833 protein-coding genes, 7 pseudogenes, 3 riboswitches and 3 other annotated features (2 of these 846 cut by a window edge) are annotated in these 922,746 nt (G+C 42.8%); of the genes and pseudogenes, 690 read left to right on the top strand and 150 right to left on the bottom strand.

All coding sequences use genetic code 11. From position 1 onward, the window contains the following. The 6 genes from ric to MHI27_RS22610 all read left to right on the top strand — a co-directional run. A protein-coding gene (ric, locus tag MHI27_RS22635) for an iron-sulfur cluster repair di-iron protein (RefSeq protein ID WP_405174755.1) crosses the window boundary here: on the top strand, positions 1-589 show its 3' portion. Its footprint begins 161 nt before the window's first position; 589 of the gene's 750 nt are visible here — the last part of the coding sequence; the start codon falls outside the window, past its left edge; its stop codon occupies positions 587-589. 327 nt (positions 590-916) lie between these two features. Further along, the gene (locus MHI27_RS22630; protein WP_405174754.1) at positions 917-1,189 is read left to right on the top strand and encodes a hypothetical protein; all 273 of its coding nucleotides are present in this window, start codon (positions 917-919) and stop codon (positions 1,187-1,189) included. Positions 1,190-1,394: 205 nt separating this feature from the next. Continuing rightward, positions 1,395-2,105: a hypothetical protein gene (locus tag MHI27_RS22625; protein ID WP_405174753.1), complete on the top strand. Its 711-nt coding sequence runs from the start codon at positions 1,395-1,397 to the stop codon at positions 2,103-2,105. A 218-nt stretch (positions 2,106-2,323) separates the two neighbouring features. Beyond that, entirely contained in the window at positions 2,324-4,747 is a 2,424-nt protein-coding gene (gene nirB / locus MHI27_RS22620) for a nitrite reductase large subunit NirB (RefSeq protein WP_405174752.1), read from the top strand. A 32-nt stretch (positions 4,748-4,779) separates the two neighbouring features. Beyond that, the gene (locus MHI27_RS22615; protein WP_405174751.1) at positions 4,780-5,100 is read left to right on the top strand and encodes a nitrite reductase (NAD(P)H) small subunit; all 321 of its coding nucleotides are present in this window, start codon (positions 4,780-4,782) and stop codon (positions 5,098-5,100) included. A 52-nt stretch (positions 5,101-5,152) separates the two neighbouring features. Further along, positions 5,153-5,944, top strand: coding sequence for a formate/nitrite transporter family protein (locus MHI27_RS22610; RefSeq protein WP_042190547.1), 792 nt, complete (start codon positions 5,153-5,155; stop codon positions 5,942-5,944). Between the two features lie 270 nt (positions 5,945-6,214). Here the strand turns inward: MHI27_RS22610 and MHI27_RS22605 are convergent, their stop codons facing one another. Then, on the bottom strand, positions 6,215-6,940 hold the full coding sequence (locus MHI27_RS22605) for a Crp/Fnr family transcriptional regulator (protein ID WP_042129903.1): 726 nt from the start codon (positions 6,938-6,940) through the stop codon (positions 6,215-6,217). A 418-nt stretch (positions 6,941-7,358) separates the two neighbouring features. On the opposite strand from MHI27_RS22605, the gene MHI27_RS22600 reads away from it, so the two are divergent. The 19 genes from MHI27_RS22600 to MHI27_RS22510 all read left to right on the top strand — a co-directional run bounded on the left by MHI27_RS22600 (position 7,359) and on the right by MHI27_RS22510 (position 36,854). Continuing rightward, positions 7,359-9,665, top strand: coding sequence for a glycoside hydrolase family 65 protein (locus MHI27_RS22600; RefSeq protein ID WP_405174750.1), 2,307 nt, complete (start codon positions 7,359-7,361; stop codon positions 9,663-9,665). Further along, entirely contained in the window at positions 9,662-11,944 is a 2,283-nt protein-coding gene (locus MHI27_RS22595; protein ID WP_405174749.1) for a glycosyl hydrolase family 65 protein, read from the top strand. Before MHI27_RS22600 ends, MHI27_RS22595 begins: the two co-directional genes overlap by 4 nt. Positions 11,945-11,976: 32 nt before the next feature. Next, a complete protein-coding gene (gene pgmB / locus MHI27_RS22590) occupies positions 11,977-12,612 on the top strand; it encodes a beta-phosphoglucomutase (protein WP_076300843.1) in 636 nt (211 codons plus the stop codon). 556 nt (positions 12,613-13,168) lie between these two features. After that, positions 13,169-14,962 carry a sensor histidine kinase gene (locus tag MHI27_RS22585; protein ID WP_405174748.1) on the top strand — a complete coding sequence of 598 codons (1,794 nt, stop codon included), beginning with the start codon at positions 13,169-13,171 and terminating at the stop codon, positions 14,960-14,962. A 19-nt stretch (positions 14,963-14,981) separates the two neighbouring features. Further along, complete coding sequence (locus MHI27_RS22580) at positions 14,982-16,310, top strand: response regulator (protein WP_405174747.1); 1,329 nt, start codon at positions 14,982-14,984, stop codon at positions 16,308-16,310. 117 nt (positions 16,311-16,427) lie between these two features. Beyond that, positions 16,428-17,348 (top strand): carbohydrate ABC transporter permease, encoded by a 921-nt coding sequence (locus tag MHI27_RS22575; protein ID WP_042129891.1) that lies wholly within the window; start codon positions 16,428-16,430, stop codon positions 17,346-17,348. 1 nt (position 17,349) lies between these two features. After that, on the top strand, positions 17,350-18,222 hold the full coding sequence (locus MHI27_RS22570; RefSeq protein ID WP_042190530.1) for a carbohydrate ABC transporter permease: 873 nt from the start codon (positions 17,350-17,352) through the stop codon (positions 18,220-18,222). A 132-nt stretch (positions 18,223-18,354) separates the two neighbouring features. Next, positions 18,355-19,818 (top strand): ABC transporter substrate-binding protein, encoded by a 1,464-nt coding sequence (locus tag MHI27_RS22565; RefSeq protein ID WP_405174746.1) that lies wholly within the window; start codon positions 18,355-18,357, stop codon positions 19,816-19,818. 400 nt (positions 19,819-20,218) lie between these two features. After that, the gene (gene adhE, locus MHI27_RS22560; RefSeq protein WP_042129885.1) at positions 20,219-22,840 is read left to right on the top strand and encodes a bifunctional acetaldehyde-CoA/alcohol dehydrogenase; all 2,622 of its coding nucleotides are present in this window, start codon (positions 20,219-20,221) and stop codon (positions 22,838-22,840) included. A 253-nt stretch (positions 22,841-23,093) separates the two neighbouring features. Then, positions 23,094-25,355 carry a formate C-acetyltransferase gene (gene pflB, locus MHI27_RS22555; protein ID WP_405174745.1) on the top strand — a complete coding sequence of 754 codons (2,262 nt, stop codon included), beginning with the start codon at positions 23,094-23,096 and terminating at the stop codon, positions 25,353-25,355. Positions 25,356-25,570: 215 nt separating this feature from the next. Further along, a complete protein-coding gene (pflA, locus tag MHI27_RS22550) occupies positions 25,571-26,308 on the top strand; it encodes a pyruvate formate-lyase-activating protein (RefSeq protein ID WP_042190523.1) in 738 nt (245 codons plus the stop codon). Positions 26,309-26,730: 422 nt separating this feature from the next. Further along, positions 26,731-28,140, top strand: a complete 1,410-nt coding sequence (locus MHI27_RS22545; RefSeq protein ID WP_234532396.1) for an extracellular solute-binding protein — start codon at positions 26,731-26,733, stop codon at positions 28,138-28,140. A 127-nt stretch (positions 28,141-28,267) separates the two neighbouring features. After that, positions 28,268-29,152: a carbohydrate ABC transporter permease gene (locus MHI27_RS22540; protein ID WP_042190519.1), complete on the top strand. Its 885-nt coding sequence runs from the start codon at positions 28,268-28,270 to the stop codon at positions 29,150-29,152. Then, complete coding sequence (locus tag MHI27_RS22535; RefSeq protein ID WP_042129876.1) at positions 29,152-29,982, top strand: carbohydrate ABC transporter permease; 831 nt, start codon at positions 29,152-29,154, stop codon at positions 29,980-29,982. Before MHI27_RS22540 ends, MHI27_RS22535 begins: the two co-directional genes overlap by 1 nt. Positions 29,983-30,011: 29 nt before the next feature. Further along, the gene (locus MHI27_RS22530) at positions 30,012-31,868 is read left to right on the top strand and encodes a sensor histidine kinase (protein WP_405174744.1); all 1,857 of its coding nucleotides are present in this window, start codon (positions 30,012-30,014) and stop codon (positions 31,866-31,868) included. Then, on the top strand, positions 31,843-32,628 hold the full coding sequence (locus MHI27_RS22525; protein ID WP_042190514.1) for a response regulator: 786 nt from the start codon (positions 31,843-31,845) through the stop codon (positions 32,626-32,628). The genes MHI27_RS22530 and MHI27_RS22525 overlap by 26 nt, the downstream gene beginning before the upstream one ends. Before the next feature lie 578 nt (positions 32,629-33,206). Further along, a complete protein-coding gene (locus MHI27_RS22520) occupies positions 33,207-34,184 on the top strand; it encodes a sugar ABC transporter permease (RefSeq protein WP_256716415.1) in 978 nt (325 codons plus the stop codon). 15 nt (positions 34,185-34,199) lie between these two features. Beyond that, entirely contained in the window at positions 34,200-35,162 is a 963-nt protein-coding gene (locus MHI27_RS22515; protein ID WP_256716416.1) for a carbohydrate ABC transporter permease, read from the top strand. A gap of 93 nt (positions 35,163-35,255) precedes the next feature. Further along, positions 35,256-36,854 carry an ABC transporter substrate-binding protein gene (locus tag MHI27_RS22510; protein ID WP_405174743.1) on the top strand — a complete coding sequence of 533 codons (1,599 nt, stop codon included), beginning with the start codon at positions 35,256-35,258 and terminating at the stop codon, positions 36,852-36,854. A gap of 82 nt (positions 36,855-36,936) precedes the next feature. Here the strand turns inward: MHI27_RS22510 and MHI27_RS22505 are convergent, their stop codons facing one another. The 3 genes from MHI27_RS22505 to MHI27_RS22495 are packed head-to-tail and all read right to left on the bottom strand — an operon-like array spanning position 36,937 to position 41,263. Further along, the gene (locus MHI27_RS22505) at positions 36,937-38,214 is read right to left on the bottom strand and encodes an extracellular solute-binding protein (RefSeq protein WP_341128844.1); all 1,278 of its coding nucleotides are present in this window, start codon (positions 38,212-38,214) and stop codon (positions 36,937-36,939) included. A 23-nt stretch (positions 38,215-38,237) separates the two neighbouring features. Then, positions 38,238-39,482, bottom strand: coding sequence for a response regulator (locus MHI27_RS22500; RefSeq protein WP_341128843.1), 1,245 nt, complete (start codon positions 39,480-39,482; stop codon positions 38,238-38,240). Positions 39,483-39,493: 11 nt separating this feature from the next. Next, positions 39,494-41,263 (bottom strand): sensor histidine kinase, encoded by a 1,770-nt coding sequence (locus tag MHI27_RS22495; RefSeq protein ID WP_341128842.1) that lies wholly within the window; start codon positions 41,261-41,263, stop codon positions 39,494-39,496. Between the two features lie 351 nt (positions 41,264-41,614). Here MHI27_RS22495 and MHI27_RS22490 point away from each other — a divergent pair, with 351 nt between their 5' ends. Beyond that, a complete protein-coding gene (locus MHI27_RS22490; protein ID WP_405174742.1) occupies positions 41,615-43,867 on the top strand; it encodes a stalk domain-containing protein in 2,253 nt (750 codons plus the stop codon). Positions 43,868-44,740: 873 nt separating this feature from the next. Here the strand turns inward: MHI27_RS22490 and MHI27_RS22485 are convergent. Further along, a complete protein-coding gene (locus tag MHI27_RS22485; protein WP_405174741.1) occupies positions 44,741-44,917 on the bottom strand; it encodes a hypothetical protein in 177 nt (58 codons plus the stop codon). A 316-nt stretch (positions 44,918-45,233) separates the two neighbouring features. Between MHI27_RS22485 and MHI27_RS22480 the strand changes: the two genes are divergently transcribed. The 10 genes from MHI27_RS22480 to MHI27_RS22435 all read left to right on the top strand — a co-directional run bounded on the left by MHI27_RS22480 (position 45,234) and on the right by MHI27_RS22435 (position 56,152). Beyond that, entirely contained in the window at positions 45,234-46,340 is a 1,107-nt protein-coding gene (locus MHI27_RS22480; protein WP_405174740.1) for a YrpD family protein, read from the top strand. Between the two features lie 96 nt (positions 46,341-46,436). Then, positions 46,437-47,807, top strand: coding sequence for a WG repeat-containing protein (locus MHI27_RS22475; protein WP_405174739.1), 1,371 nt, complete (start codon positions 46,437-46,439; stop codon positions 47,805-47,807). Positions 47,808-48,285: 478 nt separating this feature from the next. Continuing rightward, positions 48,286-48,702, top strand: a complete 417-nt coding sequence (locus MHI27_RS22470) for a hypothetical protein (protein WP_405174738.1) — start codon at positions 48,286-48,288, stop codon at positions 48,700-48,702. Between the two features lie 553 nt (positions 48,703-49,255). Next, entirely contained in the window at positions 49,256-49,717 is a 462-nt protein-coding gene (locus tag MHI27_RS22465; protein WP_405174737.1) for a Fur family transcriptional regulator, read from the top strand. Between the two features lie 2 nt (positions 49,718-49,719). Beyond that, positions 49,720-49,983 (top strand): membrane protein insertion efficiency factor YidD, encoded by a 264-nt coding sequence (gene yidD, locus MHI27_RS22460; protein WP_234532379.1) that lies wholly within the window; start codon positions 49,720-49,722, stop codon positions 49,981-49,983. 40 nt (positions 49,984-50,023) lie between these two features. Next, positions 50,024-50,284: a binding site (T-box leader), on the top strand. Between the two features lie 49 nt (positions 50,285-50,333). Then, positions 50,334-52,346 (top strand): methionine--tRNA ligase, encoded by a 2,013-nt coding sequence (metG, locus tag MHI27_RS22455; RefSeq protein ID WP_149646734.1) that lies wholly within the window; start codon positions 50,334-50,336, stop codon positions 52,344-52,346. Between the two features lie 211 nt (positions 52,347-52,557). Then, entirely contained in the window at positions 52,558-53,556 is a 999-nt protein-coding gene (locus MHI27_RS22450) for a metal ABC transporter solute-binding protein, Zn/Mn family (protein ID WP_405174736.1), read from the top strand. Between the two features lie 34 nt (positions 53,557-53,590). Then, positions 53,591-54,340 (top strand): metal ABC transporter ATP-binding protein, encoded by a 750-nt coding sequence (locus tag MHI27_RS22445; protein WP_042190495.1) that lies wholly within the window; start codon positions 53,591-53,593, stop codon positions 54,338-54,340. 231 nt (positions 54,341-54,571) lie between these two features. Then, complete coding sequence (locus tag MHI27_RS22440; protein WP_042194307.1) at positions 54,572-55,375, top strand: metal ABC transporter permease; 804 nt, start codon at positions 54,572-54,574, stop codon at positions 55,373-55,375. A gap of 63 nt (positions 55,376-55,438) precedes the next feature. After that, on the top strand, positions 55,439-56,152 hold the full coding sequence (locus MHI27_RS22435; RefSeq protein WP_042129852.1) for a cytochrome c biogenesis CcdA family protein: 714 nt from the start codon (positions 55,439-55,441) through the stop codon (positions 56,150-56,152). Here MHI27_RS22435 and splB read toward each other — a convergent pair. Next, entirely contained in the window at positions 56,149-57,225 is a 1,077-nt protein-coding gene (gene splB / locus MHI27_RS22430) for a spore photoproduct lyase (protein WP_339242876.1), read from the bottom strand. The two genes, MHI27_RS22435 and splB, sit on opposite strands and share 4 nt — an antisense overlap. Before the next feature lie 193 nt (positions 57,226-57,418). On the opposite strand from splB, the gene mntR reads away from it, so the two are divergent. The 3 genes from mntR (at position 57,419) to MHI27_RS22415 (ending at position 60,819) form a co-directional block, all read left to right on the top strand. Continuing rightward, entirely contained in the window at positions 57,419-57,844 is a 426-nt protein-coding gene (gene mntR, locus MHI27_RS22425) for a transcriptional regulator MntR (protein ID WP_042190488.1), read from the top strand. A gap of 304 nt (positions 57,845-58,148) precedes the next feature. Further along, positions 58,149-59,798, top strand: coding sequence for a family 10 glycosylhydrolase (locus MHI27_RS22420; RefSeq protein WP_405174735.1), 1,650 nt, complete (start codon positions 58,149-58,151; stop codon positions 59,796-59,798). Between the two features lie 91 nt (positions 59,799-59,889). After that, complete coding sequence (locus MHI27_RS22415; RefSeq protein WP_405174734.1) at positions 59,890-60,819, top strand: patatin-like phospholipase family protein; 930 nt, start codon at positions 59,890-59,892, stop codon at positions 60,817-60,819. A gap of 80 nt (positions 60,820-60,899) precedes the next feature. On the opposite strand, the gene MHI27_RS22410 is transcribed toward MHI27_RS22415, so the two are convergent. Together MHI27_RS22410 and MHI27_RS22405 are read right to left on the bottom strand one after the other, a co-directional pair. Continuing rightward, complete coding sequence (locus MHI27_RS22410) at positions 60,900-61,241, bottom strand: hypothetical protein (protein WP_042190481.1); 342 nt, start codon at positions 61,239-61,241, stop codon at positions 60,900-60,902. Positions 61,242-61,248: 7 nt separating this feature from the next. Then, the gene (locus MHI27_RS22405; protein WP_371916578.1) at positions 61,249-62,196 is read right to left on the bottom strand and encodes a DUF1385 domain-containing protein; all 948 of its coding nucleotides are present in this window, start codon (positions 62,194-62,196) and stop codon (positions 61,249-61,251) included. 207 nt (positions 62,197-62,403) lie between these two features. Between MHI27_RS22405 and MHI27_RS22400 the strand changes: the two genes are divergently transcribed. The 4 genes from MHI27_RS22400 (at position 62,404) to MHI27_RS22385 (ending at position 66,201) form a co-directional block, all read left to right on the top strand. Then, complete coding sequence (locus MHI27_RS22400; protein WP_076284474.1) at positions 62,404-62,895, top strand: YqhR family membrane protein; 492 nt, start codon at positions 62,404-62,406, stop codon at positions 62,893-62,895. 74 nt (positions 62,896-62,969) lie between these two features. Further along, positions 62,970-64,040: a Xaa-Pro peptidase family protein gene (locus tag MHI27_RS22395; RefSeq protein ID WP_076300855.1), complete on the top strand. Its 1,071-nt coding sequence runs from the start codon at positions 62,970-62,972 to the stop codon at positions 64,038-64,040. A 47-nt stretch (positions 64,041-64,087) separates the two neighbouring features. After that, complete coding sequence (gene efp / locus MHI27_RS22390; RefSeq protein WP_042190473.1) at positions 64,088-64,645, top strand: elongation factor P; 558 nt, start codon at positions 64,088-64,090, stop codon at positions 64,643-64,645. A 302-nt stretch (positions 64,646-64,947) separates the two neighbouring features. After that, a complete protein-coding gene (locus MHI27_RS22385; protein ID WP_042190470.1) occupies positions 64,948-66,201 on the top strand; it encodes an aspartate kinase in 1,254 nt (417 codons plus the stop codon). A 96-nt stretch (positions 66,202-66,297) separates the two neighbouring features. Here the strand turns inward: MHI27_RS22385 and MHI27_RS22380 are convergent, their stop codons facing one another. Then, positions 66,298-67,164, bottom strand: coding sequence for a YitT family protein (locus MHI27_RS22380; protein ID WP_081382878.1), 867 nt, complete (start codon positions 67,162-67,164; stop codon positions 66,298-66,300). A gap of 302 nt (positions 67,165-67,466) precedes the next feature. On the opposite strand from MHI27_RS22380, the gene MHI27_RS22375 reads away from it, so the two are divergent. The 28 genes from MHI27_RS22375 (at position 67,467) to MHI27_RS22240 (ending at position 92,127) form a co-directional block, all read left to right on the top strand. After that, a complete protein-coding gene (locus tag MHI27_RS22375) occupies positions 67,467-67,730 on the top strand; it encodes a YqhV family protein (protein WP_371915730.1) in 264 nt (87 codons plus the stop codon). A gap of 82 nt (positions 67,731-67,812) precedes the next feature. Then, positions 67,813-68,814 (top strand): stage III sporulation protein AA, encoded by a 1,002-nt coding sequence (gene spoIIIAA / locus MHI27_RS22370; RefSeq protein ID WP_405174733.1) that lies wholly within the window; start codon positions 67,813-67,815, stop codon positions 68,812-68,814. Further along, complete coding sequence (gene spoIIIAB / locus MHI27_RS22365) at positions 68,807-69,325, top strand: stage III sporulation protein SpoIIIAB (protein ID WP_341135393.1); 519 nt, start codon at positions 68,807-68,809, stop codon at positions 69,323-69,325. The genes spoIIIAA and spoIIIAB overlap by 8 nt, the downstream gene beginning before the upstream one ends. Positions 69,326-69,338: 13 nt before the next feature. Then, complete coding sequence (gene spoIIIAC / locus MHI27_RS22360; protein WP_036682849.1) at positions 69,339-69,542, top strand: stage III sporulation protein AC; 204 nt, start codon at positions 69,339-69,341, stop codon at positions 69,540-69,542. Positions 69,543-69,549: 7 nt separating this feature from the next. Then, on the top strand, positions 69,550-69,939 hold the full coding sequence (gene spoIIIAD, locus MHI27_RS22355; RefSeq protein ID WP_042129828.1) for a stage III sporulation protein AD: 390 nt from the start codon (positions 69,550-69,552) through the stop codon (positions 69,937-69,939). Positions 69,940-69,981: 42 nt separating this feature from the next. Further along, a complete protein-coding gene (gene spoIIIAE / locus MHI27_RS22350; RefSeq protein WP_405174732.1) occupies positions 69,982-71,226 on the top strand; it encodes a stage III sporulation protein AE in 1,245 nt (414 codons plus the stop codon). A gap of 104 nt (positions 71,227-71,330) precedes the next feature. Next, a complete protein-coding gene (gene spoIIIAF / locus MHI27_RS22345) occupies positions 71,331-72,092 on the top strand; it encodes a stage III sporulation protein AF (protein WP_341052576.1) in 762 nt (253 codons plus the stop codon). A 40-nt stretch (positions 72,093-72,132) separates the two neighbouring features. Further along, complete coding sequence (spoIIIAG, locus tag MHI27_RS22340; RefSeq protein ID WP_042190462.1) at positions 72,133-72,774, top strand: stage III sporulation protein AG; 642 nt, start codon at positions 72,133-72,135, stop codon at positions 72,772-72,774. Positions 72,775-72,841: 67 nt separating this feature from the next. After that, positions 72,842-73,768, top strand: a complete 927-nt coding sequence (locus MHI27_RS22335) for a SpoIIIAH-like family protein (protein ID WP_405174731.1) — start codon at positions 72,842-72,844, stop codon at positions 73,766-73,768. Positions 73,769-73,915: 147 nt separating this feature from the next. Continuing rightward, on the top strand, positions 73,916-74,425 hold the full coding sequence (gene accB / locus MHI27_RS22330) for an acetyl-CoA carboxylase biotin carboxyl carrier protein (protein WP_042190457.1): 510 nt from the start codon (positions 73,916-73,918) through the stop codon (positions 74,423-74,425). 54 nt (positions 74,426-74,479) lie between these two features. Next, positions 74,480-75,823: an acetyl-CoA carboxylase biotin carboxylase subunit gene (gene accC / locus MHI27_RS22325; protein WP_042190455.1), complete on the top strand. Its 1,344-nt coding sequence runs from the start codon at positions 74,480-74,482 to the stop codon at positions 75,821-75,823. A gap of 114 nt (positions 75,824-75,937) precedes the next feature. After that, positions 75,938-76,354: an Asp23/Gls24 family envelope stress response protein gene (locus MHI27_RS22320; protein ID WP_042132343.1), complete on the top strand. Its 417-nt coding sequence runs from the start codon at positions 75,938-75,940 to the stop codon at positions 76,352-76,354. Positions 76,355-76,428: 74 nt separating this feature from the next. Further along, positions 76,429-76,968: an alkaline shock response membrane anchor protein AmaP gene (gene amaP, locus MHI27_RS22315; protein WP_042129814.1), complete on the top strand. Its 540-nt coding sequence runs from the start codon at positions 76,429-76,431 to the stop codon at positions 76,966-76,968. A gap of 15 nt (positions 76,969-76,983) precedes the next feature. Beyond that, positions 76,984-77,217: a DUF2273 domain-containing protein gene (locus MHI27_RS22310; RefSeq protein ID WP_042190453.1), complete on the top strand. Its 234-nt coding sequence runs from the start codon at positions 76,984-76,986 to the stop codon at positions 77,215-77,217. 298 nt (positions 77,218-77,515) lie between these two features. Then, positions 77,516-77,968 (top strand): transcription antitermination factor NusB, encoded by a 453-nt coding sequence (gene nusB / locus MHI27_RS22305; RefSeq protein ID WP_042190451.1) that lies wholly within the window; start codon positions 77,516-77,518, stop codon positions 77,966-77,968. Positions 77,969-78,112: 144 nt separating this feature from the next. Further along, positions 78,113-78,970, top strand: coding sequence for a bifunctional methylenetetrahydrofolate dehydrogenase/methenyltetrahydrofolate cyclohydrolase FolD (folD, locus tag MHI27_RS22300; RefSeq protein WP_042129810.1), 858 nt, complete (start codon positions 78,113-78,115; stop codon positions 78,968-78,970). Positions 78,971-78,982: 12 nt separating this feature from the next. After that, positions 78,983-80,362, top strand: a complete 1,380-nt coding sequence (xseA, locus tag MHI27_RS22295) for an exodeoxyribonuclease VII large subunit (protein WP_405174730.1) — start codon at positions 78,983-78,985, stop codon at positions 80,360-80,362. Next, a complete protein-coding gene (xseB, locus tag MHI27_RS22290; protein ID WP_042129807.1) occupies positions 80,340-80,597 on the top strand; it encodes an exodeoxyribonuclease VII small subunit in 258 nt (85 codons plus the stop codon). The genes xseA and xseB overlap by 23 nt, the downstream gene beginning before the upstream one ends. Then, on the top strand, positions 80,584-81,531 hold the full coding sequence (locus tag MHI27_RS22285; RefSeq protein ID WP_076284484.1) for a polyprenyl synthetase family protein: 948 nt from the start codon (positions 80,584-80,586) through the stop codon (positions 81,529-81,531). The genes xseB and MHI27_RS22285 overlap by 14 nt, the downstream gene beginning before the upstream one ends. 99 nt (positions 81,532-81,630) lie before the next feature. After that, positions 81,631-83,535, top strand: coding sequence for a 1-deoxy-D-xylulose-5-phosphate synthase (dxs, locus tag MHI27_RS22280; protein ID WP_405174729.1), 1,905 nt, complete (start codon positions 81,631-81,633; stop codon positions 83,533-83,535). A 46-nt stretch (positions 83,536-83,581) separates the two neighbouring features. Continuing rightward, positions 83,582-84,484, top strand: a complete 903-nt coding sequence (locus tag MHI27_RS22275; protein ID WP_405174728.1) for a TlyA family RNA methyltransferase — start codon at positions 83,582-83,584, stop codon at positions 84,482-84,484. Positions 84,485-84,595: 111 nt separating this feature from the next. After that, positions 84,596-85,069, top strand: coding sequence for a hypothetical protein (locus tag MHI27_RS22270; RefSeq protein ID WP_256716299.1), 474 nt, complete (start codon positions 84,596-84,598; stop codon positions 85,067-85,069). A gap of 148 nt (positions 85,070-85,217) precedes the next feature. Beyond that, a complete protein-coding gene (gene ahrC / locus MHI27_RS22265; RefSeq protein WP_042190440.1) occupies positions 85,218-85,667 on the top strand; it encodes a transcriptional regulator AhrC/ArgR in 450 nt (149 codons plus the stop codon). Between the two features lie 64 nt (positions 85,668-85,731). Then, positions 85,732-87,459 (top strand): DNA repair protein RecN, encoded by a 1,728-nt coding sequence (recN, locus tag MHI27_RS22260; RefSeq protein WP_042190438.1) that lies wholly within the window; start codon positions 85,732-85,734, stop codon positions 87,457-87,459. A 138-nt stretch (positions 87,460-87,597) separates the two neighbouring features. Then, positions 87,598-88,710: a SpoIVB peptidase gene (gene spoIVB / locus MHI27_RS22255; protein WP_081382880.1), complete on the top strand. Its 1,113-nt coding sequence runs from the start codon at positions 87,598-87,600 to the stop codon at positions 88,708-88,710. 199 nt (positions 88,711-88,909) lie between these two features. Next, a complete protein-coding gene (spo0A, locus tag MHI27_RS22250) occupies positions 88,910-89,725 on the top strand; it encodes a sporulation transcription factor Spo0A (protein ID WP_042129795.1) in 816 nt (271 codons plus the stop codon). 737 nt (positions 89,726-90,462) lie between these two features. Beyond that, positions 90,463-91,623: a YrpD family protein gene (locus MHI27_RS22245; protein WP_076141570.1), complete on the top strand. Its 1,161-nt coding sequence runs from the start codon at positions 90,463-90,465 to the stop codon at positions 91,621-91,623. Positions 91,624-91,683: 60 nt separating this feature from the next. Further along, a complete protein-coding gene (locus MHI27_RS22240) occupies positions 91,684-92,127 on the top strand; it encodes a stalk domain-containing protein (protein ID WP_076141569.1) in 444 nt (147 codons plus the stop codon). A 365-nt stretch (positions 92,128-92,492) separates the two neighbouring features. Here the strand turns inward: MHI27_RS22240 and MHI27_RS22235 are convergent, their stop codons facing one another. The 3 genes from MHI27_RS22235 to MHI27_RS22225 form a co-directional block, all read right to left on the bottom strand. Next, a complete protein-coding gene (locus MHI27_RS22235; protein WP_405174727.1) occupies positions 92,493-93,347 on the bottom strand; it encodes an IS3 family transposase in 855 nt (284 codons plus the stop codon). 215 nt (positions 93,348-93,562) lie between these two features. Beyond that, positions 93,563-94,057 (bottom strand): helix-turn-helix domain-containing protein, encoded by a 495-nt coding sequence (locus tag MHI27_RS22230; protein WP_405174726.1) that lies wholly within the window; start codon positions 94,055-94,057, stop codon positions 93,563-93,565. Positions 94,058-94,183: 126 nt separating this feature from the next. Beyond that, the gene (locus MHI27_RS22225) at positions 94,184-95,926 is read right to left on the bottom strand and encodes an ABC-F family ATP-binding cassette domain-containing protein (protein WP_405174725.1); all 1,743 of its coding nucleotides are present in this window, start codon (positions 95,924-95,926) and stop codon (positions 94,184-94,186) included. Positions 95,927-96,238: 312 nt separating this feature from the next. On the opposite strand from MHI27_RS22225, the gene MHI27_RS22220 reads away from it, so the two are divergent. Together MHI27_RS22220 and MHI27_RS22215 are read left to right on the top strand one after the other, a co-directional pair. After that, positions 96,239-96,727: a hypothetical protein gene (locus tag MHI27_RS22220; protein ID WP_339266286.1), complete on the top strand. Its 489-nt coding sequence runs from the start codon at positions 96,239-96,241 to the stop codon at positions 96,725-96,727. Positions 96,728-97,037: 310 nt separating this feature from the next. After that, positions 97,038-97,328, top strand: a complete 291-nt coding sequence (locus MHI27_RS22215; protein WP_042190426.1) for a MazG nucleotide pyrophosphohydrolase domain-containing protein — start codon at positions 97,038-97,040, stop codon at positions 97,326-97,328. Between the two features lie 60 nt (positions 97,329-97,388). Here MHI27_RS22215 and MHI27_RS22210 read toward each other — a convergent pair whose 3' ends face one another. Further along, complete coding sequence (locus tag MHI27_RS22210) at positions 97,389-98,138, bottom strand: SDR family NAD(P)-dependent oxidoreductase (RefSeq protein WP_076299525.1); 750 nt, start codon at positions 98,136-98,138, stop codon at positions 97,389-97,391. Between the two features lie 163 nt (positions 98,139-98,301). Here MHI27_RS22210 and MHI27_RS22205 point away from each other — a divergent pair, with 163 nt between their 5' ends. From MHI27_RS22205 to MHI27_RS22190, 4 genes are all read left to right on the top strand, one after another. After that, positions 98,302-99,213, top strand: a complete 912-nt coding sequence (locus tag MHI27_RS22205) for a LysR family transcriptional regulator (RefSeq protein WP_339266282.1) — start codon at positions 98,302-98,304, stop codon at positions 99,211-99,213. A 116-nt stretch (positions 99,214-99,329) separates the two neighbouring features. Further along, complete coding sequence (locus tag MHI27_RS22200) at positions 99,330-105,749, top strand: phosphodiester glycosidase family protein (protein ID WP_405174724.1); 6,420 nt, start codon at positions 99,330-99,332, stop codon at positions 105,747-105,749. Between the two features lie 485 nt (positions 105,750-106,234). Further along, positions 106,235-106,894 carry a helix-turn-helix domain-containing protein gene (locus MHI27_RS22195; protein WP_042190416.1) on the top strand — a complete coding sequence of 220 codons (660 nt, stop codon included), beginning with the start codon at positions 106,235-106,237 and terminating at the stop codon, positions 106,892-106,894. 119 nt (positions 106,895-107,013) lie between these two features. Continuing rightward, positions 107,014-107,322: a hypothetical protein gene (locus tag MHI27_RS22190; RefSeq protein WP_042190413.1), complete on the top strand. Its 309-nt coding sequence runs from the start codon at positions 107,014-107,016 to the stop codon at positions 107,320-107,322. Between the two features lie 183 nt (positions 107,323-107,505). Here MHI27_RS22190 and sda read toward each other — a convergent pair whose 3' ends face one another. The 4 genes from sda to MHI27_RS22170 all read right to left on the bottom strand — a co-directional run bounded on the left by sda (position 107,506) and on the right by MHI27_RS22170 (position 109,538). Then, complete coding sequence (sda, locus tag MHI27_RS22185) at positions 107,506-107,679, bottom strand: sporulation histidine kinase inhibitor Sda (RefSeq protein ID WP_081382883.1); 174 nt, start codon at positions 107,677-107,679, stop codon at positions 107,506-107,508. Positions 107,680-107,894: 215 nt separating this feature from the next. Next, positions 107,895-108,227, bottom strand: a complete 333-nt coding sequence (locus MHI27_RS22180; protein WP_042190411.1) for a LytTR family DNA-binding domain-containing protein — start codon at positions 108,225-108,227, stop codon at positions 107,895-107,897. 137 nt (positions 108,228-108,364) lie between these two features. Beyond that, positions 108,365-108,892 (bottom strand): accessory gene regulator ArgB-like protein, encoded by a 528-nt coding sequence (locus tag MHI27_RS22175; RefSeq protein WP_042190409.1) that lies wholly within the window; start codon positions 108,890-108,892, stop codon positions 108,365-108,367. After that, entirely contained in the window at positions 108,873-109,538 is a 666-nt protein-coding gene (locus MHI27_RS22170) for a hypothetical protein (protein WP_143764067.1), read from the bottom strand. The genes MHI27_RS22175 and MHI27_RS22170 overlap by 20 nt, the downstream gene beginning before the upstream one ends. A gap of 137 nt (positions 109,539-109,675) precedes the next feature. Between MHI27_RS22170 and MHI27_RS22165 the strand changes: the two genes are divergently transcribed. Then, entirely contained in the window at positions 109,676-110,194 is a 519-nt protein-coding gene (locus MHI27_RS22165) for a DinB family protein (RefSeq protein WP_405174723.1), read from the top strand. A 139-nt stretch (positions 110,195-110,333) separates the two neighbouring features. Here MHI27_RS22165 and MHI27_RS22160 read toward each other — a convergent pair whose 3' ends face one another. Further along, positions 110,334-110,903: a thymidine kinase gene (locus tag MHI27_RS22160; protein ID WP_042129772.1), complete on the bottom strand. Its 570-nt coding sequence runs from the start codon at positions 110,901-110,903 to the stop codon at positions 110,334-110,336. Positions 110,904-111,061: 158 nt separating this feature from the next. Between MHI27_RS22160 and MHI27_RS22155 the strand changes: the two genes are divergently transcribed. The 3 genes from MHI27_RS22155 to MHI27_RS22145 are packed head-to-tail and all read left to right on the top strand — an operon-like array spanning position 111,062 to position 114,862. Then, on the top strand, positions 111,062-111,271 hold the full coding sequence (locus MHI27_RS22155) for a hypothetical protein (protein WP_042129770.1): 210 nt from the start codon (positions 111,062-111,064) through the stop codon (positions 111,269-111,271). A 17-nt stretch (positions 111,272-111,288) separates the two neighbouring features. Then, positions 111,289-113,022, top strand: a complete 1,734-nt coding sequence (locus MHI27_RS22150) for an ABC transporter ATP-binding protein (protein WP_405174722.1) — start codon at positions 111,289-111,291, stop codon at positions 113,020-113,022. After that, positions 113,003-114,862, top strand: coding sequence for an ABC transporter ATP-binding protein (locus MHI27_RS22145; RefSeq protein WP_405174721.1), 1,860 nt, complete (start codon positions 113,003-113,005; stop codon positions 114,860-114,862). The genes MHI27_RS22150 and MHI27_RS22145 overlap by 20 nt, the downstream gene beginning before the upstream one ends. A gap of 173 nt (positions 114,863-115,035) precedes the next feature. Here MHI27_RS22145 and MHI27_RS22140 read toward each other — a convergent pair whose 3' ends face one another. Beyond that, complete coding sequence (locus MHI27_RS22140) at positions 115,036-115,341, bottom strand: DUF2627 domain-containing protein (protein ID WP_405174720.1); 306 nt, start codon at positions 115,339-115,341, stop codon at positions 115,036-115,038. Between the two features lie 167 nt (positions 115,342-115,508). On the opposite strand from MHI27_RS22140, the gene lpdA reads away from it, so the two are divergent. The 5 genes from lpdA to lipB all read left to right on the top strand — a co-directional run bounded on the left by lpdA (position 115,509) and on the right by lipB (position 121,370). Beyond that, entirely contained in the window at positions 115,509-116,930 is a 1,422-nt protein-coding gene (gene lpdA, locus MHI27_RS22135) for a dihydrolipoyl dehydrogenase (protein WP_405174719.1), read from the top strand. Between the two features lie 130 nt (positions 116,931-117,060). Next, positions 117,061-118,092 (top strand): thiamine pyrophosphate-dependent dehydrogenase E1 component subunit alpha, encoded by a 1,032-nt coding sequence (locus tag MHI27_RS22130; protein WP_042190387.1) that lies wholly within the window; start codon positions 117,061-117,063, stop codon positions 118,090-118,092. Positions 118,093-118,095: 3 nt separating this feature from the next. Continuing rightward, positions 118,096-119,082: an alpha-ketoacid dehydrogenase subunit beta gene (locus MHI27_RS22125; protein ID WP_042190385.1), complete on the top strand. Its 987-nt coding sequence runs from the start codon at positions 118,096-118,098 to the stop codon at positions 119,080-119,082. Between the two features lie 158 nt (positions 119,083-119,240). Further along, entirely contained in the window at positions 119,241-120,602 is a 1,362-nt protein-coding gene (locus MHI27_RS22120) for a dihydrolipoamide acetyltransferase family protein (protein ID WP_405174718.1), read from the top strand. A 57-nt stretch (positions 120,603-120,659) separates the two neighbouring features. Further along, positions 120,660-121,370 (top strand): lipoyl(octanoyl) transferase LipB, encoded by a 711-nt coding sequence (lipB, locus tag MHI27_RS22115; RefSeq protein ID WP_341060021.1) that lies wholly within the window; start codon positions 120,660-120,662, stop codon positions 121,368-121,370. An 82-nt stretch (positions 121,371-121,452) separates the two neighbouring features. On the opposite strand, the gene prli42 is transcribed toward lipB, so the two are convergent. Beyond that, positions 121,453-121,554 carry a stressosome-associated protein Prli42 gene (gene prli42, locus MHI27_RS22110; RefSeq protein WP_094872112.1) on the bottom strand — a complete coding sequence of 34 codons (102 nt, stop codon included), beginning with the start codon at positions 121,552-121,554 and terminating at the stop codon, positions 121,453-121,455. Between the two features lie 94 nt (positions 121,555-121,648). On the opposite strand from prli42, the gene MHI27_RS22105 reads away from it, so the two are divergent. Then, entirely contained in the window at positions 121,649-122,776 is a 1,128-nt protein-coding gene (locus MHI27_RS22105) for a tripeptidase T (protein WP_405174717.1), read from the top strand. A 219-nt stretch (positions 122,777-122,995) separates the two neighbouring features. Here the strand turns inward: MHI27_RS22105 and MHI27_RS22100 are convergent, their stop codons facing one another. Next, on the bottom strand, positions 122,996-123,169 hold the full coding sequence (locus MHI27_RS22100; protein WP_405174716.1) for a hypothetical protein: 174 nt from the start codon (positions 123,167-123,169) through the stop codon (positions 122,996-122,998). A gap of 77 nt (positions 123,170-123,246) precedes the next feature. Here MHI27_RS22100 and MHI27_RS22095 point away from each other — a divergent pair, with 77 nt between their 5' ends. The 9 genes from MHI27_RS22095 to MHI27_RS22055 all read left to right on the top strand — a co-directional run bounded on the left by MHI27_RS22095 (position 123,247) and on the right by MHI27_RS22055 (position 131,503). Beyond that, the gene (locus MHI27_RS22095) at positions 123,247-123,819 is read left to right on the top strand and encodes an NUDIX hydrolase (protein WP_076299537.1); all 573 of its coding nucleotides are present in this window, start codon (positions 123,247-123,249) and stop codon (positions 123,817-123,819) included. Further along, positions 123,810-125,009 carry an endonuclease Q family protein gene (locus MHI27_RS22090; RefSeq protein ID WP_076284508.1) on the top strand — a complete coding sequence of 400 codons (1,200 nt, stop codon included), beginning with the start codon at positions 123,810-123,812 and terminating at the stop codon, positions 125,007-125,009. Before MHI27_RS22095 ends, MHI27_RS22090 begins: the two co-directional genes overlap by 10 nt. A gap of 81 nt (positions 125,010-125,090) precedes the next feature. Next, complete coding sequence (gene spoIIM, locus MHI27_RS22085; RefSeq protein ID WP_076284509.1) at positions 125,091-125,741, top strand: stage II sporulation protein M; 651 nt, start codon at positions 125,091-125,093, stop codon at positions 125,739-125,741. Between the two features lie 89 nt (positions 125,742-125,830). Beyond that, positions 125,831-126,295 carry a Fur family transcriptional regulator gene (locus MHI27_RS22080; RefSeq protein ID WP_042129744.1) on the top strand — a complete coding sequence of 155 codons (465 nt, stop codon included), beginning with the start codon at positions 125,831-125,833 and terminating at the stop codon, positions 126,293-126,295. A gap of 162 nt (positions 126,296-126,457) precedes the next feature. Then, complete coding sequence (locus MHI27_RS22075; protein ID WP_188114651.1) at positions 126,458-126,691, top strand: DUF4227 family protein; 234 nt, start codon at positions 126,458-126,460, stop codon at positions 126,689-126,691. Positions 126,692-126,849: 158 nt separating this feature from the next. Further along, entirely contained in the window at positions 126,850-127,743 is an 894-nt protein-coding gene (xerD, locus tag MHI27_RS22070) for a site-specific tyrosine recombinase XerD (RefSeq protein WP_042190365.1), read from the top strand. Between the two features lie 227 nt (positions 127,744-127,970). Next, complete coding sequence (gene deoB, locus MHI27_RS22065; RefSeq protein ID WP_405174715.1) at positions 127,971-129,149, top strand: phosphopentomutase; 1,179 nt, start codon at positions 127,971-127,973, stop codon at positions 129,147-129,149. 45 nt (positions 129,150-129,194) lie between these two features. Beyond that, complete coding sequence (locus MHI27_RS22060; protein WP_076284512.1) at positions 129,195-130,019, top strand: purine-nucleoside phosphorylase; 825 nt, start codon at positions 129,195-129,197, stop codon at positions 130,017-130,019. A 152-nt stretch (positions 130,020-130,171) separates the two neighbouring features. Next, a complete protein-coding gene (locus MHI27_RS22055; RefSeq protein WP_340971701.1) occupies positions 130,172-131,503 on the top strand; it encodes a pyrimidine-nucleoside phosphorylase in 1,332 nt (443 codons plus the stop codon). 103 nt (positions 131,504-131,606) lie between these two features. Here MHI27_RS22055 and MHI27_RS22050 read toward each other — a convergent pair whose 3' ends face one another. Beyond that, on the bottom strand, positions 131,607-132,620 hold the full coding sequence (locus MHI27_RS22050; RefSeq protein ID WP_340971698.1) for a serine hydrolase: 1,014 nt from the start codon (positions 132,618-132,620) through the stop codon (positions 131,607-131,609). Between the two features lie 376 nt (positions 132,621-132,996). Between MHI27_RS22050 and MHI27_RS22045 the strand changes: the two genes are divergently transcribed. The 13 genes from MHI27_RS22045 to MHI27_RS21985 all read left to right on the top strand — a co-directional run bounded on the left by MHI27_RS22045 (position 132,997) and on the right by MHI27_RS21985 (position 148,479). Then, entirely contained in the window at positions 132,997-134,133 is a 1,137-nt protein-coding gene (locus MHI27_RS22045) for a D-alanyl-D-alanine carboxypeptidase family protein (protein WP_405176779.1), read from the top strand. Between the two features lie 175 nt (positions 134,134-134,308). After that, entirely contained in the window at positions 134,309-134,662 is a 354-nt protein-coding gene (gene spoIIAA, locus MHI27_RS22040; protein WP_042129729.1) for an anti-sigma F factor antagonist, read from the top strand. Continuing rightward, positions 134,659-135,114, top strand: coding sequence for an anti-sigma F factor (gene spoIIAB / locus MHI27_RS22035; protein ID WP_042129726.1), 456 nt, complete (start codon positions 134,659-134,661; stop codon positions 135,112-135,114). The genes spoIIAA and spoIIAB overlap by 4 nt, the downstream gene beginning before the upstream one ends. An 11-nt stretch (positions 135,115-135,125) precedes the next feature. Beyond that, positions 135,126-135,881 (top strand): RNA polymerase sporulation sigma factor SigF, encoded by a 756-nt coding sequence (gene sigF, locus MHI27_RS22030; RefSeq protein WP_042129724.1) that lies wholly within the window; start codon positions 135,126-135,128, stop codon positions 135,879-135,881. Between the two features lie 98 nt (positions 135,882-135,979). After that, positions 135,980-138,913 carry a PAS domain S-box protein gene (locus tag MHI27_RS22025; protein WP_405174714.1) on the top strand — a complete coding sequence of 978 codons (2,934 nt, stop codon included), beginning with the start codon at positions 135,980-135,982 and terminating at the stop codon, positions 138,911-138,913. Between the two features lie 40 nt (positions 138,914-138,953). Beyond that, complete coding sequence (locus MHI27_RS22020; protein ID WP_405174713.1) at positions 138,954-139,616, top strand: response regulator; 663 nt, start codon at positions 138,954-138,956, stop codon at positions 139,614-139,616. Between the two features lie 204 nt (positions 139,617-139,820). Then, complete coding sequence (locus MHI27_RS22015) at positions 139,821-141,419, top strand: methyl-accepting chemotaxis protein (protein ID WP_405174712.1); 1,599 nt, start codon at positions 139,821-139,823, stop codon at positions 141,417-141,419. A 41-nt stretch (positions 141,420-141,460) separates the two neighbouring features. Continuing rightward, on the top strand, positions 141,461-142,546 hold the full coding sequence (gene cheB, locus MHI27_RS22010; protein WP_405174711.1) for a chemotaxis-specific protein-glutamate methyltransferase CheB: 1,086 nt from the start codon (positions 141,461-141,463) through the stop codon (positions 142,544-142,546). Between the two features lie 192 nt (positions 142,547-142,738). Next, the gene (locus tag MHI27_RS22005; RefSeq protein WP_341060035.1) at positions 142,739-143,743 is read left to right on the top strand and encodes an AraC family transcriptional regulator; all 1,005 of its coding nucleotides are present in this window, start codon (positions 142,739-142,741) and stop codon (positions 143,741-143,743) included. Between the two features lie 191 nt (positions 143,744-143,934). After that, positions 143,935-145,341 carry an MFS transporter gene (locus MHI27_RS22000; protein ID WP_341060037.1) on the top strand — a complete coding sequence of 469 codons (1,407 nt, stop codon included), beginning with the start codon at positions 143,935-143,937 and terminating at the stop codon, positions 145,339-145,341. Between the two features lie 136 nt (positions 145,342-145,477). Further along, on the top strand, positions 145,478-146,245 hold the full coding sequence (locus MHI27_RS21995; RefSeq protein ID WP_405174710.1) for an ABC transporter ATP-binding protein: 768 nt from the start codon (positions 145,478-145,480) through the stop codon (positions 146,243-146,245). Further along, positions 146,235-148,238 (top strand): FtsX-like permease family protein, encoded by a 2,004-nt coding sequence (locus MHI27_RS21990; protein ID WP_405174709.1) that lies wholly within the window; start codon positions 146,235-146,237, stop codon positions 148,236-148,238. The genes MHI27_RS21995 and MHI27_RS21990 overlap by 11 nt, the downstream gene beginning before the upstream one ends. Positions 148,239-148,257: 19 nt before the next feature. Then, positions 148,258-148,479, top strand: a complete 222-nt coding sequence (locus MHI27_RS21985; protein WP_042190339.1) for a hypothetical protein — start codon at positions 148,258-148,260, stop codon at positions 148,477-148,479. 91 nt (positions 148,480-148,570) lie between these two features. Here the strand turns inward: MHI27_RS21985 and MHI27_RS21980 are convergent, their stop codons facing one another. Next, positions 148,571-149,578: an ABC transporter substrate-binding protein gene (locus tag MHI27_RS21980; protein WP_405174708.1), complete on the bottom strand. Its 1,008-nt coding sequence runs from the start codon at positions 149,576-149,578 to the stop codon at positions 148,571-148,573. A gap of 213 nt (positions 149,579-149,791) precedes the next feature. On the opposite strand from MHI27_RS21980, the gene MHI27_RS21975 reads away from it, so the two are divergent. From MHI27_RS21975 to MHI27_RS21950, 6 genes are all read left to right on the top strand, one after another. Next, complete coding sequence (locus tag MHI27_RS21975) at positions 149,792-150,850, top strand: iron ABC transporter permease (protein WP_042190334.1); 1,059 nt, start codon at positions 149,792-149,794, stop codon at positions 150,848-150,850. Between the two features lie 2 nt (positions 150,851-150,852). After that, on the top strand, positions 150,853-151,887 hold the full coding sequence (locus MHI27_RS21970) for an iron ABC transporter permease (protein WP_042194295.1): 1,035 nt from the start codon (positions 150,853-150,855) through the stop codon (positions 151,885-151,887). Positions 151,888-151,930: 43 nt separating this feature from the next. Further along, positions 151,931-153,646, top strand: a complete 1,716-nt coding sequence (locus MHI27_RS21965; protein ID WP_042190332.1) for an ABC transporter ATP-binding protein — start codon at positions 151,931-151,933, stop codon at positions 153,644-153,646. A gap of 42 nt (positions 153,647-153,688) precedes the next feature. Continuing rightward, positions 153,689-154,729 carry an NAD(P)/FAD-dependent oxidoreductase gene (locus MHI27_RS21960; RefSeq protein ID WP_042190330.1) on the top strand — a complete coding sequence of 347 codons (1,041 nt, stop codon included), beginning with the start codon at positions 153,689-153,691 and terminating at the stop codon, positions 154,727-154,729. 142 nt (positions 154,730-154,871) lie between these two features. Beyond that, positions 154,872-156,497, top strand: coding sequence for a helix-turn-helix domain-containing protein (locus tag MHI27_RS21955; protein ID WP_405174707.1), 1,626 nt, complete (start codon positions 154,872-154,874; stop codon positions 156,495-156,497). A 132-nt stretch (positions 156,498-156,629) separates the two neighbouring features. Beyond that, the gene (locus MHI27_RS21950; protein WP_405174706.1) at positions 156,630-157,655 is read left to right on the top strand and encodes an iron-hydroxamate ABC transporter substrate-binding protein; all 1,026 of its coding nucleotides are present in this window, start codon (positions 156,630-156,632) and stop codon (positions 157,653-157,655) included. Positions 157,656-157,805: 150 nt separating this feature from the next. Here the strand turns inward: MHI27_RS21950 and MHI27_RS21945 are convergent, their stop codons facing one another. Both MHI27_RS21945 and MHI27_RS21940 read right to left on the bottom strand, forming a co-directional pair. Further along, on the bottom strand, positions 157,806-158,834 hold the full coding sequence (locus tag MHI27_RS21945; RefSeq protein WP_405174705.1) for an ABC transporter substrate-binding protein: 1,029 nt from the start codon (positions 158,832-158,834) through the stop codon (positions 157,806-157,808). A 103-nt stretch (positions 158,835-158,937) separates the two neighbouring features. Continuing rightward, positions 158,938-160,524 carry a helix-turn-helix domain-containing protein gene (locus MHI27_RS21940; RefSeq protein ID WP_405174704.1) on the bottom strand — a complete coding sequence of 529 codons (1,587 nt, stop codon included), beginning with the start codon at positions 160,522-160,524 and terminating at the stop codon, positions 158,938-158,940. A 147-nt stretch (positions 160,525-160,671) separates the two neighbouring features. On the opposite strand from MHI27_RS21940, the gene MHI27_RS21935 reads away from it, so the two are divergent. From MHI27_RS21935 to MHI27_RS21915, 5 genes are all read left to right on the top strand, one after another. Beyond that, positions 160,672-161,031, top strand: a complete 360-nt coding sequence (locus MHI27_RS21935; protein WP_405174703.1) for a (2Fe-2S) ferredoxin domain-containing protein — start codon at positions 160,672-160,674, stop codon at positions 161,029-161,031. A 168-nt stretch (positions 161,032-161,199) separates the two neighbouring features. Next, positions 161,200-161,349 (top strand): hypothetical protein, encoded by a 150-nt coding sequence (locus MHI27_RS21930; RefSeq protein ID WP_405174702.1) that lies wholly within the window; start codon positions 161,200-161,202, stop codon positions 161,347-161,349. A 169-nt stretch (positions 161,350-161,518) separates the two neighbouring features. Next, positions 161,519-162,673 (top strand): AI-2E family transporter, encoded by a 1,155-nt coding sequence (locus MHI27_RS21925; protein WP_405174701.1) that lies wholly within the window; start codon positions 161,519-161,521, stop codon positions 162,671-162,673. Positions 162,674-162,692: 19 nt separating this feature from the next. Next, positions 162,693-164,165 (top strand): carboxylesterase/lipase family protein, encoded by a 1,473-nt coding sequence (locus tag MHI27_RS21920; RefSeq protein WP_405174700.1) that lies wholly within the window; start codon positions 162,693-162,695, stop codon positions 164,163-164,165. Between the two features lie 23 nt (positions 164,166-164,188). Further along, positions 164,189-164,593 carry a VOC family protein gene (locus tag MHI27_RS21915; RefSeq protein WP_405174699.1) on the top strand — a complete coding sequence of 135 codons (405 nt, stop codon included), beginning with the start codon at positions 164,189-164,191 and terminating at the stop codon, positions 164,591-164,593. Positions 164,594-164,643: 50 nt separating this feature from the next. On the opposite strand, the gene MHI27_RS21910 is transcribed toward MHI27_RS21915, so the two are convergent. Beyond that, positions 164,644-166,140, bottom strand: a complete 1,497-nt coding sequence (locus MHI27_RS21910) for an N-acetylmuramoyl-L-alanine amidase (protein WP_405176778.1) — start codon at positions 166,138-166,140, stop codon at positions 164,644-164,646. A 207-nt stretch (positions 166,141-166,347) separates the two neighbouring features. After that, positions 166,348-167,538, bottom strand: coding sequence for a substrate-binding domain-containing protein (locus MHI27_RS21905; protein ID WP_405174698.1), 1,191 nt, complete (start codon positions 167,536-167,538; stop codon positions 166,348-166,350). A 208-nt stretch (positions 167,539-167,746) separates the two neighbouring features. After that, positions 167,747-167,895: riboswitch (FMN riboswitch) on the top strand. 126 nt (positions 167,896-168,021) lie between these two features. Between MHI27_RS21905 and MHI27_RS21900 the strand changes: the two genes are divergently transcribed. The 7 genes from MHI27_RS21900 to MHI27_RS21870 all read left to right on the top strand — a co-directional run bounded on the left by MHI27_RS21900 (position 168,022) and on the right by MHI27_RS21870 (position 177,592). Beyond that, on the top strand, positions 168,022-168,981 hold the full coding sequence (locus tag MHI27_RS21900; RefSeq protein ID WP_076299551.1) for a DMT family transporter: 960 nt from the start codon (positions 168,022-168,024) through the stop codon (positions 168,979-168,981). Positions 168,982-169,285: 304 nt separating this feature from the next. Beyond that, positions 169,286-171,037, top strand: a complete 1,752-nt coding sequence (locus MHI27_RS21895; protein ID WP_076284532.1) for a sensor histidine kinase — start codon at positions 169,286-169,288, stop codon at positions 171,035-171,037. 11 nt (positions 171,038-171,048) lie between these two features. Beyond that, positions 171,049-172,689, top strand: coding sequence for a response regulator (locus MHI27_RS21890; protein WP_149647061.1), 1,641 nt, complete (start codon positions 171,049-171,051; stop codon positions 172,687-172,689). A 109-nt stretch (positions 172,690-172,798) separates the two neighbouring features. Continuing rightward, positions 172,799-174,502 carry a sugar ABC transporter gene (locus tag MHI27_RS21885; RefSeq protein ID WP_405174697.1) on the top strand — a complete coding sequence of 568 codons (1,704 nt, stop codon included), beginning with the start codon at positions 172,799-172,801 and terminating at the stop codon, positions 174,500-174,502. Between the two features lie 247 nt (positions 174,503-174,749). Further along, the gene (locus MHI27_RS21880; protein ID WP_042129685.1) at positions 174,750-175,640 is read left to right on the top strand and encodes a sugar ABC transporter permease; all 891 of its coding nucleotides are present in this window, start codon (positions 174,750-174,752) and stop codon (positions 175,638-175,640) included. A gap of 24 nt (positions 175,641-175,664) precedes the next feature. Next, complete coding sequence (locus MHI27_RS21875) at positions 175,665-176,543, top strand: carbohydrate ABC transporter permease (RefSeq protein WP_042190304.1); 879 nt, start codon at positions 175,665-175,667, stop codon at positions 176,541-176,543. A gap of 2 nt (positions 176,544-176,545) precedes the next feature. Then, positions 176,546-177,592, top strand: a complete 1,047-nt coding sequence (locus MHI27_RS21870) for an arabinogalactan endo-beta-1,4-galactanase (RefSeq protein WP_405174696.1) — start codon at positions 176,546-176,548, stop codon at positions 177,590-177,592. A 54-nt stretch (positions 177,593-177,646) separates the two neighbouring features. On the opposite strand, the gene MHI27_RS21865 is transcribed toward MHI27_RS21870, so the two are convergent. Continuing rightward, the gene (locus tag MHI27_RS21865; RefSeq protein WP_042190300.1) at positions 177,647-178,681 is read right to left on the bottom strand and encodes a glycosyl hydrolase 53 family protein; all 1,035 of its coding nucleotides are present in this window, start codon (positions 178,679-178,681) and stop codon (positions 177,647-177,649) included. A gap of 263 nt (positions 178,682-178,944) precedes the next feature. Here MHI27_RS21865 and MHI27_RS21860 point away from each other — a divergent pair, with 263 nt between their 5' ends. The 5 genes from MHI27_RS21860 to MHI27_RS21840 all read left to right on the top strand — a co-directional run bounded on the left by MHI27_RS21860 (position 178,945) and on the right by MHI27_RS21840 (position 184,389). Beyond that, entirely contained in the window at positions 178,945-179,607 is a 663-nt protein-coding gene (locus tag MHI27_RS21860; RefSeq protein ID WP_339266226.1) for a stage V sporulation protein AA, read from the top strand. Then, complete coding sequence (locus MHI27_RS21855; RefSeq protein ID WP_076284537.1) at positions 179,604-180,029, top strand: stage V sporulation protein AB; 426 nt, start codon at positions 179,604-179,606, stop codon at positions 180,027-180,029. The genes MHI27_RS21860 and MHI27_RS21855 overlap by 4 nt, the downstream gene beginning before the upstream one ends. Positions 180,030-180,736: 707 nt before the next feature. Next, positions 180,737-182,350, top strand: a complete 1,614-nt coding sequence (locus MHI27_RS21850; protein ID WP_405176777.1) for a spore germination protein — start codon at positions 180,737-180,739, stop codon at positions 182,348-182,350. A 127-nt stretch (positions 182,351-182,477) separates the two neighbouring features. Further along, positions 182,478-183,812, top strand: a complete 1,335-nt coding sequence (gene lysA, locus MHI27_RS21845) for a diaminopimelate decarboxylase (protein WP_076284538.1) — start codon at positions 182,478-182,480, stop codon at positions 183,810-183,812. A 145-nt stretch (positions 183,813-183,957) separates the two neighbouring features. After that, positions 183,958-184,389: a peptidylprolyl isomerase gene (locus MHI27_RS21840; protein ID WP_405174695.1), complete on the top strand. Its 432-nt coding sequence runs from the start codon at positions 183,958-183,960 to the stop codon at positions 184,387-184,389. A gap of 57 nt (positions 184,390-184,446) precedes the next feature. Here the strand turns inward: MHI27_RS21840 and MHI27_RS21835 are convergent, their stop codons facing one another. Beyond that, on the bottom strand, positions 184,447-185,205 hold the full coding sequence (locus MHI27_RS21835) for a TIGR02206 family membrane protein (protein ID WP_076299557.1): 759 nt from the start codon (positions 185,203-185,205) through the stop codon (positions 184,447-184,449). 280 nt (positions 185,206-185,485) lie between these two features. Here MHI27_RS21835 and MHI27_RS21830 point away from each other — a divergent pair, with 280 nt between their 5' ends. Then, positions 185,486-188,929, top strand: a complete 3,444-nt coding sequence (locus MHI27_RS21830) for a collagen binding domain-containing protein (protein WP_405174694.1) — start codon at positions 185,486-185,488, stop codon at positions 188,927-188,929. Positions 188,930-189,010: 81 nt separating this feature from the next. Here the strand turns inward: MHI27_RS21830 and MHI27_RS21825 are convergent, their stop codons facing one another. Both MHI27_RS21825 and MHI27_RS21820 read right to left on the bottom strand, forming a co-directional pair. Further along, a complete protein-coding gene (locus tag MHI27_RS21825) occupies positions 189,011-190,114 on the bottom strand; it encodes a sensor histidine kinase (protein ID WP_405174693.1) in 1,104 nt (367 codons plus the stop codon). Between the two features lie 38 nt (positions 190,115-190,152). Continuing rightward, positions 190,153-190,236 (bottom strand): annotated as a pseudogene (locus tag MHI27_RS21820) (DNA-binding response regulator); the annotation flags it as partial. 358 nt (positions 190,237-190,594) lie between these two features. On the opposite strand from MHI27_RS21820, the gene mscL reads away from it, so the two are divergent. The 21 genes from mscL to MHI27_RS21715 all read left to right on the top strand — a co-directional run bounded on the left by mscL (position 190,595) and on the right by MHI27_RS21715 (position 209,777). Continuing rightward, positions 190,595-190,999, top strand: a complete 405-nt coding sequence (gene mscL, locus MHI27_RS21815; protein WP_076284542.1) for a large-conductance mechanosensitive channel protein MscL — start codon at positions 190,595-190,597, stop codon at positions 190,997-190,999. Between the two features lie 255 nt (positions 191,000-191,254). Next, positions 191,255-191,430, top strand: a riboswitch (FMN riboswitch). 216 nt (positions 191,431-191,646) lie between these two features. Continuing rightward, positions 191,647-192,747, top strand: coding sequence for a bifunctional diaminohydroxyphosphoribosylaminopyrimidine deaminase/5-amino-6-(5-phosphoribosylamino)uracil reductase RibD (gene ribD / locus MHI27_RS21810; RefSeq protein WP_405174692.1), 1,101 nt, complete (start codon positions 191,647-191,649; stop codon positions 192,745-192,747). Between the two features lie 101 nt (positions 192,748-192,848). Continuing rightward, positions 192,849-193,517 carry a riboflavin synthase gene (ribE, locus tag MHI27_RS21805; protein ID WP_042190280.1) on the top strand — a complete coding sequence of 223 codons (669 nt, stop codon included), beginning with the start codon at positions 192,849-192,851 and terminating at the stop codon, positions 193,515-193,517. A 62-nt stretch (positions 193,518-193,579) separates the two neighbouring features. Next, on the top strand, positions 193,580-194,833 hold the full coding sequence (locus MHI27_RS21800) for a bifunctional 3,4-dihydroxy-2-butanone-4-phosphate synthase/GTP cyclohydrolase II (protein ID WP_042190277.1): 1,254 nt from the start codon (positions 193,580-193,582) through the stop codon (positions 194,831-194,833). A gap of 36 nt (positions 194,834-194,869) precedes the next feature. After that, entirely contained in the window at positions 194,870-195,337 is a 468-nt protein-coding gene (gene ribE / locus MHI27_RS21795) for a 6,7-dimethyl-8-ribityllumazine synthase (protein WP_042194286.1), read from the top strand. Positions 195,338-195,472: 135 nt separating this feature from the next. Further along, on the top strand, positions 195,473-196,264 hold the full coding sequence (locus tag MHI27_RS21790; RefSeq protein ID WP_149646795.1) for a ScpA family protein: 792 nt from the start codon (positions 195,473-195,475) through the stop codon (positions 196,262-196,264). Continuing rightward, positions 196,233-196,835, top strand: coding sequence for an SMC-Scp complex subunit ScpB (gene scpB / locus MHI27_RS21785; protein ID WP_042190273.1), 603 nt, complete (start codon positions 196,233-196,235; stop codon positions 196,833-196,835). The genes MHI27_RS21790 and scpB overlap by 32 nt, the downstream gene beginning before the upstream one ends. A gap of 184 nt (positions 196,836-197,019) precedes the next feature. After that, positions 197,020-197,733, top strand: a complete 714-nt coding sequence (locus MHI27_RS21780; protein ID WP_405174691.1) for a DUF2953 domain-containing protein — start codon at positions 197,020-197,022, stop codon at positions 197,731-197,733. 83 nt (positions 197,734-197,816) lie between these two features. Beyond that, positions 197,817-198,320: a GerW family sporulation protein gene (ytfJ, locus tag MHI27_RS21775; protein ID WP_405174690.1), complete on the top strand. Its 504-nt coding sequence runs from the start codon at positions 197,817-197,819 to the stop codon at positions 198,318-198,320. A gap of 166 nt (positions 198,321-198,486) precedes the next feature. Next, entirely contained in the window at positions 198,487-199,686 is a 1,200-nt protein-coding gene (locus MHI27_RS21770; protein ID WP_042190269.1) for a D-alanyl-D-alanine carboxypeptidase family protein, read from the top strand. A gap of 35 nt (positions 199,687-199,721) precedes the next feature. After that, positions 199,722-200,387: a nucleoside recognition domain-containing protein gene (locus tag MHI27_RS21765; protein ID WP_042190267.1), complete on the top strand. Its 666-nt coding sequence runs from the start codon at positions 199,722-199,724 to the stop codon at positions 200,385-200,387. Positions 200,388-200,439: 52 nt separating this feature from the next. Continuing rightward, a complete protein-coding gene (locus MHI27_RS21760; RefSeq protein ID WP_042190265.1) occupies positions 200,440-200,928 on the top strand; it encodes a spore maturation protein in 489 nt (162 codons plus the stop codon). Positions 200,929-200,994: 66 nt separating this feature from the next. Continuing rightward, a complete protein-coding gene (locus tag MHI27_RS21755; RefSeq protein WP_379424373.1) occupies positions 200,995-201,339 on the top strand; it encodes an N-acetylmuramoyl-L-alanine amidase in 345 nt (114 codons plus the stop codon). Between the two features lie 20 nt (positions 201,340-201,359). Continuing rightward, positions 201,360-202,118 (top strand): pseudouridine synthase, encoded by a 759-nt coding sequence (locus MHI27_RS21750; protein WP_036676166.1) that lies wholly within the window; start codon positions 201,360-201,362, stop codon positions 202,116-202,118. Positions 202,119-202,238: 120 nt separating this feature from the next. Then, entirely contained in the window at positions 202,239-202,760 is a 522-nt protein-coding gene (locus MHI27_RS21745) for a redoxin domain-containing protein (protein ID WP_042190261.1), read from the top strand. After that, positions 202,760-204,445, top strand: a complete 1,686-nt coding sequence (locus MHI27_RS21740) for a cytochrome c biogenesis protein ResB (protein ID WP_076284548.1) — start codon at positions 202,760-202,762, stop codon at positions 204,443-204,445. Before MHI27_RS21745 ends, MHI27_RS21740 begins: the two co-directional genes overlap by 1 nt. After that, positions 204,442-205,704, top strand: coding sequence for a cytochrome c biogenesis protein CcsA (ccsA, locus tag MHI27_RS21735; RefSeq protein ID WP_042190256.1), 1,263 nt, complete (start codon positions 204,442-204,444; stop codon positions 205,702-205,704). Before MHI27_RS21740 ends, ccsA begins: the two co-directional genes overlap by 4 nt. Before the next feature lie 77 nt (positions 205,705-205,781). Continuing rightward, on the top strand, positions 205,782-206,498 hold the full coding sequence (locus tag MHI27_RS21730; RefSeq protein WP_036676174.1) for a response regulator transcription factor: 717 nt from the start codon (positions 205,782-205,784) through the stop codon (positions 206,496-206,498). Beyond that, positions 206,499-207,935, top strand: coding sequence for an ATP-binding protein (locus tag MHI27_RS21725; RefSeq protein ID WP_076284549.1), 1,437 nt, complete (start codon positions 206,499-206,501; stop codon positions 207,933-207,935). It abuts the gene before it with no gap. Between the two features lie 118 nt (positions 207,936-208,053). Then, positions 208,054-209,547: a glycerol kinase GlpK gene (gene glpK / locus MHI27_RS21720; protein ID WP_405174689.1), complete on the top strand. Its 1,494-nt coding sequence runs from the start codon at positions 208,054-208,056 to the stop codon at positions 209,545-209,547. Positions 209,548-209,561: 14 nt separating this feature from the next. Continuing rightward, positions 209,562-209,777: a DNA-binding protein gene (locus MHI27_RS21715; protein WP_339242753.1), complete on the top strand. Its 216-nt coding sequence runs from the start codon at positions 209,562-209,564 to the stop codon at positions 209,775-209,777. Between the two features lie 70 nt (positions 209,778-209,847). On the opposite strand, the gene MHI27_RS21710 is transcribed toward MHI27_RS21715, so the two are convergent. The 6 genes from MHI27_RS21710 to MHI27_RS21685 all read right to left on the bottom strand — a co-directional run bounded on the left by MHI27_RS21710 (position 209,848) and on the right by MHI27_RS21685 (position 216,038). Beyond that, positions 209,848-210,840, bottom strand: coding sequence for a 3-oxoacyl-[acyl-carrier-protein] synthase III C-terminal domain-containing protein (locus MHI27_RS21710; RefSeq protein WP_042190247.1), 993 nt, complete (start codon positions 210,838-210,840; stop codon positions 209,848-209,850). 51 nt (positions 210,841-210,891) lie between these two features. Continuing rightward, entirely contained in the window at positions 210,892-211,242 is a 351-nt protein-coding gene (locus MHI27_RS21705) for a hypothetical protein (protein WP_042190245.1), read from the bottom strand. Between the two features lie 39 nt (positions 211,243-211,281). Next, on the bottom strand, positions 211,282-211,650 hold the full coding sequence (locus tag MHI27_RS21700; protein WP_042129622.1) for a carboxymuconolactone decarboxylase family protein: 369 nt from the start codon (positions 211,648-211,650) through the stop codon (positions 211,282-211,284). Positions 211,651-211,660: 10 nt separating this feature from the next. Further along, positions 211,661-213,304, bottom strand: a complete 1,644-nt coding sequence (locus MHI27_RS21695) for a thiamine pyrophosphate-binding protein (RefSeq protein WP_405174688.1) — start codon at positions 213,302-213,304, stop codon at positions 211,661-211,663. A 118-nt stretch (positions 213,305-213,422) separates the two neighbouring features. Further along, positions 213,423-213,518: riboswitch (cyclic di-GMP riboswitch) on the bottom strand. A 190-nt stretch (positions 213,519-213,708) separates the two neighbouring features. Next, the gene (locus MHI27_RS21690; RefSeq protein WP_042190241.1) at positions 213,709-214,959 is read right to left on the bottom strand and encodes a methyl-accepting chemotaxis protein; all 1,251 of its coding nucleotides are present in this window, start codon (positions 214,957-214,959) and stop codon (positions 213,709-213,711) included. A 122-nt stretch (positions 214,960-215,081) separates the two neighbouring features. Next, positions 215,082-216,038, bottom strand: coding sequence for a YafY family protein (locus MHI27_RS21685; protein WP_076284553.1), 957 nt, complete (start codon positions 216,036-216,038; stop codon positions 215,082-215,084). A 173-nt stretch (positions 216,039-216,211) separates the two neighbouring features. Between MHI27_RS21685 and MHI27_RS21680 the strand changes: the two genes are divergently transcribed. After that, on the top strand, positions 216,212-217,045 hold the full coding sequence (locus MHI27_RS21680; RefSeq protein WP_076284554.1) for an SDR family NAD(P)-dependent oxidoreductase: 834 nt from the start codon (positions 216,212-216,214) through the stop codon (positions 217,043-217,045). A 72-nt stretch (positions 217,046-217,117) separates the two neighbouring features. On the opposite strand, the gene serA is transcribed toward MHI27_RS21680, so the two are convergent. Both serA and MHI27_RS21670 read right to left on the bottom strand, forming a co-directional pair. Further along, positions 217,118-218,710: a phosphoglycerate dehydrogenase gene (gene serA, locus MHI27_RS21675; RefSeq protein ID WP_076284555.1), complete on the bottom strand. Its 1,593-nt coding sequence runs from the start codon at positions 218,708-218,710 to the stop codon at positions 217,118-217,120. Positions 218,711-218,956: 246 nt separating this feature from the next. Further along, positions 218,957-219,187: a binding site (T-box leader), on the bottom strand. 110 nt (positions 219,188-219,297) lie between these two features. Then, entirely contained in the window at positions 219,298-220,209 is a 912-nt protein-coding gene (locus MHI27_RS21670) for a hypothetical protein (RefSeq protein WP_405174687.1), read from the bottom strand. Positions 220,210-220,324: 115 nt separating this feature from the next. Between MHI27_RS21670 and MHI27_RS21665 the strand changes: the two genes are divergently transcribed. From MHI27_RS21665 to MHI27_RS21655, 3 genes are read left to right on the top strand one after another with little or no spacing between them, the layout of a single operon-like run. Beyond that, positions 220,325-220,918, top strand: a complete 594-nt coding sequence (locus MHI27_RS21665; protein ID WP_339242740.1) for a CPBP family intramembrane glutamic endopeptidase — start codon at positions 220,325-220,327, stop codon at positions 220,916-220,918. Next, positions 220,915-221,283: a hypothetical protein gene (locus tag MHI27_RS21660; RefSeq protein ID WP_339242738.1), complete on the top strand. Its 369-nt coding sequence runs from the start codon at positions 220,915-220,917 to the stop codon at positions 221,281-221,283. The genes MHI27_RS21665 and MHI27_RS21660 overlap by 4 nt, the downstream gene beginning before the upstream one ends. Continuing rightward, complete coding sequence (locus MHI27_RS21655) at positions 221,277-222,122, top strand: metallophosphoesterase (protein ID WP_076299569.1); 846 nt, start codon at positions 221,277-221,279, stop codon at positions 222,120-222,122. Before MHI27_RS21660 ends, MHI27_RS21655 begins: the two co-directional genes overlap by 7 nt. 97 nt (positions 222,123-222,219) lie before the next feature. Here the strand turns inward: MHI27_RS21655 and MHI27_RS21650 are convergent, their stop codons facing one another. Then, the gene (locus tag MHI27_RS21650) at positions 222,220-223,128 is read right to left on the bottom strand and encodes a polysaccharide deacetylase family protein (protein WP_371915731.1); all 909 of its coding nucleotides are present in this window, start codon (positions 223,126-223,128) and stop codon (positions 222,220-222,222) included. A gap of 85 nt (positions 223,129-223,213) precedes the next feature. Between MHI27_RS21650 and MHI27_RS21645 the strand changes: the two genes are divergently transcribed. The 51 genes from MHI27_RS21645 (at position 223,214) to MHI27_RS21395 (ending at position 269,139) form a co-directional block, all read left to right on the top strand. Further along, positions 223,214-223,609 carry a hypothetical protein gene (locus MHI27_RS21645; RefSeq protein WP_042190229.1) on the top strand — a complete coding sequence of 132 codons (396 nt, stop codon included), beginning with the start codon at positions 223,214-223,216 and terminating at the stop codon, positions 223,607-223,609. Between the two features lie 263 nt (positions 223,610-223,872). Continuing rightward, the gene (locus tag MHI27_RS21640) at positions 223,873-224,487 is read left to right on the top strand and encodes a genetic competence negative regulator (protein WP_405174686.1); all 615 of its coding nucleotides are present in this window, start codon (positions 223,873-223,875) and stop codon (positions 224,485-224,487) included. A 148-nt stretch (positions 224,488-224,635) separates the two neighbouring features. After that, positions 224,636-225,331: a glutamic-type intramembrane protease PrsW gene (prsW, locus tag MHI27_RS21635; protein ID WP_042129603.1), complete on the top strand. Its 696-nt coding sequence runs from the start codon at positions 224,636-224,638 to the stop codon at positions 225,329-225,331. Positions 225,332-225,691: 360 nt separating this feature from the next. Next, the gene (gene ypeB, locus MHI27_RS21630) at positions 225,692-227,050 is read left to right on the top strand and encodes a germination protein YpeB (RefSeq protein WP_076299571.1); all 1,359 of its coding nucleotides are present in this window, start codon (positions 225,692-225,694) and stop codon (positions 227,048-227,050) included. 129 nt (positions 227,051-227,179) lie between these two features. Then, on the top strand, positions 227,180-227,833 hold the full coding sequence (locus MHI27_RS21625; protein WP_042190221.1) for a flagellar brake protein: 654 nt from the start codon (positions 227,180-227,182) through the stop codon (positions 227,831-227,833). Positions 227,834-228,040: 207 nt separating this feature from the next. Next, on the top strand, positions 228,041-228,751 hold the full coding sequence (gene cmk, locus MHI27_RS21620) for a (d)CMP kinase (protein ID WP_231573321.1): 711 nt from the start codon (positions 228,041-228,043) through the stop codon (positions 228,749-228,751). Further along, positions 228,748-229,335: a 1-acyl-sn-glycerol-3-phosphate acyltransferase gene (locus tag MHI27_RS21615; RefSeq protein WP_042190219.1), complete on the top strand. Its 588-nt coding sequence runs from the start codon at positions 228,748-228,750 to the stop codon at positions 229,333-229,335. The genes cmk and MHI27_RS21615 overlap by 4 nt, the downstream gene beginning before the upstream one ends. A 175-nt stretch (positions 229,336-229,510) precedes the next feature. Then, positions 229,511-230,833: a 30S ribosomal protein S1 gene (gene rpsA / locus MHI27_RS21610; protein ID WP_256716304.1), complete on the top strand. Its 1,323-nt coding sequence runs from the start codon at positions 229,511-229,513 to the stop codon at positions 230,831-230,833. A gap of 169 nt (positions 230,834-231,002) precedes the next feature. After that, positions 231,003-232,328, top strand: a complete 1,326-nt coding sequence (gene der / locus MHI27_RS21605; RefSeq protein ID WP_042190218.1) for a ribosome biogenesis GTPase Der — start codon at positions 231,003-231,005, stop codon at positions 232,326-232,328. Between the two features lie 12 nt (positions 232,329-232,340). Next, entirely contained in the window at positions 232,341-232,958 is a 618-nt protein-coding gene (plsY, locus tag MHI27_RS21600; RefSeq protein WP_042129592.1) for a glycerol-3-phosphate 1-O-acyltransferase PlsY, read from the top strand. After that, complete coding sequence (locus MHI27_RS21595; RefSeq protein ID WP_405174685.1) at positions 232,951-233,991, top strand: NAD(P)H-dependent glycerol-3-phosphate dehydrogenase; 1,041 nt, start codon at positions 232,951-232,953, stop codon at positions 233,989-233,991. Before plsY ends, MHI27_RS21595 begins: the two co-directional genes overlap by 8 nt. Before the next feature lie 66 nt (positions 233,992-234,057). Next, complete coding sequence (locus MHI27_RS21590; RefSeq protein ID WP_076284557.1) at positions 234,058-234,333, top strand: stage VI sporulation protein F; 276 nt, start codon at positions 234,058-234,060, stop codon at positions 234,331-234,333. 195 nt (positions 234,334-234,528) lie between these two features. Continuing rightward, positions 234,529-234,708, top strand: a complete 180-nt coding sequence (locus MHI27_RS21585) for a DUF2768 family protein (RefSeq protein WP_042129589.1) — start codon at positions 234,529-234,531, stop codon at positions 234,706-234,708. Between the two features lie 34 nt (positions 234,709-234,742). Next, positions 234,743-235,111 (top strand): 2Fe-2S iron-sulfur cluster-binding protein, encoded by a 369-nt coding sequence (locus MHI27_RS21580; RefSeq protein WP_076299573.1) that lies wholly within the window; start codon positions 234,743-234,745, stop codon positions 235,109-235,111. A 30-nt stretch (positions 235,112-235,141) separates the two neighbouring features. Continuing rightward, entirely contained in the window at positions 235,142-235,888 is a 747-nt protein-coding gene (locus MHI27_RS21575) for a hypothetical protein (protein WP_042190208.1), read from the top strand. Between the two features lie 256 nt (positions 235,889-236,144). Then, the gene (locus tag MHI27_RS21570) at positions 236,145-238,196 is read left to right on the top strand and encodes a serine hydrolase domain-containing protein (RefSeq protein WP_405174684.1); all 2,052 of its coding nucleotides are present in this window, start codon (positions 236,145-236,147) and stop codon (positions 238,194-238,196) included. Positions 238,197-238,592: 396 nt separating this feature from the next. Then, positions 238,593-240,071 (top strand): stage IV sporulation protein A, encoded by a 1,479-nt coding sequence (gene spoIVA / locus MHI27_RS21565; protein ID WP_042129583.1) that lies wholly within the window; start codon positions 238,593-238,595, stop codon positions 240,069-240,071. A gap of 376 nt (positions 240,072-240,447) precedes the next feature. After that, on the top strand, positions 240,448-240,720 hold the full coding sequence (locus tag MHI27_RS21560) for an HU family DNA-binding protein (RefSeq protein WP_036676223.1): 273 nt from the start codon (positions 240,448-240,450) through the stop codon (positions 240,718-240,720). Between the two features lie 117 nt (positions 240,721-240,837). Further along, the gene (gene mtrB, locus MHI27_RS21555) at positions 240,838-241,086 is read left to right on the top strand and encodes a trp RNA-binding attenuation protein MtrB (RefSeq protein WP_042190204.1); all 249 of its coding nucleotides are present in this window, start codon (positions 240,838-240,840) and stop codon (positions 241,084-241,086) included. 94 nt (positions 241,087-241,180) lie between these two features. After that, a complete protein-coding gene (locus tag MHI27_RS21550; RefSeq protein ID WP_339242722.1) occupies positions 241,181-241,723 on the top strand; it encodes a hypothetical protein in 543 nt (180 codons plus the stop codon). Between the two features lie 30 nt (positions 241,724-241,753). Further along, positions 241,754-242,707, top strand: a complete 954-nt coding sequence (locus tag MHI27_RS21545) for a heptaprenyl diphosphate synthase component 1 (RefSeq protein WP_231573320.1) — start codon at positions 241,754-241,756, stop codon at positions 242,705-242,707. A gap of 3 nt (positions 242,708-242,710) precedes the next feature. After that, on the top strand, positions 242,711-243,463 hold the full coding sequence (locus tag MHI27_RS21540; RefSeq protein WP_405174683.1) for a demethylmenaquinone methyltransferase: 753 nt from the start codon (positions 242,711-242,713) through the stop codon (positions 243,461-243,463). Then, positions 243,456-244,331 carry a UbiA-like polyprenyltransferase gene (locus MHI27_RS21535; protein ID WP_042190197.1) on the top strand — a complete coding sequence of 292 codons (876 nt, stop codon included), beginning with the start codon at positions 243,456-243,458 and terminating at the stop codon, positions 244,329-244,331. Before MHI27_RS21540 ends, MHI27_RS21535 begins: the two co-directional genes overlap by 8 nt. Continuing rightward, the gene (locus MHI27_RS21530) at positions 244,328-244,930 is read left to right on the top strand and encodes a UbiX family flavin prenyltransferase (RefSeq protein WP_042190195.1); all 603 of its coding nucleotides are present in this window, start codon (positions 244,328-244,330) and stop codon (positions 244,928-244,930) included. The genes MHI27_RS21535 and MHI27_RS21530 overlap by 4 nt, the downstream gene beginning before the upstream one ends. Positions 244,931-244,934: 4 nt before the next feature. Continuing rightward, the gene (locus tag MHI27_RS21525) at positions 244,935-245,795 is read left to right on the top strand and encodes a menaquinone biosynthetic enzyme MqnA/MqnD family protein (RefSeq protein WP_076299575.1); all 861 of its coding nucleotides are present in this window, start codon (positions 244,935-244,937) and stop codon (positions 245,793-245,795) included. Beyond that, positions 245,792-246,760, top strand: a complete 969-nt coding sequence (locus tag MHI27_RS21520) for a polyprenyl synthetase family protein (RefSeq protein ID WP_076284562.1) — start codon at positions 245,792-245,794, stop codon at positions 246,758-246,760. Before MHI27_RS21525 ends, MHI27_RS21520 begins: the two co-directional genes overlap by 4 nt. Positions 246,761-246,859: 99 nt before the next feature. Next, positions 246,860-247,303, top strand: a complete 444-nt coding sequence (ndk, locus tag MHI27_RS21515; protein ID WP_405174682.1) for a nucleoside-diphosphate kinase — start codon at positions 246,860-246,862, stop codon at positions 247,301-247,303. A gap of 27 nt (positions 247,304-247,330) precedes the next feature. Beyond that, positions 247,331-248,134, top strand: a complete 804-nt coding sequence (locus MHI27_RS21510) for a protein-glutamate O-methyltransferase CheR (protein ID WP_076284563.1) — start codon at positions 247,331-247,333, stop codon at positions 248,132-248,134. Positions 248,135-248,241: 107 nt separating this feature from the next. Next, entirely contained in the window at positions 248,242-248,403 is a 162-nt protein-coding gene (locus MHI27_RS21505) for a hypothetical protein (RefSeq protein ID WP_170880309.1), read from the top strand. A gap of 213 nt (positions 248,404-248,616) precedes the next feature. Beyond that, entirely contained in the window at positions 248,617-249,786 is a 1,170-nt protein-coding gene (gene aroC, locus MHI27_RS21500; protein ID WP_042190184.1) for a chorismate synthase, read from the top strand. Between the two features lie 2 nt (positions 249,787-249,788). Then, on the top strand, positions 249,789-250,892 hold the full coding sequence (gene aroB, locus MHI27_RS21495) for a 3-dehydroquinate synthase (protein ID WP_076284564.1): 1,104 nt from the start codon (positions 249,789-249,791) through the stop codon (positions 250,890-250,892). After that, entirely contained in the window at positions 250,886-251,260 is a 375-nt protein-coding gene (aroH, locus tag MHI27_RS21490; protein ID WP_042190180.1) for a chorismate mutase, read from the top strand. Before aroB ends, aroH begins: the two co-directional genes overlap by 7 nt. 332 nt (positions 251,261-251,592) lie before the next feature. Further along, complete coding sequence (gene trpE, locus MHI27_RS21485; protein ID WP_340971559.1) at positions 251,593-253,158, top strand: anthranilate synthase component I; 1,566 nt, start codon at positions 251,593-251,595, stop codon at positions 253,156-253,158. Between the two features lie 39 nt (positions 253,159-253,197). Beyond that, a complete protein-coding gene (gene trpD / locus MHI27_RS21480; protein WP_341060072.1) occupies positions 253,198-254,238 on the top strand; it encodes an anthranilate phosphoribosyltransferase in 1,041 nt (346 codons plus the stop codon). Continuing rightward, entirely contained in the window at positions 254,228-255,058 is an 831-nt protein-coding gene (gene trpC, locus MHI27_RS21475) for an indole-3-glycerol phosphate synthase TrpC (RefSeq protein WP_341060074.1), read from the top strand. Before trpD ends, trpC begins: the two co-directional genes overlap by 11 nt. Then, positions 255,051-255,728, top strand: a complete 678-nt coding sequence (locus tag MHI27_RS21470; RefSeq protein ID WP_076284567.1) for a phosphoribosylanthranilate isomerase — start codon at positions 255,051-255,053, stop codon at positions 255,726-255,728. The genes trpC and MHI27_RS21470 overlap by 8 nt, the downstream gene beginning before the upstream one ends. Then, a complete protein-coding gene (trpB, locus tag MHI27_RS21465; protein WP_042190170.1) occupies positions 255,725-256,924 on the top strand; it encodes a tryptophan synthase subunit beta in 1,200 nt (399 codons plus the stop codon). The genes MHI27_RS21470 and trpB overlap by 4 nt, the downstream gene beginning before the upstream one ends. Beyond that, positions 256,921-257,745: a tryptophan synthase subunit alpha gene (gene trpA / locus MHI27_RS21460; RefSeq protein ID WP_341060076.1), complete on the top strand. Its 825-nt coding sequence runs from the start codon at positions 256,921-256,923 to the stop codon at positions 257,743-257,745. The genes trpB and trpA overlap by 4 nt, the downstream gene beginning before the upstream one ends. Positions 257,746-257,804: 59 nt before the next feature. Beyond that, complete coding sequence (hisC, locus tag MHI27_RS21455) at positions 257,805-258,902, top strand: histidinol-phosphate transaminase (protein WP_076284569.1); 1,098 nt, start codon at positions 257,805-257,807, stop codon at positions 258,900-258,902. A 47-nt stretch (positions 258,903-258,949) separates the two neighbouring features. Beyond that, entirely contained in the window at positions 258,950-260,044 is a 1,095-nt protein-coding gene (locus tag MHI27_RS21450; protein WP_076284570.1) for a prephenate dehydrogenase, read from the top strand. Positions 260,045-260,806: 762 nt separating this feature from the next. Further along, the gene (locus MHI27_RS21445) at positions 260,807-261,394 is read left to right on the top strand and encodes an RNA polymerase sigma factor (RefSeq protein WP_042190156.1); all 588 of its coding nucleotides are present in this window, start codon (positions 260,807-260,809) and stop codon (positions 261,392-261,394) included. Between the two features lie 5 nt (positions 261,395-261,399). Further along, positions 261,400-261,990 carry an anti-sigma factor gene (locus tag MHI27_RS21440; protein WP_042190154.1) on the top strand — a complete coding sequence of 197 codons (591 nt, stop codon included), beginning with the start codon at positions 261,400-261,402 and terminating at the stop codon, positions 261,988-261,990. A 179-nt stretch (positions 261,991-262,169) separates the two neighbouring features. Continuing rightward, positions 262,170-262,757: a histidine phosphatase family protein gene (locus MHI27_RS21435; protein ID WP_042190151.1), complete on the top strand. Its 588-nt coding sequence runs from the start codon at positions 262,170-262,172 to the stop codon at positions 262,755-262,757. An 89-nt stretch (positions 262,758-262,846) separates the two neighbouring features. Beyond that, on the top strand, positions 262,847-263,929 hold the full coding sequence (locus tag MHI27_RS21430; RefSeq protein ID WP_405174681.1) for a hypothetical protein: 1,083 nt from the start codon (positions 262,847-262,849) through the stop codon (positions 263,927-263,929). A gap of 245 nt (positions 263,930-264,174) precedes the next feature. Beyond that, positions 264,175-264,354: an IDEAL domain-containing protein gene (locus tag MHI27_RS21425; protein WP_042129535.1), complete on the top strand. Its 180-nt coding sequence runs from the start codon at positions 264,175-264,177 to the stop codon at positions 264,352-264,354. A gap of 204 nt (positions 264,355-264,558) precedes the next feature. Further along, a complete protein-coding gene (locus MHI27_RS21420) occupies positions 264,559-264,978 on the top strand; it encodes a DUF2487 family protein (RefSeq protein WP_149646826.1) in 420 nt (139 codons plus the stop codon). A 239-nt stretch (positions 264,979-265,217) separates the two neighbouring features. Continuing rightward, on the top strand, positions 265,218-265,772 hold the full coding sequence (locus tag MHI27_RS21415) for a ubiquinol-cytochrome c reductase iron-sulfur subunit (RefSeq protein ID WP_042190144.1): 555 nt from the start codon (positions 265,218-265,220) through the stop codon (positions 265,770-265,772). 6 nt (positions 265,773-265,778) lie between these two features. Then, a complete protein-coding gene (gene qcrB, locus MHI27_RS21410; protein ID WP_042129529.1) occupies positions 265,779-266,450 on the top strand; it encodes a menaquinol-cytochrome c reductase cytochrome b subunit in 672 nt (223 codons plus the stop codon). 26 nt (positions 266,451-266,476) lie between these two features. After that, positions 266,477-267,349 carry a c-type cytochrome gene (locus tag MHI27_RS21405; protein WP_405174680.1) on the top strand — a complete coding sequence of 291 codons (873 nt, stop codon included), beginning with the start codon at positions 266,477-266,479 and terminating at the stop codon, positions 267,347-267,349. 93 nt (positions 267,350-267,442) lie between these two features. Further along, positions 267,443-268,084, top strand: a complete 642-nt coding sequence (locus MHI27_RS21400; protein WP_256716306.1) for a DUF1405 domain-containing protein — start codon at positions 267,443-267,445, stop codon at positions 268,082-268,084. Between the two features lie 155 nt (positions 268,085-268,239). Continuing rightward, entirely contained in the window at positions 268,240-269,139 is a 900-nt protein-coding gene (locus MHI27_RS21395; RefSeq protein WP_076284573.1) for a sporulation protein YpjB, read from the top strand. 140 nt (positions 269,140-269,279) lie between these two features. On the opposite strand, the gene MHI27_RS21390 is transcribed toward MHI27_RS21395, so the two are convergent. Continuing rightward, the gene (locus MHI27_RS21390) at positions 269,280-270,149 is read right to left on the bottom strand and encodes a YitT family protein (RefSeq protein WP_042190138.1); all 870 of its coding nucleotides are present in this window, start codon (positions 270,147-270,149) and stop codon (positions 269,280-269,282) included. A 168-nt stretch (positions 270,150-270,317) separates the two neighbouring features. On the opposite strand from MHI27_RS21390, the gene MHI27_RS21385 reads away from it, so the two are divergent. The 27 genes from MHI27_RS21385 to MHI27_RS21255 all read left to right on the top strand — a co-directional run bounded on the left by MHI27_RS21385 (position 270,318) and on the right by MHI27_RS21255 (position 295,299). Continuing rightward, positions 270,318-270,647: a nucleotide pyrophosphohydrolase gene (locus MHI27_RS21385; protein WP_036676271.1), complete on the top strand. Its 330-nt coding sequence runs from the start codon at positions 270,318-270,320 to the stop codon at positions 270,645-270,647. 59 nt (positions 270,648-270,706) lie between these two features. Further along, positions 270,707-271,228: a tetratricopeptide repeat protein gene (locus MHI27_RS21380; RefSeq protein ID WP_076284574.1), complete on the top strand. Its 522-nt coding sequence runs from the start codon at positions 270,707-270,709 to the stop codon at positions 271,226-271,228. Between the two features lie 33 nt (positions 271,229-271,261). Then, positions 271,262-272,065, top strand: coding sequence for a 4-hydroxy-tetrahydrodipicolinate reductase (dapB, locus tag MHI27_RS21375; protein ID WP_042190132.1), 804 nt, complete (start codon positions 271,262-271,264; stop codon positions 272,063-272,065). A gap of 15 nt (positions 272,066-272,080) precedes the next feature. After that, complete coding sequence (locus tag MHI27_RS21370; protein ID WP_042129517.1) at positions 272,081-272,503, top strand: methylglyoxal synthase; 423 nt, start codon at positions 272,081-272,083, stop codon at positions 272,501-272,503. Next, positions 272,500-273,210, top strand: a complete 711-nt coding sequence (gene bshB1 / locus MHI27_RS21365) for a bacillithiol biosynthesis deacetylase BshB1 (RefSeq protein ID WP_076284575.1) — start codon at positions 272,500-272,502, stop codon at positions 273,208-273,210. The genes MHI27_RS21370 and bshB1 overlap by 4 nt, the downstream gene beginning before the upstream one ends. A gap of 20 nt (positions 273,211-273,230) precedes the next feature. Next, the gene (bshA, locus tag MHI27_RS21360) at positions 273,231-274,388 is read left to right on the top strand and encodes an N-acetyl-alpha-D-glucosaminyl L-malate synthase BshA (RefSeq protein ID WP_076299584.1); all 1,158 of its coding nucleotides are present in this window, start codon (positions 273,231-273,233) and stop codon (positions 274,386-274,388) included. 10 nt (positions 274,389-274,398) lie between these two features. Beyond that, positions 274,399-275,202 carry a CCA tRNA nucleotidyltransferase gene (locus MHI27_RS21355; protein WP_405174679.1) on the top strand — a complete coding sequence of 268 codons (804 nt, stop codon included), beginning with the start codon at positions 274,399-274,401 and terminating at the stop codon, positions 275,200-275,202. 77 nt (positions 275,203-275,279) lie between these two features. After that, positions 275,280-275,762 (top strand): hypothetical protein, encoded by a 483-nt coding sequence (locus MHI27_RS21350; protein WP_405174678.1) that lies wholly within the window; start codon positions 275,280-275,282, stop codon positions 275,760-275,762. After that, a complete protein-coding gene (locus MHI27_RS21345) occupies positions 275,752-276,552 on the top strand; it encodes a biotin--[acetyl-CoA-carboxylase] ligase (RefSeq protein WP_405174677.1) in 801 nt (266 codons plus the stop codon). The genes MHI27_RS21350 and MHI27_RS21345 overlap by 11 nt, the downstream gene beginning before the upstream one ends. Before the next feature lie 335 nt (positions 276,553-276,887). Further along, a complete protein-coding gene (panB, locus tag MHI27_RS21340; RefSeq protein WP_076284579.1) occupies positions 276,888-277,754 on the top strand; it encodes a 3-methyl-2-oxobutanoate hydroxymethyltransferase in 867 nt (288 codons plus the stop codon). Between the two features lies 1 nt (position 277,755). Further along, entirely contained in the window at positions 277,756-278,646 is an 891-nt protein-coding gene (panC, locus tag MHI27_RS21335) for a pantoate--beta-alanine ligase (protein WP_076299588.1), read from the top strand. After that, entirely contained in the window at positions 278,639-279,022 is a 384-nt protein-coding gene (panD, locus tag MHI27_RS21330; protein WP_042129504.1) for an aspartate 1-decarboxylase, read from the top strand. Before panC ends, panD begins: the two co-directional genes overlap by 8 nt. A 111-nt stretch (positions 279,023-279,133) precedes the next feature. Further along, complete coding sequence (locus MHI27_RS21325; protein WP_042190119.1) at positions 279,134-279,775, top strand: tetratricopeptide repeat protein; 642 nt, start codon at positions 279,134-279,136, stop codon at positions 279,773-279,775. Between the two features lie 136 nt (positions 279,776-279,911). Then, complete coding sequence (gene dinG, locus MHI27_RS21320; RefSeq protein WP_042190117.1) at positions 279,912-282,773, top strand: ATP-dependent DNA helicase DinG; 2,862 nt, start codon at positions 279,912-279,914, stop codon at positions 282,771-282,773. Positions 282,774-282,904: 131 nt separating this feature from the next. Continuing rightward, positions 282,905-283,558: a redox-sensing transcriptional repressor Rex gene (locus MHI27_RS21315; protein WP_076284581.1), complete on the top strand. Its 654-nt coding sequence runs from the start codon at positions 282,905-282,907 to the stop codon at positions 283,556-283,558. After that, positions 283,545-284,846, top strand: coding sequence for an amidohydrolase (locus MHI27_RS21310; RefSeq protein WP_341128785.1), 1,302 nt, complete (start codon positions 283,545-283,547; stop codon positions 284,844-284,846). Before MHI27_RS21315 ends, MHI27_RS21310 begins: the two co-directional genes overlap by 14 nt. Positions 284,847-285,015: 169 nt before the next feature. Next, entirely contained in the window at positions 285,016-285,534 is a 519-nt protein-coding gene (locus MHI27_RS21305) for a DUF5590 domain-containing protein (protein WP_405174676.1), read from the top strand. A gap of 409 nt (positions 285,535-285,943) precedes the next feature. Next, positions 285,944-286,486, top strand: a complete 543-nt coding sequence (locus MHI27_RS21300) for a hypothetical protein (protein ID WP_042190109.1) — start codon at positions 285,944-285,946, stop codon at positions 286,484-286,486. Then, positions 286,479-287,981: an AAA family ATPase gene (locus MHI27_RS21295; RefSeq protein WP_405174675.1), complete on the top strand. Its 1,503-nt coding sequence runs from the start codon at positions 286,479-286,481 to the stop codon at positions 287,979-287,981. The genes MHI27_RS21300 and MHI27_RS21295 overlap by 8 nt, the downstream gene beginning before the upstream one ends. 133 nt (positions 287,982-288,114) lie before the next feature. Then, a complete protein-coding gene (locus MHI27_RS21290; protein ID WP_042129488.1) occupies positions 288,115-288,987 on the top strand; it encodes a 3-hydroxyacyl-CoA dehydrogenase family protein in 873 nt (290 codons plus the stop codon). Beyond that, complete coding sequence (locus tag MHI27_RS21285; protein ID WP_042190106.1) at positions 288,984-290,192, top strand: acetate/propionate family kinase; 1,209 nt, start codon at positions 288,984-288,986, stop codon at positions 290,190-290,192. Before MHI27_RS21290 ends, MHI27_RS21285 begins: the two co-directional genes overlap by 4 nt. A gap of 21 nt (positions 290,193-290,213) precedes the next feature. Beyond that, positions 290,214-291,512 carry an asparagine--tRNA ligase gene (gene asnS / locus MHI27_RS21280; RefSeq protein ID WP_036676308.1) on the top strand — a complete coding sequence of 433 codons (1,299 nt, stop codon included), beginning with the start codon at positions 290,214-290,216 and terminating at the stop codon, positions 291,510-291,512. A 26-nt stretch (positions 291,513-291,538) separates the two neighbouring features. Then, complete coding sequence (locus MHI27_RS21275) at positions 291,539-292,291, top strand: DnaD domain protein (RefSeq protein WP_405174674.1); 753 nt, start codon at positions 291,539-291,541, stop codon at positions 292,289-292,291. Between the two features lie 94 nt (positions 292,292-292,385). Continuing rightward, on the top strand, positions 292,386-292,973 hold the full coding sequence (locus tag MHI27_RS21270) for an RNA polymerase sigma factor (protein ID WP_179085770.1): 588 nt from the start codon (positions 292,386-292,388) through the stop codon (positions 292,971-292,973). Continuing rightward, on the top strand, positions 292,970-293,455 hold the full coding sequence (locus tag MHI27_RS21265; RefSeq protein ID WP_052404371.1) for a hypothetical protein: 486 nt from the start codon (positions 292,970-292,972) through the stop codon (positions 293,453-293,455). Before MHI27_RS21270 ends, MHI27_RS21265 begins: the two co-directional genes overlap by 4 nt. An 18-nt stretch (positions 293,456-293,473) precedes the next feature. After that, entirely contained in the window at positions 293,474-294,577 is a 1,104-nt protein-coding gene (locus MHI27_RS21260) for a hypothetical protein (protein ID WP_405174673.1), read from the top strand. Then, complete coding sequence (locus tag MHI27_RS21255; RefSeq protein ID WP_052404370.1) at positions 294,574-295,299, top strand: hypothetical protein; 726 nt, start codon at positions 294,574-294,576, stop codon at positions 295,297-295,299. The genes MHI27_RS21260 and MHI27_RS21255 overlap by 4 nt, the downstream gene beginning before the upstream one ends. Positions 295,300-295,367: 68 nt before the next feature. Here the strand turns inward: MHI27_RS21255 and proC (MHI27_RS21250) are convergent, their stop codons facing one another. Genes proC (MHI27_RS21250) through proB form a run of 3 tightly spaced genes read right to left on the bottom strand, consistent with a single transcriptional unit; the run spans position 295,368 to position 298,674 of the window. Further along, on the bottom strand, positions 295,368-296,237 hold the full coding sequence (gene proC / locus MHI27_RS21250; RefSeq protein WP_405174672.1) for a pyrroline-5-carboxylate reductase: 870 nt from the start codon (positions 296,235-296,237) through the stop codon (positions 295,368-295,370). A gap of 50 nt (positions 296,238-296,287) precedes the next feature. After that, positions 296,288-297,535: a glutamate-5-semialdehyde dehydrogenase gene (locus MHI27_RS21245; RefSeq protein ID WP_405174671.1), complete on the bottom strand. Its 1,248-nt coding sequence runs from the start codon at positions 297,533-297,535 to the stop codon at positions 296,288-296,290. A 35-nt stretch (positions 297,536-297,570) separates the two neighbouring features. Continuing rightward, positions 297,571-298,674, bottom strand: coding sequence for a glutamate 5-kinase (gene proB / locus MHI27_RS21240; protein WP_042190091.1), 1,104 nt, complete (start codon positions 298,672-298,674; stop codon positions 297,571-297,573). A gap of 422 nt (positions 298,675-299,096) precedes the next feature. Between proB and MHI27_RS21235 the strand changes: the two genes are divergently transcribed. Next, positions 299,097-299,303: a hypothetical protein gene (locus tag MHI27_RS21235; protein ID WP_076284589.1), complete on the top strand. Its 207-nt coding sequence runs from the start codon at positions 299,097-299,099 to the stop codon at positions 299,301-299,303. On the opposite strand, the gene MHI27_RS21230 is transcribed toward MHI27_RS21235, so the two are convergent. Both MHI27_RS21230 and MHI27_RS21225 read right to left on the bottom strand, forming a co-directional pair. Continuing rightward, positions 299,275-300,186: a LysR family transcriptional regulator gene (locus MHI27_RS21230; RefSeq protein WP_076284590.1), complete on the bottom strand. Its 912-nt coding sequence runs from the start codon at positions 300,184-300,186 to the stop codon at positions 299,275-299,277. The two genes, MHI27_RS21235 and MHI27_RS21230, sit on opposite strands and share 29 nt — an antisense overlap. A 189-nt stretch (positions 300,187-300,375) precedes the next feature. Continuing rightward, on the bottom strand, positions 300,376-301,725 hold the full coding sequence (locus MHI27_RS21225) for an FAD-binding oxidoreductase (RefSeq protein ID WP_405174670.1): 1,350 nt from the start codon (positions 301,723-301,725) through the stop codon (positions 300,376-300,378). Between the two features lie 257 nt (positions 301,726-301,982). Between MHI27_RS21225 and leuC the strand changes: the two genes are divergently transcribed. The 17 genes from leuC to mglC all read left to right on the top strand — a co-directional run bounded on the left by leuC (position 301,983) and on the right by mglC (position 326,791). Next, positions 301,983-303,407 carry a 3-isopropylmalate dehydratase large subunit gene (gene leuC, locus MHI27_RS21220; protein ID WP_042190084.1) on the top strand — a complete coding sequence of 475 codons (1,425 nt, stop codon included), beginning with the start codon at positions 301,983-301,985 and terminating at the stop codon, positions 303,405-303,407. A 29-nt stretch (positions 303,408-303,436) separates the two neighbouring features. Then, on the top strand, positions 303,437-304,039 hold the full coding sequence (gene leuD / locus MHI27_RS21215) for a 3-isopropylmalate dehydratase small subunit (protein WP_042190082.1): 603 nt from the start codon (positions 303,437-303,439) through the stop codon (positions 304,037-304,039). A gap of 186 nt (positions 304,040-304,225) precedes the next feature. Then, the gene (locus MHI27_RS21210; protein WP_405174669.1) at positions 304,226-305,794 is read left to right on the top strand and encodes an N-acetylmuramoyl-L-alanine amidase; all 1,569 of its coding nucleotides are present in this window, start codon (positions 304,226-304,228) and stop codon (positions 305,792-305,794) included. 147 nt (positions 305,795-305,941) lie between these two features. Next, the gene (locus tag MHI27_RS21205; protein WP_405174668.1) at positions 305,942-307,381 is read left to right on the top strand and encodes an N-acetylmuramoyl-L-alanine amidase; all 1,440 of its coding nucleotides are present in this window, start codon (positions 305,942-305,944) and stop codon (positions 307,379-307,381) included. A 114-nt stretch (positions 307,382-307,495) separates the two neighbouring features. Next, positions 307,496-308,155 (top strand): GerMN domain-containing protein, encoded by a 660-nt coding sequence (locus MHI27_RS21200; protein WP_405174667.1) that lies wholly within the window; start codon positions 307,496-307,498, stop codon positions 308,153-308,155. Between the two features lie 87 nt (positions 308,156-308,242). Then, positions 308,243-310,975: an S-layer homology domain-containing protein gene (locus MHI27_RS21195; RefSeq protein ID WP_405174666.1), complete on the top strand. Its 2,733-nt coding sequence runs from the start codon at positions 308,243-308,245 to the stop codon at positions 310,973-310,975. A 219-nt stretch (positions 310,976-311,194) separates the two neighbouring features. Continuing rightward, a complete protein-coding gene (nth, locus tag MHI27_RS21190; RefSeq protein ID WP_042190074.1) occupies positions 311,195-311,875 on the top strand; it encodes an endonuclease III in 681 nt (226 codons plus the stop codon). Positions 311,876-311,900: 25 nt separating this feature from the next. Beyond that, positions 311,901-312,167 carry a hypothetical protein gene (locus tag MHI27_RS21185; RefSeq protein WP_042129455.1) on the top strand — a complete coding sequence of 89 codons (267 nt, stop codon included), beginning with the start codon at positions 311,901-311,903 and terminating at the stop codon, positions 312,165-312,167. 404 nt (positions 312,168-312,571) lie between these two features. Next, entirely contained in the window at positions 312,572-316,258 is a 3,687-nt protein-coding gene (locus MHI27_RS21180) for a dynamin family protein (RefSeq protein ID WP_405174665.1), read from the top strand. A gap of 149 nt (positions 316,259-316,407) precedes the next feature. Then, positions 316,408-317,598 carry a formate-dependent phosphoribosylglycinamide formyltransferase gene (gene purT / locus MHI27_RS21175; RefSeq protein ID WP_339271732.1) on the top strand — a complete coding sequence of 397 codons (1,191 nt, stop codon included), beginning with the start codon at positions 316,408-316,410 and terminating at the stop codon, positions 317,596-317,598. After that, positions 317,588-318,052: a GNAT family N-acetyltransferase gene (locus MHI27_RS21170; RefSeq protein ID WP_231573317.1), complete on the top strand. Its 465-nt coding sequence runs from the start codon at positions 317,588-317,590 to the stop codon at positions 318,050-318,052. Before purT ends, MHI27_RS21170 begins: the two co-directional genes overlap by 11 nt. A 157-nt stretch (positions 318,053-318,209) precedes the next feature. Then, positions 318,210-319,862, top strand: a complete 1,653-nt coding sequence (locus MHI27_RS21165) for a response regulator (protein WP_405174664.1) — start codon at positions 318,210-318,212, stop codon at positions 319,860-319,862. Between the two features lie 2 nt (positions 319,863-319,864). Continuing rightward, the gene (locus MHI27_RS21160) at positions 319,865-321,694 is read left to right on the top strand and encodes a sensor histidine kinase (protein ID WP_405174663.1); all 1,830 of its coding nucleotides are present in this window, start codon (positions 319,865-319,867) and stop codon (positions 321,692-321,694) included. Further along, positions 321,691-322,713 (top strand): substrate-binding domain-containing protein, encoded by a 1,023-nt coding sequence (locus tag MHI27_RS21155; protein WP_076284597.1) that lies wholly within the window; start codon positions 321,691-321,693, stop codon positions 322,711-322,713. The genes MHI27_RS21160 and MHI27_RS21155 overlap by 4 nt, the downstream gene beginning before the upstream one ends. A 284-nt stretch (positions 322,714-322,997) precedes the next feature. Next, a complete protein-coding gene (locus tag MHI27_RS21150; RefSeq protein WP_143764073.1) occupies positions 322,998-324,074 on the top strand; it encodes a galactose ABC transporter substrate-binding protein in 1,077 nt (358 codons plus the stop codon). Positions 324,075-324,219: 145 nt separating this feature from the next. Then, entirely contained in the window at positions 324,220-325,731 is a 1,512-nt protein-coding gene (locus MHI27_RS21145) for a sugar ABC transporter ATP-binding protein (protein WP_339266124.1), read from the top strand. 52 nt (positions 325,732-325,783) lie between these two features. After that, entirely contained in the window at positions 325,784-326,791 is a 1,008-nt protein-coding gene (gene mglC / locus MHI27_RS21140; RefSeq protein ID WP_339266122.1) for a galactose/methyl galactoside ABC transporter permease MglC, read from the top strand. 810 nt (positions 326,792-327,601) lie between these two features. On the opposite strand, the gene MHI27_RS21135 is transcribed toward mglC, so the two are convergent. Further along, positions 327,602-327,871 carry a hypothetical protein gene (locus MHI27_RS21135; RefSeq protein WP_405174662.1) on the bottom strand — a complete coding sequence of 90 codons (270 nt, stop codon included), beginning with the start codon at positions 327,869-327,871 and terminating at the stop codon, positions 327,602-327,604. Positions 327,872-328,111: 240 nt separating this feature from the next. Between MHI27_RS21135 and MHI27_RS21130 the strand changes: the two genes are divergently transcribed. The 8 genes from MHI27_RS21130 to MHI27_RS21095 all read left to right on the top strand — a co-directional run bounded on the left by MHI27_RS21130 (position 328,112) and on the right by MHI27_RS21095 (position 339,726). Continuing rightward, positions 328,112-330,076: a WG repeat-containing protein gene (locus MHI27_RS21130; RefSeq protein WP_405174661.1), complete on the top strand. Its 1,965-nt coding sequence runs from the start codon at positions 328,112-328,114 to the stop codon at positions 330,074-330,076. Between the two features lie 258 nt (positions 330,077-330,334). Next, positions 330,335-331,090: a CAP domain-containing protein gene (locus MHI27_RS21125; protein ID WP_042190055.1), complete on the top strand. Its 756-nt coding sequence runs from the start codon at positions 330,335-330,337 to the stop codon at positions 331,088-331,090. Positions 331,091-331,337: 247 nt separating this feature from the next. Further along, positions 331,338-332,174, top strand: a complete 837-nt coding sequence (locus MHI27_RS21120) for a GDSL-type esterase/lipase family protein (protein WP_405176776.1) — start codon at positions 331,338-331,340, stop codon at positions 332,172-332,174. A gap of 108 nt (positions 332,175-332,282) precedes the next feature. Continuing rightward, positions 332,283-333,263: an ABC transporter ATP-binding protein gene (locus MHI27_RS21115; RefSeq protein WP_076284603.1), complete on the top strand. Its 981-nt coding sequence runs from the start codon at positions 332,283-332,285 to the stop codon at positions 333,261-333,263. Next, complete coding sequence (locus MHI27_RS21110; protein WP_042190048.1) at positions 333,256-334,245, top strand: ABC transporter permease; 990 nt, start codon at positions 333,256-333,258, stop codon at positions 334,243-334,245. Before MHI27_RS21115 ends, MHI27_RS21110 begins: the two co-directional genes overlap by 8 nt. A 167-nt stretch (positions 334,246-334,412) precedes the next feature. Then, positions 334,413-336,395 (top strand): DNA topoisomerase IV subunit B, encoded by a 1,983-nt coding sequence (gene parE, locus MHI27_RS21105; protein WP_042190046.1) that lies wholly within the window; start codon positions 334,413-334,415, stop codon positions 336,393-336,395. A gap of 253 nt (positions 336,396-336,648) precedes the next feature. Next, positions 336,649-339,090 (top strand): DNA gyrase subunit A, encoded by a 2,442-nt coding sequence (gyrA, locus tag MHI27_RS21100; protein WP_042190043.1) that lies wholly within the window; start codon positions 336,649-336,651, stop codon positions 339,088-339,090. Between the two features lie 204 nt (positions 339,091-339,294). After that, positions 339,295-339,726, top strand: a complete 432-nt coding sequence (locus MHI27_RS21095; RefSeq protein WP_076284605.1) for a MarR family winged helix-turn-helix transcriptional regulator — start codon at positions 339,295-339,297, stop codon at positions 339,724-339,726. 43 nt (positions 339,727-339,769) lie between these two features. Here the strand turns inward: MHI27_RS21095 and MHI27_RS21090 are convergent, their stop codons facing one another. Both MHI27_RS21090 and MHI27_RS21085 read right to left on the bottom strand, forming a co-directional pair. Beyond that, a complete protein-coding gene (locus MHI27_RS21090) occupies positions 339,770-340,516 on the bottom strand; it encodes an RluA family pseudouridine synthase (protein ID WP_405174660.1) in 747 nt (248 codons plus the stop codon). 3 nt (positions 340,517-340,519) lie between these two features. Further along, positions 340,520-341,383 (bottom strand): class I SAM-dependent methyltransferase, encoded by an 864-nt coding sequence (locus MHI27_RS21085; protein ID WP_042190039.1) that lies wholly within the window; start codon positions 341,381-341,383, stop codon positions 340,520-340,522. 228 nt (positions 341,384-341,611) lie between these two features. Here MHI27_RS21085 and MHI27_RS21080 point away from each other — a divergent pair, with 228 nt between their 5' ends. From MHI27_RS21080 to MHI27_RS21065, 4 genes are all read left to right on the top strand, one after another. Continuing rightward, positions 341,612-342,472 (top strand): helix-turn-helix domain-containing protein, encoded by an 861-nt coding sequence (locus MHI27_RS21080; protein ID WP_405174659.1) that lies wholly within the window; start codon positions 341,612-341,614, stop codon positions 342,470-342,472. Between the two features lie 92 nt (positions 342,473-342,564). Next, the gene (locus MHI27_RS21075; RefSeq protein WP_076299603.1) at positions 342,565-342,930 is read left to right on the top strand and encodes a VOC family protein; all 366 of its coding nucleotides are present in this window, start codon (positions 342,565-342,567) and stop codon (positions 342,928-342,930) included. A gap of 169 nt (positions 342,931-343,099) precedes the next feature. Then, entirely contained in the window at positions 343,100-343,552 is a 453-nt protein-coding gene (locus MHI27_RS21070) for a flavodoxin (RefSeq protein ID WP_042190032.1), read from the top strand. Between the two features lie 25 nt (positions 343,553-343,577). Further along, a complete protein-coding gene (locus MHI27_RS21065; RefSeq protein WP_405174658.1) occupies positions 343,578-344,333 on the top strand; it encodes a hypothetical protein in 756 nt (251 codons plus the stop codon). A gap of 78 nt (positions 344,334-344,411) precedes the next feature. Here MHI27_RS21065 and MHI27_RS21060 read toward each other — a convergent pair whose 3' ends face one another. Both MHI27_RS21060 and MHI27_RS21055 read right to left on the bottom strand, forming a co-directional pair. Further along, positions 344,412-345,257, bottom strand: coding sequence for a GNAT family N-acetyltransferase (locus MHI27_RS21060; protein WP_405174657.1), 846 nt, complete (start codon positions 345,255-345,257; stop codon positions 344,412-344,414). Positions 345,258-345,340: 83 nt separating this feature from the next. Then, positions 345,341-345,634 carry a GNAT family N-acetyltransferase gene (locus MHI27_RS21055; RefSeq protein ID WP_042190028.1) on the bottom strand — a complete coding sequence of 98 codons (294 nt, stop codon included), beginning with the start codon at positions 345,632-345,634 and terminating at the stop codon, positions 345,341-345,343. A gap of 882 nt (positions 345,635-346,516) precedes the next feature. Between MHI27_RS21055 and MHI27_RS21050 the strand changes: the two genes are divergently transcribed. From MHI27_RS21050 to MHI27_RS20955, 20 genes are all read left to right on the top strand, one after another. Then, positions 346,517-347,419 carry an ArsR/SmtB family transcription factor gene (locus tag MHI27_RS21050; RefSeq protein WP_405174656.1) on the top strand — a complete coding sequence of 301 codons (903 nt, stop codon included), beginning with the start codon at positions 346,517-346,519 and terminating at the stop codon, positions 347,417-347,419. A 234-nt stretch (positions 347,420-347,653) separates the two neighbouring features. After that, positions 347,654-349,402 (top strand): ABC transporter substrate-binding protein, encoded by a 1,749-nt coding sequence (locus MHI27_RS21045; protein WP_405174655.1) that lies wholly within the window; start codon positions 347,654-347,656, stop codon positions 349,400-349,402. Between the two features lie 55 nt (positions 349,403-349,457). After that, entirely contained in the window at positions 349,458-350,411 is a 954-nt protein-coding gene (locus MHI27_RS21040; RefSeq protein ID WP_339242616.1) for an ABC transporter permease, read from the top strand. Positions 350,412-350,427: 16 nt separating this feature from the next. After that, positions 350,428-351,351 carry an oligopeptide ABC transporter permease gene (gene opp4C, locus MHI27_RS21035; RefSeq protein ID WP_156113156.1) on the top strand — a complete coding sequence of 308 codons (924 nt, stop codon included), beginning with the start codon at positions 350,428-350,430 and terminating at the stop codon, positions 351,349-351,351. 11 nt (positions 351,352-351,362) lie between these two features. Next, positions 351,363-352,346 carry an ABC transporter ATP-binding protein gene (locus tag MHI27_RS21030; protein ID WP_405174654.1) on the top strand — a complete coding sequence of 328 codons (984 nt, stop codon included), beginning with the start codon at positions 351,363-351,365 and terminating at the stop codon, positions 352,344-352,346. Further along, complete coding sequence (locus MHI27_RS21025) at positions 352,339-353,304, top strand: ABC transporter ATP-binding protein (RefSeq protein WP_076284613.1); 966 nt, start codon at positions 352,339-352,341, stop codon at positions 353,302-353,304. Before MHI27_RS21030 ends, MHI27_RS21025 begins: the two co-directional genes overlap by 8 nt. A gap of 209 nt (positions 353,305-353,513) precedes the next feature. Beyond that, entirely contained in the window at positions 353,514-354,122 is a 609-nt protein-coding gene (locus MHI27_RS21020; RefSeq protein ID WP_052404365.1) for a 50S ribosomal protein L25, read from the top strand. 323 nt (positions 354,123-354,445) lie between these two features. Continuing rightward, complete coding sequence (locus MHI27_RS21015) at positions 354,446-356,293, top strand: fibronectin type III domain-containing protein (RefSeq protein ID WP_081382895.1); 1,848 nt, start codon at positions 354,446-354,448, stop codon at positions 356,291-356,293. 419 nt (positions 356,294-356,712) lie between these two features. Continuing rightward, the gene (locus MHI27_RS21010) at positions 356,713-357,258 is read left to right on the top strand and encodes a hypothetical protein (RefSeq protein ID WP_405174653.1); all 546 of its coding nucleotides are present in this window, start codon (positions 356,713-356,715) and stop codon (positions 357,256-357,258) included. Continuing rightward, positions 357,245-357,535, top strand: a complete 291-nt coding sequence (locus MHI27_RS21005; protein WP_405174652.1) for an HIT family protein — start codon at positions 357,245-357,247, stop codon at positions 357,533-357,535. Before MHI27_RS21010 ends, MHI27_RS21005 begins: the two co-directional genes overlap by 14 nt. A 233-nt stretch (positions 357,536-357,768) precedes the next feature. After that, positions 357,769-358,413 carry a YhbD family protein gene (locus MHI27_RS21000; RefSeq protein ID WP_076284615.1) on the top strand — a complete coding sequence of 215 codons (645 nt, stop codon included), beginning with the start codon at positions 357,769-357,771 and terminating at the stop codon, positions 358,411-358,413. 11 nt (positions 358,414-358,424) lie between these two features. Beyond that, positions 358,425-359,111 (top strand): hypothetical protein, encoded by a 687-nt coding sequence (locus tag MHI27_RS20995; protein WP_405174651.1) that lies wholly within the window; start codon positions 358,425-358,427, stop codon positions 359,109-359,111. Further along, positions 359,104-359,760, top strand: coding sequence for a hypothetical protein (locus MHI27_RS20990; RefSeq protein ID WP_405174650.1), 657 nt, complete (start codon positions 359,104-359,106; stop codon positions 359,758-359,760). Before MHI27_RS20995 ends, MHI27_RS20990 begins: the two co-directional genes overlap by 8 nt. 46 nt (positions 359,761-359,806) lie before the next feature. Then, entirely contained in the window at positions 359,807-361,345 is a 1,539-nt protein-coding gene (locus MHI27_RS20985; protein ID WP_405174649.1) for an MDR family MFS transporter, read from the top strand. Positions 361,346-361,636: 291 nt separating this feature from the next. Then, entirely contained in the window at positions 361,637-362,596 is a 960-nt protein-coding gene (locus MHI27_RS20980; RefSeq protein WP_405174648.1) for an ABC transporter permease, read from the top strand. A gap of 17 nt (positions 362,597-362,613) precedes the next feature. Further along, on the top strand, positions 362,614-363,510 hold the full coding sequence (locus MHI27_RS20975; protein WP_339242594.1) for a carbohydrate ABC transporter permease: 897 nt from the start codon (positions 362,614-362,616) through the stop codon (positions 363,508-363,510). Between the two features lie 92 nt (positions 363,511-363,602). Beyond that, the gene (locus MHI27_RS20970; RefSeq protein ID WP_405174647.1) at positions 363,603-365,438 is read left to right on the top strand and encodes an ABC transporter substrate-binding protein; all 1,836 of its coding nucleotides are present in this window, start codon (positions 363,603-363,605) and stop codon (positions 365,436-365,438) included. Positions 365,439-365,579: 141 nt separating this feature from the next. Beyond that, positions 365,580-367,325 carry a sensor histidine kinase gene (locus MHI27_RS20965; RefSeq protein WP_405174646.1) on the top strand — a complete coding sequence of 582 codons (1,746 nt, stop codon included), beginning with the start codon at positions 365,580-365,582 and terminating at the stop codon, positions 367,323-367,325. Further along, positions 367,318-368,721 (top strand): response regulator, encoded by a 1,404-nt coding sequence (locus tag MHI27_RS20960; protein WP_405174645.1) that lies wholly within the window; start codon positions 367,318-367,320, stop codon positions 368,719-368,721. Before MHI27_RS20965 ends, MHI27_RS20960 begins: the two co-directional genes overlap by 8 nt. Further along, positions 368,718-370,388, top strand: a complete 1,671-nt coding sequence (locus MHI27_RS20955) for an extracellular solute-binding protein (protein WP_405174644.1) — start codon at positions 368,718-368,720, stop codon at positions 370,386-370,388. The genes MHI27_RS20960 and MHI27_RS20955 overlap by 4 nt, the downstream gene beginning before the upstream one ends. Positions 370,389-370,691: 303 nt before the next feature. Here MHI27_RS20955 and MHI27_RS20950 read toward each other — a convergent pair whose 3' ends face one another. After that, positions 370,692-371,111 (bottom strand): MarR family winged helix-turn-helix transcriptional regulator, encoded by a 420-nt coding sequence (locus tag MHI27_RS20950; RefSeq protein WP_405174643.1) that lies wholly within the window; start codon positions 371,109-371,111, stop codon positions 370,692-370,694. 164 nt (positions 371,112-371,275) lie between these two features. On the opposite strand from MHI27_RS20950, the gene MHI27_RS20945 reads away from it, so the two are divergent. Then, positions 371,276-372,739: an MFS transporter gene (locus MHI27_RS20945; RefSeq protein WP_339266085.1), complete on the top strand. Its 1,464-nt coding sequence runs from the start codon at positions 371,276-371,278 to the stop codon at positions 372,737-372,739. Between the two features lie 28 nt (positions 372,740-372,767). Here MHI27_RS20945 and MHI27_RS20940 read toward each other — a convergent pair whose 3' ends face one another. After that, positions 372,768-373,841, bottom strand: a complete 1,074-nt coding sequence (locus MHI27_RS20940) for a glycoside hydrolase family 99-like domain-containing protein (protein ID WP_405174642.1) — start codon at positions 373,839-373,841, stop codon at positions 372,768-372,770. 13 nt (positions 373,842-373,854) lie between these two features. Then, on the bottom strand, positions 373,855-374,892 hold the full coding sequence (locus tag MHI27_RS20935; RefSeq protein WP_405174641.1) for a glycosyltransferase: 1,038 nt from the start codon (positions 374,890-374,892) through the stop codon (positions 373,855-373,857). Between the two features lie 206 nt (positions 374,893-375,098). On the opposite strand from MHI27_RS20935, the gene MHI27_RS20930 reads away from it, so the two are divergent. Next, a complete protein-coding gene (locus MHI27_RS20930) occupies positions 375,099-375,509 on the top strand; it encodes a hypothetical protein (protein WP_256716382.1) in 411 nt (136 codons plus the stop codon). Between the two features lie 90 nt (positions 375,510-375,599). On the opposite strand, the gene MHI27_RS20925 is transcribed toward MHI27_RS20930, so the two are convergent. Together MHI27_RS20925 and MHI27_RS20920 are read right to left on the bottom strand one after the other, a co-directional pair. Next, positions 375,600-376,958, bottom strand: coding sequence for a PFL family protein (locus MHI27_RS20925; protein WP_042189982.1), 1,359 nt, complete (start codon positions 376,956-376,958; stop codon positions 375,600-375,602). Positions 376,959-376,968: 10 nt separating this feature from the next. Continuing rightward, a complete protein-coding gene (locus MHI27_RS20920; RefSeq protein WP_042189980.1) occupies positions 376,969-377,238 on the bottom strand; it encodes an ACT domain-containing protein in 270 nt (89 codons plus the stop codon). Positions 377,239-377,455: 217 nt separating this feature from the next. On the opposite strand from MHI27_RS20920, the gene MHI27_RS20915 reads away from it, so the two are divergent. The 6 genes from MHI27_RS20915 (at position 377,456) to map (ending at position 387,629) form a co-directional block, all read left to right on the top strand. After that, a complete protein-coding gene (locus MHI27_RS20915) occupies positions 377,456-379,087 on the top strand; it encodes a diguanylate cyclase (protein WP_076284628.1) in 1,632 nt (543 codons plus the stop codon). Positions 379,088-379,108: 21 nt separating this feature from the next. After that, the gene (locus MHI27_RS20910) at positions 379,109-379,483 is read left to right on the top strand and encodes a response regulator transcription factor (protein WP_149646881.1); all 375 of its coding nucleotides are present in this window, start codon (positions 379,109-379,111) and stop codon (positions 379,481-379,483) included. Then, positions 379,470-382,727, top strand: a complete 3,258-nt coding sequence (locus MHI27_RS20905; RefSeq protein ID WP_405174640.1) for an ATP-binding protein — start codon at positions 379,470-379,472, stop codon at positions 382,725-382,727. The genes MHI27_RS20910 and MHI27_RS20905 overlap by 14 nt, the downstream gene beginning before the upstream one ends. A gap of 267 nt (positions 382,728-382,994) precedes the next feature. Further along, positions 382,995-384,857 carry an assimilatory sulfite reductase (NADPH) flavoprotein subunit gene (locus MHI27_RS20900; protein WP_405176775.1) on the top strand — a complete coding sequence of 621 codons (1,863 nt, stop codon included), beginning with the start codon at positions 382,995-382,997 and terminating at the stop codon, positions 384,855-384,857. Positions 384,858-384,902: 45 nt separating this feature from the next. After that, the gene (gene cysI, locus MHI27_RS20895) at positions 384,903-386,627 is read left to right on the top strand and encodes an assimilatory sulfite reductase (NADPH) hemoprotein subunit (RefSeq protein WP_405174639.1); all 1,725 of its coding nucleotides are present in this window, start codon (positions 384,903-384,905) and stop codon (positions 386,625-386,627) included. A gap of 255 nt (positions 386,628-386,882) precedes the next feature. Then, positions 386,883-387,629: a type I methionyl aminopeptidase gene (gene map, locus MHI27_RS20890; RefSeq protein ID WP_042129378.1), complete on the top strand. Its 747-nt coding sequence runs from the start codon at positions 386,883-386,885 to the stop codon at positions 387,627-387,629. Between the two features lie 73 nt (positions 387,630-387,702). Here map and MHI27_RS20885 read toward each other — a convergent pair whose 3' ends face one another. Further along, positions 387,703-388,107 (bottom strand): CBS domain-containing protein, encoded by a 405-nt coding sequence (locus MHI27_RS20885; protein WP_042189973.1) that lies wholly within the window; start codon positions 388,105-388,107, stop codon positions 387,703-387,705. Positions 388,108-388,288: 181 nt separating this feature from the next. Here MHI27_RS20885 and MHI27_RS20880 point away from each other — a divergent pair, with 181 nt between their 5' ends. The 5 genes from MHI27_RS20880 to MHI27_RS20860 all read left to right on the top strand — a co-directional run bounded on the left by MHI27_RS20880 (position 388,289) and on the right by MHI27_RS20860 (position 393,057). Continuing rightward, entirely contained in the window at positions 388,289-390,397 is a 2,109-nt protein-coding gene (locus MHI27_RS20880; protein WP_405174638.1) for a methyl-accepting chemotaxis protein, read from the top strand. Between the two features lie 284 nt (positions 390,398-390,681). Then, positions 390,682-390,882, top strand: a complete 201-nt coding sequence (locus MHI27_RS20875; RefSeq protein WP_036685790.1) for a cold-shock protein — start codon at positions 390,682-390,684, stop codon at positions 390,880-390,882. A gap of 121 nt (positions 390,883-391,003) precedes the next feature. Then, positions 391,004-391,231, top strand: coding sequence for a helix-turn-helix domain-containing protein (locus tag MHI27_RS20870; RefSeq protein WP_042189969.1), 228 nt, complete (start codon positions 391,004-391,006; stop codon positions 391,229-391,231). A gap of 204 nt (positions 391,232-391,435) precedes the next feature. After that, positions 391,436-392,527 (top strand): LCP family protein, encoded by a 1,092-nt coding sequence (locus tag MHI27_RS20865; protein WP_405174637.1) that lies wholly within the window; start codon positions 391,436-391,438, stop codon positions 392,525-392,527. Positions 392,528-392,571: 44 nt separating this feature from the next. Then, a complete protein-coding gene (locus MHI27_RS20860) occupies positions 392,572-393,057 on the top strand; it encodes a DinB family protein (RefSeq protein WP_339266070.1) in 486 nt (161 codons plus the stop codon). Positions 393,058-393,075: 18 nt separating this feature from the next. Here MHI27_RS20860 and MHI27_RS20855 read toward each other — a convergent pair whose 3' ends face one another. Then, a complete protein-coding gene (locus tag MHI27_RS20855; RefSeq protein WP_042189964.1) occupies positions 393,076-393,285 on the bottom strand; it encodes a hypothetical protein in 210 nt (69 codons plus the stop codon). Between the two features lie 123 nt (positions 393,286-393,408). On the opposite strand from MHI27_RS20855, the gene MHI27_RS20850 reads away from it, so the two are divergent. Beyond that, positions 393,409-394,161, top strand: a complete 753-nt coding sequence (locus MHI27_RS20850) for a hypothetical protein (RefSeq protein WP_405174636.1) — start codon at positions 393,409-393,411, stop codon at positions 394,159-394,161. 75 nt (positions 394,162-394,236) lie between these two features. Here MHI27_RS20850 and MHI27_RS20845 read toward each other — a convergent pair whose 3' ends face one another. Both MHI27_RS20845 and MHI27_RS20840 read right to left on the bottom strand, forming a co-directional pair. Continuing rightward, a complete protein-coding gene (locus tag MHI27_RS20845; RefSeq protein WP_076284637.1) occupies positions 394,237-395,544 on the bottom strand; it encodes an ATP-binding protein in 1,308 nt (435 codons plus the stop codon). Next, positions 395,537-396,274: a LytTR family DNA-binding domain-containing protein gene (locus tag MHI27_RS20840; RefSeq protein ID WP_052404359.1), complete on the bottom strand. Its 738-nt coding sequence runs from the start codon at positions 396,272-396,274 to the stop codon at positions 395,537-395,539. Before MHI27_RS20840 ends, MHI27_RS20845 begins: the two co-directional genes overlap by 8 nt. Positions 396,275-396,468: 194 nt before the next feature. On the opposite strand from MHI27_RS20840, the gene MHI27_RS20835 reads away from it, so the two are divergent. From MHI27_RS20835 to MHI27_RS20800, 8 genes are all read left to right on the top strand, one after another. Continuing rightward, positions 396,469-397,380, top strand: a complete 912-nt coding sequence (locus tag MHI27_RS20835) for an ABC transporter ATP-binding protein (RefSeq protein ID WP_076284638.1) — start codon at positions 396,469-396,471, stop codon at positions 397,378-397,380. Between the two features lie 3 nt (positions 397,381-397,383). Continuing rightward, entirely contained in the window at positions 397,384-398,181 is a 798-nt protein-coding gene (locus tag MHI27_RS20830; protein WP_405174635.1) for an ABC transporter permease, read from the top strand. Positions 398,182-398,337: 156 nt separating this feature from the next. Next, positions 398,338-400,125 carry an ABC transporter ATP-binding protein gene (locus MHI27_RS20825; protein ID WP_405174634.1) on the top strand — a complete coding sequence of 596 codons (1,788 nt, stop codon included), beginning with the start codon at positions 398,338-398,340 and terminating at the stop codon, positions 400,123-400,125. Beyond that, on the top strand, positions 400,076-401,494 hold the full coding sequence (locus tag MHI27_RS20820; RefSeq protein ID WP_405174633.1) for a radical SAM protein: 1,419 nt from the start codon (positions 400,076-400,078) through the stop codon (positions 401,492-401,494). The genes MHI27_RS20825 and MHI27_RS20820 overlap by 50 nt, the downstream gene beginning before the upstream one ends. Next, a complete protein-coding gene (locus MHI27_RS20815) occupies positions 401,491-402,552 on the top strand; it encodes a TIGR04066 family peptide maturation system protein (RefSeq protein ID WP_405174632.1) in 1,062 nt (353 codons plus the stop codon). The genes MHI27_RS20820 and MHI27_RS20815 overlap by 4 nt, the downstream gene beginning before the upstream one ends. Positions 402,553-402,566: 14 nt before the next feature. Further along, positions 402,567-402,794, top strand: a complete 228-nt coding sequence (locus tag MHI27_RS20810; RefSeq protein WP_339242538.1) for a hypothetical protein — start codon at positions 402,567-402,569, stop codon at positions 402,792-402,794. Positions 402,795-402,888: 94 nt separating this feature from the next. After that, complete coding sequence (locus MHI27_RS20805; RefSeq protein WP_156113154.1) at positions 402,889-403,032, top strand: hypothetical protein; 144 nt, start codon at positions 402,889-402,891, stop codon at positions 403,030-403,032. Between the two features lie 270 nt (positions 403,033-403,302). Continuing rightward, positions 403,303-403,662, top strand: a complete 360-nt coding sequence (locus MHI27_RS20800; RefSeq protein ID WP_339266051.1) for a hypothetical protein — start codon at positions 403,303-403,305, stop codon at positions 403,660-403,662. A gap of 73 nt (positions 403,663-403,735) precedes the next feature. Here MHI27_RS20800 and MHI27_RS20795 read toward each other — a convergent pair. Both MHI27_RS20795 and MHI27_RS20790 read right to left on the bottom strand, forming a co-directional pair. Next, positions 403,736-405,069 (bottom strand): IS3 family transposase gene (locus MHI27_RS20795; protein WP_405174631.1). Its coding sequence is split into 2 segments (ribosomal slippage): positions 403,736-404,682 and positions 404,682-405,069, totalling 1,335 coding nucleotides; the frame shifts between segments, so codons are not numbered across the junction. 91 nt (positions 405,070-405,160) lie between these two features. Continuing rightward, positions 405,161-406,423 (bottom strand): serine hydrolase domain-containing protein, encoded by a 1,263-nt coding sequence (locus MHI27_RS20790; protein ID WP_405174630.1) that lies wholly within the window; start codon positions 406,421-406,423, stop codon positions 405,161-405,163. A 66-nt stretch (positions 406,424-406,489) separates the two neighbouring features. On the opposite strand from MHI27_RS20790, the gene MHI27_RS20785 reads away from it, so the two are divergent. The 4 genes from MHI27_RS20785 to MHI27_RS20770 all read left to right on the top strand — a co-directional run bounded on the left by MHI27_RS20785 (position 406,490) and on the right by MHI27_RS20770 (position 411,729). Further along, on the top strand, positions 406,490-407,173 hold the full coding sequence (locus MHI27_RS20785; protein WP_076300532.1) for a response regulator transcription factor: 684 nt from the start codon (positions 406,490-406,492) through the stop codon (positions 407,171-407,173). 3 nt (positions 407,174-407,176) lie between these two features. Further along, positions 407,177-408,445 (top strand): ATP-binding protein, encoded by a 1,269-nt coding sequence (locus MHI27_RS20780; protein WP_405174629.1) that lies wholly within the window; start codon positions 407,177-407,179, stop codon positions 408,443-408,445. A gap of 165 nt (positions 408,446-408,610) precedes the next feature. Continuing rightward, the gene (locus MHI27_RS20775; protein WP_405174628.1) at positions 408,611-409,384 is read left to right on the top strand and encodes an ABC transporter ATP-binding protein; all 774 of its coding nucleotides are present in this window, start codon (positions 408,611-408,613) and stop codon (positions 409,382-409,384) included. A 2-nt stretch (positions 409,385-409,386) separates the two neighbouring features. Beyond that, positions 409,387-411,729, top strand: coding sequence for an ABC transporter permease (locus tag MHI27_RS20770; protein WP_405174627.1), 2,343 nt, complete (start codon positions 409,387-409,389; stop codon positions 411,727-411,729). 87 nt (positions 411,730-411,816) lie between these two features. Here the strand turns inward: MHI27_RS20770 and MHI27_RS20765 are convergent, their stop codons facing one another. Next, the gene (locus tag MHI27_RS20765; RefSeq protein ID WP_042189935.1) at positions 411,817-412,245 is read right to left on the bottom strand and encodes a VOC family protein; all 429 of its coding nucleotides are present in this window, start codon (positions 412,243-412,245) and stop codon (positions 411,817-411,819) included. Between the two features lie 189 nt (positions 412,246-412,434). Continuing rightward, entirely contained in the window at positions 412,435-412,833 is a 399-nt protein-coding gene (locus MHI27_RS20760) for a DUF2871 domain-containing protein (protein WP_042189934.1), read from the bottom strand. 349 nt (positions 412,834-413,182) lie between these two features. Between MHI27_RS20760 and MHI27_RS20755 the strand changes: the two genes are divergently transcribed. Then, on the top strand, positions 413,183-413,398 hold the full coding sequence (locus tag MHI27_RS20755; protein WP_405174626.1) for a hypothetical protein: 216 nt from the start codon (positions 413,183-413,185) through the stop codon (positions 413,396-413,398). A 116-nt stretch (positions 413,399-413,514) separates the two neighbouring features. On the opposite strand, the gene MHI27_RS20750 is transcribed toward MHI27_RS20755, so the two are convergent. Continuing rightward, positions 413,515-414,480 carry an NAD(P)H-dependent flavin oxidoreductase gene (locus MHI27_RS20750; RefSeq protein WP_405174625.1) on the bottom strand — a complete coding sequence of 322 codons (966 nt, stop codon included), beginning with the start codon at positions 414,478-414,480 and terminating at the stop codon, positions 413,515-413,517. 208 nt (positions 414,481-414,688) lie between these two features. Between MHI27_RS20750 and MHI27_RS20745 the strand changes: the two genes are divergently transcribed. The 12 genes from MHI27_RS20745 (at position 414,689) to MHI27_RS20690 (ending at position 428,281) form a co-directional block, all read left to right on the top strand. Continuing rightward, positions 414,689-415,351, top strand: a complete 663-nt coding sequence (locus MHI27_RS20745) for an MgtC/SapB family protein (protein WP_042189928.1) — start codon at positions 414,689-414,691, stop codon at positions 415,349-415,351. Positions 415,352-415,859: 508 nt separating this feature from the next. After that, on the top strand, positions 415,860-417,017 hold the full coding sequence (locus tag MHI27_RS20740; protein ID WP_405174624.1) for an ROK family transcriptional regulator: 1,158 nt from the start codon (positions 415,860-415,862) through the stop codon (positions 417,015-417,017). A gap of 28 nt (positions 417,018-417,045) precedes the next feature. Beyond that, on the top strand, positions 417,046-418,050 hold the full coding sequence (locus MHI27_RS20735) for an asparaginase (protein WP_405174623.1): 1,005 nt from the start codon (positions 417,046-417,048) through the stop codon (positions 418,048-418,050). An 89-nt stretch (positions 418,051-418,139) separates the two neighbouring features. Continuing rightward, entirely contained in the window at positions 418,140-419,744 is a 1,605-nt protein-coding gene (locus MHI27_RS20730) for a glutathione ABC transporter substrate-binding protein (protein WP_076300527.1), read from the top strand. A gap of 113 nt (positions 419,745-419,857) precedes the next feature. Continuing rightward, a complete protein-coding gene (locus MHI27_RS20725) occupies positions 419,858-420,781 on the top strand; it encodes an ABC transporter permease subunit (protein WP_042189920.1) in 924 nt (307 codons plus the stop codon). A 69-nt stretch (positions 420,782-420,850) separates the two neighbouring features. Next, on the top strand, positions 420,851-421,762 hold the full coding sequence (locus tag MHI27_RS20720) for an ABC transporter permease (RefSeq protein WP_042189918.1): 912 nt from the start codon (positions 420,851-420,853) through the stop codon (positions 421,760-421,762). Positions 421,763-421,775: 13 nt separating this feature from the next. Then, on the top strand, positions 421,776-422,777 hold the full coding sequence (locus MHI27_RS20715) for an ABC transporter ATP-binding protein (RefSeq protein WP_042189916.1): 1,002 nt from the start codon (positions 421,776-421,778) through the stop codon (positions 422,775-422,777). Continuing rightward, positions 422,774-423,766 (top strand): ABC transporter ATP-binding protein, encoded by a 993-nt coding sequence (locus MHI27_RS20710; RefSeq protein ID WP_405174622.1) that lies wholly within the window; start codon positions 422,774-422,776, stop codon positions 423,764-423,766. Before MHI27_RS20715 ends, MHI27_RS20710 begins: the two co-directional genes overlap by 4 nt. A 41-nt stretch (positions 423,767-423,807) precedes the next feature. Continuing rightward, a complete protein-coding gene (locus MHI27_RS20705) occupies positions 423,808-425,262 on the top strand; it encodes a M17 family metallopeptidase (protein ID WP_405174621.1) in 1,455 nt (484 codons plus the stop codon). A gap of 24 nt (positions 425,263-425,286) precedes the next feature. Further along, a complete protein-coding gene (locus MHI27_RS20700) occupies positions 425,287-425,979 on the top strand; it encodes a copper homeostasis protein CutC (RefSeq protein WP_076300524.1) in 693 nt (230 codons plus the stop codon). Positions 425,980-426,006: 27 nt separating this feature from the next. Next, entirely contained in the window at positions 426,007-426,957 is a 951-nt protein-coding gene (locus tag MHI27_RS20695) for an ROK family protein (RefSeq protein WP_405174620.1), read from the top strand. A 49-nt stretch (positions 426,958-427,006) separates the two neighbouring features. Next, positions 427,007-428,281, top strand: a complete 1,275-nt coding sequence (locus MHI27_RS20690) for an alpha-L-fucosidase (protein ID WP_405174619.1) — start codon at positions 427,007-427,009, stop codon at positions 428,279-428,281. 271 nt (positions 428,282-428,552) lie between these two features. On the opposite strand, the gene MHI27_RS20685 is transcribed toward MHI27_RS20690, so the two are convergent. Together MHI27_RS20685 and MHI27_RS20680 are read right to left on the bottom strand one after the other, a co-directional pair. Further along, positions 428,553-429,548, bottom strand: a complete 996-nt coding sequence (locus tag MHI27_RS20685) for an HAAS signaling domain-containing protein (RefSeq protein WP_405174618.1) — start codon at positions 429,546-429,548, stop codon at positions 428,553-428,555. Continuing rightward, positions 429,535-429,882 (bottom strand): PadR family transcriptional regulator, encoded by a 348-nt coding sequence (locus tag MHI27_RS20680; RefSeq protein ID WP_076300520.1) that lies wholly within the window; start codon positions 429,880-429,882, stop codon positions 429,535-429,537. The genes MHI27_RS20685 and MHI27_RS20680 overlap by 14 nt, the downstream gene beginning before the upstream one ends. A gap of 523 nt (positions 429,883-430,405) precedes the next feature. Here MHI27_RS20680 and MHI27_RS20675 point away from each other — a divergent pair. The 5 genes from MHI27_RS20675 (at position 430,406) to MHI27_RS20655 (ending at position 435,096) form a co-directional block, all read left to right on the top strand. Beyond that, on the top strand, positions 430,406-430,873 hold the full coding sequence (locus MHI27_RS20675; protein ID WP_042189900.1) for a MarR family winged helix-turn-helix transcriptional regulator: 468 nt from the start codon (positions 430,406-430,408) through the stop codon (positions 430,871-430,873). Positions 430,874-430,969: 96 nt separating this feature from the next. Further along, positions 430,970-431,941, top strand: a complete 972-nt coding sequence (locus tag MHI27_RS20670; RefSeq protein WP_341124600.1) for a ring-cleaving dioxygenase — start codon at positions 430,970-430,972, stop codon at positions 431,939-431,941. A gap of 35 nt (positions 431,942-431,976) precedes the next feature. Continuing rightward, on the top strand, positions 431,977-433,035 hold the full coding sequence (locus MHI27_RS20665) for an LLM class flavin-dependent oxidoreductase (RefSeq protein ID WP_405176774.1): 1,059 nt from the start codon (positions 431,977-431,979) through the stop codon (positions 433,033-433,035). 15 nt (positions 433,036-433,050) lie between these two features. Beyond that, the gene (locus MHI27_RS20660) at positions 433,051-433,617 is read left to right on the top strand and encodes an NADPH-dependent FMN reductase (protein ID WP_405174617.1); all 567 of its coding nucleotides are present in this window, start codon (positions 433,051-433,053) and stop codon (positions 433,615-433,617) included. A gap of 393 nt (positions 433,618-434,010) precedes the next feature. Continuing rightward, positions 434,011-435,096, top strand: coding sequence for a winged helix DNA-binding domain-containing protein (locus tag MHI27_RS20655; protein WP_405174616.1), 1,086 nt, complete (start codon positions 434,011-434,013; stop codon positions 435,094-435,096). Between the two features lie 61 nt (positions 435,097-435,157). Here MHI27_RS20655 and MHI27_RS20650 read toward each other — a convergent pair whose 3' ends face one another. The 3 genes from MHI27_RS20650 to MHI27_RS20640 all read right to left on the bottom strand — a co-directional run bounded on the left by MHI27_RS20650 (position 435,158) and on the right by MHI27_RS20640 (position 437,541). Next, a complete protein-coding gene (locus MHI27_RS20650; protein WP_405174615.1) occupies positions 435,158-435,424 on the bottom strand; it encodes a PH domain-containing protein in 267 nt (88 codons plus the stop codon). A 114-nt stretch (positions 435,425-435,538) separates the two neighbouring features. Continuing rightward, positions 435,539-436,804, bottom strand: coding sequence for an alkaline phosphatase (locus MHI27_RS20645; protein WP_405174614.1), 1,266 nt, complete (start codon positions 436,802-436,804; stop codon positions 435,539-435,541). A 128-nt stretch (positions 436,805-436,932) separates the two neighbouring features. After that, positions 436,933-437,541: a methyltransferase family protein gene (locus MHI27_RS20640; protein WP_405174613.1), complete on the bottom strand. Its 609-nt coding sequence runs from the start codon at positions 437,539-437,541 to the stop codon at positions 436,933-436,935. Between the two features lie 107 nt (positions 437,542-437,648). On the opposite strand from MHI27_RS20640, the gene MHI27_RS20635 reads away from it, so the two are divergent. Beyond that, positions 437,649-438,179, top strand: a complete 531-nt coding sequence (locus tag MHI27_RS20635) for a peptidase M56 (protein ID WP_405174612.1) — start codon at positions 437,649-437,651, stop codon at positions 438,177-438,179. On the opposite strand, the gene MHI27_RS20630 is transcribed toward MHI27_RS20635, so the two are convergent. Continuing rightward, positions 438,149-438,697 carry a MepB family protein gene (locus MHI27_RS20630; protein WP_405174611.1) on the bottom strand — a complete coding sequence of 183 codons (549 nt, stop codon included), beginning with the start codon at positions 438,695-438,697 and terminating at the stop codon, positions 438,149-438,151. The two genes, MHI27_RS20635 and MHI27_RS20630, sit on opposite strands and share 31 nt — an antisense overlap. 119 nt (positions 438,698-438,816) lie before the next feature. On the opposite strand from MHI27_RS20630, the gene MHI27_RS20625 reads away from it, so the two are divergent. The 11 genes from MHI27_RS20625 (at position 438,817) to MHI27_RS20575 (ending at position 448,448) form a co-directional block, all read left to right on the top strand. Continuing rightward, positions 438,817-439,704, top strand: coding sequence for a phosphotransferase family protein (locus tag MHI27_RS20625; protein WP_405174610.1), 888 nt, complete (start codon positions 438,817-438,819; stop codon positions 439,702-439,704). A 192-nt stretch (positions 439,705-439,896) separates the two neighbouring features. After that, entirely contained in the window at positions 439,897-440,094 is a 198-nt protein-coding gene (locus MHI27_RS20620) for a cysteine-rich CWC family protein (protein ID WP_405174609.1), read from the top strand. 87 nt (positions 440,095-440,181) lie between these two features. Beyond that, entirely contained in the window at positions 440,182-440,748 is a 567-nt protein-coding gene (locus MHI27_RS20615) for a 5' nucleotidase, NT5C type (RefSeq protein ID WP_042189883.1), read from the top strand. Positions 440,749-440,904: 156 nt separating this feature from the next. After that, entirely contained in the window at positions 440,905-441,231 is a 327-nt protein-coding gene (locus MHI27_RS20610; RefSeq protein WP_405174608.1) for a PadR family transcriptional regulator, read from the top strand. Positions 441,232-441,237: 6 nt separating this feature from the next. Beyond that, positions 441,238-442,200 (top strand): permease prefix domain 1-containing protein, encoded by a 963-nt coding sequence (locus MHI27_RS20605; RefSeq protein ID WP_405174607.1) that lies wholly within the window; start codon positions 441,238-441,240, stop codon positions 442,198-442,200. A gap of 152 nt (positions 442,201-442,352) precedes the next feature. Next, positions 442,353-442,976: a TetR/AcrR family transcriptional regulator gene (locus tag MHI27_RS20600; protein WP_405174606.1), complete on the top strand. Its 624-nt coding sequence runs from the start codon at positions 442,353-442,355 to the stop codon at positions 442,974-442,976. 45 nt (positions 442,977-443,021) lie between these two features. Further along, the gene (locus MHI27_RS20595) at positions 443,022-445,361 is read left to right on the top strand and encodes an FtsX-like permease family protein (protein WP_405174605.1); all 2,340 of its coding nucleotides are present in this window, start codon (positions 443,022-443,024) and stop codon (positions 445,359-445,361) included. 15 nt (positions 445,362-445,376) lie between these two features. After that, positions 445,377-446,141, top strand: a complete 765-nt coding sequence (locus MHI27_RS20590; RefSeq protein WP_042189875.1) for an ABC transporter ATP-binding protein — start codon at positions 445,377-445,379, stop codon at positions 446,139-446,141. A gap of 23 nt (positions 446,142-446,164) precedes the next feature. Then, entirely contained in the window at positions 446,165-447,196 is a 1,032-nt protein-coding gene (locus MHI27_RS20585; protein WP_405174604.1) for an aminoglycoside phosphotransferase family protein, read from the top strand. 14 nt (positions 447,197-447,210) lie between these two features. Further along, entirely contained in the window at positions 447,211-447,699 is a 489-nt protein-coding gene (locus MHI27_RS20580; RefSeq protein ID WP_149646921.1) for a GNAT family N-acetyltransferase, read from the top strand. Continuing rightward, positions 447,696-448,448: a hypothetical protein gene (locus MHI27_RS20575; RefSeq protein WP_405174603.1), complete on the top strand. Its 753-nt coding sequence runs from the start codon at positions 447,696-447,698 to the stop codon at positions 448,446-448,448. Before MHI27_RS20580 ends, MHI27_RS20575 begins: the two co-directional genes overlap by 4 nt. 23 nt (positions 448,449-448,471) lie before the next feature. On the opposite strand, the gene MHI27_RS20570 is transcribed toward MHI27_RS20575, so the two are convergent. Both MHI27_RS20570 and MHI27_RS20565 read right to left on the bottom strand, forming a co-directional pair. After that, positions 448,472-449,737, bottom strand: coding sequence for an MFS transporter (locus tag MHI27_RS20570; protein WP_405174602.1), 1,266 nt, complete (start codon positions 449,735-449,737; stop codon positions 448,472-448,474). A 49-nt stretch (positions 449,738-449,786) separates the two neighbouring features. Then, positions 449,787-450,698, bottom strand: coding sequence for a LacI family DNA-binding transcriptional regulator (locus MHI27_RS20565; protein ID WP_076286597.1), 912 nt, complete (start codon positions 450,696-450,698; stop codon positions 449,787-449,789). 311 nt (positions 450,699-451,009) lie between these two features. Here MHI27_RS20565 and MHI27_RS20560 point away from each other — a divergent pair, with 311 nt between their 5' ends. Together MHI27_RS20560 and MHI27_RS20555 are read left to right on the top strand one after the other, a co-directional pair. Beyond that, positions 451,010-451,561 carry a polymer-forming cytoskeletal protein gene (locus MHI27_RS20560; protein ID WP_042189865.1) on the top strand — a complete coding sequence of 184 codons (552 nt, stop codon included), beginning with the start codon at positions 451,010-451,012 and terminating at the stop codon, positions 451,559-451,561. A 138-nt stretch (positions 451,562-451,699) separates the two neighbouring features. Further along, the gene (locus MHI27_RS20555) at positions 451,700-451,945 is read left to right on the top strand and encodes a hypothetical protein (protein WP_042189863.1); all 246 of its coding nucleotides are present in this window, start codon (positions 451,700-451,702) and stop codon (positions 451,943-451,945) included. A 64-nt stretch (positions 451,946-452,009) separates the two neighbouring features. Here the strand turns inward: MHI27_RS20555 and MHI27_RS20550 are convergent, their stop codons facing one another. Then, on the bottom strand, positions 452,010-452,627 hold the full coding sequence (locus MHI27_RS20550) for a histidine phosphatase family protein (protein WP_339242465.1): 618 nt from the start codon (positions 452,625-452,627) through the stop codon (positions 452,010-452,012). Between the two features lie 156 nt (positions 452,628-452,783). Here MHI27_RS20550 and MHI27_RS20545 point away from each other — a divergent pair, with 156 nt between their 5' ends. Continuing rightward, complete coding sequence (locus tag MHI27_RS20545) at positions 452,784-453,719, top strand: LysR family transcriptional regulator (RefSeq protein WP_405174601.1); 936 nt, start codon at positions 452,784-452,786, stop codon at positions 453,717-453,719. 42 nt (positions 453,720-453,761) lie between these two features. Here MHI27_RS20545 and MHI27_RS20540 read toward each other — a convergent pair whose 3' ends face one another. Genes MHI27_RS20540 through MHI27_RS20530 form a run of 3 tightly spaced genes read right to left on the bottom strand, consistent with a single transcriptional unit; the run spans position 453,762 to position 458,599 of the window. Then, complete coding sequence (locus MHI27_RS20540) at positions 453,762-455,591, bottom strand: ABC transporter ATP-binding protein (RefSeq protein WP_341060145.1); 1,830 nt, start codon at positions 455,589-455,591, stop codon at positions 453,762-453,764. Continuing rightward, positions 455,588-457,429 carry an ABC transporter ATP-binding protein gene (locus MHI27_RS20535; RefSeq protein WP_405174600.1) on the bottom strand — a complete coding sequence of 614 codons (1,842 nt, stop codon included), beginning with the start codon at positions 457,427-457,429 and terminating at the stop codon, positions 455,588-455,590. Before MHI27_RS20535 ends, MHI27_RS20540 begins: the two co-directional genes overlap by 4 nt. A 42-nt stretch (positions 457,430-457,471) precedes the next feature. Next, positions 457,472-458,599 (bottom strand): winged helix-turn-helix domain-containing protein, encoded by a 1,128-nt coding sequence (locus tag MHI27_RS20530; protein ID WP_405174599.1) that lies wholly within the window; start codon positions 458,597-458,599, stop codon positions 457,472-457,474. A 183-nt stretch (positions 458,600-458,782) separates the two neighbouring features. Between MHI27_RS20530 and MHI27_RS20525 the strand changes: the two genes are divergently transcribed. From MHI27_RS20525 to rbsB, 7 genes are all read left to right on the top strand, one after another. Continuing rightward, a complete protein-coding gene (locus MHI27_RS20525) occupies positions 458,783-459,259 on the top strand; it encodes a DinB family protein (protein WP_305953493.1) in 477 nt (158 codons plus the stop codon). A 424-nt stretch (positions 459,260-459,683) separates the two neighbouring features. Beyond that, positions 459,684-460,664 carry a LacI family DNA-binding transcriptional regulator gene (locus MHI27_RS20520; RefSeq protein WP_341128731.1) on the top strand — a complete coding sequence of 327 codons (981 nt, stop codon included), beginning with the start codon at positions 459,684-459,686 and terminating at the stop codon, positions 460,662-460,664. A gap of 27 nt (positions 460,665-460,691) precedes the next feature. Next, entirely contained in the window at positions 460,692-461,570 is an 879-nt protein-coding gene (gene rbsK, locus MHI27_RS20515) for a ribokinase (RefSeq protein WP_405174598.1), read from the top strand. A 2-nt stretch (positions 461,571-461,572) separates the two neighbouring features. Beyond that, complete coding sequence (rbsD, locus tag MHI27_RS20510) at positions 461,573-461,971, top strand: D-ribose pyranase (protein ID WP_076286605.1); 399 nt, start codon at positions 461,573-461,575, stop codon at positions 461,969-461,971. 18 nt (positions 461,972-461,989) lie between these two features. Next, positions 461,990-463,471: a sugar ABC transporter ATP-binding protein gene (locus tag MHI27_RS20505; RefSeq protein ID WP_405174597.1), complete on the top strand. Its 1,482-nt coding sequence runs from the start codon at positions 461,990-461,992 to the stop codon at positions 463,469-463,471. Positions 463,472-463,473: 2 nt separating this feature from the next. After that, entirely contained in the window at positions 463,474-464,442 is a 969-nt protein-coding gene (locus MHI27_RS20500) for an ABC transporter permease subunit (RefSeq protein WP_042189841.1), read from the top strand. 12 nt (positions 464,443-464,454) lie between these two features. Next, positions 464,455-465,372, top strand: coding sequence for a ribose ABC transporter substrate-binding protein RbsB (rbsB, locus tag MHI27_RS20495; RefSeq protein WP_076286607.1), 918 nt, complete (start codon positions 464,455-464,457; stop codon positions 465,370-465,372). A 67-nt stretch (positions 465,373-465,439) separates the two neighbouring features. On the opposite strand, the gene MHI27_RS20490 is transcribed toward rbsB, so the two are convergent. Further along, positions 465,440-467,308, bottom strand: a complete 1,869-nt coding sequence (locus MHI27_RS20490; RefSeq protein ID WP_076286608.1) for an LTA synthase family protein — start codon at positions 467,306-467,308, stop codon at positions 465,440-465,442. Between the two features lie 207 nt (positions 467,309-467,515). Between MHI27_RS20490 and MHI27_RS20485 the strand changes: the two genes are divergently transcribed. From MHI27_RS20485 to MHI27_RS20425, 13 genes are all read left to right on the top strand, one after another. Then, the gene (locus MHI27_RS20485) at positions 467,516-468,067 is read left to right on the top strand and encodes a sigma-70 family RNA polymerase sigma factor (RefSeq protein ID WP_405174596.1); all 552 of its coding nucleotides are present in this window, start codon (positions 467,516-467,518) and stop codon (positions 468,065-468,067) included. After that, positions 468,057-469,355 carry a DUF4179 domain-containing protein gene (locus MHI27_RS20480; protein ID WP_405174595.1) on the top strand — a complete coding sequence of 433 codons (1,299 nt, stop codon included), beginning with the start codon at positions 468,057-468,059 and terminating at the stop codon, positions 469,353-469,355. The genes MHI27_RS20485 and MHI27_RS20480 overlap by 11 nt, the downstream gene beginning before the upstream one ends. 68 nt (positions 469,356-469,423) lie before the next feature. Next, the gene (locus MHI27_RS20475) at positions 469,424-469,909 is read left to right on the top strand and encodes a hypothetical protein (RefSeq protein WP_042129237.1); all 486 of its coding nucleotides are present in this window, start codon (positions 469,424-469,426) and stop codon (positions 469,907-469,909) included. Between the two features lie 195 nt (positions 469,910-470,104). Then, positions 470,105-472,075, top strand: coding sequence for a serine hydrolase (locus MHI27_RS20470; RefSeq protein WP_405174594.1), 1,971 nt, complete (start codon positions 470,105-470,107; stop codon positions 472,073-472,075). A 144-nt stretch (positions 472,076-472,219) separates the two neighbouring features. Next, positions 472,220-472,951: a class I SAM-dependent methyltransferase gene (locus MHI27_RS20465; protein WP_341128725.1), complete on the top strand. Its 732-nt coding sequence runs from the start codon at positions 472,220-472,222 to the stop codon at positions 472,949-472,951. Positions 472,952-473,016: 65 nt separating this feature from the next. Next, positions 473,017-473,613, top strand: coding sequence for a hypothetical protein (locus tag MHI27_RS20460; RefSeq protein WP_405174593.1), 597 nt, complete (start codon positions 473,017-473,019; stop codon positions 473,611-473,613). After that, positions 473,610-474,173 (top strand): adenylyl-sulfate kinase, encoded by a 564-nt coding sequence (gene cysC / locus MHI27_RS20455; RefSeq protein WP_405176773.1) that lies wholly within the window; start codon positions 473,610-473,612, stop codon positions 474,171-474,173. The genes MHI27_RS20460 and cysC overlap by 4 nt, the downstream gene beginning before the upstream one ends. 191 nt (positions 474,174-474,364) lie before the next feature. Then, complete coding sequence (locus tag MHI27_RS20450; RefSeq protein ID WP_405174592.1) at positions 474,365-476,344, top strand: ABC transporter substrate-binding protein; 1,980 nt, start codon at positions 474,365-474,367, stop codon at positions 476,342-476,344. A gap of 84 nt (positions 476,345-476,428) precedes the next feature. Then, complete coding sequence (locus tag MHI27_RS20445; protein WP_042189822.1) at positions 476,429-477,457, top strand: iron ABC transporter permease; 1,029 nt, start codon at positions 476,429-476,431, stop codon at positions 477,455-477,457. Then, a complete protein-coding gene (locus MHI27_RS20440) occupies positions 477,450-478,451 on the top strand; it encodes an iron ABC transporter permease (protein WP_149646941.1) in 1,002 nt (333 codons plus the stop codon). Before MHI27_RS20445 ends, MHI27_RS20440 begins: the two co-directional genes overlap by 8 nt. Before the next feature lie 39 nt (positions 478,452-478,490). Continuing rightward, positions 478,491-479,552: an NAD(P)/FAD-dependent oxidoreductase gene (locus tag MHI27_RS20435; protein WP_341128722.1), complete on the top strand. Its 1,062-nt coding sequence runs from the start codon at positions 478,491-478,493 to the stop codon at positions 479,550-479,552. 235 nt (positions 479,553-479,787) lie between these two features. Further along, a complete protein-coding gene (locus tag MHI27_RS20430; RefSeq protein WP_076286617.1) occupies positions 479,788-480,567 on the top strand; it encodes an SDR family oxidoreductase in 780 nt (259 codons plus the stop codon). A gap of 138 nt (positions 480,568-480,705) precedes the next feature. After that, positions 480,706-481,182, top strand: a complete 477-nt coding sequence (locus MHI27_RS20425; protein ID WP_094874754.1) for a GNAT family N-acetyltransferase — start codon at positions 480,706-480,708, stop codon at positions 481,180-481,182. A 172-nt stretch (positions 481,183-481,354) separates the two neighbouring features. On the opposite strand, the gene MHI27_RS20420 is transcribed toward MHI27_RS20425, so the two are convergent. From MHI27_RS20420 to MHI27_RS20410, 3 genes are all read right to left on the bottom strand, one after another. Next, positions 481,355-481,714, bottom strand: a complete 360-nt coding sequence (locus MHI27_RS20420) for a VOC family protein (protein WP_405174591.1) — start codon at positions 481,712-481,714, stop codon at positions 481,355-481,357. Between the two features lie 54 nt (positions 481,715-481,768). Beyond that, positions 481,769-482,230, bottom strand: a complete 462-nt coding sequence (locus tag MHI27_RS20415; RefSeq protein ID WP_405174590.1) for an SRPBCC domain-containing protein — start codon at positions 482,228-482,230, stop codon at positions 481,769-481,771. A 73-nt stretch (positions 482,231-482,303) separates the two neighbouring features. Beyond that, entirely contained in the window at positions 482,304-483,125 is an 822-nt protein-coding gene (locus tag MHI27_RS20410) for a helix-turn-helix domain-containing protein (RefSeq protein WP_405174589.1), read from the bottom strand. 123 nt (positions 483,126-483,248) lie between these two features. Between MHI27_RS20410 and MHI27_RS20405 the strand changes: the two genes are divergently transcribed. The 5 genes from MHI27_RS20405 to MHI27_RS20385 all read left to right on the top strand — a co-directional run bounded on the left by MHI27_RS20405 (position 483,249) and on the right by MHI27_RS20385 (position 488,119). Then, positions 483,249-483,962: a class I SAM-dependent methyltransferase gene (locus MHI27_RS20405; RefSeq protein WP_405174588.1), complete on the top strand. Its 714-nt coding sequence runs from the start codon at positions 483,249-483,251 to the stop codon at positions 483,960-483,962. Positions 483,963-483,971: 9 nt separating this feature from the next. Beyond that, positions 483,972-484,595, top strand: coding sequence for a DUF4184 family protein (locus tag MHI27_RS20400; RefSeq protein ID WP_405174587.1), 624 nt, complete (start codon positions 483,972-483,974; stop codon positions 484,593-484,595). A gap of 1,504 nt (positions 484,596-486,099) precedes the next feature. Then, positions 486,100-486,816 carry an ATP-binding protein gene (locus MHI27_RS20395; RefSeq protein ID WP_405174586.1) on the top strand — a complete coding sequence of 239 codons (717 nt, stop codon included), beginning with the start codon at positions 486,100-486,102 and terminating at the stop codon, positions 486,814-486,816. 125 nt (positions 486,817-486,941) lie between these two features. Continuing rightward, positions 486,942-487,604 (top strand): DUF421 domain-containing protein, encoded by a 663-nt coding sequence (locus MHI27_RS20390; RefSeq protein ID WP_405174585.1) that lies wholly within the window; start codon positions 486,942-486,944, stop codon positions 487,602-487,604. Positions 487,605-487,645: 41 nt separating this feature from the next. Continuing rightward, positions 487,646-488,119: a GNAT family N-acetyltransferase gene (locus MHI27_RS20385; protein WP_405174584.1), complete on the top strand. Its 474-nt coding sequence runs from the start codon at positions 487,646-487,648 to the stop codon at positions 488,117-488,119. A 48-nt stretch (positions 488,120-488,167) separates the two neighbouring features. Here MHI27_RS20385 and MHI27_RS20380 read toward each other — a convergent pair whose 3' ends face one another. Continuing rightward, positions 488,168-489,577, bottom strand: a complete 1,410-nt coding sequence (locus MHI27_RS20380) for an MDR family MFS transporter (RefSeq protein ID WP_405174583.1) — start codon at positions 489,575-489,577, stop codon at positions 488,168-488,170. An 86-nt stretch (positions 489,578-489,663) separates the two neighbouring features. Next, entirely contained in the window at positions 489,664-490,089 is a 426-nt protein-coding gene (locus MHI27_RS20375; protein ID WP_405174582.1) for a MarR family winged helix-turn-helix transcriptional regulator, read from the bottom strand. 206 nt (positions 490,090-490,295) lie between these two features. Here MHI27_RS20375 and MHI27_RS20370 point away from each other — a divergent pair, with 206 nt between their 5' ends. The 5 genes from MHI27_RS20370 (at position 490,296) to MHI27_RS20350 (ending at position 494,921) form a co-directional block, all read left to right on the top strand. Next, positions 490,296-490,811, top strand: coding sequence for a CAP domain-containing protein (locus MHI27_RS20370; RefSeq protein ID WP_052404350.1), 516 nt, complete (start codon positions 490,296-490,298; stop codon positions 490,809-490,811). A 170-nt stretch (positions 490,812-490,981) separates the two neighbouring features. Then, positions 490,982-492,226, top strand: a complete 1,245-nt coding sequence (locus MHI27_RS20365; RefSeq protein ID WP_405174581.1) for a stalk domain-containing protein — start codon at positions 490,982-490,984, stop codon at positions 492,224-492,226. Further along, a complete protein-coding gene (locus tag MHI27_RS20360; protein WP_405174580.1) occupies positions 492,223-493,053 on the top strand; it encodes an AraC family transcriptional regulator in 831 nt (276 codons plus the stop codon). The genes MHI27_RS20365 and MHI27_RS20360 overlap by 4 nt, the downstream gene beginning before the upstream one ends. 73 nt (positions 493,054-493,126) lie before the next feature. Further along, positions 493,127-494,356 (top strand): multidrug efflux MFS transporter, encoded by a 1,230-nt coding sequence (locus MHI27_RS20355; RefSeq protein ID WP_405174579.1) that lies wholly within the window; start codon positions 493,127-493,129, stop codon positions 494,354-494,356. After that, a complete protein-coding gene (locus MHI27_RS20350; RefSeq protein WP_042189790.1) occupies positions 494,328-494,921 on the top strand; it encodes a hydrolase in 594 nt (197 codons plus the stop codon). The genes MHI27_RS20355 and MHI27_RS20350 overlap by 29 nt, the downstream gene beginning before the upstream one ends. Before the next feature lie 69 nt (positions 494,922-494,990). Here MHI27_RS20350 and MHI27_RS20345 read toward each other — a convergent pair whose 3' ends face one another. Then, complete coding sequence (locus MHI27_RS20345) at positions 494,991-495,803, bottom strand: undecaprenyl-diphosphate phosphatase (protein ID WP_042189788.1); 813 nt, start codon at positions 495,801-495,803, stop codon at positions 494,991-494,993. A 277-nt stretch (positions 495,804-496,080) separates the two neighbouring features. Between MHI27_RS20345 and MHI27_RS20340 the strand changes: the two genes are divergently transcribed. The 5 genes from MHI27_RS20340 to MHI27_RS20320 all read left to right on the top strand — a co-directional run bounded on the left by MHI27_RS20340 (position 496,081) and on the right by MHI27_RS20320 (position 504,817). Further along, positions 496,081-496,647 carry a GNAT family N-acetyltransferase gene (locus MHI27_RS20340; protein WP_341052939.1) on the top strand — a complete coding sequence of 189 codons (567 nt, stop codon included), beginning with the start codon at positions 496,081-496,083 and terminating at the stop codon, positions 496,645-496,647. A 149-nt stretch (positions 496,648-496,796) separates the two neighbouring features. Next, the gene (locus MHI27_RS20335) at positions 496,797-498,302 is read left to right on the top strand and encodes a hypothetical protein (protein ID WP_405174578.1); all 1,506 of its coding nucleotides are present in this window, start codon (positions 496,797-496,799) and stop codon (positions 498,300-498,302) included. 12 nt (positions 498,303-498,314) lie between these two features. Beyond that, the gene (locus tag MHI27_RS20330; protein WP_405174577.1) at positions 498,315-499,073 is read left to right on the top strand and encodes a DUF6063 family protein; all 759 of its coding nucleotides are present in this window, start codon (positions 498,315-498,317) and stop codon (positions 499,071-499,073) included. Beyond that, a complete protein-coding gene (locus tag MHI27_RS20325) occupies positions 499,060-503,541 on the top strand; it encodes a hypothetical protein (RefSeq protein WP_405174576.1) in 4,482 nt (1,493 codons plus the stop codon). The genes MHI27_RS20330 and MHI27_RS20325 overlap by 14 nt, the downstream gene beginning before the upstream one ends. 128 nt (positions 503,542-503,669) lie before the next feature. Further along, positions 503,670-504,817 (top strand): IS3 family transposase gene (locus tag MHI27_RS20320; RefSeq protein WP_405174575.1). Its coding sequence is split into 2 segments (ribosomal slippage): positions 503,670-503,928 and positions 503,928-504,817, totalling 1,149 coding nucleotides; the frame shifts between segments, so codons are not numbered across the junction. Positions 504,818-505,284: 467 nt separating this feature from the next. Here the strand turns inward: MHI27_RS20320 and MHI27_RS20315 are convergent. After that, on the bottom strand, positions 505,285-506,748 hold the full coding sequence (locus MHI27_RS20315) for an ATP-binding protein (protein ID WP_256721762.1): 1,464 nt from the start codon (positions 506,746-506,748) through the stop codon (positions 505,285-505,287). 205 nt (positions 506,749-506,953) lie between these two features. On the opposite strand from MHI27_RS20315, the gene MHI27_RS20310 reads away from it, so the two are divergent. Together MHI27_RS20310 and MHI27_RS20305 are read left to right on the top strand one after the other, a co-directional pair. After that, complete coding sequence (locus tag MHI27_RS20310) at positions 506,954-507,676, top strand: MOSC domain-containing protein (RefSeq protein ID WP_076286559.1); 723 nt, start codon at positions 506,954-506,956, stop codon at positions 507,674-507,676. Positions 507,677-507,759: 83 nt separating this feature from the next. Then, positions 507,760-509,829, top strand: a complete 2,070-nt coding sequence (locus MHI27_RS20305; RefSeq protein ID WP_149646960.1) for a serine hydrolase — start codon at positions 507,760-507,762, stop codon at positions 509,827-509,829. Between the two features lie 95 nt (positions 509,830-509,924). On the opposite strand, the gene MHI27_RS20300 is transcribed toward MHI27_RS20305, so the two are convergent. Further along, the gene (locus MHI27_RS20300; RefSeq protein WP_340971244.1) at positions 509,925-510,356 is read right to left on the bottom strand and encodes a flavodoxin domain-containing protein; all 432 of its coding nucleotides are present in this window, start codon (positions 510,354-510,356) and stop codon (positions 509,925-509,927) included. Between the two features lie 412 nt (positions 510,357-510,768). On the opposite strand from MHI27_RS20300, the gene MHI27_RS20295 reads away from it, so the two are divergent. From MHI27_RS20295 to MHI27_RS20270, 6 genes are all read left to right on the top strand, one after another. Continuing rightward, positions 510,769-511,110: a DUF4181 domain-containing protein gene (locus MHI27_RS20295; protein ID WP_405174574.1), complete on the top strand. Its 342-nt coding sequence runs from the start codon at positions 510,769-510,771 to the stop codon at positions 511,108-511,110. 226 nt (positions 511,111-511,336) lie between these two features. Then, positions 511,337-512,242 (top strand): phosphatase PAP2 family protein, encoded by a 906-nt coding sequence (locus MHI27_RS20290; RefSeq protein WP_076286556.1) that lies wholly within the window; start codon positions 511,337-511,339, stop codon positions 512,240-512,242. 84 nt (positions 512,243-512,326) lie between these two features. After that, complete coding sequence (locus MHI27_RS20285; protein WP_076286555.1) at positions 512,327-513,682, top strand: MFS transporter; 1,356 nt, start codon at positions 512,327-512,329, stop codon at positions 513,680-513,682. A 33-nt stretch (positions 513,683-513,715) separates the two neighbouring features. Next, positions 513,716-515,980, top strand: a complete 2,265-nt coding sequence (locus MHI27_RS20280) for a beta-glucosidase (RefSeq protein ID WP_405174573.1) — start codon at positions 513,716-513,718, stop codon at positions 515,978-515,980. 24 nt (positions 515,981-516,004) lie between these two features. Then, positions 516,005-517,705, top strand: a complete 1,701-nt coding sequence (locus MHI27_RS20275) for a glycoside hydrolase family 3 protein (RefSeq protein ID WP_405174572.1) — start codon at positions 516,005-516,007, stop codon at positions 517,703-517,705. 123 nt (positions 517,706-517,828) lie between these two features. Continuing rightward, positions 517,829-520,363 carry a GH39 family glycosyl hydrolase gene (locus tag MHI27_RS20270; RefSeq protein ID WP_405174571.1) on the top strand — a complete coding sequence of 845 codons (2,535 nt, stop codon included), beginning with the start codon at positions 517,829-517,831 and terminating at the stop codon, positions 520,361-520,363. Here MHI27_RS20270 and MHI27_RS20265 read toward each other — a convergent pair. Then, positions 520,311-521,156: a lipase family protein gene (locus tag MHI27_RS20265; RefSeq protein ID WP_405174570.1), complete on the bottom strand. Its 846-nt coding sequence runs from the start codon at positions 521,154-521,156 to the stop codon at positions 520,311-520,313. The genes MHI27_RS20270 and MHI27_RS20265 overlap by 53 nt on opposite strands. A 174-nt stretch (positions 521,157-521,330) precedes the next feature. Here MHI27_RS20265 and MHI27_RS20260 point away from each other — a divergent pair, with 174 nt between their 5' ends. The 13 genes from MHI27_RS20260 (at position 521,331) to nagA (ending at position 538,383) form a co-directional block, all read left to right on the top strand. After that, complete coding sequence (locus MHI27_RS20260) at positions 521,331-523,133, top strand: sensor histidine kinase (RefSeq protein WP_042189748.1); 1,803 nt, start codon at positions 521,331-521,333, stop codon at positions 523,131-523,133. Further along, positions 523,111-524,754, top strand: a complete 1,644-nt coding sequence (locus MHI27_RS20255) for a response regulator (RefSeq protein ID WP_076286550.1) — start codon at positions 523,111-523,113, stop codon at positions 524,752-524,754. Before MHI27_RS20260 ends, MHI27_RS20255 begins: the two co-directional genes overlap by 23 nt. A 22-nt stretch (positions 524,755-524,776) precedes the next feature. Further along, the gene (locus tag MHI27_RS20250) at positions 524,777-526,156 is read left to right on the top strand and encodes a carbohydrate ABC transporter substrate-binding protein (RefSeq protein WP_341128705.1); all 1,380 of its coding nucleotides are present in this window, start codon (positions 524,777-524,779) and stop codon (positions 526,154-526,156) included. Positions 526,157-526,270: 114 nt separating this feature from the next. Beyond that, positions 526,271-528,298 (top strand): DUF5107 domain-containing protein, encoded by a 2,028-nt coding sequence (locus MHI27_RS20245; RefSeq protein ID WP_405174569.1) that lies wholly within the window; start codon positions 526,271-526,273, stop codon positions 528,296-528,298. 179 nt (positions 528,299-528,477) lie between these two features. Then, on the top strand, positions 528,478-529,890 hold the full coding sequence (locus MHI27_RS20240; RefSeq protein ID WP_076299338.1) for an ABC transporter substrate-binding protein: 1,413 nt from the start codon (positions 528,478-528,480) through the stop codon (positions 529,888-529,890). Positions 529,891-530,065: 175 nt separating this feature from the next. After that, positions 530,066-530,971, top strand: coding sequence for a carbohydrate ABC transporter permease (locus tag MHI27_RS20235; protein WP_042189741.1), 906 nt, complete (start codon positions 530,066-530,068; stop codon positions 530,969-530,971). A 15-nt stretch (positions 530,972-530,986) separates the two neighbouring features. Further along, positions 530,987-531,817 carry a carbohydrate ABC transporter permease gene (locus MHI27_RS20230; protein WP_405174568.1) on the top strand — a complete coding sequence of 277 codons (831 nt, stop codon included), beginning with the start codon at positions 530,987-530,989 and terminating at the stop codon, positions 531,815-531,817. A 160-nt stretch (positions 531,818-531,977) separates the two neighbouring features. Then, positions 531,978-532,685 carry a DNA alkylation repair protein gene (locus tag MHI27_RS20225; RefSeq protein ID WP_042189737.1) on the top strand — a complete coding sequence of 236 codons (708 nt, stop codon included), beginning with the start codon at positions 531,978-531,980 and terminating at the stop codon, positions 532,683-532,685. Between the two features lie 111 nt (positions 532,686-532,796). Beyond that, positions 532,797-534,086 (top strand): serine dehydratase subunit alpha family protein, encoded by a 1,290-nt coding sequence (locus MHI27_RS20220; protein WP_076299336.1) that lies wholly within the window; start codon positions 532,797-532,799, stop codon positions 534,084-534,086. 196 nt (positions 534,087-534,282) lie between these two features. Continuing rightward, a complete protein-coding gene (locus tag MHI27_RS20215; protein ID WP_405174567.1) occupies positions 534,283-535,749 on the top strand; it encodes a protein adenylyltransferase SelO in 1,467 nt (488 codons plus the stop codon). 38 nt (positions 535,750-535,787) lie between these two features. Beyond that, positions 535,788-536,267 carry a DinB family protein gene (locus MHI27_RS20210; RefSeq protein ID WP_405174566.1) on the top strand — a complete coding sequence of 160 codons (480 nt, stop codon included), beginning with the start codon at positions 535,788-535,790 and terminating at the stop codon, positions 536,265-536,267. Positions 536,268-536,431: 164 nt separating this feature from the next. Next, the gene (locus MHI27_RS20205; protein WP_081382852.1) at positions 536,432-537,217 is read left to right on the top strand and encodes a DeoR/GlpR family DNA-binding transcription regulator; all 786 of its coding nucleotides are present in this window, start codon (positions 536,432-536,434) and stop codon (positions 537,215-537,217) included. A 23-nt stretch (positions 537,218-537,240) separates the two neighbouring features. Further along, a complete protein-coding gene (nagA, locus tag MHI27_RS20200) occupies positions 537,241-538,383 on the top strand; it encodes an N-acetylglucosamine-6-phosphate deacetylase (RefSeq protein WP_042189726.1) in 1,143 nt (380 codons plus the stop codon). A gap of 27 nt (positions 538,384-538,410) precedes the next feature. Here nagA and MHI27_RS20195 read toward each other — a convergent pair whose 3' ends face one another. Beyond that, a complete protein-coding gene (locus MHI27_RS20195) occupies positions 538,411-539,184 on the bottom strand; it encodes an AraC family transcriptional regulator (RefSeq protein WP_405174565.1) in 774 nt (257 codons plus the stop codon). Positions 539,185-539,202: 18 nt separating this feature from the next. Continuing rightward, positions 539,203-539,784 (bottom strand): LysE family translocator, encoded by a 582-nt coding sequence (locus MHI27_RS20190; protein WP_076299331.1) that lies wholly within the window; start codon positions 539,782-539,784, stop codon positions 539,203-539,205. An 86-nt stretch (positions 539,785-539,870) separates the two neighbouring features. Here MHI27_RS20190 and MHI27_RS20185 point away from each other — a divergent pair, with 86 nt between their 5' ends. Beyond that, positions 539,871-540,425, top strand: a complete 555-nt coding sequence (locus MHI27_RS20185; RefSeq protein ID WP_405174564.1) for a GNAT family N-acetyltransferase — start codon at positions 539,871-539,873, stop codon at positions 540,423-540,425. Between the two features lie 157 nt (positions 540,426-540,582). Here MHI27_RS20185 and MHI27_RS20180 read toward each other — a convergent pair whose 3' ends face one another. After that, entirely contained in the window at positions 540,583-542,166 is a 1,584-nt protein-coding gene (locus tag MHI27_RS20180; protein ID WP_405174563.1) for a helix-turn-helix domain-containing protein, read from the bottom strand. A 211-nt stretch (positions 542,167-542,377) separates the two neighbouring features. On the opposite strand from MHI27_RS20180, the gene MHI27_RS20175 reads away from it, so the two are divergent. The 15 genes from MHI27_RS20175 to MHI27_RS20105 all read left to right on the top strand — a co-directional run bounded on the left by MHI27_RS20175 (position 542,378) and on the right by MHI27_RS20105 (position 563,493). Beyond that, the gene (locus MHI27_RS20175) at positions 542,378-543,388 is read left to right on the top strand and encodes an ABC transporter substrate-binding protein (protein WP_405174562.1); all 1,011 of its coding nucleotides are present in this window, start codon (positions 542,378-542,380) and stop codon (positions 543,386-543,388) included. After that, on the top strand, positions 543,385-544,437 hold the full coding sequence (locus MHI27_RS20170; RefSeq protein ID WP_405174561.1) for an NAD(P)/FAD-dependent oxidoreductase: 1,053 nt from the start codon (positions 543,385-543,387) through the stop codon (positions 544,435-544,437). Before MHI27_RS20175 ends, MHI27_RS20170 begins: the two co-directional genes overlap by 4 nt. 277 nt (positions 544,438-544,714) lie before the next feature. Continuing rightward, a protein-coding gene (locus MHI27_RS20165; protein ID WP_405174560.1) for an IS3 family transposase occupies positions 544,715-546,048 on the top strand; the annotation gives its coding sequence in 2 pieces (ribosomal slippage) (positions 544,715-545,102 and positions 545,102-546,048; 1,335 coding nt in all). Positions 546,049-546,246: 198 nt separating this feature from the next. Continuing rightward, positions 546,247-547,251 (top strand): Gfo/Idh/MocA family protein, encoded by a 1,005-nt coding sequence (locus MHI27_RS20160; protein ID WP_405174559.1) that lies wholly within the window; start codon positions 546,247-546,249, stop codon positions 547,249-547,251. A 30-nt stretch (positions 547,252-547,281) separates the two neighbouring features. Further along, positions 547,282-548,199, top strand: coding sequence for a helix-turn-helix domain-containing protein (locus tag MHI27_RS20155; RefSeq protein ID WP_231573306.1), 918 nt, complete (start codon positions 547,282-547,284; stop codon positions 548,197-548,199). Between the two features lie 17 nt (positions 548,200-548,216). Next, complete coding sequence (locus MHI27_RS20150; protein ID WP_149646976.1) at positions 548,217-549,299, top strand: Gfo/Idh/MocA family protein; 1,083 nt, start codon at positions 548,217-548,219, stop codon at positions 549,297-549,299. A gap of 140 nt (positions 549,300-549,439) precedes the next feature. Next, a complete protein-coding gene (locus MHI27_RS20145; protein ID WP_341060179.1) occupies positions 549,440-550,144 on the top strand; it encodes a response regulator transcription factor in 705 nt (234 codons plus the stop codon). A 3-nt stretch (positions 550,145-550,147) separates the two neighbouring features. Continuing rightward, positions 550,148-551,530: a sensor histidine kinase gene (locus MHI27_RS20140; protein WP_405174558.1), complete on the top strand. Its 1,383-nt coding sequence runs from the start codon at positions 550,148-550,150 to the stop codon at positions 551,528-551,530. 93 nt (positions 551,531-551,623) lie between these two features. After that, the gene (locus MHI27_RS20135) at positions 551,624-552,157 is read left to right on the top strand and encodes a hypothetical protein (protein ID WP_341052972.1); all 534 of its coding nucleotides are present in this window, start codon (positions 551,624-551,626) and stop codon (positions 552,155-552,157) included. A gap of 128 nt (positions 552,158-552,285) precedes the next feature. Beyond that, positions 552,286-553,407, top strand: coding sequence for an FtsW/RodA/SpoVE family cell cycle protein (locus MHI27_RS20130; RefSeq protein WP_405174557.1), 1,122 nt, complete (start codon positions 552,286-552,288; stop codon positions 553,405-553,407). 30 nt (positions 553,408-553,437) lie between these two features. Then, positions 553,438-554,457 carry an LCP family protein gene (locus MHI27_RS20125; RefSeq protein ID WP_405174556.1) on the top strand — a complete coding sequence of 340 codons (1,020 nt, stop codon included), beginning with the start codon at positions 553,438-553,440 and terminating at the stop codon, positions 554,455-554,457. A 180-nt stretch (positions 554,458-554,637) separates the two neighbouring features. Next, entirely contained in the window at positions 554,638-555,813 is a 1,176-nt protein-coding gene (locus tag MHI27_RS20120; RefSeq protein ID WP_405174555.1) for an MFS transporter, read from the top strand. Positions 555,814-556,142: 329 nt separating this feature from the next. Then, positions 556,143-559,184: a hypothetical protein gene (locus MHI27_RS20115; RefSeq protein WP_405174554.1), complete on the top strand. Its 3,042-nt coding sequence runs from the start codon at positions 556,143-556,145 to the stop codon at positions 559,182-559,184. A gap of 270 nt (positions 559,185-559,454) precedes the next feature. Beyond that, positions 559,455-562,631 carry a GNAT family N-acetyltransferase gene (locus MHI27_RS20110; protein WP_405174553.1) on the top strand — a complete coding sequence of 1,059 codons (3,177 nt, stop codon included), beginning with the start codon at positions 559,455-559,457 and terminating at the stop codon, positions 562,629-562,631. Continuing rightward, the gene (locus MHI27_RS20105; RefSeq protein ID WP_042189698.1) at positions 562,618-563,493 is read left to right on the top strand and encodes an amidohydrolase family protein; all 876 of its coding nucleotides are present in this window, start codon (positions 562,618-562,620) and stop codon (positions 563,491-563,493) included. Before MHI27_RS20110 ends, MHI27_RS20105 begins: the two co-directional genes overlap by 14 nt. A 130-nt stretch (positions 563,494-563,623) precedes the next feature. Here the strand turns inward: MHI27_RS20105 and MHI27_RS20100 are convergent, their stop codons facing one another. Beyond that, the gene (locus MHI27_RS20100) at positions 563,624-564,178 is read right to left on the bottom strand and encodes a helix-turn-helix domain-containing protein (RefSeq protein WP_076299323.1); all 555 of its coding nucleotides are present in this window, start codon (positions 564,176-564,178) and stop codon (positions 563,624-563,626) included. A 124-nt stretch (positions 564,179-564,302) separates the two neighbouring features. On the opposite strand from MHI27_RS20100, the gene MHI27_RS20095 reads away from it, so the two are divergent. From MHI27_RS20095 to MHI27_RS20085, 3 genes are all read left to right on the top strand, one after another. After that, positions 564,303-564,884, top strand: a complete 582-nt coding sequence (locus MHI27_RS20095; protein ID WP_076286530.1) for a LysE family transporter — start codon at positions 564,303-564,305, stop codon at positions 564,882-564,884. Between the two features lie 118 nt (positions 564,885-565,002). Next, complete coding sequence (locus tag MHI27_RS20090) at positions 565,003-566,403, top strand: ADP-ribosylglycohydrolase family protein (RefSeq protein ID WP_405174552.1); 1,401 nt, start codon at positions 565,003-565,005, stop codon at positions 566,401-566,403. A gap of 88 nt (positions 566,404-566,491) precedes the next feature. After that, positions 566,492-567,295: a CAP domain-containing protein gene (locus MHI27_RS20085; RefSeq protein WP_256716285.1), complete on the top strand. Its 804-nt coding sequence runs from the start codon at positions 566,492-566,494 to the stop codon at positions 567,293-567,295. A 130-nt stretch (positions 567,296-567,425) separates the two neighbouring features. On the opposite strand, the gene MHI27_RS20080 is transcribed toward MHI27_RS20085, so the two are convergent. Then, positions 567,426-567,704 (bottom strand): hypothetical protein, encoded by a 279-nt coding sequence (locus MHI27_RS20080; protein WP_076286528.1) that lies wholly within the window; start codon positions 567,702-567,704, stop codon positions 567,426-567,428. An 82-nt stretch (positions 567,705-567,786) separates the two neighbouring features. On the opposite strand from MHI27_RS20080, the gene MHI27_RS20075 reads away from it, so the two are divergent. The 5 genes from MHI27_RS20075 (at position 567,787) to MHI27_RS20055 (ending at position 573,731) form a co-directional block, all read left to right on the top strand. Then, positions 567,787-569,364 (top strand): spore germination protein, encoded by a 1,578-nt coding sequence (locus tag MHI27_RS20075; protein ID WP_076286527.1) that lies wholly within the window; start codon positions 567,787-567,789, stop codon positions 569,362-569,364. Further along, entirely contained in the window at positions 569,354-570,535 is a 1,182-nt protein-coding gene (locus tag MHI27_RS20070) for a Ger(x)C family spore germination protein (protein ID WP_405174551.1), read from the top strand. The genes MHI27_RS20075 and MHI27_RS20070 overlap by 11 nt, the downstream gene beginning before the upstream one ends. A gap of 33 nt (positions 570,536-570,568) precedes the next feature. Beyond that, positions 570,569-571,675, top strand: coding sequence for an endospore germination permease (locus MHI27_RS20065; RefSeq protein WP_405174550.1), 1,107 nt, complete (start codon positions 570,569-570,571; stop codon positions 571,673-571,675). Between the two features lie 92 nt (positions 571,676-571,767). Continuing rightward, positions 571,768-572,193 (top strand): MarR family winged helix-turn-helix transcriptional regulator, encoded by a 426-nt coding sequence (locus MHI27_RS20060; RefSeq protein WP_042189684.1) that lies wholly within the window; start codon positions 571,768-571,770, stop codon positions 572,191-572,193. Positions 572,194-572,345: 152 nt separating this feature from the next. Further along, complete coding sequence (locus MHI27_RS20055; RefSeq protein WP_405174549.1) at positions 572,346-573,731, top strand: MFS transporter; 1,386 nt, start codon at positions 572,346-572,348, stop codon at positions 573,729-573,731. 34 nt (positions 573,732-573,765) lie between these two features. On the opposite strand, the gene MHI27_RS20050 is transcribed toward MHI27_RS20055, so the two are convergent. From MHI27_RS20050 to MHI27_RS20035, 4 genes are read right to left on the bottom strand one after another with little or no spacing between them, the layout of a single operon-like run. Next, positions 573,766-574,881, bottom strand: coding sequence for an endospore germination permease (locus MHI27_RS20050; RefSeq protein WP_379423740.1), 1,116 nt, complete (start codon positions 574,879-574,881; stop codon positions 573,766-573,768). Positions 574,882-574,904: 23 nt separating this feature from the next. Then, positions 574,905-575,147: a hypothetical protein gene (locus tag MHI27_RS20045; RefSeq protein ID WP_042189679.1), complete on the bottom strand. Its 243-nt coding sequence runs from the start codon at positions 575,145-575,147 to the stop codon at positions 574,905-574,907. A gap of 5 nt (positions 575,148-575,152) precedes the next feature. Next, on the bottom strand, positions 575,153-576,319 hold the full coding sequence (locus MHI27_RS20040) for a Ger(x)C family spore germination protein (RefSeq protein ID WP_405174548.1): 1,167 nt from the start codon (positions 576,317-576,319) through the stop codon (positions 575,153-575,155). Positions 576,320-576,324: 5 nt separating this feature from the next. Further along, complete coding sequence (locus MHI27_RS20035) at positions 576,325-577,905, bottom strand: spore germination protein (RefSeq protein ID WP_405174547.1); 1,581 nt, start codon at positions 577,903-577,905, stop codon at positions 576,325-576,327. Between the two features lie 234 nt (positions 577,906-578,139). Between MHI27_RS20035 and MHI27_RS20030 the strand changes: the two genes are divergently transcribed. Beyond that, on the top strand, positions 578,140-579,540 hold the full coding sequence (locus MHI27_RS20030) for an MFS transporter (protein ID WP_405174546.1): 1,401 nt from the start codon (positions 578,140-578,142) through the stop codon (positions 579,538-579,540). Positions 579,541-579,635: 95 nt separating this feature from the next. Then, complete coding sequence (gene hcp, locus MHI27_RS20025) at positions 579,636-580,928, top strand: hydroxylamine reductase (RefSeq protein WP_042189677.1); 1,293 nt, start codon at positions 579,636-579,638, stop codon at positions 580,926-580,928. A gap of 193 nt (positions 580,929-581,121) precedes the next feature. Here the strand turns inward: hcp and MHI27_RS20020 are convergent, their stop codons facing one another. After that, positions 581,122-582,012: a LysR family transcriptional regulator gene (locus MHI27_RS20020; RefSeq protein ID WP_405174545.1), complete on the bottom strand. Its 891-nt coding sequence runs from the start codon at positions 582,010-582,012 to the stop codon at positions 581,122-581,124. Positions 582,013-582,187: 175 nt separating this feature from the next. Between MHI27_RS20020 and MHI27_RS20015 the strand changes: the two genes are divergently transcribed. Then, positions 582,188-582,766, top strand: coding sequence for a sugar O-acetyltransferase (locus tag MHI27_RS20015; protein ID WP_405174544.1), 579 nt, complete (start codon positions 582,188-582,190; stop codon positions 582,764-582,766). A gap of 138 nt (positions 582,767-582,904) precedes the next feature. Here MHI27_RS20015 and MHI27_RS20010 read toward each other — a convergent pair whose 3' ends face one another. Then, the gene (locus MHI27_RS20010; protein ID WP_042189671.1) at positions 582,905-583,378 is read right to left on the bottom strand and encodes a hypothetical protein; all 474 of its coding nucleotides are present in this window, start codon (positions 583,376-583,378) and stop codon (positions 582,905-582,907) included. A 272-nt stretch (positions 583,379-583,650) separates the two neighbouring features. Between MHI27_RS20010 and MHI27_RS20005 the strand changes: the two genes are divergently transcribed. The 10 genes and pseudogenes from MHI27_RS20005 (at position 583,651) to MHI27_RS19960 (ending at position 594,558) form a co-directional block, all read left to right on the top strand. Then, positions 583,651-584,925: a hypothetical protein gene (locus tag MHI27_RS20005; protein ID WP_405174543.1), complete on the top strand. Its 1,275-nt coding sequence runs from the start codon at positions 583,651-583,653 to the stop codon at positions 584,923-584,925. A gap of 122 nt (positions 584,926-585,047) precedes the next feature. Then, on the top strand, positions 585,048-585,458 hold the full coding sequence (locus tag MHI27_RS20000; RefSeq protein WP_042189670.1) for a DUF6855 family protein: 411 nt from the start codon (positions 585,048-585,050) through the stop codon (positions 585,456-585,458). Between the two features lie 182 nt (positions 585,459-585,640). After that, positions 585,641-587,197 (top strand): flavocytochrome c, encoded by a 1,557-nt coding sequence (locus MHI27_RS19995; protein WP_405174542.1) that lies wholly within the window; start codon positions 585,641-585,643, stop codon positions 587,195-587,197. A gap of 155 nt (positions 587,198-587,352) precedes the next feature. Next, positions 587,353-588,960 carry a DcuS/MalK family sensor histidine kinase gene (gene dcuS, locus MHI27_RS19990; protein WP_405174541.1) on the top strand — a complete coding sequence of 536 codons (1,608 nt, stop codon included), beginning with the start codon at positions 587,353-587,355 and terminating at the stop codon, positions 588,958-588,960. Then, positions 588,957-589,664: a response regulator gene (locus MHI27_RS19985; RefSeq protein ID WP_405174540.1), complete on the top strand. Its 708-nt coding sequence runs from the start codon at positions 588,957-588,959 to the stop codon at positions 589,662-589,664. Before dcuS ends, MHI27_RS19985 begins: the two co-directional genes overlap by 4 nt. Positions 589,665-589,842: 178 nt before the next feature. Next, a complete protein-coding gene (locus MHI27_RS19980; protein ID WP_076286515.1) occupies positions 589,843-591,186 on the top strand; it encodes a 2-hydroxycarboxylate transporter family protein in 1,344 nt (447 codons plus the stop codon). 69 nt (positions 591,187-591,255) lie between these two features. Continuing rightward, the gene (locus tag MHI27_RS19975) at positions 591,256-592,446 is read left to right on the top strand and encodes an NADP-dependent malic enzyme (RefSeq protein ID WP_405174539.1); all 1,191 of its coding nucleotides are present in this window, start codon (positions 591,256-591,258) and stop codon (positions 592,444-592,446) included. Positions 592,447-592,465: 19 nt separating this feature from the next. Further along, positions 592,466-592,876 (top strand): annotated as a pseudogene (locus tag MHI27_RS19970) (MFS transporter); the annotation flags it as partial. A 347-nt stretch (positions 592,877-593,223) separates the two neighbouring features. After that, positions 593,224-593,829: a YkoP family protein gene (locus tag MHI27_RS19965; protein WP_179085852.1), complete on the top strand. Its 606-nt coding sequence runs from the start codon at positions 593,224-593,226 to the stop codon at positions 593,827-593,829. Between the two features lie 78 nt (positions 593,830-593,907). Next, on the top strand, positions 593,908-594,558 hold the full coding sequence (locus tag MHI27_RS19960; RefSeq protein WP_405174538.1) for a polysaccharide deacetylase family protein: 651 nt from the start codon (positions 593,908-593,910) through the stop codon (positions 594,556-594,558). A gap of 21 nt (positions 594,559-594,579) precedes the next feature. On the opposite strand, the gene MHI27_RS19955 is transcribed toward MHI27_RS19960, so the two are convergent. Next, positions 594,580-595,419: an AraC family transcriptional regulator gene (locus MHI27_RS19955; protein ID WP_042189655.1), complete on the bottom strand. Its 840-nt coding sequence runs from the start codon at positions 595,417-595,419 to the stop codon at positions 594,580-594,582. A gap of 271 nt (positions 595,420-595,690) precedes the next feature. On the opposite strand from MHI27_RS19955, the gene MHI27_RS19950 reads away from it, so the two are divergent. From MHI27_RS19950 to MHI27_RS19910, 9 genes are all read left to right on the top strand, one after another. After that, positions 595,691-596,563, top strand: coding sequence for a chitosanase (locus tag MHI27_RS19950; protein WP_405176772.1), 873 nt, complete (start codon positions 595,691-595,693; stop codon positions 596,561-596,563). Between the two features lie 88 nt (positions 596,564-596,651). Beyond that, complete coding sequence (locus MHI27_RS19945; RefSeq protein ID WP_405176771.1) at positions 596,652-599,240, top strand: metallophosphoesterase; 2,589 nt, start codon at positions 596,652-596,654, stop codon at positions 599,238-599,240. A gap of 218 nt (positions 599,241-599,458) precedes the next feature. Then, entirely contained in the window at positions 599,459-600,412 is a 954-nt protein-coding gene (locus MHI27_RS19940) for a sugar ABC transporter permease (protein ID WP_076286513.1), read from the top strand. A 43-nt stretch (positions 600,413-600,455) separates the two neighbouring features. Continuing rightward, positions 600,456-601,337: a carbohydrate ABC transporter permease gene (locus tag MHI27_RS19935; RefSeq protein WP_076286512.1), complete on the top strand. Its 882-nt coding sequence runs from the start codon at positions 600,456-600,458 to the stop codon at positions 601,335-601,337. Between the two features lie 56 nt (positions 601,338-601,393). After that, complete coding sequence (locus MHI27_RS19930) at positions 601,394-603,025, top strand: extracellular solute-binding protein (RefSeq protein ID WP_042189649.1); 1,632 nt, start codon at positions 601,394-601,396, stop codon at positions 603,023-603,025. Between the two features lie 137 nt (positions 603,026-603,162). Next, a complete protein-coding gene (locus MHI27_RS19925) occupies positions 603,163-605,520 on the top strand; it encodes a hypothetical protein (protein ID WP_405174537.1) in 2,358 nt (785 codons plus the stop codon). Positions 605,521-605,641: 121 nt separating this feature from the next. Further along, positions 605,642-607,447: a histidine kinase gene (locus tag MHI27_RS19920; RefSeq protein ID WP_340971155.1), complete on the top strand. Its 1,806-nt coding sequence runs from the start codon at positions 605,642-605,644 to the stop codon at positions 607,445-607,447. A 10-nt stretch (positions 607,448-607,457) separates the two neighbouring features. Continuing rightward, on the top strand, positions 607,458-609,044 hold the full coding sequence (locus MHI27_RS19915) for a response regulator (RefSeq protein WP_081382840.1): 1,587 nt from the start codon (positions 607,458-607,460) through the stop codon (positions 609,042-609,044). Positions 609,045-609,182: 138 nt separating this feature from the next. After that, entirely contained in the window at positions 609,183-611,018 is a 1,836-nt protein-coding gene (locus MHI27_RS19910) for a hypothetical protein (protein ID WP_405174536.1), read from the top strand. A gap of 378 nt (positions 611,019-611,396) precedes the next feature. Here MHI27_RS19910 and MHI27_RS19905 read toward each other — a convergent pair whose 3' ends face one another. Continuing rightward, positions 611,397-612,746 carry a lytic polysaccharide monooxygenase gene (locus MHI27_RS19905; RefSeq protein ID WP_405174535.1) on the bottom strand — a complete coding sequence of 450 codons (1,350 nt, stop codon included), beginning with the start codon at positions 612,744-612,746 and terminating at the stop codon, positions 611,397-611,399. Positions 612,747-613,406: 660 nt separating this feature from the next. Here MHI27_RS19905 and MHI27_RS19900 point away from each other — a divergent pair. The 4 genes from MHI27_RS19900 to MHI27_RS19885 all read left to right on the top strand — a co-directional run bounded on the left by MHI27_RS19900 (position 613,407) and on the right by MHI27_RS19885 (position 618,853). Then, positions 613,407-614,732, top strand: a complete 1,326-nt coding sequence (locus MHI27_RS19900; RefSeq protein WP_405174534.1) for a glycosyltransferase — start codon at positions 613,407-613,409, stop codon at positions 614,730-614,732. A 44-nt stretch (positions 614,733-614,776) separates the two neighbouring features. Continuing rightward, positions 614,777-615,877, top strand: a complete 1,101-nt coding sequence (locus tag MHI27_RS19895) for an acyltransferase (RefSeq protein ID WP_405174533.1) — start codon at positions 614,777-614,779, stop codon at positions 615,875-615,877. 4 nt (positions 615,878-615,881) lie between these two features. Continuing rightward, a complete protein-coding gene (locus tag MHI27_RS19890) occupies positions 615,882-617,018 on the top strand; it encodes a glycoside hydrolase family 18 protein (RefSeq protein WP_405176770.1) in 1,137 nt (378 codons plus the stop codon). 194 nt (positions 617,019-617,212) lie between these two features. Continuing rightward, a complete protein-coding gene (locus tag MHI27_RS19885; RefSeq protein ID WP_405174532.1) occupies positions 617,213-618,853 on the top strand; it encodes an alkaline phosphatase in 1,641 nt (546 codons plus the stop codon). Between the two features lie 132 nt (positions 618,854-618,985). Here the strand turns inward: MHI27_RS19885 and MHI27_RS19880 are convergent, their stop codons facing one another. Next, positions 618,986-620,032 (bottom strand): DUF418 domain-containing protein, encoded by a 1,047-nt coding sequence (locus tag MHI27_RS19880; protein ID WP_405174531.1) that lies wholly within the window; start codon positions 620,030-620,032, stop codon positions 618,986-618,988. A gap of 184 nt (positions 620,033-620,216) precedes the next feature. On the opposite strand from MHI27_RS19880, the gene MHI27_RS19875 reads away from it, so the two are divergent. From MHI27_RS19875 to MHI27_RS19860, 4 genes are all read left to right on the top strand, one after another. Beyond that, positions 620,217-621,365, top strand: a complete 1,149-nt coding sequence (locus tag MHI27_RS19875; protein ID WP_405174530.1) for a VanZ family protein — start codon at positions 620,217-620,219, stop codon at positions 621,363-621,365. A gap of 152 nt (positions 621,366-621,517) precedes the next feature. Further along, the gene (locus tag MHI27_RS19870) at positions 621,518-622,285 is read left to right on the top strand and encodes an ABC transporter ATP-binding protein (protein WP_042189627.1); all 768 of its coding nucleotides are present in this window, start codon (positions 621,518-621,520) and stop codon (positions 622,283-622,285) included. After that, positions 622,272-624,191, top strand: coding sequence for an FtsX-like permease family protein (locus tag MHI27_RS19865; protein ID WP_405174529.1), 1,920 nt, complete (start codon positions 622,272-622,274; stop codon positions 624,189-624,191). Before MHI27_RS19870 ends, MHI27_RS19865 begins: the two co-directional genes overlap by 14 nt. Before the next feature lie 5 nt (positions 624,192-624,196). Next, on the top strand, positions 624,197-624,550 hold the full coding sequence (locus MHI27_RS19860) for a YxeA family protein (RefSeq protein ID WP_076285453.1): 354 nt from the start codon (positions 624,197-624,199) through the stop codon (positions 624,548-624,550). 82 nt (positions 624,551-624,632) lie between these two features. Here the strand turns inward: MHI27_RS19860 and MHI27_RS19855 are convergent, their stop codons facing one another. Together MHI27_RS19855 and MHI27_RS19850 are read right to left on the bottom strand one after the other, a co-directional pair. Further along, positions 624,633-626,024 carry a sensor histidine kinase KdpD gene (locus tag MHI27_RS19855; protein WP_076299297.1) on the bottom strand — a complete coding sequence of 464 codons (1,392 nt, stop codon included), beginning with the start codon at positions 626,022-626,024 and terminating at the stop codon, positions 624,633-624,635. 6 nt (positions 626,025-626,030) lie between these two features. After that, positions 626,031-626,732, bottom strand: a complete 702-nt coding sequence (locus MHI27_RS19850) for a response regulator transcription factor (RefSeq protein WP_076299296.1) — start codon at positions 626,730-626,732, stop codon at positions 626,031-626,033. 88 nt (positions 626,733-626,820) lie between these two features. Here MHI27_RS19850 and MHI27_RS19845 point away from each other — a divergent pair, with 88 nt between their 5' ends. The 13 genes and pseudogenes from MHI27_RS19845 to MHI27_RS19785 all read left to right on the top strand — a co-directional run bounded on the left by MHI27_RS19845 (position 626,821) and on the right by MHI27_RS19785 (position 640,128). Further along, on the top strand, positions 626,821-627,096 hold the full coding sequence (locus MHI27_RS19845) for a hypothetical protein (protein WP_405174528.1): 276 nt from the start codon (positions 626,821-626,823) through the stop codon (positions 627,094-627,096). Next, positions 627,074-627,414, top strand: a pseudogene (locus MHI27_RS19840) (MMPL family transporter); the annotation flags it as partial. The gene MHI27_RS19845 and the pseudogene MHI27_RS19840, both read left to right, overlap by 23 nt. Before the next feature lie 305 nt (positions 627,415-627,719). Further along, positions 627,720-628,583, top strand: a complete 864-nt coding sequence (locus MHI27_RS19835; RefSeq protein ID WP_060622962.1) for a MurR/RpiR family transcriptional regulator — start codon at positions 627,720-627,722, stop codon at positions 628,581-628,583. Between the two features lie 572 nt (positions 628,584-629,155). After that, the gene (murQ, locus tag MHI27_RS19830) at positions 629,156-630,061 is read left to right on the top strand and encodes an N-acetylmuramic acid 6-phosphate etherase (RefSeq protein ID WP_036688725.1); all 906 of its coding nucleotides are present in this window, start codon (positions 629,156-629,158) and stop codon (positions 630,059-630,061) included. A gap of 57 nt (positions 630,062-630,118) precedes the next feature. Further along, positions 630,119-631,573 (top strand): ABC transporter substrate-binding protein, encoded by a 1,455-nt coding sequence (locus MHI27_RS19825; protein ID WP_036688723.1) that lies wholly within the window; start codon positions 630,119-630,121, stop codon positions 631,571-631,573. Positions 631,574-631,677: 104 nt separating this feature from the next. Further along, positions 631,678-632,580, top strand: a complete 903-nt coding sequence (locus tag MHI27_RS19820) for a carbohydrate ABC transporter permease (RefSeq protein ID WP_060622964.1) — start codon at positions 631,678-631,680, stop codon at positions 632,578-632,580. Positions 632,581-632,598: 18 nt separating this feature from the next. Then, entirely contained in the window at positions 632,599-633,459 is an 861-nt protein-coding gene (locus MHI27_RS19815) for a carbohydrate ABC transporter permease (RefSeq protein WP_341060208.1), read from the top strand. Beyond that, complete coding sequence (locus MHI27_RS19810; RefSeq protein ID WP_405174527.1) at positions 633,459-634,679, top strand: anhydro-N-acetylmuramic acid kinase; 1,221 nt, start codon at positions 633,459-633,461, stop codon at positions 634,677-634,679. Before MHI27_RS19815 ends, MHI27_RS19810 begins: the two co-directional genes overlap by 1 nt. Next, positions 634,680-635,651, top strand: a complete 972-nt coding sequence (locus MHI27_RS19805; RefSeq protein WP_405174526.1) for a GNAT family N-acetyltransferase — start codon at positions 634,680-634,682, stop codon at positions 635,649-635,651. A 2-nt stretch (positions 635,652-635,653) separates the two neighbouring features. After that, positions 635,654-636,361 (top strand): PIG-L deacetylase family protein, encoded by a 708-nt coding sequence (locus MHI27_RS19800; protein ID WP_076100309.1) that lies wholly within the window; start codon positions 635,654-635,656, stop codon positions 636,359-636,361. Between the two features lie 98 nt (positions 636,362-636,459). Next, positions 636,460-637,602 (top strand): exo-beta-N-acetylmuramidase NamZ domain-containing protein, encoded by a 1,143-nt coding sequence (locus MHI27_RS19795; RefSeq protein WP_405174525.1) that lies wholly within the window; start codon positions 636,460-636,462, stop codon positions 637,600-637,602. Between the two features lie 17 nt (positions 637,603-637,619). Then, positions 637,620-639,182 carry a glycoside hydrolase family 3 protein gene (locus MHI27_RS19790; RefSeq protein ID WP_405174524.1) on the top strand — a complete coding sequence of 521 codons (1,563 nt, stop codon included), beginning with the start codon at positions 637,620-637,622 and terminating at the stop codon, positions 639,180-639,182. Between the two features lie 28 nt (positions 639,183-639,210). Beyond that, positions 639,211-640,128 (top strand): N-acetylglucosamine kinase, encoded by a 918-nt coding sequence (locus tag MHI27_RS19785; RefSeq protein ID WP_042189590.1) that lies wholly within the window; start codon positions 639,211-639,213, stop codon positions 640,126-640,128. Positions 640,129-640,223: 95 nt separating this feature from the next. Here the strand turns inward: MHI27_RS19785 and MHI27_RS19780 are convergent, their stop codons facing one another. After that, positions 640,224-641,432, bottom strand: coding sequence for a GNAT family N-acetyltransferase (locus MHI27_RS19780; RefSeq protein WP_405174523.1), 1,209 nt, complete (start codon positions 641,430-641,432; stop codon positions 640,224-640,226). A gap of 229 nt (positions 641,433-641,661) precedes the next feature. On the opposite strand from MHI27_RS19780, the pseudogene MHI27_RS19775 reads away from it, so the two are divergent. Further along, positions 641,662-641,796: pseudogene (locus MHI27_RS19775) on the top strand (PTS sugar transporter subunit IIC); the annotation flags it as partial. Continuing rightward, positions 641,786-642,091 (top strand): MurR/RpiR family transcriptional regulator, encoded by a 306-nt coding sequence (locus MHI27_RS19770; protein ID WP_405176769.1) that lies wholly within the window; start codon positions 641,786-641,788, stop codon positions 642,089-642,091. The pseudogene MHI27_RS19775 and the gene MHI27_RS19770, both read left to right, overlap by 11 nt. Positions 642,092-642,930: 839 nt before the next feature. On the opposite strand, the gene MHI27_RS19765 is transcribed toward MHI27_RS19770, so the two are convergent. Both MHI27_RS19765 and MHI27_RS19760 read right to left on the bottom strand, forming a co-directional pair. After that, a complete protein-coding gene (locus MHI27_RS19765) occupies positions 642,931-643,191 on the bottom strand; it encodes a hypothetical protein (RefSeq protein WP_405174522.1) in 261 nt (86 codons plus the stop codon). Positions 643,192-643,411: 220 nt separating this feature from the next. Beyond that, positions 643,412-643,804, bottom strand: coding sequence for a transposase (locus MHI27_RS19760; RefSeq protein WP_042189579.1), 393 nt, complete (start codon positions 643,802-643,804; stop codon positions 643,412-643,414). Positions 643,805-644,125: 321 nt separating this feature from the next. On the opposite strand from MHI27_RS19760, the gene MHI27_RS19755 reads away from it, so the two are divergent. Next, positions 644,126-645,385, top strand: coding sequence for a M24 family metallopeptidase (locus MHI27_RS19755; RefSeq protein WP_405174521.1), 1,260 nt, complete (start codon positions 644,126-644,128; stop codon positions 645,383-645,385). A 56-nt stretch (positions 645,386-645,441) separates the two neighbouring features. Here MHI27_RS19755 and MHI27_RS19750 read toward each other — a convergent pair whose 3' ends face one another. Next, positions 645,442-646,116, bottom strand: coding sequence for a CerR family C-terminal domain-containing protein (locus MHI27_RS19750; RefSeq protein WP_339265764.1), 675 nt, complete (start codon positions 646,114-646,116; stop codon positions 645,442-645,444). A gap of 179 nt (positions 646,117-646,295) precedes the next feature. Further along, positions 646,296-646,517 (bottom strand): alpha/beta fold hydrolase, encoded by a 222-nt coding sequence (locus tag MHI27_RS19745; protein ID WP_405174520.1) that lies wholly within the window; start codon positions 646,515-646,517, stop codon positions 646,296-646,298. A 391-nt stretch (positions 646,518-646,908) separates the two neighbouring features. On the opposite strand from MHI27_RS19745, the gene MHI27_RS19740 reads away from it, so the two are divergent. Then, positions 646,909-647,997: a DUF1648 domain-containing protein gene (locus MHI27_RS19740; RefSeq protein WP_405174519.1), complete on the top strand. Its 1,089-nt coding sequence runs from the start codon at positions 646,909-646,911 to the stop codon at positions 647,995-647,997. Positions 647,998-648,210: 213 nt separating this feature from the next. Continuing rightward, positions 648,211-649,201, top strand: a pseudogene (locus MHI27_RS19735) (aldo/keto reductase family protein). Positions 649,202-649,209: 8 nt separating this feature from the next. Here MHI27_RS19735 and MHI27_RS19730 read toward each other — a convergent pair. Continuing rightward, a complete protein-coding gene (locus tag MHI27_RS19730; protein ID WP_405174518.1) occupies positions 649,210-650,109 on the bottom strand; it encodes a LysR family transcriptional regulator in 900 nt (299 codons plus the stop codon). Positions 650,110-650,351: 242 nt separating this feature from the next. On the opposite strand from MHI27_RS19730, the gene MHI27_RS19725 reads away from it, so the two are divergent. From MHI27_RS19725 to MHI27_RS19695, 7 genes are all read left to right on the top strand, one after another. Further along, complete coding sequence (locus MHI27_RS19725; RefSeq protein WP_405174517.1) at positions 650,352-651,194, top strand: sugar phosphate isomerase/epimerase family protein; 843 nt, start codon at positions 650,352-650,354, stop codon at positions 651,192-651,194. 409 nt (positions 651,195-651,603) lie between these two features. After that, positions 651,604-653,103, top strand: a complete 1,500-nt coding sequence (locus tag MHI27_RS19720; protein ID WP_405174516.1) for an ATP-binding protein — start codon at positions 651,604-651,606, stop codon at positions 653,101-653,103. Continuing rightward, the gene (locus MHI27_RS19715) at positions 653,081-653,773 is read left to right on the top strand and encodes a response regulator transcription factor (RefSeq protein ID WP_076299284.1); all 693 of its coding nucleotides are present in this window, start codon (positions 653,081-653,083) and stop codon (positions 653,771-653,773) included. The genes MHI27_RS19720 and MHI27_RS19715 overlap by 23 nt, the downstream gene beginning before the upstream one ends. Before the next feature lie 147 nt (positions 653,774-653,920). Next, entirely contained in the window at positions 653,921-655,432 is a 1,512-nt protein-coding gene (locus tag MHI27_RS19710; RefSeq protein ID WP_405174515.1) for an S-layer homology domain-containing protein, read from the top strand. A 141-nt stretch (positions 655,433-655,573) separates the two neighbouring features. Further along, complete coding sequence (locus MHI27_RS19705) at positions 655,574-656,182, top strand: ankyrin repeat domain-containing protein (protein WP_405174514.1); 609 nt, start codon at positions 655,574-655,576, stop codon at positions 656,180-656,182. Between the two features lie 167 nt (positions 656,183-656,349). Further along, a complete protein-coding gene (locus MHI27_RS19700) occupies positions 656,350-659,472 on the top strand; it encodes an ATP-binding protein (RefSeq protein WP_405174513.1) in 3,123 nt (1,040 codons plus the stop codon). 174 nt (positions 659,473-659,646) lie between these two features. Beyond that, positions 659,647-660,243 (top strand): DUF1349 domain-containing protein, encoded by a 597-nt coding sequence (locus tag MHI27_RS19695; RefSeq protein WP_076299280.1) that lies wholly within the window; start codon positions 659,647-659,649, stop codon positions 660,241-660,243. A gap of 4 nt (positions 660,244-660,247) precedes the next feature. Here MHI27_RS19695 and MHI27_RS19690 read toward each other — a convergent pair whose 3' ends face one another. The 4 genes from MHI27_RS19690 to MHI27_RS19675 all read right to left on the bottom strand — a co-directional run bounded on the left by MHI27_RS19690 (position 660,248) and on the right by MHI27_RS19675 (position 666,115). Continuing rightward, positions 660,248-660,784 (bottom strand): CDP-alcohol phosphatidyltransferase family protein, encoded by a 537-nt coding sequence (locus MHI27_RS19690; RefSeq protein WP_405174512.1) that lies wholly within the window; start codon positions 660,782-660,784, stop codon positions 660,248-660,250. A 119-nt stretch (positions 660,785-660,903) separates the two neighbouring features. After that, positions 660,904-662,583 (bottom strand): ABC transporter substrate-binding protein, encoded by a 1,680-nt coding sequence (locus MHI27_RS19685; protein WP_405174511.1) that lies wholly within the window; start codon positions 662,581-662,583, stop codon positions 660,904-660,906. Positions 662,584-662,688: 105 nt separating this feature from the next. Continuing rightward, complete coding sequence (locus MHI27_RS19680) at positions 662,689-664,299, bottom strand: response regulator (protein WP_042189550.1); 1,611 nt, start codon at positions 664,297-664,299, stop codon at positions 662,689-662,691. Between the two features lie 4 nt (positions 664,300-664,303). Continuing rightward, positions 664,304-666,115, bottom strand: coding sequence for a sensor histidine kinase (locus tag MHI27_RS19675; RefSeq protein WP_042189548.1), 1,812 nt, complete (start codon positions 666,113-666,115; stop codon positions 664,304-664,306). Between the two features lie 155 nt (positions 666,116-666,270). On the opposite strand from MHI27_RS19675, the gene MHI27_RS19670 reads away from it, so the two are divergent. The 15 genes from MHI27_RS19670 to MHI27_RS19600 all read left to right on the top strand — a co-directional run bounded on the left by MHI27_RS19670 (position 666,271) and on the right by MHI27_RS19600 (position 681,402). Next, positions 666,271-667,221, top strand: coding sequence for a sugar ABC transporter permease (locus MHI27_RS19670; RefSeq protein WP_042132288.1), 951 nt, complete (start codon positions 666,271-666,273; stop codon positions 667,219-667,221). A 15-nt stretch (positions 667,222-667,236) separates the two neighbouring features. Continuing rightward, on the top strand, positions 667,237-668,109 hold the full coding sequence (locus tag MHI27_RS19665; RefSeq protein WP_076285371.1) for a carbohydrate ABC transporter permease: 873 nt from the start codon (positions 667,237-667,239) through the stop codon (positions 668,107-668,109). 210 nt (positions 668,110-668,319) lie between these two features. Continuing rightward, positions 668,320-669,672, top strand: a complete 1,353-nt coding sequence (locus MHI27_RS19660) for a sodium-dependent transporter (protein ID WP_042189546.1) — start codon at positions 668,320-668,322, stop codon at positions 669,670-669,672. A gap of 243 nt (positions 669,673-669,915) precedes the next feature. Then, positions 669,916-670,587: a GntR family transcriptional regulator gene (locus MHI27_RS19655; RefSeq protein ID WP_042189543.1), complete on the top strand. Its 672-nt coding sequence runs from the start codon at positions 669,916-669,918 to the stop codon at positions 670,585-670,587. A gap of 20 nt (positions 670,588-670,607) precedes the next feature. Beyond that, entirely contained in the window at positions 670,608-671,768 is a 1,161-nt protein-coding gene (locus MHI27_RS19650) for an amidohydrolase (RefSeq protein WP_405174510.1), read from the top strand. Between the two features lie 46 nt (positions 671,769-671,814). Next, positions 671,815-672,858: a methionine ABC transporter ATP-binding protein gene (locus MHI27_RS19645; protein ID WP_042189539.1), complete on the top strand. Its 1,044-nt coding sequence runs from the start codon at positions 671,815-671,817 to the stop codon at positions 672,856-672,858. Continuing rightward, positions 672,833-673,492: a methionine ABC transporter permease gene (locus MHI27_RS19640; RefSeq protein WP_042189536.1), complete on the top strand. Its 660-nt coding sequence runs from the start codon at positions 672,833-672,835 to the stop codon at positions 673,490-673,492. The genes MHI27_RS19645 and MHI27_RS19640 overlap by 26 nt, the downstream gene beginning before the upstream one ends. A gap of 31 nt (positions 673,493-673,523) precedes the next feature. Next, positions 673,524-674,543, top strand: coding sequence for a uroporphyrinogen decarboxylase family protein (locus MHI27_RS19635; protein ID WP_405174509.1), 1,020 nt, complete (start codon positions 673,524-673,526; stop codon positions 674,541-674,543). An 11-nt stretch (positions 674,544-674,554) separates the two neighbouring features. Further along, the gene (locus MHI27_RS19630; RefSeq protein WP_076299273.1) at positions 674,555-675,382 is read left to right on the top strand and encodes a MetQ/NlpA family ABC transporter substrate-binding protein; all 828 of its coding nucleotides are present in this window, start codon (positions 674,555-674,557) and stop codon (positions 675,380-675,382) included. Between the two features lie 18 nt (positions 675,383-675,400). Further along, entirely contained in the window at positions 675,401-676,207 is an 807-nt protein-coding gene (gene proC / locus MHI27_RS19625; RefSeq protein ID WP_405174508.1) for a pyrroline-5-carboxylate reductase, read from the top strand. A gap of 2 nt (positions 676,208-676,209) precedes the next feature. Then, the gene (locus MHI27_RS19620) at positions 676,210-676,974 is read left to right on the top strand and encodes a VOC family protein (protein WP_340971071.1); all 765 of its coding nucleotides are present in this window, start codon (positions 676,210-676,212) and stop codon (positions 676,972-676,974) included. A gap of 419 nt (positions 676,975-677,393) precedes the next feature. Continuing rightward, complete coding sequence (locus tag MHI27_RS19615) at positions 677,394-678,578, top strand: FAD-dependent oxidoreductase (protein WP_340971069.1); 1,185 nt, start codon at positions 677,394-677,396, stop codon at positions 678,576-678,578. Positions 678,579-678,617: 39 nt separating this feature from the next. Next, positions 678,618-679,481 carry an RNA polymerase sigma factor SigJ gene (gene sigJ, locus MHI27_RS19610; RefSeq protein WP_076299269.1) on the top strand — a complete coding sequence of 288 codons (864 nt, stop codon included), beginning with the start codon at positions 678,618-678,620 and terminating at the stop codon, positions 679,479-679,481. Positions 679,482-679,702: 221 nt separating this feature from the next. Further along, positions 679,703-680,665 (top strand): helix-turn-helix transcriptional regulator, encoded by a 963-nt coding sequence (locus MHI27_RS19605; protein WP_405174507.1) that lies wholly within the window; start codon positions 679,703-679,705, stop codon positions 680,663-680,665. Positions 680,666-680,775: 110 nt separating this feature from the next. Next, positions 680,776-681,402, top strand: a complete 627-nt coding sequence (locus MHI27_RS19600) for a type 1 glutamine amidotransferase family protein (protein WP_405174506.1) — start codon at positions 680,776-680,778, stop codon at positions 681,400-681,402. 170 nt (positions 681,403-681,572) lie between these two features. Here the strand turns inward: MHI27_RS19600 and MHI27_RS19595 are convergent, their stop codons facing one another. Further along, a complete protein-coding gene (locus tag MHI27_RS19595; RefSeq protein ID WP_405174505.1) occupies positions 681,573-681,821 on the bottom strand; it encodes a GyrI-like domain-containing protein in 249 nt (82 codons plus the stop codon). Further along, a complete protein-coding gene (locus MHI27_RS19590) occupies positions 681,808-682,002 on the bottom strand; it encodes a hypothetical protein (RefSeq protein WP_405174504.1) in 195 nt (64 codons plus the stop codon). The genes MHI27_RS19595 and MHI27_RS19590 overlap by 14 nt, the downstream gene beginning before the upstream one ends. A 529-nt stretch (positions 682,003-682,531) precedes the next feature. On the opposite strand from MHI27_RS19590, the gene MHI27_RS19585 reads away from it, so the two are divergent. Beyond that, positions 682,532-682,630: a sporulation protein YjcZ gene (locus tag MHI27_RS19585; protein WP_139328621.1), complete on the top strand. Its 99-nt coding sequence runs from the start codon at positions 682,532-682,534 to the stop codon at positions 682,628-682,630. 83 nt (positions 682,631-682,713) lie between these two features. Here MHI27_RS19585 and MHI27_RS19580 read toward each other — a convergent pair whose 3' ends face one another. Further along, positions 682,714-683,433 carry a class I SAM-dependent methyltransferase gene (locus tag MHI27_RS19580; RefSeq protein ID WP_405174503.1) on the bottom strand — a complete coding sequence of 240 codons (720 nt, stop codon included), beginning with the start codon at positions 683,431-683,433 and terminating at the stop codon, positions 682,714-682,716. Between the two features lie 395 nt (positions 683,434-683,828). Here MHI27_RS19580 and MHI27_RS19575 point away from each other — a divergent pair, with 395 nt between their 5' ends. Both MHI27_RS19575 and MHI27_RS19570 read left to right on the top strand, forming a co-directional pair. Then, positions 683,829-684,821 (top strand): hypothetical protein, encoded by a 993-nt coding sequence (locus tag MHI27_RS19575; protein WP_076299267.1) that lies wholly within the window; start codon positions 683,829-683,831, stop codon positions 684,819-684,821. A 15-nt stretch (positions 684,822-684,836) separates the two neighbouring features. Further along, positions 684,837-685,097, top strand: a complete 261-nt coding sequence (locus MHI27_RS19570; protein ID WP_042189518.1) for a helix-turn-helix domain-containing protein — start codon at positions 684,837-684,839, stop codon at positions 685,095-685,097. 42 nt (positions 685,098-685,139) lie between these two features. Here MHI27_RS19570 and MHI27_RS19565 read toward each other — a convergent pair whose 3' ends face one another. Next, positions 685,140-686,036: a LysR family transcriptional regulator gene (locus MHI27_RS19565; protein WP_405174502.1), complete on the bottom strand. Its 897-nt coding sequence runs from the start codon at positions 686,034-686,036 to the stop codon at positions 685,140-685,142. A 105-nt stretch (positions 686,037-686,141) separates the two neighbouring features. On the opposite strand from MHI27_RS19565, the gene aroA reads away from it, so the two are divergent. The 4 genes from aroA (at position 686,142) to MHI27_RS19545 (ending at position 690,202) form a co-directional block, all read left to right on the top strand. After that, a complete protein-coding gene (gene aroA, locus MHI27_RS19560) occupies positions 686,142-687,488 on the top strand; it encodes a 3-phosphoshikimate 1-carboxyvinyltransferase (RefSeq protein ID WP_405174501.1) in 1,347 nt (448 codons plus the stop codon). 18 nt (positions 687,489-687,506) lie between these two features. Beyond that, a complete protein-coding gene (aroC, locus tag MHI27_RS19555) occupies positions 687,507-688,562 on the top strand; it encodes a chorismate synthase (protein ID WP_405174500.1) in 1,056 nt (351 codons plus the stop codon). A 117-nt stretch (positions 688,563-688,679) separates the two neighbouring features. Further along, entirely contained in the window at positions 688,680-689,597 is a 918-nt protein-coding gene (locus MHI27_RS19550; protein ID WP_405174499.1) for a hypothetical protein, read from the top strand. 77 nt (positions 689,598-689,674) lie between these two features. Beyond that, positions 689,675-690,202, top strand: coding sequence for a DNA topology modulation protein (locus tag MHI27_RS19545; RefSeq protein ID WP_076285390.1), 528 nt, complete (start codon positions 689,675-689,677; stop codon positions 690,200-690,202). Between the two features lie 328 nt (positions 690,203-690,530). Here the strand turns inward: MHI27_RS19545 and MHI27_RS19540 are convergent, their stop codons facing one another. Then, positions 690,531-691,205 carry an SOS response-associated peptidase gene (locus MHI27_RS19540; RefSeq protein ID WP_405174498.1) on the bottom strand — a complete coding sequence of 225 codons (675 nt, stop codon included), beginning with the start codon at positions 691,203-691,205 and terminating at the stop codon, positions 690,531-690,533. A 54-nt stretch (positions 691,206-691,259) separates the two neighbouring features. Here MHI27_RS19540 and MHI27_RS19535 point away from each other — a divergent pair, with 54 nt between their 5' ends. The 5 genes from MHI27_RS19535 to MHI27_RS19515 all read left to right on the top strand — a co-directional run bounded on the left by MHI27_RS19535 (position 691,260) and on the right by MHI27_RS19515 (position 694,783). Next, on the top strand, positions 691,260-691,397 hold the full coding sequence (locus tag MHI27_RS19535; RefSeq protein ID WP_405174497.1) for a hypothetical protein: 138 nt from the start codon (positions 691,260-691,262) through the stop codon (positions 691,395-691,397). 89 nt (positions 691,398-691,486) lie between these two features. Then, positions 691,487-691,729, top strand: a complete 243-nt coding sequence (locus MHI27_RS19530; protein ID WP_149646163.1) for a hypothetical protein — start codon at positions 691,487-691,489, stop codon at positions 691,727-691,729. A 339-nt stretch (positions 691,730-692,068) separates the two neighbouring features. After that, entirely contained in the window at positions 692,069-692,716 is a 648-nt protein-coding gene (locus tag MHI27_RS19525) for a FusB/FusC family EF-G-binding protein (protein WP_405174496.1), read from the top strand. A gap of 202 nt (positions 692,717-692,918) precedes the next feature. Continuing rightward, on the top strand, positions 692,919-693,392 hold the full coding sequence (locus MHI27_RS19520; RefSeq protein WP_341060230.1) for a MarR family transcriptional regulator: 474 nt from the start codon (positions 692,919-692,921) through the stop codon (positions 693,390-693,392). Positions 693,393-693,547: 155 nt separating this feature from the next. After that, positions 693,548-694,783, top strand: a complete 1,236-nt coding sequence (locus tag MHI27_RS19515; RefSeq protein ID WP_405174495.1) for an MFS transporter — start codon at positions 693,548-693,550, stop codon at positions 694,781-694,783. Positions 694,784-694,859: 76 nt separating this feature from the next. Here the strand turns inward: MHI27_RS19515 and MHI27_RS19510 are convergent, their stop codons facing one another. Further along, positions 694,860-695,084, bottom strand: coding sequence for a hypothetical protein (locus MHI27_RS19510; RefSeq protein ID WP_405174494.1), 225 nt, complete (start codon positions 695,082-695,084; stop codon positions 694,860-694,862). A 171-nt stretch (positions 695,085-695,255) separates the two neighbouring features. Here MHI27_RS19510 and MHI27_RS19505 point away from each other — a divergent pair, with 171 nt between their 5' ends. The 7 genes from MHI27_RS19505 to MHI27_RS19475 all read left to right on the top strand — a co-directional run bounded on the left by MHI27_RS19505 (position 695,256) and on the right by MHI27_RS19475 (position 701,534). Then, positions 695,256-696,095: a DegV family protein gene (locus tag MHI27_RS19505; protein WP_076285397.1), complete on the top strand. Its 840-nt coding sequence runs from the start codon at positions 695,256-695,258 to the stop codon at positions 696,093-696,095. Between the two features lie 196 nt (positions 696,096-696,291). Beyond that, the gene (locus MHI27_RS19500) at positions 696,292-696,996 is read left to right on the top strand and encodes a response regulator transcription factor (protein ID WP_405174493.1); all 705 of its coding nucleotides are present in this window, start codon (positions 696,292-696,294) and stop codon (positions 696,994-696,996) included. Further along, on the top strand, positions 696,974-698,392 hold the full coding sequence (locus tag MHI27_RS19495) for a HAMP domain-containing sensor histidine kinase (RefSeq protein ID WP_340971038.1): 1,419 nt from the start codon (positions 696,974-696,976) through the stop codon (positions 698,390-698,392). Before MHI27_RS19500 ends, MHI27_RS19495 begins: the two co-directional genes overlap by 23 nt. Positions 698,393-698,433: 41 nt before the next feature. Continuing rightward, positions 698,434-699,549, top strand: a complete 1,116-nt coding sequence (locus tag MHI27_RS19490; RefSeq protein ID WP_405174492.1) for an AI-2E family transporter — start codon at positions 698,434-698,436, stop codon at positions 699,547-699,549. A gap of 35 nt (positions 699,550-699,584) precedes the next feature. Beyond that, positions 699,585-699,935, top strand: coding sequence for an Asp23/Gls24 family envelope stress response protein (locus MHI27_RS19485; RefSeq protein WP_042129003.1), 351 nt, complete (start codon positions 699,585-699,587; stop codon positions 699,933-699,935). A 79-nt stretch (positions 699,936-700,014) separates the two neighbouring features. Then, the gene (locus MHI27_RS19480; protein WP_042189486.1) at positions 700,015-700,389 is read left to right on the top strand and encodes a hypothetical protein; all 375 of its coding nucleotides are present in this window, start codon (positions 700,015-700,017) and stop codon (positions 700,387-700,389) included. Positions 700,390-700,517: 128 nt separating this feature from the next. Further along, positions 700,518-701,534, top strand: a complete 1,017-nt coding sequence (locus MHI27_RS19475; protein ID WP_405174491.1) for a S66 peptidase family protein — start codon at positions 700,518-700,520, stop codon at positions 701,532-701,534. 47 nt (positions 701,535-701,581) lie between these two features. On the opposite strand, the gene MHI27_RS19470 is transcribed toward MHI27_RS19475, so the two are convergent. The 4 genes from MHI27_RS19470 to MHI27_RS19455 all read right to left on the bottom strand — a co-directional run bounded on the left by MHI27_RS19470 (position 701,582) and on the right by MHI27_RS19455 (position 703,422). Continuing rightward, a complete protein-coding gene (locus tag MHI27_RS19470; RefSeq protein WP_339804402.1) occupies positions 701,582-701,866 on the bottom strand; it encodes a YxcD family protein in 285 nt (94 codons plus the stop codon). Positions 701,867-701,874: 8 nt separating this feature from the next. Then, positions 701,875-702,303 (bottom strand): membrane protein, encoded by a 429-nt coding sequence (locus MHI27_RS19465; protein WP_042194151.1) that lies wholly within the window; start codon positions 702,301-702,303, stop codon positions 701,875-701,877. Between the two features lie 201 nt (positions 702,304-702,504). Next, a complete protein-coding gene (locus tag MHI27_RS19460; protein WP_341053155.1) occupies positions 702,505-703,065 on the bottom strand; it encodes a carbonic anhydrase in 561 nt (186 codons plus the stop codon). Between the two features lie 21 nt (positions 703,066-703,086). Beyond that, entirely contained in the window at positions 703,087-703,422 is a 336-nt protein-coding gene (locus tag MHI27_RS19455) for an iron-sulfur cluster biosynthesis family protein (RefSeq protein WP_341128654.1), read from the bottom strand. 163 nt (positions 703,423-703,585) lie between these two features. On the opposite strand from MHI27_RS19455, the gene MHI27_RS19450 reads away from it, so the two are divergent. The 9 genes from MHI27_RS19450 to MHI27_RS19410 all read left to right on the top strand — a co-directional run bounded on the left by MHI27_RS19450 (position 703,586) and on the right by MHI27_RS19410 (position 710,050). Beyond that, positions 703,586-705,103, top strand: coding sequence for a carboxypeptidase M32 (locus MHI27_RS19450; RefSeq protein WP_339796846.1), 1,518 nt, complete (start codon positions 703,586-703,588; stop codon positions 705,101-705,103). A 56-nt stretch (positions 705,104-705,159) separates the two neighbouring features. Further along, positions 705,160-705,807: a hemolysin III family protein gene (locus MHI27_RS19445; protein ID WP_405174490.1), complete on the top strand. Its 648-nt coding sequence runs from the start codon at positions 705,160-705,162 to the stop codon at positions 705,805-705,807. 149 nt (positions 705,808-705,956) lie between these two features. Next, positions 705,957-706,313, top strand: coding sequence for a YlxM family DNA-binding protein (ylxM, locus tag MHI27_RS19440; RefSeq protein WP_036688609.1), 357 nt, complete (start codon positions 705,957-705,959; stop codon positions 706,311-706,313). Positions 706,314-706,333: 20 nt separating this feature from the next. Then, entirely contained in the window at positions 706,334-707,719 is a 1,386-nt protein-coding gene (ffh, locus tag MHI27_RS19435) for a signal recognition particle protein (RefSeq protein WP_042189471.1), read from the top strand. A 47-nt stretch (positions 707,720-707,766) separates the two neighbouring features. Continuing rightward, positions 707,767-708,039: a 30S ribosomal protein S16 gene (rpsP, locus tag MHI27_RS19430; RefSeq protein ID WP_036688604.1), complete on the top strand. Its 273-nt coding sequence runs from the start codon at positions 707,767-707,769 to the stop codon at positions 708,037-708,039. A 22-nt stretch (positions 708,040-708,061) separates the two neighbouring features. Next, a complete protein-coding gene (locus MHI27_RS19425; RefSeq protein WP_042128982.1) occupies positions 708,062-708,292 on the top strand; it encodes a KH domain-containing protein in 231 nt (76 codons plus the stop codon). A 92-nt stretch (positions 708,293-708,384) separates the two neighbouring features. After that, entirely contained in the window at positions 708,385-708,909 is a 525-nt protein-coding gene (rimM, locus tag MHI27_RS19420; protein WP_076299254.1) for a ribosome maturation factor RimM, read from the top strand. After that, entirely contained in the window at positions 708,909-709,691 is a 783-nt protein-coding gene (trmD, locus tag MHI27_RS19415) for a tRNA (guanosine(37)-N1)-methyltransferase TrmD (protein ID WP_076285457.1), read from the top strand. Before rimM ends, trmD begins: the two co-directional genes overlap by 1 nt. A 224-nt stretch (positions 709,692-709,915) precedes the next feature. Further along, the gene (locus MHI27_RS19410; RefSeq protein WP_256716277.1) at positions 709,916-710,050 is read left to right on the top strand and encodes a hypothetical protein; all 135 of its coding nucleotides are present in this window, start codon (positions 709,916-709,918) and stop codon (positions 710,048-710,050) included. A 321-nt stretch (positions 710,051-710,371) separates the two neighbouring features. On the opposite strand, the gene MHI27_RS19405 is transcribed toward MHI27_RS19410, so the two are convergent. Continuing rightward, a complete protein-coding gene (locus MHI27_RS19405; RefSeq protein WP_156113147.1) occupies positions 710,372-710,548 on the bottom strand; it encodes a hypothetical protein in 177 nt (58 codons plus the stop codon). A gap of 206 nt (positions 710,549-710,754) precedes the next feature. On the opposite strand from MHI27_RS19405, the gene MHI27_RS19400 reads away from it, so the two are divergent. Beyond that, positions 710,755-710,982, top strand: coding sequence for a hypothetical protein (locus tag MHI27_RS19400; protein WP_042189469.1), 228 nt, complete (start codon positions 710,755-710,757; stop codon positions 710,980-710,982). Positions 710,983-711,039: 57 nt separating this feature from the next. Here MHI27_RS19400 and MHI27_RS19395 read toward each other — a convergent pair whose 3' ends face one another. Next, complete coding sequence (locus MHI27_RS19395) at positions 711,040-711,990, bottom strand: hypothetical protein (RefSeq protein ID WP_405174489.1); 951 nt, start codon at positions 711,988-711,990, stop codon at positions 711,040-711,042. 414 nt (positions 711,991-712,404) lie between these two features. On the opposite strand from MHI27_RS19395, the gene MHI27_RS19390 reads away from it, so the two are divergent. The 11 genes from MHI27_RS19390 to MHI27_RS19340 all read left to right on the top strand — a co-directional run bounded on the left by MHI27_RS19390 (position 712,405) and on the right by MHI27_RS19340 (position 721,787). Beyond that, the gene (locus tag MHI27_RS19390) at positions 712,405-712,695 is read left to right on the top strand and encodes a hypothetical protein (protein WP_042189467.1); all 291 of its coding nucleotides are present in this window, start codon (positions 712,405-712,407) and stop codon (positions 712,693-712,695) included. 147 nt (positions 712,696-712,842) lie between these two features. Further along, the gene (gene rplS, locus MHI27_RS19385; RefSeq protein ID WP_405174488.1) at positions 712,843-713,187 is read left to right on the top strand and encodes a 50S ribosomal protein L19; all 345 of its coding nucleotides are present in this window, start codon (positions 712,843-712,845) and stop codon (positions 713,185-713,187) included. Positions 713,188-713,483: 296 nt separating this feature from the next. Further along, on the top strand, positions 713,484-714,092 hold the full coding sequence (lepB, locus tag MHI27_RS19380) for a signal peptidase I (RefSeq protein ID WP_042189466.1): 609 nt from the start codon (positions 713,484-713,486) through the stop codon (positions 714,090-714,092). Positions 714,093-714,121: 29 nt separating this feature from the next. Next, entirely contained in the window at positions 714,122-714,982 is an 861-nt protein-coding gene (ylqF, locus tag MHI27_RS19375; protein ID WP_042189465.1) for a ribosome biogenesis GTPase YlqF, read from the top strand. A gap of 264 nt (positions 714,983-715,246) precedes the next feature. Next, positions 715,247-715,858, top strand: a complete 612-nt coding sequence (locus MHI27_RS19370) for a ribonuclease HII (protein ID WP_405176768.1) — start codon at positions 715,247-715,249, stop codon at positions 715,856-715,858. Between the two features lie 72 nt (positions 715,859-715,930). Continuing rightward, complete coding sequence (locus MHI27_RS19365; RefSeq protein ID WP_405174487.1) at positions 715,931-718,087, top strand: DNA ligase; 2,157 nt, start codon at positions 715,931-715,933, stop codon at positions 718,085-718,087. Beyond that, positions 718,084-718,392: an EscU/YscU/HrcU family type III secretion system export apparatus switch protein gene (locus tag MHI27_RS19360; RefSeq protein WP_405174486.1), complete on the top strand. Its 309-nt coding sequence runs from the start codon at positions 718,084-718,086 to the stop codon at positions 718,390-718,392. The genes MHI27_RS19365 and MHI27_RS19360 overlap by 4 nt, the downstream gene beginning before the upstream one ends. After that, positions 718,389-718,775 (top strand): YraN family protein, encoded by a 387-nt coding sequence (locus MHI27_RS19355; protein ID WP_405174485.1) that lies wholly within the window; start codon positions 718,389-718,391, stop codon positions 718,773-718,775. Before MHI27_RS19360 ends, MHI27_RS19355 begins: the two co-directional genes overlap by 4 nt. A 153-nt stretch (positions 718,776-718,928) precedes the next feature. Next, positions 718,929-719,342 carry a hypothetical protein gene (locus MHI27_RS19350; RefSeq protein ID WP_139328534.1) on the top strand — a complete coding sequence of 138 codons (414 nt, stop codon included), beginning with the start codon at positions 718,929-718,931 and terminating at the stop codon, positions 719,340-719,342. A gap of 38 nt (positions 719,343-719,380) precedes the next feature. After that, the gene (locus MHI27_RS19345; protein ID WP_076285407.1) at positions 719,381-719,890 is read left to right on the top strand and encodes a phosphoesterase; all 510 of its coding nucleotides are present in this window, start codon (positions 719,381-719,383) and stop codon (positions 719,888-719,890) included. A gap of 190 nt (positions 719,891-720,080) precedes the next feature. Further along, positions 720,081-721,787: a YifB family Mg chelatase-like AAA ATPase gene (locus tag MHI27_RS19340; RefSeq protein WP_405174484.1), complete on the top strand. Its 1,707-nt coding sequence runs from the start codon at positions 720,081-720,083 to the stop codon at positions 721,785-721,787. A gap of 313 nt (positions 721,788-722,100) precedes the next feature. Here MHI27_RS19340 and MHI27_RS19335 read toward each other — a convergent pair whose 3' ends face one another. Next, positions 722,101-722,529: an organic hydroperoxide resistance protein gene (locus MHI27_RS19335; protein ID WP_042189459.1), complete on the bottom strand. Its 429-nt coding sequence runs from the start codon at positions 722,527-722,529 to the stop codon at positions 722,101-722,103. 142 nt (positions 722,530-722,671) lie between these two features. On the opposite strand from MHI27_RS19335, the gene MHI27_RS19330 reads away from it, so the two are divergent. The 113 genes and pseudogenes from MHI27_RS19330 (at position 722,672) to MHI27_RS18770 (ending at position 836,965) form a co-directional block, all read left to right on the top strand. Then, the gene (locus tag MHI27_RS19330; RefSeq protein ID WP_316502827.1) at positions 722,672-723,160 is read left to right on the top strand and encodes a MarR family transcriptional regulator; all 489 of its coding nucleotides are present in this window, start codon (positions 722,672-722,674) and stop codon (positions 723,158-723,160) included. Between the two features lie 351 nt (positions 723,161-723,511). Beyond that, the gene (sucC, locus tag MHI27_RS19325) at positions 723,512-724,672 is read left to right on the top strand and encodes an ADP-forming succinate--CoA ligase subunit beta (RefSeq protein ID WP_042128955.1); all 1,161 of its coding nucleotides are present in this window, start codon (positions 723,512-723,514) and stop codon (positions 724,670-724,672) included. Between the two features lie 62 nt (positions 724,673-724,734). Then, a complete protein-coding gene (gene sucD, locus MHI27_RS19320; RefSeq protein WP_042128953.1) occupies positions 724,735-725,664 on the top strand; it encodes a succinate--CoA ligase subunit alpha in 930 nt (309 codons plus the stop codon). A gap of 221 nt (positions 725,665-725,885) precedes the next feature. Further along, positions 725,886-727,004 (top strand): DNA-processing protein DprA, encoded by a 1,119-nt coding sequence (gene dprA, locus MHI27_RS19315; RefSeq protein WP_341060238.1) that lies wholly within the window; start codon positions 725,886-725,888, stop codon positions 727,002-727,004. 36 nt (positions 727,005-727,040) lie between these two features. After that, complete coding sequence (gene topA / locus MHI27_RS19310) at positions 727,041-729,140, top strand: type I DNA topoisomerase (RefSeq protein WP_042189457.1); 2,100 nt, start codon at positions 727,041-727,043, stop codon at positions 729,138-729,140. Further along, entirely contained in the window at positions 729,140-730,522 is a 1,383-nt protein-coding gene (trmFO, locus tag MHI27_RS19305) for an FADH(2)-oxidizing methylenetetrahydrofolate--tRNA-(uracil(54)-C(5))-methyltransferase TrmFO (protein ID WP_143759400.1), read from the top strand. Before topA ends, trmFO begins: the two co-directional genes overlap by 1 nt. Before the next feature lie 129 nt (positions 730,523-730,651). Further along, entirely contained in the window at positions 730,652-731,194 is a 543-nt protein-coding gene (gene hslV, locus MHI27_RS19300; protein ID WP_042189455.1) for an ATP-dependent protease subunit HslV, read from the top strand. 33 nt (positions 731,195-731,227) lie between these two features. Then, a complete protein-coding gene (gene hslU, locus MHI27_RS19295; RefSeq protein WP_076299246.1) occupies positions 731,228-732,628 on the top strand; it encodes an ATP-dependent protease ATPase subunit HslU in 1,401 nt (466 codons plus the stop codon). Between the two features lie 378 nt (positions 732,629-733,006). Next, entirely contained in the window at positions 733,007-733,414 is a 408-nt protein-coding gene (flgB, locus tag MHI27_RS19290) for a flagellar basal body rod protein FlgB (RefSeq protein ID WP_076299245.1), read from the top strand. 6 nt (positions 733,415-733,420) lie between these two features. Then, positions 733,421-733,870, top strand: a complete 450-nt coding sequence (gene flgC, locus MHI27_RS19285; protein ID WP_042189452.1) for a flagellar basal body rod protein FlgC — start codon at positions 733,421-733,423, stop codon at positions 733,868-733,870. Positions 733,871-733,962: 92 nt separating this feature from the next. Continuing rightward, positions 733,963-734,274, top strand: a complete 312-nt coding sequence (gene fliE / locus MHI27_RS19280) for a flagellar hook-basal body complex protein FliE (RefSeq protein ID WP_042189451.1) — start codon at positions 733,963-733,965, stop codon at positions 734,272-734,274. Between the two features lie 35 nt (positions 734,275-734,309). Then, on the top strand, positions 734,310-735,896 hold the full coding sequence (gene fliF, locus MHI27_RS19275; RefSeq protein WP_076299244.1) for a flagellar basal-body MS-ring/collar protein FliF: 1,587 nt from the start codon (positions 734,310-734,312) through the stop codon (positions 735,894-735,896). A 4-nt stretch (positions 735,897-735,900) separates the two neighbouring features. After that, positions 735,901-736,917 (top strand): flagellar motor switch protein FliG, encoded by a 1,017-nt coding sequence (gene fliG / locus MHI27_RS19270; RefSeq protein ID WP_042128934.1) that lies wholly within the window; start codon positions 735,901-735,903, stop codon positions 736,915-736,917. Further along, the gene (locus MHI27_RS19265; RefSeq protein WP_042189449.1) at positions 736,910-737,758 is read left to right on the top strand and encodes a FliH/SctL family protein; all 849 of its coding nucleotides are present in this window, start codon (positions 736,910-736,912) and stop codon (positions 737,756-737,758) included. Before fliG ends, MHI27_RS19265 begins: the two co-directional genes overlap by 8 nt. Then, on the top strand, positions 737,739-739,064 hold the full coding sequence (gene fliI / locus MHI27_RS19260; protein ID WP_042128931.1) for a flagellar protein export ATPase FliI: 1,326 nt from the start codon (positions 737,739-737,741) through the stop codon (positions 739,062-739,064). The genes MHI27_RS19265 and fliI overlap by 20 nt, the downstream gene beginning before the upstream one ends. A 9-nt stretch (positions 739,065-739,073) precedes the next feature. After that, positions 739,074-739,517, top strand: coding sequence for a flagellar export protein FliJ (fliJ, locus tag MHI27_RS19255; RefSeq protein ID WP_339242131.1), 444 nt, complete (start codon positions 739,074-739,076; stop codon positions 739,515-739,517). A gap of 39 nt (positions 739,518-739,556) precedes the next feature. Further along, a complete protein-coding gene (locus MHI27_RS19250) occupies positions 739,557-740,477 on the top strand; it encodes a MotE family protein (RefSeq protein ID WP_405176767.1) in 921 nt (306 codons plus the stop codon). Positions 740,478-740,502: 25 nt separating this feature from the next. Beyond that, positions 740,503-741,978, top strand: a complete 1,476-nt coding sequence (locus MHI27_RS19245) for a flagellar hook-length control protein FliK (protein WP_341060240.1) — start codon at positions 740,503-740,505, stop codon at positions 741,976-741,978. Positions 741,979-742,010: 32 nt separating this feature from the next. Then, on the top strand, positions 742,011-742,508 hold the full coding sequence (locus MHI27_RS19240) for a flagellar hook capping FlgD N-terminal domain-containing protein (RefSeq protein WP_076285418.1): 498 nt from the start codon (positions 742,011-742,013) through the stop codon (positions 742,506-742,508). Then, entirely contained in the window at positions 742,505-742,891 is a 387-nt protein-coding gene (locus MHI27_RS19235; RefSeq protein ID WP_341053176.1) for a TIGR02530 family flagellar biosynthesis protein, read from the top strand. Before MHI27_RS19240 ends, MHI27_RS19235 begins: the two co-directional genes overlap by 4 nt. A 103-nt stretch (positions 742,892-742,994) precedes the next feature. Beyond that, a complete protein-coding gene (gene flgG, locus MHI27_RS19230) occupies positions 742,995-743,813 on the top strand; it encodes a flagellar basal body rod protein FlgG (RefSeq protein WP_405174483.1) in 819 nt (272 codons plus the stop codon). Positions 743,814-743,902: 89 nt separating this feature from the next. After that, complete coding sequence (locus MHI27_RS19225) at positions 743,903-744,127, top strand: flagellar FlbD family protein (RefSeq protein WP_042128923.1); 225 nt, start codon at positions 743,903-743,905, stop codon at positions 744,125-744,127. Beyond that, positions 744,124-744,591 (top strand): flagellar basal body-associated FliL family protein, encoded by a 468-nt coding sequence (locus MHI27_RS19220; protein ID WP_042189445.1) that lies wholly within the window; start codon positions 744,124-744,126, stop codon positions 744,589-744,591. The genes MHI27_RS19225 and MHI27_RS19220 overlap by 4 nt, the downstream gene beginning before the upstream one ends. Positions 744,592-744,630: 39 nt before the next feature. Further along, the gene (gene fliM / locus MHI27_RS19215) at positions 744,631-745,629 is read left to right on the top strand and encodes a flagellar motor switch protein FliM (protein ID WP_076119558.1); all 999 of its coding nucleotides are present in this window, start codon (positions 744,631-744,633) and stop codon (positions 745,627-745,629) included. Next, entirely contained in the window at positions 745,619-746,920 is a 1,302-nt protein-coding gene (fliY, locus tag MHI27_RS19210) for a flagellar motor switch phosphatase FliY (RefSeq protein WP_076299241.1), read from the top strand. The genes fliM and fliY overlap by 11 nt, the downstream gene beginning before the upstream one ends. A gap of 26 nt (positions 746,921-746,946) precedes the next feature. Beyond that, on the top strand, positions 746,947-747,312 hold the full coding sequence (locus MHI27_RS19205; protein WP_036688523.1) for a response regulator: 366 nt from the start codon (positions 746,947-746,949) through the stop codon (positions 747,310-747,312). A gap of 9 nt (positions 747,313-747,321) precedes the next feature. After that, positions 747,322-747,849 (top strand): flagellar biosynthetic protein FliO, encoded by a 528-nt coding sequence (locus MHI27_RS19200; RefSeq protein WP_076299240.1) that lies wholly within the window; start codon positions 747,322-747,324, stop codon positions 747,847-747,849. Beyond that, a complete protein-coding gene (gene fliP / locus MHI27_RS19195; protein WP_042189441.1) occupies positions 747,846-748,610 on the top strand; it encodes a flagellar type III secretion system pore protein FliP in 765 nt (254 codons plus the stop codon). Before MHI27_RS19200 ends, fliP begins: the two co-directional genes overlap by 4 nt. A 21-nt stretch (positions 748,611-748,631) precedes the next feature. After that, entirely contained in the window at positions 748,632-748,901 is a 270-nt protein-coding gene (fliQ, locus tag MHI27_RS19190; RefSeq protein ID WP_036688516.1) for a flagellar biosynthesis protein FliQ, read from the top strand. Positions 748,902-748,910: 9 nt separating this feature from the next. After that, a complete protein-coding gene (gene fliR, locus MHI27_RS19185; protein ID WP_042194135.1) occupies positions 748,911-749,696 on the top strand; it encodes a flagellar biosynthetic protein FliR in 786 nt (261 codons plus the stop codon). A gap of 22 nt (positions 749,697-749,718) precedes the next feature. Next, complete coding sequence (flhB, locus tag MHI27_RS19180; RefSeq protein WP_042189439.1) at positions 749,719-750,813, top strand: flagellar biosynthesis protein FlhB; 1,095 nt, start codon at positions 749,719-749,721, stop codon at positions 750,811-750,813. 17 nt (positions 750,814-750,830) lie between these two features. Next, positions 750,831-752,864 (top strand): flagellar biosynthesis protein FlhA, encoded by a 2,034-nt coding sequence (flhA, locus tag MHI27_RS19175; RefSeq protein ID WP_042189438.1) that lies wholly within the window; start codon positions 750,831-750,833, stop codon positions 752,862-752,864. After that, positions 752,861-754,222 carry a flagellar biosynthesis protein FlhF gene (gene flhF / locus MHI27_RS19170; protein WP_405174482.1) on the top strand — a complete coding sequence of 454 codons (1,362 nt, stop codon included), beginning with the start codon at positions 752,861-752,863 and terminating at the stop codon, positions 754,220-754,222. The genes flhA and flhF overlap by 4 nt, the downstream gene beginning before the upstream one ends. Continuing rightward, complete coding sequence (locus MHI27_RS19165) at positions 754,219-755,100, top strand: MinD/ParA family protein (RefSeq protein WP_341145742.1); 882 nt, start codon at positions 754,219-754,221, stop codon at positions 755,098-755,100. The genes flhF and MHI27_RS19165 overlap by 4 nt, the downstream gene beginning before the upstream one ends. Positions 755,101-755,133: 33 nt before the next feature. After that, on the top strand, positions 755,134-756,465 hold the full coding sequence (locus MHI27_RS19160) for a chemotaxis response regulator protein-glutamate methylesterase (protein ID WP_405174481.1): 1,332 nt from the start codon (positions 755,134-755,136) through the stop codon (positions 756,463-756,465). Positions 756,466-756,499: 34 nt separating this feature from the next. Beyond that, positions 756,500-758,572, top strand: a complete 2,073-nt coding sequence (locus tag MHI27_RS19155; RefSeq protein WP_405174480.1) for a chemotaxis protein CheW — start codon at positions 756,500-756,502, stop codon at positions 758,570-758,572. Between the two features lie 27 nt (positions 758,573-758,599). Further along, entirely contained in the window at positions 758,600-759,061 is a 462-nt protein-coding gene (locus MHI27_RS19150; protein WP_076285425.1) for a chemotaxis protein CheW, read from the top strand. 36 nt (positions 759,062-759,097) lie between these two features. After that, the gene (locus MHI27_RS19145; RefSeq protein WP_371915738.1) at positions 759,098-759,691 is read left to right on the top strand and encodes a chemotaxis protein CheC; all 594 of its coding nucleotides are present in this window, start codon (positions 759,098-759,100) and stop codon (positions 759,689-759,691) included. Next, positions 759,684-760,181 (top strand): chemotaxis protein CheD, encoded by a 498-nt coding sequence (locus MHI27_RS19140; RefSeq protein WP_076285426.1) that lies wholly within the window; start codon positions 759,684-759,686, stop codon positions 760,179-760,181. The genes MHI27_RS19145 and MHI27_RS19140 overlap by 8 nt, the downstream gene beginning before the upstream one ends. Positions 760,182-760,183: 2 nt before the next feature. Beyond that, positions 760,184-760,594 (top strand): hypothetical protein, encoded by a 411-nt coding sequence (locus MHI27_RS19135; protein ID WP_052404338.1) that lies wholly within the window; start codon positions 760,184-760,186, stop codon positions 760,592-760,594. Positions 760,595-760,782: 188 nt separating this feature from the next. Next, positions 760,783-761,571: a FliA/WhiG family RNA polymerase sigma factor gene (locus MHI27_RS19130; protein ID WP_042189430.1), complete on the top strand. Its 789-nt coding sequence runs from the start codon at positions 760,783-760,785 to the stop codon at positions 761,569-761,571. A 28-nt stretch (positions 761,572-761,599) separates the two neighbouring features. Beyond that, positions 761,600-763,003, top strand: coding sequence for a DUF342 domain-containing protein (locus MHI27_RS19125; RefSeq protein ID WP_076299235.1), 1,404 nt, complete (start codon positions 761,600-761,602; stop codon positions 763,001-763,003). Between the two features lie 149 nt (positions 763,004-763,152). After that, positions 763,153-763,464 carry a hypothetical protein gene (locus MHI27_RS19120; RefSeq protein ID WP_149646181.1) on the top strand — a complete coding sequence of 104 codons (312 nt, stop codon included), beginning with the start codon at positions 763,153-763,155 and terminating at the stop codon, positions 763,462-763,464. Between the two features lie 39 nt (positions 763,465-763,503). Next, on the top strand, positions 763,504-764,082 hold the full coding sequence (locus MHI27_RS19115; RefSeq protein WP_076285428.1) for a hypothetical protein: 579 nt from the start codon (positions 763,504-763,506) through the stop codon (positions 764,080-764,082). After that, positions 764,079-764,723 carry an endolytic transglycosylase MltG gene (locus MHI27_RS19110; protein WP_405174479.1) on the top strand — a complete coding sequence of 215 codons (645 nt, stop codon included), beginning with the start codon at positions 764,079-764,081 and terminating at the stop codon, positions 764,721-764,723. The genes MHI27_RS19115 and MHI27_RS19110 overlap by 4 nt, the downstream gene beginning before the upstream one ends. 161 nt (positions 764,724-764,884) lie before the next feature. Continuing rightward, positions 764,885-765,586, top strand: coding sequence for a 30S ribosomal protein S2 (rpsB, locus tag MHI27_RS19105; protein ID WP_036688493.1), 702 nt, complete (start codon positions 764,885-764,887; stop codon positions 765,584-765,586). 132 nt (positions 765,587-765,718) lie between these two features. Then, the gene (gene tsf, locus MHI27_RS19100; RefSeq protein WP_042189425.1) at positions 765,719-766,369 is read left to right on the top strand and encodes a translation elongation factor Ts; all 651 of its coding nucleotides are present in this window, start codon (positions 765,719-765,721) and stop codon (positions 766,367-766,369) included. Positions 766,370-766,474: 105 nt separating this feature from the next. Further along, positions 766,475-767,203, top strand: a complete 729-nt coding sequence (pyrH, locus tag MHI27_RS19095; RefSeq protein ID WP_036688491.1) for a UMP kinase — start codon at positions 766,475-766,477, stop codon at positions 767,201-767,203. Continuing rightward, positions 767,203-767,757 (top strand): ribosome recycling factor, encoded by a 555-nt coding sequence (frr, locus tag MHI27_RS19090; RefSeq protein WP_042189424.1) that lies wholly within the window; start codon positions 767,203-767,205, stop codon positions 767,755-767,757. Before pyrH ends, frr begins: the two co-directional genes overlap by 1 nt. 78 nt (positions 767,758-767,835) lie before the next feature. Next, entirely contained in the window at positions 767,836-768,603 is a 768-nt protein-coding gene (locus tag MHI27_RS19085; RefSeq protein WP_042189423.1) for an isoprenyl transferase, read from the top strand. A gap of 21 nt (positions 768,604-768,624) precedes the next feature. Beyond that, positions 768,625-769,428: a phosphatidate cytidylyltransferase gene (locus MHI27_RS19080; RefSeq protein WP_042189422.1), complete on the top strand. Its 804-nt coding sequence runs from the start codon at positions 768,625-768,627 to the stop codon at positions 769,426-769,428. Positions 769,429-769,448: 20 nt separating this feature from the next. Then, complete coding sequence (locus tag MHI27_RS19075) at positions 769,449-770,588, top strand: 1-deoxy-D-xylulose-5-phosphate reductoisomerase (protein WP_341053187.1); 1,140 nt, start codon at positions 769,449-769,451, stop codon at positions 770,586-770,588. Positions 770,589-770,735: 147 nt separating this feature from the next. After that, positions 770,736-772,010 carry an RIP metalloprotease RseP gene (gene rseP / locus MHI27_RS19070; RefSeq protein ID WP_042189420.1) on the top strand — a complete coding sequence of 425 codons (1,275 nt, stop codon included), beginning with the start codon at positions 770,736-770,738 and terminating at the stop codon, positions 772,008-772,010. A gap of 25 nt (positions 772,011-772,035) precedes the next feature. Then, entirely contained in the window at positions 772,036-773,484 is a 1,449-nt protein-coding gene (proS, locus tag MHI27_RS19065; RefSeq protein WP_405174478.1) for a proline--tRNA ligase, read from the top strand. A gap of 271 nt (positions 773,485-773,755) precedes the next feature. Continuing rightward, positions 773,756-778,084 carry a PolC-type DNA polymerase III gene (locus MHI27_RS19060; protein ID WP_405174477.1) on the top strand — a complete coding sequence of 1,443 codons (4,329 nt, stop codon included), beginning with the start codon at positions 773,756-773,758 and terminating at the stop codon, positions 778,082-778,084. A 199-nt stretch (positions 778,085-778,283) separates the two neighbouring features. Then, the gene (gene rimP / locus MHI27_RS19055; RefSeq protein ID WP_042128863.1) at positions 778,284-778,751 is read left to right on the top strand and encodes a ribosome maturation factor RimP; all 468 of its coding nucleotides are present in this window, start codon (positions 778,284-778,286) and stop codon (positions 778,749-778,751) included. 26 nt (positions 778,752-778,777) lie between these two features. After that, a complete protein-coding gene (gene nusA, locus MHI27_RS19050) occupies positions 778,778-779,875 on the top strand; it encodes a transcription termination factor NusA (RefSeq protein ID WP_042189417.1) in 1,098 nt (365 codons plus the stop codon). Between the two features lie 27 nt (positions 779,876-779,902). Next, positions 779,903-780,211 carry an RNase P modulator RnpM gene (gene rnpM, locus MHI27_RS19045; protein ID WP_042189416.1) on the top strand — a complete coding sequence of 103 codons (309 nt, stop codon included), beginning with the start codon at positions 779,903-779,905 and terminating at the stop codon, positions 780,209-780,211. Next, a pseudogene (locus MHI27_RS19040) lies at positions 780,204-780,525 on the top strand (YlxQ family RNA-binding protein); the annotation flags it as partial. The gene rnpM and the pseudogene MHI27_RS19040, both read left to right, overlap by 8 nt. Next, complete coding sequence (gene infB / locus MHI27_RS19035) at positions 780,520-783,165, top strand: translation initiation factor IF-2 (protein ID WP_076299231.1); 2,646 nt, start codon at positions 780,520-780,522, stop codon at positions 783,163-783,165. The pseudogene MHI27_RS19040 and the gene infB, both read left to right, overlap by 6 nt. Positions 783,166-783,183: 18 nt before the next feature. Further along, a complete protein-coding gene (gene rbfA, locus MHI27_RS19030; protein WP_042128856.1) occupies positions 783,184-783,531 on the top strand; it encodes a 30S ribosome-binding factor RbfA in 348 nt (115 codons plus the stop codon). A 70-nt stretch (positions 783,532-783,601) separates the two neighbouring features. Continuing rightward, a complete protein-coding gene (locus MHI27_RS19025) occupies positions 783,602-784,579 on the top strand; it encodes a bifunctional oligoribonuclease/PAP phosphatase NrnA (RefSeq protein WP_042189414.1) in 978 nt (325 codons plus the stop codon). Further along, a complete protein-coding gene (truB, locus tag MHI27_RS19020) occupies positions 784,576-785,490 on the top strand; it encodes a tRNA pseudouridine(55) synthase TruB (RefSeq protein ID WP_042189413.1) in 915 nt (304 codons plus the stop codon). The genes MHI27_RS19025 and truB overlap by 4 nt, the downstream gene beginning before the upstream one ends. A 37-nt stretch (positions 785,491-785,527) precedes the next feature. Then, positions 785,528-786,475, top strand: a complete 948-nt coding sequence (locus MHI27_RS19015; RefSeq protein WP_042189412.1) for a bifunctional riboflavin kinase/FAD synthetase — start codon at positions 785,528-785,530, stop codon at positions 786,473-786,475. 148 nt (positions 786,476-786,623) lie between these two features. Further along, the gene (rpsO, locus tag MHI27_RS19010) at positions 786,624-786,893 is read left to right on the top strand and encodes a 30S ribosomal protein S15 (RefSeq protein ID WP_036656390.1); all 270 of its coding nucleotides are present in this window, start codon (positions 786,624-786,626) and stop codon (positions 786,891-786,893) included. Positions 786,894-787,285: 392 nt separating this feature from the next. After that, the gene (gene pnp / locus MHI27_RS19005) at positions 787,286-789,388 is read left to right on the top strand and encodes a polyribonucleotide nucleotidyltransferase (protein ID WP_042189411.1); all 2,103 of its coding nucleotides are present in this window, start codon (positions 787,286-787,288) and stop codon (positions 789,386-789,388) included. A gap of 246 nt (positions 789,389-789,634) precedes the next feature. Continuing rightward, positions 789,635-790,618 carry a polysaccharide deacetylase family protein gene (locus MHI27_RS19000; protein ID WP_405174476.1) on the top strand — a complete coding sequence of 328 codons (984 nt, stop codon included), beginning with the start codon at positions 789,635-789,637 and terminating at the stop codon, positions 790,616-790,618. Positions 790,619-790,694: 76 nt separating this feature from the next. Further along, positions 790,695-791,963 carry a pitrilysin family protein gene (locus tag MHI27_RS18995; protein ID WP_042189409.1) on the top strand — a complete coding sequence of 423 codons (1,269 nt, stop codon included), beginning with the start codon at positions 790,695-790,697 and terminating at the stop codon, positions 791,961-791,963. Further along, positions 791,938-792,384 carry a dUTP diphosphatase gene (gene dut, locus MHI27_RS18990; RefSeq protein WP_197071224.1) on the top strand — a complete coding sequence of 149 codons (447 nt, stop codon included), beginning with the start codon at positions 791,938-791,940 and terminating at the stop codon, positions 792,382-792,384. The genes MHI27_RS18995 and dut overlap by 26 nt, the downstream gene beginning before the upstream one ends. A 195-nt stretch (positions 792,385-792,579) precedes the next feature. Next, complete coding sequence (gene dpsA / locus MHI27_RS18985) at positions 792,580-793,476, top strand: dipicolinate synthase subunit DpsA (RefSeq protein WP_405174475.1); 897 nt, start codon at positions 792,580-792,582, stop codon at positions 793,474-793,476. 1 nt (position 793,477) lies between these two features. Next, on the top strand, positions 793,478-794,074 hold the full coding sequence (locus tag MHI27_RS18980; RefSeq protein ID WP_042189406.1) for a dipicolinate synthase subunit B: 597 nt from the start codon (positions 793,478-793,480) through the stop codon (positions 794,072-794,074). A 355-nt stretch (positions 794,075-794,429) separates the two neighbouring features. After that, on the top strand, positions 794,430-795,653 hold the full coding sequence (gene dapG / locus MHI27_RS18975; RefSeq protein ID WP_042189405.1) for an aspartate kinase: 1,224 nt from the start codon (positions 794,430-794,432) through the stop codon (positions 795,651-795,653). A 13-nt stretch (positions 795,654-795,666) separates the two neighbouring features. Continuing rightward, complete coding sequence (dapA, locus tag MHI27_RS18970; RefSeq protein WP_405174474.1) at positions 795,667-796,542, top strand: 4-hydroxy-tetrahydrodipicolinate synthase; 876 nt, start codon at positions 795,667-795,669, stop codon at positions 796,540-796,542. A gap of 510 nt (positions 796,543-797,052) precedes the next feature. Beyond that, positions 797,053-798,732, top strand: a complete 1,680-nt coding sequence (locus tag MHI27_RS18965) for a ribonuclease J (RefSeq protein ID WP_042189403.1) — start codon at positions 797,053-797,055, stop codon at positions 798,730-798,732. A 215-nt stretch (positions 798,733-798,947) separates the two neighbouring features. Beyond that, the gene (locus tag MHI27_RS18960; RefSeq protein ID WP_179085812.1) at positions 798,948-799,727 is read left to right on the top strand and encodes a ClpP family protease; all 780 of its coding nucleotides are present in this window, start codon (positions 798,948-798,950) and stop codon (positions 799,725-799,727) included. Next, on the top strand, positions 799,724-799,936 hold the full coding sequence (locus MHI27_RS18955; protein WP_042128829.1) for a YlzJ-like family protein: 213 nt from the start codon (positions 799,724-799,726) through the stop codon (positions 799,934-799,936). Before MHI27_RS18960 ends, MHI27_RS18955 begins: the two co-directional genes overlap by 4 nt. 78 nt (positions 799,937-800,014) lie before the next feature. Continuing rightward, the gene (locus MHI27_RS18950) at positions 800,015-802,672 is read left to right on the top strand and encodes a DNA translocase FtsK 4TM domain-containing protein (RefSeq protein WP_405174473.1); all 2,658 of its coding nucleotides are present in this window, start codon (positions 800,015-800,017) and stop codon (positions 802,670-802,672) included. A 651-nt stretch (positions 802,673-803,323) separates the two neighbouring features. Further along, positions 803,324-804,190 (top strand): spore cortex-lytic enzyme, encoded by an 867-nt coding sequence (gene sleB, locus MHI27_RS18945; protein WP_339242088.1) that lies wholly within the window; start codon positions 803,324-803,326, stop codon positions 804,188-804,190. Positions 804,191-804,326: 136 nt separating this feature from the next. After that, positions 804,327-805,604, top strand: coding sequence for an EF-P 5-aminopentanol modification-associated protein YfmF (yfmF, locus tag MHI27_RS18940; RefSeq protein ID WP_405174472.1), 1,278 nt, complete (start codon positions 804,327-804,329; stop codon positions 805,602-805,604). Positions 805,605-805,606: 2 nt separating this feature from the next. Then, the gene (yfmH, locus tag MHI27_RS18935) at positions 805,607-806,887 is read left to right on the top strand and encodes an EF-P 5-aminopentanol modification-associated protein YfmH (protein ID WP_076285440.1); all 1,281 of its coding nucleotides are present in this window, start codon (positions 805,607-805,609) and stop codon (positions 806,885-806,887) included. Positions 806,888-806,926: 39 nt separating this feature from the next. After that, positions 806,927-807,655: an elongation factor P 5-aminopentanone reductase gene (gene ymfI / locus MHI27_RS18930; RefSeq protein ID WP_076299349.1), complete on the top strand. Its 729-nt coding sequence runs from the start codon at positions 806,927-806,929 to the stop codon at positions 807,653-807,655. A gap of 136 nt (positions 807,656-807,791) precedes the next feature. Continuing rightward, the gene (locus MHI27_RS18925; protein WP_042189396.1) at positions 807,792-808,055 is read left to right on the top strand and encodes a DUF3243 domain-containing protein; all 264 of its coding nucleotides are present in this window, start codon (positions 807,792-807,794) and stop codon (positions 808,053-808,055) included. Positions 808,056-808,230: 175 nt separating this feature from the next. After that, positions 808,231-808,998, top strand: a complete 768-nt coding sequence (locus MHI27_RS18920; protein WP_042128818.1) for a DUF3388 domain-containing protein — start codon at positions 808,231-808,233, stop codon at positions 808,996-808,998. Positions 808,999-809,046: 48 nt separating this feature from the next. Then, positions 809,047-810,009: a RodZ domain-containing protein gene (locus tag MHI27_RS18915; RefSeq protein ID WP_076285441.1), complete on the top strand. Its 963-nt coding sequence runs from the start codon at positions 809,047-809,049 to the stop codon at positions 810,007-810,009. Positions 810,010-810,088: 79 nt separating this feature from the next. After that, positions 810,089-810,250, top strand: coding sequence for a hypothetical protein (locus MHI27_RS18910; RefSeq protein WP_179085813.1), 162 nt, complete (start codon positions 810,089-810,091; stop codon positions 810,248-810,250). Positions 810,251-810,451: 201 nt separating this feature from the next. Then, on the top strand, positions 810,452-810,943 hold the full coding sequence (locus tag MHI27_RS18905) for a YajQ family cyclic di-GMP-binding protein (protein ID WP_042128814.1): 492 nt from the start codon (positions 810,452-810,454) through the stop codon (positions 810,941-810,943). A gap of 153 nt (positions 810,944-811,096) precedes the next feature. Next, a complete protein-coding gene (gene pgsA, locus MHI27_RS18900) occupies positions 811,097-811,684 on the top strand; it encodes a CDP-diacylglycerol--glycerol-3-phosphate 3-phosphatidyltransferase (protein WP_036688397.1) in 588 nt (195 codons plus the stop codon). A gap of 111 nt (positions 811,685-811,795) precedes the next feature. Further along, entirely contained in the window at positions 811,796-813,082 is a 1,287-nt protein-coding gene (locus tag MHI27_RS18895) for a competence/damage-inducible protein A (protein ID WP_042189391.1), read from the top strand. Positions 813,083-813,381: 299 nt separating this feature from the next. After that, positions 813,382-814,449: a recombinase RecA gene (gene recA / locus MHI27_RS18890; protein ID WP_042128809.1), complete on the top strand. Its 1,068-nt coding sequence runs from the start codon at positions 813,382-813,384 to the stop codon at positions 814,447-814,449. 165 nt (positions 814,450-814,614) lie between these two features. Beyond that, positions 814,615-815,346 carry a regulatory protein RecX gene (locus MHI27_RS18885; protein WP_405174471.1) on the top strand — a complete coding sequence of 244 codons (732 nt, stop codon included), beginning with the start codon at positions 814,615-814,617 and terminating at the stop codon, positions 815,344-815,346. Positions 815,347-815,662: 316 nt separating this feature from the next. Further along, entirely contained in the window at positions 815,663-817,207 is a 1,545-nt protein-coding gene (rny, locus tag MHI27_RS18880) for a ribonuclease Y (protein WP_370510565.1), read from the top strand. A gap of 143 nt (positions 817,208-817,350) precedes the next feature. Then, positions 817,351-818,145 carry a TIGR00282 family metallophosphoesterase gene (locus tag MHI27_RS18875; RefSeq protein ID WP_405176766.1) on the top strand — a complete coding sequence of 265 codons (795 nt, stop codon included), beginning with the start codon at positions 817,351-817,353 and terminating at the stop codon, positions 818,143-818,145. A 200-nt stretch (positions 818,146-818,345) separates the two neighbouring features. Then, on the top strand, positions 818,346-818,606 hold the full coding sequence (locus MHI27_RS18870) for a stage V sporulation protein S (protein WP_019910496.1): 261 nt from the start codon (positions 818,346-818,348) through the stop codon (positions 818,604-818,606). Between the two features lie 148 nt (positions 818,607-818,754). Beyond that, positions 818,755-819,720: a dipeptidase gene (locus MHI27_RS18865; RefSeq protein ID WP_405174470.1), complete on the top strand. Its 966-nt coding sequence runs from the start codon at positions 818,755-818,757 to the stop codon at positions 819,718-819,720. A gap of 138 nt (positions 819,721-819,858) precedes the next feature. After that, positions 819,859-820,431, top strand: a complete 573-nt coding sequence (gene pduL / locus MHI27_RS18860) for a phosphate propanoyltransferase (RefSeq protein ID WP_405174469.1) — start codon at positions 819,859-819,861, stop codon at positions 820,429-820,431. 339 nt (positions 820,432-820,770) lie between these two features. Next, on the top strand, positions 820,771-822,126 hold the full coding sequence (locus MHI27_RS18855) for a DEAD/DEAH box helicase (RefSeq protein WP_405174468.1): 1,356 nt from the start codon (positions 820,771-820,773) through the stop codon (positions 822,124-822,126). A 138-nt stretch (positions 822,127-822,264) separates the two neighbouring features. Then, positions 822,265-822,450 carry a hypothetical protein gene (locus MHI27_RS18850; RefSeq protein ID WP_339242071.1) on the top strand — a complete coding sequence of 62 codons (186 nt, stop codon included), beginning with the start codon at positions 822,265-822,267 and terminating at the stop codon, positions 822,448-822,450. A gap of 319 nt (positions 822,451-822,769) precedes the next feature. Continuing rightward, positions 822,770-823,084, top strand: a complete 315-nt coding sequence (locus tag MHI27_RS18845) for a hypothetical protein (RefSeq protein ID WP_405174467.1) — start codon at positions 822,770-822,772, stop codon at positions 823,082-823,084. A gap of 132 nt (positions 823,085-823,216) precedes the next feature. After that, complete coding sequence (locus MHI27_RS18840) at positions 823,217-824,131, top strand: phosphotransferase (protein WP_405174466.1); 915 nt, start codon at positions 823,217-823,219, stop codon at positions 824,129-824,131. Between the two features lie 280 nt (positions 824,132-824,411). Beyond that, positions 824,412-824,741 carry an HIT domain-containing protein gene (locus MHI27_RS18835; protein WP_149646112.1) on the top strand — a complete coding sequence of 110 codons (330 nt, stop codon included), beginning with the start codon at positions 824,412-824,414 and terminating at the stop codon, positions 824,739-824,741. A 168-nt stretch (positions 824,742-824,909) separates the two neighbouring features. Continuing rightward, complete coding sequence (locus tag MHI27_RS18830; protein ID WP_405174465.1) at positions 824,910-825,317, top strand: GNAT family N-acetyltransferase; 408 nt, start codon at positions 824,910-824,912, stop codon at positions 825,315-825,317. A gap of 212 nt (positions 825,318-825,529) precedes the next feature. Further along, a complete protein-coding gene (locus MHI27_RS18825; RefSeq protein WP_405174464.1) occupies positions 825,530-826,150 on the top strand; it encodes a 5'-methylthioadenosine/adenosylhomocysteine nucleosidase in 621 nt (206 codons plus the stop codon). Positions 826,151-827,865: 1,715 nt separating this feature from the next. After that, positions 827,866-828,147 (top strand): hypothetical protein, encoded by a 282-nt coding sequence (locus MHI27_RS18820; protein ID WP_405174463.1) that lies wholly within the window; start codon positions 827,866-827,868, stop codon positions 828,145-828,147. 783 nt (positions 828,148-828,930) lie between these two features. Then, positions 828,931-829,440: an endonuclease V gene (locus MHI27_RS18815; protein WP_042189378.1), complete on the top strand. Its 510-nt coding sequence runs from the start codon at positions 828,931-828,933 to the stop codon at positions 829,438-829,440. A gap of 19 nt (positions 829,441-829,459) precedes the next feature. Beyond that, positions 829,460-830,788 (top strand): SMI1/KNR4 family protein, encoded by a 1,329-nt coding sequence (locus MHI27_RS18810; RefSeq protein WP_405174462.1) that lies wholly within the window; start codon positions 829,460-829,462, stop codon positions 830,786-830,788. Positions 830,789-831,482: 694 nt separating this feature from the next. Then, positions 831,483-831,938, top strand: a complete 456-nt coding sequence (locus tag MHI27_RS18805; RefSeq protein ID WP_405174461.1) for a VOC family protein — start codon at positions 831,483-831,485, stop codon at positions 831,936-831,938. Beyond that, positions 831,931-832,605, top strand: coding sequence for a DNA alkylation repair protein (locus MHI27_RS18800; RefSeq protein ID WP_223178966.1), 675 nt, complete (start codon positions 831,931-831,933; stop codon positions 832,603-832,605). Before MHI27_RS18805 ends, MHI27_RS18800 begins: the two co-directional genes overlap by 8 nt. A gap of 434 nt (positions 832,606-833,039) precedes the next feature. Continuing rightward, positions 833,040-833,495 (top strand): tyrosine-type recombinase/integrase, encoded by a 456-nt coding sequence (locus tag MHI27_RS18795; RefSeq protein ID WP_405174460.1) that lies wholly within the window; start codon positions 833,040-833,042, stop codon positions 833,493-833,495. Positions 833,496-833,543: 48 nt separating this feature from the next. Further along, positions 833,544-833,882 (top strand): tyrosine-type recombinase/integrase, encoded by a 339-nt coding sequence (locus tag MHI27_RS18790; protein ID WP_405174459.1) that lies wholly within the window; start codon positions 833,544-833,546, stop codon positions 833,880-833,882. 116 nt (positions 833,883-833,998) lie between these two features. Continuing rightward, complete coding sequence (locus MHI27_RS18785; protein ID WP_405174458.1) at positions 833,999-834,442, top strand: GNAT family N-acetyltransferase; 444 nt, start codon at positions 833,999-834,001, stop codon at positions 834,440-834,442. Positions 834,443-834,578: 136 nt separating this feature from the next. Beyond that, positions 834,579-835,136, top strand: coding sequence for a hypothetical protein (locus MHI27_RS18780; RefSeq protein ID WP_405174457.1), 558 nt, complete (start codon positions 834,579-834,581; stop codon positions 835,134-835,136). A gap of 413 nt (positions 835,137-835,549) precedes the next feature. Further along, positions 835,550-836,188, top strand: coding sequence for a hypothetical protein (locus MHI27_RS18775; RefSeq protein ID WP_076286280.1), 639 nt, complete (start codon positions 835,550-835,552; stop codon positions 836,186-836,188). 374 nt (positions 836,189-836,562) lie between these two features. Further along, positions 836,563-836,965 (top strand): annotated as a pseudogene (locus tag MHI27_RS18770) (NUDIX hydrolase). Positions 836,966-837,090: 125 nt separating this feature from the next. On the opposite strand, the gene MHI27_RS18765 reads toward MHI27_RS18770, so the two are convergent. Continuing rightward, positions 837,091-839,352, bottom strand: coding sequence for a PQQ-dependent sugar dehydrogenase (locus MHI27_RS18765; RefSeq protein ID WP_076286279.1), 2,262 nt, complete (start codon positions 839,350-839,352; stop codon positions 837,091-837,093). 459 nt (positions 839,353-839,811) lie between these two features. Here MHI27_RS18765 and MHI27_RS18760 point away from each other — a divergent pair, with 459 nt between their 5' ends. Then, entirely contained in the window at positions 839,812-840,267 is a 456-nt protein-coding gene (locus tag MHI27_RS18760) for a VOC family protein (RefSeq protein WP_076286277.1), read from the top strand. 270 nt (positions 840,268-840,537) lie between these two features. Then, positions 840,538-841,008, top strand: coding sequence for a peptide-methionine (S)-S-oxide reductase (locus MHI27_RS18755; protein ID WP_405174456.1), 471 nt, complete (start codon positions 840,538-840,540; stop codon positions 841,006-841,008). A 418-nt stretch (positions 841,009-841,426) separates the two neighbouring features. On the opposite strand, the gene dapA (MHI27_RS18750) is transcribed toward MHI27_RS18755, so the two are convergent. Beyond that, on the bottom strand, positions 841,427-842,323 hold the full coding sequence (gene dapA / locus MHI27_RS18750; RefSeq protein WP_076286276.1) for a 4-hydroxy-tetrahydrodipicolinate synthase: 897 nt from the start codon (positions 842,321-842,323) through the stop codon (positions 841,427-841,429). A 121-nt stretch (positions 842,324-842,444) separates the two neighbouring features. Between dapA (MHI27_RS18750) and MHI27_RS18745 the strand changes: the two genes are divergently transcribed. After that, positions 842,445-843,320 carry a LysR family transcriptional regulator gene (locus tag MHI27_RS18745; RefSeq protein ID WP_042189369.1) on the top strand — a complete coding sequence of 292 codons (876 nt, stop codon included), beginning with the start codon at positions 842,445-842,447 and terminating at the stop codon, positions 843,318-843,320. Here the strand turns inward: MHI27_RS18745 and MHI27_RS18740 are convergent. Continuing rightward, positions 843,303-843,713 (bottom strand): VOC family protein, encoded by a 411-nt coding sequence (locus tag MHI27_RS18740; RefSeq protein WP_405174455.1) that lies wholly within the window; start codon positions 843,711-843,713, stop codon positions 843,303-843,305. The genes MHI27_RS18745 and MHI27_RS18740 overlap by 18 nt on opposite strands. Positions 843,714-843,996: 283 nt before the next feature. Between MHI27_RS18740 and htpG the strand changes: the two genes are divergently transcribed. Then, positions 843,997-845,877, top strand: a complete 1,881-nt coding sequence (htpG, locus tag MHI27_RS18735) for a molecular chaperone HtpG (protein ID WP_076286274.1) — start codon at positions 843,997-843,999, stop codon at positions 845,875-845,877. A 25-nt stretch (positions 845,878-845,902) separates the two neighbouring features. Here htpG and MHI27_RS18730 read toward each other — a convergent pair whose 3' ends face one another. Continuing rightward, complete coding sequence (locus tag MHI27_RS18730) at positions 845,903-846,379, bottom strand: DUF4362 domain-containing protein (protein ID WP_076286273.1); 477 nt, start codon at positions 846,377-846,379, stop codon at positions 845,903-845,905. A gap of 128 nt (positions 846,380-846,507) precedes the next feature. Continuing rightward, positions 846,508-846,769, top strand: a binding site (T-box leader). Positions 846,770-846,813: 44 nt separating this feature from the next. Between MHI27_RS18730 and metG (MHI27_RS18725) the strand changes: the two genes are divergently transcribed. Both metG (MHI27_RS18725) and MHI27_RS18720 read left to right on the top strand, forming a co-directional pair. Beyond that, a complete protein-coding gene (gene metG / locus MHI27_RS18725; protein ID WP_341124781.1) occupies positions 846,814-848,460 on the top strand; it encodes a methionine--tRNA ligase in 1,647 nt (548 codons plus the stop codon). Between the two features lie 70 nt (positions 848,461-848,530). Beyond that, positions 848,531-848,677, top strand: a complete 147-nt coding sequence (locus MHI27_RS18720) for a hypothetical protein (RefSeq protein WP_179085846.1) — start codon at positions 848,531-848,533, stop codon at positions 848,675-848,677. A 257-nt stretch (positions 848,678-848,934) separates the two neighbouring features. Here the strand turns inward: MHI27_RS18720 and MHI27_RS18715 are convergent, their stop codons facing one another. Continuing rightward, entirely contained in the window at positions 848,935-851,382 is a 2,448-nt protein-coding gene (locus MHI27_RS18715; protein WP_405174454.1) for a glycoside hydrolase, read from the bottom strand. A 28-nt stretch (positions 851,383-851,410) separates the two neighbouring features. Further along, positions 851,411-853,534, bottom strand: coding sequence for a DUF5054 domain-containing protein (locus tag MHI27_RS18710; RefSeq protein WP_405174453.1), 2,124 nt, complete (start codon positions 853,532-853,534; stop codon positions 851,411-851,413). A gap of 155 nt (positions 853,535-853,689) precedes the next feature. Between MHI27_RS18710 and MHI27_RS18705 the strand changes: the two genes are divergently transcribed. The 6 genes from MHI27_RS18705 to MHI27_RS18680 all read left to right on the top strand — a co-directional run bounded on the left by MHI27_RS18705 (position 853,690) and on the right by MHI27_RS18680 (position 859,021). Beyond that, positions 853,690-854,574, top strand: a complete 885-nt coding sequence (locus tag MHI27_RS18705) for a helix-turn-helix domain-containing protein (protein WP_405176765.1) — start codon at positions 853,690-853,692, stop codon at positions 854,572-854,574. 90 nt (positions 854,575-854,664) lie between these two features. Beyond that, the gene (locus tag MHI27_RS18700; RefSeq protein WP_339265568.1) at positions 854,665-855,339 is read left to right on the top strand and encodes a GntR family transcriptional regulator; all 675 of its coding nucleotides are present in this window, start codon (positions 854,665-854,667) and stop codon (positions 855,337-855,339) included. Between the two features lie 130 nt (positions 855,340-855,469). Beyond that, positions 855,470-856,546 carry a mannonate dehydratase gene (locus MHI27_RS18695; RefSeq protein ID WP_339796693.1) on the top strand — a complete coding sequence of 359 codons (1,077 nt, stop codon included), beginning with the start codon at positions 855,470-855,472 and terminating at the stop codon, positions 856,544-856,546. A gap of 33 nt (positions 856,547-856,579) precedes the next feature. After that, positions 856,580-857,236 (top strand): RraA family protein, encoded by a 657-nt coding sequence (locus tag MHI27_RS18690; RefSeq protein WP_405174452.1) that lies wholly within the window; start codon positions 856,580-856,582, stop codon positions 857,234-857,236. Between the two features lies 1 nt (position 857,237). After that, positions 857,238-858,233, top strand: a complete 996-nt coding sequence (locus MHI27_RS18685; RefSeq protein WP_405174451.1) for a DUF4432 family protein — start codon at positions 857,238-857,240, stop codon at positions 858,231-858,233. A gap of 17 nt (positions 858,234-858,250) precedes the next feature. Beyond that, a complete protein-coding gene (locus tag MHI27_RS18680; RefSeq protein WP_076286264.1) occupies positions 858,251-859,021 on the top strand; it encodes a glucose 1-dehydrogenase in 771 nt (256 codons plus the stop codon). Between the two features lie 322 nt (positions 859,022-859,343). Here MHI27_RS18680 and MHI27_RS18675 read toward each other — a convergent pair whose 3' ends face one another. The 6 genes from MHI27_RS18675 to MHI27_RS18650 all read right to left on the bottom strand — a co-directional run bounded on the left by MHI27_RS18675 (position 859,344) and on the right by MHI27_RS18650 (position 866,933). Then, positions 859,344-860,804 (bottom strand): ABC transporter substrate-binding protein, encoded by a 1,461-nt coding sequence (locus tag MHI27_RS18675; protein WP_340970801.1) that lies wholly within the window; start codon positions 860,802-860,804, stop codon positions 859,344-859,346. 51 nt (positions 860,805-860,855) lie between these two features. Beyond that, complete coding sequence (locus MHI27_RS18670; protein WP_076286262.1) at positions 860,856-861,608, bottom strand: response regulator; 753 nt, start codon at positions 861,606-861,608, stop codon at positions 860,856-860,858. Then, positions 861,586-863,337, bottom strand: coding sequence for a sensor histidine kinase (locus MHI27_RS18665; RefSeq protein WP_405174450.1), 1,752 nt, complete (start codon positions 863,335-863,337; stop codon positions 861,586-861,588). Before MHI27_RS18665 ends, MHI27_RS18670 begins: the two co-directional genes overlap by 23 nt. 138 nt (positions 863,338-863,475) lie before the next feature. After that, entirely contained in the window at positions 863,476-864,975 is a 1,500-nt protein-coding gene (locus MHI27_RS18660) for an ABC transporter substrate-binding protein (protein WP_341053218.1), read from the bottom strand. Between the two features lie 69 nt (positions 864,976-865,044). Further along, complete coding sequence (locus MHI27_RS18655; RefSeq protein WP_340970792.1) at positions 865,045-865,971, bottom strand: carbohydrate ABC transporter permease; 927 nt, start codon at positions 865,969-865,971, stop codon at positions 865,045-865,047. 11 nt (positions 865,972-865,982) lie between these two features. Further along, positions 865,983-866,933: a sugar ABC transporter permease gene (locus tag MHI27_RS18650; RefSeq protein WP_076286258.1), complete on the bottom strand. Its 951-nt coding sequence runs from the start codon at positions 866,931-866,933 to the stop codon at positions 865,983-865,985. A gap of 503 nt (positions 866,934-867,436) precedes the next feature. Here MHI27_RS18650 and MHI27_RS18645 point away from each other — a divergent pair. Genes MHI27_RS18645 through MHI27_RS18635 form a run of 3 tightly spaced genes read left to right on the top strand, consistent with a single transcriptional unit; the run spans position 867,437 to position 870,958 of the window. Next, the gene (locus MHI27_RS18645; protein ID WP_076300648.1) at positions 867,437-868,384 is read left to right on the top strand and encodes a sugar ABC transporter permease; all 948 of its coding nucleotides are present in this window, start codon (positions 867,437-867,439) and stop codon (positions 868,382-868,384) included. A 16-nt stretch (positions 868,385-868,400) separates the two neighbouring features. Continuing rightward, positions 868,401-869,309 (top strand): carbohydrate ABC transporter permease, encoded by a 909-nt coding sequence (locus MHI27_RS18640; protein WP_076286257.1) that lies wholly within the window; start codon positions 868,401-868,403, stop codon positions 869,307-869,309. A gap of 35 nt (positions 869,310-869,344) precedes the next feature. Then, a complete protein-coding gene (locus MHI27_RS18635; protein WP_076286256.1) occupies positions 869,345-870,958 on the top strand; it encodes an extracellular solute-binding protein in 1,614 nt (537 codons plus the stop codon). A gap of 93 nt (positions 870,959-871,051) precedes the next feature. On the opposite strand, the gene MHI27_RS18630 is transcribed toward MHI27_RS18635, so the two are convergent. Next, the gene (locus MHI27_RS18630) at positions 871,052-873,313 is read right to left on the bottom strand and encodes a helix-turn-helix domain-containing protein (protein WP_405174449.1); all 2,262 of its coding nucleotides are present in this window, start codon (positions 873,311-873,313) and stop codon (positions 871,052-871,054) included. A 216-nt stretch (positions 873,314-873,529) separates the two neighbouring features. On the opposite strand from MHI27_RS18630, the gene MHI27_RS18625 reads away from it, so the two are divergent. From MHI27_RS18625 to MHI27_RS18570, 12 genes are all read left to right on the top strand, one after another. Then, positions 873,530-874,918, top strand: coding sequence for an alpha-L-fucosidase (locus tag MHI27_RS18625; protein ID WP_405174448.1), 1,389 nt, complete (start codon positions 873,530-873,532; stop codon positions 874,916-874,918). 27 nt (positions 874,919-874,945) lie between these two features. After that, positions 874,946-876,232 (top strand): alpha-L-fucosidase, encoded by a 1,287-nt coding sequence (locus tag MHI27_RS18620; protein WP_405174447.1) that lies wholly within the window; start codon positions 874,946-874,948, stop codon positions 876,230-876,232. A gap of 29 nt (positions 876,233-876,261) precedes the next feature. Further along, positions 876,262-877,287: a carbohydrate-binding family 9-like protein gene (locus tag MHI27_RS18615; protein WP_405176764.1), complete on the top strand. Its 1,026-nt coding sequence runs from the start codon at positions 876,262-876,264 to the stop codon at positions 877,285-877,287. Between the two features lie 6 nt (positions 877,288-877,293). Then, positions 877,294-879,909 (top strand): transglutaminase domain-containing protein, encoded by a 2,616-nt coding sequence (locus MHI27_RS18610; RefSeq protein ID WP_405174446.1) that lies wholly within the window; start codon positions 877,294-877,296, stop codon positions 879,907-879,909. A 4-nt stretch (positions 879,910-879,913) separates the two neighbouring features. After that, positions 879,914-880,951 carry a glycoside hydrolase family 18 protein gene (locus MHI27_RS18605; protein WP_076286252.1) on the top strand — a complete coding sequence of 346 codons (1,038 nt, stop codon included), beginning with the start codon at positions 879,914-879,916 and terminating at the stop codon, positions 880,949-880,951. Between the two features lie 179 nt (positions 880,952-881,130). Further along, the gene (locus tag MHI27_RS18600; protein WP_076300575.1) at positions 881,131-882,117 is read left to right on the top strand and encodes a glycoside hydrolase family 130 protein; all 987 of its coding nucleotides are present in this window, start codon (positions 881,131-881,133) and stop codon (positions 882,115-882,117) included. A gap of 50 nt (positions 882,118-882,167) precedes the next feature. Beyond that, positions 882,168-883,487: a glycoside hydrolase family 125 protein gene (locus MHI27_RS18595; RefSeq protein WP_405174445.1), complete on the top strand. Its 1,320-nt coding sequence runs from the start codon at positions 882,168-882,170 to the stop codon at positions 883,485-883,487. A 19-nt stretch (positions 883,488-883,506) separates the two neighbouring features. Further along, positions 883,507-886,245, top strand: coding sequence for an alpha-mannosidase (locus tag MHI27_RS18590; protein WP_076300577.1), 2,739 nt, complete (start codon positions 883,507-883,509; stop codon positions 886,243-886,245). Between the two features lie 24 nt (positions 886,246-886,269). Continuing rightward, positions 886,270-888,714, top strand: coding sequence for a glycoside hydrolase (locus tag MHI27_RS18585; RefSeq protein WP_405174444.1), 2,445 nt, complete (start codon positions 886,270-886,272; stop codon positions 888,712-888,714). 27 nt (positions 888,715-888,741) lie between these two features. After that, positions 888,742-891,036 (top strand): glycoside hydrolase family 3 N-terminal domain-containing protein, encoded by a 2,295-nt coding sequence (locus MHI27_RS18580; RefSeq protein WP_405174443.1) that lies wholly within the window; start codon positions 888,742-888,744, stop codon positions 891,034-891,036. Positions 891,037-891,073: 37 nt separating this feature from the next. Beyond that, positions 891,074-894,226 (top strand): alpha-mannosidase, encoded by a 3,153-nt coding sequence (locus MHI27_RS18575; protein ID WP_405174442.1) that lies wholly within the window; start codon positions 891,074-891,076, stop codon positions 894,224-894,226. Positions 894,227-894,355: 129 nt separating this feature from the next. Further along, positions 894,356-897,763 carry a glycoside hydrolase family 2 protein gene (locus MHI27_RS18570; RefSeq protein ID WP_405174441.1) on the top strand — a complete coding sequence of 1,136 codons (3,408 nt, stop codon included), beginning with the start codon at positions 894,356-894,358 and terminating at the stop codon, positions 897,761-897,763. A gap of 57 nt (positions 897,764-897,820) precedes the next feature. On the opposite strand, the gene MHI27_RS18565 is transcribed toward MHI27_RS18570, so the two are convergent. The 3 genes from MHI27_RS18565 to MHI27_RS18555 form a co-directional block, all read right to left on the bottom strand. Then, on the bottom strand, positions 897,821-898,411 hold the full coding sequence (locus MHI27_RS18565) for an ROK family protein (protein WP_405174440.1): 591 nt from the start codon (positions 898,409-898,411) through the stop codon (positions 897,821-897,823). Positions 898,412-898,733: 322 nt separating this feature from the next. Continuing rightward, a complete protein-coding gene (locus tag MHI27_RS18560; RefSeq protein WP_405174439.1) occupies positions 898,734-899,462 on the bottom strand; it encodes a class I mannose-6-phosphate isomerase in 729 nt (242 codons plus the stop codon). Positions 899,463-899,722: 260 nt separating this feature from the next. Then, positions 899,723-900,592, bottom strand: a complete 870-nt coding sequence (locus MHI27_RS18555) for a LysR family transcriptional regulator (RefSeq protein ID WP_076286242.1) — start codon at positions 900,590-900,592, stop codon at positions 899,723-899,725. Positions 900,593-900,743: 151 nt separating this feature from the next. On the opposite strand from MHI27_RS18555, the gene MHI27_RS18550 reads away from it, so the two are divergent. From MHI27_RS18550 to MHI27_RS18520, 7 genes are all read left to right on the top strand, one after another. Then, positions 900,744-902,480: an ABC transporter ATP-binding protein gene (locus MHI27_RS18550; protein WP_405174438.1), complete on the top strand. Its 1,737-nt coding sequence runs from the start codon at positions 900,744-900,746 to the stop codon at positions 902,478-902,480. Then, a complete protein-coding gene (locus MHI27_RS18545) occupies positions 902,477-904,216 on the top strand; it encodes an ABC transporter ATP-binding protein (RefSeq protein ID WP_405174437.1) in 1,740 nt (579 codons plus the stop codon). The genes MHI27_RS18550 and MHI27_RS18545 overlap by 4 nt, the downstream gene beginning before the upstream one ends. A gap of 153 nt (positions 904,217-904,369) precedes the next feature. Beyond that, entirely contained in the window at positions 904,370-905,149 is a 780-nt protein-coding gene (locus tag MHI27_RS18540; RefSeq protein ID WP_405174436.1) for a sporulation protein, read from the top strand. Positions 905,150-905,347: 198 nt separating this feature from the next. Continuing rightward, positions 905,348-906,061 carry an ABC transporter ATP-binding protein gene (locus tag MHI27_RS18535; RefSeq protein ID WP_042189353.1) on the top strand — a complete coding sequence of 238 codons (714 nt, stop codon included), beginning with the start codon at positions 905,348-905,350 and terminating at the stop codon, positions 906,059-906,061. Continuing rightward, positions 906,054-907,655 carry a hypothetical protein gene (locus MHI27_RS18530; RefSeq protein WP_405174435.1) on the top strand — a complete coding sequence of 534 codons (1,602 nt, stop codon included), beginning with the start codon at positions 906,054-906,056 and terminating at the stop codon, positions 907,653-907,655. The genes MHI27_RS18535 and MHI27_RS18530 overlap by 8 nt, the downstream gene beginning before the upstream one ends. Positions 907,656-907,790: 135 nt before the next feature. Further along, positions 907,791-909,398: an S-layer homology domain-containing protein gene (locus MHI27_RS18525; protein ID WP_405174434.1), complete on the top strand. Its 1,608-nt coding sequence runs from the start codon at positions 907,791-907,793 to the stop codon at positions 909,396-909,398. Between the two features lie 245 nt (positions 909,399-909,643). Next, on the top strand, positions 909,644-910,936 hold the full coding sequence (locus MHI27_RS18520) for a galactokinase (RefSeq protein WP_405174433.1): 1,293 nt from the start codon (positions 909,644-909,646) through the stop codon (positions 910,934-910,936). 93 nt (positions 910,937-911,029) lie between these two features. Here the strand turns inward: MHI27_RS18520 and MHI27_RS18515 are convergent, their stop codons facing one another. The 4 genes from MHI27_RS18515 to MHI27_RS18500 all read right to left on the bottom strand — a co-directional run bounded on the left by MHI27_RS18515 (position 911,030) and on the right by MHI27_RS18500 (position 913,789). After that, positions 911,030-911,548, bottom strand: a complete 519-nt coding sequence (locus MHI27_RS18515) for a GNAT family N-acetyltransferase (protein ID WP_341053242.1) — start codon at positions 911,546-911,548, stop codon at positions 911,030-911,032. Between the two features lie 25 nt (positions 911,549-911,573). Then, entirely contained in the window at positions 911,574-912,026 is a 453-nt protein-coding gene (locus MHI27_RS18510; protein ID WP_076286235.1) for a MarR family winged helix-turn-helix transcriptional regulator, read from the bottom strand. Between the two features lie 342 nt (positions 912,027-912,368). Next, the gene (locus MHI27_RS18505) at positions 912,369-913,085 is read right to left on the bottom strand and encodes a glycosyltransferase (protein ID WP_405174432.1); all 717 of its coding nucleotides are present in this window, start codon (positions 913,083-913,085) and stop codon (positions 912,369-912,371) included. Then, entirely contained in the window at positions 913,082-913,789 is a 708-nt protein-coding gene (locus MHI27_RS18500) for a glycosyltransferase (protein WP_405174431.1), read from the bottom strand. The genes MHI27_RS18505 and MHI27_RS18500 overlap by 4 nt, the downstream gene beginning before the upstream one ends. A 340-nt stretch (positions 913,790-914,129) precedes the next feature. Between MHI27_RS18500 and MHI27_RS18495 the strand changes: the two genes are divergently transcribed. The 7 genes from MHI27_RS18495 (at position 914,130) to MHI27_RS18465 (ending at position 918,925) form a co-directional block, all read left to right on the top strand. Then, positions 914,130-914,702, top strand: coding sequence for a hypothetical protein (locus tag MHI27_RS18495; protein ID WP_076300592.1), 573 nt, complete (start codon positions 914,130-914,132; stop codon positions 914,700-914,702). Positions 914,703-914,770: 68 nt separating this feature from the next. Next, a complete protein-coding gene (locus MHI27_RS18490; RefSeq protein ID WP_405174430.1) occupies positions 914,771-915,439 on the top strand; it encodes a hypothetical protein in 669 nt (222 codons plus the stop codon). Then, on the top strand, positions 915,402-916,412 hold the full coding sequence (locus MHI27_RS18485; RefSeq protein ID WP_405174429.1) for a hypothetical protein: 1,011 nt from the start codon (positions 915,402-915,404) through the stop codon (positions 916,410-916,412). The genes MHI27_RS18490 and MHI27_RS18485 overlap by 38 nt, the downstream gene beginning before the upstream one ends. A 35-nt stretch (positions 916,413-916,447) precedes the next feature. Beyond that, on the top strand, positions 916,448-917,197 hold the full coding sequence (locus tag MHI27_RS18480) for a hypothetical protein (protein ID WP_405174428.1): 750 nt from the start codon (positions 916,448-916,450) through the stop codon (positions 917,195-917,197). 37 nt (positions 917,198-917,234) lie between these two features. Continuing rightward, positions 917,235-917,801: a hypothetical protein gene (locus MHI27_RS18475; protein WP_076300596.1), complete on the top strand. Its 567-nt coding sequence runs from the start codon at positions 917,235-917,237 to the stop codon at positions 917,799-917,801. Between the two features lie 62 nt (positions 917,802-917,863). After that, positions 917,864-918,322: an SMI1/KNR4 family protein gene (locus MHI27_RS18470; RefSeq protein WP_405174427.1), complete on the top strand. Its 459-nt coding sequence runs from the start codon at positions 917,864-917,866 to the stop codon at positions 918,320-918,322. Between the two features lie 21 nt (positions 918,323-918,343). Next, positions 918,344-918,925 carry a DUF4303 domain-containing protein gene (locus tag MHI27_RS18465; RefSeq protein ID WP_405174426.1) on the top strand — a complete coding sequence of 194 codons (582 nt, stop codon included), beginning with the start codon at positions 918,344-918,346 and terminating at the stop codon, positions 918,923-918,925. A gap of 98 nt (positions 918,926-919,023) precedes the next feature. On the opposite strand, the gene MHI27_RS18460 is transcribed toward MHI27_RS18465, so the two are convergent. Beyond that, positions 919,024-919,599, bottom strand: coding sequence for a hypothetical protein (locus MHI27_RS18460; RefSeq protein ID WP_076286227.1), 576 nt, complete (start codon positions 919,597-919,599; stop codon positions 919,024-919,026). Positions 919,600-920,106: 507 nt separating this feature from the next. On the opposite strand from MHI27_RS18460, the gene MHI27_RS18455 reads away from it, so the two are divergent. Beyond that, complete coding sequence (locus tag MHI27_RS18455; protein ID WP_042189324.1) at positions 920,107-920,613, top strand: DL-endopeptidase inhibitor IseA family protein; 507 nt, start codon at positions 920,107-920,109, stop codon at positions 920,611-920,613. A 271-nt stretch (positions 920,614-920,884) separates the two neighbouring features. On the opposite strand, the gene MHI27_RS18450 is transcribed toward MHI27_RS18455, so the two are convergent. From MHI27_RS18450 to MHI27_RS18440, 3 genes are all read right to left on the bottom strand, one after another. Then, positions 920,885-921,715, bottom strand: coding sequence for a carbohydrate ABC transporter permease (locus MHI27_RS18450; RefSeq protein ID WP_149646055.1), 831 nt, complete (start codon positions 921,713-921,715; stop codon positions 920,885-920,887). Between the two features lies 1 nt (position 921,716). Further along, positions 921,717-922,604, bottom strand: a complete 888-nt coding sequence (locus MHI27_RS18445; protein ID WP_076286224.1) for a carbohydrate ABC transporter permease — start codon at positions 922,602-922,604, stop codon at positions 921,717-921,719. Positions 922,605-922,672: 68 nt separating this feature from the next. Beyond that, positions 922,673-922,746, bottom strand: the final stretch of a protein-coding gene (locus MHI27_RS18440) for an ABC transporter substrate-binding protein (RefSeq protein ID WP_405174425.1). Its footprint extends 1,246 nt past the window's final position; the window shows 74 of its 1,320 coding nt (coding positions 1,247-1,320); the start codon falls outside the window, past its right edge; the stop codon is at positions 922,673-922,675.

Here is a 922,746-nt window from a genome sequence, read left to right as displayed (position 1 = left end):
AGCTAAACCTCTTGCTGATGCAGCTGCTGAGCGTGGTCTGGATCACGAGATAATCATCGGCGATCTAAACAAGCTGTTCGAAGAGTATCCAGTACCCCAAGAGGAAATCGCTTGGAATACTGCACCTTCAGAAGAGTTAATTGACCATATTATTAACAAACACCACCGTTATCTTCGTGAAGAGCTACCCCTCATTAGCCAAAATGTAACTAAGGTGTATCGAGTGCATGGCGGGGATTCTCCCCATTTGGTGGAGTTATATAACTTGTTCAACACACTTAAGGAAGATTTACTTGAGCATACGGCTAAAGAAGAAGAAGATGAGTTTCCTAAGCTGTTGACATACGCTGCTAATCCTAGTCAAGAAGGCCTGACATCGCTTCGTGAGTCATTGTCTGAGCTGGAGAGTGAGCATGATGGTGCGGGCGATATTTTGAGAAAAATACGTAGTATAACAGATGATTTCACTCCACCGGCGCATGCTTGCACTACCTATCGATTGACATATGCCCGGCTGGAAGAGCTGGAGAGTATGACTTTTGAACACGTACATTTGGAGAATAATATATTGTTCCCTAGGTTTCAGTGAAGGTGAATAGCGTTCTAAAGAGTCCCTTAGGGGGCTTTTTTTATAGGGAATTATAGAAAGTAAAGAAATGCGGATAACTCCGTTGAAAAAGGTAGAAGAAATGATCGTGAAAAATATGGGTAAGATCGATTGATGGATGGATGGCGGAAGGATTGCTTAAAAGCGGACTACGAGATAGCGCCGAATGAGCAGAAAGAGGGGGATAAATCCCCCAGAATATGTGAAATGACGCCATATGAGCAAAAAGAAGGGGATAAATCCCCCAGAATATATGAAATGACGCCAAATGAGCAAAAATAGGGGGATAAATCCCCCAGAATATATGAAATGACGCCAAATGAGCAAAAAGAGGGGGATAAATCCCCCAGAATATGCGAAATGACACCGAATGAGCAAAAAGAAGGGGATAAATCCCCCAGAATATGTGAAATGACACCGAACGAGCAAAAAGAGGGGGATAAATCCCCCAGAAAATGTGAAATGACGCCATATGAGCAAAAAGAAGGGGATAAATCCCCCAGAATATATGAAATGACGCCAAATGAGCAAAAAGAAGGGGATAAATCCCTCAGAATATGCGAAATGACGCCGAATGAGTAAAAAGAGGGAGATAAAGGTTAGCTTTCAAAAGTTTTTTGCCAATTTTTAATATCATTGGGGAGATAATTAAAGATACTGCGAAGTAAGCTTGTTATTACTTATTTGAGAACATGGCTTGTTTAAGTTATCCTTAAAAAGACAGTATACATAACTTTACAAGCCTGAGACGCTATATGGTCATTAGGCGGGACAAGGCGGTGCCAGGATGCCCATGCGATCTTTGTGGAAATTGATGTTAGGATTAGTCATTGTATTCATAATAGGTGGATGCTCTACTAACAATGACGGCAATAGTAATGCTAATAATGGTGTGGCAGGATCAGAGGGACCGACAATATCAATAAGGGTTGGAGTTAATGAGCTGCTTACTAAACCATCAGATAGGTTACTTAGTGGGAGTTATAGAAATGGAATATCGATCATGGAGCTACTGAAAGGTAGTAATGTTGCCACATTTGCTGAGGATAACTCAAGCATTGTTTCGGTAAAGGATTTTTCGCTAGAGGCGGGAATGGTTTGGGAGCTTCAGATGGGCGGTCAAATCATTGGGAATGCGGATTGGAATAATACTGTAGGGTATGATTCACAGCTAGTCTTCACCGCGAAGTCGAAGGACCATCAAGCACCACTTCAAACTGTAAGGCTGACCTTGAGCGGTGGAAGTGTTGAAGTAGACTTGCATCATACGTATATTATGTTATTTGAAGAGGATTTAACTGTAAGAGATTTGCTCAAAAGCTGTAGTAGCGTACAGTTGGCCGATGACAATAAAAAGGTGCTTTCCGTCGACGATTATACTCCTCTTAGTAATGAAGAATGGAAGCTGAAGGTGAACGGAAAACAACTACTCGATGATGGAATGGATATGAAGCTCAGGGCTCAAGATGAATTGGAGATTTTATTGACTTTACGCTAAAAAAACGTACATTAAGCCAGATCAACGGTTGTTCAGAATCGTTAATCTGGCTTTTTATGTGGAAAAGATATCTAACAATTATCAGTACACTAAAGTGTGAAAATATTCACAATCGAAGTGACTGCAATCACAATGACGACTTGAATTTGAACCGTATAATTCCAATATGTAGAAGAGAAATTGATCAGGTATTCATAAGCTTGAGGAGGCACCTAACCATGACAACGATAAGAGAAAAACTAGTATTAGTCGGCAACGGTATGGCAGGCATAGGTACGATTGAGCAGATATTGAAGCTGGGAGGAGCTTATGACATCACGGTTTTTGGAAGTGAACCTCACCCCAATTACAATCGGATCATGTTGTCTTATGTTCTTGAAGGAAGTAAGACCCTTAATGATATCATCCTAAACGACTGGAATTGGTATGAAGACAATAATATAACTCTACACACGGGAACAACGGTCACACGAATTGATGAAGGCTCGAAGCAAGTTGTTACGGATAGTGGGATGATAGTCCCCTACGACAAGGTAATTATTGCGACAGGCTCGAATTCGTTTATTTTACCTGTACCTGGCAGTGATAAAGAGGGCGTTGTAGGATTCAGGGATATTTCAGACTGTGATGCGATGCTGGCAGCGGCCAAACAATACAGCAAAGCGGCTGTCATCGGCGGGGGTTTGCTTGGGTTGGAAGCGGCAAAAGGTCTTGTGAACCTTGGTATGGATGTTACCGTAGTTCATTTGATGGAAGATCTGATGGAGCGTCAGCTTGATCGGAATGCCTCCTCGATGCTGCAAGCTGAGCTTGAGCGTCAAGGCGTGAAATTTGCTATGGGCAAACAAACGATAGAATTGAGCGGGGAACAGAGAGTAAGTGGATTGCGTTTTAGTGATGGCAGTACGCTTGCTGCAGATTTTGTGGTAATGGCTGTTGGAATCAAACCGAACGTGACCTTGGCAAAAGATAGTGGAATTTCCGTAAATCGTGGGATCGTGGTGGATGATTATTTGCAAACTTCCATGCAGAATGTATATTCCATCGGCGAATGTGCTGAGCATCGCGGTATGTGTTACGGACTGGTGGCTCCACTATTTGAACAAGGCATGGTTCTAGCTAAACATTTATGTGGTAGCGATACCAAGCCTTATGAAGGTTCGATTGTTTCCACGAAGCTTAAAATATCTGGGGTGGATGTATTTTCTGCAGGTGAGTTTTTGGATTCTCCTGAACACACTGTGATTTCAAGCAAAGATGAATGGAAGAGAACTTATAAGAAAATTTTGCTCAAAAATAATGTGATTGTCGGTGCGGTTTTGTTCGGTGATGTAACGGAGTCCGCGAATCTGCAAAAGCTAGTAAAACAAGGCGCGGTAATGACCGATGAGATTTATACGGAGGTTATGGGAACAGGCTGCTGCGGTGGCGGAGCTAAGAAGAGCACATCCGTAGAAGCAATGGCGGACGAAGAAATTGTCTGCGGCTGTAATGGTGTAACTAAAAAAGCGATCGTAGATGCTGTCACTGAACATGGTTTTACTACTGTGGATGAGATCAAAGCATGCACTGGCGCTACTCGCTCTTGTGGTGGTTGTAAACCCGTAGTAGAACAAATCCTGCAATTTGTCTTAGGTGACAGTTTCCAGCAAGCTGCTAAGCAAGGTATTTGTGGGTGCACAACGCTTAGCCGTGATGAAATTGTTGCTGAAATTACAGCTAAAGGTCTTAAAACAACAAAAGAGGTCATGAATGTACTCGGTTGGAAACAAGAGGAAGGCTGCTCCAAGTGTCGTCCGGCGATTAACTATTATCTAGGGATGATGAACCCTGATACCCATCAAGATGAGAAAGAATCCCGATTTGTAAATGAAAGAATGGGTGCCAATATTCAAAAAGATGGAACCTACACCGTGATACCACGCATGTATGGTGGGGTAACTACGCCGGAGGATTTGAAGAAAATCGCCGACGTCTCCCTTAAATATGACGTGAAAGTTGTGAAGGTAACTGGAGGGCAACGCCTGGATCTAATCGGTGTGAAGAAGGAAGATTTGCCTAAGGTATGGGAAGAGCTGGATATGCCTTCAGGCTACGGTTATGCCAAATCCCTGCGTACGGTTAAGACTTGTGTGGGCTCCCAGTTCTGCCGCTTTGGCACACAAGATTCGCTGGGAATGGGCGCGCTCATAGAACGTAAGTATGAACGTCTTGATTTTCCTGCCAAGTTTAAAATAGCTGTCAACGGCTGCCCACGTAACTGTGCGGAATCCTGCACGAAGGATATTGGCATCGTTGGAAATGATGGTGGTTGGGAAGTGTTTATCGGTGGTAACGGTGGGATCAAGCCACGGATCGCAGACTCCTTCTGCAAAATTAAGACCGATGAAGAGTTGATCGAAGTGTGCTCCGCAGTGATGCAATATTACCGTGAGACCGGCAATTATTTGGAGAGAACTTCCGAGTGGGTTGAGCGTATGGGACTTGAGCGGATTCAAATGGTTATTTTGAATAATGAAGATAACCGCAAAGAGCTGGCCGCACGGATTGACTTTGCTCTGACTCAGGTTACGGATCCTTGGAAAAAAATGCTCAATGACAGCAGCACTCGTGCTGCGCTTTTTGAAGAAACAAGAGTCTAGCGGATATAACGCACACAGAAGGGGAGAGACCAATGAATAAGACAATACAAACGTATCCAATAGGATCAGTACAGGATTTCCTGCTGCAGATTGGCCGTGTGGTGATTGCTGGAAATGTGGAGCTGGCTGTATTTCGTACCTCTGACGGAGCGATCTATGCACTTGAGAATCGGAGCCCTCATCCAAAAGGGGGGCCGCTTGCGGAAGGGATCGTTTCGGGTCACTTTCTTTATGATCCACTGTATGATTGGAAAATAGATCTTCGCACGGGTGAAGTTCAGGCACCGGATCAAGGTATCGTTATGACTTATCCAGTCTCCCTTGTCGGAGACATTGTGACAGTGAGCTTGTAGACACCGAAGCTTGTAGTAAAGGATGAAATAGAAAACGGTGGGGTGGAGTATTATGTTTACTCAAAGTGTGGAGAACATTGTCGAGGCGGCAGTCAGCAAGCGAGACCAAATGAATGAAAGTTTACCAAGATATTTTCTAGCAGCCCTTTTGGCAGGGGCATATGTAGGCATTGGGATTATCCTTATTTTCTCGCTGGGAGCGCCTCTAGCGGCTGCCAAATCGCCTTTCCAACCCCTCATTATGGGTGCATCCTTCGGTATTGCCTTGACTCTTGTTGTGTTTGCAGGCTCAGAGCTGTTTACCGGAAATAATATGTTCTTTACGGTTAGTACACTTGCTGGTAGAACAAGTATCTGGGATACTGTCAAGAACTGGGTGCTTGTGTTTGTAGGGAATGTGATAGGGGCAGTGATTTTAGCACTTTTGATTCGAGGAACTGGGCTATTCAGTGCGGCTCCCCCAGAGCATCTGATCTTTGCGGCTGCAGCCAAGAAAATGAGCCTTCCGTTTTCAGAGCTATTTTTCCGTGGGATTCTATGTAACTGGCTGGTCTGTCTAGCGCTATGGATGGCCTCACGCGCCAAAAGTGAAACTGCCAAGCTGGTTCTAATCTGGTGGTGTTTATTTGCCTTTATTGCGAGTGGATATGAGCACAGTGTGGCTAATATGACGCTGCTGAGTGTTGCTGTGTTGCTCCCGAATCACCCTGACACCGTTACAATTGCCGGATGGATCCACAATATGATTCCTGTTACCTTAGGAAATATAATTGGCGGTGGCGTATTCGTCGGTATGGCCTACTGGATGATCTCTCCCGTGCGTGGTACTCAGACCAAGCGTTAAGAGTATATATAGTTATAGGGCTGACCCAATTTCGGGTTCAGCTCTTTTTCTAAATATAAGAAAGTATAAGTTTCACGCTATAAATTATCCTTATATTTCTCGCATAAACGCTTACCGTCCATTAGGGACGCCGAAGGCGTTTTTGCTTGTCTTGTGGGATAAAAAAAGACGCCTATGTTAGGCGCCTTTGACCACTCTATTTTATAATGTGCAGAATAATTGGGTCATGTATGTTTCATTGAGGAGAATAGAGGGTACATTATAATGGAATTAAATTCGGCAGATCTCGTTTGGACACATTTCGCAGTGGCAAATTTCCTGCAGCATGCCAAGATCCTTGATGACAATCATACCGTTCTCGTACTCAACCGCGTCTTTTTTACGCAAGTCACTCAGCATCCGGTTCACACTCTCACGAGTAGCGCCGATCATGTTGGACAAATCTGTATGCGTAATTTTTTTGTTGATGAGGATGTTCTCACCATCGCTGCTCTTCTCACCATAAGTATTACCAAGTCGAATGAGAGTGGAGCAAAGTGCGCCTGGTTTGCCATACATCATCAGATCACGGAATTTCGTTTGAGTTAGACGGTGATGAATGCCCATCCATTTCATAAAGTCGATGGCAAAATCACAATGTTGGCAAATGAGAATTTCTAAATCCTTTTGCTCGATAACGCCAACTTCACTTTCTTCAATCACTTCTGCAGTAAAGCTGTGCTTGGTGCTGAAGAATGGGTCCGCTTGACCTACCATATCGCCGGCTTGGTACATATAAAGAATAAGTTCTTTACCTTCATCCGTTGATTTAGTTAATTTCACACGTCCACGTTTGATATAAAACAATTTATCCGAGTAGTCGCCTTCCCAGAAAAGATGTGAACCCTCTGGAACAACGCGTTCTTTCATAGTAACAAGAAGTCTGTTGAAATTCTGTTCGGAGAAACAGTTTGTATTTCCGTGGGCTTCGATGACATTGTAATGTTCTTTTAGCATAATCGACATCCCCTTTATTCCCTCAGTTTTTCAGTAAATTTTAAATTAATTATACCTCTAAAATCTTCGATTTGGTTAAGAAAAACCATTTAAAAGTGTCGAATTTTCAACATTGTGATTATTTTCACTTCAAAAGTGCTAGATGTAATATGATTTTTAACTAAAAAGGAGTAAGAAGTATATGTTCTTTATATATCAGCAGTGGCAATCCATTATTCTCAAATAATGGGTCTGTTGCTGTTTTTTTTGCTCTTATTAGATTCTACATATTATACTGCAAAAATTCATGATATAGAAATCCGTTCGATTTCAACTCCGTATAAATGCACACATCTTCATTAAGGTCAGACATTGGCGCAACGGGTATGGAACGATATCCTGAGAATGGAGCAAAAACCAGGAGAAGGGGAAATCATACATGGCTAAAGTGGCTGACAAATATCTTAAGGTAGATCCTTGGGCAATTATTGAAGAGGGCTTTGATCCAGAACGAAATCGGACCTCGGAATCTATTTTTTCACTGGGAAATGAGTATATGGGTGTGCGGGGGTATGCTGAGGAAGGTTACTCTGGGGATTCCCTGCAAGGCAGTTATTTCAACGGGCTAAATGAACAATTGGACATTGGCAATCATTATAAGGGGATTATTCGCTCGCTGAGATATATGGTAAATGCGGTGGACTGGCTGTATACGCGGATCACTGTGAATGGTGAACAGCTTGATCTGGCAAAAAGTAAGATATCAGATTATGTGCGCAAACTGGATCTTCGTAGTGGGACTTATCGGCGGGAGCTAATCTGGCACCTAGATGATGGAAAAATCTTAAAAGTTGTCTTTACACGCTTGGTAAGTATGACGATGTCTCATCTGGGACTACAGCGGGTGGAATTTGAGCCCCTTAATTTCTCGGGCAGCGTGGACATTTGTGCAGGTCTTGATTTCAGCATTATTCATGAGGAACGCGGCGAATGTATGTGGAGTAGTCTCCGCAGTGGAGAACAAGGATCTACCACAGCTATTATGGCGAGAACAGTGAATACAGCTAACAAGCTATACTCTAGCTTTTCTTTACAATCTTCACAGCCGCTTCAGCTTACGCGAGTTGAACATGAGAAATTTATTGGACAAAGCTTTACTATGGATCTTGCTCAGGGAAAAGCGACCCATTTTACAAAGCTGGTTATCAACTATTCGGATAGTGAATCTGCCCATACAGCTGAAGAGCTGTGGAGCAAAGGGCTAGCTCTTGCTGAAAGTGCAAGCCAACTGAGCGATACTCAAATATTCGCGAATCAGACGGCATATTGGAATGGTATCTGGGAGACAAGTGATATTCGGATTGAGGGCGATCCTGAGAATCAGCAGGGCATTCGTTTTTGCATTTTCCAGCTTTATCAGACTTATCATGGTGATCATCCAGGGTTCAACATCGGCGCTAAAGGATTGACTGGAGAAGTGTATCGTGGTTTGGCGTTCTGGGATACAGAGTCGTATTGCTTACCATTCTATATGTTTAATAATCCTAAGGCCGCTCGGAGCCTGCTGGACTTTAGATATAAGACATTACCTCAGGCTATGCAACGTGCTAAAGATGTTGATTGCGATGGCGCTTGCTACCCTATTGCTACAATAGACGGAACAGAAAGCTGTGATCTCTGGCAGCATTCGAATCTTCAGCTTCATGTAGGGACTGCTATTTCCTATGGTATCTGGCATTATGTCAAAAATACTGGGGATAAAGAATTCTTGCACAGTAAAGGCGCTGAAATGCTGATCCAGATCAGTAGATTCTATGCTACACGCGGTCAATGGGGTCAACAGAGTGGGAAATATGGATATTTTGGCGTAATGGGTCCTGATGAGTTCCAATTGATGGTGAATAATAACTGCTATATTAATTTGATGGCCCAAAAATCATTTGAATACACCTTAGACACCCTGAGTGAAATGAAAGAACAGGCACCAGAGGCTTTTGCAATGGTTGCGGAAAAGACGGGACTCCGTGACGAAGAGCTTAGCGATTGGAAAAATAAAGCAGACAATATGAAGATTCCGGTTGACGAAGTGACAGGAGTATTTGAGGAGCATGATGGATTCTTCGATATGCCACATATTGATATTCATTCCATTCCTGTAACAGAGTTTCCGCTCTACTCGAACTGGTCGTATGATCGATTGTACCGTTATGACATGATTAAGCAACCGGATGTTCTCATGTTTATGTTCTTATATAATGGACAATTCTCTAAAGAAGCGAAGCTTGCTAACTATGAATATTACGAGTCTAGATGTATTCATGAGTCTTCACTTTCACCTTCGATCCATTCCATACTGGCAAGCGAAATCGGTAAGCCAGAAGAAGCCTATTCGTTCTTTGAATTTGCGACAAGACTGGATTTAGACAATTACAACCGTAACACACGCGAAGGATTGCACACGACTTCGATTGCAGCCGCTTGGATGAATATTGTGTATGGCTTTGGAGGTATGCGTTCAGATGGGGATCGTTTGTCCTTCCAGCCTTCATTGCCGGAGCGCTGGAACGAGTATAGCTTCCAAGTGATGTATGAAGGGGTATTACTACGTATTTTGGTCAACAAGACTTCAGTAACGCTCACCGCAATTAATGGGGGTAGCACTGATATTACAGTGTATGGTCAGTCAATTACGGTGGACGCATCCGGGACGATGCTTCCGCTAGGTGAAGGGATGTTGGCTCGATGAGCTGGGCGGTTAGGGATAGCTGTTTTGACAAGCAACTTGTGACGACGAACGGGAACAAATATATGTTAGGCAATGGCTATATGGGGTATCGCGGGACTCTTGAGGAATTCGGTAAAACTGAGTTAGTTGCCGTAACTTTAGCTGGTCTATATGACAAAGCGGGAGATAAGTGGAGAGAACCTGTCAATGCTCCAAATGGATTATGGGCCAAGATTGTCTGCAACGGTCAACCTTTAAGTGTGCTAGAGCGTGAACCGAGCTCTCATGTTCAGGAGCTGAATATTCGTAGTGCCATTCATCATCGGAGCACTGGCTATAGTCTATCTGATGGTGGGATGTTGACATTTACAGCAGATCGTTTCGTAAGCCAGGACAATCTTCACCTGCTCGTTAGTAAATACTCTATCCATAGTACACAGGACTGCCAAATTGTGATTGAGACCGGGATTGACGTAGATGTATGGGATATCAATGGTCCCCACCTCTATGGTCAAAAAGTAAAGTCACAGGGTGAGGTACTAGTCTCTTCCTCCACTAGTGGAGAATTGAACATTCCGGTAGTTGTGGCGGAGAGAGCCGTATTTAATTTCGGAGATCAGCAACTGGATGAGGGCGCTAGTATTCGCCGGATTTCTTTTGAAGCGCGTGCGGGTGAGACCTATGAATGGTTTAAGTACGTTGCGGTATATACTGGACTTGATGTTAGTGTGCCGGAGTCAGAAGCAGTAAAGTCTGTCCTAGCTGCTGAAGCGCTCGATTATGACGAGTTATTAAAGGCTCATCGCCAGCAATGGGAAGAAAGATGGTCGCTTAGCGATGTCATTATCGAAGGCGATGAGGATGCCCAGTTTGCTCTAAGATACAGTATTTATCAGCTGTTAATTATTGCACCTACAGTTTCGGAAAAGGTTTCTATCCCGGCTCGAGGTTTATCGGGTCAGGTCTATAAAGGGGCCGTATTCTGGGATACGGAGATGTTTATGCTGCCTTTCTTCCTGCATACTGATCCAACGGTTGCTCGCAACCTGATGATGTACCGGATTCATACCTTGGACGGAGCTCGCCGGAAGGCCGCGGAATATGGTTTTTTGGGAGCATTCTATGCTTGGGAAAGTCAGGATACAGGAGACGATGCTTGTACACTGTTTAATGTGAATGATGTATTTACCGGTCGACCAATGCGGACTTATTTCCGTGATAAGCAGGTTCATATCAGTGGGGATGTTGTACATGGGATCTGGAAATACGTTCAATTTACAGGTGACGAGAGTCTGCTGACTAGCGGAGGGGCGGAAGTGATCTGGGAATGTGCCCGGTTCTTCTACTCTTATGCTTACTATAATTCAGTAAAAGAACGCTTCGAGATTCTAGATGTAACAGGTCCAGACGAATATCATGAGCGTGTGAACAATAATGCTTTTACGAATGCTCTGGTTAAGGAGACACTGGAGATTGCCTTGCGCACAGCAGAATTGCTGCAAGATAAGTATCCGGAAGTGTACAATCAACTCTCTACAGAGTTTAGCGAAGGTCCGTTTCTGACAGAGTTCAAAGCTATGCTGGATAGCTTCTATGTTCCGCAGCCAGACCCTGCCAGTCTTGTCATCGAACAATTCGACCGTTACTTCACCTTAGAAGATGTTAGGCTGCCAGATTTGAAATCCCGTGTACTTAACAAAAATGAGTATTTGGGTGGCGGTAATGGATTAGCCACAACCACAACAATACTGAAGCAAGCAGATGTCGTATTGATGTTGAATCTATTCAAACATTCCTTCACCAAGGAAGTGAAACAAGCGAACTGGGAATTCTACGAACCGCGCACCGAGCATGGGTCAAGTCTTAGTCCTTGTATCTACGCTTTGGTAGCTGCCGATATTGGATCGCCGGATTGGGGATATCCATATTTTATGCGCACGGCTACTGTTGATCTCACGGGAGAATCTAAGCAGTACGTAGGCGATCTTTATATCGGTGGTACCCACCCAGCCGCTAACGGTGGTGCTTGGATGGCTGCAGTGCTTGGTTTTGCAGGGTTGGATTATGATGGGGGAACTGTCCATATCAAACCTTCACTGCCTAAACATTGGCAGTCTGTTGAGCTTCCGGTTACGCTTCGGGGGAATACCTTTAAGCTGCGGATCAGCAAGGATGAAGTTACAGTTTCCACAGCAGCCGACTACAGCGGGACTCTGGTGTTCTCGGTACAAGGCGGAGAAGGAAAGTCCTGTGGTGCAGGTGAGAGCTTGCGGCTAACCTTGGCTGAAACAACAGTATAGACATTAACTAACAACGGAGAGGAAGTAAATCCATGTTGCAAAATATGAAGGGTGCCATTTTCGATCTGGACGGCGTTATCGTAGATACGGCCAAATATCATTATTTGGCTTGGGCGAGTCTTGCTGACGAGCTAGGCTTTACATTTACAGAGGAGGATAACGAACGTCTTAAGGGCGTGAGCCGGATGAGATCGCTCGATATCCTTCTGGAAGTTGGTGGCCTACAATTTGAAGAAGCGGAAAAGCTTGCGATGGCGGAGAAGAAGAATCGCTTATATGTAGAGTACATCTCTAAGCTTGAGGAGTCGGAACTGCTTCCTGGGGTCAAAGAATACTTAACTGGACTGAGAACGCGCGGAATTGGAATTGCGTTAGGTTCAGCTAGTAAGAATGCAGAGTTTATTTTGAATAAGCTGAACATTACGGATCTGTTCGATGCCGTAGTTGACGGTAACAAAGTGTCACTTGCCAAACCGGACCCGGAGGTATTCTTGATCGCTGGTCAGGAGCTAGGCTTACAGCCGGACGAATGTGTCGTGTTTGAGGATGCGGAAGCGGGCGTTCAAGCAGGTAAGGCTGCAGGTATGAAGGTAGTAGGCATAGGTAAGCCGGAAGTGCTGAAGGAAGCCGATATGGTTGTAAAAGGATTGTATGAGTTGTTGAGTTAAATAAAAAGGGGACCGACTCCAAAGTAGCTGATGCTACTGTGGGGTCGTTTTTTTTGCTTTAAATTCCTGTGCTCACGCTGTGTATTTAGCTATCAAGTACAACTGCGCACACCAAGTAGTAATGTCGCTCATTGGGTAATCCAATCGCTCATCCAAAGGCTCAACAAATGTGAAGCCCACAACAGTGTAAAGCAGAGGCGAATAATACCTCTCATAGCCCCACGCAGTGGCCTTCACTCTCCCGCCCTATTTTTCTATTTTTGTTTTTTAAGAATCGCGGTGATGGAGTTGCGGAGTGGAGGTTTGGAGCTGGAGAAACGAAGTGGTCGCCTTTATCCTCGGATTTCTACCGCCAAGCGGTATAAAATCAGGAAATCTGAGGATAACAGCGATCGTAAGCCCAAACGCTCCACGCAGTGACGTCTATATCACCATGCTCTTATAATCCGCACAACAGAAAAAAACTACATACAAATGACCATAAAAAACTTTAAAATGAACATATGTAAGCGTTTATCCCTTTGATATAGTTATTTAACCCGGAGGTGTGACTATAGTGTTGTCTAGGCTGATTAGATTGATTCGAAAGCTGAGCGTCAAGCAGCAGCTCATCCTACTATTCCTGATTATGATTTCTCCTATTTTCTTTTTGAACATATATGGGAATTTGAAGGCAGAGCAAATACTGAAGCGCCATGTTACGAATGCATATGTGGAATTGAACAAGCAGAACTTTACGATCATTAATCGGGATATCGATACAGTTAATAAGATCACTACCACCGTGATTCAAAATCCTCTGATTCAGCAAATGAATATGACTGGCTCGGATACCATACTGGAGCGGGTCAAACGATATGAGACAATAGAGAAGCTGTTGGTCAGTTACTCTCAGGGGGCTGAACGTGGTGATGGCATCTATTACTCCCTTTATATATACGATCCGAATGATTATTACTTTTTCGCTCCCAATTTTCCACAGGTTAAGAAGGCGGGAGTTTATTTCTTTTCTAAAGCCGAAGAGCCTTACTGGTTTGAGGAGGTTGTTCAGAAGAAAGGACGCGGCTCGCTGAAGTTCACGGAGAGGCTAAGCGCACAAGCGGAGAATTTAAAGACACTTACTTACATGAGAGCTGTAAACAACATTTCCAGAAAAGCGGAGACTATAGGGGTTTTGGTCATCACCAAAATGGACTCAAAAATTGGAGAATCTCTCAAATCGATCTCTTTGCCTGACGGCGAAATTTACTTAACAGACTTAAACAATCGTGTTCTCGCCTCCACTACGAATAATACTGGGGAAGTAATTGCGTTGCCGGAGACGGTTGTTGCCGAGGATCTGGAAGGTACAGTGGATGTGATTACCTCCGATTTTATCTATGTGGTTAACAATAACCATGCGCTTGGACAAAAACTGGTCTACAAAGTTCCGGTAAAGGCGCTACTGCAGCAACAGAATGAAATGAAAAGTGTTATTCAATACATCACCGTGGCTTATGCAGTATTTGGACTAATTATGATTACGTACTTCTGGCGTTCATTAATGACTCCTTTGCAAAAGCTGGCTTTTTTCGTGCGAAAATACGAGCCGGGTAATCGAGTTCCAGAGACACCACGGAGGGGGAGTAACGATGAGGTCAGTGTGCTGATTGCTTCTACTTATGATATGGCCCGAAGGCTGAACGGATTAATCACATACAAATATCAGATGGAGCTTAAACAGAAGGAATCCCAGCTTCAACTTCTATATCAACAAATCAACCCTCATTTGCTTTACAACACCCTAGAGAGCATTTATTGGAAAAGCTCTTTAGAAGGAAATGTCGAATCCGCCGAGATGATCAAGGAATTGTCCAAACTAATGAAGATCAGTCTTAGTCGGGGAAGGGAGCTGATCAGCCTTGAAGAAGAGCTGGAGCATGCAACGGCCTATATCAAGCTACAGCAGCACCGTTATGATTATGTATTTCAAGTTGTGATGAATATTCACCCGGATACGAAAAGCAACCTAATTCCAAAAATCACGCTGCAGCCATTAATAGAAAATGCTATTATTCATGGGGTTAAAAATATGGGCGAGGATGGCGAGATCATCATTACTGCAGTATGTGAGGATGAAACCGTTAGGATCTCTATTGAAGATAACGGCTATAAGTCTGTTGACTATGAAGCCATAGAAGCTGTATTGAATGATGAAAGCCCCAATCCCACTAGCGGTTATGGTATCCGCAATATTAACCAGCGTATTCATTTACATTTTGGCTCTGATTATGGCATCAGCTATACCCCTCGTACAGAAGGCGGAACGCTAGTAACAGTTAAGCTTCCGAAATCGGAGAATCAGGACTAAGGAAGGGGAGCATGCAGAAATGTTCAATATATTGGTTGTGGATGACGAACCATTGATTTGTAAAGGATTGAGCAATTTATTAGCTTCATCCGGGCTGGATATTTCTAATATCTATACAGCTAATAGTGGATTTGAAGCACTAGACTGTATACGTATGGAGGAAATTGATCTGCTCGTTACGGACATACAGATGGGTGCGATGAGTGGAATTGATTTGATGCAGCATGCCAAACTAGCCAAACCATGGGTACAGACCATCGTAATTTCTGCTCATGAGACGTTTCAATATGCTCAAATGGCTGTTAGGCTCGGGGCAAAGGACTATTTAATCAAGCCTTTGAATAGTGAGCAGTTTTTGGATTCCGTTCGAAATGTGCTCCTTAAGATGGGGAAGCCCTCACCAGAACTAGATGTCTTCATGTCTGGAATTAACGAAAGCTTTCGACTTGAAGAGCCGTTGCCGGAATATAGCAAGCTCTTGAACGAATTGCTCATTGACCCTGGAGTTGTACTAGCTGATGGAGATAACCTCCTGAAGCTGGATAATCTGAAGCTACAAGGGCCGTATTTTTCCGTCTTAAAACTTAAGGTACCACTGTCTGGAGCGAACCAGGAAAAGCAGTATACTATGCGGGACAGACGGCTTCTTTGTTATGCTGCGCTGAACATTGCCAAAGAATTAATGGAAAAGGAATGGAACTCGATAGCCTTTTATGCGCCGGATGGAGAAATTACGATCATTATTCAATGGGATGAAAAAAGCTATGAGGATTCTTCTGCCGGCCAAATCAACAGGCTAGATATACTTGGTCGTAGTCTACATTTTAATATCCATAAATATTTACATCTGAACGTAGTCATCGGCATTAGCCAGATTTTAAAGGGGCTTTCGTTTATGGCCGTTTTGAACCGCCAGGCCTCTAATGCAATTCTCTGGAATAATGAGCATAGTGACCATTACGTGTTCTATTATGGGGATTTCAACTGGAACAGTTACACAAGTGATCCTTCTGTAGAAGAACTTCATACGCATAGCAATCTGATCGTACAAAAAGCAAAAGAATATATTGACGAGAACTATGCTCAAAAAGGACTTACTATTCACGATGTGGCTAAGAAGAATCATGTTAGCCCCAATTATTTGAGCTACCTATTTAAGAAAAATACAGGTTATAACCTGTGGGAATATGTAATTAAGCTCCGGATGGAAGAAAGTCGGGAGATGATTTTGAATACCGATCTTCGCAGATACGAAATTGCGGAACGTGTGGGTTATGAATCGCCCGAGCATTTTAGTAAAATTTTCAAAAAATATTATGGAATCAGCCCCAGCGAATTGAAGAAGTAAAAACACTCATGACTTCGGTAGATATAGACATGTTCAGTACAACCCTCATTTCCTACAATTTAAGGTAGGAAGCATTTTGCGAAAAATGCTGATAGAACAATGGAATGAGGGAGCCTGATGAATCAAACCGCAGTAGTAACCGAAAACCCGGCGACGCTGAAGGGGACACCGTACAAGCAAAACCGCTGGAAGAAAAACTTTTGGGGATATATGTTCCTCGTACCTGCCGTAATTATTTTTATTATGTTCTTGTGGGTTCCAATTTTTAAAGGCTTACTGTACAGCTTCTACCATGTTGATTTTGTGAAAGGTAATAGCTTTGTAGGCTTTGAGAACTACAGTAGAGCACTTAGTGATCCAGATGTTTTGACCGCATTAAAGAACACTGGGTATTACATGTTTCTATGTCTTATTATCGGTTTTTGGGTTCCGATTGCTTTTGCCATCATGATCTCGGAGCTGAGAAAGTTTGGGGGCTTTGTACGTGTAGCGGCTTACCTTCCTTTCGTAATGCCTGGTGTGGTTCTCTATGGACTGTGGAGATGGCTTTATGATCCGGTGGGCCCGATTAATGCGTTACTAGGCACAATGGGTGTGGATCAGGTTGCCTTCTTAACAGATACAAGATGGTCGATGATTTCCCTTGTGTTTATGGAAACATGGCAGCAGTTCGGATCAGGGATGCTAATATACTTAGCTGCTGTACTCAGCATTCCAAGAGATTGGTATGAAGCCGCTGAGATTGATGGAGCAGGTATATGGGCACGTATAAAGTACATCACATTGCCTTCACTGCGTAATTTAATCTTTTTGATGCTGATCCTGCAAATTATTGGTACTTCACAAGGGTATCAGTCACAGATGGCGCTGCTTGATGGCGGGCCAAATAATACTACGCTTACCTATGCGCTGTTGATCGTGAAATATGCATTTACAAGACTCGATTATGGAACAGCTACTGCGCTTGGCATGTTAATGTTCATTGTCCTAGGTGGTTTGGGCATTTTACAGTTCAAGCTTAACAAGGAGGACTACTAAGATGAAGAGCGCAGATAGAGGAATTCTTTCAGAACACGATTTGAAAAAAACAAGTAATAAGATTGTTTATGGCTTGATGTGCGTAGTCATTTTAGTTATGGTTTTTAGCATGCTGTACCCGATTTGTATGACGTTATTCAACGGGTTGAAGTCGAATCAAGAGGTGAATTCATTCCCGCCTCATTTTTTCCCTCAGGAATGGCACTTCAGCAACCTTAAAGACGCGATGAACTACATTGATCTACCCATGTTCCTTAGAAACACCATTTATATCTTTTTAGGGAATATGGTCGTGACTCTTGTGGTTTTGGGAATGTCAGCTTTTAGTATTTCTCGTATGAATGTTCCTTACAAAAGAGCTATTTACTTCTTCTTTCTGATGACATTGTTTATTCCGGCGACCAGTTACATGATCCCGAACTTTGTCAATTTGAAGGAGCTCGGATTGCTGAATCAGTATGCGGCTTTCTGGTTGCCAGCGGGTGCGAACACTTTCTACTTTCTATTGTTAAAGAACTTTTTTGACGGAATTCACCCGGAAATCTTTGAAGCAGCACGAATTGATGGGGCCTCTGAGCCGAGAAGCTTTTTCTCCATTGCCGTGCCACTATCCATTCCGATTTTTGCTACATTAGCGATCTTTATCTTTTCTACCGCATGGAATGACTGGTTCTGGCCATCTCTGGTTATGCACAGTGAAGAGAAATATACGCTTGCGACAGCCATTTATAAATACGTTATTAATGTGAAGGCACTCAATACTAATATTAAATTTGCAATCCTGTTTATAGTATCCTTGCCTCCAATCATTGTCTTCTTGATTTTCCAGAAATTCATTATGCGTGGGGTTGCTTTGTCGGCAGTGAAAGGATAAGCAATTATCGACGAATTTAACCATGGATCGTAAACATGCACATGAAAGGAATATAAATGCACCTCGTTTGTAAACGGTTTCTAATTTATGATCGATATGTAAGATAATTATGAATTGAAAAGGGGAGTTTCAATGCGTAAGTACTCTAGCGTTCTACTAAGCGTACTTGTAGCCGGATCGTTGCTATCTGCTTGCAGCGGCAACAATAACGGAAACACAGCGGGGAACAAAGGCGGGGAAGCATCTGCTGCGCCAACAAATGCTGTAACGGATAATACAGCAACCGCTACGGATGCGCCAGTGGATGACATTACTCAAAGAAAAGTGACGATCAAGATTCACTATCCAACACCTGACCTGACTGAAATAAGAGCACAGGAAGACGACAAAATCAAACGTTTCCAAGAGGTATATCCGAACGTAGAAATCGTTAAAGACGACTGGCAGTACAATGTAAGTGAAATAGGAATCAAAATGGCTGCGAATGAAGCACCAACCTTCTTTAATACTTTTGCTACAGAAGCTAAATTCCTGGTTGAAAAGGGCTGGGTTGCTGACATCACAGATCTGTGGAACAAATATGAATTTAAAGATCAAATTAACACCGTGCTTCAAAATCAATTTATTATCGACGGCAAAGTTTTCGGAGTAACACAAAAAGGTTATGTAACAACCACTATGATCAACAAAAAAATGCTGGATGAAAAAGGCGTAGCCATTCCACCTATGGATTGGACTTGGGATGATATGCTGAACACGGCTAAAGGCGTAGCTGATGCCAAAAAAGGTATTTCCGGAATTGCTCCAATGGGTAAGGGGAACGAAGCAGGTTGGAACTGGACCAACTTCCTGTTTGAAGCTGGCGGAGAGATTCAAAAAATTGAAGGCGGTAAGGTTATAGCTACATTTAATTCCGATGCTGGCGTTAAAGCACTGGATTTCTACAAGAAACTTAGATGGGAAGCTAACGCGATTCCACAGGACTGGGCACTTGGTTGGGGCGATGCTGTAGGTGCGTTCCAACAAAGTCGTACAGCAATGGTAATGGCCGGGTCTGATGGCGTTATCGAGCAAGCGTTGAACCAAGGTGGACTGAAACCTGAGGATGTGCTTACGTATCCTATGCCAGCTATGGAAAAAGGCGGAAAGCACACAGGGGTACTTGGTGGTGACTATCTAGTAATTAATCCAAATGCTACGCCAGATGAACAAGAAATGGCATTCCGCTACATTACTTTTGATTATTTCTCTGACAAAGGTTTGGAAGCGCTGGATGCAATTCTTCAACAACGTACAACCGATGGCAAATACTTTATCCCGCCGCTCTTAGACTACTACTCAGCTGATTCTGAGTTTGGTAAGAAGACCAAAGCGGTTTATGACAAGTACACAAATGTATACCAATATAGCCCTGACATTATGGGACTTTTGGATGGTAAACCTGAAGCTCAATACAACACACAGGACTATTACGCAACCATGTCCAATGTTATTCAAGAGCTGTTCTCCAAAAAAGGAACGGATTCCAAGAGCCAGTTAGAAGCAGCAGCTAAAACAGTGCAAGAGAAATTCTTTGATACGATTAAAGCGGAATAGTTTAATGCAAAAACCGGCCCCTTTGGGGTCGGTTTTTTGTTGTGAAGATTTATAAATTTATAAATCTTCAGAAATAGTGATAATCAATTGGAAATTATTACAGTGTAGGGAAATCGTAATTGACTGTGATGAAGAGAATACATTTTTGTGTACTGATTTTAGATATATGGAATAAAAAGGAGCTGAAATTTTGCTTATTAAAGTATAATTCTAAGATTTAAAGGGTTTTATAGCACATAATATGGTAAAAAGACTATAATATGATCGAATGAAAGCGCTTTGAAAACAAATCAAAAAAACTTTATACTTTGTGAAAGATTTCACTATACAAGGTGGAAATCATGTGATAAGATAAATGTGTAGAGAAAAACAACTAAAAATTGACAGGAGGACGAGGGAGATGGCAGTTAAGAACGAAGTCGCCGCCCAAGTTAAACAAGTTACCGCTGAAGAGTATATTCAGAATTTAGTGGATAAAGCAAAAAAAGCGCATGAGGCGTTCATGGCGCTAGACCAAGAGCAAGTTGACACAATCGTTCATGCAATGGCGTTGGCTGGACTCGACAAACATATGTACCTCGCAAAATTGGCCGTAGAAGAAACTGGACGCGGCGTATACGAAGACAAAATTACGAAGAACATCTTCTCAACTGAATATATCTGGCACGGAATTAAATACGATAAAACAGTAGGCGTTATTGAAGACAACGCTTATGATAGCTTCCAAAAAATTGCTGAACCCGTCGGAATTGTTATGGGTATCACACCGGTAACCAACCCTACATCCACCACGATGTTTAAAGCGTTGATTTCGATTAAGACACGGAACCCTATTATATTCGGTTTCCACCCATCTGCGCAAGAGTGTAGTGCAGCTGCTGCAAAAATTCTTCATGATGCTGCCGTGAAAGCTGGCGCTCCTGAGAACTGTATCCAATGGATTGAAATGCCAACAATGGACAAGACAAACGCATTGATGAACAACCCAGACGTTGCTCTTATCTTGGCAACTGGTGGTTCTGCAATGGTAAAAGCAGCTTATAGCTGTGGTAAACCAGCACTTGGCGTAGGCCCTGGTAACGTACCTGCTTTCATTGAAAAGAGCGCGGATATTGATCAAGCCGTAACGGACATCATTCTTTCTAAAACATTTGATAATGGTATGATCTGTGCTTCCGAGCAAGCTGTTATTATCGAAGAACCAATCTTCGATCAAGTGAAGAAAAAAATGATTGCTAATGGCTGCTACTTTGTGAACAAAGAAGAAGCTGCCAAACTGACTAGTGGAGCAATGAATGTAGATAAATGTGCGGTTAACCCAGCAATCGTAGGTCAATCCGCAGTGAAGATTGCTGAAATGTGTGGCATTCAAGTCCCTGCCGGCACAAAGATTCTGGTAGCAGAACTTGAAGGTGTAGGCACTAAATATCCACTTTCCGCTGAAAAATTAAGTCCGGTTCTTGCTTGCTACAAAGTTAAGAATGCAGATCAAGGTATCGAACGCGCAGCTCAAATTGTTGAATTTGGTGGTATGGGACATAGCTCGGCTATCCACTCCAACAACGAAGAAGTAATCATGAAGTTCTCTAACCGTCTGCAAACAGGACGTATTCTCGTTAACTCGCCTTCCACACATGGTGCGATCGGCGATATCTATAACACTAATATCCCTTCGTTGACTCTGGGCTGCGGATCTTATGGACGTAACTCCGTGTCGCAAAACGTTACAGCAATCAATTTGATCAACGTGAAAAGGGTGAATCGTCGTACCGTGAATATGCAATGGTTTAAAGTACCTGACAAGATCTATTTCGAAAAAGGCGCTACTCAGTACCTGACCAAAATGCCTGATATCACACGTGTCGCAATTATCACTGACCCAATGATGGTTAAGCTTGGATATGTTGAAAGAGTTGAACATTACCTGCGTCAACGTCAAACTCCTGTAGCTATCGAAGTGTTCTCTGAAGTTGAACCAGATCCATCGACAACTACAGTTGAAAAAGGTACTGCAATGATGAACAGATTCCAACCGGACTGCATTATCGCACTTGGCGGCGGTTCCCCAATGGATGCTGCAAAAGGAATGTGGTTATTCTATGAACATCCAGACGCAGACTTTAATGGTCTGAAACAAAAATTCATGGATATCCGTAAACGGGTATACAAATTCCCTAAACTTGGTAACAAAGCTAAGTTTGTAGCGATTCCAACTACTTCGGGTACAGGTTCGGAAGTAACATCTTTCGCAGTTATTACCGATAAAACAACTGAACAGCACACCAAATATCCTTTGGCTGACTACGAGTTAACTCCAGATGTGGCTATCATTGATCCAGAGTTCGTATACAGCTTGCCAAAAACTGCAGTTGCTGATACAGGTATGGACGTATTGACACATGCTATCGAAGCTTATGTATCTGTTATGGCGAGTGACTATACTGATGGTCTAGCTATTAAAGCGATCCAACTGGTATTCCAATACCTTGAAAAATCAGCGCTGGAAGGCGACAGAGTAGCACGTGAGAAAATGCATAACGCATCAACACTTGCTGGTATGGCCTTTGCCAATGCATTCTTGGGTATTAACCACAGTTTGGCGCATAAATGGGGCGGACAGTACCACACTGCTCATGGTCGTACTAATGCGATCCTTATGCCACACGTTATCCGCTACAATGCTAAAAAACCTACGAAGTTCGCTTCGTTCCCTAAATATTCGCACTTCGTAGCTGATGAGCGTTATGCTGAAATTGCCCGTATTCTGGGATTGCCAGCTCGCACAACTGAAGAAGGTGTAACTAGCCTGATCAATGCTATTCGCGATATGAATAAAAAATTGGGCATCGAAGAATCGTTCCAACAACTGGGCTTTGATCCTAAGGACTTCGAATCCCGCGTAGATTACTTGGCTGACCGTGCGTTTGAAGATCAATGTACAACTGCCAATCCTAAGCTGCCACTGGTATCTGAGCTTGCTGATGTATACCGTAATGCGTTCTACGGAAGATTTGATAATTAATAAGTGGTTAAATAGAGAATAGGATAGTTGTGGACTTAGATAAAGGTGACAAATATCACTCGAAAGGTGATATTTGTCACAGTGTTTTTATAGAAAATAAACTAGAATGTTTATATAAACAACGGTCCCACATATGAAATGTTGATTGTGAAATTTGGAACAACCACATCTTTTTGGGGATCACGAGACACGGGATCAACCTTCAAGCCCGCGATCTCTACAAATATAATAAATATAGATGGAGGGATTTAGCATGTCGGTGATTGAAAAAGAAGTAAATGAAGTGAAATCCGGTTGGAGAAGTTTTACAAAAGGTAAATGGTCCAAGAAAGTTGACGTTAACAACTTTATCGCTAGTAACATTAAGCCTTATGAAGGTAACGAAGAGTTCCTCGTAGGTCCTACTAGTAACACAACTGAACTGTGGAAGATTATTTCCCAACTGAGCAAGGAAGAAAGAGAAAGAGGCGGCGTATGGGATGTTTCCCTAGATACTGTCTCCACAATCACTTCACATGCTCCAGGCTACATTGACAAGGACAAGGAACAAATTGTAGGCGTGCAGACTGACGCTCCTTTCAGACGTTCCATCCAGCCATTCGGCGGGATCAAGATGATGGTTGATGCTACGAAGGCTTATGGCTTCGAGCTTCCACAAAACATCGTTGACATGTTCACGAACATTCGCAAAACGCATAACCAAGGCGTATTTGATGCATATACACCAGACATGAGAGCAGTGCGTAAATCCGGCGTTATCACAGGTCTTCCTGATGCTTACGGCCGTGGACGTATTATCGGCGACTACCGCCGCATAGCTCTGTACGGTATTGATTTCTTGATTAAAGACAAAAAGCAACAACTAGCTGAGCTTGAAGTTGATTCCATGACAGAAGAAGTAATTCGTTTACGTGAAGAACTGTCCGAGCAAATTCGTGCACTGGGCGAATTGAAAGAAATGGCAGCAGCTCACGGTATGGATATTTCCAAACCAGCGACGAACTTCAAGGAAGCTACTCAATGGGTATACTTTGGATATCTGGCAGCAGTTAAAGAACAAAATGGTGCGGCGATGTCCCTGGGACGTGTTTCTTCCTTCCTAGACATATATGCAGAACGCGATATTGAAGAAGGTACTTTGACTGAAGAACAAGTACAAGAAATTGTCGATCATTTCGTAATGAAACTGCGTATCGTGAAATTCTTGCGTACACCTGACTATAATGACCTGTTCTCCGGCGACCCTACTTGGGTAACTGAATCCATCGGTGGTATGGCTGAAGATGGAACCACTCGTGTTACCAAGAACAGCTTCCGTTTCCTGAACACCCTGTATAACTTGGGTCCAGCTCCTGAACCAAACTTAACTGTTCTGTGGTCCGAAAGATTGCCTGAAGGCTTCAAAAAATATTGTGCTAAGGTTTCTATCGAAACTAGTGCAATTCAGTATGAAAATGACGATCTAATGCGTCCATACTGGGGTGACGATTATGCTATTGCTTGCTGCGTATCTCCAATGCGTATCGGTAAACAAATGCAGTTCTTCGGCGCTCGTGCCAACCTGGCAAAAGCTTTGCTGTATGCTATTAATGGTGGTAAAGACGAAAAATCCGGAGCACAAGTTGGACCGGAATTCCCAGCGATCACTTCTGAATATCTGGATTATGACGAAGTAATGAAACGCTTCAAACCGATGATGGAGTGGTTGGCTAAGACTTACGTTAACACTTTGAACATCATTCACTATATGCATGACAAATATTCTTACGAACGTATCGAAATGGCACTGCATGATCGCGACATTCTGCGTACGATGGCTTGCGGTATCGCTGGTCTGTCCGTTGCAGCTGACTCGCTGAGTGCTATTAAATACGCGAAGGTTAAACCGATCCGTAACGAACAAGGTATTGCAATTGACTTCGAAACCGAAGGCGAATTCCCTTGCTACGGTAACAATGACGATGCTGTAGACAACATCGCAGTAGAATTGGTTGAAACCTTCATGACAATGATCCGTAAAAACAAAACTTATCGTGATGCTGTGCCAACTCAATCGGTATTGACCATTACTTCGAATGTAGTGTACGGTAAGAAGACAGGTACAACTCCTGACGGACGTAAGAAAGGCGAACCTTTTGCACCAGGTGCTAACCCAATGCACGGACGCGACAAGAAAGGTGCTCTGGCTTCACTGAACTCTGTAGCCAAACTGCCTTACTCCGATGCACAAGATGGTATCTCCAATACGTTCTCCATCGTACCTAAGGCACTGGGTAAAGACGATGAATCCTGTAAGTCTAACCTGGTACACATGATGGACGGATACTTCCATAATAACGCTCAGCATTTGAACGTTAACGTATTTAACCGTGAACAGCTGATGGACGCTATGGATCACCCAGAGAACTATCCACAATTGACTATCCGCGTATCCGGTTATGCAGTTAACTTCATCAAGCTGACTCGCGAACAACAAATGGACGTAATTAACCGTACTTTCCACGGTTCAATGTAATTTGTTTATATTTATAAAGATCTTTCATTGAGATATGCACTAAAATATTTGCAAGGAATTACCGCTCTTGTTTCAAGGGCGGTAATATCTTGTTCAAGAATCATTAAAATTTTAAATTTTACGGTCGCGATTAAGGAGAACACAGTCTTAAGGGCAGGGATTCTTCTTCGTGAAAGATGGACTGTTAGTCAGTCCTGGAGAAAGGATGACATCCTATGATTAAAGGTCGCATACACTCCTTGGAAACCTTTGGAACCGTTGACGGACCTGGTATTCGATTTGTCTTATTTATGCAAGGGTGCTTGCTGAAATGCCAGTATTGCCATAACCCTGATACTTGGGCTTTAGATGAAGGTAAGGAAATGACTCTAGAAGAAGTGCTTTCGGAGATCGAGCCATATTTAAACTACTATCGTTCATCCGGTGGTGGGTTAACTGTATCCGGTGGAGAACCAACTTTGCAGGCACAATTTGTAAAACAGTTATTTACGGAAGTTAAGAAGCGTTGGAATTTGCACACCACATTAGATAGTAATGGTTATAACGAAGGTGACAAGATTAATGACTTATTGGATGTTACGGACTTGGTGATGCTCGATTTGAAGCATATTGATGAAGAAGCACACATTAAGTTAACTGGTAAATCTAATGATCGGACCTTGAAGCTTGCACGTTGGCTGTCAGATCATAACCGTAAGATGTGGATTAGACATGTATATGTTCCAGGCATTCATGACCGTGAAGAGGACCTTATCAATCTAGGTCGTTATATTGGAACCTTAAATGGCGTTGAGAAATTTGAAATCTTACCTTATCATCAAATGGGTATCTATAAATGGGAAATGCTCGGCAAGGCTTATGAATTGGATGGAGTGCCATCCCCTACGGATGAAGAAGTTCAGCGGGCGTACCGCTTAGTCGAAGAAGGTCGTAAGCAGACAGCGTTGGTATAATTCTTACCTACATTAAGTGGAGCCGTTCCTTCAGTGATTTACTGCTGAAGGAACGGCTTTTTTTGTTATGAGGGACGTCTGATGTCATTTAAAGGGGTAATTTTGTATTTTCGCTTTAAAAAAATGGTATATTTACTGCTGTTAATTAACGACTTGGAAATCCGTTATGATATATATTGTATCATTGCATTGAGTTTTTATGATTATTTTCAAAGTATATGTATGGTTAAATCACGCTATAAAGCTTTTAATCGTAATTATTACTGAAATAAAGTTATATTATATTACATATTGTGTAGTTGATTCCGCTTTCATTAGAGATTTTTATCCCTATAGTGGATGAATCTTAACCTTACGAGAATGGAATCTGTTTTCTATAATAAGAAGTGTAAAGCACAACATTATATGGGGGGTCACAAGAAATGAAAAAAGGTATGACTTTGCTATTGTCCCTGATTTTTGTATCATCAGCTTTACTGGCAGGTTGCGGAAGCAACAACAATGCATCTTCTAACAAAGGAGATGGAAACGCTACCGCGACGAATTCAGCGGATGCTACAAATGCTCCAGCAACAGAAGAACCGGTTAGTAGCGAGCCGTTCGAAATGACGATTCGTCACACTCAAATCGGTGCCGACAAACAGAAACGTTTAGCTATTCTGCAAGAAGTAGTGAAAAAGGTAGAAGGCGATGTACCGGGTCTGACCTTTAAGCTTGATGGAGTAGATTCAGATGTAAACCGTAAAGAAAAATTACGTGGTGAAATGGCTGCAGGTAATCCACCAGAGATCTTCGATCTTTTCGGAAGCCCTGACTCTAAGATCTATGCTAAAGAAGGTAAATTACTCGATCTGACTCCAATCCTAGAGGAACTTGGAATTAAGGATAAATTCTCAAATCTTGATCCTTTCACTTATGAAGGAAAAATTTACGGATTGCCTATCGGTGGATCTGGTGAAGGTTTCTTCTACAACAAAGAATACTACAATAGCAAGGGTTGGAAAGCTCCAACAACATTTGCTGAATTGGAACAACAATTGGCTGACATCAAGGCTGACGGAAAAGTACCTTTGGCTGGTGCATCTAAGGCTGGTTGGGTACCACTTATGCTAGCTAACCACTTGTGGTCACGTTATGCAGGTCCAGATGTAACCGCTAAGTTTGCAACAGGCGAAGCTAAATGGACTGATCCAAACGTTGTAAAAGGTTTTGCGAAGTACAAAGAATGGGTTGACAAAGGATACTTCAAAAAAGGCGAACTTGGTTTCGAGTATGCTGAATATACAACACAATTCACTAGTAGCGAAGCAATCCTCTTGTATGATGGTACTTGGAAATCTTCCGTATTTAAAGCCGGACAATCTGGCGAAGGTTTGATCGGTAAAGTTGGATTCTTCAATATTCCTCCAGTTGATGGTGGCGTAGGCGACCAAACTGCATTGATGCGCGATGTAAACAATGGCTACGGTTTCTCTGCTTCTGCTGAGAAAGATCCACGTCAATTGGCTGCTGTGAAATCTTTCATCAAAAACTTGTTTAACGAAGAAATGCAATTACGTGGTCTTGTTGAAGATGGCGTACTGCCAGCAATGAAAATTGATCAAAACGTGCTGAATGAAAATATTACGGATGATCTGATGAGCGAAATCGTAGGTGTACTTAATAACTCACAATCTTCGTTCCCAGCATTTGACTCACTTGTTCAAGCTGATGTAACTACAGAAATCAGTAACATTCAAATTCAAAAGCTAATTGGTGGTCAGACAACTCCAGAGAAAATGGGCGAAGCTTTACAGAAGGTACAAGAAGAAGCAAACGCAGCAGTTGAATAAGTAGCTGCAAATTGAATGTACCCTGGTGCCAGAACCAGGGTACATTTTTAAACTCAAAGAAATTATGTGTTTGCAAAGATCTAAAAGCTTCATTGTTCGCCAGATGTCAAAGCAACCGGAGGTAGTCATGAATAAAGCACTAAGAAATCCATTGGTATTTTTTCTTTTTATTCTTCCAGCACTGATCTTGTTCACGATGTTCTTCATCTATCCCATCTTTAGTTCAATCTATTACAGCTTTACTAGCTGGAATGGGGTATCTGACACAGTCAAGTCTGCCGGAATCAGTAATTTTGAGAAGGCATTAGGAGACGAACGATTCTGGATATCTGTCAAAAATAACGGTTTCTTTATTCTTTTCTCCTGTTTTGTACAGGTACCGTTAATCATATTCTTCTCGTTATTGATATCGAATGTAAAGAAGCTAAAAGGCTTGTATAAGACAGCGGTCTTCATGCCTTCTATTATGTCTACAGCAGTTATCGGTATTCTATGGGGCTTCATTTATGAGCCCAACATTGGACTTTTAAATAAGGTTCTAGGCTTAGTTGGTATTGATCCACTTTACTGGCTGTCGGATGAAAGATTCGCAATGTTATCGATCCTGATCACGAATGCTTGGCAATGGACCGGATTCTACATTGTAATGGTACTTGCAGCTATTCTGTCGATACCAGGTGAATTGGATGAAGCAGCTGCCATTGATGGCGCAACTGGATTCCAACGTGCTACACGTATCACGCTTCCTTTAATTGTTCCGATCATTTCTGTTGTAATCATGTTGTCCATTGCTGGAGCAATGAAAGCGGCGGATATCGTCATTGTAATGACTAAGGGTGGACCTGCTGGTTCAACCGATGTAATGGCAACTTACATGATTAAATATGCTATCACTAACTTTAAGTATGGGTACGGTAATGCCATTGCAGTCCTGATCTTTGTATTTACATTGGTGGTTACAGCTATTTATCAGCTGCTGATAGCCCGACGCACAGAAAGGATTGAATACTGATGCCACGCGCCCTGAAAAAAAGTCTGCCACACGTCGCACTATTGTCCTATCTACTAGTTATTCTATTTCCTTTCCTGTTCGTGTTATTCTCCTCTGTGAAAAAGGATAACAATGCAATAGCACTTAACCCTTTTGGGATTCCAAAGGAGTTCGTCTTCAATAACTACGTTGAAGCTTGGGTAAATGCCAAGATCAGCACCTACTTTTTTAACAGTTTGTACATTTCCATATTGGCTTCTGTAGTATCTATCATTCTAGCGTCTATGTTTGCTTTTGCAGTTACTCGGATGCGCCAAGGCAAATGGAATACGATTTTGTTCACCTTAGTTATGGTGGGAATGCTCATTCCAAACAACGCATTGATGCTTCCTATTTATACGATTGTACGTAAGATGGGAATTCTGAATACGCACTGGGCATTGATTATCCCTTATATCGCGAATGCAATTCCGTTTACGATAATTATATTGGCTGCATTTATGCGCTCGTTGCCTAGAGAAATTGAAGAGGCAGCGGTCATGGATGGGTTGAAGGCACCAGGTATCTTTGCTAAAATTATTGTACCTCTAACCGTACCTGCCATGGTTACTGTATTCATTGTTAATTTCCTGGGCAATTGGAACGAATTCTTGCTGGCAAACTACTTCCTATCAAATGATGAACTACGTACGCTCCCAGTGGGTATGGTTCAATTCCGTGATCAATATCAGATGAACTATGCACAAATGTCAGCGGGTATCGTCTTCAGCGTTCTGCCAGTAATTGTGATTTATGCGATTTTACAGGAAAAAATTATTGAAGGCGTAACTGCGGGTGGCGTAAAAGGATAACTTTTTTTCTCAGTCAGGAGCACTAGCCGATGAATTTGCGCTATAAATTATTTACGGCATTTTTGGGCCTGATAATCATTCCCTTATTTATTCTAGGCATGCTTATGTTTTTCGTGACTTATAACTCTATTGAGAAGAAGTACAGTCAACAGTCGGAATACTCACTCAAAGCAATTAGTTACAGTATTTCAAATGTGTTAAAAGATATGGATAACGTTACAGACAACGGAATTGCTACCTCGGTTTTTCATATGGCACTTAGCGCAGAAGATCCTTCTAATCAAGATTTGACTGATGCTGAGCAACTCAATTTGAATGCAAGCCAGCGCAATTTCCGTAGTCTGTTGTTTAACCATCCATCGATTAGCTATGCTTTTTTATACAATTTTAACGGTAGAGGTAACTCTGAAATCGTGTCGCTTTTTAATAAGGAAAATTTCCGAACGCTACCCTATGATACTTTCAAAAAAAGTGATTTGTACCAGGAAGTAATGGATTTGAATGGCGTGCCAAAATGGCTGGCTCCTCATGAGTATCCCGAACTTACAGGAACTGAACCTGTGTTTACACAAATTCGACTCGTGAAGGAACTGAGCTTCTTTCAGAACATAGGTATCCTTGTTGTACAGATCAAAAATTGGGAGCTCGAATCGATATTTCGCAATTTAAAAATTGGGGATAGTAATCAGGATGTTTCGTTTATGCTAGTAAATGATGACGGAATGATTCTATTTGACCCAGATCAAAAGCTGGATGGGCAGGATATTCAGTCATTCGCGAATAAAGAGATTACCTTCAAAAAAGGGTTTCAGAGTTTTAAAACAGAGTATAACGGGGAGAAGAGTATTCTCTCCATGTATCATTTAAAAGATTATCCTTGGAGTCTAGTGTCTGTAACCTCATGGGACTCTTTATCTCGAGAAGTTACAGTATTTGCACGCTGGTTTGTAGGGGTTATCTTCCTTTGCTTTTTGGCAGCGGTGATCTTCAATCTATTCTTTATGAATCGCATTACTGGTGCAATAGCCGTAATTGTTCGTTTTATGCGACGTGTTGAGGATGGAGATCTAACTTCGCGGGTAGAAGTGAAGGGGAATGATGAGTTAACGCTTCTTGGTAAGGGCTTTAATGATCTTATGGATAAAATTAACCGATTGTTTAACAGAATCCATTTGGAACAGCGTCGCAAGAATCAAGCCGAGATGCGTGTTCTACAGGCTCAGATTAAACCGCATTTTTTATTCAATACGTTAGAGTCGATTAATGTTCTGGCTATACAGAATGAAGGCAAGAAAGTCAGTGAGATGGTCTACCGACTGGCAAGTATTTTACGAATTAGCATTCAGGATCGAGAAGAAATTACACTGGATGAAGAGATTAAACATCTGCGCAATTATTTGGATATTCAAAAATTTAGATTTGAGGATTTATTTGAATACGATATTGATATCCCACAAGATTTGATGAGTTGCGGCATTTTAAAGCTTACTTTGCAACCGCTTGTAGAGAATAGCATTCAACATGGATTTGAGGGTATTGATTACAAAGGTCAAGTTTCTGTGAAAGTTTGGGAGAAGCAAGGGGACTTAATTTTACGAATTGAAGATAACGGTATTGGAATTACACCATCTCAGTTGTCTATTTTCCAATATATTGTGAATGATCCTGTGGAGCAAGAGGTTGAAGTTGAACGGGAAAACCGGATGAATCTTGAACGTAGAGGCCTTGGCATTCGCAGTGTAGCAGATCGCATCCGCATTGAATACGGTGACAGATATGGAATATTTATTTGTTCCAGTCCAGGATATGGTACTATTATTCAATGTGTCATACCTAAATACGAGCAGGGGGAAGATCATTATGCTAAAAGTATTATTGGTAGATGACGAAGCCCCAATTCTGAATAATCTGAAGAGAGTGTTGCCATGGCAGGAGATGGGGATGGAGGTAGTCGGTATGGCGCGAAGCGGTATGGACGCCTTGCGCATTGCTGAAGAGGAGCAACCCGATCTTGTGTTGAGTGACATTCGTATGCCAGTGATGGACGGGTTAACTTTTGTAGGAAAGCTGCGGGAATTGGGATTGGATAGTGAGGTACTGCTTCTTACCGGGTATCAGGAATTTGACTATGCACGGGAAGCGATCCGGCTTGGGGTAAAAGAATACATTTGTAAGCCGATACATTATGAGGAGCTTGGCAATAAGGTACGTGAGATCGGAGCTAATATCCGTAGTAAACAGTTTAAGAATAAACTGTATAATAGCATCCCTTTGTTTCAAGAGATTCCTGAAGTTGACAATGGCAAAAAAACGCCGGATCAGCTAATGAACTTGGCCGCTCAATACATCACTGAACATCTTCATTCAGATATCGGGATTGAGGAAGTGGCGAATAAGATCGGCATCAGTGGCAGTTACTTCTGCCTCTTGTTTAAGAACCGTTTTGCAATGACTTTCGTGGAATACGTAACACAACAGCGAATTGAAGCTGCCAAGTTTATGCTTACTAACAGCGATAAGAGCATTACGGTGATTGGTTCCGGAGTCGGTTATCAGGAACGACGTTATTTCACGAAGGTATTTCAGAAGCAGACGGGGATGTCTCCTAAGGAGTATCGTGACCGGTGCCGAACCGAAGTGTTATGAGGTCGGCGGCGTATGGTGATGTTTAGCGTCACTGCAAGGAATGTCTGTTACTCAGCATGGTGAGGTAAGCGTCACTACGGAGGAATGTTTGGACTTTCGGTCGCTGTTATCCTCGGATTTCTTGATTGGAAACCGCTGCTCGCGGTTGAAATCCAATGAAAGCATATGCTTCCGAGGTAGCTTTCCAAGGAAAGCTTTTAGGCGAACGCTACGCTCCTACAGTTCCAAACTTCCTCTCCGCTCCTTCTCCCTCACCACACTTCGTTGTGGGTATGGGGTCGTCCCACTCCTGCGGTTGTGGGGACTCCTTAGGGGAAAGAAGAGATTATCGACCAGCCTGCGGCTGTGATAAAGGTACATAAGTTATAACCAATTTAATGATTTTAAACAGTAGAGATGATTATCCTTAGTTATTAAGGATAATCATCTCTTTTTTTATAGAAATATAATATGCTCCCTATACTCCCAAAATTTATCATATGTTTTAATTAGAGTGTAAGAAGGAAGTGCAAGGCGATAGCCAAGCAAGCGTGAAAAAGGCTCTAGATTGGGACGATGGGGAAATGGGGGAACAGAACATGAGTGTGACGAATCCTTCCGTCAGCTTGTCAGAAGTAAAAAAACGCGGCAGGGGGAGAGTGCCGAATTTTCTGAGAGTGATGAAGAAATATTGGGTGTTCTATTTGATGATGCTCCCAGCCATTATTATTCTGATCATCAATAACTACATACCGATGTTAGGGACGGTAATTGCTTTTAAGGATATCAATTACCAGAAGGGCATTCTAGGCAGTGATTGGGTCGGGTTCTCGAACTTCAAATATTTATTCTCGACAGAGACGGCGTGGATCATTACAAGAAATACCCTATTGTACAACACTGCGTTTATTGTACTCACACTATTTTTTTCACTGGCTTTTGCGATTATGTTTAACGAAATGCGCAGCAGATGGCTATCGAAATTCCATCAGAGTGCGATGTTTCTCCCATATTTTCTCTCATGGGTCGTCGTCAGTTATTTAGTATACGGCTTTCTGAGTGCAGAGCACGGGTTCATGAACAAGACACTGCTTCCGTTCTTTGGGGTTGATCCAATTGAATGGTATTCGCAGTCGCAATATTGGCCTGGGATTCTAGTGATAGTAAAGCTGTGGAAAGAGATTGGCTATACGACGGTCATTTATATGGCCGCGATCATCGGCATAGATCACGAATATTATGAGGCTGCGCTGATAGACGGTGCTTCTAAATGGAAGCAGATTCGTAAAATCACGCTGCCGCTGATCAGTCCGGTTATCATCGTAATGACGCTACTGCAGATTGGTAGGATTTTTAACGCAGACTTCGGATTGTTCTTTCAGGTGACTAGAAACGCAGGAGCATTATACTCCACTACGCAAGTTATCGACACCTATGTATATCAGACCTTCCTGGCGATTGGTGATATTGGGATGTCCTCTGCCGCGGGTCTCGTTCAATCTATTGTAGGATTTCTACTGATATTCTTAGCAAATCTAGCAGTACGACGAATAAGTAAAGATGATGCGTTATTTTAGAGGGAGGTGAGCGTGTTGAGCCAGACAGAAACTGCAATCGGGCCGTCGGGTCGTACAGGAAAGAGAGCTAAACGGCAAAAACAACCCAATGAAATTTCTAATATCTCCAATTTGTTAATTAATATATTCTTCTGGATCTATACGGCGATTTGTGTGGTCCCACTGATCCTCGTGATTATCGTATCGTTCTCAGATGAACAATCGGTTGTGCAGCACGGCTACAGCTTTTTCCCGAACAAGTGGGATATCTCGTCATATGAATTTCTGTTAAAAGATTATTGGCAAATCATAGATGCGGCTGCCGTTTCCTTATTTGTGACGGTGGTTGGAACGATTCTGAGTCTCGTAATTATGGCAATGTATGCCTATCCTATCTCGCGTGGGGATTTTCCACATCGTAATTTCTTTTCGTTCTTTATGTTTTTTACACTTTTGTTTAATGGAGGCTTAGTGCCCTGGTATCTAGTTTATACTCAAATGATGCATTTGAAAGATACGCTATGGATTCTGATTATGCCACTGCTGGTTTCAGCATTCTTTGTCATTATTTTACGAACCTTTTTTGCAAACACAATCCCGCCGGCACTAGTTGAATCCGCTAAAATTGACGGGGCACCGGAGTTTCGGATCTTCGTTCAAATCATTCTACCTTTGTCGTTACCGGTGCTAGCTACAGTGGGATTATTTCAAACCTTGGCGTATTGGAATGACTGGTATCTAAGCTTGATCTTTATTTCACCCGAAGGGCATGTCAATCTGCAATATCTAATGTATAAGACGATGTTGAACGTTCAGTTCCTGACTGCAAGCCCTCAAGCGATGGCTGCCTTAGCTGCACAAGGTGTAGAAATCAATCTGCCGACAGAGACAGTAAGAATGGCAATGGCTGTTATTGGGATCGGTCCTATCGTATTCGTTTACTCCTTCTTCCAAAAGTATTTTATCAAAGGACTTACCGTTGGTGCTGTTAAAGGCTAATGAGGATTGAAATGGCTTAATTCGGCGCTCCATGCAAGTGTGTGAACGTCCGATTCAGCATATATAAATATTTTGAGGGAGGTTATGGTATACATGAAGGCTATTCGAACAAGCACACTTTTAACGCTGATGCTTATCGTAGTACTCAGTCTTAGCTTAGCTGGATGCGGAGGGAATAACGGGAATAATGAAGGAGCCTCACCAGCGCCAAGTGAAAATACAACCGCTACCAATGCTGCGGCAACAGATGAGCCCGCTGCAGATCCTACAGCTGAACCGGAGAAGAAATTAGATCCTTATACTGTTAAGTTAATCTATGTCGGTGCCGTTCAAAAGGATGAGCAGGTTGTAGAAGACGCTATCAATAAGCTTCTGGAACCTAAAATTAACGCCAAATTGGATATTGCACCGATCGACTGGGGTCCATGGGACAATGATGTTAATCTGAAGATTGCCAGTCAGGAGAAATTCGATATTATTTTTACAGCCCAATGGAAAAATTATGTAACCAATTCAGCTAAAGGTGCTTACCTCCCACTTAATGATGATAACGGCAAGTACGGCAATCTATTGAACGAATATGGCCAAGGGATTCTTAAAAATCTCGACCCGCAATTCTTAAAAGGTTCTGCGATCAATGGTGTGAATTATGCCGTTCCTACGAATAAGGAGCTAGCAGCACAAGGCGGGATCGTTTATCGCTCCGATATTGCTGATGAACTGGGTATTGATATGTCGAATGTAAAGACCATTCAAGATTTGGATGCCGTGCTCAAAGTCGTAAAGGAGAAGAGACCTGACCTAACTCCACTGTACTTCAAGCAAGGAGAGACCTTTAACTCCCAGTACATGGCGCAGTACGATACGCTTGGTGATGCTTCAATTCCGGGCGTTCTGCTTAAGGATTCATCGGATACTAAAATTCAATCCATGATTGAACTGGATCGTTATAAAGAAATCATCAAGCTTACTCGTGAATATATGAAGAAAGGTTATATTAACAAAGATGCGGCCGTGGCTACAAATTCAACGCAAGATGCAATGAAGGCCGGTAATGTCTTTATGACAGTACAATCACTTAAACCTGGTAAAGATAGTGAATTGGCTAATGCTACAGGTTTGGTCGGAAAACTGAAACAAATTGCTTTTAACGAACCGACGATTTCTACTAGTGATGCAGCAGGATCAATGTTAGCGATCTCCGCTTCCTCGGGTGATCCAGCTCGTGCCATGATGGTATTAGATCTTTTGCACACGGATAAAGAAATCAATAATCTGCTCGTATTTGGTGTAAAAGGTGTCCATTATGATGTCGTTAGCGGTGATACGATTAAAGCTACTGAGAAAACGGGTGACTATAATACCGCTGCCGCCTGGATGCTTGGAAGCCAATTCCTGAATCCTGTATGGGAAAGTGAAGCTCCAGACAAATGGGAGCAATTCAAGGCCTTCAACTCCAAAGGTAAAGCTTCTGTTGCGCTCGGTTTTAACTTCGACGCATCCTCTATGAAGACTGAAATGGCAGCTTGTAAAGCTGTTATGGATGAATATGACATCAGTTTGGATACGGGTTCTGTTGATCCCGATACCGTATTGACTAAGTACGCCGACAAGCTGAAGAAAGCCGGACTTGATAAGATTATTGCAGAGAAACAAAAACAACTAGATGCTTTCTTGGCTGCTCAAAAATAAATACTTTAAATGAAACTAAAAGGCTATCCCCGGCATGATTAATGCGCTGGGGATAGCCTTTATTGTACGCTTGGTGAATAGGTTAGCGGAAAGAAGTATCTATTTTTTGCACTACCTGAATGGCAAGTGACCAAGCCTGCTCGGGATCTAGCTTACCTTGCTCGGCTTTGGTTAAATACTCGAGCATATTTGTTTCTACATCGGCGTGGTGCGGACCGTAGTAGGTGGGAACTACTTCTTGTGCTGCTGTAGAGAGGACACGTCCAACCTCAGAATTAGGAAAATAGGGATCAGACAGGTTATGGATCTCGGGATCGTCATAAATTTCGGGGGTGGAGGGAAATGCCCCTTCTGACTTAAATGAAATTAGCTGTTGTGCGGGCTCGGTTAACCATTTGATAAGCGCGAATGACTCCTCTGGATGACTGCCTGTTCTAGGCAAGGTAAGGACGGAACCTCCTCGATTAGCGCTATTTCCTGGGATGGTCGTTACATTCCATAATCCGCTGGCTGTTGGAGCACTACTCTTGATATGATCAATCATCCAAGCCGGACAGAGCATCACTGCAAAGTCGCCGTTTAGCAGACCTGCGCCCCAGCGCTGTGTATCTACAGCAATACCTGCGGATAGATTCAGCTTCAGAGCTTGAATTGCAAAGTCCCAAGCCCCTTTTACTGCTGGATTATTTCCTATGATCAGCTCTTGGGAAGTGGGGCTGTAATATTGAAGCTTGGACTGACGCAGAAGGGTTAGATAAAGATTCTCTAAGTCATTGACAAAGGCTTTACCTGTTGCCTCATGGACTCTAGTGCCGGCTTTGAGGAATTGGTCCCAAGTTTGGATTCGCTTTGCTACTTCTTCAGGTTTGGTAGGGAGTCCAGATAACGCGAAGATATCAGTCCGATACAACATAGCATAGGGACCAATATCAGTCGGTAATCCGAAGATAAAATCATTACCGAGCACCTCCTGCCATTTCCAACTCAGAAATTGATTCTTTAGATCATTCGCTCCAAATGTTGTTAGATTATAAAAATAATCGGGGAACTGCTTGAAACGATCCAAATAGCTAATATCAATGGCCGCCACATCAGGGGAACTATATCCTGCTGCGAATGAAGTTTGCAGCTTGGCGGGAAGCTGCGTGGAGGTTGAGGTTTGAATATGGATTTCTAGCTCGGGATGCTGCAATTGATACTCTGCTATAAGCAGCTCAAGACCCGATCCAGCTGTAAGCCAGATGTTTAGCTGGATCGGGTCTTGAAGGTCGATATCTTCCTTGGAAGGAGAGATCTGGCAACCGCTTGTATGAAGCAGCAATCCAAAGCTTAACAGGATAGTCAACAACTTAGCATTCACATGCAAGAGAACACACCTCGTCTTTATTTGTTGTGCTTCTGAAATTCCTGAGGAGTCATACCCATGTATTTCTTGAATATGAGGCTGAAGTACGCAGGATCTTTAAAGCCAACTAATTCGCTAACTTCGTAAACTTTGAGCGTAACATTATTTAGCAGCTCTATTGCTTTTTGAATACGAAGCTTGGTAAGAAAACTGGAGAAGCATTCTCCTACATCGTCTTTGAACAGACGGCCTAGATAGGTTGGATTCATGTATAATTCATCTGCAATCATTTTGAGAGAGAGGTTCTCTTGGAGTCGCGAATTCATAGCCTCAATCATTATAGAGATTACCCTGCGTGTAGCCTTCACCTGTAGTTGTTCCGTAAGCTGTGGAGAAGCTGAGCACATGGATACTTCACTATAATAGATAACGGGTCGGGTACTATCCTTTTTGAGCTGTTGGCACGCCTGCAGGCTCTCATGATAAGCTGTTGCGAGGGCTCCAAGATCATAGTGAGGGTTGGAGACACCCGCGCTGAAAGGCGATTTCAAGAGGCTAGACAGCTTAATCATCATTTCCTGAGTTAGCGTCTCATCGATTCTTTCGGATTGTTCATAGGGATAAAACAACATGATTATCGCTTCTTGCTCCTCTTGAATGCCGACAACATTAGCGTAAAGCGAAAAACACTCTTCTAATATATTGATTACGGCTGCATACATCGCTTGTTCAGACCAGTACTGTGGCATAACATCACCTAGGTGATTTACAGTAATGATGACAAAAGAATGAAAGGGAGGTATGAGCTGTTCTTCAAAGTAGGGTAATGGAATGCCATAAAGTAGATCAGAAAGGCGTTTCTCCCGAAGATTCTTTTCTCGCAGCTGCGAGACTTGCCTGTGTTGCTTCTTCAATTCCAGACGTTCATACACACTTGTTACGACTTCGAGGATATTTTCAACTGAATTTGGCTTGACCAGATATTCTCGTACACCGTACCTTATGGCTTGGCTGGCATAGGAGAAATCCTGATAACCAGTGAGCAGTATCGTCTCGGTGTCAGGGTAACATTCATGGATATGCTTAGAAAGCTCGAGTCCATCCATGCCAGGCATACGTATGTCTGATATTACAAGGTCAATTGCCTGCTCTTTTAACAGTTGTATCGCTTCTAATCCGTTCTCTACTGAACCAATGATGCTAAAATTATGGTTCGCACTTCCCAGCATTTCTGACAGGGATCGTCGGACAAAACTTTCGTCGTCAACAATTAACACTTTCATCACTTCACCCCCTACCCTTGATCGAACTGTAATGGAACAGTGACTTTTACGAGTAAGCCTCCGAGCTCGCTGGTTGATAAATGAAGGCCAAATCCATGTCCATAGATTAGTTCTATACGATGATTCAGATTGGAGAGACCGATACCGGTGTGGAGCAGCTTCTCCGGATTAACCTCGCCGCTGATTAAGGCCTCTGCCATTCTTGCCTCGCTCATGCCTTCTCCGTTATCTTCTACTGTTAGCACAAGTGAGTTGCCTTCACTATAGGCCCGAATACGTATAAGCCATACTTCGCGTAGTGTAGGTTCAAGTCCATGCGTGATAGCATTCTCTACAAGGGGCTGAAGGGTTAGCTTCATAAGCTGCCTATTCATGACCTCAGGATTCACGTGCAGATCAACCTGTAGTTTGTCCTCGTAGCGTAGTTTTTGCAGGTAAATGAACCTTTCTAGTTGTTGTAAATCTTCCTCAACCGTAACAAATTCCGATCCACGATCAATGCTGTATCGAAGCAAATCGCTTAGTGCAATAACCATCTGTGACTCTTCTCGCATATGTTTATTAGCCAGTGACCAATAGATGGTGTTCAATGTATTGTAGAGAAAATGAGGGCGAAACTGTGCTTTAAGAGCTACGATCTGAGCTTGTTTTTCACTGATTTGTTTGCTTGAGAGGTCAGCAATCGTATGGTCTAGGTTTTGAAGCATAGAGTTATAGCTTGAGTATAGGATAGCCATTTCTTTATTCATGGTTGTTTTTACAAACGGTAGCGTGGTTCCGCGTTCAACGTTGCTTAGCTTGGTTGCGAGATTACGAAGCGGCTTAGACAGTGTCCACGAGAAAAAGAAGGTAAACAATAACGCTGCGGCCATCCCGAGCAGGCCAATTAAAATAATATTTCTGCGAATGCCATTTAAATCTTTAACAGCTTCTTTAGAATCAATGTAAGCAAAAATGCTCCACTCGCTGTAGGGGGAATAAGCGTAGGATACGAACATATTGCGGGAGTTTATGGTATTTGGGATGATTCGTGCTTTATGATTACTGAATTGACTTAGAATTCTATCATCCATATACAGACCTATCTCATCTGGATCGGTGGAATAAACAATGGTGTTGAAGGAATCAACAATTTGAATTTTCTCATTCTTACCAAGATGAAATTGGCTGACAGCGTTATGGATAACCTCCACAGGAAGGACGAGAAATAGGGTTCCTAGCCGATTTAAATCATTCCAATCATTAATTTGCCTAGCTCCCATGACCACAGGGATCGTGCCGTTCTGCCATACATCTGCACCAAACCAGAGCATACGGCCGTTATTCTGGGCTATAGCTGGAAACCAATAGGCGCCGCGGATTTCTCTCTCGCTGTCCCAGATTACTTTTAAGGAGCTGCTATTGGTATATACCTGATTATCTGAAAGTCCGAGCAGCTTGAACTGGATGTCATAATTGATGGAACGTGTCTGTTGATCGATGTAGCGGGTGATATCCATAGCGTCAGTAGGAGGTGTACGGGATTCTGCTAAGTCTCCTAGTGTTTCTTGTATCAAGGGACTGAACATGATCGTAGAAGAGAGTTTGTCGTTATCTTGAAGAATAGCGTCCATTTTACCTTGAAGCTGTTTGACGGACTCCAGAATATATTGGTTCGACCGGTTAAGAACGGCTTGGGATGACGAACGGTAGGACAAAAAAATCGTAAAGGCTACGATAGTGAAAATGATCAGTGAGAAACCCATGATTAATTGAACGAGGATGGAGATTTTCTTGGACATGTCATCACCCGCATGAAAAGATATTCTTCCATACATTGTAACAAAAGCAAATGAAAGCGAATATACCTTGCTGTAAAATACACATATTTATATGGATAATCTCATATTTTTCGGGTAGCGGATGAAAGGTTGTTTTTGCTTGTTTTAATACTGGGTTAATCTTTCTTTACTTTAAAATGAAACTTTTTGCGGTCGGATGCGTCTAATACTATGTTTTGTTATAACGAACGTGGCAAAAAGCAATTCTTCCGCTCCGCTGAGAGCGGTTGCGTTTTTGCGGGGAATATAAGAGGAGTATGAAAAAGACAGAGACCTACTTATATTTACAAATAGGAGCAGAGGAGTCATATCATGGATTTGAAGAAATTAACGTTAGTTGCTGTTTTGGCCATATCTCAGGCCGCCTCGGCAGTGCCGGCTTTTGCTGAATCTGTCAATAGTACCTCAGGTAATACCAATGCAGTAGGAGCAGCTGCCACATCTGCGACGGATGTAATGCCAGAAGCTACTGACCCATTGCCGCCAATGCCAACTGAGGTACCAGGGGGAGTCGTATCACCTACACCAACTCCAACTCCAATCTCTGGGGCAACAGCTGAACCGACGACAACAACTGAACCGACAACAACATCCGAACCTACAGCAACAACTGCACCAACTGCTACACCACTCCCAAGTGCAACACCTGAAACCACTACACAACCTACACCAACGGATGGTGTTCGTGCTGCAGCTAGTAATCAGCTTGTACTTATGATGAACAGCAACAAAATGTACCAAAACGGCGTTGAGTATTTGGCTAATCAGCCAATGGCCGTGAAGAATGGCGTCTCATACGTTTCGATCCGAGCTATGGTAGAACGCGTAGGTGTGAAATACATTTACGATTATAAAACGAAAGAGACCATTGTTACCAAAGGAAGCGACGTAATGCGCTTTAAAACGGACAGTAAGATCTATTCCGTTAATGGTAAAAATGTGACGATGAAAGGTCCAGCTTACCAAACTAATGGTACATTCATGGTTCCTTTGACGTCCATCACCGGGGCATTAGGCATTCCTTATACCGTAGATAATGTGCAAAAACGAGTGATTCTTACGCTGAACACGAAACCTAAAGCTTCTTTTACAGTGCCAACTGAAATTTATGCTGGTGATCCTGTGAATTTCGTGACCTCCAGCTCTTCACCGAATGGTACGGCCATTGTCGATGAACGCTGGGAACCAAATAAGCAAAATATCTATGATACACCAGGATTTTATGTAGTATCCTATTCCGTTATGGATGCGAATGGACAGTGGAGTGATCCATACTCTGTGACCATCAATGTACTTAAACCAAATACACCGCCAGTCGCTAATTTCACGACAGACAAAGATTCTTACAAGATGGGTGAAATGATCACTTATTCGGATCTAAGCAGCGACCCAGACGGTGATCCAATTGAAGTGACTTGGACGAACAAAGCAGAAGCTTTCTTTACACCAGGTCCAGCAACAGTCGCTATTCAAGTAAAAGATTCACATGGCGCAATCAGCACTTTTGAGAAGACCATTAATATTTCAGATGAAATCTTGTACAGTAAAGAAGATTTCTATAGATTATTCGGTGCTCCGGGTAGCGTATTTAACATCGACGGATCGATGGTTCCAACTTGGCAGAAGGTAGCTTATAATCTTTCTTCTGAGCCTTATACCCTTATCCGCAGTAACAGTCCAGAAACAGTGAATACGGAAGGGATCACGTATAAAGAAACATCATTCGGCGGAACTCGCTTTTTGGTCCACCACAAGAATAATATGAATATTAAAACGAAGGTGTATGTGATTGCTAAGAATAACAATCTGTACCCTACGACAATTACAACAGAGTATGTAGGCTTTGGTGGTCCGATCTCTTATCCTGAAGGTACTGGTAAAATGTCAGTGCAGCGGTACTGGGAATCTATGCAGACTAGAAGAGATTATAAGACAACAGTCCTACAACCAGGAGAAAGCGTCTCGATTCTTACAGATCTAAACAAAACTGCAATGAAACCAGGAGAGATTGTATCCCTCCAAGCGGATTTATTTAGTGATTATCCTATTGAATATAATGTCATGCTGATCGATGCGAATAAAGATCCTCTGACTACACTTCCTACACTTCCAATATTGGATCGTGATGGGGTGCATAACCGGGGAACTTATGCTGATTCTACACGCATCATCACGGTTACCGACGAAGTAGGAACAACTCCTGCGAGACTTCTTCTCGGTGACAATTTGAGTGATTTGAATTTGACTGGTGTAGACCCAATGAATGGTACTGAAGCATCCAATGCAGGTAATTTCGGCGTGTTATACAAAATTAAATTCGATCGTGTTGCACCTAACTCATTAATTACATTTAATCCACGTGGCGGTAATTACATGGGACCTGTCATGGTTAATGGTCAAATTGTACACATGCCGACATCGGGAAGTCTCTCATCGGCTGACATGAACAGTGTGATTTATCGTACTGGCGATTATGGCGGCTCCGTGGAGATCTTGTTTACAGCAGCTTCTGGTAGTAACTTGCCGGTGAATTTCCTGGTTACACCACTGCCAGCGAAGAAATAGTCATGTAGATCCATTACAAAAAGATTGTGATTAAAAGCTATTGATCCTAAATACTGATTAAATCGACCGTATATTTCTCATATGGGAAATATACGGTCTTTTTTTGATATTTATTTATTATATAAATTTGTGTGAATATCTTAGCGCGGTAGAGTGCGAGAACGATTGTTCGTCTGATGTTTTGCTGCGGTATCACAACTGAAAATAAGTATTGAATGATATCATATGAGTAATTCTTAGTGGGGGAATAGTGACAAAATTTATAGATTACTGTGAAAATTGGTTAATTCTAAAAATTCATATTGTACAGATTAGTTTAGAGAAAACTTGGGAACAGGGACAGAGATATTATATTAAGATAGTAGACGAGAAGTGCGATTAAATATGAATTAGCAATTAATTTGTAATGTTTCTTGTTGGTATTTAATCAACTAAAGACGTTCGGGGAAAGAGTAGCAAACACGATGATGTAAAAATCTATCCGCTTGCAACGCTCATTATCTGATATTCCTAACAACTATACGAAATAAGGAAAAAGTAAGGGGGTCACCTTTAAAATCATCAAGAATTCTCATAGAGTCGTTTTTTCAGGTTGACAATGAACCAACTCCAACTCTAATTTAACATGGAAAAATTATTAAAATATGCTGTTTGCTCATGTTGTAGTTTATTTACTTGATCTACCACTAGATTCATACTGCTGTATAGCAAAGTTACGATGTTAAAATGTAACCTCGTATTCTGACTTGATTGCAGCCTTACGTTGTTTAATTGAAAGAACTCTTTTTGGTACGTATTTAATCGTTCAACCGCAGATCTTCGCTTAGCAAACTCCTTCCATGAAACAATGCCTCGTCCGTCTTCTGAAAAAAATTATTTCTGTTCTACTTTAAGCTTTTTTGCAGCAACCAGTTTGTTCGTCCCTTCTTGAAAATGAAACCACGCATTTTCGGTTCTTTCGTTTGTTTCATCGGCCTTGATATGCGTTGCATTAATAGCTTTAGTGTCGTCAAAAATGAACCCTTCTTGAAGAGCAAGTATCAAGATCAAATCACTCTTCTCTTTACAATTGATATAAATCTTGCATGGAAAACAGACACATGGCATAGGAAGCTTCCATGTCTCATTTAGTTTAATCGCTTAACCTATTCAAGATTCGGGGAGGTACTCTTTTTTTTGTGCTCAGAAAACCTTGTTATAGTATGGGATTGAAGTTATTCAATTGATCAATGTACATATATTGTAAAAAAGGTTGTAATCTATCAGAACATGGAATAAAATTAACTAGAAATTCCAAATATTCAATTTAAGGGGAGGCGCGATAATAAAAGTTTTGTGAAAATAAATGTAAAGAGGAGAATGAACAATGAATTTTAAAAATGCAGCTCTTTCTGTAGTAATGATCACATTTTTAATACTTTCACCCTCTGTAAGTGCGGAATCAACAAGTTCACCAAATACAGCCAGTAAACAGAAGAATTTTATTGATATTCAGAATAAGATTGGTGTGTCCCAAAATGTTATTGATGAATTTATCAGCGAGGCATCTAACGAGATTCAAAAAGAGAAGCTTATTAAAAGTCTAAAAGGATTTATTCAAGCTTCCTCTGAGCACGTCTACGATTACATAAGCGTAGATGAAGACGGTTATTATTTTTACGAGGAAGATACAAATGGTGGTAGAAAAGCGTTTTTTGTTCCAATTGATCATTCAAATTCAAATACAAATGTTGATTCATCAGTTGGTTCTGGTTCAGTTACCGAAGAAGTATACTCGAACAGAGATCAAATCTCACCACTTGCTAATACTGGTGCAGATTTACCCGGTGGAATTGGAGGAAGGCAGTACATAGTACAGAGTGGAACATATATTTCAACTTCAGCGACTGTAGCAGCACCTTCACAAGTGTCCAAATCTACAGGTGAAAACGCATATACCTATACTGGTTTCTTGGCTGGAGGCAACTCTGCTGACATGGGATTGATGTATGATGAAAATGTTGGAGTAGGCCTTGCTGAAAAAGGTTGGAAACCTGCAATTCAAATTAACGGAATTACAATAAATCATTCATACGATCCATCTTTTAATAAAGTTCAGTCATCCAATGCTTACCTAGCAGGTTCCCAAGTTACAATTTATGCATGGTACAATTATAATAAAAAAATCCGTATGAAGATTGATGGTACTGCTATCTGTGCTGACATTGGCTGCTATAGTTCGGCTGATACACCGTTAACTACGATTATAACGTCAAATACTGATTATGACATCAAATCAACTAGTTTTCAAAAATGGAAAGTTTTATCGGTTGTGACGGGGGATAACGTTGGGAAAAACAAGTCTGAATTCACAAATATCAAAGTTGATGGGACATCGGTTTTTAGTAGTGCTTTCCCAAGCCCAGATCAAGACTATGCTACCGTAACACGAGATGCGAATAATAAAGTTACCATTACCGTCACCGGAGAATAAGTTTAAATATATAGCCAATTTCCTATCTTCTCTGGAAGTTGGCTATATCTAATTAAGCGACTCCACTGATATCAAGACATGAAGGAGCTGTAGTGCATGAAAATATCAATGAAATTAGGACTGTTATTCTTTTTCGCTGCTTTTATTATTGTTTCGTTTAGACAAGGGCCGGTTTACGCCAAAGATCGAGTTAGAACTATATTATACGGGAGCTCCATCCAAGGAGAACACTCACCAGTTATCAAGAATGGATCGGTTTTAGCTCCCTTTAAAGATATTTTCAATTCATTGGGCTTTACTGTAACTTTTGACTCTGCAAGCAAGACTATTACTGGAAGTAAGTCGGGCACTATTATTAAATTTTTAATTAATCAAAACACTGCATGGATTAATAATACTCCCTTCACGCTTCAAGTGCCCCCTCAAATCATTAATGGTACAACTTATGTTCCTTTACGATTTATTGGTGAGGCAAGTGGGTTGGAAGTGAAGTGGTATGGTCAGTCACAAATTGTCTCCCTATACTCCAAAGAGAATCTCTTCTCAGTTATGAATGGAGGGAAATTTGGTTATATAAATGCACAAGGCAAGGTTGTTATTGATTATCAGGAGAAGTTCTCTGATGCTTATGCGTTTAAAGAAGGGTTGGCTATTGTGCAATCAGGTGGTAAGTTTGCAGGTTTTATCAATCAGCAGGGTAAAATCGTGATCCCAAAGGGGGCTTACTATGATGCGAAAAGTTTTTCAGAAGGGTTGGCAGCATATAGAACCGTTATAATATCCACCTCGCCTGACTCAGTCATATCTAAATACGGTTATATGGATATAACGGGAACAAGTGTCATAAAGCCAAAATACACACGTGCGAGCGATTTCTCTGAGGGGTTGGCGGCAGTTCAAATAGGAAGCAAATTTGGTTTTATCGATCCTTCAGGCAATCTTGTAATTAAGGCACAATATGATAGCGCCATGGATTTTAGTGAGGGGCTCGCTCTTGTTAAGATTAAGGATGCTTTCAGTTTTATCGACAAAAAAGGGAAGGCAGTTATTGAAGTAGCCTATTCGCAGGTAGAATCATTTTCAGAAGACTTATCGGTTGTGAAGAAAAATTCCAAATACGGTTACATTAATAAAACAGGGAAATTAGTTATTCCTGCCATTTATGAAGCTGCTAATTCATTTTCTGAAGGATTAGGGGCAGTACGTCTTAATGGTAAACAGGGTTATGTAGATAAGAAGGGAGAATTACAAATATTTAGCCAAGTTGATAAGTCAAGTAATTTTATGGGAGGACTTGCAGTAGCAGAGTCGGGAGGCAAGACTGGGTTTATCAATAAAAGAGGGGAATGGGTTATTCAACCAACACTCGCGTGGGCAAATCCATTTTTTTATGGACTATCATATGCATTTGTTGATGACGGGGAAATTTATATTAATCAAAGCGGGAAAATTGTATGGAGAAGATGACATCCTTAAAATCGTTAAGAAATTGAGGGGAGTTTAATTTTAAAAACAAAATATTGTTATAAGTCCTATTATTTCATTACTAGCTATTCTTGTGATTTTTCTGATTTATCTCATAAAATATACGCAAAGTACGACTGGGGTATCTGTATTTGAAGAAATGCCAAATTATACAGAAGTTAAAGGGAATTTATGATGATGAAAAGTTGAAATATGAGAAACAACCATCTCCGAAAAATAGGATGACAAACATTTGAAAGTCGTATGAGGGAAAATCTATCGAACGGATTGATGAAGATACTGAAATAATCAGCCCTTTACTCTAGAACTTCTATTAGTGATATATTTTCCTGTTGTTACAAATATTCTAAAATGTCAATGAAACTACTATAGTTCCATAAAATACTAAATATGTATTTGCAATATAAAGAATAAATAGTATTATTATATTGTAAATACCAAATTCAGGGAGGTAGTAAGTGTGAACAAAGCTAAAAAGACTTTTATAACAACGCTTTCGATGATGACTTTGATTTTAGCACCAGCCCAGTCAATTTTTGCAGATGAAGCAGTTAATAATTCTAGTATTCAACAACAGGAAGTTCAGAATTTGTCAAGCGATTCTGTAGCACTGCGGGGTCAAGTCAGTTACTCCTTGGGAACTACCTCAACATCTATATATTTAAATGGATCGGTTACGATACAAATTGATGCAGGCATTTATGATTATTACTCTATTGACATATACGATGCGAATGGGAGTAATGTATTAGCTTATGATCCAGGTAACTTATCGGCTGGTCCTCATACGTTTACTCATAATGGATTTTATGGTTACCATAAAATCCTTGTAAGAGGATTCCAAAATAATGGATCATATAAGGTTATATGGCCATGAACGAATCTAAATTAGTAATTTTCTAAGTATAAACATAAAGAAGTATGTGACAAGTTTTTTAGATAAGCTATACTCATCTGTTATAAGAAACAGAAGGAGAAAATTAAATTTAAGATAGTTGCACTGAGCTCTACTATTATATTTTATTGGTATCCTATTATTGTATATCTCAAATGCAGTATATTAATTACACCATTTATATTTGTGAAATGCTCTTGTATGCTTAAACTATAAGCTAACAGGGGCATTTTTATTTTTATGATAATGATTTAATAGTCTTATACATGACAGTGATCTTTTTGATTATCACATTCTTTGGTGAGGATTAAAATGTCTGTTGAATTAGGTTCTATTGAATGAGTTGATTTATCTAAACTTCTATGTCTATTCACCAAATTTAGATGCTGAACTATATTCTATTTTTTATTTTGAATCATTATGCGAAATGTAGGCTCAAGGGACCAAGTTTCATTGACGGGGCATTTATTTTGGGGCATTATTAAGAGAGTGAAGCATAAATGAAATGAACTGAAATGTTATGGGAGATGAGCGTATGCTGTCGACAGAACAAATATTAGAGGTCATGTCGGGGCAAGGTCTGCGAATCACCGACCAACGCAAAACGCTTGCAAAGTTATTCGGCGAGAATAAGGGTTATTTGTCAGCGAAGGATGTCTATGAGCATATGGGCCGCAAGTATAGCGGACTTAGCTTTGATACCGTGTACCGCAATCTGCGTGTAATGGAAGAGCTTGGTGTACTTGAACAAATCGTCTTTGAAGACGGCGTGAAATTCAAGGGAAGCTGTAATCATCAGGATCACCATCATCATATGATCTGCCTTCAATGCGAGAAAACCTACCCGATTAATTTCTGCCCAATGAATTTAACGGAAACACCTGATCAATTCCGGGTAGTCAAGCATAAATTTGAGGTGTTCGGTTATTGCAAAGAATGTGAAGAGAACCGGGAAGAAGAACTAGTCGCAGCAGCTAATCACAAAAAAGGGGTCTAAGGATGGCTACCCTTCGTAGAACGATTCAGGCTCCTATTCGGGTGTACCGCAAGTACATTTCCCCGATTAAGCCTGCTACTTGTCGCTTCTATCCAACCTGCTCGGCCTATGCTCTGGAAGCTATTGAAGTCCATGGTCCACTTAAAGGATCATGGCTTGCTGCCAAGCGGATTGCTAGATGCCATCCCTTCCATCCAGGGGGACTTGATCCGGTTCCACCTCTTGAGGAACACCCGACCAAGAAGGATTCTGCTCGTGCGACTTGACATGAGCCCTTGCCATTGGGTATATTCACAGGTAATAGTATGAATTCCGAGGAACGGATGAGTAAATCGGTACGTCCATTACAGAGAGCCGGAGCGAGCTGAAAGCCGGTATGGTGCGTTAGATTGAATATGGTCCGGGAGGAACTGTGTTCGAGCGGGAACTGCAATTGAGGTTCACGTAAGATAACGGCGTGTTCCAGCGTTAATGGACAGTTCCCGAGAGGGAACTGGCGAAGCCTGCTCTCTGTGAAGAGACAGGAAATTTGGGTGGTATCGCGTGAGTTATACTCTCGCCCCATTATAGGGGCGGGAGTTTTTTGTCTTTTTATGAAAGAAAGGATGATTAATCAATGAGCGAAAAGAAAACTTTTTACTTAACTACACCTATCTACTATCCGAGTGATAAGCTGCATATCGGACATGCTTATTCTACCGTAGCTGGAGATGCAATGGCCCGCTACAAACGTCTACGCGGCTATGATGTAAGGTATCTTACAGGTACAGACGAGCATGGTCAAAAGATTGAACGGAAGGCAGAGGAAGCAGGTAAAACCCCTCAGCAGTTCGTAGATGACATCGTTGTTGGCATTAAGGAATTATGGCGCAAGCTAGACATCTCCAATGATGACTTCATCCGTACAACGGAAGAGCGTCATAAAAAGGTTGTTCAGGATATTTTTGATCGACTGCTCAAGCAAGGTGACATCTATAAAGGCGAATATGAAGGCTGGTACAGTATTCCGGATGAAACCTTCTATACAGAAACACAATTGGTTGATATCGTTCGAGATGACAATGGCGTAATCATTGGTGCAAAAAGCCCTGATAGCGGTCATCCGGTTGAACTGGTGAAGGAAGCGAGTTATTTCTTCCGGATGAGTAAATATGCAGATCGATTGCTGCAATTTTATGAGGAGAATCCGGAGTTTATTTTGCCGGAATCCCGTAAAAACGAAATGATCAACAACTTTATCAAGCCTGGTCTGGAGGATCTTGCGGTTTCCCGTACGACTTTCGATTGGGGTGTTAAGGTTAAAGGCGATGAAAAGCATGTAGTGTACGTATGGATCGATGCATTGACAAATTACATTACTGCTTTGGGTTACGGTTCCGAGGATCGAAGTCTGTATGATAATTTCTGGCCTGCTGATGTGCATATTGTCGGCAAAGAAATCGTCCGTTTCCATACGATTTACTGGCCAATCATTCTAATGGCGCTGGGTGAGCCTCTTCCGAAAAAGGTATTTGCTCATGGCTGGCTGCTCATGAAGGATGGCAAAATGTCAAAATCCAAAGGGAACGTAGTAGATCCAGTTACATTAATTGATCGTTACGGCCTGGATGCACTTCGTTATTACCTGCTACGGGAAGTACCGTTTGGTTCGGATGGTACATTCACACCGGAAAGCTTTGTAGATCGGGTTAACTATGATCTTGCTAATGACCTTGGTAACCTGTTGAACCGGACAGGTGCGATGGTAGAGAAGTATTTCGGTGGAGAGCTTCCAGCGTATGAAGGAAATGTAACAGCATTTGATGGTGAGCTTCAAGCTGCGGCAGAGAATACTTATGCCAAAGTAGAAGAAGCGATGGAAAAAATGGAGTTCTCCGTAGCGCTAACAGCGATCGGGATCTTTATCAGCCGCACCAATAAATATATTGATGAGACACAGCCTTGGGTGCTTGCTAAGGATGAGAGCAGAACAGCTGAGTTGGCTTCCGTAATGAGACATCTTGTGGAAGGTCTTCGCACCGCTTCCATTCTACTGCAGCCGTTCTTGACGCAAACCCCAGCGAAGATTTGGGAACAGCTTGGCATCGAAGTTGGTGAATTAACGACATGGGACAGCGGTAAGACCTTTGGTCTGATTCCGGCAGGAACAAAGCTGGTGAAAGGCAATCCAATCTTTCCACGCCTGGATGTGGAGCAAGAGGTAGCTTATATCGCCGAAGCCATGGGCGCTGGTAAACCGGCTGCTGAAGCGACCGAAGCAGCACCTGCGGCTCCTGCGGTATCCGAGCCTGAGGAAGAGCATAAAGAAGAGATCGGCATCGACGATTTCGCCAAGGCTGAGCTTCGGGTAGCTCAGGTCATTGCAGCTGAGCCTGTGAAGAAAGCCGACAAGCTGCTGAAGCTGCAGCTGGATCTAGGTTATGAGCAGCGTCAAGTCGTTTCTGGTATCGCGAAGTTTTACACACCGGAAGAGCTGGTAGGCCAAAAAGTGATTTGTATTGTTAACCTGAAGCCAGTGAAACTGCGCGGAGAATTGTCCCAAGGGATGATTTTAGCGGCTTCTAAAGGTGATCAGTTAACCATCGCCACAGTTCCAGACAGCATGCCAAATGGAGCTATTGTGAAGTAAGATTCGTTATGTAGAATCTATATATGTAATTGTTATATAAGAAAGGGAATGCTCCTTCAGCCAGCTAGGCTGTGGGAACATTCCTTTTTTCAACGTATAAGCAGGGATAAAATTCAGAATCATCTTATTAGGATTTATTGTTGACTTATCGTAATGATTACTATTATACTTCTAATAGTAAAGATTACGATTTGAGAGGGAGATCAATTTAATGGTTGCTATGAAGTCACGAATAAGTCTGCTTATACTTGCATTGGTGCTTGTATTTACACTCACTGCATGTGGACCTAAGAGCAGTGGAAGTATAGTTGAAGGGAAAGTAAATGTTGTAACTACTTTTTATCCTATTTATGAGTTTACTCGGGAAATTGGTGGAGATGATATAAATGCCATTAATCTTCTTCCGGTTGGAGTAGAGCCGCATGATTGGACACCACGCAGTCAGGATATTGTCAACACCTCCAAAGCGCAATTGTTCTTGTACAATGGAGCAGGGCTTGAGGGATGGGTTCCTAATTTTCTAAAAGGACTTGATAGCAGCAGTAAAGTGGAAGCTGTTGAAGTAAGTAAAGGTGTTGATTTAATAATGACCGATGAAGATGACGGACATGATCATGGGGGAAGCGGCGAAGAGGATCATCACGAAGATGATGCTGATCATAATAGCCATTCTTCTGAGGACAGCCTTCATACGGACCCACATACCTGGGTAAGTCCGAAATCAGCGATCATCATGGCGCGCAATATAAAAGAAAGCCTTCAATCTGTGGACCCTGAGCATAAAGATGGTTATGAAGAGCGTTACAATCAGCTTGCTGAACGTTTACAGGCTTTGGATAGTAAATTTGAACAGGAGCTTACCAAGCTGCCTAACCACAAAATTGTAGTTTCGCACCAAGCTTTTGCCTATCTTGCCCGTGACTATAAGCTTGAGCAGCATGCGATTATGGGATTATCCCCAGACGCTGAGCCGCGTGGACAGGATTTAGTAAACCTGGCGAAGATGGTTAAAGAGGAGAAAATTCAATACATCTTTTTTGAAGAGCTTGTCTCCGATAAACTGGCTAAGACGTTAGCGGCTGAAGCTGGTGTGTCTACTATGGTTCTTAATCCGGTAGAGGGTCTTACTGCGGAGCAAGAAAAGAACGGGGATAACTACTTCACCTTGATGGAGAAAAATTTGCAAAATCTGATTATGGCTTTACAATAAAAAGGAAAGTATAAGGAAAAGGCGGTGCTAAAGCATGCAATCGGTATCCTTGGACTGCCATCAGCATATCATCGATATACAGGATCTTTCTTTTTCATATGGTGAACAGAAGGTGATCTCGAATCTTAACTATAGTGTAAGAGAACGAGACTTCCTTGGTATCATTGGTTCTAATGGAGCTGGTAAAACAACACTGATGAAGATGATCGTCGGTTTGCTTCCGGCAAGCAGTGGTGAAATCAAATTATTTGGAACGCCTGTCCGCAAGTTTAAAGACTGGGAACGGATAGGTTATGTTCCACAAAAGAACGCCTTCAACCCGCTGTTTCCAGCAACGGTGCGTGAAGTAGTGCTATCTGGTTTGTACAACAACAAGAATCTTATTCGAAGAGTATCTAAGGCTCAGCATCGTCAGTGCGAAGATGCACTTGAAGTGATGCGGATACAGGATATTGCGGAGAAAAGAGTAGGCCAGCTGTCAGGCGGTCAGCAGCAACGTGTATTTCTAGCACGTGCGTTGATCAACCATCCGGATCTGCTGATTTTGGATGAGCCTACAGTCGGTATTGATGCTGAATCACAAGCAGGATTCTTTGAATTAATTACACATATGCATGCCCATCATCATATGACATTCCTAATGGTGTCGCATGATATTGACATGATTAAGAATTACTTAGGGAATGAACCTGTGCAAACGAACGGTAAGATTAACTTTTTCTCCCGTCATTCTCATGATTTGCAGAATTGTACAGAGGAGAACCTGCAGCACACGCTCTCTTAGGTCATAGTTAAACTCTGGTAGTAAAAGGGAACACTCGATTATTGGGGGCCTACATAGAGCATCGGATATGTTCAGCAACCCCACCTCCTACGCCAGTTGCACTTGACGGGTGTCCAGAGGGCAGAGCCCTTTGGGCCCTCCCTTAGGAGGGAGGGCTTGGGAGGGATCGAAAAAAGATTTTAATAAAAGCTTTAAAAAATGTTTCAATTGTTCTACGGAGGAGAGTTAAAGTTGGAAATTCTATTTAGCGATTTTTTTCAGCGAGCGCTTGCGGGCGGTCTTCTGATAGGTATTACAGCGCCGCTTATAGGCGTTTTTCTTGTGCTCAGACGTTTATCTATGATTGGGGATACGCTGGCTCATGTTACGATAGCCGGTGTGGCACTTGGTTTTTTGACAGGATTTTACCCGCTGGGAGCAGGTCTTATTTTTGCAGTGGTGGCTTCCTTCGCGATAGAGAAGCTGCGCAAGGCTTATAAGAGTTATGCAGAGCTCTCGATAGCCATAATTATGTCGGGCGGAGTGGCTTTAGCCTCACTCTTTTTCACTTTAGGAAAAGGTTATAATGCAGATGTTATGAGTTATTTGTTCGGTAGCATTTATACGCTAGACAATACCGATTTAATCGTAGTAGGGATCGTAACGATAGCAGTTGTAGTAGTAGTATCGCTGTTCTTTAAGGAGTTCTTCTTACTTAGCTTTGAAGAGGATGCTGCTAGTGTCAGCGGACTCCCAGTGAAGCTGCTTAACATGTTGATTACCATTCTGACGGCGCTTGTAATCAGTACTGCGATTAAAATTGTTGGATCTTTGCTAGTATCAGCTCTACTGACCATTCCTGTGGCCATCAGCTTATTGTTATCTCGAAGCTTTAAATCCTCAGTCATTCTATCCGTCATCATTTCGGAAATTGCTGTTGTAGGCGGACTAGTGGTTGCAGGAGTTTGGAATCTGGCCCCTGGTGCAACCATTGTGCTTTTACTCATATCACTATTAGTGTTGACTTTGATCGGTAAAAAGGGTTTGCCAGCATAAACAGCGAATAAAATATAGGGTATGCCCTGAAGTGATTCGAATGCTGGAAGGAGAGCCGCTACCTTGTCTAATATCAATGCAGGAATAGCCTTAGCAGCAGGGGTAGCATCATTTATATCACCCTGCTGCTTACCGCTTTATCCCTCTTATTTATCGTATATTACCGGATTATCCGTTCAGCAATTGAAGTCAGGCAGCAATACCAAAGAGGTCCGTATACGCACAATAACCCATACATTGGCATTTATTTTAGGTTTTTCAGCGGTTTTTTACACCTTAGGATTTGGTGCAGGACTATTTGGACAATTTTTTAATGGACAGCGTGATCTGATCCGGCAATTATCGGCGATTTTGATTATTGTGATGGGATTATTTTTGCTTGGGATCTTTCAGCCGCAATTTCTACTTCGCGAACGTAAGCTTGATTTAAAATGGAAGCCGGCGGGTTATGTGGGATCCTTTATTTTTGGGATCGGTTTTTCAGCGGGCTGGTCTCCATGTATTGGACCGATTCTGACTGCGATTATCGCACTTTCTGCAAGTGAGCCTGGCACGTGGTTTACGTTAATTACGGCTTATAGCATAGGGTTCGCATTGCCATTCTTTGTCTTAGCCTTCTTTCTTGGAGGAGCCAGACGTATCCTTAAATATTCAAATGTGCTGATGAAGATTGGTGGCGTTCTCATGGTATTTATGGGCGTTCTGCTCTTTACAGATCAAATGTTTCGGATCACAGTTTGGCTACAGGGAATCACACCAGATTGGCTCATTTTTTAAGTGAAATAATCAATTCCTGCTTCTGGAAAATGTTCGAATATCCGCTCTGTGATAAACTCTCGCAGGGCGGTTTGCTGTTCATCTGGATAGACATATTTATTTTGTCCCCAGCGTCCCCATTTCTTCTTACGCTTCTCCATGTCCATTTCTAGCTTGGATTTGGGGTAGCGCTTCTCTATAACCGTCTTAGCCGTTTTGGTGAATCGATGCTGAATCATTTCGAAGGTTAATCCTTTTCCGACTTCAGGGGGGAGGGTCTGGGCTAACTTGGCCAGTAGCTCAGCATAACCTTCTTGCCAGCCGTCATACCAAATAATTGGAGCAATGATAAAGCCAAGTGGATAACCCGCCCGTGCTACCTTTCCAGCGGCTTCAATACGCTCCTCAAAGCGGGAGGTGGCAGGCTCGAAATTTTTGATTACATAATCTGCGTTGACGCTGAAGCGAACTCGGGTATGTCCGTTATGCTCCAAAGCAAGCAGTGGTTCAACATGTTGGTATTTGGTCACAAAGCGCAGGCGGCCAAGGGGTTCTTTTGCCATAAATGTAATTAGTTCTGCCAGAGAGCCGGTAATATGCTCAAGTCCTAAAGGATCTGATGTGCAGGCAGCTTCAAAAGTGGTGATTTCTGGATTGCGCTCCTCAATATATTTTTTGGCAGCATCTATAATGTCACCTGTGTTTACATATACGCGAATGTAGGGCTTTGCTCCTAAGGTAGTCTGCAAATAGCAATAATGGCAGTGCCCCATACAGCCGGTGGCAATGGGAATAGCATAATCAGCCGATGGCTTGGATTGGTCAAATTTCAAAGTTTTGCGTAGGCCGACAACAAGCGTTCTTTTGGCAATTTTATATTGCTCGACCTCAGTTTCACCAGGGAAATTCATAATACGATTATGTGATGTGGTCATACGATATGGGATATTGTTAGCCTTTACCCATTCCATTATTTTTTCACCTTTAGGGTAATTTAAAGCATTCGGTTCAAAGAAAACAAGCTCTGGAAGAAAAAGTGCAGTAGGTTTTCTGGGTCTTTTTACAGTAGAGGGCTCTGGCGTCACTATAGTCATAAATTCACGCTCCTTTTGAATGACGAGTATGTTTATTATGTCTAACTCAGCCCCAATAGAAGCATGGCAAACATGTGCAACTCATCTGTAAGTTCCTTTGAAGGACTTGCCAAGGTGCGTTAGAAACATGTATCATTGTTAGAGCAAGGTTTGGCCCGGCGCCATGCTCATTATAGAAAAGAGGTAAAGTTTAATGCCAACACCCAGCATGGAGGATTATTTGGAGCGCATATACAAGCTCATAGATGAGAAAGGTTATGCGCGGGTCTCGGATATTGCCGAGGGACTGGAAGTACACCCCTCCTCTGTGACCAAGATGATCCAAAAACTGGATAAGGACGAATATCTCATCTATGAGAAATATCGTGGGCTTGTCCTAACCAACAAAGGGAAAAAAGTAGGAAAACGTCTAGTTGATCGCCATCAACTATTGGAGGAATTCCTCGGATTGATCGGAGTACAGCAGGAATACATTTATAATGATGTTGAAGGAATCGAGCATCACTTAAGTTGGGATTCGATTACGCGTATTGAAACATTGGTAGAATATTTCCGCCGCGACGAAGAACGTGTACAGACTTTATATGCGATTCACAACGAACTGACAAGCGATTCTTGAAATGTTTTTCCCGAAACGGATACTGTCCTAAAAGTTATGCGCAGCAAGGCTTTCGTGAGCATAATCAGTGGATAGTATAGCCGTTTCTATTTTGTTTAGTGCAACCTTTCCCAGTTTTTAGCGTCAAAACGGATACAGTCCTTTTAAAAATATAAGAGAGTATGAGTTTTATTCGGTACTTCTTATATTTTTTGCAGAGACAGATACCCCCTTTTTAGAAGGAGGCATTCTCTCATCTGCTTGAAGGATTTATCCGTTTTTTCTTATTTTTTGGATACATATTTTTTAGATTTGGGGAGGAATTATGAATTATCGTAAATGGATGTTGAGTTTGTTAGTACTTATGTTGTTTCTGCCTTTATGGTCTCCTGGTGCACGCGCGGCAGCGGTGCAAATTACGATTGAACTGGATGGAGAGGCGCTGGTTAGTGATGTGCCTCCGTATATCACAACTTCCAATGTAACGATGGTGCCAATAAGTGTGATCAGTAAAGGATTAAATGCCGGCGTAGTATGGAATCAAAATAGTAAGACTGTAACGATCACTCAAGGAGATACGGTTCTCAAGCTGACCAGTGGCCTGAAAAAAGCATGGGTAAACGATACTTCGGTAGCGCTGGATACATCCGTGCAGATTAAGCAGGGGCGGGTAATGGTACCCATTCGTTTTGTAAGTGAGCAATTGGGACTGCAGGTGTTATGGGATCAGGTTAATAAGCATATTTCCTTGATCTCCAACACTGAACCACCACAATCTGTCGATCCAGAAAAACCAACGACACCAACGACACCAACGACACCAACGACACCAACAGTGCCGACGTTACCGACTATCCCTGGTGGATCGACTGGTAAGGAGATGAAGGGGGCTTGGATCTCTACCGTATTCAACCTGGACTGGCCTTCAACGTCTTCGGCAGGAAATGAAGCGAAACAAAAGCAGGAGTTTGATAATTTGTTAGACAAGCTAAAGGCTGTTGGCTTTAATGCTGTATTTGTTCAGGTTAGACCTTCAGCAGATAGTCTGTATCCATCGACTTTAGTTCCTTGGTCTAAGGTATTGACGGGTACACAAGGGAAGAATCCGGGATATGATCCTCTAAGCTATATGGTCAGTGCTGCGCATTCCCGCGGCATGCAGTTTCATGCTTGGTTCAACCCATTCCGTGCAACGACGGATGCTTCCACCTCAGCGTTAGCAAGTAACCATGTGGCAAAAGCACATCCAGAATGGATTGTGAATGCCGATGGTAAGAAATACATTAATCCAGGTATTCCGGAGGCTCGCCAACATATCATCGACACGGTGATGGAAGTGGTTAAAGGTTACGATATCGATGGTGTCCATTTGGATGATTACTTTTATCCTTCAAATGTTACTTTTGCCGATGATGCTGCTTATTCTACCTATAATACGAAAAAGCTTTCTAAAGCTGATTGGCGCCGAGATAATATTAATGAATTTGTCCGTCAGTTGGGAGAACAGATTCATAAGGTGAAGCCAAAGGCTTCTTATGGGATCAGTCCTTTTGGAGTATGGCGAAATATTAAAAATGATAGTACAGGTTCGGACACGACTGCAGGGGTATCTGCTTATGACAGCATGTATGCGGATGTTCGGACATGGATTAAGCAGGGCTGGATTGATTATGTCGCTCCGCAAATTTATTGGAGTTTGTCCTTTAGCACAGCTCGTTATGACAAGTTAGTAGATTGGTGGGTAAAAGAAGTCGAGAATACGAATGTTAAACTCTACATCGGGTTAGCTGGTTATAAGGTCGGAGCCAGTGATCAAAAGGCTGAATGGCAAAGTGGAGATCAAATTATTAATCAGCTCAAATATAATGAGAAGTACGAAGAGGTTGCAGGTAGTATTATGTTTAGAGCGAATGACGTCGTAGTCCGCAATCCGTTCGGATTGTCGAGCTTACTGACCTTTTATTTTAAATCCTAATAGTTTAGCTGTTATTCATAAGGAGTCATGAATGTTCCCCTGTGCTCATAGATAAGCAATAGAATCTATGGGAAACGGGGGATTTTTGTGTATGGAGATTAACGCAGTATTTGAAGGAGGAGGCGTAAAGGGGATTTCTCTTGCGGGAGCAGTTGAAGCTACAGAAAGGGCAGGCTGGACTTTTAAAAGGGTAGCAGGAACCTCCTCAGGTTCGATTGTAGCCACTTTACTAGCAGCGGGCTATGAAGGGGAGGAAATGTGTCGGATAATCCAAGGAACATCCTTTTCATCGTTTCTGAAGCGAGGTCCCATTTATAATACGGCTATCGTTGGTCCTGCGCTGCGAGTGTTATTGAAGAAAGGATTATATTCTGGAGAAGCCTTGGAGTCCTGGATAAGAGCATTATTACTGAAAAAGGGGATCATCACCTTCCGTGATCTGCCTGCCGGTAAATTATCTATCATCGCATCCGATATCACAAATGGAAGGATATTGGTCTTGCCAGATGGCTTGGAGCAGTATGGGATCTCTCCGGAGCATTTTGAAGTGGCCAAGGCAGTGCGAATGAGCTGCAGCATTCCTTATTTTTTTGATCCTGTGATGTTAAGACTAAACGGGCAGGCAGCAAGAGGGAAATCCTTTGCCGAGCAGTTTGTGTATGTTGTAGATGGTGGGCTCTTGAGTAACTTTCCTTTGTGGCTATTTGACAGCAAGAATAATGGGAGCAAACAACCTGGGAGCAGAATTCCTACGGTAGGTTATCAAACGGTAGGTAAGACCGATCCACAGCCGCATAAAATTAGAGGGCCATTCAGTATGCTCCAAGCTATGGTAACCACCATGCTCTCTGCTCATGATGAGAAGTTTATTGAAGGGGATAAATTTGTTCGTACGGTAAAAATTCCTACGCTTGGGATTGGGACGACTCATTTTGAAATTACAAAAGCGCAAAGCGATGAAATGTATGCTGCTGGACTTAAAGCAGGAGAAGATTTCTTTAAGGAGTGGCGACCAAGATAACGAGCGAGGTATCCATATGAGAAAAAAGCATCCCGCACGTTACTTAAAACGTGGAGATGCTTTTTGGAGTTCTTATGAAGTTAGTGATACTTCGGAAGCTGATCGTCATTTTTCCCTTTACTTCCTTCGATCACTTGGAAAGGATAGCTTTTGCGTTTGCCTGGTGCAGCTTGAGTCTTGCGAATTCCTGCTACCTTTGACATGGTCTTCTGGGAAGGCTTCACTTTAACCTTAGATCCACTGCTGCTACGAGCGTATTTACCTGGTCCCATTTTTTTGTAAGCATAATAAATGATTGCTAACAGTACTAGGGGGAGGATCAGCTTCGACAGCGTAAAAAAGGGCTCAGTCAAGACTCCAATCACAAAACCGAAAATCGCAAGCGTAACCGTAATCCAAAAAATTAAAGCATGCCTGATCATAGATCACTCATCCTTTCGCAGGATCCAATATGCCGCCTGACACACTTGCCTCCGAATATCCTCTTGCTTCAATCGCAGCATCAAGCTCACGCATACGGTTAAAAGAGGCAATAGATACTTCTACCTGATCGTCTTTTGGCTCTTTGGTTGTAAGGAGTTGCAGCCACAATCCAGGGTAACCCAGATATTTAAGGCCTGGTACTTCTCTTACCGCATTGGTTCCCTTTAGAACTTCGAACGATACACCAATTACGACTGGCAACAAGATAATCCGTTGGATCACTCGTTCCCAAAGATTATCCCATGGGACTACGGAGTAAATGATCACACCGAGGATAATCGTCAGCATCATAAAGCTACTTCCACAGCGGTAATGCAGACGGCTGTATTTCTGAACGTTCTGAACAGTCAGTTCTTCGCCTGCTTCAAAAGCGCTGATGACTTTATGTTCGGCGCCGTGATACTGGAACAGTCGCTTGATCACTGGTGTTTGAGAAATCGCCCATAAATAGACCAGCAAGAGAATCATTTTGATGCCGCCTTCTATGAGGTTGTGCAGTACGTAGTTATCAAATACATTTTTAAATAAAAAATCCTCTACAAATACCGGAACAAGCGTAAAAATGAGCTTTCCGAACAAAAAGGAGAGAATACCCATTACAGCAACCCCAAAAATCATTCCAAGGCTCCAGCCCTCATCCTTTTTCTTCGGCTTCGCTTTTTCCTTCTCGATATCTTCCGGTTCCAATTCATCTTCAGCGTAGGATTCGGCTGAATAGTTCAAGTGCTTAGAGCCTTTAGCGCTGGCATCTATTATACTGACAAGGCCGCGAAGCAGCGGAATCTTGCGCAGTTTCGTGACCCAGCTCTTATCGCTTTTGGGTACTTCTAAAAATGTGATTTCCTGATTCTTGCGTCGCACGGCTGTTACATTGATATGCTTACCGCCGAACATGACGCCTTCAATGACGGCTTGGCCGCCGTAACTGGGAGTTTCCTGGGACAACCAATTCACCTTCTCGTATTTAATATGATTTATATAATACATTGTAACTAATTTTTGAAGACATTACTAGTTGGATCGCCTTTTGCTGTACATACTATCTTCTAGAGAGAACGAGAGATAAATCGGCATTGAAAATAAAGAAAGCGAGGCAATTTCATGAGCAAATCTCATCAACAACAATCGGGGCATACAAATATTTGGCTTTTTGCACTCGAATTAGGTTTTTTTGCAGGATTAATTTGGGGTGGGCTTCATTGGCTAGTCTATTGGTTCAGTTTTACCAAAGTCAGCCCTGGCTTTATCGCAGAGCCTTTTTTCAGGCATGCGTTTTTGACAACAGCATTTGGACATTTTGTGGGATATATGATGTTTATTGTATTTTCTGTCATCGCCTCCATGCTATATGTACTGCTTCTCCGTAAGCTGAAGGGACCTTGGCCAGGCCTGGTCTACGGCGTTTTATGGTGGGCGATTATATTTATTCCCGGCTCGCAGATGTTTCTTATGCAGCCCCCATTCAAGCTGCCGTGGAACACTGTCATTAGTGAGTTCTGCATTTTTCTGCTATGGGGAATGTTCATTGGATATACAGCAGCGATCGAGTATACGGACGAACGGAAGCGTGAGCAAAGTACAGCGCTTGCCTAACGGCGCGAAAAAACTTCTCAAGGGGATATCCCTATGTTAAAATACAATGTGGCTATTTCGAGAGGAGAATGAAAATGGGTAACAAGCGTGTCTCCAAGCTGCGTAAGGTTTTGCAGGATCAAGGATTGGATGCAATGTTGATAACTAGCGGTTATAACCGCCGCTATTTAAGTGGATTTACCGGATCGTCCGGTTATGTACTGGTGACAAGTGATGATTGTTATCTGCTGACTGACTTCAGGTATATGACACAGGCCGCGGACCAAGCAATGGGGGTTAAAGTTGTAGAACATACAACTAAGTTCATTGATACAGTTCGCGAGCTTCTGCCTTCTGGTAAAGAGGTACGTATCGGTTTCGAACAGGATGATGTTTCATTCAGCGCGTACACCTCATATGCAGAAGCACTTAAGCCGGCAGTGTTAGTTCCAATTTCCAAAGCTGTGGAAGACCTTCGTATGTTCAAGGATGAGGAAGAGCTTGCCGTTATGCAACGTGCAGCAGATCTGGCCGATGCTACATTCAGTCATATTCTGAACGTGATCAAGCCGGGCATGACTGAGCGCGATGTTGATTTGGAAATGGAATTTTATATGCGTACCCATGGTGCAACTTCTTCATCGTTTGATACGATTGTTGCTTCAGGTGAACGTTCGTCCATGCCACACGGCGTAGCAAGCAGCCGTGTAATTCAAGGCAATGAATTCATTACCCTTGATTTCGGTGCATTACTTGATGGCTATTGCTCAGATGTGACAAGAACCATCGCACTCGGAGCACCGGATCCGAAGCTGAAAGAGATCTATGATATTGTGCTGGAAGCTCAGCTACATACTTTAGCACATATCAAGCCGGGTATGACTGGACGGGAATGTGATGCCTTGGCACGTGATATCATTGCTAGCTACGGATATGGTGAACAATTTGGACACAGCACAGGCCATGGACTTGGAATGGAAGTTCATGAGTGGCCGCGTTTGTCCAAACTTAGCGACGATATTATGCAGCCGGGGATGGTAGTAACTGTGGAGCCTGGTATTTATTTGCCGGGAATTGGCGGAGTACGTATTGAAGACGACATTGTGATCACGGAGAGCGGAATATCACTGCTGACCCATTCGTCTAAAGAATATACAGTACTGTAAGTAAGTGTGATGTATTAGATTGATTATAAATTTTGGAGGGATTTTTAGTGATTTCAGTAAATGATTTTAAAACAGGTTTGACCGTAGAGGTAGAGGGAGATATTTTTACCGTTATTGATTTCCAACACGTTAAGCCAGGTAAAGGCGCAGCATTTGTTCGTTCCAAGCTTAAGAACTTGCGTAACGGTAATACAGTAGAGCGTACATTCCGTGCAGGTGAAACGATTGGCCGTGCTATTATCGAAAACCGTGGTGTACAATATCTCTATGCCAGTGGATCGGACCACGTATTCATGGATAACGAAACTTATGACCAATTCGAATTGTCCGAAAAGCAATTGGAATGGGAATTGAATTTCCTTAAAGAGAACATGACTGTAAACATCGTTAGTTACAAAGGTGAGATTCTTGGGATCAACCTTCCTACCAGCGTAGAGTTGAAGGTTGTTGAAACTGAGCCTGGCGTTAAAGGAAACACGGCTCAAGGTGCTACGAAATCGGCCAAGCTTGAAACCGGACATAGTGTTCAGGTTCCATTGTTCATCAACGAGGAAGACATCTTGCTGGTTGATACTCGTGAAGGTAAATATATCTCCCGCGCGTAGGAAACAGAACAATAACCTAGATATTACCAGAAGAGCCTCCCCGTTTATACGGTGGAGGTTTTTTTATGAACAGTAACGGATAAATATGCTGTGGAAACCTACATTAAAATACTGGAAGTTGAGTAAAATAAGCACAGCTGAAGGGCAGATGCTGACCTTATCTTTTTTTTTCACAGCGGGGAAATTTAATAAATTTTTTATGAAACCATTAACGCAAGGCACTGTTTTCGTATTATACTGATTTAAAGCGGGAAACCGATTAGAAGCAACTACATAGACCGATATGGGGAGTGAATGGGACTTTGTCACTTTATGTTATGAAATTCGGAGGCAGCTCCGTCGGCGACACTGAACGAATGAAACGCGTCGCCAAGCGCATCGCAGACAAGCAAGATGAGGGGCATCGCTGCGTTGTGGTTGTATCTGCAATGGGGGATACAACAGATGATTTGATCGATACGGCGAAGCAACTAAACGGGCAGCCGCCCGCACGTGAAATGGATATGTTGATGACGACAGGTGAACAAATCTCCGTCGCTCTATTGTCCATTGCCCTGCATGGGATCGGGCGGAATGCAGTTTCTTATACAGGATGGCAGGCTGGATTCCGAACAGACGAAACTCACGGCAGAGCTCGTATCAATGAAATTGACCCGCGTCGTGTATTAGCGTCTTTGGAGCGTGAACAGATCGTGATCGTTGCAGGCTTTCAGGGAATGACTGTGGACGGTGAGATCACCACATTAGGCCGCGGTGGTTCGGACACAACAGCCGTAGCATTGGCTGCTGCTATTCAAGCAGATGTATGCGAGATCTATACCGATGTAGATGGTATTTACTCCACAGACCCACGTATTGTGAAGACGGCACGTAAGCTGAAGGAAATCTCTTACGATGAAATGCTGGAGCTTGCTAATCTGGGAGCAGCTGTATTACATCCACGTGCAGTGGAGTACGCTAAGCGTCATCAAGTTAAGCTGGTCGTTAGATCGAGCTTTAATCATAATGAAGGTACCGTTGTGAAGGAGGAAACAAGCATGGAGCAGGGAATCGTAGTTAGTGGTATAGCATTTGATAAGAATGTAGCGCGTGTCAGTATTCTTGGAGTTCCTGATGTACCAGGTGTACTCGCTCAGGTCTTCGGTAAGCTTGCTGAAGAGGGCGTTAACGTAGATATCATCGTACAAAGTGGTGTACAGAATGAGCAGGCTGACTTCTCATTTACAGTTTCTCTTGATGAACTGGATCGGGCGAAGGAAGTAATTAAAGAAATTCATAAAACTTTGCCTTATCGTGAAGTTACCTCCGAGGATAACCTGGTGAAGGTATCCATCGTTGGTGCTGGTATGGTCAGCCATCCAGGGGTAGCGGCTCAAATGTTTGATGTACTCTCCCAAGAGGGTGTAAGCATCAAGATGGTCAGCACTTCTGAGATCAAAGTATCTTGCGTTATTGAATCAGGCAATTTGCCATCAATCATACAGGCGCTTCATACCGCCTACAATCTCGATACAACAGAGCAGGCTTTTGTCGGAGGTCCTAAAGATCGCCGATAAGAGCTGCTGAGTAAACAAAGAGGGATGCCTTACAGCCAAATGGCTGCGGGCATCCCTTTTCATTTATATAACAGCAAGGGATGTAGGTCCCTGAATTTATCCTAATCGTTTGAACCGGCCCTGAATCTCTACAGTCTCCACAACATTGACGAAGGAGCTTGGGTCTGCCTCAAGAATAGTTCTCCGCAGATTTGCAAGTTCATACCGAGTCGTTACAGTCATTAGCATGGTATTTCCCTCATGACTGTATCCACCCTCTGCATTGACGACAGTGATGCCATGAGGTAACTCTCTGAGACGGGTCAACATCATCTCCCGTTCTTTGGTAACGATAAAGCAGGTCAGCTTCACATGGCGAATATGGATCATATCGACTACTCTACTCTTTACAAAAATACAGAGCATAGCGTATAAGGCGGAATCCCAGCTTTTAAAGAAGCCTAAACTCAGAATAACTAATCCATCCATTAAGAACATGATATTCCCCATGGGAATATCCCGTTTACGTGAAATAATCGAGCCTAATATATCAAATCCCCCAGAAGAGCCCCCAGTACGGAGAGAAAAACCAACGCCCCCAGCAATAATTACTCCGCCGAAAATACTTGCAAGAATGGGGTCCTTGGTCATTTGCACCTCAGGAATAATGGTAATGAACCAGGTGGTGGCCACGACGGAAAGCAAGCTTAGTAAGATGTATTTTTTCCCCACTGCAATAAATCCCCAGACAATTAAAGGAAGGTTTATTACAAAATAAAGCTTAGAAATGTACTTCGGATCCGTTAAATAACCGACGACCGAAGCCACCCCTGCTACCCCACCGCTCAGAAGCTGATGAGGAATTAGAAACAATCGCATCCCGCTTGCAATTAAAAAGGCTGAAAAAATAATGATAGCTACTTCCTTGAGTGGTCTGACTACGGTCCGCATGTTTTGCGGTAACCCGTAACTTCGAACTTGCATGACACAAATCCCCTCTTTTTCTTATGTCTTTATAGTCTGCTCTTTTTGAAAATATAAACCCACTATATTTCCAATTAACAAGGATACCACAGATGGAAGTGTTCGTAAAAAATAATTTTATCGTACTGATTATATTTATTTATATAGGTGTGTACTATGAACTCTTTCACAGTTGGACTTGCAATTCTGTCATTTCTCCTTGTCTAAAGTGAGTAATTATCGCATATCCATGGATAAGAGAAGGACAAACCAGCCCTGAATATCATTCTGTGTGAAATAGTAAAAGTTAGGAGTGGAGTGGATTGGACAAGTATGTAAGCTGGATGGCGACTCTTCGGCTGTTCTCGGGTAGTGCGGAGATTATAGCTGCACTGATTATGCTGCGGTTGAATCAGGTAGACAAGGCGCTTGCAGTCAATTCTGGACTAGCTTTGGTAGGCCCGACGATCTTGATATTGACGACAGCGATCGGACTCACAGGGATGGCTCAGCAGTTGTCCTGGAGCAAACTGGGCTGGGTCGGTTGCGGTGTAGCCTTTCTCTTAATCGGGATTCTAAAAAAATGATAGATGATAGGCATATTGAGCGCGTACAAGCATAAATATGGAATAAAGCAATTAGATAGAGGACAACTTGGGGGTACTTTGTATGGCAGATGATTGGTTGCAATTGTTTCCTGAAAAAGTAAGAGCACTATTAAAGTGCCTTCCCCTTCCGCTACTTGGAATGGTGGAAGAGATTCGGGTCCGTGAAGGTCGTCCGCTGGAGATTAACTATTCAGGTAAATATCACTTTCTTAGAGCAAATGGCAGCGTAACGCAAAGGCCGGAAGAAGCCTATAGGCCGGATCGGGAGGACACTCATAGACTGCTAGATCTGATCAGCAACCATTCACTATATACGATGGAAGAAGAGCTGAGAAAGGGATTTATTACGATTCCTGGCGGCCATCGAATAGGACTTGCTGGTCGGACGGTGCTGAGTGGTGGTGGTGTGGAGCATCTACGCGACATTACAAGCTTCAATGTTCGCATAGCCCGTGAGGTTCCCGGAGTCGCGGATAAAGTGCTACCTTATCTGCTGGACAAGGGGAGGCAGCGAATGATGCACACCTTGATCCTCTCGCCTCCACAGCACGGGAAGACAACACTTCTTCGCGATATCGCAAGACAAATCTCCTTAGGAGATTTGGGGAAACGTGAAGGCGGAAGACCCGGTATGAAGGTGGGGATTGTCGATGAACGTTCTGAGATTGCCGGAAGCAGACGCGGGATTCCCGCCTTTGATGTTGGTCCGCGCACAGATATCCTCGACGGCTGTCCCAAAGCTGAAGGCATGATGATGATGATTCGTTCCTTGTCACCGGATGTATTGATCGCTGATGAGATTGGTCGTCCTGAAGACGCTGAAGCAGTCACTGAAGCGCTGCATGCTGGAATATCAGTCGTTGCTTCGGCTCACGGTAAAGAAGTAATAGAACTGGCTCGTAGACCCGGGCTTGGCGGGCTATTGGAACAAAAGATGTTCGAAAGATACGTCATTCTGCATCGCTCAGAAGCAGGACTCTCCTTTCGTGTTCTGGATGGACAGAAACGCGGATTACTTCTTATCTCACTCGGGGATCGATTAGGTGGTGATTTACATGCTTAAGCTATTCGGTGCCGTTCTGATTGTGCTGGCTGGTACGTTAGCAGGGCTCCAATTTGCAAAACAATATGCAGACAGGCCAAGACATATCAGAGGCTTGATAGCAGCGCTACAGCGGCTGGAAACAGAAATTATGTACGGCTTTACCCCATTGCCTGAAGCTATGCGGCGCATTGGGATTCAGTCTAAGGAACCGCTCAAAACGTTGTTTGTTAAAACAGCTGAGGAGATGAGCCCACCCCATGATCGAAGTGCCCAGGATGCCATTCAGAGGGCTATGGACTCGCATTGGAAGTCTACCGCATTGAAGGGGACAGAAAAAGAGATTCTCCGCCAGCTCAGTTGTACTCTCGGTACAAGCGATAGGTCCAATCAGAGCACTCATATCGCGTTAGCATTGCAGCAATTGAAGCAGGAGGAGTCGGTGGCCAGAGAGGATCAAGGCAAATATGAAAAATTGAGTAAAAGCCTGGGTCTGCTGCTTGGAGCATTGATCGTCATTTTGATCTTTTAGCGAGGTGCCAGGAATGAATATTGAAGTCAATGCGATTTTTCAAATTGCCGGCATTGGCATAATTATCGCCATGATACACACGGTGCTTAAACAGATGGGAAAAGAAGATTTCGCACATTGGGTTACCGTAATCGGGTTCGTCGTTGTGCTATTTATGGTTATTCGAATGCTGGACGGACTGTTGCAGGAAATAAAAACGATCTTTCTTTTTCAATAGGCGTGCTATGGAGATCATTCAAGTTGTTGGAATAGGGCTGATATCGACCATATTGATTCTCGTGCTGAAGGAACAAAAACCGATGTTTGCCTTTCTCCTCGCTACTGCCACAGGGATTCTGATCTTCCTGTTTCTAATCGGCAAGATTGGAATGATACTTTCCACACTGGAGCGGGTGGCAGAGTCATCGGGGATGGAAATGATCTATTTGAAGACCGTGTTCAAAATCATCGGAATTTCATATATCGCTGAATTTGGAGCACAGATTGTGCGTGATGCAGGGCAGGAATCGATTGCTTCCAAAATAGAGCTCGCTGGAAAAGTCCTCATTATGGTACTAGCTGTACCCATTATCAGCATCATTATTGAAACGGTCATGAAGCTGCTACCTGCTTAAAGCAATTGAAGGAAGCTAAGCAACGATTAGGGAGGAGGAGTTATGCAAAAGTGCAGTGTTTTTCGTCCTCCAAAATTAAAAATAATACTGCTGCTGCTGCTCCCATGCTTCTTCATTCTATGGTTTGCAGGTACAGCTCAGGTGGCCATAGCTTCTCCAGCAACTCCAGCACCTGGATCGGGGAACTCCTCCCCAGTAGACCAGTGGGTCAAGGGTCAGGTGAACAATCTGCCAACAGATAAGGTGGAGTCGTACTGGGATCAACTGATGAAGGATTACGGAGGTTTTTTTCCAGACGGGGCAACACCATCACTTATGGACATGCTGCTTCCAGGGGATAAGGGACTCAGCTTACAAGGTGTATTATCTGGGCTTCTTGGATTTATGTGGCATGAGGTGTTGTACAACGGAAGGCTGCTGGTCACGATTGTCATGGTCAGTGTGCTCAGCATGATACTGGAGACGCTACAAACCGCTTTTGAGCGAAAAACGGTCAGCAAGGTGGCTTATACGCTCTGTTATATGGTAGTGCTCGTTATTGCCGTGAACAGCTTCAATATCGCTATAGGTTATGCGAAGGATGCTATCGACCGGATGATTGATTTTATGATGGCCATGATTCCGCTACTGTTTGCGTTACTAGCTTCCATGGGGAACATTGTTACCGTCTCGGTCACACATCCACTAATTGTTTTTATGATTCATACCGTTGGCACACTGATCCACACCATTGTCTTTCCACTATTATTCTTCTCGGCGGTGCTGCATCTCGTAAGTGCATTGTCGGAGAAATACAAGCTGACCCAGTTGGCGAATCTGCTAAGAAATATCGGAGCTGGATTACTAGGAGTACTGCTCACTGTGTTCCTCGGTGTGATTTCAGTCAGGGGAATTACGAGTTCAGTGACAGATGGTGTTACGATCCGGGCCGCTAAATATATTACAGGCAACTTTGTTCCGGTCATCGGAAAAATGTTCGCAGATGCAACAGACACAGTGATCTCAGCTTCACTCCTGGTGAAGAACGCTATTGGGCTATCCGGAGTGATCATCATTTTGTTCCTTTGCGCTTTTCCGGCGATCAAAATTCTGGTGCTTGCTCTGATCTACAATGTAGCTGCTGCTGTAATGCAGCCATTAGGAGAGACGCCGATTGTGGTCTGCCTCCAGACCATCGGAAAAAGCATGGTGTACGTATTCGCTGCTTTGGCAGCTGTATCGTTAATGTTTTTTATGGCCGTCACGATCATGCTAACCGCTGGCAATTTAACCGTCATGATGAGGTGAGCTTGAAGGCTATGCTAACAAAACTTAGTGGGTGCTTACGAAGCTAGTTTAGTACGAAGAAATTCTCTGAAGGCTATGCTAACAAAACTTTTAGGAGGGAAACGATGAGCTGGTTGGGCGATTGGCTACGAGAGATCATACTTGTCGTGCTGCTAGCATCATTCGTTGAATTACTGCTCCCAAGCAAATCCATGGAGCGTTATGCAAGGCTGGTGCTGAGCCTCCTGATCTTACTTACCATGCTTAGCCCGATCGTTTCTCTCCTTAAAGGTGACGCAATAGCCGAGCTGAGTATAGCCATGGGGCGTCAGGAGAAAGAGGGAGGCTTATTCACAGGAGGGGGAAGTGGAGATCCCTCTTTGGAAAAGATTCTGGCAGATGGTCAAAAGCTTGCACAAGGGCGACAGGATCAAAGCCTAAAGCTGGCCGCAGAAGAGGTTGCTGAGCAAATGAGGGAGCAGATCATCAGCGAGACCGGCAAACGCGGGGTTAATGTCACTGTAACGCTCGGCATGGGGAAATCCGGCGGCTCCGGTAATGAAGATATTCCTGTCATCTCTGCAGTGAAGGTCTCAATGTCCCAAGCAACAGCTAATTCCATAGGGGCTTCCGGTACTTCCAGCGCAGCTGCTGCTCCGCCGATTGCAATCGCTCCTGTAGAGCCTGTAGAAGTAAAGATCGGTACGAATCCAGAGAATGGATCAGCTTCTGCAGATGAGCCCAAAGCAGTGAACGGAAATGTAACAGAAAATAACACGCCTTCAAGTGAAACGGAGTCCATCGTAAAGCTGTTGGAACAAAAATGGGATTTAGATCCCAAAGTAATCCAAGTAGATGGCGGCGTTGTGAATAACGTCAAGTTATGAGTCTGTAGCTTCTAAACTATCAATGTTAGGAGGGATAGGAGTGGGCAATTGGCTGAAAAAGCTGGAGCAATGGGCTGGGGGTGGGGCTGGCAGTCCGAAGAGAAGTCATACTTTCCGCTGGCTAATCATTCTGGGTCTGCTGGGCGCAGCGATTATGCTGTTTAATTCCTTCGTCAATGTGAAGAAGATTGATAACGAGAATACGGGGCGTGAGCCACCGCTGAATCAGTCCTCCCAAACGGCGCTGGTGCAGAGTGATCCTGGAGCGACTAACTCGTTCGAGAGTATTGAACAGACACTGGAGAACCGGACGAAGGAGATTTTGGAGAAAATCGTTGGTGTCGGTACCGTTGATATCATGGTCACTGTGGAATCCACGGAAGAAATTGTCGTGGTGCGAAATATGAACGACTCCCAGCAGCTTAGTGAGGAGACGGATGCCAGTGGTGGAAAACGTCACACGACACAATATACGAGGGATGGCGAAATCGTAACCTACTCGCAATCGGGTGATGAAACACCTATTGTGACGAAGCGGATTAAGCCTCAGGTACGCGGCGTACTGGTAGTTGCCAAAGGTGCAGAGAACAAAGTCGTTCGTGGACTTATCGAGCAGGCTATCGAAAAAGGCTTGAATGTCCCAATTCAGCGCATTTCAGTAGTACCACGCAAACAAGAGTAGCAGGAGAAAGTCAAGAAGTGAGTGCTTCCGAAGCAGCCACTAGATTAAATTTTAGGAGGAATTAAGAATGAACGGCAAAAGACAAACAATATGGTTGGTTTCTATGCTCAGTTTGATGGTTGTACTCTCGGCATACTATTTATTTACTGAAGATTCAGGTGCATCGGTTCCAAAAGACACAGCAGGAACTATGCAGGTAGACTCCTTGAAAAAAGATACAGCAAACGCAGCATTACCAACGGTTGGCGACAAAGGCATCGTTGTGAACGAAGTTGTCAATCAAGGAGATGTTGTTGCTGATGGAGGCGTTGTAGATAACGCTAGCGGCACTACAGCCACTGACGATAGTGCAGCCACTGCAACTACTGATGACAGTGCAACTACAGCGGTTAAGGATGATAGCAGTAAAGCAGCAGACAGCGGTAACTCTGAGAAAGCTTCTACGGACACTGCTGCAAAAGACTCCAGTAAAACTTCTGACACAGCAACTAAGGACACAGCAACTAAGGACACAGCAGCTAAGGATACAGTAACTAAGGATACGGCAGCTAAGGATACAGCGGCTACTACAACATCCAAAACCCCTGCTAAGAATGATAAAGAAATCCTGGATGAAGTAGCTTCACAAAGTGTATCGGCGAGCAGCATGTTCACTAACTACCTGTATGAACGTGAGCAAAAGAATCTAAAGAGCCAACAAGACTTACTGGCTTTGATTAACGATATGGAGAAGACGCCTGCTGATAACGCAGTTGCTCAAGAACAGCTCCTTAACCTTGAAGAAAAAGAATCTAAAATTACGGGCATCGAAGAACAGCTTCAACAAAAATATGGGGAAGCCATCGTGAAGGAAGAAGCTGGGGACAGCTATAAAGTAGTCGTACTGAGTGACAAGCTGGATGTAAAACAAGCGGTTAGCATCGTTGATCTCGTAATGAAGGAACTGAGTGTGTCTCAGGATAAAGTTAGTGTTCAATACGTTTCCGAGAAATAATAAGACGTGAAATTATAGGAAAAATGACGAAAGAGCTCGGGTTCTCCCGGGCTCTTTCCATTTCTAGCGTTTATGATATAATACATAAAGTTATCTTGTCCGCTTAAGAAGTGGCTTCGAGAGAAAGCTGAAGGAGTGAACTAATGTATGTTCAAGTTGAGCGAAATTAAGGAATTAATTAAATTGCTGGACCAGACCTCCTCTGTACATGAGTTGGAGATCGAAAGCGAAGGAATGAAGCTTGCAATTCGCAAACCGGATCGCCCTGAAGCTGATGGAACAGCAGTACAGGCGACTCCTTATAATGCCTATCCCTTTACGCCTGCCCCGCAGCCGCAGAGCGTGCAGCAAGTGTCCTATCCAGTAATCAGTGAGGTTCCTCCAGCGCAGCAGCCACAAGCCGTCGCAGAAGGCAAACTACATAAAATTGTATCTCCAATGGTGGGAACATTTTATAGTGCCGCTTCTCCGGAAATGCCATCGTTTGTTAATGTTGGAGACCGTGTTGGTGAGAAAACAACGGTATGCATTATCGAAGCGATGAAGCTGATGAATGAGCTGGAAGCGGAGATTAAAGGTGAAATCGTGTCCGTACTGGCCGAGAATGGTCAGCTTGTAGAATACGGTCAACCACTATTCTTGGTTAAACCGGAATAAATACCGCAGATTACTTATGGAGCGGAAGCTTCGCAAAACTTTGGGAGGAAACGCATGAACATTCAAAAAGTGTTGATTGCCAACCGCGGCGAAATCGCGGTCCGCATTATTAGGGCCTGCCGAGAACTGGGCATTTCCACCGTCGCGGTCTATTCGGAACCCGACCGGGATTCACTGCATGTCCGGTTGGCTGATGAAGCTTACTGCATCGGTCCGATGCCGTCCAAGGACAGCTATCTGAACTTTACAAATATTATGAGTGTAGCCACCTTAACAGAATGTGATGCCATCCATCCTGGTTATGGATTTTTAGCTGAGAATGCAGATTTTGCAGAGATTTGTGAATCTTGCAATATTATCTTCATTGGGCCATCTCCAGATGCAATCAACCGTATGGGTGATAAAGCTGTGGCGAAGGAAACCATGAAGCTGGCTGGAGTTCCGATCATCCCGGGCTCAGATGGCCTTGTAGGTGATGTTGAGGAAGCCGTCATGCTGGGTCGTGATATCGGATACCCGATTATCATTAAGGCTACCGCAGGTGGCGGGGGTAAGGGCATTCGGATTGCTGAGGACGAGGAATCATTGGTGAAGCAGATTACTGCTGCACAACAGGAAGCGCAGAAGGCGTTCGGCAACGCTGGTGTATATTTGGAAAAGTACCTTACAGGTATGAAGCACGTAGAAATTCAAATTATTGCAGATAAGCATGGTAATGTAGTGCATTTAGGTGAACGCGACTGTTCCGTACAGCGTCGTCGCCAAAAGCTGATTGAAGAGGCACCTTGTTCTGTACTTACACCGGATATCCGTGAAGCGATGGGGAATGCAGCAGTTCGTGCAGCACTCGCTGTGAATTATTCGGGAGCGGGAACGCTTGAATTCTTGCTTGGACCGGATGGACAGTTCTACTTCATGGAGATGAATACTCGTATTCAGGTAGAGCATCCGGTAACGGAAATGGTTACGGGTGTGGATTTGATCAAGGAAATGATTTCGGTTGCAGAAGGAAATCCTTTGTCATTTACACAGGAAGATATCGTGATTAATGGCTGGTCGATTGAATGCCGTATCAATGCGGAAGATCCAGAACGTAATTTTATGCCTTCACCAGGTAAAATCGGCTTTTATTTGCCGCCTGGAGGTCTCGGTGTTCGTGTAGACAGCGCGGCGTACCCTGGGTATACGATTTCCCCTTTCTATGATTCTATGATTGCAAAGCTGATTGTATGGGCACCCACACGTCAGGAAGCGATTGCAAAGATGAAGCGTGCCTTGGCTGAATTTGCCGTGGAGGGAATCCATACTACGATCCCTTTCCATCAGAAACTGTTGGAGCATCCTGTATTTCTGGATGGTAATTTTGACATCAAGTTTCTGGAAGAGTATGAAATTTAGGACGACTTCGCTTTGTTTGTCATAAAGTTCGTCAAATGATATAGTATGTTTAATAAGAGACGTGCTTTACGCTTGAATTTATGAGAATCTTTGTTGAAAGGTGTGAAGTCTAAAATGAGTACATTGCCGACAGAATACGAACGGACAGAAATCGGTGAGATCCAGATTGCTCCTGAAGTGATCGAGGTGATCGCAGGTTTAGCGACCGTTGAGGTTAAAGGTGTAGCTGGCATGAGCGGTGGTTTCGCCGGTGGTATTGTTGAGCTTCTCGGACGTAAGAACTTGTCTAAAGGAGTTAAAGTAGAGGTTGGACAACGCGAAGCTGCAGTGGATGTTTCTGTAATCATTGAATATGGTAACCGTCTTCCTGAAGTGGCTGCTGAAATTCAGCGTAATGTTAAGCGTTCCATCGAGACTATGACTGGTCTGACTGTTGTGGAAGTGAATGTGCATATTCATGATGTACAATTCAAGAACAACAACACTGTAGACAAGAACGAGGAAGCTGAAACGGTTCTTCGCGTGAAATAACAGTCGTCGTTCTTCCATAAACCCCCGACAGTAAAGTCGAGGGTTTACTCTAATTTAAGGAGGTTATGAGACTCGTGGCAAAAATTTTGGACAGACTTTTGCTGTTTGTCTACAGCTTAAGTATCGGAATATTATCTGTTATTGCCATCCTCCTCTTGAGCGGTGCTATTCCTAAAACTTTGGAGATTGAGAATGGACCAGCAGCTTATATTACTGCAATTGTAGTAGCAGTTGTCTTGTTCCTTCTGAGCATCCGATTTTTCTATATCTCTTTGCGTCGTGATCGCGCTTCTTTACCTTCTGTTGATCAGCGTACAGAGTATGGGGATATTCAGATTTCAGTGGAGACCATTGAGAATCTGAGTCTGAAGGCTGCCGGTAAAGTGAAGGGAATCAGAGATCTCAAATCGCGTATTCGCGTTTCTCAGGCGGGCCTTGAAATTACAATTCGCGCAGTAGTGGATGGTGAACATTCATTGCCGCTACTAACCACAGAAGTGCAACGTCAGGTGCATGATTTTGTGCAGGAGACAACCGGTATTCCGGTTGCTGATGTGTCTGTATACATTGCTAACCTCACGCAGTCTCCAAGCTTCAAAAGTCGAGTGGAATAGAGGTGAATTTCCCTTATGTCTTGGAAAGAAGTATGGGAAAGTCACGGGGGTAGAATCGCCGGAGTGACTTTCGGCATTGGTCTAGGTTTGATATATTTAATTTGCGGTTTTTGGGATATGTTGTTCTTTGCACTGGTAGTGTTCATCGGATATACGTTCGGCAAAAGAAAGGATAACGCAGAGGCTCCCCTGTTTCAGTGGCAGGAGCTGATTACGCGTCTATCCGGACGCTGGCGTCCCTTCAAGTGAACCGCGATAGTCTTTTTCCCGGAGCAGGAAGCCGTAAGTTTGTGTTGTCCAATGCCCCTGGAAGAAAGACTTTGCGGTTTTTTTAATTGTGAAAGATATCTTTAATGGACATCGGACAATAATCCTCTAAGGATTAGGGATAGAATTCGAAGGATTTGGGCTTAAAATAATTATAGGCGATGTCATTAAAGTCTGAATTATTATCACACTTGAGGTGTGAAGTTATATTTATGGTTGCCCGACGTTATAGAAGTTTGAGTAAAGATGTTAATGCGATATAAGATTTTAGGAGGAACACATGAAAAGACGTATAGCGAGAGAGATTATTGTCCAAAGCCTGTATCAGATGGAAATGAACGATGTAGAGAGCGCGGAAGCTGTGGAAATGCTGCTGGAGGAAGCTTCAGAGGAGAATGAAACAGAGCGTGTAATTACGGACGAAATTCAGCTTAAGCACTATGTGGTGGAGCATGTAAACGGTGTGTGGGAGCACAAGGTTGCAATTGACGATATGCTTGAGCATTACTTGAAAGGCTGGCAAATGAGCCGTCTGTCACGTGTGGATCGTCAAATTTTACGTCTTGCGGCGTATGAAATGGTGTTCGCGAATGATGTTCCGGCTAAGGTTGCTGTGAATGAGGCTATAGATTTGGCCAAGCATTTTGGAACGGATGATTCCGGTAAGTTTGTAAACGGTGTGCTTGGTAAGATGATCCAGGAGATCGATACAATTAAAGCTGACCATTCTTAATTTTTAAAAATATAAGCAAGTATAAGTTATTCACCTATTCTTTATGTTTTATATTTCTCGCATAAACGCTTACCGTCCACGTAAGGACGCCGAAGGCGTTTATGCTTGTACAATAGTAAAGTATATAAAAGGGGAGAGACTATCATGACAGCAGCAATCATCAGTGGTAAACAAGTATCTGAGGAAATTCGTATTGGTATTGCCCAGGAGGTTGCTGAACTGGCGAAACGTGGCGTGAAGCCCGGTCTGGCAGTAATTCTAGTAGGTGAAGATCCAGGATCACAAGTTTATGTTCGCAACAAGGAAAAATCTTGTATCAGCCTTGGTTTCCATTCGGAAGTGCATAAACTGGATGAGTCTACTACTCAAGAAGAATTGCTGGCTCTCGTAGCGCAGCTTAATGGACGCGATGATATTGATGGGATTCTAGTTCAACTTCCATTGCCTAAGCATATTGAGGAAAAAGCTGTTATTGATGCGATCTCCGTGGAGAAAGACGTTGACGGCTTCCACCCTGTAAATGTAGGTAACCTAGTGATTGGTGCTGACAGTCTGCTTCCTTGTACACCTGCAGGTGTAATTGAACTAATCAAACGTACAGGAACAGGAATGGCTGGTAAACATGCTGTGGTCATTGGCCGCAGTAATATTGTAGGTAAGCCAGTGTCTTTGTTATTGCAACGTGAGAATGCTACTGTGACGATGTGCCATTCCCGTACAGCTAATATGCAAGAAATTAGCCGTCAAGCAGATATTCTAGTTGTTGCGATCGGACGCGCGAATTTCATTGACGCTTCTTACGTGAAACCGGGTGCTGTTGTCATTGATGTAGGTATGAACCGTTTGGATAACGGTAAGCTTGCGGGTGACGTTGATTATGATAGTGCAAAAGAAGTTGCCGGATACATCACACCTGTTCCGGGTGGGGTTGGACCGATGACGATTACAATGCTGATGAGCAACACGCTGATTGCGGCTAAACGCCGTCACGGCTTGGAATAGGGGTAGAAATTCATGGCGGCAGAGCGGCAGGTCTATTCGATAAAAGAACTCAACCGTTACATCCGCATGAAGCTAGACTCGGATAATTTACTTTCGGATGTATGGATTCGCGGAGAGATTTCCAACTTTACACATCATGGTAGCGGTCATATGTATTTCACGCTAAAGGATGAGAGCAGTCGGATCAAGGCGATTATGTTTGCTTCTCATAACCAGCGCCTACCCTTTATTCCGAAGGAAGGTGCTCGGGTAATTGCTAGAGGTAATGTGACCGTATATGAACGGGACGGGCAGTATCAGTTCTATGCCACACACATGCAGCCTGATGGAATTGGTAGTCTATATTTAGCCTATGAGCAGCTGAAGAGCAAGCTTGAGCAAGAGGGGCTGTTTGCAGAAGCGCGTAAACGCCCTTTGCCTCGCTTTCCAAAGTGCATTGGCGTGATTACTTCGCCAACGGGGGCAGCTGTGCGGGATATCGTGATTACACTCCAGCGGCGGTTTCCGCAGGTGGCTATTGTAATCTATCCCGTACTGGTGCAAGGCAAAGGCTCCGCGCCTTCGATCGTGAAGGCGATTGGAGCGCTGAACCGCATGGGTGAGGCCGACGTGCTTATCGTCGGCCGCGGCGGCGGTTCGCTCGAGGAGCTGTGGGCGTTCAACGAGGAGGAAGTCGCGCGAGCGATATCGGCATCAAGGATTCCGGTCATCTCGGCCGTTGGCCACGAGACCGATTTCACGATTGCCGATTTCGCCGCCGATCTCCGCGCGGCTACGCCCACAGCGGCCGCGGAGCTGGCCGTGCCACACGCCGGCGAGCTAGCTGCGCAGCTTCGCCAGCAACAGCAGCGGCTGCGCCAAGCGCTGCAAAGACGCGTCCAGCGCGGACGCGAGCGTCACGCGGGGCTGGAACGCTCGCTGGCGCTGGCAGGCCCGCGCCGCTCGCTGATGCAGCACACGCAGCGGCTGGATCAGCTGCGTGAGCGGCTCCAGCGCTCAGCGGATGCACGGCTCAGCCGTTCCCACGAGCGCAAAGCTGTGCTGCATCATAGTCTGCAGCGGTTCCATCCGCACGGCAGTGTTGCCGCTGCGCGTCAGCGCACCGAAAGCATGCGCCGTGAGCTGATGGGTGCTATACAGGCCCGCCTGCAGGAGAAGCGAGCTCGCTATATAGCGGAGATTCGTCATCTGGATGCACTGAGCCCTCTTAAAGTTATGTCGAGAGGCTACAGCTTAGTCTATGACGAAGCAGAAGAACATTTAATCAAATCGCTGACCGAAGTACAGCTTGGCGATCTTGTAGTGATAAAGATGAATGACGGACAGCTGAACTGCCAGGTATGGGGAATGAAGGAGGATGGCAAAGACGATGACGAAGGAAGCGGAACTTGATTTTGAAGGCGCCATGGACCGGCTGGAGGAAATCGTACGTGAGCTTGAACACGGCGACGTTCCCCTGGAGAAGGCCATCGATTTATTTCAGCAAGGTATGAAGTTATCTCAGCTTTGCGGCAGCAAGCTTGAGCAGGTAGAGCGTAAGATCGAAATGATTACCCTAGAGGACGGAGAACTGCGTAAGAAGCCGTTTGGTGCACGTCTGGAAGGGGACGCCGATGACTCGCTTTGAGCATGAGCTTGAGAGAAACTCTGAAGGAGAAACAGTGCGTCAGCCACTGGAGGATTACATCGCGTCCTTAAGCGATCTAGTCTCACATGAACTAGAGGTTATTCTCCCCACACAATGGATGGTTCCAGAGAATTTGCAGCAAGCCATGAAGTATTCACTTATGGCTGGGGGCAAACGCCTCCGGCCACTGCTGGTGATTATCGCATGTGAAGCACTAGGAGGAAATAGAGAGGCTGCCCTGCCTGTCGCTGCTGCTATAGAGATGGTACATACCTACTCGTTAGTTCATGATGATTTGCCTGCCATGGATAATGATGATTATCGGCGCGGGAAGCTGACGAATCATAAAGTCTTCGGGGAAGCGACCGCTATTCTTGCGGGTGATGCCCTTCTGACCCATGCTTTCTACAGTGTGGTACAAGCCTCGCGTAAATTTGGCGTCCCTGCGGAAAGTGTACTATCCATCGTGGAGGATTTGGCGGAAATGGCAGGCCCTCGTGGTATGGTTGGCGGTCAGATTGCAGATATGGAAGGCGAGCAGGGTCTAACCGATCTTGCACAGCTAAAGTACATTCATCTGCATAAGACAGGAGATTTGATTATCTTTTCGCTACTAGCTGGCGGTCGTATTGCAGGTGCTAACGAGCAGCAGCTTGAGGCTTTGCATAAATTTGGAACAGCCATTGGACTCGCTTTTCAAATCCAGGATGACATTCTGGATTTGGTTGGAGACGAAGGTAAACTTGGCAAAAAAACAGGCAGTGATGTTAAGCAGCATAAAGTAACTTATCCTTATTTTATTGGCCTCGAAGCATCGCGAGAAGAAGTGAAGCAGCTTACAGAAACAGCCCGAAATGCTGTTCTGAACGGTGGTTTTCATGACAGCCAGCGCCTGCTGGAAATTGCAGATTACTTAATGGCACGTGATCACTAATTATGAACTTTCGAAACGGCTGTATTTCGACAGCCGTTTCGTTTGTGTTATAATGGGTTTTATATAATTTACAACATCTAGGAAAGCGGGGAACTATACGTGCTGCTTCCACAAATAAATGATCCTAAGCAACTAAAATCATTGTCAGTCGATGAATTAACTACCTTAGCGGAGGAAATTCGTCGATTTCTGATTGAGAAGCTTACAGCAACTGGGGGGCACCTCGGATCCAATCTAGGAGTCGTGGAGCTCACTTTGGCTTTGCATTATTGTTATAACAGCCCTCGTGACAAAATGATTTACGACGTTGGGCACCAGGCTTATGTTCACAAGATCCTGACTGGTCGTCAAGACCGCTTCGATACCTTGCGTAAATATCAGGGCTTGTGCGGCTTCGTTAAGCGCTCCGAAAGTGAGCATGATGTATGGGAAGCTGGACATAGCAGTACCTCATTATCGGCAGCAATGGGGATGGCGATGGCTCGCGATCTCAAGGGTGAAGACAATAAGGTTATTGCCGTGATTGGTGACGGTGCTCTTACTGGTGGAATGGCGTTTGAAGCACTTAACCATATTGGCCATGAGAAGCGTAAGCTGATGGTTATTTTGAACGATAATGAAATGTCAATTGCTCCTAATGTAGGGGCGATGCATAATTATCTAAGTAAAATACGTTCAGATCGCCACTATTTGCGTGCCAAAGATGAAGTAGAAGGGCTGCTTAAGAAGATTCCGGCCATCGGAGGACGATTAGCAAAGACTGCTGAACAGTTAAAAAATAGTCTCAAATATATGATGGTACCTGGAGTATTGTTTGAAGAGCTCGGCTTTACGTATCTCGGTCCTGTAGACGGACATGATCTGGAGAAGATGATTGACACCTTCCACCAAGCAGATAACGTGGCTGGACCTGTGTTGGTACATGTACTAACAACTAAAGGTAAGGGCTACAAACCGGCTGAGACCGATTTCTATAAATCACATGCCATTTCACCATACAAAATTGAGTCGGGTCAGGCGCTTAAAGCTGTGGGTCCTCCAATGTACACGGAAGTATTTGGCGAGACGCTGATCGAACTGGGTCGGGAAGATTCCCGTCTGATTGCTGTTACACCTGCGATGCCAGGAGGCTCGGGTTTATTTCCTTTTGCTAAGGAATTTCCCGATCGTATGATTGATGTCGGGATTGCTGAGCAACATGCGGCTACGCTTTGTGCAGCTTTGGCTATGGAAGGGATGAAGCCGGTATATGCGGTGTATTCTACCTTCATGCAGCGTGCCTATGATCAGATCGTCCATGATATTTGCCGGCATAACGCGAATGTTATGTTCGCCATTGACCGCGCGGGGTTTGTAGGTGCGGATGGTGAGACTCATCAGGGTGTGTACGATGTTGCTTTTATGCGCCATATTCCGAATATGGTGATGATGATGCCAAAAGACGAAAATGAGCTGCGTCATATGATGAAGACGGCGCTTGAATATAATGACGGTCCGATTGCTTATCGCTATCCGCGTATTAACGGTACAGGTGTAGCAATGGATCCTGAGCTGCGTACTATTCCAATCGGATCATGGGAACGACTGCGTACAGGCGAAGGTTATGCTGTTGTAGCTTGCGGACCTATGGTTCAAGTGGCTGAAGAAGCCGCTGATTTACTCAAGCGGGAAGGGATTCAGGTAGGCGTCGTAAATGCGCGGTTCCTGAAGCCACTCGACAACTCCATGCTGCTTGATTTGGCTCACGCTGGAACCAACATGGTTGTTATTGAAGAGGCTTGCCAAGCGGGAAGCCTCGGCAGCTCGGTATTAGAATTCTACGCAGAGAATGAAATTTATGACGCTCGTGTACATCTGATGGGTGTACCTGACATCTTTGTGGAGCACGGCTCTATTAAAGAACAGCGCCAGGAAACAGGTCTTACTGTAGAAGCGCTATGTGCACGTATCAAGTCCATGATGGCTTTGAGTGCTTATAACTACAAAACAACTTCGACTTCCTAAATGGAAGCCGGAAATTAGCAACCCTTTGAACGATCGGGAGATGACCATGGAACACCGTAAAGAACGGATAGATGTACTACTTGTTGAGCAAGGTTTTTATGAAAGCCGTGAGAAGGCTAAAGCAGCCATTATGGCAGGACTGGTGCTCGCGGATGAAGAACGCATTGAAAAGGCTGGTATGAAGGTGTCACGGGAGGCCACCCTTAAGGTTAAAGGCTCTGTGCATCCATATGTCAGTCGTGGGGGCCTAAAGCTGGAGAAGGCTCTACGCCAATTTAATATTGATCTTACGGGAAGGACCATGCTGGACATCGGTGCTTCTACTGGAGGCTTTACGGATTGTGCACTTCAGAATGGAGTAAGCCATGTGTACGCGATTGATGTTGGCTATAATCAGCTGGATTGGTCGCTGCGTAATGATGAACGCGTTAGTGTGATGGAACGAACGAATTTCCGATATATGACGCCTCCAGATTTGGTGGGTCCGATTCCAGATTTTGCGAGTATTGATGTTTCATTTATCTCCTTAAAAATAATTCTTCCACCGCTCAAAGCTTTGCTTAAGCGCCCGGCGGATATTGCTGCGCTGATCAAGCCACAGTTTGAGGCAGGACGGGAGAAGGTTGGTAAATCAGGTGTAATTCGTGATTCTGCTGTTCATAAAGAGGTATTAATTAATGTACTGACCATGGCGGCAGAGCTGGGTTACCAGCTGCAGGGATTAACCTTTTCACCGATTACAGGCGGGGAAGGCAATATTGAGTTTCTTGCTCACTGGAGACTAACGCCTGAATTGGCGGAAGCTGAAGAAGGTATATTACAGCCTTCAGATGCTGTATCATCAGTCATTCCAGTGGAGGATTTTCCATCCCTAGCGGATGAAGTGATTAAGCAGGCTACGGGTACTTTTAATGTAAATTCGACTCATGGAAACTCATCGCGCCGGTGAGTTTCTTTTTCCATATGGAAAATAACAATTATTCGGAAAGCTTCTAAAAAGGCAGCTTAGAAGAAGGAATTGGCATGGCTTCACGCGAATAAATCACCGAGGTGATTGATAGTGGCGGGTAGCTCAGACAAGGTCGTCATGGCGTTTATTGGAGTAGCATTATCGATTTTTATAATTTATCGGATATATATATGGCTGCAAAATTCTCCGCGTTCTTTCATGAAGGATCAGATCCCGTTTAATAAAGTGATTATTCCTCACCCATCTATAGACATACTAGAGGATGAAGGGTACGAGGTCGTTGGAGGGAAGCTCAAAATCCCGTTGTCCTTCAACGTAAACGGGGCGCAGATGTATAGCCGGTTATTTATAGATTATGTGGCGACTAAAGAGGAAGGATCAATATATTTGGTTATCCTTTCTAGACCGCGGAAACCTTTGGATTTCACAGGCAGTGGCTTACGAGATACCTTGCTTCCGTACTTGCTGATTTATCCGGAATGTAGCGGAGTTTTGTATGTTAATACTGCGGCGGGATCTATTCAAGTGATTAAGCTTGGCAGAGATGACGGAGAATCAAACTGAGTCCATATTTAACTAGGTGTATGCTTCCGAAGTAGTTTTGCCGAAGCAATTCGGGGAGCATCGCTTACAAAACTAAGTCCATGCTTCCGATGTAGTTTTGTCGCTGCTAATCTGGAAGTGTCGCTTACAAAACTTTTAGGAGGCAACAATGAAGGGTCAACGACATATTAAGATACGTGAGATTATTACGCAAAAGGATATCGAGACACAGGACGAGCTGGTAGAAGCCTTGCGTGAATCTGGTTTTCAGGTTACTCAAGCTACAGTATCTCGAGATATTAAAGAGCTATTGCTCATCAAGGTGCCTATGGATGATGGAAGATACAAATATTCGCTTCCAACTGACCAACGGTACAATCCAATACAGAAGCTGAAGCGCGTTTTGGTGGATAATTTTGTGCAGATCGATTCATCGGCTAATCTTGTGGTGATGAAATGCTTACCGGGAACGGCTAACTCAGTCGCTGCTTTGATTGATAATATTGACTGGCCACAAATTATGGGGACCATCTCTGGTGATGATACCATTCTAATTATTTGCCGCCAGCCTGAGGACAGTAAGACTGTAATTTCACAAATCATGGGTTACATTTCTTAAATTATAAGAAAGTATAAATTTCATTCTATCAAATTCTTATCATCTTCTCGGAGGTGCTCTATTAGTGTTAGAAACCTTGTCTATCCGCAATCTAGCCGTCGTTGAGGCGGTAGATGTGCATTTTTATCCTGGCTTCCATGTGCTCACAGGGGAGACTGGGGCAGGTAAATCCATTATTATCGATGCGCTTGGACTGATTGCCGGAGGGCGCGGCTCCGCGGATTCTATTCGTTACGGTTGTGAAAAAGCAGAGATGGAAGCGCTCTTCAGCCTCCCAAGCGGTCATCCCGTCTGGGATACTTTAGAGCGTCTTGGCATTGAGGCTCAGCGTGAGGAGCATCTTATAATACGCCGTGAACTCACCTCTCAGGGTAAAAGTACATCACGTGTAAACGGACAGATGGTCAATCTTACTATGCTACGTGAAATTGGCGAGCAGCTGGTTAATATTCATGGACAGCATGAACACCAAAACCTATTGAAGGCAGAACGACATTTGGGACTGCTGGATACATACGGAGAACCCATTATCGGGCCGCTAAAAGCGGTATATCAGGAAAAGTATTCAGCCTTTGCGAAAGTGGAGAAAGAGCTCCGAGAGCTGCAGGAATCCAGCCAAAAGGCTTATCAAATGCTTGATTTGTACCGTTTTCAGTTAGAAGAAATTTCATCTGCAGCATTAAAACCGGGAGAAGATGAATTACTTGCCGAAGAACGGGTCAAACTATCCCACAGTGAGAAAATGATGGATTCCGTATCAGGTGCATATGAGCTTCTCTACGATAGACAAGGCTTAGAATCCATAGGTAATGTCATTTCCAGACTCGAGGATGCGGTTCGTTATGATGAAAAGGGTCTTAAATCCGTGCTTGAGCAGCTGCAATCTTCTTATTATCAACTAGAGGATGCTGCATTTCAGCTTCGTGATTACCGAGAAGAGATCGAATTCAATCCACAGCGACTCGAAGAAATCGAGAATCGTCTCGATTTAATTACCGGACTCCGCCGTAAATACGGAGATAGTGTAGAACAGATTTTAGCTTATTATGAACAAATCCATCGGGAAACCGATCTGCTTGAGAATAAAGATGAATATCTGGAGAAACTGACGACCAAACGCGATGCATTGCTTTCTGTATTGATGGATGCAGCTACTGAATTAAGTGAAGCACGGAAGCTGTGTGCGTCTGATTTAGCCACGCAAGTGGAAAGTGAGCTTAAAGATCTTCAGATGGAAAGAACCTCGCTACAGGTTAAATTAGACACGTTGGAGGACCCACGTGGAGTTGATTATAAGGGTCGGCGTATTCGTCTTACAAGACAAGGGATCGACAGTGCGGAATTTATGATTTCCCCTAACCCTGGCGAGCCGTTAAGACCTCTTGGCAAAATTGCCTCGGGTGGTGAGTTGTCGCGAATTATGTTGGCAATGAAGAGTATTTTTGCGCGTCATGATGCGATTCCAGTTCTGATTTTTGATGAGGTAGATACCGGTGTGAGTGGTCGGGCTGCTCAATCCATTGCAGATAAACTGTATAAGCTGTCCTCCACTTGTCAGGTGTTCTCCATTACGCACTTACCGCAGGTGGCTTGTATGGCTGATCATCAGTACTTAATCCGCAAAAAGGTTGAGGACGGAAGAACCATGACGGAAGTGGAATCACTCTCGAATGATGGACGTGTAATGGAGCTGGCCCGAATGCTGGGTGGGGTGGAAATTACCGAAAAAACATTGCACCATTCGCAGGAAATGCTTAATTTGGCCGAGGCAAGTAAGGCTGCAACAAGCTAAGCGGAACAATGATTGACAGTAATAAAAGCCTGGGGGCAAGGTTATCTTATAGGTACGCAATTGGCGACCACCTTTTTCGTCAAGCGAAAGAAGCAAAAGGGAGCGTGACAGCCATTGAAGCCTAACCTCAGGAAGTTAATGCCAGGCCTTTTATTTGCCTTCTTTCTTAGTTTATCGGGCATAACGGGAACCCACCAAAGTTTTGCCGCACCACTGAACAGTGAACCTGCCAAGGTGACTGCGCATGGAATGAAACCGGAACTGAAGGTGATCCCGGGAGGTCAAACGATCGGAGTAAAGGTGAAATCAGCAGGTGTTCTGGTTGTTGGACATCATCTGATTGAAGTATCCGAGAAATCCAAGCTTTCCCCAGGTGAGGTCAGCGGTTTGGTGCCAGGTGATTTGATGATCTCCATTGATGGAGAGAAGTTGGACGAGTTATCTAAGGTGGCCAAGCTTGTGGATCGTGCTGGAAAAGCGAATAATTCTCTGACGATTGTCTTTAAACGCGCTGGGAAAGAGCATACAGCCAAGCTGAAACCCGCGTATGATATTAATGACAAAGTCTGGAGGTTAGGCCTGTACATTCGAGATTCTGCAGCGGGTGTCGGCACGTTAACTTTTTATGCCCCGAAACAGGGGGTTTATGGAGCTTTAGGACATGTGATTACGGACATGAATACAGGAACACCAATTGTTGTTGGCAGCGGTCATATTGTTCAGTCCAGTGTAACTTCGATTTCTAAAAGCCAGGATGGCGATCCGGGTGAGAAACGAGCCCATTTCTTAAAAGAAAGCCAAGTGCTTGGTAATGTGGAGAGTAACACAGATTTTGGAATCTTCGGTAAAATGAGTCGTAATCCCGAGCATAGTCTTTATAAAGAACCTATTCCTGTGGCAATGAGCAATCAAGTCAAGGAAGGTCCAGCTGAAATTCTTACCGTTGTAGATGGGCAGCAGGTAGAACGATTTAAGGTTGAGATCATTCATGTGGCACATCAGCAGACGCCGGCGACAAAGGGTATGGTCATTCGTATCACAGATCCGCGACTGATCGATAAGACAGGTGGTATCGTTCAGGGGATGAGCGGAAGTCCAATCGTTCAAAATGGACGGCTCATCGGCGCTGTAACTCATGTGTTTGTAAATGATCCTAAGTCCGGTTACGGTTGCTTCATCGAATGGATGCTTAAGGATTCTGGTGTAACCCTACAGGAGAATAGGTATCCATTAAATCTTAAGGCGGTTTAGCCTTAAGATTTTTTTGTCGAAGGAATACGAAGATCATCGAAACTTGAAATAAAATATTTAATTATAATCCATGCCAGAAAAAAAATAAAGAAAAATAATTTTCGACAGAAGGGAATTCAATCTCCATGTCGAAAATGTTAAGAGACAAGAAAAAAATGTTATTTTCGAATAGCAGATATAATTAAGGAGGAAGCAGCCAGTGCAGAATATTGAAGTGTTGTTGGCCGATGATAACAGGGAGTTTACGAATTTGCTTTCCGAATACATTTCTGAACAAGAAGATATGACGGTAACGGGTATCGCCTACAATGGTGAAGAAGTGCTTCAAATGCTAAGCGAAGCACGCAAAGTTCCCGATGTCCTTATTCTTGATATCATCATGCCACATTTAGACGGTCTGGGTGTCTTGGAACGTCTGCGTGATATGGATCTGAATCCTCAACCGAAGATCATCATGCTGACCGCTTTTGGTCAGGAGAACATCACTCAAAGAGCTGTACAGCTTGGTGCATCCTATTATATTTTGAAACCGTTCGATATGGAGGTCCTGGCAAATCGTGTACGTCAGCTTGTAGGGGTACAAGGCAGCATGAGCTCATCCTCTAACATGTACAACTATTCGTCGACGTCCAGATCGAATGTAGTGCCGCTTACGAAGGGCAAGAATCTTGATGCTAACATTACCTCGATCATCCATGAAATCGGTGTTCCAGCACATATCAAGGGCTATCAGTACCTGCGCGAAGCGATCACCATGGTATATAACAATATCGAGATCCTTGGTGCGATTACAAAAACACTCTATCCAGCCATAGCAGAGAAATTCAAGACCACGCCTTCACGCGTAGAACGTGCCATTCGCCATGCGATTGAAGTGGCTTGGACCCGTGGCAACATCGACTCCATCAGCCATTTATTTGGCTACACGATTAATATCTCCAAATCTAAGCCTACTAACTCGGAATTTATTGCCATGGTAGCAGACAAGCTGCGGATTGAGCATAAGGTTAGTTGAAAGGGTTAGGGGCACTGCGGGGTAAGGGATTGTGGGTTGCTGGAAGGTGTTTACAGACAGTATATAAAAACCGATAGACTTGTTTTGAATCCGATAAACTTTTTCCATCTCACCCGATAAACCTTTTTGGTTTATTGGGTTTTGTTTTTGTAGGAAAAGAGATGGAGGATTTGTATGGAGTTATCGGATTTGGAGTTTTTTTTAGAAGACTTTTTAGATTGTCAAAACAAGAATTTATCACGTAAGACCGTTAACTCTTATGAACAATTTTTAAAGTTAATTCTTAAAGAATCAGCATGATGTGAATAAGGAGAATTATTTAAAAATCCTGTTGAGAATATCTCACAAATAAAAACTGTAAGAGGATAGAAAAGGGGATATGTTAAGAAGAGTTTAATTGATTATTTAAGCACTGTTTCTTATAGAGGAAGCGAGATTGCGATAAAACCACTTAATGATTCAAAATATCTGCTGAGTTTTCACCCGAACCAATCTGCAAAGTAGCTCTGATTTCACTGATTTCTTTACGATGAAATTGGGCTTTTATTATATAGCGAATTAAGAAAAAAATTTAGGAACTTTATATTTTGACTATTAGATAATAATATATATTATGAAATAATATAGCGAAAATCGCATTATTATAGTCAAAAATACAAAATATTACAAGGAAATATATTCTATTTTATTTATCTGATGTGACATACAATTATCTCATTCCAAAAGGAGGTAATTATATGAATTATAGTAAAAAAATATTAACTAGTCTTCTTATTTCAAGTTTTGCGGTTTTCCCTGTTTCAGCTTTTGCTGACGACACATTACCAACTTCAAGTCTGGAGTTGGCAGAGATTAATGTGGTGCATCAAGAGACTCAAAAGGTTGCCGATTATCAACTTGCTGCCGTACTACAAATTGCTAAAAATGCTGTTGAAGAAGAAAGAGATAGTAAAGTAGCTTTTGCAAAAAGTGCTGACCAAACTACTTATGATTACATTACTTTCGATGAACAATATACTTATTTTTATGAAGAGTCGGCTAATGCTGCCCCAGAATTATGGGTAGTAGATAAGACAGATACTAATGTGGAAAGTCTTCTAGCGGGAAATGTTAATGAATTTAATGAGGCTAACAGTATTAACGTCGCTCCTAGAGCTGGATTTATTGGGGATGGTGTAGGCGGTAGAATGAATGTTAATACTACTGGTAGCTATCTTATGGCACTAATGCAACTACCATTAGCGGACAGTAATATAGTGAGTCTGGATAGACCGAATCATATTGCTTTTAACTATGGTGGATTTGAATATACTACGACTGTTACCGATGGTATTGGTTCTTGGGCAGCTGACATGGGTGTGGAACTTTATAATAATTTAGGGCCAAGTGCTACGTCTTATGGATGGAAACCAGTAATAATTCTCAAGAAAAAAAATCGTCCATATGTAAGTGAGACAAATACAGGTTGGGATCAATATCAAAGCGCTACTTTCGATCCTAGCTATAATCAAGTACAAACAAAAAATGGTTATAAACCTGGCACAGCTCCATTAATGTATTTTTGGTACAATTATAATGGAAAAGTAAGAATCAAAATTGATGGAACATCTATTTGTCCAACACTCGGGGGCTATTCTCTTCAAGACACACCAAATATAACAATAATGGAATCAAATGCAAGCTGGAATATTGCCTCAATAAGCAGATGGAAACTGTTATCAACTGTTTGGTCTAAAACTGATACAGGAAAAAATAGAACGACTTTTTCTAATATCAAAGTTGACGGAACACCTATTTCTAGCAGTGCATTATCAGGCCCACTGAACGATCATTCGAATGTCACTGTCAGTGGAAATAATGTAATTACAATTGTTGTAAATAGTGACATTTACAATTAAAATAATGGACAGTAGATACTTTTGTGTCTATTGTCCATTATTATTTAAAGGAGGAATCGTATGAAGGTAGTTTTCAAAGCAATCTTACTTACATCTGTTATTACGTTAATGCTAGGAGGGACTGGCGTAAACGCTTCACGCAGCAAGCCAGTCATTTACATTAATGATGAAAAGTTAGACATTTATGCAAATGTCACTTATCTTGGAACAACTCTTGTCCCTATGCGACCCATTTTTGAAAAGTATGGAATGTCGATTGAATGGGATAATAACACAAAAACTGTGACAGCATCAAAAGATAATAAAGTTATAGTGTTAACAAATAATTCTTATGATGCATTATTAAATGGAGAAAAAGTTGTATTAAATCAAGCACCATCACTTGAACCTACGAGTAATATCTTTTATGTAAATCTGAGATTTATTTCTGAAGCATTGGGGGCAAAAGTGAATTGGGAAAAAACAGAGAATGATGCTAAGATTCACATTGATTTTGCAAAGTAGTTTTTATTTATTATCATAAATATCAAATAATAAATGCCTACCGTTGATATGGAATGGCGTTTATTATTTGCGTTATATTATAAATTTGGTAGTAATTTAAAATGATTAGTTAGAAAATATCTCCTGCTTAAAGAACGTATGCTCGGTATATAATGCATATACAAAAACAAATATTCTATAAGGGGGATGTTGGCATAGATTTCTAATGATAAGTGAACCACTGTCCGCGGCAAGAGCTATCAATAAATCAATGCAGCAAAAAGACACTGAGATCTGAAGTGCTCCCTGTCAAGTGGACAGTGTAAAAAACAAAAAAAGTTAGTTTAGATACCTCAGCTCGTAATACAAGAGCTGAGGTATCTTCGTTATGCAGCACGTCGGTATTCGTTAGGTGACAAGCCATCCAAACATTCTACGTAGCGATAATTATTGTAGTAGTGAATATATCGGCTAACCTCTGTGAGGACATCTTCATAGGTGTCATACTTTGTAAGATAATAGCTTTCTGACTTGTAGGTACCCCAAAAACGCTCAATAGGTTGGTTGTCCAAACATCGGCTCACACGAGACATGTTTTTCTTAAATCCGTACTTTACATGAAGTCGGTTATACTCATGAGACGTGTACTGGAAGCCTCTGTCGCTTTGTAGAAGAGGAGATACGCCAGGATTCTTCGCGTAAGCCCTTTTCAACGTATCCATCACGAGTTTATTGTTGTTGGAATGGCTTAATACCCATGAAACAATGGAATTATCATATACATCAATAATGGCACTCAAATAGGCTTTGCGCCCATTCCCGTACTTCAGTTCTGTCACATCTGTACACCATTTTGAATTAGGGGAATTGGCATCAAAGTTACGGTTCATTACATTTTCAGCTACATGGATCTCCGTAGCTTTCACATAACTCGCTCGTTTTCTGCGAATGACTGCTTTAAGCCCAAGAGCACACATAATTCGGTAATAACGCTTTTTGTTGTACTGCTTTTTGAGCTTTCGGTTTAATTGCGTGCGCATTTGACGGTAGCCAAGAATCCCTTTTCGCTTGTCATATCGTAGCTTTACTTCTTTCGCTAACGCACGAGTTTCAAGTTCTATGCAAGAGGGTTTCCATTTTAACCACTTGTAATAGGCAGATCGAGCAACCCCAGCTAACGCACACAACTTCGTAATTGCGTGACCTTTTTCTTTGTTCAGTTCTTGAATCGCTTGATACAAGTTTACTTGTCGAACGAGGGTTAGCGTGTATTTCGTCGCTTGATCTCTGCCAACTTTTTTGCGAAGTCATTCTCCATCTCTAGGTATTCATTTCGCGCTTCTAGCTCTTTAATCCGTAGCTTAAGACGTTCATGCTCTTCTAGTTCTTCTACAGGCTTTTTACGACCTCGATTGTCCTGAAGAGCTTCCTCACGGCCAGCTTGATATTTCCGAACCTATGCGTAAACTTGCTGATAAGATACACCGTACTTTTCAATCGCTTTCTGATAATCCAATTCATTAGCGATGGTATATTGTGCAATTTCAATACGTTCTTCGAAAGTTGTTTTACGTCCTTTGTTCATATGAGATAGTCCTTTTCCTTTATGTGTAGGTTTTAATTCTATCTCATTAGTATACTTGGTAATCCATTTGATCAAAACACTTCTACTTGAAATATGATGCTTGTTTGTCGCCTCTTCAACGGAGAAACGACCAGACAATACTTCGTTAACAACAGCTAGTTTGAATTCCTTTGAGTATGTTTTCCATGTTCTCGATTCCTTTAACCCGTCTAAACCATCTGCTTTATATTTCCTAATCCATTCTCTTACCGTGTGCGAACTAAGACCTCGCTGTTTTGCCTCATAGTTTGGATTCGACTTGTGCTCAAGGCACAGCCGTACGACATGTAATTTTACTTCTAAAGATGCTGGACTTCTTTTAGACATTAGAAAAACTCCCGTCATTGAAGCAGTAGAAGTTTTTATTTTTTCTACTGTCTACTATGACGGGAGCATATCAATCTTATTCATCAGTGTCTTTTTTGTAGACATTTTCCCACCAGAGGGTTGTATTTAAAGCAGCTTAATCAGCTCTTCTAGCTCGTCAACCATACCTTTTGCAAGTTCAAAATTATTGTCTTTTAAAGCTAATTCTATTTTCATTTCAACTGCTTTTTTATTTTGTTCATTTTCTAAATAATCTTTATCAAAATGACTGGCATAAATCATCTTTCTGAATTTTCGCATACTCATTTTTCTAATCGTCTTATCGTCAATGATTAATACATAATCCATACCATTTACTACAGAATAGAAATCATGAGAAATCATGAGAATCGCACCTTTATAGTCTTCAATGGCTTTCTCCAGTGCGATTTGTGTATAGGTGTCTAAATGACTTGTCGGTTCATCAAGAAGCAACAAGTTTGCTTTGCTAGCAGAAACTTTTGCCAATTGCAGTATATTTTTTTCGCCACCAGATAAAGATTCTATCTTTTGATTAAGAATTTCTCCTTCAAAGCCATAGTTTGAAAGATGTGCTCTAATCTCGTCATAAGTTGCAAACCCAGCATCGATGAAGTCTTCTAGTATGGTATTAGAATCCTTTAGCACTTCGTCTTGAAGCTGAGAAAGATAAGCCACTTTAATATCAGCATTTATTTCAATTGAATCATGATTATTTTTAAAGATATCTCGGAGTAAAGTCGTTTTCCCGGTACCGTTTGGACCGATAAGGGCTACTTTATCTGTAGGTTTCATCTCAAAGTTAACATTTTCTAAAATCAACTCATCAAAGGAAACACTATAATTATTCACATTTAAAACAGTGATGTCTTCTTCAATTTCATTGTCCACACCAAAACTGATTTTCGGTTGCTTAATATCAACGAATGGCGCTTTAATTTTTCGCGCTTCCAATCTTTCTTGAAACTTAACCCTAGCTTTTAACGCTCTCCCTCTAGATGCTTCTGAATTATATGTTGCGATCGCTCTAAGATTATCAATAATGTTATCGTATCTCTCAATTTCTTCTTGTTCAGCGACTGCGATTTCTTGTAACTCAATTTTCGTCTGAAGTAATGAGAAGTTATACTCAATATATCGCCCATCGAACTCTTGGATCTCCATGTTTTCAAGGTGTATAATTTTGTTAAAACAATGATTTAATAGATAACGGTTATGCGTAACAACTAGCAATATTCCTTTGTGAGCATTAATAAGATTTTTAAGTGCATTTAGGTTTTCAAAATCTAAAAATACATCGGGCTCATCCATAATCATTAAGTCTGGACTAGTCAGCATTTCCTTCATCACTTGAATAAGCTTGAATTCCCCACCACTTAGATCGGATACCCTAGCATCTTTTAGCTTCAAGAGGTTGGCTAAATTTAGTTTCTTATTAATATTGCTTTCAAAATCATTTCCATCCATTGAATCAAAGGCATCTAGAGCTAATTGATACTTTTCGAGTAATGAATCAATATCTGATGATGTTTCCATTTCAGTGAGAATAGCTGTTATTTCATTTTGTATCTTAATAAATTCTTCTCCTATATATTCAAAAACGGTTGTTTCTTTAGTTCTGTCTACTTGTGAGAACTGACTTACATATCCAATTTTGCAGGTTGGGTCAATTTCTAACTTGCCTTCGAACAAATATTTTTCTGGATCCATCAGTATATCGATCAGTGTACTTTTACCACTGCCACTTGTTCCTATAAAAGCGCAATGTTGTGCTTCTTCAAGCGTAAATGAAATGTTTTTATATAGTTCTTTTTGCGGGAATGCGAAGGATAAATTATCAACTTTTATCATAGTGTTACCTTTCTTTATAACTAAAATAGTGACTACTAATAGAGGTATTGAGGAGCATAAGATTTTGAGTTTACCGTTGATAGAGTAACATTGTTTACAACTAACATCAATCATTTCGAAATAAAGTTGTTCGTGAAATCGAAAAACACAACTTGGAACAATAGGATCAAGCTTACTCAGATGGCTTCTTATAGCTAGACTACATATGGTCAGTAGTTGAGTTGGCTGTGGCAGAGTCTCTTAGTATATCTTTCATGTTACGAATTAATTGGTTATAATTGGAAGAATAATAAGCTCAGGAGGTTCGTAGATATGAAGAAGAAAATAGTAGGGATTGTAGCAGCGGCGTTGTTACTTGGTGGTTCAATAGGATTCGCAGCGAGCTCGTCTTTAATTGGCGCTAAAGTTTCCGGAATGTATACGATAAAACAAGACGGAAAGAAGATTGCAGATGCGATTGTAGTAAATAACTCGGCCTACGTACCTGTGCGCACGATGTCCGAAGCGACCGGAGCAGGGTTGACGGTTGAAGGAAAGACGATAATATTGGAGAGTAAGGAGACTGAGAAGGCAGCGCTAAAAGCAAGTATTGCAGCGGCTAAACTCCGGGAAAGATTAGCAGGGGCAGAATCAAGCGTTCAAGTTCTCAAAGAAGCCATCCAACTGGCGGAAACTACTGCGGCCGACCGAACAAGCGCAGCAGACCAAGAGGCTCGAAGAAACTATATCGCGGAGTTGAATAAACGTGTGGATTTCATGGAAACAGAAATTGTGCAGCTCAAGGAGCAGCTCGGCGAATAATAAATGAATAATGATGAAGAGTCTCGCCATTACTGGTGCGGCACGTTCGACGATGAAATTGGCCGTGCACTTGCGGATTAACGCGCAGTGAAATGTCCGACATAGGCGTAGATAGTGGCTGAAACAGCAACAAGTAAATAAATTCTCTTAGCGATTCTTCAATGATCTGAAGAATCGTTTTTTTGTAATGACGGGAGAGTTTGTTTTCTTCGAACAAATGGATGATAATAAAGGAATGAGCTAGGCTAATCGCATGACATCGTTTTTATAAACTACATAACTTTATACCCTAAAAGCGAGGCGTAACGAAATGAATACATCTGAGTTTCAACAGTATGTGAAGAAGTTCAGTGAAACCAAAGGTTTTGACACGAGCTCCATTGAGCAGAGAATGCTGTACTTAATGACTGAAGTAGGGGAATTGTCCAAAGAGGTGCTATCCGTATCCTTCGACCCCGGTGCAGAGAAGAAAGAAAACTTGGGATTTGAGATGTACGACGTGGTGTGGAATATTTTTGATCTAGCCAATAAACTGGATATTGATCTAGAGCAGGCATTTAAACGTAAGCTGGAAATCAATGAACAGAGATCATGGGAGTAATACAAAACAATCCAAGGACATCCCGCTCGGGAAGCCTTGGATTTTTTGATCTATAATTTTTTATTTAAATGAAGCATAACCTTCATCAGCCATTACAACACTACCGTTAATTGCACTAGCTTCTGGTAAGGAGAGCAAGTATACAGTGTCTGCAACTTGTTCAGGCAATGTTAATTTGTTACCCATTACTTTGCTCTTCATCTGGTCGACCATTCCTTGATCTTTATATCCTTGGATAATTGGCGTATCTACAGCGCCTGGAGCAACGGCAAGCACGCGGATGCCATGAACGGACATTTCAAGTGCTGCGGATTTAGTCATCATAATGACCGCACCTTTGGAAGCGTGATACGCGAATGTACCTGGGGAAGCTAGGAATCCAAATACAGAAGCTGTATTGATGATGACCCCTTTGATGCCGAGCTCACGCATTTTTTTACCTGCTGCGATAATACCGTGGGCAACACCATGCTGATTGACATTAATAACACTATGATAATCCTTAAGGTCTTGGTCTAGTACAGGAGTGACGCGGCCGATCCCGGCATTGTTGAACATAACGTCAATTCTTCCATATGTGGCAACGGTTTTCTCAACCAGTGCTTCTACCTCTTCGTATTTTGAAACATCCGTTTTGACGAAAATAGCTTCGCCACCATCCTTGATGATCTGTGCGACCGTTTCTTCACCTAATTGTTGATTGAAATCGGCAACGACCACTTGATCACCTTTTCTTGCAAATTTGATTGCGGTTTGTTTCCCGATTCCACTGGCTCCACCTGTAATTACGGCTACTCTTTTGTCTGTCATTTGGGACTCCTCCTCGAGAAATATAGTTATACTAGAAATATAGGTTTATAAGGTGAAAAGGTTATTTACTAACTTATTTACATTGTAGCACTTGTCTAAATTAATTAAAATTTAAGTAAATTTAATAGATGTTAAGTAAATATTAACTTAGGGAGTGATTCAAATGAATTTAGAGCAATGCGAGAATATCGTAGAAGTCGCAAAGATTGGTTCACTAACCAAAGCTGCTCAAAATCGTCATATCACCCTGTCTGCCATAAGCCAGTCCATAACACTGCTGGAAGCGGAGCTTGGAGTTACTTTGTTCATTCGTTCGCGAGGCCAACGAGCAGTTCCCACAGCAGAGGGACAAGCCATTATCGGCAAAGCAAATGAAGTCTTGATGAAAGTAAATGAATTAAAAGCTGAAGCACAGATCTACAGCGATGCGCTTAGTGGTCATTTGAAGATTGCTACGATTCCGGGACCCATGCATCTAATCGTGAAGGTCATATCCGGTTTTAAAGCGGATTTTCCAAATGTGAAAATAGAGATTTTTGAAAAGGGACCTAAAGAAATTCTGGATAATGTGCTTCAGGATGAAATGGATATCGGACTGATGGTCTCGCCAGAGGGCTTATCAGAGAAACATAAAGGAGTCGTATTCGAGGAATTAATGGAAGGTAAGATTGTTGTAGGCGTACATCCTCAATCACCACTAGCTCTAAATACAATAATTACACCCGAACAGTTAGTAGGCCAGACGTTGGTTTTATACGATGATCATTACATACAGGACTTTGTGGAGCGTTATTTACTGAAAGTTGGGCCGATGAATATTCTTTTTACAAGCAATAACACCCGTGCCATTGATAATGCAGTTGCGTCAGGACTCGCGATCACGATTGGGATGGATTATTCTTTTCTAAAAACATTTGAGGGTTCTCAGAAGATCATGAAGACGATCGAGCTACGATCACCAGATCGTAATACTCCGGGGTCCATTGTTTCAGCTTCTAAACAAGGATCGAAAACGGTCAGAAGATTCATCAACAGGTTGAAACATGAATTTGAGGAGGGGATTAGAAGAAGTTAACAGTATGCCTTGGTAAATTTTATCTAACCTTTACGCTTCCTAGTTATTATAACCCTATGATGTTGTCCAAGCTCAGATCGTTATTAGGACAGCCAAGTGGGGAGGATGTCAACACAGTGAGAAGGTATCTAAGGCAAATTAATGTGGCAGTTATTTTTATTTTGTTGATTTCGTTGTTGCAGCCGGGAGTATTTGTTCACGCTTCCATTTCTGATTTACCAGCAACAAACTACGGAACCGTTATTGATGTACGTCAAACAGAGCTCGCACATGGGGCGATGTACACCTGGATGGATCTTCAGAATGAACGTGGTTTACAAAAGATTCATGCAGTGGAGTTCAACCCAGGGCAAGGCCATTTAGAACTGCGGGCAGGTACGAAGGATGGAAAGGTATACGGTATGAAGGGTGTTACAGAAATGGCCGCTTATGCGGATTCGCCTGGAAACCGAGTGATCGCAGGGATTAACGGTGATTTTTATGAAATCTCCGGTTTTGCCACGGGTGTTCCGAATGGATTATTTATGGATGATGGTGTAATCCTGAACAGTTCGATTTCAGCTTTTACTTTCGGTTTAAAAGAAGATGGCAGCTCGATTTATGGGGTGCCGAAGCTGACCAAGAACGTAACGATTAATGGAAAAACAACTAATTTAACCAGCATCAACCGTTATCGAAATACGAATGAGCTGGTTCTTTATACGGAAGATTATAATACAACTACAAAGTCGACCAATGAGGGTGACGAGGTTGTTCTAGATATTGTCGAGGGAGAAGTGAAGAGCGGTCAGACCTTGATGCTGAAGGTATCTGAGATTCGCAACAATCAAGGCAATACGCCGCTTACCAAAGGAAAAGTAGTTTTGTCTGCTAACGGAACGTCTCGTGCTGTTCTGCAGGGGTTATCGGTTGGCGATAACGTTATTGCGACCTTTGCGCTTAGCGGAGAATGGAATGATGTGAAGGTAGCCATTGGCGGCGAAGGGCCGCTGGTAAAAGACGGAATAGTTCAACAAGGTGTAGGACCTTTAGGAATTCATCCGCGTACAGCCATTGGGACAAAAGCGGACGGAAGTCTCGTTTTATTCGAAGTGGATGGAAGATCGCCAGGTTTTAGTGAGGGCGTAGATACCGATGAGCTTGGCAACATTCTGAAGGATATGGGCGTTGTGAACGCCATGAATCTGGATGGTGGCGGCTCTTCTACTTTTGTGGCCAGAATGCCGGGTGCATCTGGTGTCAAAATGATGAATCAGGGCTCTGATGGCTATGAACGTAAAACCGGCAACGGTTTGCTGGTCGTCAACACAGCCCCAGAGCAATCATCAGCTTCTAAGCTAGTTGTGCAACCGAATGCGGAACGTATTTTGCAAGGCTCCAGCTTTATGTTCAAAGCAGCAGGAATGGACGAGAACGGCCATCCGGCACCTTATTCGGGTACTTTGAATTGGCAGGTGGACGCTGACCTTGGTACTGTCGATGCGAACGGAGTCTTCACCGCAGGAACCACTGCCGGCACAGGAACGGTAAATGTAGAGGTGGGGGCAGTCAAAGGCAGTGGGGAAATCGAAGTCGTGGATAAGCTCACAGACCTTAGGTTTCCTGATGAGATCAAAACTTATTCTTCAGGTGCTGCTGCGCAATTAACTGTGAAGGCGCTACGTAATGGACAGGTAATTCAAGCCGACAACCATAGTTTTGAATGGCGGGTAGAGGGCGAGATCGGAACTGTAGATGAGAAAGGTCTGTTTCAAGCGACGAGTGAAAATGGGAAGAACGGGAAGATTTATGCTAAGTACGGGGACGCCCAGACCTCTTTTGAAGTAAATGTAGGGTTACCGCCTGTAATGCTGGAGGATTTTGAGAATGGCATTGATAAATATATTGCCTCCAGTGCAGCAGCTAACAGTGTGGCGATTCAGGAAGTGACTGATCAGGATTTTGTCCGTAATGGGGATAAAGCCTTAAAGCTGGAATATGATTTTGTTAATAAAACAGGCACATCGGGTGCTTATTTAGCCGCAAGCTCAACTGCCAATCGAATTCAGATTCCGGGGTATCCTGAGAAAATCAGTATGTGGATCTACGGAGATGGCAAAAAGCACTGGCTGCGGGGACAAATTCGTGATGGCAATAATGCGGCAGTGCCCGTGGATTTTACCGATCAGGTAAATGGTGTGAACTGGACGGGTTGGAAATACGTCGAAGTATCCGTGCCTAAGGGGAAAGCCACCCCGTTAACGATGGATATGCCTGTTCGCTATATGGAGACAAGCAATCTTAACAAGAGCGCAGGTGCAATTTACGTTGATGATATTCGTGCCATTTATGGTCCGATAGAGGAGGATAGAACTCCTCCTGTGCTTAAAGATGCCTATCCTGGCGTGAACGAAATTGTCAAAACAGCTACGCCGACCCTTTCCGTCAATGGTGAGGATGATGGTTATGATCCAGTGGTGCATCCGGGAACGACCTTAATCGATCCGGACAAAACACGAGTATATGTGGACGATCAAATAGTGGAGCATGGCTTTTATCCTCCAAAGGGTCAGATCACTTATAAACCAAAGGTTCCGCTTACAGAAGGCCGTCATAAAGTAAAAGTTGCCATTCGCGATTTGAGCGGTAACCAGACGATAAAAGAATGGTATTTTACAGTGAATTTGGGCTCTCCATTCTATGTGTACAAAACACCAGAAGCCGTTTATGCCGGGAACACTTACACTTTGGATGTAACGGCAGAGAAAGCGGGTAAGCTGAAGGAAGGAAATCTTACGTTTGCTTTTAATCCGGCTGCAGTTAAAGATTTGCAGGTAATTCGTGGGGATAAGGTATCAGAAACGCAAATGGAGTCAATCATTGATCCAGCTTTGGGCACTGTGCGTCTTAACCTAACGAATATCAATTCCTCCAATCTACGAGATACGGATCTCATCGGACAAATTCAATATACGGTTCGAAATGATTATGTGGGTCCCTTTACTCAGGAGCAGCTCGCTGGGGAGACAAGCAAACCTTTTGTAATTGAAAATACATCCGGATCTGTAACTTCGACAGAAGGTGCCGGGGTTCCTATTTCTTTTATTGGAGCGGCTGTTGAATCTCTTGTAAAGACACAGTTGATGCTCACTTGGAACCATTATGATCTTGCGAAGGGCTTTGATGTGTCTTTTGCGGTAAAAGATCTGAATGGAAGTGTCGTTGAAGGTGCGAAACTGTTGTTCGATGGATTGGAGGTACAAGGCGCAACTTCAGGGGGAAGTGGGACACTTACTACTGGCCTTGTCACTTCAGCAGAAGGAACTTTTAAATTGCAGGCAGTAAAAGGAAATACCTATAGTCCTGTAATGACGTTCAAGGTTGCTCCATATGACGGTACTGCTGCCCCGCGTAATGTTAATGTTACGATGGGCCAAGATGCAGCGACTTCTCGCCAGTTTACTTGGCAGACAGAACCGCTAACCATGAATACTGTAGTAGAACTTGTGAAAAAAGCAGAGTTCACAAGCTTTCAAGCCCTGAATGTAACAAAAATTACCGGCAACAGTTCAATTTACAACACCAACAATGATGGAACGATGCGAGTTCATAAAGCGGAGGCAGTAGGGCTTATCCCTGGAACCGAATATGTATATCGTGTGGGGGATGGGGAGTCAAATGTAAGTGAGCAAGGAACCTTCGTTACAAGCGGAGGGGAGAGCGCTTCTACAAAATTCCTGTTTATCGGAGATTCTCAAGCAGATTCTAAAGCGGGATTTGGTCTTTGGGGCAATACGATAGAGGCTGCTTTTGCCTATATGCCGGATGCTGAAATGCTGGTTCACGCTGGAGATATGGTGGATAAAGGCTTTGAACAAGAGCAGTGGAACTGGTGGTTTGATGCAGCCCAAAAGCAGCTGATGAATACCACGCTTGTTCCGATTATTGGGAACCATGAAGTGATGGGAACCAATGGCGATGGGGATTACCTGGCGCAATTCAATAACCCGCAAAACGGTGCGGCGAGCGTAAAAGGTACGAATTATTCTTTTGACATTCAGGATACACATTTTGTGGTTATGAATACAGAGCATTCAGGTGCTCCATTCACTGAACAGGCAGAGTGGCTGGATCAGGATCTATCAGCTACAGATAAAAAGTGGAAGGTGATTTTTTTCCATCAAGGGCCCTATGGCAGCATCTATTCGAATGAACAGGTGCAAGCAAAGTGGGTGCCGGTGTTTGATAAGCATAATGTGGATCTAGTGATGAACGGTCATGATCATATTTACTTGCGAACTTTTCCAATGAAGGATGGTAAACAGGTAGCAGAAGGCGAAGGCACACGATATGTTATCGGCGGTTCCTCCGGTCCTAAGTTCTATGCGCTAACGCCACGTTTTTGGCAGGAAAAAATATATGACGAAGATGAGCAAATCTATACGGCTGTTGAGATTGAGAAGAACGAGATTACGGTTACCGCAAGAACAGTAGACGGGGTTGAGATTGACCGTTTAGTGATCGGCAAATTGGATCCGGAATCCATTACGCTTGATCAAACTGTTGTAGAGCTTGAGCCTGGGGCTAGCCTGCAATTGCAAGCTAAGGTGGGGCCAGAAGAGGCTAATCATCTGACGAAGATTTGGTCCATCGTTCCTGATCCGGCAGAATCAGTTGTTACTGTAAATGAAAATGGCTTGGTTACTGCATTGAAGCCAGGGACAGCTAAGATAAGAGTCACAGTGGCAGGTTACCCGAATATTTTTGCCGAAAGTACGATAACTGTAGATGCGCTGCAAGCAATTAAGCTTCAGGGTAAAAGACAGCTTAAACCAGCAGAGGTCGACCAGACAGTCACCGAAGCAGTCTATGCATCCGGTAAACGAATCCCAATATTGGATGGACTTCATTATTCCAGCTCGAATGAGCATATTGCTACAATCAATGAACAGGGCTTGGTCGAGGCTCATCAGGAAGGCTCTACTGTGATCTCAGTAACCTACAGGGAGTTCGCCTCGGAGTATAGTCTCGTCGTAACAAATGATGAGGCTCCTATTCTTACGGAAATAACGATAAAAGGGCCGGATTCGCTGGAACAGGGAAATAAAGGCTCCGTTGTTGTTCAGGCGGTATATAGTGACGGAAGCAAGCAAGAATTGGTCGAGACCGTAAGGTATGATACATCTGATCATTCCATTGCAATGATTAGTGAGAATGGGGAGCTTCACGCATTGAGTGCTGGTATAACAAAAGTCAGCGCTGTTTATAAGGGGTTCAGCACTGAATATATTTTGACAGTAACTAAGAGCACGCCAGGTACGACTCCAACACCAAGCCCAGAGCCAACACCAACACCAGGAGGCTGGGTGCCGGGACCTGCTGTGACACCAACGCCAACTGCTACACCGACACCAACTCCGTCGGCATCTGCACAAACAGGTGTAGTAACTATAACAGCCTCTCAACTGTCAGAGAACAAGAATGCTCAAGGTGAAGTTGTGGTTTCTGTTGACGGATCGGTTACGGAATTGCTTTTGCCAGGCAATGTGGTTGAACTGCTTGGACGCGCACCGCTTAGAGTGGTTATGCAGGATTTATCCGTTACGATTCCTGCTACAGTACTGGCAGAACTTAGTAAGCTAATCTCAGCTGAGGCTCTTGCCAAGAGTACGATTTCACTACGGTTGAACACTTTAGCTAGTAATACAGCCGTGGATCTGTTGGATCGTGCAGGTACACTAGCTGGAGCACAATTGAGAGCGAAAAGTGATCTGCAAGAATGGTCGCTCAGCATCCTCACAGAAAATGGCCAGTCCTTCTCATTAAGACAGTTTGCAGAGCCGATCACGATTTCATATAAGGTCGGTGCGACTGTAGAGCAAAGCTTACTGGGTATTTATTTTATGGATGATGCCGGTAAGTTGGAGTATATGAGCAGTACATGGATGAATGGTTATCTATCTGCTGCTGTCAGTCATTTTAGTAAATATGTTGTATTAGAATATGACAAAACATTCAATGATCTGAAGCCGGATCACTGGGCTTACCTTGCTGTGAAGCAGCTTGCGGCAAAACAGCTTGTACAGGGGGTAGCTGTGGATCGTTTTGATCCAAACCGTGCGGTTACACGTGCGGAGTTTACAGCGATGTTAGTCCGTGCGCTTGGCTTAAAAGGTCAGGCAGAAGCTGGTTTCACTGATGTACCTGCTGATAAATGGTATGCAGAAGCAGTAGGGTTAGCAAAACAAGCTGGAATTGTTAACGGTCAGACCGCTTTACTGTTTGAACCGGATGCCAGGATCTCTCGTCAAGAGATGGCAGCGATGCTGGCTCGTGCATATGCATACGCCAAGAACAGCGTATCTGTAGCTAGTCTTAACGTTTCAGCATTTAATGATATTGGCACTGCACCACAATGGGCTCAAGAGGCTATCAGCGAGGTGTACAGACTTGGATTGATGCAGGGACGTGCTGTAGCGCAATTTGCTCCGAAGCAAAACGGCACACGTGCCGAAAGTGCACAGATGATCCTCAATCTGTTGAGTGTTATGAAGTAACGATTATGGCCAGTTCCAGGTTGTTGGGACTGGCTGTTTTTTTAACTAATTGGATTAGCTGGAAGCACACAATGGTTCTCAGACAGTAGATGGTTTGGGATCGTTATGGACTGTATTGCAGCTATTTCAACTTCTTGGTCTTTTTCCAATTTTTCGGACATCATAACTCTTATTGTCATACTTTTGCACCGAACCGTAGTATATTTTAATGAACAGTTGCATCTGAGTCCGATAGCTGGGTGAAATGGCATAAATCAGCTTAATAAGATCTCCTCGGTCCGATACGCTGTAATTCCCAACCAACGATTACAATCCAGAGCCTGGCAGATGAGTATCAAATATTATCCGTTTTTTTGGAAATGTAGTATTATATTGGGTTTTTGGTACTGAGAATCACCCTTCAGAGGCAAGTAATTACTAGTATTAATTGTTATAAGCCAACACAAATTGTTATGTTGTGTTATGATAGTAGGGAGGTGACTCCCATGAATGATTTTGAGAACTATCCCGATGAGCTGGGTAATTTCATTCGGCACATCAGAAAGACGAGAGGGTTAACCTTAAGAGGACTGGAAGAAAAGAGCGGCATAAGTTACTCACAGCTTAGCAAGATCGAGCGTGGAGAGAGTATTCCGCTAAAAGACAATCTGGACAAGATCATCGAAGCACTTGGAACAGATCTGAAGAATCGGATGTATCATTTGGCAGACTATATGCCAGATATTGAATATATCAAGACCTTGAAGCATGGTTATGAGCTGCCACAGCTTAAACAGTCTCAGGACTACATTTATGAGACGGCATTTAACAAGCTTAAGGAATTCAGGGCAAAGGAAGGTAAAGAAACATCTTACGTTTCCTTTGATTCTAATGAAGTCATAGTTTATGAAACGGAATATGGGGCAGGAATGGTAATAGAGAAGATTGAGAAATACAATCTTACCGACGTCCTGAACGATAAGTTTGAGGGTTGCCTCGACTCCTTAAGAAAGAGCCCTCGGAAAGGGCGTCAAGCCTTTCTATTTGGCGAGTGGTTACGGGAGTGCGTTTATGAGCTGAAGGAAGAAGAACAGGATCAGGTCATACAAGCGCTCAAAGAATTTACGCAGTTTAAAGTACAACAGATAAAGGGTGCTTATAAATAATGTGTGTTTCATAAATGATCTCAAAAATGAATAATGTTGCCCTTTCTTGCAGCCATCTATTCATCTTGATCCATAAACTAACAACTAAAAATGGTTTGACAGAAAAGGGGATATTAATAATGAAAATTAACATGAAGTTTACCAGCAAGGGAAAAGTCGCTATAGAGAATTTTAATAACGAGGAATTGCTGGAGATCTTCGCACGATACATCAAGACATTATCCAAAAAGTATGATATCGAAGTTGATGTTCCTCTTGAAGAGAATCAAAATATTGTTGGTGATGGCGCTGTAATTGCGACTGCACAAAATGTGAAATGCGATGTAGAAACATTTTTCAAAGAGCTGGGTAGAGATATTAAAGTTCCTTTGAAGAAAAGACTTGGCGGAAAATTGGAAAATGTATTTAAAACGGAAATTACGGAGTAGAAGATTACTCTATTTCAGGGAGTAGTCCTTACTGAACATAAAGAAGGTAGGGCCTTAAGGAGGCTCTACCTTCTTTATGTTGATGATGTTAACATGAAGACAATCTAGAGAACACTCGCAGTGAAGCCATAGGAAGTTATGTAATTATGTCATAATTTGCGAATTAATTTGTGTATGGGGATGTTATGATTTTTCAGTTTGTATGAGATCTCTACTGTCTAAGATCTCTCTAACAATCTCTATGAAATCTGGTAAAGCTTGTGCCTCAAGCGCTAATTTATAGATGTTAAGTAATTCTTCATCAGATATTGATTCAAGAGATGAGGGGCGTGGTGAGGGATGAAAATAGTAATTCATTTGGTTCCTCCATCATATATTTGTTTTTATTACACATTTATATATATGGTATCATTTGGAATACAATCCGTCTCCTGTCATTCATCCTATGAATTTTTCTTTACATCTTAGGGGAATTATGGCATAATAGCTATTTTGTGTGATAATGGATTGGTTTACTTTGAATTTTATAAACAAAAACAATCCCGACATGTTTAGTACATGTCGGGATTGTTTTAATCAGAATCTTTCTTATGAGTAGATAAGTACTTCTTTAGGCGAGGTTCATTGGATTCCGAAACGGTAGTGAACTGCTTACCTTGATTAAAGCATACAATCTTGCGTCCGGGATCATAGCCTTCTATGTTGTTGATATTAACGACGTTGCTGCGGTCAAGGCGTTCGAATCCCTTACCCTCATACGCTACGGAAAGATCGGAAAGCGTGGTGGGGAGAATAAATTCGCCTTCTTTCGTATGGACGAATATTGTATTCTTATAATTGGAGAAATACAATATATCTTCCTCTAGAATATCACTAGAGGAACCGTCTTTCTGTAAGACACGCATCTTTTCCCCATCCTTGTTTGATTACTTGCGCAGTTCTTTTGGAATCTCAGGGCTGTTAGCAAGTGGTTTCAGAATTGTTGCAAAAACAACAGCAGAAATACCTAATAGGTTAGAAGCATAACGAGCTAAATTTTTCTTCATTTGATTGGCCTCCTTTGTAATGGAATTATAACTGTAAAGGATTGAACTAAAAATGCCAATCCAATGACAGACGAATGGATCCAAAAATTCAAAGAAACCAGAATTATGGAAATGATCTTTAAACCCAAATACCATTCTTTGGGGATTTGCGCATTAGCATCAGGATTTGGAGCACATAAGATCATTACAAGCAAAGAAAAAAGATTAATCCAAAGGATATGGTTATGTATTAGATAAGTGATATGAGGGATCAGTGAACAGATAAAGATAGATACAATATTGCAGGACCTTGCGGATTTTAAATGCACTCCACCAGAAGACATTCTTAGGAGCATGCAGCTAAATAAGGCTAAGAATGTTTCCTTTAGCTGTCCAGTGAGCCCGCCGATGCATAACGAAGTTATAATAATGAATAAAGTATTTAAAATAATGCTAAGGGCATAATGCATGATTTCAATGGAATGCGTTTGCTCTGGATTACTTTTCTTAATGAGCTCAACAATTTTAAAAGTTAAATGACTCATAGTTATTTCTATCCTTTTTGTGTGAGAAATATAGATATCCCCATAATAGTACTCCATAAAAAATTGGGATGAAGAAAGAGAAAAAAGATTCAAAAAAGTAGGTGAGTAAAGTAACGACAATTACTGTAGGAAGATTAAGAGCAAATAATAATTTTTCGCTAGTCGTTGGTTTAATTCTTACATCGGGTTTGTCAGGTACAAAGTCAAATCCAATACGTTTATGACCCACATACATACCAATGAGAACCGCGGCTAATGCTGATAATATCTGCATTGTCATTATGTTTTTTGTAATCGGTTCCGAAGTATTTAGAGGCATGTTGATTACAGAGTCTAATAGATACATAATTATGGTTTGAATCACCGAGTAAGCTTGATAAGCCATTCCGGTTAATATGGAAGCGTAGAAGGGATGAATCCGGAATAACATCCACATAAAACAAAACATTAGTGCATATTGTGAGAAAGTATCTAATGAAGCTATCCCATAGTTGATTCTAAGGGTATAAGAAAAAAAGCCCATAATAAAACTAGCAAACAACATCTCTTTATGATATAAGTCAATTTTGAAAATTTTGAAAGCCAGAAAGAACATTGCATAGGTCTCTAGTATTGAAAATATCATAAAAAGCATAAAATCTATCATGCCGACACTCCCGATGACTTCTAGTTTAACTAACCCTATTATTGCAAGTATCGTATAAAATGGACTAAAATACAACAACTACAGTATAATTTCCCTCCTATTTTTTCAAAAAAATTCAAAATGAGAGGGGTTTAGACATGGATCGACGTCCAGAAAGCAGTGAGTATCTTGAAGAATTATCAAAGTATGTCGATTTAGTGCCAGTTGAAGGGGACATTTGTACTGTTTTTAGAGCGCAGACGGATGAGATTTGTAGCTTTATTTCGAACCTTACGGAAGAACAAGGAGAGCATCGTTACGCTCCTGATAAATGGAGTATTAAGCAAATGGTTGGCCATCTAGCGGATACTGGAAGAATTATGTCTTATCGTTTGTTGCGCGTTGCAAGAGGAGATAAGACCCCGCTGGCGGGCTTTGATGAAAAGGACTATGTGCCTACCGCAAATTTTGAAGCACACACTCTAGAAAAACTACTGGCTCATTACAAGCTTGTCCGAGAGTCAACGCAAGCTCTGTTGGACACTTTGCCGGAAGATGCATGGACTCGTAAGGGAACGGTTAACAATGCAAACATATCCGCGAGAGCAGTGGCGTGCGTAATGATTGGGCATGATCATCATCATTTGAATATTCTTAAAGAAAGATATCTGGTTTAATCGAGTTTTATTTTAAAAAAAAGCATTCCTGAGGCCATTGCGGCTTCGGAATGCTTTTTTAGCTAAAGGTATATATTTGGGGCCCCCCGAAATGTACCTGAGTAAGCATCGAAGCAAAGCCTCACTTTGTGGGTATATTTTATAGTGGAGGATTCTTGTGACATTTACGGCATACTGGATAGTAGGCTTCATTGCCGCCAATTTGGATTTGCTTGCCGCTGTATACAGGCTTACCATTTTCTACTCTTAGAGCCATCGTTGCTTTGCGCTCGCAGAACCAGCAAATGGTCTTCATTTCCTCGATTTTATCAGCGTAAATCAGCATGTATTTGCTGCCTTCAAATAGCTGGTTCTGGAAATCATTTTTAAGTCCAAATGCCATAACGGGAATGCCTAGTTCATCTACAATCCGTACTAGCTGTAGAATGCAGTCCTTGCTTAGAAATTGACATTCATCAATTAGTACACAGTGGGGTTTGGGCTGGTTACTGCTGACGATATTATAAATATCGGTATTCTCGTCGACGGGTATGGCCTGTTTCCGCAGCCCAATACGGGAGGAGATAAAACCAACTTCGTCCCGATCGTCTATGGATGGAGTGAAAATGAGCACCGATTTCCCTTGCTCTTCATAATTATGCGCAACCTTGAGTATCTCAATAGATTTACCGCTGTTCATTGCTCCGTATTTGAAAAACAATTGTGCCACTTCCATCTATCCTTTCGTATAAGCCAATTATCTAATCTTAAAAATGCGACCTTATTAGAGTATCATATTCGTGTCAGCTGTATCCAGTGAAAACATTACGATAGAATTGAATGTGGTATGATAAAAGGAATCATGTGATTGGAAAGGAAGTAATATGTGTGACTGAAAAAATAGACGAATACAAGGAACGGTTAGCTCTGATTCAGCAGAATGGAAATCTTTCTATCGAGGCTGAGGCTTTGCTGGAAGAGATGATGGCAGATTTGGTGGAATTGAATCGAAGCAATAAAGCGCTGCGGCGGGCAATAATGAAAACTGGGCAGGCTTCCACAATGTCGACTCGTTTAAGGGATGCACTGTACGAATAGAAAAAGAGGGTATGCGAATGGGTTTGATTTTCTCTTTTCTCAAAAAATATAAAGTCGCTGCAATAGCTGCCCTAGTGATGATGCTTATTGAACTAGCGGTGGAATTGTCACAGCCTTTACTCATTTCCAAAATTATTGACCAGGGCATTAAAGAACAGAATTCCTCTGTAGTATGGCTCTGGGGCGGTGTATTGATCGGCAGCGCAGTAGTCGCGTTTATAGCTGGGGTATTAAGTTCTTTTTTTGCTGCCCATGCGAGTCAGAGCTTTGCGTTTGATCTTAGGGACAAGTTATATGAAAAGGTACAATCCTTTACATATGAAATATTCAATCGGTTTGCTACCTCGTCGCTGATCACGCGTCTGACCGGCGATGTATCGCAGCTGCAGGACACTATATTTATGAGCCTCCGCTTTATGACACGGGTGCCACTGGTTGTGGTGGGCAGTGTGATTATGGCATTGGTTGTTCATGTGAAGCTGGGATTATTTCTCACTGTAGCTCTACCTTTGTTGCTTCTCTTCCTTTACTTCATCATGAGAAAAGCTTCTTTGTTATTTCGCAACGTACAAAATCGGCTTGACGGTGTGAATGGTGTAATCCAGGAGAATTTAACGGGAATTCGCTTAATCCGTGTGTTCGTGCGCATGGGGCATGAGATTGGACGTTTTACGGTCTTTAGCGGGAATTTGATGAAATCCACGGTATCTGCGCTACGTTTGACGGAGACAACGATGCCATTTGTTATGCTTATTGTGAATGCAGCGATTATGTCGATCCTATGGTTTGGACGGATTGAGATTGCAAATGGGGATGCTACTTTAGGAGAAACTGTTGCAGTTATTAACTACTCTTTACGAACCATAGGAGCGTTGTCAGCTATATCTGGACTTGTCGTTACAATTTCCCGAGCACGTGCCTCCTCACAGCGTATTACAGAAGTGATGTCAGCAGGCGCTGGAGTTAAGGAAGGCGGAACCGCAAAGGGCGAACCGATACAGGGTCACGTCCAATTTGAAGGCATCAGCTTCAAGTATCCTGAGAGTGATATTTCGGTGCTAGAGGATATTACTTTTGAAGTTGCTGCTGGTGAGCGGGTAGCGATCATGGGAGCCACCGGATCAGGAAAGTCTTCTCTTGTCGGTCTAATCCCACGTTTATATGAAGAGACAGACGGTATCATTCGCATTGATGGGCAAAAGAGCACCGATATCGATATTTCAAGATTGCGGCGATCGATCGGTTACGTTCCTCAAGAACTGCAGCTCTTCAGCGGATCGATTCGCGATAATATCGCTTGGGGCAATGAATATGCCACACAGGAACAAATCGAACACGCAGCGGCTGCCGCACAAATTCACGCAACAGTGATGGATCTGCCCAATGGTTATGACACAATGCTTGGTCAGCGAGGGGTAAATCTGTCTGGTGGGCAAAAGCAACGGTTGACCATTGCTCGGGCGCTTGTGAGGAAACCTGCTATTTTGATCCTCGATGACAGTACGAGTGCGCTTGATGCTGTGACAGAAGGACTTTTGCTGGAGGCACTGAAAGAGATTTCATGTACAACCTTCCTGATTACTCAGAAGATTAGTTCTACAGCATCTGCAGATTTGATTCTGCTGTTGGACGAAGGACGCTTAATCGGTAAGGGAACACATGACGAGCTTATGACAAGCTCTGCGCTGTACCGCAAGATTTATGAATCACAGGTAGAGGAGGCGAAGCAGCATGTTCAAAGCAATTCTTGAACCCTTTCGTCACCCAAAACCCGTCATTGAGCTTGGAGCAGGAAGAAGCCTTGGCTCAGCTGCTGGAGGGAAGCCAAAAGCAAAGGCGAAGGATTGGGGCGGCACGCTCATGCGGATTTGGAGCTACCTTGCCGAGCGTAAAGCTAAGCTTTTTCTCGTTCTGTTAATGGTAGTCTTCAGCTCGGCTTTAGCACTGCTCGGGCCTTATATGATTGGTAAAGCTGTGGATGATTATCTGGAAGGCACTGGCGGACGATCGTGGACGATTTTTCTGATCAGTCTAGCTAGTGTTTATATCTTCTATTCATTAACTTCTTGGCTGCAAAATATATGGATGATTGAAATTGCCCAGGAGACCGTATATCGGATGCGCACGGAGTTGTTTTCCCATCTTCATCGGTTGCCCATCTCATTTTTTAATCGGAGACAGCAGGGCGAAATTATGAGTCGCCTCACCAACGATATTGAGAACGTCAGCTCTACGCTGAATAGCTCAGCTATTCAGATCTTTTCCAGTGTTTTGACATTGCTCGGAACGGTGGGGGTAATGCTCTGGCTCAGTCCTCTATTGACGCTGCTCACGTTCCTGGTTGTGCCGTTGATGTTATTAGGCATGCGCTGGATTACTCGGCGTACGGGTCCGCTTTTTAAGGAACGTCAGCGCAATGTGGGTGAGTTAAACGGTTATATAGAAGAGACGTTATCCGGTCAACGGATTATCAAGGCTTTTTCACAAGAGGAACGGGTCATCGCTGGTTTTCATGAACGCAATGAGCGAATTATGCTCTCTGGATACTGGGCACAGTCGATTTCTGGCTTCATTCCTAAGCTGATGAATGGACTTAATAATTTGAGCTTCGCTATTGTGGCTGGAGTCGGTGGTTTGTTAGCGATTCGCGGAGCGATTACGGTCGGTGTGATTATTGTGTTTGTAGAATATACGCGTCAATTTACTCGCCCTCTTAATGACTTAGCGAATCAGTGGAATACACTACTGTCAGCGGTTGCAGGAGCGGAAAGAGTGTTTGAAGTGCTGGACGAAGAGACGGAAGCTAAAGATGAAGGTGCAGCCACTTCGCTGGTTAAAGTTGAAGGTGCAGTGAAGTTCGAAAAGGTATCTTTTTCATATGACGGAAGTTCTAACACACTGCATGATATTAGCTTTGAAGCGAAGCCTGGCGAGATGATTGCCTTAGTAGGACCTACCGGTGCCGGCAAAACAACACTTATCGGGCTGTTATCTCGTTTCTATGATCCTAATCAGGGTAAGATTACGCTGGATGGCTTAGATGTCACTTCGATTCGGCGTGAAAGCCTGAGGAGCCATATGGCGTTTGTATTGCAGGACTCCTTTTTATTCAAGGGCAGCATCCGCGATAATATTCGTTACGGTAGACTGGATGCTTCCGATGAAGAGGTCGAGGCGGCGGCCAAGCTGGCTAACGCTCATTCTTTTATTATCCGTATGCCGGAAGGTTATGATCGAATGCTCTCTGCAGATGGTAGCGGTATAAGCCAAGGACAGAAGCAATTGCTATCCATTGCAAGAGCCATTCTTGCCAATCCTTCGATGCTTGTTCTTGATGAAGCCACTAGCAGTATCGATACGGTGACCGAAATCAAGATTCAGGAAGGACTTCAGGCGCTAATGAAGGGACGGACCAGCTTCGTTATTGCCCATAGACTGGGCACTATCCGTGCAGCTGATCGAATTCTTGTTCTTCAAGGGGGCAGATTGCTGCAGCAGGGCTCCCATGAGGAGTTGTTGAAGCAAGGTGGCTTGTACAGCGAGTTGGTGCAAGGCGGTCGTAGGGAAGTGCTTGATAAGGCTAGGCTTTAAGCTGTGCATAAAAAGGCGGGAGTTTTCAAGGAAGCGCAGGTCGCGTCCATGAAAACTCTCGCCTTTATGTAATGTGTGGATATTCATTATACATATGAAGTGAGCTGTTGGATGGTTTAATTGCAGAATGTGCAATAGATTTCGGTTGTACAATGAGGGGATGATTAAGCTGCTTATGAGATCGTTTCTTGCGCGGCAGCTTGTTTCGCTTTTTGTTTCTCCTTGGACCGAGGGCCAACATAATTACGTTTGCGGTCTCTTGTTAGAATCCAGCCGCCAAGGAAAGTCATACCTGCTGCAAAGAGAAGAAACCCTCCGCCGAAATGCAGCCAAGCGAAATCTGGAACAACGGAGTCATCGCCATGCATAGAGATATAATCAAAAATATCGTCCTTCATCATTAAGAAGCCCTTCATTGCGATTAAACCAGGAAACACAAGAATAAGGATGGCAATGAAGCGTGAAATTAATAGTTTCATAAGTGTCTCCTACCCCTCTTAGCCCATTAGATTCAACCATATGATAACGCTTTAGTAAGAAAAAGTCCATTTGGATATGACGTTTATAAGTTTTGTAATACTCTAAAAAGAGAGTACAATATACAATGTAAAATGAACTTACGTGTAATGACTGGAGGATACATATCATGACAATTTCATGTGACGTGGCCATACTTGGCGGAGGAACCGGGGGATATGTGGCAGCCATTCGCGCTGCACAGCTTGGAAAGTCCGTCGTCGTCATCGAAATGGACAAACTGGGAGGAACCTGCCTGCACCGTGGCTGCATTCCTAGCAAATCGCTGCTCAGAAGCGCAGAGGTATATGCTGAAATCAATGAGAGCGAGAGCTATGGCATTGAGACAAGCGGTGTACAGCTTGTATTCCCAAAAGTACAAAAGCGCAAGGAAGCGGTAGTTGAACAACTTCATCAGGGCGTACAATATTTGATGCGCAAAAATAAAATACAAGTTATTAAAGGCAAGGGGCGCGTAACGGGTCCCTCTATTTTTTCCCCGCGTAGTGGTGCTGTTGCTGTGGAACTAGAAGACGGTGAAATGGAAACAGTGGTCTCTAACCATCTTATTATTGCTACAGGATCTCGTCCGCGTGTATTACCTGGTCTGGAACCAGACGGGAAAGTTATTCTTAGCAGTGATGAAGCGCTCACCCTCGACGAGTTACCCTCTTCCATCATTATTGTTGGAGGCGGAGTAATAGGGGTGGAATGGGCCTCTATGCTGGTTGATTTCGGAGTGCAGGTAACGGTAGTTGAAGCTGCTGGTCAGTTACTGCCACAAGAGGATGAAGAGGTAGCTATAGAGCTGCAACGTTTACTTAAAAAACGTGGGGTTAAAATACTGACTGAAGCTACAGTGGATGCTGCAACCTGCAAGGTAACGGACGATGGAATTTCGATTGATGCCCGTAAGGGAGAGCAAACTCAAAGTCTATCCGCAGAAAAGCTACTTGTATCCGTAGGTAGAGTAGCGAATGTAGAGAATATTGGTCTGGAAAATACTGATATTCGCTTTGATAAAGGAATTATTGCTGTAAATGCTAGTATGCAGACGGCTGAGCCACATATTTATGCGATTGGTGACTGTATTGGTGGACTACAACTAGCTCATGCAGCCAGCCATGAAGGCATTATGGCGGTCAACCATCTCGCTGGTGAGAAACTTCACCCTTATCATACACATCTTGTACCGCGTTGTGTCTACACACGTCCTGAAGTTGCGAGTGTGGGTCACACTGAGAAGGAAGCTAAAGCATTGGGACATGATGTAGTAACTGGTAAATTCCCCTTCTCGGCCATTGGCAAGGCGATTGTGTACGGTCAGAAGGACGGGTTTGTTAAAGTTGTGGCGGACCGAAGCAGTGGAGATATTCTCGGTGTGCAGATGATAGGTCCGCATGTTACCGATCTAATCGGGGAAGCTGCATTGGCTCAACTGCTGGATGCAACACCTTGGGAGGTTGGCGAGGCTATTCATGCTCACCCTACACTTTCGGAGATCGTTGGAGAAGCAATGTTAGCTGTAGATGGAAGATCTATCGGGATTTAGCTTTTCTTTTTGGGTAAAAAGGGATTATAATAAACTCAAGCCAAGTCTTAGTACCAGGTTTTAAGATCAGGATACAATTGGTCTTAAATCCTGTAAGACTCAGGCTTTATGAATAAGGAGGTATCTCTTTATGGAATCCCAAGATACTGTAGAAACGATTAACAGACATAAGCAGCTTGGACTAAGTGACGGCCAGGTCATCGATATGTACAGATATATGCTGCTCGCACGTAAATACGACGAGCGCAGTCTGCTGCTTCAGCGCGCTGGCAAGATTAACTTTCATGTCTCCGGCATTGGCCAGGAGGCGGGTCAGGTAGCAGCAGCATTTGCGCTGGACCGGCAGAATGATTATTTTTTACCTTATTACCGTGATTATGCTTTCGTACTCTCCGTGGGTATGACTACTCGTGAATTGATGCTGTCTGTGTTCGCAAAGGCAGAAGATCCAAACAGTGGTGGGCGGCAAATGCCAGGTCACTTTGGTAGTAAGCGTCTGCGTATTGTGACAGGCTCAAGTCCTGTAACCACGCAGGTCCCTCATGCGGTTGGTTTTGCTTTGGCAGCCAAAATGCAAAAGAAAAAATTCGTCTCATTTGTAACCTTCGGGGAAGGCTCTAGCAACCAAGGCGATTTTCATGAAGCTTGTAACTTTGCCGGAGTGAATAAGCTGCCGGTTATTATCATGTGTCAGAATAATCAGTACGCGATCTCTATTCCTGCTCACAAACAGCTTGGCGGTAAGGTCAGCGATCGTGCTCTGGGTTATGGGTTTCCAGGTGTGCGTGTAGACGGCAATGATCCACTGGAAGTATATCGTGTCGTTAAGGAAGCTCGGGAAAGAGCACTTGCGGGTGAAGGTCCTACGTTAATCGAAGCCATGATGTACCGTTTATCTCCACACTCCACCTCGGACAATGATTTGGCTTATCGGACCAAAGAAGAGGTTGATGAGAATTGGAAGAAGGACGGCGTAGCAGGATTCCGTAATTACCTGATCGGTCTGGGACTTTGGAGTGACGAGCAAGAACAAGATCTTATTGCCGAATGCAATCTTGAGCTTAAAGCAGCAATCGAATATGCTGACAACGCTCCGTTCCCGAAACCGGAAGATACACTGCTGCATGTTTACAGTGATTCCGACCTGAAAGGAGGAGCATAAATCATGGCTATAATGGAATATATCGATGCCATTCGGCTCGCGATGAAGGAAGAAATGGAACGCGATGAATCCGTGTTTGTGCTTGGTGAGGACGTGGGGCTCAAAGGTGGCGTATTTACCACAACAAAAGGCCTGCAAGAACAGTTCGGAGAAGAACGTGTACTAGATACACCGTTAGCGGAATCAGCTATAGCTGGTGTGGCGATTGGTGCAGCTATGTATGGTATGAAGCCGATTGCTGAAATGCAGTACTCTGACTTCATGCTTCCAGCAACGAATCAAATCATTAGCGAAGCGGCCAAAATCCGCTATCGTTCAAATAACGATTGGAATTGCCCGGTTGTCATACGTGCGCCTATCGGCGGTGGTGTATTCGGCGGTCTGTACCATTCTCAGTGTCCGGAATCGATTTTCTTCGGTACACCAGGATTGAAGATTGTCGCACCTTACTCTGCTTACGATGCAAAAGGACTTTTGAAGGCAGCCGTACGTGATCCTGATCCGGTTTTATTCTTCGAGAACAAAAAGTGCTATAAGCTGATCAAGGAAGAAGTGCCAGAAGGTGATTACACCGTTCCTATTGGCGAAGCTAATCTGCTGCGTAAGGGAACAGATATTACGGTTATTGGTTATAGTTTGCCATTGCATTTTGCGATGCAAGCAGCAGAAGAATTGGAGCGCGAAGAAGGCATTACAGCGCATATTCTGGATCTGCGGACCTTGCAGCCTCTTGATCGTGAGGCGATCATAGCTGCTGCTCGTGAGACAGGGAAGGTTCTTATTGTGCACGAGGACAATAAAACGGGCGGTATTGGTGGCGAAGTGGCGGCGATTATCGCTGAGCATTGTCTATTTGAACTAGACGCGCCGATCTTCCGTCTTTGTGGTCCCGATGTTCCAGCGATGCCAATCAGCCCTCCAATGGAGAAGTTCTTCATGCTTAGCAAAGAAAAAGTGAAGGCGGAAATGCTTCGACTGGCGCAATATTAAAATAGTTGAGTGGACGCGAAGCTTCGTAAAACTTAAAGATTATGCTTACGATGCAAGTTTTACTGCGCAGTATTTCTAAGAAGCGAAGCTTCGTAAAACTTTTAAGATTATGCTTACGAAGTGAGTTTTATTTCGTAAAACATTTGAGGAGTGAAAAGATGTCTGACAACCAAAAGTTGACTGACGTGATCATGCCGCAGCTGGCGGAATCGCTAGTATCGGCGACGATCGGCAAATGGCTGAAGAAACCGGGCGATCCGGTAGAGCAATACGAACCAATATGTGAGCTTATTACAGATAAGGTAAATGCTGAATTGCCTTCAACGATAGATGGAGTTATGGGTGAACTATTAGCGGAAGAAGGTCAGGTTGTCAATGTCGGCGAAGTCATTTGTCGTATTGCCGTGCCTGTGACTGCATCTGCTGCTGTAAACGTGACTAACACTAATACAGTTGTAGCTAATAATGTTGCAGAACAAAATGCGACTTCAACTGCTAACGAAACGATGCGTGCACGCTACTCTCCTGCGGTACAGACTTTGGCGGCTGAGCATAACATCGACCTGACTTTAGTTATGGGTACTGGTATGGGTGGCCGAATTACCCGTAAGGATGTGCTGGCCTTCATCGAAAGTGGCGGAGCTACATCTCCAGCTTCGATTTCTGCTAGTCAACCAACCCCAGTGGTGTCACAACCGCCTGCTCCACAGTTCGTTCAAGCCCAAGAGAAGAAGGCGGAAGAGCCTCTTCGCCATTCGGGTCTACATTTGAGCGAATCTCCTCGTATTCCAACAATTGAAATCGAGGGTGGACGAGGCAGCAGTTCGGAATACCTGATTGATGTAACACCAATCCGGAATACAATCGCTACAAGAATGCGCCAAAGTGTCTCGGAGATTCCGCATGCTTGGACAATGATTGAGGTAGATGTGACTAATCTGGTCGCACTGCGCAATAAACATAAGGATGAGTTCAAGCGTAAGGAAGGTATCAATCTAACCTATCTGGCTTTCATGATGAAGGCTGTTGTGAGTGCGATTAAGGATTATCCGATTATGAACTCTGTCTGGGCTGTAGACAAAATTATTGTCAAACGTGATATCAATATCTCGTTAGCGGTAGGTACTGAAGATTCGGTTATCACTCCTGTAATTAAGAAGGCTGATCAGAAAAACGTTGCCGGGCTGGCACGTGAGATTGATGAATTGGCACAAAAAACCCGCGAAGGCAAACTGAGTCTGGAAGATTTGCAGGGAGGGACTTTCACTGTAAATAATACCGGCTCATTTGGCTCCATTCTCTCTTATCCAATCATTAACTATCCACAGGCAGCGATTTTAACGTTTGAATCGATTGTAAAAAGACCTGTGGTCATTAACGATATGATAGGTGTAAGATCAATGGCTAATATTTGTCTGTCGCTGGATCATCGGATTCTGGACGGAGTGATTTGCGGTCGTTTCTTGCAACGCGTCAAGGATAACATTGAAGGATATACCCCAGATACGAAACTTTACTAAAAAATAATAACGAGCCAAACTGTGCAGGCATGAGACTGAAAAAGGGGACCTGACGGTATGAATAATTCGGATATTCGTAAGCTGCAGATTTCATATGACCCTATTATGGAGTATGGGGAGGCTTGGGATCTGCAAAAGGAAAGTGTGCACGCCATTGATGCTGGTGAGCAACCGGAACGATTGATTCTTTTGCAGCATCCGCCTACCTATACTATTGGTTCACAGAATCATCCCGAACATCTTCTTCTAGATGAAGAGCAGCTCAAAGAAAAAGGAATTGCGCTGTTTGAAATCGACCGGGGAGGAGATATTACATATCACGGACCGGGTCAGCTTGTAGGTTATCCGATCCTTATGCTCGGTGAAGAAGGTAAGGTAGATTTACGCGGGTACTTGCGCAGTCTGGAAGCAGTGATTATTGATTATTTGGCATCCTACGGAATTGTAGGAGAACGGAAGCCGGAGTATACAGGGGTATGGGTTGGCGACGAGAAGATCTGTGCCATTGGTGTTAAGTTTAACAAAAGCAAATTCCGAAGAGGGTTTGTTACTAGCCATGGTTTTGCTTTTAACATTTCTGAAGGAATATCTGGATACGGCTTTCAAGGGATTATTCCATGCGGTATCACTGAATTTGGAGTAACTTCCCTAGAGGAGTGTGCAGGTCGTCATTTTGAACTTCAAGATGTTGCCAAAGAATTGGTTCCGTATTTTCTAAGACACTTTCCTTATGAAGAGAAGGATGAGTTCTTTGGCACTATGGCTTAAGGTTGATTAACGAACTAACAGGCAAGCCAAATAGCGGCAAGGGGGTCCCTAGCCGCTATTATCAATGTTCCTTGTGAAGATATTATCCTGCAAGGAAAGGCTCGATAACCATAAAGAGCGTAGAGGCAATCATGGCGAACAACATGACGTAGATGAAGATTTTGAACCACTTATTACGTTGCATGAGTAACTCCTTTAGATTTAGTTTAAGTTAATAGCATAAAGATGGTCTTTCTGTACAACCATTGTAACGTATTCACGAAAGAGAGGGAAGTCCAGTGATTTCACAAGACAGATTGATTCAAGAATTTATGGAGCTTGTCCAAGTTGATAGTGAAACAAGAAATGAACGGCAGATTGCCGATGTGCTCAAGAGTAAATTTAACGCTCTTGGCTTAGAAGTTACCGAAGATGATTCCCAGGAAAGAACTGGACATGGAGCGGGTAATCTGTTCATTACCTGGCCGGCTGAGAACGGTGGATCTGCGCCAAAGCTTCTGTTCACTTGCCACATGGATACAGTTGTTCCTGGACAAAATATCAAGCCTACGCTCGGCGCGGATGGATGGATTACAAGTGACGGCACTACGATCCTTGGAGCAGATGACAAAGCTGGGCTAGCTGCACTGTTCGAAGCGATCAGAGCGATTCAAGAGCAAAAATTGCCACATGGTCAGATTCAGTTCGTAATTACTGCGGGTGAAGAATCTGGATTGCTAGGTGCACGTTCGATGGATCCGAGCAATTTGGATGCAGACTTCGGTTTCGCACTCGATTCCAATGGTGAAGTCGGTGCGATTGCAGTTGCGGCACCTACACAAGCTAAGATTACGATGCAAATCTTCGGAAAATCAGCTCATGCAGGTGTTAATCCAGAAGACGGCATCAGTGCGATTCAAGTAGCCAGCAAAGCGATTGCAGCCATGAAGCTTGGTCGGATCGACAACGAAACGACTGCGAATATCGGTAAATTCGCTGGCGGCGGACCTACGAATGTGGTGTGCGATCACGTTCAATTGGACGCAGAAGCACGTAGTATCGTGCAGGAAAAAGTTGGCGATCAAATCGCTTCGATGCGTGAAGCACTGGAGACCACTGTCCGCGAATACGGTGCAGAATGCGAATTCCGCAGTGAAATTATTTATCCGGCGTTCAGCTTTAATGAAAATGATCCAGTGGTACAGCTTGCGCAGCGGGCTATCACTTCTATGGGTCTTACGCCGCGTCTGTTCCACTCTGGTGGAGGAAGTGACGCTAACGTATTCAATGGCTTAGATGTTCCGACCATTAATCTCGCAGTAGGATACGAGCATATCCATACCACTAAGGAACGGATTAAAGCCGAAGATATCGTTAAAGTGGCTGAGCTTGTAGTAAATATTGTTAAAGAGAGTGTGAAGGGCTAACCTTCTTATAAAATAACAGAGCAGCGATCCTACCGTAACGGTGGATTGCTGCTCTGTATTTTTTTATGGGGAGTTTAATGCAGCCAGATTTAGGGGCATCCAAAAAAGTTATTTGAGGCTAAAGGACCCAGATGACGCTATAAGCAAATTTATCGCCTTTTGGGACACCTCTATATTCGGATGCACATGTATGATTAAATCCTAAAGGAGAGAGTGAATTTAACCTGCTTTGGTTGGGATGATCTTGGATTGATCCTTTAGGGAGAGAATGTATGAGAGAGGCATATCGGGCCCATACCGCTCTATCCACCTAGCTAAAATGGCCTTGATTTCCTGCGGTTTACCTACCATTGTAACTGCGGATGAGCTTGTACGGCTGAAGATTTCGTTCATCTGAAATTCCTTCTTTCCCTTTAAGTTTGCTATAATACACCGTATGCACAATAGAGAAAAAGGAGACCAGAAACTTTATGGGAGAACAACATTTGCACAGCAAACCCGAGCTTGATGAAGTGACATTGTCTACACAACCTGTTTTTGATGGGAAGATTATATCTTTACAGGTGGACACAGTGAGACTGCCTGATGGAAATACTGCGACACGTGAAGTTGTGAAGCATCCCGGCGCCGTAGCGGTGCTTGCTTTAAACAACAACAAAATGCTTGTTGTAGAGCAATACCGTCAGCCCATGCAACGCACTGAAGTAGAAATTCCGGCTGGGAAGCTGGATAAAGGTGAAGATCCATTAGTTGCGGCTGGTCGTGAACTTCAAGAAGAGACTGGATTTCACAGTGGAGATCTGAAATTGCTTAAATCCTTCTATACTTCTCCCGGCTTCGCCGATGAGATTATTCATTTGTATGTGACTACTAATGCAAAGCCAGGGGATATGTCCCTGGACGAGGACGAATTTCTAGAAGTTTCGGAGCTTACCCTGGAGGAAGCGTATCAATATATGGCTGACGGGCGCATCGCGGACGCGAAGACGATGATGGCAGTGTATGCTTGGCATCTATACACGCTGACAGGCCAATGGAATTAACAACTGAATTGAAAAGTTTCTATTGCGATCTGCATGTTCATATTGGACGAACGTCGGAAGGACAAGCGGTCAAAATCAGCGGTAGCCGCGAGCTTACCTTTGCGGGCATTGCCAAAGAGGCTGCAGAGCGCAAGGGACTAGAAATGATCGGTATTATTGATAGTCATTCACCAGGCGTTCTACGTGATATTCAGCGTTCCTTGGAATCTGGAGAGATGACGTTAGCTGAAGGTGGAGGGATTGCTTACCGAGGGACTACGATCATTCTGGGAACAGAGATTGAAATCCGCGAGCCTGGGCGAAAAGAGTGCCATGTGCTCGCCTACATGCCGGACGTGGAGCGCATGACCGATTTTAGTGCGTGGATGAGCCGCTATATGCGGAATGTGAATCTAAGTTCCCAGCGCCTGTATGCTCCGGCTAGGGAGCTTCAGGATGAGATTTATGGGCGGGGAGGCATTCTTATCCCTGCACATATATTCACGCCTCACAAGGGCTTGTACGGCTGTGCAGCGGAGCGTATGGCAGACATCTTTGATCTGGATCGCATAGCAGCAGTTGAGCTAGGGCTGAGTGCAGATTCGGAAATGGCGGGTTATCTTTCTGAGCTGGATGACTTCACATTCCTAACGAACTCTGATGCGCATTCACTGGGCAAACTAGGTCGAGAGTATAATGTAATGGCGTTGGCACGACCTTCTTTTGCTGAACTACGACTCGCACTAGAACGTAAGGAAGGGCGGAAGGTAACTGCCAATTTCGGACTTAACCCCCGGCTGGGTAAATACCACCGAACCTACTGCGGAGGTTGTGGCAGTATTATTGACGAAGCTTATGTCACATCGGAACGCTGCCAGTATTGTGGCAGTCTTAAATTGGTGAGAGGTGTATTCGACCGGATCCTAGATATCGCAGACCGCAAGACGCCTCTAGTACCCGCAAACCGTCCGCCTTATCACTATCAGGTTCCACTTGAATTTATTCCAGGCCTCGGGAAGGCTAAGATGAACGCGTTACTGCAAGCTTTTGGCACGGAGATGAACATTTTACATGGTTGTGGTGAAGCGGAAATTGCTAGCGTAGTAGGAGTGGATTTGGCGGCTATGATCGTTCGGGCCCGCTCAGGCATATTGGAATTATCAGCAGGCGGTGGGGGAACATACGGTAAAGTCGTACAACCTGGAAAGTAGAGTTATTGTCCTAAGGACAAGTCATATCGCGGGACGTTTTCTCATATGGTGTAACATGTAACCGGAAAGGGGAACGTCTCGATGCGTAATTTAAGGCTGATGATGAAGGAACAGACGCCTCTGTATATTTTTGTCGGCGTATTATTTCTGGTAGGTGTTGTATTTGGAGCTCTTATCGTTAGTGCGCTTACGATGGATCAGCAACAGGAGCTGGGGGATTATCTAGGAAATTTCTTTGTAACGGTTGATCAGCAGGGTCTACCCGCAGCACCTGATTCGTACTGGAGTATAGCGGCCTTAAATCTGAAATGGATTGGGCTGATCTGGATCCTTGGATTATCAGTCATCGGGCTGCCGGGAATCTTGATTCTTGATTTTCTTAAAGGGGTATTGATCGGCTTTACGGTCGGTTGTCTAGTAAGTCAATATTCATGGCATGGAATGCTGTTCGCATTAGTCTCCGTGGCTCCGCACAATCTGGTACTGATTCCTGTGTTGTTAGTAAGTAGTGCAGCGGCGATCGCCTTTTCCTTACAGATGATTCGTAGCCGAGTGCTAGGACAACGTCGGACGCCAGTGACTCGACCTTTTACTATGTACACCATATTGTCACTTGTAATGGCACTGTTGATTCTGGGCATTTCTAGTTTTGAGACCTATGTTACGCCGATCATGATGCGCTGGGTTACGCCTTCACTTGTACAAGCAGTGACTACCTTGGGCTTGCAGTAAAAGCGTTTGACTTCTCAAAGCGACACCCCCTATAATGGAAGAAGTGGTTTGAAGACCGGTGAGGTTATTTTCCAAGGGGGAGGGAGACAATGGAAGCTCGGATAGACAAAATTAAGCAACAGTTACAATCCCAAGGATACAAGCTTACACCCCAACGGGAAGCGACCTTAAGAGTGCTGCTGGAGAATGAGGAAGATCATCTTAGCGCAGAAGATGTTTTTATGCTCGTGAAAGAGAAAGCTCCCGAGATCGGTCTTGCGACTGTATATCGTACCCTGGAACTTCTTAGCGAGCTTCACGTCGTAGAAAAGATTAACTTCGGTGACGGTGTCGCCCGTTATGATCTGCGAACAGATACTGCGAAGCACCATCATCATCATTTGATTTGTGTGCAATGCGGTAGTATGGATGAGATTCGCGAGGATTGGTTAGGTCCGCTAGAAGAGCGACTGGAGAAAGAATTTAATTTCACAGTGCTTGATCATAGACTTGATTTTCATGGGATATGCTATCGGTGTAGCGATAAGAATAATTCAAACGGAAATCCGTCCTAAGTCATCTTATAATGAAATTCACTTCATAAGCTCTCCCCGGTTTTTTTACCGGAGAGAGCTTTTTAAATGATTGGTCTATTGGGGGTATACATATCAGTCCGTTTTGGTGCATAAGGTGAAGGACGAGCAGATCTTAACTGTATGTTAGAGGGAGGCGTCCATATGATCGTTTCTGTGCCCAAAACAGTTCGAAAGCTGTATTTTATGATCATGTTTGTGGCTCTAAGCTATTTGCTCTACAGTGCTATGAGCTGGCTTGGTGAATGGATCAGTCCGATAGAGAATTATGGAATTCCTGAAGGCTCCGCTGTTCGGGCTTTTGATCATGCCGATCGTGGTGATGATGGTCTGGATACAAGACAGCGTTTGCGCTTCTATTACTGGTATGGAGAATGAAAGCTTCGCAGGAAGCAGGAACAAGCGAGAAGAATGTCGAAGAAAACAAGGTGGATTCATGCAGCGTATACTAAATGTACACATCTGCAGAACCCTCATGCTGAATGTGCTGCAGGAAGTCACTATGAGTAGCTGCGCCAGGACAGGAGCGTGAAATAATGAAGTCACACTTGCAGCCGTTTTTACATTATTTGTCCGGAGATAAAGGCTTGTCCCCGAATACACTGGAATCTTACGGTAGGGATGTATCGCAGTTTCTGGAGTTCGCTGAAGAGCGGGGGGCTAGTCAGCCTGATGAGATCCGAAGATCGCATGTGATATTATATCTTGGCTCATTACGCGGAGCTGGTCGAGCAACAGCGACGTTGAACAGGAGCGCAGTGTCCCTCCGTGCTTTTTTTCATTATTTGCTGAAGGAACGTTTGATTGAGCAGGATCCAACATTGGACATGGAGACCATGAAGCCTGATAAGAAACCTCCTATGGTGCTTACCATTTCGGAAATAGAGCAGTTATTGGCTGCGCCGGATGTAAGTACGCCACAAGGAATGCGCGATAAGGCTATGCTGGAATTACTCTATGCAACAGGCATTAAGGTCTCTGAATTAATCTCACTTAACGTAGATGATGTGCACACGGATATGAAATTTGCGCGTTGTACAGGAACTTCTGGCAAGGAGCGGGTAGTTCCCATTGGAACCCTTGCAGCTGAGAGTGTAGCGGCTTACACTTCACTTATGCGGGACAAGCTGCTTCGTGATCACCAGGAGGAACCAGCCATGTTCCTGAATAGTCTAGGCGGAAGATTAACCCGGCAAGGCTTTTGGAAAATCATAAAAAAATATGCACGGGAAGCAAACATTGAGCAGGATATTACCCCGCATACACTTAGGCATTCCTTCGCAGCCCATTTACTGGAAGGCGGAGCAGATTTGCGTTCCGTACAACAAATGCTGGGTCATGCCGATATTTCGACGACTCAGATTTATAACGGTATAGCCCGTAAGAATATGAAGGAAGTATATGAGAGCCACCATCCTAGAGCTCGATAATTCTGCTTTAAAGATGCTTTTTGTGAGTAAGATGGTTATGATGGAATCATACTGAAAGGATAGACTGGGGAATGATCCGCAGGTTATCTTTTAGCAGAAACGGATACCTGATAAGCGGTACATTGTATCGCTAACTTCGGAAGCGAATGTCTTCTGGAAGACGGTACAGCCGTTTCTTCTTGTTGGTACGAAAGAATATCTATATTAAAAAAGGAGTGAAGACAACTATGTCCTCATTTAAACGAATTGGTTTTATTGTTCTAGATAGTGTTGGTATCGGTGAAGCGCCAGATGCTGCGAATTTCGGTGATGCTGGGTCGCACACGCTTGGTCATATATTGGATCGTGTTCCTGGTTTGAAGCTTCCTAATCTCCAGAAGCTCGGGTTAGCTAATATTGCTCCGCTGCCCCCGCTAGAGCCTGTAGCTTCACCAACAGGGTACTACGGCAAAATGCAGGAAGTATCTGTAGGCAAGGATACGATGACCGGACACTGGGAGCTAATGGGGCTGAAGATTGAGGTTCCTTTCAATACGTATCCTGACGGTTTTCCAGCAGAATTGATTGAGAAGTTCGAAGCGGCAACTGGTCGTAAGGTAATCGGGAATAAACCGGCTTCCGGTACGGAGATTCTTGTTGAATACGGCGAAGAACAAATGAAAACCGGTGCTTGGATTGTCTATACCTCTGCGGACAGCGTATTCCAGCTTGCTGCACATGAAGATATCATTCCACTCGAAGAGCTGTACAGCGCTTGTAAAATAGCCCGTGAGCTGACGATGGCTCCAGAATTCTCGGTTGGTCGCGTGATTGCTCGTCCATATGTTGGCGAACCAGGGAAATTCGTTCGGACGCCAAACCGGCATGACTATGCTGTGAAGCCGCCAGAACCAACGGTAATGAACGCGCTGACTGATATCGGTAAGGATGTTATCGCAGTTGGTAAGATCAACGATATCTTTACAGGAGAAGGAGTTACGGCTTCTTATCCAACGAAGAGCAATGAACATGGAATCGAAGTTACTATTGAGCAGCTTCGTCAACCGTTTGACGGTTTCCTGTTTACGAATTTGGTGGATTTTGATTCTTTGTATGGACATCGTCGTGACCCAGAAGGATACGGCCGTGCACTGGAAGTGTTCGATCAGGCCCTGCCTGAAATTCTATCTACGCTCGGTGAAGATGATCTATTGATTATTTCTGCAGACCATGGTAACGATCCGATCCATAGTGGAACTGACCATACCCGTGAATATGTACCGCTCTTAATCTATAGCCCGCGGTTTAAACATCCAGAAAGTTTGGGCATTCGTGAAACCTTCTCTGATGTAGCTGCAACCATTGCTAATAACTTTGGTGCGAAGGCGCCGCAGTATGGGACAAGCTTTTTAGCGAAACTGCAATAAAAGGGTTGTGGGTTGCTCCACAACATCAATGAAGGAGGATCATCCATGAGCGCATTAACTCAAAAAGAAATTCAAGAAGCAGCTATTTATATAAAAGACAAATGTCCGGTGGCTCCGGAAATTGGATTGATCCTTGGTTCAGGCCTCGGTGTGCTTGCAGACCTTATTACTGATGGAGTAAGCATTCCATATGATGAGATTCCTCACTTTCCTGTGTCTACTGTAGAAGGACATGAGGGCGAGCTATTAATTGGTATGATCGAAGGCCGCCGAGTCGTGATGATGAAGGGCCGCTTTCATATGTATGAGGGTTATGGACCGGAGGTAACGGCATTCCCTGTACGGGTTATGAAAGAGCTTGGTATAGCGAGTTTACTAGTAACGAATGCAGCTGGTGGAGTGAACACAGATTTCACGCCGGGTGATCTTATGCTTCTTACGGATCATCTTAATATGACTGGGCGGAATCCTTTAATAGGACCTAATGATCCTGCACTTGGTGTGCGCTTCCCAGATATGTCGACCGCCTACAGTCGCCGCCTGATCCAGGTAGCCAAGGAAACGGCAGCTCAGCAGAATTTCGAGTTCAAAGAAGGCGTATATGCAGGTCTATTGGGACCTTGCTACGAAACGCCTGCTGAAATCGTAATGCTTCGTACGCTAGGTGCCGATGCTGTGGGCATGTCTACTGTATCGGAGACCATTGTTGCTCGTCATGCAGGTATTGAGGTTTTGGGCATCTCCTGTATTACTAACATGGCCGCGGGAATCCTGGATCAACCTCTCAATCATGAAGAGGTGATGGAAACTGCAGAACGTGTGCGTGAACGTTTCTTGAAACTGGTCTTAGGCTTTATTCCGAAAATGTAATTTCGGGCACTGCATTTTGAATTACTGGGAGGTCATAATTATGACACAAGTGATTAAATTTAAGCCATTGACGCATGAACAGGTAGTTAATTTAACTAAACCAAAATATATCGGATTTGCTCGCGCAAATGTCCGTGAAATGCAGGTGTAAAATGAGAGCTGTCGACATTATTCAGAAAAAAAGAGACGGTGGAGAGCTGAGCCGTGAGGAAATATCCTTTCTAATTCAAGGCTATAGTAAAGGTGAAGTTCCTGATTATCAACTTTCCGCTTGGGCCATGGCGGTTTATTTTCAAGGCATGAACGCACGGGAGACCGGTGATCTAACGATGGAAATGGCGATGTCCGGTGATCAAGTGGATCTGAGCCCAATCGCAGGCATTAAGGTTGATAAGCACTCCACAGGTGGAGTGGGAGATAAAACCACCGTGGTGCTTGCACCGTTGGTAGCCTCTGCTGGAGTACCGGTAGCGAAGATGTCCGGCCGCGGACTTGGGCATACAGGAGGTACACTTGATAAGCTGGAGTCGATCACTGGCTTTTCTATAGAGATGGATCGCGAGCGTTTCTTTGATCAAGTAGGGGAGATCGGAGCTGCCGTGATCGGCCAGTCGGGCAACATTACACCCGCTGACAAAAAGCTGTATGCCCTTCGGGATGTAACAGCAACTGTTGAATCCATCCCTCTTATTGCAAGCTCAGTGATGAGCAAGAAGATTGCAGCGGGTGCAGACGCCATTGTACTGGATGTCAAAACCGGCAGCGGTGCTTTTATGAAGACGCTTGACGATTCTATTGCGCTTGCCCAGGCTATGGTGGATATCGGCACCCATTTGGGTCGTAATACCGTTGCGATCATCAGTGATATGGATCAGCCACTGGGTTACGGGATCGGAAATGCGCTGGAAATTAAGGAAGGAATCGAGACCTTGAAGGGTCACGGTCCTAAAGATTTGCAGGAAGTCTGCCTTATTCTGGGCAGTCAGATGCTTGTTCTTGGCGGTAAAGCCAAGGATGAAGCGGAGGCTCGTTCGATTCTGATGACACATATTGAAGATGGCACAGCGCTGGAGAAATTCAAACAGATCGTGAGTGCGCAAGGCGGAGATGTTTCGCAAATCGATGATCCGGAGAAACTCCCTGCTGCTAAACGATTCATTGAAGTGAAAGCGAAGACTAAGGGTTTCATTGAGGGGATTCAAGCAGAAGAAATCGGTATTGCTGCTATGCTGCTTGGTGCAGGACGTGAAACCAAGGAATCTGTAATAGATTTGGCTGTAGGTATTCAACTCTCTAAAAAAGTTGGAGATGCTGTAGAGATTGGGGATACACTTGCAGTATTGCATATCAATGATGCCAGTGATAAGAAAGTGGAGGAAGCTGAGGGCAAGGTGTTAGAAGCTTACCGTATTACTTCTGAATCGGTTCCACCATTGCCATTGGTGTTCGCGCTTGTTACGAAGGATGGAGTAACACGGTACTAGCCAAGGAAATGTAATTATTGTCATGACAAAGACCTGAAATAGACAGTAAAACAGCGAGCCTCGTTAATAGGAGGCTCGCTGTTTAACGTTTTTGACGGAGCAGCTACAAATGCTTATCGATAAGATTGAAAATCTGAGAAGCCCCGCTGCTTGTATTACATAATACGACCACAGTCTCTCCACTAGCCGGATAGATAGCCGATCGGAAGGAAACACCGGGATCGTAGCCCATAATGTGAAACTTGAACACTTTTTCTTCTCGGAGGGTGATCCATACACCATAACCATAATAGCCTTCACCATCCACATGTATGTGGGGAGTAAGCAACAATGAAGTGAGTACTGGACTCAAAAGGGTATGGTTCATTAGCCCATTCCAGAATAACTGCATGTCAGGAGCGGTTACGAAAGCTCCACCGTCAGCGCCTCCTTTTACCGGGATTGAATAGATGTTGCTTCTCCAGCTACCGTTCTCTTCTTCTATGTATCCTAGTGCACAGTTGGCTGGTAAGGCATCTAACGTAAAGTAACCGGATTGCTCCATTCCGCAAGGCTTAAAGATGTGAAGCTCCACATAATCGGAAAAGGACATTCCACTCAATTCCTCCACCAGAAGACCTAGCACGATATATCCGGCATTGTTGTAGTGGAAACGTTCACCAGGGGTCCACATCATGGGGAGGTTTCTAAACATCGGTATAAAATCTTCCAGTTGCCGTAAAGTGTACATAGGTTGTGTCTTCCACAGTTCTTCGAAGTCATCCATGATTGTTTCATCAAAATAATCTGGAATCCCAGAGCTATGCGTAAGCAACTGATGTATGGTGATTTCAGAACTAAAGAGAGGGAACTCTACCTTCTTCAGATAGTCTGATAATCTGCTTTCGAAAGAAATCAATCCTCTTTCGACCAGTTGACAGACGGCAATTGCTGTGAATATTTTACACCCGGAAGCGATCCCGAACCGAGTATGAATATTGTTTTCGCGCTTATCCGACTTATTGGCATAACCGTGACAGCTGCTGGCGATTTCTTTATCATATTGTTTTGCTAGTACTACGCCTGAGAAATCGTTCTGTTTTGCTTCTGTCTCAATATAAGTTTCTAGTGGGTTCATTCGTATATTCACTCCTCTTTAAGACAGTATAGGTTCTTAGTTAGCATTCGTTGAAAGTCTACGATTTACCTTTAAAAGTCCTAAAATGAGAGCTAAAAAAATGGAAATACTTTAAATTTGAAATATTTTTTAATCTCCCCTATAATAAAAATGCTCTGCAACTGCTGCTGGGCTTTTTTTAATTGATGACATCCTTACTTCTTGAGATAAATAATTGTGGTTATTTCCTTAAAAATGGAATAATTTTCACCCTTTCTGACGAAACTGGAACACAGTACCTGTGATATGAAGGTTAACGTTCAGGAGGGGAACCATTGTGAGAAAAATGCGTTTTGCTGTGCTTGTGCTCTGTATCGCTGTATCGGTTCTAGGACCTATGTCAGGCGCTTATGCAGAAGAAAAAACCAAGGACTCTGGCAGTAATGCTGCCGCTGTAGACCTCGCACCGGGAGCACGTTCTGCTATTTTGATGGACGCTGGTACCGGAACTGTTATTTATGAGAAGAACAGCCATGATAAGCTGCCTCCCGCAAGTATTACGAAGATTATGACGATGTTACTAACGGTGGAAGCGCTGGATGAAGGAAGGCTGCAGCTGACTGATAAGGTGCGAACAAGTGAATATGCGGCTTCTATGGGCGGATCGCAGATTTTTCTGGAGCCTGGTGAAGAAATGTCGGTAGACGATATGCTTAAAGGTATCGCTATGGCTTCTGGTAATGATGCTTCTGTGGCGATGGCGGAGAAAATAGCTGGTTCAGAGAGTGCTTTTGTCGATCTGATGAATAAACGTGCAGAGGAACTGGGTCTAAAAGATACCCATTTTGCCAACTGCAACGGTCTTCCAGCCGCCAATCACTATTCCTCAGCTTACGATATTGCGGTCATCAGTCGTGAGCTTTTGAAGCATGATCAAATTATCAAATATACCGGTTCCTATCAGGATTACTTACGTAAGGATTCAACCAAACCGTTCTGGTTGGTGAACACGAACAAGCTAGTGCGTTTCTACACTGGTGCTGATGGTTTGAAGACTGGTTATACTGCTGAGGCAAAATTCTGTCTGTCCGCTACAGCAGCAAGAGATGGCCTACGTGCTGTCGCTGTTGTGCTAGGCGAGCCGAACACAAAGACGCGCAATAGTGAAGTGTCAGGCATGTTCGATTACCTGTTCTCGCAATATAAAGTACACACGATCCACAAAGAAGGGGATGCCATCGGCACCCTAAAGATTGAAAAGGGCGTAAAATCCGAGCTGCCGATAACGGCCAAAGAGACGTACAGTGTTCTTTTGAAAAAAGGTGTGACTCAAGAAGGCATTCGCTACGAACTAGTATTGCCGGAAAGCGTGAAGGCTCCAGTAGCTGAAGGTCAATCTGTGGGCAAGCTAGTGGTCTACCAAGGAACCCAAGTGATTAAGGAATATGAATTAAAAGCAGGGGAAGCTGTGCCGAAAGCAGGCTGGTGGAAGCTCTTTAAGCGCACAACAGGCTCGATGTTCGGCGTAGATTAAAAACAGTTTTTTTGTAGATTACCCCCATGTACTCTGTAGATTCATAGGGGTTTTCTTCTAGTTTTGTCGTGAGGCAGGATTCCTGATTTGCCGCGTAGAAAACCTTGTCCTTGAAGGGAATAGGTACTGTCTTTCAAGGTCAGTTTTCAAAGCAACGAAGAGGAGAGTGGCAAGCATGAATTCTCATGTGGAGATGGAGCATCACAGGGGTGTGTTGATTGTCCGTTTATCAGGGGAGTTGGATCATCACGCAGCCGATTTTGTAAGAATGGATATGGATGAAGCGATTATGCGTGGTCAGGTATCGCATTTGGTTCTTAGTCTTAAGCATCTGCAGTTTATGGACAGTTCAGGCCTAGGCGTGATTCTGGGAAGGTATAAACTGATCCACAGTAAAGGTGGAAAAATGGTTGTGTGTGATGCAACGGCACCTGTGAAGCGGCTGCTGGAAATGTCAGGCCTGTTTAAAATCATGCCCCTATATGACGACGAGAGTACTGCACTCTCGGATTTGGAGGTTGCGTTATGACAAATAGTAAGGCTGGTAACTTCATGAACGTGCAGTTCGCTGCACGCTCGGAGAACGAATCGTTCGCGCGTGTAGTCGTAGCGGCGTTCGTTTCCCGGCTTGATCCTACAATGGACGAGCTGAATGATCTGAAGACAGTCGTGTCGGAAGCGGTCACCAACTGTATTATTCATGGGTATGATAGTGATCCGGAAGGTATTGTGACCATTTCGGCATCGCTAGACAACGAAACGGTACATCTAACCATTGAGGATCAAGGACGGGGCATTGAGGATTTGGAGCTGGCGCAACAGCCGCTGTATACCTCTAAGCCAGAGCTGGAGCGGTCGGGCATGGGCTTTACTATTATGGAGAATTTCATGGATGAATTTGAAGTCACTAGTGAACCGGGACACGGTACTTCTATCTCAATGAAGAAAACCATCGTCTCGAAAAAAGCTTTATACAATTAGGGGTTGGAGCCATGGATGCAGAGTCAAAAAAAGCTCCGCCGACCTATTTGGACGATGCGGAGGTCAAACGTCTTATCGCGCTCAGTCAGGCCGGAGATAGTCTTGCCCGCGACACGCTTGTAAGCTGTAATATCCGACTGGTCTGGTCGGTAGTACAGCGGTTTATGAACCGCGGGTATGAGCCTGACGATTTGTTCCAGATCGGTTGCATTGGACTCCTGAAGTCCGTTGATAAATTTGACCTCAGCTATGAGGTCAAGTTCTCCACTTATGCGGTGCCGATGATTATCGGTGAGATTCAGCGTTTCCTTCGTGACGATGGCACCTTGAAGGTCAGTCGTTCCCTTAAGGAAATGGCTAATAAAGTTCGTAAGATGAAGGACGAAATGTCTAAAACGCTTGATCGTCTGCCTACGATTGGTGAAGTTGCGGAAGCGTTAGGGGTTACACCCGAAGAAGTGGTATTCGCGCAAGAAGCCAATAAACCACCGACCTCTATCCATGAGACGGTGTTTGAGAATGATGGAGATCCGATCACGCTGATTGATCAAATCGCTGACGAATCACAGGAGCGTTGGTTCGATAAGCTGGCATTAAATGAAGCTATCGGAGGCCTCAGTGAACGTGAACGTCTGATTGTTTATCTTCGCTACTATCGTGATCAAACGCAGTCGGAGGTCGCCAGTCGCCTAGGGATCTCTCAAGTACAGGTATCCCGGCTGGAGAAGAAAATATTGCAGAATATCCGTGAGCAGATTGCTCAGTAGGATAAAGTTATTCATGTAATGACGCTTGTAAAATAGCGAATTAGAACAAAAAGCCGCCCCGAAAAAGGGGGGGCTTTTTATGTGGAGGTGATCTCAATATGCATTCACTCGGCGACGAGAATGTGATCACATGGTCTATGGATATGGAAGAAAATCTACTGACGATGTCGAGAATTTTAGAGGAATGGGTTGGTTGCACAAGTAAGACTAAACCGCACAGCCCTAGTTTTTTACGGGAACTTGTGAATGTAGTGGATCGTGATCGATATGATGCTTACATGGAAAGATTAAATGCTGGTCATATCAGTAGTCTTGAGTATCGGATGCAATTACCTACTGCAGGACTGAAGTGGGTTCAAAATATCGGCACGCCTATCCTAAATAAGGAGAACAAGGTCTGCCGAATAGATGGGGTTATGCTGGACATTACTGAACAAAAAACGGCACAAATTCAATTAGAAAGCACATTTTCTTTGTATCAACAGATGTTCTCTAATCTAGATGTGGCGGTTTGGTCTTACGATTACGTATCTAAGAAAGTGTTATTTATATCGGATGCCATTCTCAATATCACCGGTTATTCCGTTGAGCAGGCGAAAGAGGATGACTTTTGGCTTCGTATTGCACATAAGGAAGAAAATCCCTTGTTTCATGAGATCATATCATCGGTTGGTCAAGGGATTCCACAACTTAGTGAATATCGAATCATCCACGCAAGTGGTGAGCCTCGATGGCTACAGGTCAGAATCATACCTAGTCTAGATGAATCCCAAGCGGTGGTTCGGCTAGACGGGATCTTGGCAGATATCACTGAAAGAAAGTTAATGAAGGAGGCATTACTCAAAAGTGAACAGCGCTATAAATCCTTATTTGACTATAACTCAGACGTCGTATGTGAGGTGAACCTGCAAGGTAATATTTTGGCAATCAATTCTGCAGCAGAGCAAATTACTGGAGAAGCTTTAAGTATGGTCGGAGAGAACTTGTCCATCATGAATCTATTTGGAGTAGAAAATATACCGAGGATGTCGGATTTATTTGAAAGAACAGTACGGGGATCTGCTCAGCACTATGTTGTTGCCTCTTCGCGTAAGGATGGATCAGTGAGCCACTGGACTATGAAAAATATCCCTATTTATGTGAATAGTCGTATTGTGGGTGCTTTTGTGGTCGCTAAAGATATAACATCAACAGTAGAAGTAGAACATAAGCTGGCACAGCGTGAAGCAGAGTACAGACTTATTATTAATAACATGAAGGATATGATGGGGGTTCTGGATCAGAAAGGAAATTTTATTGTAGCTTCGCCTTCCTGCGAAACCCTAATCGGTATTCCTGTAGGTCTAATCAAAGACACTACGATACTTAAGTATATTGATCCAGATGAGCAAGAAAGCTTGCGAGAACAAATATCAAATATTTTTCGGACAAAAGCAAGCAAGATGTTTTACAATCGTTTTATTCACACAAAAGGTTATATCTTAAATTTAGAATGTCTTGCTACTCCCGTTCTAGGTGAGGATGGAGAAGTAATGAGTATCGTAATTGTAGCAAGAGACATTACTAAGAGAGTCCAAATGGAAAATGAATTAAGGGAAAGCGAGGAGTTCAATCAGCAGCTGATCAAGATGTCGCCTGAAGCGGTTGTTCTGCATAGCGATTATAAGTTTGTTTATGTAAATTTCTCTTGTCTTGGATTGTTTGGAGTTAGCGATGAGAGTCAACTGATCGGTAAAAATATTTTCAATTGGGCGCATCCGGAGTATCTGCCGCTGGCGAAAGAACGCATGCGTGAGATCTATAAAGAACCCTATAAGATCTTAGTTCCTATTGAACAAAAGGTCGTACGTTCAGATGGGACGATTATCGATGTAGAGGTAACAGCTAGCTCCATTTTGTACAAAGGAAAAGTCGCATGTATCTCTATATTTAGGGATATTAGTGATCGAAAAAAAGCAGATGAGGATAGACAACATACAGAGCAGATTATTCGAGAGAGTGAGGAACGGTATTTTCGCCTGCAAACGAGTCTCGATCAGTTCTCCGAAGATCTTTTTGGTGTGATGAAGATTAGTCATATGGAACAGCGGTTACTTAGAGAAGTCAGAGAAACTCTGCAGATAACAAATATAAAATTTATCGCAGTTGAATCTAACCATGATAAATTATGTGAAATTATCGAGACGGAGCAAGGGTATTCACTCAAGATCGGGGAGTCCCGAGGAAAGAGCTACTTGCTATCGATTAACGAGAAGACGCTTTTACTAGAAATCAGTTCTATTCGAGTGTGGCTGGAGACGATTACCCGTTATGTCAGTGTTCTCTTTGATCATTTTTTGCTTATCGAAGATTTAACGAAGGATCTTGAGCTAGCGGCTTCTAAGCAAGTGGCCCCTACATGGCTTCTTCGCTTTATGTTTAATTTATCAGAGAATGAGCGAAAACGGCTTGCTCAGGATTTACATGACTCAGCGCTCCAAGAACAGATTATCTGGTATCGTAAGCTGGATTTTCTCTTAGGTGAAAGGTCCATTAATGGGGAACTTAGAGAACAACTAGAACAGATCTCAGAAGGTTTACTTGATGTTATTTATCAACTGCGGATTATTTGTAACGAGCTCCGACCTCCTGCATTAATCAATGAAGGTCTTATCTCCTCGCTGGAGACGTTGTTTGAATTTACGCAGCTACGTACCAACTATCAGATTTATTTCGAGTCTGAAGGATTCACGCATAAGTTAGATGATGAAGTGCTTATAGGTCTGTACCGTATTGTGCAAGAGCTTTTAGCTAATGCAGCAAAGCACTCTTTTGCGACAGAAGTCCACATCACCTTAGTTAGTGAAGACAATCATATTCATTTGGATTATAAAGATAACGGAATCGGAATGAATTTATTTGGTGAGGATTCACTTACAAGTATGGGGATTTATGGGATGAAGGAAAGGGTTCGAAGTATGGATGGGTCAATAGTATTCCGATCGCCAGATAAAAAGGGATTAGCGGTCAATATATCTATACCTACAGATTAATCATGCGGCATAACAATTGGATAGAGGGGTAGTCATAGGCATGATTCAAATATTGTTAGTGGATGATCATCCATCTGTGATGGAAGGGACTAAAATGATATTAGAGCAAGAGGGAGACATGAAGGTTACTCTAGCTAATTCAGCTGATGAAGTGCTTGAAATGGTGAGTAGTCATTCCTTTGACGTAATGTTATTTGATCTTCATATCGCGGATGTGAATGGGATTGATTTGGCGAAGCAAGTATTAACAATGAACGCGGATGCGATTATCCTAATCTACACCGGATATGAATTTACTAACAAATTTAACCTGATGATAGAATCGGGGATCTTTGGGTTTATCTCAAAAACAACCAATAGAGAGCAGTTGATTACAGCGGTACGATGTGCATTAAGAGGGGAAGTCATTCTGCCGTGGACCTTAGTCAAGCAGTTAAGAAAAGTACCGCCTAAAGGATTAGAAATCAATGATGAACAAGCAACCTCCATGATTAGCAAAAGGGAACATGAAATGCTGACGGAAATCGCAAAAGGAAAAAGTAATAAGGAAATAGCGGAGATTGTGCTTATGAGTCAGCGGTCACTAGAATATAGTTTAACGAATTTGTTCCAAAAGCTAAATGTGAAATCTAGAATTGAAGCGGCTATAAAAGCTAAACGGCTCGGAATATTGAAGGAATCAGATTTTACTAATTCATTGTGAAAATACGTAACAACCCTATAGATTGAAATCCCGATCACTAGATAGTGAGGCGGGATTTTTTGTTTTGCGCGTCATTGCGGAGGTACGCAATAATTTTGCGTGATCACGCTATTTATTTTCGGTTACCATATTCTTCTTACCGTTTATGATGAAATAGTTCCTAAGAATTACTAAAAATTGACTAACGTAATGAGGTGCAGAAGGATGAAATGGTTTTATAATTTGAGAACAGCAGTGAAGCTAATCTCAGCATTTGTGTTGGTATCAGTCATTTTATGCTTTGTAGGATTCTATGGAATAAGTAATTTGAGTAAGATGGATGAGTCCATCGAGGATATGTATAAAAATCGCTTAACACCGATTGCCTATCTCGGTGAAGCGAATGAACTTTTTTTAACGAATAGAATAAACATCCGGGATATAAATACGATGGCCCAAACCGAGGTGAAGAAAAAAGAATATCGGGATAAATTACATAAGAATGTCCAAAGCATTGAAGACATCATGAGTAAATATAGTAAGACAAGATTGAGAGAAGAAGAATTAGAGAAAATGAAGGCTTATCCTGAGATCTGGCAACGCTATACCACCAGCGTGGATCATGCAATTGAATTGGATAAGAAGATCATTAGTAATGAAGAATATACGAATTATTTGCTAACAGGAGATTTACAGCTGGCCACTACGGAGATGACGGATTTCTTGCAAGGTTTAATTGATATCAATATGAAGCAGGCACAGGAATCCAGTGATAACGCCAATGAATTATATCAATCCTCTCGGTTGATTACCTTTAGTGTTACTATCATTGCACTTTTAATCAGCGTGGGTTTTGGCTATCTAATCTCGCAAATTATAGCACGGCCTCTTAATCAAGTGATGCGCCTGCTAGGTAAAGTAGCCAATGGAGACTTAAGCGAAACTTCGAATCTAAATTCTAAGGATGAGATCGGAAAACTTGCGAATTCTGTGAATGAAATGGTTCTGAACTTAAGGCATACTGTGGGGGGGATTTTGTCCTCTGCGGAAAGTGTCTCGGCGGCAGCACAGCAAATATCAGCAAGTACTGAGGAAGTAGCTAGCGGCAGTATGAGTCAAGCCACTGCAGCGCAAACGATGAATGAGTTGTTCCGAGAATTGTCTGAAGCGATTAATTCAGTAGCTCAGAGTGCAGAGCAAGCCTCAGAGCTGTCAGATCATACGATGCGTATTGCTCAGGATGGAGGTGCGGTGGTTACTGACTCCATTCAAGGGATGACGTTACTTAACAACCAAATGTCTAGACTAGAAGAAGGCTCAGATAAAATTGGCGAGATCATTGCGGTCATTGATGATATTGCAAAACAGACCAATCTGCTGGCTCTTAACGCAGCTATAGAAGCGGCTCGTGCAGGTGAACAGGGCCGAGGTTTTGCCGTTGTAGCGAATGAAGTAAGAAAGCTAGCAGAGCGGAGCAGTGGGGCTACTAAGCAAGTCACGGACATTATTAAAGAAATGCAGAAGAATACGCAGCATAGTGTGAAGGCTGTAGTCGATGGCGTAGCTTTTTCACAAAAAAATGGGGAAGCCTTTGATCATATTCTCTCTATGGTGAACGATACCGCTCATAAAGTAACAGAAATCGCTGCTGCCAGTGAGGAACAGGCCGCGCAGTCATCAGAGGTGTTGTACTCGATTGAGAGCATATCGGCAGCAACGGAAGAAATGGCGGCAAGCAGTAGTGAAACGGCAACAACGGCTAATGCATTAGCACAGCTTGCGGAGGAACTAAATGCACTCGTATCTATTTTTAAAGTTAAATAAACCGTGTCATGGGGATCATCATTGATAGGAGAGGAGAAGTAGTGCAAAAGTTAAAGGTGCTCGTTGTAGCTACTTCAGTAATGATGCGTAAACAGATCTCGAACCTTATTGCGGAGGATTCAATTATCGAGGTCATTGGAGCAGCTCGAAATGCATCCGAAGCGGTTAGCATGGTTCAAGAACTCAGGCCTGATGTCGTGACGATTGATATAGAAGTGCCGGAATTGAATAGTTTAGTAGCGCTCTCTAGTATTATGTCGCAACGTCCAACCCCTATCCTTATCCTAAGCTCGGGATCAAAGGATGGAATAACAGCAACTATCACAGGTCTACAGAACGGAGCAGTGGACTTTATATCCAAGCCCACTCAAATCCATGGACCTGATTTATCCCAAATAAAAGACGAGCTAATATTCAAAATTAAACAAGCTGCTCAAATTCCTTTGAGAACCCTTATCCTTAACAATATTACTGTTTCGAAAGTGATGACAGGACTACAGGCAGAAGACAATTCTAAGAACGGATGTACGGATGAATTCAATCAAATCGTAGCCATAGGATGTGGAGTTGGTGGTCCGAAGGCGCTTGAAATCGTAATTAGCTCGCTCCCGGCAAACTTCCCATATCCTTTATTAATCGTTCAGCATATGCCACCCAAGTATACGAAAGTATTAGCAGAACGATTGAATCGATTCTCAAGTGTACGGGTGGTTGAGGCGAAAGATGATCAATTGGTACTTGGAGGAACGGCATATATTGCACCTGGTAATTGTCATATGACCGTAGTTCAGCAAGGGCAAGTATGTAGAATCAAACTTCACAAGAAAGCTCCAATGAACGGATACCGTCCATCCGTTGATGTATTGTTCGAATCGATTTCTGGACTGAAAAGTCTGAAGCAGCATTTGATTCTAATGACCGGAAGGGGAAACGATGGCGCGAGAGGCATGCTGATTGCCAAACAAGCTGGCGCCCAATCTACCCTTGTAGAGTCGCAAGAGACTTCGATTGTAAATGAAATGCCTGAAGCGGCGGTTGAGCTCAAGTGCGTGGATTATGAAGTTCCTTCATTTTTGTTAGCCTCGAAGATTATGGAGGTTACGGGGATGTTGGACGAACAAATTTGATGAATAATCATTACCATAGGCGTTGGTAGGAGGAAAATCCACCAACGCTTTTTTATGTAAACCTAGGGTTTCATCCCAAGTGGGGATAAAATTCCTATAGATTTATTCCATGTTGACACCTCCAAATGATAACGATTATCATTTGAGTTGTGAATGGCTTTAATTGTATTGGCGAAGAAGGAGAGGCTTTCGATGGCTTTAAAAATATTGAATTTGGAGATTCATGATCTTTTTGAACAATTTACAGAGCGGATAGAAGGGCATGTTGAGCACAACCAGTGGGAACAACGTCTTACCATACCCTCGCATATCGGTCAGGGAAGCATTACACGTACGCGGATTCGTCCAGGTATGGAGATCATGTATACGGATATAACTTACGAACAAGATATGAAGCTCTACATTCAGGAAGCTTGTCCGTTATTCGAACTAAGCTATAACGTGAGTGGAGAAATCTATTGCGAATGGAACGGCAAGGAAAGTCACACGGAGAAACAAACAGGCAATGTTCTTTTTTTAGAGGATGTTCAGGTGTATGAAGAGAAAAAAGCTGGTGTCTCCAATCAATTGTTAGAAATACGGCTAGCTCCTAGCGAACTGCTGTATTATGCCGGAGATCTAGCGGAGAAACAACAGATGGAGACCTGGCTTAAACATCATCGTGGAAATATTGACCGTTATCCTGACACTGCGGCGATTCGAAAATGTGTCTTTGAAATGATCCATTGTACTTATCATGGAACATTGAGACGATTATATATGGAGAGCAAAGCGCTTGAATTTATCGCTTTATTTGGGGAGTCCGATGGTTACGGCTCTATGAGCGGGAGTATGACGTTCCGGCATGATGATATTATAAATCTAAAGCGGGTACATGAGTTGGTGCAAATCCATTTCGAACAACCGCTGTCCATACGTGAGTTAGCCAAGCGGGTAGGCATCAATGAATTCAAGTTAAAAAAGGGTTTCCGTGAGTTATTTGGCATGACGATCTTCGAGCTTGTTCGTATAAAGCGGATGGAGAAGGCACTTTGGTACATGGAGGTAGAAGGTTTGAATATAGGAAAAACAGCCGTTTCGGTCGGATATAGTAATGTCAGCAATTTCACGACAACCTTCCGTAAGCACTACGGCTGCAATCCAAGCGAGTACTTAAAACGTATCGAACAACAGACTTTGGAGCGAAATAGGATCTAGAAGGATTTGTACTTACAGATGGCTTCATGCAGTAGGACATAGGGTTCGGAATCGAACACTATATTCTGCCTGTTTGAGGTTTTTTTGTGTTTGCTCCCTTATCAAGGAGTAAACCTCCCTTAACAGGTAGAGAAAAAGACTATTATAATTGATAATCATTATCATAGATTTCATAAAGAGGTGGTCATACAATGCAAGAAGTTGATTCGCGACGTTGGTATGCGCTATGGGTTATTCTACTTCCAACATTACTCATTTCATTGAATACTTATATGATTCAAGTCGCCCTTCCATTAATGCAACATCGCTTGAATGCGAGCTTCTCTGAAGCACAGCTTATCGTCACCGGATTTTCGCTAGGATTAGCTGTGGCGTTGATCATTAGTGGTAAGCTTGGGGATATATACGGCAGAAAACGAATGCTGATTATCGGAGTGAGTGGATTTACGATTATGGCAGTGTTGGGTGGTTTGACCTCAGATCCGACACTTCTGATTGTTATTCGCATCGTACAAGGTATGGCAGCTGCGCTTATCCAGCCTCAGGTTTTGTCTACACTTCAGGTCAGCTTTCTGCCAAAGGAAAAAGGGCTTGTTTTCGGTATTTATGGTGCAATGATTGGCATTGGATTCGCTTTCGGATTCATTCTCGGAGGCACTATTGTGAATTGGAATCCGTTCGATCTCGGTTGGCGGACGGTATTTTTTTTCAATGTGCCTTTCGGACTTCTCGTCTTGCTGTTAATGCCGATTGTTCCTGAAACACGAGCCGAGCAGACGCACAGTATTGATTGGACGGGAAGCTTCCTACTGCTGATCAGTTTGTTTCTGCTGATCTATCCGTTATCTGAGGGACAAAAACAAGGGTGGCCCTTGTGGATCTCAGGCTGTCTAATTATAGCTTTATTCGTGTTGTTTACTTTTATCTGGGTTGAAAATCGGAAAGGAAAGCAGGGGAATTGTCCATTAGTCGATCTGTCTATTTTCAGACATAGAACATTTAGTATAGGTCTGGCGACCGTGCTTGTCCTTTATCTAGGCATGTTCTCCTTCTTTTTTGTTTTAAGCTACTATATGCAATTTGGCTTGCACTATAATGTTCAAGATACAAGTTTGGTTTTTTTGGCTATAGGTATAGGCTTTTTTCTGACTTCCCTAATCTCGTCTCGAATGGTCAAAAGATGGGGGATGAGTGTACTTAAAATAGGAGCGCTGATGATGGGATGCTCTAGTTTATTGCTTATATGGGAGCTAAATGTGGATGCGACGCATCTGCTGGGCGCACGAAATATTTTAATATTATTGATATATGGCTTCGGTCTCGGCATGGCTACTACACCATTAGTCAACGTCACGCTCAGTTCAGTACCAGCAAGGATTACGGGCACAGGATCAGGTCTGATCACTACATTTATGTATTTAGCAAACTCGTTAGGGGTGGCTCTAATCGGTATTTTGTTCTCCACTTCGTTGAAACATTCTCTTTTGGAAGCAGATTTATCGGATTATGTAAGGGCGTTTTCCTTCTCACTGGCAGCTATCGGAGGACTTGCTTTTACTGGTTTTGTTTGTCTTTGTTTCTTGCGAGAGCGGAAATGATAGAAGAGGAATCAAGTTTTCTTGTTCTGTGAGCAATCTAACAACAGTTCTCTTCACTTAGTTTTATAGTATTTACAGGAATAACATAATTCCATTTAATGTTAATCCACTAAGCTTTGAAGGGGAAGGTGCGAGCATGCCTATTCTAGAGGTAGAGAATCTCTCAAAAGAATATAAAGGCAAGGGCAAAATGAATGTGTTTCGGGCGCTAAACGGCATAAGCCTGAGTGTGGATAGCGGAGAGCTTGTTGCGATTATGGGGCCTTCGGGGAGTGGTAAAACGACGCTGCTAAACATCCTTAGCGGGATCGACACGGAATTTAGTGGGGTAGTCCGGATTGCAGAGACTAGTATAAGCGAGATGTCTAAGAATGAGCTTGCACTGTTTCGCCGGCAGCGAATGGGGTTCGTTTTTCAAGATTACAATCTGCTGGATAGCCTGACCCTACGGGAAAATATAATGGTGCCCATGGTTCTGGATGACCAAGAGGTAGACGACATCAATACCAAGACAGATGAGACGTTATTGCTCTTTGATCTGGGCGAGGTGAAGGATAAATATCCGTATATGGTTTCAGGAGGACAGCAACAACGAGCGGCGATTAGCAGAGCGATTATTAATGATCCAGAGGTGATCTTTGCGGATGAGCCGACGGGGAATTTGGATTCCAAATCCTCAAGTATAGTGATGAAGACCTTCGCCAAACTGAATGCTCTGAAAGGAGCAACAATTGTGATGGTCACACATGATCCTTTTGCGGCCAGCTATTGTAATCGCGTACTTTTTATCAAGGATGGGAAGGCTCTATTAGAGATTACTAGGGACAATAAAGAGCGGAGAGCATTTTTTGATAGGATTCTGGAGAGTCTGGCCTTCATTGGAGGGGGAGAAGATGACCTTTAGGAGAATGGCTATTCAGATTTTTAAGGCGAACCTTAGAAGGTATTTGTTATTTTTCTTATGCAGCAGCTTTACGATTATGGTCTTTTTCGCCTTTTACTCACTGTATACAAACCCTGATTTTAATGACCCCTATCAAGTGAATGGAATGGTGTCTGGTAATTTATATGCTCCTTTCTTGGTTATGAGAGTGTTTGCTGTTCTATTTATTGTATATGCGCAAATGGCCTTTTTGAAATTTAGAAAAAGCGACTTTGGGCTGTTAATGGTGCTTGGAATGACGAGCCACAATATCCGTAAAATTATTTTGTTAGAAAATAGCATGATCGCATTAGCTTCGATTCTCACGGGTTTAGGTGCAGGGTCGGTCTTCTCCGGTCTTTTCTTCTTCATCATCTCGTTGTTTGTTAATATAGGGGGCAGTTCTTTTTCACTTACACTGGAAAGTTATCTATATACCATTAAATTCTTCGGGATTATTTACATAGCTGTGATTGGAATCCAATTAATATTAACGCTGAGATACAACATTGTACGCCTTTTAAAAGAATCCAGAACCGCAGAACGTAGCCTTCTTCATGGTAAAATCACAGGGATCATCGGAGTCGTATTACTGGGGATCTCCGTTTATGATATGATTACTCATTACAGTCCTGATGATGCCCGTATGATGTTAATCAATCTGGGAGTAAGTATGGTGGGTGTCTATTTGCTGCTGTCAGGACTTGGGGACTGGATGAAACTTTTTATATCGCGATCAAGCAGAACCTATCACAAGCACCTGCTGTTTAGTTCCAATTTGATCTATACCCTTGGTCGCTCCAAAATAGTGCTTTCTCTTATCACCTTCCTCGTCTTCATCACGATTTCTCTAAGCGGTATTATTTTTTATTTGACCTGGAATGCTGAGGATATTCCTGTTGCAAACAATCCATATGATATTGCCTATTCAGAAGTATTCGGAAAAAATAGTATCTCACCAAAAATACTAAGCGAGATCACGGATCATGGCGCCACGCCGCTGCTTTCACACCAAAAGCTGGAGTATATCGACTTGTTTAATTTCAAAATATTTCTGGACCAGAATATAAATGCATTAATCGGCACTGATTATCATGTGGAGAAAGATCACTTTCTTAATCTTGCCTTAGTTGCTCGAGGAGAAGAATGGAAGAATCAAAGACCAGAGATGCCCACCTTCGAAATGAAGCTTTCTTCCGGGAATCATACGTTGTACTCACAAGGACTTATATTTAAAATGCTATTTAACCCTGTGCCGAATCTTATGAATGGTCTTCATGTCATTGTAAACGAAGAGGACTATATGGCGCTGAAAGCGGAAAATAAAAAAGCGATCGGTAACCTTCAGCTCCTGAATTTTAAGGATTGGAAAAAAACTGCGGATATAGATGCTAAGTTAAATGCCGCTTTAGCCAAATATAACAAAGACAATACAGAGTCCTGGTATGGCAATGAACGGCACGAAGCTCTCGTATTCTCTACGAAGTCTAGAATAAGTGACTATCTACAGTTACAGGAGTCTGGCCGATTTGGAATCTTCGTAATTTCATTTGTTGGTTTAATATTTTTCGGCGCCTCCGGGATAGTGCTGCATTTCAGTATTCAGACCGATTTAGAGCGTGAGAGGATCAAATTCAGGAAGCTGAACAAGATTGGAATTACTTCTAAGGACGTGGCTCGCATTATAGGCGGCCCCTTAAAAATGCTGTTTTTTCTCCCGTATGCATTAGGCATTGCATTGTCTTCTTTTTATGTTGTTAGTTCTTCCAGGGTTGAAATGTCTACAGCTCTGGAGCCGATGTGGTTTTGTTTGTTGGTAGGCGGAGCGTATCTTTTATTACAAGTCCTTTTTTATCGTATATACACCAAAATATACACTCACAATATGCTGGCTCATATCGAACTGCTTGATATTCCCACAACGAATAATACAAGATGTGAATTTAATTCCAATTATGATAATATTAACAAATAAAAACGTAGGGGGATTCCATTTGAAAAAGATTTTTTCCAGAATTGCAGTCGCATTAATGATCTTGACCCTTGTTGCGATAGTCACTTGCTTTTATATTGGTGAATTCACCTATGCGTATGGATTAATTTTGGTGCTGTTTTTCGTATTTGCGGGGATGGGGCAGCTCTATAAGCTTAAAAATGATGAGTATATGTACAAAAAATTAAATAACACCGATGAGTATAATGAATATACTAGATGATATAAATTTAACAGAAACTTCTTATGAATAACCAAAACACCCCACTTTAGGCGATGCCTAATAAGTGGGGTGTTTCTTTATGTGTCTATTCTTATTTCTTAACGTTGCGCTCAAGAATCATATCAACGAACAGATCGATTTGTGCGGTAATGGCAATAGGATCATAGCGATAGAAGGTATCAAAATCGTTGTAGAACAGATGGTCGTTCTTCGCAGCAGCAAGTCCGTTCCAAACGGGTGATTCCTTCAGCTCTTTCAGCTTATCACCTTTTTTATCAGGATCATAAGTAGTTAGGAACATGTAATCCGCTGCATATTCTGGCAACAGCTCCATGGATAGCTGCAGTGTTTGGTTGTCATTGCTGTTCTTAGTAGGCATTTTCAGCTTAAGTGCATTATAGAGGGCTTGTCCACCACGGCCCGCATTGTTACCGAAGGTCCATAGCTCACCTTTGTCAGTCAGCTCATAAATTCCGAATGTATCATTTTCATTCACGACACCTTTAAGCTTTTCGCGGCCTTCAGCAGCCTTTTTCTCAAAGTCAGCAATGAATTGCTCAGCTTTATCAGGTGCTCCTACAATATCTCCAAACAGTTTTACGGTTTCATAGATGTTCGTAGCAGTTCCGTATGGAATATGAATGGTTGGAGCGATTTTGGATAAAGCATCATAGTTGTCATCGTACATAACTACAATTAGATCAGGTGCAAGTTCTAGTGCTTTCTCTGCGTTGACTGGAGCACCAACATCTTGTGTGTTTTTGAGCAGGTCTTTCAAGAAGGGGTTATCAAAAGTACTAGGTTCAACGCCTATGACGTTAGCTCCAACGGAGAGTAATTCCCCACCATAATAATCTGTAACGATCCGCTCAGGTTTAACTGGGATTTGAACAGTACCTTTAGTAGTTTCATAGCTGCGCATTTCGGCAGCGGAAGCATCAGGAACAGCCGTTGCCTCTGCACTCGGGGCTGTTGTTGCTTCAGTTGTTGCTGTTGCTGTATTAGATGAAGCATTGTTGTTTCCCCCGCAAGCCGTCACAAATACAGACAATAACATTACGAGTGCCAGGATGGGGAAAAGGGTCTTTCTTTTTAGCATGGTAAACCTCCCTAAGTATATGTACCAAATGATAATAATGAGAATCATTATCATCATTATTATCAATTTGAACTGTATCAAAGCTTAGAATTTCTGTCAATGCAATAAATTAAATGGTACCAATTAAATCTATCTATTGCCAAACCTAGGAAATGTAATTTACAATAGTCTAATGATAATGAGAATCAATTTCACAGAAATAGGGTGGCATTCATGAATCAACAGATAACTACCAGGATAGGAGCCGATAAAGGAGTAGTTAAACGAGAATTTCGTTCACGTCCTTGGGCGGCAACATTAATCTTGGTCGGCGGTCTGGCGCTATTATTATTAGGAATCGCTGTTTCCGTCTCCTTCGGTGCAGCAGATATTAAGCTGTCTGTGGTATGGTCAGCTGTGTTTCACTTTGATCCGGAGATCATGGATCATCAGATTATTAGAGAATTAAGATTACCTCGTGTACTTGGCGGAGCAATGATAGGGGCTAGCTTTGCAGTTGCAGGTGCCATTATGCAAGGGATGACGCGAAATCCATTGGCTGATTCAGGTCTGATGGGTATCAACTCAGGCGCAGGATTTGCGCTCGCATTATGTTTTGCTTTTTTTCCAAATTTATCGTTTATGTATTTGATTCTATATTCTTTCGTGGGTGCCGGCGTAGGTGCGGGCGTTGTATACGGAATAGGATCACTTGCTAAGGGAGGCTTAACTCCTGCTCGTTTGGTGCTGGCCGGTGCTGCTTTTAGTGCGCTTTTGTCTGCGCTGAGTGAAGGGGTAGCTTTATATTTTCACATCGGTCAAGATTTAGCCTTCTGGTACGCGGGAGGTGTGGCTGGAACGAAATGGATCCAACTCAAAATCATGTTCCCTTGGATAGGGGCCGCTTTAATTGGTGCAATGGTAATCTCTCGATCGATCACGATGCTCAGTTTAGGTGACGATGTTGCGAAAGGTCTAGGTCAGCGTACAGGGCTTGTGAAGTTGGCAGGTGCATTAATCGTATTGATTTTGGCTGGATCATCGGTTGCAGTAGTTGGTGCAGTTGGTTTCATTGGACTAATTATTCCGCATTTGACACGATTTTTTGTGGGTGTCGATTACAGATGGATTATTCCTTGTTCAGCGATCCTCGGCAGTCTACTTGCTGTATTTGCAGATTTAACTGCGCGGATGATTAATCCACCTAATGAAACGCCACTTGGTGCTATTATTGCACTGATTGGTGTACCATTCTTCCTTTATCTTGCACGTAAAGAAAGGAGGGAGCTGTAATGATGGAAAAGACGACATTCGGTTCCTTCGAAGCCGCCAAAAATAAACGGGGCTTAATTATCATGATTTCGTTGGCTGTACTAATTGTGATTGCTTTTATTATTAGTATGAATACAGGTTACATACGTTTGACTCCTATGGAGTTGATTAATACATTGTTCGGTAAAGGAACCGACAAGCAGGAGTTAATCTTGTTTCAGTTTCGGCTGCCACGTATTGTGATTTCCGTTCTAATTGGGGCAGGTCTGGCTGTATCCGGTGCTGTGATGCAGGGCGTCTTTCGTAATGCGTTGGCGGACCCTGGTATCTTAGGGATTAATGCTGGTGCAGGAATTATGGTTATGCTGTTGATCTCTTTTTACCCTACGGCAACCGCGGCTCCAGTGTATCTGCTGCCAATGGTAGCGTTCGTCGGTGCGGGGCTTACAGCTGCCTTAATCTATGCTCTAGCTTATAAACGGCACCAAGGAATATCGCCTATGCGTCTACTGTTGACTGGTGTAGCTGTCGCAGCTGGGATGAGTGCAGCTATGATCGTGCTTACGCTCAGGCTTGATCCAGAAAAATACCAATTCGTCGCTACTTGGCTAGCAGGCAGCATTTGGGGAACAAGCTGGAAGTTTGTACTTTCACTCCTACCGTGGATTCTTATTCTGGTGCCTTATGTCATCTATAAGGCAAGGGTGATGAACGTACTGAATCTAGGGGAGCAGACCGCTGTGGGACTTGGTGCCGCAGTAACGAAGGAACAATTTCGGCTTCTTGCGGCTGCGGTAGGATTAGCAGCGGCGAGTGTCGCTGTCAGCGGTGGAATTGGTTTTGTGGGATTGGTCGGACCCCATTTGGCGAGACGGTTAGTTGGGCCGAAGCATCAACTCATGCTTCCGACTTCGGCACTGCTTGGGTCACTACTCGTTATTACAGCGGATACCATTGGACGCTGGATCCTCCAGCCGTCTGAGATTCCTACGGGTATCGTTGTAGCTGTAATTGGAGCACCATACTTTTTGTATTTGTTAGCCCGTACGAAATCTTGATGAAAGTAGGCTGATCTCTCACCAGAAGGAGCGAATTATTAACATGTTGCGTCGTTTTTTTGCTTACTATAGGCCCTATAAGGGATTGTTTATTCTTGATTTTTCTTGTGCTATTGCTGCTGCACTACTTGAACTGGTCTTTCCGTTAGCCGTTAACCGGGTAGTAGATGATCTGCTGCCAAGCGGCAATTGGAGATGGATACTCTATTCATGCCTCGGCTTGCTGGGGATATATATTGTCAGTGCCTTTATGCATTTTGTCGTCACTTACTGGGGGCATAAGCTGGGGATTAATATCGAATCGGATATGAGAAAAAAGCTTTTTGACCGAGTTCAGAAGTTATCTTTCAATTTCTTTGACAACAACAAGACCGGCCATCTAGTATCCCGGATGACAAATGATTTGATGGACATCGGTGAGATTGCCCACCACGGTCCAGAGGATCTCTTTATAGCAGTAATGACACTGCTCGGTGTGTTCGGCATTATGCTCAGTATCAATTGGCAATTAGCTATTCTGACGTTTGTGATCGTTCCGCTTATGATTTATTTATCCATGTACTTCAGCCGGAAAATGTCTAAAGCCTTCCACATTATGTTCGCGGACATTGCTGACTATAACGCACGTGTGGAGAACAATGTAAGCGGGATCCGCGTTGTGCAAGCTTTTGCTAATGAGAATCATGAAATTTCCCGTTTTGCGGTCAATAACGAACGCTTCCGTATAACAAAGCTAATGACCTATCGAATTATGGCTTGGAATTCATCCTTTAGCTTTGTTCTCATGAAACTGGTCTCGTTATTTGTTCTCGTATGCGGAACATATTTTGTAATCCAGAAGCAAATGACCTACGGTGAATTTATTGCTTTTGTGATGTTGTCCAATGTATTTTTAGGACCATTACAACAGATTAACTCGGTCATTGAGACCTATCCCAAAGGCATTGCAGGTTTTAAACGTTATCTCGAACTGCTGGAGACGGAGCCGGATGTTGATGATGCGATTGACGCTAAGACAGTTCATGATCTTAAGGGGAATATAACCTTCCATGATGTGGCTTTCGCCTACAGCGATAAAGAGAACGTACTCCAAAATGTGAATCTGTCGATTCAAGCAGGAGAGACCGTTGCTCTGGTCGGTCCATCTGGTGCGGGTAAGACAACGCTTTGTAGTCTACTACCTCGCTTCTATGATGTAAGTGAGGGTAACATTAGCATTGATGGAATTGATATTCGTTCCATGAAGCTTGAATCTCTTCGTTCACACATCGGGATTGTACAGCAAGATGTATTTCTGTTTGACGGAACCATCCGTGAGAATATCGCTTACGGGCGGTTGGGTGCCTCCGATGAAGAAATCTGGGAGGCAGCACGGCGCGCCCAACTGGAAGAGCTGATCAAATCCCAGCCTGCTGGGCTGGATACTATGATCGGGGAGCGGGGCGTTAAGCTCTCTGGAGGTCAGAAGCAGCGGCTGTCCATTGCCCGGATGTTCCTGAAGAATCCAACGATTCTCATTCTAGACGAAGCCACATCGGCGTTGGATACCGAGACGGAGTCCGCAATTCAGGAAGCACTTGCGGAGTTGTCACAAGGTCGTACGACGCTTGTTATAGCTCATCGATTGGCAACGATCAAGAATGCCGACCGTATTGTTGTTGTTGCGGAAGGTGGTATCGCTGAACAAGGCAGACATGAAGAACTGTTACAGACTACCGGAATTTACAGTCGACTACATGAGGCACAATTTGGAGCGTAAGAAGCTAAGGGCATCAATAGAATATACTTTTGGAGGGACATAATGAACAATCAACTGGAATTATACGATGTAACGATTATTGGCGGCGGACCTGCTGGGATGTATACAGCTTTTTATAGTGGAATGAGAGACCTCAAGACGAAGTTGATTGAAGCGAAGGATGAGCTCGGAGGAAGAATGCTTATTTATCCTGAAAAAATGATCTGGGACGTAGGCGGAGTAACGCCGACTCTCTGTCATCAGCTGATCGGGCAGCTCAAGGAGCAGGCGCAGACCTTTGAACCCACCATTGTGCTGGGACAGCAAATCATGAATCAAGAGAGACAGGAAGACGGGACATATATCTTAACCTCGTCTACCGGGGAACAACACTGGACACGAACCGTTATTCTGGCAATTGGCTACGGAATCCTACAAATGGCTAAGCTCGAAATCGAAGGTGCGGATCGCTATGAGGTGACGAATCTTCATTATACCGTTCAGGAGCTAGAGCCATTCCGTGGCAAAAGAGTGCTGATCTCCGGCGGAGGAGACTCTGCAGTAGATTGGGCAAATGAACTGGAGTCCATTGCAGCAAGTGTAACGATTGTGCACCGTCGTGAACAGTTTGGAGGTCATGAGAAAAATATTGTGCGGATGAAGGAATCTTCGGTCAATGTCCGCGTGCCCTATGCAGTAAGCCAATTACACAGCAGTAATGGGGAAACGATAGATCAGGTGACGATCAACCACATAGAGACAGGTGAATCAGAGCAATTTGAAGTGGATGCAGTGATCGTAAACCATGGTCTTAAGAGCGATTTTGGTCCGTTAAAAGAGTGGGGCCTTGATATGGGCGAATGGTGTGCGAATGTATCTGATAAGCTGGAGACCAATCTCCCAGGCATATTTGCAGCTGGTGACTTTGTGGATTATACAAGTAAGGTTCGTTTAATTGCCGGTGCTTTCACGGATGCAGTTCTGGCGCTTAATAGTGCCAAGCTGTTCATAGATCCAACTGCGGCTAAAGTTGCTTATGTGTCTTCTCACAATGAGCGGTTCAAAGAGAAGAATAAGGCGCTTGGTGTCGTTGACGACCATTAATAGCGGTAAATTCTTAAGGAATAGGTTTGATTTTAATTGTTGAGCGTATAGGGCTTCTTATCCATTTCGAGCGGAGAGAAGCCTTATGCGCCTTCTTTATATTTCAAGGTTTAATAGCCTGATGATCTGGAAGGGAGCAGGAATGAAGCTATCTAATAATAACCCGGTACACAGAATTTATATGTTAAAAGAGGCTGGAAAACGCCAATGCGGCGGTGGTCACTTCAGAAATCTCCAGATGGCCCAGTCCCCACTCTTCCTGACACCAATAGAAGCTACCGTTCTAATAATCATTGAAGGAGAGACAGTAGCTCTTAAAATAGGTGAAATTCTTTTTTTAAGCGCAGGTGCGACTTATCATATTAATGCTCCATTAGAGTCCGTTATCTCTGTTCTAGCAATCTCATATGAGATATATGGGCTAAGCAATAGCACTGAGCAAGAATTGGTCTATGGACTTTGCCGTGAATTTTTTCCGGTCAATGGGATCTTACCAGTACGTACGACGAATAAAATAACCCGCTTATTCAGCGAATTGGAAGACGTTGCTGCCAATAATTTAGAAGCACAGGCAGATAGAATTCAATCCTTGCTGCATCAGCTGCATCAACTGGTTGTAGAGGCTGATACTGAAGCAGACATTACGGATAGTTCATATTTCAGAATGCTCTCTTATATTCACCAGAACATCCAAAAGGAGATTACGCGAGAGATGATGTCTAGAATGATGGGATTTAATCCTCGCTATTTCTCAGTATGGTTCCGCAAGCAGACGGGGTGGAGCTTCACCGAATATGTAGCTCATTTAAGAGTGAATAAAGCGAAAAAATATTTGATGTCCAGCCAAGCAACAATCCAGCAAATTTCTCAAAAAGTAGGCTATTCAGATGGACTATATCTGAGCCGGAAATTCAAGCAAGTCACCGGGATGACTCCAACAGATTTCCGTTTGCGTCCCAAACCGAAGCGGATTGTAGCGTTGCAATTTTTCGGGGATTTACTTGCGCTGGGCGTGAAGCCTGTCGCGGTTGAAAAAGATGTGATGAACTACTCATTGCTTTTACAGCCGGAACTGGCGGATGTACGATCGTTTGAGTTGCAGGGATGTCCGGCGGAAGCGGACTTGTCTGGACTGGAAGCTGATATAGTCATTGCACCGACCTATCTGGGCCCCCGTCAGCTTAAATGCATGGAAAAGTTGGGTCCACTAGTTACGGTGGAATGTGATGAAATGGACCGCTTAGAACAGATTCGTTTATTCGGCAGACTGCTGGGAGAAGAGGAGAGGGCAGAAGCATGGATAAGACACTATCATTTGAAAATAGATTTGGCCAAGCAGCGCTTGTCCTCACTAATTGAATCTGGTGAAACGGTAGCGGTGTATGAGATTAGGCAAGATAACAGTATTTATATCTGGAATCATACAGCCCGAGGTGTGTACAATCTGTATCCAATGCTAGGGTTAGCTCCGCCGGACAAGGTAAGGTCAGATGTTCTGGAGCGGAATGATCATCTATGCATCTCACTGTCGGAATTGCCAATATACGCGGCTGACCATATGTTTGTGGTTGTATCAGGACGAGAGGACTGGATGTCGAGAACACGTAAACGCATTAGCAAGAGTGTGGTTTGGCGCAATCTTCCAGCATTCAGGAATGAACGCATATATTACCTCAAGCTTGAGGAATTTTGGGGCAGCGAAGGGCTTGCACTCGAACGTCAGTTGGAGATACAGACAGATTTGTTAATCGGCCATAAGTTAAGCTGACAATCGTCCATAGCCAAATTGATGTATTAGCGTGTATATATGTTTTCCCACGGAGACGTTATATTAAACATGGATATAAATGATATTGATTATCAATATCACAATAATATAAAGTCTCAAGGGGGATTTACATTGTACAGAGTAATATCGTTAGGAAAAACAAGTATGATAGCCGTTGTACTTACGCTGGTGCTAATGTTGAGCGCATGCGGACAAGCTGCTAATCAGGGGAATGCTCCAGCTAGCACGTCTGCTGAAGTGGCTAAAAGCACTAATGATTCTGTAGTTGCCAGCACGGAGACGGCTGCTGATGCAGAGTACTGGACATACGAAAGCGAGAAAGGTCCGGTGCAGATCCCACGCAATCCACAAAGAATTGTAATTCCGGTACAAGACTTTATCGGTGATCTTCTGACGCTGGGGGTGACGCCCATTGCCGTAGCTGGGAATGACATCTTGAACCATCCATATTTCAAAGAGGCGCTTACAGGTGTAGAAGTAGTGGGCGATGACATGACGGTGTCCCTGGAGAAAATAACGAGCCTGGAACCGGATTTGATTATCACTTATCAGGAAGATACCTATGAGCAAATCTCCAAGATTGCTCCGACTGTCTTTATTCCTTGGGGCAAATACGACTATAAGGAACGATTGATCGAGATCGGGAAAATCTTGAACAAGGAGCAGCAGGCTGTAAAATGGATGGCGGATTTCAATCAGAAGCTGGAAGCGAAGAAAGCGGAATTGGCCGATCTGATCGCAGCTGACAAAAAGGTGGCAATCTTTGAAATTGCCGGTAAAGAGCTGTATCTATACGGTTCGTCATATGGGCGTGGTGGAGAGATTATATACAACGGATTGGGGCTGCATGCACCTGATCTTGTCGAAGAGGTAGCCTTTAAGGAAGGCTGGGCTTCCCTTTCTCTCGAAACGCTGCCCGAGTATCTAGGAGAAGCTGATTATATATTCCAAGGCTTCAGCCGTGGTGTGGAGCAGGACAAGCTGGACATTCTGGACAGTGTCTTCTGGCAAAGTCTACCTGCTGTTAAGGCGGGTCATGTGTTCACTTACGATCTCAAAACTTATTATCTCTCTGATGCTTATGCGCTGGACAAGCAGCTGGATGAGATAGTCACGTTGTTGAAGTCCCTACAATAAGTTAAATTTGAAGCGTGAGATAAAAACACTCACAGATAAAACGCATTTAGATGCTTATAAGTTATCTTAGTAGGAATTTTGTACAACAATAAAGGGATGTCCGCTTAGCCGCTATGGCTTCGGACATCCCTTTTCCTCATGCATTATTTATTATTTATTATTTATTAGCCAATCGGCCAGCTCTTCGGTCTGGGTTAATACCGCGATAGGGTCATAATACCAGGAACGTTCTTCTTTCCAAACATAGAGGTGTCCATTTTTGACTGCAGGAAGGTTGCCCCAAAATGAATCAGCCTTGTAATCAGCTTCTGTAAGGTTATTTGAGGTTAAGATAATATAATCTCCGGCATACTTAGTTAACGCTTCTTTAGATATTTCCGCCCATTGCTTCTCCATAATCTCCGCTGCTACTTCTGTAGGCGGCTTGCGACCAAGCGCTTGATAGATGGGCTGTCCGCCTCGGCCAAAGTTATCGCCATAGACCCAGATAGATTTTCCACCGTCTTCCATGATGGAGAAGGTTGCATCTGCCGGGAGGGCCTTGTCCACTTTTGCTTTAGCTTCGGCTATCCGTTTGTCATAATCTGCAAGCCAATTCTTTGCTTCTTGTTCCTTTCCAAGGAGTTCTCCGAAATAGGTTAATTCTGCATGAGCATCTTTTAAATCCCCGTAAGGCACAATGATGGTAGGAGCAATTTTGCTAAGCGTTTCATAGCTTTCTGCTTGTCCCGAAATAATCAAGTCAGGATTTAGTGCGATGATTTTTTCAGGTGACATTTTACCGTACGCTCCTGTGTCTGTAACACCGGTAAGAGCCTCCTTATAATACATATTCTCTAAGGTCAAGCCTGGAGCTCCGATAGGAATGGTATCAAGAGCTATTAGACTTCCCAAGTATTCCTCAGCGACAATTCGTTTAGGATGAACAGGGATTTCAACATCACCTTTTACGGTACTTACTGTTTTGACAGCAGGGGTTTCAGCACTTTCTGCTTCTTGACTAGTTTCGGTTGGTGCTTGTGTTGCTGCTGTTGTATTACTGGTGTTACTGGTACCACCTGTATTCTCCACCGTAGTATTGGAATTTCCACAAGCTGATAGGACTAGAATTAACGTCAGCATGAAGGGAAATAGAAGCCAATGATTCTGTTTCGAAGTATTCTTTTGTAGATTATGCAATTTGTTGTTCCTCCTATGGTAATTGATTATCATTCTCAATAAGAACTTTACAATCTTCTCTGGTTATTTACTATGGACGAATATGATCTTCGTTTGTGCATATTTATGATGTCATCACACGCAGCAATTCTTTAAGCTGTGCTTGAGAAGACAGCGGATCAAATCCATAGAACATGTCACCCTGGTTCAGGATGTATACCCGATTGTTACGGACTGCATCTAACTGCTTCCAATCACGAGAACGCAGAAGGCGAGAGAGGCGTTTTCTTCCCTCAGAAGATGATGGGATGCTAGTGATAATAATATAGTCTGCAGGATAGGTTCCGATTTCCTCAATAGAAGACACTAGATACCCTGAATCCATTATTCCGTTCTCCATAATGATAGATGGTGGCTTGAATCCAAGATCTCCGTACAAAATCTGACACCCCCTACCGTAACTGCTACTGAAACAATAAGCTGCTCGGGAACTAAGCTCCCAAACGATAGCTGTCCCTCTTTCCGATCCTATCGAATGGTTCAGTTTCTTATTGGTAGCATGGCAGAGCCCATCGTAATGACCTAACCATTCTTCTGCTCGCTGTCGCCGGTTGACTACATCAGCGATCAAACCAAATTGCTCTCGCCAGCTCATTTGCATAAAGGGTAATTCAATGACCGGAGCAACTGGAGTCAGCATCTTATTCTCAGGAATATTGTAGCTGATAATGATATCTGGTTCTGCTAAAGCTATCGAATCAAATAGAAGGGAAGAGTTACCTTCGTTCATCGTAAGTTGTTTGGAGGCTGGCACTTGCTCTAAGCTCCGATGCCAATCCGAATAAACACCGAGTTGAGGCATAATTTCCAGTACCCGTAGGATAGCTGTGTGATTGTAGTTTAAAGCAACAATTTTTTTGTTCTTATTCTGATAGGCTGTAGGTGAAAGACCCACAAGCTGCTTGAATTTACGGCTCAGATAAGTTCCTTCTTCATAACCAACCTCATGCGCCAGTGTTGTTAGATTTGGGGAACTGGTGAGGATTCGCTGCTGTGCTCTGCGGATTCTTAACAGTGTAATATAAGCGCTGAAAGTTTGGCCCATAATTTTACGAAAGGTACGTGAGAAGTGTTCAGGGCTTACCCCAGCTAACGTAGCCATCTGCTCCCGAGTAATATCTTCGTTGTAATGAGCTTCTATGTATTCAAACACATTTTCAATCCAGCTTCCTGACGTCTCCTTTTTTGCAGCCAATTCATGATGAAGATCCACGATGAATTGAGTGAATAATTGCTGGACCTTAAACGGTTTCCGATCATCAGGTTCTATCCAAGCACTGTAAAGCTCACCAGACAGTGCGATCAATTGTGTGGAGGCGTGGTGTAAGGCTGGGCTGCCATTTAGAAAATAATGCTCTTGCCTATGGTTGGGCATACTGGTGTACTCTATCCACATCCCCTGTAACTGTTGCTCATTCTCTAGCTTCAAATTTGAAGTTGCAGCAAAGATCATGATGCTTCCGGATTCGAGGCTATGAAGTTCGCCATCTATCTCAAGCTGACCTTTACCTTCCCAGACAAACATAATACAGGAATTCGTAGCTGGGATGTTATCGGTTGCGTAGTGGGAAAGACTTGTTAGGCTACTAATCTTAACAGGCATATAAAAAGGATGGGAATGATGTGGCATCCCGCCGGATTGGATGGGCATGGTAGAAATCGCTCCCTTTTTTCAGTGATAATCATTCTCAATTATAGTATACCAGTCTTTCTTTCTATTGACTATAATGGCTCTTATGATAGTGTTTAGAATAATCCGCTAACGAATATTTTTAAGTATGAAAGGAATGGGGATTTCATGACAACTTGGAATTTACAAGGAACCGTAAGTCACTTGTTGATATGTAATGGTAGCAGCTGCAAGAAACATAAAGGTGAAGAGGTAGCTGAAGCGATAGAAGATGAGATTGAAAAGCAAGGTGCACAGAGTCTTATACATACGACGGTAACCCGTTGTAATGGTAGATGTTCAGATTCCTGCGTCGTGATCGCATACCCTGAAGGCGTGTGGTATAAAGGGATCACACCTAAATCAGCGAAATCGCTAGTACGGAAGCATTTACAAGGCGAGAGACTTGAGGATCATCTGCTGTATACATATGATGGTCAGCTGATGGCTGCAAATGACAAGGGAGCTAAAGGGAAGAAGAAAAAATAGCTGTTCACTGATCGAAGGTTCGCAGCTAAGTGAAATCTAAGTAGAAATGATTGAAGTACCGTCAATGCGCTGGCGGTATTTTTTTGTCTTTTCAGGAAAGCAACTTCGTTTCTTTTTGTTTAGTAGAGGATTATGATTGAATGAAAGGAAGATCTAGGGGGAATAGACATGTTTAAGAGGTTTACAGTGGATGATCATGCAGAAACGGCGCAGTTGTTTGCGGAATCTTTTTGTGAATTACATGAAGAAACTTTTCATACATATATGATGCTTGCGACTGAAAAATACAGTACTACGATTGCAGAATTCATGGCGTAGCAGATGCCAAAAACCTGGATTCTAACAAAGTATATCAATCCATTGGTTTTGTGGAGGCGGGCAGAATTGCAGATATCAAATTTGACTTGCGCCCCTAACGTTGACTATGCTATTAAAAAGTGAATAAAATAACACTTCATATAAGGTGGCGCATGGGGGAGAGGGTTCGATGGAGAGGCTGCAGGTGTGGCCGGGGAAGTTTAAGAAGTTTTTTCTGAACAATAAATTTGTGGTAACCTTACTTATTTTATTGTTAACTGGGGTAACTATCCTGGTGTTCTCAAAGATACCGTTTATTTTTACGCCTATATCTGTATTGCTGCATACGGTGGCTGCACCATTGTTACTATCCGGTATCGCTTATTACTTGTTGAATCCGTTAGTAGACCTAATGGGAAAAAGATTCAGGATGAAACGTGTGTATGCAATCATCATTCTTTATCTGTTAATTGCGGGTATTATTACGTTGATTCTGGTGATGGTGATTCCGATTCTTCGAACGCAATTATCTGGTTTGATTGACGATTTTCCAAGGTATAGTGACTTGATCCAGGAACGATTTATGAATCTGACGGGAAGCGAATTCTTTGGTCAAGTTCAAGATAGTATAGGAACCAACCTAAGTGAAATCACCAGTAAAATTACGGCTTGGGGCACTTCTTTTCTGAATAATGCGCTAACAGGTGTAGGAAGCTTCGTCGGAGCCGTTACGGAGATTGTGCTGGCGGTGGTGACGACACCGTTTATTCTATTCTACTTGCTTCGTGATGGAAAAAGATTGCCAGATTACATTTTGAAATTTATACCTACCGCGCTGCAGCCGCAGACTCGGATGGTAATGTCGGAGATGAACGCCCAGGTATCTTCCTATATTCGAGGGCAAATTATAGTAAGCTGCTGCATTGGTGCGCTGCTCTATATTGGCTACTTGATTATTGGTCTGGAGTATTCACTTGTCCTTGCCATTGCTGCTGCATGTACAGCAGTTGTTCCCTATTTGGGTCCGGCAATTGCTATTACACCAGCCTTAATTGTGGCCATGGTCACTTCGCCATTTATGCTGCTGAAGATGATCATCGTTTGGACGGCTGTACAGCTGATTGAAGGAAAGTTTATCTCTCCGCAGATTATGGGCAAGACACTGAAGATTCATCCGATCACGATCATTTTTGTGATTATTTTTGCCGGAAAAATGTTTGGCGTTCTTGGCATTATCCTTGCAGTTCCTGGTTACGCGGTGCTCAAGGTTGTATTTACACATATTTTTCAATGGTTCCGGTTCCAGTCCGGATTGTATAAGCAGATTGAAGAGAATAAGGAATAATGTGGAAGGGTGAAATGTAATGGTAGGACCGATAGCAGTAACCTCTTACGGTAAGCTTCAAGGACGAGAGGAGGATGGCGTGAACGTTTGGCGTGGAATCCCTTTTGCCGCTCCACCAGTTGGAGAGCTTCGATTTCGTGCGCCGCAGCCACCAGAAGCTTGGAGCGGAATTAGAGATGCTTCTGAATTTGGTCCAGTTAGCCATCAGCCAGCGGATACGAGAGGTACGCGTTTCGGTGGCGTAACACCTCGTCATTCTGAAGATTGTTTATATTTAAATGTATGGTCACCTGCATCCCCAGGCGAGGCACTTCCTGTAATGTTCTGGATCCACGGGGGTACATTTGTGACTGGTGCTGGAAGTCAGCCACAGTTTGATGGCACTAGCTTCGCGAAGAACGGTAATGTAGTCTTGGTGACGATTAATTATCGACTGGGACCATTTGGTTTTATGCATCTGTCTTCGCTTGGTGATGGATTTGCCTCTAATCAAGGCTTGCTGGATCAAATTGCCGCGCTGGAATGGGTAAAGCTTAATATTGCCGCCTTAGGAGGCGACCCTCAGCGAGTTACGGTATTTGGAGAATCAGCGGGCAGCATGAGTATCGCTGCCCTTCTGGCTATGCCTGCTGCAAAGGGATTATTTGCTGGAGCGATCATGCAAAGTGGGGCTGCTCAAACCTTGCCAAATCAGCAAGGAAAAGATATTGCTGTAGCATTACTTACTGAACTTGGCATTTCTCCTGATGGAGATACCAGCCTACTTAATACGTTCTCAGCGGAACAAATTATAGAAGCAGCCACAAGAATGACCATTAAATTAACGGGTGGTTCAATAGGCATGTTATTTCAGCCTGTCATTGATGGGGATACACTTCCTGTAGATCCTGCACAGGCTGTGGCAGAAGGATCGGCCCAGGGTATTCCTTTGTTGATTGGAACCAATCGAGATGAGGGTAATTTATTTTTCAGGGGAGAAACACCAGGTGCAGACTTTGATGAATCGCTCAAGGCGCTGGAGCAGATGATGGGAACTGGAAGTCTGGCGGAGGTTGCCAGCCACTATTCTTCTACATGGGAGGGACAGGCGGAGATTCTAACGGATCTATATTTCTGGGGAACCTCTATATCCTTAGCTGAGAATCAATTGGCCTATGCGCCTGTGTGGATGTATCGTTTTGATGGGACGGTCCCTGGCCATCCATTGTTAAACAAAGCTGTACATGGTGCGGAAATTGTCTATGCTTTTAACAATCTGTCTCATGTAACTCGCTTGGGTGCGGAAATTACACCCGCAATGCAAAAATTGGCTGAAAGTATGCATGCGGCATGGATTGCCTTTGCTCATCGAGGAGACCCAGCGACATCTGAGCTATCATGGCCTGAGTATAATCTGGAAGGACGTCCTACACTGATCTTTGATGAAGAGATGCGAGTAACTCAAGATCCGGATTCAGAGAAACGCAAGAGAATTGTCTCTATTCTGGTTTGAGAAGTCTGAGGGGATGAGCGGAGATGAAGGTCCAAGGGTTTAATCATGTAACGGTTAATGTAAGTGATTTATCACGCTCATTGAATTTTTATACTGGTATTTTGGGTCTTCAGCTAATACACAAAGGGAATACAGATGCTTATCTGGAATGGGGAAGCGCATGGATTTGCCTCATTGAAAAGCCAGAATACACTGAATTAATGGGCAGTGTAATTGGGATAGACCACATTGCCTTTAGTATAGCGGAAGAACATTTCGAGGAGGCTTTACAGGTACTCCGTACCCACGAAGTACGAATCATTAGAGAACCTGTTAAAAGGGGAGTAGGCTGGACCGTCAACTTTCTCGATCCAGATGGGATTCAGTTAGAGCTACACACTTCTAATCTAAGAGAACGAATGAGTGTTTGGAATAACAAACAAGAATAAAATAGAAAGGGGAGCTTCTTAGCTAATTGGCTAAGAAGCTCCCCTTTTTTCTATCGACCTAAATATTCCTTAATCCCTAGAACTACTGCTTCGGCTATCCTATTCTGAACATCTACCGTGAAGAGTAATGCTTCGTCCTTGGTATTACTTAAGTAACCACATTCTAATAAAATGGCTGGCATTTTAGTTTCTCTTGTTACATGATAATTTGCTTGACGAACGCCTCGATCCTGAAGACCTGTAGCAACAGTAAGATATTTATGAACGGTTTGCGCGAATAATAAACTATCTTTACGTGTGTAATAGGTCTCTGTACCACTAGGATTGCTCTTACTGCCCACTGGGATACTATTGGCATGAACAGAGATAAACAAATCTGCTTTCACCTTATTGGCGAGGTTGGATCTGTCCTGCAGGGTCGGGTATGTATCATCACTTCGAGTGAGCACAACCTCAATATTTGGCTCTTTCTTTAGTAATTCTGCAATTTTTAGTGCTGTTGGCAAGGTGAAATCCTTCTCTTTGCGGTTACTTCCAGTGCCAGGATCTTTCCCACCATGTCCTGCATCAATAACGATTATCTTCTTGTCTGTGTTGCCAGTAGAAGGTGGAGGCGTTGTGACCGGTACTTCAGGTACAGTGGTTGCAGGAGGCGTTGTGCTTGTCCCATTTAGATCCACTATAATAAGTCCGTCGTTAGCATTCGTTACACTGTAGTTATTCGCACTGTTCAGATCAATCACGATCCGGATCGTAGAGGGAGAACTACTGAATAATGAATAACGAATGGTTGAGACGTTAGGATATTCGGTAATCGTCAACTGCCCACTTTGGTTTTTTCCGACAGAAAGGTTCTGATGAAAGCTGTCGCCAAAGCTGGTATTCGGTAAATCTACGACAATTCGGTCTTTATCTGTCATTGTGAATACATTTGGTGTTACACTGCCGTTCATCGCGATGATGAGCTTGTTATCGATGAAGCTAAGATTTGTGACTGCTGCCGTCGAGGTGTTTCCATCAGTTGTTGTGTTACCATTCGATCCATTATCAGAGGGTGCGGTTACAGATGTGTCTGGAAGTGTAATTTCTGGTTCGCTTCCGCCAATCTCTGGAACTGGAGAAGTTAAGTATACCGTTTTGGTCACATTATCCCAACCGACAGTAGTTCCTGTCTGTTCACCAACAAATCTTAAAGGAACGAGGGTCGTGTTGCCACTGAGAAAAGGAGGGTTGTCCAGTTTTACCTGTTTCCCCGAAGCCTCTGCCATCGCATTATTCACGATAAGCTTTAATGTCGTTCCCTTTTGCTCAATGGTTGCAGTCTTGGTCACATTATCCCATTTCACGGTATAACCAAGCTGCTCCGTAACGAGGCGAAGTGGAACCATCACGCTTCCATTTACAATTTGGACTTGTGCTTCTTTTGAAATCTTAAGATCATTGCCGTCTAGATTGATGTGTGTCTCTGCAGAGCCGGCATAACCAGTTCCTGGATGAACCAGCACCAACAAAAGCAGCAGTAACGCCAAAAAACCAAACTTCTTCATCTGCAATCCCTACCATCCCCGTTTCTTGGTTTCTAGCAATTCTTACTTTTTCTTCCTATGATGCAGTTTCGGCTTATATAAATCTTAAACGACAATAGTTTCCAAAAGTTGCGCTCTTTTAGAGTGAAAAAGGAAAAATTTCGGTATAAAAAGCGAAAAGAGAGCTTTCCCAAACATTTGGGTTAGCTCTCTTTCCCTAACAATATTTTATTGCAAAGAAGTATAACCCGTTTTTTCTACCAATTCCTGACCTTGAACAGATTGCATCCAATCTAGAAAGGGCTGAATATTGGGGTTGTCACTTCCAGCAGTCACAGCATAAAATTCTGTTGCCAAAGGGTACTGTCCACTGCGAATACTCTCTTTGTCGGGCTTAACACCATCGATGGCGAGTAGTGCAATTTCCCCACTTTGATTCATTTCTGAGGCGTAAAATAAGAAGCTGTACCCGAGTGCATTTTTATAATTGCGATAACTGGAGGTTTGTTTAATAATTCCGCTCATAATATCCGCCACGTCTTCCTTAGGAGGTGTCATGAGTGTAGTGTCTCCCATAAACTTTTGCAGCATCGTCTGGCTCCCACTATCCTCTGGGCGTTGAAAAGCGCGAATACGGTTATTAGCTCCGCCTACATCTTTCCAATTGGTGATCTTGCCTGCGTAGATATCTTTAAGCTGGGCGGTGGAAAGTCCAGTTACTTCGTTTCGTTTATTCACAAAAAATACGAAAGCCTCGCGGCCGATGGGTGTGAGCTTCAGCTCGACGCCTTTTCGCTTCGCATGTTTCTGTTGGGCAAGAGAAGGAGCAGCGACAAAGATAATATCAGTTTCACCTTCGATTAGTCTTTTGTAAGCTTCCTGTGTGCTACTGCAAATCACTTGACTTGTTTGAAAATCATATGGATTATAACTGGCCGCAGGATAAGCAGATTGCACGAAAGCTGAATACAGTGGGTATAGTGCGGTTGCACCATCCAATTTTGGTAAGTTGTTATCGATATGATATGAAGAAGGTTTATCCAAATTCACTGCTTTGGTATTCTCAGCAAAAGGTTCGTATTGTACCAAATTAACTTCCCGATCATCGACCGTGGCAATGCTGTTGATATATGCTTGTTTGATCTCATATCCTGCGGTTACGAGCACACTAAGTCCGAGGATGGATAGCAATATAATATTGCTTGTTTTTCGGGACAACACATTAAATATAAGGAGTACAACATAAATAGCTATCACAACAGATAAAATCGCCACAAGTGGAGTATAAAACATTAGTCCCCCGAAAAGCGCGGTAATTATCGAACCTATGAATCCTAAAAAAGCTATGACTCCGACAGCAAAAAAGGAAAACAATAACTTCGTCCAGAATGACTCCTTCATCCAAAATGATTCTTTCATAACAACCTCCTTAGAAAAATTCCTAAACTATGGAAAAATAAACATAATTTCATTATACAGATTTTTTGGGATGAGACAGTAGAACAATAACGAAAAAAATATGTAAGAAAAGCTGTGATACATGAAAATTTTATGTATATTTTCATAAAGTACTGGACGAATGGCAAGAAGAGGTTTATTCTGAGATTGTGAAAAAAACAACGGAATACAAGATTCTCGGGGTAGGGTGAAATTCCCAACCGGCGGTAATGTTCAAAGCGAACTGAGCCCGCGACTCACTTGTTCTGCTTGCAGAGAAGTGACTGATCTGGTGTGAATCCAGAGCCGACGGTAAAGTCCGGATGGGAGAGGATCATAAGATAAAGGCGCTAGGAGTCTATCCTGTACGTCTTTATTGATAATGCCCCCGAGTCGACCTTTTATGGTGATTCGGGGGTTTTTGGTCTCTTATCGAGGGTTTGTATCGACAAGGAGAATGGAATTATGAGTAATGTAACAGCTTCATCATCAGCTAATAAGGTAAGCAGCACGTCGCCGTTACGCAGTGGGTTTTGGCTCGTTGTGTTCGGTGCAGCACTATGGGGCGTGGATCCGCTCTTTCGTATTATCCTCTTAAAATCTTTGACCTCATCGCAAATTGTTCTTTTGGAGCATGTGGTGCTTTTCTTGGCTGCTTCCCCTGTTCTTTGGCGTCACCGGGCGGAGCTAAAAGGTATTGGATTTCGCCAGATTGGAGCTTTGCTAATTGTTTCCTGGGGAGGTTCTGCCGGGGCGACAATTCTATTTACGATGGCACTCTCCAGTGGGGATTTAAATGCTGTGCTGTTGCTGCAAAAGCTTCAGCCAATATTCGCTATCGGTCTTGCAGCCTTAATTCTTAAAGAACGTCTGCCTAAAAATTTCGGAATCCTCATTATTGTGGCACTGGTAGGAACCTATCTGCTGACCTTTGGCTGGAGTATTCCATTCGGACATGTGAACAACTTTATCGGTGTTAGCAGTCTGATGGCCTTAGGAGCGGCCGCATTGTGGGGTGGATCAACAGTAATGGGACGTTATCTGCTTGGGTCTATGAAATATGAGACAGTGACTTCCCTAAGATTTATATTGGCGCTGCCGTTGCTTTTTGTTATCACCACATTAGAAGGTGCTCCTTGGCAGATTAATGGTGGATTTGGTGCATCTGCTGCCATAGCCATTAATTTGTTGCTGCAGGCTCTGCTGCCAGGACTACTCAGTATGCTGATGTATTACAAAGGACTCAGCACTACCAAAGCTTCCTTTGCTACATTGGCTGAACTAAGCTTTCCTATGACGGGAGTAATCATTAACTGGATCGTATTCCAGCAGCTCGTCACGCTACCGCAAATTATCGGGTTCGCGTTGATCTGGACCGCTTTATTTTTCATATCGAGTCAACAATCTAAAGCACAAACGCTCTGAACAGACTCTGATTGTATAGATTGAACTAAATAAAGTATAAAGGGATGACTGGAATGCCTAGCGGCTTTCGGATCATCCCTTTTTGTATGTCTCTACAATACATTAGACTGCAAAAACTGCAGAAATGTTTCGTACGTAGCATATAGCGCAATAATTTAAGCCTTTACAATAGAGAGGACGATAATAGTGCTTGAACAAGCTATCACCTGTCTACCTCATTTTGCAGGGAGAAATTATCTATGCGTTAATGAAGATTTATTTGTACAATAGAGGCTATGACATTTGAGTCGGAGTGTGAAGGAAAGTGTATAGATATAATTTATTTACCAAAATCGTAAGTATCATGGTCATCATGCTGATTCCTATTACGATCCTCTATTTCTATTCCAATAAGACGACCACGGATGTGCTACGTACGGAGTTAAATACTTCGAACAGCAATCAGCTCAGTTTTTTTCAGAATCAAGTAGAGAGTAATATGGAGCTGTTGTCCTCCTGGCCGATCCTGCTCATTCATGATCCTGATATTTTGAGTTTGAAGGATACTTATTTGAAGGGAACACATTTGAACCTGGATGCGATAAACCTGATTAAGCGGATTCAGACCAAAATCAGTATTCAGGAAAGCTCCTCCAACTGGAAGAGTAAGTTGTACCTATATTCACCGTCCATCCACCGAATGGTGTCAGAGAATGATGCTATACCGTATTCGGATGAGGATTTGAAGCGGGAAGTTAAGTCAGGCTGGCATGTAGAAAAGATCGTTGAGCAGGATGGCGACCATTTTGTGTTCTCTTGGTTTTCTTTTACCCCCTTCATGTCAGAGTTCACTCCTGAAAAGGTCAATACGATTATGAAAGTGGAGTTTGACAGCCGAAACATTGAAGATATGCTGGATAAATTCAAAAGTGATGGCAGGAGAGATCCTTTTTATTATAAACAGGGTACTGGACTTATCTTTAACCGTAGTGCTGACAAGCTGCTAGCTAATGAATTGGTAAAAAGGCTGGAGCAAGAGCAGCTGAAGCAAAGTGAAAATCGTACAGTGAACATTAATGGTGAGTCCTACAGTGTAAACATAGTCTATTCGGATAAAATGGGCTGGTATTTGATCGACTATATGCCGCTGTCAGAAATACTGCATCCGATCCAAACCTCCAACCGCTTATTTTATTTTGCTATTGGTGCATTGTTATTAATGAGCTGTCTCGTAGCCTATCTACTGTATGTTCAGGTGCAGGTGCCCGTTCGATTATTGGTTGGAGGCTTCCAGAGGTTGAAGCAAGGAGACTACTCTGCGCGGGTGGAGATCAAAGGTAAGAATGAGTTCAGCTTCCTGTCCGGAAGGTTTAATAGCATGGTGGAACAGATTCAGAAGCTGATTGAGAATGTGTTAATGGAAAAGATCCATGTCCGAGAAGCTAGATTAAAGCAGCTTCAATCCCAGATCAATCCGCATTTCTTCTATAATTGCTTCTCATTTATTACGAGTATGGCGAAGCTCGATAATATGGGTGCTGTCGTCGGTATGTCGCATAATTTATCCCGGTATTACAGATATACGACCCGCCAAGAACGCGATCTTGTTGCTTTATCTGAAGAAACGGAATTTGTGACTCACTATCTGGAGATCCAAAAAATGAGGATGAGCAGACTTCAATATGAAGTTCTTATCCCGCCGCAAATGCGGAAAAGAGATCTTCCTCCGTTGGTTCTTCAGCCTTTGGTCGAGAATGCGGTTATCCATGGGATTGAGCCTGTCTCTAAAGAGGGGCTGGTGCGAATTACGGGCACATGCAACGGAAGAGTTATGACATTAACGGTTGAGGATGACGGAAAAGGCATGACCCCGGAGGAAATTATCGTATTGGAAAATAAGCTAGGCAAAGCGATGGATGAAGAAATGGGCTGCGGGCTTTGGAATGTGCATCAGAGAATGCGGCTGCGTTTTGGTGAGGATGCAGGATTGACAATTGCACCATCATCACTCGGAGGATTGCAGGTTAAACTTCAGTGGTTGTTACCGCTAACTGACAATAATATGGATGACATCTAGGAGGGAATATGATGATAGAGATATTGTTAGTCGATGATGAGCCTTATGTAACAGAAAGTCTGGCCCGCACGATTCCGTGGGACGAGATTGGCGTAAAACAAGTACATCAGGCGGCATCGGGTGCCGAGGCTCTGGAAATATTGGAACAGCAGGACATAGATATCATGGTTACTGATATTTCGATGCCTGGAATGTCCGGTTTGCAATTAATTGAAACGGTGAGCGAGAGATGGCCGGATATCCGGTCGATTCTGCTGACAGGTTATTCTGATTTTCAGTACGCTAAGAAGGCGATTCAGCTACAGGCTTTTGATTATATTTTGAAGCCAGTAAGTGATGAGGAATTTATCAATAGTATCTCCGGAGCGATTGAGTCTCTAAAAGATGAATGGGAGGCACATGATAAATATCATTTGCTACTCTATAATCGCAAAGCCGATTACAGTGTCTTACGGGCTAACTTGATGCATGAATTACTGCTTGGTAGAGTGCTGTCTGAGCGGACACTTGCATTAAAGCTTAAAGAATATGAAATCTCTTTCGAATCAGATGTTGAAGCGGCGATGTTATTGATTCAGCTGGGTAAGCATTATGCGGCAATGGATCATCATTCCGTCTCCTTAATGGAATATGCCATCGGCAATATTGCCGAGGAGCTCTTTAAGGAGCAGTTCCATGTCTGGTTTTGCAAAGCACCCCATGATTGTTTAATTTTGCTTGTGGAACTGAAGCCAGTCATCCAGCGAGAGTTAGAGAAGTCGAATAATTACGATGCTGCGAGACAACAAATCCTTAAGTCAGCGATCGCTAACTTCAGAATTAGTGTGAGTAACTACCTGAAGGGTGAGATATCGCTTATCGTAACGGAGTGGTTTGCTTTTCCCGAAGGGATGACGGCTGCCTATCGAAGTGGCTTAAGTTCAATGTATTTGACAACACATAATGAAACAGGCTCGGTACTTTATCTGGGGGATCGTCATCTTCAGGAGATGATGAGCATCAAATCACTCGAAAGCCTTTATCGTCCGCCAACGCTCATTCATTTGCTGGAATCTAAACAATGGGATACAGCCCGCCAGAAGATAGCTGATGTGTTCCGAGATATGGAGAATGCACGCTTTTCAAGTGAGCATCTGTATGAAGTCTTTCTGTCCATTACTAATGCATTCATGTACATTGCCCACAAAGGGGGGCAGTTCATCTCACAAATCGACCAATATGCGTTCGATCCGATGTTGACTCAGAGCATCATTGTTTCTTTTGACAAACTGAAGGACTGGGCGTTCGATATGCTAAACAAGCTTCAGAAGGAACTCTCAGAAAGTGATCAGAACACGAAAAGTTACATTATTAAGCAGGTACATGAGCTGGTAGGGAACCATTCTGGGCATGATCTGTCGGTCAAGACGATAGCGGATCATGTGTATCTGCACCCCGTATACTTATCTAAAATATATAAAGCAGAGACAGGAGAAGGGCTCGGAGACTATATTATCCGCATGCGGATGGAACGTGCACTTTATTTACTTAAGAATACGAATAAAAAAATCTATGAAATCACTACCGAACTCGGATATCAAAATCCCCAATATTTCAGCAAAATGTTCAAAAAGCATTACAATATGACACCAAATGAATTTCGTGACGGATAGAGAGGTTGAGAAAGGTGCAGAAACCTTGTTTAAATGACGTATTCGACATCATCTTCGTTCCCTATAATTAAGTCATAACCAACACTTAAGGAATCTAAGGGGGAACAAAATGAGCGCGATGAAGAGAAAAAAATGGCTGCCGCTCCTGTGTATGAGTATGCTTTTGGTAGGTAGTCTCGCAGGTTGCTCGAGCAATAATGCTGCTGATGGAAAGAATACAGCCGGTGATACGACTACCAATACAACATCTAATTCTGAAAACGCCTACAAGGATAAATATGATCCTGAGGTAACCATTACAACGGTATGGGGTGTTGACCCTGAGCTTAAATTCAAGAATGGGGAAAGCATTGATAATAACGTTGCTACGAAGTGGACAAAAGAAAAGTTCGGCATCAATATTAAATCACTTTGGTCCATCACAGATACGAATGGTGCTTTTGGAACCAAGCTACGCCTGTCGATGTCATCTGGTCAGGAAATGCCCGATGTTGTAACGATCGGTACAGGTGATAGCACGATTGCTCAGGATTTGATCGATTCCGGTATGTATGCTGAAGTGGGGACCCTGTTCGATAAATACGCCTCAGCTACTTGGAAAGAAGCCATGGCACAGGATCCTAACGTATGGAACCAATACAGCCGCGATGGCAAAAAAATGGGTCTTCCTGTACTTGATTACGCGTACAACCATGATTACATTCTCTGGATCCGCCAAGATTGGCTAGACAAGCTAAATATGCAAGCACCTAAAACGATTGATGAGCTGGAAAAGGTTATGGATGCATTCAAGAATCAGAACCCTGATGGCTTGGCACCAGATAAAGTAACTCCGCTCAGTATCGGCTTTAAGACATCGATGAACACTTGGATGGGCGATCCTTCCTGGATCTTCGGTGCTTATGGAACGCTTCCACAGCAGTGGAATCTTGATGCTGATGGTAAATTGGAATACGGTTCTGTAAATGCAGGTATGAAGCAAGGGTTGGAAAAAATGAAGGAATGGCTCGCAAAGGGTTATATTCCTCAAGAAGCAGCACTTTGGGATGAGAACAAAACAGCTGAGCCAGCAGTGGCGGGTACAGCAGGTATTCTCCCAGGACCTTACTGGATGAGCGGTTGGCCGCTTCAGGATACTGTGAAGAATGCTCCGAATGCTGTATGGGCTCCAATTGAAATTCCAGCGGGACCAGATGGTAAAGTTATGCGTCATGGTACACAGTTCACCAACGGTGTAACTCTGATTAGCACTAAAATGAAAAATCCAGAAGCATTCTTCACCTATCAAAACTATCTGTTCGATAACTTCGCTGATCCTAAGCCTGGTAGCGAGCTGGATAATGGTCTCTTCGCAGGATATGACTATGAACTAGATGCAAACGGTAAGATGATTGATAATGAAAAAATTGCTGGTGGTTATGTGAACAGCGTTCGTTATATGCTGGTTCGTGACGGTGCCCGGATTCCGGATGCCCAAATGAAAGCCCTTCTTAACCTTGCAGATGGTGCTGAACCAACCACTCGTTTGGAGAAGGATGTAGCTGTGAACTACGGTAAAGATACCCCTGCAGCAGCGAAAGTTCTATTGGCACAAGAGGATAAATCCTTCAAAAATATGTTCACCGGTCCTACTACTGAAACTATGAAATCGAAGATGGATTATCTGAACAAAATCGAGAACCAAACGTTTAATGAGATCATCTATGGCAACAAGCCACTAGAAGCTTTCGATACCTTCGTAGCGACCTGGAAATCAGGCGGTGGCGACCAAATCACTAAAGAAGTAAATGAATGGTATGACAGCGTAAAATAATGCTCTGTTAAGGGTATGAGTAGCACAATTCGGGACTGTTTCCTCAGCTGTTTATTTAGCTGTGGGAACGGTCTCTTTTTGCGTTAGCGGTTATTCGAATTTGTATAAATTTGCTTCTGTTTCTATACGGTAAAGAGATTGGTTTTGTACCATATATATTGGTTTTGCTCGCTATTTGGGGAATCCTGTCGTTGCTATAATTTGAGTATGGTTACAGAAGAACTTGACACGATATGGGGGACCAAGGATGAGAACACTTAAAAAAACATGGCCATTTCACTTAATGTTGCTGCCGGCGATGATATTCCTGATCATCTTCAGCTTTATACCGATGGGCGGAATTGTGATGGCGTTTCAGGATTATAAGCCATGGCTAAAAATTTCGGGATCAGCGTGGGTTGGATTAGATAATTTCCGCTATCTATTTGAACGTAATGACAGCATGCAGGTCATTTGGAACACATTGATTATTGCCGTTCTGAAGATGATCTTCAATCTGGCTGTGCCGTTTGTGTTCGCCATTCTATTGAATGAGATTCGCAAGGTTTATATACAGCGTACAATTCAGACATTGGTTTATTTACCTCACTTCTTGTCTTGGGTCATCCTTGGCGGGATCTTGCTAGATTTGCTTGCTACAGATGGCTTCGTCAATCAGATCCTCGGCAGTATGGGGATTAAACCCATCTTTTTCTTAGGAGATAATAACTGGTTCAGATTCACGGTCATTCTCACGGATGTATGGAAGGAATTTGGTTATAACACGATCGTCTTCCTGGCTGCTCTAGCAGGAATTAACCCTTCATTATATGAAGCTGCTGAAATAGATGGTGCAACCCGCTGGAAACAGACACGTTTTATCACAATGCCTTCTCTACTGCCAATGGTTGTTGTAGTAGGTACTCTGGCTCTCGGAAATGTATTGAATGCAGGGTTTGACCAGATCTTTAACCTCTACAATCCGCTGGTCTATCAGAAAGGCGATATTATCGACACCTTCGTATACCGGACAGCTATTCTGAATGGTGAGATGGGTTTTGGTACAGCAATCGGACTGTTCAAGTCAGCCATTAGTATGGTCCTAATCCTTGTTTCGTACAGTCTGGCTAAAAAATGGGCAGGATATCGCATTTTCTAAACTACCAATGGAAGAGGGAGACCTATGTATTACAAAACTAGAGGTTATCGTATTTTCAACATATTCAATACTTGTTTTCTGATCATACTCGCACTCATGTGTATTGTTCCTCTGATTCACGTATTAGCTGTATCTTTCAGTGCCAAGTCTGCGGCTGATGCCAATCTGGTGGGCTTGTGGCCAAAGCAGTTCTCTCTGGAAGCTTATAAAAAGACAATGAATAATCCGATATTCCTACACTCTATATGGGTATCCGTACAAAGAACTGTACTCGGAACCGGACTTACGCTTCTGATTACTTTTCTGGCAGCTTATCCGCTATCTAAGGAAAACTCGGCCTTCAAAGGCCGGAATGTTTATTCCTGGTTGTTCGTGTTCAGCATGGTGTTTAATGGTGGTCTGATTCCATTCTATATTGTTATTCAAAAGATTGGCTTAATGGATTCCTTCTGGGTACTCGTTCTGCCAGGTGCGGTGAATACATTCTTGGTAATTCTGATGCTGAACTTCTTCCGCGGTATTCCTAAAGATTTGGAGGAAGCTTCGCTAATTGACGGCGCAGGACATTTCCGTACCTTGTTCAGCATTTACTTACCGATTTCATTACCATCGATTGCGACGATTGCACTGTTTAGTATGGTGTTCCACTGGAACTCCTGGTTCGATGGACTATTGTATTTGAACAATTCTAAGCAGTTTCCGCTGGCGACCTTTCTGCAGACCGTTATCATTCAACGGGATATGAGCTCCATGAGCATTAATCCGAAGGAGATGGAATTAATCTCGCAGACAACGGTTAGAGCCGCGCAAATCTTTATCGGGGCTGCTCCTATTCTAATCGTATATCCATTCTTGCAGAAGTATTTTGTTAAAGGAATGACACTTGGTTCTGTAAAGGAGTAGGGATGATGATAACGACATTTATTAATGGAATGGACATCTCGTTTTTGGATGAAATAGAGCAGGGTGGAGGCAAATTCCATAGTCGCTCTCTTCCGACTGCTGAGGAAGGTGAGGATTTACTCCACATCCTTAAGGACAATGGAGTAAATGCCATACGGCTTCGGATTTGGAATGACCCTCCAGGCGTCTTTTGCAATTTGGAACGGACGCTGGTTATGGCAAAGCGGATCAAAGAAGCAGGGCTGGATTTTCTACTGGATTTTCATTATTCAGATAAATGGGCGGATCCAGCTAACCAATGGAAGCCAAAAGCTTGGGAGGCACTTGACTTCAGTGGTTTGACATCCGCCGTGTATGATTATACACGCGAGACCCTTGAAGCATTACAGTCCCAAGGCACACTGCCCGATATGGTGCAGATCGGTAATGAAATTACGCCAGGCATGTTATGGGGAGAAGGCAAGGTTGATGGAGATTGTGATACTCCGGAGCAGTGGGAGCAGTTCACTACGCTAGTTAAAGCAGGTATAGCGGGTGCGAAGTCCGTCGATTCTGACTTGTCCATCATGATCCACATTGACCGGGGTGCTGATCATCCGGCGAGCCGTAACTTTTTTGATCGTTTCTTAGAACATGGCGTAAATTTTGATGTTATCGGATTATCATTCTACTCTTGGTGGCATGGTACTTTGGACGACTTGCAGCTTAACTTGAATGAATTAGCGCTGCGTTATAACAAGGATATCATTGTGGTGGAAACAGCCTATCCATGGACACTGAATGCACCTGAAGGATTTCCAGTAATTGTGAATGAGGAAACCCAGCTCCATGAAGGTTATCAAGCCACAGTAGAGGGTCAAACTAAGTATATGAAGGATTTCATAAACGTAATTGAGAATACACCTAACGGAAAAGGAATCGGCTTTTATTACTGGGAGCCTGCTTGGATTCCTTCGCAAATGGAATGGTCTGTTGGGCATGAGAATGGGTGGTCCAATTTAGCTCTGTTTGATTTTGAAGGTAAGAAACTGGATTCGCTCCATTTCTAAAGATTATTAGAAAAGAAGACAGCCAATGGTTAAGCACCGTGGCTGTCTTCTTTTTTAATTCAAAAAGGCATCTAAAGCCACCGTAGGCTTACCAGAAGAATCAAAGGCACCTTTTGTGTAAGCGTACCATGTACCATAACTCTCCGGCTCCCAATAGAACACGCCAAGCCCTTTGCCGCCACTTACCGATTTTGTTTTGCTAATGATGTCGGTAAGAAAAGCTTTAGCCGTTGTTGGAGCACTAACGTCCATCCCGACCTCAGAAATGATCACTTCTTTACCATACCGGGCAACCATATCATTCATATTCGTTAATGTCTGAGCATTCAGTGTAGACCAGTTGCTTGTAGTAGGATAGAGTGACATGCCGATCACATCATAGTTGGCACCGTTAGACTTCAGACCGTCAAACATCCAGCGGAATAAGGAATTGTCGTAGCCGTTAGAGAGGTGGACGATGACTTTTGAACTACTACTGACCGCTTTTACTGCACTATATCCTGAATTGATCAACGCAGCAAAATTGCTCATACTTACAGAAGCCTTTCCATCCTCCCAAAGCATTCCATTATTCGTCTCGTTCCCTACCTGTACCCATTCCGGCGTAACACCGCTAGCTTTGAGTGTATTCATAACATCATACGTGTGGTCATATACCGCTGTCTTTAGAGCTGTAAAGTTCTTGCTGGTCCAGGCAGCAGGTTTCTTCTGATTGCCGGGATCTGCCCATGTATCACTGTAATGAAAGTCAATCATGATTCGGAAACCCATGTTCTTGGCCCGAACGGCCTGTTTCACAACATCGGCTTTGTTAGAGAAATTAATGGAAGGGTTAACCCAGACCCGTAGTCTAATGGAGTTCATTCCGTGATCTTTGAGAATTTGCAGTAGGTCTTGTTTCACACCGTTATCATTGTAAAAAGACCAATTATAGTACTCCATCTCCGATAGCCAGCCTACATCAGCCCCTTTTGCAAAAGTCGTAGCAGCTTCCGCTGGTTTGTTATTCCCAAAGTTGAAACACATACTAAACACGAGAGACAGGCAAACGAACAATTTGAACGTTGTTTTTGAGTTCTGTTTGTTCATGATCATAACCTCCGGATTAGGATTTTAACAACAGGCGCCCTTAGTTTAGCGATGGTTGTATCCGTTTACATAAAACTCCTCCCTTTCTCTTTTATAACAAAATTGTAAGGTGGGGTAAGCATTCCCGATACCAATAAAAATTCAACATTTCAGCATCTTTGGAAATTGATTCAGAGCTAAAAGAGTAAAAATAAGGCTTTACTCCCATACTACCGTTATCTTGCACCGGAGCTACTTGACCACAACCTTTAGGAGGAATGCGGATGAAACAACATTCTGCTCCCGCCATCTATATACAGCTTAAGAACCGGGTGACGGTGCCCAAAGGTAAAGGTGTCACATTGGGTGATATTGCATTTTTGATCGCGGAGCCAGAGCTGAAAGAGTCGCTGGAATCTATTCTGCTAATGAAGCCAGAGCAAAGTGACGGCAATCTGATTTTGATTGATCTTCTGATGGTTATTCCCCGCATTTATGAGCTTTTGCCGGAAGCGGACATTGAGCCGATCGGCGAAGGGAGAACGATTGTTCAGATTGAAGGTCCAGTGGAGAGGCGGAAGCCTTCAGTAGCGATGTTTGTCTTAGTGTGGCTGCTGCTGTTCTTTGGGTCTGCGCTGACCATCATGAATTTCCATGCGGATGTAAACATGCAGGAGGTTCAAATCCGAATCGTGGAGATGATTACCGGTCATCGGGATGAGCATCCGGTTGTATTTCAGATTGCGTATTCTGTAGGAATCGGCTTTGGGATGGTCATTTTTTTCAACCATTTATTTAAGAAAAAGTGGAATGAAGAGCCTACACCGCTAGAAGTGGAAATGTACCTGTATCAGAAAAATATCGACCAATACGTCATTAATGAGGAGTATAGCAAAATGAGGCGCCGTGGAGAAAATCAACCAGAGAACGTGGAGGACGGAAGATGACGGCACCTATAACACTAGGGTTGAATTTGCTGCTGGGTATTGCAGGGGGGATCGCTGTAGGTGGTGGTGTGATCGCTTTATTTGTGGTTCTCGACATGGTGCCCCGTCTGGCTCAATTAACTTCTTCTTACGATAAAGTACATTGGTACGAGGGTGCGATGGTAGTTGGATCATTGCTAGGAACCGTAAGTGATTTTTGGAATTGGAAAATATCCTCAGGTCCTTTAGTTGAACTTGGTATAGGACTTTTTGACGGGATTTTTGTCGGGATGCTCGCTGCAGCATTGACCGAGGTATTAAATGTGCTGCCGATACTCGCTAAACGCTTGAACATGACACATTATTTGTTCGGGCTGTTAATGGCGATGGTAAGCGGGAAGGTCGCGGGTTCTTTGTTCGACTGGTTTGTATACCGACAGTAAACGGGGGTTATGGAATGAGCAAATTTATTCACAGCGGTGATTCTGTGCCAGAAGAGGATCATCAGGAAGAAAACGCTGCGGCTGCCGCAGCAATGAAGAATACCGCAGAGGATCTAGTTGATGATCATACCGAGATTAACGGAGCTTCTATGACCAGTGAAGACGCAGATCCGGCGGAAAATACTACAGCAGCTGATCCGAGTCAAGAACAGCAGGATGCAGAAGCATCTGCGGAGCTAGGGGCAGAAGAGCAGAGTACCGAAGCGTCAGCACAGCCCGATTCCGGGCAACAGGATGCAGAAGCACCTGCGGAGCTAGGGGCAGAAGAGCAGAGCACCGAAGCGTCAGCACAGCCGAATTCCGGGCAACAGGATGCAGAAGCATCTGCGGAGCTAGGGGCAGAAGAGCAAAGCGCAGAAGTATCAGCTCAGCCGGATTCCGGGCAGCAGGATGCAGAAGCATCTACGGAGCTAGGGGCAGAAGAGCAAAGCGCTGAAGCTGCACAACCGGATTCCGGGCAGCAGGATGCAGAGGCGTCAGATGAGCTCGGGAATCAGGAACAGAATGAGCCTAGTAAAGGATTTTTTGCCAGGTTATTCGGCTTAGATTCAGACTCGGAATCCGAAGATGAGGCGCAAGATCAGAATACCCAACAAGCAGGCGGATCAGAGTCGGCAACAGAGTCCGGGGAAGAATCTCAAGCCAAAGTGACGCCAAAGTCCAATCTATCTAAAAAGCAAGCGCAACAAGAGTCACAAGACAGCAATAAAAAGGGAAGCAGCAAGCTACAGAAGAAACGAGATCGCGAGCACTCCAACTCATTAAAAGAATCCGTCATTTACTGGCAAGGTAATGATGAAATCCCAATGTCCTTGCAAGATACGAAACAAACACTTACTGAGGTAATGGGACTGGGCACAAGCTTTGATGTAACGTTCAGACAGATGTCCTTTGGCGGACATAAGACAGCTCTACTCTGTTTAAGTGGTTTTACCAACACAGATGTGACCGATGATATTCTAAAACGTTTGACCTATCTCACCTCTGAGAATCTGTCTACGGGTGTGCTGTCTAGCTTTATGAATGAATATGTCCCTCATATCCAGGTGGAAGAGGGGAATTCTTTAAGTGAAAGTATCGAGAAGGTACTTGAAGGCTTGAGCGTGCTATTCGTCGAAGGTGAGAACAAAGTTATCATCATGGATACTCGTTCTTACCCTAGTCGCAGTCCAGCCGAGCCTTCGATTGATCGGGTGGTGCGCGGTGCGCGCGACGGTTTTACAGAGACTTTACTGAGCAATATCTCGCTTGTCAGAAGACGGGTTCGAGATCCAGGGCTGAAATATGAGCTATTTCGGGTTGGACGACGGACACAAACAGATGTATGCGTGGCTTACATTGATGATATCGTTGATAAAACACAGGTTATGTCTGTTATCGACAAAATCAAAAGCATTGATATTGATGGTATTCCTCTGGCAGATAAACAATTAGAAGAGGCGATTATCGGCGGTGGATGGAATCCATATCCTATGGTGCGTTATTCTGAACGCCCCGACGTCGTAGCTTCCAATTTATTGGAGGGACGGGTAATACTGTTTGTAGATACCTCACCAATTGTTATTGTTCTTCCGACTACTTTTTTTGATCTTTGTCAACATGCAGAGGAGAATCGTCAGACTCCTTTTATGGGAACGTACTTGCGGTGGGTCCGTTTCATCGGTATATTTGCGTCCATGTTCCTGCTGCCGCTATGGATGTTGCTTGTCATTCATCCTGAACTAAAGCCGGCTATGCTGGATTTCATTGGACCTCAAAAGACCGCCAGAATTCCAATACTCGCCCAGTTTCTAATTGTGGAGCTTGGGGTTGATTTACTGCGGATGGCTGCAGTACACACACCAACGCCTTTAGGTTCAGCGATGGGTCTGATTGCAGCTATATTGATTGGCGATATAGCGGTTCAGAGTGGTTTGTTTGTAAACGAGGTAGTTCTGTATATGGCTGTAGCCTCCATCGGTATGTTTGCAACCCCAAGTTATGAGCTGGGTCTTGCGAATCGAATAGTCAGGCTTGTGTTGCTAGTTGCCGTAGCGGCATTCCAGGTGCCAGGATTTATGATTGGCACGACGCTACTGACTATTTTCCTAACTACCCATCGCTCCTATAACTCGTCTTATATGTGGCCGTTTATACCTTTTAATGCAAAGGCGATGAGTGAAATTCTAGTGCGTAAGCCAGTCTTAAGCTCGAAGACAAGGCCGTCTTTCAACAAAACTAGAGACAATACAAGGGTGCCGCCTACTCAAAAGAATGATTAACAATCGTAGGAAAATACAAAACTACTGCAAATTAGTCCATTCAATGGAGTTCCCACTGTCTGTTATACTGAATACACTAAAGACAGGGTGGAACCTTGATATTCCACAGAAATTGGAGGACTAAAGAATGTTTCTACACGGTACTAGCCGAATTAACGATGCTGGGCATTTGGAGATCGGCGGATGTGATGTAACTGAATTGAAGGCGGAATATGGAACCCCGCTATATATATTGGACGAGCAATTGGTGAGACAACGTTGCCGGGAATATATGGATGCTTTTAAATCCTCTGGACTTGGGTTCCAAGTAGCTTACGCAAGTAAGGCGTTCTCAGTAATGGCTATGGTTCGTTTGGCTGATGAAGAAGGCTTGTCGCTTGATGTTGTATCTGATGGCGAACTTTATACTGCTTTGCAAGCTGGCTTTCCTGCAGAACGCATTCATTTTCATGGCAACAATAAGACGTCTGAAGAGATCGAAATGGCGATTGATGCCGGGATCGGCTGTTTTGTAGTCGATAATCTGGTAGAGCTTAATCTTTTGCAGTCGATTGCATCACGTAAAGAAGTTAAGGTTAACATCTTGTTACGTGTGACACCAGGTGTCGAAGCTCATACGCATGAGTATATAACAACAGGCCAGACCGATTCCAAATTTGGATTTGATATCGGTAATGGATCGGCTTATGAAGCAGTTAAAGCGGCAGTCAGCAAAAAGAATTTAGTGCTGCTTGGCGTACATTCCCATATTGGTTCTCAAATTTTTGAAACGGATGGATTCCAGCTTGCTGTTGAACGTGTAGCGAGTTTTGCTCGTAGTGTTAAAGAAGGTTTGGAAGTGGACTTCCGTGTAGTAAACCTAGGTGGAGGTTTCGGTATTCGTTATGTTGAGGGGGATACCCCATTACATGTTTCTGAATATGTAACTGCAATTACGGATGCCGTGAAGACTCATTTTGCTGGAATCTATAATGCTTTGCCTGAAATTTGGGTGGAGCCGGGCCGTAGTATTGTTGGAGATGCAGGTACTACACTTTATACAGTAGGTACGAACAAGGATATCCCAGGCGTGCGTAAGTACGTTGCCGTTGACGGTGGGATGACTGATAATCCACGTCCTGCATTGTACCAATCTAAATATGAGGCATTACTTGCTAATCGTGCGAATGAAGAGGCTACAGAAACTGTATCCATCGCTGGTAAATGCTGTGAGAGCGGAGATATGCTGATCTGGGATGTAGAGCTGCCTGAGGCTGAAAGCGGCGATCTGTTGGCTGTAGCCTGCACAGGCGCTTACAATTACTCCATGGCGAGCAACTACAACCGGCTTCGTCGTCCGGCTTTAGTGTTCGTTCAGAACGGACACAGTGATCTTGTAGTGCGTCGCGAAAGCTATAATGATCTTATTGCCAACGATATTGTTCCTGAGCGTATCGCTAAACAAGCTGCTGTTGCTAAGTAACAGCAGCTAATGTTAGGTAGGGAAAACTGGTAAGGCATAAAGAGCAAGCAGGAATTACTCCTGCTTGCTTTGCTTTGTGCGTAGTTTCATAGTAATATAATTGAGGTATTCTAAATTTGTTAATTTTGAAAGGGGTCATTTACATATGGCAAAGCAAGCGAAAATTACTCTTGAAAATGGCGGCGTAGTGCTGATTGACTTGTTCGATCAAGATGCACCAAACACTGTAGCTAACTTTGAAAAGCTAGCAAAAGAAGGTTTCTACAATGGATTGACATTCCACCGTGTTATCCCTGGTTTTGTAGCTCAAGGCGGATGTCCTAACGGAACTGGATCTGGTGGTCCAGGATACACAATCAACTGCGAAATCAACCCAAACAAGCACGAGCGCGGAACACTTGCTATGGCACATGCGGGTAAGAACACAGGCGGAAGCCAGTTCTACATCTGCTATGCACCGCAACCACACTTGGATGGAGTTCACACTGTATTCGGTAAAGTAGTTGAAGGTATGGATCTTGTTGATACTTTCAAAGGACGCGACAAAATGACTTCGGTAGAAATCATCGAAGCTTAAGAATTCTTAATTTAAAAAGGCTAGTCTCCGGATTATCGGAGGCTGGCCTTTTCTTATTTAATAAGGAATCCGGCTTATTCGTTTACGTCTCGATTTACGCTGCTCTGGCACCCAGAAGAATACCAAATACATGAGCAGAAACACAATGAAGGCAAACAACTCTTCAACAAGCAGGTAATAAGGATAAGGCCCGAAATAATCCAATACAGAATAAGTGCTGGGCTTATGAGATAAGAACATGTAGTTAGATCCTAGGATGTAATTGGCGATCCACACACAAGCGGCCACAATGTTTAGTCCAAGCATGGTGAACAGGAGGGATTTCCAAGTGGGCTTATAGCCCTCAATCCAGGTCATATAAAGAGAAGCGAGAACAATACCACCATGTGCTATAAAGAACAGTAGAAATCGGAAATGAGGGAATGGATAGACCAGATTCGGTGTGAGTAAAGCAATGAATGCTCCACCAATCCCAGCAAAATACAGAAAGGAATATAGTGCTCGGCTGCGAGTGATCAGCATGATAACGGATAGTAGTAAAGTAATTCCGCATAGTTCGAGCGGGAGTGAGCTGCTGGATTGCCATACGCCTTGAGAGAGGTACCATATTTGAAGTCCTGTTTCTGAGAACAAAAGAATAATAATCAGCAGCAAGCGCACACTTTGCCGAAGTCTCACATCAGTCCGAATCTCGAATCTTAAACTGTAAAACAGTATACAGACCAATGTAATGATAGACAGAGCAATCCAATGTGAAGGGGAGAACATAATGAAATCCTCCGTACGCTGTCGATCAAAATAAGATGAAAGATGCATGGAACCAACCTCCTTCGTACCTAAAAAGCACTTCAAAAAACATCTTTGTAAATTTTTGATATTTTCTGTTTCGAAACATCCAAAAAATGGTTATATATGTATGCATTCTGTCAGCTACCCACAAAAGGATGGCTTTTCATTATTTTAACATAAGATGGGGCAATGGGCGCGGAATTACATAAGAAGCATTCGAGCATGAGGAATGGCAGAGATTACGCTTCAAGAGGGGATACAAACATAGAAAAATCAAATTGGAAAAGGAATTGGAGGCTTTAGGATAATGTTAAAGAAAAGAATAAGTGTGATGATCGTTATTCTGATGCTTGTAGCGCAATATGCCTATGGCATCGGGTTCACTCCACAAGTACAAGCAGCGGCAATCGATCAAGAGCGGAATATCATCACCAGTGTCTCAATGGCTGTATATGGTGAAGACGGGCAGACGGTTACGGATAGCGTCTATGAGCAAGAAGCTAATGTAACATTAGATTATACGTGGTCTCTTCCTAAAGCTCATCCGTACAAGCAAGGTGACACCTTTACCTTTCAGCTTCCAGAGCAGTTTCAGCTTTTTAATGATATTAGCGGCTTGTTGGTCTCAGAGGATGGAGATGTAGGAACTTTTACAGTTGAGCAGTTATCACACCAAGTAACAATGACCTTTAACGACTACATAGAAACGCATGATGACGTGCAAGGAACGCTTCGGATCAATACTAAGTTTGATAAACAAAAAATCTCAGGAAGTACTGTTCAGCAGATTTTATTTCCGGTGAGTGGTGGTGTTCAGACGGTTACTGTGAATTTTAAACCGAATGTAGGATCGACCATTGAGAAGAGGGGGATTCCTCAGGGTTTTAATGCAGAACATATTCTATGGTCTGTTGACGTAAATAAATCATTAAAAACTGTTGGAAATGCAGTCGTAACGGACCCTATACCAACAGGTTTGTCACTTAGCACTCCGGTTACTGTGAGTGTGTATCAACTGAGTATCCAGTTGGACGGTTCGGTAACACAAGGTGCACTACTCGATACCAGTAAATATTCTACAGAGTTCACAGGAGGATCGTTAAATGTTCGTTTCACTGATCCTGCGATTTCGAGTGCTTACCGTATTGAATACTCCACAGCTATTACTGATGAGCATCGGCTAAGCTTCACGAATACAGCGACTTTTACAGGAGATGGGCAAGTTCCTGCAAGTTCTTCTGCTACTGTTCAAGTAGAACGAGGAGGAAGTTTGAACAAGTACTCTAGCGGATATGACTGGAGCAATCAAATCATTTCCTGGGCAATCGAATACAACTATAATAAAAAAACGATTACGCAAGGAAATGCTGTACTAAAGGATTTGTTTAATGATTCTCAAGCGTTAGTAGCCAATTCGATAAAAGTATACACGGTGCAACTGGATTCAGCGGGTACAGCAACGTTGAGTAATCTTTTGACCAAGGATATTGATTACACTGTAGTTGCAGCTTCAGATGTGAATAAGTCAGGGTTCACCTTACAATTTAAACAAGATGTAACATCTCCTTATCGAATCGAATATAAGACCAAAGCTGTAAAGCGTGTGTTTGAAGATACCATAATCACTAATACAGTTACGGACAGTACCTATACTGGAGAAGCTACACGCTTAATACGGTCAGCCATTTTGTATAAGAACTTATCAGGCGTAGATTATCAGAATAAAACGGTTGGATGGAAAGTCACATTAAACAGTGATAACTATCCAATGGGTCAGGTTGAAGTTACGGAGTCATTCCCGTTTGGCGGACTGAAGTTTATTCCGGAATCACTCGTAATTAGAAATTCTAATGGGAATGTAATGAATCCTTCCAAATATAGTTTGGTTTACAATGCTCCTGTTCAGGCTAATAAAGGATTCAAGGTTGTCTTTAATTCGCAGATTACTGGTCTTTATACCATTAGCTATACAACGGAATTTAATAAGGATTGGATTTGGTCTAATACTGAAAATTTCAATAACAAGGTTAGGATGGACTGGTTAGACACGTCCGAAATTCCTCGCACAACAGAAGCAGAAGGGTTATTTATTCCAAGAACCGAAGCGAAAAGCAATGGTTTGAAGTTTGGTTCTTATAATGCTTCAACTAAAGAATTAGCTTGGACATTAGGGGTCAATTATAATAGCAAAACGGTTGCAGAGCCAGAAGTCGTGGATATTTTGAAATCGGGTCAAACCCTGGTTCCTGGATCGCTGAAAGTATACACCATGAATGTTGCTAAGAATGGAGACCCAACGAAGGGTGTCGAGGTAAATAGTAGCAAATACACTTACAGTGTTAATGGTAATAATGAGCTGAAGCTCTCTTTTACAGATGCTATTCAATCCGCTTATTATATAGAATTTCATACAAGTCTTGAAGGCAAAGTCATTGGCACTTCTATTGATAATAAAGCCAATCTCTATGATGGGGCAAAAAAGGTATCCAAGGATTTGAACGCTACCGTAAAAATTCCTTATGGAGACGAATATCTCTTGAAAAATGGTGTTCAGAATGGCGAAAAAATCGATTGGAGCATTCAAATTAATCGTAGTCAGTCTACTGTGAAGAATGCGTTAATCAACGATACTCCTAGCGCTAATCAGATTCTGCTGCAGGATTCATTCCATCTGTATCCTACAATCGTAGCTGAAAACGGGGATGTAACAAAAAGCGGGCCTGAATTGATTCAGGGTATCGATTACAGTTTAGAAATAAAAACGGATGTAGACGGCAAGCAGTCGTTTGATTTAAGCTTCGCCAAGGAGATTAGTAAACCTTATATTCTAGACTATCAATCCCTGATTATGGCGAATACAGGAGACAAAGTAATTAATACTGTTCGTTTCAGTGGTTTTAATGTTATCGAAATAAGCAAAGATTCTTCTAAAGAAATTATCGTCGGTGTGTCGAGTGGATCAGGATCAGGCAGCGGGGTTAGAGGTTCCTTGATGATTAAGAAGCTGGATGCAGAGGACAACTTGAAGACGCTGGCAGATGCAACTTTTGCACTCTATCGCCTTAACGGCTCAGACCGGGTATTTATTAATAGCTTAACCACAGATTCCGCTGGTACAGCAACATTCAATAAATTATGGTTGGGTAACTACGTATTGATTGAGACGACAGCTCCTAGTGGCTATGTACTTGATCCTAAAGAGCATCCAGTGTCCATTCATTCTTCATCAACGAATCAACTCGTAATTACGAATCAAAAAGCAGTTGAGCCTACGCCTACTACAACGCCAGAACCAACTATAGTCCCAACCGCAACACCAGCAGCTTCATCGGAACCGACGGCTACTCCGTCAACAGAGCCGACATCAGGACCTGCGTCTACACCAACCTCAGGAGCCCCAGGAGGTCCGTTAACACCTACACCTACGAGTTCGCTGGTGCCAGGAGTAATCATCAATGATCCGGCAGTACCTGCTGGCCCTGGGAATACGACCGATCTGGAATCCGCGACATCAGAAGAAGTAGGAACTCCTGATTTAGTTATTACAGATGAAAATGTTCCTTTGGGTGAAGTCGACATTGTTGATGAGGAAGTTCCGAAAGGCACAGTCAACAACAGCACTTCAAGTGCCCCTCAGCTTCCAAAGACGGGAGAAAGTAGCCCTGCGCCGCTCTACATGACAGGTATTGGATTAATAGCCATAGGCTATATTCTAAACCGTGTGTTTAGACGTGGAGGAAACTTAAAGTAAGTGAATAAGTATGATTTGAAATTGAACTGAAAGAAGCACCCGGCGTGATTATAGTCGGGTGCTTTTGTTTATGTTCAGAACCTATTCACTTGCAGGGAAGGAAGTCTCAAATTCGGTTTGTTTACGTGAGCTTTTGGCTGAAATCGTTCCACAGTGGAGCTCTGTGATGCTCTTGGCAATCGCGAGTCCTAAGCCGCTTCCGCCAGTCTCTCTGGAAAGTGACTTATCTACACGATAAAATCGCTTGAATAAGTGGGGGAGATCCGTGGCAGGGATCGGGTTACCGTAATTCGTGCATGTAGCAATCACTCTGCCGTCTTTTCTATAAACGGAAATATCTAGAATCTTACCTTCTTTACCGTATCTAACCGCATTGGTAAATAGGTTCTCATATAATCGTACTAACTCGTCCGCATCACCATGGATAATCAAAGGGCTCATATCCGTATGAATACGGCAGGTCATATCCGCTTGCTCCAATACGGGAGCGAATTCCTCGACAAGCTTTTCGAGCAGCTTGCCGAGATCTACAGGCTCCATATTAAGGGGAAGCCCGTTGCTGCTAACACGTGTATATTCAAATAAATCGTCGATTAGCTTTTTAAGAGTCAGGGACTTCTCATAGGCGATATTCACATAATAACGCAGCTCAACCTCGTTCTTATAACGATCCTTCTCCACATATTCCAGGAATCCCAGTACAGAAGTTAGAGGGGTTCGAAGATCATGGGATACACCAGTGATTAGGTCGTTTTTGGCTTTCGCTGCTGCTCGTTCTTCATCTATAGCGGATTTTAGCTTACCCGCCATGAGGTTCATATTTTCCGCGAGTTTACCGAGTTCATCCGTTCCTGTTACTGGTATCTTGAAAGATAAATTGCCGTCAGCAATATCTTGAACCCCGCTTGAAATGTTATGAAGATGGCTTGTTGTATTTCTGGATAGCTTCAGGATGAAAAAAATAAATAAAGGAACCCCAATAAGAATCACTATAGGAGTAGAACCGATGTTATTGGTCACCCAGCGGATGAGTTTAACGCCCCAGAAGGAATGAGAAGGATTGAGCCATAGCAAAAGGGATGTCCCATAATAGCCGACCAATAAAATTGCTGCTGTAAGAGCTAGACTCGTTAGGCTAAAGCCAACTATTTTCCAAGATAAGGTATCGAATCTTTTAAAGTTCATCTAGAAGAACCTCCTTTTTCCAGTTTGTAGCCAACGCCCTATACCGTCTTTAAATACTGTGATTTTCTTGAATTAGCTTCAATTTTTTCTCTGATTTTTCGAATGTGTACGATGAGTGTATTACTGAGTCCAGTGATTTTATCTAGTTCCTGACCCTTGGCAGATCGGGAATTTTTGTGTTTCCCGAATTTTTATACAGGCCTCTATACCGTCCGTACTACAAGAAGTATACAATATTCTCGATTGAAATCCTTATTTGAAGGCTGGCGAGGATCGATGGGAAACAGTTTGTTTAGCTCTTTGAAAAACTTAAGGCTATTATAAAACCGTCCACATACCAAAGATGAAACAGGCGAACTTCCCAATGGCGGCATGTAAAAGTAAAAAGTAAACTTAATAGTTTCTTAACAAGCCTTAAGATTTGGGAAGCGGCTATGCTATAATAATTTCAAATTCAATAGGTTGGAGGAGAATTGGAAGATGTGGAAAGAGTTTAAAGCTTTTGCCCTGAAAGGAAATGTACTAGATTTAGCCATTGCTGTCGTTATCGGAGCAGCTTTTGGTAAGATTGTGACTTCATTAGTATCTGACATCATTACGCCAATTGTCGGCTTGATAACAGGTGGTATAGATCTGAAGGATCGAGCTCTAAGTGTTATGGTTATGCATAATGAACTGATTATTCCTTATGGGCAATTTTTGCAGGCGGTAGTTGATTTCTTTATTATTTCCTTCTCAATCTTTATGGTGATTAAACTGGCTAATAAATTCCAGCGCAAAGAAGCCGTTAAAGTTGAAGTCGTGGAGACGCCAGCACCCGCAGAAGATATCGTGTTGCTAACGGAAATTCGTGATTTGTTGAAACAACAAGAACGCGGATTGTAATTGGAAAAAGAAAAAGAAAAAGCGCCTGGAGATACAGTCCAGACGCTTTTTCTTTTTTTTATGTAAATGTATGGAATGGGTTTTAACTGTACATTTGCAGGCTATATATAACCATGTCGTTTCTTCTAGTAATCACCATACCTCTCAGAATTAAGTTACAAATTTTAAGTAAATATATAAAACGCACTTGCATTTCGAAGGTGTAAGTGATAATTTTGTTAGTAAGGAAAACTTGAACCTCAATTAAATAAAGGATCAATCCTTCAGGGCAGGGTGTAATTCCCTACCGGCGGTGATGTTGTTGTAGAGTGCTTATTTATTAAGTTTATCTACCACACTTAGTCCGCTACCCGGCTCGCGTTGTTGACGCGAACGGTGGACCCGGTGAAATTCCGGGACCGACAGTATAGTCTGGATGGAAGAAGGAGAGGTTAACCGCTTGTCTGTAATAGACAGGTGGACTGCAGTGTTTTCATTTATTATGTGCGATATTTCACAATTGCCGTCGTTTGACGGTTATTTACGCACACTTTTATTTGGACTGCCGATAAACTCTCGCATAACCCATCTTTACTCCTCCTGGAGAATGAGATGGGTTTTTCTGTTTTTACGCATCAGATAGACAGTAAGTGGATAGGAGGAACGAGATGGATAATATGAATGACGAGTTTTATATGTCGTTAGCGCTGGATATGGCAGAACGGGCCCAAGGACAGACGGGAATTAACCCTGTTGTTGGCTGTGTTGTTGTAAAGAATGGAGCGATGATTGGACTTGGGACTCATTTGCAGCGCGGAACAGGTCATGCTGAGGTTCATGCCTTGAATATGGCGGCTGGCCAAGCACAGGGCAGCACTGCCTACGTAACACTGGAACCATGCAGTCACTATGGCAAGACTCCGCCCTGCAGCCAAAGGCTGATCGACGAGGGAGTAGCCAGAGTGGTAGTCGCTTGTGAAGATCCTAACCCTCAGGTTGCGGGTCGCGGCGTTCAAATGCTGCGTGAGCATGGCATTGAAGTAGAAGTAGGGTTGCTGCGTGAACGTGCGCTGCGGTTGAATGAGCGTTTTATCAAGTATATTTTGACAAAACAGCCTTTTGTTACGCTCAAGAGTGCCAGCACGCTGGATGGTAACCTAGCTACCAAATCTGGTGACAGTAAATGGATTTCAAATGGTGAAGCGCGGGAGATCGTACATACGCTGCGGCATCGGCATCAGGGAATAATGGTCGGTGTGAACACAGTGATTGCAGATAATCCTTCACTGACGACAAGAACGGAAGTGCCGGGTATTAATCCGATACGGATTGTGATTGATTCTGGACTACGTATTCCTTTGGATTCAGCAGTTGTAAGTGACGGTCTAGCGCCTACTATCATCGTGACAACTGAAGCCGCAGATGATGAAAAGAAAGCAGCACTTCTTCAAGCGGGGGTGCAAATCATTGTTAGCGGAGCAGGACCACGGGTGGATTTGAAGGCTGCTATGGTAACACTCGGTGAAATGGAAATCGGATCGATTTTACTTGAAGGCGGAGGCACGCTAAATGGTGCGATGCTGGAGAGTGGGCTAGTTGATCGAGTGATTCTCTTTTTCGCTCCAAAGATTGTTGGCGGTGGTGCTGAAGCGAAAGGGACGTTCGTATTTCCTGGTATAGAGCTAATGAAGGATGCGATTTCTCTGGAGGGATTGGAAGTAAAAGTGCTCGGAGATAATGTATGTATCAGCGGTACTCCGGTACGCTAAAGTGAATGGTTACAAAACTTAATCGTGTGCTTCCGGAGCAAGTTTTGTTCGGAGAGATAGCGGAGAAGTGTTACTCACACAAAACTCCTAGGAGGGAAAGCATGTTCACTGGATTAGTCGAAGAAGTTGGCACTCTGAGAAGTGTCTCCACCGGTGGAGAAATGATGGTGCTGAACATTGCCGCTTCCGTCATCATGGATGATTTGAAGATTGGTGATAGCGTATCGGTTAATGGCGTCTGTCTTACAGCGACAGCTTTAGGCGAGAACTATTTTACAGTGGATGTCATGCCTCAGACCTATCGAAACAGTAATCTGAAGGAGCTACGTCCTGGCAGTCGGATGAATCTGGAACGAGCAATGGCAGCCGGTGGTCGATTTGGAGGTCATATTGTTCAGGGACATGTAGATGGCACTGCTGTCATCAAAAGCGTAAAGCGTGATCAGAATGCAGTAGTCTATGAGATTGCGCCGGACCGCAAATCGCTGTTTAAATATATCATCCCTAAAGGGTCGATCACGATTGATGGCATTAGCTTAACAGTAGTAAAGACGACGGCTTCATCGCTTACTGTATCCATTATTCCGCATACGCTAGGGGAAACTGTGCTAACTTATAAGCGGGCAGGAGATAGTGTGAATATTGAGTGTGATGTCTTGGGCAAATATGTAGATCATCTTCTTCATTATGGCTCAGCTGCACAGGATGAAGAAAGTGATAGCAGTTCCGGGATTAGCCGCGATTTCTTGGCGGCAAACGGATTTGTTTAAATAATGAGTAAGCTTACGAAGAAGGGAATAATCCTTCGTAAAGCTATTAGGAGGATAGGATCATGAGCGAACAATCGAAGAAGGATAGTGTCTTGGATCCGATTGAAGAAGCGATATATGATTTAATGCGCGGCAAAGTCATCATCGTGGTGGATGATGAAGATCGTGAGAATGAAGGGGATTTTATAGCTCTTGCTGAACGGGCGACACCAGAAGTCATCAATTTTATGATCACTGAGGGACGTGGTTTGGTCTGCATGCCAATTACCGCTGAGCGTGCGGAAGAGCTTGAACTACAGGCTATGGTCAGTCACAATACAGATAATCACGGCACAGCCTTTACTGTATCGGTTGACCATATAGATACAACTACTGGTATATCAGCAGGGGAAAGATCCTTGACTGTAAAGGCCATGATTGACCCTAAAGCGAAGCCGTCTGATTTCCGTAGACCTGGCCATATGTTCCCGCTTATTGCGAAAAAAGGTGGCGTACTACGCCGTTCCGGACATACAGAGGCTGCTGTTGATTTAGCCCGTATGTGTGGTGCATATCCAGCCAGTGTGATTTGTGAAATCATCAATGAAGATGGCTCGATGGCCCGGTTGCCTGATCTGGTTGAGATTGCTAAGAAGCATGATCTTAAGTTGATCAGCATCAAAGACCTCATTCACTATCGGAATGAGAAGGAACAGCTCGTCAATCGCGAGGTGTCTGTACGTCTGCCTACCGATTTCGGTGAGTTTCAGACCATTGCCTATACAAATGAAGTGGATGATAAAGAACATGTAGCATTGGTGAAGGGCGATATTTCCGGTGATGAGCCAGTGTTAGTACGAGTACATTCCGAATGCTTAACCGGTGACGTTTTCCACTCCCATCGCTGCGATTGTGGTCCCCAGTTTGAAGCAGCGCTTCGGCAGATCGAAGCTGCTGGTAGAGGCGTATTGCTCTATATGCGTCAAGAAGGCAGGGGCATTGGTCTTATTAATAAGCTTAAAGCCTACAAGCTTCAAGAAGAAGGACTCGATACTGTAGATGCCAATCTAAAGCTTGGTTTTCCAGCAGATTTGCGTGATTACGGGATTGGAGCACAAATTCTGAAGGATCTAGGTATAAGTCAAATTCGTCTCTTAACGAACAATCCTCGAAAGATCAAAGGGTTGGAAGGTTATGGATTGGAAGTTGTTGAGCGAGTGCCAATTCAAATGCCGGAGAATAAGGATAATACTAATTATCTCCATACGAAGCAGGCGAAACTTGGGCATTTGCTGTCTTTTGACGACATTGAACAAAATGAGGATTCGAAAGTATAATCACACATAATAAAAAACGAAGGGTAGATGAATGATATGCCGAAATATTTAGAAGGACATTTAGTTTCCGAGGGGTTAAAATACGGAGTCGTAGTAGGACGTTTTAATGAATTTATTACTAGCAAGCTTTTGTCAGGTGCACTTGATGCATTTAAACGCCATGGTGCTAACGATGATGAAGTAGATGTTGCTTGGGTTCCAGGCGTGTTTGAAATTCCGTTAATCGCTCAAAAAATGGCGGAAAGCGGTAAATACGACGCTGTAATCACTTTAGGAACTGTTATCCGTGGCTCTACAACGCACTATGATTATGTATGTAATGAAGTTGCAAAAGGGGTAGCTGCGATCAATCTTAAAACCGGCGTGCCGACGATTTTTGGCGTAGTAACTACTGAGAATATTGAACAGGCCATTGAGCGTTCAGGAACCAAAGCAGGGAATAAAGGCTGGGATGCTGCGACTGCTGCGATTGAAATGGCGAATCTTAACAAACTGTTTAAGTAAGACAGCTATTGACGAATCAGTCGAATTCGTGCTTATTTATAGTATAAGAAGAAAGCATGGATTATAGAGCCCTTTCTACTTGTGTAGCGTCCTTTAGGGCGCTGCACTTTACTTTTTTTGGCGGGAGGATGCTTCGTGACTGTATTGTACAAGCTGGAAACGTTTGAAGGTCCGCTGGATCTGCTTTTGCATTTAATTGATAAGGCGGAAATCGACATCCAGGACATTCCGGTCGCCGAGATCACCGAACAGTATATGGAATACCTGCGAAGTATGCAGGAGCTTGAACTGGATATTACGAGTGAATTTCTCGTGATGGCCGCAACCCTATTATCTATAAAGAGCAAGCTATTGCTGCCCAAACCACCGGTCATTGAGATCGATGATTTTGAATATTACGAAGAAGATGAATTTGATCCACGAGCTGAACTTGTTCAGCGACTGATTGAGTATCGTAAATTCAAGAGTATTGCTGTTCATTTAATGGATATGGAGAGCGAGCGGAGCTTGATTTTTACGAAGGAGCCGGAGGATCTGGGTCCATACGTGCCTGAAGAGATTGACCATACGCTAAAAGGACTACATACTTCCGACCTTATAGCTGCTTTCCGTAAGGCACTTAGTAAGGCGGCAAGAAGGTCATCTTACCAGCGGATCACCCGGGACGAAATATCGGTAAAAGATCGTATACGTGATGTATCGGATGCGCTGCAGCGCAGAGGAAAAGGCGGAAGGCTCCATTTCTCAGCACTGCTTCACGATGAAATGGCGCGACACGAAATCGTAGTTACTTTTCTTGCGATTCTGGAACTGATGAAAATGAAGGCGATTTTTTGCTATCAAGAGAAATTGTTTGATGACATCGTAATGGAGTGGAGAGGAGGAGAACACTTCAATGGATTACAAAACGCTGAAATCGATTATTGAGGGCCTGTTGTTTCTATCAGGTGATGAAGGGATCTCCGTACGGCAAGTCGCCGAGATTACGGAGCAGCGGCCAGAGCTTGCAGCTGGGGCATTAGAAGAACTGAAAGAGGATTATGTAACACAAGAGCGGGGATTGCAGGTAGTCCAGATTGCCGGAAATTATCGGCTGGCTACATTACCTGAGCATGCCCATTATTTTGAACGCTTGGCTTATTCCCCATCCAGATCAACCTTGTCTCAGGCCGCATTAGAGACATTGGCGATCGTGGCCTATCGTCAGCCCATTACACGGGTGGAGATCGAAGAGATTCGAGGCGTGAAATCCGAACGTGCTATTCATACGCTGAATAATAAGGATTTGATCCATGAGGTTGGCCGTGCCGAGGCTGTAGGACGCCCAATTTTGTATGGGACTACTAAATCATTCTTGGAGAGCTTTGGCCTCGCAAGTCTGAATGAGCTGCCTGAACCATCAAACTTCGAATCCACTGATAATTTGGAAGAGGAGACGCAGCTACTGTTCAATAAGCTGGATACTCAAATGACGTTCGAGGATATTGAGCAACCATAGTTTTTTTGTTATTTCGCAATGATTTGTATTGCTGGGACTGCCCATAAACCATTCATATGGTTTATGGGCAGTCTCTATTTTTTTGTAAAGCCACTTTTTTTAACCAAACCCCGAATTTTTTCCAGATTAAATTGCCATACTAAACCAAAGGTTCCCATTATTAAGGTTTCTTGGAGGTAAATACGTGACGTTATGGCTTGGAATACCCCTCGGATTGCTGGTACTGGCAATGATCCTGGTTCTGTCTTCATCTATCGATTTCCGCATCCGGTGCTATAAACATGACAAAAATGATCTGATCGAGTTAGATGTTAAGACACTTTTTGGTCTGATCAAACTCCACTATGAACTGCCTCGATTGGTCTTTAAGGGATTGGAGCAAGGCGTGCTTGGGAAGTTTAAAGAGACGGGTACCGCGACTACAGGTGTTGACACTGTAAAGGAAGAGCAATTCGATAAAGAAAGAATTGAGCGCTGGCGGGACAATGTACAGCTAGCAGTGAAATCCACACGTGGATTGAAGAAATGGTTCAAGGAAACTGTATCACATGTCAAAGTATCAAAGCTCGACTGGTCCACAGACTTTTCACTAGGTGATGCGGCAGACACTGCCATAGTATCAGGAGCCGTCTGGGGATTGAAATGGAGCATCGTTGGATTTATTTCGCAGAGGGTCAAATTGAAACACAATCCACGAGTGTTTGTGAAGCCTGTTTTTCAAGATGAGCATTCTTTTTCAATGGAGTTCGTATGTGAGGGTAAATTGTCCGTTTCCTATGCCGTATACGCATCATTGCAGCTTATTCTTCGTGTCTTGAGGGAGGCGGGGGGAATCAGTAAGTGGAGAAAAATACTAAAACGGATGCGTAGGGAGTCTCATGGGCAAAGTTTAGAATGAAAGTTACATACAAATGCGTGGATGTGGGGATGATAAGCGCTGTAGAAGCAAGAGAAATCGTACTCAATTAAGGAGGAAACAATATGAGCGACCATCCTATTCAGGGTCTAATGCAAACAGCGATGGAAAATATCAAGGGCATGGTAGATGTTAATACGATTGTTGGAGATCCAGTACAAACACCTGACGGTAGTATTATTCTGCCGATTAGTAAGGTGGCCTTTGGGTTTGCTGCAGGGGGTAGTGATTATCGAGTAGAGGATTCTATAAGTGGATCAAGCTCCCAAGGCGGTGTCAAAATGCTTCCTTTTGGTGGCGGTAGTGGGGGCGGTGTCTCCATCAGACCGATCGCTTTTCTAGTGGTTGGTAAGGATGGGGTAAACATTGTGCCACTCGACAATCAAACGCATTTGTTCGAAAAAATTATCGATGCCACGCCTGGGCTCATCGACAAAATCCAGACCATGTTCCAAAGCAGCAGTTCTTCAGGTCAAGCTGGGTCAACTGCTACACAAGCACCACAAGCACAAGCATCACAAGCACCTGCTAAACCCGATCCAAGTACATCCCAATCTTCAACACATTAGGTACACATAATTCAACAAATAGCCTCGGGGATATCGCCTTACATCAGGCGGTGTCCCTTTTTGTGTGGAGAGGACATACCCTAAGGCTGGTCCGCATACACTTGTACAACATAAGCATGAAATGAATGACTTTACTTAAGAACCGATAAGAATCCGGAGGATAAATATGAAGACAATAACCCGTAAATTTCCAATCGCCTTATTACTGAGCATTTTGCTGCTGTTTCTGACACCGCTAACTTTGATTCATGCGGAGAACAGCTCCATATCTACGCATGCAAGGGCAGCGGCGCTGATTGATGTGGAATCCGGGCGTATTTTGTATAGCAGTCGAGGAGATGAGCCGATGCTTATTGCCAGCCTGACTAAAATAATGACTGCCCTCGTCGCTATTGAGAATGGTGATTTAGCATCCAAAGTCAAAGTTGGTAAAAATGCTTTCGCCAAAGAAGGCTCCTCTATTTATTTACAGCAAGGTGAAGAGATGACGCTGGAAAATATGCTGTATGGTCTAATGCTGCGATCTGGGAATGATGCGGCAACAGCGATCGCTGAACATATCGGCGGTTCTGAAGAAGGGTTTGTATACCTGATGAACAATAAGGCTGAAGAGCTCGGATTAAAAAATACTCATTTTGCTAATCCGCATGGTCTAGATGCTGAAGGCCATTATTCGAGTGCTAACGACTTAGCTGTGCTGACGGCGTATGCTCTTCATAATCCTGTATTTAAACAAATTGTGAAGACACAGGAGAAAACTGCAGACAATCCAAATGAGAAATGGGATTACAAGTGGAGAAACAAGAATAAAATGCTGTACTTATATGAGGGCGCAGATGGTGTGAAGACAGGATATACCAAAAAAGCGCTACGCTGCCTTGTCAGCTCAGCGACCAGAAACGGCCAGCAGCTTGTCGCAGTGACCATAAATGATGGGGATGACTGGAATGATCATGCCTCACTGCTAAACTTCGGGTTTAATCATTATCCACTAAAAACAATGATCGAACGCGGGGACCCCGTGAGCGGTTATGACTTCGTGACAGCCAAAAAATTCGCCTATCCGCTCGGACAAGGGGAGCAGGATAGAGTGACCACCAAACTTGTCTTAAATCAGATCCCTTCGGCGTCAGCCAAAGCTGCAAGATCAAACTTTGGATTACAAGGGGTTCTCGTTCTTGATCTAGGTGGCAAGGAGATAGGCCGGGTTCCAGTATATACACGAGAGTCCTTACCACCTGAGGAATCCGCTTATACTAAAAAATACAGTACAACGCAAGCACACACTTATCCTGCTGATAATTGGTTTCAGGCTATAGGGAGTGCACTGAAGGCGTTATTTAAATTGGGTGAAAGTTCCAAGTAAGCAGATAGCTGAATAATGAAGAGGGAGGCGTATCCATGATTAACGGGATCTGGCTAGGAATGATCATCATCGGTTTTCTGTTCGCCGCCGTTAACGGCAGAATGGATGAATTTACAGCCGCCGTATTCGACGGAGCCAAGAGTGGGGTTACAGTAAGTTTCGGCTTAATAAGTGTGCTTGTATTCTGGCTAGGAATCATGCGGATCGCAGAGGATGCTGGTTTGCTTAAAAAAATAGCCAAGATTCTTGGGCCAATCGTAGCCTTCCTCTTTCCAGATGTGCCGAAGGGCCATCCTGCAATCGGATATATTCTCTCCAACATGAGCGCTAATTTGCTTGGACTTGGCAATGCGGCTACACCTATGGGAATCAAGGCGATGCAGGAGCTGCAGAAGCTCAACCCGGATAAAGAAACGGCCACACCAGCCATGTGTACCTTACTGGCGCTTAACACAGCAAGCATTACGCTAATTCCCGCGACACTAATTGCGATCCGATTGAATTACAATTCGGCAGATCCTGCGGGAATAGTAGGCACAACCCTCGCCGCAACGGCTGTGGCGACTCTTGCGGCTATAGCGGCTGACCGGTTTTTCCGAAGGATGACATTGCTGCGCAAACCTCCAAAGCCGCCGTCAGCAAAGTCTGGTTCTGCTCCATTGGCCAAGACGTCGCTGCCTAATTCTTCATTGAAAGGGTGAGCATGACTTGTACCAGTTAATCAGTCTCCTATCGGCATGGGCGATTCCGGTCATGATTACGTTCATCCCGCTCTATGCTTTTACGCGTAAAGTCCCGGTGTATGAGTCATTTGTTGAAGGGGCGAAGGATGGATTTGGAACGGCAATCGCGATTATTCCTCATCTTGTGGGAATGCTTGTGGCGATCAGCGTCTTTCGCGCATCGGGCGCACTCGACTTTCTAATGGGATTCATATCTCCTGCTCTGCGGGGACTTGGCGTACCTCCAGAAGTACTGCCGCTCGGCCTTCTGCGGCCCCTCACTGGGACAGGCTCGCTTGCTTATACCACGGATCTGATTCGCGTTCATGGTCCGGATTCTCTAATCGGCATGATTGCCTCCACCATACAAGGCAGCACGGACACAACGCTCTATGTATTAACGGTTTATTTTGGAGCCGTTGGTGTGCGTAACGGACGTTATGCACTTAAGGTAGGTCTATTCTCCGATGTTGTTGGCTTCGTAGCCGCGATCGCAGTCTGCCTCCTGCTTTTTGGGTAGGAGGCGTCACCCCCTTTCCTTCCTCGACATATGCTATTGCAGCAATGTGGAGGGAGGCAATCCGCTATGAACTACAAAGGTTTTATTCTGCATCAGTCTCGCTGTACTTCCATTAATGGCAAAGGCTTTGATTTCTGGGTTGGTGTGGACGGAGCCATTTATGCAGCACCACTGCTGACCGATCCGGAGTATATTCACATTTGCTTGGAAGGTGATTTCAGCAGGGAAGATGGTATTCCTCCATTATCTGGAAGGAAGGAACAGCTATTTGCCACAGGTAAACTCATTTTAGAACTGGTAGAGCGCTACCAAATCTCCCCTTTAATCATCGAACCCCACAATATTTACTGCCCAGGCGCATTTTTTCCATGGAATGAACTTGTGATTTATCCCTCTGATGGTTATCATTAATCTGAGGTGACTAGTCGAAAATGGAAAGATTACAGAAAATTTTGGCGCAGGCAGGTGTGGCGTCCAGACGTAAGTGTGAAGAAATGATTTTGGCCGGTAAAGTGGAAGTCAACGGGGAACTCGTAACTACGCTTGGCACGAAGGTGGACCCCGCAACAGATATTATTAAAGTCTCCGGTAGACTGATCCGGGGAGAGAACAAAATCTATATTATGTTCAACAAACCTAAAGGAGTCATTACAAGTGCTTCCGATCCAAAGGGTCGCAAGGTTGTAACAGACTACCTTAAAGGAATTACAGAACGGGTTTACCCTGTAGGCCGTCTGGATTATGATACGGAAGGACTGCTGCTGTTAACGAATGATGGAGATTTCGCTAACTTGCTTACCCATCCTAAGCATCATGTACCTAAGACGTATCACGCTACGGTCAAGGGTATTCCGCACGGTACTGCACTGGACAAGCTAAAGGCTGGGATCAAGCTGGAAGATGGTATGACAGCGCCTGCCGAAGTAGAGTACAAAGATATTGATGAAGCGAATAAAGAAGCAGTAATCAGCATTACGATACACGAGGGACGTAACCGTCAGGTACGACGCATGTTTGATGCGATTTCACACCCCGTTCTCCGTCTGAAGCGGATTTCATTCGGGGATATTATGCTGCAAAATCTTAAACGTGGATCTTACCGTCATTTGACTAAAGATGAAATTAACCATCTGCAGCAAATTGCCAAAGCAGGATTACTCAAAGAAAGAACTCCACGTAAAGAGTCATAAAGACACACAATATTCACAATTAAACCCCCTAATACTGTGACGAAATTCGCTATAATGTTCATAGGATGTTCACACCTTACAACATAAGTATGAGTTGCGTCACAGAAGGGGGCTTTACATGTGGGTAAAGCGAGAAAACCAATTCAAATCGTAATTCTGTTTCTAATCGTTCTAGTGGGTGGTTATGCCATTGGTTCCTCTGTATTTGGTGGAAGCGGAAAACCAGAGGAAGGTAGTAAAGCGCCTGCCATTGATTTGCTGGGTCTTGATGGACTTGGGCATACGTTAGACGAGTATAAGGGTAAGGCTATTGTGCTGAATTTCTGGGGCTCATGGTGCACGCCATGTGTAAAAGAAATGCCGGCTCTCCAAGCACAATGGGAAAAATGGAAGGACAAAGATGTAGTCGTTATTGGAATCAACGTAGGTGAAGATCAGATGACTGTCGAGAATTTTGTGAAGCAAGTCAATATTGATTTTCCGATTTTGATGGACACGGGACGAGACGCTGTACGAAGTTATGGTATTTCTCCGCTCCCCACTACTTTTTTTATTAATGCAAAGGGTAAAATTGACAGCATTCATATTGGCCAGCTTGATTTAGATTCACTAGATGATCAAATTGGGAAGCTGGTGGATTGATGAGTGAACGCGAGGCTTTTATAACCAATACCAAATGTGAATGCGGCCATCAGAACCCTGTAGGCACTGTTCTATGTGAAGCATGCGGAAAACCGCTTGGCAAAGAATCGGACTGGGGCGAGAATCTGGAAATGCGTTATGATGGTGTAGCCCGTCGTTCGCAGCGTGTTAATCCAAGCATTATTGATCGAGTTTGGAACTTTTTTTCATCTGTCAAAATAGCGATATATCTAATCGTTTTGACACTGTTAGGATCTATGCTGGGAACCATTTTCCCTCAGGAGAGTACTTTCCTTAATATTGATGCATCGAGTTATTATAAGCAGGAGTACGGAACAGCTGGGGACATCTACTATAAGCTTGGACTTTCACATACATACGAATCCTGGTGGTTTGTGACTCTACTCGTAATGATTGGTGCTTCATTAGTCATTTGTAGTTTGGACAGAGTACTTCCGCTATATAAGGCATTAACTAGGCAGAAGATTCGGAAACATCGTCAGTTCTTAACTCGGCAAAAGGCTGTGCTAGTTACTGAAGTGCAAGAAGAACCAGAAGCTTGGGTTGCTCGGGTGGTTCAGCCTATGCGTAAAAAGGGCTACCGAGTCAAGACGGATGGAGGAGCTCTGCTGGCAGAGAAACACCGCTTCAGCCGCTGGGGGCCTTACGTAATACATATTGGTTTGATTATTTTTTTACTTGCTGTACTGGCAAGAGGATTGCCGGGTCTCAACATGGATCAGCATCTTGCTTTCCCGCAAGGGGAGATTACACAGATTCCGGATACTACCTACTATTTAAAAAACGAGAAATTCACCGTAGAGTTCTACACAGATGAAGAGATGCCTGAGGAGTTTCGAGGCAAAAAGATCCTTCCAAAATTATTCCAAACTAAAGCAGTGCTTTATAAATGTACCGCGGATTGCGCAGATCCTACTAAGGAACCGCAGCTTACCGAGGTGACAACGCATAATATCCAAGTAAACTCACCTTTGGATTATAAAGGATTGAAAGCGTATCAGTTTGATTATGATCTAACACCTGTACTGCGTTCTGTACAGCCTGTGCTTAAGAATTCCACCACTGGGGAGTCGTACGGTAAATTCAAACTGGATATGAAGAATCCGCAGCGTACGATTACAGCGGGACCCTATACGATGACTTTAAAAGAGAAGTATATGGATTTTGGACTGAATGAGGATGGTCAGCCGATATCTAAGTCGCCTTATCCGAATGCACCAGCATTCTTATTCTTGATTCAAGGACCGAATTTGCCAGCGGAAGGGCAGCAGTACTTCTATTTTCCTAAGCAGGTAGATAAGTCTCAGTTTCAGCAGGTGGCTATTAACGATAAGCTTGGTGGCAGCAATAGATTTCTTGAGCTTGAAGTGGACAACATGAGCGATGTTGATTTTTCGGAATCGACTACATACTTGAATATACGTATTGATCGTGCAATGCCTTTTGTATGGTTAGGTGCAGCAATCGTGATGCTGGGTTTAATCCTTGGATTTTACTGGCAGCATAGACGCATCTGGCTTACCGTTGTAAACGGAGAGCTAATACTCGGAGGACATACGAACAAGAATTGGTTCGGTTTCCGTCGTGAGATCGTTTCTATTTTAGAAAAAGTAGATATGGTAGTCGATGAAAAATCAATAGATAATGGAGGAGGCCTTACATGAGCTTGCTCGATATCAGCAGTGCCGTCTTTATTGCCGCATTCTTATTATACAGCGGGTCGTTTATGTTATTCACTATCGCTATCATGGGTCGCAAGTGGTCGGGCCGCAAGCCAGAGGAACATACTGCTCGATGGGGTAAAATAGCTTTTATTGTTTCTTCTATAGGTCTTATCTTTCATCTTATTTATTTCTTTACACGTTGGTTTGGTGCAGGACATATTCCAGTCAGCAATATGTATGAGTTCATGACTTTCTTATCCATGATGGTTATGGTAGCCTTTACAGTGATGTACGCGATCTATCGCAAAGTTATTCTCGGTCTGTTTGCAGTTCCAATTAGCATTATTGTGATGGCGTACGCAGCTGTATTTCCACAGGAGGTTCAGCCGTTAATTCCATCCCTGCAATCGAACTATCTCAAGATTCACGTAACACTGGCAGCACTAGGTGAATCCTTTTTCGCGGTAGGTTTTGCGGCAGGGCTGATGTATCTGCTACGGACTGTTAATTTTTCCAGTAAAGAGAAGGCGGATCGTAAGCAACAGAGACTGATTGAATTTACTCTCTTTTCAATCATTGTTATAATTGGGTTTCTGGGTTCAGTTTTTGCTTTCCGCGGAGCAGGTTATGAGACTGTTTTTGTCCGTCCCAACGTTACGATTGACAGCGCAGGGCAGGAAAATAGTACAATAGAGAAAGTGAGTTATCGAATGCCGCCGATTGTGGCTCCTCACAATAGCGAAATAGAAAGCTTCCAGTCGTTTCTTGGCATGAAAGAACCTCTCTTTGAAGCTCCTTCATGGATGAATGGTGTGAATGCTGGCCGGAAGTTTAATACTGTAATCTGGTCGATTCTTTCCGGATTACTCCTTTACGGAATTCTTCGCTTGATCGTACGCAAGCCACTAGGCGCAGCGATTCACCCGGTTATGGAGGGGATTGATGAAGGCGATCTAGATGAGATAACGTATAGGGCAATAGCCATTGGCTTTCCTATTTTCACATTAGGCGCTTTGATTTTTGCAATGATATGGGCGCAAATAGCCTGGGGAAGATTCTGGGGATGGGACCCCAAAGAAGTCTGGGCACTCGTTACTTGGCTCTTCTATAGTGCTTATCTTCATTTACGATTGGCTCGTGGATGGCAAGGGCGAAAATCTGCCTGGCTTGCCGTTCTAGGTTTTTTGGTCGTAATGTTTACCTTAGTTGGCGTTAATCTAGTCATCGCCGGACTTCATTCTTATGCGGGGACGGACTGAGCATAGTTTACCTGCTAACACAGCACAATGGATTTAAGGTTACGTTCTACTGTATTTGATGAAGGGGTTGTTGTGAAATGGCAGATCATTTAAACAGAATTCTGGTAGTGGATGATGAGGAACGCATTCGCCGCCTGCTAAAGATGTATCTTGAAAAAGAAGGTTATGAAATCGACGAAGCTGAAGATGGCGAAATCGCTCTTCGCAAAGCAACAGCAAATGACTACGGTCTAATTTTGCTGGATGTTATGCTGCCTGGCATTGATGGAATGGAAGTGCTGACCCGACTCAGAGGGGTCAAATCGACACCTGTTTTAATGCTTACAGCTAAAGGCGAAGAGATTAATCGTGTACAGGGCTTTGAAATGGGCGCGGATGATTATGTCGTGAAGCCATTTAGTCCTCGCGAAGTGATTTATCGCGTGAAGGCCATTATGCGCCGTTCTTCAGCAACAGCATTTTTGTCCAAAGAGAGCAACTCCAGTAATAACATTGTATTCACTCATCTTATTATTGAGCATGACGCACACCGAGTAACTGCTGGCGGTGAAGAAGTGAGTCTGACACCGAAAGAATACGAACTGCTGCATTATTTGGCGATTTCACCGGATAAAGTGTTCTCTCGTGAAGAACTACTTAAAGATGTTTGGAATTATGAGTTTTTCGGAGATTTGCGTACAGTCGATACCCATGTTAAGCGTCTTCGTGAAAAACTGAATAAAGTATCACCGGAATCCGCGGCGATGATTACAACTGTATGGGGTGTAGGCTACAAACTTGAGGTACCTAAATAAGTGAACTTCTGGAGAAGTCTTGTCGGCAAGCTGTGGGTCACGATCATCTGCCTGGTCGCTGTCGTGCTTATTACACTCGGGTTGTTTCTACTTCCCTATATCGACAGCAACTTTGCTAATTCCGGCGATATCAAACGTTTATTTATGTATACGTGCATGATCGGATTTTCTTTGACGACATTCTTCGCGTTGTTCTTGTTTACCAAGATCACTCAGCCGATGCAACGTGTCATCGAGGCTGCAAACAACATTCGACGTGGTGAATACGGAACAAGGCTGACGCTGGTCACAAGTGACGAGATTGGCCAATTGGCGACTTCCTTCAACCATATGGCTGAGGAGTTGGAAGAGAATATTCGCAGTCTGCACCATGAGAAGGGCCATCTATCCAGTGTATTACGCAGCATGAGTGATGCTGTAATCACCTTTGACATCGAAGGCCAGATTATTCTGACCAACCCGCATGGTCAATCGCTACTTGAGAGCTGGAGCGATTTAGAGTGGGAACAAGAGAGTGACATTGAACCTCATACGGAAACGGCTGAGAGTAATGTTCCACCTCCCCTGCGTCCTTTATTTTTGAGCACGTTGAAACAAGGCGGCGATGAGCGTTCTAATGTACATGTCCGGCAGGGCGTGTGGTCCGTCCATATGGCACCTTTATATTCTGAGGGGAGCATTCGTGGAGTGGTTGCTGTTCTGCGTGATGTGACTGAAGAAGTACGACTCGAAAAAATGCGCCGTGACTTCGTGGCAAACGTCTCTCATGAGATTCGGACGCCATTATCGATGATGCAAGGTTATAGTGAGGCTTTACTTGACGGCATGGCATCTTCACCAGAGGAAAGCAGTGAACTGATTCAGGTCATTCATGATGAATCGCTCCGTATGGGACGTCTTGTAAAGGATCTGCTCGACCTTGCGCGAATGGAAGCTGGACATACGGATATGTTGAAGGCAGAAGTAGATGTGAACGAACTGCTGGAACGAGTGTATCGCAAATTTTCCGTACGTGCGAAAGAGCGTGATATTCATCTGCAGCTAAATAAAGAGAGCGATGTCCTTGTTCTTAAGGCAGCGGATGAAGATAAGCTTGAGCAAGTCTTAACCAATTTGCTCGATAATGCTTTTCGTCATACGCAGGGTGGCAAGAAGATCACAGTTCATACAGGAACTTGTGTCTTAGAAGGGCGTCGCTATTTTGAAATTAAAATTCAGGATGAAGGCGTCGGCATTCCGCAGGAAGATCTGCCTTATATATTTGATCGTTTCTACAAAGCCGATAAGGCACGTGTACGGGGAGAATCAGGTGGAACGGGACTCGGGCTTGCGATTGTTAAAAATATTGTTGAGTCGCATCACGGAACCATTTCAGCTTCCAGTAAGTTGGGCGAAAGTACAACCTTTACCCTAAGACTTCCTGTCGAAAAACAGTAATTCCAAACACAATGTGTGATAGCGCCTCTGACAGCAGAGGTGCTTTTTGTTGAAACAAACACATTAATCTTGTTCATCGTGGAACATATCTCATTGTTTATGCTTGGGAGGCCATCAAATGATTTTATCTTTAGACCAAGGGACTACCAGTTCACGAGCCATAGTGTTCGATGAGGACGCTAGAATCGTCTCACAAGGGCAATATGAGGTTGAACAATCTTTCCCACACCCTGGCTGGGTGGAGCATGACCCAGAGCAAATTTGGGCGTCACAGCTTGCAGCTGCAAGAGATGCGATTACTCAGGGCGGGATAACACCTCTGGAAGTATATTCCATTGGAATTACAAATCAGAGGGAAACGGCCCTGATCTGGGATAGAGCAACAGGCAAGCCGATTTATCCTGCGATTGTGTGGCAGGACAGACGTACTGCAGAGCTGTGTGAAGAGATCAAGAGTAAGGGGTTAGAGGGACTCATTGCTAGCAAGACGGGACTCGTTGTGGATGCTTATTTTTCTGCAACAAAATTCTCCTGGATTCTTGATCATGTAGAAGGCGCACGAGAGCGGGCGAATAATGGCGAGCTACTAGCTGGGACAGTAGACAGCTGGCTAATCTGGAAGCTTACTGGCGGGGCTGTACATGCTACTGATGTAACTAATGCATCGCGTACGATGCTATATAATCTACATGAGCGCTGCTGGGACGAAGAGCTAATGGAGGAGCTTCGTGTACCACGCTCCATCCTGCCAGAAGTGAGGATGTCCGGTAGTGAATTTGGAGCAGCAGACGCGCAGTGGTTCGGGACAGAAATACCTATTCACTCTGTATTGGGGGATCAACAAGCTGCTTTGTTTGGACATACTTGTCTTGAACCCGGCAGTGCCAAAAACACATATGGAACTGGATGCTTTATTCTGATGAATACAGGTACAGAAGCTGTAGTCTCCAGTCATGGGTTGTTGACCACTGTAGCTTGGGGAATGGGGGATGAGCTCTATTATGCACTCGAGGGCAGTGTGTTTGTAGCCGGAGCGGCTGTACAATGGCTTCAGGAGGGGTTAGGACTCATAACGGAGCCGGCAGGCTCGGAAGACAAAGCGCGGGAAGTAGAGGACAGTGAAGGGGTTGTCGTCGTACCTGCTTTTACTGGACTAGGTGCCCCTTATTGGGATATGTATGCACGTGGAGCAGTCTTCGGTCTAACTAGAGGAACCACCTCGGGGCATTTGGTAAGAGCAACGTTAGAGTCATTAGCATTTCAGTCTAGAGATGTAATTGGGGCGATGGAAAAAGATGCAGGCATGCCATTGACCGGACTTCGTGTAGATGGTGGAGCGGTTCGTAATGATTTGCTGATGCAGTTTCAGTCTGATATCCTCGGTAGTGAAGTTACTCGAACTACATATGCGGAGACGACTGCGCTGGGAGCAGCACTTCTGGCTGGATTAACCTCAGGAGTTTGGACAAGAGAGCAGCTAGAAAGCTTTAACAAAGCTGAGAGGGTCTTTTCGCCTGTAATGGGTATAGATGAGCGTGAACGACGTTACAACGCCTGGAAAGACGCTGTAGCGCGTACCATGGGCTGGGAAAAACATGAAAGATATCAGTGATCAGGGAGATGCATATGTCTATGTTTAATGGAACAGAATCTGATCTACCGAGTGGACTATCTAAGCCTGCACTTCGAGCACTTCATGGTGCTGGGTATACACAGATTCACCAAATCAGTAAGCTCACTGAGTCAGAGCTTCTGCAGCTCCATGGGATGGGACCAAAAGGGATTGATGTACTACGGCGTGCGCTCACTGAAAAGGGGTTATCCTTTGCCAGCGAGTCCTAAAGAACAGATCAACCTAAAAAGCGGCAAGCTAAGGATAATCCTTGGCCTGCCGCTTTTTAGGTTGTAACGCTTAATATTCAATAACAAATGCAACGTTTTGCCATCCAGCGCCCACTGTCCAGAACAGAACTTTATCTCCGCGTTCGATCTTTCCTGTAGTAATAGCTTTGTGTAGAGCGATAAACGGGCTACTGGTTGAGGTGTACCCGAATTCATCACCTATGTAAACCGCAACCTCACGATCAATACCCACTTTTTCACAAACACCAACGATATTAGGCAGTGAAAGCTGTGAGAAACAGGCCGCTTTAATAGATTCAGGCGCTATGTTGTTATCAGATAGAAGCGTGCGAATCGATTCAGAAGCAGCATCTACGCAAATGGAATCATCAAATGGAATGAACTTCACATTGAATTCTCCAGCCGCTACGCCTTTTCTACCCAGATTAGCCAAGCCTTCAGCCGGGAACATGGAGTTGCCATAAACGCATGTGTCTGTTTGATAGACAGAATCAATGAAGCCTACCGCATTATCATCGCGCACAAGAAGGACTGCCGCAGCTGCATCACCGAAGTTAGCATAATAGACTGGATCATTCTTATCTGCATGAGGTGCTACATAATCGGATCCGATGACCAAAGCACGTTTAATTCTAGGATTGGCTTGCATTTGACGGCTCACCTGTTCTACGGAAGCAGTCATACCTGCACAGTTAGCGTTGCTATCTATACAAATTGTATGGGATGCGCCGTTAATTAAACGGTGAATCATTAAAGAGTTAGTAGGAAAGATATATTCAGGAGTTTGACTTGCATAGGCAATAAGATCGATATCAGCGCCAGTGAGACCATTTTTATCCAACACATTACTGGCAGCCTCAAAAGCCATCGTAAGAGAATTTTCTTCCTCATTCTTAATGCTATAGCGCGTATCACGACCTAAAGTGGTCAGTAGACCTCGGATATCAATACCCTTTTCGTCAAAATGCTTAATAAAAAAGTCGTTACCAACTTTATTACTAGGATGATAGATATCAATGTCTTGAATACGAATTCCGGTCATATGAATGAATCCTCCTGAAAAACTCTATAGTTTTTTTAGTTATAAGAAGAATTAAGCTGTAACGGTGGAAATGATCTCGATGTTATCTAGTCCTGCTTTACGACCCAGACGAGCAAGCTGCATTTTAAGAATTGGGTTATTCTCAAGGGTTAGATTTACTTTTACAAATCCATCATTCTTAAACATTACGAAGCAACCTTCCAAAAGAGGTACAACATCAGGTGCAGTTACGTTTAGCTTTCTGCAGTCGATTTGTAATTCATAGTCTGCTGGAGTGATAGGATTAATAGTTTGTTGATAAGCTTGGATAGATTTCAGACCATCTTCTTCAGAAAATGTTCCTTCCAGCTCAATATTGATCACTTTTTTAGTAGTGTCTGTCTTTAAAATAAACTGTCCCACGTTAACATCTCTCCCGATATTTTAATTTACTGAAAATAGTTACTTTATTTCTTCAATCGTTTCGAGAAGAATATTAAAAGCGGTGATGATTCTAGGTGCCCCTATAGCGGGTACTAAGTGTAATAGAATACCTTTGAGTTGTTCTACAGTAACTCCCACACGAAGAGCCATGACATAATGAACACCCAATTGATCAAACTGACCCATCGAAATCAGGGCAGAGATAACTGCGATTTCCTTCCAGTCAGCTTCGATTGTGTTGCGTTGAAAAATATCGCCGTAGGCATTCCCCATAATAAATTCAGCCAAATCGGGGAAATGTTCTTTAATCGGAGCCAGTGCTTTAGCTCCGTAGTCTCCAGAGAGATTCGTGAAGTGGTTCAGACCACTGTTTACATTGTCTTTCATAAGTGACCTCCTAATTTAGGTTCAAAGTACGGTGAGCAGTCGGAGGGACCTCATCACGGTCTGTTAGCAGTTCAATGACGGCAACACGGTTGATGGCAACAGCGTCCTTGATGGCTGTTTCGAACTCCTCCGCTGTCTCACATTTGTAACCCTTAGCGCCTAGTGATTCTGCGAATTTCACAGCATCCATAGGGACTTCGTAGATAGTTCCGTCAATACGTCCTGTAGTTTTTTCCATACCTTTTAGAGCCATATCTAGCTGTTTATTATTCACAACAATGAATATGACAGGAATATCCTTGCAGACAGCAGCGTTAATCTCTGCGCCTAGCATCATAAAGCAGCCATCTCCTGTAATGCAGAAGATCGTTTCTTCTGGAGCAGCAACCTTTGCACCAATCGCCATTCCGATGGAATTACCCATACAAGCAAAGTAAGCATCGAAAACAAAACTGCCCGGTTTCTTAACCTTGTACCATTTCGCAGCATGGAAACCGTGACTTCCATCATCAACAAAGACTGTGCTGTTATAAGGAATCAAATCACTCATCGTACTCAAGACCGATGCAAGTGAAAGGTTTGGTAAAATCGGAGGCTCTTCGGTATAATCGGAATTTGTCGGTGCTTCGCGTTTTGTGATGTTGTTCGTGTCAATATTATTGAGATAGTAAACTAGATTGTCGCGTAGATCTCCAGTCACTGGAATCGTTTTAGAGAACAATATTTTTCCGACAAAAGTCGGATCGCTATCAAACTGAATTAATGTTGCAGGATGATTTTCCCTTTTAAGATTACAAATAGTCATATCACTTAAACGTGACCCGAGAACGATAAATAGATCACTTTGATTCAGCAAGTCATCCCCATGGGTACAACCGCCTACTCCAATTGGACCGTGATAGAGTGAATGATCCCAAGCTATAGCCCCTTTACCACCTGGAGATGTAACTACAGGAATATTAAATGTTTCCGCTAATTGAATTAGCTCACTATGTGCTCCTGAGCGGTTAACGCCCTTACCTGCGATAATTATTGGATTCTTAGAGTTATTTATAGCATCAAGTACACGGTCGATATTAGCATGGCTAACCAGTGATTCGCGTTCAGGGATTACAATATTACATTCCTCTAGCAATTCCGTTTGTACATCAAAAGGAATACAAAGGTGAACTGGACCACGATTACCGCTCAAAGCAATGGATATGGCATGATTAAAGATTGTGTTAAAGTGATCTCCACGTTCAATAAGCTTGCTATATAAGGTGGCAGGTCTAAACATATCAGCTAAATCAGCTAGAAAAGAGGTAGAGTCCTGACATTGGGGAATTCCAAGCTCTTTAATAGATTGATGGCCAGTAATAAATAGGACAGGTAGGTTGTTAGCCTTAGCATGTGCTGCTGCAGTTAATAGGTTTGTTCCACCAGGACCTGAAGTACCAAAAGCTACACCTAGTTTTCCAGTTTTAAGCGCATACCCGGCTGCTTCGAAGCCGGAACTGGACTCATGTCTCCCAGGAATAAATTCAATACCGTAATCTACCATTTTAAGAACAATAGGACAAATGGATTTCCCAATAATACCAAAGGAATGGGTAACACCTAGGTTCCGTAGTGCTTCCGACATGTAATCTGCGACTGTCTTCAAAAAATACACCTCACAAGTTGATTGTTATTTTAAAATCAAACATTAGAAAACCTGTGCTCTGAATTAGGGCACAGGTTGGTGGCATAAATCGCCATAGAGACTGAACAATAGTTCAGTCGTCTTGGTTTTCTGCAACCTGGCAGTCATGGCCTCTGATTAAAAATGAGGCTGTAGATCCATGGTTTTGCGTCATCCTCTTTCGAAGATTTTGCCAATATTAATTTTAAAATTTATAAGAAGAATTTTCCTTTACAATATATTCCTAGAGTACCTTTGTCAATATATTTTCGCAAATTAACTCGAATTTTGACGAAAGTCTTGTCCAACCTATGAAATAATAGATATAAAAAAACTCCCCCTAAGTCAAAACTTAGGAGGAGTTTTTGGACTTGTTTATATGATTTGCAAGTGACTTAAAACTTGAAAATATGGATAGTCTTCTGTAGATTAAACACAGCCTGTGTCATTTTCTCAGTTTCTTCAGCGACGGACTGCAGGGCATTAATTTGTTCATTCATAGCGGCGGATACTTCCTCGGTGCCGGCAGCGGTTTGCTGTGTGATTGCAGAGATATTCTCTATTGCACTTGAGATTTTCAAGGCACTTTCCAACATCAGATCACTTTCAGCAGAGAAGGAAGAGATTTGCTCGGTAATATACTGCACACTTTGCACAATTTGAGCAAAGATATGAGCAGATTGAGTGATCATCTCATTCTGTACCTGTACGACTTCTTCGTTGATAGCGATATTGTCAATCGCTTGTTTGATATCAGTTTCGATGCTCCGAACTAAGCCAAAGACTTCCTTCGTTGAAGCCGTTGATTCTTCGGCAAGTTTACGAACCTCCTGTGCGACTACAGCAAATCCTCGACCATGCTCCCCGGCGCGTGCTGCTTCGATGGAGGCATTCAGCGATAAGAGGTTGGTCTGTTCAGCGATCTCTGTGATGGTTTTTGTAATCATCGTAATTCCGCGAGCATTATGAGACAGGGCTTCGATAGTATCAGCTACTTTTTGAGTAGCCTGGATGTTTTTGCGCATGCCTTCAGCTTGAGTATCAACGGACTGCCGTCCTTGTTCAACTAGTTCTAATGTATGTATTGAACGTCTGTTCATTTCTTTCGTTGAGTTCGTATAATTGGATACTTTATTCTCAATATCTTTAATGGATTCTGTCATTTCAGCGATATCCGTAGATATTTCATTTGCACCAAGAGCTAGCTCGTTAGACGAAGAGGCTACCTGTGCCATGACAATTTTCAAATTCTGATTCTTATCTTCGATTCCACGGCTTGCATCCATAACTTGACGAGTGATTTGTGATGCTTCTGTCAAAATCTTCTTGAGCTTGTCAATCATAGTATTAAAGGAACGACTTACGTCCCCCATAGAGCCGTTCTCATCGGCTCTACTAGTAAAATCCCCTTTTGAAATACTATGAGATACATTCGCGATGTCATCAAATGAAGATGTAAGCGTTCTCTCGATAAAGCGGGCCACGGGGAAAGTTAGAGCAGCAAGAACTACGATTAGAACAATACCCAAAATAATGTTGCCTAAGATCATAAAAGTAACTAAAACAGGAATGGCAAATAGTGCGGCAACGAGGTAACATCCGGCAACAATTCTTTGTTTTAACGGAAGTTTATGCATCCAGTTCATTGGTATAATGTCCTCCTTATTAATATTATGTATTGGTGTTATTATATGGGATTTAAAGGTGATTGGTCTATAGTAAGAACTGACATAAATCTTCTTTTCGGAGTAGTTCTTTAGATTTCGTGTCAAAAATCCTCATAAATAGCGGAAATTTTTGCGATAGCAGACTTTACCATCTCTAAAAGTTCTTGCGGTGAAAGTACAATAACCGAGGGACTAAAAGAAAGGATTATCCGGCAGGCCGACTCGATCGTATTAAATTCGGCATCTACGTTTACCCACTCTGCTTTGCTAGTTGGCTCTATCAATTGGACAGAGACGAATCTTTCTCGCTGTAATTCTTTTAAGACAGAGGTTCTAACCCTTAGCTTTACTTGATACTTTGGCAGTGCTGCTTTAAAGGCCGTGGTGGACTCTTCCCAGTACTGTTTTAAATCAAAGTCATCAGGTCTTTTAAACCACTCATGTGTCTCCTCAACGTTAACTAATCTGGACACACGAAAGGTCCGTAGTTCATCTTTGCTTTTGGCTACGACATACCATACTCCGCGTTTTGCAACTAACCCAAGAGGTTCAATGAAACGGACCGTTGTCTCGTTGCTCCGGAGATAAGTGATTTTTACTTTGCGGTCCTCCCAAAGTGCTCTCTGCAGTACAGAAAGGAACGGATAAGTCTCATCCGAAGGATGCCAACTGGCGCCATCAATATGAATACGCTCGCTTAGGTAATTTGCTGGGTTACTAAGTCGATGTGAGGATGCAGCCTCTAGTTTGAGAAGAGCGGAAGAGTAGTCGTCTTGTATCCCCAGATCCTTCATTATAGATGCGTCAGCGGACAGAAGCAGTGAACCAATCTCTTGTGGCTTCATTCCCGTTAGGGAGGTTCGGTACCCTTCAGTAAGCATCCAACCTCCTTCACGACCACGTTCAGCTAAAATGGGTATTCCTGAAGCACTTAATGCTTCCATATCACGAAACACAGTTCGTTCTGATACCTCGAGTGTTTGGGCCAATTCTCTAGAAGTCATTTTTCCACGATTTTGCAACAGAAGTAATATTGATAACAAACGGTCGGCTCTCATTAGGCTATTGTACCTCCTCGAATTATTGATTAGACGATCACCATTAATCATTTCTAAATCATGATTATATTATATATGTCAGTTGATGTCATATATACGGGCTATACTTATAAAACGTAAGGAATGTTCACAGAATTTTGAAATCCGAATTCAGGTGGAAAGGGTTGAGGGCTATGACATTGAAAGGGAAAGTCGCATTGGTTACCGGGAGCAGCAGAGGTGCTGGGAGAGGGATCGCTCTAGAACTAGCAAGAAGAGGTGCTTTTGTCTATATTACAGGGAGGACCACAGATGTATCCGTCACAGAGCATATTAAGGGGAGCATAGATAGCGTACTTAGAGAAATAAAAGAGAGTGGAGGTTCTGGTGCGGTAATACGATGTGACCATACGAAGGATCAAGAAACAGAAGCAGTGATCCGCCAGATCGCTGAAGAGCAAGGTCGGCTCGATATCTTAGTTAACAACGTATGGGGAGGCAATGATTTAGCTATCGAGCAGAAGCCTTTTTGGGAGCTGCCTACAGCTCATTGGGACAATATGTTTAATGCCGGTGTGAGAGCACAGATGATCACAAATTATTACGCAATTCCCTTGATGCGCAAGGCAAAAACTGGTGGTCTAATTATCCATACAACCTTCTGGGATCATTATAAATATTTAGGCAACTTTTATTATGATCTTTCTAAAAATGCACTTTTACGTATGGCTTTCGGATTGTCGAAGGAGTTAAAGGATGACGGCATTGCGGTTATGCCACTTTCACCTGGATGGATGAGAACAGAAGCGGTTCTAGAAGCCATGAATACAGATGAGGAACATTGGCAAGAAGTTGAGGAACTGAAAATGAGTGAATCGACGACATATATTGGTCGAGCAGTGACTGCACTAGCCGCTGATCCAGAGGTTATGTCTATGTCCGGTGAGCCACAGCAGGTTGGAAAGCTTGCTGAAAAGTATGGTTTTACTGATATTGATGGAAGGATAATCCCTTCGTTCATAATATAGGAAGAAAGAGATTCGTAAAATATAAGAAAGGCCACTCCAGTACATTCTGGAATGGCCTTTCTATATTATAGATTAAAGAAGGATGATTTCTTCAGCGGTGTTAATTTCTGGTAAACCAGCGAGTTTCACAAGGACTTGCTTAGGAACGGCTTTGTCAACGGTCAGCAGCATGATTGCAGCGCCCCCAACAATTTTACGTCCCACTTGCATGGAAGCGATGTTTACATCGTTCTCACCAAGCAATGTACCCACGAGTCCGATAATCCCTACTTTGTCGTTATGGGATACAAAGATTTGATGACCTTCAGGAGCAATATCAACTGGGAACTTATTCACTTGAACAATCCGTTCTCCGTAACCTTGCAGCAGGGTGCCGGCAACAAGATACTCTTGGTCACGATCAGCTTTTAGAGTAACAGTAATCAGGTTGGTAAAGCCTTTAGTTTTAGAAGCTTTAGTTATTACTACGTTCACGTCGCGTGTTTTCGCTAAATGCATGGAGTTTACGATATTAACGTCCTCTGCAAAGTGGCGGGAGAGCACACCTTTTACAATGTAGCGGGTTAGTGGTTGGGTATCTACATCCGAAAGATCACCAGCGTATTCAACATGGATCTCACGGATAGCAGCAGCTGCAATTTGGGTAACAAAGCTGCCCAGTTTTTCCCCAAGCGTGAAGTAAGGTTGAAGCTTATTCATTACACTTGGAGCCACTGGAGGAATGTTGACCGCGTTAATGAACGGTTCATTACGCAGAATATGCAACACTTGCTCCGAAACATCGATCGCCACATTTTCTTGAGCTTCAATCGTAGAAGCGCCAAGGTGAGGAGTCACGATGATTTTTGGATGAGACAGGAAAGGATGATCTGCTTGCGGCGGCTCTTTCTCGAATACGTCGAACGCAGCGCCAGCAACAATACCGCTATCTATAGCTTCTACTAATGCCATTTCATCAATTACACCACCACGTGCACAGTTGATGATGCGCATTCCCTTTTTCATCACTTCGAATTGTGGGCGAGAAATCATATGGCGTGTTTCCGGAGTAAGTGGAGTGTGCACAGTAATGAAGTCTGCTCCGCGAACAACATCGTCTACGGAAGCCAATTTAACTTCCATCTTTTCAGCACGTTCAGCTGTTAGGAAAGGATCAAAAGCAAGAATTTCCATACCGAAAGCTTTAGCACGTTTAGCCACTTCGCTACCGATTCTGCCCATTCCGAGTACACCTAAAGTTTTGCCACGAAGCTCTACACCTACGAATGTTTTTCTATCCCAGGTTCCACCGATTGTTTTTGCATAAGCTTGTGGAATATGACGGGCCAGAGCCATCATCATTGCGAAAGCATGCTCACAAGTCGTAATTGTATTTCCATCAGGAGCATTGATTACAACAATACCACGCTTTGTTGCAGCATCCAGTTTGATATTATCTACACCAACACCTGCACGACCAATTACTTTTAGATTTTTTCCTGCTTCGATGATTTTGTCTGTTACAGTAGTTTGACTGCGGACAAGGAGGCCATCGTATTCACCGATAATTGCAATGAGTTCGTCTTCGCTGAGTCCTGTTTTTTTGTCAACAACTACATCTTCTGCGTCCATCAATTGCTGAATGCCCAAATCACTGATTGGATCCGATACTAATACTTTAAACATGGTTTCTTATCCCCCTTAAAGTTGAAAAGCTTTATATGTCGAGGATGCCTTTTTGGGCAATCCACAATACCTGAAGATTCACGAACTAGTAGAGAAAAAACATGTGATAATAGTAGATCAACGCGGTGTCGCATAAAAGAAGCTGCGTGCAGAAGTGCCGCGGAATCGGTAACTTTGGGCAAAAGGATAGTATAGATTAGGTATTTAGAAATTAAAAAAACTCCCGACCCCCATACTACTGCCGTAGTAAGGGACGAGAGTTATCTTCGTGGTACCACCCTAATTCACTGCAACTTGGAAGAAGCAGCCTCATTGGCCTGCAAAGGCCACACTGGTAACGGAGTTGATCCGATTGCACCTACTTTAAGGTTCGATACAATATCTCAGGAGCGCTAAAGACATCTGTTTGTCACCGGTTTGCACCAACCACCGGCTCTCTGAAGACTTCCAGAATCTTTGTTCCATCATCGTTTTTGATTGATTAATTTTTTCATAATGTAACACGGTAATGTAGATGTGTCAATAGGCTTTGAAAGTTGGCTTTCTTGAAGTGAACTTCATTTTTCGTTATGATTCAATGACTGGTTCTATTCATAAAAAAACGGGAGCTGTGGAATCGTCTCCTTGCTATAGTACTGCTCTCGCCACTTCATAAAATCCTCTACCTGTATAGCACCTGTGGAAATAAGCAGGGTTACTGAGGACTGAACATCCGTAAGATTCAATGAACTGGCTGTACCAGAATGTATCAAATCGTCTATTTTTGCAGTAATGTCCTGGGGATCGTAGGCTGCAAAAATTCCGCGATTTAACATCATATCAGCGATGGATGCGTTCTTTTGAAGAAGAGGCATTTTTTTCCACTGAATAAAGGACATGGTCTTTAGCTCACCAGCAACAGAAGGGATTTTCTGGTTTGTCTTAGAGCCCCACTTTAGCATAGAATCATAAAAGTTCTTTTGTGCGAGCAATCCGAATTTAACCGCACCGGCAGTATAAGAATCATTTTTCAGCAATTTTGCCGTCTCTGCACCAGATGCACTTGCACTTATTTCACCAGAAGCTTTTGAGAATAAAGTTAAGCTTTTGAGTATGTTTAGCTGTGATTGATGTAATAAGGGAGAGTCGGAAAAGATAGAATCCTGGTTAACTCTTTCATATTGTTTATCTGCTAGAAGGCTAAGATTCTTCAAAGCTGCTGCATTTACACGGGCATCTGTACTGCGTGCCAACTTGTCCACTTGTGTGTTCCAATTCTGCTTGAATTCCCGATAAGGCAAAAATACGTTATGATAGAAGGTAACAAGATCCTTCTGTTGGTAAGAGCCCGTGAATTCTTCTAATCCATATCCATTACTGCTCTTTTGTTGCTCATATTTAGCTTCCGTTTTGTCTGCGCCAACCTTGACGCCTGTGAAAAATGCGGCGAAGGCGCAAATAAGGAAAAACAAAAAAAATAGAGTGTACAACATTTGTGTACGGGAGTTACGTTGGCTCATAATAAGTGCTCCTTTTTCTGGGGGAATTATCCTATGTATTATGTATTGATAGCAACATTATGGACGGTTTCTCTTTCGGAGCTGCCCCAAAAAATTAAAGAACAGGCAGGTCACGATGAAAAAATTCAAATTTGGCGAGATTAAGATAAAAAAAGTAGAGCCAGGTCAGTTAACAGACCGTCTTCTGCTCCTCAATCTCTACATTACTCAGGGGCTTACATTAATTATCGGTTTGATATGGATATTATTTCAGAAAAGAAATCCTTTTCAGCTATTAATTTTTCCAGAAAACGTACAATTTGTGGCATGGGGTCTTGGACTTGCTGCTGTAATGCTGGTAGTTGATTATTTATTGACTCATATTGTACCTGAAGAAAGCATGGATGACGGGGGAATAAACGACCTTTTATTTCGAAATCGGCCCGTATGGCACATTGTTGTAATTGCAGCTATGGTATCGATCTGTGAAGAGCTTCTGTTCAGAGGAGCCATTCAGTATTCCATTGGTCCTTATTGGACGAGTATTTTGTTTGCTCTTATTCATGTTCGCTATTTGCGCCACTTTGTACCTACCGGATGGGTATTCTTAAGCAGCTATGGTCTTGGATATATATACATTCAATCAGGAAGCCTATGGGCACCTATACTATGTCATTTCTTCATCGACCTTTTCTCTGGTCTGGTGATCCGCTACAGGAGGGAATCATGAGTGAGGAATTGAGCCGGTTGAAGTCTCGTCAGAAAAAGCGCAGTGGCGAAGGCAAAACTTCTGGCAAAAGTAAAAAAACGAATCCGCGATCGGAGGGGGCTCCTAGAAAGAGCAATCATTCCCGAACAACAACGGCAACTTTATCAAGGAAAGCGCGCCGTCCGGCAGCTTCTGCGAAGGGATCTAACGCTGGAAACAAAGAGCAGGAAGAATCTGTTCCATCACGTTCGAATACGTATTCATCAGAACGTGTTCGGCTTAGTAAAATGTTTGTTAACTCTCTGATTTTCATTTTTGTAATATTGCTGGTAGCGCTCCTCTGGTGGGGAATCGAAGGGGCGCCGCCTTTGAGTACTTTATGGTGATTTTTTGGATTTGGGGATTGGTTGTGGTTGTGCTTTTGATTGCGCTAATCATTGCAGTGATTATGGTGAGTAACGCCTTTAGAAGCAGAATTATTACCGAGGAAATAATTTTGAAGTCGCTCCCAGATGAGTTTGATGGATTTCGTCTCTTATTTATAACTGATATCCATCGCCGCCGCCTTCCAACAGCACTGCTGACTCCGTTAAAGGGAAAGGTGGGTGCTGTTTTATTAGGCGGTGATCTAACGGAAAAAAACAGTCCTCTGGATCGACTGACTGATAATATGACTTTAGTGACTTCTATTGCTCCTACCTATGTAGTACATGGAAATCATGATTATCGAGCTGATATTTCACTAATTGATCAGATTATCCGGGGCAGTGGTGCAAAGCTGTTAATGGATGAGAATGTGCGTATTGAACGTGAGGGAGCTTCTCTTTGGTTAACGGGAGTGGATTTTCCGAAAAAGGGTGGTAACACTTCTTATCGTCCATTACCTGAATTAACGTCACGTGCTTCTTCAATAAATAACACTTGTCGTATCATTCTTGTTCACGATCCGCTCTGGTTGTCCAAACGTCAAAGTGTGCCAGCGGATCTGATATTAGCAGGCCACACGCATGGAGGGCAGGTCATTCTTCCTTTTTTGGGTCAAAGACATGTGGAAAATTTCTATCATAAATATGATGCAGGAATGTTTCAATGGCCCAGAAGAGATGGGACAGGAAGGGATGCGAAGCTGCTGATTAGCAGAGGGTTTGGAACCTCTCACTTGCCGATCCGCTGGGGAAGTCCTGCTGAGATGCACGTGCTAACGCTCCGTAAAGAGAAACATTAGAAAACTGTCTTTGTACCGATTGAACGGGTGGACAAAAAAACAGGTAATCTCCTTTCCATCAAGGGGATTACCTGTTTTTATTTATCCTAATTAGGAATTAGCGCATCTTAAGCTCAATACTGCGAGGATCTACAAAGCTATAGCCCTTGCCTTCAAGAGTAGTAAGCAGTTTATCCAACGCTTCAACTGTCCAAGGTAGCTCATGCATCAGAATATTACTGCCAGAATGCAATTGATCCGTCACATTTTTGATTAACTTATCTGTTTTTCCGGTTTCTTTCTCTTTCATTTCCCAGTCCAGTGATCCATTGGACCAGGTCATATACAACATCCCATTCTCAGCGGAAATCTTCTTCCCTACATCTCCGCCAGCACCATGTGGGGGACGGAAAAACTGAGGGGCTTCACCAATAATCTCCTTGACCGCATTTTGAACGTCTTCGATTTGCTTTTTGACCTCAGTGTAAGACTTGTCCTTCAACACAATATGATCCCAGCTATGGTTGCCGATAATTCCTCCGCGGTTATGAATTAACTCTAGAAGCTCGGGATGCGCTTTAACGCGGTATCCATTCACGAAGAAGATCGCTTTGGCCTGATGTTTGTCCAGAACATCCATTAACGGATTAATCATTTCCGCATCTTTGGGACCGTCATCAAAAGTGAGTAACACGACTTTTTTATTTGTAGTTTCCTCATTTGGGACGATGTCGTAATTTTTGTTCATATGGTACAGCAGTGGAATTTCAGCGGAGGCTTCATCTTTACTGGCTGTATTATTACTACCTGTAGTTCCTCCATCTGCTGTCGCTTCAGGGGTAGGGCTGGCTGTAACTTCAGGAGAAGGCGCTGTAGTTTCTGCGCTCTGTGTAGCTGCCGCCGTAGGCGTATTGTTTGTGGTGTTTGTATCCTCGGCTGTCTTTCCATTCGCACCGCTGTTGCCACAGGCTGTCAGCAGTAAGGTAGCCAGTAGGAGCACTGATGTCATTTTACCCACTTTTTTCAACTCGCTTTCTTCTTATTAGGTTGCATGAGCGGCAATCTTTCCGCGAACACTAAACATGATTTTACCATACAAGGAGGCTGGAAATATGAATACTTCGTCATTTTTATGTGGGGTGCTGATGGGCGTCGCAGCCAGTATGATTATGTCCAAAAAGCGGAATTCTCTAATGTCTTCGCTGGGGCAATCGGGCGGTTCCATGAGTGGAGCAGCAGATAAAGCAAAAGAAAAAATAATTGGTATGGCTACGACAGGGTTTGGAAATACTGCTGCTTCAAGCAGCAATGCAAGCAGTAATACAAGCAGCAATGCTCAAAGTAATGGTTCGAACAGCGGAACCTCTGAGCATAAAACGGAATCACCGGCAAAATCAAAAGAATCCAATCTCAAATTACTGAAGGATTTCATTCGCAACAATCCTGAAGTGAAGAGCGAAGTGGAGCAAATTCTTAAAGAAACGCATACTGCCATACCGGGATTGTAACCGTAAAGGACTCCTTCAGAATCATTTTGAGGATGAAATATTCCGCAAAATGATTCTTTTTTATATTCAAGGGCTTGAAAATGGTTTATGAATTAGAATAAGCTCTTCAGTAGTGGCAATGCTTTAAGAGGATTTTATATATTTATTTTCGTGCATTTATCTCTGCAAAATGATAACATACATACATAGTAACCATTTTTGGCTCATTACTCGGGACTCATCATACATTATAATAAATGAGCTTGCAAAAGGAGGATCCTGTCATGAGAATAGAGCGATTAAGTCAAGATAAGATACGGATTTTCCTCACTTTTGACGACCTGAGCGAGCGGGGCATCCAGAAGGAAGACATGTGGCAGGAAGTTCCCAAGGTTCATGACCTGTTTACGGAGATGATGGACCAAGCATATAGTGAACTAGGTTTTGATGCTACCGGTCCGCTTGCCGTAGAAGTTTTCGCATTGCCCGCCCAAGGCATGGTCGTTATAGTGACCCGAGGAAAATATGATCACCATCAGTACGGTGCGTCCGGGGAAGAAGAATTGCCAGAAGAGATTTACGAAATGGAAGTTACTCTTGAACAAAGCGACTCCATTGTATATGCATTCCGCGATTTCGAGGTTCTTGTTGAAGCGGCCCATGTGCTCATTGGTAATATTACTTCCCAGGGGAAACTGTATTCTTATAACAATAAATGGTATCTGTACTTCGATCCTAAGGAATTTGAAGAAACAGCGTTGTCAGGTCTTGTTGGCGTACTAGCTGAGTTTGGAGATTCCTCACCGGTTACTGAAGCTGTCCTCGATGAATACGGGAAGACAATAATGCCGGAGAATGCAGTCCAGTTATTGTGCACTCATTTTAAGCGTCAGGATTAAATAGCATGATAGGGCTGATAAGCATCATTTTAGCTGATTAGCCCTATTCTTGTTCTTGATGGTATGGCGGTCATTCTTGAATTAAAGCTGGTATCTGCCTTACTGTAATCAGCAGAATAAGGCGCTAGGGATATAGGGAGGTTATTCGGTGCTCGTGTTATCGGTTATTTCGTCGGCAGTAGCGCCGGGACTTGCTCTGCTGACCTTTTTTTATTTGAAAGATAAGTATGATCAAGAACCGCTTCATATCGTTATTAAGGTGTTCCTGCTAGGCCTTCTGATTGTATTCCCTGTTATGATCATTCAGAGAGGACTAATGCTGGGACTGAATGGCGGTCCTTATGTGGAGTCGTTTCTCATATCCGCTGGCGTGGAAGAATGTCTAAAATGGTTTGTGCTTTACCATATGATTTACAATCACACCGAATTTGACGAGCCATATGATGGGATACTATACGCCGTAGCGATTTCGCTCGGCTTCGCAACAATAGAAAATATAATGTACGCTTGGTATAGCAATGCATCAATCGGTTCCATGTTCCTGAGAGCTCTGCTTCCGGTTTCTGGACACGCTATGTTTGGTGTAATCATGGGCTATCATTTAGGGAGAGCCAAGTTCTCAAAAGGAGCTAAAACAAAAGGGATTCTGTTAATTTCTATCTTGCTGCCATGGTTGTGGCATGGGATTTATGACTTTATTTTGAGTACGACAGCTAACTACTGGATATGGTTTATTGTTCCTCTGATGGCTATTCTATGGTACGGAGGGATGGGGAAAGTGGATAGGGCGAATAGCCGGTCCCCTTTCCGCTTTCTGAAACGAGAAGAAGAGGTTAACCTATAATCGAGATGGACACACTTATATTCAAAGGATTGTTCCTTAGCGGGAGATTCCAGAGAGGAGAGAGGTGTCTTTTTTTGCGTATAAAAGTCCGTATACTTTGCAAACAATGCGGTGAGACCTACATATTAAGAGGGATAAAAGAGCAGGGTGTGATTCAAACCGGCTTTAAGCAATGCCTTTGCAGTAATAGCAGTGGCTTTGAAATTGAAGAGAGAGCATAAGCGCTATGCTATGCAAATTTGGAGTGAAATCCCTCTATTCAAACACTTTAGTCATATTGTGTTACAGAAGGGTGCATAAGACTCCTAGTTTATTGTCAAACTAACGCCAATAAGCTATCGAAAGGAGTCTTGTAGCCCTATGTACAAAAGATTAAGTGCTGTAATGTTCCCGCTGACTGCGCTGCTGTTAATTGGAGCGCTCGTGTGGGGTTATCAGGAGAATCAGGAGAAGAATGCGATCCTAATTAAGGCGGAGAACCAATATCAGCGTGCCTTTCATGATTTGTCTTACCATGTGGAGCGTCTTCATGGAGAGCTGGGAAACACACTAGCTGTTAACTCCGCTTCTAACGGGATGCACCGCAAAGGACTTGTTAATGTGTGGCGGATGACCAGTGAGGCGCAAAATGAAATTAATCAGTTGCCACTCACATTACTGCCATTTAGCAAAACGGAGGAGTTTCTGTCCAAAATCTCAAACTTTTCTTATAAAGCTGGGATTCGTGATTTCGCTAAGAAGCCTTTGACAGATGGTGAATTGAGCAATTTAAAAGCATTGTATAAGAGCTCTGGAGAAATCTCAAAAGATTTGCAAGATGTTCAGAATAAAGTGATTGGTAGCCGTTTGCGCTGGATGGATGTTGAAACCGCATTGGCTACAGAGAATAAGGCAGAAGATAATTCGATTATTGACGGCTTTAAGTCGGTGGACAAACGTGTCGAAGGTTACCCTGACCTGGATTGGGGTCCTTCAGTTGCAAGCATTTACGATAAACGCTCTGTAAAAATGCTCGGAGGTACCCCTGTTTCAGTTGAAGATATCAAACGTAAAGCCATTAAGTTTGCTAATGCAGGCTCGAATGCTAAGGTAGACGTTAAAGAAAACGGAAAAAATACGAAGTGGCCTTCTTATACGGCTACAGTCAGTGGTACGAATAATAAGCAGATTATCAGTATGGATTTCACCAAAAATGGTGGTTTACTGATCTCTTATTACGATAACCGTGAGATAGGACCTGCTAAGGTGACCCTAGAAGAAGCAGTTTCCAAGGCAGAGCAGTTTCTTAAGAAAAAAGGATATCCTCATATGACTGCGGTTAATGCTGACCGTTATGATAATATCGGGAATTTAACCTTTGTAACGAGCCAAAATGATGTCTTGATTTATCCTGAGAAAATGACGATCCGTATTGGACTTGATACTGGGACAGCGGTTGGATTTGAGGCTAGCGAATATGTCAATGAGCATAAGGACAATCGTAAAATTCCAAAGCCAAAGCTGACTCTGGCGGAAGCGAAGAAATTTCTGAATTCGGATTTCAATGAGAATTACCATCGCATGGCGTGGATTAAAAATGATGACTCCGTAGAAGTCTTGACTTACGAATTTGGCGGAGAGGTAAATGGTACTCAGTATCGTATTTATCTTAATGCGGACGACGGCATTGAAGAGTCCGTGGAAGAAATCAGGCCTTCTTCAGGGGTAGAACAAAAGTGAAAAAACAGGGCGCATCCATTATTTGGATGAGCCCTGTTTTATTTTTGAAATTCAAATAATATTTATCTCATTGGGTGATATTCCCATGCTATAATCATTGTTAACTATACTGATTTGGCGGTGACATCTTTGTATCCTAAAATTAATGAATATCTATACATACAGGTTGCTTCCAGTGACGCTGCTGAAGCAGAAGTTGAATATAGATCGAGAATTGCAGAGACAGAAGACGACGCATTCCTGATTGAAATTCCTATGCAGGAGAGTGACGGTCGTCTGAAACGACTTTTTATGGGGGACGAGCTTTCGGTTTATTTTATTACTGAGGGTGGCATTAAAAATTACTTTAATACTCATGTTCTCGGGTTTAAAGAAGATGTAATTCGTATGGTCCGGATACAAAAACCAGAGGCGGATTCGATTTTCAAAATTCAGAGACGAAGCTTTTTTCGGGTGAATGCAGATCTTGAATTAGCTGTGAAGGATAGCTTTGGCAAAAGATTCCTTGTACGTACAGATGATATCGGCGGCGGAGGAACGTCTTTCTTGGTGGATCACCAAGTGAAGCTCGAGGTGGGAGCGAAATTATCCTGCTGGGTTCTAGTGCCTTATCGAAATGGTAGTATTGAGCATGTGGACTTTGAAGGTGAAGTGGTTCGGATTAAAAAGCTTGAAAACGGACGCCAATTGGCCATGCTGAAATTTGTGGCTATTACGGATAATGAGCGTCAGAAAATAATACGTTACTGCTTTGAACGACAGTTTGATTTCCGCAACCGATAGGCATTTTTCTTAGCTCTATTAAGTGTTCTGATTTTGCACTGAAGTATAAACTGTGGTATAATTTTATAAGTCGCAGGCAATGCCTGCTTTTTTCTTGATAATATCATCAAGCATATCCATTTGTATGTGCTCCTTGATATTGCAGGAACGAACTTGACATCGCTAGATGCTTTTCTTATGAAAGAGTGTTTGAGGAGGAATGCCCCGTTGGATAGGCAGGGTACACATACTTACGACAGAATTAACGTCGCCATCGACGGACCTGCCGGGGCAGGCAAGAGTACTGTAGCCCGATTGGTAGCCCAGAAGTTGTCTTATATTTATGTCGATACAGGCGCAATGTACCGGGCAATCACCTGGTATATGATCCGAGAAGGCATAGAACCGGAAGATCAGAATCAAGTGAACCAGAAAGTTCACGATATGGTTATTGAGCTTATTCCGGAAAAAGACATCCAGAAGGTGCTGATTAATGGGGAAGACGTAACGCCGCATATTCGGAGTCTTCAGGTTAGCGGCCTTGTGTCGCAGTATTCGAAGATCGAAGGTGTAAGGTCCAGACTGAGTCATTTGCAGCGTCAGATGGCGCTTCGCAAAGGCGTTGTAATGGATGGCCGCGATATCGGTACGACCGTGCTGCCCGATGCCGAAGTAAAGATTTTTATGACGGCAAGTGTGGAAGAAAGAGCTCTCCGTCGTTATAAGGAATTGAGAGACGCGGAATCGGTGACGCTTCAGCAGCTTGAACATGATATTGCACAGCGGGATCGTCTGGATGAAGGACGGGAGATTTCACCGCTGCGACGTGCGGAAGATGCGATTCTTCTCGACACGACCTTTATGGATATCGATCAAGTCGTGGAGGCCATTGTATCCCATTGTAGATCTCATGTTGACGGGGAGAGAAATCATTTATGATTTATGTATTTTGCCGAGGATTGCTTCGCTTGATTTACGCAATTGTTTTCCCGCTTAAGATTGTGGGGGAAGAGAATGTGCCAAAGGAGGGCGGGGTGCTGCTCTGTGCCAACCATATTAGTTTGCTGGATCCGATGACTATCGGGATTAAGTTAGACCGTCAAGTAAAGTATATGGCTAAGGCAGAACTTTTTGAGGTTCCTGTGCTTGGCTGGCTCATTAACAAATTGGGTGCTTTTCCGGTCAAACGTGGTGGTGTAAGCAAAGAATCCATTAAAACGGCCCTTAACACACTTCGTGGTGGTAATGTCATGGGTATCTTCCCGGAGGGTACGCGTAACTCTGACGCCGGAGTTGCCAAGAAAGGTGCTGCAAGCTTTGCACTTCGAAGCGGTGCTGCAGTTGTTCCAGCCGCTATTGTCGGTGAGTACAAACCCTTTCGACGGATGGTTGTAGTCTATGGGGCTCCTATAGATCTCAGTCAATTTGCCGGTGCAGGAAGTGAATCTCTCGAGGCTGTTACCGATGTCATTATGGAACGCATCAATGAGATGAAGAAGTCGGGTATACCAACTGTTGGTTAAGGGATAAACGGAATCACAAATTTCGTCCTGTGCTATGATTAAATAACGGCATAGTCGCTATTTTTTGGAACATACTATCTTCAAGCGTAATTTGTAATACCAAGCAATGCTTGTTTTGAACTCTGCTATACGCAGGTTTAAATAAATGGGGTTTTGAATCGAGGAGGCTAATCACATGTCTGAAGAAATTAAAAATCAGGAAACTACGGAGAGCAATGAAACCGTAGAAGCGGTGGAATCCGCTGTGACAGAAAATAACGGAGCTGTAGAAGAAGTTGCTGCCGTTAACGAAGAAGAAGTGACTAACCAAGCTGACTTGGAAATCATTTCTCTGAAAAAAGGCGATACCGTGAAAGGAACAATCGTCAAAATTGAAGATAACCAAGCTTATGTAAGCATTGGATATAAATACGACGGTGTGATTCCGATTCGCGAATTGTCCGCAGTACAACTGGACAACGCTGCTGCAGCAGTAGAAGTTGGACAGGAAGTAGAATGTAAAGTTGTTAGCATCAACGACAACAAGGAAAGCCTTGTTCTTTCCAAACGTGCTGTTGATAGCGAAAAATCATGGGAAGATCTTGAGAAGTACTTTGCTTCCCAAGAAGCTTTCGAAGTTACTGTGGCTGACGTTGTTAAAGGCGGTCTAGTAGCTGATGTTGGAGCACGTGGATTTATCCCAGCTTCCATGGTTGAGCGTCACTTCGTTGAAGATTTCAGCGATTACAAAGGCCGTACCCTTCGCGTTAAAGTGAAAGAACTTGACCGTGAGAACAGCAAAGTAATCCTGTCCGCTAAAGAAGTTCTTGAAGAAGAGTTCGAAGCTAATAAGCTTAAAATTATGGCTGAACTGTCTGAAGGTCAAATCATTGAAGGTACCGTACAACGTCTGACCCAATTCGGCGCATTTGTTGATGTTGGCGGAGTTGACGGTCTTGTACACGTATCCGAAATCGCTTGGAATCACGTAGAGAAGCCTTCTGATGTAGTTTCTGAAGGTGATAAAGTACGTGTTAAAGTACTTAAGGTTGATCCTGAAAAAGGAAAAATCAGCCTGAGCATTAAAGCTGCTGCTCCAGGTCCTTGGGACTCTGCTGCTGGCGAAATCAACATCGGTGATGTTGTAACAGGCGTTGTAAAACGTCTTGTGAACTTCGGAGCATTCGTTGAATTGCTTCCAGGTGTGGAAGGTCTTGTGCACATTTCACAAATCTCCCACAAACACATTGCTACTCCACACGAAGTATTGAAAGAAGGACAAGAAGTACAAGTGAAAGTACTGGACTTCAATCCATCCGAGAAACGTGTTAGCCTGAGCATCAAAGAAACTGAAGAAGCTCCAGCACCTACTGCTAGACCTGAACGCAGCAACAGCAGAGACAGAGCTCCTAAAGAAGTATTGAATAACCCTAACGTTTCTCTAAGCAACGAAGGCCTTAGCTTTACGCTTGCTGAACGTTTTGGAGACAAGTTGGACAAATTCAAAGGTAATAACTAATCCTGCTTTTTGAATATACGGGTAAAGTAATCGGCGAGCCCTCGATACGGGGGTTCGCCGATTCTCTTTTTCCAGTGACAGAAAGATTTATTGGAACTAACATGAGTGTTAGCCAATTTTAATGTTTTTTGCTATGATGAGTATCGTAAGGATGACAGGAGGAATGAATATGGCAAGACCCGTTGTGGCAATCGTTGGGAGGCCTAACGTCGGGAAATCGACGATTTTTAATCGGCTGATTGGCGATAGATTGGCCATTGTAGAAGATAAACCGGGGATTACACGTGACCGGATTTATGGTATTTCAGATTGGAACGGTAAGTCGTTCAGTGTGATTGATACCGGAGGTATTGAAATTGATGGAGATGACACGATTCTGAAATCAATCCGCGTTCAAGCGGAGCTGGCGATTGAAGAAGCGGATGTTATTGTATTTATGTGTGAGGCGAAGAGTGGTGTGACGAATTCAGATGAAGAGGTAGCTCAGATTCTGTTCCGTTCAGGTAAACCGATCGTTCTTGCCATCAATAAAGTGGATAATATGAAGCGTGCAGATGATATTTATGAGTTCTATAGCCTAGGTTTTGGAGATCCAATCGGAATTTCCGGTAGTCATGGTACAGGACTCGGTGACTTATTGGACGCTGTCGTAGAACGTCTGCCAGAGAAAATAGATGATGAATATGATGACGATGTCATTCGTGTAGCTTTGATTGGCCGTCCGAATGTAGGTAAATCCTCTTTGGTTAACGCAATTCTGGGTGAAGAACGCGTTATCGTTAGTGATATTGCAGGTACTACTCGCGATGCTATTGATACGCCTTTTGAACGTGATGGACAACGTTATGTGCTTATCGATACTGCAGGTATGCGCAAAAAAGGCAAGGTATATGAGAACATTGAGAAATACAGTGTTATGCGTGCGATGCGTGCGATTGAACGGGCTGATGTGGTTCTCGTTGTAATTAACGGTGAAGAGGGCATTATCGACCAGGACAAGCATATCGCTGGTTATGCACATGAAGCTGGTAAAGCATCTATTTTTGTTGTGAACAAATGGGATGCCATTGAGAAAGACGACAAGACTATGCAGAACTTCGAATCTAAGATTCGTGACCACTTCTTGTTTATGAGTTACGCACCGGTTGTCTTCTTGTCGGCTTTAACTAAACAGCGCCTGCAAAAACTGCTACCAGTGGTGCAGCATGTATCTCAACAGCATGCACTACGCATTACTACGCATCTGGTGAACGATGTTGTATCGGACGCCATTGCGATTAACCCTCCTCCAACTGACAAAGGCCGTCGCTTACGTATTAACTACGTAACGCAGGTTGCGGTGAAGCCACCGACGATCGTGGTGTTCGTAAATGACCCATCGCTGATGCACTTCTCCTATGAACGTTACTTGGAGAATAAAATCCGCGCGGCGTTTAATTTCGAGGGAACGCCAATCCGTCTCTTTACACGGCGCAAATCCGAAAACGAAGGTTAGGGGAGAAGAAGTGTGGCGCTTGAACTTCTGGTTATCGTTGTAAGCTATTTGCTTGGTTCTGTCAGCTTTAGTGTGCTGTTCGCCAAGCTACTAAAGGGAATTGATATCCGTCAATATGGGAGCGGCAATGCGGGGGCTACCAATACACTTCGTGTACTGGGAAAAGGTCCTGCGATATCTGTGCTAGTGCTGGATGTACTGAAGGGTGTTGCCGCAGTTTGGTTAGGAACTTGGGTAGGCGGCTGGGGAACCTGGGTTGCTGCTCTTTGCGGAATCGCTGCAATTGTCGGACATAACTGGCCGCTTTACTTTCGTTTCCGTGGGGGAAAGGGCATCGCTACTACGATCGGTGTTATGGCCACACTGTGTTTATGGCCTGCACTGCTCGCTGGTGTTATCGCCATAGGATCTATCTTTATCACTCGTTACGTGTCACTTGGCTCGTTGATTTTTGTCGCGCTGACACCGGTCTTTCTATTGTTGACAGGATTTACACAGCCTGTGCTCTGGACCAGTATTATCATTGCGGTTTTTGCCTTCTGGCGGCACCGGACGAACATTGTTAAGATTGTAGAGGGCCGTGAGAACAAGATAGGCTCAAAAGTAAAAGGAGGGAATCGTGTTGTCTGATAAAGTAACCGTACTAGTAGCGGGGAGCTGGGGAACTGCGCTGGCAAGTGTGCTGGCTGCGAATCACTCGGAAGTTTATCTGTGGACACGTAACTCTGATCAAGCTGCCGAGATCAATGGTTCTCATTTCAATAATAAGTATTTACCGGGGATTTCTCTGCCTGCAAACATCATTGCAACCACCGATCTGGAGACCGCAGTTTCCGGTTCTAAAGCGGTTGTTATTGTAGCCCCATCTTCAGGTATGCGACAGGTTGCTCGCAGTCTGAAGCCGTTCTGGAGGGATGAAATGCTATGCGTTCATGCTACGAAGGGCTTTGAGACTGAAAGCAAGAAACGGATGTCCATCGTTATTGCTGAAGAACTCGGCTGTGACGAAGGGCAGATTGTCGTTCTCTCCGGACCGAGTCATGCAGAGGAAGTAGTGCGCCTGTGTCCTACTACAGTTGTTGTGGCTTCACCTGATGATAAGCGTACTGCTGAAGCACAGGAATTGTTCATAAACAATGATTTTCGTGTATATACGAACCGTGATCAGGTAGGAGTAGAGCTTGCCGGCGCACTAAAGAATATTATTGCACTCGGTGCAGGTCTATCCGATGGTCTAGGATTTGGGGATAATGCTAAGGCGGCGCTTCTGACACGTGGACTGGCCGAGATTTCTCGGGTGGGCGTCGAGCTTGGAGCGAATCCTTTGACCTTTGCAGGGCTTGCAGGTGTTGGCGATCTTGTAGTGACTGCTACGAGCCAGCACAGCCGTAACTGGCGTGCTGGCTTTATGCTCGGGCAAGGGAAACCACTGGATGAGGTACTGGAGTCGATGGGAATGGTTGTCGAAGGTATTCGTACCACGGAGGCAGCTTATGCTATTTCCATCAAGCTAGGGGTCCAAATGCCCATTACAGATCAAATTTATCATGTCCTTTTTAAAGGTAGAAGTCCGCGTAGTGCTGTTGAGGCTCTGATGGGCCGTGATCGTAAACCTGAGCTTGAGGCAATATCTCAGGAAACTTGGGAGCAGTGGCATTCCTGATCCTGTTCACCTTTTTCCGCAAATTCTCATATGTTGTATTGGGGATTGACGGAGGAGGGATGAAAAGTGAGCAGAGATTTTTCCAAGGATGCATTGAACGCCATTAACAAAAAGGCGGGCAAGAACATTACGGAAAGTGCCGTCAAAAAGCTAGCCAGTACGGTCAAACCAGGAACTACGCAGAATGAAGCCCAGCTCCGCCAGTTAATTAAGCAGGTGTCATCGATGGCGAAAGTGCCGGTCAGTGAAGCTACTGTGCAGGAAATTGTTAATGCCGTCAAAAAAGGCGGCGCAGGTTCCGGCACAATGGAGTCTTTAATGAAAATGATGCTTAAAAAATAGCTTTAGGTTGGGTGAGTAAAAGATTCAGAATCCATGAGATTCTGTTATCTTTTGCTCTTTTTTTATTTATTGGTAAACTCTCACAGCTAAAATATCTTAATAATAATATATAAAAAATGATGTTTTTTTACAGAATAGGATAAGGTCATGATATAATAATCCCTAATATATTACAGGCGAATGGGGGCTTTGACCTTGGATCCGATGACAAAAATGTGGTTGTCCCTGATTGCAATGCTGATTATGGGACTGTCTGTATTTCTAATAACTTTTGCTCGGAGCAAAACAAAGGGACTGCTTAAAGCACTGCTATCTATCCTTGCGTTTGTCATCATGTTAGTTGGCCTATTGGGCGGAGTTGTTTCGATTATGTAAGCAGTTACATAATGTTGAGGAAGGAAGTAACATCATGAAATCGCAAAATGGCGTCACCGTTATGTTTCAACCTGAAGGTCGTAAAGCTGTGGTGAATCGTGGTATCTCGTTAATGGAGGCAGCTCGTAAAGCCGGAGTGAGCATTACCACTCGCTGTGGAGGCAAAGCAGGCTGTTTGATGTGCAAGGTTAAAATTGCGACTGAAGAGGCCACAGCGCTGAGACCGCCAGGGGATATTGAACGACGTAAGCTTGGAACTACGTTAGAAGAAGGAGTGCGTCTGGCTTGTCAGGCTGCCGTATGGAGCGATGTGACCGTTCAGGTGCCAGAAGATCCACTTAAGGCTGCTGTACGCCGTAAGCTTGAAGCTGCGCGGCGTGGGGAAGAAGATGAGCTGTGGTAGTGTTAGATTGTCACCGTGGGAGGGACTCGGTTGGAGTTTATACGAAGAAAGAAGAAGCTAAAGGCAGGAGCAAGACTTTTTCTGGTAGTGATGTCAATCGCTCTTACTCTTTCCGGATGTCTGTATCCTGGAGAAGAAAAGCGTGCTAGCGTTAATTATCGAGAAAGTGTTAAACGGATACAAGCAGCCGTTGATGATTTTCAACAAGAGGAAGGTGTGCTTCCGATCCTTAATGCGGATGAAGCTACTCCAAGATATGAGAAGTTCCGGATAGACCTAGGCAAGCTGAACAATAAGGGATATTTGGATGATATTCCGGCTACGGCTTTTGAACAGGGCGGAAGCGCTTATTTTCTTATTTTGAATGAGGAAAGTGATCCAGTAGTTAAGGTGATGGACCTTGTTACCGTTCAAAAGGTGAATGATGTGCAGCGTCAGATTAATCGTTATAAATCAGCTCATGACGGCTCTTTGCCCGTACTTGATGAGCTATATCCTGGACTTTACACCATTGATCATAAGAAGGCAGGAACAAGCTCCATATCATTAACTAGCGTCTATTCCGGGCAGGTTCTTGATTTCATCATGGATAAGGCTGGAATGGTCTATGTAGATTATGTCTTTGATATTATAGCTGCCATCGAAAAGAATGGTGGGGAACATGACGAGAAAAAAGATTTGCGACTAGATCTGGAGGAAGCTTCCTATTACGTGCCCGTGAAGTCTTTGCCGTATCTATGGATTAACAATCAGCCTGTCCCGCAGTCTCCTAGTTGAAGTGAAAGTTAAAGCTTAAGAGCGTCTAAGCTTCGGTTATATCCGAAGGATTAGGCGTTTTTGTGTTGTTCAGATATTGCCTTAACAGAAGCTTAATTGTCTTACATAAATCGTAGATGGAATTAAGGTTCTGTTTAATGGCGCGTAAGACTGGATTGCTAGAATGAAGGTAAGAAAGGAGATTCAGTTCAGGCTAGAGATGAATCGTGAATAATTCATAATTGTTCAAAATTAGAAACAAAAGGATGTTGATGACATGAAAAAAAATATCATATGGACGCTTGCAGCGGCCTTAGCCCTGACCCCACTTATTCCTACAAGCGCGATGGCTTCCAGCAGCGTAGCTACGGTTTCTTCTAAGACGCTAGAGAAGCTCGCTGCTGAGAAAGCAACGCTTCTAACTGAACAATATGGGATAACCAGCGTACAGTATGCCTTGATCGACAATGGAGTGATCAAAGTATCGGGACAAACAGGAATTAACGACAAAGCAGGAAAAATCCCTTTAACGAAGGAAACAATCTATGGTATTGGCTCTACGAGCAAAATGTTTACGGCGTCAGCGGTCATGAAATTAGTTGATGAAGGCAAGATCAATCTCGATACTCCTGTCGTACAATATATTATGGATTTTAAAATGGAAGATGAACGTTATAAAAAGATTACCCCACGCATGTTGTTGAATCACTCATCCGGTTTGCAGGGTTCGAGTTTAACTAGTGCATTTCTATTTGATGATCCAGATACGTACGTACACGATTCACTGCTGGAGAACTTGTCTACACAGAAATTAAAGGCAGAACCGGGAGCTTTTTCAGTGTATTGCAATGATGGATTCACGCTCGCAGAAATTCTTGTAGAAAGAGTCAGTAACATGACATTTACTACATTCATTCATGACAATTTTGCTGTACCTTTGGGTATGAACCATACCATGACGCCACAAGACATGGTAGATTCAAGCAAATTTGCCGGCCTTTACTCTCCTGCATATGAGGGGCAGCTTCCAACGGAGACGACCAATGCGATTGGTACAGGCGGAGTCTACTCTACTGCGGAGGATTTGGTCCGATTCTCGCAAATCTTTACTGGGAAGCGAGCAGATGTACTCTCAACCAAATCAGTACAGGCCATGGAGCAAGAAGAGTATAGAAAGGGATTTTGGCCCAAAGACGGGGATAATTCTGCTGACTACGGACTTGGTTGGGATAGTGTGCGATTATTCCCTTTTAACGATTATGGTATAAAAGCTCTTGTTAAAGGAGGAGATACACAGATGTATCAATCCTCCCTCGTCGTGCTTCCTGTACAGAATATGGCTGCAGCAGTCATTACCTCGGGCGGGAGCTCCTCAATTAATCAACTGCTGGCAAGTGAACTGCTCCTTCAGGCGATGAAAGAGAAGGGCGCAATTACAGAAATCAAGCCTGATAAATCATTTGGCAAGCCAGTTAAGGCTGACATGCCAAAAGATCTTGTGAAATACGCAGGTTATTACAGTACTCTAGGCGATCAGTGGAAGGTAGCTATCAAAGACGGGGAACTCTTGTTATCAGGAATGACTGCTCCGGAACAAAAATTTATTTACACCACGGATGGAACTTTTGTTGATGAGGAAGGCAGCACAAAGGTTAATTTTGTAAAGGAAAGCAACGGACGGACTTATTTGTGGATGAGCCAGTATATTTCGGTTCCTGAATTAGGCCAGCTTGCGTATTCTGAATATAAGGCGGAGAAATTGGAAGTTGCAGCACTGAATAAACAAACCGCAGATGCATGGGCAAAAAGAGAAGGTAAGTTATACTATCCAGTCAGCGAGAAATTCAGTTCCATCACCTATATGAACATGATTAGGCCAACAATACAGACAAGTGAGGGTTATTTCAAAGGTATGAAGATAACAGGTCCAAATACGGCTGGGAGCCAGCACCAAATTCCTGGCATCGCGGGCCGAGATACATTTGATATTCTTTTCTATGCCAAAGAGGGCATAGAGTACTTTAATGCGGCTGGAACCTTGTATATGAGTGAGGACGGAGTGAAGCCGCTCTATAAAGGCAAATCGTCGATAGCTACGATACAAGCTGATGGTTATGCTAGATGGTTCAGTGTTCCCGAAACAGCGGCTGGAAAGAAAATGGTAGTTAAGATGCCAGCAAAAGGTGCTTTTATGGTATACGATGAAACGGGAGCCCTAGTGAATAACACGGTCATTAGTAGTAACAATGAGGTTGTACTACCTATTAAGGGCAATATTGTATTTGCCGGGAATGCCGGAGCTTCATTTGGTATTACGCTACTGAAATAGAGAGTATATACGCATATATGGATTGGGCCAGCTATTATAGCTGGCTATTTTGTTAGTTCTATCAATGAACCCTACCTCATATGATGGATGAGAAAGCTTCCGGGCGTCAGACGCCTTGCGGCGCGCACAACTAATTTTTAGAAATTACATTGCAAAATGCGCGATTATGGGTCATAAATTCGTTCCGGATACATATGATGATACTAGTCCAAATGCATGTCCGAGCATTCGGAGTTTAGCGCGGGGCCAGTACGTCCCGGTCGAAAGCAGCTAGGCTTCGGGCGGGCATACGATAAGTCCGGTTGATGTCCTGCAAGGGTCAGATTACCGGCGGAACGCGAAGTCGATGCTCTTCAGGCATTTTTTCTTCGGAGTAATATGAGGAGGGGATCTCTTTTGGAAAAAGTGGATATTTTCAAGGACATTGCCGAGCGTACCGGCGGAGACATTTATCTTGGCGTCGTCGGCGCGGTTCGCACGGGGAAATCGACATTTATCAAGCGCTTCATGGAAACAATTGTCCTGCCTAACATCACGAATGAGGCAGATCGGGTAAGAGCTGTGGATGAGCTTCCGCAAAGCGCAGCAGGCAAAACAATTATGACCACTGAACCTAAGTTCGTGCCTAACAACGCAGTCCAAATCAAGGTTGCGGAAGGGCTTGAGGTTAACGTTCGACTGGTAGACTGTGTGGGTTACGCTGTAGAAGGCGCTAAAGGCTACGAGGATGAGAATGGACCACGAATGATCTCTACACCTTGGTTTGAGGAGCCAATTCCTTTTCAGGAAGCGGCAGAAATCGGGACCCGTAAGGTCATCCAGGAGCATTCAACGCTTGGTGTTGTAGTAACAACAGATGGTACGATTGCAGAAATTCCGCGGAACTCGTACGTGGACTCTGAAGAGCGCGTCATTGCAGAGCTGAAGGAAGTGGGTAAGCCATTTGTGCTTGTCATTAACTCCACTCGCCCACGCAGTGAGGAAGCACAGCAGCTCCGTAGCGAGCTAGCCATCAAATACGATATCCCTGTCATGACACTCAGCGCAGCAAACATGACCGAAGAGGATGTAACAGGTGTACTGCGTGAAGTATTGTACGAATTCCCTGTTCATGAAGTAAATGTGAACTTGCCAAGCTGGGTCATGGTGCTTGGAGAGAATCACTGGCTGCGTAGTAGCTATGAGAACTCCGTTCGCGATACGGTAAAAGACATTCGCCGCTTGCGGGATGTTGACCGGCTCGTATCTCAGTTCACAGAGTATGATTTTATCGATAAAGCAGGCCTAAGTGGTATGAACATGGGTCAGGGTGTAGCAGAGATCGATCTGTATGCCCCAGAAGAGCTGTATGATCAGGTTCTGATGGAGGTAGTAGGGGTTGAAATCCGCGGTAAAGATCACTTGCTCCAGCTGATGCAGGAATTCTCACACGCGAAAAGAGAGTACGACCGTTTCTCTGAAGCTTTAGAAATGGTCAAGACTACCGGTTATGGTATTGCTGCTCCTTCACTAGCTGAAATGGCGCTAGATGAACCAGAGCTGATTCGTCAAGGCTCTCGCTTTGGGGTTCGCTTAAAGGCCACCGCACCATCTATTCATATGATTCGTGTTGATGTTGAATCTGAGTTCTCACCAATCATTGGTACAGAGAAACAAAGTGAAGAGTTGGTCCGTTATTTGATGCAGGATTTCGAGAACGACCCAATTAAGATTTGGGAATCCGATATTTTTGGGCGCTCCTTGCATTCCATTGTGAGGGAAGGTATTCAAGGCAAGATCGCGATGATGCCGGATAATGCGCGCTACAAATTGCAAGAAACGCTTGGTCGGATCATCAATGAAGGCTCAGGCGGACTTATTGCAATTATTCTCTAACTTAAATTTAAGCAGATTGGAAGAGTGGGAGAGATCCCACTCTTTTTATGCGTAAAAATAACGAAACTTGATTCCTAGTTCCTATAATAACGGTGAATCTGACTCAATTTTTTTTCTGAAAAGAAGAATTAACCTGGTCTTATAGGTCTATAAAATTAGATGGGAATTAGATGTTTATGCAAGCATAGATGATAATTTCTACTCCTTTTTTGTCTAACTGCTTGAATTTATGGATGGGCTGTATTACTATAAGTTTGTTGCGCTTCAAGGTCTATGGGCGCCAGTGTTCAGTAATAAACGGGATTATCACGTATATTTTACGTTTAAACGGAAACAGTGTATGATACCGGAAATTTACTCAGGGAGGTGAGAAAACATGAATAAATCTGATTTGATCAATGTAGTTACAGAAGCAACTGAACTTCCCAAGAAGGATGCTACTAAAGCTGTAGATGCGGTTTTCGAAGCAATTACAGAAGCGCTGCAAAGCGGTGATAAAGTACAACTGGTTGGATTCGGAAACTTTGAAGTGCGCGAACGTTCCGCACGTAAAGGCCGTAACCCACAAACTGGTGAAGAAATCGAAATTCCTGCAAGCAAGGTACCGGCATTCAAACCTGGTAAAGCGCTGAAAGACGGAATCAAATAAAGATTTCTACATATCAATCCCATAGTCTTTTTAAGTAACAACTATGCCGCCCTCCAAGGCGGCATTTGTTTTTTGGAATAGCATGGGCTGTACATTAGGTTTAGAGGAGGATCAGCGATGACGGATAAAAATACGAGCGAAAATCCGCTTCCGACAGGTAGCGACTATATTGTGGTTAAGGCCAAAGAAAATGGCGTTCAAGTCATTGGGCTAACTAGAGGTACGGATACACGCTTTCATCATACAGAGAAGCTAGACAAGGGTGAGGTGTTGATTGCCCAATTTACCGATCATACCTCAGCAATGAAAATCCGCGGAAAAGCTGAAATTTTAACGAAACACGGACAATTGGAAAGTGAAAGCTGAAAAGCAGGCATAGCCTGCTTTTTTTCAAAATATAGTAAGGGTGAATGATCATATCCACAAAAAAGTGGGTACTATGGATAAGGGGGGCGTGTCCATGAACAAAGCCTGGTTGATTGGTGCCGTATTACTCTTGACTGCGACCTCTGCTGTTATTTTGCCGAAACTGGCAGACTTAGACTCATCCGTACAGCAGAGAAATGGGACAGTGGAGACTTTTACTGGCAGCCATAACACAGTGCTGGGCAATGACAATCTTGTTGATGTTCTGGGCGCTCTTCCGTTGACCTTATCCATAGATAGCGTTGGCTGGGAAGATCATGTTCTGTCACTGGATCTGAAAGTGAGCGGGAACGATCATGAACCTGAGGAACTCTATCAAAATATGGCTCTGGCCATTTCCTTTGCTATTCAGGAAACCTCGAATGTGGATCAACTTCTACTTCGCATTGTGGTAGAAGATAAATGGCTTGGTAGCCGCCGACTGCTGTTAGCTGGTGATATCAGACGTTCTGAGTGGTCTTATACGCTGCAAGATGAACTTCAGTCTGCGGGTAATCTTCCTATATCGGATCGTCTCAAAACGGGCTTCCGCATTAGTGAAACCGAGCTCTGGAAGAAACAGTTCATTTATCCTTAAATGGATTAAAAGAAACTCAGGCGTACCACAGTGCGTGACAAAAAAACATGTGATATAATAGACAAGATTGTGAACAAACGAATTATTATTATGTCAATGGCTTCGGAGGCTGAAATGAAACCGTACTGCATACCGCAACTGGCTAAACCCTACACCGACTACGACATGATTCAGAAGCATACGGATTTGCCGCCGTTTTCTGATGGCCGGGGTCATTTGTTATATATTTTTCTAAATCATGCTTCTTCTGCAAAAGGAAGTGCCGGAGAGTTGTACACGCTTGTGACAGCGCTTGTTCAACTAGGTCTGGACACGCATGAGGTCATTGACCGTTCGAATGATAGACGGGGGGGAGACCCTATGCGTTCCCGTCAATTGAAGGTACTAGCTGGCGATTACTTCAGCAGCTGGTTTTACCATTTGCTTGCAAAGAGTGATCAGATCGAGATGATTGGAATCTTGAGTAAGGCGATTGCAGATTTCAATGTCTTGAAAGCGAATCTCTACGTGAAGATGAGAGGCATACGCCTTTCGGCTGAACAATACTTGCGGCACATGGTACAGCTGAATATGCGGCTGTTCCTTTCTTTTACGCCTATGATTGAGAACTCCTTAGTGGAGCTGTGGGAAAAACTGCTGGCAGAATTCAGTCAGTGCGAGACCGTTGCTATTGAACTTCTTCGTAGTGATGATCCTGCGAATGCAGGGAATGGCTATTGCTACTGGAAGATGATGGAGACTGCAACAGAGGAAGAACGTAAGCAACTTCAAGACCTAAACCTTGATCAGAAGGAATGGAAGATGCTAAAAATGAAATATAAATGTGATTCGCAACTGACGGACAAGCTTCATCAATCGCTTCAGTCTATTCAGGGCCTATTGCAAAGCGTTAAAGACGAGAGTTTACTTAGAGAGCTAGAGATCGCGCTGGATCGTTTTCTCCTGCAGATGAAGGTCACAGGACAAGCAGCCGTGGAGGGTTAAGGGATGACTATGGAAAAAACGACAACTGCTGTGGGTGACAACAGCAAACCAAAAGAGCAGTTTGTACATTCCGTATTTGAGAGTATTGCTGGAAAATACGATTTGATGAATGACATCCTAAGCTTTCGCCGCCACAAGGCATGGCGTAAATTCACGATGAAGAAGATGGGGATGAAGCGCGGGGATTCGGCCGTTGACCTATGTTGCGGAACCTGTGATTGGAGCATCGCTTTGGCGGAAGCTTCGCAGACTGGCAATGTAATCGGACTGGATTTCAGCGCAGGTATGCTTGAAGTAGGTCGCCGCAAAGTGGAAGAGCGCAAGCTTCAGGACCGTATTTCGCTGGTGCAGGGAAATGCTATGGAGCTGCCTTTTGAAGACAATGAGTTTGATTATGCAACGATTGGATTTGGACTACGCAATGTGCCAGATCCTGTTCAAGTGCTTAACGAAATGAAGCGGGTAGTGAAACCTGGTGGAATGGTTGTATGTTTGGAGCTATCCAAGCCGATGAAACAGCCGTTTAAAGGTGTATATTTCTTTTATTTCCAGCGTGTGCTTCCATTGCTGGGTAAGTTATTCGCGAAAAGGTACGAGCAATACAAATGGCTGCCAGAATCATTGGCAATGTTCCCAGACCGGGAGCAACTGGCCACTATTTTCCGTGAAACCGGACTTCAAAAAGTGGAATCCTTCCCCTTGACCGGAGGCATCGCGGCATTACATATTGGGCTCAAGGAGAACGGGAATGTTTAAGAAAATCGGTATCTTTTTACAAATGATTAAGTTTGAACATACGGTATTTGCTTTACCCTTTGCCTTTATGGGTGCTTTACTGGGATCCGTTGTCATGAATGATAGCCTCCCATCCTGGAGTCAAATTGGCTGGATTGTAATCGCTATGTTTGGAGCACGCAGTGCAGCTATGGGATTGAATCGATTAATAGACCGAATCAGTGATGCCAAGAATCCACGCACAGCGGGAAGAGCGATTCCTGCAGGGTTACTTAAGATCGGTGAAGTTGTCATTTTTATAGGCATTTCGTTTTTCTTGCTCTTTTGGGCAGCCTTTAAATTGAATCCTTTGTCAGCTAAGCTGTTACCTATCGCTGTATTCCTTCTTGTTATTTATTCATTCACTAAGCGCTTTACATGGGCATGCCATCTTATCCTCGGCCTCACCATTGCGCTTGCACCGCTGGGCGGCTGGGTAGCTGTGACCGGTAGTGTGAATTGGACTTCAATGGTATTTTACTTCACAATTGTGTTTTGGACGGCTGGTTTTGATGTTATATACTCTTGTCAGGATGTTGAATTTGATCTTAAAGAAGGCTTAAAATCCATTCCAGTGCGATTTGGGGTCCAAGGTGCACTCGTTATTGCTCGTGTGTTTCACATTCTTACGGCGATTGGATTCGTATCGCTGCTGTTTTTGACGGATTTAAGCTGGTGGTATGTGGCTGGTATGATCCTCGCATATATTATTCTCTTTTATGAGCATTATATTGTATCTCCGAGTGATCTCAGTCGTTTACAGACCGCTTTTTTCACTATGAACGGCGTGCTAAGCATCGTGGTGTTCTCTTTCACTCTGATTGACTTGGTGGTGCATTTCAAAAAATGACGCTTACTAAACCGAAAAACTTCGTGGTAGGAATTACAGGGGCAAGCGGTGCTATTTATGGTATTCGTCTGATCGAAACGTTGCTATCGCTAGGCTACTCCGTTCATTTGGTAGTAAGTAATGCGGGCTGGCGCGTTTTTAAAGAAGAACTAGGTTATATCGCATCAGACCGGGAAGGCTTTTTGAACGAAAAGTTCAAAGGCTATCCCGGTTCTCTACTTTATCATCCTGTCGCTGATATCGGTGCATCTATTGCAAGTGGTTCGTTTCGTGTGGAAGGGATGATTATTATGCCTTGTTCCATGGGAACATTGTCTGCGGTTGCTAATGGAACCTCCGACAATCTGATGACTCGTGCTGCTGATGTTATGCTTAAGGAAGGACGTCCACTGGTCCTTGTTCCTCGTGAGACACCTCTGCATGCTATTCATCTTGAGAATATGTTGAAGCTGTCCCGTCTGGGGGTTCGGATCATTCCGGCAATGCCGGCGTTTTACTTTGGGCCACAAAGTATGGATGATCTGATTAATTTCATGGTGGGTAAAGTGCTTGACAGCTTTAATATTGAACATCAATTATTTCGCAGATGGGGGGATTGAAAGGATGGAGAATAACAGCCACACCATCATAGGCAAAATCAGCTATACTAACTCATGGCCGGTATTTCACAATTTTCATCCCTCTGCACTGAAATATCCGGCAGAGATGGTGAGTGAGGTACCTGCCATTCTTAATCAGGGGATGAGTCGTGGAACGATTCATGTGGGTGCATTATCCTCTTTTGCGTATGCTGAAGCCAGTGATAAGTTATTGCTGTTACCTGATTTATCGGTAAGTGCGGACGGTCCTGTGAGGTCTATTTTTCTTTTTTCTCGAGTGCCTCTTGCACAGATAGGTACAGGTACGATTGCTGTTACGAACACTTCTGCAACATCGGTAAATTTGCTGAAAATTTTAATGGAAAAGGCTTTTGGCAATAAACCAGAATATATTAGCGCTAATCCTGATTTGGATGCTATGATGCATCAAGCAGATGCCTGCTTACTCATTGGTGATCATGCGATTAAAGCCTCTTGGCAGGATCAAGGGTATATCGTTACGGATCTGGCGGAGCTTTGGAAAGAATGGACGGGCTTAGGGATGACCTTTGCGGTCTGGGCAGTGAATCGAAAAGCTGCGAATGACAAACCGGAAGCCATTGCGGAGATTGCAGAAGCTTTTGCTGAGAGTAAACTGCGGGGACTAAGTGATTTAGATCCTATAGTACTTGCAGCCTGTTCGACAATTGGAGGAACTAAGTCTTATTGGGAAGGGTACTTTCGCAATTTAAGCTATGATTTTGGAGAAAGGCAGCAGAAAGGTCTGAACCTCTATTTCCGCTATGCCTATGAGATGGGTCTGCTGCCGCAGGCAGTGAAGATGGAGATTTGGAGTCATAAACTGTTGACACGGGTGAAGGAATGAAACGACTGCAAATATTCGGATTACTGAACAGAGACATGGATCAGATTGAAAAAGATTTGTACCGTAGCGTACAGGGTGATGACGACCTACTAACCGAGACTTCTCTGCATTTATTAAAAGCTGGCGGTAAAAGATTGCGTCCCGTATTTGTTTTGATGGGTGGGAAATTTGGAAAGTATGATCTTGAGAAGCTGAAGCGTGTGGCGATACCGCTAGAACTAATTCATAGCGCTTCACTAGTTCACGATGATGTCATTGACGATGCAGAACTGCGCCGGGGTGAACTTACTGTTAAGGCCAAATGGGGCGATAAAATTGCCATGTACACCGGTGACTACATATATGCGAAAGCACTGGTGATGACGACGGAGCTGAAGAATCCGCGAATTCATCAGATTTTGTCCAAGGCCATGATTGAAATGTCGATCGGTGAGATGGAGCAGATTCGTGACTTCTTCAACAGTGAGCAAAGTGTGCGTCATTACCTGCGGCGGATTCGCCGCAAAACAGCGCTGTTGATTGCAGTCAGTTGCCAATTAGGTGCACTTGCTGCTGATGCTGAACCAGAGGTGGCTCGTCTACTTTATAATTATGGATACAATGTAGGGATGGCTTTCCAGATTCGTGATGATTTACTTGACCTCTCAGGCACCGAAAAGCAAATCGGTAAACCTCCAGGAAGTGATATGCGGCAAGGGAACATCACCCTTCCTGTCATTTATAGCCTGGAGGATGAAAGATTGCGAGCTCCGCTTCTTGAGGAGTTGAAGTCTATTCGTGAAGGGCACAGCACAGTAGGGCGTGCTATTGATCTTATTCTTTCTGGAGACGGAATTGTCCGTTCCGAGGAGCTGGCTTCGCGATATATCGCGAAGGCACTTGCTGCACTAGATCAGTTGCCTAACAACAAGACTAAGCGTAATCTGCGCGATATTGCCTTTTTTGTAACAGGTAGAGCTTATTAGTATTTTGGTGATCATGAAATTAAACGTTTCCAGAAAGCTCGGTTTCTGTTAAGATAGCGTCAAAACAACCCAACTAATGGGAAATTGGAGAGTGCCTCTATGGAAAAGACGTATCTGATGGTCAAACCGGATGGAGTACAACGTGGATTAATTGGGCGTATTGTCTCACGCTTTGAAGATAAGGGCTTTAAGCTGGTCGCTGCAAAGCTGATTACAGTTAGTGAAGACCAAGCAAAAATACATTATGCGGAGCATGCTGGCAAGGACTTTTTTTCAGAGTTGGTTTCTTTTATAACTTCAGGTCCAGTGTTTGCAATGGTATGGGAAGGTGATGATGTTGTAGCATTATCCCGTACGCTCATTGGTAAGACGAAGGTAGGAGAAGCCTTGCCGGGTACGATTCGAGGCGACTTTGCCAGCCATACACCGCTTAATTTAATTCATGGATCAGACTCGCCTGAAAGTGCAGAACGAGAAATTGCTAATTTCTTTACTCCAGATGAATTGAATCTTTATAACAAAGAGATCGCAGTCTGGATGTAGGAGCCAAGCGGGAGGCGGGGGATTAACATGTCTGATCGTAATGTTGCAGCATTAACAGCAGATTCAGATTACATCGGGTTTATTCATCATGTTAAGCAAAGCACCGGAATTGATCTGGCTCAGTATAAAGAAGCGCAGATGAAGCGGCGTTTAACGACTCTTCGTGTGAAGAATGGATATCAAACCTTTAGTGATTTTTTTGCCGCAATGATGAAGGACAAGGAATTATTTTATGAATTTTTGGACCGAATGACGATTAATGTCTCCGAGTTTTGGCGGAATCCGAATCGGTGGGAAGTACTGCGAGATATCATTCTTCCTGACATACAACAATCTGGTCGCAGATTGAAACTGTGGAGCGCTGCATGTTCCACTGGAGAAGAACCCTATACGCTGGCTATGATTTTATCGGATAAGAATTTATTGGGGCAGACTGGCATTCTGGCTACGGATATTGACGACGGTGCGCTTTCCAAAGCAAAGCAAGGTTTGTATCTGGAACGTTCTTTAAAGGATGTGCCTAAGGATGTTGCTGCGCGTTACTTTAAACCCGAGGGTCATTTATTCAAAGTTAGCGACACGCTTAAGAAAAACATAGATTTCCGTAAACAGAACCTACTGCTGGACAAGTTCGATGAGGGTTTTGATCTTATCATTTGTCGCAATGTAATGATCTATTTTACTGAAGAGGCGAAGAATAAGCTCTACCATAAGTTCTCGGCTAGTTTACGTCCAGGCGGGTATTTGTTTGTAGGTAGTACAGAGCAGATCTTTACGCCAGCGCAATATGGCTTTGAATCGACGGAAACCTTTTTCTATCGTAAAAAATAAATACTTCTTGCTCCTTCGTCTGTGTACTTTTATAGGTATACTTTCGCTATCGTTCAGTGATACTGGGTAGTAGAATCTGTAAGCTAAGCGAAAGGATCGTTAAACCGATGGACAAAAGCAAGGTCATTGCCGCGTACAAACGAGGCTTTATTACCGTTCGTGAGTGCGGGCAAATTCTCGGTGTAGAAGAAATGCAATTGAAGCGCCTTCTGCAACTGGAAGAGCGTAAGTCTACATTTCCTTCAACAAGTCAGCGGATCGGAAGCTAACAAGTGCCGGACCGAGCCGAGGAGCGCCATTCATACTCTTTAGAGTATGAATGGCGCTTTTTCTTTACACAAAAACCAATTCATTTTGTCGCGAATGGAGTCGTTTTAGGGAGATCCCTTTCTTGTCAAAGAGGATTGCCTATACTATAATGAGCAAAGATCATTAGGATTTTAGCGGTTTACAGTTTAAAAGTATAAAAGGGGGAACGCAGCATGAGTTTGCGCTATTTAACAGCGGGGGAAACGCACGGCCCCCAGCTTACGGCCATTATTGAGGGATTGCCAAGTAATTTGACATTGGATTTTGAAGAGCTTAATTTTCAATTGCAGCGTCGACAAAAGGGTTATGGACGTGGACGTCGCATGCAGATTGAGAAAGATACGGCACAAATTGTAGGTGGAGTGCGTCATGGCTATACTACAGGTGCTCCAGTAGCCTTGGTAGTAGAGAATAAAGACTGGACCCACTGGAAGAACATCATGAATATCGAGCCTATTCCTGGCAGTGACGAAGAAAAACGCCGCGTAAATCGGCCGCGTCCTGGCCATGCAGACCTGAATGGCGGATTGAAGTACAACCATACAGATCTTCGTAACGTACTGGAGCGCTCCAGTGCTCGCGAAACAGCAGCCAGAGTTGCATGTGGCGCTGTAGCCAGACAGCTGCTTGCAGCTTTTGGCGTGAAGGTAGCAGGGCAAGTTATTCGTATCGGTGAAATTGAAGCGCCTGCTAACGATCTGCCTATTGATGAGCTGATTGAGCGGACAGAACAGTCCTCTGTCAGAGTTGTCGACAAAGAAACGGAACAGAAGATGGAGGCTTACATAGATCAGATTAAGGAAGAGGGAGACTCCATCGGTGGAATCGTTGAATGTATCGTCGAAGGACTTCCTATCGGACTTGGCAGTTATGTACAGTCTGATCGGAAGCTTGACGGAGCAATCGCTGGGGCGGTAATGTCGATTAATGCATTCAAAGGCGTTGAAATTGGCATTGGGTTTGAAGCTGGCAAATTGCGAGGATCGCAAGTCCATGATGAAATTATGTATGAAGCTTCTAAAGGATACTACCGTGCAAGTAATCGCTTAGGTGGTTTTGAAGGTGGTATGACTAACGGCATGCCGGTTGTAGTTCGCGGTGTCATGAAGCCGATCCCTACCCTTTATAAACCGCTTCAAAGTGTGGATATTGACACGAAAGAACCATTTACAGCGCAAGTTGAACGCTCCGACGCTTGTGCAGTTCCAGCGGCGTGTGTTGTTCTGGAAAACGTAGTAGCTTGGGAAATCGCAAAAGCTTTCCTTGATAAATTCGGTGGCGACTCACTGGAAGAAATTAAAGCGAACTATGAAAATTACCTATCACAGCTGGAGAGCTACTAATTATGCGTACTATTAATGTAGATTTGGGCGACCGCTCGTATCCTATTCTTATCGGTAGTGGTTTACTAAAGGACATCGCCCATTATTGTACTGAGGCCGGATTTTCGGAGCGTAGTCCACTGTTAGTAGTGAGTGATACTGAAGTAGCGCCAAGGTACTTGCCGGCACTTGAAGAAGCTTTACGTTCTCACGGTTATACTGTGGTTAGTCACATAATGACGGCAGGTGAAGCCTCTAAATCATTAGCCGTGTATGAAGAAGTCATGACAACCGCGATTCAAGCAGGATTAGATCGCAATTCAGCAGTTTTAGCTTTAGGCGGCGGCGTGGTTGGCGATTTAGCAGGATTTGTAGCAGCAACCTATATGCGTGGAATCGGCTTTCTGCAAATTCCAACGACGATCCTAGCTCATGATAGTAGTGTGGGTGGTAAAGTGGCGGTCAATCATCCATTAGCCAAAAATATGATAGGGGCTTTCTATCAACCGTCAATGGTACTCTACGATTTGGATACATTACGTACTCTTCCAGCACGGCAAGTGTCATCAGGTCTGGCTGAAGTGTTAAAGCACGGTCTCCTCGTGGACAAAGAGTTCGCATATTGGTGTCGTGATCATGCCGAAGAGCTGCTAGAGCTGAATGTCGAAGCCTTAGGTTATGCTTTAGAGCGTGGCTGTGCAATTAAGGCAGATGTAGTGGCGAATGATGAGCGTGAGCATGGACTTCGAGCGATATTGAACCTTGGACATACGATCGGACATGCCATTGAAGCAGTTGGTGGGTATGGTGTGTTTCTGCACGGAGAAGCGATTGCGATTGGGATGGCGGGTTCAGCGCTATTGGCTGCGAAGCTTGGGCGGGATACTTCCATTTATGAGGATACTGTATCTATGCTGACCGCGCTGTCACTGCCTGTACGGCTTCCTTCCGAGTATGATGAAGATGAACTGATGGACGCTATGATGCATGATAAGAAATTCAAGGAAGGCAAGATGACCTTTATCGTGCCTGATTCCATAGGCTCTGTAAGCATTGTGAACGATGTGCAGGAGTCGCTTGTGCGAGAGGTTCTCGCAGAGCTTAAGAAGGAGGGAAGACCGTGGTAAACCGAGGAATTCGCGGAGCAACAACCGTGACTAAGAACGAAGAGGCAGAGATTTTACGTGAGACCGTTATATTGCTGCGGGAGATCGTAGAACGTAATGATGTTATAGCTGAGAATATAAGCAATGTATGGATTACGATGACCAATGATCTGGATGCTACTTTTCCTGCAAGAGCTATTCGTGAGATTGAAGGCTGGGAAATGGTTCCACTTATGTGTTCAACGGAAATCCCGGTTAAAGGAAGCTTGCCGATGTGTATCCGGTTGATGGTACAGATTAATACGGATAAATCGCAGCGTGAGATTCGCCACGTTTATCTGAATGAGGCTCAGAAGCTACGTCCGGATTTATCAGAGAGCAAGTCTTAAATTATAGTTGTGGGTTGTCAATGACCCTCGTCATCATGTATAGTGTAGTTAGCCGAGTATAGAAGAGTTTAGTTTAGTTGAGATGAGTATAGTTGAGCAGAGTGCGAGAAGTTTTTTAGATTAGCATGTATCGTGTAAGCAGAGTCTTTATTTTGATATGCACTGAAGTCATTTATCAGTGATATATCTTATTTAGGGATAAGTCTGTAAACACTACATAATTATGCTAATCAATGCTCAAAAACATATACTTACTTACACAAACCCTCTACTTCGGTAGAGGGTTTTTTTGTATTTCGGAACCATTCATATATCTAAGGGGGCATCTAACAATGACGAATCCAAGTGTTCAAGAGGTGGTAAAGCTGTCGCGGGATTATAATCTGATTCCTGTTGTAAAGCGACTGCTCGCGGATATGGAAACACCTATCCGATTATTCCAACGTTTCGCTGAACGTGATCGCGCGTTCTTACTTGAAAGTGTAGAGGGTGGAAAACAATGGGCACGGTATTCGTTCATCGGTAGCGATCCCTTTTTGATGATATCCGGTAAAAAGGGTGCAATTAACGTTGAAGTCGGCGGAGAGAAGAAGCAACTATACGGAAAGCCGATTGAGGAGCTTAAAGCGTTACTTCGTTCATACCGTAGTCCTAAGCTTGACGAAATGCCTCCATTTACTGGAGGGGCTATCGGATTTTTCGGATATGATCTGCTGCAATATTATGAGAAGTTACCTCAGCATCCTGTGGATGATCTCCAAATGGATGATATAAGATTTATGTTTTGCGATCGGATTATTGTTTTTGACCATGTGAAGCAACAGATTCTGCTTGTTGGTAACCTGCATGTAAAAGACGGAGATACAGATTCGGATATCAGATCCAATTATGAAAGTCTGAGTCGTAAGCTGGAGGCTATGGCCGAAGATCTACAAAAAGAAGGCCCTAAGGAAAATGTGAATCGTCGCAGCATTCCGCAGGATATCGAGCTTGGAGAGATTCATTCTAATCTCACTAAAGAGCAGTACATCAACAATGTAGAACAGGCGAAGGAATATATTCGCTCAGGCGATATTTTTCAAGTGGTATTGTCACAGCGGTTGCATATTGAAACGGAAGTTTCTCCATTGCATGTATACCGGATGCTCAGAACTCTTAACCCCTCTCCTTATATGTACTATTTGAAAATGGACGAGGAGATTATTGTTGGCACTTCACCTGAAGCACTCGTAAAGGTGGATGGAAATCGTGTAGAGACACGGCCGATTGCTGGAACTAGACCAAGGGGTGACAGTGAAGCAGCAGACCGGGCGTTTGCTGCGGAGCTCTTGGAGGATGAAAAAGAACGTGCGGAACATCTGATGCTTGTTGATCTGGGTCGTAATGATCTAGGGAGAGTATCCAAATTTGGTTCAGTAAAATGTGATTCCTTTATGGAGATTGAAAGATACTCCCATGTCATGCACATGGTATCGAATGTGTCAGGCACGCTCAGTGAGGATAAAGATTTCTTTGATGCCTTTCTCTCCTGTCTGCCTGCCGGAACGGTTTCTGGGGCACCGAAGCTGCGAGCAATGGAGATTATAGCAGAGCTGGAAAAAGAAGCTCGAGGTGCTTATGCCGGAGCAATTGGATATTTAGGGTTCTCAGGAAACATGGATTCTTGTATCACCATTCGTACCATCATCTTCCGGAAAGGTCGTGCGTACGTACAGGCCGGAGCAGGTATCGTTTGGGATTCGGTTCCCGAGAAAGAGTATGAAGAAACGGTGAATAAGGCGAAGGGCATGCTGAAAGCTATTCGTATGGCAGAAGCTATGTTTCCAACCGAAGTGAAAGAAAAACAAGTTATCAACCAAGATTATATGTACGAATATACCCCTGAACAAGTGGTTTGATTTATATAGTAACTCATTAAGGCTGGGAGGAAGAACATTATGGATGCAACGAAATTAATTCAATCAGGAATCGCCGGACTAATCGAAGGCAAGAATCTGACACGTACAGAAGCACGGGATATAATGGGTGCTATAATGCTAGGAGATGCTTCACAAGCGCAAATCGGTTCACTGCTGACCGCTTTACGAATTAAAGGAGAAACCGTGGAGGAGATTACGGGTTTTGCAGAAGCTATGAGAGGGTTCGGCACATCCGTACTGACTGATCGCGCACGCTTGTTAGATACTTGTGGTACGGGCGGTTCCGGCATCCATAAATTTAATATTTCAACCGCCTCAGCAATTATTTCATCAGCGGCTTCTGTAAGAGTTGCCAAGCATGGAAATCGCTCTGCTTCAGGCAGAGCGGGAAGTGCGGATGTACTTGAAGCCCTTGGCGTAAACATTCATCTGAATGCAGACCAAGCCCGAGAATGTCTGGATCGTATCGGCATTTGCTTTTTATTCGCACAAATTTATCATCCTTCGATGCGGCATGCAGCAGCTCCTCGCAAGGAGCTTGGTGTACGTACGATCTTCAATATGCTGGGTCCTCTTACGAATCCCGCTGGAGCTGACCGTCAGCTCCTAGGGATTTATGACCGAAATAAGACGGAGACGGTGGCTAATGTACTGAAGGAGCTGGGTTCCAAGCGCGCAATGGTTGTAAGCAGTTCGGATGGTCTGGACGAGATCAGCATCTCAGCCTCTACATTAGTGTCTGAACTAAAAGAGGGTGTAGTGAGCACTTATGAAATTACTCCGGAGGGATTAGGTCTTAACAGACATCCACTTGAAGCTGTTTTGGGTGGAGACGCAGCAGAGAACGCAGCAATTATTACCTCTGTGCTCCAAGGTGAGATCAATCCCTACCGAGATATCGTGTTAGCTAATGCAGGAGCATGTATATATGTTGCGGGTCTGGCAGATACCATGGCCGGAGGCGTCGAGAAAGCTAAAGAAGTAGTGGATTCGGGTAAGGCATTATCCAAGCTGAAACAGCTTGTTGTGATGACGGAGGAGCTTAATTATGTATCTTGATAAAATTGTCGCTACAAAGATCAAAGAGGTGGAGGCGCTCAGTAATAGCTTTTCTCTAGCTCAAGCTGAACGTGATATAGCAGCACTCCCTCAGACTAGAGGCTTTCGTAAGGCTCTGACCCAGGGGAAGAACAGGGATATAGGTTTGATTGCGGAGGTAAAGAAGGCATCCCCTTCAAAAGGGCTGATTCGTGAGGATTTCGATCCTGTTTCCATTGCAAAAGGTTATGAAGCGGGCGGCGCTGATTGTTTATCTGTTTTGACGGATACGGATTATTTTCAGGGAAGCGCTGCTTACTTGCAGCACGTGAAGGAAGCTGTAAATCTGCCGCTGCTACGCAAAGATTTCATTATCGATGAGAAACAAATTTATGAAGCGCGTATTCTTGGAGCAGATGCGGTGTTGTTAATCGTTGCTATTTTGACACCGGATAAACTGTCTCATTTTATAGAAATAGCTACTGGACTTGGAATGGATGTATTAATCGAAGTTCATGATCGGAATGAGCTTGCAGTGGTATTAAGTACAGACAAGATAACACATCCTAATATTCTGCTGGGTATTAATAATCGTAATCTGCGTACCTTTGAGACGTCCTTAGAGACAACGGCAGAGCTGGCAGCACTAGTACCTCAAGGGGTACCTGTGATCAGTGAAAGCGGAATTGCAGGGCCAAGTGATATTGACTACTTAAGAACGACTGGCGCTCACGGGGTCCTCGTAGGGGAATATCTAATGCGTCAGGCAAATGTAGAAGAAGCGGTAAATGGATTGCTAGGAATGCTTCCAAATGGAAAGGACCGTGTCCGGCATGGCTGAGACATTGGTAAAAATCTGTGGACTTCAGGACGTTGAAGTGCTAAAATCTATGTTACACTTACCACTAGATTATATTGGATTTGTATTCGCTCCTAGTCGTCGCAGGGTTACTCTGGAGCGTGCTTCCGAACTGATTGCTGAACTTCCGCAATGGAAGACTAGTGAAAAACCTAAAGCTGCAGGGGTTTTTGTTAATCCAGAGCTGAATGAGCTGAGCGAACTGCTTTCCGTTGTGTCACTAGATGTCATTCAGCTACATGGGCAGGAAAGTCCAGCCTTTTGTCAAAAGGTTCGGCAAGCTTTCCCACAAGTTCAGGTGTGGAAGGCATTGTCTGTTGCTGATAAAGAGCGTGATGACGCTGATAACAAATATACATTGGAACAATACGCAGGCTTCGTCGATGCTGTGTTGTTAGATACTTATGATCCTCAGCAGAGCGGCGGGTCTGGGCGCACGTTCGCTTGGGAGAGGTTGCCTGATTATCAGGAAATCGCGCTACGAAATGGGTTGCCGTTATTTGTGGCTGGCGGACTTCATCCTAATAACGTAGGAGAGTTGCTAGATACTTATGCTCCGTACGGAGTAGACGTGTCTAGTGGAGTAGAGAGTGAAGGCGTTAAAGATATTATTAAAATGACAGCTTTTGTGGAAAGGGTGAAGCAATCATGACACAAGTACCGGACCAGCATGGACGTTTCGGTTCATTCGGAGGGCGCTTCGTGCCCGAAACTTTGATGACTGCATTGATTGAGCTGGAGGAAGCCTATGAGAAGTATTCGGCAGACCCTGCTTTTCAAGAAGAAATAGATTATCTATTAAAGCAATATTCCGGACGGGAGACCCCACTGTATTATGCGGAACGTCTAAGTAAACATCTGGGAGAAGCAAAAATATATTTGAAGCGTGAAGATTTGAATCATACGGGCGCTCATAAGATTAACAATGCGATTGGTCAGGGAATTCTGGCTAAAATGATGGGTAAAACCAAGGTGATCGCTGAGACCGGAGCTGGTCAGCATGGTGTAGCTACTGCTACAGTTGCAGCCCTACTTGGTATGGAATGTAAGGTGTTTATGGGGGAAGAGGATACTCGTCGCCAGGCACTCAATGTATTCCGTATGAAGCTGCTTGGTGCTGAGGTAATTCCCGTTACTTCCGGATCGCGTACCTTAAAAGATGCCGGCAACGAAGCGCTTCGCTACTGGGTTAGCAATGTGGAAGATACTTTTTACATTCTCGGTTCTGCCGTAGGCCCACATCCTTATCCGATGATGGTTCGTAACTTTCAGCGGGTTATTGGTGATGAAACGCGGCGCCAGATTCTGGAGGCTGAAGGAAGACTGCCGGATGTGCTTGTTGCTGCAGTAGGCGGCGGTAGTAATGCTATCGGCATGTTCTATCCATTCGTAGAGGATAAAGGTGTCGGTATGATTGGTGTTGAGGCAGCAGGCAAGGGAATTGACACACCATTTCATGCGGCGACGATGAGCAAGGGGACTCATGGCGTATTCCAGGGTTCGATGAGTTACCTTCTGCAGGATGAACATGGTCAAGTAACAGAGGCTCATTCCATCTCCGCAGGTCTGGATTATCCAGGCGTAGGTCCTGAACACTCCTATTTAAAAGATATCGAACGCGCAAAATATGTTCCGATTACGGATGCAGAGGCGCTTGATGCACTGAAGCTGCTATGTGTAACGGAAGGTATTATTCCAGCTTTGGAGTCAGCACATGCGATAGCCCATGTAGTGAAGATGGGTCCAACCCTTACCAAGGATGATATTGTTGTTATCTGCCTGTCAGGCCGGGGAGACAAAGATGTGGAATCGATCATGGCGTACACAGAAGGGAAGGGAAATGAATGACAACCGAAACTACAAACCGGATGGATTTGGTATTCCGGAAGCTTAAAGCTGAAGAACAGACGGCATTAATTCCTTTTCTGACGGTTGGAGACCCTGATCTGGAGACTACGCTTGCCATCATCGCAGAACTGGAGGCGGCAGGTGCAGACATTTTGGAGCTGGGAGTACCTTACTCTGATCCGCTAGCAGATGGCCCTGTCATTCAGCGAGCGTCTGCACGAGCTCTGCGGGGGGAGGTTCACCTGCGTACCTGTATGGAGACCGCGTTAAAAGCTCGTCAAGCCGGAAGCAGCCTGCCCTTTATTTTGTTTTCCTATTACAATCCTATCCTGCAAATGGGGCTGGATACATTTTTCGCAGAACTGAATGCTCATGAGATTAGTGGTCTTATTATTCCAGATCTTCCTGTCGAGGAATCAGAGGAGATGCGTCGCCGCAGTAGTGAAGTTGGCGTTAATCTCATTCCACTAGTTGCACCGACCTCAAGTGAACGTATTGCGAAGATTGTCTCAGGTGCGAGTGGGTTTATCTATTGTGTATCCTCGTTAGGTGTGACAGGGGAACGATCCACTTTCCATGCTGATGTAGAGGCGTTTATTGATTCCGTGCGTCAAGCTACGGATCTGCCGGTGGCTGTAGGATTTGGGATCTCAACTGGCGAACAGGTGGCCCGCTTTGCTCAGATTTGCGATGGCGTGGTAGTAGGTAGTGCGATTGTTCGTAAAATAGAAGAGGTCATTCCGCTGCTCGATAATCCCGCTACACGGAATGAGGGGCTGTTGCAAATTCGAGAATTTGTGGCACAATTAAAAAGACCATAACAGTGTCATTTTGACCTGTGTATAGTGGAGTAATCAACTATGGAGAGCGAGGACTATTCATGAATCCAAAACCGAATATAGTTAATCTCCCTGTCTACAAACCAGGGAAACCTATAGACGAAGTTAAGAAGGAGCTTGGCTTAAGTGAGGTTATTAAGCTTGCATCCAATGAGAACCCGTATGGAGCTTCCCCGAGTGCTAAAGAAGCTATTCTAGCAGAGCTTGAGAATCTTTATCTATATCCAGACGGATCGGCCGTTGAGTTGACGGCAGCACTTGCCAACCGTCTTGGTGTGAACAGCGATAATATTATTTTTGGCTGTGGTTCTGATGAGATTATTGCTCTTATTGCTCGTGCTTTCTTCTTGCCAGGTGATGAGACAATCATGGCTGACCAGACCTTCTCTGTGTATAAGAGTAACGCAGATATCGAAGGCGCTGTGTCCATCGAGGTACCACTTGTAAATGGTACACATGATCTGGATGGGATGCTGGCCCGTATTACGGACCGTACGAAGGTTATCTGGATTTGTAATCCGAATAACCCAACAGGAACGATTGTACCAGAGGAAGCCTTGGTTTCTTTCCTTGATGCTGTTCCTTCCAATGTAATGGTTGTTCTTGATGAAGCATACTGTGAGTACGTAACAGATCTTTCTTACTCCAACGGTATCCAATTATTAAATCGTTATACGAATTTGGTTGTGCTTCGCACATTCTCCAAAATTTATGGCTTAGCCGCATTGCGTATTGGTTATGGCGTTGCTAGTCCTGAGATTATTTCATTGATCAACAAGGTACGCGAGCCTTTCAATACCACTCGTCTTGCGCAAGCCGCGGCTCTTGCTGCCTTGAATGACCAAGAATACGTGGAGGAATGCCGTCGTCTTAATAGCGCGGGTATTGTCCAATTACAAGGTGAATTCAAACGTCTGGGCCTTGAATCCTTCCCTGCACACGGGAACTTCATTATGGTAGATGTTCGTAAACCTGCAACCGAGGTTTTCGATGCTTTGATGCGTAAAGGAATCATAGTAAGAGCGGGTCATCAAGTTTACCCTACTTATATTCGTGTTACTGTGGGCTCAGCTGAACAGAACACAGCGTTTATAACTGCGCTGGAACAAACGCTTATAGAGTCTGGTGTGCGCGCTTAGTAATAAACAGCAAGACTAGACTAAAAAAGGCAGGTAGTTCAAAGAACATGACGACAAAAATAGCTATATTCGGTGTCGGTCTGATCGGAGGCTCACTGGCCCTTTGCTTTAAAGGCAAGGAGGGCCTGACCGTCGTAGGACATGCCCACCGTCCTGAATCCGCGAGTAAATATATAAGCAGAGGTGTGGTTGATCAAGCCACGCTTTCTGTTGAAGAAGCGGCACTTGATGCTGATTTCATTTTTTTATGTGTACCGGTAGGGATGTTAGAGGATTATCTGCAGCAATTAAGTAAATTGCCTCTAAAACCCGGCTGCATTATTACAGATGTAGGAAGCACGAAAGCTAGTATTGCCGCATGTGCGGTCTCCTTAGATATTCCTGGAGTACATTTTATCGGCGGACACCCAATGGCAGGATCAGAGCGCTCAGGTGTTGAGGCAGCTTCATCACTGCTATTTGAGAATGCCTATTATGTGTTGACGCCTCCTCCAGGAGTGCCAGATGAGGCTTATCATGCACTGGAGTCTCTACTACACCACACAAGAGCACAGATAGTACGCCTTGATCCAGAACGCCATGATGAGATTGTAGGTGCCATTAGTCATTTACCGCATATTATTGCTGTTGCTTTGGTAAATCAGATTCGTGCCTATGACGATACCGACTCCTTATATAGCACGCTAGCTGCAGGGGGCTTTCGGGATATCACTCGGATTGCGTCCAGCGATCCTATAATTTGGCGAGACATTTTGCTGAACAATCGTTCCGTAATGCTTCGTTTATTGAAGGATTGGAACGAGGAAGTTTCTTCTTTTGTTCGTCTCCTGGAAAGTGAAGATGGCGTAGGAATTGAAGAGGCTTTCCAAGAAGCGAATGGCTTCCGCAGTCAGTTGCCTGAACGGCGTAAAGGCATGATCGCACCTTTATTTGACCTACATATTGATGTACCGGATCATCCGGGGATTATCGGTCGTATCGCTACTGAGCTGGGGGATCAAGGCATTAACCTTAGCAACGTACAAATCATCGAGAGTCGTGAAGATGTGCCGGGTATTATGCGCCTATCTTTTCGACAGGAGAACGATATGGAACGTGCGAAGGTGCTTCTGCAGCAGCACGATTATACCGTATATGTGTAGTTAGTAGCCCTTCCAATATGGAGGGGCTTTTATTTCGTTTTAGGATCTGAAAGAGCATACTGTTGAAAACAGCTACTGCTTCAAGTGGATGCAGAAGAGGGTATTAATAATGAGTGGGGCTAATACAGCGCTTACAGGACAAAAAAAGACCGCTTACAAAGTAAGCGGCTACAGTTCACAATAAATTGGAACCGTGTAGTATTTGGATAGGAGTGGAGAGAAACCATACTGTACTTTTATTATATGTATACGTTTACATTTTGTCAACAGTTTATTAAAAAGAGATTAAAGTCACATTACAGTGATCAAAGTCTTATGGTTGAACTTCATGTTCGTTTATAATCTGTTGTCAGGTCATGCTGACGAGATTACTGCTCTGAAGTCTATTAATGTCATCCTATGAGAATCTGTGATACAATAGATCTGGTATATTTCTAGATTCGTTATAAAATTTATATGCTCATAGAAATATGCCATTTTTCTTTTTATATTCATCACAATCATCATGCCTTAATTATTGGGTGTTTGAATATACATAGGTGTATTTCAAAATTGAAGAACGGATAAGTTGCACGTCATATATTTTCCCTTAAATTCCCACAAGGAACGTTTGTCTTACATAAAAGGTCGACAATATCGTTTCTTCTTGTAATAAACTAAAAAGTTGTAGTAAACCAGCGCAACTTTTAAAGCCCAAACCGGTATAATAAGTACGGACCGGACGGGAAAAGACGTGCAAGGGCGAGGAGGGCCAATCTCACCATGACGGATTCCCAGTTGATCCAGGAAATTAAACAAGGCAACACAGAATTATATTCAGAATTAATGCGTCGTTATCAACGAAAAATATTGGCATTTGTATATCATATGCTTAGAAACTCACAAATGGAGCTAATTGCAGAGGACCTTTGTTCGGAGACTTTCTACAAGGCATTCCGTAGCTTGCATTCCTTTCGAGAGGTAGATGCTTCCTTTTCAACGTGGTTGTACACTATTGCTCGTAATACCGTGCTAAGTGAGCTTCGTAAGAATCGTGCCGGAAATGTATCCCTAGAAGAGAGTGGATATACTCCCGTTGCACCGTTTGAAGTAGCGCCTGAGCAGGCTGCATTGCGTAAAGAACGGATGAATTTGGTTCGTGAGGCAATTAATAATCTTCCGGAGAAACAACGCTCTGCGTTAATCCTGCGTGAATACGATCAGATGGATTATCAAGAAATTGCAGAAATTTTGGATCAGAGTGTAAGCTCCGTGAAATCATTGTTGTTTCGTGCCAGAAGTAGTGTGAAGCTTCAACTCGAATCCTATTTCAATGAGCCTGAAGTTGAAGAGCAGGTTGAGAGGGTGTAAGGCGAATGAATTGCAGGGAAGCGCAAGAATGTATTCCGCTCTTGTGGGACGCTCCCCCCACACATCCTAGGCGGATTTTGCTCGAACAACATATTGAAACTTGTCCTTACTGCGCTGCTGAATGGTCTCTGTGGCAAGAGAGTAGCCAGCTTATGCATGATTTGAAAGAAGAGATTAGTGAAGAGCGTGCAGAAGTTATAAATGTTAAAGTTATGGAGCGGATTTATCTAGAGAGTCCTTGGTTGATGCCAGGGGATGGGAAATCCGCAGGGACATCTGCCATTGTTCGTCATAGGCTTAGTCTCTGGATCGCTTGCTTCCTGGCGGTATTTTTGTCTAGTGTTCTTTACTTTACTATGTTTAGAACACCTGCAGATATCACTGTGGCTCAAAGTGGAATTGTAGAGACTGGCGTTGCTGGCTCTATGGAATGGACTTCTACTTATCCCATTTTAGGCTCTGAAGGTGGGATTATTGAACCGCTTGTAGTAAATATGGGACCTACTCATCCTCAATATTGGATGATGTTATCCATGCTTGGCGTGGGTTTTGCAGTGTTTTCGTTAACCCGGCTGAATCGATATCGCAGATCATAAAGGGTCTATTGATGTATGACTTAACTATTGCAGTATATAATAGTGTTAAGAATGATGTAGGAGTCCCTTTATGTAAAGATAAGGGGCTTTTTTGTATTCTAATACGCATAAAAGAAGACTTTTTATTTCATCCATGTTACATTAAGAGACAAATACTTGGGTGAAAAGGGGGAGGTAATATGCTAATCGGCTTGATACGCCATGGATTGACGGACTGGAACGCAATTGGAAAGATACAGGGGCAAAGTGATATTCCGCTTAATGATGAAGGACGGATGCAAGCTGCTATGCTTGCTGACCGCTTATTACAAGAGCCGTATCGCTGGGATTATTGCATTACAAGTAACCTTTCCCGGGCAGCAGAGACAGGCAAGATCATCGCTGATAAATTAAATGTACCGTTGCTTGATCCTGATGATCGGATCCGGGAACGTGCCTACGGGCAAGTAGAAGGACTTACTGCCGCTGAGCGTGAAGAGAAGTGGGGGAAAGATTGGAGTCAGCTTTCACTTGGTCAAGAAACTGACGAACAGCTTCAAGCACGTGCACTTGCCTTTATGGAGGATATTTCTGCGCAGCATCCCAATCGGAACATACTAGTTATATCTCATGGAGGGTTCCTCGCTCAACTGTATACTGCATTTTACAAAGATAAGTATTCTGAGCGAATTGGGAATTTATCCCTGACAATTTTGGAGAAAAAAGAACGGGAATGGAACCCTATTCTATATAATTGTACTCGCCATATCCTGCAAAATCAGCGTTAACCCGTGCATCGGGTTATTTTTTTTGCGCAAAGGGGAATAAAAAGGGCTGTATTTCCCATAATGGTAGTAAAACGGTGAGGCGATAAAACATGAATCTGGCGGATATGCTCACTTATGCAGATATTGGACAGCTGACCGCCATAGCGGGACGCTACCGGTGTGAATGCAAGCAGAATTCCAAACATGACTTGATCCAGAGTATTTTGATTATGCTTGGAAGCAGAAGTTTTATGGAGTCTCATATCCGGGAATGTACTCCGGAGGATCTACGGTTTCTGAATACATTACTTTTTGATGAACGCAGCTACTTTAGTCTGGAAGATTTGTTGGCTGTAGCTAGACAGGCTTCTTTTGATGCTCCAGAAGGAAAGACCGGAGGCTTCCGAGAAATGGTGTCTCGTTTCAAAAGCGGAGGCTGGCTCTTTAGCGGTTCCTCCCAGCAAACCAGATACTTGTTCCAAGTGCCTAAAGACTTGAAAGAGCGCTTTCGTGAGACGATGAGCGCACATATCAAGGATAAGGTTGCGGTTAGCTCTGAACCAGCCATGTATCGAAATGAAGGAGAATTGTTATTAAGTGATCTGGTTATGCTTCTGAGATATATCAAGGAAAATGAGCCAGAGCTTAATCAGGAAGGGGCAATGTATAGGCGGTATCAGCAAGGAGTGATGAATGCACTTCATATTCCGGAGGATCTTCTTAGCAAAGGCGGCTGGAGATTTGGTTATGGTAGGGCATGTGAGCATTATCCGCCTAGATTAGCGCTCCTGTATGATTATGTTCGTCATCGCCGCTGGATCACTGAAGAAGGTTTTCGGCTAAGGCTTACGGCGACAGGAGAGGCAGTGTTAGCCAACGGAAAATGTGACTCGTTGATGCAGATATTCTCTTTTTGGTTAAAACTATATAAGGGGGCTGTACCAAACCTGCCTTCACTTGTGTATTGGGTAAGCATTAGTGCTGGGAATTGGGTGAGCGTACCTTCATTAGTGGATGGTATTGGGTGGTTAATTAAACCGTTCTATTATGACAATGCTGCCTCTATTCTGGAGCAACGAATTATTCGGATGATGGTGCACCTTGGGATGCTTAAATTAGGGGAGACTACTGCTGGTCTCACTGTGATGATGACGCCGTGGGGGATGGAGATGGCCGTGCCTAAACATCTATAGTAGTATGAAGGCATACAAGCAAATGCTTATGGGGATTACATACGTAGATGAGGACTTCGCTTTGGTTGTTGATAGGAACAATAGATGAAGTATTGATCAGAATGGGTAAATATGTAGAACGTAGACAGGATTGTTGAATATGATTTAGTAGGTGCCGTCACTTTTGAAACCGAAAACAAAATCATCTTGATGGATATCAAAATATTAAAGTAATAAGGATCTCTTAAACAGCGGAGGTGTATCGAATGGACAAAATGAAGGCTACGTACGAAGTGATGCTAGGACTTGCGGCAGAAATGGTGTGGGATGAAGCGCTGCGAAAGCGTCGCTCCGACATCTTGCACCGTGAGATTGACACGGCGCTGGCTACAGGAGATAAATTGGCTTTTCGAAATCTTACAGAAGAACTTAAAAGTTTGGCATAAAGAAATGCGCATAGCGCATTTCTTTTTTTATTAAATAGGTACCTATTCAACTCACTTTCTGTATCAATTAGAGGTGAAGGAAGACGGGTGAAAATCTAAATCTAGACGTTTGTCTTCCTCTTTCAATATAATGGGATTTATAACATCGGGCAAATTTGTGAAAAGTGGATGCGAAGAAGGATCGCAAATAGGGAGATGACATTAATGAAATTCAGTGATTTTGAAGTTGAACAGTGGGAAGAAAATCGAAAGTTCTATGATACATGTCTCATACCTTTTACAGGATTAAGTGGGTCCGAGAGTCCCCCTGAGACGGTTCAAGCATTAGAAAGATTACGTGATTTTATGGATTTGGTGGAAATACCGTTTAAGGGACGGATTGTAACTTACCCGGCGATTCAGTATGGAGGGGAAGGATATGTCGATCTAATTAATGAGGTTTGCCGAAAAGTCAAATCCAGTGGTTTCCAGTATGCCGTGGTGTTAACAGCAGATATAGCACTTCTGGAACAAGAAATTTTTGAAAGCGATTTAGTACTCTCTCTGCCTATCATTGAGGGCTCTCTGGAAGGTAAGATTAATAGTGATATTGGTATGAAAATTCAAAAGATGTGGGGACGGTGAGTCTCTTTTAAATGTGACAGAAAATCAACAATTGTAAGCAGAAATCACTTTTTGGCCTGTCACAAATTAGACAATATTCTTGACGGGTTTTAGTGCCTAAGCTATTATTAGGTTGAATCGAAATGGTATGTGATGTATTTCATTGAAAAGATTTGAAAACGGATTATTTATAGTAAGGCATCTCTGATCGGACACCTTAGATACTTTCTTATATCTTGAGAAGGGGGTTATATAACAGTATGAGCAGCCATAATGATCAACAGGATATTTGGCCTGAACAACCACCCAGCCGTAAAGAGATGTCGCGCAGGCAATTTTTGACCTACACGCTAGGTGGCGCTACTGCTTTTATGGGGGCAGGTACAATTCTCCCAATGGTCCGTTTTGTCGTGGACCCAATATTACATAAGAAGGGCGCAGGTGATTTTATAAAGGTTGCTGAAATTAGCAAAATCACCGAAGAGCCCCAAGAGTTTACGTTTGAATTGAAACAGAAAGACGGATGGTACGACAGCACAGCGACGCTGACTGCGTGGATCCGTAAAGACGCAAAGGGTGATATTTATGCGCTTTCACCCATTTGTAAACATTTAGGATGTACGGTTGGATGGAACAATGATAAGGCACATCCGGACGAGTATCATTGTCCTTGCCACGGTGCGCGTTATACCAAACTCGGCAAAAATCTCGAAGTAGCTCCAAAACCGCTTGACCAGTATAAAACGAAATTTGATAACGGGTGGGTTCTTTTGGGTGATATTGTGCCTAATACAGTAGCTAGTGAGGAGGCGTAGGTTCTAATGTTTAAAAATGTCTATAACTGGATTGACGAACGTTTGGATGTTACGCCAATTTGGAGAGACGTGGCCGACCACGAGGTTCCTGAGCATGTTAACCCGGCCCATCACTTCTCTGCGTTTGTGTATTGTTTTGGCGGACTGACCTTTTTTATTACAGTGATTCAGATCTTATCGGGTATGTTCTTAACGATGTATTATGTTCCAGATATTATCAATGCTTATGCAAGTGTTGAGTATTTACAATCTAGTGTTGCCTTTGGACAAATTGTTCGCGGAATGCATCACTGGGGTGCCAGTCTTGTCATTGTTATGATGTTCCTTCATACGATGCGCGTCTTCTTTACAGGCTCTTATAAAGCTCCGCGTGAGATGAACTGGGTAGTTGGAATGCTCATCTTCTTCGTAATGTTGGGGCTTGGTTTAACGGGTTACTTATTGCCTTGGGATAATAAAGCTTACTTCGCGACTAAAGTAACACTCGAAATTGCTAACTCTGTTCCAGTGATGGGACCCGTATTGAAAGAACTTATGCAAGGCGGTACGATTGTTGGTGCAGAAACGTTGACTCGGTTCTTCGCACTTCATGTATTCTTCCTCCCAGCGGTGCTTCTTAGTCTGCTCGTAGGACACTTTATTATGATCCGCAGACAAGGGATTTCTGGACCGTTGTAAGTTAATCTAAGAGAGGAGGAATACGGATGGCACATGGAAACAATTCTAAGGAAAAGGTTGTATATGTCGGTGATACCAGAGTTCGTAAAGGCAATGGATTTATCACACCTCCAGACTATTCAGCCTATCCTGGTAAATCGGAAGCCTTTATCCCTAACTTTCTACTGAAAGAATGGATGGTTGGCGTCGTTGTACTTGTAGGAATATTAGTGCTTACTATTTCAGAGCCAGCGCCGCTAGGGTTTCCAGCGAATGCGAGTGCTACGGTTATCCCAATTCCTGACTGGTATTTCTTGTTTCTCTATCAGTATTTGAAGCTTCCTTATGCTTCAGGTGATTATATCGTTCTGGGTACATTAGGTGTAACCGGTGTAGCTTTTGGTTCACTTCTTTTAGCACCATTTCTTGACACGGGCAGAGAACGTCGCTTCTATCGTAGACCGATCGCTTCATCTTTGATGTTCTTATCGCTAGCGGCGATTGTGTACTTAACAAATACCGCTTGGACGGAATACAAACATGAAATGACTGAAACTGGTCAAATTCCTGAAGATGTTCAACGGGAAGAGAAGGCGGCAGAGAATAGGGCGAAGGGGCTTCCAACCTCGAGTGCAGTTAAGGCAAAGGAAGTAGCGATTGTAGATAAGGATGATCCGGCTATGGGGCTGTTTAAGCAAGCTACTTGCATCTCTTGTCATGCGGCGGATTTGAAAGGGGCAGGCGGGCCTTCACTTCGCGGCGTTGGGGACACCCATGATAAAGAAGCAATCCTTACTATTATAAAAGAGGGTCAAGGACAGATGCCGAAGATGTATGATATTGCTCTGGGAGCGGGGCTTTCGGATCAAGACATTGATGCCTTGGCAGACTGGCTTGCCAAACAAAAAAGCGAACAGTAAAATAAAAATAACGCAAAACCTGATCGAAACTGCGGTCAGGTTTTTGTATGTCTAAATGTAAAGTTGCCACTACTTGGGAGGTTAATGATCTGTATGTCCGTTCTTGATAAACTGTTTAAGCACCGAGGAATCATTTGGTTGTTATTTATTGTGAATCTTCTCGGTACCATTTATGGCTACATATGGTATGGCAATCAATTGGAGTTCACGGCGGCTAACTTTCCGCTTTGGTTGCTCCCGTTTGTTCCAGATAGTCCAACCGCGAGCTTGTTCTTTACCTTGGCGCTGTTGCTAATGCTCTTTCCTCCAAAAAGCTATACGGGAAACAATGTAAGGGAGCTTATTGAGGCGTTAGCAGTTGTGACGTCTGTGAAGTATGGGATTTGGGCAGTAAGTATGATTTTTGCTGGAGGTTATCAAGGAGATATTCTGGTTTGGAAAGACTGGATGCTGGTGATCTCTCATTTGGGGATGGCGGTAGAAGCTTTGATCTATGCACGATTCTTTTCTTTCCGCAAAATGATTCCGCTAGCGCTGTTCTGGACCCTTGCTAACGATATGCTGGACTATTCCTATGGAATATACCCATGGTTACCTTCTGTACTGAATGATGATGTCACACAGGTGCAATATTTCACGATGGCGCTTACGGTGTTTAGTGTAATTGTTGCTTGGTTGTTTAGTAGTAGACAAAGACCAGTAGACTCTATCTATCAGTTTAAGAACAGGTTCTAGTAAGCAGTTCTAACCCTTGTCCGCCTGCCATACATTTAGAATTATAAGAAGTATAAGTTTTATACTATACTTTATCCTTATAATTTTACGAGAAACGAATATCGTCTAATAAAGACGACAACGTCGTTTCTTCTTAGGTAGGAGGGGGATGTCTCATGCTCCGAGGGAGATATTATGTGTTGGTTATTCTAGTGTTTTGCTGGTTATTGACCAGCATGAATGTTGAAAAAGCCTCAGCAGCGCAAGGGAATGCTGGTGAAGGTTCTGGCAAGGTTTCGAAGCAAAGCGCCGACGTTAGTTCGGGCAACGGTTTGACAGTGATGAGCGGAAAGACTGGAGCACAGCAGCTAGAACAAGCCGCTGAGGCATTGTATGGGTATGTCTTGGAAGGGGATGTGATGAAGGTCCGACAAGAGACCGAAGAGATCTCTAGGATCATAGTGTCCTCTTCTTTTGAAGGAATGACCTCTGTAGAGGGCATTAATGCGTTGTCAGGGGTCATTATGGACCTGAAGGCTGCTGTGGCAAGTGCAAAAGTATCTCAGCAGCAATTGGAGGCTACAGCTACCAGGTTACGATTAGCTGCCAACAGTCTGAATCAACCCGGACAACCCATTTGGCTTCAGTATTATAAGCTAATTCGCGAGGATTTAAATGCGATGGAACAAAGTGGTGCTACAAATGATCTGACGGGATGGAAAACGGCTGTAGAGAGGCTACAGGGCAGGTATGAAAATATCCGGCCAGCGGTGATCGTCTCTCGGAAACCTGAAGTTGTAAATGCTTTTGATTCTTGGCTCTCTTATGCCGCAGGCATTCCTTCTTCCTCACAAAAAATCGAACGGGCCCGGTTGCTTGAAATCGTGTCTTATGGTCAGGATACTGTGCGGGTAATGTTCGGAAAAGAGAAGGATGAGCCGGCTTTGTCAGTACCCCTGGCCTCACAAGAATTTGGGATTTGGGGAGGACTAGCCGCAGGGTTTATTATCGCTGTATTAGCTTATGCGGGTTATCGTAAGTACCGTGGAGAGAATCAGAACTTCAAACCAATTTAGTGGAATGGTTATATAAATAAGTAAAAGGAGCGGGGAAGAATCCCCCGCTCCTTTTTTAACGAATCAAAACTTATATATTTGGGGCCCCCGCAAAGTATCTGAGTACGTATCGAAGCAAGACCCCACTTTGTGGGGATATTTTATGTTTCTCTGAATCCCTCGCCTTGTACGTCGTGCACATCGCTAATAATTACGAACGCGTGCGGATCAATCGATTTGACCAGTAAACTAAGACGGCGAATTTCCTGCCTTGAAACTACACAGTACACCATATGTTTGGCTTGCTTAGAATACGCACCGATTGCAGGGATGAGTGTTACACCTCGTTCTAGTTCAGCAGTTATTAGATCAGCAATTTGAGGTGCCTCATCACTAATGATTGTAAATGCTTTGGCGGCATAAGCGCCTTCCTGGATAAAATCGATGACACGGGATGCTATGAACACTGCAACGAGTGTGTACAGAATTTTTTCTTTGGGAATATAGAAGATGGAAGAGCCGATAATGAAAATGTCGATGGCCAGAATAATCTGCCCCATACTCCAGCCGAAATTCCGTCCCAGAATTCTTGCCACAATGTCTACGCCACCTGTAGTGCCACCAAAACGGAACACAATCCCAAGCCCGGTTCCAAGTGTTACCCCTGCGTATAGTGCAGCAAGAATAAAGTCATGTTCGGTACTGAAAGGAACAATCCATCCAGCAGAGATCAATCTTTCGAAGATCCACAAGAAAAGGGACAAAGATCCGATTCCTACCCCTGTGTATACAATTTGGCGGCCGCCTAGAACTTTCCAACCGAGCAGAAACAATGGGAGATTGATAAGGAGTGTTGTTAAAAAGATTGGAATGTCAAAGGCATAATTAAGCAGCAGTGTGATTCCCGTTACGCCGCCTTCCATTAGTTGACTGGGAATGATGAAATACAGTAGTCCGAATGCATATACTGCGGTTCCGAGCATGATAGGGGCAACTGTTTTGCTGATTGAAATTACCTTGTTTGAATTCATGGAATCCCTCGTTAGGCCTTGTTTAGGCAGTTTTTCTTTTCCTATAAAAAGTATACCTTTTCTTGCGGGTGTTAAAATATTCAAAAAAGATTTGTCTTCAAAACGTCTTTACGATAACATAGGGGCAAACAGAAGGCAAGATATACAGAGGGGGCAAAGATACATTTTATGGACAAAAGTCTTGGTGACATTCAGCGTGAAGTAGACGCTTATATATCGCAATTTAAAGAAGGATACTTCAGTCCGCTGTCTATGTTAGCCCGCATGTCCGAGGAAGTCGGAGAGTTGGCGCGGGAAGTCAATCATGAATTCGGTGAGAAGCCGAAGAAATCTGATGAAGCAGAGAATTCTATAGAGCTTGAATTGGGAGATATTTTGTTTATTACTGTTTGTTTTGCAAATTCTCTTGGGATTGATCTGACTGAAGCACATAATAAGGTCATGCATAAGTTTAATACCCGAGACGCTGGTCGTTGGACACCAAAAGACACCGATTAGGCCTCTATAACATATGCTGTACCAAACGAACGGGATTTAGCCGTGAGGATGGTGAGGATATGGATCAAAGGGATTATGTAAGAGAAGCCTATCGCTCTATATTGCGTAGTGACTTTGCAGAAGCTATTGTTTGCTTTGAAGCCGCGATTGCAGCAAGTCCGGCTGATGCTGAAGTCAGATATCGTTGTTCCATAACGTATGCCCGCAGTGGTATGCTAGATAAAGCTTTAGTTCATGCTCAGGTGGCTATGAAGTTAGATGGCAGCAAACCTGAGTATAGTCTACATCTACAGCATCTTCAAGCTATGATGCATGTACAGGAAGCTAAGCGGTTGATAGAAGATGAAGATAACAAAACTCGTAACCCGTATCATCCGATTACGCTACTTAAAGAGGCCATCACCCTTGATCCATTATATGGGGATGCTTATGTATGGCTTGCCATCGCACATAGTCGGGTGAATGAACATATGCAGGCTATGGCCGCCTTGAAAGAAGTGATTTCTTTACATCCGGATGATTCTGGCTTGCGAGAATTGATGGTAGACCTTCAGAAATCCATACAATCGTATATGCAGTAACTATATAACTAGTGAAAGCGAGGATGAAAAGATATGAGCAACAAGATCAGAGTTATCGTATCCGGTGCAGGCGGGAGAATGGGTAAAGAGGTTGTTAAACTTGTGCTGCAGGACGAAGAGTTGGAGCTAGCGGCTGCGGTAGATCGTTCAACAATGGATATAGATGCAGGCCGTCTAGTAGGTCTCGAAGACTCAGGAGTTATTGTAACTTCAGATCTTGAGGCTGCCCTCGCGGGAAGCAACGGAGATGTTGTGGTCGATTTCACTACACCACAATCAGCGTATATGAATACAGTGCTAGCCATTAAATATGGAGTGCGTCCGGTTATCGGTACAACCGGATTCACACCGGAGCAAATTGTGGAACTGGACAAGCAGTGTCAAGACCAGGGGATAGGTGGACTTATTGCTCCGAACTTCTCCATAGGGGCTATTCTGTTGATGAGATTTGCGGCTCAAGCTTCAAAATACTTTCCACATCTGGAGATTATCGAGTATCATGGTGACCAAAAACTGGATGCTCCATCCGGAACTGCAGTCAAAACAGCAGAGATGATTTCAGAAGTACGGGAAGAGCTTCGTCAAGGAAACCCTAAAGAAGAAGAAACGATTGAGGGTGCGCGTGGGGGTTACTATAATGGATTCCGGATACATAGTGTCCGTCTTCCTGGTGTGTTTGCCCAAGAAGAAGTGATTTTTGGTGGGTTCGGACAATCCTTAAAAATCCGGCATGATTCTTATGAGCGAGCAGGCTATATGCCAGGCGTTAAGATGGGTATTCAAAAGGTAATGGGATACACTGGCTTGATCTATGGATTTGAGCACTTTATAGAATAGACAGGGGAGAACACCATGTTAAAGATCGCATTTATTGCACATGATCGTAAAAAAGATGAAATCGTAAATTTTGTATTAGCCTATGAGCATGTATTTGTAGGTCATGAACTATTTTCTACGGGGACTACTGGCCAACGGATCATGGATGTGACTAGCTTGAAGATTCATCGCTATATGTCAGGACCATTGGGTGGAGATCAGCAAATTGGGGCAATGGTAGCCCAAGATGAATTGGATCTTATTATTTTCTTGCGCGACCCATTAATGGCACAGCCACATGAACCAGATATTACAGCTTTACTTCGTCTATGTGACGTATATGGTATCCCTGTAGCAACGAATATCGCAACAGCTGAGGTGCTTGTGAAGGCGATTGATCGTGGTGACTTTGCTTGGCGTGAACTCGTCCATAAATACAAACCAGGTGTTGATGAATGAAGCTGGACATTCTTGTATTTGGGGCTCATGCGGATGATGCGGAGATCGGAATGGCAGGTACGATTGCGAAGCATACCGCTGCAGGACTAAAAGTAGGTCTGTGCGATTTAACAGCTGCGGAAATGTCCTCGAACGGTACTGTAGAGCTACGCATGGAAGAGGCACAGCAAGCTGCTGATCTGCTTGGCGTGTCTGTGCGGACGAATTTGGGTTTATCTGACAGAGGGCTGTTTATAACAGAAGAGCATGTGGCCGCTGTGACAGCAGAAATTCGCCGGTTTGCTCCTGCGATTGTTTTTGCTCCTTATTGGGAAGATCGTCATCCGGATCATATTGCGTGCAGTAAGTTAGTAGAAGAGGCTGTTTTTAATGCTAAACTACGTAAATATATGCCGGACAAGCCGGCAGTTCCGGCTCCACAGCTGTTTTTTTATTTTATAAATGATCTAGGACGTACGGATCTTATTGTAGATGTTACTAAACAATATGGGCTGAAGGAGCAGGCGTTGTCCTGCTATCGCTCCCAGTTCACCAAGCCGCTCGGTGCCGATGCTGTATCCACACCGCTAACGGAAGGTTATATTGAACGTGTTCGTTCCAGAGACATGTTGCTTGGACAGCGGAGACTTATTCCCTATGCGGAAGGGTTTGCAACAAAAGTTCCCTATGCAGTAGATCTGTTTACTGCAGGGGATCAAACTATATAAGGTATAGAAGGGGACGGAATATGGATCGTTTGAAAATAGGCATCACTTGTTATCCGTCTCTTGGCGGCTCAGGCGTAGTAGCGACTGAATTAGGAAAACTCTTGGCCGAGAAGGGACATGAAGTTCATTTTATTACACACAGCATTCCGTTTCGGTTAGGGAAATTCCAGAAAAATATATTTTACCATGAGGTAGAGGTTAATGATTATTATGTATTCAAATATCCTCCTTATGATTTAGCACTTGCTACGAAGATGGCTCAGGTTGCCAAAATGCAGAATTTAGATCTGTTTCATGTTCATTACGCCGTTCCGCATGCTGTTTGTGCTTTCCTTGCTAAGCAGATGCTTGGTAATGATATAAAAGTTGTAACGACTTTGCATGGCACTGATATTACGGTACTTGGACAGGATGAATCGCTAAAAGATCTAATCCGTCTTGGAATTAATGAAAGTGATGCCGTAACAGCCGTATCGAAGGATCTCATTAGAGAAACACGAGAAGTGCTGGATATTACGCGCGAGATCGACCTCACTTATAACTTCGTTGATCATCGTGTCTATTATCCACGGGATGTATCGAATCTGCGAGAAGATTTTGCTTCTCCTGAGGAGAAGATCTTGATGCACATCAGTAACTTCCGCCCAGTTAAAAGGGTAAGCGATGTTGTCGATATCTTTGCTAAAGTGAATCGTGAAATCCCTTCACGTCTGCTGCTTGTTGGCGAAGGGCCGGATCTTCCTAAGATTCAAGCTAAGATCAGTGAAATGGGTCTGGATGATAAAGTCCGCTTCTTAGGAAGACAGGATGAGATTGCTCAAGTTATTTCGTTGGCTGATCTTCTTCTGTTACCTTCTGAGAAGGAAAGCTTTGGTCTGGTCGCCCTGGAAGCGATGGCCTGTGGTGTTCCGACTATAGGTTCGCAAACCGGAGGCATTCCGGAGCTCATAGAACATGGCAAGACAGGATTCATTGCTCCAATTGGTGATACAGAAACTATGGCGAAATATGCAATCAAACTCCTATCGGATGATCGCATGGTGGAGCAGTTCAGACAAGCTTGTCTGGAAACGGCCTGCAAAGATTTCTGTAAGGATTCGATTACAAGTCAGTATGAGGATATATATTACCGTGTGCTCGGGCGCAAGGTACCTAGACTGGATACAGTCAGGGGGTAAGGAGTTCGTAATGAAATGGAAAATGGCGCCATCTGCTATGGCTCTTGCGGCGGAAAATGTAATTTCTGAGCTAACGCAAAACAGCCATGAGGCTTTTTGGGTTGGAGGCTGTATTCGCGATGAGCTATTGGGTAGGCCAGTGCATGATATGGATATTACAACTTCAGCAGTGCCGGAGGAAGTGATAGCCATCTTCGCACGCAGTATTCCGACAGGGCTAGCACATGGGACGGTCACTGTGCTTCAGGATGGGCATGGATTTGAGGTGACGACATACCGAACTGAAAGCGGATATGTCGATCATCGTCGTCCGGACCATGTTGAATTTGTTAGTGATGTGAAGGAAGATCTTCGTCGTCGTGATTTTACGATTAACGCGATATGCTGCGGGCTGGGTGGAGATTTGATTGATCCCTTCGGAGGCGAGAAGGATCTAGCTCTCCGTGTGATCCGCTGTGTGGGTGATGCAGAGGAACGGTTCGATGAGGATGCGCTTCGCATGCTTCGCTGCGTTCGTTTCGCATCGGTGTTAGATTTCTCCATCGCTAAGAATACGTGGAGGGGGCTCCTGCGTCAGCGAGATAAGCTGGCGCATATTGCTGTGGAGCGTGTCCGCGCGGAGCTGGACCGCATCGTAGAGGGGCCGCATCCTCGGCGCGGCCTTGCTATGCTAGCGCGCTGTGAGCTGCTCGCGCGCGGCAAAGCCCCGTTCCCCTGGACCGGAACCGATCTGGCGGCTGCTGCCGCTTTAACGGCCGGGATAGGGGAACTGGAGAGCGCCACCTGCGGTGGGCGCTTCTCCTCCATGCCCTGAAGCAGTCGGCCCAGGAGGCCGATGAGCTGCTGCGGGCATGGACGTTCTCTGGGACGACGCGTACCAGCGTCGTCCAGGTGCTGCGGGTCCGCGAAGCTTGGACCGCTGCCCTGGAGTCTGTGCCGCCAGGGGAACCGGGCGGCACGGATCTACTGCGGCGGCGCTGGATCGCCGCCGTGCTGACCTTCGGCGTGGAAGCCGCCGAAGGGTGGCTCTCGCTGCTGGCGATCCTGCCAGCAGCTGCCCTTTCCGCTGCGAATCAGCCAGCGGACTCGGAAGTCTCACCCGCTGTCAACACCCAAGCGGTCTCAAAAGACTCGCCCGCTATCACCGCCCCAGCGGTGCCTGCAAGAGAGTGGATCGTGCAAATGCCACTGAAGAGTCTCTCGGAGCTTGCTGTTACAGGCAATGAGTTGGCGGAAGCGCTTGAGAAACGTCCAGGACCTTGGCTTGGCAATATGCTGAGTGCACTTCTGCAGGCGACTGCTTCGGGAGATCTTCTTAACAATAAACAAGAATTGCTGCTTGAAGCAAAAAGGATGGATGGACATGAGCTATGAAAAAGCGCTGTCGCTAACCGGGTTGAAGCAGGAAGCTTCTGATTCGAATTGGCTAGACAGAGTTCAGCTCCTGGAGTCTGTCGTATCTACTCAGGAGGAAGCCAAACGATTGGCGGAAAACGGTGCACCAGAAGGAACAACCGTAATCGCTGAAGAACAGACCGGTGCTAGAGGGCGAATGGGTAGGAAATGGTTTTCTCCTCGTGGCAAAGGCATTTGGATGAGTATTGTATTGCGTCCGAATTTACCTTTGTTACAGACTCCTCAGTTAACACTGCTTGCTGGGGTTGCAGTCTGTAAGGCAATTCGCCGTGTAACCGGAGTAGACGCCGGGATTAAATGGCCAAATGATTTGCTTGCGGGCGGTCGAAAGATATGTGGAATTTTGCTCGAGTCTTCGCTAAGAGAAGGAGAGCTTCATTATTGCATCGCTGGGATTGGAATTTCTGCGAACTTGACTGAAGACGATTATCCTGATCATCTGAAGGAAGTAGCGACTTCTCTTCGGATTCAGCGGGGCGGTGTCCCTATTGACCGTTCGGAGCTGGTAAGAGCTGTACTGAATGAGTTAGAGCTGCATTTCAATCTTTACATGGAACAAGGTTTTAAACCTATCAAAGAGCTGTGGGAGTCGATGTCAGTTACTTTGGGTCGCCAAATCGCTCTGAATAGCCCTCAGGGACGCTCTGAAAGCGTTGTGGTAGGTTTGGATGAGTTAGGTGGACTAATCCTTAAAAACAGCGCAGGAGAGATTTCTAGCGTATGCTCAGGTGAAATCGAGCTATTATAAATCTTTTTTATATGACAGGGTGTCATCCCCTGTCATATTTTTTTCGTGTATTTCCGAGTCCTTTTTGTTATACTATGGGGCAGAGGCGGTATCGTTTTGCGAACTGTACTCTTGATCTGATGAACTTATAATGGTTTTATTATTGGAATCACCTTCATAACTGCGTTAGACGGTTACGTTGGATTCTGCTCTGAGCCGTAAGGACCGAGACAGAAGGGACGATCGCGAGTGACTCTTTTTTGCCCTTCGGACCTTTTTAGCAAATCGTTGCTAAAAGGTTTTTTTGTTGCGATTTTTACGGGGATGTAATTTCAAAAAGGAGGACGAAGAGAGAAATGGCAAACAAACAAGCACTTAATATTGTGAAAATGAAAAAAATGAAAGCAGATGGTGAGCGGTTAAGCATGCTGACTGCTTATGATTACCCATCGGCTCTACTTGCTGAAGAAGCCGGTATCGATCTTATTCTGGTGGGTGACTCCCTGGGAAATGTGGTACTTGGATATGATACAACTTTACCTGTTACGATTGACGATATGGTCTACCACACTCGTTCGGTAACTCGGGGCGCACAAAAAACATTCATTGTGGCAGATATGCCATTTATGACCTACCACGGAAGTATAGATGAAACCTTGCGGGGTGTGCGCAGACTGATGCAGGAAGGGCGGGCTCATGCCGTCAAAATGGAAGGCGGTCTCGAAATTTGTGAGACAGTTACTGCGGTTGTAGCTGCGGGAGTTCCTGTGCTGGGGCATATTGGACTTACACCGCAATCGGTAAATATGATTGGCGGCTACCGCATTCAAGGTAAGGACGCCAAAGATGCAAAACGTCTGATGGATGAAGCTAAGGCCCTTGAAGCAGCAGGTGCTTTTGCAGTGGTACTGGAGCTGGTGACAGAAGAAGTGGCACAAGCAATTTCTGAGGCACTGAGCATTCCGACCATTGGGATTGGTGCAGGTCGTTATTGTGATGGACAGGTATTGGTTTTCCATGATTTGTTGCGTTATGCCTCACCCTACCGTGAGAAACGTTTTGTCAAAACCTACGCGGATGTGGGTAGCCTGATTCGTGAGGGTATCAGCCAATATGTGCAAGAAGTGAAGAATCGCTCGTACCCAGATGAAGGTCATGTTTTTAAAGCAGATGAAACCGTTCTGGAATCTTTATACGGCGGTGCCGGAAAGGATGGGGAATAAGATGAGAGTCGTCAGAAGCATTAAGCAACTGCGCGAAGCTTTGGAATATATGAGACAAGGTGGGCATACCCCGATTGGGTTTGTTCCAACCATGGGATACCTGCATGAAGGACATGCCAGTCTGCTTCGGCGGGCAGGAGAAATGAGCAACACGGTCGTTATGAGCATATTTGTGAACCCGCTGCAGTTCGGACCGAATGAGGATTATGATTCCTATCCGCGCGATGAAGAGCGTGATTTGGAGCTTGCGGAACGCGAAGGTGTCGATATTGTATTTATCCCCAGTGTGGAAGAAATGTATCCGCAGCCTACCCGGACTACTGTCTCGGTATCAGAGCTTACCACTCGACTTTGTGGGGCTTCGCGTCCAGGGCATTTTAATGGCGTAACAACAGTTGTTAATAAACTATTCAATATCGTGCAGCCAGATTATGCTTTCTTCGGGCTAAAGGATGCTCAGCAAGTAGCTGTGCTCCGCAGAATGGTATCTGATTTGAATATGAATGTTGAAATTGTACCTTGCCCTATCGTTCGTGAAGGAGATGGACTTGCACTTAGCTCGCGTAACGTATTCTTATCTCCAGAGGAACGTTCTCAAGCACTGGTGTTATCTCGTTCCTTGCGTGAAGCACGTCAGTCCATTGAAGAAGGAAAAGTAACAACCGTTGCTGAAGTGCGGGAATTGTTGACCTCGGTTATTTCCAACTCTCCTTTGGCGGTCATTGATTATGCGGAAATACTGACTTTCCCTAATCTGGAAGGCTTAGAGAACGAAGTTTTATTAACGGATGTAAATGGGGAGATTATTATAGCGCTTGCCGTGAAGTTTGGCAGAACGCGATTAATTGACAATAATGTATTTATTCCAAAGGAGGTTGCCGCTCTTGTTTAGACATATGATGAAATCCAAAATTCACCGCGCGACGGTGACAGAAGCCAATTTGAATTATGTGGGAAGTATTACCATTGATGAGAACTTAATGGAAGCGGCAGATATTCTTGAGAATGAAAAAGTGCAGATCGTGGACAACAATAATGGTTCACGGTTAGAAACCTATGTTATTCCAGGGCCTCGCGGCAGTGGTGTGATCTGCCTAAATGGTGCAGCTGCACGTCTTGTTCAACCGGGAGATACAGTAATTATTATTTCGTATGCGATGCTGTCTTCGGAAGAACTGGAATCGCATAAACCAACGGTGGTATTCGTGGATGAGAACAACAGACCAGTGAAGCTGGCTGATCATGAATTGCATGCTACAATCGCTTAATTTATGGACTTACGCCATGTAATGAATGGCAGGGATGAAAGACCCCGTTCTCGCAGAAAATGAAGTCAGGCAAGCTGAACTGATTTCATCTTCAGTAAGGGGGGATAGCCCATGTTTCAACATTTGTTTGCTGAAATGAACAAGGTGCTTCAGGAGATCGTTACAGATTACCCTACAGCGGAGGGTGCCCGCCGGAATGAGCTTTTATGCAATTATAATATGCTGCATCGACTTAGTGATAAAGTGATGGATGAATGGCTGGCCTTTGCAGAGAAGCTAAGTCACTTTCGTGAAAGTGTAGATTTTACGACTGTGGTTGAAGAGGAAGTGCCAGAGCAGGAAGCACCCGAGCTGTGCATGGATACTTTTGTTAGAGGTCAAGGGTATTATAAGCTGCTGATGTATGGGAAATGTATTGAACAGTTTAAGGAAGTTATTGTGCAATATCCGGATAGCTTGGCTGCTCGATTATATTTAGCCATCTCTTACCTGCAGGAAGGGGAGGGGGAAGCTGCTTGGAGTCATCTGAACCATATGCTCGGTTTGATACGGGAAACCAAGCTGAAGGCAATGGTTTATAACGCTTTAGGTTGCATCAGGGCCTCTCAAGAACGGTTCAATGAAGCGCAGGAGCTGTTTGGCCTTTCTTTGCAACTTGACCCGGCACTTCCTGAACCAACCGTTAATTTGGAGGTTTGCCGCCGCCGAGGAGGTAAGCTTCATTTCGGAAATCAGCTTGTTTCATTATTGTAAATTATTACGTTTACGGTTTATTATTCCGCATTTTCATTCAAGCGATGCATCCCCTGAACCAGTGGTGTGCATCGCCTTTTTTCGCAACTTCTGTTATGCTGATTAAGAGTCTCAATTGAAAGGGAATAGAATTATAATGAAATTTGCCGTGCTTGATTTTGAAACAACGGGAACCCAATCCGTGGGTGAAATTATCCAGGTTGGCCTTGCAATTATAGAAGAAGACCGGTCCATCTCCCGGGTATATGGTTCCTACGTCAAGCCCGGAACGCCGATACCTCCTTTTATAACTGGTCTAACGGGGATTACCGACGATGATGTAAAGGATGCACCTGAGCTGGATGAGATGATGATGGAGCTTGTCCCACTCTTGGATGATGTTGTGCTTGTAGGGCATAATGTCGCATTCGACTTCCATTTTTTGCAAAATGCTTTAGACCGATGTGGGTATTTACCATTTCAAGGGCGGATTTTAGATACGATTGATTTTCTGAAAATCTGCTTTCCTTCCCTCACATCCTATCAACTAGGATCAGTTAGTGCACATTTTGGAGTGACGCACGATCGTCCGCATCAGGCAGACAGTGATGCTCTCGCAACTGCTCTTGTATTGCTGAAATGTCTGGAGGAGCTCTACGATTTGCCTCTGCTGACGATTCAGAGACTCTGTGAGCTGTTTACGGAAGAGGATAGTGATCTGGGTTGGTATTTTGATGGTCTGCTGCGTGAACGGGAAGCGGAGACGCTTCAGCCCGAAGGTGATCTGACTTTCTATCGTCAATTAGCGCTTGCTGTAGGAGACTGGAACGAATTAGCTCCACCTCGAGACGAGCATGCTGAAAATCCACTACACAATTTATCTTTTACAGATTATATGGATGAAGTAACGAAACGACTTAAAGAAACTTTGCCACAGTATGAAAGCCGAGAAGCTCAGGATATTATGATCAATGAGGTGATGACGGCACTTGCCGAAGACAAGCATCTATTGATCGAAGCAGGGACAGGAACCGGTAAATCCCTTGGTTATTTATTGCCTGCCATATACCAAAGCGTACGCACTAATGAAAAAGTCATGGTCAGCACTCATACTATTAATCTGCAGGATCAATTGCGTGAGCGTGATATTCCTTTGTTAACGCAGGTAGTTCCTTTTCCATTTAAAGCTGCAATTTTTAAGGGCAGAGGGCATTATTTGTGTCTTCGTAAGTTCGAACATAAAATTAATAAAAAAGACTTTATAAGTCCGAGGGAAGATGCGCTTACTGCGGCTCAGATGATCGTTTGGCTGACACAAAGTGAATCAGGAGATGACGAAGAGCTTAATCTAAGTGGACGTGGCGGAGATTTTTGGGAGACGGTGGCAAGCGATACCGATTCTTGTCTGGGTCGCTCGTGTCCCTGGTTCCGTAAGTGTTATTATCATCGGGCTAAGCATGAAGCTGGTATTGCAGACGTGGTCATTACGAACCACTCTAAACTTTTCGCAGATGTTAAGGCTGGGCATCAACTACTTCCGGCTTATGAACATCTTGTAATAGATGAGGCCCATCATCTGGAGGACGTGGCTGGCAAGCATTTAGGCATGCATATGAAGCATTTCACGGTGGCACATACACTATCGCGTCTTTATAAGGATAGTCGAAATGGCCAACTTCCTACACTTCGCCAAATGCTTCAGTCATCAGGCAGTGAGGAAGCTTCTGAATGGAGCGGAGTGATCGATAGAATCTATCCGGACCTTCTTACCGTAAAAGAAACCTGGGATCTGCTTAGTGATAAACTATTCAGCCTCTTGCCGGAACGCAGCGATGCAGCGGCGGGAGAAGCCGGCCAGTTAGTCATGCGGCTACTTCCTACCCGTAAACCGAAAGATTGGGATGAATTGGTTGCTTTAGAGAATACTATGAATCTGACATTAAGCGAAATTATCCGTAAAGGTGATAAAATGCTTAATGAGATGCGAGATCAAGAAGGTCAATCTTCCTCAGATAGCCTAGTTACCGATATTAGCGGCTTATTTAAGGATTTAGCTTCTATACGTGAGCAAGTACGGTTTTTTATGGGATTAAATGATGAGAATGTAGTATATTGGCTGGAGGCGAATGGAAATTATCGCAGTAAATCGCTACAGCTGTATGCCGTTCCTGTTGATGTTAGTACTCAGCTTAAGGAGCTGTTTTTCGACAAGAAGAAAAGTATCGTACTAACTTCGGCGACACTCTCTGTGGATAAATCTTTCCAGTTTATGATTGATAATCTCGGACTTAATGAAGCTGCGGAAGAGGGGCGTCTGATGACATCACTCCTGCCTTCTCCCTTTAAGTATCGGGAGCAGGCGCTGTTAGTTATTCCGCGGGATTTCCCAAGTGTGAAGGGGAGTGTAGGCGATGCCCGATTTGTCGATACACTCGTACAGTCACTAGCAGAAGCAGCTATTACAACACGTGGGCGGATGCTTGTCCTGTTTACTTCTTACAAGATGCTACGCCAGGTTTACGATCCTCTGAAAGAGGCTCTAGCCTCACAAGAGATCACGGTGTTAGGTCAAGGCGTGGAGGGGGGCAGCCGTAGCAAGCTGATCCGCCGTTTTCAGGACAGTGCAGCTTCTGTACTGTTAGGAACAAGCAGCTTTTGGGAGGGTGTAGATATTCCAGGTGAAGCATTAACATGCTTGGCCATCGTGAGACTCCCATTTCAACCGCCAAACCACCCCCTAGCGGAAGCGAAGTCTGAGTTATTACAAGCCCAGAAAAAGAATCCGTTCATGAAGTTGTCTGTTCCTCAGGCGGTTATTCGCTTCAAGCAAGGATTTGGGAGGCTGGTACGGACAGCGCAAGATCGGGGTATTGTTATTGTGTATGACACAAGGGTGATCGAATCTCACTATGGGAAGTATTTCCTCTATTCGTTGCCTGGCCCGAAAATGGAGCATATGCTTACGGATCAAATGGTTCCTCGTATAGCGGAGTGGTTGGAAGACGGAGGCGTTTCTTGAAAAGAACGTCATCGATCTTATTAATCACTCTACAAGGAAGGGCGGTATAAGAATACCGCTCTTCCTTGAGACGAGGTGCAGATATTTCGATAGGATTTGAACAGAATATCACTTAAATTAGGAGGTAAATTATGAAATCGGATAAAATATCAGAAGCCGTTGTTCGCAGACTTCCTGTGTACTTGCGTTTCTTGAATGATCTCCAGAAACGTGAAATATTAACCGTTTCCTCACAAGAACTAGGACAAAAACTTGATTTAAATCCTGCTCAAATTCGTAAAGATTTAGCTTATTTTGGAGACTTTGGTAGAAAAGGTATCGGGTATGACGTAACTTATCTTATTGAAAAAATCCGTCATATTCTGAAGCTGGATCAACAATTGAATGTGGCTTTAGTAGGTGCTGGTAACCTTGGACATGCATTATCTAATTACAATGCTTATCTGAAAGATACTATGAAGATTACCGCTATATTTGACTCCTATGCACCTAAGGTAGGGCGGAAAATCAACTCTCTTACCGTTCAACCGATGGAGGAGCTTGGTCAGACGGTTCGTGAGCAAGGTATTCGAATTGGGATAATTACTGTGCCTGATTCAGAAGCGCAGAATGTAGCAGATATTCTCATTGAGTCTGGCATTGAGGCGATTTTGAATTTTGCACCAGTGATTCTAAAAACACCATCGAATATCCGGGTTCATGCTGCCGATTTTACAACGGATTTGCAAAGCCTTGCTTATTATTTGAAAGACGGAAAGGAAGAAAGCGGAAATGAAGAGCAGTAAAACGATTATTAAGGGCGGGCGTTTTCTTATTCCGGGAACGGATGAGCCGGTTCTGAGCGGATATATGACTATTGAAGATGATTTGATCACTTACATAGGAAAAGAAGAACCTTTAATGGAAGATGATGTGCAAGTTGTTGATGGCAGTCGTCTGCTGTTTATGCCAGGTCTGGTAAACACACATGGCCATGCCGCAATGTCATTGCTTCGTGGTTATGGAGATGATTTAGCACTTCAGGTGTGGCTTCAAGAGAAGATGTGGCCGATGGAAGCGAAATTCACTGGAGAAGATGTATACTGGGGAACCTCCTTGTCGGTACTGGAAATGCTAAAAGGTGGTACTACAACCTTCTTGGATATGTATGATCATATGGATCGAGTAGCAGAGGTAGTCGAATTATCAGGCATCCGTTCCGTACTGATGAGAGGCGTAATCGGATTATGCCCAGAGGAAGTACAAAATCACAAGCTTGCGGAAGCGATTTCTTTTGCACGAAATTGGCATGGTAAGGCTGATGGTAGAATTACGACGATGATCTCGCCACACGCCCCATATACTTGCCCACCGGACTTCTTTGTTAAGTTTGTACAAGCGGCACATGATTTGGATTTACCGATGCATACCCATATGTCCGAGACCAAACGCGAAGTGGAGCAGAATGTGGTGGATTACGGACTTCGGCCTGTAGCGCATTTAGAGAAGCTTGGAATGTTCACACGTCCGTCTATTGTTGCACATGGCGTTCATTTGAATGATGAAGAGATCGAGATACTGGCTCGTCATGATGTAGGCGTGTCTCATAACCCAGGAAGTAATCTGAAACTGGCTAGTGGAGTGGCTCGGGTTACGGATCTTCTAAAGGCTGGTGTGAAGGTGTCACTGGGTACAGATGGTGCGGCAAGCAATAATAACCTGGATATGTTTGAAGAGATGCGTCTTGCAGCCCTCATCCATAAAGGTGTAAGTGGTGATCCGACGGCTGTCCCAGCTCCGGAAGCGCTGCGTATAGCTACAGAGTATGGCGCAAAGTCTATCTTTTTAAATGATGTGGGTAGACTCGCTGTTGGCATGAAAGCGGACTTTATCGCGATTGATATAGACCAGCCGCATTTGCTACCACACACAGATCTGTTGTCTCATGCTGTATACTCTGCCAGTGCCAAGGATGTTGAGCATGTATGGGTGAATGGTAAACAGGTTGTAAAACACGGAGAATGTGTAACGCTAGATGAGGAAGCAATCCGTCGTAAGGCACAAGAATCATTTGATGGACTGCTTAAACGGTAGTCTAAGATCATAACGAATAACTGAAAGGCTGTGACTTTCTGCGATTGCAAAGTTACAGCCTTTTGTGTTTCTGATAATTAGATCATTGAATTGGATATGAAACTTTGGATAAACACACAGGTGTGTTATATAATCAAAAAAGATATATTACTAGAAAGGGAGCTGTACCTTGAAGAAAAGGAAAAAATGGATCCTCCTGGGGTCAGTTCTGATTCTGCTCCTTCTGTTCGGACTTATCCAGTTCTATGCTTATATTATGAAAGATCAATGGAACGAGCGAGATATCGCTAAGGATGTCGCTAAAACCAGTGCTGGTCTGACAGAGGTAACCAAAGCGCAGAAATCCGTGTGGGATGAAAATGCGGTGTACTGGGTCTTAACAGGGAAGAATGAAGCCGGGACCGAGTTGATGGTTTGGGTACGTTTTACTGTAGACGGGAAGTTTGCTGAAGGAACCGACGCAGTATATGCTGAAGAACTAAGTAAAGGAACCTCTGAAGCGAAAATACGTAGCCTTATAAAAGCCGATCTTCCGGACATCAGCATTGAGCGGTTGTTGCCAGGAGTATATAACGGGGAGTATGCTTGGCAGCTTTTTTATAAACAAAGCGGTCGATATTATTATCAATTTTATCGGTTCTCAGATGGGGCTCGAATGGGTGAAGGTTACAGTTTACCTAGCCGTTAAATTAAACAAAAGCATTATAGGAGAAACAAGCGGACCATTTATGGTTCGCTTGTTTTTGTTCCGATGACATATTATTTGATATACTATAAGTATACGAAATGTGATATACTATAAGAGTAGTTTTTATATATTGGGATTTAAAGATTCATGCGAAAAAAGGCCTGTTAGTTAAGAGTAACAGCCCTTTTTTGTCGAATTAAATCAATAAATTTAATAAAATGGAAAGAATTAAAAAATAAAATTTTAAATATCTTCACACTTTTTTTCAATATAGTATATACACCTGTGATATACTACTGTTTGTAATTAGAACAGTGTTAGTAGAACGTCAGGCTCTGATGAGCTCTTAGCAGCTATGACTTTGGATCATTCTGTTTACATTTTTTCATCTTTGAGAGGAGGACGTTTCTTGAAATTACGTCTTGTACCTGTACTGATAACGTCTCTACTGTCGGCTATGCTATTATTCGGAGGATTCTTTTTGTATCGTCAGTTTGCTTTACAGGAACCGCTCCAAAAGATTGTAACCGGATTTGAGGGAGTAAATACTTCACATATTAGTATTAACCGCGATGAGGTCACTTTGAAACTTGATTTGCAGCCGGGCACGAATTTACGTGATCTAGTATCGTATGTATCCAAAGAAGGAAAATCAGTGATTGAAGGACGTAAACTTAAACTCGATGTGGAGCAAAATTCAAGTGAACTATTGGATGATTACTGGGATAAAGCGATGTTCTCTGTAGCTGAAGCCATGGAGAGCCGTAAATATACGATTATACCTACAGAACTTGATAGATTGAAACAGCAAAATACGGAATTTAAAGATGTGATAGCATCTACTGATATCGACGACAACAATGTGTACGTAAGCTTGAGTAATGGAAAAGAAAGCAAATTTATTATTTTGCCGCGAAAACCTGCGACCTTGGGGGTATGGAATAATGCCTAAGTACCTTAAAGAAATTTTACTCGGATTTATTCCTGTGCTGTTTATTTTCATGGCCTTTTTAGGTATTAATATATTCCCGATTGTTATAGCAGCTGGAATGCTTACTGCATTACTTATAATTGCTCATTTGCGTGGCGGGCTTACGGTGAACGCTGGTGCTGGAAAGAAACGCAAGAAGGAAGGACCTTCAAAGCTCACTTTTGAAGAAATAGGTGGCCAAGATAATGCGAAGCAAGAGCTTCGTGAGGCACTCGATTTTTTGATCCGGCATGAGGAGATCAGTAAATTTGGGATTCGTCCTTTGAAAGGGATTCTACTCACTGGCCCTCCAGGAACAGGTAAGACCCTTATGGCCAGAGCAGCTGCCCATTATACAAACTCTGTATTCGTGGCTGCATCAGGCAGTGAATTTGTAGAAATGTATGTTGGTGTCGGGGCCGGCCGGATCCGCGATTTGTTCAAGGATGCCCGTAACCGTGCTGTTAAGGAAAATAAACAGAGTGCCATTATTTTTATTGATGAAATTGACGTAATCGGCGGTAAACGTGAAGGCGGCCAGCAGCGTGAATATGATCAGACCTTGAATCAGCTGTTGACTGAGATGGATGGTATTTATAATAACGAAACTCCGCGTATTCTACTGGTAGCTGCAACAAACCGGAAAGAAATGCTTGATTCGGCATTGCTACGTCCTGGACGCTTCGACCGTCATATTCAAGTGGACATGCCTGACAAAAAGGGCCGCAAATCGATTCTCGAATTGCATGCGAAGAATAAGCCTCTTCATACAGAGGTGAGTCTCGACAAAATCGCTGAAGAAGCCTATGGCTTTTCCGGTGCTCAGCTTGAAAGTGTCATGAATGAGGCTGCGATTTATATGATGCGTGAGGACTTGACGAAAGTTGAGCAGCGGCATCTGTCGATGGCGATTGACAAGGTAATGATGGGTGAAAAAACGGATAGAGAAACAAATCATGAAGAGAAAAAGAGAGTCGCCATTCATGAATTGGGACATGCCATCATGGCAGAGCTCCTACGTCCCGGAAGCGTTAGTCAGGTTACGCTGACTCCGCGTGGGCAAGCCCTTGGTTATGTGCGACATAATCCTCAGCAAGAGCAGTATTTGTACACCAAAGATTATCTCGAAGATCAGATTATGATTGCACTTGGTGGAGCAGCTGCTGAAGAAATGTATTATGGTGGACGAAGCACAGGTTCACGCGGTGATTTCGATCAGGCGCTGAATATTGTGGAAACGATGATGAAGTCAGGTTTAACTTCGCTGGGTATCGCTAAGCTGGAAATGGTTACCACTGAAGAGCTTATGAAGGAAAATAGTAAGATATTGGATGAGTTGATGACACGCACTCGTGAGCACCTTGAAAAGCAACGAAATGTATTTGATTACTCTCTTGACATTTTAATGAAGGAAGAAGTACTCTCTGGAGAGCAATTTCGATGTCAATTTCGTGACAGCGTCCTTTTACCAGCATAAATATTTATGCTGGTTATTTTTTTTTACTTTTCAGGCATGCTAAGATATCATTATATGTCGGGCTTTATAAATTTTTGCGACAGACAAGGTACAATACAAAAGTATAGATACCTGAAAGGATGGAGACTTTTTTATGAATTTCAAAAAAATAGGTGTCATCGGCGGTGGCACAATGGGACAAGGTATTGCTGAAATGTTAGCAGCCAAAGGCCTGGATGTATTACTAGTGGAGAAAACCGCGGAGAAACTGGACTACTCTTACGAAATGATCGAGACAAGTCTAGATAAGCAACTGGAGAAATGGGCGATCACTCAAGCTGAGAAGAAGCTGATTCTTAGCCGCATTCAAAAAGTGACACATTTCGCGGAGCTCAGCTCTTGTGACATGGTTATCGAAACCATTGTTGAGGATTTGGAAGAAAAGAAAAAGATTTTGAATCAATTGGATCAAGTATGCCCGAACCACATTATTCTTGCCAGCAATACATCAACACTTAGCTTGACTGAACTTGCAAGTTCTACGATGTATCCGGAACGCGTGATCGGAATGCATTTCATATATCCTGTAGCTAAAGTGGATCTTGTAGAAATCGTACGTGGTCTGAAAACTTCAGATGCTACTTTTGAAGATACAAAATCCTTTGTTGATGAGATTGTTGAGAAAAAAGGTGTAATGATTTATGAATCCCCAGGATTTGTAACATCACGCCTCATTTGCTTGTTTATCAATGAAGCTATGCATGTGCTGCAAGAAGGCGTTGCCTCCGCACAGGATATTGACGATGCTATGCGTATTGGTTATCAATTCCAATATGGACCGCTTGAAATGGCTGACAGATTTGGCCTGGATTCGGTACTTGCGGCACTCGAAAATATGTTCCGTGAATACGGAGAACTGAAATACCGTCCTTCTACAATTCTTAAGAAGATGGTACGTGCAGGACAACTGGGTATGAAATCAGGAGAAGGCTTCTTCAAGTACGACAAGGATGGTGACCGTGTATGAATATTTTAGTTATTAACTCAGGTAGTTCTTCTTTGAAATATCAGCTGTATAACATGACCGATGAATCGGTTTTGGCTAAGGGTTTGGTTGAACGTATCGGGATGGATTCCTCCATTCTGAATCATAAACCTACTGGCAAAGCGGAAGTGACAGAAGTAAGTGAAATTCTGGAACATAATACTGCGATCCGCAAAGTCCTTGCTTGTCTTACAGACAAAGAGCATGGTGTAATTGAATCTATTAAAGAAATTGATGCTGTAGGTCACCGCGTAGTGCATGGTGGAGAGTTCTTCAAATCCTCCGCACTTGTGGATGCTGACGCAAAAACGAAAATTCGTCAATTGTTTGACCTTGCACCACTGCATAACCCAGCAGCAATGATGGGGATTACGGCTTCTGAAGTAAATATGCCAGGTGTACCGCAGGTTGTTGTATTCGATACTGCATTCCACCAAACCATGCCTGAAAAAGCTTATATGTACGCTATTCCTAGAGTATTGTACAATAAATATAAAGTTCGTCGTTATGGCGCACACGGTACATCACACGACTTCGTAAGCAAGGCTGCTGCGGAGTACTTGGAGCGTCCGCTGGAAGATCTGAAGATCATTACTTGTCATATCGGTAACGGCGGTAGTGTAACTGCAGTTCAAGGTGGAGTGTCCGTGGATACTTCCATGGGTATGACCCCTCTGGAAGGTTTGATGATGGGTACTCGTAGTGGTGATCTTGACCCAGCAATTGTCCCTTATGTGATGAACAAGGAAGAATTGTCCGTAGGCGAAGTTAACTCCATGTTGAATAAACATAGTGGTCTCTTAGCAATTTCGGGCGTAAGCAGTGACATGCGCGATATTATTGATGGTATGGAAAAAGGTGAGCCTAATTCCACACTAGCTTTTGAAATGTATGAGTACCGCTTGCGCAAGTATATCGGTTCATATACGGCTGCCATGAACGGTGTAGATGCGATCGTATTTACTGCCGGTGTTGGTGAAAATGCTTCATTGCTTCGTGAGAAACTGCTAAATAACCTTACGTTCCTGGGTATTGAGTTGGATGCTGAAGCTAACAAAGTTCGTTCCGGCGATCCACGTCGTATCTCTACGGAAGATTCCAAGGTACAAGTGCTAGTAGTTCCGACAAACGAAGAACTTGTCATTGCACGTGATACACACCGTATTGTGCAAGGAATTAACGGCTAAATTAGAGGAGAGATTGAAGGCATGGCTAACAAGAGTGTAATTAAGAACGTGAATGAACATGTTGGAGAGAGTGTTGTTATCGGTTGTTGGGTAAACAACAAGCGCTCCAGTGGTAAAATTCAGTTCCTCCAGCTTCGCGATGGTACAGGTTATATTCAGGGAGTTGTAGTGAAATCAGAAGTGCCTGAAGAGGTATGGGATGCAGCTAAGAGCCTCACACAGGAAAGCTCTTTGTATGTGACCGGAATTATCCGCGAGGAACCTCGCAGTCAATCTGGTTTTGAAATGACTGTAACTGGAATTGAAGTTCTGCATCTTACAGAGAATTATCCAATTACTCCGAAAGAGCATGGCGTAGATTTCTTGATGGATCACCGTCACCTCTGGCTGCGTGCCTCGAAGCAGCGGGCTGTTCTGGTAATTCGTGCGGAAATTATTCGTGCAATCCAACAGTTCTTCAACGAGAGTGGATTTACAAAGGTGGATCCTCCGATTCTGACGCCAACGTCAGCAGAAGGAACTACTAACTTGTTCCACACGAAGTACTTCGATGAGGACGCCTATCTAACACAAAGCGGACAGTTGTATATGGAAGCTGCGGCAATGGCACTAGGCCGTGTATATTCCTTTGGACCAACTTTCCGTGCAGAGAAATCTAAGACTCGTCGCCACTTAATTGAGTTCTGGATGATCGAGCCAGAAATGGCCTTTACAGATCACGAAGAAAGCTTGAAGGTTCAGGAAGAATTTATTAGCTTCGTAGTGCAATCTGTATTGAAGAATTGCCGTGCGGAGTTGGAAGCGGTAGGTCGCGATATTTCCAAGCTGGAGAATATCAAAGCACCATTCCCACGCATTACTTATGACGATGCGATCAAGTTCTTGAACGATAAAGGCTTTGAAGATATTGCTTGGGGTGATGATTTCGGTGCACCTCATGAAACAGCAATCGCAGAAGCATACGATAAACCTGTATTTATTACTCATTATCCTGCTTCTTTCAAAGCGTTCTATATGAAGCCAGATCCAAACCGTCCGGAAGTCGTACTGTGTGCGGATATGATCGCTCCAGAAGGCTACGGAGAGATTATTGGTGGTTCACAGCGGATCGATGATCCTGCGCTGCTTGAAGAGCGTTACAAAGAGCATAATCTTTCGATGGACTCTTACAAATGGTACATGGATCTGCGTACTTACGGATCTGTACCTCACTCTGGTTTTGGACTTGGACTTGAGCGTACTGTAGCTTGGATCTGTGGCCTTGACCATGTACGTGAGACTATTCCTTTCCCACGTACACTGTACCGTCTCTACCCATAAGTTCTTATATTTGAAGGGGGACGTTCATGGACGGCAAAGGATGGAGTACCTGGGGCGAAGGCGTCTCCTTCGGTCTGGAGAACGGAATGGCCGTCATACCTTACGCATTACTGAAGTATTACCGGAAGCTGAATTTAAGCGGAAGTGAAGCTATGCTGCTGATACATCTGCTTTCTTTCAGGCAGGTGGAAGGGATTGACTTCCCTTCTCTTGAGGAGCTTCAGGTTGTAACTGGCCGTAGCATATCTGTACTAGCAGGAGAGTTACAGAAGCTTATGAAGGAAGGTTTTATTAGCATCGATGGAGACAACGATGAGCTAAGAGACATCCATTATGAACGCTACAATTTCTCAGGGTTATACGGAAAGCTTGGTGCTTATCTAGCGACAGTTGTACAAGAGCATGAGCAAGATAAGCACGTAGGTGGCTATGCAACGTCGGCACCGCGGGCTGCTTCAGGGGGTGGATTCGGCGCAAAGCCCCCCTTATCTCCTTCTCAACTCGGGGCTGAAGAGGAAAGCCGAAATCTATTCAGTATTTTCGAAAAGGAATTCGGACGTCCGCTATCTCCAATGGAGTGTGAGACGATATCCAGTTGGGTGGATCAAGACCGGTATCCCGAGGAGCTGATTCTGTTAGCGCTGAAGGAATCTGTATTTGCAGGAAAGGTTCATTTCCGTTATATTGATCGAATATTGCTGGAATGGGCCCGCAACCGGGTCAAGAACGCTCAGGATGTAAAGAACTATACACAAAAATTCCGCAATGGCGGAAGATAGATAGATTAGGAGAGAACCGCACTGCTTTAGCCCATCGCTAAAGTCAGTGCGGTTCTTTTTAATATTTTTATAAAAAAATGCAGGGGTAGTTGTTATCGGGCGCGTCTATTGCTGTGGGAAGGAGGGGAGAGTCATTGAAGAAGAGGTATTAATCCAGCGGATTTGCCAAGGTAACGAGGATGCGTTCCGTCAATTTGTAAATACATACAGTCAGCAAATTTACAAAATTACTTATTCTGTATTACGCGATGTCAAAATGGCTGAAGATGCTGCTCAGGAAGCTTTTTTACAAATGTACAAATCTCTCCCTGACTACCGTTATCAAGGCTTAAAGTCATGGATTACACGGATCGCCTTAAATAAGGCAATTGATGCGAAACGTAAACGTGATCGACTTAGGGAACTTCCTGTTGACTATGAGCTTGTACTGAGCCAGACCGCTTCCAACGAAGAGGATGTGTTGTCAGGTGTTATACGCCGTGATCGGATGGATCGGCTGCTCGGTGAAATCAATAGCCTGCCTGAAACTCATCGTGAAATTATGGTGGCTTATTATCTGGAACATAAAAAATATGATCAGATTGCTGCAGAGCAGGGAATTTCCCTGAAGACGGTAGAGTCCAGATTGTATAGGGCGAGACAATGGATCCGAAATCATTGGAAGGAGGACGAATGGCTATGATGAAGCGTGGAGACGATCTAATCCAACGGGAACAAGCAAAATCTTATATTGAAGGTCACATGGACGAGGCGACCAGAGAAGATTGGGAACAGTTGCTGCTGGAAGATACGGAAAGTTTTACTTCATACATGGAAATGTTGGATGAGCTACAGGAGGATCTGCCTTCATTGGAGAATTCGTCTATTTTTACAGAGAGGGTTATGGCAGATTGGGCTAGTATGACGGAATCGTCAGCAGCATTGGAACAAGTGACGGTTGAAGAAGGGGTACGGCGATATCGCTGGTATGAAAAGACAATCTTTCATTATGCGGTTGCCGCGTCACTTACGCTGTTGATTATGACATCTGGTATGTTTGATAAGCTGCACACAGGTCAAATGGAGCTTATGATCCCTAAAAAAGATAATTCCCCATCATTTAGCGAGCAAGTCATACAGGCAACTAGCGGATGGTTGGATCAGCTAATGGGCAGCAGAAAGTGATGAGAGGAGAAATGAAATATGCAACAGCAGCGTAGTAAATTAAAAGCTTTTTTTCTTAATTTGATTCCTGGAGCAGGTCATTATTATATGGGAAAACGCCCACAGGGAATTGTTTATCTTCTGTTAAGCTTTGGCATCTTATTTATGTCATTCTTAATAGCTGTGGCTGAAGGTGCCGAGGATATTCTATTAATGGGTGTGATAGGGTTCCTACTTATTGGGACGGTTTCGATGGTGCATCTGGTGGTTAAAATGCTCCAGATGCCTGCTCCGGCAATGACTCCAGATGGATCGAATTTTGATTTTTCTTCAATGCCCGCTAAGACAGACGATAATGAGCGTGTACATGTAATTTTATTATCGTTCATTCCAGGATTGGGTCATTTTCATATGGGGTTGATGCAGCGAGGATTGTCTTTCCTCATTTCTTTCTTCGGTTTTATGACCGTGATGTTATTCCTGGCAGGGATTACGTCAAGTGATGTTTTCCTTCTCCTGTTTGGCGTATTACCAGTGATTTGGTTATATTGTATGTTTGATGCGGTTCAGTTAATCCATCGTAAGCAAGCTGGAGAAGAAATGGTAGATCGTACTCTATTCGAAGAGATGGAGGCTGGTCGTGAGGAGGGGCGCCGTAGCAAAGTTTTGGCTACATTGCTTTCTGCCTTTCCGGGTGCCGGACAAATGTATCTAGGGCTGCAAAAAAGAGGATTACAGCTCATGCTGCTATTTCTAGGGAGTATTTATGTCATGGATCTACTGCGTTTAACGCTGCTATTCTTCCTCATTCCAGTCATTTGGTTTTACAGTTTGTTCGATGGCTTACAGCTTGTCAGCCGACATGGACGTGAACCTTTACAGGATAAGCCAGTCATAGAAGGATTTTTAAATCATCAAGGATGGCTTGGAGCTGCTCTGATGTGTCTAGGACTGTATTACATTGTAGTTAATGTCGCAGTTCCTGCGCTTGATATCAGATTTCCTGGATGGCGTTTAGAGTATATAGTCAATGAATATTTCAGGACCTTTATCGTATCTGTGCTGTTGATTGGCGGTGGTTTGAAGCTGATGGCGGGAAGCAAGAACAATAAAGGGAGAAAAGGGACAGGTGGTCATTCTTGAATAATCCGACAGAATTACAGCAAGGAGTTAATGTTTCAAGTGAGCGTCCGGTTGCTGAAGATAAATCAAGACGCTGGCGTGTGGGAACGTTGTCGATGGGATTGAGCCTTTTATTTCTGGGAGCACTAATCATGGTCTCGCAGTGGAGGGGCGCCGAAGTGTTTGAGACGACGCTTGCTTGGTGGCCGATCATTTTTATATTATTAGGCTTAGAAATTGTGATATACACTTTATGGTTTCGTGGAAAAGGAAAAATGTATTATGATGTGCTAAGCGTTCTGTTCGTAGGGTTTATAGCTGTATGTTGTCTGGTTTTTGCGGGATTTAGTTCTTTAGGATTAACACAGGAATTTCGCCGTACCGTTTCAGCTGTGCAAGAAAGTTACGCATTGCCAGATTGGAAGGGAGCCGTTCCAAAGGGCGTTAGTACCATCATTATCCAAGCTGCAGAGCCTTATGGGATTAAAGTAGATCAAACGGGTGGAAACGAGCTGAATGTATTCGGGAGTTATTCTTCAAATAAAGGAAAGCTACAAGAAGCACAAGAACAACAGCTGCTTCAAACTAAGCATGTTGGGAATACGCTATACATCATTTTAGGGGAAACTCCTAGAGATCTGCTATTCGATAATTCTAGGAACACGCTGGACGTGACTGTTGGGGCTCCGGCTAATGTTAAAGTGATTGTTCGAGATACTTATGGAAATGTTGTAACGGGCTAATCATGGCCTTAAATTGAAAAAAAAGATCGCTTCCTGACCAATGTGGTATGGGAAGCGATCTTTTTATTTTACGAATGCAGCTCTTTCTCAAGCGCAGCGCCCATTTCACGGGAACGTTCGGCACAGCGATTTACTGCCGCGATGACAGTTTCGAAAAATTCTCCCTGCTCGAGTACTTCTATCGCTGCTAGTGTAGAGCCATTCGGGGATGTGACCTTTTTACGAAGTGCAGCTGGATCCTCGCCCGTCTGTTGTACCATTCTAGCAGCGCCAAGAACCGTTTGAACGGTTAACTCCGTGCTTTGATCAAGCGGCAGTCCGCCCCGTATACCGGAAGCGATCATTGCCTCCATCATATAATAAATATAGGCAGGCCCACTGCCGGAGATACCCGTTAAGGTCTCCATGCGTTCTTCATCAATGACTGTTGTTAGTCCGACAGCTTCAAAGATGTTGAGTGCTAGGCGTCGTCCTTTCTCATCTACTTCTTTGGAAAAGGCTATGCCAGTGGCACCAAGACCTATGGAACTAGAAGTATTCGGCATAGTACGGACGATGGGTTGCTCTTTGCCAAGCAGACCTTGCATCGTTCGAATGGACAGCCCAGCAATTACAGAGACTATGATCTGATCAGGTGAGAGAAGTGGGCTGAGTCCCCGAAGTGCTTCTGCAGCGTCTTTTGGTTTCATAGCCAACACGATTACTGGTGAGTTCCGTAGGTAATCTGTTTTTTGTTCAGGATCATTTGTACCGATTACACCGTAACGACTTCTTAGTTCTGCCAGACGTTCACTACTGCTACGGTTAAGCATAATAACATTATCGGATTTTACGATACTACGGCTAATCATCCCGCGAACGATGGCTTCTGCCATAGAGCCTGCGCCATAAAATACAATATTATGATTCATAAGTGGAATGGAAGGTTGCTGACACATGGCTCAAAATCCTCCTAAAAGTGGTGTAATTAAAAACGGATGCATGGACACTAACCCCGAATTTGACCTGTTCCGTAAATCTTATATTTGGTTGAAGTAAGAGCAGGCAGACCCATCGGTCCACGGGCATGGAGTTTCTGTGTACTAATGCCGATCTCTGCACCAAATCCAAATTCAAAGCCGTCTGTGAAGCGGGTTGAAGCATTGTAGTAAACAGCTGCAGCATCAACCTCCTGTAAGAAGCGTGAAGCGTTATCCGGATCTTCAGTTACGATACATTCCGAGTGCTTCGTGCCATACTGGGCGATATGCTGCATAGCTTCGTCTAAATCGCTGACGATTTTGATATTCAAGATATAATCATTATATTCAGTAGCATAGTCCTCTAATGTTGCAGGTAATGCCCATGGAACAAAGGATAATGTTTCCTGGCAGCCACGTAATTCAACGTTAACATCACGGAAAGCTTCGGCCAAAGAAAGCAGATACTCGTTTGCGTAATCCTTATGAACGAGTAGCGTCTCCATGGAATTGCAAACTGAAGGGCGCTGTGCTTTGGCATTCAGACTAATGTTCTGAGCCATTTCTGGCAAAGCGCTTGCGTCGAGATAAGTATGGCAGATGCCTGCACCCGTTTCAATGACGGGCACGGTTGCGTTAAGCACAACATTTTGAATCAGAGAACTTCCTCCGCGAGGGATAATCACGTCAAGTAGTCCGTTGAGCTTAAGCATTTCATCAACGGAGGAACGGTTGGGATCTTCGATCAACTGTAGCGCATTTTTCGGCATTGAAGTATTTGCTAGAGCGTTGTGAAGAACCTCGACAATTTGTCGGTTGGAGGACAGGGCGGAGGAGCCACCACGCAACACAACAGCGTTACCAGTCTTTAGACACAGACCAGCGGCATCAACAGTTACGTTTGGACGTGCTTCATAGATGATGCCGATGACACCGAGTGGAACACGGAGTTTCTGGATGTTGAGACCATTTGGACGTTCAATAGTTTCTAGCGTGTCACCAATTGGATCAGGTAATACAGCGATTTGTTGAAGTCCTTCTGCGATACTGTTAATTCGGCCTACATCTAACGCTAGTCGATCAAGCATGGACTCGGGAGTACCACTTAAGCGTCCGCGTTCCAGATCTTCCCGGTTGGCAGCAATGATAGCTGGAGCTTCACGACGCAGCGCATCAGCCATAACTAAGAGTGCTTCATTTTTTTGGCCGGTAGTTAGACTCGCTAATACTCCGGTGGTTTCCTTGGCTAATTTTGCTTTATTGACAACTTCACTCATGACGATTCCTCCTTAATTTTATATGGGCAAAATTTTTACCTCAATGTAATCCATTCGTCACGGTGAATGACCTCCAGCCGGTGTACTTCTCCCAGCTTCGGTACAATCTGACGGCTGGGTAAACCTTGAATACTGCGCAGCTGAGTGTCATCGTAATTCACAATCCCGCGTCCCAGCAATTTGGAGTCTGGTCCAAGGACTTCTACAACATCCCCAGCGTGAAAGTTACCTTCGATCTGTTTGACGCCGACAGGCAGCAGACTATGACCGCCATGAAGCAGCGCTTCAACGGCGCCTTCGTCAACGTACAGGGAGCCGAGTGGGGTGGACATGAAGCCAAGCCATTGCTTTTTAACAGGTAAAGAAGATAACTTGGTTGCAAAATAAGTACCTCGGCCCGAGCCTGTCGCTGCGAGTTGTAAATCCCCTGGTTCGGTAGCTCTCCCAACAAAGACGGGCACACCGCCTCGTGTAGCGATCTTGGCAGCATCGATTTTTGAACGCATGCCACCTGTCCCCACACTAGAGCCAGCTCCACCAGCAATAGCATAAATCTCCGGCGTAATATCATCAACGAACTGATAGCGAACAGCGTCGGGATGTTTCCGAGGATCTCCACTATATAAGCCATCCATGTCAGTTAAGACGAGCAATCTGGTGGCTTTCAGCAGGTTAGCTACCAGCGCGGACAAAGTATCGTTATCACCGAATTTTAACTCATCAACGGAGACGGTGTCATTCTCGTTAAATACGGGTACCGCTCCTAGGCGAAGCAGCTCTTCTACCGTCATCATCGCGTTGTTCATAGCTCTGCGACTACAAAAGTCGGTACGGGTTAGTAGGATCTGTGCTGTGGTTATTCCATGCTCGGCAAAAGCTTCCTGATATGCCTGCATGAGCAGTACTTGGCCTACAGCAGCAGCTGCTTGCTTCTCATGCAGCAGCTTCGGACGTGTAGGATAACCGATACTGCGAAAGCCTGCGGCTACAGCACCGGAGGTTACTAATAACACCTCGCAGCCGTTTCTCTTCAATTCGGCAATCTCTGAAGCGAAGAATGACACGGCTTCGCGATTCAATCCGCCTTCTGTTCCAGTCAGTGAGCTGCTGCCTATTTTGACTACGATTCGTGTCGTCATATCTGTTCACTTCCTCAGTATTTTTATAGATGCTGAAAACGACAAAAAGCCCCCATCCTTAGACTTAGCAAAGGACGAAAGCTTGTAAACTTCCGCGGTACCACCTTCATTGATGAGGGATCATCCGACTTCATTCTCGTAACGGGAGGATCCGTCCTGCTTAGCACAGGCCGCTCGGGGGTAGGATTCGGAACGAAAACCGCGGTAAATTCTTTCAGCCTGTCGGAATTTACTCTCTAGGCGCGGTTAGACTCATTCTTACTGGTCCCGTCTGCACGTTTCACTTATTTTCAATAGAATACCATGGAGATGGTTGCTTTGCAAAGGAAAAACGAAGGAACTATTTCTCGCATTAGAAAGCTTTGATTATTCTGTTTAACCTCTAAGTAAAGGTATAATCTGTTACCAAGAGGTGGATTAAATTGACTAAAGACAACAATCCTGAGCAGGCGCAGAATCAAGATCTAAACGAAAAAGCAGAGTTCCAGAATAGTGTAACTCGTGAATTTGTGGAAGATCATACAGGGACACCTAACGATAATGGGCCAGTTAATGAAAGTGTGGCTCGGTGTCAGATGATCAGAGCGGCCTTCCAAGGGTCTATTCTTCGGTTAATTCAGATACCGTAGATTTAAATGTTTCTACAAAAGCCTTAGCGGCTTTAGATAAATAACGTCCGCGTCGATAGGCTACGACAAGTGTTCGGCTAGGGGCAGGATCAGTGAGCGGTAAGTAGACAGGGACGAATTCACTCCGCGGTGCACGGGCAATAAAATGAGGCACAAGAGTTACACCCATTCCAGTGGCGACCAGTGACTGAACTGTTTCCATGTTATTGCTCTCAAAAACAATTTTTGGTTCGAAGCCAGCGTTTCGGCACAGATCCATAGTCATTTTACGGAAGCCTTGGCCTTCTTTAAGTACGATAAATGGCTCGTCCTTTAGTTCTTCCAAAGAGGTCTTAGTTCCATCTAAGCTACGTTTAGCTAGCGGGTGTTCGGGTGGGACTGCAAGATCGATCCTTTCCTCACCCAGTTCTTCGTAAGCAAGTGCCGGAATTTCGAGCGGCAATGAGAGCAGGCTTAAATCAGTCTGACCACTCGCAGTGAGCTTCTCTAGGTTCATGGAGGAGTCTTCGAGCAGAGTGATTTCTACTTCCGGGTAATTTTGTTTAAAAACCGGAAGCACATGCGGCAGTAAATGTGCACCAGTGATCGGCATACTGCCTACAACGACGCGCCCGGTACGCAGTTCAGAAATATCAGACATTTCTTGTCGCAGCAGTTCTACGCCATCAATGATGATTTGGGCTTGCTCTACGAATTTAGATCCAGCATAGGTCAGTTCAACAGAGCTGGTATTTCGCTGGAACAGCATTACACCGAGCTCTTTTTCCAGCTTGGAAAGCTGCTGACTGAGTGATGGTTGGGCAATGTGCAGCTTGTCCGCTGCACGGGAGAAGTTTTTTTCGGCTGCGATTTGCAGTACATATTGTAGTTGTCTCAGTTCCATGTATAAACTCCTTTGGGAGATTGTTTTTACTTATAAGTATAACCTATGAAACTGAAGTTTTATATAGGTTCGCATGTAAGTTCGTGCACGAACGCACTGACCGGCAAATAGGAAGGTGTGGTTTACCAGTATTCGCTGGAGTCCTTTATGTTTGCCGGTCTAATTTTGATGCTACGCTATTACGTCTTACTATACTTTGCGGGCTGGAGAGATGCTTTGAGGGTTGTTAAATATATTTCCCGGGTCATATTTAGCTTTGACTCTCCGTAATCTAGGATAGTTCGCTCCATAATATACTGGTCCGGAATTTTTAATTCCCTGGTCTGGAACGTTGATGTAGCTCCCCACGATAAATGGCTGCAGTTTCCGACGTGTATTTCGTACTACGAATATATTTCTGGCAGCTTCCGATTTCTTGATCCATGAGCTATTCCACTCAACATAGAATTTCGCTTTACGCCAGTAAAAGGCTGTAGATTTGGGTGACTTACGGCTCACAGCTCCACCCCAGTTGAGGAAAAAGAAACCTGCGAATTCTCCCTCCACTTTCTCTAAGAATTCACGCATGGACTTAATTGCCTTGTCCGGGAAGGGTTTTCTTACGAAACCGCTGGAGAACTGGTTGCTGACTCTTTGAGTTAGCACTGGATCAGGCGCTAACATAAAACTCACTACTTTTGTATAGGGCATAGAGCGGATGATTTGATTCGTAGGCGTTCCAACGCTCGTAACGGGCTTTAAGAGGCGGGAAGCCTCTGCCTTTGATCCGAGGAACAGCCCCGTCATAGTGACATTTCCGCCTTTTTTCGGACCAATGGATAATTCACTGCCCAGTTTGGTATTAACGCAAGGAGCCCAGAGTTGCCAAGCTTTGAATACCTTCTCGAACTGATCCCAAGGCCAGGTGATACGAAAAACGGTAGCCGAAGCTGGAGCAGGACGTACTTTGAATTTGTAACTGGTGTAAACTCCGAAATTCCCCCCGCCACCTCCGCGGGAAGCCCAGAGGAGATCAGAGTTACTATTCTTATTGGCACGAATAATTTTCCCTTTGGCATCAACCATTTCGAGTTCGATTAGATTATCACTAACAAGGCCCACGGTTCGCTGGAGCGGCCCGATACCCCCGCCTAGGGTGATGCCTCCGATTCCAACCGTAGGGCTATCGCCGAATGGAGCCATATATCCTTGCCCAGCAAGCGTGTGTGCAATTCTCCCCACAGTATTTCCGGTACCCACAACAACAGTTCCTGATTTTTTATTTAGTTTGATTTTCTTCATTTCACTTACATCGATGACGATTCCTCCGGTGACCTGTGAAAGATTAACCTCCAGAGAATGTCTACCGCTTCTTGCACGGATGGGGACTTTATTCTCGTTAGCCCATTTTATGGCGTTCGCAACATCTTGTGTTTTTTGTGCGAAAACAAACACTTTCGGGAATTTGTCAGTATGCGGATCCCAATTCTTACGTGCCGTTTCATACCCTTGATCACCTTTGAAAATAACTCGCCCGGTAAGTCTCGTTCCTGACCTCAATTGTTCCAACTCCTTCTGCGCTAACAAATGCACTGCATTTCAACAACCAGGACCCGATATAGTATGAAGGGCATTCGTCTAAGGAGTGGGCTGACTAGGGTCTCAGCATAAAAATCATCTTCAATTTATAGGTTAAACCTATCACTTCTATAGATATCATATCTTGGAATTATAAAGATGGTGATGTTATATTTAGATCATTCAAGAGAGACTCCACGCTCTCTTCCAATGAACGATTCTATTAATGAGGTGAAATTATGAGCAACAAGACAATGTTTGAAAAGATTTGGGATAATCATGTTATTCATCAAGAGGAAGGTAAACCTAGCATTATTTATATCGATCTGCATTTGGTTCATGAAGTAACTTCTCCACAAGCTTTCGAAGGACTTCGCCTCAGTAACCGCAAGGTCCGCCGTCCTGAGCTGACTTTCGCTACAATGGATCACAACGTTCCTACCAAGGATCGTTTTAACATTAAGGATCCAATTTCCAAGCAGCAAATTGATACACTTTCTAAAAACTGTGCTGATTTTGGAGTTAGATTGTTCGACCTGAATGATATCGATCAAGGCGTTGTACACGTAATGGGACCTGAGATCGGTTTGACGCACCCTGGTAAAACTATCGTTTGCGGTGACAGCCATACCTCCACACATGGAGCATTTGGTGCGCTGGCTTTTGGTATCGGTACTAGTGAAGTTGAACATGTAATGGCTACCCAATGTTTGCAGCAATCCAAAGCTAAGACTATGGAAGTTCGTTTCACAGGTAAACGCAATCCTGGTGTAACAGCAAAGGATATGATCCTTGGTGTTATTGCTAAGTATGGTACTGATTTTGCAACAGGTTATGTAATTGAATACACAGGTGAAGCTATTCGTGAGCTGTCGATGGAAGAACGTATGACCGTCTGCAACATGTCGATCGAAGGTGGAGCAAGAGCAGGTTTGATCGCTCCTGACGAAACTACTTTTAACTATCTGCGTGGACGTCAATATGTGCCGCAAGGCGAAGCATATGACGCTGCTGTTGAAGGATGGAAGAGTCTTGTTAGTGACGAAGGTGCTCAGTATGATACGGTGGTTGAATTCGATGTGGAGACATTGATTCCACAAGTGACTTGGGGTACTAGCCCGGGCATGGGTACAGATATCAACTCTAGCGTGCCAAATCCGGCTGACTTTACCACTGAAAATGAACGCAAAGCTGCTGAAAAAGCGCTTGAATATATGGATTTGACTCCTGGAACTCCTATTTCTGAAATTCCAATTGATTATGTATTTATCGGTTCTTGTACTAACGGACGGATCGAAGATTTGAGAGCGGCAGCCGTGGTAGCAAAAGGCCATAAAGTCTCTGACAAGGTTACTGCCATTGTTGTTCCTGGATCTGGTCGTGTTAAAATGCAGGCTGAGAAGGAAGGGCTTGATAAAGTCTTTACTGACGCGGGCTTTGAATGGCGCGAAGCGGGATGCAGCATGTGCCTTGCGATGAACCCTGATGTACTGCAACCTGGGCAACGCTGTGCATCTACCTCGAACCGTAACTTTGAAGGACGTCAAGGTCGCGGTGGACGCACGCATCTGGTATCCCCAGCTATGGCTGCTGCAGCTGCGATAAAAGGCCGTTTCACTGATGTACGTGATTGGAACTATAAGACGGAAGCTGTCAGCTCATAGAACTAGAGAGAACACGGGAGGATAAAACTATGGATGCTTTTAAAAAATTAACAGGAATTGTTGCACCAGTAGATCGGGTGAATGTAGATACGGATGCTATTATCCCAAAGCAGTTCTTGAAACGGATTGAACGGACAGGATTTGGACAATTTTTGTTCTACGAATGGCGTTTTGATGAAGCTGGTAACGATAACGCTGCCTTTGAAATGAATAAGCCACGCTATAAAGGTGCTTCTGTCTTGATCTCACGTGCTAACTTTGGCTGTGGTTCCTCACGGGAACATGCACCTTGGGCGATTATGGATTATGGGTTCAGAGTTGTCATTGCACCTTCTTATGCAGATATCTTCTACAACAACTGCTTTAAGAATGGCATTTTGCCGATCAAGCTTTCGGAAGAGCAAGTGGATGAGCTGTTTAATCGGACAGCCGAGCATGATGGCTACCAATTGACCGTGGATCTTGAGAGCAATACACTTCACGATGAATTTGGACTGAGCATCAGCTTTGATCTGGATGAGCACCGTCGTCAGTTCTTGCTGCAAGGTCTGGATGATATCGGATTAACCCTTCAGCATGCAGATGAAATTGCTGCGTATGAAGAGCGTCATGCGGCTAAGTTATTCTCTTAATAATAGGATATAACTGGTTTGATTCTTAACTTTTACAAAAATTACGCAAAACTTCTATTTCCGGGTGTCGGAAATAGAAGTTTTTTTGCTATAATCGAAATATTGATTGGTGATAAAGGAAACATTTGGTGATTTCTGTCGTCTTAATACTTATCTAGATCTATTACTTGCAGAAGGAGCGGGAAAATGAGAAGAGTTGGGTATCGAACGTTGCTACTATTGTTGCTGCCATTATTATTACTATCATTCACTGGACGTGAAGCTGCCGCAGCTGGTAGCAGCTCAGGCAGAATTATTATGGACAATCAAGAGCTTGCTTTGCCAAAAGGAATTAAACTTGAGAATGTCAATGGTAGCGTTATGATTCCCGTCAGAGTGGTAGTGGAGAATCTTGGATTTGAGGTATTGTGGGAGCAGAAGGCCCGCAAAGTAACGGTTCACCAAGATGGAAAAAGCATTGAGCTGGCTGTAGGAAAAAAAACAGCTGATGCGGATGGAGTAACGTTTGATTTAAACGCAGCACCCAAGCAAAGCGGTGGTACAGTTCTCGTTCCGATTCGCTTCGTAAGTGAGCAGTTCGGTCTAAAGGTTGGCTGGGATAATAGCGATAAAACGGTCTATTTGACGGGTGGACAAGCTTCGGTGGCTACACCTGAGGGAACCGTTACTAGTCCAACAGCAACAAGTACTCCTTCTCCAACCCAGATTACTACACCCGGCGTGGATAATGGCACAAGCACTGGAAGTGTTTTGCCCTCACCGACACCACAATCATCCTCAGTACCAGGAAGCACTGGTGTGAATGCAGCAGGTCCGCTGGTAAATGGGGCAGCCTTCACTGAGAATCGATTAATCATCGCTGTTTCTGGGGCCCCTAAACCTAGCATCACAAAAATGAGCAGTCCAGATCGAATCGTCGTAGATTTTCCCGGTGCAGCTTTTGCTCCTGATTTCGTAGGAGGTCTACCGAGTATTACCACAAACGGAAGTCCGCAAGGGAAGCTGGATGTTACTGGTTACCCTCTAGTTTCTGAGATCCGGTATGCGTTGTTCAGTGTAAGTCCTTCTACTGTTAGGTTCGTGATTCAAACGGTCGGGAGCCAGCCTTATCAATTAAGTACGGATGAAAGTACTGGACTGGTGACACTGGATTTGAATGTTACAGGCAGTGAAGGGAACCCCTCAGGTGGTAGTGGAATGACAGGAAAGCCAGTTGTAGTTCTCGACGCGGGTCATGGAGGGACACAATCAGGAGCAGTCAGTCTCACGGGTAAGCTGGAAAAAGACTTCAATCTGGCAGTTATCCGTAAAGTACAAACACTACTTATGCAGGAAGCTTTGGTTGACGTCGTATTTACTAGGACTGAAGACATTACGTTGGGTCTTCAGGATCGAGTAAATATCGCAGAAGCAGCAAAGGCTAATCTATTTATTTCAGTGCATGGGAATTCACTAGAGTTGGGTTATCCGAATAGAGACAAAATAAATGGCAGTGAAACGTACTATTCGCGTAGTGGGAGTCTGCCGCTTGCTCAGGTCATGCACAAACATCTGATAGCAGGTACTGGATTCAAGGACAACGGAGTAAGAACGAAAAGCCTGCATGTTACAAGAGAAACCAGTATGCCGGCAGTACTTCTAGAAGTGGGGTATCTTACTAATTCAGGAAATGAATCAGGGATGTATAGTGAGCAGCTTCAAGACAAATTAGCGAGAGAAATTGTAGCCGGTATTAAGGAATATCTAGGACTTTAATGCTTAATGTTGGTGAGATTTCTCAATTTTTATGGAATATATTCGCAACCTTTATAGATTATTAGCGTCTAATAGAGGTCTGAGGTTGACGTAGACAGGCCATCACGATCGCCATTCACAGGCGAATACTAGATTTAGAGGTGTAGAATGAAGAAATTCAGTTTGATGTTGTTTTTGTTGCTCTTAGTATTTGTTTTGCCTGAGAACGGACATGCTGCTGCCGGGAATAGTAAGATTTTTCTGGACGGCAAGGAGCTGACCGCAGGGCAAAATGTCCCGGTTGAGAATGTGAATGATACAATCATGGTGCCGTTAAGGTTGATCTCTGAAAGCCTTGGATATAAGGTGGGTTGGGATCAGAAGAGCAAGACGGTAACGATTGAACAGCAAGGAAAAGTCATCAAATTGGTTGTGAATCAAAAGATAGCCTCAGTTGATGACAAGACAGTAACACTTACCACAGCACCTATCCTTCGTAGTAATACGACACTTGTACCGATTCGGTTCATTAGTGAACAGTTCGGATTAAATGTCTCGTGGGACAACGTGAAGAAGAGTGTGTATATTATTACCCCAGGATCCTCAAATGATAACGGCAGTTCAGGTGGAAATACTGAAAATGGTGGATCTGAGGTTGTACCGCCGGTAGATCCTTCTAAGAATTTAGCGATGGTAAATGGTGTGAGCTTTAGCGAAAATCGTTTGAGCATAGCCATGGAGGGTAATTCAGTACCGAAAGTGACAGTGATGACTGGGCCGGATCGGTTAGTTGTTGATTTACCTAATGCCACCTTCTCAGACCTATTTGGCACAGGACAGATCCTTGATCCTGACCTAAACGGTAGCTTGGAAGTGAAAGATTATCCCGATGTATCAGGAGTACGTTACTCCCTTTATAGCACGAATCCTTATACAGTACGTTTTGTAATCGATTTGAACTATGCTAAAAATTACAACGTTAGCGTAACTGGAGACGATTCTAAGCTGGTTGTAATCGATCTAAATGCGGAAAGCACTGATGATACTACTACACAACCAGGAAATAATGGCAGAAAGCTAGTAGTATTAGATGCAGGGCATGGTGCTAAAGATTCTGGAGCAGTGGGTGTTACAGGTAAATACGAGAAGAATTTTAATTTGGCCATCGTACTTAAGACAGCTGAATTGCTGAAAAAAGAAAGTAATATTGACGTCGTGTTAACACGAAGTAATGATACTTTCTTGGAGCTTAAAGAAAGAGCAGCTATGGCGAATAATTTAAAAGCTGATATCTTCATATCTGTACACGCCAATAGCTCAGGTTCCTCATCAGCTAGTGGAACAGAAACGTATTATCAACGGGAAGCCAGTAAAGCATTGGCGAACGTGATGCATAAATATCTTGTTCAAGCTACAGGGCTTAGCGATCGCGGTGTACGTTATGGGAATTTCCATGTTATCCGTGAAACGAAAATGCCTGCAGTATTACTTGAAGTGGGATACCTTAGCAACAAAAAAGATGAAGCATTGCTCTTTACAGATGCACTTCAAAACAAAGTTGCGGCTTCAATAGTGAGTGGGATTAAGGAATATTTGGGTATAAAATAACAGACCAGTGGCAGACGAGCGCCGCAAAGTCAGCTTTCTGCTTTTATTTTAAAAGGCAAGAAGTGGTTTTGCGGTACCTGTCTGCCCGTATTCATCTAGAGGAGGCGTTTATTAATGATGAAACAAAAATGGAGTACAATTGGGATCGCTACACTGCTTCTGCTAGTGATTGCTGGCTGTGGAGACAAGCCTACTGCGGCTCCAGCAAATGGTGTGGAGCAAGAGACTTCAAATGTTGTAAGTGGTGCGGGAGAAAGTACACCGGCTCCAAGCGATGAACCAGGAAACGAAGTGACTAGCACTCCGCAACCGACAGCAGATAATAGCAACACAGAAACTCAGGCAACTGCAAAGCCAGTAGCAGAAGAGAAGCAAAAACAGAGCCAGAGTATCGATGCATATTATACGGATTCACAAGTTATGGATCTGATTCCTGCTAAGACTAGCATTAGCTTCTCTGACGATGCCCAGAAATATACAGAGACGTTCAAAGCATTGCAAAGCAACGAGAATACCGACCTTGTATCATTATGGGGCAAGATTGAACTGAAATCGTTAAAGTTTGTTGATGGTCAAATTGTGATGGATCTTCATAAACCGGATGAAGCACAGCTGGGTGCTGGTGGGGAGTCCTTAGCGATTTCATCACTTGCCAAAACCTATTTTCAATTTGAAGAAGTAAAAAGCATCGAAGTTTTGGTGGATGGTGAAAAGGTTGAAAGCTTGATGGGTCATGTTGATCTAATGCATCCAATGACTAGAGATAATAGCTAATTGTTATTACAACAAAGGATAAAAGCATCTAACTGACGAATTTTAAACTATACTATTTATTTGAGTCATAGAGAGGGGAATAATCTATTGTCCGCGCAAAAAAGGTCAAAACGTCCATTGAAGGCTTATTCTACGAAAGCAGTATCGGCTGTTATGGCTGGAACCATGATTTTTAGTGGCGCAAGCGCAGTGTTTGCAGATACAGCCGCTACAGCAGCAACAACTACTACACAATCTGTTGGCATTTTTAGCGATGTGAAGACAGGCTTTTGGGCTGAAAAGCATATTTATAAATTAGCATCACAAGGAATTGTAGTTGGTAATAATGGTTTGTTCCGCCCTGGGGATTCTGTAACTCAACAGGAAGCTGTGCTTATGGCATTACGTTTTATGAAGTTGCAGGATAAAGTGGATACTTCTTCTACGGTTGCCTTACCTAATGATTTTAAGGTTACGAATTATTACAAGGATTATGTAGTGTTGGCTTTTCAACAAGGCCTACTTGATAAGGCGACTGAAATGGCTCCAGATAATCTGAAGACTTCTTGGGGAGAACGTAAAGCCTCCCGCGAATGGATTGCTGAACTCTTAATTCGTGCACTAGGAAAAAGTGCAGATGCAGCCGTAGCAGCTAGTGCGCCGACAGGCTTTGCGGATGATGCTAAAGTGTCTGCAAACAAAAGAGGGTACATCAACGTTGCTGTTGATCTGAAACTAGCCAATGGTCTTGACGGTAATCGCTTTGATCCACAAGGGGCTGTGACCCGTGCTCAATTGGCGACTTTTTTCAGCCGCGCAGAAGCTCACAATACGGTTGAATATGACAACACGGTATCAGGAACAATCAGTCAATTAGCAGGTGGGAAACTCTCCGTCTATAACAACGGAAAGACTTCTACATATACCCTGGGAGCAAGCACCGCTTATTACACAAGCGCTTCTGAAAGTAGAATAAATCTAAGTGATGTCCAACCTTACACAAAGGTTACTGTAATTGGAGCGACATATAACGCAGCCTATGTTGAAGTGACTGACCCTACACAACAAGTGGAGAGCCTTTCCGGAAGCTTCGCAATGGTAGCACCTGGTAATAAGCTATGGCTGAAATCAGCTACTGGGTTCAGTGAATATTACTATGATGAAACGACTACCTTTGTAGATGCGAATGGGACTCCAATTGAACCTGCTTCGCTGGTAGCAGATAGTGTAGTTACGTTGCAACGTGAAACTTATAGTGGGTCACATAAAGTGGTCAAGGTTCAAGTGACTTCAGGCGTTGTTAACAAAACGACGACAGGTACCGTTCAAAGTATAGATCTTACTGGGAAAAGCATTACGTTTAAAAATGCTGCTGGTACGGTGGAAACCTTTAAATGGGAAGATGGAACTTCATTATTCAGCTCGCAATCATCAGTGCTGCAGCCAGCAGATTTAAAGACAGGTGCTGCTGTTAAATATACGATTAAGGAAAATGTGATACGTACTGTAGAAGTGACAGAAGGTGTTGAACGGACAGTTCAAGGTGTACTTACCGAACTGAGCAATTCAACAGTTGTGTATAAAAAAACGGACGGAACACGTGAAGTTAAACTGTTAGGCACGAAGCCGGTGATTGTTATTCCGAATATGAATAGCGCTGTGGCTGATGATCTTATAGCTGATACAGTAGGTGGGGACAAAATTCAGCTTACGCTGAACAGCAGTGATCAAGTCATAAAGATTGAAGTGTTAAGCCGTCAAATTGAGCAGTATAGTGGAGCGACGGTTATTGACTATAATACTAAAACACAGCTGTTGACAGTTATGGATACTGAAAAAAAGGCACATGTCGTTCAGTTGGATGAAAAAACAAAATTGTTGATTGAAGGCGTACTTCCTAACTTAAGTAATGTCGGTACGAAACTTGTTGAGAACCGTAAAGTGAATTTAACGGCAATAGGTCAACGGGCTCTGTCTTTGGAAATTGTCACAAAGTACGAAGGAACCCTGTCTGCTGTTAATTCTTCTTTTAAAACAATTGTATTGAAGCTTAAGGACAGTGGGCAAACTATAACAATGCCTTATCCACAATTAGTTGATATTTTTGGGAAGACTAATCCAACCTTAAGTGATGTTCCTGTTGGTAGTAATGTGACAGCCTCACTGACAACTAGTCAGGATCTAATTGCAGTATTGAAAGTAAAGACCGTTCTTCAGGTTGAAGCAGCAACCGTTAATTCTGGAACCAACCGTATAAGTATTAAATGGAATGGGGGGACCAGTGAGATTAATACTGCGGCGCTCCCAATAACAAATGAAGCCGGTGAGAGCATTAAGCTAACCGCTTTGAAATCGGGAGATTTTCTGAATGTGACTTTTGATGGAAGCACACCGCTCGCTATTCAGGCAGTTAAGCTTACAACTGGTCAGATTAGTTCAGTAGGAGCTGCAACGAATAGCTTAATTGTGAAGGAGTATGCTGGAGCAGCACAAAACTTTACTGTAAGCGGTGGGGTTAGAATCATACGTGATGGCGCCACAACAACTGCTCTTAGTAACTTAACAACAGCGGACAGAGTGGAGATTCGTAAAGACACGGATGGAGCGACAGTCATTCGTGTGTTACCACAGTTAACTCGTTCATTCTCTCGCTATGACAGTACGACGAACTCATTGGTGACTAAGAGAGCTAATCTGAACGATAAGTATCAGTTCACTCTTGCTTCAAATGTATATATTCATCAAGGAGATACGACATTGTCCGTGCAATCTTTGAAAGAAAATGATAATATTATAATGTATTTCAATAATGATATCGTGGTTGAAATTGTGAAACAATAGTAGCAATGGTGGATTTCTGAGTGAATCACCGTCTTGACACAGGAGCTTTGCCTGCGTCAAGACGTTTTTTTTGAAATATAAGAAAGTATAAGAGTTGTATTTTCTTGAAATGTATGAAACCATACGTTATAATACAGACTTTGCTTATATTTCTTTACATTAGAGATGACACGCTCATGTGAGTTTTAATGAGCGTAATCGCTCCGTGGAGGGGACACTATGAAAGTTGCAGAGGTCCGCCACATTTTGGATACGATTGGAGACTTGTTCCCTGATGCTCATTGCGAGCTAAATCACAGTAACGCTTTTGAATTAACGATAGCGGTACTGTTATCAGCCCAATGTACGGATGCAACGGTGAACAAAGTGACCGTGGACCTGTTCCAAAAGTACAAAGCCCCCATCGATTATATTTCTGTACCGCTGGAGGAATTGGAGGGGGATATCCGGCGCATCGGCCTATATCGTAACAAAGCTAAGCATATTCAAAGCCTATGCTCTATACTCATAGAACAGTATGGTGGCGAGGTGCCTGAGGCTCATGACTTGCTTGTAACTTTACCCGGTGTAGGTCGTAAAACTGCAAATGTAGTAGTATCCAATGCTTTTGGAGTTCCTGCCATTGCAGTGGACACGCATGTGGAGAGGGTTGCTAAACGACTTGCATTAGCAGGCTGGAAAGATTCTGTGCTGGAAGTGGAAAAGAAGCTGATGAAGGCTGTGCCACGTGACGAATGGACGATCACTCATCACCGGCTTATCTTTTTCGGACGATATCACTGCAAGGCACAGAACCCAAAATGTCAAGTTTGCCCGCTCCTTGATGTATGTCGAGAGGGCAAAAAACGTATGAAAACAGCTGTTGTCAGGAAAGCTAAAGATCATACGCCAAAAAGTTAGAGTTGAAGAAGAGGATGGGATAGAGATGAAATGCATTTCTGTATACACAGATAATTTTGAAGTGTTCTCGGATATTTTTGATCGCGTAGTGGAAAGCCCACTCGAAGAGAACGAAGAGCAAGAAGTAGAAGGTATCACGATCAGTCATTCCGGTGACGTTCCTGAACACTATTTTGAGCGTATGTCAGTGAAACCTGAGGTTGTTGTAATGAGAGATAAATCTCGTGGTTTGACTATTCTGCAACACGGAAAAGTATTCGAAATTCTGTTGCCTGTTTCGGAAACTGCATAAATTTAGAAGTGATAAAAGGAGTCGGCCCTAGGGTTGGCTCCTTTTTTGCTTCTTACTTTTCTAGCGAAAAAGCAGAAAGATGTTTGAATAACCTCATTTCGTAAGAGATGATAGGTTATTTTGTAAGTAGTGTGTATTTAATTTGTGTCAAACTGGTGATAAACTGTAATTATTATTTATAAAAAAGGTTCTGCGTGACATCACAGAAATTACACCTGTATAAACATTGAATAAGCATAAACGTCTTCGGCGTCCTTATAAGGACGGTAAGCGTTTAAGCGAGAAATATAAGGATAATGTGAAATTTTTACTTTCTTATATTTTAAAAATGAGTCTGATTTCGTATTCTTGAATGGGTTATATTCAAAGCATGATTAGATGGTAACAGTGGAGGTGGAGAGTCAGTGAGAGCGGAACAGGTTAGAATCGAGAAAGAGACATTAAGTGAAACGGCATCGCTGCTTTTCCAGTTGCGTGGATTAATGCATCGCTGGGGTGATGAAGGCTCTGAACGTATATATGAAGATTTACAACATAAAGAGGGTGGGAATGAGCTGACCCTTGCTTTTTGCGGACATTTTTCGGCAGGAAAATCCAGTATGATCAATCTTCTTTGCGGCAGTTCAGTGCTGCCTTCTGGACCTGTGCCGACTAGTGCGAATATTGTCTCTATTCGCAGTGGAGTTCCACGAGTGCTTATTTATCCTAGAGTTGAAGGAAGTAAAAATGATCCTTCTCCTATAGAGACAACTCCAGAAAGATTACAAGAATACTGTCGAAATGGTGGTGAATATTCCGCAATTGAAGTGTGGAATGAGATACCACTGCTAGGCAAGGATGGCGTACTATTGGATACACCTGGTGTAGATTCGACGGATGATGGTCATCAGGCGGCCACCCGCTCTGCGCTGCATTTAGCTGATGTCGTATTTTATGTAATGGATTATAACCATGTACAGTCAGAGAATAATTTGGCCTTTGCTAAAAATCTTAGTGACTGGGGTAAACCTTTGTATCTGATTGTTAATCAGATCGATAAGCACAGGGAACAAGAGATTTCCATTGAGGAATATAAACGTCAACTTGAAAATGCTTTTGAACAATGGGGGATTCATTGTGCGGGAATTCTATTCACCTCTCTCAAAAAGAAAGAGCATCCTCTTAATCATTGGGATCAGCTACTCAGCCTTATAACCGAACTGTTGGAACAAAAGGAACAGCTGCTTCAATATAGCTTGTCTCGTTCTATTCATCATACAGCGGATTCTTCTCTAACTGCATTCCGTGAAGATCAGCAGGAGGAAAGAGCAGCTCTCCTTGAAGAACTAGAAGGTACGAATGCAGAGACAGTGACGAATGAACTGAAGTCACTCGAAGAAGAGAAGGAACGACTTGAGGCGTTGCCTCAGCAGTCACGAGCAAGTTTGCGAACTGGTCTAGACACCTTACTTAATAATGCTAATCTAATGCCTGCAGATGTAAGAGAGGCGTCGGGAAGCTATATGGAAAGTGCTAGCCCTACGTTTCGATTAGGGTTATTCTCTACGGCTGCACGGCGGGAGAAGGAACAAAGTAAACGACTGGCAGTCTGGCAAGGACTGTTGACCCGAGAGGTTTCCGCTCAGCTGGAATGGCATTTGATTCAGCTGGTACGTGATTGGGCGGAGAATCTCGGGCTATGGGAGGAGGAGGCGGAGACGACTCTGAAGCAAGGGTTCCCGGCGGTGAGCCAGGAGTGGCTGGCGGCTGCAGTTAAGCCGGGAACGGGGTATAGCGGCGAGGCGCTGCTCAATTTCTGCCGCACACTTGCGGCTGATATTAAGAGCCAGTTCCGCCGTGCCGCGTTAGCGGTGAGCGATGTGCTGTTAGCGAAGCTGCCGCCGCTCATGGAGGAGCAGCGTGCCGTACTCCAGCGCCGCGAACAGGCTCTTGCGCGGCAGGCGCGCGCCGTTGACGCGCTAGCCGCGCTGGACCGCGCGGCAGCTGCCCGCGCGCACGAGCTCGCGGCGCTGCTGCCGCCGCGCCGGCCCCTCACCCCCGGCATCCTGCCGGAGGTGAGGGTAACCCCGCGAGCGGCTGCGCAGAGCGCCGCACCGCGGGAGGTCCAGCCGCCGCAAAACGTCGCGGCTGGAAGTGCCGCCGCCGCAAATTGGGCGGCGGGAACGGCTTCGCCGGCGGGCGGACGCCGCCGGCTATCGGCAGCCGCTGACGCGCTGGCGGCTGCGGCAGAGCTGCTGCGCCGCGAGCCAGCGATGGCATCGGCGGCGCGGAGTCTGGCCGCACGGGCGGAGGATCTCGCCGGCGGCCGCTTTACCCTCGCGCTGTTTGGTGCATTCAGCGCGGGTAAGTCCTCCTTCGCCAACGCTTTGCTCGGCGAAGAAGTGCTGCCCGTGTCTCCACATCCCGCCACGGCTGCGGTCAACCGCATATTAGCGCCGGAAGGTGACTTCCGCCATGCCAGCGCGGTTGTCACAATGAAGACCATGGCAGATTTCTGGGATGACATCTGCCATTCCTTCAGTGTGCTGCAACTAGGAGAACCACAGCAAAACTCATGGACAACAGTTCTAGCAAGCTTGCCTGCTAGGGGAGTTCATCCCTCTGCGTTGCCACATGCTGGATTTCTAAGGGCAGCAGCGGCTGGCTGGGCAGAAGCTGAGCCCTTGCTGGGAACGGTGCGAACGGTTGATTTAGAAGAATACCGAGGCCTTGTAGCGGAGGAGACCCGAGCCTGTTTTGTGCAGGGGATTGATTTGTATTATGCCTGTCCATTGACCGAAAGCGGAATTGTACTCGTGGATACACCAGGAGCCGACTCATTGCATGCTCGTCATACAGGCGTAACCTTTAATTACATGAAAAACGCAGACGCGATTTGTTTTGTTACCTATTACAACCACGCCTTTTCAAAAGCAGATCGAGGTCTGCTTGCGCAGCTAGGCCGTATTAAAGATAGCTTTGCACTTGATAAAATGTTCTTTATTATCAACGCTTCTGATCTTGCTTCAGGCGAAGATGAATTGGAAGAGGTACGAGAACATGTTGCTCAGAATTTACGTGCAGGCGGCTTACGCTCGCCGAGAATTTATGCACTCTCTAGCTTGCTTGCTTTGGAAGGGAAAACCCAGCATGATTATGCACGCTATGAGGCTTCCCGTTTCCATCATTTTGAGCAAGCCTTATCAAGCTTTGCGGGAGATGAACTTCCTCAACTTTCACTTAACGCAGCTGCAGAGAGCATCGCATCTGTTCGCCGCAGGGCGGAAGAGTGGCAGAATCTCGCTTCCATGGCGGCAAACGAGCGTGAAGCAGGATTAAAAGAAATGCAAGAACGTCGTCAGCTAGCTATGAAGAGACTTTCCCTATTGGAGACCGAAGAACGTCCTAGCAGAGATCTTGTTCATGAAGGTGAGGAACTGATCTATCATGTCTGTCAACGAATTAGCTTCTCCTTCACCAGAAATTTTCAGGAATCTTTCCACCCCTCATTATTACGTGAGGACGCAGGAAATTTAAAAGCTATCTTCGCTGCGTGTGGTGCAGAGCTGATGCGTACCACTAAGCGTGAATTGGAGCAAGAGCTATGGGCGACAACGCTGCGACTAGAAAGTACCGGGCGTAGACTTGTTCATGAAGCGGCTGAAGCGGCTGCTACTGAGCTGTTTTTCTCTACTCAAGAGTTTCATCTGATGGAGAATGAAGAAGCAGCATGGCCTTCTCCTAGTGAGCTGGAATGCCAGCTTCAGTCCGTGGAATGGCCAACCTTATGGGGATATTTCAAATCCCCTCGCTATTTCTTTGAAGGCGCTGGCCGGGAGCAAGTCAAAGGTGCGGCTGAGCCTCTTGTGAAAGAAGCTGTTAATGTTGCGGCGGCAGAGCAGAAGAAAAAATTGCTTGCGCATTATGTCGATTGCATAACCAGAGAATTAAAGGTTGCTGCAGAACGCCTACAAGAAGGGTTAGCGGAGCAAGAGAAAGCGATGTTAGATCTCCTTAAAGGGGGTGAATCCGCAGATCATTGGGGTCAATTAGGTCACCAATTATCTCTCTTGGAACAATCTTTCGTTGATAGATTAGACAAAAATCTTTGAAATTTGTAGGAAATTGTCGAAGAACACTTGCAATCTGGCGTATGATGGATGAAAATAAAGAAGCCTGAAAATATACAATGAAACTGTTTTGTTTTCAGAAATTTATGGAAACGAGATAGTCAATTTGCCGAAAGAGGTTGAAATCGACAATGTGGGGAGCTCCTTTTTCAGCTCAAAGCCGCAAGCTGCTGCTACTGGGCAGCGGGGAACTGGGTAAGGAAGTCATAATCGAAGCTCAACGTCTTGGCGTAGAGACCGTAGCTGTAGACCGTTATAGCGATGCACCAGCGATGGGTGTAGCTCATCGTTCACATGTTATTGATATGCTGGATGCAGAGGCGCTTAAAACGCTTATTCGCTCAGAAAAACCGGATGTTATTGTTCCGGAGATTGAAGCAATCGCTACTCATGCTCTTCAAGAGCTTGAAGAGGAAGGTTTCTTCGTTGTTCCGACCGCACGAGCGGCTCGTCTGACCATGGACAGAGAAGGCATTCGCCGACTTGCTGCTGAAGAACTTGGATTGCCAACAGCGGATTATCGTTTTGCAGATAGTCTGGAAGAACTGCATCAAGCCGTTGCAGAACTAGGCACTCCTTGTGTCATCAAGCCGATTATGAGTTCTTCCGGTAAAGGTCAGAGTGTTTGCAAAAGACCGGAGGATGCGGAAGAATGCTGGAACACTGCTTTGGATGGAGCGAGAGCTAAAGGGACTCGTGTTATCGTAGAGGCATTCGTTACCTTTGAAAGCGAGATTACACTTTTAACGGTGCGGTCCGTGTCTGGCACGATATTTTGTCCACCTATTGGGCATATTCAGAAGGACGGGGATTATGTCGAATCATGGCAGCCTCACTTTATGAAGGCGGAACTTCTGGATGAAGCTCAGTCTATTGCCAAGGCAGTTACCGATCAGCTCGGAGGTTTTGGTATTTTTGGAGTGGAGCTTTTCTTGACGGATCGAGGCGTATTGTTTAGCGAAGTGTCCCCTAGACCTCATGATACGGGGATGGTAACGATGGCAACGCAGGATTTATCTCAATTTGCAGTGCATGTCAGAGCTATTCTTGGTTTTCCAGTCCAGTCAGTACAATTACTGACACCAGGTGCCTCAGCTACGCTGAAGGCTGAAGGAGAAGGACGAGCTTTTGTTGTGACCGGAATTGGTGAAGCTTTGGAACTACCTAGGACTCAGGTTCGGGTGTTTGGTAAACCAGAAGTCCGTCCAGGGCGGCGGATGGCTGTAGCATTAAGTGCGGCGGAAAATGTGGAAATCGCGCGGACGGTAGCCAAGCAGGCAGCGTCTATGCTAAAAGTGGAGGTAAATGAGGATGAACAGTAGTACCATGGCACCTGTACTGGAAATTCGCAAATGCGGCTTGAATGATCTGGAGAGAGTGACAGCGCTTCTGCGTGAATTCGGCTATCCAACAACGCTTAGCGTGATGAAAGAGAGACTTGAAAGCATGGAGAATAACCATCTCCAATGCACGCTTGTTGCAGAACTAAACAATGAAGTTGTGGGAATGGTCGGTCTTAGACAGGTAATCTCGTATTACAAACAGACAGATTGTATCACTGAGATTACTGCACTTATCGTATCAGAAGAACTCAGAGGAAACGGACTCGGTAAAAGACTTGTGGCCGCAGCTGAAGAATGGGCACGTGAGCAAGGTTGCTGTCAGCTCTTCTTGAGAAGTGGTAACCGCGTAGAACGCGCACCGGCACATGCTTTTTATCGTCATCTAGGTTTCGAAAAGACAGCAGGCTATCGCTTTAACAAAGCGTTGCTATAATACTTATAGGTTCCGATCATCCCCATCCCAGCTACGGCGGGATGGTTTTTTTTGCTCAAAATCTATTTAAATAACTTAACCATAGATGGAATAGTTTGAATCATATAGAATGAATTTTATGACAGTTAAATAAATCGTGTCCAAAGAGGGATGAGAAATGTACAAGTTAATACTTGCTGAAGATGAAGAAGATGTAAGGGAAGGGGTCATCAGTCAGATTGATTGGGAGCACTATGGCTTCGAAATTGTAGAACAGGCGGAGAATGGACGAGAGGCAGCGGATGCGATAGATCGTTTACTCCCGGATGTAGTTGTGACTGATATTCAAATGCCTTTTATGAACGGGCTGCAGCTGGCGGAATGGATTCGCGAGCGGCATCCTAATACCAAGATCATTATTCTGACAGGGTATGATGAATTTGAATATGCACAGAAGGCGATTAAACTGCAAATCGATGAGTATATTTTGAAACCGTTTTCTTCACAGGAGCTGATTGATGTTCTGCTAAAGGTCAGAGCCACTATAGAGGCTGAAATCGCAGAGAAGGAGAATGTTTTTGTACTCAGTGAGCATTATCGGAAAAGTCTGCCTGTGCTGCGTGAGCAGTTTTTATCTTCACTAGTTTCACGCAAGTTACGAATGAATGAAATAGACGAGAAAAGTTCGGAATACGGAATAGATCTACATGGAAAATGGTTCCAAGCCTCGGTAATTAGTGTGGATTATATTCGTCCAGAGCGGGAAACGGTTAGCCTTACCGCAGGTAAGCAAATTTCTTTGCGAGATACGGGAGAGAGAAATTTACAGCTCTTCGCTGTGCTGAATATTGCAGAAGAATTATGTAATAAGCATAATTTTGGCAGGGTGTTTATCCATCGTGATGAGGTAGTGCTTCTTTCCATTTGTGATGCAGGAGAAGAAACTGAAATTACGGGGAAGACTTTTGAAATTCTAGAAGAAATCCGCCACAATGTGCAGCGGTTTCTTAAGCTAACGGTAACCGCTGGTTCTGGAACGGTTTGTCACTCGCCTGCTATGCTATTTAACTCCTTTGGAGATGCCATGCAAGCGTTAGATTATCGTCTCATTCTTGGCAATAACAGAGTCATTTGGATCGAGGATGTGGAGTCACGTTCGAATACACTCTTGGCCTATGATGAATTGACCCAGCAGTCCTTAATCCGAACGATTAAGATGGGAACCGTACAGGAGCTTAAGGAGGTCGTGGAGGAGTTATTTGGCGGATTGAATGCTGAGCAGGTATCTACTCAGGATTATCAGATTTTTTTGCTGGAGATTATTACATCCATCCTGCGTGTAGCCAAAGAGTCCGGTAGTGATGCTGATAAGTTCGTTGGATCTGGCATTTCCTCATTAACTGAGATGAATAAATTCAATAGTATGAGTGAAGCCAAGCAATGGATTATTACGATCTGCAGCCGGCTAATGGACTCTATTGCCTTAGAACGCCAATCTAGCTATAAGCTGCTCATTGATGAAGCTAAAGATTACATCCGTAGCCATTATGAGGAATCGGATATTTCTATCGGAAAGGTCTGTCAGCATTTACATATCAGTACGGGTTATTTTAGCAGTATTTTTAAGAAGGAAATGAAGATGACTTTCGTTAGTTATCTCTTGCAAATCCGATTAGAGGCAGCAAAGGAACTTTTACGCTCCACGGAACTGAAGGCTTTTGAAATCGCCGAGAAAATTGGCTTTGCTGATCCTAACTATTTCAGCTTTTGCTTCCGTAAAAAATATGGTCAGTCTCCCAAAGAGTATAAAAATAGCTCCAGAGGAGGGTAGTTATGCGGCAAGAAAAGCCCTATTCTTTTCGACTGCGGCCGCAGCATCCAACAGGGGGGAAACGCCGGTTGTCCTCTAAGCTGCGTAGTATTCAAGTAACGATTACGCTCACTTTTACATCCGTTGCCGTTCTTGTAGCCGTTGTTGTCAGCCTTATGCTATATAACAAGTTTGCGAAGACAGCAGAAGAGAATGCCAATATGAATATGCAGCAGATTATTGAGCAAGTGAACTACAATTTGGAGCTTTATGTTAAAGGAATGCGAAATATTTTTGAAACAGCAGAAGATCAAATTACGAATAGTCCCTCCGTAGACTCCGCTTTACTGATGGAAAGAATGGCTATGTTAATGGGAAGTAGAGAGGATCTGGTTTCTGCTGCGGTTTTTACTCCTCAGGGGAAATACGTCGTGGGTACAGCAGGACAGAAGTTGCGCAGCAACACACAATTAGAAACCCAGAGCTGGTTTACAACGGCCAAAAGAACATCTGAGATCTCCTATTCAGCGCCCCATATTCAGAACTTGTTTAAAGGTCAATATATTTGGGTTGTGTCGATCAGTAAACTCATTCAATATCAGGAAAATGGAGTCCTAAAAACGGGTATCCTCCTGATGGATTTTAACTTTCGCACCATAGATGAGCTGAGTAAGCAGGTTAAGCTTGGTAAAAGAGGATACGCTTACATCCTCGATCAGTTAGGCAACATCGTGTATCATCCGCAGCAGCAGCTTATTTATGCTGGTTTAAAGTATGAGAATGTGGAGCCGGTATTGGAATATGCTTATCGTAGCTATTTGGATGAGTCTACAGGTGAAAAACGATTTATTACAGTACGTACGTTAGAACAAACCGGGTGGAAAATAGTAGGTGTTGCTTATTATGACGAGATCGTGACCACCAAGCGTGATCTGAACAACTTTTTATCCTGGTTCTTAGCGGTAGTTATTTTATGTGTAATTATCGTATCTGTCGTTTTGTCTGCGCGAATTGCCCGCCCGATCCGTAAGCTGGAACGGACACTTCAGCAGGTAGGAGAAGGGGATCTTAATACTCGAATCGATGTGAGTGGCGCCTATGAGGTAGAACAGTTGTCTAAACGCTTTAACCTCATGCTACAGCGTATCCGTCAATTGATGGATCAAATTATTTATGAACAAGAGACGAAACGTAAGGGTGAGCTTGAAGTTCTGCAATCCCAGATTAATCCACACTTTTTGTACAATACTTTGAACTCTGTGATCCGGCTTGCTGAGCGTGGTAAGACGGAGGAGGTCGTTACAATGATTCAATCTTTATCTAAGTTTTTCCGAATTAGTCTAAGCAAAGGGAATAATATGATTACCGTGCAGGAAGAGCTTGATCATATTCGTCATTATCTCGTCATTCAGAGCTTTCGTTTTAAAAATAAATTCCGCTACGAGATCATTGCACAAGATGAAGTACTGCAGTGTCAGACGATTAAGCTGATTTTGCAGCCGATTGTAGAGAATGCCTTGTATCACGGAATAGAAATGATGCCTGATGAAGGCTTTATCTCTATCCAAGCAGAACTGAAGGACAATCTTGTCATTATAAGGATAAGTGATAATGGATTAGGAATGTCCAAGGAGACTATGAAGGTTATTTTGACAGGCGGCAGTAAGAGTATGAGTGGTTCCGGGGTAGGCGTAAGAAATGTGAACGAGCGTATTGAGTTGTACTATGGCCGTGAATATGGACTTTCTTTTGAAAGTGAAATTGAAGAAGGCACTACGGTTACCCTTATCTTCCCGGCACTAGCAAAAGGCGAAGGCAATGAAGGGCTTAAGGGGGATGAGACATCGTCATGAAAACCTTTCGTTTTTGGCTAACCTTGTTAATGTGTGCGGTGTTATGGACTACAGTTACCTCTTGTTTTAATTCAGCGCCCAATTACATCAACACAAATAAGACCCGTAATATTCATCTTATTGTGAAAATGAACAGGGGCGATTACTGGAATACGGTTAAATTGGGAGCAGAAGCTGCAGCGCAGGAATTCAACGTCAAATTAACCTTCAAAGCTCCGGACTCCGAGAGTGACATCACAGAACAGGTGAAAATGGTGCAGGACTCCATAAAAGAAAAAGCAGACGTGATTATTTTAGCTGCAAGTAGTTACATGGGGCTTGCTCAGGTTGTAGATCAGGCGGCTTATTCCAAAATCCCTGTCATATCCGTAGATGCGGAAGTAGGTTCAGCAAGAGTAAGGACATATATTGGTTCGAACGGCTATGAAGCGGGTCAAAAATCTGCAGAACGATTGATCAAGCTGTTAAAAGGATACGGCGAGGTTGGCATTATTAACTTCACCAATTCAACGCAGAGTGAGAAGCTGGAGTCTTCTAACGGCATTGAGTATGGTGCAAGAGATGCGGAGGAGCGGGAGAAGGGATTTTTAAATTACACTGCACGTTATCCGAATATACAAGTGGTTGAGATTTCATACACGACCTCCAGTATTAAGGATGCAGAAGATCTTACACAACTGATGCTGCTGAAGCATCCGAATCTTCGGGGAATCGCGAGCCTGAATGAGACTGCTTCACAGGGGGCGGCAATGGCTATCCAAAGTCGGGGGCTGCAAAATATAAAAATGGTAGCCTTTGATAGCTCTCCTTCCATGATGGAATTGCTGCAGGACGGTACTGTTCAAGCAACAGTGATCCAAAATCCTTTTAGCAACGGGTATTTGGCTGTAAAACATGCCGTTGAAGTGATCGAAGGAATCGATGTACCAGAACGCGTCGATACAGGAACAAAGCTAATTGATTTGGACAATATGCTGTGGCCAGAGAATCAAAAGCTGTTATTTCCGTTTGTTAGATAGAAGCTGATTTAAAATAGGCGCCGAAGGCGTTTATGCTTATACGTTTCGTGTAACGGATACCATCCTTGAATGGGGCGGTATTCGTTTTTTATTTTAGAATATAAGAAAGTATAAATTTTTAATGAAAATCATCCTTATATTTCTTCTTGGGTTCATTAGAATTTTTATAGTAATGAGTAGGATTTTATATTCGCAAGCGTTTTCAGGTGAGGCATAATATGGATGTACCCGAGACGATCAGGGGCAAACAAAAAAAAGAAGTATAAATAGGAGGTCAATGAATAATGAAAAAAATCACTTCCGTTCTATTAGCTAGTGCTTTGCTGGGTGCTGCTCTGACAGGCTGTGGTGGCAACAACAAAACTACAGATAGTGCTACAGACAAGGCAACTAACGCTCCAAAGACTGAGAACTCGGGCACTACAACAGAAACGCCTAAAGTTGGGGTCGCCATTTACAAATTTGACGATACTTTTATGACAGGTGTTCGTAACGCTATCGATAGTGCTGCTAAAGGCATCGCTACAGTAGATATCGTAGATAGCCAAAATTCACAACCCACACAAAATGACAAGGTTGACTTATTCATCACTAAAAAATATAACGGGATGCTGATTAACCCAGTTGACCGTACAGCTGCTGGCGTCATTATCGAAAAAGCAAAAACAGCAAACATTCCAGTGGTATTCCTTAACCGCGAACCGCTTCCTGAAGATATGAAGAAATGGGATAAAGTTTATTATGTAGGTGCGAAAGCAGAAGAGTCCGGTACAATGTCCGGCCAACTGATTGTTGACTACTGGAAAGCACATCCTGAAGCGGACAAGAACGGCGACGGAGTTCTCCAATATGTAATGCTGAAAGGTGAACCAGGACACCAAGATGCTGAGCTTCGTACTACTTACTCTATTCAAGCTATCGAAGATGCAGGAATCAAGGTAGAGAAGCTGGCTGAAGATACAGCAATGTGGGATCGCGTAAAAGGACAAGAAAAAATGGCGGCATTCCTTGGCTCCCACGGCGACAAAATTGAAGCGGTTCTTGCTAACAACGATGATATGGCCCTCGGTGCAATCGAAGCTCTGAAAGCTTCAGGCTACTTTACGGGTGACAAATTCATGCCGGTAGTAGGTGTGGATGCAACTGCTCCTGCGATTCAAGCGCTGGAAGATGGAACAATGCTCGGTACGGTGCTAAATGATGCGAATAACCAAGGTAAGGCTGCCATCACAGTTGCTGCTCTGCTTGCTAAAGGCGAAACGCCTTCGAAAGATAATGTAGGCTTTGATATCACTGACAACCAATACGTATGGATTTCCTACAAAAAGATTACGAAAGACAACATAGCTGACGCTAAGTAATTAACCTCGGCTACAGAGTTAATCATGATCATATGACAGCACGGGGAGCGGATAACCGCTCCTCGGTATTTCTTTTAGGCAGGGAACAGGATGGAACCGCTGTGCCTCTCATAAAAAAGAAAAAAAGCGTAGGGGGCGTAACAACATGGAAAAAGCTGAGTTTTTGCTGGAAATGAACAACATTACTAAAGAATTCCCCGGCGTTAAAGCGCTGGACGATGTTAGTTTAAAAGTAAGACCGGGTTCGGTGCATGCACTTATGGGTGAGAATGGTGCAGGTAAGTCTACACTTATGAAATGTCTTTTTGGTATTTATTCACCGGATGCCGGTGAGATCTTTTTGGATGGCGAGAAGGCTTCCATCAGCAGTTCAAATGATGCGTTAAAAAGTGGTATTTCGATGATTCACCAGGAGCTGCATCCCGTGCCGTTCCGAAGTGTTATGGAGAATATCTGGCTAGGACGTTTTCCAACGAAGGGAATCGGACCGATTCAGTTTATTGACCATAAGAAAATGTTCACTGACACGGAAAATTTGTTTAAAGATCTGGATATCGACCTGAATCCCGAAACATTAGTGGGTAAGCTTTCCGTATCCAAAATCCAATCCATTGAAATTGCGAAGGCTGTCTCTTTTCACTCCCGAGTTATTGTAATGGATGAACCCACTTCTTCCCTAACCAGTGTGGAGGTGGAACATTTATTCCGGATCATACGGGATCTCAGAAGTAGAGGCGTAGCTATTATCTATATATCTCACAAAATGGAAGAGATTCTCGCAATCTCTGACGAAGTTACTATTATGCGTGACGGTAAAAAAATCGGAACCTGGCCAGCGGCGGAATTAACTACAGATATTATCATTTCAAAAATGGTGGGCCGCGATTTGACCAGCCGTTTCCCTGAACGCTTCAACGTACCTGGTGAAGTATACATGAAAGTGGAAGGCTTAACCTCTCCGGAGGAAAGATCTTTTAAAGATGTGTCTTTCGAATTAAGACGTGGAGAGGTCCTTGGTGTTGGGGGTCTGGTAGGTGCCCAGAGAACTGAAGTAATTGAGGCGTTGTTCGGTTTGCGAGCCTTGAAATCCGGAACGATCTCTATTAAAGGCAAGGTTGTTACTATCAATTCTCCGAAAGATGCTAAGAAACACGGAATGGCTTTGCTTACCGAAGAGCGTCGTGTAACAGGCATATTTCCAGTCTTGTCTGTTCATGAGAATGGTGCGATTGCTAATCTACATCGTTATCAAAAACCGTACTTCCTGCTGAATAGCAAGAAGAAAAAAGTTGAAGTCGATAAAATGATTGAAAAATTACGAACTAAAACACCTACAACCAAAACGCTAATAATGAATCTTTCTGGTGGTAATCAGCAAAAGGTCTTGCTTGCTAGATGGCTGCTTACTGAGCCCGAAATCCTGCTTCTGGACGAGCCGACCCGTGGTATCGACGTAGGGGCTAAATTCGAGATTTACTCCATAATTGCCGACTTGGCGCAGCAAGGGAAGAGTATCATTATGATCTCCTCTGAAATGCCGGAGCTGCTCGGAATGTCTGACCGTGTAATGGTCATGTCGGAAGGACGGCTTACAGGAATATTAGAAGGCGAGCAAGCTACGGAAACCGAAGTTATGCGTCTCGCTGCACAGCATTAAGGAGTACGGATAGGAGAATATGTTTGCGTAATTTTAAGGGGGATCACTACTAATGAACGTTAAAAAAGCTCAATCCTTTGTGACTCAAAACGCAATTTACATCGTGCTGGTACTGCTGATTATGGGGATCATCATATATGATCCAAACTTTATGTCCATCAACACCCTACGTGACGTACTGATTCAGTCGTCTACACGCGTTATCATCGCACTTGGGGTTGCCTTTATCCTTATTACGGCAGGTACTGACTTGTCCGCTGGACGGGTGGTTGGTTTTACGGCAGTTATCTCCGCTTCGATGCTGCAAATCCCAGACTATTCCCGTCGTTTTTTTCCAGATCTTCCGCAAGTGGAAGTATGGCTCCCAATCCTAATTGCTATCGTTGCTGGTCTTCTCTGTGGACTTATAAATGGTATTGTCGTTTCCAAGCTTCATGTTCCGCCATTTATCGCTACCTTGGGTACAATGCTAATCGTGTACGGGCTGAACTCCCTGTACTTTGATATGGACCCGAACCAATCCCAGCCAATCGGCGGTCTGCGTCCTGATTTCACCAAGATCGGCTCGGGCTTCATCGGGAGCGGCCAATATTCAATCCCGTATATCGTGCTGATAGCCTTGGGTGTCGCTGCCATTGTGTGGGTGGTATTCAATAAAACCAAGCTGGGTAAGAATATGTATGCTATTGGCGGAAATATGCAGGCAGCTAAAGTATCCGGTATCGATGTTTCCAAAAACCTGATTTACATCTACGCTATTGCTGGTGCGCTTTATGGTCTGGCGGGTGTTCTGGAAGCTGCTAGAACAGGTGGAGCAACTAATAACTACGGTAACATGTATGAGCTTGATGCCATTGCAGCTTGTGTAGTTGGTGGTGTATCTACAACCGGGGGTATCGGTACTGTGCCGGGTGTTCTAGTGGGGGTTATCATCTTTACTCTCATTAACTACGGTCTGACCTTTATCGGTATTAGCCCGTACTATCAGTTGATTATCAAAGGTTTGATTATTATAGCCGCTGTCGCATTTGATATGCGGAAGTACTCTTCGAAGAAGTAGTACCGTGGTGATTAGGGAGTAACGTGATAGAGAATTAGAGATTTAGGCGTAGTGATTAAGGGTTAGCTCCGGGGAATATTGGGCTTCTGATCACTGTTGTTCTCAGATTCCTTGATTGATACCGCGTTAGCTCCGCTACCTATATCACCTCGCTGGGGCAGGGCAGAAGAAGCGTTTGCTAGTTATCGCAAACGCTTTTTGGCATGCCTTTTTCGATGGCTTCGCTTCGAAAAAGTAGCAGGTAAAACAAACAACTAACACTGTCACAAATAAAATTGCGACAACCAAAACTGCTATAACTAAAACTGTTATAACTAAAACTGCCGCAAAAACACTGATACAACTAACACCGTCACAACCAACATTGCTACATCCAATACCGCTACAACAATATCGTGCGAACACCTTCTCCTACTGCCGCCAGTAACCCTATAGCGATTTAGCCACGTCTAAGACCAACTTATATTAGATGCAGACACTTCACTCGTTTTTGTTTGAAATGTGGCAAATGAACGGTAAAAATCCCGTAGAATCGGCTGAATTGAGCTACAGGTGGTAAAAGAACGGTAATAATCCTGTAGAATCGGCGGAGTTGAGTTATTTGAAGCGGATGCATGAAGAAACAAGGGCATTAAAACCCCAGAAATAGCGGAAAAGAGCCAAAGTGGAAGAAACAAGGGCATAAATACCCCAAAAATAGCGGAAAAGTGCCATAGTGGAAGAATAAGGGGTATAAATGCCCCAGAAATACCGAAACGAGCTACTGTGAAAGAACAGGAGGTGTAACTACCTTGAATCGATAGAAACGAGCTACATAGTGAGATAGTGTTGACGAAACACGCTGATAGCAGCAGAGAGAACGGAATGATTGCGTACAAGCGGTAGCGTTCGCCTTTGTTTCCGAATTTCATCCGAAACTGAGGTGCAAATCAAGAAATTTGGAGACAGCAGCGATGGGAGTAACATTCCGTTCGTGGAGCGACTGCTCAGCACATACCGCATCATCACATCAATCGCACTTCCGTGCTCACTCAACACATCTCGCAAAAAATCAAACCCACCCACATACTTACTCTGCACATCCTACGTTACTCCTCGCTCCAGGCGTGCTCCATCCCAGTCCCTCCGCCCGTTAGTGTCCGCTCACGCAAGCCCCACCTCACCACTTGCACAGCTTTCAGTCTCGCCGTCACGTTCTCCCTCACGCAACACCTATTACACACCCTAACCCTTCTCCCACACCTCAAAGATCAAAATCACATAAACCAACATTCTCCCATATTCTATAGGCAAATGCCTTTGTTAAAGGGGAGCGACTCGATGTTAAGGATTAGATTGAATGAGCTGGGGAAAGGGAATGACAATGGTCCATTGCAAGCGGATGTATGGAGATGGGACGGCATTGGCTGGAACGAATATATCACGCAGCAAGAAGAAGATTTCATACGCACAGAAGAGGAGCTGTTCGTTACGATCCCGGCAGAGGCGGGATTATATCGTGTAGACTACTCAAATAAGCCTTATGAGACGCCGTATGTATTACCGGAGTGGGTTGATGATGAATTAAGGAATACTGGGCTACATCCGGCGCCTTTTAATCTTAAAGAGGGTATGCTCTGGGGATATATTAACGACGAAGGTCGTGCTCAGATTGAACCTAGATACGAATATGCTGAGGATTTTCAGAAGAACGGGCTAGCAATTGTACAACGAAAAAACAGTAGCGGACTGATCGACAGCTCTGGAAGGGAGCGGGTGAAGCCCATTTACTCGTTTATTGCCCCTTTTTCGGAAGGACGCGCAGTAGTATCAGATGCGAAAGGGTACACATTTATCGATGAAAAAGGTAAAGAGGTGACTCCAGCCCGTTATGATTATCTAAACTCATTGCATGAGGGACTTGCATTATTTTCGAAACAAAATACAACGGGTGGTCCATCACTATATGGGTATGTAGATGCGCAAGGCAAAGAGGTTTTGCCTGCAATTTATGTGGACGCCAATGATTTCATGAATGGTGTGGCTTTAGTCAAGATTAAAGAGGGGGAGTACGCACTCATTGATCCTGAAGGGAAGATTCTCTATACGTACAATCATCCATTCGTAGGGAGTCCGGGTGATGGGCTGCTCTCCTATCAAGAGACTGAGAACGGTAAGTACGGCTATTTAAACACGGATGGAACAGTAGCTATTCAGCCACAATTTACTTCTGCCTTACCTTTCTCTGAGGGGCGTGCAGTGGTGAATACCGCTGAGAACTATGGCAACGCCTACGGGCTGATTGATAAACAAGGAAAAATGATTATCCCCGCGAAATATTATGAAGTCCTGCAGCTTGGTGAAGGTAGAGCAGCTATAGGAACACCAATATTCCCTAGTCAACCTTATCGAGGCTCACGTTACATTATCGCTGATGCAGAGACAGGAGCAATTCTGAGCAATCATACCCTGCTTGGTGTGAATAATTATCAGGACGGACTGGCATCTGTATATGATGCTAAGGAGACTTTTTTTATAGATCGAACTGGAAAAAGAGCAGCTCAGCCTCCAGTTATTCAAGGGACGGGAACACTTACCCTCAGTGGACGCTTAATTAGAGCAGATATAGATCAACGTACAGCATATTATGATCGTCAAGGGAAGCAGATTTGGAGGCAAAATGGAGTCATCCCACTGAGACCTCCATATTCCGTAGTCGAGAAGAAGTACAAACCGAACAGGGATTATCTGGTTTACTATCCGGTTGTTGAAGGAATTGCAAGCGCGGAAGTTTCTAGAGAGGTTAATGATAAATTACGGAAGCTTTCGCTAGTCGAAGACCCAGGTAGTAATGGAGCAGCACAGGATTTCAGTTATAATGGTGATTTTTCAGTGTCCTTTTTCCGCAAAAACCTTTTAGTGCTGGAGTTAACGGGTTACCGTTATCCTTTTGGAGCAGCCCACGGCATGCCTACCAAAATCTTTACACATACTAACGTACGTAACGGAAGGTTCTATAAGCTAGGTGATTTGTTCAAGCCAGGAAGTAGATACGTGGAGAAGCTCAGTAAAATCGTAGGTAAGCAGATTGAGAATGATCCTGAGTACTCCTATGTTTTTCCGGATACGTATAAAGGAATTACCTCAGATCAGCCTTTCTTTGTAGATAATGAAGCGTTATATCTTTATTTCGCACCTTATGAGATTGCTCCTTATTCTGCGGGTTTTCCTACTTTCCGTATTCCTTATGCAGAAATTATGGGACTTATCTCTACTGAGGGAGAATTTTGGCAGTCGTTTCACTAGTTACTTTTTATCTTTTAGCACATAGAAGTTGCTATTCTCTCGAGAATGGCGACTTTTTTTGCTTTTTAACGCCAATATCGAATGCAATTCATGCTCAGGAAACTTACAATCAAGACTAGTAAATGTTAAAAATTAGAAGAGCACAGCTGATAGATTTATGCTACAATGACTGAGGAACAAATTACAACTTTGTAACATTTGTAGCTGGTCACTCTAAGCAGAAGCATATAGTACACACAAGAAAGAGGAGATGGCAGAATGAAGAACAAGAGATTAAGAGCAATTATTGGTGGTAGTGTAGCAGCTGTTATGGCACTTAGTATTTCTCTTCCACTCGAAGCGAATGCGGCCTCAACTGAGGTAACAGTAATTAAATCAGGTACTAGCTATGAGCAAGTTTTACAATATTTAAAACAAGCTAACCTACAGGGATTCCCTATTTTTAATAGCACAATCGTGGTGTCCAAGCCTCAAACAGGAACGGTTCCAAATAAAGATACATCTACCGGAACTCCGGTTACTAAGCCTTCGGATACAACTACTGTAACCAAGCCTGTAACTAAGCCTTCGGATACGACTACTGTAACTAAACCTGTAACTAAACCTACAGAAACTACACCTACTACAGGTGCTGCGAGCAATAAAGGAACTTATGTTCAACAGATCGTAACGCTGGTAAATAAAGAGCGTGCAGCAGCTGGTTTGAAGCCTGTTTCTGGGTTGGACAGCCTTCATAAAGTAGCAGCTACAAAAGCTACGGATATGCGTACTAATAACTATTTTTCACATACTTCACCTACGTATGGTTCACCATTCGATATGATGAAATCCTTTGGGATCACTTATAACGCTGCAGGCGAGAACATCGCCATGGGTCAAAAAACACCAGAAGAAGTAATGAAAGCATGGATGAATAGTCCTGGTCACAAGGCTAATATTTTGAATGCTAACTTCAATTATATCGGTGTAGGGTATGACAATAACTATTGGGTTCAAGAATTTATTGGTAAATAATTGAAAAAAGTTGCTGGAATCAAACGTTCTCCGATGAAAATCGGGGAACGTTTTTTTGTACCAAAACTTTAATCGCTAAATTTTTTTGAGAATTTTCGTATTCAGATTCGGGTTAAATAAGCGGATTAGCTGGATTTATTTCTATTTTAGACATTTGCAAAACCGGTATGGAAGATTTATGTTTATGTACATAGTTAAGATCTTTGTAAAATGTGGAACAATACATAATAGAACGGCACACGGAGGGATGGCTTTGAATGATTCAAAGTGGACATGGCGCACGGTCAGCCTGATTTCCATAGTAACAACAATAATTCTAATTGTAGGTTTAGTTTATGCGGTCAGAGACATCATCTATCCGGTTGGAGAAGCGTCAGGGACCAACTTACCTCAGCAAACAGCCGCTCCAGTGACGGAGACGGTTAAGAAGCTCAAAGTTGTTGCTCTCGGAGATTCGCTAGCCAAGGGAACTGGTGATAACACCGGAGAAGGATTTGTTAAGCGTACGGTTAGTGGTTTATCCGCTAAAGGTGTCGAAGTTGATTTACTGGGTAATATGGGAATTAATGGTTTAACAACTGCTGGACTGCAAAGCAAGCTGGATGAAGATGGTATAGATTACGCGCTGCATATGGCGAATGTCATTCTGCTCTCGATCGGAGGGAATGATTTATTCAAGGACTCCAATATTTTGCAGAATAGTGGCGCACTTCAAAGTGAATCCACGACTGATCAAGAGCTGACTCCAGAGTCTTTGCTAGCAGCCCTTCCGGAAGCAGTAGAAAGATTAGGTAAGATTCTGGAGAAAATCACGGAAATCAATCCAAACGCTCAAATTTATTATATGGGGTTATACAATCCCTTTGGTGATATACCAGATCTACTTGTACCAGGTAATCAGGCGGTTGCGAAGTGGAATAATGCAGCAATGGATATTATTAATAAGCACAGCAATATGACATTGGTTCCAACCTTCGACTTGTTTAACAAGCATTTGGGCAAATACTTATCAACGGATCATTTTCATCCGAATGGGGATGGCTATCAACGAATTGGAGAGCGATTCATTCAGGCTATACACTAGAACAGAAGTGAGAGCCAGCTTTCTAAGAATGATGATTTGTATTAGATAAAATATCCTTTGAGCAAGTACTAGCCGAGGAAATGACAGTAACAAGGAGCTAAGGAGAATATGACAAAAGCGAACAGTGGAGAATCCAGCCCGGTCGTCTTGTCTGTAGACGGGGTACGGAAAAAAATAGGGCGAAAGTGGATTATAGATGATGTTACGTTTGATGTGAGAGAAGGAGAAATCTTTGGCTTCCTCGGACCCAATGGAGCTGGGAAGACAACTACGATTCGAATGCTTGTCGATTTGATTCGTCCAAGCGAGGGCAAGATTACGGTATGTGGTTACAATGTGAACCGAAATCCGGAAAAAGCGTTGCAATTTGTCGGCTCTATCGTTGAGAATCCTGAGGTATATACTTATTTGACGGGATGGGAGAATTTACAGCATTTTGCCCGAATGCAGCCAGGTATAGATAATGCACGTATTAGTGAAGTTGTAGATATCGTTCGGTTGGATCAACGAATCCATGATAAGGTAAGTACATATTCGCTTGGGATGAGACAACGACTTGGTATAGCGCAGGCTCTTCTGGGACGTCCGCGTCTGCTTATTCTGGACGAGCCTACAAATGGCTTAGATCCAAAGGGAATTAAGGAGCTGCGAGAATTTATACGCAAACTAGCAGATGAGGGTTTAGCGGTATTTGTATCGAGTCATTTACTTAGTGAAATCCAGCTTCTCTGCGACCGTGTTGCAATTATTAGTAAAGGGCGAGTACTTGCAGTGGGTGCGGTTGATGAGCTGATCGCTCGAAATTCTCCGTATGTACTTTGGGAGCTGGAGCCTTTTGCTGTTGCTAAGGGATTACTGGCTGATCGCCCGGATATTCAGATTCAGAATCTGGAAGACGTTACCTTGGATGATTCAATAATTGCAGGTATGGGCCCGAATTCTTTAATCACAATTATGGAGCAGGATTTGATCCCCGAGATTGTGGCTGTTATGGTGACTGCTGAAATCGAAGTTAGGGCTGTGCATAAAATCAATCCGACACTGGAACAGCTATTCTTGAAACTAACGGAGGGTGAGAACGTTGAATAATATGCTTCCGCTAATCCGTAATGAATGTTTAAAAATCATAAAAAAGAAACGGTTTTATGTTATACTGCTGATTCTGATTGTACTGGTGCCTATGTTCACCTACGCTCAAATGCGCTCAGCTGAGCGTAGCCGAGATAAATTCAACTCCGATTGGCGCCTGGAGATCCAGCAGCAGATCATTGATAATCAAAATTCTTTGGGTAGCGACCGAATTCCAGAGGAATGGAAGACTTATCGGCGAATATTTGTACAGCAGCTTCAGTACTACCTTCACCACGATGTGAATCCGAACGAGCCAAGTGGCGTTACCTTTACCCGTGAGTTTATGGATAATTCCGTTACTTTATTTATTCCGCTACTCATTATGGCGGTAGCCTCGGATCTAGTTTCTGCGGAGCGAACTACAGGGACGATCAAAATGCTGCTGACAAGGCCAGTTAAGCGTTGGAAAGTTTTGTTTAGCAAATTAGCGGCTCTGCTTATGTTTGTCTCGCTTATTGTGCTCTCCACCTTTGTGATCAGCTACCTTATCTCTGGTCTTGCTTTTGGATATAAGGGCTTTAATATCCCTGTCTTTACAGGCTTTAAGATCAGTGGAGACTCGGTGGATATGTCTACTGTGCATGCAGTACCACAGTGGAAATATATGCTTATGCAAGGTGGATTGGTCTGGTTCGTAAGTGTCGTAGTTGCCCTGCTTGCTTTTATGATCTCTGTACTTGTAAGGAGCACTGCTGCTAGTATAGTGGTCATGATGGCAGCGCTGATCGCTGGAAATATTCTGACTAATATGGCTTCAGCCTGGACAACAGCGAAATATTTATTTATGGTAAATCTTGGACTGACCGGTTATTTGTCAGGAACTCCCGCACCCATAGAGGGGATGTCCTTGTCATTTTCCATGGCTGTACTGGCTGTATGGGGGGCTGCTTCGGTGATCATTTCATTCGCCGTCTTTACGAAAAGGGATATTTTGAATTAGAATGTACAAAGTGACGAAAACGTTTGTTTGCATTTCTAGAGATATAAGAAAGTATAAGTTTTCACTTATACTGTATGTCTTATATTTCTCGCTTAAAGGCTTACCGTCTTTATAAGGACGCCGAAGGCGTTAATGCTTGAGTATAGAGAAAAGAAGGAGGAGCATGAATGCTCGAACAGATCGATATGTTTGCTGAAGTTTCTAATAACGGCGAGAATAGCCGTACTGGATACGATGCTGACGACATTCAAGTGCTCGAAGGTCTGGTTGCAGTACGCAAACGACCTGGCATGTATATCGGCAGTACAAGTTCTTCGGGACTACATCATCTAGTATGGGAAATTGTAGATAATGCTGTGGATGAGCATTTAGCCAAGTATTGTACGAAGATTGACTTACTACTTCGCAAAGATGGCTCAGTAACGGTGACGGACAACGGTCGTGGGATTCCAACTGGAATGCATAAGACAGGAGTGCCAACGCCGCAAGTTGTATTTACAATTTTGCATGCAGGCGGTAAATTCGGTGGATCTGGTTACAAGAAATCAGGCGGTTTGCATGGCGTAGGGGCTTCAGTAACGAATGCTTTGTCTGAATGGCTTGAAGTAGAGATTTATCGTGAAGGCAAAATCCATCGTCAACGTTTTGAATATTGGGTGGACAAGAAGGGGAAAGAGCATGTTGGCGAACCAGTAACGGGCCTTGAAATTCTGGGCAACACCAACAAAACCGGTTCGAAAATTACTTTTAAACCGGATATTCGCGTCTTTCCAAATGGAATTGCCCTGAATTATGATACGCTGGCAGAGCGAGTACAGGAGATTGCTTTTCTGAATTCCGGTCTGCGTATTACGCTGCATGATGAGCGGAGCAATCGTCAGGACGAGTTCTTTTACGAGGGTGGAGCAAGCCAATTCGTACAGTTCTTGAATGAGGGCAAGGATGTTCTACATGATGTTATTCACTTCAGCGCTGAAAAGGACGATATCGAAGTGGAAGTAGCCCTTCAGTACAATGGAGGCTATACAGAAACCTTGGCTTCCTTCGTTAACTCCATTCCTACTCGTAGCGGCGGTACTCATGAGACAGGCTTTAAGACCGCGTATACTCGTGTGTTGAATGATTATGCCCGACGTACACAGCTGCTTAAAGAAAAGGATAAGAATTTAGAAGGAAATGATTTGCGCGAAGGTATGATGGCTGTCATTAGTGTCAAAATGTCCGAGGTTGAATTTGTTGGACAGACGAAGGATCAGCTTGGTAGTGCTTCTGCTCGTAGTGCAGTAGACTATATCGTATCTGAGAATATGGCTCGTTTCCTGGAAGAAAACCCACAGGTAGCACAGAGCCTTCTGAAAAAATCAATTCAGGCCTCGAAGGCTCGGGAAGCAGCTCGCAAAGCCCGCGATGAGATCCGTACAGGTAAGAAACGTAGCGAGAGCTCGAATCTTGGCGGAAAATTATCACCTGCGCAGTCTAAGGACGTTACACGAACTGAGCTGTTTATCGTAGAAGGTGATTCAGCTGGTGGCTCAGCGAAGCAAGGCCGTGATTCAAAGATTCAGGCGATCTTGCCGCTAAAAGGGAAACCGATGAATCCGGAAAAAGCCAAGCTGCTGGATATCCTGAAGAACGATGAATATAAAGCGATCATTTCCACGATTGGTGCAGGAATTGGTCCGGATTTTACCGTCGAAGACAGCAATTATTCCAAAATTATCATTATGACCGATGCGGATACAGATGGAGCGCATATTCAGGTGCTGCTGCTGACATTTTTCTATCGTTATATGAAGCCGTTAATAGATGCCGGAAAGGTTTTTATTGCTCAGCCTCCGCTTTATAAGCTGACCCGCAAAACGGGCAAGCTGGAAACCGTAAGGTATGCATGGAGTGATGAAGAATTGCAAAATTACTTAAAGGAATTCGGCAAAAACTTCGAGCTTCAGCGTTATAAAGGATTGGGTGAGATGAACCCTGATCAGCTGTGGGAAACAACGATGAATCCAGAATCGCGTACACTGCTTCAGGTGCAGATTGAGGATGCTGCTAAGGCTGAGCGTCGTGTTTCTACACTGATGGGTGATAAAGTCGATCCACGTAAACGCTGGATTGTTGAGAATGTCGATTTCACTGAAATTGTAGAGTAGTTGCAGTTAGTAGTGCTGCAAGTGACGATAATCCCGATTTTCAAAAAGCTTGGTGATTCTTGGAACGTTGGGGAATTTTGGAACTGTAGGAGCGATAGCGCCCGCCTTTGTCTCCGGATTTTATCCGCATTAGCGGTGTAATCAAAGAAATCTGGAGACAACAGCGGCCGGAAGTCCAAAAATCCCTGGAGTGTTCATGAGAATTACCACACTATTTTAAAACGGGCAGTTTGAGGAACAGAAGGTGAGCCAAGTGAGTAGTTTATCAGAACAATTTTTGCCGGCTTTTCTGGAAGAGGTCGTCGGTGACCGCTTTGGTCGGTATTCCAAATATATTATTCAGGACCGGGCGATTCCCGATGTCCGCGATGGACTTAAGCCTGTACAACGCCGTATTCTTTATGCGATGTACGATTCTGGCAACACGCCTGACAAGCCGTACCGTAAGTCGGCCAAAACCGTCGGGGATGTAATGGGTAATTACCATCCACATGGTGACTCCTCGATTTACGACGGTATGGTTCGTATGGCACAGCCATGGAAGATGGGGCATGTTCTTGTTGACGGTCATGGCAACTGGGGCTCGATGGACGATGACCCAGCTGCGGCAATGCGTTATACAGAAGCACGCTTATCTCCGATTGCAATGGAGATGATGCGTGATATCGAGAAGCGGACGGTGCTGTTTAAGGACAACTTTGACAATACAGCCAAAGAGCCTGTGGTTGTTCCTTCCCGGTATCCGAATCTACTCGTAAACGGCACGAGTGGGATTTCCGCAGGCTTTGCCACTGAGATTCCGCCACATAACCTACGTGAGGTTATTGATGCTTGTATCGCAGTGATGCAGAAGCCGGATATTGAACTTGAAGATATCATGACCTTTATGAAAGGTCCGGATTTCCCTACAGGCGGCACTATTATGGGCGGAGACGGCATCATGGATGCTTACCGCACTGGTAAAGGCCGTATTTATTTACGCTCCAAGACTGAGATTGAAAATATGCGTGGAGGCAAGCAACAAATCGTGATTACGGAAGTTCCATTCCAAATTGTAAAATCACGACTAGTTACCTCCATGGAGAATATTCGATTAGAGAAGAAAATCGATGGCATTGCTGAAGTTCGTGATGAGAGTGGACGAGAAGGACTTCGGATTGTAGTTGAACTCAAGAAAGAAGCGGATGCCCAAGGCGTTTTGGCGTATCTGCTCAAAAAAACCGATCTACAAATCACCTATAACTTCAATATGGTGGCGATTGTCAACAAGGCTCCGCAACAGCTTGGTCTTAAAGCCATCCTGGAGGCTTATATCGCGCATCAGCGTGAAGTAGTGACTCATCGCACCCAATTTGATCTGGAACGCGCAGAAGACCGTGCTCATGTCTTAGAGGGCTTGGTTAAGGCACTGAATATTCTGGATGAGGTCATCGCTGCCATCAAAGCATCGAAGAACCGTCAGGATGCTCAGAACAATCTCGTGTGGATGTTCGGGTTCAGTGAACGTCAAGCGGATTCTATTCTTACCTTACAATTGTATCGTCTGACGAATTTGGAGATTACTTCACTCCAAAAAGAATTGGATGAAATGATGGCAAAGATTACACATCTGCGTGGCATTTTGGAAAGTGACAAGAAGCTCGTAGCTGTAATCCGTAAGGAATTGCTGGAGATCCGCGACAAATACGGGATCGATCGCCGTTCGCTGATCCAAGGCGAAGTTGAGGAGCTTAAGGTTAGCCTTGAAGCGCTGGTCAACGCAGAGGATGTGTTAGTAGCACTTTCCGCTGACGGTTATATTAAGCGTACAAGTATGCTTTCCTTTACCCGCTCTGGTGGGGAACGTCATACATCAGGCGTTAAAGAAGGCGATCATATCGTTAAGCTGCTCGATGTGAATACCCGTGACAGTCTGCTGGTATTTACGCGCAAGGGGCAGTACTTCTTACTTCCTGTTCACCAGATTCCAGAGTTTAAATGGAAAGAACCTGGTACTGCGATTGTTAACGTTATCGGATTGTCTAAAGGGGATGGAATCATTAGCGTGATTCCGGTCAATAATCTTGATGATCCGCAGCAAAGCCTCGTGTTTATCACCCGCAGAGGTCAGGTTAAGCGTACAGAGCTCAAGGAATACTCTACAAGCCGCTCTGGAGCCGTAGCAGCCTGTAAGGTAGCAGACGGTGATGAGATCATTACAGTGGCTACTAGTACGAATGACAAGGACATTGTACTTGTGACTCGTGAAGGAATGAGTATTAGATTCCATGAGAATGAAGTTAATCCTATGGGCCGTGTTGCATCCGGTGTAAGAGGCATTCAGCTTCGTGAGGGCGATGAGGTGATTTCTTGCTTCTGGGTCAGTGAAGATGAAGGTGAGATCCTTTCTATCTCCGATATCGGATATGCGAAACGTTCATTACTAGTGGATTATCCATCTCAAAGCCGCGGTGGCAAAGGGATGCCAACCTTTGAATTTAAGGAAGGCAAGCGAGTACGACCAAATGGCAGTAAATTGGCAGGGGCTTTCTATTGCAGAGAACCGCTGGAACTTAATGCAATTACACGGGAGAATGCACATCATACATTCTCTTCTGAATCTGCACCACTTGGAGAGCGTCGTTCTACAGGCAAACAGATTGTTCCTGTGGAGAAAAAGGATGAGATTGTTAATCTTTTCCCAGCAGTTAAGTAAAACAAACTAGTAATAAACAGATTTGTTAAAATAACTTATCAAGGTGCTTAGTCAATTCTTCTTGAGAACTGACTAAGTGCCTTTTTTTAATTTTCCCGCTTATCAGTTTAGAAGATTTATTTTTCTTCTTTTGCAGGAAATGGAATTTGTTTCGCGAAAATGTAGTTATACCGGATAGAACCGCAAGGAAAGGAAGGAATCAGTGTGCACGCTTCTGAATTCAGTAAAATTTGGCATAAAATTTTAAAAGATTACAAACTACATATGGACAGTAATCTTGCCCCATCGCTAACGGATGCCCAACTCACAGTACTTGAACTGCTTCAGGAACGTGATGCCATGAAGCCTTCTGATCTGGCTCCACATCTGGCGACCAGTCCTGCAGCGGTTACTATGTTACTTGATCGGATGGAGAAAAATGGGCTTATCATTCGGGAGAGAGATGCTGCGGATCGCCGTATTGTATGGGTGAGTATAACGGAAATTGGAACGCAGGAGACTGTACGTGGTTTGAAGATCCGCAGTGATTTTTTTGCAGAAGCGCTTGATCCGATATCCTCTCATAATCAACAGCTACTACTCTATTTAATGGGCAAAATGGTTGTTACAACTGCACCGGAAGGTTCTACACCATGAATATATACAACAACACTTTATTTCAAAAAAAGAAGGCCATCCATTAACGGATAGCCTTCTTTTGTAATTCCTTGGACCATAAATCCCAAGGATGGGTTTGCGGAGGCAGGGAAATAAGTTCTACTTCTTCTTTAGTAACAGGGTGGGGAAAGCCTACAAGTGCAGACCACAGTGCAATTTGCTGTCCAGGTCTGTTCACCGAAGCCCCATACTTCTGATCACCGTATAAGGGGCAGCCGATGGAACTGAGCTGCACTCGAATTTGATGTGAACGACCGGTAAGTAAATCGATCTTGAGCAGGCTGTAACCCTCAGCGCTGCCAAGTACTGTGTAATCCAGAATGGCTTCCTTACCGCCGGGTGTTCCTTCCCGGACTACAGTGACGGTATTGCTCTTGGCGTCTTTAAGCAGCGTATTGGTAAGACGGCCATGAGATGCTGGTGGTTTTCCGTGCACGACCGTTAAGTACACCTTATGAAAGCTGTGAGTTCTGACACACTCGGATAGTCTTGAGGCTGCTTTTGATGTCTTGGCAAAGATCATTGCACCCCCAACCGGACGATCCAGGCGGTGGACTAGCCCCATATAGACGTTGCCAGGCTTGTTAAAGCGTTCCTTCACATCTTCTTTGAGCAGGTTGAGCAGATCAGGATCTCCAGTAGCATCCTCCTGAACAGGAATATTCACGGGCTTCACTATGCCTAGAAGATGATTATCTTCGTATAACACTTCAAAGCGCTTCGACATTCCGTCCAGCGGCTCGTTGCTGCCAGATAAATGCTGTGTCATGGCTTACGCCTCCCAGCGTCCCAGAATACCGCATGGCAGGTTCATGCCGGAGGAAGTGATCGGAAGACCGATTTCACCGGAGGTGAGCTTCCCGCCATAACGTTTACCCATGGTCATCGACAACATATTACGTAGGACAGTTGGAGAAATCCCAGTGGTGTATGAATTGATTAGCATAAACAAAGGTTTGTCGCTCATTATTTGCATACAGCTCTCAAGGAAAGGATATAAGCTGGATTCCAGCTTCCACATTTCTCCGCCAGGTCCTCTTCCATAGGAAGGCGGGTCCATTATAATCGCATCATACTTACTACCACGACGTTGTTCACGTTGTACGAATTTGAATACGTCATCCGTGATGTAGCGAACTGGACGCTCGCCCAGACCGGACAGCTGGACATTTTCTTTTGCCCATTGCACCATTCCTTTGGCTGCATCCACGTGAACAACAGAAGCGCCGGCACTTGCGGCGGCTACAGTAGCTCCACCAGTGTAAGCAAATAGATTCAGTACTGAGATCGGACGGTTAGCAGCCGCAATCTTGTCCATCATCCAGCTCCAGTTGGCCGCTTGTTCAGGGAATAACCCTGTATGCTTAAAATTTGTAGGACGCAAATGGAATTTTAATTTTCCGTAACTAATTTTCCAATCATCCGGAATTGTTTTCTTCATTTCCCATTGTCCACCACCGGCTGAGGAACGGTGATAATGACCGTGTACATCACGCCATTTCGCTGTCTCATTGGAGAGTGGCCAAATAATTTGTGGATCCGGACGGCGCAGGATAATGTCACCCCAACGTTCAAGCTTCTCTCCACCGCCAGTGTCAATTACTTCATAGTCTTTCCAGTCGCTAGCTATATACATTTTTTAATCCATCCTTCAAAAATTCATTTAGCCTTTATTGTACATCATTTCACCATATAGCTACAAACAAAATACGCACAAGGCCAACACTCTACTTATTTTATCCAATGAAGATTATGTGTATAATATTTCCATGCTCACAGCTATTATTCTGGTAGATCAAGCAATGATTGTATATGATCAGATATCAGAGTCTTTACAATATTTATGATCGGAGAATAGCAGCTTATGTTCAATCTCGCGCCTCTATATTTCCCGATAACTGCAAATCCAGCACAAACTAGTGAATTTCTACCCAGTCAAGCTTTGCAGCCATATATTCGCTGTTTCTGGGGTTCTGATACACCGCGTATTCCTACAGAGGCATCCGTCCACGTAGTGGACAAGGCATCTGGTTACGAACCTCGAATGGAAACAATTATTCCAGATACATGCATGGACATTATTTGGAATCTGAATGAATCGACAGGCTTAACAACTACCGTTTTTTCCGGCATTAATGATGCTCCTTTTGAAGTCCCTTCAGACAGAGGGGAAGGTATGATCTCAACCTTTGGTATCCGATTTCATTTCTGGGCCGTTCATTTTTTTGCAGATGACCATCTCCGGGATGTCCTGAATGCATTTGTAGATGTGGACCAATACTTTTGTACTTTTAAAAAAGAGCTAGGATTTCTGCTGGAACAAGCAAATTCTATGAATGAAAGGATAGCGGCAGCTGAGGCTTATCTTTTTCAGCGTCTTGAGCGTGGTGGACGGACTAATGATCGGATGATGAATGCAATTTACACCCTAATTAAACAAAAGGGTGTGGTAACAGCTGAGGATTTGGAAACCAGCTCTAATCTAAGCAGACGTCAACTAGAAAGACTGTTTCAAGAATACATAGGTGTATCGCCTAAAAAAACAGCTGACCTTGTGCGATTTCAGAATGTATGGCGGGAAATGTATCAACTGCCTGTGCAGACGAAGAATATGCAGGATCTTATTTTTACGTATGGATTCAGCCACCAGCCTCATTTTATAAACAGTTTCAAGAAATATGCAGGAAGAACACCACTTGAGGCTTTAGTCTATGCGGGCAGATAAATGTCGCAATTTTGCAATACAAAGGGTGCTAGCCTTGTTAAACTCAAGTAAGAAATGGGTACTATGATGATGAGAATGAAAGGGGACAAATTATGATTTCGTCTTTTGAAGGTACTAACATCTACACTAAGGATACTGCTGCGTTGGCTGCATTTTATTCGGAGGTGCTAGGGATTCCAATTCCGTTCGAAGGCTACGGCAATTTTGATGGCGCAAAGATTGGATTCGACAAGAAGCAGCCTGGAATCATCATTTGGGATGAGACGAAATGGGAAAAGCTCACGACTGGCTTTGTTAATTTAGTATTCGGCTGCGATAATCTCGATGAGACGTACGAGCAGTTAAAGGCTAAGGGACTGGATTGTCAGCCACCGGTTACGATGGCGTATGGCGGGAAAGAAATGAATTTCCGCGATCCAGATGGTAATCACATTACCTTGCTCGAAGGAGCATACTAAATAATTTTGAACAAAAAAGGGATTGAACGCAAACATCAACCGTGTGAATAAACGGGAGTTTGCGTTTTTTTTATTTTATTCATTTGACAATGATAATCATTATCAAATAGAATGAGGGTGAAGCACACATCATTTAAATTTTATGTTTAGTAATGGGAGGAACAGAAAGATGACTAAAGTGCTAGTGGCATACGCCAGTCTAACTGGAAACACTGAGGAAATGGCTGAATTGATTGTAGAGGGAATACGCCAAGCAGGCGGTGAAGCCGTTTTGAAATCGGTCACTGAATGTAACGCGGTTGAGATAAATTCATATGAAGGCGTCCTGTTAGGAGCATACACTTGGGGAGATGGTGAGCTACCTGATGAAGCTCTTGATTTCTATGAGGAGATGGATGAGCTTGATTTGACCGCTATGAAATCAGCAGTTTTTGGCAGTGGAGACACAGGTTACGCGATTTATTGTGGAGCCGTGGACTTATTCGTGGAGAAGTTAAAGGAACGTGGAGCTGTGATATTACAGGATAGTCTTAAGATTGAATATGGCCCGAACGCTGCTGAAAAAGAAGCTTGCCGTCAATTCGGTCGTCAATTTATCGAAGCTTGTATGGTGGCATCATAGGATGGGCGGGCCAGCGGGAAGTTGGATGAAGAACCAAGTGAATTTACATACGCCTCCATATAAACGACTGCATGATTATCGAGTGGAGCACATTATGCTTGGAGGGGCCGAGAATTTATCAAGCGGAGCTCCAGCGACCGGGCTCCCACGCTGGCGCCAACAGGTTCAATATGCTGTAGGGCATACACTTAACGACTTTTATAGTTTGCTGCCTGAAGTTCGAAGGGAGACACCGATACAATTTCTGTTAGAGCGTCGTTGGCCACCTAGGGGGGATGCTTTTCCTTCATTACTACAATATTGGGATATCAAGACGAGTATAGCGGATGAACTAATGCGTATCGTTTCGACCAATCATTTACTGGAAATTCCGGTAATGCTATACGAGCAGTGGTATGTGCCAGTCCCGGAGCTGAGCTTGGAGCTTTCGATGATTACTCAATTAGCTTGGAATTCTACTCAGAATGGTCGAAGCCTGAACATTCAGAAATTTATGGTGAATGGCAATGAGGATACTATTGCGGGCTTTTTGCATATGACTAACGTCTTTTGTTATGCGGCTTACGGTGAACCTGCGGAGACCGTGGAAATCTACTCCTTGCTAGAGGGTCGTAAATACTCTTACAAGGGAAATGCAGTCCTGTATAAGGAGTCTTTGGATTATGTTCGATTGTTATCTGTATTTCTGGAGCAGGAAGTGCACGCTGATGGCTCATTAAACTGTAGTGACCGTAGAAATGATAGAGGCGAAGCTAATGTTGGAGGTTTCGGGCTCATGTGAGTACTCCTAATAATAAAATAAGGCCTCCTGCTCTACAGGCGAGAACGCCCATTAGACAGGAGGCTTTAATTCTATGGATTAGCCGATATAACGGTAATAATCCTGTTTATTCTGAATGATAAAGCCACAGCTTTCATATAGCTTAAGCGCATTGGGATTATCTAGAGCGACCTCGAGATTAATTCCATTATAGTTTTTACGTTCTCGTTCGATCGTTTGAAGAAGTGCACTTCTTCCAATACCTAGCCCCCGTAGCTTCTTGCTGACAGTAAATCCATAAATCCAGGTTTCATTATCTTCGGTCCACAGCCGCATTTTACCAACAGGTTGTCCGTCCATTTCGATCATAATATGTTCTTGCAGGCCTTCCTTTTTCTGCAGGTCATAGAGTTCGGCAGCATCTTCAGTCTTTATGTCAAAGCCTCCACAATCCAGCTCAACGAGAATTGGGGCTTCGTCTTCACGAGCAGGGCGTAAGATCACAGTCCCTGTGGCTGAGCTTGCTTCAGAAGAAGCAACCGAATTTCCGCCCCATTTCATTTGGTATTCCGCGTGATTAAACTCTAGTGGTAGCGTTTGAAGGAATGCTACACCAGATGATGAGGCAGCAGGAGCGTTTAGAAGTAGGGTATCAACATTGCCTCGTTTGATAATAGTTTGCGCTCGGTTCCACAGTGAGGTGAAGATGCCCCGTCGGCGGTAGCCTGGTCGAACCATGCCACAGACCTCCATATCGCTTCCAAATCCATAAAGTCCTAAGAAGCCGACGAGTAAATCATCTTCATATGTCACGAGCCATTCCGTATCTCCTACGCTTGATGGCTGGCGAAGCATATCCCAATTCAATTTCAGTGAAATTCCATCATATTGCTCACAGCGTTCTTGTAATTCTTCTATATTTCTCAAAGTATCAGTAGTAGTCAAACCCGTTTCCTCCTAAAGTGTATTTGAACTAAGTGTATTAGTTCGAATAGGTTAATAAAGCTTCACGGAAACGGGAACGGAGATCAGTCTCGCTCGCCTGTGTTCCCGCTCAGCACGTCCTTATACTCCGGATGCTTCTCAAATTGATGAGCTGCATAGGAGCACACAGGAACAATTTTCAAATTTTCATTTCGAGCCTTATCTACAACAGCCCGTACAAGTTCTTCACCGGTACCTTGACCGCGCAGTTCCTCAGAGACACGAGTGTGGTCAATGACCAATTCCCCAGCATCTTTATCCAAACTGTATGTGATCTCGGCAAGGTCCTTACCGTCATTCGCAACAAAAAAACGTCCTGTTCCAGTTTGAATTTGCATCTTATGGCTTCACTCCTAAAATGTTATTGCCTATATTTTACTACCACGATTTGCAAAAAGCGAGGAACGAAGCAGATTGATTGCTCGCCCTGGACGTTTGATGGCGTTCCATAGATGGATTTATCGAGGAAGTTAGGATTATTGGTGTGAATGATGCGCTCATGTTACTCAAGGCAGTTGCTTTGTAATGTTTGTTCTGCAAGTAGTCTGGCTTTGCGGAATGGGGACAGGAGGCAGACGTGATCGAGTGACTTTTGGCGAGCCGAGAAGGTGGAAGGGTTTGAATTTCTGGACAAGCTAGTGTGCTGGATACGCAAGCCGGCCCAGACATTCCCAGCACTCTGAGGCAGGAATATCCAGGACAGCCGGACTCATGGAATCCTTGAGACCTCAGCGTGGCCAAAATTCCTGTTATCATAATCATCCACTGGAGCTTTCGGACTCAGATGACGCTATTTGCAAATTTTTAGCCGTTTGAGTAAAGTTTCGGACTCCATTGCAACTATTCCTTAGGAAAAAGCACAAATTAGGCGATTTCTATGCCAATAGCGCCTATGGAGTCCGATAGAACCCCAAATTGGGGGGAATACTGCTTATAAGGTCCACTGTGCCCGATAGCAACTTCGTGAGGGTATGTGTTCACCGATGGAGCCGAACTGTAATGTCCTGCTGCATATGAGTAGCAATTCCCTTTTAGACTCTCGCAATCTCAAAATCAAAGTGAGATGCAAATAAATTCTGCATTCAAACAGTAGTCAAACAGCAGTCAATGAATTTTTATACACTCCCGTTTATAAAGTAGCTTGCGTATTCTCAGGATAATACAATAAGATTAAGAGAATATCTCACTACTGAAAAGAACCGCTAGCAGGAGGAATCATTGTGGAATACAAAGTTGAGGTTGAATTTGGATCGATTTATGAGTTATTGAATAGCTTACATACTTATCTATGCAAAAAATCCTATAAGAAGATTGACCTAGGGGTAGCGTGGGTTACTGAAATTGAAAGCACCCTAAGTGAGGAACTATTATCCCGTCTGAAGGAAACCGAACTAAACAATGAATGGAAAATGTTGAATCTGCTCATTTACTGTTGTCCATTCAAGGATGATGTAGACAGTGTGCTGAACTGGATTGAAGGGTTAACAGTTGGCGAGTTATATGAGACCTTATCAAAATATGTAAAGGTATTTCCAAGCCATATGGAGGATTACCGCAATCGCGTAGTATTTTTACTCTCCGAATGGAACCGCCAGTACTTTAGTCAATGCAATCCTGCGATTCTAAGCAAATTACAGCAGCATACGGATTTGAAGAACATGGAGCTTAATGAACTGGAAACTGCTGATTTTGTGAACAAAACGACCAACGGATTTTATTTCATGCCTACGGATGGGCTTAAGAAGCTTGTACTAATTCCACAGTATCATTTTCAGCCTGCTAATATCATCTATTGCTACGGTGAACTAACAATTTGTCATTATGCGGCCTGGATTTCGATGGAGAACGAGGAAATTTCACCTTTTATGTATAGAGCCATTCGTAGTCTGGGTGAAAAAAGCCGCCTGAAAATTCTCCAAGCTCTTAGCGGTGGTCGCAAAACATTCACCGAAATTGTTAAGCATGCGGGGATCTCGAAGGGGATTGTTCACGATCATATTTTTAATCTTCGTTGTGCGGGTTTGCTTCATGCCTATATTGAAGGGGAGAATGTCACCGGATATAGTCTGCGTCTGGAAGGCATTCATCGGATGAATGAGCAGCTATTTGATTATTTAAAATAATCATTTCACAAAAAAATATAACGATCTAAAAGTCAGAATTCTCTTATGCAGAGAGGGTTTTGGCTTTTTTTATTTGTCTTAATTTTCATTTGATTCTGTTTATAGAGAATTTTTTTAAAGTTCTCTCTTTACAGAACTCGAAAACCTTTCTATAATGAACATCAGAAGTTATTCATACTTAACAGGTAGGAATTATAGTTATTATTCTATTAGAGAGAAAAGGGAGATAGGTACATGAGAAAAAATGCGATTGTAATCACTTCATTACTGCTTACGGGTTCACTGTTACTTTCTGCTTGCGCTAACAACAGTAATAACGAATCCTCGTCTGGTAACAACGCGGCTGCAGGGTCCAATTCAACCAATGTGGAAGCAACAACTCCGGCAGAGACTGTTCTTGCGGGTGCGCTAAGCGAGCCTTTTACCGCAACCGATTTGTCCAAACTTCCAGCAGTTGCACAGAAACGTACAGACACCATTATCGTAGGGTTAACGGACCCAAGCGGAGCTTTTACTCCGTATTTTCAGCAAAGTGGTTATGATGGCAATGTATCTTCACTGCTATACGCTTCTCTCGTAACTGTAGACGATAAAGGCGTTCCAACACCGGAGCTTGCTGAGAGCTGGGATGTTTCGGATGATCAGCTTACATACACATTCCACTTGAGAAAAGATCTAAAATTCAGCGACGGTTCACCATTGACAGCGGATGACGTGGCTTTTACTTGGACGATCCAATACGACAAATCGTATGACGGTAGCTCCCAGCTTCCATCACTAAATGTTAAAGGCGGCAAAGCCTATAAAGATGGTACTTCTACAGCAATAGAAGGGATTAAAGTGATTGATCCACAGACGATCTCAGTGACACTTGAGCAACCAAACGCAACAGCGCTGGTACAGCTCGGCTCGAATGTTCTGTCGAAAGCTTACTATGGCAAGGACTATAAATTTGGAGATCTTGAATACATCAAGAAGCTGCATGAGAAGCCACTTGGAGATGGACCTTACAAGCTGGAAAAATTTATTCCGGGGCAAGAAGTTCGTTTTGTGGCGAATGAGAATTATTTCAAAGGTAAACCCAAAACGGAACATTTCATTTATAAAACTACGGAAGGCGATGTATGGCAGTTCGTAGAAACAGGTGAGGTAGACTACGCTTCTTTTAGTGCGACAGACGAGAATATCGAGAAGCTGAAGGCGCTCGGTTTTGTGAATATTATTCCTTACACTCCAAGCACCTATGGTTATTTGCAAGTCAATCTGAAGCATGAACAGCTCAAGGATAAGCTTGTACGTCAAGCCATTGTGTACGGTCTGGATCGTCAGAGTATTTATGTAGATGCAGCGCAAGGTGCAGGCTCTATTGCCAATATCCCGGCATCCCCTATCTCTTGGTCTTACACAGAGGAGGGCATTAATCCTTACAAATATGATCCGGAAAAAGCAAAACAATTGCTCGATGAAGCAGGCTGGACAGTAGGCGCGGGTGGTATCCGTGAAAAAGATGGCAAACCGCTCACCATTCATTACCTCGGTTCCAAGAGCAAAAATACAGATATTTTCATCGCTGTAGCTAAAGAGAATTTTGAAGCACTGGGTATCGATTTCCAGCCTGAGGTATTCGCAGACTTTAACTCTCTGGTATCTAAGGTAGAAGGTGGGGATTACGACCTCGTATCCTTCTCCACTAGTATGTTGACTGATCCGGCTGACGGGTTTATGCAATTCTTCGATGGAGAAATCACGGATTATGACAATCCGAAATTCCTGGAGCTATACAATAAAGCCTTAGCTACTACTGATATTGAAGCACGCAAAGCGGTATACAAAGAGCTGTATCAGCTCTTCAATGATGAACTGCCTATTATTTTCACAAGTTACAAAAAGACTGTATACGCCTATAACGGACGTATTGAGAATCTATCGGTCAGCCCGTTCATCGGTCTTGCTGGCAGTCTGCCAACTTGGAGCCTGAAATAAATAAAACAGTGTCCCCTGCTCTGATGAGCAGGGGACAAATCATAAGGAGTCTGTCATGAGCGCTTATTTATCGAAAAGACTGTTGTACATGGTCATTATCTTATTTGCGGCATCATTATTGATCTTCTGCCTGTATGCATCAACCCCCGGCGATTTCATAACTGGAAATATCAAATTGACTGCAGAACGTAAAGCTGAGCTGCGTGAGATCTACGGCTTGAACAAGCCGATGCTTGAGCGGTATGGAATCTGGATGAAGAATGCGCTGCATGGCGATTTCGGGTATTCCTTAGCCCAACAAAAGCCTGTGCTGCAGCTTTTTAATGATTATATTTGGAATTCCTTTCTACTGGCTGCCGTTTCCACGTTTCTGACGTGGGTGATTGCAGTTATTATTGGTGTGATTTCAGCCTATAAGCAATATTCATGGTTCGATACTCTCGTGATGATCGCTATATTCGCAGCAATGTCACTGCCGTCATTTTTTATAGGCTTATTCCTGATCAAAATCCTGGCCGTCGATCTCAAGTGGCTCCCTCCGGGTGGAATAATCACGACAGGTAGTAATGCTACGGGTCTGGCGTATTTTAAGGAGATTGTAACGCATATGACCCTTCCGGTTGTTGTTATGACTCTACTTGGATTGGGCTCACTCACCCGTTATTTCCGCAGTAATATGATCGATGTCTTAAAACAGGATTATATCCGCACCGCCCGTGCCAAAGGCTTAAAAGAACGAAAGGTGCTATTTACACACGCCTTACGTAATGCCTTGCTGCCCGCAATTACACTGGTTGGTTTCGAGCTTCCAGCACTATTTGGCGGATCACTTATTATTGAAAAAATATTCAATTGGCCTGGGATTGGCCAGCTGTATATGCAGTCCTTCGGACTTAGGGATTATCCTTTGCTGATGGGCTTTACGATGTTTATTGCCATACTTACCGTCATAGGAACGTTGCTTTCGGATGTTTTGTACCGGATTGCCGATCCTAGAGTTCGGCTATAGAGAGGAGGAAGCTGACGTGGCAGTTCAAAGTAATGTAGCGGGTATCTCGAAACCCCAGACCACCAAAGGAAAATCCTCTTTATTCCGGCAATCCCTTCGGAGGTTGCTGAAGAACAAGCTGGCGGTATCCGGGTTTGTGGTAGTGATCTTTATGTTTGCGCTTTGTTTTATTGGCCCGCTGTTCTCACCCTATACGGATAACAAAATAAATATGGCACTGATGAACAAGGCCCCTGATATGAAGCATTGGCTTGGCACTGACGCGCTGGGCAGAGATATTTTGACCCGGGTGATGCAGGCAGGACGCATTTCACTAACGGTAGGACTGGCATCAATGGTTCTTTCAGTGTTTATCGGGGCTCTTTTGGGAGCCATAGCTGGGTATTACCGCGGAATCGCCGATCAAATCATAATGCGGATTGCGGATCTTCTATTGACGGTTCCGAGTTTGCCGCTGCTCTTTATTTTTGGAGCATTATTATCGGAGTGGAAGATTCCAACGGACTACCGGATGTATATCGTTATGCTTATGCTCAGCATTGTGAGCTGGCCAGGTATGGCGCGTATGGTACGGGGGCAAATGCTTAGTCTGCGAGAACGTGAGTTTATGCAAGCAGCTGTAGTATTAGGCCTTCGGGATCGCCGTAAATTATTTAACCATTTGCTGCCGAACATTATCCCGCTGCTGATCGTTATGGCAACGCTCAACATCGGTGGTGCTATTCTGAGTGAATCGGTTCTTAGCTTTTTTGGGCTAGGTGTTATGCCGCCAACGCCAACCTGGGGCAATATGATTGACGCAGCGAATAATATGATCGACTTCAAGGATCGGCCGTGGCTGTGGATTCCGCCTGGGCTATCCATCTTCGCGACAGTAATCGCGATCAATATTTTTGGTGACGGACTCCGGGACGTACTTGATCCTAAACAGAAGAGGTAGGTGACCCTCACATGAGTGATTTAATGAATATAGACGGTCTAAGTACATACTTCTTCACGGAAGAAGGAAAAGTGAAAGCCGTTGATGATGTAAGCTTCCGTGTCCGTGAAGGAGAGACGGTCTGTATCGTCGGAGAATCGGGCTGCGGCAAAAGTGTAACTGCGATGTCCATCATGGGTCTTGTTGAAGAGCCAGGGGGCAAGGTTGCCCATGGCAAAATTGATTTTCAGGGTGAAGATTTGTTGCAAATGGACAAAAACACACTGCGAGCCATCCGTGGCAACGAGATCGCGATGATATTCCAGGAGCCCATGTCCTCTCTTAATCCTGTAATCAAGATCGGTGAACAAATTATGGAGCCGTTGATCGTGCATTTGAAGATGAATAAGAAGCAGGCGCGTATCCGGGCGATTGAACTAATAAAACAGGTAGGCATATCACGACCTGAGCAAATTGCTGATAGTTATCCACATGAATTAAGTGGAGGGATGCTGCAGCGGATAATGATCGCTATTGCTATCGCATGCAGTCCAAAGTTATTGATTGCAGATGAACCGACAACGGCGCTGGATGTAACGATTCAAGCACAAATTCTGGATATGCTTCGTGAAATTAAAGACAACTCCGGCATGTCTATTCTATTAATCACCCATGATCTGGGTGTAGTCGCGGAGATGGCTGATTACGTGATTGTTATGTACTCCGGAAAGATTGTGGAGGAGGGGGAGGTTGTTGAATTGTTCAACAATCCCAAACACCCTTATACGAAAGGGCTGCTCAAATCGAAGCCAGTTATCAATCAGCGGCAGGATGAGCTGTATTCCATACCAGGTCAAGTGCCAAATCCGCTAGAGCTGGTACCCTCTTGTTATTTTCATGACCGCTGTGAGCATTGCATGCCTGTATGTGTCAGCCAGCAGCCCCAGCTTAAAGAAGTGGTCAGCAGACAAAAGGTAGCTTGCTGGTTGTATGAGGAGGCGGTTGTTCATGCCTGAGGCACTGCTTGAGGTCAATCATCTGAAGAAATATTTCCCTGTCACTAAGGGATTGCTTAACCGGACGGTTGGGCATGTAAAGGCTGTTGATGATATTAGCATCACGCTTCAGCCAGGGGAGACGTTTGGGCTTGTAGGAGAATCCGGGAGCGGAAAGAGTACGGTCGGACGGACGATTTTACGGCTAACGGATAAAACGGCAGGAGAGATCAAATTCAAAGGGATAGACATTCATTCTTTGTCTCCCGCTGAATTGCGAAATATCAGACCCCAAATGCAGCTAATCTTTCAAGACCCGTATAGCTCACTTAACCCTCGGGTCCGCATAGGTGATGCTATCGGAGAAGCTTTACTGGATCATGGGTTATGCTCAAAATCAGAGGTTCGTGATCGGGTACTTGAGGCGCTTGAGGCATGTGGTTTATCCTCTTATCATATTGATCGCTTCCCGCATGAATTCTCAGGAGGACAGCGACAACGGATCGGAATCGCGCGTGCGCTTGTGCTGAATCCTGAGCTAATCATTGCAGACGAGCCAGTCTCGGCCTTGGATGTATCCATCCAAGCACAGATTATTAATTTATTCAGTAAACTGCAGCAGAGCCGTGGGCTAACCTATTTGTTTATCTCCCATGATTTGAGTGTGGTTGAGCATTTATGTTCAAGAATCGGTGTTATGTATCTGGGATCTATGATGGAGACGGCTTCTAGAGATGAATTATTTAAGAATCCGCTCCATCCGTATACCAAGGCATTGCTATCAGCTGTTCCAATACCTATTCCCAAGCTGAAAAGGGAAAGAATTGTCCTTAAGGGGGATATCCCGAGCCCAGTGAACCCGCCTTCCGGTTGTAAATTTCATACCCGGTGTCCCTATGCACAAGAGGTTTGCAGATCTGAAATCCCGGTATTCCGGGATGCCGGCAATAACCATTTTGTAGCTTGTCATTTGGTCTGATAGCTGTCAAAGATACAATGATGATTCGCTCCTAAGTCTTGAATAATTAAAGTTGAATTGTATAATAATACAATTTGACCTTATTTTTGCCTGTGCTCAAAAATTTTTAAGGGTTTCGAAGCCAGGTTAATGGGGTAATAGAGAGTGGTTAGGTTAGACGTACATATCTAATCGGTCTAGTATAAAATCCCTACTTAGGAGGAATCATCGTGAATACAACAGTACGTTTGACAGAAAGATCCGGCTCGACTTCTTCACAGCGCAGAAAAGGCTTTGTACCGGTAGTCGTGTACGGTGCAGGTTCAGATAGCCAGTCCTTTACAGCGGATGCTAAGACAATTACCGGGATTTTGGCTAATAACCCTCGGGCAGTATTAACCTTGGAATTACCAGACTCGGGTAAAAAGAACGTTGTCATCCAAGAAATCCAGCGCCAGCCAGTATCCAAACAACTGCTGCATATTGATTTTCAACAAATTGATATGAAGGCTAAATTGGATACAAAAGTGGCATTCCACTTTACAGGTGATCCAGTAGGTGTGAAGAGTGGCGGCGTGCAGCAAATTGAATTGCATGAGCTGGATATTCGCACACTTCCAGATAAATTAACGGCATCCTTTGAGGTGGATCTCAGTGGACTAGATATTGGTGATCAATTGCTGGTGTCTGATCTTCCGAAGCATGAAGGCTGGGAAGTATTGACGCCTGAGGACACTTTGATTGTCCGGATCGCACCTCCAGCAGCTCAAGAGCCAACCGATGAAGATGCTGCTGAACCAGCTGCAGTCGAAGCTTCTGGTGAAGATAAAGCAGAATAGAATAGTGATTAAATCATAAAGAGCAGATAGAATCCTACCCAAGGAGCTGTCTGCTCTTTTTGTTTTGTCTTCGTGAACACGAATTAATAAAATAAGTGCGGTCTTTCGTATAGTTTCTTAAATGGGATTTATGGTTGTTTCGCCTCATTTAGTTAAAATTTTACAGAAAATCGTTGACGAATAGGCCGCGAAGGCTGAAAATGAGGACAATTACCATGGTAAAGAATTCAAAAGTTCCTGTTGTCGCTGTTTGAAAACGCTTTAGTATTATGCTTCAAAGAACTCTCATTGCCCAGTTCATCATGATTATGAGGAGGAAAGTTATGAAGATGAGGAAGCTGTTTTCGATCTTAATGACAAGTCTGTTGGTGCTTGGGGTAGCTCTACCTTTTGGTGGAAAAGCGAGTGCAGATGCCACAAGTGATGCTTCAAATCGTGCTTTAATCTGGTTGAAGGCCCAGCAGGATGCAACAGCGGGATATGCTTTTGAAGGCTTGGTAGATAGCTTTGAGGATTTCTGGGGTCCAAACAACCCCAAACAGATTGTATACACGTATGATCAAGCTGTTGCAGCCATTGCCTTTATTGTAAAAGGTGAGCGGGCACGGGCAGAGCAGGTGTTGAACAAAATGCGGGACATTCAGGACCCTTCGGGCTTCTGGCTGAACTCTTATTGGTATAACAATGGCTACGGAGAAGAAATTCGTAAACATGTGGGGCCGGTTGTATGGATGGCAATGGCAGCTATGGCTTATGAAAAGCAATATAATGACACGCGATATCGTCCGATGGCGCTCAAAGCGCTCGATTGGAGCTTACAGTATAAAAAAGCAAATGGCAGTATCGCAGGAGGATGGAGTGCTTGGAGTAACTCTGATGAGCCTTGGAGCTCTACCGAGCACAATATCGATATTTACCGGGTGCTGCAGTATTATGCTTCGGTAGATTCCTCCAAGGCAGCCACGTATAACAGTGCAGCTTCTGGAGTGAAAACATTCCTGGATAATTATGTGTGGGATGACAGTGTCAAACGCTTCAAGGGAGGCTGGAAAAACGATACGAATTTGATCGACCCTAAAATTCCATTGGACGTGAATCCATGGGGAGTATTGGCCTTAGGAGTATCCGGCACCCATAACTACGGTGCAAGCTTAACTTATGTGGAAAATGCCTCCGGCACCCCGGGGACCCTTGCAAATCCGCGTTACAAGCAGACGCTTACTTACAATGATGCTGGGAATACGCTGACCGGCTATGATTTTGACTGGACGGATGAAGTTTTACCCGCATATGACGATAACGGGAATCAAATCGGTAATACGGGTGCTGATGTATGGTTTGAAGGAAGTGCATTTATGTCGCTCGCCTACTTTATGCAAGGCAATGTATCCAAAGCGGATGCCATTAACACTGAAATTATTAAAAAGCAAGGCACAAGCGGCGCTTCACTAGGGGGAATCCCCTATTCGCTGAAAGGGACCAGCAACAGCTATTGGGTGATGGCACAGCAAAACTGCGTGTCCAGCACGGGTTGGTTAATTCTATCACTACACCGGTTTAATCCATTCACAGGTCAATACTTGACGGGTGGTGGTAATACTGGAGATACGACAGCACCTACTGCACCTGCTAATCTGACAGTAACCAGCAAGACGGATACAGCAGTTAACATGAGTTGGTCTGCTTCAACTGATAATGTTGGTGTAACGGGATATCTTGTTTATCGTGGAACACAGCAGGTAGCCTCTGTGGCAGATACTACAGCTACTGTTACTGGACTAACTCCAAGCACAGCCTATACGTTTACAGTAAAAGCTACGGATGCAGCGGGTAATCTATCATCCGCTAGTAATGCCGCAACAGTTACTACAAATCCCACTGGAGGCAGCGGAGGCGGTGATCATGTGACGGCTGACTTTACAGCAGGGGTAACGAGACTTTCTTCAACAGAAGCGAGCATTTATATTACACCTGTGACCAGTGCTCTTTATGTAGATGTGCATTATAAGGTTAACGGGGGGCCACAACTTAATTACCGGATGACCAACAGCTCAGGTACATGGGAGCAGACGGTGAGTGGGTTAAGTGCTGGCAGCAGCATTGAGTACTGGTTCACTTATGAGAAATCCGGTCCACAATATGATTCAGCGCATTATACCTATGTGCAGTAAGGTTAATGAAAGACTTAAACGATAAGATTTGTAGATAGAGCAAGTGAAATAAAGAAGGCTGTCCCAGATGCCATAGTATTGGCTCGGGAGGGCTTTCTTTTCTTTGTTTTAGGCTATGTTAAATCATATTGTTGATATTTAAGTTTTACGAACGTTTGTTCTGTTATTAAGATGACACTATGGTAAGGAGTTGATTACCCATTGGATTTGAAGGAAATGAAGTAAATTCCAACGGAATCATTCCAAGGTATCGTCGAAATGGACGAGGGGTTTAGTGCAACAAATTTACTTTTACAACGTATATATAGTGCTTCCATATTTAGGGATATTAAAGGGATTAAGAGGAATGTTACTGAAGTATATCTACGAACTAACAAGGTTTTCCATTAGTATTAATTCAAATAATTAGAGGTGATTTCATGAACAAATCTGGATTTTTATTTTTTATTGCTGCAATTATATTTTTAATATCAGGATGTCAAAAGGCTGGTTCCAACGATGAATTAGCTAAAGCGCAGGTGCAGGTTAGTGCATTAGGATCATCATTTAGTATCCCTACACTGGATGGATATGAAGTTAGTTATGTACAACATAAATTCCCTCCAAAGGACAAACAAGGCAACTTTATTGGAGATAATCAAGAAGTTTTAGTCACATATACGAAAAACAAAGGGAAACAGGAGAAGTTAACAAAGGAACAAAAAGCGTCCAATGAAAGAGAAATCATCTACGGACCTTATCAAGGAGAAACACTCATTGAAATAACCTATAGCAATACTCAAGTTGATTTGAACGATGCTGATATTATTGATATTAGCGGCAATCAGGTGCAAAAAATAAAAAAAAGTGATTATACGTTTTTAGCATTCAATACTTCAAAAGGTTCAATCACTTTAAAGTTCAACAGTTTGGATGAGGATACAATTCTAAGCATTGCTCAACAAGCAGTAAATGAAAATAAATAGGATGGAGTCAGAGACTGCTTATGCTATCATGGATGCTTCGGAAAAACTTTCAATTGCTTTGAAGAGCTTGTTTAAACCTGACGGTATAAGAATTTGTCAAGATGGAGGGAAGTTTAACGACCTTACCCATTACCATATGCATCTCATTCCGAGGTACGAAGGTGATGGATTTATCTGGGGTGAACCATTACACCCACATGGTGCTGAAAAACGATTAAGCCAAACCCAAAAAAAGATTCTGAAGACATTAAGTGAGGAAAAGAGAAGGAGTCGATAAAGACTCCTTCTCTTTTTGTCATAAATTAATATGCCTAGCTTAAATCAAAGAATACAGTGAGGGTAAAAGAGCGAAGATCCTCCTCTAGACGGAGGTTCACTCTTTTCTTGTGTCGTAAAATCTTGGAGGGAAACTTTAATGCAATGATTTGTTGCAGTAGGAGATTTAAGGAGGAGTGTTTTATTTACAACGTAACAGTGTTATGTTACGATGTTTTCGAGGAGTGATCGCATATGGAAGATGATTTGATTTCGAAGAAGCAACTACTGGATTTAACCGGTATTTCATATGGGCAATTGTACCGCTGGAAAAGGAAGCAGTTAATCCCCGAGGAATGGTTTATTCGCAAATCTACCTTTACTGGACAAGAGACTTTTTTTCCTAAAGAGATGATCTTGTCGCGAATTCACAACATTGTGAATATGAAAGATGGGCTTTCTTTGGATGAAATGGCTGATAAGCTATCGGATAAGGCATCCTTTGAGAAGGTGAGTTTAACTGCTAAGGAAATTATAGAACGTAACATTGTTTCGACAACAACACTGAGGAAATTTGGAGAAAGTCTCGGTGATGAAAGTAAATATACTTTTGAGGAGCTCGTTCATTTATTCGCTGTAGACCGCCTGCTTAGTGCTGGGGAAATGAGTATGGAGGAGGCGGAGCTTCTGTTTCGCACTTTGCAGGAGAAAGTTTCAAGGCTCGAGAGTGGAAGCTGGGAGTTGTTTTTTGTCCGGAAAATGGGGGTTTCATCTTTCATTCTGGCACAAGCGCCTGCGGAGTTATGGTTTGATGAAGGGGTTAGATTAGTCAGTAAAATGACATATGCAGATTTGATCGAACAATTGAAAGGTAAGCTTGCCTACAAGCTTGTTGAATAGGAGGAAGAGTAATGGACAAACATCAGCTGCCTGATTTGATAATAAACGGGGTTAGTGGTGGGGCCGGAGGTACTTACAACAACGTAAACATGGATGGTGTAGGTAAAGTAGTCGGACCGATCGTGGCGCGAATGTTTAAAGGAAATGGGCATATGAATTTGAATGATGATCTCACAGCAGAAGAAGCAGAATGCAACGGGGTCATCAAAGTGATGGGTAATATGCGTTTTGGTACCCTAAAGGTGGATGGGGTTCTTAATGTAGGTAAGAGTTTTCGAGGTGAAAGCTGTACCCTTAACGGAATGGTGAGTGTCAAAGGGGATTGTGAACTTGAGGATTTTGTAGGTGAAGGTAGCTTTAGTGTTGGTGGTTTACTAAGTGCCGGTCATGTGGATTTCAAACTGCAGAGTCAAGGGAAGGCTAATGAAATTGGTGTGGAAAGCCTCGTGATACGGCAAGTGAATAATGGGTTTTGGAGTAAGATGTTTAGCGGAATCATCCCTAAACTTCGACCTGAGCTATGTGCTCGAACGATCGAGGGAGATTTTATAGATGTAGAATATACAACTGCGGATATCATCAGAGGAAATATTGTCATTATTGGCCCAGGCTGTACACTCGGACGGGTAGAGTATCGCGAACAAATTACAGTGCATCCAGAGGCTAAGGTTGGAAAGGTGGAGAAGGTCGGTGAATGATAATCTGAAAATAATTGGAACGACATCTTCAGCCGGTGGTTCTTTCAAAGATGTTAAGATCACTGGAGAATGCAAATTCGCTGGAGATGTGAATTGCGAAAAGATGAATCTGACTGGAAATGCCAATATAGCTGGAAATCTGCATATGAAGCAAATGAAAATCACTGGCGAAATTGCACTCGAGGGTAATCTTGAAGGGGATTCCTTACGTGGACAGGGTGAAATAAAAGCAGTCTCCGTAAAAATCGATGAGCTTCATCTCTACGGAAATTTGGATGTGAAGGGTGATTGTGAAGGGGAAAAATTGCAAATTTCCGGTGCCTTAAGCGTAGCTGGATTACTTAGTGCTGAGCATTTGGAGATTAAATTGTTTGGTCCAAGTAGTGCGAAGGAGGTTGGGGGCAGTATCTTAACCATTAAGAAGAGTAAAACTGGAAGACTGCTGCATATGATGAAGCCAACTTCGAAAATACTGTTTGAAGCGGGGCTAATCGAAGGCGATGTTATTGATCTGGTCAATACAAAGGCTAATATGGTAAGGGGAGAACGTGTAATCATTGGTCCGGATTGTGAAATTGAAACGGTGGAATTCCGCGATACACTAGAAGTTCATAAGCACGCAACAGTGAAGCATCAAGTGAAGATATAAAGAGAATTGTATAATCATTTTTTTGAGAAAAAGAGGAGTGGAACATATGAGTGCTGCCAAATCGCCCAATCTGGGTATTGTAATCGCAGGTCTCCTATTAGGAATTCTTATGGCCTCCATGGACAGCACCATCGTTGCAACTGCAATGGGTAATATTGTTGGGGAGCTTGGCGGAATGGACAAATTTGTCTGGGTGACATCAGCCTATCTCGTAGCCGAGATGGCGGGTATGCCCATTTTCGGCAAGCTGTCTGATATGTATGGTCGTAAGAAGTTTTTTATTTTTGGAATTATCGTATTCATGGCGGGTTCGGCTCTCTGTGGAACGGCTGATACAATAACTCAGTTAGCTGCGTACCGGGCTATTCAGGGCATTGGTGGTGGGGCGCTGGTGCCAATCGCTTTTGCCATCATGTTCGATGCTGTTCCGCTGGAGACGCGGGGCAAGCTCGGCGGGGCATTCGGAGCAGTATTTGGATTGTCGAGTATATTTGGTCCATTACTGGGTGCGTATATTACCGATCATATTGCTTGGCAGTGGATATTTTATATTAACTTACCCCTTGGACTGTTGGCTTTTGCGATGGTCGTATTCTTTTATAAAGAATCGCATGAGCATTCTAAACAGCCCATTGACTGGTTGGGCGCGGGTACGCTGCTTGGTTCAGTCATTTGCTTAATGTTTGCGCTGGAGCTAGGCGGGAAAGAGTATGCTTGGAATTCTTCCATGATTTTTGGTTTATTTGCAGCCTTTGCCATCCTTGCAGCAGTGTTTCTTGTTGTAGAGACTAGAGCGAAAGAACCGATTATTTCCTTTGCTTTGTTTAAAAAAAGATTATACGCGGTGAGCATTATCTGTGCACTATTTAGCGGTGCAGCCTTTATTGTGGCTTCTGTGTATATTCCGATCTTTATTCAAGGGGTATTGGGCGGATCAGCTACAAATTCAGGACTTGTATTGCTACCAATGATGGTTGGCTCAGTGGTTACAGCTACGATGGGCGGATTTCTGATGTCAAAAACCAGTTACCGCAGCCTGCTGATTCCTACATTCGCACTTTTGGTGATCGGTACTGGACTTGTAGCGACACTCACGCCGGATGCTTCACGACTGCTTGTTACTTTATATATGATTTTAATTGGGCTAGGGATTGGTGCTTCATTCTCAGTGCTAAGTACGGCATCTATTCATGGATTGACGGCACAGCAACGTGGCTCTGCCAGCGCAACGCTGAATTTCATTCGTTCACTGGGCATGACCATAGGCATTACCACCTTCGGTATCATTCAAAGTCACTATTTCTCAGGCAGTCTTACCAAGCTACTCTCGGCTAATGGTGGAGGAGCGGCTCCGGCGGGAGCTATGGATTTTAAAGATCCGCATGCTTTGCTCTCACCTGAGACTAGGGCGCTCATTCCACCTGAAATTCTGGGTAAGATTACAGCTGGGTTATCCTCATCCATTGTAAACACCTTTGCTTGGGCGGTAATTCCCGCTGCTTTAGCATTATTGGCTTCGTTCTATATGGGACGTCAGAAGATGGATGCCTCTGCGGAGGGGGATGTTCAAGCGTCTGGGCATTAGCATGTAGACTAGATAATATTCGTTTGATTATGTTTCAGTGAAAATAGACATATAAAAAAACGACCACCACTTCGGGTACTTCCTAAGTGGTGGTCGTTTTTTGTCTAAAGACATATATGCCCTCCATCACTAGTCCCACAAACAGGTAGAAAATGGTCGATTGTACTGCGAATCTGGTTCACAAGTATCTGACGGTTTCCCTGATAAGGCGTTCTGCTCTCTATCTCGCCAGAAGCTCAGATTCTGATACTCTGAAAGCGTAATCAAAATCTGGGTATAGGAGATTCCGATATGGGGGTACCTGCTGGCGAACTGCTTCCCAGCGTCGATCCGGTTCATCGATCCCGCTGGAAGATGAAGAAAAAACATAAGTTGTTCTTCATGGCTTTTCCATTTCTTGTTGTCACCTTTATTTTCTATTATCTGCCGATCAGCGGATGGATTTATGCCTTTTATGATTTCATTCCCGGAATACCGTTGTCAGACACGCCTTACGTTGGTTTGAAATGGTTCAAGACGATTGTATCTAATCCGACGCAGACCGCAGAGGTTCTGCGGGTGCTGAAGAACACGCTTGCCATGAGTTCACTCGGATTAATTACATCCATCTTTCCAGTGATCTTTGCCATTATGTTGACTGAGATTAAGTCAGGCTGGTACCGCAAGTTGGTGCAGACACTAACCACGATTCCAAACTTTATCAGCTGGATTCTGGTATATGCATTGGCATTCTCGTTGTTCTCTGTAGATAACGGTGTCATCACTCACATTTTAGTACAGCTTGGAGTGGTTGATGAAGGGTATAACTTCTTAGCCTCCAGCTCAAATATTTGGGTCACGATGATCGTCTGGTACTGGTGGAAATCGTTAGGCTGGGGTGCTATTCTCTACCTTGCTGCAATCGCAGGCATTGATCAGGAATTGTACGAAGCTGTTGAGGTGGATGGTGCAAGTCGGTTCCGCAAAATTTGGCATATCACCATTCCAGGTCTGATTCCAACCTTTTTTGTACTGCTTCTGCTCTCCATAGGTAATCTAGTCAATAACGGGATGGAGCAGTACTTTGCCTTTCAAAATGCGATGAATAAGGATTCTATTGAAGTGCTGGATCTTTATGTATACAACATCGCTTTCGCGAACAACTTTCCTTTTGCGACGGCCGTCAGCATGTTGAAATCGGTTGTCAGTGTAATTCTACTATTCGCAGCGAACACGTTGTCTAAGATGGTGCGTGACGAATCTATCATTTAAGTCAGGGGTGATCCCATTTGAGAAAGAAAAAACTAACGGCTGGAGAACTTATCTTCCAGATTATGATCTATACACTCTTTGGATTGTTCACCCTGTCATGCATTTACCCATTCTATTATTTGTTCATCAATACGATCAGCTCGAATGATCTTAGTGCAGCGGGGTATATCAAATTTTATCCAAGACAGATCCATTTTGATAACTATAGTAAGGTTCTAAGAATCAGCGGTTTAGGACATGCGGCAACAGTCTCTGTGTATAGAACGGTTGTCGGGACGTTGCTTACTGTGGGGTCTTCAGCTTTTTTAGGATATTTGTTCACCAAAAAGGAAATGTGGGGCCGAAGTATTTGGTACCGGAGTGTCGTGGTTACGATGTATTTTAGCGCAGGTCTGATCCCTTGGTATATTACAATGCACAATTTGCATCTGACCAATAATTATCTGGCTTATATTTTGCCTACGATTATTACGCCATTCAACATCATTCTGGTCAAAACCTTCGTTGAGGCCATTCCTCCATCCCTTGAGGAGTCAGCGTCTATGGATGGCGCTGGTTACATGCGGGTGTTCTGGAGCATTATTGTACCGCTTACTACGCCAATTTTGGCTACGATTACGATTTTTTCCGCAGTGAATCAGTGGAACTCATTTATTGATACGGCGTTTCTGATGACAGATACGAAGTACTTTACGCTCCAATTCTTGTTATGGCGTTATTTGAACGAGTCCAGCTCGCTCGCAGCTTTAATTCGTAATTCACCAGATATGGCCGCTAGTGTAGCGAATATGCAGACTCCAACCTCTGTACGGATGACGGTAACGATGATCGTCGTATTACCGATTCTAATCGTTTACCCATTCTTCCAGCGCTTTTTCGTCAAAGGGATTATGATCGGTGCGGTTAAGGGCTAATGGGCTACCGGATCGGTAACGAAATGGGGTTTTCCTCTGCTAGGAGCAGAGTTGAACTATAAGTGAAGATACGAAAGGGAGGGTATAAAGCAATGAGACTAAGAAGAGCATCGCTTGTCATGCTATCCGTAATCCTGGTCTTTGTTCTGGCAGCATGTGGCGGGGGGAATAATACGGCTAACTCGGGTAAAAACACGAGCACAGAGAAGCCTACGTCCGCTGCAACGAATGCGCCGGCGGAAGAAACAGCAGCACCGGATGACGGAGCACTTGATCATTCCAAGCCGCTGAAGCTGACCGTATTCTCTACAACAGCTAACTATGCGGGTCCACAAACCGGATGGTTTGCCAAAATCATCAAAGATAAGTTCAATATTGAGATGGATATTGTAGCTTCAAACCTTACAGGTGGAGATACCAAAATCTCTGCTATGATGGCATCGGGTGATCTTGGAGATATCATTATTTTCGGTGATGATAAGAACCATTATCCAAATGCGATCAAAGGAAAGCTTCTCTTAGACTGGACACAAGACGGACTTCTGGACAAATACGGAAAAGACATTGGGAGTACATTCCCAAAAGCGATTGATAAAGCAAAGGTTGCTTTTGGTGGTGGATCATCCGTTTTTGGCATCGGAAACAGCGTAGCTTCTAATCCATCTGGACCTTCTGAAGGGAGAGATATGACTTGGGGGCCAGACCTGCGATGGGATCTTTACCAACAAATCGGAGCACCTGAAATTTCAAAGATTGAAGATTATTTGCCCGTGCTGAAAAAAATGCAAGAGCTTGAGCCCAAAAATGAGCAAGGAAAGAAAACCTATGCCTTCTCGATGTGGTCTGACTGGGACGGCAACTATAAAATGACACTGGCGAAACAGTTCGCCAACATGATGGGCTATGACGAAATTCCTGATACCGCTGTATATGTTAAAGCAGACGAAGAGAAATATTATGACTTCTTATCCGAAGACAGCTGGTATATGAAGTCGCTCAAACTGTATTTTGAAGCTAACCAAATGGGTCTGGTGGATCCAGATTCTATGACACAAAAATTCGACGATGTTGTAGCGAAATACAAGGATGGTCGTCTGTTGTTCTCTTGGTTCCCGTGGCTAGGGGCAGCAAACTACAATACACCGGAAAGAACAGCAGAAGGTAAAGGTTTTGCATTAGTTCCGTTCAAGGATGAGCTGATGTATTCCACTGGCTTCAATGTATACGGTGGTAACGGTATTATAGCAATCGGTGCAAAAGCTAAAGAACCTGCTAGAATTATGGAATTTATTAACTGGATGTATACTCCGGAAGGTGCAATGATCTCTGCAGGAAGCGGAACAGCGGTGCCTAACGGACCTAAAGGTCTGACTTGGGATATGGATGCAAGCGGTAAACCTGTCGTGACTGACTTTGGTTGGAAGGCTTATGCCGATCAACAGAATACACAAGTGCCTGCAGAATATGGTGGTGGTGACTACTACTACGGCTCTAATCAAATGAACTTCTCTTTTGTAGTTCCGGCGATGGTGAATCGAGACAATAAAGAGCCATACGATCACAATCTATGGACGACAACCCTAGAGCGTAATCCGTCTAAGCTTGATAGTGACTGGAGAGCGAAGATGGGCGTTCTGACGCCTAAAGAGTATTTTGAGAAAAATAATCTATTGGCCGTAGCACCACAAGGCTTCACTGGAAAAGAACCATTGATGATGGACAAAACACTGGAGCAAAAGAACAAACAAATTGGTACGGTCATTCAACAAATTTCTTGGAAAATGGTTTTTGCTAAGGATCAAGCCGAATATGACAAATTGAATAAAGAAATGCATGATAAGGTGAACGGTCTCGGCTATGCCGAAGTTATGGATTTCTCGATTAAAAAGGCAGAGGAATTGTTCGAGGCTCGTAAAAGCGTGAAATAAGGTGTGATTAGAAAAATACAAATAGGGCGGGGCGGCGTGGAGGCTGTTCTGCCCTATTCTATTCAATTAAGGATAAATGTGGTATTCTCACATTGATATATATATAGAACGCTTACAGGAAGAAGGAAGAGGATCATTCGGATGGTAAGAGTACTTAAGCGTAATCATACCCCAGTTGTCAAATCCTTACGGAATACCTTATTCATCTATCTAGTTATCGGAACACTTCTTCCGCTTCTCTTAGTAGGATTCGTAACCTACACCTCTATTTACTCTATTCTTTCAGGGAAAATTGGCAATGGTATAAGTGCAAGCTTGAAACAGGAAGCCTCTAGCTTGGAGAATGCCATCGACAATATGGATTTTGCCTCTAAACAGTTTGCGCTGGATGGTCAGATTGTGGAAGAAATGTCCTCATTTATTCAGGAAAAGCAAATTTATCGCAAATCGCAAATGATGAACTCCATCAACCAGAAGATCAACCTCGTTAATTTCACGAATCCCTACATTGGACTTACAGCCTACATTATGCCAAGCAGTGATGATCCGGTTCTGTTCACGAATATGAGTGCGCGCAGAAATTTCGATATCAGTACGTTACCTTCTTTTATGCGATATAACGGAGCTGATTATTATGGACCGCATTCTACGATGTATGCCGTCGGCGATAATCTCGTGTTCTCAGAACAGCGCATTGTACGCGTACCAGGTGAACATAAGCTATATATTTATTTAGAGACGAATTACAGCCTGCTTCGCAAAATATTTAATCAGGAATCTTACGGAATGAAGGTTAACCACCTGCTTGTGAATCAACAGGGCACTAGCACTTATGTCATTGATGGTAAATTACCTCAAGGAATTATCAAAGCTGCTGGAAGCAACTCTAATCTATCACATGAAACACTTACCGGATATCATCTGTTTCGATACGCTAGTCCACAGGGATGGAAGCTTATTGCAGTAGTTAAAAAGTCCGAATTCAACAGTGAAATTTATTCTTGGTTCTATAAAATGATCCTGCTCGCGTTCTCGACACTACTCTTTGCCGGAGTTCTGGCTTGGATGATTTGGAAAAAGATTTATGGTCCTTTGCGCAAGGTTAACCTTGAAATTAATCGAATGGCGGAAAATGTTACCTCTCCGGTTGCCTACACGAATGTCGAAGAGTTTGATTTTGTGCTTAGTAACTTCCAGCAGATGAAGAAACAGGTGAATGAGCTGATTGTTGCGGTAGCCCATAATGAGAAGCAGAAAAGCCAATTCGAGATTGAAAAGCTACTTAGCCAGATTAACCCTCACTTTTTGCATAATACATTGAATACGGTGCAGTGGATGGCAAGGCTTAACGGTCAGAAGGAGATCGACAAGCTGGTTACTCTTCTTGTAAAGGTGCTGCATTATAATCTGGGCAAACAAAGCATCATTGTTACCCTTGGAGAGGAAATTGAAGCGATCCGAAATTATATGGAACTGCAGCGCATCCGTTATGACTATGAATTCGAATTTAACGTGGAGGCTGATGAGGATGTATTGTCTGTGGCTGTCCCCAGATTCTTACTTCAACCTCTTGTTGAGAACTCGATTTATCATGGACTAAGCGATAATGGCAGGGTGGACGTCTTGATTACAGAGCATGGTGAAGGAGAAGTTCAGCTGTGTGTAAGAGACAATGGGGCTGGAATGGATGTGGATACGTTAGATCAACTGCTGTCAGAGGATGGCGCCAAGAAACGGGGGCTCGGAATCGGATTCTCGTACGTGAACCGGATGCTCAGAACCTACTATGGAGAACAAATGAAGCTAGAGATGTACAGCAAGCTAGGGGAAGGTACGGTTGTATCTATCGTGATTCCGAGGAAAGGTAAGGAGGACTTCGATGATTAAGGCTGTAGTGGTTGATGACGAGAGACTTGTGCGGAAAGGCTTCATATCTCTAATTGATTGGTCATCCTTAGGGGTTGTGATTGTCGGCGAGGCGGGAGATGGCAAATCGGCCTTGGAGCTACTTCAACAACAGGATGTGGATCTGTTATTTGTAGATTTGACCATGCCCGGCATTTCTGGGTTCGAGCTAATTAAACTAGTAAGGCAGCGTTTCGCAGGTATTCGCTGTGTTGTGCTTACTTGCCATCATGAGTTTGACTATGTGCAGGAGGCCATGCGTTTAGGAGCCGTTGATTATATTGTCAAAACTCTATTGGAGATGGAAAATGCGGACGAGACTATACGTCGCCTGGTCGATCGCATCAAATGGGAGGACAATACAAGGGATGCACTGGTTCATGGTGAAGGTAAAAGGATAGCTGCAGACAAGGCACTGCTCTATTTACCATTAAGCAGCCACTGTAATGAAGAAGAGTTATTTCACCTATCCTTCGTGAAGAATAATCCGCTGATTACCTTTCATGAGATGTGGATGTCGCCCTTGCTTCACCGGTTCTCGGAAGAGGAGGGGAAGCGTGAGCTTAAGAACCAGCTTTCTGGGAGATGGCAGACCGCGCTCATCAGTGGGTTAAGAGATCAGTCACTACAGGAATTGGAGGAGCAGCTCACCACGAAGCTTCGGCATATGCTATTTTATCATTCTAGTGCTGAAGAACTGACCTTTCTGAATTATGAGGAACTAAAGAAGGAAATAGCGATTCCCCATTTAAAACCGGATGAAGCTGATCTATTCGTGCAAGCTCAAAATCTCAAGTGGACGATTGATGGAAACGAATGGGAGAATTTTGTAACGAACATACTCCTGCAGAAGCCAAGGCAAGATAGATTTCTAACGTTCGCCCATTCCCTTTTGCAAAGCTGGAGTTCTTTACTTTTGAAGTCAGAGGATGCTGTTCAACTGGAACGGGATATTTCTTTTAATTTGAACTGGTGCCATTGGAAGACCTGGCTGCGCCGATTTTCTGATCATGTGGGAAGGAGAATGCTCGAGCTAGGATTGACTAAAGAGGTGATGTCTTGCCTTATTCGCGCAGTTCGTTACATGCAGAGCCATGCAGGTGACAAAATCAATCAGAGCGACGTAGCGGCGGAAATTAATATGAGCCGTGGTTATTTCAGTCAATGTTTCGCTCGTTTTGCCGGGGAGACATTCGGTGAATGTTTACGGGGAATGCGGCTTGAGTTGGCTAAATCATTATTGCGGGAGACTTCATTACCCGTCTGTGAGATTGCTTCAAGGTCTGGCTTTGAAGATGACCGTTACTTCAGTAGACTGTTCAAAGAACGTATTGGTCAGCACCCGAGTGAATATCGTGCGGAGGGGAAGGACCAATGATGAGATTGTATAGATCCATCCTCTTACTTGTAATGATGATCGGACTTACATCATGCCGTGACCAGAACAAAACAGTAGATTCTACTCGAAGTCCTCAGGGTGAGGTCGAAGATGCTTCTATAGCGTATAGCAAATACGAAGATCCAATCGTGATTCGTGTAGGATTTAAGGTTCCCGATTCCAGGCTAAATACAGGTGACAGCAACGACAACAATCCAATCACCCGTTATTTGGAGAGCATTACGAATATCAAGGTAGTTCACTCTTGGGAAGCGAAGGGTGAAGATGCTTTTAATCAAAAAGCACAGCTTGCGATCGATAGCAATGATTTGCCGGATGCGATGGTTGTTGATCGAGATCAATTGAAGAAACTCATTGATAATGACATGATAGAGGATCTTACAGAGACCTACAATGTATATGGCTCTGATTTAATTAAGGATATGTACAATTCTACTCAGGGTGAGGCATTATCCGATGCTTCTCGATACGGTAAATTATACGGATTGCCTAATGTAGCCATTGATGCGGATTCGCCTGTTCTGCTCTGGGTGCGTCAGGATTGGCTGGATAAACTGGAGCTGCAGGCACCGCAAACCTTCGAAGATATTGAGAACATAGCGAAGACTTTTATTGAGAAAGACCCCGATGGCAATGGCAAAAGAGATACGGTCGGACTTAGCGGCTATAAGAATATCATCTATGGGACAAAGCCATTAGTAAATGGTCTGGATGCTGTGTTTAGTGCATTACATGCTTTTCCCACCAATTGGATCAAGGATAACGCTGGGAATATTGTATATGGATCCATTACACCTGAGACCAAACAAGCACTTGCCAAACTGGCTGATTGGTATAAAAGAGGGTTGCTGGACCCTAATTTTGCACTTTACAAAGAAACGCAAGAGCCTATTATTACAGGGAAATCAGGCATGTTCTTTGGCCCGTGGTGGATGCCGTATTATCCTTTGTCAGAGGCGGTTGCTCTCGATACGAAGGCAGAATGGAGAGCGTATGCTGCTCCACTTGATGAGTCTGGTAAGTTTGTTGCTCATTTGGCTCCGGTAACAGACCGTTACCTTGTTGTGCGTAAAGGTTTTGAGCATCCAGAGGCGATTATGAAGCAGTTGAACGTGTTTACAAGACTTGAGAGAAGACAAGACCCTAATTCGGAGGAAGTTAAGAAGCTGGATGATTTCTCTGCGCAAACAGGAATTCAGCTGCGTGCTTATTATCCGTTTGACCTTTTAATTGATTATTCGGATGCGATAGAGAAACATTATGCAGATATCCAGCAAGCTTTGCATGGCAAAATAGACCCGGATACATTAAATCCAGATACCCGTCTCATCTATGATCAATGGGTGGAGGACACGGAACAACCAAAGAAAGATCTGGAAGGCTGGAAAGCAGCGAATGCATATAAATATGGAGTTGCCGTCTTAACCTCTACCGCTATTGAGGGAGTGCGAGGGGTCTTTTACGGAAACACCCTACTAATGAAGAGCAAATGGACGGAGCTGCAAAATCTGGAGAGCGAGACATTTTTGAATATTATTGTGGGCGATTCACCGCTTAGTGACTTTGATGTTTTTGTAGCGAAATGGAAGAGCCTTGGTGGGGATGAGATTACGAAAGAAGTTGCTGAGACCGTAAAATTGAAGTGAACACGGGATGATATAGGTTTTTCTCTAAAAGTAGCGGAGTGAATGGACTGATTGTGGAAAAGTGGAGTGTCCTCACCAAGGAAACGGGAGCATGATCGATAATTAGGGAATTCCTCCCTGTAATTCTGAGATTTCTGCTCATCTGACTAATAATTAGGGAATTTCTCCCTATAATTTCGCTGATTCGTTGGCAAATACCGATATTACTCTGATATTTAGGGAGGATTTCCCTAATAATTCTCAAAAAAAGAAGCTGTCCTTTAAGTAGCCTTTACTACTTTTGAGACAGTTTCTTTTTTTGTCCTATTCTTCGTCAATGCTGATTTTTTGAAGTAAGTTGCGAAGCTGCTCTACTTCCTCGCTGGTTAATTTACCAACTAGGCTCTTGTTGTAATCATCTAAAATAGACTGAAGAATTGGCGAGAAATCGATTGCTTTAGGCGTTGGATACAGTAGTTGAGAGCGTCGATCATTAGGATCTGGTTTACGTTCAATATAACCCGAATTCTCTAATTGCTTCACGGAGCGTGCGGTGGTGGCTTTATCGAATTTTAGTTCAGAAGTTAGTTGATCTTGTGTAATCCCTGGTCTGGAAGTAATTAGTTTTAGAAAACTATGTTGCCCGCCACTACCTATTCCATAGGGCATGAATTTTTTTACCAATTGCTTTTGATTTTGACGATGAAAATAGGAAATCAACTTTCCTATAGGCTCTTTTTCCAAGATATAGACACCTCTTTGGGTTTATAGTTCGCGCATTTGCTACTCTGAGACAAAGTGTACAATAAAGTCGTTGCGTGCGCAACTAAATTGATGTACACTGGGTAAGTAAGTTTTGTTGCGTACGCAACTAAACGTTGATTTTATATTCAATGAGGTGTTAGTTTATGAGTTCTATTAGCGCAACTTATCAGGAAGATAAGGAAATTCAGAAGAAACGATGGATGATTTTAATTGTTCTGAATATTTTCACCTTCATGTCCACACTTGATGGTAGTATTGTCAACATCGCTCTGCCAGAATTATCGAAACAATTGAAGCTGCCTATGGCACAAATCGAATGGGTAACCACAGGATATTTGATGGCGATTTGTGCTGCGATTCTTTTCTTCGGGAAGCTTGGAGATATTGTCGGGAAGATTCGAATCTTTAAGATTGGTACGATAGTTTTTGTTATTGGTTCTATGCTGTGTGGATTTAGTTTAAGTTTACCTGCATTACTTGCTTCGCGTGTCATTCAGGCTATCGGAGCTTCGATGACAATGGCGAACAGCCAGGGAATCGTTACGGATATCTTTCCTGCCAATGAGCGGGGTAAAGCGCTTGGTTTCATAGGTACATTCGTGTCTCTGGGAAGTATAGCTGGCCCTAGCTTAGGTGGGATTATGGTTTCTACATTAGGCTGGGAGTATATCTTTTGGGTGAACATTCCTATTGGAGTGATCGCTATCCTGTTAGGCTGGAAGGTACTGCCTAAGGATTTAACTAGGACGAAATCTACAATAGACGTTCCGGGTAGTTTACTCTTCGCTATTTTTATCATAAGTTTGTTCGCAGGGCTTTTATTGGGACAGCAGCTCGGTTATGGCGATAGCTTAATTGTGACGTCTTTAATCGTAGCTATAGCCAGCTTCATTGCTTTCTTATGGACGGAGCTTCGCCGGAAAGAACCGCTACTACAATTATCATTATTTAAGAATCCGTTGTTTTCATTAAGTATTTTATGTGGGTTTCTCGTGTTTACAGCGAACTTCTGCTTTAATATCATCGCGCCGTTTTATGCACAGAATATGCTGAATCTATCGCCCTTTGAAGCGGGATTCCTGTTGATGTTATTACCGATATGTATGGTAGTCGTAGCACCAATAAGCGGAGCTTTATCGGATAAAATCGGGTCTGAATTCCTAACTTTTGCAGGGCTGGTAGTCATGGTTATTGCTCAGTTTGGATTAGCTGAGCTTCATGAAGGAAGCTCTGTTGTGCTGGTAGGCGTGTGGATCGCTATGTTAGGAATAGGGAGTGGTCTGTTTCAGTCGCCAAATAATTCGCTTGTGATGTCCAAGGTGCCTAGAACTCAGCTTGGTTCTGCGGGCAGCGTCAACTCGCTTGTTCGTAATGTGGGGATGGTCGTTGGTATTACGATAGCTACGACGATTCTCTTTCATGTGATGAGCAGTGAAGCTGGTTATCGGGTAACAGGTCTAGTTCCAGGTCGACCAGAGTTATTTATCAGTGGGATGCATGTAGTGTTCATGACTTCGGCATCCATATGCTTTGTGGCTGCACTGCTAACGGGTTGGAGAATGATTAGTGCAAGAAGCGCCAGAGTGCAGACTTCGGAAAGACCATAAGGAATAAAAGAAGAAGATCCTTCTGACGCTACGGCGTGGAAGGATCTTCTTTGTGATGATATTGAAGGGCTTTCTTAATGGCTTGCAAGTATTGATACCGATAATGATCATCCGGTTCTAAATAGGCACCCTCAGCCCACTCGTTCCAAGCGTTAATATAAATAAAATCACTTTTGAACATCTTCTTGGTCCTCTCAATTTGTCGTGACAGGTATTGACCGAATTTGTGAGGATTTGCACCTAAAGTACTTTGTCCGGCAGCACCTTTGCGTGGTGTATTATCCCAGTTAACAAATGCTCCCGGATATATAATTTCCCCATCCCTATGAGGTGTCCGTTCTAACATAGATTCCCATAATTCATCGTAATCAATGACAATATGCTTTTGATCCTCCACCTGCTTGGAACTCCATAAGTGCTTTACACCGCCATGTGCGAATGTGTAGTGAGGCTCGAATTCTAGACTGGCGTCGAACCCGTGCTCTGTATTTAGGGGGAATCCGCCCAGTGTCCGGACAAGATGAAGGCCCTTAAGTCCGTTTTGCTGAGCCAAATCACGCCAACATTGAAGCATCTCATCACACCGAGGGATGCTGGAGGATCTATAGATAATGAATACTGGTTTGTCGTCTACGCAAATATATCGTTCATCTTTGAAGGCCTCCAACAAAGCATAAAAATGCATTCGCCAATCCCGTTCTTCTCCATATTCTTGTGGCATCAAGACATCTTCTTCAGTGCCATCCCAGCTACGTGTCCAAGGTTCGTTAGCCCAAGACAGACAAAAGGGGAAGTCAGGCTCTTTGCTGGCAAGAATCTGCTGAACCGGTTGTTCCAGAAGTCGCCTGCCATTGAACCAATAGTGATAATAACAAAAACCGTAAATGCCATGAGCTTTTGCAGTTTCTGCCTGCCATTGTTTCACATTAGGGTCCGTTAAATCGTAGTAGTTATTATTTAACGGTTTTTTCGGTTGATCATGTTCAGGATAAAGGGCTGTAGCCTTCCTGACATTTGTCCATTCTGTAAATCCCTCTCCCCACCAGGAATCGTTCTCTGCTATCTGATGAAACTGAGGCAATACAAAAGCGATGCATTTCAAGTCAAGTCACCCCCTATGGTTCCGTGAATATTTTTTTGAGAAGCAGCTTTCCCTGCTGAAGATAAGAATGATTGTACTTCACTTCCTTTAGAGCACGAGAAGCCGAACTTCTCCTTGCATCACTATGAGCAATATAGTACTTGAAGCTCTCAGAGAGCTCTTTAAAGTTCTGGAAACGAATAAGGTCTTCTTGTGTGATGGGGTAACTTTGAAAATGGGGATGATCTTCCACGAACTGAAATACGCCGCAAGCAGCGACCTCCATAATTTGCTGCACAGATCCTGTGCAATTGATGATGATCCTTGCTCCATTATAATAGTTAGATATTTCTGTTTTATCGTAGGTGATGTCTATGAAATTTATGGTGGGCTCCCACCCGCTACCAAAGGTCATTATCTTGAGACCATGAAGTAGTTCCGAATGAGCTAGGGTTTCAAGAACACTATTCATTTGAAAATGGCCGAGAATGAGTACGTCACTGTGGTAACGGTTCTCCACACGTCTTGGATAATAGAGTTCTGTATCTGGAGCATAAGGGAGGTAGCACGAATGTTTCTCACGTAAACCTTGATAATAGATTAGATTAGCTATGTTCTGTGTGAAAATATAATCGAATAACAGCGCTAGATTACGTTCTGTTCGCGTAAGGCAGGTCGCATCTGCCATCCATACGGCCTTAGGAGCGTTATAAGCTTTGAGGGCAGGAATATTCTCCTCAGGGAACAGGGATTCTGATCCCAAGGCTAGTATCAGATCAGGCTGATACTGTGCTAAATATTCTTCTAGATTATGATGTAACTTAATGGCAAGCACTTCTTTGACCAGATGCCTTAGCTGATCTTTAAAAAGTCGTACATTAGGCATTTTATCACTTATCTCTGAGGGGACCAGAAGCAATACTCTTAATTGCTTTAGTTCCCGTGTTATGGTTTCCGCTCTGTAAGAGTTCTCGAGAATGAGATTATGGTGTTGCGATTGATGAACTTGGCTGATGGAGACTTCGTGAGTTGAGGGCCTTTGAGGAGTGAGCCTAGTAGCTGTCTTCTTCATAATTCCTCCTGTATTCATTGGAGCCAGTCGTTCGCTCTAGCACCTAGTCTTGCTAATCATTATATGTGTAGGGGGTTCATTTGACTTTAGGTATACGACCATTAATCTGAATCTTGAAGGAAAAAGCGGATTTAGTAAAAGATGTATATCTATCTATGACCGGATTGTCTTGTCTAACATAAAATATACTATAAAACCTGAAAGGGATGATCGTCTTGCCAACCTTCGATAATATTCTTGTTACAGGAAGTCAGACCATTCAAAATGATCTGCATGTTAACGGGAATGAGACTATCGATTCAAATCTGCACTTGAATGGTAGTCAGACGATAATGGGAAGCCTTAATGTGAACGGTAGTGAATCTATACTTGGTCATTTGGGTGTAACCGGTGAAATTAGTGGTGCAGGTACCATCAAAACTGCGACCCGTTTGATCGCGGTGAATCAGGCTTTGTCACCAGTTTCAGCACCTACGAGCCTTCAACAAGTCAGATATTTCGCTGTGGGAGTTTCAAGTCAGACAGGACTCGTGCTGAAGGGCACGGATGGAAATGACTATGTATTATTTATCGATTTGACCGGGGGAACACCTAATATTGGGATCCAGCGGGCTTAAATCTGATAACATTAACATCTTCAAGCTCTGAACAATAAAAAACAGCAAGTCGCCTAGGTACAATTAGGGACTTGCTGTTTGAGGGTTCTATTAGTTCTTAAAGCTGTGAATTGGAGCAGGAATTCGTCCGCCTCGGTTGATGAAGTTGGCACAATTGAAGCCGTTAACAGCCATGACAGGCGCATATCCAAGTAGGCCGCCAAATTCTACGATTTCGCCTACATCCTTGCCAATGACAGGAATGACGCGAACAGCGGTTGTTTTGTTGTTGACCATTCCGATAGCAGCTTCATCGGCGATGATGCCAGAGATCGTCTCTTTGGTGGTACTTCCCGGAATAGCAATCATGTCCAGTCCTACAGAACATACACAGGTCATGGCTTCTAGCTTCTCAAGCGTAAGAGCACCACGCTGTACGGCTTGAATCATTCCGTGATCTTCACTAACTGGAATAAAGGCTCCACTGAGTCCACCAACATAGGAGGAGGCCATCACGCCACCTTTTTTAACATTGTCATTTAGAATCGCCAGAGCGGCTGTTGTTCCTGGTGCGCCAGCTTCTTCCAGACCCATGACTTGAAAGATCTCCGCAATGGAATCCCCAATTTCTGGTGTTGGAGCCAGAGATAAATCGATAATCCCAAAAGGCACGTTCATCCGTTTTGATGCTTCCTGCGCAACTAGTTGTCCCACACGCGTAACTTTAAACGCAGTCCGTTTGATCGTTTCACACAGGGTTTCGAAGTCCTGACCCTTCACTTCCTCTAATGCACGCTTGATTACACCCGGGCCACTGACGCCAACGTTAATGACACATTCCCGTTCACCAACCCCATGAAAGGCTCCAGCCATAAAAGGATTGTCCTCGACAGCATTACAGAAGACAACCAGCTTAGCACAGCCGATGGAATCCCGATCCTTGGTGCGTTCCGCAGTTTGAATAATGATATCACCCATTAATTTCACAGCATCCATATTGATTCCACTTCTGGAGGAGCCGACGTTGACGGAAGAACAGACTCTTTCAGTGACTGCGAGTGCTTCTGGGATACTGTCGATTAGAATACGATCACCTTTGGTGCACCCTTTTTGCACAAGCGCAGAGAAGCCGCCAATAAAGTTAACGCCAACTTCTTTGGCAGCCTTGTCCAAAATTTCCGCTACAGGCACATACGTATCCGTCTTCACGGCACCAGCAGCAATAGCAATAGGGGTCACAGAAATCCGTTTATTAACAATGGGTACACCGAATTGTCTTTCCAGATCTTCACCTGTTTTGACGAGCTTCTCGGCGGATCTAGTGATTTTGTCGTATACGTTTTGGTTAAAAGTTCTCATATCTGTATGTGCACAATCCATGAGGCTGATCCCCATCGTTATAGTACGTACATCCAGATTCATTTCACGGATCATCTTATTCGTTTCTTGTACTTCCACCAGTGATATCATGGTCATCCTCCTAAATGCGGTGCATAATATTAAAAATATCCTCATGCTGAAGCTTGATTTCCACGCCGATCGCTTCTCCGATCAAATGTAAATCCTCAACAATATCCTCAAATGCTTTAGTCGCGCCAGAAATGTCTACAATCATCATCATGTTAAAATAATCTTGTACAATCGTCTGAGAAATATCCAGAATGTTCAAATTGTGCTCGGCAAGATATGTACATACCTTGGCAATAATCCCTACTTTATCTTTTCCTAATACAGTAATAATCCCCTTCATAAATACAGCCTCCCTTTGTATATGGTGATTACGCCGTGTAAACGGAATGAACCATTCCAATCATTATTACAAATGCTGAAGCAAGCTTCAACCAAAGGTTTTTTGTCCGTTTGATCATTTTTATATAAAGTCCTATGAATTTAAAGAAAATTCGATTGACAGTATATGAAAAATATGATGAAGTGAGAGATTGATACGATACTCTGAAGGAGTAAATATGACTACACAAAAATATAAAAATATGGTTGAAGAGCGGACCAAACAAACCCTCCAGGAATGGTCGGAACTGTCGGAAGTTAACGAGAAGGACATTTATCGTTTTTTGCATAATTTGAAAGGTACGGCAGGAACAGTGGGGTTACAAGAAGTTGAACAGTTTGCCGATGCAACGTTGCCCTATTTCATGGAAAGTAGCCTTAAGAGCTGGTCTATTGAAGAGTGGGGCGATTATTTGTATCCGCTTATTCCACTGTTTAACCAAGATTCATCGGTTTCTCTAGGTTCAGTTAAGACGTTAGACAAAAAAGGAAATGATGATGCGCTCCCACATAATGATATTTTGCTTATTGATGATGATGTAGAATTAGTGGCTTATTTAAAAGAATCATTGGAGAAGCAGAACTATTATGTAAGCATTGCCTTGTCCGCTGAACGAGGTCTCAAGATTTTTTATGAAACCAAACCGGATCTAATTCTTCTGGATATTCTTTTGCCTGATATCAGCGGAATTGAGGTCTTGAATCAAATTATCGGCAAAGCTAAAAAAGAACGTATTCCAATCATCATTATAAGTGGGGAGTACTCCAAAGCGACTCAACTGCATGCGTATAGGCTGGGCGTGATGGATTTTTTATCGAAGCCTGTAGATATTGATTTATTTCTGGCTTTGATTAAAAACCGCTTTGAGTTAAAGCGGGAGTGGCAGGAATCCATCATTGTGGATGAATTGACGGGTGCGTTTAATCGAAAACACTTTAATCAAGTGATGAAGCAGCTGATTTGCGATTTTAAGCGCACGGAACGGGTGTTTTCTTTAGCACTGATTGATCTGGACTATTTCAAAAAGATTAATGATACATATGGTCATCTAATCGGAGATGAGGTATTACAGTCCTTGTCTGAGCTTGTAAAGGGTTCGATTCGCATGGAAGATACCTTTTGCCGCTTCGGTGGAGAAGAGTTTGCTGTGTTTCTGCCAAATACGGATGCAAGTTCTGCATTGACAGTAATAAACCGTATTCAGGAGCAATTTGCTGCCACCGACTTTTTTGCGAAGAATGAAGTCTTTCATGTGACCTTCTCGAGTGGGATATCAGAGGTAACAGAAGCTGAGAATATTGCCGATAAAATTGTAGAAGAAGCAGACCAAGCTCTCTATGCCAGCAAAGATGCCGGAAGGAATCAGACTACACTCTACACGGACCATTTATCGTCGACTAAAAAGCATTCGGTTCTAAATGTAATTGTTGTGGATGATGATGCGTTGATTCGAAAAATAGTGACTCATCAGATTGATACTTGGGAGCCGGAGGATATTGCTGAGGTGAATATCAGCAGTTATGCGAATGGGCTGGATTTCTTGCAATCGGATTGGTATTCCATAGATGAGAAATATATTATTCTACTGGATGGTGTGATGCCGGATCTTGATGGCGTTGAAGTCCTGGAAAGAATTCGCAAGACGTATCCGGAAGTGAATATATTAGTGATCATGCTGACAGGGAGAAATAATCAGGCGGATATTGTACATGCCCTGCAGATGGGTGCCGATGATTATGTAGTAAAACCTGTCCATATGCCTGAGCTGTTGTCCCGAATGGAACGGTTGGCTCATAGATTTTTGTTCTAACACGAAGGGAATTGTGCGAATATGCAAAAAATAATGGTAGTGGATGATGAAGAAGTATTACGGATGTTAATCGAGGATACATTGGAAGATTTGGAGAATGTTGAGATTCACACAGCGGAGAATGGGTTGGAAGCTCTAACTAAGCTGTCTACGGATCCTTATGATTTGGTGATTCTGGATTATATGATGCCGGAAATGACAGGGATTGAAGTGCTTCAGCAGCTGGATGAGGAGAAAAAGAAAACTACAGCTATATTAATGTTAACGGCCAAAGCACAAGATGTAGATCGAATTCGAGCAGTTGAAGCAGGTGCGCGTTACTTCATGCCGAAACCATTTAGTCCGATGGAACTCTTGCAGATTGTGGAGGGGATCCTGAGTGGTGAAGGAAAGTAACGCTAATCACAGCATCAAAAATAAATATTTCCGCATCATTGTATTAGTGTTTTCTTTAATCATTCTTATGGGAACTGTTTTTTTTATTTTCATAAACTATGAGCAAGATGAATTAAGTAGAGAACGTGAAAGTTTGCAGTATAAAGCAGACACGATCAGTGAGATGGCGAGCACGTTAAATGAGGTGTTTTTCCGAGCTAGGGGATTCACTTTGCTTAAGGACGAGAATGAATTAAAGCTCTTAAATGCAGCCCTAGTAAAATTTGATCAAATTCTGGATACGTATTCTAATCTTAATTTATCCGCCGAAGAAGCCTTGTTTAGAGATGGTTTAAAATCATTTTATGTCCAGTATAAAAATAAAACGCTACCGGAAGCGATTCGGCTTGTCGAGGCTGATGATTATGCTGCTTTGAGAGTACTATCCGGAGATGGTATTACTAAATCAGTGAATGATTTTCTAACGTATACGAAAGAGTACAGACAGCGATCCGATGCAGCATTAAATACCATGGCTATGGATTATATCAAACGAGCTAACGAATTCACCTTTATCGCCTTCTTTTTTAGCACGATTATTCTACTGTTCTTTACCTTTATGATCTGGCGGATTCTTAAGAATTTAATTAATCCTATTTTGAAGCTGGAAGGGGCCACTCATTCCTTGGCTGCCGGTGAGGAAATTCTTCTCGGCAAGCTTAAGCATCAAGATGAGATTGGTCGGCTTTATAATGCATTTCTAAATATGGCCAGAAGTATTCAGGACAAAGAAGAAGAATTGATGATGCAGAATGAAGAGTTACACGCGCAGCAAGATGAACTTCAGGATCAGCAGTACAGACTGCAACGTTCGCTTAGTGAAATAGAGAGTATGATGAAGGCACTCGATCAATCCTCAGCGGTGGGGATCCTTACAGATAAAGGCGTATTTACCTACGCGAATGATAATTTAAGCAAATATACCGGCTATAAAAATTCTGAAATTATCGGTTTTACCTATAAGTTATTTGAACTCTATAATATATCTAGAGAACAAATGCAGAAGATCTTCAACAAATTATATACGGGCGGGGTATGGAGCAATGAACTCCAGATTCTGACTAAAGACGGATTGCCAATCTGGATGCATCTGACTGTCGTGCCGTATCTGAACAATGAGGGTGTGATTTATCAGTACATTTTTATCGCGTATGATGTCACCTCTATGAAAAGTGTACAGCTGGAGCTAGCGGAAACGCTGAAGAATACAGAACAGACCAAAAAAATGCTTGAACTTAATAATCAGCTGAATCATGACATTACGTACACCTTAGATAAACAAGAATTCGCAGATAAGTTTATTCAGTTCATGCATCACCTGTATTCATTTGATTCGAGTTTCTTCCTTCTTGTAAAAGATAAGATCGCGGCTGTTAATGGGATTCCTCAGGAAAATGTAGAGCGTTATCTCGATAATGAGAATAATGAAATGTTATATCGTTTGAAGATGGAAAAAACTTATCTGATTAAGCGTCTAGCTACGCAATCGGAACAGGGAATTTCTGCGAATGAGGTCTACTGTTATGATTTCTATACCACTGTTGTAAATGCAGAAGATGAGATTCTAGCTGTATTTTGCGGAACCCGGATTGGACATTCTTTCAGTAAAGAAGAGATTAATGAGGTTCAAGGAATGATGAACCGCGTAGCTCTGGCGATTGAACGTTTATTCATGTACGAAGAGATTGAACATGGGCGAAAGCTGAACCGCGATATCGTGAATAACGTAAACGAAGGCATTCAGTTCGTGAGTACAGAAGGCGTGATGCTTCAGATGAATAAGGCGCTGTGCAACATCGTTAACTATGACTGGATTGAAGGTACACTGACTCCTAGAAAAGAATGGATGGATTATTTCATCGAACGCTCGAATGAGAACCATGAGCTTCGGTCGTTTTTTGAACAGGCAATCTCTGAGGATGCTCTGGAGTCCAGCAGTATGCAATACTCCATTGGAACGGAATCCAAGAAGCATATTGATGTTTATGCGATTCCTGTTTTCCGCCGGGAGCTTAGAATTGGTACATTGTTTGTATATAGAGATATCACTAGGGAGTACGAGCTGGATCTTATGAAATCTGATCTTGTCAGTACGGTAAGTCATGAGCTGAGAACACCATTGTCGAGTGTATTAGGATTCACGGAACTGCTATTGTCCAAAACCATGAAGCCTGAGAAGCAGCTGAAGTATTTGGAGACGATTCATAAGGAAGCGAAGCGGTTGACTGAGCTTATTAATGATTTTCTGGATCTGCAGAGAATGGAGTCAGGGAAGCAGCAGTATATCACGGAGCATGTAAATCTTAGTGAAATTGTCCTTGGGGTTATAGATCAATATAAACTTAGTAGCACGCATCATGTGCTATTGGTGGATGAGGCTCTGAATGCGGAGGTAGACGTGGACAAGGATAAGATCGTCCAAGTTCTAACGAATTTGTTAAGTAATGCGATCAAGTTCTCACCGTCTAACAATGAAGTGAAGGTACTGCTGCATAATGAGCTGGATCATATTATTGTGCGTATCCAGGATAATGGTCTGGGCATTCCAAAGGATCAAATCGGACAGCTATTCCAAAAATTCAGACGAGTGGACAACAGTGCCTCCAAAAGAATTGGTGGAACAGGTCTCGGTCTTGCCATCTGTAAAGAAATTATTGAGAAACAAAAGGGAACCATCGGTATTGATTCGGTAGAGGGTGAAGGGACAACCGTTTGGTTTAGCCTTCCAATCCTTAATGCAGAAGCAAGCCGGCAGCAAGATGAGCTGAATAAATGGAATGCCGATAAAGAGCTCAAACCTAATGTAATGATTGTTGAAGATGATTATAGTCTTTCGTTGCTTTTATCAGAAGAGCTAAAAGGGAAGGGGTTCCGTGTTACCCATCACTATCATCCACAACAAGCTTTTGATCAGGCCTTGAAAACACCATTTGTTGCGATCGTGGTTGATTTGATGCTTGGTGAAGAACTGGACGGCTGGGATTTGATCCGAATGCTAAAAGAGGATTCGAGAACAGAGAATATTCCGATTGTTATCTCTTCTGCTCTGGATCAATCAGATAAGAACCAATTGAATGATGTGATACAGAAGTATTTGACGAAGCCTTATCCGCCAGGTGAGTTATCAAATACGCTTGAAGAGATTGTGAAGATAAAGACAGGGGTAGGCGAGGTATTATTTCCCGAAAGTAAGAAGGATTTATAGTTTTTATTTATCACAATATTTTATAAATAGTATCATTTTTTATAATGAAACCGATCAAAACAGGGCAAATCATACTGTTTTGATCGGTTTTTACGTACTTTATTGATACTTTTTCAATAATTAACAATTTTTAGGTGAAAATGACTTCATTGATCGTTTACAAATATTGTGATAGCCTGATTTTATGAGGTTCTAAAAAAGGCTCAGATAAATTCAATTGAGGCACGGATCATAACCAGATTTCATGTTTAGGAGAGGTGGATATTGTTGCAACTACAGGTAACGAACAGTCCTTTTAACGAGAACCAAGTCGAGCTTCTCAATCGTCTTCTACCAACCTTAACGGAGACGCAGCAAATATGGCTCAGTGGATATTTGTCCGCGATTGGACGTACTACGTCGGCAGCGCCAGCAGGCGCTGAACTTCAAGTGCCATCGAATACGATTGGAAACACAGAGGCTGGCGCTGCCGTAACGAGCCAACCAGCAGCCTCACGGGAAGTGACCATATTATTTGGTTCGCAAACGGGTAATTGCCAGCGACTTGCGGGGAGCTTGTCCCGCAAGCTGGAAGAGCAAGAATTTCAGGTCACACTCTCCGCGATGAACAATTTCAAACCTACAGCGCTTAAAAAGGTTGAGAATCTACTTCTATTGGTGAGTACTCATGGAGAAGGTGAACCACCTGATAATGCAAGGATTTTTCATGAATTTCTTTACAGTAAAAGAGCTCCTCAATTAGAGAACCTGCGGTTTTCAGTTCTGGCTCTGGGAGACACCTCTTATGAATTTTTCTGTCAGACGGGTAAAGAGTTCGATCAGAGGTTAGAGGAACTTGGTGGTAAGCGCCTAAGTCCACGTGTGGATTGTGATCTCGATTATGACGATTCCGTTACCGAATGGTTTGAAGGTGTAATTGGTGCATTAAATGCAAATTTAAATGCTCCAGCGATTGCTGCAAAAGCGGTTCAAGCCGCGGAGGACGCAGAGTCACAAGAACCTCTATATACTCGTAATAATCCTTTTAAGGCAGAGGTACTGGAGAATCTGAATTTGAACGGACGCGGCTCGGACCGGGAGACTCGCCATTTGGAACTATCGCTTGAAGGCTCTAATATACAGTTTGAACCTGGGGATGCACTGGGAGTATATCCAGAGAATCATTCTGAACTGGTGGACGCTATTATTCATACTATGGGCTGGAATCCTAATGATAAGGTTCCGTTTAATAAGAAAGGTGATGAAGGAGCCTTACGTGAGGCACTTCTGCATCATTATGAAATCACTGTATTGACCAAACCTTTGCTGGAGCAAGCGGCAAAGCTGTCTGCTTCAAACAAGCTGAGTGAGTTATTAGCTCCAGATCGTGCTTCGGAGCTTAAAGCGTATATTCAAGGACGCGATCTACTCGATTTGATCCAGGACTTCTCACCGTGGGAAGGTCCAGCCAGCAGTTTTGTGACGATTTTGCGGAAGCTTCCTGCACGCCTATATTCTATCGCTAGCAGTTATAAAGCTAATCCGGATGAGGTTCATCTAACCGTCAGAGCTGTACGTTATGAGGCTCATGGTAGGGAACGTTACGGAGTCTGCTCAGTGCATTGCGCAGAAAGAGTAGAGCCGGGAGATACATTGCCTATTTACATTCAGCATAATCCTAACTTTAAGCTGCCGACTAATCCGGAAGCACCGATCATCATGATCGGACCAGGCACAGGTGTTGCACCATTCCGCTCTTTCCTAGAGGAACGTGGAGAGCTGGGAGCGGAAGGGAAATCTTGGCTGTTCTATGGGGATCGGCATTTTGTAACAGATTTCCTGTATCAGACAGATTGGCAGAGAATGCTAAAGGATGGCGTTCTAAGCAAGCTGGATGTCGCCTTCTCACGTGATACCGAAGAGAAAGTATATGTACAACATCGCATTTTACAAAAGAGTCGTGAGGTTTATGAATGGCTGCAAGAAGGTGCTCATATCTACGTTTGCGGTGACGAGAAGTACATGGCGCATGATGTTCATTCTGCACTGCTTACGGTAATTCAGAGTGAGGGCGGACTGAGCCTTGAAGCGGCAGCGGCTTATCTGGAAGATATGCAACAGACGCAGCGTTACCAGCGTGATGTCTATTAATGGATAGATGGAGTTATCGAATGACTTCGGGGGGAGATAACAACAATGGCAAACAATGAGAAGGTTCAGCCGATCGGCGGGCCTCCAAGTGATGTTGAGCATATTAAATCGGAGAGTAACTATCTGAGGGGTGCATTAGTTGAGACACTAAGCAATCCGATTACGGGTGGTCTACCTGAAGATGATAATCGGCTGCTTAAATTTCACGGAAGCTATATGCAGGATGACAGAGATTTGCGCAATGAACGGGAACGTCAGAAGCTGGAGCCAGCATTCCAGTTTATGCTTCGCGTAGTTGCCCCAGGTGGTGTAGCTACACCGGAACAATGGCTGGTGATGGATGATCTGGCACAGAAGTATGGTAACGGAACCTTACGTCTGACTACAAGACAGGCATTTCAAATGCATGGCGTTCTCAAATGGAACTTAAAAAAGACCATTCGAAGCATCAATGATACGCTAATGACAACCCTTGCAGCTTGTGGGGATGTCAACCGTAACGTAATGAGCAATCCGAATCCTTATCAATCTGAGGTGCATGCAGAAGTCTATGAATGGGCGCGCAAAGTTAGTGATCATCTATCCCCACGTACTCCCGCTTACCATGAAATTTGGCTAGACGGTGAAAAGGTAGTGGATAGTTTAGGAGATCGGGCAGAAGTTGAACCGATCTATGGTCCGGTATATTTACCGCGTAAATTCAAGATTGGTCTTGCGGTGCCCCCTTCAAATGACGTAGATGTGTTCTCGCAGGATCTAGGCTTCATCGCTATTCTTGAGAATGATAAGCTGGTAGGGTTCAACGTTTCTGTAGGCGGCGGTATGGGAATGACGCATGGCGATACCAGCACGTATCCTCAACTTGGCCGCATCATTGGTTTTTGCCGTCCTGATCAATTGATCGATGTAGCGGAGAAGACCGTAACGATTCAGCGAGACTATGGAAATCGTTCTGTCCGCAAAAATGCACGGTTCAAGTATACGATTGACCGCCACGGTCTGGAATGGTTTGTCGATGAGCTGCATGAAAGACTCGGATGGCAGCTTGAGGCGGCACGTGAGTACCATTTCGACCATAATGGAGACCGCTATGGCTGGGTGAAGGGTACGAATGGAAAATGGAATTTGACGCTTTATATCCAAAGCGGACGGATTCATGACCAAGAAGGGTACACATTGATGACTGGACTGCGGGAAATTGCCAAGATTCATTCCGGGGATTTCCGGCTTACGCCGAATCAGAATTTAACGATTGCTAACGTAACCACTGCCAAAAAGCGAAAAGTGGCTGAGCTGGCTAAACAGCATGGACTTACGGACGGAGCTCATCTGTCTGCGCTACGACGCAGTTCGATGTCTTGTGTGGCGCTACCAACCTGCGGACTTGCAATGGCTGAAGCAGAACGTTATTTGCCTTCGTTGATTGATAAGCTAGAGCTTGTCCTTGATGAAGCTGGTCTACGCGATGAGGAAATCGTGATCCGGATGACAGGCTGTCCTAATGGGTGTGCAAGACCGGCACTAGGCGAAATCTCGTTTATTGGTAAAGGTCCAGGCAGATATAATATGTACTTGGGAGCAGGTTTTACGGGAGATCGCTTGAACAAAATGTATAAAGAAAACATAGATGAAAAAGAAATTCTGGAGACGCTGGAGCCAATTCTTCATCGTTATTCAAAAGAACGTCTGCATAGCGAGCATTTTGGAGATTTCGTGATCCGTGCAGGTTATGTCAAAACGGTTTCGTCAGGTCTTAATTTTCATGACTAATCTAATTTAGACTGAAATGGGTGTCCCAGAGCCTGCATTATGGCTGCTGGGACACCTCTTTGTTGGTTGGCCTTACCCTAACCACATTTTCATAAGAATAAGGGAAGTTTTTTAGTTTCAGACAGGAATAAATATTTTTTTTGCTTAATGATTTGGATTTCTCGTGTTTTTCTTTCATAATATAAAGGGGAAACTAAATACAAAAGAAGAGCCATTGCCCGAGAGTGATGTGTTCTGTACAGAAGAGGCGATATTATGATTATCATGAAAACGATGGAAGAGATCGAAAAAATGCGTGCGGCGGGAAAAATTCTCGCTGAATGTCATCGTCAAATTGCGCAAATTCTACAGCCGGGAATTACTACCTGGGAGATTGATGAATTTGCAGAAAAATTTATACTGTCTCAAGGAGCGACTCCTGAGCAAAAGGGATATAACGGATATCCGTATGCAACCTGTGCCTCTGTAAATGATGTAATCTGCCACGGATTTCCGAAGAAGGAACCACTTAAAGATGGAGATATAGTAACCATAGACATGGTAGTTAACTTAGATGGCTGGTTGGCAGATTCCGCATGGTCATATGGGATTGGCAACATTAGTGAGCAGGCGACTAAATTACTAGACACCACAAAAGAATCTTTATTCCGTGGTATCGAGCAGGCAGTTGCAGGCAACCGTATCGGGGATGTCGCTCATGCTATTCAAGTTTACGCAGAGTCTAATGGTTTTTCAGTTGTGCGTGATTTTATTGGTCATGGGATTGGTTCAGAAATGCATGAAGCACCAGAGGTACCTCACTATGGTCCGGCTGGCAGAGGACCTCGTCTTAAAGAGGGGATGGTATTTACCATTGAACCGATGCTGAACACAGGCAGCTACAGAACAAAAATTGATGCGGATGGTTGGACTGCACGTACCATTGACGGCGGTCTGTCAGCACAGTATGAACATACATTAGCTATCACCCCTCAAGGAACCATTATCCTGACTGAACTATAATTTAGGGTAGAAAATAGACCTGATTAGCTTCATCTTCTCATGATGTTGCTGATCAGGTCTATTTGTTGTTCAGTTAATCAGTAATGTTGCGAGTATAATATTCAATGATATCTTTTCGACGAATAATTCCGACAAACACGCCTTCTTTATCAATCACAGGTACAAAATTCTGATCTGCGGCGAGCGTCAGCATATCCTCCATTTCGGCATTTATGAGAACGCTCTCGTTATGAACATGCTTCTGGATATCGCTTACTGGAACTTCTCCTATATTGTCAAAAGTTAGACCTGCTGTGTTTTTCAGCTTCCACAATAGATCACCTTCCGAAAGTGTTCCTACATATTTTCCTTCATTATCAATAATAGGGATAGCCGTATAATGGTGCTGCTCTAATTGTTCTAAGGCTTCCAGCATGGATAGTGAGTTAGTGATATAGGCAACTTGATCTTTAGGCAACAAAAAAGAGGATATTTCCATCGGCATGAACTCCTTTGTATTGAGATTTTTTTAGTTAGGCTACTTTTATTTAAACATACTTTTTGAAGGGATAGGTGTTTTAAATTTTATTATTTAATTATAGGTGAAAAGACCTATTTAATGATAGTCGTATTTTGTCGATTAAAGATAAGGTATATTATCCTAGAGTGGAGTTGTTCAGATGGCGTTATATCGTAGGCTTTCTTTAACGGTTAAATTTGTTCTGGTAGTAAGTTTAGTTATCATTGTTATCTTTTTCTTTAGTCTAATCGCGAATCTGCTTAATCTTCGAAGTGTGAGCATATCGAACGGTGAACTAGAGGCGGAAGTTGCTGGGCGAAGTTATGCGGAAACTATTCAGAATAGTATGGTAGACATAGAGTCGGCAGCAAAGGTATTCACAGATGTACTGGTTGAATCAAGAGAACATCAAACTTTGAGTCGTGAAGAAGTTATTTCTACAATGAAATCGATGCTCGAGAATAGACCCGAGCTTTTTGCAATTAGTACATTGTGGGAACCCAATGCCTTCGATCAAAACGATCAGGCTAATATCAATAAGACGCCATATGATGATGGTACGGGGCGTTTTATTCCTTATGTTCTTAGAAATCAAGGTTCAATAACGGTTGAACCCTTAAAGAATTATGATGTAGAAGGTGCGGGTGATTATTACCTTTTACCTAAAAAAGAGAAAAAACCGATCTACATTGAACCCTATTCCTATGAGACGACTGGTGGGGCTATAGAGATGATTTCGGTTATGCTGCCTATTTTGGACAAATCGGGCACTTTTCTTGGGACGGTAGGATTTGATGTTTCGTTATCAAAGCTCCAGGAGGATGCTGATAAATATAAACCTATGGGTGGATACGTTTCTCTAGTCACGGGTAATGGTAAATATGCAGCTAATCCTAATGATCCAGAAAGTGTACTTAAAGATTTCGGTGATACGGAAGAGAAAGCTGCACTGTGGAGACAAGTGAAGAATGGGAAGTCGGTTCAGGGGTACACCAATAATTCCAAAGGAGAAAATGTACTTCGTATTTTTGTTCCGATTCCACTGCCAGAAAGCGATCAGGTATGGTATACGCAGACTGCGATTCCTAAAGCTACAATCATGGCTGACTACGAACAAACGAAAACAGAATCATTTATTATCATGCTTGTTGGGATGCTGATTCTAGGAATAGTTATAGTCTTACAATTATGGTTAATGGTGATCAAACCGCTTCGAGTATTATCTGAGAAATTGCAGCTTATGGCTCAAGGGGACTTAACACAAACATTGCAGGTTCGAAATGATGATGAATTCGGTAAGATGTCTTCACATTTTAATCAGATGACATATAAGCTTCGAGAAATGTTTGGACTTGTGGCTGATTTATCGATGTCAGTGGGTGCTACTTCTGAAGAGTTGACAGCGAACGCGGAACAGACAGGGAAAGCTGCTGAACAGATTGCTGTGGCTATTGGACGAGTCGCCGAGGGAGCGCAACTGCAGAATGGTTATGCAGGAGAATCTTCTCTGGCCATGAGCGATCTTAGCATTGGAGTGCAACGTATCGCTGACTCTTCATCAGCGGTGTCTGCATCTGCAGACGAAGTAACCGATCAAACGAAGAGAGGCAGTGCACAGCTTCAAATGGCGGTGAACCAGATGACAGAGCTTAAGCAATCCGTGGATGAGACGAGTCTGGCGATTGAACGACTAGGTGAAAGATCTGTACAGATTAGTGGGATTATTGGTCTGATCTCGAATATCAGTAAACAGACTAATCTATTAGCATTAAACGCAGCAATTGAAGCATCCAGAGTGGGTGAACAAGGTCGTGGATTTGCTGTAGTAGCTTCGGAAATACGCATGTTGGCGGATCAAACGAAACAAGCTGCCGAACAAGTTACTGAATTAGTCGAACATGTGGTCCAAGATACTAATCAAGCCTCACAGGCTATGGCTGTTGGTAATGAGCAAGTACGTATCGGTGTGCAGGGTGTATCTGACAGTGATCTTTTGTTTACATCGATTCTTGCTGAAATGACACAGGTTACAGATCAGATTCAGGAAGTATCTGCAGCTGCACAGCAGATGACTGCTGGTACAGAGCAAATTTCAGCTAGTGTAAAAGTATTAGCTGAACTTGCATCAGAAGCGTCCGCAGATTCACAAAGTGTTGCAGCAGCCTCAGAGGAGCAGCTTGCTTCTATGGAAGAAATCTCAGCTTCGACGGAATCCCTCAGCTCAATGGTGCAAGATTTGCTGGACAAATTGTCTTATTTTAAAATTTAAACTGATGTGATATCGTGATTACAGGTGGGAAACCCTGTCCTTTTCTAAAGGATTAGGGTTTTTTCTATTTATTACATAATCTAAAAGGTATCTACATGCCATCGGATGTGCTATAATCAATATATCGAAAGTAGTTACCTGCTAATTCACATAGCGTAGAGGGTTATTCTTAAGATGACAATAACCTTGTACCATATGTGAATTTTTATTTTTTTAGAGATTTTGCAAGAGATTTTTTTGGGATAAGAATAACATGTAAATTAAAAAAAGGTGGTAATTATATTATGCAAACAGGAACAGTGAAATGGTTTAACGCAGACAAAGGCTTTGGTTTTATCGAGGTTGAAGGCGGAGAAGACGTATTCGTACATTTCAGCGCAATCACTGGTGACGGATTCAAATCTTTGGATGAAGGACAACGTGTAGAATTTAACGTAGTTCAAGGCAATCGTGGTCAACAAGCTGAGAATGTTGTAAAACTCTAAAGTTGTGAAAAAAATCCCCAAACTTATAGTTTGGGGATTTTTTTAAATATAAGAAATTATAAGTTTCACACAATACTTTATGTCTTATATTTCTCGCTTAGTAGAAAGGTGGCGGATGTAAGTGCAGGTGTTTGAAGACTGGAATTTAAAAGTGAAGAAAACCTTTAACGCTACAAGCAACAAAGAAGTATTGACTGTGTCTGAAGCCGGTAGCTTGCTTGGTCTGTCTAAAGATCAAATGAAAAGCTATGTAGACCAGCATAAGTTAACCAAAGTCCCAATTATGAGAAGTGTTGTCAGGTATCTTTTACTGAAAAGTGAAATCGATACGATCCTGAACAAAACCTAATGTAACCTCAATAAACTTTGCAGACCCATCCTTGATAGGATGTGGTCTTTTTTTTGCCTCAAAAATTTCTTATAAAAAGAAACTTATCGATCCAATGATCGTCTATAATAATGGGATATTTAGGTAATGGAGGGTAGGCAGAAATAAAAAGTGATGTTCATTAATGATGAGAAGTCGCATAAACAGAAAGGGTAATTCATTCAAATGAAAAATAAACAGAGCACTCATCCACCTGCTTCATTTGCTTTAAGTAGAATCGAGAAAAAGAAAGTGAAAAAGAATAAAATCAGCAAGAAAATGAAGATTTGGTACTTTTCGATCGCTACCTTACTTCTTGTTGGGCTGGGATCCTTTATTTTTCGTAAAGAACTAATGATTTTTGGGTTTGATAATGTTGTAGCGCCAACTATTGAACACACCCTTGAAGAGTCCTATGTGCCGTTGGAAGACACTGAAGAATCTGGATTACAAGCAACGACGGAAAATAAAGACCGTCCTTTCTCTATCCTTCTACTAGGCACCGATCAGCGTGGCAAAGAAAACGGACTTTCTGATTCCATTATTTATACAGTTATTCGACCTATAGACCATAAAGCACTGCTCGTCTCCATTCCCCGTGATTCATATACTGAAATTATTGGAGCAGAAAATATCAAAGGAGCACGAAAAGAAACCAAGATTAATGCAGCGCATTCCTACGGTGGTCCTCAGATGAGTGTGGATACCGTTAAGAATCTACTGAACGCACCTATTGATTACTATGCTACTATTAATTTTAATGGGCTTGTGGGTGTTACAGATGCTCTTGGAGGAGTGGTGCTTCCAATCACCAAGGTGATAGAGAATAAGAGCCCCGATCATGAGAAACTAAGAATTGAGCCGAACAAACCGATCTATTCCGGTAAGGAAGCTTTAATGTATGTAAGATATCGGGAAGATTCTGATTTTAAGAGAACAGAGAGACAAAGGATTTTCCTAAAAGCAGCGCTTGATCGGATGAAAAGAATAGATAATATTCTTAATATACAGAACATTATTGAAATTGCTGGCAGTAACTTTAAAACCAATATGAAGTCAGATTTTATTTTGGATTTGGCTAAGAAGGTAATTCTTGAAGGTGGAACCCCTGAAATAACGAGTCATATGCTCCAAGGGGAAGGAAAACATACGGATCAATGGTATTATATACTCAATGAAAATGATGTAAAGCGTACCCATGATATGATTGAGATTTGGCTGAATCCAGAATCTACGGAGGCTGATCTAATAACTGCTTCTAAGGATGATGCTGCATAATATTTTTGCTATTCTATTTTATATTCACACGGAGGTTAGCTTCTATGGCAGTAAAATCAAAGGAGCAAATGATACTCGAATTTAAGTCTCTTATTCCATTCGTGAAATCATTAGAAGAGGTGCCAGATAAACATTGGGATAAGCCCATAGCTACTGGTAAATGGACCGTGAAGGATATTCTCTGTCACCTCATGCTCTGGGATAAATATTTCTATGAAGGTGCTATTAAGAAGATTATTTTGAAAGAACCACTAACAACGAAACATTTGGATTTTAACGAATTTAATGCTAACGCGATTGAGTATGCCAAATTGTTATCCAAGCAAACCTTGATTGAACAATTTGTGCTCTACAGATCTAGAATTTTAGATGCAGTCTCTGGATTAACGGATGAAGAATGTGATTTGGAATATAAGGATGGAGACCGCAAGAAGTTCAGTGTTCGCAAGTATATGAGAAGTTTTATACCACATGATAAGCATCATAAAAAACAGATTGAACAATTTCTAAAATACATACAGCAAGGTTGAAAGTTTGCCTTTTATGGTTTAAGCTTTAGCGCGATTCTGAACCAATTTCATGGATTGGCGAATGAGTATTGGGCCGAACATGCTGCCGGCTGAGGCGGCTATAAAGGAATGTAAGGGAAACCTAATGGCAAAGTAAATGACCGTTCCAGCTACAAAGTCAATAAGAATGAATTTCTTGATCTCGGATAGTGGGATTGTGACGAATACAAATGATTCTTTATTTTTCAAGTGGTTGACCTCCTATTTGATAACGCAGCATATAAATCCACTGTTCATTCTATTTTGAGAACAAGATGTCCCATTCGAAATATTTAGACTAACGGCATAGAAGAGTAAAGGGTGAAGACTCGAATGGATAATCAGGATCATCAAAAAGAGCGGAAACCGCTATTATATATACAGACAGCAAATCATGTTATGGAAGAAATCAGGAAGAGAAAGCTTCAGTCACATGATCTTGTCCCATCTGAAGGGGAGATTGCCAAGTTGTACGGTGCCGACTTTAATAAGCCTGGCTTTGAATTCGTTCGACCATTACCTAGTCATCAGCTATATGAGCCCATCGTGACTGATATGAAGCGAGTAAACGGCAAACGGTTCTTGCTACGTTTATGCATGCCGGTACAAGCGTATGAATTATATGGTGCGCCGAAGGAACTTGAATTAGTGTATGATTTTGAGCATGAAGGTACGGTTGACGTATCACTGCAATGGTTCGGAAAAGAAGCGAACCGCCTTCCAGAAGCAAGCTGGTTCGGTTGTGCATTGAATGTCGATAATCCTAATCTTTGGATGATGGATAAGATGGGCTTGCCAGTCTCACCTTTGCGTGTAGTGAAGGACGGGAATCGTAATCTTCATGCCATTGGACGTGGCGTTAGTTATCAGGGGGCAGATGGGAGCGCCTTTATCGAAACCATGGATGCTGCTTTGGCTGCACCGGGTCAAAAAAGACTGCTACAATTCGATAATTCTTTTGTTTCTCTAGATAAAGGATGGCATTTTAATTTGCACAACAATATCTGGGGTACGAATTTCCCTATGTGGTACGGTGAAGATGCAGTATTTCGTTTTCGTCTAAATTTACAATCGAACCGTAAGTAAAATAATAAATGTACTTGTGACTGAAATGCACCCCTTAGAATAAACATTGGAAAACCCTCTGGGTCCGATGTCTTTCTATGAGGTGCATTTTTGCTCAGTTTCTGCAACTGATAAGATCTCAATGTTAAAAAGACAAATTTCCACTTGGAAAATTTGGTTTTCATAGGTGATATCCCATATTCCGCCGATTTCTTCTACCGCATTCTTTACGCTTTTTAGACCGATACCATGAAAATGCTTGTCTCGTTTTGTTGTGGCTAATTCTCCGAAATGATTCGTACGTATTGAATGCTGATATGGATTCTGTATTCTGATAAATAAAGTACCCTTATGATAATGAAGTTGGAATTTAATATAAGGCTGAGTCACACCTGGATGCCTGCATGCTTCTATGGCATTATCAAGGGTGTTCCCTAGAATAATGCTAAATGCATAAGCATCTAGGTCAAGCTGAGGTGGAATCTTAATATCCGTTTGAAAGGAGATACCCAGCTTTTTGGCAAATTGCGACTTGTAATTAATGATAGAGTCGATTAGGATGGAGCCGGTATTACTTTCACCTGAAGAGAGTTCTATTACTCCAAGAAGCTTATCCACATCATTCAGTCCGGCTTCTTTTTCCCCAGCTTGTAATTGAGACCTCAGGCCGAGCAAGATATTCCTGAAATCATGTTGAAACGTAAAGACTTCTTGCTGCCTTTCTTTCGTGAGCAGATACTGGTTCATATAGTAGGTGTTCTGCTGTTCCAACAAGTAGTTTTTATTCTGTGCCGATTGTATGGTTAATACACGATCACACAAAAGAATGATCAGGAAGTTGATCAATAGCATTCCTCCGGACAAAGTCGGATACAACGCCGGATATTCCCGCAATGACAGCTCGCCCGATAATTTTGCAATACTGAGAATGCTGATAAACGGAAAGCAGAACAGCCCGATCCAATACCAACTGCTTAGACTGCCCTCGCCAAAAGCTTTGGTAAAACGAAGCGTGATCTGTACCAGTATAAACATCAGAATCTTAGACAAAAACAAGGTAAAGATGTATCCGCTTGTCGTATACACAGGTGCAGTAGCTGCATCTGAAAGAATAATCAGTGCGACTATAAATAAAGCAGCACCAATACGCCATTGTATTTTTCCTTTATACAAAAAGGACAAGAGAACGATCCCCACTATATTAAGCCCTAGCATCCATAAGCCGGGGAGTGGGCTGTAATGAAGGAGGAGTACAAAAATATAATAAGCAGTGTATACGGAATAAAGGATTACTTTGGATTCCCAAAGCCGTGGGAAACAATGGTCATAGAAATAATGAATGATAAATGGGAGAGCTGCCAGTGTGAGGGCATAGAACAGCTCATCCAGTAGAATATTATTCAAGCAGACTCCCCCTGAATTGCAAATAACTCTTTTTCACTACGGTGCTTTGCTTATCGCTAATCGGAAGTTCTTCCCCACTCGTTAATACAATTTTTTTGCCCTGAATTTGTTTTATGTAATCGAAATTCACAAGATACGATTGATGAATCCGCACAAACTGCTTCGAAGGTAACTTTCCTTCTTCTATAGATAAAGTACTGTAATATTCCGTTTGATCTTCCGTTGTTTGCAAAATGATTTTTCGGCGATCACTTGCCAAGTACATAATATTACGGATTGGAATAAGTAGTTTAGTTCCACTTTGGTGTACAGGCAGTAATTTTGGTTGGTTTTGCTGACGCTTGACCTTTATTTGCTGAATCATAGAGATTAGTTTTTTTTCAAAAGACTCGTTATGTATAGGCTTCTTTATAAAACCGGAAGGTTGAACGTCAAATAGTTGAACATGATACTCTTCGTGGCTCGATACGTAAATCAACCGAACCCTATCATTATCACAATCTCTCCGTAATATATGACCCGCTGTTATTCCGCTTATTCCCTTCATTTCTATATCCATAAAAATAAGATCAAATGGACAACCATGTTGAATGGCTTTCGTGAAACTTTCACCAGAATAGAATATCGATACCTCTATCTTTACAGTCTGCTGAATGGGATGGTTAAGGATCAATCTCTCAATATATTCTGTTGCCTTGAAATCATCATCACAAATAGCAATATGTATCATGTGAAATTCCCCTCCTGTGTTATAAATAATAATACATTATATGGGAGTATATTCAACCTTTATCCTTTTAGGGATCACTTGGAAGCGGCGAAAGTTACATTTATTCCCGTGTTTTTTACCATTGCGATTAGTAATTCTAGTAAACATGCTAATTTAATATCAATTAGTAGCAGACGGTATGGAGGAGTTGAAAAATGAATACAACAATCTTTGAAGCTGAGGGATTAACTAAACAGTACGGCAGTGCAAATGCGCTTCATAATATAAATATGCAGATTAAACAGGGTGATATCTATGGCTTTGTAGGTGAGAATGGAGCAGGTAAAACCACACTCATGAAAATAATTAGTGGATTAGTTTACCCTACAAAAGGGACTATCCAATTGATGGGTAAAAGTAGTGAGAAGGACATCGCACGAGTCAGAAAAAAAATGGGGGTTTTAATAGAGCTACCTGCCCTCTACCCCCATATGAATGCTGAAGAGAATTTAAGCTTTTATTGTAAGATTCATGGTATTTCGGATTTCAAGAGAATTAAAGATGTGCTGAATTTAGTGGGACTAACGGATGTTGAAAACAAAAATACAACGGAATATTCTCTGGGCATGCGTCAACGCTTAGGGCTGGCGATTTCCCTTCTCAATGAACCGGAATTTTTAGTGTTGGATGAACCGATTAATGGACTTGATCCTACAGGAATTGTAGAGATGAGAAAATTATTGGCTAAGCTGGCACATGAAAAAGGGGTTACCATCTTGATTTCCAGCCATATCTTGAGTGAACTCCAATTGTTAGCTACCAAATTCGGGTTTATTCATAAAGGGCAGTTCATTAAGGAAGTCTCTGTGGAAGAACTCTTACAATCAGCCGAAGCGCAAATTTGTATTAAGACCGTTGAAATAGCTGCAGCAATAAACGTGCTTAAGAACGATCTTAATATTCATTCGATCACATTGTCAGAAGCCGGAGAAATATTGGTTCCCAAGGATTTGACAGATCTTGAACAGTTAATGTCAACGTTAATTAGAAATGGAATTCCACTTGAAGGAATTAACCTGTCCACAGCAAATCTTGAGCATTATTATATGGATCTGATAGGAGAATGAGCAATGAGGGATTTTCTGAAAGCTGAGTCTTACTTTATAAGAAGGGATATCATGTTTAAGGGAATTTCTCTTCTGTTCCTTATAGCAAGTCTGGTACTAGCAATCTGGATTGGCGGTAAAGGTGGTTTTGAAATCGGTAATCTCGCGGAACCCTTAACGATTGTGACACCTTTATCTTTATTTTTTTATTTTATTATTCCGGTTTACGTATGTTTTTTTGCAACCGAAGGATTTGAATATGGATCTATCAAAGTTATCCTGGCTTCCGGACAAAGTAGGTTTATCTATATCACGGGGAAATACCTTTCTGTTTTTAAAATTATTATATGGTGGATTTTACAATTTACAGTAGTGTTTTATCTCGCTTATATGATAGCTGCTTTGATAATTGGGACTAACATCGGTAATCGTAATTTTTCTGCTGACTTGATTCAGGTTTCCCGTGTACTGGGATTAAATATCCTTTATTTATCAGCTTATGCTGCTCTAATCATTATGGTAGGTATTCTTATTAAAAGAACGGCTTCAGCGGTGGTTGTAACTTTTCTAATTATATTCGGAGACTTCATGATATCCGGTTATTTCCGTGATGCTTCCTCCGCATTGTTAAGGGGGATTTCAGACCATGCTTTAACGACCCAAGTTATGAAGTTTTCCGGAATCTACGTCGTTAATTCACAACATATAGTCCTAACCGGAGCAAAGAGCTTTATGGAAGTGGTGTTGATTCCTGTGATTATCATAGCTATTAGTTTGTCTGTCACCTATATTTCGTTTGGAAAAAGAGATATACACGCGTAGATAAAGGAGGAATTGAAATGGACAGGGGTAATAGATCACCAAAAACGATCGTTATTATAGGTGCGTTGCTAGCTATTGTAGTTTTTGTTGTTCTTTTTGTTGGTATTGAGATGGGATGAGGCTAGTCTCAGTATATGTTGCGGGGAGTTATGTGAAATGAAATACAATGTAGTATGGATCAGCATTAAAGAGTTATTTCATCCTTACCGTAAAAACATTTGGATAATCAGTATTGTTATGTTGGTGACTTCTGTAGGGAGCTTTTTGACTCCTTGGTTTACCAAGCAACTTATTGACATTGGTATTCTAGGTTTGGATTTTTATCGAGTTATTCAATACGTAGGACTGATATTTTTAGTATTCCTTATCCAACAATTACTTGGTATTTTTCAATTCTATTACTACAAGGAAATAAGTGTGAGAATACCATATGACTTGAATAAGAAAGCATGTAAACATGTGTTATCCGTACGCACGAAATTTTTTAAAGACAGAAATTTCTCAGTAGTGATGTCTGAGCTTTTTCAAGATATCGCCAACATATCGTCTTTGACAGACACGCAATTTTTAACATCTTTCGTTAATCTATTTAAAGTTTTCGCCGGCTTAACAGCATTGTTTTATATTAACTGGAAATTAACTCTAGTTATGCTCGCTACAATTCCAGTCAAAATGCTAATTAGCAGTTTTTTATATAAAAAGCAAGTAAAGGTATATGAAATCATTATGCACTTGCAATCAAATTTCTCAGAATGGTTAGGGGATGCAATTAGTGGCATTGAAGCGATAAAAGTATGGGGGATTACTGGAAAACGACTAGCGAAACTGAAAGTGAATCTGGATGGAAGTAAAAATGCTAAATCCAAGTTAATGCGTTATGGATTTATTGATAGTATATCGGGTTCATTTATGACGACATTGTTTACTTGTGGTCTTTACTTGTACGGTGCTTGGTTAATCCAAAAAAATGAAATCACTATTGGCGGTCTGGTATCTTTCATTTCGTACTCATCATTGGTATTTGAACCAATTACTATCATTTCGTATTTGATTACGCAATTATCCAGCGTGAAACCAGCCTTTGAGCGGTTTTTAAAATTTCTAAATACGGATGCTGAAATTGATAAACCGGAAGCGAAGGAATTATTAGAATCAATATCTATCAATGATCTTAAATTCGAAAATGTATCCTTGGTTTATGAGAATGAAAAAGCTCTGGATCAAGTGAATTTCACCATTCAAAAAGGTGAGAAAGTAGCGATTATTGGTTTGAACGGCAGCGGCAAATCATCTGTTGTAAATCTGCTGCTAAGATTCTATGAGCCTACTGAAGGCAGCATCAAAATAAACGATAAAGATGTGAAAGAGTATACTTTTGAATCCTATCGCTCAATATGGAGCTTGATGGCTCAAAACAATTATCTTTTCAATGATACTGTGGCGAACAATATCAACATTTCTGAAGAGCTTACACTTACTGAGATATTGGAAAGCTGCAAACAGTCAGGGGCATATTCATTTATCCAAGACCTGCCCGAAAAAATGGACACTCGAATTGGTTACAATGGCGCTAAACTATCGGGTGGACAAAAACAAAAAATAGCACTCGCCCGAACATTAGCACGTAAGGATACAAAAATTCTGCTATTGGATGAAGCAACCTCAAGCTATGACTATTACTCGGAGCAGGTTTTTAACGAGGAATTGTTATCTTCAGATCGTTATATGATGACTATCATTATCACGCATCGACCGGAAGTATTAAAGAGATTAGATAAGATTATTTATTTAAATGGTGGCAAGGTTCTTGGGATAGGAACTTTTGATGAGTTGTATACATCTCAGGAGAGTTTTAGAGATATGATTACTAGTACGCAAAGGGAGGAAACCCCGGATGCCTTTTATTCCTTTTCAAACGAGAGCGAATCTACATTACGTCTATGACATGAATAGAAACAGTATTTATAAAATCAAACAGAATCAGTATGAAGCGTTAAGTCATATTTCTGAAGGCAGTTATGAGGAAGCTGATGTAAATGTGCTTAAAGATTTTCAAAAGAGAGGGCTTTTAGCTGAATCTCCGATTCTACAAATTGAGCATCCGGCCAGTCAAATGTTGGAGTACCAGTTAGAGCGCTGTGTTAACTCAATCACTTTTCAAATGTCTCAAAATTGCAACTTGCGTTGTGGTTACTGTCCTTACTCAAGCAATGAAATTTATAATAATCGTTCACATTCTGCCCTGAATATAACCTGGGATACTCTGCAGCAAGGGATTGATTTCCTTGTAGCCCATTCTAAAGACGTGGACCACTTGCATGTAGCTTTTTATGGTGGGGAGCCTTTGATTGAAAAAAAACTCATCATAGATACTATGAAATATACACAGGAAAAAGTCAGCGGCAAAGAAATTTCCTTTGGTATGACTACTAATGGCACACTTCTGGATGATAGTTTTGCAAGGGAAGTTCGTGATTTTAACATATCCATTATGATTAGCCTAGATGGACCGAAGGATGTTCATAATGAAAATAGGACGTTTGTAAATGGACGTGGTTCCTATGAGATTGTATATCGTAATGTTGTACATATTCGAGATAACTATCCTGATCTATATCAAAAACTGAAGTTCAATACAGTTATTAGTCCAGATGGTAAGTTCGAAGAAATCTTTGATTATTTTAGAGCGGGAGAAGGAGTTAGTGACCTCTCTAAAGTTAACTTTAATACACTATCCATGAACTATACAGAGACGGAATTCGTTTATGGTGAGGCTTATTTTGAAGAACGAAATTACGAAGCTTTGAAGGCATATCTATTGCTGCTAGGAAAAGTAAAAGAAGAGCCTGTGGCCTATCATAAACGTGATATTGAAACCATTTATAGCTACAAAGAGTTTCTTTCGCCAATCAATGAGACCCCAAAAATTGCTCATCCCAGCGGGACTTGTATACCAGGCTTGAAAAAACTTTTTGTAGATGTAAACGGTAACTTTTTTCCTTGTGAGCGTATAGATGAAAATTCTTCACTAATGAAAATGGGAAATCTTCAGGATGGTTTTGATATTAAAAAGGTTCGAGAAATTTTGAATGTTGGAGCAGTTACGGAACAACACTGTAAAGAATGCTGGGCCTTTCATTGCTGCTCTATATGCCCCGCTGCAGCGGATAATGGAAAGGATGAACATTATTCAGAAAGCTATAAGCTTAGCAAATGCAACAGGGTTAAAGCGTCGGCATTAGAGAATTTGAAGAACTATACGATGATGAGGGAATTTAAATATCAGTTTAAAAGAGAGGATATTTCACTGTGAAGAAAAAACTGGCGGTTTACCCTTTTCATAAAGGTCTGATGCCTTTATTGCTAACAGAAAGTGAGCTTCAGAATTTCGAGCTGATATATGCCGTAGTTCCAAAAGGCTGGGAGTCATTCGATGAAGTGGACGACACTAAAAAGGCTTTAATATGTGATGAAGAGAGCTTTTATTTAAATGATCTGATTAACTCAGTTGATGTACTGTTATTATGTAAGCCTCAATTTCAAGTTGATGAATCAGGTTACTGCCGGTTAACTTCTCTTGCAGAAGAGAAGGGAAAGCATATTATGTACGTGTCTGAATTAAAAACTGTATTAAACCAATCAACCATAGAGGGTTGGGAGTGTCTGGATCTAGAGCATCCTTCTATATCGAAACAGAATGCATTAGCGAGTATCGACGTCCCAGTTATTTTAATTATGGGGATGGGGGAAAACTGCGGAAAATGGAATTTGCAGCTTAAACTAAGTGAAAACTTTCGCAATTCGGGATATAAGATGAGTTTGATTTCCAGCAATGCACTATCTAGATTATGGGGATACCATACAATCCCAGACATTATAGACGGCAATGATCTAACGTTTTCAGAACAGGTCGAGAGTATTAATGCCTATATTAAATATATAGAACAAGCTGAGAATCCAGATGTCATTATTATTGGAGTTCCAGGAAGCATTCTTAAGTATAGCACTTCAGTTCCCAATGGATATGGGTATATACCTTTTCTAATCAGTAATGCAGTCACACCAGATATCACAATATTAAGTTTGTATAACGGAAATTACGAAGAATCCCATTTGAAAGAAATGAAGTCCACTTGTTTGTACAAATATGGCGTTAATATTGATTACTATCATATTTCTGAGAATGTTTGTTTATATAATCCAGAAGCAAGACAACTAGAATACTATTCTGTAGATTATCTGGACTCAATGGAAAATAACTCCTATTCTCAAGAGGGGATGTATACTTTTAATCTTTCTAATTCTACAAGCCAAGAAGAGGCTTTTAGAAGAATTATAAGTGAGCTGCAAAATAATATTCCGATGATTTAAAGGAGGAGAAGGAGTTGTTGTATCTAAACGAACAGGTTATAGAAGAAACAGTCAAAAATTATGTTAAAGAATTCGATAGAACGACCAATCTATTAGGTGTAACTTCTGTTAGAAATATCATTTATATTTTAACAGATCTCGAGAATGAACTAGGATTCCAAATCAATGATTCTTTTATCCGTGAAATCAAAGACTTAACTGTAGAAAAACTTATTGAAGTTATACCGAAACATCTAAAGTAGTGGCATAGAAATTTCGCTCTATCATTCTCAATGCTGACATAAGAGATGTATTCAAAACAGACCCTATGACAAACTGAAAGGAGGGGACTAAACAATGGAACTGAATAAAAACGCTTCTCAACAAGTAGCTCCTATGGTCTCTACATTTGCAGCTTGCTGGTGTATGTGCCTATGCCTTATTTTTACAGAAAAAAGACATAGTGACCAATTAGATGCTTTGAATGCAGTTAAAAATTAGTGAATTTATGCATCATTAATTGAGATCCTGTTTTTGACGAAGTTTTATTAGAAAATTGGCTGTTTTGGATACATCCTTTATGTCAGCATTTAAACTCTAATATAAAATCTCCGGCAACCATATTGCCAGGAGATTTTTTTGTTCAGGGCTTGTTTTGATTGGGCTGATATCGGAAGAGTACTGAAAGTCACAGAGGATTATTTTAATTATAGATATAATGAAAGCGTTATCTTTTTATTGCAGTTTACTTAAATTAAAAGGAGATAAGCTATGAGAGTGAACAAAGTTTCTTTTAACCAGCTTGTGTTTATTTGTTTAGGGATTCAATACATGTTAATGCATTTGTTCTCTGCAGGCGAGGCGATTGTCATCACATCCATAGAGCTTGTTATATACATGATTTTTACCGTTGTTGGCCTTGTAGGATTTTTTATGCGGAGCAGAAAAGTGGATAGTGAGGCTATTTCCGGATTGGTCGCATTATTCTTCAGTGTATTATGGATGGTATCTTTATTCTCGCAATTTAAGAAAGAAAGCTACCCAGATGCTTTAACGGTAATTAATTCGCTTGGCGTAGCTACTGCCTTACTTGTGCTTCTGGCTGAGTTCATCATTATAGCTAAGGCCTAGCGTAAACACAAACAAAAAAACAAGACAGGTCTATTTTAAACTGTACCCTATGTAAAGGACATTTAAAAAAAGTCTAGGCAGATTGAAGAAGATGATCTCTGTATTGAACAGGGGTCATCTTTTTTAAATCCCATTGATACCTGTAGTGGTTATAGTAGGTCATGTAATCCTTAATCTCCTGTTTTAACTCAATCAAAGTCAAACAAGGCTTAATGGAAGCTTGATCTTTAAAATGACCAAAAAAAGATTCTTGTGGGGCGTTATCCCAGCAGTTTCCCCGCCTAGACATGGATTGTTTCAATTTCATTTTCTTAACCATTTTTTGAAAATAAGGATGTGTATAATGAGATCCCTGATCAGAGTGAATGAAGGCACCATCAGCTCTTTTAAACCTTTGGTTTTTCTTAAGCTTTAGGAGAGTATCTGTCGCAAGATCCATTGTGATTCGATCTGACACGTGATACGCCAAGATCTCATTGGTTGAACTATCTTTGATTGTGGATAAATAGGCTTTTTTACCCGATCCGTAAAATAAATAAGTGATATCCGTCAGTAACACCTTACCTGGAATGTTCTGCTTAAACTCCCGGTTCAGCAGGTTAGGAACGACCCTATGCTCCTGAGTAGCCTTCATCATCCGTTTATAGGGATTGGCCCGCCTAAAGGGGCATACAATGCTGTATTTCTTCATAATCCTCCTAATCCTTTTCAAATTGTAGATCACCTTAAACTGGCCCTCCAATGTCATCTTGATGGATCGGGCACCTTTCTTTCGTCTTTTGAAATGAAAAGCTTTTAGAATGACTTCTCTTAGTTGCTCATCTTGCTGTTTCTTCTGGATTCTCTTTTGCTTTGCTTCGGAAGACCAATACCTGTAATATCCACTCCTGGAAACCCCGGATACTTTACATAAATAGTTGACCAAACGGGAGAGTTGATATTTCTCGATGATGTTATGAATAAGGACAAATTTCTGGCTAGATGAAAGTACTATCCTTTGTTCTGCCTCCTTTCCATGAAACGAATCTTTTTTAACAGTTCATTCTCCGCTCGCAGCAAAGCATTCTGAGCTTCTAGCTTGGCATACTTCTCTTCGAGCGTTAGCTCCCGTTTAAGGGGTCTTCCTGAGGCGTGGCTTCTTGTATCCTGCAAACCTAAGATTCCGTTCTCTTGGTAACTCGCACGCCATCTCTTTGCTGAGGATTCGACTCTTTGGAGCCCAATGACAGTTACGTCAAAACCACATACTTCAAATATTTCTCTCGGCGGCTTCCCCTTATTATTCTCTGAGATAAACAATTGCTTAAACGCATCCGTATATGTAATTGCCTTTGAAGATACGGACCTCACATACGGATTGTTAGATAACTGCTTGATCTCTTTATCTGTAAATATTTTCTTGCTCATACCATTCCTCTTCCCTATCTTCTTCGTTATAAACAAAAATACCCTACCGAGAGACTTTTTAAAAGTGTCTACTCGATAGGATACAGTTTATTTAAGACTTGTCTTGTTTTTTATGCATCCCCAGAAATGAAAGCACACCCTGAGCATTCCGCTTAAATTCATATTCTGAATCATGCTTCGTATGATGGAATCTTGTTTCCGAGATTGGATAAAAGGGAGTGACTTCTACATCATTCCAGACAAAATAGTAATCTTGCCCACTACGCTCCACGCTCGCTTTGCAGCCATATCCCTCATAGGTTCCCATATAAGAAGCATAAATGCTATCATCAAGCGGGTAGGCTTGCGGAGAGATCGGCACCCTTACAGGTTCGCCGAAGACTAATCCAGCTAGCGATTCTGTTAACTTAGTGACGGGTACGCAATCATAATTAGTCAACATGATGACGCTTGTTTGATCTTCGGGGTATCTATGCAGTTCACTTCGGAAGCCGCGATAGGCACCGCCGTGATACATTCTTTTTCGATCAAAACGTTCGTCCAAGAACCAACCAAATCGATATTTGAGATTACTGGAATGAAAAGCCATCTCTAGGGTGTTATGAGACACTAATTGATCGGAGTACAAGGCTTGATCCCACAGGAAAAGATCGGCAGCCGTCGAATACATCCCGCCAGCGGATAAGATAGAACTCATATCTATGTATTCCCCTTGAGTATACTCTCCCCAAGAAGAATGATAAGGTGAGGCTAATTTTTGAATAATCTGCTGATTGTTATAAACTCCTGTATTTACCATGCCCAGAGGCTGTAATATAAAAGTAGTGATATAATCTTCAAATGTCATCCCTGTAATCTTCTCAATAATCATCCCCAGCAAATAATAACCTGAGTTGTTATAGGCAAATGAAGTGCCAGGCATAAATGCAGGGGGCTGACTCACAAATAGCTGTAACATCTCCCGTGGAGTCAGCTTTAGCTTATTAAATTTTTGATTATATTCGGGTATGGAAGTGTAGTTGGCTATACCAGAGGTATGTCCCAGCAGGTGAAGGATGGTAATCCCCTCTAGTTCATGCTGCTGAGGGAGATATTTTAGGATTGGATCTTCCAGTCTTAGACGTTTTTGTTCTTTCAGCATCAGGATAGCCATGCCAGTGAATGATTTGGTAAGTGACCAGATCCGGAATTTGGTATCTAAAGTGTTGGGGACCTGATGTTCAAGATTCGCATATCCGTACGCTTTATGTAACTTGATTTCTCCACGCTGAGCTATTAAGACTGTGCCACTTAATGGCCAGCTTTGTTCGTATTTATCTAAATAGTGCTCCAGACGCTGGAACTGTGTATCCACAGGTAACCCCTCCTTAAAGGCATATTCTAACATAATAATAAATTCAGTTGAAGTGGAGAGAAATCGATGAGATATGATTGTTTGATTATTGATGATGAAATTGAGCTTGCGGAGACCACCTGCGAATATTTTAATTTGTTTGATGTTCAAACCGCATTTGTTACGAGCGCCGATGCCTGTCGGAGCTTTTTGAGTGAGCATCAGGTGTCGATGTTACTCCTAGATATTAATTTAGGTGGTGAATCCGGCTTCCAGTTATGCAAAGAACTGCGTCAGACGACCGGGATTCCCATCCTGTTTATTAGTGCCCGCTCCAGTGAGGATGATGTATTAATTGCGCTAGATATCGGGGGAGATGATTATATTCATAAGCCGTATACCCTAAGAGTGCTGCTGGCAAAAGTAAAGGCGGTGCTTAAACGGTACAACAACGAAGTTGTAGCCGAGTCCTCCCTTCTTGAATCCGGACCCATCCAGATTGATCCCGAACTCAGAAGGGCAAGTCTTAACGGCGTACCCCTCAAGCTGAAAACAATGGAATATAAATTGCTAAAGTTTTTGATCCAGCATAAAAATCGGGTAATCCCTAAAGAGGAGCTATTTACAGGGGTATGGGGGGATGTTTTTGCGGGAGATGGCACCTTAAATGTACATATCCGTCATCTTCGTGAGAAGATTGAGCAGAATCCTAACGATCCACAGTACATCCGTACCGTATGGGGCATCGGTTATGCTTTTGAGGATAAATAAGCTATGACTAAAAAACTGCTGATAGCTCTGATGCTCACTATACTCGCTGCAAGTATAACTCTCTTATTGCTGATATTTAATTTGAAGGTGGAGACCTCAACAGACCGAGTGGCGATCAATACCATTGTTAAGCTTACAGAGCAGCATTGGGATAAGCTTGAGCCGAAACTGTACAAGGAAAGTCCCTATGATTTCGCCATTATTGATACTTCTGGTGAACTAAAATATCAGACTGAAAATGCGATTTCCGTTAGCGTTAATGAAGCTATCAATAATCGGGATACCTTAGTCGACGTTGTTGTTCAGGATCAGCTGGTGGGTAAAGTAATTATTAATAATGATTACCGTACGATTTTTATACATATGAAACAACAATTTATACAAGTTTCAGTTGCGATGCTGCTTTTGCTTACAATTCTAAGCATCCTCTATATTTGGTTCCTGAATAGATCCATTCTTCGTCCGTTTCGCAAAATGCAGCTATTCGCGAACCATATCGCAAGAGGTGATCTTGAAGTGCCTCTGGAAATGGATCGTAATCATCTATTTGGTGCTTTTACCGAAAGCTTCGATATGATGCGGGAAGAGCTTGCGGCGGCTAGGCACAGTGAATATTTAGCGAATAAGAGTAAGAAGGAGCTGGTTGCTAGTCTCAGTCATGATATTAAGACACCCGTCGCTTCGATGAAGGCGATTACGGAACTGATGTTATTAAGCGCAAGAGATGAGAAGACAAGCAGACAGCTAAACACCTTGTATTCCAAAGCGGATCAGATTGATCGTCTGGTCACAGACATGTTCCATTCCACCTTGGAGGAACTGAATGAACTAAACGTCAGCTTAACGGAGGAGAATAGTCACCTCCTGACCCAAATTATAAATAATGTGAACTTCTACGAACGGATTTCAGCAGCATCTGTGCCAGACTGCATCATTATGGTGGATCCCTTACGGCTGCAGCAGGTCATCGATAATGTGGTGAACAATTCCTATAAGTATGCCTACGCCGGTACACCCATCGATATTCAATTCGAGATTAGGGATCATTATCTGGAGATTGATGTTCTGGATTATGGTCCGGGTATCCCTGAGGAGGAATTGCCTTTAATATTCAATAAATTCTTTAGGGGCAGTCTGGCCGTGAGCCAGAACGGTGCAGGTCTAGGTCTGTACATTTCTCGTTATATGATGCAAAAAATGCAGGGCGACATTGTATGCTCCAATCGGGAGGATGGATTTACTGTAAAGCTGCTGATTCCTTTAGCAGGATAGAATTAAGAATTCGCTAAGGATTGCACAAAGACATGTTAAGAACATTTAACGTACGATTAGGTTGCAATTACGAATGAGTCTGTGATTGCAGCCATTATATTGTGCGTAGAGCTAGGGTTACTATTAGCGTAATTAATGAGCATGAACGTAAATGGAGTGTTCAACATGAACGAAGTGAATAATAAAGTATTGATGCAGACCTATAAGCTTGGAAAAACCTTTTCCCATGGAGGAACTCAGCAGCATGTATTAAAAAATCTAGATCTGACCTTATATCATGGTGATTTCACGATTATCATGGGCAGCTCTGGTTCTGGTAAATCAACACTGCTGTATGCCATTTCGGGAATGGATAAACCAACGCTTGGAGAGGTCTTGTTTGAAGGTCAAGATATTACGGCGATGAGTAATGATCAGCTGGCGATATTCCGGCGGAAGAATTGTGGATTTGTGTTTCAGCAGATCCATCTGCTCGATTCAATGAGTGTGCTCGACAATGTATTATCAAGTGCTTTTCTTGTCCAAAAGGATAGAGCTGGGGCTGTGGAAAAAGCCAAAAAGCTGCTCTTAGATGTAGGCCTGGATGACACCATCTGGGGTAAGTTTCCAGCACAAATCTCAGGAGGAGAAGCTCAGCGTGCCGGAATTATCCGGGCCCTGATCAACAGTCCAAAAGCGGTCTTTGCGGATGAGCCGACTGGAGCGCTAAATAGCTCAGCAGGAATAGGGGTACTGCGTGTCCTAACCGAGGTAAATAAGCAGGGGCAAAGCATAATTATGGTAACCCATGATCTCAAAACTGCGCTGCGTGGTAATCGGATCTTGTATCTGCAGGATGGAGTAGTCATCGGAGATTTGCGCCTTTCCCCTTATAGCGAAGATAGTGGACCTGAACGGCAGCAGCAATTACAGTCCTTTCTGACCGAATTGGGGTGGTAGGGATGAGAAGCTTAATAGGAAAGCTTGCTTGGTCCAATATTCGTAAAAGAAAAAGTGCAACGATTACACTCTTCGTATTGATTATGATTGCTGCGCTGCTGCTGAACATTGGCCTCACAGTCAGCTTGAAGCTTAATTCTTTTCAGCAAGAAAAAATATCGAAGCTAAATACACCTGATATCACCGCTTATTTTCCTTTAAATGAGAATGTGAAGAATTATGAATCTCTGGTGGATAGCTATCCTTATACTGAAACATGGGAGAATGAGGCGGCGCTTCTGCTACCTGATGTAAAGATAAACTACGGGGGAAACAATACAGCTATTGCTTTCTTGATTCTTAATAAGGATTCGCAGCGCTCTATGGGACTATTTAATACCACTTCTCGGTTGGAACCTGCGGATCAAAATACAATTTATTTGCCGTATATCTTTCACGGAGGCTCAGGGTATAACCTTGGGGATACGATCTCGTTTGAATACGATAACAACAAATTTACTTATACCATCGGTGGATTTACGGAGGAACCCCTTTTTGGGACATTGACGAATGGGGCTTTGAAAATATTTTTAAACGATGAAGGTTATAAGCAATTAGAGGAACGGCTTGGGAAAGAAGTTCTATTTAATTTTTTATCTGTACAATTAAACGAACGGGCGAAAGAAGTCAAGCTGGAGCAAAAGTTGAGTGAACAGATTTTTGGATCTGGAAACACAAGTTCATTTTTAGTCATGCGAACTGATGTGGGGCTCGAAGGTAACCGTGTTTTTGTGAATATTTTAGCCGCTATTCTGATTGTATTTGCATTGATTATGGTTGTAATCTCGTTGATTGTGATCAGGTTTCAGATCTTCGGGAATATTGAGGATAACCTAACCAACATCGGTGTTTTGAAAGCGAACGGTTATACGTCAAGGCAGATCATATCCTCATTTCTTTTACAGTTCGTCTCAGTGTCTATAATGGCCTCCATACCGGGAAGTTTGATTTCTGTTCTAGTCATGCCCTTAGTAGGTAATATGATTTCGTCTTCGGTTGGACTGTTGTGGCCGACAACTTTTGAATTATTAAGTGCTTTGTTGAGTTTGCTTATCGTTACGGTGCTGATTCTCTTAGTTGCCTACCTGTCTAGTAGAAAGATTCGAAGGATTACTCCGATAGCAGCTCTTCAGAGCGGGCTTCTTACCCACAATTTTAAGAAAAATCATTTTCAACTAGCGAGCACTTCATTGAATTTGCAATTCGCCTTAAGTCTGAAGTCTTTATTTAGACAGACCAAGCAGAATTTTATGATCGTGCTGATCGTTGCAGGGTTGACCTTTTCGAGTATATTTTGCTCCATCCTTAATTTTAACTTTAAAGGGGATACTTCAGCCGTTTTAGATTTAGTGGGTCTAGAACGTACCAATTTGCAACTTGATCTAAAAAAAGCTGATCATGATCCAAAGATATTTGCAGAAGTAGAGGCCATGTCTGAGGTTCAGAAGATCTCCATATTGGAAGGTAGAGTAGCTTCTATAGATGATTCCAGTTTTATGATCCGTGTATCTGATGATTATGCCAAGCTGGAGACGCAGACGGTCTATAAAGGTAGGCAGCCCATTTTTGATAATGAAATTGCGATATCCGGTGTAATTGCAAAAATGAAAAATAAATCGATTGGGGACGAGATTCCAGTTACGTTTAATGGGGTAACCCAAAATTATTTGGTGACTGGTCTTAGCCAGCAGATTAATCAGTTAGGTATGGTTGCTACCATAACAGAAGATGGAATGAGAAAATTGCAGCCGAATTACTCAGTCCAGTCCATTAATGTGTACTTAAAGGAAGGGGAAGATCTTCAAGTCTTCATTCAAAAGCTTGAAGAACGTCTCCCTGGACAATGGAACGTAACGAACATTTTAGACATGTTAGAAAGTACGCTCAGTACATTCACTTCAGCAGTATCTTCTATGACAGCAGTCATTACCGCGGTCACAATTATAGTGGTTAGTCTAATTTTGTATTTGGTGATTAAGACGTTGATTATGAAACGTAAGCGGGAATTCGGTATTCTTAAAGGTATCGGATATACGACCTTTAATTTGATGACACAGATTACGTTCAGTCTTTTTCCGGTGATTGTAGTTGGAGTATTATTGGGGAGTTTAGCAGGTTATTTTTTCTCGGATTCGGCGTTTGTATTATTGCTTTCAAGTCTAGGCATTTATAACGTTCAGCTGGCGGTTAGTCTGCCTCAAGTGCTTCTACTGTGTGCTGTCATTCTAGTTGTTGCTTATGTGGTATCCATGTTAGTTGCAAGACGGATTCGGAAGGTCAGTGTATATGATTTGATTATGGACTAAGAGCTTGAACAAGAAACAACGAGCTGGAGGTAGGCTGCACCTGTATTAATAGGTTCCACAGCCACTCCATACTCGTTGTTATTTTTATTACATATTCATTCGTCCGTCATCATAATTGAATTGCCAATCGATGCCGAATTTATCTTTTAGACTACCATAACACGAGCTCCAGAAGGTTTCTTGTAATTCCATACCTACTTTTCCGCCTTCTTTAAGCTTATGGAAATATTTCTTTATGCCATCCAAATCCTTACTAACTACCGAAAGACTAATGTTATTTCCTTCTACAAAAGGCATGCCCGGAAAAACATCAGAGAACATTACATTACTGCCTTCGATATTCAAGCGAGTGTGCATAACTAAATCTTTGGCTTCTTCAGGAAGAGTGAAATTGGGATCAGGTGGTGTTTCGCCAAAGGTCATGATTTGTGGACGTTCAACGCCAAATACCTCCGCGTAAAATTCTGCGGCTTGACGGCAATTCCCGTTGAAATTCAGATAAACATCGATAGACATTTACTTCACTCCTTAAAAGTTTTATTGGCATCGAAAGCATAATTTAAAGTTAAAATTTAAGATACCTCGCGACTTCCATATTGTATCATTTACCAGTGTATAAACAAATATACTTATAGTCTCATTTGGTATGAACTTTTACATGATTATAAAAAGGAGCCGCTGGAATATGATCCAGCGGCTCTTTTCCTATGATTTAATTCGTTTACCGAGCAGAACTAGTAGCCAAATGATACCAGCACCTACTATGGCATGACCGAGACCCGCAATATGCGGTAAGAAGCTGATATCAGTCCCGTTAATTTGCAGCATCCCGCGAGTGGCCATAGTACCGATCGTGATCAGGAGACCAATGTTATATACAATGTACCATGCGCCAAAGGATTTAGCTTCATGGATATTAAATAACTTGGCTAGGATCAATGCGATTATAAAGAAGAAGAAGCCCAGTACAAGGATATGAGTATGAAGTGCAACTAAGATGGTGTTTCCTTCGAAATCATTCATTTTGGTAATTTCACGATAAGCAACACCTGCTATCAAACCAAGAATGGCATAGAAAAAAGACGTGTAATACAATTTTTTCATGATCATGACTCCTTTATGTTTATTGTTATATTGAAATCATATCTTTCAAATAAGAACGCAGTATGAACAAATGATTATATAGTGATTAATTTCACGGAATTGACAAAAATAAATCTCTTAAGCATGTCCCACATAGTTTCCACACAATATTCATCTATAATCATTAATATTATTGAACCCCACTATTCATTGAATTCAGGGTGTTCGATGGCACGGGAGGATAAATATGAAAAAAGCGGATTGGATCATAGCCATTCTAGTTATGGGAATGGGTCTGATGTGCATGTTGGTTTCAGCAAATTTTTTTCGTATTGATTTTTTCCGTATTATAAAGTAGGAGATGGTTTTTTTGAAAAGAGGAGTATTTGCATTAATCTGTGTTGTTATTTTGTCATTTGGAATTGGAACAGCAGCGTATGCTGCCGGGTTTGCTCCAAGCACTTTTAAAGAGATGTTGCCCTTTATGAAAGAAAGACATCCTAACTTAGGTGATTCCGAGCTAGAACAAATGTATAAGAGCTGTCATCAACAAGAGGGCATTTCTAATACTCGTGGAATGATGTAAGGCTATGCTGATATAGAGTCAACTATAAACAACGCCTTTTAAAAAGAACCCTTTGTTGCATACAACAAAGGGTTCTTTTTTTATCTTTATCATCGCATAAGTATCGTATTACAATCTTAAGTTGCTGGGTTCAATGCACCCTGATACTCATACATTAAATTGTCAATAATCTGCTGTACGGACAATATCTCTTTAATCTCATGAACTCTGGACCCGGCAAACACTAATCCGTTCTTAACATCTCCTCTAAGCGAAGTTAGCAGGGATTCCATGGTACAGAAGCGATGCGAACATACCTTTAGACAATTAGAGCATTTTGCTATTTTTAATTTGGCATCATCACTAATACGTTCTGTGAATTCATTACGAATCGCTCTGCCATCTAGCCCAACTGTAGACTTAATTAGAATAGTATCACCTTGCTGAGCATCTACATATTTTTGTTTAAAGGCCAAAGGAGCATCACATTCATGGCTCGCCACGAAACGAGTCCCCATCTGAACACCAGAAGCGCCAATCCGAAGGGCTTTTGCGATATCATTTCCCGTCAGAATCCCACCAGCAGCAATAACCGGAATCGAAACGGCTTCTACAACCTCAGGAAGAATTTCGAACATGGATCTCTCTGTGCCCAAATGGCCTCCGGCTTCAAATCCTTCCACTACGACTGCAGAGGCACCAAGTCTTTCGGATATTCTGGCTAATTTGGCGGAGGAAACAATAGACACCACAGGAGTACCATACTCTTTACCCCAAGCATAAATATCTCTGGAAATCCCGGCTCCAGAAATAATAAAGTCCACTTTTTCTTCCAAAGCGACCTTCATTTTATCAGCAAAATCCTTCATCGCGAATAGAACATTCACACCGATATATCCAATCCCTTTTGAGAGCTCTCTTGTTTTGCGAATATGCATTCTCAGTTCATCAGTGGTGATTCCTGTACCGGAAATGGTGCCGATCCCGCCTGCATTGGCTACAGCAGCAGCTAAGCCACTTAAGGATATGCCTACGCCCATACCCCCTTGAATTACAGGAACCTTGGATTTAATATGCCCAAATTGGATTGTTGGCAGTTTCATATACGCACCTCTTTCACTAGTTGTAGACCGTTATAAAATGTCTACTGGAGTAACAGTTATAAAGGTATCACAGTTAAATCTTTGCAGATGTGACTGTGCGCATGCTCAAACTATGTTAAATATCATGTTCATATTATAGGAGGGAGAAATATAGAAATCCGTTTATGATACAATAAATAGCAATATTATAAGGAGAGAAGGACTATGTATGGAGTTTGAATATTTGCTTCGTGTAGTTGGAGCTGGAATTTGTGGTGTTTTAGTTGGCTTTGAACGAAAAAGTCGGATGAAAGAAGCGGGAGTTAGAACGCATTTTATTGTTGCTTTAGGTGCTGCACTTATGATGATCATTTCAAAATATGGATTTCAGGATCAAGCTGATTGGTCCTATGTTAAGCTCGATCCCGCACGTATAGCTGCCCAGGTAGTAAGTGGAGTGGGATTTCTTGGTGCAGGAATGATTTTCATGCATAGACACACTGTGAAGGGCCTGACAACTGCAGCGGGGATTTGGGCAACGGCGGGACTAGGGCTGGCGATTGGATCGGGCCTATATATTCTTGGTGGAGGAGCAACAATTATTATCTTACTTGGACAAAAGATTTTGCATGGCCGATACAGTTGGCTGGCCTCACCGAAAACGCAACAGATTGTGATCTGTCTGACTAATTCAGAAGGAGCCGTGAGTAGAATTCAACAGCTCCTTGAAGAAAAAAATATTACCATTTTAAGCTTTCACGCTGAAAATAATAGTCTTGCCTCCGAATTGAATTTAGAAATTATCGTAAAATTTCCTGAATCGTTTAATGCTGTGAAATTGTTGTCACTGATACAAGAGGACGCGTCTGTTAAGGCAGTAGAATTTCAATAATTTTTTTAACACTACGCATCAAAAGTTGGTTTCTATATGAAGAACTTGCTTTTGATGCGGGTGCAATCTCCATTTCACTATCAATCCGCGCACGATTCTACCTTTTTTCCAATATTCAGATTCACAAAACTTCTGCATCAACCCCAAACCTCTTTTGTTTTTAAGATATTTCCTCCACCTCTAAATTAAGTTTTTCCTATTTATAGTTTCCGCTCGGTCTATTATGAGAGCGGTTTTGGTCTTTAATGTTATGTTTGTGTTATGTATTTATTGGAGATTGTTATAAAAATCACATATTAAACGCTTTCATTTATTTCGAATAAAAAAATATGTCATTTATATTGACATACAATCAATGAGCCTTTATTATTAATCCCATCACTGGAGAAACTAAACTGAAATTTAATCAAATAATACATTAGCGTAGCTTAATTGGCAAATTTCTTCTTATTTTTATAGTTTTATTAGTTTGATTAATGCACTGAAGAAAATAATTAGGAGAATGTCTGTGAAAAAGCACGATCAGGATTTTATGAAGCGGCAAAATCGTTTGACGGTCTTCGAAATCATAAAAAATCAACAACCAATTTCTCGCGCTTCCATTGCCAAACAAACGGGTATGAGTCCTACAACTGTAAGTCGAATTGTTGGGGAATTAACTGAACAGGGCTATCTACTGGATTCGGATCAGGTATCGTCAGGATTAGGTCGGAAATCAACGTTGCTAGCTATGGTTGACGCTTCTGTATTGTCGGTTGGGGTTGAGCTGGATCGCAGTCTTATGATTGTAGGTATCGTAGATTTGCAAGGTAAGCTTCTCTGCAGCAGGCAATACCCGCGTACTCCGGACGAGAGTCCAGACAAGACACTGGAACGAATCAATGAAGCGATTAAACAACTGACGCAGCAGCATGTGATTGACAGAACGCGTATCGTCGGTATTGGCGTTGGACTTCCTGGCATTGTGAATAACGAAGAAGGTATTGTTGTCTTCTCTGTTCAGCTTGGATGGAAGAATGTTGCCTTAGCAAAACGCCTAAAGGAACTAACCGGTTTTGAAATTGCTGTAGATAATGAGTTGAAAGTTAGAGCTCTTGCTGAACACCTCAAAGGCGCTGCTGTTGGATCTGTCCGTACCGCACTATTGGGCTTCGGGCAAGGCGTTGGCTCGGCGATGATCCTTGAGGGAGAGATTTATCGCGGGGTGATGAACAGTGCTGGTGAAATAGGGCATACGACAGTGGATCCTAACGGAATGATGTGCGAGTGCGGTAAGGCGGGTTGCTTACAGACCTATATAAATATCAGTTCATTGTTGTCGGAAGCCAATCGGATTCGTCCGATTCGCACGATCGAGGAGTTATTTGAAGCAAAGGATGCAGGAGAGCATTGGGCGGTTCATTTGATCGAGCGTGCGCTCATGTATATGGCGATTACAATCAACAATGTCGTATGCATGTATAACCCCGATAGTGTGATCCTGAGTGGAGAACTCGTAGACAAATTTCCGGATATTTATGAAGCAGTCGAGAAGCTATATCTTTCACGCTTCACATGGGAACCCCTTCGTGGGTCTTTCTCCATTCATCGTTCGATGTTGAACGAGAATGGTGTAATTATCGGGTCTGGACTACTATCGCAAAATCGTTTTTTCGCATTGGATTAAAATAATTACATCGAAGGAGGTTGTACAGATGGGGTTTACAACATTAGTAGAAGAATATCGCGGTGGCTTACTGGAGAATGTCCATTATGGTGCAGTTAGCGTGGTCGATGAGAAAGGTAATATTTTGTATCAAGCAGGTAATCCGGAGCATATGACCTATCTTCGTTCAGCTGCTAAACCATTCCAAGCTTTACCGGTTATGAAGCGCCGGATCGATGAAGTTTACGGTTTGACAAGTAAGGAAGCCTCACTCTTTACTGCTTCGCATCGGGGAGAGGCCTTTCATATTGAAGCACTTGAATCTCTTTTTCACAAAATGGGATTAAAAGAAGAGGGACTTCATTGTTGTTCTACATACCCACTGAATGAGGAAGCTAAGGCGGAACGCCATCGGGCGAATGAGCCCACTCGTAAAATCTTTCATAATTGCTCAGGTAAACATGCAGGGTTAATGGGCCTTAGTAAATATATGGGTTGGGATATAGATACTTATTATGATCCTAACCATCCCGTGCAACAGGAGATCATTGATATCATGGCTTATATCGCAGAAGTATCGAAGGAATCCATTCCTCAAGGGATTGATGGCTGTGGTCTTCCTATCTTCGCACTCCCTCTTCATAAAATCGCTTATTCATATTTAAAGCTAGCCTGTCCTGATTTGATTGAGAATACGGAAATACGTAACGCAGCTGCTGCGACTGCAAAGCTTATGAACGATAATCCGGTGATGATTGCAGATACGAAATTCGTCTGCTCAGAGCTACTAAAGGATGATAATCTGACGGCAAAGGGCGGCGCTAAAGGTGTATATGGGATTGGACTCCGAAAGGAACGAATCGGTATCTCGCTAAAAGTATCCGATGGTTCTGAGCAAGTCTGGCCTTGTATCATCGCATCGATTCTGGAACGTTTAGGCTATAGCAATCAAGATACGATTGATCGTTTATATGCACTCGTGCCGAACACTATTGTTAATGATGGCGGCACAGTTGTAGGCGAACGCCGTGCTGTATTCCAATGGGAAGTCTGATTATAAGGATCGAGAATAATCTTCAAGTCTCATGAATAATTGGACTGGGAGCTTTTCTAATACATCGTTTCTAAAGGGGAGTGTATAACATGAAAGTAAAAGGAAAAGTATGGTCAATGTTCATGCTGCTGCTTATTACAGTAGTAGTGACTGCAGGGTGCGGCAACAAAGCGAACAACGAGGGACAAGGCGGCAATACCGCTGGTGGAACGGAAACTAGCACCCCAACTACAAAAAATGATAAAGACATTGTAATTGCCATCAATTCTAACTTTATTACGCTGGACCCTCATAACGCAAGCGATACACATTCAATCAGCGCTGCCAGAACGATGTACGAAGGTCTAATGGGTTTTGATGAGAATATGAACGTAGTTCCTGTCCTTGCTGCTAGCCATTCCATAAGTGAAGACGGGTTGGTCTACACGTTCAACTTACAAGAGAACGTTAAATTCCAAGACGGTACTGACTTCAATGCTGAAGCGGTTAAAGTAAACATCGCCCGTATTCAAGATGAGAAGAATAATCTGAGACTGCGCAAAAGCTTTGCAAAGGTAGCAAAAGTGGAGACTCCTGATGCCAAAACCGTGGTTATTACACTCAGCGAGCCATACAACGCATTTTTAAATAAAGTTGCTATGGCACCTATTATTAGCCCGAAAGCTTTAGAAGAAAACGGAGCTGATATTTCGAAAAAACCTGTAGGAACGGGTCCGTTTAAGTTCAAAGAATGGGTGCAAGGTGATCGTCTAGTTGTTGAGAAGAATACGGATTACTGGCAAAAGGACTTGCCGAAAGTGGATAGTATAACCTTTAGACCCGTACCAGAAAATGGATCACGGATTGCGATGCTGAAGACTGGAGAGGCTGATTTCATTTATCCAATGCCTACCGAGCAAGTATCCGAGGTTGAAGGCCTTGAAGGAATTACTATAGATACCATCGATTCAACCATTGTTCGTTATGTTACTTTGAATACGATGAAGAAACCTTTCGATGATGTAAAGGTACGTCAAGCCATTAACTATGCTATCAACAAAGATGCGTATATCAAGGTGGTGAAATCGGGTCTTGGCGCTAAGCTTGATTCCACGATGTCATCCAAAACACAATATTATTCCCCACAAACAGGTTATGACTATGACATTGAAAAAGCTAAACAATTGCTTGCTGAAGCGGGATATCCTGACGGATTCGAAACCGAAATTTGGGGTGAGAATGAATCTGAAACTATGAAGGGTATGCAATTTATCCAACAACAGCTAGCGCTTGTAGGCATTAAAGTAGAAGTGAAGTCCATGGAAGGCGGTACTTTATCCGACCAAATTAACGCTGCTAAAACACCTGAAGAAGCAAAAATTCAAATGTGGTATGTCAGCTGGTCTCCATCCTCCGGTGATGCAGATGGTGCTACTAGAGGGTTGTTCAGTAGTGAAATGTTCCCACCTGCTGGCTCGAATACAGCTTATTATAAAAATGAAAATGTAGATAAATGGATTGCTGAAGCAAACAAATCTGTTGATCCAGAAGCGGCTAAATCCATTTATGCAAATATTCAAAAAACAGTATGGGAAGATGCTCCGTGGGCATTCATGGGCGTTGACCAAATCATCTCAGGCAAAAGATCGAATCTGGAAGGTGTCAAAGTCTTCCCGGATGGTTCCATTAATGTCCTAAATGCAGAAGTGAAATAATTCAATTCAAACGCAAAATTTAATTTCCCAAGAATTGAACGAGGCCGCTTCTTAAGAATGGTAGGAAGCGGCCTCAACTAAATCATTTGTCGATACTGAAGGGGGCTTATGAGTTGGGTAGATATGCTTTACAAAGACTCCTCGGGGTTATTCCGTTGCTATTCATTGTATCGGTATTAGTCTTTCTGTTTATTCACTTAATTCCGGGCGATCCGGCCCGGCTTATTGCGGGTAAAGACGCCACACTTGAAGAGATTCATGGCATTCAAGAGCAACTAGGTCTCAATCTGCCGCTGTGGAATCAATACATAAACTACATGAGCGATCTACTAAGTGGTAATCTGGGCAATTCGATTCGATCAGGGATTCCAGTAACCGATATGCTAGAAAGTAGAATAATGCCTACCTTGTGGTTAACGTTTCTCAGCATGGCTTGGGCGCTTGTCATTGGTCTTCTAATTGGTGTTATTTCAGCGGTTTATCGTAATAGATGGCCTGATCACTTAGGCACATTGACAGCCATTTCGGGGATGTCGATTCCTGGATTCTGGTTAGGTTTGGTACTCATTCAAATTTTCTCGGTAGAGCTTGGTTGGTTTCCGACCGGTGGTGTAGATTCCTGGAAGTCGTATATTCTTCCTTCCATTACACTTGGAATGGGAATTATGTCGATGCTGGCTCGTTACTCACGGTCATCGATGCTAGAAACGTTACGGGAGGATTATATCCGTACTGGACGTGCGAAAGGCTTACGCGAGTATGTTGTTATTAGCAGGCATGCGCTGCGCAATTCTCTTATACAGGTCGTTACTGTAGCTGGACTTCAATTTGGGTTCTTGCTTGGTGGATCGGTAATGGTTGAGACAGTGTTCAGTATTCCTGGCCTTGGTAGACTGCTGGTGGATTCCATTTTGTTCCGGGATTATACAGTTATTCAAGCTTTGCTGCTGCTGTTTTCAACACAATTTATCCTTATCAATTTAATAGTAGATTTATTGTATGGCGTGCTCAATCCGAAAATCAGGTTTTCTCAGTAAGGTAGAGTAACTGAGAGGCAGAATTACGATAGTTTTCTATAGGGTGAATATAGGATTAGGAGGGATATCATGAGCGACAATTCGGCGGTAATGGGAACTAATTCTCCTATACCCGGAGAGGTAATAGCCCCGGAGAAAACAAAAGGCCGCGCGGGTGTTTTTATTCGCAAGTTCAGCAAACAAAAGATGCCCCTTGTGGCTGCATTTTTTATCATATTGCTTTTTTTAATTGCCATTTTCGGGCCATTTCTGACCCCTTATAATCCTGATGAACCGAACTATGATGCGCTAATGCAGGGTCCGTCTGCCAAGCATTGGGCGGGAACGGATGAATACGGCCGTGATATTCTAAGTCGCTTAATTGATGGTACAAGGTTGACTTTGGCGGTCAGTCTGAGCTCCGTATTGATTGCAGGTGTACTTGGAACCATCCTTGGTCTTGTCAGTGGATATTATGGCGGTTGGCTGGATCGGATTATTATGCGTGGCAGTGACGTATTGTTCTCATTCCCTGATTTACTGCTTGCCATTGGGATCGTCGCTATACTTGGGCCTGGTTTATCCAACGTTGTGATTGCCGTTGCAGTCTTCGGTACACCCTCGTTCGCCCGCATTATTCGGAGCGTAACATTGTCTGCGAAGGAAACATTGTTTGTTGAAGCTGCCCGTTCAATGGGTGCAAAGAATCGCAGAATCATTTGGCGACATATTTTTCCTGAAACAGTCCCTAGTATCATCGTTAATCTATCCATGAAAATTGGCGGGGCAATCTTAGCCGCTGCGTCACTGAGCTTTCTTGGAATGGGTGCGAAGCCAACGGAGCCCGATTGGGGGGCAATGTTAAGCATGGGGCGCGATTATTTAAGTATAGCTCCACATATCGTTTATTTTCCGGGTTTAGCTATATTTTTGACAGTACTTGCATTTAACCTGGTCGGGGACGGACTGCGCGATGCTCTTGATCCCAAAATGAAAAACTAAGGAGGGACAAGACATGACTCAAAATTTGCTGGAAGTACAAGGGCTGAAAACGGAGTTCAAACGCGGCGATGGAAGTATAACGGCAGTTGCAGGTGTTGACTTTGTGATTAAGAAAGGTGAAGTGCTGGGTCTAGTTGGAGAATCCGGCTGTGGCAAAAGCGTTACCTCACTGTCGATTATGCGGCTCCTTAAGGATACGCCAGGCCGAATTTCTGGCGGTTCTGTTCGTTTCGAGGGAACGGATCTGACAAAGGTTACGGACAAAGAGATGCGCCAGATACGGGGAAATGAAATGGCGATGATTTTTCAGGAGCCGATGACTTCGCTTAATCCTGTGCTGAAGATTGGTTTGCAATTGATGGAGCCGATCATGTTGCATTTGGGTTATGGTCGGAAGAAGGCTCGTGAACATGCCATTCATATGTTGCGGTTAGTTGGTATACCACGTGCGGAAGACTTGGTGGATGAATATCCGCATCAGCTCTCTGGCGGTATGAGGCAGCGTGTAATGATTGCGATGGCGATGTCTTGCCACCCGAAACTGCTGATTGCAGATGAACCAACGACGGCGCTTGATGTAACGATTCAAGCTCAAATCCTTGATCTAATGAAGCACCTGAAAGAAGAACAGGATATGGGAATGCTGCTCATAACCCATGACCTTGGTGTAGTAGCAGAACTATGCGACCGTGTAGTCGTTATGTATGCTGGTCGTGTAGTGGAGGAAGCTTCCGTTCATGAACTATTTGCAAGACCGCAGCATCCATATACGAAGGGATTAATTCAATCCGTTCCTAAGCTGCGTCAAAACGTACGTCGCTTGGATTCCATTAAAGGGAATGTACCTGATCTATCACAAATGCCAGCAGGTTGTAAGTTTGCGCCACGCTGCGATTATGTCACAGAGCGTTGTCTCTCGCAGGAGCCAGAGTTACTCCCGATTGAGGGACTAGAGCGAAAGAGTCGTTGTTGGCTTACACAGCAGGAGAACACGGAAGGAGGGGAACGTTTGTGAAGGAGACTCCACTCATTGAAGTTAAAAGTCTGAAGAAGTTTTTTTCGGTGAAAAAGGGCTTTTTCGGAACTACTAGATATTTGCACGCAGTTGATGGGATCTCATTCGCTATACGTAAAGGAGAAACGTTCAGCCTTGTGGGTGAAAGTGGCTGTGGTAAATCTACTACGGGTAGATTAGTGACTCGCTTGCTGGAGCCGAATGACGGTGAAGTGTGGTTTAAGGGTCAAAATATTAGCCATATCTCAGACAATCAAATGCGGCCTATTCGTAAAGATATACAGATGGTGTTCCAAGACCCCTATGCTTCGCTTAATCCACGGATGAAGGTGAAGGATCTTGTGGCTGAACCTCTGCTCATTCATACAAAGCTCTCGTCCAAAGAACGGGATAAACTAGCATGCGAGTTACTAGAGACAGTGGGATTGAATAGTATCCACGCCGAGCGCTACGCTTTTGAGTTCAGCGGTGGGCAGCGACAACGGATTGGAATCGCCCGGGCGTTGTCTGTTCGCCCAAGCTTAATCGTAGCAGATGAGCCTGTGTCAGCACTGGATGTTTCGATTCAGTCACAAGTGCTAAATCTGTTGCAGGATCTGCAGGAAGAGTATGGCCTGACATATTTATTCATTTCACATGATCTAAGTGTTGTTGAGCATATTAGTGATCGAATCGGAGTTATGTATCTTGGTTCGCTCGTAGAGACGGCGGATAAGGATACCTTGTATGATCGTCCAATGCATCCATACACACAAGCACTGCTATCTTCTGTACCTGTACCCGATCCTACCTTAAAGAAGGAGCGCATTATTCTGAAGGGAGATCTTCCAAGTCCGGTTAATCCACCGTCGGGATGCCGTTTTCATACAAGATGTCCTTCCTGTATGGAAATCTGTAAGCAGCATGTACCGATATTCCGAGAAGTCGAACCAGGTCATGAGGTTGCGTGTCATTTATTTGATGAAGAAATGCTGAAATTAGAGCGGTAACTGAAATTGTGAGATAACTTTACGGAAAAGAAGGGACAGCGATGAATATCTTATTCGATTCCGCTAATGTGGCGGATACTATTGTCTATTTAGCTTATGACGAGGAGTCTTTTCCTTTTAAGCTGGGAGCGCCCCACAAACAGTGCAGCAGTGTGACTTGGTTACATGCTCGCACTGAGGAAGAGTCTGATGTGTTAGCGGTAGGAATGGGAAAGCGCAAGGATATTACGCTTGAGAGGATTCGCCGAGCGGGTGGAGCTGCTGCTCGTGCAATTCTGAAGGAAGGACGCAGTAGTGCTTCGCTTGTTCGCTTAGCATGGGAGGCTATAAATAGGAATAAGGATATTACTGTTGCTGATGAATTACAAGCTTGGATGGAAGGTTGGATTCTCGGCTTGTACCGTTTCCAAACTTATCGGGGAACTACCAAGGTGGAAGGCTCTGTTGATTTACAGCTTCAATCGATAGATTGGCCTGAGCTGTCATCGATTGAATTGGAAGCTGTACGGGTTTCTGCACAGATACGCGCTGAAGGAGCAGTAGTTGCTCGCGATCTTGTGAATGAGGTACCTGGGACACTGAATCCTGATCGTTTTGCGGAATGGATGGCAGAATTTTTCGACCGTGATGATGCTGCTTTGAAAGTCCATATCTATCGAGGACAGGAGCTTGTGGAACTTCAGATGAATGGGTTGCTCGCAGTTGGAGCGGGGAGTAAGCACGCTCCAGCCCTAGTTGAAATTCGTTACAAGAGTAACCCTGAATTACCGATGTTAGCACTGGTAGGTAAAGGTGTAACCTTTGACTTAGGTGGCATGAATGTGAAGACGGCTAGCGATATCAGCGATGCACGCATGGATATGGGGGGTGCAGCTGCTGTAATTGGGGCTATGGATATTTTGATACGGAAGCGTGCCAATGTAAATGTGACCGCACTTATTCCAGTCGTTGATAATGTGCCAGATGCTGAGGCTATGTTACCTTCGTCTGTTATCCGCTACCCTAACGGGGTAACTGTTCAGGTTGCGAATACGGATGGCGAGGGTCGACTTATCATAGCGGATGCGCTTATTCATGCCGCGAATATCGGAGCAAACCAAGCTGTTGATATCGCTACCCTAACTGGAAATGTCGGTGCGGCGCTCGGATTAGGCATCGCGGGCATATGGGGCGATGCAGATATAACGCAGAGCCTGGTTGAGATCGGGGAGCGTAATGGAGAACGACTGTGGCCCATGCCGTTAATGGATGAATATGAAGCAGATCTTCGGAGTAATTACGCTGATCTCCGCAATGTTAGTACTTCCCCCTTTGCAGGTGCGATTACAGCAGCCCTATTTATTCGGCGCTTTGTAGCAGAATCGATGAGCTGGGTTCATATTGATATGGCTGGGACGGTACAGTACAAACAGGATGTAGGGTACTCAGAAGCTGGAGCGACGGGATATGGTGCACGCCTCCTCGCCGATTATGTCATGAAGCAAGTACATCATTAACAACTGGAAGAGTGGGTGAAAGTTATGAGATTGGAAATCATCGCTACTTGTATGGATGATGCTCTGACGGCTGAGGCGAATGGCGCAGATCGTCTTGAGCTCATTACTGCCATTACGGAAGGTGGATTAACACCAGGAATAGGGTTGGTGGAGCAGGTAGCCAAATCGGTTAGCATTCCTGTCTTTGTTATGGTCCGTCCGCACAGTCGATCATTCAACTATTCCAAGGATGATATTTTGACCATGGCTGCAGAGATCAGGCAGATTGCAGCCAGTGGTGCTTCGGGAGTTGTTCTTGGCGCATTAACACCGGAAAAAAAGATCGATGAGCATGCGCTTGAAATATTATTACCGTTGACAGATGGCTTACAAGTAACCTTCCATCGTGCTTTTGATGAGCTGGAGGACCAAATTGCAGGTTATCGGACGCTTTGTAATTACCCGCAAATCACTCGTATACTTACCTCTGCTGGACCAGGTCCGGCACCCGAAGCCATTCCCGCTATGCGTAGGCTAGTAGAGGAATCAAGAGGTAGTTCGATTAGTATATTGGCTGGAAGTGGTTTGAAGCCAGAAGGTATTACATCGTTTATTCAACAGACCGGAGTCACAGAAGTGCATTTTGGATCGGCTGTTCGTCATGGCAAAGATGCTTTGTCGCCAATCGATCCAGTAGCCCTGCGGGCGTTAGCTAAGAATATTCATTCGAACGGCTAATAATAGATAGTGAAAAGGTGAATGGTTATGCATAAGGCTGAGAGCTATGTAGTAGGAATTGATTTAGGCGGAACAAAAATTGCCGCAGCATTATTCGATTCAAAGGGTACCGTGTTGAATCGGGAATTAATGGAGACAGCTGGCGCGCGCACCGCTGAAGAGGTGGTGCAGCGAATGATCGGAATGATCCGCTCTGTATCCGAAGGGCGACCGCTGATTGGAGTCGGACTGGCTTCTCCTGGAGCTGTGAATAGCCAGGATGGAATCGTAATTCACGGTACCAATCTTCCTGAATGGGATAATGTTCCACTGAAACATTGGATGGAGTCAGAACTTGGCATAGAAGTGAAAGTGGTAAACGATGCGAACGCTGCGGCTTGGGGCGAGTATGTAAGAGGAGCTGGCAAAGGCTCGAACAACATGGTGTATGTTACCTTCAGCACAGGAATTGGAGCTGGAATTGTTATGGATGGTGAGCTACTGCTCGGAACGAACTCATTTGCTGGAGAACTCGGTCATAATATTATTGACCCGCACGGAACGGAATGTAGCTGTGGAAGATATGGATGCTGGGAAGTATTTGCTTCGGGTACAGCGATTCGGGATATGGCACTGCGGAGTATGGAGAGCAGAACGTCGATGATTACAGAGCTGGCTAGTAGAAGTGGTGAAAAGATTAATTCTCGACACGTCTTCGAAGCGATGGCACTAAAAGATCCGGTGGCTGTTGAGGTGATTGAGCGAACGATTCATTATATGGCGATTGGATTAGCTAACGCGGTACATACGTTTAATCCTGATCGTATTGTAATTGGTGGAGGCGTAAGCAAAGCTGGTGAACTACTGTTTCCAGCGCTGAGAGAGAAAACAGAGGAACTTGTCATGAAGCCGTATAAAGGAACTTATACTATTGAATCAGCAGGTCTGAGGGATGATGTAGGTCTTATAGGCGCTGCAGCATTATTTCATACCGTCTAGACTATCTGAACTATTTATCAAAGCTAGCGAAAACGGAGGGGCTGAAGAGATGGGTACAAGAGAAGAAAGAACGAGATGGTTCTTACAGGATAGATTCGGTATGTTCATTCATTGGGGATTATATTCCATTCCAGCACGAGGTGAGTGGATTCGTGGAAACGAGCGAATGAGTAGAGAGCATTATATGACGTATTTCGATGAATTTGACGCATCTCGATATGACCCGAAGAAGTGGGCCAGCGCAGCAAAAGCAGCGGGGCAGAAGTATGCGGTTCTTACGACCAAGCACCACGACGGATTCTGCTTGTTTGATAGCAAGCTAACAGATTTTAAAGCGACTAACACGCCTGCTGGACGTGATCTCGTTCGAGAATATGTAGACGCTTTCCGGGCGGAAGGTATTGCTGTAGGTCTGTATTACTCTATTATTGATTGGCATCATGATGACTACCCTGGATATGGTGATAAAGCGCATCCTGATCGGGATAACGAAGCGGCTAAAGGCAAGCCGATTGATTTTGATCGATACTTGGAGTATATGCATGGACAAGTGAAGGAACTGTTGACGAATTACGGCAAAATCGACATCATGTGGTTTGATTTCTCCTACGACAATATGACCGGAGAGAAATGGAAAGCAACGGAGCTAATCCGTATGATTCGCTCTATCCAGCCGGATATTATTATCGACAATCGTTTGGGTGGGAATATCCGCGCGGCCGAGCCAGAAGAATATGCTGGAGATTTCTTTTCTCCAGAACAGATCATTCCTCCCGGTGGCATTGTTGACGTGAATGGTCAATCCATTCCATGGGAAGCATGCATTACGCTTAATGATAACTGGGGCTACCATTCCGAAGATAAAAATTATAAATCAACCCAGCAGGTCATTCGCTCAATGGTCGAATGTATCAGTAAGAATGGGAACCTCCTCCTTAATGTTGGACCAGATGCTAAAGGTGAAATGACACGGGAATCACTGGTTATCCTTGACGAAGTTGGGGAGTGGATGCGCCTTAATGGCGATAGTATTTATAGATGCGGGAAGTCTTCGCTGCCTAAGCCAGAGTGGGGACGTTATACGCAAAAGGGCAACAAGTTGTATGCGCACGTCTACGACCGTGGAATTGGCCCGATCTATTTCCAAGGCTTGAAAGGGAAGATTAAAAAGGCTAGATTACTACGTGATGGTACCGAGCTAAAGGTGGAGGTGCCGTGGATGGCTGAGGAATATTCGGATGTTGACGGTGGAGCGTTTATTACATTAAAAGGGGCTAAGCTTCCCGACGAGATGGATACGGTTATTGAGCTTGAGCTTCTTTAATTAAACCAGATAGAGTGTCCCATAAGTCATGAATGGCTGCTGGGGCACTCTATTGTTTTTTGATTGATTCCTATAATAATTACGACATATACAAAGTACCTATCGAGCACAGATGACTCTAATCGAAGTATTATTGCATTTTTGGGATGTTAACGGATCGGTGCTGACTGACACTGTGAAAGCTGTTGAAGCTGTTGAAGCAGGCAGCCAACGAATCAGAATACAAAGCGGCGATTCTCCAAATAACAGGAGAATCGCCGTTCTGTGAATACTAAAGGCGAGCCTTGCGGAAGCCTTCATATATATTGAGGACCGCAATTAAAATCAAGACCGCTATTCCTCCACCTACTAGCCCCGTTTCAAACTGGTTAGCTGTAGTAGTTAATAAATTAGACATGTAGTTAATGAATTCTTGGTTAAATACATTCGGATTTATAAGGATAATAGCGAATACAATAAGCACAATGAGCTCGAGGGCCGTATTACATAATGCTAATTCTCTAGTCCATTGTCTCTTGATTAATTTATATATAGTTAATGCGACTTCTAATCCGATCACAATAAGAATAATAGGCCAATAATCAAGTAACACATGCTGATTAAAAGCTGGGGCTACGAAGTTAAGTGCGCCTTCACCGCCTCTATAGACTCTGATCAGGTGTTCAGCATTAAAATAAACAGTAGCCCAAATGGCAGTCCACAGTAAACTTCCGAACACTTCGAAGCTTGTAATTGCTTTTTTCTTATGGACAAGCGCGATATCCTTCAAATCATCAGGAGTCCATTTCCTTAATTTTGTAGTAAGTGGATGACCTTCCTTTCCTTTATCCGCCCGTTCGATAATAGCGAACACAACAGTTATCCAAAAAAAGACTTGGATTCCTACTTCAAGGAAGGTTCCAATTCCTCTACTTATAACTGCAGTAACAATCTCCGCAACTGTTTTATCTCCGCTATAGCCAATCAAGTAATCAGCAACCAGAGCGATTAAAGAAACAACTACAGCGATCGGTATAATCATTTTTAACAACGTAACATATAAATCGAAATAGCGTGGGCCGATGAGATACATGGGCTGATCGCGATACTCACTAGCTAAAATAGCGGGATTGCCCAATTTTGTAAGGACGGCTTTTACCTCTTTTTCGTCATAATCATCCGGTAACATATCCTCGATGGTAGATCGTAATTCGAGAGCGATATCCTCCCGATTTTGTTCCGGTAACCTCCGAGTCACTTCATGAATGTAAATCTCAATTAGATTCATGGTCATCCTCCCCTTGTAATAGGCCGTAGAGCTCTTTCGAATTCTTAAGCCATTCTTCCTTTAGCTGTAAAAAAATTTCTACGCCATAGTCACTTAGAACATAATACTTACGGGGTCTGCTCTCGGATGTGTCCCAGCTGCTCGTCACTAATTCCTGTTTCTCTAATCGGCGAAGTAATGGATATAGGGTGCTTTGATCAATGGTAATGCTGGAATCCTCCAATAATTGAACGAGCGAATATCCATACTGGGGTGTTCGTAATTGACTTAAAACGGCTAGCGTTAACGTACCTCTCCTAAGCTCTGTGATTAAAGAATTTAATAAAGTACTCATTCACCCACCTCATTATTTAAAATATAAGGATTTATAATCTCTTATAAATTGTTCTTATATTTTTGGTTTAAACGCTTGCTGTCCTTGAGAGGACGTCGAAGCCGCTTATACTTACTATGTGTCATACAGTATTCGATCTATACTATGCATCATACACTATTGTCGTTCCAACATCAATTGAATAAAAAAATCTTCTAAGAAATAAATAAGGAAATTTTTCTATTTTGTGAAGCAGTTTGATTAAAAGGAGGTTGTGAAATGATTCCATTTTTTAGTGACAGACCGAATGCTTCTACATGGGAGGTAGTTAAACCGGTTCATAAGGGTTGGTCAAAGGGAAGTTACTAATATGCTGAGCCGAGCGGAGAGTGTTCTGGAGTGGTATGATGATTTTCATATTCCGAAGTGGTATTTGGCAAGCGTGTAGGATTTCTACTGAGCTTGACTCCTCGTCAGTTTACTAGTATACTCATATTAACAAATCAAATAACACATAAAATAAACAAACGATGGACGTGACCAAATGAGAAACAATGGATTCACTGAAGATAACCAATTAAGCTTATTGATCTGGTTGCGGCTGGTTAGGGTATATGAGAATAGTAACGATCTTTCCAATGAATTCTTGAAGCAATTTAATTTAACAGTTAATCAATTCGATACCTTGGTACAAATATTATTACATCAGCCTGTAACACAGATGGAAATTGCCGAGCATCTAACCATTACTAAAGGTGGGGTATCCCATATGCTTGGCAGATTAGAGAAAGAAGGATGGATTGAACGTAAACAGGATTGGAAAGTGAAGTACATTACTTTAACGGAAAAGGGCCAAACACTTATTGAGAAGGTACTGCCCTTGCAATCGGATTTCCAAGCCTCGTTATTCGATCCACTGACAGATGAGGAGAAGAAAGTGTTTTACAGCATGCTTAAAAAGATTCATCGCCATAGCCAAGATGAGAATCGACTCCCGCGAGGTGTTCAGTAGTGTCGCAAAAGCTTTATTGATAATAAAGCTTACTTTTTTCCTTATCAGTATACTAGTAAACCTAAATTCGATAAAATTCATTAGGAGGTTTTTAAAATGAAACAACAACCTATAAACGGACAACATCATGTGTCTATGCTTACTAAGGACGCTAAACAAAACTTATGGTTTTATACAGAGGTACTGGGACTGAGACTTGTAAAGAAAACGGTCAATCAAGATGATCCATCCATGTACCATCTATTTTATGGAAATCGTAATGGTGCTCCTGGAACCGAAGTATCTTTCTTTGAAATGCCAAATGCAGGTCAGACCCGCAAAGGGACGAACAGTATTAGCTCTTTCTCCCTTCTTGTTCCTAGCGATGAAGCCTTGTCATATTGGGCTAGTCGATTAGATTCTTTTGAAGTTCCTCATGAAGCGATTGTAAGTATCGGGGAACGTAAGTCGCTTACTTTTTATGATAGAGATGAATTGACGGTCCATTTAGTATCGGCTGAAAAAGATAACGGTATCGAGCTAGTTGAGCCGTGGATTACAGAAGACATCCCTCCAAAGTATGCCATCGTTGGGTTAGGACCCGTTGAATTGACTGTACGTGAGGCTGGCCGCACAAAGACGGTTTTGGAAGATATCTTGGGCTATACACAAGTTCGGACAGTACCATCGATGGGTGATTCCAAGATTATGGTAGATATATATGAAACGGGGAAGGGTGGTTTATACACCGAGCTCCAGGTCAAAGAAGTAAATGACAAAGATCGGGAGAGACCGGGTAAAGGGAGCATCCATCATGTGGCTATAAGAGTGAAGGATATCGAAGAACTAACCGAATGGGCCGCCAAGATCACTGCTGCAGGCTTTAAAAATACAGGGGTCATTGATCGTTATTACTTCCATTCCTTGTATTTCCGGGATCCGAACCATATTCTTTTTGAGCTTGCTACAGATGGCCCGGGATTTGAGATTGATGAAACTTTTGACGCGCTAGGAGAGAGTTTGACCTTACCTTCATTTCTGGAAGAACGTCGTGAAGAGATTGAATCGAAGCTTCATCCTATCCGCTAAACCTAATACAACTATGAAAAGAGGACATAATCATGATGGAACAATATAGAATCGATGAGAAAAAAGGGTTGGAGCTAGGTTTATACACGTTAGGTGATCACACCACAGACGCCTTAACAGGCGAAGCAATTAGTGAACGACAACGGATTCAAGAGATCGTAGCGGCTGCCAAATTAGCTGAGGATGCTGGATTAGATGTATTTGGAGTAGGCGAGAGTCATCAACCTAAATTCATTACCTCAGCTGCCTCGGTTGTCCTTGGAGCCATTGCAAATGCAACCGAACGTATAAAGCTTGTCAGTTCAGCAACTGTACTAAGTACAGCAGATCCTGTACGTGTATATGAGGACTTTGCAACATTGGATTTGTTATCAGGCGGTAGAGCAGAGATTGTTGCTGGACGTGGATCGCGTCTCGGGGCCTATGAACTTTTTGGTTATGACGTAAGAGATTATGAAGAATTGTTCGAAGAGAAAATTGAATTGCTCATGAAAATAAATGAGTCCGATCACATAACGTGGGAAGGGAAATTCCGCCCTGCATTAAATGATATGGAAATCTTCCCTAAGCCCTTAAATGGAAAGTTGCCAATTTGGCGAGCGGTTGGGGGACCTCCAGCAAGTGCAATTAAGGCGGGAAGAATGGGGATCCCGATGATGCTGACCACCCTTGGTGGCCCGTCATCTGCCTTTAAGGGTTCTGTAGACGCGTATCGTATGGTTGCTGCAGAGTCAGGGTTTAATCCAGCAGACCTTCCCATCAGCACAACTTCTTTAATGTATATTGATCCGGACTCACAAAAAGCATTCCGCGATTATTATCCATATATCAATCACTTGATGAAAGAGCTTCGTGGGTCTTACTATCCGAAAGAACAATTTGCGGAAGCGATGAGTGTGAGAAATGCACTGCTCGTGGGAAGCCCGCAACAAATTGTGGAGAAGATCCTCTATCAACATGAGATGTATGGCCATAATCGTTTTCTAGCTCAGATTGATGTCGGTGGGTTACCTTATGCTCAAGTGGAACAAATGATTGACCTGTTCGCATCTGAAGTAGCACCAGCCGTAAGACGTGCTACAGCTAAGAAATAAGAAAGAGGGGATAGTATGAAGATCATTGGGATTTCAGGATCCATTGTTGGATCGAAGACTAGAATTGCTGTACAGCAAGCACTTAACAACATCACAGAAAAGCATCCGGATTTCGACGTAGAACTAATTGATCTAGGAGATTATAAGCTGGAATTTAGTGATGGACGCAGCTACATGGATTATACAGGTGATACCAAAGTTGTTCTGAAGAAAATCATGGCGGCCGACGCGTATATCATTGGCACCCCAGTTTTTCAAGCTTCGATTCCAGGAACACTTAAGAATCTATTTGATTTACTCCCGGTTAATGGGTTTAAGGATAAAGTTATCGGTATTGTAGTAACTGCAGGTTCTTCAAAACATTACTTAGTGGCAGAACAACAACTGAAACCGATCCTCTCTTATATGAGAGCGGTGGTGGTTCCTAAGTATGTTTTTATTGAAGAGAAACAATATGACCGGAAAGTAATTGTGGATGATGAAATTATTTTTAGACTGAATCGACTAGCTAATGAATTGGTGAATACCACGAATGCGATGCAGCAAGTGAAACAAGCGGAAGAAGCAGCGTTTTTCTTTTAAAAAGAAGGGCTCTGGTTAAGAAAATACCTTCAGTCTGTAATATAAAAGGGTATTTTATCCCTAACGTTGTATTTCGTGCAACAGAATGGATCCAAAAGAAAGGGGATCTGAATTCTGTTGCATTTTTTACAATTAAATATAGGTTAAAACTCTTTTTTGAAGGTTTTCAGCAAATTCTAATGTACGAAGTGCAACAGAAACCTTTTTTTGAGGTCTGTATATGACTTTCTATTGCACATTATGCAATGGAATGGAGTTCATATTCTAATTTAATCTCGTATTTCAATAGAATCAATAGTAATATCGACATAGACATGAGCAAGAACTTAACCATTTTGTTAAATAACTGGAAGTATATAATTTGAGGATTCATTTCTGAAAAGGGGGAGTAGTGTGACGAATAACCTTATTGCAAATAGCAGGTTGTATAATCAAATGATTGCAGGCTCTTTACATCACACACCAGAGCAGGTCGTGAAAAAAATGGGGGCTATGCAAGCGCAGGACTATATGCAGGCGGTTTGGGCCATCGGACTACGTTCTCCTGCTACGAAATTAGCTGATATAGAGCGTGCAATCGCTGACCGTAAGATTATTCTTACTTGGACGCTGCGAGGTACGCTTCATTTCGTCCCAGCAGAAGATGTAAAATGGATGTTACAGCTCTCTGCACCGCGTTTAGTATCACAAACGAAGCGGCGAATGGCTGAGCTTGGACTTGATGATCAGACACTGGAGCGCTGTAGAGAAATTATTGTGGATGCTCTAAAGGGCGGGAAGCAAATGGATCGTTCGGTCCTACTTCAGCTAATAGAAGAGGAAGGCATCCACACGGGGAATCAACGCGGTTATTACATGCTCTGGAATAGTGCCTATCAAGGACTGATTTGTTTTGGTCCGATGAATGGTAAACAGCAAACGATTGTATTGTTAGAGGAATGGGTGCCAGATTGCCGAGAGTTATCTTACGAACAATCGTTGCAAGAACTCGCGTTGCGGTATTTTACAGCCCGTGGATTAGCGACCGTTCAGGACTTCGCTTGGTGGGCAGGCATAACCCTTACAGATGCCAGACGAGGGCTAGAATCTGTGAAAAAAGAACTTCAATCGACAGATATAAATGGCAGTGAGTATTGGATGTCTAACCATCGAGTAGTTTCAGCGGATGAAGAGTCAGGTATCTATTTACTTCCAGGTTTCGATGAGTACATTCTTGGTTATAAAGACCGGAGTGCTGTACTTGAACCTGAGACGGCTCCTTTAATTGTTCCTGGCAACAACGGTGTTTTCCTGCCTATGATTGTTGTTGGTGGCCAAGTTATAGGTACATGGAAACGTTCGATTAAGAAAAAAGGAATTGAGATAGTCATTCATCCATTTAGAGAACTTGGAAATGCTGAAGAAGCTGTGTTTAAAGCTGCTGAAAGATATGCTGCTTTTATTGACCTGCCGATACTGAAAATAAATGTATTTAGTTAATTAATGTACAAACCTTTCCAAGTGCCGTTTGGAATATCATGTTCTGAGAATCATAAGGTTTTTAGTGCAAATGAAATCCATAAGGTAAGATAAGAATTGATCCGGATAAGTCTTGATTCTGAATATAGAATGCAATCTGTAAGTTGTTGGATTTATGGTGATCAATAAGAATTAATCTATCATCTGTAATAATGAATGCATCACGGATCAACTTAAAGCCCATTTGAATTTCTTCCTGAGGCATAAGATAAGCTCCGTATTGACTCTTTAATTCTGGAATGGTTACCTCTGAATAGTTTCCCAATAAGCCGCCCAAAAAATTGCCCATTAAATTCCCTCCTGATTGTAGTTCCTAATTGTGGATGTAGGAGAAACTGTATTTAGTAAAAATCAAAAAGACTAACCAGAAAGTCTGGCTAGTCTTTTATGTTGTTCGATCTTTTTATTTCACTTTAATGCCCATGGCTTGCGCAACCTTAGTGAATACTTCGGTATTTTCGTATACTCCTGTAAACAACTGAGCGTTTTTGCCCATGGCCGTAATTGGAATATCCACTGCTGTATGACCTGAAGTTGTCCAGTCTACAACGAAATTCTGTTTAGAGTTAGCGATGGCAAACGGACCATCTTCTTTGGAAATGCCGTCACCTGATTCATCTTCAGCGTCTACGGCTTCAATAGAGAATCCACCTGTTTCATGGTCGGCGAGAACTAGGACAAGGGTATCCGGATTCTTTTTAGCGAAATCTTTGGCAATCTGTACGGACTTATCTAACTCTTGCCCCGCTTTAATCGTCATCTTGGCATTGTTTTGGTGTGCAAATTCGTCAGTACCCTCTTCTTCAACCATCAGGAAAAATCCTTTTTTATTTGCTGCAAGCGTGTCTATCGCTTTTTTCGTCATTTCAGGCAGGGATACAACCGGGTTGTAGATATCTCCTTCACCCTCTGGCTTTTGCTGGAACATTTCCTCATTTGCAAATAACCCGAGAAGCTTGCCGCTTTTCGCCTTTTGCATATCGGTTTTGTTCGTTACGTAGGAGTATCCAAGCTGTTTCGCTTTGTCTACAAGGTTCCCCTGCGTTCCTTTGCTCTTCTCTGAAGGATCTTCAGCTGGCTCATCTGCGAACTTACCTGGATTCCCAGCAGGATACCAGAAGTCTTCGCCTCCACCGAGAAGAACGTCAACTTTGCTCTTGGTCAGAAGCTGCAGAGCGATATCACTTTGTTTGGAGCGATCTTCAACATGAGCACCGAAGGCAGCGCCTGTAGCATCAGTAATTTGGCTGGTAGTTACAACGCCTGTAGATTTCCCTGCTGATTTTGCATATTCCATAATGGTTTGTACGGATTTTTTATCTGCATTCATCCCAATGGCACCGTTATAAGTCTTGATTCCGCTGGCATAGGCTGTGGCTGAAGCAGCTGAATCTGTAACAGGGACAGTGGAGCTTGTATGAATTAGTCCAGCATATGGCATAGAATCCATCGCTAGATTTTCTTTTTCACCTACTGTAGCTAGGCGGATGGCATTGCGCTGGGCAGTACCCATTCCGTCACCGACAAACAGAATCACATTTCTTGTGTTTGATGAAGCTGCATTGGCCTGATTTGGTGCTTGTGTAGTGACTACGTTGGAAACGAAGAGAGCAGTTGCTGCAGTCGCTACAATTGCCGTCTTAACGCCGTACTTTTTCGGTGATTTCATAATTTCCCTCCTAATGTATGTTTACAACCTCATAGTATAGTAATTACATTAAGAGAATGTTTTCGGATATTGTAAAAAGTGTAAATTGTAGCGTGCTTGAAAGGATAGGATTTACAGCAGGTAAGATTTCAAAACAAAATATATCTAGGTGTATTATTACAATATTGAATATATTCATTTCCGAATACAGATTTTAAATGCTGTTCTTCCTGAAGAATAAGTAAATGAATGGCTACAATGTTAAGAAAGAATATAATTAGTGTTAATGAATTTGGATACATAAGATACAATCCAACAAACATGAGATCAAAACCGACAAATGCGGCGTTTCTACTAAATTTATATATACCGTGCGTGATGAGTTTTGTTACAGTAGACTTATCAATCCCAACTCTCCACGAAGTACGCATGGCAATCATTGCTTGTATGAAAATGGAACATCCGAGGGCTACTACACCAACACCGATAAAGTGAATCGCCGGATGATTAAAATGTTCTCCTACTAGTGTAACTATGTATGACTCCGCTAAGGAAAATGTAAACCACGCTGCTCCCCACACAAAAGTAGTAGTCTTAACGAACAGCTCGGTATAATGGATCATAGATCGTTTATTTCCTTTAGCTAATACGTTTCCTTTAATATGGTTCTTTTTGTAAAGTATAAGGAGCTTCAAAAGGTAAGAAATAAGGAATATGGAGAAAAGAATTAGGGATAGGATATTTTTTAGATTATTCATTGTAATTTCCTCCTCACTAATACATATGAATGATTGCTCATATGTTTGCTTATATCTTATTTCCTGATGCTGTGCATGTCAACTAAATATTGATTTAGGGGGATAATGTGAAAACGTCAACGTATAAAAGATGGTGGTTAGGGGTCCTGATTATTGCGGCTATTGCATTAGTAAGTACTAGAATCGGAATGCTGGTCAAGCCATCGGGGTTGTCAACATATACTTCAAAAGAGTATAAGGTCACTTTGAAGTATCCCTCCGAGTGGGTAGTGGATCCAGAATATGCTGAGAGGTATCAGGGGGACGACGGATTTTTTCAATTATCCGCTATTTCTGGAGAGGGGTTATCCATCGATGAAGTAGCAAACAAGGATGCATTTCATCAACTGAAGCCTTATGGCTCTGATCCACAAATCATTGAACTGACACTAGAGGGGTTAAAAGCGGAAGAGAAAGCACGATTGATTGTGCCTTCTGCTGATCAGGAAGAGGAATGGAATCAACAGGCTGCTATTATTTTGAAATATCCAGAAGCGGTGAAAATAGGAGATTCTTTGTACAATTATTTTATTTTATGGGCGGATATAAAACATGTGGAGGACATAGGTCAGACTGTTCGATTTACTGGAAAACCGTAAAGTGTTTGCACACGAAGAAAGTCTGCTGGCTTAATTACCGGTATTTCTAGGAAATATTCCAACTGCCATTTTTGTGTTTTTTGAGCTTGACGACTCGTGGGATTATCCCATGGGGGGTACACTCTTAGTGCTCTTTTGCCACCTTCACCTTTATTGGATAATATATCTTGTTTACCTAGCACAGCTTTTGGAAATACAAATTGACCAAAGTGACTCTCATTGCGTGTACTTATAACGAAGAGATCAGCAGGATCTGATATATCATAGGGTTGGATGGGGCCATCTCCAATTCTCTCCCATAACGTGACAAACTGCCCGATCTTTGTAGGTGTGATTTTTGCAACACGGAATCTAATGGATAGCGCGTTTAAATTAAATATATACGCCCCATAATCAGCATTGTGTGGTTCATGAATGAGGTCAGAGCAATCAAGATTGCACGGGTTATATACAAGCTCTTGGGTAGCAAGCAGATCACTATGAATGATACCTGAAAAGCTGTGATTCTTAAATTTCATCTGTTCAAATCTCCCGGTTGAGTTCCTTAGAAACTCCTAATGTTCTCTATCTTAATGCAAGAATAGGGAGTTCACAACCGTGAACAGAGCACCTTTCCCTTGAGACTGGAGGTAGTCGTATGAAATCCATACATAAATTAATTGAAATTTTTAAGCTGAGTGTTTTGAATATAGAGTCTGTTCCAGAGTCGTTTAGTTCTGAAGTGTATAAACTTACTCTTAATAATCTAGACAACGTATACGTGAAAATTCCATACAACAGGGATAAACTGGTTCGCGAATTTGAGATGCTTGAAAGACTAAAGGGTGTTATACCTGTTCCAAAAGTATTGGATTTCTGGGACGGAGATAATAGAAGTGTCGGTGCATTGCTTCTCTCCGCTATAGATGGGGTGCCTTGTACGAGTAACATTGATCAGAGTCTGGCGTTTCAAATCGGTAATTATCATGCCATGCTTCATGAAGTTACCATGCCAGCGTATGGATGTTATGGATCCGATGGTTTTCAGATGGTAGAGAACAATAGCTGGAGATTATACCTGAAAAATAATTTTGAAAAGTGGAAAGAACCTTGTAAGGAACTCCTTCATCCTGATTTATTTGAGAAATGTATTACTCACTTTGATAGCGTATATTCGGCGTTACCTGAACCTGATGGGCCTTGTGTTGTTCATATGGATTTTCGACCAGGCAATATATTAATAAAAGATAATCGAGTCGTTGGTATAATTGATTACGAGAGCGCTCGTGGTGGTTCCTCTGAAATTGATTTTACAAAAATAAACCGATACGTCTGGGAAGTGAACCCGCTAACACGGCTCCCTTATGTGCAAGGCTACGAATCGGTTCGTCCTTTACTTGATCTGGAAGCTATAATACCGTTTTATAGTTTTTATGATGCTTTTAGTGCGGTAGTTTGGTGTAAAACCAGAGGGATTGAGAACAATAAGGCATTTCTTCAGGAAAGTATAGAGGTATTGCAAAGATCTATAGAAGGAATGAGTTGATGGAAAAAAATGTGAAATGACTTTATTGCATACTCGGGAAGTGCTGTGCTTGCTTTATTGAATAATCCTATGCTTGGTAACGCTAGACTTAGAATGTTCAGATGCGGTTATGAAGGAAGTATTTGAATTTCAAGGAAAAGAAAAGTAAATAAATAGAAGTGAAATGTTTAATCATATGGGGGAGTAGAAGATTTGGAAATAAAAAATAAACAAGTTGAACAACGGTATTGTCCTTTATGTAAAGAATTAAATCATTGTGGTGCTAATAGGGGTGATTGTTGGTGTTTTCATACGGAAATTCCTGCAGAACTACTAGAAAGGGTGCCTTTGGAACTGAGAGGTAAAGCCTGTATCTGTCAAAGATGCGTAGAGGCGTTTAAAAAACATTAAATTGAAATTTAACTAACTCAAGACGAAAACAGTAATTATATTGTGTATACTTAAATAGTAATATAAAAAAACATATGGGGGACACAGATGAGAAAGCCTATAATTGCAGTTGATATGGATGACACGATATGCCATCTAGTCAAACGAGCTATATACCATAACAACAATGATTTCCCCACTCATGTACTGAAGTACGAGGAAATGCTTGATTGGAATACGGATCATTTACGTCATCCAGATTGTACACAAGATGTATTCTATGGGCGGCCTGGTTTATATGAGGAGCTTGAATTATTCGACGAGCATGTTGTAGGTGAAATGGAGAAGCTGCACAATGCTTATGATGTTATTATTGTTACGGCGGCCCAGCCCAATGCAGTTGTTGAAAAATGGAACTGGCTGCAGAAGCATATGCCGTTTATTCCCATCGAAAATTTCTTCCCATGCAAACGAAAGAATCTTATTAATTATGATCTTCTGATCGATGACGGGGTTCACAACTTGGTTCCTGCATTGCAGGACGGAAGGAAAGTACTCTGTATTCCGCATCCATGGAATTTGAGAGCCCGTGAACAATATGGATTTCCATTATTGACCTCCTGGGAAGGTGCGAAAGAGAAGATTGATCAGATTTTTGAAAATTCAAGAGACTAGCTGATTTGAGGAGAGTTGCTCATATAGAGCAATTCTCTTTTTTTATGCTTTTTAGATTTTTTTGCCTATTTTTTTCGTGACTACTTCATCTGTCGTAGTAATTATGGTATACTGCAACTACTACGACAGATGAAGTAATCATAGGGGGTACCATTTTTGATCAGCAGTGATGTTATACGTGGTTACAATGATACGATGATCCTCTACATGCTGCTCGATGGGGAATCCTACGGGTACGAGATTTCTAAGAATATCAGGCAGCTAACTCAGGAGAAGTATGTCATGAAGGAGACAACACTGTATTCCGCCTTTACCCGGCTGGAGAAGAACGGGTACATTGAATCCGTTTATCTGGATGAGAGTCTTGGCAAGCGGCGCACATATTACCGGATTACCCCGCTGGGTCTCGCCTATTACCGAGAAAAATGTGAGGAATGGAAGGTTACGCAGGAAGTTGTAAACCAATTTATCAAGGAGTGGTGATAGTGCATGGAGACGATCATAGTATATCTGGATAATATGTTTGCGGGTCTGCCGAAGACTCCGGAACTGGAGCATTTAAAGCAGGAGCTGCTGTCCGGGATGGAAGATAAGTACCTGGAGCTGAAGCGGGATGGCAAGTCTGAGAATGAGGCGATCGGTATCGTTATTTCGGAATTCGGCAATATTGAGGAGCTGACTGCTGAGCTAGGCATCCGTCCAGCCGGACAGGAGAAGACTGTGCCCATGCTTAGTGAAGAAGAGGTTTATGCTTATGCGGCTGCTAAACGTAGCTCTGGATTATGGACCGGTCTCGGTGTTTTTCTCTGCGCATGCGGGGTGGCGCTGTTGATTACTCTTAGTACATTGTTTGAAAATAATGCTGATATGGCTGATAAAGGTTCGATGCTGGGGATGGTCGGAATGTTCGTGCTGGTCGCTGTGGCCGTTGGGATGTTCATTTATAGCGGCATGAAACTCGAGCGCTTCGAAAGTCTAGAGCAAGGCTTTCAGCTACCTTATGCGCTCAAAACGGCGCTTCAGCGCAGTCAAGCCCTTTATGCTCCGACTTATCGCCTTGCTTTGATTGTGGGCGTCTGTCTTTGTGTGCTGTCGCCGACCTTTATCTTCGCAACTTCTTATGTCAACGATGACTATGCTCCATATGGAGTCGCTGCTTTTCTTTTTATTGCGGCTGTGGCGGTGTTTCTATTCATCTATTACGGGAATATTCAGGGAACTTATACGAAATTGCTGGAGGAGCCGAACATCACTGCAGAGAAGCAGGAAGAGAACCGATTTGTTGGAGTTGTTGGGGCTGTGTTGTGGCCTTTGGCGACGGCGATTTTTCTGTTTACGGGCTTTGTCTATGGGCGATGGGACGTTAACTGGGCTGTATTCCCAATTGCTGGCATCCTGTCCGGTATGTTCAGCAATGTGTATCATATTCTAAAGCGCAAAAAAGTCTCCTGATTATGCTGACTGCACATTAAGGTAACCTCATCCTTTGGAGGTTACCTTTTTTCTTTTGTCCAATTTGCTGGAACATCATTGACATGATGTATTAAATGTATTTAAATGGAATAGACCGACGGTCGGTCTATAAAAAGGAGGACTCAGAATAAATGAGAATTTCCAAAGAAGCGGAAGAACGCAGAAATGAAATATTAGATAAGGCAGAAATGCTTTTTTTTACGAAAGGTTATGCGAGAACTACAGTGAACGACATCTTGCAGGAGATCGGGATTGCCAAGGGCACGTTCTACTATTATTTCAAGTCGAAGGAGGAGGTTATGGAAGCAGTGGTCACACGATTCATCGATGCTGGAGTAGACGTTGCGAAGATCATTGCTGCTGATTCAAAGCTCTCCGTACATGAAAAGCTACTACAAATCATAATGGCACAGAAACCTGATTCGGAGAGAAAAGGTCACATGATTGAACAGTTTCATCAAGCTGAGAATGCACTAATCCATCAGAAAAGCTTGGCTGAAACTATTTTGAAGCTAACACCTGTGTTGACAGAGGTGATTGAGCAGGGAATCGAGGAGAGCTTGTTCCACTGTCCTTATCCTAAAGAAACGATGGAATTTCTGTTGGTTGCCTCACAATTTTTATTGGATGAAGGGATTTTCAAGTGGCAGCCGGAAGAGATCATTCTCAAAATTCAGAGCTTTATTTATATTATGGAGACTTCGTTGGGAGCTGAAAAAGGAAGCTTTTCCTACGTAACGCAAATGTTTGAGTAAGGTCCGTGCAGGGAGGATGAATGAGACGTAGGGGAGAGATCGTCAATGCTGCTACAAATTGTGAAAAAAGATTTTCAAAGAAATAAAATTATAACGATCGTCTTATTTATTTTTATGATGTTATCGGCGTTGCTTGCTGCTTGTGCTTCTCAAGTCATTATGGAATTGTCCGGTTCTTTAAGCCATTTGCTGGATAAATCAAAGGCTCCCCATTTTGTTCAAATGCATTCTGGTCCAATAGATAACGCAGGTATTCAAAAATTCGCCTCTACAAATCCACTTGTTAAGAATCAACAGACGGTAGAAATGCTAAGGATAGATGGCTCGCAGATTGTCTTGGGTAACAGCAATAAGTCGGAAGAGAACAGCGTAATGGATATAGGTTTTGTTAAGCAGAACCCATCATTTGATTTGCTGCTGAATTTAGAGAATCAAGTGATTAGGGTAGCTGAAGGAGAAATCGCAGTTCCTATTTATTATATGAAGCAGAATGATCTGAAGATTGGTGATCAGGTTACCCTTTCCAATGGACAGTTAGATCAAAAATTTATGGTTACGGATTTTGTTCGAGACATCCAAATGAATCCAGCTATTGTTAGCTCTAAGCGCTTTGTCGTAAATGACACGGATTATAATGTACTTAAGAAGAACCATGGAGAAGTTGAGTACTTAATTGAATTTCAAATCACCGATTTAAGTAGACTTAGCGAGTTCCGGAATACCTATCAATCCTCAGATATGCCCGCTAAAGGACCAATGATAGACTATCCTTTATTTAAGACGCTGAATGCGCTGACAGATGGGATTATTGCAGTTGTCATTATTTTGGTAAGTATCCTTCTTATGATTATTGCCGTCCTATGTTTAAGGTTTACGATGATTGCGACTTTAGAGGAGGATTATAGAGAGATTGGCGTCATGAAAGCAATTGGGATCTCACAGCGAGATATTAGAAGGATCTATTTGGCAAAATATATGGTTATGGCAGCATGCGCTTCACTGCTAGGATATTTATTATCTTTGGGTGTGGTGCGATTGTTTACAGCGAATATCACATTGTATTTGGGGACTGCTCCGAAAACGATCCTTCAGCCTATTGTTCCAGTCTTAGCGGTCGGTTTGATCTTCGGGATGATTGTGTTCTTTTGCAGAGTTATTCTTAGAAGGTTTAATCGTATAACAGTAGTAGACGCTTTAAGGTCAGGGACTGTGGGAGAGTTGAAAGGCAATAAAAGTAGAATGGTGCTGAGTAAGCGCAGGCATATAAATGTGAATGTTTTTCTTGGCCTAAAGGATGTTTATGGACGCTTCACCATGTTTGGATTGTTATTCTTCGTATTTGTGATCTGTCTGTTTATCATTCTTGTACCAGTAAATATATTGAATACCCTTCAGTCTCCTCGGTTTATTTCTTATATGGGTGTAGGTCAGAGTGACATGAGAATAGATTTGCAGCCATCTGATCAAATAGAGAAGCGATTTAATGAAATGATAACGACGCTAAATAAGGACTCCGAAATAGCTAAATTCTCACCATTAATTACTTCTCGATTTAAAGTGCTAGGCAGCGATGGCGTATGGGAGAATATCAATGTTGAAACAGGAGATTTCTCTATTTTTCCGCTCACCTATATTAACGGAGGAATCCCTGAAAGTGGGGATGAGATTGCCCTTTCTGATCTGAATGCCAAGGAATGGAACAAAAGGGTAGGGGATAGCGTTCTTTTGGAGGTAGATGGCACTTCGAAAAAATTGACGGTTAGCGGGATCTACCAAGATATAACGAATGGAGGTCGAACTGCAAAAGCCCGATTACCGTATGACCCGAAGTCCGTGCTATGGTATATCGTAGCTTTAGATGTGAATCCGAATGTTTCCGTTCAGGAGAAAATGGATCAATATGCAAAGTTATTTTATCCAGCCAAAGTTACTCATCTAGAAAGCTATTTATCTCAGACGCTCGGGAATACGATTCGCCAATTAAAGCTGGTCACTGGCTTATCCATTGCTATCTCGATATCAATTTCAGTATTGATTACAGCTTTATTTCTAAAAATGCTGCTAGCGAAGGACGTCTCGCAAATTGCAATTTTGAGAAGCATTGGCTTTACGTTAGAAGATATTCGAAAGCAATATCAGGTAAGGCTGCTACTGGTTTCTGGTCTTGGAATCATTCTCGGAACCTTTGCAGCTAATACCATCGGTCAAAAATTCACTCAATTACTCGGATCCTTTATGGGAGCATCCCAAATACAGTTTGTAGTTAATCCGGTAATAGCTTATCTTGTTCTCCCTCTTTTTTTCATGCTCATTGTAGCACTCACAACCGTAGTAAGCACGATATCGATGAAGAAATCCAATTTATCTAAACTGATTGTCGAATGAGGGTGAGGTGGTAGTATGTTCATATTAGAGACGAAGGGTTTAAATAAAACCTTTGTAACCGGGCAAGGAACCCCGCAGACGGTATTAAAAGATGTTCATCTACAGGTATCAAAGGGAGAATTCGTAGCTATAATGGGGCCTTCTGGCTCAGGGAAATCAACATTGCTCTATACGATCAGCGGCATGGACCGGATGACTTCAGGAAGTGTTGTTTTTAAAGGGCAGGACATCAGTGGTCTTTCTGAGAGTGAATTAGCTGAACTGCGTTTAAATCAAATGGGATTTATTTTTCAGCAGATGCATCTTTTAAAAAACCTGACTATTCGGGACAATATCATCTTATCCGCTTATCGAGCTAAAATCGTTAGTCGTAGAACCATCAATAACAGAGCCGCTGAGTTAATGAAAAAAACCGGAATCTCCGCACTCGCTGAACGTGATATTACACAAGTATCGGGTGGACAACTGCAAAGAGCAGCGATCTGCAGGTCAATCATCAATGAGCCTGATATTCTATTTGGTGATGAACCAACAGGTGCACTGAACTCTAAAGCTGCTAGTGAAATTATGGAGATATTAATAGATATTAATCAGACGGGTACAACGATTCTACTGGCTACGCATGATGCGAAAGTCGCTGCTCAGGCAGAACGTGTCCTGTATATGCTGGATGGCAGCATAGCTTCTGAGCAATGGCTTGGTAAATTCAATCGCATAAATGGGGACTTAAAAGAGCGGGAAGAGAAGTTGTCGGCTTGGTTATTGAAGTTGGGATTCTGATTGATAGGAAAGGGATACATAACATGGGAAATCTGAATTATAACTTAAATTTCGAAATGCTATGTGCAAAATACGGGTTAGGTCATTTAAAAGATGAACCAGAACAGGTAACAGGTGGTCTTCTACACAGAATGTATCGTCTACAAACGGACAAAGCGCTCTATGCAGTGAAAGCTCTAAATCCTCAAATTATGCATCGGGATACAGCCATGAACAACTATACTCTTTCTGAAAAGGTTTCAAATATGGCTTATCAAAATGGGATAAATGCAGTACCAGCTATCGTGTCCAAAGATAGTTTTATGCATGAATTCGAGGGTCAATTCTATTTATTATTTCCATGGGTCGAAGGTAAGGCATTGTCATCAGGAGGTATTAATATAGGGTGTTGTAAAAAGATTGGCGAAAACCTTGCTAAAATTCATAAGATCGATTTCGCTACACTTCTTGATCATCATCCTAATGAAAATCTTGAGGCAGTAAATACATCCACTGTTCGTTGGAATGAATATGCACTAAAAGCAAAACAGGATGGTTTGGAATGGTCTAGCTTGCTATTAGATAACCTGAACCAAATAAATCATTGGGAACAACTTGTAGATTCTTCAGCGGAACAATTATTGAATCATATGGTTATCAGCCATCGGGATTTAGATCAAAAAAATGTACTATGGGATGAGCATCAGATACCCATTATTATTGACTGGGAAGCAGCAGGACCTATCCATCCAACCCAAGAGCTAATAGATGTAGCCCTTTATTGGTCAGGCTTTGAATCGGGAAGTGTAAGCAAAGATGCTTTCTGCACGCTTATTAGTACCTATCGGGAGCAAGGTGGCGAGATTTATGCTAACTGGTCCGACGTGCTAAACTATGGTTTTCATGGGAAGCTAGAATGGTTAGCTTATAATATCAGACGATCACTCGGACTGGAGAGTACAGATGATGCGGAGCGAGAGCTTGGAACCCGTGAAGTAATAAATATAATCACTGCTTTAAATGACTATGATCACTTTATTCCTCAGTGTATCGAATGGTGTAACCAAGACTACTAAAGGAGAACTTATATATGAATGTAGTAAACGCTACTATGGAGGATATAAGAGGATGGCTGGAGCTGGCGGCAGAGGTGGAGTCCCTTTTTGGGCCGATGGTAGATGATCCGAATTTCACTCTAGCGTTAGAAAAAAATATCAGGCGACAAAGCGCTTTTTGTGTACGAGAAAACAATGGTTCGCCAGGTTCAAGATTACTTGGAGCTGTGTTATTCTCTTCATCCAATGCCCCTAATTACAAGATTGGGTGGTTATCTGTTTCAGCCATAGAGAGAAATAAAGGAGTTGCGACAGCCCTTCTTAACAATATTCTCGAAAGTATCGAAACCCCAGCAGAGATATTCGTTACTACATTTGGTGAGGATCATCCAGAGGGTCAACCTGCTAGAAGATTTTATCAGAAGTTTGGTTTCTTTCCTATGCAGGATGGGGTTCCAAATGGCCTCGAAGGTGGCTCAAGACAAAATTTCAAGCTGACGATCGCTCACAAGGATTCATTATGAAAAAAATAATTTATTTATCGGTGATTTCATTTTTCTTGCTAGCGATTTCTTTCAGCCCATTGTTCAACTATATCCGTGAGTATATGATTTCAGATCAAATCAATCAGCGTTATGAGATCAACCATGCTGAGAAAGGGTATAACACGTTAAACGTTCAAGAACTAACGGTTGATGATAAGCATATTAAGATCCAAGAAGAAAATACAGGCAGGAAAGCAGAATTGACCCTTTGGGATGAAGAGGAGAGTGTCCCACCTGGTGATATTGTGAAAGTTCAGTTTTTATTAAATGGTCAAAAAATCTCAACTCCTGATGAAATATGGTTGTCTAATCGGGAACGAGGAAGCAGATATTTCTCATGGATAGATATCCTTACTGTTACGGATCGAAAGACTGGCGAGAAAGAAATTAATATAGTCCAAAGACTTACAGATGATAGTCAGCCGATGGAAAAGAGAAAATGGAAAATAATCACGATCTCACATGATGGCAGTATAGAAGAAAAGGTGCTGAGTTATGCTCAAAGAAGTGACAATCATCTAGGGGTGAAGCTTATCGAGTTCTCGGGTACATCACTTATGGGTATGGGCTACTATTCGGATATTACTAAAAGTTATCCAAGTGTATTTTTCCCTCTAATTTATCCATTTTTAACAGGTGTCGTGGGAATCTTCTTATTGATCATTATAGTTGTTCAATTACTGATCGAGCTTCATAATAGGCGCGTTATTAGGAAAAATGGGCGATAACGGTCATAAGATATGTTCTAAAATTACTTATAATTTCGAATCACCTTTAACTTGGTCAAGGTTAATAAAGCAAACAGTAGTAGCAGGACTCCGATGGAACCCATGACAGGGGCTGGACTGAAGTGATCGGACAGGAATGAAACAGCTGTAAGACCAAGTGAGGGTGCTACACTCATAATGGAGCCTAATACACCGAAGACTCTACCTTGTATATCCTCCGAAACTTCCAGTCTGAGGATTGTATTTATCAGCAATGTACAGAATGAGAACATAAAGCCAATTAGAAGAATGATGGGAATGGCTAAGGCAGCAGTAGTGACGAACGATAGCAGGAGGTACAGGGGACCCAGACATAGCAGTCCAGTCATGATAAAGAAGCCGCGATTCTTTAATTTAGAGCCGAGAAACAAGATCATGCTGGAACCAATCATATAACCTAGAGGAATACAGGCTTCCATGAGTCCAAACTGAAAGGGACTAGAATTCCATACTTTGACGGCCATAACTTGCGTTAGCATCAGTGAAGGCATAAAGAACAAAGTGAGCGTAGGAAGCATGATGATTATTGCTCGGGCGAAGGGGTATCTCCAAATATAACGAACGCCATCCGCAAGATCCTGTGTGAATTTTCTTTCTTCTTTAGGTCCGGTATTCACTCGGTTTGGGAGTGGAAGGGAGCGGACAGCAAGAACTAGTAGAAAGGAAACGAAAAATGTAGCTCCATCAAATAATATGGCATCTGCCGCTCCAAAACTTGCTACAAAAATACCTCCAGCCGAATACCCAATCGTCCTACAGATGTTCTCCGACAGGTTCAGAATCCCGACTGCTTTTTGCACATGTTCTTTTCCAACTACAGTGGTAATTGAAGCTTGATACGCAGGGGATTGGAATAATGCTGAGACTGTCGTAAGTCCCGTTAATATGGCCACGATAATGAATGATGTAGAAGACATGGAAATGGTCAGAGCAAGCGTAACTGCTAGACCGCAGCTTATCAAATCAGTGATTAACATAATGGTTCTGCGATTGATCCTGTCTGCGAGTGTGCCTCCTATCGATCCGAGTAAAGAACTGAGCAATAGATTGATTATCGTAATAATGGCAATCATTTTAGCGCTTCCGGTCGTCTGAAGTACCCATAAACTTAAAGCAATGCTGTGAAAGGTATTTCCAAACAAAGAAATGGAATAGGAGCTGAGTAGCAACATAAATCTCCGGTTTCCCCAAAGGGTTGGATAGGATTGAGCGGTGGTGGATGCATGTTTTGCTAATACAGGATCTGTCATAGGTAACTCTCCTCTCGACTTAAACGTTTAAGTGAATATCGAAAAAAAATTAATCAACAAAATAACGATTATTCTCTTGTTTGGAGTAGTCAGGACGATGTAATAACTCCTGCATTAGTTCAAAAGCAGTGGCTGATTTATCCCCAGTGAATATGAATTTCTGAACGTCTTCTCCAAGCATTTCTGGGCAATTACAGGTACATAGAACAGAAAGACGTGCGAATACCCCGGATTTTTCAACACAACTTCCAATAAACTCATTAATAACTATGGCCTCTTTGTAGATCCCCTCCGATAAGATTGTATTCAATTCTTCCATATTTTGAACTTTGAATATTGCTTTCTCAGGTAAAGGAAGACTATCTTGGATAAAGTTAGTGAGCAGGGAGTTATTGAAGCTCTCCATAATTAAACAAACCTGTGAAAGATCCTCCGGCATTACCTTCCGTAGAGCTGAACGATAATTGTAAAGAACTTGCTTAAACAGCTTATCTTCAATCATGCTGTCGATCAAAATCAAGGGGATACCTTCTACAAAATGTTTGGAAATCGAATAGAAGGATTCATCGTGCACATCGATCAGAAAGACGGCTTCGAGCTTTCTTTCAACGATGATATTCAGAGAAGGATGGTCAGTACCAAGAGAATATAGCAGCGTATGATATCCGGCATCCGTTAAACGCTGTTCCAAAGCACGAATAAAGGTGAACTGGGCATAGAGTTTCCAAGGTGGCATATAAGCAGAATTATGGACAAGTACCCCTACTAATCCCGTTTTTTTATTGGCAAGCGAACGGGCTGCTAGATTAGGAATGTAATGAAGTTCTTCGGCAAGTGACAGAATTTGATTGCGGGTCTTCTCAGGAATGGTTTGGTTATCGACGCGGTTCAGAACATAGCTTACAGTCGCAACGGAGACATTAGCTTGTAGCGCGATGTCTTTCATTGTAGTCTTTTTCACCAGTAAACTTCTCCCTTGCTGAGATATTTATTTCCAAATATTATCATTAACACTTGAAAAGAGTCAACGATTGACTTTATACCAAGAAGCAAATGATGCTTGTGTTCATTTTTATAATTTGGGTAAATAGATATAAGAAGCTAAATCAGTCAGCGAGAAGAGGTGTGGCTCATGGGAACGAATCTTAATCGGGAAGAGAGCGCGCTGTGAAACCGCTTTAGATACTGACACAAATTTGTGAAATTATTCACTTAATTATTAAGAATTTTAATATATAATTAATTCATAATCAAAATTAGGGGGAATCGAAAATGAGACTATTTAAAATGATTTTAGTGGCTGGGGTTTCGGTAGCAGTATTGGCAGGTTGTGGAGCAAATGAGGATAAAGCAAACAATTCGGCGGCAACTTCAGCTCCGGCTGCTGAGCAGACAGATGCTGTCACTACAGCTTCGATTGTGAATCAAGCAGATGCATTTACTAAGGCTGTTAGCAAAGATGGAAACTGGATTGTTGCGATTCTAAATGATGTAACGATTCCTGATGAGGTTGTTGTAGCTGGAGAATTCCGTAATAAAGGAGCCGCAGATGGCGACATCTACCGTAAGATTGCCCTTTATTCGCAAGATGCTGATCACAAGATCACTGCTACTTATACACTAACCGTACCAAAGTTTACAGTACAAAGTGAGAATTTGAAAGTTGAAGGCGGAACGATTAAAGGCGATGTTTATGTAGAAGCGAAAGGCTTTACTCTGCCTGAAACCGCCACTATTGATGGTAACCTCTATTTCGCAAGCGAAGATCTGAAAACATCAGCTGTTATTGATGGAAAAGTGACTGGAACAACAGAAGTTAAATAATTGCGTAATCAACTTATACAGTAGAAGCCAATCCATAGACTATGGGTTGGCTTTTTTCTTTTTGTGATTATGTGATCTTCAGTTGATTTTCTTAATATTGAACTTATAATATTACTACCACTACTAGGAGGAACACATATGTCTAAGGAGTATTCACGCACATATATCGAAAGTGTAAAGCTTGAAATGTTAAATAGATTGGGACTTAAGCAAGTGTTCTTTAAGGAGCAAATAGGTGACGGCCTGATTTTTGAAGCGGTTGGTTTTGATAAAGGGAGCAAGCATCGTTTTTGTGTTAGACCGAAGACGAAAACAATTGACGAATTTATTTCAGGAAAATGGATGAAGGTCCGCAGCTTTACAATCAAAAGTGTGGAAATTTAAAATTCAAGTCTAAAAAGGGAACCCCATTTAAATCGGAGTTTCCTTTTTTATTTTTGAGAAGGATTCATTGATAATGTGAAGTATCGCCGTACAGATCGATGGTTGTATTGTTGTCAGTTAGGGTTACTTTACACAATGCTGTAGAGAGAATATCCGGTAGTTCCCCTAATTCCTGCAATGATTTATTGAGAAAATGAGCCATAATTACTTTCAGGGTCATCCGATGCGTGACAATAAGTACCTCATGTCCTTCATTATCGTTAATGATACGCTCAATAGTCGGCGTTACTCTTTGTTCAAGCTGACTATAGGTCTCACCTGGGGCTAGAGGAATAAAAAGATCAGGTCTGGTGAAAAAATGATTGTACTGTAATGGATATTCTTGTTCAATCTGATCTGTGTTCATTCCTTCCCAAATGCCCATGTTAATTTCCATTAATGAAGCTTGCTGTTGAATCGGTAAACTCCGATTTCCTCGTAAAATCTGCGCAGTATGCAATGCTCTTGGACTAGTACTAGAATAAATGGCTCCTAAATTCTCACCTTCCAAACGTTCTCTCAACCATTCCGCTTGCTGTTCACCCAAGGTTGTTAACGCTGAATTTTGATGACCTTGCATTCTTTTCTGCAAATTCCATTCGGTCTGCCCGTGACGGGTTAGAAATAATACTGTCTCTTTCATTAACGAAACCTCCCTTTTGAATAGTTGTAAGTATAAGATAAATAATTATAAATAAACAATATATAATAGTTAATATCCATAATGTATAGTTATAGTAAGAAAGCCGAAGGTCCGTTAAACAATGATTTTATTTTATATAGTTAGGAAGAAATCAGGATGAACTATCATGTATTAAAATTGTTTTATTATGTTGCAATAACAGGGAGTGTGACCAAAGCCTCTGAACGTTTGCACATCAGTCAACCCGCTATATCAGCGCAGATCCGCAAATTTGAACGGGAGAATAATATCGTATTATTAGAGGTCATAGGAAAGAGAATGGTGCTAACACCGATTGGGAGAAAACTGATCGAACCACTTGAAAAGTTATTTGCTATGGGTGAACAGGTACAGCAGATTATTGAGGATTATCATAAATTTCCTGCGGGCCATATTCGGATTGCAGGTAATTATCTGGCCACAAGCATACTCATCCCCCGGTGGGCATCATTATACAAACAATCTTTTCCGAAGGTTAAAATTCAGATCTCTACTGCTAATTCTCATGAAGTCATGGAACAATTAAATAACTTTGAAGCAGACGTGGCGATTTATAGTGATATGGCGTTTCCTTCTCATCATACAGGGGTGTTCGAACATCGGGAGTTGTACAAGGACGAGTATGTGTTCGTAGTTTCTTCAAATCATTCTTTAGCCAAGCAGGAGGTTAGCTTTGAGGAAGTGATGGCTGAGGCATTTATTATGAGGGAGGAAGGTAGTGCAGCCAGAGAGAGAATTGTACAATTATGTGAAGAAAGAAAGGTACAACATCCGAAGATCGAACTGCAATTTAATGGAGTAAATGAGGTTATTCAAGCCGTGATTGCCGGCTATGGGATTAGTTTTGTATCTGCGTTGTTAGCAAAGCCATATCTTGATCAGGGTATGTTAGCCAAGGTCGAAGTGGAAAATGTAGTCTCTAAGCATTCGATATGGATGAGCCACAGAAAGAAAGAGCTTCAAGAAAGCTATATCCAGTCATTTATTAAGCTCGTCATGAAACGATTAAAAGAAGAGGATAATTTATACTCGATTCCAACGCATACACCTTAATTAAAATAACTTATGAATTACGATGTATGCATTGAACTGAGATCAAAGATTGGAATGTAATTGAAGCAACTCAGGTGCACTAATGTCTTCTGCTTCAGAAGATTTAAATTGAATGTTATATAATTGTGAGTATAGCCCATTCATTTCTAATAAAGACTCATGTGTACCTTCCTCAACAATCGAACCCTGATTTAACACGATAATTCTAGATGCTTCACGTATGGTGGATAGTCTGTGTGCAATAACCAATGTGGTTCGATTCTTCATTAACAAATCAAGAGATTGCTGAATCATTCGCTCAGATTCGTTATCGAGTGCGGAAGTTGCTTCATCTAGAAGAAGGAGTGGAGCATCACGAAGAAAAGCTCTGGCAATGGCTATGCGTTGTCTTTGTCCACCAGATAAAGTCGATCCATGTTCACCTAGGATAGTGTCATAACCATGGGGCATCTTCGTAATAAACTCTTCTGCACCTGCGAGCCGAGCGGCTTCTCGAATATCCTCTTCGCTAGCTGTACTAGAACTGAAGGCGATATTGTCTCGTATAGTTCCTGAGAACAAATAAGGGGTTTGGGGAACATAGGTAATCATTGCACGTGCTTCTTCAAGCTGATCATGTACAGACTTTCCATAAACCGTGATGCTTCCTGCAGTAGGCTCATAAAGTCCATTACATAATCGAACGAGCGTCGTCTTCCCTGACCCGCTTGGCCCGACAACCGCGATAGTTTCTCCATGTTGTATATGAATATTAAGCCCTGTAAATAGGGAGGCTTCATTATCCGTTTTACCCGAATAGTTGTAGTGGACATCCTCTATTTGTAATGCAGCTACCTCTACGGAAGCAAATGTTGAGGAGCTGGATTCTGGCAAAGGATGAGTAGCTCCTTCATCAGGTGCATCAAGTATAGCGAATACGCGGTCAGCTGCACCTAAAGCCTCCTGGACACCTCCCCATGTTTGAGACATATGGACAAAAGGCCATTGAACCCTACCCATCAAAATAATAAAAGCGAGTACTTCACCTGCTGATGTTCCGCCACTTAGAGCTGATAACGCAATTAAAGCGGCGCATGTCACCATTACGAGATTGTTGATAAAGGCAGAAGATTGCCATAAGAGACCATTTAGAAGCGATTTTCGCAGCTGCATTCTTCTTAACTGCTCACGTTCTAACGCATATTTATTTAAGAGAGTTTCTTCAAGCGAAAAGGCTCTTACGACCTTCATTCCTTGAAGCGTTTCTTGTAAGATTCCTCGTAATTCCGCCTCTTTTGCATATATTTGAGTAGATAATTTTCGTAATCTGCGATCAAAGAAACGTCCGGAAAGAAAAACAAGGGGACCCGATCCAAGAGCTAACAGGGCGATCCAGACATCCATTTTAGCCAAATATAGAAAGGAAATGAAACAGAGAAGTAGATTATAGCCTAGATCGTATACGATGCTGTTTATCATCCCCATGGCCATCCCTGCATCCTTAGTGTTACGCGAAGTCAAATCACCTGAATGCATGGACTGAAGGTAACGGAATGGAAGTCGGTGACTTTTGTCAAACAGCTTCGCACGAATATCCCAAGCCATCCGACTTTGCATAACAAAGCGGAAGTAATGCTGCACCATAAGACAGCAGATAATGATGACACAAGCAATGGCACAGATTACAGTTATACGTGTTAATGCATCCATATTGGCGTTGTTGATCGTATCAATAAATACTTGCTGAATGGCTGCAAATCCTATGTCCATTACGAGTTTAGCAGAGAGCAGGAGTACAGCCACAATAAATCCAATTCGATAAGGGCTAGCGTAAGAGATTAATCTACGCAGAGCATACCCCAATTTTAGATTCTTGGATTCCATCTCATTCATATCTCTACCTCCCTGACCAGAGTAGAAATATCAGCCTTCTTCATTGAGGTCTCAACCATATTGTAATACTGTCCTTGTAAAGTCATTAACTCCAGATGAGTCCCAGCTTCAACAATAGAACCCGCCTCCATATAATAAATGTGATCTGCATCTCTGATGGTAGATAGTCTATGCGCGATAACAACCGTTGTACGATCATGCATGAGTTCTTGCAGGGCCTGGCCGACAATCTCCTCATTATGGCTATCAAGTGCAGCTGTGGGTTCATCAAGAAGGAGAAGCTTAGGCGCTCGGACAAACGCTCTGGCAATAGATAGTCGCTGCCTTTCACCGCCAGATAAGGTATGGCCCCGTTCCCCAATGGAAGTCTGATATTGAAGGGGGGTTCTCATAATAAATTCATGTATCCCCGCACTTTTTGCTGCTTTAATAATTTCTTCATAGGTTGCGTCAGGTCTTCCCCATGCAATATTTTCATATAGGGTTCCAGTGAACAGATAAGGCTCTTGAGAAACATAAGCCAAATGATTACGCCAAGACTTAGGGGGGATGCTGCTTAACGGCAACTTACCAGATTGGATGACCCCTTCATTAGGTTCATAGGTTGCGAGTATTAATTGAAGGAGGGTGCTTTTCCCACTGCCACTAGGACCGGCAAACGCAGTTACTTTACCTGGTTCTATGGTTAGATTAACGTTAGTTAATACTTGATGATTACCATAATGAAAACCTACATTCTCAAAGGTGATAGGGTACAAGCCACTAATTGCTTGGTTGTTATTCATCGGCGTTTCATTATGAGAATCTTCCTGATTACATTCACGGCTTGCGTCTTCTTCTGGTAAATCAATGACTTCAAACAATCGTTTACCTTGCGCCAGCGAGGCTTGTAATTCTGTCCATAGATTAGCCAGCTTTGATACAGGGTTTGTAATTTGCTCGAAACAAATCAGAAATGCCGCCACTGCTCCCACATCCAATCTCCCTTGGATAACTAGATATCCGCCGTAGGAGAGAACATATAGCAATCCACTAAGAATAACGGCAAAGGGCATATTATAGCCCACAGCTTCTAAGCGTGTGACAGGTAAATGAATGTTGAAATATTGCCTAACACGTTGTGTGAATTGATTATGCAGCTTAGGTGCAAGGGAGAAGGCACGCACAACCTCAGCACCCTGTACCGTATCTTGAATAAACATTTGTTGAGCGGTTTCAATTTGCTGTCTTTGCTCGTGCATGGAACGTAGGCGGGAAGTGAAGGGAATCATCACAAGTGGAACAAGCGAGCAAATCAATATAGTTCCGAGCGTTAAGACATATTGGAGTGAGAGCAGATAAGTTAGGAGAAATGTAATTTGCATCAGATTACTGAATAGTTCAATGGTCTTCTGATTGATACCTTGCTGAGCAGCTGGGGCAGAATCATTGATACGACTAATGAGATCAGCAGAATGATAACGATCCAAATCTTTCATCTGTACGTTTAATAATCTAGCTAGCAGTGATACCTGAAGCTTGGAGGTCGACTTGAATTCAAGCACACCTGATAAGTAAGTCAATAAGAAGCTGGCTAAAGCATCTACAATAACGATTATTAGAGCAAAGATAGCACCAGACATCAAAAAGGACATGTTCTGATTCGTAGCAGCGTTGATTATACGTCGTAAAGATTCGGCTATCCCAACTGTTGCAAGGGAAACGACGGCAGCTAAGAGACATAATATGAGGTACCAGCCTAAATAGGGTTTTCCAAGTTTCAGTAAACGCATAAAAGTGTTAGAAACTACTTTGGATTTTTTGATCGAGTCTGCTTCTATGTTTGTAGATCCATTCAATTTAGACCCTCCCCACTATGGTTTTAATTTGCTGTGGTTCACTTAAAAGATAGGAGGTTCCTCATCGAGCATGACTTTTGTGGTGACGGCAAGTAATTCTCTCAATTTATCCATTCGAAGATGGTAATATAATCGATGATCGGTTCTTTTTAGTTCGATAAGGTCTAAAAAGAATAGGAAGTTGGCATGATAAGTTACTGCCGCGGGCGTAATGCCAAGTGCTGATGCAATTTCTTGTCCATAGTGAGGGCGATTCCTTAAGAGCAGCAAGAAGTCTAAACGTCGTTTATCCGAGAATGCTTTTAAAAAAAGTTCAGTTTTCTCTCGATCAGCAGCAGGTCCGAATACATGGTCATTAAAAATGCCGAATATAACCCAAGCGATACGGGAACTTCCTGCGTAAAAGAAGAGAACATGATTCCCAACTTGTGAGAAAAAGCTGACATGAAAAGTAGTGGGAACATCATAAACTGCAGGTTCATTTTTGTTGATATCACGAATGAATCTTTCAGGATTCGCTAGGAACAAACCTTCATAACGCTGAGAGGCTTGTTCAGACTCCCTTCTTAACTCCTCTTTCCAAAGTGAAAAGACATCCTTGTAGAACTGGTTTAAGAGCTGCATATAACGTAGCTTAGTTTCTTCGGGATAAGCAAGACACTCTAGTAATGGCCCCTGCGCTTCAATCACATCCAGCTGCGGTTTTGTTCTTGCCACAAGCTCAGCCATTAAGCGGGTATCCTTCTTGACGATTTCCCAATCGTTTCCTTCTAGCAACTCATCTAATTTATCGTAATACACACCATATACCATTTCAGCAACTACCTTTTCTGCAGGACTCTTTTCCAGGCGATTTATCCATGCTTCGGCTGTTTGTGGTTCTGGACAAGTGCAAATGGATTCATAGAAAGCAAAATCGAGTGCTTTATGAAAAAAGTTGTACTGGAAAAAAAACTGAAGTTCTCGGTAGGAGTGAGGTGACAACCGTGCTCGTGCATCTTTATGATAAGACAACACTTGTGGGTCCATTTCAAGTTTGTAATCCTCTGCTGCCTTAAGCAACTGCTCTTCACAAGCAATCATTCCCATAGAAACAATGAATTCCAAAGCTTCGTTATATGCAAATTTTATGTTCGATAGTAAGGTATCTTTCATGTTATCTTCCATCATAACCTCCGATATTTCTTGTTATAGAATTTAAATGTTGGGATAATACAAGTAATATTTAATGATTACTTAATGTTAAAATAAACCATTCGCTTTCTTTTGTAAAGGGATATTTTACAATTCGTACTAACTGCTGGGATTCGGTTGTCGCGCATGGTAAACTATGGATAAAAAATAGGAGGGGATATGATGGAACCAATCGTGTTCAAACAAATTGAATTTGTACGTAGTGTTACTGTTCGTGCAGTTGAAGAACTTTCCGAGGAACTACTAGATATCATTCCACAGGGCTTTAATAACAACGTTAGATGGAACTTGGGACATATTTATTTGGTGCAAGAGAAGTTCGCTTTTCATTCCGCTAGGGAGCTTATGCAATTGCCGGAAAGCTTTGAACGATTATTTGCAAAAGGTACTAAACCTGCAGAGTGGAGCGAGAAACCACCAACACTTGAAGTGTTAATTGAGATGCTTTCGGAGCAACCCAAACGTATTCAGGAAGCTATGCACAATCGCTTAAGTGAGCAAGTAACCCCTCTTACAACGGGTAGTGGATTAACTTTAAATACAATCGGAGAATTCATAAATTTCACGCTTTACCATGAAGGGATGCATTTTAATACAATCAAACTATTAAATCGATTTGCTGATAAAAGACTTTAGAGATCTTTAGTAGACAAAAGTCTAAGGTCAAGGAGGTATTCGATGGAGGTTGGAAGAATTTTAGGTATTGCATATAATGTGATCCCAGTTAAAGACTTGGAGAAATCTGCAGCTTGGTTTGTGAAACATTTGTCGTATCACTTCATAACAATTTGAGTTCTGAAGATGTGAAAGTCGGAAACATTAGCGATGAAGGTGAGTATGGGAAGTTTTTTGTATTTGAAGATCTGGATGGTAATTTATTTGATGTCTGGGAACACCATGATTGTGAACTGGTTTATTAGCCTCACTAAGGATATCGAGTTCAATCGATATCTTTTGTTATATATTGGAACGAAAAAAGATTTGTAATGAAAACGGTTTTATGATAATCTAATTAATGTAATACATGTAACCGGTTACACATTGGGGGATGAAATGAATCATGATGACGATTAAAGATGTTGCAAAAATAGCTGGAGTGTCGGTAGCAACCGTTTCTAGGGTGTTAAATGAATCTGGTTATGTGAATATCGATACTCGAAAAAAAGTTGAGGCAGCTATCAAAGAAATGAATTATACCCCTAATGAGGTTGCAAGGTCATTGTATAAACGGAAATCCAAATTAATAGGACTTCTATTGCCTGACATTACGAACCCATTCTTCCCGCAATTAGCACGTGGGATAGAAGATCGGATGCAGGAGCATGGTTATCGGATAATCTTTGGTAATAGTGATGAGAACGAGGAAAAGGAATTGGACTATATTCAAACCTTTATCCAAAATAATGTCATTGGCATGATCTCATCAACCAATTTTCCCGAGAAAGATATTTATTCTAATTTGAAAATTCCGGTTGTATTTCTTGACCGTACTTCTAATGACAGTCCCTCCGTATATGCAGATGGCAGAAAAGGCGGACGCCTTGCTGCTCAAGAAATCATTGCACGGGGAAGCACCAAAATTACAGTCATGCAAGGACCGGCGCATATTAAACCGGCGCAGGATCGATTTCAAGGTGCGATTGAAGTACTTGATGAAATGGGAATCACTTATCAAGTAATCCAGACTTCATCTTTCTCCCACACGGAAGCGGAACAATGGGCTGTAGAGTTATTTGATAAATATATAGACACAGACGGCGTAATTGCAAGTAATGATATCGTGGCGACAGCAGTTATTCATGAAGCACATCGCTTAGGTAAAAGAGTGCCACAGGATCTCCAAATCATTGGATTCGATGATATCCCACTTAGCAGCCTGTTGTCTCCTTCGTTATCCACTATCCGTCAGCCTGCACATGACATGGGCCGTGAAGCGGCTGGTTTACTTATTAAGTTAATTGAGCAAGATAAAGTAGAAGATAAAATCATTCAATTACCCGTCAGCTTTGTGGAGCGGGAAACAACAAGAAGTAAAGAATAGATGACAACATAAGAAAGGTTGATGGACATGGCTAAGATTTGTGTAATTGGAAGTTGTTCAATGGATTTGGTGGTAACCTCATCTAAGCGACCTCACGCAGGAGAAACTGTTCTTGGAGAGAGCTTCGCTACCGTTCCAGGAGGCAAGGGAGCGAATCAGGCCGTAGCTGCTTCGCGTTTAGGGGCAGAAGTTATGATGGTTGGTTGTGTAGGTGAAGATTTCTATGGTACGGAGATCATGGAGAATCTTAAGAAAAATCGGGTTCTTACCACCAATGTGGAACCGGTTACACATACCAAAAGCGGTACTGCTCACATCATTTTAGCAGAAGGTGATAATAGTATTATCGTTGTAAAAGGAGCTAATGATTCAGTTACTCCTGCTTTGGTTGAGCGAGCACTTGATGCTATTAAAGGATCTGATATGGTGCTAATCCAACAAGAAATACCCGAAGAAACGGTGTCTTTTGTAAGCGAACTTTGTCATAAATTTAATATCCCTATGCTGCTTAATCCGGCACCTGCGCGTCCCATTAGTGACGCGATTATAGAAAATGCCGCCTATCTGACACCTAATGAACATGAATGTACGATTTTATTCCCTGGGATGAGTACTACAGATGCCTTACGGAAATATCCAAACAAGCTGTTTATCACAGAGGGAAGCAATGGCGTACGATTTTACGATGGAGAACAAGAAGTTCTGGTTCCTACTTACAAAGTTAACGCTATAGATACGACAGGTGCTGGAGATACTTTTAATGCGGCATTTGCAGTTGCTTTAGCTGAAGGCAGCTCCATTCTGGATAGTGTAAAGTTTGCCAATCGAGCGGCTTCCTTATCCGTTACTAAATTTGGTGCACAAGGTGGCATGCCGACAAGAGCAGAAGTGGAGGCGAATCTTTAGTTATGAAGAAACAAGGGATATTAAACAGTCATATTTCCAAAGTGCTTACTGACTTAGGCCACACTGATACAATTGTCATCGCAGATGTGGGGCTTCCAGTTCCACCAGGTGTTCCGAAGATTGATTTGGCGGTTAAACTAGGGGTTCCTAGCTTCCAAGATATCGTTGATATCATTTCGGAGGATATGGTCATCGAAAAGGTGATCGTTGCAGAGGAATTAGAGACTGATAATAAAGTCACCTCTCAATACTTGAATAATAAATTTAAGGAAATACCGATAGAAGCATATTCACATGAGCAATTTAAGCAGCTGACGATGCAGGCTAAGGTTATTATTCGCACGGGTGAAGCTAAGCCGTATGCAAACTGTATTCTACAAGCTGGGGTCTATTTTGGATAAAAAGGGGGTTCTAAGTGTATGCACATTACGATGAAAGATATTCATAAGTCTTTTGGCGCTAACCGTGTATTGACCGGTGTGGATTTTGAACTTAAGGATGGTGAAGTTCATGCCCTGATGGGTGAGAATGGCGCAGGTAAGTCTACGCTGATGAATATTCTGATCGGTCTGCACCAACGTGACCAAGGCACCATTCGTATAGATGATCAGGAGAAATACTTTACGAATCCCAAAGAGGCAGAACAATATGGAATCGCATTTATCCATCAGGAGCTGAATGTATGGCCAGATATGACGGTTCTGGATAATCTATTCATTGGCAAGGAACGAACATCCAAATTCGGCCTGTTAAATAGGAAAGAGATGAAAGCGTTAGCAAATGAACAGTTTGCTAAGCTCTCTGTGACCATTCCTTTGAACCAAGAGGCGGGGGAATGTTCAGTAGGTGAAAAACAGATGATTGAGATCGCTAAAGCGCTTATGACTCATGCGAAAGTTATTGTTATGGACGAACCTACCGCTGCATTAACCGAGAGAGAAATACAGAAACTATTTGAAGTCATTGCCTCGTTAAAGAAGGAAGGCGTCTCTATCGTCTATATTTCGCATCGGATGGAAGAGATTTTTACGATATGTGATCGAATCACCGTTATGCGAGACGGGAAAACCGTAGACACGAAGCCCATTCCTGAAACTAATTTTGACGATGTAGTTCGGAAGATGGTAGGTCGTGAATTAACGGACCGGTTCCCTGAGCGTAATTCTAAACCCGGAGAAGTGGTTCTTGAAGTTAAGAATGCTTCAAAGAAAGGGCAATTTAAAAATGCTAATTTCTCTGTGCGAGCTGGCGAAATCATAGGATTCTCTGGATTAATGGGATCTGGACGTACAGAGATGATGAGAACCTTATTCGGATTAGAACCATTAGACCAAGGTGAGATTTGGGTGAAGGGACAGAAGATTACCATTCGGAATCCCAATGACGCTATGCAAGCTGGAATCGGCTTTGTTACAGAAGACCGCAAAGATGAGGGGTTAATCCTAGATTTCTCTATTCGAGATAATATGGTACTGACGAATTTATACGACTTTGCCCCTAAAGGTGTAATCAATGCTAAGAAGGAACAAGAATTCGTGGACATGCTTATTAAACGGCTACACATTAAGACACAATCATCATCCACTTTGGTCCGGAATTTATCTGGGGGTAATCAACAGAAAGTAGTTATCGCCAAATGGATTGGTATTGGCCTCAGTGTTCTTATCCTTGATGAGCCTACACGCGGCGTCGATGTTGGGGCAAAACGGGAAATTTATCAGCTTATGAACGAATTAACTGAACGTGGTGTCGCCATTATTATGGTATCCTCAGAACTTCCTGAAGTCTTAGGGATGAGTGACCGCATCGTAGTTGTTCATGAAGGGGAAATCAGTGGAGAACTTTCACAACAGGAAGCTACGCAAGAAAAAATCATGACGTTAGCTACAGGGGGGCAATAGCAATGACTACTATCAAAGATGAGAGTGTAAAGAAAGGTTTCCAAATCGGGCAAATCACGCAGAAATTAGGGCCATTACTAGGGTTAATCATTCTAATTATTATCGTAACCGTGCTGAACCCAAGCTTTATGGAACCCCTTAATATACTGAACTTGCTTAGACAAGTCGCAATTAATGCGCTTATCGCTTTTGGGATGACCTTTGTTATTCTAACGGGTGGTATCGATTTATCTGTAGGGTCTATTCTAGCTTTATCCAGTGCCTTCACAGCCAACTTGATGTTGTCAGGCTGGGATCCAATCTTAGCTATTGTTGTGGGTTGTTTAGCGGGTGGACTGATGGGGATGGTCAACGGACTGATGATTACGAAAGGCAGAATGGCGCCTTTTATTGCTACACTGGCGACCATGACTATTTTCCGCGGATTAACGCTTGTATACACGGACGGTAATCCGATCACAGGTCTTGGTGACAGCATGACGTTCCAATTGTTTGGCCGTGGATATTTACTAGGAATACCTGTACCTGCTATCACGATGATTATCGTATTCGCTGTGTTGTGGATTGTACTGCATAAAACGCCATTTGGCCGTAAAACGTATGCTATTGGGGGTAATGAGAAAGCTTCCATTATTTCAGGGATCAAAGTAGACCGCATCAAAATAATGATCTATTCCTTAACCGGTATGTTATCAGCATTGGCTGGTGCCATCTTGACCTCTAGATTGAACTCAGCGCAACCAACAGCAGGTACATCCTATGAGTTGGATGCGATCGCGGCAGTAGTATTAGGGGGGACGAGCTTAACAGGTGGCCGTGGACGTATCGTAGGCACATTAATTGGTGCTCTTATTATCGGGATTCTGAACAATGGCTTGAACTTGCTCGGCGTATCATCATTTTACCAAATGGTAGTTAAAGGGATCGTTATTGCGATTGCTGTACTCATAGACCGTAAGAAAGCCGTATAAGGGGGATTCCACATGAAAAAGCTCACATTAATTTTTACTTCCTTACTCTTGATTCTTATGACGGGCTGTTCCTTAGAGCCTCCAGAGTGGGCAAAACCGAACAGCGGCGGGGGCCCAGGGAATATGAAGATTGGATTATCCATATCTACCTTGAACAATCCGTTCTTTGTATCTGTTAAAGATGGAGTTTTGGCAGAAGCTAAGAAGCTTGGTATGGAGGTTCTCGTTATCGATGCGCAGAATGATTCGGCCAAGCAAAGTAATGACGTTGAAGATTTAATGCAAAAAGGTGTAAATGCGCTGTTAATCAATCCAGTAGACTCTTCAGCGATCTCGACGGTTGTTCAGACAGCTAACAGTCTAGATATTCCAGTCGTTACTTTGGACCGTTCTGCAGATAAGGGAGATATTAAAGCCCTTGTTGCCTCTGATAATGTAAAAGGTGGATCAATGGCAGCTGAATATATTGTAGAGCAGCTTGGAAAAGGTGCAAAGGTTATAGAACTAGAAGGATCACCAGGAGCATCAGCTACCCGTGAACGCGGGAAAGGATTCCATGAAATTGCCGACACGCAGCTTGAGGTGATTGCGAAGCAAACTGCTGATTTTGACCGTACGAAAGGGTTGACCGTTATGGAGAACCTTCTCCAAGGAAATCCAGATGTACAAGCGGTTTTCGCTCATAATGATGAAATGGCTCTTGGTGCTATAGAAGCGATTCAGAGTTCAGGTAAGAATATTCCTGTCATCGGTTTTGATGGAAATGAAGATGCACTTAAATCCATTGAGGCGGGTAAACTCACAGGAACCGTTGCTCAGCAGCCTGCATTAATTGGGCAGTTAGCGATTCAAGCAGCGAAAGACGTATTAGATGGCAAGACGGTTGAGAAACTGATTGCCGCACCTCTAAAACTGGTCGTAAAAGAATAAGTAAATGAATATAGAAAAACACTGCATTCGCCGATTTGGTGATGCAGTGTTTTTGATATATATAAGCTTATTTTTCCTCAATTACTCTATCCGGTAACTGTGTTACATAACTATCTGATAGATGGAGAAGCTCTAAAGCACGATCGAACTCATCCTCGGTCGTTTGTTGCGTGTGGTTACCATCGCCAGATAAGGTATAATGCTGACCATCCTCGAAGCCACTGCCAGATAGGAAGAGCTCTTCATTATTTACGAACGATCCTGTTGGCAAATAATAGCGCTGAGGAAGTAGGTTATAAGTCGATTGATTCAATAAATCTTGTCCGAAATGAATATGATCCGCAAGAGAAACACCCAATAAATTAGATACAGTAGGCAAAATATCCACTTGACCGCCCAACTGTTCTTTTACACTTGGCGTTGTAATCCCCGTCGCTGATAGGATCAATGGAATATTAATTAATTCGCGTTCCGTATATTCATGACCAAGGATTTCCTGTAATAAGACGTGATCGTTCTCTTTTAGAGAGAAGATAGGAAGTCCGCGGTGATCTCCGTACAATGCAATCAAGCTGTTATCCCATACCCCATTTTGTTTGAGCTCATCAATAAAAAGTCCAAGTGCATAGTCAGCATAATTTTGAGCACGAATATAATCCCCGACTAATGTTCCTTCGAATCGTTCTGGAAGGGCCATTTTGTATTTATCCTCAGGGATCGAGAACGGATTATGCGCTGACATCGAAATAACATGGGAGTAGAATGGCTGATCCTTCTGATCCATCCTTGCTAGCTCTGCAGCTGTTTTCTCATACAACACCTCATCAGAAGCTCCGTAAAATACCGTGTCCTCTTCACCATAATATTCCTTATCGTAATATCGATTAAATCCTAAGGCAGTATAAAGCTCGCCACGGTTCCAAAAGTCGACTTCATTGGTATGGAATGTTGCCGTATCATAACCTTGCGCTTGAAGCAGCTTAGGTAAGCTTGGAAGCTCTTTTGGCGCATACATTTGAGTGGCTGGACCATCAGGTGGAACATAGAAAGAAGTATTTACAATGAATTCGGCGTCAGAAGTATTTCCTTGTCCAACCTGCTGGTAGAAACGCGGAAAGTAATAACTGCTAGCCGCAAGCTTATTCATATTCGGCGTAATTTCTACTCCATCAATCTTTAGATTGATTAAGAAGTTCTGGAAAGACTCCATCTGAAGAATGACCAGGTTCTTTCCTTTGGCGGCTCCAAATTGAACCGGATTAGAGGTTGCTTGAATTCCTTTGGTCTCGTTAATCGCTGCTTGTGTAATCTTAGCGACGTCGATTTGTTCTTCTTCTTGATTGGCTAATAGAGAGTAAGCTTCATAATTGAGAATGCCCATTTGCTCGGCTTTAACGGTTTCGTTCATACTGGCTCGGTTAGGAAAAATATTCATTGCGCAAATGACGATGGAAACACAGAATAAGATCGCAACCGCTTTCCGGTTACTTTTACGCGACATGGCTTTTTTCCAATTAAGTGCCTTCTGTTTTCTCAACATGACCAAACCAATGACAATGATATCCACAAAAATAAGCATATATTGCGGACGCATGACCGAGAAAATACTTTTCTTAACAGCTCCAACTTGCTTGACCTGATCTAATACTTGTGAAGTAGCAATAATGCCAAAATGATTATGATATACAATGAGTGAGAAAAATAGTGTAGTGATCAACACATTGACCAGCATGTAGATGGCAATTTTTCGTTTCGTTGCGAACCATTCAATCAAGCAAAAGACTAGAAGCACAAAAGGGATTTCTTTAAGCCATGTGGTCCACGTAGGCCCGTCTTCAAAGAGAAAATACCAAGCAAAATAACTTTTAACTAGCATAATGAGAGAGAAAAATAATAGGGATCTTTTACTGAGTGTACGAGGTTCTTTAAACGGCATCTCTTATGCCCATCCTTTTCTTTTAGATTAGTTCATTCTATTACTTGAAGTGTTTAAAATCAACTAGATTGGGGTATAGAAGAGACTTATTTTCCTTAATATTACATTTAGGTGAATGAAACCATACATAGTATAAAAAAAATTATTTTTATGGGAAATGAACTTTTTAAGTTACTCCTAACTCTTATAGGGGAGAGAGGTGAAGGCATGGATGTTGCTCGTTGGGTGAAAAAAGCCAAAAAGGGGAATAAAGAAGCATTGCTCCACTTAATCATGTCTGAAAAAGACGTTTATTATAGGCTAGCGTTCAGCTATATGGGGAATGCGCATGATGCCATGGATGCCATGGAGGAAATGATCGTCACACTTTATGAAAAGATCGGTCAACTAAAGAAAGAGGAAGCATTTTATAGCTGGAGTAAGACGATTTTGGTGAATGGCTGTAAACGACTACTTCATAAGCGCGGCAAGCTGGTGCTGTTAGAGGATTGGAGTAAGGTTGACGATAGGGAAATAGGCCAAGTAGTGAGTAGTAATGATCCTTATCGCAGAAGTGAGCAGCAAATGGATATGGAGACCTTGTTGTTACAAGTAAATGAACATCAGAGAGAAGCGATTCAATTAAAGTATTTTCATGATCTCGATTATCAAACGATAGCTGACATTACGAAGGTTTCGATAGGAACGGTAAAATCAAGAATTTACCATGGATTACAAACGCTCAAAAATCAGTACAGAGGTGATGTTGATGAACAATAACGTCGAGCAACAATTAGCTGATGAGAAGACACGCATAGCGTCCATTACCGCACCTGAAGAATTAGAAATGAGATTAAGAAAGGCTTTGAATTCGGCTCCCGCAAAAAGAACGAAAAGAATAGCACCGATTTGGAAGGTTGCGGCGGTTGTTTTATTGGTGACAGTGATCTCTGGACAAAACTACAATGCTTTTGCTTATTATGGAAAACAGCTTTTTGGCTTTGATGAATTGCTTAATGGCACAACTTTACAACAGCTAAATGAAAAAGGGTTGGGCCAAAACATCAACAAGAAAACTACGTTACTAGACGGAACAACTCTTACCATTAACGGAATTATGGCGGACGCCAATCAATTCATTATGTATTACATCTTAACTAACCCAAATGGACTAGAGGATATGTCTGTAGACGCTTTTAGACCCTCAAAAATAAGTGGTTTTTTAACCGATTCAAACGTAGTAAGTGGGACTGCGTTAATCAATGAAGGTCATACGGAGATTAAAGGACAGATGTCGTTTGACAGCGTAAATCCATTTTCAAAAAAACTAACGTTACACTTTTGGGAGCAGCTAGTAGAGAACGGCCAGATGAGCGAAGGAACAGTTACGTTCCCTTATAACCCTAATGAGGCCATGGAAACTCAGATTAAACAATCGATCAATAAAAAGATTAAAGTCGACAAAGGTACGATTACCTTCAAATCAATCACAGCTACACCAACGATGACTGTAGTAAAAGGGAAGCTGGATGTCGATAATTTTGATCGAGTGAAGCTTGGATTACATGGGATACAATTAATTGTCGATGGAACACCTGTTGAGATCCTGGGTAGTGGTAATCAAACCTCATTAGGTGGAAGAACATTTGATATTCGCTTCGACACATTGCCTAAGGAGCTACATGCCATGCAGCTAGTCGTTAAAGAGTTTCCTGGATATCAAAAGCTGGACGAAAAGTATTCCCTGAATTCTCTTAGTGATAAGCCATTTATGTTGGGTGATAAAGAATTATGGTTAAAAGATGTCTCCAAAACCTCTCAAGGCATCGAAATAACAATCGCTTCTGACGATGATGTAATGCTGGATGGTGTGTCTATAGAAACGAACAACGAGAGTACACCTTTAAAAACAACGATCAATCAAAAAGAGACAAAGCAAGTGGACGGCAAACTAATGAAAGAACGAACTTTATTATTTGATACACAAGTAGAGCCTGAGTCACTACTAATAGAAGGGATGCACTATTTAAAGGCATACAATAAAGTGATTGAGATTCCTGTGAAGTGAAGAAAAGTGTAATATCCATTTTTTATAACATATGGTAATCTATATGGACGTGAGAAAAGGAGGGGCACATGGATCATATAGGGGTTTATAGAGTAAGGCGTCCGTCGTTAATACCACTGCTGATAAGCATCAGTGTGCTATTGGGTATTCAATTATTTCAAATTTATAACCTAAACCATCGCTATACAGCTAGCGACGATTTAGTGCTTTCTTGTTTACTTTATGGTCAGGCTATCTTTTGTCTGATTGTCGAAATCGTGTTAGTCTACAGAATATTTACCATCAGAAGGGTTGTTGAAATTCAGATTCAACCGGAATCTATATTAATAGAAGATCTAAGAATAGAAGCAGATCGGATTAATGATATTTATATAAAAGGATATTTTAGTCCTGTAGTTGGGATTAGACCTAAAGTGAATAAATTTGTTCCTTATAAATTATGTTTTAATTTTCTGTCACAAAAAGATGAAGATGAAGTGATGAAACAGTTAAAGGCTTGGGCCGAACGAAATCAGATCAATGTATCTCATAAAAGTTTTTCGAGATGGCTCTAAGCTCCTCTAAATTAATATACGAAATGAAAGACACTGACTCCTTGTTGGTGTCTTTTTTTTGATTAAATCGTTATGTCATATGACATGTAACGAAGCTAATTGGTGACAGAACGTTTCTAGCTAGAATGACAATCCGTTTGTGATACTCAGAACAGGTGTACTATTTACAACTAACCCTATAGAGGAGAATGGATTATGAAGAAAAAGACACGCAAGCTTAGCGTCATCGCACTATTATTATCAACAGCTGTATTTACAGCATGTTCAGCACCAGTCTCCACTAACGCAACCAGTTCGAAAGGATCTTTTAATGGAAAAGAAATCGAGGCTTTCGCGGACCCTATATTTGCGCAGAAAATGAAGGAATACAATGTGAACGGATCCAATTTTGTAGTGGTTAAAGACGGAAAGGTGCTCGTGAATAAAGGGTACGGATATGCGGACAAAGAAAAGAAAACCCTTGTCGATAAGAATACCGTCTTTCAGATCGCATCCGTGTCGAAGACATTTACCGCTTTAGCAGCTTTGCAGCTAGTGGAACAAGGAAAGATGAATCTTGATCACGATATCAATGCGTATCTTGGCGGAATGAAAGTACCAAATGAAACGGAAACTCCGTTAACCTTAAGAAATATGTTATCATACACAACGGGCTTTGATTACCCGGATAAAGCTAACTTTGTTGCACCGGAATATGTAGATCAGGACATCCCCATGAAAAAGTTTATGACGGAGCATATGCCGACTGTCGTTCGGACGCCGGGTGAAGCGTATACCTATGATAATTTTGCCTTTTTACTTGCGGGTTATGCGATTGAGAACGTAAGTGGTACCCCGTTTTATAAGTATATGGAGAACTATGTGTTCAAACCGTTAGGAATGAACTCTACTAGTGCTCGATTTACCCCAGAGCTTTTAGCTAGAATGGCCACGCATTATGGACCAGATGGTAAACCTCATCCAACCTTTGGGCATGCGCCTACCGATGGGCCACAGGGCAGCATCCTTTCCACAGGAGAAGATATGGCTAAATATTTAACTCTTTTTCAACAACAAGGTAGCGTGAATGGGAAGCAAATCATTAGTAAAGAAACCACGAAGATGATGCAAACGTACTCTGTATTTGCGAATGAATCGCTTCCGATGACGACGGTTGGAGGATTTGAAGGGTATCGTAATGATCTGATGAATGGCTATCATGTGGTTCTCAAAGGTGGAAATATGCCTGGTCATCAATCACTGATCGTATTATTGCCAGAGGAGAATACCGCTTTCTACATGTCCTATAACAATGACACAATGATGAGCTTAGACATTTATGAAGCCTTGATGGATCACTATTTTCCTGAAAAGAAAGCACCAGAGGCGCCAACGTATCTCCCATTGCCTGCATCAGAAGCTACTAAATATACTGGAACTTATTTGAACACCAGATTCTATTTCTTGAAATCGAACTTCACCTATGCAGATGGCAATCTGATTATGGAGACTGGAACAAGCGGTACACATACGTTACGAATGATTAATCCGCTATTGTTCGAAGATGAATTAGGTAACAAATTGGCCTTTAAAAAAGATCATAAAGATCAGATCGAATACTTTTATTATACGAATCCTAATAGCCCAGACTTTGTTTCAGATGCTCGTAAGGTTCACACGAAGCCAGCATTCGCTGATGTATCCGAGGAGAGCGCTTATAAATCTTACATCGACAACCTGTATTCGCTTGATGTGATAAGTGCTAAATCTGGCAACAATTTCGAACCACAGGGAACGATGACGCAAGGTGAGTTTATGGATGCTCTAATTCTTGCTCATGGTTGGTACGGCTTTCCTCATTTAATTGAGGGGAATAAAGAATTAACGAAAAAAGGTATCCCTGGTTTTGATCGTAATGCTGTTATTACAAGACAAGTAGCAGCCGTTATGATTCAAAATCTAAAACAAACTAAGCAAGCTTCAGAAATTACGCTTAAAGGTGACACAGACTCATGGGCCACTGATTCGATCATAGCATTAGTGTCACAAGGCATTGTAGATCCTGATACAAAAGTGAATGATGACGGGTCTGTCGATTTTCGTTCTAAAAAGCCTTTGCTTCGCCAAGAAGCGAGTGCTTTACTTGATCTTGCTTTTGGATACTATACGTTGCCAATCAAACACTAAGAATTGGACACCTCAGAGAGACTCTTTGGGGTGTTTTTTTTAATGATAGGAGTTTAAGAGCTAAATGAAATTATCGGTAGTATAAGGTTGTTTTAGATGCTAAAATTACCCAAAAGAATTTTCTTACAGCAAGGAGGTATTCTGTTGGATTACAAAGGGTCATCGGTGTATGACAATGAAGATTTTTTCTATAACTATTTATTGAGAAGAAACAGAGCGGATAGCCCAAATAACATTATTGAAAAGCCGGTTATATATGATCTTATGGGCGATGTACTTGGGAAAAAGGTGCTCGATTTAGGATGCGGGGATGCTAAGTTCGGATATGAGTTGCTTGAGCAGGGATGTAACTTTTACGAAGGTGTGGAAGGTTCAAGTAATATGGTCAAAGCGGCAAAAGAACTGTTAAATACATCTAAACGTGAGATTCACCATGCTACTATGGAGAGTTGGAATTACCCAAAAGAGAAATATGATTTGGTAATCTCTCGATTGGCTATTCATTATTTACAAGACCTAGAACCAATCTTTGATAGTATCCGTAGTGCGCTTATCCCTAATGGTCAGTTTATTTTTAGTGTACAGCATCCGGTTCTAACATCATCCATGAAAAGTGCAACAACTTCAGAAAGAAAGTCGGACTGGATCGTCGATAACTATTTTGAAATGGGTAAGAGAATGGAGCCTTGGATTGGAGAAAGTGTAGTTAAGTACCACAGAACTTTTGAAGAGTATTTTCAGTCACTGAAACATGTTGGATTTAAAATAGAGGATATTAGAGAATGTAAACCAAATCCTCAGTTTTTTAATAGTGAAGGAGAGTATAAGAGAAGGATGAGGATCCCACTTTTTCTCGTGTTTAAATGTATAAAATAGTTTGTTGAAGTAACGCTAGTCTAATGAGCATATGAATGAAAAGAATTGCAATAAGGAGGACTAAGATGAAACGGATGCAGTACATACGCCCAACCGAGCATTACGATCAAAGAATTACTGATATCGATGAGCAGATTTGTGCATTGATAAAACAACGTAAGGAACGCTCGGATAATAATCCAGGATTCCCACCCTTTGAGTATATTTCAGATTGGGCGGCGAGGTTTGAACTCTACGAGGATTTCTTGAAAGCGGTATTTGGGACTTTATTTAATGAAGAACATTTTAAGCCGATGGTCGAGCCAACTGATTTTAGAAAACATATTGCTGTTCTACAATCTATTGAGGCAGATGAGTTCTTCTATACACTGACCTCAATACGACAATACAGTAATGCAAGTGTTGTCACGCTTAGTATAGATTGGGATATTACCTCTGAATTATATGCCAATAAACTTAACCATTTTGAGCTGTATATAGGAGAAGCGTATGACAGTAGAATGACGAATGGCGGAAGTTCATCAGGGCATGCAGCTTATAACTACGTAGTATCTCCGCCACTCCCCGACGATATCTCCGGTATTAAATTAGAGTTCAGGGAATTTAGTTCACCCTTAAAGAAGGACGGGACAGGTACTGAAATTGTGTTTAAGCTAGAATAACTATACAAAGTATTTTAACAATAGAATCTAGTAGGAAGAGGTACGTATCTATGAATCAATTGATCTGGCTAACTGGACTATCGGGTTCAGGTAAATCTACGCTTGCAGAGGAACTGAAAAATCATATTGAGAATTGCTACATTCTGGACGGTGATACATTGAGGAGAGGTATTAATCAGGATCTTCAATTTAGCGAAGAGGATCGATTGGAAGTTGGTAGAAGAATTGGTGAGATTGGTAAGATTCTGCTTGATGCGAACCTGAATGTGATCGTTGCCTCGATCTCTCCCTACCGCTCTACACGCGATAAGGTCCGTTCTCTCATAGGGGATTCCTACAAGGAAGTTTATGTTCAATGTCCTTTGGAAGTATGTGAGGAGAGAGATCCGAAAGGTCTATATAAACAAGCAAGAGCCGGACAAATCAAGCATTTTACGGGTATTGATTCTCCATATGAGGAGCCCGTTAGCCCGGATGTGATCGTAGAGACAGACAAGTTTTCTTTAGATGAATGTGTGTTGAAAATCCTTCAACACACATCAGCTATCGGGAGGAAATAAAACATTTATTAAATTTGATAGAAAAGACGAGCAAACGAATCAATTGTTGCTCGTCTTTTTTACGTTCCATTACGAGTAACACCGCTGGAAAATAGTTCTGCGAATATCATTGTAAATGATAATCATTATCATATATGATGGGGATATAAATCTCTCAACATGGAGTGATAGAGAAGGGGGAGCGCAAGACGGTGACATTGAATGATCAAGCTTTGCTATGGAATCAGGCATTCATCAAGATCATAGATATACGACATACAAGAATGGAACAAGGCGAGGAGCTGCATGCGTACAGAATGCCCTCAAGCGTCTTCTTATATGTGACTAGAGGTAGCGCACATCTCCAACTGGACGGCATAGCACACCGCATCAGCCGGTTTTCATTGCTCCATGGGGGCAAGGGTCTCTACCTTGATATTACGGCAGATGAGCTGCTGGAATACTATATTATTTTGTATAAAGCGGTACTAGCACTACCATCCCGTCAAGAAACGATCAAGCTGATGGAGAAGCACAATCCGTTTCAAATGCAATATGTATTTAAGCCCCATTATCCGATTTCCGTTTTCCATCATGTCACCTCCATGAGCAAGGAGTGGCATCGCTTAGATCTACTCAATAAGCTTCAAGTTAAAGCGATATTTTATCAAATGGTTTATGAAATTCTAGAGCAGATGGAACGCCAGAATATCATAGCCGTTAAGCCTGACTTGGTGGCCCAAGCGGTTCGTTATATTCATGAACGCTATCGGGAGCCGATAACGCTTGAGACGCTGCTTGAACATCTTAGTTGCAGCTCCAGACAGCTACTGCACGCCTTTAAGAAGCAAGTGAGAACGAGCCCGATCGATTATTTGATTCAATTGCGGATGAGCAAAGCGAAGCAGTTGCTTCTATCCACAGATTTCACGCTGAAGGAAATTGCCGAGAGTGTAGGCTATACCGACAGCTATTATTTCAGCCGTATCTTCAAGAAATACGAGGGTGTTTCTCCCACCAGCTTTAAAGAAGCAGCGTTGCAACAGGAGCAGCGTCGAAATAATCCATCCTTCGTGTTCAGATCTCCCATTGTTGCTAGAAGGCAGCAACGTTATATTGGTAATGAGTTTGAGAATCATTATCAATATAAAAGAGAAGGGGAAATACCGATGTATCGTAAGTCAAGAACAACAATGGCAGCAACCTTATTATTTTGTTTCGTTCTCTTTTTGAGTGCATGCTCGACAGGGGGAACGAATGTCACACCGACAAGCAACAGCACTTCTACTAATAATGTTGCAACTTCCGCAAGTCCAGCTGCGAGTCCGTCGACGGATGTAAGTAATGACACAAGAGTGATTAAGCATGCGATGGGGGAAGAAACGCTTACCGGCGCCCCTGAACGTGTTGTCATATTGACCAATGAAGGAACAGAGGCACTTTTGGCACTGGGCATCAAACCGGTCGGAGCCGTTCAGTCTTGGATTGGTGACCCTTGGTACGACCATATCAAGAAAGACATGGAAGGCGTTACGGTTGTGGGAGACGAGCTTCAGCCGAATATTGAATTGATCGCGAGCCTCAAGCCGGATCTGATTATCGGTAATAAGGTCAGACAAGAGAAAATCTACGACCAATTAAAGCAGATAGCTCCGACGATATTCTCCGATGACCTGGCAGGAGATTGGAAGATTAATTTCAAACTCTACTCCGAAGCTTTAAACAAGCAGGAAGAAGGAGCGCAGGCGATGGCGGACTTCGATAAACGAGTTGCGGAAGTCAAGGCGAAGCTCGGTAGCAAAGCAGACACGAAAGTGTCGGTGGTGCGCTTCTCCGCGAAACAAGTGCGTATTTATCAGAAGCAAACGTTCTCCGGCGTGCTCTTGAGCCAATTAGGAATTGCACGGCCTGAATCGCAGGATAAAGACTCCTTTATCGAAGTTATGACCAAAGAGACGATTCCTAGCATGGATGGTGATGTTCTCTTCTATTTCGTGTCGGAGACTCCGGGCAAGGACGATGCATCGAAGGTCGTGGAGGAATGGAAAAAAGATCCGTTGTTCCAAAATTTGAGCGTTTCAAAGAACAACAAGGTGATTCAAGTCGATGAAGCGATCTGGAACTCGGCAGGCGGATATGAAGCAGCCAATCTGTTGCTGGACGAACTCGTTAAATACTTTGATGTGAAATAATAAAGGCGGATCGAATCAACAAGCTGGCGCTGTATTCGCGTCAGCTTGTTGACGATTCCGGCAGTTTAGTTGTTAAGACTGCCAATGAATAGGAGGCTCGGTGCAGACGTGAATGGTTCTTTCCTAAGCAAGCGAAAGCTCGCCGGCCTAGTTGTCGGTGCAATTTTGCTTCTAATTAGTATGTTATGCAGTGTATTGTATGGTCTTCATCAATTCAGCTTGAAAGATCTATGGCTGGCTTACAGTCAATTCAACGGTTCGAACGAACATCTTATTCTGACGAAGGTTCGTGTTCCCCGAACCCTGATTGCGGCACTGGTGGGGGCAAGTTTAGCAGTAGCCGGGGCAATTATGCAGGTTCTGACAAGAAATCCGCTGGCTTCGCCCTCTGTCTTCGGTGTAAATGCGGGCGCTGTGCTATTTATTGTCATCGGGCTACTCGTATTCGGTTCCTCGTTAACGATGAGCGGCATGGTCTGGCTTGCTTTCGCAGGTGCGGTCGCAACATCGGCGGTTGTCTATACGCTTGGATTGCAAGGAGGCGGTTTCGAGCCTGTAAAGCTGACCTTGGCCGGCGCTTGTATGGCAGCTTTCGCTTCCTCTATTACATCCGGCATTATTCTAATTAATAAGCAGTCGTTGGAATCAGCCCTATTCTGGATGATCGGCTCTGTAGAAGGAAGAAATCTGGAGCATTTATTGATGGTTCTGCCTTATATGGCAATAGGAATGACGATCTCACTATTACTATCGGGCTCGTTAAATATTATGGCGATTGGAGACGATAGCGCGAAGAGCTTGGGACAGCGTCTAACGCTGGTCCGCGTGCTGTCGGCTACGGCAATTGTACTATTGGCGGGAAGCTCGGTAGCAGCAGCTGGTCCGATTGCTTTCATAGGACTTATTGTCCCTCACTTATGCAGATACATCGTTGGGCATGATTTTAGATGGCTGCTTCCTTATACCGCATTAGTTGGGGCGATTCTTTTGGTGACTGCGGATTTAGCATCGCGCTTTATTCTGGAATCCAGAGAAGTTCCGGTTGGTGTCGCAACGGCGATTATCGGCGTTCCCTTTCTGATCCATGTGGCTAGGAGGAAACAGCATGCTTAAAGCGCGTATAGCGAAGCATTCGTTCTTGTTGTTTTTAGGTTTAACATGTATTGTTGCCGCCTTGTCGCTCCTTAGTTTATCCGTTGGGGGAGTTAGCGTACCATTAAAAGAGGTACTTGCTTCTCTTACGGGGCGAAACGCAGAAGCCAGTAACCTGATCATTATGCAGTTCCGTTTGCCTCGAATAGTAGCCGCTATACTCATTGGCGCAGCATTGGCAGTAGCGGGTGCGCTATTACAGGGCGTCATCCGCAATCCTCTCGCTTCGCCCGATCTGCTGGGTGTAACCGGAGGGGCATCGGTAGCTGTGGTTGCCTTCATGACTTTCGTGACCGGGTACAGTATCCACTGGGTACCGTTCATTGCCATCGGCGGCGCGTTGGTTGCGACAACTATTAATTATGTATTTGCTTGGAAAAAAGGTGTTTCGCCGTTTCGGCTGGTGCTGATCGGTATTGGCATTTCTACCGCAATGGGCGCGCTCACTACGTTTCTGCTAATTAGCGGGCCGGCTTATTTGGCCGCACAAGTGCTGAATTGGATGACGGGAAGCATCTACGGCACCAATTGGAGTTATATTGAAGTGCTGTGGCCGTGGGTAGCGGTATTCATTCCTTTATCGCTACTGCTCGCGAAGGAATTAAATGTGCAATCCTTAGGTGAGGATGTCGCTCGCGGGCTTGGAAGCAGGCTTCAGTTAAGTCGGATGATTCTCTTATTTTATAGCGTTGCACTTGCCGGTGCTGCAGTTGGCGTAGCCGGGACGATATCGTTCATCGGATTGATGGCACCTCATATCGCCAGAATGCTTGTTGGAAATTCTTACAAGCTGATCATCCCGGTATCCGCCTTAATAGGTGCAATCATTCTACTGTTGGCGGATTTGGCAGGAAGAATGCTTTTTCAACCGCTAGATGTTCCGGCAGGCGTGTTCACAGCAGGCATTGGAGCTCCTTTTTTCATGTATCTGCTGTTTAAGCGCAAGAAGATTTAGATCTTCTTTCAAGAGGATGAGAACAGAGGGAGGCAAAGAATGGTTCAGAAATTGGAGCTTTTTGACGTAACTATAATCGGTGGAGGACCGGCGGGGTTGTATGCTGCCTTTTACAGTGGAATGCGCGACATGAAGACGAAACTGATTGAGGCGAGAGAGGAACTCGGAGGAAGGACATTAATGTATCCGGAGAAGATCGTCTGGGATGTCGGCGGCATGGCCCCGAATCGCGCAGCGCAGCTGACAAAGCTCATGATCCAGCAAGCTCAAACTTTTGATCCGACCATTGTACTGGGTCAACAAATTACCGGGTTAGAGAGATTGGTTGATGGCACGATGCGTATAACATCTGCGACCGGAGAGCAGCATTGGAGCCGGACGCTGATTTTGGCCATAGGCCATGGTGCGCTAAAGCTTGCTAAGCTTAACCTGCCCGGAGCGGAAAATTACGAAAAGGATAATCTCCATTATAACGTTACCGATGTGGCAAGCTTTCGCGGTAAAAGAGTGCTAATCTCCGGAGGCGGTGATTCAGCTGTCGATTGGGCTAATGAACTAGTAGGAATCGCTTCAGCGGTTACGCTCGTGCACAGGCGGGAACGATTCAGTGGTATGGAACGGAATGTGAGGCGGATGAAGGCATCGAGCGTTCAAGTTCTTACGCCATATGCCATTAAGGATTTATATGGGAATGGCAATCGCCTTGATGCTGTTTCAATCGCTCCATTAAATGCGGACGGGGAATGGACGGATGAAACAGAACAGGAGCATCTTGCGGTGGATGCCGTCCTAATTAATCATGGGCTACGCGGGGATTTAGGCCCTATTGTAGATTGGGGGTTAGTGAGAGAGGATTGGAATTTTAATGCGGACGAGAAGCTGGCAACCAATCTTCCGGGAGTGTTCGTGGCTGGAGATACGGCAAATTACGGCAGCAAGCTTTATCTTATTGCCGGAGCTTTTACGGATGCAGCGTTAGCCGTGAACAGCGCCAAGTTGTATATCGAGCCGGATGCGTCAACAAGAGCGCAGGTCTCCTCACATAACAGTAAGTTTGATGAGAAGAACAGGGCGTTAGAACTTGTAGAGGAACGAAGCTGAAGGGATGACTTACAAGCGATGTAAATTCATTAATAGTTTTGGAAAGTTTATCTATGTTTGAAGCAGAATTTCAGCTACTATTGTTAAAGGATAGAACAGTAACTGTTCCTACACTAATTCACATAATTAATAAGACGGTACACTATCTCCCTTATAGATTAGTGATGCTGAATCTGCTTATGTCTATGGATCTCTACCTATCTATCCTTCTAATTTATGATCGGAGATGGTATAGATGAACTCATTGAAAAATAAAATAGCAATCGTTACTGGAGCAAGCAGATCCACAGGAATCGGAACAGCCATATGCCGTTCACTTGCAAGCCAGGGGGCAGATATTTTCTTTACGCATTGGCATCCTTTTGATGAAACGGAAGGGAATGGTGGAGAAAAGGAATGGCCGGAGCAACTTTGTGCAGAACTGAAAAGCTTGGGAGTCAGGGCGAGTCACATGGAAGCAGATTTTTCCAATCCTGAAATCTCAATAAAGATTATGGATCAGGTAGAACAAACTTTAGGAAATGCTTCCATTTTGATTAACAATGCAGCTTATTGCGTGCCCACGAATTATCAGAACCTGAGCATCACTTCGTTAGATCAACACTATGTAGTGAACAATCGTGGCACGGTTTTACTCAGTACTGAATTTGCCAGAAGATTCGAAAAGAATCATTCAAAGGGGACTCCAGGTAGAATTATTTTTATGGTTTCTAAAGGGCCTGACCCTGATAACCTGGCTTATATATTGACAAAGGGTGCATTAATTGGATTAATTGAACCTCTTTCTGTTGGTTTAGCTCCGCTACATATCACAGTTAATGGTTTTGATCCGGGTCCTACGGATTCCGGGTGGATAACGAATGAGATGAAAACTCATTTTTTGCCTATGTTTCCAATGGGAAGAATCGGGTTGCCTGAAGATGCAGCTAGAGGCATTAGTTTCTTAGCGAGTGATGATTCGCAGTGGATTACGGGGCAAGTGATAAAGTCTGAAGGTGGATTTCTAGGAAAATAAAGACATGAGTATTTCATCCTGGCTACCGATTGAACGGTAGCCTTTTTTAGTTAGTGGGCAGACTATCGATACAAAACATGGAAATTGATGATATAATATCCAAACTCAATAATTTAGATATGAAGGGAGAAGCCCATCATGATTACTCTCAGAAAGATCACACTAGAAAACCGACGTGCTATTTTCAATTTGGAGGTTTCAGACGATCAACGTCGCTTCGTAGCGTCCAATTTATCAAGCATGGCTTCGTGTTATGTCCTTGTAACCAATGGTGGTCATCCATTTCCGTTTGCGATTTACGCGGATGAAGAGCCGGTTGGTTTTGTGATGATGACTTATGGTATTACTGGATATGAAGTGCCATCCTTTGTAAATGATAGCTATTGTATCCTGCGACTAATGATTGATAAACGATACCAGAATCAGGGCTACGGCCGAGAAGCCATGACAAGAATTTTAGAATTTATCCGCACTTTACCGGCAGGCCCCGCACAATATTGCTGGATTTCTTATAAGGCTGATAACTTGCCCGCTAAAAGGCTCTATGAAAGCTTCGGTTTCCGTGACAGCGGCGAAATTATTGAAGAAGAGCTAACAACCGTATTGCGACTTTGATTTGCTTTTTACTTGGAGATTTCGAACCGTTTTGTGAAATCATCGTTACTTTGAAGCAGTATCAAATCACAATTCATGTATCGGAGATGGAACTGGCTCCCATGTATTGATCGATGTCTCATAGCAATGAGAGAAACTGCTACTCGAAAATGCTAGTAACGGTTTATACTAATTATCTATATTCCAACAGTTCAATTACATTGCCAAACGGATCTACAATGGCGCTATAGATGCCTGGAGGACACTCGCGAGGTTCATCGTATTGCACTTTGATACCAAGCAGCTTATATTGCTGAATAGAAGCGACTAGGTCCTCGACTTGGAGTCCAATTACAACTTGTGATTCTCTTGGATACTGAACTTGAGTATTGAGCTCCACTTGACAGAGTACAATCGGGATAGGTTCGTGCTTCAAGCTAATAAGGCAATCATCATATTGGGTGGAGATTTCGAATCCTAATTTATTACAATAGAAATCAATGGCTACAGTCATATCTGCTATGTTAATAGAAATAACACTGATATTAGGCATACAATTATTCCTCCAATAGGTTAGAATACGTGCACAAACAAGGGATAGGATCATTTATTGACAGCACAATATTCCTTGACCTGCCTCTAACTTGCTCTTAAGACTTGAAAGCATCTGTGCCCAAGCCTGCTCATGCCAGCTTCTAGCGGTTTGTGAGGGTTCAGATTCTGTCCATCCCGAATGACATATCGTAACAAGTGTACCATCGGAAAGAGCTTTCAATTTCACCTCAATCTGTGTTAGATTTGCGGGCTTATTCATGACTTCAGCGAACGGATCAGGACCTTTCCATTCAAAGACGAGTGTATGAGATGCTTCTATCCGAAGTATTAAACAGCCAGCAGTACTCATCGATCGCTTGTTGCTAGGATCGAAGTAAAGTTCGTATTTCCCGCCTTCCTTCAATTCGACTAATACTTCTGGTGCAAACCATTCCGATAGACGATCCGCTTCAGTCCATGCCTTCCATACCAATTCTAGACTACTGTTAACGACGATTTGTGATACTAGACTCATCTGGTCACCTCTTATCAGGAAGATTACTGTCAATTTGATTAAGTATATGTGATTAATCAGCTTGTAAAGTCTTCTAGTTTGCTCGCTTTCGGTTAAATTTCTCAAACAATAACAGCGGCAAATTAACGACGATTGGTGGATCATGCGGGAGAGGATCTCTTAAGAGGATGTGTACGTGCAACTTCGTTGTAATATTCACTTCAACAGGTTCATCAAATTTCCCTCGCAAACATGTATCTAACTTAAAATAGTCAACAGGATTACGACTCCATGGAATACCTGCTGCAAGTATGTAATACGTAGCAGGTGAGATATCAGTAAATATGCATTCGCGATTGCGCATATTGAGCGCAGTACCGACGATGGGTTTCTGATCGGGAATGGGGCGTGGAAATAAACCTACAAATAATAGACCGCGAAAATCCGGTGGTGTCTCTAGTTGACAGTGAATACACATTTGTGGTGAGGATGGCAATGTATCAGATGTTAAGGGTGTGTGTTCATATTGATTCATATGGGAGAATAATTCAGACGAAGTGGCTGCAAACTTCTTAGGTGATAGGCCGACGAATTGCTTGAACCGATGATGGAAGGAGCCGGCACTTCGGAAGCCTATCGAGAGCATAATCTTCGTTAGCAACGAAGGTTGTTTCAGCAGCGCTTGTTTACCAGATTCTATCCGCAAGGCGGACAAGTATTGGCGTGGTGAAATTCCTGTTGCCTTCTTAAATATTCTAGTGAAGTGATAGGCGCTATAACCGACTAGATGAGCGAGTTGCTCTGAAGTTACTTCTTCATCAAGATGCTCCTTCATGTATTGAATAGCTAGCTCCGTCGCGTGGATATAGCTATGATGTGGTAGATGAGTAGGCTCTACGTTAACCATCTCCTTCATTATCATAGGGGGTTCATAGTGTGTAATATTAAAAAAACCTATATATGTAGTATTTTAGGTTTTATTTGAACGCAGTACAATGCTTAGTTGAAAATATGTAATAAGGAAAGCTCGAGGTGTGAAATGGACAGAGTAGCGAATATAAGAACTGAAGAGAAGAGATATCATGACTTGTGTTACGATAGTTATAATTTGTTCGAGCCAGGTTCCTGGCTACATAGACCCGTAAAGACGGTAATCGATCTATTAGAAGAATACAGAGATCAAGAATACTTAAGTGTATTAGATTTAGGAGCTGGGATTGGTAGGAATAGTATCCCCATAGCGGAATCCATGAAAAATAGAAATGGAAAGGTAGTTTGTGTTGATTTATTGGAGTCGGCCATAGAAAAATTGGAAGGTTATAGTCGAAAATTTGGAGTCGAACCATTTATTGTAACAAGACTATCTGACATTGAATATTTCATTATCGATCAAGAGGAATATGACATTATCTTAGCTGTATCTGCCTTGGAACATATAAGTTCGGAAAAAGCTCTGGAAAGTAAACTTAACGAAATGATTATTGGAACTAAAAGAAATGGAATCAATTGCATTATTATCGGATCGAACATACAAGAGGTAAACCTTGAAAATGGACAAGAACTAGACCCGATGTTTGAAGTGAATATACCTACAGAAAGAATGATTGATTTATTAGTTCAGCAGTACACTGGATGGGAAGTTAAACAACAATTTGTAAAACAAATAGAATATGAAATTGATAGAAAAGGCCACCCCGTAAAACTGACAACAGATTGTATAACCTTTGTTGCTAAAAAATATAATAAACACTAGGAGATTGTTATGCCTTTCACTTTTGCTCATCCTATTTTTGCACTTCCTTTTAAATATGTGAACCCAAAATACTTTAGTGCTACCGGCTTGATTCTAGGAAGTATGTCACCTGATTTTGAATATTTTATTATGCTTGAGCCCCATCAAAGTATAGGGCATTCTATAATAGGATTATTTTTACAGGCAATTCCCCTATGTGTGATTATTGCACTAATTTTCCATTTTATAGTTAAGGAGATATTAATATTGCATCTTCCTTCGAACTATAATATAGATCAACGAGCGTACAATACCTTGAGCAAGTGGAGATTGACCTCTAAGGGCTGGGTAGTGTTCATCATATCTGTGATTATTGGTTTCTTTACTCACGTGTTCATCGATGGTTTTACACATTTCAATGGTTACTTTGTAGAACAATTTCCCCCATTAAGGGATATAGTGATTTATAATTTCACTCTTTATAAAATATTGCAGCATTCGTTTTCTATATTCGGATTACTCATGGTAACTTGGATCATAGTTAGGTCGTTGTATCGAGATCGAGAAACGGTAACAATGATACCAACAGTTACAACAATACAAAAAAAAAATTTTCTGGACATCAGTAGTTGTTGTAGCGATAGCAGTAACTAGTATGAAGTTACTTTTTAGTTCGAGCAGGAATATAATTGGTATTCTTGTGGTTTCGCCTATTACAGGGGGATGTTTAGGAATATTGCTTGTATCGATCGTAATAAGAGGTTTACAAAAGACAAAATAATCATAATTCGATTCGTTAAATAAATTACGAGTAAGAATATCATCGCATCATTAAAGCATCTATTGAATGTTTTTTGAAATAATAGAATTTGTAAAATTTTGAGACTGCGGAGAAATGTGAAACAAATTCAATGGATGGTCCTATATTCAACTGTTGGCCATGGGGAGCCCTGTTTTTTATTAAGCACACGCCTCTTTGGGATGTAGAACGGACAGAGTGGATCTTATATCCTCCGAAATGCATGTTTTAGTCGAGCTTACGGACAAATGTATGCGAAAAACCGAATACAATGTGCCGCCGGTAACGTAAACGATCTAAATGTATGCGAAAAATCGAATACAATGTGCCGCCGGTAACGTAAACGAGCCAAATGTATGCGAAAAATCGAATACAATGTGCTGCCGGTAACGTAAACGAGCCAAATGTATGCGAAAAACCGAATACAATGTGCCGCCGGTAACGTAACGAGCTAAATGTATGCGAAAAACCGAATACAATGTGCCGCCGGTAACGTAAACGAGCCAGCGCCGTTATTCGCCCTGATTCACCCGGAATGGGCTTGTTATTAGGGAATAAGTGCAATATGGTCCGTCCCTAATATATGTGCTTATTTCATCGAAATAAAGGCTATACGGTTGGTAAGCGGAACCTCACACGGATACGAGTATGGAATTACGGATGTACTCAGCTTGTAACTTTACCTCCAAGGACGCCGTCAGGTGCTTTTTTTTATTATTTTAAAAATGGTTGAGAAATACATAGTTAATAAGGGGAACTTTACTTATAATATTATTTTAGCGTATTTTTCCAGTACGCTGTATTTTAAGCAACACTAGGCTGAAAGGAAGTTATCCCTTGTTTGAGACTTTGCTTTTAAATTTCTTGTTTTTATTGTTTCCAATCTTAATTTTTCTACTTTTCTTTGAGAATCGTGCTTTTGCTTATAATAGTAAGATTCTAGTTCTACTGTCGGCAGTGACCATGTGTCTCTGCATAGCGAAACCTTTTAAACTCGATATGGGCTTTATTTTTGATTTGAGATATATCCCGTTTATCATTGTGGCTCTTTTTGGTGGATACAAGAACGTTCTACCGCTATATATCCTTTTAAATATCTATCGATTCTATGTGGGGGGAGAGGGTACGTTACAATCCTTTCTTTTCGCCACTTCAATCCTAATCCTGGTTCCTCTATATAGTAAAAGATTCTTAAAACTAGATTCGAAAAGTCGCATCATCGCGGCAACAATAATTTCTTTTCTGACAATGGGATTTTACCTAATTATATTAGGTTTTACACAGGGGAGTTTAAATCGGGAATATTGGTTTCTCACCTTAAATGCCTTTACGACGCATGTCGGGGTGATGTGTATCAATATGATCTTAATAGAAAAGATTATTACTAATATTAAGAATCGCGACCGAATTATGCAATCTGAAAGATTAAATGTCGTGAGCGAGCTAGCGGCAAGTGTATCACATGAAATCAGAAACCCGCTTACAGTGACCAGCGGTTTTTTGCAGCTGTTGAATAAATCGAAGACGATCACAAGGGAGGAGAAACAGTACGTAGAGTTATCTCTATTAGAATTACAGAGGGCTGAAAAAATCGTGAGTGACTATCTTTCATTTGCAAAGCCGCAATCCGATAATATGGTTTATTCCAACATGCAGGACGAGTCAGAATATACTAAGAATATCATCATGCCTTATGCCACTATGCACAAAGTAGATGTCAAATTTAATTTTAATAATTCGCTATTCAAAAATTATGATCGGAACCAAATACAGCAATGTCTTATTAATCTGTATAAAAATGGAATCGAAGCCATGAAGGAAAAGGACGGTGGTACGCTGTTCATCGATATTTCGGAAAAAAAACAAAATATTATTATCAGTATTCGCGATACTGGCATTGGAATGACAAAGGAAGAAATATCGCGTCTCGGTAAACCGTATTATTCGACCAAAGCTGAAGGTACGGGACTGGGGATGCTTATGGTCTACAGTACCATTGATAAAGTGAAGGGCATTGTTGAAGTTGATAGTGAAAAAGGCAAAGGCACAACGTTCCTTATCACCATTCCAACATAAGGGCAAGTTGCAGAGCGTCTCGTTTGCTGTTTATCCCCCACTAGGAGTGTGTAATACCTTTCATGAATGGATTTCGTGTCATAAGGGCAACGACCCTGTGCGAATTCCCATCTGGAGGTGCAGTAATGGATATATTTGTAACTATAGGTGTCAAACTGATCATTAGTTTCTTTGGTTTGTGGATCATTACCTTTATTACTGGCCGCAAGACGCTTAGCCAATTGACACCTCTCGATTTCTTGTCATCATTGATTTTAAGTGAGATTGTAGGGAATACGATATACGATGATGAGGTGAAGATCTGGCATCTGCTGTTTGCGCTTTTCATCTGGACCGCTTTGTCTTATTTGTTTGAAAAGGCAACGACCCATTTTGTGAAGTTCGGGAACATGGCGGAAGGCCGGACGGTGTTGCTTATTGACGATGGCAAAGTGAATCAGGATTTGATGGAAAAATACGATATTGAGTTTACCCAACTGCTGTTTATGCTGCGGCAGCAAAATATTTTTTCTCTAAGTGAAGTGAAGTATGCTCTGCTCGAAACGAATGGCTCACTGTCGATTATGCGCAAGTCTGAAGAGGAGCAATCGGAGCAGTCTTCCTCTTTTTCCATTACAGTTATTGATAAAGGTAGGCTGCTGGAAGATTCGATGCGTGGCAGAACGATGAATAAGATACAGATCCAGGAATGGATCGAGGAGCAAGGTTATAAACGCGTTGAGGACATTGCTTATGCTGAATACAAGGAAGACGGATCACTCTATATCATACCTAAAAACAAACCATAAATCTTGTTAATAGTAATATATTTTAATGGAGGTACATCTTTATGGGGATTTCTTTATGTAGAGCAGACGTAAGTGATGCGGAATTTATTCATCAAATGCAAGTCAAAGCCTTTATGCCATTACTGGAGAAATATAAGGATTATGAAACCAGCCCTGCCAATGAGTCCGTAGAACAAATGATAAACCGAATTAATCAGTCTTTTACAGATTATTTTATGATTAAGACTTCTGATATTGCTGTGGGCGGTGTCCGAATCGTTAAAAAGGAAAACAATACTTACCGTGTCAGTCCCATATTTATTATGCCAGAATACCAGGGGATGGGGATCGCCCAGCAGGTTTTTGCAATCATTGAACAGAGATATAATGACGCGAAAAAATGGGAGCTGGATAGTATTGAGCAAGAGCAGAGGAACTGTTATTTATATGAAAAGGTAGGATATAAACGAACAGAAGAAACAAAGCGAATAAACAATAAATTAACTTTAGTATTTTATGAAAAATATATGGATTAAAATTTAGACAGCGGACAGCTCGTGTCCACTGTCTTTTTTTGATTAAAATTAATAAACTCTAATACGCTTCACAAATAACGATATAATTAATCCGATAACTGCAATTGCTGCGATAAATAAGTATGCATGTGTAATTCCTGCGGTTAAAATTTCAGGCTGTGCAGCAGTTGGATGTGTATTAGCGAATCGTGTTTGTCCGCTAGACATTAGTGTAACAGCGAACGTTGTACCAAGAGCACCTGCGATTTGTTGAAGTGTGTTCATAACAGCAGCCCCATCCGGATAGTATTTCACGGGTAACTGATTTAAGCCATTGGTTTGAGCGGGCATAATGACCATAGCTAATCCGATAAACATAGCGCAGTGTATTAAAATAAAGGTCAGGTTACTGGTTTCAGTAGAATTGCTTGTAAATAGAAAACCTGCAATGGTTGCGATGGAGAATCCAAGCGGCAGCAATAATTTTGGACCGAATTTATCAAATATTCTACCCGTAACTGGAGCCATAGCTCCGTTAATCACACTGCCTGGAAGGAGTAGAATTCCTGCAGCTGTAGCTGATAACAATAAACCTCCTTTTAAATATAACGGTAATAAAATGGCAGAGGATAAAATGATCATCATTCCTAAAAAGACCATTATCAGACCTATTGTAAACATAGGATATTTAAACACTCGTAAATTTAGCATCGGCGTTTCCAACTTAAACTGTCTTAATACAAATAGGATTAAGCTGATGACACCAACGATAAGAGGCAGATAGACAATGATTTCACTTAAAGCATGATCAGCGATGTTGCTAAATCCAAATACGATGCCACCAAATCCGAAAGTAGAAAGTAGAATGGATAAAATATCTATTTTAGGTTTAGAGATTTTGGCTACATTTTTGATAAATGTTAATCCGAATCCAAATGTAAATAATAATAAAGGTAAACTTGTCCAAAAGATAAACTCCCAGCCCAAATGATCCACGATCAAACCAGACAAAGTTGGCCCGATGGCCGGTGCGCACATAATAACAAGTCCCATCATCCCCATGACAGTTCCACGTTTATGTGCAGGGAAAATTATTAGAATAATGTTCGTCATTAGGGGCAGCAATAAACCAGTTCCCAAGGCTTGCACTAAACGCGCAATTAATAAGGAGGTGAAATTGGGGGAGAGGGCAGCAATTAAAGTACCAATGATAGATAATAACAAGGATGCTGTGAATAATTGTCTAGTGGTAAACCATTGCATTAATAGGGCGGATATCGGAACGAGGATTCCTAGTACAAGTAAGTATCCTGTGGTTAGCCATTGAACCGTTGAGGCGTTGATTGAAAATTCATCCATTAAGTTGGTAAAAGCCATATTTAAGGCGGTTTCACTAAATAGCCCGACGAATGCACCTAGCATAAGTGAGAAGGCCATTAGGGCGGGACGTTTAACTTGAACAGCTGCTGTTGATTCCATGATAGGGATAAACCTCTTTTCAGAATTGATTCGTATTATTTTTGAAGAATAGATGATATGTCAACTATAGAGCGGAGGATATGCATTTATGCCTCACTTACATTATTCTGCACACGAGTTAACAAAGTTGTTAGCGCTGAGTACTCCGCAGGAGAGAATCCTGTCGCTATAATTTCGTTTAATTTGATTGTCACCTCATTGATTGTAGTCTCTAATTTCCTGCCTTCGTCTGTGACAAAAACATTTACCGAACGACGGTCTTGCGTACTTGGTACTTTATGAATGTACCCCTTGTTCTCTAAGCTAGCGATCATTCGGGCAACACTGGCTTTATCCTTCCCAAGTTTATTAGCAATCTCGTTCTGAGATAGACCTTCTTTCTCAAGCAACAAAGCCATAAGTAAATGTTGTTCAGGCGCAAGCCGAACGGGTGCAAGCAATTTTGTTAAATAATTGGCTATTTCTAAGTGTAAATCTCGAATAACTAACCCTAGCGGGTCTTTGGAATCCATATGATCTCTCCTAATTAGAAAAATAGATGATATATCAACGTTTATGATTTGTTTATATTAACATAAAGTAACACATACATGTCAAGTCAAAGAGAAATCAAGTACATAGGATTAACAAAATTTATAGTAGAATTATAGACTTTGGTACAAGCGTGAAGACCTCTTCCACAATATATTGTTGTAAATACAGTGTAGGAGGGAAAATCATGAAGCAAAGAATATCTTCAATAAGAAGAGTCAAAAGTTCTTTGAGTAAAGGAATAAAAACGAAACGTAGTTCCGGAACGAAAAGAGTAGGGAAGTCAAGGATTCATATTAGACAAGCTAACGCATTTGAATTGCAAGTTTTTAGATTAGTCAACGAAGAACGTACGAGTAGAGGAATCGCTGCCTTAACTCTAAATACGCGGCTAACTGATCTTGCGGTTTTGAAATCAAGAGATATGAGGGATAATAACTATTTTAGTCATACCTCTCCAACTTATGGTACCCCCTCTCAAATGCTAGATCGATTTGGAGTGGAGTGGCGTGCTTATGCAGAAAATATCGCGGCGGGCCAAGCAACACCTGAAGCAGTAATGAGAACGTGGATGAATAGTACTGGTCATAGAGCTAATATTTTGGATCCTCGCTTTACGGATATTGGGGTTGGTTATGTAGGGGGAACTGCGACTAGTCAATATCAACATTATTGGACACAACTGTTTATTCAGAAACCATAAGAGATCACAGAGAAGCCACTCTATAATGAAATACGCCTCTGATTGTGTGTCTAACCATTGAGGTGAAGTTCATTTACGGGGTGGTTTGTTTTGTGTTTTTGAACTGCTTTACAGAAACCTTTCTGGAAGAATGTCGTCTAACAAGATATGGAATTTTGAGGAGGGGAACTATGCGTAAAAGATGGATACTTATAGGCGTCTTGCTGCTTATGGCAATCACTCCATTGATTGATGTCACAAAGGTACAAGCCGCAAAAGTATTGTTTGACGGAACTAGTAGTGCGGAGCAACTAAAAGCACTAGCTTCGATTAATAAAATTCGGCAACAAATGGGGTTGGATGAAGTGAAACTTGATCCTGCCCTCGTTAAGGCGGCGATTAATCATGCTCGCTACGCTAATGCTAATTTTACAATAAAGTCTGAAGGCGATTTATCTATAGAAGTGAGAGGTCGTGAGTTCTTTACCCAACAAACGCCTAAAGAGAGAGTGTTAACGTCGGGTTTAAGCGGAGAAGTACCGGAGATTATGGAAACCGTATATATGAAAGAGCGGGCCTATGATGAATTTGATATGGCTTCAGAGATTAACGAGCTAGCAGTTATGCATGATCGCAGGGAAGTGATGCTGACCCCGGCAGTTGCTTCTATTGGCATTGCACGAGTGGGTAAGTCTACCGTGATTGTTGGTGCTTTGAAGTCAGAAGGCGTAATGACTACACCAGCGACTGCGAGCGTATTTCCTTATGATGGAATGACGCGAGTGTGGTCAGGCAACATTTACAAAATGAATGCACAGCAGTTAATTCAAGGAGAAGCTACAACACTTACGGTCTTTAGTAGTTTACGGGATGTAGCAGACATAAAGGCTAAACTAAGCACACAGGCAGGCAACCGCCACATTAGTATCCCGCTTAGTGTGAAGAAACTCAATTCTGGTTACGGGTATGTACTAACAGCGCAGCGTCAGTTGAGGGGCGATCGGGAGTATACCGCGGAGGTTTCATTTCAATCCGGTGGCGAAACGCTAGTGAAAAAATGGACCTTTAAGACAAGCCCATTCCTGTATCAGTTGAACATTGATGATATGCCACTTCTATCAGCACCGCCGCTAAACATTGTGAATGGCATTTCAGAAGTGCCCATGCGTTATCTCTTTGAGTTATTTGGAGCCAGGGTAGAATGGAACAAGGCAACTCGCACGATTACCGCTGAAAAAAATGGACTTTCTCTGAAGATGACCATCGACGATCATACAGCCTACATTAATGGACAAGCTGTGCAGATGAATAGCCCACCTCATCTATACGGTTACGCGACCTATGTTCCTCTCCGATTTATATCCGAATCGTTCGGATATGATGTAGAATACGATCCGATCGAACGTTCGGTGGACATTTGGACAGGTCTTTTATGAATATAAATAATCTATTTTTCCACATACTATATTGTAATTATAGATACTTCAACGACCCCAAGAGAAATTGGAGCAAGCTCGTTAGAACCCTTCAGCATCATGAACTTCTCTTAGTGACTGGAGGGAAGGGCAGCTTTATGATGGAGCGAAAACGACATTCGTTTAAAGCTGGTATGTTATTCTATATTTCTCCAGATGTTAAGCATTCAATAGAGATAGATGCTGAAGATCCCTTATGCTTTCTGTCCGTTCATTTCAACTATGCGAAGGTGAGCGTGAACGAGGAGAACTGGGGAATTAGTGATGATGTGGATTCACTCCATTTGCAAGCTGTATCCGAATTGAAGGATTATTATCAAGTGGAAGATATCTTCGGACAAATGATTCAGAGCTGGAATACTAAGCTGCCAGGGTATGAATTTGTAGCGAAGACTTTGTTACAGCAGCTTATCATTGCAATTGCTCAAAATACACAAAAACAAAGTCAAAATTACTCCACTTCATTAAAGGTGGAAAAAATTATTAATTATATGCATCAAAAGATCAATGAGAAAGTTAGCTTGAGCGAATTGTCAGATTTGGTACAGCTTTCACCTGCTTATTTATCGAGAGCATTTAAAGAGATTACAGGTTATTCGATCATTGAGTTTTTTAATAAAATGAAAATTGATAAAGCGAAAGAGCTGATTCTTGAAGGGGACATAAAAATCAAAGCGGTTGCGCAAACCCTTGGATTTACGGATGAATTTTATTTCAGCAGAATTTTCAAAAGAATGACAGGCATCAGCCCTTCGGAATTTCAGAGCAAAAATGTCCATGGAGTTTAGAATAATGCATGGTATAGAGCCAATCTGACTGTTAATATGAGGTTGTTATTGTTAGCAGAAAGAAGGCTTTTTTATGTCCATGTGGAAAAGGAATTTGATCGTTTGCTGGTTTGGTATGTTTGTAACGGGTGTAGGTATGAGCCAGATTGCGCCAGTATTGCCACTTTACATTAAGCATCTTGGCGTGGATAATGCCGATTCCGTTGCTCAGTTTTCTGGCATTGCTTTTGGGATTACCTTTATCGTTTCAGCCATATTTTCACCCATTTGGGGACTGGCGGCAGACAGGTTCGGACGGAAACCAATGCTTTTGCGGGCAAGTCTTGGGATGGCGATTGTGATCAGCTGTATGGGTTTTGCACCTAATGTGTATGTATTAATTGCACTAAGATTATTACAGGGCACAATAACGGGTTATAGTACAGCTTGTACTACATTAATCGCAACTCAGACGGATAAGGAACATGCAGGATATGCTTTAGGAACCCTTTCAACAGCCAGTATTGCTGGAGCCTTGCTTGGCCCAACGATTGGTGGCTTCATTGCAGAAAGCATGGGTTTACAAAGTTCATTTTTTGTTACGGGTGGACTGATGCTGGTTGCCTTCATTACAACGGCTTTGTTCGTGAAGGAATCTTTTCATCGTGAAGATAAAAAGACGCTGAGTATCAAGGAGGTCTGGATCAGTGTTCCAGAGAAAAGCCTAACGCTAACCTTGTTTGTAACCTTCTTTATTCTAACTGTTGCTTTATACTCTGTAGAACCAATCATTACGGTATATGTTACTCAGCTCTCCAAGAGTGCTAGTCATGTGGCTCTGCTTGCAGGGATGACCTTCTCAGCTTCAGGGCTGGCTAACATCATTGCTGCTCCAAGGCTTGGCAAGTTGTCTGACCGAATAGGTGCTCAAAAAGTTATACTAGTTGCGCTTATAGCGGCAGGACTTCTGTTTATCCCACAAGCGTTTGTTCAGAATCCTTGGCAGTTAATGGGTCTGCGTTTTCTACTAGGATTAGCGGCAGGTGGGTTAATACCTTCTGTGAATATCCTCGTTAAGAAAATAACACCAGATGCGCTTACAGGCAGAGTGTTTGGATTTAACATGTCGGCAGGTTATCTTGGCACATTTGCGGGTTCGGTTCTAGGTGGGCAAGTGGCAGCCTGGTTTGGGATCCGAGATGTATTCTTTATTACGAGTATTTTGCTATTGATAAATGCAGGCTGGGTTTATTTTAAAGTGTATAAAAAACTAAGCTTAAATGGGAGAGAAGACAATGGAAGACTTAAAGAGATCAGAAACTGAATGTATTGATGCAAAGAAAACGGCGCTGGTTGTAATCGACTTGCAAAATGGAATTGTTAACATGCCGAATAAGGCTCCACATACAGGTGAGCAGGTGGTTCAGAAAGGTAGCAGTTTAGTTCAAGCCTTCACGGAAAAGGGGGCATTTGTAGTACTTGTAAGAGTATCCTCGTTAGATGGACAGGATATGTTAAGACCTCAAACAGATCTGAAGATGAATGCAGGAGCCATTCCAGAAGGTTGGGATACCTTGGTACCTGAATTATCTGACTTCAAAAACGCACATGTGATATCTAAACGTCAGTGGGGGGCATTCTTCGGAACGGATCTTGATTTACAGCTACGGCGTCGTGGTATAGATACAATTGTCTTGTGTGGTATTTCTACATCCATAGGTGTGGATACGACAGCTAGAGAAGCTTATCAGCTTGGTTACAACCAAGTTTTTGTGGAAGATGCAATGACTGCTTCTACGAAAGAAGAGCATGACTATGTGTGTAAAACCATTTTCCCTAGGATCGGCAAGATTCGGTCGAGTGGTGAAGTAATATCCCTGTTAAAATAGGATGAAAAGCCCTCATGCTCTCTGTAATCCCAGAGATTGTCATGAGGGCTTTTGTTTGAAATCATGTACTTACATGAAGATAAGGAGTAGTATCCCAGCCAAGAAGCAGTAATAAGAGAAGTACTTCAAATTACCTTTAGCCATAATCCCCATAAACCAGCGCATAGAAAAATACGTAACGATTAGTGTAGTGATAAATGCAATTAAGTATGGAATTGCTAGTTGCGCTCGGTTCGGGTCACTGGCAATATCAGATGCACCCATAACAAGTCCGCCCAGACTGATTGGAATATACAACATAAAAGAAAAGCGTAAAGCAGTTTCTTGCTTCATTCCCACAGCAATGGAAGAGATGACCGTTGCGCCTGAGCGACTTATCCCAGGAATAAGAGCTACAGCTTGGGCAAGTCCGACTATGACTGCATCCTTCGCTTTTAAATCCCCATCTTGTTTACGACCGCGAAGATTACGAATTAACCATAAAGCAACCCCGGTTACCAGCAAGGCGATGGACACGGTGTGTACTGACGAGAAGATCTCCTCAATTTGGTCCTTAAAGAACAAGGCTACGATAACCGCAGGCATGGTGCCAATGATAATGTACAAAGAGAACATAAAATCTGACTTATATTCCTCTTTGCGGGTCAGAATAAATTGAACGAATCCAGTGATCAATCTTCCGATATCTTTGCGGAAAATAAAGCAAATCGCAATTAGAGAAGCCGTATTTGTTAGGATTTCAAATGATAGCCCATTCTGTTTTAAGCCTAGCAATTTCTGCGCGATGATTAAATGGCCGCTCGAGGAAACGGGGATTGGCTCAGTTGCCCCTTGAACAAACCCTAGAAACAAGTATTTAAGCCACAGTATAATATCTTCCATTTTTCCTCCCAGTATTTTTTGTAATCTTTTTAATCATATCTCATTCAATGAAGAAATGACAATAGAACCATCGTGCCATATCTAAGTTCATCCCCTTAAATGAGGACTTGACTGAACCAGTTATAATATTCCTGAATGGCTTGTACACTAACCGAGCCTATCGCGAAAGTAAATTAAATGAGGTGGAACTATTTGTAGTTCATTAATTAAAATTCATCGGCAGGGCATTCCGAAAGCCGCCAGCGTTCTGGCAGAAGCCTTCGCAAAGGATGATCCATTGTATCAGCATATTTTGCCTGATGAAACAACCAGACTCCGCGTATTAAACATTTTTTTTCATCGTTATATTGAGATGTTGTATCCTTATTCGGATTTACTAACGACGTCAACAAATTATGAAGCTGTCGCCTTGGTGTTCCATTCGGAGCGTCAGAGCGGGACATTGATTTCGAACGTCAACTATATGAAACAAATTGGGCTGGCGATTCTCAAGTGTTTACCGATTTGCCGAATCATTGGTGTGCGAGGATTTATTCGAGGGTTAGCCACTTTGCGCAGTATGAGTTCCTTATGGTTATCGATGTTTGGTGATCAGAAGTATATGCATTTGGATATGCTTGTAGTGCAGGAACGTTACCGTGGGCAAGGATATGTATCAAAAATTATGATGCCGCTGCTCGCCGAGTGCCGCGAGAAGAATGCATTATGCACGTTAGAGACACAGACGCTAAGTAATCTTCCCATCTATGAGCATTATCAATTCCGCACGGTTAAGGTTATCCCTTTACCCAACAGTACATTAGAGCAGTATTGCATGGTATGTACTCCAGATTCTGCAGAGTAGAAATGCGAGGATAGAATCTATTATTTTGTTTAACAATAAATAGCACAACCTTCGATGAATTGATATAATAGAAACATATATTCGCGTACTTCAGAACCCTATACGGATGTATACGGGTTTTATTTTTATTTGGTGAGGATGGCAGAAAGATGAATTGGTCGGATTTTGGCGAACGAAATAAACGATTGAATCCCCTATGGAATCTGGGGGCTGGGATGAACCTTGGCGAAATCCAACCGTACAAAGAAATGGTATCTTTAAGCATCTTGTTACAAGTCTATTATTTGGAGCTAGAATCCAATGAGAGAAGATCCAAGGAAGATATAATAGCGTTGGCTTGGACTGCATTGGAACGGTTCAATATTGCGAATCTCGGGACTACTGAATCCGTAGAACGTTTAGTAGACGGCCTGCTCTGGAGCGGAAATGGTGGGGATTTCGAATCCTATTATTATGATGATGCGGCTCGGCAAATGTCTGTGCAGAAATATAAGTATTTCATGGTGGATGAGGATGCGACCCGCAGTAGCTGGGAAGAGAGCGGCAGAACAATCTATCGTCTCTCTGAATATGCCATGGAGCTTATTTTTATGAGTCATGAGATTATTGAAGAGTTCCAGATCAGCATCAAGCTGCTCGAGATTCAGATGCATATTAAGCATGGACGTGTAACTCGGGCGCTTCAGGATGTGAATGAGCTTATCTCCCGGGTTAGGAAGATGACTCATGAGCAGCAGGAATACCGGAATGCATTGCGCCGTAACCCGAAGCATATTTTTAGTGAATTCGGAGTGGCCCGGCATCAGAGACTTGAAGGAATTCATCAGCAATTCGATGAAGAACGCAAGCATTTTGATAATATTCATCGTTCTCTGGCCCGGCTAGCCAATGACGAGAAAGATGTGATCGACTTTAATGAGATCCGTATTCTTTCTGAACGAGTCGAGCTCTCAAGGCGTGTACACGATGAGCTGGCTGAGATAGTCTTGAATATTTTCGAGGTGGAGACCAACTTAAGATTGAACTTTCCTGAACTATTCTGGGGAGCCGCCGGCTTTAATTTCCGTACGCATGTATGGGAGGAATGGGTTAAAGAAGAGGGGCTGCCAAGCGGTGACAGCTTTGAACTGCTGCTCGGCGGATTGTTTGCTCCGAATCAGGATTTTGTCTATCCACTTCCTTGGGCTTGGGAGGAACAAGAGGTTGGTTTTATCCCGGATATAGTAATAGATGAACTTGAAGATGAGCTCTATGCTGAGAATGCTCAATATATTCCTAAAGGTATTCCATGGGCGGAAGTCGTTGAACTGTGGAAGCCTGTGTTCAGTGCGCTAGCCGAGCGGGGAAGCTTTACGTTTACTACAGAAGCTTTTACCGAGGAGGAATTAACAAGATGGGCACGCACACCGGATGCTATTGATCTATGGGTGCAGTTTTTTCATTCAGAGATTGTAGTACAGGAACAGGCTCCGGAGAACAGCAACGGATCTGATGAATGCCAGCTGCTAATCAGGTACGTACTAGCGGATGATCCTCAACTGGAGAGCTTGCACGGCAAGCTGTTGCGGACGAGCATTGCGCAAGAATCAGCCCTAAGGGTACGCTGGTCTGGTCTAGACATGAGCCCATATACTATTACGATCGTGGAGAGGTGAGAGGTTACTAGCATGAGTTATACATTAGAACAGGTACAGCAAGCTTCACGGCTATTTTTTGAATTACTTCGTAAAAAAGTAATCCCTCTCGATGATCCTGCGGCAGCGGAATGCCTGCAGGATGCAGGAACATATGATGCGCTTCAATATGTTGCCAAGGAGGCAGGCTGCCGAGTGATGAATTCGGGACACCGTCTCCATTTGTTGGTCAATCCACTCGGGTCAGTGTTCGCCACCAACTTTACCCAGTTGAAGAATAAATACTCACGAATTGAACGCAAAACTCATTTACATATCATTAATATCATCATCCTTGTGTTTCTGGCCGAGATGGATCAGGACGAGACTCACTTTAAGTCCGCGCAGGACAGTATGTCCTATATACAGATATCCGATCAGGTGTCTTCACTTTTCCAAGCATGGATGCAGATGGATGATGAAGGCCGGTTTAGTCAGCAGTGGCGCTTGGATATCCAAGCGATGTCGAAGGTGTGGACTAACCTCTATATGCAAACTAAGAGTCAGGAAGAGAGCGATCTTCTGACAAGAGGCGCAGGCTCACGAATTGGGCTGATTCATGAAGGCATGAAGCTCCTGGAAGAGGAGAAGCTCGTGTTCATCTCGGAGTCAGAGAAGCGGATATTCCCACGGGAAGAGCTTTATGAGAGAATGCGGTATTTATATCATGATGTTGACCGGTATCAGGAATTGAAGAAACTTATCGGACGAACTTTAGCTGAGAAAGACGGTGCTATTAATGCCGCGGATTGAACGCATACGGATTACAGGACTTAAATATGAGAAAATGCTCAAGAAATATGATGATATGATTCTGGACCTCTGTAACGAAGAGGGGCCAAGCAATACGCTTATTACGCTTATGAATGGAGGCGGGAAGGGCGTACTGCTGCAATCCATATTTCAGTTATTAATGCCTAAAACACCATGGGGAAAAGACAGTGAGAACCAGGTGGAAGCATTTTTTCATAATCATAAAAAACAACTTAAACCTTACACCTTTCATGTAGCTATCGAATGGCATCTGGACAACAATGAGCGTAATGAATATATGACGACTGGTATTGCTATGACGGCACATAACTCACTGGATCAGCAGGATATTAAAGTGGATTACCTTCTATACGCACTTACCGATTATGGCGATGCGTCTGAACTCACCCTTTCGACGTTGCCACTCTTCGATGAAGAGACTGCTGAACCTACGAGTTTTGAAACGATCCAGCAATTTATACGAGATCGGCGGGGAGAAATTGTACCTTTCGGTAGCCATAGCTCGGATTTAAAAAGATATTATGATTTCCTGGCTACCCGGGATATCCATATCGCCGAGTGGCGCAATATGCGGCGGATCAATGGGGAAGAGGGTGGTATTAAAGGTTATTTTAAGAAGAATGACGCCTTTACCAACCATAACTTATTCGAAAAGCTAATTATCCCTGAGATTGGCTCCAGTCTAAATGAGGGACCCAAAGAAGAAGACAATACGCTGCAGCGGATGTTTATTGACACGGCGACAGTAGCTCAACGTCTACCGATGCTTGAACAGCGGGAACAGGTCTATACAGAGTTTCTTGGCATGGCTGCACCTTTATACGAGCTGGTGAAGCTAGGAGTAGAGGCAGAGAGTGTTGTTCAAGAAACTGAACTTCGTGGGCGTCAGATCTATACGGTTATTCATGAAGAACAGAGAAATGCGGAAGAAGAGCGAAGTAAGGTTGGTAATGAACTGGCGGGTCGTTATCAGGATGCGAAGCAATTGCGATTTGAGACGGACAATCTAAAGTATTTGCGCAGTAAGGAAGAAATGGAACTGAAACAGGAAGAGTTCAAAAAGCTTAGTGATGATCAGAGACGTGCACGTGGACGGCTGGACGATTCCAAGACTCAGGAGAAAAAGCTTGAAGTGGCTCATTTCTTAGCTAAACGTATGCTCCACACACGACAAATTGAGCAATGGCAGAAAGAAATTCAAGCGATCGAAGGATCTCTGGAGATGAAAGAACGTCAAGAGGTCATTCAGACGGCTAAAGAAAAGCTTCGTAAACAATGGGATGTGGTGTCAAGCCTCTGGCAACAAACGATCAGAGGATTTGGAAACGCTGAGCGAGCACTGACGACTGAAGAAAAAGGTCTGCGCAAGGAGCGGGAGAGCTTCCTGTTGGAGTTAGCAGGCCTGGATATCCAGATTAATGAATTGACGCTATCTATCCGTCAATATACAGAAGAACTCGGAACATTCGCAGCTCAGCATGGTCAGGACGCTGCACATGCTCCGGTGGCGGCGCTTCAACGTACGATTTCAGCTGCCAAAACGATACTTCTGGATATGGAAGTGCTAGACGAACAGCATAAAGAGGCAGAGAACCGAAAGCTGGCACTGCATAAGAATCACGCAGAACTCAGCGAGAAGCATCGCTCTTATGAACGAGAGGTAGACGAGCTCGGGACACTGCTTGATTCGCAGACCTATAAAGAATCACAATTATGGTCACAGATTGTTGTTCTACTGGAAATGTTTGATGAACATAATCGTTTGGGAGCTACTGGCCTTTTTGAAGAGCAGGATACGATTCAACTACGATTTATCCGAAAAATGGATGAAGTGGAGCAGCAAACAAAACGTTCCAGACGAGAGTACTACAATCAGCTTATGGACGTGGAACTTCAGAATCAATCCTACTGGCTGCCGAATTCAGATATTCTCGCGGTCAAGGATACACTCGATTCGCTCAAGATTCAATCCACACCGGGCAGTTCCTATTTAAATGATCGTCCATACCTTGAACGTGAGGAAGAACTAGAGCGCCATCCACTCCTTCCTTATAGTCTGATTGTTACCCGGCGCGAAGCTGATAAAATCAAACCGGATTTGCTGAAGGACACACTGCTCAAATCAGCGGTGCCTATCTTTATCCGTGAAGAGATGGCAGCTTCAGATCCAGTATCTTATAAGCTTCTAGCTAACCAAGGCCCACAAATGGTACTGGAGCCAGATCGGTTCTTAAACTTTAAGAGCGGTATTCAGGCAAAGCTTAAGGAGCAAGAACAAGTGCTTCAGGACGCGGAGGCTTATTTATCGAAGTTGAAATCTGTGCGTCAGGAATATGAGCGGTTATATCAAACAGAGAACACTGTGACGATTACAGCCAAACGCAATACCCTTATGAAACTGCAGAGTGAACTTCAGCAGAGCATTATCAGTCTGAGCAACGAGATTAATGAGAACGAGAGCACGCTTGCTCGGATCGGTCGGGAACTTATCGAGAATAAAGCGCTTAGTGCAGAGCATGAGCAGAGAGCAGCAGCGTTGCAAGGTTGGATTGAACGTTCGAAGAAACATGAGCAGGATCAAAAGGAGAAGAAAAAGTATACAGATCGTAAGAGTCTAGTGAGCAAAGAGCTTGCGAGTAAGGACCAGCAACTCGAGCATCTTGAAGCGCAAATGGTAAGCCTTGGCGGAGAGCGTGAGAAATGGATGGGAGATGCCAAGTATGCTCTGTTTCCTAGACTGCAGCATTGGTTCCCTGAAATTGTATTTCCGACATATCTTCAGCTTTCGGATGATATGGAACCCACACCAATAGATCCCGTAGAGCAGAACCTTCTGTTGCAGCAGCTCAGTACCGTTGAAAGTCTGCAGCAATCGCTGACGGAGAATGAGCTTGAAATTCGAACAAGAGCCGCCCAGATTAAAGCGGCGAGCGAGAATCTAACGGAGCTTGAAGCCAGCCTGAATCAAGTGGATGAGAATTGGCGGAAGGTAACAGAGCCTGCTGAATCTACTGAATCCATTATGGCTGCAAGAAACCGTCAAAAGTCGGAAACTGCTTCACTGGAAGAAGACTATCAGATGGTTCACGATTCTTTCATCCGTTGCCAGACCGAATTAGAGAATTTGCAGAAGGAATTGCGTAAGGTAGAAAAAGGAATCAAAGAGAAACATGAGCGTGCCGTGGAAATTTGGAATGAGCAACTCGAGCAAAAAGAGGCGGACATTCAGGAGCGTTCCCAAGAGAATGAGCTCATGCTTAACCAGTGTAAACGATCTTTGGAAAGAATGGATGCGCTTATTCAGACGTTATCCAATCAAATCAAGATCATGAATGCACATATTGAGGATCGGGTCAATCTACGGACTGTGCCAGAAGAATTAATGCTGAGCGTAAGAGAAGGCTGTGAGTCACTGGTTGCTGACTGGCTTCTTCGTATTAAGGATAGCCGAGTTAGACGGGACGAGGTCTCCAGAAAGGTGAAGGAAGAGAAAAATTCATTAACTGGAAAACTTGCCAAAAACGAACGGAATTCTGAACTGGAGACCAAGATTCTAGATCGTTTAAATACGGTTCATTGGGATAACTTCGCTATTGCTCAGCAAGTCCTAGATTCGATGTTACGTAGCTCACGCGATCAGATTGAGAGCATTCAAAGTGATAAGGAGGATATGGATCTGTCCCGCAAGATGTGGGTCGCCCGGGCTTCTTATCGTGTAGTACAAATCATTGATATTATGAAGCGAATGGAACGTCGGATGATTATTCATAACGAGAATAATTATGCCTTCCCGCTGGTACGCCTGAATTATAAGAATATCAATATACCGAGATCAAGTGATGAGGTAGAGCCGATGGTGAGCGACTATTTCAATCGGTGTATCAATGAACTACTCTCAAAATATCCAAAGATTGAACAAGTACCAGCGCTGGTAATCAAAGAGGTTATAAATGACGGACGAATCGTCTATGCGGCGCTTCAGAATCGCTTCCCGATTCTTCAGGTATATAAACCAGTAACGGAAAATTACTTCCTCTACGCCGCTCCAGAAGACTACCATTATTCCGACTGGGAAATCATCAATCGGGGTGCGCTGGATGAGGCTGTCGGCAGTGGTGGACAGCGCCAATCTGTACAGCTGCTGGTAGCCATGATGATCATGACACATAAACGTGTGAATCGTGAGAACAAAGGGTGGACGGTCTTTTTATATGACAATCCTTTTGGAGAAATGGTTTCTAATAACGTGCTTGATCCCGTATTTGAAATTTCTAAGGCTCTAAAATTTCAGTGGCTGATTGTAACACCACCGGAGCTAGTGAAGAATGACGTTAGCGTTCGCTTTGGTGTGTACTGGCAGCTCTATTTCGGAGGCGTTAAAGGGGATATGTTAGAATCCACCCTAGTCAAGGGAGGAAGAAAGCTCGTTCCTGTTTCACTTTTTTGACCCCTTGTATCCATAATGAAAGAAGCTCTAGTAGCATAATGCTGCTGGTATTATCCCCTCATGGTTGACAGTGAAAAAAGAGCACATGGTATCATGTGTTTAACACAGTCGACCGGAGGGGATTTTTCATGGCTAAAAAAGGGCAGACGTTTACGAAGTATTCAGAAGAATTGAAGAACGAGGCGGTTCGACTTCACTTAGAGGAGCATATGAGCTATTCACAGATTCTAGAAAAACTCGACATCAAGAGCGATGCTCAGTTGGTGAGGTGGATACGTAAATTTAAAAGTGGGGAGACCTTTGAGGACCGACGCGGAAAAGGTGGAAGGAAGCATTTTGACAGTAAAGACGAAGAAATCGCGTATTTGAAGGCACAGGTTGAATACTTAAAAAAGCTCAATCCCAATCTACATGGGGAGGGAAGTTGGATACAAATACCCGGTGCCAATCCATTCAAGAAATGAGCGAGCGATACCCGATTGTTTGGCTGTGCAAACTGGCTGAATTGTCCCGGGCTGCATACTACAAATGGAAAAAGACCTCTGACCTGCGGGAAGCACGCCAAGAGAAGGATACGAACCTTAAGGAACATATCTTAGCCATTCATCGGCTACGTCCTGCCCATGGCTATAAGCGAATGCGTACAGCGCTTCGCAAAGAGGGATTTCCCGTAAACCATAAGAAAGTTCGCAGGTTGATGAGAGAACTAGGCATCCAATCAGTGATTCGCAAGAAACGCCCGTTTGCCGGGCGTAAGCCTTCTGTCTTATTTCCAAACGTACTCAACCAGGAATTCACAGCCCACGCTCTTCAGCAAAAGTTAGTCACGGATATTACCTATATCCGTACAGGCCACGAGTTTGTCTACTTATCTGTAGTGATGGATCTGTACAACAACGAGGTTGTGGCTTGGAGAATCTCTGTCCGTAATGACTTGAAGCTAGTGGTAGATACTGTGAAATCTCTCCAAGACTCAAAGGCTCTCCTGCACTCAGACCAGGGCTTTCAGTACACTACTCGGACGTATGCCCAGGTTTTAGAGGACAAGGGTTTGGTCGGTAGCCACTCCCGGCGGGGGAATTGCTACGACAATGCTTGTATAGAGTCATTCTTCTCTCACCTTAAGACCGAAAAATTGTATTTGGAGAAACCCAAGAATCTTGAAGATGCTGAACATTTGGTTAAGGAGTACATCCTTTACTACAACAAGGAACGCTTCCAGAAAAAACTCGGCGACCTGTCTCCGGAAGAATACCGGAACCAGATCGCCGCTTAAAAGGCTTCTTTTTTACTGTCTACTTGACGGGGCTATGACCACTGCTGGAGCTTCTTTTTCGTTATACATTATCCTTATCTTTCTCGCTTATAACGCTTACCGGCCTTAAAGGACGCCGAAGGCGTATATGCTTACTATAATAGAATTAATAAAATTTCGAGACTGCGGAGAAATGTATGCGAAAAACCGAATACAATGTGCCGCCGGTAACGTAAACGAGCCGAATGTATGCGAAAAACCGAATACAATGTGCCGACAGTATCGTTAACGAGCCAAATGTATGCGAAAAACCGAATACAATGTGCCGCCGGTAAGGTAAACGAGCCAGCACCGTTATTCTCCCCAAATTACCCGGGAATGGGCTTGTTATTAGGGAATAAGTGCAATATGGTCCGTTAAGCGGAACCTCACTACGAAGGTATGGATACTAGTATGAATGAGGATCATTCATTGCGGCACTTCATATGCTATACCGCAGCTTCCTCTGGCTCTAAAATTTTTGGAATGGTTACCGTAAATGTAGTGCCTTGCTCAGGAACACTTTCTACACTGATCGCTCCGCCATGATTATGTACAATATTCTGCGTGATCATAAATCCAAGGCCTGTTCCTGTTTCTTTTGTCGTATAAAATGGTTTACCAAGTGCTTTAATCTGTTCCTCTGTCATCCCGCAACCTTCATCTTGCACGCTGATTCGGGCTTCGCTTTCATTTGTAAGCACATGAATATATATGTTTCCTCCACTATTCATGGCTTCCATCGCATTTTTAAGTAAATTAATAAATACCTGTTTCAGCTGATAAGCCTCACCATGGATCCATATGGAGTGATCTGTACAGACAGGGAGGATCTGAAGGTTTTTCAGTGCAGCTTGTCCATTCATTAGTGTGGTGACTTGTTCTAGTAAAGATAATAAATCCACTGGTTTACTGATATGCGTCGTTTGTGGCTTGGATAAGACCAGCAGCTCGTTAACGATAAATTCGATGCGTTTCAATTCTGACTCAATAATGAAAAAATATTTATCATTCATGCGCTCGGAAGAGCGAAGCAGCTTCATGAAGCCGTTAATGGCGGTAAGCGGATTTCTGATTTCATGCGCGATTCCAGCAGCTAATTGCCCTGCAGTAGATAATTTCTCGGATTGGATTAGCCGTTCTTCTTCCAGCATTTGCTGAGAGACATCTTTAAAAATTCCGATAAATGCCATGTTTCCATTGAAAATAATCGGTAATGTGAATCCATCCACAAATTTCTGCTGACCGTTTAAGCAATTAATTAAGTAGCAAACAGAGCCAATCGTGTCACCACTGTAATACCTTTCCCTTCGTTCTTGGAGGATTGCATGGTTGGTAAGGTCTACAATATTAGTAGTGGATGTACCCACCAATTGATTCAGGCTCTCCGCATGGATTAACTGTAAGCCCGCTGAATTCACATACTGAATAATCCCTTTTGCTGTAATAACAACGGTCAGAGGTAATCCCTCCAGGAGTTGCAGGAATGATTTATCTTTTTCTAGTAGACTGCTTTCCGCTTCTTGCAGCTGAGTTTCTATATGCCTGATCAAGGTCTTGTTCTCAAATTGAGTAAAATAATATAGGGGTGCACCATTAGCTCCCGAAACGATAGATATGGAGATCTCTATTGATAACAGCTGTCCGGTTGGTAGGTAGTAGGCCTGTTGGAATCGATGCGGATGGATGTTCATAGAGGAAAGAGACCTTCCAAGCTCAGCAATTTCATGGATCTGACTTAGAAGGGTTCGGACGGATGGTGAAGGTGTTATTAACTCGTTATGATCATATCCCAATAGGGTACTTAGGGCTGAATTCCATTTTAGGAACGTTCCATCTAACGAAACTAGAGCCATTCCAATTACAGCATGTGTAAAAGCAAAATCAAAACTTTGGAATTCATTGGACCGCACTGCTATTCACCTCTCATATTCTTTCCACTATATGTAATAGTCATAGTATAAAACATATAATCAAATAAAATATATAAATTTTTATGTGATCGAGAATCGTTCGAAATAGCTATGTGTTGTTGTGAAAATAAGGGTGCAAGAGTCAAACGATTTCAGTTAGAATTAAAGGATATGTTGTATTTTTAGAAAGTGGAGGCGTTGTGCCGTGGAATCAATCGTTGGTGAAATCAGAGAAATTAATCGCTATCCAGTCAAGTCATTTGCAGGTGAACGATTGGAAACCTGTGTAATAGAACCGTATGGAATGTTAGGTGATCGCTTCTGTGCCTTTTATGATGAGTCAAAAGAGGGCTGGTGGCGGTATTTTACGGCTAGAAATAATCCTAAAATGCTTACCTACCAAGCGCAATTTATCAATGGAGAAATTCATGTAAGGGCTTCGGATGGACGAACCTTTGGGTGGGATGAGCATTTATTGGAAGAAATCCAAAGCCAAACTAAAACGCGAATTACCATGTCTAGTATAAAAGCTTCACATCCACAGCCAGAGCACCCGCAATTGTTATCGGTGGATGGCGCCAGTATTTTACTCATTACGGATGCTAGTTTGAAGAAGCTAGAGGCTGCGTGGGGACATTCCTTAGATCAGCGCCGGTTTCGTGGGAACTTTGTTATAGCTCTAAGCGATGAATCTCTTTTCGAAGGGGATTGGATCGGGCGGCAGCTCTCCATAGGAGATGTTCAGCTACAGGTAGATAGTTTTTGTGAGAGATGTATGGTTATCACGATGGACCCGGATAGTCAGGAAAGAGACCCTAAATTATTGAAAAAACTAAACCAAGAATTTGAACTACACTTCGGAGTGTACGCTTCTGTAGTTAAGACAGGGGAAATCAGAATTGGAGACAAAGTAGAATTAATGGATTAGATAATGATATAAACGTCCTTTACATTCTCATATGGATAATTTACCCTTTAAAGGAATGGAAAATTCATAGCGGGAGGGAATGTATGAAGAAGAAAATAATATCCCTGTTGATGGTATCTTTACTTTTAGTAGTTTATCTTCCAACGAATGCATTAGCAGCGGATAGTAGCAAAACGCAAACATATGTGAACACTCAGAAGGTCGCAGCAGAGAAGGCAGCATTCTTAACGGAAAAGATAGGAACGACAAGTCTCCAATATGCTCTTATCGATGGCGATAATATCGTTATGAGCGGCACAGCTGGATACAGCCATGTGGAGAGCAAGACAGCACCAAGCACTACAACGATGTATGGAATTGGCTCGACGAGTAAAATGTATACGACCGCTTCTATTATGAAGCTCGTTGATCAAGGAAAGGTAGATTTGGATGCACCTGTCGTATCGTATCTGAATAATTTTACAATGGAAGATTCACGCTATAAGCAAATCACCGTACGAATGCTGCTGAATCATTCATCAGGTCTTGGGGGTTCGAACTTATCAAACTCTTTCTTATTCAATGATTCTGATTCTATCGCCAAAGATAATTTGCTAGCGACTTTGACAACTCAACGCCTAAAGGCAGATCCAGGAGCCTACTCAGTATATTGTAATGATGGATTTACGCTGGCGGAGTTGATTGTTGAGAAAGTTAGTGGAATGGACTTCACTACATTCATCCATCAGAATTTTACAGGTCCTTTAGGGCTTGGGCATACGAAAACGCCAGTAGATTCTGTGGATTCTAGACAGCTGGCAAGTGTATACAATGCTACCTACCCTGCCGCTTTACCCCAAGAGACGATTAACGTGATTGGAACAGGGGGCATCTATTCTACGGCTGAAGATTTGGTGCGATTTGCAACTATTTTCACTGGAGGATCGAAAGAACTTCTGTCAGAAAAATCAGTAAAAGCGATGGAGCAAGAGGAGTACAAGCGTGGAATGTGGCCAAAAGGAAAAGATAATTCGTTTGCGTATGGATTGGGCTGGGACAGTGTAAATTTATATCCATTCAATCAGTACGAGATCAAAGCTCTGACAAAGGGTGGGGATACAACTCTGTATCATACTTCACTTGTTGTATTGCCTGATCAGCAGATGGCAGCAGCTGTGGTATCTTCTGGTGGGGATAGCACAACCGATCAGATGCTTGCTAACGAAATATTGCTCAGTGCGCTACAAGAAAAGGGAGTTATCAAGGAATTAAAACCTACACCTACATTTAAAGCTTCGAACAAAGAGGTTATGCCGCAGGAATTGCTGGATTATGCTGGTGTCTATGCTGATTCTACACAACTGATGAAGATAGAGATTAGTAAAGCTGGGGAATTGAGTATATCTTCGATTATGGCACCTACATTTCCAGCTCAGAAATTTTCGTATAATACAAACGGTGAATTCTTAGATGCAACGGGTACTAATAAAGTCAGCTTTGTGAAGGAAAGCAATGGTCGTGTCTACCTTTGGATTCAAGGGTACGGGGTCATTCCAGGGCTTGGTGAGACTGCTCTTTCTCAATATTCAGCTGAAAAGCTAGAGGCAAACGCTTTATCCAATGAGGTCTTGTCAGCTTGGCAGCAGCGTCAAGGGAAATTGTATTTTGATGTCAGTGAGAAGTATAGCTCACAATTTTACATGAGTATGCCAGTAGCTGGAATTGCTATGTTCCCTGATGCACCGGGCTATATGGGCTCAAATAAAATAACTGGGCCGAATAAAGCTGAAATGACCGTGCAAATTCCAACTTTAGGTGGGCGCGATCTTGCGGATATTGTTTTTGAAAATAAAGAGGGCGTGGAGTATCTCAAGATTGGAAACCAATTATTTATAACGCAGGATGCCATTAAACCTATCTATGCCGGCCCGCAATCATTGGTAACCATTCAAGCAGATGGATATGCGAGATGGTATGAAGTACCTGAGACAGCATCAGGCAAGTTGATGACAGTAGGGCTACCACCTAAAGGTTCCTTTGCTGTCTATGATGCGAATGGTGTGTGTGTAAATTTCTCTACTGTCAGTGGTCTTACGCAAGTTAAACTTCCGAATAACGGGAAGATTGTATTTGTAAGCGATGTGGGTGCGAAGTTTGAATTGACAATCAAGTAGTAATAAACCATTTAAGTATATTTTATTAAAAAAGATCCTGTTATCCAGATAATATATCTGGATAACAGGATCTTTATTAGAAAATTCTATATTCCCTATTTAAAATTCTTAGAAAACTCTTTTATTTTATCTACAAAAATCCCCTTGAGCTGATCAGTACCTTCTTTGGGAGCCTTATAGGCTTTATAACCGCCAAAGGATTCGATGCAAACCGCAGCTTTCTTTAGATCATCCGGAAAATTCTTCTCAATTAATTCCTCCGTAGTCTTTGGTTTTTCGTTACAAATATAGTAGCCCATCTTCTTATTTAGTAACTCATCTTTATTTTTTTTGATAAAATCACGAATCGCTTTATATATTTTCTCGTCTCTTACTCCAGCACCTAAAATAATGCTATCAAATGCCTCAAGACTTGGCTTCTCTATTTCAATATTACAGATCTTACTCTGAGGAAGCTCTTCTGATAATACCTTTGCGCATTGCTCTGTTGCCCCTGATTTTGTAGCGTATAGAATAAGTACTGCCATTGTGGTCCCTCTTTTCAGTTTAAATTGTTCAGGTTTCAAAATACCCTCGCAAATCGAATATCTTGATAATCGAGATATTATCTATACTATCGAAAATGCAGATCTTTTGTCAAGTTAGCAATAAGTTCTCATGCGTTAATCAAACACCCTTATTATGGTATCATAGGGATAATTACGCTATCACTAACTACATCTTTTAAGAATCAAACGATAAAGAGGGGAGTGGAGATAAGTTGAGTATTATCGTAATGCTAGTCATCTATTTTTTGCTTGGAGTATTCGTGATTAAATTAGGCATCGATAACTCTAGAAGTACGCAAATATCTAAAGAATTATTAAATGAGTTAAGAGAAATCAAAGAACTAATGATAAGAAATAAATATGAATAACTTCTTAGAAGGAGGCAACAGGATTGATTATTCCATTTTTATTATTAATTATTGCTTTTTCTGGTTTTTTTCTAAGGATATGGATTGTTGGCCCGGATAAAGAAAAACTTTCTGACGACGGTAATGAGCTAAATATAAAAGGTAAATTAATACTCGGACTTATTGGATTAATTTCGGTAATTCTCATAATGATAGCTGATGGCGTACAGGGGATGGGAATGAAGTGGTTTTGGATTGTATTCATAATTATTTCCCTAGGATTTCAGTCATTTATTGATTGGAAATTCTTAAAGCATACGAAACAACATATCGTTTCACTGATTTTGTTAGTTGAAGGTGTGGTGTTAGTTTATTTCCTTTTTTAATCGTTTGTACCATAAAGCTTAATCTCCTGTCGCGTGCAAAAGGGATTAGGCTTTTTTGCTTATTGTAGATAAACGATCCTTTTGATTTATTGATCACTTTTTCACATAAGAGGAGGGTTAAAATCTACCCTAGTTTAAGTTATTATTCGCCTATCCGAATTCATGAATGGAGCTTTATAATCTCAAATGTAAGCGTTTCCTAAATGAGTATAAAGGGGATGAGGAGATGACGACAAAAGGGACAAAACGTTTTATTTGGGGATTTCTTATAGTATGGGTCATGTTAATGACGATCTTTACGTTTAATGATCTGAATCTATCCAAAGCTCTGTATAACGAACATGAATCGCGGTTTGGTTGGTTTTTTGAGGTATATGGAGAACATCCAGCTTTTCTAGTGTTATTCGCAGCTGGGAGTATTCTATTTAGTACGGTTAGAAATGAACGGTTGATAAAGAAGATTATGGTCCGTCTGGTGTCCGGATTATTCATCCTACTTAGTGGATTTGGTATTATAACGATTACTTTAACTCGTGGGTATGGGCTGGATGGGGATCATGTTATGATCAACAGTTTAATTATAACCGTACTATTTGCAACGTTGTGTCAATGGCTATTGAACCGTATAGCTGTTCAAACGCTCAGACAGTATAATCGTGCTGCTTGGGCAGCTATCGTGATCGTATTCGCGGAGATTCTGCTTGTAAATGTCCTCAAAATCTTTTGGGGAAGGATGCGTTTTCGTAATATGGAGGGCGATTATTCTCTATTTACAAGCTGGTTTCTCCCCCAAGGCATTCAAGAGAACGGCGTCACAACGGAAGCATACAAATCCTTTCCTTCGGGTCACTCTGCCAATGGCTGGACCATGATGCTGTGGATGATGTTTATGCCTTTCGCTAATAAATGGCGCAATATCATGCTTGTCTGTGCGGTAGTGTGGGGAATCAGCACCTCGACTAGCCGCGTCATTATGGGAGATCATTTTGCAACGGATGTATTATTTGGAGCGTTTATTACAATTACTTGTATGCTGCTGTTCTGTAAGCTCTTTAAGGTTGACCTGTATCCTAATAGTCAGCCTAACGCTACCGCTCTGTTAAAAGATAAAAATGCCCCCTATTTTCGTTAAAATACGGACAGTTTAAAAGAATCAGCTTCAGTACAATGCAATTAAGAAAGCGCTAACAAAATGCGGCGCAGGGGAGATGGTAGTATGAATGAAAATCAAATGCCATGGAGAGAGCGAATTAGTTATGGGCTAGGCGATACCGCGTCAAATCTAATTTTCCAGATGACAACACTTTACCTCATGTACTTCTATACGGATGTGTTTGGTCTGAACCCTGGTGCAGTAGCTGTGGTATTTCTTGTTGCACGGGTAATCGACGCGATCGTCGAGCCGTTCATTGGTGTCATGATTGACCGCACGCAAACAAAGTGGGGGAAATGCAGACCCTATTTTCTTTGGCTTGCTGTTCCTTTCAGCTTGACTGCAGTACTTATGTTTTTGACGCCGGATTTTGGTGATACGGGCAAACTTGTATACGCATACATTTCGTACACCGTGCTCGGTATTATGTATTCCGGTATTAATCTACCACTGTCTGCAATCCTGCCAAGTCTGACTAGTAATTCTAATGAACGTACAGTGATCAATACGGTTCGTATGATATTCGCCGTAATTGGGGTTGTTACAGTTAGTGCTGGAACGATGCCGCTTGTGAAAGCTTTTGGTGGTGGCGATCAAGCAAAGGGTTTTCTGGTCACCATGATCTTGTTCTCAAGCATTGCACTGCTGCTGTTTCTAAACATGTTTGCGAACACTAAAGAACGCGTAAAAGCCATTGATGAAAAACCGCTTCCGATGAGAGAAGGTGTTAAAGCGCTCAAAGGCAATGTACCTTGGTTGATCATGCTACTGATGAGCTTGTTCCTGTGGATCACAACATCGATACAAGGACAGACCAGCATTTATTATATGACCTATTATATGAAAAAGCCTGAACTCATTCCTATCGTGAATTCGATGCAATTGTTGATGATATTTTCGATGGTGATCGCTCCTTTTGTAGTGAAGAAAATTGGGAAAAGGAACACAATTATTATGGGATCAGTGGTGTCTATCATTGGCTACCTTATTGCAATTACTGGGGGGAATGCCCTTTCTGTTCCGGTGCTGTTGGCAGGGCTTCTTATAAGCGGGCTTGGCATGGGAGTAGGAGCAGGTCTGATTTTTGCAATGATGGCCGACACGGTTGATTATGGGGAGTGGAAATCAGGTGTTCGGGCACAAGGCCTACTTTATTCAGCTGCTAGTTTTGGGGTTAAGGTGGGGATGGGACTCGGTGGAGCACTTGGTGGGGTGATATTGTCGATGGGTGGTTATGTAGCTAACTCCACGGCGCAGTCAGAATCCGCATTAGCTGCGATTTCATTTAACTATTTGTGGGCACCGATTATTGGCCAAATTATTATGATTACTTTGCTGTTGTTCTATCGTCTTGACAAGGATCAACCCGTTATGATGCGTGAACTCGAGGAACGTCGCAATTCTTCTATCGCTATGTAAAGAAACGAGTCATTCATAAGGAGTGAAATGAACATGGTACTTAACATTCAAGAAATTATTGCACAAATGACTTTAGAGGAAAAAGCAGGTCTTTGCTCAGGACTAGATTTCTGGCAGACAAAAGCCGTCGAACGACTAGGTATTCCATCCATCATGATGACAGATGGTCCACATGGTCTGCGTAAGCAAAAAGCTGGGAATGATCATTTGGGTATATTCGATAGTGTCCCTTCTACTTGTTTTCCGGCAGGAGCTGGAATGGCTTGCTCTTGGGACCGGGAGCTAATCAAGCAGGTAGGTGCAGCCATTGGGGAAGAGTGTCAGGCAGAAGATGTCTCTATTTTACTGGGGCCTGGAGCTAATATTAAACGTTCACCCTTATGCGGCCGCAATTTTGAATATTTCTCTGAAGATCCGTATTTATCCTCCGAGATGGCAATAGGCCATATTGAAGGCGTTCAGAGCCAAGGCGTAGGAACTTCGTTAAAACACTTTGCTGCAAATAATCAAGAGCATCGGCGTATGTCTGTAGATGCAATTGTAGATGAGCGTACACTAAGGGAAATCTATTTGGCGAGCTTCGAAAGCGTGGTGAAAAAAGCGCAGCCATGGACCGTTATGTGCTCCTACAATCAGGTGAACGGCGAGTATGCTTCAGAGAATCCGTATTTACTCACGGATATATTAAAAGAAGAATGGGGACATGAGGGGTTCGTAGTTTCTGACTGGGGTGCGGTGAATGAGCGAGCTAAAGGCTTAGCGGCAGGTTTGGAGCTAGAAATGCCGTCAAGTAATGGTGCCGGTGATCAGAAGATTATCGATGCGGTTCAGAGCGGAACATTAGCTGAAGCAGCACTGGATCGTGCGGTGGGTCGCTTGCTTTCTATTATTTTCAAAGCTGTTGAGAATGACAAAGAAAATGCTTCCTATGATCCTGAGGCACATCACCAATTAGCTAGAGTTGCTGCCAGAGAAAGTATGGTGCTACTCAAAAATGAGGATGGGTTGCTTCCTCTGAAACGTGAGGGCTCCTATGCCGTGATCGGTGATTTCGCCCGTAATCCACGGTATCAAGGTGGTGGAAGCTCACATATCAAGCCAACTAGGTTGGATGATATATATTACAGCCTTCTAGAAGAAGCGGGTTCATATGCGAAATTGAGTTATTCTCAAGGTTACGTTTCTGATAGCGATGAGCCGAGTCTGGAACTTATTGGGCAAGCCATAGAAGCCGCTTCACAAGCAGATACGGCGATTGTGTTCGTCGGATTGCCAGAGCGCTATGAGTCTGAAGGCTACGACCGGACTCATCTTCGTATTCCAGAGAGTCAGATCCGCTTGATCGAAGCAGTCGCTGATGTTCAGCCTAACACTGTCGTTGTGCTGAGTAACGGATCGGCCATTGAAATGCCTTGGATCAGCAACGTCAAAGCTGTGCTTGAGGGTTATCTAGGTGGGCAAGCGCTTGGTGGTGCCATCTCCGATCTGTTATTCGGAAACGTAAGCCCATCAGGTAAGCTGGCAGAGACCTTCCCTATGGAGCTAGAACATAATCCTTCCTACTTAAATTTCCCTGGCGAAGGAGATACCGTTGAATACAAGGAAGGATTGTTCGTAGGATACCGCTACTACGATGCTAAGCGAATTTCGCCTTTATTCCCGTTTGGTTATGGTCTCAGCTATACAACATTTGCATACTCTGATCTTTCGGTAAGTTCGCACTCTTTGAAAGATACTGACACGCTGCAAGTAAGCGTGAAGGTTACCAATACTGGCGCTATGCAAGGCAAAGAAGTAGTACAGCTATATGTAAAAGACGTACTCAGTAATGTGGTGCGGCCAGAGAAGGAGTTAAAGGGCTTCGCGAAGGTAGATCTGCAGCCTGGGGAAACGAAGCAGGTAAGCTTTACGCTTGATAGCAGAGCGTTTGCTTATTATAACGTGAAGCTGAAAGATTGGCATGTGGAAACCGGTGAATTTGAAATTTTGGTGGGAGCTTCCTCCCAAGAGATCCTGCTTGTTGAGTCTGTGGTTGTTGAATCAACTGTATCCCTCGCTAAATCCTATACCCGTAATTCAACTATAGGTGATCTTATAGGAGATCCACAGGCTGCTGCTATTATTCAAGCCATGCTGTCACAAGCTGGTGAGATGATGCCCATGCTTCAGGATGGCTCGGATATGATGATCGAGATGATGCGCAACATGCCGATTCGTGCAATGGTTATGTTCAGTCAAGGTGCTATGACGGAACAAGGGTTGGATGAGCTGATTAATCTATTGAATTCCAATAAATAAATCTGGGAGAGTGAGATAAAAGACATGATAGATTTGAAAGCTAAACCGTTTCATCTAGATGATGAGGGGATTAAATGGGTAGAACAAATCTTAGCCTCTCTGGATTTGGCGGGCAAGGTCGGGCAGTTATTTTGCCCGATCGGGTTCACCGATGATAAGACACAGCTGGCACTTTTGACACAAGGGATTAAGATTGGCGGGATTATGTTCCGTCCCGGTCCAGGAGAGCTGGTGCAAGAAACACATCGCTACTTGCAGGATACATCGGATATTCCGCTGCTAATTGCAGCTAATCTTGAAGCAGGAGGTAATGGTTCTGCGGCAGAGGGTACTTTCTTCGGCAAGCAGCTGCAAGTGGCGGCGACGGATAATACCGAAATGGCTCGTAAACTTGGTATCATTGCCGCGCGGGAGGGTGGTGCTGTAGGCTGTAACTGGGCTTTCGCACCCATTCTCGATATCGACTATAATTTCCGTAATCCGATAACCAATGTTAGAACATTCGGTTCTGATCCGCAGAGAGTAGCTCGCATGAGCAAGGCGTACACCGAAGCGATTCAAGAGCATGGCATGGCCGTATCTATTAAACACTTCCCTGGGGATGGCGTTGACGAAAGGGACCAGCATTTGTTGACCTCTATTAACTCACTTTCAGTGGAAGAGTGGGATGCTACCTTTGGGAAGGTATACGCGGATTGTATAGAAGCTGGCGCACATACGGTTATGGTAGGGCATATCGCTCATCCCGCCTATTCCAGAGAATTACGTCCGGGGATTACAGATTTGGAGATTATGCCTGCAACGTTAGCTCCTGAGCTTTTAAATGATTTATTGCGTAACAAGCTCGGCTTTAATGGATTAATTACTACAGATGCTACGCCAATGGCGGGATTCACGATGGCAATGAAGCGGGAGCTAGCGGTTCCGACATCCATCGCTGCGGGTTGTGATATGTTCCTCTTTAACAAGAGTTTAGAAGAAGACTTTGCCTATATGATGAAAGGAATTGAGACCGGCATTCTGACGGAGGAGCGCGTGAACGAAGCAGTGACTCGTATTCTTGCAGTGAAAGCTGCGCTGGGACTTCATAAGAAGAAACAACAAGGCACGCTCGTTCCAGAAAAAGAAGCCCTTGCCGTCCTTGCTTGCGAAGAGCATGTGCGTTGGGCTCAGGAATGTGCAGATGAGTCAGTTACATTAGTGAAGGATACACAGGAGATGCTCCCCATTAGTCCTGAGAGTCACAAACGTCTACTGGTATTCACACTAGGAGGCGAGGAAGGATTATTCGGAGGGGCAGATATTGCACCTTACTTCATTTCCAAGCTAAACGAGGAAGGATTCGAGGTAACGCTCTTCAATAAGAGTGAAGTTGATTTCAGTGCCATGTTCGGAGGTGTAAAAGCGTTAACGGATCACTATGATGCTGCGGTCTATATCTCAAATCTGGAGACCCATAGTAATCAAACCGTTGTACGGATTAATTGGGCACCTCCATTTGGGGCAGACATGCCATGGTTTATTCAAGAACTGCCAACGATGTTCATTTCTGTAGCGAATCCTTATCATTTGATCGACGTCCCGCGTATACCAACGTTCATTAATGCCTATTCACCAAGTAATTATGTGGTAGATGCACTGATTGAGAAGCTTGTGGGGCGTTCCTCCTTTAAAGGAGTTAATCCTGTGGATCCGTTTTGTGGCTATTGGGATACACAACTATAATTAGAATTCATAGAGATCTGTAATAGTATCAAGCGATTGAATAGGATAGTTCTATTCAATCGCTTTTTTTATAATATAATAGGACATAATACATATATTGAGAGAGTGAGAGGAGGGTGCTAGTTGCAAAGCTACACCTACGAAAATATTGAGATGGACGATCATCTTCCGGTCCACATGTTTTTGCACAGTACCCATCAGGTCCCGAATCATTGGCATGATAGCATTGAAATATTATTCGTACTCAAGGGGAAACTTGAACTTTTCACAAAGGACAGATTTAGAGAGTTAAATGAAGAAGATTTGTTCTTGATTAATGCTAATGAAATTCATGCGATTAAAGCTGAAGAGAATAATTTGGTGCTAGCGCTGCAAATTCCAGTTTCTTATTTACTTCTGATTGAACCTCAGATCGAAAGAATGTTATTCGATTGTAATTCTGCGGCTGCTAGCTATGAAGAACAATCTAAGTTTGATGAACTTCGTACATTGCTGGCTGAGATGATGCTGCTTCACAATAAGCGCCCACAAGGGTATCATCTACGCATACAGTCCTGTCTTCTTAATTTAACTTATTTACTCATGCAAGGATTTCGTGAACAAGACCAAAGTCCTGAGAAACATGATGATAAGCATCGTGAACGGCTATTGCGAATTACCTCTTATGTCAAAGAGAACTACAATCGGGCAATTAACATCCAGCAGTTGGCCCTTCAGGAGTATTTGACCGTTCCGTATTTATCGCGTTTTTTCAAAGAGTATATGGGTACTTCCTTTACCAAATATGTGAATGCGGTGCGTTTGGATAAAGCTGTAAAAGATTTGACGCTTACCAATCTATCTATCACACAGATCGCTCATGATCATGGGTTTCCCAACCTGAAATCCTTTAATGCGGTGTTTAAAGAGTTCTATCGACAGACGCCTGGAGAATACCGGAAGACCGTCTTGAACGGACGCAGTTCATTTCAGAAAAGCAGTGTGGCCCAGTTTAACTACTTTGACATGAATCCCACACAGGCGTTTGAGTCGCTATTCAAATATCTGCCTAACAAGAATTTATCAGCTACTTCCAATCTACCAGTTGCCCTTCATATACATAAGCAGACCCATGAGATTTCGGTAAAGTCTAACCAAAGCAAGGAGCTTGCGCATACTTGGAAGAAGCTCATGACGGTAGGAAAGGCCAAAGAGGTATTGTTTGCAGAGGTACAAAGACATATCAAGCAAATGCAACAGGAGATTGGGTTTCAGTATATACGGTTTCACGGTATTTTTGATGATGAGATGATGATTTATGGCGAGAATGAGCGGGGAGATGTGAGCTTAAACTTTGCTTATAGTGATTCATTATTTGATTTTTTACTGTGCTCCGGATTGAAACCGTTTTTAGAGCTCTCTTTTTTACCACGCCAGCTTGCGGGAGAGGGAGCTACTTCTGTTTTTTATAAAAAGAGCTTGGTGGGTAGTCCTAAGGACCTCGGTAAGTGGAATCAGATGATTCATCAGTTTATTACACATTACATCCATAGATATGGCATTCATGAAGTGAGGCAGTGGTATTTCGAGGTGTGGAACGAACCGGAAATCCATATTTTTTGGCCAGATACTTATGAAGCTTACTGTGAGCTGTTCATTTCAACATTTCAAACCATCATATCCATAGATTCTGAGCTACGTGTGGGGGGGCCAGGTGTTTTATCTCTTACGTTAATGCAGTCAGATTGGCTGACAAGGTTTATGAATGATGTGTGCAGACGAGGCGTAAAGCCTGATTTTATATCCTTTCACAGTTATCCGTATGATGAATCGTTAAGATCAACTCAAGTGATTCAGGTGGATTATGAAGAGAATCCGGATGTGTTGTTTCAGAAAATAGAGCTTTCAGCGGATACAGAATATTTATCGCGAGTCATTATTAAATTGAAGAAAACCGTATCGGAAGCTATGGGAAGTGATGTTCCTGAACTGCATATGACAGAATGGAATGCCACAGGCTCTCATCGTGATTTAGTGAATGATACATGCTTTAAGGCAGCCTATATCGTGAAAAATGTACTGGAAAATATGGATGGTCTCCATAGTTTTGGTTATTGGACGGCTACGGATTTGCTAGAGGAGTTCAAAATGTCGTCAGAAATGTTTCATGGAGGTTTGGGGCTGATGACATATAACGGGATACCAAAGCCATCCTTCTACGCGTTTAAACTACTTGCAAAATTAGGCCGCAAATTCATTCATCAAGGGAAAGGATATTACATTACTAGTAGTGATATGGGGCTGCAGGTGTTGATGTATGCTTACGCGCATATCGATTCATTGTACCAAAAAGGTGATGCCTCGCTCATTAATCGCACGAATAGATACGATGTGTTCGAAGAAGGTGGAGACATAGAGTTGACGTTGGAGCTTGCAGATATTCAGCCAGGCTCGTATACGATCAAAAGACATACAATTAACAGGCAAAATGGAAGCGTTTTCGACCTGTGGGTACGAATGGGGGCGCCTCATCCTATAGATGCTGACACCCTTAATTATTTGAAACAAGCCAGCTGCCCGCAACTGACCTTTGAACAAGTCGAAATAACGAGCACCTATTCGTTAATTAGTAAGTTGTCTCCGCATGAGGTGCAGTTGGTGGAATTGATGCGCTTATGATGGGGTTATTTACAACTGGACAGAATCCTGGGTTCGATAGACAAAGTTCCTCGGAGTATTGCGGTTGAAGCTTGGATAGCTCTGTGAAATAGTAGCTGATCATATGATTACCACTTGCCGATCCATTCTGAAATGACAGTGATAAAAAAGTGTGGACATGACTGTAATAGTACTTCGTTTCCCGTTTAGGTAGCCTGTATACATGTGGAGGCGCGTAGGTAACAACATCAAAGAGATTGGCATAACGGTAACTCTTGCGGACATATTGTTTAAAAGCATTAACGAAGTTCGGATCGCCTACACGTGGTGAACCATAGGTGTACAGAATAGGTGAGATGTGCGAGGTGTTGGCCGCAAGATCAATAGCACATAAAGTGGCGAGTGCTCCGCCAAGACTGTGACCAGTAATGTATAAGGTCTTATCGGGAGATAACTTAGCGAGTGTAGAGATAATCCCATCGCGCGCTGATGAGTAGATATTCGTGAAACCGCGGTGGGTAAGGGTATCTTCTTTAATGTAATTGAATCTCTTTTGTGAGGCCATAACGTTTGACATCCAATCGGTTGTGGAACTGGTTCCCCGGAAGGCAACGATAATCTCTTGTGGAGATTCCAAAATAAATCCAAAGCGTTCCCACACCTCGCTGATGGATCTTGCTTCAATCGTATCCACGATCTGATAATCTAATGGAACGACGAACGAACCCTCTTTATTTGAGAACTGCGCATAGGTCTGTCCGCAGATAGCAGCTAGAAAGATAGCCCTTTGCTCTTGATCATTTTTGGTACCCATGTGCATCCCGCCCTTCTTCCTAAACTATATTAGGGGGACGAGGGAGAGATTCCTATATCATGCGAGACCCTGTACTAATGTGAAAGGGCTAAATTCTACACCGCTTGAATACTTACTTCAGATGATCTGTTATTAGGAGGTTTATCGATATGAATCTAACTTTAGTGTACGTAAATGATTAAATTACTTCGAAAGTCAAAAGTTCAGCGACGCTTAATGATTTCATTTCTGCTGCTGGCTATTATCCCACTGTGCACCTTCGGCTTTCTAGCTTACCATAAATCGAATGAAGCAATCACCTCTAAGACAACTACCTTTGTAAATGATATATTACGCCTCTTAGGAAGCAAGATCGGAACAGAAGTGGCCAAATATGAGACTTTCGCCGATCAAATCATGTTGAATGGAGATATTCAGCAAGCACTGCTCCGCTACAATAGATTGAGTGATCTTGATATTAGTAACATACATAAGAAGTTTGAAGACACTGTGTTAAGCGATAAATTTTGGCTGTTTGCTACAATCAAAACACTACAGATTCTAACTAATAATGGACAAGTTCTGTACGATTATGGATACGAAGAATTTACTACAGAGGATAAACAGCGAATATTTGCTCAGGCCAAACAGAATAAAAGTGCAGATATCTGGACCACAGCCCATACGACAGCTGGTGATAATATCCTTTCATTGTCTAGGAGGATTCCACTCTCATATGGATCGGGTGAAACTGTGGGGTTCGTCATTATGGGGATTGATGAGGAATTATTCTCACAGATTTTGTTTGGAAGCATTAATATGGGGCAGGGTAGTGAACAAATCATTATGAATGATGCAGGAGAAATATTGACGAGCAACAACCACTTGTTTCAGTCGGATCAAGATTTGGAAGCTAATCGTACTTTAAATCATTTGATTAATTCCCGTATGGAGACGGGGACAGTAACGCTGCGGGCAGAACCCTACTTTTTCTTAAATACACATAATGAGGTACTTCATTGGAATGTAATTAGTTTAATTCCGCAAGCCTACTTGAATATGGGATCTGTAGAGATTAGAAATGAAATGTTCTTCATTGCCGTCATATGTGTAGTTGTTTCATCCTTATTTGCAACCTTCATCTCTGTTAGTATCTCCACCCCCCTTAAGAAGTTAGTGAGTGGAATGAACCAGGTCATGCGAGGTAATTTAAAGGTAGAAATAAACGACAATCATCCAGATGAAATCGGATACCTTTCAGGGAAATTTGAAGCCATGATCGAGGAAATCAAACTATTGATTGACCGTGTGGAGCAAGAACAGGCACAGAAGAGGGGTATTGAGCTACAAATGTTGCAGGCACAAATTAATCCGCATTTTCTATTTAATACATTGAGTTCGTTAAAATGGACGGCGATGCTAAGTCAGGCGGATAGTGTAAGCAATGGTTTAGGTGCACTGGCTGAATTACTTCGAAGTACAATTGTTCAGAAGAATGAACGGATAACGCTTGGGGAAGAGCTTCGGAACATCAAGAACTATGTCGTTATTCAACAAATTAGATACGGGATGTCATTACAGGTTGATGTGCAAATTCCTGAACAGTTATTAGATACTCAAGTGTTGAAATTTTTGCTTCAGCCCATTGTAGAGAATTCGATTATTCATGGACTAAGCGGCGAGAATATGGAACCTAGAATTACAATGACTGCTGAATTGAACGGAGAGGTGTTAAAGATTAAGTTAAGCGACAATGGGAAAGGGATGAGTGCTGAGAAGTTACAGGAGATATTGCAACTTAAAGATAATCATTCAGAGAATCGATTAGCAAATATCGGTATTGGAAATGTACGGGAGAGAATCAAATTACATTATGGAGACCCCTATGGATTAGAGATTTGGAGTAAGCCTGATCAAGGCACGGATGTTATCATCACGATACCTTATATTTCTACACTTCAGGAGGACTCAGCTGATGCGGATACTAATTGTGGATGATGAGAAAATAGTGAGGATTGCACTTAGTACACTAATTAAATGGGATGAATATGGTTTTAAATTAATGGGTGCTGTTGCAGATGGATACAAAGCTCTTGAGGTCATAGAGACAGAATCGATCGATATCGTGATTATGGATCTAGTGATGCCTAACATGGATGGACTTGAATTAATCCGAACGCTCAACGAACGCAAATTCACTGGGAAGTTTGTGGTGCTTAGTAATTATGATGATTATGCTTACGTGCGGGAAGCCATGAAACTTGGAGCAGAAGATTATATGTTGAAGCTGACGCTTAAGCCAGATGAGCTGATTGTCTTGCTGACGAAGATCTCGGAGCAATTATTAACGGAACGAGAGCTTAAAGAACAGGACATTCATATGAAAATTAAGCTTAATGAAACGCAGCTTCAGCAACGGAACAGCATATGGAGAGAGCTTCTTTTAGATCAGGAGCAGGACATGGTTTATTTGTTACAAGAAACACAGAAGTACGGGATACCCTTCGATAGACTTGCTGGTAATCTTATTATGATAAGAATCGATGATTATGTGGAGGCGCTAAGTAACGGCAAAATTAATAACAAGAGGCTACTTAGCTTTTCTATAGCGAATATTGTGAAAGAAACCGTGTCTGATCACTTTGCATTTGATTTCATAGAGATGGAGAGTAATCAGTATATTGTTATAGTTTATGAACAGAGCGGTTATTCTGACGAACCCAGTTGGTTACTGTTGATGAATAACTTAGTGCAGATGCTTAAGCTGTATTTGAATTTAAGTGTCAGCATTACATTAAGTGATGCATTCGTAGGTTTGAAGCAGTTGAGAGAACAATACACTTTGTGTCTGCGAGCATCTACAAACAACTTTTATACGGGGCCTGCATCTGTCTTGGTTGCTGGGCATTCAAAGTTAACCCAGTCACTACACTCCATTAATTATGTGGAATGGTTGGATCAAGTCAAAGCAGCAGTTGAAGTAGGGAACACAAAGCTAGTATTGGAGAATATAAGCATATTATTTAATGAGGCAAAACAAATCAAATGGGACCCTTCAGCCTTAAAATTTCACCTTTTGGGATTATTATCTGACCTAGACAACTTGATCTTAAAATGGAACACACAAGTACTATCATCCACTGAACAAAATAGAGTAGGGGCAACAACGCTCTTAGAGAGTTTTGAGAGTGATATTTCACAAGCTGAGTCTATGGAAGGGCTTAGTCTATCTATTGAACAAGCGATGCAGGAAGCCATTAATCTATTGTATCAAGTTAAAAGTAATATTTATCGCAAAGAAGTACTTCGAATCACGGAGATTTTGCAGGAGAATGTTGAGAATAAAATAACGCTTGACCGTCTCGCTCAAGAAGTAAATATGAATGTTAATTACTTATGTCGTGTATTTAAGCAAGATACGGGCAGAAGCATTGTTCAATATATGAATGAACTAAAAATCAATAAGGCAATTGAATTGTTAAAGCTTCCGGATACGAGGATTAAAGAGGTGGCTTCACAAGTGGGGATAGATGATCCGTTTTATTTTAATCGGGTATTTAAGAAGGTCGTGGGGCTTAGTCCTTCAGATTTCCGTAAGAAATTACTCGCAACTAAATAAGTCCAAGGAGGAGGCACCTGTTATGAAATCTATGGAATCTATTAAAAATAGTTTAATATTCGCAGGTGTGATCCTATTATTATGGGCTAGCACAGGATGTACTCCTTCAGATTCGAGCTTGAGCAAAATACAATCCTCCCAAGTGAAACATGAGTTTGCGAACAAAATTCTGAACTTAGCAGTATTTGAGGGAGGGCAAGGAAAGGATTATTGGCTCGCGGTGAAACAACGATTTGAATCAGACTATCCAGGGGTAACGGTTAATTTGACTGCAAGCCCCAAGATCATGGAAATACTTAAACCGCAAATCGCAGTTGGTAATCCACCCGATATCATTTATATCTCACAGAGTGAGACGACAGGTATGATTGAAGAAATGTTAAGAGATAAATTATTACTCGATTTGACGGATGTATTTGAAGGGAATGCTCTCGATAATCAAGAACCTCTTAAGAATAAAATGCTGGATGGTATTTTAGATTATGCTAATCCCTTAGGGGATGGAAAAATTTATGCTGCACCGTTCTATACCTCTCCAATGGGGCTAATCTATAACAAGACTCTTTTTGAGAAAAAAGGCTGGAAGCTCCCAGAGACATGGGATGAATTCTTGAAGTTAGGTGAGCTCGCTAAGAAGGATGGAAGATCACTATTTACCTACCAAGGTTTGTTTCCGGGTTATTTAGAGTCTATTTTCTGGCCGTCAGTGGCATCTGTAGGGGGGATGGAAGACGTCTGGAAGGCGGAAAATTATGAGAAGGATGCATTTAGGTCCGATTCCGTCAGACAAATAGCTGAGGTGTTGAGTGCTATAGCACAAAAAGGTTATGTCATGCCAGGAACCGTTAAGTTAAGCCATACACAAGCACAGGCTGCTTTTCTACAAGGTAAGGCATTGTTCATTCCTTGCGGAATATGGATAGAGAATGAAATGAAAGGCACTCCACGCGAAGAAGGATTCGAATTTGGTTTTCTCGCACCACCTGTGTTTAATAAGGGGGATCAGAGGTATGTCATGTCCTATTTGGATAGCCTGTTTATTCCCGCCAAGGCGAAGAATATTGAACTTGCCAAGGAGTTCCTGCGTTATCAATACAATGATGATATCGTTCAGTTAAATGCGGAGAAATCCAAAGGTATAGTCACGGTTAAAAATGGTCTGGAAATCGTAAAGCCATACACTTCTCCAATATTCTATGATTCCGTTCAAATATCTCAAAAAGATGTAGCACCGATTGTTTTTCAATGGAAACAAGCATCGCAGCTAGTCATCAAAGACGTAGAGGCAATATGGAACCCCATAACTGGCCTAATGAGCAATACGCTGACTGTTAAACAGTGGCAAGATGAGGTTGAGAAAATAACCAAGAGTGTGCGGGAATTAAGTTCTTCTATAGAATAAACCTGTTTATTGAGTGTCCTAAATCGTACAGGTTTTGTTCAATTCTGTTAATGGTAGCTTTAGCATTTAGCAGTGTAAAATTGGATTAACTATATGGGATTGGATGTGACGTGAATGAGTGTAGTCATTTCAACATTAACTCTTGAAGGTGCATTATTAGAAGGAGAGAATCCTCTTCCAATGTTCAGAAACAGAGACCATCATACAAAAGTAGGGGATAATGGTACACTTACGCCAGAATTGAGACAGCAGCTGGGTGAACATACAGGTGGGAGATATTTACCTTATCGCATGCAGGATCGCTATACACGTGAAAGAAAACCGATGGTTATGAAGTCGATTGTATTGGAAAATGACATCTTAAAAGCAGTCTTTTTACCTGAGTATGGAGGTAGACTCTATTCGCTTAAAGATAAACGTACGAACAAAGATATATTGTATACAAATCCTGTCTTTCAACCGGCTAATTTAGCGATTCTAAACGCTTGGTTCTCTGGAGGGATTGAATGGAATGTGGGACAGGTAGGTCACACCTTTACGACCGCCTCTCCCGTGCATGCTGCCAAATTGATGGATGATAAGGGCAATGAATTTCTAAGAATTTATGAATATGAGCGTTGTAAAAACATTTTTTGGCATATTGATTTTCATCTTCCTCAAGGGGCTAAGGAGCTCTCTGTCTATGTAAGAATCATTAATGATAGCAAAGCGTCGATTCCTATGTATTATTGGACAAATATTGCAGCACCGGAAACCTTGCAATCAAGAGTATTCTCATCCACTAGTAAGGTTATCTATATTGATCACCAAGTGAAGGGGTTTGGATTGGGAGATTTGCCAGTGCTTCCTTCAGTTCCAAATGAAGACTCGTCATATCCAATGAGAATTCCTTTCTCTAACGAGTATTTTTTTCAGACAGAAGCAGATTATAAATCCCCGTGGGAAGCAATTGCCTATGAGGATGGTAGTTTATTCTACGAACGTTCGACTAGCCTCTTAAGATATCGTAAATTATTTTGCTGGGGCAACCATGCAGGTGGTAGAAGATGGTGTGATTTCTTAGCGAAGCCAGGCGAAGGTAATTATGTTGAGATACAAGCAGGGCTTGCTCCAACACAGATGCATGGACTAGACATGCCTGCAAATTCAATATGGGATTTCACTCAAATATTCGGTATTACTCAGGTGGATGCACATAAGGCAAATCAAAGCGATTGGTCTGAGGCTCGGGATTTTATTGAAACGCAAGTCAATGAACAATTGCAAGAAGATGAGGTGTATATTCTTCATGAGAAGTTGCAAGCTTATGCTAATTTAACACCATCAGAACTATTGCACTCAGGCTCAGGCTGGGGAGCACTTGAGGACATTCGTAGAAAAGCTCATAATGAAAGGTCGATTCCGGATGGATTTTTATTCTTGGAATCCAGTATTGCAGCACCGCAACTTCCATGGTTAGCCCTGTTACAAGAGGGAGGTTTGCCAGTGGGAGATGTGCAAGATATTCCGGCCTCTTGGATGGTCCAAGAAGAATGGATGGAATTGCTTCGTACCAGTCTAGAGCATGCAGATAATCAAATATGGAATTCCTACTTGCATTACGGCATTATGCTCTATGAGTATGGAAAGGAAGATCAAGCAATAACTGCATGGCATCAATCGCTTGAATTGAAGCCGTCTGCTTGGGTTTATCGTAATCTGGCGATTACCTCTGAACAGAGAGGAGAGGCAGATCAGGCTCTGGTCTATTATGAACTGGCGTATTCTTTATACAATGGCTTTCCTGACAGAGCATTTGCAGATGAGTATATTAGCATGTTGATTAGAAATAAACAATTTGCTAAGGCTTGGAGTGTGTACGAATCACTTCCTGAAGAGTTCAGGCAAAGTGATCGTCTCCAAATTATTATTGGAGCTGCTGCTCAGGAGTTGGGTCATAATGAATTCCTATTATACTTATTCCAGAAAGAATTTGCTGTGATTCGTGAAGGCGAAGTTACGATTGTGGAGCTGTGGTATAAATTTCAAGCTAAAAAGCTAGCGGAGAGCCGAAATACTGTATTATCTGAAGAATTAATGAAGGAAGCTATCACCCTATATCCACCGCCTAATAACATTGATTTTAGAATAGTGGGAGCTTAACCAAGAGAGAGTTTCGATGATTTTAATCGAAGCTCTCTTTTTTTTAGGATGCTGAAGGTGATTAAAATTTAGATAAAATTGTGCATGCTTTGTTCAATATCGTCGATGTTAGACCTGAGTTGCTTCGTTATATACTTACTTGTGAAAGCGCTTTCATATTTGAGGGGGATGCTACACACGTGAAAAAAAGACAAAAGAAGCTCACAGGTTTGTTGCTTGCTATGTCGATGGTTCTAACGTTATTGGCTGGTTGTGGATCAAGCAATACCACGAACAATGCTGCCCCGCCTGAAGCAACTAAGGAGAACACCCCTACAGCTACAACTGAGGCTACCACCGAAGTTAAAGCTTCTGGACTAGAAGGTAAGGTAGTATTCTGGTCGATGTGGAGCAGCACTGAACCACAAGCGAAGGTTATTGAGTCTGCAGTTGCTGAATTCAAGGCGGCTAATCCAGAAGTTGAAGTGGATCTGAAATTTACCGGTCGTGATATCTTAAAATTGATCAAGCCTGCTTTGGATGGAGGAGAGCAAATTGATATCTGGGAAGCCGATCCAGGTAGCCCAGCTGGTATTCAAGGGATGAAAGATTACGTTATGAAGCTTGATGATTTGCTTGCTGAGCCATCCATCGGAATGGAAGGCAAGTCAGTAAAGGATTCAATGATTCCAAGCTTGTTAAGCTGGATACAATCGCTATCCACAAAGTACGGTTTAGAAGAAGGTATTTATTCGATTCCGCAGCAACCGTATGCAGTACTCTTTTTCTATAACAAGGAAGTGTATGAGAAGGCTGGGATAACAAAAGCACCTGCCACTTGGGAAGAATTCCTTGCAGATGCTGAAAAAATCAAAGCAGCAGGTTCAGCACCGCTTACCTTTGATGACGCATATCGGGACTTATTTATTGGATCCTATCTGGCAAATGCGATGGGGGCAGATTGGGTAAGCCAGCTTGTGCAGGATAAGACCGGTGAGATGTGGAATGATCCAATCATTCTTCAATTCGCTAAAGATATGGCTAATTTAAACGCTAAAGGTTTTTTCTCTAATAAAATTGCCGGAAGTAAATATCCTGCGGCTCAGCAAGATCTCGTGCTTGGTGGTTCTGCCGCTTATCTAAATGGAACATGGCTTCCGAATGAAGTGCTTGCCACCTCAGGACCAGATTTCAAATGGGGCACGTTTCAATTCCCAGATGTTCCAAATGGAAACGGTAAAGGTGGAAAGCAAGGGTTGATCTTTGGATCTCAAGGGATGTTCATTAATAAATCGAGCAAGAATGCAGAGGCTGCTTTTGAGCTTATCAAACATATCGTTAGTAAGCAGATACAAGAAAAAATGGCGAAGGATGCACTTGCGATCCCAGCAACTATTGATTCTGAATGGCCTGCGATGCTTGCAGAAGCAGAGGCTGCTTTTCTAAATGCAAAAGAAAATATGCCTTGGGGTGGAGGTATTGGTGATGGAGGCGACTTTACGCTTGCTACCATTGTGCCTACCTTCATGGAACTTATCACTGGAAAACTGAAGCCAGAAGAATTCGGGCCGAAGCTAAGTGCGGAAGCTAAGAAATTCTACGCCGGTAAATAAAACATAACAGTTCCAAAATTCCCCTCCGTCACTTCGTTCCCTTTTCTCGAGTCTTTTTGTTCAATCTAGATTTTATGTAAATCTATATGTGGCGGTCAATAGCGGCAGCTGCATATAGATTTTTTTAGAGTATTAGGAAGAATAAGTTGCACATTATGATGCGGGGGATACAAAGATGAGAATTAGTAAACCGATTATGATGCTATTCCTTCTGCCTGCTATCCTGGTTTATATGTCGATCTTTTTTTATCCAACCTTGCGGGCAGTGTTTATGAGCTTTTACGAGATATCTAATATAAACAGTAGTATCAGTGAATGGAAATTTATTGGTTTAGACAATTACTGGGGGTTATTTCATAATTCCTATTTCTTAAATTCTTCATTAAATGTGCTTAAGATTTGGATTATTGGTGGACTCATTGTTTTCGTTATGGCTTTTTTCTTCTCAGTGCTTATTTCCTCCGGCGTTCGTTTCAAAGGCTTCTGGAGAGCCTTGATTTACCTGCCTAATACTGTATCAGTTGTTGTCATGTCAGTAATATGGCTTCAGTATGTGTATAATCCAACCTTTGGATTGTTGACACATGTATTTCGCCTTCTTGGACTTGAACAATTAGCCAATATTCAATGGACGGATGACCAGCATTTATTTTTATCCATGCTGATCGCTTTTTGTTTTGGATCAATTGGTTATTTCTTATTAATTCTTGGTGCGGCCATGGATCGGATACCTAATGATTACTACGAAGCAGCATTATTGGAAGGAGCAAACACAGTATATCAGTTCTTCCATATTACTCTTCCGTTACTCCGTGATGTGTTTAAGACCACGTTGGTGTTATGGACGGTTACAGCCATTAACTTCTTTGTATGGTCTTCCATTTTCGGGAGAAATGATCCACATACGATGACTCCTGGCTATTATATGTACTTGAAGGTATTTGGTGGGGAGAGAATTTCTGATACGCAAGCTTTCAATGTTGGAGCAGGAGCTGCGATTGGTGTGTTGATTACTGTTGCAATTATTGGCTTTTCCTTCTTGATTGGTCTGTTGTTTAGGAAGGATCGTTTAGAATACTAGGAAGGAGGAGACAATATGCGTCTTCACTCAATCACTCGAATCATTCGATATGTTCCATTAGTAGTCTGGCTTATCTTTACAATTATTATTTTTGGATACGCATTCCTTGCTTCACTCAGCACGACAAGAGAGATATTTACGAATAAACTACTGGCGAGCGGATTTCATTTCTCTAACTATACCCGATTATTCGAAGAAACGAAGATCGGCTTGTACTTTTTGAACAGTCTAGTTTATACGGTAACCTCTTGCGTAGGTATTATTGTTGTTGCAGCTCCGGCTGCATATATATTGGGACGAATTCAGTTTAGGGGGAAAAGGTTAGTTAATTTAATGTTTATCTCGGCATTATCAGTTCCGGGGCTACTGATCTCGATCCCGTTGTTTTCGTTATTTTATTCATTGAATTTAACAGGCTCGACATTTACGTTAATCTTTGTATACATTTTTACGAATGTCCCTTTTGCTGTATTTTTGCTTACAGGGTTCTTTGCATCCATTCCGAAAGAATTGGAGGAATCAGCAGCGATCGATGGATGTGGGCCGATTAAAGCTTTTATCAAAATCATCTTACCTATGGCACAGGCTGGTATTTTGACGTTAACGATTTTTAATGTGATGGGGATCTGGAATGAATATTTTTATGCTCTGATCTTTGCTAATAATCCGGATCGACATCCAATAGCATTAGCACTTCAATCCATTGTAGTAGGATATACGAATACTGGTAATTACTCGGGTATTTTTGCTGCGTCACTTCTGGTGTTTCTGCCCACGTTTATACTTTATCTTCTTGTGTCCAGAAAGATCGTTGCTGGAATTACAATCGGTTCTGTAAAAGGTTGAGGTAATAACCATCTAATAATATAGGTGGTTATTTGCGCACCCATAAGGATTCCTTAGGAAACTTAACTTGCGACAAGGAAACCCATACAGTACACTTTCTTTAACTAGTACAAACCTAAGATAGCTTGGGAAAGAACTTTGAAAAAGGAAGTGTTAAATAGTGGATTTAGAGATGGTCATGCAGGAGCTGGAAGCGCTTGGCAAGGAACGAACCAAGAAAATATATATGTCTAATGGAGCAAAGGAGCCGCTATTTGGCGTGGCTACCGGAGCAATGAAGCCAATCTTCAAGAAAACCAAAATAAATCAGCCATTGGCTGAGGAACTTTACGCGACTGGGAACTATGATGCCATGTATTTTGCTGGCATCATTGCTGATCCCAATGCAATGACGGAAGCGGATTATGACCGATGGATGGATGCGGCTTATTTTTATATGCTGTCCGACTTTGTAGTGGCAGTAACCTTGGCAGAAGCAGATATTGCACAACAAGTTGCCGATAAATGGATCGCGAGTGGTGAAGAGCTGAGAATGTCAGCGGGCTGGAGCTGTTACTGCTGGCTGCTTGGCAGTCGGCCGGATGTTGAGTTTTCCGAAAGCAAGCTTGCTGGTATGCTTGAGATGGTGGAAAATACGATTCATGATTCTCCAGAACGTACCCAATACGCAATGAATAATTTCATGTACACAGTGGCCGTATCTTATTCGCCACTTCATGATAAGGCCAGTGAAACCGCAAGAACTGTAGGGCCAATTGAAGTTGATAAGAATAAGGCAAAAAGTAAATTGATTCACGCGTACGCAAATATTCAAAAAGCAGTCGACAAAGCTCGGCTTGGTTTTAAACGCAAGCATGTAAGATGTTGATCTAGCAGAAGCTTCTAGAGAAGAAAAAGGAAAAAGGATTCCCTGAAACTTCACTCTGCGTTACTATATAGAAATGACTCCAAGTGGGAGAGAGAAGGGGGAAAAGCATACATGGGCAACTTATTGGAAATTTTGCACAAGGAAGTCGTACCGGCAGAAGGCTGCACAGAGCCGATCGCAGTTGCGTATGCCGTCTCCTTGGCGGCAGAGCTTCTCGAGGAAGAAATAACGGGGATTCAGCTGCATCTCAGTGGTAATATTATTAAAAATGCAATGGGAGTGGGCATCCCTGGGACAGGCCAGACAGGTCTGCCTATCGCAGCAGCCCTTGGTGCGGTGGTCGGACGTTCGCACAAGGAGCTGGAAATCCTATCAGGTCTGACTCAGGATGAGCTAAAGCTGGCAAATGACCTGCTTGATCGAAAGCTGCTAAAAGTGGAGATAATGGACACTCCTGAGAAATTATATATTGAAGCACAGGTGAAGACAGAGAATCATACAGCGACTGCCATCCTTGCTAAAGAACACACTAATATAGAATATCTGGCTCTGGACGGAAAAAAAGTGACACCTAAGAAGTCTAAAGCAGATTGTGGCAAGCCTGGACTTTCTGATACTGAAGCCTATGAAGGCTCTGTAGATCGGATATTTGAGTTTATAACTACGGCTCCATTTTCAGACCTTAGCTTCCTCTTGGAAGGCGCTCGGATGAACAAAGCGATTTCCGAAGAGGGACTCCGAGGCGATTATGGGTTGCAAGTAGGGAAGAAGATGAATCAGCAATCTGCTGTGAATTTGTTCGGCAATGATGTAGCGAACAAAATTATAGCGGCCACTGCTGCGGCTTCAGATGCTCGTATGGATGGCAGCGCAATGCCTGTGATGACAACAGCGGGCAGCGGTAATCAAGGCATCGCCTGTACGCTTCCTGTTATATCTTTGGCGGAATTACTTGGCAAGGATGAAGAGACGCTAGCTCGGGCGCTTGCACTAAGTAATCTGGTCACTGTGCATATCAAGCATTATATTGGGCGGTTGTCGCCTTTATGTGGTTCAGGAATTGCAGGTGGAGTTGGAGCGAATAGCGGGATCATTTATCTCATGGACGGCACTCTTGAGCAGATCAAGCATGGGATACAGAATACGATAGCCTCTTTATCAGGTATGATTTGCGACGGTGCAAATTCAACCTGTGCGCTGAAGATATCCACCTCCACCAATACGGCGATTCAGGCAGCCACACTGGCGATGAACAATATTGCTCCTACAACCAAGGATGGAGTTATTTTCGAAGAGGTGGAAGACACTATCCGCAACATGGAGCGGCTGGTTCAGGAAGGTCTGGCGGATACTGACAAGACCATCTTAAATATCATGCTCTCCAAAGGCGGAGCGAATTAGCTTCCTTTAAGGTAATAACAGGTTAGAACATCATAATTTAAGACCGTCTGGTTCCCTACATGAATGGCAGGAGACTGGGCGGTCTTTTTATCTATTCAGTAAGGGTATTTGTTATTGCGAAGATTTGCATTAAATTTTAACATAACTTATTCTGAGATCATAAAGGCATAGACTGATGGTATAAAAAGGAGATATTATGACGGAGAAGATAGATATAGGATGGAACTTTGAGAACAGTTATGCTCATCTGCCGGAATCCATGTTTACAAGGATCAAACCAACTCCTGTGCGTAAGCCGGAGTTAGTTATTTTAAATGAAACATTGGCTACTGCCTTAGGGCTGAATAGCACAGCACTACATAGTAAGGAGGGTGTTCAGAATCTTGCAGGCAATGAAGTCCCTGAAGGTACTGTGTCCCTTGCTCAAGCGTATGCTGGACATCAATTCGGACATTTTACCATGTTAGGTGACGGCCGAGCTGCACTGATTGGTGAGCAGATCACACCCCAAGGTGAACGCGTAGACATTCAGCTTAAGGGCGCGGGAAGAACACCATATTCTCGTGGTGGCGATGGCCGAGCCGGACTTGGACCGATGCTTCGTGAATATATCATCAGCGAAGCCATGCATGGTTTGGGTATTCCTACCACTCGCAGCTTGGCAGTGGTAACTACTGGAGAAACGATCATTCGAGAAACAGAGCAGCCTGGTGCTATTCTGACCCGAGTTGCTGCAAGTCATCTACGGGTGGGCACCTTTCAATATGTTGCAGCGTGGGGTACTGTTGAGGATGTCCGTACTCTGGCAGATTACACATTACAAAGACATTATCCGGAAGCTGTTTCTCAAGAGAATCGTTATCTTTTCCTGCTTCGGGAAGTGATTGGACGTCAGGCTGAATTAATTGCCAAGTGGCAGCTGGTAGGATTTATTCACGGAGTAATGAACACCGACAACATGGCGCTTAGCGGAGAAACGATTGATTATGGTCCTTGCGCCTTCATGGATGTGTATCATCCAGAAACGGTATTCAGTTCCATTGACCAGCAGGGTCGTTATGCTTATGGCAATCAACCGGGTATTGCCTCTTGGAATCTCGCGAGATTCGCGGAGACTCTCCTGCCATTGCTGGCTGATGATCAAGAACAGGCGATTCAGCTCGCTGAAGAGGAAATTGCAGATTTTAAAGAGCGGTCTTACCATCACTGGCTCTCAGGTATGAGGGCGAAGCTCGGAATCTTCAACGAAGAGGTAGAGGATGTAGCGCTAATTGAGGATCTGCTAGATTTGATGCAGAAATATCGGGCAGACTATACCAATACCTTCTGTGCCCTAACTTTAGAGAAGCTGGAAGAAACCGCTCTGTTTGGTGCAGCGGAATTTACGAAGTGGCATGAGTTATGGCAGGCTAGACTTAGCAGACAGCAGCAATCGAAAGAGGTTTCGCTGCAGCTAATGCGCAATAGTAATCCTGCGATCATTCCGCGGAACCACAGGGTAGAAGAAGCGCTCCAAGCGGCAGTACAACAGGAAGATTACAGTGTGATGGAGCGATTGCTTAAAGCTCTTTCCAATCCTTACGCGTATTCCCCTGAACAGGATGAATACTCGGCACTACCTGAGGAATCAGCACGTCCATATCGAACCTTCTGCGGCACTTGATTTGCTGATAATGATCTAAATAATGAGGTGAAGTAAGAATGTTTCATGCATATGATGTTCTGGCTAACCAGTTGCTAGCTAATGCGAATGATCCAAGTTGGTATGTGCCCTTTGAGGTAGCCGTAAAAGACTTAAGAGAAGAAGAAGCATTTTGGAAAGTAACGGAAGAAAGCAATAGTATTGCTGAGATAGTGCAGCATCTGCTCTACTGGAATGAAACTTGGCAAACAAGGTATAAAGAAAAGAGTGTCCATGCGGTTCCTTCAGTGGATAACAATAATACCTTTGTCGTTGCAGAAGGAGTAACGTTCCAAGAGCTTCAACAACAACTCTTAGAAGCTCTTTTACGTTGGCAGGAACTGATTACAAAGGAACAATTGGATGCCGATGTTCAAGAATTCCAAGGCAGTCAGTGGTGGGGAGTAATAGGCAATGTGACAACACATAACGCGTATCACGTGGGGCAAATCGTTTTTATTCGAAAGATCCAAAAGAGTTGGAATCGCACTATGAAGTGAATTGAAGGACGTTAACGGATGTACATTCATCTGGCTAACGTCTTTTTTGCGAATATCAATGAAGATAAGTTGCAAAAAATACTTACATATACTTATAATTACGTATTTAATACTTGCAAATACTTACTTAATAACTTATGATGACTTTAGGAGGTGCATACATGATGTTTCAAGAGGAGAGATTGTTAAAAATACTCGAATATTTGAAACAACACCAATCGATGAGTGTTCAAGAGATCTGTACGCAATTTGATGTATCCAGAGATACCGCACGTAGGGATATTGTTAGATTAGTACAAGAAGGTGTTGTGATCCGAACGCATGGAGGGGTATCGTTACCTGAGTTACAAAAAGAATTGTTATCTTATCAGGATCGATTGATCGATGAATCTGAGAGTAAGCAGAGGATAGGGAAGGCTGCGGCGCAGCTTATCCAAGATCATGAGACTGTGATTTTAGATGTATCAACCACCGTGCAGTTTGTAGCAGAACAGATCAGCGCGAAGGATATTACGGTTGTCACGCACTCGATTGATAACGTAGGGATCTTGTCACAGCGGGAGGATCTGCAAATTTATGTTCTTGGTGGTTACTTGAATGTGAAAAACCGCTTGTTATATGGCCCTTCTATTATCGATAAACTTAGTGAAATCCGTGCTGATAAAGCCTTTATTGGAGCATCCGCGATCCGTGCTGATGGACTCTATTATCCATATGAAGAAGATGTGCGGGTGAAGAGAGAAATGGCCCGAAGATCAGATCAAGTCATCTTAGTGGCTGATCACACCAAATTTATTGGCAAATCATTTTTCCGTCTAGACTTTGAGTTCGTTGACATTCTAATTACCGATCGGGAACTCCCCAGTGAGATCAGAGAAATTCTAGATCAGAAGAACATCACAGTGATTGAATGTCCAGAAGAAACTGAAGAGGCTCGAGAGCAAGACTGATAACAAAACAGAGGAGGATATTTATGTCTTATATTCTGCAAAATGTACAAGTGGCGCTTCAGAATCGTATTGTCCCAGCGGCTAATGTGTGGATTTCTGAAGGGAAAATCATAAAGATAGATACAGAGGATCTTTCGATTCCAGAGGGACAATATGAACGGATCGATGGTGGTGGCCATTTATTAGTACCCGGGATGATAGATGTTCATATTCATGGCGCCAATGGCTTCGATATGATGGACGGTACGGAAAAGAGTATCCAAGAGGTCTCAAGTGCTTGTGCTTCATCTGGCTGTACCTCATTTTTGGCTACCTCTGTGAGTTCTACGCTAGAAGATCTTTTAGAAATGATTCGTAGTGTCAAGCGTGTGATCGGACATGAAGTGGGCGCAAAGATCGCAGGTATTCATTTAGAAGGACCTTACTTGAACCCGAAGCGAAAAGGAATGCAGAACGAAAAGTATCTACGCCATCCCAACTTAGAGGAAATGAACCTGATTTTTGAAGAAGCGGGTTCACTCATTAAGATGGTTACAATAGCTCCGGAGTTGCCGGGAGGGATGGAGCTCATTTCCTTTTTGAAAGAAAAGGGTGTAGTTATAGCCATCGCTCATTCGGATGCCACATATGAAGAAGCTAAACAAGCCTTTGCGTCGGGGGCAAGTCATGTTACGCATTGTTTTAATGGCATGCGGCCTATCCATCATCGAGATCCAGGGGTAATTGTGGCTGCTTTTGAAGAGAAACATGTAAGTCTTCAAGCGATTGTGGACAACGTCCATCTGCATCCTGCAATTATTCGATTAATGCATACCTTGAAAGGACCAGAAGGAATGGTCTTGATTACAGATGCACTGCAAGCTATGGGATTAGGTGATGGGGATTATATGTTTGGAGGCCATCATGTTACGGTATCCGAGGGGGTAGCGAGACTGAAGGATGGAACGCTAGCTTCAAGCACAGTGACTATGAATGAAGCTTTACGTTATACTGTCGAAACTGGAATTCCATTGATAGACGCCGTAAAGATGGCTTCAACTACGCCGGCCAATATTCTTGGACTTCAACAAAAGGGGACAATAACATCCGGCTTTGATGCTGATCTGGTCCTCTTGGATGATGAATTTAAAGTGTGCTGGACAATGGTGAATGGTCAAATTTCATAAATCATGATGAATACAGGTTACTTCTGCTCAATGCAGTTGTAACCTGTATTCATGTGCGGTTATGCCAAACATGCTTTTAAAATGCCGGTTCAAATGAGTTAAATCCACAAATCCACAATCTACTACAGCGGCATAGATATCCTTAGTTTTCTCAATGGACTGCTTGGCATGCTCTACCTTGCAATTTAAGAAAAATTGATAAGGTGATATTCCTGTATGTGTCTTAAACTCTCGGATAAATTGATATTTGGAAAGTCCAAACTCTTTACAGAGATCATCTAGTTTCAGTACATGTTCTAAACTGCAGTACATCATTTCCTTTGCTTTTTTGACAAATTTATTATTTATCCTGTGCTCTGTAACTAGTTCAGTATTAGATACTAGATGAACCAGGTTTAACAACAGCTCACTGCACAAGGACTCCTCTTTGCCATTCTGGATGGCATGACTTAGCGCTAATATGCACTGTGCCAATTTGTCATCGTATAGAATGGGAGAGGCGAAGCGAAGTTCTTTTTTTCCAAGGATCTCTTGTATCAAGGTTGGTTTGATATATAGCATGACATAATCAATACCTGCTTTATCATATGAATTGCCATCATGCGTTTGCTCTCGATTAAATAGCATTACGCCATTTTTATGAGAGGATTGCAAGCTACCATCAAGGTTATATTGCTGAATGCCACGTAAGGTGACACCGATTGCGTATTCCTCATGGCAATGTTTTTTATAAGTGAAATCACTCATGCTAGCTGACAATGTTAGGATATCTGCTGACTTTTTATAGTTGAATTTCTCCACGCTCTTAACCTCCACGACTTATAGGATTCCCGATATCATAATGGCAGAGTATACTAAAAATAGTGCCATCAGAGTATTTAGAACTTTTTGGTGATTTTGCAGAAATGCTCTGAAGATTGCCCCAAATACAACCCATGTCGTAAAAGCAAAAAATCCGATCACAGTTATAATTATAACAAACATAAATAAGGTGAGAGAAGAAGTATAGAATGGCATTACATAGCTGGGAATGACTGTTAAAGTAAATAAGAGCACTTTAGGATTCACAAGTTGCATAAGTAAACCCGACCGAAAATTGGCATTTGGATTAGGCTTGTCTTCCATTGCACCCATTTTAAAGATTTTATAAGCAAGATAGAGCATATATATACTTCCGACGACTTGCATAATGATCAGGATATTTGGGATGACCTCCACCAGAACACGATTCATCAAGGTAGAAAGGATAAGCAATAGACCAAAAGCCATCGTAGCCCCGTATACATACCGCATGGTTTTCTTAGCCCCTGAATGTTGCACGGAAGAAAGAATAACAATATTGGCAGGACCGGGTGAACATGTAACTACAATGCAATAGAGAAGAAAGGAAATTATATTCATGATGACCTCCAGTAAAAGTTGTCTTATGAATATAAACCTCATAACTTGATTGTTTATAGTACATTATTGCAGAGGAGATCAACATAATGAATGAGACAAAACATTTAACTATTAGTACACTCACTGAGGGCGATTATGTATCTACATGCCGGGTATTTGAAGAATCAATATCGGATGCCTTTAACAAAGAAGGATTAGGTCACTTACTAGAGGATATACAAAGTGAAACCGATCATAAAAAGCAAAAGGCGCTATCTTCACTGGAAAAGGCAAACTCGGATATTTATTTCTTTACCGCTAAAATCAATGGGAAGGTTGTGGGTACGATTTCCTATGGTCCCTGTGGTGAGACTATTCAAATCTGTGCAGAACATCAGTTGGATCATTTGGGGGAACTGGGCAGTTTATACGTGTTGCCAAGCTATCAGGGGCAAGGGATTGGTTCGGCATTAATTAAGGAAATAATGACATTTCTAAACGAACAAGGGATCGAGCAATTTTGTTTGGACAGTGGCTATAAACGTGCACAAATCAAGTGGAAGCGTAAATTTGGGGAGCCTTATAAGGTAGTAAAAGATTATTGGGGACCCGATTCCGATCATATGGTTTGGTTGTGTAATGTAAGCGATCATTTAGAATAAGGTTTGTAAGAAATGTTTAACCGGCAAGATAATGGTAGTTATGATGCCAGCAAATGCTTCTTTTATGATTTGGCCAGCTATGATAGCTGGCTTTTTTAGCATGATCTTGGTTTTGTATTATAGAGTAGAGAGAATCTTTAGCCAGGTTGCTTTCAAACTAGCGAGCAAGCAGAAGCTTCATCTGCACGTCCATTTGGCTGTGCATGGAGATGGGGTCGCTGACAGCGAAATGTTCCGGGTCTATGGAATAGATATGATTATTTTGTACAGCCTTTAGCTGCTTCCAGATGAAAGTCTTCTCCAGCGCTCTGAATCGAACCGGATCAAGAATGCTCACAAATAATCGGTCACCTGCGTATAGCGAAAGTTGCTCCTCTGTAATCAGGCGATAAGCCTCACGGTTAAGCATCTCTTGCTCAATAATGGGAGGGGCTGTCATGCCTAGTCCATCATATAAATTATAAGCTCCACGGCACCAGAAGTTACCAAACACATAAATGGAATCAGTGCGTATTTCGATAACAGAAACCGTTTCTTCCTTGGATATGAATCCCCGTAATTCGGTTCTGTGACGCTCAGCTTTCTGTTCATATTGCAAAATTAGCTGCTGCGCTATCCTCTGTTTATTAAAAGCTTCGCCGAGCATCGCCAGTAAAGTCATTGGTTTATGGTCGTTTTGGGAGAAGATCATCGTAGAGGCAACGGCTGATAGCTCTTCACATTCCTGTTCGTTCGATACCAGTATATATTCCGGCTGTAACTCAGCAATCTCTTCCAGTTGATAAGGAATATTGTTCACCCGGTGAATATCCAGACTAAGGTTTCGCAAGTAGGGTCTGTTGGTTAAATTCTTTGCGGCTGCGATGGGCCGGATGCCAAGTGCGAGTAAATGACCGAGGCAGGTTAGTGCACAAATATGAGCTGGTTTGTTCTCGTAGTTGCGGACAAATTGTCCGGGCGTTAAGCCCTCCGTCTGCTTAAAGCGACGGTTGAAATAAAATTCATCCCTGTAACCGACCTTGACGGCGATCTCTTGCAGGCGCTCGCCTTTTAATAAGAGTTGTTTTGCTGATTCCATCCGCAAGTCCGTAATGTACTCCAAAACATGCTTTCCAGTAATGTGCTTAAACCAGTGGGTGAATCTGCGTTTGCTGATTTGGGCTTGCGCAGCAAGCTCCTCTACGGATATCTCTTCGGTAAAATGCTCCTTGAGCTGTTCAATAATGGCTAGTACTGATTGACGTGTAGTTTCGGAAGCAGGCTGATCTTTCGTGCTCTCTATCATGATTCGCATCAGCTTTTGAAATCTCGCGTGATTGTCCATTTGCCGTGCAGCAGACTTATCATTCTGGTATTTGCTGATTTCCCTGACGATGCGCAGCGGAACTTTTGTAGAGGAAATACGGCATTCACCGACTTGCAAATAGGTCGTGACGGGTCTGGCTGTGTTGCCTAGGATGGAAAAGTTGAGCAGCCAAAACGAGCCGCCCTGACCATGGAATTTGCTCATGTCGATAATCGATCCAGGACTAAATATCCAGCAGCTTCCAGCCTTTAGCGTATATTCTTCATCGTCCCAACTTTGCGAGACCTCACCGTCCTCCATGACCAACAAGGTATAGGAGGTCAGCGGTTGCGGGGGGATTCCACTTGATGGGGAAGTAACAACATGTTGTAAATGGTGCAATTCGAAATAAAGGGTATGTACCGGCCTTGTGACCTCCAAACCGTTCCTGTCCAAGTGAAAACCTCCAAGTTCAATTGAGAATTATTATCAATTAAAGAAATCATACAGTAAAGCTACCAAGATATCAATTGATTCCTTCTAGTTATTAAGCAGCCCAATAGTATAAAATAACGTCCCATCCTATCCTTGTCGGTGTTAAGAGCAGAAACTATACTGGCTATAGTTGATAATGATTATCAATAAAACAGAGAGATGGGCGGAGACAATGATGGTAATTCAAAGCAAAAATATACTGAAAGGTCTAGCTGTGCTTTGTATCGCAATGACATTAAGTGCGTGTGGCAGCAACGGCGGAGGCAGCCAAGCTAAATCGACTAATACAGCAACGGCTGCAACAAACCAAGGAAGCGGACAAGAAGGGGTATCAGCAACCAAGTTTGTAACAGATGCTTACGGTAAACAGGTGGAGATTCCAAGTTCACCCAAGCGGATTATTTATACAGATAACACGGTCGGGGATATTTTGCTATTTGGCGTTCAACCTATTGGACTGATTCAGGATGGGCTTCAATATGCCGTGTACAGGGATGAAGTGAAAGACGTTGCTGATGTGGGCTGGCCGCCGAGCCCGGAGAAGTTGATTGAGCTGGAGCCTGATCTGATTATTACCTCGATGACAGATGCGCAGCAGCTTGATGTTATGAGAAAAGTTGCGCCAGTTATTCAGACGAATGAGTGGGATCCAATGCCTGTACGCGTGCAGAGAATTGGCGATTGGCTAGGCTTTGAGAAAGAAGCGGATGAATTTCTAGCGAAGCATGAGGCTGACATTAATGAAATGTGGGATTCTCTGCTGCAGAAGGGCACCATTCAGAGCGGTGAGACGGCTTCCGTCTTTCAATATATGCTAGGTCAAAATAGACTTAGCGTGTATACAACAAGCTATTTGCCAACGTTTGTCTATAATGAGAAAGGATTCAAGCCGACGGCAGGTATCCAAGAGCTGATTGATGATCCTGAGAACTACGGATACTCGGACATATCGGCTGAAGTGCTTCCGAATATGGCAGGAGACCGGATCTTTATTGTTTATTTTGACGGTCCTGAGCTGGATGCGGTTAAGCAAATGATCAACGAGCCGATCTGGAGAGATTTGCCTGCCGTGAAGGCGGGGAAAGTTTATTTTGTAAACGGGGGGCTGGGCATTACGACAGATCCGCTCGCGAGAGAAGCATTAATTAAACAGCTTCCAGTTATGTTGGGAGAGCAGTCATGAGCCATTCTCTAGAATTATTCGATGTTACGATTATTGGCGGCGGCCCTACGGGATTGTACACGGCCTTTTACAGTGGTATGAGAGAACTGAAAACCAAGCTCATAGAAGCTCAGGACGAATTGGGCGGTCGCATACTGACCTACCCGGAGAAAATGATTTGGGATGTTGGAGGAATCACCCCTGTCCGCGGGGAAAAGCTGATCGACCAGTTGGTTCAGCAAGCACAAACCTTTGAGCCGATGATTGTGCTCGGCCAGCGTATCCAGCATTGTGAGCGGCAGAAGGATGGAAATTTCCTATTGACGACAGATACTGGTGAGCAGCATCTCACTCGGACGGTTATTCTGGCCATCGGTTACGGCGCTCGCAAGCCGGCAAAGCTGGAGATCGAGGGAGCAGATCGTTTCGAAGTGACCAATCTGCATTATACGGTGCAGCAGCTGGACGGCTTTCGCGGCAAGCGGGTATTGATCTCTGGCGGCGGTGATGCCGCTGTGGATTGGGCCGTTGAGCTGGAACCGATTGCGGCCAGCGTGACGATAGTCCATCGACGCGGCGAATTCGGAGGACATGAACGGACAGTAAGCCAAATGAGACAGTCTTCCGTGACGATCCTTACCCCCTTTACGGTAAAAGCGCTTCATAGCCAGGATGGCAAAATTATAGACACTGTCACCGTAGCTCATACTGTTACAGGCGAGCAGCAGAAGCTTGAGGTCGACGCTGTGGTCGTCAGTCACGGGATGAGATGCGATTACGGTTCGATCCGCCATTGGGGGCTTAATATGAATGAATGGAACATGCAGGTAGACGACCAAATGGTTACCAACATTCCGGGTATCTACGCAGCGGGTGATTTCGTTACTTATCCGAGCAAGGTGGAGCTGATTGCGGGTACCTTCACCAGCGGTATTTTAGCGTTAAATAGTGCGAAGAAGTACATGGAGCCGGATGCCCCTTACATGGCCTACGTCTCGTCCCATAACGACCGTTTCAAAGAGAAGAACCGCGCACTAGGCGTTGTGGAGGAAGAGGAATCAAATAGCTGATGCATTTGCATGCAGACAGGGCTGCCCGAATGGGGTGGTCCTTTTTGCTCATTTATAAGTATAATTTTTGTGAAAAAAAACAGTCCCTATGCTACGTGCAGAGGTTTTTTTTGTTTAGACAGATGAGTTTTTGTCGTGTAATAAATGGAGATGACTGAAGTCATTAATAAAGAAACCGTTAGCTATCTAAACTGTACCCTATCGAGTAGACACTTTTAAAAAGTCTCTCGGTAGGGTATTTTTGTTTATAACGAAGAAGATAGGGAAGAGGAATGGTATGAGTAAGAAAATATTTACAGATAAAGAGATCAAGCAGTTATCTAACAATCCGTATGTGAGGTCCGTATCTTCAAAGGCAATTACTTATACGGATGCGTTTAAGCAATTGTTTATCTTAGAGAATAATAAGGGGAAGCCGCCGAGAGAAATATTTGAAGTATGTGGTTTTGACGTAACTGTCATTGGGCTCCAAAGAGTCGAATCCTCAGCAAAGAGATGGCGTGCGAGTTACCAAGAGAACGGAATCTTAGGTTTGCAGGATACAAGAAGCTACGCCTCAGGAAGACCCCTTAAACGGGAGCTAACGCTCGAAGAGAAGTATGCCAAGCTAGAAGCTCAGAATGCTTTGCTGCGAGCGGAGAATGAACTGTTAAAAAAGATTCGTTTCATGGAAAGGAGGCAGAACAAAGGATAGTACTTTCATCTAGCCAGAAATTTGTCCTTATTCATAACATCATCGAGAAATATCAACTCTCCCGTTTGGTCAACTATTTATGTAAAGTATCCGGGGTTTCCAGGAGTGGATATTACAGGTATTGGTCTTCCGAAGCAAAGCAAAAGAGAATCCAGAAGAAACAGCAAGATGAGCAACTAAGAGAAGTCATTCTAAAAGCTTTTCATTTCAAAAGACGAAAGAAAGGTGCCCGATCCATCAAGATGACATTGGAGGGCCAGTTTAAGGTGATCTACAATTTGAAAAGGATTAGGAGGATTATGAAGAAATACAGCATTGTATGCCCCTTTAGGAGGGCCAATCCCTATAAACGGATGATGAAGGCTACTCAGGAGCATAGGGTCGTTCCTAACCTGCTGAACCGGGAGTTTAAGCAGAACATTCCAGGTAAGGTGTTACTGACGGATATCACTTATTTATTTTACGGATCGGGTAAAAAAGCCTATTTATCCACAATCAAAGATAGTTCAACCAATGAGATCTTGGCGTATCACGTGTCAGATCGAATCACAATGGATCTTGCGACAGATACTCTCCTAAAGCTTAAGAAAAACCAAAGGTTTAAAAGAGCTGATGGTGCCTTCATTCACTCTGATCAGGGATCTCATTATACACATCCTTATTTTCAAAAAATGGTTAAGAAAATGAAATTGAAACAATCCATGTCTAGGCGGGGAAACTGCTGGGATAACGCCCCACAAGAATCTTTTTTTGGTCATTTTAAAGATCAAGCTTCCATTAAGCCTTGTTTGACTTTGATTGAGTTAAAACAGGAGATTAAGGATTACATGACCTACTATAACCACTACAGGTATCAATGGGATTTAAAAAAGATGACCCCTGTTCAATACAGAGATCATCTTCTTCAATCTGCCTAGACTTTTTTTAAATGTCCTTTACATAGGGTACAGTTTAATCCTAGTGAAGGTTTCTTTTTTGATTTCATTTTGTTTCCAAATTATTTATGTCGTAATATTATATATATAATGTCGCATTTTCCTACTAATAAAGGGTTTTGTTCTGTGATATTTTATTAGTAGATGTCAGAATAACATATATACGGGAGGCACAAGCAAATGACGATTAGAATTGGTAAGATTAGCTATTGGCATGTACATGCTTGGGACTATACGAAGCAAGCTCAAGAACATGAGGATACTGTATTGGCTGCAGTTTGGGATGAAGATGCAGAGCGTGGGAAAAAAGCTGCCGAAAGCTTAAATGTTCCCTTTTTCGAATCACTGGATGACCTGCTTGCGCAAGAGGATATAGATGCCGTCATAGTGGATGCGCCGACCAATGTGCACAGAGATGTAATTGTTGCTGCGGCTAAAGCGGGCAAACATATTTTTACGGAAAAAGTAATTGCCCCCACACATAAAGAAGTTGAAGAGATCATAAGCGCAGTGGAAAAGAACGAGGTGAAGCTGACCGTATCCTTGCCACGTCTAAATGATGGATACGCATTAACGATTCAAGAAGTTCTAAGTCAAGAACTGCTCGGAGAGATTACTTACGTTAGAGTTCGCTTATCTCATAATGGGGCTACAGAAAACTGGCTTCCCGATCATTTCTATAGCTTGGAACAATGTGGTGGCGGAGCTTTGATTGATCTGGGCTGTCATCCTATGTATTTGACGAAGCTTTTCTTAGGTCAAGATGTGACCGGTGTAAGTGCTAATTTTGGTTATGTAACGGGCAAGGAAGTAGAAGATAATGCAGTGGTAACATTATTTACGGATTCAGGAGCAATTGGTGTGGTCGAGGCTGGTTTCGTGAATAGTCATTCGCCGTTTACCATCGAGGTACATGGAACCGAGGGGACTCTTCTTTACGGAACACCAGAGGATAAGCTTCTTCTTAGAAGTAACAAATCCGCTGACAAAGAGGAAGGATGGAAAGAAGTAGCGCTACATGCTAATCGTGAAAGCGCATTCCATCAGTGGGTTAATCATATCCAAAAGGATACTTTCGCCACCGAGAATGTTCAAATTGCTGTGGAGCTTACGAGATTAATGGAGGCGGCGAATCGTTCTGCTAAAGAAGCTCGTATGATTCGGTTAGCAGATCTAGACGCTTAACCGGTCTCCACCTGTTAGGAGGATTTAACATTGAGTAACTTTCCCTATGAGATGATGTTTGAGAAGCATGATATGCTCGAAAGATTGGATATTTCAATCCAATGGGGACATTACGAGATAACAGTTCTTAGATTTCATTTGACCTCTTTTCCGCCGGGAAGAGTCATAGATTTCCATAATCATTCTGAATTCGAATTTCATTTTATTCCAAGAGGAAAGGGAGAAGTGACTCTTGGCGATTTAAAATACCCCTTGTCTGAGGGAATGTTTTATTTAACCGGACCGGGTGTCATGCACCGCCAAGAGGCGGATCCAGATGATTCTATGGAAGAACTGTGTCTACATGTGGACATCAAAGAGAAGATCAGAGAGGAGGTTGATCCTTGGGAGGTTGCGGAGGCTGAGACCTGTGTTCAGAAGCTAAAGCAGCTACCACTAGTTCCAGCGCAAGATTATCACAGCGCTATGAAATGTTTTCTTGAAGCCTATGAAGCTTGTGAAGGTAAACTAACGGGATATTACACTTCCATTAAACATCTCGTAATCAGCATTTTATTAAAGGCAGTAAGAGCGTATGATGCAGGTGGAATTCGAACAGAAGCACCTGTTAGAGATATGTCAACTTATCGGTACCAATACGCCATTCAATATATGGAAGCTAATTATTCAGGAGCTGTTACCTTGGAGAATGTTGCTGAAAAGCTGAATATTAGTTCAAGGCAGCTGCAGCGAGTGTTTAAACAAGTTAACGCCGATCAATCTTTCAGTAGGGCGCTTGAGGATATAAGGTTGAAAGCGGTCTGCCGTAAGCTTGAAGAAAGCAATTGTCCGATCGAACAAATCGCTCAAACGGAAGGGTTTACGAATGCTACATATTTGCATATTGTCTTCCGCAAGCGGTTAGGCATGACTCCAGCAACTTATCGAAATACAAAACAAACTAATTAGAAGTGAGGGTGAAAGATATGAGTAAAGTGTTTCGCGTAGGAATTATTGGATGTGGTGGAATTGCGAATGGCAAGCATCTTCCAAGTTTGAGCAAGCAAAGTAAAGTGGAGATCGTAGCTTTTTGTGACATTATTAAAGAACGTGCTGAAGAAGCAGCGGAGAAATACGGTACTAGCGAAGCTGCTGTATATACGGATTACACAGAACTATTAAAAGATCATTCGATTGATATTATTCATGTGCTTACGCCGAATGATGCTCATGCAGAAATTTCAATTGCAGCCCTTGAAGCAGGAAAACATGTTATGTGCGAAAAACCAATGGCCAAAACGGCAGCAGATGCCAAACGAATGGTGGAAGCAGCGAAACGTACAGGCAAGAAACTAACCATTGGATATGACAACCGCTATAGAGAAGACAGTTTGTATTTGAAAAAAGCATGTGAGTCCGGGGAGCTTGGTCATATCTATTTTGCAAAAGCACATGCCATCAGACGGAGAGCGGTACCGACATGGGGAGTATTCCTCGATGAAGAGAAGCAAGGTGGAGGACCTCTGATCGATATCGGAACCCATGCGCTGGATCTAACGCTGTGGATGATGGATAACTATAAACCAAAAGTTGTGCTGGGCACCAAATATCATGAACTCTCACAAAAAGAAGAAGCCGCCAACGCCTGGGGACCTTGGGACCCTAAAAAGTTCACCGTGGAGGACTCAGCCTTTGGGATGGTCGTAATGGAGAATGGCGCCACAATTATGCTGGAAGCGAGCTGGGCACTCAATTCTCTGGATGTGCATGAAGCGAAATGCAGCTTGAGCGGGACTGAAGCAGGCGCAGATATGAAGGACGGACTTAGAATTAATGGAGAGAAATTCAGCAAGCTGTACACCAATAAAATTGAGCTTGGGGCAGGTGGCGTTGCTTACTATGAAGGAAAAGCAGAAAGTGCACCTGACATCGAATTAAGAAAGTGGATCGAGGCTATTGAACAGGATAAAGACCCGGTTGTAACACCTGAACAGGCTTATGTTGTTTCGCAAATATTAGAAGCGATTTATGAATCTGCACAAACGGGTAAGGCTGTGTATTTGGATTAGATTTTTGACAAGCATAGCGATATAGAGTAATATCCACTTGTGATTTAATTACAGGGATCTGAGACAAGACTCTCTCTTTACTGGGAGAGTTTTTTTGTTTTTTTTGCATGTTTGAATACTGGGTTATAGGGGTGAAGAGCATGAACACTGTAGAACGCAATCAAGTACTTATTGTGGAAGATGACGATAATATTAGACGGTTTATAGCTATCAATTTAACGAATAATGGGTTTGTGGTTAGTGAGGCTGCTTGTGGAGAAGCAGCATTGCAGAGCTTTGAGACGAACCGGCCAGATGTTATTGTTCTGGACATCATGTTGCCGGATTTAAATGGGTTTGAGATCTGCCGGAAGCTAAGAGAGCAGGATCCTGGGGTCATTATCATTTTTTTAACAGCACGAGGACAAGATCTGGATAAAATCAATGGCCTTGAAATGGGTGCCGACGATTACATTGTGAAACCTTTTAATCCATTAGAACTGGTGGCACGGATCAAAGCGATATTGCGTCGTACAGAAACAGCTTTAAAACCGCAAAAAACTATCCTTCAAGCTGGACCGATTCGCCTGGATTTGAACTCGAACAAGATGTTTAAGCACGATGACATTATTGAATTAACCCCGAAGGAATTCCAGTTGATGAAGACCTTTTTAGAGCATCCGGATACAGCACTATCTAGGAATGAATTAATGAACCTGGTCTGGGGTGAGGATTTTATTGGTGATCCAAAGACAGTAGATGTTCACGTGCGTAAGCTAAGAGAGAAGATTGAAGAGGACGCCTCTAACCCGCATTGGATTGAGACTGTATGGGGGCTCGGATACCGCTTTAGAAAGGATGGTTGAAGAATGGGTATTCAGAAAAGATTAGTAGGAAGCTATTTTGTAGTGATCTGTCTTACTGTGCTCATTCTTGAGATTATTCTTAATTTATCTGTACGTTATTATTATTTTCATAATATAGAGCAAACCCTGATGAATCAAGCAGAACTGTCGGCTTCTTTTTATCAGCAATATTTTAGCGACGAGGATTTAGAGGCACAATCGGATAGGTTGTTAAAGGGCTTTGCCAGCCATTCCGATGCACAGGTACAGATTATTAATGCTGAAGGTCGGCTGTTGCAGGATTCTAATGGAATCCAAGGCGATTTTACGATGACAGATAATATGGATGTGCAAGCAGCCATAAAAGGGCAGCCCGGCAGTTGGAAGGGTGAGGACCCTGTAACCGTGGAAGCTATTTTTACGGTATCCTATCCTTTACAAGCCAAAGGTAACATCGTTGGGGAAGTAAGATTTATTACCTCCTTAACGGAAACGATACATACAGTTAATCAAATTGCGGTTTTGCTGATCGGGGTAGGTTTGCTCGTGATTGGTATTGTCACCTTGCTTGGATTATTACTATCTTGGACCATAACCAGATCCATTAAAGATCTGAAACAGGCAGCAGACCAAATGTCCGAAGGAGATTTCAGCATAAGAGTACAAAAGCGTTATCAAGACGAGCTTGGTTCCTTGGCAGATACATTGAATATGATGGCCAGTCGAATCTCGAAAAGTGAACAGCTTAAGAATGATTTTATCGCATCCGTATCCCATGAACTGCGTACGCCATTGACCTCGATCAAAGGCTGGGTAATCACCTTGAAGGCGGGTGGGGAGAGTAACCAGGCTCTGTTTCATGATGGGCTTGATATCATTGAATCTGAAAGTGACAGGTTAACTCATATGGTGGATGAATTATTGGATTTCTCCAAATTGGATAACGGAAGAATCGCAATTCACCTCACGACTGTGGATCTAACAGTGCTGTTGCAGCATATTGGCAGACAACTCACCCCTAGAGCAACCCGACAAGGCATCTTGCTTCAAGTGAAAATAGAAGAGAATCTGCCTGTCATTCAAGCTGACGAGAATCGTGTGAAGCAAGTTATGATTAATCTCATTGATAATTCGCTCAAATTTACTAGTTCCTCAGGTCGAATTCTTATTACTGCCCATACGGTTCCAGGGAAAGTTGTAATTACGGTTGAGGATACTGGGTCAGGCATCGCAGAAGCGGATTTAGAGAATGTGCGGCGAAAATTCTACAAAGGGGATCAACAGGCGTCAGGCAGCGGTTTGGGACTGTCCATCTCGGAACAGATTATTACGTTGCATCATGGCGAGCTGCGTATAAGCAGTACTTTAGGTAAGGGGACGATTGTCCAATTTGACTTGCCGATATAAATAGAGCTCAAATTTAACTATTTCATAACCACTTTCATCTCTTTCACAGATAAAATACTATATATGCGGACAAGCGAGGAGTCGATGATCCAAATGCCGAGCAAATTCATAAAGATAGGTGCTATGTTAACAACGATACTTTTGCTCGGAGGATGCGGAGTGCCGGCGACACCAGGAGAGCTCATTAAGCCTCCATCATCTGAAGCAAGCCTGCAGCGAGACAAAACGAGCCAGGAATTTATCAAATGGCTTCCCGACAAAGCTCAATTGATAACTCCGTTGGATGGACAAGAGGATAATGCTATCTCTTTTGGGGATATGGATGGAGACGGTATCGACGAAGCAGTAGTTGTATATGAGTACAGCAAAAACAAAGGTTCTTCTATAAAAGCAATGCTGCTTAGGCAGGAAAATGAAGCGTGGCAAAAGATTTCGGAGGTTGAGGGGTTTGGGTATGGTCTGGATTATGCCGGATTTTATGATGTCGATGATGATGGCCATAACGAACTCGCTCTGGGCTGGTCATTGGGCGAGGCGGGGAACGGACTGGATATTTATACGCTGAGTGAAGATAAATTAAAGCTGTTATCGAAGAAGGCGTATCAGGACAAATTTGATCTGAGATAATCATTCCACTTTATAATCCGCTGCACTTCAGCTTCATCTTGAAACAAGATGTATTAGTGCTCAGGCGGATTATTTATGATGCTCATTTTACAACAAGAAAAATACAGAAATTAAATAGAGGTTGTATCATGTTTCTCACCACCAAAATTGCAAAGCTGGACAGATCCGTACTTTTTCTCGTAGCATGCCTAGTTGGTATTGGTACTGTTGCTATTTATGGCGCGACTACGGATACACGGTTAGATGGTCTTTACATCAGTTCGTTGTATTTATTTGCTTTATTTTGCATACCCATGTTATTCATCGCATTGGTAGATTATAAGATTCTATTAGGCTGGTTAGCGTATCTCTTTTATAGCGTGGGTATTGGTCTACTTGTGCTAGTTAAGCTGGTTGGGGAGAACCTCAATGGTGCCGTGCGTTGGTTAAGTATTGGAAGCTTTCAGCTCCAGCCCTCCGAACTGGCTAAAATATGTACGGTGCTGCTCATTGCTCATCTATTGGGTAAACGAGAAGGACAGCAGCTTCGCTTTTTTCAAGATTTAGTGCCGGTTTGTTTCGTTTTTTTTATTCCTTTTATTTTGATCATGGATCAACCCGATTTGGGTACAGCGCTCGTTTTTGCGGGCATATTGCTTAGTATGCTTTGGATAGGTAACATCCGTGCTCTATATATGATCTTGATCCTCGGTGTGGTGATTATTTCGATTGGCACGATATTATGGCTCTATTATGCCAACTTCGATTTGTTATCCAAGATTGTCGAGCCCCATCAATTGTCACGAATTCAGGCTTTTTTGGACCCGCAGAGTGATCCCGATAAATCTTGGCATGTCAAAAACGCAATGATAGCCATTGGCTCCGGTGGACTATCGGGTAGTGAAGGTATTTTTTTGCGAAAAGGATATATTCCATACGCGTATTCCGATTCGATCTATGTAGTCATCGGTGCAAAATACGGTTTTATAGGTTCATCCATTTTGCTGATGCTATATTTATTGCTCGTCTATCGAATGATCTTTATCGCACTCGAAAGTAGGGACCGTGCAGGGGCATATGTTGTCACCGGGTTTATCGCCATGATTATCTTTCAAGTTTCTGTTAACCTTGGAATGCATCTTGGATTGCTGCCCCTGACGGGGATATCCTTGCCGTTTATTAGTTATGGAGGTAGCTCGTTACTTACTAATATGATTGCGATTGGCATAGTGCTAAGTGTGAAAGTCCATAAGGATGAAAGCACGGATTGAAAAAGCTACTGGAACTGAGTGGAGGAAATTATGACTAACAAACGCAAATGGACAACAACTCGTAAAATTCTGACGAGCATTGGACTTATCTTAGGTGCAACGATTATCGGAATTGGAGTATATGCAGGGTATTTATACAAAAAGACGGATAACGCGATAGAGCGCATAGCTGCTCCAGTCAACGTCCAGCCAACCGCTGCCCCAGAGGAAAAAAAGGCGACGGTATCGGTTGAACCTATGATTTTTCTGCTTGCCGGGGTAGATAGTCGGGACGGTGGTGGTGGGGTAATGAATACCGATGTGCTAATGCTTGTCAGCTTCAATCCTGACACGAAGTCGACGAGTTTCTTATCTATACCGAGGGATTTGTTGCTAAAACCTAAATCGTTGCCCTCTCGCAAAGCTAATTATTATTATGCTTACCATTACATAAAAGATAAAACTGAAGCTATCCCTAATACAAAAGAGTTTTTCAGCAATTTACTAGGTCTGCCAATTGATCACATGGTTGTGGTGAATTTTGATGTGCTGAAGGAGACGGTGGACTTGCTTGGCGGGCTAACCATTGATGTCGACATGGATATGAAATATATCGATTCGGCAGATGGAACGAACATCGACTTAAAGAAGGGCTTGCAGAAGCTGGATGGCAAACATGTGCTTGATTTTGTGCGTTACCGCAAATCGAATCAAGGAACGGCTGAATCCTCCGATTTTCAGCGCAATGATCGACAGCAGCAAGTAATTAAGCAGATTCTGGATAAGCTAGGGAATTTCCAAGGCGTGTCCCAATGGGGGAATGTATTGGACATCATCGGTGAAAATGTGAAGACTGATATTCCACAAGCAGATCTCCAGCAATGGTTGTTGAACTTCCCTAAACTCAAACCAGATCATATCAATTCCTTACATGTGGAATCTCTTTGGAAGAGTCCATATGTGTATGTGAATAAAGAGGATCTTAAACAAGCACTTACTACTCTGAGTACGGAAGCGGGCGTTAGCTCCGAAAGTTCATTGCACTTGGAGAATATTGGGACGGTAGATTAAAAGGCTATCACTTAAACTGCTCTTAGGAGCAGTTTTTTTTTTGTGTTCTACTAATAATCCCGATAACCAGTAAAGTTATCCGTCAACGGGTAGAGGCCTGACTTCCAAGCATAGTACCATGAACACAGCGATTATGAATCGTACATTGTTTTGGTTTACTTGAGAGGAGAAGGGAATTTCATGAAATACAGATTGGGTATTATGTTTCTAATTGTACTGACAGGGATGATATCGATAGCTGCATTTAATCCGATTATTGGACCGCTTGCTCGAAATTTGGGACTTAGTGATTTTCAATCAGGATGTTTGGTATCGGTAGCGGGACTTTGCTGGCTGCTCGGAGGATATTTTTGGGAAAAACAAACGTTCATGAGCCGAAAATGGCTGCTTGCTTCGATCATGTTCGTCTATATGGCAACACTAGTCATTTTTGCACTGCTGGCTGATTATGCAGTACATGCTGCGAGCAAAACTAGCCTGTTTTGGAGTTTCTTTATACTTCGCGCAATCGCCGGTTTTTTCTTTGGAGGTATTCCAGCATTAGCACAAGCTTATGTTATGGGCTGGAGTACAAAAGAGACCCGTACTCAGGGAATGGCATTATTCGGTGCAGCCAATGGACTTGGCTTCGTAGTAGGACCTGCAATGAGCGGAGGAATGGCTTCGCTGGGACTCACCTCACCAATGTACGCCGCAGCCATATTATTATTCACCTTGGCTATTTTATTTCTAGTGTTTATTCCTAAAGAAAAGAATATCGAGATCGAACGGCAGGCGATTTCACTTTCACCCAACGACAAACGGATACGCCTCTATTTATGGATTGGACTATTGCTATCGTTTGCTCTGAATATCGTGCAGGTTACTATCGGATTTTTTGTGCAAGACAGCCTTGGATACAGTACCCAGCAAGCCACTCAGTTAATTGGAACGGGTCTGGCTATCTCGGGAGTAATGGTGGTGCTCTCGCAAATTGTGATCAGCAAATATCTCAAATGGCATCCTAAGAAGGTGCTGCTCGTAGGGCTATTATTTGTGGCTTTGGGTCTGCTAGGCTTATTATTGTTTATCAGATTTGCTTATGTGGACTTTACATTCTTGGGAATTGGCATCGGCTTTACATTGCTTGGCTACAGTGCGGGTGCTTCAATGGCGGTTCAAGACCATGAGCAAAGAAGCGTTGCTTCCTTTATTGCGGCCCTTCAAGGTGGAGGATCATTCATAGGTCCAGTTATAGGCACAGCTTTATACACCGCTAATATGGCACTTCCTTATTCTTTCTGCGTGCTGTTGATTGGTATTGTAGGTATCGCGAATTTGAAAAAAAGATTAGCGGATCGTGTGGAGAGTTGTTAAATAGAAATGCTGCTCATAGAGTAGATTCTAAGCTGTCGAGGGAGTCTCGACAGCTTTTTTATGATTACTACGCAAAATAAATTAGCAGATTCGGAATTCATGGTCTTATTTACGTTACTCCATAGTTTTACAAAACCTCCTTTTTCTCAATAAGTTATTTATGGAAACGATAGTATAATATTCCTAAAGGGAGAGTGATGAAGTTTAATACAGCAAGAGGGTTCATGGATTTGGGATTCGTAAGAAACATTGCGTTTATTAAGGATGCGAAGGAGTTTAGAGAACATACTATGAATTTATTTAAGAGAGTAGTCCCAAGAGATATAACATTGATAGTTTTAATACTACTGCTAATTACCGGAACATTTATTACCGCAGTTCCTTCTGCTAAAGCCTTAGAAGTAGGGAATCAGGATGCTAATACCGGTGTGAAAGTGCAAAAGATTGTTGCCAGCAATCTTCAATCCTATGCTTTAGATACCCAAGGAAATCTGTGGGCTTGGGGTCAATATAATAACTTTGGGGAGATAGGGAACGCAGCTCCTCAAGAAGTTTCTTTCTTTAAAGATAAGCCAATTAAAGATATTCAAGGTGGTAACCAATTTCTACAGGTGCTTCTAAAAGACGGTACGGTATGGGGACGGTTTAACTATTCAAAAGATACTGCATCATTTAGTCAGATTAAGGGGCTTAAGCAGATCGTACAGATCAGCGATGCCGAGGCATATGTTTATGCCACACAGAGTGATGGTACCGTCTGGATGTATGTGCCTTCTGAACCCGGCAAAGCAGCGGTAAAAAGACCTGAGCTTTCAAATGCTGACTTTAAGGCATTCTTTGATACATACGCTATTAAAAACGACGGAACAGTGTGGAGTATAGGCAATAAATCATCGGTTCCTATCCAGGTTGAAGGTCTTTCTAGTATCAAGAAGATTATTAATGGACAAACGAACCAGCCCAATTATGCCTTGTCAGAGGATGGACAGGTATGGGGCTGGGGTGTCTCAACCATTTACACTTCAAGTCCAAACACAGGTGTAATCAATCTCAAGCTTCTGCAGGGAGAAGAAGGTGCAGTTGAACGGATTGAAGGGTTAGAGGGCATTCAGGATATTACTTCTGGAGAGAACTTTTACACCGTTCTGAAAGAGGATAGGACAGTCTGGGCCTGGGGTTTCAACGATCGAAACCAACTGGGAGATGGGACCACCAAGTATTCTGTGCAACCGGTCAAGGTTTCAAATCTGAACAATGCCGTTGGATTGAGCAGCGGATGTATGGCGGCTCATTCTTTTGCGCTTCTAGCGGACGGAAGTGCTGTAACTTGGGGAGATAACTCCAAGCAGCAGTCTGGTACTGGTTTAGATCAAAAGACTATTGCTACTCCGCAAAAGGGTCCCTTTTCCGCGTTAACAGGGGACGCAGAGAGACAGTTCACATTTACTTTTGATGGTGTTAAGGGAAACGAGCTAGGGCAAGCTGCAAGCAATGGTAAGGGTCTGATTATTATTCCTAAGCTGACGGGTTTCCTTGTATCTAAAGATGGAGGTGCAACCTGGAGTACAAGGCCTTTACCGATCAATTCAAGCAAAATAAGTATCACTTATCAACATGATCGCTTCTTTTTAAGTGATCAGAATTTAAGCGTACCTCATCTGTATTATTCTCTGGATGGAGAAAAGTGGATCGAAACAGCAGTTGAACTACAGTCATCGGTTTTGAAATCTTACACGATCACTTGGCAGAATAATCAATTCATTCTGTTGTCTTATCCGGATCAGACCATGAAGACGGAAGTTTACACTTCCACGGACGGAATCATGTGGAACTTGCAAGGAACGGTTGGTGAACGTCTGGATCAGATTTACTGGAACGGTAAGCGTTATTTGATGACTTACGGGGGATATACGTACTATGGCTCCGTGGGTACTCGGAATCAATTCATTTATATTCCGAGTGATAAACGAAATGTTGAGCTAATTGTATATACATCCGATAATTTAAACCAGTGGACCCAACAGTCTGGTAAAGTAAATAACAATCTAAAATATAAAGCAACAATAAATGGAAAACCGATTCGTAACTATTGGTTGACTTTTGATGAGCTTCAGTCTGATGGCACACTTGTATTTTATGATACCGAAGGCAATAACCTCAGTACTAAGGATGGGATTAATTTCAAGCTTGTGAGAACTTCAGATATGTTCTCCGGTCTGTACAGCCGTAGCGAAATATTCTGGAATGGCAAGCAATACCTAATCTACGCTACTCGATTTCGCGAAGAAGGTATAGTGTTTGTGTCCACTGATAAAGTGAATTGGCAGCAGCAGAAAATTCCTAATATGCCTCTGGGGATGATGGTGACCTATACCGGGAAATATTTTGTTGGTTATTCGGGTACCCGTCTGGCCGTATCCAAAGACGGTTTAAAGTGGGATTTAAAGCAGAGTGGGAAGCCAGATGCTTCCTTCAATCAGGTTGTAAAAGGGAATGGAACATATGTCGCCGTTGGATCACTCTATACGTATGCAGTTCCAACTGTTGCAACTAGTAAGGACGGAAAGAATTGGCAGCAGATTCTGCTGGGTAACAGGGAGGATACTACAGTAAACGGTCTGACCTCCGTGGCTTGGAACGGTAACGTTTTTGTAGCGGTAGGATTGCAATATGCCTGGACATCCAAAGATGGTATTGCTTGGAACAGAAACAATAAGCCTCTGGATGCCGAAATGAAACATGTGGTTTGGACTGGTAAACAGTATGTAGCTATCGGGCATGCTAAAGGCAATGATAAGAAGTCGATGATCTACTCTTCAGAGAACGGAACAACTTGGAAAAAAGTCTATGACTGGTCTGGTAAGCTGACGGACATTGCAACTCATAACGGAACCACTGTTGTAGTCGGAACTAATGGCAGTAAAGCCATCGTTGTGCAGAGTACTAATTTAACCAAATGGAATCTGCAGACCTTTACGCTGGGGAATGATCTTCCTAATTGGAAGCAACAGCAGAACGACTATGAAGAAGCTTACACTTTCTTAAATGTACAATGGGCGAAGGATAAATTCATCATTGTATCGGATCATATTTATAGCTCAACTAATGGTCTGCAATGGACAGCAGTAAAGGGACAATATGATGAATATATAAAAACCCATGCCGCCAGCAGTAACGCTAGTAGATTAGTCTGGACAGGAAAAGATTACCGGTTCATAAGCAGCAACAGAATTGGAGTCTCGAAGGATTTAAAGAGCTGGAACTTCTATGAGCATAATGAATTTTATAATTTTAATGAAATGCTTTGGACAGGAACTGATATGTTGGTGACCGGGGCTGGTGGATTGCTAGTGCATTTACGCGAAAACTAATAGATTAAGTAGCGGTCGATCCTCACAAGTGATTGAAGCTATTAGAAACCTTATGAAAAGACGAAACGTATTACATCAGTAACTATGCGTTTCGTCTTTCTGTATGCATGGAGCAAATGTCCAGCTAACGAAATTTTGGAGCAGAAAGTTTATTTTATCAAGTTTTTTACCTCGTAACAGTCTTCCAATTAATAGTATAATAAGAACTCGTAGGAGTTATTTGAATAAAGTTGTATACATACTCTATTTGAGGAAGAAGGAGCTGAGAACATGACTGTTAAGACTACAGCGGAACAAATCCGCATTATAGAATATGATCCTTCTTACGCTAAGGCGGTTGCAGAAATGTGGAACCGTAGCAACGAAAGCTGGGGTGGAGGCACCAATCAGAGAACAGAGGATACAGTACGCCGCGAGATGGAAATCTCGTCCAATCTGAATGTGTTTCTCGCCGTTAATGGTGAGGAAGTGGTTGGTTTCTGCAGTTTTGCCCATTACCGTCAAGACGAAGGAGCTTTGTATGTCCCATTGTTGAATGTACGACCTGATTATCACGGATACAAGGTAGGTCGTAATCTGATTTTGAACGCTGTTCGCACAACAATTGAAGCGGGCTGGCCACGTCTTGATCTGTTTACTTGGGCAGGCAATACGAAGGCCGTACCGATGTATAAGAAATGTGGATTCTTTTGGGAAAAAAATGAGGATTACGTTCATCTGATGAACTTTATTCCGACGGTTCTGCAAACGGAAGCACTCGCTCCTTATTTTGAACAGCTGGATTGGTATGCAGATAGTACCCGTGAACTGCCCATTCAGCCGGATGGTCGCCGGGAGCGTGGTTTTGATTTCTTCGATTACACTTGGCAAAAGGGAGAACTCTCCTTACGTGCAGAATTCGAGAAGACCGGTCGCGGCCTGACGGCTCTTGATACACCTGACTATGAAATCTCCACGGAGATTGACGATCACGATCTTGTATTCGGTTCCACCTACAAGATTCGCTATCACATCAAGAATCGTTCGGCGTCTGATCTGGCTATTGAGATCAAAGGCCAAAATGACAAGAATATTCGTTTTGGCTTGTCTGCTGCACCAACACTCGCGCCAGGAGAAACAGTTATCGTAGAAGGTGAGTTCGAGCTTGATCCGATTCGTGAAGAGCAAAACGACAAGAAGACTCACCCCGTGGTTATGAGCAAATGGATCATCGGTGGCAAGCGCGCTGAGTTCCGCATAGGTGTTGCTCCTAAATTCCCGCTGAAAATGATGATGGAGTTGCCAACACGTGAGCTGTATCCGGGTCTTCCCGCTGAGCTATATTTGAATGTTAAGAATAATTTTGCAGCGGAAGCGGAATTTTCTTTTGATTTGCCAGAGGAAGAATTTTTGACTTGGGCGGATCGGACAGTAAGCTTCTCGGTTCCAGCTAAAAGTAAGGCTTCCATCCGAGTACCCTTTACCCTAAATTCATATGCCCTTTATTCACGGGATATTGAGGTGACGGCTGTTCCGGCTGGAGAGAAGGCAGTGTCCTTCATCAGCAAATTATCTGTGCTATTGAAAGGAACACATGGCCGCTTTGGTGGGGAAAACGGGGATCAGTGGGTGGCTGTAAACGGCACCTACTCCGTACATCTTAATAATAACGACAATGGGATGTGGATTGAATATCCCGGCTCGAGCCATAATTTCTGGTTGACCCATCCGAAGTTAGGTAAACCATTCGCCGAAGAATTCTCGAAGAAACAGGCTAAAGAAGTAAAGATCTATTCCGAAGGAGAGGGCCAAATTCTAGAGACTCTTTATGAATCGGATGAATTCCCGGGTCTGGAGATAAAAAGAGTGGCTAAGCTCTTTGCAAACGGAATCGCTGAGTTTTATAGCGAGGTACGCAATACTAGTAACCAAACGTTGGAAGAGGATATGTATCTGCTAACGAATTTTGGATTTTTTGGCAAACGGCTCATCCTGCCTTATCAGGGTCATTACGTAGATATGGGCGATGCTTATTCGGGTGATCCGAGTTATTGGGACAGCGCTCAAATTACGGAAAATTGGTTGTTTAGCAAGGAAGAAAATGTCACATGCGGCGTTTGCTGGGACCCTTCGCTGAAGCTGCTTCGTCCGGAGTATCCACTTGGACTGGAACATAATCTTGGTCAAATCGCTGCTGGAGATGTCGTACGAACAAAGGCGCTGGTGTTCGCTTTAAACACCTTCCTGAAGTGGTCGGATTTCCGCACCTTTGCCCGGAAGCAGCTGGATCCGATCACACCTGTGTTGGATGATCATCTTGAATTAACGCTCGGCGGTGGAAATCCGTTTGCGGCGGGGGCGCTTCATGCGGAGTTAATCGAACGAAAGATGACTCCGCTTAATGGAAGCCTCGAGCTGTATGTACTAACGGATAGAGGAGAGGAGCAGAAAGTCGCTGAGATGGAGCTGCAAAGAGAGCAGAATCTGCACTCCGCGGGCTTTGAGCTCTCACCTGAGGAAGCGGAATCTTCTTCAGAACACAGCCAATCAGGACAGAAGGTACGAGTCGTCTATCGTGGAGAGGATCGTATTCAAGAGCGAACCGGCCTCTGGTTCCCTCAAACGGAAACAGCAGCTGTTGTCTGTGGCACAGAAGAGGGACCAGCGGGTCCTATTTACACTGTGAGCAACGGAGTTCTTTCTATTGCAGCTGCTCCTGATTTCGGCAGTGTTGTGCATTCCCTGAAGCACCATGGAGAAGAATGGCTGGATAGCTCCTACCCGGAAGCAGCACCACGTTCCTGGTGGAATCCTTGGCATGGTGGACTCGGTGTAGGTATTTCAGGCATAGGTGGATTTAGTCGTTTGGAGGAGCCAAGAAGCGCAGCTTGGACCGAGCAAATGGATGTTCAGGGCAATGTATGGAAAGGATTACGTATCACTACTTCGATCGAGAAGCAGGAAAAGAACCGAGGGATTGTTGTTAATCAGCATTACCTTATGCTCCCCGGCGTCCCTGTGCTCTGTGTGTTGCATTCGGTGACCAATGACAGTGGAATGACGCTGCCGAATTATTCGTTGTCGGAGGAGAATTATATCAAACCTTCGCCAGTCTATGCCGAAGGATGGATGGAATTCTCCAAGGAGGGCAAGTTCTTATTAGGAACGGTTGAAACTTATCTTGAGGCCAAGGGACTATTGCGAATTGGTGCATCTTCGCGTAAGGATATGCTGCATATGGTGAGCAGTCATCCGAATCAGAGTGCCTCGGCGTATGTGAACAATAAGGTATTTAATCACGGCGTGCATCATCATCTTCCGCTTCTCAATGGAGAAACCGTTTGGACACAGCCGTCCTTCCTGATCATGGGAGAACTCGCTCTGAATTCAGAGGATGTCCGCAGTCTTTTGAAGCTGACCTTTGCTAGACCTACTGACGAAAAGGAGATCTTAAATGCCGATCATTGATATTCACATTCATCTGTCGGACATCGACAGCTTTCATCAAACAGCACTGGATCTCTCCAAAGTCGATTACACTGCTGCCGGGCTCAAAGCGGAGTTTGATAAGAACGACGTTATTCTGGGCATTGGAATGGGGGTATCGGAGCAGACGAAGGGAGCTTTCCCTGACTCTACTTCCCCTAATCCGATGGGCCTTGACTTGGAAGACACTGTGCCGCCTTTCTTAATGGAATGCGTGGGGATCAATCCGAATATGCTCGGAGGCAAGGATGCTCAGGAGGAGCTCGACCGAATTGAGGCACGGCTGCAAGCGCCCGAGGTGGCTGGTATTAAGCTCTACGCCGGGTACTATCATCATTACGTTTATGACAAAATCTATTCACCGATCTATGAGTTGGCAGCCAAGTACGGCACGCCTGTCGTCATTCATACCGGTGATACGTACTCGATGAATGGATTGCTTAAGTATGCACATCCTCTTACCGTGGACGAATTAGCATTCCAACGACGTGATGTGAATTTTATGATTTGCCATCTTGGCGATCCGTGGGTGATGGATGCCGCCGAAGTGGTGGCCAAAAATCCAAACGTCTATGCCGATTTGTCCGGTCTTGTGGTCGGTGATCGGCCTCATTTTGAACGGTTCATGAATGAACCTCTGTTCATGGATCATTTTCGCCGGGCGCTGGTGTATTCCGACCACTATGAGAAAATGTTGTTCGGCACGGATTGGCCACTCGCTCCTATTGACCTGTATGCGGAATTTGTCCGCCGACTTGTCCCTGAGCAGCACCACGAAAAAGTATTTTACGAGAATGCCTTCGCCTTATTTCCACGCATCCAGCAGCGGATTGCGGCGCTCTAAGCATTACGAACAAGCCATCCTTTAGTTCTTCTAAAGGATGGCTTGTTTTTTGTAAAAGGATATTAACTCATCTAGCAACCCTATCATAGAGAACGTAGTCCCAAGTCTCAAGTGCCTTGGGATTTTTTTGCTAAGAGGGGTAGTATAAAATCATGCTTAACCGGGTTATTGTTTGTCCTGGATTATGATATACATGGGGTTTGTCTGCGAGGAATGTGATAGAATCACCTGATTTCAAGAGGTATTCATTGTTATTGACACGGAAAGACAATTCTCCGTCAAACACGGTGATTAATTCTTCGGTACCTTCCATATGAGAATTGGCATCAAGGTATCCACCCTTGTCTATCTCCACGGTATAACCTTCAAACCGTTTACTTTCTTCAAATGGAAAAGATAGATACACTCGATATTTTCCGTTATCTTCAAGCAGTGGCTGAATGTCACTTCTTAAGATTACTCTTGTGTCAGGCTTTGGGTAATCTATCAGCGCAGAAAATGAAATTTTTAAGCCATTGGCGATTTTCCAAAGGGTTGTAATGGTTGGTGTCGATTCGCCTCTTTCGATTTGACCAATCATTGTTTTGCTGACTCCTGTTAATTCCGCAACCTTTTCCAGGCTTAACTCTTTACTTTTTCTTATCTTTTTTATATTTTCCGCAATAATTAGATTTATTTCTTCCACTGTAATTACTCCTGTCTCCATTTACTTTATAACGATCGTGATATACAATAAAACGCACAAATGTACGTTGTAACGTCTGATGGATACATTATAGCATACAAGCTGGAAGGGGAGATATAATTTAGTGTTTGTTTCTTTGTTTTTATATGCATTTGTTGCAAGTTTTACTCCGGGACCCAATAATATTATGGCAATGGGTTTTGCAAACCAAGTTGGGCTCAAAAAATCAATGAAATTTTGTTTAGGAGTGGGTACAGGATTTTTTATAATCATATTGTTATGTTCCTACTTTAATCTACTTTTGAATAATCTTCTTCCACAAATTAAATCTATTATGGCTGTAATAGGCGGAATCTACATGCTGTATTTAGCAGTTAAAATGATTACAAGTAAACAAGCAGAAAGTGATACAGCTGGAGATAAACACAATAGCTTTATTGCAGGAATGCTTTTACAATTTATCAATCCAAAAGGGATATTATATGGGATCACAGTTACATCGACATTTATCCTTACCTATCCTTCTTCCTCTTTTAGATTATTGAGTTATTCTTTAATTCTTGCTTTCATCGGTTATATGGGCACTTTTTGTTGGTGTTTGTGTGGTTCTCTTTTCAAAAAAATGATATCTAAATATAGAAGTCAATTTAATGTACTGATGGGACTGTTGTTAGTGTATTGTGCAGTTTCGATAGTGTTGGGATGAAGGATTATTAAGGGAAAATCAATATTCGACCAATACTTTTTTGTCTAGTTATTTTTTACTTCTAAAGCTTATGATATTGATGTATTGTGGATAGATACGAGGACAAAGGAGATGCAATATGCTACCATCACTCACATTTCTTAAACTTCAATTAGAGGGAGTTCTGCGTAATAAATTCGAGCAGGGGCATCAAACCTCCGGTTATTTAGCTAAGTTGGAAAAGCTCCCTGCAAGCTATGATGCCTATCTAGAATTCGCCCATAGCTTGGCTGTCATTCCAATGAGGGACAACTGGCCTTACTATGAGCCAAACGATTTAGATGAGATATGGCGGGAATGTGATCCGGCTCGACCTCTAGGTCAGGTCGGGATTTTGAATCTGAAGGATAGCTCAAAGCGTGTAGAGGCAGGTTTCCTTGCTTCAGTCTGTGGCTCAATGCTAGGCAAACCGATAGAGGTAAACCCCAGCTTGTTGGAATTACGTCAAGCGTTAACTTCTGTAGGGGAATGGCCACTGAATGATTACATTTCTGAAGAAACTCTCCATGCGCTGGATCGTCGTCATTGGTCTTGGTTTGAGACGACACGGGGGCGAATTCGTTATGTGGCACCTGATGATGATATCAATTACACATTAATGGGAATGATGGTGCTAGAACAATTCGGTGATGGTTTTTCGAAAAGGAATTTAAGAGATTTATGGTTAAATCATCTTCCGCTAAGTACAACTTGGGGTCCGGAAAGAGCTATTTTGATGCGATCAGGTATTAGCTATTTGGAACATGATAAGGAACTATTCAATCATTCTGAAATAGAGGCTTGGCCTGATTTTATGGTGCAAGGTACGGAACTATGCGGTGCGGCGATTCGTGCAGATGCTTACGGATATGCCTGTCCTGGTCAACCTGCTCTGGCTGCTGAGCTAGCTTGGCGGGATGCAAGTTTTACTCATCGCCGGACCGGTATTTACTCCACGATGTTCATTGCTGCTGCGATTGCTGTTGCTCACGTGCAGCGCGATCCCATTGAAATAATCAATACGGCTCTGCAATTCGTACCTAAAAGAAGCCGATTCTACGAGATTACTAAAGATTGCCTTGAGATGGTAGCGAATGCAGATGACTGGCTGGAAGCGTATCAGAGCATTAACCATAAGTATGCGAATTATTGTCACTGTGATGTTTATCAGGAAATAGGCACCTTAATTAATACCCTGCGATTTGCAGACAATGTTGGTGATGGAATATGCAAGCAGGTGATGCAAGGCAACGATACGGATAGCTTCGGAGCAACGGCTGGCTCTCTGCTTGGGGTTTATTTCGGTCCTGATCACTTGGAATCAAGGTGGCTTAAACCTTTTCAAGATCGGATTCATACGGGGCTTTCTAATTTTCATGAGCAAAGTCTTTCTTGTTTAGCGGAACGGATGGGGCGTTTACCAGAGCTGCTGCAAACCGGTCGTTATCAAGTTCAGCCTAGTGAGCTCTATGTGAGCAAGAATACGGATCTCGATACATAATAAGCTTACAAAAAGTCCACAGCAACAAATGTTGCTGGTGGATTTTTTTGCTTTTTATTTTTTTGAATTAGAGATGAATAATTCAATCGTGCTTTACAAAAACTTTATTCGATTAAGTCACTACTTTGCCAAATCAGGAGGGGTCGTTATTAAACCATTTATCGTAATAGTAGCGCTATTGCTCGTTACAGCTTGTTCGGGTAATCAATCTGCCAACAACCAAATGACTACTCAACAAACGAAGGTTGGACATCATGCTGGCAAAACAGCTACAACAACAACCTTAACTCAAGCTTCTTCTATTTCCACAGAGAATGCTGGGAAATCAACGATTAAGGCTAAACAAGTACCAGGCGATGTAACGAAATGGCTGGATGGGTTTATCCGCACTACTCCACCTACAGGTGGTACAACAGGGGATCAAACCACTTATCCGCAAACTTCCGCTAATCCACAGCATTCTGCTAATCCGCAACAATCGGCCAATCCACAATATTCTGCTAATCCGCAAACCTCCACCAATGCATCGGCATCTGTGCAGAAAGTGTTGGAACTGGTAAACAAAGAAAGAACAAACGCAGGCTTGAAACCCCTTAGTTTGAATAGTGAGCTGTCGAAAATGGCTTTGGCTAAAGCGCAGGATATGTCCGACAACAATTATTTTGACCATCAGTCACCAACCTACGGATCTCCGTTCGACATGATGAAGGCATTTGGGATCTCCTATAATACAGCAGGGGAAAATATCGCCAAAGGCCAGTCGAGCCCGGAAGAAGTAATGAATCAATGGATGAACAGCCCTGGTCACCGTGCCAACATCCTGAATAGTTCCTTTACTGAAATTGGAATAGGTTACTATAACAGTGAGTGGGTTCAAGAATTTATTGGTTAGTGTGATCAGCAATCTAAACGTCACATATTAAAAGCTAATTTTAAAACCCATGTCATCAGACATGGGTTTTATTTTTATAAAGGAGGGTAGTTAATTCCACATATGGCTGGAAGATCGAAATGGATGATCACTATTTCGTCTGGGTTTTGTCGACATGCTCGGATGGTTGACCTTGCGATGATGGAGATTGCTGTGGCAGCCATTTTTGTACCAGTGGCCACATTAAATAAGTTATTGTGCCTACAATCAAGAAATTAAAGATGATGAGTTCTGAGGTACTCATGACGCGAAAAGAGGCCATTAGATTACGAAATGTTTCTTGTATGTTAAAGAGTGAAATGAAGTCAAGCAGAAAGGTCAGTGCTATTACTAAGATTAATAAGAGTATAGTTACGACGAATATTTTCATACTACTTCCCTGCCTTCATTGTTAATCTTCCAATAATATTTGCTGTTAATGGGTAGAATAATCACGCAAAGAGCAGCAAATAATGGAGAGAAAGGTGAAGGGCATGGCAGAGGATGGCAATGCAAGTAGCAAAAGTGCTGGAAGCAATCCACAATGGACCGTCCCTTCAATTCCGATTGATTCAACAGAATTAAGAGTCAATTTAGAGCAGATTCGCCAAAAGACAGGGAATAGTGGAGATATAATTATTCGAGAATTTACGATTGGGGGCTCGGAGGAGGAGCTTCAAGCCGCAATTATTTATGTGGATGGCATTGTTAACAATACAACCATTAATCAATTTGTCATGGAAGTCTTGCTGAACGTCATGCTGAGTAATGAACAAAGGACATTAAATGATCTGGTCCAAGTAATCACTGATAAAATTGTTCCAATCGGTGGTCTGAAGACGCTTGTTCAATGGGATGAACTCTATGATGCTCTGTTGTGGGGGCAGACTATTTTATTAATTGATGGATCGAATGAAGCCCTAGCGATTGCTACATCGGGCGGTGAAGTCCGCGCTATAGATGAGCCCGGTACGGATACTTCTATTCGAGGATCTCGTGAAGGGTTTGTTGAAAGCTTAACGACAAATATTTCGATGGTTCGGCGTCGCATAAGAAATCCTAATTTATGGCTGGAATCGATGACATTAGGTCAAGTTACACATACCAGGATAGGGATCATGTACATAAATGGGATCGCGGATGATAGCATTGTTGAAGAGGCGAAGCGACGTCTCCGCAAGATCAAATTGGATAGCATTCTGGAATCAGGATATATTGAGAAAATGATAGAAGATCAGAGTTTTACTCCGTTTCCAACGGTCCTACCTACAGAACGCCCAGATACCGTCGCTGCTAATCTTTTAGAAGGAAAAATTGCAATTATGGTGGATGGAACCCCTTTTATGCTAATCATCCCAGCCGTTTTTAATCAATTCTTTCAAATTACAGAGGATTCTTATCATCGGTATGATATCAGTGTTGCATTGCGGCTGTTACGAATCGTAATGTTCATCATTTCGATGATTGGACCTTCTTTCTATATTGCAGCAACAACCTTTCATCAAGAAATGATACCAACGCAGTTAGTGATTTCGCTTGTTTCACAGCTAGAAGCAACGCCATTTACCGCGTTTGTTGAGGCGCTATTAATGGAGGTTATTTTTGAAATTCTGCGTGAAGCGGGTGTTCGTATGCCAAAAGCAATTGGATCAGCAGTATCCATCGTTGGGGCACTTGTCATTGGGCAGGCAGCTGTACAAGCAGGTTTAGTGTCAACGGCAATGGTTATTGTTGTTTCACTTACAGCTATCTCTAGTCTAGCGACGCCTGTTTTCTCAATTGCTGTATCCGCGAGATTGTTACGTTTTCTCCTCATGATCAGTGCAGCAACGTTCGGTTTCTTTGGAATGATTCTTACCTTGATTATGATCATTGCACATATGTGTAGTTTACGTTCATTTGGTGTACCTTACATGGCTCCTTATAGTCCAATGATGCATGTAAAGAATAGTCAGATTCATGCACCTTTACCGATTTGGATGAGACATTTGATTCCAAAATTGATGAAGAAGCCTACAACAGAGCAAGTGGGTGATCAAGATGGGACGTAGAATGGCACGGTTTTGTTTGTCGATGGTTATGATTGCTCTCCTTACGGGTTGCTGGGATAGTCGAGAGTTAACGGATATCGGTTTTGTGGTTGCGATGGCGATTGATAAAGGAGAAAAAAAGAACATTAGGGTTACGGTTCAGATCGTGAATCCTGTAAATGTTTCAAGTACACAAGGAGGAGGTAGCCCAATGCCTTTACCTCCAACCACATATTCAGCAGAAGGAAATAATGTATTTGATGCCACTCGCGTTCTCTCACAAAAACTTTCTAGGCAATTGCATTATGGTCATGCGATAGTTCTCTTGGTAGGTGAAGATTTAGCTACAACACAAGGGATAAAGAAGCTTTTTGACGGCATTGAGCGGGATAGTGAGTTTCGTCCTTCCGCTACAATGGTTATCGCGAGGGGAACGACGGGAGAAGAAATCATTAAACAACGAACGAGTCTCGATAATTCACCGGCCATTAAAATTAAGAAAATGGTAGCTGAAACCGAGAAAGCCTTTGGTGAAAATATTGATGAGAAAATATACCAAGTCATTCAAGCCATCGTCTCATCTGGTAAAGAACCTACGATTACTGGCATTCAACTCGATTCTACAAATAAAGAAGACAAATTAATGGCTAATGGGATTGCTACTTTTAAAGATGGGAAATTAATGAGGTGGTTAGACGGAAATGAAAGCCGTGGATTCTTATGGGTGTTAGGCAGAGTTAATTCGACATTGTTAACCATGGATTGGAATGGTCAGCCACATACAATCGGGATCGAGAATATACGAACCAAATCATCATTTCATTCAAGCTTTGATAAATCCGGTAAACCAATTATTGAGGTGAAGATTGGCGCGGATGCAAATATTGGTGAGGTTGATGTCCCAATTGATGTAACTAACCCGAGATTGTTCTTGCAAATTGAGCGCCTGTACATGCAAGCCGTTCATGATGAAGCGGTAGCCACGATTAAATTAATGCAACAGCAAAAGTCGGACATTTTTGGATTTGGAGAAGTGGTGCATCGTGATCACCCTAAGCAATGGAGAACGTTAAAGCGGGATTGGAACGATGTGACCTTTTCCACGATTGAAGTAAAAGTGAAAGTGGAGGCTTATTTGCGTAATACTGGGTTGCGTAATAGAACCATAATGGAAAGTATCGATAATAGCTGATAAATGAATTGTTCATAGAGAGAAGGAGTGACGTTGGAAAAAGCAAAGATCAATCCCCGTCAATTGCTTATCCTTGTATTGATGTTTGAAATCGTGAGCGCGATTATCTCCGGATTTGGTGCGGAAGCCAAGCAAGATGCATGGATCACCGCAGTCCTCGGAATGCTCGGGGGAATTTGTTTATTTCTAATCTATCATCGATTGTCTTTATTTTATCCGGATCTTCCGCTCACGGAATATGCGAAAAAAATATTAGGGCCCGTTGTGGGTCGTATCGTCGCCTTGTTATATGTCGTCTATTTCTTGTTTAATGGGAGTTTTGTAGTCCGTGAATTCGCCTCAATGGCTGTATCCTTTGTTTTTACACAGACTCCCTTTCTCGTTATTATTGCTTTGATGCTACTTTCGGTTATGTATGTCATTGGAAAAGGTATTGAGGTGTTGTCGAGGACAGCAGAGCTCTTTTTTTCTGTGTTACTTCTTGTTACTGTCACCGGTCTAAGCTCGATCCTTACGTCTGGGAATGTAAATCTTCAAAATTTAAGACCTGTACTCGAAGAGGGATGGTTAACCGTGCTGAAGCAATCGATTCCAAGCACCGTTGTATTTCCTTTTGGAGAGATTATAGTGTTTTTGATGTTGTTTCCCTATGTGAATAAACCCCAACAAGTGAAGAAAACAGTGATTACAGGATTATTGATCAGCGGATCTTTTATCGCGTTTGTTACGATGCTAAATGTGTCTGTCCTCGGTGCGGATCTATTTACAAGAACACAATACCCATTGCTGACAACCTCGGAGTTGATTGAGGGAAGAGCTTTACTAGAACGATTGGATGTATTGTTTCTCGTCACGGCTATTGTCGGTGGTTTTTTCCGGATCGGCATTTATTTATATGCGACACTAATCGGTGCGGCAACATTGTTCGGTATTCCCTCCTATCGTAAATTAATGATCCCTGTGACTATGGTTATGTTTATTTGTTCCATTGCGATGGCAGGAAACTATGTAGAATTTATCTATACAGGATTACGTGTCGTCCGGTTCTATGTCCAGATTCCGATGCTGTTTATCATTCCACTAATACTTCTAGTGATGGGCTGGTTTCAAGAGAAGAAGAAGCTGAAATCTGCGAAATAAGGAGCTTATATTCTAGAGTTGCATTTATTAGCCTTTACAATTATACTCGTCATAGCAACTATAATCATGTCTATTATCTGGAGGCTATACCATTGGAATTAGAAAAATACATAGGCGTAATTGTACACCGGGCAGATTTAAAGCTGAATAACTATTATCAAAAAGTGGTAAATCCCTTTGATATTACGGTGGACCAATGGGAGATCCTCGTTATTCTTTGGGAGAGTGAAGGGATTACTCAAAAGGATATTGCTGAAAGACTCTATAAAGATCAAACTAACATTGCGCGTATGCTCTTCAAGCTTGAAAAGAAAGGCTTTGTTCATCGTGTAACCCATGAGACGGATAGAAGATCTTTACGTGTATATCTAACCTCTAAAGGGCGTGAAATAAAAGATGAGATTCTTGCCCCCTCTCTTGAAGCGTATAGAAAGACCATTGAAGGGTTAACTGAGGAAGAGGTTGAAACCTTTAGAAGGCTACTTTCTGTCATTCATAATAATGTAAAGGATTTATAGTAGATTTTGTTTGTAAAAAGAGAAGCTCTTCATCCCAATTAGTTGCTATGACGATTATCGTCAAGACCATTTGTTTTGGATTGTTTGTTTTTTTATTACTTAATATTTGCTATAGCAACTAATGCTTCGACAATTATAAGGGGGATACAAAGATGAGAACCAGCAATGATAAAATCGGGATTTTTGATGCCCAGTACAGTGCGTTGACTATCGGTATTATTCTGGCAGTCACAACAGTAGCATTTGAAGGATTGGGGGTTACGACGATTGCACCAAAGGTGGCGCAAAGTTTGAATGCGATCCATTATTATGGTTGGATTTTTAGTGCATTTCTTTTATCCCAAATCATTGGCACAATGGTCATTGGACAGCAGATTGATAAGAATGGTGTATATAAATCATTTGTAGTTTCTATTCTAATCTTTGTTACGGGTATCGTCATTGCAGCAACTTCCTTCAATATTTACATGTTGATCGGCGGAAGAGCTTTTCAAGGTTTCGGAGCAGGTGCACTTTTAACTTGTGTATACTCCAGCATTACTTTAAGTTACCCTGACAGTCTAAGAACAAAAATACTTGCAGCTTTCTCTAGTGCTTATATTCTTCCAGCATTAATTGGTCCTTATATCGCAGGGCTTTTAGCCGAAAATCTTTCGTGGAGGTTTGTGTTCTGGCTTGTTCTGCCGTTCATTGTTCTATCTGTATGCTTAACGCTCCCATTATTTCGTAAGTTACAAGCTGAAAATAATAATGCTTCAACGACGAAAAGAGGGACGTATAAAGAAATATATGCAATTTTATTAACATTAGGAACAGGGCTGCTATTAGCAGGATTAGGATTTTTACCTTCTTGGAAGGGGATTGTGATTTCAATTGCAGGGGGCTTAATTATGATTCAACCTTTACGGAAACTGCTGCCTGAGGGTGCTTTAGTAGTTAAAAAAGGTTTGCCGGCAACCATTGTTACTAGAGGGCTGTTTGTTGCATGCTACTATGCTGTTGAAAGCTATGTTGTTCTAGCTCTAACAAATGTTAAAGGGTTATCGGCAGATATTGCGGGCTTAATCGTTGCTGCTGGGGCTATAAGTTGGTCAATAGCAGCGTGGATGCAATCCAAGCTTGATGAACAAGACCATGGGAGGGGCCGTAGACAACGGGTGACGATTGGCGTTGCTTTTATGATAGTCGGAGTTGCGCTGGTCATAACCGTGATAGGCATTTCAGGTAATGGAATCGTGCTTGCAGTGTTCTCACAAATACTTACTGGTTTTGGAATAGGCCTGGCACATCCAACCACGGGAGCCATTGCACTACAGCATGCCGAAGATGGCGATGCAGGTTCAATTTCAGCAAATATTCAATTTATTGATGCGTTTAGTCCTGCTCTTAGCATCGGATTAGGCGGTGCCCTAATTACCATTAGTGAATCCTTTGGATGGGGCGTAATGACAGGAATCCTCTTGGCCTTATCGATCCAGCTTCTTTTCGTAATTTTAAGCTTTATAGCTACTTTCCGAATTGCGAAGAAGGCAAGCTGAGGCAGATATAATATAACTGTAATTTAAAATTGGATCAGAACTGTTGATTCTTATGCTTTTTCATGTGGAATCGAATAAAAGTGACCAACAGAATCAGAAGAAAAGGCAGGATGTAAGCCAAATTAGTAATCAACGGCCAAGTAGTGTTTACGATTTCTGTGAGCTCAGATTCTTGTGTGTAAGTCGTTACTGACAGCAGAAGGCAAATAAAAGCAAGCGGGAAGACAATCAGTCTTTCATTTTCCAATCTCAGAAGCTCCTTCATGACTTTAATAAGAATAAGCAGCAGGATTGAAGCCTTGAAATAAAAGCCAATAATCAATGAAAAACCGATCACGGACTCGACCCGTTCTATAGTTTCCTGAAAATAAATTAACCTCGCCAACTGGTACAATGAATATTTTAAGCTGCCGGACAGGGGTCCCAGTACCATAATACTGCTAATGACAGAAGCAATTAACGTCAGGGCATTTATAAGGAGTGCCAGATACATTTGTTTTCCTAGCTTTGATTTATCTTCTTTATGCACAAACGGTAAAATTATTGAAAAAACGATTAGCTCGGAATAGGGAAAGCCATAGACTACATATGCAGCACTCAGGATAGGTCTAACTCCATCAGGCATGATGGGCAGCAGGTATTCGGGATGATACAAACCTGCTACAAGAATCCAGACCAAGATAATAAATCCGAACATTAGAGACATTAATACTGCGGCCATACGGGCAATTACTTCGATGCCAGCGAGCGCTGTCATGGCAATCGTTATAAAAAACATCGTATTTACCGCATAAGTAGGCGTTTCTTTTAACATCGTACTTTTGAAAAAGGTACCGATCTCAATGACAATTCCTGCGACATTCCAAAACAAAACACATGTGAAAGGAAGTAATAGAACGAGAGTCAGCCCATTTCCAAGCACAGCGCGGCTTTGTTCCACAAGTGATAGCTCTGGAGCTCGTCTATTTAAATATAGAATACCGGATAGCAGAAGCATTCCTGTGGCCGAGGCAATGATGAGAGAAATCCAAGCTCCATTGCCAGCAAAGTTAGTTAGTGAAGCAGGGACGATGACGATTGAAGAGCCTGTCATAAAGAAGAGAAACAGCATGGACATTTGGATAGAGCTAACACGTTCTTGCTTATTCATACGTTCCTCCTCTTTCTATACACTTATGAAATAGCCGGGTTGATCCAATGGACGATGTGTTCAGCTGGACCCGTAAGTAGATTGAAGAGCGAGTCCAAATTAGGCCATGGCTTTGCTGCTATGAAGATAAACCCGAGATAAAGAACCGGCAGCAGAAGGACTCCATAGACCACTCGATCACGAACGGAGGCCTGTCTAAACTTTGGGAGGTCATGGGCTAGCATAGCGGAAGCTAATAGCAGTACACAGATAATTTGTCCCAGCATAGCTACTACTCCTTTGTCCCGAATATTGTACCTGAGTTCATACCAGTGCTTAACACTTTGACTTCAACATTGATATCGAATTCAGTCTGAGCAATCTTTTCCTTCCATACCGGCTCTAATTGTTTCCACTGTTGCGGATTTCTTCGATAGATCTGATTACCAATCCCAAGTGCATCTACTTTTTTTGTTTTAAAAAAATCGGTAGTATGTTTCACCTGCTGTTCTACCTGAGCTACAATTCGCTGTTCAAATTGTTTCATGTCTTTAGATGTTTTTAAATGTGAACAGCGTAATTCTCCGATTGTACCTTCAATTGCAATTTTTACACCGACGGAAACAGAACCATTGTTCACGGTTGGAGTAAGCTTACTGTTGAAGGTGAGCACTTCAAGAGATTCCTTTTTTCGCAGCGCATTTTCGGTCTCATTGGTGCAAGGGAATTCTAAGGCTCCATAGATATATCTGTCCATCAGCATCATGAACGCCTCAGTATCTTTCTCCTTCAGAAGTTCTACCATTTTCCCGTCTTGTATTAGCGCTAGTCCTGATATTATTGCTTTATTATCTACACCGGTCTTATGCAGGTAAGGTAGAACAGAAGTGTTGGAGGGACTGCACATTTGAATAGCCAGCTCATAGAGAGGGATTTTGGAAGTTTTTGCGGCATAAAGAGCACCACTCGTTTCCATTCTCTTATACTGTTGACCAATGGTTTGTTCAATAAACGGACTTACATCTAAAAAAGGTGCAGCGGCTTGTTCAGCTATGAGGGGAAGAACGGTACCACGCGGCTCTTGATCCCTAGAGAAAAAGTCAAGCACTTCCCTTATGTTCACGTTTCTGGCTAATTGTTCACCGATTAAAATGACACGCATATGATCCCATTTGGCTTTGCGGCCGAATTTTGCAGGGATCTCTCGTATGGCTTCAAAAAAGGTCTCTCCACTCGTTGAAATATTAATCCCCTTGGAAGCTGGATTCCCTGACTGCCCCATTTCAATTTTGGTGGAAGGATTATAGAAATGAGTCGTTATCACAAAGCGATCATCTTCACCTTGGTCAATGGCTACTGCTTGTACATACCCATACTCGTCAAGTTCTTTATTATCCCAACATCCGCTAGTTAGGCTGAGAACAAGAAGGCAGATTAGCATGGTAGTAATTCGTTTCACTATATCTACTTCCTTCCTGAAGTCTTTTTGTATAAATGACGACTACGAGGTGAATGAAGCAGTAGCTTTCTCGGCAGAACGAAAATTGAAAAACGTACTTTTTTAAGGTCAAGTGGAGCCAACGAGTCTAAATACGGCTCGCCTAATGAACGCAAGGTAGTCAGATGAAGATAAATCAGTATAAAACCAACCATGATACCAAGCCCTCCGAACGTTGCCGCAAGAATCATTAATGGAAACCGCAAGATCCGCAGTGCAATGGCCATATTGTATTGAGGGAGAGCAAAAGAGGCAATCCCCGTTAAGGCGACGACAATAACCATAACCGGAGAGGCAATTTGCGATTGTATAGCTGCTTGTCCTATGACCAATGCACCAACGATGCTGACGGCTGACCCGATCGGTCTAGGCAAGCGTATGCCCGCCTCTCTTAATAGCTCAAAGAAAAATTCCATGATTAATGCCTCGATCAAGGCAGGAAAGGGAATGCCTTCGCGCGTGTTAAGAATGGCAAGTAGCAAAACAGTGGGAATTAGTTCGGAATGGAAGTTAGATAACGCAATATAGGTGCTAGGCAATAACAGCGCGATAATGAAGGCAGCCACTCTAATCAACCGTATTAAAGATGAAAAAATGGTTCGGTAGTAATAATCCTCGCTATTCGTAAAAAATTCCATGAAATTTCCAGGACATATCAATATGGAAGGACTTCCGTTTACCATAGCAATAATTTTCCCGTCAAGTAGAGCGGTTATAGCTGTATCTGGTCGTTCTGTGTAGCGGACTTGTGGAAAGGGAGAGTAGAGAGAATCCCCGATCCACTCTTCGAGATAGGATACGTCAATAATCTCTTCCTTTTCAATATCAGCTATGCGTTGCTTGAACTGTTGTAATGTTTCTGGTTTCACTACTCCATCCAGGTAACCAAAGGACAACGTTCTTTGAACCTGCTTACCGGAAGTGAAGAACTCAAACTTAAGATTAGTAGTCTTTAATAAGCTACGAATAACACCAATATTACGCTCCAAGCTTTCTATAAAGCTGATGTGTGGGCCCTGTACGGTTGGCTCAGTAATAGGCTCAGAGGTTTGACGCTGCTCAACATCAAGGGCATAATATGCGACTGCTTTCTGCCAGCCATCAAAGAGAATTACAACCTTTCCGTCAAGAATTCCCTTAACGGCATGATTGATATTGTCCATCAATTCAAGGAGTGGGGAAGTAACCCCATTTTGTTCAAAGAAAGAGATGACATCTTTAACATTTACATCTGAGGCGGGACCTAGCTCATGCGGAACTAGATTTTGCAAAGTATCTTTAAAATGATTTGTAGGGTCAGACTTGGTAAGTGTATTGAAGTAGATTGCCAAGGCTTGATACCTAAGATCAGGGCCATAATTCCAAGGGATAATCTTTAGATCTGAACAATTGGCAAAACAATCGCTAATCATCTGCAAATTGTCCTCGAGAGATTCAGAGATGGCATGGGACAAAGGATCCTTGATTGAAAGCTCATTTTTGGTTTCTGTTTGTGGATGCAGCTTAGGATTTGCCGGAGGTATCTTGGGGCTGAAAAATTTCCGCATGCAGTTCTCCTTAATAAATTAGATGTTAAGTGATTTTTATCTTCTCCCTGATTTAGGAATTTATTCTAGTTAGATGTGTGCTTTAATCTGAATGCAAATTTAGATTGATCAGATTGCTTTTTCACTAATGGAGCTTGATTCTCAAATCCCATCTTTATGGGATTGGTCCTGGCAATGGATCTACTTATAATTGTTAGTAATTCTTAGACAAATATGAGTGGGGACGGGATCAGTATGATTGTTGCAAAAAATACAGAGCTAGCGGGCACCCGCAGGCGACTGTTGGGGATGATGGCGGCTATTTGTATGGGAGCTTTTATTTCCCATTTTACAGCCGGAATTATGAATGTATCGCTTCCTTTTTTTATAAATCATTTTCAGACGGAGCTTGCAAAGGGTTTGTGGATCACAACAGGGTACCTACTAGTGATTACTGCGCTTCTCCCTGTGATGGGAAAACTGGGTGATCGTTATGGGTTTCGCCGCATTCATAATCTCGGATATGTGATTTTTACAGTTGGTTCGATCTTGGTCGCTTTTTCACCTAGTCTGCCAATATTGCTTACGCTTAGAGTTGTGCAGGGCATAGGCGCTGCGATGTTCCAAGCAACGAATATTGCGCTCATCACCATCCATATGCCGAAAGAGAAAAGAGGACATGCACTCGGAATTCTGAGTACGGCAGTCGCACTGGGCGGGATGACAGGCCCTATTGCGGGAGGGTTGATTGCGGAGTGGCTTAGCTGGCAGTGGCTATTTTTGATCCATGTTCCTGTGGCGATTGTGGCTACAGTTATGGCATACCGGTACATTCCGAGCCGTGTGCAAGATCGTAAATCGGGAACTGTCAGCATCGTGGGGGCTAGCTTGTTCATGGTATGGATCACCTTGCTTCTTCTCGTGATAACAAATGGGAGCAAGTGGGGGTGGGTGTCTACGCAGACGATGGCGAGTTTGATGGGGGTTATCCTGCTGTTGGTCACGTTTCTATTATGGGAACGGAGGCAAAAGACACCTTTTCTACCTCTTCGGGCGCTGAGAATTCCTTCTGTGGCGGGTGGCTTGATCGTTAGCTGTGCCTCTTTTATTCTTTCTAATACCTTGCTTGTCCTTATTCCATTTTATTTGATGGGAGCAGCGGTTCAGTTTTCGTCCTCCACGACCGGTTACATTATGGCGGCTTATCCCATTGCATTGGCCTTTGCAGGTCCACTTGCAGGCTACTGGTCCGATCGTTATGGTTCTCGTCGGCTGATGCTTATGGGGCTGAGTGCTATGGGAGGCGGGTTCGTCCTGTTGCTAGTATTTTTAGAGAATATCCCGGTCTATGGAATCGCTGCGATTCTATGTCTTATTGGACTTGGGATGGGGCTCATTGCTTCTCCGAATAATAGCTATATTATGCAGCAGACGCCTAAGGAACACGTAGGTTCAATTGGAGGAATAATTGCCTTAACACGAAATGCGGGGATGGTGTTTGGCTCAGCACTTGGACTTGGAATGGTGAGTGGAGAGTTAGGACAGGAGAGTCCGCTTCAGGCGTTCAAAATGGTTTTTGGGATTAATCTTTTCATTTGTATAGGCGTTAGTATAATGATGGTTGTTATCAATAGACGGCCATTTAAATCTGCTTGATCTAAAAAAAAATGTGTGTGTAATCACAACTCAAGGTTTGGTGTTCTGTTACGTTGAGAGTAACGAAAGATTATCTAAATATGGAGGATAACGATATGTTTTGTTACCAGTGTGAACAGACACCGACTGGCGGTTGCACCGTTGTTGGAGTATGCGGCAAAAATGAAACCATTGCGAGTTTACAGGACACGATGATTTTTGCCTTAAAAGGAATTGCAGCTTATGCAACACATGCTCGGCAGCTAGGATATAGCGATCCTGAAGTGGATCGTATTACCCACGAAGCTTTGTACATGACCTTGACCAATTCCAACTTTAATACGCAGGAGCATTTGGAAATGGCGATGAAGGTTGGAGATGCGGCGGTTCGCGTCATGGATCTGCTGGATCGTGCGCATACGGACCGCTTCGGGATTCCACAACCAATCACAGTCAGCCAGAATAAAATTGAAGGTCAATGTATTGTGGTGACAGGGCATAACCTGTATGCACTCGAGGAATTGCTGCAGCAGACGGAAGGAAAGGGCATCAACATCTATACCCACTCGGAAATGCTACCTGCCCATGGCTATCCTGCGCTCAAGAAGTATAAACATCTGAAAGGCAACATCGGCAAAGCTTGGTACGATCAACGCAGACTTTTCGAGCAGTTTCCTGGTGCGATTCTTGCAACTACAAACTGTGTGATGCCGATTAAGGGTACGTATGCAGACCGCTTTTTCTCATATGAAGTAGCAGGGCTGGAAGGTGTAGCGAAAATCACGAATGACGATTTCTCCCCACTGATTAATCGTGCGTTGTCATTACCTGCGGCTGATGTAGAGTCAGATCTGGTACTTACGACAGGATATCATCATGAAACAGTAATCGGGCTGGCACCAGAGATCATTCAAGCTGTCAAAGATGGGCATATCCGCCGGTTTTTCGTCATTGCAGGCTGTGACGCGCCAGGTAAAGGTGGGAATTATTACCGCGAGTTGGCGACCTCCTTACCGAACGATACCGTCATTTTAACCACTTCTTGCGGAAAATTCCGCTTTAATGACGTAGATTATGGAACTGTTGGAGACACAGGCATTCCGCGTTATATTGACCTTGGGCAATGTAATAATTCTGGTTCTACGGTGAAGATTGCTTTAGCTCTGGCTGAGGCATTTGATTGTACGGTGAACGAGCTACCTGTCAGCATCGTGCTGTCTTGGTTTGAGCAGAAAGCAGTAGCCATTCTGCTTGGTTTGTTCAGTCTTGGCATTCAGGATATTCGTATCGGACCGAAACCGCCTGAGTTTATCTCGGATGGGGTGTTGGATGTGTTGGTAGAGCTCTTTGGATTGAAGCTGATTACAACTGCCGAGGAAGATATGAATGCGATGTTGGCGTTGTCGTAGGTTAATATGGGTGCTTAACACTTGAGACATATGGAGTGCTGTGTGTCATTGGTTAGGGCACAACATTTAATATTGTAAGACTAAGCTCAAGCTGAGAAAAAAGCTTGAGCTTTTCTTGCGTTTTGAAGACAAGCTAACATACAAACACACGTTACGACTGGGGGGATCGCTTTTTCAGGGTTATTGTCTACAGTTATGAATTGTATATTTTTATATTGTTTCGTAGCTGTGCTAAAAATTTATTTGCTGCATTAGAAAACACTTGATGTTTTTTCCAGATAATATTTAAATTAGCCTCTAATTTGGGGTTTAAAGGTTTAAAGCAAAGCTTGCTATCTCCTGATGTATTAATAAGTTTATCCAAGCACAATGCATGTCCAATATTTTCCTCTACCATTCGTGCAGCATTGTAAAGTAGATTATAAGTTGCGACAATATTGAGATCCTCAATATTCGCTCCAAACCATCCTGTGAATTCGTTGCTGACAGCAGTTTGACGTGAAATTAACAGTGGTTTATCTATTAAATCTATTGGCTGGATGAACTGCTTGTACGCTAGAGGACTATCTTTGCGCATTAAAACACCCCAAACATCAGTAGCAGGTAATTTTATATAATCATATTTTTGTTTATCTGTGGGTTCTATGACAATGCCAAAGTCTAATAATCCACTGTCTAACCTGCTAGTAATATCGTCAGCATTACCACTGTATAAATCAAATCGAATACTTGGATAATGTTCAAGTAATTCTTTTGATGCTCTGGCAATGAAATTCATAGCTTCTGTTTCACCACCACCAATGTAAATTTCTCCGCTAATCAGTTCTTTTGATTCTTTAAAACTGGCTTCGGTTTTATCTACTAGCTCAACGATTTCCTTCGCTTTTTTAAATAAGTACTTCCCTTCATCTGTTAAAGTAATTTTCCGATTTCCTCTTTCAAATAAAGTTGCTCCTAATTCCATTTCAAGGTCTTTTAATTGTCTTGATAATGTAGGTTGAGACAAATGCAGCTGTTTTGAAGCAGCCGATATATTCTCTTCATTCGCTACAGCAATGAAATAGCGTAATACACGAATTTCCATAACAGTCTCCTTATTATATCTATGCTTAAAAAGCATAAGAGTGTATTTGGTATAAGTATTAGTCATTTGAATCATATCAACTTATGATGTGAATGAAAAGGGATGTGAACAAGGTCGCTAACATATGAATCGAATTATCAGAAGTATAATTAAATTGGGCTGGTGATTTTTAAAAATGGAGATGAAAGAATTTATTGATTTTTGTAAGAAGGGAAATTCAATTTCGGGTGAGGATAAAGAATTGTATGGATTATTAACTCAATGCAGTTATCAAGCTCAAAAGATCACCATGGAATTGAATACATCCTATCATTCAAAAGAAGAAATAGTGGAGATTTTTAGTGAACTTACAGGCAATAAAGTTGATTCGTCGTTTATGTGTTTTCCGCCGTTTTATACAGACTTTGGGAAAAATATTACTATAGGAAAGAATGTGTTTTTCAACATAGGCTGTTCCTTCCAAGATAGAGGTGGAATTAGTATAGGGGACGGTACAATGATTGGTATGAATGTCACGATTGCTACTCTTAATCATGGGTTACCTTCAGAAACGAGAAATGTAACCTATCCCTCTCCAGTTATCATTGGAGACAATGTATGGATTGGGTCAAACGCTACCATACTGCCCGGGGTGACGATTGGAGATAACTCTGTTGTTGCGGCAGGTGCAGTTGTCACAAAAGATGTTCCAGTGAATACTGTCGTTGCAGGAGTACCGGCAAAAGAGCTTAAAAAAATTATTAACAATTTGTAATACATCTTAAAAACTCAAGCGTAACGCCGCTTGAGTTTTTTCATGCATGCATATTGCATTTCGTTGGTAATAATCCAGGTACACAAGCCAAAACGATCATAATAAAGATTCCCATCAGTGATTACTGGCGGGGTTTTGTTATATGATTAACCCCATTTCACGGAGTCTATCTTTAATTTTCTTTATACGAGCTTCTTTTTCGGTAGCTTCAGTTAATACCACCACAGATGTTTCGTTATACTTCTTTATAATCCTCTTTAAAGTTAATTCTTTCATATCCTTTTTACTCTGCATTGTAACACGAGGGACAATGGTATGGTTTTCTATGGTCTTGGGATCTGCAGAAATTCGTTCTAGTAAACGAAGTAGAAGCATCAGTCTTTTGTGTCCCAACCTCGGAACTTGGTATAGTTTTTTCCATGTGGAATTTAGTAGATGATCAAGGTTTATATATCCCTTGCAGTATAGAGCATTTATGAGGCCCGTTAAATTTGGTCCCTGCTCTTCTGCATAAGCAACAGTTGCAATACAAGCAATATCCTTACTATAAAGATGCGCTGGAAGTGGGAAAAATTGTATTAATGCCGCATTTCCATCGATGATGTCATTCATGATGATTTACCTCCATTAAAATATTTGGTCATTATTCATGTTTAGAATTCTGGTGAAGATTGTGCAAAGTATTAATACACTCTGCATTATTAAAACCTAATCAACTGATCATTTTCTGAACATCAGCAAAGCCCATTGCCTGAGCTTGTAGAATATTCAGAAGATTTTACTATTTAATAAGTAACAATCGACTCCAATATTCGCTGCTGCGCTTCGTAATCAACGCTAAGTAATGGTATGATGTAGGCATCAATTTTATGGGGTGCACTATAATGGATATTCGAATCAAAGAACTGCTTGATGCCACACAGCAAAAATATGGATTGGACAACTACTACTTACACTCTCATGAAATTTATCGCGATGTTACGATACTGGGAGAGACCAACTATTTTCTTAGTATGGAATGGTTTCCTGCACATATGAAGGAATGGAAGGGCGATTACAATCCGGAAGGAACTGCCGTCATCACGATTGACCTACAATCCCGCAACTATAAAAGTGTGATTTTTGTTGGCGGGATATCTTATGCGAATGGGACACCATTCCAAAATATAGATTTTAACGGAGTCATCCGGTGGATTGAAGATGAGGCAAGGATTGTATACGGTAAACAATTCCACTTAGAGAAGGAACAGATTGGAGAATATCATTTTATTGAAAAAATAGGTAGCATACCAGTCACTCCTGGTGGACGGATCGAGCTTCGCTTCGATGCGGAAGGCAGGCTTGTTTTTTACAGTGTATATGGCCAGTTTCCTTCCAGCTCCATTGTGCACAAAGAGAACTATACTCTCACACTTCAAACGATAGAGCCACAGGCGAGGAAACAACTACAGCTTATAGAATATCCGGTGTACGAGACGAAGCAACTCCTGCCGATCTATGGGATAGAAGAAATCTACATTTCAAATGACGGAACAACCACCATCCCATTTGAGTTTATATCAGGTACGAGAGCACGACTGAATATTGATCAAGTAATACATTGGGAGCAACAGAATACGGAGCTGGAGCCGTTCGAAAGGACGGAGATACGCCTACTTGAGGTTGTTTCCATTGAGCAGGCAATAGCTAGTGAGCCGCATCCGGACTCATTTCCTATCACAGACGCAGAACAAGCCGAATGTATAGCCGCAGTCGAAGCTGGTTTAAGCCAGCTCTTTCCGGATGAATCCGGAGAATGGATGTTGAAGACTTTTCAACGGGAAAGAGGACATATTCAGGCAACACTGAGGATGAAGGCGCCAAGTAATCGTATATTCCAGCGTAAGATCCTCCTGTTCATCGATGTGCAGAATTATAAGGTTATAAATTATATGGATAACAAGCCAATGCTCGATATGTTTGATGAGTTCAAGAGCGAAGAGGGGATTTCTGTAAGCCATGACGAAGCTTATGACAAGCTCAAGGGATGGTTCGAATTAACACCCGTCTATGTGTATGATCCTGGGCAGAAGAAGTATGTGCTGTGCGGGAAGTTAGATTGTAATTATGCTGTGAAGGCCACTAGTGGAGATGTGGTGGAGTTGAGTAGTTTGGAATGATAGTGCAAGCTTTCTTATACTGAGTAGGACGAATAAAGGTAATGAAGTATAGTAAGGTGATGCAAATATAATAAAATGAGTAGAACTTACTAATTTTGTGAGTTACTTTGGGAGTTGAAAATATGACGACAGCTACAGGAACCAAGGAAAATCCTTGGAAGTTAAAGACACCACCGCAAACATCCGAGTATGAAATGTACAAGGTCGAAAAAGACGGTAAAGAAATTATAGTTTGCACTGTAGGGAAAACGGTTTTGCATTATGACTACCGCTGTATTGAAGATCTGCACGCCATGCTTATACAAAATGGTGATTGGATGGAGTTAGGAAGTGCTGATGAGCAAAAACCAGCAAAAGAAGGTACCGTTGAAGCATGGGGGCGTTCACCTGAAAACCCTGTCGGCGGTTGGTATGGATTAAAGAAGGGACTTCGGGGGCGATTCGGAATGTATATCCCACCGTTGCTCGAAGAATTGGGTCTTGCGGAAGTAGAGCATAATCCAAGAAACAATCGGATGAAAGCGATCTTGTAAACGAAGGAGAGCCTAAAGGCTCTTCTTTTTTTGAGCCATGCCCCTAACCGGTGGTCTTTCGTACACATTGCAGTGATTAATTTAGTTACAAAACGTTTTTTTTAGTTACATAAACTTTCAAGAGCAGGGCCTTTGCCGTTAAGCTGATTGTAAAAATATTCACAAGGGGGCAAAGCTATAACATGAATAAAAAAGTAACCACTGCTCTTATTCTCGTTCTCTCAGTCATGCTTGTTATCACAGGATGTGGCAACAGCAACAGCAGCAATGGAAATGGGAACAAGAACACCAGCAAGAACACCAGCAAGAACACCAGCAAGATCAACGAGACAAAGGAAACTGAAGCCGTTTCGGGAGCATCCAAAGCTAGCTATACACCGTACGATCAACTAAAAGATAAATATGACATCATCATTATTGGTGCAGGCGGTGCCGGAATGTCTGCTGCACTTGAGGCGAGAGCAAAAGGTATGAACCCGGTTATTTTTGAAAAAATGCCGGTTGCCGGCGGAAATACAACAAAATCATCTTCGGGAATGAATGCTTCTGAAACGAAATTCCAAAAAGAGCAAGGCATTGAAGACAGCAATGATCTGTTTTATGAAGAGTCCTTAAAAGGTGGCCATGATACGAACGATAAAGAGATGCTTCGTTTCTTCGTAGACCATTCCGCAAGTGCGATTGATTGGCTGGATTCTATCGGGATTAGATTGAATAATATCACGATTACAGGCGGGATGAACGAAAAACGCACACACCGTCCTGAAGATGGCTCTGCAGTAGGACAATACCTTGTCAAAGGTTTGGTGAAAAACGTACAAGAACAAGGCATTCCCCTTTTTGTGAACGCCAATGTCAAGGAAATTACCGAAAAAGACGGTAAGGTCAATGGCGTCAAAGTTATCTTTGACCAAACGGAAGAGAAAACGATTACAGCGTCTGCTGTCGTGGTGACAACCGGCGGTTTCGGCGCCAATTTAGACATGATTTCAGGAGTCAGATCTGATTTGGAGGGGTACGTTACCACCAACCAGCCGGGCAGCACCGGTGACGGTATCAAGATGATTGAGAAGCTCGGCGGTACCACAGTCGATATGGATCAAATCCAAGTTCACCCGACTGTGCAGCAGGAAAAATCCTATCTCATTGGGGAGGCTGTTCGTGGGGAAGGAGCGATCCTGGTTTCAAGTGTAGGCAAACGTTTCACAAACGAACTGGATACAAGAGATAATGTCACCGCTGCAATCAATAAGCTTCCTGAGAAGTCTGTGTTTCTTGTATTTGATTCCGGCGTAAAATCTCGCGCTAAAGCGATTGAACAATATGAAAAAATGGGCTTCGTTATCCAAGGAGATTCGATCGAGGCTTTGGCAAAAGAAATGGACGTACCAGCAGATCAGTTGAAAACTGCACTGGACACATGGAACAGCGCGGTGACGAATAAACAGGATGCCGACTTCGGTAGAACGACCGGAATGGACAATGACTTGTCCGGCGCGCCATATTATGCAATTAAAATCGGCCCGGGAATTCACTACACGATGGGAGGAGTGAAAATCAACACCAACACAGAAGTTTTAAATAAAGACGGACAACCGATTCCAGGCCTTTTTGCAGCAGGCGAAGTTACCGGAGGCTTGCATGGTCAAAACCGGATCGGCGGTAACTCTGTTGCGGAAATCATTATTTTCGGCCGCCAAACGGGTATAAAATCCGCTGAATTCGTAAAAGCACAATAAGTTATCCTCCTGCCTCTTTTCGGCTTGGCAAACAAACGCTTGGGCTCATCTTAGCCATGCGTTTGTTGTGTTATTATGACGGTGTAGCGTATAAGGTCATAGCGATCCTTGCACGTATACGTTAGAATGAAGAAAAATTTCCGGAGGGACAGCTGATGAAAATTGGCAAACACACACTTCGGCTGCAAACTACAATTACTTTGATGATTGGTGCAGTTCTTATCATAATGCTGCTAGTGGTCTATGTGCTATTTAGTATAAAGGTTTCCTCACAAACAAAATCCTCGTTGGAACAAAAGGCTGTGATCATTTCCCGTACGTTATCGCGTAACCCTCTAATTATTGAAGCGTTAAACAAATCACGCAGCTCGTCTGAATTGCAAAGCTACACTGAGGAAATCCGATTGTTGAACAATGTGGAATTTGTTGTGGTCATGGATATGAATGCAATCCGATATTCCCATCCGGACAAGGACAAAATTGGTAAGCATTTTATCGGTGGCGATGAAGCTGCAGTCTTGCAGGGGCGGGAAAGTATCTCGGAAGCCGAGGGTTCTTTGGGCCCATCTGTAAGAGCGTTTTCACCTGTCTTTTCTGCAAGCGGGAAACAATTAGGAGCGGTGGCAGTAGGAATATCACTGGGAAACATCAGACTTGCCATAAGAGAGAACGTGGGAATCCTTTATTGGGGATTGCTTATAGGCAGTCTAATAGGGGCTGCGGGAGCATTTCTGCTGGCACGTGTTATCAAAAAAATGATGTTTGGCATGGAACCGGCCGCTATTGCTAAGCTTTTGGAAGAGCGCAACTCCATGCTACAGTCAGTTAGGGAGGGAGTCATTGCCGTTGATAAAGAGTCACGTATTACTTTGATTAATACAGAAGCCAGGCGTTTGCTTGCAGCCATTGGCATGCAGGATGATCCCTTGAACCAGTCGGTAGAGAGCTTTTGGCCATCACTGCGGATGAATACAGTGCTCAAAACCGGTGAAGCCAGCCAGGACTTGGAGGTGGAGCATAGCGGTGTTACGTTACTGGCAAACGTGGTTCCCATTCATGTAAAGGGGGCTGTAGAAGGTGCAATTGCCACATTCCGTGATAAGACGGAGATCAGCATACTTATGGAAAGGTTATCTGGCATCTCCTTATATGCTGAGGCATTGCGTGCCCAGGCGCATGAGTTTATGAACAAGCTGCATGTAATATTAGGATTAACACATATGAAAAGGTATGATCGGTTGGAGGCGTATATAACAAGTACTGTCACAACAACACAGGCAGAGATGGGAACGGTGGTGAGACAAGTGAAGGACCCTGTGATGGCGGGATTTCTATTGGGTAAGCTGAGCCGGGCCAGAGAAGCCGGAGTTCGGCTGGTGCTTCTGGAGGATGGGGTTCTGCCGGAGCCTAGCGATCCGGAACGCTCCTGCCAACTCATTACGATAGTAGGTAATCTTTTGGATAATGCAATGGAAGCGCCGGAAGGTAGAGGCAGCAAATATATTCATTTCAGCTTTCAATATCAGGATAAGACGCTGATAGTTACGGTTAGCGATAATGGAAGCGGTATCCCAGATGAGAAATTGCCGCTTATTTTTCAACAGGGGTATTCGACAAAAGGAAATGACCGAGGCATCGGCTTGTATCTGGTTGAGCGGAGCCTTAAAGCTATGGGAGGTAAGATTGTTTGTGAAACAGGAAAGGGAGAAGGGACTCGATTTACGGTTAGTTTACCCTATCGAGCAAAGAGTGATGGTCAATGATTAGTGTATTGATTGTAGAAGATGATCCGATGGTAGCCGAGATGAATAAATTCTATCTGGAGCAAGTGGAAGGTTTTCAGTGTAAAGGCTGGGCAAAATCAGTGGGTGAAGCTCTCCTCAAATTGGCAGATGAGTCTTTCGAGCTGATTCTGCTGGATATTTACATGAAAGAGAGCAATGGATTGGAACTGCTGTCCGCTCTCCGTCGAGGCAGCAAACGAATAGATGTGATTATCATTTCGGCTGCGAGCGATAAGGACAGTATCCGAGACGCGCTTCAGAACGGTGCAGTCGATTACCTTATCAAACCGTTTGAGTTTCAACGCTTTCTCGCAGCCCTTTCCGCCTACAAGGAGCAGCATTTTCTGTTCCGCAATCAGGATTCCCTGGATCAGTCTGAACTAGATAAGCTAACCGGGTATAGGAAAGAGCCCTCGGCCGTTCAGGATTTATCCAAGGGCTTTACCCGGCATACATTGCGGACGGTCTGGAAAGCGGTGGAGACCCATAATGCAAATTCCTTTAGCACTGAAGAGATTGCAGTTAGTTCCGGAATCTCGCGGGTTTCGGTCGGGAAATATCTTGCCGTCCTCGTAGATATGGGAGCGCTGAACAGTGAATTGACCTATGGCACCATAGGAAGACCTGTACAGCGATATCGCATGTCTTCCCGCGGCAGTTCTGTGATTTCTAAATTCATATAATTTTTTGGAGTGGGCCGCCGGTTCCGTGTTTTATAAGGAATCGGCGGTTTTTGATTGCCTATTTTTGATAGCGCTTACTTTAATAATTTTTATAATTCAATCAATAATTACGTAAAAACAAAAGCGCTTTCATTTCCGCTACTATAAGGCTAGAAAAGAGTTTAGGAGGAAATGAAAAATGCAAAATACGATTCCATCACCTGTTTCCCAAGGAAAGGAAGGTCCCCTGCCAGAAAAGGCTGCCTTCATTCAAAAATGTAAGCAATTTAAGGTGGGTGTCTTTCCGCTCCCTGTGTATCTAGCTCTGGCAGTGGTCATTCTTCTTGCAAGTGTGGCGGGGAAGCTACCGAATGACATGATTGGAGGGTTCGCTGTCATTATGGTTCTGGGTATTCTGCTGAGTGATATCGGTATGAAGCTTCCCTTGTTGAAAAATATAGGCGGCCCCGCAATCATGGCCCTTATGATCCCATCCCTGTTAATTTACTTGAATTTGTTCAACTCTACTGTGACAGACGCTGTCACTACATTGATGAAAGAGGCCAACTTTCTGTACTTGTACATCTCCATCCTGGTGAGTGGCAGTATGCTCGGTATGCACCGCAAAACATTGGTAGCGGGTATTACGCGGATCTTCATCCCGCTGATCGTCGGGACGATTGCCGCAGTTCTGGGCGGACTACTGGTAGGAACGCTCACAGGTTATAGCATGTATCATACTTTCTTCTTTATTATCGTACCGATCCTTGGCGGTGGAATCGGTGAAGGCATTCTTCCTCTCTCCATTGCATACTCAAGCATTCTGGGTGGACACGAAGCGGGTTATTACGTATCGCAGATGATCCCGTCGGCAATTATCGGCAACGTATTCGCCATCATTGTGGCGGGCTTCCTGAAACGTCTGGGCGAGAAAAAGCCCCATCTAAGCGGTAACGGTACACTAGTCAAATCCGGTGACGATCTACAGCATGACAATCCGGATAACAAACCCAAAGATTTCATGATGATGGGTGCGGGACTTCTGATCGCATGCAGTTTCTTCATTGTTGGGGCATTGCTTGCAGATTATGTAGGGATACCCGGACCGATTGTCATGATTCTGATGGCCGTACTGATCAAATGTGTCAAGGCACTTCCCGAAAGATTCGAAAATGGGGCTTACCAGTTGTATAAGTTCGTTGCTGGTAACCTGACATGGCCGCTCATGGTAGGTTTGGGCATGCTATACGTTCCTCTGAAGGATGTAGCTGCCATTATCTCTCTACCTTATGTGCTGACCTGCCTCGCCATCGTCTTCAGCATGGTGGTTTCCGGCTATTTTGTGGGAAGAAAAATCAATATGTATCCTGTCGATGCGGCAATTGTAACCGTCTGCCATAGCGGCTTGGGTGGAACCGGAGATGTAGCCATTCTCTCTGCCTCCAATCGTATGCAGCTCATGCCTTTTGCCCAGATCTCCACCCGGATCGGCGGCGTCAGCACTGTTATTGTGGCAACTATTCTATTGCGGTTTTGGAGCTGATAGGATGTCAAGCATATGGCCAGAAAGCTTATATAGAAAAATATATTGCAATTAACAGGAGGAACAGTAATGAAAATAATGGATGAAGTAATGAAGATGCATGTCGGCGGCAAGCTGGAGACCGGCTTGAAGAACCCTATTCGAAGCATGGAGGATTTATCCAAGGTATATACACCCGGAGTAGCTAAAGTGTGTCAGGCTATCGCCGCAGACCAAGATAAAGCATACGAATATACGATTAAGAAAAATTCGGTGGCGGTCGTTAGTGACGGAACAGCTGTACTCGGACTTGGCGATATCGGTCCCAAAGCAGCCATGCCGGTCATGGAAGGCAAAGCAGCGTTGTTCAAACAGTTTGCAGATGTGGACGCTTTCCCAATCTGCCTGGATACAAAAGATACCGAGGAAATTATCGCGATTGTCAAAGCAATCGCCCCTACCTTCGGAGGCATTAATCTTGAAGATATTTCTTCGCCACGTTGCTTTGAAATTGAAGCGAGACTTAAGCAGGAGCTCGATATTCCAGTCTTCCACGACGATCAGCATGGAACGGCGATTGTGGTACTGGCTGGAATTTTGAATGCGTTAAGAGTATGCAACAAGGACATTAAGAATGTAAAGATAGTGGTGAACGGTATTGGAGCCGCCGGTATCGCCGTATCCAAGATGCTCCTGCATGCCGGTGCTGTAAATTTGATCGGTGTGGACCGCCAGGGTGCAATTAACCGTGCTGTCCATTGCGATAAATCGCATTGGAGCGAGTTTGCACTAATTACAAATCCTCATCTGGAGATAGGTTCCTTATCTGAAGTTATTCAGGGTGCTGATGTATTTATCGGACTATCCGCCCCCGGTGCCTTAAAGCTAGGTGATGTAAAAAGAATGGCTGCTGATCCGATTGTATTTGCCATGGCCAATCCTACTCCGGAGATTGATCCTGAAATTGCCGCGCCTTACGTCAAGGTTATGGCGACAGGGCGCTCCGATTTTCCTAACCAAATCAATAATGTTCTCTGTTTTCCCGGTATTTTTCGTGGAGCCCTTGACTGTGGCGCTACTGAAATCAATGAAGATATGAAACTGGCTGCTGCAGAGGCGATATCTTCGGTAATTGACGCCAGTGATCTTCATGAAACTTATATTATGCCGAATGCGTTTGATCCACGGGTAGTGGAGCGTATCCGGGAAGCGGTTATTCGAGCGGCGCTCAAGAGTGGTGTGGCAAGAATAGGTACGTTAATGGAAAGCAATAATACATGATGTTAGGTAACTCTGCCTTATGCTTGTTTCTCCATTCGCTGGAAGAATATCCAAGCATGTCGGCGTAGGTATAACGCTTCGCGGTGGATTGCTGCTAGCGATCATTGGTTTGGCTTCTATGGGGATGATTTCTAATCTGCCGCTTCTTATTGTGATGAGCATCCTTTTTGTGGCGGGGATGGCACTAGCCGTTCCTTCACTTGTTTCGCTTGTTGGGCAAGTGGGCGGCAAGATGCGCGGGATAGCTGTATCTGTATATACTTTTATATTGTTTACAGGCACAAGCTTTGGTCCGATTATCTCGCTTCAATTGATGAATCATGTAAGTTATTTAATTACGTTTCTTCTATTGGCATGTATTCTGTGCATTGGGTTGCTAGCAGCATGTCTTATTCATCATGAGGAGGCAGGGGAGTTAAACAGCCAGTAAATTTGTGATCAATAAACAAAAGACGATGAAATGACATCATAACGATTGTTTATTCAAGGTAACTTCTTTTGAAGTTACCTTTTTACTTTGAAGTCACGTGGGCCCGTAATGTGGTCTGGAGAAGCTTATGTCCTAATGAAAATAGTTGTATAAAAATTTGATATACGCGCAGAGAAATTCCGGTGAATAGCGTCAAATAGAAGTGGACGTTAAAAAGATTTAATTTGGTTCATTATGTTCCTTGTTACAGTCGAACAGTGCTTAAGCTTTTTGTAAGAATCCGATAAGAAAAAAGAAAGTTCTGTTATGTACAATGTATGAAATGAGAGACTATAACTGTATTAAGGATGGTGGATGAGTTGGGTTTCAAAATACGTAAAACCACAGTGCAATCCGTCTGGATGATGTGGGAAAAAGCTTTTGCGTTGCTTTCACATTTTCGCGGATCGCATAAGTCGAGTTTTGGTATATGTACCGTGATGCTAAAAAAACACCGAGGACAGCCAATTGTATGCCAGGACGCCACGGTCATCAACCAGGGGGAGTGGGTGGGAGAGCTCCACCTCGATAATGGAAGCATCCTGAAGTTGATCCAGTCCGAAGGATCGGATCGTGCTGCACTCCAAACGGCTCGCATGCTGCGTAAATCAATGCAGCAAATCAATGAAGCCTTCGAATCGCAGTCCGAGTTCAGGCAGGTCAAGGCTTTATTGGGGATTACACTGCTCCATCGGGGATTAACACACGGTCTTGGTTTTGAACAACAAAATATAAAGTCCGGTGTTTTTGAACGCATCACCACCATTTATCTTCGATTGCTGCTGTCTGCTATGCATCCGGAAGGGAGACACAGAATCAGTCGGCGAACCGAACAACTGGTCCCGATGTTACTGATTCATTCACGGGCCTCACTGAAGAATAGGTTCTCACCCGGACAGAACTACTCTGGATAAGTCTTAAGCTTGTTATATGGAGGTGTAATTATTCTTACATATTTAATAGGAGGGATACTATGTACCGCCACTCTTTACATGTTTATTCCGAGTTTGATTACGCGAGTGAGCGGCTTTGGTTTCTTTCGCAAAGGAACGGTAAAAAAACAGGTGGCATTCACTTTTGACGATGGGCCACATCCGAAATATACGCCGATATTGCTGGATTTATTGAAGTTGCATCAAGTGAAGGCTACTTTTTTCGTGCTAGGATCGAGAGCGGAGCAGTATCCAGACCTGATCAGAAGAATGGATCGGGAAGGCCATCAGATTGGCATCCATAATTATTGTCATACCTCTAACTGGCTGATGCTGCCCCGTACGATTAGGCGAGAACATCTGGACCGCTCTGCTGATATTATAGAGTCTATAGTCGGAACCCGACCCAATCATTACCGTCCACCCTGGGGATTAATCAATCTATTTGATTTCTTTCGATACAAACAGTATCGAATTGTTCTATGGTCGCTGAAGGCAGGCGACTGGAACACCCGGGTCTGTCAAACCCGGATGCAGGCCACTCTGTTAGGTGGAATCACCGATGGCTCCGTTGTCTTACTTCACGACAGCGGTGAGACTGTGGGCGCGGACCGGCATGCTCCTTATTTTATGTTGCAAGCTTTAGAGGAAGTGCTAAACCAACTACAGGCAAGAAACCTGCAATTTGTTCGTCTTGACGAAATGTCTTGACGTATTCCAGTGTTTTTGCTGTTAAGACTTAAATTGTTTGCGGAAGCAGAGCGGCGAGATGCCCATCAATAATTTGAAGGTTCGTCCAAAATGGGAGGTGTTATCAAACCCAACCATTCCCGCAATTTCAGTAACATTAAAAGAAGAGCCGACCAGCAAATCACGCGCTTCTTTAATGCGGATGTTATTGATATATTCAATGAAGCTGAACCCGGTGGCTTCTTTAAAAGTTCGGCATAGGTAGGAAGAGCTTATGTCGAATTTCTGTGAAATCTCACAGAGCTTAAGCGGTTCCATATAATGTTGATTTACATAATTAACGATGTCCAGGACTTTCTTGTGTGTACGATTGGATTCCACCATTGGAGCAACACGGCTGTCGAATAGTTTACGATTAAGATAGAGGAGCAACTCCACCAATAATAGTTGTTGGTACTGTTCATATCCGCGGGCTTGCTTCTTTCCCTCCTGAATCATCTTCTGAAAAAGCTGTTCGATGAAATACTGATCTATACCGGTCATCTTCAAAGCGCGGTAATCACTTTTGAACAATTCGAGCAGTTCCTCACTTTGACCACCGGTACAAAAATGCTGCAGGAATTCTTTTTTAAACAGCAGTGTAACCCGTTCATACATATTGCAGCCGGAATTAACCAGTTTGTGCATTTCGTGAATATCCATAAATAGCAACGTACCGCCCGCAACCTGGTAGGTTCTGTCCCCTATAAAATAATAAAAATCCCCGGATATTAAATACAGAATCTCATATGCATCATGATAGTGTCTTGAAGGCATGCTGGTGTATACCTGTTTCTTGCGGCTGATCTCAAAAAGAGTAGACTCATAAAATACCGGTTTCATTCAGCACCTCCTAAGAGGATTGTAGACTTAATCTAGGGGTTATAGCAATATATGTATAAAAATTAATAATTACAAGAAAATACGTGCTGTTTGGACAAACTTTTTGAGATAAGCTTAATTTGAATTACCAAGTGTTGGAAAAAGGAGGGCTGTCATGCTCAGCTAGGTTGGGGATAAGGTTCGCTGCCACTCAAAGTTAAAGCGCTTAAACTATTTAATCAAAGGAGAGATTGCGGTGCTTAATTCAACGAATAGTAAGGTTTCCAAGAAGATGAGATTTTCATTGATGATCCTGCTCAGTTTTTCAATGATTTTTTCTTATGGCTATCTGTCCAGTGCATCTCAACAGAAAAGTTATGCGGCAGGGAACCCTGATTCTAATTTCTCACCGGCAACACTTCAATTCTTGCGCGACAACACAGGTCTGGATGGTGAGCAGTGGAACAATATTATGATGCTTGTCAACAAACCGGAGCAGGACGATCTGAACTGGATCAATTTTTACGGATATTGTGAAGATATTGATGATGACCGCGGATATACGATTGGAATATTCGGTGCGACTACAGGCGGCTCAAATGATACCGGTCCCGACGGTCCGGATCTGTTCAAGGCATATGATGCTGCCAAAGGCGCGAGTAATCCTTCGGTTAAAGGCGCATTGGCCCGGATCGGTGTCAAGGGTTCGATGAAAGGGAAGATCCTCGAAATCAATGAAAGCGAAGAGAGCTTCTGCAGAAAAATCGGAAATTTGCAAAATGATCCCGAGTGGAGAGAGGCTATGTGGAAAACGTTCTACAATATCTACATTAAATACAGTGTGGAGCAGGCCCGCAATCGCGGCTTTAACTCGGCATTAACTATTGGTTCCTTCGTGGATGCAGCGCTGAACCATGGAGCTACTGGCGGCTCCGAGACTCTTCAAGGGCTTTTGGGTAAATCAGGAAGCAGCACAGATGAGAAGACTTTCATGACCAAATTTTATAAAGAACGGACCAAGATTGTGGATACTAATGAGTACAACTCTCCGCCTAACGGCAAGAACCGTGTGAAGCAGTGGAGCAATTTGCTCAACATGGGAGAGACAGACCTGAAGGGTGCAGATTCGGCAGTCCTTCAAGTCACCGACTGGGAACTCCAATAACAGGAATGCGAGAGTAGACAAAACCGCCGTTCTTCTTGGAGACGGCGGTTCGATGATAAGTGAGATTAATGAAGAGGGAGATGGTCGAATGGATAACCACCAATCTTATCTCAAAAACAGATTTCCAAAGGTAATCAGTCTAATGGTTGTAGGTTTGCTGCTTGCCATGGAGTTGACCGGTTTTGTTTCAGCAGGAAGGGAGGGAAATGAGGAAGATCTTGCAAGCGAAGTTACTGCAGCTCAGGAAACGATTGCCCAGTGGATTTTTAAAGACAAAGGCGAGAACGGGGTATTTCCGGCTACAGGCGGGGTATATCAAACGGCTTCATCCATTCGTGATGTAGGAACAAATACGGATGCATACACCTATGAGCCCAGTGAGAACAGCGTACGCAACCAGGGCTGGCATGAAGGAACGGGCACTAAATACTGGCTTGCCACGCTTTCTACCCAAGGCTTCGAAGGTATCTTCCTCTCTTCACAGCAAACTTCTTCAAGTACAGGGCCTAGGGATTTTAAGGTGCAATACAGTATAGATCAGCAGGAATGGACAGATGTTGCGGGCGGCAACCTTGTTCTTGCCCAGAACAATTTTAATTGTTCCAATAATTCCTGCAAATTAACGAACCTCGCATTGCCTGCGGGAACTAACAATCAAGATGTACTCTATATCCGCTGGGTGGTTAACTCTACGAAAAGCGTGAGCGGGGGAACAGTGTCCAGCTCAGGCTCAAGTAGAATCAAAGATGTAGTAATTAAAGGAACACGTAGCAGCGGCGAACCTGGGGACACTCCCACACTTGAGGTAAGCAAAACTCCCGCTTCAGGGGCTGCAGATGTTTCCCTTAATGCAGAGATCACTGTGAAGTTTAATAAAGCCATCAGTCTCGACAGTGGTTATCAAGTTGTAATCACAGAAAACAATGTTCCTCTTAACAACATCTCTGCTTCGCTCCTCGGTCAAGACTCGGTTAAAGTCAGCCACCCTGATTTTATTGCCGGCAAAACTTATAAAGTGACCATCCCAAAAGAGCTTGTTAAGGGGACTACGGATGGCCGGACACCGGAGAACGATATTACCTGGAGCTTTAAGACGAAGTCTCCGGATACCGGAAACAAAACACCAACACTGCTGAACATGACTTTTAATGGGGACCCAAAGACAAGTATCGCCTTTGACTGGTATACAGCCGAAACCGTCAGAGGTACAGTAGTGCAAGTGGTGGAGGCCTCCAATGCGGGAGGAAGCGAGTTCCCGGAACAACTGGCAACCTCTTATGAGGGCAGCTCAACAGTTATTGAAACCTTAATGACATCAGGAGACAGAAGCTCCAAAAAGTATAAAAAGTTCGCTAGTCACAAAGTTATTACAAGCGGTCTCAATCCTGGAACTAAGTATATATACCGGGCCGGTAACGGTGATGCGGACGGCTGGAGCGAGGCGGGTTCTTTTACCACGGACAAGGCGGATAATCAGGATTTCCATTTCCTCTACGTAACCGACACCCAAGGCTCAAGTAAATCGAATTTCGATCTGTGGCAGGATACTTTTAAGAGAGCTATTGAGAAAACGGTAGATCCCAAGTTTGTTCTTCTTACAGGGGATCTAACGGATGACGGTGATCTGGAGCAGCTGTGGCAGTGGTTCTTGGGTGTGCCGAAAAAAGAATTTGCCAATGTGCCATTTGCACCGATTATCGGCAACCATGAGATAGAGGATTATCCGAATAATAACTTCTATAACCATTTTAATCTTCCAAAAGATGTCGGGACGGGTGCTCATGACGGGTCTGTATATGCTTTCGAATACGGTGATGCCCTGTTTATGCAGATCAATTCCCAGTACGAAGGGGAGGTTACGCCGTATAAAGCGGATATTCAGTTCACGAAGCAATTGGAATGGATGCGGAATCAAGTGGCAAAGACCGACAAGAAGTGGAAATTCGTCTCGATGCATAAGGGAGCGTATTCTTCAGGGGATAATGCTTCGGCAGAAAGCGACCGGGTAGAATTTTACCGGAAATATCTGATTCCTGTATTTGATGAGCTGGGTGTGGATATGGTGTTTGAGGGACATGACCATATGTATATGAGGTCTTTTCAAATGCTGAACAACGTTCCGATTAAGAATGTCATTACCGATGAGCAAGGAAATGTGCTGAATCCCAAAGGGACCGTGTATCTAATGGGCAACTCAGCCGCTTCGAAATTCTATGCTATTAATCCAGACGCTGACACTTTTTTTGCAGCAAAAAACGATCAGCCCAACAAGAAAATGTTCGTGGATGTTTCCATTACAAACGATGTGCTGAAATTTACATCCTACACAGCAGTTAAAGATAAACCCCTTGCCGTCTATGATGCTTACAGTATCAAGCGGACTGACGTCAAACCTGGCATTGTCGAAAATCCAAGCGCAGTAAGACAGTCAGGGAACCGTGCTGTTCTTTCGTGGAAAGCACCAGCAAATAGCTCTGAGCCGGTGCGAGGTTACCGGATTTACGAGAAGAATGATAAAGTCAGCACGAATTGGAGCGTTTATGTGCCGGCGGTAAGCGGTCAGACGAGTTACAGCTATACATTAAACGGCATAGATTCTGCTAAATCCTACAATTTCGTGATTAAAGCAGTGGGGACGAGAAATAATTCGCTTCCAGCAGAGGTAGGAATGCAATGAATCCTCGAAAAACAAAATTACTAACCGAATGTACCCTGGTTAAAAGACACTAGCTCACGCTAGTGTCTTTTTCCTTCCAAGGGCAAAGACCTATAAATATTGCACCTTATGTATATTTTATCTGTGTTTCGGAATTTTAATCCCCTTTATAATAAGGTTTGTAACAGGGTTGGTAGGCCGGCCGAGCTTTACAAAACGAAAAAGAAGAGGAAGCTACAATGTCAAATGAAGCAGGGAAAAAAATAAAGCTTTCACGAATCGGAAATTCGCTAAGGCAACAGAAATATCTTCAACTTATGGTGCTACCTGGTCTTATATGGCTAATTGTTTTTTGCTACATCCCTATGGTCGGACTTTTTGCAGCATTTTTTGATTATAATCCTTTTCTGGGAATTCTAAAGAGTCCATTTGTAGGCTTCGCGCACTTTAAAGAACTGTTTCACGATGAGTTGTTCTGGAATTCGGTAAGAAACATGTTCGGGTTAAGTTTAACGAAGACGGTTTTTGCCATCATCATGCCGATTTTGTTTGCCTTAATGCTTAACGAAATCAAGAATATGACCCTGAAAAAAATCGTTCAGACGGCGAGTTATCTTCCGCACTTTATCTCGTGGGTAGTTGTTGCAGGACTGTTTATTATGTGGCTCAACACCGATGGCATTGTCAATCATGTACTGATGTCGCTTGGTTTCACCAATGAGCCCCAAGCTCATCTGAATTCTCCCGGAGGCTTCTGGATCTGGATGGCAATTATTGACACCTGGAAAGAGACCGGGTGGTGGGCGATTATATATCTCGCTGCCATTGCTGCGATTCCTGTAGAACAATATGAATCTGCTGTGGTGGATGGAGCAAGTCGCATCAGAAGAATGATTAGCATCACTATTCCGTCCATTAAATCCACAATTATGATGGTAGTTATCCTTAGTATTGGAAGCATGATTTACGGAGGACTCTCCGGATCAAATCTGCAGCAATCTCTACTCTTTGGGAATTCGCTCAATTATGACAATTCCATGATTTTGGAAACCTATATCGTAAATATGGGGCTTTCCCAAGGTCGCTTCTCTTATGCTATTGCTGCAGGGTTAATCTTATCATTGTTATCGTTTGTGCTGTTCAGTGGAGCAAATGCAGTCAGCCGTAAGTTAACAAACACCAGTTTATATTAACAAGCAAATTCCCGTATAAAGTGAACCGTCAGGAGCGAAGGAAATGAAGGGAAATACAGAAGACAAAGTCATCAACATAGTTCTGTTTATTCTTATGTCGATTGTCACCCTGGTAACGTTGTATCCATTGTACTACTCATTCATCATATCCTTGAATGATGCCAATGACATCGCCGAAAAAGGCTTCATCTATTTATCTCCAAGAAAATTCACACTTGAGAATTTCAAGATTGTTTTTACAGAGAGCAAGTTAGCTCATTCATTCCTAATTACAGGGGCGAGAACGATTTTGGGTACAATTGCAAGCGTATTGTTTACTGCTTGCGTGTCTTACCCCTTATCTAAAAAATACTTGGCCCTTAGAAGCTTCTATATCCGGACGGGTGTAATCACCATGTATTTTTTTGGTGGAATCATTCCAACCTATCTGCTGCTCAACTCACTTGGATTAATTGATACCTTCTTGGTGTATATCATACCTTCCCTGTATTCATTTTTTAATGCCATTTTGTTTATTAACTTTTTTTCCTCCATTCCCGATGCGTTAGAGGAATCAGCCAAGATAGACGGTGCAAATGATTGGCGTGTTTTCTGGAAAATATTCCTTCCGTTGTCTGCGCCGATTCTGGCCACCGTGTCGTTGTTCTATGGAGTACAGCAATGGAATTCATGGTTTGATGCAGCCTACTACACCAATTCACCAGACCTGGCCACCCTGCAACTGGTTCTTTATCAGATCATCAGTCAATCGGAAGGAGCCGCGATTGCTGCAAATTATCTCGGAGCCGGTAAGCAGAATATTAACATTATTGATTCCATGAAGTATGCAACTATGGTTGTGTCCGTCGTTCCGGTAGCTCTCGCGTATCCATTCCTGCAGAAATATTTTGTCCAGGGCATGATGGTGGGCTCTGTAAAAGGATAATGCTCGATATCTAGGTCACTTGCCTTGATATACACACAAAAAAAGGGGGAAAGAAGATGAGTAAGGGGAAAAGGATTGTGTCAATCTTTATGGCAGTAATGATGGCTGTTGTTTTTAGCGGGTGTCAATCGAATAAGGATGCGGAGAGTTCAAGTCAGCCAGCAACGGGTACAGAAGCAACTGCGGGTTCGGAAGAATTGACGCAGGAACCTCTAGTTATCAAGCATTTCTATAATTATGACTGGTTCAATGTCGATTGGACAAGTTCGCCCTCCGGTCAGGAAATTCAAAAGCAGGCCAATGTAAAGATTGAATTAAGCAAAGCAACTTCTGGTGATAATACCAAGCTAAATATGATGGTTGCTTCCGGTGACATTCCTGATTTGATTACAACCAACAAGGATGATCCCGCCATCGATTTAATGATCAAGAATGGCATGGTTTTGCCGATTTCTGATTTTATTGATCAATATGCGCCTGAGATTAGGGAGCAGAGTGAACCAGAGGTCTTTAAATACTACAACTATAAGGATGGAAAGCAATATTTCTTCCCGTCGTTTCTCGTTACCCCATATGACCTTCAACAATCAGATTATAATACGGTTAGCGGAGGTGATGGAGTAAGCGCTATCAGAAGTGATGTTTATGAGGCAATCGGAAAACCAGATATGTCAACGCCTGACGGATTCTTTAATGCAGTGAAAGCAGCAAAGGAAAAGTTTCCTAAGCTTACCGGCTGGTATTTCGGGGCTTTCAACAAAGATCTGACCTTCTTTAAAGCAGGTGAATTTCAAGGTTATATGTTCCCTGCTACCCAATTCGGCATCCATGTATATGATGTAAACGCGGATGGAAAGCTCACATCGGGTGTGCGTAATCCGAAATTCACTGAATTCGTAAAGTTCATGAATAAAATGTACACGAATGGATTAATGTCCTCTGAATCATTCGTAGATGCGCAGGATATTAAAGAAGCTAAGAAACAAAAAGGGGATACGATCGTATTCTCCGGGATCGTGAATGATTTTAACGAAACGATCAAAACTCAGGATAATCCGGAAGTGGGCTGGGAGCCTCTACCGTATTTCCCGGATGGTAAGTATTTCAAAGATGGCTCTGGTTGGACAGCTACGCTGATCTCCAAGAAAGTCGCTGACCCTGAACGGCTGGCTAAATTCATCTCTTTTATGACTTCTCAAACAGGTAGAGAGCTTGATGCTTATGGGGTAAAGGGCGTTCATTGGGAGATGAAGGAGATCGATGGGAAGCAAGTACCAAGACGGACTCCGGAATTCCAGACCTTATACGAAACCGACGGAAGCAAATATCAGAAGGAAACAGGGGTATCCACCTACTTTGCTTTCTCGGATGACTATATCCATGGCAGAATGGCTGCACTTACCGATTCCGAGAAGACAGATTACAGAAAGAACTTGGAGAGCATTGTCAAGCCGCACAAAGAAGCGGATATCGCATTGGGACTTATTCATCCATTGTCCACTTCTGAAGAAGGGATTATCCAAAATAAGCTCAATGAGCTCTCCAAAGCGTACTACCCTAAAATGGTTATGGCCAAGAACGAGGGTGCCGCTTTAGATACCTATAATGAGTTTGTGAAGAAGGCGGAAGACACCGGTTTGGCAAAACTGGAGGCTGCTTGGACCGCTAAGTATGCGGAGTTTAAATAAGTCAGCTTAGCAATAAAATAATGTTAATCAAAGAAGTGGATGAGTGTGACGAGAATCAGGCTCATCCTTCTTCTTTTCGCAAGGAAAACTCTTAAATCCACTACAAATCCGCGTTATACGTTTATTCGGGGGATACAATGAAGGAAACCATTAAAATCTGCAAAAAAGGGTATGACATTGTCATCGAGAAAGGTTCTGGCTGCATCAGGGAATTGTATGACAATAAAGATGCTAACCGGGTGAACCTTGTTGACCGCAACAGGCGATTCGGGAGCTTGGCCGCAACCTTTAAAGACAAGAAATCATACCATACAGAAATAAGCCATGTCGCAGAGTCCAAGAAACACATCGTTATAGATGACCAACTCATCACCCATTCTTTTTCTTATCTGAGAGGTTCCTGTGCCGTTTTTACCAATTTCGAATATAACTCCACCTTAAAATACGAATTTATGGACGAGTTTTTTATCCTTTCCATTGAAGCTGCAGACACGAATATCAGCCAATTCGGCATGAACCTTGATTTCAATTTTTTAGGGAAGTTAGGCACAGGATATGAGGATCAGGTGATCCCGACATCCCCCTATACCTCAGCAGACGGCAAAGCCTCCTATTATCTAATGACAAGGCCTAACGGCAGATGGGTTCTGGTTACCTCACCTCAACCCCTGGCTGGGTGGCGACTGGAGTATTCTCCCAATAATTTTGGACATTTTATTCTCGGATTGAAGATGTTTGAGAGCTTTGATGATGTTTTTGTTTCAGATTCAGGCACGAAACAAAAACATACGATAGCCCTTAGGATCGACTTTCCCGACACGTACAGGGAGGCCATGTCGCTTGTGAGCTCCGCCTTGGGAACCCCCGTTCCCTATTTTCCGGTTGCAGGGGGAACATTGGGGACAGAGCTTCCCGTGACTATTGAAGGAGTGTATAACAAAATTATCCTTCATTTACCATCAGGTAACAGCACGGATATTACAGAGCATGTAGTAGAAGATAGCGGCGGATATCAGGTTTCAATTAGGCTTTGTGAAGAGGGATTCTACAGGGTTGAAGCATTTGGAAATTCCCTGAACAGCTTGGACTGTGTATTATTCAGCTTCAGCGGCTGGAACGAGCTGTTCCGCAAGGCGAGCAGTACTATCGAACAACCCTATCACTGTGATGAGAATCTTGCTGAGGGAGGGGTGTGGTGCTGGGCTCTGTGTGAACATATCAAGCGGTTTGGGGTGAACCCGCAATTGGCGGGCAGGGTTTTAGAACATATTGATCATAAAATATTGAATCTGTCCGGAGTCTCCCCTACGCCAGGATGCTCCATCGTACCTTATCCGCACAGGTTTGAGGGTCGGGAATATGGGCCTTACCATATCTTCGAGTCAACCCGAATACAAGAGCAGTTTTTTGGGGTGTCCATTCTTCTATCTGCTTATCAAGCATTCGGCAATTCAAGCTATCTGGAGTATGCGATTGATACCTTGCTGAACCTGCTCCATGAGCATATTGCCGAGAATGGGGCCATCCTGTGTTATGAGAAAGGAAGAGAAATCGATTATACCACCGTATGCGCCCCGGTAATTGCAGTGGTGGATATGGCGAAGGTGCTTGGGGAGAGGAGAGATCCCAGAGAGGCTGTCTTTCAAGCAGCAGCCGTGAAAATTGCGGATTATCTGCTGCAACGGGGATTTCATTTCCCTACGGAGGGGGATCAGGAATACTCACAGGCGGAGATGGAGGACGGCTCGATCTCCTGCACGGCATTATCCGTTCTGTATGTTTGCTTTCACATTGAATTCAAGCATGAATACATTCGATTTGCCAATAGTATTCTACGGCTTCATGATGCCTGGAAGATGTACACGCCAGATGCCCGGATGTACCATTCATCCTTCAGATGGTGGGAGACCATCTGGGAAGGCGATCAGGACGGCCCGTGCATCAATGCAGGACATGCCTGGACGATCTGGCGGGGAGAAGCCGATTTCTATTACTCACTCCTCACAGGGGATATGAACAGGCTACTCTCTTCCTACAATGCTTATCTAACCAATCTCAGCAAGATTCAACAGGATGGCACTGTATATGCCTGTTATATTCCGGATTATATTCCTTATAGCACGGAACCTGGGGTGCTGGTCCACCGATACCCGCTGAAGCCAGACCATTCTCTCTCCAGGTATGTGTGGCCGCGGGCAGTGGACACCTGGTTTAAATCGAGCGGCATTCACAGCCAGAAGAGTAAGCCGATTGCTTTGAATGGTGAAGTTACGTTTCATGAAAATTGCCTGGTTTTTATGAGCACGGCTCCCGAGTTTAGTTATTTTTTTGTTGGTGATATAAGGGGAAGAATCAGGCTTGCTACTGAGAAGAGAATCACAATCATATCTCAAACAGAGTATTTGTCAGTATACCAGGGTCGTATTGAGGCTGCTCAGGGAATCCGCTGCGAGATTACACCGGAGAACAAATGGATTGAAATTGAATTAGGGTAATCTCCCATGCAAGAGGGCAGTAAAGCTCAAAAAATGTTCTTTTTTTGTCGATTTCAGTAGGTATTGATATAATAAATTACGGTCGCGGCAGTGGATACTGAGGGACAGAGAGGGAAGAGTTATGTTAAGAATGCTTCGGGGACCCGTAAACACCAGCTATACTTGGAAGATCATGATTTGCTTTGTGCTTGTTCTTCTCATACCCGTAACCTTGTCGGCTGTTTATATCTATATTCGGTCTGTCCAATATGTGGAGGATCAGTCTAAGACCGCCCTCAAGGAAGCCTTGGCAAAAGAAAAAGAGAATGTGAATCAAATTTTCAACGATTACCGAAAACTCGGGAGCCAAATTGCGCAATACCCTTTGCTGATTTCATATTTTGATGAATTATATATGTCCGATACCAACAAGATTGATTTTTCCTATCATTACCTCAATTCTTTTATGGATTGGGTCCGCAGCCTGGAGACTACGGAGTATCACTTCCGGTTCTTTACTGCGAATGACAACACCTTTCAGAATGAATGGATTTACCATTCTAAGCCTTACCGTAACGAAGCATGGTTTGAAGAAGCGATTCAGGCGACTTACAGCGCTCCATATTGGGAGAATCTCCACAAAGCCCGTATCTTGGATTATGACAAAGTCAAGAACCCAGCGATTCGCGATCAGGAAATCTCCTTGTTCGTGCCTATGTTATCCTATACAACCAACGATAGAAACACGCTGCTGGAAATTTTTATTGCACCTGACGCTATTTTTGGTGGTCTCGGCAAGATGGAGGAGTTCAAACAGGGAGCCGTGTTCGTATATGATAGCGTAGGTCAACTGGTGTATGAATCCAATCATCTCCCGGCAGGTGTTCTCTCACAGCTATCCTCCCAATTAAACAAGGCTGAACAAAGTACATCCAATATCGTTACGAAGGTGGGAAGCCAGTCCTTTCTGACGGAAATCCAGACTTTAGAGAATCCTAACTACAGAATTATTGGAATGTTCCCTCAGAATCTGGTTATCCAAGAAACCACGAAAGCGCGAAACACCTTCGTAGTTTGTCTCGTAGCCGCACTTATCTTGATGATTCTCATCTCCTATGTTTTTTCCAGAAAACTGATGAAGAAAATAAAAAAGCTCGTAAAGGTCATGAGGAGCGTCCAAGAGGGCAACCTGAATACCCAAGTGGTAATTGAAGGAAATGATGAAATTGACGAGCTTGGCAAAGATTTTAATAGAATGCTTAACAGGATAAATGAATTGATCGAGACGGTATACAAAACGGAAATTCTTCAGAAGGATGCGCTGTTGAAAGCGCTTGAGAACCAGGTGAATCCTCACTTTCTGTATAATACGCTGGAGACCATCAAGATGATGGCCGAGATCAACAGGGAAAGGGAAATCTCCGATGCGTTAACCTCATTGGGCGCTATGGTCCGCTACAATTTGACAAAAGACAACAGGCTGGTCCTGATAACGGAAGAAATCGAACAAATCAGGAGCTATTGCAGTTTGCAGAATTTGATGATGAACGGCCGATTGGAGCTGGTATGCTCGATTGCAGAGCAGATATATTCGTTAAAGATGCTGAAGCTGATCCTTCAGCCGATCGTAGAGAATGCAATCCTCCACGGGTTTCGCAACTTTGATGGTCAATGTGTCATCAAAATTTCGGCCGAGGTATACCAAAATAATATCCGATTCACAATTTGCGATAATGGGAACGGCATTGAGCCCGGGAAGCTCAGAGCCTTGAGAGAACGGTTGGAAAACAACCATAAAAACAGGTTATCCCCAGGTGAGAATGGAATCGGTCTGTCCAATGTCAATGACCGGCTTAAGCTGGCGTATGGAAGCTGCTATGGTATAGAGATTGAAAGTGAAATGAGGGAAGGAACCCGAATTTATATCAGCATTCCGGTTATTGATTAACCAAGGAGGGATGAACGTGTATTCATTATTGATCGTAGATGATGAGAACATCATTAGAAAAGGGTTGCGAGTGATTATCGACGATCTTGGGTTCTCGTTCAGGGAAGTGGTGGAAGCCGAAAATGGAGTCCAAGCTTTGGCAATATATGAGAAACACAAGCCGGATATTATTATAGTCGATATTCAAATGCCTCATATGGACGGTATTGAATTTCTTAAAAAAATAAGGGATATAGGTGCTGATAGCCGGGTTATTATTTTCAGCGGCTACAGTGAATTTGAATATGCCAGGGAAGCTATTCGTTTTAAGGTTACCGAGTATTTGCTCAAACCGATCAAGAGACAGGATCTGGAGGCTGCCCTGAAGAGGGCTTTGGACGATCTGGACCAGGAAAAGGGAACGGAAGAACTGCCTCCTGGGAGCCTCTCCGAGACAGATGGGAATATGCTTAAAGATATGCTGCTAAGCGCTGGTGGGAGCGATGAGGTCTTTCAAATGTTTTTATCCGAACGAAGGATTGAAATGCCTTGCCCGCATTTCATCATTTTATATGCACAGTTTACCCACCTGCAACTTTTTTCAGATGCCGGACAGGGAAGTATTCTCCCTGCAACTATGCTCGGCAGTAAGCTGGTGGCAATGTTTCCTCAGGTACTGTCTGTTCCGCATGTGAAAAACAGTGTGATCTCTATCATCAACATAAAAAAAGGAGACGGTTTGAGAGAACTTCGAGCCTCTTTAAACGAAATAAATGAATATCTCCGGGAAAAAGGGCTTCGAGTAAACTGGGGAGTCAGCGGTATTAGCAGTAAATCTGTGCCTCTGTACACGCTGTTTAGGCAGGCCAAAGCCGCCTTCATGGAAAAATTGGTATACGGCGAAGGGAATATTTATTTTGCAGATGAACTGCCTAAACTCGCTGACAGGTTGCACTTTAACGAATCTGATATTACCCAAATGATATCCATGCTCAGAATGATGGACACCGGGAGGCTGGAAGTCTTCATCAATCAGAGGTGCAATGAGACAAGTATAAAAGGAATGGTAACGGTGAAGGAATACCAGGACAAGCTTTGCAGCTTGCTTATACAGGTGGGGTCCGGTATAAACGGTTCCGAAAAGGCCGGTGTTTTTATGGCTAATAACATCTATCAATTCGTGGAGGAACTGGAGGAATGTACTTCTTTACCGGCGGCCAATAAGCGCTTTATTGATACTTTAGTATTGATAAGTACCTATGACCATAAAGAAGGAACAAAATCAGGAGACAATAAATCAATTGCGCTTGTCAAACTATTCATCCAGAAGAATTTCCACAAGGTAATCAATCTCGATATGCTGGCAAATCAGGTTTCCATGAATCCTTCCTACTTCAGTGTATTGTTCAAAAAGGAGGAGGGCATATCCTTAACCGATTATATTGTGAATGTCAGAATAAACAAGGCAATGGAATACCTAATAGATCCCCAGTTCAAAGTGTACGAGGTCGCAACCAAAACCGGATTCAATGATGAGAAGTATTTCAGCAAGGTATTTAAGAAAAATGTGGGAATTACACCTAAGGAATATAAAGAAAAAAGCATATTCCACATGTAGGTTTATTTTTAACAACAATAAATGCGATTTCAATAAATATGGCACGCTTTCTTGAAATTTTCCATTCTTTTTTACAGGCAGTGTTGCTAATATTCAGATTGTAGTCCCCTACAACACAAGTTTAGAGGAGGAGAAAAAATGACTTGGGCTAAGAATAGGTTTTATTGGATGTTTTTTTTATCTTTTTTGGTAGCGTTTACAGTCGGTTATGTCCGGCATGCCGAAGCAGCAGGAACTAGTACAGTCTATCCGTTTCCGGCAAGTCTCGCTTCAAACAGCGATTTTCAGGTGTGGGTCGAAAACACTTCATCACCCGTATGGACTGCACCGGGAATGGCCGCTACCCCCAAAGCAGTTACCAGCTTCGCATTCACGGGTACGGTGACTGTTAAGGTACAGTACAAGTCCAATTTCACATCAGCTAATATTATGCCTTCCCAATACGGAATAACGTATACTAAACCGGCGGCCAACCAGCTTCAGTTCACGTTAAACGATTATAAAAAAAGCAAAATTATTATTCAGATCGACAACGATCCGAATAAAGAGCTTTTCTTGTTCGGGGATCCGCCTGTAGCGACGCCTCCTGCCGGTGCAACCGTCTATCAAGCAGGGGCGCATTATCCCGCTAATAATGAACTCACGATGCAGGACAATCAGACGATTTTCCTCATGCCGGGAGCTGTTCTGCATGCCAGAATTGATACCGCTAACAATTCCAACCTAAAAATTCTGGGCCCAGGAATTGTTGTTGCCTATGATACAGGTGTGAATCCGAATGAATCAGAGTTTGAAAACAACATGGTATTCTATAAATCCAACAATGTCGAGTTGCGGGATTTCATCCTGGTACGAAATTTTAACGACAATCTGATCCATCAACTGGTTGTACGCAATACGGACAATGTGTCCATAGACAATGTTAAAGTTATTAGCGATGCTAGATGCTCTGACGGTTTATCGCTTGGTGGAAATAATGGGGTAGATGTTAAGAATTTCTTCAGTGTATCCGGTGATAATAATCTTGTCATTGGCTGGTGGGGCAAAACCGATAATGTAACGATCGATAATTACATTGCTTATTTCCCCGAACATGCCGGCATTGCTCAAACTTCAGCCATCTTCGCTCAGGGAATTGAGGGAACTAAGCCGGGCGAGGATACCAGCTCGATTGGAACTGTTCGCATTACTAACTTCTATGCCATAAAGCAAACAAATGTACTGGGAAGCATATGGGGTAAAATTCAGGACAATATCGATAATTTTACGATCGAAAATCTCTATACCGAGCCGGGTTCGACTAGGGACAACTTGCTGTATTTTGACCTGAATGTATCCTCCAATAAAAATTTCAACCTGAAGAATGTATACTTTGATAAAACCACTGGAGGCTATCTTAGTGATAAATATTATGTAAGATTTGACAACGTATATTATAAAGGCAATTTGGTCGCCAATACTTCCGCTGCTAATGTTACAGGCTCTGGGAAAGTTCAAGTGTTGAATGGGACATCCGGGAAGCACTATGAATTTGAAAATGGTCAATTGAATGGGCCAATTGCCGCCAATAAGAATTATGCATCCTTTGGAAAAGCTGTGGCCGTTATGAACAGTGTAGGGAGTTTCGCGGAAGTTACAATAGATGTGCCTGTAGCCGGAGACTATATACTGGATATTGCCTATGCGAACGGATCGGGGGCGGATGCCGCCCAAAGCGTCTATGTAAATGGAATTTACAAGTTCCAGGCATCATTCCCCAAGACAAATGCTGGATGGGACCAGTCTGCCTCCTCATGGAAGAAAGTATCTGGCGTCGGAACGGTAAACCTGCAAGCGGGGACCAACAAAATTAAAATCCAAAAGGATTCCAATGACCTCTACACAGCAGACCTTGACTATCTTGAGGTAACTTTAAAGCCTATCCATGTGGAAATGGAAACCGGAACCGTTGAACCGTTGGTGGAGGCGCCCTGATTGTAAACAAGTACTATGCCTCCGGATTGAAGGCTGTAGGGGTTATGGATGCTGTAGGAAGCTATATCAATCTCACCGTAACCGTTCCGAGTGTATTTGTTTTACCAGGCTCAATTGGTTCCATTTGAGTATAAATGTTTTCATGTATTCCCTCCGATTTTAATATGGAAATATTACTAAGCCCAGCCAGAAGTTGTAATGAGGTAAGTTAATATTTAACGTTAGTTTATCATGAAAATTGTCGGCCATATACGAGTGCCAAAATTTGTGAAAAGGTAATTGAAAGATATGATCGAAACAGTAAAAAACCACGAAGTACAGTTTCACTGTATCTCGTGGTTTTTTAAGATTTAGGTATTCGATGCTTTTATTACATCATTACTTCAACAACCATAACGCCGGGGAATTGGCAGGCTCCCAACTGGTTAGCGATGTATGGGCTTGACGACATTCATACACAGCACCATTATAGGTTACCAACGCACCGACTGTGTAAGAGGTATTAGGTGCCCAAGCTGGGGTTGTAGACGCTGTCGCGGTTGTTCCATTGATGGTGCTGGCCACTGATTGATTGTCTGCGGCGTCGATGGCATATACACTGAACGTATATGTTGTGCCTGCACTAAGACCTGTTACTGTATAATCCGTTGTGGAGCCAAGTACAGTGGTGATTAATGCCGTTCCTCTATAAATACGGTAGCCTGTAACACCAACATTATCCGTTGACGGAGTCCACATTAACTGAATGCTGGATGATGTTGGGGTCCCCATAACATGTAAGCCGCCGGGGGCTGTCGGTGCTTGCGTGTCATTACCGACGGGTGCATCGGTAGTAACACTGACGGAATTGCTTCCATTTGAGACATTGCCAGCAGCGTCTCTTGCCTTGACACTAAAGGTATAGGCAGTATTCGCGGTTAATCCCGAAACGGTGTAATTTAATGTTGTGCCGGATACGGCAGCGACCAAATTAGATCCGTTAAATACTTGGTACTCTGTCACACCGGTATTGTCCGTGGATGCGGTCCAGGCTAAGGAAACGCTGCTGGATGTTTTTGCAGTTGACGTCAAAGCTGCTGGCGCGGAAGGCGCTTGGGTATCTACAGGGTTGCTGCCGCTAAAGTTGACATCAATGACATTATAGAAGGCGTTCGGAGTATCTGCGACTTCCCACACAGCCAAGATGACGTGATATCCACTACGTTCTGGAACGTTACAAGTGTCTGAGTAAGAGAAGGGTGGCTGAACACCTCCATAGTTCACCGAACAGAAAGGAGTAAGGTCGAATGAATCCCGAGTAAGAGCGGAGTTAGGATTCCAGTTGGGCTTTGTAATATAGTATTTCCAGCTTGCCGTCGAATGAGCGGCAGTCAGTTTCCAAGTGAATGTATTTTGTCCAGCAGATATGTTGACTTTAGACCAGCGCGTTGCCGATTGTTCATCAAGCTTAGGAAAAGCTCCGTTAGCACTTGCAATCTTCCCGTCTGCTGGCCCTGCAGCAGGGAACCCCTTAGGAGCTTCTAGACTTTGGGGCTCATAAACAATCGGGCCACAATCTGTATTTTGTCCGGATTTACAGAGTGCTGCCCGGCTAGCAGGTCCTTCAACATAGCCGTGAGAAAAGGACCTTTCCGGGAATAACATTACAACCAATGAAATTATCAACATGATACTCCCATAAGCTAGAAACTTTACCGAAGGTGAATGAGAAATGCGAATAAATGACATTTTATTCCTCCTTTTTTGAAATATGCACTGCGAACGAATGATGCATTCAGACCCGAACGTCTTGTCTCAATTACAACTCCTTTCTTTGTTGAACGTATTTATATAAACTCACAAAGAGCTCATATATCGACATGAAAGGTAAGAGAAAAATGTGCGCAGGGCTAAATTCATTGAATGATAACATTTGTTATAACACCATAGTGATTATATTCAAATAAATGGTAATTGTCTACCATAATTAGGATAAAATGAGAAAAAAATAAGCTGTTTTTAGTATGAAATGACTTCCTCGGAACCTGATCTACATTCCCCCTATCTTTCCATATAATTCTTGAAATTTGAAAGATTCATTTTAAATTATGATCAAACGATTAATATACCATTTTCTTAATTTATCTCTTTCTTTATGTTGTTTTCTTCTTTTTTTGTGATGAAAAATGAAAACTACTGTATGTAAAATAAAGAGGGAAACTATATATTATTCAGAAAATTACAATAACAACGCTTTCAAAGGTTGCTATTTTTGGTTTTATTTACTATTATTAGTTGGAATTACTAACAAAGGATGTAAGTGATTGAAATTAGTGTGGGATTAACTGTCTGGAGAACAGTTCAATTCATAGAATTATAAGCTTTAGATAAATAAAAAGGAGTGAGGAGATGCAATACTTTTTTTATTTGTTAACCTTCATTTTTATTGGGTTTCAAACTCTTTACACAGTCATCCCTTTATTTTTCAGTAAAGTTAAGAAGTTGAATAACGATTGTGATGAAAAATCGATTTCCGTTTTAGTTCCTGCTTATAACGAGGAGCTCACTATTAAGAATTGCATAGATGCAATGGAGGGCCTAAATTACTGTAATTATGAAGTCATCATTATTAATGATGGTTCAAAGGATAAGACGTTTCAAAAATTAAATGAGCTTTTGGATTTATCGATAAGTGATAGAGAAGCAGAGGGTAAGCTTTCATACGCTGCTATTAAAGGAATTTATTTTTCGGAGAAATATGAAAAAATAATTGTAATTGATAAATTCAACGGAGGAAAGGCAGATTCTCTTAACGCCGGCATCGATTGTGCGAATTCTGATATTGTTATCACGCTGGATGCAGATAGCATGCTGGAAATAAACTCTCTTAAATATGTAAATCAATATTTTCAAGATGATAAGATCATCGCCTTAGGTGGCACGGTAAAGATCGTACAGGGCGCTGAGAAAAGGAACGGAGTTATCCAAGATAAATTTACTGGTAAAGGTATTATAAAAAGCCAAGTTATCAGCTACATCCATGGATTTTATGTTAGAAAACTAACACAATCGGTTTTTAATTCAATTGTCGTTATTTCAGGCGCATTTGGTGCTTTTTATAAGAGTATATTGGTGGACGTTAACGGGTTTAGAAGTACTGTAGGCGAAGATATTGATATTACCTTAAAAATTCACGAGTTCATTAAAGCGAATAACTTGAATAAGAAGCTCGTCTACGCGCCAGAAGCCGTATGCTACACGGAATGCCCAGAAAACTTAAGTAACTTTTATAAACAAAGAATACGCTGGCAAAAAGCTTTTGTAGATTGCATATTAATCTATTGGTCTAAATTATCGCGAAAGTTTAGCGTTGGCGTCAGTCTCTTTTTTGCTATTGATGGTTTTGTTCTAGGTACATTAACAGCATTTACAAGCGTTTTTTATCTTATACAATCGCTCTTTCTAGGTACAAATTTATTTAAGGCTTTTATTCTCTTGTTGTCTGTTATTGTCATTAATGCACTGCAAATCGGGATTTCTCTCTATTTATGCAAAAAATATGGCAGCAATTATTCAGTTAAAGATTATTTTAGGATGTTTTTGTTTAGCCAAGTTGAATTACTAACCTATCGAAATCTGCTGCTTTATATGAATATCGTAGGCACATTTAAATACTTTGATAATGACGAGGGCTGGGGATTCGTTGAGAGAAAAGGTGTTTCAAGTATCAGCTAGTCTCCTATTGTAACTATCAGCAAACTATTCATCGGGAGGTATTTATGAATCATATATTGAAAGATAAACGAATTATATTTATAGATGTATTAAGAATAATATCCATCATAGCTGTCATCATTCTGCACTACACTGCAGACTTGCTTACAAGGACAAATGATTTCAATACAACCTCTTGGTGGATTAGCAACTTTTTTAATTCGATATCCAGATTTGCTGTACCAGTGTTTTTTATGATAAGTGGTGCGATGATCCTTAGAGTGGAAGTGAAATCATATCGGCAGTTTTATATTAAAAAAGTAATTCCTTTAATCATTTCCTTAGTTAGCTGGTCACTCATTTATGCCGTTTACACCCAATATTTCATTCAAAAAAGCAGCATGGGCGTTTATGATTTTTTCATTCATTTTTCGTACGGTTTAATTTTTGATAAGAATTATATACATTTATGGTTTCTATATGCAATTATTGCGATCTATATAACAGTTCCATTAATTAGTAAGCTGGTAAAAGTGTGCAGTGAAAAAGATTTAAGATATTATCTGTTAATATGGTTTTTGGTTAGTGTGGTTTATAAATTCATCTCCGACCTCGTATTCAGATTGACCTCCGAATATATTAATATTCCCATAACCAACATCCCCTTGTTCATGGGTTATCTAGGATATTTTATCCTTGGATATTATCTCTTCAACTATACGATATCCATCAAAGCTAAAAATCTTTTCTTTAACTTAGGCATTATATCCTTTTTTGTAACGCCATTAGCGACCTACTTTTCTTCCTTATATAGTGGTGTGTTAGATGAAATGTTCTATGGCAACTATTCACTCTCAACATTTTTTATGGCTATTGGAACGTTTATCTATTTTAAAGAAAAAGAAACTGCCATTAGCGAGAAGTTGAATTACAAAGTCAAAAAAATAATCAGCTCCATTTCCAAGGCTAGCTTTAGTATCTACTTAATTCATTTGTTAGTTGAAATATTGGTATCCAGAAGAGCAGAAATACAAGCTACTCTACTCCAATCCATATTTAACCTTACTTTTAATGTCATTATTATATTCTTATTTAGCTATGTCACGGTTAAAGTTTTAAATCTAAATAAATATATTACACATGTATTATTTGGGGGAAGAAGTTAACATGATGAAAATAAGTATATATACAAAAATCTTCATAGCTATATTAGCTATAGGCATGGGAATTTATTATTACACTCTCAATGATTCAGACAAAAAAATAACCTCCGTGTACATACCGTTATGGAAAGACTTTAAAGATCTTAATCTAAAAGACAAAAACATTGATATCGCTATTCTCGCCTTTGCCAAAATTGATAAAACCAATGTATATTTTGATCTAGACCCTGCTAAAAATGAGATCATTAAAGAAAATATAAAGAAGCTGCAAGCAAATAATAAAAAAACGAGTTTCATACTTGGTGTTGGTGGGTATAAAGCGGACGGATTCTCCGATGCTTCATTGGATGAAAACCGGTACTCCTTTACTGAGAGTATGATCGCAATGGTTAAGGAGTTAGATTTAGATGGGATTGATATAGACTGGGAATATCCAGCCTTTGATTCCTGGAATACAACTAAAGCCAGACCGGAAGATACCAAGAACTTTACTAGTCTTATGAAGGAACTTAATGAAAAACTGGATAGACTGCCGCGTAAAAATAAAAATTACTATTTAACCTTTGCTGCTGGAAATGAAGATTGGTTCTTCAAAAACGTTGAGGTTAAAAAAGTAGAAAAATATGTGGATTTCATTAATGTCATGAGCTATGACTTGACTGGAGCTTGGTCAGATACAACAGGGTATAATTCGAATTTATTTATAGATAAGTATAAGAAGAGCAAAACCAGCGTGGATCGTATTATTCGGTTATATTTAGATCGTGATGTTGATCCGAGCAAGCTTCTCCTAGGTATTCCAGCTTATTCATACGGATGGGATAATGTTAAAAGTGATGTGAATAATGACGCCTCATTTTTACTGGGTAAACCTATCAATATCGACAAAGTAGATTTAAGCTACAAGACGATAAAAGAAAAATATATGAGCCAAGATCGATTTAAACGATACTTTGACGATACAGCGAAGACGGCTTATTTGTATGATGGTGATACTTTTATTACGTATGAAGATAAAGAAGCCTTGCAGGCAAAAGTTAAATATATCAAAGATAAAAAACTGGCTGGTGTCATGGTGTGGGAGTATTCTCAAGACTCCGAAGACGGCATAGTAAAGTATTTATCTGATAATCTGAACAAGTAGCTACTGTTAAATAGAAGATTATATGGACAATAATGTGTTAAGGCATTAGGGATGCAGCCCACTATCAGTAGCACAGGTCAAGTCAAAATATGCACAGAATTTAATATATTAAAAGAGAATAGGTGCTGCTCCCGCAAACAATCCTCCTTTAAACTAGAAACGTACTTAACAAAAACTGCTAGAGGAGGATTCAAATGCGCAAAAAGGTTATCGGGAGAATTTGCAGTACAGTTATGGTTTGCAGTCTGCTTGCAGCAGGCAACGGAACGACCTACGCCAGTGGCGCCAATAACTCTGATGCTCCTACAAACAATTCAGTCAAGAACGTGATCCTGTTTATTACGGATGGGATGAGCTTATCCGATGTGAACTTGGCCAGATGGTATCAGGGCGGACAGGTGCTTGCGATGGATAAGTATTTTAGCGGGCTGGTCAGAACCTATTCTACGGATTCACTTACCACAGATTCCGCTGCGGGAGCTACGGCTTATGCCACAGGCCATAAGGTTAAGAGTGAGACGGTCTCCATACTGCCCGACCGAATCACGATGCCGTTCGTGGACGCAGTTAAGCCAGAGGACGTGAACAAACCTCTGCTTACGATTATGGATGCAGCGAGAATGGCAGGGAAAAGTACAGGAACGGTATTTACTTGTGAATTAACGGATGCGACGCCGGCTACATTTTTAAGTCATGCCTACACGCGTGACAATGCGCAGTCTATTGCAGAACAGATGGTCTACAGTGGCGTAGATGTTCTTCTCGGGGGTGGCTCCGGGTATTTGGTACCCGGCAAAGAAGACATTAACCGTAAGGACGGAGAAGATTTAACCAAAATCCTGAAATCAAATGGGTATGAATACGTAACGGATAAAGCAGGTTTAATGAATTCTAAAACGAATAAAATCTGGGGGCTGTTCAACCCCGAAGCACTGGATGCTGATTTTGATCTGAACCCGCAAAAGCAACCGAGCCTTGCTGAAATGACCAAAGTAGCGATAGAGAAATTGTCACAGAACGAGAAAGGTTTTATTCTGATGGTCGAAGCAAGTCAGATAGACTGGTATGGTCATGATAACGATCCGGTGGGAATTATGAGTGAGACATTAGCATTTGATAAAGCTTTCAAAGCCGCTGTTGATTTTGCAGAAAAAGACGGAAATACAGCAGTCTTGTCCGTTTCGGATCATGCTACTGGCGGGCTCAATATGACGAACTATGATTCCACCAAAGACCTAGTCTCCGTGTTGAAGAAAGCGAAGCACACCAGTTATTACATTGAAGGCAGTATTAATGAGCACAATTTCAAAAAGGTCCTTGCGGATAATTATGGACTTAGTGATTTAACCAAAGAAGAAGCGGATCAAGTCAGATTAGGAATGAAAGATAACCTTTCGCCGGTCATCGGTAAAATCTTGGGGAATAAGATAGGCGTAACCTTCTCTACGGATGATCACACATCGGAAGAGGTTGGATTGTTCGCCTACCATCCGGCTAATTATAAACCGACCGATTTCGTGAACAGCGGTGTAATCCAGAATACGGATGTGAATAAGTATATTCAAGAAGTGACCGGACTAAATCTGGCGCAACTTCAGGATACACTGTACGTATCCAGTGATAAATTCAAGGCCAAAGGAGCTACGATCACCCTAGACAAGACCGATAAGACTAATCCGGTGGTTGTAGTGAAAAAAGCAGGCCAAGTTCTCAAGCTGCCTATAGATAAAAACATCGCCATTCTGGATGGCAAAACAACGAAACTCAATGTACTGACAGTAATGATTAAAGATAAAGTGTGGGTTTCACAGGATGCATTAGACTTGATTCTCTGATTATTACAGTTCAAGGTATGATTGTTCGACTAAAAGTTAAAGCGCTTAAACCCAAAAACCCCTTATAAAAAAGGGGTTTTTGGATTGGAAAAAGAAATTTCGACTTGTATTGAGAAGAGGGAAGCGAAGCTTTTATCGTTTTGTTGCAGGCTTTGTTCCATAGGTCATCAAGCGCCAAAGCTTTTCTAAAGGTCCCATGGAAAAGAACTTGAACCAGATGGTACTAAAAATGATTTGAATTATATAAATCAGAACAGCGATGTAGAGAATATCTTTGGGTGAAACGACTTCGAGACCTATCGTTGAAATGATTGCCGTCCCTATAATGCTTTGAGCTACATAATTTGTAAATGCCATTTGACCCACCCGTGATATGGGTGTCAGGAATTTCACCATTTGTTTGTTTTCTAATAGTAGAAATAATGTTGTTAAGTAAAACAAAGTGGTTGGAAGTGATCCTAAGCCCGTAACTGAATCTACATTGCTGCTCCCGCTTTGAGAAGCGTTCCAAATCCATAATGAGAAACCAACGAACAAAAGAAATGATGCCATTTGAATCCATCTAATTGGTTTTGATAATTCTTGTATATGTGTCAGCCAACCTGACTTTGCAGTTAAAAAACCGGCTAAAAACATAATAAAGATTTGCATAGCGTCATTAGAAAAAATATCAAGGATAGATGAGACTGCCCCTTGAGAGGGTAAAAATATTTTTACCATCAAGGAAATGATGTAAATGGATGTCATACCCATAAACCACTTTTTAAGTGTAGAAACCGTTGTGTGATAAAAAGGGATCAGAAACAATCCGATAATGGCGTATACGGGTAGAATGGTTCCCCAAAAGATAAACACATGAATGATTCCCAGCAGCAAGAGGATCAGTAAACGTCTAGCCATACGCCATCTAGGTTTATCTCCCCGGCTTTCGGCTCTTGAGGCGAAAATGTATAGACCTACTCCGAATAGGAATGAAAAAATAGAAAAGAACTTTTTTTGTACGAAGATGATTATCAAAGTATGGATGATTCCATTAATGCCACTATAGTCTGGTAAGGGATTACCTTCCATAATAACTTTAAAGGCTCCAACATTTATCAGCAGAATGCCAAAAAGAGCAAGTCCGCGAATGATGTCGAGTGAAATGATTCTTTCTTTTTGTGAAATCGAGGGATTCATTAATAGTTCTCCTTTGAAAATAGTTTCATTTGCTTAGAAGTCAGTATAAGTTGAGAACCTTACAATAAATTGATGCCAACATTACAGGAACCTTAAATATGATAAAATGTTCCAACTCCAGTTGAATTAGAATCAGTTTTATGGTTAATATAAATACTAAATAATTATGGGGTGTGAACTAGAAATGTCAGCATATACTCAACCAATCTTTGTGGCAGCGATCTTTTTTGTTGTTTTAGCGTTTGCCTTATTTATCCCGTGGCTCATTTATACATATAGAAAATACAATTATCTACCATTTTCTACCACATTGATTTCATTTTCGTTTATCTTTTACTTTCTAGCAGCGTTATTTTTAGTATTGTTGCCGTTGCCAGAGATACGCAATACTTGTTCGCTACAAAAACCGGGCACACAACATTATTCACTTATGCCATTTCAATTTATAGTGAGCACCTTTGGGAATAGTGGGATCGTGTTATCACAGCCTGCAACTTATCGACTGTTATTTAGCCAACCCTCATTCTATCAAGCGTTTTTTAATTTCTTGCTATTATTACCTTTTGGTGTTTATTTGCGATACTTTTTTCAAGACAAGAAACACTGGAAGAAAGCTCTAGGCTTCACATTCCTATTAACATTATTTTATGAGATAACACAGGTCACCGGCATTTACGGGATTTATAATTGCCCTTATCGCATTTTTGATGTGGATGATTTATTGTTGAATACATCTGGCGGGGTATTGGGTTTCTTTATTGCTCCAGCCGTGTTGGCGCTATTCCCATCAAAAAAGAAAATTAATGAGAAAGCAGAAAGATTATTGGCTCTTGATGAAGTAAGAGGGATGTCTGTGTTGCTGGCAGTTATTATTGATATTTTTATCAGCAACATGGTAGTTCAAGTTATGTTGAGTATGACCAACGTTAATTTGGTTAGTGAATTTATTGCAAGTACAATTACGCTTTTTATAACCTTTTTTATTATTCCATGGATTTGGAATGGATCGACAATTGGAACGAAAATTATGCGCTATCGTTATGACAGTAAAGTAAGTCGAGTGGAAACTAACAAACGATTATTTAAACGTTTTGGTGCGATTTACGCGATGTACTTCATAACAGTCATTGCGAATACTTTGAATAACGTGGAAATATCAATGGATTCTCCATTTTATAAGGCATCTATATTCTTAACGCTAGGTGCTGGATTGACCTCTATCATTTTAACGATCGTGTTGTTCATTCATATTATATTAGTCGTGTTTGGCAAACAAAAACGCCGCTTTTACTTTGATGAAGCTTCTGATTTATATACAACGAGAAAAAAATGAATTCTTTTCAATCGTAAAGGGGTACTCCGTAGTCTTAAATGGCTACTGGGTACCCCTTTTTTTGGATTTAAGCTTATTGTAAGGTTGGCATGAATTTGCTGTAAGGTTCACAGCCTATAGTATAAGTATCAGCAAATTATGAGGTGAAATGAATGGAACCATTATTAAAAGTAGAGAACATAAAAAAAGTATACGGGAAGTTAAGTGCTGCTTACACAGCCTTAGAAAACGTGTCTTTTGACATTCATGAAGGTGAGTTTGTAGGGATTATGGGACCTTCCGGAGCGGGAAAATCAACCTTGCTAAATTTGTTAGCAACTATTGATTCCCCAACTGAAGGGAAGATTTATATGAAGAACAAGAGTATTCATGATATGAAGGAAGCAGCCTTGTCAGACTTCAGACGTGAACATCTCGGCTTCATCTTCCAAGATTACAATTTACTCGATTCCTTGACTGTAAAGGAGAACATATTGCTTCCTCTGGCGATTGCTAAAATTCCAGCGAAGAAAATCAATCACCTCGTGACTCAGATTTCTAAAGTATTTGGGATTGAAGATCTACTGGCAAAATATCCTTACCAAATCTCTGGTGGTCAAAAGCAAAGAACCGCTGCGGCTAGAGCGCTCGTGACAGAGCCTGCACTGATTTTGGCTGATGAACCAACAGGTGCGCTTGACTCTAAATCAGCAACAGATTTATTGGAAAGCTTAAGCACTTTAAATGAAAATAACAACTCGACCATTATGATGGTGACTCATGATGCCTTTGCCGCAAGCTTCTGCCGCCGGATCATTTTCATCAAGGATGGTTCATTTTCAACAGAAATATTTCGTCGTGATCAGACACGCAAAGCCTTCTTCCAAGAAATCTTAGATGTTCATGCGGCCATTGGGGGTGAGGTAGATGACGTTATTTAGTCTAGCAAGAAAAAATATAGCCAGAAACTTTTCACAATATTTTTTATATATTGCATCGATGGTGTTTAGTATCATCATTTACTTTACATTTGTGACCTTAAAATATAGCGATACGATAGCAGAACAGACGGCTTCATCCCAAAAACTTGGTTCACTAATGAGTGGGGCGGCAGTCATTCTCATCTTTTTCGTGTTCATATTTATTGCTTATTCCAATTCATTTTTTATGAAAAAGCGTAAAAAAGAAGTCGCATTGTATGCGTTGCTAGGGGTACGTAATCGTCAAATAGGTTTTATGCTCTTTTTCGAAAATTTATTGTTAGGATTATTCTCTTTAGTAATAGGAATTGTACTTGGGTTCCTATGTTCAAAAGGATTTATGACGATTTTAATTCATTTAATGGGTTATGACGTTGTAGCACCCTTTACATTTTCAGCGGCGGCAGCGATGAACACGGCTATCGTATTTCTAGTTATATTCTTAGTAACATCGTTTCAAGGCTATCACTTGATCTATCAATTTAAGCTGATTGATTTATTTCATGCTTCCAAAAAGGGAGAAGTGGCGCCTAAACCATCTATGATAGTAGCCTTTCTTGGAGTGTTACTCATTGTCTTGGGCTATTGGCTTGCAATGCAGGACCTTTTCACTTCTAAGGTATGGGAAAAAATTGGATTCCCCTTGACTGTATTAATTATTTTAACAACGGTTATTTTGGGTACATTTTTATTGTTCCACAGTGTGACTGGCTTTGTGTTAGCAATGATTAAGAAAAATGAAAGGTGGCTTTGGAAAGGCCTTCATGTCATTACTATTTCGCAGCTGCTCTATCGTATTCGTGGGAACGCACGTACATTAACTGTGATTGCCGTGTTGAGTGCTACGACAGTAACTGCCGGTGGAGCGGTCTATGGCCTTTATTACAATACGAATGACTCGGCGAAAACGATTAATCCGAATACCTTTATGTATCAATCGATAGATGCAGAAATGGATAAACAAGTGAGTGCTGTACTATCAGATACAAAATACGATGAAAATATTGAAGCACTATCCATTACGTTTCATACGAAAGAATTAAACTCGTCATCAACATTCGATAGCTCTGATAAAAGAGGATATACAGTTATCGATGAAAAAACATACAACCAATTAGCAAGTTTACAACATAAAGAAAAATTAGATGTAAAGGACGGCTACGCGGTTATTTTAGATATCGGATATGACAAAAGGTTCTCACCTATATATACAGGAAAAACTATAACAACAGGAAACGGCCATCCTCTCACATTCCAAAGCTTTAAAACGCAAAGCGTATTGAATGTAGGTACAGCAGGTATAACCGTGGTAGTCTCGGAGGACCAGTATAAAGTGTTGCAAAATGATGGGGAAGTGCTGCACTATCGTGTTCTTGGGGTAGATGATGCTTCTGTAGATTTATCTAAAAAAATTGCAAACCAATTACCTGAAGAAGCGCTATTTTCAAGTGGTCCACAAGATTACCAAACAAGTTTGGAAGGTGTGGGTTCTCTGCTGTTTATAGGAAGTTTCCTTGGTCTAGTATTTCTGGCTGCTACAGGCAGTATCATTTATTTTAAGGTTTTAACAGAGGCAGAAGAGGATAAATCACAGTACAATATGCTGCATAAAATGGGTGTCAGTGCAAAAGAAATGCGAAAATCAATTGCGTCACAGGTATTCGTTATCTTTGTTGTACCGCTTGTAGTAGGGTTATTGCATAGTGTAGTGGCTTTAAAAGCATTCTCTAGTCTACTGATGATAGATTTAGCAAAACCTGTGTTGCTCTGGATGATTGCTTATACCGTAATTTACGGGTTGTATTATTTCTCAACCGTAGCTTCTTACAATCGTATTATCACACTAAATAATAGAACAGAAGGATGATTGAGATGAAAAAATTTCTAATTACTATGGGTATTTTGTTTGTTATTGGAGTTGTAGGGGTCTTTGCTATAGCCAAGATTGATTTCAATCGCTTCAATGCCGAAAATTACTACTTACAAATCACTGAGGATGGGGAACCCCATGAATATAAACTGAGCGATGGTTCGGTCATGACCTCTTATTCTTATACACTAGAGGCTACAAATGCCAAAGGTACTACAATTCCACTGGAATTTAATGCACAAAAAAATCTTCGTAAAGGCGCCTACTTGAAAATGTATGTAAAAAAAGGTGATCAAGTCTCCTCATACGATGAAGTGAAATTAGAGGATATTCCGCTAAAGGCACTAAAAAACTAATAAATTGAAGAAGGGCTGTCTCCAATAAAGTAAGTGGAGAACAGCCCTTTTCTCTGCCTAATGAGTAAGTAAGTCATCTGTATTATAAAAGTATAGTAATGGTGGTACCGGTATTTTCATCGCTCGTCAAATCGAGGTTCCCCTCATGAGCCCAAATAATGTCTCTTGCGATGGCCATACCTAACCCAGTTCCATGCTTACTCGTTGTGTTTGTACCCCGATAGTAGCGTTCGAAAACCTGTTCCAGATCTTTAGCTGGAATACCCTGGCCATTATCAGAAATTGTAATTTGGGTATGCGGACTAATGGTTTCCACTCGAATCTTCACCACAACATTTTCATCGTTATGCACCAGCGCGTTGTAGATAAAGTTAAGGATCGCTCGTTTTAGTAATTTTTTATCTACTTTATGTACGGCTTTAACCACATTTGCCTCAAACTCTATCTGCCGTTCACCAAAGGTCGGGTCATTTAAAAGTTCAATCGTCATTTCTCGTAGAAACTGAACGAGATTCACCTCTTCAAATTGCAGGGATAGCTGGTGATTACGCAAACGTGTCGTTAAATTGAGGTCATCTAACAGATCTTTCATATACATCGATTTACTCTTGATAATTGACGTGTATTCCTGTAATTCTTGGGCTGTTAAATCTGTGGCACTGTCGTTAATAAATTCTGCATAACCTTGAATAGAAGCAAGTGGTGTCTTCATGTCATGTGAAACATTGCTAATCCATTCCTCACGCATTTGATCGAGACGTTTACGTTCCTCTTCATGTCGATCGAGCTTTTCAGATAGTTCATTCATATTACGAAAAACATCTTCATAAACACCTTTGGGAGTAGGCATTTTCTTAAAACGTCGTTCCCTGAGCTGTTGAATACCCTCTATTAATGTATGAAGGGGTGCAGTTAACTTTTTCCCAAATAGAAATCCAATGAGGATTACAATAAGCACATCAACGATTAAAAAAATGAAAAGAAAAACATTAACATCTTTGAAAATTTTAGCGTAGTCATAGGTCATTACGTACCGGCCTATTTTTGGATTATTAATCCCTAAAAAGTAACTGAAATTTTGGGCTTCGCTGACAAAAACCGTCGTGCGTGCATCTAATTCTTTATATTTATACATTTGTACAATTTCAATAGGAGAATACTCTGTTTTCAATTCTTCAGGGGTATAAAAGGCAGCTGCTTGCTCCCCTTGGTCATTCAAGAATTGTACCCAGGCGCTCATTTCTTGTAGTTTTTTGAGACCTTCTTCATTCACAACAGGTTTGCCAGCCTGTAATTCTACGTATTGTGAAAAGGTCCGGCTAAAGGTTTCTGCAGATGCTTCTTCAGTGCCAAAGTTATTATTATTTACCTTTATAACGAATAAGGAAAGGAACAAAATCGCGTTTACAATACCAACGATCACAACAATAGTCATAACCGATCTTAAAAAGCGGAGTGTCAATTTCCATTTCAACTAGTCTCACTCCTTGGTATTTAATTTATAACCTAACCCTTTAACCGTCAAAATAAAGGAAGGATTTGAAGGGTCGGCCTCAATTTTTTCGCGTAAGCGCCGAATATGTACCATCACTGTATTATCGGAACCAAAAAAATCTTCACCCCATACCTGTTCAAACAAGGTTTCTTTGCTTATGATCTGATTAGGATGATGCATGAAACAGCTCATTAAACCTACTTCTTTGGCGGTAAGTACAAGGGGTTCGCCATTCTTTTTTAATTCTGTCTCATTTGCACTAAGCTCAAAGGGGCCAACTTGCAAACTTTTCGGAGCCTTTTTTTCCTCTGTAAAGCCAGCTCTTCTCAGTTGTGCCTTTACCCGATAAGCGACTTCTTTTGGACTGAATGGTTTAGTGATATAATCATCGCCACCTATCGCCAGTCCTAACAGCTTATTAATTTCCTCATCCTTTGCAGACATAAATAAGATCGGTGCATTTGATGTTTCCCGAATTTTTCTGCATAAGTCATATCCTTCACCATCTGGTAGCATAATATCTAGCAAGATAAGTTCAGGATTATACTCCTGAAACTTGTCCCATCCCTCTGCAACTGTCCCGGCAGTTACAACGTCTGCAATACCTTCTTTATGTAAAACTGCCTTCATCAGACGAGCTAAATCATCTTCATCGTCTATGATTAATACCCATTTATGACTTGCCATTTGTTTCCCTCCAAATCCGTCTTTATGTACATTATTACATTATAAAGGACTCTTTATTTCTTGCGCAAAAAAATCGCAAAAGAAAGGCTTGCATGAAGATGGGTATTACTTAGACGAACATAGCAAAGCAATATTCGGTGATTTATTAAAATTCATTCTAGATATAGCCAAATCAGGTAAGGAGGAGAAATTGTTACGCCCCCTGCCTTCCATGGCATTGATCTGCACTGTATATGGCCCTTTGAAGATGTTCGCTAAAATGATGGAGGAAGGTGAGTTACTGTATTCGCTTGAGCTCGAAGAAGAACTTGCAGACAGCTTTTGGAATGCCATTAGATGGCTTGATTGCAGCCCTGGGCGTTGATTACAGCATATTCCTGATGATGCGGTATAACGAGCTTGAAGGGGATGTTGGATCAAGAATTGAGTGGCATCACGTTATATGGTTGGTGTAGTATTGTCTGCTGCCTTTATTCTAGGAGGCACCTGCGCCGCGTTGATTCCTTCGGGCGTAATGACACTTATACAGGTAGCATTCGTATTAATCATTGCACTATTATTACTAAGTGTAGCGGCCATGCCGGTGTTCTTAACTGCATTAAAGCAGCTTGCTAGCAAATTAAATAGTTCAAGCAACGGTGCTACATCAAAGAATGTAGTTGACAAATCGAGTCATATTTAGACGGCAGTAAAATTTAAAAATACATGCGTTATACGTATGCTGAGAACAATAGAAAGAATCTTCGGGGACCTTTGTGGTCCCTTGTTTCACCATATCAGAAAGTATATAATTATCGACTATACCTTACAACTTTATTACGCTATAATCAACGTAAAGTCACCAGATGACCTAAGAGTAGGATGATTTTAATAGATTAATTAATATTAGCTTTTGATATGCCAAAACGTATTTTGTTATTGAAATAGGTTGTTTATATTGTTTATGATATTATTAAAGGTGTTAATTAAATCTAGAGTAGGTAGATTATGAGTCTAAATGACAACGTATTAATTAAAATTCGTGAGATGCGAGAGAGTTTTACACCAGTTGAACGATTGGTCGGAGATTACATTTTAGAAAATACGGAAGAGATCCCTCATTTGTCGATTAAGGAATTGGCTCAATCGAGTAAGACAAGCGATGCATCTGTCCTTCGTTTCTGTAAGACGATGGGTTACAGCGGATACCGCAATTTTATTGTGAGTATATCGGCATCTTTGGGTTCTCGTGATGAGGATTCAAAGGCTCAATATACAGATATTCAGCCAGGTGATGATCTCTCGACAATTATATCAAATATTTCATTGAATAATTGCAAGTCCATTGAGGATACGCTTAGTGTTATTGATCGAAAAGAAATTACAAGAGCTGTAGAATTACTATGTCATAGTAAGCGAATTGTTTTCTTTGGAATAGGTGCTTCGGGACTCGTTTGTATGGACGGGGAACAGAAGTTCTCGCGAATTAATAAGATGTGTCATGCCTATACAGATGGTCATAGTCAGCTCACGGCAGCAACTTTACTTGAGAAAGATGATGTTGCCATTTTCATTTCTAACTCTGGAGCAACTAGTGATATTATTGATGCACTGGAAATTGCCCAAAAGAATAGAGCAAAATGTATTGCGATTACGAAGTACAATAAAAGTGAGCTTGCGGAGCGGGCGGATATTGTACTGAGCATATCCACACCTGAAATAACAATCCGCAGTGGGGCTATGGGCTCGCGTATTGCGATGCTTACGATCATCGACATATTATTTGCTGGTGTCGCAAGTGCAGAATATGAAGAAGTAAAAACCTACTTAACAAAAACGCATAATATATTAAAGAAAAAACTTAGAAATTAGGTTCTGATAGAATGAATGTGGAGGAAAGCATTGATCATGGATCAATGCTTTCTTTTTTTGTATTTCATTCACTTATTCGTGTACTAAAATGTACTACTTATCAATCCATGTCAGATTATCTACATGATGAATACGTTGATCTAATGAATATAATAAGTAGTTTAATTCAATAATTAATAGCTTGGCACACAATTATGAGGAAGAAAATGAATGGAATCGAAGACGAAACATCATCCGCTTGAACACGGATGATGTAACTTTATGTTTCGTTTGGAGCGACAATCAGCAAATAATACATTTTTTTAAATCGATTTAACCTTAGAGCCATAGCGATCAAAGCAATTAGTAAAAATTTAAATTGCATCTTGTAAGCGCTTTATAAATGTGGTATAACATAGTGTGTAAGGAATGAAATAAAACATCAGAATTTATTTTCTTTATGAAATTATATTTCAAAATCTATTGACGAAGCGATGGTGTTGTATTAGTATAAGAACATAATAATTGTAAGTTAATCTAACGCGTTTTGTTAATTGCATGACAGATTAAGGCTGGAAAGAAGGAGGATGGCTATGAATGACTACCTTGCGGGATTGACAACAGAGGCTGTGAATCCAGACACATTAATGATTGATGAATGTACTACGGAAGAAATGATCCAGTTAATGAATCAACAAGATGCACTGGTCCCCAGAGCTATAGCTGAGGAGATTCCGCAGATTGCAAAGGCGGTAGATATTCTACATCATAGGTTGTCTAATGGTGGAAGAATGTTTTACATAGGAGCTGGCTCATCAGGAAGATTAGGTGTTCTGGATGCTTCCGAATGTCCTCCTACCTTTGGTACAGATCCTTCCTTGGTGCAGGGCTATATTGCTGGTGGTGATATTGCTTTGCGTACTGCGGTTGAAGGCTGTGAAGACGATATGGATGAAGGGATCGCATTAATCGAAAGCATTGGTGTAACAAACAAAGATGTACTTATTGGGATTTCGGCAAGCGGTAGTGCAAACTACGTTATTGCAGCTTTAGCGAAAGCAAAGGAACTTGGAGCAGCCACTATCGGTGTTTGTAACAACAGAGGCTCAAAGTTCGAACCCATTGTAGATGTTTGTATAACACCTGTTGTAGGACCTGAGGTCATTAGCGGTTCGACTCGATTAAAGGCAGGAACTGCTCAGAAGTTGGTGCTTAATATGCTGACAACATGCACAATGGTCAAGTTAGGAAAAACGTACAACAACTTGATGGTTGATCTGAAGGCTAGTAATTTTAAGCTCGTAGATCGCTCGATTCGTATCATCATGAACACGACTGGTGTAGATACATCAACCGCCGCAGAAACACTTGAAAAAGCATCTATGAACTGTAAGCTGGCAATTATGATGATTAAATCGGGGTTAGATGCAAAAGAAGCAGAACAAGTACTTAACGCAAACGGAGGACGCTTGAAACAGGCAATCGCATCATTGGTTTAGGTGTGAAAAGTGGAATAACAGGATGGATGCTATTAATAATTGAGGAGGCTGTTTTCGATGAAAAAAAGATCACGTGGATTAACTCTGTTTTTGTCAGGAATCATGATGGTATCACTATTATCGGCTTGCGGAGGAAACGGAAATAACGCTCCAGCTTCTACAGATTCCGGTAACACAGGAACTAGTAACGGTGGTTCTGAGCCTAAAAAGGATACGATTACAGCACTTTTACCTCCGATATCAGCGAACTATCAAACACGTTTTGCTGATATGGAAAAAGAATTTAATACACTACATCCTAACTTGACTTTGAAAATCGAGCCAGCGAGCTGGGAAGATATGACGCAAAAACTTGATACTCAAGTAAATGCAGGTTCTCCTCCAGATATTGCTTTTATCGGTGCTTCAGGAATTTCGAAATATGCAGCACTTAATGTACTAATCGACCTTAACGGTGCCCTTTCTGATGAAGCCAAGGCAGATTATGACGAAGTTCCATTGAAATATTTCCAACTAGGTGACGCTCAATACGGCCTACCAGCGTATATGGAAATCCACACTATCGGTGGTAACAAACAATTCCTTGAAGAAGCCGGAATTGATTGGAAAAGCATTCAACAAAACGGTTGGACTTATGAAGAGTTCCGTAATGCAATTTCTAAAGGCGTAGTGAAAAATGATAAAGGTGAAACTACTCGTTATGGTTTCGTGTTCGCAACATCTGGTGTAGCATCTAAAGACTATCTAGCTATTCTTGCTAAAACTGCAGGTTTACCAGATTACTTCGATAAAGATCTTAAATATACGTATACAAGCAAAAACTTCTTGGGTCTACTTACATCTATTCGCGAAATGATCAACGATGGTTCTATGCCTAAAGAGCTAAGCTCTATCGATGCTGGTAAACGGTGGAACATGTTCCTAACGGGTCAAACGATGATCACAGGTAAAGGTTTATCTGCATTTGAAAACTCTGCTCGTCTAAACAATGAGAAGATTAAAGCGAACGATGGTTCAGCTGTTGCAGATTCTATTGAAGTTGATTATATTTCACTTCCAGTCCCAACATTCAACGGTGCCGATTATGTCCCTACTTCAATCGTTGATGGTTATATCGCACTTCGTGGTAAAAAAGCTCCATCTGAAGAGCACATCAAAAATATTGCCCTAGCAACGAATTTCTTGTCTTCTGGTTCAATTGCTGCTAACTACAGTAATGAGCTGTTCTTATCACCAATTACTGAATCTGCACGTAATGCAGAAGTACTTGAAAAATTCCCTCGTAACGAAGATAACGTTGCTGCAGGTAAAGCTATGATGGCAAAAGCGCTTCCGGCTCGTACAGATATTCCTACTGATCTGGCTGCTGAAGCATTAAAAATTGAAACAGAAGTTATTATTCCTAAACTACAAGCCTTACTTGCAAATGAGATTGCTCCACAAGAAATGTATGATGCAGTTAAAGCTGCTGCAATTAAATCTTTCGGTAAAGATGGTATTGTAGTTGACTAGTCTGTCGTAGGCTGACATGTGAAAGCTGTGCGTAGCTAGAACGTACAGCTTTCCTTCTAAATTAGCTAGAGCTTGTACTGTTTTTAGAAGAGAGGTGCGACCCAATGAATCAAACGTTGACTAAAAGAAAAAAATTGAAACTCGAAAGTGACTCAGGTTGGGGATACGCGTTTATCGCAGTAGCACTTATTGCGTTTTCTTTATTTACCGCATATCCAGTCATCAATGCTTTTATTATCAGCTTACAAAAATATGGTCCATTAGGATCCACTTTTGTCGGCATGGATAACTTCGTTAACTCGTTTTCAGATGAACTTTTCTGGAAAGCACTGAAAAACACGTTAGTATATACGCTATTAACTGTTCCGTTTAATATTCTTCTATCATTTTTAATTTCAATTTTGATTATTCCTTTCAAGAAAAAAACACAAACGATCTTTAAAGCACTATATTACTTGCCAGCCGTAGCATCTGGTGTAGCGCTTTCTGTTGTGTGGCTGTGGATCTTCGATCCGTTAAAATCAGGTATTGCCAATAAGCTCGTGAGTTTTTTAGGTATTGAAAATCAAAACTGGCTTGGTTCCAGTGCAACTGCAATGTTCTCACTTGTGTTAATGTCATGGTTATCAAGTCATGGTACAGCAATTATTATTTATATAGCCGCATTACTCGCTATTGATAACAGCTATTATGAAGCAGCTGAAATTGACGGCGCGTCTTTCCTGCAAAAGCTTTGGTTTATCGTTGTCCCTTTCCTTAAGCCAACAACGCTATTCCTACTTGTTACTGGTGTTATTGGTTCCTTCCAAGTATTCCAAAACGCTTATCTTATGACAGGCGGTGGACCAGACCATGCAACAACAATGGTAGGTTTGTTAATCTTTAACAATGCGTTCACATATTTTGAGTTTGGTGAGGCAGCGGCACAATCATTAGTTCTAGCAGCGATTATCGGATTTATATCTTTCCTTCAATTCAAGTTTATAGGTAAAGATGTAGAATACTAGGAAAAGGAGCAGAATACTATGGGTTTGTACAACAATAGCTTAAGAAGCAAAGGGTATCTGTTTATACGTAATGGTGCAAACATTACGTTCCTTATCCTATTTGCCGCAGCTACCATATTCCCGATATACTTTATGGTCATCTCCTCGTTCGGTGATCCGGTAGAAGCTGGTGCAATGAGCTATTCTATCCTACCATCGAAGATTTCATTTGAATCTTATAAATTCTTCTTTAACTTCAGCAAACATACATGGGACTGGTTATTGAACTCCTTTATAGTGGCAGCGTGTATCACGGTATCTAACGTATTTTTTGCTACACTTGCTGGATATGCTTTTGCAAAAATGAAATTTAAAGGGAAAAACATTTTGTTCGCTATTTTGCTGGGATCTATGATGATTCCTGTTCAAGTCACTCAGGTTCCACTATATATTTTGATCGTAAACATTTTTGAATTACAAAATACGTACACAGCGTTGATTATGCCGAGCATAGTAACGGTATACAATATCTTCTTGGTTAAGCAGTTCATGTCCTCCATTCCAGGTGAAATTATTGAATCTGCTAAAATCGAAGGTTGTTCCCAGCCTAAAATCTTCTGGTATATCATTATGCCTCTATCTAAAACAATTATGGCAGTACTAGCAATCCTAACGTTCATGGCGGCATGGAATGACTTTTTCTGGCCGTTCCTAGTAACGAATACGATGGATATGCAAACCATTCAGGTCGGCTTGAAAAACTTTCGCTTTGCGAATACAACTTACTTTGCACCGATGATGGCGGGGGCAACCATTTCAGCAGTTCCAATGTTTATTTTGTTCTTCAGTTTACAAAAATACTTCCTTGAAGGGGTAACAGTTGGAGCGGTGAAAGGTTAATGGACAAACAATCAAAAGTTGATGCAACATACTTAGTTGGCTTGATGTCCGGTACATCAGTAGATGGTATTGATGCAGCAGTAGTTAAGCTTTTCCCATCAGCCGAAAAAGAGCATGGAGTAGAGATTGAATTACTGGCTTTTGAAAACACACCTTTTGAGGTGCAAGTTAGAAACTCCATATTTGAGCTTTTTGATCCCGCTAGCGCTACGATTGATAAGGTTGGCGCAATGAATATGTGGCTTGGCGAATTATACGCCCAAGCCACATTATCCGTTATAGGGAAATGCGGCCTTTCGCCTTCGCAAATATTCGCAGTAGGATCGCATGGTCAAACAATCTATCATGCTCCGGATGAGAATGTTATGGGCGGTTATAATCTGCATTGTACCGTTCAGATTGGGGATGGTGCAGTGATCGCCAATCGCACAGGAATTCCTTGCGTATCAGACTTTCGAGTTGCTGACATGGCAATGGGTGGACAAGGAGCTCCGTTAGTACCATTTACCGAATACTTATTGTTTAACAATCCAAAGAAAACACTTCTGATGCAAAATATTGGCGGAATAGGCAATGTGACTGTTTTGCCTGTAAATGCCTCACCGGATGAGGTATTTGCTTTTGATACGGGTCCTGGAAATATGATTATCGATGGCCTTGTATCGCAATTATTTGCACCAATGACAATGGATGTTAATGGCGAAATTGGTGCGGGCGGTCAAGTGATAGATGAGCTATTGAAATGGATGCAGCAGGATAAATATTATAGGATGCCGTTACCAAAATCGACAGGTAGAGAACGGTTTGGCCAACAATACGTGGCACAAATTATTGAAATGATGAAGGTTAATAACTGGAAAGCAGAAGATGTTGTTGCAACAGCTACGTACTTAACTGCCTGGAGCATCGTCGATAGCTATGAACGGTATATTGCACCGCAGCACCAGGCTGAGCAATTGTTAATTGGCGGCGGTGGAAGCTATAACAAGACGCTTTTGCGTGATTTACAGCACTTATTTGCACCGCATAACGTGCAGGTGCTGACGCAGGAGGATATCGGTGGTAATAGTGATGCTAAGGAAGCAATTGCTTTTGCTCTGCTAGCGTATTACACGATGGAGCGCTTACCAAACAATATCCCGCTAGTAACTGGAGCTTCACAGCCAGTAGTAATGGGCAAAATTTCCTGGCCCTATATTGGACGTTCACAGGAGGCTTAAATGTTGCAAATCAGACCCTTTTCAATTGAAGATCACTCTGCAGTTGTAGAGCTTTGGAATCGTGAGGCTACAAAATATGATTATAAGCCATTTACAGAGCGAGAGTTTCAAGATACATTCATCGACCATCCTTATTTTGACGCTGACTGTATATGGGTAGGCTGTGACGAAAAAGGGATTGTTGGTTTTGCAGCTGGCTGCTGCGGTGACGATCTCCCTCTTGGAGATGTGGCCGGTTATATTACGAGTGTTATTATAGATACCCATGTGGCTTCTCTGGAGCTTTACGATGCTTTTCTATTGCGTTTAGAAAAAAGATTCCAAGAACTTGGGAAAAGACAAGCGGATGTATTGTTTTTCAACCCTGTTAAGCTGAAGTGGAGTATACCAAGTGCACCTCAGCATGAGCATAATAATGCCCCGGGCATCAGTAAGGACCAGCCATTATATGAAGCTTTAATTGCTAAAGGCTACGAAGATCGAGCGACGCAATGCGGCATGTATTTAAAACTCGGAAGCTTTATAGTTCCCGAAGATATTTTAGATAAGGAAACCAATGCAAATAGCAAGGACTATTACATTACGTCCTATGTCCCTGATTTACATACAGGGCTTGAAGCAACGCTTGCTGCCCTGCAAAATCCGCAGTGGAAGAAGGATGTTGTTACTTATGTGAAGGTTGGCGCACCACTTGTAGTAGCTGTGAACGGCAACGAGGTTGTGGGCTTTGCAGGTCCAATTATTTCGCAGCCTGATGGAAGAGCATTTTTTTGCGGTATCGGAGTGCACCCAGAGCATGAGGGTCATGGCCTTGGCAGTGTATTATTTTTCAGAATGGTTGAAGCTTTTCAAAATGTGGGCTGTCAATATATCTCTCTATTCACTGGAAATAATAATCCGGCTCTTCGAATCTATCAAAAAGCGGGCTTTACTATTGAAAAACAATTTTCTATTTTGCGGAGGGAACTTTAAAGATGAGCGAAAAATTCACAGTATTAGCAATTGGAGCACATGTTGGTGATGTGGAGCTAGCTTCTGGTGGTGTACTCGCTAGTCATAGTTTAAAGGGAGATCGCATTGTGACACTAGCGTTAACTGCGGGTGAACGAGGGGTCCCGGCAGGACAGGATATAAAGGAATATCGTCAGCAAAAAGTGAAAGAGGCACAGGTTTTTGCGGATATGCTAGGCGGTGAAGCCATTGTATTCGATGATTATTGTGACGGAGAGTTGCCTGACAATCAGGAAATTCGTATGGAGGTTTGTGATGTAATTCGTCGCGTGAAGCCTAACATTATTATTACACACTGGAAAAACAGTATGCATAAGGACCATGCGCTAACGCATCATATAGTAAATGATGCCCGTTTCTTCGCAAGTCTATCATCCTTTGAACGAGCGCTCCCCGCGCACTTTGCAGCAAGATTATATTACTCCGAAAACTGGGAGGATGCGGTTGATTATGTCCCTTACGTATATGTGGATTTCGATCAAGCGGCATTTGATCTATGGATAGATGCTTTAAGCAAGCATTGGTTTGTGACGAATAGCAAATCTTTCAAATACATGGATTACTATAAAGCACTAGCAGTTGTTCGCGGCTGTGAAGCAAGAAAGACATATGCAGAAGCATTTATGGTACCTGCTGAAACGGTGAAGGTTAGGCAGTCTAGTCTTTGGTAACTATTCAACTAGCTAAGAGGGAGTGTTTCTATGTATAGCAGGAAACAATCCCTTGTTCTATCCATTTATGCGAAAAAGCAGCTAGGAGGCAGCTTCATATGGTGTTAAATGGGATTGATTCTATAACGAATTATCGTTATTTGTTCGAAGGTAAGCGCGTAGGATTGATTACAGCACCGACAGGTCTTACGAAGGATTTTGCATCAACGATTACTATATTACATGAAAATTTTAATCTTGCTGCGATGTTTTCACCTGAGCATGGCGTTCGCGGAGATTTGGATGCAGGGGCATTAGTAGACACTTACATGGATCCTTTTACGAATGTTCCAGTCTATAGCTTGTACCGTAAAGACTCCAAGCGTTTAACAAAAGAAATGCTGAATGAAGTAGACATCATTGTATACGATATTCAAGATGTTGGTGTACGCTATTACACATTTATTTATACGATGCTGTATGCACTTGAAGATTGTGCAAATGCAGGTGTAGAATTTGTTGTTCTTGATCGTGTTAATCCGCTTAACGGGGTAACGGTAGAAGGGAATGTCTTGAAGCCCGGCTTCAAATCATTTGTTGGAAATTACGAGCTAGCCGTACGATACGGCTTAACAGCAGGTGAGGTAGCAACGATGGCAAATGATCAAATGAATTGGAATGCATCGCTGCATGTCGTTCGTTTGGAAGGCTGGGAACGGAGCATGTCCTTCCCGGATACAGGATTAACTTGGGTTCATCCTTCACTTGGAATACCACGATATGAAACGGCGTTATTATATACAGGAACATGTTTATTTGAAGGCACAAACTGCTCCGAAGGACGTGGAACAACGTTCCCTTTTGAAATGATTGGTGCTCCGTTCATTCAAGCGCAGCAATTGGCAGATGAGATGAATGCAAAAGGTATCCCGGGTGTGCTTTTTCGTCCAGTTCATTTCAAGCCAACGTCATCTAAACATTGTGGCGAGCTATGCGGCGGGGTACAAATTTACATTACAGATCTCCAAGTGCTGAGGCCTTTAGAAGTTGGGGTAACCTTATTATTTACGATAAGAGATTTGTACGAGCAATTTTCATTCCTGCCTCCTGTGAAGGAGGGCTCTCGTCCATTTATCGATTTGCTGGGGGGAGACAACATGTATCGTACGGAAAATATGCAAGCCAAGCAGATGCTTGAACAGTTTGCAGCGGAAAGCAAGCAATTTGCAGAAATAACACAGCAGTATCATTTATATTGCTAGAGGAAGGTGAGTAATTGATGAGAACAATAGAACATATGAGCTTGCGCGAAAAGATTGGACAAATGTTCGTAACAGGCTTCCCTTCAACCGAGATCACTCCTGAGCTGAAGGAAGTTATTGAGCATTATAAAGTCGGCAATATTATTTTATTCTCACATAATATCGACAATAAATATCAATTAGGCGAGCTTGTTACTGAGCTGCAGCAATGGTACACGACACATACTGGTATCCCGGGTTTTATTACGATCGACCAAGAAGGCGGTCGAGTCACTCGTATGCCTAAAGACGCGACCAATGTTGCTGGAGCCATGGCAATTGCTTCTTCAGGACGACCTGAAAATGCGTATGCAGCAGGCAGAATGACTGCCAGAGAATTGAAAGCATTAGGTATTAATTTTAATCTAGCTCCAGTTATGGACGTTAACAATAATGCATTGAATCCAGTCATAAATGTTCGTTCATATGGTGATTCTGTTGCAACAGTATCCCAGTATGGAATTCAAATGATGAAGGGATTGCTCGATGGAGGCGTCATGTCCTCACTTAAGCATTTTCCAGGTCATGGTGATACAAATGTCGATTCACATATTGGCTTGCCTACCATTGAAAAAACACTTGAGGAATTAGAGCAGCTTGAGCTGTTGCCGTTTAAGGCCGCAATTGAGCAAGGCGCTCAAGCGATTATGAGTGCACATATTTTATTTCCGAAAATTGAAAAATCCGGTGTGCCCGGAACTATGTCTCATACCATTATTACAGAGATATTAAAAGGAAAATTAGGATATAAAGGGTTAGTTGTATCGGATTGTTTAGAAATGGACGCGATCAAACGATACTATGGTACGGCAAAAGGAGCGTTAGGAGCTGTTAAAGCAGGTATTGATTTGGTATTCATTAGCCATACTCCTGAGACAGTGAAGGAAGCGATTCATTTGATCGAAGAAGCTGTAGCCACCGGTGATTTGGATGAAGCGCTGATTGATGCAGCTGTTACAAAAATTTTAGCTTATAAAGCACAATATGCGACGATTGAGGAGCTAGATTATGAACTAGTTGGCTGCGATGTACATCGCCGAGCAAATGAGCTAATGCGTACGGAAACGATCTGCCTCATTAAAGGTGAGCTCCAGCCCATTCATACCGGTGACGAGCAAATGTTATTTATGGGTTCCTATTCATACCGCACCGATCTTGCGTCCAGCAGCTTGAATCAAGCTCTTAGCTTTCCGCAATATATGGGGGAGCATTTTAATACAGCTTATGAGATTATCGACATTGACCCGAGCGAGGAGCAAATCAACGCTGCGCTGCCAAAGGTACAAGGCTACAAGCATATTGTTATCGGCTTGTTCAATGCGCGTGAAAACAAAGGTCAGCTTGCGCTTGTTCAGAAGCTGCTGGCAGCAGGCTGCAAAGTAACGGCCATTACATTAGGTCGCCCATATGATTTACCGTTAATCGAAGGCGAGTTCTGCGGAATTGCGGCATTTGAGTATACACTTGATGCATTCAAATCACTCCTTCCAATCCTAAATGGTGAAGTTGTACCCACCGCCAATATTACGATACAGATGTAGATAAAAAGTACAACAAGGGGACATAGGTATGGCATTTATCGTTGGAATTGATGGGGGTGGCACGAAAACAGCTGTCACCATTACGCATGACCAGGAAGACTCTTTATTCACCTTTACTGTAGGGCCTATTAATTATAACGGTGGTGATGCTGATGCTATTGCCGCCTCCTTTGAGGAAATTTTTAGTCAAACGAGGCTCTACTGCGGTAATTTACAAGAAGTTGCTCATATATGTATAGGTGCGGCAGGAATAAGTAATCCGCTGGTCATCAATTTTTTGGAGCAGCATGTGAGAAATAACGGTTATATCGGGTCATTAACGATTACAGGCGATCAAGAAACCGCATTATACGGGGCACAAAATGCGATGCAAGGCATCATTCTCATTGCCGGTACAGGATCGATTTGCTTTGGGGTCAATGAAAAAGGAGAGCAGCATCGCACAGGAGGCTTTGGTCATCTGATTGATGACGAGGGAAGCGGTTATAGCATTGGGCGCGATCTATTATCCATATTAGTTCAAGTGGAGGACGGAAGAATAACCGATACGGTCATCCCAGCGATGGTATATGAGCAGCTTGGATTAAGCACTGTGAAAGAGATTATTGGCTTTGTTTATGATAAAAATACGACGAAAAAAGATATTGCGCAGCTCGCACCGATTATGACGACCGCATGCGAGAAGGGCGATGCACATGCAATAGCGTTAGCGGAGAAATGTGCAGCCAATCTATATGAGCTTGTTGTGCCTGTTATTGAACGGCTTAAGCTATATGAAAGTCCGATTGCGATTGCAGGAAGTGTGCTGCAAAAGTCTCGCTTTGTGAAAGAAGCCTTGGAGAGAAAGCTCGCACAGAGCTACACGCAAACAAAGCTGATTTTGCCGATTAAGGATGCAGCCTACGGTGCTGTCCTGTTAGGAAGATCAAAAATGAACAACGACTAGTTTTTGTCGCTATGGAAAAATAAGGGTGTGTCATAAGTCCGAGCAGTTGGACTTGCGACACACCCTTATTTAAAATGGTAGGAATCAAAAATGGCTTAAAATTTATCGGTCAAATAAAACACAGCTTGTTGTTTCGGAAATAGAGCTTGAAGGATGTTAGCGTGCTCAGTACTGTCCTTTGCTGCGCCTGCTTCATTATAGCCGAACATGATATAAGTCATTAGCTCACGTTCATCTACTTCTATTGAAGTATAGGGATTGGTATGATTACTAGCATCGGAAACAGAAAGCTGCTTTTGCTTATAATCCAAGTAGATACAGTCCTCATTGCTGCGAAGTGCAATATGCAGCTCCTGGTCTGCAATTATGTTGCTACGGTTTAGGCGATCTTCTAATTCAGGCTGAAGCTTATGGAAAGTTGAACTGAGATTGATCATTTTCCACATCGCCATATTGATTTGAATTGAATTTGCTTGATGTTGTTGGTAATAGGAATATAGCTTATGGTCCTCTGGGAGCATCGCTAATATTTGCTTTGCATTTTGGCGCAGCTGACATAAGGCATGAAACAAAGCTTCAACGCCGTTTTCGGCTTCGTTCAAATACAATAATTCATTAATAAATACTTGTTCAGTATCTTTCTTTTCAATGATGCCATAAGCGACGATTTTTCCATTTCTGCGAAGGAGCAAGCAGTCAACTTTCTTCCATTCCGGCCAGGTCAATAAATCATTCCAATACGTTCTACTTCGGATCACGGTGTAGGTACGATTCTTATTGAATTGTTCATAGATGAAACGGATATCATCGAGATAACAGGCTTCAAAAGGAATGATTTCATCACTGTTTTGCTGCTGCTCCAAACTTGCTGGTTTTTCAATTGCGAAAGCAGTCTCCGGAATAAGTCTCCAGCCAGCCTTTTCATAAAACGCATGCTTGCTAGCCAAAAGCAAGCTTATATCATAATCGGTTTCTTTCATATAGTTGGTCTGCGCATGAAGAATTTTGTGTGCAAGCCCCAGCCCGCGGTAATTTAGATCTGTACCGACACTCCCCATTGCACCCGTTTTCAAGATCGCTTGACCGACTCTAATATGAAACGGAAAAATTTGTACATTAGATGCAATCTTATCGTCAACCATCGCAAACCATGTTGTATCTGGATCATATGTGGTGTCTAGGTCTAATCTTTCTTGGAAAAAAGCTCGGCCTACGGAAAAGCATTCATCTAAAATATCGTAAATCTTTTCAAGCTGCTCTCTAGTTGGATGGTTCATTACGATGATGTTTGGTGTCGTCGTCATCTTTCATTTCCTCCTGCGCCGTAATGTTGGGATAAATTTAATAAATGAAAAAAACGGTTTTTTTGAAATTTAATTTCTTAACTTATAGTTTAATGTTGAAAAAAAAATTCGTCAATAATGGAACGTTTGGTATCATAGAAGTGATACAAAATTTAGATTGCTCAATATAGTCTAAATGAGTATTAGGAAAATAGCGACTTCGGCTGAGCAATTACAAGCACAAATCGCACAAATGAAGGCGCAGCTTAAAAAGAAGAATGATAAACCGTTCAAGAACTTTTTGCGAAAAATCGGAAATATTTTCATACCAATGATTCCTGCATTTGTTGGAGCGGGTTTAATTGCGGGGAAGTATGATTTCGCAAATTGAGCTAGACTTAAATGAATTGCCAGAATCAGAGAAAAAAGTAGCGGAGTACATTCTTGCAAATGCTAAAGAAGTGCTGCATATGACCATACATGAGTTAGCGACAAAAGCGGAGGCAAGCAGTGCGGCGGTTGTTCGTTTTTGTCGGTCGCTTGGAATAGAGGGCTTTCCAGCGCTGAAAATCCGTTTATCCGCGGAGGTAGAGTACACGCCGCATGTTAGATACTTTGATGTTGAATCGAATGAAACGTTGATTCCATCATTGATAAATTGCTGTCGAACACCATACTGACCTTTCAGAATACGGCCAGTTAACTCGACGCGCAGTCTATTGAGCACGCAGAGGTTATTTATGTTTATGGTGTAAGGCAAAAATGTATATGCGATTTCAGATCGTCATTTATTGGCGGGAGCCATGGCTACGAAATCAGAAAATGCCGTCTTCTGGGGAATTTCGTATAGCGGTGAAACGAGAGAAGTTATTCAATTAATAAAACGAGCTAAGGAACAGGGAAAAAAACAATTAGCCTCACTCGTCCTGGTAATAACAAGCTTTCTCAGCTTGCTGATGTTTCTTTATTTACATCACGTGCGCCGGAAGCTAAGCTTCGTAGTTCGGCAACAAGCTCCAGATTTGCTCAATTATTTGTGCTTGATATTGTTTTTAGCGCATATGCTTCTGCTCAGCATGATTTTACGGTGGAGCAGCTAGCGAAGACAAGAAAAATGATTGAAATTTTGAATGATTAAAATGCGATAAGAAGCTTCTACCAGAGTATGGTGGAAGTTTTTTTATTGTAAAGTGCTTTAAGCAGATCGAATAGACATTTTGAATGGAGGAGATTTTCTGGAAGCTAAAGTAATAACACTTATTTGAAAGAAAAGACGAAATTCAAAACAAGAAGAATGAGAATGTTATTTTATTGCAGATTTATCCTGCGAGGCCCGATTTTAATCCTCAGCTGGATAGTTTTACACATATTCTTTGTTATGAAGCGAGTAAACCAGGTGATGTTCCGTTAGATATGATAAGTCATGCTGTCGCTGAGAGTAAGTATGTTACTTACCTGATTTTGAACAGACGTATCCCTTGAGTCGTAATTTTCTTTTTTTAGGGGGAGTTCAACTTTCTTACCCCGCCAACGGCAACGAGATTTGCTCCACTTGAATCTCTTGAAGCTTTTTGAGGGTCGTCACATGATTTGGAGGCAGGATTGTGGCTCGCAAGTGCTCAATCATCCGCTCAATTAATCGAAACGCATTCCGCAAGATAAACCACTTCTCGACGCGCTTTGTTGTACGAACCGTTACTTTTTTATACTTCATAACGGAAGTTAGTTGATTCGATTCTTGTGCAAACGCTAGTTCCACTTGCTTACGGAGATTCAGCATGTGCTCTTGTAGCATACTGCCCTGTGAAACAGGTCCGTAGAAAAACGGGTTTTCCTTGAAGAAATAGCCAAACTGCTTCTCACAAAGGCCTTGTAGCGGACAGGCGGCGCATTTGTCATCGTCTCCGCGAAAACAAGAGGTATATGTTTTTTTATCGAATCCGTCGAAAACAAGGGCGTGTCCTTGCTCACATTCCGGTTTTCCTTCATGGGAACAGAGTTCAGGAAATATCGTGTTTTCTGATTTCCGTTACGACCGCTACATCATGCTTAAGGCGCGCTTCTTTTTGATCATCGGCATCGAAATAACCTAAATCGGCCACCAGATAATCGACCTTGAGTCCTTCGATTTTCTTCATTATTTCAATTGGCGGCAGCATTAATTTGACATCCGCCGTATCATTGGGCGGGATGACCGATCCTTTCGGGCTGGGGCAAACAATGGAATGCTTGCGATAACCAATGAAAAACTTGTTCTGGTTCGCCTTCGCTCGTTGAACGCCGCAGATGGCGTCGTGATCGGAATACGTCTTCTCGCAAAGTCTGCAGCTCAAACTGTAAGTCCATGAAAATGCATCTCGCGTATGGTTTGATGTTGGTAGGGGTACCTTCATTTTACCGTTCCTCGTAAAGGTGCATTTTTTTTAATACAACTTTATGAGCTTTTTGAACAGGCTCTTTAAAGATACAGTGTTTTTCATTTTAATGATTTAAAGATTAATTCTCCAAGTTATTGGAGCTATTTTTGCACATAAATCAATTAATTTAATTCAATTGAATTAATCAAATGAATGAATTATACTTGCAATGTAACAGGTTCATTCATGACATCTATTGGAGGGGGGCCATTCGCATGTATACGGTTGGATGATGACAAAAGGCAACGATCAGCAATGAACTCTGGAAAGAAATAAACGTTAGGAGGAGAAAGAGGTATGAACAATCAAGATACTAGAATCCCTACCTACTCACTTGCGGAAAGAGATCGTAGATGGAACATTGCAAATCAGCTAATGGAAGAAGAGCATGTGGATGTATTGATTGTGTATGGAGATCGAGAAGGTGCGTTCCCTGCTGTATTTAACCCGGACACCTACTTTACGAATGAGCGTCCAGGTTCTATTGTCATTTTCCCTAAGAATGAAGAGCCGATCTCTTTTGTCTTTTTAGCCACTGCTGTGGAAGATCATATTCAAGCTGGATATACGAATACGCAAGGCTGGATACGCCCGGAAAATATGTATGTCGGAAAAATGGGTGCGCACATTGTCAAGATTATGGAAGAGAGAGGACTTACAAATAAAGCATTTGGTGTGATTGGCTTAGAGCCTTATCCTCCCTATTACTTTGATGGAGCCATGCCCTATAATACTTGGCAAACGATCCTAAAAGGATTACCGAATGGGACCTTTAAGCCTGTGGGACACAAATTTTTCGCACTGTCTTCTGTGAAAAGTCAGGAGGAGATCGCGGTATTAAAATGGTCAGCGAACGTTGGGGAAAAAATGTGCCAGGCGATGCTTGAGGCAACGAAGCCAGGCGTGAGAGAAAATGAGATCTATGCGGCAGCGATGAATGCTTGTGCGACCCATGTCGGGTTCACGACAACGATATTAATGGGATCAGGACCAGAGTTCGTAGGATGGGGATTGCCCGCATGGACATATCGACCAGAGGAGCCGCGGGTGATCCAAGAAGGAGATATTATTTTGGCCGAGGTATTTTCATCATTCGGAATGCTAGAGACGCAGCATCAGCCTTCAATCGCTGTAGGAGCTGTGCATCCGGATTTTGAGCGGGCGGCAGCGGCAGCGAGACAATCGTATGAGAACGGAGTAAAAGAGCTGCGGCATGGGGCTACTTTCGGAGACGTGGTTAAAGCGATGAATGAGCCGATGCGTGAAGCAGGAGGTTGGCACGTTCATCCGCTTATTCATTCCATTAGTCCATTTGGTCTTATTGGGGTTGGCGATGAGATTGCACGGTTGCCTGAGGCGAGAGAGTACGGGAAAGTGCTGCCGATCCCATCCATAGGGTTAGAGACCGAACTCAAGACAGGAATGGTGTTTGCATTTGAGCCGAATTGTGCGATTGGTAAGAAGGTCATTAATCTTGGTGGAACGGTGATCGTGGGTGAAGCTGAGGGGATTGAACTAAATAAAAATTCTACTCAGCTGATGAGGGCAACTTGGTAAAATGGCAAAAGGGTACGTATAGAAGAATGTTTATGTCTTCGTTACGTACCCTCTTTTTAATGAGAATAGCCGCTGCATGTACGAATCGACATTTCGCCAAGCTCTTTGGCGATCAAAGCAATGTGTACTTCATCCAAGTCTTGAATCCCTTGGCGTCTCAAATAGGTTTCCTTCGCCACAGAGAACGCAACCGATTGTCCAACAATTGCATGTGCGATTAATATCGTTTTTGGATCTTTTGCGTCTAGATCCATTAATTTACTCACCAAGACGGCAATCATCTGATGTAGTGGCTGGAAGAATTGTTCATACAAAATGTCATAAGCCTCTGTAGGCTGCATCTGCTCTCTTGCGATAAATACACTTCTTGCATTGGCTTCATGATTACCAATCATAGTCTTGGAAAATTGCGTCATGACTTTTTTAAGAGCTTCTGCGGCTTCTTCTTTTGACCGTTTCTCAATCTCTTCTGTCTCAATTAAAGCCTGCTTCAAAAAATCATCTTGAACGGCTGCTGTCAAGCGACGGGCAACCGCTAAGTACAATCCTTTTTTTCCACCGAAATAATACGGAATCGCCGATTGGTTCACACCAGCTTCATCTGCAAGGGTCCGCGTACGTACGCCTTCATAGCCATTTAATCCAAAGATCCGCAGCCCTGCTTCTAATAAACGAGTTTGGGTGGAGTCTTCATTTCCTTTATTCATATCGTTGCTTAGGTTTGTATTCAATGTCCATTCCTCCATACTGTTGAGTATAATTAATTCAAATGAATTAATCAAACTAACTTCCTTTATGAAGTGACGGATTGTACCGAGCAGCACGGCACATATGCTTCCTCTCCATGACCAACAGCGAAAAAAGAAGAAATATTGAGCCGCTCTAGAAGTAAAAGAGTGAATAGCAGTCTTCAAGCTACTCTATCTGGTCCTTTATCGCTCAACCCATGTCTGCGCAAATCATAGCGAAGAATATGATAGTGTTGCTGCAAATAAGGAACAATCAAATCCCAAGAACGTAAATTCATACCCGCTCCGTGGATAATCAGGATAGCGTCTATTTGTTGGTTAAGAGAGTTAGAGTGAAGATATTCATAATAAATGTTCATACCATTTCGATCAATATAAGGCATTTGCTGTTCAGTTTCCTCTCTTCATTAAATCGTGAGATTAATCGCATTCAGCACCGAGTGTCACTTTAGCGTCCATAGGAATCACTCGACAAGCGTTGGATAATGTTTATTTATTATCCACACAATTCATCCAAATTGCAGAATATTTAAAGTAAGTGTCCGAAATCCTATCCTTTACCTACATAGAATTTCAAACAGATGTACTTGCCATAATTCAGTTGTCAGATGAGTAGCTCTGCGTAGCGAAAAAACTGGATAAATTGTTAATTTCACCCCTATAGTGACTAAAATCGATTATAATTAAATTTAAGTTCGATTACTATTCCTAAGTTAATAGGATGGGTTATAGAGTTTTCAAATACATACTTAGGTATAAGAGGAGGCGGATGATATGACGATAATGCCTGTTATAGTAATGATCTTTGTATTTGTTCCTGCCATTGTACTCATGGTAAGCATGCCTTATTTAACAAGAGAGACGATTAGTTTTGGGGTCACCGTCAGCGCTGTACAATTCCAAAGTGAGCCTCTGCGCCAGATGCGGAAGTCATGTGTTAGGATCAGTGCTACCTTGCATACCATCCTATTCATTGTTTGTATCATCTGTCTAATATACGGTGATGAACATTCCAAGCAACAAAGTTGGATCATTGTCACTTATTCACTCGCCATGGTCGGAATCTCCCTAGTCATAAACATTAGCTATCATTTCAAAATGAAAAGTTTACTACCTATGCTGCCTATTGCTCTGGAACCATCGATCATGGCAGTGGACACTGGATTTCGGAAAAGAAAAATTGGCTTGTCTAATAATTGGTTCCTCATTCATGTTTTAATTACTGTTGTTAGTATTGTAACTGTGCTACGCAACTACGATCTGATTCCTGAACAGATTCCGATCCATTACAACAGCAGTTGGAACGTAGACCGCTATGCAGCTAAATCTTTTAGTTCTGTGTTTATGCCTACGATAATGCAAGTGTTCATAACACTTCTGTTCATATTTGAGAATTGGAGTATTCGCAGAGTAAAGCAGCAGGTTCAACCCAATGATCCTAACCGTTCCATCAGACAAGACGCAACTTACCGCCGTACTTGGTCATATTTTATGCTTACAGCAAGCTTCTTAATGGTTATCCTGTTTTCCGTCGTGCAACTAAACATGATATCTCTGCTTAACATGAATTTCGCTATCCCTATTATCCTAATCATAATAGCCCTTATTATCCTATACGCCTTGGCCTTAACGTTCTGGGCTGGTCAGGGCGGAAGCCGCTTGGAGCGATCTGCCGATAGCTCCAATGTCAGACCTGTCCATGATGATGATAAATGGCGATTTGGTATGATTTATTTCAATCCCAAAGATCCAAACCTAATCGTCGAGAAAAGGTTCGGAGTTGGCTGGGGATTAAATTTCGGTCACCCAGTAAGCTGGCTGTTTTGGCTCGGAATTATTGTACTGTTAGTTGTGGTACGGTAACAAGGCTTGGAGGTTAATATACTCACTGGAGTATAGACGAAGTTAGAGTTTCGAAACAGAATATTTACCGAAAAAAACGCCTAAAGGGCGTTTTTTTATTATCTTTAAGGATCTCAGTAATATCTTTTTTGAATTAAACCGCATATTAAAGAGTATTTCTCGTATTAATATCTCTTTGTTACAATCAGATTGTTATCTAAAGGAGGGTATAAAATGAACTATCGCAAATTAGGAACGAGTGGCTTACATCTAAGTGAGATTGCTTATGGTAATTGGATTACACATGGTGCTCAAGTGGACAATGATACTGCCCATGCTTGTGTTCGCGCTGCATTGGATGTAGGGATCACAACATTTGATACTGCAGATGTATATTCCGATACGAAAGCTGAGATGGTGCTGGGCCAAGCATTAAAAGGAGTGCACAGAGCTGATATCGAATTGTGTACCAAGGTGTGCCATCCCACAGGGACGGGACGTAACGCAAGAGGTCTGTCCCGCAAGCATATTATGGAGGCGTGCCATGCTTCACTGAACAGATTACAGACCGATTACATTGATATCTATTATGCGCATCGCTTTGACGCAACAGTATCCCTTGAAGAGACCTTCTTGGCTTTTTCGGATCTGGTGCGTCAAGGTAAGGTTCTCTATGTCGGGATAAGTGAGTGGACGGCGGATCAGATATCAGAAGGTGCTATTTTGGCGAGGGAATTGAAGGTGCCATTGGTGGCTAGTCAACCTCAATATTCGATGTTATGGGCGCGTAATGGAGACGGAGGTAGTTCAAGCTTGTGAGCGGGAAGGGATTGGACAGGTGGTCTGGTCACCGCTTGCTCAAGGGATTCTTTCAGGCAAATATATGCCAGGGCAACCATTGCCAGAGGGTTCTCGTGCTTCAACAGCTGCGGGCTCACCTTTTATGAATAAATTGGCGGGTCAATGGCTTCGGACTGAGGTGCTTGAGGCGATCTCGAATCTCTCTTCCATCGCCAGCGAAGTTGGGTTGACGCTTCCGCAGTTGGCTATAGCATGGGTGTTGCAAAATCCACAAGTCTCATCTGCAATTATTGGGGCATCCAAGCCTGAGCAAGTAATAGAAAATGCCAAAGCTGCGGGAGTTCGTCTGGATAGGAAAGTTATGATGCAAATCGATAGGGTGCTAGAAGGACTCGTTGAACGTGATCCTAGAAAAACGGGCTGAATATTATATCATTCACCATTAATAGCTTCTGAACTCATTTGTCCTATGATCTCTAGTAACGCGGATAAGGAGGCACGATCGGAATCGGTTCTCCAAGCGGCATAAAGGGGAATCGATGGTGTGCTTTCTTCAAAGGGACGAAATACGACACCTTCACGCTGAAAAATAGCAACTGATGAGGGCACAATGGAAACTCCAAGATTAGCAGCTACCAAGTTTACAATGGTGTACATCTGAATGGCTTCCTGTACAACATTCGGATACATGTCGTGTTGGGCGCAGAAGCTCATAATGAGGTCATGAAAAGGAGCTCCTAAATGACGTGGGAACGATATAAATGGCTCTAAAGCTAAAGAGCGAATGGATAACACCGGTAAATGAGCTAGGTGATGCTGCTCTGGCAAAACGGCAATAAGCGATTCATTGACTAAGGGACGATGCTCGATATGTTTGCCCGACTCTGTATAACGTACAAATCCAATGTGAATCGTTCCTTCATGTAAAGCCTGCCACTGCTGAGCAGACGTCATCTCATGTAATGTGAGTTGTACTTGTGGATAACGTTCCCGAAACATTTTTAACATATCAACCAATACTCCACCAGCTGCAGAATCTATAAATCCAATGTTCAAATGTCCGATAATTCCTTGATCGACTAATTGTGTTGTTTTAATAGAGCGTTCCAGTTGAGATAAAATGGATTTAGCCTCCTCTAGAAATACCGCCCCCGCTGGCGTTAGACGAACTTGTCTTTTGTTCCGTTCTAATAGTTTCACACCAATCTCATTCTCCAGAGCTTGAATTTGCTGGCTTAAGGGAGGCTGCGTCATATTCAGCTTCTCTGCTGCACGGTTAAAATGCAGTTCCTCTGCTACTGCGATAAAGTATTGCAATTTTTTTATGTCCATACTCTTCATTCTCCCTTGGAATGTTTCTCCAAGCAAGTATAAGGATCTTTGAACGAAAATGAAAGGAAGGGCTTGTTGTCTTCCCATGAGCCTCCCACCCCATCTTAATTTTTGACAAAAACATTATTGCAATTAGATCGTAGAATTTGTTAAAGGGGACTAGAGATGGTTTTATTCGAGTGCACGATGCGCTAGACTAGAAATGACGAACTGTTAGATTGGTCATAAGGGGGAGAACGACGATGATAAGAGGATTAACAACAGCAGGTTTGGGTGAGATGGGTTCTAATGAAGAATATATCAGACTTGCGAGCCAATTCGGCTTTCAGTCGATAGACGCAAATCCATTGGAGTTAGTGCAGCAGTATGGTAAGGATGGGGCTGTTCAATTGCTGGAAAGTCATGGCATCATGTTAGGATCATTTGGTTTAGCGGTAGATTGGCGCACGACAGAGAATAGCTTCAGGGAAGGGTTGAAATCGCTTACCCAAATGGCTGAGGCCGCTGCTGCATTAAATTGTACGACATGTTGTACATATATTTTACCTTCGACAGATCTTCCGGTCGCAGCTTTTATGATTGCAGCCACAAGACGTTTAAGAATATGCGCGGAAATATTAGGCGCTTATGGAATTACATTAGCATTAGAGTTCGTAGGCCCTCATCACTTACGTACACAATGGGCAAATCCACTGATCTGGACGATGCAAGATACGTTGAGCTGGATGGAGACGATCCAAGTAAGGAACATCGGATTGTTATTGGATTCTTACCATTGGCATACGAATGGATTAACGAGTGAGGATCTGCTGAAATTACAACCGCATCAAATTGCATATGTCCATATTAATGATGCTAAACCTCTACCGATAGAGGAATTGTTAGATTTCGATCGATTGTATCCAGGAGAAGGTTCTATTGATCTCACAGGATTCTTGGGAAGCCTGAAAAAGACCGGGTATACCGGTGTGATCGCCCAAGAAGTTCTGGCGCCGGCTTCCGCGCAAAGTTCATCTGAATTATTTTCTCGTTCTAAAGCAGGCTTCGATAAAGTATTCTCATCACTGGAAAACGTACCCATATAGATTGAACTTGAAAATATTCAAAAAAGGGAAAAGTGGTGGAAGGGAATTTTGGAACTGTAGGAGCGGTAGCGTCCGCCCGAAAGCTTTCCGTAGGAAAGCTCGCTTCGAAAGCATAGGCAGTCTGCGGATTTCAACCGTTAAGAACGGTATAAATCAAGAAATCTGCAGATAACAGCGGCCGGAAGTCCAAACATTCTCTGGAGTCACGACCAACCCGAAATAGGAAAATCATCAGATCATTCTATATAGCATTTGATGATCTCGCGTAAATTAAGTTCTATAAAAACTTCTACCGAGTGTTGGTGGGAGTTTTTTTCTGTTAGCAAACGCTCTCCCCATGTGATAGTATTTCACTAAAATACGGAGATGACTATTTAGCGGATCCAATGTTAGTGGGAGGGGAACAGTCGTGTCAATTCGGATAAAATTACTGTTATCTTATACGGGAATGCTAGTCGTTAGTTTACTTATGATCGTAATGACGGCAGCTTTATTTACAATTGCATCAACTGGAGATGTTCATAGTCTTCGGGATTTTTATAAAGTGCACTATCAATTAAATCCGTTGTCGGAGCAAGAAGAATCTATTTTTTTAGAATTAAAGTATTTAGCCAAGCATGACCCGGATGAATTGCAGAACAAGGATTTGTTACTGGAATATGATTTTAAGCTAAAGACAGAGAAAGCGGGACTATTTGTAAGGCGAGTGAATGACCCTGTGTTTGAATCGCGCACCTTCAATCAACCTGAATTAAAGGATGCTTTACCTCCTTACGATCTCAATAACTATCAGATTCGTAACACGTTTAATATTAAAGAAAGATTTTATGGGTATGCCAAATTTGACTTTAAATATTCGGATGGGGCGAAAGGCAGTGTTTTCGTCATCAAAGAGCATAGTCCTTTTGCGGAACTCACACGGAGGCTGCTACCAATCTTTTCATTGATATTAATTGGCGTTCTTGTAGTTGCGAATGTGCTATTATATCGCTGGATTACAAGAAGTGTTATTAAGCCACTGAACAAGTTAAGGGATTCCGCAGAACGAATTCAAGAGGGTGACCTTCAATTTGAACTTAACCTGCAATCCAAAGATGAGATTGGGGAGTTAAATAAAGCGTTTGAGACGATGAGACAGAGGTTACAAGAGTCAGTGAGCCTTCGTCTGCAATATGAGGAGAATCGGAAAGAATTAATCTCAAATATTTCACATGATTTACGTACTCCGATTACGAATATTAAAGGGTTTATTGAAGGCATACGAGATGGTGTCGCCAATACACCTGAGAAGATGGACATGTACGTCGACATTATTTATAACAAAACCATTGGAATGGATAAATTGGTTGATGAGTTGTTCCTATATTCCAAGCTGGATTTGAATCAGGTCCCATTTTCGTTCGAAGCGGTGGATATTATTGCATTCCTTGAGGATTGTATCGAAGAGATGCGCTACCATAATGAAAATAAAGGAGTTTCATTTCATCTAGACGACCATAACTCCGAACGTATTGAGGTTATAGCAGATTTGGATAAATTAAAACGGGTATTACTGAACGTAATTGGAAATGCGCTGAAATATATGGACAAGCCGGACCCTTTCATCCGTTTTTCTCTGCAAGTGGATAGTGAATGGGTGACTGTTGAAGTGAAGGATAATGGAATGGGTATTGATGCTGAAGCACTTCCACATATCTTTGAACGGTTTTATCGTGCAGAGCCTTCTCGGAATCTATCGACAGGCGGTAGCGGACTTGGTCTTGCGATAGCTCGTCAGATTATTGAAGGGCATGGTGGGTCGATATGGATGGAAAGTGAACCAGATGTGGGATCAAGCTTGTTCTTTACTTTAAAGCGAACGACTGACGAAGGAGGATTTCATTCGCATGACACGGATTCTAATTATTGAAGATGAGGCAACGATAGCGCAATTGGAAAAAGATTATTTTGAGCTGAATGGTTTTGCCGTGGATATATGTCATACAGGTTCTGAAGGGCTTGGGCAGGCTCTTGAAGGGGATTACAATCTTATTATCGTAGATTTGCAGTTACCTGGCATCGATGGCTTTGAATTATGCCGCCGTATTAGGGAGGCTAAGGAAGTGCCGATCTTTATCGTATCTGCGAAGAAAGAGGAGATCGATAAGCTTCGGGCGTTTAATCTCGGAGCGGATGATTATATTACGAAGCCCTTTAGTCCAAGTGAATTAGTGGCAAGAGCGAAAGCGCACCTAACGAGATATGAACGCATGCTCAGCAAGCTAGAGCCAATGGAGAAGCATGAGATCCAAATCCGTGGAGTTCATATCGATAAAAATGCCCGCAGAGTGTATGTACGTAATCATGAGGTTTTGTTTACCGCTCGGGAGTTCGATGTACTGGTCTTTTTAGCGAGTCATCCGAATCGGGTATTCAGCAAAGATGATTTATTCGAACGGATCTGGGGGATGGACTCCAGCGGAGATATCGCAACGGTTACGGTTCATATTCGCAAAATACGGGAGAAGCTGGAAGCGGACCCCTCGAATCCACAATATATTGAAACGGTGTGGGGTGCGGGATACCGGTTTACGGTGTAATGGCGTTTCTCTTTAAGGTTTTCGATAATTTTAAGCTCTAGTTAATACTTTATTAATAAATCGTTTCTGGGGAGTTTATTTCTTTCCTTTATCATTCAGTTATAGACATGAACAACAAATAACTTAATGATCTGAGGGGGAAATATAGTGAAAATCGTAGCTAAAAAAGCAGCAGCATTAATGGTCGCAGCAACACTAGGAGCAACCTCTTTACCCTTTGCGGTGTTAAATGTACAAGCAGCACCTGCATCAAGCCATAACGGGATATCCGCAGCAGCATCCAAGTTATCAGATAAAGAAATTCAAGAAGCCGTTGAAGTGCTTGCGGGACTAGGTGTGTTACAGGGTTATGCAGATCATTCGATGGGTGTACACCATCCAATCAATCGTGCAGAATTAGCGAAAATGGTAGTATTGACCTTTAAATTACAAGGTGCCGAGGAGAACATTACTCCATTCACCGATGTGAATTCGAACGTATGGTATTACAAATATGCGTCGGTACTTGTTGGTTTAGGGATAATGGAAACGGTAGATGGTAAATTTAACCCTAATGAAACGGTAACGGATGAAGAAATTGTGCAAGTTGTATCGAAGGCGTTGAAGCGTGATGTCTTATCGGTTAACTACTGGGCTAATAAGTTGAAATCCACTTCTGGACCTGTAACACGTGGCGAAACAGCGGCCTTACTGAATACAGCACGTAAAGCAATGCCTTCCGATAAAGCTCAAATTACAAGTGTGAAATCGATCAATGAAATTACATTAATCGTAACCTTAGATGCTCCTTTGACAGCTGAGAATGAGGTGTTTGCTAAAGCAAAAGAAGATTTTGTATTCAATGACGGTCTAACCTTGACGAATATGCCGCGGCTGAAATCGGGTTCTGTTGCAACGTACATTGTTCCTACATCGGTGCAAAAAGCTGGAACAACCTATAACTTAACGTACAAAGGTAAGAATGCAGGATCATTTGTAGGAAACGCAACCAAGGTAGATATGACAACAACCACTCAGGTAACCAACGATACCTTTGAGATTGAAGCACTGAAAACAAATGGCGTCATTGACTATGGATATGTCATCTCTGCATACAGTGGTGGACGTGGTGCTAACGCATTTGTTTTGGATGAGAACAACAGATCAAATGGCATCACGTATCAAATCATTCCTTCCATGCAAGGTAGACAAGTAACGATTACCCCAGAAGGTGGAGAATCCATCGTTGCCAAGTATGTTCCATTTACACAATCGACAGATGGTAAGATTGAGCCGAAATTCCGGCTTCCTGAAGGACAAGTCTTGAAACCAGGTGTGAAATATACCGTAACATCCGACTGGGCCAATATATCAAATCCTTCATTCGAAGCAAAAGAAATAGCGCCACTGCAAATCTCTGGCGCTGAAGCTGTCAGCGATACATCCATCAATGTATCCTTGGCTCAAGACCCTGGTGATGAATTGTTTTCGGGTCGTAGTGTACAACTAACCGCTCCAAACGGAGACAAATGGGTTGCAACCTATAAATTCTCCAGTCGTAAAGGTGCCGTAGGTGTATTCGATATTACGGATAGCGGTAAATTGGCTGCTGGGACAGTGTATACTGTGACACCACTAGGCGCATGGGCAACCTCTCAAGCCACATTCACTTCGAAATAAGGCGAGTCTACATGAAAGGTGTTGAATGTCATGCGCTTTCTCGTCTTAACACTCTTACTCTTTATATCAGGATGTCAGACCGATGATTTCAAGGTGTTAAACAACCAAGGGCAGCAATCAACTCAGGAGGTGAACAATGAAATGGATAAGCTGAACCAAGCACTGTTAGCAGCGACTCGTCAAGGAGATAAGGAGCTTATAACAAAACTATTAACAGACGGTGCAAATATTGATGTTACAGATAATGAGGGTAGAACGCCCGCTTTAATCGCTGTACACACGAATCAACTGGATATATTCAAATTATTGCTTGAAAAAGGTGCCAACATCAATATCCGCGACAATCGCTCGGATAATCCACTTCTTTATGCAGGCGCTGAAGGAATGCTTGATTTTGTGAAGGTATCTATTGCTGCAGGTGCTGATACCTCAATTGTGAATAGGTTTGGGGGGACCGCACTCATCCCTGCTGCAGACCGTGGTCATGTGGATATTGTGGAAGAACTTCTTACAAGTTCTGACGTCAATATTGATCATGTCAATAATCTGGGTTGGACTGCATTACTAGAAGCTATCATACTGGGCGATGGGGGCAAAGAACATCAGGCTATAGTGCAATTGTTAATACATCATGGTGCTGATATTCATATAGCAGATTCTAACGGAGTTAGTCCCTTACAGCATGCGCAAAATAGGGGTTATCAAGAAATGGTAGAAATGCTAATGAACAAGAGTAGTGATTCGATATAATTTAAAAAAAGGGAACTCCGCTCAAAACGGAGTTTCTTTTTTTTGTCCTTTGAAACTAGGATTACCCACCTCTAGAAACCTCATAATATAGTATAATCAGACTATAATATTCAATAGCGGAAGATGGGAATATAGCACTATTAAATTTATCGAAGAATGAGGCGTACATGAGAACTTCGGAGAATAAAATTAAGTTAAGTCATATGTTATACATAGTAGTATTTATCAGTATTTTAATTATTGTACGTTGGGGCTGGTATAATCATTTTTCGTTATCCAATCCTCCTGCTGTGAAGCAAGGCGTGTTAGATTTACGTGGGGTGGACATTGAATCACTAAGCACCTTTCCGCTGGATGGTGAATGGGAATTTTATCCTGAACAATGGGTGAATGCTACCAATATCGACAACGCTACGAAGGGGCAGATGCTTCAGGTACCGGGTAACTGGAATGCTATATTTAAGCCTGAAGAGCAAAAAAAGGCATATGGATACGGAACTTATCATTTGCGAATTCTGCTGGATCAACCCTTATCTGAGCCACTTAGCTTTTGGTTCCAATCTATCTATACTGCATCTGAAGTGGAGATTAATGGAACAGTTCTCTCACGGTTTGGTGTGTTATCTGATGAGAAAGAAGGCCATGTTTCTGTCACCAAGTCATTCCTGATCAGTTATACATCGATAGATCAGAAACAAATGGATCTGTTTGTTCGGGCATCAAATTATGAGTCTCCGTTAAAAGGAGGCATTGTTAGGTCTGTAGAGTTTGGCATTCAACATGAGATAGATACAGTCTACTGGAATTCCATCGGCTTGCAGCTAATCGTAGGGGTACTGCTTCTACTACATGGGCTGTATTTATTGATCATCTATTTGATGGATGTGCGAAAAACAGAGTTGATTATTTTCTTCTCGATGATGGTTGCAGCGGCTGTATCCATTGGGGTTGAACATAATGGACTATTGTTCCGGTTTCTTCAGGTTGATTTTGCCTGGACGTTGAAGCTAAAGGTTCTTTCGTATATAGGGTTCTGCTTGTTCCTGTTCCTGATGGGTAGAGAGCTTTATGGGAATCTGCGGAAAGGCAAGGCCTTTTATAGTTACATCTTCTCACTCCTCGTTTTTACACTATTTATAATCTTTGGTCCAGAAGAGATAGTGCTATATTCAATCGAAAAAGGGGTCTATATGATCCTGTATTACGTTCCAGTATGTTGGACGGCTTATTATTTTATAAAGATGGTATCCATTCGAGCTGAGGGTGCACTATTTTTATTATGTTCAGTGCTTGCTGTGATTAACAATATACTATGGGCGTCTGTTTATTACGTAGGAACCTCGCAATTTATGTTTTATCCGGTAGATTTAATTGCTGCACTAGCCACTTTTTCTGCCTATTGGTTTAGAAGATACTTTAATCAGTCCCATCAGAATGTGTTATTAAACGCTCAATTGGCAGAGACGAATAAATTAAAAGACCGTTTTCTGGCGAATACGTCACATGAACTACGGACTCCCCTACATGGAATTATGAATATTGCCCAGAGCGTGTTAACGAGGAAAAAACATGTGCTGGATGAAGAGAGTCAACGTGATATGGAACTGCTAATTATGGTTAGTCGGCGGATGTCGCTCATGCTGAATGATTTGCTTGATGTGGTGAGATTGCAGGATAAACGGATTGTGATGAATATAAAAGCAGTGCATGTAAGCTCCTTGGCTGAGGGCGTGCTGGATATGTTACGCTTCCTTACCGGTGGAACAAAGGTGGAGCTTAGCATGCATATTAATGAGGATTTGCCGCGTGTACATGCTGATGAGGAGCGATTGGTACAGATTCTGATAAATCTTGTTCATAATGCACTTAAGTATACCGAACAGGGTAAGGTTGAACTGGTCGCTGAACAAGTGGGTAGGGATGTATGGATACATGTTACGGATACAGGAATAGGTATGGATGAGGCATTGAAGAAACGTGTCTTTATGCGCTATGAACAAGGGGCTTACGGGGAAGGTGGTATTGGACTGGGACTTAGCATCTGCAAGGAACTGGTCGAGCTGCACGGGAGTGAATTATTGCTGCAATCGCAGCCGGGTCAGGGGAGTAAGTTCAGCTTCAAATTACCCGTAGTAGATGAGCGTGTTCAATCATCTATTTCGGATGTTCAACTAGAAAAGGATACGATAACATTATCACCATTCAGCGCATGGATAACAGCTGAGACATCTACTATGGTAGCTGCCACATATTCCACGAAGGAAGTAGAGCCACTCTCTAAGGTTGATTCAGACTCTGATATTATACGTGTTCTGGCAGTTGACGATGATTCGGTCAATCTAAAAGTTTTACAAAATATTTTGTCAGATGGAACCTATCAGATGGTTACTGCGACTTCTGCACGGGAAGCGCTGGATAAGTTAAACCATGATCGATTTGATCTGATCATCACTGATGTGATGATGCCGGGCATGTCTGGTTATGAATTGACAAGATTGATTCGTGAGCGGTTCACGATGTATGAATTACCTATTATACTACTGACTGCTCGTAGTGAGCGGGAGGATGTCTATGCGGGCTTCTTGGCTGGAGCAAATGATTATGTCACCAAACCGGTAGATGCGATGGAATTGAAGTATCGAGCCTTGTCCCTTTCATCTATGAAGCGAGCGGTCAATGATCGGTTGAGGATGGAGGGTGCTTATTTACAAGCGCAGATCCATCCACACTTTCTCTTCAATACACTGAATTCGATCATGTCCTTAAGTGACTTTGATACTGCCAAAATGAGAGAGTTATCAGATGCGTTCACAACTTATTTGCGCATAAGTTTTGACTTCTTAAATGCAGGCAAGCTCGTTACGCTGTCACAGGAGCTTAAACTGGTGGAGAATTATATATATATCCAGCAGCAACGTTTTGAAGAGAGACTCCATGTGGAATGGGAAGTAGATGCGAATCTTGAAATGTTGATGCCTCCGCTTACGATTCAACCACTAGTTGAGAATGCTGTTCGACATGGCGTTTTAAGTCGCGCTAAAGGTGGAACACTGCGTATTCACATTGAGACACGTGCGGATGCTGTTCATTTTAACATTGTAGATACAGGGATTGGAATGGACGAAGCACAAGTCAGCATGTTGTTAAATCCGAATGGCTATAAGAATCAAGGTATTGGGCTGCTTAATACGGATAGAAGATTGACGCAATTATATGGACAGGGCTTGCACATTCAAAGTATTCCTGGCTTGGGAACTACGGTGTCATTTATCATTCCTGATAAGGATTGATTATGATCATGGGGTAACTCCTTGGAGTTATCCCTTTTTGGTGTTTTCTTTAGAAAATTATGTGAATATTTCACTATTGTTGCATCATTGATTGTAAAAATAAAAGCTACCTGCCATTATTACAGAGAAAGGAAAATTTGTGATCAAAAAACCATTCATGATAGGAGAATTAGAATGACTAATAACTTATTTGTAAAAGAGACAAGAGAACAACTGAGCTGGATGAATTGCCCCGAGCGTTGGGAGTTTACAGACTTAGATGAGCTTACAATAATTGCACCACCTAAATCGGATTTTTTCCAAGACCCGGCAGGTAAACATTTCGCAAGTTCAGCGCCATTCTTATCCACCCCTGTGGGTACTTCCTTTGAAATGACGACCAGAATTAGTGTCAATATGCGGCATAAATATGATTCAGGCTGCCTCATGTTTATGATGGACCATTATAACTGGGCCAAAATTTGCTTTGAGTTTGACGGACAGTATCCCATAATCGTGTCTGTGGTGACAAGGGAAGGGATGTCAGATGATTGTAACTCCGTACAAGTTGCTGTAGACAATCCGTATTTGCGTATTACCAAACAAAATCATTGTGTTACCTTCTCCTATTCAGAGGACGGAGCGAATTGGACACTGATCCGATATTTTGGAATGAAGGAAGGTGCTGAATGCGTAGCAGGTGTTGTCGCACAATCTCCCCAAGGTGAAGGCTGCTCAGTGAAATTCGACTATTTGAGTTTGTCGGAATCGAAGGGTGAAAGCCGCTTCTAATGGATCAATTTTTAATGAACAATCCTTTTCGGTCTAACTGTAATTGTTTTGAAGTGAATTGGATGATGAATTCCTCCACGGCGGATATGGTAGCAATGATACATACAAAGACATTCCAAATGGTGTGATCGATGTGGAGAAGCCATAGAGGAGTTATAAATAAGAGGAGTCCGGTCAGTTTATTGCCATAGGTGTGAATGCTTGCGTAAGTTTTGAATTTTCGGAGGGCAACCCCTATCGATGTTAGACGGATGACCGCGATCATGAAGATCCATATCATGATTTCGAGCGTAAGTCCCAGAAGCGGATATAGTGTAAATAAGGAGACCGCTATCAGTATCGTGTCGGCTGCGGAATCCAGTTTTGCTCCAAGGCTACTTGTTGTGTTCGTCATTCTAGCAATAGGTCCATCGATCAGATCGGTGACCCCGCAAAGGATATAAATTACAAGGAAGGCCAAACTTAGCGGATCGAGGAATAATAACAACATTGCCAAAATGATTCTGCCAAACGTAATTCCATTGGGTATTCTCTTCATCATTCAATCCCACCTTTGTATACGACCTTATCTTATTTCTATTTTACCAGAGGAGTGCAAATTCTATAAAAAACAAGCCGGAGCGAATGCTCGCTCCGGCTTGTTTCTATGTTTGTTAAAGCTTATTGCGCGGATACAGACTTGAACCATTCGTTAACTTCTTTAGTGATTTGGTCACCGCCATTGGATTTCCAATTGGCAACGAATTGGTCAAAGGAGTTTACTGGCAGTTTGCCATAAATAATTTTGTTGAATGTTTCCATTTCGGACTGACGAAGCAGGTTCCATTTGGAAACCATCGTTGGTGTAGCAGCACCAGTAAAGTAGTTTTGTTTACGAACGTCTAGTTGTGACATAACCACTTTTCCTGCCGCCCAGTTTTCTGGTTTACGGAACTCTGCCATTTGTTTTTCATAAGGTGTTACAGGTGTCTCGCCGTCAGCAAGTTTAACCAAAGTCTTCATAAACAGATCAGGAATACGGGCCGGACCTGTTAAGAATGGGAATTCATTGGAGAAGTCTTTAATCTTGTCTTTATCACTTGTTGGTTCTCCATCAATCATATCCCAGTCGTAACCTTTAGCAAAGCCATATTCATATTGACTGCCTGCAGCGGGGTTAGCTAAGTTATCAAGCAAGTAGTTATAGTATAAGAAAATAGCTTCTGGGTGCTTAGCATCCTTGTTAATCATGATACTAGCATTTACACCGGAATTCTGCCATTTGGTTCCAATCAAACCATCTGGTCCTGCTGGAACCGGATAACCTTTAATCTTCGCTCCAGGTACATTCTTCATAAGATCGGGAGCAGGCCAGTCTGGAACCCAGTTGGCGCCTGGCAGAATACCAGCTGCACCTTTCGTGAAGCTCTCAGCGGATTTACCTTCATCCCAAAGGGCGGAGTCCGTGTGAATATATCCTTTATCCATCCATTCGCTAAGCTTTGCGAGTGCTTGCTTAGCACCTGGGTTAATGGAACCATATTCAAGATTGCCATCTTTATCTTTGTTCCATTGTTCCTCAATTGTACCGTATGCCCCGAATAACCAGTCTAGTTGGCCCATCCAGGTATTTGTGTTGTTTTTCAAAGAAATTGCAAGCGGGTACACATCTTTAGGCGCTAAGCCATCAGGGTTTTCGTTCTTAAATTTGTCCATGATGTTCTCAAGATCGGCGATGGTCTTAGGCGCTTCCAGCTTCAGCTTTTCCATCCAATCTTCACGTAACCACAAGAGCGTATCATCATTGTCGGTATATTCAAGGATCGGCAGATTATATTTCTTACCGTCTTTAGTGAATGGGTACCAAAGTTCTGGATGTGCTGCAACGTGATCTTTCAGAATTTTGTTTGCATACTTATCAAACAACTCATCGATAGCGATGAACTGACCGGAATCAATAAGCTGATTGGTCAATACTGCGTTAGTTGGTGCAAAAACGAAATCAGGAAGCTTTTCGCCGGAAGCAATGGCAAGTTGAAGCTTTTGTCTGTATTGATCGTCATTTGCAGGATACCAAGTATCTTTATGCTTCATACCCAATGTTTCAAGCATCCAGCGATCGTGAACGTTGTTTTCTTTGGTATCACCTTGAACATACTTCTTAGGCATCAATACGGCACTGAACTCGATCGGTGGATCGTATTTGCCTTTTGCGAAAGCAGCATCTGCTTCGGATTGGGTATTATTGGTAGCGTTACCATTTTTGGCATTCTCATTAGATGTGCCGCTACTGCCACATGCTGTGAGAGTGATAAGTGCTGTGACCGTGAGAAGCGACCACATTTTCTTGAACTTGATCATTCTTCAATTCCCCCTACTGTGTATGATCTTTACAAGTGTAACTTTAACAACTTGTCGGGGATGTCATCTATATGAGATTTTTAGTTTCGATAGGACTCTATCATGTTATTTGTTAGTATCTCTATATTCCTGCGGCGTTACCCCAAACTGCCGTTTGAATACTTTGATAAAATAAGCAGGGTCCATATATCCAATTTCCATGCTGATTTCATAGACTTTTTTATTGGTGGTCTTCAGCTTATGACAGGCACGATCCATCCGCAAGCGCGAGATATAATCGCTAATGCCTTCACCTGTTTCAATCTTATAAATTTTTGATAAATGGGTCGGATGGAGATTTACATGGTCAGCCAGAACACGTAATGATACATCATCATGTAAGTTCTTATCCGTATAATCTTGAATTTTCTTTACATACTCGGAACGTATGTCTTTGATTTCGTTGGATGTGCCTTCTTTTAGATTGGCTAGAACACTTAGCGACCATTTTCTTAGTTTACTAATGCTGGTAAAAGCATCCCCACTTTGTAACGCTTCTATATCGGTCCCCATTAAGTTTGCTAGCGTATGACCATTGCGATGTGCAAGATTCGTGAAAGAAGCAGTAATTAAAAAGCCAGCCTCCATGCAATGCTCCCACGATTCAGACCATTTCTCATCCAGCTCGGCACAGACGGCAAGCAATTTCTCTTCGGCCGCATCCCAATGTCCACTCTCCAGTAGATGAATCAAAGAGGGTGGAGTATAAAGAGCGTCTAAAGGCCCTTGTGTTGAGGGAAGCTCCAAGTCACTGACCCGCATAATGAATTCTCGCTCATCTCCGACAATTTGGCGGAAAGAGGAGGAGGCCTGATGAAAACGATTCGACAGCTGCTCAGGAAACTTGAACCACTCCGTGATTACAATGGATAGTGAGCCTTTCAGAAATTGCTTGACCTTATATTGAAGTTGTAAAGAAAGCTTCTCTAATATGGATTCTTTTCCAAGGTCAGCTCCTTGTTCTTTAAGCTGGAGCAGAAACACAAGATATCCATGTTCCTCTTTAACGCCCCAGACTTCCATAAATTCTCCCATAATCTCTTCAGCCATATTAATAATCGCATATTCAATCAAGGTTTGATCGGTATTATCAAATTCTCTGAATTCTTCTTCCATTCGTACCAGCATCAATGCGGCTTCTCCGGATTGAAAGGGCAGATCGTAACTCACGAGCTTCCGTTCCCATTCACCGGCTTGAAAACGATGACCTTGTAAGGCATCCAGTAGCAATCGCCCTCGTAAAACAGGGAGGTTCTCACGGAGGGTAAACTGGGTTCGTTTAAGAGAACTTATAAGCTCCCATTCAGCATTCAATTGATTGATCGCATTTTTGACTGCTCCGAGCAATTCATCATCAGTCGGCGGTTTAAGCAAGTAATCCACGGTCTTGTTCTGAAGTGCTTTTTTTGCATAATCGAATTCTGAATGGCCGGATAAAATAATACATTTAATTTTTTTGTTATGTTTTCTTATCCGCTCTATCAATTCGATTCCCGTCATTTCTGGCATTTGAATATCTGAGATTACTATATCAATGGGATGCGTATCGATAATTTGTAGCGCTTCACGTGCGGAATAAGCTTTATGCACATGTTCAATTCCTAGCGTATGCCAGGGTTTAGTCATGGAAAGATTATCTACCCAGTGTGCTTCGTCGTCTACTATGATCATCTGCATGTTGTTAGTCTCCTTGATGTTCCTTTAATTTATAACTATCATCCTCAGTTGGGATTTCCCAGATAATTTCTGTTCGGAATCCACCGAGAGGGGATGGCTTGAAGGTAAGACTTGAATGATTGCCGAACAGGTGAATGATCCGCTGATTTGTATTCCAAAGACCACAACCCATTTCCTCCTGCAAAGGCTCCTGCATTTTACGGTTTAATGCTTCTAGCTGATCCGGATTCAGGCCAGGACCATCGTCATCGATATAAATTCTACAGAAGCCGTTTGACTTCTCACCACTAATCTTGATCTCACCTGATGAATAGGACTTCGCTACTCCATGAATCACAGAATTCTCCACCATAGGTTGAAGCATTAGGCGAGGTACCGATTGGCTAAGCATATCCTCAGGAATATCAATATGATAATCAATTCTGCCATTACGCAGTTTCTGGATATCTAAATAGTTGACCAAGAGCTTGATTTCTTCCTCCAAAGAAGCCGTCTCCCGTTCCATACGGGTGGTATAACGATAGTAAGCACTTAGATTATAAGCCATTGAGACGACAGCGTCCTCATCTTTCATCTGGGCCATATTGATAATATAACCAAGACAGTTATAGAGAAAATGCGGATTAATTTGCGCTTGAAGCTGCTTGAGGGTAGCTTCTCGAGCGCGGATCTTTTCATTAAATACATTTTCTATCAGGTCTTGAATTTGATGGGACATATCGTTAAAACGACGGAACAGAAACGAAAACTCATTTTGCTCATTGCTATGAAGCCGTACGGAGTAATCTCCTTGCTGTACGCGCTGTAAACCACTGACTAGTTTTTTAATCGGATATTGAACGTTTCTATACAGCAGAATGGAAGAGGATACTCCCACAACAAACAGCAGAATCATTGTGATATAGAATAAATCTCGACTAAGAGAAATCGGTTTGAGAATTTGATAAAGGGGGACAACATCTACTAAATGCCAATCCAAAGAGGCTGATTTCACAGAACTGACCAAATAGTTCTTCCCATTTAGTTTCACCACATCCTGAGTTGTATTCTCCGGAGAGTGATTATCCAGGTAATTAACTAGTTCGTCGGATAGCTGCTTGTCCGCGCTACGGTTGAGGATCGGTTTCTCCCCTTTGTGATAGAAGAACGGATCGCCTTGCCCACCTGCTTTGTACGAATCGAGCATGTTCTGAATGTTCGTATAACTGAAGCTGGCTTCAATGACTAGGCTACTTCCTGTTAACGTCCCCGGCTGAGCTAAGGAATCCGTTAAGAACCAGTAAAAGGATTTTAAATCGCCTTGAGATTCCACACCATGATCACCATACGTCCATCTTCCGCTCATATTTGCTTTTAAATAATCCTCATCATACCCGATGGGTCTGTCGTAATTGGCGATGACATCTTTATTCTGCTGTGAATGAACGGCGTATCTGGTCGGCCAAATATCTGTAACCCCAGCTTGAAGCACCATCTTTTCCTGGAGGATATATCTGGTCTGCATCTGATCATAACGATCTTCCCATACATTTAGTCCATTGAATGCCCTGACGTTGGGATCTCTTGAAAGAATAAGGGTGAAGTCCATCATCTGATTAATTCGAGAATCGATCTGATTGGATAAAAAAGTGAGTTGTTTCGTATTGGACGTCTGCAACTCTTTGCCTACAACCTCGAAGGTGACGTTATTTGAAAAGGTATACATGATAATGATGGGAATGAATAGGAGTATGATCAAGCTGTTTATTTTGGCAAACAGACTAAATCGAGATTGTAAGTTTCCTCTAAGTATTGTAAAGCGCTTCCATAAATTCATAAATGCCCCTCCAGATGTTGTCCTAATAAAACCCTATCAAGCCTAACAATGTTATATAGTCAAACCTGAGAAACGCCTGATACTATTTATAGCAGAGATCCCCATCACACACAAAATATTTTTTTTGGGAACAGGAGAGAGCTATGGAGGCTAATATGGAGGTTAACTCGATACCACAGGCGAGCCTAGAAAGTCAGCCGAGTAAAAAAAGAAAAAAAGGCTTTAATCAACCATGGATTCTCCATTTTATGGTGTTGCCAGCGGCAATCATGGTTTTTATTTTTTCTTATATTCCGATGTCCGGAATTCTTATGGCATTTCAAGACTATAAACCTGCACTAGGTTTTTTTGATTCCGAGTGGGTCGGACTTAAGCATTTCAGGTACATGTGGGAGAATGATTATTTCCTGTCCATTACGTGGAATACGTTATTTTTTGCTTGCTCCAAAATTGTTTTGAACTTGATTATTCCGTTTATCTTCGCCTTATTGCTTAATGAGGTAAGAAGAATGGGCCTTAAAAGAACTATTCAAACACTCGTTTATCTTCCGCACTTTCTGTCTTGGGTTACACTTTCAGGGATTCTCATTGATATCCTTGCTCAGACAGGTATTGTCAATCAATTCCTCACATCTGTATTCGGCATCAAGCCGATTTTCTTCCTAGGAGACGGCAACTGGTTCAGGTTCACTATCATTGCTAGTGATGTTTGGAAAGAGTTTGGTTTCAATACGATTATCTTTTTAGCGGCACTTTCGGGTATCAATCCATCACTTTATGAAGCTGCTGAAGTGGATGGGGCGGGGCGTTGGAAACAAACGATGTATATCACAATTCCTGCGTTAATCCCAATCGCTATCGTAATCGCCACCTTGGCACTGGGTAATGTGCTCAACGCAAACTTTGACCAGATCTTTAACTTGTACAGTCCATTGATCTATCAACAGGGAGATATCATTGATACTTTCGTGTATAGAGAAGGTCTACTAAGCGGACAGTTCAGTTTCGCAACCGCAGTTAATCTATTCAAATCGTTAATTAGCTTAGTCTTAATCGTAGTCTCTTACCGACTTGCTTATAGATTTGCAGGGTACAGAATTTTCTAGAAAGGATGACAACTGATGTACCATAAAACAATTCCATATCGAATATTCAGTATAATCAATAATGTGTGCTTGACTATCCTTTCCGTGCTCTGCCTGCTACCTTTGTACCACTTACTCATGGTATCTCTTAGTGCATCCGCACCTGCTAATGCTGGATTAGTCACATTCTGGCCGATTGGCTTTACCTTTGAAGCCTATGCAAAGACGTTTAATAATGTCAATTTCCTTAACTCCTTGTGGGTGTCTGTGGAACGGACAATACTCGGAACAGGACTAGCGCTGGTAGTAAATACGGTTGCAGCTTATGCGCTGTCTAAGGAAACAAGAGTCTTTCGTGCAAGAAACGTTTATCTTTGGTATTTTGTTGTCACCATGCTGTTCAGCGGTGGTCTGATACCGGGTTACATTCTAATTCTGAAGCTAGGTCTTATGAATTCATTGATGGCACTTATTCTTCCTGGATTAGTTGCTGTATTTAACATCATTTTGCTTCTGAATTTCTTCCGTACCGTACCTAAAGATCTTGAGGAAGCAGCTTTTATTGATGGGGCAGGGCACTTTCAGACCTTTGTGAAAATATATTTACCGGTCTCCTTACCTGTTATTGCAACCGTCTCTCTATTCCTTATGGTAGGACACTGGAACGCTTATTTTGACGGTATTATTTATATCAGAGATGCAGACAAGCTTCCGTTAGCAACGTTTATGCAGACGATTATCGTTCAGGCAGATATGTCTAAGCTTGATCCGGCAGCCGTTGCTAATTTATCACAACGAACCATCCGGGCCTCGCAGATTTTTATAAGTGCTTTGCCAATTCTATTGGTTTATCCTTTCCTGCAACGTTTCTTTGTAACTGGGATTGTGGTAGGTGCTGTAAAAGAATAATCTCTTTTTAGAAAAAGAGTTTGAAGAAGGAGCTACGGTTCTAGTCCAAGACTAGAACATGTAGCTCTTTTTTTATTTAGATGGATTTCATGGCTAAACTGGATAATTATTGAAAACAATAAAAATATTCAGAAAATTTTCATATGACGATCAAGCTAACATAGGCTATAATGAGGTCTAAAAAAGAAAAAAAGAAAACGGGGCATAAGAATGAATCAATTTAAAGGTGAAAAAAATCTTCTCTCAGAGAAGAAGGAGCGTTTCTCTTCCGCCGGCTTTATTTTCGCAGCGATCGGGAGCTCAGTAGGACTGGGGAACATGTGGAAATTTCCGTATATCACTGGGGAAAATGGGGGAGCGGCTTTCTTCCTTCTCTTCATTGTATGTTTAGTGTTGATCGGTTTACCCGTATTGTTGGCAGAGTTGGCCATCGGTCGTAGCGGACGTGGAAGCGCGGCTACTGCATTTGTACGAGCCGGAGGCGGGAAGAACTGGATGGCCGTCGGATTTCTGCAAGTCCTTGCACCATTTTTAATTCTTTCCTTTTACATCATTGTTGCAGGATGGACGTTGAACTACGCAATGATTGCCTTCAATGGACAATTGTTCAGTTCCAGTAATTATGCAGGTGAATTCAGCTCCTTTATATCTGGACCTATGCCAATTGTTTGGCAGGGGATAGCAATCCTTATAACGGCGGGTGTTGTTATTCTTGGAGTATCAGGCGGAATCGAGAAATTTAATAAGGTATTGATTCCTGGTCTGGTTGTTCTCCTAATTGTATTGATGATTCGTGCGGTTACCTTACCAGGTGCAAACGAAGGAGTAGCCTTTTTCCTAAAACCAGACTTTTCGGTGCTGACGGCGGAATCTGCGCTAGTCGCTTTGGGACATGCTTTCTTTTCATTGTCGCTTGGGATGGGAATTCTCCTGACTTACGGCTCATATGTGGATAAAAAACAATCGCTAGGAACTGCTGCACTCGCAGTCGGAGCAGGAGATTTGTTATATGCGTTTATCGCAGGATTGATTATTTTTCCGACGACATTCTCATTTGGCATTGCTCCTGATCAAGGTCCTTCGCTAATTTTCATTGCTTTGCCAGCAGCTTTCTCAGCAATGCCATTTGGTGCATTCTTTGGTGGTTTGTTCTTTATCTTGCTGGCGATTGCCGCTTTAACTTCTGCCGTATCTCTGCTTGAGGTGCCTGTATCTTTCGCGATGGAGCGCTGGAATTGGAGCCGGAAACGTTCAGTTTGGATTTTGTCATTAGTATGTTTCCTCCTCAGTATTCCTTCGGCGATGTCACTGGGAATGGTCCCTGAGCTATCGTTTGGCGGCAAAGCGTTGTTCGATTGGGTGGATTTTGTAACTTCTAACATTATGTTGCCACTAGGCGGTCTGTTGGTTACCATCTTTGCCGGTTATTTCTGGAAAGGGGCAGCAGAAGCGGCTGGGCTTAAGGCAGGTTGGTTCCGCGTTTGGTTGTTTATGCTCCGGTATGTTGCGCCGATTCTGGTGTTCTTGGTGTTGCTTCATACTTCAGGGATTATTAAATTTTAATTTAATTCAATTTCTAAAAAATCATCAAAAAAAGCTCTACGACCCTTGTGGTTGTAGAGCTTTTTTTGATATTGAAGATAAATACATTATTCCTCTAAATCCTACTTGACTAGGTGGATTAATTGGAATATAGTATAAAAAAAGATTGAACGAATCAATTCAAAACTAATAATTGTATACAATTATACAAATATATTGTTGAGGCTCTTGCCCGACAGATTATCGATGAGGAGCTACATGAATATGGCGATACGATCACGGAGGTTGTCAAAGGATAATACCTATGATGCATTAAAACAAAAAATTATTGATAGTGAATTAGAGCCGAATCAGCCTGTACATGAAGAAAATTTGGCAGCGTTACTAGGGGTTAGTCGTACTCCACTAAGAGAGGCGATACAGAGATTGGAGAACGAGGATTTTCTCATTCGACAGCCAAATGGAAGACTTCGGGTGGCTTCTGTGACACTCAAAGAGGTTGAAGAAATATTCCAAATTCGCAGCATGCTTGAAGGCTATATCGCAAGAAATGCAGCTAAGCATGCTACAGAGAACGATATTGTTAATTTAACGACGATGATTACAAAAATGAAACACTCCTTCCAACTTGGCGACAATCAGAATTTTGTAACCTATGGATTTGAGTTCCATGATTATTTATCAGAAATCAGCGAACTAAAAACATTCGAGAAAGTTCTGAATCAATTAAGAGATCATTCCCTTCGCTATTGTAGATTCGTCTCCATGCATGGAGATTGGAATACACAGGCGGATGAAGAACATGATCTTATCTTGCAAATGATCGCTGACCACAATGAAGATGGCGCTGAAAAAGCAATGCGAGATCATATTTTAAGCAGTCTAGCTACTGCACTTGACCGGATTAAAGGTATTGAAGAAAAGTTGGAAGCATAAAGAAAGGGGAGCACTTTACTATGAATATACTTAATGAGGTTGATCAAGCATTAGCGAATCAATTAATTGATGTTCGTAGAAACCTACATAGAGAGCCTGAATTAGCTTATGAAGAATTTAAGACCACAGAGAAATTACGGGAATGGCTGACCCATGCCAATATTCATATTCTAGACCTTCCTTTACAAACCGGACTTATCGCAGAGATCGGACAAGGTAATGGACCTGTTGTAGCTATTCGCTGTGATATTGATGCACTTCCGATAGAGGAACAGACTGGATTACCTTTTGCTTCTGAGATTCCTGGAAAAATGCATGCTTGTGGGCACGATTTTCACACGGCTACGATTCTAGGAGCTGCCTTATTGTTAAAGGCACGTGAAAGTGAATTGCCTGGCAAGGTTAGAGTATTGTTCCAACCAGCAGAAGAAACAGGGCATGGAGCGGAGAGTGTCTTAGCATCAGGAGGACTCAAGGGTGTTGACGCTATATTCGGTTTACATAATTCACCAGACCTGCCTACAGGAGCTTTTGGAACAAGAACAGGAGCTTTAACAGCAGGTGTTGATCGGTTTGAAATTACGATTAAAGGTGTCGGCGCTCATGCTGCGTATCCTGAAAAAGGTGTGGATTCCATTGTCACTGCGGCTCAGATCATTACCTCGCTACAAACCATCGTAAGCCGCCAAAACAGTACCACTGAACCGGTTGTGTTAAGTGTCACCAGAATTAATGGGGGCTTCACATGGAATGTCTTACCGGAAAAAGTGGAATTAGAAGGTACGGTGCGAACTTACAATGAAGAGATTCGTCGCCAGATTCCAATCCAAATGACCCGAATCATCGAAGGAATTGCTGCAGCTGCTGGGGCAGAGGCTAAACTTCATTGGTATCCAGGACCACCAGCAACGATTAATCATGGCGAATGGGCTGACTTTACCAAAGAGGTCGCTTCAGATGCCGGATATATAGTACATGACATCCCTCCGCAAATGGGAGGAGAAGATTTCTCCTTTTATTTACAACAGATACCGGGTGCTTTTGTAAATATAGGATCAGGTTCAGCCTATGCTTTACATCACCCTCGGTTCGATGTGGATGAAGCTGCGATTTTACCCGCTGCGAAGTACTTCGCTTTATTGGCAGAACAAGCGCTGGTGAAGCTACAAGTCAAAGCTTAATTAATCTCCTAGACCTAAATCCTAAAGATGATTGAGAGGAATGTATATGATTGAACTAAAGCAGGTTTCCAAAACGTTCACTCGGAAAGGAATCACGATTGATGCTCTTAAAGGGATCGATTTAAAGGTCGATAAAGGCGATATCTTTGGCGTTATCGGCTATAGTGGTGCGGGGAAAAGTACATTAATTCGTTTAGTCAATTATTTGGAAAGACCTACAGAAGGACAGGTCTTCGTTGCTGGGCGTGATTTAGGAACCTATAACGATAAAGAGTTACGGGCGGCTAAGAAGAATATCGGCATGATTTTTCAACATTTTAATCTATTAGAATCTAAAAAAGTATTTGATAATGTAGCGATTCCTCTAGTTCTCTTAAAAAAGAATAAGAATGAAATCCGCCAGCGTGTACAAGAGTTGCTAGAGTTTGTTGGATTAAGTGACAAAGCAGGGAGTTACCCTAGTGAATTGTCAGGTGGACAGAAGCAGCGGGTCGGGATTGCCAGAGCGCTTGCCTCGAATCCATCCATCCTATTATGTGATGAAGCGACTTCTGCCTTAGATCCACAGACAACACATTCTATTTTACAGCTATTAAAAAAAATCAATGCAGAGTACAACATTACTGTGATGATCATTACACATGAAATGTCTGTCATTCAAGAGATTTGCAACAAGGTGGCGGTGATGGAAGAGGGCCGAATTATTGAGCAAGGAAGCGTTCTGGATGTATTCGGTAGTCCGAAGCATAAGACGACACAGAATTTTGTGAAGACGGTTATTCAAAATAGCATTACGCCAAGCGTCCAAAAATCCATCAAAACAGAACCCGGAAGTGTCCTTTATAAACTTAATTTTGTTGGAGAAAGCGCCTCTGAGCCTATCCTGTTCGAGATGATTCGATCCTTCGATATGAAGGTCAATATTTTATTTGCGAACACGACCGAGATTCAGGAAACGACACTGGGTACAGTAATTATTCAATGCAGTGGAGATACAGCTGAGATTAACAATGCGTTATCTTTCTTAAAACGTCATGGAGTCGGTGTAGAGGAGGTAGAATCTAATGTTTTCGACCACATTAACAGGTGATCAATTTCTGCAGGCGATTATTGAAACGATTCAGATGGTTGGCGTCTCCTTGTTTGTTGGTTCTTTGATAGGGATACCCTTTGGTATATTGCTTGTAATCACTCGTCCTGGTGGGGTTTTGGAGAACAAAGCGCTTTACGCCATACTAAATCCGATCATCAACATTATACGCTCTCTGCCTTTTATTATTTTACTTGTAGCGATTGTACCTTTCACACGTTTGATTGTTCATACTTCGATTGGGACAAGCGCAGCGATCGTACCTTTAATTATCTACATCGCACCTTATATTGGCCGTTTAGTAGAGAACTCCTTGCTTGAAGTGAACCCGGGAATTCTCGAAGCTGCTGAAGCGATGGGTGCTACGCCATTTCAAGTGATTTGGTACTTTTTGTTGCCAGAGGCGGTTGGATCATTAATTCTGTCTTTGACAACGGCAACGATCGGGTTGATCGGTGCAACTGCAATGGCTGGAACGGTAGGGGGCGGCGGTGTCGGCGACTTGGCGATTGTATATGGATACCAACGTTTTGACACGGTTGTAGTCGTAGCCACTGTGGTTATTCTCATTATTTTAGTGCAAGGCATTCAATCTTTAGGCAACACGCTAGCAAGAAAAATTCGCCGTTATTAGTCATTACATATTCCGGGAGGGAGTTTGGCAGATGAGTGAATGGAGCAAGCAAGATCGATTTAAAGCGATATTATCTGGAGAAAAGGCAGATCGCTCAATTGTAAGTGGTTGGCGGCATTTTATCGACAAAGAACAAACTGCAGATGATTTAGCGCAAACTACGATTTCTTTTACGAAACAATATGATTGGGACTGGGTCAAGATCAATCCTAGAGCAACTTATTTGGCGGAAGCTTGGGGCAATCAATATGATTTTACGGATTATCAGACTGTATTTCCAAGGCAGCAAACAACAGCAATTCCATCAGCGGTTAATCTATGGGATATCGAAGTTAAAGAGGCGGTGCATACAGCTTCCTTGGCAGAACACTTAGAGGGTGTTAGAAAAATTCGTCAAGGACTACCTGATACCCCACTAATCCAAACGGTATTCTCACCATTGACTGTATTGCTATTTATTGTAGGACGTTCTGCTTATGTTACAAAAACAGTGTTTGGCATTGAGCATCCAGTAACTTTGCAGTCGTTATTTAAGGAGCATCGTGCGGCAGCGCACCATGCATTACATGCGATTTCATTAACCTTAGCCGATTATGTACAAGAGCTGCAGCAAGTGGGTTCTGACGGTTTGTTCTACGCTGTGACAGGCACCGCTCACCCAGGATTATTTGATGAAGCCATGTTTGACGAGTTCTCCAGACCTTATGACTCTATTGTCTTAGAAGCTGCAAGCTACGGCAAAAACATTCTTCATACTTGTGGGGCTTATGCCCAGCCTGAGAAATTTAATGATTATCGAATTGATGGGATCAGCTGGGATACTGTAGCCGAGGGGAACCCTGGTTTAGAGGCGGATCTTAAAGCTACTAAAGTAGGTGGCGTCGATCATGGGCTGTTCGCTGTAAACGATATCGCACAAATTAAGCAGCAGGCTAAAGAAGCACTGACATTAATGAAAGACCAGCCTTTTATTCTTTCTCCAAATTGCGCTATCCCGCTTAATGTGACGGATGAGGCGTTAGCACAACTAAAACAATCTATATTTGAATAGGAGATGAAGTTATGAAAAAGTTGATAGTAGTGTTGATGATAGGGGTTCTAGCGGTGTTGACGGCTTGCGGGAATAGTCAATCCGATAATTCTGGAGATAAGAAGAAGCTTACCATTGGATTTGGTGTGGGAACCTATGAGGAGCAATTCCGCCAATCGATCCTTCCGATCCTAGAGAAACAAGGCTATAGCGTTGAAATTAAGTCCTTTTCTCAAAACATGCAGGTCAATCCTGCGATGAAGGAAGGCTCCATTGACGCAAGTATCTTCCAAAGCACAGCATACATGGAGGCAATTAACAAAGAAATCAAAGCAGACATGGTAGGAATTGCTTATGCGCCTGGTGCACCACAAGGTCTTTATTCCGTAAATCATACTACACTTGACGATGTTAAAGATGGTACAACCGTAGCTGTTCCGAATGATCCGGTGAACCAAGAGCGTGCACTTCGTATCCTGGAAGAATTGGGTTGGATCAAGATTAAAGATGGCGCAGGCGTAGCTGATTTTAACATCAACAGCATGGAACCGGATAAATATAACATTGATATTAAAATATTGGACCCTGCTCAAATCCTAGTTTCACTGCAAGATGTTGATTACGGCGTTGTAAACGGGAATTATATTGCTAATTCAGACAGAAAGATTACGGATGCCTTGAAAATCGAAAATACGCCTATGGAACACAGAATTATCGTATCGGTTAATAAAAAGGATGAAAATACACAGTGGGCGAAAGACTTGAAAGCAGCTTATGAATCTAAAGAGTTCGAAGAATATATTCGTGGAATAGAGAAATATGATGGTTTCATTCTGCCTGAAGCATGGGACAACAATTAAGTAAGGAAGTGAACGCAAGTGACACAAGAAAAGATTCATTTTATCGGTGGAGGACAGATGGCGGAAGCGATCATTCGCGCATGTATATCCAACAACACCCTGTCGGTAGATCAAATTAGTGTATCTGACATTAATGAAGCTCGTCTTCAGTTTTTGAGTACCAAATACGGAATAGATACGAAGAGCTCACAGGAGCAAAGCCTATCTACTGCAGATCTGATTGTGGTTGCGGTGCGTCCAAAGGATGATTTAACTACACTTGGACAAATCGTACAACAATTCGCTTCACCTACCGCAGTCATCGTATCGATTGTGGCAGGTGTGACGAATGTCCAATTAGCTGGTTATTTTGGAGCTGAGAGGTCCATTATCCGTGTCATTCCAAATACATTAACGGATACAGGCTACGGATATAGCGGTGTAGCATTAAATGCTTACGCTAGCCGTGATCAAGTGGAGCATTTCTTACTCGGATTTGGTAAAGTGCAATATCTGGATGAGACATTAATGGATATTTTCACTGGATTTGGTGTGGCTGGCCCCAACTATATTTATTATTTCATTGAGTCTTTTGTAGATGCAGGTGTGCTTGCCGGATTGCCGCGTGAGCAAGCCTGGAATGTTGCACTGGAGAATATGATGGGATCGGTAGCTATGCTGCAGCAGACAGGGCTGCATCCAAGACAACTGCTAGATATTAATAATTCACCTGGCGGAGTTGGGATGCATGGCTTGTACGAATTAAATAACAGTGATTTCGCAGCAGGTCTGCAAAGAAGTGTTCTGGCAGCTGTGAAGCGTACTACTGAGCTAGGAGTGAAGTAATCATGGCAACAGTGAAATGGGATCATTTAGTACACTACGTCAATGATCTGTTTAAACCGGTTGAAATTTTTGGAGCTCATGATTTGGTTGCTTTTAAGGGAGGTTCTCATAAAGATTGGGGAACCTATAACGCATTAAGTTATTTCGGGCTAACCTATCTGGAATTTCTGGGCATTGAGAATCTTGAGTTGGCAAAGGCAACTGAACATAATCTAGTGGTGAAAGACGCTGTAAAACTTCTGCCGGAGCATGAAGTCTTGAGCAGAGTAGTCATCCGGACAGATGATATTGAAGAAGTAGCGGATTCCCTTAAGGCAGCGGGTTTATCACTATCTCCAATCATCGATGGGAAGCGTCTAGATAACGAGGGAAGATTAATCGAGTGGCGCATGATGACTATCGGTGGTGACTTTCAAGGCCTAGTCTATCCGTTCATCATTCAATGGAGCGGGACAGATGCAGAGAGGTTAGAAAGATTATCATCGTCTGGAGTCATCCAACCTCATCCTGCAGGTCATGTTGAAATCGTGCGCGCAGTATTCCATGTCTCCGATCCTGCAGCTACCGCTAAACACTGGGGATCGATATTCGGATTGCCTGTAACAGAGTCAGAGGACGGTACTTTTATCCTTACGATTGGAGATAAGTCTTTTGCTTTCGTACATGGGGACGAGAACCAGTTCAAACAGGTGTTTTTTGAAACGGATTCGTTAGCGCTGAAAGGGAAGACGATTCAGATCGGTGACGGGGAGTATGTTTTTGTATAAGGCATTAGTTTCTATATAATTTAAGATGAAAAGACTTGCTCGAAGGTATTGATACCTCGAGCAAGTCTTTTTGCTATCCATTGATGTGATCTTTTTGTTTTAATCAATTTGTAAACCAGATGAAATTCCATTTTATAGTAATATAACCATGATAACGAAGATTGAAAACCTCGAGTATGCAGTTAAGAGATAACTTTCAACGGATTAATTCATGTACCAAAAGTATAGTGTCCACATTGATTGGGATTGCAATTGAAGAAGGATGTATCCCTTCTGTTGAGATTACTTTGAATAACAAATGTTTTTTGCGATGATAACTTTTTCAAGTACAGATAATCGGCAGTCATCGAAATATCGTTGTTGTCACAAAACGACTCCTTATCTCGTTTTATATGCAGACGGAATAAGGAGTGGTTGCAATGAAAGAATTGACATGCATCGTTATTGGCGGAGGATATGCAGGTATTAATGCAGTTAAAGCGATTCGGAAAACATTTAAGGGGCAAGCAAGTAAACGAACACTCCGACTTATTTTAATCGATAAGAACCCTTATCACTTTCGCAAAGTATTGCTTTTTAAGCCCGCGGTCGGAGATGAAGAGATTACTATCCCTCTGACTAGGTTATTTCCCGAGGGGGTTGAATTCGTTCAGGCTACTGTAACGAAAATCGAATCAGGGGAAAGAAGGCTACTTTGTCAGGATGCTGTAGGAAATAAGAATTCGATAAAATATGACTTCCTCGTTTTGGCGGTGGGCAGCGTCGTGCGGCAACCCGACTCTGATCTAGGAGGTATAGCATTAGCGAGTTTAGACGCTGCGTGGAAGATCCGAGAGGCATGGCGCGCGAATATAAAGAAAGCTGTAAAGGAAAAAAGCTCGAAAGAACGTCAGAGATTAATGACCATTGCCGTTGTTGGAGCGGGCATAAGCGGCATCGAGACATCTGCTGAACTAGCTTATTTTTTTCGTGATGATGCGGTATCATTGGGACTTGACCCGAATGCTGTAAGGATAAATTTATTTAACGCGAATAAGAGACTTTTCCCAGAAGGCCCGGCAAAAGTAGGGCTTAAACTGGAACGTTCACTTGACGCTTGCGGAGTAACTACCTTACATGGAAGTAGGGTATTACAGGAGAAAGAGGGAGTGCTAACCTTATCTAACGGCGAGACGATGTCCGCTGGCCTATGTGTCTGGACGCTGGGGCTGTTACCCAACCCAATGCTGCAAAGCATCGGGTTACCGATCACTCCGGAAGGATACGTGATCGTAGATGCAAGTTATCGGGTTCAAGGGGCCCAGGGTGTATACAGTATCGGCGACTGCGCGCGAATCGTAGACCCTGCTACCGGACGGGTGGACGGGAAGACGTGTAAGGAAGCGACCGCCCAAGCAGCAAGGCTTGGAAAGATTTTATCGGCGGATATTGCAGGGCGTCCGGCACCCATGCATAAGGAATTTATTGACTTTTTTTGTTTTGCCTTAGGTCCGGAGCAGGGAATGGTATGGACACATCAATGGGGGTTAGATATTATTTTTACAGGAAAGCTGGGTTGGCGAATAAGGAAATTCACATGGGATTCGGCAAGTCTGTTAAAATAATGTAAACAGAGGGTTAGTGGAAAAGGGTGGAATTTTAAGATGCAAGAGTTATATGAGCATTATAAAGGGCTGCTTTTTACGCTTGCCTACCAACTGACTGGATCGGTCTCCGATGCGGAGGACGCTGTGCAGGACGTATTCCTGAAGTTGTATGATGTAAAGCTGGATCGATTGGTTGAACCTAAAGCATATTTGTGCAAAATGGTAACTAATCGCTGTCGGGATTTATTCAATTCGGCGCGTAAGCGGAGGGAACAGTATTTCGGGCAATGGCTTCCTGAGCCTCTTCTTACTCCGAATGATGAATCGTTTGAATCGGTTGTTCAAGGCGAGCTGCTGTCTTATGCTATGCTCGTATTGCTTGAAAGGCTGTCCCTTACGGAACGGGCAGTGTTCGTGCTTCGTGAGGCGCTCGGCTTTGAATATGCTAATATTGCTGAGCTCGTTGGCAAAAGCGAAGCGAATTGCCGCAAGCTGATCAGCCGTGCGAGAGGAAAAATGGGGATTACCCCCGATGAACCAGTCAATCCCGAAGCTGCAAGCGAAGAGTGGGTCCGTCGACTCCTAGCGGCTCTCGAACAGGGTAACGTGGATAGGGTTGTATCCATGCTCGCCAAAGATGTCGTGTTGGTCTCAGATGGAGGGGGTAAAGCCTTCGCCGCCGTCCATCCTATTGAATCGCGCGATCTCGTCGCCCGTTTCCTTCTCGGCTTAACTCGTAAGGCTCCTCATTACGAAGGAGGCGTGCATGTAGAAATGAGGGATATAAATGGCCAAACAGGACTCGTTGTCCGTTCAGGAGATGGCATCGTAACTGTTGCGCTAATGCATGTCGAGAGAAATTCGATTCGCAACTTATACTTTGTTAGGAACCCAGATAAGCTGAGGCATTTATTGAAATGAAAAGAGGATTTGAAAAAAATCGCCGTTAGAACAGTTATCGAGATGTGGGGGAGTGAGCACTCCGGTAACACTAACGGAGTTGATTAGTAATAACAAGGAATTCAGGAGTGTATCAACACTACTAGGATCAGAATAAAGGAATACAGTGGATTAGCAAACAAATCACTTAAAGTGCTTGTTAGAAGTTAAGTATAGTGGTAATCAAAGGTGAGGGTTATGTTATGCCAAAAAATGATAATATGCTAACAATTCTATGGATGTTGAATTCGGGAGAGAAATTGACTGCAAAGCAAATATCGGAAAAGTTAGAGATAAATATAAGAACAGTTTATCGGTATATTGATGCACTATGCGTCAGTGGCGTCCCTATCATATCCGACACAGGGCACAATGGAGGGTATAGCTTACTGCACAATTTTATCAAATCTCCTCTACTATTTAGTATTGATGAAAAAAAGACACTGCTTCATGCTGCCCTATTTGCAAAAGAAGCCGGATATCCTTTGAGTGAGGCATTAGAGAATGCAACATCCAAGTTGAAAATGTATTCGAATCAGGAGCAGGAAAGTATACTAAGCCATCATTTAGCCGGATTTGAAGTAATAAACCGCAGGGGATACCCCGCTGTTCAGCCGGTATTGCAGGAATTGGAGCACGCTGTAGCAAATGAATGGTCTGTAGAAATTTCTTATCGTAACAGTCATGAAGAGCAGTCCCCAAATAGGGTAATAGACCCCTATGGTGTGGTTAATTGGAACAATAAGTGGTACACAATTGCATTTTGCCACCTGCGGAATGAGATCCGCAGCTTTCGGGTAGAACGAATTCTGAACATCACACGCACGCCATTCTCATTTAGGCGTCCCAATGATTTTTCAGCGCGTACTTTTTTTATGAAAAATCTGTTACCAGATGTAGTAGGTAAATCCGAATTAATTTCTTTAATTATTGGTGGCAGGGCAGAGGCGTTGGATGATTTATGCATACATTGGTTTTTGGAGCATCATTTGCAGGAGCGGACATCAACGCAAGCAATTTTTTTACTTGAGGAAGAATCACTGTATACATATGTTCCGTATATAATTCTTCCCTATGGGAAATCCATTCAAGTTATAGAGCCACAGAATCTAAAGAATAAACTTGTGGCGGTTGCTTCAGAGTTAATGGAATATTATCAAGTTTAACAACTTCACTGACAGCAGATGTCAGTGAAGTTGTTTTATTATAATGATAACCACTCATTAAAGATGAATGGTTGCTGTTACCTAATAAACTTTATGAGGAGCACTTAGAAATGAATAATACAGTATATCTTTATGTGTTTGATACCATGTCCGATTGGGAAATAGGTTATTTAACCGCCGAACTGCACTCTGGAAGACACTTCAGACAGGGGCTGGGTCCAGCAAAAATAGTCACCGTTGGGATAGAAAAGACTCCAGTAACTACAATGGGCGGATTGAAAATAATGCCTGACATTAAAGTGGATGAGTGCAGCATTAAAAGCGTAGATGCACTGATTTTACCTGGTGGAAATACATGGACAGAAGCTATTCACGTGCCCATATTAAAAATTGCCGAGATGTGTTTAAAGGAAGGGATAGTAGTTGGAGCAATTTGCGGTGCTACCTTAGGACTTGCTCAAGCAGGATTGTTAGATTCACGTTGGCACACAAGCAATGATTTGGCCTACCTTAAAATGATTTGCCATTCTTACACGGGCGAAGAATATTACAAAGTGGAATCTGCTGTCACCGATGGGAAATTGATCACCGCATCCGGAGTAGCTCCATTAGAATTTTCTGTTCATGTTTTAAAAGCGCTAGATGTATTTTCTCCAAAAACATTAGACGCTTGGTATCGACTTAATAAAACTCAGGAACCTAAATATTTCTACGAGTTAATGAATTCAATCCAATGACAGTATAGGGATATTAGGCATGTGGAGTGCTTTGTGTTGTTGATTCACTAATAATGTCTGAAGACCACATTTACCTATAAATAGAAGCCCAGGCGTATTCAACGCTTGGGCTTTTGCAGTTTGGTCTAAGCCGCGCTATCATCCAATAATTCTCTAGGGGGTCATGATTTTTATTTGATCGGAATGTACAGATCTACTTTGGAATCAGGATGATCATATCCTAAATATCGTTGATCGTATAGCTCAAAATCCTCACGCTCGTCCATTTCCTCTTTCGTGTTAAGGAACCACGTTCCCCAAATATAATGGAACGTTTGGGCAAGCGTGCGCAGTGTACCAGTGTGAGTGAATACGGCGTAACGCCCCTCTGGAATTACCTTTTGTACAAATTTTGCAGGAAGTCCTTCAAAAGAAGCCACTTCGATGCCAGCGACCTCCGTAAATAGCACCGTCTTTATATTCTGTTAAACCAAAGCCTTCGAGTTTACGAGTGTAAGCAATCTTATGTGCTGTATTTTCTGAAACAATATTGCCTAGCTTATACCCAATTTCATAGCTTGTTCCTTTCAAATCCAGTGTATGAACGGAAATCGTTAACATCCTGTTCCCTCCTTTTTTCTACAGTTTAAGGTGGAAAGGGAAGCAGTGCATGATATTTTGTGCTGTTTTTTTCGCTCAATACCAAAATAAGTTTTTTTACCGCATAACAGAAGTTAATGGAGGATATAACAAAGGTCCATCATATCTTATCGGATGGGCCTTTACTGGGGTGACTGTTGCAATTCCGCCGTTTATTCTACCTCACTAAGAATCTTTTCAATTTTTTCGATGCGGGTTCGAATTTGCGACAATTCCTCAGATGATTTGTCTTGTCTATGAGAATTCCGAATCCGAATACCATTCCGGAATAACCATATAAACTTCCGCTGTCTTGATTCATGGATAGACCTCCTATTATTCATCATCTATTTGAGAAACTTTGGCACATAATGTTGGGGCCAATTTCGTAATTATTTCCGGCGTGAGTAGGAATTTAAAATCCGTCAGCTCATGTTATTTAGGTGATAGTCCATACTTTTAGAATAGTGGCGCATATTATATTTTAGGAAGTAAAAGGGAGGGATAATCAATGAGCTGTGGAGTTGGAGGCAGATTTACTTCTACTGGAGAAATTTTGGTTCTTTATATCTTATTGGTAATTATATTATCTGCTTGTTTCTTTGTATAATAGCAGGCTATCAGAAAGAACAATAGCCACTGTTCCAAGGCTATTGTTCTTTTTTTGCAAATGTTGATGGACATGCCAATCCTTTATTTCGTTCCAATAACGAGAATAAATCCGATGAATTCATGATAACGGTCCATTATACTGTTGTACTTACTGATCACTTCCCAAATCGTGTGGTCAAGAAAGGAATCAGTATCCATTTGTTGATAATGGTCTGGATGCTCTGTAAGATCCTCACTTGATTTAGGAAACAAGAAGGGACCATCTATCTGTGAATGATAAAATCCCATAGTGTTTACTAATGCTGACCATTTATTAAAGTCCCATAGATTCTCAACATGATAAAATGTACTAATCATTTGATTAATTTCTGTAGACATAGGTTTATATTGAATCATTTCTCTGTCAAAAAGCTTGCCTCCAGTCCGCAGAACCCTATAATATTCCGAGAATGCCTTTTCTGTATCAGTGAAAATGGATACAGACTCAACAAGAATCACATCAAATGACTCGTTAGGAAAAGGAAGCGAACTTGCGTCACCTACTAAGAATTGAATTATAGATTTCTCTTTTTCAGCCCGTATTTTTGCTTTTGAGATCATATCTGGGTGAATATCTATACCTATTACATCATGACCTTGTGCAGCTAAATAACAAGATGTTCTGCCAGTGCCACAACCAACTTCAAGGATTCGGGAAGCAGGTGGTAGTGGATATTGTTCAAATTGCTTTAAAGTTGCAGTAAACCCTCCAGGATGAGCATTTCCAACACCTAATTTAGCAAGCATATTCAAATATTCCATGAGTGTAAATTCCTTTCACTGCGGGTCTTATTTTATAATATGAAAAAAAAATAACTTTGTACCGCAGTGCTAAATATTAATGACTTAAAAACATACATAAAAAGAAAATGTTGGTTTATTTTTAAATTAAAAGCCAGGTCGTCAAGCAATGTGCGTAATTGCTTGACGATCTGGCTTTTTTTGCTAAAAAGGATATGATTGTCCGTTCTTTTAGTAGTCTCCGATTACAAGTTGGGGTTTTATTTAATTTATTCAAGAACACTTGAAAATAATGTAAATGTAGAGTATTGTAAGTGATAAGTAGTAAGTAGTAAGTAGTAAGTAAATCAAAACGCTCACCATACGGAATAAATATCATCCAGTAAATACGAATTTATGGATAGGGGTGGATGGTTATGATGGATTTAAAATTAGCACCGAGTTTTTCAGTGATCGCGCTTAATGCACAGAGAAGTCTTCATATGACTACTGTCAAGAAAGTGTCTTTACGCTGTATGGCAGCAGCGGTTATATTGGAGCTTTACTTAGAGGGATGTTTTACGCAATCAGAGAACAAGTTAACTTTGCCCAAGGAAGGATTTGATCAAGTTCATTCAGCACTTTATAGAGAAACGGTTCTACAGCCCTTGCTTCATAAACATGCTGAAGTGAAGGGTGATCTTAATTGGTGGGTAAAAAAGGCCTCCATGCTGTCTAACAAACAATTAAAAAAGTTCGAGACCGCGATTTCAGATTATCTTAAAGCAATGGATTTGCTTGAAGATATCCCAAGTCTGTTAGGGAGCGACATGTATTTTGATACTGCCGAAGTTGAAGTTAGAGCGTATCGCAGTAATATGGAGGCGTACACAAGCATTACAGAGAACATTCGCGCAGAGATTTTGGAAGAGGGTTCAGTAACGGATGAGGTCATTTGTATGCTGTGGCTGCTTCGTGAATGTGGATGCATGCATGATTTCTTCTCGCTAAAGGAAATAGAAAAGGTAAATATCAAACTACATGATTTATACCAAAGTAATTTATGGGCAAAGGCATTGCTTCCAATACAAATTCGCCATGGAATTGAGTTGGGAATCAAACGCTTTTTAGAATTGAAGACAAAGTTTGCGAAGACTTTTATTGGTAGTAGCATCAATCTTGTATTCCCTGCCCTAGAGCCATCGCGAGCTGTCTTTATAGAAACAGAGTCTTGGTTTGATAATTCTAATCAAAGACTAGACGCAGTTATTACAAGATTATTGTCCTATGGACATGAAGTTAAGGTGATGGAGAGAGGATCGATTGCGACCCTTAAAATTGATAATTTGTTATACGATGCGATCCCGCATTTTGTAATGATGAAAGTGCCAATCCAAGGTGTGCGTCTTGTTCCGAAGCGCCCGCTGTAAAGGAGTTGGTAATCAATGTCTAGACAACGCTCCATGGAGAATATTTTGGCTTCAGAGTATGTATCTATAGGTGAATTGGTAAGAATCACAAACTCTCGTTATAGTACACTCAAACATTACACAGAAGAAGGCATGCTTCCCTTTGAACAGGCCGAGGAGAATTTAACACGCAGATATAAAAGAGAGGAAACCGTCGCACGCATTCTTTGGATCAAAGAGATGAAAACAAACGGTTTATCTATCCCGCAAATTAAAGAAGCTTTAGGAATGAATTAAACATCGGGATTCCCGGTGTTTTTTGCTTTTTTAGTCAAAGAATTATAAACCCTCAGATAGCCGTGCCCCAATCATCTGAACAAATTGCTCAGCCGCAATAGACAGCTTTCGATCCCGTCGTACTGCAAAACCTATACTGCGAGGTAAAAGCGGATCTTCTAACTTCAACTCATGAAGCTTTCCACTATGAAGATCCTCTTGCACGAAAGAACGGCTGATAAAAGCTGCCCCATACCCTAATCTAGCGAACTCTGCTAGCAGTTCTATGCTCCCCAATTCAATATCTGGCATTACCGATAATCCCTTAGTCGCAAACCATTGTTCAACAAATACTCTAGTACTGCTCCCTTGAGAAAATAAGATTAAAGGCAGCTCTGACACTTCTCTCATGGTAAGTGAACGACTAGCTAATTCTTGATAGGCTTCACCTACTACAAAACAATCCTCTAACACAGCCAGCGTCTGTATATTTAGCAGTGGATCGTGAAGCGGCATATGGACAAAGGCACAGTCGATCTCACCATCTTTTAAACGCTTAGTGATGTCTGGCGTCTTCCCATGAGAGAGACGAATTCGTATACCTGGGTATGTGCTATGAAAGGTATTCAACTGCGGCAACAAAAGGTGCTTGATCAGATAATCACTGGCTCCGATTCGTATTTCTCCCTCATTTAACTGCTTCAAGCTCTCCAGATGCTTCTGTGCAGAATCCAGCATGGAAAAGGATTGCTCCACATATTCAAATAGCGCTCGTCCTTCTTCTGTAAGCTCTACACCTTTGGACAGCCTGTGAAACAGCTTCAGCCCTAAGGCTTCTTCCATTTGTTTAATGGCATAACTCACAGAAGGCTGTGTAATATGAAGTTCCCCTGCAGCTTTTGTTAAATTTCGATGACGTGCCGTTTGCCAGAAAATACGATACCACTCCAAGTTGAACATGTGGTATAGATCACCTCTATATCATTATGGTAAAAATCCAATTTCATTTATTTCATTTCATTCATTATAATCAGGCTAGAGGAATAATTCAAAGGGGTGGATGAAGTGGAATCCAATCAACCGGACTTAGAAGCACGTTCTCCATGGTCAACGAATAGCGATAAACACATAGTGAAGATTAGCCCAGCGAAAGCGGTAATCAATGGGACGATAACCATATCAGGAAGCAAAAGTCTGACGAATCGGGCCTTGGTAATCGCTGCTTTAGCTGATGGACGTTCAGAAATAAAGGGAATATTAAGAAGTGATGACTCTTACTGGTGTATTGAATCATTAAAAAAACTGGGGATTCCCGTTGTGATAGAAGAAGAGACAGCTGTTGTGGATGGATGTGGCGGCAACTGGCCGAATCCGACTGGTGAGCTATATGTAGGAGCGGCAGGTACGGTTGCGAGATTCTTACCGGCTGCACTCGCGGCAGGGACTGGCACTTGGACAATGAATGGAAGTAAACGGCTTTGTGAGCGACCACTCGCGCCATTACTCAATGCATTAACAACCCTGGGTGCACAATTTGAGTATAAACAAGCCGACCGTTGTTTACCTTTTACATTAGAGGCAAAAGGTCTGCAAGGAGGAAAGGCAACCCTGCCCGGCTCCACTTCAAGTCAATTTATAAGTGGATTACTGCTAGCCGCACCGTATGCCAAAGAACCGGTAACCGTGTATATTGATGGAGAAGTTGTGCAAAGAGACTATGTAGAGATGACCCTTACTATGATGGCCTCCTTTGGTGTAAAACCAGAAGCATCTCAGGACGGTCAATCGATAACGGTTCCTGCAGGAAAGTATCAAGGTCACACGATCACTTTAGAGCCTGATGTATCCACATGCTGTTACTTTTGGGCGGTAGCTGCACTTACGGCAGGACGTGTACGAATTGAAGGGATCAATGCTAGCAATACAAGTCAACCTGATATCGAGTTCTTAGACGTTCTGGAGGTAATGGGCTGTACCGTTGTTCGTGGGGAGAACTTTGTTGAAGTACAAGGTGTCCCACGGCTTAAGGGTGGATACACAGTGAGTATGAAGAAGTGGTCGGATCAAACACTAACAATGGCTGCTATGGCTATTTTTGCAGATGGTCCAATCACTCTAAAGGATGCCGCACATATCAGACATCATGAATGTGATCGGATAGCCGCGATATGTGAAGAAATAAGTAAGCTCGGAATACGTGTGGAAGAGTTTGAGGATGGTCTAACGGTATATCCGGGTCAGCCAATCCCAGCATTACTAAATTCTCATGACGATCACCGGATGGCTATGGCGCTTTCTTTAATCGGCTTGAAGATTGAAAATATTCAGATTATCGACCCTGGTTGTGTCTCAAAGACCTGTCCAGATTATTTTGACCGTTTGTCAGCGTTAGGCGTACAGGTCCAATACTAAATAAGGAGTGCATATATAATGGCAGGAAATACATTCGGTGAAGTGTTCAAAATTACAACCTTCGGTGAGTCACATGGTGTGTCGGTAGGGGTCATAGTGGATGGTGTAACACCAGGCGTCGAGATTAACGAAGCGTATATACAGAAACAGATGGATCGGAGAAAACCGGGCCAATCTTCAGTGACTACTCCTCGTAAAGAATATGATGTTGTCCACATACAATCTGGAGTATTTGAGGGGAAAACAACAGGTACACCGCTCTTTGTAGTTCTTCAAAACCACGATATGAGACCAGAAGCGTACAGCGAGATCCAGGACGCTTTTCGTCCGGGCCATGCCGATTTTACTTATTTAGAGAAATACGGCATTCGGGATCATCGTGGTAGTGGACGTGCTTCAGGTAGAGAAACTGCGGCAAGAGTGGCCGGAGGTGCGATAGCTCGTAAGTTGTTAGAGAGAAGAGGCGTACAGGTAGTAGCGTACACAAAAGAAATCGGAGGCATAAGATGTGAATCCTTCGATGAGGGTGTGATTGAACAAAACGCTGTCCGTGCCTGTGATCCAATTGCAGCTGACAAAATGATTAAAAAAATTGAGGGGTTAGCCGAGATTGGGGATAGCTGTGGTGGCATTGTAGAATGCCGTATTCGTGGCGTGGTTCCGGGTCTTGGAGAGCCGGTCTTTGATAAATTGGATGCAGAACTGGCGAAAGCTATGCTGTCCATTGGCGCTGTTAAAGGGATAGAATTTGGAGCTGGCTTCGAAGCGGCAAGGATGCTGGGGAGTGAGCATAATGACGCGATGAATAGCGATGGTTTTCTTACTAATCATTCCGGAGGAATCATCGGGGGGATTAGCACCGGACAAGAAATCGTATTTCGGATTAGTGTAAAACCGACCTCATCCATTTCTGTACCACAGCAAACGACTAACATCAAAGGGGAAGAACAAGAGATACGCACCGAAGGTAGACATGATCCATGTATTTGCCCGAGAATCGTCCCTGTTGTAGAGGCTATGGCCTGTTTAGTGCTGGAGGATCAGTACAAACGCCAAGCCGCTATGCTTGGATAATTCTAGAGCGGCATAATGGTGATGTTTGATTTTGACATGATCATTGAATTATTTTCCATTTAATGATATTTTTAAGATCGAATCATTGTCTCAGTCTACCCTGGAAGGAGCTGTACCATGGAACGATCAATTTTTATGAAAAGCATTGCTGCCCCTCTCGGCTTAATCCTGTTCTTGACCAGTATCGGTCTTGCCATTTCCTTTGCCTTCCCACAGCGGTCAAAAGCAGCGGTTGTTAAGTCTTCTGCTGCTTTTAGTTTGTTTGAGCAAAGAGTGAAGAAACCTTCATCTCTCAGTCTGGCCCAAGCCACCTTAGTCAATCGTATTGATGAGATGACGCTAGCAGAGGCTAATTTAGCCGTTTTACATTTGGAAAATGCCCTGAAAGCTTATCTACCTACAGCAATCAAACGAATGAATACGCCTGCTATTCAACAAGATATCAAAGATATTTATACTCCAGGCATGTCAATGGTGCTGGCTCGATCCAAGGTGAAGCAGTCCCAGACCCGTGTTGTTCTACAGGACTTGACTACCATGGACTATAAGCTTGAATTGGGTGGCGGACGCTTTTATCCAATCATTCAATACAAAAGCTTCAAAGTGTTCAAACCTTACGTCTCCAAAGATTTGCAAGCCTATATCGAGCTGATGGCTACTGAGTCTGAGCAACCCTCTGCTGTGAACGGAACTTTGCTGATCAACTGGTACAAGGTCATAGAACGGGCTATGGCATATGAAGATTTTTTGTCAACCTATAAGTCTTCCAACCGTACAATAGCTATTAAGGAAGCCTATAACGTAGCCAAAGAATATGTGTTTAACGGTGCCCAAAACTCTCCGCTCTTTGATAAGATAACGCAAGTGATGAGTGAAGAAGCGGCAATTGCATACGAGAATACATTGTCAGAAGCGGGGCCAGAGCAGATTGAAGCCAGCCCACTACTGATCCAGCTTGAAGAATTTTTGATGCTACTGGAGAAGAACGGGGATAAGAAGACGCAGGCTGTTAAGGATTTTCTGAAATCGATTTAAGCTATAAAAATTTCAAAATAATAACTCTTGGAAGGCACTAACGTCCTGTTAGTGTTTTTTTTGCGAAAGGAGAACCTATGAACCGAATACTAGTCATTGGATCTGCTGGATCGGGCAAATCTACCTTGTCTCGCAAACTACATTACATACTTGATCTCCCTGTTGTACATTTGGATACCTATTACTGGAATGCCGACTGGGTTCCTAAACCAAATGAAGAGTGGAATAATATTGTCGAACAATTTATCAATGAAGAGCATTGGATCATGGATGGTAACTATTCAAGAACGATGGATATCCGAATTAACAAAGCCGATTTAATAATTTTCTTAGATATGCCTAGACTTCTATGCATCTACCGAATTATCAAACGACGAATTATATATCACAAGAAATCCAGACCGGATATGAATCAAGAATGCCCAGAAAAATTAGATTGGGATTTTGTGAAATGGGTTTGGAATTATAGAAAAAAAGGTCGAGTGAACACTATAAAGAAACTTGAGCAGATTAAAGGACGTAAAGAGGTTGTTATTCTGAGAACGAGGAAAGAGATGGATGAGTTTATAGGGAAGGTGGAGAAGGAAGGGGCTGGTCTGGGATGACTTGCAAACTGTTAGTTCAATCTGTAAATAAGTCATTAGAAATTGTTGATTTGTACTTTGTACAAGGATGGTGTAGATACTATCACAACGGGTCATCCTGCGGTTAGAAAGTTTAACAATTCTAAGTTATGGGATGATCCTGAATGGGTGGATGGTGTTTTGAAAAGCTTGAACAATATAAATTCGAACTGAACTCTTGAGCATGTAATTGGATGAAGAGCCAATAGAAATGATAAGCAATAAAAGCAGCGATGTGCTAAGGTTTTAATTCTCAGCCCTAGCACCGCTGCTTCATTTTTAGAGCATCTAATTCAATTCTGCTATCATCTCAAGGCTTTACCCAGGATCCCTTCAGATCCATTTCTCGAATACATTCAGCCGAGTCGTTCCTGTTGTCGTTAATCATTGGTGTGACCGGGTACACTTGCATTTCATCTGCTGAATAAGGCCGCAGAATCGGATTCAGTGCTTCCAGATCATTTGTCTCCTCATCAAGCCATCGAGTGATATCCTGTGGGGACAAAATCGCCGGCATCCGGCTCTCAAATTCGCTAATTAGTGGGTTAGCTTCTGTCATAACCAAAGAGCAGGTGCGAAGAGGCTCCCCGCGCGTATCATGCCAAATCTCGTATAGACCAGCCACTCCGAACATACTGCGATTATTCATGACTACCCGAACTGGATAAGTCTTCTTTCCTTCTCTTTTCCAATAGTAAAATCCATTGCACGGGATAATACAGCGCTGCTTGTCCACCATCTTACGGTAGGTTGGATTCTGATGCACATTTCGTAGATCCGCATTGATCGCATCTTTACCCCAGTAAGGAACGAATCCCCAGCGGAACTCGTCTAGAATTCGCTCACCATCCTGTTGTAAAACTACCGGCATATCCTGAGTGGGACTAATATTATAGCGGTCTTTATAGTAGTACATCACCCGGTTAATTTCAAAATGATCCCTAATTTCCTGCAGTTCGGCCGCCAGGGAAAAACGTTGACACATGAAACATCAGCCTCCTTTTGTTTCGTAGTGTTTGTAAAAGGAGGTAAATTATTCATGATTTCCGTAGTCATTCATTCGCAATTTTTACAGTTGGCGCCTATTTTAGCGATCACTCCGTATTATGATGTAAACAGACTTAAACTGTTTCCAGGTATGGAGGTGGATATCGCGAGACAGGTCATATCCTGCTGATCGGACTTAAGGAGAATGTTCTAGCAGTTCGGGCTTTACTGGATGAGCATACGCAGGAGGGGGATTTTATTACTTTCAAGGTGCTGGACATGGCCGACGAACATAACCTTTGGAAAATCGGAGCTCATCCCTTCCGAACTTCTACGCCATTACATCAACTGGACCCGGAGCTGCTTCGGAGATTAGATGCTTTTGATTTCAATGCAAAGGATATTTACATGCAGGGGGCAGAGACTTATAAGAACCTGATCACACCATTTGCTGAAACGCTTGGTGTACCTGTGATTGCCGGTAGTGATAGTCATCAATGTCTGCAATATGGGATGTTCTGAATCGGTTGAATATTACCTGCTCGACGGTTGAGGAATTGAAAGAAACTTTTGAAGCAGCTCATTGGTGAAGCACCTTCCAGAGATGAAGCAGAGGTTGGCAACATGGTCTAGCCGATTCCAAACATTCCTGTTATACTTTTTTCGTGAATGTAATCGGAGGTGGTACTGTGCTAATGCTGGTTTGCCCATTAGCTAGAAGTTCCTCACGCAAAGCCTAAATTAGGGCGATACTTTGCGTGAGGTGCGATAGGATGGATGATCGCCCAAACTAAATATTATCGTTTCTAATAATGGGCTTTGCACCTTATGAAATTTCAAAATATAAGGGGCTGAAGAGCAATGAATACACCGTTTATTAGAAACCATCAATATAATTTTATTAAGAAACAAACAGACTTCCTTCTAAAAACACTGCGAACTGTAGCGGATCGAAGAGTCTTGGAGACGGTAAGATATCGTTCTTCGTTGAATGTTGTAGAAGCTTTTCCAACACTAAGTGATAGTCAGCAGCAGTTGCTGCAACAAATATCTACCTTTGAGACTGCATACGATTTTCAGAAGTATCTTAGTGGATTAGAGCCTTATTTAGAGCCTTTTCCACAGATTACATCGAAACAGATTCAGAAGTTATTCCCTAAGAATAAGAAGCTGAAGGTACCTGGTTTATCAGCGATCGACTTTCGATATATGACATATCTGAGCTGGATAGATATTGCTACCAATAAATTATTTATTGTATATCCGTTTGAAGGACAGTTTATTGGTATTGAGGGTAGAATGACACCGATGAACAAGAAGGGGTATTGCCTGTTCTGTAATCGGCAGCAACAGCTAGCCTTCTTTACGGTCAAGACCAGGCTTGCGAAATCTTCGCCGGATGATTATTCCTCCATTGGCCAATATATTTGCATAGAGAGCCAAGAATGTAATCATAGGATTACGGATACAGCAGCGCTAGAGAGATTCATTCTCTCCACTCGTGCATAATGTTAAGATTAGCAAAGGGCCGCCTCTTTAGGCAGCCTTAGACAATAAACAAACAGGGTTTTGAAACGAGTGATATCCGTTTCGAAACCCTGTTTGCTGTTAGCTCAATCCTCCAAATTATCATTTAAATATTGTTGAAATAGAAACAAAAAAATAATGTGATATAATATTGTTAATGCAAGAGTGGGTGGGAGGACAGGTCATGAACAAAGAAGATCAGATCCTAATGGGTGTCAGGGACCTATATAATAAGATGGTTTGGCTTAACAAAGATAAGATGGAAGCAAGTCTTAAGGGTTATACATCTTCCGAAGTACATTGTATAGAATACATTGAAAAAAATGTAGATTCCAACGTAACAAAACTTGCGGAGTCCTTTTTTATGACTCGCGGTGCCATAAGTAAATTAACTAAGAAACTCATAGAAAAAGGCCTGATCGAAAGCTACCAGAAGTCTGATAACAAAAAAGAAATCTATTTTAGGCTTACTGAGCAAGGAAAAGTAATTTATAAAATCCATGAGAACCTTCACAAAGAGTTTCAAGAGCGGGATAAAGCCGTCTTTGCGCAGATAACCGAGGAACAATTTGATAGTATGCTTAGTTTCGTGGAAAAGTACAGTAGTCATTTGGATGCGGAAATAAAGAAACAGGGTAAAGATATTAAATCGGAATAAAATTTGAATAATGAAAATGAAACCACATGCAGTCGGGCTCTATGGAGAACGGCTGCATTTTTATTGTTATTATTTTGTTGACAAGGAAACAAAAAGGCGATACGATAAACATGTTTCCTAGGAATCAAAACATTAACTTTAAGGAGTGAACATAAATGTCCACATTTAAATCACACAATGAACAGAACACAGGACAATCCGTAGATAAACACGCCTTAATATTCGGTCTTATCTCTGTGTTTCTTTGCGGAATAGGCTTTAGTATCATAATGCCTGTCGTCCCATTCTTAGTGCAGCCTTATACAAGCAGTCCTGGAGAACAAGCAATAGTTGTTACGATGCTGACCTCGGTATATGCAGTCTGTGTATTTTTTGCAGCCCCCGTACTTGGAGCTTTGAGCGACAAATATGGCCGGCGTCCATTACTCTTAGTATGCCTGTTGGGTTCCGCCGTCGGGTACTTGGTTTTTGGCATAGGAGGGGCTCTATGGGTACTATTTGCTGGACGTATAATCGAAGGGATAACAGGCGGGAGCATAAGCACGATCTTTGCATATTTTGCAGACATCATTCCTTCGCAGCAGAGAACCAAATACTTCGGATGGGTAAGTGCAGTTGTAGGTGTAGGCACCGTCATTGGCCCAACGATAGGCGGATTACTTGCTAAGTTTGGTTATTCTGTTCCCTTGTATTTTGGAGCAATCATAACTTTATTGAATGTTGTTTATGGATTCTTTTTTATGCCAGAGAGCCTTGCCAAGAAGAATAGACTGAAAGAGATCACCTTTGTAAGACTGAATCCATTTTCACAGCTTGCAAACTTACTTTCCATGAAAAACTTAAATAGGCTGCTAGTCTCAGCGTTTTTACTCTGGATTCCTAACGGATCTTTACAGGCAGTATTTTCTCAATTTACGATGGATACTTTCAGCTGGAAGCCTGCACTAATCGGACTTATGTTTTCGATTATGGGTCTCCAAGACATCATTTCACAAGGTTTGATCATGCCAAAGCTTTTGAAGAAACTTAGTGATAAACGTATAGCAATTCTTGGAATGGCTTCGGAAATTATCGGTTACAGTTTTATTGCGTTATCTGCGTTGTTCTCATTCTATCCTCTTTTTATCGCTGGAATGTTTATATTTGGCTTTGGGGATTCGATCTTTGGGCCTTCATTTAACGGGATGCTTTCCAAGTCTGTCGATTCTAGTGAACAAGGTAGGATTCAAGGAGGTAGCCAATCTATTCAGGCTTTAGCAAGAATGATTGGGCCTATCATTGGAGGTCAGATTTATGTATCACTAGGCCATGCCGCACCCGCATTTATGGGGATGATCCTTATAGCAGCAGCCATACTCGTTTTGTATAAGCGTCAGGATGTAATTATGTAAACTACCTACGTTTAAGAACATATAAAAATAGGGTTTCAGAACTCAGGGACAAGTTCTGAAACCCTATTTGTCATAGTTATTGTTTGTTTTTGGAATCTTTATTGATAACCCGTGCAGGACGAGTTACCCAGTTCGTACGATTCATCGGTTTAACTGTATCAATTCTGGTATTTGACGGTTCATTTGAAGCTTCAGTCGATTCTGTTTCAGTAGATGTTGTAACTTCTTGATCCACGCTTTTTTTCCTTGATAGTCCTGTTCCATCATGCTTGCCTCGGTTCCATACTCTTCCCTTACTCATACATACACTCCATTTCTATACGCTTATTCATAAACCATATCATATTAGGACAAGTTAAGGAAGAATGACATAAGCACAAATTGAAGGATTTTTCAAGTTATATTGGTTACTGGAGATTTCATTTGGCGATAGCTATAATAGTACTGATATTGAAAGGAGAGTACTTATATTATGGCAATCAAGATCATAACAGATAGCGGTTCTGACCTACCCCTTGACTACATGGAGAAGTATAATGTTTCCGTGGTCCATCTACCGGTTCATTTTGGGCATGAGTTAATGCCTGCGGATACGGATACGAAAACCTTTTATGCTAAAATGAGTGAATCCAAGGAGCTACCTACTACGGCAAGTCCAAGTCCAAACCAATTCCTTGAGACATTCAGGCAAGTAGAGGAAGGTACTGACATTATGGTCATTTGTATGTCCTCTAATATTAGTAGCACTTATCAGACGGCTATGATCGCTATGGAAATGTACCAAGAAGAAGGACACACCAATGCGATAGAGGTTATAGATTCCAAGACCTTTTCTGGCGGGTTGTCGCTGATCGTGGGCCTTGCGGCGAAGTGGTCACAGACTTGTTCAAGTCTGCAGGAACTGAAGGACAAGGTGCTTCAGCAAATGGATGAAGTTCGCGCATATTTTACACTGGATACACTTGAGAATGTAATGAAGGGCGGACGTCTAAGCCGGATATCAGGAGCGGTTGCTTCCGTGCTAAATATCAAACTACTGCTTAAAATCAGCGAAGAGGGTACTGTTGAGGTAGTGGAGAAGACCCGGGGTCTTACAAAGGCATTAAACCGGCTGCTTGCGCATTTGGATGAGAAGCAGCATGACTACGAGAAGGCTGTTATCGCTATAGTACACAGTAACTGTGAGAAGCTTGCGCTTGAGATTAAAGAACGCATCTTACAAAAGCACCCGTTCAAAGAAGTTTTACTCTCAAGTATGGGACCTGTAATGGGAACCTATGCGGGTGAAGGTGGAATTGGTGTTGCTTTTTAATAGGACTCCGAGGGCGTTTATATTTGCCAGCAGATGTTCAGATTTCTGGAATTATACGATCGTACATGGGACGAGTTCCTGTGTGCGATTTTTATTTAAATATAAGAATTTGATGGATGTAATAATTTAGCTATTCTTTAGATTGCGTTTAGGTGAGTTTAATAATCGAAGATTATAGTTAGATGGGGTGATTACTGTGTATACAATTCTAATCGCAGATGATGAAGCAGAAATTGTGGAATTGTTGAGATTATATTTAGAGAAAGAGTACAACATTGTGGAAGCGAACAGTGGGACTGAAGCGTTAATGCAAGTGCAGAACCAAAAAATTGATTTAGCGATTCTTGATATTATGATGCCTGGTCTAGATGGACTGCAATTATTGAAGAAAATTCGTGAGTTCCATCATTTCCCGGTGTTATTTTTATCTGCAAAAAGCGAACATTACGACAAAATACTGGGACTTGAACTCGGTGCCGACGATTATATTTCCAAACCGTTTAATCCTTTGGAAATTGTAGCTCGTGCAGGAGCTTTACTGCGGCGGGTACATCATTTTGACGCACAGATTATTGAAGAAAAGGCAGCTGAACAAATTGTGTTGGGAGAATTGAGACTGGATCAAAGCCAGTGTCTACTCTATCGTTCAGGAGAACCCGTCGTTCTTACTTCTACTGAGTACAAAATTCTGGAATTAATGATGAAACAACCGGGTCGGGTCTTTACACGAAAAAAAATATATGAGGCGGTATGGGAAGATTTCTATGTGTACGAAGATAATAGTATCATGGTACATATCAGTAATATCCGGGAAAAGATTGAGGAAGACTCCAAAAAGCCGGTTTATTTAAAGACTATTAGAGGGCTGGGATACAAAATTGAAACGCCTATGGAGCAATAGAGATCAACGACCTTTACAATCATCGCTGACGCTGGATTTTTTGTTATTCATCTGCATTTTGTTTTTTCTTGTGATTGTTTATTATTTGTTCATTAACCTTGATGTGACCCATATGTTCGAAAAAAATAAAATCGCTGATCCTGATTTGAAGGTTGAAGCGAGTGCCTATCGAGATAATCTGGAGCATGGGATAGAAACCAAACGGCTTCTGCATAGCGGTGGGTGGATTGAGATCTTGGGTCAAGACAAGAAGGTCATCGACGTAGTTGGAGAGAAGAAGGACGATGTAACACAATATACCGACAATCAGCTCTTAAATAACCTGGAAAACGGAGAAGATCAGGCGTACTTCTACTCGTTGACTACACGTAATAATGAGAATGAATCAGAGTGGCTGCTTTTGAAAATCCCTAGAGAAGTTATCGACATTTCAATTAATAGTGATCCATTAGTTGAATACTTCAACCACTCGCTTTCATACTATGTTTTTTTAGGAGTTGGAATGGTTCTCTTGCTTATTATCGTGTACAGCTATTGGGTGGCACGAAGAATCAGGAAGCCGCTGCGTATTATTACGCTTGGTTTGAAGCAGATGATTGAAGGAAATTATGATACTCGTATCTCGCTATATGCAGAGAAAGAATTTTCGCAAATTGGGGAGACTTTTAATTATATGGCGGACGTAATTGAGAAGACAACGAAAGAAAAACGTCAAGCAGAAGAAAGTAAGAAACGCATGATGGTTGATCTTTCTCATGATCTGAAGACACCCATTACGAGTATACAGGGGTTTGCACAGGCGTTGGTTGAAGGTCGTGGTGAGGACGAAGAACGCCAGAAACGTTATTTAACCTATATCTATAATAAATCCTCGCAAGTGACCAAGCTGATTCAAAATATGGTGGAGCTACTTAAAATAGATTCCCCAGATTTTTTACTACGAATGGAGCGTCATGAATTGGGCGAGTTTATTCGTGAAATCGTTGCAGACTCCTATGGTGAGATTGAACAAAAGAACTTCATCCTGCAGCTGAATGTTCCTGAACAGGAAGTCTTCGCAAGCTTCGATGCGGAGCTACTCTCGAGCGTAGTTCATAATTTGATCTCCAATGCTTTGACCTATAACCCGCCAGGCACTCATCTGCGAGTGGAGGTTATCCCCTCGGAGAGCGAGGTTACCATTGAAATTGCAGATACCGGAGTAGGCATTCCTGAAGAGCTTTGGTCAACGCTTTTTGATCCGTTTGTTCGAGGAGATAAAGCGCGGTCAACTACAGGTGGGACGGGTCTTGGTTTATCCATTGCTATGAAAAATACAGAGAAAATGGGTGGAACGCTTCATCTCAGTCGCGGAAAGAAGGAACCAACGGTATTCACCATACGTATTCCCAAATAACGAGATGAAAGACACCCGAAAATAGAAGATAGGAGAGAACTATGGCTAAACTGAACACATTTATTCGAGTTTGTATAGCGATCCTTTTGGTGTTAGGCATCGTATTTTTAGGCTCACAAGTTAATTTTATTTTCAGTCCAATCTTGTCTTTGTTTAATGTTATTATCGTGCCCTTAATGTTGGCAGGATTTTTCTATTATTTACTCCGACCTCTAATCAATACTTTGGAGAGATATAAACTAAATCGCTCTGTTGCGATCATCATCGTATATGTGGTCATTGCATTGCTCTTGTTTGGTTTTAGTATTGGAGTATGGCCTTCACTTCGAACACAGCTAATTAATTTTGTCGATAATATGCCAAATCTGATCGCAGCGGTGAATCAGCAGTTATTGAGGCTCGAGGACAGTGGATTCTTGGCTTCTATTATCCCAGCAGATATGGATCTTGCTTCCCAATTGACTGAATATTTGAATAAAGGATTTAATCTGATTTCGAACTACGTAACGGGTCTATTCTCCTTTGTTTCAAATTTCGCGATTATTTTATTTACCTTTCCTATTATGTTGTTTTACATGCTTAAGGAAGGTGGGAAATTTGGTCGTAAGATTGTAAGTTTCTTTCCAAAGAAGTATCGTGGAGAAGGGACTACAATGATGAGTGAAATTGACAGTGCGTTAAGTGGATTCATTGTTGGTCGGGTATTAGTCAATCTGGCACTTGGTGTTCTGATGTATATTGGTTTCCTTATTATTGGACTACAGTATGCATTGTTGTTGACAGTGATTGCTGTTGTGATGAATTTTGTACCTTTCATTGGTGCAATTCTTTCCAGCATCCCGATTTTTATTATCGGATTCATCCAATCGCCGTCCATTGCAGTATGGTCCATCATCATCGTTCTTGTAGCTCAGCAAATTCAGGATAATCTGATTGCTCCCTACATTTTTGGGAAAAAGCTTGATATTCATCCGCTGACAACGATCATCTTAGTGTTGGTTGGTGGAGATATAGGCGGGATTATTGCGATATTGCTGATTATTCCATTGTATATGATTGTGAAAATCCTCTTGACCAAAGTGTATAATTTGTTTGTTAAGAACCACAGGGCAGAGTCAGAGGTAGAAGTAGAAGTAGAGGTAGAGGAGAGCCTTTAATATCTCTTAAATTAACAAATATGGAGGTTGTTTATATGAATGAAGGAACGGAGCAAGGATTAATTCATATCTCAGATGATGTAGTCACATCGATCGTTGGACAGGTGGTTCTGGAAACGCCAGGTATTGCCGGGATGTCAGGAAGTAATATTTCGGACAACTGGGCCAAACGTTTGGGCGGTAAAAATGTGAAAAAAGGATTGTCTGTAGAAGTGAAGGAAGTAGACGTTGCCATCGACCTGCGGGTTATTGTTAATTACGGATGTGTGATTCAAGAGGTCTGTTATATGCTGCAAAAAAATGTGCGTAATGCTGTGGAGAATATGATGGGCTTGTCCCTTGTTTCGGTAAATGTGAAAGTTGAGAAGGTAGCCCTTCCAGTATAAGGATATCTCTCAAATAGGCACCGTGATATAGGCTTCTGCATAGAATGGAGCAAATCCATTTACGGAGGTCAGAGCATCCATGTCGACATATAACACTGGGCAAGAGCAGAATGTGATTTATCAGGCCGATCCTACGGTGATCCGGCACCTGCACGGTGTCCGTGATTCCTTGCATCAATCTTGCAAGCCCTACCTAAACCATAGGGTGAATGTACAGACTTTAGATGGCTTAGTGCATGAAGGCACTATTGCCGGAGTAGATAATAAACATTTGTATTTGAACGTTGCAGTAAATGGGCAAATGCCACGCGGATATTATAACCCTTACCAACCGTATCATCCGGGTCATGGTCATGGTCCGTATCCCGGCCCGGGTCCTTACCCAGGTCCTCCTAATAATAATGTGATCTTGCCGCTTGTGTTGTTCGAACTGCTGGCTATTTCTTTACTCTAAAGTTGAATTCTATTGAATAAGAGCATGTACTGGTTTTGCGATCGTACGTTGACGCGACTAGTCATGTTCTTTTTTTGTGTAATTGATGTGTACTCTTGATATAATTGCTATAATACTGGAGGTGTCATATGATTAAATATCCGATTTTGAACAAGAATGCGACAATAGGGGTAACAGCACCTTCATCTGGAGTAGGCGCTCAAAATGCAGAGTTAATTAAGTTGGTTTCAAGCCGTTTGGAATCTAAAGGATTTAATATGATTTGTGGGGATACGGTATGGACGCAAGAGAAAGCCAAATCCGCACCGGCCAAAGTTCGTGCTCAGGAGTTTAACGAGATGATGGGCAGTGAGCATATTGATATCCTTATTCCGCCTTGGGGCGGAGAATTGTTAATTGAGGTTCTTGAATTTATTGATTTTGATACTATGAAGGACAAGTGGATCTTAGGCTATTCAGATATTAGCGTGCTGTTGCTTGCAGTTACGTTAAGAACGGGGATTGCTACGGCGCACGGGACTAACCTTGTTGATTTAAGAGGAGAATATTCAGATGATACCACAGCCATGTGGGAAGCGGTTCTAGAGACAAAATCAGGGGATTCTATCGCCCAGCATTCATCGCTTAAATATCAGGGGGAATGGCAACATGATGCTCCTACGCCTTATGTATTTCACTTGACAGAAGATACCCGTTGGAAGACAGTATCCTCTGGTCCTGTAACTATGAAAGGGCGTCTGCTAGGGGGATGTATAGATGTAATTAGGCATCTGATTGGCACACCATTTGGCAATCTGCGGCATTTCCAAGAACAAATGATTAAGAATGAACCGATCCTATGGTATTTGGAAAACTGCGAAATGAATACGGTTGATGTACGTAGGTCATTAGTTCAGATGAAGCTAGCAGGTTGGTTTGAGAATTGTTCTGGCATTATGTTTGGCAGAAGTCCTGCTAATCGACCAGTAGAGAACTACACGGCCGAAGACATCTACGCAGAGCTTTCTGAGGAACTCCAGGTACCTATTGTGTATGATATCGATTGTGGTCATATTCCACCGCAAATTACGCTTATTAACGGTGCGTATGCTGAAGTTGATGTGACGGACGGAGTAGGAACGGTAAAGCAATTTTTCTATGAATAAATGCATACAAAAAAAAGGGACAACCATTTGGGTTGTCCCTTTTAATATTAGTTCTGTGTATTTACAATTGCAGTGATTTCCTCGTCCAGGTCTAGCCTTACATCTTCGCGGTATGCACGAATGCCATATTCGCTAAGCATGTAACGTAGAATCGCCTCGATCATGTTGGACTCAACTAAATATTGACTACGTCCCTGTACCCAAACCTCAGCAGAGTATCCGGTGTCTTCTTCCCAGCTCAGTTCTACTTGAACATCTTCAGGGCGAACCGCTTTACGTTCAGCCATGTGTAGGCAGAGGGCATTGATGATCTCATCCATGCTTAGAACCATTGTTGACATTAGTAACGCCCACCTTGATCTTCTAAACGACGACGTTCTTTTCTGCGACGGAAGAAGGACATCACGAGCATTACGAGCACATAGATAGCAAGCATATTAATGACGAATCCTAGAATGTTACCGAAGGCACCCATACCGGCGAACATTCCGCCGAACAGTAACCCAGCCAAACCACCGATCATCATACCTTTCATTAAGCCGCCACCGCTGAAGAATCCCCGTTTCGTATTCGCAGTAGATCCTGCTGTGGAGCTTTTAGTGCTATCGCTTTTTCTTACGTTATCGGTTGTTGATTTTTTTGGAGTTGTTGAATAGCTGCGAGTGCCGGATTTAAATCCGCCACCACCTCGCTTCGCATCCACAAAGTTCGGGGTAGCTACGGCGAAAAATAGAGTAAAGGCCATTACAATCATCATTACGCGTTTCATTGGTTTCATTTAGTACGAAAACCCTCCTGTGAGTATGAATTTGTGTGCATGTTCAGTATTACGCAGCTAGTCCTACTAGGTTTCAATTTTTATTTAAAATATAAGAAAGTATATGCTTGTCATAATTTATACTTTTTTAATCAGAAAAAAAGCGTGGATCCAGGATCCACGCAATTAGCAGATAGAAGGTAGTTACTTAAATCATTTATACCCATCAACGACAAGCTCAAGCGCTCCGGTAGCCGGATCGATGATCATGCCATGCACTGGTACATTTGGGGGTAGTAATGGATGCTTATTGATCAGATTCACAGTTTGGGATACCCCATCTTGGATATTGTCAAACCCGCGTAACCACTTGGTAAGCTTGATCCCGGAATTCTCCAGCGTGTTTAGCACCTCTTCGGATACTCCGCGTTCTTTTATGGAATTGATCATATGATCTGCATTGAGGGAAGCCATACCGCATTCATAGTGCCCAACTACGATAACTTCCTCCGCGTCAAGTTCATATAACGCAACCATGACACTACGCATAACACTACCAAAAGGCTGAGAAATAACCGCTCCGGCATTTTTGATGATTTTAACATCACCGTTTTTAAAATTCATCGCTTTTGGTAATAGTTCAACCAGACGGGTATCCATACAAGTGATAATCAACATTTTTTTATCTGGATAGCGGCTTGTTAAATACGCTTCATACTCTTTATTCTCTACAAAACTCTTATTAAAGTTAATAATATCGGATACATGGCTCATGGCTATTCTTCCTCCCTAAAATCACTGAATTGTACTTACATTACGCATATCTCTTACCAGGATATTTTTTCCGTAAATCTGTGAATCACTGTCTAGCTTAAAGGAAGAAAATCTCTCCTCGGCATCCAGACGCATCTTGTCCTCATAAAAGATTTCCTGCTGGCGGCTTACGATAAAGGGAAGGGAATCACTTTCAATCCTGGAATCGCCGTCCTCCACTTCTGAAACAATCAGTAATACATTAATTCCGTCACACCCGCAGCCTTCCGTATCATAAAAGAGCTTGAAAAATCCTGGCCGATCTTCAAGCCTTTCCTTCAACTTCCTTTCTGCGAGAGGTGTAACTTGAATCATCATAGCCTGTTCACGCTCCTTTGAATTTTGTGCGAAGCAAGATCTGCTTCTTATGTAACCCATTGAATATTTTAAATTAGAGATGTTATCTCTGAAGTTGATTATACTCATTCAAAAAAGTATCATCAAGAGGAGTCGGCAAAACAGAGAAAGCAGGTGTAATAAAATGGAACAGCAAGTGAAGGAACAGTGGGAGAAATTTAGCGAGTTATTATCAAAAATAAGTGGATATTCAGAGGCCATAGAATTACTTCACTGGGATTTACGCACCGGTGCGCCACGTAAGGGAGTGGAGGTTCGTTCGGGTACGATAGGGATGCTGAGTGGAGAACTGTTCAGACTCGGAATTTCGGAGGAGATGGGAGATTTTACAGCATTTTTTACCCGTCCTGAAGTGATTTCCCAGCTATCACATGATCAGAAGAAGATCGTTACCGATTGCCGTAAAGAATATGAGCGCAGCAAGAGCATCCCTTCCAAAAGATTTGAGGAGTACGCTGTCCTGTCCGCACATTCCCAAACCATCTGGGAAGAAGCCAAGGAGAATGATGATTTCGCTACTTTTGAACCTTATTTAAGCAAGATAGTTGCTCTAAAGCAAGAATTTATCGATTATTGGGGTGTAAAAGGAACGCGGTACGATACGCTTCTTGATATGTATGAGCCTGATCTTACGGTAGAAAAAGTGGATGAAGTATTCAGCCGCCTGCGCAGCCGTTTGGTACCATTGGTAGAAGCTATCGCTGCTTCGCCCAATAAACCGGACACAAGCTTCTTACAGCAGATCTTCCCTAAAGAACAGCAGGAAAAGTTCGGCAACTTTATTTTAGAGCAAATGGGCTACGATTTTGACGCAGGTCGTTTAGATGAGAGTGTGCATCCTTTTGCAACAGGATTGAATCCAGGCGACGTTCGTATTACAACCGCTTATCTGCTTGATAATGTGACTAGTGCCATATTCAGCTCACTACATGAAGGTGGACATGCGCTTTATGAGCAAAATATCAGCAAGGATTTTGTTGGAACACCACTGGCACAAGGTGCATCGATGGGGATTCATGAATCTCAGTCGAGACTATGGGAGAACATGATCGGACGCAGCCGGGCTTTCTGGCAACGTTATTACGGGGATCTTCAACAACAATTCCCGGAACAGCTTGCAAATGTGGAGTTGGAAGATTTCTACCGGGCGATCAACAGCGTGGAGAACTCATTTATCCGGATCGAAGCAGATGAGCTTACATACAATCTGCACATTATCGTGCGTTATGAGATCGAGAAGCTTATTTTTAATGAAGGCCTTTCTGTAAAAGACTTGCCTCAAGTATGGAATGCTAAGTATCAAGAGTATCTGGGTATTACTCCGCCATCTAACGCACTTGGTGTGCTGCAAGATGTCCATTGGTCTGGCGGGGATTTCGGATACTTTGCTTCCTACTCCTTAGGTAATATGTACGCTGCACAGATTCTGAATACACTTCGCAAAGAGTTACCGGAGTTTGATGAGTTAATTGCTGCAGGGAACCTACTACCTATTAAAGAGTGGCTAACCGATAAGATCTATCGTTTCGGCAATAGCTTAACGCCTTCACAAATTATTGAACAAGTAACGGGAGAACCACTGAGTCCAGATTATTTAGCTGATTATTTAGAAGCGAAGTATACGGAGATTTACAAACTGTAATCCAGTAGGGTACGCGTGGTATAATAGAAAGAAAGCTTAGACGGAAGGATATGGATATGGCAAATACTCACACCTACAGCCGGAGAGAAGAAGTCGCGAATGCGATTACGCACGGGATTGGAACGTTATTAAGCGTGGCTGCACTTGTTCTGCTTGTTGTTTTTGCAAGTCTGAAAGGAACGACATGGCATGTGGTCAGCTTCTCCATCTATGGAACGACAATGCTGCTTCTGTATCTGAATTCAACACTAGTGCATAGTCTCAAAGAGGGTAAGGCGAAGGATTTGTTCGAATTTTTCGATCATTCCGCTATTTATCTGTTTATTGCTGGCACGTATACCCCCTTTTTGTTAGTCGCCATTCGGGGAACGCTTGGATGGAGTTTGTTCGGCGTTATTTGGGGAATCGCAGTGTTCGGCGTTTTCTTCAAGGCATTTTTTGTTAAAAAGTTTCTGTTTATGTCTACCGTATTCTACATCGCAATGGGCTGGCTGATTGTAATCGCTTGGAACCCTCTTTCGGCTGTTGTAGCAGACGGAGGAATGATCCTGCTGATGGCTGGAGGTATACTCTATACATTAGGTACTGTTTTTTATGTATGGAGAGGGTTTCCATACCATCATGCGATTTGGCATGTATTTGTCCTTGCGGGTAGTGTCACACACTTCTTCGCCGTATTGATTTATGTACTGCCGATCCAATAATTTCAAGCGTATTTATTGCGTGAAAAAGGGATTTTTAATAAAGAAAGAGATGACAAGCAAAAATGCTTGACATCTCTCTTTCTTTTAGGTATCATAAGGGACGTTGTGAAGGTGTAAAGTGTTTTTCCTTGACGAAGGGAGTGCCCTTAATGAGTCAGGAGAATAGGCTCGAGAAAACGAATCGTATCAATCTGCTTTTTGCCTTTTATGAACGGCTGCTTACAGATAAGCAGCAAACGTTTCTTAAATATTATTTTCACGACGATTTTTCCTTGGGAGAGATTGCCGCTGAATTTGAAATCAGCCGCCAAGCCGTTTATGAACATATTAAACGGGCGGAGCAAGTCCTAGAAAATTATGAAGAAAAACTTGGTTTATTAGTGAAGCATGAGAGTCGTACCAAATATTTAGAAGAACTGCGCAGACTGCCGGAGAATGGGATGCTGCCTGAGCAATATAAACTTCGGTTCGCGGAGATCGTGGATCGCTTGCAGAGGTTAGAGTAGCATGAAGGGAGAAACTGCATATGGCGTTTGAAGGTTTAACCGGAAGATTGCAGAATGTGTTCAGCAAGCTGCGCGGTAAAGGTAAAGTATCCGAAGATGACGTAAACGAAGCTATGCGCGAAGTACGGTTGGCCCTTCTGGAAGCCGACGTTAACTTCAAGGTAGTTAAAGAATTCGTGGCTAAGGTGAAAGAAAAGTCTATTGGCACAGAAGTGATGGACAGCTTTACACCTGGGATGGTCATTATCGACATCGTTAACAAGGAACTAACCGAGCTGATGGGCGGAAGCCAAGCGAAGCTGGCCAAGTCGAACAAGCCACCAACTGTCATTATGATGGCGGGTTTACAAGGGGCGGGTAAGACAACCACTTCGGGTAAGCTGGCGAAGCTGTTACAGAAGGGCAATCATCGTCCATTGCTTGTTGCGGCAGATATTTATCGCCCTGCTGCGATCAAACAGCTTCAAGTACTTGGAGAACAAATTAAAGTTCCAGTATTCTCGCTAGGTGATCAGACTAGTCCGGTAGAGATTGCCAGACAAGCTGTACAACATGCGAAGGATAACGGACTTGATTATGTAATTATTGATACTGCAGGCCGCCTGCACATTGATGAAGAATTGATGGAAGAACTGAAGCAGATTCACAACATTGTAAATCCTGATGAAGTTCTGTTAGTAGTAGATGCAATGACCGGTCAAGACGCCGTGAACGTAGCTGAGAGCTTTAATAAGCAGCTTGAGCTTACAGGGGTTGTATTGACGAAGCTTGACGGCGATAGCCGCGGTGGTGCTGCGCTATCCGTCAAAGCCGTAACTGGTTGCCCGATCAAATTCGCTGCGCTAGGTGAGAAGATTGACGCATTGGAGCCGTTCCATCCGGAACGTATGGCTTCGCGGATTTTGGGTATGGGTGACATGTTGTCGCTGATTGAGAAAGCTCAAGCGAACATTGACACTGATAAAGCTAAGGAAATGGAACGTAAGATGCGCAATGCAGAATTTACGTTTGATGATTTCCTTGAGCAAATGGATCAGGTGAAGAAGCTTGGCCCGATCGATCAAATTCTTGACATGCTGCCTGGCATGAACAAAGCCAAGGGCATTAAGGATTTGAAGGTTGACGACAAGCAAATGGGTCGCGTTGAAGCCATAGTTCATTCTATGACTAAGACGGAAAAGCGTCAGCCCGAGATCATCAACCATAACCGCCGCAAGCGTATTGCTGCTGGTAGCGGAACTTCGGTTGCCGAGGTCAACCGTCTCATTAAGCAATTTGATGAGATGCGTAAGATGATGAAGCAATTCTCAGGCATGATGGGCGGAGGCGGCAAAGCCTCTAAGAAGAATGCGATGAAGCAGCTTAAAGGTCTAGGTGGAAAAGGTATGAAGTTCCCTTTTAAATGATCTTGCTGTTCTAATATCTCGAAACTATTATAAGGAGGTGATTTTTCGTGGCAGTACGTATTCGTCTGAAAAGAATGGGAGCGCATAAAGCGCCTTTCTATCGTGTAGTGGTTTCCGATTCCCGGTCCCCTCGTGACGGTCGTTTTATCGAGGAAATCGGTTATTATAATCCGATTGAACAACCGGCAGTAGTTAAGATCGATGAGGAAAAAGCTCTTAAATGGCTTCAAACAGGTGCGCAAGCATCTGATACAGTACGCAACTTGCTTTCCAAAGCAGGCGTAATGAAGAAGTTTCATGAGCTTAAGCAACAGAAATAATGACTGATTGCGAGGGTCCTCTATGGAAGAATTAGTTGGAGTAATTGCTAAGGCTTTAGTGGATCATCCAGAAGATGTGACGGTACGAGCGGTGGAGAAGGATCACCTAATTGTCTATGAACTGTCCGTACATCCTGATGATGTTGGAAAGGTCATTGGCAAACAAGGAAGGATCGCTAAGGCGCTCCGTACAGTAGTCACATCTGCAGCAGTCAAGAGCGATAAACGCGTAACTGTAGATATTTTATCTTAAATGATGCGTACAATGAGGGGCTAGGGATAGTATATCCCGGCTCCTTTTTGTTCAAATATAGATTAGATGAAGCTTGTAAAGGAGAGGGTTATATGACAGAAGAGTTAACCGTAGGCAGACTTGTAAATACGCATGGTATTCGTGGGGAGATTAAAGTACTATCACATACCGATTTCCCTGATGTTCGTTTTGCTGCAGGTAAGAAGCTGCAGGTGATCCCTGCAGATGGCAGTTCTAAATTCGAAGTAACTGTAGAGTCCGCTCGTGAGCACAAGGGTATGTTCATCGTTAAGCTCAAAGGGTATACGAACATCAATGAAGTGGAAAAATATAAAGGAAGCCTCCTGAAGGTTCCGAGTAATGATCTGGTTGATCTCCCTGAGAACGAATACTACTTCCACCAAATCGTCGGTTGTGAGGTATACACGGATGAAGATGAAAACAAACCACTCGGTACGATTACAGAAATCTTACAGCCTGGTGCGAATGACGTATGGGTTGTTAAACCTGCAAAAGGACAAGACATTCTAATTCCTGTAATCAACGATGTAGTCCTGAATGTGGATATAGAAGCCAAACGAATTGTTGTCCATTTGATGGAAGGGTTATTGCCATGATCAGAATTGATGTGCTTACGCTCTTTCCAGAAATGTGCGAAGGCGTATTCAGCACAAGTATTCTTGGTAAAGCACGTGAAAAAGGAATAGTCTCCTTAAATGCTGTGAACTTCCGTGATTTCTCGGGAAATAAGCATAATAGTGTGGATGATACACCGTATGGCGGTGGCGGGGGTATGGTGCTCAAGCCTGATCCGATTTTTAATGCAGTCGAGCATGTGCTTGGTATTACACCGAACGAGGAAGATCACAATCGATCTGATGAAGTGGTTTCTGTGAAACCACGTATCATCCTTATGTGCCCACAAGGAAAAACTTACAATCAGAAGATTGCAGAGGAACTGGCGCAAGAGCAGCACCTAATCTTCATATGTGGGCATTATGAGGGATATGATGAGCGGATTCGTGAGCATCTGGTAACTGATGAACTCTCAATGGGTGATTACGTGCTAACAGGTGGAGAGCTGCCTGCGTTGACGGTTATAGATTCCATAGTCCGGCTTCAGCCAGGAGCACTTGGAAATGAAACCTCTGCGATATCTGACTCGTTCAGCACTGGACTGCTAGAATATCCACACTACACACGTCCTGCCGAGTTTCGCGGCTGGAAGGTACCGGATATTTTGCTGAGTGGTCATCATGCTAACATCGACATATGGCGGAGAGAGCAGGCACTGCTGCGCACGTTGGAACGCAGACCGGACCTGCTTGAGACTGCAGAACTTACATTGAAAGACAAAAAGACACTGGAACGTCTAAGAAATGTGGACAAACCGGAGTGATAATAATTTAATGAAACAGGTATATTTGACGTCTTTTTAACGTATCTTACGTTGAGGAGGCGTTTTTGTTATGTGTACCTGAGAACAAATAAAATAATAGTTTTCAAAATAATATGAGTATTGGTGCGTTAAAAGCTTCTTTTTAGGGTAATGAATAGAGGTGCCGCACTAATATATGCAGCTGATAACGCAGCAAGCTTAACTATTGAAGGGAATGAACTGAAGTGACTACGAAGACGCATGAAGAATTCAAGCCTAACGTGGACACAATCCACAAGGAAGCGGAGCCGCTCCGCACCGTGAATGATATTATCGATTTTTATACAAATCGCAATGCCCATTCGCCATTTAAAGAGTGAACATATAAGATTGAATGTTAGGGATTGATTGTTAGGCTTAATAAAACCATTAGATACAGTGAATTTTGTGTTCGCTGTCGCTAATGGTTTTATTCTTTTAGAAGGTAACAAAGCTTGAATCCTATTACTCCGGTTAAACTATAAATAACCACTTTCCGATGAGATCTAGCATCTCAGCGAAAAGTGGTTATTTTTGAAATTATAAGAAAGTATAAGTTTCACGATATACTTTATTCTTATAATTCTCGCACAAACGCTTACCGTCCTTAAAAGGACGCCGTAGGCGTTTTAGCTTGCTATAAAAGTTCGTGGAGGCACATGTTATTCTTTGCGTAATATTTTGTGTACTCCTGTAAGGAGTGAGTACAGCGCAACACATACGAGAACAGTAACAGCCCATGCGTAGTTGCGAACGGTGTAAGTAAGTGAAGCTAAAATAACGAAAATGGTGATACGCAGTACGCCTTCTTTAATAAACTGTTTTCTTTCTACATTCATGAGATTGGCCTCCTCGAATGGATGGGATATTGCGGACTGTTAGCCGTAGATAGGTCTTACATTATCTATAGCCTTGAGGAATACGAAAGATACAAGGATCGAAAAAAGTAAATATTGACCCAAAGTCCGACCTATGTAAGTTCGCCGTTACCGACCTGTACTCCTACACATAGATTATATCATTACGAACAAGGAGGAGTACACTAGTGGAAGCTTATTATAATTGTTTGCGTTGTAAGGATAGAAGGGTGCGGATTCTGACTAGAGACGGTAGACAGCATGAAGGTGTTATTACAGATGTAGACAGATACAATGTTTACTTAAGAACTGACAATGGTTCTGTGCATACTTCTGCTTTTTGGGGAAATTCTTTTGCCGGAAATCAGATCTTAACTTTAAGTTTATTCACTCTGTTAGCCATCGCATTAATCTAATCATTAGGAATCAAAAACAGACCGCCCAATTATCCCGGACGGTCTGTTTACTGCTGATTACTGTACTGTAATTGCGCCTATATTTGAGCTTAGGGACAATAAGGGGCCGCCTCCATTGATATCGGTCTTTCCACCTTCTACACCTTTGATTTGCCCGAGATCACTATTGGCTTCTAAGCTGCATTTCATACCATCGGCTAAGACAGCACTGAGGCTGCCGACCTCTGTTTTGGCTTTTAGGCTGCTATCATTCTTCATCCCTGCTATATCCATTCGTATGCTGCCAGTATCGGATTCTACAGTGGATTTGCCAGTGATTTTAGCTCTTTCAATGTTGATCGCTCCAACGTTGCTGACGATTTGATAATTCCCCTCTAGATTGTGAAGACGAATTTGACCTACGTTATTTGTGATTTTATATTTATTCATGCTGGCGGGGAGCTCTATATTATAGCTTATGCTAAAATCTGAATATCCATATTTGTCTTGCGCCCATGTCCATAAGTCCTTTTTAGGACTTGATTTGGAATGCGTGGACACCTTCAACGTATCACCACTGACCTCTACTAAAACTTCAGCATCATCCATAATCTTTTGACGGTCAGACGCATGGAAAGAGCTGTTGTGGGCTGAGATCGTTGCATTTACATGGATCAGATCTCCTGTAACAGCTGTAACTTCTATTTCTCCCACTGCATTGTCCATGCTGAGTACGGATGCTGAACCGATCGCTTGAGATACGGAGAGTTCTTTGCTAATGCTGTCTGCTTTAACTTCGTCAACTACCTTAGTAGCTGTTTCCTCAACGGCTTGCTGCACAGTTGCAGCTGCTTTTCCTAGCTCTTGCTTGACAACTTCACCAATGTTCTGGTGCACATTCTCAGAAATACTCTTTTCAACCTCATTTTTGGCAGATTGTCTGCCTGGTAATTCAGTACAACCGGCCAAAAGTACGATAGATAATACGGCTACTGCTGCTAATACACTATTATTATTCCTTTTCCTCATTGAAAAAACTCCTCCTCATATATGGGTGTATGTGATCTGACATATGTGATTTCGTTATGTACTTCTGTAAGTATAGCTTATGGAATTTATCTGTAAAAACGGCTGGAGGCGGGTTATTATACTGGACCAAAGACTAGGTCTCAAAAGTGTTCACTACACTTCGATTTTTAATTGTGCTAAAATAAATGAAAGATCACTCGCTGAATAAATACGATACGGGTACATATTTAAAAGTGCGCGGAAATCCTCATATAGAACCTTCAGCAGCTACTGGAAATCGCTTTTTTCGGATAGAAGTGCATAGGTGTGCTAAGGCTACATTGTATACAGATATAGACCGTTACCTCACTTGCAGAACAGGGCGGTCTTTTTACTTTCTTTCTTTAATAAATCCTGAAGGGTGGAGGGAGCCAAATGAAATATGTAGCCATTTTGCTTGCCTTAGTAGTTTTGACAGGCGTATATTTTTTAGTCTGGAAACGGAAAATAAATACTACAAAAAATTATCCGCGTACCACTCAGAGCAATGTAATCTCAATGGATAGTCATCGTAAAGCCAAACAGAGCCCAGGGGAGCAGCCTTGCTCTTCTTGTAAGAAGAAGAATGGAAAGCTAGTCTTCTATGCACAAGATAATGGAACTGTGGTTGGTCTATGTAAAGATTGCCAATCGAAGGCGAAAAAAAGAGATATGCTACCGCTTTAAATAGAAAAAATAAGTTGTATTAGCCCGTCCTTTATGGTATTATTATCTCTGTTGTGTGGAATACGGTGGTCCGCTGCGGATAATGAGGGAGAGCAAAGATCTCTCCGGAAGAGGCAAGAACACCTGTACGGAAGGAGGAAGTCCTTAATGAATATCCTACAAGCTATTACGCAAGAGCAACTTCGTAAAGATATCCCGAATTTTCGCCCGGGTGACACTTTGAAGGTGCATGTAAAAGTAATCGAGGGAACTCGTGAGCGTATCCAGTTGTTCGAAGGCGTTGTAATCAAACGTCGTGGCGGTGGAATCAGTGAGACTTTTACGGTTCGTAAAATTTCTTACGGTGTTGGTGTGGAAAGAACATTCCCAATCAACTCGCCTAAAATCGAGAAAATCGAAGTGGCTCGTCGTGGTAAAGTGCGTCGTGCTAAACTTTATTATCTTCGTGAACTACGTGGTAAAGCAGCGAGAATTAAAGAAATTCGTCGCTAGAATAGTGACAAAGGAAAGGGGCTTGAATTCAAGCCCCTTTCGTTTTATTATTTTATGAAAATATAAGAAAGCATCAGTTTCACGTTATACATTATTCTTATATTTCTCGTATAAACGCTTACCCGCCTTAAAGGACGCTGAGGGCGTTTTAGCTTGGCATACAATGCGTGCGACATATACGCTTGGGGATCAGCTTCTCCGAAAAGGCCTCCTGAAGGAGTATCTGTGGAGGGGTTTTTGGCAGGAGCTTTTTTGTGTTGTATAGTAAGAGTAGTATTAAGAGAGGACGGTGAACTATGCAGCAGGAACAAAGTGAAACTTTGGAATCAAGCGCGCAGAACCCACGTAAACCTAAAAATGAAGTCTTGGAATGGGTCAAGGCCATTGCGATTGCTTTAGTGTTGGTTTTTCTGATTCGCTGGCTTTTGTTCAAGCCTTTTATTGTAGATGGACCTTCCATGCAGCCTAATTTCCATACTGGTGAACGTGTTATCGTAAATGAGATTTTGTACGATATTAGATCTCCGCAGCGGGGCGAGGTTATAGTATTCCACGTGCCATCTGAGGGTAGAGATTTTATTAAACGTGTAATCGGTGTCGCTGGAGATACTGTGAAAGTAGAAGGGGATGTAGTTACAGTTAACGGGGAAGTTGTTAATGAGACCTATATCCAAGATGCAATTGATGCAAAGCATAGTATCAACGCTCTGTATAATAATAAAGATTTCCCTAATGAAGAGTTCCCAGATGGTACTGTACCTGAAGGACATGTGTTCGTTATGGGGGATAATCGCTCGGATAGTACGGATAGCCGAATGATCGGGTATGTACCTCTGGGGGATATTGTAGGCCGTGCAGATTTAATCTTCTGGCCGATAAAGGATATTTCACTGATTAACCATTAAGTTGACAGAAGTCAAAGGAGGTGACGGCAATGGCCATTCAATGGTTTCCTGGTCATATGACGAAGGCTAGGCGGCAAATCGAGGATAAGCTGAAGCTGATTGATGTTGTAATAGAATTGCTCGATTCCCGTCTGCCGCTTTCCAGCCGCAATCCGATGATTGACGATATTTTGCGGGACAAGCCAAGATTGATTATTTTGAACAAAGCGGATCTGGCAGATCCAGAAATTACACGGAAGTGGCTGGCGTACTTCAAGGCACAAGGGCATGTTGCTTATCCTGTTGATGCATCTACTGGAACAGGTGTAAAGGATATTCCAGAGCAAGTCAAGCTGCTGCTAAAAGAAAAGATTGACCGGCAGATTGCAAAAGGAATGAATCCGCGAGCGATGCGTGCATTGATCGTTGGTATTCCTAACGTTGGTAAATCAACACTCATTAACCGGATGGCTGGTAAGAGTATTGCTGCTACTGGTGACCGCCCAGGGGTAACCAAGGGTCAACAGTGGATTAAGACAGGCGGCAACTTGGAGCTTCTGGATACCCCAGGTATTTTATGGCCGAGATTTGAGGACCAAGAAGTAGGTTATCGTCTAGCGGTAACAGGTGCAATAAAGGAAGAAATCCTGAATATTGAGGACATCGCCTTTTATGCAGTGAAATATTTGGTGAAGGACTACGGCTCTAGATTTCAAGAACGCTTTGGCATTGAGAAGCTTCCTGAGGATCTGGAGAATCCAGATGAGATCGTAGCTGTTATGGAAGCCGTGGGTCGTAAACGCGGTTGTCTAATCAGCGGTGGACGTGTAGATCTGGAAAAAGCTTCGCGGGCCTTGTTGCATGAGCTACGTGCAGGTAAGCTTGGACGCTTTACGCTGGAAACGCCTTAAATGGTGTGAATTCTGCGTTTAATGGACTAGGTATGGAAGAGCCATCCGAAATTTCGGAGGCTCTTTTTTTATGTTTGGGTCCTCGACAAAGTACCTGAGTACGCCTCAAGCTAAGCCCCACTTTGTGGGGATATTTTATGGGAATGGATTAAATTGGAACGTCTATTTTAAGATGACCATGTAAGCTTTACTATGATAAGCTGACTTATATAGATCATAGAATAATTCATAATTGGCGGTGACAAATTAGTGAGTTCGTTAGATATGTTGGCCTATGAAAAAGAAGGCTGGGAACAGTCTTATCGCCGAATAGCAGGCGTAGATGAAGTAGGAAGAGGTTGCTTGTTTGGGGACGTCGTCGCAGCAGCGGTGATTTTGCCAGAGGGGCTTATTATTGATGGAGTGAATGATTCCAAAAAACTTACAGCTAAAAAGAGAGATGCTTTATACGAGATTATAATGGAGCAAGCGCTGGCCGTGGGTGTGGGGTATGTAGACTCTACTGTCATTGATGAGATTAATATTAAGCAAGCTTCACGCCTGGCCATGAAAAAGGCGGTTGAGAGTCTAGAGCACACTCCTGACTATATGCTGATCGATGCTGAAAAGGTAGACCTCCCTTTGCCACAACAGGCAATTATTAAAGGAGATGCTAATAGTCAGTCCATAGCAGCAGCTTCGATTATCGCTAAAGTGACACGAGACAGGTTGTGTGAAGGTCTGTGGGAGGAATTATACCCTGATTATGGGATTGCGATACATAAAGGTTACGCGACCAAGCTTCACCGGGAACAAATTACGGCTCTAGGTCCAACACCTATGCATCGGCGCAGTTTTATTGGGCGGATTCTCACGGAGCAGCAAACGTTATTCTAGAAGCAATGCTTAAAAAAGTAGGATGAATACCGATATAGTAAGAAGAGAGAAAATGGAGGGAGGAGAAACGGTATGAATATCGGAACATTGATCCGTGGATTGCTTGGAGAACAAAAACCGGGGGCAGCGAAGTCTTTAGAGTTAAAAGAAGGGCAAGTTGTTCGTGGTGTTGTTCTCTCTGTATCGGATTCGGGCAAAGAAGCGGTTGTGCAAATCCAAGGTACACCTGTTCGTGCAGAATTAGAAACACCATTACTGCCTGGAGAAACCTTGAATTTAGAGGTTGGATCACCCGGAGAAGGTGGATTACCCGTATTGAAGCCGGTCTCCCTCGGTGAAACGGCGTTAGTCACTCCCCAAAGCATGGGTGAGGCCTTGGAGTCGCTCGGATTAGCTGATTCCAAAGCAGGTCGAGAAATTGTACTAGCGATGCAAGCAGGAGGCGTTCCACTTACAAAAGAGACAGCGGCTTTGCTGGATGCGGTAATGAGTGCAAAACCAGCTGGTGTGCCTGCTTCAGAGTGGCTTGACGCAGCTGTCATTTCTGTAAAGCGGGGACTACCCGTTACAGCTGAGAGTGTGAAAGGATTGCAGCAGGCTGTATTTGGCCCGCAGCTGCATCAGCTTTTATCAGCACTGGAAGATCAGATTACAATATGGGCAGGACAAATTGCTAATGAAGAAACAATAACCGCAGAATCTAAAGCTGGAATGGGTACAATTACTGGAAAACTCGAACCTTCGGTAACTGCAGGTGCTGGAAGTGGAAATAACATGGGTGTTGTAGAGGGTGACGCTACAGAAGCTGACTCTGTACAATTGGCAGCTAAAGGAAATGGACAAGCTACAACTAAAACTGCTGAAGGCACTATCGCAAACGGAAGTACCGCTCTTTCGGAAGGAGCAGCTGAAGGTGCTCTGAAACCGGTTGAACAAGGTGCGCCAGTCAAGGTGACTCTTAATATAGCTTCTGATAATGAAACGGGGATTGAAACTGGCAAGCCAGTTGTAGTTGATGAGTCAGGTGAAGGAGCTCAGATCTCGAAGGGTGGTATTGTTACAGAGCCTATGGCTGGTAAATCAACACCTGGCCTGACATCCGGCGCTCTAAATAGTGCTTTAAGCGCTCAAGCTGATAGTGCGGTGAATAATCCTATCCGTTCCAGTGAAGTTGAGATTCAAGGTAATGCCTTGAATTTGAATAAGGATGGGGCATTGGATAGTGCTATACAGGCAGATAAGAGTCGGGCTGCCTCGATGGATAAGAGCGGGGCTATGCCGGGTGGCGCGAGTGTGAGCGCCGAAGGAACTGCTGCTGGTGCGACGCCCCACGCAGCAAGTGGTGCCGCCCTGCTTGCGAAGCTGCAGGGTGTGCTCACCGAGCTGCGCGGGAGCTTGCCGCAGCTCGCCTTGCTCCCGCCCGCTGACGCGGCGGGAGCAAGCCCTGCCCCCGCGGCTGCTGCGCCGCGCGGGGAGGCCCCGGCTGCGACGGCTTCGCCGGTGCAGCCGGACACCGCCCCACCCGCGGACGCGGAGTCGTGGGTGGGGCGGGTGCTAAAGCTGCTCGGTGCGGAGCACGAGCAGCAGGCGGTGCGCGGCGTCGCAGTAGCCGCCGCTGAGACGGCCCGCGCGGCGACAGGTACGGCCGCGCTTGGCAGTGCGGGTGTCGGAGGCGAACAAGCCACCGACACCTTAAAGGGCGTGCTGCTGCAGATCATGAGCAGCAGCGAGGTGCCGCCCGCGGTAAAAGAAGCCGCGGGCGGACTAGTGCAGCAGCTGACAGGACAACAGCTGCTGCTCAATACAGATCGAACGGCTCCTTTCGCGCAAGTAACTTTGTTCTTGCCGCTGCAAGGTCCAGATGGGCAGGAGACAGCTTCCGTTCATATTCAATCGCGTCGGGGACGCAAAGGTGAATTAGATGCTGCCAATTGCAGGCTCTGGTTTGATTTGGATATGAAGCAGCTCGGCCAGACGCTGGTTGATGTGCAGGTTGTTGATCGAATCGTTAGTCTTAAGCTGCATAATGATCATCCTTGGGTGCTTGAGCTGCTGGAACAACGGCGTGATGACATTAAAACGGCAGTGGAATCTATTGGTTATCAGTTGTCGGGATTAAGAACTGAACCTTTACCAGAACTAAAGCTATCTACACAACTTGCCAATCCCCATAGTAAGCTTGTTGATTATGTTCCTGATGCTTATAAAGGAGTGGATTACCGTATATGAACGAGAATGAGCCTGTACCTCCAATTTCACAAGGGCTCAAAAAAGCGGTCGCTCTCAAATATAGCCCAGGACAAAGCGAGGCACCTGTCGTTGTTGCCAAAGGACAAGGGGCGATAGCGGATCTGATTCTGCAAAAAGCTAAAGAGAGTGGGGTTGCTGTCCAAGAGGACGCAGCTCTCGTAGAAGTTCTTTCAAAGCTCGATCTAGATCAACAGATTCCATCTGAACTTTATCAGCTAGTGGCTGAAATCCTCAGCTTTGTGTATCAGAGCGACCGTTCCGCCGGTGAATGGAGACCGGAATGAAAGAGCCATACACAAGAGAACGCTACAACCGCAAACAGAAGGGAGCCGCTGCTGAAGACGGGGCTGTGCAGTACTTATCTACTTGTGGGTACAAGATCTTAGGACGAAATTGGCGTTGTCGAACCGGAGAACTTGATATTATTGCGGAGAACGAAGGCTGTATTATTATTGTTGAAGTTCGCAGTCGTAGTGGAGAGCTGTATCAAGGGACTCCGGAGGAATCAGTGAATACTCGAAAAATACATCAAGTGCGAAATACAGCACAGGTTTATTTGCATATGAAAGGTTATGATGATCGAAGAGTAACTTTTGACGTCATTAGCATTTTACTGAATGAAGATTTAAGCATCGCTTCTTTGGGGCATATACGTGAGGCTTTTTAAGCTGCACCCCATATTCTCACGCCATTCATTATGGGCACTAGCATTCTTATGAAAAAAGTCTTTACATAGCCTCCGCACAGTGGGTCATTTCTCAAAAGAAATGGGTAAACATTAGAGTAACTTTTTAATGTCATCATGAGGAGGGCTGTTTAAGTGAAGAATAAACCTTTTGAAATGCAGGTTAGTTTTGCTTGCCAATATTGCCAGCAGAAGATTGAAGTGAAATTTACCGCAGAACCAGTATCCGTTGTCTGTTGTGCAAATTGCAATAAGAACTTCACGGTTATGCGGCCCACTATAGCTGAGGAAATATTAATCGATTGGAAAAATGAGGCGCTATTTCAAAAAATCCGTGCTGATAAATCACAAAACAGTAATAGCAGTCTCTTAGCGCTTGTTATAAAAGTCATAGAGCTTCTTACATGGCGTGATAAAGGAAATGGACAGGTGGAAGCGATTAAAGAGATGCGTGGCTGGCTCATTGAGAATGAAGAGACTCCTCCTCTAGCTGAACTGATCCAGAGCGATAATAAAAAAAGATCACATAAGCGGCGTGACTGGAGATAATCATACAAACTATGATCAAAAAAGAAAGAAGGGTGAACATGGCTAACGTTTTTTTTACATCCGACCATCATTTTGGACATAAGTTGATTATTGATTTTGAATCCAGACCTTTTATAGATGTGGGGCAAATGAATGAAGCCATGATTGAGAGTTGGAATTCGGTAGTAAATCCGGATGATAAAGTGTTTCATTTGGGAGACTTTTCGTTTCTTAATAAGGAAGCGACACGTGCTATTGTGGAGAGGTTACATGGCTATAAGATTCTAATTCTCGGCAATCATGATCGGGGACGCGGTCGGGATTGGTGGCTTGAAGCAGGTTTTGACGAGGTTAGTGAATATCCGCTCATTTATAAGGATTTCTTTTTTCTCTCACATGAGCCTATGTATATGAATAAACATATGCCTTACGTAAATGTGCATGGTCATATTCACGGCCAAAAATATGAAGGAAAGAATTATTTTAACATTTGTGTAGAACATTGGAACTATAAACCGTTGACCTTTGAACAGATTAGGGACTCTGTCATAGTTAGTGAAGAAGGTTAATGTGGGTCTATGGGATTATTTATGCGTATTTATGCAATATGATGTTAATTAATAATTCTTGATTACGCTAAGATTTCCTATATATAATGAGATGTAATAGCTAATTTATTACCGGAAAATAAGGAAGCACCTTTTTTCTTGAAGATGTGACACCCAAACAGGGGTGTATTTCAGGAGATGAGGTGTTTTTATGTATGGAAAAATGCATAGTGCATGTCTGTATGGAATTGAAGGGGTAATGATAGGTGTAGAAATTGATCTTGCGAATGGATTGCCACAGACGAATATCATTGGTCTGCCTGATTCTGCGATTCGTGAGGCAGTAGAACGAGTAAGAGCCGCTATTAAGAACTGTGGTTATCGGTATCCCCAGCAGCGCATTACGATAAATCTAGCACCAGCCGACTTACGCAAAGAAGGCTCTGCCTTTGACCTTGCGATTGCCCTGGGGATACTGATAACTAGTGGTCAACTGATAATGCCCTCAGCCAATGAGGTGCTTTTTATTGGAGAGCTTGCGCTTGACGGTAGTCTGCGTCCAGTATCAGGTGTTCTACCAATGGTGGAAGCTGCGCGCAAAAATGGATTTAAGGCTGTAATGCTTCCTAAAGGGAATGCTGCTGAGGCAGCTTTGATCAGTGGTATAAATATATACGCAATCGACCATTTGTGCACATTACCGAACCCGGAAGAATCACCGTCCAATTCAGCTAAGGGTATAAAAGGGGAAGACGAACAGAACCGAAGGAATGGGGGAGTTTCCGAAGATATGCCTTCTTTATCATCTCTTCCTTTTCCTGTAACTGTGACCAAGGGGATAGATACTAATGACCGACCTCCGGTTCTTGTCCTTTCTTTGGAACATCTTAAATATACCCCAGTTTACGGTACTTCTGAGGACTCCTCATATGCAATGAACGAGATGCTGGATGATTACAGTGATGTGCTAGGGCAACAACATGTAAAAAGAGCCCTAACCATTGCGGCAGCGGGTATGCATAATATATTGCTCATCGGTCCACCCGGTACAGGGAAGACGATGCTGATTAAACGCCTTCCAAGCATCCTTCCGATATTGTCTGAGAGTGAGGCACTAGAGGTAACCAAAATATTTAGCGCAGCAGGAACTTTAAAAGATGCCCACAACGGCTTACTGCGTAGTCGTCCTTTTCGCTCTCCGCATCATACCATATCGGCCGCAGGCCTTATTGGGGGTGGAGGCATTCCAAAGCCGGGAGAAGTTAGTCTTGCGCATCGAGGGATTCTCTTTTTAGATGAGTTGCCCGAATTCTCTCGGAATGTACTTGAAGTGTTACGCCAGCCGCTCGAAGACGGGGTTGTTACCATAAGCCGTGCTCGAGCTTCTTTTACCTATCCTGCAAAATTCATGCTGGCCGCGTCGATGAATCCCTGTAGCTGCGGTTATTTTGGGAGTAATCTTTCTCAACAACATTGTACATGCAGCCCCGCCAGGATTGCTCAATATCGCGCAAAGATATCAGGACCCTTATTGGATCGTATTGATTTACAGGTGGATGTTCCTCGCCCAAAGGAATGGGATCGTCAGGGGCATGTTCTATCTTCGGCTGAGATGTATGCAGAGGTGATGTCCGCACAGACGATACAAGCTAAACGGTTTAAGCGTTTGCCTATTTCTTGGAATAGTGAACTTTCCGGCGCTTCCCTTCGGAGATATGCAAGTCTTAGCCGTGAAGGTGCCCAATTGCTGTATGACATTCTGGGAAATTTAGGTTTAAGCATGCGAGCGCATGATCGAATTATTAAGCTATCCCGTACAATAGCTGATCTGGAAGGCGCACCGGATATTACCTCCGCGCATCTTGCGGAGGCTGTGCAGTACCGTAATTTAGACCGGCAAGCGATGACAGAAGAATAAACTAAATAGAGCAGCGATTCCCGTTATTGGCGAATTGCTGCTCTGTTTTTGGGTTATTGATTTCATTCCGCTAAAATTGTTAACATCTCTGGAACCTTATGGACCCGAAAGACGTGATATGGGCATTTTTAGCTTTTGGAGCGTGCTTTCGGACTCCAGAGACACTATTTTTTTAAAACGGCCCAAATATAGTCTTTTCTTATAAATAGCTGCGATGGGGCCCATTAATAATCCGAAAGTGGACAAGTATTGAATTTAAAATCATCTGTATCCGTTAGGACTTCGTTTGAGAAAATAATTCTCTATAGTTCCTTTACAGTACATTCAATTCTACAGCGATATTGCCGCGGGTTGCGCGGGAGTATGGACAAGCGCCATGAGCAGCCTCTACTAAAGAGGTTGCGGTTTCTCTGTCAACGCCTTTAACTAGCACATCAAGCTTAACCGCTATGCCAAAACCTCCATCTTCAACTTTACCAAAGCTGACTGTAGCCGTTACTTCGCTACCTTCAATTTTTACTTTTCCGAGTCGGGCAACCATGTTCAGTGCACTATCGAAACAAGCGGAATAACCAGCTGCAAATAATTGCTCAGGATTTGTACCTTCGCCACCGGCACCTCCCATTTCGCGTGGTGTGCTGATTGTAAGATTGAGCTTAGGGCTTTCTGATTCAATAAAACCGTTTCTTCCTCCTACGGCTTTAACAGTGGTTTCATACATTTTTTGCTGGATGGTCATCATTGTGTATCTCTCCAATTCCTAATTAGTTTGTGTACAATTTAATTTATCACAATTAACTATAATGTCAAATTATTTTTTCCTATTAACATGATGTTATGAGTGAATTATGATAAAATAAGGGTATAAGGCAGGTGATTAAGATATGAAAATGAATGAAGAAGATATGCAAAAGATGACGACTACACCTGAGCTGCTGATTGAGAATCAACTCTGTTTTACGATTTATGCTTGCTCTCGTGAGATCACAAAGCTGTATCAACCTTATTTGGATAAGATCGGTTTAACATACTCGCAATATCTAGTAATGCTTGTGTTATGGGAACGACAGCAATGTACGGTTAAAGAAATTGGTGAGGCGCTATTTTTGGATTCGGGTACGCTGACACCTCTTTTAAAACGCCTACAAGCTGCAGGGTTGATCGTGCGTGAACGTTCGACACAAGATGAGCGAAAAGTTCTGATTTCACTAACGGAACAGGGCTGGGCACTTCAAAGCAGCGCGGCTTGTATTCCCGGGAAAATGATGGAAGAAACGACTATGTCCGGCGATGAGACTGTAGAGCTGCTTGAGCAGTTCAAAAGCTTGCTAAATCGTGTTCATGATGCGAACACTCAAGATAGTAAAAAGTAAGTATAATCAGGAGTCTGTGCGATCGTTCGCATTCCGGCATGAAATCAAGCGAAAAAATGTGTACAAATCATGAATATATTTAAGGAAAGCGTTTTAAAAACATGTTACACTATTCTGGGTTCCTTTATATGGCATATAGGTAAGTATAAGCTTAGTCTTATAGATTTACTCAATGTCTCTCACAGAAATAAGGCCATTCTTTTACGAGTGGTAGAGCAGTTTCTGTTGGTTCCGGAATAGTGCTGCATGTTTAGCATCAGCCTATCCCTAACCCCGCGGCAATCAAAACGGAAGGCGAGATGACAACAGGCTGCCTGTTAAGTCACCACGCTACTTTAGGAGGCTACCGCTATGAATATCCACGAGTATCAGGGAAAAGAAGTGCTTAAGAAGTACGGTGTGGCCGTACCGAATGGAAAAGTAGCTTATACAGTGGAGGAAGCGGTAGAAGCCGCAGAGTCACTGAGTACACCGGTTGTTGTAGTTAAAGCTCAGATTCATGCAGGTGGACGAGGTAAAGCTGGAGGTGTAAAGGTTGCTAAGAATATCGATGAAGTGCGTACTTACGCAACCGAAATTCTCGGTAAGACTTTAGTTACTCACCAGACTGGTCCGGAGGGTAAGGTAGTAAAACGGCTGCTCATTGAAGAGGGCTGTCAAATTGTTAAAGAGTATTACATCGGTATCGTTGTTGATAGAGGAACTGGTCGAGTGGTTATGATGGCATCTGAAGAAGGTGGCACAGAGATTGAAGAGGTTGCAGCTACACATCCGGAGAAGATTTTCAAAGAAATCATTGATCCGGCAGTAGGTTTGCAGACTTTCCAAGCTCGTAAATTAGCTTACAGCATCTCTATTCCTAATGAACTGGTAGGCAAGACTGTGAAATTCATGCAAGCGCTATATCTAGCTTTTGTGGATAAAGATTGCTCTATTGCCGAAATTAACCCATTGGTAGTTACTGCGGATGGGAATGTGATGGCTCTGGATGCTAAATTGAATTTTGACCCCAATGCCTTGTTCCGCCACAAAGATATTCAAGAGCTTCGGGATCTAGATGAAGAAGATTTGAAAGAAATCGAAGCCTCTAAGTATGACCTGAGCTATATTGCACTTGATGGCAATATTGGTTGTATGGTGAACGGTGCAGGCCTAGCGATGGCAACGATGGATATAATTAAATATTACGGAGGCGAACCCGCCAACTTCCTTGATGTAGGGGGCGGTGCAACTACCGAGAAAGTTACAGAAGCCTTTAAAATCATTCTATCGGATGAAAAGGTAAATGGAATTTTCGTTAATATTTTCGGCGGTATTATGCGCTGTGACGTTATTGCTAACGGTGTTGTGGAAGCGGCAAGTCAATTGGGATTGACTAAACCGCTTGTTGTACGTCTTGAAGGAACAAATGTTGGATTGGGTAAGCAAATCTTGGCTGGATCGGGACTTAACATTGTAGCTGCTGATTCTATGGCGGACGGTGCCCGTAAGATTGTATCTCTTGTGCAATAATGGCTCGGAAGTTGAAGCCAGTTATCGTATTTGACAATATAAGTAGGGATGTGACTTAAGGCATGAGCATTCTTGTAGATAAAAATACGAAAGTTATCACGCAAGGTATTACGGGAGCAACTGGCTTGTTCCATACTAAGGGTGCGCTTGATTATGGAACTCAGATGGTCGGAGGAGTAACGCCGGGTAAAGGTGGAACGACAGTTAATATCACCCTTGAAAATGGCAGTGAAGTTAGTCTTCCGGTATTTGATACAGTCGCAGCTGCTAAGGCAGCTACTGGTGCAACTGCTAGTGTGATTTATGTACCGCCAGCATTTGCAGCAGACTCCATCATGGAGGCTGTAGATGCAGAGTTGGATTTGGTTATCTGTATTACCGAAGGTATTCCTGTGCTTGATATGGTAAAAGTCTCACGTTATATGGAAGGTCGTTCTACAGTGTTGATCGGTCCAAACTGTCCGGGTGTTATCACTCCTGGAGAGTGTAAGATTGGAATCATGCCTGGCTATATTCATATGCCTGGTTATGTAGGAGTGGTCTCGCGTAGCGGAACGCTAACCTATGAGGCGGTTCATCAGCTGACCACGCGTGGAATTGGGCAATCTTCGGCTGTAGGTATTGGCGGAGACCCGGTTAAAGGCTCTGAGTTTATTGATATTTTGAAGCTGTTTAATGAAGATCCGGGTACGAAGGCAGTTATTATGATCGGAGAGATCGGTGGAACTGCAGAGGAAGAAGCAGCAGAGTGGATTCGTGAACACATGACCAAGCCAGTTGTAGGCTTCATTGGAGGAGCAACTGCACCTCCAGGCAAGCGTATGGGGCATGCTGGTGCTATCATTTCTGGAGGGAAAGGTACAGCTAGCGAAAAAATTGCCGTACTGGAAGCTTGCGGAATCAAGGTAGCCCCTACACCTGCTGAAATGGGTTCGACACTCGTAAGTGTGCTTGAAGAGCGCGGTATTCTCAATGCTTTTACATCGCACTAATTAGTGTAGTTAAGACAGAGAAATCAATCCACGTAGTGAGGTTATTTCGTGTATAATTAATTAAAGAGGTAAGCAACCTTTTGTTCCTATTTAGGGATGAAAGGTTGCTTTTTTTATTTTAAATAGAAATTTATTGAATTTAAAGAAATGCTTGCGTTTTCATGATGTGTAACACAAAATAGGGAAGGCTAGGCCTTCCATGTTAAGGGGCGAAAAATGATATGGAAGAACGGGAACTACTATTCGGCTTTAATGAAGTAGAAGGAATTGGCTGGAAAACTATCGACAAAATTCGCAGAGCTGGGCTTTTGTCAGAAAAAGCATTTTCTTGTAGCTCAGAAGACTGGGAAAAGGTTGGATTGAGCGAGAAAGTGTCGATTCAACTAGCTTCAATATATACGTTGGAGTGGATAGCAAACCGCCGCTTACTAATGGAAGAAAGTGCTGTAAACATGGTTACGATTTTTGATGCAGACTATCCCCATTTATTGAAGGAGACGGCTCAGCCACCATGGATTCTTTATTATCGTGGGCGTTTGAATCTGTTATCGACACCCAGTGTAGCGATGGTCGGTACTCGTGTGCCAACAGCTTATGGACGGAAGGTAGGGGAGATCCTCACGAAAGAGCTTAGTGAAGCAGGTCTAACAGTGGTTAGCGGATTAGCTAGGGGGATTGATAGCGTTTGTCATGAAGCTGCGCTAAGAAGCGGTGGAGGCACAATAGCGGTAGTGGCTACAGGACTTGATCGGGTCTACCCGCCTGAGAATAAGGAGCTTGAACGATTGATTTCCCTTGATGGGTTAGTGCTAACAGAGTATCCCCTTGGAACCAAAAGTCATCCAGGGTTATTTCCGCAGCGCAATCGAATTATTGCAGGCCTCACATACGGGACAGTGGTCGTAGAGGCGGATAGTAGAAGTGGATCACTCATTACAGCAGATGCTGCCTTGGAGGCAGGACGGGATGTTTTTGCTGTCCCTGGACCTATTACGTCTCCAAAAAGTAGAGGTGCTCTTGATCTGATTAAACAGGGGGCAAAGCTGGTAACCGGTGCACTAGATATTTTAGAAGAATACACTTCTTTTCTCCCGGCAAACCTCTCAAAAACAGGTGAAAGCGGTCCCTCTAAACAGGTAGCTGACGATTTGTTAATTGAAAAGAAATTGACAAATGAGGAGTTACACCTATACCATATACTGCATCAAGGCCCCTTTATTTTGGACGATCTGCTTGTGAGGACAGGATGGGATTTTGGACATTTGCATTCAGTTCTGTTATCTTTAATCATAAAAAAAGCGGTAGCACAATTACCAGGAGCTATTTATAAGGTAATTTAATATAGAGGTACGAGTGTTAACGAGGAGGAAGAGTCTATGGCAGATGCATTGGTTATTGTCGAATCGCCCGCGAAAGCGAAGACAATTGGCAAATATCTAGGTAGTAAGTATATTGTAAAGGCATCTATGGGACACATCAGAGATCTACCGAAGAGTCAAATTGGTGTTGAGGTGGAGAATGATTTCAATCCCAAATATATTACGATTCGTGGTAAAGGTTCTATATTGAAGGAATTGAAAGATGCTAGTAAAAAAGTGAAAAAAGTCTATCTCGCAGCTGACCCCGATCGCGAAGGAGAAGCGATTGCTTGGCACTTGGCACATGCCCTGGATTTAGATAATACACAGGAATGCCGAGTTGTATTTAATGAGATCACCAAACAAGCGGTGAAGGATGCTTTTAAGACGCCACGCAAGATTAACATGGATCTTGTGAATGCACAGCAGGCAAGACGTATACTGGATCGGCTAGTAGGTTACAAGATTAGCCCTCTATTATGGAAGAAAGTCAAAAAAGGGTTATCTGCTGGACGTGTTCAATCTGTAGCTGTAAAGATCATAATGGATCGTGAGAATGAAATCTCCGCTTTTGTACCTACTGAATATTGGAGTATTACAGCTAAACTTGGGATTCGAGATTCTGTCTTTGAAGCTAAGTTTCATAAGCTGAATGGTGTGAAGAAGGAACTTAATCAGGAAAGCGATGTTCAAGAGGTCCTTGAGGCAATCAAGAACGCAGCTTTTAAGGTAAGTAATGTGAAGGAGAAGGAAAGACAACGGCATCCTTCGGCTCCTTTTACAACAAGTTCCCTTCAACAGGAAGCAGCTCGTAAGCTTGGATTCCGTGCAGCTAAGACAATGTCTGTTGCCCAGCAATTATACGAAGGTGTGGAACTAGGCAAAGAGGGAACCGTAGGTTTGATCACCTATATGCGTACGGACTCGACACGTTTATCTGTCACTGCACAGGATGAAGCTAAAGAGCTGATTACTGCTAAGTATGGTGAAAAGTTCTTACCTGAAGCCCCTCGCCAGTATTCAAAGAAAGCGGCTGGAGCGCAAGAAGCGCATGAAGCGATCCGACCAACTTCAGCACTTCGTGAACCGGAAATGGTCAAAGAGTTCTTAAGCCGGGATCAATTCCGTCTTTACAAGCTGGTGTGGGAGCGGTTCGTATCCAGTCAAATGGCGTCTGCTCTTCTTGATACACTCTCGGTTGATATAGAAGCAGGTACAGCCACATTCAGAGCGGTGGGTTCGAAGGTTTCATTCCCAGGGTTCATGAAGGTTTACGTGGAAGGTAACGATGATGGAACTACAGATGAAGATAAGTATTTACCGCCTCTTGAAGCGGGAGATGCTTTAAATAAGCAAGAGATCGAGCCGAAGCAGCATTTTACACAGCCACCACCGCGATATACAGAAGCAAGGCTTGTAAAGACACTTGAGGAATTAGGGATAGGACGCCCAAGTACGTATGCACCAACGCTTGAAACGATTCAGAAGCGTGGTTATGTAGCGATTGAAGAGAAAAAATTCATGCCTACAGAGCTTGGAGAACTTGTCATCGAGCAGATGGAACAATTTTTCCCGGAAATATTGAACGTAGAGTTTACGGCTAATATGGAAGGCGATCTTGACCATGTGGAAGAAGGCTCAGAAGATTGGGTGAAGGTTCTTGCTGAATTTTACGAGTCTTTCGAGAAGCGCTTAGTGTTTGCCGAAGAAGAAATGAAAGAAATTGAGATTGAAGATGAAGTCTCTGATGAGATCTGCGAGAAATGTGGTAAACCACTTGTATATAAATTAGGACGCTTTGGGAAGTTCCTAGCATGTTCTGGCTTTCCAGATTGCCGAAATACGAAGCCGATTATCAAAGATATTGGTGTAACTTGCCCTAAATGTAATGAAGGAAAAGTTGTAGAGCGTCGTAGCAAAAAAGGGCGTGTCTTCTATGGCTGCGATCAATATCCTGGGTGTGATTTCGTCTCTTGGGATAGACCATCCACTAAACCATGTCCATCTTGCGGGGCTTGGATGATTGAGAAACGCAATAAGCAAGGCACCAAACTGCAATGTACGTCTTGTGACCATACAGAGGCAGTTTTAGACAACGAAGAAGAGTTAGCAGAATAATAGTCTCTACAGGAGGAAATAAGACAGTGACAGATACAGCAAAGGTAACAGTAATTGGAGCAGGTCTCGCAGGAAGTGAAGCGGCCTGGCAAATAGCCTCTCAAGGCGTACCGGTAAGATTGTATGAAATGAGACCAGTGGTGAAGACGCCAGCACACCACACCAATCAATTCGCAGAACTAGTATGCAGCAACTCCTTGCGTGCAAATGGTTTAGGCAATGCAGTGGGTGTATTAAAGGAAGAAATGCGACGTTTAAACTCTCTTGTATTAGGTGCGGCTGATCGCCACGCTGTACCTGCTGGCGGTGCACTTGCCGTGGATCGGGATGGTTTCTCGGGAGAAATTACGAGTACATTGCATAATCATCCGCTCGTGGAAGTCATAAATGAAGAACTTACGCATATACCGGAGGAAGGGATTGTTGTTATTGCAACGGGTCCACTAACTTCCCCTGCATTATCTGCTGAAATTAAGGGTCTATTAGGTGAAGAGTATTTCTATTTTTATGATGCTGCAGCACCAATTGTTGAGAAAGACAGTATTGATATGAATAAAGTGTATCTGGCTTCCCGTTATGACAAAGGGGAAGCAGCATATCTGAACTGTCCTATGACTGAAGAGGAGTTTGACGTGTTTTATGATGCGTTGATTTCTGCAGAGACGGCGGCACTCAAGGATTTTGAGAAAGAGATATACTTTGAGGGCTGTATGCCTATCGAAATCATGATGAAGCGCGGTAAGCAAACTGCATTGTTTGGTCCGATGAAGCCTGTTGGGCTTATCAATCCGCACACAGGTAAGCTACCTTACGCGGTAGTACAACTTCGTCAGGATAACGCTGCTGGAACGCTTTACAATCTGGTGGGCTTTCAAACGCACTTGAAATGGGGCGAACAGAAGCGGGTATTCTCGCTGATTCCAGGTCTTGAGAACGCTGAATACGTTCGGTATGGGGTAATGCACAGAAATACCTTTATTAATTCTCCTAAACTCTTGCATCCTACTTATCAAATGAAGGGTAAAGAAAGGCTGTACTTTGCTGGACAGATGACTGGCGTGGAAGGTTATGTGGAATCAGCAGCTTCAGGTCTGATTGCCGGCATTAACGCTGCTAGAGCCGCACTCGGTCAAGAAGGACTGATCTTCCCACAAGACACGGTGCTTGGTAGTATGCCTGCTTATATCACTTCCGCTGATCCGGAGCATTTTCAACCTATGAATGCCAATTTTGGTCTTCTGCCGAAGGTGGAGAAGAAAATCCGTAATAAGAAAGAAAAGAATGAGATGTTAGCGAATCGTGCACTAGACAGTCTTGCCGAGTACGCCAATGGTACGGGCCTTGCCTATAAAGAGCCGGAGGCTATCGACAACCAAGAATAAGCGCCTTGGGCGTCCTTATAAGGATGATAAGCGTTAGCGTTTAAGCGAGAAATATAAGGATAATGTATAACGTGAAACGTATACTTCTTATTTTTGAACAAAGCCCATCTTAAGGAGGTAACTACAATCATGGTACCCAGCTTTCATGCGACTACAATTTGTGCTGTAAGACATAACGGACAGGCAGCTATAGCAGGTGATGGTCAGGTTACATTCGGAGAGAGTGTAATTATGAAGACGACGGCCAGAAAAGTTCGTCGCTTATACAGAGGACAAGTAATAGCAGGGTTTGCAGGATCTGTGGCCGATGCTATCACTTTGTTCGAAAAATTCGAAGGCAAGTTGGAGGAGCATCATGGAAACCTGCAACGGGCAGCCGTAGAATTGGCGAAAGACTGGCGTCAAGATCGTATTCTTCGAAAACTTGAGGCATTGATGATTGTTATGGACAAGGAAGGAATGCTCTTGATCTCCGGAAATGGTGAAATTATCGAGCCAGATGATGATGTGCTCGCTATTGGTTCCGGTGGTAACTTTGCACTTGCTTCCGGTCGCGCGCTCAAACGTCATGCTCCAAATCTTGCTGCTGCAGATATCGCTCGTGAAGCTCTTCAGATTGCATCAGAAATATGTGTGTATACTAACTCCAATATTATTGTTGAGCAATTATAGGCTCAGTGCCATAGAGACAAGGAGGAATTCACGATGGTGAATCAATCGCTAACACCCCGTCAAATCGTAGCTGAATTGGATAAATATATTGTAGGTCAGAAACAAGCTAAGAAATCGGTAGCTGTTGCCCTTCGTAATCGTTATCGGCGCAGTCTGCTGGCTGAGGAACTGCGTGATGAAGTTGTTCCTAAGAACATCTTGATGATCGGACCTACTGGTGTAGGGAAAACTGAGATTGCTCGGCGTCTAGCTAAGCTCGTTAATGCTCCGTTCATCAAAGTGGAGGCAACCAAATTCACTGAGGTGGGTTATGTAGGGCGAGATGTGGAGTCTATGGTGCGTGATTTAGTTGAGACCTCTATTCGTATGGTGAAGCTAGAGCGTACGGAAAAGGTGAAAGACCGTGCAGAAGAACTGGCTAATGAGCGGATTGTCTCTATTTTAGTGCCTTCGTCTTCAAAAAATAAATCTCAGAAGAATCCTTTTGAGATGATTTTTGGCGGGAACTCTTCACAAGAGGATTCTAAAGAAGATTCCGAACCAGATGGAAGCTTAAGCGAACGCCGTCGCGGGGTTAGATTTAAGTTGCTTGCTGGTCAATTGGAAGAAGATATCATTGAAATAGATGTTGAGGATACAGCGCCATCTATGCTGGATATGTTTGCAGGGCAAGGGAACGACCAGATGGGGATGAATATGCAAGAAATGTTTGGCAGCTTGCTTCCGAAGCGGACGAAGAAGCGCAAGCTTCCTATCCGTGAGGCTCGTAAAGTGCTAATTCAGGATGAAGCAACCAAACTGATTGATATGGATGATGTCATTCAGGAATCTGTGACACGCGCTGAACAATCGGGTATTATTTTTATCGATGAGATTGATAAGGTTGCAAGTCAAGGTAAGGGTTCGGGCCCTGATGTATCACGTGAAGGTGTGCAAAGAGATATCCTTCCAATTGTAGAGGGTTCTACAATCATGACAAAATACGGTCCTGTGAAGACGGACTACGTGCTCTTCATGGCTGCCGGGGCTTTTCATGTTGCTAAACCTTCTGATCTGATTCCAGAGCTTCAGGGGCGTTTTCCGATTCGCGTAGAACTAAGCAGTCTGACACTGGAGGATTTTGTTTCCATCTTAACAGAGCCAGAGAACGCTTTGACGAAACAATATGTTAATTTGTTAAAAACCGAGGACATTGAAGTGGAGTTCCAGAAAGATGCTATTTATGAAATTGCCAAAATAGCTGCTTCAGTGAATCAAAATATGGAGAACATAGGTGCTCGGCGTCTTCATACGATTTTGGAGAAGTTATTGGAGGATCTTTCTTTTGAAGCACCTGAGCTGACGCTGGACACTATGGTTATTACACCAGAGTATGTGCGTGAGAAATTGGCAAGTATTGCACAGGATCGTGATCTAAGTCAGTATATTCTTTAATGCGACAAATTCTATTCTTTTGGATTTGGGCATATTGAATTAGAAAATTACAATTTAGTGTCATTAATAGGTAAAAAAATGTAAAAAGATGCAATTAAAAAGATAATTTTGAGTTAAAAAAGGAATAAAATAGCAATAAAGTGCTAAAAGCCCTGTCTTTTCTAAAAAGATAGGGCTTATTTCTTATTGTAATAATATACAAATTAAATGAAAATCAATGTATGTGAAAATACTAATAAGTTATACTTTGCGACAAGGTTCGACGTAGAAACTGATAAATAGAGGACTTTTATACTTTATTTGTCGAAATCAAGCAGGTTTTTTAAGGAAAGTTGTGGAATTCATTTCATTATGATAGCTTTGAAAGGAGGAATTATCTTGGGATTGCTGAATAGTGTCAGTTTTCAACGATTGCAGGGAGGCATTGATGCTGCCTACAAACGACAAAATGTTCTAGCGAATAATGTGGCTAACGAAGATACGCCAAATTTCAAACGTTCTGATGTTTCATTCGAAAGTTTCCTTCAGCAACAAGAAAGTGGAATAAAACCTACACTTAACGCGAAGGTAACGGACTCCCGACATTTTCAATTTGGTAGTAATAGAATTGTACCAGCAGCTGTCGTTAGTACGGATGAAACTACCTCGATGAATAATAACGACAACAATGTGGATGTAGAACGAGAAATGGCGTTAAGTGCTGAGAACCAACTCAGGTATAGTTCTTATGTCGAGCAGATCAACAGTCAAATTTCGATGATGCGAGCTGTAATTCAAGGAGGATAAGATTGCATGAACTTTGGGAGTAGTTTTGGGATAAGTGCATCAGCATTAACAGCTCAACGATTGCGGATGGACGTGATTTCCTCCAACGTGGCCAATGCGGAAACTACAAGAGCATCGGTGGTTGATGGCAAAGCCGTTCCTTACCGTCGAAAGCTTGTTGTTATGGAAGCTACCGAAAGCAATAAGTTCTCGAATATACTAAATTCGAAATTAAACGGTAGTAGTAGTGAAGGTGTAAAGGTGCAGTCCATTATAGAAGATACTTCACCGTTAAAGCCAGTTTACAACCCAAGCCATCCTGATGCGGATGCCGAAGGTTATGTCTATATGCCAAACGTAGATATTACCAAAGAAATGGTAGATATGTTATCTGCATCACGTTCTTATGAAGCCAATGTCACGATGCTGAATGCATCTAAAGCTATGGTAAGTAAAGCACTCGAAATTGGGCGCTAAACGTAATTAACACAAGGAACGCTTCCGAAGTGAGTTTTGTACGAAGTGAATCTAGGAAGCATATGCTTACAAAACTTTTAGGAGGGAAACAGTTGATACAGAATATCACTAATGGGGTTCAAGCTGTACAGCAGCTTGCCATGAAACCAACATCTACCGAAGTTTCATCCACTCCTGCTAATGCCATGGAGAGCTTTGGTTCTTATCTTGAGAATGCACTCACTAAAGTAGCAGATCAGGAACAACAAGCAAAGGATATGAGTAATAAATTTGTATTGGGAGAAGTGAACATAGACGAGGTGATGATTTCTTCCCAACAGGCTTTACTGAGTTTGCAGTTGACTACACAAGTCCGGAACAAAGTGATAGAAGCCTATCAAGAAATTATGAGAACTCAAATTTAATTAATTCCTAGCTTAGTTTCGGATGGGGTGACACTGTGAATGAAAGATTTGCCCAATATCGGGAGAAGGTGACCCTGTATTGGAACAGATTTAGTGGTAAACAGAAGATTTTATTCTTTTCTACATTGTTTATCATTCTAATAATAATCGTAGTATTAACCATGCAGCTTTCAAAGACAGAATATGAAGTAGCGTTTCAAGATTTGGACAGCACAGATTCAGCTGGAGTAATGAACTACTTGGATACAGCAGGTGTTTCATACCGATTAAGCCAAGATGGAAAGAGCATCTCCGTGCCAAGCACAGAAGCGGCTCGAATAAAGGTGGATATCGGTTCTCAGGGGATTGTTCAGGGGGGCTCTATCGGTTATAAGGTCTTTAATGAAAATTCGTCAATGATAGGGACGACAGATAGTGAGTTTAATGTGAAGTATAATAATGCATTAAACGGTGAAGTAGAACAGTTAATGAGACGTATGCAAGGAATTAAGGATGCTAAAGTGCTGATTAATCTGCCTAAAGAAACAGTTTTTGCTTCCCAGGCTGACCAAGAGCAAGCATCTGCATCCGTTGTGCTTTCATTTAATCCGGGATTCAGACCCACTCAAGATAATATTGATGGGTACTTTAACCTTGTAAAGACGGCTGTTCCAAATCTACCAATCGATAACATTACGATTGCTAATAATGAAGTCGAGTTAATGCCTACGGCCAAAGGTGGACAAGCTGGAGTTTCCAGCCAAGTCGAAGAGAACTTCGCTCTTCAGAAGAAATTCGAAGAAGAAGTAAAGAAAGATGTGAAACAATTCCTTAGCACTCTTACGGGTCCAGATAAAGTTGATGTTCTTGTATTTTCGAAGCTGAACTTTGACAAGGAAAACCGGAAGGAGAATCTCGTAACCCCTGTGGATACAGAGAACATGAAGGGGATTGAGATCAGTTCACAAATCATTAGTAATTCGTATTCGGGTCAAGGAAATACAACTGGCGGAGTGGCAGGCACTGGTTCACAAGATGTAGCGGGCTATCCTTCACAAGCCGGTACGGATACTTCTACTTCGGAAGAATCTTCTGAAACGAGGAACTTTGAAGTAAACCGAATTACAAAGGATGTTATCGCAAGTCCCTTTACTGTTAAAGATTTAACCATAAATGTTGCAGTTGAACCACCTACAGGACAAAATACTTTGGACGCTGCTACATCAGCAGCAATTCAAAATATTTTGGTAAATATTGTTCGTGCTTCGCTCGCAGATTCAGGTACTACATATACAGACGCTGATTTAACCAAAAAGGTTTCGGTGTATTCTCAACAATTTGGCGGAACCGCTGCTAATACAACACCAGGTGGTCTTGCCACATGGATGTTATGGGCTATCGGAGCAGCTGCATTGCTGGTTGGAGCAGGTGGAGGATATCTAATCTATCGGAGTCGTAAGAAGACTGTGGAAGAGGAAGATGAAGACATTCCATTGCAGGTTCCTACCGAATTTCCATCTATTAATTTGGAAAGTGTGACGAATGACAGTCAAGTTCGTAAGCAATTGGAAAGTTTGGCTAAGAAAAAGCCAGACGAATTCGTAAATCTGCTGCGTACATGGCTTGCAGACGAACAGAGGTGAACTAATGGCAAAGGCTAGTCAGCAGGGGCTTAGTGGCCGTCAAAAGGCCGCGATCCTGCTTATCACACTAGGGCCCGAGGTATCGGCGCAAATATTCAAACATTTAAGAGACGAGGAGATTGAACAATTAACTCTTGAAATTGCCAATGTCCGTAAAGTGGACAGCAGTGAAAAAGAGTCGATCATGTCTGAGTTCCATCAGATATGCCTCGCCCAGGAATATATATCACAAGGCGGTATTAACTACGCCAAAGAGATTCTGGAGAAAGCACTTGGTTCCGCAAAAGCAATGGAGGTCATTAACCGTTTGACTGCGACTTTGCAAGTAAGACCTTTCGATTTTGCACGCAAGGCTGATCCAAACCAGATTTTGAACTTTATTCAGAATGAGAATGTCCAGACTATCGCACTTGTATTGTCTTATCTGCAATTCGAACAAGCCGCAGCTATTCTCTCCTCATTACCTCAAGAGAAGCAGGCGGAGGTGGCTAGAAGAATTGCTGTAATGGACAGCACCTCTCCGGAGGTCATTACACAAATTGAACGAGTGCTGGAGCAGAAGCTTTCTGCTACAGTAACTCAGGATTATACAAATGCTGGCGGTATCGAATCAATCGTACAAATCTTGAATGGTGTTGACCGTGGGACAGAGCGTACAATTCTGGATTCTCTCGAAATTCAAGATCCAGAGCTCGCCGAGGAAATCAAGAAGCGGATGTTCGTATTCGAGGATATTGTCAATGTGGATAACCGTTCGATTCAGCGTATTATTCGTGATATTGATAATGCGGACCTGCAGCTTGCCCTTAAGGTTGCAAGCGAAGAAGTACGAGATGTTATTTTCCGGAATATGTCCAAACGTATGGCAGAGACATTCCGAGAAGAAATGGAGTACATGGGTCCTGTGCGGTTGCGTGATGTAGAAGAAGCGCAAACGCGTATTGTAGGTACGATCCGCAGACTCGAAGAGTCTGGAGAAATTATCATCGCTCGTGGCGGAGGAGATGACATCATTGTCTAAGCTGATTAAGCATTCTCAGTATGTTCCAGTTGATGTACTGAAAAGATTGGAGCAGGCCCGGCACTATGCGGGCCTAACTGAGGAGCCCGTTCCAGAGGAGACTGTAAGCGAGACTCACTATCATGATCCCGCTCGTGAAGAGGCTGAAGTGGCACGTAAGCAAATGCTTAAAGACGCCCAAGAATTTGCTGAAGAGCAAGTACGGAATGCCTCTCTTGAAGCGGAACAGATTGTTGAATCCTCAAAAGCGGAGGCTGAAGAGTGGTGGAAAGAGCGGCGTGAGCAGGATGAACATTTGGTTGAGGCCGTCAAAGCCGAGGCTTATCAGCTAGGGTATCAAGAAGGTGTTTCTCAAGCTGAGCAAGAGATGAAGCTCAAAATTGCAGCGATGATGGATGAAGCGCGTGCTGTTTTAACTGAAGCCTATAAGGCAAGGGATGTCATTATTCAGGAAGCTGAACCTTTCTTGGTTGAGCTAAGCTGTGATATTGCGGAGAAAATTGTGGACAGACAGTTAACGGTTGAGCCGCAGTTTGCAATGGATTTGATTCGGAAGAATCTAGCTCGTAAACGTGAGCAGGGGCTGATCTCACTGTGTGTATCACCTGCGCAGTTTGCTTTCGTAAACGCAGCAAGGGAAGAATTGTCATTAGCGGTTGACTCGCAGGCTGAACTACAGATCTTGCCTGACTCGACTGTGAAAGATCAAGGTTGTGTAATCCGCTCCTCCTTTGGCAGCATAGATGCCCGAATTGATACTCAGCTTGCAGAAATCAAGAAAGAGCTGGTTAGAATCGCGCTGGACACCGATGAGCAGAGAAATGGGGAAGAAGATGCTTGATAGTAACCGTTATAAGGAGCAACTTCGTAATCTCGATCCGGTGAGGATCAATGGGAAAGTGACGCAGGTTATCGGTCTTATGGTTGAATCGGAAGGACCTGATGCTAGCATTGGTGATGTGTGCTATATCTATCCTTCTAAAGGAAATAAGCCGCTGCAAGCTGAAGTCGTTGGTTTCCGTGACAACAAGGTGCTATTAATGCCACTTGGAGAACTGCAGGCCATTGGACCTGGTTGTGATGTAGTGGGAACAGGCAAGCCGCTTAGTGTTCAGGTGGGTTCAGAATTGCTGGGTAAGGTACTGGATGGTCTAGGGCAACCGCTTGATGGTTCCCTGATCCCAGCTCGAATGCCACATAGTTCGACCTTTAACATTCCGTCCAATCCACTCAATAGACCACGAGTGCAAGAACCTATTAGCATCGGCGTAAGAGCGATAGATGGTTTGCTAACAATTGGTAAAGGTCAGCGGGTGGGGATTTTCGCTGGTTCAGGGGTCGGCAAAAGTACGCTCATGGGAATGATTGCACGTAATACATCAGCAGATGTTAATGTTATCGCTCTGATTGGGGAACGTGGCAGGGAAGTACTGGATTTCATCGAACGCGATTTGGGACCTGAGGGTTTGCAGAGGTCAGTCGTTATTGTCGCTACATCTGATCAGCCTGCATTAATTCGAATTAAGGGAGCACTTATTGCTACTACGATTGCTGAGTATTTTCGGGATCGTGGACTTAATGTGATGCTGATGATGGATTCGGTCACTCGTTATGCTATGGCTCAACGTGAAGTTGGACTTGCAGTCGGAGAACCACCAGCTATGAGAGGTTACACACCATCTGTATTTGCAAGCTTACCTAAACTACTAGAACGCGCCGGAACTGGTCCTACAGGCTCTATCACAGCTTTTTACACTGTATTGGTTGATGGTGATGACATGAATGAGCCGATCGCTGATGCAGTGAGAGGAATACTCGATGGACATATCGTCCTTAACCGAAGTATTGCGAACAAAGGACATTTTCCAGCAATAGATGTGCTTTCCAGCATTAGTCGTGTAATGAAGGATATTGCGCCAGAAGAACAGATCGCCGCTGCAGAGAATGTTAAGCGACTAATGGCCGTGTACAAGGATTCAGAGGATTTAATTAATATCGGAGCGTATCAGAGAGGTTCCAATGCTCAAATCGATGAGTCGATGGAGTATATAGACAGTATATGGGAATTCACCAAACAAAGAGTGAATGAAAAAGTTACGCTGGCTGAAGTTCAACAGTCTTTAATTTCACACTTCTCGAGGAGTTGATTCAGTATCATGAGATTTCATTATACTTTTCAAAAAGTCGTTGACTTGAAGGGCAATGAGAAGACACAGGCAGAATGGATGCTCTCAAGCGCGCTTGGAGAATTGCAGGCACAAGAAAGAAGCCTGGATGAACTCACCTTTCAGCGGAGCGCTATTATGTTATCTTTACAAAATGCCGCAGAACAAAAGGCACCTATGGCGAAGATTCGTGAAATGCAAGAATATGTAGAATACCTGGATATATGCATTGCCCGTAAACATACGGACGTTAGGAGTGCACATCAGGAAGTCTTGAAGAAACAAGATCAGTTAAGCACAAAGGTATTAGATGAAAAAGTATGGTTAAAGGCAAAAGATAAGGCTGAGACACAGTTTCAGCAAAGTATGATTTTACGGGAACAAAACGAACTGGATGAGATGGCAACCGTCCGCTTCGCGATGAAATCCCTCTAACCCGGGAGGTTTCCGCTAGTGGCTAATATTGATAATGACATGGAACTTGAAAATGAAGGGTCAGCGGGGAAATTTGAGCGGTTCTTATTTCTAATGATACCGATTATCTTCACGCTAGTACTGCTTGGAGTACTGTTGACGCTTTTTAATATGGACATTCGTAATAACGTGCTTGAAGTTGCGAATAAAATTCCGATTCTGGAAAAATGGGTTCCTGATCCGCCAACAGATCCTTCTAAACCGAAGGAAGAAAGCAAAAAGCAGGAAGTGAGCTCAAACTCAACGATTAAGGAGCTCAAAGCTCAGCTTGCCCAGCAGGCAGATGAATTGAAGAAGGTCACAGATGAAAAAACAGCCCAGGATACCAAGGTTCAGGCGCTAGAGTCGCAAATTGAAGGATTGAAGACGGAAGCTGCTGCAGCTGCTGAAATAAACAGTGAGGAAACAGAAGACCCTTATCAGAAGCAGGTTACTGATCTGGCGAAGCTGTACGCGGGCATGAAAGCTTCCAAAGCTGCACCGATTATGGAGAATTTGACTACAGAAGAGATGGTGCAGATATTCAGCGTAATGAATAAAGCGAGTAAAACTGCGATTCTGGAAAAAATGGATCCTCAAAAAGCGGCAGATGTGACGATTAAGTTGAAAGAAACTACCTCTTCGGGTGATATGGCAATTGCTGCTCTTCAATCTAGATTGAAAAAAGAAGCTGGCACTACTCAAACGACTAAAACCAGTACAAATCTGGATAAGGAAAAGTTGAACCAAACCTTTAGTTCAATGACGCCTGCCAATGCAGCTTCTCTACTAGGAGAAATGTATAAGATTAGCCCTGATAAAGTAGTAACGATTATGAATACCGTAAGTGATAGTGTTCGTTCTTCGATTTTGGGGGAAATGACTAAAAATGATAGTGCGCAAACCGCGAAGATTGTTAACCGTTTGATGGGTGCTAAATAAATATTGAAAGGAGGTGAAAAATAATATGAGTTTAGTGGTTCAATCGCTTGTGAGCGCAAATGCTACAGCTGCAAGTGGTAGCTCATCGACTTCTACTGGCACAACAGCTGCTGTACCTTTCGCGCAGACTTTAGTGCAAACTATGGGAGGAAACACAGCTAACACCACATCGGTACCTACTGATCCGCTTCTGGGAAATCTAGCCTCTTTATTGCAAGGTCTTTTAAAGGAAGTGCAGACAACTGGAGAAGATCAAGGGGGACAAGATTCGGAGAATTCTGATCTTATCGAGAAGCTAACTGCTGATGTTGAAAATCTAGATGAAAGCATCAATAGCGATCCTGCTGTGCTGGTAGCTTTGCAAGCTTGGCTTCTTCAGGTATCAGCACTTCTATCGGGAAGTCAAGCGACTGAGGGTGATGCTACATCTGATACGGAGTCGGCAGGAAGCTTGTCGCCGTTAGCTCAGCATGCGGATACGCTGCGATTTGCTGTTCAAGATGATTTGCAAAGTTTAGTTACTATGATTCAGGAAGCTGCTGTCAGTGGGAACGAAGAAGCTGCTAGTAAAGGAATAAGCCTGTTAAATAATTTTACAGCAATACTAGAACAGTCCTCCGCTAACACTATTAAGGGTAAGGGAAAGAGCTCCAGTTTAAATGAAAATTCTGGTGTATCTGTACAACAACCTATAGTGACTGAAAGCAAAGGTAATACGACGGACAAGACCATTCAAAACCTTAGTAACCGTGCTGGGGAAGCAGCTGCAATTAAGAATGAAGCAGTCCTAACTTCGCCTGTGACCTCAGGAACTGTTCAAGATCCTGAAGCAGAGCTTACCGCTCCATTGATTAAAAGCAGTGCAACTGGAGAAACAAAGCAGGCAGAATCAGCTCAAGATTCCACATCAGGAACTACTATCATAGAAGGAGATCATGAGGTTGTAACTGCTGGTCAACTAGCTCTTAGGGGAGGAATTACTGCTCCGTTGAAGGCTGAGGTTCCAGTAGCTCCTGTACCCGTTCATCAGTTTGCACAGGAAATGACCGGTTTTATTACAGGTAAATTGGAGATTGTGCAAAAAGGCGGAGTAGCTGAGGCTACGATATCACTCTTTCCAGAAAATCTCGGACAAGTAGATGTTAAGATTACTATGCAAAACGGCCATCTGGTTGCACAGTTTATGACTGAACATTCCGGAGCAAAGGATATGTTGGAACAGCAGATGAACCAGCTTCGAGCAGCATTGCAGTCTCAAGGCCTCCAAGTAGAAAAATTGGAAGTCACACAAAATAATACCCCCCTCAATTCAGGGTGGGGTCAAGAAGGACGCCAACCTGGTTCTGGAAGTGGTCAGCAGGGAAGACGCTCCAAAGAAAGTCGTGAGGAAGCTAATGATGCCATTCTTGCCGCAGAGCTAAATGGTGAATGGAAAGATTGGGTTTCAAACGCAGGGCAAGAAGATGATAATCAAGGGAACTCCTTCTCTGCCAAAGCTTAAACTTATCACAAGTGAAAGAGAGGTGAACGGTTATGACGACAACAACAACTCCTCCTGTTTCAACCAAAGACCAGTGGAATTATACAACTCCTGAATCTACTAAAACAACAGGGAATTCTGTATTGGGTAAGGATCAGTTTTTGAAGATATTGATCACCCAGCTGCAGAATCAAGATCCGATGCAGCCGATGCAAGATAAAGAATTTATTGCTCAAATGGCACAGTTTACATCTGTTGAGCAGCTGATGAATATCTCTACACAGCTTACATCAATGAATCAGTCTCTTGGATCAGTATCCGGCTTGATTGGTAAAGATATCACATGGACGGATACCGCCACAAATCTACCTAAGACAGGGAACGTTGAATCAATCGTTGTCAGCAAGGGGATTCAATATGCGGTTGTGGGGAAAGACAGAATTGCTTTAACCGATATTACACAAATTCAGAATCCCGCAACAACAGAGAATGGTTCTGGTACAGATAGTAATACTCCGGAGAATAACGGAGGAAGCGAGGCGACAATATGAGTGACAGGCTGACCATAGGCCAACTGTATCCTGCGTCGTCCCTACATTCCTCAACGTTACAGCGATCTTCGATACCGAAGCAGACTGTGACTGGAGAAGCCTCCTTTGAGAGCGTACTGCAACAGAAGCTACTAAAATTCAGCAATCATGCTGCTAAGCGTCTTGAACAAAGAGGAATTGAACTTGGAAGCAGACAACTGGATCAGATATCTTCTGCTGTGGATAAAGCTGCTGCCAAAGGCAGTAAAGAATCCTTGATATTAATGAAGGACTTGGCATTTATCGTAAGTGTCCCGAATCGTACGGTTGTAACCGCTATGGATGGAAATTCGATTAAAGATAACGTATTTACGCAAATTGATAGTGCAATTGTGATTTCATAACCGGCTGGTCCTAACGGAAAGCCGAGGCGGCCGCTGACCGACTGACGCGGTCCCATTCACTTAGTAAGTTATTAGGACTCTATAATCTGGGAGGACAACACAAATGTTAAGATCTATGTATTCAGGGGTTTCGGGGATGAGAGGCTTTCAGACTAAGCTTGATGTAATCGGTAATAACATTGCCAATGTCAATACAATTGGTTTTAAATCAGGACGGGTTATGTTCAAGGACATTATGAGTCAAACCGTTTCTGGAGTTACAGCTCCAGGTGACGATGGCCAAGGTGGTGTGAATGCTAAACAAATCGGACTGGGCGTAAGTATCGCTTCTATTGATACCCTCCATTTGCCTGGTAGTGCTCAAACCACTAATAACCCGACAGATTTGCGCATCGACGGAGATGGATTTTTCTTAGTAAAGCTTTCAGGAGATCAAGAAACACCTTTCTTGACTCGTGCAGGAGATTTTCATGTAGATGCTGCACGTAATCTTGTTACTTCTGACGGACTTCATGTGCTTGATGCCGATGGTACTGCCATTCAACTGGGTGATGATGTAACAGCATTCTCCATTTCCAACGATGGAACGATTGTTCAGACCATGTCAGATGGAACGACTGAAGGCGGAGTGAAGATTGGTGTAGCCAAGGTTACTAATCCATCTGGTTTAGAGAAAATTGGTGGTAATCTGTACCGTATGACACTTAATGCGAATGCAGAAGGCGAACTTGTTCCGACTACAGCGAATAATACAGAAGATGGCACTGGGGCTATCATTTCTGGTCAACTCGAAATGTCCAATGTGGATCTTACGAATGAATTTACAGAAATGATTGTATCGCAACGTGGATTCCAGGCGAACTCCCGTATCATTACGACTTCTGATGAAGTGCTGCAGGAAGTAGTTAACCTGAAGCGTTAATTTTATCAATAATTTAATATCTTTTTTAAAGATTAACGCGGAGTCGTGGGGGAGGTACCCCTCCCCCTATTTTTGTTAGGAGGCCTGTTATGATATCGGTAACGAGATTAAATGGAACACCGATGTGGATCAATGCCCTACTGGTAGAAATGGTAGAAGAAAGCCCGGATACATATATTACGCTAGTAACCGGAAAAAGACTGATCGTGCTTGAAAAAGCTGATGAAGTTATTACGAAGATCCGGGATTATAACAGGGACATAGGCACATATGCTGCCACCATTAAAGTCCAGTCAATGGAGGAGCTAACATGAAGAAGATGCTGCCATGGTTACTTACGATTTTACTTGCGATTACACTTATCGTGATCGCCGCATTTTTATTAATGGACAAGATCTTTCCGAAAGATTCGAATGATGTAAATGCTGCGGTTCAAAGTGTGGAAACCAAGTATTTAACTGCAGATGAAATCGTCGAATTAACGGCAGAGATCAAAGATATCAAAACAAATCTTGCTGATCCCGATTATATCGTTCAAATAGATTTCGCCTTTCAACTGAATTCTGCGAAATCAAAGGAAGCATTCGAAAAAATAAAAGAGATCAAAATCAAACCGATTATTATCAAAACGCTTGCAGATACCAAACCTGAGGAGCTTAATGGAGCAAATGGCAAAGACCAGCTTAGCAGCAAGCTTGTTAATCTGATCAATAAGACATTGACCGAAGGCAAAATCACTCAGATCGAAGTCACCAAATACCTTTTGGCTTCTATGTAGCTTCAGGCATGATAATTCTTTGATAGGGGGGTGATTGAATTGGTTGATGTACTATCACAAAACGAAATAGATGCTCTACTTGCTGCACTTTCTTCAGGTGAGATGGATGCCGATGAACTTAAAAAGGAAGAAACTCAGAAGAAGATCCGATCTTATGACTTTAAACGGGCTGTTCGATTTTCTAAAGATCATATTCGTAGTCTTACAAGGATTCATGACAATTTCGCACGCTATCTTACAACGTACTTTTCAGCCCAATTACGCACCTTTGTGCAGATTAATGTCGTTCAAGTAGAGCAGCTCCCTTATGATGAATTCATTCGTTCCATTCCGAAAATGACAATACTGAACATTTTTGAAGCCGAACCTTTAGAAGGTCGAATGGTAATGGAAGTTCATCCAAACATCGCTTTCGCTATGCTGGACAGATTGCTGGGCGGTTTTGGGACTGCGCCATCTAAGATTAATGCTTTAACTGAAATCGAAACAACGATTATGGAGCGTATCTTCAGCAGATGTTTTGAAAGTTTGCAGGAGGCTTGGAAGACTGTGCTGGATATCCATCCGCGCATGGAAGCGCTCGAAACGAACCCACAGTTCATGCAAATTGTATCGCCAAATGAGACCATTGCATTGATCTCGTTAAGCACCAAAATTGGAGATACAACAGGTATGATCAATCTGTGCATACCGCACGTCGTTCTGGAACCAATAATGTCTAGACTATCTGTTCACCAATGGTTTGTAACAGAGAAGAAGACGCGGGATGCAGATGAACTTGAAGCTATTAAAGCTAGAGTTCATAAGGCGAAACTGCCGATTGTCGCTGAACTTGGAGAATCGAGCTTATCTATATCTGAGTTTCTTGGGCTTAGCGTCGGTGACGTGATCTCACTAAATAGGAATGTAGATACTGGACTCTCGATTAAGGTAGGGGAGAAGCTTAAGTTCATCGGAAGTCCTGGAATGGTGAAAGACCGGGTAGCCGTGCAAATAGACGAGATTGTCAGTGAAGGAGTTGAAGAATTTGACGAGTAAAGATTATTTATCCCAAGAAGAAATCGACGCCCTTCTGAGACAATCTGCGGAAGGCTCATTGGCTCCTTCAGAGAAAACGGTAAATGACTATTTAACACCGTTTGAACAGGATGCTTTGGGTGAAATCGGTAATATAACGTTTGGTAGTGCAGCGACAGCTCTTTCCACTTTACTGGGGAAAAAGGTTGATATTACAACCCCTCAAGTTTCCATCATTACACGCGGGGAGTTTGAAGTGGCTTTTCCTAAACCACATGTAGCTGTACACGTGGAATATGTAGATGGATTTCAGGGTATTAACTCACTTGTTATTAAGATTAGGGATGCACAGGTCATCGCAGATTTAATGCTTGGTGGGGAAGGCGAACCTAAAGATGAAGAATTGAATGAAATACACATTAGTGCTGTGCAGGAAGCTATGAACCAAATGATGGGTTCTTCTGCCACATCAATGTCTACGATCTTCAATCGATTTGTTAATATTTCGCCTCCGGGTATCGACATTTTAAACATGTCCAGTGGTGAAGGTGTAGGCAGCTTACCCAATGAAGAAACCTTAATTCGAATTTCGTTTCGACTTAAGATAGGAGATTTAATAGACTCTACTATTATGCAGCTCTTGCCTGTCCAGTTTGCTAAGGATATGGTAACGATGCTTCTGGGTGATGTTAGCCCTGCAGCGCAGGAGGCTGCAGTTACGTCGACAGAGACTCCTGCTAAGCCAGCTCAAGAGACGCCTCCTGTAGCTCCTCCAGTGCAACAGGCGCCTTCACAGCCCGTAGGAGAAACACCTCCGCCGTACCCGCCGCAGGGGATGCCTGGTTATCCAGGGATGCCAGAAGGCGGATATTATTATCCTCCAGCAGGAATGCCGGCGTATGGCATGCCAGGGATGCCACCCTACGGAATGCCGCCTCAAGGCATGCCTTATGGGCAGACACCACCGCTTAGTCCTGAAGCGAATCGCAATGTAAATGTACAGCCTGTACAATTTGCTAACCTTAACGGTGGAGCTTTTGGTCATATTGATGAAAACAATTTAAATTTATTGATGGACATACCGCTTAGAGTAACCGTAGAATTAGGAAGGACCCAGAAGCAGATTAAAGATATTTTAGAAATGTCTCAAGGCTCGATCATTGAGCTGGACAAGCTCGCCGGTGAGCCTGTAGATATTTTGGTTAACAACAAGCTTATTGCCAAAGGTGAAGTCGTAGTTATCGACGAAAACTTCGGCGTACGCGTTACGGATATCGTCAGCCAGTGGGACCGAATTCAGAAATTACAATAAGCATACTTAGGGAGGATTTTGTAAAAATGGCTAACCGAATTCTAATCGTGGACGATGCAGCATTTATGAGAATGATGATCCGTGACATTTTGTCGAAAAACGGATTTGAAGTAGTGGGCGAAGCTCAGGACGGTTCTCAAGCTATAGAGAAATTTAAAGAACTGCGTCCGGACCTCATCACGATGGATATAACTATGCCTGAGATGGACGGAATCGCCGCCCTGAAAGAAATCAAGAAGGTAGATCCGGCTGCTAAGGTCATCATGTGTTCAGCCATGGGCCAGCAGGCTATGGTTATCGATGCTATTCAAGCGGGAGCAAAAGACTTTATTGTGAAGCCTTTCCAAGCTGACCGAGTTATTGAAGCTATCAACAAAACGTTGGGTGTGTAGGAAAAAGACATGCCCCTCAATTCAGAACCGCTCGGGAGCAATAACACCCTGCTGAATTTGCTTAACGTTATTATTGTCCTTGCGGTAATCATTGTACTTATTGTGCTGCTGATCCGTTTTCTTGGACGTCGTAATCAGACCTTTATGAGCGGGCGCTCCATTCGAACGCTTGGTGCTGTAGGGCTGGGACCTAACAAGTCGATGCAGGTTATTGAACTGGGAAGCAGCCTTTACTTAATCGGGATTGGTGAGAACATATCCATCTTGGATAAAGTCACTGATCCGGATGAGGTAGCTTTGATCATTGCAGCATTTGAGGATCAGTCCTCCAACCAGAATAATTTTCTCGCACCGCTTATTGCCAAGGTTAAGGTTAAGCTGCGTGGGGAGGTTCCATCAGAAGAAATCGAGCTTAGTGAAACATCATCTTTTTACGAGACACTGCAATCCAAGCTTCGTTCTGCACCAGAGCGAAAAGAGAAAATGGAAGAGCTGTTACGGGATGATGCTACTAAGGATGAGTCGAGGAATTTATGAAAAAGAAGCTAATTCTTGCTATTCTGCTGTTCGGGTTCATTAGTATAGTTATGATGCGGCCGATACATGCTGATCCTATACCTAATGTTAATATTCAGGTCGGTAATGAAGATGGTTCAAGCGGTGGTACCAGTTCCATATCAATTCTTCTTCTCGTTACGGTTCTGAGTATTGCTCCGGCGTTTCTAGTTCTTATGACCAGTTTTACTAGAATTGTAATCGTGCTCGGTTTTGTTAGAACCTCACTTGGTACTCAGGCCATGCCTCCGAATCAGGTGCTGGTAGGGCTTGCTCTGTTTCTGACCCTGTTCATTATGTCGCCTACTTTGGCGCAAGTGAATGAAACGGCATTACAGCCGTATATGAAGGGGACGATTACCCAGACTGAGGCTTTTGATAAAGCTGCTGATCCGATGAAAGAGTTTATGTTTAAACAGACCAATTCCAAAGACCTTTTGTTATTTATGAAATATACCGGTTATACGGGATCAGCTAAACCGGCTACATACAGTGATATTCCACTGACGGTGATGGTGCCAGCTTTCGCAATTGGAGAATTGAAAAAAGCTTTTACAATGGGCTTCTTAATTTTCATTCCATTTCTGATTATTGATATTGTTGTGGCGAGTACGCTGATGGCCATGGGGATGATGATGCTTCCCCCGGTCATGATTTCATTACCTTTTAAAATTATGCTCTTTGTACTGGTAGACGGCTGGTACTTAGTCATTAAATCACTACTTCTTAGTTTTAACACCTGACCTTAAGAGGAGGCATGAGGATTGAGTACGGAGTTTATTATCGGTCTAGCAAGCCAAGCCGTATATTTAGTGCTGGAAGTCAGCGCTCCCATGCTGATTCTTGGTCTGGTGGTAGGGCTAATAATCAGTATCTTTCAAGCTACGACACAGATTCAGGAACAGACGCTAGCGTTTGTTCCAAAAATCGTCGCAGTACTGCTGGCTTTATTGCTATTTGGACCGTGGATCATCACGAAGCTAATTGACTTTACTAGCCAAATTCTAGGAAATCTCTATATGTATATTGGTTAACCAATGAACATGGATACCTTATTGCAAAGTTTACCCGTCTTTTTGCTTATTTTTTGTCGAATTACAGCCTTTTTTGTTGTCGTTCCTGTATTTTCTTCTCAAGGGGTACCGACAACTTTTAAGATTGGCATATCTTTTTTTGTAGCATTGGTAGTCTTTAGTGCTAATGGAACAGGGATTACGATTCCGCAGGATTTTAGTTATATTTTGCTGATTATGAGAGAAGTATTAATAGGTTTATTGCTAGGTTTCATTGGATATTTGATGTTTATGGCGATTCAGACAGCAGGTTCTTTCATTGATATTCAGATTGGCTTCGGTATTGCCAACGTCATTGATCCTATGACAGGAACGTCAGCACCTATTCTCGGTAATTTCAAATATATGATAGCCCTGCTAATGTTTTTGAGTATGAATGGACATCACCATTTACTAGATGCCATTGTGTACAGCTATAAATGGATTCCTATGAATAATGATTTATTTCTACGCATGGTTGATGGTAGTTTGTCAGAGTTTCTGGTCCGAACATTTGCGCAGTCGTTTGTATTAGCTTTTCAAATGTCGGCTCCATTAGTAACTGCACTGTTTCTGACCGATGTTGGTCTTGCTTTTTTAGCGAGAACGGCTCCGCAATATAATGTATTCGTTATAGGGGTTCCTCTAAAAATCATCATAGGTATTGCACTTCTTTTAGTGCTGATGCCAGGTCTGGCTGTGTTGTTTCAGAATCTCTTCGAAATCATGTTCGAATCCATGGAGAATTTACTGGGTCTCATGGGGAAGAAGCCGTAGGTGACCGTAAGGGGAGAGTATTATGCCTAAGACGAAGCGTTATAGACTAGATCTTCAACTCTTCGCCGGTGAAAAGACGGAAAAAGCAACCCCGAAGAAACGGCAGGATGCTCGTAAAAAAGGCCAAGTAGCCAAAAGTGCTGAGCTGTCTGGTGCGGTTGTATTGCTAGCTGCGGTAGTTAGCTTGATGATGTTTGGTGGTTTTATGAAAGAGCGTTTTATGAAGCTATACACGGACGTATTTCAGAATCGAATGATGCTGGACGTTACGCCTGAGAATATAACGCTGCTATTTAATCAGTATGGCTTGCAAATCTTGATTTTGCTAGCTCCATTACTTGGAATTACGTTTGTTATGGCACTTGTTTCCAACTTGGCGCAGGTGGGCTTTATGGCTACAGGAGAGGGGATTACTCCTAAATTCAGTAAGATTAATCCGATAAAAGGATTCAAAAATATTTTCTCTATGCGTTCGTTTGTAGAATTCCTGAAATCAATATTTAAGCTTCTAATTATTTCTTATCTGGTATATAGCACATTATGGGGAGAAAAGAAGAACTTTGCATCCCTGTCGCATATCAGTGCGGAGGGAATTTTTAAGTTTGCGGCCAAGCTGACGATGAGTCTTGGTTTGAAAATAGGGGTTGCCCTGCTAATTATGGCTTTTCTAGATTTTATGTATCAGAAGTACGAGCACGAAAAAAGCCTGAAAATGTCTAAGCAGGATATCAAGGATGAATACAAAAAAATGGAGGGTGACCCTCTAATTAAAGGTAAGATCAGGGAACGCCAACGCAGAATGGCCATGCAGCGTATGATGCAGGAAGTTCCTAACGCGGATGTAATTATTACAAATCCAACTCACTTTGCTGTTGCGCTAAAATATGATGGTTCCAAAATGGAGGCGCCACAGATTATTGCAAAAGGGCAGGATTATGTAGCACTTCGTATACGGGAGCTGGCTAAAGAACATGGCGTCGTGACTATGGAAAACAAACCGCTGGCACGGGCATTATTCCAAAGAGCAGAAATTGGAGATGTCGTTCCAAATGATCTGTTTCAGGCTGTAGCTGAAGTGCTGGCATATGTATATAAACTTAAAGGTAAGAGGAAATAAGGCGGGGGGTTAGGACATTGAAAGCTAAAGATTTAACAGTTTTGCTAGGCATCATCGGTATTGTGCTTATGATGATTCTGCCTATCCCGTCCTGGCTTTTGGACGTTTTGCTAGTTATTAATATTTCTATAGCATTAATTATCATATTAGTTGCTATGAACACGAAGAATGCGCTCGAATTTTCAATTTTCCCTTCATTATTGCTTGTTACGACATTGTTTCGTCTGTCACTAAACATTTCGACAACGAAATTGATCCTGACTTACGCAGATGCCGGTTCCGTGGTATCTACTTTCGGAAGCTGGATCGCCGGTGGACAAATTGCCGTTGGATTTATCGTGTTTCTGATTTTGGTAGTGGTCCAGTTTATTGTTATTACTAAAGGTTCAGAGCGTGTAGCTGAGGTAGGGGCGAGATTTACCCTGGATGCGATGCCCGGCAAGCAGATGAGTATTGATGCCGATCTTAACGCAGGCATGATTAATGAAACACAGGCACGTGAGCGTCGCCGCAATGTTGAACGGGAAGCGGATTTTTTCGGAGCCATGGATGGTGCGAGTAAATTCGTTAAAGGAGACGCGATTGCGAGTATCATTATCCTGTTGATCAATCTTATTGGTGGTTTTATTATCGGTATGGTTGTGCACGGAATGGATTTCTCCACTGCGTTATCTACTTATTCTGTATTGACGATCGGGGATGGTCTAGTCAGCCAGATTCCTGCTTTGCTCATTTCGACTGCAGCAGGTCTTATCGTTACTAGAGCTTCATCGGAAGGTAATCTGGCAGAAGAATTAACAGGTCAGTTACTCTCCTATCCAAAGTTATTATATATTGTTGCAGTTACTGTTGCTTTTCTAGGTCTCTTTACACCTATACATATGATTACTACGCTCCCGCTAGCTGGTTTGCTGGCTTTTGCAGCCTATAGTATGGGACAAAATTTAAATCGAAAACAGATTGCCGAAGAGCAGCTTGTTGAAGAGAAACAGATTGAAGAGGTACGAAGTCCGGAAAGTGTAATTAATTTACTCTCTGTAGATCCTATTGAATTCGAGTTCGGCTACGGTCTTATACCTTTGGCAGATACAGGTCAGGGTGGAGATTTACTAGATCGTATCATCATGATTCGACGGCAATGTGCACTTGAAATGGGTCTTGTAGTGCCTGTTATTCGCATTCGCGACAATATTCAACTAAAACCGAATGAATATGTCATAAAAATTAAAGGAAATACTGTCGGCGGCGGTGAATTATTACTTAATCACTACTTAGCCATGAGTCCAGGCTATGATGATGAATCTATAAACGGTATTGAGACCATTGAACCATCTTTTGGACTTCCAGCGTTGTGGATTGACGAATCGGTTAAAGAGCGGGCTGAATTGTCCGGCTATACCGTGGTAGATCCACCATCCGTTGTTGCAACACATTTGACGGAGCTGATTAAGCGTTATGGACATGAGTTGTTAGGACGACAAGAAACTAAGATGTTGGTGGATAACCTAAGAGACAATTATCCTGTGCTTGTTGATGATCTTATTCCTTCGGTATTAGCGATTGGGGATGTGCAAAAGGTACTTGCCAAGCTGCTGCGCGAGAAAATATCGATCAGGGATTTGGTTACTATTTTTGAGACGTTGGCGGATTACGGGACGTACACCAAGGATCCTGATATTCTTACCGAATATGTTCGTCAATCCTTGTCCAGACAGATTACTCAGCAATTCTCGCAAGTTGGAGAGACTCTGAAAGTTATTACGGTAGGACCTAACCTAGAGAAGAAAATTTCTGAGAGTGTGCAGCAATCTGAACAGGGCAGTTATTTGGCATTGGATCCAGCATCGACTCAAACGATCTATCAGCGGTTAAGTGAACAGATCAATCGACTGCTGCAGTCAGGACAACAGCCCATTGTACTCACATCACCAACCATTCGTATGTATTTGCGGCAGGTGATTGAACGGACAATGCAGGATATTCCTGTACTGTCTTATAGCGAACTAGAGCCTAACATTGAAATACAAAGCGTCGGAGTGGTGAATTTATGAGAGTGAAGCGTTATGTGGTCGATACGATGCCTGACGCCATGCATTCCATTCGTAGTGAGCTTGGAAGCGAGGCTGTAATTTTAAGTACTAAAGAAATTAAGATTGGCGGATTTTTAGGATTGTTTAAAAAGAAAAAAATAGAGGTAGTAGCGGCTGTTGAAAAAGCTCAAAAGGAGAGTGCTCCTGAAAAGCCTGTGAAGCCTGCGATGAACATTCCGCGCAGCGCTGTCCCGCAAGCTTACCAAAAAGCTTCATCTTCATCATCTGCTTCTACTGTAACGTTGGAAAAGCCGGAAGAGCCTCGGTCCTTTGTGGAAATCGCCGCTGCCTTGTCGGAAGCTATTGATGTAAAAGAATCGATAACCAAACATCCAGAGCCTGATCAGAAATCTCTTGAATCCAATCCAGATGAAACTACCTCTGTATCAGCCTTATATGAATCTTTAGGGTTAGATCAAACGCCAGAGGTTGCCTCGGCGCTGGAGAATGATGTTTTTCGTGAAATTAGAGATATGAAGCTTTGGATGGAACGAATCGCGAGGCAGTCTTCAGGGGCAAGAGAATTACCGGATAGTCTCCAGCAGCTTAGAGATCTTTTGATTGAGCAGGAGATGGATACTGTACTTGTTGAGGAGTGGATCAGTAATATCTCCGAACGTTGGGCGGATGAAGGGCGTACTTGGGGACCTGAGAAATTTCAGGAGTCCTTAAAAGAACAGCTCGATGGATTCCTGTCAGGGCGAATCGCTGATGGAATTGCACCTGATACCCAAATCGTATATATTGCAGGGCCCACAGGAGTAGGAAAAACTACTACCATAGCCAAGCTTGCGGCTGAACAGCTATTCAAAAACGGACGCAAGGTTGGTTTTATCACCTCTGATACGTATCGAATTTCAGCTGTGGAGCAGTTGCGTACATACGCAGCTATCCTGAATGTTCCGCTAGAGGTTGTACAATCTCCCGGAGATTTACAAAGAGCACTCTTTCGATTGGAGAGTTGTGATCTTGTAATTATGGATACAGCTGGACGGAATTATCGTAATGATATGCTTGTAGCAGAACTGCAAAGCTTGCTAGCGAAGGAATTAAGAAGTGAGACCTATCTTGTACTCAGCTTAACTTCGAAAAGCCGTGATATGAAATTGATTGCAGAGCATTTCGGCAGGTACAAGCTGGATAAAGTTATTTTTACCAAGCTAGATGAGACGGGAAGTTATGGACCACTCTTTAACGTCCTGAATGATTTCCCTCTCACATTATCTTATATGACCAATGGTCAAAATGTACCTGACGATTTATTGATGGCTTCCAAAGAACAACTTAGTGAGATGCTTCTTGGAACAGGTGAATCATGATGGATCAGGCACAATCCTTGAGACAGCTTGTATCCAGTCAGGAGCCTAAACTAGCTGAAAAAGGGGAAACATCCGCCCGTATCATTACTGTTTGTAGTGGTAAAGGTGGCGTAGGGAAATCGAATTTTACACTTAATTTCGCTTTAACTTTAAAAGCAATGGGAAAGAGAGTATTGCTGTTCGATGCAGATATTGGCATGGCTAACATAGACGTGTTAATGGGCGTGTCGGCGAAGTATAACCTATATCATCTGTTAAAAAGAGAAGCGGATATTGAGCAGATTATTCAGTTAGGACCGAACGGGCTTCCTTTTATAGCTGGTGGATCGGGCATGGATGAGTTATTTTCTCTTTCGGAATCGGACCTTAATTATTTCACAGCCCAGATAGCCCTTATTGCGGACAGCATGGATTATATTTTGTTCGATACAGGTGCTGGATTATCTAAGGAAACGATGAAGTTTATAACTTCTGCGGACGATTGCCTAGTAGTTACAACACCAGAGCCAACTGCTATTACAGACGCTTACGCATTAATGAAGGTTGTGAATCGGACGTATCCGGAGATTTCTTTTAAACTGATCGTGAATCAAGCGGGTGATGAGAGAGAAGCATCAGTGACAAGTGATAAGATCCGTATGGCGGCCACTCGTTTTTTGCAATTAGATGTTTCCTATCTTGGTCATATAAGCTCAGATGCCCATGTAGTGCAGGCTGTCAAAAGGCAGACGCCATTTTCATTGGCTTTTCCAAACAGTGTTGCTGCAAAAGATATACATCGGCTAGCCCTAAGTTATTTGACCATAGATGGTAAAAAAGAAACAAAAGTTCAAGGCATTAAAGGCTTTATCCATAAATGGTTAAAGCGAAGTAAATAATTGTTCTGAATCTGGAACAGAGGTGGAAATGATATGAAGCCATATAAAGTTTTGGTTGTTGATGATTCTGCATTTATGCGCAAGATCATTTCCGATTTAATTGAAAATGACGCTGACTTTCAGGTGACGGCAACAGCTACAAACGGTCGTGAGGCTATCGAGAAAATAAACAAGCTTCGACCGGATTTAGTTACTATGGATGTGGAAATGCCGGAGATGAACGGCCTGGAAGCGCTGAAAATAATAATGGCGTCAGATCCGCTGCCAGTGATTATGCTGTCAGGCATCAATGAAGAGGGCATGAAGGAAACCATTCTTGCACTGGAATGGGGCGCTTTTGATTTCATTCGTAAACCTTCAATATCAAATTCCCAGGATATAACGGGCGTAGGGGAATCCCTAAGAGAGCAAATGAAAGAAGCTATGTTGGCTCGAGAGCAACGTGAAGCGCGAGCATCTGCTTTTAGGATGCCTGACATCACGCCTTTAGAGCCATTACTGCCGACTGCACCGAGATTGTTACCGGACAAATCCAAGGCAGCACTTAAATCTTCTCTCAAAGATGAAGGAATGAGAAAACCTCGGGGGAAACAGCCAGTAGATAGTATTATCCCTAAAAAGGCAACCAAACCAATCATCTCTGATAAAACACCGTTAATCGAAAAGTCTAAACCAAAGACTAAAGTAGAGAATAAACCCATTCCGCCCAAACCGGTGATAGAGTCTTTAGTGGAGGTATCTACTGAGTCTCTGGGACTTTCTCCGGATCGAATGGTTGGTAGCAAGAATTTGCACAAATTAGTTGCTGTCGGTTGTTCTACAGGCGGACCTCGTGCACTGAAGGTACTCCTGGAGAAAATTCCAGCGGATTTTCCAGCTCCTATTGTCATTGTGCAGCATATGCCGCCTAACTTTACGAAATCACTAGCCCAGCGTCTGAATACATTCAGTCCGCTAGAAGTGTTAGAAGCAGAGCAGGGGATGATATTACGAAAAGGAGCAGCCTACATTGCGCCTGGAGGCTATCATTTACAAGTTACCCCAACATCTAAAGGGCAATATGCAGTTGTACTCACGAAGGAGGAGGCGCGAAATGGCCACCGACCTTCAGTGGATGTTTTATTCGAATCATTGCTTCCACTCACATCTCTAGATCGGCACGTGTTGCTGATGACAGGGATGGGTAGTGATGGTGCTAGGATGATGAAATCTCTCTATGACTCAGGGGTTACCTCAACATTTGCTGAAAGTGAAGAGACCTGTGTCGTTTACGGGATGCCGCGATCTGCGGTGGAATTGCAGTGCGTCAAATATGTACTGCCTTTGCAAGAAATTGCTCCAAGGCTAGTGCAAGCCGTTAAATAACGGAAAAGCGAACTCGAAGGGGAGGTGCTCTACTATGGACATGAACCAATATTTATCCATGTTTATTGATGAGTCGAATGATCATCTGCAGTCATTGAACGAGAGCATGATGGGGCTGGAAGCGAATCCTGAGGATCTTAGTATCGTCCAGGTCATATTCCGCTCTGCGCACACTTTAAAAGGTATGGCAGCGACTATGGGCTTTGAAGATTTGGCTTCACTTACACACCAAATGGAGAATGTGTTAGATCTTGTACGTAATAACAAGCTGCGCATGCAGGATTTCATTTTTGATACGTTATTCAAAAGTTTGGATGCCTTAGAGTCTATGGTTGAGGATATTACTAGCGGTGGCGAAGGTAAAGCAGATGTATCAGCCATTGTCTCATCCCTACAGGCTATCGTACGGGGTGAGATTCCTGTTGAAGGCGGTACAGCATCTGCTGCTAATATACCTGCTGCACAAGCAGCTGAAACTCCGATTCATTTAGATGAGTTCCAATTTTCTGTTCTAGAACAATCGATTCAGGAAGGGCATCATGCATTGTATGTGGACGTAACGATCCGTAAGGATTGTCAACTTAAGGCTGTACGTGCATACATGGTGTTTGATCTGCTCGAACGTTCGGGGGAAGTAGTTAAATCCTTCCCATCCGTTCAAGATATAGAACAAGAGAAATTTGACCAAAGCTTCTCACTCTATTACATAACCCAAAAAAACGCTGATCAGATTCAGGCAATGATTATGAATTTGTCTGAGATTGATAAAGTAACAGCAGTAGCACTAGATCAAGAATCCTTGAAAATGCTTGGTCAAGAAACGGCAGCTGCCGTGTCAGAGGTTGCCGCAACAGCCACTCTAGAGGAAACAGCTCCAGCTGCTTCAGTAGCATCTAAACCATTGCCTACCAAAGATGAAGCTAATAAGCCGGGAGCAACTAAAACAGGAGGGGCGCCTTCACGTACGATTCGTGTAGATATCGAACGCTTAGATGTGCTCATGAATCTATTTAGTGAACTTCTGATTGACAGAGTTCGTTTAGAACAGCTGGCTTCTGAGGTTCAGAATGGTGATCTTACGGAAACTGTCGAGCATATGGGCAGAGTAAGCGGAGATCTCCAGAATATTGTGATGAAGCTTCGTATGGTTCCAGTAGATACCGTATTTAACCGGTTCCCACGTATGCTTCGTGATCTAGCTAAGTCGCTGGACAAGAAAGTAGATCTAATTGTAACGGGTGCCGAAACCGAGCTTGACCGGACGGTAATTGATGAAATTGGTGATCCACTTGTACATTTATTGCGTAATGCGGTTGATCACGGAATTGAATCCATTGCTGACCGTATTGCTGCTGGTAAACCAGAGACTGGGACAGTTCATCTACGTGCTTTCCACAGCGGAAATCATGTCTTCATTGAAATTGAGGAAGATGGAACAGGCATTTATCCAGAGAAGGTTTTGAAGTCTGCTGTGAAAAAAGGCGTGATCACGCAAGAGCAAGCGAAGAATATGACGGATGATGAAGCTTATCAATTACTATTTGCACCAGGTTTCAGCACGGCAGAAGTTATTTCTGATGTCTCAGGTCGTGGCGTAGGACTGGATGTAGTAAAATCTAAGATTTCTTCCCTGGGTGGTAATGTAACGATCTATTCTTCACCAGGCAAAGGTACGAATTTTTCAGTTCAGTTGCCACTTACTCTATCTATTATTGCAGCCATGCTTATTCGCTTGGGTTCTGAGAAGTATGCCATTCCTTTATCCTCTATTGTGGAAACTGGAATCGTGCAGAACACTCAAATCCGTACCATTCATGGCAACAAAATGATAGAGTTCAGGAATTCTCATATTCCACTAGTTTCTCTAAGTCGTCTATTTTCGGTACCTGATTATGATGAGAGTACTGAAGAAGAGACAGAGATCGTAGTTGTACGTAAGGGAGAACGTCTTGTAGCCTTAGCTGTACAGGATTTTATTGGTCAGAACGAGATCGTTATCAAGAATCTGGGTAAATATTTACCTGAAATTCAAGGGATATCTGGCGCAACGATACTTGGAGATGGCCAAGTCGCACTTATTATTGATCCGAACGCTTTTATTAAATAACTAGGATAGAACAGGGAGGTTCGTTCCATGGCTGAAGATATTAAAGTGATAGTGTTCAAATTAGGTTCAGAGGAATACGGTATCGAAGTTGAGAAGGTACAAACCATTGAGCGCATGATGCCAATAACTCGTGTGCCTAAAACGTATTCGTTTATCAAGGGTGTAATTAATTTACGTGGTGTTGTTATCCCTGTGATTGACCTTCGAGGCCGCTTTGGGATCGAAGAGGCGGAGCAAACAGATCAGTCACGTGTAATTATCGTATCTGTTAATGAAATGGAAGTAGGTTTCATTGTAGATTCAGCAAATGATGTAATAGATTTGAACAGGGATTCTATCGATACACCTCCAGATGTTGTTGGCGGCATCAAAGCGAAGTATTTAGATGGGGTGGCCAAGATAGGTGAAGAGCGCTTGCTGATCATGCTTAATCTGTCAGAAGTGCTTAACAAAGGCGAAATCGTTCAATTAGAAAGCCTAGAGGGCTAACCTGTGGAATTATTTAAGCACTATAAGGATTTTAAAATGGATGTGCTTAAGGAAGTCGGGAATATTGGAGCTGGGAATGCAGCCACCGCATTATCACAGCTCTTAAATAAGCCGATTGATATGGCTGTTCCCAAGGTACAGCTTCTCAACTTTGAAGAGATTACGGACAAAGTTGGTGGAGCTGAAGAACTAGTATATGCAGTTTTCTTACGTGTGGAGGGAGAAGCTCCGGGCAACCTGTTTTTCATACTTTCCCCGGAAGCCGCTTTGAACTTACTCAGTCGCATTGCAGGCATCGAGATTTTGAGTGACCAAGAACTTGGAGAAATGGAACTTTCCGCGCTGAGTGAAATTGGAAATATATTAGCAGGATCGTACCTATCTTCTCTTGCAGACTTTACCTCACTTTCTATGTATCCAACAGTTCCTGCACTTGCTATGGATATGGCTGGAGCCATCCTAAGCTACGGTTTGCTGCAATTTGGGCAAATGGGTGACGATGCATTGTTGATCGATACTACCTTTTTTGAGGGGAAAAACGAAATTGAAGGGCAATTTTTCCTTATTCCCGATCCGGAATCATTCCCGAAAATCTTCAAATCGCTAGGAGTTCCGTTTGAAAATGATTGAAGAACAAAGCATCATTAAAGTAGGGATGGCAGATCTTAACATTGGCAGCCAGGATAGTTTGATTCGTACAACGGGTCTTGGCTCCTGCGTGGGATTGACATTGTTTGACCCTGGAAAAAAACTCGCGGGAATGGCGCATGTGATGCTCCCTACTTCTGAGATTGCTAGGGAAGGGCAATTAAACATCGCTAAGTTTGCAGATACTGCAGTGCCGGAGCTCTTATCCCGTTTGCTGGAGCTTGGTGCGGTTCGGAGTCGGATCGTAGCCAAGATGGCAGGAGGATCACAAATGTTTGCCTTTGCCGGGGGGAGCGACACCATGAGGATCGGGCCTCGTAATGTTGAATCTTGTAAACTTGCTCTTGAGCATTTGAAAATTCCGTTAATTGCGGAAGACACGGGCGGTAATTATGGCCGTACGATAGAAATTGCCTGCAACACTGGTGTATTGTTCATCCGCAGTGTGCAAAAAGGCGCTAAGGAAATATAAATATGAAGATGATAGGAAACATTTTTATAAACTTGCTGTTTGGTTTGATAGGTTTTGTATTCACTTTTTTTGTAACCTACAGTAATAATGTTCTCGGTACTAGTTTATTACGAAGCCTATTAGGATTTATCATCTGGTTTCTGCTTGCTTTCCTCCTAAGATGGGTATTGGGTTTTATCGTGTATCAATCATCACCTCCGGATGAACAGGATGTTGAGGGAGAAGAACTTGGTGCAAAGTTAGACATCAGTACCCCTAATGAGGATGAAGAGTTAATTAATCTACTCAAACCGAAGCCAGGACAAGGGAGTGGGAACAGTGAGGGGTTCAAGCCGCTCACACCCCCAAAACTAGTCTCTATGAAAGATCCTGAAGAATTGGCCAAGGCCGTTCGTCACCTGAAAGAAGAATAAGCGAGCGCTGTGGCGGAATCGGTTATCTTAAATATAAGAAAGTATAAGTTTCACTTTATACATTATCCTTATATTTCTCGCTTAAACGCTACCGTCCTCATAAGGATGCCGAAGGCGTTTATGCTTGTGACTAGGCAGGTTTCGCCGCGACAAGCTCTCTGACTAAACTTTGGGAAGGGTGAAAGCTATTGAACGAGCGTAAAGCTTCTCAATTGGAAACTGACGAGCTATGGGAACAGTGGAAAGAACACAGTGACCCTGAAGCCAAAAAGAAGCTGATAGAGAGTTATCTCCATATTGTTGATTATGTATCCAGCCGTTTGGCTGTGGGATTGCCCAAAAATGTATCTAAAGATGATTTAGCCAGCAATGGAGTAATGGGATTAATTGATGCGATTGAAAAATTCGACTACAAACGGGGATTGCAGTTTCAAACCTATGCTTCCTGGCGCGTACGTGGTGCGATTTTAGATTCCTTACGTCAAAGTGATTGGGTCCCTAGATCTGTGCGAGAAAAAGCTAAAAAAATCGAGGACGCTTATCAGCAGTTGGAACAGAAGTATTTGAGATCCGTTAGTGATGAGGAAATGAGTCTATACCTGAATATTAGTGTAACTGAATTTCAAAATATGTTGCAGGATGTGGCTGTAATGTCACTATGTTCACTGGAAGACCCGATTCGTGAAGAGGAATCAGAGACCCGAATGTCCATACTGGTGGACGATAAAGCTAAGAATCCGGATAGCAAGGTAAATGAGTTCTACTTACGCGAAGCCCTCACCAAAGGTATTGAAAAATTAACGGTGAAAGAACGGACCGTTGTGTCCCTTTTATATTATGAAGATTTATCATTGAGCGAAATCGCAGAGGTCATGTCACTATCTCCTTCACGGATTTCGCAGCTTCATTCCAAGGCTATTTTGCGGCTGAGGGGAACGCTTGAGAAGAATCGAGATCTACTTATGCAGAACGATTAACCGTTAGTGGTGACAAGGGGGAGCAAAATTGATCGGTCAAAATGCTTTGGATCAGTACTTAAGTATTACTTTTTCGGATGACAAAGGGATCGCGTATTTGCAGTTCTCCAAAAAGGATGAGAATTTTTCCTGCTCTCCTACAGAATTGGAAAGCTTCCTGCACAGTCACAATATTCGCTACGGGGTCCAGCGTGATATTGTTGGACGTATTTGTAGTCATCCGGAGGAGTTTTTTTGGAGTAAAGTCGCTATTGCTACAGGCGAACCTGCAGTAAATGGAGTCGACGGAAGTATTATGCTTACTGTTGATCTGGAAGAGGATCGCAAGCCGCTTGAAAAAGCGGATGGTAAGGTGGATTATAAGGATTTAGTTCGGCTTCGTAACGTCCTCAAAGGAAAGCTGATAGCTAGAATTATCCCTGCTCAGCCTGGTAAGCATGGTAAGACTGTAACTGGTGATGAGCTTGCTTTCAGAGCTGGAAGGGAAGCTCATTTTAAAGTGGGTAAGAACGTACTCGTTGATAACAATGGAACCTCGATGTATGCCGCAATTGACGGTCTTGTTACTTTAACCGATAGCGGTAAAATCAATGTATTTCCTGTCTATGAAGTGAATGGTGATGTGGACTACAGTACTGGGAACATTGATTTTGTAGGTACCGTTGTTATTCGAGGAAACGTACTTTCAGGATTTTCTGTAAAGTCCGCCGGTGATATTCGTGTAGTTGGTGGAGTTGAAGGAGCGGAATTAATCTCTGGGGGATCCATCGAAATTACAGGTGGAATTATTGGCTATAACAAAGGACATGTAACTGCTGGGAAAAATGTTAAGGTCTCTTTCATTCAAGATGGTAATGTAACAGCTGGTGAAGATGTCATTGTATCCCAGAGCATTATGCATTCCAATATACGTGCGGGCAGAGACGTTCTTTGTAACGGAGCTAAGGGATTGATAGTTGGCGGAACTGTACAGTCTGGGGAAAGAGTCGTAGCACGTACCATAGGCAATACCATGTCCACAGCGACTTCTATTGAGGTAGGAGTAGTACCTGAGCTCAGAAATGAGATTAACGAGCTGCGTCAATCACTGCGTCAATTACTTGAAAATGAGGACAAAACGTCTAAAGCGTTGTATCTATTAAATCAATTGGCAACTAATGGTCAACTCCCTGCAGATAAAGTGGCACTTCGCGTTAAATTGAATGCTACTAAACAGTCTCATCAACGTGAGGAAAAAAGAATTAAAGAACGTGTACTAGAGATTGAAAGAATGCTAGAAGATACAGGCAGAGCTAGAGTTGAAGTGATCAAAACGATCTATGGCGGATCCAAAATTATGATCGGTAGATATACACGATTTGTAAAGGACCCCACAGAACGAGTTGTGTTTGTTTATAGTGAAGGTGATATATCCTTAACGCCATACAATTAATCGGGCGGGCAGCAATAGCGGCCGGCCATTCTTGAAATATAAGAAAGTATAAGTTTCACGTTATACATTATCCTTATATTTTTACGAGAAACGGTTATCGTCTTCATAAAGACGACAACATCGTTTCTTCTTATGAGAAGAGGGTTATGATGAGCCTAAAACCAGTGGAACTGCAAATTGCACTACCTCGGACTACGGAAGCGGGTAAGGTTCAGAATGAATCTCAGCAGCGCCCCGCTATTGATCAGCATCAACTGGCCGGACAAAATGTGAAACAAAGTCAGGAAATGACCATGCGAAGCGCTGAAGTGGATGAATCTTCTGAGTCTGCTTTACGCGATGGCGGAGATAAAGGCAATCATAATTCCGGAGGGAATCCTTCCTCGGAGAAACGTTCGAAGTCAGGTACTCGTGATGCGGAACATCCTTACAAAGGACAGCGCATTGATCTGAGTCTTTAATAAGTAATTATATTTGATATGTTAAAGGAGATAAGGCACTTGCAACCATGGGTGTATATTGTGCTAGTAGGTGTCGCCGCTATTCTTTATGCCCTTTTACTTCCGGCGCGTATGAAGGAAGGAAAAGCAGAGCAGCAAAGCCTCAAAGAAACGGAGGCAGCGCTTGAGCTATATATGGCTGACATAGAGCGCGAGAATGAAGAGCTAGCACAGTTGGTCAGCAGTATTAAACAGCAATCACAAACTAATCATGTAGCAATGCAAGGGCAGATTAGTGATTTGCAGCATCAATTGACAGAATTACAACAAAGCTCTTTATTACTAGAGGGCCGAGTAACTAACGAAGAAAAGCGGTTAAGAGAGTTGGAAGTTTCGGTTGAGAAGGGTTCGTATGTTAAGGTTGCGGCGATCGGAGACCCGTCTGCCGGAGCTGAATTGAGTTCAATACAACCAGAAGTGAAAGCGAAACCCATTAGTTCTATTAAATTGCGGTATCCACGATTATTTGAACTACATGAGCAGGGGAAATCGATAGACTCCATTGCCAAGACGGCTGGACTTCAGCGGGGAGAAGTGCAACTGATTCTGCAACTCGCCAAACAGGAGGAATCGGTATGATGAAGAACCGTTCTTTTTTGTTCGGTCTTGGCACAGGGCTAATTGCAGGCGCACTATTACTTCAGTTAATGATATCCGGTGGAGCGGCTCCACTCACCAAGGAACAGGTAATACAAGGTGCTGAGAAATTGAACTTGAAGGTTATCGACGAATCTATTGAACCTCCTTCTGATGAGCCTGCTTTGGAGGACGCTGTTCAAGGTGAGAAGACAGACGGCGTTAATGAGGGAAGTACGGAGAACGTGGAACCTTCTAAGCCTACAGTAGCGGCTTCTCCCGCTCCTGTAGTGTCTCCTACAGTATCTGATAACCCCAATAAGGTTGTCCCTCCTAAAGAGCCCTCAACGCCTAAAGAAGGCACTATTGAGAAGCCAGAGGTCACTACTGCACCATCTGCTGTTGCACCTGATAAGCCTAAAGCCACTGCGAATGCAGGGGTTGTTGTTCGTATACCTTCAGGTAGCACACTGACAAAAACAGCAGATATTTTGGAGAAGGCTGAAGTCATTAAGGACAAGGCTAGTTTTCTTAAAGCCGCCAATCAACGTCAGATCAATACGAAGATTCAATCGGGTTCTTACACCTTTAATAAAGACGAGAGTCTAGATTCTATACTAGAAAAATTAATAAGTTTTCAATGATCGTTGCATACACTAATAAAATATGGTATAGTAATTGACGGTGTTAAAACACACGCCGGTTGATTTCGACAAGGGGTGCTTTCTTCTGAAGAAAGTCTTGCTGAAAGATGACGCACGGCGGAGGAGACACACAATAAACCAAACTTAGGAGGTGTGTGAAGATGGCAGTAATCTCCATGAAACAGCTTCTAGAAGCTGGGGTACACTTCGGTCACCAGACTCGTCGTTGGAACCCAAAGATGGATCGTTATATCTTCACTGAAAGAAACGGAATTTACATTATTGACTTGCAAAAAACAGTCAAGAAGGTAGAAGAAGCTTACAACTTTGTAAAAAGCGTCGCTGGTGACAACGGCACAATCCTATTCGTAGGAACAAAGAAACAAGCACAAGATTCCGTAAAAGAAGAAGCAGAACGTTCCGGTATGTTCTTCATTAACCAACGTTGGTTGGGCGGAACTCTTACTAACTTCCAAACTATCCAAAAACGTATTGATCGTTTGAAGAAATTGGAATCTTGGGAAGAGGACGGCACTTTCGAAGTTCTACCTAAGAAAGAAGTTATCCTTCTTCGCAAAGAGAAAGATCGTCTTGAAAAATTCTTGGGCGGTATCAAGAACATGAAAGGTCTACCAAGCGCGTTGTTCATCATTGACCCGCGTAAAGAGCGTATTGCAGTTGCAGAAGCTCGCAAATTGGGTATTCCAATCGTAGCTATCGTTGATACTAACTGTGATCCAGACGAAATCGACTACGTAATTCCAGGTAACGACGACGCTATCCGCGCCGTGAAATTGTTGACTGGTAAAATGGCAGACGCTGTTGTTGAAGCTCACCAAGGCGAAGACACAACTACTGCTTAAGTAGCGACTAACACATACAAGAACTTAAATGAAAAGGGTGGTTGGCAGGTGGATAACCTCTCACTGCCCTTTTTTTAGGATAAAAGCCTTGAATAATGTAAGAAAACGACAATTACCTGGAGGGAATAAACAATGGCAGTTGATGCAAAAGCAGTAAAAGAACTTCGTGAAAGAACAGGCGCTGGTATGCTTGATTGTAAAAAAGCGCTTGAAGAAGCTAATAACGATATCACTAAAGCGGCTGAATTGCTTCGTGAAAAAGGTTTGTCCGCAGCAGCAAACAAAGCAGGACGTATTGCTACTGAAGGCGTTGTAGAATCTTACATCCACGCTGGCGGCCGTATTGGTGTACTTGTAGAAATCAACTGCGAAACTGACTTTGTAGGTAAAACAGATTCCTTCAAGGATTTTGCTCGCGATATCGCTATGCAAATCGCTGCAGCAAACCCACGTTATGTTCGTCGTGAAGAAGTTCCACAAGAAGATGTAGAAAAAGAAAAAGAAATCCTGAAAGCTCAAGCTTTGAATGAAGGTAAGCCTGAGAAAATCATTGAAAAAATGGTTGAAGGACGTATTGGTAAATATTACGAAGAATATTGCTTGCTTGAGCAAACCTTCGTTAAAGACCCAGACAAAACGATCTCCCAATTGCTGAACGAAAAAATCAGCACAATCGGAGAAAACATCTCGATCCGTCGTTTTGCTCGTTTTGAACTAGGCGAAGGTTTGGAAAAGAAAGTGGATAACTTTGTTGAAGAAGTTATGGCACAAGTAAATAATTAATATCAGCTTCATCATAAATGTGAAGAATTGAATAAAGGCAAGCATCAGAAGAGCGGAACACGTACACGTAGTGTTCCGTCTTTTGCAGAAAGTGAGGGTATACATTTGGAACAGCCGGTATTTAAGAGAGTAGTCCTAAAGGTAAGTGGAGAGTCTTTGGCAGGACAAAACGGATATGGTATTGATGCCGACATGATTATTTCCATCGCTGAACAGATCAAGGAAGTTGTAGAGCTTGGCGTTCAGGTTGCGATTGTTTGTGGTGGAGGTAACATTTGGCGCGGGATCGCTGGTAGTGCAAGTGGCATAGATCGCGCTACTGCAGATTATATGGGCATGCTGGCAACAGTAATGAATTCACTTGCTCTGCAGGATGCATTAGAACAAATCGATGTGCCAACAAGAGTGCAGACTTCGATCTCAATGCAGCAAATTGCTGAACCGTACATTCGTCGTCGTGCGATTCGCCACTTGGAGAAGGGCCGTGTTGTTATTTTTGCAGCAGGCACAGGTAACCCTTTCTTCTCTACAGATACTACTGCAGCACTTAGAGCAGCAGAAATCGAAGCAGAAGTTATTCTGATGGCGAAGAACAAGGTTGATGGTGTATATTCAGCAGATCCGTTTAAAGACAGCACAGCCGAGAAATTTGAACAGCTCACTTACATGGATGTTCTGAACAAAAACCTTGGTGTTATGGATTCCACAGCTTCATCTCTATGCATGGATAATAATATACCGCTCATTGTATTTGCCATTACTGAACAAGGCAATATCAAACGTGTCGTTCTCGGTGAGAAGATCGGAACGATTGTTAAAGGGAGTGTAGATTAATGCCACAATCGGTCAAAAAAAATGCCGAAGAGCGTATGGAAAAAGCGATTTCATCGCTGAAACGTGACTTGGCAACATTGCGTGCAGGACGTGCAACAACATCACTGCTAGATCGCATTCAAGTTGAATATTATGGTTCCCCAACTCCAATCAATCAGCTGGCGAACATCAGCACTCCGGATTCCCGGACACTGTTAATCCAGCCGTGGGACAAAACATCGATGTCTGACATTGAACGGGCGATTATGAAATCGGATATCGGTTTGACGCCTGCTAATGACGGCACAATCATTCGTCTTTCTATCCCTCCGCTGACTGAAGAACGTCGGACGGATTTGGTGAAATTGACGAAGAAATTTGGTGAAGAAGCGAAAGTAGCGATCCGCAACATTCGCCGTGATGCCAACGATGATATTAAGAAGATGGAGAAAAACGGTATCTCGGAAGATGAGTCCCGTGGCCATCAGGAAGACATTCAAAAGACAACGGATAAGTTCATAGCCGAGGTCGACAAAGTGCTTGTATCCAAAGAAAAAGAGATTATGGAAGTATAAAGATATTCTAGAGACTTAAGGCCCCTCCGTTAATGGTGGGGTTTGTCTCTTTCTGATAAGAGCTTGGAGGAAACGGAAATGATCAAACGGGTTCAAGCGTGGCTGAGCCGTAAAGACAGGCAACAGCCAGTCGAGATTTCACCGGATAACATTCCCCGGCACGTGGCTGTTATTATGGACGGCAATGGGCGTTGGGCTAAGCGTCGCGGGTTGCCGCGCGTTGTGGGTCATCAGAATGGCATGAAGGCTGTTAAACGTGCTACAATCGCTGCAGACGAACTGGGTGTTGAGTTTTTGACGATGTATGCGTTCTCGACAGAAAATTGGAAACGACCAAAGGAAGAAGTCGATTATCTGATGCGCTTGCCAGTGGAGTTTCTAGCCATTGAGCTTGATGAACTGATTGAGAAGAATGTCCAAGTACGTATGATGGGGGATACTGATGCATTACCTTCATATACACGCAAGGCTATGGAAGAAGCGGTTTCCCGAACACAGGGCAATACTGGACTTATATTGAATTTTGCTCTTAATTATGGGGGACGTAAAGAAATTGAGGACTGCATGCGCAGCATTGGTAAGGACATCCAATCAGGGGCTTTGTCACCGGAAGATATTACGACTGATCTAATCGATAGCCGAATGTTATCTGGTGGGTTACCAGATCCGGATTTGCTTATACGTACAAGCGGAGAAATGCGACTTAGCAATTTCATGCTATGGCAGCTTGCTTATAGTGAGCTGTGGTTTACTGATGTGTATTGGCCTGAATTTGATAAGGAGCATTTGCATCAGGCAGTTGCTGAATATCAACGCCGTACACGCCGTTATGGTGGACTGAAGTAGCTTGATAGGAGATGGAAACCTTTGAAGCAGCGATTGATTACCGGAATTGTTGCCGGAGCACTATTTTTAGGCTTATGCGTGTTGGGAAACTGGCCATACCAGTTGTTACTTACTGCCATGGCTTTTATCGGGTTTTATGAATTTGTGAAAATGATAGGGATACCTGCGCTTTCCGGTTCTACCGTTCTTGGTTATGCAGCCATTCTAAGTTTTATGATCCCTTGGAATTTGCTTGGGATCTCTGCACCCTTATCGTGGGAACAAGGAATTTGGATTCTGCTGCTGTTGTTCCTTTTAGTTACAGTTTTTACTAAAAATAAATTAGATATTCGAGTAACAGCCTTGCTGTTTACTGGTATAGTATACATTGGAATGGGTTTTTCTTATATGGCCATGGCTCGTGCATCGGATGACGGACATGGTTTGTTCTGGACTTTTTTACTCCTCTTCTGCATTTGGGGTAGTGATGCCGGGGCTTACTTTGTTGGAAGAAGCATGGGGAAGAACAAACTTTGGCCAGCCATCAGTCCCAACAAAACGGTGGAAGGTGCAGTAGGTGGGGTGCTGATCTCGATGCTAATCGCGATCGTGTTTGCAATATTTGCTCCTGAACATCTAGCGATAGGACGAGCGCTCCTTATAGGGCTTTCTTGTGCGGTCTTGGGTCAGCTTGGTGATCTTGTGCAATCTGCTTATAAACGTGCGTATGGTATCAAAGATTCAGGCACACTTCTGCCAGGTCACGGTGGTATCCTTGATCGATGTGACAGCTGGATTATCGTATTTCCATTCGTACATATCCTAACGCTCATGCCTTACTATTAACGGAAGGAGAGGGTATAACTATGAAAAAAATAAGTGTTCTTGGTTCCACAGGTTCGATCGGCACTCAGACTCTAGATGTCATCGCTATGCACCCAGACTCTTTTCAAGTAGATGGCTTGGCAGCTGGAACGAATACAGCGTTATTGCTGGAACAAGTTCGTCGGTTTAATCCTCGTCGTGTTTCTGTTGCAACAAAGGAGTTGGCAGATGAGATTAGATCCAGTCTGCCTTCTGGCATACAGCTATACAGCGGGAATGAAGGTCTTGTTGAGGTGGCAGCTGGTGGAGATGCCGAAATGGTCGTAACGGCTGTTATGGGTAGTGTAGGCCTCCAATCCACGTTAGCTGCGATCGAAGCAGGCAAACATATTGGACTAGCTAATAAAGAGACTTTGGTAACGGCAGGACACCTCGTCACTGATCTAGCTAATCGTAAGGGTGTTAAGTTGTTACCTATTGATAGCGAGCATTCTGCTATTTTTCAGTGCTTAAATGGTGAAAATCTCGCGGATATTGCTTGCATCACTTTAACGGCTTCTGGTGGATCCTTCCGGGATTTCACTCGTGATCAACTCAAGAATGTAACAGTAGAAGATGCACTTCGTCATCCGAATTGGAGCATGGGCGCGAAAATCACGATTGATTCTGCTACAATGGTGAATAAAGGGCTTGAGGTGATTGAAGCGCATTGGCTATTTGGTCTACCTTATGAACAAGTAAATGTACTTTTGCATCCAGAGAGTATCATTCACTCATATGTGGAGTTCCGCGATAGCAGCATTATTGCTCAGCTTGGTAATCCCGATATGCGTGTCCCGATTCAATATGCGCTCACGTATCCCGAACGCTGGGAATCGCCGGCACAGCGTTTGTCATTAGCTGAAGTTGGACGTTTGACTTTCCGAGAAATGGACTATGAACGATTCCCTGCACTTAAGCTAGCCATGGATTGTGGAAAAGCTGGAGGGACAGCTACTACTGCTTTTAATGCCGCGAATGAAATTGCTGTTGCTCGTTTCTTGAGTCATGAGATCCCATTCCTGCGCATTGAGGAGATCATCGGTGAAGTGCTGCATCGTCATATTAACGAGAACAATCCGAATTTGGAACAAATTGAATCCTGTGATAAGCGTGTTCGTGAGCTGGCAGCAACGCTGTAGAACGTAGTGAAATCTCTAGATAAGCTGGAAATACTTACTTTGCCCTAAAAATAGGTTGGGACAGTTGATTCTCTTGTGCCTGATCGGAGAATAATGATAAATTAAGAGGACATACTTCGGTCTTACACCTAAAGGGGGATGATACGTTTGGAAATGGTTCAAGTCGTTTTATTAACGGTGCTCATGTTTTTTGTCCTGGTGACTGTACATGAATGGGGTCACTATTATTTTGCCAAACGCGCCGGTATTCTCGTGAGGGAATTTGCTATCGGTTTCGGTCCGAAACTGTTTTCTTATAAACGGAATGAGACACAGTTCACTTTGCGTTTACTGCCTTTTGGCGGTTATGCTCGGATGGCTGGTGAAGATCCAGAAATTATTGAAATTGGCTCAGGACAGACCATTGCAGTAAGACTCGGTCAGGATAACAAAGTGAAAAATATTTATCTGGACGCACTGGATACACGTAAAAATGTAATCCGTGGTGAGGCTTTGCATACTGATCTTGAAAATGATCTGCAAATCCGCTTGGATGTGGATGGCGAAGTTACTACTTATGATGTTCATCCTCAAGCGATGATGATTAAAGGAACGCAACAGACTCAAATTGCGCCTAAAGATCGCCAATTCGGTAGTAAAACCGTGGGTCAGCGTGCATTGGCTATTGTTGCGGGTCCTGTGATGAACTTCCTGTTAGCCTTTGTTCTGTTTGCCATCCATTTGCAAATGGTTGGAATTCCGGTGGAGAATCCTACTTATGTTAAGATCGGTGATGTCTCTGAAGGAATGCCTGCACAAGAGGCGGGATTGCAGAAGGGTGACATTATTGTCTCCATCAACGGTGAGAAGATTGGTGCCGATTACCAAAAAATGATTGACTTAACCTCGGAGTCCAAAGGGAAAGAAATGAAATGGATGCTTCAACGTGGTGATGAGACCCTTAATGTGACTCTCGTTCCTCGTAGCATGGAGGGACAAGAAGGCGGTAAAATCGGGATTACACCTGAGCTTCCTACCCGCAAAGCAGGGGTTGGAGAGACGTTGACAGGTTCAGGCAAAGCTATGGTCGATACGACGGAAGCTATCTTTCTGGGCTTTAAGCAATTGATCAATAAATTCAATATGGATGATATTGGAGGTCCGGTTCGTACCTTTGAAGTAACCGGTCAAATTGCCCAACAAGGCATTCAGTATCTTACCTATTGGGCTGCTATCCTAAGCTTGTATCTGGGGATTTTCAACCTATTACCGATTCCAGCACTCGATGGAAGCCGTCTGGCGTTCCTAGGTGTGGAGGCATTACGCGGTAAACCTGTAGATCCGAGTCGTGAAGGTATGGTTCACTTTGTCGGATTTGCACTGTTATTTTTATTAATGATTGCTGTTACGTATAATGATATTTTACGTTTGATCAGCGGCTAATTTTCTTCGGGAGGCATTCCATTACATGGCAAAAGATAAGCAATTCGTTACGGAAATCACGCCGCAAAGCGAGGATTTCTCACGCTGGTATATTGATGTTATAAAAAAAGGAGACTTGATGGACTACTCTCCTGTTCGTGGCTGTATCGTATTTAAGCCAGAGGGCTATGAAATATGGGAGCATATTCAGGAGGAAATGAACCGTCGCCTCAAGGAAACTGGGCATCGTAATGCTTATTTTCCAGTGTTCATTCCAGAGAGTTTCTTTCAAAAGGAAAAGGATCATATTGAAGGCTTTAATCCCGAACTGCCATGGGTAACTGAGGCTGGTGGAGACGTGCTTGAAGAACGTCTGGCTGTCCGTCCTACTTCTGAGACCATGTTCGGGCATATGTATTCCAAATGGATTCAGTCCTATCGTGACCTTCCTGTACTTATCAATCAATGGGCGAACGTGGTTCGTTGGGAGAAGCGTACTTTACCATTTATCCGCACTACTGAGTTTCTTTGGCAAGAAGGGCATACTGCGCATGAGAATGAAGCCGAAGCTCGTGAAGAAACCATGAAGATGCTGGATAACTACCGTGATTTTGCCGAGACATTCCTTGCCATTCCGGTGATCACTGGACAAAAGACACCTTCCGAGCGTTTTGCTGGTGCAGTAGATACGTATTCTATTGAAGCGATGATGAAAGATGGACGTGCTGTTCAGGCTGCTACCTCACATTACTTGGGTACCAAGTTTGCAACAGCATTTGAGATCCAGTATTTGAGCCGCGACAATAATTTAGAATATGTGCATACCACCTCATGGGGATCCACTACACGCTTGATTGGTTCGCTGATTATGGTGCATGGTGATGACCGTGGTCTTGTTCTGCCACCTAAGGTAGCGCCAACTCAAGTGATTATGATTCCGATCGGACCTCCTAAAACTCGCGAAGCCGTGATTGGACGGACAGACGAGCTGTTCAAGGAGCTGAAGAACGCAGGTGTTCGTGTACGTGTGGATGATCGTTCGGATGTAACGCCAGGTTGGAAGTTCAATGAATATGAAATGCGCGGTATACCTGTGCGCTTGGAGCTTGGACCACGCGATATGGAGAATGGCGTTTGCGTTATCGTATCCCGTGTCACAGGTGAGAAGAAGATAATTCAGCAGGAGAACCTTGTTGAAGAGGTACAAGCAATGCTCGAGCAGGTTCATAATGAAATGTTCGAACGTGCCCTGAAATTCCGTGAGGACCATTTCTATTCTGTAGATTCCTTGGAAGAAATGAAAGCTTCAATGGAAGAAAAACGCGGCTTTGCACTAGCTGGCTGGTGTGGTTCCGAAGAATGCGAGTCCAAAGTTAAGGAAGAGACAGGTGCGGGTAGCCGTAACATTCCTTTCGATCCGGCGGAGAAGAAACAAGTCTGCATTTGCTGTGGTAAACCAGCTGTGCATACTGTGGTTTTTGCAAAGGCATATTAATCTTTTGGTACCGATCAACAGTCTTGTAGTATTTTAATCTAGCTTCTGGAGAGAGGAGTCAGCGGGCCGAAAAAACCCAATGCTTTTTGAATCCAGAAGCTTTTTAAAATATAAGAATTTATAGGCTTACGTAATAAATTATCCTTTTATTTCTCGCATAAACACTTACCGTCCTCATAAGGACGCCGAAGGCGTTTATGCTTGTCATATTGTACTTTCACTGAATATCATTGATTGTGTTTTACGGAGTTATCAAAGGTGGGAGGAAAGCATGGAACAAAACCAGGAGAGAAGAAAAAGATTCGAGCTCTTGATGAAGCAAGGTGAAATTCCACCTGCAATTATGGATCCCTACTTTTTAGATGGATATATAGAGCGTGTAGAGATCAGCCGTGGTAACCGAGACTGGCAAATAGTGATTACGAAAGAAAGTCTGGTTCCAGCGCAGGTATACCGGACATTTTGCCTCAGAATGCGCGAGAAGCTACAGCATATAGCCAAAGTAAGCTTTTTATTCGTATATGATCAAAAAGTTAGTAGAGCAGAGCTAGTCCAAGAATATTGGGGATTGTTTCTGGAGTGGGTGACTCGCGAGATCCCTTCGGTTAATGGCTGGCTGACACGTTCTACCCAAGAGCTTAAAGATGACACTTTAATGCTGACGATGAGTGACTCCACTTCTATGGAGCTGGCTCGTAAAAAAGGCATCGATGGGGCAATTATTAAATTTTATGATAAGTATTTCGGTCTCTCCTTAAAAGTTAAAGTGCTAATGGCAGAGAACGAAAATAATAATGTTGAAGCATACGAAGAATTTCAGCAAAAGCTTCAGCAAGAACAACGCGAGATCGTTGAGCAGATGATGACTGCTGTAGAAACAGAAGCTCCTGCTGATGATAGCGATCCTAATGAAGTAATTAAGCTTCAAGTGGGGTATGAAATTAAGGAACAGGCCGTGCCGATTCTTGAAATTCAAGATGAAGAGAAGAAAATTACAATTCAGGGTACCATTTTTGGTCTGGATCGTAAGGAACTTCGCAATGGCAGTACTTTGTTCACCTTCAGTTTGACCGATTTCACGGATTCTCTACAAATGAAGATGTTCGCGAAGACTAAAGATGATCTGAAGGTTATGAGTCAGCTAGCAAACGGTAAATGGGTAAGAGCACGCGGAAAAGTTGAATATGACCGTTTTATGCAGATTCCTGAGCTAGTGATGATCCCTTCGGATTTAACGGAAGTTAAGGCACCGCCTGCGCGTAAAGATACGGCTCCTAAGAAACGGGTGGAATTCCACCTTCACACTACGATGAGTACGATGGATGCGGTCACTCCGATCACTACCTATGTCAAAACAGCTGCCCAGTGGGGGCATCCTGCGATTGCTATTTCTGATCATGGCGGAGTTCAGGCTTTTCCTGATGCGAACCATGCAGCTCATAAGCATAAGATAAAAATGATTTATGGCGTGGAAGCCAATGTTGTGAATGACTCTGTGAATATTGTCGAGAATGCTCAGCCTTTGGACTTGAAGACAGCTACCTATGTAGTGTTTGATATAGAGACCACGGGGTTATCGATTACCCGCAATAATATTACGGAGCTGGCGGCCATTAAAATGTGTGAGGGCAAAGAAGTAGACCGTTATTCTACTTTTGTTAATCCGCATGAGAAGATCCCTTATCATATTCAGCAATTGACCAATATTACGGATGAAATGGTTAAGGATGCTCCTGATCTTGAACCAGTGCTGCGTAAGTTTGTTGAATTTGTGGGTGATAGTATCCTTGTTGCTCATAACGCCAGATTTGATATGGGTTTTATTCAGGCCTCGTTACGTAAAATAGGTGAACCTGTGCTTCCGAATCCATCTCTTGATACGCTTGAGCTCGCTCGGTTACTATATCCAAGCATGAAGAATCACAGGCTGAACACATTAGCCGATAAATATAAAGTTCTTCTGGAAAGCCATCACCGTGCGATTGATGATACCATAGCGCTCGGCGGTATATTAACAGGATTGCTCGCAGATGCTGAAAAGATGAAGGGCATGACCCGCCTTGATCGACTAAACGATTATGTGGGTAATGATCTTTCGAACACAAGACCATTCCACTGTAATATTTATGCACTTAATCAAGTAGGCAAAAAAAATCTCTATAAGCTCATTTCCATGTCACATACGGAATATTTCAAACGTGTACCATGTATTCCGAAATCCAAGCTGGAAGAGCATAGAGATGGACTGCTCGTAATTTCCGGTTGTGAACGTGGAGAGTTTTTTGAAGCAGTACTCAACAAAACGACTGAGGAAGCCATGGAGGTTGCTCATTTTTATGATGTGCTGGAGATTCAGCCATTGACCATGTACATGCACTTGGTGGACAAGGGTTTTGTAGCAGGCCCTGATGAGCTTCGCGATGTAGTCCGCAAGGTTTGCGAAATAGGGGAACAGTTGAATAAACCTGTTATCGCAACGGGGAATGTGCATTATCTTGAACCCCGGGACAAGCTGTATCGTGATATTACCATTAATGGGATCACAGGCTTTAGTCCGCTTAAAGACCAACGCAAACCGGATGCACACTTCCGCACAACGGATGAAATGCTGTCTGAATTCGAATTTCTCGGTGCTGAAAAAGCGATGGAAGTCGTGGTTACGAATACAGTTGAGCTGGCAGAACGTTTTGAAGAACTGGAGCTATTTCCAGACAAGCTATTTACACCAATTCTTGAAGGGGCGGACGAAGAAATTCGCGAGACCTGTTATAACACTGCCAAATCCATTTATGGCGAAGAACTACCTGAAGTAGTTATTGCCCGTTTGGAGAAAGAGCTTGCACCGATTATTAAATTCGGGTTCTCTGCCAACTATTTGATTTCTGAACGTCTCGTTAAAAAATCAAATCGAGATGGATATCTCGTAGGCTCGCGGGGTTCTGTAGGCTCTTCTGTAGTAGCTACATTTCTTGGGATTTCAGAAGTTAATCCTTTGCCTGCGCATTATATTTGCCTAAACCCTGAGTGTCGCCATAGTGAATGGTTCCTGGACGGTAGTGTGCGGAGCGGATTCGATTTACCAGATAAAGTCTGCCCGGATTGCGGTCAGAAGCTCAAAGGTGAAGGCCAGGATATTCCGTTCGAGACCTTCCTTGGATTTAAAGGGGATAAAGTTCCCGATATCGACTTGAACTTCTCAGGGGAATATCAGCCGAATGCACATAACTTTACCAAAGAAATGTTTGGTGAGAAAAATGTATTCCGTGCCGGAACGATTGGTACCGTAGCTGAGAAGACAGCCTTCGGATTTGCAAAAAAATACGAAGAACTTCACCAGAAACGTTGGCGTGGAGCTGAAGTTGGCCGTCTGGCGGCCGGCTGTACAGGCGTTAAACGTAGTACGGGACAGCATCCGGGTGGTATAGTCGTTGTTCCAGACTATATGGAGGTAGAAGATATTACGCCAGTACAATTCCCGGCGGATGATGTCAATGCCGAATGGAAGACCACACACTTTGATTATCACGCTTTTGACGCGAACTTGCTGAAGCTTGATATTCTGGGTCATGATGATCCGACGATGATGCGGATGCTGCAGGATTTGACAGGTGTTGATCCAACTTCTATCCCGATGAATGATCCGAAAGTAATGAGTATGTTTAACTCTACAGATGCACTTGGAGTGAGACCTGACGAAATCAGATCACCGGTTGCGACCTATGGTGTACCCGAAATGGGTACCAAATTCGTACGTCAAATGCTTATTGAGTCGAAACCATCCAGCTTTGCTGACTTACTGCAAATATCAGGTTTGTCACATGGTACTGGAGTTTGGCTTGGTAACGCGCAAGAGCTTATAAAGAATAACACTTGTAACATTAAGACCGTTATCGGTTGTCGGGATGACATCATGCTCTTCTTAATTTATAAAGCGGGAATGGATGCGAGTTTGGCCTTTAAAATTACCGAGAGTGTTCGTAAAGGTAAAGGTTTATCTGAAGAATGGATCGAGGAAATGAAAAAGTGCAAGGTTCCACAATGGTATATTGATTCTTGTCTGAAGATTCAATACATGTTCCCGAAGGCGCATGCTGCTGCATACGTAATTTCTGCAGTACGTACCGCCTACTTCAAGCTGTATCATCCTATTGAATATTATGCGACTTATTTCTCTGTACGTGCAGCAGATTTTGATATTGAACTGTGCTGTAAGGGATATGAAGCGATCAACCGTCAGATCGTAGAAATTGAGCAAAAAGGATTTCAAGCTTTGCCTAAGGAAAAGGCTATGTTGCCTGTCCTTGAGATGGCTTTGGAGATGACGGCACGTGGGTTTACATTCAAAAACATTGATCTTTACCGTTCGGAAGCGAATAAGTTTATTGTTGATGACAAGAGTTTGATTCCTCCGTTTTCCGCACTAGCGGGAATTGGTGAGAATGCTGCTATCAACATTGCCGCTGCGAAAGATGCCGGGGAGTTCCTTTCTATTGAGGATTTCCAGCAAAAATCCAAGGCGAGTAAGACAGTTATTGAGCTGCTAACCAATATGGGCTGCTTCCGCGGCTTACCGGAGAGCAATCAACTTTCCCTATTTTAAAGGCTTTAACAACACTTATTTCATGGCTAGAAAAGAGAGCTCCAAAGGGGGAGTCAAGGGCTAGCACTTGTCAGTCCAGACTCACTATGGTATAATTTCTTTGGTAATAATGAGATAAGTCCGTTGTGTAAAGAGTGGGGAAACCCACTCTTTATCTTTGGTATATAGCAAAAGACAAGTTCGTGGAGGTAATTTTCTTTTGAGCACACCCAAATCTAAAATTAAACAAACGGTAGAGCAGATGCTCGGGCCCTATCTCGACGACAATGGTTTCGAACTGGTGGACGTTGAATACGTGAAGGAAGGCTCCAATTGGTTTCTGCGTATATTCGTAGATAAAGAAGGCGGCATTGATATTGATGACTGCGGAAGCATTAGCGAATATTTCAGTCAGCAGTTGGATGAGAATGATCCTATCCCTGAGGCATATTTCCTTGAGGTTTCCTCACCGGGAGCAGAGCGTCCTCTCAAAAAAGCTGCGGATGTAGCTAAAGCGGTAGGTAAGGACGTGTATGTGACTGTTTATGAGCCGATTCAAGGACTCAAAGAATTTGAAGGTCGTTTGCTCTCGTTCGAGAACGAGGAACTGCTCATCTCCGCGGGCAAAAAAGAACATGTAGTACCGTATGCCAAAGTCGCAAGCGCGAGATTGGCCATTATTTTTTAACGTCTTGAAAGGGGGGCCGGAAATTCATGAGTATGGAGTTTATTGAAGCAATGAATGAGCTGGAAAGGGAGAGAGGCATCAGTAAAGATGTGCTGTTCGAAGCGATCGAAGCGGCGCTGATCTCTAGTTATAAACGTAATTTCAATGCAGCACAGAACGTGCGTGTTGACATGAACCGCAACACAGGTGTCATTAAAGTGTTTGCCCGCAAGCTAATTGTTGAAGAGGTCCTGGATACAAGGACTGAAATCTCATTGCCGGCAGCCAGAGAAATTAACCCGCATTTCCAGCTTGAAGACATTGCTGAGCTTGAAGTAACACCACGTGATTTCGGGCGTATTGCTGCACAGACTGCAAAGCAGGTTGTAACACAACGGATTCGCGAAGCAGAGCGTGGACTCATCTATAATGCCTTTATTGACAAAGAAGATGATATTGTAACAGGACTTGTACAACGTCAAGATATGCGGAACATTTACATTGATCTTGGTAAAATCGAAGCGGTCTTGCCGCTTAGCGAATTGATGCCAGGTGAGAAGTTTAAACAAAGCGAGCGTATCAAGGCTTATATCACTAAAGTTGAGAACACCACCAAAGGACCGCAAATTATGCTGTCCCGCAGTCATCCCGGATTGCTGAAGCGTCTGTTCGAACTAGAAGTTCCGGAAATCTTTGATGGTGTAGTTGAAATTCGTTCCGTAGCTCGCGAAGCTGGCTTCCGTTCGAAGATTGCTGTGTATTCCCGCAATCCGGAAGTGGATCCAGTTGGTTCTTGCGTAGGCCCAAGAGGAACACGCGTTCAAACCATCGTTACTGAGCTTCGTGGCGAGAAGATCGATATCGTCCGTTACTCTGATCTGGTGCAGGAGTATGTCGCTAATGCACTCAGCCCTTCTAAGGTGCTTGAAGTTCAAGTCTTTGAAGCAGAGAAAATGGCACGGGTGATCGTTCCTGATTATCAATTATCACTGGCTATCGGTATTAAAGGGCAAAATGCACGTCTTGCCGCTAAGCTTACCGGCTGGAAAATTGATATCAAGAGTGAAAGTCAAGCGGAGCAGGAATACGGTAGACCGAGAACTTCTATTGATGAAATGCATCAGGATTCCGTCTCCATTGATTAATTAACCTGCTTGACGGGAGGCGTATGTATGAAACAAAGAAAGGTGCCGCTGCGCAAATGCGTTGCTACCCAGGAGATGATGCCGAAAAAAGAGCTGATTCGAGTGGTTAGAACGCCCGAGGGTGAAGTACTGATTGATCTGACAGGAAAGAAGTCAGGCCGTGGTGCTTACATATGCGGCAAGCTTGAATGCTTTAAGCTGGCACAGAAGAATAAAGCACTTGACCGCGCTTTGAAATGTCAAGTGAGTCCTGAAATCTATGACCAGCTTGCCCGGGAGTTTACTTCCGTGGAAGAGCAGTTTCTAGCAGCAAAGGATAGTGAGGATAATGAGTAAGGCGCTTTCTTATTTAGGGCTTGCCATGAGAGCAGGCAAGATAGTCACCGGCGATGAGGCTGTACTCAAAGCTGTACGGTCTTCAGAGGCGAAGCTGGTCGTTCTGGCAGGTGACGCTTCAGATAATACCCAAAAAAAGTTCCGTGATAAATGCGGAACCTACGATATTCCACTAGTAATCGCATTTCACCGAGACAGCCTCGGTGCAAGTATTGGTAAAGACCAGCGTGTAGTACTGGCCATTACGGATAAAGGATTCGCGGAAATGATCTCCAAGCAACTCGGAGATACTGTCGGAGGTGGATTTATTGACTAAAGAAGAGAACAAAGATAAATTGCGCGTGTACGAATACGCCAAGTCACTAAACATGAGCAGTAAAGAAATTATTACAATTCTGAAGCGTTTGAATGTCCCTGTGAATAATCATATGAGTGTCATGGAGAACGGTTCCGTGAACAAAGTAGAGCAATTCTTCAAGGATATCAAGTCGAACGCTGCAGCCAAACGGGATACCAGCTCTAGCAGCCGTCCGGTGACAACCGGTGCGGTAACTGCCGAACCCCAAAGTGCTCAGAATGCCAACAAAAATCAACAGGAAAAGCAGGTAGGTATGAACAGTAACCAAAACAACAACCAATCGACGACGTCCCCAAGGCCCCAAAGCGGACAAGATTCCCGCAGAACAACAACAGGTTCAACGCAGAATGCACGTCCGCAACAAAGCGGAGCTCCACGTACTAACAGTACTAGCGGAAGCCGTCCGCAAGGAAGTAGCACAGGCGGCAATCGTCCACAAGGTAGCAACACTGGTGGCAGCCGTCCGCAAGGAAGTAATACTGGCAGCCGTCCACAAGGTAGCAGTACCGGTGGTAGCCGTCCGCAAGGTAGCAGCACTGGTGGCAGCCGTCCGCAAGGTAGTAATACCGGTGGTAGCCGTCCACAAGGAAATAATACTGGCAGCCGTCCGCAAGGACAAAGCAGTGCACCTCGCACTGACAGCCGCCCACAAGGTCAATCTGGCACTGGCGGTGGCTTCACACGCGGTGACGACAGAGGTCCTAAGAAGAACACAACTGGTGGTAGACCAAATACGAACAATAGACGGTTTGATGATGGCAAAGGCGGTAACTACCGCGGTCGTGGTGGTAAGAATGGCCGCGGCAAGAATCAGCCAATGGTTCACCGTGAGAAGATCGATAACACACCTAAGAAGATTATCGTTCGTGGTAGCATGACTGTTGGTGAAACAGCAAAATTGCTTCACAAAGACGCTTCTGAAGTAATTAAGAAGCTGATCTCTATGGGTGTTATGGCAACCATCAACCAAGAGCTGGATATCGACACCATCCTGCTACTCGCTGCTGAATTCGGCGTAGAAGTAGAAGTGAAGATTCCTGTTGATGAGGATAGCTTTGAAACTGTGGAAGAGAATGATGCTGAAGAAGAACTTCAGTCACGTCCTCCAGTAGTTACGATCATGGGTCACGTTGACCACGGTAAAACTACTTTGCTGGATGCCATTCGTTCGACGAGTGTATCTCTAGGCGAAGCAGGCGGAATCACACAGCATATCGGTGCTTATCAAGTTGAAATCAACCAGAAGAAAATCACGTTCCTAGATACACCTGGTCACGAAGCATTTACTGCTATGCGTGCTCGTGGTGCACAGGTAACAGATATGACTATTATCGTAGTTGCTGCTGATGACGGTGTTATGCCTCAGACCGTTGAAGCTATTGCACATGCTAAGGCTGCTGGACTTCCGATTATTGTCGCTGTTAATAAAATCGACAAGCCGGGTGCAGATCCTGACAAAGTGAAGCAAGAGCTTACAAGCTATGAACTCGTTCCTGAAGAGTGGGGCGGAGATACCATCTTCGTTAACCTTTCTGCAAAACAACGTATTAACTTGGAAGAACTGCTGGAAATGATTCTGCTCGTTGCTGAAGTAAATGAGTACAAAGCGAACCCTGACAAACGGGCACGCGGTACGGTTATAGAAGCTGAGCTTGATAAGAATCGTGGACCAGTTGCACGTGTTCTGGTACAGAACGGTACATTGAAAGTCGGCGACGCTTTCGTAGCAGGTAACTGCTTCGGACGTGTACGTGCGATGGTTAATGATAAAGGACGTAAGATCAAGGAAGCTGGACCTTCCACACCAGTAGAAATTACTGGTTTGACTGAGGTACCACAAGCTGGCGATCCGTTTATGGCTTTCGAAGACGAGCGTAAAGCCCGTGCGATTGCTGATAGACGTTCCACATCCCAACGTCAATCTGAGCTGAATACGAACACCCGTGTAACATTGGATGATTTGTTCCAGCACATTAAAGACGGCGAAATCAAAGACCTTAACGTTATCATTAAAGCTGACGTACAAGGTTCAGTCGAGGCACTTAAAGGTTCCCTGGCTAAGATCGAAGTGGAAGGCGTCCGCGTGAAGATCATTCACAGTGGTGCTGGTGCCATTACGGAATCCGATATTACACTTGCAGCAGCATCTAATGCTATTGTTATTGGCTTTAACGTTCGTCCGGACGCTCAAACTAAGGCAGCTGCTGAACAAGAAAAAGTAGATGTTCGTCTCCATAACATCATCTACAATGTAATCGAGGAAATTGAAAGTGCAATGAAGGGTATGCTTGATCCTATCTATAAAGAGAACGTTATCGGTCACGCTGAAGTACGTAGCGTCTTCAAAATCAGTAAAGTGGGTACCATTGCAGGTTGTATGGTAATTGATGGTAAAATTACCCGTAATGCTGAAATGCGCTTGATCCGTAGCGGAATCGTTGTATTTACAGGTAAAGTTGATACCTTGAAACGCTTTAAAGATGATGCCAAAGAAGTGGCGCAAGGTTATGAATGCGGCATAACTTTGGAACGCTATAATGACGTCCAAGAGGGCGACATTATCGAAGCGTTTCTTATGGAAACTGTAGAGCGCTAAGCGAAGAGGTGAATATAGATGTCTAAAATTAGAGCAGGACGAGTGGGCGAGCAGATCAAGAAAGAGCTTAGTCAACTTATCCAAAGCGGACTGAAAGATCCTCGAATCGGTTTTGTAACTGTAACTGGCGTAGACGTGACTAACGATCTGTCGCAAGCGAAAGTATACCTAAGCGTGTTCGGGGATGAAGAGCAGAAGTCAGGCTCCCTTAAAGCGATTGAGAAAGCTAATGGTTTTCTTCGCTCCGAGCTTGGCAAGGCGATACGCCTTCGGCATACACCGGAACTGATCTTCAAGATCGATGAATCTGTCGCTTATGGCAGTCACATTGAGAAACTTCTTGGAGAGCTTCATAAGAACGATTAGAAATAGGTACTAAAAGGAGTTCAAAATAGCTCAAGGCTATTTTGAACAACCTTTATAAAGGAGACGGCGAATGCAGAGCTATGAACAAAGTCTCCAGCAGACCCGTGAGTTTCTGCTGGAACACGACGATTACCTTGTAGTGTCGCATGTTCAGCCGGACGGAGATGCAGTCAGCTCCACCCTAGCGGTGGGCTGGCTTCTCTCATGTCTGGGCAAAAAATACACTATGCTGAATGAAGGACCGATACCGAAGCGGATGGAATATTTATGGCATTCGGATGAAATCATCAATATGGCCTCTAGTGAGCCGCCCCGTCAATACAGCAATGTGATCTGTGTGGATTGTGCTGATTTTCAGCGAGTAGGACTGACTCATCGCTATTTTGCGAAGGATGCTCTAATCCTGAACATTGACCATCATCCCACTAACAACGGTTATGGACTTGTGAATTTAATCAAACCGGATGCTGCTGCGACTGCGGAAATTTTGTTCGATCTGCTGAAGACGTTCGATATTGAATGGGACATTGATATCGCCACAGCTTTATACACAGGTCTTTTGACAGATACTGGTGGATTTCGATATACCAACACATCACCAAAAGTAATGGCAGCCGTATCTGAACTGCTTTCTTATGGCGTTAACGGTCCTGAACTGGCTGAGACATTACTTGAAGAAATGACATTGCCGCAGATTAAAATTTTAAATAAAGCGTTAAATACTCTTCAATTATCACCCGAAGGGGATATTGCCTGGCTCTATGTTACACCGGAGGATATGATTGAATGTGCTGCTGCTAATGAAGATTTAGAAGGTCTCGTGAACTACCCTCGCAATATTCGAGGTGTGGAGGTAGGGATTTTGTTCAAAGTCATTCATGAACATGCGGTTAAAGTTAGTTTGCGTTCTGCTGGTAAGGTGGACGTGGCTGATCTAGCGCAAACGTTTGGAGGTGGCGGTCATACCCGTGCTGCAGGCGCGCGTATAGAAGCTACACTCGAAACGGCAATATCGCAGGTGCTTGAGGAGGTAAGACGTCATTTATGAGTGAATTAGAAGGTGTACTGGCGGTTTACAAGCCGGCCGGCTTCACTTCACATGATGTTGTGGCCAAGGCACGTCGTATTCTCGGCATGAAACGGATCGGACATACGGGAACGCTTGATCCACAGGTAACAGGTGTGCTGCCACTTTGTCTGGGCCGTGCTACTCGTGTCGTGGAGTATATTCAGGAGTTGCCCAAAGAATATGTGGCAACACTGAGACTAGGGATGTCCAGTGATACTGAGGACTTAACTGGGACTATTATAGAAACTGTAGATGAGGTGCATGTAACTGAAGAAGAGATTCTATCAGTGCTCGCTTCATTTAAAGGGGTTATTTCTCAGGTTCCACCGATGTATTCTGCGGTTAAAGTTGACGGCAAACGTCTTTATGAGTTAGCAAGAGAAGGTAAAACCGTTGAACGTAAAAGCCGTGAAGTAGAGATTTATGAAATTGAAATGACGGATATGACTTGGGAAGGCAATCATCCCGATATCACATTCCGGGTGCTTTGCTCTAAGGGGACGTACATTCGTACGCTCTGTGTCGATATCGGACGAGCACTTGGACTGCCGGGTGTGATGGTGAAACTAGAGAGAACGATGTCGGCAGGGATTTCAGCCAGTCATTGTCTTACGCTAGAGGATATTGCGACTCACAAGGAAGCCGGAACATTGGAAGATCATTTAATCGCTGCAGACGAAGCCATTTCTCATATGCCAAAGCACACTGTAATGGATGAGAAAAAGAAGGCAGCTTTGCAGGGGCAGCGTTTGTCCTCACGATTTATAGCTCCAGAGGTGAAGACGAACAGTCAATTTCGGCTATACGATCTTCAAGGTGGATTTCTTGGCATTTATGAATTGGAAGATACAGGTGCAATTGCTCCAGTGAAGGTATTTGCACAAGCTTAAATCAATTTTACCAAGTGAATTGTAGGTGAGAAACAGCGTGAGAACCGTAACGTTAACTTATCCGATGTCTCCGGAGACTGCTGCAGAGTGGGCTCAGCCTCAAGTGGCTGCTCTAGGGCAGTTTGACGGATTGCATCGTGGACATGCTAGCGTCATTACATCCGCTGTGGCCCTAGCCCGTAAACAAGGTGTGCCGGCCGCAGTCCTTACATTTCATCCACATCCTAAAGATGTTATGGGTAAGGGTGATTATGAAGGGTATTTGACGCCACCCGTAGAAAAGCAGGAGATTCTTGCTAGTTTGGGTGTCGATATCTTATATGTTATTGAATTTAACGAGCAGCTTTCCCGTGTAAGTCCACAGAATTTTGTCTCTGTTATGCTTTTGCCGCTACATATTGTAACTGCAGTTGTCGGCTTTGACTTTCGTTTTGGTTATCAAGGTGAAGGCGATGTTGAAATGCTTCGCAAGCTGGGTGAAGGTGTTATGAATGTAGAGGTTGCTCCCCCTTTTCTGCTAGATGGTGAGAAGGTCAGCAGCTCCGGCATTCGTAAAAGTCTCCAAAACGGGGATTTAGAGCTGGCAAACTCCTGGTTCGGACGTTGCTACTATCTGCGTGGTGAAGTGGGTCATGGTGAGAAGAGAGGTCGCACCATTGGTTTTCCAACGGCGAATTTGAAGCTCAGTGCTCATTTTGTCATTCCGACTAAAGGTGTATATGCGGTCCGAGTCTTTTATAAGGATAAAGTTTTGTACGGGGTCATGAATGTGGGCGTTAAACCTACCTTTCATGAGGGTGTATTGACGCCAAGCTTTGAGGTCCATCTGTTTGACTTCGAAGGTGATTTGTATGATCAAGAGCTTAAGGTGGAGTTAGTATCTTACATTCGTCCTGAACGAAAATTCGAATCCATTGGTGCATTGATTACTCAAATCGGTGAGGATGCAGAAACCGCGAAGAAGATTTTGGGGTATAATCTATAGTCATCCCGGACAAGCCGTTTACTTTTGTTAATGGAGATGCTATACTAATAAACGTTGCTGGCTTACAGCACCATAACCTTAGCTTGGTTGCACGTTCTCACCGACGGTGACGAGGCTAATGGCGATTATATTGAAGGAGGTGAACAGGATGGCATTAACTCAAGAACGTAAACATCAATTGATCGACGAGCACAAAACTCACGAATCCGATACTGGATCCCCTGAGGTGCAAGTTGCTATCCTAACGGAGAACATCGTTAATTTGACTGACCACTTGCGTACGCACAAGAAAGATCATCACTCCCGTCGCGGATTGTTGAAAATGGTTGGACAACGTCGTAAACTTCTGGCGTATTTGAAAAACAAAGACATCAGACGTTACAGCGCCCTGATCGAAAGACTGGGATTGCGTCGTTAATTTTCCATAAGATAACCCTTAAAGCAGCCTGGTTGTATACCGTATGTCCTTCTCGGAGCGACAGCGGGACAGCTGGGTTGCTTTTTGAAAATTTAGGGAAAACTTTATAGCAAGACTGATGAGATTATTCGTAAAAACGGCCACTTTACATCATCTGTAAGACTTAGCCGTTTCTTCTTATATGTATACAGAACAGGCTACATACCTTAAATTATAAGAAAGTATATGTTTCATGCTATACTTTATCCTTATAATTCTCGCATAAACGCTACCGTCCTTATAAGGACGCCGAAGGCGTTTTTAGCTTGGGGACAAGCCTTTCCGATTCATTAGATCGATATGTGAACCTGCAATATTTGACTGCGGGTCTACTACTATTCAAGGAGGTATTTATGGAAAAACGTGTAGAAATGCAGCTAGGCGGAAGACGCCTTGTGCTGGAAACGGGCCGACTAGCTAAACAAGCAAACGCAGCCGTTATGGTGCGTTATGGGGATACTTCGGTATTATGTACCGTTACGGCTTCGAAAGAGCCGAAGGACCTGGATTTTTTCCCGCTTACAGTTAACTATGAGGAAAGATTATATGCGGTAGGTAAAATTCCGGGCGGATTTATTAAACGGGAAGGCAGACCGAGTGAGAAAGCGATTCTGTCCAGCCGTTTGACTGACCGTCCAATCAGACCACTGTTCCCTGAAGGTTTCCGTAACGATGTTCAGGTATTGAACATGGTAATGAGTGTGGATCAGGACTGCGCACCAGATATTGCTGCTATGATTGGTACTTCAGCTGCACTTAGTATTTCCGATGTGCCTTTTGATGGACCCATCGGCGGCGTTGCTGTAGGTCGGATTAATGGAGAATTTGTGATCAATCCGGATATGGCTCAGCAAGCAATCAGTGATATTTATGTAGTGGTTGCTGGAACGAAGGAAGCAATCATGATGGTTGAAGCAGAAGCGAACGAAGTGACGGAAGATGTGATGCTCGAAGCGATTATGTTCGGTCATGATGAAATCCGTAAGATCGTTGCAACCATTGAAGAACTGGTCAAAGTGGCTGGTAAAGAAAAAATGGCTGTGAAGCTGCATGCAGTGAATGCTGACGTGAATACTGAGGTCCGTGCATTTGCTGAGGCTCGTCTGGTGGAAGCCGTTAAAATTGCTGAAAAACATGCTCGTCAGGAAGCGATTGATGTCGTTAATGATGAAGCGGTTGCGTATTTCGTAGAGAAGTACATAGAAGCACCGGAGCTTCTGAAAGATGTTAAAGAAGTCCTACATGATATCGTGAAGGATGAAGTAAGACGTCTAATCACGCATGATAAGGTTCGTCCAGATGGACGTAAACTTGATGAAATCCGTCCGATTGAATGTGATACAAGCCTGTTGCCGCGTACACACGGTTCCGGTCTGTTCACACGTGGACAAACACAAATCCTTAGCGTTTGTACCCTTGGAGCTCTAGGTGATGTACAAATCCTCGACGGAATCGATCCTACTGAAACGAAACGTTTCATGCACCATTACAACTTCCCGCCGTTCAGCGTAGGGGAAGCTCGTCCGCTTAGAGCACCAGGACGACGTGAAATCGGTCACGGAGCACTTGGAGAACGTGCATTATCCAAGGTAATTCCTAGTGAAACTGAATTCCCGTACACGATTCGTCTAGTATCAGAAGCGATTGAATCTAACGGTTCTACTTCCCAAGCAAGTATCTGTGCCAGCATTCTGGCTATGATGGACGCTGGTGTGCCAATCAAAGCACCAGTAGCCGGAGTAGCAATGGGTCTGATCAAAGACGGAGATCATGTCTCCATCCTGACGGATATTCAAGGTATGGAAGATCATCTCGGAGATATGGACTTCAAGGTAGCTGGTACAGCAGAAGGTGTTACAGCTATTCAAATGGACATTAAGATTGCAGGTATCGATCGCAACATTCTTCAAGATGCACTTCAACAGGCTAAAGAAGGCCGTCTGTTCATCTTGGACAAAATGAATGAAGCGATCTCTGCGCCAAGACCTAATCTGTCCAAATATGCTCCAAAAATCATTATTATCAACATCAATCCGGACAAAATCCGTGATGTTATCGGTGCTGGTGGTAAGATTATCAATAAAATTATTGAAGAAACCGGCGTGAAAATCGACATCGAACAAGATGGCCGTGTCTTTATCGGTTCTTCAGATGAAGAAATGATCCAAAAGGCTCGTTCGATTATCGAAGGTCTTGTGCGTGAAGTACAAGTCGGAGAAATCTATGTAGGTACAGTTAGACGTATTGAGAAATTTGGTGCATTTGTTGAACTTATTCCGGGCAAAGACGGATTGGTACACATTTCCCAATTGTCTACTGAGCGTGTAGCTAAGGTAGAAGATGTTGTTGCTATTGGTGACACCATTACCGTAAAAGTTACCGAGATCGATCCACAAGGCCGGGTTAACCTGTCTCGTAAAGCAGTGTTGACTTCGGAAACTGGAGCTAAAGCGTAAGTTTGATCTTAGTAATAACCTTTACTAGAGGGATCTAATTTCATTATTAAAAGAGACAGAAGCGATTTGCGTTCTGGCTCTTTTTTTATATGAACGAGTTGGAAAACTGTAGCAAACATTCCTATCTATTAGTCTTGTATCTGTTCATGACATAAATTCCTCCCTTGTCTCATAGATTGGGACAAAGTGTCTTTGTAATCGTGTGGAACGAACCTGAAATTCGTTTCTACCGGGGAGGAAGTCGTCATGAAGACGGAAAAAGTGGCATTAGTGGTTGCTTGTGTAGCAATCGTGATAGGAATTGGTAGCACACAGGGACCAGTCAAGGACATGCTTGCGCAATTGAAGCCGCAGGATGATCTTGCGGTGTGGATGGATATCCCTAAGGCGGCGAACAACGATCTTCGTCTGAGGATTGAGACCGCCGCGGCCAAGCTAAATGCACCTCCAGTGGATGCAGTGGTTGACCGGGTGTGGAAAGCCATTCCGGGTTATAACGGACTTGAGATTGATGTAGAGAGTACCTATCAGAATGCTCTTTTGGCACCAAAAGAACCCATAAAGTTAGTGTATCGGCAGATCGAACCAAAAGTATCGTTAAATGAACTGGGAGCAGAACCTATATATCGAGGAAATCCGGCGAAACCGATGGTATCACTGATGATTAATGTGGCTTGGGGGAATCAGTATATCGTGCCAATGCTGGATATTTTGGATGAAGAGAACGTGAAAGTTACGTTTTTTCTGGATGGAAGCTGGCTGAGTAAGAATCCAGAGCTTGCTACAGAAATGTTAAAGCGTGGTCATGAGATGGAGAATCACGCCTATACCCACCCCAATATGAGTACTTTAAGTCGAGCGCGGGCTACCGTTGAGATTGAGAAGACGCAAAAGGTGCTAAAGGAATCGCTTGGAGTCACTAATAAATGGTTCGCGCCTCCATCTGGTGATTTCGATCAAGAGACAGTAGAAATCGCTAGCAGCTTGGGCTTAAAGACTGTACTCTGGACTGTAGATACGGTGGATTGGCGCAATCCTTCTCCTGAATCTATAGTTGCCAAAATCACAAGCAAAGCTGAACCTGGCACACTTGTTCTAATGCATCCTACTGCCTCATCCTCCAAGGCGCTGAAGGCCATGATACGCGGGATAAAGGCAAAAGGGTTACAGTTAGGAACAGTTAGCCAAACGCTGTCAACGGAGCGTCTAATCCCCTCTGATGTTGAGTGAGTGATCTATTTCTGGTAGGATTATAGGCACGTGTATTAATTTAGATAGAACATGGCTATTGCCAGGAGGACATGAAGTGGAAAAAATAGTATTATCCAATGGATTACGAGTAGTGATGGAAAAAATTCCGACCGGCCGGTCCGTTTCATTTGGAATATGGGTGAAGACAGGTTCTCGGAATGAACACCCTGGAAACAACGGGATATCCCATTTTGTAGAGCATATGCTTTTTAAAGGTACGGACCGATATAGTGCTAAGGATATTGCCGAGCAGTTCGATGCTATTGGCGGCAATGTAAATGCGTTTACTTCTAAGGAATATACTTGCTATTATGCAAAAGTACTGGATGAGCATCTGCCTATCGCAGTAGATGTATTAGCAGATATGTTTTTCCGTTCACGTATGGATGCTGAAGAGCTGGAGAAAGAAAAGAACGTCATCCTTGAGGAAATTTCTATGTGCGAAGATACACCAGACGATCTTGTGCATGATTTGATGTGTGCTGCTGCTTACAAGGATCATCCGCTTGCGTATTCTATCCTTGGCTTAAAGGAACGGCTGATGGAGATGAAGCCGGATGATCTTCGTGCCTACATGAAGGAGCAGTATACGATTGAGAATACGGTAATTAGTGTAGCTGGGAACATCAGCGATGGATTGATTGAGCTGCTGGAGCAGCATTTTGGTTCTTTTGCTAATCATGGCACATCTGCGCCGTTGACTCCACCGGATTATTATGGGGACTTGTTGTTTCACCGCAAAAAAACAGAACAGAATCATATCTGTCTTTCCTTACCAGGTGTCCGCTCTGGCGACCCATTGCAATATGCTATGGTGCTTATTAATAATGCCATTGGCGGCGGTATGAGCTCACGGATGTTCCAAGAGATTCGTGAAAAACGTGGCCTAGCCTATTCTGTATATTCATACCACAGTTCTCAAGCGGATTCTGGTTTGTTCACGGTCTATGCTGGAACAGCACCGAAGCAAACTAAGGATGTAACGGAGCTAATTAAGGAAATGATGTACGAACTTGCTACTGAGGGTCTTAGTGAAGATGAACTGAGAAAAGGCAAGGAGCAGCTTAAAGGTAGCCTTATTCTTAGCCTGGAAAGTACTAGTAGCCGGATGAATCGGATTGGAAAAAATGAACTTATGCTCGGAAAACATAACACATTAGACGATATGATCGCCAAGATTCAGTTAGTAACGATGGACAATATCAACAGTGTGCTTGATAATATGTTTGCTGAGCCGCTTTCTTTAGCGATGGTAGGTTCAACAGATAAAGCTATTGCAAATGTTAGGAGAGATGATCTTGTCTTATTACGTACAAATCAATAAACTAGCTGGAAACGAGGATGTTAATCTTCCTTGTAAAATGTCAGAACAGGCTTCCGGGTATGATCTATATGCCGCAGTTGGTAGCGAAGTCGTGCTTGCACCTGGAGAACGTGCATTAATTCCAACAGGCATATCATTAGCTATGCCAGACGGATTAGAAGCTCAAATTCGTCCACGAAGTGGACTAGCCTTGAAGCATGGGATTACGTGTTTGAACACACCTGGAACGATTGATGCTGATTATCGTGGAGAGATCAAAGTGTTGTTGATCAATCTAGGGCAAGAGCCATTTGCTATCGCTCGTAATGAGCGCATTGCCCAAATGGTATTTCAAGCGGTTCCAGTGGTCACTTTGGTTGAAGTAGATGCTTTATCCGAAACAGAACGTGGAGCCGGAGGCTTCGGTCACACTGGCAAATAATATGACTTATTAAAAAGCTTGCGAATTTATGCCCAATCGGCGTGATTCGCGAGCTTTTTTTCGTTTGAATATGACAATTTATAAGTTTCACATTTAAGCCTGCATGGTAATTCTTCTCCGCTTTTCACCCATTAAGAATGCCCAGCATAAGATGCTCTATAGTCGATAGTGTATGTTGAAAGGAGCGTCATCCCTATGCTTACTGGCGTCAGGATCGTGTTCCTGGGCGGGGACGCGAGACAGCTTGAAGTGATTCGGAAATGTGTGGAATTGGATGCGACGGTAAGCGCTGCCGGGTTCGATAAATGGGAAGCCCCTTGCCCAGGGGTGAGCCTGGAACAGATGACGGTAGAGCTGCTTAGTAATGCAGATGTATTAGTGTTGCCTACGGTTGGTTGTGATGATGAAGGGAATATTAGTGCTTTATTTTCTTCTGAACGCTTGATGCTCTTGGAAGAACATTTTGCTGCTCTGCCACCCCATTGTTTGGTGTATAGCGGTATGGCTAAAAGCTACTTACGCGGCATGTGCGCCAAGCATTCGTTAAAGTTAATTGAATTGCTTAATCGTGATGATGTAGCCATCTACAACTCCATCCCAACAGCGGAAGGGGCACTGGTTATGGCCATACAGAACACGGATTTTACCATTCACAGTTCCAAATCGATGGTACTGGGCTTGGGCAGAACGGGTTTTACAATGGCAAGAAGTCTGCAAGGATTGGGTGCTAGTGTCAAAGCCGGTGTTAGAAAACAGGAACATTATGCACGTGCTGAGGAAATGGGCTGGAAGCCGTTTATGACCAGTGAACTGTTGCTTCATGTGTCGGATGTTGATCTGATATTTAATACGATTCCAAGTATGATCATCACCGCACAAGTACTCTCACGTATCTCACCGCATTGCTTAATTGTCGACTTGGCTTCCGCTCCAGGTGGATGTGACTTTCGTTATGCTGAGAAAAGAGGAATTAAAGCGATGCTGGCACCTGGACTCCCTGGCATTGTAGCTCCTAAAAGCGCTGGGATTATTATGGCAAATGCGCTGGTTCAGTCGATATCGGACGAGGCTTTAATCAAGGGGGACGAATAAAATGGATTGGCACGGAAAAACAGTAGGGTATGCGATTACCGGATCTCACTGCACATTTGCGGAGGTAATGCCGCAAATTCAACGCTTCGTAGATGGAGGAGCAAACGTAGTGCCCATAGTTTCAGCATCCGTACTAGGCACCGACACCCGCTTTGGAACATCGCAAAATTGGCTAAAACAGTTGAAAGATATAACAGGTAATGATATCATTTCTACAATTGTTGAAGCGGAACCGCTGGGTCCTTCCAAGCTGCTGGATGTGCTGACGATAGCACCTTGCACTGGAAATACAACGAGTAAATTGGCAAATGCTATGACCGATAGTCCAGTGCTCATGGCTGCAAAATCGCAGATGCGCAATGGACGTCCACTTGTTCTCGCGATATCTACCAATGATGGCTTAGGTCTTAATGCCGCAAATATTGCAAAGCTTCTAGTGGCTAAACATATTTATTTTGTGCCATTCGGACAGGATAACCCTGAGGGCAAACCTAATTCGTTAGTAGCGCGTATGGATCTTATCCCAGAAGCTTGCTATGCCGCTTTGCAAGGTAAACAACTACAGCCGATGATTATTGAAAAGTTTCATTCCGTCTAGAATAGTGCGGAATCGGTGGAGCTAGTTGCGGACAATAAAAGGGGAGATGCACTAAATGAGCAATGAGAAGTTATATGCCGCCTTGGTCGGAGTTACTTCTTAATCAATAGATGCGGTCGTTAACGCTCAAAGCCAAGATCTGCTAAACCCATTGCTGAGATCATTGCCACCAAAAAATATAAGCTTTACTGCTACCGTCCTCATTTCGAGGGCGGTACAACCATTTTTCAAAATAAAAGAAAATTACTTAAGAAATAAGCTTACGTACTGTAAAGGAATTTCTCATTAGAGACGAAATGAGTTCTATTTACGAACGATTAGTGTGTTTGCTTTGACAATAATGGAGGAATTATACATGGGTATTCTGGTACAAAAATTCGGAGGAACATCACTTTCAACACCACAAGCTAGAGAGCACGTCATTCGTAATGTCAAAAGGGAGCTCGCTAGTGGCTATAGTTTGGTCATTGTCGTTTCGGCAATGGGCAGACGCGGAGAACCTTATGCAACAGATACTCTGCTGGATTGGGCTGTTCAGAATGGAGATTCACTCCCAGAGCGTGAGAAGGATCTCTTGATGTGCTGTGGTGAGATTATCTCTGCTACTACACTTTGTGGCCTGCTGGAGAATGAAGGGATTGCTTCTACGGTACTAACGGGAGCTCAGGCTGGTTTTATGACAGATAGCAACTATGGCAATGCAAGAATTCTAGATGTACGTCCTGAACGTATTCTTCGCGAACTGCGTGAAGATAAAGTAGTTATAGTGACCGGGTTCCAAGGACAGACTGAAGCTGGTGATTTGACGACTTTGGGCCGTGGAGGAAGTGACACCTCTGCGACTGCACTGGGTGCTGCCCTTCATGCAGATATGGTTGATATCTATACAGATGTTAACGGGATTCTTACAGCAGATCCGCGGATCGTTGAAGATGCAAAACCGCTAACGTATGTTAGTTATACAGAAATTTGTAATATGGCTCATCAAGGAGCAAAAGTGATCCATCCACGTGCGGTTGAGATTGCTATGCAGGCACAAATTCCAGTACGCGTTCGTTCAACATTTTCTGAGAATGAAGGTACGCTGGTTACGAATCCTGAAGGATTCAACGACATCCAGTCTGGTGGCATTGTAGATCGCTTCGTAACAGGGATTGCTTATGTCAGCAACGTCACACAGATTTCTGTGGAGTGTCCTGATGGAAATGGTACGGGCGTTCAACTGCAAATTTTTAAAAGTATGGCCGACAACGGAATAAGCGTTGATTTTATTAATGTAACACCTACTGAAGCTCTTTATACTGTGTTCGATGACAAATCAGAAAAGGCGATCTCAGTTCTTCAGCAATTGGGCTTGCGTCCTAAGAGTTTATCAGGTTGTGCAAAAGTTTCCGTTATCGGGGGCGGAATTAATGGTGTACCTGGTATTATGGCGCGTATCGTTGAGGCACTTAGCTCACAAAATATTCAGATTCTCCAATCCGCAGATTCGAATACAACGATTTGGGTGCTGGTGAAGAAAGAGGATATGGTGCAGTCCCTGCGTTCGCTGCACGCTATGTTTGAATTGCACCGCTAAGGAGGAATTCAAAGTGGATTTCGGAAGATTAATAACAGCCATTGTAACCCCCTTTGACGGGGATGGAGAAATCAACTGGGATGTAACTTCACAGCTTGTCGATTATTTAATTGAGGAACAGAAATCAGAGGCATTGGTTGTCTGTGGTACAACTGGGGAATCCCCAACGTTAAGTGATGAGGAGAAACTGCAGTTGTTTTCTTTTGTATTAGAGAAGGCGAATGGTCGCTGTAAAATTATTGCTGGAACAGGCAGTAATAACACGAAGCACTCTATTCACCTCACGAAGGAAGCGGAGAAAATAGGTGTGGATGGCGTACTTTTGGTCGTTCCTTATTACAATAAACCTAATCAGGAAGGGCTCTATCAGCATTTTTCTGCGATTGCTATGGAGACTTCATTGCCAGTCATGCTGTATAATGTTCCCGGTCGCACGGGTGTAAGTATGAGCGTGGACACAACCCTTCGACTTGCTGAAATATCGAATATTGTTGCGACAAAAGAATGTGCATCTGTCGATCAAGTAACACTTATCGCTTCTGCGTGTTCCGATGACTTCCGTGTATATACTGGTGATGACTCTGCGGGCTTAGCTAGTCTAGCCGTAGGAGGATACGGAATTATCAGTGTAGCTAGTCATGTGGTTGGTGCACAGATGTCGGAAATGATCTATGCATACAACTCAGGAAATGTTCAGCGAGCGGGAGAGATCCATCGGCAATTGTTCCCTATTTTCAAGGGGTTGTTCGAATGTCCACAACCTTTACCGAATCCTTCAGCGGTCAAATATGCTTTAAGTCTGAAAGGTCTGCCTGTTGGAGGCGTCAGATTGCCGCTTATTTCACCTACTGAAGCTGAGGCGGCCTTTATCGAGGCACTATTTCACTAAGTGCTGAACAATGATATTCTAGTCTTTAAACCGGCTTCTCCTGTGGAGAGCCGGTTTTTATATTTATTATATTTTGCTAAAATAATGGGTCACATTTAAGGAAAGAATTTGGATACGAGATAGGGTGACTTGTCTTTTGCCAAAAAAATCATGTATAATGATCTTAAGTGACTGGGTGCGGTTAAAATTAAATATGCGGTAATCTTCCGTCAATGGTATACATTGTGAGACAGGATAGGTCCCAAGATGAGTCTGTGTAAATGATTGAAATGTCTTCGCGCGAGGGGCGCGACGGTGAATTTTGACGGCATTTGTCCGCTTCAATATGAACTTTACTGCCCGAAATCGGGAGCTTTCGCATTGCGCATTTTACAGATATCAGGAATATCCTTGTTAATTAAGGAAGCTATCAGCTGTTTGAAGAATGTGTTCAGCGCCGCTGAAATAATCGAAGTTCAATATTTACCAATAAAAGTATGACGTCCAACATCATAGGAGGGTTAGATTCATTTGTCCAAAAAAAACAACAACGATAAATTGATGATTTTCGCATTGGGCGGAGTCGGAGAAATCGGGAAAAACATGTATGTCATTCAATATGGAGCTGACATTGTAGTCGTGGATTCGGGACTTAAGTTCCCGGAAGAAGATATGCTCGGTATTGATATTGTAATTCCTGATATCTCTTATTTGACAGAGAACCGTGACAAGGTAAGAGGGATTGTACTTACCCACGGACACGAGGATCACATCGGTGGTCTCCCATATGTCCTGAAGAATTTGAATGTTCCGGTTTACGGAACAAGACTTACATTAGGCCTTGTAGAAAACAAATTGAAGGAAGCAAACTTACTGGGTGACACCAAACGAATTCTGATCAATGAAGATTCAGAAATTCAACTGGGAAGCTCGCTCAAAGTTACTTTCTTCAGAACCAATCACAGTATTCCTGATTCCGTCGGTGTATGCATAGAAACACCGGAAGGTAACGTAGTTCATACGGGAGATTTCAAATTTGACCACACTCCAGTCAACGGTCAATTTGCAAATCTGCATCGGATGGCTGAAATTGGTCAGAAGGGCGTGCTTGCTCTTTTGTCGGATAGTACAAATGCTGAGAAACCAGGCTTTACCCCATCTGAGAAAAATGTTGGTATCGTTCTGGAAGACATTTTCCGCAAAGCTGAACAACGTGTCGTTGTAGCAACTTTTGCTTCCAATGTGCACCGCATTCAACAAGTGGTTAATGCAGCAGAATCCACAGGTCGTAAGATTACAGTAATTGGCCGTAGTATGGTAAACGTTGTATCCATCGCTTCTGAGCTTGGATATCTGAACGTACCTGACGGTATGCTGATCGAGCCTGAAGAAATGAACAGAATGGCAGCGAACCGTGTCGTTGTTCTTTGCACAGGATCCCAAGGCGAGCCAATGTCCGCATTGACCCGTATGGCACGTTCCAGTCATCGTAAAGTAGATATCTTGCCAGGTGATACTGTTATTATTGCAGCAACACCGGTACCAGGTAACGAGAAATATGTAGGTCGTACCATTGATGAATTGTTCCGTCTTGGCGCTAACGTAATTTATAGCGGTTCCAATTCTGGCGTTCACGTATCCGGTCACGGTAGCCAGGAAGAGCTTAAGCTTATGCTCAACCTGATGAAACCAAAATATTTCATTCCAATTCACGGTGAATACCGTATGCAACGCAAACATGCGCTTTTGGCAGAATCTGTTGGCGTAGAGTCTCAGAACATTTTCATCACTGAAATCGGTGAGATTGTGGAAATTCAAGGCGGTGCCGCTCGTAAAGCTGGTAAAGTAACGGCTGGTAACGTATTGATTGACGGTCTGGGTGTAGGTGATGTAGGTAATATTGTATTGCGTGACCGTAAGTTGCTGTCTCAAGATGGTATTTTGGTTGTCGTGGTTACACTAAGCAAACAGAATGGTGCAATTGTCTCCGGACCTGACATCATTTCTCGTGGTTTCGTTTATGTTCGTGAGTCCGAAGGACTGCTTGACGAAGCGAACCGAATTGTTTCCAGTACACTGCAGCGCCTGATGAGTGAGAAAGTAAATGAGTGGGCATCGCTTAAAACAAGCGTAAAAGATTCACTCGGTCGTTTCTTATACGAGCAAACGCGTCGTAGACCGATGATTTTGCCAATTATCATGGAAGTGTAAGGAGAATTCTCCTTAAATAAATATATAGCTTGGGCATTGGCCCCTTTTCCCCGGAAATATTGGACGGTTTCTACGGGAAAAGGGGTTTTTGTATTGTTTATATTCACATCATGAGGAGAGGTTTGCATAATGCGGGGCCCTGAAATGTCATACTAATGAAAGTTAGTAAGGCTATAGCAGACCAGAGCTGCATAAGAAAAGGGAGAGCTGCGAAAATGAACTACATGAATGGATCAAATGGAGCAAAGAATGAGGAAGTTATACCACAAGAGGGAAATCCAAGTACAAATGAAAATATTCCGCCCACTACAATGGGTGCACTTAAAGAGCTTGGACAAACAGCGGTTCCTACCGGTGAACCGGATATCTTTTGCATAACGATCATCGGTCAGATTGAAGGCCATATTGTAATGCCTCCTCAGAACAAAACGACAAAATACGAACATATCATTCCCCAGCTGGTGGCAGCTGAACAAAATAAGAATATTAAAGGTCTGCTTATTATTTTAAATACTGTTGGTGGAGATGTAGAAGCTGGTCTAGCGATTGCCGAAATGATTTCTTCGCTCTCTAAACCAACGGTAACAGTAGTCATTGGAGGGGGCCATAGTATTGGCGTTCCGATCGCTGTATCCTCTACGTATTCAATTATTGCGGAAAGTGCAACAATGACGATACATCCGATTCGTATGAATGGCTTAGTAATTGGAGTGCCACAGACGTTTGAATACATGGAAAAAATGCAGGAGCGTGTAGTGAAATTCGTTACTTCTCATTCTCGGATTTCTGAAGAACAGTTCCGTGACCTCATGTTTAAGACAGGTGAGCTCAATCGTGATATTGGAACAGCCGTTGGGGGGTTGGACGCTGTTAAATATGGTCTCATGGATGAGGTGGGCGGGATCGGAGCTGCCTTAGCGCATCTTAACCGCATGATTGGTGGAGATTTCTCTGCAGCGCCTACAGCAGCGATTTCGGGAGGGCTTACGCAATGACACTCTATACGATAATGTCGATGGAACAGGTGTGGGAGGGGGCATTTAATAATTACGCTACAACGCGAGAAGTAAGCGTTCAGGGGATGCTCATGCAGGTTGAGCCGATGGAGGAAGGACGCGCGCGCATAGTAAGATTGCTGGATTGTCCTTTGGAGCGATATTTAGATCCGTCGTTCTCTCCTGGAGCGATAATTACGTTAACATAAAGATTCATTTTTTGACAAAAGAGAACATAGGTACGCCACGCCATTATATGGTATAATGTTGTTCCGGGGGTGGCTGGCGTGGCTAAACGAAAAAAGAAAAAGAAAAAAGCGCTGCTCGGCAGCGTTTTAAAATATGAAATTTACGGAATTTTACTAATAACGATATCCGTTATTGCTCTGTCTGGTGAAGCGGCGGTAGGGCGGTCACTTTCAAGTATGGCGGGTTATTTATTAGGGAGATTTTATTTTGTGTTGCCGCTTATTGGTATTTTTTATGGGCTTATGGTTATGATCCATCGAAGATGGCCTTCTTCTTGGAACAGTCGACATACAGGCGTGCTTCTGCTTCTGCTATCCATGTGCCTAATGAGCACTATTTCTGCAATGGAGCAGAAGCTTGGCCCGTTGTCCTTGCTCCATCCTGGCAACGTGATGACACAAATACATAATGATCTTTCGGGATCTCTTTCGCCCGGTGTTAACAATAGTAATGTCTATATGCTGGGTAAGGATATAAGTGGTGGATATATCGGCGGATTGGAGTATGCTGCACTGCTGTGGCTCTTTGGTAGTCTGGGAGCTAAGCTGCTCATGATCGTTATGCTTGCCATCAGCTTTATGTTAATTACAAATCTCTCCTATGTAGAGATTATTACTCTTTTGCGAGTTCGTACGGTTAAGTTTGTGGAAGGGATTCGTCTCCATGCGGCAAACCGTCCGAAGGCAGTCCCAGTAGCGGCTAGACCTTCCAAAGCAGCCGCACCCGCAAAGACTCGGCCAGTGAAGCAGCCTGTCTATGACGAAGATGACGAAGAGGAAGAAGACGATCGATATTTACCTAATCGTAAGCAACCTGTTCTATTGAAAAAAATATCCGGTTGGTTCACAGGCTCCACCCGTTCAGAGGCGGAAGCCGATTCTGATGATGATCATGGTCCAATTGTAACAAGTGCTTCGCACGGTCCGATCATTTCTGGGCTTTCAGTAGATAGTCGTGTGACTCCACTTGAGGATATCCAACATGATTTTGATGATGCAGATATGGATATGGAACCTGTGACTCCAATTATTCGCGACTTCTTTGAGCATATCCGCTCAGAAGGGCTGAATGAGGAAGATCGGGAAGAATGGAGTGAATTCTCTCCTGCAGCTCGAGGTGTTACCGTCAAAGCTCCTGTCGCAGGGGCTAATCCAGTTAGTCAACAGCCTTCAGATGAGCCTGAGGAGAATGTGACTATAGACTTGGATGGATTGCTAAGCGCCACTCCTGATGGACAGATCATTCCTGCTCCACCGGCACCACCTCCACCAAAACCATATAAGCTACCATCTTTCCGACTTCTAGCCAAACCTAACAACAGCGGTAAAGCAGGAGATCAGAATGATTATATGCAGACCGCCCGTAAGCTAGAAGCTACCCTAGAGAGTTTCGGTGTAAGAGCAAAGGTTCTCGAAGTAGTTAGAGGTCCAGCGGTTACACGGTATGAGATTCAGCCGGATATCGGTGTCAAAGTTAGCCGTATTGTTAATCTGACGGATGACATTGCGCTTGCTCTTGCAGCCAAAGATATACGTATGGAGGCGCCAATTCCGGGTAAATCAGCCATTGGGATAGAGGTACCAAATTCCGAAGTGTCTATTGTGACCATGCGTGAAGTTATGGAGACACAGATCTTTCAGGAAGCTGAATCCAGATTATCGATTGCTTTTGGACGTGATATTTCGGGTCAGACGATTATCGGTAATTTAGCGAAGATGCCCCATTTATTGGTGGCTGGTGCAACGGGATCTGGTAAATCGGTTTGTATTAACGGGATTATTACGAGTATTTTATACAAAGCTAAACCCGATGAAGTCAAATTCCTGATGGTGGACCCGAAGATGGTAGAGCTGAATGTCTATAATGGGATTCCGCATCTTCTGGCTCCAGTCGTTACTGATCCGAAGCGGGCGAGCTTAGCTTTAAAGAAGATCGTTGTGGAAATGGAGAAAAGGTATGAACTCTTCTCCAAATCAGGAACACGCAACATGGAAGGCTATAATAAGCTGATGGCAGAGAACCCAGCTGCTATACTTCCGTATATCGTTGTTATTGTGGACGAGCTTGCGGATTTGATGATGGTTGCCGCTAACGATGTAGAGGATGCTATCTGTCGGCTTGCACAGATGGCGCGTGCAGCTGGTATACATTTAATTATCGCCACTCAGCGTCCTTCCGTGGATGTCATTACAGGTTTGATTAAGGCGAATATTCCATCTCGTATCGCTTTCGGCGTATCTTCCAATGTAGACTCACGTACCATTCTGGATATGCCAGGTGCGGAGAAGCTGTTAGGTCGAGGAGACATGCTGTTCTTACCGATGGGGGCTTCTAAACCGATTCGTGTGCAGGGTGCCTTTATGAGCGATCAAGAGGTTGAGACGATCGTTCAATATGTCAGCAGTCAAGGTGAAGCAGAATATGACGAGTCCATTGTTCCAGAGGTTGATGACACAATCGCTGAAGACCAGGAGCCACAGGATGAGTTATATGAGCAGGCCGTAACGATCGTGCTTGAAGCGAAGCAAGCTTCAGTCTCGCTACTACAGCGCCGGATGAGGGTTGGTTACACCCGTGCAGCCCGTTTGATTGACTCTATGGAGGCTCGTGGGGTAATAGGGCCTTACGAGGGCAGCAAGCCGCGTGAGGTGCTTGTATCACTTGAGCAGTATCAGCATAACAAGATCAGTTCTTAAGCTGAACAAGTCAGTTTAAACCTTAAATAGACAGTAAAAAGGGGCCGTCCCCAAGTAGTTTGTACTACTTGGGGGCGGCCTCTTACTCATGCTGAATAAGTGTAAATGACACTTCAAATAATGGCTTTAGTGAAGCTACGAATGAGGCTCCGAGTGAAGCTTCATTAAAATAATTAGGGAATTTCTCCCTGAAATTCTGAGATTATTGGTTCTCAAACTTATAATTAGGGAAAAGCTCCCTATAATTTATTAATTTTGGTAAGAAATAAAGGAATTGGCCTGATTTTTAGGGAGGAATTCCCTAATTCCATTCATTATCAGAGAATATCCACTATTTTCAGGGAGTTTTTCCCTAAAAGTGCGAACCTGTTACTTGGACTATTATGAATTCATATCACTAAAATGTTGAAAAGTATGACGTATATCTATGATTTCAATTAATGCGTGGCTCCACAGTAAAATGTGGTCCTTTAAATTCATGATTCATTTCAACTTCATGGTTTTCTTATTTCGAATATAGTTGATAATTATTCTCAATTATAATGAAAAGCTATTTCTTCTTTTTTAGTAATGCATAGGATGCGCTGACAGTCGTCATAATAACTTTAGCCATCCATGCAGAACTTACAAAAGAAAGGTAGAGCGAACCCTATGAAGAAACAAAAGATGTGGATATTTGCTGCTTTAACTCTTGCACTTGCTGCCGCGCCGTTTGCAGGAACGTTTTTCAAGGGGAATGGCATTGTTCAGACCAAGCAAAGTGCTGCTGCGTCATTTGTCCACGAGTTAAATAATCCTGACGAAGAAGTCTTGCCGGCTTTCAGTACAACACCCATTAAACTTGGGTCTACGGGTCAGGATGTCTATGAATTGCAGGGGCGATTAAAGCATTTAGGTTATTATGCCGGAAAAATAGACAGTCATTTTGGGCCAAAAACGAAGAATGCAGTAACTTGGTTTCAATGGAAATTCGGAATGAAGTCTGATGGCATTGTGGGTGCCAAAACTAAGCTGAAGCTGTATAACGCCACGAAGAACTGGAAGCCTACTGAGCCTTCTACGGGCACGGGAAATAAGACAGCACAGAATAACACTGGTAATAAAACAAATACGTCCAATAAAACGAATTCTCCAGGATTGTCTTCAGGTAATTCGATGGGCTTATCGGAAAATGATCTCAAGATCATGGCTAATGCCGTGTATGGAGAAGCCAGAGGTGAGCCTTTCGAAGGTCAGGTTGCTGTTGCTGCGGTCATTTTAAACCGAGTGAAATCACCTAGTTTCCCGAATACGCCGTCTGGCGTTATTTTTCAACCGGGAGCATTTACAGCTGTGGCCGATGGTCAGATCTATCTGGAGCCCAATGAGCAAGCACGTAAAGCAGTGCAGCAAGCACTCAATGGTTGGGACCCTTCAGGTGGATGTTTGTATTACTTCAATCCTAAAACAGCGACCTCTAAATGGATTTGGACCCGTCCTCAGGTGAAGACGATTGGCCAGCATATTTTCTGTATGTAAAAAGAAGGATAGAGAATTCAGAGAGCAACCGGGAAGAGGCTTCCGGTTGCTTCCTTACTTTGGAATGGTTTAGAATGGTTAATAATTCATAAACATGATGTAGAGCAACTATCCACGCCGTAAAGGAGTTTTGGACTTGACTAATAATGTATTTCAGCATGGCACCGTAGGAGGCTTGCGCATTCACGTTATGCCAACCAAGGCGTTCAAGACCTACGCGATCTCACTTTATGCGGGGATCCCTCTTGATGAGAATACAGTAACCTCTACTGCACTAGCTCCATTCGTGCTTCGCAGAGGTACCGCGACTTATCCGGAGACCACACAATTCCGCGAGCGTTTGGAGGAACTGTATGGCGCTGGATTCGGGTTTGATATTTATAAAAGAGGCGATTATCAAATCGTTCAGTTCCGCATGGATACTATTAATGACTCTTTTGTGCAAAGCAAGGAGAGCTTACTTGAACAATCCTTCGCTTTCTTAGGTGAAGTACTGACTCGTCCATTAGTTGAAGACGGCAGCTTCCGACCTTCGTATGTTGCAACGGAGCGTGAAACCGTTCGCAAGAAGCTGGAGTCCATCGTAAATGACAAGATACGTTACGCTGCTGAGCGCTGTATTGAGGAAATGTGCCGTAACGAGCCATATCGTCTTCACCCTCTGGGGCAAAGAGCGGATCTGGATCAAATCACTCCGAAAAGTTTGTATGAATCGTATAATTCCTGGCTGGATGATGCCATCCTTGATCTCTATGTAGTGGGTGACACTACAGCTGAGGAAGTAGAAAAGCTTGTACAGCGTCATTTCGGTCGGGTTCAGTCCGAGGTGGGCTTATATAGCTCTAAGTTCGTACCTGTATCAGTTAATGAGGTGCGGACTGTAGAAGAGAAGCTGGATGTCAGTCAGGGCAAGTTGAACCTGGGTCTACGCACCTCTATTACTTATAAGGATGATAATTACGCGTCCGCACTTATGTACAACGGAATATTAGGAGGGTATCCCCACTCTAAACTCTTCGTTAACGTACGTGAGAAGGCAAGCCTTGCATATTATGCTTCGTCTCGTTATGACGGCCACAAGGGCATTGGAACGATTCAATCAGGCATCGAAACGCAAAATTACGGCAAAGCCGTGGACATTATAGAGAAACAATTGGAAGAGATGAAAGCTGGCAATATCAGTGATCTGGAACTGAGTCAGACCAAAGCTATGATCCGCAATCAGCTTTCCGAGATTCCGGATTCTGCTTTTGAAATGATCTCTTACGACTTCAACCGCCAGTTGTCAGGAAAAGAACGGACAGCTGATCAGCTATTGGAGCAGGTGGAACAAATCGGTGCTGAAGATGTAAAAGCTGCCGCCGAAACCTTTCAGCTGGATACGATATATTTCTTGACAGGAAAGGAGGAATAACGATGGAACAAATTCATTACGACAGACTTCAAGAGACCATTTATCATGAGGTCATGGATAACGGACTTCAGGTATATGTGTTGCCGAAACCAACCTTCAAAAAGACCTATGCTACATTTGCAACTAAATACGGTTCCGTTGACAATCATTTTCATGTCGCAGGTGGAGAAGAAACCACTGTTCCTGATGGTATAGCTCACTTTTTAGAGCACAAAATGTTCGAAGAGCCAGAAGGCGATATTTTTGCTACCTTTGCATCAAATGGAGCCTCGGCCAATGCTTTTACAAGCTTTGATCAGACCGTTTATCTTTTCTCAGCAACAGAGAATATAGAGACCAATCTTAGTACGCTCGTTGATTTTGTTCAGCGACCTTATTTTACAGATGAGAATGTAGAAAAGGAAAAGGGAATTATTGGTCAAGAAATTAATATGTATGCTGATAATCCGGACTGGCGCGTGTATTTTGGCCTTATTGAAGCGATGTATTCGAAGCATCCGGTTCGTATTGACATTGCAGGTACGGTAGAATCGATTAGTACGATCACGAAAGAAACGCTGTACACATGTTATAACGCTTTTTATCACCCTAGCAATATGTTGTTGTTCGTGGTTGGGGGTGTGGACCCGGAGAAAGTATTTTCCTTGATTCGCGCTAACCAAAAGGGTAAAACCTACGGCAAGCAGGGTGAAATCAAGCGTATTTTTGAAGATGAACCCGAACAAGTCGCTACAAAACGGCTAGAAAGCAAGCTTGCTGTTTCGATGCCGAAAATCATGTTTGGTTTCAAGGAAAAAGTAGAAGATCTAACAGGTGAAGCTTCTCTGAAACGCGACCTGATAACGAAGCTAATGCTCGATTTGTTGGTAGGTAGTAGCACAGCATTGTATCAAAAGCTTTATGATGAGGAATTGATCTCGGACAGCTTTGGACATGAATTTAATAGTTCTCCGCAGTATGCTTTTTCTGCAATGGGTGGGGATACAAAGGATCCGGACTTGCTTTTAAAACGAATTAAAGAAGAAGTAGATCTAATCTTAAAGTCTGGCTTTGCGGAGAAGGATTTCGAGCGGGCACGGAAAAAGAAAATTGGCGGTTATTTGCGCATGCTGAACTCCCCTGAAAGTATCGCACATGAATTTACACGCTACCAGTTCCGTGGTGGTGACCTGTTTGAAGTTCTGCCTATGTATGAATCGATCACTCTGGCAGAAGTAAATGAGCGTCTGCAAGCCCATGTAAACTGGGAACAGCTTGCCGTTTCATTGGTGGTGAGTCCTTAGGTGAGCGTTTTGGGAGAGAGCAGCAAACCACTAGGGGAAATGACAGTGCTCATTACAGGGGGAAGCGGAGGGATCGGCGGCGCCATTGCGGAACGATTTGCTTCTGTGGGGATGAATATAGTTATTCATTACAGACACTCACATGAAGCTGCGAATGATGTCGCTCGGCGTTGTATGGCCCTTGGCGCAAAGGTAATGACAGTAAACGCGGATATGAAGGATCGTAGTCAGATTGTACGTATGGCGGAAAAGCTTGAGAGTAATGGGATGCAGCCGGATATTCTCGTCAATAATGCCGGTAAATCGCATTACGGAATGTTAGCTGATGTGACCGAAGAGGAATGGGATGACATTATGTCCATTAACTTGAAGGGAACCTTTATGTGCAGTCAGATCTTTATGCCGTACATGGTGTCGCAACGTTATGGTCGTATCATCAACGTTTCTTCCGTATGGGGAATCACTGGAGCTTCTTGCGAAGTAGCTTATTCGGCTAGCAAAGGTGGAGTGAATGCCTTTACAAAGGCTTTAGCTAAAGAGCTGGCTCCATCTGGTGTAACGGTTAACGCGGTAGCTCCAGGAGCGGTTAATACGAACATGCTGTCCAATTTACAGGAGGATGAAGTCCGTATGCTGGAGGATGAGATTCCAGTAGGGCGTTTGGCTACGCCTAATGAAATATCTTCACTAATTTATTTTTTGGCTTTGCCTGAGTCCGGGTATATCACTGGTCAGATTATTAGTCCAAATGGTGGATGGATTACCTGATCTTCAGTTGGAGAAAAACTCCAGCATAATAACTTAGCTTCTAAGACATATTATAAGTGTTGTTTTTAAATCTCACGTAAGGCGGCTTACAGCCTGTATGCAGGTGTTTGACCGTAAACATGAAGGAGGATTTAAGATGACGCAAGAAGATAGCGTAATCAAAAATTTTGACACCTGGAAGAAATTTCTAGGAAAACGAGTTGTACAGGCGGAGAAACTTGGGATGAGTGAAGACACAATCTCAAAGCTGGCTTTTGAAATTGGGGAATTCCTCGATGAAAAAGTGGATCCAGCAAACACTCAAAACCGTGCAATCAAAGAGCTATGGGACGTCGGCAACGATGAAGAAAAGCAGACTATTGCTAAACTCATGGTCAAGTTGGCGAAAAATCACGCCTAAGCTTGCGGAAAAGCTCCCCTTGTGGGAGCTTTTCTGCAATTATTACAGGACTGACCTTGCCTTTCATTTTTATTTTATATATCATTAACATGACCCGTGTTTCAGACCGCTTTGTCTGAACGGCATTTTTTTGATGTTATCAAAGTGCGGGAAAAGGAATCTATGAGGTGTACAAGTGGAATATAAACAATGGTATATGGAATACAAGATTCACAAGAACAGACCCGGTCTGCTTGGTGATATCGCTTCAATGTTAGGGATGCTAGAAGTCAACATTCTGACGATTAATGGCGTTGAAGGAAAGACTCGCGGAATGTTGCTGGAGACCAATGATGATGACAAAATAATGCTGATGGGCGAAATGCTCAAGAAAGTTGATAATATTACAGTTTCAGCTCTGCGGTCTCCAAGACTCGTAGACAAGCTGGCTGTGCGCCATGGGCGATATATTGAACGGGATTCAGATGATCGGAAGACGTTTCGTTTTACTCGGGATGAGCTTGGTCTATTGGTCGATTTTCTCGGGGAACTGTTTAAAAAAGATGGAAATCAGGTAATAGGACTTCGAGGTATGCCCCGTGTAGGAAAGACGGAATCAATCATTGCTGGCAGTGTCTGCGCGATGAAGCGTTGGACATTTGTCTCCTCGACACTTTTACGTCAGACGGTTCGAAGTCAATTAGCAGAAGATGAGATGAACCCACATAATGTATTTATTATTGATGGTATTGTTAGTACGATCCGCTCTAATGAGAAGCATTATAATTTATTACAAAATGTTATGAGTATGCCAAGCACGAAAGTGATCGAGCATCCAGATATTTTTGTGCGGGAATCTGAGTACACCTTTGATGATTTTGATATTATTATCGAGCTTCGCAATAATCCAAATGAAGAAATATTGTACGAGTCGTTTACGACTAGCTACAGTGATGATTTATAGAACAAGAATGAACAATGATATTCATTGAAATTTACAGGAGGTGATGGTATGTCGGAACTGGGCCGGCAATTGAAAGAGGCGCGTCTGCAAAAAGGGATGAGTCTTGACGATGTCCAGGAAGTAACGAAAATTCGCAAAAAGTATTTGGAAGCCATCGAGTCTGGAGACTATAAGGTGCTTCCAGGAAGTTTTTATGTTAGGGCGTTTATCAAAACGTACGCAGAGGCAGTAGGGATGAGTCCTGACGAACTGCTAGAGGAGCATGGGAATGTACCTGCCCCTCCCGAAGACACAGCCATGGAAACGGTGATTCAAAAACGCAGCCGTAGACCAGAAACCGAACGGAATGCAAAATGGCTGCCAACAGTGCTAATGTGGACATTTCCAATATTAATTATTGTTGTGATTTACATTTATGCATCTAGTTTGAACAAACCGGATCCTGATCAGATTGATCAGACGAATCTGACGAATGAACAGCAGGATCCTACGACTGCTCAAACATCTCCACCGGCTTCAGGAGGTGGAGTTGTGGCGCCAACTTCTTCGGCAGGAACAGAAGCAACAACTGAACCTACTGCAGAGCCAACGCCATTACCAACACCTACGCCTTCCCCGCAATCCATTACAGTTACACCGGATGGGAAAGCAGGAAAAACAACAAAATTCAAGGTTTCAGCTCCGGCTGGAAGTGAAGTGAAGGTTGAAATTTCTGCTACTGGGGTAAGCTGGCTTGAGGTGTATAAAGGTGAGAACTCTAAAGGTGAAAAGCTCTCATTTGGTAACACAGCGGCAGGAGATCGTATGAGCTTTGTACTTGGAAGTGAAGGAATGTATATTAAATCTGGTTATTCACCAGCTACTGAGATTACTGTCAATGGACAAGTGATTACGGATGAAAAGACCTCATCTCGTCTGCTACTTAATCTGGATGATGGTACTGGAAGTGAAACGACCCAGAATGAAGGTACCACCGATACTACTGACCAGACTAATGAAACAGGCCAATAAGAAAAATGATGCATAGACTTTGGCTTTGCGGGGAACATAAGACTGTTTCTAGTTCTTAGCCAAAGTGGGGTGTACATTCATGATTGTTAGCTGGGTTGTAGCTGGACTTGGGGTTATTGTCAGTCTTATCGGATACTATATGACACCAAGTGCTTGGGGTTATGGAATTCTCGGGTTCGGTCTTGCACATATCGTGCTTGGAATTCTGGATATGTTTCGAAGCCCGCTTCGAAGCAGATAGAGAATTTAGAATGTGCGTCTCCGAGGATATTTTCCTTTGGAGACGTATTTCTACCTGAAACACAACTCATTTCGAAGGAAAAGCTCCACTATGTGGGGCTGTTTTCTGTGTCGGGTGAGGTACATATTATCCAATATTAGACTTAAGGGTATCATTCTTTTATAATAGTAGCAGACTAAAAAGTACAAAGGACGTGTAGTTATGAGTTCAGAAAGTTCATTTGATATCGTATCTAAAATGGATATGCAGGAATTAACCAATGCGATCCACCAAACAGAGAAAGAAATTGACAACCGCTTTGACTTTAAGAACAGCAAGAGTAGTCTGAAGCTGGAGAAAGACGCACTTATTATCGCCTCTGAGGACGAATATAAGTTAAACGCTGTTATTGATATTTTACAATCGAAGATGGTGAAGAGAGGTATCACGCTGAAAAACTTGGATTTCGGCAAAGTGGAGCCCGCTTCTCTGGGTAGTGTTCGTCAGCGTTTAGGTCTTAAGCAAGGGATTGATCAGGAGAACGCAAAAAAAATTAACATCCTGATTCGTGATTCGAAATTGAAGGTGAAGAGCCAGATTCAAGGAGATCAGATCCGCGTAACTGGTAAGAGTCGCGATGATTTACAACAAATTATCCAGATTTTGCGTAAAGCTGATTTGCCGCTGGACCTGCAGTTCAACAACTTAAAATAGCATTTTGTACCCCGCAGTGCTTATCAGCGCCATTATGCGGGGTGCTTTGTATTTTTTTTGACACCTATTTATAGCTATAATATACTTGCTTAAGTAGAAATAGATGAGCCTGACTCAGGCAATTTGTATGAACGATTTAGGGGAGGAACTTCAGTGAATTTGCCCAACCGCATCACGCTAGCACGTATTTGTCTGATCCCGATTATGATGTTTTTCTTACTGGTGGATTTCAGTTTTTATCCAGAACCGATACATTGGGGCTCTTTTCAGCTATCTGTTAATCATTTGGTGGCAGCTGTAATCTTTTTGCTTGCAGCGAGCACAGATGGAATAGACGGCTACATAGCAAGGAAATATAATATGGTCACCAATCTCGGTAAGCTCCTTGATCCGTTAGCGGACAAGCTGTTAGTTTCTGCAGTTCTGATTTCACTTGTGGAATTGGGCAGATGTGATTCATGGATCGCAATTGTTATCATTAGTCGTGAGTTCGCAGTAACCGGGCTTCGCCAGATAGCATTGTTAGAGGGAAAAGTGGTTGCCGCCAGCAAATGGGGTAAGATAAAGACGGTTGTACAAATTGTAGCGATCTCACTGCTGTTGTTAAATAATTTCCCGTTTCAATTCGTCAGCATTCCTGTAGACGATATTGCCATCTGGGCTGCAGCCTTGATCACTATTTACTCTGGAATTGATTATTTTGTGAAGAATAAGGATCTATTACAGCTGCATAATGCTTAAGCGTTTTAGGCAGCTACATATAGGAGAGGTAATAGGTAAAGCACACCTATTACCTTTTTTAAACCCTAAAAGCAGTGTATCTACATTATAACGAGGAGGCGAAAGCCAGCTATGAAAGCGGAGATTATTGCAGTAGGCACGGAGCTTTTGCTCGGTCAAATCGTAAATAGTAATGCCCAGTTTTTGTCTATTGAGCTAGCTGCTATTGGGATTGATGTATATTTTCAAACCGTAGTTGGGGATAACAGCAGTCGCTTGCAGCAAGCCATTGAGATCGCTCAAAGCAGAGCGGATGTTATCATATTTACCGGTGGTATTGGTCCTACAGAAGATGATCTAACGAAGGACGCGCTGGCTGCTTCCTTAGGTCGCACACTTCATATAGATCGCTTGGCAATGGATCATGTACAACGATTCTTTGATGATCGAAAGATTGTAATGACGGAGAATAATCGTAAACAGGCACTTATAATTGAAGGAACTACACCGTTGCCAAATGAGATTGGTCTTGCTGTTGGCATTGCTTTTGAGCATGAAAAGAAATATTATATTGTGCTTCCTGGTCCGCCTCGCGAGATGAAGCCGATGTTCGTAGATAAAGCTGTACCGTGGCTCCAGCAGCACGCTCTGACGACAGAAATGCCACTTTATTCTAAAATGCTTAAATTTGCCGGTATCGGAGAATCACTGCTTGAGGATAAGCTTATTGATCTTATTCACAGCCAGACAGACCCAACCATAGCTCCTTACGCTAAAGAGGGAGAGGTAACCGTTCGTATTTCGACAAAGGCACCTTCCGAGCATGAAGCTTACAAGAAGCTGGAGATTCTGGAGAAACAGATCAAAGAGATTTTGCCAGAACATTTATATGCAAATATTGATGTGCCACTGGAGCAATTGATTGTGGATTGGATGGCGGATGCAGGTCTGACTTTAAGTGCGGCAGAGAGTTGCACTGGAGGCTTGCTGATGGAGAGTATAACTAACATTCCAGGCAGTGCTTCGATGTTTGCGGGAGGAATCGTTTGTTATTCCAATGACCTGAAGAAAAAACTTCTGAATGTGCCAAGTGCTTATTTGGAGGGGCCAGATGCTCCAGGGGCAGTTAGTCGTGAAGTTGCCGAAGTGTTAGCTGATCAGGTGAGAATGATCGCGGATAGTGATTTCGGTTTATCTGTAACTGGTGTAGCAGGACCAGGCTATTCTGAACGTAAGCCAGTTGGACTTGTATTTATTGGTTTAGCTGAACGTGGGCGTAAGACAGAAGTATACGAGCTTAATCTTAAAGGTACACGTGAAAATATACGACTGCGTACTGTTAAAGCTCTGTTGTATCGTCTATGGCGCAGACTTGAGGAACGGAAGGTGGAGACACCTCTTGAAGGCTCAGACTTGTAATGGGAGATTAGCCCAGTTATAATTGAGACATACGGAAGAACCGTGGCACTGAGATTTCTTTGCTGCGGTTTTTTGTATATCTGCGGAGATTTTGATCGCTGTTTTGGTTTTGATCATAAGTCGTTGATGTCCGGTGAAGTAGAGAAATCAGTTAACTTCTATGTCCGGAGGGAGGCTTACAATAAAAGGGATAATTAACGCTTGAGACAAAAAAAACGAATGTATGTTCGAAAAAAAGCTTGGCAAGACCTCAAAAACACGTTATTATATTATTATAAACAGTGAAGGAAGTGGTCTGATTGTCAGATCGTCGTGCAGCGCTTGATATGGCGCTTCGTCAAATAGAAAAACAATTTGGTAAAGGTTCGATCATGAAACTGGGAGAATCCACTCATATGCAAGTGGAAGTTGTACCTAGCGGATCTTTGGCACTTGATATTGCGTTAGGTATAGGCGGACTTCCAAAGGGACGTATTATTGAAGTATACGGACCTGAATCCTCCGGTAAAACGACTGTTGCTCTTCATGCTATTGCAGAAGTGCAAAAACAAGGAGGACAAGCTGCATTTATCGATGCTGAGCATGCGCTCGATCCGAAGTATGCACGTAACTTGGGCGTAAACATTGATGAATTGTTGCTATCTCAGCCAGATACGGGTGAACAGGCACTTGAGATTGCTGAAGCACTTGTCCGTAGTGGTGCAGTAGACATTATTGTCGTTGACTCCGTAGCTGCGTTGGTTCCTAAAGCGGAAATCGAAGGTGATATGGGTGACTCTCACGTCGGCCTACAGGCTCGTTTGATGTCTCAAGCGCTTCGTAAGCTATCTGGTGCCATTAGTAAATCGAATACAATTGCTATCTTTATTAACCAGCTTCGTGAGAAAATTGGTGTTATGTTCGGTAACCCTGAGACAACCCCGGGTGGTCGGGCGTTGAAATTCTACTCTTCCGTACGGTTGGATGTTCGTCGTGTCGAAAGTATTAAGATGGGTAACGACGTTGTAGGTAACCGCACCAAGATCAAGATTGTGAAGAATAAGGTAGCACCTCCATTTAAACAAGCTGATGTTGATATCATGTATGGTGAAGGGATTTCCAGAGAAGGAAGTCTTGTAGACATCGGTACTGAAATGGACATCGTGAATAAGAGTGGTGCATGGTATTCCTATGAGGGTGAGCGTCTCGGTCAAGGACGTGAGAATGCCAAACAGTTCTTGAAAGAACATCAAGATATTGCACTCATCATTGAGAACAAGATCCGTGAAGCAAGTAACCTGTCCACTATTGTTGCTGCACCAAATGAAGCGGAAATCATTGCAGAGCAAGAGGAAGAAGAAAAGCTACTTCTCGAAATCGAACAATAGAATTTACTAAGGAATAGGACGCCCTGTGATTCATTGTTGCAGGGTGTCTTTTCTTAACAGTGTAAGAACATATATATTTGGGGTCCCCCCAAAGTACCTGAGTACGCACCGAAGTTAAGCCGCACTTTGTGGGGATATTTTATTGCTATGAGGTGACAAGCAACTATGGTAATACAGCTGGATATGGATTTTGAATCGGATGAGCAGGACGTACAGGTCCTATCTGATTTTCCTGATGGAGAACTTTTAGAAATTACTAAGGTAGAACGTCAGAAGAAGTCGGACCACCGCTACATCATACATTTCGGAGCCTATAACATGACTGTACACGAAGACGTCATGATTAAATATCGGATGATTACTGGAAATTCTTTTATGAAAGCCGATTTGGAGGAAATTGTTGTTGCTGATGAGCGACAACGAGCTTATGTAGAAGGACTTCGTTATCTAGAACGGAAGCCACGAACCGCTATGGAAATGACTCGCCGTTTACGGCAGAAGGAAATAGGAGAGACTATTATTGCGGAAGTGGTGCAACGGCTACAGCAGGAAAGACTTCTTGATGACCCCTTGTATGCAAAGCAATGGGCGGAGCAACGCATTACGAACCAGCGAAAGGGGAAAATGTGGATTCGCCAAGAGCTGCGTGAGAAAGGAATCGACAAGACCTTGATCTCGGAAGCGCTGGAGAATGTCAGTCCTGAACAAGAACTAGAGAGTGCACTTCAGATTGGTCGTAAGAAATGGAATCTTATTCGTGGTGAAGCTACAGATAAGCGCAGAAAGACCGGAGCCTTCTTAATGCGGCGCGGATTCTCGGGTGATATGGTGCGACAAGTGATCAATACTTTACTTGAGGAAGACAATTATGAGGGTGAAGAAGAGGAATTTTACTAGACTCACTGATTCTCTTGACATTAATGCGCATATCGACTCTCTTGACAATGTCTTTTTATAAATAATAAAATATAACATGAATCGGCATAAAGTAAGAAACCTTTTTCCTTCCCAAAAAGGGGACTTTTTAAAACGGTTCGCGTACAACTCATATGAAATGTAATCGCCGGATAAGGCGGGCAGTGTGCATGTGCAGCATGTGCAGTATGGCAATCGGTTGTTTACCGGTTTTTTGTATGGTGATGAACGGATAGTTTAACAACTGCACAATTCCCAGGGGTATACCTTGGAGAGGAACCAACGAGGAGGTGAACAGATGCTGGAATCATGGATCTGGGTCATTATCGTTCTCGTTGTAGCTGCAATATTCTTTGGGTTCGGTTATTTTATTCGTAAATCCCTTGCAGAAGCTAAAATTCAAAGCGCAGAAAGAGAAGCTGTTGTCATCGTAGAAAATGCGAAGAAGGACGCTGAAGCGCTGAAGAAAGAAACAGTATTGGAAGCTAAGGACGAAGTCCATAGAATCCGTACTGAAGCTGAGAAAGAAACTCGTGAACGTCGGAATGAAATCCAACGCCAAGAGAGACGTTTGCTGCAAAAGGAAGAATCTCTGGATAAAAAAATGGAATCGCTTGAAAGAAAAGAAGAACAAGTAGCTAACAAAGAGAAACGAATTGATGAAACCCAACAACAAATTGATGTTATTTACAAAAACCAAGTCACTGAATTGGAACGAATATCCAATTTAAGCATCGAAGATGCAAGAAGTATTATTCTTAGCAATGTTGAGCAAGAAGTTCGCCATGAAACGGCTCAAATGATCAAAGAGATTGAACAGCAGGCGAAAGAGGAAGCGGATAAGAAATCCCGCGAAATCATCACACTCGCTATCCAACGCTGTGCAGCTGATCACGTAGCGGAGACAACAGTTTCAGTTGTTACCCTGCCGAACGAAGAGATGAAGGGGCGGATTATCGGTCGTGAAGGCCGTAATATTCGTGCACTCGAAACTCTTACAGGTATCGACCTCATTATTGATGATACGCCGGAAGCAGTTATTTTGTCGGGATTTGATCCGATCCGCCGTGAAGTGGCCCGTACGGCACTTGAGAAGCTTGTGGCAGATGGACGTATCCATCCCGCTCGAATTGAAGAGATGGTGGAGAAATCCCGCAAAGAAGTGGACGAACGAATTCGCGAATATGGTGAACAAGCTACTTTCGAAGTGGGTGTTCACGGATTGCATCCAGATTTGATCAAGATTCTGGGTCGTCTGAAATTCCGTACAAGCTATGGTCAAAATGTATTGAAGCACTCCATGGAGGTTGCTTATTTAACTGGACTGATGGCCGGTGAGCTTGGGGAAGACATCGTGCTTGCAAAACGTGCAGGATTGCTCCATGATATCGGCAAAGCGCTGGATCATGAAGTAGAAGGATCGCATGTTGAGATCGGCGTTGAACTAGCGAAGAAATATAAGGAACATCCGGTTGTTATCAACAGTATCGCGTCTCATCATGGAGATTGCGAAGCTACCTCGGTTATTGCTATGTTGGTTGGTGCAGCTGATGCATTGTCAGCAGCAAGACCTGGCGCTCGCCGTGAAACACTGGAAACGTATATTAAACGTCTAGAAAAACTGGAAGAAATCTCAGAGTCATTCGAAGGCGTTGAGAAATCATTTGCTATTCAGGCGGGCCGTGAGGTACGCGTGATGGTACAGCCAGAGAAGATTGACGATGCAGAGGCATTCCGTCTTGCTCGCGATATTACGAAAATGATTGAAAGTGAACTGGATTATCCAGGACATATCAAAGTTACCGTTATTCGTGAGACACGGGCTGTTGAATACGCTAAATAGGTGGAATATAAGGTTAAGGGATAAGATGTAACTTATACTTTCTTATATTTGTTGAGAATTGGCCCCTAAGCGGGGCCTTTTTTCTTTTGAATATGAGGTCTTATCCATTTAGTTATAGCGGTTAAGATTAGGAGGAGAGAATCATTAAAGTACTATTTATTGGAGATATCGTTGGAAATGTTGGCAGAAAGGCTCTTCGTGAGATGTTGCCCTCACTAAAAAGTAAATATCAGCCACATATCATTATTGTTAATGGTGAAAATTCTGCTGCCGGTAGAGGGATCACCAAGGCGATCGCTAATGAGTTTTTTAACTGGGGCGTTCACGGTATAACTATGGGAAACCACACATGGGACAACAAAGATATTTTTGAGTTCATCGATGATGAGGCTCGGATTATTCGTCCCGCTAATTTTCCGCCAGGAACCCCGGGAAGAGGTTATACAGTCGTTAAAGGGAACGGTAAAGAACTGGCCATAGTAAATTTGCAAGGCCGGACTTTCTTACCTGCTATCGATTGTCCTTTCCGTGTCGGGGAAGAAATTGTGGAAGAGCTTCGCAGAGATTATAAATGTATTTTAGTCGATTTCCATGCAGAGGTAACCTCTGAGAAAATCGCCATGGGATATTTTATGGATGGTCGCGCATCAATTGTTGTTGGGACACATACTCATGTTCAGACAAATGATGATGTGATTTTACCAGGAGGAACTGCGTATTTGACCGATGCGGGAATGGTTGGTTCAAGCGAAGGAATTCTGGGTATGGAAAGAGATGCAGTACTTTATAAGTTCACAACTCAGCTTCCAGCACGATTTGTTGTCGATGAAGGCAAGTGGCAGCTTCACGGTTTATTTGCAGAATTAGATGAAAATACTGGTGCGGCAACTCGTCTGGAGAAGATACGGTTACGTGAAGATGAATGGGTTATGAGCTAAACGTAGAACAGAGTAAGGTTTAATCCGGGTAGTTTCGCTGAGTTAGGGTAAAGTGTGATATTTTTAATATCATAAAAGAGTATCTGTAATACCGTTTTTGGAAGACGTGGTCCGTAAAAAGAAGGAATTATTTCTTCTCTCGCGAATAACATCTAAAGTAGTGGAAGAACACCATTATTTTCCCAGGGGAGGTACTTACTATGGATGTATTAAAAGTATCAGCTAAATCCAATCCAAATTCCGTCGCCGGCGCATTAGCGGGTGTTCTTCGTGAACGTGGATCGGCCGAGTTACAAGCTATTGGAGCTGGAGCACTGAATCAAGCAGTCAAAGCAGTTGCCATTGCCCGGGGATTTGTTGCACCAAGCGGAGTAGATTTGATCTGCATTCCTGCGTTCACTGATATAGTGATTGATGGGGAAGATCGAACCGCGATTAAACTGATTGTTGAACCCAGATAATAGACCTATAGAATGATTGAACCTGTTTACTTTTGTAAACAGGTTTTTTGCTTTTGATTTATAGTCTGGCGTTTTTTTGCATAGTATCTGAAATAGGCATTTGGAAATGAAACGAACGGCTGGGACTGTGAGAAAGTGGGGTTGTAAAATGAGGGCTGATAAGTTTAAAGTAGCGGATTTCCATTGTGATGTGCTAAGCAAAATGCAAGCCTCGCCGGATATAAATTTTGACAATGATCCTCGATTAGATGTTACTGCAGAGCGGCTGGCTTCTGGCGGAGTGGAGTTGCAATGTTTTGCAATATTTCTTTCAACTAACAGAGGAAAACCAAGCTTTGAACATGTTCTAGGGCAAATTGATCTCTTTAGGCAAAAGATAGTGAACACAGATGGGCTTCAGTGGTTACAGTGGAAGGAGCAAGTAGGGAATCGATTAGTAGGAGCACCTCCACAAGCAATGCTCTCTCTGGAGGGCGTAGACGGCTTAGAAGGGAACTTGTTTTATGCTCAGCTCTGCTTCGAACTTGGAGTACGGTTTCTTGGTGTGACTTGGAATTATGCGAACTGGGCAGCAGATGGTGTGCTAGAGAAGCGTAATGGTGGATTTACGGAAAAAGGGAGAAAGCTGATAGAATGGTGCAACGAAAGTGGAATGCTGCTTGATGTGTCGCATTTGTCACAAGCGGGGTTCTGGGAGTTGGCTGATTTAAGCAATCGTCCGTTTATTGCTTCCCATTCGAATGCTGCGGCTATATGTGGGCATGTTAGAAATTTAAATGATGAACAGATTAAAGCTTTGATTGCAATGGATGGAAGAATGGGTCTGACCTTTTATCCTTGGTTTGTAAGTGATGATGGGAAGGCTCGTATGGATGATTTGTTAAAGCACATTGAACATGTATGTAATCTCGGCGGTGAGAAGCATATGATGTTTGGCTCGGATTTTGACGGCATTGATACTTGGGTAGAGAAGTTGGAGCATCCGGGAAAATACCCTGATCTTATAGAGCAGCTGCTCCGTTATTATCCAGAGGATACTGTGAAAGGCTGGATGTATGAGAATGCGGCCTCTTTTTTAAGCGCAAATTTACCCTCTCAGGTGTCTAAACCATGACAATCTTGTGCAAAAAACATAAATTGTCGAAAAAAGGGGCTTCGTTATGATGCAGCCCTTTTTATTTTTGGGTAAGAAGATGTATAATGGTTAATGGCTTGTACAGATACTAGAGAAAATACAAGGAGTGACTTTACAATGAGTAAGACTGTACCCGTAGGTGTGTCGGCTAGACATATTCACCTTACGCAAGAGCACGTGGAGGCTCTGTTTGGCCCAGGATATCAATTAACTGAGTTCAAACCACTTTCCCAACCAGGACAATTTGCAGCAAATGAACAAGTAGCAGTTATCGGTAGCAAAGGTAAATTTGACAAGGTAAGAATTTTGGGACCTGCTCGTCCGGCTTCCCAATTAGAAATTTCCCGTACTGACTCCTTCGCACTTGGCGTGAAAGCTCCAGTTCGCGAATCTGGAAATATTGAAGGAACACCTGGCATTACGCTCAAAGGACCTGCTGGTGAAGTTCAATTAGAACAAGGCGTTATCATCGCTGCTCGTCACATTCACTTCCACACTTCTGAAGCTGAAGCTTGGGGCATTGCGGATAAGCAATTGCTTAAAGTTCGTCTCGGTGGCGACCGCGGTCTCGTATTGGAGAACGTAATTGCTCGTGTATCCGACAGCTTCAAACTTGATATGCATATTGATACTGACGAAGCTAATGCTGCTGGTGCCAACAATGGCGACACTGCTGAAATCGTAGACTAGTCTTCATACGAATAATAAGAAGCGGGGGAGAAATCCTTCGCTTTTTTTGTTGTGTGTTGGGAAACGTTATTTGGCTGATACGCATACTTGAACTTGAACATTTTTCAGACTGTATAGCAGCTATTTCGGTATTTTGATGTGTTTTGCTAAGGTATCGGACTGCATAGCGCTTATTAGCTATTAATTGTACTGGTATCCTGAAATGGATTTTTAATGAAAATTGGTGTGATGATAAAGAATATCTATTATTATGTGACTAATTGTGTTATGATTATTGTTTATGACGTGACAAATGGATTTAATGTTAAGAATATATGTATTAGAAATTAAGGAGACCCAATGACATTTAACGAACTGAATATTATGCCTGCGATTTTAAAGGCTTTAACCAAAGAAAACTATACATCACCTACACCTATACAGGAGCAATCGATCCCAGCTGTATTAGCAGGTAGAGATTTACTTGGATGTGCTCAAACGGGAACAGGAAAGACAGCTGCATTTTCTGTACCTATTATTCAATTATTAAGCGAACAAACAAGTCCCAATAAATCAAGCAATGTGCGACGCATTCGCTCGCTGATCTTAACACCGACAAGAGAACTAGCGATTCAAATTGCTGATAACATAAAAGCGTATAGCCAATACACAGATATCCGCTCTGCTGCCATCGTTGGCGGTGTATCACAGAAAGTGCAAGAGCGTGCCTTGAATCAAGGTGCTGATATTCTAATTGCTACTCCAGGTAGACTTATCGACCTGATCAATCAAAAACGTGTGGATTTACAGTATGTCCAAATTCTTGTCTTGGATGAGGCTGACCGCATGCTAGATATGGGCTTCATCCATGATGTGAAGCGGATTATCGCTAAAATGCCAACGAAGAAACAAACACTGTTCTTCTCGGCAACGATGCCTACTGAGATCTCCAAATTGATCAAAACCTTGCTTGTGAATCCAGTGAAAGTAGAAATCACACCCGTGTCATCTACTGCGGATAGAATCGATCAATCGATCTATTTATTAGAGAATGGAAATAAGCAGAATCAATTGAATCTTTTGTTACAGGATAAATCAATCATTTCTGCTCTGGTGTTTACTCGTACAAAACGTGGTGCGGACCGTGTTACACGCGATCTAGCGAAAGTGAACATTTCTGCACAAGCCATTCACGGCAATAAATCGCAGAATGATCGTCAGAATGCATTGCGGAATTTTAAAAGTGGTGCGACCCGCGTTCTTGTAGCTACGGATATCGCCGCGCGAGGAATTGATATTGATGAGCTGTCTCATGTAATCAACTTCAACTTGCCGAATATTCCAGAAACCTATGTGCACCGGATCGGTCGTACGGGTAGAGCTGGATTAAGCGGGACTGCAATATCTTTTTGCGAATCTGAAGAGCTTCCATTCCTTAAGGATATTGAGAAATTGATCGGAAAATCGATTCCAGAAGTGAAGGATCATCCGTATCCGATGTCTCGTAAAACGCAGATGAAGACAGAAAGATCTTCGAAACCATCAGGTTCGAGATCTGCATCTTCAAAACCATCGACTTCCAGACCATCAACAGCTAAACCAGCGGGGTCAAAACCTGTGGCATCTAAACCTGCCAAAGCAAAGCCTAAGTCTAACCCTCCACTAAAGCCAAAGTCTGAGTGGTTCACTAAAGGAAGACAAACGAGCAGCAGATAAGTTATTTTGAACGCTGGACGTTTTTTATAGTAAGATATCAAAACCGTCAGAGAAATCTGATGGTTTTTTTGTTAGTTGATGATAAGGTGAATTCAAGATATGGTATAGTTTTTGTAATATTAGGGTGGGGTGGAAGTTATGAAGAAGATATTTAAGGCACCTAATTCGATCGTATGCGAAGAAATCATTCCGAGTATTTTTAACTCATGGGACAAGGATGCTTTGTTACTTCGAGTAAATAATGGGAGTGGAAAGTTAATAACTAAATTTGGGGTGGATAACTCTGGTGAGCGATTGATGAAGTTAAAGATTCACAAGAGGTAGGGAATGACCTTAGTACTGCATTTGAAAAGGTTAAACCTCTACTGAGTATTCTAGAAAATGGTTATTACCTGATGTCTTATATAGAAATGATACCAACTAACGGAGAAGGAGAGTTTTTTTGGAACTTATTTACTAAGAGGAGAACGTATAATGCGTCAGCTGATGTTTTTTACAAGTACCATTCAAGCACGGTGATTCCAAAATTCCTTTTAGCTTCTCAACGAATCGATTGTTTAAACATTGAAAGAGTTATGAATATAGGGAGCAAATTAAAAATGGGGAGATCATGACTGGGCTCGCATATTTTTATGAAGGTTTTATGAGTACATTAATTGACGGACATCATAGGTCCACTGCTGCATACAATGAAAATAAAACTTTAGAATATCTAACTATACTTAAAGTTTCGGGTTATAGAATTGATAGTCATGAGCCAAAACATTTTTATGTTAGTAGTATGGGATATGAGTTCAAATTGCTCAAAAATAATAAGAAAGTCTACAACAATTTAAAAAAGGATTTTTCTTCGAAAAAAGCTAAGCTTACAGCGGATGAGATTCAGTTCATTATTGAAGACTGCGAGAAAATTAAATGTGAGAGAGAAGTGTCAAATGAAAATAGAGTTCTAGACTGAAAAATAAAGTGTTAGACTCGGCAAATAAAGTATTAGACTGACACTGCGTTATTAAGCTAACGGGCAGTTATGCGTAACTTCCAGGGAATGTAAACATCTAAATAACGTAAGGAACGAGGAGGCAGACAATTCATGGGAGGAACGAATGTATGGGATGCGGAGTGGGAGGTTAACGAAGAGCAGGCGCGGACGCTGATCGGCAGACAATTCCCTCAGCTGTCATCGAAGCAAGTGAAGCGATTGGGCTGGGGCTGGGACAATACGGTTTTTCTCATCGGTGACGAGTACGTGTTCCGGTTTCCGAGAAGAATGATTGCAGTTGGCTCGATTCGTATGGAAGGGAAGCTGCTGCCGAAGCTGGAGGCATATATGACCATCCCCTATCCGAAACCGTTGTTTTATGGCGAAGCAAGTGACGAATACCCGGCACCATTTCTTGGCTATGCCTACGTGCCAGGAGATTTCCCAATCGGTTTGACGGAAGAACGCCGGGCTTTATCGGCAGAGACGCTGGCGAAATTTTTGCGGAGATTGCATGAGTTTCCGGTGCAGGCGGCGCTGAAGTGCGGAGTTCAGCAAGATCATCGAAACTTGACGGACATAGCATCGCGCAAAGTGAAATTGGAGGGCTTTCTATCGAAGGTGGTTGAACACTTGTCGCCGGAGGAGTCCGGTGTTATCGAAGCGTATATTAGCAGGCTGCAAAAGGACCGTGTCGAGGCAGTGAATGCACTGCTACATGGCGATCTTCATTTCAAAAATATGCTTGTGAATGAGAACGGGATCGTTTCCGGCATCATTGATTGGGGCGATCTGAGCGTAGGCCATCCGGCTTGCGATTTGAGCGTTGCTTATAGCTTTTTACCACCTTACGCTCGTGGCGTGTTTTTCGAAACGTACGGAGGAGCGGACGAGGAAACGAAGCTGCTGGCGCGGCTGATCGCGGTATACATCCCCGTACTGATCTTGATGCAAGCGGTCGATGACGGGAATGAAACGATTGCGGCAGAGGCGAAATCCAACATCATGCGAGCACTGTCGGATTAGGCTCATTATTTCGTTGCAGCTATGGGGCTATGGCTATCGGCACCATTTTGTCGTTTAAAGGCCGCGATAAGGTACGATTCGCCTTCTCTGATGCCGCTTTATGTTGAGGAACACGAAATTCAACAGAGTAAGTCGTTGTGCTAACTGGGAACGATAGTTGAATAATACAAATTGATTTGCAGGAGCTACGGTATCCTGCTTTTTTCATTGAACTAACGGGCAGGATAGTTACAAATAATGACGAATGTTAAAATGAGAAAAGTAAGAAGGAGGAGATTTGATGACTGAGGATTTTTATTGCGATGAGGTGTTAAGTGGTCGTACTTATGTAAAGAAAGTACTTGAAACTGATAACGTTCTTGCGTACCATCACACTCGCCCTTTTTATCCCGTTCACATTATTACAATTCCAAAGAGGCATATCTCATCTCTTTTAACACTAGATGAGAGTGACAACGCCCTCTTAATTGAATTGATGGACGTTGTTAAAAAAGTAGCATCTAAAGTGCAGTCTGAGTATGGGGCTTGTAGGGTATCGACTAATTTAGGAAAATACCAAGACTCAAAGCATCTTCATTTTCATGTGATTTATGGTGAGCCAATACGCTAAATCATTTTATTCTTAGTTGTTGATCTAACGGGGAACGTTAGCTCAAACACGATAAGCCAGACGTCAGTCAACTCGATCGGCTGCCTTTATTCAACGGCAGGATAGCTTAACATGTGTCAAGAATACGTAACATCTGTAAGATCATCTAAATAAGGAGTGGTGCTTCTTATGATTAGTTTAAAAAATTATGAAGACTTAGGTGAATTGAAGCTTTTAATGGCTGAGTGTATGTGGGCTAATGATGAAAGAATTGATAATGAACTTAAAACATACATAGACAATGATTCACGGGAATTAGTTGGGAGTTTAAATAATGATGAACTAGTAGGGTTAATTGGATTCATATACGAATCAACTAATGAAATAGAACTTAAGCATATTGCAATTAAAGCCAATTATCGTGGTAAAGGTATAGGCAGTGAAATGATAAATGAGTTCATAAAAACTAAAAAGAATGTGAGAATAAAGGCAGAAACCGATAAAGATACTGTTGGCTTCTATAAAAAAATTGGTTTCTCGATAACAAGTTTGGGAGAAAAATACCCAGGAGTAGAGCGGTTTGAATGTATTTTTTAAGTCACAAATAATTCAAGTGATCATTACTCAAACGGGGAATGGTTAGCATCATGAAGAACAAGCAGTCGGTATTAGTGGCTACCTGTTTAACTATCGGGCAGTTTAGTTGCATAAAAAGGAAAATCCCCCTAAATCAACGAATACTATGTGTTGATCCGTTGGAATTTGTGTGTATGATTAGGTGTTATTGAAAATAAAAGGTGGTAATTTCAATGAAGATAGGTATACTGGGTCCTTCTGAAGATGAAATTAATCCGTTTATCGATAAACTAAAAAATCAGACAATCACAAAGCATATCATGCTAAATTTTTATTCAGGGCAATATCATGATGTGTTGGTAGTAGGTGCTTTTTGTGGGGGTTGTAAAGTAAATGCTGCAATAGCTACCCAAGTATTGATCGATAAATTCCAGGTGGATTTAATCATTTTAACTGGTGTAGCGGGTTCATTAAACGATAATCTTAAATTTGGTGATGTAGTCGTATCAACAGAAGTCGCTCATCATGATGTGGTTCCTGAGATTATTACTGAATATCATCCTTGGTTAGAGGATCAATACATAAAAGCTAATGAAGCACTAAAAGGAAAATGTATTAGGATAATTAAATCTGAAAGACTCGGTTTTACATGCCATTTCGGAAGAATCATAACTGGTGAAACATTTATTACCCATCAACAAAGAAATATATTGATTGAGAAACATCAAGCTATGTGTGTAGACATGGAAAGTGCCAGTGTCGCCCAAGTGTGTTACGTAAATAATGTTCCATTTATTGTGATTCGAGCAATATCGGATAATGCTGATAGTGAAGCGCCGGAAACTTTTGAGTAGTACGTGAAAACTGCATCATTAAATTCAATTAAAGTTGTAGAGAATTTTACTAATTTCATTACTAAATTAGTCGCCTAGAACCCTCCATCTAGAAAAAAACGACGTCTTGAACTAACGGGACACGTTAGTCTAGAGATCCTGGGAGCAGTTTGCCACCGCGGCAGCTGCTCCTTCTGTCGTTAAGCTATAGGGCAGTAGAGCGTGGTGTTGCCTTGTTGAACTAATAGGCAGTTAAATGCGGTATTATCTGGTACGATTATCCATAAGAGATGAGGTGCCTTTATCAAGAAGAAATATACTTTCCTAATAGTTTCCATATTATTATTTGTGATGGCTTATACAAAACCAAGTAGTCAAGATTATGATAATTACCTCCAAAAGGTTCACGGTCTTAAATGTTACAGTTCCGAAAGCTCAAATTGCTTTCATACTATTAATGACTTGAAATCATCAAGTCTCACACATCAGATTATTTTTATGACAGCAGAAACAAAAATTTTTGGAGAGGCAGATAATAAAATACGAGTAGTAGGTATTTTCAATCATTTTTTTGTAATAGAAAATCGTCTTCATCCTAAATCAGATAATAACAATAATATCGAAGTTCCGTTAAGCTCCCATGAAAATTAAAATAGCTCAAAACTAGTAAAAGAACATAAGAAAGAAGACCCAGAAAAACACTTTTTAAAAAAAGGCTGAGCCTTATGTGTACTTAAATAAAGTTAGGCAGACAGAAAAACAACAAACTTCGTTCTACAATCACTAAAGACTAGGCTGGTGCAAAAACCAGAGTAGGATTAATCTCCCATGAATGCTTCCCGAAAGGGAGCGACAATCTGTGATGCACCGGGGTCGTTGGAGTCAGACTAACGGATGGGCTCTAAGGCACCATAGCTCATCGACCTTCTTCGCCAGCCGTAGTAGCAGTATTGACTGATTTTATCCATTTTCATCATCTGTGATGCGGCACTTGCGCTGCATATATGGCTAACGGGAAACTATAGTTCAACACTGAGAGAGGCTGTCGCTAGGCAGCTTTTCGTTACGCTAACTGGCAGAATAACATATCTTCAACTGTTTTCATTGGGAGATTTATTTTATAGGTTAAGCGGTAATTAATCGGCTCATATTCTTGTCATCCGACAATAACGCGGCAGCTGCTCCCCTGTTTCATTGAGCGGGCAGGATAACGGAGTAAATCGAGATACGATATAGGTGTGCTAATTGCTCAAAGTGAGGTGTCTAATCAATGGGACTGTTGAATAAAATTGAAGTCGAACCGATGAAGAGTGAGTACTGTAAAGTTGAACATCACACTATCGTTATTGATGGTACTCCTCTGGATATATTGCTTCACAAGTATTATCCTTCAAATAATCTTCTGGGAATGATCCCAACAATTATTGATTGGGTCTGCGACTCGAAAGAGAAATAATGTATTAAAGGAAGGTTCAATTCAGCAAGTAAAGAGTTTGTTTTGCCAGTTCTAATGTGCCCAGATGATTGCGATTTGTCGTGTGCAGTAATTGTAGCAAATGTAGTTAAAACCGATAGGTATATTGAAACTATACCTCAATACACCATCAGGAAAAGGCAACCATTGTTATCAGCTGCCTTTTCCCCGCTAACTGGCAGGTTACGTTAATGAAGGAATTTTACGGGGATCTCTCGAGTAATGAAAAACACCTTAAAAAGCTCAGGTGTTGTATGAATTAATGGCCGGTGAAATCGAAGAACTGCTGGATGAATATGAGGAAGCTGATGCCTCAGTTTTGGATGGATACATGAAACAAAATCCTCGTGCCGAGGCCTTTAGGGTTTTCGAACTGAAGGAAGAGAAGATAAAATCCATTGAAGAACTATTTGCTGGTAATCTCGCGTTCGATGTGGGGAAGTTCGTTGCAGTAGAGAAGTTAAAGGAGTTGCTCGGTATCCAAGAGATGAGCTGGATCCGTTACGAGCGTACAGAAGGCCGAGAAGAGATAGAGTGCGTTTAAGGTCCACAAATTATCCGAGGTTGCTGGTTAAATCTGTATCTTCATTATATTAACGGGCACATACTGCTTAACGTTAAAGGTCGCTAAGCTTACGGGAAACGATAGTTCAACAAATAAGGAGCAGTTTGTTACGGCAGCTGCTCCTTTCTTCGTTAAGTTAACGGAGGATAGTTTGTAAATGCTGATATAAGGATGTACATATTTGCTTGTGTAAGAATGTTCTAAAATGATTGGTATAATCCTTAAAAACAGCTGCTAAGCGCTTTTCTAGGATTATATGCGTACAAGTGAGCTTCTTGTATATAGTTTTCTGTGAATATTACATGTATAGAAGTGAATGGTTTGTGAAACAAAACCATTCCAACTCTATATATGCCAACAACTGAAGCGTGAGCGGAAGGCGTTAGTTAGAGGCAAAGATTCTTAATTCTCTGTTATTATACAAGCGTTTTGTACAATCTTATCCAAGCGAAACTGTACATTTAGATTCAATCATTTACACCCTATCCTATTCTTTGGAGGAGGCCGGGGGCAGGATAAAATCCTGTTCCCCGTTGTCGGCGGCGAAATGGCACGTCAAAAATCCAGCCTGTCAAGGGTTTTAGGGTGGAGATTTTTTCTGTGCTGCGCCTGTGGCAGAATAAATACTACCCGCCCCTTGATAGGTTAGATTGGTGGAGTGGTGGTATTGGGATAATCTATAGATCATCGTGCACGGCAAAATGTGATATATTGGCTATAATCTATAGCTTAAAATGAGCTTAAAGGAAGGAATCGCTATCAATGATCATCGCTGTCGATGTGTATTATGAGGAAAATAAAGCGAAATCGGTGGGGGTTATTTTTCAATGTTGGGAAGATTCTAAACCACTCGAAGTCATCATGTCTTATACGGAAAACCCTCACAAATACGAAACGGGTTTTTTCTATAAACGAGAGCTCCCTTGCATACAGGAACTGTTGAAACTTACTGACATAAATCAAATACATACCATTGTTGTGGATGGCTATGTGTACTTAAACAATGAGAAAAAGCCCGGGCTCGGACATTATGTTTACACAAATTTTTCAGGGGAAATTCCAGTGATCGGTGTTGCAAAAAATGCCTTTCACGACAACGAAGCCTTTGTCAAAAAGCTTTACCGAGGCAACAGCTCCAAGCCTTTGTATATAACCTCTGTCGGCATGGAGCTAGCAGTCGCTGCCGAGCACATACAGAGTATGTACGGAGAATACCGATTTCCGCATCTGCTGAAATTGCTGGATAAGCAAACGAAGGAAGCCCGGCTATAATCAACAGGGGGGATTCAATATGTTGTTTTGGAAGAAAGAAACACAACTTGATCGAATAAAAAACAAACTCGAAAAGGCCATGCGCAAAGATACGGCTTTTTTGGTGTTTGGAGCATCTTCACATAAATACAAGGTTTATGAAGTGCTTACAGCAAAAGAGCTTGCGGACTGGCAAGCAAAGAATCAAGTCACACTTCCGGAGCCTTATGCCCAGTTTTTAACGAAAGTCGGAAATGGAGGTGCCGGGCCTTATTACGGGATTTATTCGATTGAAAAAGCAACTTCCTATACCGAAAGAAATGCATTCACTACAAAATGCGTTCTACACCCGAGAATGACAAAAGAAAAATGGAACCATCTGATCGAGCCACTGATCAGTGATGAAGACATCTCCGACCCGGAATACGACGCCGCCCGTGATAGGGTGATGGGCGGCATGTTGTGCATTGGCACACAAGGCTGTGAATACGATATGTATCTCGTACTTGAAGGGAAACACAGGGGGAAAATCATTTACACTGCAGTTTTTTATCCTGATCATCCCTTTTTCTTTGTCTATGAAGACAACTTTCTGGACTGGTATGAGCGCTGGCTGGACGAAATTATTCTGGATTATGATATCGCGTGGTTTGGCAGTAGAATGCCGGGCGATGAAAATGCGTTGATACAGGTTTATCAAAACGCCCCAAACGAAGAAATCAAATCAAAAGCGCTTGATGGAATGTTCAAGTTTAAGAAAATCTCGCAGCCAACCATTGATTTTTTAAGGAGCGTTGCTGAGCAAAGACAAAATGATCGCACCACAGCCATTCAGCTAATCTGCAAAACCTCTTTTGATGCGGGAAGAGACTATCTTCTGGAGCTGTTGTATTCTGAAAGAAATGAAGATTTTTTACAAGCTTTAATGATTCTGAATTGGTACGGTAAATCTTTTGATTTAGCGGAATTTATAAAAGTGATATTGCAAAGTCTTGACAGGGTTCACGATTCGGAAACGTTACGTCATGTGGGGTATGTTTTGGAATCTTCCGGCGCGATTACACTTCAGAACTTTGCGTCCTTTTTGTGCCACACCGACTCGAATATTCAATCTGCCGCAATCTATGCCACACGCAATTGCAATGACAAATCGGAAAGTTGGGAAATCATTGAACAGATGTTAGTGGGTGGCGATAAGGAGGTTGTGAAAAACACTATTTTATTTTGGGGCGTTATCCCTCAGGAGAAGTTATTGCGTCATTATAAGGTTGCATGGCCGGAATATAAAAGCAATATTAATTTGAGAGAAAAATTTACAGGTTGTTTGAAAAAATTAAATTTGCCAGATGATTATTTTGACAAAGAATAATTTAATTACTCATTATTCATACAATGCGGATGCATGACCATAAATCAAACTTTATCCTATAAATGTTAGTGGGTCTAATATCTACAAGACCAACAACCAATTAGTTTTAGGCAGGTCACGGTTTACACCGTGGCCTTATTTTTCTGTCGAATGACAAGAATATAAGCCGATTAATTACCGCGTAAATCGTGGTTTTATTGTTTTATCGGTAAATATTCTTGTCAATGTACAATGTCAAGAATGTGTACCGATTGCCAAAGAGCTATTAAGTTTTCTCACGAAGGCTCATTTATTCGTGAAATTTGTCAGCTTGATAAGTGACGATAGATAACGCTCTACAGGAATACTAACGGGAAACGATAGTTCAACCATGACAAGGCTGCCAGCACGATTGGCAGCCTTGCTGCGCTAACGGGCAGGATAGCTCAGTAATTTCGCGAATACTCAACATACGGAATTATTCACGAATTTCGCGAATAAGACGTTGTCTGAAATCCCTGATTATATAAACACAGAAACAAGAACACTAGTTTGCATTTCTGTTTTAGGATAGAATGAAAGTACACTATCAAACTACCTTGGTTTAAAAGGTTGCAAACCAAGTCTGCAAAAACAATTAAGACATTTTTGATTACTCATATTTATATAGAAAACTATTTTTACTATTTTGATATTAAATACTGAGGAGGTATATATGCATCTAGGTTCAATTTATTTGATAGTAAGGGATTTTAATAAGTCAATTAAATTCTATGAGAAGTTATTAGAAATGTCAGTAAGTGCTCAAAATATGCAGCGATTTGCTCAGTTTGAGTTTGATGGGAAGAATATTTCTATTATGAATGGTTATTTTGATGCTTTGAATCCAAATTTGACTGTGAAAAAAGGGGAATATGAAGAGGAGTTAAATAATTTAGTTGCAATAGTTGAAGCTGAAAATACACACAAGTTTGTACTAAATTTCTGGACTGAAAATTTGGAACAAGAAAGAGAAAGAATAGAACAGTTGGATATTAGCGGTGAATTGACCAGTTTCAAATATGTTAATAATGTTAGACCATATTATTACTTTCAACTAACAGACCCAGATGGAAATATTATAGAAATCACTGGTCCATATTCACCCAAAAAAGGAGAATTCGATGAATAATATATTCGAATATATTAATAACGAAATTGAATTCTTGATTGAGAACAAACCAATGGGGACTCATATCAAAACGGGTGATATACGAAAATTATCGGGCAAGGTATTCAGAATGCTTCCTGATCAAAAGATAGAGCATATTTTGCCATTATGTGAATGTTTACTGGAAGAACGTCACTGGGAAAAGGGAGTTATTGCTTTTGATTGGGCGAATAGGGTACATAAGCAATATACTAAGAATACATATTCTGTTTTTTATTTGTGGTTAAAAAAATATGTACGTGGCTGGGGAGATTGTGATGATTTTTGTACCCATGCATTTGGAAATTTGCTTTTACAATATAAAGAACTATTTACCAATGTATTAGAATGGACAGAAGATGATGACTTTTGGGTTCGAAGAGCATCTGCAGTAATTCTTATTCAATCTATAATGCGAAATGATTTTAACAGATTAAGGCCATTTTACATTGCAGATAGGTTAATAAATGATAAACATGAATTAGTTCTTAAAGGATATGGTTGGATGCTTAAGTCTTTTTCACAAGTAAATAAAGAAGAGGTAATGGGTTATCTTATTAAAAATCACAAAAATATGCCAAGAGTTTCTTTTAGATATGCGATAGAAAAAATGGATAAAGAAAGTCGTTCGTTTCTTATGAGTTTATAAAATCATTGTAATAATATAATTTTACAGAGTCTGATAAAAAAGATAGATATAGAGTTTGAGAAGATGTTTTGAAGGCAATCCGAAGAAGCCAGGGGCATCAGACAACACCGTATTCACGCTGCGGGGCTTTCGCCCCTTGGTGTCAGATGTCAATCAAGGATGAAACTCAGACAACAAATGGACCATCCTAAGATAAGAGCTATCTATGAATGGTCCATTTCGTGAATACAAGAACGTTATACGACATGGGCATATAAACACTGTCTGAAGCCCTTGCTGAGGCAGTAATCGTTTTTAGTAAAGGCTATTATAACCGATGAAATTCATATGATTCATTACGCTAACGGGAAACGCTAGCTCAAGCAGGTTAGAAGATTAAAACCTCTCTTTAGAAGCAAACCTAGTTGTAATAGCTTCTAAGGGGAGGTTTTATTATGAAGTTAAGTGAGTTGTGGCATCTATATGAGGCTGATAAACGAATTCAAGGATATAGTCCGAGAACATTGAACGCCTACGTCCTCCAAAACAAAATGCTAATGACGGAACTAGGTGATCCCGAGATAGCGGAGATTACATTGCCAATGCTGAAGCAATATTTGGCGAAACAAGCAGAACGTTTGAAGCCAAGCAGCCTAGGGCATCGAATTCGTTTCGTCCGATCCCTATTTCGCTATGCGTATGAAGAGACTTACCTGACTTCAAATCCTTCTTTAAAACTAAGAGAACCCAAATTGGACAAGCGAATCCCTAAGTTTTTAGTCGAGGAAGATGTTATTCATCTTAAGATCTCGTGCCAATCATTAAGAGAAAGAGCGCTGCTTGAGCTTCTCTATTGTACTGGCTGTCGAGTCGGGGAAGTAGAGAGGATAAACATCGAGGATCTCAACTGAGAAAACTGCTCTATAGTCGTAAACGGTAAGGGCTCCAAGCAGAGAGAAGTGTACTTTGCGACAGAGTGCAAAGTATGGTTAAGGAAGTACCTGACCAGTCGTGGAGATACCTGTAAAGCCTTATTCGTAACGGATACCAACCCAACTAAACGCATGGCTATTCCTTCAATAAGGTGGGCATTAAAATGGCTTGCAGATCGAGGAGAGATTGAAACGAATGTTTATCCGCATCGCTTTCGACATACCTATGCTTGCCAACTCCTTGATAACGGTGCTCCCTTGGATTTCATCCAAGGTATGTTGGGTCATGAGAAAGCCTCAACCACGCAAATATACGCACAACTTCGTGGCGACCGCAGGAGAGAAATGTATCGACGATTTTTTTAGCATATAATAGCGGCAGATCCCTTTTAGAAATCTGCCGCTATTCAACTAACGGGCAGGATTGCTTCATTTAATTGACGAATACTTTATTGTGAATATTTTAATAACGGGGGCAGGGTATGGAAATTAAAATACGAGAAATTATAGCAAACGATTATACTGAAGTTGTTTTCTTATGGAACAATGTACTTGGCGTTCATACTGTTACGGATGAGCACTTTCGCGTTAAGATGGAACAGATGAGAAAGGCAGGCAATTACAAAACGTTTGTAGCGTTACTTGAGAACCATGTTGTTGGTTTTATATCTAGCGTTCATGCATTAGCTGTAGGGTCTGCGAATGATTATCTGCATATAACCGGACTTGCTGTACATAATGATTTTCAGCGACATAAGGTAGGCACTAAACTGTTAAGATACACTGAAAATTATGCGAAAGATTGCGGAATATCCAGCATAATTCTATGCACCGGGATGAAGCGAACCGAGGCTCATGCTTTCTATGAACAAAATGGCTATGACAAAGATTCATACTGCTTTGATAAGTTTATTAAACTTGACTAATGAATAACTATTTTGCGTTAAACTAACGGGCAGGAGAGCGTAAGCATTTCGACGAATACTTCATACATAAGAAAATTCACGAAGTTTGTATATAAGGCGTTATATGAAACCGCGGTGCAAGGAAAGGATTGAAATCATGGATCCGATCAATGAAGAAATTATAGAATGGTTTCACTCAGTCTTGAGGAATAAACTTTCAACAAAGGAATTTGAACAGTGGCTTTATGACAAAGAAGAGATACTTGAAGAATCATTAGGTAAAGATGTCTATTTTAGATTGATTAATCTAAATTATAATTCTAAATTTGTGATGGATGAATTAGAAGGGCAACTTACAAAAATTCTTAATTATAGGTCAGTTGAAGAGTTTAAGATCAGAGATCTATTAAATCGATTTGTTTATATTGAGGAGGAATTCATTAGTTCTTGTTCACACATTTACAGGGAGTATTGTAATGGATATTCCTTTTTTAGGATGATAGCCCTTAAATATATTGTATTTGATTACGATGATCAACTTGCAGACCCAGTTAAAAGGTCAGAGTTTTCCCGACAATATAAAGATGAATTGTTAAATGAAGGATTGAGATTGCTTAGTTTTTTTGATTCTAATGAAATAGAAATAATTAGTGAGAATGAGTACGTAGATAAGAGACATAAGGATCTGAAGATTGAAGAGCAATATTGGACGTAATTTAAGGCTTAAAAAAAGATGTTGTTATATTGCTTGAATCAATTGTTTTTTTGGCTATTGGCTTGTTACTTACTGTAAATGTAGCAAGTAAAATTTATGAGAGTTTTGGAATTGAATTCTTTACTCAACTCTCAGCAGCCCCCTTTTAATGCTAGATTGATGACTTTCAAACTTCCAACAACATTGTACCATATATTGGGATTTTTATGTTATCGTGTCGTTAAGCTAACGAGGAACTAGAGTTCAATAATGAGGGCTGCCGAGAGGTAGCCCTTTGTTCAACTAACGGGCAGATTAGTGGAGTAAAGATATGGTAAAATATATAACATGCCCCCTTGATGGTTAAGGAGACTGACTTGGAATATTCTTAAGTCAATCGATAGCAAATTATACAAGGATAAGGTGTGATGCGGATGACTGATTTTACAATGATTAAAAAGCTGTTTCATATTACGAAACGAAACGGGTTTAGTCATGACGAGATACAAACCATTAAAAATAATTTTGGTGAATTGCCCCAGGTGTTTATAGATTATTATTTGGAACTCGGTAAAGACGAGCGGCTGAACCATACGCAAGATAGTTTGATCAAGCCCGAGCAATTCCAATACTTCAAGCATAGCGAATATTTAATTTTTTATTGCGAGAATCAGCGTGCCTGTGTCTGGGGAATCCATAGGAACGATTTATCCAGGTCCAATCCCCCTGTCTATATGAGTTACGATGAAAAGGTATGGAAAATGGAATTTGAAACATTGACCGATTTTTTTCAGGCGATGGCCTATTTGCAAACCGTATTCGCTCTTGAATACGGCTGTGAATCGTTCTATTCCATTGAACAAACCGATTTGGATTTTATTCGTGAAAATTTTAAAAACAAAGGTATTTCCTTTCGGCATTGGATTGGCATCGAATTTTATGGGAATTACGATGACAGCATAATAACGGTGATGAATAATGACGATAGTTTTGATTTGATTTATGCTTCAAGCGACAAAGAACATTTTGATGAAATGGATCGGGTTCTCTCAAAACTAGGAGTAGTACTTTGAAATTTTCTATTTCAAGAAGTCAACAAAATAGGGACTTCAGAATGTCATCAATAAGTTAAATAGCTTGGAATAGCCTTACAGAAGAAGTGCGAAAAATAGAGTTAAATCCAGTGGGGCAAGCATCTGTTGTACTGTTTGGAATTGAGGATGAACGAAATGCTAATTGGATAAAAAAATAATTGGTTGCAGTTACCTTAAAAACTAAAGACGATGAAAGGCTTGGTCCAATTATTATATATATTGATGTCCTGAGAAAATAAAGTTGTAGTATTAGACTAGCGGACGCTTCATTAAGCTAACGGGCAGTTTAGTTGAATAAAATTCTGTTATGATTTAATTAATTGAACCTTAAAACTTAGAAGTGATAGTAAGAAATGCTCAGAGTAGATGTAGCTTATGCTTTTATTTATAAGGAAGATGAAGAAATCCTGATGGTTAATAACTAGGGGGGGGGGAGTTGGTCACTTCCTGGTGGCGCAGTTGAACAAGGGGAAACTTTAGAACAGGCAGTTATTCGTGAGACTAAAGAAGAAACAGTTTAACAATTGAAGTTAGAAAATTGTAGCTGCTAATGAAGCGATTTTTTTAGGAAAAGGGGCATCACGTTTTATTCATAACCTTTAAAGCATAGATGGAGAAATTTCAATTCAAGATAAAGATGAAATTTCAGAAATAAAATGGATAGACATACAAAGAGCTAATGAATTAATGCCATATCATTCAGATGGAGTAGAAGGTTTACTTACATCCTCGTCACCTTATACATTTCAAGTTTAACCTCGTTCTTCTTCAACTTTGATTAACAGAAGTGAGGAAGAACGACAGGCTAAACACAAACAGAGCGCGCCGATTGAGCATCGGCACGCACTGGCTGCATAGCTTTTTTCATCTATTCATATTTGCTAGAAATTAGGTGCCAATCGAACAAGTTTATCCGGAGTGCCGTCACCGTTTTTATCGCCATTATTACTGGTGACGAAATAAAGCGAACCGTCTGGCGCTTCGACAATGTCGCGGATGCGGCCATATTTATTCAAAAACAAATAATTAAGCTCACTACTTTTAATCGTCGGCTTGCCGTTTTGTTCTCCAATTACCATGCGAATGATCTGTTTACCTTTTAAATTGGTAACAAGAAGATTTCCTGCCCACGGCCCTTGGGTTACAAAAGCTATGCCAGAGGGTGCCCAGGTTGTGCCATTGGCATAAATAAGCGGAGGCGTAATGCCTGGTTGATTCTGATTCCCGCCCTCATATTTAGGCCAACCGTAATTGTTACCGGGTTGAATGAAATTAATTTCGTCCTTAGAGGATTCACCATGCTCTGATACAAAAAGACGGTTCGTTCCAGGCTGCCATGCTAATCCTTGAGGATTGCGGTGTCCCCGGCTATAAATCGGAGAGTCACCAAACGGATTGTCGCTTGGAATGGTGCCGTCCAAATTCAGACGGAACATTTTTCCTCCGAGATAAGTCAGCGTATCGTCTTTGTTTCCGTAGTTGCCGTCACCGAAATACAATTTGTTGTCTGGGCCTATTTTTAAACGGCCGCCATTGTGATAGACCGCACCAGGAAGATTAGTGATAAGAACCTTGTCTACTGTAGCGATGTTGTTATTTTCTTTAAGGCGAACGACCCTATTGGCTACTTTATTGTCTGAGGTTTTGTAGGAATGATAGATATAGATGTAATGATTGGTGGAAAAATTAGGATCGAGCGCTAGTCCCAATAAGCCGCCTTCGCTCTTGGGCATGTAATAAAAAGGCGAGCCCAGAGTAATGACTGGCGTTGATTTCAAATTCCCGTTCACAACGACACGAACTCTTCCGCTGTTGCGTTCCGTGAAGAAGATCCGTCCATCCGGTGCAAAATCGATAGCCCATGGTGTTTCCAGGTTGTTTGCGACAACCTCTGGTGTATAAGGATCTGAAGAGGCAGGGTTGGTTTTGACTGACAACGTATTACTTGCCGCGGATATGTTTCCTGCTAAATCTCTTGCTTTTACGGTAAAGTTGTACGTGGTATTTGCCGTAAGCCCTGTTACATTGAAGGATGTCGCAGTCGTGCTACCGGCTAATGTGTCATTTCTATAAATGTCGTACTCATAGACGCTTACGTTATCTGTCGATGCCGTCCAGTTCAAATTGACTGACGAAGATGTTTGGCTTGAGCTTATGAGTGCTGTCGGGGCAGTTGGGGCCTGCGTATCGGTTTGGGTTGTCGTTTTCAGTGTTAGAGGACTGCTGGCATTGGAAATATTCCCTGCCGCATCTTTGGCCTTGACAGTGAAATTATATGTGGTATCCGGCGTTAAGCCGGTAAAGTTGTAGGTAGTAGCCGTTACATTCGCTTGCGTCAATACATTGTCTTTGTACAAGTCATAGTCCTTCACGCCAACATCATCCAGCGATGCGGTCCAGGATATTTTAGCTGTTGTATCCGTTACACTGTTTGCTTGCAAGTTTGTCGGTTCGGTAGGCGGGAATACATCTCCGGTGGCGTTTACTTTCACCTTGTCAAAGGTGGCCGTGCTTAAGCTGGATACATTATGGCTGGTGACAGCCAATCCTACATACAACGAAGCATTCATGTTTAGAGTCAAATTGCCCAAATCGCCCCAGTTCAAACCGTTGTTGGATACATATCCTTTGATGACGTTGCCTTTGCGTTCTAGCTTTACCCAGGCCGGGCTCGTCGAAGCAATTTTAACGCTTTGGGAAGTTCCGCCCGTTTCAGTCCGGTACTGGAAGGTGAACCCGTTGGAAGGCGTCAATAGTAAATCGACATGCTTGGAATCAGCATTCAGCGTTTCCCTTATCATGATACCCGCTTTCGCGAAATCGTGTGAATTGGTCTGAGAAGAGACAAGGGCAATAATGGCGCCGTCTCCCGTCCAGGGCTGATACATATAATTGAACTGATCTGATTTGCCCCAAATGTCCGTACCCGCGCCGCTTACAGAAAATTGGTCAGCAGCCGGATCGTAAGAAGCGCTGCCCGTTATTGCTGGCGAACCGATATTTTTTTGCTTCCACGGATTCGGTACAGCAGCAGCCACAGTTTCTTCCTCAACCTCTGCCTCAGCGAAGCCTGATGTAGGTAATAAAGCGAGTAGCATACAAAAGCAGAGACTTAAAGCCATAATTTTGCTTCGTGTAATCATCGCTACACTTCCTTTTTAGTTTTTGGAATGACAATAGGGGATTGCTTTGACAAACAATGAACTCCTCCTCCCTCAAAGTTAAACCGCTTACACTTTCGGTTTATATTTTACCACATATGGATAAAAAAGGATTCGATCTCAAAAAAATAAGATTTTTAATTTTTATACACAAGCAGTCCAATTCTATGATGCCCTTCTTATTTATAATTGCGGGAAAGAGCCTCTTAGTTAATATAGATAATCTTCGAAGGGTTAAATTTGTCATGAAGGAAGGCAAAATTATATTCCGCTAACGGGACACTATAGTTCAACACTGAGAGGGGCTGTCGCTAGACAGCCTTTCGTTACGCTAACGGGCAGTTTAACGTAAACATAATTGTTTTTACTTCTCGTGAAGGATATATCGAAATGATGCCGAAAGATTTTATATAATTCTACCAAAAAAATGGAGGGATTTGTGTGAATGATGAAGTAATCGAAAAGAAAGAAAAGTCCAGAATAATACTGGGAAAACTGATTCAGGTTCGTCTAGTTTCCGACCTGCAGAAATCGCAGTCCTATTACCGTGATTGCCTCGGATGTTCTGTGGATGATTGGGGACATGCGGAACGCGATGAAGTGTCCTTCATACTTCAGCAAGCTGTTTCAAGCGAGGATGTAAAACCAAATGTCGTCTCTGCAAAGCGCCCGAATTATCCTACAGAATGGATAGGTCCTGACTACGGCTGGGATACTTTCCTACACATCGGTTGGGAGGAACTAGACCAATTTGTCGAAGAAGTGCGTGTGAATGGTGGCAATATCGGAATAGAACCGTTTACGGGGGCACACGGCGATTGGGAATTTAAGAATGCCCATATCCTTGATCCTGACGGATACAATATTGTTCTAGGTGCAATGCGAAAGATTAAGTAACGATAGTTTGTCATTAAGCTAACGGGACACGATAGTTGAATAATCCATCACATTGATAAGCAGGTGCTTCAGTATCCTGCTCTTTTTATTAAGCTAACAGGCAGGTTAGTTGAACAGTGTTCTTTAATTTGTGTTCAACAATCGGTACATAATGTGGAATAAGAAAATTTGTCATTATTTTAATGTGTAGTAGACTTAGTAACTACAGTTTCTTCTTCCTATTTAGTTGGAATGAATTTTTTGGTTTTTTAAATGAAGAGGAGAGTCAATATGGAAGTAGTATATTTTGCAGGTGGATGTTTATGGGGAGTGCAAGCTTTTATAAAAACTTTACCTGGAGTTAAGTTTACAGAAGCAGGAAGAGCTAATGGAACAAGTCATACACTTGAGGGTGATTATGATGGGTACGCCGAATCTGTAAAAACAGAATTTGATCCGACAGTTGTAACGATCAGTGAATTAATGGGGTATTTATTTGAAATCATTGATCCATACAGTTTGAATAAACAAGGACAGGACGTTGGCGAGAAATACAGAACAGGAGTATATAGTGAAAAGCCTGAACACTTAAAAGAGGCGAAGGCGTTTCTTAGTGAGAGAAATGATTATGACCTTATAGTTGTTGAAGTATTACCTCTCATAAACTATGTGAGAAGTGCAGAAGAACATCAAGATAGATTAGCTAAATGTCCAAATGATTATTGTCATATTCCAGAAGAAATATTAAGCAGGTATAAGTAAGGGAGAATATTAAACTAACGGGGAACGTTAGTTCTATAACAGCGTCAGTCTAAGACTTTATTTATCAAGTCTTGTTCTGCCGCTGCTTCTTTTAATGAATCAGTCTAAAACTAATTTTTTAAAAACTGAGTAATCTCCAATTCAAAACCCCCGTTAAATCAACAACTCCAGTCTAATACTTTATTTTCACCGAACAAGAAGATTTAAGTGAGATGTTGGGCAGGAAAAACTATCCTGATTATCTAGCCATCGCATTTGGAAATATGGCAGGAGATGTCTCTGAAGGGCGTATTAGTGAACTTATGATGAAGAGGGGTAAGAATAGATAATATCAGAACATTAGTTACAGAGAATTTAAATTTACAAAAAAATAGCCGCTAAACAGTTCCTCACTGTATAACGGCTGTTATATTTTCTCTTATGCAGTCGCTTCAATTGCATTGTCCTGAACATAAGAACTAAGCTCTTGCTGAAGCGCTGTGCTGATGGAAGTCATTGGGAGGCGAAGCGTATCCGAATTGATTAGGCCATTCTGGCTAAGCATCCATTTGATTGGAGCGGGGTTCGATTCCTTGAACAAGAGACGGATGATCGGCAGTAGTTGTTCAAAGTTTTCTTTTGCCAAGTCGAATTGACCCGATTTGAAGGCTTCGTATATACGGATACATTCTGCTGGATAAACGTTCGCAGTAGCAAGCATACCGCCAGCTGCCCCGGAGCTAAGCATTTCATAAAAGAGTGAATCGTCGCCGCCAAGCACAGGTTTGCTACCTGTACGAACTAGCTCAGTAACCATTTTGGTGCTACCTGAGCAGTCTTTTAATCCGACAACATTATTCATTTCTAGGATTGTGCGTGCAGTATCTAGAGTCATAGCAGTACCAGTACGACTTGGAATGTCATAAGCCATGATCGGAATACCTACTTCTGCTGCTTTGCGGAAATGGGCAATGATGCCCTCTTGCGATGGACGACTATAATAAGGGACGACTACTAGTGCGCAATCTGCACCAAGGTTAGCTGCGATCTCTGTGCGTGCTACCGTAGAAGCTGTGTCATTGGTTCCTGTACCGACTACTAAGGGGATAGATGTAGATTGTAAAAGCTCACGAGAAGTGTTTACTAGAAGCTGCATTTCATTTACGGTTACAGTTGGCGATTCACCGGTGGTTCCATTAACGACCAGACCTTGTATGCTGTTGTTAATAATGTTCTTTACATAACGCTGATACGAATCCAGATCGACTTCACCAGCAGCATTGAACGGGGTGACCACGGGGACATAAATTCCATAAATCTGTTGTTCTGTAAGCATAAATTATCGGCCTCCAAAATATTTTAATTCCTCTACATACACTTTACCATGGAATGTTGCATCGTCGTTAGCTATAATAAATGATGTGTATCATCAAAAATTTTGATGTTAGGGTGAGGTTATGGATTTAACCTATTTACGAACATTCCGCGAGGTAGCTAAACGCCAGAGCTTTACACGGGCTGCTGAAGAGCTGGGTTACGCGCAGTCGAGCGTTACGATGCAAATACAGAAAATAGAGAAGGAATACGGAGTGCCATTAATAGAAAGGCATGGTCGACAGCTGCGACTTACCCCGCCTGGAGAAGAGTTGTTGAAGCTATTTGTGGAGATTTTGGATCTGTATGATCGTTCTAAAGAAACCATCGCCCAGCAAATTGGAGGTACGCTAACGATTGGAACGATTGATTCATTAGCTGCTTTCTACTTGCCACCCTACTTACAGCAGTTGAGGACGAAATTTCCGAAACTTGATATCCATCTACAAACGATGCAGGAAGCTAACCTCTTGGCCAAAATAAAAGATGGGGAAGTAGACATCGGTTTGATGCTGGATCGTACCACTACGGATTCTTTACTTGATCGTACGATCATAAGAGATGAACCGCTCGTGTTGATAGCTCCCATTAACCATCCCCTTGCCCAGATGGATACAGTAACGTTACAGGATCTAAATAACTGCGAATTAATTGTTTCTGAAGAGAGCTGTATTTACCGGAGTCTGTTCGAGAATTTGTTAAAAGAGCACGGGATTATATTCCGCATTGGTTTTGAGCTTTCGAATCTAGAAGCGATCAAACGATGTGTTATGAATGGGTTAGGGATTGCATTATTACCTAAAATTGTTGCAGAGGAAGAAATTGAGCGGGGGAACTTGGCTGAGCTGCCATTCGCACATCAAGAAATTCATTTTGATCTGCAGCTTTTGATGCATCCTAAGAAGTGGAAGTCTCAGCCATTGCAATTTCTAACGCAAATGTTACTTGCAAATCATTAGTTTATTCCCATCAGGGTCTTTCACCACAAACCATTGTTGATCTTGAATTTCGGTTACTATCTCTACACCGAGCTCCTTCATATAGTTGAAAGAGGCTTGCAAATCATCGGTTATAAGCATAAGAGCAGGTGTTGTAATTGGAGGAGCCCCTTCAGGCTCTAAACCTCCCCACATGGGCATGGTGTCCAGAATGATCCCAGTGCTTCCTTGCATAGTTAACGGGCATAAATGACCGTTCATAATCGGATGATTTGCTTCATGGAGTCCTAGGACTTGGCAATACCAGCTGCGGGCTTTTTCAATATCGTGTGCGGGGATAAATACACTGCCAATCAAATTCTTAATGGGACTTGTTGCTGAAGAATTTACAATGGACTGCGTTTGTTTATTCATTCGAATTCCTCCTAGGTCTGATAATGATAACCATTTATTTGGAATTTATGCATCTAGTCTATTTAAAACATAGAATCAGCCTACGCGCAAGTGAATCATTAATGATCAATAAAATCTTAAATTTGTATACAAAAGATAGCATTCTTTAAAGAAAGTCGCTGTAAATATTGACATTCAAAATCAGTTTATGTTATATAAAAAGAAGAATTAGCACTCATCTAACAAGAGTGCTAATCACGAAATGTTGGACAAGATGTTATTTTGAAAGGAGATTTACTTATTCATGGCCAAAAAAGAGTTTAAAGCCGAATCGAAAAGATTGCTGGAAATGATGATTAACTCCATTTATACACAACGGGAAATTTTTCTGCGCGAGTTGATTTCCAATGCAAGTGATGCAATTGATAAGATCTATTACAAAGCATTAGCTGATGAAAGCCTGGTCTTCAATAAAGAAGATTATTATATTAAAGTGACTGCCGATAAGGCGAACAGAACTTTGACGATCTCCGATACAGGTATCGGGATGACACAAGAAGAGCTAGAGAATAACTTAGGAACAATCGCGAAGAGCGGATCTCTTGCATTTAAGAAAGAGAACGAAGCCAAAGATGGTCACAATATCATCGGACAGTTCGGTGTTGGCTTCTATGCTGCGTTTATGGTAGCAGATGACGTAATTGTGATCAGTAAGGCGCTTGGTAGCGACGAGGCCTTTAAATGGGAGTCTAAGGGCGCTGATGGCTATACTATCGAGCCTGTCGAGAAGGATTCTGTAGGTACTGAAGTGATTTTGAAGATTAAAGAGAATACCGAAGAAGATCAATACGATGAATATTTGGAAGAGTATCGCCTGAAATCCATCATTAAAAAATATTCTGACTTCATTCGTTTCCCAATTAAAATGGACGTGAAGGAGCAGAAGCCAAAAGAAGGCACAGAGAACGAGTTCGAGGAAGTTGTTCAAGAACAAACCGTGAACAGTATGGTGCCAATCTGGCGGAAGAACAAAAACGAGCTGACTACAGAAGATTACGATAACTTCTATGCAGAGAAACGTTACGGCTTCGATAAGCCGCTTAAACATATTCATATCAGTGCAGATGGTGCTGTAGTGTATAATGCGATCTTGTTTATCCCAGAAAATACACCATTTGATTATTACACAAAGGAATATGAAAAAGGTCTTGAGCTCTATTCCAATGGTGTATTGATCATGAACAAATGTGCGGATCTGCTGCCTGACTATTTTAGCTTTGTAAAAGGTATGGTAGATTCAGAGGATCTTTCGCTGAACATCTCCAGAGAAATGCTCCAGCATGACCGTCAGCTGACTCTGATCGCTAAGAACATTAAGAATAAAGTGAAGAGTCAACTGCAAAGCTTGCTGAAGGATGAAAGAGAGAAATACGAGCAGTTCTATAACGCTTTTGGCAGACAGCTTAAGTTTGGTGTGTATAACGATTATGGAATGCACAAAGATACACTTCAAGATTTGCTGATGTTCTACTCCTCCAAGGAGAAGAAGCTGGTAACACTGGACGAATATGTATCAAGAATGCCAGAAGATCAGAAGTACATCTACTATGCATCCGGAGAGTCGATCGACAGAATCGAAAAGCTCCCACAAACCGAGCTTGTATCGGATAAAGGGTATGAAATTCTCTACTTCACTGATGATATTGATGAATTTGCGATCAAGATGATCATGTCTTATAAAGAAAAAGAATTTAAATCCGTATCCAGTGGTGATCTGGGTATCGAAGCAGACGAAGCGGACAAGCCAACGGAAGCGGAAGAGAACGAAAACAAGGAGCTTTTTGAAGCGATGAAGGACATCTTGTCCGGCAAAGTGAAGAATGTTAAAGCTTCCAAACGTTTGAAGACTCATCCGGTATGCCTCTCTGCTGAAGGTGAACTGACAATCGAGATGGAAAAAATCCTGAAATCGATGCCGAATGGGCAAGAGGTTCAAGCGGATAAGGTACTCGAAATCAACATCCATCACGAAGTCTTCCAGTCTTTGAAAGCAGCAGCTGAGAACGATAAAGAGAAGCTCGGTTTATACACGAACCTGCTGTACAACCAAGCACTGTTGATCGAAGGTCTACAGGTTAGTGATCCTGTTCAATTCACTAATGATATTTGCAAAATCATGAAATAGATATTAGAAAAGCCATCCTATCGTATTACGATTGGGTGGCTTTTTTTGTGCGGAAAAGGTAGTAATCGATTTCAGAGTCATTATTTGTGCAACCGCTGATCGAATAGATTATTTCACCTTGTGTGTTTTTTTTACTCGTCACTTCGGAGCAGGTATCGGTTCTGACTCCTGTGTTGCTTCCACCGAATGCATCATTAGAGGTATCGTAGCTATAACTAATTACATTGCCATCAAACTTCAAATCCTTAAATATGGGATCGCCCTCATCTGTGTAACTTGTAACTCGTATATTGTCTGCTTTTTTGCTGGAGAGATTAGTTATAAATTGCTCAAATTTATCGAGGTTGTACACTTTTTCAAAAGAAACAATATCCCCTCTACTGATGGCTTTTTCGGAAGTATAGGGTTCACTTTTGGGAACAGAATTAACCTTATTATCGGAACAACCCCATACCCCTGCTAGTAAAAGAACAGAGAGTATAAGCAAGTTTACTTTTTTCATTGAAGGACTTCCTCCTTGTAACTTATTTATATAAAAGACGAAAATTAATTGAAAAAGTTACAGTGAGCTTGATGTTTCACATTGACAATAAACAGAAAATTAAGTATCATTTCCAGTAACTTGAATATTTAAAGGCAAAGAAGAGAAAGAGTACCACGGCAATTCTTTCTACAGAGAGCTCCGGTCGCTGAAAAGGAGTAAAGAAAAACCTTGGGAATATGGTCTCAGAGCTGCGCATCGAAACCTTTTGGGTTGTAGGCTGCGCCGGAACCTGCATCCGTTACATTGCTAGGGTATAAACGTTTATTAACGTCGTACCTGAAGAGGTAAATGTCATGAGGCATTTATAAAATTAGGTGGTAACACGTGAGTAGAACTCTCGTCCTTTGTGGATGGGAGTTTTTTTGTTGTCTAAAAAAAGGAGGAGAAGGTTAATGAGTAATGTGTTTATTGGTGGTGCTTGGCCGTATGCGAATGGATCTTTACATCTTGGAAGATTATCAAGTGTGTTGCCTGGGGATGTGCTGGCACGCTATTTTCGCAGCAAGGGGGATAACGTTTTATATGTGTCAGGCAGCGATTGTCATGGCACACCTGTAGCGGTTCAGGCTGCTAATGAAGGGATCACACCCGAAGCTTTTGCCAGTCGATACCACGAAGAGTTTCTGCAGTGTTTTGAACAGCTGGGATTTAGTTATGATCTTTATACTCGAACGGATCAACAGCAGCATCATAAGGTTGTGCAAGAGTTGTTTGCGAAGCTACTAGAGAATGGTCATTTATATAAAAAAACCATTGCGCAATGTTACTGTGAGGTGGATCAGCGCTTTTTGCCAGACAGATACGTGGAAGGGACTTGTCCAGTATGTGGCCAGCGGGCGCGTGGAGATCAATGCGATTATTGTTCTACGATTCTAGACCCTGCCGATTTATTGGACAGAGTCTGTAAATTATGTGGGAATACACCGTCAGAACGACCGACAGAACATTTTTATCTTAGCTTATCTAAATTTCAATCTGAATTAACGGAATATGTAGAGGAAGCACAATTTTGGAGAGAAAACGCTATAAAACTGACCAAACGTTATTTAAAAGAAGAACTGCAGGACCGCGCGGTAACAAGAGACTTATCTTGGGGTGTAGATGTTCCAATAGCTGGATTTGAAGACAAGAAGATTTATGTTTGGATTGAGGCGGTAAGTGGTTATTTATCAGCCAGTAAGCAGTGGGCTGCACAGTCTGGGCGGAGCTGGGAGGATTTTTGGTCAGAGGAACAAGAGGACATCACCGCTTATTATGTCCATGGTAAAGATAATATTCCTTTTCACACCCTGATATGGCCAGCCGTCTTATTAGGAGCAAGAGAACTACATTTACCGGATCGGATTATATCCAGCGAATATTTAACCCTTGAAGGGCAGAAGTTCTCCACTAGCCGTAATTGGGCAGTCTGGGTACCTGATATTCTAGAGCGGTATCATCCTGACTCTATTCGTTATTTCTTAATTGCCAACGGGCCTGAGAAGCGGGATACGGATTTTTCCTGGAGAGAGTTTATTTATAGTCATAATGGTGAGCTGCTTGGAGCATTTGGTAACTTTGTGAATCGCTCATTGGCTTTTGTAGAGAAGTTTTATGAAGGGATCGTGCCAAGTGGAAAGTTAGATAAGGGGTGGAGCGACAACATTGACCTCTTGTATCTGGAGTCAGGACGCCTAATTGAAGCGGGAGATTTGAAGGATGCGCTCGAGTATATTTTCTTTTATGTACGTAAGGCAAATCAGTATTTTGATCGGCAAAAACCTTGGATTCAGGTAAAAGAAGATCAGGAGTCCTGTGGTTCTACAATATATACATGCGTGCAGATTATAGCTAATTTGGCGAATTTGCTGCATCCGTTTCTACCGTTTTCTTGTGAGAAGATCAGGGGATTCCTATCGCTTGAACTACCGAATTGGAAGCCCCGCTCGGTTCCCCCTTATCAACAGGTAACTGATTTGCAATTGTTGTTTGAACGAATTGATATAAGTCAAATTAAAGAAGAAGAGCAAAGATTAGAACAACAAAAAGTCAATAAATAGGAATGGTTAAGACAAGCTCCGGGCAGGATCCTTAACCCTATCACGAACTCCAAAAAGAGGAGGTTTCCGAATGGATATCGAATGGATTAATGAGCATTACAAGGAAGCAAATAAAATATTGGACTCTACCCGAGAAGTCTATGAATGGGCTGATTCTCTCTATCCTGACTTCTCAGGTGGACTAAGAGTTAACGTTGGGTACACGCAAGAGATTTAATAGATTTATTATTTTCTACAGAGGTTACTAAAGAATGAACATTTATATTAAAACATCCCTGCTGATTAACCAATAAATTACATCACAGCATAGCAAAAAGGACGCCTTTTTTTGTGGAATCATTTGTACCATCAAATGACTCTGTAACAGAAAGAGGCGACCTCATGTGAAAGTCTAAAATGCTTCCAAATCTTATTCAATCCGTACTTCTCGAGGAAGACTTTGTGATTCGTCTAACTGATAATATGATTATTCTCTTACTTACTTGTTCTCCATCCAAGGATACCCGCGTTCATACTCTTACAAGCCTCTAATGCTACTTCTGACGTATTAAGCTCATCCCCCCAAGCGATGTAGTAACGGAATTCATAGAATCCACCTAGTGTCGCCTTAAAGTTCGTTTCCCAATAATTATTCATGGGCCATGAATAGAGATGGGTTGGATCATGCGCGAGTCCAGGGTGTCCGCTCAATAGTCGATCCTCATAGTCTAAGGAGCCGAGTTGGATGAGCGGTGTATCTGGCATCGCAATGGCAACACCACGTGTGTCACGGACAAAAGCTACACCTTCATCGACACAATAGAAATCTGCTAAGGATCCAGGCAATTGATCAATTCGTGGACGTAAGGCTGCGCCTGTCTTTTCTATCCACAGCGCATCTTGCCCAGCAGCGGGAGCACTCCCAAACGGAAGTGAAATGTACACATTTTCTGGATCCCATACACTTTCCTTATGCATGCGTACGGCTACATCAGCACGTGCGCGATCACCGTATACGGTGACGAGTAAGGAGTAGTGACTGCAACCATTCACGCGATATGTCAATTGAACTTTTCCATAAAGGGCACCCTTTTCAATGATATTGACATCAACTAATGCTCCGACAGAGGTTATCGCATCAGCGCCTCTACGATTTCGTCCCATCTTACGACGTACATCATACATGCCAAATTCATTAGGTGCTTGTGTTACGTTGTAGACAGGGGAGAATGCATTGTGTTTCCGATCAGACCGTAGTAAATCTTGTTGACTGCTTTTGTCGAACCACTTCGTAATCCCTGCCCCAAGTTCCCATTCGATCCGAACGAAAGGTGACTCGATAAATTTAGGCGTCACATGTAGCTTCGGTGGAACCGGAGGAATAATATCCAGCATGCGATCGGATCCAACATAATCGGTTCGATATGCTGTTACGGGCGGATGCGCTTCGATTGCCTTGATCGTCAATTGGACCTTTTGATTCGGCTGCAAGGTTACTGGAATGGTAATGATGACCCCGCGGTGTGCCGTCACCATTTGTGCTTCATAGACAGTTCCAGTCACTTCATCGAGTACTTCAAAGCCATTTTTCAGCTCTGTAATGTACCAGCCCTCCATAATTAATTGGGCATAATCGGTTTGGACAAAGTTATTTGGGTTATGCAACTCAAATTTCATAGGGCGATCTGGTCCTAATAGTGCATCTCCTTGTGCCTCAAGGATATCGTATAATGCGGTATGGGCAAGTGCACTCGCATTTGCGGCATAAGCTTCTTTACGACAGCCCAGCTCTTGTACGAATGGGTTCCAAGGTTCTGTCACAGAGGAATGGTATCCCCATGTATGTTCAGCAAATAAAGCCAACTCGTATTCAATCGCCTCAAGCCGCTCTTGGTCAACAATCTCACGGGTAGGATCTAATTGCTTCACTTTCGTGTACACGCGTTGCGCCTCTCGGAAGATCTGAACATGCATCGGAGTAGTAGCTGAGCCATCTGTCCACCAATCCGGCCAATCTCCTCGAAAGGTCTCGATCTCATCCGGATGCTCGTTCGCATATGCTCTTAAATCTGTAAAGAAATCATCCAGTGTCGCTGGTTGAATCAAGATCCGATCACCATGCAACGCATTCCAATGGTTTACAAAATCCATTAATGCGGCATTCGGTGAGCCATTATCTGTAGGGAGCCCAGATACCATGACAGGTACTAACGGGAAGGTATAGCCATCTTCAACTAATTGCTCTAAATATCGATCAAACCGCGCTTCAGCGACTTCCAAGGACACGCCTTTTCGCACGTCATGCTCATCACGAATCGTATAGGAACCTCCTATACCAGGAATCAAGCCGAGGTCATTTCCGAACATATAATGCTCGCCACTCCACGTTAGAATTCGATCACCTTTTGGTGTTTCCCACCAGAATGGAATTTGTTTCTTCCATAATGGAAACATAGAGTGATGTGTATGAATACAGGTTATTAAATTCTCGATACCAGCATCGGCCAAGACTTGACTATATCCCCAACCAAAGCCAGTGATGTCTGCAGTCATAGCAGAACGTACCGGGAATTGAATCGATTGACCATAGTCAGTAATCCGTTGAATCATGACGGAGAGCATCTCTTGATTTAATTGCTCGCCGAAATTGAGATAGGTTCCAGATAGACCGATATAGCCTTTTTGTACCGCTTGCGCGAATTCTTCTTTTTCTGTTGGTGTCGCTTTTAAGAGGAAGGATTCAACAGGCCAGAACGTTTCGCATACCCATTTGTAGCCCTTCCAATCCAGGCGAGCACCGCTTTCGATGTCACGTACAATTTGTAACGCTTGCCGAATGTAATTGACATGATACTGCCGGATTTTCTCTTGACGTTCTGTATAGCCAACATCCGTATGGGAATGTTGAATGACGTAAATTTTCCATGGTTTGTGGGTGTTCATTGTAAAGCTCCTCTTAGGTATTTTATGATTAAAGATGAGATTGGAATTTCAGCTTGAAGCGGAATAACGCATCTTCTTCGTACCAAGCCTGGAAATTTGTACCCCAGACATTGTTGTGTAAATTGACATGCATTCCTCCAGTAAGTGAAGCGAATGTATGATCAAATTGCACAAGCCGTGGTTCTCCAGGAGATACGAGCGCGGCATCTAATGTCGTGATATCCACTTGACCGTCCGCTGCCGCATAATACATGCCCTGATCTACCGCATGCAGATTGCGATTTCCCCCTTTAACAACGTCTAGTGGGGAAGTGAGTTGTCCGATTTTATCAAGCTTCCATTGATTTGGATTATTGACGATCGGATTGAAGCTCATCCATGCTGCTTCTGGGAGGCGATATGCATCCTTATGGAACCATTGAAGCTTACATTCTACGGTAGCAGTGTGCTTCTTAAATATATATTCGATGGTCAACTCTCGTGGAGCACCCATTCCTTCACTAGCTGCTCTAGGCATCTTTAACGTAGCAAGGACAACATCCTGTTCTTCTCCACATAATGCTTGCAAGGATAATAGTTTGGGTTTCGTCACGGTATGCATTATCCATTCTTTCGTCAGATCCATACCTGGTTTCCCGAAATCTCCGGTTGCCCATACATGCGTATTTTTCCATCGCACGTGATATTCACGGTACCAACGATCATAATCCGCTTGGGAGAAAGTCTCATATGAGAATAATCCGATCGGGTTGTTCGGCCCAGCCCACTCTCGATTACGTTGGTCTAGCAAACTGATAATAGAACCGTTATCCTCAAACACGACCTCAAAGTCTCCTAAAGTATAGGATTGATCCGTGTACAGGATTGTCGCATCCGCATTAGCAATCTGTGGACGAACCGGTCGTAATGCGGCTAGAGCAGCTCGTGCTTCGATCTGACGTTTTACGCCCAGAGTAGATACGGCATTTTCTAAATATTCCCTTTGCTCTTGCCAAGACTGCTCCATGAGACTAAATGAGCGGGCACTAAGCTTCTCCACGGCTTCCACGCCGAACATCTCGATCATTTCAGCGCGTGAATTTTTTTCGTAAAAACGATATTCAAGTGGGTTTAAGTTCACATCAACCTTGTCTCGAGCTCGTGCTTGCTGAAAATCTTCCTTATCATAATGAATGTAATCTGCCAGATAACGCTTAATATCTACACCCCACGTATGCTCAGGAATCATAATTAATTCATCGCAGAAGTTGTGATATTCCTCGTCGGCTGCAGCAAGAGATCCTTCTAGTAGCCATTTACTCTTCAAGCGAAGTAGTTCACGATAACAAGCTAATTTGTAGGGATCAGTCGAAGATCCATGGATCCAGCTATCCCCAATCTCTTCTTCGACGATCGGTAACGTATCACGAATGGCCCATACCTTCTCCGCATATTGATCCAACGTGGATGCTCTGATATCCGCATGTGGATAGGCCTCACGAAGTTGAGTGAATTCCGCTTTAATTTGTTCAACGGTGGAAGGACCATAATTATCATGCGTATGAGCAAAGTATAAAACATCATTCAAGCCTTCTGTTTCGAAGGTTGTTCCATAATCTTTACTATATTGAACGACGATTTCAGAACCATCTGGATTTCTCCACAAAAACATCTCAGGAACATGAGGAACATGGCTTGATGGGTTTACACCTAAATGAAGATACTTCATACCCGCCTTGGCCATATGTGTAATCAGCGCACGTGTATGACCAGGGACATCCGTCATTTTGGCTGCAATGGTGTGGATACCAAAGCGTTGGTCAAGACGTGTGGCCATTTGAATACCGTAATCTAGAAGCTCGGCATCGTATAATTCGGTATAGGTCGTGAAAGGGAGGCCATGCCATCTTAAATAGCCTTTTGCAATAGCTTCCTCTACTTGCTGTTTCTCCTCGGTTGTTCCATGTTTGAGTAAGTGATGAATTAACCAAGAACCCGTTGTCCAAATAAAAGAACCTTGATCAGGATGTTCATTAAAGTACTGTGCTGTTGTGATCGCACTTGGGAAAAATAGTTTCATATAACGATCAGTAACATGTTTAGCGAGATCGGTATATCCGATATCTAAATGTGTCTTGAATACAACATGGATCTGTGGTGTGCTGTGTGGCACGTTTATCACTCCTTATTCGTGTTTACGCTTTCAGTTTAAAACAATTTATATCATTTGACTTTTCAATTTGTATCTAATAGGATCAGAAACATAAATGAGCAAATATACGATTCGGAGTAAGCTAATGTGATCAGAAGAGAGGCAGCGTGTATACGATGACAGACGCTATAAAGAGTGAACGCTGGGTATATTTAATCGATTGGGAAGAGGGTCCTGCAGCCCATGTTAAAGATCTGATCCTTCTGGGATACGACCATTTCAGTAGAGCCATGCCTTTGACAAATCACGTGCACGAAGATGCTTATGAGTTTGTATATATGGAGCAAGGAACCGCAGTGTGGGAAGTTAATGGACAATTTCACCCAACGAGTGCACAGCATATCATTTATACACGACCTGGTGAACGTCACCGTGCTAGTTTTGATTATATTGGGCCATGTAGGATCTGGTGGATCATCGTTCGTGATCCGCTGCAGCATGGTCATTGGTTCGGACTGGATGATGCTGAACGCCAAGTATTTGCACAATGGATACATCGCTGTCCTCGTATTCAGTTGGTTAGCAAGGAAATCGTAGATTATTTCAAAAGGGTCCAACAGTTAATTAACCAGCAGGATACAGAGCTTGTGGAATTTCAGATTCGTCATGGAGTTCTGGAAATTCTACAACGCATTTTGCATAACACTCCACTCAAAGCGCAGTCGCATGATATGCACGCGTATACGCTGGAGCTTAAGACAAGACTGGAACAGAATCCATCTGAACGCTATACGATAGGACAGCTTGCGTCGGAGATTGGTTTAAGTGAGTCGCACTTTTACCGTATATTTCGTGAAATGAACGGACAATCACCAACAGCGTTTATGGATCGGATTCGAATGGACTGTGCTTGTCGTATGTTAGAGGAATCGAAGGTGAGCATAACGGATGTTGCTATGGAGCTTGGGTTTAAGACGAGCCAACATTTCGCGACGGTCTTCAAGAAATTAATTGGTGTAACGCCGAAGGCATGGCGCACACATTCGAAAGTCTGCAAATAAGTATTGAATTTCTGTAAGATGCATCTTATAATAAACTTAAATCTAATATCTGATATTTCAGTTTGAACTTGAATCAATTGGAGTTGTCCTATGAATGTAAAAATTGAACGACTAGATTTAAATGAGCAAGTGTACCAAATTTTGAAGAATCAAATCCTTACGCGGGAATATAAAGGTGGTGCACGACTGGATCTCAATGATTTAAGTGAGAAGATGGGGGTTAGTAAAACTCCTGTGAAGCTTGCGATCCATCGATTGGCGAATGATGGACTTATTGAAGTCGTATCACGGTCAGGTACCTATGTGAGTCAATTAACGAGTGGGCGAATCGCTGAAGTGATGGATGCTCGCATCATGATTGAGAAATGGTGCATAGAACACCTATCGCAGGAAGATCGTGAGCATCTTGTTACGAAATTAACAGAGTTTGTGGAGCGTGCAAGTACCCATCTGAATAGTCCCCAATTTTTGTATGAACAATTTCTAGAAGCAGATGTTCTGTTTCATAAAGCTATTGTGACGATGAGCCATAATCAGTTAATTCTAAAACAATATGAGCTCTTAAATAGCTTTCTGTATATTTCACGTATATTTCATTTCCAGAACTTCGATCGATCTAATGAAGGTTTGCTAGAGCACGAGCAGATTATTGAGGAAATAAAGCAAGATCGCCTGGAACAAGCGACTCATTTACTCGTGTCGCACTTGGAGAAGAGTAAGAAACACATGATGTTTCTAATAGAAGAGAATGGTGGGGCTATCTAAACTGACTGGTATTTCCTGCACAAACGCTACTCGCTCTTAAAAGGACGACGTAGTCGTTTATGCTTGTTTATACTGATATTTCAGATTTTAGATTGGAGGATCTAACCAAGCATGTAAAGGAGCAAAAGAAATGCGATTAGGTATTGGTTTATATCGTCATATGTTACATACAGATTATTATCGATTTGCGAAACAGGCAGGCTGTGAGGCGGTTGTTGTCCATCTCGTAAATTATTATGGAGATATTGATGATGAGGGACTTCCTTCAACAGATGGGCAACGAAATTATGGTGTAGCACGCTTAAATGACCCAATCTGGGAATATGAGAATCTTGTGAAATTAAAAGAAGAGCTCAATCAAGAAGGACTTGAATTCGCAGCGATTGAAAATTTTAATCCATCGGATTGGTATGATGTGTTACTTGCTGGCCCAAAACGAGACGAACAAATTGAACAGATTAAGCAGATCATCCGGAATGTAGGTCGAGCAGGGATTCCTGTAATTGGATATAACTTCAGTATTGCTGGTGTGTGGGGACATATTCAAAAGCCATCTGCACGAGGAGGAGCGCTAACATCGACGTTTCATCCTGACAGCAATGAGTTAAATCATCCAATCCCACTGGGTCAGGTATGGAATATGACGTATGACGCGAGTTTGTTAGATAAGGGATATCTCCCACCAACCTCGGAGCAAGAAATATGGGATCGTTTGGCTTATTTTCTAGAACGTGTTCTACCTGTTGCGGAAGAAGCTGGGGTTAAATTAGCATTACATCCAGATGATCCGCCGATGCCGCAAATCCGTCAGCATGCTCGATTAGTGAATGAGCCTGATAAATATCAGAAAATGATAGACCTTGTTCCTAGCCAAAGTAATTCGATTGAGTTCTGTATGGGCTCTATTCAAGAAATGGTGAGTGGAGATGTGTATGAAGCAATTGATCAATATGCTTCACAGGATAAAATTTCATATGTTCATTTTCGTAATGTTAAAGGGAAGGTGCCTCATTACACAGAGGTTTTTATCGATGAAGGTGATATTGATATGTTGAAAGCATTACGTGTATTGAAGAAGCATCAGTTTACAGGTGTACTTATACCCGACCATACGCCACTAATGACTTGTGATGCGCCTTGGCATGCGGGGATGGCGTATGCGTTAGGTTATATGCGTGCCATTATGCGTCAAGTTGAACAAGAATAAGAGCATAAATATTATAGTAAAGGGATGAATCTTATGAAAAATCAAGCCTATTTAGATCAATTGCAAGAAAAACTATATTCTGCCGTCATATCTGATATTTTGGATAGTCTAGAGCTACGTAATCAGGCATTACCACAGCATATTCGTCCCCTAGACCCGGATATGGTCGTATGCGGTTACGCCAAAACAGTCCAAGTAGCAGACGTCTATCGAAAACCGGCTCAAGCCTATAAAAAGCAAATTGAAGTGCTAGATGGTATGCAGCCTGGTGAAGTTTTTGTTGGTGATGTCGGGGGTTCCGAGCGCTCTGCCTTCTTCGGTGAGTTAATGTCCGCAGCTACGATTGTGGCTGGAGGTAGAGGTGCTGTTATTGATGGCCTGTGCCGTGATGTAAAGAAAATCAAACAACTAGGCTTCCCTGTGTTTGTAAAAGGGACGCGTCCAACCGATTCTTATGCCCGCAATGAGGTGATTGATTTTGATGTACCGATCAAAATTGGTGACGTACAGATACAGCCAGGTGATCTTATTTTCGGAGATATAGATGGTATTGTTGTCGTTCCGAAGGATGTCGAGGATGAAGTCATTGCAAAAGCATTCGAGAAGGTGAACGGAGAGAATATGGTTCGTGAGCATATTTTGAAGGGGATGAAAGTTTCCGAGGTATTTGAGAAGTTCGGGATCCTGTAATATGGACATTCGAACCATTTCAAACCCTGGTCACATGGACGTGTTACAGGTCGTGGGAGACGGATTAATCGTAGAGTTTCTGCCAGAGAAAGGTGGAGATATCTATAAAATTTGTATTGATCGTACGAATATATTATGGGAAAGCCCTTGGGGAATCTCCAAGCTAGGGAATCGCATCGATTTCTGTCATACGTCCAAGGAGCGCTGGTTACAAAGCTACCCGGGGGGCTGGCAAATTTTATTCCCCAATGCAGGGGATGATAGCTATAACTATGGAGTTATGCATAATTTTCACGGCGAGGCTTGTCAGGTACCCTGGACATATAAGCTCGGAGAAGTAACAGATACAAAGGTTCAGATTATATTCTCCACACTACTCTATAAATCACCTTTTGCGATGGAGCGAATTGTAACGATAGACCAAGTAGAGCAGTGCATTGAGTTGAAGGAATCCGTTACGAATCAGGGGCAGCAAGCTTTGTATGCCGAATGGGGACAGCATATCGCGTTCGGTGAGCCATTCATTGGACCTGGAACACGGCTTGAAGCACCTGCGAGATCGGTCGAATCGTATGAGCGGGATTCGGAATTATCTCGTTTGAAAAAAGGTGTATTTTCATGGCCGATCGAAGATATGGGTTGTGATCTAGGACATGTCCCTTCAGGAAAGGCTACAGATTTTGCGATTCTAAAAGAGATGACGATGGGATGCTATACGATTATAAATGATAAAATGGATTTACGTGTTCGTGTAGAATGGGATGTAGACACGATGCCAAACCTGTGGTTGTGGCAAGAATTTAATGGTCTTCAAGACTATCCATTCTACGGGGCCTGTTATGTCATGGGTGTAGAACCAAATTCGGCTTCACATGAAGCGGGGTTACAGGAATCGATCCAACGTGGTGAAGCCATTGTGATCAAGGCGCAGCAGACAAAGTCATTTGCATTGAAATTATCATGGAGTAGCTCGATGAATGGAAGTCATACGACGTAGTGTAAGGAGATGTTCCTATGTTTGACGATTTACAGGGAAAGGTATTTATTGTCACAGGTGCAGCGCAAGGCATTGGTAGAGGGATCGCGCTTCGCTTGGGCAAAGAAAAATGTAAAGTCGTTATCAATTTTACGAGTGATCAAAGTAAAGCTTTAGCCGAGGAAGCGATTGCGCTCATTGAAGCCTCAGGCGGGCAAGCTGTTGCGTGCCAAGGTGATGTAGGACAAGTGGATACCGCCAATAAATTAGTTGATGTGGCGGTAGGTCATTTCGGAACATTACATGGAATTGTTAATAATGCAGGGGTACAGTCTCAATATCCATCGGAGCAATTACCTATAGATGAGTGGAATCGGATCATGGATGTGAATCTGCGCGGAACATTCCTAGGGTGCCAAGAAACGATTAAATATCTCCTGAAGAAAGATATGCAGGGAAGTATTGTGAATGTATCGAGCGTGCATCAACAGATTCCTAAGCCTCAATATGTACATTATGCTTCGTCCAAAGGTGGGTTAAAGCTACTAACGGAATCATTAGCACGTGAATATGCCGATCGAGGAATTCGGATTAATGCCGTTGCTCCTGGAGCGATTGATACGCCTATGAACGGTAAATTACTCAGTGATCCGCAGATTACTGAACAAATATTGAACAAAATTCCTTCACGTCAAATTGGAACACCAGAACAAATTGCTGCACCTGTAGCTTGGTTACTGTCTCAAGAAGCAAGCTATGTGACGGGAGTTACGATATTTGCTGATGGTGGAATGGTCCTGTATCCGTAGAGTATTTGATGAATATGGATGTGAAAAAGAGGCTGTCCCAAAAGCCATAGAAATGGCTACTTGGGACAGCTTTGATTTTATCTAGGATTAACGTCATTTTTCAAAGGAGCGATTTTTATTTAATTTAATCCTCCAACCTTTTCTTTAACATCTGTTCATCGTCTTTAACATAATTGCACTGTTCACACTTTTTAATCGCAGCGTTATTCCTTCTACCAGTCTGAACCTTCATACTATTGATTTTACCACTTATCTCTGCTACGGCAACCAATTCGTTAGTCTAGAAAGTTCTTCAGCATCGGTTAAAGATGCTAACCTCACCTTACTTGGAATGATGCTTCTGCCAAGTATTTAACTGCGCTTGAATGGCTTTGCGTACGTCGTCAATACCTGCTTCGTGCAACTCTTGATTGAATTTGGGCAGAAAGGTATCTACATCGACGCTGCCGGTCATGAGAATCGGATAATATTTATTCCAGACGATTTCGATCTCATCGACTTGCTCAGATAGCGAGGAAAGGTCTGGATTAAAGCCGAGTACTTTAGATTCCACCACTTTAGCATTGTACGCTCTGTATTGTTCCCATTTATCTAACGGATCAGGATATTTTCCACCAAGTGTTTTTAAGATAAACCAATTGCCTTGTGTATACTGTATCCCAGTATAATTTGGTGAAACGAGGACAACCTGGCCCACTTTGTTTAAATTGTAATGGACTCCTTCGATCCCATAGTTGAATAAATTACGTAATTCGGGATCGGTATTTAATAAATTTAGAAATTTAATACTTTCCTCCGGATGCTTCGTATTTGCATTTACAGTCATCATGCCACCAAGAACGGATTCTGTCGTTGCCACTTCTTGTGTTACCGGATGAGCGACCACTTGATAGCCCAGATCCTTACTCCAAACACTCTCGGATAGCGGGCCTCCGCTTGCGGATTTCCAGAAAACTTTCAACCCGCGTTGAAGTGAACTTGGTTCACGCAGCGCAGCATCTTTATTAATGAAACCAAGTTGATAGTATCGTCGAACGGTCTTTAAAATTTGTTTGGCTTCATCCGTTTCGAAAATATTGACGATCGAAGCATTTGATTGTGTCGATTGAATCATTAACGGAATTTTATAGTTCGTTATATATTCATATCCATACATCTTAAAGAAATTATGAGCATCCCGGTTAAATTCCATGGGCAAGTAATCGGGCTCATTTATTTGAATCATACGTAACAGTGGCTCTAGCGATTCTAGCGTGTTGTATTTCGTAATATCAATGTGATATTTCTTTACAAGATCAGCGGGATACATCCAATGCTCAACTACGGCTAATTCTTTATTCGTCGGTATGCCGTAAATGCTGCCATCAGGTAAACGGACACCTTTCCAGAAGATTGGATCAATTGCATTATACATGTCCTTGCCTTGGTTCATTAAATAGTCATTCAGCTTCAACCACTTTCCCTGTTTTGCATACGTAGAGTAATCCGGCGCAAAGGCAATATCAAAGGGGGTATCGGATGAAATAATTGTATTTAATCGGCTATCGTATTCTTGCCAGCCAATTTTGTTATAGGTGATCGTAATGCCGATTTTACGCAAAAGGACTTCATTTATTTTGTCATTCACCTTACGTAGATCATTGTCCGGCTCGCCGATCGTATAATAAATAAGGTTAACGGGCGTTTCATTATTAGATATTGGAGCCTCTGTATGTTTGGTGCAACCGATTAATTGAATGATTAGTAATAGAAAAAGGCCAAAGATAAACCAACGTTTATACATGACATGCATCTCCTTGACTCGTTCTTGGTAGCAAATCGTTGTCTAACTTTTTTAGCGCAGATCGGAAGGAGATTTTCCGTAATAGCTATGGAAATGTGTGTAGAAATAATTCATATTATTATATCCGACTGAACATGCGATCCAATGGATTTTCTCATTCGTGGTCTGGATAAGCTCTTTAGCACGTTGCATGCGATACAGCATTAAATATTCGGAAAGCTTCATATTCGTTTCTTTAATGAACAATTGCCCGAGATAGGTGCTATTCATTTGAAAACGATCGGCGACAGATTTTAAGGTAATATTCTGATTAAAATCTTCTCTGACCATGAGCAAAATGCGATTTACTAGCTTCGATAACGAATCGTAAGGAACACCCATGACTGGATCCAAGTGGGCAGTGCTCGTCTGTGGATCCCCAATGCTACCATGAAGATCGTCAACAATTATTTTCTCGATAACTTGCTGGAGCTTTTCTTTCTCTAATGGCTTTAATAAATAATCTTTGACCCCACATCGGATAGCCTGTTGAGCGTAGCTAAAATCACTATACCCGCTCATAATTATATATTTCGTAGGAAGTTGAACTTCATTGAGTTGTCGAATGGCATCATAACCAAGATTTTTACCAATACATACATCAAAAATAGCGATATCAGGAATTAATTGTACGGCTCTGGATACAGCAGCATCCGTCGAAACACAGGTTTCGACATAATCAAATCCATAGTGCTTCCAATCTAGAATTCGTTTCATGCCTTCTAAAATTTGTGGCTCGTCATCAACGATTAAAAGTTTGTACATCTCTAGTCACCTCTTTAGAAATCTGTACAGAAATCCTTACGCCTGCTTCATCATTGTTCTCAATGTGCATTGAAAAACCTTCATCATAGTAAAAGTTCAATCTTGCATAAACATTATATAAACCAATACTCTTGGTCGATATTTCATGTTGACTAGACAGTATTCGTCGTATATCGGCTAAGCGTTCTTCCTCAATCCACACCCCGTTATCAATAAATTCCAATCTGTAGTAATGCTCATCTTCGCTACCCTTGACGACAAATAAATTAAATTCTTTCTCTTTGTCAAAGCCATGAATGAAAAAGTTCTCCGCCAAAGGCTGCATCCAAAATTTAATGGTGGGTACATCGAGTAACGAATCTTCCATATCAATTTGGTAATAAAAGTGGTCAGGATACTTGAATTCCATAATTTTTAAATATTTTTGCAGTAGCTCTAGTTCGCTTCCAATCGAGATAATGTTCTCTTTTTTTACCATTTCACGATAAAGGGCACCTAAGGTAGCAATCGCGTCGGCTGTATGGGCATCATGATTGACTAATGCGGTAGAGCGAATGACCTCCAAGGTGTTATATAGAAAATGAGGATTAATTTGATGCTGTAGCGCTTTCATTTCAGCTTCCTGCTGTTTCAATTTCAGTAAATATTCATTGCGAATATGTTTATCTAACTGGTGAATCATGTCATCCACTTCACGTGCAATCATACCATATTCATTTCGACGATAGCGTGCAGGTTTATTTGGAGTAAAGTTCGCTGTCTTAACGCGTTTTATAGACTGAATAATACGGTGCAGGAATCGTGCATCATCTCGAAGGTTATAGACAACAAGTAATAGAACACAAATCATGGCCGTTAGAATAACTAGAAATAATAAAATGAGCGTAGACGCATGCTGCTGTACCAATACCCTTAATTCGATGGTGCTAACAAACTTATAATTAAATTTGGTGGATGGAAAAGTGACATAGAAAATGGGAGACATCCAGTTTTTTAGTATTACACCATGCGTATTTTTATTGGCAATGGCCTGCTGAATGATCTGCTCAGACATTGTATTGTCGTTGCCAATCAGATACACTTCTCCTGAATCATTAATAGCTGCTGCATGACCAAGTTGATAATTATTAACGATGCTGAAAATTTGTTCGCTGCTTATTTGAAAGCGAATTTCGGCGGAACCCTCCGCAAGCTGAAGCAATTTTTTGCGATATACAAATCCCCGTTGAATGTTCTCTGCAAACATAAGATCATCATTGGATAGACCAAACTGGAAGCGGGGAATGCCATTACTATTAAAGTCTATAACATTGCCTTGCTTCACTGTATGAACACTAATTTGTGTAATATCTCCTTGCGCCCAATTGTACAGATAAGTTTTCACATCTTCAGGAAAAGAGATAAGCGGTCGTTGATTGAATGTACTGTTCTTTAATCGTTTAGTAAGATAATCATCAATGGTTGGACTTAGAAAATAGCTAGCATCGTTCATCAAGTCTTGATTTGAATAAATACGCTGCATATAAGCTTCAATACGATCTGCGTCATTCTGTAAGTTGTTCTCTGTCCGAGAAAAGGCATTTGCCGCCTCGATGCGAGCATTACCAACGGATTGATTGATGACGATGGCACTGGTCAGTGCCCCTAACGTTAGTCCGATTAACAAAATGAATATCACATAGGACCAAAATTTACTACGATAAATTTTAATGCGTAGAAACGTATTCATGTGGCACCTCAATACATGTAGGTTGTAATTGAATATAGTACAAAAGGACCTATATAATCAAATACAAATTGCTTATTCTACAACAAAAGCACATGGTATAGTTGTCAAACTATACCATGTGTCGTATTAGTGTATGGTTTATTTGAAATAATTATCGATTTCTTCCTGTGCTTTTTGGATAATTTTATCCATTCCCGCTTTTTTCAATTCGGCTAACATTTTTGGTACAATCTTCTCTGGGTCAGAAGCACCTGTTAGCAATTCGTATTTATATTTATCAAATGTAGACTGTGCGTTCGCAACTTCTGTCTGAATTTCGCTGATATCGAGTGCGAAGCCTAGAACAGTGGATGCTACAGCTTGTTCGTTTAATTTCTTCACTTGGTCCCATTGATCTTCAGGTGCGCCTTTGGTTATAGCCATATTGAAGAAGGTACCTTGTGAGTAAGCAGCGAGTGGCCATGTATCCGATGTGCGCTCGATAACGTTATCTTTACCATCTACATATTTGAAATCAACGTCTTCTTCACCAAATGCTAGCATATTACGGAGCTTTGAATCTGTGTTTACTAATTGCAGATATTTCAAAGCTTCTTTTTTGTACTTGGAATTCGCAGAGATTGCGTTTAAGGAGCCTTGAATTGTACTTGTCGTATAAAGCGGACCAAATGTTTTGTTCATAACAAATTTTTCTACGCCCGCATTGATTTGCATCGCGATCTCTGCTCCTGGGAAGGCTTGTTGCGTACCAAATGGGTTATATTTTTCTTTTTCTGTTTTGGTTGGAGCATCTGGATTGATAATTCCATCTTGATACCATTTATGAAGCAATTTCAAATTTGCCATGACATCAGGCTGTTCGAAAACGGAGATCACCTTGCGAGAAGGATCATCTACTTTTACACCTACAGGGAAGAATCCTAACGTTAAATCATCATAGTTATTGAACATACCCGAGAAGGCTTCACTTTGAATAAGTCGAAGTGGGTAGAAGCTCTTGCCTTCACCAGCTTTTATATCATGAAGTGGCTTATCTAAATCTTGCATCGATGTAATGTTCTGGTAATCGATATTGTATTTCTGTACGAGCTTGTCATCATAGCTCCAATATTGAGAAACAGAAGAGTCTTTATAAGTTGGAACGGCATAGTATTTCCCGCCAATTTTTGTGCCATCCCATACTTCGGACGGAATTAATTTGTACAGGTCTGGGGCTTCGCTTTGGACTAAATCCGTGATGTCCGTAAGAGCTCCCATCGAGACTTGTTTACTGTACTTCGTGTTATTCGTGAACATCATGTCGAACGGCTCACCTGTGTTCACAATGGTGTTCATCTTCGTATCCCATTCGCCCCAGCTGGCCACACGAAGATCGACTTTTACCCCGATTTTCTCCGCAGTATATTCATTCATCTTGTCAATTGCTTTACTAAAGTTCGCAGGAAGTGGCGTATTACCGATCTGCCACCATACCAGGGTCGGAATATCCTTTTTACCTGCTGCTTCTGTTGATGTAGAGTTGTTTGATGGTTCATTCGTCGATGAAGCCGAGTTGTTGGAACTACCGCATGCTGCTAAGGCGGATCCCATTAATGTCAGAATACAGAGTGTTGAGGCAATCTTGAAGATTTTCTTCACTTTAACTCCCCCTATGGATTGGTTGTTTGCTATATCATAAACCAGTATAAATTTGGCTTACTTCGTAATTTAGCCTTTGACTGCGCCGACTGTCAGACCAGAAATGAAATATCTCTGGAAGAATGGATATGCACAAGCAACAGGCAAGATGATGAGGATGGCGACCGCCATACGCGCGGACTCTTTAGGCATTTTCGCGATGAGCTCTGCAGAACTAACGCCCATACTTGAAGCATTTCTGGCAAGTGCATCGGCATTGGTCATTAGATTGTTAAGCAACGCCTGTAACGAGTAGAGATTCGGGTTATCAATATACAACATGGATTGGAACCAGTCGTTCCAATAGTTGAAGCATAGGAACAATCCTATCGTTGCGAGAACAGGTAGCGATATAGGCAATATGATCGAGAAGAAGATCCTAATTTGATTAGCACCATCAATTTCTGCCGATTCGATTACACCATCTGGAATCGTGCTTGTGAAAAAGGTTTTACAAATAATGACGTTAAAGGATGAGACTGCAAGCGGTAAGATCAGAGCCCAGAAACTATCCTTCAGCCCTAGTAAGTTTGCATTGATGAAATAACTGGATACGAGACCACCATTGAAAACCATCGGAATGAATACGATCCAAGTCAGAAAGCTTTTTAACTTGTATGACGGGCGTGAAATAACATAACCCATCGATGTTGTAAGAAGGACGCCAAGTACAGTACCTACTACAGTGACAAGGGTCGAGGTGCCTAGAGCACGTAGAATCATCGTTCCTTGCTTAGCAATAAAACTGTAAGCTTCAAAAGAAAAATCGGCTGGAAAGATACTGTAGCCAACGTCTCGGATATAAGATTCATTGGTTAATGAAATCGATAATACGACGATAACGGGCACAACACAGGCAAGTGCGATGACCAGAAAAATGGAGTTAAATAGGATGTTAATTCCTTTACTTGTTCGATTAAACTTATCAAGCCCGGATTCATAGGTTTTTGTTGCCATGTTCTTACCTCCTAAATCATTGCGCTATCTGGATCAATCTTCTTCACAATCCAGTTGGCGGACAGAATCGTAATACATCCCAAAACGGATTGAACAAATGCAGCAGCAGATGCCATACCGATCGTTGCGCTTTTCAGTTGCTTATAGACGAGGACATCAACGGTCGTGGCCACATTATATAAGGAGTTAGAATCACGCGTGACCTGGAAGAAGAGACCGAAGTCGGTATAGAATATCCGTCCGACCGACAGGATGAACATCATCACGATCACCAGTTTGAGTAAAGGTAGTGTGATGAAGCGAGTCTGTTGCCAAATTGAGGCTCCATCAATGACAGCGGCTTCATAATACGAACTATCGATCGCTGTAATGGTAGCGAGATAGATAATCATGCCATAGCCGATACCTTTCCATATATTTAATAGAACGAGAATGTAAGGCCAATACTCAGGCTGCATGTACCAATTCACGGGATCATGTCCGATGTTACCGAGAAATTGATTCAGGATCCCTTTGTCAAAGCTGAAGAATGCCCAACCGACTGCAGAGATGACGACCCAAGAGAGGAAATAAGGGAGGAACATCATCGTTTGATACACTTTGCTGGCTTTGCGATTATGGAGTAATCCAATCATGATCGCGAACAACACTGGGAGTACGATGCCCGTAATAATAAAAATGATGTTATACCCAATCGTATTGCGGATAATAATCCAGGCATCATTGGATTTAAATAAAAATTCGAAGTTTTTAAAACCGACCCAAGGACTATTTACTACATTGCTAATAAAGCCCCCAGAAATTTTGAACTGCTTGAAAGCGATGATAATGCCGAACATGGGTAAGTAACAGAACAGAATGTACCAAATCGTTGTGGGAATGGCTAATAGTGTTAATTCAAAATCTTGTTTCCTCCAAGTAAAGCGCTTTCTACGCTTCAGTTGTTCAGGTTTTGCGCTCATCTCGTTCACTCCTTCATGTAAGTCATTTGTAAATTCACACGCTCTTGAAACCGCTTTACGCAAGTTCATTGTATAAGAGCAATGCGATTATCATCCAGATAACAAACATGATTTATTAGTCAACAAACGTTAGATTATGTGTGAATTGAGTTGTACTACGCAAAAAAAACACATGTTGTGGAGATTTACATGCATTGCCCTGTGTGCAGGTGAGCATGGTAATACAACGAAATGATCAACGAGAAAGCACAAGAATGACATACTGTTATGATGCCCACATAGCGTTGTGACGCGGTTATTCCCGCACTACAACACGTAATTTTTGACAAGCGAGAATGACATATTTACGATTGGGTCAATTGTTTATATTGTAAATGTAAGCGCTAACAACAATGCGATAGATAACAATGCAACAGATAATGATGCTCACTCGATGATCTGAGTGTTCTCATCATTACCTACAAGGAGGGGATGTCGCGATGCATGAAACGGAAAGCGTACACATGCGAACTGTGAACTCAGAACCGAAAGAAAAGCGTAAGGGCAGAAACGAGACATGGAAGAAGATTTGGCAGAATTGGGAGCTTTACATTTTTATCGCACCCGCATTCTTTTACTTCCTCATTTTCAGCTATGGACCGATGTATGGGATTCAGATTGCTTTTAAGAACTACATCCCGTCAAAAGGCTATTTTGGCAGTGAATGGGTAGGCTTTGATCATTTCATTCGATTTTTTAACTCGTACTATTTCTGGGATTTGCTGTGGAACACGCTCAGTATTAGCTTGTATGAATTAGCCATTGGATTCCCAATCCCAATTATTCTGGCGCTTGCGTTTAACGAAGTGAAGGACGGCTTCTTCAAGCGACTTGTTCAGACCGTTACGTATGCACCTCATTTCATTTCTGTCGTTGTTATGGCAGGGATGATTATTACCTTCTTGTCTCCATCGAACGGAATGATTATTCATGCCATTGAAAGCTTAGGCTTTAGTGCACCGCAGTTTCTGACAAGCCCTGGTTGGTTTAAGACGATGTATGTATTCTCAGGCGTGTGGCAGAGTGCGGGGTGGGGGACGATTATTTATTTGGCGGCACTCTCGGGAGTAGACCCAGGCTTGCATGAAGCGGCAATTATTGACGGAGCCTCTCGCTTCCAGCGTGTTCGCCACATCAATATTCCAACGCTTATACCGACCATGACCATTCTATTAATTCTAAATATGGGTGGCTTGTTAAGTGTAGGTTTTGAGAAAATATTACTTCTGCAAAATTCATTGAATATGTCAAGCTCTGACGTGATTTCAACCTTTGTCTATCGATCTGGTCTTGTCGATGCGCAATATAGCTTCTCAACAGCTGTTGGTTTATTTAACTCCATTGTGAATTGCATCCTGCTTATTACGGTGAATCAAATTGTCCGCCGTACGAGCGAGAACAGTCTATGGTAGAAGGAGGTTGGAATTTATGGTATCAGGTATAAAGCTATCTAAGCGAGATCGAATATTTCTAATTTGCACCTATACGTATGTGACAATTGCATTGTTGTTAGTCGCATATCCCATCTTATATATTATTAGCGCATCTATCAGTGATCCGAAGATGGTTGCTTCCGGTGAAATGTGGCTTCTTCCAAAAGGTATTACCTTTAAGGGGTATGAAATTGTATTTCAGAACTCGAAGATTTGGACGGGGTATGGAAATACGATTTTGTATACATTGCTAGGCACAACGATTAACTTGGTCGTTACGATGCCAGCGGCATATGCACTCAGTCGTAAGGACTTTGTAGGTCGTGGGTTTTTCATGGGGATGTTCATGGTAACGATGTTCATTGGAGGGGGTCTCGTCCCTACATACATGTTGGTAAAAGGGCTAGGCATGGTCAACACGATGTGGGCACTAGTACTTCCTGGCGCAGCGTCAATCTGGAATATTATTGTCTCTCGTACCTTCTTCGCGAACTCCATTCCAGCTGAGCTTCAAGATGCGGCTCAAATCGATGGCGCGACGAATATTCGCTTATTCCTGCGGATTGTTCTCCCGTTATCGATGCCAATTATCGCAGTTATGGCTTTATTCTACGGGGTAGGGCATTGGAACAGCTATTTCGGCGCCATGATCTACTTGAATGATGATGCGAAGTATCCATTGCAGCTTGTGCTTCGTCAGATTCTCGTGCTTCAGGAAATGCAATCTCAAGTAGGTGGCATTATCGATGCGACAGCTGCAGCAGCCCAGAACAACAAGGCAGAAATTGCTTCACTTGTGAAGTATGGGGTCATTATCGTATCTACGCTTCCGATTATTGTTGTCTATCCATTCTTACAGCGTTATTTCGTGCAAGGTGTCATGATTGGCTCTGTTAAGGGTTGATCTTAAGATACAAATAACAAAGGGGAGGTTTTTGTATGACGATTTATCGTAAAGCTGGACTCATGTTGTTAGTTCTTTCCATGTCAATGTCTATTCTTACTGCATGTGGATCAAGTAGCGATAAGGGGACAGCAAGCACAGAAGGCTCAGACACAGCCACAGAGGTTCATAAGACGGGCTTTCCTATCGTGGATAAACCGATTGAGCTATCCATTATGGCACCGGATATAGGACGTCAGGATTGGAACAAGATGCCTGTTATTCAGGAATACGAGAAGATGACGAATATTAAGTTAAAGATTCAAAACGCCCCACAAGACAGCTTTGAGACGAAAAAGAATTTGGTATTTGCAAGCGGTACGCTTCCCGATATTTTCTATGCGGCGGATCTAAAAGGATCGGATCAAGTTACCTACGGAAGTCAAGGATTGTTGCTGCCTTTAGAAAAATACATTGATGAGGGCTACGCACCTAATTTAAAAAAAATTCTCGATGCAAATCCGGATATTCGCAAATCAATGACAACACCAGATGGACATATCTATGCACTACGCAATATTCAGCCATCTGCGGTATGGTATCGTGGACCGATGTGGTATAACGGGAAGTTCTTGAAGAAGTTCGGCATGGAAAACAAATTACCGCAGACAACAGAAGAGCTATACAACTATTTGAAGAAGGTTAAAGAGGAAGATGCGAACGGAAACGGTAAAGACGATGAGGTTCCTCTATCCTCTGTGAAATTAGATGATTTACGGATGTTCTTCCTCGGATTCTGGGGGATGTATAACGAGGATATCTACGTAGATAAGGAGAACAAAGTACACTTTCCACAAGCTGAACCAGCCTACAAAGAATATTTAACCTTCTTGAATCGCTTATGGAACGAGGATTTGCTGGATCATGAAACATTTTCTCAAACCGATGAGCAGAAGAAAGCAAAAGGGAAAAACAATCAAGTGGCCTTATTCTCCGATTATTTCCCATACTTCACGCTTGGTGGTGAACCGAGTGAAGATAACCCGATGATGCAGCCTGTATCTAGTGATATTGCTGGAACACCTGTATACGGCAAGCATCCTGGTATTAACACCATTGGCGGTTTCGCGATTTCAAACACGAACCCGAACCCGGAAGCAAGTATGCGCTGGATTGATTACCAATTTAGCGAAGAAGGGTATTCCTTCTGGGCGTATGGACCTGAAGGTACGTTATTTAAATACAAAGATAAAGCAACAGGCGAGAAAGAATGGCTGCCAGTTCCAGATGGTACGGATCGTGAAGAATACCGCGGTACAATCACGCCAAACTACGGGATTAATACACCAGGTTCCTATGAGAACAGCTATGTTTTAGGTCTTCGTACTAGCTTTGATGACTGGATTGACAAAGAAACAGCTACAAAGCTTACACCTATTGCAAAGACTCCCTTCCCATCGGTATTTCTGACGGTAGACCAACAGACGGAGATCAAAACACTCCGTTCCGATTTGGATAAATACGTGAAGGAAATGGAAGCGAAATTCGTTACAGGCGCAGAGCCATTATCCAATTGGGACAAATATATCGCTCAAATGAAAAAAATGGGGTATGAGAAGCTCGAATCAACGTATCAACAAGCATACGATACATGGGCTGCTAGCGAATAATTTGTGAAGCTTATACATTCTCATATTTTGAAAAACTTCCCGGTCATCCTAGGCATGACCGGGAAGTTATGATGAACCCTAAGCGAGGAAGGATTATACGGTATCGTTAGGCTCAGTATTGGGATGATTACTATTCATCTGTCGATACTGGCCCGGGGTATAACCGGTTTCCTTTTTGAATTTTCGAATAAAGTTTGGTGTGTCGAGGTAGCCGACGCGCTGGATAATATCTTTTAACGAATCACTTGTTATTACGAGCTGTTCCTTGACCTTATCTAATCGTTTTTGCCAAATATATTGGACGAAGTTGATGCCGACCTTATCCTTGAATGAACGACTGAGATGGGAAGGTGAAATCGTAAACGCAGCAGAAACAGATTCAAGGCTAAGTGAATGATCAACATAGTGTTGGTCGATAAAAGCAACGATATGATCCATGAGTGAATGTTCTTCTTTTTTATGCGTCTGCTCTACCTGTGTACAAATCTGAGTGGCTAAACGGTAGAAATTCTGCTCTATAAGATGGACGGGACCATTCATGAAATGGGGAGAAGCAGACTGCATCATGTTATCCATCTTTAGCTCAACTGCAGTTTTGAGCATGGTATTCAGCAGGTCGAACAATACGCATCGCATCAGCAGGATAGATCGTTGTTTATTATCAAGCCCATAGATGGCTGTGTGAATAATTTGTTTGGCGACTTCGTAGTTGCCCTGCTTCAAGCTTTGTGCAAGCTTTAATAGCTCGTTACTAGGGAGTAATACCGTTTGATCATGGGCACTGGATAGCTTTTCAAAATACACGGTGGTTCCATGCTCGGTCGATTTACGCAATTCGAAGGCGGAGCAAGCCTCAACAAAGGATTGATTAAGCTGCTGAGGGCTCTCATAACATTTGCCTACACCGATCATCGGGTGGATATCCATTATGCCTAACGTATATTCACGGATCGCATCCACGATGTGAACGATTTGTGCAGCGAGTGCCTCATCATCTTCGAGCTGTAAGCTCACAATGAGTGCGAGCTGATCCAATTGCGGGAGCTCTACACCGTATACTTGTGTAGCAAGCGCTGGAAATTCAATAAACGCAAGCTTGCGATGTACTTCTTGTCGCGCCTGAAGATGCTGCTGTTCTAAGTCATCCCAGCCCATCATCATGACAAAATGATGACTTTGGTCGAAGTGCAGATGAAAGGTATCGAATATTCCATGCGTCATCATTTGTGCATGTCCATGCTTTAATAGCATGGAGAGAACATGGTTGCGTGCATAGGGCTCTTGGAGATCAACCTTGGAGCTATACTGCTGTAATGTTGTTCGTATATACTCGAGCTCATTTCCGGAGGCCGGTGTATCTGTTTTTTTGTTCGTGAAGCGAACGAGCTCAGCAATCGGAAGATATTGCATCCGAGCGAATAATAGAGCGATGGCCGTTCCTACAATGGCGATCACAATGAATAAAATAATGATGAAGCTCCGAACATTAAGTACGCTACTGAAAAATTGATTACTCGCCATTAAAGTCACATATGACCAGCCATTGACATCCGATGTGACGGAAATAACCGAATGATCTTCGTTGTTTATCGATAGATTATGTATGCCGGGTGGAAGCTCTGATAACCGTTGGATATCCTGTTGGCTAGCTGTATCTCCATGGCCACTATAGGATAAAACACGTCCATGATTATCAAAAATATACGTTAATCCTCGATAGTTACCGAGAACGGAATCGATCAGATATGCCAACTCTTTCTCTTTAATGAGGTACATGACAGAAGCATATGGATCTGAGGTGTTGGGAATGATCGGCAGGATATAGGTTAATACAGATTGCTCGAGTGGTGAATTTTGATTCAGCATGTTCGTAAGTCGAATAGATGGAAATTTGGACGAGTTTAAAGCAGTCACAAGTTCATCATTCTTCCAGCTTCCAAACTGATAGGAGCTACGAAATACATCCAGGCTATACATGCCATGGTTGGAATAAATATTAGGGTCATGATGATAGTACAGAAATATATCCTCCACAATGGAATTGGAAGATTTGTAGCTATCTAGTGCCGCTATGGCATCACGACTTTCATAAGGATCCAGTATTCGATAATGAGCGAGACGAGCGTCGTATGACATCCGTGACGCCATATCTCTTAAATCATTCATGCGTCCATCCACCACCGTTTTAATTTGGGTGAGCTGATTAAAGTGAGCATTTTCAATCTCCTTTTGTAAATTATCGGTAGCATTTCGGTAAATGAAAACGATTACAAATATAAGCGGAATAAGAAGGATAAGTAGATACGAACCGGTGAATTTCAGAAACAATTTCGATTTGAAATAGTTATAGTTCAAAGTGTTTTCCCCCTTTTTATGGCGTATACATGGAGATGTTCCTATCAAGCTATGAATACAGCAAGATATAGATCGGCGCTTGAATACTTATTTATATTCCATAATAGGATGTTTATAGCGGATATTTATTATTATGTCAAATGTTTTTTTGAAAATATATCATACTAAATCAATAGAATCGCAGCCTCAGAAGAGCTGCATGGAGGTCGTGCAAAAATGAATGACGCTAATGTTGTCGAGGAGCAAATTGTTGTTGAAGGAGTTCACAATTACAGCACAGAGGAGGAGTACGTTAAGCCGGAGGATTCGCAGCTATTAGATCAGCTGGAATGGTTCAAGGATCAGAAGCTGGGTCTGATGATGCATTGGGGACCTTATTCGCAGCTTGGACTTGTTGAATCGTGGGCGCTTAGTGATAAGGATGGAGATTGGTCACGAGATGATATTGATTGGGGAGTTGATTCGGCGGAATTGAAGCGGCAATACTTCGGGCTGAATAAAACCTTTAATCCGCTTCGTTTCGAACCTGAGAAGTGGGCAGAGGTTGCGGCAGAGGGTGGCTTTAAATATTTGAACTTTACGACGAAGCATCACGATGGCTTCTGTATGTGGGACACGCAGACAACAGACTATCGCATTACGGGCAAGGATTGTCCTTTCCATGCACATAAGTACGCGGATATTTGTAAGAACGTATTTGATGCTTTTCGGGCCAAGGGACTTGGGATCTCCGCCTACTTCTCCAAAGCCGATTGGCACACACCAACATACTGGGCCCCAGGTATGGAGACGGGGACGTTCATGAATCGAGGTCCTTCGTATCCAACACAAGATTATCCATGGCTATGGGAGCAATTCGTACAGTTCACACATGATCAGATCATGGAATTGATGACGAAATATGGCCGGATTGAAATGCTCTGGTTGGATGCGGGGTGGGTATGTCCACAGAATAAGAATAATCCACAGGATATTCGGTTGGGTGAAGTGGTGGAGAAGGCACGTCAGCAACAGCCATGGCTGCTAAGTGCAGACCGTACCGTTGGCGGCCCGTATGAGAATGTCGTTACACCTGAACAAACGTTGCCCGAGCATCCCCTGCTTATTCCATGGGAGAGCTGTATTACGATGGGGACAGCGTTCTCTTATCGGTACGAGGATCACTACAAGACGACACGTCAATTAATCCATTTGCTCGTTGAAGTTGTAGCCAAAGGCGGAAACCTGGCACTTAATGTCGCTCCACAACCAGATGGCCGCTTGTCACCAACAGCGTTGGATCGGATGAAAGGAATGGGGGCTTGGCTCAACGTTCATGGGGAGGCGATCTATGGAACGCGCGTATGCGCGCCATACTCTGCTGGAAATACACATTTCACGAAAAAAGGCGATATCACCTATGCCATTCATTTGTACCCGAAAGAGCAGGAAACGGTGAGCAAAGTAATTTGTATTCCACTCGAGCAGGCTGTAACGCAAATGGATCTTGTTGGCGGACAAGAAAATCTAACATTCGAACGAACAACAACGGGAGTGATCGTTCATTTACCAGAGAGCGAGCTTACGGGAGTTGCCCCAATTGCACATGTATTTCGCATAAAATAACGAGTTGAACTATGGGAGGAAGAGCAGATGCAACAATGGTTTACGGACGCAAAGCTAGGAATTTTCATTCACTATGGGATTTATGCGGTGCAAGGTGTAGCGGAATCATGGTCGTTTTATAACGGAAAAATGTCACATGGGGAGTATATGAAGCAGTTGGATGGTTTTACAGCGTCCAAATTCGATGCGAAGCATTGGGCAGATATCATTGCGAGGTCAGGTGCAAAATATTCTGTGCTTACAACCAAGCATCATGATGGTGTTGCGTTGTTCGATACGCAGTACAGTGATTTGAGCGTCATGAAGGCGACACCAGCCAAGCGGGATATTGTAAAAGAATGGTCCAATGCGATCCGTGAACGTGGTCTGCATGTAGGCATGTATTATTCCTTAATTGACTGGTCTCATCCCGATTATCCTTCCGTATTCGAGAGTGGTATCGTACCGGCTGATTTGAGTCAGGTGAATCGTTTCTCAAGTCCGGTAGATGGCATACAGGATGAAGAGACATGGCAGAAATTCCTCACGTTTAACAATAATCAGCTACGTGAAATCATGACGAATTACGGTACTGTCGATTTATTATGGTTCGATGGTGACTGGGAGCGTAGTGCAGAACAGTGGGGGCTGCCAGTATTCAAGGAATATTTGAGATCCTTGTCTCCGAATGTGATTATCAACTCACGCTTGCAAGGGCATGGCGATTATAAGACACCAGAGCAAGGCATTCCCATTACTCGCCCAGAAGGCGCTTGGGAATTCTGTACGACCATTAATACATCTTGGGGCTATGTCCACGATGATCATAAATATAAATCCTTGAACCAAATTATCCGCATGTTCTGCGATTGCATCAGTATGGGCGGAAATATGTTGCTGGATATTGGACCGATGGAGGATGGCACCATTGATCCAAGACAGGAGGACATTCTTCTGGGACTAGGTGACTGGATTCGTGCACACGAGGAGGCAATCTACGGTACGCAGGATGGGATTATGACACGCTATTATCTGGGTGGGAGTACCTTATCCGCGGACAAGAAGACCTTATATTTATTCGTCTACGATGCGCCGAAGGAGAATATCTGTCTCAAGGGACTATGCAATCCGATCAAGAAAATTACGGTACTACACTCGGGCAAAGAGCTGACTCACGAAATTCATGGTGGTGTACCCTGGTTCGATATTCCGGGAACGACTTGGATTCATATGACACCAGCGGAAACGCATGAGCAGGTAAGCGTGCTTAAGCTGGAATTTGATGAAGAGGTTAGGATGTACGGTGGAGCTGGCACTGTTGTTACGCATAACTAAATGCCGAAGGGAGGGAGAGGTCAACGATGATGAACCGAAGTGGAGTACCAGAACCGCAAGTTGCGACATATGCGCCTAAGCATTATTTATGCAAAAGAGCGACGGAGTCGCTTGTCTTAGATGGGAAGCTGGATAAGCCCTTTTGGCAGCATGCAACATGGACGGATGATTTCGTAGATATTGAAGGGGACCAACGTCCGCTACCCGCGAAGCAGACACGTGTAAAGATGCTATGGGATGATGAGTATTTTTACTTTGGTGCAGAGCTGATGGAGGATCAGATCTGGGGCACGCTGACTGAACGTGATTCCGTTATTTTCTATGATAATGATTTTGAGATCTTTATCGATCCAACAGGGGATTCACATCAATATTACGAGTTTGAGATTAACGCTTTGAACACGGTGTGGGACTTACTGCTTGTGAAACCATATCGTGACGGGGGACCTCCAATTAATGGATGGGATATCCAAGGTCTGAAAACAGCTATTCATATCGAGGGGGAGTTAAATAACCCGCATGCTGATCATCGGAAATGGACGATTGAAGTTGCCATGCCATGGCGTAGTTTGAAAGAATGTGCTGCGAATAGACAATCACCTGTTGCAGGTGAATTCTGGCGTGTTAATTTCTCTCGTGTTGAATGGCGGACTGAGGTTGTGGACGATCAGTACCGCAAGGTTATGAACCCGGATACTGGAAAGCCTTATCCGGAAGACAACTGGGTATGGTCACCTCAGGGGATTATCAATATGCATTATCCAGAGCTATGGGGTTATGTGATGTTCATAGGTGTTGATGGCCCGCAGTCATTCGACATGCCTACGGATGAACTAGTGAAATGGCAGCTCCGTAAGCTGTATTATCGTGAACGTAATTATTTTGAAGCACATGGACACTATGCAGCAACGTTCGAGCTGCTGCGAGGTGAAGATGATTGGAGCATTGAGCCTCACATGGAGATAACGAGTAAATCATTCCATATCTCAGCTCTAACAACCGATGGAACCGCTCGCCTATATATTCGCGAAGACGGCTTACTGTGGAAGGAGTAATCATTCATGACCATGTTGACCCCTACCTCAGTATTTTCATTGTCGCAGGAAGCCTTAGCGTTCATTGAGCAGAAGTTTCAGGCCAAGAAGCAGCTCGCCAGATCACGTGAGCAGCAGCTATTCCATGTATTTGAGCACGAGCTAACGGCAGAAGAAGCTTGGGCATTAAAGCTACTCTTCGCGTATATGCCAGCCAATGACTTGGCGGATTATAACGGGGAGCTTTTCTTCAATCATGTAAGAACGATGCTGCAGATTCGCCGCGATATGCCATGGCAAGTACCTGATCATTTATTTTTACATTTCGTGCTACCGTATCGAGTGAATACTGAGAACATTGAAGAGCATCGCCATATTATTCATGAACAGTTAGCGGAACGAACACGTAATCTTCCCATGAAGGAAGCGATTCTAGAGGCCAATTACTGGTGCCACGAAGTGGCGACGTACATTGGGAGCGATCTGCGGACGATTTCACCATTAACGATGCTGCGAAATGCACGCGGTCGTTGTGGGGAAGAATCTACGCTAGCTGTAGCAGCGCTTCGTAGTATCGGGATCCCTGCACGTCAAGTGTATACCCCGCGTTGGGCGCATTGTGACGATAACCACGCATGGGTGGAGGCATGGGCTGATGGTGAATGGTATTTCATTGGGGCTTGTGAGCCGGAAGCGCGTCATAATCAAGGATGGTTTGGCCCACCAGCGCGCCGAGCCATGCTCATTAACACACGTATTTTCGCGAATTATGAAGGACCCGAAGATATTACACTCGCAGATGAATGGTTTACTGAAATTAATGTACTAGAAAATTATGCGCCTACGAAGACAATTACGGTACATGTCCAAGATGTATGCGGACAGCCCGTGCACGCTGCAGAGGTGCAATTCCAGTTATATAACATGGCGGAATTTTACCCAATTGCCAGCATTCCGTCTAATGCACAGGGGGAAGCTTCGTTCAAGACAGGTCTTGGTGACCTCATCATTCGTGCAGCGAAGGACGGCATTTGGGGAGAAATGAAAATATCCATGGCTGATTGTGAGCACATTGAGCTTGTATTGAATCAAGAGGATCAGCCACTTGTAGGAACGATCGTTGACTATGATATGGTTCCACCACCAGCGCGTGAAGGCGAGGTCATGGAGGACTTGTCCGAGGCACGGATAGAGCGACACAATAAGCGTTTGGAGGAAGGAATCGCGATTCGTGCACATTATGAAGCGACGTTCTTGAATGAAGAAGCTGCGAGGAAGCTCGGAGAATCGCTTGATCTATCAGCGGATCGAGTATGGAACGTACTTCAGACAGCACGTGGCAATAGTGCTGAGATCGCAGCTTATCTAAGTAAAGCAACACCTCTATATGGAGAATGGGCATTACGATTATTGGAGTGTGTTCATGACAAGGATCTCATCGATACATTCCTTCCAACCCTTATAGATCATGTGGCTGGTGCGCTTGCTGTACGTGGTGAGCTCACGGAGGACGTCTTCATTCCCTACATTTTGTGTCCTCGCGTTCATTACGAGATGATTACACCGTATCGTACATTTTTCCAACAAGCCTTCACTTCAGAAGAAGTGGAATTGTTCCGTGAGGACCCAACGAAGCTTGTTCAATTCATCGATGAAGCGTGGGATATATGGAATGATCTACCGAATTTGCAAGGGAAGGGTACTGCTGTTGGAACTTTCGAACTGCGTGTAGGAGATCGTAGCTCTCTCGATATTATGTTCGTATCTATATGTCGTAGCCTAGGCATTCCAGCGCGACTGCATCCCATTGAGGCTAAGCCGCAATTTATGGTGAATGGTCATTTTGTGGATGCCCCATTTACGAAAGGTATAGTTGGAAATGAGGCAGCAGTAGCGAACGGAACTCTAATTATTCTTCGTGATCAGGATGCAGCGTCAGACCAGCCAGCGGCTGCATACTATGAGAATTTTACGATCGCTCGTCTGGAGAACGGTTTTTATAAAACGTTAAGCTACCCGCACGGCGCCAATAACCTGTATGATACGCCCCTTGAGATGGAGCAGGGAGCATATCGTCTGACGACGGGGATTCGCTTGAAGGATGGAACCGTGCTGACCAAGCTCACCTATTTTGAAATGACAGAAGTCGAAGAGACGAAGCTGGTTATGAAGTATCGTCAAGCTACGCAGGACATTCCCGTGTATGGCAAGGTAGATCGATTCGAGAAGCTAGCTACATGGGATGGATCGGAGCAGATCTTCGCTGAGTTTCTGGGCAGTCAAGGCGCCTATGTCGCATGGCTGGAACCGGAACGGGAGCCTTCGAAGCATCTGCTTCGCGAGCTGTCGGAGTTGAAGCATGAGTTCGATATGATAGATGCTCCTATCATTCTTGTGGTGGGTGACAAGCAATGGACAACTTCATTTCAAACAGCCGATTATCCGAATCTTCCAGCAAGGACATTATTTGTACGTGATTCAACGTATCATCTATTACCTGAATTGTTTACAGTGGCCCAATCGAGTGAAGCGGGCTTCCCACATCTGATGATTCTAGATCGTGATGATCAGATTCGTTATATGTCTTCGGGATATAAGATTGCAGCCAGTAAGGAAGCGATGCAAATTTTATCGAGGATGTGAAAGGATGGATCAACAAATGATTGTAGCAGGCTACGTGAGTGATTCCAAATTACCTGAGCTAACGCGCGACCACGTGATGAAGCTGACGCATATGAACGTTGCATTCGGTTATGTGTTGGATGATCAGATTACAACGGCACATTTGCAATATACGAACCAGTTGCACGAGATTAAAGCGATGAATCCGAACGTACAGCTGCTGCTCTCTGTTGGCGGATGGGGAAATGGGGGCTTCTCCGAGGCGGCATCTACCGAAGAAGGACGTCAGAAATTCGCAGCTTCGGCTGTACGAGTAGTAACAGAACTTCCATTCGATGGTGTCGATCTGGACTGGGAATATCCCTGCTACAGTGAAGCCAATATTGCCTCGTCACCGGATGATAAACGTCATTTTACGCTGCTGTTGAAGACCATTCGAGAAGCGTTAGATATGAAAGGTGCAGCTGAGGGCAGGCATTACTTGCTTACGATCGCTGCAGGAGCAGATCAATATTATATCGATGGTACAGAGATGGATCAAGTACAACAATATTTAGATTTTGTTCAATTGATGACCTACGATATGCGTGGAGGATTCCAGATTCTAACGGGACATCACACCAATCTGTACAATTCAACGGGAGATTTGTTCCGAATTAGTACAGAAGCATCCGTCAATATGTTCATGCAGGCAGGTGTACCCCGAGAGAAAATCGTCATTGGCGTAGCATTCTATTCCCGGATGTGGAAGCAGGTGCCGAACAGGAATGATGGATTTCTACAAATGGCGGGTACAACAGGAGGTTATGGTCCGGAATATACAGAACTTCTAGCCTATTATATCGACAAGAATGGGTTCACACGTCATTGGGATGATGAGGCCAAAGCGCCACATTTATTTAATGGAGATACGTTTATTTCCTATGATGACGTGGAATCGATCACACATAAATGTGAATATGTCCAACGTGAAAAGCTTGCGGGTGCGATGTTCTGGGAGTACAGCTGCGACAAGACACATACACTGCTCGATGCGATGTATGCAGGCCTATCGAGAGACTGAAATGATGCGCCCCATTCAATTAGTTAACAAACATGATTTCCTAGTCAACAAACGTTAGATTACGAATAAATAGACTTTTAATGCGCTTTATTATCATTTACAGTATGGGGGAAAGGTTGGACTCAATCGTTGAGGACAGGCCGTAGACTACATTCAAAGACGTGGGAGGAGTTTAGGAAATGAGCAAAATTATTGGTGAGGCACTACCAAATATGCCGTGGCAGGATAAGCCGAGTGGCTATAATGCCCCAGTGTGGCGGTATACTCAAAATCCGATTATTCAGCGTGATGCACAGGTGAACTCGAACAGTATTTTTAATTCTGCGGTGATTCCGTTCGAAGGTGGATTTGCAGGGGTGTTCCGCTGTGACTCTAGGTCCGTAAGTATGGATATATTCGCTGGCTTTAGTCAGGACGGGCTACATTGGGAAATTAATGAGCAACCGCTCCAATTCGAAGGTGACGAATATGTAACGAAGCGGGAATATCGCTACGATCCGCGCGTGTGCAAAATCGAGGATAAATATTATATTTCATGGTGTAACGGGTATCATGGACCAACGATTGGTCTTGCTTATACGTATGATTTCAAAACATTTCATCAATTGGAAAACGCTTTCTTGCCATATAACCGTAATGGAGTGCTCTTCCCACGCTTAATAAATGGCAAATATGCCATGATAAGCCGTCCAAGTGATACAGGCCATACGCCATTTGGAGATATTTTCTTTAGTGAGAGTCCAGATCTAACGTATTGGGGTAAACATCGTTATGTGATGGGGACGATTAATTCAGATGCATCCGCATGGCAATCGAAGAAAATTGGTCCAGGGCCGGTTCCGATTGAAACCGATCGTGGTTGGTTGTTGATCTATCATGGTGTCATTAATACATGTAACGGGTTCGTATATCGTATGGGCGCGGCATTATTAGATCTACACGAACCATGGAAGGTGCTCGCACGATCACGGAATTACATTCTTGGACCAGAAACATTGTATGAGTGTGTAGGAGATGTACCGAATGTCACTTTCCCTTGTGCCGCATTGTCAGATAGCGAGACAGGTCGCATTGCCATTTACTATGGTTGTGCCGATACCGTAACAGGCGTGGCATTTACAACAGTGGATGAGCTGCTGGACTATATGGATAAGTATCCGCTGTAACGACATCATCAGATGCAATGACAGAATTTCAATTGTAGAGGAGCTTATCAATGGAACAGTTTAGATTACCCAAAATTACGATGCCATCCTTAAACTTGCCACAATCGATTCAAGAAGTTCTACAAGAAGCAGAAGAGAAGCTTGCGCATCGACCGAAGCTACTTCAGCTATTTAAGAACTGCTTCCCGAATACTTTGGAAACGACGACGAAATTAAAAGAGGATGGAACGACTTTTGTCATCACAGGAGACATTCCAGCTTGTTGGTTACGGGATTCGGTAGAGCAGGTCATTCATTATGTACCGTTTGCCAAAGAGGACGAAGATCTTCAACGCATTCTTAAAGGCTTAGTAAAGCGTCATATACAGTACATTCATATTGATCCATACGCGAATGCATTTAATGAATCTGCGAATGATTGGCATTGGAATACGACGGATATAACAGACATGTCCCCTTGGGTATGGGAGCGTAAATTTGAAATTGACTCCTTATGTTTCTCGATGCGGCTTGCCTATGCGCTATGGAAGGAAACAGGGATTACAGATATTTTCGATGCTGGGTTTAAATCAGCTATGCGTATCATGTATCACTTGTTCATCACAGAACAGCGTCACTTTGAAGAATCGCCATACCGCTTCACTCGAAATAACGGTATTCCTGAGGATTCCTTACGGAATAAAGGCCTTGGAATGCCTGTCAACTATACAGGAATGGTGTGGTCAGGCTTCCGCTCAAGCGATGATGTATGCGAATTCCACTACAACATTCCAGGGAATATGTTCGCGGTGGTTACACTTCGCCAAATGCAGGAATTTGCGGAGTGGGTATTCCGTGATATGGAATTTTTGCAAGAGCTGAAGGATTTAGAAGCAGATATCGATCATGGGATCAAAACATACGGTATTTATCGTCATCCGGAATTCGGACCGATTTATGCCTTCGAGACGGATGGTTATGGTAACCACTGTCTCATGGATGATGCGGGAACGCCGGGATTGATTTCGATTCCTTACTTGGGCTACTGCACAACGGAGGATGAAATCTATCAGAACACGAGAAGATTTGTGTTATCCAAGGAAAACCCTTATTACTTTGAAGGTAAAGTAGCAAAAGGTATTGGTAGTCCACATACACCGGCAGGATATGTCTGGCATTTGTCATTATCTATGCAAGGGCTCACAGCAACGACAGCAGAAGAGAAGCTAGCGATGATCGAGTTACTGGAGAAGACGGATGCGGATACAGGCTATATGCATGAAGGCTTCCATTCCGACGATCCAACGATTTTCACAAGAAAATGGTTTGCTTGGTCGAATAGCTTGTTCTCTCAACTCGTGTACAAGGCGATGCAGGAAGGTATCTTGTAGTGAGAGGGGGAGCAATGGCATGACGAAGAAAAGAACGGCACATATCGTTTCCCATTCGCACTGGGATCGTGAATGGTATTTACCCTATGAGAAGCATCATGTTCGTCTCGTTCAATTGGTAGATAGTTTGCTAGATCGGTTGGACGAGGAGTCAGAATTTCGTAGCTTTTTCATGGATGGGCAGACGATCATTCTCGAGGATTATCTTCAAGTTAGACCGGATCAGAAGGAGCGGCTGTTGCGTCATATTCAAAATGGTCGAATCCTTATTGGTCCATGGTATATATTGCAGGATGCGTTCCTCACCAGTAGTGAAGCCAATGTAAGAAATATGCAGATCGGTCATCAAGATGCACTGAAGTATGGGGAAGTATCCAAAATTGGATACTTTCCTGATACCTTCGGGTTGTGTGGACAGACACCACAGCTGATGCAGCAGTCAGGTATTCAGAACGCCTTCTTCGGTCGTGGTGTGAAGCCGACGGGCTTCAACAATGAGGTATCGGATGGAGATTATGAATCGTCGTACTCCGAATTGATCTGGGAAGGCCCAGATGGCTCCAAGGTACTCGGTATTCTATTTGCGAATTGGTACTCGAATGGAAATGAAGTCCCAGTAGATCCGGTAGAAGCCAAGGCATATTGGGATCGGAAGCTAGCGGATGCGGAAAAATATGCATCGACGAGCGAGCTACTATATATGAACGGCTGTGATCACCAGCCAGCTCAGCTGGACTTGCCGGAAGCCATTCGGACAGCTAGTGAACTCTATCCAGACACGGAGTTTATTCACTCCAATTTCAATGATTATCTGAATGCACTGCATCGTTCACTTGATTGTGAATTATCAACCGTCCAAGGTGAGCTTCGAAGTCAGCGTACAGATGGATGGGGAACGTTAGTGAATACGGCCTCCTCTCGTGTGTATTTGAAGCAAATGAACCAGCAGGGTCAGACATTGCTCGAGAAGGTTGCTGAGCCGTTATCTGCTTATGCTCATCAGTTGGGACATGCGTATCCACATCACTTATTCACTTATGCATGGAAGACGCTCATGCAGAATCATCCGCATGATAGTATTTGTGGCTGTAGTGTGGATGAGGTACATCGTGAGATGGTAACGCGATTCGACAAGAGCCGTCACGTTACAGAATCTATTGTACAGAACAGTATGGAGACGATCGCAAATCATGTGGATACATCATGCTTCGCCGAATACGGGGATCACGCATGTCCATTCATTGTGTTTAATACGACAGGCCATGACCGCAGTGGGGTAGTTACGGTGGAGCTGGATATTGCTCGTATCTATTTCCGGGAAGGCGAAACGATCGAGAAGATGCGTAATCAGATGACATCGCACGAGATTCATCCTCATCGCGTGATTGATCATGGTGGGCGTCAGCTAGAATATCAGCTAACCGATCTGGGGCTCCACTTCGGTTATGACTTGCCTGATGATAAATTTCGTCAGCCGTATTTCTCACGACGTGTTCGATTAGAGCTTCATGTCGAAGCAGTTCCTGCAAATGGTCATCAAGTTTATGCCTGGATGAAGGATGTAGTAGAGAGACCACATTCTGAAATAAAGGAAAGCTCGCTACTTCATGAACGGACGCTAGAGAATGAGTTTATTGCTGCACGGATTGAAGATAATGGCTCGATCACATTAACGGATAAGGCAAATGGTAAAGTATATCGCGGTCTCGGTATTTATGAGAATAGCGGCGATATCGGAAATGAATACATGTATTGTCAGCCGAAGAATACGAACGTATTGACGACAGAAGCGCTTATAGCTGATATTTCTATCGTATCCGATCAGCCATACGCATGTACGGTACAAATCGTTCATGATTGGGACATTCCAGTAAGTGCGGATGAATTGCTCGCAGCAGAGCAGCAAGGCATCGTGTGGTTCCCGAGTCGTCAGGCTGGACGTTCAACCGAAACCGTGAAGCTCCATATAACAACGACTGTAACGCTTGAGAAATATAGTAAGGGACTTCAAGTGAAGAGCTCCTTCGATAATCAAGCGAAGGATCATCGCATCAGAATGCTGTTCCCAACGGATCTCGTCAGCGATGTGCATCAGGCGGATTCGATGTTTGAGATCGCAACACGAAGCACAGAACCTTCGAGTGAGTGGACGAACCCAGACAATAGTCAACATCAGCAAGCGTTCGTTAGTGTGAAGGACGACGTGACGGGCTTAACCATCGCTAATAAAGGGTTAAATGAATACGAAGTGTTACGTGATGGACGGAATACGATTGCCGTTACATTGCTACGCTGCACAGGTGAGCTTGGAGATTGGGGCGTCTTCTACACACCAGAAGCACAATGTCTAGGTCCTGCTCAGGCGGAGCTCATGATTATTCCACATGGTTCTGCGGTAGCTGAAGAAGCGTATGCGCTTGCCTATCAATATCAAATACCATGGATGACTGTATCGACAGATATTCATAATGGTAGTCTTCAGCCGAAACATCAATGGTTGCAGGCGAGTGGAAATGACATGCAGCTCTCTTCCGTGAAGGTAGCTGAAGCAACGGGTGATCTTGCGATTCGTTGGTTCAACATGACCACTTCACCAACGACTTTAGCCTTCGAACCTCGTATGAACTATAGTCAGGCGTATAAAAGTAATATACTCGAATCACATGAGGAAGCGCTTACGGCCGATTCAAACGCTGTCATCCAGCTTGAAGTAAAGGCGGCCGAGATCGTAACTGTTGTTCTTAATAAATCGATATGAGCACCAAGTAGAGGAGAATAAAAGATGACCAACACAAAACCTTGGAAAATTTATGCAATTCATCATTCCCATACCGATATCGGCTACACAGAGCGTCAGGAGAAGATCCAACAATATCATGTAGACTTTATCCGGCAGGTGCTTCACATTTTGCGTGAAATTCAATCCGGTCGTCGACCTGAATGGGAGGGGTTTAAGTGGGTATGTGAAACGTTTTGGCCTATCGAAACCTTCCTGAGTCGGGCAACGGAGCAAGAAAAGGAAGAGTTCGTAGCCGGAGTTAAGCGTGGTGATATCGGCTTGTCCGGTACGTACTTGAATATGACGGAATTAATCGGCAAAGATTTGTTCACATCGATGATTGCCCGTGTACGAGATTTTGGATATTCCATTGAAGCTCCAATTACATCAGCGATGACTGCAGACATTAACGGCTTCAGCTGGGGGTATGGTCAGGCATTGTTAGATGCCGGTATTCATAATTTATCTACCTGCATTCATACCCATCACGGAATGTTTCCTTGCTGGAAGAAGCAGCAGCCTTTCTGGTGGGAAATGCCTTCCGGTGATCGCTTGCTGACCTGGAGTGGGGAGCATTATGTATTCGGTAATGATCTGGGGCTTGTACCTGGTATGGGCGGGAAATATACGATCAAAGATGAATTTGATATGAGTCATGGCGCTACATTCGAGATTGCTGAACAGCGTATACTTCGCTACATTGAGCGTTTGCAAGAGGATGGCTATGCCTTTAACTTCTTCCCAGCTATGTTCTCAGGGCTACCAACGGATAACAATCCACCGAATGCGGAGACGATGACCTTCATTCGTCAATGGAATGCGAAGCACGGCGAAAATATTGAGATTCAGATGGCAACTTTAGATGATTTCTTCGATGAAGTTCGTGCTCATGCACAGCAGCATGCGGAAGATATTCCTGTGTATCGTGGAGATTGGCCAGACTGGTGGACGGATGGCGTAGGTTCAACACCGAAGCATGTACAAGTATTCCGTGAAGCACAACGTGTATATCAAAAGGTTAGAAGGCTGGATCCGAACTGTGAAATCGTTACATCGGAGACGATGAAGGAGATGGAATATCAGTTAACGATGTTTGCTGAGCATACATGGGGCTATCATTCATCCATTTCCGAGCCTTGGAATCCGTTCGTTCAGGAATTAGGCTTGCGGAAGGAAGCCTTTGCTGCCAATGCAAGTACGATTGCGCATCGTGCGTTGTATGACATTCTTGAGGCGAAGGGCGATGCATTACTTGCTCCTGGGCGCCCTATGAAGTTTAAAATTCATAATCCATATCATTTCGTACAAGAAGATTATGCGCATCTCATTCTCGAAGGATGGTATCACGATGAGATCAAGAATGGCTTCGAGGTGCGTGATATTACGACGAATGAGGTCATTCCAGCACAGCTTCGTCTGGCATCTCGAGGTGTGATCGTAACGATTCCGGTAACATTGCAGCCAAGTGAAGAGAGAGTACTTCAGATCTTCGCCGTGAAACCAAGTATCGGAACCGCTTTTATGAACGATTATTTAGCATCCGATCGCGTGATGGATCTGGATGTTACGCATGATGTGAAGAATTTCCGCATGACATCTTCCTATGTAGAAACTCCATTTGTACACATCACGTGGAAAAAGGGCGAAGGGATCACCTCGTGGGTCGATAAAACGACAGGAAAAGAGCTACTTCGAGCTGATCGCCAGCACGCAGCTTTTACGCCAGTCTATGATGTTACACCTGCAACGAAGGTTGGAGAAATGACCGAGGTGCGTCGTCTGATGGGCCGTAATCGGAAGGGACCGGATGCGATCGTTTCAACGGGCGAGTTAATTAGTGCGGAGCTCATTACGCAAGGTCCGGTGTATGGCATTATTCAATTGACCTATAAGGTGGATGGCTGTGAGCATTATTCCTTGTTCTTAACAGTATACGCGGATCGTCCACGTGTGGATGTGGCCATACGTATGCATAAAGAGAGCGTATGGAAGCCTGAAAACTTATATGTTTCACTTCCTTTTGGTGGCTCATTATCAACGGATAAGTATGACTTATGGGTGGATAAGATGGATGCGTTGACACGGATGCGGAAGGATCAATTACCAGGCAGCTTAGCAGATTACACAGCGGTTGGAGAAGGAGCTGTATATGTTTCCGAATCGCAAGGCGTTGTGATCGCGATGCCAGACACTCCATTAATTCAGCTAGGTTCGCTAGAACATGGGTATCGATTGCTTAACGGTGATGAGAAGCTAGAGCAGGATCCAGCTCATTTGTACGCTTGGGTGATGAATAACTATTGGGAAACTAATTTCTCTGCGACATTGGGTGGTTTCTATGAATTTAGATATTTCATCACTTGGGGCGAGAACTATAGCAAACCGGATGCTTCCATGGATGCATGCCGTGGAATGAATGCTGGCATTCTAGCTTGGCGCCAACACTAGCTCAACAAAACTGGAGGTATATATCGAATGAAATATAAAAACCCTTCGTTATCTATTGCTGAGCGTGTTGCAGATTTGTTGGCCGAAATGACGCTGGAGGAGAAGCTTGGACAGCTTCTCCAGCCTTTTGGCTGGAAGACATATGTAAAAGGCGACGGAGATGTTCAGCTCACGGATACATTTAAAGACGCAATTACGAATGGTGGAGTCGGTTCACTATATGGTGTGCTTCGAGCAGATCCATGGACAGAGGTTACACTTGAAACAGGCTTGTCCCTGCGTGAAGGGGCCGAGGTTACTAATCTTATTCAGCGATATGCAATGGAGCATACGCGACTGGGCATTCCAATTCTATTTGGTGAGGAATGCTCCCATGGACATATGGCCATAGGGAACACGGTGTTCCCTGTACCACTGACCATAGGAAGTAGCTGGAATACAGAGTTGTTCCGACAGGTTTGTCAAGCTGTAGCGGTAGAGACTCGTGCACAAGGGGGAGCAGCTACCTATTCTCCTGTATTGGACGTGACACGTGATCCGCGATGGGGGCGGACAGAGGAATGCTTTGGTGAAGATCCTTATTTGATTAGTGAAATGGCAATAGCTGCGGTGAAAGGGTTGCAAGGGGATTCGTTAAATACGGATCATACCATTCTTGCAACCTTGAAGCATTTTGTAGCTTATGGTAGTCCAGATGGTGGGCGTAATGCGGATACCGTACGTATGGGCATGCGTGAGCTGATGGAGAAGGATTTACTTCCTTTTCAGCGTGCGGTTGCGGCAGGAGCCAAATCCATTATGACGGCCTATAACGAAATTGATGGGGTACCTTGTACGTCTAGTAAAGAGCTGTTGACGCATATTTTACGTGACAAGTGGGGCTTTGACGGCTTCGTCATCACGGATTGTGGAGCGATGAGCCAGCTCAGACATGGTCATCAAATCTGTGAGACGGAAGAGGAAGCGGCCAGCCTAGCATTGAAAGCGGGCGTAGATATGGAGATGTCCGGTGAGACCTTTGGCCAATATCTACAATCTGCTCTTGATCAGCAATTGATCACGGTGTCAGATCTAGATCTTGCGGTGGAGCGAATCTTGCGCTTGAAATTTGAATTAGGATTATTCGAACGTCCTTATGTGAATCCAGCGTTGGCAGAGCAGGTTATTGGTCAATCCTCTCATAGAGAATTGGCTCGGCAAGCTGCACGCGAAGGCATTGTGTTACTGAAGAATAAGGAACAGGCATTACCGTTATCTCCATCCCGTGGCAAGATCGCCGTGATTGGACCGAACGCGAACAATATGTATAACCAGTTAGGCGATTATACGTCACCGCAGGAGCGGGAGCAGATTGTTACCGTGTTGGATGGCGTTCGCGCGAAGTGTTCAGGCTTTAGTGAGGTTGTGTATGCACCAGGCTGTCGAGTGAAGGACCCATCTCGGGAAGGATTCGAAGCGGCGATCGCAGCTGCGGCTTCAGCAGAGACAATTATTGCTGTTGTAGGCGGATCGAGTGCACGTGATTTTGGAGAAGGTACGATTGATTTGAAGACTGGGGCTGCGGTCATTACCGATACGTTTATGCTAAGTGATATGGATTGTGGAGAAGGCTTTGATCGTGCCCAACTGAATTTATGTGGAGTACAGCTCGAGCTGTTGCAGGAGCTTCACAGTTTAGGCAAGAAGCTGATTGTTGTGTATATCAATGGTCGCCCAATTGTTGAGCCATGGATTGATGAGCATGCTGATGCGATTGTGGAGGCATGGTATCCAGGACAAGAAGGAGGTCATGCCATTGCGGATATCCTGTTCGGTGACTACAACCCATCAGGTCGATTAACATTATCCATTCCGAAGCATCTGGGACAATTGCCTGTGTACTATAATAAGAAGCGTTCGCGTGGGCATCGATATTTAGAGACGGATTTCCATCCGCAATATGTATTTGGATATGGGCTGAGCTACACGAGCTTTCACTACGATAGTATCCAATTGGATCAGTCGAGTATTTCCGTTGGTGGTACTTGTACGGTTTCAGTGGATGTGATGAATACGGGAGATGTGGCTGGACAAGAGGTCGTTCAGCTGTACATCAAGGACTGTGTCAGCACGATATCACGCCCAGAGAAGGAGCTGAAGGGCTTCTGTAAAATAGTTTTGGAGCCTGGGGAGAAGCGTACGGTTCACTTTACAATTACGTCACAGGAGCTGCAATTTGTCTCAGCAGATTTAACATGGATCGTCGAGCCTGGTCGATTCGAAATTCACACCGGTTCGAATGTAGAGCAAACATTGTCCATCGATTTACAGGTTGTACAATGAGTGCGATGAAGCCGACGAACGACCAGGAGGATTACTAATGATTAGAATACAACGGTTCATTCGAGAGTTATCTGAACGACAGTGGCTCGAATCGATTCCCATTAAGGACTGGGACGTACAAGCAACGGAATATATATTACCTGGTAAATATACCGAGGAACGTCCCTTTGTCGGAAGCGAAGCCTTTGATTTATTCCCAAGCAAACAAGGTACAACGTATATGCTGCGTACGACGTTATCCATTCCGAACGAATGGCCTGAGGATGCAGTAGGGTTATATTTTACCTCTGGATCAGGTGGGGAAGGGCTGCTTCGTATTAACGGACAGTCCTTTCAAGGGTTGGATCGAAATCACCCATTTGTAAAATTACCTGATCGGGTTGGCAAACAAATCGAAGTGGAGATTGAACTGTTTGATGCTGTACCGGAGCCTGTGGATCCCTTAAATCAGCAAGCAACCATTCATGCACCCATTCGCAAGATTCATAGCACGCTAGTCTATGTGAACACAACAGTGCAGTCGTTGATGTATTCTGTGAGCGTCATTATGAATGCTGCGGAATTGCTACCAGCGTCAGATTTTCGTCGTACTCGCGTGATGGAAGCTCTATATACAGCTATGGATGCATTTACTTTGCTATCACAAGAGAAGATTGCAGGCGGTGCCGCAGCTTCAATTGAACACCACCTTGTCGAACAAATAAGACAGATCGGTGGCAATAGCGAAGGTGTCATCCATATGGTAGGACAATCTCATATTGATATTGCATGGCTGTGGCCATGTCGTGAGACAGTGCGTAAGACGAGTCGGACGTTCTCAACTGTAAATGCTTTAATGGATGAATTTCCTGAATATCGGTATGCACAGAGTCAGCCGTTGCTCTTCGAGTATTTGAAGTTGAATGATCCAGTGTTATATGAGCGTGTAAAAGAACGAATTCGTGAAGGCCGCTGGGAGCTTGTCGGTGGCATGTGGGTGGAGCCGGATCTCAATATACCAAGTGGTGAATCATTGATGCGGCAAATGCTCTACGGTCAACGATTTTATCAGCAGGAATTTGGAAAGCGATCCTTTATAGAATGGTTACCGGATACCTTTGGCTACTGTGCATCATTACCACAAATTTTGAAGCATGGTGGCATGCGTTACTTCATGACGACAAAGCTGAATTGGAATGATACGAACCCATTTCCGTATGACTTGTTTTATTGGGTAGGCATTGATGGAACGCCAATGCTATCGTATTGCAACCATGGGGTAAACGAGGATACGCAGCCGAAGGATGTTCATGAACATTGGCAATCTTATAAAGAGAAAGCTAAGCATCCGGAACAAATGTTATTGTATGGGCATGGGGATGGCGGTGGTGGTGTCACGCGTGAGATGCTCGAATATATTCATCGCTCGGATCTCATGATCGGTCAGCCCTCATCTCAATTTAGTAGCGCGGAGGCATTCTTCACGGGTATTTCCGAAGCAAATCCAAATTTACCGAGCTGGTACGGTGACCTGTATCTTGAATTACATCGAGGTACGTATACGACACATGGGCGTAACAAACGTAATAATCGGAAGGCTGAGGTTCTGTATCGTGAAGCAGAGTTATGGTCTACGTTGGTGCGATCATCGCTGAGCTCAGAACAAGCAACGACGTTACAGCATGATTTACATGAGGGATGGAAGTTGATTTTATTAAATCAGTTCCATGATATTATTCCGGGTTCTGCCATTACAGAAACGTATGAGACATCGATGAAAGAGTATGTGGAAGTATTCGAGCGTGGGACAGCAAGCTTACAGACCGGGATGGCAGCCATTGCAGCAAATATTCAGATCCAAGGGACGATGGGAGGAACACCGTTCCTTGTATTGAATAGTTTGGGCTGGAGCCGTGATTGTGTATTAGAGCTGACTACCCAGGATCTTATCGATCAAGGTGTTGCGAATATTGAATGGCATCGCTTATCGATCGTGACTACGGATGGAGAATCATTGGATTATGAAGTTAGTACCTATGGAACGACCAAGATCCTTCGAATTCGTGTACCGAATGTTCCGGCAATGGGCTACAATACGATTCTAGTACGTGAAAATGAAGTAACTGTAGTGCCAGAATCGCCGAAAGTATTACCAGCGCTGCTTGATGTGTGGGAGACAGCCTACTATTGTATACGCTTCAATGAACAAGGAGAAATAATAAGCTTATACGATAAACAAGCGAATCGTGAGATTGTGAAGGCGGGTGAACGGGCGAATCAGTTCCATTTCTTCCATGATCGTCCGACGCTATGGGATGCGTGGGACATTGATCCGCGCTATGAGCAACAGTCTGCTGGAGAGGCATTTCTGTTAGAGAAGAAGCTAATCAGCTCAGGAGCTGTTGCTGATGTTATAGGCTTCCGTTGGCGTATAGGACAATCCACGATTGAGCAGGAGATGGTTCTATATCATCATCATGCTCGCATTGAGTTTAGAACAAAGGTGGATTGGCAGGAAGCTCATAAGCTGCTGAAGGTGGGCTTCCCACTCGATGTTGTAACAAGTCGAGCCACTTATGAAATACCGTTCGGTGCTTTAGAGCGGAATACACATCGCAATACAAGCTGGGATCAAGCGCAATATGAAGTATGTGGTCATCGCTTCGCTGATGTGTCTGAGCATAGCTATGGTGTCAGTGTGCTGAATGATTGTAAGTATGGTTATGATACCCAAGGAAGTACGATTCGTCTTTCCTTGCTACGTGCGCCAAGATGGCCGGATATATCGGCAGATCAGGGATATCATGAGTTCACCTATGCACTGTATCCACATGCCGGCGATTGGCGCCAAGGACACACACTTCGAGCAGCAGCAGAGCTGAATCATCCACCTGCTTATATTGCAGCATCCACCGTAGATGCTACAGAGCTACAGAGCACGAATGTATGGGATCGATGTTGTTCAATGCTTCCTTTTACAAGTGAGCATGTTGTCTTGGAGACGGTCAAATGGGCTGAGGATGACGATGGCATCATTCTTCGTATGTATGAATCCGCTGGAGGTCGTGAGACGATCGAGCTGAAGTGGCCGTATCCACATCAAGCGGTGTATGTATCGAATGCCTTGGAAGAAGAAGTCATGTTAATGGACAGCTGGCAACTGACCTTTACACCTTATGAAATAAAAACGATCAAGATTAAGACTGTATAGTCAAAATTGGACGAATCCTGCATCTGAAAGACATAGGAAGACGACTGCGGTTCGTTCTCTTCCTATGTCCATTTTGGAATGATATTGACGCTAGGCATCCATCAATCTATGTTCGGAGGTTGAATTAGCATGATCATGGCAACATCAGTACTAAACAATTCGACAGCATGGAAAAGACCTACAATAATTACGAAGCCTACCTATACTTCGGGCACGAAAGATCCTGTGATATGTCTCAATACATGTCTTGAGAATCAATGGTATTTCAGTATGAATCCACTCTCAACTGAACATATTGAGGCACAAAACCTCGATTCTTATGATTGGCATGAAATCATTGTTCCTGGTGAAGTTGCTATGCAAGGCTATAATATCGAAAATGACACACCATACTACTACACAACTTCTTTTATGATTCCAGAAGATTATGATGGAAAGCATGTAATCCTAAGGTTCCATGGTATATATTCCAAAGCTAAGGTATGGATAAACGGTTTGTATAACCGTGATCATCAGGGTGGATTTACGACATGGGATTGTGATATTACGGATCAGATCCGCGCTGGGCAAGCTACTACTATCGTCGTTGAATTCATCGATGACATATGGGACCCTTCAATTGGTAGCAAATACGCTCATCATAATATTGGTGGGATTCTAAGATCGATAGAGCTTATTGCAGTACCTAAGACGCATCTTACTAGATTTCATTATGACATTGAATTTGACACCGCTTACAATAACGCGTTTTTGCATGTATCATTAGGTGCCGAACTGAATCAAGCTAATGCTGCTTATGTTCAATTGGAGCTAACAGACCAACAACAATCCCTCGTAACACTTGAAGAGCACTCTATCTTTTTTGAGCCTGAGCAACAACACCTCGATATATCCTTCAACATTCAACACCCAAAGAAATGGAATGCTGAGCAGCCCTATCTATACACCCTACATGCCAAGTTATTTGACGATGAGCATCAATTGATCGAGCAAGCTGAAGTACAGGTTGGATTCCGACAAATCTGCTTCGCAGGAAAGAACGGGACAGATCCGAAAGAAATCTACATTAATGGAGAACGAATTAAATTAAGAGGCACATGCCGCCATAGTATCCATCCAAAGCTCGGTAGAACAACAACACCAGAAATGGATATACAGGATGTCATATTGCTACGAGAGCAAAATGTTAACTACGTACGAACCTCCCACTATCCACCATCGGAGGAGTTTCTTGCGGCGTGCGATGAGCTTGGCATGTATGTAGAGGAAGAAACAGCCGTTAACTTCCAGTATGCAAATGGACCTGGACCATGGCGGGATGACGAACCATGGTATATGAATCAATTAGCAGAAATGATAGAACGTGATCGTTCTCATCCTAGCGTCATAATATGGTCATTAGCTAATGAGAGTGGCTGGCGCGCTAATGAGGAAGGGGATAAATTCAGAAGACAACTGCAGTACGTTCAGCAAGAGGAGACGACTCGGCCAACTAAATTCAGTTATCCGTTCTTAGTTGAGGATGGCAGTACAACCGATATTTACAGCGCACATTATATTGATTATACAAATGATATGGATTATCACTTAGTCACTTATGGGGTGTCTGAGAAAGATATCGTAATTAACTATTCTTCCCCTGTTATTCATGATGAATATGCACATATCGCTTGTTATAACATCGAGGAACTTGAACGAGACAATAACGTACGCAACTTCTGGGGTGAGAGTGTATATAAGATGTGGGATAAAATTGTAAATACGCATGGTGCGCTTGGTGGTGCATTGTGGGCTAATATTGATGATATATTCTTCCTGCCAGAAGGTGTCCCCGAACGACATCAACAGCATTCAATTGGTACTGCCGCAGGTTACGGAGAATGGGGGAATATGAGTGATGTCTGGCGCAGACAAAAGCCTGAATATTGGATGACTAAGAAAGCCTACTCCCCAATTCGGATTATGGAAGGCACCGTAGGGAATCCAGGATATGCCCCACTCGTCATCTCAATTAGTAACTGGTTCAATCACACTAACCTGAATGAAGTGAACATTGGCTACAGCATTCACGTGGATGGGCAAATTATTGCTCAACCGTCTTTCTATGGACCTGATATTAAGCCATACTCAAGTGGGCAACTCGAACTTCCAGCACGAGATTGGAGCGATCGAGAGCGCATACATTTACAGTTTCAAACATCGGATGGGATAGTCGTAGATGAATATCTGCTCCCAATTGCAACAAGAAAGTTCATATTCTGTGATGCCCAGTATGAAGCATTAAAGGTCGAAGAAACGGATGAGCAATATCTCATTCGTAACAACATGGTTTCTTTCACATATTGCAAAGAATCAGCGATGCTCTCTCAAGCAACTTTTCAAAACCGAGTCATACTTACAGGTGGCCCGCATTTGAATTTGACTGGTGTCGAGCTTGGTAATTGGATTCCAGGTTCCATTCATGTAGAAACTTGCGAGAATGACCAGCAGATTGTAGTCACAACTACTGGTCATTACACACTAGGCATAAAAGTTTTATTTGTTCAGAAGCTGTTCGCAAGTGGTAAATTTGAAATTCGCTATACGGTGGACAATGTTGAACTTGAGTTTGAGATACAAGAACTTGGTGTAGCAATCGATATGCCTGAGCACATCGATTATGTGGAATGGCAGAAATCAGGACGATTCAGTGTTTATCCTGAGAATCATATAGGGAGACTTACCGGCCGTGCCAACCGGGTTCGTAAAGCTAGTGATGAACAACCAGATGTTTACGGAGAGCAACCTGCGTGGGAATGGAAAGACGATATGCGCAACTATTATTTGGAACGTAAAGACGATTCTACTAAAGGAATAGTTACTAATGATTTCCAAACGATGCGAGAGTATATTCACTTCTATGCTGTTGGCCTAGCAGATACGGACGCCACTCTACGCGTAGAATCCAACGGAAACGAGGCTGCTCGAATAGCTTATATGTATCAACCGCCTACATTAGTTAGTTATGCGGATACCGATTCATTAACCTATAAGGGTGAATGGCAGCACCTACAAGATTCAAAAGCTATCATAGGTACGGTGTGGCATTCGAATACTCCGGGATCTACCATTGAATTCTCATTTTACGGTACAGGCGTTCAGTTCATGTATAAGAAACATAAAACTGGTGGAACGATGCATGTTCACGTAGATGATCAGCCCAAGCATATCATTGGTACACATAGTGATATTGGTATGCCACTGTACCAACAACGATTTACTTGCAGAGAACTTCCACTCGCGTACCATAAGATTACCATTGGAGTCCCCTTCGATTGCGAGGGAGCGGAAGTTGTCATCGAGGCATTCGAAATTCTGAATGATACCATTCCTGCAAAAATCATAGCACAGCTTATTATCAATCAAGCCTGGTATTACCCAGCGTTAGGCTGGGGGAACTATTGCGGAGAACCAATCCGTATTGAATCAGGTTATTCGCAAATGACTACGTTCAGAATGACTAATAATCCTCAAATGATTATAGAGTACGGTAAATAACGTATGATAGTATGAAAGGTCGGCTACTCAAATAATGGGTAGCCGACCTTCCATTTTTTATGAGAATAATTGATCAATACCTTTGAACGTATTCTCTATAACATGCTCAGATGTATAAATAGATAGATGATGTGGTAGTAGTCCCTGTTCGAGCGCAGGTCCAAATACATCAAAACTTTTCGTGATTTGTCCGCCAAGCACGAGTCGCTGTGCTCCAAAGCCCACGATATAGGGATCAAGCATCTCAGCTAGACACGAACCAAATTCTTCGAATACTTGTTGATAGGCGAGGTTTCCCTGTCTTGCCAGATCAGCGAGCTCCTTCACATCCATGCCTTCTATCCAAAATCCACGTTCCTGTGCGGCATGTAGAATACCAGGACGGGAGAACACTTCATCGATCATTGTATGGCGATAAGGCTTATCATAGAGCTCTCCATTACGAGGAACTCCCTCACCCTCAATTCGGATTTTTCCTTGATCAATGAAAGCAGAGCCCAGCCCTGTGCCGAGTGTTAAAGAGATAAAACGTTCTTGTGGAAATAAGGTACTGATCCCTAGCGCGAATAGCTTAGCATCATTCTCGAAACGAATAGGTGCATGAACGAGTGCTGCTGCCCATGGCTGATCATTATTTGCTTCCAACAAGCTACGAATAATCTTCTTGAGATTCATACGTAAAGCGATTCAAATTTGCATAAACCTTGGATATAGGAGATTCCTTGCTCATAATCAAATGGCCCGGGAAATGCAATTCCGATATGCCACACTGCAGCAGACAAATCGTTCGATAATGTTGTTCCAAACATATATTGGTATTGCATGATCGTCATGAATTGCTGGAGCGTAGTGCTGGCATCCTCACTTTGCAAGCGAAGGGACTTGGAATTGAGAAGCTTGAATGGAGCAGCCATTCATGACGAGACTGGACTTGATAAAGGTCCCGCCAACGTCGAGTGCGATTACGAATTTAGTCTTCAAGGAAGCTCACATCCCAAGATTTGGATACCCCAGTTTTTATGAGCGTACAAGGCTGGCTACCTAAATTCTCAACTCGATAGGCACCGAATGCAGCAGGCAGGATATAGGACTCCGCATACCGGAATTCGACTGAGACGGATTCATTGTCGCAGGATATAATTCTCACCTTCTCACCTTCTACGAGATTGAACATGACCATTTGGTGATCCGTATGATCTTCCCATTTATCAGTTAAATGTAATCGGTGTACATAGAAAAGTAGATCCTCTCGTTGACCAAGTTCCACCATTTCGTTGCGACCTTGGGATTGTAATAGTACGGGCTTAGCGATTAAATTCTCCTGCACCCACGCTGTTTTCTTATAGAAATCAATATTCGGAAAGGCGTGATCAATATTAATCGGACGAGGTTTACCATCCATTCCTTTGCGCAAGAAATCATAGATTTTAAACGTAAACCACCATGTTGTTGATGAAATCTCGATGACAAGATTATTTTTTCCTGATGCATGCATTGTACCTGTTGGAATGAGGAATAGGTCGCCTTTTTCAGCTTCAAACTCGTTTACATAGTCTTTTAATGGGATAGGAATAGCCGTTTCCTGCGCTGACTTCACCGCTTGATAGAAATTTTCTTCGGTGCAAGTATCCGTTAATCCCAAATAGACATGGGATGTTCCTTGCTTCTCCATAATGTAATAGGATTCTTGCTGCTCCATAAATTCATTAAATTCACTTCGAATATACGATTGCTTAGGATGGACTTGGCAAGATAAATTGTCACCCTCTATCGTATCCAATTAGTCGAAGCGAATCGGGAAGTAATCTCCGAATAATTGAACGTTGCGTTCGCCGAGAATGGCAAGATACTCATAATGCATCACAGTAAGGAAGGGGATTTCGATGTACTCACCTTGATATTCCAGAATAATAGAGTTCTTCGGTGCGATCGCTACATATATAGTAACATGCCTGTTGTTTAACCATTCTTAAAGCTTTCAATAAACTTGGAAGCTAGTGATGATAAGTATTTATCTTTGATCCAGACGGCGGCGACCCGCGTGCGAAGCGACTCACTACTGATTTCTTTATAGATCAAATTACGATTACTCGTTAATTCGAAAGCGGATTTGGGGATAATTCCGATGCCGAGACCAGCATTTGCCCAGAGCAGTGTTGTTCGCGCATCATCATTCATACAGAAAATTAGCGGATCAAAACCATTCTCAAGACAGGTTTCCCGGATAAGCTGCTCAAAACGGCGGTAGATAATGAGCGGCTTATCTTTTAACTCACCGATCTCAACGAAGTTTTCATCTGTTTTCCAGTCATACTCTGGAGTCATTACGGCAATCATAGGCTCAGCTTGTGTGTAAAGACATTCTAAATTTGTAGCATTAAAGGGTGTCCGGACAATGCCAATCTCTACAATGCCCTTGTTCAAAAGGTCGATGATTCTGAAGGTATTCCCTTCATGGATTTCAAATTTAACGCCTTGATACGTTTTGTGAAACTCACATAGTCGATCTTGGAGCAGGGTCGCTCCTGAGGAAGAGACAGTGCCAATGGCAAGAGTTCCTTTTAAGCCTTTGACAAAATCATTGAGCTCCCGGGCAGTGGAATCAGCCAGCTCCAGAATTTGTTGAGCCCGGTCACGCAAAATGGCTCCTGCTTCGGTAAGTTGTACACTGCGCGGACCTCGATCTACAAGCTTGACGCCTAGTTCTTCCTCAAGCAGCTTAAGCTGCTGACTGAGCGGAGGCTGAGCCATTTGCAGCTTTCTGGCTGCAGAAGTAATCTGCCCTTCCTCAGCGATAGCCATAAAATATTTAAGCTGTCTAATATCCATAAAAAGAATCCTCCGAACTTGAGATATGTTAATCGTATGGGAGCGATACGAATCAAATATTATTAATATGTGAGTAGATATGCCATAATCATAACTGTTATTATACATATTTCAAGTGCTTAAATACTTCTTATGTTGGGTGTGGATGACGTTGTTTAAAATTGCAGTCTATTTAAAACCGTACAAAAAAGAAGCCATCATCGGTCCAATCTTCAAGCTGATGGAAGCGATTCTGGAGCTGATTTTGCCTACCATTGTCGCGTTAATCATCAATAACGGGGTAGGAAATCATGACAGTGCTTATGTATACCGTATGGGTGGCCTGATGGTGCTGATGTCTCTGCTTGGCTTCGGTTGCTCCATGGTGTGCCAATACTATGCAGCACGAGCATCTCAGGGATTCGGCACGACGCTTCGTAATAAAATGTTCAAACATATTACATCTTTATCGTACGCTGAGCTGGATACGTTCGGTACGCCTACGCTGATTAACAGAATTACCAATGACGTAAACCAGCTGCAGATTGCAGTGGCTATGCTGATTCGCCTGGTTATTCGTGCGCCGTTTATCTGCATCGGGGCTATCATAATGTCCATGATTTTGGATTTTAGATTATCGCTGATTTTAATAGCGGCAACGCCGATTTTTGGCATTATATTATATTTTATTATCACTCGAAGTGCACCTTTGTATCGAAAATACCAGCAGAAGCTGGATGCCCTTGCGCTCGTTCTTAGTGAGAATTTGTCGGGGATACGAGTCATTCGTGCTTTTGCGAAGAGACGTACGGAAAAAGAACGTTTTGATACCTCATCTGAGGATTTAACCACTACAGCGATCCGGGTCTCTCGGATTTCCGCTTTACTTGGACCTATGACGACACTTGTAGTAAACGCGGCGATCATAGCAATTTTATGGGTAGGTGGAATTCACATTGATGGGGGGCGATTGTCTCAAGGTGAGATCATTGCCTTTATCAATTACGTCACTCAAATCTTGCTGGCACTTATAGTGGTCTCCAACTTGGTCATTATTTTTACAAAAGCCTCATCTTCTGCCAATCGTGTGAATGAAGTGCTGAGTGTCAAAGCATCCGTGTCCGAGGACGGGAATGTTGTGATGACTGAACCTGATCATACCGCTCCTACCATATCATTCGATCATGTATCGTTTGGTTATAATACAACAGGAGAATTGGCATTAGAGGATATTTCGGTAGTCATTAACCGCGGAGAAACTGTGGGGCTGATTGGCAGTACGGGTTCTGGTAAATCTACTTTCGTGAACTTAATTCCACGTTTTTATGATGCAGTGCAAGGTGAAGTTAAAGTGGATGGAGTGAATGTCAGAGATTATAAGCTGCATCAGCTTCGAGAGAAAATAGGGATTGTGCCGCAAAAAGCAGTGTTGTTTACAGGAACCATCGCTGAGAATATTCGTTGGGGTAAGGAAGACGCAAACGAGGAAGAAATCATGCAAGCAGCCTTTGTTGCTCAGGCGGAAGAGTTTATTCGTAAATTGCCAGAAGTATTGAATACGCAGGTATCACGTGGCGGACTTAATTTATCCGGGGGGCAAAAGCAGCGCTTGACGATAGCTCGCGCAGTGGTAGGTAAGCCGTCGATTCTAATTCTGGATGACTCCTCCAGTGCGCTGGATTTCGCTACTGATGCGGCTCTACGTAAAGCGCTCAAAGAGAGCAGCCAGCAAATGACTGTACTCGTTGTCTCGCAGAGGGTGAGCACTGTAAGGCAAGCGGATAAAATTATGGTATTTGAGGAAGGGCGGATCGCCGGTGTCGGAACCCATGAGGAACTGATGCGTGGTTGTGAAGTGTACAAAGAAATCTGCCTGTCCCAGCTATCGAGTGAGGAGTCGGGCCAATGAACAAAAACAACATTTGGAAAAGACTAATTGTATATACAGGACATTATAGAAAAATTGCTATTGGGGCAGTTATATGCGCGTTACTCAGTGTGATCGCCAGTCTAATCGGACCACTACTTATCGGTAAAGCCATTGATTTTATGATCGGACCGGGAGAGGTGGATTTTGACGCCGTACTTAGATTGCTTTTGATTCTGGCAGCGGTATATATTGTCGGCAGCTTTTTCGGATGGCTCCTTACCTATCTGACGAATCGAATCGCCTACCGGACTGTATATGACTTACGGCGGGAGCTTTTTGATAAATTAAATGTTTTGCCTTTAAAATTTCACGACAACCACCCGCAAGGAGACAGTATCAGCCGGTTTGTTAACGATATGGATGCCGTCTCTGATGGACTGCTGCAAGGTTTCTCCACACTGCTTACAGGGATCATCACCATTGTTGGGGCAATTGTGCTTATGTTGTACATCAGTCCTCTGATGACCTTAGTAGTTCTTCTGTCAGCACCCGCCACCTTTTTTGTGGCCAGATTTATTACGATGCGATCTCAAAAGATGTTTAAAGAGCAGGCGAAGATTCTCGGTGGTCTCAATGGCTATGTGGAGGAAATGATCGGCGGGCAAAAAGTAGTCACCGCTTATCATTATGAAGAACGTGCAATGTCTCAGTTTGAAGAACAAAACGAGACATTATATCAGACCGGTGTGAAGTCACAATTTTATGGCTCCTTATCCAATCCGACAACGCGGCTAGTAAATAACGTTACGTTCTCAGTTATAGCTATGATCGGTAGTGTTATGGTAATTCGGGGTCATTTCACGGTAGGGGATCTGTCCAGTTTCTTGATCTTCTCCAACTTGTTCGCTAAGCCGTTTAATGAAATAACAGGTGTGATTACACAGCTTCAATCGGCAACTGCCTCTGCGCAGCGGATCTTCGCCATTCTCGATCTAACACCAGAACCCGCTGATTCTAAGGGCGCCAAAATCATGAGTACAAGTCAAGGAACCATTACCTTCGAAAAAGTATCCTTTGCTTATAATCCAGAACGTCCCTTGATTAACGATTTCAGTCTAGAAGTGAAGCCCGGTACCCGAGTTGCGATTGTAGGTCAGACTGGAGCAGGGAAGACGACACTGGTAAACCTGCTCATGCGTTTCTACGATGTGGACCGTGGGTCCATCAAGATTGATGGTGTGGATATTAAGACCATTACGCGTGACAGTCTGCGACGTAATTTTGGGATGGTGCTGCAGGATACTTGGCTCTTTGGGGGCACGATCAGAGATAATATTGCTTACGGAAAACCTGGGGCTACAGAGGAGGAAATCATCGCTGCTGCTAAAGCTGCTAATGCTCATAGCTTCATTAAACGTCTGCCAGAAGGGTATGATACGAAGATCAGTGGCTCAGGGGATAATCTCTCCCAAGGACAGAAGCAGCTGCTTACCATTGCACGAGTAATGCTTGTAGATCCGCCTATGCTCATCTTAGACGAGGCTACAAGCAGTATTGATACATTAACTGAGGTACGGATTCAGAAGGCTTTTCTGACTATGATCGCTGGTCGGACCAGCTTTGTGATTGCCCACCGATTGTCAACGATTCGGGAGTCGGATCTCATTCTTTTCATGAAGGATGGAGACATTGTGGAGAGTGGTACGCATGATCAACTCCTAGCCAGCGGTGGATATTACGCCAGATTATATAACAGTCAGTTCGCCTCAGCGTAGACTTTGTGAATAAAAAGAAGTATTCGACCCTATTTGGGGTGAGGATGCTTCTTTTTTGTCAGTTGCATGGCATTTACTGTCCCGTAAATGAAACCTCAGGTGGTTCCCTTCGTATCCTTAAATATGCAAATATTAGGGAGGGAATTCATTACAATGTCAATGTTTAAACGAATGCTCGCGAGTGCCGGAATTGGAGCGGCTAAAGTAGATCTCATGCTTCATCAAGATTTCGTGAACGCAGGTGATACGATCAGTGGTACCGTTCGAATTCACGGTGGCCGAGTGGATCAGGAGGTCGATGACGTCTACGCATTCGTTAAGACGCGTTACTTGAAAGAGCTGAACGATAAGAAGATGGAAGTGGAAGCGACGGTATCCAAATTCCTGTTAGCAAGTAAATTCAAAGTAGTGGCGGAGCAGGTCTATGAATTTCCTGTCTCATTTCAGCTTCCGGCGATAACGCCAGTGACGTTAGGTAGATCGCCGGTTTGGATTCAAACCGGACTTGATATTAAAGAGGCAATTGATCCGAAGGATCAGGATTATCTTCAAGTAGGCCCTCATCCATATTGTGCTATTATTTTGGATGCGATGAATCAGCTCGGGTTCCATATTCGTGAAGTGACTTGTGAATATGCACCGCGTTACGGCAGGATCAATGGCTTAGATTTTGTTCAAGAATTTGAATTCGTTCCCCCCTCACAGTTCCGGAATCAACTAGACGAATTAGAAATCGTTTTCTTTCCAAATGAGGATGGCATTGAGTTGCTCCTACAGATTGATCGCAAGGCACGTGGTTTAGCTGGTTTGTTCGCCGATGCGCTTGATACAGATGAGAGCTTTGTGAAAATACGCTTCGATCACAATCAACTTGCTTACGGAGTTGACTATGTAGCTGATCAACTGCTCGCAACGTTCCATAAATACGTATAAACAGGATTATAAAAGAGAGGGGAGAACCCCTCTCTTTTTTCGTTTTTATAAAGAAAAATTTATTTATATGAAGGAATGAACTAAATGGACAGGATAAACGTACTATAGTAAAACTATCCTAACAACGTATGAAACGGTAGGCATTGATTGCATGATGAAAGTTACTAATACGAATACGAACGGAGAGGGAGTGCCAAGATGTTGACAATAAAGCATTTTACCAAGAGCTATAAGGGCGGTAAGAAGGCAGTGAATGACTTGAACTTAGTGGTCGAGAAAGGCGATATTTATGGCTTTATCGGTCATAACGGCGCGGGGAAAACAACGACGATTCGGGCAGTAGTAGGTGTTCTTGATTTTGAAGAGGGGGATATCGAAATAGGTGGACATTCCATCAAAAAAGATCCTTTAGCCTGCAAAGCGATCACTGCGTATATTCCAGATAATCCAGATCTATACGATCATCTGACCGGCATTCAATACTTGAATTTTATTGGTGATCTTTTTAGTGTATCGAAAGCAGATCGGGAGTTGTTGATTAAGAAATATGGCGATGAATTTGAGATTACATCTCATTTGGGGGATTTAATCTCCTCGTATTCTCATGGTATGAAGCAGAAGCTCGCGATCATCTCGGCACTGATACATAAACCGAAGCTGTTAGTTCTGGATGAGCCCTTTGTGGGACTTGATCCAAAAGCGGCACACACGCTTAAAAAAATCATGACGGAGATTTGCAGTCAGGGCAGTGCGATCTTTTTTTCAACGCATGTACTGGATGTAGCGGAGAAGCTCTGTAATAAGATTGCCATTATCAAAGCGGGAGAATTGATTACGCATGGGAAAACAGAAGAGGTGAAGGGTGACAGCAGCCTTGAAGATGTATTTTTGGAGTTGATTAAGCATGATTAATATCTGGAGATTGACGAAGATTCAGCTGATCTCTTCCTTTGGGTTAAATAAAGCTTTGCACACACGTGATGTGAAAGAAAGACGAAAAATGCTGTGGCTGACCATCGGGATCCTAATTGGAATTGTTATGATGGCTGTGGTTTCATTTGGTTATAGCTATATGATAGCAGAGACCCTTGAACAGATTGGCCGGCCAGAGCTGCTCCTTGCGATAATGATGGCAGTTACTTGCTTAATCGGATTTTTTACAACGATCTATAAGGCTAGTGGTGTATTATTTGGCTCCAAAGACTACGATCTCGTAATGTCGCTGCCAATCAAAACGAGTCATATTGTAGCAAGTCGGGTGGCTCAGCTTTATGTGTTAAACCTATTCTTCTCTTTGCTGGTGATGGTACCTGCAGGCATAGTTTATGCTATAAAGGTGAATCCCGGCGTACTATATTATTTGTATTTTTTGATTACACTGTTATTTATTCCATTAGTGCCGATCATAGCTGCAACGATTATAGGTGCTCTGATCAGCTGGGTTTCCTCAAGATTTAAAGGAAGTCGTATAATAACGCTCATCCTAACTTTTGTTGTAATTATTGCTATAATTGTTGGTTCAGGTCAAATAAATGGTAACAATCCACAATTACTTGCGGATATGAGCGCTCAAATTGCTGATCAAATATACAGCTTGTATCCTTTGACGCTTATGTATGTAAATGCGGTTTGCTCGTTTCAGTTTGATTCCTTAGTATTGTTTATTGGGTTTTCACTGATTTCTTTTATGCTGTTTACCATCGTGCTTGGTAGCAAATATAAAGCGATCCACACAGGTCTTACGACTTCTTTTTCAAAAAATAAATATCAAATGAAATCACTTGCAGTATCTTCACCGCTTTACACATTGTATAAAAAAGAGCTGCGTCGCTATTTTAGTTCTTCTATCTATGTACTTAACACGAGTATAGGCATGGTAATGTTACTTGTGTTAGCGATCGCCCTACTGTTCGTTAGTGCAGACCAACTAGGTCAACTCGTTGAGATACCAGAGCTTTCAAATTATCTGAATCGACTGGCTCCACTGTTTGTTTCCGTTTTTGTAACTTTAAGCTGTACGACATCCAGTTCTATTTCGCTCGAAGGTAATAATATTTGGATTTTAAAAAGCGCACCTGTGCCGACAATAACGATATTGCTAAGTAAAATTGCAGTGAATCTTACGATTACCGTGCCGATTGCGGTTGTAAGTAGTGTGCTCATTATGATATCCCTAGGTACGGGATGGGTGGAAAGCTTGCTATTATTGGTTATTCCGGTCCTTTATGCTTGTCTTACTGCAATGATAGGTGTGCTCGTTAACTTGAAGTTACCTAAACTGGAGTGGACAAATGAAGTATCGGTAGTCAAACAAAGCGCATCCGTCTTAGTGGCGATGTTGATAGGGTTTATAAGTTTACTGATTCCATTTGGTTTGAGTCTTCTTCTAGCCGATCTGAACGGTAATCTCGTATTGTTAGGCATTGGATTATTGATATTAGTAGTGTGTGGTACGATTTATCGATACATTCAGTCCAAAGGGGAGCTTTTATTTCGGGCTCTTTAAATCATAGGGGGATCCTAAAAGTCGTAACGGCTAGTGGGATGCCCTATTTTTTTTGCGCTCTACCAATATTTTAGCAGTGTTTATAGCTTCTATCCTTGGTATAATTCGAAGATTATATCCGAGGAGGATCATCTCGTGAACAATAGATTTGGTAGATTTGTAATTACGATACTTGTAGTAGTGCTTGTAGCTGGAGTATTTATTCAACATATATCGGCTGATGATGAGGCGCCTTTTAAGGATATAGATACTAGTTATGCTAAAAATGAAATTATAGATTTGTATCACCGCAACATATTAACCGGCACAACGGCGACAAGCTTCTCACCTACTAAATCGATTACTAGAGCGGAATTCATTACGGTTCTTGACCGTCTGCTAAAGCTTGATCCGGCAGTCAGTCCAGTATCTCCTTATACAGATGTAGCAAAAAAAGCTTGGTATTACGGCTGGATACAGGCAGCTGTTCAGCTTGAGCTGGCTAACGGCACATCGGCAACTACTTTCACGCCAGCAAAAGCAGTTACCAGGCAGGAAGCGGCTGTATGGATGGCCAAAGCTTTAAAGCAAACAAACCATACTCATGCTCTAACTTCGTTCAATGATCGAAATGAAATTGCTAGCTGGGCAAGATCAGCTGTTGCAACTGTAAATGATCTAGGTTTAATGAAGGGGGATAATCGCAAGAATTTCCGACCCTCTGATCCTATAACTAGACAGGAAACGGCCGTCCTCATTGACCGAGTGCTGCAAAATGAGAGTTGGGCAGCAGAACTCGATGATGAGCCGGAGGATCGAATCGTTATAGGCTGGCAATATGGGCAGACGACGGCACAATATGAGAATACGGTTCTGAAATCTAACGTTAACACCTTATCACCACGGTGGTATTATGTAGGAAAAACAGGTGCAGTAACGGATTCAACGGATACTTCGCTGATCACATGGGCAAAGAAGAATAATAAGAAAATATGGGCGATGGTAGGCAATCGATCGAATCAAGAAGCGACCCATCAAATGTTGTCGAGTGTAACCACAAGGAATACTGCAGTAAATCAATTAGTAGCTTTAGTGAGTAAATATAGATTAGATGGACTAAACATTGATTTTGAAAATGTAGCGCCTGATGATCGTGAGTATTTGACCTCGTTCATTACATTATTAGCTGAGAAAATGCATGCTCTTAACGCGAAGCTATCAATAGACGTCTCTCCTGATCTTGGAACAGATTGGACAGATGCTTTTGACTACGCTGCACTAGGTAAGCAAGTGAACTATATGGTGATGATGGGTTATGACGAACATTATGACGGGAGTAAGCTTCCAGGGCCCAATGCTTCTATTCCTTTTGATCAACATGCAGTGGATACTGTACTAAAGGACGTACCCAGCCATAAGGTTATATTGGCACTGCCTTTATATAATCGTGACTGGACATTGAATCAGAATGGTACGGTTTCATCTTCAAAGTATATCTCGCTTCCGGAGCAAAATCAGATTATTAGTAGCTATGGAATGAAGCCCGTATGGAATGAGACTTTAGGACAATATGTTGCCAACTATTCAAAGCAGTCCATAAAACACACGATCTGGATTGAGGATGGCCGTTCATTAATAGCAAAATACGATTTAAGCGTTAAGAACAATCTAGCCGGAATTGCTTATTGGTATATAGGTGGGGAAAGCGCAGATATATGGTCTAGCGTAAGTAATGCAGAGAAATTTTACGATTATACCTTTTAAAAAGAAAGACTGGATGCATATAGCTATCTTGCTATGGCATTCAGTCTTTTTATTTAGTTATCACAGCGCAACGACCGCGCGTTACGGTGAAAGCTCTTGGCACGCAACATATACACTAAATATATATATTTGAGGAATTATAAGTCATAATCATCCATATAAAAGTTACATTTTTCACTAGTATGAAATAATTAATAAATGCTATATTTTTCTTGATCAATTATACATATGGAGGAATTCAAAGGATGCCATCAATTACAGAAACAATTCAACTGATCGAATCAAAAGAATTTCAAAGAACACTAGAAAGTCTGTATGGTGATGTTCCATCTATCATTAACGATCAAAAGCAAAGATATAAAACCTTGGTTCAGGAATATGTAAAAAAATTTGCAGAGGGCGAAGTGTTTCTCTTTAACTCACCAGGGCGCAGTGAAATTAGTGGCAATCATACAGATCATAATCTAGGTAAAGTAATTGCTGCCAGTATAAACATGGATTGTATTGGAGCGGCTGCGAAAAATGATCAAAATATTATTCGTATAAAAAGCATTACCTATAACGAAGACTTCATTATTGATTTAAATTCGAGTGGGAATAGCCTTAACCTTTCAGGAACATATACCTTAGTTAAAGGGATTTTGGACGGTTTTGAACGTTACGGTTATAAATTAGGCGGTTTTGATGTTTGTATCACAAGTGATGTCATAAGTGCAGCAGGTGTAAGCTCATCAGCTTCTTTTGAGATGTTGATATGTTCTATTATTAATTTCTTCTACAACAATAACGAGATGGATGTCGTTACCTGTGCCAAGATAGGCCAATATGCAGAGAATTCAGAGTGGAACAAACAATCGGGTTTGCTCGACCAAATTGCTTGTGGATATGGGGGACTAATTTCGATTGATTTTAAAAACATCGAGGCTCCGCTGATCACTACATTAAATTTTTCATCCATTGACAAAGGTTATGAGTTATTTATTGTCCCCACAGGTGCAAACCATGCAGATTTAAGTGAAGAATACTCCTCAATTCCAACAGAAATGAAGGCTGTTGCCCGAGAACTTGGGAAAAATGTGCTTCGTGATTTAGAAAAGCAAGATATATTGGACAACCTGGACAAACTTAGAGAGAGTGTTGGAGATAGAGCTGTATTGAGAGCACTGCATTTCTATGAGGAAAACATTCGAGTTGATCAACAAGTAGAAGCTTTGACAGGCGATAATGCAAACAGCTTCATAAGACTCGTAAATGAATCTGGAAACTCATCCTGGAAATGGCTGCAAAATTGCTATTCTAACTCTACTCCTTCTGAACAGGGTGTGACACTATATTTGGCATTAACTGAGCTGTTTATCAAGGAGAAGGGGGCAGGAGCCTGCAGGGTACATGGAGGCGGTTTTGCAGGAGTTATAATGGCTTTATTGCCAAAAGAATACATGGATTCCTATAAAGCATATATGCACTCATTTGGTGTTGAGCAGATTTATCCTGTCCGCATTCGTAAGCATGGTGCTATTAATTTAAATCTATTATAGGCGTTTATCAGTCGGCACCTAGTTAGCGTATATCTATATACTTGGTGCCGATTTTTTTTCTGATGATGTTCTAGTTTACGAAATATGAGAATATTAACTGAGTGTTTTAGTCATTATAAAATCTATTTGTTCTTCATTACCCATATAGAAAGAGTGAGTCCCTGTTTGAACGAAATTCATTTTTTCATAGAATTTAATTGCATTCTCATTTTTTTCCCAAACGCCTAACCAAATCTTCTCTTTATTCTGATCTTTTGCTATGTCTAAAGCCTTATTCATCAGGTATTTACCTAGTCCTCGTTTATGAAATTTCCCCCTGATATAAATCCTCTCGATTTCAAGCGAATCATTACCCATTTTTTCTGATTGGGCATCATTAAAGTTTAGCTTTAAATATCCTGCAACTTCCTTATTCAAAAAAATAAAATAGAATTCCGAACAATTATTCAATAATTCTTTTCCTAATTGTTTCAAATTAAAAGCACGATCTAAGTAAGCATTCATAATTGCAGGTGAGTTTTGATTCTGAAATGTATCGTTAAATGTTTCAACACTGATTTCTTGGAGTAACCCTAAATCTTCAAACGTACACTTTTTTATATTTATGGTCATTTTTATTTGTCCTCCGTTTACTAAGTCAATAATCTCTTTTGTTTCCTTTTTTGACTAACTCCCAGTCTTTTTCTACATTTTTTCTGACTCTCTGCAGCAAGGTAAACATAGTTTCTACTTCACTCTCAGAGAATCCAGATAATGCGACCTTATTGGAATAATCGTTTTCCCTTTTTATGTATGGGTACAAAGTAACCCCTTTCTCCGTAGGAAATAGTTTTTTTATTTTTTTATTTTGATTGTCTTCTTTCTTTTCAATAAATCCATTAATTTCTAATTTCTTAATTGCACGTGAAGCTGTTGTTCGATCTACTTTTATCAACTCAGCTAACTTTTCTTGAATTATTCCTGGGTTTTCACATATTCGAACAAGGTACAAATATTGCCCTTTTGTAAGGTCATGTTCTGCAAATTCTATATTGCTTATTGAATCTAATGCCCTAGCTATCATTCCAATTTCACGTAGGATTTCCTTCATAAATAACTCCTTAGCGCGTGTTTTGTTGTAAATGCAATAAATAATATATATTAATTTATCTCATAATTGTTGCATTTGCAATAAAAAATAAATAAATAAAATAGCGAGGTGAGTAAAGTGAAGCGTGACTTCTATGTATTAGAAATTTATAAAACTAACTCTTGGTATTTCACGATTGGAAGCCCTTATAAAAAGACTGGATAGCAACATGGTTAAGTTGCCATCCAGTCTTTTTATTGGGTTATTACCGCACAAATGGTAGTCTCTCGTTATTGAACAGTGTCCGGTAACATCAGCAAATAACTCGATCTGGCGAAAGTCTGCATTTCGTATTTCATTAATTCAGTTTCGAGTGACGTATTTTTTGAAGTTTTTCACTTTTATAACTTTAACTCTTTTGGATAAAAGCTTCTTGTCGCTGATGATCCAGGTGTGATCTTTAGAGTTTTTCCTACGAATTGCAGCGAAGTTATACTTATTACCTGCGTAAATCTTAAAGCCATGAGCTGCGCAATCAGCACAAAATTTAACGCATTCACCTCTGTTCCGATTTGGAAAAGAAATCTGATCGAACACCTTGCGTTTAATGAGTAGGGTCGCACCTTGAACATTGGTTACATATTTATTCTCCATTCGGAGGTAACGAAGCAAAAGTAACTTCTTATCATTCAAATACATATAGTGAGCCCGTTTTCCAACGATATCTGCTTTAGTCTTATGGAGTATTTGCATGCTATCAGTTAAATAGTTGGAAGCGTAATAATCGTCATCATCAAATTTTGCAATATAACTATAATTCGCTAATTGCACACCAAAATTCAAACAATAACCGAGAGAATGATGTTCCGGTACTTTAAAAACCCACACATTCTTATGTTTTTTTGCAGCAGCTGTATAGTCATCTATCTTCAAACTATCATTATTTATGATTACGATAAGTTCTTTAAGATTAAAATTTTGTCGTCGATAGTTATCAAACAGTGTATTTATACAGTCAGCTCGTTTCGTACAGGTCAGAATAGATACAGCAGATATAGTGGAATCTGGAGCCCGTTTCATAATTTGATCTTTGGACTGCGTCCAACAAATGCTTTGTAATTTTTAATATTACGGATGATCTTATGGTTTGCTATTAAAGTGCTATCACTGATGATCCATGTGTGCTTTAAAGAGTTTTTTCTACGGATGGCTACGAAGTTATTCTTACTCGCAGAATAAACCTTATAACCTTTCTTTCTACTTCTGCTGCAAAAAAGATCATCTTCACCCACGTTTTTATTAGGGAATTTCACATGATCGAATACTTTACGTTTGAAGACGAGTGTAGCACCTGGGAGATGGGTAACTGTTCGATGTTCGTCATGCGCGAAACGAAGGATTAAAGTCTTTGAACCACTTAAATACATATAATGAGCTCGTTTTCCAAGAATATCAGCATTTGTTCTATTTAATGTCTGAATACTTTCTGTCAAATAATGAGGGGCATAATAATCGTCGTCATCGAATTTGGCGATGGTATGATATTTGCATTTTGTGACGGCATAGTTTAAGCATGAACCCAGAGTTTGATGTTCTGGCTTACGAAATATCTTTATGTTTTTGTATTTTTTAGCTAAGTGTTGGTAGGGGGAAAGTGGAATTGCATTGTTATTGATAATAATGATGAGTTCTTTTTGGGCATATCGTTGTCTGTTGTAATTTTGGAGTAGGTTGTTTAAATAATTTTGACGATTTGTACAGGTAATAATAGAAACACCTTTCATCTAACCAACCCCTCAGATGCTTTTTTTGGAAAAAGTCTCATAATACGATATGTCCAAGTTAGAATAGAGTAACGGCATATTAACCTCAGGGATGCAAATATGGATTTTTATAAAGAACACAAAACCACAGTCATGACTGTGTTATCGAGATCTAGCTCAGCTTGAAGCAACAATACAGTATCTCTCCCTAGTAAAGGTCATTTTCAAAATTCAGGTGAAAAGTAGGAAGACTCAGGACAAATGATCACTATAATGGAAATAAGAGACATACTTAGATACAATCTATAGGATATAAATAAGAATTAGTCTGAATAAGAAAGCGATTAGAGGAGGCCATCTCGTGGGAAGATCATTCGCAAATTTGCATATCAAGTCGAACAACCTTGAGAAGACTGTCGGAGCATTAAGAGAGCTAAGCGAAGGGCATGCCACAGTATTAGGCAAGCCAAATAATGAGGCTCAAGAGTTCAATGTTGTCATGTACGTAAGCAAAAGCAACGAGTACTGGATCAGCGTGCTCCATGATTATTTTGTATGGGGTACGGTGAAGAAGATCGGCAAAACGCTGTCTCGGCTTATCGAGGAGCCAGTGATGACCGCCGGATATATAAATGAGGAAATATTCGAGTTGTCGTTGTTCGAGAATGGAGATATTGAGGCCGAAAGAATCTTTTGTGAACAGTGGACGAGGGATGAATATGAACAACTTAAAGAAGAGCGTCTTAACGATGACTATTTGCAGAAAGCGTTGGATATCCGCAATGAGGATTTTGACGACTTCATTAGCATTACGAGTCCGGCACAAGCCGTAGATAAGCTGTCAGAACTCGTAAGAATGTCATTATGGAGCGATTGGGAGTGGATCCCGCACGAAGAAACTCTCAAAGAACGATTTGCGAAATATGAATTTTGAAAATACATGAGCAAATGGCTAAGGTCATCTGAGATGACACTTTAGAACATGGCGGTGAGAGAAAAGAAATGGATAGATTAAAGAACAGTGGATTTTATAAACTTAGATTCTTCATAAGGCCGGAAGAGTTTGAAAGCGTTTTGAAGCTTTTTGAACATAAGCAAACGCAATTTTATCTAACCAATTATGCCCAGACAGAGCATGACCAGATTCAGGTGTATGAGGCGTATCAGTCATTTTATCATTATTTTACGGCAGAGGAAAAAAGGAATGATGGTCACCCATTCTTTGTTTATTCCATTTCTGTTGCGTCTGATAATGAAGGCTCCGGATTTTTTGCGAGAAATGAAGGTGTCCATTTTCCCTATTACGGACAATGGGCAGAGGATGAATTGCCGTGTATCTTGCTTTCATTTCCTAAAGGCTTTCAAATGGATTTGGAAGATGAAAACGGGAAGTATTATATCTATGAGGATATCAGGGATCATAAGCCGTTAACATATAAGTTTTTCGATGAAATAAAAGACTCTATTAATAAAATGACAAAGCCGCTTCGCTTCTCGGCGCATGACGCAGATGCTATGAAGGAGCAAAAGCCTTCTGTGCGTATAAGCCATGATGCGATTCACGATTTGAGCAAATCGTGGATTTTCAGTAAATACGGGCTTGTGATCAATGGCAAAAAAGGAGGATTAATGGATGCGGAAAATATGGAAAAAAAGAATTCTGATCAATAATCCTGCCCTGCCGGACCGGGATCTGATCGAGCGGGATTTGCACGACGGTAACCAAGTGATTATTCAATTTTCTCACCCGGATTTTTATGGCTCCATATTGGAAGAAGTGGATGAGCTTTGCGCGCGCTGGAATGAGGATTTCGGAGTACGTTTCTACGCCCACTATTCGCTGTCTTTTGATTGTCATACTCTCTTGCGGATTCCTCATGTGAAAATGCTGCACCTCGATAGTCTCACCCAGGCACATAACACTGAAGCATTGGCGAAGCTGGATCACCTGCGCAGTTTGAGCATAGGCATATACGAGCTGGAGAATTCGGAAATTTTGGGGATTGATACGTTGCACTCTCTAAATAAATTAAACATTATCTCGGATAAAAAGACCCTCAACCTGCAATATTTTAGAGAGTTCTCTGATCTGGAGGAATTACATGTAGGGGGTAAGGTTAAAAACCTTGATGCTATAGGTTATCTGGAGAACTTGAATTATCTCGCGCTGCATTCGATCAGCAAACTGCCGTTACATTGTATTAACCGGCTGAGGAAGCTGGAGCACCTTCGCATTTTGCTTGGAGGCCGGGAGCACATTCATGAAATTGAAGAGAATACAATCGAGAACCTGGAGATTACTAGAGTCCGCGGCTTCCATGACCTGACCAATATTACAGCCTTTCAAGCGCTGAAGAGACTTGTTATTGAGGATCAAATCCAACTGAAGGAAATCAGCTTTAACCAGGAAATGAAGGCACTGGAGGAACTTTCTATTAGGAATTGTAAAGGCTTAACCCGTTTGACGGGAATGGAGCAACTACCTTTGCTGCACACGCTTCGTATTCTCAAGACGGCAATCGATTTTGATTCCTTTATCCATCAGAAACTTCCGAATTCTTTATCTTCAGTGGAGTTTGCAACTTTCAAAAGTAAAGCAGACCGGGAAATACAACAATCTTTAGCAAAATTGGGTTTTCAATAAAAGGTAGGATCGTTCAGTTAACAGGAGGAGTATTTATGTACATCGTATCTCAGCCAAAACCGCTATCTGACGGCCAAAACCAAGCACTTGCGAAGGAAGACGTTACTGTTTATCCACAGGGCTACCTCCGGTTTTTGCGGCGATTCGGTGAAGGGACTTACAGAGGGTGGTTGAATGTTCAGCTTCCCGATGCGGAGGTGCTTAAACCTTTTGCCGAGTACGGATTATGGGAGCATGACGAAAACAGCCCCATTAGTGAGCAACAGATCGGCGAGTGTATCGTTATAGGTACAACGGTGGACGGTGATTTTCTGGCAGTACATCCCCAGACAGCTAGGCTGCTCTGGCTACCTCGGCATGCGGAGCACGTAAAGGCGATTTCCCTGCAGGCACGGGAGCAGGAAGACGAAGGGATGTACGCCTTGGTGCTGGATGAAATATATCGTCAGGTGTATGGAATCAGCCAAGGGGAGAGCATCTACTATGAACCGTGGACGGGCACTCGGAGCCATCTCTTTTTGCGTTTGCCACAAGGACAGGATCAGCTTACGCTGCCCGAACTGGCCGACTTATGCCAAAACGAATTTCCGCCGGATTTGTCCATTGAGAATGCCTATGCTTGTTTCCTGTTCTACCGGCAGCTGGGCGGCTATGTACGATTGAATTATGCCTACCAGCAAGAGGTGGCTGTCTTCTATGAACAGGATGCGGGGCAGGCGTTTAAAGTTATGGAGCAGTGGCTCTTGTCGAAAGGCTGCGAAGCGATCTCAGAAAATAACAGATGATCCGGATACTCCTTATGTGTGGGAGAGGGAGGTATGTATGAAACTAGTTTTTACTTTGGATACACATGGAACGTGTGTGGGTCAATTGAGAGATGAGCTGCTGCCCTTAGAGGAATTAGCAAATACATGGAAGTTTCCCTATGATATCTTTTTTGTATTGCGTGTTTTACCTGAAAGTTATGGTCGAACAACATCCAGACGTTTTGATAGCAGGGATCATACCCTCGAATTAGATATCAGCATAAGTTATGAACAGTACCAACGGATGTCCAAGCATGAGCAACGTGAGGTATTAGGCAGTCACCTTTGTAACTATTTGTCAGAGTCAGTCGCTAAATATAATAAGCATGCAGATAAGGAAACTCAAAATCAACTACTGGATCTGGTGAAAAAATGGATGCTTGAAAACAATTGGCTAAATGGAAAGCTAAATCAAGCACGGAAACTACTTTCGCAAGACATGGGTCTTTATGAAGTCAGCCAAAAATTGCAGATGCCATTAGAAGAGATTGAGTATATCCTTCTCCGTATGAATGACTATGAGCCAACTGACGTTCATCCTGATAACATTGTAGCAGGAAAAGCTCCGCCATATCATTTGTAGAAGATTGGAGAGATATCCAAAACTTACAATAAACCCATGTATAAGGAGAGGGGATCGAACTTATGTATGAGCGTTTGGCAGAAAAACTGAAAACGACCTCCGCTTTAAAATGGTTTCCTGGCCATGGTGCGGAAGAAAGCTGGATAGCAGAAGCTGAAGAGGAATTAGGATTCTGCCTGCCGCCATCTTATCGCTGGTGGCTGGTTCATTACGGTAATGCCCGGTTGGGAGACGGCAATATTCTAGCGATCGCAGCTCCGGAACATAGAGAGTATTACGACGGCGACCTTCTTTACATATATAGACTGAATAAAGCCGAGGAATGGTGGGTAGGTCGGTTTCCCCACAGACTGGACTTGTTCGTGCCGGATAGCGACGAGCTTTATTTTTTTGATACGTCTACTAGAGATAAACAGGGGGAATTTCCGATCATGTGTTATGATCTCATGAATGATTTGATCGACAAGTATGCTTCAACGTTTGCGGAATTTCTAGAACGGCTGATTGACGAGCGTTCTTAAATAACCTGAGCTGATCGACTAATGGAAAGGAGGACCATTATCATGAAGCCGATGCAAGAAATAGAGACGCTGGCGATAGAAATCGCCGCTGCTGCCAGAAAGTCATTTCGTGCTCTTTTTGAAAATGGCGAACATTATTATTACTGTACGCTACATACTACTGGCGAGGGATATGCGCCTAGCATCTCTGCCTGGTCGTGGGAAGCTTTGGAGATGGAATCGACCAGACAAGGAGACGAAAGTGACACACCGGGATCGACGATTGCTGAACTCATCAAATGGTCCTATGCCGATTCACCCTATTGTTGTTTCGGGGATGAGAACTTCGATCACGTTAAACAACGATTCATCGAGCGTCCTTTCATTGCGGATCTTGAGAATGACGAAGGGAATCGCGAGTTTGATTTGAGGCTGAAGGCCATGGAGCTGGCAATGAAAATGCTCGATGATGAAGGTGTGTTTGCATTGAATCAACTGCGAGAGTCAGTATGCGTCCTTGTCGAAGTCATGCCGCCGGATGAGGTTAATACCGAAATTGCCCTACGTTTAAATCGGGCGGAATCACCGGTTATGCAAGCATGGTTGGCGGAAGCGGCGGAGTAGAAACGTTAGTCTCCCGTACTTTGGAATCTTGCCACTTTAGTCGCGAGTAGTTCAATCAGTTGCTGCCACCAGTGAAAGCCGGCAGTCTTCACAACTAACTAGCCCACTCCTAGTAAGGTGTAATTAGTATATATTTTGCGACTGATCGGAAATCTAAAGCTGATTCTGAAGCCTGAATCTTGTGCTCTGATAGTTAGTAAAAAACGGGAGCGTATTAATCCACGAATTAAATTGTTCAGTCTTGTCGTATTACCTGAATTAATTGCGGCAGTGACACGCGTTGCAAATGGAATATCAGTCGCCAACCTGAGGTATAAGGGAAGAATAGCTTGTACTACTACGAGATGTTCTCCCACTTTATACTTACTTTGAGCGGGGTCAAGAAAAAAACCGTTGACGTATAGTCGATCCCGCATAGGTGTACGAAAGCCGAAACTGTACCCTGATCCCAATTCTGCAATTGGGGCATGGCTTACCTTTTGAAACAGTCTTTCCATCTGCACAAAATCAATCGTATTCACCGCTTGTACCCATGCAGCTGAGTATGCTGGATTGCGCACGATTTCGCGATAGAAGGGCAGCACATTTCGTATCGTTCGTCTTAAAATTGCAGGTGTTATAAATTCGTTTTGCTGTTTGCGAACGGGGAGTTGACGTTTTCTTTTCTTATTCAATATGCTTCCCTCCTTGAAAATTCAGTTATCTGCAACATATGCTTTACCGGAAAGGTACGTTTGGACATTTCATCGAAAAAGCACTCCAGGCTTTCGCGATTTAGATTTACTGCTAGAACGATAAGAAAATTACTTAGCAAGAAATGACGCGGCTGCCGGTAGGAACGGTTTAGTCGCGTTTTTTTGTGTGCTGCAGCTTGCATGGAAATGATCGATATTCTCTCCCGAAATGTAGGTATACAAGGATGAAATCTGTTTTATTTTTCAATGCTCGGATATCCGCTATCATCTTCATTTGCTCCTTGACAACGAAGATTGTAATGCGTGAAGTGCGAGCAGTAATCGTTCCTTGCTACAAGTTGCTGTCTCAAAAATAAGGTTTTTACTTATGAGCCGGCAAACATCATGAAATGAAAAATCATGAAATACGAGGATCCATTCTTGCCGTGCCTTCCATAAGGTAACATACATAGAATGCAATGGAAGAGCGATAAGGAGGGGGACGGCATGGTTTCGAGAAAACGACTTATGGCATTTATTCAGAATGCGGAAAAGGCATGGGAGAAAGTAGTCTTTTCGTATGATCTAAACAGTCCACCGATTCGAATCGGTGATTTTGATTACTACAGACTTCCCTTGCGATTCTCGACCCGAATCAAAATTTTTCGGTATTATCGCCAATTTTGGAACAATGTGTACGCAAATCGCATGATCTGCTCCGCAGGTTTTAAAAACATTCGAGGACGTCTTTACTCTCCTGATGCAGATACGGGGGGATTGCCTAGCAGAGTGTTGGGTTTAAAAATTATAAAACAGACAAGCACAAATATAATAGTTGATGCTATTCTAGGTATTCCAGGCGACTCAATCGCTGATGGGGAAACTATTCGTTATTTCATCTTGCGCAACCCATCCACCCAAGTACTTACGATCAATTTACGCAGAAGCCGATATGCCGATTACCGTTACGATCCATGCAAAAAAAAGAGTAGGATACTAAGAAGGAAAAAATGAAATAGCGCCTGTTATATAGGGAGATAAATTATTCATTGAAAAAACTGATTGCAGAAAGAAGAGCTAGAGCTTTTATATTGAGATGGATAGTAGCCAAATCGGTAAAATGAATTATTGAACTAACAGAAAACGTTACTTCAATAAAACAGCGACAGCCTAGGACTTTTTTCTCGTCCTGTGCTATCGCTGTTTTAATTTCTAGGTTCAGTGTAATATTTTACTTTCTGCTGACAACTGTATGATTCAGTGTGAACCCCTTGTCATTAACTCCCTATCCCTTTAGCGAGCCGGACGTGATGCCGTTAATGATATATTTTTGCATGAAAATGTAGAACAGAATGAGTGGTGCGACCGCTAGGAGCATCATCGGGAAGAAATTCGTCCAGTCGGTCGAGAATTGCCCAATATTGCGGAACACTTCTAAGAGTAATACACCCTTTGAACGGGATTGCAAGAACAAGAGCGGTGTCATGAAATCATTCCAGACTCCCAGCGTATTCACGATCGCTACAGTGGCAATCACCGGCATAAGCAGCGGGAACACAATCTGCAAGAAAGTTCTCCACACCCCACAGCCGTCTACTTTTGCTGCTTCTTCCAGTTCAAATGGAACGGTAGAACCGATAAAGCTTTTAATTAAAAAGATAGAGAGCGGGAGGCTGTAACAAATTTCTATAAGAATAACACCCGTGTGGGAATTCATAAGTCCAAGCTGGGATACTTGTTTATAAAGTGCCAAGATCCCCATTTGGTACGGTACCATCATCCCAACCATGAATAAAAGGAACACGAGGCGATTGAAGCGGTTCGTATGTCGTACCAAGCTGTAAGCAGCCATCGCAGAAAACATAACAATACCCGCGACGGAGGAAATCGTAATGAGAAGGTTATTTCCTAACACATGGAAGTAGTTCATTGCTTTAAAGGCGCGAACGTAGTTGTCGAATGTGATATTAATTGGAAGGCCCATCGGACTAGAGACTGCATCAGCTGGGGTTTTAAAAGTCGTGATAATCAAATAGTAAATAGGGATCAAAAAAATCGCGGCTATGACGATCAAGAGAATTTCAGTAACGGCAGACCCTTTAGTATATCGATTCATATTACCGCCGCTCCCACATTTTGATTAGTGTAAAGTGAAGAAAGGTGATGAAGCCAACGAGGATCACGAAGACGATTCCGAATGCGGCTCCGTAGCTATAGAAACCTTCACTGAGCCCTTTTTTGATCATGAGTGATACGATCGTTTCAGTAGAATACCCAGGGCCACCTCCAGTCAAGGCATAAACAATATCAAATACCTTCATCCCGTTTATCATCCCCATAACCGTATTGAAGGTGATCGCTGGAAGCAGTAGAGGAAGCGTGATATAACGGAACAATTGCCACCCGTTCGCTCTGTCGATCTTCGCCGCTTCATAATAATCTGTTGAGATGCTCTGTAAGTTGGCCAAATAAATAACCATTGTGTAACCCACCCACTGCCATACGGAGGCGATGATGACTGAGTAGAGTGCAAGTCGCGGATCTCCGAGAAAATTAATGCGTTCGAAGCCAAGAGCAACTACAAGTTGATTAATCAAGCCGAAGTCCGAAGGTGAGTACATAAAATTCCAGAGAAAACCGATAACCAATACGCTGAACACCGCAGGAAGGAAGAACGCAGCCCGCAGCAGATTTTTTGTTTTTAATTTTTTATTGAGAAATACCGCTAATGGAATGGCTAGCAAATTCTGTCCGAGCATAGCGAGTACTGCATAGATTAAAGTGTTGCTAATCCCTGTTAAATAGAGGGAATCTTTAAATAGAGCGATATAATTGTTTAGTCCAACATACTTGACAACAACGGGATGCACGTCTGACCAGTTCGTAAAGCTGTATACAGCGGTCTTTAACGTCGGATATATGAAAAAGGTACAATAAATAAGTAAGGCAGGAAGCAGAAGCAGAACATAATTGATTTCTCGTTTGAAAATGTTTGGTTTGTTCATATGCAACAACCTTTAGCTTATAGGATGTACAAGGAGCAAATCGCTTTGCCCCTTGTAATTTATACGACCTATTTAGATTTCTCCAACAGTTCAACTGCTTTTTTGTCTACCGCTTCTAGCACTTGTCGAGGCGTTTTAGTAC

This window comes from Paenibacillus sp. FSL H8-0261, from assembly GCF_045040645.1.
Taxonomy (GTDB): Bacteria; Bacillota; Bacilli; order Paenibacillales; family Paenibacillaceae; genus Paenibacillus_AQ.
Note: the sequence above shows the minus strand (reverse complement) of the source record. Positions and strands in the feature narration are given on the sequence as shown.

Excerpts from the sequence above, each read along its gene's own strand:
- MHI27_RS20595 (WP_405174605.1), top strand. The coding sequence starts at position 443,022 with ATGCTGCTACAAATTGTGAAAAAAGATTTTCAAAGAAATAAAATTATA.
- MHI27_RS22195 (WP_042190416.1), top strand. The coding sequence starts at position 106,235 with ATGAATGATTTTGAGAACTATCCCGATGAGCTGGGTAATTTCATTCGG.
- MHI27_RS20985 (WP_405174649.1), top strand. The coding sequence starts at position 359,807 with ATGAGTGCTGCCAAATCGCCCAATCTGGGTATTGTAATCGCAGGTCTC.
- MHI27_RS19250 (WP_405176767.1), top strand. The coding sequence starts at position 739,557 with ATGGAACTTGAAAATGAAGGGTCAGCGGGGAAATTTGAGCGGTTCTTA.
- MHI27_RS18740 (WP_405174455.1), bottom strand. The coding sequence starts at position 843,713 with ATGAATAAACAAACGCAGTCCATTGTAAATTCTTCAGCAACAAGTCCC.
- MHI27_RS19155 (WP_405174480.1), top strand. The coding sequence starts at position 756,500 with ATGGACATGAACCAATATTTATCCATGTTTATTGATGAGTCGAATGAT.
- MHI27_RS19225 (WP_042128923.1), top strand. The coding sequence starts at position 743,903 with ATGATATCGGTAACGAGATTAAATGGAACACCGATGTGGATCAATGCC.
- MHI27_RS20300 (WP_340971244.1), bottom strand. The coding sequence starts at position 510,356 with ATGGCAGTACTTATTCTATACGCTACAAAATCAGGGGCAACAGAGCAA.
- MHI27_RS19655 (WP_042189543.1), top strand. The coding sequence starts at position 669,916 with ATGGCGATACGATCACGGAGGTTGTCAAAGGATAATACCTATGATGCA.
- MHI27_RS18980 (WP_042189406.1), top strand. The coding sequence starts at position 793,478 with ATGGATTGGCACGGAAAAACAGTAGGGTATGCGATTACCGGATCTCAC.
- MHI27_RS21715 (WP_339242753.1), top strand. The coding sequence starts at position 209,562 with ATGTCTATGTTTAATGGAACAGAATCTGATCTACCGAGTGGACTATCT.
- pflB (WP_405174745.1), top strand. The coding sequence starts at position 23,094 with ATGTCGGTGATTGAAAAAGAAGTAAATGAAGTGAAATCCGGTTGGAGA.
- MHI27_RS18870 (WP_019910496.1), top strand. The coding sequence starts at position 818,346 with ATGGATGTATTAAAAGTATCAGCTAAATCCAATCCAAATTCCGTCGCC.
- MHI27_RS19635 (WP_405174509.1), top strand. The coding sequence starts at position 673,524 with ATGAGTGAATGGAGCAAGCAAGATCGATTTAAAGCGATATTATCTGGA.
- MHI27_RS21090 (WP_405174660.1), bottom strand. The coding sequence starts at position 340,516 with ATGACACAGCATTTATCTGGCAGCAACGAGCCGCTGGACGGAATGTCG.
- MHI27_RS18910 (WP_179085813.1), top strand. The coding sequence starts at position 810,089 with ATGATTGTTAGCTGGGTTGTAGCTGGACTTGGGGTTATTGTCAGTCTT.
- MHI27_RS19860 (WP_076285453.1), top strand. The coding sequence starts at position 624,197 with ATGAAAAAATTTCTAATTACTATGGGTATTTTGTTTGTTATTGGAGTT.
- MHI27_RS20700 (WP_076300524.1), top strand. The coding sequence starts at position 425,287 with ATGAGATTGGAAATCATCGCTACTTGTATGGATGATGCTCTGACGGCT.
- MHI27_RS18490 (WP_405174430.1), top strand. The coding sequence starts at position 914,771 with ATGGATAGATTAAAGAACAGTGGATTTTATAAACTTAGATTCTTCATA.
- MHI27_RS21265 (WP_052404371.1), top strand. The coding sequence starts at position 292,970 with ATGATGAAGCGTGGAGACGATCTAATCCAACGGGAACAAGCAAAATCT.
- MHI27_RS21755 (WP_379424373.1), top strand. The coding sequence starts at position 200,995 with ATGAACTACAAAGGTTTTATTCTGCATCAGTCTCGCTGTACTTCCATT.
- MHI27_RS20375 (WP_405174582.1), bottom strand. The coding sequence starts at position 490,089 with ATGGATTCCAAAGACCCGCTAGGGTTAGTTATTCGAGATTTACACTTA.
- MHI27_RS20590 (WP_042189875.1), top strand. The coding sequence starts at position 445,377 with ATGTTCATATTAGAGACGAAGGGTTTAAATAAAACCTTTGTAACCGGG.
- MHI27_RS19450 (WP_339796846.1), top strand. The coding sequence starts at position 703,586 with ATGGAACAGCAAGTGAAGGAACAGTGGGAGAAATTTAGCGAGTTATTA.
- MHI27_RS18580 (WP_405174443.1), top strand. The coding sequence starts at position 888,742 with ATGAAATATAAAAACCCTTCGTTATCTATTGCTGAGCGTGTTGCAGAT.
- MHI27_RS21435 (WP_042190151.1), top strand. The coding sequence starts at position 262,170 with ATGCTAATCGGCTTGATACGCCATGGATTGACGGACTGGAACGCAATT.
- MHI27_RS22175 (WP_042190409.1), bottom strand. The coding sequence starts at position 108,892 with ATGAGTCATTTAACTTTTAAAATTGTTGAGCTCATTAAGAAAAGTAAT.
- MHI27_RS20205 (WP_081382852.1), top strand. The coding sequence starts at position 536,432 with ATGTTTCAAGAGGAGAGATTGTTAAAAATACTCGAATATTTGAAACAA.
- MHI27_RS18595 (WP_405174445.1), top strand. The coding sequence starts at position 882,168 with ATGGAACAGTTTAGATTACCCAAAATTACGATGCCATCCTTAAACTTG.
- sigJ (WP_076299269.1), top strand. The coding sequence starts at position 678,618 with ATGCAAGAGTTATATGAGCATTATAAAGGGCTGCTTTTTACGCTTGCC.
- trpB (WP_042190170.1), top strand. The coding sequence starts at position 255,725 with ATGACACAAGTACCGGACCAGCATGGACGTTTCGGTTCATTCGGAGGG.
- MHI27_RS19565 (WP_405174502.1), bottom strand. The coding sequence starts at position 686,036 with ATGTTCAACTTGGAGTGGTATCGTATTTTCTGGCAAACGGCACGTCAT.
- MHI27_RS20680 (WP_076300520.1), bottom strand. The coding sequence starts at position 429,882 with ATGAGTACTTTATTAAATTCTTTAATCACAGAGCTTAGGAGAGGTACG.
- MHI27_RS19895 (WP_405174533.1), top strand. The coding sequence starts at position 614,777 with ATGAATCATATATTGAAAGATAAACGAATTATATTTATAGATGTATTA.
- MHI27_RS21975 (WP_042190334.1), top strand. The coding sequence starts at position 149,792 with ATGAATCAACAGATAACTACCAGGATAGGAGCCGATAAAGGAGTAGTT.
- lysA (WP_076284538.1), top strand. The coding sequence starts at position 182,478 with ATGTTTCTACACGGTACTAGCCGAATTAACGATGCTGGGCATTTGGAG.
- MHI27_RS18650 (WP_076286258.1), bottom strand. The coding sequence starts at position 866,933 with ATGAGCGCAAAACCTGAACAACTGAAGCGTAGAAAGCGCTTTACTTGG.
- MHI27_RS19405 (WP_156113147.1), bottom strand. The coding sequence starts at position 710,548 with ATGAATGTAGAAAGAAAACAGTTTATTAAAGAAGGCGTACTGCGTATC.
- MHI27_RS20930 (WP_256716382.1), top strand. The coding sequence starts at position 375,099 with ATGATCGTCTTGCCAACCTTCGATAATATTCTTGTTACAGGAAGTCAG.
- MHI27_RS20630 (WP_405174611.1), bottom strand. The coding sequence starts at position 438,697 with ATGAAATTTAAGAATCACAGCTTTTCAGGTATCATTCATAGTGATCTG.
- proC (WP_405174672.1), bottom strand. The coding sequence starts at position 296,237 with ATGTGTCAGCAACCTTCCATTCCACTTATGAATCATAATATTGTATTT.
- MHI27_RS18655 (WP_340970792.1), bottom strand. The coding sequence starts at position 865,971 with ATGGCAACAAAAACCTATGAATCCGGGCTTGATAAGTTTAATCGAACA.
- MHI27_RS19765 (WP_405174522.1), bottom strand. The coding sequence starts at position 643,191 with ATGCTGAATCTCCGTAAGCAAGTGGAACTAGCGTTTGCACAAGAATCG.
- MHI27_RS20015 (WP_405174544.1), top strand. The coding sequence starts at position 582,188 with ATGGAGATGAAAGAATTTATTGATTTTTGTAAGAAGGGAAATTCAATT.
- MHI27_RS19060 (WP_405174477.1), top strand. The coding sequence starts at position 773,756 with ATGGAACAAAACCAGGAGAGAAGAAAAAGATTCGAGCTCTTGATGAAG.
- MHI27_RS18505 (WP_405174432.1), bottom strand. The coding sequence starts at position 913,085 with ATGAAACGGGCTCCAGATTCCACTATATCTGCTGTATCTATTCTGACC.
- MHI27_RS19245 (WP_341060240.1), top strand. The coding sequence starts at position 740,503 with ATGAGTTTAGTGGTTCAATCGCTTGTGAGCGCAAATGCTACAGCTGCA.
- splB (WP_339242876.1), bottom strand. The coding sequence starts at position 57,225 with ATGACTATAGTGACGCCAGAGCCCTCTACTGTAAAAAGACCCAGAAAA.
- truB (WP_042189413.1), top strand. The coding sequence starts at position 784,576 with ATGAGTGAATTAGAAGGTGTACTGGCGGTTTACAAGCCGGCCGGCTTC.
- MHI27_RS20910 (WP_149646881.1), top strand. The coding sequence starts at position 379,109 with ATGCAAAAAATAATGGTAGTGGATGATGAAGAAGTATTACGGATGTTA.
- pduL (WP_405174469.1), top strand. The coding sequence starts at position 819,859 with ATGAGTAAGACTGTACCCGTAGGTGTGTCGGCTAGACATATTCACCTT.
- MHI27_RS21530 (WP_042190195.1), top strand. The coding sequence starts at position 244,328 with ATGACGCTTACTAAACCGAAAAACTTCGTGGTAGGAATTACAGGGGCA.
- MHI27_RS18795 (WP_405174460.1), top strand. The coding sequence starts at position 833,040 with ATGAAGTTAAGTGAGTTGTGGCATCTATATGAGGCTGATAAACGAATT.
- MHI27_RS20645 (WP_405174614.1), bottom strand. The coding sequence starts at position 436,804 with ATGAAATCACCGAAAAAGTACGGCGTTAAGACGGCAATTGTAGCGACT.
- MHI27_RS22165 (WP_405174723.1), top strand. The coding sequence starts at position 109,676 with ATGGATCGACGTCCAGAAAGCAGTGAGTATCTTGAAGAATTATCAAAG.
- MHI27_RS20160 (WP_405174559.1), top strand. The coding sequence starts at position 546,247 with ATGACGATTAGAATTGGTAAGATTAGCTATTGGCATGTACATGCTTGG.
- MHI27_RS21540 (WP_405174683.1), top strand. The coding sequence starts at position 242,711 with ATGACTATGGAAAAAACGACAACTGCTGTGGGTGACAACAGCAAACCA.
- spoIVB (WP_081382880.1), top strand. The coding sequence starts at position 87,598 with ATGCCAGGCCTTTTATTTGCCTTCTTTCTTAGTTTATCGGGCATAACG.
- MHI27_RS21405 (WP_405174680.1), top strand. The coding sequence starts at position 266,477 with ATGGCACATGGAAACAATTCTAAGGAAAAGGTTGTATATGTCGGTGAT.
- MHI27_RS19355 (WP_405174485.1), top strand. The coding sequence starts at position 718,389 with ATGAAAGAGCCATACACAAGAGAACGCTACAACCGCAAACAGAAGGGA.
- MHI27_RS22140 (WP_405174720.1), bottom strand. The coding sequence starts at position 115,341 with ATGAAACTATTAATTTCACGCTTCATTGCCATCCTTATTCTTGTGTTT.
- spoIIIAA (WP_405174733.1), top strand. The coding sequence starts at position 67,813 with ATGGCAGATGATTGGTTGCAATTGTTTCCTGAAAAAGTAAGAGCACTA.
- MHI27_RS21230 (WP_076284590.1), bottom strand. The coding sequence starts at position 300,186 with ATGGAACTGAGACAACTACAATATGTACTGCAAATCGCAGCCGAAAAA.
- MHI27_RS20175 (WP_405174562.1), top strand. The coding sequence starts at position 542,378 with ATGATGGTAATTCAAAGCAAAAATATACTGAAAGGTCTAGCTGTGCTT.
- MHI27_RS18905 (WP_042128814.1), top strand. The coding sequence starts at position 810,452 with ATGAGTTCAGAAAGTTCATTTGATATCGTATCTAAAATGGATATGCAG.
- MHI27_RS19075 (WP_341053187.1), top strand. The coding sequence starts at position 769,449 with ATGAAAAAAATAAGTGTTCTTGGTTCCACAGGTTCGATCGGCACTCAG.
- aroB (WP_076284564.1), top strand. The coding sequence starts at position 249,789 with ATGCGTACTATTAATGTAGATTTGGGCGACCGCTCGTATCCTATTCTT.
- MHI27_RS22445 (WP_042190495.1), top strand. The coding sequence starts at position 53,591 with ATGCAATCGGTATCCTTGGACTGCCATCAGCATATCATCGATATACAG.
- MHI27_RS21470 (WP_076284567.1), top strand. The coding sequence starts at position 255,051 with ATGGCTGAGACATTGGTAAAAATCTGTGGACTTCAGGACGTTGAAGTG.
- MHI27_RS19805 (WP_405174526.1), top strand. The coding sequence starts at position 634,680 with ATGTTGCAAATCAGACCCTTTTCAATTGAAGATCACTCTGCAGTTGTA.
- dapB (WP_042190132.1), top strand. The coding sequence starts at position 271,262 with ATGAGCAACAAGATCAGAGTTATCGTATCCGGTGCAGGCGGGAGAATG.
- dapG (WP_042189405.1), top strand. The coding sequence starts at position 794,430 with ATGGGTATTCTGGTACAAAAATTCGGAGGAACATCACTTTCAACACCA.
- MHI27_RS22530 (WP_405174744.1), top strand. The coding sequence starts at position 30,012 with ATGAATTTGCGCTATAAATTATTTACGGCATTTTTGGGCCTGATAATC.
- MHI27_RS21680 (WP_076284554.1), top strand. The coding sequence starts at position 216,212 with ATGACATTGAAAGGGAAAGTCGCATTGGTTACCGGGAGCAGCAGAGGT.
- MHI27_RS22130 (WP_042190387.1), top strand. The coding sequence starts at position 117,061 with ATGGAATCCCAAGATACTGTAGAAACGATTAACAGACATAAGCAGCTT.
- MHI27_RS19705 (WP_405174514.1), top strand. The coding sequence starts at position 655,574 with ATGGATAAGCTGAACCAAGCACTGTTAGCAGCGACTCGTCAAGGAGAT.
- MHI27_RS19395 (WP_405174489.1), bottom strand. The coding sequence starts at position 711,990 with ATGAGGAAAAGGAATAATAATAGTGTATTAGCAGCAGTAGCCGTATTA.
- MHI27_RS18465 (WP_405174426.1), top strand. The coding sequence starts at position 918,344 with ATGGAAAGGAGGACCATTATCATGAAGCCGATGCAAGAAATAGAGACG.
- MHI27_RS21125 (WP_042190055.1), top strand. The coding sequence starts at position 330,335 with ATGAAGAACAAGAGATTAAGAGCAATTATTGGTGGTAGTGTAGCAGCT.
- MHI27_RS20935 (WP_405174641.1), bottom strand. The coding sequence starts at position 374,892 with ATGAAGAAGACAGCTACTAGGCTCACTCCTCAAAGGCCCTCAACTCAC.
- MHI27_RS22095 (WP_076299537.1), top strand. The coding sequence starts at position 123,247 with ATGGGAGAACAACATTTGCACAGCAAACCCGAGCTTGATGAAGTGACA.
- MHI27_RS19340 (WP_405174484.1), top strand. The coding sequence starts at position 720,081 with ATGTATGGAAAAATGCATAGTGCATGTCTGTATGGAATTGAAGGGGTA.
- MHI27_RS21045 (WP_405174655.1), top strand. The coding sequence starts at position 347,654 with ATGAGAAAAAATGCGATTGTAATCACTTCATTACTGCTTACGGGTTCA.
- MHI27_RS20250 (WP_341128705.1), top strand. The coding sequence starts at position 524,777 with ATGAAATCTATGGAATCTATTAAAAATAGTTTAATATTCGCAGGTGTG.
- MHI27_RS20885 (WP_042189973.1), bottom strand. The coding sequence starts at position 388,107 with ATGGAAATATCCTCTTTTTTGTTGCCTAAAGATCAAGTTGCCTATATC.
- MHI27_RS18485 (WP_405174429.1), top strand. The coding sequence starts at position 915,402 with ATGCGGAAAATATGGAAAAAAAGAATTCTGATCAATAATCCTGCCCTG.
- MHI27_RS21310 (WP_341128785.1), top strand. The coding sequence starts at position 283,545 with ATGAAGAGCAGTAAAACGATTATTAAGGGCGGGCGTTTTCTTATTCCG.
- MHI27_RS18775 (WP_076286280.1), top strand. The coding sequence starts at position 835,550 with ATGACTGATTTTACAATGATTAAAAAGCTGTTTCATATTACGAAACGA.
- MHI27_RS19800 (WP_076100309.1), top strand. The coding sequence starts at position 635,654 with ATGAGCGAAAAATTCACAGTATTAGCAATTGGAGCACATGTTGGTGAT.
- MHI27_RS19580 (WP_405174503.1), bottom strand. The coding sequence starts at position 683,433 with ATGGAATATTTGAATATGCTTGCTAAATTAGGTGTTGGAAATGCTCAT.
- MHI27_RS22630 (WP_405174754.1), top strand. The coding sequence starts at position 917 with ATGACGCCAAATGAGCAAAAAGAGGGGGATAAATCCCCCAGAATATGC.
- MHI27_RS20505 (WP_405174597.1), top strand. The coding sequence starts at position 461,990 with ATGCACATTACGATGAAAGATATTCATAAGTCTTTTGGCGCTAACCGT.
- MHI27_RS18620 (WP_405174447.1), top strand. The coding sequence starts at position 874,946 with ATGCAACAATGGTTTACGGACGCAAAGCTAGGAATTTTCATTCACTAT.
- MHI27_RS20275 (WP_405174572.1), top strand. The coding sequence starts at position 516,005 with ATGATAGATTTGAAAGCTAAACCGTTTCATCTAGATGATGAGGGGATT.
- MHI27_RS19870 (WP_042189627.1), top strand. The coding sequence starts at position 621,518 with ATGGAACCATTATTAAAAGTAGAGAACATAAAAAAAGTATACGGGAAG.
- MHI27_RS20995 (WP_405174651.1), top strand. The coding sequence starts at position 358,425 with ATGGACAAACATCAGCTGCCTGATTTGATAATAAACGGGGTTAGTGGT.
- MHI27_RS20425 (WP_094874754.1), top strand. The coding sequence starts at position 480,706 with ATGATTACTCTCAGAAAGATCACACTAGAAAACCGACGTGCTATTTTC.
- mntR (WP_042190488.1), top strand. The coding sequence starts at position 57,419 with ATGCCAACACCCAGCATGGAGGATTATTTGGAGCGCATATACAAGCTC.
- accB (WP_042190457.1), top strand. The coding sequence starts at position 73,916 with ATGTTCAAGTTGAGCGAAATTAAGGAATTAATTAAATTGCTGGACCAG.
- ffh (WP_042189471.1), top strand. The coding sequence starts at position 706,334 with ATGGCGTTTGAAGGTTTAACCGGAAGATTGCAGAATGTGTTCAGCAAG.
- MHI27_RS21295 (WP_405174675.1), top strand. The coding sequence starts at position 286,479 with ATGCCTAAGTACCTTAAAGAAATTTTACTCGGATTTATTCCTGTGCTG.
- MHI27_RS19690 (WP_405174512.1), bottom strand. The coding sequence starts at position 660,784 with ATGATGAAGAGAATACCCAATGGAATTACGTTTGGCAGAATCATTTTG.
- MHI27_RS22395 (WP_076300855.1), top strand. The coding sequence starts at position 62,970 with ATGGGTAACAAGCGTGTCTCCAAGCTGCGTAAGGTTTTGCAGGATCAA.
- MHI27_RS22410 (WP_042190481.1), bottom strand. The coding sequence starts at position 61,241 with ATGATCAGGCATGCTTTAATTTTTTGGATTACGGTTACGCTTGCGATT.
- dcuS (WP_405174541.1), top strand. The coding sequence starts at position 587,353 with ATGAAAATTGGCAAACACACACTTCGGCTGCAAACTACAATTACTTTG.
- MHI27_RS21145 (WP_339266124.1), top strand. The coding sequence starts at position 324,220 with ATGGAAAAAGCTGAGTTTTTGCTGGAAATGAACAACATTACTAAAGAA.
- MHI27_RS19920 (WP_340971155.1), top strand. The coding sequence starts at position 605,642 with ATGTTAAGAATGCTTCGGGGACCCGTAAACACCAGCTATACTTGGAAG.
- MHI27_RS18715 (WP_405174454.1), bottom strand. The coding sequence starts at position 851,382 with ATGAACACCCACAAACCATGGAAAATTTACGTCATTCAACATTCCCAT.
- MHI27_RS20520 (WP_341128731.1), top strand. The coding sequence starts at position 459,684 with ATGATGACGATTAAAGATGTTGCAAAAATAGCTGGAGTGTCGGTAGCA.
- MHI27_RS20625 (WP_405174610.1), top strand. The coding sequence starts at position 438,817 with ATGAAATCCATACATAAATTAATTGAAATTTTTAAGCTGAGTGTTTTG.
- MHI27_RS19910 (WP_405174536.1), top strand. The coding sequence starts at position 609,183 with ATGACTTGGGCTAAGAATAGGTTTTATTGGATGTTTTTTTTATCTTTT.
- MHI27_RS19945 (WP_405176771.1), top strand. The coding sequence starts at position 596,652 with ATGGATAACCACCAATCTTATCTCAAAAACAGATTTCCAAAGGTAATC.
- MHI27_RS22230 (WP_405174726.1), bottom strand. The coding sequence starts at position 94,057 with ATGTCTAAAAGAAGTCCAGCATCTTTAGAAGTAAAATTACATGTCGTA.
- MHI27_RS19685 (WP_405174511.1), bottom strand. The coding sequence starts at position 662,583 with ATGATCAAGTTCAAGAAAATGTGGTCGCTTCTCACGGTCACAGCACTT.
- MHI27_RS20140 (WP_405174558.1), top strand. The coding sequence starts at position 550,148 with ATGGGTATTCAGAAAAGATTAGTAGGAAGCTATTTTGTAGTGATCTGT.
- pflA (WP_042190523.1), top strand. The coding sequence starts at position 25,571 with ATGATTAAAGGTCGCATACACTCCTTGGAAACCTTTGGAACCGTTGAC.
- MHI27_RS19600 (WP_405174506.1), top strand. The coding sequence starts at position 680,776 with ATGAATAATACAGTATATCTTTATGTGTTTGATACCATGTCCGATTGG.
- flgC (WP_042189452.1), top strand. The coding sequence starts at position 733,421 with ATGAACTTTGGGAGTAGTTTTGGGATAAGTGCATCAGCATTAACAGCT.
- MHI27_RS22075 (WP_188114651.1), top strand. The coding sequence starts at position 126,458 with ATGATCGTTTCTGTGCCCAAAACAGTTCGAAAGCTGTATTTTATGATC.
- MHI27_RS22210 (WP_076299525.1), bottom strand. The coding sequence starts at position 98,138 with ATGACAGACAAAAGAGTAGCCGTAATTACAGGTGGAGCCAGTGGAATC.
- MHI27_RS20875 (WP_036685790.1), top strand. The coding sequence starts at position 390,682 with ATGCAAACAGGAACAGTGAAATGGTTTAACGCAGACAAAGGCTTTGGT.
- folD (WP_042129810.1), top strand. The coding sequence starts at position 78,113 with ATGACAGCAGCAATCATCAGTGGTAAACAAGTATCTGAGGAAATTCGT.
- MHI27_RS21970 (WP_042194295.1), top strand. The coding sequence starts at position 150,853 with ATGGAAAAGACGACATTCGGTTCCTTCGAAGCCGCCAAAAATAAACGG.
- MHI27_RS19425 (WP_042128982.1), top strand. The coding sequence starts at position 708,062 with ATGGAAGAATTAGTTGGAGTAATTGCTAAGGCTTTAGTGGATCATCCA.
- MHI27_RS20190 (WP_076299331.1), bottom strand. The coding sequence starts at position 539,784 with ATGAATATAATTTCCTTTCTTCTCTATTGCATTGTAGTTACATGTTCA.
- MHI27_RS20970 (WP_405174647.1), top strand. The coding sequence starts at position 363,603 with ATGAGACTAAGAAGAGCATCGCTTGTCATGCTATCCGTAATCCTGGTC.
- MHI27_RS21525 (WP_076299575.1), top strand. The coding sequence starts at position 244,935 with ATGGAGAATAACAGCCACACCATCATAGGCAAAATCAGCTATACTAAC.
- MHI27_RS21370 (WP_042129517.1), top strand. The coding sequence starts at position 272,081 with ATGTTAAAGATCGCATTTATTGCACATGATCGTAAAAAAGATGAAATC.
- MHI27_RS20730 (WP_076300527.1), top strand. The coding sequence starts at position 418,140 with ATGAAAGTAAAAGGAAAAGTATGGTCAATGTTCATGCTGCTGCTTATT.
- MHI27_RS22120 (WP_405174718.1), top strand. The coding sequence starts at position 119,241 with ATGTCTGACAACCAAAAGTTGACTGACGTGATCATGCCGCAGCTGGCG.
- purT (WP_339271732.1), top strand. The coding sequence starts at position 316,408 with ATGTGGGGAGCTCCTTTTTCAGCTCAAAGCCGCAAGCTGCTGCTACTG.
- MHI27_RS22335 (WP_405174731.1), top strand. The coding sequence starts at position 72,842 with ATGAACGGCAAAAGACAAACAATATGGTTGGTTTCTATGCTCAGTTTG.
- MHI27_RS21445 (WP_042190156.1), top strand. The coding sequence starts at position 260,807 with ATGACGGATTCCCAGTTGATCCAGGAAATTAAACAAGGCAACACAGAA.
- MHI27_RS20280 (WP_405174573.1), top strand. The coding sequence starts at position 513,716 with ATGGTACTTAACATTCAAGAAATTATTGCACAAATGACTTTAGAGGAA.
- MHI27_RS18695 (WP_339796693.1), top strand. The coding sequence starts at position 855,470 with ATGCGATTAGGTATTGGTTTATATCGTCATATGTTACATACAGATTAT.
- MHI27_RS18515 (WP_341053242.1), bottom strand. The coding sequence starts at position 911,548 with ATGACCATAAATATAAAAAAGTGTACGTTTGAAGATTTAGGGTTACTC.
- MHI27_RS21890 (WP_149647061.1), top strand. The coding sequence starts at position 171,049 with ATGATAGAGATATTGTTAGTCGATGATGAGCCTTATGTAACAGAAAGT.
- MHI27_RS19815 (WP_341060208.1), top strand. The coding sequence starts at position 632,599 with ATGGGTTTGTACAACAATAGCTTAAGAAGCAAAGGGTATCTGTTTATA.
- MHI27_RS18690 (WP_405174452.1), top strand. The coding sequence starts at position 856,580 with ATGAAAAATCAAGCCTATTTAGATCAATTGCAAGAAAAACTATATTCT.
- MHI27_RS18510 (WP_076286235.1), bottom strand. The coding sequence starts at position 912,026 with ATGAAGGAAATCCTACGTGAAATTGGAATGATAGCTAGGGCATTAGAT.
- MHI27_RS20840 (WP_052404359.1), bottom strand. The coding sequence starts at position 396,274 with ATGATACATATTGCTATTTGTGATGATGATTTCAAGGCAACAGAATAT.
- MHI27_RS20530 (WP_405174599.1), bottom strand. The coding sequence starts at position 458,599 with ATGATGGAAGATAACATGAAAGATACCTTACTATCGAACATAAAATTT.
- MHI27_RS20800 (WP_339266051.1), top strand. The coding sequence starts at position 403,303 with ATGAGAGTGAACAAAGTTTCTTTTAACCAGCTTGTGTTTATTTGTTTA.
- fliJ (WP_339242131.1), top strand. The coding sequence starts at position 739,074 with ATGAGATTTCATTATACTTTTCAAAAAGTCGTTGACTTGAAGGGCAAT.
- MHI27_RS19605 (WP_405174507.1), top strand. The coding sequence starts at position 679,703 with ATGCCAAAAAATGATAATATGCTAACAATTCTATGGATGTTGAATTCG.
- MHI27_RS21160 (WP_405174663.1), top strand. The coding sequence starts at position 319,865 with ATGCGGCAAGAAAAGCCCTATTCTTTTCGACTGCGGCCGCAGCATCCA.
- ytfJ (WP_405174690.1), top strand. The coding sequence starts at position 197,817 with ATGAGCGACCATCCTATTCAGGGTCTAATGCAAACAGCGATGGAAAAT.
- MHI27_RS18680 (WP_076286264.1), top strand. The coding sequence starts at position 858,251 with ATGTTTGACGATTTACAGGGAAAGGTATTTATTGTCACAGGTGCAGCG.
- topA (WP_042189457.1), top strand. The coding sequence starts at position 727,041 with ATGGCAGATGCATTGGTTATTGTCGAATCGCCCGCGAAAGCGAAGACA.
- MHI27_RS22535 (WP_042129876.1), top strand. The coding sequence starts at position 29,152 with ATGCCACGCGCCCTGAAAAAAAGTCTGCCACACGTCGCACTATTGTCC.
- MHI27_RS20750 (WP_405174625.1), bottom strand. The coding sequence starts at position 414,480 with ATGAAACTGCCAACAATCCAATTTGGGCATATTAAATCCAAGGTTCCT.
- MHI27_RS19330 (WP_316502827.1), top strand. The coding sequence starts at position 722,672 with ATGAAAATGAATGAAGAAGATATGCAAAAGATGACGACTACACCTGAG.
- MHI27_RS20230 (WP_405174568.1), top strand. The coding sequence starts at position 530,987 with ATGCGTCTTCACTCAATCACTCGAATCATTCGATATGTTCCATTAGTA.
- MHI27_RS19980 (WP_076286515.1), top strand. The coding sequence starts at position 589,843 with ATGCAAAATACGATTCCATCACCTGTTTCCCAAGGAAAGGAAGGTCCC.
- MHI27_RS19675 (WP_042189548.1), bottom strand. The coding sequence starts at position 666,115 with ATGAATTTATGGAAGCGCTTTACAATACTTAGAGGAAACTTACAATCT.
- MHI27_RS20665 (WP_405176774.1), top strand. The coding sequence starts at position 431,977 with ATGGAACAATATAGAATCGATGAGAAAAAAGGGTTGGAGCTAGGTTTA.
- MHI27_RS21040 (WP_339242616.1), top strand. The coding sequence starts at position 349,458 with ATGAGCGCTTATTTATCGAAAAGACTGTTGTACATGGTCATTATCTTA.
- MHI27_RS22045 (WP_405176779.1), top strand. The coding sequence starts at position 132,997 with ATGTCAGGCGCTTATGCAGAAGAAAAAACCAAGGACTCTGGCAGTAAT.
- xseA (WP_405174730.1), top strand. The coding sequence starts at position 78,983 with ATGGCGGCAGAGCGGCAGGTCTATTCGATAAAAGAACTCAACCGTTAC.
- MHI27_RS20050 (WP_379423740.1), bottom strand. The coding sequence starts at position 574,881 with ATGAATAAGCAAGAACGTGTTAGCTCTATCCAAATGTCCATGCTGTTT.
- MHI27_RS20955 (WP_405174644.1), top strand. The coding sequence starts at position 368,718 with ATGATGAGATTGTATAGATCCATCCTCTTACTTGTAATGATGATCGGA.
- MHI27_RS20445 (WP_042189822.1), top strand. The coding sequence starts at position 476,429 with ATGAATAGGAGGCTCGGTGCAGACGTGAATGGTTCTTTCCTAAGCAAG.
- MHI27_RS22540 (WP_042190519.1), top strand. The coding sequence starts at position 28,268 with ATGAATAAAGCACTAAGAAATCCATTGGTATTTTTTCTTTTTATTCTT.
- trpC (WP_341060074.1), top strand. The coding sequence starts at position 254,228 with ATGTATCTTGATAAAATTGTCGCTACAAAGATCAAAGAGGTGGAGGCG.
- MHI27_RS20430 (WP_076286617.1), top strand. The coding sequence starts at position 479,788 with ATGAACTCATTGAAAAATAAAATAGCAATCGTTACTGGAGCAAGCAGA.
- MHI27_RS20005 (WP_405174543.1), top strand. The coding sequence starts at position 583,651 with ATGGATATTCGAATCAAAGAACTGCTTGATGCCACACAGCAAAAATAT.
- MHI27_RS19915 (WP_081382840.1), top strand. The coding sequence starts at position 607,458 with ATGAACGTGTATTCATTATTGATCGTAGATGATGAGAACATCATTAGA.
- MHI27_RS21765 (WP_042190267.1), top strand. The coding sequence starts at position 199,722 with ATGATTAACGGGATCTGGCTAGGAATGATCATCATCGGTTTTCTGTTC.
- MHI27_RS20405 (WP_405174588.1), top strand. The coding sequence starts at position 483,249 with ATGGACAGAGTAGCGAATATAAGAACTGAAGAGAAGAGATATCATGAC.
- MHI27_RS22125 (WP_042190385.1), top strand. The coding sequence starts at position 118,096 with ATGGCTATAATGGAATATATCGATGCCATTCGGCTCGCGATGAAGGAA.
- serA (WP_076284555.1), bottom strand. The coding sequence starts at position 218,710 with ATGTTTAAAGTATTAGTATCGGATCCAATCAGTGATTTGGGCATTCAG.
- MHI27_RS18685 (WP_405174451.1), top strand. The coding sequence starts at position 857,238 with ATGGACATTCGAACCATTTCAAACCCTGGTCACATGGACGTGTTACAG.
- MHI27_RS20055 (WP_405174549.1), top strand. The coding sequence starts at position 572,346 with ATGAGAACCAGCAATGATAAAATCGGGATTTTTGATGCCCAGTACAGT.
- MHI27_RS19240 (WP_076285418.1), top strand. The coding sequence starts at position 742,011 with ATGACGACAACAACAACTCCTCCTGTTTCAACCAAAGACCAGTGGAAT.
- MHI27_RS20685 (WP_405174618.1), bottom strand. The coding sequence starts at position 429,548 with ATGAATCTAATTGAGATTTACATTCATGAAGTGACTCGGAGGTTACCG.
- sucD (WP_042128953.1), top strand. The coding sequence starts at position 724,735 with ATGAGCATTCTTGTAGATAAAAATACGAAAGTTATCACGCAAGGTATT.
- MHI27_RS22575 (WP_042129891.1), top strand. The coding sequence starts at position 16,428 with ATGAATCAAACCGCAGTAGTAACCGAAAACCCGGCGACGCTGAAGGGG.
- MHI27_RS20330 (WP_405174577.1), top strand. The coding sequence starts at position 498,315 with ATGAGTTATACATTAGAACAGGTACAGCAAGCTTCACGGCTATTTTTT.
- sucC (WP_042128955.1), top strand. The coding sequence starts at position 723,512 with ATGAATATCCACGAGTATCAGGGAAAAGAAGTGCTTAAGAAGTACGGT.
- MHI27_RS21560 (WP_036676223.1), top strand. The coding sequence starts at position 240,448 with ATGAATAAATCTGATTTGATCAATGTAGTTACAGAAGCAACTGAACTT.
- dprA (WP_341060238.1), top strand. The coding sequence starts at position 725,886 with ATGGAAGAACGGGAACTACTATTCGGCTTTAATGAAGTAGAAGGAATT.
- MHI27_RS19390 (WP_042189467.1), top strand. The coding sequence starts at position 712,405 with ATGAAATATGTAGCCATTTTGCTTGCCTTAGTAGTTTTGACAGGCGTA.
- MHI27_RS20000 (WP_042189670.1), top strand. The coding sequence starts at position 585,048 with ATGACGACAGCTACAGGAACCAAGGAAAATCCTTGGAAGTTAAAGACA.
- MHI27_RS19135 (WP_052404338.1), top strand. The coding sequence starts at position 760,184 with ATGAAGATGATAGGAAACATTTTTATAAACTTGCTGTTTGGTTTGATA.
- MHI27_RS20735 (WP_405174623.1), top strand. The coding sequence starts at position 417,046 with ATGGGGTTTACAACATTAGTAGAAGAATATCGCGGTGGCTTACTGGAG.
- MHI27_RS19760 (WP_042189579.1), bottom strand. The coding sequence starts at position 643,804 with ATGAAGGTACCCCTACCAACATCAAACCATACGCGAGATGCATTTTCA.
- MHI27_RS18535 (WP_042189353.1), top strand. The coding sequence starts at position 905,348 with ATGTTGACAATAAAGCATTTTACCAAGAGCTATAAGGGCGGTAAGAAG.
- MHI27_RS21165 (WP_405174664.1), top strand. The coding sequence starts at position 318,210 with ATGTACAAGTTAATACTTGCTGAAGATGAAGAAGATGTAAGGGAAGGG.
- MHI27_RS21660 (WP_339242738.1), top strand. The coding sequence starts at position 220,915 with ATGAGTGAGGAATTGAGCCGGTTGAAGTCTCGTCAGAAAAAGCGCAGT.
- MHI27_RS22275 (WP_405174728.1), top strand. The coding sequence starts at position 83,582 with ATGGAACACCGTAAAGAACGGATAGATGTACTACTTGTTGAGCAAGGT.
- MHI27_RS19885 (WP_405174532.1), top strand. The coding sequence starts at position 617,213 with ATGCGCAAAAAGGTTATCGGGAGAATTTGCAGTACAGTTATGGTTTGC.
- MHI27_RS20400 (WP_405174587.1), top strand. The coding sequence starts at position 483,972 with ATGCCTTTCACTTTTGCTCATCCTATTTTTGCACTTCCTTTTAAATAT.
- MHI27_RS21750 (WP_036676166.1), top strand. The coding sequence starts at position 201,360 with ATGGAAAGATTACAGAAAATTTTGGCGCAGGCAGGTGTGGCGTCCAGA.
- ribD (WP_405174692.1), top strand. The coding sequence starts at position 191,647 with ATGGATAATATGAATGACGAGTTTTATATGTCGTTAGCGCTGGATATG.
- MHI27_RS21865 (WP_042190300.1), bottom strand. The coding sequence starts at position 178,681 with ATGAACAAACAGAACTCAAAAACAACGTTCAAATTGTTCGTTTGCCTG.
- MHI27_RS22610 (WP_042190547.1), top strand. The coding sequence starts at position 5,153 with ATGTTTACTCAAAGTGTGGAGAACATTGTCGAGGCGGCAGTCAGCAAG.
- nusA (WP_042189417.1), top strand. The coding sequence starts at position 778,778 with ATGAGTATGGAGTTTATTGAAGCAATGAATGAGCTGGAAAGGGAGAGA.
- rpsB (WP_036688493.1), top strand. The coding sequence starts at position 764,885 with ATGGCAGTAATCTCCATGAAACAGCTTCTAGAAGCTGGGGTACACTTC.
- MHI27_RS20475 (WP_042129237.1), top strand. The coding sequence starts at position 469,424 with ATGGATCATATAGGGGTTTATAGAGTAAGGCGTCCGTCGTTAATACCA.
- MHI27_RS19480 (WP_042189486.1), top strand. The coding sequence starts at position 700,015 with ATGTCGACATATAACACTGGGCAAGAGCAGAATGTGATTTATCAGGCC.
- MHI27_RS19575 (WP_076299267.1), top strand. The coding sequence starts at position 683,829 with ATGATGGATTTAAAATTAGCACCGAGTTTTTCAGTGATCGCGCTTAAT.
- MHI27_RS21510 (WP_076284563.1), top strand. The coding sequence starts at position 247,331 with ATGTCTGATCGTAATGTTGCAGCATTAACAGCAGATTCAGATTACATC.
- MHI27_RS19490 (WP_405174492.1), top strand. The coding sequence starts at position 698,434 with ATGGCTAAACTGAACACATTTATTCGAGTTTGTATAGCGATCCTTTTG.
- MHI27_RS20135 (WP_341052972.1), top strand. The coding sequence starts at position 551,624 with ATGCCGAGCAAATTCATAAAGATAGGTGCTATGTTAACAACGATACTT.
- MHI27_RS21185 (WP_042129455.1), top strand. The coding sequence starts at position 311,901 with ATGAAATGCATTTCTGTATACACAGATAATTTTGAAGTGTTCTCGGAT.
- MHI27_RS20410 (WP_405174589.1), bottom strand. The coding sequence starts at position 483,125 with ATGAAGGAGATGGTTAACGTAGAGCCTACTCATCTACCACATCATAGC.
- MHI27_RS20170 (WP_405174561.1), top strand. The coding sequence starts at position 543,385 with ATGAGCCATTCTCTAGAATTATTCGATGTTACGATTATTGGCGGCGGC.
- MHI27_RS19165 (WP_341145742.1), top strand. The coding sequence starts at position 754,219 with ATGATGGATCAGGCACAATCCTTGAGACAGCTTGTATCCAGTCAGGAG.
- MHI27_RS20830 (WP_405174635.1), top strand. The coding sequence starts at position 397,384 with ATGAGGGATTTTCTGAAAGCTGAGTCTTACTTTATAAGAAGGGATATC.
- MHI27_RS20945 (WP_339266085.1), top strand. The coding sequence starts at position 371,276 with ATGAGTTCTATTAGCGCAACTTATCAGGAAGATAAGGAAATTCAGAAG.
- MHI27_RS19475 (WP_405174491.1), top strand. The coding sequence starts at position 700,518 with ATGATTAAATATCCGATTTTGAACAAGAATGCGACAATAGGGGTAACA.
- MHI27_RS19905 (WP_405174535.1), bottom strand. The coding sequence starts at position 612,746 with ATGTCATTTATTCGCATTTCTCATTCACCTTCGGTAAAGTTTCTAGCT.
- MHI27_RS20350 (WP_042189790.1), top strand. The coding sequence starts at position 494,328 with ATGGAAGACTTAAAGAGATCAGAAACTGAATGTATTGATGCAAAGAAA.
- spoIIIAF (WP_341052576.1), top strand. The coding sequence starts at position 71,331 with ATGAGCTGGTTGGGCGATTGGCTACGAGAGATCATACTTGTCGTGCTG.
- MHI27_RS18845 (WP_405174467.1), top strand. The coding sequence starts at position 822,770 with ATGAGTACATTAATTGACGGACATCATAGGTCCACTGCTGCATACAAT.
- MHI27_RS22605 (WP_042129903.1), bottom strand. The coding sequence starts at position 6,940 with ATGCTAAAAGAACATTACAATGTCATCGAAGCCCACGGAAATACAAAC.
- MHI27_RS21840 (WP_405174695.1), top strand. The coding sequence starts at position 183,958 with ATGGCAAAGCAAGCGAAAATTACTCTTGAAAATGGCGGCGTAGTGCTG.
- MHI27_RS18855 (WP_405174468.1), top strand. The coding sequence starts at position 820,771 with ATGACATTTAACGAACTGAATATTATGCCTGCGATTTTAAAGGCTTTA.
- MHI27_RS21355 (WP_405174679.1), top strand. The coding sequence starts at position 274,399 with ATGAAATGGAAAATGGCGCCATCTGCTATGGCTCTTGCGGCGGAAAAT.
- MHI27_RS21155 (WP_076284597.1), top strand. The coding sequence starts at position 321,691 with ATGAAAACCTTTCGTTTTTGGCTAACCTTGTTAATGTGTGCGGTGTTA.
- MHI27_RS21655 (WP_076299569.1), top strand. The coding sequence starts at position 221,277 with ATGGTGATTTTTTGGATTTGGGGATTGGTTGTGGTTGTGCTTTTGATT.
- rbsD (WP_076286605.1), top strand. The coding sequence starts at position 461,573 with ATGAAGAAACAAGGGATATTAAACAGTCATATTTCCAAAGTGCTTACT.
- yfmH (WP_076285440.1), top strand. The coding sequence starts at position 805,607 with ATGGAACAAATTCATTACGACAGACTTCAAGAGACCATTTATCATGAG.
- MHI27_RS20220 (WP_076299336.1), top strand. The coding sequence starts at position 532,797 with ATGGGCAACTTATTGGAAATTTTGCACAAGGAAGTCGTACCGGCAGAA.
- MHI27_RS18745 (WP_042189369.1), top strand. The coding sequence starts at position 842,445 with ATGGATTTAACCTATTTACGAACATTCCGCGAGGTAGCTAAACGCCAG.
- MHI27_RS21385 (WP_036676271.1), top strand. The coding sequence starts at position 270,318 with ATGGACAAAAGTCTTGGTGACATTCAGCGTGAAGTAGACGCTTATATA.
- MHI27_RS20925 (WP_042189982.1), bottom strand. The coding sequence starts at position 376,958 with ATGATATCACTGGTGGAAGTACAAGAAACGAATAAGATGATCCGTGAA.
- MHI27_RS20865 (WP_405174637.1), top strand. The coding sequence starts at position 391,436 with ATGAAAAATAAACAGAGCACTCATCCACCTGCTTCATTTGCTTTAAGT.
- MHI27_RS18730 (WP_076286273.1), bottom strand. The coding sequence starts at position 846,379 with ATGAAAAAAGTAAACTTGCTTATACTCTCTGTTCTTTTACTAGCAGGG.
- MHI27_RS21825 (WP_405174693.1), bottom strand. The coding sequence starts at position 190,114 with ATGAACTTTAAAAGATTCGATACCTTATCTTGGAAAATAGTTGGCTTT.
- MHI27_RS20880 (WP_405174638.1), top strand. The coding sequence starts at position 388,289 with ATGGCGTTATATCGTAGGCTTTCTTTAACGGTTAAATTTGTTCTGGTA.
- MHI27_RS21860 (WP_339266226.1), top strand. The coding sequence starts at position 178,945 with ATGAAACAACATTCTGCTCCCGCCATCTATATACAGCTTAAGAACCGG.
- MHI27_RS21380 (WP_076284574.1), top strand. The coding sequence starts at position 270,707 with ATGGATCAAAGGGATTATGTAAGAGAAGCCTATCGCTCTATATTGCGT.
- MHI27_RS19235 (WP_341053176.1), top strand. The coding sequence starts at position 742,505 with ATGAGTGACAGGCTGACCATAGGCCAACTGTATCCTGCGTCGTCCCTA.
- MHI27_RS18835 (WP_149646112.1), top strand. The coding sequence starts at position 824,412 with ATGACTGAGGATTTTTATTGCGATGAGGTGTTAAGTGGTCGTACTTAT.
- MHI27_RS21315 (WP_076284581.1), top strand. The coding sequence starts at position 282,905 with ATGAAATCGGATAAAATATCAGAAGCCGTTGTTCGCAGACTTCCTGTG.
- MHI27_RS19780 (WP_405174523.1), bottom strand. The coding sequence starts at position 641,432 with ATGACGACGACACCAAACATCATCGTAATGAACCATCCAACTAGAGAG.
- MHI27_RS22400 (WP_076284474.1), top strand. The coding sequence starts at position 62,404 with ATGAGCAAATCTCATCAACAACAATCGGGGCATACAAATATTTGGCTT.
- MHI27_RS20380 (WP_405174583.1), bottom strand. The coding sequence starts at position 489,577 with ATGGAATCAACAGCAGCTGTTCAAGTTAAACGTCCCGCCCTAATGGCC.
- MHI27_RS18960 (WP_179085812.1), top strand. The coding sequence starts at position 798,948 with ATGAACTACATGAATGGATCAAATGGAGCAAAGAATGAGGAAGTTATA.
- MHI27_RS20775 (WP_405174628.1), top strand. The coding sequence starts at position 408,611 with ATGAACGAAGTGAATAATAAAGTATTGATGCAGACCTATAAGCTTGGA.
- MHI27_RS18450 (WP_149646055.1), bottom strand. The coding sequence starts at position 921,715 with ATGAATCGATATACTAAAGGGTCTGCCGTTACTGAAATTCTCTTGATC.
- MHI27_RS22595 (WP_405174749.1), top strand. The coding sequence starts at position 9,662 with ATGAGCTGGGCGGTTAGGGATAGCTGTTTTGACAAGCAACTTGTGACG.
- MHI27_RS19145 (WP_371915738.1), top strand. The coding sequence starts at position 759,098 with ATGGATGTGCTTAAGGAAGTCGGGAATATTGGAGCTGGGAATGCAGCC.
- MHI27_RS21685 (WP_076284553.1), bottom strand. The coding sequence starts at position 216,038 with ATGAGAGCCGACCGTTTGTTATCAATATTACTTCTGTTGCAAAATCGT.
- MHI27_RS21855 (WP_076284537.1), top strand. The coding sequence starts at position 179,604 with ATGACGGCACCTATAACACTAGGGTTGAATTTGCTGCTGGGTATTGCA.
- MHI27_RS19880 (WP_405174531.1), bottom strand. The coding sequence starts at position 620,032 with ATGAATCCCTCGATTTCACAAAAAGAAAGAATCATTTCACTCGACATC.
- MHI27_RS22055 (WP_340971701.1), top strand. The coding sequence starts at position 130,172 with ATGAGAGCTGTCGACATTATTCAGAAAAAAAGAGACGGTGGAGAGCTG.
- MHI27_RS18605 (WP_076286252.1), top strand. The coding sequence starts at position 879,914 with ATGGATCAACAAATGATTGTAGCAGGCTACGTGAGTGATTCCAAATTA.
- MHI27_RS19510 (WP_405174494.1), bottom strand. The coding sequence starts at position 695,084 with ATGAGTAAGGGAAGAGTATGGAACCGAGGCAAGCATGATGGAACAGGA.
- MHI27_RS21885 (WP_405174697.1), top strand. The coding sequence starts at position 172,799 with ATGAGCGCGATGAAGAGAAAAAAATGGCTGCCGCTCCTGTGTATGAGT.
- MHI27_RS22245 (WP_076141570.1), top strand. The coding sequence starts at position 90,463 with ATGAATTATAGTAAAAAAATATTAACTAGTCTTCTTATTTCAAGTTTT.
- MHI27_RS19680 (WP_042189550.1), bottom strand. The coding sequence starts at position 664,299 with ATGCAGATGATCATAGTAGACGACGAAGCACACTGGGTAGATAATCTT.
- MHI27_RS18810 (WP_405174462.1), top strand. The coding sequence starts at position 829,460 with ATGTTGTTTTGGAAGAAAGAAACACAACTTGATCGAATAAAAAACAAA.
- MHI27_RS20490 (WP_076286608.1), bottom strand. The coding sequence starts at position 467,308 with ATGCCGTTTAAAGAACCTCGTACACTCAGTAAAAGATCCCTATTATTT.
- MHI27_RS20600 (WP_405174606.1), top strand. The coding sequence starts at position 442,353 with ATGAGAATTTCCAAAGAAGCGGAAGAACGCAGAAATGAAATATTAGAT.
- scpB (WP_042190273.1), top strand. The coding sequence starts at position 196,233 with ATGGATTACAAAACGCTGAAATCGATTATTGAGGGCCTGTTGTTTCTA.
- flgG (WP_405174483.1), top strand. The coding sequence starts at position 742,995 with ATGTTAAGATCTATGTATTCAGGGGTTTCGGGGATGAGAGGCTTTCAG.
- MHI27_RS21200 (WP_405174667.1), top strand. The coding sequence starts at position 307,496 with ATGATGAAACAAAAATGGAGTACAATTGGGATCGCTACACTGCTTCTG.
- MHI27_RS19755 (WP_405174521.1), top strand. The coding sequence starts at position 644,126 with ATGAACAATCAAGATACTAGAATCCCTACCTACTCACTTGCGGAAAGA.
- MHI27_RS22060 (WP_076284512.1), top strand. The coding sequence starts at position 129,195 with ATGAGCGCATTAACTCAAAAAGAAATTCAAGAAGCAGCTATTTATATA.
- MHI27_RS19360 (WP_405174486.1), top strand. The coding sequence starts at position 718,084 with ATGAACGAGAATGAGCCTGTACCTCCAATTTCACAAGGGCTCAAAAAA.
- MHI27_RS19960 (WP_405174538.1), top strand. The coding sequence starts at position 593,908 with ATGTTTATTCCGAGTTTGATTACGCGAGTGAGCGGCTTTGGTTTCTTT.
- MHI27_RS19540 (WP_405174498.1), bottom strand. The coding sequence starts at position 691,205 with ATGTGTCAACGTTTTTCCCTGGCGGCCGAACTGCAGGAAATTAGGGAT.
- MHI27_RS18520 (WP_405174433.1), top strand. The coding sequence starts at position 909,644 with ATGCCATCAATTACAGAAACAATTCAACTGATCGAATCAAAAGAATTT.
- MHI27_RS18705 (WP_405176765.1), top strand. The coding sequence starts at position 853,690 with ATGACAGACGCTATAAAGAGTGAACGCTGGGTATATTTAATCGATTGG.
- MHI27_RS20265 (WP_405174570.1), bottom strand. The coding sequence starts at position 521,156 with ATGGGTACCAAAAATGATCAAGAGCAAAGGGCTATCTTTCTAGCTGCT.
- MHI27_RS19955 (WP_042189655.1), bottom strand. The coding sequence starts at position 595,419 with ATGAAACCGGTATTTTATGAGTCTACTCTTTTTGAGATCAGCCGCAAG.
- proB (WP_042190091.1), bottom strand. The coding sequence starts at position 298,674 with ATGACGACACGAATCGTAGTCAAAATAGGCAGCAGCTCACTGACTGGA.
- MHI27_RS18455 (WP_042189324.1), top strand. The coding sequence starts at position 920,107 with ATGGTTTCGAGAAAACGACTTATGGCATTTATTCAGAATGCGGAAAAG.
- hslV (WP_042189455.1), top strand. The coding sequence starts at position 730,652 with ATGGTACCCAGCTTTCATGCGACTACAATTTGTGCTGTAAGACATAAC.
- MHI27_RS19865 (WP_405174529.1), top strand. The coding sequence starts at position 622,272 with ATGACGTTATTTAGTCTAGCAAGAAAAAATATAGCCAGAAACTTTTCA.
- MHI27_RS22215 (WP_042190426.1), top strand. The coding sequence starts at position 97,038 with ATGAATACATCTGAGTTTCAACAGTATGTGAAGAAGTTCAGTGAAACC.
- spoIIIAD (WP_042129828.1), top strand. The coding sequence starts at position 69,550 with ATGGAGATCATTCAAGTTGTTGGAATAGGGCTGATATCGACCATATTG.
- sigF (WP_042129724.1), top strand. The coding sequence starts at position 135,126 with ATGGATGCAGAGTCAAAAAAAGCTCCGCCGACCTATTTGGACGATGCG.
- MHI27_RS20045 (WP_042189679.1), bottom strand. The coding sequence starts at position 575,147 with ATGCTGGGACAAATTATCTGTGTACTGCTATTAGCTTCCGCTATGCTA.
- fliG (WP_042128934.1), top strand. The coding sequence starts at position 735,901 with ATGGCAAAGGCTAGTCAGCAGGGGCTTAGTGGCCGTCAAAAGGCCGCG.
- MHI27_RS21430 (WP_405174681.1), top strand. The coding sequence starts at position 262,847 with ATGAATCTGGCGGATATGCTCACTTATGCAGATATTGGACAGCTGACC.
- MHI27_RS18570 (WP_405174441.1), top strand. The coding sequence starts at position 894,356 with ATGATCATGGCAACATCAGTACTAAACAATTCGACAGCATGGAAAAGA.
- MHI27_RS22415 (WP_405174734.1), top strand. The coding sequence starts at position 59,890 with ATGGAGATTAACGCAGTATTTGAAGGAGGAGGCGTAAAGGGGATTTCT.
- MHI27_RS22450 (WP_405174736.1), top strand. The coding sequence starts at position 52,558 with ATGGTTGCTATGAAGTCACGAATAAGTCTGCTTATACTTGCATTGGTG.
- MHI27_RS18475 (WP_076300596.1), top strand. The coding sequence starts at position 917,235 with ATGAAACTAGTTTTTACTTTGGATACACATGGAACGTGTGTGGGTCAA.
- MHI27_RS20585 (WP_405174604.1), top strand. The coding sequence starts at position 446,165 with ATGGGAAATCTGAATTATAACTTAAATTTCGAAATGCTATGTGCAAAA.
- MHI27_RS20385 (WP_405174584.1), top strand. The coding sequence starts at position 487,646 with ATGGGGATTTCTTTATGTAGAGCAGACGTAAGTGATGCGGAATTTATT.
- MHI27_RS22020 (WP_405174713.1), top strand. The coding sequence starts at position 138,954 with ATGATTCAAATATTGTTAGTGGATGATCATCCATCTGTGATGGAAGGG.
- MHI27_RS22570 (WP_042190530.1), top strand. The coding sequence starts at position 17,350 with ATGAAGAGCGCAGATAGAGGAATTCTTTCAGAACACGATTTGAAAAAA.
- MHI27_RS18635 (WP_076286256.1), top strand. The coding sequence starts at position 869,345 with ATGACGATTTATCGTAAAGCTGGACTCATGTTGTTAGTTCTTTCCATG.
- MHI27_RS20090 (WP_405174552.1), top strand. The coding sequence starts at position 565,003 with ATGCTACCATCACTCACATTTCTTAAACTTCAATTAGAGGGAGTTCTG.
- MHI27_RS20555 (WP_042189863.1), top strand. The coding sequence starts at position 451,700 with ATGTCTAAGGAGTATTCACGCACATATATCGAAAGTGTAAAGCTTGAA.
- rbsK (WP_405174598.1), top strand. The coding sequence starts at position 460,692 with ATGGCTAAGATTTGTGTAATTGGAAGTTGTTCAATGGATTTGGTGGTA.
- MHI27_RS19590 (WP_405174504.1), bottom strand. The coding sequence starts at position 682,002 with ATGTTAACGATTTCCGTTCATACACTGGATTTGAAAGGAACAAGCTAT.
- MHI27_RS21645 (WP_042190229.1), top strand. The coding sequence starts at position 223,214 with ATGAATACTTCGTCATTTTTATGTGGGGTGCTGATGGGCGTCGCAGCC.
- MHI27_RS18840 (WP_405174466.1), top strand. The coding sequence starts at position 823,217 with ATGGGAGGAACGAATGTATGGGATGCGGAGTGGGAGGTTAACGAAGAG.
- MHI27_RS20150 (WP_149646976.1), top strand. The coding sequence starts at position 548,217 with ATGAGTAAAGTGTTTCGCGTAGGAATTATTGGATGTGGTGGAATTGCG.
- MHI27_RS22565 (WP_405174746.1), top strand. The coding sequence starts at position 18,355 with ATGCGTAAGTACTCTAGCGTTCTACTAAGCGTACTTGTAGCCGGATCG.
- MHI27_RS22525 (WP_042190514.1), top strand. The coding sequence starts at position 31,843 with ATGCTAAAAGTATTATTGGTAGATGACGAAGCCCCAATTCTGAATAAT.
- MHI27_RS19890 (WP_405176770.1), top strand. The coding sequence starts at position 615,882 with ATGAAAATAAGTATATATACAAAAATCTTCATAGCTATATTAGCTATA.
- MHI27_RS20365 (WP_405174581.1), top strand. The coding sequence starts at position 490,982 with ATGCGTAAAAGATGGATACTTATAGGCGTCTTGCTGCTTATGGCAATC.
- rpsA (WP_256716304.1), top strand. The coding sequence starts at position 229,511 with ATGTCTGAAGAAATTAAAAATCAGGAAACTACGGAGAGCAATGAAACC.
- MHI27_RS19515 (WP_405174495.1), top strand. The coding sequence starts at position 693,548 with ATGTCCACATTTAAATCACACAATGAACAGAACACAGGACAATCCGTA.
- MHI27_RS21290 (WP_042129488.1), top strand. The coding sequence starts at position 288,115 with ATGAATTTCAAAAAAATAGGTGTCATCGGCGGTGGCACAATGGGACAA.
- MHI27_RS20075 (WP_076286527.1), top strand. The coding sequence starts at position 567,787 with ATGGAGAGAAAGGTGAAGGGCATGGCAGAGGATGGCAATGCAAGTAGC.
- ypeB (WP_076299571.1), top strand. The coding sequence starts at position 225,692 with ATGTACAAAAGATTAAGTGCTGTAATGTTCCCGCTGACTGCGCTGCTG.
- trpA (WP_341060076.1), top strand. The coding sequence starts at position 256,921 with ATGACAACCGAAACTACAAACCGGATGGATTTGGTATTCCGGAAGCTT.
- MHI27_RS20125 (WP_405174556.1), top strand. The coding sequence starts at position 553,438 with ATGACTAACAAACGCAAATGGACAACAACTCGTAAAATTCTGACGAGC.
- MHI27_RS18885 (WP_405174471.1), top strand. The coding sequence starts at position 814,615 with ATGGTAATACAGCTGGATATGGATTTTGAATCGGATGAGCAGGACGTA.
- MHI27_RS19835 (WP_060622962.1), top strand. The coding sequence starts at position 627,720 with ATGAGTCTAAATGACAACGTATTAATTAAAATTCGTGAGATGCGAGAG.
- fliI (WP_042128931.1), top strand. The coding sequence starts at position 737,739 with ATGGGGAAGAAGATGCTTGATAGTAACCGTTATAAGGAGCAACTTCGT.
- MHI27_RS21700 (WP_042129622.1), bottom strand. The coding sequence starts at position 211,650 with ATGAAAGACAATGTAAACAGTGGTCTGAACCACTTCACGAATCTCTCT.
- mglC (WP_339266122.1), top strand. The coding sequence starts at position 325,784 with ATGAACGTTAAAAAAGCTCAATCCTTTGTGACTCAAAACGCAATTTAC.
- panC (WP_076299588.1), top strand. The coding sequence starts at position 277,756 with ATGAGAGTCGTCAGAAGCATTAAGCAACTGCGCGAAGCTTTGGAATAT.
- MHI27_RS20260 (WP_042189748.1), top strand. The coding sequence starts at position 521,331 with ATGATTAAATTACTTCGAAAGTCAAAAGTTCAGCGACGCTTAATGATT.
- MHI27_RS21930 (WP_405174702.1), top strand. The coding sequence starts at position 161,200 with ATGTTTAAGAGGTTTACAGTGGATGATCATGCAGAAACGGCGCAGTTG.
- MHI27_RS20440 (WP_149646941.1), top strand. The coding sequence starts at position 477,450 with ATGCTTAAAGCGCGTATAGCGAAGCATTCGTTCTTGTTGTTTTTAGGT.
- MHI27_RS18720 (WP_179085846.1), top strand. The coding sequence starts at position 848,531 with ATGGATATCGAATGGATTAATGAGCATTACAAGGAAGCAAATAAAATA.
- MHI27_RS21925 (WP_405174701.1), top strand. The coding sequence starts at position 161,519 with ATGGAGAGGCTGCAGGTGTGGCCGGGGAAGTTTAAGAAGTTTTTTCTG.
- ribE (WP_042190280.1), top strand. The coding sequence starts at position 192,849 with ATGTTCACTGGATTAGTCGAAGAAGTTGGCACTCTGAGAAGTGTCTCC.
- MHI27_RS21345 (WP_405174677.1), top strand. The coding sequence starts at position 275,752 with ATGAGCTATGAAAAAGCGCTGTCGCTAACCGGGTTGAAGCAGGAAGCT.
- spoIIM (WP_076284509.1), top strand. The coding sequence starts at position 125,091 with ATGCGTAATTTAAGGCTGATGATGAAGGAACAGACGCCTCTGTATATT.
- MHI27_RS19140 (WP_076285426.1), top strand. The coding sequence starts at position 759,684 with ATGATTGAAGAACAAAGCATCATTAAAGTAGGGATGGCAGATCTTAAC.
- MHI27_RS19455 (WP_341128654.1), bottom strand. The coding sequence starts at position 703,422 with ATGATGATTCAAGTTACACCTCTCGCAGAAAGGAAGTTGAAGGAAAGG.
- sleB (WP_339242088.1), top strand. The coding sequence starts at position 803,324 with ATGAAGAAACAAAAGATGTGGATATTTGCTGCTTTAACTCTTGCACTT.
- MHI27_RS19530 (WP_149646163.1), top strand. The coding sequence starts at position 691,487 with ATGGCCGACGAACATAACCTTTGGAAAATCGGAGCTCATCCCTTCCGA.
- MHI27_RS21130 (WP_405174661.1), top strand. The coding sequence starts at position 328,112 with ATGTTAAGGATTAGATTGAATGAGCTGGGGAAAGGGAATGACAATGGT.
- fliP (WP_042189441.1), top strand. The coding sequence starts at position 747,846 with ATGAAAAAGAAGCTAATTCTTGCTATTCTGCTGTTCGGGTTCATTAGT.
- MHI27_RS19935 (WP_076286512.1), top strand. The coding sequence starts at position 600,456 with ATGAAGGGAAATACAGAAGACAAAGTCATCAACATAGTTCTGTTTATT.
- MHI27_RS19900 (WP_405174534.1), top strand. The coding sequence starts at position 613,407 with ATGCAATACTTTTTTTATTTGTTAACCTTCATTTTTATTGGGTTTCAA.
- MHI27_RS21440 (WP_042190154.1), top strand. The coding sequence starts at position 261,400 with ATGAATTGCAGGGAAGCGCAAGAATGTATTCCGCTCTTGTGGGACGCT.
- MHI27_RS20305 (WP_149646960.1), top strand. The coding sequence starts at position 507,760 with ATGAAGAAGAAAATAATATCCCTGTTGATGGTATCTTTACTTTTAGTA.
- MHI27_RS20235 (WP_042189741.1), top strand. The coding sequence starts at position 530,066 with ATGAGAATTAGTAAACCGATTATGATGCTATTCCTTCTGCCTGCTATC.
- MHI27_RS18865 (WP_405174470.1), top strand. The coding sequence starts at position 818,755 with ATGAGGGCTGATAAGTTTAAAGTAGCGGATTTCCATTGTGATGTGCTA.
- MHI27_RS22490 (WP_405174742.1), top strand. The coding sequence starts at position 41,615 with ATGGATTTGAAGAAATTAACGTTAGTTGCTGTTTTGGCCATATCTCAG.
- MHI27_RS20145 (WP_341060179.1), top strand. The coding sequence starts at position 549,440 with ATGAACACTGTAGAACGCAATCAAGTACTTATTGTGGAAGATGACGAT.
- glpK (WP_405174689.1), top strand. The coding sequence starts at position 208,054 with ATGATTTTATCTTTAGACCAAGGGACTACCAGTTCACGAGCCATAGTG.
- MHI27_RS18480 (WP_405174428.1), top strand. The coding sequence starts at position 916,448 with ATGTACATCGTATCTCAGCCAAAACCGCTATCTGACGGCCAAAACCAA.
- MHI27_RS19545 (WP_076285390.1), top strand. The coding sequence starts at position 689,675 with ATGAACCGAATACTAGTCATTGGATCTGCTGGATCGGGCAAATCTACC.
- MHI27_RS19000 (WP_405174476.1), top strand. The coding sequence starts at position 789,635 with ATGAAGACGGAAAAAGTGGCATTAGTGGTTGCTTGTGTAGCAATCGTG.
- cysI (WP_405174639.1), top strand. The coding sequence starts at position 384,903 with ATGGCAAACAATGAGAAGGTTCAGCCGATCGGCGGGCCTCCAAGTGAT.
- MHI27_RS20485 (WP_405174596.1), top strand. The coding sequence starts at position 467,516 with ATGGATGTTGCTCGTTGGGTGAAAAAAGCCAAAAAGGGGAATAAAGAA.
- MHI27_RS18600 (WP_076300575.1), top strand. The coding sequence starts at position 881,131 with ATGAGCAAAATTATTGGTGAGGCACTACCAAATATGCCGTGGCAGGAT.
- MHI27_RS20185 (WP_405174564.1), top strand. The coding sequence starts at position 539,871 with ATGAATGAGACAAAACATTTAACTATTAGTACACTCACTGAGGGCGAT.
- rimM (WP_076299254.1), top strand. The coding sequence starts at position 708,385 with ATGACAGAAGAGTTAACCGTAGGCAGACTTGTAAATACGCATGGTATT.
- MHI27_RS20130 (WP_405174557.1), top strand. The coding sequence starts at position 552,286 with ATGTTTCTCACCACCAAAATTGCAAAGCTGGACAGATCCGTACTTTTT.
- MHI27_RS20570 (WP_405174602.1), bottom strand. The coding sequence starts at position 449,737 with ATGACAGATCCTGTATTAGCAAAACATGCATCCACCACCGCTCAATCC.
- MHI27_RS21915 (WP_405174699.1), top strand. The coding sequence starts at position 164,189 with ATGAAGGTCCAAGGGTTTAATCATGTAACGGTTAATGTAAGTGATTTA.
- MHI27_RS19740 (WP_405174519.1), top strand. The coding sequence starts at position 646,909 with ATGACGATAATGCCTGTTATAGTAATGATCTTTGTATTTGTTCCTGCC.
- MHI27_RS19640 (WP_042189536.1), top strand. The coding sequence starts at position 672,833 with ATGTTTTCGACCACATTAACAGGTGATCAATTTCTGCAGGCGATTATT.
- dpsA (WP_405174475.1), top strand. The coding sequence starts at position 792,580 with ATGCTTACTGGCGTCAGGATCGTGTTCCTGGGCGGGGACGCGAGACAG.
- MHI27_RS22465 (WP_405174737.1), top strand. The coding sequence starts at position 49,256 with ATGCTGTCGACAGAACAAATATTAGAGGTCATGTCGGGGCAAGGTCTG.
- MHI27_RS21000 (WP_076284615.1), top strand. The coding sequence starts at position 357,769 with ATGGAAGATGATTTGATTTCGAAGAAGCAACTACTGGATTTAACCGGT.
- spoIIIAE (WP_405174732.1), top strand. The coding sequence starts at position 69,982 with ATGCAAAAGTGCAGTGTTTTTCGTCCTCCAAAATTAAAAATAATACTG.
- MHI27_RS19700 (WP_405174513.1), top strand. The coding sequence starts at position 656,350 with ATGAGAACTTCGGAGAATAAAATTAAGTTAAGTCATATGTTATACATA.
- hisC (WP_076284569.1), top strand. The coding sequence starts at position 257,805 with ATGAATCCAAAACCGAATATAGTTAATCTCCCTGTCTACAAACCAGGG.
- MHI27_RS19770 (WP_405176769.1), top strand. The coding sequence starts at position 641,786 with ATGATTTCGCAAATTGAGCTAGACTTAAATGAATTGCCAGAATCAGAG.
- MHI27_RS20785 (WP_076300532.1), top strand. The coding sequence starts at position 406,490 with ATGAGATATGATTGTTTGATTATTGATGATGAAATTGAGCTTGCGGAG.
- MHI27_RS21730 (WP_036676174.1), top strand. The coding sequence starts at position 205,782 with ATGGCAGATCATTTAAACAGAATTCTGGTAGTGGATGATGAGGAACGC.
- MHI27_RS22520 (WP_256716415.1), top strand. The coding sequence starts at position 33,207 with ATGAGTGTGACGAATCCTTCCGTCAGCTTGTCAGAAGTAAAAAAACGC.
- MHI27_RS20850 (WP_405174636.1), top strand. The coding sequence starts at position 393,409 with ATGGATAATCAGGATCATCAAAAAGAGCGGAAACCGCTATTATATATA.
- MHI27_RS19205 (WP_036688523.1), top strand. The coding sequence starts at position 746,947 with ATGGCTAACCGAATTCTAATCGTGGACGATGCAGCATTTATGAGAATG.
- panB (WP_076284579.1), top strand. The coding sequence starts at position 276,888 with ATGGCAAACAAACAAGCACTTAATATTGTGAAAATGAAAAAAATGAAA.
- MHI27_RS18530 (WP_405174435.1), top strand. The coding sequence starts at position 906,054 with ATGATTAATATCTGGAGATTGACGAAGATTCAGCTGATCTCTTCCTTT.
- MHI27_RS19160 (WP_405174481.1), top strand. The coding sequence starts at position 755,134 with ATGAAGCCATATAAAGTTTTGGTTGTTGATGATTCTGCATTTATGCGC.
- MHI27_RS21245 (WP_405174671.1), bottom strand. The coding sequence starts at position 297,535 with ATGAGTGAAGTTGTCAATAAAGCAAAATTAGCCAAGGAAACCACCGGA.
- MHI27_RS22615 (WP_405174751.1), top strand. The coding sequence starts at position 4,780 with ATGAATAAGACAATACAAACGTATCCAATAGGATCAGTACAGGATTTC.
- MHI27_RS21425 (WP_042129535.1), top strand. The coding sequence starts at position 264,175 with ATGGACAAAATGAAGGCTACGTACGAAGTGATGCTAGGACTTGCGGCA.
- MHI27_RS20355 (WP_405174579.1), top strand. The coding sequence starts at position 493,127 with ATGTCCATGTGGAAAAGGAATTTGATCGTTTGCTGGTTTGGTATGTTT.
- MHI27_RS20580 (WP_149646921.1), top strand. The coding sequence starts at position 447,211 with ATGAATGTAGTAAACGCTACTATGGAGGATATAAGAGGATGGCTGGAG.
- metG (WP_341124781.1), top strand. The coding sequence starts at position 846,814 with ATGAGTAATGTGTTTATTGGTGGTGCTTGGCCGTATGCGAATGGATCT.
- MHI27_RS18825 (WP_405174464.1), top strand. The coding sequence starts at position 825,530 with ATGAAGATAGGTATACTGGGTCCTTCTGAAGATGAAATTAATCCGTTT.
- MHI27_RS20335 (WP_405174578.1), top strand. The coding sequence starts at position 496,797 with ATGAATTGGTCGGATTTTGGCGAACGAAATAAACGATTGAATCCCCTA.
- parE (WP_042190046.1), top strand. The coding sequence starts at position 334,413 with ATGCTCGAACAGATCGATATGTTTGCTGAAGTTTCTAATAACGGCGAG.
- MHI27_RS21030 (WP_405174654.1), top strand. The coding sequence starts at position 351,363 with ATGAGTGATTTAATGAATATAGACGGTCTAAGTACATACTTCTTCACG.
- spoIIIAC (WP_036682849.1), top strand. The coding sequence starts at position 69,339 with ATGAATATTGAAGTCAATGCGATTTTTCAAATTGCCGGCATTGGCATA.
- rbfA (WP_042128856.1), top strand. The coding sequence starts at position 783,184 with ATGTCTAAAATTAGAGCAGGACGAGTGGGCGAGCAGATCAAGAAAGAG.
- MHI27_RS18815 (WP_042189378.1), top strand. The coding sequence starts at position 828,931 with ATGATCATCGCTGTCGATGTGTATTATGAGGAAAATAAAGCGAAATCG.
- lipB (WP_341060021.1), top strand. The coding sequence starts at position 120,660 with ATGAATAATTCGGATATTCGTAAGCTGCAGATTTCATATGACCCTATT.
- MHI27_RS21830 (WP_405174694.1), top strand. The coding sequence starts at position 185,486 with ATGTTAAAGAAAAGAATAAGTGTGATGATCGTTATTCTGATGCTTGTA.
- MHI27_RS22580 (WP_405174747.1), top strand. The coding sequence starts at position 14,982 with ATGTTCAATATATTGGTTGTGGATGACGAACCATTGATTTGTAAAGGA.
- MHI27_RS19730 (WP_405174518.1), bottom strand. The coding sequence starts at position 650,109 with ATGGACATAAAAAAATTGCAATACTTTATCGCAGTAGCAGAGGAACTG.
- MHI27_RS20395 (WP_405174586.1), top strand. The coding sequence starts at position 486,100 with ATGATCTTAATAGAAAAGATTATTACTAATATTAAGAATCGCGACCGA.
- MHI27_RS19505 (WP_076285397.1), top strand. The coding sequence starts at position 695,256 with ATGGCAATCAAGATCATAACAGATAGCGGTTCTGACCTACCCCTTGAC.
- MHI27_RS19645 (WP_042189539.1), top strand. The coding sequence starts at position 671,815 with ATGATTGAACTAAAGCAGGTTTCCAAAACGTTCACTCGGAAAGGAATC.
- MHI27_RS21080 (WP_405174659.1), top strand. The coding sequence starts at position 341,612 with ATGTTCAATCTCGCGCCTCTATATTTCCCGATAACTGCAAATCCAGCA.
- MHI27_RS18665 (WP_405174450.1), bottom strand. The coding sequence starts at position 863,337 with ATGAATACGTTTCTACGCATTAAAATTTATCGTAGTAAATTTTGGTCC.
- MHI27_RS22420 (WP_405174735.1), top strand. The coding sequence starts at position 58,149 with ATGAATTATCGTAAATGGATGTTGAGTTTGTTAGTACTTATGTTGTTT.
- ccsA (WP_042190256.1), top strand. The coding sequence starts at position 204,442 with ATGAGCTTGCTCGATATCAGCAGTGCCGTCTTTATTGCCGCATTCTTA.
- mtrB (WP_042190204.1), top strand. The coding sequence starts at position 240,838 with ATGACGGATAAAAATACGAGCGAAAATCCGCTTCCGACAGGTAGCGAC.
- MHI27_RS18590 (WP_076300577.1), top strand. The coding sequence starts at position 883,507 with ATGACGAAGAAAAGAACGGCACATATCGTTTCCCATTCGCACTGGGAT.
- bshA (WP_076299584.1), top strand. The coding sequence starts at position 273,231 with ATGGATCGTTTGAAAATAGGCATCACTTGTTATCCGTCTCTTGGCGGC.
- MHI27_RS20820 (WP_405174633.1), top strand. The coding sequence starts at position 400,076 with ATGCCTTTTATTCCTTTTCAAACGAGAGCGAATCTACATTACGTCTAT.
- MHI27_RS18560 (WP_405174439.1), bottom strand. The coding sequence starts at position 899,462 with ATGGAGCAGCAAGAATCCTATTACATTATGGAGAAGCAAGGAACATCC.
- MHI27_RS21005 (WP_405174652.1), top strand. The coding sequence starts at position 357,245 with ATGAAAATAAATAGGATGGAGTCAGAGACTGCTTATGCTATCATGGAT.
- MHI27_RS19110 (WP_405174479.1), top strand. The coding sequence starts at position 764,079 with ATGATGAAGAACCGTTCTTTTTTGTTCGGTCTTGGCACAGGGCTAATT.
- MHI27_RS21570 (WP_405174684.1), top strand. The coding sequence starts at position 236,145 with ATGAAAAAAAATATCATATGGACGCTTGCAGCGGCCTTAGCCCTGACC.
- ymfI (WP_076299349.1), top strand. The coding sequence starts at position 806,927 with ATGACAGTGCTCATTACAGGGGGAAGCGGAGGGATCGGCGGCGCCATT.
- MHI27_RS22220 (WP_339266286.1), top strand. The coding sequence starts at position 96,239 with ATGAAGAAGAAAATAGTAGGGATTGTAGCAGCGGCGTTGTTACTTGGT.
- MHI27_RS19785 (WP_042189590.1), top strand. The coding sequence starts at position 639,211 with ATGGCATTTATCGTTGGAATTGATGGGGGTGGCACGAAAACAGCTGTC.
- MHI27_RS21325 (WP_042190119.1), top strand. The coding sequence starts at position 279,134 with ATGTTTCAACATTTGTTTGCTGAAATGAACAAGGTGCTTCAGGAGATC.
- MHI27_RS21960 (WP_042190330.1), top strand. The coding sequence starts at position 153,689 with ATGAACAATCAACTGGAATTATACGATGTAACGATTATTGGCGGCGGA.
- MHI27_RS19200 (WP_076299240.1), top strand. The coding sequence starts at position 747,322 with ATGCCCCTCAATTCAGAACCGCTCGGGAGCAATAACACCCTGCTGAAT.
- MHI27_RS18670 (WP_076286262.1), bottom strand. The coding sequence starts at position 861,608 with ATGTACAAACTTTTAATCGTTGATGACGAGCCACAAATTTTAGAAGGC.
- MHI27_RS22510 (WP_405174743.1), top strand. The coding sequence starts at position 35,256 with ATGAAGGCTATTCGAACAAGCACACTTTTAACGCTGATGCTTATCGTA.
- aroC (WP_405174500.1), top strand. The coding sequence starts at position 687,507 with ATGGCAGGAAATACATTCGGTGAAGTGTTCAAAATTACAACCTTCGGT.
- MHI27_RS19085 (WP_042189423.1), top strand. The coding sequence starts at position 767,836 with ATGATCAAACGGGTTCAAGCGTGGCTGAGCCGTAAAGACAGGCAACAG.
- MHI27_RS18785 (WP_405174458.1), top strand. The coding sequence starts at position 833,999 with ATGGAAATTAAAATACGAGAAATTATAGCAAACGATTATACTGAAGTT.
- MHI27_RS22320 (WP_042132343.1), top strand. The coding sequence starts at position 75,938 with ATGAGTACATTGCCGACAGAATACGAACGGACAGAAATCGGTGAGATC.
- MHI27_RS22495 (WP_341128842.1), bottom strand. The coding sequence starts at position 41,263 with ATGTCCAAGAAAATCTCCATCCTCGTTCAATTAATCATGGGTTTCTCA.
- MHI27_RS20360 (WP_405174580.1), top strand. The coding sequence starts at position 492,223 with ATGAATATAAATAATCTATTTTTCCACATACTATATTGTAATTATAGA.
- xerD (WP_042190365.1), top strand. The coding sequence starts at position 126,850 with ATGAAGTCACACTTGCAGCCGTTTTTACATTATTTGTCCGGAGATAAA.
- MHI27_RS20825 (WP_405174634.1), top strand. The coding sequence starts at position 398,338 with ATGAAATACAATGTAGTATGGATCAGCATTAAAGAGTTATTTCATCCT.
- MHI27_RS19465 (WP_042194151.1), bottom strand. The coding sequence starts at position 702,303 with ATGAAACGCGTAATGATGATTGTAATGGCCTTTACTCTATTTTTCGCC.
- trpE (WP_340971559.1), top strand. The coding sequence starts at position 251,593 with ATGACGAATCCAAGTGTTCAAGAGGTGGTAAAGCTGTCGCGGGATTAT.
- MHI27_RS19445 (WP_405174490.1), top strand. The coding sequence starts at position 705,160 with ATGGCAAATACTCACACCTACAGCCGGAGAGAAGAAGTCGCGAATGCG.
- MHI27_RS18755 (WP_405174456.1), top strand. The coding sequence starts at position 840,538 with ATGGAAGTAGTATATTTTGCAGGTGGATGTTTATGGGGAGTGCAAGCT.
- MHI27_RS22005 (WP_341060035.1), top strand. The coding sequence starts at position 142,739 with ATGGCTTTAAAAATATTGAATTTGGAGATTCATGATCTTTTTGAACAA.
- MHI27_RS22205 (WP_339266282.1), top strand. The coding sequence starts at position 98,302 with ATGAATTTAGAGCAATGCGAGAATATCGTAGAAGTCGCAAAGATTGGT.
- MHI27_RS21120 (WP_405176776.1), top strand. The coding sequence starts at position 331,338 with ATGGCTTTGAATGATTCAAAGTGGACATGGCGCACGGTCAGCCTGATT.
- MHI27_RS20215 (WP_405174567.1), top strand. The coding sequence starts at position 534,283 with ATGACGGAGAAGATAGATATAGGATGGAACTTTGAGAACAGTTATGCT.
- MHI27_RS22180 (WP_042190411.1), bottom strand. The coding sequence starts at position 108,227 with ATGCGTGTCTTACAGAAAGACGGTTCCTCTAGTGATATTCTAGAGGAA.
- leuC (WP_042190084.1), top strand. The coding sequence starts at position 301,983 with ATGAGCAACAAGACAATGTTTGAAAAGATTTGGGATAATCATGTTATT.
- MHI27_RS21640 (WP_405174686.1), top strand. The coding sequence starts at position 223,873 with ATGAGAATAGAGCGATTAAGTCAAGATAAGATACGGATTTTCCTCACT.
- MHI27_RS19365 (WP_405174487.1), top strand. The coding sequence starts at position 715,931 with ATGAATATCGGAACATTGATCCGTGGATTGCTTGGAGAACAAAAACCG.
- MHI27_RS19695 (WP_076299280.1), top strand. The coding sequence starts at position 659,647 with ATGACTAATAACTTATTTGTAAAAGAGACAAGAGAACAACTGAGCTGG.
- ylqF (WP_042189465.1), top strand. The coding sequence starts at position 714,122 with ATGGCCATTCAATGGTTTCCTGGTCATATGACGAAGGCTAGGCGGCAA.
- MHI27_RS20080 (WP_076286528.1), bottom strand. The coding sequence starts at position 567,704 with ATGAAAATATTCGTCGTAACTATACTCTTATTAATCTTAGTAATAGCA.
- lepB (WP_042189466.1), top strand. The coding sequence starts at position 713,484 with ATGCAGCAGGAACAAAGTGAAACTTTGGAATCAAGCGCGCAGAACCCA.
- MHI27_RS20110 (WP_405174553.1), top strand. The coding sequence starts at position 559,455 with ATGACTGTTAAGACTACAGCGGAACAAATCCGCATTATAGAATATGAT.
- MHI27_RS21550 (WP_339242722.1), top strand. The coding sequence starts at position 241,181 with ATGAACAAAGCCTGGTTGATTGGTGCCGTATTACTCTTGACTGCGACC.
- MHI27_RS18500 (WP_405174431.1), bottom strand. The coding sequence starts at position 913,789 with ATGAAAGGTGTTTCTATTATTACCTGTACAAATCGTCAAAATTATTTA.
- rbsB (WP_076286607.1), top strand. The coding sequence starts at position 464,455 with ATGAAAAAGCTCACATTAATTTTTACTTCCTTACTCTTGATTCTTATG.
- MHI27_RS20805 (WP_156113154.1), top strand. The coding sequence starts at position 402,889 with ATGGAACTGAATAAAAACGCTTCTCAACAAGTAGCTCCTATGGTCTCT.
- MHI27_RS18645 (WP_076300648.1), top strand. The coding sequence starts at position 867,437 with ATGCGAACTGTGAACTCAGAACCGAAAGAAAAGCGTAAGGGCAGAAAC.
- MHI27_RS20560 (WP_042189865.1), top strand. The coding sequence starts at position 451,010 with ATGAGACTATTTAAAATGATTTTAGTGGCTGGGGTTTCGGTAGCAGTA.
- MHI27_RS21150 (WP_143764073.1), top strand. The coding sequence starts at position 322,998 with ATGAAAAAAATCACTTCCGTTCTATTAGCTAGTGCTTTGCTGGGTGCT.
- MHI27_RS22090 (WP_076284508.1), top strand. The coding sequence starts at position 123,810 with ATGGAATTAACAACTGAATTGAAAAGTTTCTATTGCGATCTGCATGTT.
- yidD (WP_234532379.1), top strand. The coding sequence starts at position 49,720 with ATGGCTACCCTTCGTAGAACGATTCAGGCTCCTATTCGGGTGTACCGC.
- leuD (WP_042190082.1), top strand. The coding sequence starts at position 303,437 with ATGGATGCTTTTAAAAAATTAACAGGAATTGTTGCACCAGTAGATCGG.
- rnpM (WP_042189416.1), top strand. The coding sequence starts at position 779,903 with ATGAAACAAAGAAAGGTGCCGCTGCGCAAATGCGTTGCTACCCAGGAG.
- fliR (WP_042194135.1), top strand. The coding sequence starts at position 748,911 with ATGGATACCTTATTGCAAAGTTTACCCGTCTTTTTGCTTATTTTTTGT.
- MHI27_RS20415 (WP_405174590.1), bottom strand. The coding sequence starts at position 482,230 with ATGAGTCTAGTATCACAAATCGTCGTTAACAGTAGTCTAGAATTGGTA.
- MHI27_RS22240 (WP_076141569.1), top strand. The coding sequence starts at position 91,684 with ATGAAGGTAGTTTTCAAAGCAATCTTACTTACATCTGTTATTACGTTA.
- MHI27_RS21015 (WP_081382895.1), top strand. The coding sequence starts at position 354,446 with ATGAAGATGAGGAAGCTGTTTTCGATCTTAATGACAAGTCTGTTGGTG.
- MHI27_RS20035 (WP_405174547.1), bottom strand. The coding sequence starts at position 577,905 with ATGCGGAAATTTTTCAGCCCCAAGATACCTCCGGCAAATCCTAAGCTG.
- MHI27_RS22150 (WP_405174722.1), top strand. The coding sequence starts at position 111,289 with ATGGGTTTGATTTTCTCTTTTCTCAAAAAATATAAAGTCGCTGCAATA.
- MHI27_RS21210 (WP_405174669.1), top strand. The coding sequence starts at position 304,226 with ATGAGAAGAGTTGGGTATCGAACGTTGCTACTATTGTTGCTGCCATTA.
- MHI27_RS19985 (WP_405174540.1), top strand. The coding sequence starts at position 588,957 with ATGATTAGTGTATTGATTGTAGAAGATGATCCGATGGTAGCCGAGATG.
- MHI27_RS21535 (WP_042190197.1), top strand. The coding sequence starts at position 243,456 with ATGTTTAAGAAAATCGGTATCTTTTTACAAATGATTAAGTTTGAACAT.
- MHI27_RS18830 (WP_405174465.1), top strand. The coding sequence starts at position 824,910 with ATGATTAGTTTAAAAAATTATGAAGACTTAGGTGAATTGAAGCTTTTA.
- MHI27_RS22170 (WP_143764067.1), bottom strand. The coding sequence starts at position 109,538 with ATGATAGATTTTATGCTTTTTATGATATTTTCAATACTAGAGACCTAT.
- MHI27_RS21870 (WP_405174696.1), top strand. The coding sequence starts at position 176,546 with ATGATGATAACGACATTTATTAATGGAATGGACATCTCGTTTTTGGAT.
- MHI27_RS21770 (WP_042190269.1), top strand. The coding sequence starts at position 198,487 with ATGAAGACAATAACCCGTAAATTTCCAATCGCCTTATTACTGAGCATT.
- MHI27_RS20325 (WP_405174576.1), top strand. The coding sequence starts at position 499,060 with ATGCCGCGGATTGAACGCATACGGATTACAGGACTTAAATATGAGAAA.
- pgmB (WP_076300843.1), top strand. The coding sequence starts at position 11,977 with ATGTTGCAAAATATGAAGGGTGCCATTTTCGATCTGGACGGCGTTATC.
- MHI27_RS18640 (WP_076286257.1), top strand. The coding sequence starts at position 868,401 with ATGGTATCAGGTATAAAGCTATCTAAGCGAGATCGAATATTTCTAATT.
- MHI27_RS22500 (WP_341128843.1), bottom strand. The coding sequence starts at position 39,482 with ATGAAAGTGTTAATTGTTGACGACGAAAGTTTTGTCCGACGATCCCTG.
- MHI27_RS22080 (WP_042129744.1), top strand. The coding sequence starts at position 125,831 with ATGGAAGCTCGGATAGACAAAATTAAGCAACAGTTACAATCCCAAGGA.
- MHI27_RS19940 (WP_076286513.1), top strand. The coding sequence starts at position 599,459 with ATGTCAAATGAAGCAGGGAAAAAAATAAAGCTTTCACGAATCGGAAAT.
- rny (WP_370510565.1), top strand. The coding sequence starts at position 815,663 with ATGCTGGAATCATGGATCTGGGTCATTATCGTTCTCGTTGTAGCTGCA.
- MHI27_RS20835 (WP_076284638.1), top strand. The coding sequence starts at position 396,469 with ATGAATACAACAATCTTTGAAGCTGAGGGATTAACTAAACAGTACGGC.
- MHI27_RS19370 (WP_405176768.1), top strand. The coding sequence starts at position 715,247 with ATGTTGGCCTATGAAAAAGAAGGCTGGGAACAGTCTTATCGCCGAATA.
- MHI27_RS20480 (WP_405174595.1), top strand. The coding sequence starts at position 468,057 with ATGAACAATAACGTCGAGCAACAATTAGCTGATGAGAAGACACGCATA.
- MHI27_RS21880 (WP_042129685.1), top strand. The coding sequence starts at position 174,750 with ATGAGAACACTTAAAAAAACATGGCCATTTCACTTAATGTTGCTGCCG.
- trpD (WP_341060072.1), top strand. The coding sequence starts at position 253,198 with ATGGATGCAACGAAATTAATTCAATCAGGAATCGCCGGACTAATCGAA.
- MHI27_RS19875 (WP_405174530.1), top strand. The coding sequence starts at position 620,217 with ATGTCAGCATATACTCAACCAATCTTTGTGGCAGCGATCTTTTTTGTT.
- MHI27_RS21910 (WP_405176778.1), bottom strand. The coding sequence starts at position 166,140 with ATGAAGAAGTTTGGTTTTTTGGCGTTACTGCTGCTTTTGTTGGTGCTG.
- MHI27_RS18555 (WP_076286242.1), bottom strand. The coding sequence starts at position 900,592 with ATGGATATTAGACAGCTTAAATATTTTATGGCTATCGCTGAGGAAGGG.
- MHI27_RS22405 (WP_371916578.1), bottom strand. The coding sequence starts at position 62,196 with ATGTTCGGCGGTAAGCATATCAATGTAACAGCCGTGCGACGCAAGAAT.
- ylxM (WP_036688609.1), top strand. The coding sequence starts at position 705,957 with ATGAGTCAGGAGAATAGGCTCGAGAAAACGAATCGTATCAATCTGCTT.
- MHI27_RS21935 (WP_405174703.1), top strand. The coding sequence starts at position 160,672 with ATGACAACTTGGAATTTACAAGGAACCGTAAGTCACTTGTTGATATGT.
- MHI27_RS21875 (WP_042190304.1), top strand. The coding sequence starts at position 175,665 with ATGTATTACAAAACTAGAGGTTATCGTATTTTCAACATATTCAATACT.
- deoB (WP_405174715.1), top strand. The coding sequence starts at position 127,971 with ATGTCCTCATTTAAACGAATTGGTTTTATTGTTCTAGATAGTGTTGGT.
- MHI27_RS18575 (WP_405174442.1), top strand. The coding sequence starts at position 891,074 with ATGATTAGAATACAACGGTTCATTCGAGAGTTATCTGAACGACAGTGG.
- hslU (WP_076299246.1), top strand. The coding sequence starts at position 731,228 with ATGGTGAATCAATCGCTAACACCCCGTCAAATCGTAGCTGAATTGGAT.
- MHI27_RS22600 (WP_405174750.1), top strand. The coding sequence starts at position 7,359 with ATGGCTAAAGTGGCTGACAAATATCTTAAGGTAGATCCTTGGGCAATT.
- MHI27_RS21760 (WP_042190265.1), top strand. The coding sequence starts at position 200,440 with ATGATTACGTTCATCCCGCTCTATGCTTTTACGCGTAAAGTCCCGGTG.
- MHI27_RS20660 (WP_405174617.1), top strand. The coding sequence starts at position 433,051 with ATGAAGATCATTGGGATTTCAGGATCCATTGTTGGATCGAAGACTAGA.
- MHI27_RS18955 (WP_042128829.1), top strand. The coding sequence starts at position 799,724 with ATGACACTCTATACGATAATGTCGATGGAACAGGTGTGGGAGGGGGCA.
- MHI27_RS21990 (WP_405174709.1), top strand. The coding sequence starts at position 146,235 with ATGACCTTTAGGAGAATGGCTATTCAGATTTTTAAGGCGAACCTTAGA.
- MHI27_RS20545 (WP_405174601.1), top strand. The coding sequence starts at position 452,784 with ATGAACTATCATGTATTAAAATTGTTTTATTATGTTGCAATAACAGGG.
- MHI27_RS19620 (WP_340971071.1), top strand. The coding sequence starts at position 676,210 with ATGGCAACAGTGAAATGGGATCATTTAGTACACTACGTCAATGATCTG.
- ribE (WP_042194286.1), top strand. The coding sequence starts at position 194,870 with ATGCCGAAATATTTAGAAGGACATTTAGTTTCCGAGGGGTTAAAATAC.
- MHI27_RS21580 (WP_076299573.1), top strand. The coding sequence starts at position 234,743 with ATGAAATCGCAAAATGGCGTCACCGTTATGTTTCAACCTGAAGGTCGT.
- asnS (WP_036676308.1), top strand. The coding sequence starts at position 290,214 with ATGGCTAACAAGAGTGTAATTAAGAACGTGAATGAACATGTTGGAGAG.
- MHI27_RS21115 (WP_076284603.1), top strand. The coding sequence starts at position 332,283 with ATGACAAAAGCGAACAGTGGAGAATCCAGCCCGGTCGTCTTGTCTGTA.
- MHI27_RS18445 (WP_076286224.1), bottom strand. The coding sequence starts at position 922,604 with ATGAACAAACCAAACATTTTCAAACGAGAAATCAATTATGTTCTGCTT.
- MHI27_RS21955 (WP_405174707.1), top strand. The coding sequence starts at position 154,872 with ATGAAGCTATCTAATAATAACCCGGTACACAGAATTTATATGTTAAAA.
- bshB1 (WP_076284575.1), top strand. The coding sequence starts at position 272,500 with ATGAAGCTGGACATTCTTGTATTTGGGGCTCATGCGGATGATGCGGAG.
- MHI27_RS18805 (WP_405174461.1), top strand. The coding sequence starts at position 831,483 with ATGCATCTAGGTTCAATTTATTTGATAGTAAGGGATTTTAATAAGTCA.
- MHI27_RS22050 (WP_340971698.1), bottom strand. The coding sequence starts at position 132,620 with ATGAACCCACTAGAAACTTATATTGAGACAGAAGCAAAACAGAACGAT.
- MHI27_RS21690 (WP_042190241.1), bottom strand. The coding sequence starts at position 214,959 with ATGAACTGGATGCATAAACTTCCGTTAAAACAAAGAATTGTTGCCGGA.
- MHI27_RS21025 (WP_076284613.1), top strand. The coding sequence starts at position 352,339 with ATGCCTGAGGCACTGCTTGAGGTCAATCATCTGAAGAAATATTTCCCT.
- MHI27_RS20860 (WP_339266070.1), top strand. The coding sequence starts at position 392,572 with ATGGCAGTAAAATCAAAGGAGCAAATGATACTCGAATTTAAGTCTCTT.
- MHI27_RS21075 (WP_076299603.1), top strand. The coding sequence starts at position 342,565 with ATGATTTCGTCTTTTGAAGGTACTAACATCTACACTAAGGATACTGCT.
- MHI27_RS18765 (WP_076286279.1), bottom strand. The coding sequence starts at position 839,352 with ATGATTACACGAAGCAAAATTATGGCTTTAAGTCTCTGCTTTTGTATG.
- MHI27_RS20390 (WP_405174585.1), top strand. The coding sequence starts at position 486,942 with ATGGATATATTTGTAACTATAGGTGTCAAACTGATCATTAGTTTCTTT.
- MHI27_RS19570 (WP_042189518.1), top strand. The coding sequence starts at position 684,837 with ATGTCTAGACAACGCTCCATGGAGAATATTTTGGCTTCAGAGTATGTA.
- MHI27_RS20920 (WP_042189980.1), bottom strand. The coding sequence starts at position 377,238 with ATGAAGGGGATTATTACTGTATTAGGAAAAGATAAAGTAGGGATTATT.
- prli42 (WP_094872112.1), bottom strand. The coding sequence starts at position 121,554 with ATGCAACGTAATAAGTGGTTCAAAATCTTCATCTACGTCATGTTGTTC.
- MHI27_RS21055 (WP_042190028.1), bottom strand. The coding sequence starts at position 345,634 with ATGCAAATTCAAACTGGAACAGGACGTTTTTTTGTTGCGAATGACGGT.
- MHI27_RS20020 (WP_405174545.1), bottom strand. The coding sequence starts at position 582,012 with ATGGAAATTCGTGTATTACGCTATTTCATTGCTGTAGCGAATGAAGAG.
- MHI27_RS19345 (WP_076285407.1), top strand. The coding sequence starts at position 719,381 with ATGGCTAACGTTTTTTTTACATCCGACCATCATTTTGGACATAAGTTG.
- proS (WP_405174478.1), top strand. The coding sequence starts at position 772,036 with ATGGCAAAAGATAAGCAATTCGTTACGGAAATCACGCCGCAAAGCGAG.
- MHI27_RS20470 (WP_405174594.1), top strand. The coding sequence starts at position 470,105 with ATGAAGAAAAAGACACGCAAGCTTAGCGTCATCGCACTATTATTATCA.
- MHI27_RS21205 (WP_405174668.1), top strand. The coding sequence starts at position 305,942 with ATGAAGAAATTCAGTTTGATGTTGTTTTTGTTGCTCTTAGTATTTGTT.
- MHI27_RS21940 (WP_405174704.1), bottom strand. The coding sequence starts at position 160,524 with ATGCCCATCCAATCCGGCGGGATGCCACATCATTCCCATCCTTTTTAT.
- MHI27_RS19460 (WP_341053155.1), bottom strand. The coding sequence starts at position 703,065 with ATGAGCCATGTATCCGATATTATTAACTTTAATAAGAGTTTTGTAGAG.
- MHI27_RS21980 (WP_405174708.1), bottom strand. The coding sequence starts at position 149,578 with ATGCTAAAAAGAAAGACCCTTTTCCCCATCCTGGCACTCGTAATGTTA.
- spoIIAB (WP_042129726.1), top strand. The coding sequence starts at position 134,659 with ATGACAAATAGTAAGGCTGGTAACTTCATGAACGTGCAGTTCGCTGCA.
- MHI27_RS22225 (WP_405174725.1), bottom strand. The coding sequence starts at position 95,926 with ATGATAAAAGTTGATAATTTATCCTTCGCATTCCCGCAAAAAGAACTA.
- MHI27_RS22100 (WP_405174716.1), bottom strand. The coding sequence starts at position 123,169 with ATGAACGAAATCTTCAGCCGTACAAGCTCATCCGCAGTTACAATGGTA.
- MHI27_RS19470 (WP_339804402.1), bottom strand. The coding sequence starts at position 701,866 with ATGGTTCTAAGCATGGATGAGATCATCAATGCCCTCTGCCTACACATG.
- MHI27_RS20745 (WP_042189928.1), top strand. The coding sequence starts at position 414,689 with ATGGAGTTTGAATATTTGCTTCGTGTAGTTGGAGCTGGAATTTGTGGT.
- MHI27_RS19975 (WP_405174539.1), top strand. The coding sequence starts at position 591,256 with ATGAAAATAATGGATGAAGTAATGAAGATGCATGTCGGCGGCAAGCTG.
- MHI27_RS18925 (WP_042189396.1), top strand. The coding sequence starts at position 807,792 with ATGACGCAAGAAGATAGCGTAATCAAAAATTTTGACACCTGGAAGAAA.
- MHI27_RS20255 (WP_076286550.1), top strand. The coding sequence starts at position 523,111 with ATGCGGATACTAATTGTGGATGATGAGAAAATAGTGAGGATTGCACTT.
- MHI27_RS19995 (WP_405174542.1), top strand. The coding sequence starts at position 585,641 with ATGAATAAAAAAGTAACCACTGCTCTTATTCTCGTTCTCTCAGTCATG.
- flhB (WP_042189439.1), top strand. The coding sequence starts at position 749,719 with ATGCCTAAGACGAAGCGTTATAGACTAGATCTTCAACTCTTCGCCGGT.
- dapA (WP_076286276.1), bottom strand. The coding sequence starts at position 842,323 with ATGCTTACAGAACAACAGATTTATGGAATTTATGTCCCCGTGGTCACC.
- MHI27_RS20460 (WP_405174593.1), top strand. The coding sequence starts at position 473,017 with ATGAAACGGATGCAGTACATACGCCCAACCGAGCATTACGATCAAAGA.
- MHI27_RS19615 (WP_340971069.1), top strand. The coding sequence starts at position 677,394 with ATGAAAGAATTGACATGCATCGTTATTGGCGGAGGATATGCAGGTATT.
- MHI27_RS21995 (WP_405174710.1), top strand. The coding sequence starts at position 145,478 with ATGCCTATTCTAGAGGTAGAGAATCTCTCAAAAGAATATAAAGGCAAG.
- MHI27_RS19790 (WP_405174524.1), top strand. The coding sequence starts at position 637,620 with ATGAGAACAATAGAACATATGAGCTTGCGCGAAAAGATTGGACAAATG.
- MHI27_RS20705 (WP_405174621.1), top strand. The coding sequence starts at position 423,808 with ATGAATATCTTATTCGATTCCGCTAATGTGGCGGATACTATTGTCTAT.
- MHI27_RS20670 (WP_341124600.1), top strand. The coding sequence starts at position 430,970 with ATGAAACAACAACCTATAAACGGACAACATCATGTGTCTATGCTTACT.
- MHI27_RS20290 (WP_076286556.1), top strand. The coding sequence starts at position 511,337 with ATGACGACAAAAGGGACAAAACGTTTTATTTGGGGATTTCTTATAGTA.
- MHI27_RS19850 (WP_076299296.1), bottom strand. The coding sequence starts at position 626,732 with ATGGCAAGTCATAAATGGGTATTAATCATAGACGATGAAGATGATTTA.
- MHI27_RS19670 (WP_042132288.1), top strand. The coding sequence starts at position 666,271 with ATGGAGGTTAACTCGATACCACAGGCGAGCCTAGAAAGTCAGCCGAGT.
- MHI27_RS20420 (WP_405174591.1), bottom strand. The coding sequence starts at position 481,714 with ATGCCTAATATCAGTGTTATTTCTATTAACATAGCAGATATGACTGTA.
- MHI27_RS19795 (WP_405174525.1), top strand. The coding sequence starts at position 636,460 with ATGGTGTTAAATGGGATTGATTCTATAACGAATTATCGTTATTTGTTC.
- MHI27_RS19965 (WP_179085852.1), top strand. The coding sequence starts at position 593,224 with ATGGTGGATGAGTTGGGTTTCAAAATACGTAAAACCACAGTGCAATCC.
- MHI27_RS20780 (WP_405174629.1), top strand. The coding sequence starts at position 407,177 with ATGACTAAAAAACTGCTGATAGCTCTGATGCTCACTATACTCGCTGCA.
- MHI27_RS19525 (WP_405174496.1), top strand. The coding sequence starts at position 692,069 with ATGAATACACCGTTTATTAGAAACCATCAATATAATTTTATTAAGAAA.
- ndk (WP_405174682.1), top strand. The coding sequence starts at position 246,860 with ATGGAAAAGACGTATCTGATGGTCAAACCGGATGGAGTACAACGTGGA.
- MHI27_RS19810 (WP_405174527.1), top strand. The coding sequence starts at position 633,459 with ATGGACAAACAATCAAAAGTTGATGCAACATACTTAGTTGGCTTGATG.
- MHI27_RS18545 (WP_405174437.1), top strand. The coding sequence starts at position 902,477 with ATGAACAAAAACAACATTTGGAAAAGACTAATTGTATATACAGGACAT.
- MHI27_RS19660 (WP_042189546.1), top strand. The coding sequence starts at position 668,320 with ATGAATCAATTTAAAGGTGAAAAAAATCTTCTCTCAGAGAAGAAGGAG.
- MHI27_RS19150 (WP_076285425.1), top strand. The coding sequence starts at position 758,600 with ATGGCTGAAGATATTAAAGTGATAGTGTTCAAATTAGGTTCAGAGGAA.
- MHI27_RS21420 (WP_149646826.1), top strand. The coding sequence starts at position 264,559 with ATGAAATTCAGTGATTTTGAAGTTGAACAGTGGGAAGAAAATCGAAAG.
- MHI27_RS20915 (WP_076284628.1), top strand. The coding sequence starts at position 377,456 with ATGACTACACAAAAATATAAAAATATGGTTGAAGAGCGGACCAAACAA.
- adhE (WP_042129885.1), top strand. The coding sequence starts at position 20,219 with ATGGCAGTTAAGAACGAAGTCGCCGCCCAAGTTAAACAAGTTACCGCT.
- MHI27_RS21835 (WP_076299557.1), bottom strand. The coding sequence starts at position 185,205 with ATGCATCTTTCATCTTATTTTGATCGACAGCGTACGGAGGATTTCATT.
- MHI27_RS22475 (WP_405174739.1), top strand. The coding sequence starts at position 46,437 with ATGAAAATATCAATGAAATTAGGACTGTTATTCTTTTTCGCTGCTTTT.
- MHI27_RS18675 (WP_340970801.1), bottom strand. The coding sequence starts at position 860,804 with ATGTATAAACGTTGGTTTATCTTTGGCCTTTTTCTATTACTAATCATT.
- MHI27_RS19120 (WP_149646181.1), top strand. The coding sequence starts at position 763,153 with ATGAGCCTAAAACCAGTGGAACTGCAAATTGCACTACCTCGGACTACG.
- MHI27_RS21450 (WP_076284570.1), top strand. The coding sequence starts at position 258,950 with ATGACGACAAAAATAGCTATATTCGGTGTCGGTCTGATCGGAGGCTCA.
- nth (WP_042190074.1), top strand. The coding sequence starts at position 311,195 with ATGAAAGTTGCAGAGGTCCGCCACATTTTGGATACGATTGGAGACTTG.
- MHI27_RS21285 (WP_042190106.1), top strand. The coding sequence starts at position 288,984 with ATGAATATTTTAGTTATTAACTCAGGTAGTTCTTCTTTGAAATATCAG.
- MHI27_RS20105 (WP_042189698.1), top strand. The coding sequence starts at position 562,618 with ATGCCGATCATTGATATTCACATTCATCTGTCGGACATCGACAGCTTT.
- MHI27_RS21415 (WP_042190144.1), top strand. The coding sequence starts at position 265,218 with ATGAGCAGCCATAATGATCAACAGGATATTTGGCCTGAACAACCACCC.
- MHI27_RS20715 (WP_042189916.1), top strand. The coding sequence starts at position 421,776 with ATGACTCAAAATTTGCTGGAAGTACAAGGGCTGAAAACGGAGTTCAAA.
- MHI27_RS19485 (WP_042129003.1), top strand. The coding sequence starts at position 699,585 with ATGAATGAAGGAACGGAGCAAGGATTAATTCATATCTCAGATGATGTA.
- MHI27_RS22190 (WP_042190413.1), top strand. The coding sequence starts at position 107,014 with ATGAAAATTAACATGAAGTTTACCAGCAAGGGAAAAGTCGCTATAGAG.
- MHI27_RS20695 (WP_405174620.1), top strand. The coding sequence starts at position 426,007 with ATGCATAAGGCTGAGAGCTATGTAGTAGGAATTGATTTAGGCGGAACA.
- MHI27_RS20435 (WP_341128722.1), top strand. The coding sequence starts at position 478,491 with ATGGTTCAGAAATTGGAGCTTTTTGACGTAACTATAATCGGTGGAGGA.
- MHI27_RS20720 (WP_042189918.1), top strand. The coding sequence starts at position 420,851 with ATGAGCGACAATTCGGCGGTAATGGGAACTAATTCTCCTATACCCGGA.
- MHI27_RS20960 (WP_405174645.1), top strand. The coding sequence starts at position 367,318 with ATGATTAAGGCTGTAGTGGTTGATGACGAGAGACTTGTGCGGAAAGGC.
- frr (WP_042189424.1), top strand. The coding sequence starts at position 767,203 with ATGCCACAATCGGTCAAAAAAAATGCCGAAGAGCGTATGGAAAAAGCG.
- MHI27_RS20030 (WP_405174546.1), top strand. The coding sequence starts at position 578,140 with ATGATTGTTGCAAAAAATACAGAGCTAGCGGGCACCCGCAGGCGACTG.
- MHI27_RS21070 (WP_042190032.1), top strand. The coding sequence starts at position 343,100 with ATGACTAAAGTGCTAGTGGCATACGCCAGTCTAACTGGAAACACTGAG.
- MHI27_RS19745 (WP_405174520.1), bottom strand. The coding sequence starts at position 646,517 with ATGCCTTATATTGATCGAAATGGTATGAACATTTATTATGAATATCTT.
- MHI27_RS22380 (WP_081382878.1), bottom strand. The coding sequence starts at position 67,164 with ATGCAAGTTCGAAGTTACGGGTTACCGCAAAACATGCGGACCGTAGTC.
- MHI27_RS21800 (WP_042190277.1), top strand. The coding sequence starts at position 193,580 with ATGAGCGAACAATCGAAGAAGGATAGTGTCTTGGATCCGATTGAAGAA.
- MHI27_RS20500 (WP_042189841.1), top strand. The coding sequence starts at position 463,474 with ATGACTACTATCAAAGATGAGAGTGTAAAGAAAGGTTTCCAAATCGGG.
- MHI27_RS19650 (WP_405174510.1), top strand. The coding sequence starts at position 670,608 with ATGAATATACTTAATGAGGTTGATCAAGCATTAGCGAATCAATTAATT.
- MHI27_RS19520 (WP_341060230.1), top strand. The coding sequence starts at position 692,919 with ATGAACAAAGAAGATCAGATCCTAATGGGTGTCAGGGACCTATATAAT.
- qcrB (WP_042129529.1), top strand. The coding sequence starts at position 265,779 with ATGTTTAAAAATGTCTATAACTGGATTGACGAACGTTTGGATGTTACG.
- MHI27_RS20760 (WP_042189934.1), bottom strand. The coding sequence starts at position 412,833 with ATGAAAAAATTGTATTACACGTCTTTTTTCTATGCCATTCTTGGTTTG.
- MHI27_RS21520 (WP_076284562.1), top strand. The coding sequence starts at position 245,792 with ATGAAACGACTGCAAATATTCGGATTACTGAACAGAGACATGGATCAG.
- spoIIAA (WP_042129729.1), top strand. The coding sequence starts at position 134,309 with ATGAATTCTCATGTGGAGATGGAGCATCACAGGGGTGTGTTGATTGTC.
- MHI27_RS18615 (WP_405176764.1), top strand. The coding sequence starts at position 876,262 with ATGAACCGAAGTGGAGTACCAGAACCGCAAGTTGCGACATATGCGCCT.
- MHI27_RS20540 (WP_341060145.1), bottom strand. The coding sequence starts at position 455,591 with ATGAATGAGATGGAATCCAAGAATCTAAAATTGGGGTATGCTCTGCGT.
- MHI27_RS18780 (WP_405174457.1), top strand. The coding sequence starts at position 834,579 with ATGGATCCGATCAATGAAGAAATTATAGAATGGTTTCACTCAGTCTTG.
- MHI27_RS18895 (WP_042189391.1), top strand. The coding sequence starts at position 811,796 with ATGAAAGCGGAGATTATTGCAGTAGGCACGGAGCTTTTGCTCGGTCAA.
- MHI27_RS20650 (WP_405174615.1), bottom strand. The coding sequence starts at position 435,424 with ATGGGCAATTTTTTGGGCGGCTTATTGGGAAACTATTCAGAGGTAACC.
- rplS (WP_405174488.1), top strand. The coding sequence starts at position 712,843 with ATGAATATCCTACAAGCTATTACGCAAGAGCAACTTCGTAAAGATATC.
- MHI27_RS19930 (WP_042189649.1), top strand. The coding sequence starts at position 601,394 with ATGAGTAAGGGGAAAAGGATTGTGTCAATCTTTATGGCAGTAATGATG.
- MHI27_RS22285 (WP_076284484.1), top strand. The coding sequence starts at position 80,584 with ATGACTCGCTTTGAGCATGAGCTTGAGAGAAACTCTGAAGGAGAAACA.
- MHI27_RS19820 (WP_060622964.1), top strand. The coding sequence starts at position 631,678 with ATGAATCAAACGTTGACTAAAAGAAAAAAATTGAAACTCGAAAGTGAC.
- MHI27_RS21065 (WP_405174658.1), top strand. The coding sequence starts at position 343,578 with ATGAAGAACCAAGTGAATTTACATACGCCTCCATATAAACGACTGCAT.
- MHI27_RS19630 (WP_076299273.1), top strand. The coding sequence starts at position 674,555 with ATGAAAAAGTTGATAGTAGTGTTGATGATAGGGGTTCTAGCGGTGTTG.
- MHI27_RS20010 (WP_042189671.1), bottom strand. The coding sequence starts at position 583,378 with ATGAATGACATCATCGATGGAAATGCGGCATTAATACAATTTTTCCCA.
- MHI27_RS21920 (WP_405174700.1), top strand. The coding sequence starts at position 162,693 with ATGGTAGGACCGATAGCAGTAACCTCTTACGGTAAGCTTCAAGGACGA.
- MHI27_RS21615 (WP_042190219.1), top strand. The coding sequence starts at position 228,748 with ATGATTTATGTATTTTGCCGAGGATTGCTTCGCTTGATTTACGCAATT.
- MHI27_RS22625 (WP_405174753.1), top strand. The coding sequence starts at position 1,395 with ATGCCCATGCGATCTTTGTGGAAATTGATGTTAGGATTAGTCATTGTA.
- MHI27_RS20120 (WP_405174555.1), top strand. The coding sequence starts at position 554,638 with ATGAAATACAGATTGGGTATTATGTTTCTAATTGTACTGACAGGGATG.
- MHI27_RS20070 (WP_405174551.1), top strand. The coding sequence starts at position 569,354 with ATGGGACGTAGAATGGCACGGTTTTGTTTGTCGATGGTTATGATTGCT.
- MHI27_RS18820 (WP_405174463.1), top strand. The coding sequence starts at position 827,866 with ATGGCCGGTGAAATCGAAGAACTGCTGGATGAATATGAGGAAGCTGAT.
- MHI27_RS21085 (WP_042190039.1), bottom strand. The coding sequence starts at position 341,383 with ATGTATATAGCTAGCGACTGGAAAGACTATGAAGTAATTGACACTGGC.
- MHI27_RS20770 (WP_405174627.1), top strand. The coding sequence starts at position 409,387 with ATGAGAAGCTTAATAGGAAAGCTTGCTTGGTCCAATATTCGTAAAAGA.
- MHI27_RS20605 (WP_405174607.1), top strand. The coding sequence starts at position 441,238 with ATGGAGACGATCATAGTATATCTGGATAATATGTTTGCGGGTCTGCCG.
- der (WP_042190218.1), top strand. The coding sequence starts at position 231,003 with ATGGCAAGACCCGTTGTGGCAATCGTTGGGAGGCCTAACGTCGGGAAA.
- ahrC (WP_042190440.1), top strand. The coding sequence starts at position 85,218 with ATGAAGGGTCAACGACATATTAAGATACGTGAGATTATTACGCAAAAG.
- rpsO (WP_036656390.1), top strand. The coding sequence starts at position 786,624 with ATGGCATTAACTCAAGAACGTAAACATCAATTGATCGACGAGCACAAA.
- MHI27_RS21665 (WP_339242740.1), top strand. The coding sequence starts at position 220,325 with ATGAAAAAATTCAAATTTGGCGAGATTAAGATAAAAAAAGTAGAGCCA.
- MHI27_RS20285 (WP_076286555.1), top strand. The coding sequence starts at position 512,327 with ATGAATGAAAATCAAATGCCATGGAGAGAGCGAATTAGTTATGGGCTA.
- MHI27_RS18470 (WP_405174427.1), top strand. The coding sequence starts at position 917,864 with ATGTATGAGCGTTTGGCAGAAAAACTGAAAACGACCTCCGCTTTAAAA.
- MHI27_RS20640 (WP_405174613.1), bottom strand. The coding sequence starts at position 437,541 with ATGAATAATCTAAAAAATATCCTATCCCTAATTCTTTTCTCCATATTC.
- MHI27_RS19950 (WP_405176772.1), top strand. The coding sequence starts at position 595,691 with ATGAGATTTTCATTGATGATCCTGCTCAGTTTTTCAATGATTTTTTCT.
- nagA (WP_042189726.1), top strand. The coding sequence starts at position 537,241 with ATGTCTTATATTCTGCAAAATGTACAAGTGGCGCTTCAGAATCGTATT.
- MHI27_RS21010 (WP_405174653.1), top strand. The coding sequence starts at position 356,713 with ATGAACAAATCTGGATTTTTATTTTTTATTGCTGCAATTATATTTTTA.
- pnp (WP_042189411.1), top strand. The coding sequence starts at position 787,286 with ATGGAAAAACGTGTAGAAATGCAGCTAGGCGGAAGACGCCTTGTGCTG.
- MHI27_RS18585 (WP_405174444.1), top strand. The coding sequence starts at position 886,270 with ATGACCAACACAAAACCTTGGAAAATTTATGCAATTCATCATTCCCAT.
- MHI27_RS22000 (WP_341060037.1), top strand. The coding sequence starts at position 143,935 with ATGCAAGAAGTTGATTCGCGACGTTGGTATGCGCTATGGGTTATTCTA.
- MHI27_RS20690 (WP_405174619.1), top strand. The coding sequence starts at position 427,007 with ATGGGTACAAGAGAAGAAAGAACGAGATGGTTCTTACAGGATAGATTC.
- MHI27_RS18625 (WP_405174448.1), top strand. The coding sequence starts at position 873,530 with ATGAATGACGCTAATGTTGTCGAGGAGCAAATTGTTGTTGAAGGAGTT.
- MHI27_RS21275 (WP_405174674.1), top strand. The coding sequence starts at position 291,539 with ATGGACGGCAAAGGATGGAGTACCTGGGGCGAAGGCGTCTCCTTCGGT.
- MHI27_RS19335 (WP_042189459.1), bottom strand. The coding sequence starts at position 722,529 with ATGATGACCATCCAGCAAAAAATGTATGAAACCACTGTTAAAGCCGTA.
- MHI27_RS22015 (WP_405174712.1), top strand. The coding sequence starts at position 139,821 with ATGAAATGGTTTTATAATTTGAGAACAGCAGTGAAGCTAATCTCAGCA.
- xseB (WP_042129807.1), top strand. The coding sequence starts at position 80,340 with ATGACGAAGGAAGCGGAACTTGATTTTGAAGGCGCCATGGACCGGCTG.
- MHI27_RS21260 (WP_405174673.1), top strand. The coding sequence starts at position 293,474 with ATGCAACAGCAGCGTAGTAAATTAAAAGCTTTTTTTCTTAATTTGATT.
- htpG (WP_076286274.1), top strand. The coding sequence starts at position 843,997 with ATGGCCAAAAAAGAGTTTAAAGCCGAATCGAAAAGATTGCTGGAAATG.
- MHI27_RS19025 (WP_042189414.1), top strand. The coding sequence starts at position 783,602 with ATGCAGAGCTATGAACAAAGTCTCCAGCAGACCCGTGAGTTTCTGCTG.
- MHI27_RS19715 (WP_076299284.1), top strand. The coding sequence starts at position 653,081 with ATGACACGGATTCTAATTATTGAAGATGAGGCAACGATAGCGCAATTG.
- sda (WP_081382883.1), bottom strand. The coding sequence starts at position 107,679 with ATGAATTACTATTTTCATCCCTCACCACGCCCCTCATCTCTTGAATCA.
- MHI27_RS22545 (WP_234532396.1), top strand. The coding sequence starts at position 26,731 with ATGAAAAAAGGTATGACTTTGCTATTGTCCCTGATTTTTGTATCATCA.
- MHI27_RS20345 (WP_042189788.1), bottom strand. The coding sequence starts at position 495,803 with ATGGAAGATATTATACTGTGGCTTAAATACTTGTTTCTAGGGTTTGTT.
- MHI27_RS20765 (WP_042189935.1), bottom strand. The coding sequence starts at position 412,245 with ATGTCTATCGATGTTTATCTGAATTTCAACGGGAATTGCCGTCAAGCC.
- MHI27_RS18800 (WP_223178966.1), top strand. The coding sequence starts at position 831,931 with ATGAATAATATATTCGAATATATTAATAACGAAATTGAATTCTTGATT.
- MHI27_RS19825 (WP_036688723.1), top strand. The coding sequence starts at position 630,119 with ATGAAAAAAAGATCACGTGGATTAACTCTGTTTTTGTCAGGAATCATG.
- MHI27_RS20965 (WP_405174646.1), top strand. The coding sequence starts at position 365,580 with ATGGTAAGAGTACTTAAGCGTAATCATACCCCAGTTGTCAAATCCTTA.
- MHI27_RS19550 (WP_405174499.1), top strand. The coding sequence starts at position 688,680 with ATGGAACGATCAATTTTTATGAAAAGCATTGCTGCCCCTCTCGGCTTA.
- lpdA (WP_405174719.1), top strand. The coding sequence starts at position 115,509 with ATGACAATTTCATGTGACGTGGCCATACTTGGCGGAGGAACCGGGGGA.
- MHI27_RS22145 (WP_405174721.1), top strand. The coding sequence starts at position 113,003 with ATGTTCAAAGCAATTCTTGAACCCTTTCGTCACCCAAAACCCGTCATT.
- MHI27_RS21670 (WP_405174687.1), bottom strand. The coding sequence starts at position 220,209 with ATGAGCCAACGTAACTCCCGTACACAAATGTTGTACACTCTATTTTTT.
- MHI27_RS20370 (WP_052404350.1), top strand. The coding sequence starts at position 490,296 with ATGAAGCAAAGAATATCTTCAATAAGAAGAGTCAAAAGTTCTTTGAGT.
- MHI27_RS21710 (WP_042190247.1), bottom strand. The coding sequence starts at position 210,840 with ATGACCGGAATTCGTATTCAAGACATTGATATCTATCATCCTAGTAAT.
- MHI27_RS19925 (WP_405174537.1), top strand. The coding sequence starts at position 603,163 with ATGAAGGAAACCATTAAAATCTGCAAAAAAGGGTATGACATTGTCATC.
- MHI27_RS20525 (WP_305953493.1), top strand. The coding sequence starts at position 458,783 with ATGATGGAACCAATCGTGTTCAAACAAATTGAATTTGTACGTAGTGTT.
- MHI27_RS18915 (WP_076285441.1), top strand. The coding sequence starts at position 809,047 with ATGTCGGAACTGGGCCGGCAATTGAAAGAGGCGCGTCTGCAAAAAGGG.
- MHI27_RS22025 (WP_405174714.1), top strand. The coding sequence starts at position 135,980 with ATGCATTCACTCGGCGACGAGAATGTGATCACATGGTCTATGGATATG.
- accC (WP_042190455.1), top strand. The coding sequence starts at position 74,480 with ATGAACATTCAAAAAGTGTTGATTGCCAACCGCGGCGAAATCGCGGTC.
- dinG (WP_042190117.1), top strand. The coding sequence starts at position 279,912 with ATGAAATTTGCCGTGCTTGATTTTGAAACAACGGGAACCCAATCCGTG.
- MHI27_RS18850 (WP_339242071.1), top strand. The coding sequence starts at position 822,265 with ATGAAGAAGATATTTAAGGCACCTAATTCGATCGTATGCGAAGAAATC.
- MHI27_RS19535 (WP_405174497.1), top strand. The coding sequence starts at position 691,260 with ATGATTTCCGTAGTCATTCATTCGCAATTTTTACAGTTGGCGCCTATT.
- nirB (WP_405174752.1), top strand. The coding sequence starts at position 2,324 with ATGACAACGATAAGAGAAAAACTAGTATTAGTCGGCAACGGTATGGCA.
- MHI27_RS19665 (WP_076285371.1), top strand. The coding sequence starts at position 667,237 with ATGTACCATAAAACAATTCCATATCGAATATTCAGTATAATCAATAAT.
- MHI27_RS20550 (WP_339242465.1), bottom strand. The coding sequence starts at position 452,627 with ATGAAAGAGACAGTATTATTTCTAACCCGTCACGGGCAGACCGAATGG.
- MHI27_RS20980 (WP_405174648.1), top strand. The coding sequence starts at position 361,637 with ATGGGGGTACCTGCTGGCGAACTGCTTCCCAGCGTCGATCCGGTTCAT.
- MHI27_RS20575 (WP_405174603.1), top strand. The coding sequence starts at position 447,696 with ATGAAAAAAATAATTTATTTATCGGTGATTTCATTTTTCTTGCTAGCG.
- MHI27_RS21965 (WP_042190332.1), top strand. The coding sequence starts at position 151,931 with ATGTTGCGTCGTTTTTTTGCTTACTATAGGCCCTATAAGGGATTGTTT.
- MHI27_RS19585 (WP_139328621.1), top strand. The coding sequence starts at position 682,532 with ATGAGCTGTGGAGTTGGAGGCAGATTTACTTCTACTGGAGAAATTTTG.
- MHI27_RS21170 (WP_231573317.1), top strand. The coding sequence starts at position 317,588 with ATGAACAGTAGTACCATGGCACCTGTACTGGAAATTCGCAAATGCGGC.
- MHI27_RS21390 (WP_042190138.1), bottom strand. The coding sequence starts at position 270,149 with ATGAATTCAAACAAGGTAATTTCAATCAGCAAAACAGTTGCCCCTATC.
- MHI27_RS19725 (WP_405174517.1), top strand. The coding sequence starts at position 650,352 with ATGATAAGAGGATTAACAACAGCAGGTTTGGGTGAGATGGGTTCTAAT.
- MHI27_RS21505 (WP_170880309.1), top strand. The coding sequence starts at position 248,242 with ATGGACAAAAGCAAGGTCATTGCCGCGTACAAACGAGGCTTTATTACC.
- flhF (WP_405174482.1), top strand. The coding sequence starts at position 752,861 with ATGAGAGTGAAGCGTTATGTGGTCGATACGATGCCTGACGCCATGCAT.
- MHI27_RS22310 (WP_042190453.1), top strand. The coding sequence starts at position 76,984 with ATGTCTTGGAAAGAAGTATGGGAAAGTCACGGGGGTAGAATCGCCGGA.
- MHI27_RS21905 (WP_405174698.1), bottom strand. The coding sequence starts at position 167,538 with ATGAAAGAATCATTTTGGATGAAGGAGTCATTCTGGACGAAGTTATTG.
- hcp (WP_042189677.1), top strand. The coding sequence starts at position 579,636 with ATGTTTTGTTACCAGTGTGAACAGACACCGACTGGCGGTTGCACCGTT.
- murQ (WP_036688725.1), top strand. The coding sequence starts at position 629,156 with ATGAATGACTACCTTGCGGGATTGACAACAGAGGCTGTGAATCCAGAC.
- MHI27_RS21395 (WP_076284573.1), top strand. The coding sequence starts at position 268,240 with ATGCTCCGAGGGAGATATTATGTGTTGGTTATTCTAGTGTTTTGCTGG.
- MHI27_RS20615 (WP_042189883.1), top strand. The coding sequence starts at position 440,182 with ATGAGAAAGCCTATAATTGCAGTTGATATGGATGACACGATATGCCAT.
- MHI27_RS18540 (WP_405174436.1), top strand. The coding sequence starts at position 904,370 with ATGTCAATGTTTAAACGAATGCTCGCGAGTGCCGGAATTGGAGCGGCT.
- mscL (WP_076284542.1), top strand. The coding sequence starts at position 190,595 with ATGTGGAAAGAGTTTAAAGCTTTTGCCCTGAAAGGAAATGTACTAGAT.
- aroC (WP_042190184.1), top strand. The coding sequence starts at position 248,617 with ATGAGTTTGCGCTATTTAACAGCGGGGGAAACGCACGGCCCCCAGCTT.
- MHI27_RS20210 (WP_405174566.1), top strand. The coding sequence starts at position 535,788 with ATGTTTCATGCATATGATGTTCTGGCTAACCAGTTGCTAGCTAATGCG.
- metG (WP_149646734.1), top strand. The coding sequence starts at position 50,334 with ATGAGCGAAAAGAAAACTTTTTACTTAACTACACCTATCTACTATCCG.
- MHI27_RS22480 (WP_405174740.1), top strand. The coding sequence starts at position 45,234 with ATGAATTTTAAAAATGCAGCTCTTTCTGTAGTAATGATCACATTTTTA.
- nusB (WP_042190451.1), top strand. The coding sequence starts at position 77,516 with ATGAAAAGACGTATAGCGAGAGAGATTATTGTCCAAAGCCTGTATCAG.
- MHI27_RS21400 (WP_256716306.1), top strand. The coding sequence starts at position 267,443 with ATGTCCGTTCTTGATAAACTGTTTAAGCACCGAGGAATCATTTGGTTG.
- MHI27_RS20675 (WP_042189900.1), top strand. The coding sequence starts at position 430,406 with ATGAGAAACAATGGATTCACTGAAGATAACCAATTAAGCTTATTGATC.
- map (WP_042129378.1), top strand. The coding sequence starts at position 386,883 with ATGATTATCATGAAAACGATGGAAGAGATCGAAAAAATGCGTGCGGCG.
- tsf (WP_042189425.1), top strand. The coding sequence starts at position 765,719 with ATGGCAGTTGATGCAAAAGCAGTAAAAGAACTTCGTGAAAGAACAGGC.
- MHI27_RS18610 (WP_405174446.1), top strand. The coding sequence starts at position 877,294 with ATGACCATGTTGACCCCTACCTCAGTATTTTCATTGTCGCAGGAAGCC.
- MHI27_RS21900 (WP_076299551.1), top strand. The coding sequence starts at position 168,022 with ATGAGTAATGTAACAGCTTCATCATCAGCTAATAAGGTAAGCAGCACG.
- MHI27_RS20245 (WP_405174569.1), top strand. The coding sequence starts at position 526,271 with ATGAGTGTAGTCATTTCAACATTAACTCTTGAAGGTGCATTATTAGAA.
- MHI27_RS21740 (WP_076284548.1), top strand. The coding sequence starts at position 202,760 with ATGAGTGAACGCGAGGCTTTTATAACCAATACCAAATGTGAATGCGGC.
- spoIIIAB (WP_341135393.1), top strand. The coding sequence starts at position 68,807 with ATGCTTAAGCTATTCGGTGCCGTTCTGATTGTGCTGGCTGGTACGTTA.
- MHI27_RS19220 (WP_042189445.1), top strand. The coding sequence starts at position 744,124 with ATGAAGAAGATGCTGCCATGGTTACTTACGATTTTACTTGCGATTACA.
- MHI27_RS18700 (WP_339265568.1), top strand. The coding sequence starts at position 854,665 with ATGAATGTAAAAATTGAACGACTAGATTTAAATGAGCAAGTGTACCAA.